We start from the raw sequence: 922,746 nt of genomic DNA, 5'->3' as shown, positions 1-922,746 counted from the left end.
TGAGGTGCTACATAATCGGATCCGATGACCAAAGCACGTTTAATTCTAGGATTGGCTTGCATTTGACGGCTCACCTGTTCTACGGAAGCAGTCATACCTGCACAGTTAGCGTTGCTATCTATACAAATTGTATGGGATGCGCCGTTAATTAAACGGTGAATCATTAAAGAGTTAGTAGGAAAGATATATTCAGGAGTTTGACTTGCATAGGCAATAAGATCGATATCAGCGCCAGTGAGACCATTTTTATCCAACACATTACTGGCAGCCTCAAAAGCCATCGTAAGAGAATTTTCTTCCTCATTCTTAATGCTATAGCGCGTATCACGACCTAAAGTGGTCAGTAGACCTCGGATATCAATACCCTTTTCGTCAAAATGCTTAATAAAAAAGTCGTTACCAACTTTATTATTAGGATGATAGATATCAATGTCTTGAATACGAATTCCGGTCATATGAATGAATCCTCCTGAAAAACTCTATAGTTTTTTTAGTTATAAGAAGAATTAAGCTGTAACGGTGGAAATGATCTCGATGTTATCTAGTCCTGCTTTACGACCCAGACGAGCAAGCTGCATTTTAAGAATTGGGTTATTCTCAAGGGTTAGATTTACTTTTACAAATCCATCATTCTTAAACATTACGAAGCAACCTTCCAAAAGAGGTACAACATCAGGTGCAGTTACGTTTAGCTTTCTGCAGTCGATTTGTAATTCATAGTCTGCTGGAGTGATAGGATTAATAGTTTGTTGATAAGCTTGGATAGATTTCAGACCATCTTCTTCAGAAAATGTTCCTTCCAGCTCAATATTGATCACTTTTTTAGTAGTGTCTGTCTTTAAAATAAACTGTCCCACGTTAACATCTCTCCCGATATTTTAATTTACTGAAAATAGTTACTTTATTTCTTCAATCGTTTCGAGAAGAATATTAAAAGCGGTGATGATTCTAGGTGCCCCTATAGCGGGTACTAAGTGTAATAGAATACCCTTGAGTTGTTCTACAGTAACACCCACACGAAGAGCCATGACATAATGAACACCCAATTGATCAAACTGACCCATCGAAATCAGGGCAGAGATAACTGCGATTTCCTTCCAGTCAGCTTCGATTGTGTTGCGTTGAAAAATATCGCCGTAGGCATTCCCCATAATAAATTCAGCCAAATCGGGGAAATGTTCTTTAATCGGAGCCAGTGCTTTAGCTCCGTAGTCTCCTGAGAGATTCGTGAAGTGGTTCAGACCACTGTTTACATTGTCTTTCATAAGTGACCTCCTAATTTAGGTTCAAAGTACGGTGAGCAGTCGGAGGGACCTCATCACGGTCTGTTAGCAATTCAATGACGGCAACACGGTTGATGGCAACAGCGTCCTTGATGGCTGTTTCGAACTCCTCCGCGGTCTCACATTTGTAACCCTTAGCGCCTAGTGATTCTGCGAATTTCACTGCATCCATAGGGACTTCGTAGATAGTTCCGTCAATACGTCCTGTAGTTTTTTCCATACCTTTTAGAGCCATATCTAGCTGTTTATTATTCACAACAATGAATATGACAGGAATATCCTTGCAGACAGCAGCGTTAATCTCTGCGCCTAGCATCATAAAGCAGCCGTCTCCTGTAATGCAGAAGATCGTTTCTTCTGGAGCAGCAACCTTTGCACCAATCGCCATCCCGATGGAATTACCCATGCAAGCAAAGTAAGCATCGAAAACAAAACTGCCCGGTTTCTTAACCTTGTACCATTTCGCAGCATGGAAACCGTGACTTCCATCATCAACAAAGACTGTGCTGTTATAAGGAATCAAATCACTCATCGTACTCAAGACCGATGCAAGTGAAAGGTTTGGTAAAATCGGAGGCTCTTCGGTATAATCAGAATTTGTCGGTGCTTCGCGTTTTGTGATGTTGTTCGTGTCAATATTATTGAGATAGTAAACTAGATTGTCGCGTAGATCTCCAGTCACTGGAATCGTTTTAGAGAACAATATTTTTCCGACAAAAGTCGGATCGCTATCAAACTGAATTAATGTTGCAGGATGATTTTCCCTTTTAAGATTACAAATAGTCATATCACTTAAACGTGACCCGAGAACGATAAATAGATCACTTTGATTCAGCAAGTCATCCCCATGGGTACAACCGCCTACTCCAATTGGACCGTGATAGAGTGGATGATCCCAAGCTATAGCCCCTTTACCACCTGGAGATGTAACTACAGGAATATTAAATGTTTCCGCTAATTGAATTAGCTCACTATGTGCTCCTGAGCGGTTAACGCCTTTACCCGCGATAATTATTGGATTCTTAGAGTTATTTATAGCATCAAGTACACGGTCGATATTAGCATGGCTAACCAGTGATTCGCGTTCAGGGATTACAATATTACATTCCTCTAGCAATTCCGTTTGTACATCAAAGGGAATACAAAGGTGAACTGGACCACGATTACCGCTCAAAGCAATGGATATGGCATGATTAAAGATTGTGTTAAAGTGATCTCCACGTTCAATAAGCTTGCTATATAAGGTGGCAGGTCTAAACATATCAGCTAAATCAGCTAGAAAAGAAGTAGAGTCCTGACATTGGGGAATTCCAAGCTCTTTAATAGATTGATGGCCAGTAATAAATAGGACAGGTAGGTTGTTAGCCTTAGCATGTGCTGCTGCAGTTAATAGGTTTGTTCCACCAGGACCTGAAGTACCAAAAGCTACACCTAGTTTTCCAGTTTTAAGCGCATACCCGGCTGCTTCGAAGCCGGAACTGGACTCATGTCTCCCAGGAATAAATTCAATACCGTAATCTACCATTTTAAGAACAATAGGACAAATGGATTTCCCAATAATACCAAAGGAATGGGTAACACCTAGGTTCCGTAGTGCTTCCGACATGTAATCTGCGACTGTCTTCAAAAAATACACCTCACAAGTTGATTGTTATTTTAAAATCAAACATTAGAAAACCTGTGCTCTGAATTAGGGCACAGGTTGGTGGCATAAATCGCCATAGAGACTGAACAATTGTTCAGTCGTCTTGGTTTTCTGCAACCTGGCAGTCATGGCCTCTGATTAAAAATGAGGCTGTAGATCCATGGTTTTGCGTCATCCTCTTTCGAAGATTTTGCCAATATTAATTTTAAAATTTATAAGAAGAATTTTCCTTTACAATATATTCCTAGAGTACCTTTGTCAATATATTTTCGCAAATTAACTCGAATTTTGACGAAAGTCTTGTCCAACCTATGAAATAATAGATATAAAAAAACTCCCCCTAAGTCAAAACTTAAGAGGAGTTTTTGGACTTGTTTATATGATTTGCAAGTGACTTAAAACTTGAAAATATGGATAGTCTTCTGTAGATTAAACACAGCCTGTGTCATTTTCTCAGTTTCTTCAGCGACGGACTGCAGGGCATTAATTTGTTCATTCATAGCGGCGGATACTTCCTCGGTGCCGGCAGCGGTTTGCTGTGTGATTGCAGAGATGTTCTCTATTGCACTTGAGATTTTCAAGGCACTTTCCAACATCAGATCACTTTCAGCAGAGAAGGAAGAGATTTGCTCGGTAATATACTGCACACTTTGCACAATTTGAGCAAAGATATGAGCAGATTGAGTGATCATCTCATTCTGTACCTGTACGACTTCTTCGTTGATAGCGATATTGTCAATCGCTTGTTTGATATCAGTTTCGATGCTCCGAACTAAGCCAAAGACTTCCTTCGTTGAAGCCGTTGATTCTTCGGCAAGTTTACGAACCTCCTGTGCGACTACAGCAAATCCTCGACCATGCTCCCCGGCGCGTGCTGCTTCGATGGAGGCATTCAGCGATAAGAGGTTGGTCTGCTCAGCGATCTCTGTGATGGTTTTTGTAATCATCGTAATTCCGCGAGCATTATGAGACAGGGCTTCGATAGTATCAGCTACTTTTTGAGTAGCCTGGATGTTTTTGCGCATGCCTTCAGCTTGAGTATCAACGGACTGCCGTCCTTGTTCAACTAGTTCTAATGTATGTATTGAACGTCTGTTCATTTCTTTCGTTGAGTTCGTATAATTGGATACTTTATTCTCAATATCTTTAATGGATTCTGTCATTTCAGCGATATCCGTAGATATTTCATTTGCACCAAGAGCTAGCTCGTTAGACGAAGAGGCTACCTGTGCCATGACAATTTTCAAATTCTGATTCTTATCTTCGATTCCACGGCTTGCATCCATAACTTGACGAGTGATTTGTGATGCTTCTGTCAAAATCTTCTTGAGCTTGTCAATCATAGTATTAAAGGAACGACTTACGTCCCCCATAGACCCGTTCTCATCGGCTCTACTAGTAAAATCCCCTTTTGAAATACTATGAGATACATTCGCGATGTCATCAAAAGAAGATGTAAGCGTTCTCTCGATAAAGCGGGCCACGGGGAAAGTTAGAGCAGCAAGAACTACGATTAGAACAATACCCAAAATAATGTTGCCTAAGATCATAAAAGTAACTAAAACAGGAATGGCAAATAGTGCGGCAACGAGGTAACATCCGGCAACAATTCTTTGTTTTAACGGAAGTTTATGCATCCAGTTCATTGGTATAATGTCCTCCTTATTAATATTATGTATTGGTGTTATTATATGGGATTTAAAGGTGATTGGTCTATAGTAAGAACTGACATAAATCTTCTTTTCGGAGTAGTTCTTTAGATTTCGTGTCAAAAATCCTCATAAATAGCGGAAATTTTTGCGATAGCAGACTTTACCATCTCTAAAAGTTCTTGCGGTGAAAGTACAATAACCGAGGGACTAAAAGAAAGGATTATCCGGCAGGCCGACTCGATCGTATTAAATTCGGCATCTACGTTCACCCACTTTGCATTGCTTGTTGGCTCTATCAATTGGACAGAGACAAATCTTTCTCGCTGTAATTCTTTTAAGACAGATGTTCTAACCCTTAGCTTTACTTGATACTTTGGCAGTGCTGCTTTAAAGGCCGTGGTGGACTCTTCCCAGTACTGTTTTAAATCAAAGTCATCAGGTCTTTTAAACCACTCATGAGTCTCCTCAACGTTAACTAATCTGGACACACGAAAGGTCCGTAGTTCTTCTTTGCTTTTGGCTACGAGATACCATACTCCGCGTTTTGCAACTAACCCAAGAGGTTCAATGAAACGGACCGTTGTCTCGTTGCTCCGGAGATAAGTGATTTTTACTTTACGGTCCTCCCAGAGTGCTCTCTGCAGTACAGAAAGGAACGGATAAGTCTCATCCGAAGGATGCCAACTGGCGCCATCAATATGAACACGCTCGCTTAGGTAATTTGCTGGGTTACTAAGTCGATGTGAGGATGCAGCCTCTAGTTTGAGAAGAGCGGAAGAGTAGTCGTCTTGTATCCCCAGATCCTTCATTATAGATGCGTCAGCGGACAGAAGCAGTGAACCAATCTCTTGTGGCTTCATTCCCGTTAGGGAGGTTCGGTACCCTTCAGTTAGCATCCAGCCTCCTTCACGACCACGTTCAGCTAAAATGGGTATTCCTGCAGTACTTAATGCTTCCATATCACGAAACACAGTTCGTTCTGATACCTCGAGTGTTTGGGCCAATTCTCTAGAAGTCATTTTTCCACGATTTTGCAACAGAAGTAATATTGATAACAAACGGTCGGCTCTCATTAGGCTATTGTACCTCCTCGAATTATTGATTAGACGATCACCATTAATCATTTCTGAATTATGATTATATTATATATGTCAGTTGATGTCATATATACGGGCTATACTTATAAAACGTAAGGAATGTTCACAGAATATTGAAATCCGAATTCATGTGGAAAGGGTTGAGGGCTATGATATTGAAAGGGAAAGTCGCATTGGTTACCGGGAGCAGCAGAGGTGCTGGGAGAGGGATCGCTTTAGAATTAGCAAGAAGAGGTGCTTTTGTCTATATTACAGGGAGGACCACAGATGTATCCGTCACAGAGCATATTAAGGGGAGCATAGATAGCGTACTTAGAGAAATAAAAGAAAGTGGAGGTTCTGGTGCGGTAATACGATGTGACCATACGAAGGATCAAGAAACAGAAGCAGTGATCCGTCAGATCGCTGAAGAGCAGGGGCGGCTCGATATCTTAGTTAACAACGTGTGGGGAGGCAATGATTTAGCTATCGAGCAGAAGCCTTTTTGGGAGCTACCTACAGCTCATTGGGACAATATGTTTAATGCCGGTGTGAGAGCACAGATGATCACAAATTATTACGCAATTCCCTTCATGCGCAAGGCAAAAACTGGTGGTCTAATTATCCATACAACCTTCTGGGATCATTATAAATATTTAGGCAACTTTTATTATGATCTTTCTAAAAATGCACTTTTACGTATGGCTTTCGGATTGTCGAAGGAATTAAAGGATGACGGCATTGCGGTTATTCCACTTTCACCTGGATGGATGAGAACAGAAGCGGTTCTAGAAGCCATGAATACAGATGAGGAACATTGGCAAGAAGTTGAGGAACTGAAAATGAGTGAATCGACGACATATATTGGTCGAGCAGTGACTGCACTAGCCGCTGATCCAGAGGTTATGTGTATGTCCGGTGAGCCGCAGCTGGTTGGAAAGCTTGCTGAAAAGTATGGTTTTACTGATATTGATGGAAGGATAATCCCTTCGTTCATAATATAGGAAGAAAGAGAATCGTAAAATATAAGAAAGGCCACTCCAGTACATTCTGGAATGGCCTTTCTATATTATAGATTAAAGAAGGATGATTTCTTCAGCGGTGTTAATTTCTGGTAAACCAGCGAGTTTCACAAGAACTTGCTTAGGAACGGCTTTGTCAACGGTCAGCAGCATGATTGCAGCGCCCCCAACAATTTTACGTCCCACTTGCATGGAAGCGATGTTTACATCGTTCTCACCAAGCAATGTACCCACGAGTCCGATAATCCCTACTTTGTCGTTATGGGATACAAAGATTTGATGACCTTCAGGAGCAATATCAACTGGGAACTTATTCACTTGAACAATCCGTTCTCCATAACCTTGCAGCAGGGTGCCGGCAACAAGATACTCTTGGTCACGATCAGCTTTTAGAGTAACAGTAATAAGGTTGGTAAAGCCTTTAGTTTTAGAAGCTTTAGTTATTACTACGTTCACGTCGCGTGTTTTCGCTAAATGCATGGAGTTTACGATATTAACGTCCTCTGCAAAGTGGCGGGAGAGCACACCTTTTACAATGTAGCGGGTTAGTGGTTGGGTATCTACATCCGAAAGATCACCAGCGTATTCAACATGGATCTCACGGATAGCAGCAGCTGCAATTTGGGTAACAAAGCTGCCCAGTTTTTCCCCAAGCGTGAAGTAAGGTTGAAGCTTATTCATTACACTTGGAGCCACTGGAGGAATGTTGACCGCGTTAATGAACGGTTCATTACGCAGAATATGCAACACTTGCTCCGAAACATCGATCGCCACATTTTCTTGAGCTTCAATCGTAGAAGCGCCAAGGTGAGGAGTCACGATGATTTTTGGATGAGACAGGAAAGGATGATCTGCTTGCGGCGGCTCTTTCTCAAATACGTCGAACGCAGCGCCAGCAACAATACCGCTATCTATAGCTTCTACTAATGCCATTTCATCAATTACACCACCACGTGCACAGTTGATGATGCGCATTCCCTTTTTCATCACTTCGAATTGTGGGCGAGAAATCATATGGCGTGTTTCCGGAGTAAGTGGAGTGTGCACAGTAATGAAGTCTGCTCCGCGAACAACATCGTCTACGGAAGCCAGTTTAACTTCCATCTTTTCAGCACGTTCAGCTGTTAGGAAAGGATCGAAAGCAAGAATTTCCATACCGAAAGCTTTAGCACGTTTAGCCACTTCGCTACCGATTCTGCCCATTCCGAGTACACCTAAAGTTTTGCCACGAAGCTCTACACCTACGAATGTTTTTCTATCCCAGGTTCCACCGATTGTTTTTGCATAAGCTTGTGGAATATGACGGGCCAGAGCCATCATCATTGCGAAAGCATGCTCACAAGTCGTAATTGTATTTCCATCAGGAGCATTGATTACAACAATACCACGCTTTGTTGCAGCATCCAGTTTGATATTATCTACACCAACACCTGCACGACCAATTACTTTTAGATTTTTTCCTGCTTCGATGATTTTGTCTGTTACAGTAGTTTGACTGCGGACAAGGAGACCATCGTATTCACCGATAATTGCAATGAGTTCGTCTTCGCTGAGTCCTGTTTTTTTGTCAACAACTACATCTTCTGCGTCCATCAATTGCTGAATGCCCAAATCACTGATTGGATCCGATACTAATACTTTAAACATGGTTTCTTATCCCCCTTAAAGTTGAAAAGCTTTATATGTCGAGGACGCCTTTTTGGGCAATCCACAATACCTGAAGATTCACGAACTAGTAGAGAAAAAACATGCGATAATAGTAGATCAACGCGGTGTCGCATAAAAGAAGCTGCGTGCAGAAGTACCGCGGAATCGGTAACTTTGGGCAAAAGGATAGTATAGATTAGGTATTTAGAAATTAAAAAAACTCCCGACCCCCATACTACTGCCGTAGTAAGGGACGAGAGTTATCTTCGTGGTACCACCCTAATTCACTGCAACTTGGAAGAAGCAGCCTCATTGGCCTGCAAAGGCCACACTGGTAACGGAGTTGATCCGATTGCACCTACTTTAAGGTTCGATACAATATCTCAGGAGCGCTAAAGACATCTGTTTGTCACCGGTTTGCACCAACCACCGGCTCTCTGAAGACTTCCAGAATCTTTGTTCCATCATCGTTTTTGATTGATTAATTTTTTCATAATGTAACACGGTAATGTAGATGTGTCAATAGGCTTTAAAAGTATGCTTTCTTGAAGTGAACTTCATTTTTCGTTATGATTCAATGACTGGTTCTATTCATAAAAAAACGGGAGCTGTGGAATCGTCTCCTTGCTATAGTACTGCTCTCGCCACTTCATAAAATCCTCTACCTGTATAGCACCTGTGGAAATAAGCAGGGTTACTGAGGACTGAACATCCGTAAGATTCAATGAACTGGCTGTACCAGAATGTATCAAATCGTCTATTTTTGCAGTAATGTCCTGAGGATCGTAGGCTGCAAAAATTCCGCGATTTAACATCATATCAGCGATGGATGCGTTCTTTTGAAGAAGAGGCATTTTTTTCCACTGGATAAAGGACATGGTCTTTAGCTCACCAGCAACAGAAGGGATTTTCTGGTTTGTCTTAGAGCCCCACTTTAGCATAGAATCATAAAAGTTCTTTTGTGCGAGCAATCCGAATTTAACCGCACCGGCAGTATAAGGATCATTTTTCAGCAATTTTGCCGTCTCTGCACCAGATGCACTTGCACTTATTTCACCAGAAGCTTTTGAGAATAAAGTTAAGCTTTTGAGTATGTTTAGCTGTGATTGATGTAATAAGGGAGAGTCGGAAAAGATAGAGTCCTGGTTAACTCTTTCATATTGTTTATCTGCTAGAAGGCTAAGATTCTTCATAGCTGCTGCATTTACACGGGCATCTGTACTGCGTGCCAACTTGTCCACTTGTGTGTTCCAATTCTGCTTGAATTCCCGATAAGGCAAAAATACGTTATGATAGAAAGTAACAAGATCCTTCTGTTGGTAAGAGCCCGTGAATTCTTCTAATCCATATCCATTACTGCTCTTTTGTTGCTCATATTTAGCTTCCGTTTTGTCTGCGCCAACCTTGACGCCTGTGAAAAATGCGGCGAAGGCGCAAATAAGGAAAAACAAAAAAAATAGAGTGTACAACATTTGTGTACGGGAGTTACGTTGGCTCATAATAAGTGCTCCTTTTTCTGGGGGAATTATCCTATGTATTATGTATTGATAGCAACATTATGGACGGTTTCTCTTTCGGAGCTGCCCCAAAAAAATAAAGAACAGGCAGGTCACGATGAAAAAATTCAAATTTGGCGAGATTAAGATAAAAAAGGTAGAGCCAGGTCAGTTAACAGACCGTCTTCTGCTCCTCAATCTCTACATTACTCAGGGGCTTACATTAATTATCGGTTTGATATGGATATTATTTCAGAAAAGAAATCCTTTTCAGCTATTAATTTTTCCAGAAAACGTACATTTTGTGGCATGGGGTCTTGGACTTGCTGCTGTAATGCTGGTAGTTGATTATTTATTGACTCATATTGTACCTGAAGAAAGTATGGATGACGGGGGAATAAACGACCTTTTATTTCGAAATCGGCCCGTATGGCACATTGTTGTAATTGCAGCTATGGTATCGATCTGTGAAGAGCTTCTGTTCAGAGGAGCCATTCAGTATTCCATTGGTCCTTATTGGACGAGTATTTTGTTTGCTCTTATTCATGTTCGCTATTTGCGCCACTTTGTACCTACCGGATGGGTATTCTTAAGCAGCTATGGTCTTGGATATATATACATTCAATCAGGAAGCCTATGGGCACCTATACTTTGTCATTTCTTCATCGACCTTTTCTCTGGTCTGGTGATCCGCTACAGGAGGGAATCATGAGTGAGGAATTGAGCCGGTTGAAGTCTCGTCAGAAAAAGCGCAGTGGCAAAGGCAAAACTTCTGGCAAAAGTAAAAAAACGAATCCGCGATCGGAGGGGGCTCCTAGAAAGAGCAATCATTCCCGGACAACAACGGCAACTTTATCAAGGAAAGCGCGCCGTCCGGCAGCTTCTGCGAAGGGATCTAACGCTGGAAACAAAGAGCAGGAAGAATCTGTTCCATCACGTTCGAATACGTATTCATCAGAACGTGTTCGGCTTAGTAAAATGTTTGTTAACTCTCTGATTTTCATCTTTGTAATATTGCTGGTGGCGCTCCTCTGGTGGGGAATCGAAGGGGCGCCGCCTTTGAGTACTTTATGGTGATTTTTTGGATTTGGGGATTGGTTGTGGTTGTGTTTTTGATTGCACTAATCATTGCTGTGATTATGGTGAGTAACGCCTTTAGAAATAGAATTATTACCGAGGAAATAATTTTGAAGTCGCTCCCAGATGAGTTTGATGGGTTTCGTCTCTTATTTATAACTGACATCCATCGCCGCCGCCTTCCAACAGCACTGCTGACTCCGTTAAAGGGAACGGTGGGTGCTGTTTTATTAGGTGGTGATCTAACAGAAAAAAACAGTCCTCTGGATCGACTGACTGATAATATGACTTTAGTGACTTCTATTGCTCCTACCTATGTAGTACATGGAAATCATGATTATCGAGCTGATATTTCACTAGTTGATCAGATTATCCGGGGCAGTGGTGCAAAGCTGTTAATGGATGAGAATGTGCGTATTGAACGTGAGGGAGCTTCTCTTTGGTTAACGGGAGTGGATTTTCCGAAAAAGGGTGGTAACACTTCTTATCGTCCATTACCTGGATTAACGTCACGTGCTTCTTCACTAAATAACACTTGTCGTATCATTCTTGTTCACGATCCGCTCTGGTTGTCCAAACGTCAAAGTGTGCCAGCGGATCTGATATTAGCAGGCCACACGCATGGAGGGCAGGTCATTCTTCCTTTTTTGGGTCAAAGGCATGTGGAAAATTTCTATCATAAATATGATGCAGGAATGTTTCAATGGCCCAGAAGAGATGGGACAGGGAGGGATGCGAAGCTGCTGATTAGCAGAGGGTTTGGAACCTCTCACTTGCCGATCCGCTGGGGAAGTCCTGCTGAGATGCACGTGCTAACACTCCGAAAAGAGAAACATTAGAAAGCTGTCTTTGTACCGCTTGAACGGGTGGACAAAAAAACAGGTAATCTCCTTTCCATCAAGGGGATTACCTGTTTTTATTTATCCTAATTAGGAATTAGCGCATCTTAAGCTCAATACTGCGAGGATCTACAAAGCTATAGCCCTTGCCTTCAAGAGTAGTAAGCAGTTTATCCAACGCTTCAACTGTCCAAGGTAGCTCATGCATCAGAATATTACTGCCAGAATGCAATTGATCCGTCACATTTTTGATTAACTTATCTGTTTTTCCGGTTTCTTTCTCTTTCATTTCCCAGTCCAGTGATCCATTGGACCAGGTCATATACAACATCCCATTCTCAGCGGAAATCTTCTTCCCTACATCTCCGCCAGCACCATGTGGGGGACGGAAAAACTGAGGGGCTTCACCAATAATCTCCTTGACCGCATTTTGAACGTCTTCGATTTGCTTTTTGACCTCAGTGTAAGACTTGTCCTTCAACACAATATGATCCCAGCTATGGTTGCCGATAATCCCTCCGCGGTTATGAATTAACTCTAGAAGCTCGGGATGCGCTTTAACGCGGTATCCATTCACGAAGAAGATCGCTTTGGCCTGATGTTTGTCCAGAACATCCATTAACGGATTAATCATTTCCGCATCTTTGGGACCGTCATCAAAAGTGAGTAACACGACTTTTTTATTTGTAGTTTCCTCATTTGGGACGATGTCGTAATTTTTGTTCATATGGTACAGCAGTGGAATTTCAGCGGAGGCTTCATCCTTACTGGCTGTATTATTACTACCTGTAGTTCCTCCATCTGCTGACGCTTCAGGGGTAGGGCTGGCTGTAACTTCAGGGGAAGGCGCTGTAGTTTCTGCGCTCTGTGTAGCTGCCGCCGTAGGCGTATTGTTTGTGGTGTTTGTATCCTCGGCTGTCTTTCCATTCGCACCGCTGTTGCCACAGGCTGTCAGCAGTAAGGTAGCCAGTAGGAGCACTGATGTCATTTTACCCACTTTTTTCAACTCGCTTTCTTCTTATTAGGTTGCATGAGCGGCAATCTTTCCGCGAACACTAAACATGATTTTACCATACAAGGAGGCTGGAAATATGAATACTTCGTCATTTTTATGTGGGGTGCTGATGGGCGTCGCAGCCAGTATGATTATGTCCAAAAAGCGGAATTCTCTAATGTCTTCGCTGGGGCAATCGGGCGGTTCCATGAGTGGAGCAGCAGATAAAGCAAAAGAAAAAATAATTGGTATGGCTACGACAGGGTTTGGAAACACTGCTGCTTCAAGCAGCAATGCAAGCAGTAATACAAGCGGCAATGCTCAAAGTAATGGTTCGAACAGCGGAACCTCTGAGCATAAAACGGAATCACCGGCAAAATCAAAAGAATCCAATCTCAAATTACTGAAGGATTTCATTCGCAACAATCCTGAAGTGAAGAGCGAAGTGGAGCAAATTCTTAAAGAAACGCATACTGCCATACCGGGATTGTAACCGTAAAGGACTCCTTCAGAATCATTTTGAGGATGAAATATTCCGCAGAATGATTCTTTTTTATATTCAAGGGCTTGAAAGTGGTTTATGAATTAGAATAAGCTCTTCAGTAGTGGCAATGCTTTAAGAGGATTTTATATATTTATTTTCGTGCATTTATCTCTGCAAAATGATAACATACATACATAGTAACCATTTTTGGCTCATTACTCGGGACTCATCATACATTATAATAAATGAGCTTGCAAAAGGAGGATCCTGTCATGAGAATAGAGCGATTAAGTCAAGATAAGATACGGATTTTCCTCACTTTTGACGACCTGAGCGAGCGGGGCATCCAGAAGGAAGACATGTGGCAGGAAGTTCCTAAGGTTCATGACCTGTTTACGGAGATGATGGACCAAGCATATAGTGAACTAGGTTTTGATGCTACCGGTCCGCTTGCCGTAGAAGTTTTCGCATTGCCCGCCCAAGGCATGGTCGTTATAGTGACCCGAGGAAAATATGATCACCATCAGTACGGTGCGTCCGGGGAAGAAGAATTGCCAGAAGAGATTTACGAAATGGAAGTTACTCTTGAACAAAGCGACTCCATTGTATATGCATTCCGCGATTTCGAGGTTCTTGTTGAAGCGGCACATGTGCTCATTGGTAATATTACTTCCCAGGGGAAACTGTATTCTTATAACAATAAATGGTATCTGTACTTCGATCCTAAGGAATTTGAAGAAACAGCGTTGTCAGGTCTTGTTGGCGTACTAGCTGAGTTTGGAGATTCCTCACCGGTTACTGAAGCTGTCCTCGATGAATACGGGAAGACAGTAATGCCGGAGAATGCAGTCCAGTTATTGTGCACTCATTTTAAGCGTCAGGATTAAATAGCATGATAGGGCTGATAAGCATCGTTTTAGCTAATTAGCCCTATTCTTGTTCTTGATGGTATGGCGGTCATTCTTGAATTAAAGCTGTTATCTGCCTTGCTGTAATCAGCAGAATAAGGCGCTAGGGATATAGGGAGGTTATTCGGTGCTCGTGTTATCGGTTATTTCGTCGGCAGTAGCGCCGGGACTTGCTCTGCTGACCTTTTTTTATTTGAAAGATAAGTATGATCAAGAACCGCTTCATATCGTTATTAAGGTGTTCCTGCTAGGCCTTCTGATTGTATTCCCTGTTATGATCATTCAGAGAGGACTAATGCTGGGGCTGAATGGCGGTCCTTATGTGGAGTCGTTTCTCATATCCGCTGGCGTGGAAGAATGTCTAAAATGGTTTGTGCTTTACCATATGATTTACAATCACACCGAATTTGACGAGCCATATGATGGGATACTATACGCCGTAGCGATTTCGCTCGGCTTCGCAACAATAGAAAATATAATGTACGCTTGGTATAGCAATGCATCAATCGGTTCCATGTTCCTGAGAGCACTGCTTCCGGTTTCTGGACACGCTATGTTTGGTGTAATTATGGGCTATCATTTAGGGAGAGCCAAGTTCTCAAAAGGAGCTAAAACAAAAGGGATTCTGTTAATCTCTATCTTGCTGCCATGGTTGTGGCATGGGATTTATGACTTTATTTTGAGTACGACAGCTAACTACTGGATATGGTTTATTGTTCCTCTGATGGCTATTCTATGGTACGGAGGGATGGGGAAAGTGGATAGGGCAAATAGCCGGTCCCCTTTCCGCTTTCTGAAACGAGAAGAAGAGGTTAACCTATAATCGAGATGGACACACTTATATTCAAAGGATTGTTCCTTAGCGGGAGATTCCAGAGAGGAGAGAGGTGTCTTTTTTTGCGTATAAAAGTCCGTATACTTTGCAAACAATGCGGTGAGACCTACATATTAAGAGGGATAAAAGAGCAGGGTGTGATTCAAACCGGCTTTAAGCAATGCCTTTGCAGTAATAGCAGTGGCTTTGAAATTGAAGAGAGAGCATAAGCGCTATGCTATGCAAATTTGGAGTGAAATCCCTCTATTCAAACACTTTAGTCATATTGTGTTACAGAAGGGTGCATAAGACTCCTAGTTTATTGTCAAACTAACGCCAATAAGCTATCGAAAGGAGTCTTGTAGCCCTATGTACAAAAGATTAAGTGCTGTAATGTTCCCGCTGACTGCGCTGCTGTTAATTGGCGCGCTCGTGTGGGGTTATCAGGAGAATCAGGAGAAGAATGCGATCCTAATTAAGGCGGAGAACCAATATCAGCGTGCCTTTCATGATTTGTCTTACCATGTGGAGCGTCTTCATGGAGAGCTGGGAAACACACTAGCTGTTAACTCCGCTTCTAACGGGATGCACCGCAAAGGACTTGTTAATGTGTGGCGGATGACCAGTGAGGCACAAAATGAAATCAATCAGTTGCCACTCACATTACTGCCATTTAGCAAAACGGAGGAGTTTCTGTCCAAAATCTCAAACTTTTCTTATAAAGCTGGGATTCGTGATTTCGCTAAGAAGCCTTTGACAGATGGTGAATTGAGCAATTTAAAAGCATTGTATAAGAGCTCTGGAGAAATCTCAAAAGATTTGCAAGATGTTCAGAATAAAGTGATTGGTAGCCGTTTACGCTGGATGGATGTTGAAACTGCATTGGCTACAGAGAATAAGGCAGAAGATAATTCGATTATTGACGGCTTCAAGTCGGTGGACAAACGTGTCGAAGGTTACCCTGACCTGGATTGGGGTCCTTCAGTTGCAAGTATTTACGATAAACGCTCTGTAAAAATGCTCGGAGGTACCCCTGTTTCAGTTGAAGATATCAAACGTAAAGCCATTAAGTTTGCTAATGCAGGCTCGAACGCTAAGGTAGACGTTAAAGAAAACGGCAAAAATACGAAGTGGCCTTCATATACGGCTACAGTCAGTGGTTCGAATAATAAGCAGATTATCAGTATGGATTTCACCAAAAATGGTGGTCTACTGATCTCTTATTACGATAACCGTGAGATAGGACCTGCTAAGGTGACCCTAGAAGAGGCAGTTACTAAGGCGGAGCAGTTTCTTAAGAAAAAAGGATATCCTCATATGACTGCGGTTAATGCTGACCGTTATGATAATATCGGGAATTTAACCTTTGTAACGAGCCAAAATGATGTCTTGATTTATCCTGAGAAAATGACGATCCGTATTGGACTTGATACTGGGACAGCGGTTGGATTTGAGGCTAGCGAATATGTCAATGAGCATAAGGACAATCGTAAAATTCCAAAGCCAAAGCTGACTCTGGCGGAAGCGAAGAAATTTCTGAATTCGGATTTCAATGAGAATTACCATCGCATGGCGTGGATTAAAAATGATGACTCCGTAGAAGTCTTGACTTACGAATTTGGCGGAGAGGTAAATGGTACTCAGTATCGTATTTACCTTAATGCGGACGACGGCATTGAAGAGTCCGTGGAAGAAATTAGGCCTTCTTCAGGAGTAGAACAAAAGTGAAAAAACAGGGCTCATCCATTATTTGGATGGGCTCTTCTTTATTTTTGAAATTCAAATAATATTTATCTCATTGGGTGATATTCCCATGCTATAATCATTGTTAACTATACTGATTTGGCGGTGACATCTTTGTATCCTAAAATTAATGAATATCTATACATACAGGTTGCTTCCAGTGACGCTGCTGAAGCAGAAGTTGAATATAGATCGAGAATTGCAGAGACAGAGGACGACGCATTCCTGATTGAAATTCCTATGCAGGAAAGTGACGGTCGTCTGAAACGACTTTTTATGGGGGACGAGCTTTCGGTTTATTTTATTACTGAGGGTGGCATTAAAAATTACTTTAATACTCATGTTCTCGGGTTTAAAGAAGATGTAATTCGTATGGTCCGGATACAAAAACCAGAGGCGGATTCGATTTTCAAAATTCAGAGACGAAGCTTTTTTCGGGTGAATGCAGATCTTGAATTAGCTGTGAAGGATAGCTTTGGCAAAAGATTCCTTGTACGTACAGATGATATCGGCGGCGGAGGAACGTCTTTCTTGGTGGATCACCAAGTGAAGCTCGAAGTGGGAGCGAAATTATCCTGCTGGGTTCTAGTGCCTTATCGAAATGGTAGTATTGAGCATGTGGACTTTGAAGGTGAAGTGGTCCGGATTAAAAAGCTTGAAAACGGGCGCCAATTGGCCATGCTGAAATTTGTGGCTATTACGGATAATGAGCGTCAGAAAATAATACGTTACTGCTTTGAACGACAGTTTGATTTCCGCAACCGATAGGCATTTTTCTTAGCTCTATTAAGTGTTCTGATTTTGCACTGAATTATAAACTGTGGTATAATTTTATAAGTCGCAGGCAATGCCTGCTTTTTTCTTGATAATATCATCAAGCATATCCATTTGTATGTGCTCCTTGATATTGCAGGAATGAACTTGACATCGCTAGATGCTTTTCTTATGAAAGAGTGTTTGAGGAGGAATGCCCCGTTGGATAGGCAGGGTACACATACTTACGACAGAATTAACGTCGCCATCGACGGACCTGCCGGGGCAGGCAAGAGTACTGTAGCCCGATTGGTAGCCCAGAAGTTGTCTTATATTTATGTCGATACAGGCGCAATGTACCGGGCAATCACCTGGTATATGATCCGAGAAGGCATAGAACCGGAAGATCAGAATCAAGTGAACCAGAAAGTTCACGATATGGTTATTGAGCTTATTCCGGAAAAAGACATCCAGAAGGTGCTGATTAATGGGGAAGACGTAACGCCGCATATTCGGAGTCTTCAGGTTAGCGGCCTTGTGTCGCAGTATTCGAAGATCGAAGGTGTAAGGTCCAGACTGAGTCATTTGCAGCGTCAGATGGCGCTTCGCAAAGGCGTTGTAATGGATGGCCGCGATATCGGTACGACCGTGCTGCCCGATGCCGAAGTAAAGATTTTTATGACGGCAAGTGTGGAAGAAAGAGCTCTCCGTCGTTATAAGGAATTGAGAGACGCGGAATCGGTGACGCTTCAGCAGCTTGAACATGATATTGCACAGCGGGATCGTCTGGATGAAGGACGGGAGATTTCACCGCTGCGACGTGCGGAAGATGCGATTCTTCTCGACACGACCTTTATGGATATCGATCAAGTCGTGGAGGCCATTGTATCCCATTGTAGATCTCATGTTGACGGGGAGAGAAATCATTTATGATTTATGTATTTTGCCGAGGATTGCTTCGCTTGATTTACGCAATTGTTTTCCCGCTTAAGATTGTGGGGGAAGAGAATGTGCCAAAGGAGGGCGGGGTGCTGCTCTGTGCCAACCATATTAGTTTGCTGGATCCGATGACTATCGGGATTAAGTTAGACCGTCAAGTAAAGTATATGGCTAAGGCAGAACTTTTTGAGGTTCCTGTGCTTGGCTGGCTCATTAACAAATTGGGTGCTTTTCCGGTCAAACGTGGTGGTGTAAGCAAAGAATCCATTAAAACGGCCCTTAACACACTTCGCGGTGGTAATGTCATGGGTATCTTCCCGGAGGGTACGCGTAACTCTGACGCCGGAGTTGCCAAGAAAGGTGCTGCAAGCTTTGCACTTCGAAGCGGTGCTGCAGTTGTTCCAGCCGCTATTGTCGGTGAGTACAAACCCTTTCGACGGATGGTTGTAGTCTATGGGGCTCCTATAGATCTCAGTCAATTTGCCGGTGCAGGAAGTGAATCTCTCGAGGCTGTTACCGATGTCATTATGGAACGCATCAATGAGATGAAGAAGTCGGGTATACCAACTGTTGGTTAAGGGATAAACGGAATCACAAATTTCGTCCTGTGCTATGATTAAATAACGGCATAGTCGCTATTTTTTGGAACATACTATCTTCAAGTGTAATTTGTAATACCAAGCAATGCTTGTTTTGAACTCTGCTATACGCAGGTTTAAATAAATGGGGTTTTGAATCGAGGAGGCTAATCACATGTCTGAAGAAATTAAAAATCAGGAAACTACGGAGAGCAATGAAACCGTAGAAGCGGTGGAATCCGCTGTGACAGAAAATAACGGAGCTGTAGAAGAAGTTGCTGCCGTTAACGAAGAAGAAGTGACTAACCAAGCTGACTTGGAAATCATTTCTCTGAAAAAAGGCGATACCGTGAAAGGAACAATCGTCAAAATTGAAGATAACCAAGCTTATGTAAGCATTGGATATAAATACGACGGTGTGATTCCGATTCGCGAATTGTCCGCAGTACAACTGGACAACGCTGCTGCAGCAGTAGAAGTTGGACAGGAAGTAGAATGTAAAGTTGTTAGCATCAACGACAACAAGGAAAGCCTTGTTCTTTCCAAACGTGCTGTTGATAGCGAAAAATCATGGGAAGATCTTGAGAAGTACTTTGCTTCCCAAGAAGCTTTCGAAGTTACTGTGGCTGACGTTGTTAAAGGCGGTCTAGTAGCTGATGTTGGAGCACGTGGATTTATCCCAGCTTCCATGGTTGAGCGTCACTTCGTTGAAGATTTCAGTGATTACAAAGGCCGTACCCTTCGTGTTAAAGTGAAAGAACTTGACCGTGAGAACAGCAAAGTAATCCTGTCCGCTAAAGAAGTTCTTGAAGAAGAGTTCGAAGCTAACAAGCTTAAAATTATGGCAGAACTGTCTGAAGGTCAAATCATTGAAGGTACTGTACAACGTCTGACCCAATTCGGCGCATTTGTTGATGTTGGCGGAGTTGACGGTCTTGTACACGTATCCGAAATCGCTTGGAATCACGTAGAGAAGCCTTCTGATGTAGTTTCTGAAGGTGATAAAGTACGTGTTAAAGTACTTAAGGTTGATCCTGAAAAAGGAAAAATCAGCCTGAGCATTAAAGCTGCTGCTCCAGGTCCTTGGGACTCTGCTGCTGGCGAAATCAACATCGGTGATGTTGTAACAGGCGTTGTAAAACGTCTTGTGAACTTCGGAGCATTTGTTGAATTGCTTCCAGGTGTGGAAGGTCTTGTGCATATTTCACAAATCTCCCACAAACACATTGCTACTCCACACGAAGTATTGAAAGAAGGACAAGAAGTACAAGTGAAAGTACTGGACTTCAATCCATCCGAGAAACGTGTTAGCCTGAGCATCAAAGAAACTGAAGAAGCTCCAGCACCTACTGCTAGACCTGAACGCAGCAACAGCAGAGACAGAGCTCCTAAAGAAGTTTTGAATAACCCTAACGTTTCTCTAAGCAACGAAGGCCTTAGCTTTACGCTTGCTGAACGTTTTGGAGACAAGTTGGACAAATTCAAAGGTAATAACTAATCCTGCTTTTTGAATATACGGGTAAAGTAATCGGCGAGCCCTCGATACGGGGGTTCGCCGATTCTCTTTTTCCAGTGACAGAAAGAATTTATTAAAGCTAACATGAGTGTTAGCCAATTTTAATGTTTTTTGCTATGATGAGTATCGTAAGGATGACAGGAGGAATGAATATGGCAAGACCCGTTGTGGCAATCGTTGGGAGGCCTAACGTCGGGAAATCGACGATTTTTAATCGGCTGATTGGCGATAGATTGGCCATTGTAGAAGATAAACCGGGGATTACACGTGACCGGATTTATGGTATTTCAGATTGGAACGGTAAATCGTTCAGTGTGATTGATACCGGAGGTATTGAAATTGATGGAGATGACACGATTCTGAAATCAATCCGCGTTCAAGCGGAGCTGGCGATTGAAGAAGCGGATGTTATTGTATTTATGTGTGAGGCGAAGAGTGGTGTGACGAATTCAGATGAAGAGGTAGCTCAGATTCTGTTCCGTTCAGGTAAACCGATCGTTCTTGCCATCAATAAAGTGGATAATATGAAGCGTGCAGATGATATTTATGAGTTCTATAGCCTAGGTTTTGGAGATCCAATCGGAATTTCCGGTAGTCATGGTACAGGGCTCGGTGACTTATTGGACGCTGTCGTAGAACGTCTGCCAGAGAAAATAGATGATGAGTATGATGACGATGTCATTCGTGTAGCTTTGATTGGCCGTCCGAATGTAGGTAAATCCTCTTTGGTTAACGCAATTCTGGGTGAAGAACGCGTTATCGTTAGTGATATTGCAGGTACTACTCGCGATGCCATTGATACGCCTTTTGAACGTGATGGACAACGTTATGTGCTTATCGATACTGCAGGTATGCGCAAAAAAGGCAAGGTATATGAGAATATTGAGAAATACAGTGTTATGCGTGCGATGCGTGCGATTGAACGGGCTGATGTGGTTCTCGTTGTAATTAACGGTGAAGAGGGCATCATCGACCAGGACAAGCATATCGCTGGTTATGCACATGAAGCTGGTAAAGCGTCTATTTTTGTTGTGAACAAATGGGATGCCATTGAGAAAGACGACAAGACTATGCAGAACTTCGAGTCTAAGATTCGTGACCACTTCTTGTTTATGAGTTACGCACCGGTTGTTTTCTTGTCGGCTTTAACTAAACAGCGCCTGCAAAAACTGCTACCAGTGGTGCAGCATGTATCTCAACAGCATGCACTACGCATTACTACGCATCTGGTGAACGATGTTGTATCGGATGCCATTGCGATTAACCCTCCTCCAACTGACAAAGGCCGTCGCTTACGTATTAACTACGTAACGCAGGTTGCGGTGAAGCCACCGACGATCGTGGTGTTCGTAAATGACCCATCGCTGATGCACTTCTCCTATGAACGTTACTTGGAGAATAAAATCCGCGCGGCGTTTAATTTCGAGGGAACGCCAATCCGTCTCTTTACACGGCGCAAATCCGAAAACGAAGGTTAGGGGAGAAGAAGTGTGGCGCTTGAACTTCTGGTTATCGTTGTAAGCTATTTGCTTGGTTCTGTCAGCTTTAGTGTGCTGTTCGCCAAGCTACTAAAGGGAATTGATATCCGTCAATATGGGAGCGGCAATGCGGGGGCTACCAATACACTTCGTGTACTGGGAAAAGGTCCTGCGATATCTGTGCTAGTGCTGGATGTACTGAAGGGTGTTGCCGCAGTTTGGTTAGGAACTTGGGTAGGCGGCTGGGGAACCTGGGTTGCTGCTCTTTGCGGAATCGCTGCCATTGTCGGACATAACTGGCCGCTTTACTTTCGTTTCCGTGGGGGAAAGGGCATCGCTACTACGATCGGTGTTATGGCCACACTGTGTTTATGGCCTGCACTGCTCGCTGGTGTTATCGCCATAGGATCTATCTTTATCACTCGTTACGTGTCACTTGGCTCGTTGATTTTTGTCGCGCTGACACCGGTCTTTCTATTGTTGACAGGATTTACACAGCCTGTGCTCTGGACCAGTATTATCATTGCGGTTTTTGCCTTCTGGCGGCACCGGACGAACATTGTTAAGATTGTAGAGGGCCGTGAGAACAAGATAGGCTCAAAAGTAAAAGGAGGGAATCGTGTTGTCTGATAAAGTAACCGTACTAGTAGCGGGGAGCTGGGGAACTGCGCTGGCAAGTGTGCTGGCTGCGAATCACTCGGAAGTTTATCTGTGGACACGTAACTCTGATCAAGCTGCCCAGATCAATGGTTCTCATATCAATAATAAGTATTTACCGGGGATTTCTCTGCCCGCAAACATCATTGCAACCACCGATCTGGAGACCGCAGTTTCCGGTTCTAAAGCGGTTGTTATTGTAGCCCCATCTTCAGGTATGCGACAGGTTGCTCGCAGTCTGAAGCCGTTCTGGAAGGATGAAATGCTATGCGTTCATGCTACGAAGGGCTTTGAGACTGAAAGCAAGAAACGGATGTCGATCGTTATTGCTGAAGAACTAGGCTGTGACGAAGGGCAGATTGTCGTTCTCTCCGGACCGAGTCATGCAGAGGAAGTAGTGCGCCTGTGTCCTACTACAGTTGTTGTGGCTTCACCTGATGATAAGCGTACTGCTGAAGCACAGGAATTGTTCATAAACAATGATTTTCGTGTATATACGAACCGTGATCAGGTAGGAGTAGAACTTGCCGGCGCACTAAAGAATATTATTGCACTCGGTGCAGGTCTATCCGATGGTCTAGGATTTGGGGATAATGCTAAGGCGGCGCTTCTGACACGTGGACTGGCCGAGATTTCTCGGGTGGGCGTCGAGCTTGGAGCGAATCCTTTGACCTTTGCAGGGCTTGCAGGTGTTGGCGATCTTGTAGTGACTGCTACGAGCCAGCACAGCCGTAACTGGCGTGCTGGCTTTATGCTCGGGCAAGGGAAACCACTGGATGAGGTGCTGGAGTCGATGGGAATGGTTGTCGAAGGTATTCGTACCACGGAGGCAGCTTATGCCATTTCCATCAAGCTAGGGGTCCAAATGCCCATTACAGATCAAATTTATCATGTCCTATTTAAAGGTAGAAGTCCACGTAGTGCTGTTGAAGCTCTGATGGGCCGTGATCGTAAACCTGAGCTTGAGGCAATATCTCAGGAAACTTGGGAGCAGTGGCATTCCTGATCCTGTTCACCTTTTTCCGCAAATTCTCATATGTTGTATTGGGGATTGACGGAGGAGGGATGAAAAGTGAGCAGAGATTTTTCCAAGGATGCATTGAACGCCATTAACAAAAAGGCGGGCAAGAACATTACGGAAAGTGCCGTCAAAAAGCTAGCCAGTACGGTCAAACCAGGAACTACGCAGAATGAAGCCCAGCTCCGCCAGTTAATTAAGCAGGTGTCATCGATGGCGAAAGTGCCGGTCAGTGAAGCTACTGTGCAGGAAATTATTAATGCCGTCAAAAAAGGCGGCGCAGGTTCCGGCACAATGGAGTCTTTAATGAAAATGATGCTTAAAAAATAGCTTTAGGTTGGGTGAGCAAAGGATTCAGAATCCATGAGATTCTGTTATCTTTTGCTCTTTTTTTATTTATTGTAAACTCTCTCAGCTAAAATATCTTAATAATAATATATAAAAAATGATGTTTTTTACAGAATAGGATAAGGTCATGATATAATAATCCCTAATATATTACAGGCGAATGGGGGCTTTGACCTTGGATCCGATGACAAAAATGTGGTTGTCCCTGATTGCAATGCTGATTATGGGACTGTCTGTATTTCTGATAACTTTTGCTCGGAGCAAAACAAAGGGACTGCTTAAAGCACTGCTATCTATCCTTGCGTTTGTCATCATGTTAGTTGGCCTATTGGGCGGAGTTGTTTCGATTATGTAAGCAGTTACATAATGTTGAGGAAGGAAGTAACATCATGAAATCGCAAAATGGTGTCACCGTTATGTTTCAACCTGAAGGTCGTAAAGCTGTGGTGAATCACGGTATCTCGTTACTGGAGGCAGCTCGTAAAGCCGGAGTGAGCATTACCACTCGCTGTGGAGGCAAAGCAGGCTGTCTGATGTGCAAGGTTAAAATTGCGACTGAAGAGGCCACAGCGCTGAGACCGCCAGGAGATATTGAACGACGTAAGCTTGGAACTACGTTAGAAGAAGGAGTGCGTCTGGCTTGTCAGGCTGCCGTATGGAGCGATGTGACCGTTCAGGTGCCAGAAGATCCACTTAAGGCTGCTGTACGCCGTAAGCTTGAAGCTGCGCGGCGTGGGGAAGAAGATGAGCTGTGGTAGTGTTAGATTGTCACCGTGGGAGGGACTCGGTTGGAGTTTATACGAAGAAAGAAGAAGCTAACGGCAGGAGCAAGACTTTTTCTGGTAGTGATGTCAATCGCTCTTACTCTTTCCGGATGTCTGTATCCTGGAGAAGAAAAGCGTGCCAGCGTTAATTATCGAGAAAGTGTTAAACGGATACAAGCAGCCGTTGATGATTTTCAACAAGAGGAAGGTGTGCTTCCGATCCTTAATGCGGATGAAGCTACTCCAAGATATGAGAAGTTCCGGATAGACCTAGGCAAGCTGAACAATAAGGGATATTTGGATGATATTCCGGCTACGGCTTTTGAACAGGGCGGAAGCGCTTATTTTCTTATTTTGAATGAGGAAAGCGATCCAGTTGTCAAGGTGATGGACCTTGTTACCGTTCAAAAGGTGAATGATGTGCAGCGTCAGATTAATCGTTATAAATCAGCTCATGACGGCTCTTTGCCCGTACTGGATGAGCTATATCCTGGACTTTACACCATTGATCATAAGAAGGCAGGAACAAGCTCCATATCATTAACTAGCGTCTATTCCGGGCAGGTTCTTGATTTCATCATGGATAAGGCTGGAACGGTCTATGTAGATTATGTCTTTGATATTATAGCTGCCATCGAAAAGAATGGTGGGGAACATGACGAGAAAAAAGATTTGCGACTAGATCTGGAGGAAGCTTCCTATTACGTGCCCGTGAAGTCTTTGCCGTATCTATGGATTAACAATCAGCCTGTCCCGCAGTCTCCTAGTTGAAGTGGAAGTTAAAGCTTAAGAGCGTCTAAGCTTCGGTTATATCCGAAGGATTAGGCGTTTTTGTGTTGTTCAGATATTGCCTTAACAGAAGCTTAATTGTCTTACATAAATCGTAGATGGAATTAAGGTTCTGTTTAATGGCGCGTAAGACTGGATTGTTAGAATGAAGGTAAGAAGGGAGATTTAGTTCAGGCTAGAGATGAATCGTGAATAATTCATAATCGTACAAAATTAGAGACAAAAGGATGTTGATGACATGAAAAAAAATATCATATGGACGCTTGCAGCGGCCTTAGCCCTGACCCCACTTATTCCTACAAGCGCGATGGCTTCCAGCAGCGTAGCTACGGTTTCTTCTAAGACGCTAGAGAAGCTCGCTGCTGAGAAAGCAGCGCTTCTAACTGAACAATATGGGATAACCAGCGTACAGTATGCTTTGATCGACAATGGAGTGATCAAAGTATCGGGACAAACAGGAATTAACGACAAAGCAGGAAAAATCCCTTTAACGAAGGAAACAATCTATGGTATTGGCTCTACGAGCAAAATGTTTACGGCGTCAGCGGTCATGAAATTAGTTGATGAAGGCAAGATTAATCTCGATACTCCTGTCGTACAATATATTACGGATTTTAAAATGGAAGATGAACGTTATAAAAAGATTACCCCACGCATGTTGTTGAATCACTCATCCGGTTTGCAGGGTTCGAGTTTAAACAGTGCATTTTTATTCAATGATCCAGATACATACGTACACGATTCACTGCTAGAGAACTTGTCTACACAGAAATTAAAGGCAGAACCGGGAGCTTTTTCAGTGTATTGCAATGATGGATTCACGCTCGCAGAAATTCTTGTAGAAAGAGTCAGTAACATGACATTTACTACATTCATTCATGACAATTTTGCTGTACCTTTGGGTATGAACCATACCATGACGCCACAAGACATGGTAGATTCAAGCAAATTTGCCGGCCTTTACTCTCCTGCATATGAGGGGCAGCTTCCAACGGAGACGACCAATGCGATTGGTACAGGCGGAGTCTACTCTACTGCGGAGGATTTGGTCCGATTCTCGCAAATCTTTACTGGGAAGCGAGCAGATGTACTCTCAACCAAATCAGTACAGGCCATGGAGCAAGAAGAGTATAGAAAGGGATTTTGGCCCAAAGACGGGGATAATTCTGCTGACTACGGACTTGGTTGGGATAGTGTGCGATTATTCCCTTTTAACGATTATGGTATAAAAGCTCTTGTTAAAGGAGGAGATACACAGATGTATCAATCCTCCCTCGTCGTGCTTCCTGTACAGAATATGGCTGCAGCAGTCATTACCTCGGGCGGGAGTTCCTCAATTAATCAACTGCTGGCAAGTGAACTGCTCCTTCAGGCGATGAAAGAGAAGGGCGCAATTAAAGAAATCAAGCCAGATAAATCATTTGGCAAGCCAGTTAAGGCTGACATGCCAAAAGATCTTGTGAAATACGCAGGTTATTACAGTGCTCTAGGCGATCAGTGGAAGGCAGCTATCAAAGACGGGGAACTCTTGTTATCAGGAATGACTGCTCCGGAACAAAAATTTATTTACACCACGGATGGAACTTTTGTTGATGAGGAAGGCAACACAAAGGTTAATTTTGTAAAGGAAAGCAACGGACGGACTTATTTGTGGATGAGCCAGTATATTTCGGTTCCTGAATTAGGCCAGCTTGCGTATTCTGAATATAAGGCGGAGAAATTGGAAGTTGCAGCACTGAATAAACAAACCGCAGATGCATGGGCAAAAAGAGAAGGTAAGTTATACTATCCAGTCAACGAGAAATTCAGTTCCATCACCTATATGAACATGATTAGGCCAACAATACAGACAAGTGAGGGTTATTTCAAAGGTATGAAGATAACAGGTCCAAATACGGCTGGGAGCCAGCACCAAATTCCTGGCATCGCGGGCCGAGATACATTTGATATTCTTTTCTATGCCAAAGAGGGCATAGAGTACTTTAATGCGGCTGGAACCTTGTATATGAGTGAGGACGGAGTGAAGCCGCTCTATAAAGGCAAATCGTCGATAGCTACGATACAAGCTGATGGTTATGCTAGATGGTTCAGTGTTCCCGAAACAGCGGCTGGAAAGAAAATGGTAGTTAAGATGCCAGCAAAAGGTGCTTTTATGGTATACGATGAAACGGGAGCCCTAGTGAATAACACGGTCATTAGTAGTAACAATGAGGTTGTACTACCTATTAAGGGCAATATTGTATTTGCCGGGAATGCCGGAGCTTCATTTGGTATTACGCTACTGAAATAGAGAGTAGATACGCATATATGGATTGGGCCAGCTATTATAGCTGGCTATTTTGTTAGTTCTATCAATGAACCCTCCCTCATATGATGGATGAGAAAGCTTCCGGGCGTCAGACGCCTTGCGGCGCGCACAACTAATTTTTAGAAATTACATTGCAAAATGCGCGATTATGGGTCATAAATTCGTTCCGGATACATATGATGATACTAGTCCAAATGCATGTCCGAGCATTCGGAGTTTAGCGCGGGGCCAGTACGTCCCGGTCGAAAGCAGCTAGGCTTCGGGCGGGCATACGATAAGTCCGGTTGATGTCCTGCAAGGGTCAGATTACCGGCGGAACGCGAAGTCGATGCTCTTCAGGCATTTTTTCTTCGGAGTAATATGAGGAGGGGATCTCTTTTGGAAAAAGTGGATATTTTCAAGGACATTGCCGAGCGTACCGGCGGAGACATTTATCTTGGCGTCGTCGGCGCGGTTCGCACGGGGAAATCGACATTTATCAAGCGCTTCATGGAAACAATTGTCCTGCCTAACATCACGAATGAGGCAGATCGGGTAAGAGCTGTGGATGAGCTTCCGCAAAGCGCAGCAGGCAAAACAATTATGACCACTGAACCTAAGTTCGTGCCTAACAACGCAGTCCAAATCAAGGTTGCGGAAGGGCTTGAGGTTAACGTTCGACTGGTAGACTGTGTGGGTTACGCTGTAGAAGGCGCTAAAGGCTACGAGGATGAGAATGGACCACGAATGATCTCTACACCTTGGTTTGAGGAGCCAATTCCTTTTCAGGAAGCGGCAGAAATCGGGACCCGTAAGGTCATCCAGGAGCATTCAACGCTTGGTGTTGTAGTAACAACAGATGGTACGATTGCAGAAATTCCGCGGAACTCGTACGTGGACTCTGAAGAGCGCGTCATTGCAGAGCTGAAGGAAGTGGGTAAGCCATTTGTGCTTGTCATTAACTCCACTCGCCCACGCAGTGAGGAAGCACAGCAGCTCCGTAGCGAGCTAGCCATCAAATACGATATCCCTGTCATGACACTCAGCGCAGCAAACATGACCGAAGAGGATGTAACAGGTGTACTGCGTGAAGTATTGTACGAATTCCCTGTTCATGAGGTAAACGTGAACTTGCCAAGCTGGGTCATGGTGCTTGGAGAGAACCACTGGCTGCGTAGTAGCTATGAGAACTCCGTTCGCGATACGGTAAAAGACATTCGCCGCTTGCGGGATGTTGACCGGCTCGTATCTCAGTTCACAGAGTATGATTTTATCGATAAAGCAGGCCTAAGTGGTATGAACATGGGTCAGGGTGTAGCAGAGATCGATCTGTATGCCCCAGAAGAGCTGTATGATCAGGTTCTGATGGAGGTAGTAGGGGTTGAAATCCGCGGTAAAGATCACTTGCTCCAGCTGATGCAGGAATTCTCACACGCGAAAAGAGAGTACGACCGTTTCTCGGAAGCTTTAGAAATGGTCAAGACTACCGGTTACGGTATTGCTGCTCCTTCACTAGCTGAAATGGCGCTAGATGAACCAGAGCTGATTCGTCAAGGCTCTCGCTTTGGGGTTCGCTTAAAGGCCACCGCACCATCTATTCATATGATTCGTGTTGATGTTGAATCTGAGTTCTCACCAATCATTGGTACAGAGAAACAAAGTGAAGAGTTGGTCCGTTATTTGATGCAGGATTTCGAGAACGACCCGATTAAGATTTGGGAATCCGATATTTTTGGGCGCTCCTTGCATTCCATTGTGAGGGAAGGTATTCAAGGCAAGATCGCGATGATGCCGGATAATGCGCGCTACAAATTGCAAGAAACGCTTGGTCGGATCATCAATGAAGGCTCAGGCGGGCTTATTGCAATTATTCTCTAACTTAAATTTAAGCAGATTGGAAGAGTGGGAGAGATCCCACTCTTTTTATGCGTAAAAATAACGAAACTTGATTCCTAGTTCCTATAATAACGGTGAATCTGACTCAATTTTTTTTCTGAAAAGAAGAATTAACCTGGTCTTATAGGTCTATAAAATTAGATGGCAATTGGACGTTTATGCAAGCATAGATGATAATTTCTACTCCTTTTTTGTCTAACTGCTTGAATTTATGGATGGGCTGTATTACTATAAGTTTGTTGCGCTTCAAGGTCTATGGGCGCCAGTGTTCAGTAATAAACGGGATTATCACGTATATTTTACGTTTAAACGGAAACAGTGTATGATACCGGAAATTTACTCAGGGAGGTGAGAAAACATGAATAAATCTGATTTGATCAATGTAGTTACAGAAGCAACTGAACTTCCCAAGAAGGATGCTACTAAAGCTGTAGATGCGGTTTTCGAAGCAATTACAGAAGCGCTGCAAAGCGGTGATAAAGTACAACTGGTTGGATTCGGAAACTTTGAAGTGCGCGAACGTTCCGCACGTAAAGGCCGTAACCCACAAACTGGTGAAGAAATCGAAATTCCTGCAAGCAAGGTACCGGCATTCAAACCTGGTAAAGCGCTGAAAGACGGAATCAAATAAAGATTTCTACATATCAATCCCATAGTCTTTTTAAGTAACAACTATGCCGCCCTCCAAGGCGGCATTTGTTTTTTGGAATAGCATGGGCTGTACATTAGGTTTAGAGGAGGATCAGCGATGACGGATAAAAATACGAGCGAAAATCCGCTTCCGACAGGTAGCGACTATATTGTGGTTAAGGCCAAAGAAAATGGCGTTCAAGTCATTGGGCTAACTAGAGGTACGGATACACGCTTTCATCATACAGAGAAGCTAGACAAGGGTGAGGTGTTGATTGCCCAATTTACCGATCATACCTCAGCAATGAAAATCCGCGGAAAAGCTGAAATTTTAACGAAACACGGACAATTGGAAAGTGAAAGCTGAAAAGCAGGCATAGCCTGCTTTTTTTCAAAATATAGTAAGGGTGAATGATCATATCCACAAAAAAAGTGGGTACTATGGATAAGGGGGCGTGTCCATGAACAAAGCCTGGTTGATTGGTGCCGTATTACTCTTGACTGCGACCTCTGCTGTTATTTTGCCGAAACTGGCAGACTTAGACTCATCCGTACAGCAGAGAAATGGGACAGTGGAGACTTTTACTGGCAGCCATAACATAGTGCTGGGCAATGACAATCTTGTTGATGTTCTGGGCGCTCTTCCGTTGACCTTATCCATAGATAGCGTTGGCTGGGAAGATCATGTTCTGTCACTGGATCTGAAAGTGAGCGGGAACGATCATGAACCTGAGGAACTCTATCAAAATATGGCTCAGGCCATTTCCTTTGCTATTCAGGAAACCTCGAATGTGGATCAACTTCTACTTCGCATTGTGGTAGAAGATAAATGGCTTGGTAGCCGCCGACTGCTGTTAGCTGGTGATATCAGACGTTTTGAATGGTCTTATACGCTGCAAGATGAACTTCAGTCTGCGGGTAATCTTCCTATATCGGATCGTCTCAAAACGGGCTTCCGCATTAGTGAAACCGAGCTCTGGAAGAAACAGTTCATTTATCCTTGAAAGGATTAAAAGAAACTCAGGCGTACCACAGTGCGTGACAAAAAAACATGTGATATAATAGACAAGATTGTGAACAAACGAATTATTATTATGTCAATGGCTTCGGAGGCTGAAATGAAACCGTACTGCATACCGCAACTGGCTAAACCCTACACCGACTACGACATGATTCAGAAGCATACGGATTTGCCGCCGTTTTCTGATGGCCGGGGTCATTTGTTATATATTTTTCTAAATCATGCCTCTTCTGCAAAAGGAAGTGCCGGAGAGTTGTACACGCTTGTGACAGCGCTTGTTCAACTAGGTCTGGACACGCATGAGGTCATTGACCGTTCGAATGATAGACGGGGGGGAGACCCTATGCGTTCCCGTCAATTGAAGGTACTAGCTGGCGATTACTTTAGCAGCTGGTTTTACCATTTGCTTGCAAAGAGTGATCAGATCGAGATGATTGGAATCTTGAGTAAGGCGATTGCAGATTTCAATGTCTTGAAAGCGAATCTCTACGTGAAGATGAGAGGCATACGCCTTTCGGCTGAGCAATACTTGCGGCACATGGTACAGCTGAATATGCGGCTGTTCCTTTCTTTTACGCCTATGATTGAGAACTCCTTAGTGGAGCTGTGGGAAAAACTGCTGGCAGAATTCAGTCAGTGCGAGACCGTTGCTATTGAGCTTCTTCGTAGTGATGATCCTGCGAATGCAGGGAATGGCTATTGCTATTGGAAGATGATGGAGACTGCAACAGAGGAAGAACGTAAGCAACTTCAAGACCTGAACCTTGATCAGAAGGAATGGAAGATGCTAAAAATGAAATATAAATGTGATTCGCAACTGACGGACAAGCTTCATCAGTCGCTTCAGTCTATTCAGGGACTATTGCAAAGCGTTAAAGACGAGAGTTTACTTAGAGAGCTAGAGATCGCGCTGGATCGTTTTCTCCTGCAGATGAAGGTCACAGGACAAGCAGCCGTGGAGGGTTAAGGGATGACTATGGAAAAAACGACAACTGCTGTGGGTGACAACAGCAAACCAAAAGAGCAGTTTGTACATTCCGTATTTGAGAGTATTGCTGGAAAATACGATTTGATGAATGACATCCTAAGCTTTCGCCGCCACAAGGCATGGCGTAAATTCACGATGAAGAAGATGGGGATGAAGCGCGGGGATTCGGCCGTTGACCTATGTTGTGGAACCTGTGATTGGAGCATCGCTTTGGCGGAAGCCTCGCAGACTGGCAATGTAATCGGACTGGATTTCAGTGCAGGTATGCTTGAGGTAGGTCGCCGCAAAGTGGAAGAGCGCAAGCTTCAGGACCGTATTTCGCTGGTGCAGGGCAATGCTATGGAGCTGCCTTTTGAAGACAATGCGTTTGATTATGCAACGATTGGATTCGGACTACGCAATGTGCCAGATCCTGTTCAAGTGCTTAACGAAATGAAGCGGGTAGTAAAACCTGGTGGAATGGTTGTATGTTTGGAGCTATCCAAGCCGATGAAACAGCCGTTTAAAGGTGTATATTTCTTTTATTTCCAGCGTGTACTTCCATTGCTTGGTAAGTTATTCGCGAAAAGGTACGAGCAATACAAATGGCTGCCAGAATCATTGGCAATGTTCCCAGACCGGGAGCAACTGGCCACTATTTTCCGTGAAACCGGACTTCAAAAAGTGGAATCCTTCCCCTTGACCGGAGGCATCGCGGCATTACATATTGGGCTCAAGGAGAACAGGAATGTTTAAGAAAATCGGTATCTTTTTACAAATGATTAAGTTTGAACATACGGTATTTGCTTTACCCTTTGCCTTTATGGGTGCTTTACTGGGATCTGTTGTCATGAATGATAGCCTCCCATCCTGGAGTCAAATTGGCTGGATTGTAATCGCTATGTTTGGAGCACGAAGTGCAGCTATGGGATTGAATCGATTGATAGACCGAATCAGTGATGCTAAGAATCCACGCACAGCGGGAAGAGCGATTCCTGCAGGGTTACTTAAGATCGGTGAAGTTGTCATTTTTATAGGTATTTCGTTTTTCTTGCTCTTTTGGGCAGCCTTTAAATTGAATCCTTTGTCAGCTAAGCTGTTACCTATCGCTGTATTCCTTCTTGTTATTTATTCATTCACTAAGCGCTTTACATGGGCATGCCATCTTATCCTCGGCCTTACCATTGCGCTTGCACCGCTGGGCGGCTGGGTAGCTGTGACCGGTAGTGTGAATTGGACTTCAATGGTATTTTACTTCACAATTGTGTTTTGGACGGCTGGTTTTGATGTTATATACTCTTGTCAGGATGTTGAATTTGATCTTAAAGAAGGCTTAAAATCCATTCCAGTGCGATTTGGGGTTCAAGGTGCACTCGTTATTGCCCGTGTGTTTCACATTCTTACGGCGATTGGATTCGTATCGCTGCTGTTTTTGACGGATTTAAGCTGGTGGTATGTGGCTGGTATGATCCTCGCATATATTATTCTCTTTTATGAGCATTATATTGTATCTCCGAGTGATCTCAGTCGTTTACAGACCGCTTTTTTCACTATGAACGGCGTGCTAAGCATCGTGGTGTTCTCTTTCACTTTGATTGACTTGGTGGTGCATTTCAAAAAATGACGCTTACTAAACCGAAAAACTTCGTGGTTGGAATTACAGGGGCAAGCGGTGCTATTTATGGTATTCGTCTGATCGAAACGTTGCTATCGCTAGGCTACTCCGTTCATTTGGTAGTAAGTAATGCGGGCTGGCGCGTTTTTAAAGAAGAACTAGGTTATATCGCATCAGACCGGGAAGGCTTTTTGAACGAAAAGTTCAAAGGCTATCCCGGTTCTCTACTTTATCATCCTGTCGCTGATATCGGTGCATCTATTGCAAGTGGTTCGTTTCGTGTGGAAGGGATGATTATTATGCCTTGTTCCATGGGAACATTGTCTGCGGTTGCTAATGGAACCTCCGACAATCTGATGACTCGTGCTGCTGATGTTATGCTTAAGGAAGGACGTCCACTGGTCCTTGTTCCTCGTGAGACACCTCTGCATGCTATTCATCTTGAGAATATGTTGAAGCTGTCCCGTCTGGGGGTTCGGATCATTCCGGCAATGCCGGCGTTTTACTTTGGGCCACAAAGTATGGATGATCTGATTAATTTCATGGTGGGTAAAGTGCTTGACAGCTTTGATATTGAACATCAATTATTTCGCAGATGGGGGGATTGAAAGGATGGAGAATAACAGCCACACCATCATAGGTAAAATCAGCTATACTAACTCATGGCCGGTATTTCACAATTTTCATCCCTCTGCACTGAAATATCCGGCAGAGATGGTGAGTGAGGTACCTGCCATTCTTAATCAGGGGATGAGTCGTGGAACGATTCATGTGGGTGCATTATCCTCTTTTGCGTATGCTGAAGCCAGTGATAAGTTATTGCTGTTACCTGATTTATCGGTAAGTGCGGACGGTCCTGTGAGGTCTATTTTTCTTTTTTCTCGAGTGCCTCTTGCACAGATAGGTACAGGTACGATTGCTGTTACGAACACTTCTGCAACATCGGTAAACTTGCTGAAAATTTTAATGGAAAAGGCTTTTGGCAATAAACCAGAATATATTAGCGCTAATCCTGATTTGGATGCTATGATGCATCAAGCAGATGCCTGCTTACTCATTGGTGATCATGCGATTAAAGCCTCTTGGCAGGATCAAGGGTATATCGTTACGGATCTGGCGGAGCTTTGGAAAGAATGGACGGGCTTAGGGATGACCTTTGCGGTCTGGGCAGTGAATCGAAAAGCTGCGAATGACAAACCGGAAGCCATTGCGGAGATTGCAGAAGCTTTTGCTGAGAGTAAACTGCGGGGATTAAGTGATTTAGATCCTATAGTACTTGCAGCCTGTTCGACAATTGGAGGAACTAAGTCTTATTGGGAAGGGTACTTTCGCAATTTAAGCTATGATTTTGGAGAAAGGCAGCAGAAAGGTCTGAACCTCTATTTCCGCTATGCCTATGAGATGGGTCTGCTGCCGCAGGCAGTGAAGATGGAGATTTGGAGTCATAAACTGTTGACACGGGTGAAGGAATGAAACGACTGCAAATATTCGGATTACTGAACAGAGACATGGATCAGATTGAAAAAGATTTGTACCGTAGCGTACAGGGTGATGACGACCTACTAACCGAGACTTCTCTGCATTTATTAAAAGCTGGCGGTAAAAGATTGCGTCCCGTATTTGTTTTGATGGGTGGGAAATTTGGAAAGTATGATCTTGAGAAGCTGAAGCGTGTGGCGATACCGCTAGAACTAATTCATAGCGCTTCACTAGTTCACGATGATGTCATTGACGATGCAGAACTGCGCCGAGGTGAACTTACTGTTAAGGCCAAATGGGGCGATAAAATTGCCATGTACACCGGTGACTACATATATGCGAAAGCACTGGTGATGACGACGGAGCTGAAGAATCCGCGAATTCATCAGATTTTGTCCAAGGCCATGATTGAAATGTCGATCGGTGAGATGGAGCAGATTCGTGACTTCTTCAACAGTGAGCAAAGTGTGCGTCATTACCTGCGGCGGATTCGCCGTAAAACAGCGCTGTTGATTGCAGTCAGTTGCCAATTAGGTGCACTTGCTGCTGATGCTGAACCAGAGGTGGCTCGTCTACTTTATAATTATGGATATAATGTAGGGATGGCTTTCCAGATTCGTGATGATTTACTTGACCTCTCAGGCACTGAAAAGCAAATCGGTAAACCTCCAGGAAGTGATATGCGGCAAGGGAACATCACCCTTCCTGTCATTTATAGCCTGGAGGATGAAAGATTGCGAGCTCCGCTTCTTGAAGAGTTGAAGTCTATTCGTGAAGGGCACAGCACAGTAGGGCGTGCTATTGATCTTATTCTTTCTGGAGACGGAATCACCCGTTCCGAGGAGCTGGCTTCCCGATATATCGCTAAGGCACTTGCTGCACTAGATCAGTTGCCTAACAACAAGACTAAGCGTAATCTGCGCGATATTGCCTTTTTTGTAACAGGTAGAGCTTATTAGTATTTTGGTGATCATGAAATTAAACGTTTCCAGAAAGCTCGGTTTCTGTTAAGATAGCGTCAAAACAACCCAACTAATGGGAAATTGGAGAGTGCCTCTATGGAAAAGACGTATCTGATGGTCAAACCGGATGGAGTACAACGTGGATTAATTGGGCGTATTGTCTCACGCTTTGAAGATAAGGGCTTTAAGCTGGTCGCTGCAAAGCTGATTACAGTTAGTGAAGACCAAGCAAAAAGACATTATGCGGAGCATGCTGGTAAGGACTTTTTTGGAGAGTTGGTTTCTTTTATAACTTCAGGTCCAGTGTTTGCAATGGTATGGGAAGGTGATGATGTTGTAGCATTATCCCGTACGCTCATTGGTAAGACGAAAGTAGGAGAAGCCTTGCCGGGTACGATTCGAGGCGACTTTGCCAGCCATACACCGCTTAATTTAATTCATGGATCAGACTCGCCTGAAAGTGCAGAACGAGAAATTGCTAATTTCTTTACTCCAGATGAATTGAATCTTTATAACAAAGAGATCTCAGTCTGGATGTAGGAGCCAAGCGGGAGGCGGGGGATTAACATGTCTGATCGTAATGTTGCAGCATTAACAGCAGATTCAGATTACATCGGGTTTATTCATCATGTTAAGCAAAGCACCGGAATTGATCTGGCTCAGTATAAAGAAGCGCAGATGAAGCGGCGTTTAACGACTCTTCGTGTGAAGAATGGATATCAAACCTTTAGTGATTTTTTTGCCGCAATGATGAAGGACAAGGAATTATTTTATGAATTTTTGGACCGAATGACGATTAATGTCTCCGAGTTTTGGCGGAATCCGAATCGGTGGGAAGTACTGCGAGATATCATTCTTCCTGATATACAACAATCTGGTCGCAGATTGAAACTGTGGAGCGCTGCATGTTCCACTGGAGAAGAACCCTATACGCTGGCTATGATTTTATCGGATAAGAATTTATTGGGACAGACTGGCATTCTGGCTACGGATATTGACGACGGTGCGCTTTCCAAAGCAAAGCAAGGTTTGTATCTGGAACGTTCTTTAAAGGATGTGCCTAAGGATGTTGCTGCTCGTTATTTTAAACCCGAGGGTCATTTATTCAAAGTTAGCGACACGCTTAAGAAAAACATAGATTTCCGTAAACAGAACCTACTGCTGGACAAGTTCGATGAGGGTTTTGATCTTATCATTTGTCGCAATGTAATGATCTATTTTACTGAAGAGGCGAAGAATAAGCTCTACCATAAGTTCTCGGCTAGTTTACGTCCAGGCGGGTATTTGTTTGTAGGTAGTACAGAGCAGATCTTTACGCCAGCGCAATATGGCTTTGAATCGACGGAAACCTTTTTCTATCGTAAAAAATAAATACTTCTTGCTCCTTCGTCTGTGTACTTTTATAGGTATACTTTCGCTATCGTTCAGTGATACTGGGTAGTAGAATCTGTAAGCTAAGCGAAAGGATCGTTAAACCGATGGACAAAAGCAAGGTCATTGCCGCGTACAAACGAGGCTTTATTACCGTTCGTGAGTGCGGGCAAATTCTCGGTGTAGAAGAAATGCAATTGAAGCGCCTTCTGCAACTGGAAGAGCGTAAGTCTACATTTCCTTCAACAAGTCAGCGGATCGGAAGCTAACAAGTGCCGGACCGAGCCGAGGAGCGCCATTCATACTCTTTAGAGTATGAATGGCGCTTTTTCTTTACACAAAAACCAATTCATTTTGTCGCGAATAGAGTCGTTTTAGGGAGATCCCTTTCTTGTCAAAGAGGATTGCCTATACTATAATGAGCAAAGATCATTAGGATTTTAGCGGTTTACAGTTTAAAAGTATAAAAGGGGGAACGCAGCATGAGTTTGCGCTATTTAACAGCGGGGGAAACGCACGGCCCCCAGCTTACGGCCATTATTGAGGGATTGCCAAGTAATTTGACATTGGATTTTGAAGAGCTTAATTTTCAATTGCAGCGTCGACAAAAGGGTTATGGACGTGGGCGTCGCATGCAGATTGAGAAAGATACGGCACAAATTGTAGGTGGAGTGCGTCATGGCTATACTACAGGTGCTCCAGTAGCCTTGGTAGTAGAGAATAAAGACTGGACCCACTGGAAGAACATCATGAATATCGAGCCTATTCCTGGCAGTGACGAAGAAAAACGCCGCGTAAATCGGCCGCGTCCTGGCCATGCAGACCTGAACGGCGGATTGAAGTACAACCATACGGATCTTCGTAACGTACTGGAGCGCTCCAGTGCTCGCGAAACAGCAGCCAGAGTCGCATGTGGCGCTGTAGCCAGACAGCTGCTTGCAGCTTTTGGCGTGAAGGTAGCAGGGCAAGTTATTCGTATCGGTGAAATTGAAGCGCCTGCTAACGATCTGCCTATCGATGAGCTGATTGAGCGGACAGAACAGTCCTCTGTTAGAGTTGTCGACAAAGAAACGGAACAGAAGATGGAGGCTTACATAGATCAGATTAAGGAAGAGGGCGACTCCATCGGTGGAATCGTTGAATGTATTGTCGAAGGACTTCCTATCGGACTTGGCAGTTATGTACAGTCTGATCGGAAGCTTGACGGAGCAATCGCTGGGGCGGTAATGTCGATTAATGCATTCAAAGGCGTTGAAATTGGCATTGGGTTTGAAGCTGGCAAATTGCGTGGATCGCAAGTCCATGATGAAATTATGTATGAAGCTTCTAAAGGATACTACCGTGCAAGTAATCGCTTAGGTGGTTTTGAAGGTGGTATGACTAACGGCATGCCGGTTGTAGTACGCGGTGTTATGAAGCCGATCCCTACCCTTTATAAACCGCTTCAAAGTGTAGATATTGACACGAAAGAACCATTTACAGCGCAAGTTGAACGCTCCGATGCTTGTGCAGTTCCAGCGGCGTGTGTTGTTCTGGAAAACGTAGTGGCTTGGGAAATCGCAAAAGCATTCCTTGATAAATTCGGTGGCGACTCACTGGAAGAAATTAAAGCGAACTATGAAAATTACCTATCACAGCTGGAGAGCTACTAATTATGCGTACTATTAATGTAGATTTGGGCGACCGCTCGTATCCTATTCTTATCGGTAGTGGTTTACTAAAGGACATCGCCCATTATTGTGCTGAGGCCGGATTTTCGGAGCGTAGTCCACTGTTAGTAGTGAGTGATACTGAAGTAGCGCCAAGGTACTTGCCGGCTCTTGAAGAAGGTCTACGTTCTCACGGCTATACTGTGGTTAGTCACATAATGACGGCAGGTGAAGCCTCTAAATCATTAGCCGTGTATGAAGAAGTCATGACAACCGCGATTCAAGCAGGATTAGACCGCAATTCAGCAGTTTTAGCTTTAGGCGGCGGCGTGGTTGGCGATTTAGCAGGATTTGTAGCAGCAACCTATATGCGTGGAATCGGCTTTCTGCAAATTCCGACGACGATCCTAGCTCATGATAGTAGTGTAGGTGGTAAAGTGGCGGTCAATCATCCATTAGCCAAAAATATGATAGGGGCTTTCTATCAACCGTCAATGGTACTCTACGATTTGGATACACTAAGTACTCTTCCAGCACGGCAAGTGTCATCAGGTCTGGCTGAAGTGGTAAAGCACGGTCTCCTCGTGGACAAAGAGTTCGCATATTGGTGTCGTGATCATGCCGAAGAGCTGCTAGAGCTGAATGTCGAAGCCTTAGGTTATGCTTTAGAGCGTGGCTGTGCAATTAAGGCAGATGTAGTGGCTAATGATGAGCGTGAGCATGGACTTCGAGCGATATTGAACCTCGGACATACGATCGGACATGCCATTGAAGCAGTTGGTGGGTATGGGGTGTTTCTGCACGGAGAAGCGATTGCGATTGGGATGGCGGGTTCAGCGCTATTGGCTGCGAAGCTTGGGCGGGATACTTCCATTTATGAGGACACTGTATCTATGCTGACCGCACTGTCACTGCCTGTACGGCTTCCTTCCGAGTATGATGAAGATGAACTGATGGACGCTATGATGCATGATAAGAAATTCAAGGAAGGCAAGATGACCTTTATCGTGCCTGATTCCATAGGCTCTGTAAGCATTGTGAACGATGTGCAGGAGTCGCTTGTGCGAGAGGTTCTCGCAGAGCTTAAGAAGGAGGGAAGACCGTGGTAAACCGAGGAATTCGCGGAGCAACAACCGTGACTAAGAACGAAGAGGCAGAGATTTTACGTGAGACCGTTATATTGCTGCGGGAGATCGTAGAACGTAATGATGTTATAGCTGAGAATATAAGCAATGTATGGATTACGATGACCAATGATCTGGATGCTACTTTTCCTGCAAGAGCTATTCGTGAGATTGAAGGCTGGGAAATGGTTCCACTTATGTGTTCAACGGAAATCCCGGTTAAAGGAAGCTTGCCGATGTGTATCCGGTTGATGGTACAGATTAATACGGATAAATCGCAGCGTGAGATTCGCCACGTTTATCTGAATGAGGCTCAGAAGCTACGTCCGGATTTATCAGAGAGCAAGTCTTAAATTATAGTTGTGGGTTGTCAATGACCCTCGTCATCATGTATAGTGTAGTTAGCCGAGTATAGAAGAGTTTAGTTTAGTTGAGATGAGTATAGTTGAGCAGAGTGCGAGAAGTTTTTTAGATTAGCATGTATCGTGTAAGCAGAGTCTTTATTTTGATATGCACTGAAGTCATTTATCAGTGATATATCTTATTTAGGGATAAGTCTGTAAACACTACATAATTATGCTAATCCATGCTCAAAAACATATACTTACTTACACAAACCCTCTACTTCGGTAGAGGGTTTTTTTGTATTTCGGAACCATTCATATATCTAAGGGGGCATCTAACAATGACGAATCCAAGTGTTCAAGAGGTGGTAAAGCTGTCGCGGGATTATAATCTGATTCCTGTTGTAAAGCGACTGCTCGCGGATATGGAAACACCTATCCGATTATTCCAACGTTTCGCTGAACGTGATCGCGCGTTCTTACTTGAAAGTGTAGAGGGTGGAAAACAATGGGCACGGTATTCGTTCATCGGTAGCGATCCCTTTTTGATGATATCCGGTAAAAAGGGTGCAATTAACGTTGAAGTCGGCGGAGAGAAGAAGCAACTATACGGAAAGCCGATTGAGGAGCTTAAAGCGTTACTTCGTTCATACCGTAGTCCTAAGCTTGACGAAATGCCTCCATTTACTGGAGGGGCTATCGGATTTTTCGGATATGATCTGCTTCAATATTATGAGAAGTTACCTCAGCATCCCGTGGATGATCTCCAAATGGATGATATAAGATTTATGTTTTGCGATCGGATCATTGTTTTTGACCATGTGAAGCAACAGATTCTGCTTGTTGGTAACCTGCATGTAAAAGACGGAGATACAGATTCGGATATCAGATCCAATTATGAAAGCCTGAGTCGTAAGCTGGAGGCTATGGCCGAAGATCTGCAAAAAGAAGGCCCTAAGGAAAATGTGAATCGTCGCAGCATTCCGCAGGATATCGAGCTTGGAGAGATTCATTCTAATCTCACTAAAGAGCAGTACATCAACAATGTAGAACAGGCGAAGGAATATATTCGCTCAGGCGATATTTTTCAAGTGGTATTGTCACAGCGGTTGCATATTGAAACGGAAGTTTCTCCATTGCATGTATACCGGATGCTCAGAACTCTTAACCCCTCTCCTTATATGTACTATTTGAAAATGGACGAGGAGATTATTGTTGGCACTTCACCTGAAGCACTCGTAAAGGTAGATGGAAATCGTGTGGAGACACGGCCGATTGCTGGAACTAGACCAAGGGGTGACAGTGAAGCAGCAGACCGGGCGTTTGCTGCGGAGCTCTTGGAGGATGAAAAAGAACGTGCGGAACATCTGATGCTTGTTGATTTGGGTCGTAATGATCTAGGGAGAGTATCCAAATTTGGTTCAGTAAAATGTGATTCCTTTATGGAGATTGAAAGATACTCCCATGTCATGCACATGGTATCGAATGTGTCAGGCACGCTCAGTGAGGATAAAGATTTCTTTGATGCCTTTCTCTCCTGTCTGCCTGCCGGAACGGTTTCTGGGGCACCGAAGCTGCGAGCTATGGAGATTATAGCAGAGCTGGAAAAAGAAGCTCGAGGTGCTTATGCCGGAGCAATTGGATATTTAGGGTTCTCAGGAAACATGGATTCTTGTATCACCATTCGTACCATCATCTTCCGGAAAGGTCGTGCGTACGTACAGGCCGGAGCAGGTATCGTTTGGGATTCGGTTCCCGAGAAAGAGTATGAAGAAACGGTGAATAAGGCGAAGGGCATGCTGAAAGCTATTCGTATGGCAGAAGCTATGTTTCCATCCGAAGTGAAAGAAAAACAAGTTATCAACCAAGATTATATGTACGAATATACCCCTGAACAAGTGGTTTGATTTATATAGTAACTCATTAAGGCTGGGAGGAAGAACATTATGGATGCAACGAATTTAATTCAATCAGGAATCGCCGGACTAATCGAAGGCAAGAATCTGACACGTACAGAAGCACGGGATATAATGGGTGCTATAATGCTAGGAGATGCTTCACAAGCGCAAATCGGTTCACTACTGACCGCTTTACGAATTAAAGGAGAAACCGTGGAGGAGATTACGGGTTTTGCAGAAGCTATGAGAGGGTTCGGCACATCCGTACTGACTGATCGCGCACGCTTGTTAGATACTTGTGGTACGGGCGGTTCCGGCATCCATAAATTTAATATTTCAACCGCCTCTGCGATTATTTCATCGGCGGCTTCTGTAAGAGTTGCCAAGCATGGAAATCGTTCTGCTTCAGGTAGAGCGGGAAGTGCGGATGTACTTGAAGCCCTTGGCGTAAACATTCATCTGAATGCAGACCAAGCCCGAGAATGTCTGGATCGTATCGGCATTTGCTTTTTATTCGCACAAATTTATCATCCTTCGATGCGGCATGCAGCAGCTCCTCGCAAAGAGCTTGGTGTACGTACGATCTTCAATATGCTGGGTCCTCTTACGAATCCCGCTGGGGCAGACCGTCAGCTCCTAGGGATTTATGACCGAAATAAGACGGAGACGGTGGCTAATGTACTGAAGGAGCTGGGTTCCAAGCGCGCAATGGTTGTAAGCAGTTCGGATGGTCTGGACGAGATCAGCATCTCAGCCTCTACATTAGTGTCTGAACTAAAAGAGGGTGTAGTGACCACTTATGAAATTACTCCGGAGGGATTAGGTCTTAACAGACATCCACTTGAAGCTGTTTTGGGTGGAGACGCAGCAGAGAACGCAGCAATTATTACCTCTGTGCTCCAAGGTGAGATCAATCCCTACCGAGATATCGTGTTAGCTAATGCAGGAGCATGTATATATGTTGCGGGTCTGGCGGATACCATGGCCGGAGGCGTCGAGAAAGCTAAAGAAGTAGTGGATTCGGGTAAGGCATTATCCAAGCTGAAACAGCTTGTTGTGATGACGGAGGAGCTTAATTATGTATCTTGATAAAATTGTCGCTACAAAGATCAAAGAGGTGGAGGCGCTCAGTTATAGTTTTTCTCTAGCTCAAGCTGAACGTGATATAGCAGCACTCCCTCAGACTAGAGGCTTTCGTAAGGCTCTGACCCAGGGGAAGAACAGGGATATGGGTTTGATTGCGGAGGTAAAGAAGGCATCCCCTTCAAAAGGGCTGATTCGTGAAGATTTCGATCCTGTTTCCATTGCAAAAGGTTATGAAGCGGGCGGTGCTGATTGTTTATCTGTTTTGACGGATACGGATTATTTTCAGGGAAGCGCTGCTTACTTGCAGCAAGTGAAGGAAGCTGTAAATCTGCCACTGCTACGAAAAGATTTTATTATCGATGAGAAACAGATTTATGAAGCGCGTATTCTTGGAGCAGATGCGGTGTTGTTAATCGTTGCTATTTTGACACCGGATAAACTGTCTCATTTTATAGAAATAGCTACTGGGCTTGGAATGGATGTATTAATCGAAGTTCATGATCGGAATGAGCTTGCGGTGGTATTAAGTACAGACAGGATAACACATCCTAATATTCTGCTGGGTATTAATAATCGTAATCTGCGTACCTTTGAGACGTCCTTAGAGACAACGGCAGAGCTGGCAGCACTAGTACCTCAAGGGGTTCCTGTGATCAGTGAAAGCGGAATTGCAGGGCCAAGTGATATTGACTACTTAAGAACGACTGGCGCTCACGGGGTCCTCGTAGGGGAATATCTAATGCGTCAAGCTAATGTAGAAGAAGCGGTAAATGGATTGCTAGGAATGCTTCCAAATGGAAAGGACCGTGTCCGGCATGGCTGAGACATTGGTAAAAATCTGTGGACTTCAGGACGTTGAAGTGCTAAAATCTATGTTACACTTACCACTAGATTATATTGGATTTGTATTCGCTCCTAGTCGTCGCAGGGTTACTCTGGAGCGTGCTTCCGAACTGATTGCTGAACTTCCGCAATGGAAGACTAGTGAAAAACCTAAAGCTGCTGGGGTTTTTGTTAATCCAGAGCTGGATGAGCTGAGCGAACTGCTCTCCGTTGTGTCACTAGATGTCATTCAGCTACATGGGCAGGAAAGTCCAGCCTTTTGTCAAAAGGTTCAGCAAGCTTTCCCACACGTTCAGGTGTGGAAGGCATTGTCTGTTGCTGATAAAGAGTGTGATGACGCTGATAACAAATATACATTGGAACAATACGCAGGCTTCGTTGATGCTGTATTGTTAGATACTTATGATCCTCAGCAGAGCGGCGGCTCTGGGCGCACGTTCGCTTGGGAGAGGTTGCCTGATTATCAGGAAATCGCGCTACGAAATGGTTTGCCGTTATTTGTGGCTGGCGGACTTCATCCTAATAACGTAGGAGAGTTGCTAGATACTTATGCTCCGTACGGAGTAGACGTATCTAGTGGAGTAGAGAGTGAAGGCGTTAAAGATATTATTAAAATGACAGCTTTTGTGGAAAGGGTGAAGCAATCATGACACAAGTACCGGACCAGCATGGACGTTTCGGTTCATTCGGAGGGCGCTTCGTGCCCGAAACTTTGATGACTGCATTGATTGAGCTGGAGGAAGCCTATGAGAAGTATTCGGCAGACCCTGCTTTTCAAGAAGAAATAGATTATCTATTAAAGCAATATTCCGGACGGGAGACCCCACTGTATTATGCGGAACGTCTAAGTAAACATCTGGGAGAAGCAAAAATATATTTGAAGCGTGAAGATTTGAATCATACAGGTGCTCATAAGATTAACAATGCGATTGGTCAGGGAATTCTGGCTAAAATGATGGGTAAAACCAAGGTGATCGCCGAGACTGGAGCTGGTCAGCATGGTGTAGCTACTGCTACGGTTGCAGCCCTACTTGGTATGGAATGTAAAGTGTTTATGGGGGAAGAGGATACTCGTCGCCAGGCACTCAATGTATTCCGTATGAAGCTGCTTGGTGCTGAGGTGATTCCCGTTACTTCCGGATCGCGTACCTTAAAAGATGCCGGCAACGAAGCGCTTCGCTACTGGGTTAGCAATGTGGAAGATACTTTCTACATTCTCGGTTCTGCCGTAGGTCCACATCCTTATCCGATGATGGTTCGTAATTTTCAGCGGGTTATTGGTGATGAAACGCGGCGCCAGATTCTTGAGGCTGAAGGAAGACTGCCGGATGTGCTTGTTGCTGCAGTAGGTGGCGGTAGTAATGCTATCGGCATGTTCTATCCATTCGTAGAGGATAAAGGTGTCGGTATGATTGGTGTTGAGGCAGCAGGCAAGGGAATTGACACACCATTTCATGCGGCGACGATGAGCAAGGGGACTCATGGCGTATTCCAGGGTTCGATGAGTTACCTTCTGCAGGATGAACATGGTCAAGTAACAGAGGCTCATTCCATCTCCGCAGGTCTGGATTATCCAGGCGTAGGTCCTGAACACTCCTATTTAAAAGATATCGAACGCGCAAAATATGTTCCGATTACGGATGCAGAGGCGCTTGATGCACTGAAGCTGCTATGTGTAAAGGAAGGTATTATTCCAGCTTTGGAGTCAGCACATGCGATAGCCCATGTAGTGAAGATGGGTCCAACCCTTACCAAGGATGATATTGTTGTTATCTGCCTGTCAGGCCGGGGAGACAAAGATGTGGAATCGATCATGGCGTACACAGAAGGGAAGGGAAACGAATGACAACCGAAACTACAAACCGGATGGATTTGGTATTCCGGAAGCTTAAAGCTGAAGAACGGACGGCATTAATTCCTTTTCTGACGGTTGGAGACCCTGATCTGGAGACTACGCTTGCCATCATCGCAGAACTGGAGGCGGCAGGTGCAGACATTTTGGAGCTGGGAGTACCTTACTCTGATCCGCTAGCAGATGGCCCTGTCATTCAGCGAGCGTCTGCACGAGCTCTGCGGGGGGAGGTTCACCTGCGTACCTGTATGGAGACCGCGTTAAAAGCTCGTCAAGCCGGAAGCAGCTTGCCCTTTATTTTGTTTTCCTATTACAATCCTATCCTGCAAATGGGGCTGGATACATTTTTCGCAGAACTGAATGCTCATGAGATTAGTGGTCTTATTATTCCAGATCTTCCTGTCGAAGAATCAGAGGAGATGCGTCGCCGCAGTAGTGAAGTTGGCGTTAATCTCATTCCACTAGTTGCACCGACCTCAAGTGAACGTATTGCGAAGATTGTCTCAGGTGCGAGTGGGTTTATCTATTGTGTATCCTCGTTAGGTGTAACAGGGGAACGATCCACTTTCCATGCTGATGTAGAGGCGTTTATTGATTCAGTGCGTCAAGCTACGGATCTGCCGGTGGCTGTAGGGTTTGGGATCTCAACTGGCGAACAGGTTGCCCGCTTTGCTCAGATTTGCGATGGCGTGGTAGTAGGTAGTGCGATTGTTCGTAAAATAGAAGAGGTCATTCCGCTGCTCGATAATCCCGCTACACGGAATGAGGGGCTGTTGCAAATTCGAGAATTTGTGGCACAATTAAAAAGACCATAACAGTGTCATTTTGACCTGTGTATAGTGGAGTAATCAACTATGGAGAGCGAGGACTATTCATGAATCCAAAACCGAATATAGTTAATCTCCCTGTCTACAAACCAGGGAAACCTATAGACGAAGTTAAGAAGGAGCTTGGCTTAAGTGAGGTTATTAAGCTTGCATCCAATGAGAACCCGTATGGAGCTTCCCCGAGTGCTAAAGAAGCTATTCTAGCAGAGCTTGAGAATCTTTATCTATATCCAGACGGATCGGCCGTTGAGTTGACGGCAGCACTTGCCAACCGTCTTGGTGTGAACAGCGATAATATTATTTTTGGCTGTGGTTCTGATGAGATTATTGCTCTTATTGCTCGTGCTTTCTTCTTGCCAGGTGATGAGACAATCATGGCTGACCAGACCTTCTCTGTGTATAAGAGTAACGCAGATATCGAAGGCGCTGTGTCCATCGAGGTACCACTTGTAAATGGTACACATGATCTGGATGGGATGCTGGCCCGTATTACGGACCGTACGAAGGTTATCTGGATTTGTAATCCGAATAACCCAACAGGAACGATTGTACCAGAGGAAGCCTTGGTTTCTTTCCTTGATGCTGTTCCTTCCAATGTAATGGTTGTTCTTGATGAAGCATACTGTGAGTACGTAACAGATCTTTCTTACTCCAACGGTATCCAATTATTAAATCGTTATACGAATTTGGTTGTGCTCCGCACATTCTCCAAAATTTATGGCTTAGCCGCATTGCGTATTGGTTATGGCGTTGCTAGTCCTGAGATTATTTCATTGATCAACAAGGTACGCGAGCCTTTCAATACCACTCGTCTTGCGCAAGCCGCGGCTCTTGCTGCCTTGAATGACCAAGAATACGTGGAGGAATGCCGTCGTCTTAATAGCGCGGGTATTGTCCAATTACAAGGTGAATTCAAACGTCTGGGCCTTGAATCCTTCCCTGCACACGGGAACTTCATTATGGTAGATGTTCGCAAACCTGCAACCGAGGTTTTCGATGCTTTGATGCGTAAAGGAATCATAGTAAGAGCGGGTCATCAAGTTTACCCTACTTATATTCGTGTTACTGTGGGCTCTGCTGAACAGAACACAGCGTTTATAACTGCGCTGGAACAAACGCTTATAGAGTCTGGTGTGCGGGCTTAGTAATAAACAGCAAGACTAGACTAAAAAAGGCAGGTAGTTCAAAGAACATGACGACAAAAATAGCTATATTCGGTGTCGGTCTGATCGGAGGCTCACTGGCCCTTTGCTTTAAAGGCAAGGAGGGCCTGACCGTCGTAGGACATGCCCACCGTCCTGAATCCGCGAGTAAATATATAAGCAGAGGTGTGGTTGATCAAGCCACACTTTCTGTTGAAGAAGCGGCACTTGATGCTGATTTCATTTTTTTATGTGTACCGGTAGGGATGTTAGAGGATTATCTGCAGCAATTAAGTAAATTGCCTCTAAAACCCGGCTGCATTATTACAGATGTAGGAAGCACGAAAGCTAGTATTGCCGCATGTGCGGTCTCCTTAGATATTCCTGGAGTACATTTTATCGGCGGACACCCAATGGCAGGATCAGAGCGCTCAGGTGTTGAGGCAGCTTCATCACTGCTATTTGAGAATGCCTATTATGTGTTGACGCCTCCTCCAGGAGTGCCAGATGAGGCTTATCATGCACTGGAGTCTCTACTACACCACACAAGAGCACAGATAGTACGCCTTGATCCAGAACGCCATGATGAGATTGTAGGTGCCATTAGTCATCTACCGCATATTATTGCTGTTGCTTTGGTAAATCAGATTCGTGCCTATGACGATACCGACTCCTTATATAGCACGCTAGCTGCAGGGGGCTTTCGGGATATCACTCGGATTGCGTCCAGTGATCCTATAATTTGGCGAGACATTTTGCTGAACAATCGTTCCGTAATGCTTCGTTTATTGAAGGATTGGAACGAGGAAGTTTCTTCTTTTGTTCGTCTACTGGAAAGAGAAGATGGCGTAGGGATTGAAGAGGCCTTCGAAGAAGCGAATGGCTTCCGCAGTCAGTTGCCTGAACGGCGTAAAGGCATGATCGCACCTTTATTTGACCTACATATTGATGTACCGGATCATCCGGGGATTATCGGTCGCATCGCTACTGAGCTGGGGGACCAAGGCATTAACCTTAGCAACGTACAAATCATCGAGAGTCGTGAAGATGTGCCGGGTATTATGCGCCTATCTTTTCGTCAGGAGAACGATATGGAACGAGCGAAAGTGCTCCTGCAGGAGCACGATTATACCGTATATGTGTAGTATTAAGGTTCGCTCCGGGTCATTTTCAAATCGTAATAAATAGTAAAAACAGCGATTCTCATGTTATTAGAGAATCGCTGTTTTGTTATTCTGGCTTGTTGGTTGCTAGCTTCCACATGCCGCCGTCAGTATCACCTTTGAAATAGTCTTTCGGACTCCACTGACGCTATTTCATTTGGAGGGCTTATATTGGGTGTTTTTCGCTCTAATTTAGATTTGGCTTTTTGCAACTGTTCCCGAACTCGCTTTCTCCATTTCGATCAGTATTTCTTCCAAGAAATTCTCAGGTACATATGTCATGCCGTTCATTATAAATTCCTGGCTGACATTAACCAAATTAACTTGAGTTTATTTCGCCGTAACTATTTTGGCTATCTACAAAACGATTTCTTGCTGCTCCTATACCAACTAAAAAGAGAAAGGCCGAAGCTCCAAGCAGAATGAAAAGTGGCAGGTTCCAACTATTTGAAGCATCATGCAGATATCCTATAAGGGCAGGACCGATTGCGGCAAGCAGATATCCGATCGATTGCGCCATACCAGACAGTTCCGCCGCTTGATGCGCATTTTTAGTACGTAAACCGAAAAACATCATGGATAAGCTAAAGGCGCAGCCTCCACCAATTCCGAGTATGATGATCCACAACAGAATGATATTGGAGCTTCCGTAAAGCAGTCCGAGCGTTCCCGTCAAAAGCAAAATGGTTGTGATGACCACTAACGAACGTTGACTTGACATTCGCCCAGCAATAACAGGGACAATAAAGGTAAATGGAAGCAGCGCTAACTGCATTATTGAGAGGTACCATCCTGATTGGCTTGAGTCAATGCCTTGCTGCTTTAAAATTTCAGGCAACCATGCGATCAGCACATAGAAAATCATGGACTGCATACCCATAAACAAGGTTACTTGCCAGGCGAGAGGGGAACGCCAAACATTTACATCATTGCAGGCCATCTGTTGACTCGTCGAGGTTGTTCGCTTCGTATGCTTCCTTAATTGAGGCAACCAGCAGAGGATCGATACAAAGCTTAAGATCCCCCATATTCCCAACGCTCCCTGCCATTTTAAACCTTCGTTTGCGGCTAGCGGTACACTAATTCCCGATGCGATCGCTCCAGATAAACTCATTGAAATTCCAAAGATACCAGTCATGGCACCTATTTTATTAGGGAAATCACGTTTGATTAAACTTGGCATTAATACATTACAAACGGCAATTGCAAATCCAAGAATTGCAGTTCCAATATACAGATTTGCAGCGCCAGCTAAAGAACGTATTACAATACCAACAGTCAAAAAGATCAGGGCAAACAAAATTAAAAGTTCTACTCCATACCTGCGTCCTAGTTTTGGTACTAGAGGCGATAATAAAGCAAAGGTAAGTAACGGTACCGTTGTTATCAGGCCTGCTAAAGTATTGGAGATATGAACGTCTTCCCTTATGAGACCCACTAAAGGACCGACCGAGGTTAAGGGAGCACGTAAATTTGCGGCAATAATAATAATGCCGAGTATTAGCAGCCCTAGAGATGATGGTAAGATTTTCTTGTTCGGCATTCTTCATTTCACCTTCCAGAATTATGTGTACTTTTGGTTTTCTGCTGATTGAAAAACTATGAAATAACATCCGCGCGGACAATAAAAGTATATTATAATATATTAAAATTAACAATAAGTATTTTATAGTTAACTTTATGAAGACTGTCCTATCACTTGAAGTGCTTTATATTAGTTAAAAAAAATACAACTCTGAGTTCCCATATATAATGGAATACTGAGTTGCATTTTATAAGTGAAATTTTCGGCTTTTAGAAACCATATTTTAAGGAGATATGGAGCACTGTTTCGCTATTCGTATGATTGGTATAAGAGTGAGGGCGATCTGCACGAAAACTGATCGTATCATATTGATTCAATGTGTACATCTCACCATTGACTTGAATTTCAATGGAACCAGTCATTACTGTCGCAATTTCAGTTGTATTCACATGATGACCTTCAGGGTGATACGAACTATTTGGCTGTAAGTAAGCTCGACACATTTCAATATCGTTGCTTACGTTTTTAAAGACGGGTTCAATGATCCAATTCTTTTGATCATTAGAAAACCGAAGACCTTCGCCTGCTCGATACAAACTAACAGGGTCTTCAGATTTGAACAAAGCTAGTAGGGGTAAAGATAGGCCTTTTGAAATTTTCCATATAATCGCCAAAGTTGGATTTGTCTCGCCGCGTTCGATATTCCCCAGAGTAAGTTTACTTACACCTGTTAATTCCGCTAAGTCATCTAAGTTCATGTTTTTTTCTTTTCTGTACTTTTTCAAGGCACCGCCGATTTGTAGTACAAGTTGTTTTGATTCATCGATTTCATTCATTTCATATTCACCTCAACAAATATCTTTATAGCTAGTATATTGTTTATCTTGACTCTTTTCCATACCTCTTCAAGTGGACGCAAACGGGGTAATAGATTACTGTGGGGATTTGTGAAAGCTAATTCGCTCGCTATAGTAAAATAACCTATTATAGATCATCTAACAAAAGGTACAGCGCTTACAGGACAAAAAAAGACCGCTTACAAAGTAAGCGGCTACAGTTCACAATAAATTGGAACCGTGTAGTATTTGGATAGGAGTGGAGAGAAACCATACTGTACTTTTATTATATGTATACGTTTACATTTTGTCAACAGTTTATTGAAAAGAGATTAAAGTCACATTACAGTGATCAAAGTCTTATGGTTGAACTTCATGTTCGTTTATAATCTGTTGTCAGGTCATGCTGACGAGATTACTGCTCTGAAGTCTATTAATGTCATCCTATGAGAATCTGTGATACAATAGATCTGGTATATTTCTAGATTCGTTATAAAATTTATATGCTCTTAGAAATATGCCATTTTTCTTTTTATATTCATCACAATCATCATGCCTTAATTATTGGGTGTTTGAATATACATAGGTGTATTTCAAAATTGAAGAACGGATAAGTTGCACGTCATATGTTTTCCCTTGAATTCCCATGAGGAACGTTTGTCTTACATAAAAGGTCGACAATATCGTTTCTTCTTGTAATAAACTAAAAAGTTGTAGTAAACCAGCGCAACTTTTAAAGCCCAAACCGGTATAATAAGTACGGACCGGACGGGAAAAGACGTGCAAGGGCGAGGAGGGCCAATCTCACCATGACGGATTCCCAGTTGATCCAGGAAATTAAACAAGGCAACACAGAATTATATTCAGAATTAATGCGTCGTTATCAACGAAAAATATTGGCATTTGTATATCATATGCTTAGAAACTCACAAATGGAGCTAATTGCAGAGGACCTTTGTTCGGAGACTTTCTACAAGGCATTCCGTAGCTTGCATTCCTTTCGAGAGGTAGATGCTTCCTTTTCAACGTGGTTGTACACTATTGCTCGTAATACCGTGCTAAGTGAGCTTCGTAAGAATCGTGCCGGAAATGTATCCCTAGAAGAGAGTGGATATACTCCCGTTGCACCGTTTGAAGTAGCGCCTGAGCAGGCTGCATTGCGTAAAGAACGGATGAATTTGGTTCGTGAGGCAATTAATAATCTTCCGGAGAAACAACGCTCTGCGCTAATCCTGCGTGAATACGATCAGATGGATTATCAAGAAATTGCAGAAATTTTGGATCAGAGTGTAAGCTCCGTGAAATCATTGTTGTTTCGTGCCAGAAGTAGTGTGAAGCTTCAACTCGAATCCTATTTCAATGAGCCTGAAGTTGAAGAGCAGGTTGAGAGGGTGTAAGGCGAATGAATTGCAGGGAAGCGCAAGAATGTATTCCGCTCTTGTGGGACGCTCCCCCCACACATCCTAGGCGGATTTTGCTCGAACAACATATTGAAACTTGTCCTTACTGCGCGGCTGAATGGTCTCTGTGGCAAGAGAGTAGCCAGCTTATGCATGATTTGAAAGAAGAGATTAGTGAAGAGCGTGCAGAAGTTATAAATGTTAAAGTTATGGAGCGGATTTATCTAGAGAGTCCTTGGTTGATGCCAGGGGATGGGAAATCCGCAGGGACATCTGCCATTGTTCGTCATAGGCTTAGTCTCTGGATCGCTTGCTTCCTGGCGGTATTTTTGTCTAGTGTTCTTTACTTTACTATGTTTAGAACACCTGCAGATATCACTGTGGCTCAAAGTGGAATTGTAGAGACTGGCGTTGCTGGCTCTATGGAATGGACTTCTACATATCCCATTTTAGGCTCTGAAGGTGGGATTATTGAACCGCTTGTAGTAAATATGGGACCTACTCATCCTCAATATTGGATGATGTTATCCATGCTTGGCGTGGGTTTTGCAGTGTTTTCGTTAACCCGGCTGAATCGATATCGCAGATCATAAAGGGTCTATTGATATATGACTTAGCTATTGCAGTATATAATAGTGTTAAGAACGATGTAGGAGTCCCTTTATGTAAAGATAAGGGGCTTTTTTGTATTCTAATACGCATAAAAGAAGACTTTTTATTTCATCCATGTTACATTAAGAGACAAATACTTGGGTGAAAAGGGGGAGGCAATATGCTAATCGGCTTGATACGCCATGGATTGACGGACTGGAACGCAATTGGAAAGATACAGGGGCAAAGTGATATTCCGCTTAATGATGAAGGACGGATGCAAGCTGCTATGCTTGCTGACCGCTTATTACAAGAACCGTATCGCTGGGATTATTGCATTACAAGTAATCTTTCCCGGGCAGCAGAGACAGGCAAGATCATCGCTGATAAATTAAATGTACCGTTGCTTGATCCTGATGATCGGATCCGGGAACGTGCCTACGGGCAAGTAGAAGGGCTTACTGCCGCTGAGCGTGAAGAGAAGTGGGGGAAAGATTGGAGTCAGCTTTCACTTGGTCAAGAAACTGACGAACAGCTTCAAGCACGTGCACTTGCCTTTATGGAGGATATTTCTGCGCAGCATCCCAATCGGAACATACTAGTTATATCTCATGGAGGGTTCCTCGCTCAACTGTATACTGCATTTTACAAAGATAAGTATTCTGAGCGAATTGGGAATTTATCCCTGACAATTTTGGAGAAGAAAGAACGGGAATGGGACCCTATTCTATATAATTGTACTCGCCATATCCTGCAAAATCAGCGTTAACCCGTGCATCGGGTTATTTTTTTTGCGCAAAGGGGAATAAAAAGGGCTGTATTTCCCATAATGGTAGTAAAACGGTGAGGCGATAAAACATGAATCTGGCGGATATGCTCACTTATGCAGATATTGGACAGCTGACCGCCATAGCGGGACGCTACCGGTGTGAATGCAAGCAGAATTCCAAACATGACTTGATCCAGAGTATTTTGATTATGCTTGGAAGCAGAAGTTTTATGGAGTCTCATATCCGGGAATGTGCTCCGGAGGATCTACGGTTTCTGAATACATTACTTTTTGATGAACGCAGCTACTTTAGTCTGGAAGATTTGTTGGCTGTAGCTAGACAGGCTTCTTTTGATGCTCCAGAAGGAAAGACCGGAGGCTTCCGAGAAATGGTTTCTCGTTTCAAAAGCGGAGGCTGGCTCTTTAGCGGTTCCTCCCAGCAAACCAGATACTTGTTCCAAGTGCCTAAAGACTTGAAAGAGCGCTTTCGTGAGACGATGAGCGCACATATCAAGGATAAGGTTGCGGTTAGCTCTGAACCAGCCATGTATCGTAATGAAGGAGAATTGTTATTAAGTGATCTGGTTATGCTTCTGAGATATATCAAGGAAAATGAGCCAGAGCTTAATCAGGAAGGGGCAATGTATAGGCGGTATCAGCAAGGAGTGATGAATGCACTTCATATTCCGGAGGATCTTCTTAGCAAAGGCGGCTGGAGATTTGGTTATGGTAGGGCATGTGAGCATTATCCGCCTAGATTAGCGCTCCTGTATGATTATGTTCGTCATCGCCGCTGGATCACTGAAGAAGGTTTTCGGCTAAGGCTTACGGCGATAGGAGAGGCAGTGTTAGCCGATGGGAAATGTGACTCGTTGATGCAGATATTCTCTTTTTGGTTAAAACTATATAAGGGGGCTGTACCAAACCTGCCTTCACTTGTGTATTGGGTAAGCATTAGTGCTGGGAATTGGGTGAGCGTACCTTCATTAGTGGATGGTATTGGGTGGTTAATTAAACCGTTCTTTTATGACAATGCTGCCTCGATTCTGGAGCAACGAATTATTCGGATGATGGTGCACCTTGGGATGCTTAAATTAGGGGAGACTACTGCTGGTCTCACTGTGATGATGACGCCGTGGGGGATGGAGATAGCCGTACCTAAACATCTATAGTAGTATGAAGGCATACAAGCAAATGCTTATGGGGATTACATACGTAGATGAGGACTTCGCTTTGGTTGTTGATAGGAACAATAGATGAAGTATTGATCAGAATGGGTAAATATGTAGAACGTAGACAGGATTGTTGAATATGATTTAGTAGGTGCCGTCACTTTTGAAACCGAAAACAAAATCATCTTGATGGATATCAAAATATTAAAGTAATAAGGATCTCTTAAACAGCGGAGGTGTATCGAATGGACAAAATGAAGGCTACGTACGAAGTGATGCTAGGACTTGCGGCAGAAATGGTGTGGGATGAAGCGCTGCGAAAGCGTCGCTCCGACATCTTGCACCGTGAGATTGACACGGCGCTGGCTACAGGAGATAAATTGGCTTTTCGAAATCTTACAGAAGAACTTAAAAGTTTGGCATAAAGAAATGCGCTTAGCGCATTTCTTTTTTTATTAAATAGGTACCTGTTCAACTCACTTTCTGTATCAATTAGAGGTGAAGGAAGACGGGGGAAAATCTAAATCTAGACGTTTGTCTTCCTCTTTCAATATAATGGGATTTATAACATCGGGCAAATTTGTGAAAAGTGGATGCGAATAAGGATCGCAAATAGGGAGATGACATTAATGAAATTTAGTGATTTTGAAGTTGAACAGTGGGAAGAAAATCGAAAGTTCTATGATACATGTCTCATACCTTTTACAGGATTAAGTGGGTCCGAGAGTCCCCCTGAGACGGTTCAAGCATTAGAAAGATTACGTGATTTTATGGATTTGGTGGAAATACCGTTTAAGGGACGGATTGTAACTTACCCGGCGATTCAGTATGGAGGGGAAGGATATTTCGATCTAATTAATGAGGTTTGCCGAAAAGTCAAATCCAGTGGTTTCCAGTATGCCGTGGTGTTAACAGCAGATATAGCACTTCTGGAACAAGAAATTTTTGAAAGCGATTTAGTACTCTCTCTGCCTATCATTGAGGGCTCTCTGGAAGGTAAGATTAATAGTGATATTGGGATGAAAATTCAAAAGATGTGGGGACGGTGAGTCTCTTTTAAATGTGACAGAAAATCAACAATTGTAAGTGAAAATCACTTTTTGGCCTGTCACAAATTAGACAATATTCTTGACGGGTTTTAGTGCCTAAGCTATTATTAGGTTGAATCGAAATGGTATGTGATGTATTTCATTGAAAAGATTTGAAAACGGATTATTTATAGTAAGGCATCTCTGATCGGACACCTTAGATACTTTCTTATATCTTGAGAAGGGGGTTATATAACAGTATGAGCAGCCATAATGATCAACAGGATATTTGGCCTGAACAACCACCCAGCCGTAAAGAGATGTCGCGCAGGCAATTTTTGACCTACACGCTAGGTGGCGCTACTGCTTTTATGGGGGCAGGTACAATTCTCCCAATGGTCCGTTTTGTCGTGGACCCAATATTACATAAGAAGGGTGCAGGTGATTTTATAAAGGTTGCTGAAATTAGCAAAATCACCGAAGAGCCCCAAGAGTTTACGTTTGAATTGAAACAGAAAGACGGATGGTACGACAGCACAGCGACGCTGACTGCGTGGATCCGTAAAGACGCAAAGGGTGATATTTATGCGCTTTCACCCATTTGTAAACATTTAGGATGTACGGTTGGGTGGAACAATGATAAGGCACATCCGGACGAGTATCACTGTCCTTGCCACGGTGCGCGTTATACCAAACTCGGCAAAAATCTCGAAGTAGCTCCAAAACCGCTTGACCAGTATAAAACGAAATTTGATAACGGGTGGGTTCTTTTGGGTGATATTGTGCCTAATACAGTAGCTAGTGAGGAGGCGTAGGTTCTAATGTTTAAAAATGTCTATAACTGGATTGACGAACGTTTGGATGTTACGCCAATTTGGAGAGACGTGGCCGACCACGAGGTTCCTGAGCATGTTAACCCGGCCCATCACTTCTCTGCGTTTGTGTATTGTTTTGGCGGACTGACCTTTTTTATTACAGTGATTCAGATCTTATCGGGTATGTTCTTAACGATGTATTATGTTCCAGATATTATCAATGCTTATGCAAGTGTTGAGTATTTACAATCTAGTGTTGCCTTTGGACAAATTGTTCGCGGAATGCATCACTGGGGTGCAAGTCTTGTCATTGTTATGATGTTCCTTCATACGATGCGCGTCTTCTTTACAGGCTCTTATAAAGCTCCGCGTGAGATGAACTGGGTAGTTGGAATGCTCATCTTCTTCGTAATGTTGGGGCTTGGTTTAACGGGTTACTTATTGCCTTGGGATAATAAAGCTTACTTCGCGACTAAAGTAACACTCGAAATTGCTAACTCTGTTCCAGTGATGGGACCCGTATTGAAAGAACTTATGCAAGGCGGTACGATTGTTGGTGCAGAAACGTTGACTCGGTTCTTCGCACTTCATGTATTCTTCCTCCCAGCGGTGCTTCTTAGTCTGCTCGTAGGACACTTTATTATGATCCGCAGACAAGGGATTTCTGGACCGTTGTAAGTTAATCTGAGAGAGGAGGAATACGGATGGCACATGGAAACAATTCTAAGGAAAAGGTTGTATATGTCGGTGATACCAGAGTTCGTAAAGGCAATGGATTTATCACACCTCCAGACTATTCAGCCTATCCTGGTAAATCGGAAGCCTTTATCCCTAACTTTCTACTGAAAGAATGGATGGTTGGCGTCGTTGTACTTGTAGGAATATTAGTGCTTACTATTTCTGAGCCAGCGCCGCTAGGGTTTCCAGCGAATGCGAGTGCTACGGTTATCCCAATTCCTGACTGGTATTTCTTGTTTCTCTATCAGTATTTGAAGCTTCCTTATGCTTCAGGTGATTATATCGTTCTGGGTACATTAGGTGTAACCGGTGTAGCTTTTGGTTCACTTCTTTTAGCACCATTTCTTGACACGGGCAGAGAACGTCGCTTCTATCGTAGACCGATCGCTTCATCTTTGATGTTCTTATCGCTAGCGGCGATTGTGTACTTAACAAATACCGCTTGGACGGAATACAAACATGAAATGGCTGAAACTGGTCAAATTCCTGAAGATGTTCAACGGGAAGAGAAGGCGGCAGAGAATAGGGCGAAGGGGCTTCCAACCTCGAGTGCAGTTAAGGCAAAGGAAGTAGCGATTGTAGATAAGGATGATCCGGCTATGGGGCTGTTTAAGCAAGCTACTTGCATCTCTTGTCATGCGGCGGATTTGAAAGGGGCAGGCGGGCCTTCACTTCGCGGTGTTGGGGACACCCATGATAAAGAAGCAATCCTTACTATTATAAAAGAGGGTCAAGGACAGATGCCGAAGATGTATGATATTGCTCTGGGAGCGGGGCTTTCGGATCAAGACATTGATGCCTTGGCAGACTGGCTTGCCAAACAAAAAAGCGAACAGTAAAATAAAAATAACGCAAAACCTGATCGAAACTGCGGTCAGGTTTTTGTATGTCTAAATGTAAAGTTGCCACTACTTGGGAGGTTAATGATCTGTATGTCCGTTCTTGATAAACTGTTTAAGCACCGAGGAATCATTTGGTTGTTATTTATTGTGAATCTTCTCGGTACCATTTATGGCTACATATGGTATGGCAATCAATTGGAGTTCACGGCGGCTAACTTTCCGCTTTGGTTGCTCCCGTTTGTTCCAGATAGTCCAACCGCGAGCCTGTTCTTTACCTTGGCGCTGTTGCTAATGCTCTTTCCTCCAAAAAGCTATACGGGAAACAATGTAAGGGAGCTTATTGAGGCGTTAGCGGTTGTGACGTCTGTGAAGTATGGGATTTGGGCAGTAAGTATGATTTTTGCTGGAGGTTATCAAGGAGATATTCTAGTTTGGAAAGACTGGATGCTGGTGATCTCTCATTTGGGGATGGCGGTAGAAGCTTTGATCTATGCACGATTCTTTTCTTTCCGCAAAATGATTCCGCTAGCGCTGTTCTGGACCCTTGCTAACGATATGCTGGACTATTCCTATGGAATATACCCATGGTTACCTTCTGTACTGAATGATGATGTCACACAGGTGCAATATTTCACGATGGCGCTTACGGTGTTTAGTGTAATTGTTGCTTGGTTGTTTAGTAGTAGACAAAGACCTGTAGACTCTATCTATCAGTTTAAGAACAGGTTCTAGTAAGCGGTTCTAACCCTTGTCCGCCTGCCATACATTTAGAATTATAAGAAGTATAAGTTTTATACTATACTTTATCCTTATAATTTTACGAGAAACGATTATCGTCTAATAAAGACGACAACGTCGTTTCTTCTTAGGTAGGAGGGGGATGTCTCATGCTCCGAGGGAGATATTATGTGTTGGTTATTCTAGTGTTTTGCTGGTTACTGACCAGCATGAATGTTGAAAAAGCTTCAGCAGTGCAAGGGAATGCTGTTGAAGGTTCTGGCAAGGTTTCGAAGCAAAGCGCCGACGTTAGTTCGGGCAACGGTTTGACAGTGATGAGCGGAAAGACTGGAGCACAGCAGCTAGAACAAGCCGCTGAGGCATTGTATGGGTATGTCTTGGAAGGGGATGTGATGAAGGTCCGACAAGAGACCGAAGAGATCTCTAGGATCATAGTGTCCTCTTCTTTTGAAGGAATGACCTCTGTAGAGGGCATTAATGCGTTGTCAGGGGTCATTATGGACCTGAAGGCTGCTGTGGCAAGTGCAAAAGTATCTCAGCAGCAATTGGAGGCTACAGCTACCAGGTTACGATTAGCTGCCAACAGTTTGAATCAACCCGGACAACCCATTTGGCTTCAGTATTATAAGCTAATTCGCGAGGATTTAAATGCGATGGAGCAAAGTGGTGCTACAAATGATCTGGCGGGATGGAAAACGGCTGTAGAGAGGCTACAGGGCAGGTATGAAAATATCCGGCCAGCGGTGATCGTCTCTCGGAAACCTGAAGTTGTAAATGCATTTGATTCTTGGCTCTCATATGCCGCAGGCATTCCTTCTTCCTCACAAAAAATCGAACGGGCCCGATTGCTTGAAATTGTGTCTTATGGTCAGGATACTGTGCGGGTAATGTTCGGAAAAGAGAAGGATGAGCCGGCTTTGTCAGTACCCCTGGCCTCACAAGAATTTGGGATTTGGGGAGGACTAGCCGCAGGGTTTATTATCGCTGTATTAGCTTATGCGGGTTATCGTAAGTATCGTGGAGAGAATCAGAACTTCAAACCAATTTAGTGGAATGGTTATATAAATAACCAAAAGGAGCGGGGGACTCTTCCCCGCTCCTTTTTTAACGAATCAAAACTTATATATTTGGGGCCCCCGCAAAGTACCTGAGTACGTATCGAAGCAAGGCCCCACTTTGTGGGGATATTTTATGTTTCTCTGAATCCCTCGCCTTGTACGTCGTGCACATCGCTAATAATTACGAACGCGTGTGGATCAATCGATTTGACCAGTAAACTAAGACGGCGAATTTCCTGCCTTGAAACTACACAGTACACCATATGTTTGGCTTGCTTAGAATACGCACCGATTGCAGGGATGAGTGTTACACCTCGTTCTAGTTCAGCAGTTATTAGATCAGCAATTTGGGGTGCCTCATCACTAATGATTGTAAATGCTTTGGCGGCATAAGCGCCTTCCTGGATAAAATCGATGACACGCGATGCGATGAACACTGCAACGAGTGTGTATAGAATTTTTTCTTTGGGAATATAGAAGATGGAAGAGCCGATAATGAAAATGTCGATGGCCAGAATAATCTGCCCCATACTCCAGCCGAAATTCCGTCCCAGAATTCTTGCCACAATGTCTACGCCACCTGTAGTGCCACCAAAACGGAACACAATCCCAAGCCCGGTTCCAAGGGTTACCCCTGCGTATAGTGCAGCAAGAATAAAGTCATGTTCGGTACTGAAAGGGACAATCCATCCAGCAGAGATCAATCTTTCGAAGATCCACAAGAAAAGGGACAAAGATCCGATTCCTACCCCTGTGTATACAATTTGGCGGCCGCCTAGGACTTTCCAACCGAGCAGAAACAATGGGAGATTGATTAGCAGGGTTGTTAAAAAGATTGGAATGTCAAAGGCATAATTAAGCAGCAGTGTGATTCCCGTTACGCCGCCTTCCATTAATTGACTGGGAATGATGAAATACAGTAGTCCGAATGCATATACTGCGGTTCCGAGCATGATAGGGGCAACTGTTTTGCTGATTGAAATTACCTTGTTTGAATTCATGGAATCCCTCGTTAGGCCTTGTTTAGGCAGTTTTTCTTTTCCTATAATAAGTATACCTTTTCTTGCGGGTGTTAAAATATTCAAAAAAGATTTGTCTTCAAAACGTCTTTACGATAACATAGGGGCAAACAGAAGGCAAGATATACAGAGGGGGCAAAGATACATTTTATGGACAAAAGTCTTGGTGACATTCAGCGTGAAGTAGACGCTTATATATCGCAATTTAAAGAAGGGTACTTCAGTCCGCTGTCTATGTTAGCCCGCATGTCCGAGGAAGTCGGAGAGTTGGCGCGGGAAGTCAATCATGAATTCGGTGAGAAGCCGAAGAAGTCTGATGAAGCAGAGAATTCTATAGAGCTTGAACTGGGAGATATTTTGTTTATTACTGTTTGTTTTGCAAATTCTCTAGGGATTGATCTGACTGAAGCACATAATAAGGTCATGCATAAGTTTAATACCCGAGACGCTGGTCGTTGGACACCAAAAGACACCGATTAGGCCTCTATAACATATGCTGTACCAAACGAACGGGATTTAGCCGTGAGGATGGTGAGGATATGGATCAAAGGGATTATGTAAGAGAAGCCTATCGCTCTATATTGCGTAGTGACTTTGCAGAAGCTATTGTATGCTTTGAAGCCGCGATTGCAGCAAGTCCGGCTGATGCTGAAGTCAGATATCGTTGTTCCATAACGTATGCCCGCAGTGGTATGCTAGATAAAGCTTTAGTTCATGCTCAGGCGGCTATGAAGTTAGATGGCAGCAAACCTGAGTATAGTCTACATCTACAGCATCTTCAAGCTATGATGCATGTACAGGAAGCTAAGCGGTTGATAGAAGATGAAGATAACAAAACTCGTAACCCGTATCATCCGATTACGCTACTCAAAGAGGCCATCACCCTTGATCCATTATATGGGGATGCTTATGTATGGCTTGCCATCGCACATAGTCGGGTGAATGAACATATGCAGGCTATGGCCGCCTTGAAAGAAGTGATTTCTTTACATCCGGATGATTCTGGCTTGCGAGAATTAATGGTAGACCTTCAGAAATCCATACAATCGTATATGCAGTAACTATATAACTAGTGAAAGCGAGGATGAAAAGATATGAGCAACAAGATCAGAGTTATCGTATCCGGAGCAGGCGGGAGAATGGGTAAAGAGGTTGTTAAACTTGTGCTGCAGGACGAAGAGTTGGAGCTAGCGGCTGCGGTAGATCGTTCAACGATGGATATCGATGCAGGCCGTCTAGTAGGTCTCGAAGACTCAGGAGTTATTGTAACTTCAGATCTTGAGGCTGCCCTCGCGGGAAGCAATGGAGATGTTGTGGTCGATTTCACTACACCACAATCCGCGTATATGAATACAGTGCTAGCCATTAAATATGGAGTGCGTCCGGTTATCGGTACAACCGGATTCACACCGGAGCAAATTGTGGAACTGGACAAGCAGTGTCAAGACCGGGGGATAGGTGGACTTATTGCTCCAAACTTCTCTATAGGGGCTATTCTGTTGATGAGATTTGCGGCTCAAGCTTCAAAATACTTTCCGCATCTGGAGATTATCGAGTATCATGGTGACCAAAAACTGGATGCTCCATCCGGGACTGCAGTCAAAACAGCAGAGATGATTTCAGAAGTACGGGAAGAGCTTCGTCAAGGAAACCCTAAAGAAGAAGAAACGATTGAGGGTGCGCGTGGGGGTTACTATAATGGATTCCGGATACATAGTGTCCGTCTTCCTGGTGTGTTTGCCCAAGAAGAAGTGATTTTTGGTGGGTTCGGACAATCCTTAAAAATCCGGCATGATTCTTATGAGCGAGCAGGCTATATGCCAGGCGTTAAGATGGGTATTCAAAAGGTTATGGGATATACTGGATTGATCTATGGATTTGAGCACTTTATAGAATAGACAGGGGAGAACACCATGTTAAAGATCGCATTTATTGCACATGATCGTAAAAAAGATGAAATCGTAAATTTTGTATTAGCCTATGAGCATGTATTTGTAGGTCATGAACTATTTTCTACGGGGACTACTGGCCAACGGATCATGGATGTGACTAGCTTGAAGATTCATCGCTATATGTCAGGACCATTGGGTGGAGATCAGCAAATTGGGGCAATGGTAGCCCAAGATGAATTGGATCTTATTATTTTCTTGCGCGACCCATTAATGGCACAGCCACATGAACCAGATATTACAGCTTTACTTCGTCTATGTGACGTATATGGTATCCCTGTAGCAACGAATATCGCAACAGCTGAGGTGCTTGTGAAGGCGATTGATCGCGGTGACTTTGCTTGGCGTGAACTCGTCCATAAATACAAACCAGGTGTTGATGAATGAAGCTGGACATTCTTGTATTTGGGGCTCATGCGGATGATGCGGAGATCGGAATGGCAGGTACGATTGCGAAGCATACCGCTGCAGGACTAAAAGTAGGTCTGTGCGATTTAACAGCTGCGGAAATGTCCTCAAACGGTACTGTAGAGCTACGCAAGGAAGAGGCACAGCAAGCTGCTGATCTGCTTGGCGTGTCTGTGCGGACGAATTTGGGTTTATCTGACAGAGGGCTGTTTATAACAGAAGAGCATGTGGCCGCTGTGACAGCCGAAATTCGCCGGTTTGCTCCTGCGATTGTTTTTGCTCCTTATTGGGAAGATCGTCATCCGGATCATATTGCGTGCAGTAAGCTAGTAGAAGAGGCTGTTTTTAATGCTAAACTACGTAAATATATGCCGGACAAGCCGGCAGTTCCGGCTCCACAGCTGTTTTTTTATTTTATAAATGATTTAGGACGTACGGATCTTATTGTAGATGTTACTAAACAATATGGGCTGAAGGAGCAGGCGTTGTCCTGCTATCGCTCCCAGTTCACCAAGCCGCTCGGTGCCGATGCTGTATCCACACCGCTAACGGAAGGTTATATTGAACGTGTTCGTTCCAGAGACATGTTGCTTGGACAGCGGAGACTTATTCCCTATGCGGAAGGATTTGCAACAAAAGTTCCCTATGCAGTAGATCTGTTTACTGAAGGGGATCAAACTATATAAGGTATAGAAGGGGACGGAATATGGATCGTTTGAAAATAGGCATCACTTGTTATCCGTCTCTTGGCGGCTCAGGCGTAGTAGCGACTGAATTAGGAAAACTCTTGGCCGAGAAGGGACATGAAGTTCATTTTATTACACACAGCATTCCGTTTCGGTTAGGGAAATTCCAGAAAAATATATTTTATCATGAGGTAGAGGTTAATGATTATTATGTATTTAAATATCCTCCTTATGATTTAGCACTTGCTACGAAGATGGCTCAGGTTGCCAAAATGCAGAATTTAGATCTGTTGCATGTTCATTACGCCGTTCCGCATGCTGTTTGTGCTTTCCTTGCTAAGCAGATGCTTGGTAATGATATAAAAGTTGTAACGACTTTGCATGGCACTGATATTACGGTACTTGGACAGGATGAATCGCTAAAAGATCTAATCCGTCTTGGAATTAATGAAAGTGATGCCGTAACAGCCGTATCGAAGGATCTCATTAGAGAAACACGAGAAGTGCTGGATATTACGCGCCAGATCGACCTCACTTATAACTTCGTTGATCATCGTGTCTATTATCCACGGGATGTATCGAATCTGCGAGAAGATTTTGCTTCTCCTGAGGAGAAGATCTTGATGCACATCAGTAACTTCCGCCCAGTTAAAAGGGTAAGCGATGTTGTCGATATCTTTGCTAAAGTGAATCGTGAAATCCCTTCACGTCTGCTGCTTGTTGGCGAAGGGCCAGATCTTCCTAAGATTCAAGCTAAGATCAGTGAAATGGGTCTGGATGATAAAGTCCGCTTCTTAGGAAGACAGGATGAGATTGCTCAAGTTATTTCGTTGGCTGATCTTCTTCTGTTACCTTCTGAGAAGGAAAGCTTTGGTCTGGTCGCCCTGGAAGCGATGGCCTGTGGTGTTCCGACTATAGGTTCTCAAACCGGAGGCATTCCGGAGCTCATAGAACATGGCAAGACAGGATTCATTGCTCCAATTGGTGATACAGAAACTATGGCGAAATATGCAATCAAACTCCTATCGGATGATCGCATGGTGGAGCAGTTCAGACAAGCTTGTCTGGAAACGGCCTGCAAAGATTTCTGTAAGGATTCGATTACAAGTCAGTATGAGGATATATATTACCGTGTGCTCGGGCGCAAGGTACCTAGACTGGATACAGTCAGGGGGTAAGGAGTTCGTAATGAAATGGAAAATGGCGCCATCTGCTATGGCTCTTGCGGCGGAAAATGTAATTTCTGAGCTAACGCAAAACGGCCATGAGGCTTTTTGGGTTGGAGGCTGCATTCGCGATGAGCTATTGGGTAGGCCAGTGCATGATATGGATATTACAACTTCAGCAGTGCCGGAGGAAGTGATAGCCATTTTCGCACGCAGTATTCCGACAGGGCTAGCACATGGGACGGTCACTGTGCTTCAGGATGGGCATGGATTTGAGGTGACGACATACCGAACTGAAAGCGGCTATGTCGATCATCGTCGTCCGGACCATGTTGAATTTGTTAGTGATGTGAAGGAAGATCTTCGTCGTCGTGATTTTACGATTAACGCGATATGCTGCGGGCTGGGTGGAGAAATGATTGATCCCTTCGGAGGCGAGAAGGATCTAGCTCTCCGTGTGATCCGCTGTGTGGGTGATGCAGAGGAACGGTTCGATGAGGATGCGCTTCGCATGCTTCGCTGCGTTCGTTTCGCATCGGTGCTGGATTTCTCCATCGCGAAGAACACATGGAGGGGCCTGATGCGTCAGCGAGATAAGCTGGCGCATATTGCTGTGGAGCGTGTCCGCGCGGAGCTGGACCGCATCGTAGAGGGGCCGCATCCTCGGCGCGGCCTTGCTATGCTCGCGCGCTGCGAGCTGCTCGCGCGCGGCAAAGCCCCGTTCCCCTGGACCGGAACCGATCTGGCGGCTGCTGCCGCCTTAACGGCCGGGATAGGGGAACTGGAGAGCGCCCACCTGCGGTGGGCGCTTCTCCTCCATGCCCTGAAGCAGTCGGCCCAGGAGGCCGATGAGCTGCTGCGGGCATGGACGTTCTCTGGGACGACGCGTACCAGCGTCGTCCAGGTGCTGCGGGTCCGCGAAGCTTGGACCGCTGCCCTGGAGGCTGTGCCGCCGGGGGAACCGGGCGGCACGGATCTACTGCGGCGGCGCTGGATCGCCGCCGTGCTGACCTTCGGCGTGGAAGCCGCCGAAGGGTGGCTCTCGCTGCTGGCGATCCTGCCAGCAGCTGCCCTTTCCGCTGCGAATCAGCCAGCGGACTCGGAAGTCTCACCCGCTGTCAACACCCAAGCGGTCTCAAAAGACTCGCCCGCTATCACCGCCCCAGCGGTGCCTGCAAGAGAGTGGATCGCACAAATGCCATTGAAGAGTCTCTCGGAGCTTGCTGTTACAGGCAATGAGTTGGCGGAAGCGCTTGAGAAACGTCCAGGACCTTGGCTTGGCAATATGCTGAGTGCACTTCTGCAGGCGACTGCTTCGGGAGATCTTCTTAACAATAAACAAGAATTGCTGCTTGAAGCAAAAAGGATGGATGGACATGAGCTATGAAAAAGCGCTGTCGCTAACCGGGTTGAAGCAGGAAGCTTCTGATTCGAATTGGCTAGACAGAGTTCAGCTCCTGGAGTCTGTCGTATCTACTCAGGAGGAAGCCAAACGATTGGCGGAAAACGGTGCGCCAGAAGGAACAACCGTAATCGCTGAAGAACAGACCGGAGCTAGAGGGCGAATGGGTAGAAAATGGTTTTCTCCTCGTGGCAAAGGCATTTGGATGAGTATTGTATTGCGTCCGAAGTTACCTTTGATACAGACTCCTCAGTTAACACTGCTTGCTGGGGTTGCTGTCTGTAAGGCAATTCGCCTTGTAACCGGGGTAGACGCCGGGATTAAATGGCCAAATGATTTGCTTGCGGGCGGTCGAAAGATATGTGGAATTTTGCTCGAGTCTTCGCTAAGAGAAGGAGAGCTTCATTATTGCATCGCCGGGATTGGAATTTCTGCGAACTTGACTGAAGACGATTATCCTGATCATCTGAAGGAAGTAGCGACTTCTCTTCGGATTCAGCGGGGCGGTGTCCCTATTGACCGTTCGGAGCTGGTAAGAGTTGTATTGAATGAGTTAGAGCTGCATTTCAATCTATACATGGAACAAGGTTTTAAACCTATCAAAGAGCTGTGGGAGTCGATGTCAGTTACTTTGGGTCGCCAGATCGCTCTGAATAGCCCTCAGGGACGATCTGAAAGTGTTGTGGTAGGTTTGGATGAGTTAGGTGGACTAATCCTTAAAAACAGCGCAGGAGAGATTTCTAGCGTATGCTCAGGTGAAATCGAGCTTTTATAAATCTTTTTTATATGACAGGGTGTCATCCCCTGTCATATTTTTTTCGTGTATTTCCGAGTCCTTTTTGTTATACTATGGGGCAGAGGCGGTATCGTTTTGCGAACTGTACTCCTGATCTGATGAACTTATAATGGTTTTATTATTGGAATCACCTTCATAACTGCGTTAGACGGTTACGTTGGATTCTGCTCTGAGCCGTAAGGACCGAGACAGAAGGGACGATCGCGAGTGACTCTTTTTTGCCCTTCGGACCTTTTTAGCAAATCGTTGCTAAAAGGTTTTTTTGTTGCGATTTTTACGGGGATGTAATTTCAAAAAGGAGGACGAAGAGAGAAATGGCAAACAAACAAGCACTTAATATTGTGAAAATGAAAAAAATGAAAGCAGATGGTGAGCGGTTAAGCATGCTGACTGCTTATGATTACCCATCGGCTCTACTTGCTGAAGAAGCCGGTATCGATCTTATTCTGGTGGGTGACTCCCTGGGAAATGTGGTACTTGGATATGATACAACTTTACCTGTTACGATTGACGATATGGTCTACCACACTCGTTCGGTAACTCGGGGCGCACAAAAAACATTCATTGTGGCAGATATGCCATTTATGACCTACCACGGAAGTATAGATGAAACCTTGCGGGGTGTGCGCAGACTGATGCAGGAAGGGCGGGCTCATGCCGTCAAAATGGAAGGCGGTCTCGAAATTTGTGAGACAGTTACTGCGGTTGTAGCTGCGGGAGTTCCTGTGCTGGGGCATATTGGACTTACACCGCAATCGGTAAATATGATTGGCGGCTACCGCATTCAAGGTAAGGACGCCAAAGATGCAAAACGTCTGATGGATGAAGCTAAGGCCCTTGAAGCAGCAGGTGCTTTTGCAGTGGTACTGGAGCTGGTGACAGAAGAAGTGGCACAAGCAATTTCTGAGGCACTGAGCATTCCGACCATTGGGATTGGTGCAGGTCGTTATTGTGATGGACAGGTATTGGTTTTCCATGATTTGTTGCGTTATGCCTCACCCTACCGTGAGAAACGTTTTGTCAAAACCTACGCGGATGTGGGTAGCCTGATTCGTGAGGGTATCAGCCAATATGTGCAAGAAGTGAAGAATCGCTCGTACCCAGATGAAGGTCATGTTTTTAAAGCAGATGAAACCGTTCTGGAATCTTTATACGGCGGTGCCGGAAAGGATGGGGAATAAGATGAGAGTCGTCAGAAGCATTAAGCAACTGCGCGAAGCTTTGGAATATATGAGACAAGGTGGGCATACCCCGATTGGGTTTGTTCCAACCATGGGATACCTGCATGAAGGACATGCCAGTCTGCTTCGGCGGGCAGGAGAAATGAGTAACACGGTCGTTATGAGCATATTTGTGAACCCGCTGCAGTTCGGACCGAATGAGGATTATGATTCCTATCCGCGCGATGAAGAGCGTGATTTGGAGCTTGCGGAACGCGAAGGTGTCGATATTGTATTTATCCCCAGTGTGGAAGAAATGTATCCGCAGCCTACCCGGACTACTGTCTCGGTATCAGAGCTTACCACTCGACTTTGTGGGGCTTCGCGTCCAGGGCATTTTAATGGCGTAACAACAGTTGTTAATAAACTATTCAATATCGTGCAGCCAGATTATGCTTTCTTCGGGCTAAAGGATGCTCAGCAAGTAGCTGTGCTCCGCAGAATGGTATCTGATTTGAATATGAATGTTGAAATTGTACCTTGCCCTATCGTTCGTGAAGGAGATGGACTTGCACTTAGCTCGCGTAACGTATTCTTATCTCCAGAGGAACGTTCTCAAGCACTGGTGTTATCTCGTTCCTTGCGTGAAGCACGTCAGTCCATTGAAGAAGGAAAAGTAACAACCGTTGCTGAAGTGCGGGAATTGTTGACCTCGGTTATTTCCAACTCTCCTTTGGCGGTCATTGATTATGCGGAAATACTGACTTTCCCTAATCTGGAAGGCTTAGAGAACGAAGTTTTATTAACGGATGTAAATGGGGAGATTATTATAGCGCTTGCCGTGAAGTTTGGCAGAACGCGATTAATTGACAATAATGTATTTATTCCAAAGGAGGTTGCCGCTCTTGTTTAGACATATGATGAAATCCAAAATTCACCGCGCGACGGTGACAGAAGCCAATTTGAATTATGTGGGAAGTATTACCATTGATGAGAACTTAATGGAAGCGGCAGATATTCTTGAAAATGAAAAAGTGCAGATCGTGGACAACAATAATGGTTCACGGTTAGAAACCTATGTTATTCCAGGGCCTCGCGGCAGTGGTGTGATCTGCCTAAATGGTGCAGCTGCACGTCTTGTTCAACCGGGAGATACAGTAATTATTATTTCGTATGCGATGCTGTCTTCGGAAGAACTGGAATCGCATAAACCAACGGTGGTATTCGTGGATGAGAACAACAGACCATTGAAGCTGGCTGATCATGAATTGCATGCTACAATCGCTTAATTTATGGACTTACGCCATGTAATGAATGGCAGGGATGAAAGACCCCGTTCTCGCAGAAAATGAAGTCAGGCAAGCTGAACTGATTTCATCTTCAGTAAGGGGGGATAGCCCATGTTTCAACATTTGTTTGCTGAAATGAACAAGGTGCTTCAGGAGATCGTTACAGATTACCCTACAGCGGAGGGTGCCCGCCGGAATGAGCTTTTATGCAATTATAATATGCTGCATCGACTTAGTGATAAAGTGATGGATGAATGGCTGGCCTTTGCAGAGAAGCTAAGTCACTTTCGTGAAAGTGTAGATTTTACGACTGTGGTTGAAGAGGAAGTGCCAGAGCAGGAAGCACCCGAGCTGTGCATGGATACTTTTGTTAGAGGTCAAGGGTATTATAAGCTGCTGATGTATGGGAAATGTATTGAACAGTTTAAGGAAGTTATTGTGCAATATCCGGATAGCTTGGCTGCTCGATTATATTTAGCCATCTCTTACCTGCAGGAAGGGGAGGGGGAAGCTGCTTGGAGTCATCTGAACCATATGCTCGGTTTGATACGGGAAACCAAGCTGAAGGCAATGGTTTATAACGCTTTAGGTTGCATCAGGGCCTCTCAAGAACGGTTCAATGAAGCGCAGGAGCTGTTTGGCCTTTCTTTGCAACTTGACCCGGCACTTCCTGAACCAACCGTTAATTTGGAGGTTTGCCGCCGCCGAGGAGGTAAGCTTCATTTCGGAAATCAGCTTGTTTCATTATTGTAAATTATTACGTTTACGGTTTATTATTCCGCATTTTCATTCAAGCGATGCATCCCCTGAACCAGTGGTGTGCATCGCCTTTTTTCGCAACTTCTGTTATGCTGATTAAGAGTCTCAATTGAAAGGGAATAGAATTATAATGAAATTTGCCGTGCTTGATTTTGAAACAACGGGAACCCAATCCGTGGGTGAAATTATCCAGGTTGGCCTTGCAATTATAGAAGAAGACCGGTCCATCTCCCGGGTATATGGTTCCTACGTCAAGCCCGGAACGCCGATACCTCCTTTTATAACTGGTCTAACGGGGATTACCGACGATGATGTAAAGGATGCACCTGAGCTGGATGAGATGATGATGGAGCTTGTCCCACTCTTGGATGATGTTGTGCTTGTAGGGCATAATGTCGCATTTGACTTCCATTTTTTGCAAAATGCTTTAGACCGATGTGGGTATTTACCATTTCAAGGGCGGATTTTAGATACGATTGATTTTCTGAAAATCTGCTTTCCTTCCCTCACATCCTATCAACTAGGATCAGTTAGTGCACATTTTGGAGTGACGCATGATCGTCCGCATCAGGCAGACAGTGATGCACTCGCAACTGCTCTTGTATTGCTGAAATGTCTGGAGGAGCTCTACGATTTGCCTCTGCTGACGATTCAGAGACTCTGTGAGCTGTTTACGGAAGAGGATAGTGATCTGGGTTGGTATTTTGATGGTCTGCTGCGTGAACGGGAAGCGGAGACGCTTCAGCCCGAAGGTGATCTGACTTTCTATCGTCAATTAGCGCTTGCTGTAGGAGACTGGAATGAATTAGCTCCACCTCGAGACGAGCATGCTGAGAATCCACTACACAATTTATCTTTTACAGATTATATGGATGAAGTAACGAAACGACTTAAAGAAACTTTGCCACAGTATGAAAGCCGAGAAGCTCAGGATATTATGATCAATGAGGTGATGACGGCACTTGCCGAAGACAAGCATCTATTGATCGAAGCAGGGACAGGAACCGGTAAATCCCTTGGTTATTTATTGCCTGCCATATACCAAAGCGTACGAACTAATGAAAAAGTCATGGTCAGCACTCATACTATTAATCTGCAGGATCAATTGCGTGAGCGTGATATTCCTTTGTTAACGCAGGTAGTTCCTTTTCCATTTAAAGCTGCAATTTTTAAGGGCAGAGGGCATTATTTGTGTCTTCGTAAGTTCGAACATAAAATTAATAAAAAAGACTTTATAAGTCCGAGGGAAGATGCGCTTACTGCGGCTCAGATGATCGTTTGGCTGACACAAAGTGAATCAGGAGATGACGAAGAGCTCAATCTAAGTGGACGTGGCGGAGATTTTTGGGAGACGGTGGCAAGCGATACCGATTCTTGTCTGGGTCGCTCGTGTCCTTGGTTCCGTAAGTGTTATTATCATCGGGCTAAGCATGAAGCTGGTATTGCAGACGTGGTCATTACGAACCACTCTAAGCTTTTCGCAGATGTTAAGGCTGGGCATCAACTACTTCCGGCTTATGAACATCTTGTAATAGATGAGGCCCATCATCTGGAGGACGTGGCTGGCAAGCATTTAGGCATGCATATGAAGCATTTCACGGTGGCACATACACTATCGCGTCTTTATAAGGATAGTCGAAATGGCCAACTTCCTACACTTCGCCAAATGCTTCAGTCATCAGGCAGTGAGGAAGCTTCTGAATGGAGCGGAGTGATCGATAGAATCTATCCGGACCTTCTTACCGTAAAAGAAACCTGGGATCTGCTTAGTGATAAACTATTCAGCCTCTTGCCGGAACGCAGCGATGCAGCGGCGGGAGAAGCCGGCCAGTTAGTCATGCGGCTACTTCCTACCCGTAAACCGAAAGATTGGGATGAATTGGTTGCTTTAGAGAATACTATGAATCTGACATTAAGCGAAATTATCCGTAAAGGTGATAAAATGCTTAATGAGATGCGAGATCAAGAAGGTCAATCTTCCTCAGATAGCCTAGTTACCGATATTAGCGGCTTATTTAAGGATTTAGCTTCTATACGTGAGCAAGTACGGTTTTTTATGGGATTAAATGATGAGAATGTAGTATATTGGCTGGAGGCGAATGGAAATTATCGCAGTAAATCGCTACAGCTGTATGCCGTTCCTGTTGATGTTAGTACTCAGCTTAAGGAGCTGTTTTTCGACAAGAAGAAAAGTATCGTACTAACTTCGGCGACACTCTCTGTGGATAAATCTTTCCAGTTTATGATTGATAATCTCGGACTTAATGAAGCTGCGGAAGAGGGGCGTCTGATGACATCACTCCTGCCTTCTCCCTTTAAGTATCGGGAGCAGGCGCTGTTAGTTATTCCGCGGGATTTCCCAAGTGTGAAGGGGAGTGTAGGCGATGCCCGATTTGTCGATACACTCGTACAGTCACTAGCAGAAGCAGCTATTACAACACGTGGGCGGATGCTTGTCCTGTTTACTTCTTACAAGATGCTACGCCAGGTTTACGATCCTCTGAAAGAGGCTCTAGCCTCACAAGAGATCACGGTGTTAGGTCAAGGCGTGGAGGGGGGCAGCCGTAGCAAGCTGATCCGCCGTTTTCAGGACAGTGCAGCTTCTGTACTGTTAGGAACAAGCAGCTTTTGGGAGGGTGTAGATATTCCAGGTGAAGCATTAACATGCTTGGCCATCGTGAGACTCCCATTTCAACCGCCAAACCACCCCCTAGCGGAAGCGAAGTCTGAGTTATTACAAGCCCAGAAAAAGAATCCGTTCATGAAGTTGTCTGTTCCTCAGGCGGTTATTCGCTTCAAGCAAGGATTTGGGAGGCTGGTACGGACAGCGCAAGATCGGGGTATTGTTATTGTGTATGACACAAGGGTGATCGAATCTCACTATGGGAAGTATTTCCTCTATTCGTTGCCTGGCCCGAAAATGGAGCATATGCTTACGGATCAAATGGTTCCTCGTATAGCGGAGTGGTTGGAAGACGGAGGCGTTTCTTGAAAAGAACGTCATCGATCTTATTAATCTCTCTACAAGGAAGGGCGGTATAAGAATACCGCTCTTCCTTGAGACGAGGTGCAGATATTTCGATAGGATTTGAACAGAATATCACTTAAATTAGGAGGTAAATTATGAAATCGGATAAAATATCAGAAGCCGTTGTTCGCAGACTTCCTGTGTACTTGCGTTTCTTGAATGATCTCCAGAAACGTGAAATATTAACCGTTTCCTCACAAGAACTAGGACAAAAACTTGATTTGAATCCTGCTCAAATTCGTAAAGATTTAGCTTATTTTGGAGATTTTGGTAGAAAAGGTATCGGGTATGACGTAACTTATCTTATTGAAAAAATCCGTCATATTCTGAAGCTGGATCAACAATTGAATGTGGCTTTAGTAGGTGCCGGTAACCTTGGACATGCATTATCTAATTACAATGCTTATCTGAAAGATACTATGAAGATTACCGCTATATTTGACTCCTATGCACCTAAGGTAGGGCGGAAAATCAACTCTCTTACCGTTCAACCGATGGAGGAGCTTGGTCAGACGGTTCGTGAGCAAGGTATTCGAATTGGGATCATTACTGTGCCTGATTCAGAAGCGCAGAATGTAGCAGATATTCTCATTGAGTCTGGCATTGAGGCGATTTTGAATTTTGCACCAGTGATTCTAAAAACACCATCGAATATCCGGGTTCATGCTGCCGATTTTACAACGGATTTGCAAAGCCTTGCTTATTATTTGAAAGACGGAAAGGAAGAAACCGGAAATGAAGAGCAGTAAAACGATTATTAAGGGCGGGCGTTTTCTTATTCCGGGAACGGATGAGCCGGTTCTGAATGGATATATGACTATTGAAGATGATTTGATCACTTACATAGGAAAAGAAGAGCCTTTAATGGAAGATGATGTGCAAGTTGTTGATGGCAGTCGTCTGCTGTTTATGCCAGGTCTGGTAAACACACATGGCCATGCGGCAATGTCATTGCTTCGTGGTTATGGAGATGATTTAGCACTTCAGGTGTGGCTTCAAGAGAAGATGTGGCCGATGGAAGCGAAATTCACTGGAGAAGATGTATACTGGGGAACCTCCTTGTCGGTACTGGAAATGCTAAAAGGTGGTACTACAACCTTCTTGGATATGTATGATCATATGGATCGAGTAGCAGAGGTAGTCGAATTATCAGGCATTCGTTCTGTACTGATGAGAGGCGTAATCGGATTATGCCCAGAGGAAGTACAAAATCACAAGCTTGCGGAAGCGATTTCTTTTGCACGAAATTGGCATGGTAAGGCTGATGGTAGAATTACGACGATGATCTCGCCACACGCCCCATATACTTGCCCACCGGACTTCTTTGTTAAGTTTGTTCAAGCGGCACATGATTTGGATTTACCGATGCATACCCATATGTCCGAGACCAAACGCGAAGTGGAGCAGAATGTGGTGGATTACGGACTTCGGCCTGTAGCGCATTTAGAGAAGCTTGGAATGTTCACACGTCCGTCTATTGTTGCACATGGCGTTCATTTGAATGATGAAGAGATCGAGATACTGGCTCGTCATGATGTAGGCGTGTCTCATAACCCAGGAAGTAATCTGAAACTGGCTAGTGGAGTGGCTCGGGTTACGGATCTTCTAAAGGCTGGTGTGAAGGTATCACTGGGTACAGATGGTGCGGCAAGCAATAATAACCTGGATATGTTTGAAGAGATGCGTCTTGCAGCCCTCATCCATAAAGGTGTAAGTGGTGATCCGACGGCTGTTCCAGCTCCGGAAGCGCTGCGTATAGCTACAGAGTATGGCGCAAAGTCTATCTTTTTAAATGATGTGGGTAGACTCGCTGTTGGCATGAAAGCGGACTTTATCGCGATTGATATAGACCAGCCGCATTTGCTACCACACACAGATCTGTTGTCTCATGCTGTATACTCTGCCAGTGCCAAGGATGTTGAACATGTATGGGTGAATGGTAAACAGGTTGTAAAACATGGAGAATGTGTAACGCTAGATGAGGAAGCAATCCGTCGTAAGGCGCAAGAATCATTTGATGGACTGCTTAAACGGTAGTCTAAGATCATAACGAATAACTGAAAGGCTGTGACTTTCTGCGATTGCAAAGTTACAGCCTTTTGTGTTTCTGATAATTAGATCATTGAATTGGATATGAAACTTTGGATAAACACACAGGTGTGTTATATAATCAAAAAAGATATATTACTAGAAAGGGAGCTGTACCTTGAAGAAAAGGAAAAAATGGATCCTCCTGGGGTCAGTTCTGATTCTGCTCCTTCTGTTTGGACTTATCCAGTTCTATGCTTATATTATGAAAGATCAATGGAACGAGCGAGATATCGCTAAGGATGTCGCTAAAACCAGTGCTGGTCTGACAGAGGTAACCAAAGCGCAGAAATCCGTGTGGGATGAAAATGCGGTGTACTGGGTCTTAACAGGGAAGAATGAAGCCGGGACCGAGTTGATGGTTTGGGTACGTTTTACTGTAGACGGGAAGTTTGCTGAAGGAACCGACGCAGTATATGCTGAAGAACTAAGTAAAGGGACCTCTGAAGCGAAAATGCGTAGCCTTATAAAAGCCGATCTTCCGGACATCAGCATTGAGCGGTTGTTGCCAGGAGTATATAACGGGGAGTATGCTTGGCAGCTTTTTTATAAACAAAGCGGTCGATATTATTATCAATTTTATCGGTTCTCAGATGGGGCTCGAATGGGTGAAGGTTACAGTTTACCTAGCCGCTAAATTAAACAAAAGCATTATAGGAGAAACAAGCGGACCATTTATGGTTCGCTTGTTTTTTAAAATGACATATTATTTGATATACTATAAGTACACGAATTGTGATATACTATAAGAGTAGTTTTTATGTATTGGTATTTAAAGATTCATACGAAAAAAGGTCTGTTAGTTAAGAGTAACAGCCCTTTTTTTGTCGAATTAAATCAATAAATTTAATAAAATGGAAAGAATTAAAAAATAAAATTTTAAATATCTTCACACTTTTTTTCAATATAGTATATACACCTGTGATATACTACTGTTTGTAATTAGAACAGTGTTAGTAGAACGTCAGGCTCTGATGAGCTCTTAGCAGCTATGACTTTGGATCATTCTGTTTACATTTTTTCATCTTTGAGAGGAGGACGTTTCTTGAAATTACGTCTTGTACCTGTACTGATAACGTCTCTACTGTCGGCTATGCTATTATTCGGAGGATTCTTTTTATATCGTCAGTTTGCTTTACAGGAACCGCTCCAAAAGATTGTAACCGGATTTGAGGGAGTAAATACTTCACATATTAGTATTAACCGCGATGAGGTCACTTTGAAACTTGATTTGCAGCCGGGCACGAATTTACGTGATCTAGTATCGTATGTATCCAAAGAAGGAAAATCAGTGATTGAAGGACGTAAACTTAAACTCGATGTGGAGCAAAATTCAAGTGAACTATTGGATGATTACTGGGATAAAGCGATGTTCTCTGTAGCTGAAGCCATGGAGAGCCGTAAATATACGATTATACCTACAGAACTTGATAGATTGAAACAGCAAAATACGGAATTTAAAGATGTGATAGCATCTACTGATATCGACGACAACAATGTGTACGTAAGCTTGAGTAATGGAAAAGAAAGCAAATTTATTATTCTGCCGCGAAAACCTGCGACCTTGGGGGTATGGAATAATGCCTAAGTACCTTAAAGAAATTTTACTCGGATTTATTCCTGTGCTGTTTATTTTCATGGCTTTTTTAGGTATTAATATATTCCCGATTGTTATAGCAGCTGGAATGCTTACTGCATTACTTATAATTGCTCATTTGCGTGGCGGGCTTACGGTGAACGCTGGTGCGGGGAAGAAACGCCAGAAGGAAGGGCCTTCAAAGCTCACTTTTGAAGAAATTGGTGGGCAAGACAATGCGAAGCAAGAGCTTCGTGAGGCACTCGATTTTTTGATCCGGCACGAGGAGATTAGTAAATTTGGGATTCGTCCTTTGAAAGGGATTCTGCTCACTGGCCCTCCAGGAACAGGTAAGACCCTTATGGCCAGAGCAGCAGCGCATTATACAAACTCCGTATTCGTAGCTGCATCAGGTAGTGAATTTGTAGAAATGTATGTTGGTGTCGGGGCTGGTCGGATCCGCGATTTGTTCAAGGATGCTCGTAACCGTGCTGTTAAGGAGAACAAACAAAGTGCCATTATTTTTATTGATGAAATTGACGTAATTGGCGGTAAGCGCGAAGGCGGTCAGCAACGTGAATATGATCAGACCTTAAATCAGCTATTGACCGAGATGGATGGTATTTATAATAACGAAACTCCGCGTATTTTGCTGGTAGCTGCAACAAACCGGAAAGAAATGCTTGATTCAGCATTGTTACGTCCTGGACGCTTCGACCGTCATATTCAAGTGGACATGCCTGACAAAAAGGGCCGCAAATCGATTCTCGAATTGCATGCGAAGAATAAGCCTCTTCATACAGAGGTGAGTCTCGACAAAATCGCTGAAGAAGCCTATGGCTTTTCCGGTGCTCAGCTTGAAAGTGTCATGAATGAGGCTGCGATTTATATGATGCGTGAGGACTTGACGAAAGTTGAGCAGCGGCATCTGTCGATGGCGATTGACAAGGTAATGATGGGTGAAAAAACGGATAGAGAAACAAATCATGAAGAGAAAAAGAGAGTCGCCATTCATGAATTGGGACATGCCATTATGGCAGAGCTCCTTCGTCCCGGAAGCGTTAGTCAGGTTACGCTGACTCCGCGTGGGCAAGCCCTTGGTTATGTGCGACATAATCCTCAGCAAGAGCAGTATTTGTACACCAAAGATTATCTCGAAGATCAGATTATGATTGCACTTGGTGGAGCAGCTGCTGAAGAAATGTATTATGGTGGACGAAGCACAGGTTCACGCGGTGATTTCGATCAGGCGCTGAATATTGTGGAAACGATGATGAAGTCAGGTTTAACTTCGCTGGGTATCGCTAAGCTGGAAATGGTTACCACTGAAGAGCTTATGAAGGAAAATAGTAAGATATTGGATGAGCTGATGACGCGCACTCGTGAGCACCTTGAAAAGCAACGAAATGTATTTGATTACTCTCTTGACATTTTAATGAAGGAAGAAGTACTCTCTGGAGAGCAATTTCGATGTCAATTTCGTGACAGCGTCCTTTTACCAGCATAAATATTTATGCTGGTTATTTTTTTTTACTTTTCAGGCATGCTAAGATATCATTATATGTCGGGCTTTATAAATTTTTGCGACAGACAAGGTACAATACAAAAGTATAGATACCTGAAAGGATGGAGACTTTTTTATGAATTTCAAAAAAATAGGTGTCATCGGCGGTGGCACAATGGGACAAGGTATTGCTGAAATGTTAGCAGCCAAAGGCCTGGATGTATTACTAGTGGAGAAAACCGCGGAGAAACTGGACTACTCTTACGAAATGATCGAGACAAGTCTAGATAAGCAACTGGAGAAATGGGCGATCACTCAAGCTGAGAAGAAGCTGATTCTTAGCCGCATTCAAAAAGTGACACATTTCGCGGAGCTCAGCTCTTGTGACATGGTTATCGAAACCATTGTTGAGGATTTGGAAGAAAAGAAAAAGATTTTGAATCAATTGGATCAAGTATGCCCGAACCACATTATTCTTGCCAGCAATACATCAACACTTAGCTTGACTGAACTTGCAAGTTCTACGATGTATCCGGAACGCGTGATCGGAATGCATTTCATATATCCTGTAGCTAAAGTGGATCTTGTAGAAATCGTACGTGGTCTGAAAACTTCAGATGCTACTTTTGAAGATACAAAATCCTTTGTTGATGAGATTGTTGAGAAAAAAGGTGTAATGATTTATGAATCCCCAGGATTTGTAACATCACGCCTCATTTGCTTGTTTATCAATGAAGCTATGCATGTGCTACAAGAAGGCGTTGCCTCCGCACAGGATATTGACGATGCTATGCGTATTGGTTATCAATTCCAATATGGACCGCTTGAAATGGCTGACAGATTTGGCCTGGATTCGGTACTTGCGGCACTCGAAAATATGTTCCGTGAATACGGAGAGCTGAAATACCGTCCTTCTACAATTCTTAAGAAGATGGTACGTGCAGGACAACTGGGTATGAAATCAGGAGAAGGCTTCTTCAAGTACGACAAGGATGGTGACCGTGTATGAATATTTTAGTTATTAACTCAGGTAGTTCTTCTTTGAAATATCAGCTGTATAACATGACCGATGAATCGGTTTTGGCTAAGGGTTTGGTTGAACGTATTGGGATGGATTCCTCCATTCTGAATCATAAACCTACTGGCAAAGCGGAAGTGACAGAAGTAAGCGAAATTCTGGAACATAATACTGCGATCCGCAAAGTCCTTGCTTGTCTTACAGACAAAGAGCATGGTGTAATTGAATCTATTAAAGAAATTGATGCTGTAGGTCACCGCGTAGTGCATGGTGGAGAGTTCTTCAAATCCTCCGCACTTGTGGATGCTGACGCAAAAACGAAAATTCGTCAATTGTTTGACCTTGCACCACTGCATAACCCAGCAGCAATGATGGGGATTACGGCTTCTGAAGTAAATATGCCAGGTGTACCGCAGGTTGTTGTATTCGATACTGCATTCCACCAAACCATGCCTGAAAAAGCTTATATGTACGCTATTCCTAGAGTATTGTACAATAAATATAAAGTTCGTCGTTATGGCGCACACGGTACATCACACGACTTCGTAAGCAAGGCTGCTGCGGAGTACTTGGAGCGTCCGCTGGAAGATCTGAAGATCATTACTTGTCATATCGGTAACGGCGGTAGTGTAACTGCAGTTCAAGGTGGAGTGTCCGTGGATACTTCCATGGGTATGACCCCTCTGGAAGGTTTGATGATGGGTACTCGTAGTGGTGATCTTGACCCAGCAATTGTCCCTTATGTGATGAACAAGGAAGAATTGTCCGTAGGCGAAGTTAACTCCATGTTGAATAAACATAGTGGTCTCTTAGCAATTTCGGGCGTAAGCAGTGACATGCGCGATATTATTGATGGTATGGAAAAAGGTGAGCCTAATTCCACACTAGCTTTTGAAATGTATGAGTACCGCTTGCGCAAGTATATCGGTTCATATACGGCTGCCATGAACGGTGTAGATGCGATCGTATTTACTGCCGGTGTTGGTGAAAATGCTTCATTGCTTCGTGAGAAACTGCTAAATAACCTTACGTTCCTGGGTATTGAGTTGGATGCTGAAGCTAACAAAGTTCGTTCCGGCGATCCACGTCGTATCTCTACGGAAGATTCCAAGGTACAAGTGCTAGTAGTTCCGACAAACGAAGAACTTGTCATTGCACGTGATACACACCGTATTGTGCAAGGAATTAACGGCTAAATTAGAGGAGAGATTGAAGGCATGACTAACAAGAGTGTAATTAAGAACGTGAATGAACATGTTGGAGAGAGTGTTGTTATCGGTTGTTGGGTAAACAACAAGCGCTCCAGTGGTAAAATTCAGTTCCTCCAGCTTCGCGATGGTACAGGTTATATTCAGGGAGTTGTAGTGAAATCAGAAGTGCCTGAAGAGGTATGGGATGCAGCTAAGAGCCTCACACAGGAAAGCTCTTTGTATGTGACCGGAATTATCCGCGAGGAACCTCGCAGTCAATCTGGTTTTGAAATGACTGTAACTGGAATTGAAGTTCTGCATCTTACAGAGAATTATCCAATTACTCCGAAAGAGCATGGCGTAGATTTCTTGATGGATCACCGTCACCTCTGGCTGCGTGCATCGAAGCAGCGGGCTGTTCTGGTAATTCGTGCGGAAATTATTCGTGCAATCCAACAGTTCTTCAACGAGAGTGGATTTACAAAGGTGGATCCTCCGATTCTGACGCCAACGTCAGCAGAAGGAACTACTAACTTGTTCCACACGAAGTACTTCGATGAGGACGCCTATCTAACACAAAGCGGACAGTTGTATATGGAAGCTGCGGCAATGGCACTAGGCCGTGTATATTCCTTTGGACCAACTTTCCGTGCAGAGAAATCTAAGACTCGTCGCCACTTAATTGAGTTCTGGATGATCGAGCCAGAAATGGCCTTTACAGATCACGAAGAAAGCTTGAAGGTTCAGGAAGAATTTATTAGCTTCGTAGTGCAATCTGTATTGAAGAATTGCCGTGCGGAGTTGGAAGCGGTAGGTCGCGATATTTCCAAGCTGGAGAATATCAAAGCACCATTCCCACGCATTACTTATGACGATGCGATCAAGTTCTTGAACGATAAAGGCTTTGAAGATATTGCTTGGGGTGATGATTTCGGTGCACCTCATGAAACAGCAATCGCAGAAGCATACGATAAACCTGTATTTATTACTCATTATCCTGCTTCTTTCAAAGCGTTCTATATGAAGCCAGATCCAAACCGTCCGGAAGTCGTACTGTGTGCGGATATGATCGCTCCAGAAGGCTACGGAGAGATTATTGGTGGTTCACAGCGGATCGATGATCCTGCGCTGCTTGAAGAGCGTTACAAAGAGCATAATCTTTCGATGGACTCTTACAAATGGTACATGGATCTGCGTACTTACGGATCTGTACCTCACTCTGGTTTTGGACTTGGACTTGAGCGTACTGTAGCTTGGATCTGTGGCCTTGACCATGTACGTGAGACTATTCCATTCCCACGTACACTGTACCGTCTCTACCCATAAGTTCTTATATTTGAAGGGGGACGTTCATGGACGGCAAAGGATGGAGTACCTGGGGCGAAGGCGTCTCCTTCGGTCTGGAGAACGGAATGGCCGTCATACCTTACGCATTACTGAAGTATTACCGGAAGCTGAATTTAAGCGGAAGTGAAGCTATGCTGCTGATACATCTGCTTTCTTTCAGGCAGGTGGAAGGGATTGACTTCCCTTCTCTTGAGGAGCTTCAGGTTGTAACTGGCCGTAGCATATCTGTACTAGCAGGAGAGTTGCAGAAGCTTATGAAGGAAGGTTTTATTAGCATCGATGGAGACAACGATGAGCTAAGAGACATCCATTATGAACGCTACAATTTCTCAGGGTTATACGGAAAGCTTGGTGCTTATCTAGCGACAGTTGTACAAGAGCATGAGCAAGATAAGCACGTAGGTGGCTATGCAACGTCGGCACCTCGAGCTGCTTCAGGGGGTGGATTCGGCGGAAAGCCCCCCTCATCTCCTTCTCAACTTGGGGCTGAAGAGGAAAGCCGAAATCTGTTCAGTATTTTCGAAAAGGAATTCGGACGTCCGCTATCTCCAATGGAGTGTGAGACGATATCCAGTTGGGTGGATCAAGACCGGTATCCCGAGGAGCTGATTCTGTTAGCGCTGAAGGAATCTGTATTTGCAGGAAAGGTTCATTTCCGTTATATTGATCGAATATTGCTGGAATGGGCCCGCAACCGGGTCAAGAACGCTCAGGATGTAAAGAACTATACACAAAAATTCCGCAATGGCGGAAGATAGATAGATTAGGAGAGAACCGCACTGCTTTAGCCCATCGCTAAAGTCAGTGCGGTTCTTTTTAATATTTTTATAAAAAAATGCAGGGGTAGTTGTTATCGGGCGCGTCTATTGCTGTGGGAAGGAGGGGAGAGTCATTGAAGAAGAGGTATTAATCCAGCGGATTTGCCAAGGTAACGAGGATGCATTCCGTCAATTTGTAAATACATATAGTCAGCAAATTTACAAAATTACTTATTCTGTATTACGCGATGTCAAAATGGCTGAAGATGCTGCTCAGGAAGCTTTTTTACAAATGTACAAATCTCTCCCTGACTACCGTTATCAAGGCTTAAAGTCATGGATTACACGGATCGCCTTAAATAAGGCAATTGATGCGAAACGTAAACGTGATCGACTTAGGGAACTTCCTGTTGACTATGAGCTTGTACTGAGCCAGACCGCTTCCAACGAAGAGGATGTGTTGTCAGGTGTTATACGCCGTGATCGGATGGATCGGCTGCTCGGTGAAATCAATAGCCTGCCTGAAACTCATCGTGAAATTATGGTGGCTTATTATCTGGAACATAAAAAATATGATCAGATTGCTGCAGAGCAGGGAATTTCCCTGAAGACGGTAGAGTCCAGATTGTATAGGGCGAGACAATGGATCCGAAATCATTGGAAGGAGGACGAATGGCTATGATGAAGCGTGGAGACGATCTAATCCAACGGGAACAAGCAAAATCTTATATTGAAGGTCACATGGACGAGGCGACCAGAGAAGATTGGGAACAGTTGCTGCTGGAAGATACGGAAAGTTTTACTTCATACATGGAAATGTTGGATGAGCTACAGGAGGATCTGCCTTCATTGGAGAATTCGTCTATTTTTACAGAGAGGGTTATGGCAGATTGGGCTAGTATGACGGAATCGTCAGCAGCATTGGAACAAGTGACGGTTGAAGAAGGGGTACGGCGATATCGCTGGTATGAAAAGACAATCTTTCATTATGCGGTTGCCGCGTCACTTACGCTGTTGATAATGACATCTGGTATGTTTGATAAGCTGCACACAGGTCAAATGGAGCTTATGATCCCTAAAAAAGATAATTCCCCATCATTTAGCGAGCAAGTCATACAGGCAACTAGCGGATGGTTGGATCAGCTAATGGGTAGCAGAAAGTGATGAGAGGAGAAATGAAATATGCAACAGCAGCGTAGTAAATTAAAAGCTTTTTTTCTTAATTTGATTCCTGGAGCAGGTCATTATTATATGGGAAAACGCCCACAGGGAATTGTTTATCTTCTGTTAAGCTTTGGCATCTTATTTATGTCATTCTTAATAGCTGTGGCTGAAGGTGCCGAGGATATTCTATTAATGGGTGTGATAGGGTTCCTACTTATTGGGACGGTTTCGATGGTGCATCTGGTGGTTAAAATGCTCCAGATGCCTGCTCCGGCAATGACTCCAGATGGATCGAATTTTGATTTTTCTTCAATGCCCGTTAAGACAGACGATAATGAGCGTGTACATGTAATTTTATTATCGTTCATTCCAGGATTGGGTCATTTTCATATGGGGTTGATGCAGCGAGGATTGTCTTTCCTCATTTCTTTCTTCGGTTTTATGACCGTGATGTTATTCCTGGCAGGGATTACTTCAAGTGATGTTTTCCTTCTCCTGTTTGGCGTATTACCAGTGATTTGGTTATATTGTATGTTTGATGCGGTTCAGTTAATCCATCGTAAGCAAGCTGGAGAAGAAATGGTAGATCGTACTTTATTCGAAGAGATGGAGGCTGGTCGTGAGGAGGGGCGCCGTAGCAAAGTTTTGGCTACATTGCTTTCTGCTTTTCCGGGTGCCGGACAAATGTATCTAGGGCTGCAAAAAAGAGGATTACAGCTCATGCTGCTATTTCTAGGGAGTATTTATGTCATGGACCTACTGCGTTTAACGCTGCTATTCTTCCTCATTCCAGTCATTTGGTTTTACAGTTTGTTCGATGGCTTACAGCTTGTCAGCCGACATGGACGTGAACCTTTACAGGATAAGCCAGTCATAGAAGGATTTTTAAATCATCAAGGATGGCTTGGAGCTGCTCTGATGTGTCTAGGACTGTATTACATTGTAGTTAATGTCGCAGTTCCTGCGCTTGATATCAGATTTCCTGGATGGCGTTTAGAGTATATAGTCAATGAATATTTCAGGACCTTTATCGTATCTGTGCTGTTGATTGGCGGTGGTTTGAAGCTGATGGCGGGAAGCAAGAACAATAAAGGGAGAAAAGGGACAGGTGGTCATTCTTGAATAATCCGACAGAATTACAGCAAGGAGTTATTGTTTCAAGTGAGCGTCCGGTTGCTGAAGATAAATCAAGACGCTGGCGTGTGGGAACGTTGTCGATGGGATTGAGCCTTTTATTTCTGGGAGCACTAATCATGGTCTCGCAGTGGAGGGGCGCCGAAGTGTTTGAGACGACGCTTGCTTGGTGGCCGATCATTTTTATACTATTAGGCTTAGAAATTGTGATATACACTTTATGGTTTCGTGGAAAAGGAAAAATGTATTATGATGTGCTAAGCGTTCTGTTCGTAGGGTTTATAGCTGTATGTTGTTTGGTTTTTGCGGGATTTAGTTCTTTAGGATTAACACAGGAATTTCGCCGTACCGTTTCAGCTGTGCAAGAAAGTTACGCATTGCCAGATTGGAAGGGAGCCGTTCCAGAGGGCGTTAGTACCATCATTATCCAAGCTGCAGAGCCTTATGGGATTAAAGTAGATCAAACGGGTGGAAACGAGCTGAATGTATTCGGGAGTTATTCTTCAAATAAAGGAAAGCTACAAGAAGCAAAAGAACAACAGCTGCTTCAAACTAAGCATGTTGGGAATACGCTATACATCATTTTAGGGGAAACTCCTAGAGATCTGCTATTCGATAATTCTAGGAACACGCTGGACGTGACTGTTGGGGCTCCGGCTAATGTTAAAGTGATTGTTCGAGATACTTATGGAAATGTTGTAACGGGCTAATCATGGCCTTAAATTAAAAAAAAGATCGCTTCCTGACCAATGTGGTATGGGAAGCGATCTTTTTATTTTACGAATGCAGCTCTTTCTCAAGCGCAGCGCCCATTTCACGGGAACGTTCGGCACAGCGATTTACTGCCGCGATGACAGTTTCGAAAAATTCTCCCTGCTCGAGTACTTCTATCGCTGCTTGTGTAGAGCCATTCGGGGATGTGACCTTTTTACGAAGTGCAGCTGGATCCTCGCCCGTCTGTTGTACCATTCTAGCAGCGCCAAGAACCGTTTGAACGGTTAACTCCGTGCTTTGATCAAGCGGCAGTCCGCCCCGTATACCGGAAGCGATCATTGCCTCCATCATATAATAAATATAGGCAGGCCCACTGCCGGAGATACCCGTTAAGGTCTCCATGCGTTCTTCATCAATGACTGTTGTTAGTCCGACAGCTTCAAAGATGTTGAGTGCTAGGCGTCGTCCTTTCTCATCTACTTCTTTGGAAAAGGCTATGCCAGTGGCACCAAGACCTATGGAACTAGAAGTATTCGGCATAGTACGGACGATGGGTTGCTCTTTGCCAAGCAGACCTTGCATCGTTCGAATGGACAGCCCAGCAATTACAGAGACTATGATCTGATCAGGTGAGAGAAGTGGGCTGAGTCCCCGAAGTGCTTCTGCAGCGTCTTTTGGTTTCATAGCCAACACGATTACTGGTGAGTTCCGTAGGTAATCTGTTTTTTGTTCAGGATCATTTGTACCGATTACACCGTAACGACTTCTTAGTTCTGCCAGACGTTCACTACTGCTACGGTTAAGCATAATAACATTATCGGATTTTACGATACTACGGCTAATCATCCCGCGAACGATGGCTTCTGCCATAGAGCCTGCGCCATAAAATACAATATTATGATTCATAAGTGGAATGGAAGGTTGCTGACACATGGCTCAAAATCCTCCTAAAAGTGGTGTAATTAAAAACGGATGCATGGACACTAACCCCGAATTTGACCTGTTCCGTAAATCTTATATTTGGTTGAAGTAAGAGCAGGCAGACCCATCGGTCCACGGGCATGGAGTTTCTGTGTACTAATGCCGATCTCTGCACCAAATCCAAATTCAAAGCCGTCTGTGAAGCGGGTTGAAGCATTGTGGTAAACAGCTGCAGCATCAACCTCCTGTAAGAAGCGTGAAGCGTTATCCGGATCTTCAGTTACGATACATTCCGAGTGCTTCGTGCCATACTGGGCGATATGCTGCATAGCTTCGTCTAAATCGCTGACGATTTTGATATTCAAGATATAATCATTATATTCAGTAGCATAGTCCTCTAATGTTGCAGGTAATGCCCATGGGACAAAGGATAATGTTTCCTGGCAGCCACGTAATTCAACGTTAACATCACGGAAAGCTTCGGCCAAAGAAAGCAGATACTCGTTTGCGTAATCCTTATGAACGAGTAGCGTCTCCATGGAATTGCAAACTGAAGGGCGCTGTGCTTTGGCATTCAGACTAATGTTCTGAGCCATTTCTGGCAAAGCGCTTGCGTCGAGATAAGTATGGCAGATGCCTGCACCCGTTTCAATGACGGGCACGGTTGCGTTAAGCACAACATTTTGAATCAGAGAACTTCCTCCGCGAGGGATAATCACGTCAAGTAGTCCGTTGAGCTTAAGCATTTCATCAACGGAGGAACGGTTGGGATCTTCGATCAACTGTAGCGCATTTTTCGGCATTGAAGTATTTGCTAGAGCGTTGTGAAGAACCTCGACAATTTGTCGGTTGGAGGACAGGGCGGAGGAGCCACCACGCAACACAACAGCGTTACCAGTCTTTAGACACAGACCAGCGGCATCAACAGTTACGTTTGGACGTGCTTCATAGATGATGCCGATGACACCGAGTGGAACACGGAGTTTCTGGATGTTGAGACCATTTGGACGTTCAATAGTTTCTAGCGTGTCACCAATTGGATCAGGTAATACAGCGATTTGTTGAAGTCCTTCTGCGATACTGTTAATTCGGCCTACATCTAACGCTAGTCGATCAAGCATGGACTCGGGAGTACCACTTAAGCGTCCGCGTTCCAGATCTTCCCGGTTGGCAGCAATGATAGCTGGAGCTTCACGACGCAGCGCATCAGCCATAACTAAGAGTGCTTCATTTTTTTGGCCGGTAGTTAGACTCGCTAATACTCCGGTGGTTTCCTTGGCTAATTTTGCTTTATTGACAACTTCACTCATGACGATTCCTCCTTAAATTTGTATGGGCAAAATTTTTACCTCAATGTAATCCATTCGTCACGGTGAATGACCTCCAGCCGGTGTACTTCTCCCAGCTTCGGTACAATCTGACGGCTGGGTAAACCTTGAATACTGCGCAGCTGAGTGTCATCGTAATTCACAATCCCGCGTCCTAGCAATTTGGAGTCTGGTCCAAGGACTTCTACAACATCCCCAGCGTGAAAGTTACCTTCGATCTGCTTGACGCCGACAGGCAGCAGACTATGACCGCCATGAAGCAGCGCTTCAACGGCGCCTTCGTCAACGTACAGGGAGCCGAGTGGGGTGGACATAAAGCCAAGCCATTGCTTTTTAACAGGTAAAGAAGATAACTTGGTTGCAAAATAAGTACCTCGGCCCGAGCCTGTCGCTGCGAGTTGTAAATCCCCTGGTTCGGTAGCTCTCCCAACAAAGACGGGCACACCGCCTCGTGTAGCGATCTTGGCAGCATCGATTTTTGAACGCATGCCACCTGTCCCCACACTAGAGCCAGCTCCACCAGCAATAGCATAAATCTCCGGCGTAATATCATCAACGAACTGATAGCGAACAGCGTCGGGATGTTTCCGAGGATCTCCACTATATAAGCCATCCATGTCAGTTAAGACGAGCAATCTGGTGGCTTTCAGCAGGTTAGCTACCAGCGCGGACAAAGTATCGTTATCACCGAATTTTAACTCATCAACGGAGACGGTGTCATTCTCGTTAAATACGGGTACCGCTCCTAGGCGAAGCAGCTCTTCTACCGTCATCATCGCGTTGTTCATAGCTCTGCGACTACAAAAGTCGGTACGGGTTAGTAGGATCTGTGCTGTGGTTATTCCATGCTCGGCAAAAGCTTCCTGATATGCCTGCATGAGCAGTACTTGGCCTACAGCAGCAGCTGCTTGCTTCTCATGCAGCAGCTTCGGACGTGTAGGATAACCGATACTGCGAAAGCCTGCGGCTACAGCACCGGAGGTTACTAATAACACCTCGCAGCCGTTTCTCTTCAATTCGGCAATCTCTGAAGCGAAGAAGGACACGGCTTCGCGATTCAATCCGCCTTCTGTTCCAGTCAGTGAGCTGCTGCCTATTTTGACTACGATTCGTGTCGTCATATCTGTTCACTTCCTCAGTATTTTTATAGATGCTGAAAACGACAAAAAGCCCCCATCCTTAGACTTAGCAAAGGACGAAAGCTTGTAAACTTCCGCGGTACCACCTTCATTGATGAGGGATCATCCGACTTCATTCTCGTAACGGGAGGATCCGTCCTGCTTAGCACAGGCCGCTCGGGGGTAGGATTCGGAACGAAAACCGCGGTAAATTCTTTCAGCCTGTCGGAATTTACTCTCTAGGCGCGGTTAGACTCATTCTTACTGGTCCCGTCTGCACGTTTCACTTATTTTCAATAGAATACCATGGAGATGGTTGCTTTGCAAAGGAAAAACGAAGGAACTATTTCTCGCATTAGAAAGCTTTGATTATTCAGTTTAACCTCTAAGTAAGGGGGTGGAATACTTATAATCTGTTACCAAGAGGTGGATTAAATTGACTAAAGACAACAATCCTGAGCAGGCGCAGAATCAAGATCTAAACGAAAAAGCGGCCAGTTAATGAAAGTGTGGCTCGGTGTCAGATGATCAGAGCGGCCTTCCAAGGGTCTATTCTTCGGTTAATTCAGATACCGTAGATTTAAATGTTTCTACAAAAGCCTTAGCGGCTTTAGATAAATAACGTCCGCGTCGATAGGCTACGACAAGTGTTCGGCTAGGGGCAGGATCAGTGAGCGGTAAGTAGACAGGGACGAATTCACTCCGCGGTGCACGGGCAATAAAATGAGGCACAAGAGTTACACCCATTCCAGTGGCGACCAGTGACTGAACTGTTTCCATGTTATTGCTCTCAAAAACAATTTTTGGTTCGAAGCCAGCGTTTCGGCACAGATCCATAGTCATTTTACGGAAGCCTTGGCCTTCTTTAAGTACGATAAATGGCTCGTCCTTTAGTTCTTCCAAAGAGGTCTTAGTTCCATCTAAGCTACGTTTAGCTAGCGGGTGTTCGGGTGGGACTGCAAGATCGATCCTTTCCTCACCCAGTTCTTCGTAAGCAAGTGCCGGAATTTCGAGCGGCAATGAGAGCAGGCTTAAATCAGTCTGACCACTCGCAGTGAGCTTCTCTAGGTTCATGGAGGAGTCTTCGAGCAGAGTGATTTCTACTTCCGGGTAATTTTGTTTAAAAACCGGAAGCACATGCGGTAGTAAATGTGCACCAGTGATCGGCATACTGCCTACAACGACGCGCCCGGTACGCAGTTCAGAAATATCAGACATTTCTTGTCGCAGCAGTTCTACGCCATCAATGATGATTTGAGCTTGCTCTACGAATTTAGATCCAGCATAGGTCAGTTCAACAGAGCTGGTATTTCGCTGGAACAGCATTACACCGAGCTCTTTTTCCAGCTTGGAAAGCTGCTGACTGAGTGATGGTTGGGCAATGTGCAGCTTGTCCGCTGCACGGGAGAAGTTTTTTTCGGCTGCGATTTGCAGTACATATTGTAGTTGTCTCAGTTCCATGTATAAACTCCTTTGGGAGATTGTTTTTACTTATAAGTATAAACTATGAAACTGAAGTTTTATATAGGTTCACATGTAAGTTAGTGCACGAACGCACTGACCGGCAAATAGGAAGGGGTGGATTACCAGTATTCGCTGGAGTCCTTTATGTTTGCCGGTCTAATTTCGATGCTACGCTATTACGTCTTACTATACTTTGCGGGCTGGAGAGATGCTTTGAGGGTTGTTAAATATATTTCCCGGGTCATATTTAGCTTTGACTCTCCGTAATCTAGGATAGTTCGCTCCATAATATACTGGTCCGGAATTTTTAATTCCCTGGTCTGGAACGTTGATGTAGCTCCCCACGATAAATGGCTGCAGCTTCCGACGTGTATTTCGTACTACGAATATATTTCTGGCAGCTTCCGATTTCTTGATCCATGAGCTATTCCACTCAACATAGAATTTCGCTTTACGCCAGTAAAAGGCTGTAGATTTGGGTGACTTACAGCTCACAGCTCCACCCCAGTTGAGGAAAAAGAAACCTGCGAATTCCCCCTCCACTTTCTCTAAGAATTCACGCATGGACTTAATTGCCTTGTCCGGGAAGGGTTTTCTTACGAAACCGCTGGAGAACTGGTTGCTGACTCTTTGAGTTAGCACTGGATCAGGCGCTAACATAAAACTCACTACTTTTGTATAGGGCAAAGAGCGGATGATTTGATTCGTAGGCGTTCCAACGCTCGTAACGGGCTTTAAGAGGCGGGAAGCCTCTGCCTTTGATCCGAGGAACAGCCCATTCATAGTGACATTACCGCCTTTTTTCGGACCAATGGATAATTCACTGCCCAGTTTGGTATTAACGCAAGGAGCCCAGAGTTGCCAAGCTTTGAATACCTTCTCGAACTGATCCCAAGGCCAGGTGATACGAAAAACGGTAGCTGAAGCTGGAGCAGGACGTACTTTGAATTTGTAACTGGTGTAAACTCCGAAATTTCCCCCGCCACCTCCGCGGGAAGCCCAGAGGAGATCAGAGTTACTATTCTTATTGGCACGAATAATTTTCCCTTTGGCATCAACCATTTCGAGTTCGATTAGATTATCACTAACAAGGCCCACGGTTCGCTGGAGCGGCCCGATACCCCCGCCTAGGGTGATGCCTCCGATTCCAACCGTAGGGCTATCACCGAATGGAGCCATATATCCTTGCCCAGCAAGCGTGTGTGCAATTCTCCCCACTGTATTTCCGGTACCCACAACAACAGTTCCTGATTTTTTATTTAGTTTGATTTTCTTCATTTCACTTACATCGATGACAATTCCTCCGGTGACCTGTGAAAGATTAACCTCCAGAGAATGTCTACCGCTTCTTGCGCGGATGGGGACTTTATTCTCGTTAGCCCATTTTATGGCGTTCGCAACATCTTGTGTTTTTTGTGCGAAAACAAACACTTTCGGGAATTTGTCAGTATGCGGATCCCAATTCTTACGTGCCGTTTCATACCCTTGATCACCTTTGAAAATAACTCGCCCGGTAAGTCTCGTTCCTGACCTCAATTGTTCCAACTCCTTCTGCGCTAACAAATGCACTGCATTTCAACAACCAGGATCCGATATAGTATGAAGGGCATTCGTCTAAGGAGTGGGCTGACTAGGGTCTCAGCAAAAAATCATCTTCAATTTATAGGTTAAACCTATCACTTCTATAGATATCATATCTTGGAATTATAAAGATGGTGATGTTATATTTAGATCATTCAAGAGAGACTCCACGCTCTCTTCCAATGAACGATTCTATTAATGAGGTGAAATTATGAGCAACAAGACAATGTTTGAAAAGATTTGGGATAATCATGTTATTCATCAAGAGGAAGGTAAACCTAGCATTATTTATATCGATCTGCATTTGGTTCATGAAGTAACTTCTCCACAAGCTTTCGAAGGACTTCGCCTCAGTAACCGCAAGGTTCGCCGTCCTGAGCTGACTTTCGCTACAATGGATCACAACGTTCCTACCAAGGATCGTTTTAATATTAAAGATCCAATTTCCAAGCAGCAAATTGATACACTTTCTAAAAACTGTGCTGATTTTGGTGTTAGATTGTTCGACCTGAATGATATCGATCAAGGCGTTGTACACGTAATGGGACCTGAGATCGGCTTGACGCACCCTGGTAAAACTATCGTTTGCGGTGACAGCCATACCTCCACACATGGAGCATTTGGTGCGCTGGCTTTTGGTATCGGTACTAGTGAAGTTGAACATGTAATGGCTACCCAATGTTTGCAGCAATCCAAAGCTAAGACTATGGAAGTTCGTTTCACAGGTAAACGCAATCCTGGTGTAACAGCAAAGGATATGATCCTTGGTGTTATTGCTAAGTATGGTACTGATTTTGCAACAGGTTATGTAATTGAATACACAGGTGAAGCTATTCGTGAGCTGTCGATGGAAGAACGTATGACCGTCTGCAACATGTCGATCGAAGGCGGAGCAAGAGCAGGTTTGATCGCTCCTGACGAAACTACTTTTAACTATCTGCGTGGACGTCAATATGTGCCGCAAGGCGAAGCATATGACGCTGCTGTTGAAGGATGGAAGAGTCTTGTTAGTGACGAAGGTGCTCAGTATGATACGGTGGTTGAATTCGATGTGGAGACATTGATTCCACAAGTGACTTGGGGTACTAGCCCGGGCATGGGTACAGATATCAACTCTAGCGTGCCAAATCCGGCTGACTTTACCACTGAAAATGAACGCAAAGCTGCTGAAAAAGCGCTTGAATATATGGATTTGACTCCTGGAACTCCTATTTCTGAAATTCCAATTGATTACGTATTTATCGGTTCTTGTACTAACGGACGGATCGAAGATTTGAGAGCGGCAGCCGTGGTAGCAAAAGGCCATAAAGTCTCTGACAAGGTTACTGCCATTGTTGTTCCTGGATCTGGTCGTGTTAAAATGCAGGCTGAGAAGGAAGGGCTTGATAAAGTTTTTACTGACGCGGGCTTTGAATGGCGCGAAGCGGGATGCAGCATGTGCCTTGCGATGAACCCTGATGTACTGCAACCTGGGCAACGCTGTGCATCTACCTCGAACCGTAACTTTGAAGGACGTCAAGGTCGCGGTGGACGCACGCATCTGGTATCCCCAGCTATGGCTGCTGCAGCTGCGATAAAAGGCCGTTTCACTGATGTACGTGATTGGAACTATAAGACGGAAGCTGTCAGCTCATAGAACTAGAGAGAACACGGGAGGATAAAACTATGGATGCTTTTAAAAAATTAACAGGAATTGTTGCACCAGTAGATCGGGTGAATGTAGATACGGATGCTATTATCCCAAAGCAGTTCTTGAAACGGATTGAACGGACAGGATTTGGACAATTTTTGTTCTACGAATGGCGTTTTGATGAAGCTGGTAACGATAACGCTGCCTTTGAAATGAATAAGCCACGCTATAAAGGTGCTTCTGTCTTGATCTCACGTGCTAACTTTGGCTGTGGTTCCTCACGGGAACATGCACCTTGGGCGATTATGGATTATGGGTTCAGAGTTGTCATTGCACCTTCTTATGCAGATATCTTCTATAACAACTGCTTTAAGAATGGCATTTTGCCGATCAAGCTTTCGGAAGATCAAGTGGATGAGCTGTTTAATCGGACAGCCGAGCATGATGGCTACCAATTGACCGTGGATCTTGAGAGCAATACACTTCACGATGAATTTGGACTGAGCATCAGCTTTGATCTGGATGAGCACCGTCGTCAGTTCTTGCTGCAAGGTCTGGATGATATCGGATTAACCCTTCAGCATGCAGATGAAATTGCTGCGTATGAAGAGCGTCATGCGGCTAAGTTATTCTCTTAATAATAGGATATAACTGGTTTGATTCTTAACTTTTACAAAAATTACGCAAAACTTCTATTTCCGGGTGTCGGAAATAGAAGTTTTTTTGCTATAATCGAAATATTGATTGGTGATAAAGGAAACATTTGGTGATTACTGTCGTCTTAATACTTATCTAGATCTATTACTTGCAGAAGGAGCGGGAAAATGAGAAGAGTTGGGTATCGAACGTTGCTACTATTGTTGCTGCCATTATTCTTACTATCATTCACTGGACGTGAAGCTGCCGCAGCTGGTAGCAGCTCAGGCAGAATTATTATGGACAATCAAGAGCTTGCTTTACCAAAAGGAATTAAACTTGAGAACGTCAATGGTAGCGTTATGATTCCCGTCAGAGTGGTAGTGGAGAATCTTGGATTTGAGGTATTGTGGGAGCAGCAGGCCCGCAAAGTAACGGTTCACCAAGATGGAAAAAGCATTGAGCTGGCTGTAGGAAAAAAAACAGCTGATGCGGATGGAGTAACGTTTGATTTAAACGCAGCACCCAAGCAAAGCGGTGGTACAGTTCTCGTTCCGATTCGCTTCGTAAGTGAGCAGTTCGGTCTAAAGGTTGGCTGGGATAATAGCGATAAAACGGTCTATTTGACGGGTGGACAAGCTTCGGTGGCTACACCTGAGGGAACCGTTACTAGTCCAACAGCAACAAGTACTCCTTCTCCAACTCAGATTACTACACCCGGCGTGGATAATGGCACAAGCGCTGGAAGTGTTTTGCCCTCACCGACACCACAATCATCCTCAGTACCAGGAAGCACTGGTGTGAATGCAGCAGGTCCGCTTGTAAATGGGGCAGCCTTCACTGAGAATCGATTAATCATCGCTGTTTCTGGGGCTCCTAAACCTAGCATCACAAAAATGAGCAGTCCAGATCGAATCGTCGTAGATTTTCCCGGTGCAGCTTTTGCTCCTGATTTCGTAGGAGGTCTACCGAGTATTACCACAAACGGAAGTCCGCAAGGGAAGCTGGATGTTACTGGTTACCCTCTAGTTTCTGAGATCCGGTATGCGTTGTTCAGTGTAAGTCCTTCTACTGTTAGGTTCGTGATTCAAACGGTCGGGAGCCAGCCTTATCAATTAAGTACGGATGAAAGTACTGGACTGGTGACACTGGATTTGAATGTTACAGGCAGTGAAGGGAACCCCTCAGGTGGTAGTGGAATGACAGGAAAGCCGGTTGTAGTTCTCGACGCGGGTCATGGAGGGACACAATCAGGAGCAGTCAGTCTCACGGGTAAGCTGGAAAAAGACTTCAATCTGTCAGTTATCCGTAAAGTGCAAACACTACTTATGCAGGAAGCTTTGGTTGACGTCGTATTTACTAGGACTGAAGATATTACGTTGGGTCTTCAGGATCGAGTAAATATCGCAGAAGCAGCAAAGGCTAATCTATTTATTTCAGTGCATGGGAATTCACTAGAGCTGGGTTATCCGAATAGAGACAAAATAAATGGCAGTGAAACGTACTATTCGCGTAGTGGGAGTCTGCCGCTTGCTCAGGTCATGCACAAACATCTGATAGCAGGTACTGGATTCAAGGACAACGGAGTAAGAACGAAAAGTCTGCATGTTACAAGAGAAACCAGTATGCCGGCAGTACTTCTAGAAGTGGGGTATCTTACTAATTCAGGAAATGAATCAGGGATGTATAGTGAGCAGCTTCAAGACAAATTAGCGAGAGAAATTGTAGCCGGTATTAAGGAATATCTAGGACTTTAATGCTTAATGTTGGTGAGATTTCTCAATTTTTATGGAATATATTCGCAACCTTTATAGATTATTAGCGTCTAATAGAGGTCTGAGGTTGACGTAGACAGGCCATCACGATCGCCATTCACAGGCGAATACTAGATCTAGAGGTGAAGAATGAAGAAATTCAGTTTGATGTTGTTTTTGTTGCTCTTAGTATTTGTTTTGCCTGAGAACGGACATGCTGCTGCCGGGAATAGCAAGATTTTTCTGGACGGCAAGGAGCTGACCGCAGGGCAAAATGTCCCGGTTGAGAATGTGAATGATACAATCATGGTGCCGTTAAGGTTGATCTCTGAAAGCCTTGGATATAACGTGGGTTGGGATCAGAAGAGCAAGACGGTAACGATTGAACAGCAAGGAAAGGTCATCAAATTGGTTGTGAATCAAAAGATAGCCTCAGTTGATGACAAGACAGTAACACTTACCACAGCACCTATCCTTCGTAGTAATACGACACTTGTACCGATTCGGTTCATTAGTGAACAGTTTGGATTAAATGTCTCGTGGGACAACGTGAAGAAGAGTGTGTATCTTATTACCCCAGGATCCTCAAATGATAACGGCAGTTCAGGTGGAAATACTGAAAATGGTGGATCTGAGGTTGTACCGCCGGTAGATCCTTCAAAGAATTTAACGATGGTAAATGGTGTGAGCTTTAGCGAAAATCGTTTGAGCATTGCCATGGAGGGTAATTCAGTACCGAAAGTGACAGTGATGACTGGGCCGGATCGGTTAGTTGTTGATTTACCTAATGCCACCTTCTCAGACCTATTTGGCACAGGACAGATCCTTGATCCTGACCTAAACGGTAGATTGGAAGTGAAAGATTATCCCGATGTATCAGGAGTACGTTACTCCCTTTATAGCACGAATCCTTATACAGTACGTTTTGTAATCGATTTGAACTATGCTAAGAATTACAACGTTAGCGTAACTGGAGACGATTCTAAGCTGGTTGTAATCGATCTAAATGCGGAAAGCACTGATGATACTACTACACAACCAGGAAATAATGGCAGAAAGCTAGTAGTATTAGATGCAGGGCATGGGGCTAAAGATTCTGGAGCAGTGGGTGTTACAGGTAAATACGAGAAGAATTTTAATTTGGCCATCGTACTTAAGACAGCTGAATTGCTGAAAAAAGAAAGTAATATTGACGTCGTGTTAACACGAAGTAATGATACTTTCTTGGAGCTTAAAGAAAGAGCAGCTATGGCGAATAATTTAAAAGCTGATATCTTCATATCTGTACACGCCAATAGCTCAGGTTCCTCATCAGCTAGTGGAACAGAAACGTATTATCAACGGGAAGCCAGTAAAGCATTGGCGAACGTGATGCATAAATATCTTGTTCAAGCTACAGGGCTTAGCGATCGCGGTGTACGTTATGGGAATTTCCATGTTATCCGCGAAACGAAAATGCCTGCAGTATTACTTGAAGTGGGATACCTTAGCAACAAAAAAGATGAAGCATTGCTCTTTACAGATGCACTTCAAAACAAAGTTGCGGCTTCAATAGTGAGTGGGATTAAGGAATATTTGGGTATAAAATAACAGACCAGTGGCAGACGAGCGCCGCAAAGTCAGCTTTCTGCTTTTATTTTAAAAGGCAAGAAGTGGTTTTGCGGTACCTGTCTGCCCGTATTCATCTAGAGGAGGCGTTTATTAATGATGAAACAAAAATGGAGTACAATTGGGATCGCTACACTGCTTCTGCTAGTGATTGCTGGCTGTGGAGACAAGCCTACTGCGGCTCCAGCAAATGGTGTGGAGCAAGATACTTCAAATGTTGTAAGTGGTGCGGGGGAAAGTACACCGGCTCCAAGCGATGAACCAGGAAATGAAGTGACTAGCACTCCGCAACCGACAGCAGATAATAGCAACACAGAAACTCAGGCAACTGCAAAGCCAGTAGCAGATGAGAAGCAAAAACAGAGCCAGAGTATCGATGCATATTATACGGATTCACAAGTTATGGATCTGATTCCTGCTAAGACTAGCATTAGCTTCTCTGACGATGCCCAGAAATATACAGAGACGTTCAAAGCATTGCAAAGCAACGAGAATACTGACCTTGTATCATTATGGGGCAAAATTGAACTGAAATCGTTAAAGTTTGTTGATGGTCAAATTGTGATGGATCTTCATAAACCTGATGAAGCACAGCTGGGTGCTGGTGGGGAGTCCTTAGCGATTTCATCACTTGCCAAAACCTATTTTCAATTTGAAGAAGTAAAAAGCATCGAAGTTTTGGTGGATGGTGAAAAGGTTGAAAGCTTGATGGGTCATGTTGACCTAATGCATCCTATGACTAGAGATAATATCTAATTGTTATTACAACAAAGGATAAAAGCATCTAACTGACGAACTTTAAACTATACTATTTATTTGAGTCATAGAGAGGGGAATAATCTATTGTCCGCGCAAAAAAGGTCAAAACGTCCATTGAAGGCTTATTCTACGAAAGCAGTATCGGCTGTTATGGCTGGAACCATGATTTTTAGTGGTGCAAGCGCAGTGTTTGCAGATACAGCCGCTACAGCAGCAACAACTACTACACAATCTGTAGGCATTTTTAGCGATGTGAAGGCAGGCTTTTGGGCTGAAAAGCATATTTATAAATTAGCATCACAAGGAATTGTGGTTGGAAATAATGGTTTATTCCGCCCGGGAGATTCTGTAACTCAGCAGGAAGCCGTGCTTATGGCATTACGGTTTATGAAGTTGCAGGATAAAGTGGATACTTCTTCAACGGTTGCCTTACCTAATGATTTTAAGGTTACGAATTATTACAAGGATTATGTAGTGTTGGCCTTTCAACAAGGTCTACTTGATAAGGCTACTGAAATGGCTCCAGATAATCTGAAGACTTCTTGGGGAGAGCGTAAAGCCTCCCGCGAATGGATTGCTGAACTCTTAATTCGTGCACTAGGAAAAAGTGCAGATGCAGCCGTAGCAGCTAGTGCGCCGACAGGCTTTGCGGATGATGCTAAAGTGTCTGCAAACAAAAGAGGGTACATCAACGTTGCGGTTGATCTGAAACTAGCCAATGGTCTTGACGGTAATCGCTTTGATCCACAAGGAGCCGTGACCCGTGCTCAATTGGCGACCTTTTTCAGCCGTGCGGAAGCTCACAATACGGTTGAATATGACAACACGGTATCAGGAACAATCAGTCAACTAGCAGATGGGAAACTATCCGTTTATAACAACGGAAAGACTTCTACATATACCCTTGGAGCGAGCACCGCTTATTACACAAGCGCTTCTGAAAGTAGAATAAATCTAAGTGATATCCAACCTTACACAAAGGTTACTGTAATTGGAGCGACATATAACGCAGCCTATGTTGAAGTGACTGACCCTACACAACAAGTGGAGAGCCTTTCCGGAAGCTTCGCAATGGTAGCACCTGGTAATAAGCTATGGCTGAAATCAGCTACTGGGTTCACTGAATATTACTACGATGAAGCGACTACCTTTGTAGATGCGAATGGGACTCCAATTGAATCTGCTTCGCTGGTAGCAGATAGTGTAGTTACGTTGCAACGTGAAACTTATAGTGGGTCACATAAAGTGGTCAAGGTTCAAGTGACTTCAGGCGTTGTTAACAAAACGACGACAGGTACCGTTCAAAGTATAGATCTTACTGGGAAAAGCATTACGTTTAAAAATGCTGCTGGTACGGTGGAAACCTTTAAATGGGAAGATGGAACTTCATTATTCAGCTCGCAATCATCAGTGCTGCAGCCAGCAGATTTAAAGACAGGTGCTGCTGTTAAATATACGATTAAGGAAAATGTGATACGTACTGTAGAAGTGACAGAAGGTGTTGAACGGACAGTTCAAGGTGTACTTACCGAACTGAGCAATTCAACAGTTGTGTATAAAAAAACGGACGGAACACGTGAAGTTAAACTGTTAGGCACGAAGCCGGTGATTGTTATTCCGAATATGAATAGCGCTGTGGCTGATGATCTTATAGCTGATACAGTAGGTGGGGACAAAATTCAGCTTACGCTGAACAGCAGTGATCAAGTCATAAAGATTGAAGTGTTAAGCCGTCAAATTGAGCAGTATAGTGGAGCGACGGTTATTGACTATAATACTAAAACACAGCTGTTGACAGTTATGGATACTGAAAAAAAGGCACATGTCGTTCAGTTGGATGAAAAAACAAAATTGTTGATTGAAGGCGTACTTCCTAACTTAAGTAATGTCGGTACGAAACTTGTTGAGAACCGTAAAGTGAATTTAACGGCAATAGGTCAACGGGCTCTGTCTTTGGAAATTGTCACAAAGTACGAAGGAACCCTGTCTGCTGTTAATTCTTCTTTTAAAACAATTGTATTGAAGCTTAAGGACAGTGGGCAAACTATAACAATGCCTTATCCACAATTAGTTGATATTTTTGGGAAGACTAATCCAACCTTAAGTGATGTTCCTGTTGGTAGTAATGTGACAGCCTCACTGACAACTAGTCAGGATCTAATTGCAGTATTGAAAGTAAAGACCGTTCTTCAGGTTGAAGCAGCAACCGTTAATTCTGGAACCAACCGTATAAGTATTAAATGGAATGGGGGGACCAGTGAGATTAATACTGCAGCGCTCCCAATAACAAATGAAGCCGGTGAGAGCATTAAGCTAACCGCTTTGAAATCGGGAGATTATCTGAATGTGACTTTTGATGGAAGCACACCGCTCGCTATTCAGGCAGTTAAGCTTACTACGGGTCAGATTAGTTCAGTAGGAGCTGCAACGAATAGCTTAATTGTGAAGGAGTATGCTGGAGCAGCACAAAACTTTACTGTAAGCGGTGGGGTTAGAATCATACGTGATGGCGCCACAACAACTGCTCTTAGTAACTTAACAACAGCGGACAGAGTGGAGATTCGTAAAGACACGGATGGAGCGACAGTCATTCGTGTGTTACCACAGTTAACTCGTTCATTCTCTCGCTATGACAGTACGACGAACTCATTGGTGACTAAGAGAGCTAATCTGAACGATAAGTATCAGTTCACTCTTGCTTCAAATGTATATATTCATCAAGGAGATACGACATTGTCCGTGCAATCTCTGAAAGAAAATGATAATATTATAATGTATTTCAATAATGATATCGTGGTTGAAATTGTGAAACAATAGTAGCAATGGTGGATTTCTGAGTGAATCACCGTCTTGACACAGGAGCTTTGCCTGCGTCAAGACGTTTTTTTTGAAATATAAGAAAGTATAAGAGTTGTATTTTCTTGAAATGTATGAAACCATACGTTATAATACAGACTTTGCTTATATTTCTTTACATTAGAGAGGACACGCTCATGTGAGTTTTAATGAGCGTAATCGCTCCGTGGAGGGGACACTATGAAAGTTGCAGAGGTCCGCCACATTTTGGATACGATTGGAGACTTGTTCCCTGATGCTCATTGCGAGCTAAATCATAGTAACGCTTTTGAATTAACGATAGCGGTACTGTTATCAGCCCAATGTACGGATGCAACGGTGAACAAAGTGACCGTGGACCTGTTCCAAAAGTACAAAGCCCCCATCGATTATATTTCTGTACCGCTGGAGGAGTTGGAGGGGGATATCCGGCGCATCGGCCTATATCGTAACAAAGCTAAGCATATCCAAAGCCTATGCTCTATACTCATAGAACAGTATGGTGGCGAGGTGCCTGAGGCTCATGACTTGCTTGTAACTTTACCCGGTGTAGGTCGTAAAACTGCAAATGTAGTAGTATCCAATGCTTTTGGAGTTCCTGCCATTGCAGTGGACACGCATGTGGAGAGGGTTGCTAAACGACTTGCATTAGCAGGCTGGAAAGATTCTGTGCTGGAAGTGGAAAAGAAGCTGATGAAGGCTGTGCCACGTGACGAATGGACGATCACTCATCACCGGCTTATCTTTTTCGGACGATATCACTGCAAGGCACAGAACCCAAAATGTCAAGTTTGCCCGCTCCTTGATGTATGTCGAGAGGGCAAAAAACGTATGAAAACAGCTGTTGTCAGGAAAGCTAAAGATCATACGCCAAAAAGTTAGAGTTGAAGAAGAGGATGGGATAGAGATGAAATGCATTTCTGTATACACAGATAATTTTGAAGTGTTCTCGGATATTTTTGATCGCGTAGTGGAAAGCCCACTCGAAGAGAACGAAGAGCAAGAAGTAGAAGGTATCACGATCAGTCATTCCGGTGACGTTCCTGAACACTATTTTGAGCGTATGTCAGTGAAACCTGAGGTTGTTGTAATGAGAGATAAATCTCGTGGTTTGACTATTCTGCAACACGGAAAAGTATTCGAAATTCTGTTGCCTGTTTCGGAAACTGCATAAATTTAGAAGTGATAAAAGGAGTCGGCCTTAGGGCTGGCTCCTTTTTTGTTTCTTACTTTTCTAGCGAAAAAGCAGAAAGATGTTTGAATAACCTCATTTCGTAAGAGATGATAGGTTATTTTGTAAGTAGTGTGTATTTAATTTGTGTCAAACTGGTGATAAACTGTAATTATTATTTATAAAAAAGATTCTGCGTGACATCACAGAAATTACACCTGTATAAACATTGAATAAGCATAAACGTCTTCGGCGTCCTTATAAGGACGGTAAGCGTTTAAGCGAGAAATATAAGGATAATGTATCATGTGAAACTTTTACTTTCCTATATTTTAATAATGAGTCTGATTTCGTATTCTTGAATGGGTTATATTCAAAGCATGATTAGATGGTAACAGTGGAGGTGGAGAGTCAGTGAGAGCGGAACAGGTTAGAATCGAGAAAGAGACATTAAGTGAAACGGCATCGCTGCTTTTCCAGTTGCGTGGATTAATGCATCGCTGGGGTGATGAAGGCTCTGAACGTATATATGAAGATTTACAACATAAAGAGGGTGGGAATGAGCTGACCCTTGCTTTTTGCGGACATTTTTCGGCAGGAAAATCCAGTATGATCAATCTTCTTTGCGGCAGTTCAGTGCTGCCTTCTGGACCTGTGCCGACTAGTGCGAATATTGTCTCTATTCGCAGTGGAGTTCCACGAGTGCTTATTTATCCTAGAGTTGAAGGAAGTAAAAATGATCCTTCTCCTATAGAGACAACTCCAGAAAGATTACAAGAATACTGTCGAAATGGTGGTGAATATTCCGCAATTGAAGTGTGGAATGAGATACCACTGCTAGGCAAGGATGGCGTACTATTGGATACACCTGGTGTAGATTCGACGGATGATGGTCATCAGGCGGCCACCCGCTCTGCGCTGCATTTAGCTGATGTAGTATTTTATGTAATGGATTATAACCATGTACAGTCAGAGAATAATTTGGCCTTTGCTAAAAATCTTAGTGACTGGGGTAAACCTTTGTATCTGATTGTTAATCAGATCGATAAGCACAGGGAACAAGAGATTTCCATTGAGGAATATAAACGTCAACTTGAAAATGCTTTTGAACAATGGGGGATTCATTGTGCGGGAATTCTATTCACCTCTCTCAAAAAGAAAGAGCATCCTCTTAATCATTGGGATCATCTACTCAGCCTTATAACCGAACTGTTGGAACAAAAGGAACAGCTGCTTCAATATAGCTTGTCTCGTTCTATTCATCATACAGCGGATTCTTCTCTAACTGCATTCCGTGAAGATCAGCAGGAGGAAAGAGCAGCTCTCCTTGAAGAACTAGAAGGTACGAATGCAGAGACAGTGACGAATGAACTGAAGTCACTCGAAGAAGAGAAGGAACGACTTGAGGCGTTGCCTCAGCAGTCACGAGCAAGTTTGCGAACTGGCCTAGACACCTTACTTAATAATGCTAATCTAATGCCTGCAGATGTAAGAGAGGCGTCGGGAAGCTATATGGAAAGTGCTAGCCCTACGTTTCGATTAGGGTTATTCTCTACGGCTGCACGGCGGGAGAAGGAACAAAGTAAACGACTGGCAGTCTGGCAAGGACTGTTGACCCGAGAGGTTTCCGCTCAGCTGGAATGGCATTTGATTCAGCTGGTACGTGATTGGGCGGAGAATCTCGGGCTGTGGGAGGAGGAGGCGGAGACGACTCTGAAGCAAGGGTTCCCGGTGGTGAGCCAGGAGTGGCTGGCGGCTGCTGTTAAGCCGGGAACGGGGTATAGCGGCGAGGCGCTCCTCAATTTCTGCCGCACACTTGCGGCTGATATTAAGAGCCAGTTCCGCCGTGCCGCGTTAGCGGTGAGCGATGTGCTGTTAGCGAAGCTGCCGCCGCTCATGGAGGAGCAGCGTGCCGTACTCCAGCGCCGCGAACAGGCTCTTGCGCGGCAGGCGCGCGCCGTTGACGCGCTAGCCGCGCTGGACCGCGCGGCAGCTGCCCGCGCGCACGAGCTCGCGGCGCTGCTGCCGCCGCGCCGGCCCCTCACCCCGGCATCCTGCCGGAGGTGAGGGTAACCCCGCGAGCGGCTGCGCAGAGCGCCGCACCGCGGGAGGTCCAGCCGCCGCAAAACGTCGCGGCTGGAAGTGCCGCCGCCGCAAATTGGGCGGCGGGAACGGCTTCGCCGGCGGGCGGACGCCGCCGGCTATCCGCAGCCGCTGACGCGCTAGCGGCTGCGGCAGAGCTGCTGCGCCGCGAGCCAGCGATGGCATCGGCGGCGCGGAGTCTGGCCGCACGGGCGGAGGATCTCGCCGGCGGCCGCTTTACCCTCGCGCTGTTCGGTGCATTCAGCGCGGGTAAGTCCTCCTTCGCCAACGCTTTGCTCGGCGAAGAAGTGCTGCCCGTGTCTCCACATCCCGCCACGGCTGCGGTCAACCGCATATTGGCGCCGGAAGGTGACTTCCGCCATGCCAGCGCGGTTGTCACAATGAAGACCATGGCAGATTTCTGGGATGACATCTGCCATTCCTTCAGTGTGCTGCAACTAGGAGAACCACAGCAAAACTCATGGACAACAGTTCTAGCAAGCTTGCCTGCAAGGGGAGTTCATCCCTCTGCGTTGCCACATGCTGGATTTCTAAGGGCAGCAGCGGCTGGCTGGGCAGAAGCTGAGCCCTTGCTGGGAACGGTGCGAACGGTTGATTTAGAAGAATACCGAGGCCTTGTAGCCGAGGAGACCCGAGCCTGTTTTGTGCAGGGGATTGATTTGTATTATGCCTGTCCATTGACCGAAAGCGGAATTGTACTCGTGGATACACCAGGAGCCGACTCATTGCATGCTCGTCATACAGGCGTAACCTTTAATTACATGAAAAACGCAGACGCGATTTGTTTTGTTACCTATTACAACCACGCCTTTTCAAAAGCAGATCGAGGTCTGCTTGCGCAGCTAGGCCGAATTAAAGATAGCTTTGCACTTGATAAAATGTTCTTTATTATCAACGCTTCTGATCTTGCTTCAGGCGAAGATGAATTGGAAGAGGTACGAGAACATGTTGCTCAAAATTTACGTGCAGGCGGCTTACGCTCGCCGAGAATTTATGCACTCTCTAGCTTGCTTGCTCTGGAAGGCAAAACCCAGCATGATTATTCACGCTATGAGGCTTCCCGTTTCCATCATTTTGAGCAAGCCTTATCAAGCTTTGCGGGAGATGAACTTCCTCAGCTTTCACTTAACGCAGCTGCAGAGAGCATCGCATCTGTTCGCCGCAGGGCGGAAGAGTGGCAGAATCTCGCTTCCATGGCGGCAAACGAGCGTGAAGCAGGATTAAAAGAAATGCAAGAACGTCGTCAGCTAGCTATGAAGAGACTTTCCCTATTGGAGACCGAAGAACGTCCTAGCAGAGATCTTGTTCATGAAGGTGAGGAACTGATCTATCATGTCTGTCAACGGATTAGCTTCTCCTTCACCAGAAATTTTCAGGAATCTTTCCACCCCTCATTATTACGTGAGGACGCAGGAAATTTAAAAGCTATCTTCGCTGCGTGTGGTGCAGAGCTGATGCGTACCACTAAGCGTGAATTGGAGCAAGAGCTATGGGCGACAACGCTGCGACTAGAAAGTACCGGGCGTAGACTTGTTCATGAAGCGGCTGAAGCGGCTGCTACTGAGCTGTTTTTCTCTACTCAAGAGTTTCATCTGATGGAGAATGAAGCAGCAGCATGGCCTTCTCCTAGTGAGCTGGAATGCCAGCTTCAGTCCGTGGAATGGCCAACCTTATGGGGATATTTCAAATCCCCTCGCTATTTCTTTGAAGGCGCTGGCCGGGAGCAAGTCAAAGGTGCGACTGAGCCTCTTGTGAAAGAAGCTGTTAATGTTGCGGCGGCAGAGCAGAAGAAAAAATTGCTTGCGCATTATGTCGATTGCATAGCCAGAGAATTAAAGGTTGCTGCAGAACGCCTACAAGAAGGGTTAGCGGAGCAAGAGAAAGCGATGTTAGATCTCCTTAAAGGGGGTGAATCCGCAGATCATTGGGGTCAATTAGGTCACCAATTATCTCTCTTGGAACAATCTTTCGTTGATAGATTAGACAAAAATCTTTGAAATTTGTAGGAAATTGTCGAAGAACACTTGCAATCTGGCGTATGATGGATGAAAATAAAGAAGTCTGAAAATATACAATGAAACTGTTTTGTTTTCAGAAATTTATGGAAACGAGATAGTCAATTTGCCGAAAGAGGTTGAAATCGACAATGTGGGGAGCTCCTTTTTCAGCTCAAAGCCGCAAGCTGCTGCTACTGGGCAGCGGGGAACTGGGTAAGGAAGTCATAATCGAAGCTCAACGTCTTGGCGTAGAGACCGTAGCTGTAGACCGTTATAGCGATGCACCAGCGATGGGTGTAGCTCATCGTTCACATGTTATTGATATGCTGGATGCAGAGGCGCTTAAAACGCTTATTCGCTCAGAAAAACCGGATGTTATTGTTCCGGAGATTGAAGCAATCGCTACTCATGCTCTTCAAGAGCTTGAAGAGGAAGGTTTCTTCGTTGTTCCGACCGCACGAGCGGCTCGTCTGACCATGGACAGAGAAGGCATTCGCCGACTTGCTGCTGAAGAACTTGGATTGCCCACAGCGGATTATCGTTTTGCAGATAGTCTGGAAGAACTGCATCAAGCCGTTGCAGAACTAGGCACTCCTTGTGTCATCAAGCCGATTATGAGTTCTTCCGGCAAAGGTCAGAGTGTTTGCAAAAGGCCGGAGGATGCAGAAGAATGCTGGAACACTGCTTTGGATGGAGCGAGAGCTAAAGGGACTCGTGTTATCGTAGAGGCATTCGTTACCTTTGAAAGCGAGATTACACTTTTAACGGTGCGGTCCGTGTCTGGCACGATATTTTGTCCACCTATTGGGCATATTCAGAAGGACGGGGATTATGTCGAATCATGGCAGCCTCACTTTATGAAGGCGGAACTTCTGGATGAAGCTCAGTCTATTGCCAAGGCAGTTACCGATCAGCTCGGAGGTTTTGGTATTTTTGGAGTGGAGCTTTTCTTGACGGATCGAGGCGTATTGTTTAGTGAAGTGTCCCCTAGACCTCATGATACGGGGATGGTAACGATGGCAACGCAGGATTTATCTCAATTTGCAGTGCATGTCAGAGCTATTCTTGGTTTTCCAGTCCAGTCAGTACAATTACTGACACCAGGTGCCTCAGCTACGCTGAAGGCTGAAGGAGAAGGACGAGCTTTTGTTGTGACCGGAATTGGTGAAGCTTTGGAACTACCTAGGACTCAGGTTCGGGTGTTTGGTAAACCAGAAGTCCGTCCAGGGCGGCGGATGGCTGTAGCATTAAGTGCGGCGGAAAATGTGGAAATCGCGCGGACGGTAGCCAAGCAGGCAGCGTCTATGCTAAAAGTGGAGGTAAATGAGGATGAACAGTAGTACCATGGCACCTGTACTGGAAATTCGCAAATGCGGCTTGAATGATCTGGAGAGAGTGACAGCGCTTCTGCGTGAATTCGGCTATCCAACAACGCTTAGCGTGATGAAAGAGAGACTTGAAAGCATGGAGAATAACCATCTCCAATGCACGCTTGTTGCAGAACTAAACAATGAAGTTGTGGGAATGGTCGGTCTTAGACAGGTAATCTCGTATTACAAACAGACAGATTGTATCACTGAGATTACTGCACTTATCGTATCAGAAGAACTCAGAGGAAACGGACTCGGTAAAAGACTTGTGGCCGCAGCTGAAGAATGGGCACGTGAGCAAGGTTGCTGTCAGCTCTTCTTGAGAAGTGGTAACCGCGTAGAACGCGCACCGGCACATGCTTTTTATCGTCATCTAGGTTTCGAAAAGACAGCAGGCTATCGCTTTAACAAAGCGTTGCTATAATACTTATAGGTTCCGATCATCCCCATCCCAGCTACGGCGGGATGGTTTTTTTTTGCTCAAAATCTATTTAAATAACTTAACCATAGATGGAATAGTTTGAATCATATAGAATGAATTTTATGACAGCTAAATAAATCGTGTCCAAAGAGGGATGAGAAATGTACAAGTTAATACTTGCTGAAGATGAAGAAGATGTAAGGGAAGGGGTCATCAGTCAGATTGATTGGGAGCACTATGGCTTCGAAATTGTAGAACAGGCGGAGAATGGACGAGAGGCAGCGGATGCGATAGATCGTTTGCTCCCGGATGTAGTTGTGACTGATATTCAAATGCCTTTTATGAACGGGCTGCAGCTGGCGGAATGGATTCGCGAGCGGCATCCTAATACCAAGATTATTATTCTGACAGGGTATGATGAATTTGAATATGCACAGAAGGCGATTAAACTGCAAATCGATGAGTATATTTTGAAACCGTTTTCTTCACAGGAGCTGATTGATGTTCTGCTAAAGGTCAGAGCCACTATAGAGGCTGAAATTGCAGAGAAGGAGAATGTTTTTGTACTCAGTGAGCATTATCGGAAAAGTCTGCCTGTGCTGCGTGAGCAGTTTTTATCTTCACTAGTTTCACGCAAGTTACGAATGAATGAAATAGATGAGAAAAGTTCGGAATACGGAATAGATCTACATGGGAAATGGTTCCAAGCCTCGGTAATTAGTGTGGATTATATTCGTCCAGAGCGGGAAACGGTTAGCCTTACCGCAGGTAAGCAAATTTCTTTGCGAGATACGGGAGAGAGGAATTTACAGCTCTTCGCTGTGCTGAATATTGCAGAAGAATTATGTAATAAACATAATTTTGGCAGGGTGTTTATCCATCGTGATGAGGTAGTGCTTCTTTCCATTTGTGATGCAGGAGAAGAAACTGAAATTACGGGGAAAACTTTTGAAATTCTAGAAGAAATCCGCCACAATGTGCAGCGGTTTCTTAAGCTAACGGTAACCGCTGGTTCTGGAACGGTTTGTCATTCGCCTGCTATGCTATTTAACTCCTTTGGAGATGCCATGCAAGCGTTAGATTATCGTCTCATTCTTGGCAATAACAGAGTCATTTGGATCGAGGATGTGGAGTCACGTTCGAATACACTCTTGGCCTATGATGAATTGACCCAGCAGTCCTTAATCCGAACGATTAAGATGGGAACCGTACAGGAGCTTAAGGAGGTCGTGGAGGAGTTATTTGGCGGATTGAATGCTGAGCAGGTATCTACTCAGGATTATCAGATTTTTTTGCTGGAGATTATTACATCCATCTTGCGTGTAGCCAAAGAGTCCGGTAGTGATGCTGCTAAGTTCGTTGGATCTGGCATTTCCTCATTAACTGAGATGAATAAATTCAATAGTATGAGTGAAGCCAAGCAATGGATTATTACGATCTGCAGCCGGCTAATGGACTCTATTGCCTTAGAACGCCAATCTAGCTATAAGCTGCTCATTGATGAAGCTAAAGATTACATCCGTAGCCATTATGAGGAATCGGATATTTCTATCGGAAAGGTCTGTCAGCATTTACATATCAGTACGGGTTATTTTAGCAGTATTTTTAAGAAGGAAATGAAGATGACTTTCGTTAGTTATCTCTTGCAAATCCGATTAGAGGCAGCAAAGGAACTTTTACGCTCCACGGAACTGAAGGCTTTTGAAATCGCCGAGAAAATTGGCTTTGCTGATCCTAACTATTTCAGCTTTTGCTTCCGTAAAAAATATGGTCAGTCTCCCAAAGAGTATAAAAATAGCTCCAGAGGAGGGTAGTTATGCGGCAAGAAAAGCCATATTCTTTTCGACTGCGGCCGCAGCATCCAACAGGGGGAAAACGCCGGTTGTCCTCTAAGCTGCGTAGTATTCAAGTAACGATTACGCTCACTTTTACATCTGTTGCTGTTCTTGTAGCCGTCGTTGTCAGCCTTATGCTATATAACAAGTTTGCGAAGACAGCAGAAGAGAATGCCAATATGAATATGCAGCAGATTATTGAGCAAGTGAACTACAATTTGGAGCTTTATGTAAAAGGAATGCGAAATATTTTTGAAACTGCAGAAGATCAAATTACGAATAGTCCCTCCGTGGACTCTGCTTTACTGATGGAAAGAATGGCCATGTTAATGGGAAGTAGAGAGGATCTGGTTTCTGCTGCGGTTTTTACACCACAGGGGAAATACGTCGTGGGTACAGCAGGACAGAAGTTGCGCAGCAACACACAGTTAGAAACCCAGAGCTGGTTTACAACGGCCAAAAGAACATCTGAGATCTCCTATTCAGCGCCCCATATTCAGAACTTGTTTAAAGGTCAATATATTTGGGTTGTGTCGATCAGTAAACTCATTCAATATCAGGAAAATGGAGTCCTAAAAACGGGTATCCTCCTGATGGATTTTAACTTTCGCACCATAGATGAGCTGAGTAAGCAGGTTAAGCTTGGTAAAAGAGGATACGCTTACATCCTCGATCAGTTAGGCAACATCGTGTATCATCCGCAGCAGCAGCTTATTTATGCTGGTTTAAAGTATGAGAATGTGGAGCCGGTATTGGAATATGCTTATCGTAGCTATTTGGATGAGTCTACAGGTGAAAAACGATTTATTACAGTACGTACGTTAGAACAAACCGGGTGGAAAATAGTAGGTGTTGCTTATTATGACGAGATCGTGACCACCAAGCGTGATCTGAACAACTTTTTATCCTGGTTCTTAGCGGTAGTTATTTTATGTGTAATTATCGTATCTGTCGTTTTGTCTGCGCGAATTGCCCGCCCGATCCGTAAGCTGGAACGGACTCTTCAGCAGGTAGGAGAAGGGGATCTTAATACTCGAATCGATGTGAGTGGCGCCTATGAGGTAGAACAGTTGTCTAAACGCTTTAACCTCATGCTACAGCGTATTCGTCAATTGATGGATCAAATTATTTATGAACAAGAGACGAAACGTAAGGGTGAGCTTGAAGTTCTGCAATCCCAGATTAATCCACACTTTTTGTACAATACTTTGAACTCTGTGATCCGGCTTGCTGAGCGTGGTAAGACGGAGGAGGTCGTTACAATGATTCAATCTTTATCTAAGTTTTTCCGAATTAGTCTAAGCAAAGGGAATAATATGATTACCGTGCAGGAAGAGCTTGATCATATTCGTCATTATCTCGTCATTCAGAGCTTTCGTTTTAAAAATAAATTCCGCTACGAGATCATTGCACAAGATGAAGTACTGCAGTGTCAGACGATTAAGCTGATTTTGCAGCCGATTGTAGAGAATGCCTTGTATCACGGAATAGAAATGATGCCTGATGAAGGCTTTATCTCTATCCAAGCAGAACTGAAGGACAATCTTGTCATTATAAGGATTAGTGATAATGGATTAGGAATGTCCAAGGAGACTATGAAGGTTATTTTGACAGGCGGCAGTAAGAGTATGAGTGGTTCCGGGGTAGGCGTAAGAAATGTGAACGAGCGTATTGAGTTGTACTATGGCCGTGAATATGGACTTTCTTTTGAAAGTGAAATTGAAGAAGGCACTACGGTTACCCTTATCTTCCCGGCACTAGCAAAAGGCGAAGGCAATGAAGGGCTTAAGGAGGATGAGACATCGTCATGAAAACCTTTCGTTTTTGGCTAACCTTGTTAATGTGTGCGGTGTTATGGACTACAGTTACCTCTTGTTTTAATTCAGCGCCCAATTACATCAATACAAATAAGACCCGTAATATTCATCTTATTGTGAAAATGAACAGGGGCGATTACTGGAATACGGTTAAATTGGGAGCAGAAGCTGCAGCGCAAGAATTCAACGTCAAACTAACCTTCAAAGCTCCGGACTCCGAGAGTGACATCACAGAACAGGTGAAAATGGTGCAGGACTCCATAAAAGAAAAAGCAGACGTGATTATTTTAGCTGCAAGTAGTTACATGGGGCTTGCTCAGGTTGTAGATCAGGCGGCTTATTCCAAAATCCCTGTCATATCCGTAGATGCGGAAGTAGGTTCAGCAAGAGTAAGGACATATATTGGCTCGAACGGCTATGAGGCGGGTCAAAAATCTGCTGAACGATTGATCAAGCTGCTAAAAGGATACGGTGAGGTAGGCATTATTAACTTCACCAATTCAACGCAGAGTGAGAAGCTGGAGTCTTCTAACGGCATTGAGTATGGTGCAAGAGACGCAGAGGAGCGGGAGAAGGGATTTTTAAATTACACTGCACGTTATCCGAATATACAAGTGGTTGAGATTTCATACACGACCTCCAGTATTAAGGATGCAGAAGATCTTACGCAACTGATGCTGCTGAAGCATCCGAATCTTCGGGGAATCGCGAGCCTGAATGAGACTGCTTCACAGGGGGCGGCAATGGCTATCCAAAGTCGGGGGCTGCAAAATATAAAAATGGTAGCCTTTGATAGCTCTCCTTCCATGATGGAATTGCTACAGGACGGTACTGTTCAAGCAACAGTGATCCAAAATCCTTTTAGCAACGGGTATTTGGCTGTAAAACATGCCGTTGAAGTGATCGAAGGAATCGATGTACCAGAACGCGTCGATACAGGAACAAAGCTAATTGATTTGGACAATATGCTGTGGCCAGAGAATCAAAAGCTGTTATTTCCGTTTGTTAGATAGAAGCTGATTTAAAATAGGCGCCGAAGGCGTTTATGCTTATACGTTTCGTGTAACGGATACCATCCTTGAATGGGGCGGTATTCGTTTTTTATTTTAGAATATAAGAAAGTATAAATTTTCAATGAAAATCATCCTTATATTTCTTCTTGGGTTCATTAGAATTTTTATAGTAATGAGTAGGATTTTATATTCGCAAGCGTTTTCAGGTGAGGCATAATATGAATGTACCCGAGACGATCAGGGGCAAACAAAAAAAGAAGTATAAATAGGAGGTCAATGAATAATGAAAAAAATCACTTCCGTTCTATTAGCTAGTGCTTTGCTGGGTGCTGCTCTGACAGGCTGTGGTGGCAACAACAAAACTACAGATAGTGCTACAGACAAGGCAACTAACGCTCCAAAGACTGAGAACTCGGGCACTACAACAGAAACGCCTAAAGTTGGGGTCGCCATTTACAAATTTGACGATACTTTTATGACAGGTGTTCGTAACGCTATCGATAGTGCGGCTAAAGGCATCGCTACAGTAGATATCGTAGATAGCCAAAATTCACAACCCACACAAAATGACAAGGTTGACTTATTCATCACTAAAAAATATAACGGGATGCTGATCAACCCAGTTGACCGTACAGCTGCTGGCGTTATTATCGAAAAAGCAAAAACAGCAAACATTCCAGTGGTATTCCTTAACCGCGAACCGCTTCCTGAAGATATGAAGAAATGGGATAAAGTTTATTATGTAGGTGCGAAAGCAGAAGAGTCCGGTACAATGTCCGGCCAACTGATTGTTGACTACTGGAAAGCACATCCTGAAGCGGACAAGAACGGCGACGGAGTTCTCCAATATGTAATGCTGAAAGGTGAACCAGGACACCAAGATGCTGAGCTTCGTACTACTTACTCTATTCAAGCTATCGAAGATGCAGGAATCAAGGTAGAGAAACTGGCTGAAGATACAGCAATGTGGGATCGCGTAAAAGGACAAGAAAAAATGGCGGCATTCCTTGGCTCTCACGGCGACAAAATTGAAGCGGTTCTTGCTAACAACGATGATATGGCCCTCGGTGCAATCGAAGCTCTGAAAGCCTCAGGCTACTTTACGGGTGACAAATTCATGCCGGTAGTAGGTGTGGATGCAACTGCTCCTGCGATTCAAGCGCTGGAAGATGGAACAATGCTTGGAACGGTGCTAAATGATGCGAATAACCAAGGTAAGGCTGCCATCACAGTTGCTGCTCTGCTTGCTAAAGGCGAAACGCCTTCGAAAGATAATGTAGGCTTTGATATCACTGACAACCAATACGTATGGATTTCCTACAAAAAGATTACGAAAGACAACATAGCAGACGCTAAGTAATTAACATCGGCTACAGAGTTACTCATGATCATATGACAGCACGGGGAGCGGATAACCGCTCCTCGGTATTTCTTTTAGGCAGGGAACAGGATGGAACCGCTGTGCCTCTCATAAAAAAGAAAAAAAGCGTAGGGGGCGTAACAACATGGAAAAAGCTGAGTTTTTGCTGGAAATGAACAATATTACTAAAGAATTCCCCGGCGTTAAAGCGCTGGACGATGTTAGTTTAAAAGTAAGACCGGGTTCGGTGCATGCACTTATGGGTGAGAATGGTGCAGGTAAGTCCACACTTATGAAATGTCTTTTTGGTATTTATTCACCGGATGCCGGTGAGATCTTTTTGGATGGTGAGAAGGCTTCTATCAGCAGTTCAAATGATGCGTTAAAAAGTGGTATTTCTATGATTCACCAGGAGTTGCATCCCGTGCCGTTCCGAAGTGTTATGGAGAATATCTGGCTAGGACGTTTTCCAACGAAGGGAATCGGACCGATTCAGTTTATTGACCATAAGAAAATGTTCACTGACACGGAAAATTTGTTTAAAGATCTGGATATCGACCTGAATCCCGAAACATTAGTGGGTAAGCTTTCCGTATCCAAAATCCAATCCATTGAAATTGCGAAGGCTGTCTCTTTTCACTCCCGAGTTATTGTAATGGATGAACCCACTTCTTCCCTAACCAGTGTGGAGGTGGAACATTTATTCCGGATCATACGGGATCTCAGAAGTAGAGGCGTAGCTATTATCTATATATCTCACAAAATGGAAGAGATTCTCGCAATCTCTGACGAAGTTACTATTATGCGTGACGGTAAAAAAATCGGAACCTGGCCAGCGGCGGAATTAACTACAGATATTATCATTTCAAAAATGGTGGGCCGCGATTTGACCAGCCGTTTCCCTGAACGCTTCAACGTACCTGGTGAAGTATACATGAAAGTGGAAGGCTTAACCTCTCCGGAGGAAAGATCTTTTAAAGATGTGTCTTTCGAATTAAGACGTGGAGAGGTCCTTGGTGTTGGGGGGCTGGTAGGTGCCCAGAGAACTGAAGTAATTGAGGCGTTGTTCGGTTTGCGAGCCTTGAAATCCGGAACGATCTCTATTAAAGGCAAGGTTGTTACTATCAATTCTCCGAAAGATGCTAAGAAACACGGAATGGCTTTGCTTACCGAAGAGCGTCGTGTAACAGGCATATTTCCAGTCTTGTCTGTTCATGAGAATGGTGCGATTGCTAATCTACATCGTTATCAAAAACCGTACTTCCTCCTGAATAGCAAGAAGAAAAAAGTTGAAGTCGATAAAATGATTGAAAAATTACGAACTAAAACACCTACAACCAAAACGCTAATCATGAATCTTTCTGGTGGTAATCAGCAAAAGGTCTTGCTTGCTAGATGGCTGCTTACTGAGCCCGAAATCCTGCTTCTGGACGAGCCGACCCGTGGTATCGACGTAGGGGCTAAATTCGAGATTTACTCCATAATTGCCGACTTGGCCCAGCAAGGGAAGAGTATCATTATGATCTCCTCTGAAATGCCGGAGCTGCTCGGAATGTCTGACCGTGTAATGGTCATGTCGGAAGGACGGCTTACAGGAATATTAGAAGGCGAGCAAGCTACGGAAACCGAAGTTATGCGTCTCGCTGCACAGCATTAAGGAGTACGGATAGGAGAATATGTTTGCGTAATTTTAAGGGGGATCACTACTAATGAACGTTAAAAAAGCTCAATCCTTTGTGACTCAAAACGCAATTTACATCGTGCTGGTACTGCTGATTATGGGGATCATCATATATGATCCAAACTTTATGTCCATCAACACCCTACGTGACGTACTGATTCAGTCGTCTACACGCGTTATCATCGCGCTTGGGGTTGCCTTTATCCTTATTACGGCAGGTACTGACTTGTCAGCTGGACGGGTAGTTGGTTTTACGGCGGTTATCTCCGCTTCCATGCTGCAAATCCCAGACTATTCCCGTCGTTTTTTTCCAGATCTTCCGCAAGTGGAAGTATGGCTTCCAATCCTTATTGCTATCGTTGCTGGTCTTCTCTGTGGACTTATAAATGGTATTGTCGTTTCCAAGCTTCACGTTCCACCATTTATCGCTACCCTGGGGACTATGCTCATCGTGTACGGGCTGAACTCCCTGTACTTCGATATGGATCCTAACCAATCCCAGCCAATCGGTGGTCTGCGTCCTGATTTCACCAAGATCGGCTCGGGCTTCATCGGGAGCGGCCAATATTCAATCCCGTATATCGTGCTGATAGCCTTGGGTGTCGCCGCCATTGTGTGGGTGGTATTCAATAAAACCAAGCTGGGTAAGAACATGTATGCGATTGGCGGAAATATGCAGGCAGCTAAAGTATCCGGTATCGATGTTTCCAAGAACCTGATTTACATCTATGCCATTGCTGGTGCACTTTATGGTCTGGCAGGCGTTCTGGAAGCTGCTAGAACAGGTGGAGCAACTAATAACTACGGTAACATGTATGAGCTTGATGCCATTGCAGCTTGTGTAGTTGGTGGTGTATCTACAACTGGGGGTATCGGTACTGTGCCGGGTGTTTTAGTGGGGGTTATCATCTTTACTCTCATTAACTACGGTCTGACCTTTATTGGCATTAGCCCGTACTATCAGTTGATTATCAAAGGTTTGATTATTATAGCCGCAGTCGCATTTGATATGCGGAAGTACTCTTCGAAGAAGTAGCAGCGTGGTCGCGTGGTGATTAAGGGCTAACTCCGGGGAATATTGGGCTTACGATCGCTGTTGTTCTCAGATTCCTTGATTGATACCGCGTTAGCGGTTGGAATCTGAGAACAAAGGCGACCACTTCGTTTCTACAGCTCCAAAATTCCCCTCCGTTATCCTTATCACCTCGCTGGGGTAGGGCAGAAGAAGCGTTTGCTAGTTATCGCAAACGCTTTTTGGCATGCCTGTTTCGATGGCTTCGCTTCGAAGAAGTAGCAGGTAAAAACAAACAACTAACACTGACACTACTAAATCTGCCACAACCAAAACTGTTATAACTAAAACTGCCGCAAAAACACTGATACAACTAACACCGTCACAACCAACATTGCTACATCCAATACCGCTACAACAACACTTCTGCAACAACACTGCTGCAACAACACTGCTGCAACTAACACCGTCACAACCAACATCACTATACCCAATACCGCTACAACAACATCGTGCCAACACCTTCGTGCGAACACCATCGCCTACTGCCGCCAGTAATCCTATAGCGACTAAGCCACGTCTAAGACCAACTTATATTACATGCAGAAACTTCACTTGTTTTTGTTTGAAATGTGGCAAATGAACGGTAAAAATCCCGTAGAATCGACGAAAATGAGCTAAAAGTGGTAAAAGAACGGTAATAATCCCGCAGAATCGGCTGAAATGAGCTACAAGTTGCAAAAGAACGGTAAAAATCCGTAGAATCGGCTGAAATGAGCTAGAAGTGGTAAAAGAACGGAATTAATCCCGTAGAATCGGCTGAAATGAGCTACAGGTGGCAAATGAACGGTAAAAATCCCTTAGAATCGACGAAAATGAGCTATATGAAGCGGATGCATGAAGAAACAAGGGCATAAATACCCCAGAAATAGCGGAAAAGAGCCAAAGTGGAAGAATAAGGGGTATAAATGCCCTAGAAATAGCCGAAATGAGCCATTGTAGAAGAATAAAGGGTATAAATGCCCCAGAAATAGCCAAACGAGTCATTGTGGAAGAATGAAGGGCATAAATGCTCTAGAATTAACCGATAGGAGCAACGTGAAGCCTTGAATTCGTGGTGAGGCTGAGTTGACGAAAAACGTTAATAGCAGCTGAGAGAACGGCATGATTGCGTGCAAGCGCTAGCGTTCGTTCTTCTCTTTATACTTTAATGCGCATGTGGTACAAATCAATAAATTTGGAGACAACAGCGATAGGAGCAACGTTTCGTTCTCGGAGCGAACGCCCAGCACGAACCGCCATCCTCAATCACACTCCCTTATTAACTCCACACCTCCTACGTTACTCCACACCCCGATCCAAGTACGCTTTGACAATAGCCCTAGCAAATCTCCCGCCTCATCTTGTCATACTTCTGCACCCCACGAACGCGTGAATCCTCCAAACCCGACTCCCCCGCGGCCCGATCCATCCTCAAGTGCATCCCGCAAATCCCAGGAGTCACACGAATCCCCACACCCTACACTCGTACTCGCCCCGTAGCTCAATCCATCTTCAATCACTCTCCCTTATTTACTTAACGGCTACTATGTTACTTTCCACACCACGACCCGAAACTTCGCCCTGCACCCCAAACCCGCATCGCAGCCCTAACCATTCTCAAGCGCATCCCACAAACCCTAGGAGTCACACGAATCCCCGCACTGTCACATCCCCCGTCACCAGCCTTGCCACCAGTCTCTGCCCCCCGTCCAACATCCCACCGTGCAACCTGTATCGACACACCTAACACACTTAATGCGTTTTAACCCTTCTCCCACACCTCAAAGATCAAAATCACATAAACCAACATTCTCCCATATTCTATAGGCAAATGCCTTTGTTAAAGGGGAGCGACTCGATGTTAAGGATTAGATTGAATGAGCTGGGGAAAGGGAATGACAATGGTCCATTGCAAGCGGATGTATGGAGATGGGACGGCATTGGCTGGAACGAATATATTACGCAGCAAGAAGAAGATTTCATACGCACAGAAGAGGAGCTGTTCGTTACGATCCCGGCTGAGGCGGGATTATATCGTGTAGACTACTCTAATAAGCCTTATGAGACGCCGTATGTATTACCGGAGTGGGTGGACGACGAATTAAGGAATACTGGGCTACATCCGGCGCCCTTTAATCTTAAAGAGGGTATGCTCTGGGGATATATTAACGACGAAGGTCGTGCTCAGATTGAACCTAGATACGAATATGCTGAGGATTTTCAGAAGAACGGGCTAGCAATTGTACAACGAAAAAACAGTAGCGGACTGATCGACAGCTCTGGAAGGGAGCGGGTGAAGCCCATTTACTCGTTTATTGCCCCTTTTTCGGAAGGACGCGCAGTAGTATCAGATGCGAAAGGGTACACATTTATCGATGAAAAAGGTAAAGAGGTGACTCCAGCCCGTTATGATTATCTAAACTCATTGCATGAGGGACTTGCATTATTTTCGAAACAAAATACAACGGGTGGTCCATCACTATATGGGTATGTAGATGCGCAAGGCAAAGAGGTTTTGCCTGCAATTTATGTGGACGCCAATGATTTCATGAATGGTGTGGCTTTGGTCAAGATTAAAGAGGGAGAGTACGCACTCATTGATCCTGAAGGGAAGATTCTCTATACGTACAATCATCCATTCGTAGGGAGTCCGGGTGATGGGCTGCTCTCCTATCAAGAGACTGAGAACGGTAAGTACGGCTATTTAAACACGGATGGAACAGTAGCTATTCAGCCACAATTTACTTCTGCCTTACCTTTCTCTGAGGGGCGTGCAGTGGTGAATACCGCTGAGAACTATGGCAACGCCTACGGGCTGATTGATAAACAAGGAAAAATGATTATCCCCGCGAAATATTATGAAGTCCTGCAGCTTGGTGAAGGTAGAGCAGCTATAGGAACACCAATATTCCCTAGTCAACCTTATCGAGGCTCACGTTACATTATCGCTGATGCAGAGACAGGAGCAATTCTGAGCAATCATACCCTGCTTGGTGTGAATAATTATCAGGACGGACTGGCATCTGTATATGATGCTAAGGAGACTTTTTTTATAGATCGAACTGGAAAAAGAGCAGCTCAGCCTCCAGTTATTCAAGGGACGGGAACACTTACCCTCAGTGGACGCTTAATTAGAGCAGATATAGATCAACGTACAGCATATTATGATCGTCAAGGGAAGCAGATTTGGAGGCAAAATGGAGTCATCCCACTGAGACCTCCATATTCCGTAGTCGAGAAGAAGTACAAACCGAACAGGGATTATCTGGTTTACTATCCGGTTGTTGAAGGAATTGCAAGCGCGGAAGTTTCTAGAGAGGTTAATGATAAATTACGGAAGCTTTCACTAGTCGAAGACCCAGGTAGTAATGGAGCAACACAGGATTTCAGTTATAATGGTGATTTTTCAGTGTCCTTTTTCCGCAAAAACCTTCTAGTGCTGGAGTTAACGGGATACCGTTATCCTTTTGGAGCAGCCCACGGCATGCCTACCAAAATCTATACACATACTAACGTACGTAACGGAAGGTTCTATAAGCTAGGTGATTTGTTCAAGCCAGGAAGTAGATACGTGGAGAAGCTCAGTAAAATCGTAGGTAAGCAGATTGAGAATGATCCTGAGTACTCCTATGTTTTTCCGGATACGTATAAAGGAATTACCTCAGATCAGCCTTTCTTTGTAGATAATGAAGCGTTATATCTTTATTTCGCACCTTATGAGATTGCTCCTTATTCTGCGGGTTTTCCTACTTTCCGTATTCCTTATGCAGAAATTATGGGACTTATCTCTACTGAGGGAGAATTTTGGCAGTCGTTTCACTAGTTACTTTTTATCTTTTAGCACATAGAAGTTGCTATTCTCTCGAGAATGGCGACTTTTTTTGCTTTTTAACGCCAATATCGAATGCAATTCATGCTCAGGAAACTTACAATCAAGACTAGTAAATGTTAAAAATTAGAAGAGCACAGCTGATAGATTTATGCTACAATGACTGAGGAACAAATTACAACTTTGTAACATTTGTAGCTGGTCACTCTAAGCAGAAACATATATTACACACAAGAAAGAGGAGATGGCAGAATGAAGAACAAGAGATTAAGAGCAATTATTGGTGGTAGTGTAGCAGCTGTTATGGCACTTAGTATTTCTCTTCCACTCGAAGCGAATGCGGCCTCAACTGAGGTAACAGTAATTAAATCAGGTACTAGCTATGAGCAGGTTTTACAATATTTAAAACAAGCTAACTTACAGGGATTCCCTATTTTTAATAGCACAATCGTGGTAACCAAGCCTCAAACAGGAACGGTTCCAAATAAAGATACATCTACCGGAACTCCGGTTACTAAGCCTTCGGATACGACTACTGTAACTAAGCCTGTAACTAAGCCTTCGGATACGACTACTGTAACTAAACCTGTAACTAAACCTGTAACTAAACCTACAGAAACTACACCTACTACAGGTGCTGCGAGCAATAAAGGAACTTATGTTCAACAGATCGTAACGCTGGTAAATAAAGAGCGTGCAGCAGCTGGTTTGAAGCCTGTTTCTGGGTTGGACAGCCTTCATAAAGTAGCAGCTACAAAAGCTACGGATATGCGTACTAATAACTATTTTTCACATACTTCACCTACGTATGGTTCACCATTCGATATGATGAAATCCTTTGGGATCACTTATAACGCTGCAGGGGAGAACATCGCCATGGGTCAAAAAACACCAGAAGAAGTAATGAAAGCATGGATGAATAGTCCTGGTCACAAGGCTAATATTTTGAATGCTAACTTCAATTATATCGGTGTAGGGTATGACAATAACTATTGGGTTCAAGAATTTATTGGTAAATAATTGAAAAAAGTTGCTGGAATCAAACGTTCTCCGATGAAAATCGGGGAACGTTTTTTTGTACCCAAACTTTAATCGCTAAATTTTTTTGAGAATTTTCGTATTCAGATTCGGGTTAAATAAGCGGATTAGCTGGATTTATTTCTATTTTAGACATTTGCAAAACCGGTATGGAAGATTTATGTTTATGTACATAGTTAAGATCTTTGTAAAATGTGGAACAATACATAATAGAACGGCACACGGAGGGATGGCTTTGAATGATTCAAAGTGGACATGGCGCACGGTCAGCCTGATTTCCATAGTAACAACAATAATTCTAATTGTAGGTTTAGTTTATGCGGTCAGAGACATCATCTATCCGGTTGGAGAAGCGTCAGGGACCAACTTACCTCAGCAAACAGCCGCTCCAGTGACGGAGACGGTTAAGAAGCTCAAAGTTGTTGCTCTCGGAGATTCGCTAGCCAAGGGAACTGGTGATAACACCGGAGAAGGATTTGTTAAGCGTACGGTTAGTGGTTTATCCGCTAAAGGTGTCGAAGTTGATTTACTGGGTAATATGGGGATTAATGGTTTAACAACTGCAGGACTGCAAAGCAAGCTGGATGAAGATGGTATAGATTACGCGCTGCATATGGCGAATGTCATTCTGCTCTCGATCGGAGGGAATGATTTATTCAAGGACTCCAATATTTTGCAGAATAGTGGCGCACTTCAAAGTGAATCCACGATTGATCAAGAGCTGACTCCAGAGTCTTTGCTAGCAGCCCTTCCGGAAGCAGTAGAAAGATTAGGTAAGATTCTGGAGAAAATCACGGAAATCAATCCAAACGCTCAAATTTATTATATGGGGTTATACAATCCCTTTGGTGATATACCAGATCTACTTGTACCAGGTAATCAGGCGGTTGCGAAGTGGAATAATGCGGCAATGGATATTATTAATAAGCACAGCAATATGACATTGGTTCCAACCTTCGATTTGTTTAACAAGCATTTGGACAAATACTTATCAACGGATCATTTTCATCCGAATGGGGATGGCTATCAACGAATTGGAGAGCGATTCATTCAGGCTATACACTAGAACAGAAGTGAGAGCCAGCTTTCTAAGAATGATGATTTGTATTAGATAAAATATCCTTTGAGCAAGTACTAGCCAAGGAAATGACAGTAACAAGGAGCTAAGGAGAATATGACAAAAGCGAACAGTGGAGAATCCAGCCCGGTCGTCTTGTCTGTAGACGGGGTACGGAAAAAAATAGGGCGAAAGTGGATTATAGATGATGTTACGTTTGATGTGAGAGAAGGAGAAATTTTTGGCTTCCTCGGACCCAATGGAGCTGGGAAGACAACTACGATTCGAATGCTTGTCGATTTGATTCGTCCAAGCGAGGGCAAGATTACGGTATGTGGTTACAATGTGAACCGAAATCCGGAAAAAGCGTTGCAATTTGTCGGCTCTATCGTTGAGAATCCTGAGGTATATACCTATTTGACGGGATGGGAGAATTTACAGCATTTTGCCCGAATGCAGCCAGGTATAGATAATGCACGTATTAGTGAAGTCGTAGATATCGTTCGGTTGGATCAACGAATCCATGATAAGGTAAGTACATATTCGCTTGGGATGAGACAACGACTTGGTATAGCGCAGGCTCTTTTGGGACGTCCGCGTCTGCTTATTCTGGACGAGCCTACAAATGGCTTAGATCCAAAGGGAATTAAGGAGCTGCGAGAATTTATACGCAAACTAGCAGATGAGGGTTTAGCGGTATTTGTATCGAGTCATTTACTTAGTGAAATCCAGCTTCTCTGTGACCGTGTTGCGATTATTAGTAAAGGGCGAGTACTTGCAGTGGGTGGGGTTGAAGAGCTGATCGCTCGAAATTCTCCTTATGTACTTTGGGAGCTGGAGCCTTTTGCTTTAGCTAAGGGATTACTGGCTGATCGCCCAGATATTCAGATTCAGAATCTGGAAGACGTTAGCTTGGATGATTCAATAATTGCTGGTATGGGCCCGAATTCTTTAATCACAATTATGGAGCAGGATTTGATCCCCGAGATTGTGGCTGTTATGGTGACTGCTGAAATCGAAGTTAGGGCTGTGCATAAAATCAATCCGACACTGGAACAGCTATTCTTGAAACTAACGGAGGGTGAGAACGTTGAATAATATGCTTCCGCTAATCCGTAATGAATGTTTAAAAATCATTAAAAAGAAACGGTTTTATGTTATACTGCTGATTCTGATTGTACTGGTGCCTATGTTCACCTACGCTCAAATGCGCTCAGCTGAGCGTAGCCGAGATAAATTCAACTCCGATTGGCGCCTGGAGATCCAGCAGCAGATCATTGATAATCAAAATTCTTTGGGTAGCGACCGAATTCCAGAGGAATGGAAGACTTATCGGCGAATATTTGTACAGCAGCTTCAGTACTACCTTCACCATGATGTGAATCCGAACGAGCCAAGTGGCGTTACCTTTACCCGTGAGTTTATGGATAATTCCGTTACTTTATTTATTCCGCTGCTCATTATGGCGGTAGCCTCGGATTTAGTTTCTGCGGAGCGAACTACAGGGACGATCAAAATGCTGCTGACAAGGCCAGTTAAGCGTTGGAAAGTTTTGTTTAGCAAATTAGCGGCTCTGCTTATGTTTGTCTCGCTTATTGTGCTCTCCACCTTTGTGATCAGCTACCTTATCTCTGGTCTTGCTTTTGGATATAAGGGCTTTAATATCCCTGTCTTTACAGGCTTTAAGATCAGTGGAGACTCGGTGGATATGTCTACTGTGCATGCAGTACCACAATGGAAATATATGCTTATGCAAGGTGGATTGGTCTGGTTCGTAAGTGTCGTAGTTGCCCTGCTTGCTTTTATGATCTCTGTACTTGTAAGGAGCACTGCTGCTAGTATAGTGGTTATGATGGCAGCGCTGATCGCTGGAAATATTCTGACTAATATGGCCTCAGCCTGGACAACAGCGAAATATTTATTTATGGTAAATCTTGGACTGACCGGTTATTTGTCAGGAACTCCCGCACCCATAGAGGGGATGTCCTTGTCATTTTCCATGGCTGTACTGGCTGTATGGGGGGCTGCTTCGGTGATCATTTCATTCGCCGTCTTTACGAAAAGGGATATTTTGAATTAGAATGTACAAAGTGACGAAAACGTTTGTTTGCATTTCTAGAGATATGAGAAAGTATAAGTTTTGCATTTATACTGTATGTCTTATATTTCTCGCTTAAAGGCTTACGTCTTTATAAGGACGCCGAAGGCGTTAATGCTTGAGTATAGAGAAAAGAAGGAGGAGCATGAATGCTCGAACAGATCGATATGTTTGCTGAAGTTTCTAATAACGGCGAGAATAGCCGTACTGGATACGATGCTGACGACATTCAAGTGCTCGAAGGTCTGGTTGCAGTACGCAAACGACCTGGCATGTATATCGGCAGTACAAGTTCTTCGGGACTACATCATCTAGTATGGGAAATTGTAGATAATGCTGTGGATGAGCATTTAGCCAAGTATTGTACGAAGATTGACTTACTACTTCGCAAAGATGGCTCAGTAACGGTGACGGACAACGGTCGTGGGATTCCAACTGGAATGCATAAGACAGGAGTGCCAACGCCACAAGTTGTATTTACAATTTTGCATGCAGGCGGTAAATTCGGTGGATCTGGTTACAAGAAATCAGGCGGTTTGCATGGCGTAGGGGCTTCAGTAACGAATGCTTTGTCTGAATGGCTTGAAGTAGAGATTTATCGTGAAGGCAAAATCCATCGTCAACGTTTTGAATATTGGGTGGACAAGAAGGGGAAAGAGCATGTTGGCGAACCAGTAACGGGCCTTGAAATTCTGGGCAACACCAACAAAACCGGTTCGAAAATTACTTTTAAACCGGATATTCGCGTCTTTCCAAATGGAATTGCCCTGAATTATGATACGCTGGCAGAGCGAGTACAGGAGATTGCCTTTCTGAATTCCGGTCTGCGTATTACGCTGCATGATGAGCGGAGCAATCGTCAGGACGAGTTCTTTTACGAGGGTGGAGCAAGCCAATTCGTACAGTTCTTGAATGAGGGCAAGGATGTTCTACATGATGTTATTCACTTCAGCGCTGAAAAGGACGATATCGAAGTGGAAGTAGCCCTTCAGTACAATGGAGGCTATACAGAAACCTTGGCTTCCTTCGTTAACTCCATTCCTACTCGTAGCGGCGGTACTCATGAGACAGGCTTTAAGACCGCGTATACTCGTGTGTTGAATGATTATGCCCGACGTACACAACTGCTTAAAGAAAAGGATAAGAATTTAGAAGGAAATGATTTGCGCGAAGGTATGATGGCTGTCATTAGTGTCAAAATGTCCGAAGTAGAATTTGTTGGACAGACGAAGGATCAGCTTGGTAGTGCTTCTGCTCGTAGTGCAGTAGACTATATCGTATCTGAGAATATGGCTCGTTTCCTGGAAGAAAACCCACAGGTAGCACAGAGCCTTCTGAAAAAATCAATTCAGGCCTCGAAGGCTCGGGAAGCGGCTCGCAAAGCCCGCGATGAGATCCGTACAGGTAAGAAACGTAGCGAGAGCTCGAATCTTGGCGGAAAATTATCACCTGCGCAGTCTAAGGATGTTACACGAACTGAGCTGTTTATCGTAGAAGGTGATTCAGCTGGTGGCTCAGCGAAGCAAGGCCGTGATTCAAAGATTCAGGCGATCTTGCCGCTAAAAGGGAAACCGATGAATCCGGAAAAAGCCAAGCTGCTGGATATCCTGAAGAACGATGAATATAAAGCGATCATTTCCACGATTGGTGCAGGAATTGGTCCGGATTTTACCGTCGAAGACAGCAATTATTCCAAAATTATCATTATGACCGATGCGGATACAGATGGAGCGCATATTCAGGTGCTGCTGCTGACATTTTTCTATCGTTATATGAAGCCGTTAATAGATGCCGGAAAGGTTTTCATTGCCCAGCCTCCGCTTTATAAGCTGACCCGCAAAACGGGCAAGCTGGAAACCGTAAGGTATGCATGGAGTGATGAAGAACTGCAAAATTACTTAAAGGAATTCGGCAAAAACTTCGAGCTTCAGCGTTATAAAGGATTGGGTGAGATGAACCCTGATCAGCTGTGGGAAACAACGATGAATCCAGAGTCGCGTACACTGCTTCAGGTGCAGATTGAGGATGCTGCTAAGGCTGAGCGTCGTGTTTCTACACTGATGGGTGATAAAGTCGATCCACGTAAACGCTGGATTGTTGAGAATGTCGATTTCACTGAAATTGTAGAGTAGTTGCAGTTAGTAGTGCTGCAAGTGACGAACACTTCCACTGTTTTTAATTTTTTGGTGATAGGCAAACGGAGTGGCGGAATCGTTCTGGAGGAGCGTTAGCGTTCGCCTTTGTTTCCGGATTTTATCCGCTAACAGCGGTATAATCAAAAAATCTGGAAACAACAGCGACCGGAAGAATGATCCGCAAAGCGAAGTGAAAGAATATCACCAATCTTTAAGAAAGTGGACAGATTGAGGAACAGAAGGTGAGCCAAGTGAGTAGTTTATCAGAACAATTTTTGCCGGCTTTTCTGGAAGAGGTCGTCGGTGACCGCTTTGGTCGGTATTCCAAATATATTATTCAGGACCGGGCGATTCCCGATGTCCGCGATGGACTTAAGCCTGTACAACGCCGTATTCTTTATGCGATGTACGATTCTGGCAACACGCCTGACAAGCCGTACCGCAAGTCAGCCAAAACCGTCGGGGATGTAATGGGTAATTACCATCCACATGGTGACTCCTCGATTTACGACGGTATGGTTCGTATGGCACAGCCATGGAAGATGGGGCATGTTCTTGTTGACGGTCATGGCAACTGGGGCTCGATGGACGATGACCCAGCTGCGGCAATGCGTTATACAGAAGCACGCTTATCTCCGATAGCAATGGAGATGATGCGTGATATCGAGAAGCGGACGGTGCTGTTTAAGGACAACTTTGACAATACAGCCAAAGAGCCTGTGGTTGTTCCTTCCCGGTATCCGAATCTACTCGTAAACGGCACGAGTGGGATTTCCGCAGGCTTTGCCACTGAGATTCCGCCACATAACCTACGTGAGGTTATTGATGCTTGTATCGCAGTGATGCAGAAGCCGGATATTGAACTTGAAGATATCATGACCTTTATGAAAGGTCCGGATTTCCCTACAGGCGGCACTATTATGGGCGGAGACGGCATCATGGATGCTTACCGCACTGGTAAAGGCCGTATTTATTTACGCTCCAAGACTGAGATTGAAAATATGCGTGGAGGCAAGCAACAAATCGTGATTACGGAAGTTCCATTCCAGATTGTAAAATCACGACTAGTTACCTCCATGGAGAATATTCGATTAGAGAAGAAAATCGATGGCATTGCTGAAGTTCGTGATGAGAGTGGTCGAGAAGGACTTCGGATTGTAGTTGAACTCAAGAAAGAAGCGGATGCCCAAGGCGTTTTGGCATATCTGCTCAAAAAAACCGATCTTCAAATCACCTATAACTTCAATATGGTGGCGATTGTCAACAAGGCTCCGCAACAGCTTGGTCTTAAAGCCATCCTGGAGGCTTATATCGCGCATCAGCGTGAAGTAGTGACTCATCGCACCCAATTTGATCTGGAACGCGCAGAAGACCGTGCTCATGTCTTAGAGGGCTTGGTTAAGGCGCTGAATATTCTGGATGAGGTCATCGCTGCCATCAAAGCATCGAAGAACCGTCAGGATGCTCAGAACAATCTCGTGTGGATGTTCGGGTTCAGTGAACGTCAAGCGGATTCTATTCTTACCTTACAATTGTATCGTTTGACGAATTTGGAGATTACTTCACTCCAAAAAGAATTGGATGAAATGATGGCAAAGATTACACATCTGCGTGGCATTTTGGAAAGTGACAAGAAGCTCGTAGCTGTAATCCGTAAGGAATTGCTGGAGATCCGTGATAAATACGGGATCGATCGCCGTTCGCTGATCCAAGGCGAAGTTGAGGAGCTTAAAGTTAGCCTTGAAGCGCTGGTCAACGCAGAGGATGTGTTAGTAGCACTTTCCGCAGACGGTTATATTAAGCGTACAAGTATGCTTTCCTTTACCCGCTCTGGTGGGGAACGTTATACATCAGGCGTTAAAGAAGGCGATCATATCGTTAAGCTGCTCGATGTGAATACCCGTGACAGTCTGCTGGTCTTTACGCGCAAGGGGCAGTACTTCTTACTTCCGGTTCACCAGATTCCAGAGTTTAAATGGAAAGAACCAGGTACTGCGATTGTTAACGTTATCGGATTGTCTAAAGGGGATGGAATCATTAGCGTGATTCCGGTCAATAATCTTGATGATCCGCAGCAAAGCCTCGTGTTTATCACCCGCAGAGGTCAGGTTAAGCGTACAGAGCTCAAGGAATACTCTACAAGCCGCTCTGGAGCCGTAGCAGCCTGTAAGGTAGCAGACGGTGATGAGATCATTACAGTGGCTACTAGTACGAATGACAAGGATATTGTACTCGTGACTCGTGAAGGAATGAGTATTAGATTCCATGAGAATGAAGTTAATCCTATGGGCCGTGTTGCATCCGGTGTAAGAGGCATTCAGCTTCGTGAGGGCGATGAGGTGATTTCTTGCTTCTGGGTCAGTGAAGATGAAGGTGAGATCCTTTCTATCTCCGATATCGGATATGCGAAACGTTCATTACTAGTGGATTATCCATCTCAAAGCCGCGGTGGCAAAGGGATGCCAACCTTTGAATTTAAGGAAGGCAAGCGAGTACGACCAAATGGCAGTAAATTAGCAGGGGCTTTCTATTGCAGAGAACCGCTGGAACTTAATGCAATTACACGGGAGAATGCACATCACACATTCTCTTCTGAATCTGCACCACTCGGAGAGCGTCGTTCTACAGGCAAACAGATTGTTCCTGTGGAGAAAAAGGACGAGATTGTTAATCTTTTCCCGGCAGTTAAGTAAAACGAACTAGTAATAAACAGATTTGTTAAAATAACTTATCAAGGTGCTTAGTCAATTCTTCTTGAGAACTGACTAAGTGCCTTTTTTTAATTTTCCCGCTTATCAGTTTAGAAGATTTATTTTTCTTCTTTTGCAGGAAATGGAATTTGTTTCGCGAAAATGTAGTTATACCGGATAGAACCGCAAGGAAAGGAAGGAATCAGTGTGCACGCTTCTGAATTCAGTAAAATTTGGCATAAAATTTTAAAAGATTACAAACTACATATGGACAGTAATCTTGCCCCATCGCTAACGGATGCCCAACTCACAGTACTTGAACTGCTTCAGGAACGTGATGCCATGAAGCCTTCTGATCTGGCTCCACATCTGGCGACCAGTCCTGCAGCGGTTACTATGTTACTTGATCGGATGGAGAAAAATGGGCTTATCATTCGGGAGAGAGATGCTGCGGATCGCCGTATTGTATGGGTGAGTATAACGGAAATTGGAACGCAGGAGACTGTACGTGGTTTGAAGATCCGCAGTGATTTTTTTGCAGAAGCGCTTGATCCGATATCCTCTCATAACCAACAGCTACTACTCTATTTAATGGGCAAAATGGTTGTTACAACTGCACCGGAAGGTTCTACACCATGAATATATACAACAACTCTTTATTTCAAAAAAAGAAGGCCATCCATTAACGGATAGCCTTCTTTTGTAATTCCTTGGACCATAAATCCCATGGATGGGTTTGCGGAGGCAGGGAAATAAGTTCTACTTCTTCTTTAGTAACAGGGTGGGGAAAGCCTACAAGTGCAGACCACAGTGCAATTTGCTGTCCAGGTCTGTTCACCGAAGCTCCATACTTCTGATCACCGTATAAGGGGCAGCCGATGGAGCTAAGCTGCACTCGAATTTGATGTGAACGACCGGTAAGTAAATCGATCTTGAGCAGGCTGTAACCCTCAGCGCTGCCAAGTACTGTGTAATCCAGAATGGCTTCCTTACCGCCGGGTGTTCCTTTCCGGACTACAGTGACGGTATTGCTCTTGGCGTCTTTAAGCAGCGTATCGGTAAGACGGCCATGAGATGCTGGTGGTTTTCCGTGCACGACCGTTAAGTACACCTTATGAAAGCTGTGAGTTCTGACACACTCGGATAGTCTTGAGGCTGCTTTTGATGTCTTGGCAAAGATCATTGCACCCCCAACCGGACGATCCAGGCGGTGGACTAGCCCCATATAGACGTTGCCAGGCTTGTTAAAGCGTTCCTTCACATCTTCTTTGAGCAGGTTGAGCAGATCAGGATCTCCAGTAGCATCCTCCTGAACAGGAATATTCACGGGCTTCACTATGCCTAGAAGATGATTATCTTCGTACAACACTTCAAAGCGCTTCGACATTCCGTCCAGCGGCTCGTTGCTTCCAGATAAATGCTGTGTCATGGCTTACGCCTCCCAGCGTCCCAGAATGCCGCATGGCAGGTTCATGCCGGAGGAAGTGATCGGAAGACCGATTTCACCGGAGGTGAGCTTCCCACCATAACGTTTACCCATGGTCATCGACAACATATTACGTAGGACAGTTGGAGAAATCCCAGTGGTGTATGAATTGATTAGCATAAACAAAGGTTTGTCGCTCATAATTTGCATACAGCTCTCAAGGAATGGATATAAGCTGGATTCCAGCTTCCACATTTCTCCGCCAGGTCCTCTTCCATAGGAAGGCGGGTCCATTATAATCGCATCATACTTACTACCACGACGTTGTTCACGTTGTACGAATTTGAATACGTCATCCGTGATGTAGCGAACTGGACGATCACCCAGGCCGGACAGCTGGACATTTTCTTTGGCCCATTGCACCATTCCTTTGGCTGCATCCACGTGAACAACAGAAGCGCCGGCACTTGCTGCGGCTACAGTAGCTCCACCAGTGTAAGCAAATAGATTCAGTACAGAGATCGGACGGTTAGCTGCCGCAATCTTGTCCATCATCCAGCTCCAGTTGGCCGCTTGTTCAGGAAATAACCCTGTATGCTTAAAATTTGTAGGACGCAAATGGAATTTTAATTTCCCGTAACTAATTTTCCAATCATCCGGAATTGTTTTCTTCATTTCCCATTGTCCACCACCCGCTGAGGAACGGTGATAATGACCGTGTACATCACGCCATTTCGCTGTCTCATTGGAGAGTGGCCAAATAATTTGTGGATCCGGACGGCGCAGAATAATGTCACCCCAACGTTCAAGCTTCTCTCCACCGCCAGTGTCAATTACTTCATAGTCTTTCCAGTCGCTAGCTATATACATTTTTTAATCCATCCTTCAAAAATTCATTTAGCCTTTATTGTACATCATTTCACCATATAGCTACAAACAAAATACGCACAAGCTCAACACTCTACTTATTTTATCCAATGAAGATTATGTGTATAATATTTCCATGCTCACAGCTATTATTCTGGTAGATCAAGCAATGATTGTATATGATCAGATATCAGAGTCTTTACAATATTTATGATCGGAGAATAGCAGCTTATGTTCAATCTTGCGCCTCTATATTTCCCGATAACTGCAAATCCAGCACAAACTAGTGAATTTCTACCCAGTCAAGCTTTGCAGCCATATATTCGCTGTTTCTGGGGCTCTGTCACACCGCGTATTCCTACAGAGGCATCCGTTCACGTAGTGGACAAGGCATCTGGTTACGAACCTCGAATGGAAACAATTATTCCAGATACATGCATGGACATTATTTGGAATCTGAATGAGTCGACAGGCTTAACAACTACCGTTTTTTCCGGCATCAATGATGCTCCTTTTGAAGTCCCTTCAGACAGAGGGGAAGGTATGATCTCAACCTTTGGTATCCGATTTCATTTCTGGGCCGTTCATTTTTTTGCAGATGACCATCTCCGGGATGTCCTGAATGCATTTGTAGATGTGGACCAATACTTTTGTACTTTTAAAAAAGAGCTAGGACTTCTGCTGGAACAAGCAAATTCTATGAATGATAGGATAGTGGCAGCTGAGGCTTATCTTTTTCAGCGTCTTGAGCGTGGTGGATGGACTAATGATCGAATGATGAATGCAATTTATACCCTAATTAAACAAAAGGGTGTGGTAACAGCTGAGGATTTGGAAACCAGCTCTAATCTAAGCCGACGCCAACTCGAAAGACTTTTTCAAGAATACATAGGTGTATCGCCTAAAAAAACAGCTGACCTTGTGCGATTTCAGAATGTATGGCGGGAAATGTATCAACTGCCTGTGCAGACGAAGAATATGCAGGATCTTATTTTTACGTATGGATTCAGCCACCAGCCTCATTTTATAAACAGTTTCAAGAAATATGCAGGAAGAACACCACTTGAGGCTTTAGTCTATGCGGGCAGATAAATGTCGCAATTTTGCAATACAAAGGGTGCTAGCCTTGTTAAACTCAAGTAAGAAATGGGCACTATGATGATGAGAATGAAAGGGGACAAATTATGATTTCGTCTTTTGAAGGTACTAACATCTACACTAAGGATACTGCTGCGTTGGCTGCATTTTATTCGGAGGTGCTAGGGATTCCAATTCCGTTCGAAGGCTACGGCAATTTTGATGGCGCAAAGATTGGATTCGACAAGAAGCAGCCTGGAATCATCATTTGGGATGAGACGAAATGGGAAAAGCTCACGACTGGCTTTGTTAATTTAGTATTCAGCTGTGATAATCTCGATGAGACGTACGAGCAGTTAAAGGCTAAGGGACTGGATTGTCAGCCACCGGTTACGATGGCGTATGGCGGGAAAGAAATGAATTTCCGCGATCCAGATGGTAATCACATTACCTTGCTCGAAGGAGCATACTAAATAATTTTGAACAAAAAAGGGATTGAACGCAAACAACAACCGTGTGAATAAACGGGAGTTTGCGTTTTTTTTATTTTATTCATTTGACAATGATAATCATTATCAAATAGAATGAGGGTGAAGCACACATCATTTAAATTTTATGTTTAGTAATGGGAGGAACAGAAAGATGACTAAAGTGCTAGTGGCATACGCCAGTCTAACTGGAAACACTGAGGAAATGGCTGAATTGATTGTAGAGGGAATACGCCAAGCAGGCGGTGAAGCCGTTTTGAAATCGGTCACTGAATGTAACGCGGTTGAGATAAATTCATATGAAGGCATCCTGTTAGGGGCATACACTTGGGGAGATGGTGAGCTACCTGATGAAGCTCTTGATTTCTATGAGGAGATGGATGAGCTTGATTTGACTGCTATGAAATCAGCAGTTTTTGGCAGTGGAGACACAGGTTACGCGATTTATTGTGGAGCCGTGGACTTATTCGTGGAGAAGTTAAAGGAACGTGGAGCTGTAATATTACAGGATAGTCTTAAGATTGAATATGGCCCGAACGCTGCTGAAAAAGAAGCTTGCCGTCAATTCGGTCGTCAATTTATCGAAGCTTGTATGGTGGCATCATAGGATGGGCGGGCCAGCGGGAAGTTGGATGAAGAAACAAGTGAATTTACATACGCCTCCATATAAACGACTGCATGATTATCGAGTGGAGCACATTATGCTTGGAGGGGCCGAGAATTTATCAAGCGGAGCTCCAGCGACCGGGCTCCCACGCTGGCGCCAGCAGGTTCAATATGCTGTAGGGCATACACTTAACGACTTTTATAGTTTGCTGCCTGAAGTTCGAAGGGAGACACCGATACAATTTCTGTTAGAGCGTCGTTGGCCACCTAGGGGGGATGCTTTTCCTTCATTACTGCAATATTGGGATATCAAGACGAGTATAGCGGATGAACTAATGCGTATCGTTTCGACCAATCATTTACTGGAAATTCCGGTAATGCTATACGAGCAGTGGTATGTGCCAGTCCCGGAGCTGAGCTTGGAGCTTTCGATGATTACTCAATTAGCTTGGAATTCTACTCAGAATGGTCGAAGCCTGAACATTCAGAAATTTATGGTGAATGGCAATGAGGATACTATTGCGGGCTTTTTGCATATGACAAACGTCTTTTGTTATGCGGCTTACGGTGAACCTGCGGAGACCGTGGAAATCTACTCCTTGCAAGAGGGTCGTAAATACTCTTACAAGGGAAATGCAGTCCCGTATAAGGAGTCTTTGGATTATGTTCGATTGTTATCTGTATTTCTGGAGCAGGAAGTGCACGCTGATGGCTCATTAAACTGTAGCGACCGTAGAAATGATAGAGGCGAAGCTAATGTTGGAGGCTTTGGGCTCATGTGATTACTCCTAATAATAAAATAAGGCCTCCTGCTCTACAGGCGAGAACGCCCATTAGACAGGAGGCTTTAATTCTATGGATTAGCCGATATAACGGTAATAATCCTGTTTATTCTGAATGATAAAGCCACAGCTTTCATATAGCTTAAGCGCATTGGGGTTATCTAGAGCGACCTCGAGATTAATTCCATTATAGTTTTTACGTTCTCGTTCGATCGTTTGAAGAAGTGCACTTCGTCCAATGCCTAGCCCCCGTAGCTTCTTGCTGACAGTAAATCCATAAATCCAGGTTTCATTATCTTCGGTCCACAGCCGCATTTTACCAACAGGTTGTCCGTCCATTTCGATCATAATATGTTCTTGCAGGCCTTCCTGTTTCTGCAGGTCATAGAGTTCGGCAGCATCTTCAGTCTTTATGTCAAAGCCTCCACAATCCAGCTCAACGAGAATTGGGGCTTCGTCTTCACGAGCAGGGCGTAAGATCACAGTCCCTGTGGCTGAGCTTGCTTCAGAAGAAGCAACCGAATTTCCGCCCCATTTCATTTGGTATTCCGCGTGATTAAACTCTAGTGGTAGCGTTTGAAGGAATGCTACACCAGATGATGAGGCAGCAGGAGCGTTTAGAAGTAGGGTATCAACATTGCCTCGTTTGATAATAGTTTGCGCTCGGTTCCACAGTGAGGTGAAGATGCCCCGTCGGCGGTAGCCTGGTCGAACCATACCACAGACCTCCATATCGCTTCCGAATCCATAAAGTCCTAAGAAGCCGACGAGTAAATCATCTTCATAAGTCACGAGCCATTCCGTATCTCCTACGCTTGATGGCTGGCGAAGCATATCCCAATTCAATTTCAATGAAATTCCATCATATTGCTCACAGCGTTCTTGTAATTCTTCTATATTTCTCAAAGTATCAGTAGTAGTCAAACCCGTTTCCTCCTAAAGTGTATTTGAACTAAGTGTATTAGTTCGAATAGGTTAATAAAGCTTCACGGAAACGGGAACGGAGATCAGTCTCGCTCGCCTGTGTTCCCGCTCAGCACGTCCTTATACTCCGGATGCTTCTCAAATTGATGAGCTGCATAGGAGCACACAGGAACAATTTTCAAATTTTCATTTCGAGCCTTATCTACAACAGCCCGTACAAGTTCTTCACCGGTACCTTGACCGCGCAGTTCCTCAGAGACACGAGTGTGGTCAATGACCAATTCCCCAGCATCTTTATCCAAACTGTATGTGATCTCGGCAAGGTCCTTACCGTCATTCGCAACAAAAAAACGTCCTGTTCCAGTTTGAATTTGCATCTTATGGCTTCACTCCTAAAATGTTATTGACTATATTTTACTACCATGATTTGCAAAAAGCGAGGAACGAAGCAGATTGATTGCGCGCCCTGGACGTTTGATGGTGTTCCATAGATGGATTTATCGAGGAAGTTAGGATTATTGGTGTGAATGATGCGCTCATGTTACTCAAGGCAGTTGCTTTGTAATGTTTGTTCTGCAAGTAGTCTGGCTTTGCGGAATGGGGACAGGAGGCAGACGTGATCGAGTGACTTTTGGCGAGCCGAGAAGGTGGGAGGACTAGAATTTCTGGACAAGCTGGTGTGCTGGATACGCAAGCCGGCCCAGACATTCCTGGCACTCTGACGCAGGAACATCCAGGACAGCCGGACTCATGGGAATCCTTGAGACCTCAGCGTGCCAAAACTCCTGTTATCATAATCATCCATTGGAGCTTTCGGACTCAGATGACGTTATTTGCAAATTTTTAGCCGTTTGAGTAAAGTTTCAGACTCCATTGCAGCTATTCCTTAGGAAAAAGCACAAATTAGGCGATTTCTATGCCAATAACGCCTATGGAGTCCGATAGAACCCCAAATTGGGGGGATACTGCTTATAAGGTCCACTGTGCCCGATAGCAACATCGTGAGGGTATGTGTTCACCGATGGAGCCGAACTGTAATGTCCTGCTGCATATGAGTAGCAATTCCCTTTTAGACTCTCGCAATCTCAAAATCAAAGGAGATGAAAATAAATTCTGCATTCAAACAGTAGTCAAGCAGCAGTTAGTGAATTTTTATACACTCCCGTTTATAAAGTAGCTTGCGTATTCTCAGGATAATACAATAAGATTAAGAGAATATCTCACTACTGAAAAGAACCGCTAGCAGGAGGAATCATTGTGGAATACAAAGTTGAGGTTGAATTTGGATCGATTTATGAGTTATTGAATAGCTTACATACTTATCTCTGCAAAAAATCCTATAAGAAGATTGACCTAGGGGTAGCGTGGGTTACTGAAATTGAAAGCACCCTAAGTGAGGAACTATTATCCCGTCTGAAGGAAACTGAATTAAACAATGAATGGAAAATGTTGAATCTGCTCATTTACTGTTGTCCATTCAAGGATGATGTAGACAGTGTACTGAACTGGATTGAAGGGTTAACAGTTGGCGAGTTATATGAGACCTTATCAAAATATGTAAAGGTATTTCCAAGCCATATGGAGGATTACCGTAATCGGGTAGTATTTTTACTCTCCGAATGGAACCGCCAGTACTTTAGTCAATGCAATCCTGCGATTCTAAGCAAATTACAGGAGCATACGGATTTGAAGAACATGGAGCTTAATGAACTGGATACTGCTGATTTTGTGAACAAAACGACCAACGGATTCTATTTCATGCGTACTGATGGGCTTAAGAAGCTTGTATTAATTCCACAGTATCATTTTCAGCCTGCTAATATTATCTATTGCTACGGTGAATTAACAATCTGTCATTATGCGGCCTGGATTTCGATGGAGAACGAGGAAATTTCACCTTTTATGTATAGAGCCATTCGTAGTCTGGGTGAAAAAAGCCGCCTGAAAATTCTCCATGCTCTTAGCGGTGGTCGCAAAACATTCACCGAAATTGTTAAGCATGCGGGAATCTCGAAGGGGATTGTTCACGATCATATTTTTAATCTTCGTTGTGCAGGTTTGCTTCATGCCTATATTGAAGGGGAGAATGTCACCGGATATAGTTTACGCCTGGAAGGCATTCATCGGATGAATGAGCAGCTATTTGAGTATTTAAAATAATCATTTCACAAAAAAAATATAACCATCTAAAAGTCAGAATTCTCTTATGCAGAGAGGGTTTTGGCTTTTTTTAGTTGTCTTAATTTTCATTTGATTCTGTTTATAGAGAATTTTTTTAAAGTTCTCTCTTTACAGAACTCGAAAACCTTTCTATAATGAACATCAGAAGTTATTCATACTTAACAGGTAGGAATTATAGTTATTATTCTATTAGAGAGAAAAGGGAGATAGGTACATGAGAAAAAATGCGATTGTAATCACTTCATTACTGCTTACGGGTTCACTGTTACTTTCTGCTTGCGCTAACAACAGTAATAACGAATCCTCGTCTGGTAACAACGCGGCTGCAGGGTCCAATTCAACCAATGTGGAAGCAACAACTCCGGCAGAGACTGTTCCTGCGGGTGCGCTAAGCGAGCCTTTTACCGCAACCGATTTGTCCAAACTTCCAGCAGTTGCACAGAAACGTACAGACACCATTATCGTAGGGTTAACGGACCCAAGCGGAGCTTTTACTCCGTATTTTCAGCAAAGTGGTTATGATGGCAATGTATCCTCACTGCTATATGCTTCTCTCGTAACTGTAGACGATAAAGGCGTTCCAACACCGGAACTTGCAGAAAGCTGGGATGTTTCGGATGATCAGCTTACATACACGTTCCACTTGAGAAAAGATCTGAAATTCAGCGACGGTTCACCATTGACAGCAGATGACGTGGCTTTTACTTGGACGATCCAATATGACAAATCGTATGACGGTAGCTCCCAGCTTCCATCACTAAATGTTAAAGGCGGCAAAGCCTATAAAGATGGTTCTGCTACAGCAATAGAAGGGATAAAAGTGATTGATCCACAGACGGTCTCAGTGACACTTGAGCAACCAAACGCAACAGCGCTGGTACAGCTCGGCTCGAATGTTCTGTCGAAAGCTTACTATGGCAAGGACTATAAATTTGGAGATCTTGAATACATCAAGAAGCTGCATGAGAAGCCACTTGGAGATGGACCTTACAAGCTGGAGAAATTTATTCCGGGGCAAGAAGTGCGTTTTGTAGCGAATGAGAATTATTTCAAAGGTAAACCAAAGACGGAGCATTTCATTTATAAAACTACGGAAGGCGATGTATGGCAGTTCGTAGAAACAGGTGAGGTAGACTACGCTTCTTTTAGTGCGACAGACGAGAATATCGAGAAGCTGAAAGCGCTCGGTTTTGTTAATATTATTCCTTACACTCCAAGTACCTACGGTTATTTGCAAGTCAATCTGAAGCATGAACAGCTCAAGGATAAGCTTGTACGTCAAGCCATTGTGTACGGTCTGGATCGTCAGAGTATTTATGTAGATGCAGCGCAAGGTGCAGGCTCAATTGCCAACATCCCGGCATCCCCTATCTCTTGGTCTTACACGGAGGAAGGCATTAATCCTTACAAATATGATCCGGAAAAAGCAAAACAATTGCTGGATGAAGCAGGCTGGACAGTAGGCGCGGGTGGTATCCGTGAAAAAGATGGCAAACCGCTTACCATTCACTACCTCGGCTCTAAGAGCAAAAATACAGATATTTTCATTGCTGTAGCTAAAGAGAATTTTGAAGCACTGGGTATCGATTTCCAGCCTGAGGTTTTTGCAGACTTTAACTCTTTGGTATCTAAGGTAGAAGGCGGGGACTACGATCTCGTATCCTTCTCCACTAGTATGTTGACTGATCCGGCTGACGGGTTTATGCAATTCTTCGATGGAGAAATCACGGATTATGACAATCCGAAATTCCTGGAACTGTACAATAAAGCCTTGGCTACTACTGATATTGAAGCACGCAAAGCGGTATACAAAGAGCTGTATCAGCTCTTCAATGATGAACTGCCTATTATTTTCACAAGTTACAAAAAGACTGTATACGCCTATAACGGACGTATTGAGAATCTATCGGTCAGCCCGTTCATCGGTCTTGCTGGCAGTCTGCCAACTTGGAGCCTGAAATAAATAAAACAGTGTCCCCTGCTCTGATGAGCAGGGGACAAATCATAAGGAGTCTGTCATGAGCGCTTATTTATCGAAAAGACTGTTGTACATGGTCATTATCTTATTTGCGGCATCATTATTGATCTTCTGCCTGTATGCTTCAACTCCCGGAGACTTCATAACCGGAAATATCAAATTGACTGCAGAACGTAAAGCTGAGCTGCGTGAGATTTACGGCTTAAACAAGCCGATGCTTGAGCGCTATGGAATCTGGATGAAGAATGCGCTGCATGGCGATTTCGGGTATTCCTTAGCCCAACAAAAGCCTGTGCTGCAGCTTTTTAATGATTATATTTGGAACTCCTTTCTACTGGCTGCCGTTTCCACGTTTCTGACGTGGGTGATTGCAGTTATTATTGGTGTGATTTCAGCTTATAAGCAATATTCCTGGTTCGATACACTCGTGATGATCGCTATATTCGCAGCAATGTCACTGCCGTCATTTTTTATAGGCTTATTCCTGATCAAAATCCTGGCCGTCGATCTCAAGTGGCTCCCTCCGGGTGGAATAATCACGACAGGTAGTAATGCTACGGGTCTGGCGTATTTTAAGGAGATTGTAACGCATATGACCCTTCCAGTTGTTGTTATGACTCTACTTGGATTGGGCTCACTCACCCGTTATTTCCGCAGTAATATGATCGATGTCTTAAAACAGGATTATATCCGCACCGCCCGTGCCAAAGGCTTAAAAGAGCGAAAGGTGCTATTTACACACGCCTTACGTAATGCCTTGCTGCCCGCAATTACACTGGTTGGTTTCGAGCTTCCAGCACTATTTGGCGGATCACTTATTATTGAAAAAATATTCAATTGGCCTGGGATTGGCCAGCTGTATATGCAGTCCTTCGGACTTAGGGATTATCCTTTGCTGATGGGCTTTACGATGTTTATTGCCATACTTACCGTCATAGGAACGTTGCTTTCGGATGTTTTGTACCGGATTGCCGATCCTAGAGTTCGGCTATAGAGAGGAGGAAGCTGACGTGGCAGTTCAAAGTAATGTAGCGGGTATCTCGAAACCCCAGACCACCAAAGGAAAATCCTCTTTATTCCGGCAATCCCTTCGGAGGTTGCTGAAGAACAAGCTGGCGGTATCCGGGTTTGTGGTAGTGATCTTTATGTTTGCGCTTTGTTTTATTGGCCCGCTGTTCTCACCCTATACGGATAACAAAATAAATATGGCACTGATGAACAAGGCCCCTGATATGAAGCATTGGCTTGGCACTGACGCGCTGGGCAGAGATATTTTGACCCGGGTGATGCAGGCAGGACGCATTTCACTAACAGTAGGACTGGCATCAATGGTTCTTTCAGTGTTTATCGGGGCTCTTTTGGGAGCCATAGCTGGGTATTACCGCGGAATCGCCGATCAAATCATAATGCGGATTGCGGATCTTTTATTGACGGTTCCGAGTTTGCCGCTGCTTTTTATTTTTGGAGCATTATTATCAGAGTGGAAGATTCCAACGGACTACCGGATGTATATCGTTATGCTTATGCTCAGCATTGTGAGCTGGCCAGGTATGGCGCGTATGGTACGGGGGCAAATGCTTAGTCTGAGAGAACGTGAGTTTATGCAAGCAGCTGTAGTATTAGGCCTTCGGGATCGGCGTAAATTATTTAACCATTTGCTGCCGAACATTATCCCGCTGCTGATCGTTATGGCAACGCTCAACATCGGTGGCGCTATTCTGAGTGAATCGGTTCTTAGCTTTTTTGGGCTAGGTGTTATGCCGCCAACGCCAACCTGGGGCAATATGATTGACGCAGCGAATAATATGATCGACTTCAAGGATCGGCCGTGGCTGTGGATTCCGCCTGGGCTATCCATCTTCGCGACAGTAATCGCGATCAATATTTTTGGTGACGGACTCCGGGACGTACTTGATCCTAAACAGAAGAGGTAGGTGACCCTCACATGAGTGATTTAATGAATATAGACGGTCTAAGTACATACTTCTTCACGGAAGAAGGAAAAGTGAAAGCCGTTGATGATGTAAGCTTCCGTGTCCGTGAAGGAGAGACGGTCTGTATCGTCGGAGAATCGGGCTGCGGCAAAAGTGTAACTGCAATGTCCATCATGGGTCTTGTTGAAGAGCCAGGGGGCAAGGTTGCCCATGGTAAAATTGATTTTCAGGGTGAAGATTTGTTGCAAATGGACAAAAACACACTGCGAGCCATCCGTGGCAACGAGATCGCGATGATCTTCCAGGAGCCTATGTCCTCTCTTAATCCTGTAATCAAGATCGGTGAACAAATTATGGAGCCGTTGATCGTGCATTTGAAGATGAATAAGAAGCAGGCGCGTATCCGGGCGATTGAACTAATAAAACAGGTAGGCATATCACGACCTGAGCAAATTGCTGATAGTTATCCACATGAATTAAGTGGAGGGATGCTGCAGCGGATAATGATCGCTATTGCTATCGCATGCAGTCCAAAGTTATTGATTGCAGATGAACCGACAACGGCGCTGGATGTAACGATTCAAGCACAAATTCTGGATATGCTTCGTGAAATTAAAGACAACTCCGGCATGTCTATTCTATTAATCACCCATGATCTGGGTGTAGTCGCGGAGATGGCTGATTACGTGATTGTTATGTACTCCGGAAAGATTGTGGAGGAGGGGGAGGTTGTTGAATTGTTCAACAATCCCAAACACCCTTATACGAAAGGGCTGCTCAAATCGAAGCCAGTTATCAATCAGCGACAGGATGAGCTGTATTCCATACCAGGTCAAGTGCCAAATCCGCTAGAGCTGGTACCCTCTTGTTATTTTCATGACCGCTGTGAGCATTGCATGCCTGTATGTGTCAGCCAGCAGCCCCAGCTTAAAGAAGTGGCCAGCAGACAAAAGGTAGCTTGCTGGTTGTATGAGGAGGCGGTTGTTCATGCCTGAGGCACTGCTTGAGGTCAATCATCTGAAGAAATATTTCCCTGTCACTAAGGGATTGCTTAACCGGACGGTTGGGCATGTAAAGGCTGTTGATGATATTAGCATCACGCTTCAGCCAGGGGAGACGTTTGGGCTTGTAGGAGAATCCGGGAGCGGAAAGAGTACGGTCGGACGGACGATTTTACGGCTAACGGATAAAACGGCAGGCGAGATCAAATTCAAAGGGATAGACATTCATTCTTTGTCTCCCGCTGAATTGCGAAATATCAGACCCCAAATGCAGCTAATCTTTCAAGACCCGTATAGCTCACTTAACCCTCGGGTCCGCATAGGAGATGCTATCGGAGAAGCTTTACTGGATCATGGCTTATGCTCAAAATCAGAGGTTCGTGATCGGGTACTTGAGGCGCTTGAGGCATGTGGTTTATCCTCTTATCATATTGATCGCTTCCCGCATGAATTCTCAGGAGGACAGCGACAACGGATCGGAATCGCGCGTGCGCTTGTACTGAATCCTGAGCTAATCATTGCAGACGAGCCAGTCTCGGCCTTGGATGTGTCCATCCAAGCACAGATTATTAATTTATTCAGTAAGCTGCAGCAGAGCCGTGGGCTAACCTATTTGTTCATCTCCCATGATTTGAGTGTGGTTGAGCATTTATGTTCAAGAATCGGTGTTATGTATCTGGGATCTATGATGGAGACGGCTTCTAGAGATGAATTATTTAAGAATCCGCTCCACCCGTATACCAAGGCATTGCTATCAGCTGTTCCAATACCTATTCCCAAGCTGAAAAGGGAAAGAATTGTCCTTAAGGGGGATATTCCAAGTCCGGTGAACCCTCCTTCTGGCTGTAAATTCCATACCCGGTGTCCCTATGCACAAGAGGTTTGCAGATCTGAAATCCCGGAATTCCGTGATGCCGGCAATAACCATTTTGTAGCTTGTCATTTAGTCTAATAGCTGTCAAAGATATAATGAGGATTCGCTCCTAAGTCTTGAATAATTAAAGTTGAATTGTATAATAATACAATTTGACCTTATTTTTGCCTGAGCACAAAAAGTCTTAAAGGGTTTCGAAGCCAGGTTAATGGGGTAATAGAGAGTGGTTAGGTTAGACGTACATATCTAATCGGTCTAGTATAAAATCCCTACTTAGGAGGAATCATCGTGAATACAACAGTACGTTTGACAGAAAGATCCGGCTCGACTTCTTCACAGCGCAGAAAAGGCTTTGTACCGGTAGTCGTGTACGGTGCAGGTTCAGATAGCCAGTCCTTTACAGCGGATGCTAAGACAATTACCGGGATTTTGGCTAATAACCCTCGGGCAGTATTAACCTTGGAATTACCAGACTCGGGTAAAAAGAACGTTGTCATCCAAGAGATCCAGCGCCAGCCAGTATCCAAACAACTGCTGCATATTGATTTTCAACAAATTGATATGAAGGCTAAATTGGATACAAAAGTGGCATTCCACTTTACAGGTGATCCAGTAGGTGTGAAGAGTGGCGGCGTGCAGCAAATTGAATTGCATGAGCTGGATATTCGCACACTTCCAGATAAATTAACGGCATCCTTTGAGGTGGATCTCAGTGGACTAGATATTGGTGATCAATTGCTGGTGTCTGATCTTCCGAAGCATGAAGGCTGGGAAGTATTGACGCCTGAGGACACTTTGATTGTCCGGATCGCACCTCCAGCAGCTCAAGAGCCAACCGATGAAGATGCTGCTGAACCAGCTGCAGTCGAAGCTTCTGGTGAAGATAAAGCAGAATAGAATAGTGATTAAATCATAAAGAGCAGATAGAATCCTACCCAAGGAGCTGTCTGCTCTTTTTGTTTTGTCTTCGTGAACACGAATTAATAAAATAAGTGCGGTCTTTCGTATAGTTTCTTAAATGGGATTTATGGTTGTTTCGCCTCATTTAGTTAAAATTTTACAGAAAATCGTTGACGAATAGGCCGCGAAGGCTGAAAATGAGGACAATTACCATGGTAAAGAATTCAAAAGTTCCTGTTGTCGCTGTTTGAAAACGCTTTAGTATTATGCTTCAAAGAACTCTCATTGCCCAGTTCATCATGATTATGAGGAGGAAAGTTATGAAGATGAGGAAGCTGTTTTCGATCTTAATGACAAGTCTGTTGGTGCTTGGGGTAGCTCTACCTTTTGGTGGAAAAGCGAGTGCAGATGCCACAAGTGATGCTTCAAATCGTGCTTTAATCTGGTTGAAGGCCCAGCAGGATGCAACAGCGGGATATGCTTTTGAAGGCTTGGTAGATAGCTTTGAGGATTTCTGGGGACCTAACAACCCCAAACAGATTGTATATACGTATGATCAAGCTGTTGCAGCTATTGCCTTTATTGTAAAAGGTGAACGGACACGGGCAGAGCAAGTGTTGAACAAAATGCGAGACATTCAGGACCCTTCAGGCTTCTGGCTGAATTCTTATTGGTATAACAATGGCTTCGGAGAAGAAATCCGTAAACATGTGGGGCCGGTAGTATGGATGGCAATGGCTGCTATGGCCTATGAGAAGGAATATAATGACACGCGATATCGTCCGATGGCGCTCAAAGCGCTCGATTGGAGCTTGTCCTATAAAAAGGCAAATGGCAGTATTGCTGGAGGATGGAGTGCTTGGAGTAACTCCGATGAGCCTTGGAGCTCAACCGAGCACAATATCGATATTTACCGAGTGCTGCAGTATTATGCTTCGGTGGATTCCTCAAAGGCTGCCACATACAATAGCGCAGCTTCTGGAGTCAAAACCTTCCTGGATAATTATGTGTGGGATGACAGTGTCAAACGCTTCAAGGGAGGCTGGAAAAACGATACGAATCTGATTGACCCTAAAATTCCATTGGACGTGAATCCATGGGGAGTACTGGCTTTAGGCGTATCCGGAACGCATAACTATGGAGCAAGCATAGCCTATGTTGAAAATGCCTCCGGCACCCCGGGGACCCTTGCAAATCCGCGTTACAAGCAGACGCTTACTTACAATGATGCTGGAAATACACTCACCGGTTATGATTTTGACTGGACCGACGAAGTTTTGCCAGCGTATGACGATAATGGGAATCAAATTGGCAATACGGGTGCTGATGTATGGTTTGAAGGAAGCGCATTTATGTCGCTCGCCTACTTTATGCAAGGCAATGTATCCAAAGCGGATGCCATTAACACTGAAATTATTAAAAAACAAGGCACAAGCGGCGCTTCGCTTGGGGGAATCCCGTACTCACTGAAAGGGACCAGCAACAGCTATTGGGTGATGGCACAGCAAAACTGCGTGTCCAGCACGGGTTGGTTAATTCTATCCCTGCATCGATTTAACCCATTCACCGGGCAATACTTGACGGGTGGTGGTAATACTGGAGACACGATAGCACCTACTACACCTGCTAATCTGACAGTAACCAGCAAGACGGATACAGCAGTTAACCTGAGCTGGTCTGCTTCAACTGATAATGTTGGTGTAACGGGATATCTCGTTTATCGCGGAACACAGCAGGTAGCCTCTGTGGTCGGAACTACAGCAACTGTTAGTGGACTTACTCCGAGCACAGCCTATACGTTTACAGTAAAAGCTACGGACGCAGCAGGTAATTTATCATCCGCTAGTAATGCCGCAACAGTTACTACAAATCCCACTGGAGGCAGCGGAGGCGGTGATCATGTGACGGCTGACTTTACAGCAGGGGTAACGAGACTTTCTTCAACAGAAGCGAGCATTTATATTACACCTGTGACCAGTGCTCTTTATGTAGATGTGCATTATAAGGTTAACGGGGGGCCACAGCTTAATTACCGGATGACCAACAGCTCAGGTACATGGAAACAGACTGTGAGTGGGTTAAGTGCTGGCAGCAGCATTGAGTACTGGTTCACTTATGAGAAATCCGGCCCACAATATGATTCAGCTCATTATACTTTTGTTCAGTAGTGAGATTATGAAAGACTTGAACAATAAAATTCGTAGATAGAGCAAGTAAAATAAAGAAGGCTGTCCCAGATGCCATAGTATTGGTTCGGGAGGGCTTTCTTTTCTTTGTTTTAAATGAAGAGTGAAGCAACAGCCTAGCTTAAATCAAAGAATACAGTGCGGGTAAAAGAGCGAAGTTCCTCCTCTAGACGGAGGTTCACTCTTTTCTTGTGTCGTAAAATCTTGGAGGGAAACTTTAATGCAATGATTTGTTTCAGTAGGAAATTTAAGGGGGGAGTGTTTTATTTACAACGTAACAGTGTTATGTTACGATGTTTTCGAGGAGTGATCGCATATGGAAGATGATTTGATTTCGAAGAAGCAACTGCTGGATTTAACCGGTATTTCATATGGGCAATTGTATCGCTGGAAAAGGAAGCAGTTAATCCCCGAGGAATGGTTTATTCGCAAATCTACCTTTACTGGACAAGAGACTTTTTTTCCTAAAGAGATGATCTTGTCGCGAATTCACAACATTGTGAATATGAAAGATGGGCTTTCTTTGGATGAAATGGCTGATAAGCTATCGGATAAGGCATCCTTTGAGAAGGTGAGTGTAACTGCTAAGGAAATTATAGAACGTAACATTGTTTCGACAACAACGCTGAGGAAATTTGGAGAAAGTCTCGGTGATGAAAGTAAATATACTTTTGAGGAGCTCGTTCATTTATTCGCCGTAGACCGCCTGCTTAGTGCTGGGGAAATGAGTATGGAGGAGGCGGAGCTTCTGTTTCGCACTTTGCAGGAGAAAGTTTCAAGGCTCGAGAGTGGAAGCTGGGAGTTGTTTTTTGTCCGGAAAATGGGGGTTTCATCCTTCATTCTGGCACAAGCGCCTGCGGAGTTATGGTTTGATGAAGGGGTTAGATTAGTCAGTAAAATGACATATGCAGATTTGATCGAACAATTGAAAGGTAAGCTTGCCTACAAGCTTGTTGAATAGGAGGAAGAGTAATGGACAAAAATCAGCTGCCTGATTTGATAATAAACGGGGTTAGTGGTGGGGCCGGAGGTACTTACAACAACGTAAACATGGATGGTGTAGGTAAAGTAGTCGGACCGATTGTGGCGCGAATGTTTAAAGGAAATGGGCATATGAATTTGAATGATGATCTCGCAGCAGAAGAAGCAGAATGCAACGGGGTCATCAAAGTGATGGGTAATATGCGTTTTGGTACCCTAAAGGTGGATGGGGTTCTTAATGTAGGTAAGAGTTTTCGAGGTGAAAGCTGTACCCTTAACGGAATGGTGAGTATCAAAGGGGATTGTGAGCTTGAGGATTTCGTAGGTGAAGGTAGCTTTAGTGTTGGTGGTTTACTAAGTGCCGGTCATGTGGATTTCAAACTGCAGAGTCAAGGGAAGGCTAATGAAATTGGTGTGGAAAGCCTCGTGATACGGCAAGTGAATAATGGGTTTTGGAGTAAGATGTTTAGCGGAATCATCCCTAAACTTCGGCCTGAGCTATGTGCTCGAACGATCGAGGGAGATTTTATAGATGTAGAATATACAACTGCGGATATCATCAGAGGAAATATTGTCATTATTGGCCCAGGCTGTACACTCGGACGGGTAGAGTATCGCGAACAAATTACAGTGCATCCAGAGGCTAAGGTTGGAAAGGTGGAGAAGGCCCTGTGAATGATAATCTGAAAATAATTGGAACAACATCTTCAGCCGGTGGTTCTTTCAAAGATGTTAAGATCACTGGAGAATGCAAATTCGCTGGAGATGTGAATTGCGAAAAGATGAATCTGACTGGAAATGCCAATATAGCTGGAAATCTGCATATGAAGCAAATGAAAATCACTGGCGAAATTGCACTCGAGGGTAATCTTGAAGGGGATTCCTTACGTGGACAGGGTGAAATAAAAGCAGCCTCCGTAAAAATCGATGAGCTTCATCTCTACGGAAATTTGGATGTGAAGGGTGATTGTGAAGGGGAAAAATTACAAATTTCTGGTGCCTTAAGCGTAGCTGGATTACTTAGTGCTGAGCATTTGGAGATTAAATTGTTTGGTCCAAGTAGTGCGAAGGAGGTTGGGGGCAGTATCTTAACCATTAAGAAGAGTAAAACGGGGAGACTGCTGCATATGATGAAGCCAACTTCGAAAATACTGTTTGAAGCGGGGCTAATCGAAGGCGATGCTATTGATCTGGTCAATACAAAGGCTAATATGGTAAGGGGAGAACGTGTAATCATTGGTCCGGATTGTGAAATTGAAACGGTGGAATTCCGCGATACACTAGAAGTTCATAAGCACGCAACAGTGAAGCATCAAGTGAAGATATAAAGAGAATTGTATAATCATTTTTTTGAGAAAAAGAGGAGTGGAACATATGAGTGCTGCCAAATCGCCCAATCTGGGTATTGTAATCGCAGGTCTCCTATTAGGAATTTTGATGGCCTCCATGGACAGCACCATCGTTGCAACTGCAATGGGTAATATTGTTGGGGAGCTTGGCGGAATGGACAAATTTGTCTGGGTGACATCAGCCTATCTCGTAGCCGAGATGGCGGGTATGCCCATTTTCGGCAAGCTGTCTGATATGTATGGTCGTAAGAAGTTTTTTATTTTTGGAATTATCGTATTCATGGCGGGTTCGGCTCTCTGTGGAACGGCTGATACAATAACTCAGTTAGCTGCGTACCGGGCTATTCAGGGCATTGGTGGCGGGGCGCTGGTGCCAATCGCTTTTGCCATCATGTTCGATGCTGTTCCGCTGGAGACGCGGGGCAAGCTCGGCGGGGCATTCGGAGCAGTATTTGGATTGTCGAGTATATTTGGTCCATTACTGGGGGCGTATATTACCGATCATATTGCTTGGCAGTGGATATTTTACATTAACTTACCCCTTGGACTGTTGGCTTTTGCGATGGTCGTGTTCTTTTATAAAGAATCGCATGAGCATTCTAAACAGCCCATTGACTGGTTGGGAGCGGGTACGCTGCTTGGTTCAGTCATTTGCTTAATGTTTGCGCTGGAGCTAGGCGGGAAAGAGTATGCTTGGAATTCTTCCATGATTCTTGGTTTATTTGCAGCCTTTGCCATCCTTGCAGCAGTGTTTCTTGTTGTAGAGACTAGAGCGAAAGAACCGATTATTTCCTTTGCTTTGTTTAAAAAAAGATTATACGCGGTGAGCATTATCTGTGCACTATTTAGCGGTGCAGCCTTTATTGTGGCTTCTGTGTATATTCCGATCTTTATTCAAGGGGTATTGGGCGGATCAGCTACAAATTCAGGACTTGTATTGCTACCAATGATGGTTGGCTCAGTGGTTACAGCTACGATGGGCGGATTTCTGATGTCAAAAACCAGTTACCGCAGCCTGCTGATTCCTACATTCGCACTTTTGGTGATCGGTACTGGACTTGTAGCGACACTCACGCCGGATGCTTCACGACTGCTTGTTACTTTATATATGATTTTAATTGGGCTAGGGATTGGTGCTTCATTCTCAGTGCTAAGTACGGCATCTATTCATGGATTGACGGCACAGCAACGTGGCTCTGCCAGCGCAACGCTGAATTTCATTCGTTCACTGGGCATGACCATAGGCATTACCACCTTCGGTATCATTCAAAGTCACTATTTCTCAGGCAGTCTTACCAAGCTACTCTCGGCTAATGGTGGAGGAGCGGCTCCGGCGGGAGCTATGGATTTTAAAGATCCGCATGCTTTGCTCTCACCTGAGACTAGGGCGCTCATTCCACCTGAAATTCTGGGTAAGATTACAGCTGGGTTATCCTCATCGATTGTAAACACCTTTGCTTGGGCGGTGATTCCTGCAGCTTTAGCGTTATTGGCTTCGTTCTATATGGGACGTCAGAAGATGGATGCCTCTGCGGAGGGGGATGTTCAAGCGTCTGGGCATTAGCATGTAGACTAGATAATATTCGTTTGATTATGTTTCAGTGAAAATAGACATATAAAAAAACGACCACCACTTCGGGTACTTCCTATGTGGTGGTCGTTTTTTGTCTAAAGTCATATATGCCCTCCATCACTAGTCCCGCAAACAGGTAGAAAATGGTCGATTGTACTGCGAATTTGGTTCACAAGTATCTGACGGTTTCCCTGATAAGGCGTTCTGCTCTCTATCTCGCCAGAAGCTCAGATTCTGATACTCTGAAAACGTAATCAAAATCTGGGTATAGGAGATTCCGATATGGGGGTACCTGCTGGTGAACTGCTTCCCAGCGTCGATCCGGTTCATCGATCCCGCTGGAAGATGAAGAACAAACATAAGTTGTTCTTCATGGCTTTTCCATTTCTTGTTGTTACCTTTATTTTCTATTATCTGCCGATCAGCGGATGGATTTATGCCTTTTATGATTTCATTCCCGGAATACCGTTGTCAGACACGCCTTACGTTGGTTTGAAATGGTTCAAGACGATTGTATCTAATCCGACGCAGACCGCAGAGGTTCTGCGGGTGCTGAAGAACACGCTTGCCATGAGTTCACTCGGATTAATTACATCCATCTTTCCAGTGATCTTTGCCATTATGTTGACTGAGATTAAGTCAGGCTGGTATCGCAAGTTGGTGCAGACATTAACCACGATTCCAAACTTTATCAGCTGGATTCTGGTATATGCATTGGCATTCTCGTTGTTCTCTGTAGATAACGGTGTCATCACTCACATTTTAGTGCAGCTTGGAGTGGTTGATGAAGGGTATAACTTCTTAGCCTCCAGCTCAAATATTTGGGTCACGATGATCGTTTGGTACTGGTGGAAATCGTTAGGCTGGGGTGCCATTCTCTACCTTGCTGCAATCGCAGGCATTGATCAGGAATTGTACGAAGCTGTTGAGGTGGATGGTGCAAGTCGGTTCCGCAAAATTTGGCATATCACCATTCCAGGTCTGATTCCAACCTTTTTTGTACTGCTTCTGCTCTCCATAGGTAATCTAGTCAATAACGGGATGGAGCAGTACTTTGCCTTTCAAAATGCGATGAATAAGGATTCTATTGAGGTGCTGGATCTTTATGTATACAACATCGCTTTCGCGAACAACTTTCCTTTTGCGACGGCCGTCAGCATGTTGAAATCGGTTGTCAGTGTAATTCTACTATTCGCAGCGAACACGTTGTCTAAGATGGTGCGTGACGAATCTATCATTTAAGTCAGGGGTGATCCCACTTGAGAAAGAAAAAACTAACGGCTGGAGAACTTATCTTCCAGATTATGATCTATACGCTCTTTGGATTGTTCACCCTGTCATGCATCTACCCATTCTATTATTTGTTCATCAATACGATCAGCTCGAATGATCTTAGCGCAGCGGGGGATATCAAATTTTATCCAAGACAGATCCATTTTGATAACTATAGTAAGGTGCTAAGAATCAGCGGTTTAGGACATGCGGCAACAGTCTCCGTGTATAGAACGGTTGTCGGGACGTTGCTTACTGTGGGGTCTTCAGCTTTTTTAGGATATTTGTTCACCAAAAAGGAAATGTGGGGCCGGAGTATTTGGTACCGGAGTGTCGTGGTTACGATGTATTTTAGCGCAGGTCTGATCCCTTGGTATATAACAATGCACAATTTGCATCTGACCAATAATTATCTGGCTTATATTTTGCCTACGATTATTACCCCATTCAACATCATTTTGGTCAAAACCTTCGTTGAGGCCATTCCTCCATCCCTTGAGGAGTCAGCGTCTATGGATGGTGCTGGTTACATGCGGGTGTTCTGGAGCATTATTGTACCGCTTACTACGCCAATTTTGGCTACGATTACGATTTTTTCCGCAGTGAATCAGTGGAACTCATTTATTGATACGGCGTTTCTGATGACAGATACGAAGTACTTTACGCTCCAATTCTTGTTATGGCGTTATTTGAACGAGTCCAGCTCGCTCGCAGCTTTAATTCGTAATTCACCAGATATGGCCGCTAGTGTAGCGAATATGCAGACTCCAACCTCTGTACGGATGACCGTAACGATGATCGTCGTATTGCCGATTCTAATCGTGTACCCATTCTTCCAGCGCTTTTTCGTCAAAGGGATTATGATCGGTGCGGTTAAGGGCTAATGAGCTACCGGATCGGTAACGAAATGGGGTTTTCCTCTGCTAGGAGCAGAGCTGAACTATAAGTGAAGATACGAAAGGGAGGGTATAAAGCAATGAGACTAAGAAGAGCATCGCTTGTCATGCTATCTGTAATCCTGGTCTTCGTTCTGGCAGCATGTGGTGGGGGGAATAATACGGCTAACTCAGGAAAAAACACGAGCACAGAAAAGCCCACGTCCACTGCAACGAATGCGCCGGCGGAAGAAACAGCAGCACCGGATGACGGAGCACTTGATCATTCCAAGCCGCTGAAGCTGACCGTATTCTCTACAACAGCTAACTATGCGGGTCCACAAACCGGATGGTTTGCCAAAATCATCAAAGATAAGTTCAATATTGAGATGGACATTGTAGCTTCAAACCTTACAGGTGGAGATACCAAAATCTCTGCAATGATGGCTTCCGGAGATCTTGGGGATATCATTATTTTCGGTGATGACAAAAACCATTATCCAAATGCGATCAAAGGAAAGCTTCTCTTAGACTGGACACAAGACGGACTTCTGGACAAATACGGAAAAGACATTGGGAGTACATTTCCAAAAGCTATTGAGAAAGCAAAGGTTGCTTTTGGTGGTGGATCATCCGTTTTTGGCATCGGAAACAGCGTAGCTTCTAATCCATCTGGACCTTCTGAAGGGAAAGATATGACTTGGGGGCCAGACCTGCGATGGGATCTTTATCAACAAATCGGAGCACCTGAAATTTCAAAGATTGAAGATTATTTGCCCGTGCTGAAAAAAATGCAAGAGCTTGAACCAAAAAATGAGCAAGGAAAGAAAACCTATGCTTTCTCGATGTGGTCTGACTGGGACGGCAACTATAAAATGACATTGGCTAAACAGTTCGCCAACATGATGGGCTATGACGAAATTCCTGATACCGCTGTATATGTTAAAGCAGACGAAGAGAAATATTATGACTTCTTATCCGAAGACAGCTGGTATATGAAGTCGCTCAAACTGTATTTTGAAGCTAACCAAATGGGTCTGGTGGATCCAGATTCTATGACACAAAAATTCGACGATGTTGTAGCGAAATACAAGGATGGTCGTCTGTTGTTCTCTTGGTTCCCGTGGCTAGGGGCAGCAAACTACAATACACCGGAAAGAACAGCAGAAGGAAAGGGGTTTGCATTAGTTCCGTTCAAGGATGAGCTGATGTATTCCACTGGCTTCAATGTATACGGTGGTAACGGTATTATAGCAATCGGTGCAAAAGCTAAAGAACCTGCTAGAATTATGGAATTTATTAACTGGATGTATACTCCGGAAGGTGCAATGATCTCTGCAGGAAGCGGAACAGCGGTGCCTAACGGACCTAAAGGTCTAACCTGGGATATGGATGCAAGCGGTAAACCTGTCGTGACTGACTTTGGTTGGAAGGCTTATGCCGATCAACAGAATACACAAGTGCCTGCAGAATATGGTGGTGGTGACTACTACTACGGCTCTAATCAAATGAACTTCTCTTTTGTAGTTCCGGCGATGGTGAATCCAGACAATAAAGAGCCATACGATCACAATCTATGGACGACAACCCTAGAGCGTAATCCGTCTAAGCTTGATAGTGACTGGAGAGCGAAGATGGGCGTTCTGACGCCTAAAGAGTATTTTGAGAAAAATAATCTATTGGCCGTAGCACCACAAGGCTTCACTGGAAAAGAACCATTGATGATGGACAAAACACTGGAGCAAAAGAACAAACAAATTGGTACGGTCATTCAACAAATTTCTTGGAAAATGGTTTTTGCTAAAGATCAAGCTGAATATGACAAATTGAATAAAGAAATGCATGATAAGGTGAATGGCCTCGGCTATGCCGAAGTTATGGATTTCTCGATTAAAAAGGCTGAGGAACTGTTCGAGGCTCGTAAAAGCGTGAAATAAGGTGTGATTAGAAAAATACAAATAGGGCGGGGCGGCGTGGAGGCTGTTCTGCCCTATTCTATTCAATTAAGGATAAATGTGGTATTCTCACATTGATATATATATAGAACGCTTACAGGAAGAAGGAAGAGGATCATTCGGATGGTAAGAGTACTTAAGCGTAATCATACCCCAGTTGTCAAATCCTTACGGAATACCTTATTCATCTATCTAGTTATCGGAACACTTCTTCCGCTTCTCTTAGTAGGATTCGTAACCTACACCTCTATTTACTCTATTCTTTCAGGGAAAATTGGCAATGGTATAAGTGCAAGCTTGAAACAGGAAGCCTCTAGCTTGGAGAATGCCATCGACAATATGGATTTTGCCTCTAAACAGTTTGCGCTGGATGGTCAGATTGTGGAAGAAATGTCCTCATTTATTCAGGAAAAGCAAATTTATCGCAAATCGCAAATGATGAACTCCATCAACCAGAAGATCAACCTCGTTAATTTCACGAATCCCTACATTGGACTTACAGCCTACATTATGCCAAGCAGTGATGATCCGGTTCTGTTCACGAATATGAGTGCGCGCAGAAATTTCGATATCAGTACGTTACCTTCTTTTATGCGATATAACGGAGCTGATTATTATGGGCCGCATTCTACGATGTATGCCGTCGGCGATAATCTCGTGTTCTCAGAACAGCGCATTGTACGCGTACCAGGTGAACATAAGCTATATATTTATTTAGAGACGAATTATAGCCTGCTTCGCAAAATATTTAATCAGGAATCTTACGGAATGAAGGTTAACCACCTGCTTGTGAATCAAGAGGGCACTAGCACTTATGTCATTGATGGTAAATTACCTCAAGGAATTATCAAAGCTGCTGGAAGCAACTCTAATCTATCACATGAAACACTTACCGGATATCATCTGTTTCGATACGCTAGTCCACAGGGATGGAAGCTTATTGCAGTAGTTAAAAAGTCCGAATTCAACAGTGAAATTTATTCTTGGTTCTATAAAATGATCCTGCTCGCGTTCTCGACACTACTCTTTGCCGGAGTTCTGGCTTGGATGATTTGGAAAAAGATTTATGGTCCTTTGCGCAAGGTTAACCTTGAAATTAATCGAATGGCGGAAAATGTTACCTCTCCGGTTGCCTACACGAATGTGGAAGAGTTTGATTTTGTGCTTAGTAACTTCCAGCAGATGAAGAAACAGGTGAATGAGCTGATTGTTGCGGTTGCCCATAATGAGAAGCAGAAAAGCCAATTCGAGATTGAAAAGCTACTTAGCCAGATTAACCCTCACTTTTTGCATAATACATTGAATACGGTGCAGTGGATGGCAAGGCTTAACGGTCAGAAGGAGATCGACAAGCTGGTTACTCTTCTTGTAAAGGTGCTGCATTATAATCTGGGCAAGCAAAGCATCATTGTTACCCTTGGAGAGGAAATTGAAGCGATCCGAAATTATATGGAACTGCAGCGCATCCGTTATGACTATGAATTCGAATTTAACGTGGAGGCTGATGAGGATGTATTGTCTGTGGCTGTCCCCAGATTCTTACTTCAACCTCTTGTTGAGAACTCGATTTATCATGGACTAAGCGATAATGGCAGGGTGGACGTCGTGATTACAGAGCATGGTGAAGGAGAAGTTCAGCTGTGTGTAAGAGACAATGGGGCTGGAATGGATGCGGATACGTTAGATCAACTGCTGTCAGAGGATGGCGCCAAGAAACGGGGGCTCGGAATCGGATTCTCGTACGTGAACCGGATGCTCAGAACCTACTATGGAGAACAAATGAAGCTAGAGATGTACAGCAAGCTAGGGGAAGGTACGGTTGTATCTATCGTGATTCCGAGGAAAGGTAAGGAGGACTTCGATGATTAAGGCTGTAGTGGTTGATGACGAGAGACTTGTGCGGAAAGGCTTCATATCTCTAATTGATTGGTCATCCTTAGGGGTTGTGATTGTCGGTGAGGCGGGAGATGGCAAATCGGCCTTGGAGCTACTTCAACAACAGGATGTGGATCTGTTATTTGTAGATTTGACTATGCCCGGCATTTCTGGGTTCGAGCTAATTAAACTAGTAAGGCAGCGTTTCGCAGGAATTCGCTGTGTTGTGCTTACTTGCCATCATGAGTTTGACTATGTGCAGGAGGCCATGCGTTTAGGAGCCGTTGATTATATTGTCAAAACTCTATTGGAGATGGAAAATGCGGACGAGACTATACGTCGCCTGGTCGATCGCATCAAATGGGAGGACAATACAAGGGATGCACTGGTTCATGGTGAAGGTAAAAGGATAGCTGCAGACAAGGCACTGCTCTATTTACCATTAAGCAGCCACTGTAATGAAGAAGAGTTATTTCACCTATCCTTCGTGAAGAATAATCCGCTGATTACCTTTCATGAGATGTGGATGTCGCCCTTGCTTCACCGGTTCTCGGAAGAGGAGGGGAAGCGTGAGCTTAAGAACCAGCTTTCTGGGAGATGGCAGACCGCGCTCATCAGTGGGTTAAGAGATCAGTCACTACAGGAATTGGAGGAGCAGCTCACCACGAAGCTTCGGCATATGCTATTTTATCATTCTAGTGCTGAAGAACTGACCTGTCTGAATTATGAGGAACTAAAGAAGGAAATAGCGGTTCCCCATTTAAAACCGGATGAAGCTGATCTATTCGTGCAAGCTCAAAATCTCAAGTGGACGATTGATGGAAACGAATGGGAGAATTTTGTAACGAACATACTCCTGCAGAAGCCAAGACAGGATAGATTTCTAACGTTCGCCCATTCCCTTTTGCAAAGCTGGAGTTCTTTACTTTTGAAGTCAGAGGATGCTGTTCAACTGGAACGGGATATTTCTTTTAATTTGAACTGGTGCCATTGGAAGACCTGGCTGCGCCGATTTTCTGATCATGTGGGACGGAGAATGCTCGAGCTAGGATTGACTAAAGAGGTGATGTCTTGCCTTATTCGCGCAGTTCGTTACATGCAGAGCCATGCAGGTGACAAAATCAATCAGAGCGACGTAGCGGCGGAAATTAATATGAGCCGTGGTTATTTCAGTCAATGTTTCGCTCGTTTTGCCGGGGAGACATTCGGTGAATGTTTACGGGGAATGCGGCTTGAGTTGGCTAAATCATTATTGCGGGAGACTTCATTACCCGTCTGTGAGATTGCTTCAAGGTCTGGCTTTGAAGATGACCGTTATTTCAGTAGACTGTTCAAAGAACGTATTGGTCAACTCCCGAGTGAATATCGTGCGGAGGGGAAGGACCAATGATGAGATTGTGTAGATCTATCCTCTTACTTGTAATGATGATCGGACTTACATCATGCCGTGACCAGAACAAAACAGTAGATTCTACTCGAAGTCCTCAGGGTGAGGTCGAAGATGCTTCTATAGCGTATAGCAAATACGAAGATCCGATCGTGATTCGTGTAGGATTTAAGGTTCCCGATTCCAGGCTAAATACAGGTGACAGCAACGACAACAATCCTATCACCCGTTATTTGGAGAGCATTACGAATATCAAGGTAGTTCACTCTTGGGAAGCGAAGGGTGAAGATGCTTTTAATCAAAAAGCACAGCTTGCGATCGATAGCAATGATTTGCCGGATGCGATGGTTGTTGATCGAGATCAATTGAAGAAACTCATTGATAATGACATGATAGAGGATCTTACAGAGACCTACAATGTATATGGCTCTGATTTAATTAAGGATATGTACAATTCTACTCAGGGTGAGGCATTATCCGATGCTTCTCGATACGGCAAATTATACGGATTGCCTAATGTAGCCATTGATGCGGATTCGCCTGTTCTGCTCTGGGTGCGTCAGGATTGGCTGGATAAACTGGAGCTGCAGGCACCGCAAACCTTTGAAGATATTGAGAACATAGCGAAGGCTTTTATTGAGAAGGACCCCGATGGCAATGGCAAAAGAGATACGGTCGGACTTAGCGGCTACAAGAATATCATCTATGGGACAAAGCCATTAGTAAATGGTCTGGATGCTGTGTTTAGTGCATTGCATGCTTTTCCCACCAATTGGATCAAGGATAACGCTGGGAATATTGTATATGGATCCATTACACCTGAGACCAAACAAGCGCTTGCCAAACTGGCTGATTGGTATAAAAGAGGGCTCTTGGACCCTAATTTTGCACTTTATAAAGAAACGCAAGAGCCTATTATTACAGGGAAATCAGGCATGTTCTTTGGCCCGTGGTGGATGCCATATTATCCTTTGTCAGAGGCGGTTGCTCTCGATACGAAGGCAGAATGGAGAGCGTATGCTGCTCCACTTGATGAGTCTGGTAAGTTTGTTGCTCATTTGGCTCCGGTAACAGACCGTTACCTTGTTGTGCGTAAAGGTTTCGAGCATCCAGAGGCGATTATGAAGCAGTTGAACGTGTTTACAAGACTTGAGAGAAGACAAGACCCTAATTCGGAGGAAGTTAAGAAGCTGGATGATTTCTCTGCGCAAACAGGAATTCAGCTGCGTGCTTATTATCCGTTTGACCTTTTAATTGATTATTCGGATGCGATAGAGAAACATTATGCAGATATCCAGCAAGCTTTGCATGGCAAAATAGACCCGGATACATTAAATTCAGATACCCGTCTCATTTATGATCAATGGGTGGAGGACACTGAACAACCAAAGAAAGATCTGGAAGGCTGGAAAGCAGCGAATGCATATAAATATGGAGTTGCCGTCTTAACCTCAACTGCAATTGAGGGAGTGCGGGGAGTATTTTACGGAAACACCCAACTAATGAAGAGTAAGTGGACGGAGCTTCAAAATCTGGAGAGCGAGACATTTTTGAATATCATTGTGGGCGATTCACCGCTTAGTGACTTTGATGTTTTTGTAGCGAAATGGAAGAGCCTCGGCGGGGAGGCGATTACGAAAGAAGTTGCTGAAACTGTAAAGGTGAAGTGAGCACGGGATGATATAGATTTTTTCGCTAAAAGTAGCGGAGTGAATGGACTGATTGTGGAAAAGTGGAGTGTCCTAACCAAGGAAACGGGAGCACTGATCGATAATTAGGGAATTTCTCCCTGTAATTCTGAGATTTCTGCTCATCTGACTAATAATTAGGGAAATTCTCCCTATAATTTCGCTGATTTGTTGGAAAATACCGATATTACTCTGATTTTTAGGGAGCTTTTCCCTAATAATTCTCAAAAAAAGAAGCTGTCCCTTAAGTAGCCTTTACTACTTTTGAGACAGTTTCTTTTTTTGTCCTATTCTTCGTCAGTGCTGATTTTTTGAAGTAAGTAGCGAAGTTGCTCTACTTCCTCGCTGGTTAATTTACCAACTAGGCTCTTGTTATAATCATCTAAAATAGACTGAAGAATTGGCGAAAAATCGATTGCTTTAGGCGTTGGATATAGTAGTTGAGAGCGTCGATCATTAGGATCTGGTTTACGTTCAATATAACCCGAATTCTCTAATTGCTTCACGGAGCGTGCGGTAGTGGCTTTATCGAATTTTAGTTCAGAAGTTAGTTGATCTTGTGTAATCCCTGGTCTGGAAGTAATCAGTTTTAGAAAACTATGTTGCCCGCCACTACCTATTCCATAGGGCATGAATTTTTTTACCAATTGCTTTTGATTTTGACGATGAAAATAGGAAATCAACTTTCCTATAGGCTCTTTTTCCAAGATATAGACACCTCTTTGGGTTTATAGTTCGCGTATTTGCTACTCTGAGACAAAGTGTACAATAAAGTCGTTGCGTGCGCAACTAAATTGATGTACACTGGGTAAGCAAGTTTTGTTGCGTACGCAACTAAACGTTGATTATATATTCAATGAGGTGTTAGTTTATGAGTTCTATTAGCGCAACCTATCAGGAAGACAAGGAAATTCAGAAGAAACGCTGGATGATTTTAATTGTTCTGAATATTTTCACCTTCATGTCCACACTTGATGGTAGTATTGTCAACATCGCTCTGCCAGAATTATCGAAACAATTGAAGCTGCCTATGGCACAAATCGAATGGGTAACCACAGGATATTTGATGGCGATTTGTGCTGCGATTCTTTTCTTCGGGAAGCTTGGAGATATTGTCGGTAAGATTCGAATCTTTAAGATTGGTACGATAGTTTTTGTTATTGGTTCTATGCTGTGTGGATTTAGTTTAAGTTTACCTGCATTACTTGCTTCACGTGTCATTCAGGCTATCGGAGCTTCGATGACAATGGCGAACAGCCAGGGAATCGTTACGGATATCTTTCCTGCCAATGAGCGGGGGAAAGCGCTTGGTTTCATAGGTACATTCGTGTCTCTGGGAAGTATAGCTGGCCCTAGCTTAGGTGGGATTATGGTTTCAACATTAGGCTGGGAGTATATCTTTTGGGTGAACATTCCTATTGGAGTGATCGCTATCCTGTTAGGCTGGAAGGTACTGCCTAAGGATTTAACTAGGACGAAATCTACAATAGACGTTCCAGGTAGTTTACTCTTCGCGATTTTTATCATAAGTTTGTTCGCAGGGCTATTATTGGGACAGCAGCTCGGTTATGGCGATAGCTTAATTGTGACGTCTTTAATCGTAGCTATAGCCAGCTTCATTGCTTTCTTATGGACGGAGCTTCGCCGGAAAGAACCGCTACTACAATTGTCATTATTTAAGAATCCGTTGTTTTCATTAAGTATTTTATGTGGGTTTCTCGTGTTTACAGCGAACTTCTGCTTTAATATCATCGCGCCGTTTTATGCACAGAATATGCTGAATCTATCGCCCTTTGAAGCGGGATTCCTGTTGATGTTATTACCGATATGTATGGTAGTCGTAGCACCAATAAGCGGTGCTTTATCGGATAAAATCGGGTCTGAGTTCCTAACTTTTGCAGGGCTGGTAGTCATGGTTATTGCTCAGTTTGGATTAGCTGAGCTTCATGAAGGAAGCTCTGTTGTGCTGGTAGGCGTGTGGATCGCTATGTTAGGAATAGGGAGTGGTCTGTTTCAGTCGCCAAATAATTCGCTTGTGATGTCCAAGGTGCCTAGAACTCAGCTTGGTTCTGCGGGCAGCGTCAACTCGCTTGTTCGTAATGTGGGGATGGTCGTCGGTATTACGATAGCTACGACGATTCTCTTTCATGTGATGAGCAGTGAAGCTGGTTATCGGGTAACAGGTCTAGTTCCAGGCCGACCAGAGTTATTTATCAGTGGGATGCATGTAGTGTTCATGACTTCGGCATCCATATGCTTTGTGGCTGCACTGCTAACGGGTTGGAGAATGATTAGTGCAAGAAGCGCCAGAGTGCAGACTTCGGAAAGACCATAAGGAGTAAAAGAAGAAGATCCTTCTGACGCTACGGCGTGGAAGGATCTTCTTTGTGATGATATTGAAGGGCTTTCTTAATGGCTTGCAAGTATTGATACCGATAATGATCATCCGGTTCTAAATAGGCACCCTCAGCCCATTCATTCCAAGCGTTAATATAAATAAAATCACTTTTGAACATCTTCTTGGTCCTCTCAATTTGTCGTGACAGGTATTGACCGAATTTGTGAGGATTTGCACCTAAAGTACTTTGTCCGGCAGCACCTTTGCGTGGTGTATTATCCCAGTTAACAAATGCTCCCGGATATATAATTTCCCCATCCCTATGAGGTGTCCGTTCTAACATAGATTCCCATAATTCATCGTAATCAATGACAATATGCTTTTGATCCTCCACCTGCTTGGAACTCCATAAGTGCTTTACACCGCCATGTGCGAATGTGTAGTGAGGCTCGAATTCTAGACTGGCGTCGAACCCGTGCTCTGTATATAGGGGGAATCCGCCCAGTGTCCGGACAAGATGAAGGCCCTTAAGTCCGTTTTGCTGAGCCAAATCACGCCAACATTGAAGCATTTCATCACACCGAGGGATGCTGGAGGATCTATAGATAATGAATACTGGTTTGCCGTCTACGCAAATATATCGTTCATCTTTGAAGGCCTCCAACAAAGCATAAAAATGCATTCGCCAATCCCGTTCTTCTCCATATTCTTGTGGCATCAAGACATCTTCTTCAGTGCCATCCCAGCTACGTGTCCAAGGTTCGTTAGCCCAAGACAGACAAAAGGGGAAGTCAGGCTCTTTGCTGGCAAGAATCTGCTGAACCGGTTGTTCCAGAAGTCGCCTGCCATTGAACCAATAGTGATAATAACAAAAACCGTAAATGCCATGAGCTTTTGCAGTTTCTGCCTGCCATTGTTTCACATTAGGGTCCGTTAAATCGTAGTAGTTATTATTTAACGGTTTTTTCGGTTGATCATGTTCAGGATAAAGGGCTGTAGCCTTCCTGACATTTGTCCATTCTGTAAATCCCTCTCCCCACCAGGAATCGTTCTCTGCTATCTGATGAAACTGAGGCAATACAAAAGCGATGCATTTCAAGTCAAGTCACCCCCTATGGTTCCGTGAATATTTTTTTGAGAAGCAGCTTTCCCTGCTGAAGATAAGAATGATTGTACTTCACTTCCTTTAGAGCAAGAGAGGCCGAACTTCTCCTTGCATCACTATGAGCAATATAGTACTTGAAGCTCTCAGAGAGCTCTTTAAAGTTCTGGAAACGAATAAGACCTTCTTCTGTGATGGGGTAACTTTGAAGATGCGGATGATCTTCCACGAACTGAAATACGCCGCAAGCAGCGACCTCCATAATTTGCTGCACAGATCCTGTGCAATTGATGATGATCCTTGCTCCATTATAATAGTTAGATATTTCTGCTTTATCGTAGGTGATGTCTATGAAATTTTTGGTGGGCTCCCACCCGCTACCAATGGTCATTACCTTGAGACCATGAAGTAGTTCCGAATGAGCTAGGGTGTCAAGAACACTATTCATTTGAAAATGGCCGAGAATGAGTACGTCACTGTGGTAACGGTTCTCGACACGTCTTGGATAATAGAGTTCTGTATCTGGAGCATAAGGGAGGTAGCACGAATGTTTCTCACGTAAACCTTGATAATAGATTAGATTAGCTATGTTCTGTGTGAAAATATAATCGAATAACAACGCTAGATTACGTTCTGTTCGGGTAAGGCAGGTCGCGTCTGCCATCCATACGGCCTTAGGAGCGTTATAAGCTTTGAGGGCAGGAATATTCTCCTCAGGGAACAGGGATTCTGATCCCAAGGCTAGTATCATATCAGGCTGATAGTGTGCTAAATATTCTTCTAGATTATGATGTAACTTAATGGCAAGCACTTCTTTGACCAGATGCCTTAGCTGATCTTTAAAAAGTCGTACATTAGGCATTTTATCACTTATCTCTGAGGGGACCAGAAGCAATACTCTTAATTGCTTTAGTTCCCGTGTTATGGTTTCCGCTCTGTAAGAGTTCTCGAGAATGAGATTATGGTGTTGCGATTGATGAACTTGGCTGATGGAGACTTCGTGAGTTGAGGGCCTTTGAGGAGTGAGTCTAGTAGCTGTCTTCTTCATAATTCCTCCTGTATTCATTGGAGCCAGTCGTTCGCTCTAGCACCTAGTCTTGCTAATCATTATATGTGTAGGGGGTTCATTTGACTTTAGGTATAAGACCATTAATCTGAATCTTGAAGGAAAAAGCGGATTTAGTAAAAGATGTATATCTATCTATGACCGGATTGTCTTGTCTAACATAAGATATACTATAAAACCTGAAAGGGATGATCGTCTTGCCAACCTTCGATAATATTCTTGTTACAGGAAGTCAGACCATTCAAAATGATCTGCATGTCAACGGGAATGAGACTATCGATTCAAACTTGCAATTAAATGGTAGTCAGACTATTATGGGAAGCCTTCAGGTGAATGGCAGTCAGTCCCTGCTCGGTCATTTGGGGGTTACCGGTGAGATTAGCGGTGCAGGCACCATAAAAACTGCGACCCGTTTGATCGCGGTGAATCAGGCTTTGTCACCAGTTTCAGCACCTACGAGCCTTCAGCAAGTCAGATATTTCGCTGTGGGAGTTGCAAGTCAGACAGGACTCGTGCTGAAGGGCACGGATGGAAATGACTATGTATTATTTATCGATTTGACCGGGGGAACACCTAATATTGGGATCCAGCGGGCCTAAATCTGATAACATTAACATCTTCAAGCTCTGAACAATAAAAAAACAGCAAGTCGCCTAGGTACGAATAGGGACTTGCTGTTTGAGGTTTCTATTAGTTCTTAAAGCTGTGAATTGGAGCAGGAATTCGTCCGCCTCGGTTGATAAAGTTGGCACAATTGAAGCCGTTAACAGCCATGACAGGCGCATATCCAAGTAGGCCGCCAAATTCAACGATTTCGCCTACATCCTTGCCAATGACAGGAATGACGCGAACAGCGGTTGTTTTGTTGTTGACCATTCCGATAGCAGCTTCATCGGCGATGATGCCAGAGATCGTCTCTTTGGTGGTACTTCCCGGAATAGCAATCATGTCCAGTCCAACAGAACATACACAGGTCATGGCTTCTAGCTTCTCAAGCGTAAGAGCACCACGCTGTACGGCTTGAATCATTCCGTGATCTTCACTAACTGGGATAAAGGCTCCACTGAGTCCGCCAACATAGGAGGAGGCCATCACGCCACCTTTTTTAACATTGTCATTTAGAATCGCCAGAGCGGCTGTTGTTCCTGGTGCACCAGCTTCTTCCAGACCCATGACTTGAAAGATCTCCGCAATGGAATCCCCAATTTCTGGTGTTGGAGCCAGAGATAAATCGATAATCCCAAAAGGCACGTTCATCCGTTTCGATGCTTCCTGCGCAACTAGTTGTCCCACACGCGTAACTTTAAACGCAGTCCGTTTGATCGTTTCACACAGGGTTTCGAAGTCCTGCCCCTTCACTTCCTCTAATGCACGCTTGATTACACCTGGGCCACTGACGCCAACGTTGATGACACATTCCCGTTCACCGACCCCATGAAAGGCTCCAGCCATAAAAGGATTGTCCTCGACAGCATTACAGAAGACAACCAGCTTAGCACAGCCGATGGAATCCCGATCCTTGGTGCGTTCCGCAGTTTGAATAATGATATCACCCATTAATTTCACAGCATCCATATTGATTCCACTTCTGGAGGAGCCGACGTTGACGGACGAACAGACTCTTTCAGTGACTGCGAGTGCTTCTGGGATACTGTCGATTAGAATACGATCACCTTTGGTGCACCCTTTTTGTACAAGCGCAGAGAAGCCGCCAATAAAGTTAACGCCAACTTCTTTGGCAGCCTTGTCCAAAATTTCCGCTACAGGCACATACGTATCCGTCTTCACGGCACCAGCAGCAATAGCAATAGGAGTCACAGAAATCCGTTTATTAACAATGGGTACACCGAATTGTCTTTCCAGATCTTCACCTGTTTTGACGAGCTTCTCGGCGGATCTAGTGATTTTGTCGTATACGTTTTGGTTAAAAGTTCTCATATCTGTATGTGCACAATCCATGAGGCTGATCCCCATCGTTATAGTACGTACATCCAGATTCATTTCACGGATCATCTTATTCGTTTCTTGTACTTCCACCAGTGATATCATGGTCATCCTCCTAAATGCGGTGCATAATATTAAAAATATCCTCATGCTGAAGCTTGATTTCCACGCCGATCGCTTCTCCGATCAAATGTAAATCCTCAACAATATCCTCAAATGCTTTTGTCGCGCCAGAAATGTCTACAATCATCATCATGTTAAAATAATCTTGTACAATCGTCTGAGAAATATCCAGAATGTTCAAATTGTGCTCGGCAAGATATGTACATACCTTGGCAATAATCCCTACTTTGTCTTTTCCTAATACAGTAATAATCCCCTTCATAAATACAGCCTCCCTTTGTATATGGTGATTACGCCGTGTAAACGGAATGAACCATTCCAATCATTATTACAAATGCTGAAGCAAGCTTCAACCAAAGGTTTTTTGTCCGTTTGATCATTTTTATATAAAGTCCTATGAATTTAAAGAAAATTCGATTGACAGTATATGAAAAATATGATGAAGTGAGAGATTGATACGATACTCTGAAGGAGTAAATATGACTACACAAAAATATAAAAATATGGTTGAAGAGCGGACCAAACAAACCCTCCAGGAATGGTCGGAACTGTCGGAAGTTAACGAGAAGGACATTTATCGTTTTTTGCATAATTTGAAAGGTACGGCAGGAACAGTGGGGTTACAAGAAGTTGAACAGTTTGCCGATGCAACGTTGCCCTATTTCATGGAAAGTAGCCTTAAGAGCTGGTCTATTGAAGAGTGGGGCGATTATTTGTATCCGCTTATTCCACTGTTTAACCAAGATTCATCGGTTTCTCTAGGTTCAGTTAAGACGTTAGACAAAAAAGGAAATGATGTTGCGCTCCCACATAATGATATTTTGCTTATTGATGATGATGTAGAATTAGTGGCTTATTTAAAAGAATCATTGGAGAAGCAGAACTATTATGTAAGCATAGCCTTATCCGCTGAACGAGGTCTCAAGATTTTTTACGAAACCAAACCGGATCTAATTCTTCTGGATATTCTTTTGCCTGATATCAGCGGAATTGAGGTCTTGAATCAAATTATCGGCAAAGCCAAAAAAGAACGTATTCCAATCATCATTATAAGTGGGGAGTACTCCAAAGCAACTCAACTGCATGCGTATAGGCTGGGTGTGATGGATTTTTTATCGAAGCCTGTAGATATTGATTTATTTCTGGCTTTGATTAAAAACCGCTTTGAGTTAAAGCGGGAGTGGCAGGAATCCATCATTGTGGATGAATTGACGGGTGCGTTTAATCGAAAACACTTTAATCAAGTGATGAAGCAGCTGATTTGCGATTTTAAGCGCACGGAACGGGTGTTTTCTTTAGCACTGATTGATCTGGACTATTTCAAAAAGATTAATGATACATATGGTCATCTAATCGGAGATGAGGTATTACAGTCCTTGTCTGAGCTTGTAAAGGGTTCGATTCGTATGGAAGATACCTTTTGCCGCTTCGGTGGAGAAGAGTTTGCTGTGTTCCTGCCAAATACGGATGCAAGTTCTGCATTGACAGTAATAAACCGTATTCAGGAGCAATTTGCTGCCACCGACTTTTTTGCAAAGAATGAAGTCTTTCATGTGACATTCTCGAGTGGGATATCAGAGGTAACAGAAGCTGAGAATATTGCCGATAAAATTGTAGAAGAAGCAGACCAAGCTCTCTATGCCAGCAAAGATGCCGGAAGGAATCAGACTACACTCTACACGGACCATTTATCGTCGACTAAAAAGCATTCGGTTCTAAATGTAATTGTTGTGGATGATGATGCGTTGATTCGAAAAATAGTGACTCATCAGATTGATACTTGGGAGCCGGAGGATATTGCTGAGGTGAATATCAGCAGTTATGCGAATGGGCTGGATTTCTTGCAATCGGATTGGTATTCCATAGATGAGAAATATATTATTCTACTGGATGGTGTGATGCCGGATCTTGATGGCGTTGAAGTCCTGGAAAGAATTCGCAAGACGTATCCGGAAGTGAATATATTAGTGATTATGCTGACAGGGAGAAATAATCAGGCGGATATTGTACATGCCCTGCAGATGGGTGCCGATGATTATGTAGTAAAACCTGTCCATATGCCTGAGCTGTTGTCCCGAATGGAACGGTTGGCTCATAGATTTTTGTTCTAACACGAAGGGAATTGTGCGAATATGCAAAAAATAATGGTAGTGGATGATGAAGAAGTATTACGGATGTTAATCGAGGATACATTGGAAGATTTGGAGAATGTTGAGATTCACACAGCGGAGAATGGGTTGGAAGCTCTAACTAAGCTGTCTACGGATCCTTATGATTTGGTGATTCTGGATTATATGATGCCAGAAATGACAGGGATTGAAGTGCTTCAGCAGCTGGATGAGGAGAAAAAGAAAACTACAGCTATATTAATGTTAACGGCCAAAGCTCAAGATGTAGATCGAATTCGAGCAGTTGAAGCAGGTGCGCGTTACTTCATGCCGAAACCATTTAGTCCGATGGAACTCTTGCAGATTGTGGAGGGGATCCTGAGTGGTGAAGAAAAGTAACGCTAATCACAGCATCAAAAATAAATATTTCCGCATCATTGTATTAGTGTTTTCTTTAATCATTCTTATGGGAACTGTTTTTTTTATTTTCATAAACTATGAGCAAGATGAATTAAGTAGAGAACGTGAAAGTTTGCAGTATAAAGCAGACACGATCAGTGAGATGGCGAGCACGTTAAATGAGGTGTTTTTCCGAGCTAGGGGATTCACTTTGCTTAAGGACGAGAATGAATTAAAGCTCTTAAATGCAGCCTTAGTAAAATTTGATCAAATACTGGATACGTATTCTAATCTTAATTTATCCGCCGAAGAAGCCTTGTTTAGAGATGGTTTAAAATCATTTTATGTCCAGTATAAAAATAAAACCTTACCGGAAGCAATTCGGCTTGTCGTGGCTGATGATTATGCTGCTTTAAGAGTACTATCCGGAGATGGTATTACTAAATCAGTGAATGATTTTCTAACGTATACGAAAGAGTACAGACAGCGATCCGATGCAGCATTAAATACCATGGCTATGGATTATATTAAACGAGCTAACGAATTCACCTTTATCGCCTTCTTTTTTAGCACGATTATTCTACTGTTCTTTACCTTTATGATCTGGCGGATTCTTAAGAATTTGATTAATCCTATTTTGAAGCTGGAAGGGGCCACTCATTCCTTGGCTGCCGGTGAGGAAATTCTTCTCGGCAAGCTTAAGCATCAAGATGAAATTGGTCGGCTTTATAATGCATTTCTAAATATGGCCAGAAGTATTCAGGACAAAGAAGAAGAATTGATGATGCAGAATGAAGAGCTGCACGCGCAGCAAGATGAACTTCAGGATCAGCAGTATAGACTGCAACGTTCGCTTAGTGAAATAGAGAGTATGATGAAGGCACTCGATCAATCCTCAGCGGTGGGGATCCTTACAGATAAAGGAGTATTTACCTACGCGAATGATAATTTAAGCAAATATACCGGCTATAAAAATTCTGAAATTATCGGTTTTACCTATAAGTTATTTGAACTCTATAATATATCTAGAGAACAAATGCAGAAGATCTTCAACAAATTATATACGGGCGGGGTATGGAGCAATGAACTCCAGATTCTGACTAAAGACGGATTGCCAATCTGGATGCATCTGACTGTCGTGCCGTATCTGAACAATGAGGGTGTGATTTATCAGTACATTTTTATCGCGTATGATGTCACCTCTATGAAAAGTGTACAGCTGGAGCTAGCGGAAACGCTGAAGAATACAGAACAGACCAAAAAAATGCTTGAACTTAATAATCAGCTGAATCATGACATTACGTACACCTTAGATAAACATGAATTTGCAGATAAGTTTATTCAGTTCATGCATCACCTGTATTCATTTGATTCGAGTTTCTTCCTTCTTGTAAAAGATAAGATCGCGGCTGTTAAAGGGATTCCTCAGGAAAATGTAGACCGTTATCTCGATAATGAGAACAATGAAATGTTATATCGTTTGAAGACGGAAAAAACCTATCTGATTAAGCGTCTAGCTACGCAATCGGAACAGGGAATTTCTGCGAATGAGGTCTACTGTTATGATTTCTATACCACTGTTGTAAATGCAGAAGATGAGATTCTAGCTGTATTTTGCGGAACCCGGATTGGACATTCTTTCAGTAAAGAAGAGATTAATGAGGTTCAAGGAATGATGAACCGCGTAGCTCTGGCGATTGAACGTTTATTCATGTACGAAGAGATTGAACATGGGCGAAAGCTGAACCGCGATATCGTGAATAACGTAAACGAAGGCATTCAGTTCGTGAGTACAGAAGGCGTGATGCTTCAGATGAATAAGGCGCTGTGCAACATCGTTAACTATGACTGGATTGAAGGTACACTGACTCCTAGAAAAGAATGGATGGATTATTTCATCGAACGCTCGAATGAGAACCATGAGCTTCGGTCGTTTTTTGAACAGGCAATCTCTGAGGATGCTCTGGAGTCCAGCAGTATGCAATACTCCATTGGAACGGAATCCAAGAAGCATATTGATGTTTATGCGATTCCTGTTTTCCGCCGGGAGCTTAGAATTGGTACATTGTTTGTATATAGAGATATCACTAGGGAGTACGAGCTGGATCTTATGAAATCTGATCTTGTCAGTACGGTAAGTCATGAGCTGAGAACGCCATTGTCGAGTGTATTAGGATTCACGGAACTGCTATTGTCCAAAACCATGAAGCCTGAGAAGCAGCTGAAGTATTTGGAGACGATTCATAAGGAAGCGAAGCGGTTGACTGAGCTTATTAATGATTTTCTGGATCTGCAGAGAATGGAGTCAGGGAAGCAGCAGTATATCACGGAGCATGTAAATCTTAGTGAAATTGTCCTTGGGGTTATCGATCAATATAAACTTAGTAGCACACATCATGTGCTATTGGTGGATGAGGCTCTGAATGCGGAGGTAGATGTGGACAAGGATAAGATCGTCCAAGTTCTAACGAATTTGTTAAGTAATGCGATCAAGTTCTCACCCTCTAACAATGAAGTGAAGGTACTGCTGCATAATGAGCCGGATCATATTATTGTGCGTATCCAGGATAATGGTCTGGGCATTCCAAAGGATCAAATCGGACAGCTATTCCAAAAATTCAGACGAGTGGACAACAGCGCCTCCAAAAGAATTGGTGGAACAGGTCTCGGTCTTGCCATCTGTAAAGAAATTATTGAGAAACAAAAGGGAACCATCGGTATTGATTCGGTAGAGGGTGAAGGGACAACCGTTTGGTTTAGCCTTCCAATCCTTAATGCAGAAGCAAGCCGGCAGCAAGATGAGCTGAATAAATGGAATGCCGATAAAGAGCTCAAACCTAATGTAATGATTGTTGAAGATGATTATAGTCTTTCGTTGCTTTTATCAGAAGAGCTAAAAGGGAAGGGGTTCCGTGTTACCCATCACTATCATCCACAGCAAGCTTTTGATCAGGCCTTGAAAACACCATTTGTTGCGATCGTGGTTGATTTGATGCTTGGTGAAGAACTGGACGGCTGGGATTTGATCCGAATGCTAAAAGAGGATTCGAGAACAGAGAATATTCCGATTGTTATCTCTTCTGCTCTGGATCAATCAGATAAGAACCAACTGAATGATGTGATACAGAAGTATTTAACGAAGCCTTATCCGCCAGGTGAGTTATCGAATACGCTTGAAGAGATTGTGAAGATAAAGACAGGGGTAGGCGAGGTATTATTTCCCGAAAGTAAGAAGGATTTATAGTTTTTATTTATCACAATATTTTATAAATAGTATCATTTTTTATAATGAAACCGATCAAAACAGGGCAAATCATACTGTTTTGATCGGTTTTTACGTACTTTATTGATACTTTTTCAATAATTAACAATTTTTAGGTGAAAATGACTTCATTGATCGTTTACAAATATTGTGATAGCCTGATTTTATGAGGTTCTAAAAAAGGCTCAGATAAATTCAATTGAGGCACGGATCATAACCAGATTTCATGTTTAGGAGAGGTGGATATTGTTGCAACTACAGGTAACGAACAGTCCTTTTAACGAGAACCAAGTCGAGCTTCTCAATCGTCTTCTACCAACCTTAACGGAGACGCAGCAAATATGGCTTAGTGGATTTTTGTCCGCGATTGGACGTACTACGGCGGCAGCGCCAGCAGGTGCTGAACTTCAAGTGCCATCGAATACGATTGGAAACACAGAGGTTGGCACTTCCGTAACGAGCCAACCAGCAGCCTCACGGGAAGTGACCATATTATTTGGTTCGCAAACGGGGAATTGCCAGAGACTTGCGGGGAGCTTGTCCCGCAAGCTGGAAGAGCAAGGGTTTCAGGTCACACTCTCCGCGATGAACAATTTCAAACCTACAGCGCTTAAAAAGGTTGAGAATCTACTTCTATTGGTGAGTACTCATGGAGAAGGTGAACCACCTGATAATGCAAGGATTTTTCATGAATTTCTTTACAGTAAAAGAGCTCCTCAATTAGAGAACCTGCGGTTTTCAGTTCTGGCTCTGGGAGACACCTCTTATGAATTTTTCTGTCAGACGGGTAAAGAGTTCGATCAGAGGTTAGAGGAGCTTGGTGGTAAGCGCCTAAGTCCACGTGTAGATTGTGATCTCGATTATGACGATTCCGTTGCCGAATGGTTTGAAGGTGTAATTGGTGCATTAAATGCAGATTTAAATGCTCCAGCCATTGCTGCAAAAGCGGTTCAAGCCGCGGAGGACGCAGAGTCACAAGAACCTCTATATACTCGTAATAATCCTTTTAAGGCAGAGGTACTGGAGAATCTGAATTTGAACGGACGCGGTTCGGACCGGGAGACTCGCCATTTGGAACTATCGCTTGAAGGCTCTAATATACAGTTTGAACCTGGGGATGCACTGGGAGTATACCCAGAGAATCATCCTGAACTGGTGGACGCTATTATTCATACTATGGGCTGGAATCCTAATGATAAGGTTCCGTTTAATAAGAAAGGTGATGAAGGAGCCTTACGTGAGGCACTTCTGCATCATTATGAAATCACTGTATTGACCAAACCTTTGCTGGAGCAAGCGGCAAAGCTGTCTGCTTCAAACAAGCTGAGTGAGTTATTAGCTCCAGACCGTGCTCCGGAGCTTAAAGCGTATATTCAAGGACGCGATCTACTCGATTTGATCCAGGACTTCTCACCGTGGGAAGGTCCAGCCAGCAGTTTTGTGACGATTTTGCGGAAGCTTCCTGCACGGCTATATTCTATCGCTAGCAGTTATAAAGCTAACCCGGATGAGGTTCATCTAACCGTCAGAGCTGTACGTTATGAGGCTCATGGTAGGGAACGTTACGGAGTCTGCTCAGTGCATTGCGCAGAAAGAGTAGAGCCGGGAGATACATTGCCTATTTACATTCAGCATAATCCTAACTTTAAGCTGCCGACTAATCCGGAAGCACCGATCATCATGATCGGACCAGGCACAGGTGTTGCACCATTCCGCTCTTTCCTAGAGGAACGTGGGGAGCTGGGAGCGGAAGGAAAATCTTGGCTGTTCTATGGGGATCGGCATTTTGTAACTGATTTCCTGTATCAGACTGATTGGCAGAGAATGCTAAAGGATGGCGTTCTAAGCAAGCTGGATGTCGCCTTCTCACGTGATACCGAAGAGAAAGTATATGTACAACATCGCATTTTACAAAAGAGTCGTGAGGTTTATGAATGGCTGCAAGAAGGTGCTCATATCTACGTTTGCGGTGACGAGAAGTACATGGCGCATGATGTTCATTCTGCACTGCTTACGATAATTCAGAGTGAGGGCGGACTGAGCCCTGAAGCGGCAGCGGCTTATCTGGAAGATATGCAACAGACGCAGCGTTACCAGCGTGATGTCTATTAATGGATAGATGGAGTTATCGAATGACTTCGGGGGGAGATAACAACAATGGCAAACAATGAGAAGGTTAAGCCGATCGGCGGGCCTCCAAGTGATGTTGAGCATATTAAATCGGAGAGTAACTATCTGCGGGGTGCATTAGTTGAGACACTAAGCAATCCGATTACGGGTGGTCTACCTGAAGATGATAATCGGCTGCTTAAATTTCACGGAAGCTATATGCAGGATGACAGAGATTTGCGCAATGAACGGGAACGTCAGAAGCTGGAGCCAGCATTCCAGTTTATGCTTCGCGTAGTTGCCCCAGGTGGTGTAGCTACACCGGAACAATGGCTGGTGATGGATGATCTGGCACAGAAGTATGGTAACGGAACCTTACGTCTGACTACAAGACAGGCATTTCAAATGCATGGCGTTCTCAAATGGAACTTAAAAAAGACCATTCGAAGCATCAATGATACGCTAATGACAACCCTTGCAGCTTGTGGGGATGTCAACCGTAACGTAATGAGCAATCCGAATCCTTATCAATCTGAGGTGCATGCAGAAGTCTATGAATGGGCGCGCAAAGTTAGTGATCATCTATCCCCACGTACTCCCGCTTACCATGAAATTTGGCTAGACGGTGAAAAGGTAGTGGATAGTTTAGGAGATCGGGCAGAAGTTGAACCGATCTATGGTCCGGTATATTTACCGCGTAAATTCAAGATTGGTCTTGCGGTGCCTCCTTCAAATGACGTAGATGTGTTCTCGCAGGATCTAGGCTTCATCGCTATTCTTGAGAATGATAAGCTGGTAGGGTTCAACGTTTCTGTAGGCGGCGGTATGGGAATGACGCATGGCGATACCAGCACGTATCCTCAGCTTGGCCGTATCATTGGTTTTTGCCGTCCTGATCAATTGATTGATGTAGCGGAGAAGACAGTAACGATTCAGCGAGACTATGGAAATCGTTCTGTTCGCAAAAATGCACGGTTCAAGTATACGATTGACCGCCACGGTCTGGAATGGTTTGTCGATGAGCTGCATGAAAGACTCGGATGGCAGCTTGAGGCGGCACGTGAGTACCATTTCGACCATAATGGAGACCGCTATGGCTGGGTGAAGGGTACCAATGGAAAATGGAATTTGACGCTTTATATCCAAAGCGGACGGATTCATGACCAAGAAGGGTACACATTGATGACTGGACTGCGGGAAATTGCCAAGATTCATACCGGGGATTTCCGGCTTACGCCGAATCAGAATTTAACGATTGCTAACGTAACCACTGCCAAAAAGCGAAAAGTGGCTGAGCTGGCTAAACAGCATGGACTTACGGACGGAGCTCATCTGTCTGCGCTACGACGCAGTTCGATGTCTTGTGTGGCGCTACCAACCTGCGGACTTGCAATGGCTGAAGCAGAACGTTATTTGCCTTCGTTGATTGATAAGCTAGAGCTTGTCCTTGATGAAGCTGGTCTACGCGATGAGGAAATCGTGATCCGGATGACAGGCTGTCCTAATGGGTGTGCAAGACCGGCACTAGGCGAAATCTCGTTTATTGGTAAAGGTCCAGGCAGATATAATATGTACTTGGGAGCAGGTTTTACGGGAGATCGCTTGAACAAAATGTATAAAGAAAACATAGATGAAAAAGAAATTCTGGAGACGCTGGAGCCAATTCTTCATCGTTATTCAAAAGAACGTCTGCATAGCGAGCATTTTGGAGATTTCGTGATCCGTGCAGGTTATGTCAAAGCGGTTTCGTCAGGTCTTAATTTTCATGACTAATCTAATTTAGACTGAAATGGGTGTCCCAGAGCCTGCATTATGGCTGCTGGGACACCTCTTTGTTGGTTGGCCTAACCCTAACCACATTTTTATAAGAATAAGGGGAGTTTTTTAGTTTCAGACAGGAATAAATATTTTTTTTGCTTAATGATTTGGATTTCTCGTGTTTTTCTTTCATAATATAAAGGGGAAACTAAATACAAAAGAAGAGCCATTGCCCGAGAGTGATGTGTTCTGTACAGAAGAGGCGATATTATGATTATCATGAAAACGATGGAAGAAATCGAAAAAATGCGTGCGGCGGGAAAAATTCTCGCTGAATGTCATCGTCAAATTGCGCAAATTCTACAGCCGGGAATTACTACCTGGGAGATTGATGAATTTGCAGAAAAATTTATACTGTCTCAAGGAGCAACTCCTGAGCAAAAGGGATATAACGGATATCCGTACGCAACTTGTGCCTCTGTAAATGATGTAATCTGCCACGGATTTCCGAAAAAGGAACCACTTAAAGATGGAGATATAGTAACCATAGACATGGTAGTTAACTTAGATGGCTGGTTGGCAGATTCCGCTTGGTCATATGGGATTGGCAACATTAGTGAGCAGGCGACTAAATTGCTAGACACCACAAAGGAATCTTTATTCCGTGGTATCGAGCAGGCAGTTGCAGGCAACCGTATCGGGGATGTCGCTCATGCTATTCAAGTTTACGCAGAGTCTAATGGTTTTTCAGTTGTGCGTGATTTTATTGGCCATGGGATTGGTTCAGAAATGCATGAAGCACCAGAAGTACCTCACTATGGTCCGGCTGGCAGAGGACCTCGTCTTAAAGAGGGGATGGTATTTACCATTGAACCGATGCTGAACACAGGCAGCTACAGAACAAAAATTGATGCGGATGGTTGGACTGCACGTACCATTGACGGCGGTCTGTCAGCACAGTATGAACATACATTAGCTATCACCCCTCAAGGAACTATTATTCTGACTGAACTATAATTTAGGGTAGAAAATAGACCTGATTAGCTTCATCTTCTCATGATGTTGCTGATCAGGTCTATTTGTTGTTCAATTAATCAGTTAATCAGTAATGTTGCGAGTATAATATTCAATGATATCTTTTCGACGAATAATTCCGACAAACACGCCTTCTTTATCAATCACAGGAACAAAATTCTGATCTGCGGCGAGCGTCAGCATATCCTCCATTTCGGCATTTATGAGAACGCTCTCGTTATGAACATGCTTCTGGATATCGCTTACTGGAACTTCTCCTATATTGTCAAAAGTTAGACCTGCTGTGTTTTTCAGCTTCCACAATAGATCCCCTTCCGAAAGTGTTCCTACATATTTTCCTTCATTATCAATAATAGGGATAGCCGTATAATGGTGCTGCTCTAATTGTTCTAAGGCTTCCAGCATGGATAGTGAGTTAGTGATATAGGCAACTTGATCTTTAGGCAACAAAAAAGAGGATATTTCCATCGGCATGAACTCCTTTGTATTGAGATTTTTTTAGTTAGGCTACTTTTATTTAAACATACTTTTTGAAGGGATAGGTGTTTTAAATTTTATTATTTAATTATAGGTGAAAAGACCTATTTAATGATAGTCGTATTTTGTCGATTAAAGATAAGGTATATTATCCTAGAGTGGAGTTGTTCAGATGGCGTTATATCGTAGGCTTTCTTTAACGGTTAAATTTGTTCTGGTAGTAAGTTTAGTTATCATTGTTATCTTTTTCTTTAGTCTAATCGCGAATCTGCTTAATCTGCGAAGTGTGAGCATATCGAACGGTGAACTAGAGGCGGAAGTTGCTGGGCGAAGTTATGCGGAAACTATTCAGAATAGTATGGTAGACATAGAGTCGGCAGCAAAGGTATTCACAGAAGTACTGGTTGAATCAAGAGAACATCAAACTTTGAGTCGTGAAGAAGTTATTTCTACAATGAAATCGATGCTTGAGAATAGACCCGAGCTTTTTGCAATTAGTACAGTGTGGGAACCCAATGCCTTCGATCAAAATGATCAGGCTAATATCAATAAGACGCCATATGATGATGGTACGGGGCGTTTTATTCCTTATGTTCTTAGGAATCAAGGTTCAATAACGGTTGAACCCTTAAAGAATTACGATGTAGAAGGTGCGGGTGATTATTACCTTATACCTAAAAAAGAGAAAAAACCGATCTACATTGAACCCTATTCCTATGAGACGACTGGTGGGGCTATAGAGATGATTTCGGTTATGCTGCCCATTTTGGACAAATCGGGCACTTTTCTTGGGACGGTAGGATTTGATGTTTCGTTATCAAAGCTCCAGGAGGATGCTGAGAAATATAAACCTATGGGTGGATACGTTTCTCTAGTCACGGGTAATGGTAAATATGCAGCTAATCCTAATGATCCAGAAAGTGTACTTAAAGATTTCGGTGATACGGAAGAGAAAGCTGCACTGTGGAGACAAGTGAAGAATGGGAAGTCGGTTCAGGGGTACACCAATAATTCGAAAGGAGAAAATGTACTTCGTATTTTTGTTCCGATTCCACTGCCAGAAAGCGATCAGGTATGGTATACGCAGACTGCGATTCCTAAAGCTACAATCATGGCTGATTACGAACAAACGAAAACAGAATCATTTATTATCATGATTGTTGGGATGCTGATTCTAGGAATAGTTATAGTCTTACAATTATGGTTAATGGTGATCAAACCGCTTCGAGTATTATCTGAGAAATTGCAGCTTATGGCTCAAGGGGACTTAACACAAACATTGCAGGTTCGAAATGATGATGAATTCGGTAAGATGTCTTCACATTTTAATCAGATGACATATAAGCTTCGAGAAATGTTTGGACTTGTGGCTGATTTATCGATGTCAGTGGGTGCTACTTCTGAAGAGTTGACAGCGAACGCGGAACAGACAGGGAAAGCTGCTGAACAGATTGCTGTGGCTATTGGACGAGTCGCCGAGGGAGCGCAACTGCAGAATGGTTATGCAGGAGAATCTTCTCTGGCCATGAGCGATCTTAGCATTGGAGTGCAACGTATCGCTGACTCTTCATCAGCGGTGTCTGCATCTGCAGACGAAGTAACCGATCAAACGAAGAGAGGCAGTGCACAGCTTCAAATGGCGGTGAACCAGATGACAGAGCTTAAGCAATCCGTGGACGAGACCAGTCTGGCGATTGAACGACTAGGTGAAAGATCTGTACAGATTAGTGGGATTATTGGTCTGATCTCAAATATTAGTAAGCAGACTAATCTATTGGCATTAAACGCAGCAATTGAAGCATCCAGAGTGGGTGAACAAGGTCGTGGATTTGCTGTAGTAGCTTCGGAAATACGGATGTTGGCGGATCAAACGAAACAAGCTGCCGAACAAGTTACTGAATTAGTCGAACATGTGGTCCAAGATACTAATCAAGCCTCACAGGCTATGGCTGTTGGTAATGAGCAAGTACGTATCGGTGTGCAGGGTGTATCTGACAGTGATCTTTTGTTTACATCGATTCTTGCTGAAATGACACAGGTTACAGATCAGATTCAGGAAGTATCTGCAGCTGCACAGCAGATGACTGCTGGTACAGAGCAAATTTCAGCTAGTGTAAAAGTATTAGCCGAACTTGCATCAGAAGCGTCCGCAGATTCACAAAGTGTAGCAGCAGCCTCAGAGGAGCAGCTTGCTTCTATGGAAGAAATCTCAGCTTCGACGGAATCTCTCAGCTCAATGGTGCAAGATTTGCTGGACAAATTGTCTTATTTTAAAATTTAAACTGATGTGATATCGTGATTACAGGTGGGAAACCCTGTCCTTTTCTAAAGGATTAGGGTTTTTCCATTTATTACATAATCTAAAAGGTATCTACATGCCATCGGATGTGCTATAATCAATATATCGAAAGTAGTTACCTGCTAATTCACATAGCGTAGAGGGTTATTCTTAAGATGACAATAACCTTGTACCATATGTGAATTTTTATTTTTTTAGAGATTTTGTAAGAGATTTTTTTGGGATAAGAATAACATGTAAATTAAAAAAAGGTGGTAATTAAATTATGCAAACAGGAACAGTGAAATGGTTTAACGCAGACAAAGGCTTTGGTTTTATCGAGGTTGAAGGCGGAGAAGACGTATTCGTACATTTTAGCGCAATCACTGGTGACGGATTCAAATCTTTGGATGAAGGACAACGTGTAGAATTTAACGTAGTTCAAGGCAATCGTGGTCAACAAGCTGAGAATGTTGTAAAACTCTAAAGTTGTGAAAAAAATCCCCAAACTTATAGTTTGGGGATTTTTTTAAATATAAGAAATTATAAGTTTCACACAATACTTTATGTCTTATATTTCTCGCTTAGTAGAAAGGTGGCGGATGTAAGTGCAGGTGTTTGAAGACTGGAATTTAAAAGTGAAGAAAACCTTTAACGCTACAAGCAACAAAGAAGTATTGACTGTGTCTGAAGCCGGTAGCTTGCTTGGTCTGTCTAAAGATCAAATGAAAAGCTATGTAGACCAGCATAAGTTAACCAAAGTCCCAATTATGAGAAGTGTTGTCAGGTATCTTTTACTGAAAAGTGAAATCGATACGATCCTGAACAAAACCTAATGTAACCTCAATATACTTTGCAGACCCATCCTTGATAGGATGTGGTCTTTTTTTTGCCTCAAAAATTTCTTATAAAAAGAAACTTATCGATCCAATGATCGTCTATAATAATGGGATATTTAGGTAATGGAGGGTAGGCAGAAATAAAAAGTGATGTTCATTAATGGTGAGAAGTCGCATAAACAGAAAGGGTAATTCATTCAAATGAAAAATAAACAGAGCACTCATCCACCTGCTTCATTTGCTTTAAGTAGAATCGAGAAAAAGAAAGTGAAAAAGAATAAAATCAGCAAGAAAATGAAGATTTGGTATTTTTCGATCGCTACCTTACTTCTTGTTGGGCTGGGATCCTTTATTTTCCGTAAAGAACTAATGATTTTTGGGTTTAATAATGTTGTAGCACCAACTATTGAACACACCCTTGAAGAGTCCTATGTGCCGTTGGAAGACACTGAAGAATCTGGATTACAAGCAACGACGGAAAATAAAGACCGTCCTTTCTCTATCCTTCTACTAGGCACCGATCAGCGTGGCAAAGAAAACGGACTTTCTGATTCCATTATTTATACAGTTATTCGACCTGTAGACCATAAAGCACTGCTCGTCTCCATTCCCCGTGATTCATATACTGAAATTATTGGAGCAGAAAATATCAAAGGAGCACGAAAAGAAACCAAGATTAATGCAGCGCATTCCTACGGTGGTCCTCAGATGAGTGTGGATACCGTTAAGAATCTACTGAACGCACCTATTGATTACTATGCTACTATTAATTTTAATGGGCTTGTGGGTGTTACAGATGCGCTTGGAGGAGTGGTGCTTCCAATCACCAAGGTGATAGAGAATAAGAGCCCCGATCATGAGAAACTAAGAATTGAGCCGAACAAACCGATCTATTCCGGTAAGGAAGCTTTAATGTATGTAAGATATCGGGAAGATTCTGATTTTAAGCGAACAGAGAGACAACGGATTTTCCTAAAAGCAGCGCTTGATCGGATGAAAAGAATAGATAATATTCTTAATATACAGAACATTATTGAAATTGCTGGCAGTAACTTTAAAACCAATATGAAGTCAGATTTTATTTTGGATTTGGCTAAGAAGGTAATTCTTGAAGGTGGAACCCCTGAAATAACGAGTCATATGCTCCAAGGGGAAGGAAAACATACGGATCAATGGTATTATATACTCGATGAAAATGATGTAAAGCGTACCCATGATATGATTGAGATTTGGCTGAATCCAGAATCTACTGAGGCTGATCTAATAACTGCTTCTAAGGATGATGCTGCATAATATTTTTGCTATTCTATTTTATATTCACACGGAGGTTAGCTTCTATGGCAGTAAAATCAAAGGAGCAAATGATACTCGAATTTAAGTCTCTTATTCCATTCGTGAAATCATTAGAAGAGGTGCCAGATAAACATTGGGATAAGCCCATAGCTACTGGTAAATGGACCGTGAAGGATATTCTCTGTCACCTCATGCTCTGGGATAAATATTTCTATGAAGGCGCTATTAAGAAGATTATTTTGAAAGAACCACTAACAACGAAACATTTGGATTTTAACGAATTTAATGCTAATGCGATTGAGTATGCCAAATTGTTATCCAAGCAAACCTTGATTGAACAATTTGTGCTCTACAGATCTAGAATTTTAGATGCAGTCTCTGGATTAACGGATGAAGAATGTGATTTGGAATATAAGGATGGAGACCGCAAGAAGTTCAGTGTTCGCAAGTATATGAGAAGTTTTATTCCACATGATAAGCATCATAAAAAACAGATTGAACAATTTCTAAAATACATACAGCAAGGTTGAAAGTTTGCCTTTAATGGTTTAAGCTTTAGCGCGATTCTGAACCAATTTCATGGATTGGCGAATGAGTATTGGGCCGAACATGCTGCCGGCTGAGGCGGCTATAAAGGAATGTAAGGGAAACCTTATGGCAAAGTAAATGACCGTTCCAGCTACAAAGTCAATAAGAATGAATTTCTTGATCTCGGATAGTGGGATTGTAACGAATACAAATGATTCTTTATTTTTCAAGTGGTTGACCTCCTATTTGATAACGCAGCATATAAATCCACTGTTCATTCTATTTTGAGAACAAGATGTCCCATTCGAAATATTTAGACTAACGGCATAGAAGAGTAAAGGGTGAAGACTCGAATGGATAATCAGGATCATCAAAAAGAGCGGAAACCGCTATTATATATACAGACAGCAAATCATATTATGGAAGAAATAAGGAAGAGAAGGCTTCAGTCACATGATCTTGTCCCATCTGAAGGGGAAATTGCGAAGTTGTACGGTGTCAGTCGCATGACGGCGAAGCTTGCTCTGCAGATCTTGGAGAAAAAAGGGATCGTTTATCGCCATGCCCGTCGTGGGACATTCATATCCGCTGATTACCAGCATACACATTCCGGTGAACAGATGCTGGAGAAGGTGATCGAGGAGAAGAAACCGATACGAAGGATTGCATTGGTGATTCCTAATATGGATGATTATATTGGTAGAATAATTACTTCCGTCGAAAAAGAAGCGCGTGAAGCGAATTGTCATTTACTCATTCGAATGACTGGGGACAAAGAAGACGAAAGCATATGCTTGCAAGAGCTGTACGATGATCAAGTGGAGGGTATTATTTTATATCCGCGTGGGAGTATGCAGTGCAGTGAGAAAGTATTGGAGCTTAGTCTATTAAACTACCCTCTAGTTATCATTGATCGTATCTTTCGAGAGGTGCAGATTGACTGTGTCTACCATGATCATTACCAAGGGGCTTATAAAACCACCCAGTATTTGATTGAGAAAGGCCATCAGGAAATCGGATATCTTTCAATGGCATTTGATGGTGTGACGAGCAGGGAAGACCGGTATAGAGGTTATCTTCAAGCTATGCTGGATCATGATCTGCCGGTAAACAGCCGTAAAATTTACTTGAGCTGCTCAGAAGATTATATGCATCAGTTGAATGCTCCGAATGTGCAGTTGGCGCCGTTTTTAGGTAATAATTCCGCTTTAACGGCAGTCGTATGTGCAGACGACTATATCGCTGCATCATGCTTGTATACGGCAATCTCCATGCAAATATTGGTTCCGGATCATTTGTCTATCATAGGGTTTACCGACATTCAATTGGCGAGCTTGCTGCCGGTTCCATTAACTACAGCAAGACAAGCTACAGAGAAACTCGGACAAGCAGCTGTCCAGCGAGTTGTTAAACGGATGGATAATTCACGTGAAGGGGCGCTAACGATTAAGATTGATACCACCATCGTCGAGCGAAGCTCCGTTAGACCCAACGTTATTAAATAATTCGCTTGTAAATTAACTTTTGAGGCTCTTTCCCCACATTTTTGTGGAGGGAAGAGTTTTTTTATATCAGTGACATAAAATCGCGACATTGTATTTTTCATATTATTTAATGTTATTATTTCGGATTATTTGATTGTATAGATCAGTGACATATAATAATCTGAAAATAGATCGTTGGAAATTCCAGTTTTCTATAAGCCATAATCTAATGGAAGCAGGTCGGGAAAATGAATAACACTAAGAAGGTCCATGTTGTATTTAAAACGCATTTGGATATTGGGTTCACGAATTTGGCTGCGCATGTATTAAGACAATACATGGAAGAGTATATTCCGAAAGCGATCGCTTTGGCCGATACATTAGAGGCTGAAGGAGGCCGCGCGCAATTTGTATGGACGACTGGATCCTGGCTAATTCGTTATTATTTGGATCGCGCACCTGCTTCGGAAAGAGAAGCGATGGAGAAGGCAATTCGTAAAGGACATATAGTGTGGCATGGGTTACCGTTCACTACACATACAGAGCTTATGGATAAGGAGCTTTTCCGATACGGGCTAACGATCAGCCAAGAGCTTGATCAACAATTTGGAAAACAAACGATAGCCGCCAAAATGACGGATGTGCCAGGTCATACCCTGTCCATGGTTCCGTATATGCAGAAAGCAGGCATTCAGTATATGCATCTCGGAGTTAACCCAGCATCTATGCGTCCTGATGTACCAAAGCTGTTTCGCTGGCAGGCAGAGGATGGCAGCGAATTAATTGTGAACTATGCCGGAAGCTACGGAGAGCTGGTTGAGATTGAAGGGATCGACGATATATTGCTATTTGCGCATACAGGTGACAATTGTGGGCCGCCAAGTGCTGAGGAAATCGAAGAGCAGTTCCGTGAAATCCAAGAACGATACCCTGACGCTGAGATTATAGCGTCTTCACTAGATGCATTTGCAAGAAGTCTTATGCAAGTTCGCGAGCAGCTTCCTGTGGTTAGTGAAGAAATCGGTGATACTTGGATTCATGGTGCAGGGACAGATCCATTAAAACTTGCCAAGCTTCGCGAGCTTCAACGTTTGAGAAGCAAATGGCTGTCCGAAGGAAGCTTAGACGAGCATAGTACTGCCTATAAAGGGATGAGCAATGCTATGTTGATGGTAGCAGAGCATACATGGGGTTTAGACGTAAAGAAATGGCTTCCTGACTTTCGAAACTATGCGAAAAAAGATTTCAATGATGCTAGAATCAAGGACGAGATTGATGTAGACGATATTCCTGCGAAATTCAATTATATTGGTGCATTCGCCATGGATGAATTCGATAAACATTCTAGTGGTTTATTTGCCTCAGAACAGAGCGTCCGGAAGTATTCGATGATCGAACGTTCTTGGGCGGAGCAACGGGGCTATCTGGATCAGGCAATCGCATGCCTGGATAAAGATAAACAAGCGGAGGTGAAGGAAGCGTTCGGTAGGCTAGAGCCTACGAGGAAAGATTGTTCCGCTGATGCTGAGCAGGTTAGTGTCCAAGAGGTGTACGCGGTTGAGGGTTATAAACTGACCTTTGGTGTGAATGGCTCACTTGTTCATTTATCGGACGCTAATGAGAAAGTATGGGTAGACGAAAGCCATCCCTTCGGCGTTTACGCCTATGAGACGTTTGGAACGGAGGACTATGCCAGATACTTCCGTACCTATATGCAAAATTTAAGCTTCACCCATCCATGGTCTGATGCCGACTTTAATAAGCCTGGCTTTGAATTCGTTCGACCATTACCTAGCCATCAGCTATATGAGCCCATCGTGACTGATATGATGCGAGTAAACGGCAAACGGTTCTTGCTACGTTTACGCATGCCGGTACAAGCCTATGAATTATATGGTGCGCCGAAGGAACTTGAATTAGTGTATGATTTTGAGCATGAAGGTACGGTTGACGTATCACTGCAATGGTTCGGAAAAGAAGCGAACCGCCTTCCAGAAGCAAGCTGGTTCGGTTGTGCATTGAATGTCGATAATCCAAATCTTTGGATGATGGATAAGATGGGCTTGCCAGTCTCACCTTTGCGTGTAGTGAAGGACGGGAATCGTAATCTTCATGCCATTGGACGTGGCGTTAGTTATCAGGGGGCAGATGGGAGCGCCTTTATCGAAACCATGGATGCTGCTTTGGCTGCACCGGGTCAAAAAAGACTGCTACAATTTGATAATTCTTTTGTTTCTCTAGATAAAGGATGGCATTTTAATTTGCACAACAATATCTGGGGTACCAATTTCCCTATGTGGTACGGTGAAGATGCAGTATTTCGTTTTCGTCTAAATTTACAATCGAACCGTAAGTAAAATAATAGATGTACTTGTGACTGAAATGCACCCCTTAGAATAAACATTGGAAAAACCTCTGGGTCCGATGTCTTTCTATGAGGTGCATTTTTGCTCAGTTTCTGCAACTGATAAGATCTCAATGTTAAAAAGACAAATTTCCACTTGGAAAATTTGGTTTTCATAGATGATATCCCATATTCCGCCGATTTCTTCTACCGCATTCTTTACGCTTTTTAGACCGATACCATGAAAATGCTTGTCTCGTTTTGTTGTGGCTAATTCCCCGAAATGATTCATACGTATTGAATGCTGATATGGATTCTGTATTCTGATAAATAAAGTACCCTTATGATAATGAAGTTGGAATTTAATATAGGGCTGAGTCACACCTGGATGCTTGCATGCTTCTATGGCATTATCAAGGGTGTTCCCTAGAATAATGCTAAATGCATAAGCATCAAGGTCAAGCTGAGGTGGAATCTTAATATCCGTTTGAAAGGAAATACCCAGCTTTTTAGCAAATTGCGACTTGTAATTAATGATAGAGTCGATTAGGATGGAGCCGGTATTACTTTCACCTGAAGAGAGTTCTATTACTCCAAGAAGCTTATCCACATCATTCAGTCCGGCTTCTTTTTCCCCAGCTTGTAATTGAGACCTCAGGCCGAGCAATATATTCCTGAAATCATGTTGAAACGTAAAGACTTCTTGCTGCCTTTCTTTCGTGAGCAGATACTGGTTCATATAGTAGGTGTTTTGCTGTTCCAACAAGTAGTTTTTATTCTGTGCCGATTGTATGGTTAATACACGATCACACAAAAGAATGATCAGGAAGTTGATTAACAGCAATCCTCCGGACAAAGTCGGATACAACGCCGGATATTCCCGCAATGACAGCTCGCCCGATAATTTTGCAATACTGAGGATGCTGATAAACGGAAAGCAGAACAGCCCGATCCAATACCAACTGCTTAGACTGCCCTCGCCAAAAGCTTTGGTAAAACGAAGCGTGATCTGTACCAGTATAAACATCAGAATCTTCGACAAAAACAAGGTAAAGATGTATCCGCTTGTCGTATACACAGGTGCAGTAGCTGCATCCGAAAGAATAATCAGTGCGACTATAAATAAAGCAGCACCAATTCGCCATTGTATTTTTCCTTTATACAAAAAGGACAAGAGAACGATCCCCACTATATTAAGCCCTAGCATCCATAAGCCGGGGAATGGGCTGTAATGAAGGAGGAGTACGAAAATATAATAAGCAGTGTATACGGAATAAAGGATTACTTTGGATTCCCAAAGCCGTGGGAAACAATGATCATAGAAATAATGAATGATAAATGGGAGAACTGCCAGTGTGAGGGCATAGAACAGCTCATCCAGTAGAATATTATTCAAGCAGACTCCCCCTGAATTGCAAATAACTCTTTTTCACTACGGTGCTTTGCTTATCGCTAATCGGAAGTTCTTCCCCACTCGTTAATACAATTTTTTTGCCCTGAATTTGTTTTATGTAATCGAAATTCACAAGATACGATTGATGAATCCGCACAAACTGCTTCGAAGGTAGCTTTCCTTCTTCTATAGATAAAGTACTGTAATATTCCGTTTGATCTTCCGTTGTTTGCAAAATGATTTTTCGGCGATCACTTGCCAAGTACATAATATTACGGATTGGAATAAGTAGTTTAGTTCCGCTTTGGTGTACAGGCAGTAATTTTGGTTGATTTTGCTGACGCTTGACCTTTATTTGCTGAATCATAGAGATTAGTTTTTTTTCAAAAGACTCGTTATGTATAGGCTTCTTTATAAAACCAGAAGGTTGAACGTCAAATAGTTGAACATGATACTCTTCGTGGCTCGATACGTAAATCAACCGAACCCTATCATTATCACAATCTCTCCGTAATATATGACCCGCTGTTATTCCGCTTATTCCCTTCATTTCTATATCCATAAAAATAAGATCAAATGGACAACCATGTTGAATGGCTTTCGTGAAACTTTCACCAGAATAGAATATGGATACCTCTATCTTTACGGTCTGCTGAATGGGATGGTTAAGGATCAATCTCTCAATACATTCTGTTGTCTTAAAATCATCATCACAAATAGCAATATGTATCATGTGAAATTCCCCTCCTGTGTATAAATAATAATACATTATATGGGAGTATAATCAACCTTTATCCTTTTAGGGATCACTTGGAAGTGGTGAAAGTTACATTTATTCCAGTGTTTTTTACTATTGCGATTAGTAATTCTAGTAAACATGCTAATTTAATATCAATTAGTAGTAGACGGTATGGAGGAGTTGAAAAATGAATACAACAATCTTTGAAGCTGAGGGATTAACTAAACAGTACGGCAGTGCAAATGCGCTTCAAAATATAAATATGCAGATTAAACAGGGTGATATCTATGGTTTTGTAGGTGAGAATGGAGCAGGTAAAACCACACTCATGAAAATAATTAGTGGCTTAGTTTACCCTACAAAAGGGACTATCCAATTGATGGGTAAAAGTAGTGAGAAGGACATCGCACGAGTCAGGAAAAAAATGGGGGTTTTAATAGAGCTACCTGCCCTCTACCCCCATATGAATGCTGAAGAGAATTTAAGCTTTTATTGCAAGATTCATGGTATTTCGGATTTTAAGAGAATTAAAGATGTGCTGAATTTAGTGGGACTAACGGATGTTGAAAACAAAAATACAACGGAATATTCTCTGGGCATGCGTCAACGCTTAGGGCTGGCAATTTCCCTTCTCAATGAACCGGAATTTTTAGTGTTGGATGAACCGATTAATGGACTTGATCCTACAGGAATTGTAGAGATGAGAAAATTATTGGCTAAGCTGGCACATGAAAAAGGGGTTACCATCTTGATTTCCAGCCATATCTTGAGTGAGCTCCAATTGTTAGCTACCAAATTCGGGTTTATTCATAAAGGGCAGTTCATTAAGGAAGTCTCTGTGGAAGAACTCTTGCAATCAGCCGAAGCACAAATTTGTATTAAGACCGTTGAAATAGCTGCAGCAATAAACGTGCTTAAGAACGATCTTAATATTCATTCGATCACATTGTCAGAAGCCGGAGAAATATTGGTTCCCAAGGATTTGACAGATCTTGAACAGTTAATGTCAACGTTAATTAGAAATGGAATTCCACTTGAAGGAATCAACCTGTCCACAGCAAATCTTGAGCATTATTATATGGATCTGATAGGAGAATGAGCAATGAGGGATTTTCTGAAAGCTGAGTCTTACTTTATAAGAAGGGATATCATGTTTAAGGGAATTTCTCTTCTGTTCCTTATAGCAAGTCTGGTACTAGCAATCTGGATTGGCGGTAAAGGTGGTTTTGAAATCGGTAATCTCGCGGAACCCTTAACGATTGTGACACCTTTATCTTTATTTTTTTATTTTATTATTCCAGTTTACGTATGTTTTTTTGCAACCGAAGGATTTGAATATGGATCTATCAAAGTTATCCTGGCTTCCGGACAAAGTAGGTTTATCTATATCACGGGGAAATACCTTTCTGTTTTTAAAATTATTATATGGTGGATTTTACAATTTACAGTAGTGTTTTATCTCGCTTATATGATAGCTGCTTTGATAATTGGGACTGACATCGGTAATCGTAATTTTTCTGCTGACTTGATTCAAGTTTCCCGTGTACTGGGATTAAATATCCTTTATTTATCAGCTTATGCTGCTCTAATCATTATGGTAGGTATTCTTATTAAAAGAACGGCTTCAGCGGTGGTTGTAACTTTTCTAATTATATTCGGAGACTTCATGATATCCGGTTATTTCCGTGATGCTTCCTCCGCATTGTTAAGGGGGATTTCAGACCATGCTTTAACGACTCAGGTTATGAAGTTTTCCGGAATCTACGTCGTTAATTCACAACATATAGTCCTAACCGGAGCAAAGAGCTTTATGGAAGTGGTGTTGATTCCTGTGATTATCATAGCTATTAGTTTGTCTGTCACCTATATTTCGTTTGGAAAAAGAGATATACACGCGTAGATAAAGGAGGAATTGAAATGGACAGGGGTAATAGATCACCAAAAACGATCGTTATTGTAGGTGCGTTGCTAGCTATTGTAGTTTTTGTTGTTCTTTTTGTTGGTATTGAGATGGGATGAGGCTAGTCTCAGTATATGTTGCGGGGAGTTATGTGAAATGAAATACAATGTAGTATGGATCAGCATTAAAGAGTTATTTCATCCTTACCGTAAAAACATTTGGATAATCAGTATTGTTATGTTGGTGACTTCTATAGGGAGCTTTTTGACTCCTTGGTTTACCAAGCAACTTATTGACATTGGTATTCTAGGTTTGGATTTTTATCGAGTTATTCAATACGTAGGGCTAATTTTTTTAGTATTCCTTATCCAACAATTACTTGGTATTTTTCAATTCTATTACTATAAGGAAATAAGTGTGAGAATACCATATGACTTAAATAAGAAAGCTTGTAAACATGTGTTATCCGTACGCACGAAATTTTTTAAAGACAGAAATTTCTCAGTAGTGATGTCTGAGCTTTTTCAAGATATCGCCAACATATCGTCTTTGACAGACACGCAATTTTTAACATCTTTCGTTAATCTATTTAAAGTTTTCGCCGGCTTAACAGCATTGTTTTATATTAACTGGAAATTAACTCTAGTTATGCTCGCTACAATTCCAGTCAAAATGCTAATTAGCAGTTTTTTATATAAAAAGCAAGTAAAGGTATATGAAATCATTATGCACTTGCAATCAAATTTCTCAGAATGGTTAGGGGATGCAATTAGTGGCATTGAAGCGATAAAAGTATGGGGGATTACTGGAAAACGACTAGCGAAACTGAAAGTGAATCTGGATGGAAGTAAAAATGCTAAATCCAAGTTAATGCGTTATGGATTTATTGATAGTATATCGGGTTCGTTTATGACGACATTGTTTACTTGTGGTCTTTACTTGTACGGTGCTTGGTTAATCCAAAAAGATGAAATCACCATTGGCGGTCTGGTATCTTTCATTTCGTACTCATCATTGGTATTTGAACCAATTACTATCATATCGTATTTGATTACGCAATTATCCAGCGTGAAACCAGCCTTTGAGCGGTTTTTAAAATTTCTAAATACCGATGCTGAAATTGATAAACCGGAAGCGAAGGAATTATTAGAATCAATATCTATCAATGATCTGAAATTCGAAAACGTATCCTTGGTTTATGAGAATGAAAAAGCTCTGGATCAAGTGAATTTTACCATTCAAAAAGGTGAGAAAGTAGCGATTATTGGTTTGAACGGCAGCGGCAAATCATCTGTTGTAAATCTGCTGCTAAGATTCTATGAGCCAACTGAAGGCATCATCAAAATAAACGATAAAGATGTGAAAGAGTATACTTTTGAATCCTATCGCTCAATATGGAGCTTGATGGCTCAAAACAATTATCTTTTCAATGATACTGTGGCGAACAATATCAACATTTCTGAAGAGCTTACACTTACTGAGATATTGGAAAGCTGCAAACAGTCAGGGGCATATTCATTTATCCAAGACCTACCCGAAAAAATGGACACTCGAATTGGTTATAATGGCGCTAAACTATCGGGTGGACAAAAACAAAAAATAGCACTTGCCCGAACATTAGCACGTAAGGATACAAAAATTCTGCTATTGGATGAAGCAACCTCAAGCTATGACTATTATTCGGAGCAGGTTTTTAACGAGGAACTGTTGTCTTCAGATCGTTATATGATGACTATCATTATCACGCATCGACCGGAAGTATTAAAGAGATTAGATAAGATTATTTATTTAAATGGTGGCAAGGTTCTTGGGATAGGAACTTTTGATGAGTTGTATACATCTCAGGAGAGTTTTAGAGATATGATTACTAGTACTCAAAGGGAGGAAACCCCGGATGCCTTTTATTCCTTTTCAAACGAGAGCGAATCTACATTACGTCTATGACATGAATAGAAACAGTATTTATAAAATCAAACAGAATCAGTATGAAGCGTTAAGTCATATTTCTGAAGGCAGTTATGAGGAAGCTGATGTAAATGTGCTTAAAGATTTTCAAAAGAGAGGGCTTTTAGCTGAATCTCCGATTCTACAAATTGAGCATCCGGCAAGTCAAATGTTGGAGTACCAGTTAGAGCGCTGTGTTAACTCAATCACTTTTCAAATGTCTCAAAATTGCAACTTGCGTTGTGGTTACTGTCCTTACTCAAGCAATGAAATTTATAATAATCGTTCACATTCTGCCCTGAATATAACCTGGGATACTCTGCAGCAAGGGATTGATTTCCTTGTAGCCCATTCTAAAGACGTGGACCACTTGCATGTAGCTTTTTATGGTGGGGAGCCTTTGATTGAAAAAAAACTCATCATAGATACTATGAAATATACACAGGAAAAAGTCAGCGGCAAAGAAATTTCCTTTGGTATGACTACTAATGGCACACTTCTGGATGATAGTTTTGCAAGGGACGTTCGTGATTTTAACATATCCATTATGATTAGCCTGGATGGACCGAAGGATGTTCATAATGAAAATAGGACGTTTGTAAATGGACGTGGTTCCTATGAGATTGTATATCGTAATATTGTACATATTCGAGATAACTATCCTGATCTATATCAAAAACTGAAGTTCAATACAGTTATTAGTCCAGATGGTAAGTTTGAAGAGATCTTTGATTATTTTAGAGCGGGAGAAGGAGTTAGTGACCTCTCTAAAGTTAACTTTAATACACTATCCATGAACTATACAGAGACGGAATTCGTTTATGGTGAGGCTTATTTTGAAGAACGAAATTACGAAGCTTTGAAGGCATATCTATTGCTGCTAGGAAAAGTAAAAGAAGAGCCTGTGGCCTATCATAAACGTGATATCGAAACCATTTATAGCTACAAAGAGTTTCTTTCGCCAATCAATGAGACCCCGAAAATTGCTCATCCTAGCGGGACTTGTATACCAGGCTTGAAAAAACTTTTTGTAGATGTAAACGGTAACTTATTTCCTTGTGAGCGTATAGATGAAAATTCTTCACTAATGAAAATGGGAAATCTTCAGGATGGTTTTGATATTAAAAAGGTTCGAGAAATTTTGAATGTTGGAGCAGTTACGGAACAACACTGTAAAGAATGCTGGGCCTTTCATTGCTGCTCTATATGCCCCGCTGCAGCGGATAATGGAAAGGATGAACATTATTCAGAAAGCTATAAGCTTAGCAAATGCAACAGGGTTAAAGCGTCGGCATTAGAGAATTTGAAGAACTATACGATGATGAGGGAATTTAAATATCAGTTTAAAAGAGAGGATATTTCACTGTGAAGAAAAAACTGGCGGTTTACCCTTTTCACAAAGGTCTGATACCTTTATTGCTAACAGAAAGTGAGCTTCAGAATTTCGAGCTGATGTATGCCGTAGTTCCAAAAGGCTGGGAGTCATTCGATGAAGTGGACGACACTAAAAAGACTTTAATATGTGATGAAGAGAGCTTTTATTTAAATGATCTGATTAACTCAGTTGACGTACTGTTATTATGTAAGCCTCAATTTCAAGTTGATGAATCAGGTTACTGCCGGTTAACTTCTCTTGCAGAAGAGAAGGGAAAGCATATTATGTACGTGTCTGAATTAAAAACTGTATTAAACCAATCAACCATAGAGGGTTGGGAGTGTCTGGATCTAGAGCATCCTTCTATATCGAAACAGAATGCATTAGCGAGTATCGACGTCCCAGTTATTTTAATTATGGGGATGGGGGAAAACTGCGGAAAATGGAATTTGCAGCTTAAACTAAGTGAAAACTTTCGCAATTCGGGATATAAGATGAGTTTGATTTCCAGCAATGCACTATCTAGATTATGGGGATACCATACAATCCCAGACATTATAGACGGCAATGATCTAACGTTTTCAGAACAGGTCGAGAGTATGAATGCCTATATTAAATATATAGAACAAGCTGAGAATCCAGATGTCATTATTATTGGAGTTCCAGGAAGCATTCTTAAGTATAGCACTTCAGTTCCCAATGGATATGGGTATATACCTTTCCTAATCAGTAATGCAGTCACACCAGATATCACAATATTAAGTTTGTATAACGGAAATTACGAAGAATCTCATTTGAAAGAAATGAAGTCCACTTGTTTATATAAATATGGCGTTAATATTGATTACTATCATATTTCTGAGAATGTTTGTTTATATAATCCAGAAGCAAGACAACTAGAATACTATTCTGTAGATTATCGAGACTCAATGGAAAACAATTCCTATTCTCAAGAGGGGATGTATACTTTTAATCTTTCTAATTCTACAAGTCAGGAAGAGGCTTTTAGAAGAATTATAAGTGAGCTGCAAAATAATATTCCGATGATTTAAAGGAGGGGAAGGAGTTGTTGTATCTAAACGAACAGGTTATAGAAGAAACAGTCAAAAATTATGTCAAAGAATTCGATAGAACGACCAATCTATTAGGTGTAACTTCTGTTAGAAATATCATTTATATTTTAACAGATCTCGAGAATGAACTAGGATTCCAAATCAATGATTCTTTTATCCGTGAAATCAAAGACTTAACTGTAGAAAAACTTATTGAAGTTATACCGAAACATCTAAAGTAGTGGCATAGAAATTTCGCTCTATCATTCTCAATGCTGACATAAGAGATGTATTCAAAACAGACCCTATGACAAACTGAAAGGAGGGGACTAAACAATGGAACTGAATAAAAACGCTTCTCAACAAGTAGCTCCTATGGTCTCTACATTTGCAGCTTGCTGGTGTATGTGCCTATGCCTTATTTTTACAGAAAAAAGACATAGTGACCAATTAGATGCTTTGAATGCAGTTAAAAATTAGTGGATTTATGCATCATTAATTGAGATCCTGTTTTTGATGAAGTTTTATTAGAAAATTGGCTGTTTTGGATACATCCTTTATGTCAGCATTTAAACTCTAATCTAAAATCTCCGGCAACCATATTGCCAGGAGATTTTTTTTGTTCAGGGCTTGTTTTTGATTGGGCTGATATCGGAAGAGTACTGAAAGTCACAGAGGATTATTTTAATTATAGATATAATGAAAGCGTTATCTTTTTATTGCAGTTTACTTAAATTAAAAGGAGATAAGCTATGAGAGTGAACAAAGTTTCTTTTAACCAGCTTGTGTTTATTTGTTTAGGGATTCAATACATGTTAATGCATTTGTTCTCTGCAGGCGAGGCGATTGTCATCACATCCATAGAGCTTGTTATATACATGATTTTTACCGTTGTTGGCCTTGTAGGATTTTTTATGCGGAGCAGAAAAGTGGATAGTGAGGCTATTTCCGGATTGGTCGCATTATTCTTCAGTGTATTATGGATGGTATCTTTATTCTCGCAATTTAAGAAAGAAAGCTACCCAGATGCTTTAACGGTAATTAATTCGCTTGGCGTTGCTACTGCCCTACTTGTGCTTCTGGCTGAGTTCATCATTATAGCTAAGGCCTAGCGTAAACACAAACAAAAAAAAAAGACAGGTCTATTTAAGACTTGTCTTGTTTTTTATGCATTCCCAGAAATGAAAGCTCACCCTGTACATTCCGCTTAAATTCATATTCTGAATCATGCTTCGTATGATGGAATCTTGTTTCCGAGATTGGATAAAAGGGAGTGACTTCTACATCATTCCAGACAAAATAGTAATCTTGCCCACTACGCTCCACGCTCGCTTTGCAGCCATATCCCTCATAGGTTCCCATATAAGAAGCATAAATGCTATCATCAAGCGGGTAGGCTTGCGGAGAGATCGGCACCCTTACAGGTTCGCCGAAGACTAATCCAGCTAGCGATTCTGTTAACTTAGTGACGGGTACGCAATCATAATTAGTCAACATGATTATGCTTGTTTGATCTTCAGGGTATCTATGCAGTTCACTTCGGAAGCCGCGATAGGCACCGCCGTGATACATTCTTTTTCGATCAAAACGTTCGTCCAAGAACCAACCAAATCGATATTTGAGGTTACTGGAATGAAAAGCCATCTCTAGGGTGTTATGAGACACTAATTGATCGGAGTATAAGGCTTGATCCCACAGGAAAAGATCGGCAGCGGTCGAATACATCCCGCCAGCAGATAAGATAGAACTCATATCTATGTATTCCCCCTGAGTATACTCTCCCCAAGAAGAATGATAAGGTGAGGCTAATTTTTGAATAATCTGCTGATTGTTATAAACTCCTGTATTTACCATGCCCAGAGGCTGTAATATAAAAGTAGTGATATAATCTTCAAATGTCATCCCTGTAATCTTCTCAATAATCATCCCCAGCAAATAATAACCTGAGTTGTTATAGGCAAATGAAGTGCCAGGCATAAATGCAGGGGGCTGACTCACAAATAGCTGTAACATCTCCTGTGGAGTCAGCTTTAGCTTATTTAATTTTTGATTATATTCGGGTATGGAAGTGTAGTTGGCTATACCAGAGGTATGTCCCAGCAGGTGAAGGATGGTAATCCCCTCTAGTGCATGCTGCTGAGGGAGATATTTTAGGATTGGATCTTCCAGTCTGAGACGTTTTTGTTCTTTTAGCATCAGGATAGCCATGCCAGTGAATGATTTGGTAAGTGACCAGATCCGGAATTTGGTATCTAAAGTGTTGGGGACCTGATGTTCAAGATTCGCATATCCGTACGCTTTATGTAACTCGATTTCTCCACGCTGAGCTATTAAGACTGTGCCACTTAATGGCCAGCTTTGTTCGTATTTATCTAAATAGTGCTCCAGACGCTGGAACTGTGTATCCACAGGTAACCCCTCCTTAAAGGCATATTCTAACATAATAATAAATTCAGTTGAAGTGGAGAGAAATCGATGAGATATGATTGTTTGATTATTGATGATGAAATTGAGCTTGCGGAGACCACCTGCGAATATTTTAATTTGTTTGATGTTCAAACCGCATTTGTTACGAGCGCCGATGCCTGTCGGAGCTTTTTGAGTGAGCATCAGGTGTCGATGTTACTCCTAGATATTAATTTAGGTGGTGAATCCGGCTTCCAGTTATGCAAAGAACTGCGTCAGACGACCGGGATTCCCATCCTGTTTATTAGTGCCCGCTCCAGTGAGGATGATGTATTAATTGCGCTAGATATCGGGGGAGATGATTATATTCATAAGCCATATACCCTGAGAGTGCTGCTGGCAAAAGTAAAGGCGGTGCTTAAACGGTACAACAACGAAGTTGTAGCCGAGTCCTCCCTTCTTGAATCCGGACCCATCCAGATTGATCCCGAACTCAGAAGGGCAAGTCTTAACGGCGTACCCCTCAAGCTGAAAACAATGGAATATAAATTGCTAAAGTTTTTGATCCAGCATAAAAATCGGGTAATCCCTAAAGAGGAGCTATTTACAGGGGTATGGGGGGATGTTTTTGCGGGAGATGGCACCTTAAATGTACATATCCGTCATCTTCGTGAGAAGATTGAGCAGAATCCTAACGATCCGCAGTACATCCGTACCGTATGGGGCATCGGTTATGCTTTTGAGGATAAATAAGCTATGACTAAAAAACTGCTGATAGCTCTGATGCTCACTATACTCGCTGCAAGTATAACTCTCTTATTGCTGATATTTAATTTGAAAGTGGAGACCTCAACAGACCGAGTGGCGATCAATACCATTGTTAAGCTTACAGAGCAGCATTGGGATAAGCTTGAGCCGAAACTGTACAAGGAAAGTCCTTATGATTTCGCCATTATTGATACTTCTGGTGAACTTAAATATCAGACTGAAAATGCGATTTCCGTTAGCGTTAACGAAGCTATCAATAATCGGGATACCTTAGTTGATGTTGTTGTTCGGGATCAGCTGGTGGGTAAAGTAATTATTAATAATGATTACCGTACGATTTTTATACATATGAAACAACAATTTATACAAGTTTCTGTTGCGATGCTGCTTTTGCTTACAATTTTAGGCATCCTCTATATTTGGTTCCTGAATAGATCCATTCTTCGTCCGTTTCGCAAAATGCAGCTATTCGCAAACCATATCGCAAGAGGCGATCTTGAAGTGCCTCTGGAGATGGATCGTAATCATCTATTTGGTGCTTTTACCGAAAGCTTCGATATGATGCGGGAAGAGCTAGCGGCGGCTAGGCACAGTGAATATTTAGCGAACAAGAGTAAGAAGGAGCTGGTTGCTAGTCTCAGTCATGATATTAAGACACCCGTCGCTTCGATGAAGGCGATTACGGAACTGATGTTATTAAGCGCAAGAGATGAGAAGACAAGCAGACAGCTAAATACCTTGTATTCCAAAGCGGATCAGATTGATCGTCTGGTCACAGACATGTTCCATTCCACCTTGGAGGAACTGAATGAACTAAACGTCAGCTTAACGGAGGAGAATAGTCACCTCCTGACCCAAATTATAAATAATGTGAACTTCTACGAACGGATTTCAGCTGCATCTGTGCCAGACTGCATCATTATGGTGGATCCCTTACGGCTGCAGCAGGTCATCGATAATGTTGTGAACAATTCCTATAAGTATGCCTACGCCGGTACACCCATCGATATTCAATTCGAGATTAGGGATCATTATCTGGAGATTGATGTTCTGGATTATGGTCCGGGTATCCCTGAGGAGGAATTGCCTTTAATATTCAATAAATTCTTTAGGGGCAGTCTGGCCGTGAGCCAGAACGGTGCAGGTCTAGGTCTGTACATTTCTCGTTATATGATGCAAAAAATGCAGGGCGACATTGTATGCTCCAATCGGGAGGATGGATTTACTGTAAAGCTGCTGATTCCTTTAGCAGGATAGAATTAAGAATTCGCTAAGGATTGCACAAAGACATGTTAAGAACATTTAACGTACGATTAGGTTGCAATTACGAATGAGTCTGTAATTGCAGCCATTATATTGTGCGTAGAGCTAGGGTTACTATTAGCGTAATTAATGAGCATGAACGTAAATGGAGTGTTCAACATGAACGAAGTGAATAATAAAGTATTGATGCAGACCCATAAGCTTGGAAAAACCTTTTCCCATGGAGGAACTCAGCAGCATGTATTAAAAAATCTGGATCTGACCTTATATCATGGTGATTTCACGATTATCATGGGCAGCTCTGGTTCTGGTAAATCAACACTGCTGTATGCCATTTCGGGAATGGATAAGCCAACGCTTGGAGAGGTCTTGTTTGAAGGTCAAGATATTACGGCGATGAGTAATGATCAGCTGGCGATATTCCGGCGGAAGAATTGTGGATTTGTGTTTCAGCAGATCCATCTGCTCGATTCAATGAGTGTCCTCGACAATGTATTATCAAGTGCTTTTCTTGTCCAAAAGGATAGAGCTAGGGCTGTGGAAAAAGCCAAAAAGCTGCTCTTAGATGTAGGCCTGGATGACACCATCTGGGGTAAGTTTCCAGCGCAAATTTCAGGAGGAGAAGCTCAGCGTGCCGGTATTATCCGGGCCCTTATCAACAGTCCAAAAGCGGTCTTTGCGGATGAGCCGACTGGAGCGTTAAATAGCTCAGCAGGAATAGGGGTACTGCGTGTCCTAACCGAGGTAAATAAGCAGGGGCAAAGCATAATTATGGTAACCCATGATCTCAAAACTGCGCTGCGTGGTAATCGGATCTTGTATCTGCAGGATGGGGTAGTCATCGGAGATTTGCGCCTTTCCCCTTATAGCGAAGATAGTGGACCTGAACGGCAGCAGCAATTACAGTCCTTTCTGACCGAATTGGGGTGGTAGGGATGAGAAGCTTAATAGGAAAGCTTGCTTGGTCCAATATTCGTAAAAGAAAAAGTGCAACGATTACGCTCTTCGTATTGATTATGATTGCTGCGCTGCTGCTGAACATTGGCCTCACGGTCAGCTTGAAGCTTAATTCTTTTCAGCAAGAAAAAATATCGAAGCTAAATACACCTGATATCACCGCTTATTTTCCTTTAAATGAGAATGTGAAGAATTATGAATCTCTGGTGGATAGCTATCCTTATACTGAAACATGGGAGAATGAGGCGGCGCTTCTGCTACCTGATGTAAAGATAAACTACGGGGGAAACAATACAGCTATTGCTTTCTTGATTCTTAATAAGGATTCGCAGCGCTCTATGGGACTATTTAATACCACTTCTCGGTTGGAACCTGCGGATCAAAATACAATTTATTTGCCGTATATCTTTCACGGAGGCTCAGGGTATAACCTTGGGGATACGATCTCGTTTGAATACGATAACAACAAATTCACTTATACCATCGGTGGATTTACGGAGGAACCCCTTTTTGGGACATTGACGAATGGGGCTTTGAAAATATTTTTAAACGATGAAGGTTATAAGCAATTAGAGGAACGGCTTGGGAAAGAAGTTCAATTTAATTTTTTATCTGTACAATTAAACGAACGGGCGAAAGAAGTCAAGCTGGAGCAAAAGTTGAGTGAACAGATTTTTGGATCTGGAAACACAAGTTCATTTTTAGTCATGCGAACTGATGTGGGGCTCGAAGGTAACCGCGTTTTTGTGAATATTTTAGCCGCTATTCTGATTGTATTTGCATTGATTATGGTTGTAATCTCGTTGATTGTGATCAGGTTTCAGATCTTCGGGAATATTGAGGATAACCTAACCAACATCGGTGTTTTGAAAGCGAACGGTTATACGTCAAGGCAGATCATATCCTCATTTCTGTTACAGTTCGTCTCAGTATCTATAATGGCCTCCATACCGGGAAGTTTGATTTCTGTTCTAGTCATGCCCTTAGTAGGTAATATGATTTCGTCTTCGGTTGGACTGTTGTGGCCGACAACTTTTGAATTATTAAGTGCTTTGTTGAGTTTGCTTATCGTTACGGTGCTGATTCTCTTAGTTGCCTACCTGTCTAGTAGAAAGATTCGAAGGATTACTCCGATAGCAGCTCTTCAGAGCGGGCTTCTTACCCACAATTTTAAGAAAAATCATTTTCCGCTAGCGAGCACTTCATTGAATTTGCAATTCGCCTTAAGTCTGAAGTCTTTATTTAGACAGACCAAGCAGAATTTTATGATCGTGCTGATCGTTGCAGGGTTGACCTTTTCGAGTATATTTTGCTCCATCCTTAATTTTAACTTTAAAGGGGATACTTCAGCCGTTTTAGATTTAGTGGGTCTAGAACGTACCAATTTGCAACTTGATCTAAAAAAAGCTGATCATGATCCAAAGATATTTGCAGAAGTAGAGGCCATGTCTGAGGTTCAGAAGATCTCCATATTGGAAGGTAGAGTAGCTTCTATAGATGATTCCAGTTTTATGATCCGTGTATCTGATGATTATGCCAAGCTGGAGACGCAGACGGTCTATAAAGGTAGGCAGCCCATTTTTGATAATGAAATTGCGATATCCGGTGTAATTGCAAAAATGAAAAATAAATCGATTGGGGACGAGATTCCAGTTACGTTTAATGGGGTAACCCAAAATTATTTGGTGACTGGTCTTAGCCAGCAGATTAATCAGTTAGGTATGGTAGCTACCATAACAGAAGATGGAATGAGAAAATTGCAGCCGAATTACTCAGTCCAGTCCATTAATGTGTACTTAAAGGAAGGGGAAGATCCTCAAGCGTTCATCCAAAAGCTTGAAGAGCGTTTCCCTGGACAATGGAATGTAACGAACATTTTAGATATGTTAGAAAGCACGCTTAGTACATTCACTACAGCAGTATCTTCTATGACAGCAGTCATTACTGCGGTCACGATTATAGTGGTTAGTTTAATTTTGTATTTGGTGATTAAGACGTTGATTATGAAACGTAAGCGGGAATTCGGTATTCTTAAAGGTATCGGATATACGACCTTTAATTTGATGACACAGATTACGTTCAGTCTTTTTCCGGTGATTGTAGTTGGAGTATTATTGGGGAGTTTAGCAGGTTATTTTTTCTCGGATTCGGCGTTTGTATTATTGCTTTCAAGTCTAGGCATTTATAACGTTCAACTGGCGGTTAGTCTGCCTCAAGTGCTTCTACTGTGTGCTGTCATTCTAGTTGTTGCTTATGTGGTATCCATGTTAGTTGCAAGACGGATTCGGAAGGTCAGTGTATATGATTTGATTATGGACTAAGAGCTTGAACAAGAAACAACGAGCTGGAGATAGGCTGCACCTGTATTAATAGGTTCCACAGCCACTCCATACTCGTTGTTATTTTTATTACATATTCATTCGTCCGTCATCATAATTGAATTGCCAATCGATGCCGAATTTATCTTTTAGACTACCATAACACGAGCTCCAGAAGGTTTCTTGTAATTCCATACCTACTTTTCCGCCTTCTTTAAGCTTATGGAAATATTTCTTTATGCCATCCAAATCCTTACTAACTACCGAAAGACTAATGTTATTTCCTTCCACAAAAGGCATGCCCGGAAAAACATCAGAGAACATTACATTACTGCCTTCGATATTCAAGCGAGTGTGCATAACTAAATCTTTGGCTTCTTCAGGAAGAGTGAAATTGGGATCAGGTGGTGTTTCGCCAAAGGTCATGATTTGTGGACGTTCAACGCCAAATACCTCCGCGTAAAATTCTGCGGCTTGACGGCAATTCCCGTTGAAATTCAGATAAACATCGATAGACATTTACTTCACTCCTTAAAAGTTTTATTGGCATCGAAAGCATGGTTTAAAGTTAAAATTTAAGATATCTCGCGACTTCCATATTGTATCATTTACCAGTGTATAAACAAATATACTTATAGTCTCATTTGGTATGAACTTAAATATGACTAATCAAAAAAAGCCGCTGGAATATGATCCAGCGGCTTTTTTCCTATGATTTAATTCGTTTACCGAGCAGAACTAGTAGCCAAATGATACCAGCACCTACTATGGCATGACCGAGACCCGCAATATGCGGTAAGAAGCTGATATCAGTCCCGTTAATTTGCAGCATCCCGCGAGTGGCCATAGTACCGATCGTGATCAGGAGACCAATGTTATATACAATGTACCATGCGCCAAAGGATTTAGCTTCATGGATATTAAATAACTTGGCTAGGATCAATGCGATTATAAAGAAGAAGAAGCCCAGTACAAGGATATGAGTATGAAGTGCAACTAAGATGGTGTTTCCTTCGAAATCATTCATTTTGGTAATTTCACGATAAGCAACACCTGCTATCAAACCAAGAATGGCATAGAAAAAAGACGTGTAATACAATTTTTTCATGATCATGACTCCTTTATGTTTATTGTTATATTGAAATCATATCTTTCAAATAAGAACGCAGTATGAACAAATGATTATATAGTGATTAATTTCACGGAATTGACAAAAATTAATCTCTTAAGCATGTCCCACATAGTTTCCACACAATATTCATCTATAATCATTAATATTATTGAACCCCACTATTCATTGAATTCAGGGTGTTCGATGGCACGGGAGGATGAATATGAAAAAAGCGGATTGGATCATAGCCATTCTAGTTATGGGAATGGGTCTGATGTGCATGTTGGTTTCAGCAAATTTTTTTCGTATTGATTTTTTCCGTATTATAAAGTAGGAGATGGTTTTTTTGAAAAGAGGAGTATTTGCAGTAATCTGTGTTGTTATTTTGTCATTTGGAATTGGAACAGCAGCTTATGCTGCCGGGTTTGCTCCAAGCACTTTTAAAGAGATGTTGCCCTTTATGAAAGAAAGACATCCTAACTTAGGTGATTCCGAGCTAGAACAAATGTATAAGAGCTGTCATCAACAAGAGGGCATTTCTAGTACTCGTGGAATGATGTAAGGTTATGCTGATATAGTGTCAACTATAAACAACGCCTTTTAAAAAGAACCCTTTGTTGCATACAACAAAGGGTTCTTTTTTTAACTTTATCATCCCATAAGTATCCTATTACAATCTTAAGTTACCGGGTTCAATGCTCCTTGATACTCATACATTAAATTGTCGATAATCTGCTGTACGGACAATATCTCTTTAATCTCATGAACTCTGGACCCGGCAAACACTAATCCGTTCTTAACATCTCCTCTAAGCGAAGTTAGCAGGGATTCCATGGTACAGAAGCGATGCGAACATACCTTTAGACAATTAGAGCATTTTGCTATTTTTAATTTGGCATCATCACTAATACGTTCTGTGAATTCATTACGAATCGCTCTGCCATCTAGCCCAACTGTAGACTTAATTAGAATAGTATCACCTTGCTGAGCATCTACATATTTTTGTTTAAAGGCCAAAGGAGCATCACATTCATGGCTCGCCACGAAACGAGTCCCCATCTGAACACCAGAAGCGCCAATCCGAAGGGCTTTTGCGATATCATTTCCCGTCAGAATCCCACCAGCAGCAATAACCGGAATCGAAACGGCTTCTACAACCTCAGGAAGAATTTCGAACATGGATCTCTCTGTGCCCAAATGGCCTCCGGCTTCAAATCCTTCCACTACGACTGCAGAGGCACCAAGTCTTTCGGATATTCTGGCTAATTTGGCGGAGGAAACAATAGACACCACAGGAGTACCATACTCTTTACCCCAAGCATAAATATCTCTGGAAATCCCGGCTCCAGAAATAATAAAGTCCACTTTTTCTTCCAAAGCGACCTTCATTTTATCAGCAAAATCCTTCATCGCGAATAGAACATTCACACCGATATATCCAATCCCTTTTGAGAGCTCTCTTGTTTTGCGAATATGCATTCTCAGTTCATCAGTGGTGATTCCTGTACCGGAAATGGTGCCGATCCCGCCTGCATTGGCTACAGCAGCAGCTAAGCCACTTAAGGATATGCCTACGCCCATACCCCCTTGAATTACAGGAACCTTGGATTTAATATGCCCAAATTGGATTGTTGGCAGTTTCATATACGCACCTCTTTCACTAGTTGTAGACCGTTATAAAATGTCTACTGGAGTAACAGTTATAAAGGTATCACAGTTAAATCTTTGCAGATGTGACTGTGCGCATGCTCAAACTATGTTAAATATCATGTTCATATTATAGGAGGGGGAAATATAGAAATCCGTTTATGATACAATAAATAGCAATATTATAAGGAGAGAAGGACTATGTATGGAGTTTGAATATTTGCTTCGTGTAGTTGGAGCTGGAATTTGTGGTGTTTTAGTTGGCTTTGAACGAAAAAGTCGGATGAAAGAAGCGGGAGTTAGAACGCATTTTATTGTTGCTTTAGGTGCTGCACTTATGATGATCATTTCAAAATATGGATTTCAGGATCAAGCTGATTGGTCCTATGTTAAGCTCGATCCCGCACGTATAGCTGCCCAGGTAGTAAGTGGAGTGGGATTTCTTGGTGCAGGAATGATTTTCATGCATAGACACACTGTGAAGGGCCTGACAACTGCAGCGGGGATTTGGGCAACGGCGGGACTAGGGCTGGCGATTGGATCGGGCCTATATATTCTTGGTGGAGGAGCAACGATTATTATCTTACTCGGGCAAAAGATTTTGCATGGCCGATACAGTTGGCTGGCCTCACCGAAAACGCAACAGATTGTGATCTGTCTGACTAATTCAGAAGGAGCCGTGAGTAGAATTCAACAGCTCCTTGAAGAAAAAAATATTACCATTTTAAGCTTTCACGCTGAAAATAATAGTCTTGCCTCCGAATTGAATTTAGAAATTATCGTAAAATTTCCTGAATCGTTTAATGCTGTGAAATTGTTGTCACTGATACAAGAGGACGCGTCTGTTAAGGCAGTAGAATTTCAATAATTTTTTTAACACTACGCATCAAAAGTTGGTTTCTATATGAAGAACTTGCTTTTGATGCGGGTGCAATCTCCATTTCACTATCAATCCGCGCACGATTCTACCTTTTTTCCAATATTCAGATTCACAAAACTTCTGCATCGACCCCAAACCTCTTTTGTTTTTAAGATATTTCCTCCACCTCTAAATTAAGTTTTTCCTATTTATAGTTTCCGCTCGGTCTATTATGAGAGCGGTTTTGGTCTTTTGTGTTATGTTTGTGTTATATATTTATTGGAGATTGTTATAAAAATCACATATTAAACGCTTTCATTTATTTCGAATAAAAAATATGTCATTTATATTGACATACAATCAATGAGCCTTTATTATTAATCCCATCACTGGAGAAACTAAACTGAAATTTAATCAAATAATACATTAGCGTAGCTTAATTGGCAAATTTTTTCTTATTTTTATAGTTTTATTAGTTTGATTAATGCACTGAAGAAAATAATTAGGAGAATGTCTGTGAAAAAGCACGATCAGGATTTTATGAAGCGGCAAAATCGTTTGACGGTCTTCGAAATCATAAAAAATCAACAACCAATTTCTCGCGCTTCCATCGCCAAACAAACGGGTATGAGTCCTACAACTGTAAGTCGAATTGTTGGGGAATTAACTGAACAGGGCTATCTACTGGATTCGGATCAGGTATCGTCAGGATTAGGTCGGAAATCAACGTTGCTAGCTATGGTTGACGCTTCTGTATTGTCGGTTGGGGTTGAGCTGGATCGCAGTCTTATGATTGTAGGTATCGTAGATTTGCAAGGTAAGCTTCTCTGCAGCAGGCAATACTCGCGTACTCCGGACGAGAGTCCAGACAAGACACTGGAACGAATCAATGAAGCGATTAAACAACTGACGCAGCAGCATGTGATTGACAGAACGCGTATCGTCGGTATTGGCGTTGGACTTCCTGGCATTGTGAATAACGAAGAAGGTATTGTTGTCTTCTCTGTTCAGCTTGGATGGAAGAATGTTGCCTTAGCAAAACGCCTAAAGGAACTAACCGGTTTTGAAATTGCTGTAGATAATGAGTTGAAAGTTAGAGCTCTTGCTGAACACCTCAAAGGCGCTGCTGTTGGATCTGTCCGTACCGCACTATTGGGCTTCGGGCAAGGCGTTGGCTCGGCGATGATCCTTGAGGGAGAGATTTATCGCGGGGTGATGAACAGTGCTGGTGAAATAGGGCATACGACAGTGGATCCTAACGGAATGATGTGCGAGTGCGGTAAGGCGGGTTGCTTACAGACCTATATAAATATCAGTTCATTGTTGTCGGAAGCCAATCGGATTCGTCCGATTCGCACGATCGAGGAGTTATTTGAAGCAAAGGATGCAGGAGAGCATTGGGCGGTTCATTTGATCGAGCGTGCGCTCATGTATATGGCGATTACAATCAACAATGTCGTATGCATGTATAACCCCGATAGTGTGATCCTGAGTGGAGAACTCGTAGACAAATTTCCGGATATTTATGAAGCAGTCGAGAAGCTATATCTTTCACGCTTCACATGGGAACCCCTTCGTGGGTCTTTCTCCATTCATCGTTCGATGTTGAACGAGAATGGTGTAATTATCGGATCTGGACTACTATCGCAAAATCGTTTTTTCGCATTGGATTAAAATAATTACATCGAAGGAGGTTGTACAGATGGGGTTTACAACATTAGTAGAAGAATATCGCGGTGGCTTACTGGAGAATGTCCATTATGGTGCAGTTAGCGTGGTCGATGAGAAAGGTAATATTTTGTATAAAGCAGGTAATCCGGAGCATATGACCTATCTTCGTTCAGCTGCTAAACCATTCCAAGCTTTACCGGTTATGAAGCGCCGGATCGATGAAGTTTACGGTTTGACAAGTAAGGAAGCCTCACTCTTTACTGCTTCGCATCGGGGAGAGGCCTTTCATATTGAAGCACTTGAATCTCTTTTTCACAAAATGGGATTAAAAGAAGAGGGACTTCATTGTTGTTCTACATACCCACTGAATGAGGAAGCTAAGGCGGAACGCCATCGGGCGAATGAGCCCACTCGTAAAATCTTTCATAATTGCTCAGGTAAACATGCAGGGTTAATGGGCCTTAGTAAATATATGGGTTGGGATATAGATACTTATTATGATCCTAACCATCCCGTGCAACAGGAGATCATTGATATCATGGCTTATATCGCAGAAGTATCGAAGGAATCCATTCCTCAAGGGATTGATGGCTGTGGTCTTCCTATCTTCGCACTCCCTCTTCATAAAATCGCTTATTCATATTTAAAGCTAGCCTGTCCTGATTTGATTGAGAATACGGAAATACGTAACGCAGCTGCTGCGACTGCAAAGCTTATGAACGATAATCCGGTGATGATTGCAGATACGAAATTCGTCTGCTCAGAGCTACTAAAGGATGATAATCTGACGGCAAAGGGCGGAGCTAAAGGTGTATATGGGATTGGACTCCGAAAGGAACGAATCGGTATCTCGCTAAAAGTATCCGATGGTTCTGAGCAAGTCTGGCCTTGTATCATCGCATCGATTCTGGAACGTTTAGGCTATAGCAATCAAGATACGATTGATCGTTTATATGCACTCGTGCCGAACACTATTGTTAATGATGGCGGCACAGTTGTAGGCGAACGCCGTGCTGTATTCCAATGGGAAGTCTGATTATAAAGATCGAGAATAATCTTCAAGTCTCATGAATAATTGGACTGGGAGCTTTTCTAATACATCGTTTCTAAAGGGGAGTGTATAACATGAAAGCAAAAGGAAAAGTATGGTCAATGTTCATGCTGCTGCTTATTACAGTAGTAGTGACTGCAGGGTGCGGCAACAAAGCGAACAACGAGGGACAAGGCGGCAATACCGCTGGTGGAACGGAAACTAGCACCCCAACTACAAAAAATGATAAAGACATTGTAATTGCCATCAATGCTAACTTTATTACGCTGGACCCTCATAACGCAAGCGATACACATTCAATCAGCGCTGCCAGAACGATGTACGAAGGTCTAATGGGTTTTGATGAGAATATGAACGTAGTTCCTGTCCTTGCTGCTAGCCATTCCATAAGTGAAGACGGGTTGGTCTACACGTTCAACTTGCAAGAGAACGTTAAATTCCAAGACGGCACTGACTTCAATGCTGAAGCGGTTAAAGTAAACATCGCCCGTATTCAAGATGAGAAGAACAATCTGAGACTGCGCAAAAGCTTTGCAAAGGTAGCAAAAGTGGAGACTCCTGATGCCAAAACCGTGGTTATTACACTCAGCGAGCCATACAACGCATTTTTAAATAAAGTTGCTATGGCACCTATTATTAGCCCGAAAGCTTTAGAAGAAAACGGAGCTGATATTTCGAAAAAACCTGTAGGAACGGGTCCGTTTAAGTTCAAAGAATGGGTGCAAGGTGATCGTCTAGTTGTTGAGAAGAATACGGATTACTGGCAAAAGGACTTGCCGAAAGTGGATAGTATAACCTTTAGACCCGTACCAGAAAATGGATCACGGATTGCGATGCTGAAGACTGGAGAGGCTGATTTCATTTATCCAATGCCTACCGAGCAAGTATCCGAGGTTGAAGGCCTTGAAGGAATTACTATAGATACCATCGATTCAACCATTGTTCGTTATGTTACTTTGAATACGATGAAGAAACCTTTCGATGATGTAAAGGTACGTCAAGCCATTAACTATGCTATCAACAAAGATGCGTATATCAAGGTGGTGAAATCGGGTCTTGGCGCTAAGCTTGATTCCACGATGTCATCCAAAACACAATATTATTCCCCACAAACAGGTTATGACTATGACATTGAAAAAGCTAAACAATTGCTTGCTGAAGCGGGATATCCTGACGGATTCGAAACCGAAATTTGGGGTGAGAATGAATCTGAAACTATGAAGGGTATGCAATTTATCCAACAACAGCTAGCGCTTGTAGGCATTAAAGTAGAAGTGAAGTCCATGGAAGGCGGTACTTTATCCGACCAAATTAACGCTGCTAAAACACCTGAAGAAGCAAAAATTCAAATGTGGTATGTCAGCTGGTCTCCATCCTCCGGTGATGCAGATGGTGCTACTAGAGGTTTGTTCAGTAGTGAAATGTTCCCACCAGCTGGCTCGAATACAGCTTATTATAAAAATGAAAATGTAGATAAATGGATTGCTGAAGCAAACAAATCTGTTGATCCGGAAGCGGCTAAATCCATTTATGCAAATATTCAAAAAACAGTATGGGAAGATGCTCCGTGGGCATTCATGGGCGTTGACCAAATCATCTCAGGCAAACGATCGAATCTGGAAGGTGTCAAAGTCTTCCCGGATGGTTCCATTAATGTCCTAAATGCAGAAGTGAAATAATTCAAGTCAAACGCAAGATTTAATTTCCCAAGAATTGAACGAGGCCGCTTCTTAAGAATGGTAGGAAGCGGCCTCAACTAAATCATTTGTCGATACTGAAGGGGGCTTATGAGTTGGGTAGATATGCTTTACAAAGACTCCTCGGGGTTATTCCGTTGCTATTCATTGTATCGGTATTAGTCTTTCTGTTTATTCACTTAATTCCGGGCGATCCGGCCCGGCTTATTGCGGGTAAAGACGCCACACTTGAAGAGATTCATGGCATTCAAGAGCAACTAGGTCTCAATCTGCCGCTGTGGAATCAATACATAAACTACATGAGCGATCTACTAAGTGGTAATCTGGGCAATTCGATTCGATCAGGGATTCCAGTAACCGATATGCTAGAAAGTAGAATAATGCCTACCTTGTGGTTAACGTTTCTCAGCATGGCTTGGGCGCTTGTCATTGGTCTTCTAATTGGTGTTATTTCAGCGGTTTATCGTAATAGATGGCCTGATCACTTAGGCACATTGACAGCCATTTCGGGGATGTCGATTCCTGGATTCTGGTTAGGTTTGGTACTCATTCAAATTTTCTCGGTAGAGCTTGGATGGTTTCCGACCGGTGGTGTAGATTCCTGGAAGTCGTATATTCTTCCTTCCATTACACTTGGAATGGGAATTATGTCGATGCTGGCTCGTTACTCACGGTCATCGATGCTAGAAACGTTACGGGAGGATTATATCCGTACTGGACGTGCGAAAGGCTTACGCGAGTATGTTGTTATTAGCAGGCATGCGCTGCGCAATTCTCTTATACAGGTCGTTACTGTAGCTGGACTTCAATTTGGGTTCTTGCTTGGTGGATCGGTAATGGTTGAGACAGTGTTCAGTATTCCTGGCCTTGGTAGACTGCTGGTGGATTCCATTTTGTTCCGGGATTATACAGTTATTCAAGCTTTGCTGCTGCTGTTTTCAACACAATTTATCCTTATCAATTTAATTGTAGATTTATTGTATGGCGTACTCAATCCGAAAATCAGGTTTTCTCAGTAGCTAGAGTAACTGAGAGGCAGAATTACGATAGTTTTCTATAGGGTGAATATAGGATTAGGAGGGATATCATGAGCGACAATTCGGCGGTAATGGGAACTAATTCTCCTATACCCGGAGAGGTAATAGCCCCGGAGAAAACAAAAGGCCGCGCGGGTGTTTTTATTCGCAAGTTCAGCAAACAAAAGATGCCCCTTGTGGCTGCATTTTTTATCATATTGCTTTTTTTAATTGCCATTTTCGGGCCATTTCTGACCCCTTATAATCCTGATGAACCGAACTATGATGCGCTAATGCAGGGTCCGTCTGCCAAGCATTGGGCGGGAACGGATGAATACGGCCGTGATATTCTAAGTCGCTTAATTGATGGTACAAGGTTGACTTTGGCGGTCAGTCTGAGCTCCGTATTGATAGCAGGTGTACTTGGAACCATCCTTGGTCTTGTCAGTGGATATTATGGCGGTTGGCTGGATCGGATTATTATGCGTGGCAGTGACGTATTGTTCTCATTCCCTGATTTACTGCTTGCCATTGGGATCGTCGCTATACTTGGGCCTGGTTTATCCAACGTTGTGATTGCCGTTGCAGTCTTCGGTACACCCTCGTTCGCCCGCATTATTCGGAGCGTAACATTGTCTGCGAAGGAAACGTTGTTTGTTGAAGCTGCCCGTTCAATGGGTGCAAAGAATCGTCGAATCATTTGGCGACATATTTTTCCTGAAACAGTCCCTAGTATCATCGTTAATCTATCCATGAAAATTGGCGGGGCAATCTTAGCCGCTGCGTCACTGAGCTTTCTTGGAATGGGTGCGAAGCCAACGGAGCCCGATTGGGGGGCAATGTTAAGCATGGGGCGCGATTATTTAAGTATAGCTCCACATATCGTTTATTTTCCGGGTTTAGCTATATTTTTGACAGTACTTGCATTTAACCTGGTCGGGGACGGACTGCGCGATGCTCTTGATCCCAAAATGAAAAACTAAGGAGGGACAAGACATGACTCAAAATTTGCTGGAAGTACAAGGGCTGAAAACGGAGTTCAAACGCGGCGATGGAAGTATAACGGCAGTTGCAGGTGTTGACTTTGTGATTAAGAAAGGTGAAGTGCTGGGTCTAGTTGGAGAATCCGGCTGTGGCAAAAGCGTTACCTCACTGTCGATTATGCGGCTCCTTAAGGATACGCCAGGCAGAATTTCTGGCGGTTCTGTTCGTTTCGAGGGAACGGATCTGACAAAGGTTACGGACAAAGAGATGCGCCAGATACGGGGAAATGAAATGGCGATGATTTTTCAGGAGCCGATGACTTCGCTTAATCCTGTGCTGAAGATTGGTTTGCAATTGATGGAGCCGATCATGTTGCATTTGGGTTATGGTCGGAAGAAGGCTCGTAAACATGCCATTCATATGTTGCGGTTAGTTGGTATACCACGTGCGGAAGACTTGGTGGATGAATATCCGCATCAGCTCTCTGGCGGTATGAGGCAGCGTGTAATGATTGCGATGGCGATGTCTTGCCACCCGAAACTACTGATTGCAGATGAACCAACAACGGCGCTTGATGTAACGATTCAAGCTCAAATCCTTGATCTAATGAAGCACCTGAAAGAAGAACAGGATATGGGAATGCTGCTCATAACCCATGACCTTGGTGTAGTAGCAGAACTATGCGACCGTGTAGTCGTTATGTATGCTGGTCGTGTAGTGGAGGAAGCTTCCGTTCATGAGCTATTTGCAAGACCGCAGCATCCATATACGAAGGGATTAATTCAATCCGTTCCTAAGCTGCGTCAAAACGTACGTCGCTTGGATTCCATTAAAGGGAATGTACCTGATCTATCACAAATGCCAGCAGGTTGTAAGTTTGCGCCACGCTGCGATTATGTCACAGAGCGTTGTCTCTCGCAGGAGCCAGAGTTACTCACGATTGAGGGACTAGAGCGAAAGAGTCGTTGTTGGCTTACACAGCAGGAGAACACGGAAGGAGGGGAACGTTTGTGAAGGAGACTCCACTCATTGAAGTTAAAAGTCTGAAGAAGTTTTTTTCGGTGAAAAAGGGCTTTTTCGGAACTACTAGATATTTGCACGCAGTTGATGGGATCTCATTCGCTATACGTAAAGGAGAAACGTTCAGCCTTGTGGGTGAAAGTGGCTGTGGTAAATCTACTACGGGTAGATTAGTGACTCGCTTGCTGGAGCCGAATGACGGTGAAGTGTGGTTTAAGGGTCAAAATATTAGCCATATCTCAGACAATCAAATGCGGCCTATTCGTAAAGATATACAAATGGTGTTCCAAGACCCCTATGCTTCGCTTAATCCACGGATGAAGGTGAAGGATCTTGTGGCTGAACCTCTGCTCATTCATACAAAGCTCTCGTCCAAAGAACGGGATAAACTAGCATGCGAGTTACTAGAGACAGTGGGATTGAATAGTATCCACGCCGAGCGCTACGCTTTTGAATTCAGCGGTGGGCAGCGACAACGGATTGGAATCGCCCGGGCGTTATCTGTTCGCCCAAGCTTAATCGTGGCGGATGAGCCTGTGTCAGCACTGGATGTATCGATTCAGTCACAAGTGCTAAATCTGTTGCAGGATCTGCAGGAAGAGTATGGTCTGACATATTTATTCATTTCACATGATCTGAGTGTTGTTGAGCATATTAGTGATCGAATTGGAGTTATGTATCTTGGTTCGCTCGTAGAGACGGCGGATAAGGATACCTTGTATGATCGTCCAATGCATCCATACACACAAGCACTGCTATCTTCTGTACCTGTACCCGATCCTACCTTAAAGAAGGAGCGCATTATTCTGAAGGGAGATCTTCCAAGTCCGGTTGATCCACCGTCGGGATGCCGTTTTCATACAAGATGTCCCTCCTGCATGGAAATCTGTAAGCAGCATGTACCGATATTCCGAGAAGTCGAACCAGGTCATGAGGTTGCGTGTCATTTATTTGATGAAGAAATGCTGAAATTAGAGCGGTAGCTGAAATTGTGAGATAACTTTACGGAAAAGAAGGGACAGCGATGAATATCTTATTCGATTCCGCTAATGTGGCGGATACTATTGTCTATTTAGCTTATGACGAGGAGTCTTTTCCTTTTAAGCTGGGATTGCCCCACAAACAGTGCAGCAGTGTGACTTGGTTACATGCTCGCACTGAGGAAGAGTCTGATGTGTTAGCGGTAGGAATGGGAAAGCGCAAGGATATTACGCTTGAGAGGATTCGCCGAGCGGGTGGAGCTGCTGCTCGTGCAATTCTGAAGGAAGGACGCAGTAGTGCATCGCTTGTTCGCTTAGCATCCGAGGCTATAAATAGGAATAAGGATATTTCTGCTGCTGATGAATTACAAGCTTGGATGGAAGGCTGGATTCTCGGCTTGTACCGTTTCCAAACTTATCGGGGAACTACCAAGGTAAAAGGCTCTGTTGATTTACAGCTTCAATCGATAGATTGGCCTGAGCTGTCATCGATTGAATTGGAAGCTGTACGGGTTTCTGCGCAGATACGCGCTGAAGGAGCCGTAGTTGCTCGCGATCTTGTGAATGAAGTACCTGGGACACTGAACCCTGATCGTTTTGCGGAATGGATGGCAGAATTTTTCGACCGTGATGATGCTGCTTTGAAAGTCCATATCTATCGAGGACAGGAGCTTGTGGAACTTCAGATGAATGGGTTGCTCGCAGTTGGAGCGGGGAGTAAGCACGCTCCAGCCCTAGTTGAAATTCGTTACAGGAGTAACCCTGAATTACCGATGTTAGCACTGGTAGGTAAAGGTGTAACCTTTGACTTAGGTGGCATGAATGTGAAGACGGCTAGCGATATCAGCGATGCACGCATGGATATGGGTGGTGCGGCTGCTGTAATTGGTGCTATGGATATTTTGATACGGAAGCGTGCAAATGCAAATGTGACCGCACTTATTCCAGTCGTTGATAATGTGCCAGATGCTGAGGCGATGTTACCTTCGTCTGTTATCCGCTACCCTAACGGGCTAACCGTTCAGGTTGCGAATACGGATGGCGAGGGTCGGCTTATCATAGCGGATGCGCTTATTCATGCCGCGAATATCGGAGCAACCCAAGCTATTGATATCGCTACCTTAACTGGAAATGTCGGTGCGGCGCTCGGATTAGGCATCGCGGGCATATGGGGCGATGCAGATATAACGCAGAGTCTAGTTGAGATTGGTGAGCGCAATGGAGAACGACTGTGGCCCATGCCGTTAATGGATGAATATGAAGCAGATCTCCAGAGTAATTACGCCGATCTCCGCAATGTTAGTACTTCCCCTTTTGCAGGTGCGATTACAGCAGCCCTATTTATTCGGCGCTTTGTAGCAGAATCTATGAACTGGGTTCATATTGATATGGCTGGGACGGTACAGTACAAACAGGATGTGGGGTACTCTGAAGCTGGAGCGACGGGATATGGTGCACGCCTGCTCGCCGATTATGTCATGAAGCAAGTGCATCATTAACAACTGGAAGAGTGGGTGAAAGTTATGAGATTGGAAATCATCGCTACTTGTATGGATGATGCTCTGACGGCTGAGGCGAATGGCGCAGATCGTCTTGAGCTCATTACTGCCATTACGGAAGGTGGATTAACACCAGGAATAGGGTTGGTGGAGCAGGTAGTCAAATCGGTTAGCATTCCTGTCTTTGTTATGGTCCGTCCGCACAGTCGATCATTCAACTATTCCAAGGATGATATTTTGACCATGGCTGCAGAGATCAGGCAGATTGCAGCCAGTGGTGCTTCGGGAGTTGTTCTTGGCGCATTAACACCGGAAAAAAAGATCGATGAGCATGCGCTTGAAATATTATTACCGTTGACAGATGGCTTACAAGTAACCTTCCATCGTGCTTTTGATGAGCTGGAGGACCAAATTGCAGGTTATCGGACGCTTTGTAATTACCCGCAAATCACTCGTATACTTACCTCTGCTGGACCAGGTCCGGCACCTGAAGCCATTCCCGCTATGCGTAGGCTAGTAGAGGAATCAAGAGGTAGTTCGATAAGTATTTTGGCTGGAAGTGGTTTGAAGCCAGAAGGTATTACATCGTTTATTCAACAGACCGGAGTCACAGAAGTACATTTTGGATCGGCTGTTCGTCATGGCAAAGATGCTTTGTCGCCAATCGATCCAGTAGCCCTGCGGGCGTTAGCTAAGAATATTCATTCGAACGGCTAATAATAGATAGTGAAAAGGTGAATGGTTATGCATAAGGCTGAGAGCTATGTAGTAGGAATTGATTTAGGCGGAACAAAAATTGCCGCAGCATTATTCGATTCAAAGGGTACCATGTTGAATCGGGAATTAATGGAGACAGCTGGCGCGCGCACCGCTGAAGAGGTGGTGCAGCGAATGATCGGAATGATCCGCTCTGTATCCGAAGGGCGACCGCTGATTGGAGTCGGACTGGCTTCTCCTGGAGCTGTGAATAGCCAGGATGGAATCGTAATTCACGGTACCAATCTTCCTGAATGGGATAATGTTCCACTGAAACATTGGATGGAGTCAGAACTTGGCATAGAAGTGAAGGTGGTAAACGATGCGAACGCTGCGGCTTGGGGCGAGTATGTAAGAGGGGCTGGTAAAGGCTCGAACAACATGGTGTATGTTACCTTCAGCACAGGAATTGGAGCTGGAATTGTTATGGATGGTGAGCTACTGCTCGGAACGAACTCATTTGCAGGAGAACTCGGTCATAATATTATTGACCCGAACGGAACGGAATGTAGCTGTGGAAGATATGGATGCTGGGAAGTATTTGCTTCGGGTACAGCGATTCGGGATATGGCACTGCGGAGTATGGAGAGCAGAACGTCGATGATTACAGAGCTGGCTAGTAGAAGTGGTGAAAAGATTAATTCTCGACACGTCTTCGAAGCGATGGCACTAAAAGATCCGGTGGCTGTCGAGGTGATTGAGCGAACGATTCATTATATGGCGATTGGATTAGCTAACGCGGTACATACATTTAATCCTGATCGCATTGTAATTGGTGGAGGCGTAAGCAAAGCTGGTGAACTACTGTTTCCAGCGCTGAGAGAGAAAACAGAGGAACTTGTCATGAAGCCGTATAAAGGAACTTATACTATTGAATCAGCAGGTCTGAGGGATGATGTAGGTCTTATAGGCGCTGCAGCATTATTTCATACCGTCTAGACTATCTGAACTATTTATCAAAGCTAGCGAAAACGGAGGGGCTGAAGAGATGGGTACAAGAGAAGAAAGAACGAGATGGTTCTTACAGGATAGATTCGGTATGTTCATTCATTGGGGATTATATTCCATTCCAGCACGAGGTGAGTGGATTCGTGGAAACGAGCGAATGAGTAGAGAGCATTATATGACGTATTTCGATGAATTTGACGCATCTCGATATGACCCGAAGAAGTGGGCCAGCGCAGCAAAAGCAGCGGGGCAGAAGTATGCGGTTCTTACGACCAAGCACCACGACGGATTCTGCTTGTTTGATAGCAAGCTAACAGATTTTAAAGCGACTAACACGCCTGCTGGACGTGATCTCGTTCGAGAATATGTAGACGCTTTCCGGGCGGAAGGTATTGCTGTAGGTCTGTATTACTCTATTATTGATTGGCATCATGATGACTACCCTGGATATGGTGATAAAGCGCATCCTGATCGGGATAACGAAGCGGCTAAAGACAAGCCGATTGATTTTAATCGATACTTGGAGTATATGCATGGACAAGTGAAGGAACTGTTGACGAATTACGGCAAAATCGACATCATGTGGTTTGACTTCTCCTACGACAATATGACCGGAGAGAAATGGAAAGCAACGGAGCTAATCCGTATGATTCGCTCTATCCAGCCGGATATTATTATCGACAATCGTTTGGGTGGGAATATCCGCGCGGCCGAGCCAGAAGAATATGCTGGAGATTTCTTTTCTCCAGAGCAGATCATTCCTCCCGGTGGCATTGTTGACGTGAATGGTCAATCCATTCCATGGGAAGCATGCATTACGCTTAATGATAACTGGGGTTACCATTCCGAAGATAAAAATTATAAATCAACCCAGCAGGTCATTCGCTCAATGGTCGAATGTATCAGTAAGAATGGCAACCTCCTCCTTAATGTTGGACCAGATGCTAAAGGTGAAATGACACGGGAATCACTGGTTATCCTTGACGAAGTTGGGGAGTGGATGCGCCTTAATGGCGATAGTATTTATGGATGCGGGAAGTCTTCGCTGCCTAAGCCAGAGTGGGGACGTTATACGCAAAAGGGCAAGAAGTTGTATGCACACGTCTACGACCGTGGAATTGGCCCGATCTATTTCCAAGGCTTGAAAGGGAAGATTAAAAAGGCTAGATTACTACGTGATGGTACCGAGCTAAAGGTGGAGGTGCCTTGGATGGCTGAGGAATATTCGGATGTTGACGGTGGAGCGTTTATTACATTAAAAGGGGCTAAGCTTCCCGACGAGATGGATACGGTTATTGAGCTTGAGCTTCTTTAATTAAACCAGATAGAGTGTCCCATAAGTCATGAATGGCTGCTGGGGCACTCTATTGTTTTTGATTGATTCCTATAATAATTACGACATATACAAAGTACCTATCAAGCACAGATGACTCTAATCGAAGTATTATTGCATTTTTGGGATGTTAACGGACCGGTGCTGACTGACACTGTGAAAGCTGTTGAAGCTGTTGAAGCAGGCAGCCAACGAATCAGAATACAAAGCGGCGATTCTCCAAATAACAGGAGAATCGCCGTTCTGTGCATACTAAAGGCGAGCCTTGCGGAAGCCTTCATATATATTGAGGACCGCAATTAAAATCAAGACCGCTATTCCTCCACCTACTAGCCCCGTTTCAAACTGGTTAGCTGTAGTAGTTAATAAATTAGACATGTAGTTAATGAATTCTTGGTTAAATACATTCGGATTTATAAGGATAATAGCGAATACAATAAGCACAATGAGCTCGAGGGCCGTATTACATAATGCTAATTCTCTAGTCCATTGTCTCTTGATTAATTTATATATAGTTAATGCGACTTCTAATCCGATCACAATAAGAATAATAGGCCAATAATCAAGTAACACATGCTGATTAAAAGCTGGGGCTACGAAGTTAAGTGCGCCTTCACCGCCTCTATAGACTCTGATCAGGTGTTCAGCATTAAAATAAACAGTAGCCCAAATGGCAGTCCACAGTAAACTTCCGAACACTTCGAAGCTTGTAATTGCTTTTTTCTTATGGACAAGCGCGATATCCTTCAAATCATCAGGAGTCCATTTCCTTAATTTTGTAGTAAGTGGATGACCTTCCTTTCCTTTATCCGCCCGTTCGATAATAGCGAACACAACAGTTATCCAAAAAAAGACTTGGATTCCTACTTCAAGGAAGGTTCCAATTCCTCTACTTATAACTGCAGTAACAATATCCGCAACTGTTTTATCTCCGCTATAGCCAATCAAGTAATCAGCAACCAGAGCGATTAAAGAAACAACTACAGCGATTGGTATAATCATTTTTAACAACGTAACATATAAATCGAAATAGCGTGGGCCGATGAGATACATGGGCTGATCGCGATACTCACTAGCTAAAATAGCGGGATTGCCCAATTTTGTAAGGACGGCTTTTACCTCTTTTTCGTCATAATCATCCGGTAACATATCCTCGATGGTAGATCGTAATTCGAGAGCGATATCCTCCCGATTTTGTTCCGGTAACCTCCGAGTCACTTCATGAATGTAAATCTCAATTAGATTCATGGTCATCCTCCCCTTGTAATAGGCCGTAGAGCTCTTTCGAATTCTTAAGCCATTCTTCCTTTAGCTGTAAAAAAATTTCTACGCCATAGTCACTTAGAACATAATACTTACGGGGTCTGCTCTCGGATGTGTCCCAGCTGCTCGTCACTAATTCCTGTTTCTCTAATCGGCGAAGTAATGGATATAGGGTGCTTTGATCGATGATGATGCTGGATTCCTCCAACAATTGAACGAGCGAATATCCATACTGGGGTGTTCGTAATTGACTTAAAACGGCTAGCGTTAACGTACCTCTTCTAAGCTCTGTGATTAAAGAATTTAATAAAGTACTCATTCACCCACCTCATTATTTAAAATATAAGGATTTATATTCTCTTATAAATTGTTCTTATATTTTAGGTTTAAACGCTTGCTGTCCTTGAGAGGACGTCGAAGCCGCTTATACTTACTATGTGTCATACAGTATTTGATCTATACTATGCATCATACACTATTGTTGTTCTAACATCAATTGAATAAAATAATCTTCTAAGAAATAAATAAGAAAATTTTTCTATTTTGTGAAGCAGTTTGATTAAAAGGAGGTTGTGAAATGATTCCATTTTTTAGTGACATCCCGAATGCTTCTACACGGGAGGTAGTTAAACCGGTTCATAAGGGTTGGTCAAAGGGAAGTTACTAATATGCTGAGCCGAGCGGAGAGTGTTCTGGAGTGGTATGATGATTTTCAAACCTATATTCCGAAGTGGTATTTGGCAAGCGTGTAGGATTTCTACTGAGCTTGACTACTCGTCAGTTTACTAGTATACTCATATTAACAAATCAAATAACACATAAAATAAACAAACGATGGACGTGACCAAATGAGAAACAATGGATTCACTGAAGATAACCAATTAAGCTTATTGATCTGGTTGCGGCTGGTTAGGGTATATGAGAATAGTAACGATCTTTCCAATGAATTCTTGAAGCAATTTAATTTAACAGTTAATCAATTCGATACCTTGGTACAAATATTATTACATCAGCCTGTAACACAGATGGAAATTGCCGAGCATCTAACCATTACTAAAGGTGGGGTATCCCATATGCTTGGCAGATTAGAGAAGGAAGGATGGATTGAACGCAAACAGGATTGGAAAGTGAAGTACATTACTTTAACGGAAAAGGGCCAAACACTTATTGAGAAGGTACTGCCCTTGCAATCGGATTTCCAAGCCTCGTTATTCGATCCACTGACAGATGAGGAGAAGAAAGTGTTTTACAGCATGCTTAAAAAGATTCATCGCCATAGCCAAGATGAGAATCGACTCCCGCGAGGTGTTCAGTAGTGTCGCAAAAGCTTTATTGATAATAAAGCTTATTTTTTTCCTCATCAGTATACTAGTAAACTTAAATTCGACAAAACTCATTAGGAGGTTTTTAAAATGAAACAACAACCCATAAACGGACAACATCATGTGTCTATGCTTACTAAGGACGCTAAACAAAACTTATGGTTTTATACAGAGGTACTGGGACTGAGACTTGTAAAGAAAACGGTCAATCAAGATGATCCATCCATGTACCATCTATTTTATGGAAATCGTAATGGTGCTCCTGGAACCGAAGTATCTTTTTTTGAAATGCCAAATGCAGGTCAGACCCGCAAAGGGACGAACAGTATTAGCTCTTTCTCCCTTCTTGTTCCTAGCGATGAAGCCTTGTCGTATTGGGCTAGTCGATTAGATTCTTTTGAAGTTCCTCATGAAGCGATTGTAAGTTTCGGGGAACGTAAGTCGCTTACTTTTTATGATAGAGATGAATTGACGGTCCATTTAGTATCGGCTGAAAAAGATAACGGTATCGAGCTAGTTGAGCCGTGGATTACAGAAGACATCCCTCCAAAGTATGCCATCGTTGGGTTAGGACCCGTTGAATTGACTGTACGTGAGGCTGGCCGCACAAAGAGGGTTTTGGAAGATATCTTGGGCTATACACAAGTTCGGACAGTACCATCGATGGGTGATTCCAAGATTATGGTAGATATATATGAAACGGGGAAGGGTGGTTTATACACCGAGCTCCAGGTCAAAGAAGTAAATGACAAAGATCGGGAGAGACCGGGTAAAGGGAGCATCCATCATGTGGCTATAAGAGTGAAGGATATCGAAGAACTAACCGAATGGGCCGCCAAGATCACTGCTGCAGGCTTTAAAAATACAGGGGTCATTGATCGTTATTACTTCCATTCCTTGTATTTCCGGGATCCGAACCATATTCTTTTTGAGCTTGCTACAGATGGCCCGGGATTTGAGATTGATGAAACTTTTGACGCGCTAGGAGAGAATTTGACCTTACCTTCATTTCTGGAAGAACGTCGTGAAGAGATTGAATCGAAGCTTCATCCTATCCGCTAAACCTAATACAACTATGAAAAGAGGACATAATCATGATGGAACAATATAGAATCGTTGAGAAAAAAGGGTTGGAGCTAGGTTTATACACGTTAGGTGATCACACCACAGACGCCTTAACAGGAAAAGCAATTAGTGAACGACAACGGATTCAAGAGATTGTAGCGGCTGCCAAATTAGCTGAGGATGCTGGATTAGATGTATTTGGAGTAGGCGAGAGTCATCAACCGAAATTCATTACCTCAGCTGCTTCGGTTGTCCTTGGAGCCATTGCAAATGCAACCGAACGTATAAAGCTTGTCAGTTCAGCAACTGTGCTAAGTACAGCGGATCCTGTACGTGTATATGAGGACTTTGCAACATTGGATTTGTTATCAGGCGGTAGAGCAGAGATTGTTGCTGGACGTGGATCGCGTCTCGGGGCCTATGAACTTTTTGGTTATGACGTAAGAGATTATGAAGAATTGTTCGAAGAGAAAATTGAATTGCTCATGAAAATAAATGAGTCCGATCGCATAACGTGGGAAGGGAAATTCCGCCCTGCATTAAATGATATGGAAATCTTCCCTAAGCCCTTAAATGGAAAGTTGCCAATTTGGCGAGCGGTTGGGGGACCTCCAGCAAGTGCAATTAAGGCGGGAAGAATGGGGATCCCGATGATGCTGACCACCCTTGGTGGACCATCATCTGCCTTTAAAGGTTCTGTAGACGCGTATCGTATGGTTGCTGCAGAGTCAGGGTTTAATCCAGCAGACCTTCCCATCAGCACAACTTCTTTAATGTATATTGATCCTGACTCACAAAAAGCATTCCGCGATTATTATCCATATATCAATCACTTGATGAAAGAGCTTCGTGGGTCTTACTATCCGAAAGAACAATTTGCGGAAGCGATGAGTGTGAGAAATGCACTGCTCGTGGGAAGCCCGCAACAAATTGTGGAGAAGATCCTCTATCAATATGAGATGTATGGCCATAATCGTTTTCTAGCTCAGATTGATGTCGGTGGGTTACCTTATGCTCAAGTGGAACAAATGATTGACCTGTTCGCATCTGAAGTAGCACCAGCCGTAAGACGTGCTACAGCTAAGAAATAAGAAAGAAGGGATAGTATGAAGATCATTGGGATTTCAGGATCCATTGTTGGATCGAAGACTAGAATTGCTGTACAGCAAGCACTTAACAACATCACAGAAAAGCATCCGGATTTCGACGTAGAACTAATTGATCTAGGAGATTATAAGCTGGAATTTAGTGATGGACGCAGCTACATGGATTATACAGGTGATACCAAAGTTGTTCTGGAGAAAATCATGGCCGCCGATGCATATATCATTGGCACCCCAGTTTTTCAAGCTTCGATGCCAGGAACACTTAAGAATCTATTTGATTTACTCCCGGTTAATGGGTTTAAGGATAAAGTTATCGGTATTGTAGTAACTGCAGGTTCTTCAAAACATTACTTAGTGGCAGAACAACAACTGAAACCGATCCTCTCTTATATGAGAGCGGTGGTGGTTCCTAAGTATGTTTTTATTGAAGAGAAACAATATGACCGGAAAGTAATTGTGGATGATGATATTATTTTTAGACTGAATCGACTAGCTAATGAATTGGTGAACACCACGAATGCGATGCAGCAAGTGAAGCAAGCGGAAGAAGCAGCGTTTTTCTTTTAAAAAGAAGGGCTCTGTTTAAGAAAATACCTTCAGTCTGTAATTTAAAAGGGTATTTTATCCCTAACGTTGTATTTCGTGCAACAGAATGGATCCAAAAGAAAGGGGATCTGAATTCTGTTGCATTTTTTACAATTAAATATAGGTTAAAACTCTTTTTTGAAGGTTTTCAGCAAATTCTAATGTACGAAGTGCAATAGAAACCTTTTTTTGAGGTCTGTATATGACTTTCTATTGCACATTATGCAATGGAATGGAGTTCATATTCTAATTTAATCTCGTATTTCAATAGAATCAATAGTAATATCGACATAGACATGAGCAAGGACTTAACCATTTTGTTAAATAACTGGAAGTATATAATTTGAGGATTCATTTCTGAAAAGGGGGAGTAGTGTGACGAATAACCTTATTGCAAATAGTAGGTTGTATAATCAAATGATTGCAGGCTCTTTACATCACACACCAGAGCAGGTCGTGAAAAAAATGGGGGCTATGCAAGCGCAAGACTATATGCAGGCGGTTTGGGCCATCGGACTACGTTCTCCTGCTACGAAATTAGCTGATATAGAGCGTGCAATCGCTGACCGCAAGATTATTCTTACTTGGACGCTGCGAGGTACGCTTCATTTCGTCCCAGCAGAAGATGTAAAATGGATGCTACAGCTCTCTGCACCGCGTTTAGCATCACAAACGAAGCGGCGAATGGCTGAGCTTGGACTTGATGATCAGACACTGGAGCGCTGTAGAAAAATTATTGTGGATGCTCTAAAGGGCGGGAAGCAAATGGATCGTTCGGTCCTACTTCAGCTAATAGAAGAGGAAGGCATCTACACGGGGAATCAACGCGGTTATCACATGCTCTGGAATAGTGCCTATCAAGGACTGATTTGTTTTGGTCCGATGAATGGTAAACAGCAAACGATTGTATTGTTAGAAGAATGGGTGCCAGATTGCCGAGAGCTATCTTACGAACAATCGTTGCAAGAACTCGCCTTGCGGTATTTTACAGCCCGTGGATTAGCGACCGTTCAGGACTTCGCTTGGTGGGCAGGCATAACCCTTACAGATGCCAGACGAGGGCTAGAATCTGTGAAAAAAGAACTTCAATCGACAGATATAAATGGCAATGAGAATTGGATGTCTAACCATCGAGTAGTTTCAGCGGATGAAGAGTCAGGTATCTATTTACTTCCAGGTTTCGATGAGTACATTCTTGGTTATAAAGACCGGAGTGCTGTACTTGAACCTGAGACGGCTCCTTTAATTGTTCCTGGCAACAACGGTGTTTTCCTGCCTATGATTGTTGTTGGTGGCCAAGTTATAGGTACATGGAAACGTTCGATTAAGAAAAAAGGAATTGAGATAGTCATTCATCCATTTAGAGAACTTGGAAATGCTGAAGAAGCTGTGTTTAAAGCTGCTGAAAGATATGCTGCTTTTATCGGGCTGCCGATACTCAATTTTAGCGTGTCTTCTACATTGACATGAGAATGAAAATATCGTTCAGGGGTGAAGATCAAGTTCATGAATGAGGGCGAGTTTAGGTGCTTTATAGAAGACGAATACATATGGAACAGGTGCAGGCACTAACGCACTTATTAGCCCCTGAAAGTTGATTTTTCAGATAGTTCTGATAAGAACGTAACCCGGTAGGTGCGACCTGCCGGGTTTATTCATAAATCTAATTGACTATATGAACTAAATTCGTCTAGCTAATTCTGCACCCTCCCAAATAGCATTAAGCGCTCTGCGAGCTTGTACTGCATCCCCAATTACATGATAAGGAATGGAGCTTTCCTCCAAGAAGTTCTGAAGGGGTTGCTTGTTTAGGGCGCGTGATCCTACTGCGATTACTACATAATCGGCTGGCAGGCTGAGAAGCTCCCCATCTTTTTCAACCATCACGCTATTCTTTTGGATCGTCATGCACTTGCTATTGGTCATTAATCTAACACCGTGGCCATATAAGCTTTCCATTACACAGATTTTACGAAGGATACCCAGATCATTTGCTACATCGGCTTGCATTTCTACAACAGTGATTTGATTTCCGCGTTCGACCAGGAGCTCAGCGACCTCGAGACCGACCAAACCCCCTCCAATAATAACAACTCGACCTTCAGGATGAGCTGTTCCCCATAATACATCATGTGAATTTACTACATGACTACTCAGAACACCTTCTACTGGAGGAATAATTGGGGCCGATCCGATTGCAAGAATGACTTCATCCGGACTAATTTCTTGAATAAGCTCTGGAGTAACCTCCGTATTCATTCGGATTTCTACACCTTCACGTTTAGCCGTCTCTCCCATATTCAGAGCAGCCGCGGCCATTTCTTCTTTACGCGGTGCGGCACCAGCGATATAAAGCTGTCCGCCTAGAATGTCATTTTTTTCGCATAAAATTGGAGAATGCCCACGACGTTTAAGTGTGATTGCTGCTTCTAATCCGGCTGGCCCACCACCGGCTATAAGTACCTTTTTTGGTGTGCTCGCTCGCTGTAATTCATATTCACTTTCTCTTCCGGTAGCAGGATTAAATACACAGCTGATGAAAGGCACCTTCGGATTTACAAATCCATCGAAGCAACCTTGATCACAACCCACACATTTAACAATGGTGTCCGCGCGTCCAGCTAATGCTTTGTTACAGAATTCAGGATCTGCCAATTGAGCGCGGCCAATAGCTACGAAATCAGCCAGTCCTTCGGCAATAATTCGATTAGCAATAGCTGGATCATTAATACGACCTACAGCTATAACTGGAATGTTAACCACGGATTTAATTTGTGCTGCGTTATCTACATTGAAGCCCACAGGTAGATCGATAGGTGGTACTTCATATTTAATAGCTGCGCCTGCTGGAACTCCGCGCGATACATTAATCGCATCAATACCAGCATCCTCAGCGAGCTTCGAGAAGAGCTTCATATCTTCCAGTGTAAGTCCGCCGGGAAGATCCTCGATAGCAGAGATTCTCATCAAGATAGGGAACCTAGGTCCAACGGCTTCTCGAATGGCACGGATACAAGCGAGCGGAAAGCGACAACGATTCTCCCAGGAACCGCCGTACTCATCCTGACGGAAGTTCATCGCTGGGCTTAGAAATTGTTGTGGCAAATAACCATGACCAGCATGGAATTCTACACTGTCAAATCCAGCTTTTTTCGCACGTGAAGCAGCATCTGCGTAAGCTTGAACCATCTCACTAACTTCGTGATTCTCCAGCTCTCGGGGGATATGTGTTACACCCTCGAAAGGGACAGGGGAGGAGGAGACTTGAATCAGGTTGGGAGTTACTTTCCCTCCATGCCATAACTGAAGACAGCTTTTGCCGCCTGCATCACGAATAGCATGAGCCAATTGGGTCATACCAGGAATGAATTTATCATCATAAATGGCTGGAGCATCCTCAGAAGCAGCCGTTGGGTGAACGGTTGTTACTTCAACTGTATTTAAGCCGTTACCTCCTTTTGCGCGTGCTACATGGTAATCAATCAAGCGCTCGCTGACATACCCACCCGGAGCATTCATTTTTGTTCCCATGGCAGGCAAAATGACCCGGTTCTTAAGCTCCATATTTCCTATCGTACCTTTGCTGAACAAATGTGCGAATTCCATGCTATAACTTCCTCTCTCTCTATATATAGGTTAAAATAACTAGGTTATTTTAACCTATATTATCGAACAGAACGATAAAAGTATGTGCATAAAATCACGAAGTATTTGGCACAAATGCAGTCCTTGAGGTAAGATAAGAAAATGACCGGAAATGAAGTCCGGTAGTTCGGAGGATGAATATGGATATTGAAGTCTTGATTCTGGCTCAATTAATGAAAGGGTCAAAACATGGTTATGAGATTAAAAAAAATATCATTTTCGTAATGAGTAACGATAAAATCGTTAATAATAATTCGCTGTATCCGAAGCTGAAATTGTTTGAAAAGCGAGGTTGGGTGATTAAAAAAACGGAAATGCAGGAAAACCGGCCTAAACGGTATGTGTATTCCATCACAGCCGAGGGTGAGGAGCGGTTTCATATCTGCTTGAACGAATTTTCACTGGAGACTATTCGTATTGATAATGAATGGTCTATTCGTCTTGCTTATTATGAGCTACTGGATCAGGAAGCCCGCCGAAGATTACTTGATTACAGAGAGACTTACATGAAAGAGAAGCTGGAACATTTACAACAGTTATCCCTAGTGGTTGGGAACGGTGAAGATTTGGATTACTCTGAAGAGCTATATTTTTATACCCGAAGTATGGTATTACATGAGCTAGAGTTAATCCATGAGCTTTCCCATAAACTGGTGTAACTGAAATGAAGAAGGGGGTTTTCCTTGAGAAAAGTATACTTATTAACCCTTGGTCTTGTACTCCTGTTTATTTTTTCAGCCTGCGATCAAGAACAGGCAAGTGATTCTGTAATTAAGGAAGTAACGGTTACAACCAAGGGGAGAGTCATTCAATCTGTCTTAAAGCCACTTGAAAGGAACACTAATTCAGAAGAAGTTAATGTATCTTTCCAAAGCCTTATGACTGAACCGGATGTTTCAATTCCCTATGTGAAGCTTGGAGAAATCATAGAAATCGAATTTAGCAATACAGCCCCAAACAGCTACAAATTGACAGATTATATTTTGAAAGATAATGGTACTTTAAAGTATAAAAAAGAAACAGCAGAGCCGGTAAATGTTGAATGGGCGGATAAGACAGCTAATTTTAAGCTCGATTCGAATATGGCGGCTTTTCTTAGTTCAGATAGTAAGGATTATGAATCAGGGGCAATTATACGGGGATTTCGACTGACAGGCGAGTGGCTAGACCAGACTAAGGAAATCACGTTTGTTATTCGAACAGATGCTAAGTAGGTATGGAGATCATCATAGTGTATAAGGGAGAACCCGGGATTGCGATTAATCAATCAAAAAGACTAACCAGAAAGTCTGGCTAGTCTTTTATGTTGTTCGATCTTTTTATTTCACTTTAATGCCCATGGCTTGCGCAACCTTAGTGAATACTTCGGTATTTTCGTATACTCCTGTAAACAACTGAGCGTTTTTGCCCATGGCCGTAATTGGAATATCCACTGCTGTATGACCTGAAGTCGTCCAGTCTACAACGAAATTCTGTTTGGAGTTAGCGATGGCAAACGGACCATCTTCTTTGGAAATGCCGTCACCTGATTCATCTTCAGCGTCTACGGCTTCAATAGAGAATCCACCTGTTTCATGGTCGGCGAGAACTAGGACAAGGGTATCCGGATTCTTTTTAGCGAAATCTTTGGCAATCTGTACGGACTTATCTAACTCTTGTCCCGCTTTAATCGTCATCTTGGCATTGTTTTGGTGTGCAAATTCGTCAGTACCTTCTTCTTCAACCATCAGGAAAAATCCTTTTTTATTTGCTGCAAGCGTGTCTATCGCTTTTTTCGTCATTTCAGGCAGGGATACAACCGGGTTGTAGATATCTCCTTCACCCTCTGGCTTTTGCTGGAACATTTCCTCATTTGCAAATAACCCGAGAAGCTTGCCGCTTTTCGCCTTTTGCATATCGGTTTTGTTCGTTACGTAGGAGTATCCAAGCTGTTTAGCTTTGTCTACAAGGTTCCCTTGCGTTCCTTTGCTCTTCTCTGAAGGATCTTCAGCTGGCTCATCTGCGAACTTACCTGGATTCCCAGCAGGATACCAGAAGTCTTCGCCTCCACCGAGAAGAACGTCAACTTTGCTCTTGGTCAGAAGCTGCAGAGGGATATCACTTTGTTTGGAGCGATCTTCAACATGAGCACCAAAGGCGGCGCCTGTAGCATCAGTAATTTGGCTGGTAGTTACAACGCCTGTAGATTTCCCTGCTGATTTTGCATATTCCATAATGGTTTGTACGGACTTTTTATCTGCATTCATCCCAATGGCACCGTTATAAGTCTTGACTCCGCTGGCATAGGCTGTGGCTGAAGCAGCTGAATCTGTAACAGGGACAGTGGAGCTTGTATGAATTAGTCCAGCATATGGCATAGAATCCATCGCTAGATTTCCTTTTTCACCTACTGTAGCTAGGCGGATGGCATTGCGCTGGGCAGTACCCATTCCGTCACCGACAAACAGAATCACATTTCTTGTGTTTGATGAAGCTGCATTGGCCTGATTTGGTGCTTGTGTAGTGACTACGTTGGAAACGAAGAGAGCAGTTGCTGCAGTCGCTACAATTGCCGTCTTAACGCCGTACTTTTTCGGTGATTTCATAATTTCCCTCCTAATGTATGTTTACAACCTCATACTATAGTAATTACATTAAGAGAATGTTTTCGGATATTGTAAAAAATGTAAATTGTAGCGTGCTTGAAAGCATAGGATTTACAGTAGGCAAGATTTCAAAATAAAATATATCTAGGTGTATTATTACAATATTGAATATATTCATCTCCGAATACAGATTTTAAATGCTGCTCTTCCTGAAGAATAAGTAAATGAATGGCTACAATGTTAAGAAAGAATATAATTAGTGTTAATGAATTTGGATACATAAGATACAATCCAAGAAACATGAGATCAAAACCGACAAATGCGGCGTTTCTACTAAATTTATATATACCGTGCGTGATGAGTTTTGTTACAGTAGACTTATCAATCCCAACTCTCCACGAAGTACGCATGGCAATCATTGCTTGTATGAAAATGAAACATCCGAGGGCTACTACACCAACACCGATAAAGTGAATCGCCGGATGATTAAAATGTTCTCCTACTAGTGTAACTATGTATGACTCCGCTAAGGAAAACGTAAACCACGCTGCTCCCCACACAAAAGTAGTAGTCTTAACGAACAGCTCGGTATAATGGATCATAGATCGTTTATTTCCTTTAGCTAATACGTTTCCTTTAATGTGGTTCTTTTTGTAAAGTATAAGGAGCTTCAAAAGGTAAGAAATAAGGAATATGGAGAAAAGAATTAGGGATAGGATATTTTTTAGATTACTCATTGTAATTTCCTCCTCACCAATACATATGAATGACTGCTCATATGTTTGCTTATATCTTATTTCCTGATGCTGTGCATGTCAACTAAATATTGATTTAGGGGGATAATGTGAAGACGTCAACGTATAAAAGATGGTGGTTAGGGGTCCTGATTATTGCGGCTATTGCATTAGTAAGTACTGGAATCGGAATGCTGGTTAAGCCATCGGGGTTGTTAACATATACTTCAAAAGAGTATAAGGTCACTTTGAAGTATCCCTCCGAGTGGGAAGTAAATCCAGAATATGCTGAGAGGTATCAGGGGAACGACGGATTTTTTCAATTATCCGCTATTTCTGGAGAGGGGTTATCCATCGATGAAGTAGCAAACATGGATGCATTTCATCAACTGAAGCCTTATGGCTCCGATCCACAAATCATTGAACTGACACTAGAGGGGTTAAAAGCGGAAGAGAAAGCACGATTGATTGTGCCTTCTGCTGATCAGGAAGAGGAATGGAATCATCAGGCTGCTATTATTTTGAAATATCCAGAAGCGGTGAAAATAGGAGATTCTTTGTTCAATTATTTTATTTTATGGGCGGATATAAAGCATGTGGAGGACATAGGTCAGACTGTTCGATTTACTGGAAAACCGTAAAGTGTTTGCACACGAAGAAAGTCTGCTGGCTTAATTACCGGTATTTCTAGGAAATATTCCAACTGCCATTTTTGTGTTTTTTGAGCTTGACGACTCGTGGGATTATCCCATGGGGGGTACACTCGTAGTGCTCTTTTGCCACCCTCACCTTTATTGGATAATATATCTTGTTTACCTAGCACAGCTTTTGGAAATACAAATTGACCAAAGTGATTCTCATTGCGCGTACTTATAACGAAGAGATCAGCAGGATCTGATATATCATAGGGTTGGATGGGGCCATCTCCAATTCTCTCCCATAACGTGACAAACTGCCCGATCTTTGTAGGTGTGATTTTTGCAACACGGAATCTAATGGATAGCACGTTTATATTAAATATATACGCCCCATAATCAGCATTGTGTGGTTCATGAATGAGGTCAGAGCAATCAAGATTGCACGGGTTATATACAAGCTCTTGGGTAGCAAGCAGATCACTATGAATGATACCTGAAAAGCTGTGATTCTTAAATTTCATCTGTTCAAATCTCCCGGTTGAGTTCCTTAGAAACTCCTAATGTTCTCTATCTTAATGCAAGAATAGGGAGTTCACAACCGTGAACAGAGCACCTTTCCCTTGAGACTGGAGGTAGTCGTATGAAATCCATACATAAATTAATTGAAATTTTTAAGCTGAGTGTTTTGAATATAGAGTCTGTTCCAGAGTCGTTTAGTTCTGAAGTGTATAAACTTACTCTTAATAATCTAGACAACGTATACGTGAAAATTCCATACAACAGGGATAAACTGGTTCGCGAATTTGAGATGCTTGAAAGACTAAAGGGTGTTATACCTGTTCCAAAAGTATTGGATTTCTGGGACGGAGATAATAGAAGTGTCGGTGCATTGCTTCTCTCCGCTATAGATGGGGTGCCTTGTACGAGTAACATTGATCAGAGTCTGGCGTTTCAAATCGGTAATTATCATGCCATGCTTCATAAAGTTACCATGCCAGCGTATGGATGTTATGGATCCGATGGTTTTCAGATGGTAGAGAACAATAGCTGGAGATTATACCTGAAAAATAATTTTGAAAAGTGGAAAGAACCTTGTAAGGAACTCCTTCATCCTGATTTATTTGAGAAATGTATTACTCACTTTGATAGCGTATATTCGGCGTTACCTGAACCTGATGGGCCTTGTGTTGTTCATATGGATTTTCGACCAGGCAATATATTAATAAAAGATAATAAAGTCGTTGGTATAATTGATTACGAGAGCGCTCGTGGTGGTTCCTCTGAAATTGATTTTACAAAAATAAACCGATACGTCTGGGAAGTAAACCCGCTAACACGGCTCCCTTATGTGCAAGGCTACGAATCGGTTCGTCCTTTACCTGATCTCGAAAATATTATACCGTTTTATAATTTTTATGATGCTTTTAGTGCGGTAGTTTGGTGTAAAACCAGAGGGATTGAGAACAATAAGGCATTTCTTCAGGAAAGTATAGAGGTATTGCAAAGATCTATAGAAGGAATGAATTGATGGGAAAAATTTGAAATGACTTCATTGCATGCTAGGAAGTGCTGTGCTTGCTTAATTTAATAATCCTATGCTTGGTAAGTAAATAGAAGTGAAATGTTTAATCGTATGGGGGAGTAGAAGCTTTGGAAATAAAAAATAAACAAATTGAACAACGGTATTGTCCTTTATGTAAAGAATTAAATCATTGTGGTGCTAATAGTGGTGATTGTTGGTGTTTTCATACGGAAATTCCTGCAGAACTACTAGAAAGGGTACCTTTGGAACTGAGTGGTAAAGCCTGTATCTGTCAAAGATGCGTAGAGGCGTTTAAAAAACATTAAATTGAAATTTAACTAACTCAAGACGAAAACAGTAATTATATTGTGTATACTTAAATAGTAATATAAAAAAACATATGGGGGACACAGATGAGAAAGCCTATAATTGCAGTTGATATGGATGACACGATATGCCATCTAGTCAAACGAGCTATATACCATAACAACAATGATTTCCCCACTCATGTACTGAAGTACGAGGAAATGCTTGATTGGAATACGGATCATTTACGTCATCCAGATTGTACACAAGATGTATTCTATGGGCGGCCTGGTTTATATGAGGAGCTTGAATTATTCGACGAGCATGTTGTAGGTGAAATGGAGAAGCTGCACAATGCTTATGATGTTATTATTGTTACGGCGGCCCAGCCCAATGCAGTTGTTGAAAAATGGAACTGGCTGCAGAAGCATATGCCGTTTATTCCCATCGAAAATTTCTTCCCATGCAAACGAAAGAATCTTATTAATTATGATCTTCTGATCGATGACGGGGTTCACAACTTGGTTCCTGCATTGCAGGACGGAAGGAAAGTACTCTGTATTCCGCATCCATGGAATTTGAGAGCTCGTGAACAATATGGATTTCCATTATTGACCTCCTGGGAAGGTGCGAAAGAGAAGATTGATCAGATTTTTGAAAATTCAAGAGACTAACTGATTTGAGGAGAGTTGCTCACATAGAGCAATTCTCTTTTTTTATGCTTTTTAGATTTTTTTGCCTATTTTTTCGTAACTACTTCATCTGTCGTAGTAATTATGGTATACTGCAACTACTACGACAGATGAAGTAATCATAGGGGGTACCATTTTTGATCAGCAGTGATGTTATACGTGGTTACAATGATACGATGATCCTCTACATGCTGCTCGATGGGGAATCCTACGGGTACGAGATTTCTAAGAATATCAGGCAGCTGACTCAAGAGAAGTATGTCATGAAGGAGACAACGCTGTATTCCGCCTTTACCCGGCTGGAGAAGAACGGATACATTGAATCCTTTTATCTGGATGAGAGTCTTGGCAAGCGGCGCACATATTACCGGATTACCCCACTGGGTCTCGCCTATTACCGAGAAAAATGTGAGGAATGGAAGGTTACGCAGGAAGTTGTAAACCAATTTATCAAGGAGTGGTGATAGTGCATGGAGACGATCATAGTATATCTGGATAATATGTTTGCGGGTCTGCCGAAGACTCCGGAACTGGAGCATTTGAAGCAGGAGCTGCTGTCCGGGATGGAAGATAAGTACCTGGAGCTGAAGCGGGATGGCAAGTCTGAGAATGAGGCGATCGGTATCGTTATTTCGGAATTCGGCAATATTGAGGAGCTGACTGCTGAGCTAGGCATCCGTCCAACCGGACGGGAGAAGACTGTGCCCATGCTTAGTGAAGAAGAGGTTTATGCTTATGCGGCTGCTAAACGTAGCTCTGGATTATGGACCGGTCTCGGTGTTTTTCTCTGCGCATGCGGGGTGGCGCTGTTGATTACTCTTAGTACATTGTTTGAAAATAATGCTGATATGGCTGATAAAGGTTCGATGCTGGGGATGGTCGGAATGTTCGTGCTGGTCGCTGTGGCCGTTGGGATGTTCATTTATAGCGGCATGAAACTCGAGCGCTTCGAAAGTCTAGAGCAAGGCTTTCAGCTACCTTATGCGCTCAAAACGGCGCTTCAGCGCAGTCAAGCCCTTTATGCTCCGACTTATCGCCTTGCTTTGATTGTGGGCGTCTGTCTTTGTGTGCTGTCGCCGACCTTTATCTTCGCAACTTCGTATTTCAACGATGATTTCGCTGCTTATGGAGTTTCTGCCTTTCTGGTGATTGCAGCAACTGCGGTGTTCTTGTTCGTCTATTATGGAAATATCCAAGAAACTTATACGAAGCTACTGAATGAGCCACATATCGATGCAAAGTAGAAGGGAAAAGAACAATTTGTGAGAGGGCTGTGTTGTGGCCGTTGGCGACGGCGATTTTTCTGTTTACGGGCTTTGTCTATGGGCGATGGGACGTTAACTGGGCTGTATTCCCAATTGCTGGCATCCTGTCCGGTATGTTCAGCAATGTGTATCATATTCTAAAGCGCAAAAATGTCTCCTGATTATACTGACTGCACATTAAGGTAACCTCATTCTTTGGAGGTTACCTTTTTTCTTTTGTCCAATTTGCTGGAACATCATTGACATGATGTATTAAATGTATTTAAATGGAATAGACCGACGGTCGGTCTATAAAAAGGAGGACTCAGAATAAATGAGAATTTCCAAAGAAGCGGAAGAACGCAGAAATGAAATATTAGATAAGGCAGAAATGCTTTTTTTTACGAAAGGTTATGCGAGAACTACAGTGAACGACATCTTGCAGGAGATCGGGATTGCCAAGGGCACGTTCTACTATTATTTCAAGTCGAAGGAGGAGGTTATGGAAGCAGTGGTCACACGATTCATCGATGCTGGAGTAGACGTTGCGAAGATCATTGCTGCTGATTCAAAGCTCTCCGTACATGAAAAGCTACTACAAATCATAATGGCACAGAAACCTGATTCGGAGAGAAAAGGTCACATGATTGAACAGTTTCATCAAGCTGAGAATGCACTAATCCATCAGAAAAGCTTGGCTGAAACTATTTTGAAGCTAACACCTGTGTTGACAGAGGTGATTGAGCAGGGAATCGAGGAGAGCTTGTTCCACTGTCCTTATCCTAAAGAAACGATGGAATTTCTGTTGGTCGCCTCACAATTTCTATTGGATGAAGGGATTTTCAAGTGGCAACCGGAAGAGATCATTCTCAAAATTCAGAGCTTTATTTATATTATGGAGACTACGTTGGGAGCTGAAAAAGGAAGCTTTTCCTACGTAACGCAAATGTTTGAGTAAGGTCCGTGCAGGGAGGATGAATGAGACGTAGGGGAGAGATCGTCAATGCTGCTACACATTGTGAAAAAAGATTTTCAAAGAAATAAAATTATAACGATCGTCTTAATTATTTTTATGATGTTATCGGCCTTGCTTGCTGCTTGTGCTTCTCAAGTCATTATGGAATTGACCGGTTCTTTAAGTCATTTGCTGGATAAATCAAAGGCTCCCCATTTTGTTCAAATGCATGCTGGTCCAATAGATAACGCAGGTATTCAAAAATTCGCCTCAACAAATCCACTTGTTAAGAATCAACAAACAGTAGAAATGCTAAGGATAGATGGCTCGCAGATTGTCTTGGGTAACAGCAATAAGTCGGAAGAGAACAGCGTAATGGATATAGGTTTTGTTAAGCAAAACCCATCATTTGATTTGCTGCTGAATTTAGAGAATCAAGTGATTAGGGTAGCTGAAGGAGAAATCGCAGTTCCTATTTATTATATGAAGCAGAATGATCTGAAGATTGGTGATCAGGTTACCCTTTCCAATGGACAGTTAGATCAAAAATTTATGGTTACGGATTTTGTTCGAGACATCCAAATGAATCCAGCTATTGTTAGCTCTAAGCGCTTTGTCGTAAATGACACGGATTATAATGTACTTAAGAAGAACCATGGAGAAGTTGAGTACTTAATTGAATTTCAAATCACCGATTTAAGTAGACTTAGCGAGTTCCGAAATACCTATCAATCCTCAGATATGCCCGGTAAAGGACCAATGATAGACTATCCTTTGTTTAAGACGCTGAATGCGCTGACAGATGGGATTATTGCAGTTGTCATTATTTTGGTAAGTATCCTTCTTATGATTATTGCCATCCTATGTTTAAGGTTTACGATGATCGCGACCTTAGAGGAGGATTATAGAGAGATTGGCGTCATGAAAGCAATTGGGATTTCACAGCGAGATATTAGAAGGATCTATTTGGCAAAATATATGGTTATGGCAGCATGCGCTTCACTGCTAGGATATTTATTATCTTTGGGTGTGGTGCGATTGTTTACAGCGAATATCACCTTGTACTTGGGGACTGCTCCAAAAACGATCCTTCAGCCTATTGTTCCAGTCTTAGCGGTCGGTTTGATCTTCGGCATGATTGTATTCTTTTGCAGAGTTATTCTTAGAAGGTTTAATCGTATAACAGTAGTAGAGGCTTTAAGGTCAGGGAAAGTGGGGGAGTTGAAAGGCAATAAAAGTAGAGTAGTGCTGAGTAAGCGCAGGCATATAAATGTGAATGTTTTTCTAGGCCTAAAGGATGTTTATGGACGCTTCACCATGTTCGGATTGCTATTCTTAGTATTTGTGATCTGTCTGTTTATCATTCTTGTACCAGTGAATATATTGAATACCCTTCAGTCCCCTCGGTTTATTTCTTATATGGGTGTAGGTCAGAGTGACATGAGAATCGATTTGCAGCCATCTGATCAAATAGAGAAGCGATTTAATGAACTGATAACGACGCTAAATAAGGACTCCGATATAGCTAAATTCTCACCATTAATTACTTCTCGATTTAAAGTGCAAGGCAGCGATGGCGTATGGGAGAATATCAATGTTGAAACAGGAGATTTCTCTATTTTTCCGCTCACTTATGTTAACGGAGGAACCCCTGAAAGTGGGGATGAGATTGCCCTTTCTGATCTGAATGCCAAGGAATGGAACAAAAGGGTAGGGGATAGCGTTCTTTTGGAGGTAGATGGCACTTCGAAAAAATTGACGGTTAGCGGGATCTACCAAGATATAACGAATGGAGGTCGAACTGCAAAAGCCCGATTACCGTATGACCCGAAGTCCGTGCTATGGTATATCGTAGCTTTAGATGTGAATCCGAATGTTTCCGTTCAGGAGAAAATGGATCAATATGCAAAGTTATTTTATCCAGCCAAAGTTACTCATCTAGAAAGCTATTTATCTCAGACGCTCGGGAATACGATTCGCCAATTAAAGCTGGTCACTGGCTTATCCATTGCTATCTCGATATCAATTTCAGTATTGATTACAGCTTTATTTCTAAAAATGCTGCTAGCGAAGGACGTCTCGCAAATTGCAATTTTGAGAAGCATTGGCTTTACGTTAGAAGATATTCGAAAGCAATATCAGGTAAGGCTGCTACTGGTTTCTGGTCTTGGAATCATTCTCGGAACCTTTGCAGCTAATACCATCGGTCAAAAATTCACTCAATTACTCGGATCCTTTATGGGAGCATCCCAAATACAGTTTGTAGTTAATCCGGTAATAGCTTATCTTGTTCTCCCTCTTTTTTTCATGCTCATTGTAGCACTCACAACCGTAGTAAGCACGATATCGATGAAGAAATCCAATTTATCTAAACTGATTGTCGAATGAGGGTGAGGTGGTAGTATGTTCATATTAGAGACGAAGGGTTTAAATAAAACCTTTGTAACCGGGCAAGGAACCCCGCAGACGGTATTAAAAGATGTTCATCTACAGGTATCAAAGGGAGAATTCGTAGCTATAATGGGGCCTTCTGGCTCAGGGAAATCAACATTGCTCTATACGATCAGCGGCATGGACCGGATGACTTCAGGAAGTGTTGTTTTTAAAGGGCAGGACATCAGTGGTCTTTCTGAGAGTGAATTAGCTGAACTGCGTTTAAATCAAATGGGATTTATTTTTCAGCAGATGCATCTTTTAAAAAACCTGACTATTCGGGACAATATCATCTTATCCGCTTATCGAGCTAAAATCGTTAGTCGTAGAACCATCAATAACAGAGCCGCTGAGTTAATGAAAAAAACCGGAATCTCCGCACTCGCTGAGCGTGATATTACACAAGTGTCGGGTGGACAACTGCAAAGAGCAGCGATCTGCAGGTCAATCATCAATGAGCCTGATATTCTATTTGGTGATGAGCCAACAGGTGCACTGAACTCTAAAGCTGCTAGTGAAATTATGGAGATATTAATAGATATTAATCAGACGGGTACAACGATTTTACTGGCTACGCATGATGCGAAAGTCGCTGCTCAGGCAGAACGTGTCCTGTATATGCTGGATGGCAGCATAGTTTCTGAGCAATGGCTTGGTAAATTCAATCGCATAAATGGGGACTTAAAAGAGCGGGAAGAGAAGTTGTCGGCTTGGTTATTGAAGTTGGGATTCTGATTGATAGGAAAGGGATACATAACATGGGAAATCTGAATTATAACTTAAATTTCGAAATGCTATGTGTAAAATACGGATTAGGTCATTTAAAAAATGAACCAGAACAGGTAACAGGTGGTCTTCTGCACAGAATGTATCGTCTACAAACGGACAAAGCGCTCTATGCAGTGAAAGCTTTAAATCCTCAAATTATGCAGCGGGATACTGCTATGTACAACTATATTCTTTCTGAAAAGGTTGCAAATATGGCTTATCGAAATGGGATAAATGCAGTACCGGCCATCGTATCCAATGATAGTTTTATGCATGAATTCGAGGGTCAATTCTATTTATTATTTCCATGGGTCGAAGGTAAGGCATTGCCATCAGGAGGTATTAATATAGGGTGTTGTAAAAAGATTGGCGAAAACCTTGCTAAAATTCATAAGATCGATTTCGCTACACTTCTTGATCATCATCCTAATGAAAATCTTGAGGCAGTAAATACATCCACTGTTCGTTGGAATGAATATGCACTAAAAGCAAAACAGGATGGTTTGGAATGGTCTAGCTTGCTATTAGATAACCTGAACCAAATAAATTATTGGGAACAACTTGTAGATTCTTCAGCGGAACAATTATTGAATCATATGGTGATCAGCCATCGGGATTTAGATCAAAAAAATGTACTATGGGATGAGCATCAGATACCCATTATTATTGACTGGGAAGCAGCAGGACCTATCCATCCAACCCAAGAGTTAATAGATGTAGCCCTTTATTGGTCAGGCTTTGAATCGGGAAGTGTAAGCAAAGATGCTTTCTGCACGCTTATTAATGCATACCGCGATCATGGCGGCGAGATTTATGCTAACTGGTCCGATGTGCTCAACTATGGTTTTCATGGGAAGCTAGAATGGTTAGCTTATAATATCAGACGGTCACTTGGAATAGAGAGTACGGATGATACAGAGAGAGAACTTGGAACCCGTGAAGTAATAAATACAATCACTGCTTTAAATGACTATGATAGCTTTATTCCTCAGTGTATCGAATGGTGTAACCAAGACTACTAAAGGAGAACTTATATATGAATGTAGTAAAAGCTACTATGGAGGATATAAGAGGATGGCTGGAGCTGGCGGCAGAGGTGGAGTCCCTTTTTGGGCCGATGGTAGATGATCCGAATTTCACTCTAGCGTTAGAAAAAAATATCAGGCGACAAAGCGCTTTTTGTGTACGAGAAAACAATGGTTCGCCAGGTTCAAGATTACTTGGAGCTGTGTTATTCTCTTCATCCAATGCCCCTAATTACAAGATTGGGTGGTTATCTGTTTCAGCCATAGAGAGAAATAAGGGTGTAGCGACAGTACTTCTTAACTATATTATCGAAAGTATCGAAACCCCAGCAGAGATATTCGTTACTACTTTTGGTGAGGATCATCCAGAGGGCCAACCTGCTAGAAGATTTTATCAGAAGTTTGGTTTCTTTCCTTTGCAGGATGGGGTTCCAAATGGCCTCGAAGGTGGCTCAAGACAAAATTTCAAGCTGACGATCGCTCACAAGGATTCATTATGAAAAAAATAATTTATTTATCGGTGATTTCATTTTTCTTGCTAGCGATTTCTTTCAGCCCATTGTTCAACTATATCCGTGAGTATATGATTTCAGATCAAATCAATCAGCGTTATGAGATCAACCATGCTGAGAAAGGGTATAACACGTTAAACGTTCAAGAACTAACGGTTGATGATAAGCATATTAAGATCCAAGAAGAAAATACAGGCAGGAAAGCAGAATTGACCCTTTGGGATGAAGAGGAGAGTGTCCCGCCTGGAGATATTGTGAAAGTTCAGTTTTTATTAAATGGTCAAAAAATCTCAACTCCTGATGAAATATGGTTGTCTAATCGGGAACGAGGAAGCAGATATTTCTCATGGATAGATATCCTTACTGTTACGGATCGAAAGACTGGCGAGAAAGAAATTAATATAGTCCAAAGACTTACAGATGATAGTCAGCCGATGGAAAAGAGAAAATGGAAAATAATCACGATCTCACATGATGGCAGTATAGAAGAAAAGGTGCTGAGTTATGCTCAAAGAAGTGACAATCATCTAGGGGTGAAACTTATCGAGTTCTCGGGTACATCACTTATGGGTATGGGCTACTATTCGGATATTACTAAAAGTTATCCAAGTGTATTTTTCCCTCTAATTTATCCATTTTTAACAGGTGTCGTGGGAATCTTTCTATTGATCATTATAGTTGTTCAATTACTGATCGAGCTTCATAATAGGCGCGTTATTAGGAACAACGGGCGATAACGGTCATAAGATATGTTCTGAAATTACTTATAATTTCGAATCACCTTTAACTTGGTCAAGGTTAATAAAGCAAATAGTAGTAGCAGGACTCCGATGGAACCCATGACAGGGGCTGGACTGAAGTGATCGGACAGGAATGAAACGGCTGTAAGACCAAGTGAGGGTGCTACACTCATAATGGACCCAAGTACACCGAAGACTCTACCTTGTATATCCTCCGAAACTTCCAGCCTGAGGATGGTATTTATCAGCAATGTACAGAATGAGAACATAAAGCCAATAAGAAGAATGATGGGAATGGCTAAGGCAGCAGTAGTGACGAACGATAGCAGGAGGTACAGGGGACCCAGACATAGCAGTCCAGTCATGATAAAGAAGCCGCGATTCTTTAATTTGGAGCCGAGAAACAAGATCATGCTGGAACCAATCATATAACCTAGAGGAATACAGGCTTCCATGAGTCCAAACTGAAAGGGACTAGAATTCCATACTTTGACGGCCATAACTTGCGTTAGCATCAGTGAAGGCATAAAGAACAAAGTGAGCGTAGGAAGCATGATGATTATTGCTCGGGCGAAGGGGTATCTCCAAATATAACGAACGCCATCCGCAAGATCCTGTGTGAATTTTCTTTCTTCTTTAGGTCCGGTATTCACTCGGTTTGGGAGTGGAAGGGAGCGGACAGCAAGAACTAGTAGAAAGGAAACGAAAAATGTAGCTCCATCAAATAATATGGCATCTGCCGCTCCAAAACTTGCTACAAAAATACCTCCAGCCGAATAACCAATCGTCCGACAGATGTTCTCCGACAGGTTCAGAATCCCGACTGCTTTTTGTACATATTCTTTTCCAACTACAGTGGTAATTGAAGCTTGATACGCAGGGGATTGGAATAATGCTGAGACTGTCGTAAGTCCCGTTAATATGGCCACGATAATGAATGATGTAGAAGACATGGAAATGGCCAGAGCAAGCGTACCTGCTAGACCGCAGCTTATCAAATCAGTGATTAACATAATGGTTCTGCGATTGATCCTGTCTGCGAGTGTGCCTCCTATCGATCCGAGTAAAGAACTGAGCAATAGATTGATTATCGTAATAATGGCAATCATTTTAGCGCTTCCGGTCGTCTGAAGTACCCATAAACTTAAAGCAATGCTGTGAAAGGTGTTTCCAAACAAAGAAATGGAATAGGAGCTGAGTAGCAGCATAAATCTCCGGTTTCCCCAAAGGGTTGGATAGGATTGAGCAGTGGTGGATGCATGTTTTGCTAATACAGGATCTGTCATGGGTAATTCTCCTCTCGACTTAAACGCTTAAGTGAATATCGAAAAAAAATTAATCAACAAAATAACGATTATTCTCTTGTTTGGAGTAGTCAGGACGATGTAACAACTCCTGCATTAGTTCAAAAGCAGTGGCTGACTTATCCCCAGTGAATATGAATTTCTGAACGTCTTCTCCAAGCATTTCTGGGCAATTACAGTTACATAGAACAGAAAGACGTGCGAATACCCCGGATTTTTCAACACAACTTCCGATAAACTCATTAATAACTATAGCTTCTTTATAGATCCCCTCCGATAAGATTGTATTCAATTCCTCCATATTTTGAACTTTGAATATTGCTTTCTCAGGTAAAGGAAGACTATCTTGGATAAAGCTAGTGAGTAGGGAGTTATTGAAGCTCTCCATAATTAAACAAACCTGTGAAAGATCCTCCGGCATTACATTTTGTAGAGCTGAACGATAATTGTAAAGAACTTGCTTAAACAGCTTATCTTCAATCATGCTGTCGATCAAAATCAAGGGGATGCCTTCTACAAAATGTTTGGAAATCGAATAGAAGGATTCATCGTGCACATCGATCAGAAAGACGGCTTCGAGCTTTCTTTCAACGATGATATTCAGAGAAGGATGGTCAGTACCAAGAGAATATAGCAGCGTATGATATCCGGCATCCGTTAAACGCTGTTCCAAAGCACGAATAAATGTGAATTGGGCATAGAGTTTCCAAGGTGGCATATAAGCAGAATTATGGACAAGTACCCCTACTAATCCCGTTTTTTTATTGGCAAGCGAACGGGCTGCTAGATTAGGAATGTAATGAAGTTCTTCGGCAAGTGACAGAATTTGATTGCGGGTCTTCTCAGGAATGGTTTGGTTATCGACGCGGTTCAGAACATAGCTTACAGTCGCAACGGAGACATTAGCTTGTAACGCGATGTCTTTCATTGTAGTCTTTTTCACCAGTAAACTTCTCCCTTGCTGAGATATTTATTTCCAAATATTATCATTAACACTTGAAAAGAGTCAACGATTGACTTTATACCAAGAAGCAAATGATGCTTGTGTTCATTTTTATAATTTGGGTAAATAGATATAAGAAGCTAAATCAGTCAGCGAGAAGAGGTACGGCTCATGGGAACGAATCTTAATCGGGAAGAGCGCGCGCTGTGAAACCGCTTTAGATACTGACACAAATCTGTGAAATTATTCACTTAATTATTAAGAATTTTAATATATAATTAATTCATAATCAAAATTAGGGGGAATCGAAAATGAGACTATTTAAAATGATTTTAGTGGCTGGGGTTTCGGTAGCAGTATTGGCAGGTTGTGGAGCAAATGAGGATAAAGCAAACAATTCGGCGGCAACTTCAGCTCCGGCTGCTGAGCAGACAGATGCTGTCACTACAGCTTCGATTGTGAATCAAGCAGATGCATTTACTAAGGCTGTTAGCAAAGATGGAAACTGGATTGTTGCGATTCTAAATGATGTAACGATTCCTGATGAGGTTGTTGTAGCTGGAGAATTCCGTAATAAAGGAGCCGCAGATGGCGACATCTACCGTAAGATTGCCCTTTATTCGCAAGATGCTGATCACAAGATCACTGCTACTTATACACTAACCGTACCAAAGTTTACAGTACAAAGTGAGAATTTGAAAGTTGAAGGCGGAACGATTAAAGGCGATGTTTATGTAGAAGCGAAAGGCTTTACTCTACCTGAAACCGCCACTATTGATGGTAACCTCTATTTCGCAAGCGAAGATCTGAAAACATCAGCTGTTATTGATGGAAAAGTGACTGGAACAACAGAAGTTAAATAATTTCGTAATCAACTTATATAGTAGAAGCCAATCCATAGACTATGGGTTGGCTTTTTTCTTTTTGTGATTATGTGATCTTCGGTTGATTTTCTTAATATTGAACTTATAATATTACTACCACTACTAGGAGGAACACATATGTCTAAGGAGTATTCACGCACATATATCGAAAGTGTAAAGCTTGAAATGTTAAATAGATTGGGACTTAAGCAAGTGTTCTTTAAGGAGCAAATAGGTGACGGCCTGATTTTTGAAGCAGTTGGTTTTGATAAAGGGAGCAAGCATCGTTTTTGTGTTAGACCGAAGACGAAAACAATTGACGAATTTATTTCAGGAAAATGGATGAAGGTCCGCAGCTTTACAATCAAAAGTGTGGAAATTTAAAATTGAAGTCTAAAAAGGGAACCCCATTTAAATCGGAGTTTCCTTTTTTATTTTTGAGAAGGATTCATTGATAATGTGAAGTATCGCCGTACAGATCGATAGTTATATTGTTGTCAGTTAGGGTTACTTTACACAATGCTGTAGAGAGAATATCCGGTAGTTCCCCTAATTCCTGCAATGATTTATTGAGAAAATGAGCCATAATGACTTTCAGGGTCATCCGATGCGTGACAATAAGTACCTCATGTCCTTCATTATCGTTAATGATACGCTCCATAGTTGGCGTTACTCTTTGTTCAAGCTGACTATAGGTCTCACCTGGGGCTAGAGGAATAAAAAGATCAGGTCTGGTGAAAAAATGGGTGTACTGTAATGGATATTCTTGTTCAATCTGATCTGTGTTCATTCCTTCCCAAATGCCCATGTTAATTTCCATTAATGAAGCTTGCTGTTGAATCGGTAAACTCCGATTTCCACGTAAAATCTGCGCAGTATGCAATGCTCTTGGACTAGTACTAGAATAAATGGCTCCTAAATTCTCACCTTCCAAACGTTCTCTCAACCATTCCGCTTGCTGTTCACCCAAGGCTGTTAACGCTGAATTTTGATGTCCTTGCATTCTTTTCTGCAAATTCCATTCGGTCTGCCCGTGACGGGTTAGAAATAATACTGTCTCTTTCATTAACGAAACCTCCCTTTTGAATAGTTGTAAGTATAAGATAAATAATTATAAATAAACAATATATAATAGTTAATATTCATAATGTATAGTTATAATAAGAAAGCCGAAGGTCCGTTAAATATGATTATATTTTATATAGTTAGGAAGAAATCAGGATGAACTATCATGTATTAAAATTGTTTTATTATGTTGCGATAACAGGGAGTGTGACCAAAGCCTCCGAACGTTTGCACATTAGTCAACCCGCTATATCAGCGCAGATCCGCAAATTTGAACGGGAGAATAATATCGTATTATTAGAGGTCATAGGAAAGAGAATGGTGCTAACACCGATTGGGAGAAAACTGATCGAACCACTTGAAAAGTTATTTGCTATGGGTGAACAGGTACAGCAGATTATTGAGGATTATCATAAATTTCCTGCGGGTCATATTCGGATTGCAGGTAATTACCTGGCCACAAGCATACTCATCCCCCGGTGGGCATCATTATACAAACAATCTTTTCCGAAGGTTAAAATTCAGATCTCTACTGCTAATTCTCATGAAGTCATGGAACAATTAAATAACTTTGAAGCAGACGTGGCGATTTATAGTGATATGGCGTTTCCTTCTCAACATACAGGGGTGTTCGAACATCGGGAGTTGTACAAGGACGAGTATGTGTTCGTAGTTTCTTCAAATCATTCTTTAGCCAAGCAGGAGGTTAGCTTTGAGGAAGTGATGGCTGAGGCATTTATTATGAGGGAGGAAGGTAGTGCAGCCAGAGAGAAAATTGTACAATTATGTGAAGAAAGAAAGGTACAACAACCGAAGATCGAACTGCAATTTAATGGAGTAAATGAGGTTATTCAAGCCGTGATTGCCGGTTATGGGATTAGCTTTGTATCTGCGTTGTTAGCAAAGCCTTATCTTGATCAGGGTATGTTAGCCAAGGTCGAAGTGGAAAATGTAGTCTCTAAGCATTCGATATGGATGAGCCACAGAAAGAAAGAGCTTCAAGAAAGCTATATCCAGTCATTTATTAAGCTCGTAATGAAACAATTAAAAGAAGCGGATAATTTATACTCGGTTCCAACGCATACACCTTAATTAAAATAACTTATGAATTACGATGTATGCATTGAACTGAGATCAAAGGTTGGAATGTAATTGAAGCAACTCAGGTGCACTAATGTCTTCTGCTTCAGAAGATTTAAATTGAATGTTATATAATTGTGAGTATAGCCCATTCATTTCTAATAAGGAATCATGTGTACCTTCCTCAACAATCGAACCCTGATTTAACACGATAATTCTAGATGCTTCACGTATGGTGGATAGTCTGTGTGCAATAACCAATGTGGTTCGATTCTTCATTAACAAATCAAGCGATTGCTGAATCATTCGCTCAGATTCGTTATCGAGTGCGGAAGTTGCTTCATCTAGAAGAAGGAGTGGAGCATCACGAAGAAAAGCTCTGGCAATGGCTATGCGTTGTCTTTGTCCACCAGATAAAGTCGATCCATGTTCACCTAGAATAGTGTCATAACCATGGGGCATCTTCGTAATAAACTCTTCTGCACCTGCGAGCCGAGCGGCTTCTCGAATGTCCTCTTCGCTAGCTGTACTAGAACTGAAGGCGATATTGTCTCGTATAGTTCCTGAGAACAAATAAGGGGTTTGGGGAACATAGGTAATCATTGCACGTGCTTCTTCAAGCTGATCATGTACAGACTTTCCATAAACCGTGATGCTTCCTGCAGTAGGCTCATAAAGTCCATTACATAATCGAACGAGCGTCGTCTTCCCTGACCCGCTTGGCCCGACAACCGCGATAGTTTCTCCATGTTGTATATGAATACTAAGCCCTGTAAATAGGGAGGCTTCATTATCCGGTTTACCCGAATAGTTGTAGTGGACATCCTCTATTTGTAATGCAGCTACCTCTACGGAAGCAAATGTTGATGAGCTGGATTCTGGCAAAGGATGAGTAGCTCCTTCATCAGGTGCATCAAGTATAGCGAATACGCGGTCAGCTGCACCTAAAGCCTCCTGGACACCTCCCCATGTTTGAGACATATGGACAAAAGGCCATTGAACCCTACCCATCAAAATAATAAAAGCGAGTACTTCACCTGCTGATGTTCCGCCACTTAGAGCTGATAACGCAATTAAAGCGGCGCATGTCACCATTACGAGATTGTTGATAAAGGCAGAAGATTGCCATAAGAGACCATTTAGAAGCGATTTTCGCAGCTGCATTCTTCTTAACTTCTCACGTTCTAACGCATATTTATTTAAGAGAGTTTCTTCAAGCGAAAAGGCTCTGACGACCTTCATTCCTTGAAGCGTTTCTTGTAAGATTCCTCGCAATTCCGCCTCTTTTGCATATATTTGAGTAGATAATTTTCGTAATCTGCGATCAAAGAAACGTCCAGAAAGAAAAACAAGGGGGCCTGATCCAAGAGCTAACAGGGCGATCCAGACATCCATTTTAGCCAAATATAGAAAGGAAATGAAACAGAGAAGTAGATTATAGCCTAGATCGTATACGATGCTGTTTATCATCCCCATGGCCATCCCTGCATCCTTAGTGTTACGCGAAGTCAAATCACCTGAATGCATGGACTGAAGGTAACGAAATGGAAGTCGGTGACTTTTGTCAAACAGCTTCGCACGAATATCCCAAGCCATCCGACTTTGCATAACAAAACGGAAGTAATGCTGCACCATAAGACAGCAGATAATGATGACACATGCAATGGCACAGATTACAGTTATACGTGCTAATGCATCCATATTGGCGTTGTTGATCGTATCAATAAATACTTGCTGAATGGCTGCAAATCCTATGTCCATTACGAGTTTAGCAGAGAGCAGGAGTACAGCCACAATAAATCCAATTCGATAAGGGCTAGCGTAAGAGATTAATCTACGCAGAGCATACCCCAATTTTAGATTCTTGGATTCCATCTCATTCATATCTCTACCTCCCTGACCAGAGTAGAAATATCAGCCTTCTTCATTGAGGTCTCAACCATATTGTAATACCGTCCTTGTAAAGTCATTAACTCCAGATGAGTCCCAGCTTCAACAATAGAACCCGCTTCCATATAATAAATGTGATCTGCATTTCTGATGGTAGATAATCTATGTGCGATAACAACCGTTGTACGATCATGCATGAGTTCTTGCAAGGCCTGACCGACAATCTCCTCATTATGGCTATCAAGTGAAGCTGTGGGTTCATCAAGAAGGAGAAGCTTAGGCGCTCGGACAAACGCTCTGGCAATAGATAGCCGCTGCCTTTCACCGCCAGATAAGGTATGGCCCCGTTCCCCAATGGAAGTCTGATATTGAAGGGGGGTTCTCATAATAAATTCATGTATCCCCGCACTTTTTGCTGCTTTAATAATTTCTTCATAGGTTGCGTCAGGTCTTCCCCATGCAATATTTTCATTTAGAGTTCCAGTGAACAGATAAGGCTCTTGAGAAACATAAGCCAAATGATTACGCCAAGACCGAGGGGGAATGCTGCTTAACGGCAACTTACCAGATTGGATGACCCCTTCATTAGGTTCATAGGTTGCGAGTATTAATTGAAGAAGGGTGCTTTTTCCACTGCCACTAGAACCGGCAAACGCAGTTACTTTACCTGGTTCTATGGTTAGATTAACGTTAGTTAATACTTGATGATTACCATAATGAAAACCTACATTCTCAAAGGTGATAGGGTACAAGCCACTAATTGCTTGGTTGTTATTCATCGGCATTTCTTTATGAGAATCTTCCTGATTACATTCACGGTTTGCGTCTTCTTCTTGTAAATCAATGACTTCAAACAATCGTTTACCTTGCGCCAGCGAGGCTTGTAATTCTGTCCATAGATTAGCCAGCTTTGATACAGGGTTTGTAATTTGCTCGAAACAAATCAGAAATGCCGCCACTGCTCCCACATCCAATCTCCCTTGGATAACTAGATATCCGCCGTAGGAGAGAACATATAGCAATCCACTAAGAATAACGGCAAAAGGCATATTATAGCCCACAGCTTCTAAGCGTGTGACAGGTAAATGAATGTTGAAATATTGCCTAACACGTTGTGTGAATTGATTATGCAGCTTAGGTACAAGGGAGAAGGCACGCACAACCTCAGCACCCTGTACCGTATCTTGAATAAACATTTGTTGAGCGGTTTCAATTTGCTGTCTTTGCTCGTGCATGGAACGTAGGCGGGAAGTGAAGGGAATCATCACAAGTGGAACAAGCGAGCAAATCAATATAGTTCCGAGCGTTAAGACATATTGGAGTGAGAGCAGATAAGTTAGGAGAAATGTAATTTGCATCAGATTACTGAATAGTTCAATGGTCTTCTGATTGATACCTTGCTGAGCAGCTGGGGCAGAATCATTGATACGACTAATGAGATCAGCAGAATGATAACGATCCAAATCTTTCATCTGTACGTTTAATAATCTAGCTAGCAGTGATACCTGAAGCTTGGAGGTCGACTTGAATTCAAGCACACCTGATAAGTAAGTCAATAAGAAGCTGGCTAAAGCATCTACAATAACGATTATTAGAGCAAAGATAGCACCAGACATCAAAAAGGACATGTTCTGATTCGTAGCAGCGTTGATTATACGTCGTAAAGATTCGGCTATCCCAACTGTTGCAAGGGAAACGACGGCAGCTAAGAGACATAATATGAGGTACCAGCCTAAATAGGGTTTTCCAAGTTTCAGTAAACGCATAAAAGTGTTAGAAACTACTTTGGATTTTTTGATCGAGTCTGCTTCTATGTTTGTAGATCCATTCAATTTAGACCCTCCCCGCTATGGTTTTTATTGCTGTGGTTCACTTAAAAGATAGGAGGTTCCTCATCGAGCATTACTTTTGTGGTGACGGCAAGTAATTCTCTCAATTTATCCATTCGAAGATGGTAATATAATCGATGGTCGGTTCTTTTTAGTTCGATAAGGTCTAAAAAGAATAGGAAGTTGGCATGATAAGTTACTGCCGCGGGCGTTATGCCAAGTGCTGATGCAATTTCTTGTCCATAGTGAGGGCGATTCCTTAAGAGCAGCAAGAAGTCTAAACGTCGTTTATCCGAGAATGCTTTTAAAAAAAGTTCGGTTTTCTCTCGATCAGCAGCCGGTCCGAATACATGATCATTAAAAATGCCGAATATAACCCAAGCGATACGGGAACTTCCTGCGTAAAAGAAGAGCACATGATTGCCAACTTGTGAGAAAAAGCTGACATGAAAAGTAGTGGGAACATCATAAACTGCAGGTTCATTTTTGTTGATATCACGAATGAATCTTTCAGGATTCGCTAGGAACAAACCTTCATAACGCTGAGAGGCTTGTTCAGACTCCCTTTTTAACTCCTCTTTCCAAAGTGAAAAGACATCCTTGTAGAACTGGTTTAAAAGCTGCATATAACGTAGCTTAGTTTCTTCGGGATAAGCAAGACACTCTAGTAATGGCCCCTGCGCTTCAATCACATCCAGCTGTGGTTTTGTTCTTGCCACAAGCTCAGCCATTAAGCGGGTATCCTTCTTGACGATTTCCCAATCGTTTCCTTCTAGCAACTCATCTAATTTATCGTAATACACACCATATACCATTTCAGCGACTACCTTTTCTGCAGGACTCTTTTCCAGTCGATTTATCCATGCTTCAGCTGTTTGTGGTTCTGGACAGGTGCAAATGGATTCATAGAAAGCAAAATCGAGTGCTTTATGAAAAAAGTTGTACTGGAAAAAAAACTGAAGTTCTCGGTAGGAGTGAGGTGACAACCGTGCTCGTGCATCTTTATGATAAGACAACACTTGTGGGTCCATTTCAAGTTTGTAATCCTCTGCTGCCTTAAGCAACTGCTCTTCACAAGCAATCATTCCCATAGAAACAATGAATTCCAAAGCTTCGTTATATGCAAATTTTATGTTCGATAGTAAGGTATCTTTCATGTTATCTTCCATCATAACCTCCGATATTTCTTGTTATAGAATTTAAATGTTGGGATAATACAAGTAATATTTAATGATTACTTAATGTTAAAATAAACCATTCGCTTTCTTTTGTAAAGGGATATTTTACAATTCGTACTAACTGCTGGGATTCGGTTGTCGTGCATGGTAAACTATGGATAAAAAATAGGAGGGGCTATGATGGAGCAAATCGTGTTCAAACAAATTGAATTTGTACGTAGTGTTACTGTTCGTGCAGTTGAAGAACTTTCCGAGGAAATACTAGATATCATTCCACAGGGCCTTAATAACAACATTAGATGGAACTTGGGACATATTTATTTGGTGCAAGAGAAGTTCGCTTTTCATTCCGCTAGGGAGCTTATGCAATTGCCAGAAAGCTTTGAACGATTATTTGCAAAAGGTACTAAACCTGCAGAGTGGAGCGAGAAACCACCAACACTTGAAGTGTTAATTGAGATGCTTTCGGAGCAACCCAAACGTATTCAGGAAGCAATGCACAATCGCTTAAGTGAGCAAGCAACACCTCTTACAACCGGAAGTGGATTAACCTTAAATACAATCGGAGAATTCATAAATTTCACGCTTTACCATGAAGGGATGCATTTTAATACAATCAAATTATTAAATCGATTTGCTGATAAAAGTCTTTAGAGATCTTTAGTAGATAAAAGTCTAAGGTCAAGGAGGTATTCGATGGAGGTTGGAAGAATTTTAGGTATTGCTTATAATGTGATCCCAGTAAAAGACTTGGAGAAATCTGCAGCTTGGTTTGTGAAACATTTTGGTTTTAATATTAGGGATCGAAGAGAAGGCAATCTAAGCTTATTTAGAGAGAATAGACCGATCCTATGTTTAACACAAAGTGATCATGATTCAAGAGCTGTGTTCGAGGTAAGGGATAAGAAAAGATGGGTGATCACTTTCTTTACTAATGATGTCGTATCACTTCATAACAATTTGAGTTGTGAAGATGTGAAAGTCGGAAACATTAGTGACGAAGGTGAGTATGGTAAGTTTTTTGTATTTGAAGATCTGGATGGTAATTTATTTGATGTTTGGGAACACCATGATTGTGAACTGGTTTATTAGCCTCACTAAGGATATCGAGTTCAATCGATATCTTTTGTTATATATTGGAACGAAAAAAGATTTGTAATGAAAACGGTTTTATGATAATCTAATTAATGTAATACATGTAACCGGTTACACATTGGGGGATGAAATGAATCATGATGACGATTAAAGATGTTGCAAAAATAGCTGGAGTGTCGGTAGCAACCGTTTCTAGGGTGTTAAATGAATCTGGTTATGTGAATATCGATACTCGAAAAAAAGTTGAGGCAGCTATCAAAGAAATGAATTATACCCCTAATGAGGTTGCAAGGTCATTGTATAAACGGAAATCCAAATTAATAGGACTTCTATTGCCTGACATTACGAACCCATTCTTCCCGCAATTAGCACGTGGGATAGAAGATCGGATGCAGGAGCATGGTTATCGAATAATATTTGGTAATAGTGATGAGAACGAGGAAAAGGAATTGGATTATATTCAAACCTTTATCCAAAATAATGTCATTGGCATGATCTCATCAACCAATTTTCCCGAGAAAGATATTTATTCTAATTTGAAAATTCCGGTTGTATTTCTTGACCGTACTTCTAATGACAGTCCCTCCGTATATGCAGATGGCAGAAAAGGCGGACGCCTTGCTGCTCAAGAAATCATTGCACGGGGAAGCACCAAAATTACAGTTATGCAAGGACCGTCGCATATTAAACCGGCGCAAGATCGATTTCAAGGTGCGATTGAAGTACTTGATGAAATGGGAATCACTTATCAAGTGATCCAGACTTCATCCTTCTCCCACACGGAAGCGGAACAATGGGCTGTAGAGTTGTTTGATAAATATATAGATACAGATGGTGTAATTGCCAGTAATGATATCGTGGCGACAGCTGTTATTCATGAAGCACATCGCTTAGGTAAAAGAGTGCCACAGGATCTCCAAATCATTGGATTCGATGATATCCCACTCAGCAGCCTGTTGTCGCCTTCGTTATCCACTATCCGTCAGCCTGCACATGACATGGGCCGTGAAGCAGCTGGTTTACTTATTAAGTTAATTGAGCAAGATAAAGTAGAAGATAAAATCATTCAATTACCCGTTAGCTTTGTGGAGCGGGAAACAACAAGAAGAAAAGAATAGATGACAACATAAGAAAGGTTGATGGACATGGCTAAAATTTGTGTAATCGGAAGTTGTTCAATGGATTTGGTGGTGACCTCATCCAAGCGACCTCACGCAGGGGAAACTGTTCTTGGAGAGAGCTTCGCTACCGTTCCAGGAGGCAAGGGAGCGAATCAAGCTGTAGCTGCTTCACGTTTGGGCGCAGAAGTTACGATGGTTGGTTGTGTAGGTGAAGATTTCTATGGTACGGAAATCATGGAGAATCTTAAGAGAAATCGGGTTCTTACAACCAATGTGGAACCGGTTACACATATCGAAAGCGGGACAGCTCACATCATTTTAGCAGAAGGTGATAACAGCATTATCGTTGTAAAAGGAGCTAATGATTTAGTCACTCCTGAGTTGGTTGAGCGAGCACTTGATGCTATAAAAGGGTCTGATATGGTGCTAATCCAACAAGAGATACCCGAAGAAACGGTGTCTTATGTAAGTGAGCTTTGCCATAAATTCAATGTACCTATGCTGCTTAATCCAGCTCCTGCTCGTCCCATCAGTGACACGATTATAGAAAATGCCACCTATCTGACACCGAACGAACATGAATGTACGATTTTATTCCCTGGGATGAGTACAACAGATGCTTTACGGAAGTATCCCAACAAGCTGTTTATAACAGAAGGAAGCAATGGCGTACGATTTTACGATGGAGAACAAGAAATTCTGGTTCCTACTTACAAAGTGAACGCTATAGATACGACCGGAGCTGGAGATACTTTTAATGCGGCATTTGCAGTTGCTTTAGCTGAAGGCAGCTCCATTCTGGATAGTGTAAAGTTTGCCAATCGAGCAGCATCTTTATCCGTTACTAAATTTGGTGCTCAAGGTGGTATGCCAACAAGAGCAGAGGTGGAGGCGAATCTGTAATTATGAAAAAACACGGAGTATTAAATAGTCATATTTCTAAAGTGCTTGCGGACTTAGGTCACACCGATACGATTGTCATCGCAGATGTTGGGCTTCCTGTTCCACCGGGTATTCCGAAGATTGATTTGGCGGTTAAACTAGGGGTCCCTAGCTTCCAAGATATCGTTGATATGATTTCAGAGGATATGGTCATCGAAAAGGTGATCGTTGCAGAGGAATTAGAGACTGATAATAAAGTCACCTCTCAATACTTGAATAATAAATTTAAGGGAATACCGATAGAGGCGTATTCACATGAGCAATTTAAGCAGCTGACCCAGCAGGCTAAGGTTATAATTCGCACGGGTGAAGCAAAGCCATATGCAAATTGTATTTTACAAGCTGGGGTCTATTTTGGATAAAAAGGGGGTTCTAAGTGTATGCACATTACGATGAAAGATATTCATAAGTCTTTTGGCGCTAACCGTGTATTGACCGGTGTGGATTTTGAACTTAAGGATGGTGAAGTTCATGCCCTGATGGGTGAGAATGGTGCAGGTAAGTCTACGCTGATGAATATTCTGATCGGTCTGCACCAACGTGACCAAGGTACCATTCGTATAGATGATCAGGAGAAATACTTTACGAATCCCAAAGAGGCAGAACAATATGGAATCGCATTTATCCATCAGGAGCTGAATGTATGGCCAGATATGACGGTTCTGGATAATCTGTTTATTGGCAAGGAACGAACATCCAAATTCGGCCTGTTAAATAGGAAAGAGATGAAAGCGTTAGCAAATGAACAGTTTGCTAAGCTCTCTGTGACCATTCCTTTGAACCAAGAGGCGGGGGAATGTTCAGTAGGTGAAAAACAGATGATTGAGATTGCTAAAGCGCTTATGACTCATGCGAAAGTTATTGTTATGGACGAACCTACCGCTGCATTAACCGAGAGAGAAATACAGAAACTATTTGAAGTCATTGCCTCGTTAAAGAAAGAAGGCGTCTCTATCGTCTATATTTCGCATCGGATGGAAGAGATTTTTACGATATGTGATCGAATCACCGTTATGCGAGACGGAAAAACCGTAGACACGAAGCCCATTCCTGAAACTAATTTTGACGATGTAGTACGGAAGATGGTAGGTCGTGAATTAACGGACCGGTTCCCTGAGCGTACTTCTAAACCCGGAGAAGTGGTTCTTGAAGTTAAGAATGCTTCAAAGAAAGGGCAATTTAAAAATGCTAATTTCTCTGTGCGAGCTGGCGAAATTATAGGATTCTCTGGATTAATGGGATCTGGACGTACAGAGATGATGAGAACCTTATTCGGATTAGAATCATTAGACCAAGGTGAGATTTGGGTGAAGGGACAGAAGATTACCATTCGGAATCCCAATGACGCTATGCAAGCTGGAATCGGCTTTGTTACAGAAGACCGCAAAGATGAGGGGTTAATCCTAGATTTCTCTATTCGAGATAATATGGTACTGACGAATTTATACGACTTTGCCCCTAAAGGTGTAATCAATGCTAAGAAGGAACAAGAATTCGTGGACATGCTTATTAAACGGCTACACATTAAGACACAATCATCATCCACTTTGGTCCGGAATTTATCTGGGGGTAATCAACAGAAAGTAGTTATCGCCAAATGGATTGGTATTGGCCTCAGTGTTCTTATCCTTGATGAGCCTACACGCGGCGTCGATGTTGGGGCAAAACGGGAAATTTATCAGCTTATGAACGAATTAACTGAACGTGGTGTCGCCATTATTATGGTATCCTCAGAACTTCCTGAAGTCTTAGGGATGAGTGACCGCATCGTAGTTGTTCATGAAGGGGAAATCAGTGGAGAACTTTCACAACAGGAAGCTACGCAAGAAAAAATCATGACGTTAGCTACAGGGGGGCAATAGCAATGACTACTATCAAAGATGAGAGTGTAAAGAAAGGTTTCCAAATCGGGCAAATCACGCAGAAATTAGGGCCATTACTAGGGTTAATCATTCTAATTATTATCGTAACCGTGCTGAACCCAAGCTTTATGGAACCCCTTAATATACTGAACTTGCTTAGACAAGTCGCAATTAATGCGCTTATCGCTTTTGGAATGACCTTTGTTATTCTAACGGGTGGTATCGATTTATCAGTAGGGTCTATTCTAGCTTTATCCAGTGCCTTCACAGCCAACTTGATGTTGTCAGGCTGGGATCCAATCTTAGCTATTGTTGTGGGTTGTTTAACGGGTGGACTGATGGGGATGGTCAACGGACTGATGATTACGAAAGGCAGAATGGCGCCTTTTATTGCTACACTGGCGACCATGACTATTTTCCGCGGATTAACGCTTGTATACACGGACGGTAATCCGATCACTGGTCTTGGTGACAGCATGACGTTCCAATTGTTTGGTCGTGGATATTTACTAGGAATACCTGTACCTGCTATCACGATGATTATCGTATTCGCTGTGTTGTGGATTGTACTGCATAAAACTCCATTTGGCCGTAAAACGTATGCTATTGGGGGTAATGAGAAAGCTTCCATTATTTCAGGGATCAAAGTAGACCGCATCAAAATAATGATCTATTCCTTAACCGGTATGTTATCAGCATTGGCTGGTGCCATCTTGACCTCTAGGTTGAACTCAGCGCAACCAACAGCAGGTACATCCTATGAGTTGGATGCGATCGCGGCAGTAGTATTAGGGGGGACGAGCTTAACAGGTGGCCGTGGACGTATCGTAGGCACATTAATTGGTGCTCTTATTATCGGGATTCTGAACAATGGCTTGAACTTGCTCGGCGTATCATCATTTTACCAAATGGTAGTTAAAGGGATCGTTATTGCGATTGCTGTACTCATAGACCGTAAGAAAGCCGTATAAGGGGGATTCCACATGAAAAAGCTCACATTAATTATTACTTCCTTACTCTTGATTCTTATGACGGGCTGTTCCTTAGAGCCTCCAGAGTGGGCAAAGCCGAACAGCGGCGGAGGCCCAGGGAATATGAAGATTGGACTATCCATTTCTACCTTGAACAATCCGTTCTTTGTATCTGTTAAAGATGGAGTATTGGCAGAAGCTAAGAAGCTTGGTATGGAGGTTCTCGTTATCGATGCGCAGAATGATTCGGCCAAACAAAGTAATGACGTTGAAGATTTAATGCAAAAAGGTGTAAATGCGCTGTTAATCAATCCAGTAGACTCTTCAGCGATCTCGACGGTTGTTCAGACAGCTAACAGTCTAGATATTCCAGTCGTTACTTTGGACCGTTCTGCAGATAAGGGAGACATTAAAGCCCTTGTTGCCTCTGATAATGTAAAAGGTGGATCAATGGCAGCTGAATATATTGTAGAGCAGCTTGGAAAAGGTGCAAAGGTTATAGAACTAGAAGGATCACCGGGAGCATCAGCTACCCGTGAACGCGGGAAAGGATTCCATGAAATTGCCGACACGCAGCTTGAGGTGATTGCGAAGCAAACTGCTGATTTTGACCGTACGAAAGGGTTAACCGTTATGGAGAACCTTCTCCAAGGAAATCCAGATGTACAAGCGGTTTTCGCTCATAATGATGAAATGGCTCTCGGTGCTATAGAAGCGATTCAGAGTTCAGGTAAGAAAATTCCTGTCATCGGTTTTGATGGAAATGAAGATGCACTTAAATCCATTGAGGCGGGTAAACTCACTGGAACCGTTGCTCAGCAGCCTGCATTAATTGGGCAGTTAGCGATTCAAGCAGCGAAAGACGTATTAGATGGCAAGACGGTTGAGAAGCTGATTGCCGCACCTCTAAAACTGGTCGTAAAAGAATAAGTAAATGACTATAGAAAAACACTGCATTCGCCGATTTGGTGAGTGCAGTGTTTTTGATACATATATAAGCTTATTTTTCCTCAATTACTCTATCCGGTAACTGTGTTACATAACTATCTGATAGATGGAGAAGCTCTAAAGCACGATCGAATTCATCCTCGGTCGTTTGTTGCGTGTGATTACCATCGCCAGATAAGGTATAATGCTGACCATCCTCGAAGCCACTGCCAGATAGGAAGAGCTCTTCATTATTTACGAAAGATCCTGTTGGCAAATAATAGCGCTGAGGAAGTAGGTTATAAGTCGATTGATTCAATAAATCTTGTCCGAAATGAATATGATCCGCAAGAGAAACACCCAATAAATTAGATACAGTAGGCAAAATATCCACTTGTCCGCCTAACTGTTCTTTTACACTTGGCGTTGTAATCCCCGTCGCTGATAGGATCAATGGAATATTAATTAATTCGCGTTCCGTATATTCATGACCAAGGATTTCCTGTAATAAGACGTGATCGTCCTCTTTTAGAGAGAAGATAGGAAGTCCGCGGTGATCTCCGTACAATGCAATCAAGCTGTTATCCCATACCCCATTTTGTTTGAGCTCATCAATAAAAAGTCCCAGTGCATAGTCAGCATAATTTTGAGCACGAATATAATCTCCGACTAATGTTCCTTCGAATCGTTCTGGAAGGGCCATTTTGTATTTTTCCTCAGGGATCGAGAACGGATTATGTGCTGACATCGAAATAACATGGGAGTAGAAAGGCTGATCCTTCTGATCCATCCTTGCTAGCTCTGCAGCTGTTTTCTCATACAACACCTCATCAGAAGCTCCGTAAAATACCGTGTCCTCTTCACCATAATATTCCTTATCGTAATATCGATTAAATCCTAAGGCAGTATAAAGCTCGCCACGGTTCCAAAAGTCGACTTCATTCGTATGGAATGTTGCCGTATCATAACCTTGCGCTTGAAGCAGCTTAGGTAAGCTTGGAAGCTCTTTAGGCGCATACATTTGAGTGGCTGGACCATCAGGTGGAACATAGAAAGAAGTATTTACAATGAATTCGGCGTCAGAAGTATTTCCTTGTCCAACCTGCTGGTAGAAACGCGGAAAGTAGTAACTGCTAGCCGCAAGCTTGTTCATATTCGGTGTGATTTCTATTCCATCAATCTTAAGGTTGATTAAGAAGTTCTGGAAAGACTCCATCTGAAGAATGACCAGGTTCTTTCCTTTGGCGGCTCCAAATTGAACCGGATTTGAGGTTGCTTGAATTCCTTTGGTCTCGTTAATCGCTGCTTGTGTAATCTTAGCGACGTCGATTTGTTCTTCTTCTTGATTGGCTAATAGAGAGTAAGCTTCATAATTGAGAATGCCCATTTGCTCGGCTTTAACAGTTTCGTTCATACTGGCTCGGTTTGGAAAAATATTCATTGCGCAAATGACGATGGAAATACAGAATAAGATCGCAACCGCTTTCCGGTTACTTTTACGCGACATGGCTTTTTTCCAGTTAAGTGCCTTTTGTTTTCTAAACATGACCAAACCAATGACAATGATATCCACGAAAATAAGCATATATTGCGGACGCATGACCGAGAAAATACTTTTCTTAACGGCTCCAACTTGCTTGACCTGATCTAATACTTGCGAAGTAGCAATGATGCCAAAATGATTATGATATACAATGAGTGAGAAAAATAGCGTAGTGATCAACACATTGACCAGCATGTAGATGGCAATTTTTCGTTTCGTTGCGAACCATTCAATCAAGCAAAAGACTAGAAGCACAAAAGGGATTTCTTTAAGCCATGTGGTCCACGTAGGCCCATCTTCAAAGAGAAAATACCAAGCAAAATAACTTTTAACTAGCATAATGAGAGAGAAAAAAAATAGGGATCTTTTACTGAGTGTACGAGGTTCTTTAAACGGCATCTCTTATGCCCATCCTTTTCTTTTAGATTAGTTCATTCTATTACTTGAAGTGTTTAAAATCAACTAGATTGGGGTATTGAAGAGACTTATTTTCCTTAATATTACATTTAGGTGAATGAAACCATACATAGTATATAAAAAATTATTTTTATGGGAAATGAACTTTTTAAGTTACTCCTAACTCTTATAGGGGAGAGAGGTGAAGGCATGGATGTTGCTCGTTGGGTGAAAAAAGCCAAAAAGGGGAATAAAGAAGCATTGCTCCACTTAATCATGTCTGAAAAAGACGTTTATTATAGGCTAGCGTTCAGCTATATGGGGAATGCGCATGATGCCATGGATGCCATGGACGAAATGATCGTCACACTTTATGAAAAGATCGGTCAACTAAAGAAAGAGGAAGCATTTTATAGCTGGAGTAAGACGATTTTGGTGAATGGCTGTAAACGACTCCTTCATAAGCGCGGCAAGCTGGTGCTGTTAGAGGATTGGAGTAAGGTTGACGATAGGGAAATAGGCCAAGTAGTGAGTAGTAATGATCCTTATCGCAGAAGTGAGCAGCAAATGGATATGGAGACCTTGTTGTTACAAGTAAATGAACATCAGAGAGAAGCGATTCAATTAAAGTATTTTCATGATCTCGATTATCAAACGATAGCTGACATTACAAAGGTTTCGATAGGAACGGTTAAATCAAGAATTTACCATGGATTACAAACGCTCAAAAATCAGTACAGAGGTGATGTTGATGAACAATAATGTCGAGCAACAATTAGCTGATGAGAAGACGCGCATAGCATCCATTACCGCACCTGAAGAATTAGAAATGAGATTAAGAAAGGCTTTGAATTCGGCTCCCGCAAAAAGAACGAAAAGAATAGCACCGATTTGGAAGGTTGCGGCGGTTGTTTTATTGGTGACAGTGATCTCTGGACAAAACTACAATGCTTTTGCTTATTTTGGCAAACAGCTTTTTGGCTTTGATGAATTGCTTAATGGCACAACTTTACAACAGCTAAATGAAAAAGGGTTGGGACAAAACATCAACAAGAAAACTACGTTACTAGACGGAACAACTCTTACCATTAACGGAATTATGGCGGACGCCAATCAATTCATTATGTATTACACCTTAACTAACCCAAATGGACTAGAGGATATGTCTGTAGACGCTTTTAGACCCTCAAAAATAAGTGGTTTTTTAACCGATTCTAACGCAGTAAGTGGTACATCATTAATCAATGAAGAGCATACGGAGATTAAAGGACAGATGTCGTTTGACAGCGTAAATCCATTTTCAAAAAAACTAACGTTACACTTTTGGCAGCAGCTAGTAGAGAACGGCCAGATGAGCGAAGGAACAGTTACGTTCCCTTATAACCCTAATGAGGCCATGGAAACTCAGATTAAACAATCGATCAACAAGAAGGTTAAAGTCGACAAAGGGACGATTACCTTCAAATCAATCACAGCTACACCAACGATGACTGTAGTAAAAGGGAAGCTGGATGTCGATAATTTTGATCGAGTGAAGCTTGGATTACATGGGATACAATTAATTGTCGATGGAACACCTGTAGAGATTCTGGGTAGTGGTAATCAAACCTCATTAGGTGGAAGAACATTTGATATTCGCTTCGACACATTGCCTAAGGAGCTACATTCCATGCAGCTAGTCGTTAAAGAGTTTCCTGGATATCAAAAGCTGGACGAAAAGTATTCCCTGACTTCCCTTAGTGATAAGCCATTGATGTTGGGTGATAAAGAATTATGGTTAAAGGATGTCTCCAAAACCTCCCAAGGCATCGAAATAACAATCGCTTCTGACGATGATGTAATGCTGGATGGTGTGTCTATAGAAACAAACAACGAGAGTACATCTTTAAAAACAACGATCAATCAAAAAGAGACAAAGCAAGTGGACGGCAAACTAATGAAAGAACGAACTTTATTATTTGATACACAAGCAGAGCCTGAGTCACTACTAATAGAAGGGATGCACTATTTAAAGGCATACAATAAAGTGATTGAGATTCCTGTGAAGTGAAGAAAAGTGTAATATCCATTTTTTATAACATATGGTAATCTATATGGACGTGAGAAAAGGAGGGGCACATGGATCATATAGGGGTTTATAGAGTAAGGCGTCCGTCGTTAATACCACTGCTGATAAGCATCAGTGTGCTATTGGGTATTCAATTATTTCAAATTTATAACCTGAACCATCGCTATACAGCTAGCGACGATTTAGTGCTTTCTTGTTTACTTTATGGTCAGGCTATTTTTTGTCTGATTGTCGAAATCGTGTTAGTCTACAGAATATTTACCATCAGAAGGGTTGTTGAAATTCAGATTCAACCGGAATCTATATTAATAGAAGATCTAAGAATAGAAGCAGATCGGATTAATGATATTTATATAAAAGGATATTTTAGTCCTGTAGTTGGGATTAGACCTAAAGTGAATAAATTTGTTCCTTATAAATTATGTTTTAATTTTCTGTCACAAAAAGATGAAGATGAAGTGATGAAACAGTTAAAGGCTTGGGCCGAACGAAATCAGATCAATGTATCTCATAAAAGTTTTTCGAGATGGCTCTAAGCTCCTCTAAATTAATATACGAAATGAAAGACACTGACTCCTTGTTGGTGTCTTTTTTTTGATTAAATCGTTATGTCATATGACATGTAACGAAGCTAATTGGTGACAGAACGTTTCTAGCTAGAATGACAATCCGTTTGTGATACTCAGAACAGGTTTACTATTTACAACTAACCCTATAGAGGAGAATGGATTATGAAGAAAAAGACACGCAAGCTTAGCGTCATCGCACTATTATTATCAACAGCTGTATTTACAGCATGTTCAGCACCAGTCTCCACTAACGCAACCAGTTCGAAAGGATCTTTTAATGGAAAAGAAATCGAGGCTTTCGCGGACCCTATATTTGCGCAGAAAATGAAGGAATACAATGTGAACGGATCCAATTTTGTAGTGGTTAAAGACGGAAAGGTGCTCGTGAATAAAGGGTACGGATATGCGGACAAAGAAAAGAAAACACTTGTCGATAAGAATACCGTCTTTCAGATCGCATCCGTGTCGAAGACATTTACCGCTTTAGCAGCTTTGCAGCTAGTGGAACAAGGAAAGATGGATCTTGATCACGATATCAATGCGTATCTTGGCGGAATGAAAGTACCAAATGAAACGGAAACTCCGTTAACCTTAAGAAATATGTTATCTTACACAACGGGCTTTGATTACCCGGATAAAGCTAACTTTGTTGCACCGGAATATGTAGATCAGGACATCCCCATGAAAAAGTTTATGACGGAGCATATGCCGACTGTCGTTCGGACGCCGGGTGAAGCGTATACCTATGATAATTTTGCCTTTTTACTTGCGGGCTATGCGGTTGAGAACGTAAGTGGTACCCCGTTTTATAAGTATATGGAGAACCATGTGTTCAAACCGTTAGGAATGAACTCTACTAGTGCTCGATTTACCCCAGAGCTTTTAGCTAGAATGGCCACGCATTATGGACCAGATGGTAAACCTCATCCAACCTTTGGGCATGCGCCTACCGATGGGCCACAGGGCAGCATCCTTTCCACAGGAGAAGATATGGCTAAATATTTAACTCTTTTTCAACAACAAGGTAGCGTGAATGGGAAGCAAATCATTAGTAAAGAAACCACGAAGATGATGCAAACGTACTCTGTATTTGCGAATGAATCGCTTCCGATGACGACGGTTGGAGGATTTGAAGGGTATCGTAATGATCTGATGAATGGCTATCATGTGGTTCTCAAAGGTGGAAATATGCCTGGTCATCAATCACTGATCGTATTATTGCCAGAGGAGAATACCGCTTTCTACATGTCCTATAACAATGACACAATGATGAGCTTAGACATTTATGAAGCCTTGATGGATCACTATTTTCCTGAAAAGAAAGCACCAGAGGCGCCAACGTATCTCCCATTGCCTGCATCAGAAGCTACTAAATATACTGGAACTTATTTGAACACCAGATTCTATTTCTTGAAATCGAACTTCACCTATGCAGATGGCAATCTGATTATGGAGACTGGAACAAGCGGTACACATACGTTACGAATGATTAATCCGCTATTGTTCGAAGATGAATTAGGTAACAAATTGGCCTTTAAAAAAGATCATAAAGATCAGATCGAATACTTTTATTATACGAATCCTAATAGCCCAGACTTTGTTTCAGATGCTCGTAAGGTTCACACGAAGCCAGCATTCGCTGATGTATCTGAGGAGAGCCCTTATAAATCTTACATCGACAACCTGTATTCGCTGGATGTGATAAGTGCTAAATCTGGCAACAATTTCGAACCACAGGGAACGATGACGCAAGGTGAGTTTATGGATGCTCTAATTCTTGCTCATGGTTGGTACGGCTTTCCTCATTTAATTGAGGGGAATAAAGAATTAACGAAAAAAAGTATCCCTGGTTTTGATCGTAATGCTGTTATTACAAGACAAGTAGCAGCCGTTATGATTCAAAATCTAAAACAAGCTAAGCAAGCTTCAGAAATTACGCTTAAAGGTGACACAGACTCATGGGCCACTGATTCGATCATAGCATTAGTGTCACAAGGCATTGTAGATCCTGATACAAAAGTGAACGATGATGGGTCTGTCGATTTTCGTTCTAAAAAGCCTTTGCTTCGCCAAGAAGCGAGTGCATTACTTGATCTTGCTTTTGGATACTATACGTTGCCAATCAAACACTAAGAATTGGACACCTCAGAGAGACTCTTTGGGGTGTTTTTTTTAATGATAGGAGTTTAAGAGCTAAATGAAATTATCGGTAGAATAAGGTTGTTTTAGATGCTAAAATTACCCAAAAGTATACTCTAAACAGCAAGGAGGTATTTTTTTGGATTACAAAGGGTCATCGGTGTATGACAATGAAGATTTTTTCTATAACTATTTATTGAGAAGAAACAGAGCGGATAGCCCAAATAACATTATTGAAAAGCCGGTTATATATGATCTTATGGGCGATGTACTTGGGAAAAAGGTGCTCGATTTAGGATGCGGGGATGCTAAGTTCGGATATGAGTTGCTTGAGCAGGGATGTAACTTTTACGAAGGTGTGGAAGGTTCAAGTAATATGGTCAAAGCGGCAAAAGAACTGTTAAATACATCTAAAAGTGAGATTCACCATGCTACTATGGAGAGTTGGAATTACCCAAAAGAGAACTATGATTTGGTAATCTCTCGGTTAGCTATTCATTATTTACAAGACCTAGAACCAATCTTTGATAGTATCCGTAGTGCGCTTATCCCTAATGGTCAGTTTATTTTTAGTGTACAGCATCCGGTTCTAACATCATCCATGAAAAGTGCAACAACTTCAGAAAGAAAGTCGGACTGGATCGTCGATAACTATTTTGAAATGGGTAAGAGAATGGAGCCTTGGATTGGAGAAAGTGTAGTTAAGCACCACAGAACTTTTGAAGAGTATTTTCAGTCACTGAAAAATGTAGGATTTAAAATAGAGGATATTAGAGAATGTAAACCAAATCCTCAGTTTTTTGATAGTGAATGCGAGTATAAGAGAAGGATGAGAATCCCACTTTTTCTCGTGTTTAAATGTATAAAATAGTTTGTTGAAGTAACGCTAGTCTAATGAGCATATGAATGAAAAGAATTGCAATAAGGAGGACTAAGATGAAACGGATGCAGTTTATACGCCCAACCGAGCATTACGATCAAAGAATAACTGATATCGATGAGCAGATTTGTGCATTGATAAAACAACGTAAGGAACGCTCGGATAATAATCCAGGAATCCCACCCTTTGAGTATATTTCAGATTGGGCGGCGAGGTTTGAACTCTACGAGGATTTTTTGAAATCGGTATTTGGGACATTATTTAGTGAAGATCATTTTAAGCCGATGGTCGAGCCAACGGGTTTTAGAAAACATATTGCTGTTCTACAATCTATTGAGGCAGATGAGTTCTTCTATACACTGACCTCTATACGACAATACAGTAATGCAAGTGTTGTCACGCTTAGTATGATTGGGATATTACCTCTGAATTATATGCCAATAAACTTAACCATTTTGAGCTGTATATAGGAGAAGCGTATGACAGTAGAATGACGAATGGCGGAAGTTCATCAGGACATGCAGCTTATAACTACGTAGTATCTCCGCCACTCCCCGACGATATCTCCGGTATTAAATTAGAGTTCAGGGAATTTAGTTCACCCTTAAAGAAGGATGGGACAGGTACTGAAATTGTGTTTAAGCTAGAATAACCATACAAAGTATTTTAACAATAGAATCAAGCAGGAAGAGGTACGTATCTATGAATCAAATGATCTGGCTAACTGGACTATCGGGTTCAGGTAAATCTACGCTTGCAGAGGAACTGAAAAATCACATTGAGAATTGCTACATTCTGGACGGTGATACATTGAGGAGAGGTATTAATCAGGATCTTCAATTTAGCGAAGAGGATCGATTGGAAGTTGGTAGAAGAATTGGTGAGATTGGTAAGATTCTGCTTGATGCGAACCTGAATGTAATCGTTGCCTCGATCTCTCCCTACCGCTCTACACGCGATAAGGTCCGTTCTCTCATAGGGGATTGCTACAATGAAGTTTATGTTCAATGTCCTTTGGAAGTATGTGAGGAGAGAGATCCGAAAGGTCTATATAAACAAGCAAGAGCCGGACAAATCAAGCATTTTACGGGTATTGATTCTCCATATGAGGAGCCCGTTAGCCCGGATGTGATCGTAGAGACAGACAAGTTTTCCTTAGATGAATGTGTGTCGAAAATCCTTCAACACACATCAGCTATGGGGAGGAAATAAAACATTTATTAAATTTGATAGAAAGACGAGCAAACGAATCAATTGTTGCTCGTCTTTTTTACGTTCCATTGTCAGTAACACTGCTGGAAAATAGTTCTGCGAATATCATTGTAAATGATAATCATTATCATATATGATGGGGGTATAAATCTCTCAACATGGAGTGATAGAGAAGGGGGAGCGCAAGACGGTGACATTGAATGATCAAGCTTTGCTATGGAATCAGGCATTCATCAAGATCATAGATATACGACATACAAGAATGGAACAAGGCGAGGAGCTGCATGCGTACAGAATGCCCTCAAGCGTCTTCTTATATGTGACTAGAGGTAGCGCACATCTCCAACTGGACGGCATAGCACACCGCATCAGCCGGTTTTCCTTGCTCCATGGGGGCAAGGGTCTCTACCTTGATATTACGGCAGATGAGCTGCTGGAATACTATATTATTTTGTATAAAGCGGTACTAGCACTACCATCCCGTCAAGAAACGATCAAGCTGATGGAGAAGCACAATCCGTTTCAAATGCAATATGTATTTAAGCCCCATTATCCGATTTCCGTTTTCCATCATGTCATCTCCATGAGCAAGGAGTGGCATCGTTCAGATCTACTCAATAAGCTTCAAGTTAAAGCGATATTTTATCAAATGGTTTATGAAATTTTAGAGCAGATGGAACGCCAGAATATCATAGCCGTTAAGCCTGACTTAGTGGCCCAAGCGGTTCGTTATATTCATGAACGCTATCGGGAGCCGATAACCCTAGAGACGCTGCTTGAACACCTTAGTTGCAGCTCCAGACAGCTACTGCACGCCTTTAAGAAGCAAGTGAGAACGAGCCCGATCGATTATTTGATTCAATTGCGGATGAGCAAAGCGAAGCAGTTGCTTCTATCCACAGATTTCACGCTGAAGGAAATTGCCGAGAGTGTAGGCTATACCGACAGCTATTATTTCAGCCGTATTTTCAAGAAATACGAGGGTGTTTCTCCCACCAGCTTTAAAGAAGCAGCGTTGCAACAGGAGCAGCGTCGAAATAATCCATCCTTCGTGTTCAGATCTCCCATTGTTGCTAGAAGGCAGCAACGTTATATTGGTAATGAGTTTGAGAATCATTATCAATATAAAAGAGAAGGGGAAATACCGATGTATCGTAAGTCAAGAACAACAATGGCAGCAACCTTATTATTTTGTTTCGTTCTCTTTTTGAGCGCATGCTCGATAGGGGGAACGAATGTCACACCGACAAGCAACAGCTCTTCTACTAATAATGTTGCAACTTCCGCAAGTCCAGCTGCGAGTCCGTCGACGGATGTAAGCAATGACACAAGAGTGATTAAGCATGCGATGGGGGAAGAAACGCTTACCGGCGCCCCTGAACGTGTTGTCATATTGACCAATGAAGGAACAGAGGCACTTTTGGCACTGGGCATCAAACCGGTCGGAGCCGTTCAGTCTTGGATTGGTGACCCTTGGTACGACCATATCAAGAAAGACATGGAAGGCGTTACGGTTGTGGGAGACGAGCTTCAGCCGAATATTGAATTGATCGCGAGCCTCAAGCCGGATCTGATTATCGGTAATAAGGTCAGACAAGAGAAAATCTACGACCAATTAAAGCAGATAGCACCGACGATATTCTCCGATGACCTGGCAGGAGATTGGAAGATTAATTTCAAGCTCTACTCCGAAGCTTTAAACAAGCAGGAAGAAGGAGAGCAGGCGATGGCGGACTTCGATAAACGAGTTGCGGAAGTCAAGGCGAAGCTCGGCAGCAAAGCAGACACGAAAGTGTCGGTGGTGCGCTTCTCCGCGAAACAAGTGCGTATCTATCAGAAGCAAACGTTCTCCGGCGTGCTCTTGAGCCAATTAGGAATTGCACGGCCTGAGTCGCAGGATAAAGACTCCTTTATCGAAGTGATGACCAAAGAGACGATCCCTAGCATGGACGGCGATGTGCTCTTCTATTTCGTGTCGGAGACTCCGGGCAAGGACGATGCATCGAAGGTCGTGGAGGAATGGAAAAAAGATCCGTTGTTCCAAAATTTGAGCGTTTCAAAGAACAACAAGGTGATTCAAGTCGATGAAGCGATCTGGAACTCGGCAGGCGGATATGAAGCAGCCAATCTGTTGCTGGACGAACTCGTTAAATACTTTGATGTGAAATAATAAAGGCGGATCGAATCAACAAGCTGGCGCTGTATTCGCGTCAGCTTGTTGACGATTCCGGCAGTTTAGTTGTTAAGACTGCCAATGAATAGGAGGCTCGGTGCAGACGTGAATGGTTCTTTCCTAAGCAAGCGAAAGCTCGCCGGCCTAGTTGTCGGTGCAATTTTGCTTCTAATTAGTATGTTATGCAGTGTATTGTATGGTCTTCATCAATTCAGCTTGAAAGATCTATGGCTGGCTTACAGTCAATTCAATGGTTCCAACGAACATCTTATTCTGACGAAGGTTCGTGTTCCCCGAACCCTGATTGCGGCACTGGTGGGGGCAAGTTTAGCAGTAGCCGGGGCGATTATGCAGGTTCTGACAAGAAATCCGCTGGCTTCGCCCTCCGTCTTCGGTGTAAATGCGGGCGCTGTGCTATTTATTGTCATCGGGCTACTCGTATTCGGTTCCTCGTTAACGATGAGCGGCATGGTCTGGCTTGCTTTCGCAGGTGCGGTTGCAACATCGGTGGTCGTCTATACGCTTGGATTGCAAGGAGGCGGTTTCGAGCCGGTAAAGCTGACCTTGGCCGGCGCTTGTATGGCAGCTTTCGCTTCCTCAATTACATCCGGCATTATTCTAATTAATAAGCAATCGTTGGAATCTGCCCTATTCTGGATGATCGGCTCTGTAGAAGGAAGAAATCTGGAGCATTTATTGATGGTTCTGCCTTATATGGCAATAGGAATGACGATCTCACTATTACTCTCGGGCTCGTTAAATATTATGGCGATTGGAGACGATAGCGCGAAGAGCTTGGGACAGCGTCTAACGCTGGTCCGCGTGCTGTCTGCTACGGCAATTGTACTATTGGCGGGAAGCTCGGTAGCAGCAGCTGGTCCGATTGCTTTCATAGGACTTATTGTCCCTCACTTATGCAGATACATCGTTGGGCATGATTTTAGATGGCTGCTTCCTTATACCGCATTAGTTGGGGCGATTCTTTTGGTGACTGCGGATTTAGCATCGCGCTTTATTCTGGAATCCAGAGAAGTTCCGGTTGGTGTCGCAACGGCGATTATCGGCGTTCCCTTTCTGATCCATGTGGCTAGGAGGAAACAGCATGCTTAAAGCGCGTATAGCGAAGCATTCATTCTTGTTGTTTTTAGGTTTAACTTGTCTCGTTGCTGCCTTGTCACTCCTTAGTTTATCCGTTGGGGGAGTTAGCGTACCATTAAAAGAGGTACTTGCTTCTCTTACGGGGCGAAACGCAGAAGCCAGCAACCTGATCATTATGCAGTTCCGTTTGCCTCGAATAGCAGCCGCTATACTCATTGGCGCAGCATTGGCTGTAGCGGGTGCGCTATTACAGGGCGTCATTCGCAATCCTCTCGCTTCGCCCGATCTGCTGGGTATAACAGGAGGGGCATCGGTAGCTGTGGTTGCCTTCATGACTTTCGTGACCGGCTACAGTATCCACTGGGTACCGTTCATTGCCATCGGCGGCGCGTTGGTTGCGACAACAATTAATTATGTATTTGCCTGGAAAAAAGGCGTGTCGCCGTTTCGGCTGGTGCTGATCGGCATTGGCATTTCTACGGCAATGGGCGCGCTCACAACGTTTCTGCTAATTAGCGGGCCGGCTTATTTGGCCGCACAAGTGCTGAATTGGATGACGGGAAGCATCTACGGCACCAATTGGAGTTATATTGAAGTGCTGTGGCCGTGGGTAGCGGTATTCATTCCATTATCGCTACTGCTCGCGAAGGAATTAAATGTGCAATCCTTAGGTGAGGATGTCGCTCGCGGGCTTGGAAGCAGGCTTCAGTTAAGCCGAATGATTCTCTTATTTTATAGCGTTGCCCTTGCCGGTGCTGCAGTTGGCGTAGCCGGGACGATATCGTTCATCGGATTGATGGCACCGCATATCGCCAGAATGCTGGTTGGAAATTCTTACAAGCTGATCATCCCGGTATCCGCATTAATAGGTGCAATCATTCTACTGTTGGCGGATTTGGCAGGAAGAATGCTTTTTCAACCGCTAGATGTTCCGGCAGGCGTGTTCACAGCAGGCATTGGAGCTCCTTTTTTCATGTATCTGCTGTTTAAGCGCAAGAAGATTTAGATCTTCTTTCAAAAGGATGAGAAACAGAGGGAGGCAAAGAATGGGTCAGAAATTGGAGCTTTTTGACGTAACTATAATCGGTGGAGGACCGGCGGGGTTGTATGCTGCCTTTTACAGCGGAATGCGCGACATGAAGACGAAACTGATTGAAGCGAGAGAGGAACTCGGAGGAAGGACATTAATGTATCCGGAGAAGATCGTCTGGGATGTCGGCGGCATGGCCCCCGTTCGCGCAGCACAGCTGACAAAGCTCATGATCCAGCAAGCTCAAACTTTTGATCCGACCATTGTACTGGGTCAACAAATTACCGGGTTGGAGAGATTGGTTGATGGCACGATGCGTATAACATCTGCGACCGGAGAGCAGCATTGGAGCCGGACGCTGATTTTGGCCATAGGCCATGGTGCGCTAAAGCTTGCTAAGCTTAACCTGCCCGGAGCGGAAAATTACGAAAAGGATAATCTCCATTATAACGTTATGGATGTGGCAAGCTTTCGCGGTAAAAGAGTGCTAATCTCCGGAGGCGGTGATTCAGCTGTCGATTGGGCTAATGAACTAGTAGGAATCGCTTCATCGGTTACGCTCGTGCACAGGCGGGAACGATTCAGTGGTATGGAACGGAATGTGAGGCGGATGAAGGCATCGAGCGTTCAAGTTCTTACGCCATATGCCATTAAGGATTTATATGGGAATGGCAATCGCCTTGATGCTGTTTCAATCGCTCCATTAAATGCGGAGGGGGAATGGACGGATGAAACAGAACAGGAGCGTCTTGCGGTGGATGCCGTCCTAATTAATCATGGGCTACGCGGGGATTTAGGTCCTATTGTAGATTGGGGGTTAGTGAGAGAGGATTGGAATTTTAATGCGGACGAGAAGCTGGCAACCAATCTTCCAGGAGTGTTCGTGGCTGGAGATACGGCAAATTACGGTAGCAAGCTTTATCTTATTGCCGGAGCTTTTACGGATGCAGCGTTAGCCGTGAACAGCGCCAAGTTGTATATCGAGCCGGATGCGTCAACAAGAGCGCAGGTCTCCTCACATAACAGTAAGTTTGATGAGAAGAACAGGGCGTTAGAGCTTGTAGAGGAACGACGCTGAAGGGATGACTTACAAACGATGTAAATTCATTAATAGTTTTGGAAAGTTTATCTATGTTTGAAGCAGAATTTCAGCTACTATTGTTAAAGGATAGAACAGTAACTGTTCCTACACTAATGCACATAATTAATAAGACGGTACACTATCTCCCTTATAGTTTAGTGATGCTGAATCTGCTTATGTCTATGGATCTCTACCTATCTATCCTTCTAATTTATGATCGGAGATGGTATAGATGAACTCATTGAAAAATAAAATTGCAATCGTTACTGGAGCAAGCAGATCCACAGGAATCGGAACAGCCATATGCCGTTCACTTGCAAGCCAGGGGGCAGATATTTTCTTTACGCATTGGCATCCTTTTGATGAAACGGAAGGGAATGGTGGAGAAAAGGAATGGCCGGAGCAACTTTGTGCAGAACTGAAAAGCTTGGGAGTCAGGGCGAGTCACATGGAAGCAGATTTTTCCAATCCTGAAATCTCAATAAAGATTATGGATCAGGTAGAACAAACTTTAGGAAATGCTTCCATTTTGATTAACAATGCAGCTTATTGCGTGCCCACGAATTATCAGAACCTGAGCATCACTTCGTTAGATCAACACTATGTAGTGAACAATCGTGGCACGGTTTTACTCAGTACTGAATTTGCCAGAAGATTCGAAAAGAATCATTCAAAGGGGACTCCAGGTAGAATTATTTTTATGGTTTCTAAAGGGCCTGACCCTGATAATCTGGCTTATATATTGACAAAGGGTGCATTAATTGGATTAATTGAACCTCTTTCTGTTGGTTTAGCTCCGCTACATATCACAGTTAATGGTTTTGATCCGGGTCCTACGGATTCCGGGTGGATAACGAATGAGATGAAAACTAATTTTTTGCCTATGTTTCCAATGGGAAGAATCGGGTTGCCTGAAGATGCAGCTAGAGGCATTAGTTTCTTAGCGAGTGATGATTCGCAGTGGATTACGGGGCAAGTGATAAAGTCTGAAGGTGGATTTCTAGGAAAATAAAGACATGAGTATTTCATCCTGGCTACCGATTGAACGGTAGCCTTTTTTAGTTAGTGGGCAGACTATCGCTACAAAACATGGAAATTGATGATATAATATCCAAACTCAATAATTTAGATATGAAGGGAGAAGCCCAGCATGATTACTCTCAGAAAGATCACACTAGAAAACCGACGTGCTATTTTCAATTTGGAGGTTTCAGACGATCAACGTCGCTTCGTAGCGTCCAATTTATCAAGCATGGCTTCGTGTTATGTCCTTGTAACCAATGGTGGTCATCCATTTCCGTTTGCGATTTACGAGGATGAAGAGCCGGTTGGTTTTGTGATGATGACTTATGGTATTACTGGATATGAAGTGCCATCCTTTGTAAATGATAGCTATTGTATCTTGCGACTAATGATTGATAAACGATACCAGAATCAGGGCTACGGCCGAGAAGCCATGACAAGAATTTTAGAATTTATCCGCACTTTACCGGCAGGCCCCGCACAATATTGCTGGATTTCTTATAAGGCTGATAACTTGTCCGCTAAAAGGCTCTATGAAAGCTTCGGTTTCCGTGACAGCGGCGAAATTATTGAAGAAGAGCTAACAACCGTATTGCGACTTTGATTTGCTTTTTACTTGGAGATTTCGAACCGTTTTGTGAAATCATCGTTACTTTGAAGCAGTATCAAATCACAATTCACGTATCGGAGATGGAACTGGCTCCCATGTATTGATCGATGTCTCATAGCAATGAGAGAAACTGCTACTCGAAAATGCTAGTAACGGTTTATACTAATTATCTATATTCCAACAATTCAATTACATTGCCAAACGGATCTACAATGGCGCTATAGATGCCTGGAGGACACTCGCGAGGTTCATCGTATAGCACTTTGATACCAAGCAGCTTATATTGCTGAATAGAAGCGACTAGGTCCTCGACTTGGAGTCCAATTACAACTTGTGATTCTCTTGGATACTGAACTTGAGTATTGAGCTCCACTTGACAGAGTACAATCGGGATAGGTTCGTGCTTCAAGCTAATAAGGCAATCATCATATTGGGTGGAGATTTCGAATCCTAATTTATTACAATAGAAATCAATGGCTACAGTCATATCTGCTATGTTAATAGAAATAACACTGATATTAGGCATACAATTATTCCTCCAATAGGTTAGAATACGTGCACAAACAAGGGATAGGATCATTTATTGACAGCACAATATTCCTTGACCTGCCTCTAACTTGCTCTTAAGACTTGAAAGCATCTGTGCCCAAGCCTGCTCATGCCAGCTTCTAGCGGTTTGTGAGGGTTCAGATTCTGTCCATCCCGAATGACATATCGTAACAAGTGTACCATCGGAAAGAGCTTTCAATTTCACCTCCCTTCATTCAATTCGACTAATACTTCTGGTGCAAACCATTCCGATAGACGATCCGCTTCAGTCCATGCCTTCCATACCAATTCTAAATTACTGTTAACGACGATTTGTGATACTAGACTCATCTGGTCACCTCTTATCAGGAAGATTACTGTCAATTTGATTAAGTATATGTGATTAATCAGCTTGTAAAGTCTTCTAGTTTGCTCGCTCTCGGTTAAATTTCTCAAACAATAACAGCGGCAAATTAACGACGATTGGTGGATCATGCGGGAGAGGATCTCTTAAGAGGATGTGTACGTGCAACTTCGTTGTAATATTCACTTCAACAGGTTCATCAAATTTCCCTCGCAAACATGTATCTAACTTAAAATAGTCAACAGGATTACGACTCCATGGAATACCTGCTGCAAGTATGTAATACGTACCAGGTGAGATATCAGTAAATATGCATTCGCGATTGCGCATATTGAGCGCAGTACCGACGATGGGTTTCTGATCGGGAATGGGGCGTGGAAATAAACCTACAAATAATAGACCGCGAAAATCCGGTGGTGTCTCTAGTTGACAGTGAATGCACATTTGTGGTGAGGATGGCAATGTATCAGATGTTAAGGGTGTGTGTTCATATTGATTCATATGGGAGAATAACTCAAACGAAGTGGCTGCAAACTTCTTAGGTGATAGGCCGACGAATTGCTTGAACCGATGATGGAAGGAGCCGGCACTTCGGAAGCCTATCGAGAGCATAATCTTCGTTAGCAACGAAGGTTGTTTCAGCAGCGCTTGTTTACCAGATTCTATCCGCAAGGCGGACAAGTATTGGCGTGGTGAAATTCCCGTTACCTTCTTAAATATTCTAGTGAAGTGATAGGCGCTATAACCGACTAGATGAGCGAGTTGCTCTGAAGTTACTTCTTCATCAAGATGCTCCTTCATGTATTGAATAGCTAGCTCCGTCGCGTGGATATAGCTATGATGTGGTAGATGAGTAGGCTCTACGTTAACCATCTCCTTCATTATCATAGGGGGTTCATAGTGTGTAATATTAATAAAACCTATATATGTAGTATTTTAGGTTTTATTTGAACGCAGTACAATGCTTAGTTGAAATATGTAATAAGGAAAGCTCGAGGTGTGAAATGGACAGAGTAGCGAATATAAGAACTGAAGAGAAGAGATATCATGACTTGTGTTACGATAGTTATAATTTGTTCGAGCCAGGTTCCTGGCTACATAGACCCGTAAAAACGGTAATCGATCTATTAGAAGAATACAGAGATCAAGAATACTTAAGTGTATTAGATTTAGGAGCTGGGATTGGTAGGAATAGTATCCCCATAGCGGAATCCATGAAAAATAGAAATGGGAAGGTAGTTTGTGTTGATTTATTGGAGTCGGCCATAGAAAAATTGGAAGGTTATAGTCGAAAATTTGGAGTCGAACCATTTATTGTAACAAGACTATCTGACATTGAATATTTCATTATCGATCAAGAGGAATATGACATTATCTTAGCTGTATCTGCCTTGGAACATATAAGTTCGGAAAAAGCTCTGGAAAGTAAACTTAACGAAATGATTATTGGAACTAAAAGAAATGGAATCAATTGCATTATTATCGGATCGAACATACAAGAGGTAAACCTTGAAAATGGACAAGAACTAGACCCGATGTTTGAAGTGAATATACCTACAGAAAGAATGATTGATTTATTAGTTCAGCAGTACACTGGATGGGAAGTTAAACAACGATTTGTAAAACAAATAGAATATGAAATTGATAGAAAAGGCCACCCCGTAAAACTGACAACAGATTGTATAACCTTTGTTGCTAAAAAAATATAATAAACACTAGGAGATTGTTATGCCTTTCACTTTTGCTCATCCTATTTTTGCACTTCCTTTTAAATATGTGAACCCAAAATACTTTAGTGCTACCGGCTTGATTCTAGGAAGTATGTCACCTGATTTTGAATATTTTATTATGCTTGAGCCCCATCAAAGTATAGGGCATTCTATAACAGGATTATTTTTACAGGCAATTCCCCTATGTGTGATTATTGCACTAATTTTCCATTTTATAGTTAAGGAGATATTAATATTGCATCTTCCTTCGAACTATAATATAGATCAACGAGCGTACAATACCTTGAGCAAGTGGAGATTGACCTCTAAGGGCTGGGTAGTGTTCATCATATCTGTGATTATTGGTTTCTTTACTCACGTGTTCATCGATGGTTTTACACATTTCAATGGTTACTTTGTAGAACAATTTCCCCCATTAAGGGATATAGTGATTTATAATTTCACTCTTTATAAAATATTGCAGCATTCGTTTTCTATATTCGGATTACTCATGGTAACTTGGATCATAGTTAGGTCGTTGTATCGACATCGAGAAACGGTAACAATGATACCAACAGTTACAACAATACAAAAAAATATTTTCTGGACATCAGTAGTTGTTGTAGCGATAGCAGTAACTAGTATGAAGTTACTTTTTAGTTCGAGCAGGAATATAATTGGTATTCTTGTGGTTTCGCCTATTACAGGGGGATGTTTAGGAATATTGCTTGTATCGATCGTAATAAGAGGTTTACAAAAGACAAAATAATCATAATTCGATTCGTTAAATAAATTACGAGTAAGAATATCATCGCATCATTAAAGCATCCATTGGATGTTTTTTGAAATAATAGAATTTGTAAAATTTTGAGACTGCGGAGAAATGTGAAACAAATTCAATGGATGGTCCTATATTCAACTGTTGGCCATGGGGAGCCCTGTTTTTTATTAAGCACACGCCTCTTTGGTATGTAGAACGGACCGAGTGGATCTTATATCCTCCGAAATGCATGTTTTAGTCGAGCTTACGGACAAATGTAAGCGAAAAACCGAATACAATGTGCCGCCGGTAACGTAAACGATCTAAATGTATGCGAAAAATCGAATACAATGTGCCGCCGGTAACGTAAACGAGCCAAATGTAAGCGAAAAACCGAATACAATGTGCCGCCGGTAACGTAACGAGCTAAATGTATGCGAAAAACCGAATACAATGTGCCGCCGGTAACGTAAACGAGCCAAATGTATGCGAAAAACCAAATACAATGTGCCGCCGGTAACGTAAACGAGCCAGCGCCGTTATTCGCCCTGATTCACCCGGAATGGGCTTGTTATTAGGGAATAAGTGCAATATGGCCCGTCCCTAATATATGTGCTTATTTCATCGAAATAAAGGCTATACGGTTAGTAAGCGGAACCTCACACGGATACGAGTATGGAATTACGGATGTACTCAGCTTGTAACTTTACCTCCAAGGACGCCGTCAGGTGCTTTTTTTTATTATTTGAAAAATGGTTGAGAAATACATAGTTAATAAGGGGAACTTTACTTATAATATTACTTTAGCGTATTTTTCCAGTACGCTGTCTTTTAAGCAACACTAGGCTGAAAGGAAGTTATCCCTTGTTTGAGACTTTGCTTTTGAATTTCTTGTTTTTATTGTTTCCAATCTTAATTTTTCTACTTTTCTTTGAGAATCGTGCTTTTGCTTATAATAGTAAGATTCTAGTTCTACTGTCGGCAGTGACCATGTGTCTCTGTATAGCCAAACCTTTTAAACTCGATATGGGCTTTATTTTTGATTTGAGATATGTTCCGTTTATTATTGTAGCTCTTTTTGGTGGATACAAGAACGTTCTACCGCTATATATCCTTTTAAATATCTATCGATTCTATGTGGGGGGAGAGGGTACGTTACAATCCTTTCTTTTCGCCACTTCAATCCTAATCCTGGTCCCTCTATATAGTAAAAGGTTCTTAAAACTAGATTCGAAAAGTCGCATCATCGCGGCAACAATAATTTCTTTTCTGACGATGGGATTTTACCTAATTATATTAGGTTTTACACAGGGGAGTTTAAATAGGGAATATTGGTTTCTCACCTTAAATGCCTTTACGACGCATGTCGGGGTAATGTGTATCAATATGATCTTAATAGAAAAGATTATTACTAATATTAAGAATCGCGACCGAATTATGCAATCTGAAAGATTAAATGTCGTGAGCGAGCTAGCGGCAAGTGTATCACATGAAATCAGAAACCCGCTTACAGTGACCAGCGGTTTTTTGCAGCTGTTGAATAAATCGAAGACGATCACAAGGGAGGAGAAACAGTACGTAGAGTTATCTCTATTAGAATTACAGAGGGCTGAAAAAATCGTGAGTGACTATCTTTCATTTGCTAAGCCGCAATCCGATAATATGGTTTATTCCAACATGCAGGAGGAGGCAGAATATACTAAGAATATCATCATGCCTTATGCCACTATGCACAAAGTAGAGGTCAAATTTAATTTTAATAATTCGCTATTCAAAAATTATGATCGGAACCAAATACAGCAATGTCTTATTAATCTATATAAAAACGGAATCGAAGCCATGAAGGAAAAGGACGGTGGTACGCTGTTCATCGATATTTCGGAAAAAAAACAAAATATTATTATCAGTATTCGCGATACTGGCATTGGAATGACAAAGGAAGAAATATCGCGTCTCGGTAAACCGTATTATTCGACCAAAGCTGAAGGCACGGGACTGGGGATGCTTATGGTCTACAGTACCATTGATAAAGTGAAAGGCATTGTTGAAGTTGATAGTGAAAAAGGCAAAGGCACAACGTTCATTATCACCATTCCAACATAAGGGCAAGTTGCAGAGTGTCTCGTTTGCTGTTTATCCCCCACTAGGAGTGTGTAATACCTTTCATGAATGGATTTCGTGTCATAAGGGAAACGACCCTGTGCGAAGTCCCATCTGGAGGTGCAGCAATGGAGATATTTGTAACTATAGGTGTCAAACTGATCATTAGTTTCTTTGGTTTGTGGATCATTACCTTTATTACTGGCCGCAAGACGCTTAGTCAATTGACGCCTCTCGATTTCCTGTCATCATTGATTTTAAGTGAGATTGTAGGGAATACGATATATGATAATGAGGTGAAGATCTGGCATCTGCTGTTTGCGCTTTTCATCTGGACCGCTTTGTCTTATTTGTTTGAAAAGGCAACGACCCATTTTGTGAAGTTCGGGAACATGGCGGAAGGCCGGACGGTGTTGCTTATTGACGATGGCAAAGTGAATCAGGATTTGATGGAGAAATACGATATTGAGTTTACCCAACTGCTGTTTATGCTGCGGCAGCAAAATATTTTTTCTCTAAGTGAAGTGAAGTATGCTCTGCTCGAAACGAATGGCTCACTGTCGATTATGCGCAAGTCTGAAGAGGAGCAATCGGAGCAGTCTTCCTCTTTTTCCATTACAGTTATTGATAAAGGTAGGCTGCTGGAAGATTCGATGCGTGGCAGACCGATGAATAAGATACAGATCCAGGAATGGATCAGGGAGCATGGCTATCAATGCGTTGAGGACATTGCTTATGCTGAATACAAGGAAGACGGATCACTCTATATCATACCTAAAAACAAACCATAAACCTTGTTAATAGTAATATATTTTAATGGAGGTACATCTTTATGGGGATTTCTTTATGTAAAGCAGACGTAAGTGATGCGGAATTTATTCATCAAATGCAAGTCAAAGCCTTTATGCCATTACTTGAGAAATATAAGGATTATGAAACCAGCCCAGCCAATGAATCCGTAGAAAAAATGATAAACCGAATTAATCAGTCTTTTACAGATTATTTTATGATTAAGAATTCTGATATTGTTGTGGGCGGTGTCCGAATCGTTAAAAAGGAAAACAACACTTACCGTGTCAGCCCCATATTTATTATGCCAGAATACCAGGGGATGGGGATCGCCCAGCAGGTTTTTGCAATCATTGAACAGAGATATAATGACGCGAAAAAATGGGAGCTGGATAGTATTGAGCAAGAGCAGAGGAACTGCTATTTATATGAAAAGGTAGGATATAAACGAACAGAAGAAACAAAGCGAATAAACAATAAATTAACTTTAGTATTTTATGAAAAATATATGGATTAAAATTTAGACAGCGGACAGCTCGTGTCCACTGTCTTTTTTGATTAAAATTAATAAACTCTAATACGCTTCACAAATAACGATAAAATTAATCCGATAACTGCAATTGCTGCGATAAATAAGTATGCATGTGTAATTCCTGCGGTTAAAATTTCAGGCTGTGCAGCAGTTGGATGTGTATTAGCGAATCGTGTTTGTCCGCTAGACATTAGTGTAACAGCGAACGTTGTACCAAGAGCACCTGCGATTTGTTGAAGTGTGTTCATAACAGCTGCCCCATCCGGATAGTATTTCACGGGTAACTGATTTAAGCCATTGGTTTGAGCGGGCATAATGACCATAGCTAATCCGATAAACATAGCGCAGTGTATTAAAATAAAGGTCAGGTTACTGGTTTCAGTAGAATTGCTTGTAAATAGAAAACCTGCAATGGTTGCGATGGAGAATCCAAGCGGCAGCAATAATTTCGGACCGAATTTATCAAATATTCTACCCGTAACTGGAGCCATAGCTCCGTTAATCACACTGCCTGGAAGGAGTAGAATTCCTGCAGCTGTAGCTGATAACAATAAACCTCCTTTTAAATATAACGGTAATAAAATAGCAGAGGATAAGATGATCATCATTCCTAAAAAGACCATTATTAGACCTATTGTAAACATAGGATATTTAAACACTCGTAAATTTAGCATCGGCGTTTCCAACTTAAACTGTCTAAATACAAACAGGATTAAGCTGATGACACCAACGATAAGAGGCAGATAGACAATGATTTCACTTAAAGCATGATCAGCGATGTTGCTAAATCCAAATACGATGCCACCAAATCCGAAAGTAGAAAGTAGAATGGATAAAATATCTATTTTAGGTTTAGAGATTTTGGCTACATTTTTGATAAATGTTAATCCGAATCCAAATGTAAATAATAATAAAGGTAAACTTGTCCAAAAGATAAACTCCCAGCCCAAATGATCCACGATCAAACCAGACAAAGTTGGCCCGATGGCCGGTGCACACATAATAACAAGTCCCATCATCCCCATGACAGTTCCACGTTTATGTGCAGGGAAAATTATTAGAATAATGTTCGTCATTAGGGGCAGCAATAAACCAGTTCCCAAGGCTTGCACTAAACGCGCAATTAATAAGGAGGTGAAATTGGGGGAGAGGGCAGCAATTAAAGTACCAATGATAGATAATAACAAGGATGCTGTGAATAATTGTCTAGTGGTAAACCATTGCATTAATAGGGCGGATATCGGAACGAGGATACCTAGTACAAGTAAATATCCTGTGGTTAGCCATTGAACCGTTGAGGCGTTGATTGAAAATTCATCCATTAAGTTGGTAAAAGCCATATTTAAGGCGGTTTCACTAAATAGTCCGACGAATGCTCCTAGCATAAGGGAGAAGGCCATTAGGGCGGGACGTTTAACTTGAACAGCTGCTGTTGATTCCATGATAGGGATAAACCTCTTTTCAGAAATGGATTCGTATTATTTTTGAAGAATAGATGATATGTCAACTATAGAGCAGAGGATATGCATTTATGCCTCTCTTACATTATTCTGCACACGAGTTAACAAAGTTGTTAGCGCTGAGTACTCCGCAGGAGAGAATCCTGTCGCTATAATTTCGTTTAATTTGATCGTCACCTCATTGATTGTAGTCTCTAATTTCCTGCCTTCGTCTGTGACAAAAACATTTACCGAACGACGGTCTTGCGTACTTGGTACTTTATGAATGTACCCCTTGTTCTCTAAGCTAGCGATCATTCGGGCAACACTGGCTTTATCTTTCCCAAGTTTATTAGCAATCTCGTTCTGAGATAGACCTTCTTTCTCAAGCAACAAAGCCATAAGTAAATGTTGTTCAGGCGCAAGCCGAACGGGTGTAAGCAATTTTGTTAAATAATTGGCTATTTCTAAGTGTAAATCTCGAATCACTAACCCTAGCGGGTCTTTGGAATCCATATGATCTCTCCTAATTAGAAAAATAGATGATATATCAACGTTTATGATTTGTTTATATTAACATAAAGTAACATATGCATGTCAAGTCAAAGAGAAATCAAGTACATAGGGTTAACAAAATTTATAGTAGAATTATAGACTTTGGTACAAGCGTGAGGACCTCTTCCACAATATATTGTTGTAAATACAGTGTAGGAGGGAAAATCATGAAGCAAAGAATATCTTCAATAAGAAGAGTCAAAAGTTCTTTGAGTAAAGGAATAAAAACGAAACGTAGTCCCGTAACGAAAAGAGTAGGGAAGTCAAGGATTCATATTAGACAAGCTAACGCATTTGAATTGCAAGTTTTTAGATTAGTCAACGAAGAACGGACGAGTAGAGGAATCGCTGCCTTAACTCTAAATACGCGGCTAACTGATCTTGCGGTTTTGAAATCAAGAGATATGAGGGATAATAACTATTTTAGTCATACCTCTCCAACTTATGGCACCCCCTCTCAAATGCTAGATCGATTTGGAGTGGAGTGGCGTGCTTATGCAGAAAATATCGCGGCGGGCCAAGCAACACCTGAAGCAGTAATGAGAACGTGGATGAATAGTACTGGTCATAGAGCTAATATTTTGGATCCTCGCTTTACGGATATTGGGGTTGGTTATGTAGGGGGAACTGCAACTAGTCAATATCAACATTATTGGACACAACTGTTTATTCAGAAACCATAAGAGATCACAGTGAAGCCACTCTATAATGAAATACGCCTCTGATTGTGTGTCTAACCATTGAGGTGAAGTTCATTTACGGGGTGGTTTGTTTTGTGTTTTTGAACTGCTTTACAGAAACCTTTCTGGAAGAATGTCGTCTAACAAGATATGGAATTTTTAGGAGGGGAACTATGCGTAAAAAATGGATACTTATAGGCGTCTTGCTGCTTATGGCAATCACTCCATTGATTGATGTCACAAAGGTACAAGCCGCAAAAGTATTGTTTGACGGAACTAGTAGTGCGGAGCAACTAAAAGCACTAGCTTCGATTAATAAAATTCGGCAACAAATGGGGTTGGAGGAAGTGAAACTTGATCCTGCCCTCGTTAAGGCGGCGATTAATCATGCTCGCTACGCTAATGCTAATTTTACAATAAAGTCTGAAGGCGATTTATCTATAGAAGTGAAAGGTCGTGAGTTCTTTACCCAACAAACGCCTAAAGAGAGAGTGTTAACGTCGGGTTTAAGCGGAGAAGTACCGGAGATTATGGAAACCGTATATATGAAAGAGCGGGCCTATGATGAATTTGATATGGCTTCAGAGATTAACGAGCTAGCAGTTATGCATGATCGCAGGGAAGTGATGCTGACCCCGGCAGTTGCTTCTATTGGCATTGCACGAGTGGGTAAGTCTACCGTGATTGTTGGTGCTGTGAAGTCAGAAGGCGTAATGACTACACCAGCGACTGCGAGCGTATTTCCTTATGATGGAATGACGCGAGTGTGGTCAGGCAACATTTACAAAATGAATGCACAGCAGTTAATTCAAGGAGAAGCTACAACACTTACGGTCTTTAGTAGTCTACGGGATGTAGCGGACATAAAGGCTAAACTAAGCACACAGGCAGGCAACCGCCACATTAGTATCCCGCTTAGTGTGAAGAAACTCAATTCTGGTTACGGGTATGTATTAACAGCGCAGCGTCAGTTGAGGGGGGATCGGGAATATACCGCGGAGGTTTCATTTCAATCTGGTGGCGAAACGCTAGTGAAAAAATGGACCTTTAAGACAAGCCCATTCCTGTATCAGTTGAACATTGATGATATGCCACTTCTATCAGCACCGCCGCTAAACATTGTGAATGGTATTTCAGAAGTGCCCATGCGTTATCTCTTTGAGTTATTTGGAGCCAGGGTAGAATGGAACAAGGCAACTCGCACGATTACCGCTGAAAAAAATGGACTTTCTCTGAAGATGACCATCGACGATCATACAGCCTACATTAATGGACAAGCTGTGCAGATGAATAGCCCACCTCATCTATACGGTTACGCGACCTATGTTCCTCTCCGATTTATATCCGAAACGTTCGGATATGATGTAGAATACGATCCGATCGAACGTTCGGTGGACATTTGGACAGGTCTTTTATGAATATAAATAATCTATTTTTCCACATACTATATTGTAATTATAGATACTTCAATGACCCCAAGAGAAATTGGAGCAAGCTCGTTAGAACCCTTCAGCATCATGAACTTCTCTTAGTGACTGGAGGGAAGGGCAGCTTTATGATGGAGCGAAAACGACATTCGTTTAAAGCTGGTATGTTATTCTATATTTCTCCAGATGTTAAGCATTCAATAGAGATAGATGCTGAAGATCCCTTATGCTTTCTGTCCGTTCATTTCAACTATGCGAAGGTGAGCATGAACGAGGAGAACTGGGGAATTAGTGGTGATGTGGATTCACTCCATTTGCAAGCTGTATCCGAGTTGAAGGATTATTATCAAGTGGAAGATATCTTCGGACAAATGATTCAGAGCTGGAATACTAAGCTGCCAGGGTATGAATTTGTAGCGAAGACTTTGTTACAGCAGCTTATCATTGCAATTGCTCAAAATACACAAAAACAAAGTCAAAATTACTCCACTTCATTAAAGGTGGAAAAAATTATTAATTACATGCATCAAAAGATCAATGAGAAAGTTAGCTTGAGCGAATTGTCAGATTTGGTACAGCTTTCACCTGCTTATTTATCGAGAGCATTCAAAGAGATTACAGGTTATTCGATCATTGAGTTTTTTAATAAAATGAAAATTGATAAAGCGAAAGAGCTGATTCTTGAAGGGGATATAAAAATCAAAGCGGTTGCGCAAACCCTTGGATTTACGGATGAATTTTATTTCAGCAGAATTTTTAAAAGAATGACAGGCATCAGCCCTTCGGAATTTCAGAGCAAAAATGTCCATGGAGTTTAGAATAATGCATGGTATAGAGCCAATCTGACTGTTAATATGAGGTTGTTATTGTTAGCAGAAAGAAGGCTTTTTTATGTCCATGTGGAAAAGGAATTTGATCGTTTGCTGGTTTGGTATGTTTGTAACGGGTGTAGGTATGAGCCAGATTGCGCCAGTATTGCCACTTTACATTAAGCATCTTGGTGTAGACAATGCCGATTCCGTTGCTCAGTTTTCTGGCATTGCTTTTGGGATTACCTTTATCGTTTCAGCCATATTTTCACCCATTTGGGGGCTGGCGGCAGACAGGTTCGGACGGAAACCAATGCTTTTGCGGGCAAGTCTTGGGATGGCGATTGTGATCAGCTGTATGGGGTTTGCGCCTAATGTGTATGTATTAATTGCACTAAGATTATTACAGGGTACAATAACGGGTTATAGTACAGCTTGTACTACATTAATCGCGACTCAGACGGATAAGGAACATGCAGGATATGCTTTAGGAACTCTTTCAACAGCCAGTATTGCTGGAGCTTTACTTGGCCCAACGATTGGTGGTTTCATTGCAGAGAGCATGGGTTTACAAAGTTCATTTTTTGTTACGGGTGGACTGATGCTGGTTGCCTTCATTACTACCGCTTTGTTCGTGAAGGAATCTTTTCATCGTGAAGATAAAAAGACGCTAAGTATCAAGGAGGTCTGGAGCAGTGTTCCAGAGAAGAGCCTAACGCTAACCTTGTTTGTAACCTTCTTTATTCTAACTGTTGCTTTATACTCTGTAGAACCAATTATTACGGTATATGTTACTCAGCTCTCCAAGAGTGCTAGTCATGTGGCTCTGCTTGCAGGGATGACCTTCTCAGCTTCAGGGCTGGCTAACATCATTGCTGCTCCAAGGCTTGGCAAGTTGTCTGACCGAATAGGTGCTCAAAAAGTTATACTAGTTGCGCTTATAGCGGCAGGACTTCTGTTTATCCCACAAGCGTTTGTTCAGAATCCTTGGCAGTTAATGGGTCTGCGTTTTCTACTAGGATTAGCGGCAGGTGGGTTAATACCTTCTGTGAATATCCTCGTTAAGAAAATAACACCAGATGCGCTTACAGGAAGAGTATTTGGATTTAACATGTCGGCAGGTTATCTTGGCACATTTGCGGGTTCGGTTCTAGGTGGGCAAGTGGCAGCCTGGTTTGGGATCCGAGATGTATTCTTTATTACGAGTGTTTTGCTATTGATAAATGCAGGCTGGGTTTATTTTAAAGTGTATAAAAAACTAAGCTTAAATGGGAGAGAAGACAATGGAAGACTTAAAGAGATCAGAAACTGAATGTATTGATGCAAAGAAAACGGCGCTGGTTGTAATCGACTTGCAAAATGGAATTGTTAACATGCCTAATAAGGCTCCACATACAGGTGAGCAGGTGGTTCAGAAGGGCAGCAGTTTAGTTCAAGCCTTCACGGAAAAGGGGGCGTTTGTAGTACTTGTAAGAGTATCCTCGTTAGATGGACAGGATATGTTAAGACCTCAAACAGATTTGAAGATGAATGCAGGATCCATTCCAGAAGGTTGGGATACCTTGGTACCTGAATTATCTGACTTCAAAAACGCACATGTGATATCTAAACGTCAGTGGGGGGCATTCTTCGGAACGGATCTTGATTTGCAGCTACGGCGTCGTGGTATAGATACAATTGTCTTGTGTGGTATTTCTACATCCATAGGTGTGGATACGACAGCTAGAGAAGCTTATCAGCTTGGTTACAACCAAGTTTTTGTGGAAGATGCAATGACTGCTTCTACGAAAGAAGAGCATGACTATGTGTGTAAAACCATTTTCCCTAGGATCGGCAAGATTCGGTCGAGTGGTGAAGTAATATCCCTGTTAAAATAGGATGAAAAGCCCTCATGCTCTCTGGAATCCCAGAGAGCATGAGGGCTTTTGTTTGAAATCATGTACTTACATGAAGATAAGGAGTAGTATCCCAGCCAAGAAGCAGTAATAAGAGAAGTACTTCAAATTACCTTTAGCCATAATCCCCATAAACCAGCGCATAGAAAAATACGTAACGACTAGTGTAGTAATAAATGCAATTAAGTATGGAATTGCTAGTTGCGCTCGGTTCGGGTCACTGGCAATATCAGATGCACCCATAACAAGTCCGCCCAGACTGATTGGAATATACAGCATAAAAGAAAAGCGTAAAGCAGTTTCTTGCTTCATTCCCACAGCAATGGAAGAGATGACCGTTGCGCCTGAGCGACTTATCCCAGGAATAAGAGCTACAGCTTGGGCAAGTCCGACTATGACTGCATCCTTCGCTTTTAAATCCCCATCTTGTTTACGACCGCGAAGATTACGAATTAACCATAAAGCAACCCCGGTTACAAGCAAGGCGATGGACACGGTGTGTACTGACGAGAAGATCTCCTCAATTTGATCCTTAAAGAACAAGGCTACGATAACCGCAGGCATGGTGCCAATGATAATGTACAAAGAGAACATAAAATCTGACTTATATTCCTCTTTGCGGGTCAGAATAAATTGAACGAATCCAGTGATCAATCTTCCGATATCTTTGCGGAAAATAAAGCAAATCGCAATTAGAGAAGCCGTATTTGTTAGGATTTCAAAGGATAGCCCATTCTGTTTTAAGCCTAGCAATTTCTGTGCGATGATCAAATGGCCGCTCGAGGAAACGGGGATTGGCTCAGTTGCCCCTTGAACAAACCCTAGAAACAAGTATTTAAGCCACAGTATAATATCTTCCATTTTTCCTCCCAGTATTTTTGTAATCTTTTTAATCATATCTCATTCAATGAAGAAATGACAATAGAACCATCGTGCCATATCGAAGTTCATCGCCTTAAATGAGGGGTTGACTGAACCAGTTATAATATTCTTGAATGGCTTCTTCACTAACCGAGCCTATCGCGAAAGTAAACTAAATGAGGTGGAACTATTTGTAGTTCATTAATTAAAATTCATCGGCAGGACATTCCGAAAGCCGCCAGCGTTCTGGCAGAAGCCTTCGCAAAGGATGATCCATTGTATCAGCATATTTTGCCTGATGAAACAACCAGACTCCGCGTATTAAACATTTTTTTTCATCGTTATATTGAGATGTTGTATCCTTATTCGGATTTACTAACGACGTCAACAAATTATGAAGCTGTCGCTTTGGTGTTCCATTCGGAGCGTCAGAGCGGGACATTGATTTCGAACGTCAACTATATGAAACAAATTGGGCTGGCGATTCTCAAGTGTTTACCGATTTGCCGAATCATTGGTGTACGAGGATTTATTCGAGGACTAACTATTTTGCGCAGTATGAGCTCCTTATGGTTATCGATGTTTGGTGATCGGAAGTATATGCATTTGGATATGCTTGTAGTGCAAGAACGTTACCGTGGGCAAGGATATGTATCAAAGATTATGATGCCGCTGCTCGCCGAGTGCCGCGAGAAGAATGCATTATGCACCTTAGAGACACAGACGCAAAGTAATCTTCCTATCTATGAGCATTATCAATTCCGCACGGTTAAGGTTATCCCCTTACCCAATAGTACATTAGAGCAGTATTGCATGGCGTATTCTCCAAGCGTTACTCAGTAGTTATTAAAACGGGGCGTCCCATTCAGCCATTTCATGGCTTTTGGGGCAGCCCTTTTTTTGATCATGAACTATATTTCGCAGCAGGGATGATTATTTTTATGGCTGTGCCATAACCTGGCTCGCTTTCAATGTGGATACCATAAGGTGATCCAAAGAGCAGCTGAATTCGATCATGAACATTCTGGATGCCAATCCCTGATAAATGATGTTTTTTGCTTACATTCACCTGCTCAAGAGCGTTCGGCATCCCTATACCATCGTCCATAATTTCGATGATTAAATGCTCATCCCGCTGGGAGATGAAGATTTGAATATTGCCGCTGACGTATCCAGGGAAAGCATGGAAAAACGCGTTTTCCACAAAAGGCTGGATGATCAGCTTGGGGACCAACAGCTCCGTACTGTCTTCAGAAATCTCAAAGTGGACACCGATTTGATCACCGTATCTGATCTGATTGATAAATACATAATGCTTTAAAGTCTCTATCTCCTGTTTTACAGTAATCATGTCCTCTGTAGATCCTAAGGTATTCTGAAGCATGGAGATGAGGCTATCGATCGTTTGATCCACCTGTTGGGTCCGATGCATGTTGGCTAAATATTTGATCGAACTCAGCGTATTATACAGGAAGTGAGGGTTGATTTGCATTTGCAGAGCATTGAGATCTGCCTTCCGGCGTTCCTGCTGTTCGTAGACAACTCTTTCGGTATACCGGTCAATTTCTCTAATCAGATGATTGTAGGCTTTGGTTAATACATTAGTCTCGTAGCTGCCATCTTCCTGCAAGGGATGCAATTTCAGACTGTCCCCTTTGGACGTTTTCATCGTATTGACTAACTGATTCAGGGGCTGAATGATTCGTTTACTAAGCCAATAGACAAACAACATGCTAATCACCAGTACAATGCTAACTACCTTGATGATTTCGTTTGAGATTGTATATAGCGGCGCAAATGCAGTTAATTGATCAACCTCCTCTATAATGTAGGCATTAAACTCCGGAAGGAAATACGAAATATAGGTTTGTTTATTTTCTGAATTTGTGACGATACCTCCTTGCTCCACAGCGTTCATGGCATTCAATAGAAGAAAGGAATTATACGTGCTAATGGAAGCCTTATTGCTGCTGGAGAGAATCGTACCCTCTGCTGAGATAAGCGAGATATGAATGCCTTCCGAAATGTAGGGGCTGTATTTAAGATAGATGTTAAGCTCGTCCATAACAACGGCTGTATATCCGTACATTGAACCGGAAGCACTATCTACCAAAGGTTTCGTAGCAAAAATATAGTTTTTATAGGGTACAGTTTCTTTGAAAAGATCTGAACTGCTATGATATTGAATCCGATTGGGAATAACTCCATTAATCGTCATATAATCCGATACGATTTCATCCGGTATTTTATCCCATTTCAAGTTATTGCTTGAATAATGGCGTCCTCCTTTTCCCGGCATTGCCGAAACAATGATATGGGAGTTGTCGGGACTGAGGTAATCTTTGTAGATATCAATATATCTTCCAAGACTCATGACCAGATTGGTATGCTCAAGCGAGGTCAGAGCCGGCTTGGTAATATAATTTTTAAATTCAACACTACTGTTTATCTGCAGCATCGTATTCACAACCTGGTCATTGTATCGCAGTAAATCATTCTTTACCAAATTCATATTGGCGGATGAATTCTGGACGACTTGATTTAGTAGAATCCGCTCTGAAATTTTCGAGGAGGCCATGGTAAGGATGAAGGAGATTACAAGAATCCCCATTAACATAAGGATTAGAATTTTGATAAAGATACTATTCTTACGAAGCAAGCCGTTCACCTGTCTTTACTGGGAGATTTGAGTACGGAACTCCACAGGAGTCTTTCCAGTCATTTTTTTGAATACCTTCGAGAAATAATTATGTTCTGAGAATCCGGTTAAACGGCTGATTTCTGATACGGTTAAATTAGGGTCCAGCAGCAGTTCTTTCGCTTTATCTATTCGCACCCTGCTGATATATGTAGTTAAATTCTCTTGCGTTCGCTGTTTGAAATAAGAGGAGAGGTAACTATAGTTAAGATGCAAGGTATTTGCCATTTCTGATAATGAGATTTCATTAGCATAATGTTTGTTGACGTATTCATAAATCTGGTGCAGAATCATCGATTGTTGATCTGTTTGTTTCATACTGGATTTCAGTGCATCTAGGAATTGTATCAAAATACTCTCTAATTCATTGATGCTATAAGCTAAATCAATGGTTTTAAATAACTTTAGTCTGGACGAACCAAGCTCAGAAATGGGCTGCTTAATATGCTCAAGTGTACTCATTGCCGTATAGATGAGATTTTGACATAAACGTTTCAAGCTATATTCGTCATAGTCCTGTGTAGATAAGATTTTCAGAAAAAACGCTTTCAATTGTTCTCTGGCGTCATCTATAGCCAAAATCCGTAACAATGAAGTAAACTGATTCAGGTCGAAAGATACCTTTTCGCTAGGAATGAGAATTGCATTTTCCGGAACTACTACTTGTGTTGGGAAATAGATCAGTTTGCCAAGGTACGGTGTTAATCGCAAATGCGCTTCCTTAATCTGTTCTAAACCGGAAAATGGATTGGAAAGAATAAATGAGATATACAGAAGCTTTTCTTTCACGGCCTCAGCTAATGATTGAATTGATGTCATTATATTTTGAGCTGCAGTCTCCTCGTAGTTTAGGAGAATTAGAAATTCTGTCTTAAGGAATATAAAAGAATAGGTTAAGTTATTAGATAAATGTTGCTTTGCCAATGAAAGAAGGAGCTCCTCCATTTGGTTTTGACTCCACTCTGTTCTGGACAGAAGTAAGCTGTTGCTGGCTTTTGCCAGCATAAAGCAATTTCCTCGAAAATATTTTGTGAGCAAGTCTATAGATTCTTCAATTGGTAACGAATCATGTTCAAGCCATTGGGAAAGGATCAACGAAATGTCCAGATTAGGACGAATATTACCGGATGTATGTAAGTTCACTGAACCACACAATGTCTGGATTAAAGTTATAAGCTCAGCAGAAGAGACTTTCGGTTTGAGTAAATAATCAGTAACGCCGTATTTAAAGACTTCCCGAACATAATCGTATTCACTGTAGCTGCTTAATACGATAATTTTAATTTCCGGATATTTCACTTTCATGATTTTTGAGAATTCTATTCCATCCATAACTGGCATCACAATATCGGTGATGACGACATGTGGACGTGTGGATTCGATATGGTCGAGCGCATCTTGGCCATTTGAGACCTGGGAAACGATTTCAATTCCATATTTGCTCCAGTTACATAAATGCATAATCCCCGTTCGAAGGATGGCTTCATCGTCTACGATCATCACCCGATAGGTTGAAACGTTATTGTTCATAGTAGGACACCCCGTTATTTCTCTTGTTGTATTTTTCTCATCATATAACAATCTTTCATATTACGGTATGGGATCTGGTTTGAAAAGCTATATACAAATAAAAAGTGCTATCGACCATAATTTTTACTAGGAAAAAAATAACATTTATTAAATGAACAATAATTACTACTAAGAAAGAACGAATGATTATTATACTTATCATTTTGAATTCTCTAAAATTAGGTTCAAGCGTTAAAGAATGAACCGCTTACATACAAAGTCAAAAGGGGTTGTAGAAATTGAAAAAATGGTTATCAGTATTGCTCTTAGTATCAATGACAGCAACGGTACTCGCTGCTTGCGGGTCATCAAATTCAGCGGAGAAAAATGAAAGCGGTACTACTAAGAAAAAAGTGATCGCTTGGGCCTGGGACCCTTCCTTTAATGGTGCAGCTTTAAAGATCGCTGAAGATCTTTACAAAAAAGAAAATCCTGATTTTGAGCTAGAGGTTGTTGAAATGGCCAAAACGGACTTGGAACAAAAGCTGAATACTAATCTGGCAGCAGATGTTAAAGACGGTCTTCCAGATATTATTCTGGTAAATGATCCTAATATTCAAAAATATGTTAACGCATATCCAAATACCTTCGCAGATTTTGGTGACAAGATTGATTACACTCAATTCTCTCCATACAAGGTCGATGCACTTAAGGTAGACGGTAAAATGTATGGTGTTCCTTTTGATATTGGTTCAACAGGTATGTTCTACCGCTCGGATTATCTGGAGGAAGCAGGTTTTACGGATGCAGACTTACAGAATATCACTTGGGATCGTTATATTGAAATCGGTAAAATTGTAAAAGAAAAGACGGGCAAATACATGGCGACCATTAATCCAAATGATGAAGCCTTAACCTCCATTCTTCTGCAATCGGGTGGATCGTGGTACATCACACCTGACAATAAAGGAAACTTTGTTAATAACCCTGTAATGACAGAGACCCTTCGTGTATACAAAGCGATTTCTGATTCCGGGATTGCTAAGCCTGTTACAGGCTGGAGTGAATTTGTAGGCAGCTTTAATGCTGGTGATGTAGCTACAGTAGTATCGGGAGTGTGGCAGGTATCATCTATCATGGATGCTAAAGATCAAAGTGGTAAATGGAAAGTAGCGCCAACGCCAAGATTGGGAATTGATGGTGGTGTTAATGCATCGAATGAAGGCGGTTCCAGCTGGTTTGTGCTTGATGGCTCAGCTAATAAAGATCTTGCAATTGATTTCCTGTCCAAAACAGTGGGCTCCAGCAGTGAATTCTACGAGCGATTCTTGACGGAAAATGGCGGTGTGGGTTCCTTTATTCCGGCATTCTCCAGTGAGGCTTATGGTCAAACCTCAGAGTTCTTTGGTGGTCAAGCTATCTACAGCGATTTCACGAAATGGTCTACAGAAGTTCCGGGGATTTCTCTGGGAATGTATACACAGGAAGCAAAAGATGCACTTAAAAATGAATTGCCAAACATTCTGAATGGCGCGGATTTGACGCAAAGCTTAGCTAACATCCAAAAATTGTTCGAACAACAGGTGCAATAAATATAAAGTTAGCAGGTGGGGATAGGATATGGAGAAAAAGTGGAATAAATCTACTATCGCGGGATGGCAGTTCGTATTATGGCCTTCACTGATCATAATGCTGTTTAGCTTCTATCCCATGATTCAATCATTACTGTTATCATTTCAATCAGGGAAAGGGACTGTGTACAGTTTTGTAGGGCTCAAAAACTATGTGCGTCTATTCTCCGACCCTATGTTTAGACAAGCGGTCTCGAATACTTTATTATACCTGGTTATTCAGGTGCCAATTATGTTGTTCTTGGGCTTAATCATTGCCTATTTTCTTAATATGCCTGGTTTGCGCTTTAAGGGGTTTTATCGTACGGCGATTTTTCTCCCGTGTGTAACCTCATTGGTGTCATATGCAGTCTTGTTCAAAAGCATATTCTCTGTAGACGGTATTCTCAACCGTATGCTTATGTCCATTCATTTAGTGAGTGAGCCTGTTGGATGGCTCACTGACCCACTTTGGGCCCGTATTGTTATAATTCTAGCAATCACATGGCGTTGGACGGGTTACAACATGATTTTCTATTTATCTGCTATGCAAAATATTGATCCTAGTGTGTATGAGGCGGCTTCTATTGACGGAGCTTCAAAGACTCGGCAGTTCTTCAGTATCACTACACCAATGTTGAAACCAATTATTTTGTTTACAGCAATTATCTCAACGAATGGTACGCTGCAATTATTTGATGAGGTCGTTAATATTACCAATGGTGGACCGGGTAACTCGACAATGACGATATCGAATTATATCTATAATTTATCGTTCGTATATACTCCTAACTTTGGTTATGCGGCTACAGTCTCCTATGCCATTGTAATCATGGTAGCTGTGTTGGCATTTCTTCAACTTAAGGTGGGAGGCGAAAAAGATTGAGCAAGCTAAATAAATCAATCATTCATTTCTTTTTAATCATAGCGTCTGTCATTTCTCTATTTCCTTTTGTGTGGATGCTTATTGGGATGACGAATACTTCTTCGGATATAGTAAAAGGAAAATTCTCGTTTGGCTCAAGCTTTTCCGATAATGTAAGTCATTTATTTGGCTCGACCAACCTTGGCCAGGCGTTCTGGAATTCTGCTCTGATCGCGGTCGTGGGTACCCTCCTAACATTGCTACTTAGCTCGATCGCAGGGTATGGATTTGAGATTTATCGGACGAAAGGTAAAGATCGCCTGTTTGGTATTCTAATGCTCTCCATGATGATGCCGTTTGCAGCGATCATGATTCCACTGTTCCGGATGTTCAGTAAATTTGGAATTTTAAACACGCCTGTAGCAGTTATTCTGCCCACCATTACAACCGCGTTTATGATTTTCTTTTTTATGCAGAATACCAAATCCTTCCCGCGAGAATTGCTGCAAGCAGGTCGTGTGGATGGGCTGGGTGAATTGAGATTATTCACAAAAGTGTATATGCCAACCATGAAACCAACCTATGCGGCAGCAGCGATTATTACATTCATGAGTAATTGGAATAACTTCCTGTGGCCGTTGATTGCACTCCAAAGTCAGGATAAGAAAACACTGCCTTTGATCGTGTCATCGTTAGCTTCGTCTTATAATCCAGATTATGGAATGATTATGGTTTCCATAGTTATCACTACATTGCCGACAGTATTAATCTTCTTCTTGCTGCAGAAACAATTTGTGCAAGGGATGCTCGGATCTGTGAAGTAGTAACAAAATGATATAGTAGGGACGGGGGCATTTAATTGTCTCCGTCCTTATAAGATTTTGTTTAACAATAAATAGCACAACCTTCGATGAATTGATATAATAGAAACATATATTCGCGTACTTCAGAACCCTATACGGATGTATACGGGTTTTATTTTTATTTGGTGAGGATGGCAGAAAGATGAATTGGTCGGATTTTGGCGAACGAAATAAACGATTGAATCCCCTATGGAATCTGGGGGCTGGGATGAACCTTGGCGAAATCCAACCGTACAAAGAAATGGTATCTTTAAGCATCTTGTTGCAAGTCTATTATTTGGAGCTAGAATCCAATGAGAGAAGATCCAAGGAAGATATAATAGCGCTGGCTTGGACTGCATTGGAACGGTTCAATATTGCGAATCTCGGGACTACCGAATCCGTAGAACGCTTAGTAGACGGCCTGCTCTGGAGCGGAAATGGTGGGGATTTTGAATCCTATTATTATGATGATGCGGCTCGGCAAATGTCTGTGCAGAAATATAAGTATTTCATGGTGGATGAGGATGCGACCCGCAGTAGCTGGGAAGAGAGCGGCAGAACAATCTATCGTCTCTCCGAATATGCCATGGAGCTTATTTTTATGAGTCATGAGATTATCGAAGAGTTCCAGATCAGCATCAAGCTGCTCGAGATTCAGATGCATATTAAGCATGGACGTGTAACTCGGGCGCTTCAGGATGTAAATGAGCTTATCTCCCGGGTCCGGAAGATGACCCATGAACAGCAGGAATACAGGAATGCATTGCGCCGTAACCCGAAGCATATTTTCAGTGAATTTGGAGTGGCTCGGCATCAGCGACTCGAAGAAATTCATCAGCAGTTCGAGGAAGAACGCAAGCATTTTGATAACATTCATCGTTCTCTGGCCCGGCTTGCCAATGACGAGAAAGATGTGATCGACTTTAACGAGATTCGTATTCTTTCAGAACGAGTGGAGCTCTCTAGGCGAGTACACGATGAACTGGCTGAGATAGTCTTGAACATTTTTGAGGTGGAGACTAATTTAAGATTGAACTTCCCTGAATTATTCTGGGGAGCAGCCGGATTTAACTTCCGTACTCATATCTGGGAGGAATGGGTTAAAGAAGAGGGGCTTCCAAGCGGCGACAGCCTTGAACTGCTTCTTGGCGGATTGTTTGCTCCGAATCAGGATTTTGTTTATCCGCTTCCCTGGGCTTGGGAGGAGCAAGAGGTTGGTTTTATTCCGGAATTTGTGATGGATGAACTTGATGATGAGATAGATGCGGAGACCGTTCAATATATTCCTAAGGGGATTCCTTGGGCGGAAGTCGTTGAACTGTGGAAGCCTGTGTTCAATGCTCTAGCCGAGTGTGGAAGCTTTACATTTACTGAGGAAGCTTTTACCCCGGAGGAATTAACACGTTGGGCACGCACACCGGATGCTATAGATCTATGGGTGCAGTTTTTTCATTCTGAAATTATAGTACAAGAACAAGCTCCAGAGAACAGCAACGGATCCGATGAATGCCAGTTGCTAATCCGGTATGTACTAGAGGATGATCCTCAACTGGAGAGCTTGCACGGCAAGCTGCTGCGGACGAGCATTGTTTCAGAACCATACCCAAGGGTACGCTGGTCTGGTCTGGACATGAGTCCATTTATTATTAAGATCGTGGAGAGGTGAGAGGTTACAAGCATGAGTTATACATTAGAACAGGTACAGCAAGCTTCACGGCTATTTTTTGAATTACTTCGTAAAAAAGTAATTCCTCTCGATGATCCTGCGGCGGCAGAATGCCTGCAGGACGCTGGAACATATGATGCGCTTCAATATGTTGCCAAGGAGGCAGGCTGCCGAGTGATGAATTCCGGACAACGTCTCCATCTGCTCGTCAATCCACTCGGGTCAGTGTTCGCCACCAACTTTACCCAGTTGAAGAATAAATATTCACGAATTGAGCGCAAAACTCATTTACATATCATTAATATTATCATCCTTGTTTTTCTGGCCGAGATGGACCAGGACGAGACTCATTTTAAGTCCGGACAGGACAGTATGTCCTATATACAGATATCCGATCAGGTGTCTTCACTTTTTCAAGCTTGGATACAGATGGATGATGAAGGTCAGTTTAGCCAGCAGTGGCGGTTGGATATCCAAGCGATGTCGAAGGTGTGGACTAACCTTTATATGCAAACTAAGAGTCAGGAAGAGAGCGATCTTCTGACAAGAGGCGCAGGCTCACGAATTGGGCTGATTCATGAAGGCATGAAGCTCCTGGAAGAGGAGAAGCTCGTGTTCATCTCAGAGTCAGAGAAGCGCATATTCCCGCGGGAAGAGCTTTATGAGAGAATGCGGTATTTATATCATGATGTTGACCGGTATCAGGAATTAAAGAAACTCATTGGACGAACTTTAGCTGAGAAAGACGGTGCTACTAATGCCGCGGATTGAACGCATACGGATTACAGGACTTAAATACGAGAAAATGCTCAAGAAATATGATGATATGATTCTGGACCTCTGCAACGAAGAGGGGCCGGCCAATACCCTTATAACGCTTATGAATGGCGGCGGGAAGGGCGTACTGCTGCAATCTATATTTCAGTTATTAATGCCCAAAACGCCATGGGGAAAAGACAGTGAGAACCAGGTTGAAGCATTTTTTCATAACCATAAAAAACAACTTAAACCTTACACCTTTCACGTAGCTATCGAATGGCATCTCGACAACAGTGAGCGTAATGAGTACATGACGACTGGTATTGCTATGACAGCACATAATTCGCTGGATCAGCAGGACATAAAAGTAGATTACTTACTGTACGCACTTACAGATTACGGTGAAGCATCTGAACTTACCCTTTCTACGTTGCCGCTCTTTGATGAAGAGTCTGCTGAACCTACGAGTTTTGAAACGATACAGCAATTTATACGAGATCGGCGGGGAGAAATTGTACCTTTCGGTAGCCATAGCTCGGATTTAAAAAGATATTATGATTTCCTGGCTACTCGGGATATTCATATCGCCGAGTGGCGTAATATGAGGCGAATCAATGGGGAAGAGGGCGGTATTAAAGGTTATTTTAAAAAGAATGATGCCTTTACCAACCATAACTTATTCGAAAAGTTAATTATCCCTGAGATAGGTTCCAGTCTAAATGAGGGACCCAAAGAAGAAGACAATACGCTGCAGCGGATGTTTATTGACACGGCGACAGTAGCTCAACGCCTACCGATGCTTGAACAACGGGAACAAGTCTACACAGAGTTTCTTGGCATGGCTGCGCCATTATATGAGCTGGTGAAGCTAGGAGTTGAAGCAGAGAACGCCGTTCAAGAAACTGAACTGCGTGGACGTCAGATCTATACGGTTATCTATGAAGAGCAGAAAAATGCAGAAGAAGCGCGAAGTAAGGTTGCTAATGAACTGGCTGGGCGTTATCAGGAAGCGAAGCAATTGCGATTTGAGACAGACAATCTCAAGTATTTGCGCAGCAAGGAAGAACTGGAGCTAAAACAGGAAGAGTTCAAAAAGCTCAGTGATGATCAGGGACGTGCACGTGGGCGGCTGGACCATTCCAAGGCTCAGGAGAAAAAGCTAGAAGTGGCTCATTTCTTGGCTAAGCGTATGCTCCACACACGACAAATAGAGCAGTGGCAGAAAGAAATTCAAGCCATCGAAGGTTCCTTAGAGATGAAAGAACGTCAAGAGGTCATTCTGGCGGCTAAAGAAAAGCTTCGGAAACAGTGGGATGTGGTGTTTAACCTCTGGCAACAAACGATCAGTGGGTTTGGAACCGCGGAGCGGGCTCTGACGAGTGAAGAAAAAGGTCTGCGCAAGGAGCGGGAGAGCTTTCTGCTGGAGTTAGCAGGTCTGGATATTCAGATTAATGAATTGACGTTATCTATCCGGCAATATACAGAAGAGCTTGGCACATTCGCAGCCCAGCATGGTCAAGAAGCTGCCCATACTCCGGTGGCGGCGCTTCAACGTACGATTTCTGCTGCCAAAACGATACTTCTGGATATGGACGCGTTAGAGGAACAGCATAAAGAGGCTGAGAACCGAAAGCTGGTACTGCATAAGAATCATGCCGAGCTCAGTGAGAAACATCGCTCTTATGAACGAGAGATTGATGAGCTTGGGGTACAGCTCGATTCTCAGACCTATAAAGAATCACAGTTATGGTCACAAATCGTTGTGCTGTTGGAAATGTTTGATGAACATAATCGTTTGGGAGCTACTGGTCTTTTTGAAGAGAAGGATACGATTCAACTACGATTTATCCGAAAAATGGATGAAGTGGAGCAGCAGACAAAACGTTCCAGACGAGAGTACTACAATCAGCTTATGGACGTGGAACTTCAGAACCAATCCTACTGGCTGCCGAATTCAGATATTCTCGCGGTCAAGGATACACTCGATTCGCTCAAGATTCAATCTACACCGGGTAGTTCCTATCTAAATGATCGTCCATACCTTGAACGTGAGGAAGAACTAGAGCACCATCCACTCCTTCCTTATAGTCTGATTGTTACCCGGCGCGAAGCTGATAAAATTAAACCGGATTTGCTGAAGGACACACTGCTGAAATCAGCGGTGCCTATCTTTATCCGTGAAGAGATGGTAGCTTCAGATCCAGTATCTTTTAAGCTTCTAGCTAACCAAGGCCCACAAATGGTACTGGAGCCAGATCGGTTCTTAAACTTTAAGAGCGGTATTCAGGCGAAGCTTAAGGAGCAAGAACAAGTGCTTCAGGACGCGGAGGCTTATTTATCGAAGTTGAAATCTGTGCGTCAGGAATATGAGCGATTATATCAAACAGAGAACACTGTGACGATTACAGCCAAACGCAATACCCTTATGAAACTGCAAAGTGAACTTCAGCAGAGCATTATCAGTCTTAGCAACGAGATTAATGAGAACGAGAGCACGCTTGCTCGGATCGGTCGGGAACTTATCGAGAATAAGGTGCTTAGTGCAGAGCATGAGCAGAGAGCAGCAGCGTTGCAAGGTTGGATTGAACGTTCGAAGAAACATGAGCAGGATCAAAAGGAGAAGAAAAAGTATACAGATCGTAAGAGTCTAGTGAGCAAAGAGCTTGCGAGTAAGGACCAGCAACTCGAGCATCTTGAAGCACAAATGGTAAGCCTTGGCGGAGAGCGCGAGAAATGGATGGGAGATGCCAAGTATGCTCTGTTTCCTAGACTGCAGCATTGGTTCCCTGAAATTGTATTTCCGACATATCATCAGCTTTCAGATGATATCGAAACCACACCAATTGATCCAGTAGAACAGAATCTTCTGTTGCAGCAGCTCAGTACCGTTGAAAGTCTGCAGCAATCGTTGACGGAGAATGAGCTTGAAATTCGAACAAGAGCCGCCCAGATCAAAGCGGCCAGCGAGAATCAAACGGAGCTTGAAGTCAGCCTGAATCAAGTTGATGTGGATTGGCGGAAGGTGGCAGAACCTGCTGAATCTACCGAATCCATTATGGCTGCAAGAAACCGTCAAAAGTCGGAAACCTCTTCGTTAGAAGAAGACTATCAGATGGTTCACGACTCTTTCATCCGTTGCCAGACCGAGTTGGACAATTTGCAGAAGGAACTGCGTAAGGTAGAAAAAGGAATCAAAGAGAAACACGAGCGTGCCGTGGAGATTTGGAATGAGCCACTCGAGCAAAAAGAGACTGACATTCAAGAGCGTTTCCAAGAGAATGAGCACATGCTTAATCAGTGTAAGCGATCTTTGGAACGAATGGATGCACTCATTCAGACGTTATCCAATCAAATCAAAATCATGAATGCACATATTGAGGAACGGGTCAATTTACGGACTGTGTCAGAAGAATTAATGCTGAGTGTTAGAGAAAGCTGCGAGTCTCTCGTTGCTGACTGGCTTCTTCGGATTAAGGATAGCCGGGTTAGACGGGATGAGGTCTCCAGGAAAGTGAAGGAAGAGAAAAATTCATTAACCGGAAAGCTTGCCAAAAACGAACGGAACTCTGAACTGGAGACCAAGATTCTAGATCGTTTAAATACGGTTCATTGGGATAACTTCGCTATTGCTCAGCAAGTCCTAGATTCGATGTTACGTAGCTCACGCGATCAGATTGAGAGCATTCAAAGTGATAAGGAGGATATGGATCTGTCCCGCAAGATGTGGGTCGCCCGGGCTTCTTATCGTGTAGTACAAATCATTGATATTATGAAGCGAATGGAACGTCGAATGATTATTCATAACGAGAATAATTATGCCTTCCCGCTGGTACGACTGAATTATAAGAATATCAATGTACCGAGAGCAAGCGATGAAGTAGAGCCGATGGTGAGCGACTATTTCAATCGATGTATCCAGGAACTGCTTGCAAAATATCCAAAGATTGAACAAGTGCCAGCAGTGGTAATCAAAGAGGTTATTAATGATGGACGAATCGTCTATGCGGCACTTCAGAATCGCTTCCCGATTCTTCAGGTATATAAACCGGTAACGGAGAATTACTTCCTCTATGCCGCTCCGGAAGACTATCATTATTCCGACTGGGAGATCATCAATCGCGGTGCGCTGGATGAGGCTGTCGGCAGTGGTGGACAGCGTCAATCTGTACAGCTGTTGGTAGCCATGATGATCATGACGCATAAACGAGTGAATCGTGAGAACAAGGGATGGACGGTCTTTTTATATGACAATCCTTTTGGAGAAATGGTTTCTAATAACGTACTTGATCCCGTGTTTGAAATTTCTAAGGCTCTTAAATTTCAGTGGCTGATTGTAACGCCACCGGAGCTAGTGAAGAATGACGTTAGCGTTCGCTTTGGTGTGTACTGGCAGCTCTATTTCGGAGGTGTCAAAGGGGATATGTTAGAATCCACTCTAGTCAAGGGAGGAAGAAAGCTCATTCCTGTTTCGCTGTTTTGATCAGCAGCGTTTACCAGCGTCCATAATGAAAGGGGCGTACCGAAGTGGCATTAAGCTACTCCGGTACGCCCCTTTTTTCGCGTTTAGGATGAATTAGGGAAATTGTCCCTAAAATTAGCCAATTACCGGATCAATGTGTGACTTTTAGGGAAATCCTCCCTAATAAATACGTGAATACCCGCTTTACGAAGGAATCACCCTGATAATTAGGGGTATTTTCCCTAATTGTCGCTTGGAGCACGATAAATCTCACATAATTAGGGAGGTTTTCCCTAATTGGTTTTTAGATCCACACCATATATTGGAATAGCTTCGTATTTTAATTCTAGGAGATGAATGATTATTTAGGTTTGCGTTCAGAAATATATGAGCCGGTTAGCGTCAAGAAGGTTCCCAGCAAGGTTGCCCAGGTGATCTTTTCATTCAGGATAAGGGCAGAGGCTGCCACCGTAACTACAGGCACAATATATATGTACACACTTGTTTTTACTGCTCCTAAGATTCCTACAGCCCGATTCCAGGTGACAAAACATAACGCTGAGGCTCCCAGTCCTAAAAAGAGGATGTTAGTAATATTTTGGGTGTCTTTGAATCTACTTAGATCCAAATGAAAATCAAAGATAAATAAAGCTGGCAGCATAAATAGGATTCCATAAAAAAACACTTTACGAGTAGCCCCAATCGTATGAACCTGTAAATCGCTTATTTTTCGCATTAATACAGAGTAAATGGCCCAAACCATAGGGGCTATGAAAGCCAAGAGGTCTCCGATCGGGTTCAGTTTTAGAAGAAAACTTCCATTTAGCCCGATTAAAATAATTCCAGACAGCGCAATTACAAATCCTAATATAAACTGACGATGAAATTTCTCTTCCTCCAAAAAGAAGTGAGCAATCACTGCTGTGAAGAATGGAGCAATTGAGACAATCACGCCTACATTGGAAGCAAGGGTGTAGACTAGGGCAATGTTCTCTAGAAGAAAATATAAAGTAATTCCACATAATCCTGCTGAAATAAATAGTAATTCTTGCTTAATGGATTTCGTTCGCACTGGACGTGAATAGATCAGTAACAATACAAAGTAACCCAAAAGAAAGCGGAAGAACAGAATTTCAACAGGCGTAAAATCCGTTAATAGTATTTTTGAAGAGATAAAGGTCGTTCCCCAGATGATAATTGTAATTAGTGCCAGTAGATGTCCCGTATGGGTCTTGCGTTGATCCATCATATCATGCGATCCGTTGATCGCGTTTGTCCCGGCAGCTGAATAAATATACGCATATATTGCTTAGGGGTTAAGCCAATCAATTTTTTGAAAAAATTTGTGAAATGGCTCTGATCGCTGAATCCGGTTAGTGAGACCACTTCTATGGGGAGTACTCCTTGTTCTAAAAGTCGTTTGGCCTGATTAATCCGAATGGTTTCCAAGTATCGATAAGGAGATATCCCTTTTTGTCTGGTAAATAAACGCAGTAAATGATATTTGCTTAAGCTTGTCAATTCACTTAATTGATTGAGGGTAATATTCTGCGCATAATGAGTCTCTATGTATTCGCAAATAGTTTTGATTTCAGAGGTAAGGTCTTGTGAAGAATAGAAGGGCTCTGCATCGGAATATTCCCTCAGAAGCTGCTCCAGGAGAAACAGAAACAATTCCTCTTTTTGAAAATCAGTTTGATCCTCTAATATCATTTGATGTAGATCGTGTAATGAGGTTGTTAGTTCACTTTGGTAAAGCGCATTATGTGTGAACCGAGGCAAGTAGTCCATGCCGGTAATTTCAAGCACATACTTACGCATTATCTCAGGCTGAATATTGAAGGCGCGGTAATCAAAGGAGTTTCCGTCCATCGGTTCACAGGTGTGGGTATCCTGCGGATTAAAGATGATAACATCTCCGCTGTTAAGGATATGTTCTTCATTGTTACAAATCATAAGTCTTTTGCCTTGTTCAATAAAACCTATAACGTAATAGTCATGAAAATGGTTAGGGAATTTCTGCATGATCCCTTCAAAGCGATACGCCTCAAAATTCAAGCCGCTATCGAAGACGATGGTCCGAACTTCACGAGTCACTGCTGCACCTTCTTTTCAAGTTATGTATAAGCATTATAATGTGAAAATCAGGTGCATTCTTGCACGATGTTGCGATTCCGGAACTTCTTATGTTATATGACAGCTTCCTCTGGCTCTAAAATTTTTGGAATGGTTACCGTAAATGTAGTGCCTTGCTCAGGAACACTTTCTACAGTGATCGCTCCGCCATGATTATGTACAATATTCTGCGTGATCATAAATCCAAGGCCTGTTCCTGTTTCTTTTGTCGTATAAAATGGTTTACCAAGTGCTTTAATCTGTTCCTCTGTCATCCCGCAACCTTCATCTTGCACGCTGATTCGGGCTTCGCTTTCATTTGTAAGCACATGAATATATATGTTTCCTCCACTATTCATGGCTTCCATCGCATTTTTAAGTAAATTAATAAATACCTGTTTCAGCTGATAAGCCTCACCATGGACCCATATGGAGTGATCTGTACAGACAGGGAGGATCTGAAGGTTTTTCAGTGCAGCTTGTCCATTCATTAGTGTGGTGACTTGTTCTAGTAAAGATAATAAATCCACTGGTTTACTGACATGCGTCGTTTGTGGCTTGGATAAGACCAGCAGCTCGTTGACGATAAATTCGATGCGTTTCAATTCTGACTCAATAATGAAAAAATATTTATCATTCATGCGCTCGGAAGAGCGAAGAAGCTTCATAAAGCCGTTAATGGCGGTAAGCGGATTTCTGATTTCATGAGCGATTCCAGCTGCTAATTGCCCTGCGGTAGATAATTTCTCGGATTGGATTAGCCGTTCTTCTTCCAGCATTTGCTGAGAGACATCTTTAAATATTCCGATAAATGCCATGTTTCCATTGAAGATAATCGGTAATGTGAATCCATCCACAAATTTCTGCTGACCATTTAAGCAATTAATTAAGTAGCAAACAGAGCCAATCGTGTCACCACTATAATATCTTTCCCTTCGTTCTTGGAGGATTGCATGATTGGTAAGGTCTACAATATTAGTAGTGGATGTACCCATCAATTGATTCAGGCTCTCCGCATGGATTAACTGTAAGCCCGCTGAATTCACATACTGAATAATCCCTTTTGCTGTAATAACAACGGTCAGAGGTAATCCCTCCAGGAGTTGCAGGAATGATTTATCTTTTTCTAGTAGACTGCTTTCCGCTTCTTGCAGCTGAGTTTCTATATGCCTGATCAAGGTCTTGTTCTCAAATTGAGTAAAATAATATAGGGGTGCACCATTAGCATCCGAAACGATAGATATGGAGATCTCTATTGATAACAGCTGTCCGGTTGGTAGGTAGTAGTCCTGTTGGAATCGATGCGGATGGATGTTCATAGAGGAAAGAGACCTTCCAAGCTCAGCAATTTCATGGATCTGACTTAGAAGGGTTCGGACGGATGGTGAAGGTGTTATTAACTCGTTATGATCATATCCCAATAGGGTACTTAGGGCTGAATTCCATTTTAGGAACGTTCCATCTAACGAAACTAGAGCCATTCCAATTACAGCATGTGTAAAAGCAAAATCAAAACTTTGGAATTCATTGGACCGCACTGCTATTCACCTCTCATATTCTTTCCACTATATGTAATAGTCATAGTATAAAACATATAATCAAATAAAATATATAAATTTTTATGTGATCGAGAATCGTTCGAAATAGCTATGTGTTGTTGTGAAAATAAGGGTGCAAGAGTCAAACGATTTCAGTTAGAATTAAAGGATATGTTGTATTTTTAGAAAGTGGAGGCGTTGTGCCGTGCAATCAATCGTTGGTGAAATCAGAGAAATTAATCGCTATCCAGTCAAGTCATTTGCAGGTGAACGATTGGAAACCTGTGTAATAGAACCGTATGGAATGTTAGGGGATCGCTTCTGTGCCTTTTATGATGAGTCAAAAGAGGGCTGGTGGCGGTATTTTACGGCTAGAAATAATCCTAAAATGCTTACCTACCAAGCGCAATTTATCAATGGAGAAATTCATGTAAGGGCTTCGGATGGACGAACCTTTGGGTGGGATGAGCATTTATTGGAAGAAATCCAAAGCCAAACTAAAACGCGAATTACCATGTCTAGTATAAAAGCTTCACATCCACAGCCAGAGCACCCGCAACTGTTATCGGTGGATGGCGCCAGTATTTTACTCATTACGGATGCTAGTTTGAAGAAGCTAGAGGCTGCGTGGGGACATTCCTTAGATCAGCGCCGGTTTCGTGGGAACTTTGTTATAGCTCTAAGCGATGAATCTCTTTTCGAAGGGGATTGGATCGGGCGGCAGCTCTCCATAGGAGATGTTCAGCTACAGGTAGATAGTTTTTGTGAGAGGTGTATGGTTATCACGATGGACCCGGATAGTCAGGAAAGAGACCCTAAATTATTGAAAAAACTAAACCAAGAATTTGAACTACACTTCGGAGTGTACGCTTCTGTAGTTAAGACAGGGGAAATCAGAATTGGAGACAAAGTAGAATTAATGGATTAGATAATGATATAAACGTCCTTTACATTCTCATATGGATAATTTACCCTTTAAAGGAATGGAAAATTCATAGCGGGAGGGAATGTATGAAGAAGAAAATAATATCCCTGTTGATGGTATCTTTACTTTTAGTAGTTTATCTTCCAACGAATGCATTAGCAGCGGATAGTAGCAAAACGCAAACATATGTGAACACTCAGAAGCTCGCGGCAGAGAAGGCAGCATTCTTAACGGAAAAGATAGGAACGTCAAGTCTCCAATATGCTCTTATCGATGGCGATAATATCGTTATGAGCGGCACAGCTGGATACAGCCATGTGGAGAGCAAGACAGCACCAAGCACTACAACGATGTATGGAATTGGCTCGACGAGTAAAATGTATACGACCGCTTCTATTATGAAGCTCGTTGATCAAGGAAAGGTAGATTTGGATGCACCTGTTGTATCGTATCTGAATAATTTTACGATGGAAGATTCACGTTATAAGCAAATCACCGTACGAATGCTGCTGAATCATTCATCAGGTCTTGGGGGTTCGAACTTATCAAACTCTTTCTTATTCAATGATTCTGATTCTATCGCCAAAGATAATTTGCTAGCGACTTTGACAACTCAACGCCTAAAGGCAGATCCAGGAGCCTACTCTGTATATTGTAATGATGGATTTACGCTGGCGGAGTTGATTGTTGAGAAAGTTAGTGGAATGGACTTCACTACATTCATCCATCAGAATTTTACAGGTCCTTTAGGGCTTGGGCATACGAAAACGCCAGTAGATTCTGTGGATTCTAGACAGCTGGCAAGTGTATACAATGCTACCTATCCTGCCGCTTTACCCCAAGAGACGATTAACGTGATTGGAACAGGGGGCATCTATTCTACGGCTGAAGATTTGGTGCGATTTGCAACTATTTTCACTGGAGGATCGAAAGAAATTCTGTCAGAAAAATCAGTAAAAGCGATGGAGCAAGAGGAGTACAAGCGTGGAATGTGGCCAAAAGGAAAAGATAATTCGTTTGCGTATGGATTGGGCTGGGACAGTGTAAATTTATATCCATTCAATCAGTACGAGATCAAAGCTCTGACAAAGGGTGGGGATACAACTCTGTATCATACTTCACTTGTTGTATTGCCTGATCAGCAGATGGCAGCAGCTGTGGTATCTTCTGGTGGGGATAGCACAACCGATCAGATGCTTGCTAACGAAATATTGCTCAGTGCGCTACAAGAAAAGGGAGTTATCAAGGAACTAAAACCTACACCTACATTTAAAGCTTCGAACAAAGAGGTTATGCCGCAGGGATTGCTGGAGTATGCGGGTGTCTATGCTGATTCTACACAACTGATGAAGATAGAGATTAGTAAAGCTGGGGAATTGAGTATATCTTCGATTATGGCACCTACATTTCCAGCTCAGAAATTTTCGTATAATACAAACGGTGAATTCTTAGATGCAACGGGTACTAATAAAGTCAGCTTTGTGAAGGAAAGCAATGGTCGTGTCTACCTTTGGATTCAAGGGTACGGGGTCATTCCAGGGCTTGGTGAGACTGCTCTTTCTCAATATTCGGCTGAAAAGCTAGAGGCAAACGCTTTATCCAATGAGGTCTTGTCAGCTTGGCAGCAGCGTCAAGGGAAATTGTATTTTGATGTCAGTGAGAAGTATAGCTCACAATTTTACATGAGTATGCCAGTAGCTGGAATTGCTATGTTCCCTGATGCACCGGGCTATATGGGCTCAAATAAAATAACTGGGCCGAATAAAGCTGAAATGACCGTGCAAATTCCAACTTTAGGTGGGCGCGATCTTGCGGATATTGTTTTTGAAAATAAAGAGGGCGTGGAGTATCTCAAGGTTGGAAACCAATTATTTATAACGCAGGATGCCATTAAACCTATCTATGCCGGCCCGCAATCATTGGTGACTATTCAAGCAGATGGATATGCGAGATGGTATGAAGTACCTGAGACAGCATCAGGCAAGTTGATGACAGTAGGGCTACCACCTAAAGGTTCCTTTGCTGTTTATGATGCGAATGGTGTGTGTGTGAATTTCTCTACTGTCAGTGGTCTTACGCAAGTTAAACTTCCGAGTAACGGGAAAATTGTATTTGTAAGCGATGTGGGTGCGAAGTTTGAATTGACAATCAAGTAGTTATAAACCATTCAATTATATTTTATTAAAAAAGATCCTGTTATCCAGATAATATATCTGGATAACAGGATTTTTATTAGAAAATTCTATATTCCCTATTTAAAATTCTTAGAAAACTCTTTTATTTTATCTACAAAAATCCCCTTGAGCTGATCAGTACCTTCTTTGGGAGCCTTATAGGCTTTATAACCGCCAAAGGATTCGATGCAAATCGCAGCTTTTTTTAAATCATCTGGGAAATTCTTCTCAATTAATTCCTCCGTAGTCTTTGGTTTTTCGTTACAAATATAGTAGCCCATCTTCTTATTTAGTAACTCATCTTTATTTTTTTTGATAAAATCACGAATCGCTTTATATATTTTCTCGTCTCTTACTCCAGCACCTAAAATAATGCTATCAAATGCCTCAAGACTTGGCTTCTCTATTTCAATATTACAGATCTTACTCTGAGGAAGCTCTTCTGATAATACCTTTGCGCATTGCTCTGTTGCCCCTGATTTTGTAGCGTATAGAATAAGTACTGCCATTGTGGTCCCTCTTTTCAGTTTAAATTGTTCAGGTTTCAAAATAACCTCGCAAATCGAATATCTTGATAATCAAGATATTATCTATACTATCGAAAATGCAGATCTTTTGTCAAGTTAGCAACAAGTTCTCATGCGTTAATCACACACCCTTATTATGGTATCATAGGAATAATTACGCTATCACTAACTACATCTTTTAAGAATCAAACGATAAAGAGGGGAGTGGAGATAAGTTGAGTATTATCGTAATGCTAGTCATCTATTTTTTGCTTGGAGTATTCGTGATTAAATTAGGCATCGATAACTCTAGAAGTACGCAAATATCAAAAGAAATATTAAATGAGTTAAGAGAAATCAAAGAACTAATGATAAGAAATAAATATGAATAACTTCTTAGAAGGAGGGCATCAGGATTGATCATTCCATTTTTATTATTAATTATTGCTTTTTCTGGTTTTTTTCTAAGGATATGGATTGTTGGCCCGGATAAAGAAAAACTTTCTGACGACGGTAATGAGCTAAATATAAAAGGTAAATTAATACTCGGACTTATTGGATTAATTTCGGTAATTGTCATAATGATAGCTGATGGCGTACAGGGGATGGGAATGAAGTGGTTTTGGATTGTATTCATAATTATTTCCCTAGGATTTCAGTCATTTATTGATTGGAAATTTTTAAAGCATACGAAACAACATATCGTTTCACTGATTTTGTTAGTTGAAGGTGTGGTGTTAGTTTATTTCCTTTTCTAATCGTTTGTACCATAAAGCCTAATCTCCTGTCGCGTGCACAAGGGATTAGGCTTTTTTGCTTATTGTAGATAAACGATCCTTTTGATGTATTGATCACTTTTTCACATAAGAGGAGGGTTAAAATCTACCCTAGTTTAAGTTATTATTCGCCTATCCGAATTCATGAATGGAGCTTTATAATCTCAAATGTAAGCGTTTCCTAAATGAGTATAAAGGGGATGAGGAGATGTCGACAAAAGGGACAAAACATTTTATATGGGGATTTCTTATAGTATGGGTCATGTTAATGACGATCTTTACGTTTAATGATCTGAATCTATCCAAAGCTCTGTATAACGAACATGAATCGTTGTTTGGTTGGTTTTTTGAGGTATATGGAGAACATCCAGCTTTTCTAGTGTTATTCGCAGCTGGAAGTATTCTATTTAGTACGGTTAGAAATGAACGGTTGATAAAGAAGATTATGGTCCGTCTGGTGTCCGGATTATTCATCCTACTTAGTGGATTTGGTATTATAACGATTACTTTAACTCGTGGGTATGGGCTGGATGGGGATCATGTTATGATCAACAGTTTAATTATAACCGTACTATTTGCAACGTTGTGTCAATGGCTATTGAACCGTATAGCTGTTCAAACGCTCAGACAGTATAATCGTGCTGCTTGGGCAGCTATCGTGATCGTATTCGCGGAGATTCTGCTTGTAAATGTCCTCAAAATCTTTTGGGGAAGGATGCGTTTTCGTAATATGGAGGGCGATTATTCTCTATTTACAAGCTGGTTTCTCCCCCAAGGCATTCAAGAGAACGGCGTCACAACGGAAGCATACAAATCCTTTCCTTCGGGTCACTCTGCCAATGGCTGGACCATGATGCTGTGGATGATGTTTATGCCTTTCGCTAATAAATGGCGCAATATCATGCTTGTCTGTGCGGTAGTGTGGGGAATCAGCACCTCGACTAGCCGCGTCATTATGGGAGATCATTTTGCAACGGATGTATTATTTGGAGCATTTATTACAATTACTTGTATGCTGCTGTTCTGTAAGCTCTTTAAGGTTGATCTGTATCCTAATAGTCAGCCTAACGCTACCGCTCTGTTAAAAGATAAAAATGCCCCCTATTTTCGTTAAAATACGGACAGTTTAAAAGAATCAGCTTCAGTACAATGCAATTAAGAAAGCGCTAACAAAATGCGGCGCAGGGGAGATGGTAGTATGAATGAAAATCAAATGCCATGGAGAGAGCGAATTAGTTATGGGCTAGGCGATACCGCGTCAAATCTAATTTTCCAGATGACAACACTTTACCTCATGTACTTCTATACGGATGTGTTTGGTCTGAACCCTGGTGCAGTAGCTGTGGTATTTCTTGTTGCACGGGTAATCGACGCGATCGTCGAGCCGTTCATTGGTGTCATGATTGACCGCACGCAAACAAAGTGGGGGAAATGCAGACCCTATTTTCTTTGGCTTGCTGTTCCTTTCAGCTTGACTGCAGTACTTATGTTTTTGACGCCGGATTTTGGTGATACGGGCAAACTTGTATACGCATACATTTCGTACACCGTGCTCGGTATTATGTATTCCGGTATTAATCTACCACTGTCTGCAATCCTGCCAAGTCTGACTAGTAATTCTAATGAACGTACAGTGATCAATACGGTTCGTATGATATTCGCCGTGATTGGGGTTGTTACAGTTAGTGCTGGAACGATGCCGCTTGTGAAAGCTTTTGGTGGTGGCGATCAAGCAAAGGGTTTTCTGGTCACCATGATCTTGTTCTCAAGCATTGCACTGCTGCTGTTTCTAAACATGTTTGCGAACACTAAAGAACGAGTAAAAGCCATTGATGAAAAACCGCTTCCGATGCGAGAAGGTGTTAAAGCGCTCAAAGGCAATGTGCCTTGGTTGATCATGCTTCTGATGAGCTTGTTCCTGTGGATCACAACATCGATACAAGGACAGACCAGCATTTATTATATGACCTATTATATGAAAAAGCCTGAACTCATTCCTATCGTGAATTCGATGCAATTGTTGATGATATTTTCGATGGTGATCGCTCCTTTTGTAGTGAAGAAAATTGGGAAAAGGAACACAATTATTATGGGATCAGTGGTTTCTATCATTGGCTACCTTATTGCAATTACTGGGGGGAATGCCCTTTCTGTTCCGGTGCTGTTGGCAGGGCTTCTTATAAGCGGGCTTGGCATGGGAGTAGGAGCAGGTCTGATTTTTGCAATGATGGCCGACACGGTTGATTATGGGGAGTGGAAATCAGGTGTTCGGGCACAAGGCCTACTTTATTCTGCTGCTAGTTTTGGGGTTAAGGTGGGGATGGGACTCGGTGGAGCACTTGGTGGGGTGATATTGTCGATGGGTGGTTATGTAGCTAACTCCACGGCGCAGTCAGAATCCGCATTAGCTGCGATTTCATTTAACTATTTGTGGGCACCGATTATTGGCCAAATTATTATGATTACTTTGCTGTTGTTCTATCGTCTTGACAAGGATCAACCCGTTATGATGCGTGAGCTCGAGGAACGTCGCAATTCTTCTATCGCTATGTAAAGAAACTAGTCATTCATAAGGAGTGAAATGAACATGGTACCTAACATTCAAGAAATTATTGCACAAATGACTTTAGAGGAAAAAGCAGGTCTTTGCTCAGGACTAGATTTTTGGCAGACAAAAGCCGTCGAACGACTAGGTATTCCATCCATCATGATGACAGATGGTCCACATGGTCTGCGTAAGCAAAAAGCTGGGAATGATCATTTGGGTATATTCGATAGTGTCCCTTCTACTTGTTTTCCGGCAGGAGCTGGAATGGCTTGTTCTTGGGACCGGGAGCTAATCAAGCAGGTAGGCGCAGCCATTGGGGAAGAGTGTCAGGCAGAAGATGTCTCTATTTTACTGGGGCCTGGAGTTAATATTAAACGTTCACCCTTATGCGGCCGCAATTTTGAATATTTCTCTGAAGATCCGTATTTATCCTCCGAGATGGCAATAGGCCATATTGAAGGTGTTCAGAGCCAAGGCGTTGGAACTTCGTTAAAACACTTTGCTGCAAATAATCAAGAGCATCGGCGTATGTCTGTAGATGCAATTGTAGATGACCGTACACTAAGGGAAATCTATTTGGCGAGCTTCGAAAGCGTGGTGAAAAAAGCGCAGCCATGGACCGTTATGTGCTCCTACAATCAGGTGAACGGTGAGTATGCTTCAGAGAATCCGTATTTACTCACGGATATATTAAAAGAAGAATGGGGACATGAAGGGTTCGTAGTTTCTGACTGGGGTGCGGTGAATGAGCGAGCTAAAGGCTTAGCGGCAGGTTTGGAGCTAGAAATGCCCTCAAGTAATGGTGCCGGTGATCAGAAGATTATCGACGCGGTTCAGAGCGGAACATTAGCTGAAGCAGCACTGGATCGTGCGGTGGGTCGCTTGCTTTCTATTATTTTCAAAGCTGTTGAGAATGACAAAGAAAATGCTTCCTATGATCCTGAGGCACATCACCAATTAGCTAGAGTTGCTGCCAGAGAAAGTATGGTGCTACTCAAAAATGAGGATGGGTTGCTTCCTCTGAAACGTGAGGGCTCCTATGCCGTGATCGGTGATTTCGCCCGTAATCCACGGTATCAAGGTGGTGGAAGCTCACATATCAAGCCAACTAGGTTGGATGATATATATTACAGCCTTCTAGAAGAAGCGGGTTCATATGCGAAATTGAGTTATTCTCAAGGTTACGTTTCTGATAGCGATGAGCCGAGTCTGGAACTTATTGGGCAAGCCATAGAAGCCGCTTCACAAGCAGATACGGCGATTGTGTTCGTCGGATTGCCAGAGCGCTATGAGTCTGAAGGCTACGACCGGACTCATCTTCGTATTCCAGAGAGTCAGATCCGCTTGATCGAAGCAGTCGCTGATGTTCAGCCTAACACTGTCGTTGTGCTGAGTAATGGATCGGCCATTGAAATGCCTTGGATCAGCAACGTCAAAGCTGTGCTTGAGGGTTATCTAGGTGGGCAAGCGCTTGGTGGTGCCATCTCCGATCTGTTATTCGGAAACGTAAGCCCATCAGGTAAGCTGGCAGAGACCTTCCCTTTGCAGCTGGAACATAATCCTTCCTACTTAAATTTCCCTGGCGAAGGAGATACCGTTGAATACAAGGAAGGATTGTTCGTAGGATACCGCTACTACGATGCTAAGCGAATTTCGCCTTTATTCCCGTTTGGATATGGTCTCAGCTATACAACATTTGCATACTCTGATCTTTCGGTAAGTTCGCACTCTTTGAAAGATACTGACACGCTGCAAGTAAGCGTGAAGGTTACCAATACTGGCGCTATGCAAGGCAAAGAAGTAGTACAGCTATATGTAAAAGACGTACTCAGTAATGTGGTGCGGCCAGAGAAGGAGTTAAAGGGCTTCGCGAAGGTAGATCTGCAGCCTGGGGAAACGAAGCAGGTAAGCTTTACGCTTGATAGCAGAGCGTTTGCATATTATAACGTGAAGCTGAAAGATTGGCATGTGGAAACCGGTGAATTTGAAGTTTTGGTGGGAGCTTCCTCCCAAGAGATCCTGCTTGTTGAGTCTGTGATTGTTGAATCAACTGTATCCCTCGCTAAATCCTATACCCGTAATTCAACTATAGGTGATCTTATGGGAGATCCACAGGCTGCTGCTATTATTCAAGCCATGCTGTCACAAGCTGGTGAGATGATGCCCATGCTTCAGGATGGCTCGGATATGATGATCGAGATGATGCGCAACATGCCGATTCGTGCAATGGTTATGTTCAGTCAAGGTGCTATGACGGAACAAGGGTTAGATGAGCTGATTAATCTATTGAATTCCAATAAATAAATCTGGGAGAGTGAGATAAAAGACATGATAGATTTGAAAGCTAAACCGTTTCATCTAGATGATGAGGGGATTAAATGGGTGGAACAAACCTTAGCCTCTCTGGATTTGGCGGGCAAGGTCGGGCAGTTATTTTGCCCGATCGGGTTCACCGAGGATAAGACGCAGCTGGCACTTTTGACACAAGGGATTAAGATTGGCGGGATTATGTTCCGTCCCGGTCCAGGAGAGATGGTGCAAGAAACACATCGCTACTTGCAGGATACATCGGATATTCCGCTGCTAATTGCAGCTAATCTTGAAGCAGGAGGTAATGGTTCTGCGGCAGAGGGTACTTTCTTCGGTAAGCAGCTGCAAGTGGCGGCGACGGATAATACCGAAATGGCTCGTAAACTTGGTATCATTGCCGCGCGGGAGGGTGGTGCTGTAGGCTGTAACTGGGCTTTCGCACCCATTCTTGATATCGACTATAATTTCCGTAATCCGATAACCAATGTTAGAACATTCGGTTCTGATCCGCAGAGAGTAGCTCGCATGAGCAAGGCGTACACCGAAGCGATTCAAGAGCATGGCATGGCGGTATCTATTAAACACTTCCCTGGGGATGGCGTTGACGAAAGAGACCAGCATTTGTTGACCTCTATTAACTCACTTTCAGTGGAAGAGTGGGATGCTACCTTTGGGAAGGTATATGCGGATTGTATAGAAGCTGGCGCACATACGGTTATGGTAGGGCACATCGCTCATCCTGCCTATTCCAGAGAATTACGTCCGGGGATTACAGATTTGGAGATTATGCCTGCAACGTTAGCTCCTGAGCTTTTAAATGATTTATTGCGTAACAAGCTCGGCTTTAATGGATTAATTACTACAGATGCTACGCCAATGGCGGGATTCACGATGGCAATGAAGCGGGAGCTAGCGGTTCCGACATCCATCGCTGCAGGTTGTGATATGTTCCTATTTAACAAGAGTTTAGAAGAAGACTTTGCCTATATGATGAAAGGAATTGAGACCGGCATTCTGACGGAGGAGCGCGTGAACGAAGCAGTGACTCGTATTCTTGCAGTGAAAGCTGCGCTGGGACTTCATAAGAAGAAACAACAAGGCACGCTCGTTCCAGAAAAAGAAGCCCTTGCCGTCCTTGCTTGCGAAGAGCATGTATGTTGGGCTCAGGAATGTGCAGATGAGTCAGTTACATTAGTAAAGGATACACAGGAGATGCTCCCCATTAGTCCTGAGAGTCACAAACGTCTACTGGTATTCACACTAGGAGGCGAGGAAGGATTATTCGGAGGGGCAGATATTGCACCGCACTTCATTTCCAAGCTAAAAGAGGAAGGATTCGAGGTAACGCTCTTTAATAAGAGTGAAGTTGATTTCAGTGCCATGTTCGGAGGTGTAAAAGCGTTAACGGATCACTATGATGCTGCGGTTTATATCTCAAATCTGGAGACCCATAGTAATCAAACCGTTGTACGGATTAATTGGGCACCTCCATTTGGGGCAGACATGCCATGGTTTATTCAAGAAATGCCAACGATGTTCATTTCTGTAGCCAATCCTTATCATTTGATCGACGTCCCGCGTATACCAACGTTCATTAATGCCTATTCACCAAGTAATTATGTGGTAGATGCACTGATTGAGAAGCTTGTGGGGCGTTCCTCCTTTAAAGGAGTTAATCCTGTGGACCCGTTTTGTGGCTATTGGGATACACAACTATAATTAGAATTCATAGAGATCTGTAATAGTATCAAGCGATTGAATAGGATAGTTCTATTCAATCGCTTTTTTTATAATATAATAGGACATAATACATATATTGAGAGAGTGAGAGGAGGGTGCTAGTTGCAAAGCTACACCTACGAAAATATTGAGATGGACGATCATCTTCCGGTCCACATGTTTTTGCACAGTACCCATCAGGTCCCGAATCATTGGCATGATAGCATTGAAATATTATTCGTACTCAAGGGGAAACTTGAACTTTTCACAAAGGACAGATTTAGAGAGTTAAATGAAGAAGATTTGTTCTTGATTAATGCTAATGAAATTCATGCGATTAAAGCTGAAGAGAATAATTTGGTGCTAGCGCTGCAAATTCCAGTTTCTTATTTACTTCTGATTGAACCTCAGATCGAAAGAATGTTATTCGATTGTAATTCTGCGGCTGCTAGCTATGAAGAACAATCTAAGTTTGATGAACTTCGTACATTGCTGGCTGAGATGATGCTGCTCCACAATAAGCGCCCACAAGGGTATCATCTACGCATACAGTCCTGTCTTCTTAATTTAACTTATTTACTCATGCAAGGATTTCGTGAACAAGACCAAAGTCCTGAGAAACATGATGATAAGCATCGTGAACGGCTATTGCGAATTACCTCTTATGTCAAAGAGAACTACAATCGGGCAATTAACATCCAGCAGTTAGCCCTTCAGGAGTATTTGACCGTTCCCTATTTGTCGCGTTTTTTCAAAGAGTATATGGGTACTTCCTTTACCAAATATGTGAATGCGGTGCGTTTGGATAAAGCTGTAAAAGATTTGACGCTTACCAATCTATCTATTACACAGATCGCTCATGATCATGGGTTTCCCAACCTGAAATCCTTTAATGCGGTGTTTAAAGAGTTCTATCGACAGACGCCTGGAGAATACCGGAAGACCGTCTTGGACGGACGCAGTTCATTTCAGAAAAGCAGTGTGGCCCAGTTTAACTACTTTGACATGAATCCCACACAGGCGTTTGAGTCGCTTTTCAAATATCTGCCTAACAAGAATTTATCAGCTACTTCCAATCTACCAGTTGCCCTTCATATACATAAGCAGACCCATGAGATTTCGGTAAAGTCTAACCAAAGCAAGGAGCTTGCGCATACTTGGAAGAAGCTCATGACGGTAGGAAAGGCCAAAGAGGTATTGTTTGCAGAGGTACAAAGACATATCAAGCAAATGCAACAGGAGATTGGGTTTCAGTATATACGGTTTCACGGTATTTTTGATGATGAGATGATGATTTATGGCGAGAATGAGCGGGGAGATGTGAGCTTAAACTTTGCTTATAGTGATTCATTATTTGATTTTTTACTGTGCTCCGGATTGAAACCGTTTTTAGAGCTCTCTTTTTTACCACGCCAGCTTGCGGGAGAGGGAGCTACTTCTGTTTTTTATAAAAAGAGCTTGGTGGGTAGTCCTAAGGACCTCGGTAAGTGGAATCAGATGATTCATCAGTTTATTACGCATTACATTCATAGATATGGCATTCATGAAGTGAGGCAGTGGTATTTCGAGGTGTGGAACGAACCGGAAATCCATATTTTTTGGCCAGATACTTATGAAGCTTACTGTGAGCTGTTCATTTCAACATTTCAAACCATCAAATCCATAGATTCTGAGCTACGTGTGGGGGGGCCAGGTGTTTTATCTCTTACGTTAATGCAGTCAGATTGGCTGACAAGGTTTATGAATGATGTGTGCAGACGAGGCGTAAAGCCTGATTTTATATCCTTTCACAGTTATCCGTATGATGAATCGTTAAAATCAACTCAAGTGATTCAGGTGGATTATGAAGAGAATCCGGATGTGTTGTTTCAGAAAATAGAGCTTTCAGCGGATACAGAATATTTATCGCGAGTCATTATTAAATTGAAGAAAACCATATCGGAAGCTATGGGAAGTGATGTTCCTGAACTGCATATGACAGAATGGAATGCCACAGGCTCTCACCGTGATTTAGTGAATGATACATGCTTTAAGGCAGCCTATATCGTAAAAAATGTACTGGAAAATATGGATGGTCTCCATAGTTTTGGTTATTGGACGGCTACGGATTTGCTAGAGGAGTTCAAAATGTCGTCAGAAATGTTTCATGGAGGTTTGGGGCTGATGACATATAACGGGATACCAAAGCCATCCTTCTACGCGTTTAAACTACTTGCAAAATTAGGCCGCCAATTCATTCATCAAGGGAAAGGATATTACATTACTAGTAGTGATATGGGGCTGCAGGTGTTGATGTATGCTTACGCGCATATCGATTCATTGTACCAAAAAGGTGATGCCTCGCTCATTAATCGCACGAATAGATACGATGTGTTCGAAGAAGGTGGAGACATAGAGTTGACGTTGGAGCTTGCAGATATTCAGCCTGGCTCGTATACGATCAAAAGACATACAATTAACAAGCAAAATGGAAGCGTTTTCGACCTGTGGGTACGAATGGGGGCGCCTCATCCTATAGATGCTGACACCCTTAATTATTTGAAGCAAGCCAGCTGCCCGCAACTGACCTTTGAACAAGTCGAAATAACGAGCACCTATTCGTTAATTAGTAAGTTGTCTCCGCATGAGGTGCAGTTGGTGGAATTGATGCGCTTATGATGGGGTTATTTACAACTGGACAGAATCCTGGGTTCGTTAGACAAAGTTCCTCGGAGTATTGCGGTTGAAGCTTGGATAGCTCTGTGAAATAGTAGCTGATCATATGATTACCACTTGCCGATCCATTCTGAAATGACAGTGATAAAAAAGTGTGGACATGACTGTAATAGTACTTCGTTTCCCGTTTAGGTAGCCTGTATACATGTGGAGGCGCGTAGGTAACAACATCAAAGAGATTGGCATAACGGTAACTCTTGCGGACATATTGTTTAAAAGCATTAACGAAGTTCGGATCCCCTACACGTGGTGAACCATAGGTGTACAGAATAGGTGAGATGTGCGAGGTGTTGGCCGCAAGATCAATAGCACATAAAGTGGCGAGTGCTCCGCCAAGACTGTGACCAGTAATGTATAAGGTCTTATCGGGAGATAACTTAGCGAGTGTAGAGATAATCCCATCGCGCGCTGATGAGTAGATATTCGTGAAACCGCGGTGGGTAAGGGTATCTTCTTTAATGTAATTGAATCTCTCTTGTGAGGCCATAACGTTTGACATCCAATCGGTTGTGGAGCTGGTTCCTCGGAAGGCAACGATAATCTCTTGTGGAGATTCCAAAATAAATCCAAAGCGTTCCCACACCTCGCTGATGGATCTTGCTTCAATCGTATCCACGATCTGATAATCTAATGGAACGACGAACGAACCCTCTTTATTTGAGAACTGCGCATAGGTCTGTCCGCAGATAGCAGCTAGAAAGATAGCCCTTTGCTCTTGATCATTTTTTGTACCCATGTGCATCCCGCCCCTCTTCCTAAACTATATTAGGGGGACGAGGGAGAGATTCCTATATCATGCGAGACCCTGTACTAATGTGAAAGAGCTAAATTCTACACCGCTTGAATACTTACTTCAGATGATCTGTTATTAGGAGGTTTAACGATATGAATCTAACTTTAGTGTGCGTAAATGATTAAATTACTTCGAAAGTCAAAAGTTCAGCGACGCTTAATGATTTCATTTCTGCTGCTTGCTATTATCCCACTGTGCACCTTCGGCTTTCTAGCTTACCATAAATCGAATGAAGCAATCACCTCTAAGACAACTACCTTTGTAAATGATATATTACGCCTCTTAGGAAGCAAGATCGGAACAGAAGTGGCCAAATATGAGACTTTCGCCGATCAAATCATGTTGAATGGAGATATTCAGCAAGCACTGCTCCGCTACAATAGATTGAGTGATCTTGATATTAGTAACATACATAAGAAGTTTGAAGACACTGTGTTAAGCGATAAATTTTGGTTGTTTGCTACAATCAAAACACTACAGATTCTAACTAATAATGGACAAGTTCTGTACGATTATGGATACGAAGAATTTACTACAGAGGATAAACAGCGAATATTTGCTCAGGCCAAACAGAATAAAAGTGCAGATATCTGGACCACAGCCCATACGACAGCTGGTGATAATATCCTTTCATTGGCTAGGAGGATTCCACTTTCATATGGATCGGGTGAAACTGTGGGGTTCGTCATTATGGGGATTGATGAGGAATTATTCTCACAGATTTTGTTTGGAAGCATTAATATGGGACAGGGTAGTGAACAAATCATTATGAATGATGCAGGAGAAATATTGACGAGCAACAACCACTTGTTTCAGTCGGATCAAGATTTGGAAGCTAATCGTACTTTAAATCATTTGATTAATTCCCGTATGGAGACGGGGACAGTAACGCTGCGGGCAGAACCCTACTTTTTCTTAAATACACATAATGAGGTACTTCATTGGAATGTAATTAGTTTAATTCCGCAAGCCTACTTGAATATGGGATCTGTAGAGATTAGAAATGAAATGTTCTTCATTGCCGTCATATGTGTAGTTGTTTCATCCTTATTTGCAACCTTCATCTCTGTTAGTATCTCCACCCCCCTTAAGAAGTTAGTGAGTGGAATGAACCAGGTCATGCGAGGTAATTTAAAGGTAGAAATAAACGACAATCATCCAGATGAAATCGGATACCTTTCAGGGAAATTTGAAGCCATGATCGAGGAAATCAAACTATTGATTGACCGTGTGGAGCAAGAACAGGCACAGAAGAGGGGTATTGAGCTACAAATGTTGCAGGCACAAATTAATCCGCATTTTCTATTTAATACATTGAGTTCGTTAAAATGGACGGCGATGCTAAGTCAGGCGGATAGTGTAAGCAATGGTTTAGGTGCACTGGCTGAATTACTTCGAAGTACAATTGTTCAGAAGAATGAACGGATAACGCTTGGGGAAGAGCTTCGGAACATCAAGAACTATGTCGTTATTCAACAAATAAGATACGGGATGTCATTACAGGTTGATGTGCAAATTCCTGAACAGTTAGTAGATACTCAAGTGTTGAAATTTTTGCTTCAGCCCATTGTAGAGAATTCGATTATTCATGGACTAAGCGGTGAGAATATGGAACCTAGAATTACAATGACTGCTGAATTGAACGGAGAGGTGTTAAAGATTAAGTTAAGCGACAATGGGAAAGGGATGAGTGCTGAGAAGTTACAGGAGATATTGCAACTTAAAGATAATCATTCAGAGAATCGATTAGCAAATATCGGTATTGGAAATGTACGGGAGAGAATCAAATTACATTATGGAGACCCCTATGGATTAGAGATTTGGAGTAAGCCTGATCAAGGCACGGATGTTATCATCACGATACCTTATATTTCTACACTTCAGGAGGACTCAGCTGATGCGGATACTAATTGTGGATGATGAGAAAATAGTGAGGATTGCACTCAGTACACTAATTAAATGGGATGAATATGGTTTTAAATTAATGGGTGCTGTTGCAGATGGATACAAAGCTCTTGAGGTCATAGAGAGTGAATCGATCGATATCGTGATTATGGATCTAGTGATGCCTAACATGGATGGACTTGAATTAATCCGAACGCTCAACGAACGCAAATTCACTGGGAAGTTTGTTGTGCTTAGTAATTATGATGATTATGCTTATGTGCGGGAAGCCATGAAGCTTGGAGCAGAAGATTATATGTTGAAGCTGACGCTTAAGCCAGATGAGCTGATTCTCTTGCTGAAGAAGATCTCGGAGCAATTATTAATGGAACGAGAGCTTAAAGAACAGGACATTCATATGAAAATTAAGCTTAATGAAACGCAGCTTCAGCAACGGAACACCATATGGAGAGAGCTTCTTTTAGATCAGGAGCAGGACATGGTTTATTTGTTGCAAGAAACACAGAAGTACGAGATACCCTTCGATAGACTTGCTGGTAATCTTATTATGATAAGAATCGATGATTATGTGGAGGCGCTAAGTAACGGAAAAATTAATAACAAGAGACTACTTAGCTTTTCTATAGCGAATATTGTGAAAGAAACCGTGTCTGATCACTTTGCATTTGATTTCATAGAGATGGAGAGTCATCAGTATATTGTTATAGTTTATGAACAGACAGGTTATTCTGACGAATCCAGTTGGTTACTGTTAATGAATAATTTAGTGCAGATGCTTAAGCTGTATTTGAATTTAAGTGTCAGCGTTACATTAAGTGATGCATTTGTAGGTTTGAAGCAGCTGAGAGAACAATACACATTGTGTCTGCGAGCATCTACAAACAACTTTTATACGGGGCCTGCATCTGTCTTGGTTGCTGGGCATTCAAAGTTAACACAGTCACTACACTCCATTAACTATGTGGAATGGTTGGATCAAGTCAAAGCAGCAGTTGAAGTAGGGAACACAAAGCTAGTATTGGAGAATATAAGCATATTATTTAATGAGGCAAAACAAATCAAATGGGACCCTTCAGCCTTAAAATTTCACCTTTTGGGATTATTATCTGACCTAGACAACTTGGTCTTAAAATGGAACACACAAGTACTGTCGTTCACTGAACAAAATAGGGTAGGGGCAACAACGCTCTTAGAAAGTTTTGAGAGTGATATTTCACAAGCTGAGTCTATGGAAGGGCTTAGTCTATCTATTGAACAAGCGATGCAGGAAGCCATTAATCTATTGTATCAAGTTAAAAGTAATATTTATCGCAAAGAAGTACTTCGAATCACGGAGATTTTGCAGGAGAATGTTGAGAATAAAATAACGCTTGACCGTCTCGCTCAAGAAGTAAATATGAATGTTAATTACTTATGCCGTGTATTTAAGCAAGATACGGGTAGAAGCATTGTTCAATATATGAATGAACTAAAAATCAATAAAGCGATTGAATTGTTAAAGCTTCCGGATACGAGGATTAAAGAGGTGGCTTCACAGGTGGGGATAGATGATCCGTTTTATTTTAATCGGGTATTTAAGAAGATCGTGGGGCTTAGTCCTTCAGATTTCCGTAAGAAATTACTCGCAACTAAATAAGTCCAAGGAGGAGGCACCTGTTATGAAATATGTGGAATCTATTAAAAATAGTTTAATATTCGCAGGTGTGATCCTATTATTATGGGCTAGTGCAGGATGTACTCCTTCAGATTCGAGCCTGAGCAAAATACAATCCTCCCAAGTGAAACATGAGTTCGCGAACAAAATTCTGAACTTAGCTGTATTTGAGGGAGGGCAAGGAAAGGATTATTGGCTTGCGGTGAAACAACGATTTGAATCAGACTATCCAGGGGTAACTGTTAATTTGACTGCAAGCCCCAAGATCATGGAAATACTTAAACCGCAAATCGCAGTTGGTAATCCACCCGATATCATTTATATCTCACAGAGTGAGACGACAGGTATGATTGAAGAAATGTTAAGAGATAAATTATTACTCGATTTGACGGATGTATTTGAAGGGAATGCTCTCGATAATCAAGAACCTCTTAAGAATAAAATGCTGGATGGTATTTTAGATTATGCTAATCCCTTAGGGGATGGAAAAATTTATGCCGCACCGTTCTATACCTCTCCAATGGGGCTAATCTATAACAAGACTCTTTTTGAGAAAAAAGGCTGGAAGCTCCCAGAGACATGGGATGAATTCTTGAAGTTAGGTGAGCTCGCTAAGAAGGATGGAAGATCACTATTTACCTACCAAGGTTTGTTTCCGGGTTATTTAGAGTCTATTTTCTGGCCGTCAGTGGCATCTGTAGGGGGGATGGAAGACGTCTGGAAGGCGGAAAATTATGAGAAGGATGCATTTAGGTCCGATTCCGTCAGACAAATAGCTGAGGTGTTGAGTGCTATAGCACAAAAAGGTTATGTCATGCCAGGAACCGTTAAGTTAAGCCATACACAAGCACAGGCTGCTTTTCTACAAGGTAAGGCATTGTTCATTCCCTGCGGAATATGGATAGAGAATGAAATGAAAGGCACTCCACGCGAAGAAGGATTCGAATTTGGTTTTCTCGCACCACCTGTGTTTAATAAGGGGGATCAGAGGTATGTCATGTCCTATTTGGATAGCCTGTTTATTCCCGCCAAGGCGAAGAATATTGAACTTGCCAAGGAGTTCCTGCGTTATCAATACAATGATGATATCGTTCAATTAAATGCGGAGAAATCCAAAGGTATAGTCACGGTTAAAAATGGTCTGGAAATCGTAAAGCCATACACTTCTCCAATATTCTATGATTCCGTTCAAATATCTCAAAAAGATGTAGCACCGATTGTTTTTCAATGGAAACAAGCATCGCAGCTAGTCATCAAAGACGTAGAGGCAATATGGAACCCAATAACTGGCCTAATGAGCAATACGCTGACTGTTAAACAGTGGCAAGATGAGGTTGAGAAAATAACCAAGAGTGTGCGGGAATTAAGTTCTTCTAAAGAATAAACCTGTTTATTGAGTGTCCTAAATCGTACAGGTTTTGTTCAATTCTGTTAATGGTAGCTTTAGCATTTAGCAGTGTAAAATTGGATTAACTATATGGGATTGGATGTGACGTGAATGAGTGTAGTCATTTCAACATTAACTCTTGAAGGTGCATTATTAGAAGGAGAGAATCCTCTTCCAATGTTCAGAAACAGAGACCATCATACAAAAGTGGGGGATAATGGTACACTTACGCCAGAATTGAGACAGCAGCTGGGTGAACATACAGGTGGGAGATATTTACCTTATCGCATGCAGGATCGCTATACACGTGAAAGAAAACCGATGGTTATGAAGTCGATTGTATTGGAAAATGACATCTTAAAAGCAGTCTTTTTACCTGAGTATGGAGGTAGACTCTATTCGCTTAAAGATAAACGTACGAACAAAGATATTCTGTATACTAACCCAGTCTTTCAACCGGCTAATTTAGCTATATTAAACGCTTGGTTCTCTGGAGGGATTGAATGGAATGTGGGACAGGTAGGTCATACCTTTACGACCGCATCTCCCGTACATGCTGCCAAATTGATGGATGATAAAGGCAATGAATTTCTAAGAATTTATGAATATGAGCGTTGTAAAAACATTTTTTGGCATATTGATTTTCATCTTCCTCAAGGGACTAAGGAACTCTCTGTCTATGTAAGAATCATTAATGATAGCAAAGCGTCGGTTCCTATGTATTATTGGACAAATATTGCAGCACCGGAAACCTTGCAATCAAGAGTATTCTCATCCACTAGTAAGGTTATCTATATTGATCATCAAGTGAAGGGGTTTGGATTGGGAGATTTGCCAGTGCTTCCTTCAGTTCCAAATGAAGACTCGTCATATCCAATGAGAATTCCTTTCTCTAACGAGTATTTTTTTCAGACAGAAGCAGATTATAAATCCCCGTGGGAAGCGATTGCCTATGAGGATGGTAGTTTATTCTACGAACGTTCGACTAGCCTCTTAAGATATCGTAAATTATTTTGCTGGGGCAACCATGCAGGTGGTAGAAGATGGTGCGATTTCTTAGCGAAGCCAGGCGAAGGTAATTATGTTGAGATACAAGCAGGGCTTGCTCCAACACAGATGCATGGAATAGACATGCCTGCGAATTCAATATGGGATTTTACTCAAATATTCGGTGTTACTCAGGTGGATGCACATAAGGCAAATCAAAGCGATTGGTCTGAGGCTCGGGATTTTATTGAAACGCAAGTCAATGAACAATTGCAAGAAGATGAGGTGTATATTCTTCATGAGAAGTTGCAAGCTTATGCTAATTTAACACCATCAGAACTATTGCACTCAGGCTCAGGCTGGGGAGCACTTGAGGACATTCGTAGAAAAGCTCATAATGAAAGGTCGATTCCGGATGGATTTTTATTCTTGGAATCCAGTATTGCAGCACCGCAACTTCCATGGTTAGCCCTGTTACAAGAGGGTGGTTTGCCAGAGGGAGATATGCAAGATATTCCGGCCTCTTGGATGGTCCAAGAAGAATGGATGGAATTGCTTCGTACCAGTCTAGAGCATGCAGATAATCAAACGTGGGATTCCTACTTGCATTATGGCACTATGCTCTATGAGCATGGAATGGAAGATCAAGCTATAACTGCGTGGCATCAATCGCTTGAATTGAAGCCGTCTGCTTGGGTTTATCGTAATCTGGCGATTACCTCTGAACAGAGAGGAGAGGCAGATCAGGCGATGGTCTATTATGAACTGGCATATTCTTTATACAATGACTTTCCAGACAGAGCATTTGCAGATGAGTATATTAGCATGTTGATTAGAAATAAACAATTTGCTAAGGCTTGGAGTGTGTACGAATCACTTCCTGAAGAGTTCAGGCAAAGTGATCGTCTCCAAATTATTATTGGAGCTGCTGCTCAGGAGTTGGATCATAATGAATTCCTATTAAACTTATTCCAGAAAGAATTTGCTGTGATTCGTGAAGGCGAAGTTACGATTGTGGAGCTATGGTATAAATTTCAAGCTAAAAAGCTAGCGGAGAGCCGAAATACTGTATTATCTGAAGAATTAATGAAGGAAGCTATCACCCTATATCCACCGCCTAATAACATTGATTTTAGAATAGTGGGAGCTTAACCAAGAGAGAGTTTCGATGATTTTAATCGAAGCTCTCTTTTTTTTAGGATGCTGAAGGTGATTAAAATTTAGATAAAATTGTGCATGCTTTGTTCAATATCGTCGATGTTAGACCTGAGTTGCTTCGTTATATACTTACTTGTGAAAGCACTTTCATATTTGAGGGGGATGCTACACACGTGAAAAAAAGACAAAAGAAGCTCACAGGTTTGTTGCTTGCTATGTCGATGGTTCTAATGTTATTGGCTGGTTGTGGATCAAGCAATACAACGAACAAGGCTGCCCCGCCTGAAGCAACTAAGGAGAACACCCCTACAGCTACAACTGAGGCTACCACCGAAGTTAAAGCTACTGGACTAGAAGGTAAGGTAGTGTTCTGGTCGATGTGGAGCAGCACTGAACCACAAGCGAAGGTTATTGAGTCTGCAGTTGCTGAATTCAAGGCAGCTAATCCAGAAGTTGAAGTGGATCTGAAATTTACCGGTCGTGATATCTTAAAATTGATCAAGCCTGCTTTGGATGGAGGAGAGCAAATTGATATCTGGGAAGCCGATCCAGGTAGCCCAGCTGGTATTCAAGGGATGAAAGATTACGTTATGAAGCTTGATGATTTGCTTGCGGAGCCATCCATCGGAATGGAAGGCAAGTCAGTAAAGGATTCAATGATTCCAAGCTTGTTAAGCTGGATACAATCGCTATCCACAAAGTACGGTTTAGAAGAAGGTATTTATTCGATTCCGCAGCAACCGTATGCAGTACTCTTTTTCTATAACAAGGAAGTGTATGAGAAAGCTGGGATAACAAAAGCACCTGCCACTTGGGAAGAATTCCTTGCAGATGCTGAAAAAATCAAAGCAGCAGGTTCAGCACCGCTTACCTTCGATGACGCATATCGGGACTTATTTATTGGATCCTATCTGGCAAATGCGATGGGGGCAGATTGGGTAAGCCAGCTTGTACAGGATAAGACCGGTGAGATGTGGAATGATCCAATCATTCTTCAATTCGCTAAAGATATGGCTAATTTAAACGCTAAAGGTTTTTTCTCTAATAAAATTGCCGGAAGTAAATATCCTGCGGCTCAGCAAGATCTCGTGCTTGGTGGTTCTGCCGCTTATCTAAATGGAACATGGCTTCCGAATGAAGTGCTTGCTACCTCAGGACCAGATTTCAAATGGGGCACGTTTCAATTCCCAGATGTTCCAAATGGAAACGGTAAAGGTGGAAAACAAGGGTTGATCTTTGGATCTCAAGGGATGTTCATTAATAAATCGAGCAAGAATGCAGAGGCTGCTTTTGAGCTTATCAAACATATCGTTAGTAAGCAGATACAAGAAAAAATGGCGAAGGATGCACTTGCGATCCCAGCAACTATTGATTCTGAATGGCCTGCGATGCTTGCTGAAGCAGAAGCTGCTTTTCTAAATGCAAAAGAAAATATGCCTTGGGGTGGAGGTATTGGTGATGGAGGAGACTTTACGCTTGCTACCATTGTGCCTACCTTCATGGAACTTATCACTGGCAAACTGAAGCCAGAAGAATTCGGGCCGAAGCTAAGTGCGGAAGCTAAGAAATTCTACACCGGTAAATAAAACATAACAGTTCCAAAATTCCTCTCCGTCACTTCGTTCCCTTTTCTCGAGTCTTTTTGTTCAATCTAGATTTAATGCAAATCTATATGTGGCGGTCAATAGCGGCAGCTGCATATAGATTTTTTAAAGTATAAGGAAGAATAAGTTGCACATTATGATGCGGGGGATACAAAGATGAGAATTAGTAAACCGATTATGATGCTATTCCTTCTGCCTGCTATCCTAGTTTATATGTCGATCTTTTTTTATCCAACCTTGCGGGCAGTGTTTATGAGCTTTTACGAGATATCTAATATAAACAGTAGTATCAGTGAATGGAAATTTATTGGTTTAGACAATTATTGGGGGTTATTTCATAATTCCTATTTTTTAAATTCTTCATTAAATGTGCTTAAGATTTGGATTATTGGTGGACTCATTGTTTTCGTTATGGCTTTTTTCTTCTCAGTGCTTATTTCCTCCGGCGTTCGTTTCAAAGGCTTCTGGAGAGCCTTGATTTACCTGCCTAATACTGTATCTGTTGTTGTCATGTCAGTAATATGGCTTCAGTATGTGTATAATCCGACCTTTGGATTGTTGACACATGTATTTCGCCTTCTTGGACTTGAACAATTAGCTAATATTCAATGGACGGATGACCAGCATTTATTTTTATCCATGCTGATCGCTTTTTGTTTTGGATCAATTGGTTATTTCTTATTAATTCTTGGTGCGGCCATGGATCGGATTCCTAATGATTACTACGAAGCAGCATTATTGGAAGGAGCAAACACAGTATATCAGTTCTTCCATATTACTCTTCCGTTACTCCGTGATGTGTTTAAGACCACGCTGGTGTTATGGACGGTTACAGCCATTAACTTCTTTGTATGGTCTTCCATTTTCGGGAGAAATGATCCACATACGATGACTCCTGGCTATTATATGTACTTGAAGGTATTTGGTGGGGAGAGAATTTCTGATACGCAAGCTTTCAATGTTGGAGCAGGGGCTGCGATTGGTGTATTGATTACTGTTGCAATTATTGGCTTTTCCTTCTTGATTGGTCTGTTGTTTAGGAAGGATCGTTTAGAATACTAGGAAGGAGGAGACAATATGCGTCTTCACTCAATCACTCGAATCATTCGATATGTTCCACTAGTAGTCTGGCTTATCTTTACAATTATTATTTTTGGATACGCATTCCTTGCTTCACTCAGCACGACAAGAGAGATATTTACGAACAAACTGCTGGCGAGCGGATTTCATTTCTCTAACTATACCCGATTATTCGAAGAAACGAAGATCGGCTTGTACTTTTTGAACAGTCTAGTTTATACGGTAATTTCTTGCGTAGGTATTATAGTTGTTGCAGCTCCGGCTGCTTATATATTGGGACGAATTCAGTTTAGGGGAAAAAGGTTAGTTGATTTAATGTTTATCTCGGCATTATCAGTTCCGGGGCTACTGATCTCGATCCCGTTGTTTTCGTTATTTTATTCATTGAATTTAACAGGCTCAACATTTACGTTAATCTTTGTATACATTTTTACGAATGTCCCTTTTGCTGTATTTTTGCTTACAGGGTTCTTTGCATCCATTCCGAAAGAATTGGAGGAATCAGCAGCGATCGATGGATGTGGGCCGATTAAAGCTTTTATCAAAATCATCTTACCTATGGCACAGGCTGGTATTTTGACATTAACGATTTTTAATGTGATGGGGATCTGGAATGAATATTTTTATGCTCTGATCTTTGCTAATAATCCGGATCGACATCCAATAGCATTAGCTCTTCAATCCATCGTAGTAGGATATACAAATACTGGTAATTACTCGGGTATTTTTGCTGCATCACTTCTGGTGTTTCTGCCCACGTTTATACTTTATCTTCTTGTGTCCAGAAAGATCGTTGCTGGGATTACAATCGGTTCTGTAAAAGGTTGAGGTAATAACCACCTAATAATATAGGTGGTTATTTGCGCACCCATAAGGATTTCTTAGGAAACTTAACTTGCGACAAGGAAACCCATACAGTACACTTTCTTTAACTAGTACAAACTAAGATAGCTTGGGAAAGAACTTTGAAAAAGGAAGTGTTAAATAGTGGATTTAGAGATGGTCATGCAGGAGCTGGAAGCGCTTGGCAAGGAACGAACCAAGAAAATATATATGTCTAATGGAGCAAAGGAACCGCTATTTGGCGTGGCTACCGGAGCAATGAAGCCAATCTTCAAGAAAACCAAAATAAATCAGCCATTGGCTGAGGAACTTTACGCGACAGGGAACTATGATGCCATGTATTTTGCCGGCATCATTGCTGATCCCAATGCAATGACGGAAGCGGATTATGACCGATGGATGGATGCGGCTTATTTTTATATGCTGTCGGACTTTGTAGTGGCAGTAACCTTGGCAGAAGCAGATATTGCACAACAAGTTGCCGATAAATGGATCGCGAGTGGTGAAGAGCTGAGAATGTCAGCGGGCTGGAGCTGTTACTGCTGGCTGCTTGGCAGCCGGCCGGATGTTGAGTTTTCCGAAAGCAAGCTTGCTGGTATGCTTGAGATGGTGGAAAATACGATTCATGATTCTCCAGAACGTACCCAATACGCAATGAATAATTTTATGTACACAGTGGCCGTATCTTATTTGCCACTTCATGATAAGGCCAGTGAAACCGCAAGAACTGTAGGGCCAATTGAAGTTGATAAGAATAAGGCAAAGAGTAAATTGATTCACGCGTACGCAAATATTCAAAAAGCAGTCGACAAAGCTCGGCTTGGTTTTAAACGCAAGCATGTAAGATGTTGATCTAGCAGAAGCTTCTAGAGAAGAAAAAGGAAAAAGGATTCCCTGAAACTTCACTCTGCGTTACTATATAGAAATGACTCCAAGTGGGAGAGAGAAGGGGGAAAAGCATACATGGGCAACTTATTGGAAATTTTGCACAAGGAAGTCGTACCGGCAGAAGGCTGCACAGAGCCGATCGCAGTTGCGTATGCCGTCTCCTTGGCGGCAGAGCTTCTCGAGGAAGAAATAACGGGGATTCAGCTGCATCTCAGTGGTAATATTATTAAAAATGCAATGGGAGTGGGCATCCCTGGGACAGGCCAGACAGGTCTGCCTATCGCAGCAGCCCTTGGTGCGGTGGTCGGACGTTCGCACAAGGAGCTGGAAATCCTATCAGGTCTGACTCAGGATGAGCTAAAGCTGGCAAATGACCTGCTTGATCGAAAACTGCTAAAAGTGGAGATAATGGACACTCCTGAGAAATTATATATTGAAGCACAGGTGAAGACAGAGAATCATACAGCGACTGCTATCCTTGCTAAAGAACACACTAATATAGAATATCTGGCTCTGGACGGAAAAAAAGTGACACCTAAGAAGTCTAAAGCAGATTGTGGCAAGCCTGGACTTTCTGATACTGAAGCCTATGAAGGCTCTGTAGATCGGATATTTGAGTTTATAACTACGGCTCCATTTTCAGACCTTAGCTTCCTCTTGGAAGGCGCTCGGATGAACAAAGCGATTTCCGAAGAGGGACTCCGAGGCGATTATGGGTTGCAAGTAGGGAAGAAGATGAATCAGCAATCTGCTGTGAATTTGTTCGGCAATGATGTAGCGAACAAAATTATAGCGGCCACTGCTGCGGCTTCAGATGCTCGTATGGATGGCAGCGCAATGCCTGTGATGACAACAGCGGGCAGCGGAAATCAAGGCATCGCCTGTACGCTTCCTGTTATATCTTTGGCGGAATTACTTGGCAAGGATGAAGAGACGCTGGCTCGGGCGCTTGCACTAAGTAATCTGGTCACTGTGCATATCAAGCATTATATTGGGCGGTTGTCGCCTTTATGTGGATCAGGAATTGCAGGTGGAGTTGGAGCGAATAGCGGGATCATTTATCTCATGGACGGCACTCTTGAGCAGATCAAGCATGGGATACAGAATACGATAGCCTCTTTATCAGGTATGATTTGCGACGGTGCAAATTCAACCTGTGCGCTGAAGATATCCACCTCCACTAATACAGCGATTCAGGCAGCCACACTGGCTATGAACAATATTGCTCCTACGACCAAGGATGGAGTTATTTTCGAAGAGGTGGAAGACACTATCCGCAACATGGAGCGGCTGGTTCAGGAAGGTCTGGCGGATACTGACAAGACCATCTTAAATATCATGCTCTCCAAAGGCGGAGCGAATTAGCTTCCTTTAAGGTAATAATAGGTTAGAACATCATAATTTAAGACCGTCTGGTTCCCTACATGAATGGCAGGAGACTGGGCGGTCTTTTTATCTATTCAATAAGGGTATTTGTTATTGCGAAGATTTGCATTAAATTTTAACATAACTTATTCTGAGATCATAAAGGCATAGACTGATGGTATAAAAAGGAGATATTATGACGGAGAAGATAGATATAGGATGGAACTTTGAGAACAGTTATGCTCATCTGCCGGAATCCATGTTTACAAGGATCAAACCAACTCCTGTGCGTAAGCCGGAGTTAGTTATTTTAAATGAGCCATTGGCTACTACCTTAGGGCTGAATAGCACAGCACTACATTGTAAGGAGGGGGTTCAGAATCTTGCAGGCAATGAAGTCCCTGAAGGTACTGTGTCCCTTGCTCAAGCGTATGCTGGACATCAATTCGGACATTTTACCATGTTAGGTGACGGCCGAGCTGCGCTGATTGGTGAGCAGATCACACCCCAAGGTGAACGCGTAGACATTCAGCTTAAGGGCGCGGGAAGAACACCATATTCTCGTGGTGGCGATGGCCGAGCCGGACTTGGACCGATGCTTCGTGAATATATCATCAGCGAAGCCATGCATGGTTTGGGTATTCCTACCACTCGCAGCTTGGCAGTGGTAACTACTGGAGAAACGATCATTCGAGAAACAGAGCAGCCTGGTGCTATTCTGACCCGAGTTGCTGCAAGTCATCTACGGGTGGGCACCTTTCAATATGTTGCAGCGTGGGGTACTGTTGAGGATGTCCGTACTCTGGCAGATTACACATTACAAAGACATTATCCGGAAGCTGTTTCTCAAGAGAATCGTTATCTTTTCCTGCTTCGGGAAGTGATTGGACGTCAGGCTGAATTAATTGCCAAGTGGCAGCTGGTAGGATTTATTCACGGAGTAATGAACACCGACAACATGGCGCTTAGCGGAGAAACGATTGATTATGGTCCTTGCGCCTTCATGGATGTGTATCATCCAGAAACGGTATTCAGTTCCATTGACCAGCAGGGTCGTTATGCTTATGGCAATCAACCGGGTATTGCCTCTTGGAATCTCGCGAGATTCGCGGAGACTCTCCTGCCATTGCTGGCTGATGATCAAGAACAGGCGATTCTGCTCGCTGAAGAGGAAATTGCAGATTTTAAAGAGCGGTCTTACCATCACTGGCTCTCAGGTATGAGGGCGAAGCTCGGAATCTTCAACGAAGAGGTAGAGGATGTAGCGCTAATTGAGGATCTGCTAGATTTGATGCAGAAATATCGGGCAGACTATACCAATACCTTCCGTGCCCTAACTTTAGAGAAGCTGGAAGAAACCGCTCTGTTTGGTGCAGCGGAATTTACGAAGTGGCAAGAGTTATGGCAGGCTAGACTTAGCAGACAGCAGCAATCGAAAGAGGTTTCGCTGCAGCTTATGCGCAATAGTAATCCTGCGATCATTCCGCGGAACCACAGGGTAGAAGAAGCGCTCCAAGCGGCAGTACAACAGGAAGATTACAGTGTGATGGAGCGATTGCTTAAAGCTCTCTCCAATCCTTACGCGTATTCCCCTGAACAGGATGAATACTCGGCACTACCTGAGGAATCAGCACGTCCATATCGAACCTTCTGCGGCACTTGATTTGCTGATAATGATCTAAATAATGAGGTGAAGTAAGAATGTTTCATGCATATGATGTTCTGGCTAACCAGTTGCTAGCTAATGCGAATGATCCAAGTTGGTATGTGCCTTTTGAGGTAGCCGTAAAAGACTTAAGAGAAGAAGAAGCATTTTGGAAAGTAACGGAAGAAAGCAATAGTATTGCTGAGATCGTGCAGCATCTGCTCTACTGGAATGAAACTTGGCAAACAAGGTATAAAGAAAAGAGTGTCCATGCGGTTCCTTCAGTGGATAACAATAATACCTTTGTCGTTGCAGAAGGAGTAACGTTCCAAGAGCTTCAACAACAACTCTTAGAAGTTCTTTTATGTTGGCAGGAACTGATTACAAAGGAACAATTGGATGCCGATGTTCAAGAATTCCAAGGCAGTCAGTGGTGGGAAGTAATAGGCAATGTGACAACACATAACGCGTATCACGTAGGGCAAATCGTTTTTATTCGAAAGATCCAAAAGAGTTGGAATCGCACTATGAAGTGAATTGAAGGACGTTAACGGATGTACATTCATCTGGCTAACGTCTTTTTTGCGAATATCAATGGAGATAAGTTGCGCAAAATACTTACATATACTTATAATCACTTATTTAATACTTGCAAATACTTACTTAATAACTTATGATGACTTTAGGAGGTGCATACATGATGTTTCAAGAGGAGAGATTGTTAAAAATACTCGAATATTTGAAACAACACCAATCGATGAGTGTTCAAGAGATCTGTACGCAATTTGATGTATCCAGAGATACCGCACGTAGGGATATTGTTAGATTAGTACAAGAAGGTGTTGTGATCCGAACGCATGGAGGGGTATCGTTACCTGAGTTACAAAAAGAATTGTTATCTTATCAGGATCGATTGATCGATGAATCTGAGAGTAAGCAGAGGATAGGGAAGGCTGCTGCGCAGCTTATCCAAGATCATGAGACTGTGATTTTAGATGTATCTACCACCGTGCAATTTGTAGCAGAACAGATCAGTGCGAAGGATATTACGGTTGTTACGCACTCGATTGATAACGTAGGGATCTTGTCACAGCGGGAGGATCTGCAAATTTATGTTCTTGGTGGTTACTTGAATGTGAAAAACCGCCTGTTATATGGCCCTTCTATTATCGATAAACTTAGTGAAATCCGTGCTGATAAAGCCTTTATTGGAGCATCCGCGATCCGTGCTGATGGACTCTACTATCCATATGAAGAAGATGTGCGGGTGAAGAGAGAAATGGCCCGAAGATCAGATCAAGTCATCTTAGTGGCTGATCACACCAAATTTATTGGCAAATCATTTTTCCGTCTAGACTTTGAGTTCGTTGACATTCTAATTACCGATCGGGAACTCCCCAGTGAGATCAGAGAAATTCTAGATCAGAAGAACATCACAGTGATTGAATGTCTAGAAGAAACTGAAGGGGCTCGAGAGCAAGACTGATAACAAAACAGAGGAGGATATTTATGTCTTATATTCTGCAAAATGTACAAGTGGCGCTTCAGAATCGTATTGTCCCAGCGGCTAATGTGTGGATTTCTGAAGGGAAAATTATAAAGATAGATACAGAGGATCTTTCGATTCCAGAGGGACAACATGAACGGATTGACGGTGGTGGCCATTTATTAGTACCCGGGATGATAGATGTTCATATTCATGGCGCCAATGGCTTCGATATGATGGACGGTACGGAAAAGAGTATTCAAGAGGTCTCAAGTGCTTGTGCTTCATCTGGCTGTACCTCATTTTTGGCTACCTCTGTGAGTTCTACGCTAGAAGATCTTTTAGAAATGATTCGTAGTGTCAAGCGTGTGATCGGACATGAAGTGGGCGCAAAGATCGCAGGTATTCATTTAGAAGGACCTTACTTGAACCCGAAGCGAAAAGGAATGCAGAACGAAAAGTATCTACGCCACCCCAACTTAGAGGAAATGAACCTGATTTTTGAAGAAGCGGGTTCACTTATTAAGATGGTTACAATCGCTCCGGAGTTGCCGGGAGGGATGGAGCTCATTTCCTTTTTGAAAGAAAAGGGTGTAGTTATAGCCATCGCTCATTCGGATGCCACATATGAAGAAGCTAAACAAGCCTTTGCGTCGGGGGCAAGTCATGTTACGCATTGTTTTAATGGCATGCGTCCTATCCATCATCGAGATCCAGGGGTAATTGTGGCTGCTTTTGAAGAGAAGCATGTAAGCCTTCAAGCGATTGTGGACAACGTCCATCTGCATCCTGCAATTATTCGATTAATGCATACCTTGAAAGGACCAGAAGGAATGGTCTTGATTACAGATGCACTGCAAGCTATGGGATTAGGTGATGGGGATTATATGTTTGGAGGCCATCATGTTACGGTATCCGAGGGGGTAGCGAGACTGAAGGATGGAACGCTAGCTTCAAGCACAGTGACTATGAATGAAGCTTTACGTTATACTGTCGAAACTGGAATTCCATTGATAGACGCCGTAAAGATGGCTTCAACTACGCCGGCCAATATTCTTGGACTTCAACAAAAGGGGACAATAACATCCGGCTTTGATGCTGATCTGGTCCTCTTGGATGATGAATTTAAAGTGTGCTGGACAATGGTGAATGGTCAAATTTCATAAATCATGATGAATACAGGTTACTTCTGCTCAATGCAGTTGTAACCTGTATTCATGTGCGGTTATGCCAAACACGCTTTTAAAATGCCGGTTCAAATGAGTTAAATCCACAAATCCACAATCTACTACAGCGGCATAGATATCCTTAGTTTTCTCAATGGACTGCTTGGCATGCTCTACCTTGCAATTCAAGAAAAATTGATAAGGTGATATTCCTGTATGTGTCTTAAACTCTCGGATAAATTGATATTTGGAAAGTCCAAACTCTTTACAGAGATCATCTAGTTTTAGTACATGTTCTAAACTGCAGTACATCATTTCCTTTGCTTTTTTGACAAATTTATTATTTATCCTGTGCTCTGTAACTAGTTCAGTATTAGATACTACATGAACCAGGTTTAACAACAGCTCACTGCACAAGGACTCCTCTTTGCCATTCTGGATGGCATGACTTAGCGCTAATATGCACTGTGCCAATTTGTCATCGTATAGAATGGGAGAGGCGAAGCGGAGTTCTTTTTTTCCAAGGATCTCTTGTATCAAGGTTGGTTTGATATATAGCATGACATAATCAATACCTGCTTTATCATATGAATTGCCGTCATGCGTTTGCTCTCGATTAAATAGCATTACGCCATTTTTATGAGAGGATTGCAAGCTACCATCAAGGTTATATTGCTGAATGCCACGTAAGGTGACACCGATTGCGTATTCCTCATGGCAATGTTTTTTATAAGTGAAATCACTCATGCTAGCTGACAATGTTAGGATATCTGCTGACTTTTTATAGTTGAATTTCTCCACGCTCTTAACCTCCACGACTTATAGGATTCCCGATATCATAATGGCAGAGTATACTAAAAATAGTGCCATCAGAGTATTTAGAACTTTTTGGTGATTTTGCAGAAATACTCTGAAGATTGCCCCAAATACAACCCATGTCGTAAAAGCAAAAAATCCGATCACAGTTATAATTATAACAAACATAAATAAGGTGAGAGAAGAAGTATAGAATGGCATTACATAGCTGGGAATGACTGTTAAAGTAAATAAGAGCACTTTAGGATTCACAAGCTGCATAAGTAAACCCGACCGAAAATTGGCATTTGGATTAGGCTGGTCTTCCATTGCACCCATTTTAAAGATTTTATAAGCAAGATAGAGCATATATATACTTCCGACGACTTGCATAATGATCAGGATATTTGGGATGACCTCCACCAGAACACGATTCATCAAGGTAGAAAGGATAAGCAATAGACCAAAAGCCATCGTAGCCCCGTATACATACCGCATGGTTTTCTTAGCCCCTGAATGTTGCACGGAAGAAAGAATAACAATATTGGCAGGACCGGGTGAACATGTAACTACAATGCAATAGAGAAAAAAGGAAATTATATTCATGATGACCTCCAGTAAAAGTTGTCTTATGAATATAAACCTCATAACTTGATTGTTTATAGTACATTATTGCAGAGGAGATCAACATAATGAATGAGACAAAGCATTTAACTATTAGTACACTCACTGAGGGCGATTATGTATCTACATGCCGGGTATTTGAAGAATCAATATCGGATGCCTTTAACAAAGAAGGATTAGGTCACTTACTAGAGGATATACAAAGTGAAACCGATCATAAAAAGCAAAAGGCGCTATCTTCACTGGAAAAGGCAAACTCGGATATTTATTTCTTTATCGCTAAAATCAATGGGAAGGCTGTGGGTACGATTTCCTATGGTCCCTGTGGTGAGACTATTCAAATCTGTGCAGAACATCAGTTGGATCATTTGGGGGAATTGGGGAGTTTATACGTGTTGCCAAGCTATCAGGGGCAAGGGATTGGTTCGGCATTAATTAAGAAAATGATGATATTTCTAAACGAACAAGGGATCGAGCAATTTTGTTTGGACAGTGGCTATAAACGTGCACAAATCAAGTGGAAGCGTAAATTTGGGGAGCCTTATAAGGTAGTAAAAGATTATTGGGGACCCGATTCCGATCATATGGTTTGGTTGTGTAATGTAAGAAGTGATTAAATGGAAATTGTACATCATATGAAACGAACGTGTCGTAATATTATATATTAGATGTCGCATTTTCCTACTAATAAAGGGTTTTATTCTGTGATATTTTATTAGTAGATGTCAGAATAACATATATACGGGAGGCACAAGCAAATGACGATTAGAATTGGTAAGATTAGCTATTGGCATGTACATGCTTGGGACTATACGAAGCAAGCTCAAGAACATGAGGATACTGTATTGGCTGCAGTTTGGGATGAAGATGCAGAGCGTGGGAAAAAAGCTGCCGAAAGCTTAAATGTTCCTTTTTTCGAATCACTGGATGACCTGCTTGCGCAAGAGGATATAGATGCCGTCATAGTGGATGCGCCGACCAATGTGCACAGAGATGTAATTGTTGCTGCGGCTAAAGCGGGCAAACATATTTTTACGGAAAAAGTAATTGCCCCCACACATAAAGAAGTTGAAGAGATCATAAGCGCAGTGGAAGAGAACGAGGTGAAGCTGACCGTATCCTTGCCACGTCTAAATGATGGATACGCATTAACGATTCAAGAGGTTCTAAGTCAAGAACTGCTCGGAGAGATTACTTACGTTAGAGTTCGCTTATCTCATAATGGGGCTACAGAAAACTGGCTTCCCGATCATTTCTATAGCTTGGAACAATGTGGTGGCGGAGCTTTGATTGATCTAGGCTGTCATCCTATGTATTTGACGAAGCTTTTCTTAGGTCAAGATGTGACCGGTGTAAATGCTAATTTTGGTTATGTAACGGGCAAGGAAGTAGAAGATAATGCAGTGGTAACATTATTTACGGATTCAGGAGCAATTGGTGTGGTCGAGGCTGGTTTCGTGAATAGTCATTCGCCGTTTACCATCGAGGTACATGGAACCGAGGGGACTCTTCTTTACGGAACACCAGAGGATAAGCTTCTTCTTAGAAGTAACAAATCCGCTGACAAAGAGGAAGGATGGAAAGAAGTAGCGCTACATGCTAATCGTGAAAGCGCATTCCATCAGTGGGTTAATCATATCCAAAAGGATACTTTCGCCACCGAGAATGTTCAAATTGCTGTGGAGCTTACGAGATTAATGGAGGCGGCGAATCGTTCAGCTAAAGAAGCTCGTATGATTCGGTTAGCAGATCTAGACGCTTAACCGGTCTCCACCTGTTAGGAGGATTTAACATTGAGTAACTTTCCCTATGAGATGATGTTTGAGAAGCATGATATGCTCGAAAGATTGGATATTTCAATCCAATGGGGACATTACGAGATAACAGTTCTTAGATTTCATTTGACCTCTTTTCCGCCGGGAAGAGTCATAGATTTCCATAATCATTCTGAATTCGAATTTCATTTTATTCCTAGAGGAAAGGGAGAAGTGACTCTTGGCGATTTAAAATACCCCTTGTCTGAGGGAATGTTTTATTTAACCGGACCGGGTGTCATGCACCGCCAAGAGGCGGATCCAGATGATTCTATGGAAGAACTGTGTCTACATGTGGACATCAAAGAGAAGATCAGAGAGGAGGTTGATCCTTGGGAGGTTGCGGAGGCTGAGACCTGTGTTCAGAAGCTAAAGCAGCTACCACTAGTTCCAGCGCAAGATTATCACAGCGCTATGAAATGTTTTCTTGAAGCCTATGAAGCTTGTGAAGGTAAACTAACGGGATATTACACTTCCATTAAACATCTCGTAATCAGCATTTTATTAAAGGCAGTAAGAGCGTATGATGCAGGTGGAATTCGAACAGAAGCACCTGTTAGAGATATGTCAACTTATCGGTACCAATACGCCATTCAATATATGGAAGCTAATTATTCAGGAGCTGTTACCTTGGAGAATGTTGCTGAAAAGCTGAATATTAGTTCAAGGCAGCTGCAGCGAGTGTTTAAACAAGTTAACGCCGATCAATCTTTCAGTAGGGCGCTTGAGGATATAAGGTTGAAAGCGGTCTGCCGTAAGCTTGAAGAAAGCAATTGTCCGATCGAACAAATCGCTCAAACGGAAGGGTTTACGAATGCTACATATTTGCATATTGTCTTCCGCAAGCGGTTAGGCATGACTCCAGCAACTTATCGAAATACAAAACAAACTAATTAGAAGTGAGGGTGAAAGATATGAGTAAAGTGTTTCGCGTAGGAATTATTGGATGTGGTGGAATTGCGAATGGCAAGCATCTTCCAAGTTTGAGCAAGCAAAGTAAAGTGGAAATCGTAGCTTTTTGTGACATTATTAAAGAACGTGCTGATGAAGCAGCGGAGAAATACGGTACTAGCGAAGCTACTGTATATACGGATTACACAGAACTATTAAAAGATCATTCGATTGATATTATTCATGTGCTTACACCGAATGATGCTCATGCAGAAATTTCAATTGCAGCCCTTGAAGCAGGAAAACATGTTATGTGCGAAAAACCAATGGCCAAGACGGCAGCAGATGCCAAACGAATGGTGGAAGCAGCGAAACGTACAGGCAAGAAACTAACCATTGGATATGACAACCGCTACAGAGAAGACAGCTTATATTTGAAAAAAGCATGTGAGTCCGGGGAGCTTGGTCATATCTATTTTGCAAAAGCACATGCCATCAGACGGAGAGCGGTACCGACATGGGGAGTATTCCTCGATGAAGAGAAGCAAGGTGGAGGACCTCTGATCGATATCGGAACCCATGCGCTGGATCTAACGCTGTGGATGATGGATAACTATAAACCAAAAGTCGTGCTGGGCACCAAATATCACGAACTGTCTCAAAAAGAAGAGGCCGCCAACGCTTGGGGACCTTGGGACCCTAAAAAGTTCACCGTGGAGGACTCAGCCTTTGGGATGGTCGTAATGGAGAATGGCGCTACAATTATGCTGGAAGCGAGCTGGGCACTCAATTCTCTGGATGTGCATGAAGCGAAATGCAGCTTGAGCGGGACTGAAGCAGGCGCAGATATGAAGGACGGACTTAGAATTAATGGAGAGAAATTCAGCAAGCTGTACACCAATAAAATTGAGCTTGGGGCAGGCGGCGTTGCTTACTATGAAGGAAAAGCAGAAAGTGCACCTGACATCGAATTAAGAAAGTGGATCGAGGCTATTGAACAGGATAAAGACCCGGTTGTAACACCTGAACAGGCTTATGTTGTTTCGCAAATATTAGAAGCGATTTATGAATCTGCACAAACGGGTAAGGCTGTGTATTTGGATTAGATTTTTGACAAGCATAGCGATATAGAGTAATATCCACTTGTGATTTAATTACAGGGATCTGAGACAAGACTCTCTCTTTACTGGGAGAGTTTTTTTGTTTTTTTTTGCATGTTTGAATACTGGGTTATAGGGGTGAAGAGCATGAACACTGTAGAACGCAATCAAGTACTTATTGTGGAAGATGACGATAATATTAGACGGTTTATAGCTATCAATTTAACGAATAATGGGTTTGTGGTTAGTGAGGCTGCTTGTGGAGAAGCAGCATTGCAGAGCTTTGAGACGAACCGGCCAGACGTTATTGTTCTGGACATCATGTTGCCGGATTTAAATGGGTTTGAGATCTGCCGGAAGCTAAGAGAGCAGGATCCTGGGGTCATTATCATTTTTTTAACAGCACGAGGACAAGATCTGGATAAAATCAATGGCCTTGAAATGGGTGCCGACGATTACATTGTGAAACCTTTTAATCCATTAGAACTGGTGGCACGGATCAAAGCGATAGTGCGTCGTACAGAAACAGCTTTAAAACCGCAAAAAACTATCCTTCAAGCTGGACCGATTCGCCTGGATTTGAACTCGAACAAGATGTTTAAGCACGATGACATTATTGAATTAACCCCGAAGGAATTCCAGTTGATGAAGACCTTTTTAGAGCATCCGGATACAGCACTATCTAGGAATGAATTAATGAACCTGGTCTGGGGTGAGGATTTTATTGGTGATCCGAAGACAGTAGATGTTCACGTGCGTAAGCTAAGAGAGAAGATTGAAGAGGATGCCTCTAACCCGCATTGGATTGAGACTGTATGGGGGCTCGGATACCGCTTTAGAAAGGATGGTTGAAGAATGGGTATTCAGAAAAGATTAGTAGGAAGCTATTTTGTAGTGATCTGTCTTACTGTGCTCATTCTTGAGATTATTCTTAATTTATCTGTACGTTATTATTATTTTCATAATATAGAGCAAACCCTGATGAATCAAGCAGAACTGTCGGCTTCTTTTTATCAGCAATATTTTAGCGACGAGGATTTAGAGGCACAATCGGATAGGTTGTTAAAGGGCTTTGCCAGCCATTCCGATGCACAGGTACAGATTATTAATGCTGAAGGTCGGCTGTTGCAGGATTCTAATGGAATCCAAGGCGATTTTACGATGACAGATAATATGGATATGCAAGCAGCCATACAAGGGCAGCCTGACAGTTGGAAGGGTGAGGACCCTGTAACGGAGGAAGCTATTTTTACGGTGTCGTATCCTTTACAAGCCAAAGGTAACATCGTCGGGGAAGTGAGGTTTATTACCTCCTTAACGGAAACGATACATACAGTAAATCAAATTGCGGTTTTGCTGATCGGGGTAGGTTTGCTCGTGATTGGTATTGTCACCTTGCTTGGATTATTACTATCTTGGACCATAACCAGATCCATTAAAGATCTGAAACAGGCAGCAGACCAAATGTCCGAAGGAGATTTCAGCATAAGAGTACAAAAGCGTTATCAAGACGAGCTTGGTTCCTTGGCAGATACATTGAATATGATGGCCAGTCGAATCTCGAAAAGTGAACAGCTTAAGAATGATTTTATCGCATCCGTATCCCATGAACTGCGTACGCCATTGACCTCGATCAAAGGCTGGGTAATCACCTTGAAGGCGGGTGGGGAGAGTAACCAGGCTCTGTTTCTTGATGGGCTAGATATCATTGAATCTGAAAGTGACAGGTTAACTCATATGGTGGATGAATTATTGGATTTCTCCAAATTGGATAACGGAAGAATCGCAATTCACCTCACAACTGTGGATCTAACAGAGCTGTTGCAGCATATTGGCAGACAACTCACCCCTAGAGCAACCAGACAAGGCATCTTGCTTCAAGTGAAAATAGAAGAGAATCTGCCTGTCATTCAAGCTGACGAGAATCGTGTGAAGCAAGTCATGATTAATCTCATTGATAATTCGCTCAAATTTACTAGTTCCTCGGGCCGAATTCTTATTACTGCCCATACGGTTCCAGGGAAAGTTGTAATTACGGTTGAGGATACTGGGTCAGGCATCGCAGAAGCGGATTTAGAGAATGTGCGGCGAAAATTCTACAAAGGGGATCAACAGGCGTCAGGCAGCGGTTTGGGACTGTCCATCTCGGAACAGATTATTACGTTGCATCATGGCGAGCTGCGTATAAGCAGTACTTTAGGTAAGGGGACGATTGTCCAATTTGACTTGCCGATATAAATAGAGCTCAAATTTAACTATTTCATAACCACTTTCATCTCTTTCACAGATAAAATACTATATATGCGGACAAGCGAGGAGTCGATGATCCAAATGCCGAGCAAATTCATAAAGATAGGTGCTATGTTAACAACGATACTTTTGCTCGGAGGATGCGGAGTGCCGGCGACACCAGGAGAGCTGATTAAGCCTCCATCATCAGAAGCAAGCCTGCAGCGAGACAAAACGAGCCAGGAATTTATCAAATGGCTTCCCGACAAAGCTCAATTGATAACTCCGTTGGATGGACAAGAGGATAATGCTATCTCCTTTGGGGATATGGATGGAGACGGAATCGATGAAGCGGTAGTTGTATATGAGTACAGCAAAAACAAAGGTTCTTCTATAAAAGCAATGCTGCTTAGGCAGGAAAATGAAGCGTGGCAAAAGATTTCGGAGGTTGAGGGGTTTGGGTATGGCTTGGATTATGCCGAATTCTATGATGTCGATGATGATGGCCATAACGAGCTCGCGCTGGGCTGGTCATTGGGCGAGGCAGGGAACGGGCTGGATATTTATACGCTGAGTGAAGATAAATTAAAGCTGTTATCGAAGAAGGCGTATTAGGACAAATTTGATCTGAGATAATCATACCACTTTATAATCCGCTGCACTTCAGCTTCATCTTGAGACAAGATGTATTAGTGCTCAGGCGGATTATTTATGATGCTCATTTTACAACAAGAAAAATACAGAAATTAAATAGAGGTTGTATCATGTTTCTCACCACCAAAATTGCAAAGCTGGACAGATCCGTACTGTTTCTCGTAACATGCCTAGTTGGTATTGGTACTGTTGCTATTTATGGCGCGACTACGGATACACGGTTAGATGGTCTTTACATCAGTTCGTTGTATTTATTTGCTTTATTTTGCATACCCATGTTATTCATCGCATTGGTAGATTATAAGATTCTATTAGGCTGGTTAGCGTATCTCTTTTATAGCGTGGGTATTGGTCTACTTGTGCTAGTTAAGTTGGTTGGGGAGAACCTCAATGGTGCCGTGCGTTGGTTAAGTATTGGAAGCTTTCAGCTCCAGCCCTCCGAGCTGGCTAAAATATGTACGGTGCTGCTCATTGCTCATCTATTGGGTAAACGAGAAGGACAGCAGCTTCGCTTTTTTCAAGATTTAGTGCCGGTTTGTTTCGTTTTTTTTATTCCTTTTATTTTGATCATGGATCAACCCGATTTGGGTACAGCGCTCGTTTTTGCGGGCATATTGCTTAGTATGCTTTGGATAGGTAACATCCGTGCTCTATATATGATCTTGATCCTCGGTGTGGTGATCATTTCGATTGGCACGATACTATGGCTCTATTATGCCAACTTCGATTTGTTATCCAAGATTGTCGAGCCCCATCAATTGTCACGAATTCAGGCTTTTTTGGACCCGCAGAGTGATCCCGATAAATCTTGGCATGTCAAAAATGCAATGATAGCCATTGGCTCCGGTGGATTATCGGGTAGTGAAGGTATTTTTTTGCGAAAAGGATATATTCCATACGCGTATTCCGATTCGATCTATGTAGTCATCGGTGCAAAATACGGTTTTATAGGTTCATCCATTTTGCTGATGCTATATTTATTGCTCGTCTATCGAATGATCTTTATCGCACTCGAAAGCAGGGACCGTGCAGGGGCATATGTTGTCACCGGGTTTATCGCCATGATTATCTTTCAAGTTTCTGTTAACCTTGGAATGCATCTTGGATTGCTGCCCCTGACAGGGATATCCTTGCCGTTTATTAGTTATGGAGGTAGCTCGTTACTTACTAATATGATTGCGATTGGCATAGTGCTAAGTGTGAAAGTCCATAAGGATGAAAGCACGGATTGAAAAAGCTACTGGAACTGAGTGGAGGGAATTATGACTAACAAACGCAAGTGGACAACAACTCGTAAAATTCTGACGAGCATTGGACTTGTCTTAGGCGCAACGATTATCGGAATTGGAGTATATGCAGGGTATTTATACAAAAAGACGGATAACGCGATAGAGCGCATGGCTGCTCCAGTCAACGTCCAGCCAACCGCTGCCCCAGAGGAAAAAAAGGAAACGGTATCGGTTGAACCTATGATTTTTCTGCTTGCCGGAGTAGATAGTCGGGACGGTGGTGGTGGGGTAATGAATACGGATGTTCTAATGCTTGTCAGCTTCAATCCTGACTCAAAGTCGACGAGTTTCTTATCTATACCGAGGGATTTGTTGCTAAAACCTAAATCGTTGCCCTCTCGCAAAGCTAATTATTATTATGCTTACCATTACATAAAAGATAAAACTGAAGCTATCCCTAATACAAAAGAGTTTTTCAGCAATTTACTAGGTCTGCCAATTGATCACATGGTTGTGGTGAATTTTGATGTGCTGAAGGAGACGGTGGACTTGCTTGGCGGGCTAACCATTGATGTCGATATGGATATGAAATATATCGATTCGGCAGATGGAACGAACATCGACTTAAAGAAGGGCTTGCAGAAGCTGGATGGCAAACATGTGCTTGATTTTGTGCGTTACCGCAAATCGAATCAAGGAACGGCTGAATCCTCCGATTTTCAGCGCAATGATCGACAGCAGCAAGTAATTAAGCAGATTCTGGATAAGCTAGGGAATTTCCAAGGCGTGTCCCAATGGGGGAATGTATTGGACATCATCGGTGAAAATGTGAAGACAGATATTCCACAAGCGGATCTCCAGCAATGGTTGTTGAACTTCCCTAAACTCAAACCAGATCATATCAATTCCTTACATGTGGAATCTCTTTGGAAGAGTCCATACGTGTATGTGAATAAAGAGGATCTTAAACAAGCACTTACTACTCTGAGTACGGAAGCGGGTGTTAGCTCCGAAAGTTCATTGCACCTGGACAATATTGGAACGGTAGATTGAAAGACTATCACTTAAACTGCTCTTAGGAGCAGTTTTTTTGTGTTCTACTAATAATCCCGATAACCAGTAAAGTTATCCGTCAACGGGTAGAGGCCTGACTTCCAAGCATAGTACCATGAACACAGCGATTATGAATCGTATATTGTTTAGGTTTACTTGAGAGGAGAAGGGGATTTCATGAAATACAGACTGGGTATTATGTTTCTAATCGTACTTACAGGGATGATATCGATAGCTGCATTTAATCCGATTATTGGACCGCTTGCTCGGAATTTGGGACTTAGTGATTTTCAATCAGGATGTTTGGTATCGGTAGCGGGACTTTGCTGGCTGCTCGGAGGATATTTCTGGGAAAAACAAACATTCATGAGCCGAAAATGGCTGCTCGCTTCGATTATGTTCGTCTACATGGCAACACTAGTCATTTTTGCACTGCTGGCTGATTATGCAGTACATGCTGAGAGTAAAACAAGCCTATTTTGGAGTTTCTTTATACTTCGCGCAATCGCCGGCTTTTTCTTTGGAGGTATTCCGGCATTAGCACAAGCTTATGTTATGGGCTGGAGTACAAAAGAGACCCGTACTCAGGGAATGGCATTATTCGGTGCAGCCAATGGACTTGGCTTCGTAGTAGGACCTGCAATGAGCGGAGGAATGGCTTCGATGGGACTCACCTCACCAATGTACGCCGCAGCCATATTATTATTCACCTTGGCTATATTATTTCTAGTGTTTATTCCTAAAGAAAAGAATATCGAGATCGAACGGCAGGCGATTTCACTTTCACCCAATGACAAACGGATACGCCTCTATTTATGGATTGGACTATTGCTATCGTTTGCTCTGAATATCGTGCAGGTTACTATCGGATTTTTTGTGCAAGACAGCCTTGGATACAGTACCCAGCAAGCCACTCAGTTAATTGGAACGGGTCTGGCTATCTCGGGAGTAATGGTGGTACTCTCGCAAATTGTGATCAGCAAATATCTCAAATGGCATCCTAAAAAAGTGCTACTCGTAGGGCTATTATTTGTGGCTTTGGGTCTGCTAGGCTTATTATTGTTTATCAGATTTGCTTATGTGGACTTTACATTCTTGGGAATTGGCATCGGCTTTACATTGCTTGGCTACAGTGCGGGTGCTTCAATGGCGGTTCAAGACCATGAACAAAGAAGCGTTGCTTCCTTTATTGCGGCCCTTCAAGGTGGAGGATCATTCATAGGTCCAGTTATAGGCACAGCTTTATACACCGCTAATATGGCACTTCCTTATTCTTTCTGCGTGTTGTTGATTGGTATAGTAGCTATCGCGAATTTGAAAAACAGATCAACGGATCATGTGGAGAGTTGTTAAATAGAAATGCTGCTCATAGAGTAGATTCTAAGCTGTCGAGGGAGTCTCGACAGCTTTTTTAGTCTGCAGATTTCTGCTGGCAGTGGCTTTATGTAGAAAATAAGGAGAAAGAGTTTTTTACCTCGTAACAGCCTTCCAATTAATAGTATAATAAGAACTCGTAGGAGTTATTTGAATAAAGTTGTATACATACTCTATTTAAGGAAGAAGGAGCTGAGAACATGACTGTTAAGACTACAGCGGAACAAATCCGCATTATAGAATATGATCCTTCTTACGCTAAGGCGGTTGCAGAAATGTGGAACCGTAGCAACGAAAGCTGGGGTGGAGGCACCAATCAGAGAACAGAGGATACAGTACGCCGCGAGATGGAAATCTCGTCCAATCTGAATGTGTTTCTCGCCGTTGATGGTGAGGAAGTGGTTGGCTTCTGCAGTTTTGCCCATTACCGTCAAGACGAAGGAGCTTTGTATGTTCCGCTGTTGAATGTACGACCTGATTATCACGGATACAAGGTAGGTCGTAATTTGATTTTGAACGCTGTTCGCACAACAATTGAAGCGGGCTGGCCACGTCTTGATCTGTTTACTTGGGCAGGCAATACGAAGGCCGTACCGATGTATAAGAAATGTGGATTCTTTTGGGAAAAAAATGAGGATTACGTTCATCTGATGAACTTTATTCCGACGGTTCTGCAAACGGAAGCACTCGCTCCTTATTTAGAACAGCTGGATTGGTATGCAGATAGTACCCGTGAACTGCCCATTCAGCCGGATGGTCGCCGGGAGCGTGGTTTTGATTTCTTCGATTACACTTGGCAAAAGGGCGAACTCTCCTTACGTGCAGAATTCGAGAAGACCGGTCGCGGCCTGACGGCTCTTGATACACCTGACTATGAAATCTCCACGGAGATTGACGATCACGATCTTGTATTCGGTTCCACCTACAAGATTCGCTATCACATCAAGAATCGTTCGGCGTCTGATCTGGCCATTGAGATCAAAGGCCAAAATGACAAAAATATTCGTTTTGCCTTCTCTGCTGCACCAACACTCGCGCCAGGAGAAACAGTTATCGTAGAAGGTGAGTTCGAGCTTGATCCGATTCGTGAAGAGCAAAACGACAAGAAGACTCACCCCGTGGTTATGAGCAAATGGATTATCGGTGGCAAGCGCGCTGAGTTCCGCATAGGTGTTGCTCCTAAATTCCCGCTGAAAATGATGATGGAGTTGCCAACACGTGAGCTGTATCCGGGTCTTCCCGCTGAGCTATATTTAAATGTTGAGAATAATTTTGCAGCGGAAGCGGAATTTTCTTTTGATTTGCCTGAGGAAGAATTTTTGACGTGGGCGGATAGGACAGTAAGCTTCTCGGTTCCAGCTAAAAGTAAGGCTTCCATCCGAGTACCCTTTACCCTAAATTCATATGGCCTTTATTCACGGGATATTGAGGTGACGGCCGTTCCGGCTGGAGAGAAGGCAGTGTCCTTCATCAGCAAATTATCTGTGCTAATGAAAGGAACACATGGCCGCTTTGGTGGGGAAAACGGGGATCAGTGGGTGGCTGTAAACGGCGCCTACTCCGTACATCTTAATAATAACGACAATGGGATGTGGATTGAATATCCCGGCTCGAGCCATAATTTCTGGTTAACCCATCCGAAGTTAGGTAAACCATTCGCCGAAGAATTCTCGAAGAAACAGGCTAAAGAAGTAAAGATCTATTCCGAAGGAGAGGGCCAAGTTCTAGAGACCCTTTATGAATCGGATGAATTCCCGGGTCTGGAGATAAAAAGAGTGGCTAAGCTCTTTGCAAACGGAATCGCTGAGTTTTATAGCGAGGTACGCAATACTAGTAACCAAACGTTGGAAGAGGATATGTATCTGCTAACGAATTTCGGATTTTTTGGCAAACGGCTCATCCTGCCTTATCAGGGGCATTACGTAGATATGGGCGATGCTTATTCGGGTGATCCGAGTTATTGGGACAGCGCTCAAATTACGGAAAATTGGTTGTTTAGCAAGGAAGAAAATGTCACATGTGGCGTTTGCTGGGACCCTTCGCTGAAGCTGCTTCGTCCGGAGTATCCACTTGGACTGGAGCATAATCTTGGTCAAATCTCTGCTGGAGATGTCGTACGAACAAAGACACTGGTGTTTGCTCTAAACACCTTCCTGAAGTGGTCGGATTTCCGCACCTTTGCACGGAAGCAGCTGGATCCGATCACACCGGTGTTGGATGATCATCTTGAATTAACGCTCGGCGGTGGAAATCCGTTTGCGGCGGGGGCGCTTCATGCGGAGTTCATCGAACGAAAGATGACTCCGCTTAATGGAAGCCTCGAGCTGTATGTACTAACGGATAGAGGAGAGGAGCAGGAAGTCGCTGAGATGGAGCTGCAAAGAGAGCAGAATCTGCACTCCGCGGGCTTTGAGCTTTCACCTGAGGAAGCAGAATCTTCTTCAGAATACAGCCAATCAGGACAGAAGGTTCGAGTCGTCTATCGTGGAGAGGATCGTATTCAAGAGCGAGCAGGCCTCTGGTTCCCTCAAACGGAAACAGCAGCCGTTATCTGTGATATAGAAGAGGGACCAGCGGGTCCTATTTACACTGTGAGTAACGGAGTACTTTCTATTGCAGCTACTCCTGATTTCGGCAGTGTTGTGCACTCCCTGAAGCACCATGGAGAAGAATGGTTGGATAGCTCCTACCCGGAAGCAGCACCACGTTCCTGGTGGAATCCTTGGCATGGTGGACTCGGTGTAGGTATTTCAGGCATAGGTGGATTTAGTCGTTTGGAGGAGCCAAGAAGCGCAGCTTGGACCGAGCAAATGGATGTTCAGGGCAATGTATGGAAAGGATTACGTATCACTACTTCAATCGAGAAGCAGGAAAAGAACCGAGGGATTGTTGTTAATCAGCATTACCTTATGCTCCCCGGCGTCCCTGTGCTCTGTGTGTTGCATTCGGTGACTAATGACAGCGGAATGACCTTGCCGAATTATTCGTTGTCGGAGGAGAATTATATCAAACCTTCGCCAGTCTATGCCGAAGGATGGATGGAATTCTCCAAGGAGGGCAAGTTCTTATTAGGAACGGTTGAAACCTATCTTGAGGCCAAGGGACTATTGCGAATTGGTGCATCTTCGCGTAAGGATATGCTGCATATGGTGAGCAGTCACCCGAATCAGAGTGCCTCGGCGTATGTGAACAATAAGGTATTTAATCACGGGGTGCATCATCATCTTCCGCTTCTAAATGGAGAAACCGTTTGGACGCAGCCCTCCTTCCTGATCATGGGAGAACTCGCTCTGAATTCAGAGGATGTCCGCAGTCTTTTGAAGCTGACCTTTGCTAGACCTACTGACGAAAAGGAGATCTTAAATGCCGATCATTGATATTCACATTCATCTGTCGGACATCGACAGCTTTCATCAAACAGCACTGGATCTCTCCAAAGTCGATTACACTGCTGCCGGGCTCAAAGCGGAGTTTGATAAGAACGACGTTGTTCTCGGCATTGGAATGGGGGTCACGGAACAGACGAAGGGAGCTTTCCCTGACTCTACTTCCCCTAATCCGATGAGCCTTGACTTGGAGGATACTGTGCCGCCTTTCTTAATGGAATGCGTGGGGATCAATCCGAACATGCTCGGAGGAAAGGATGCACAAGAGGAACTGGATCGAATTGAGGCACGGCTGCAAGCGCCCGAGGTAGCTGGTATTAAGCTCTATGCCGGGTACTATCATCATTACGTTTATGACAAAATCTATTCGCCGATCTATGAGCTGGCAGCAAAGTATGGCACGCCTGTGGTCATTCATACCGGTGATACGTACTCGATGAATGGATTGCTAAAATATGCACATCCACTTACCGTGGATGAATTAGCGTTTCAACGACGTGATGTGAATTTTATGATCTGCCATCTTGGCGATCCGTGGGTGATGGATGCCGCCGAAGTGGTGGCCAAAAATCCAAACGTCTATGCCGATTTGTCCGGTCTTGTGGTCGGTGATCGGCCTCATTTTGAACGGTTCATGAATGAACCTCTGTTCATGGATCATTTTCGCCGGGCGCTGGTGTATTCCGACCACTATGAGAAAATGTTGTTCGGCACGGATTGGCCACTCGCTCCTATTGACCTGTATGCGGAATTTGTCCGCCGACTTGTCCCTGAGCAGCACCACGAAAAAGTATTTTACGAGAATGCCTTCGCCTTATTTCCACGCATCCAGCAGCGGATTGCGGCGCTCTAAGCATTACGAACAAGCCATCCTTTAGTTCTTCTAAAGGATGGCTTGTTTTTTGTAAAAGGATATTAACTCATCTAGCAACCCTATCATAGAGAACGTAGTCCCAAGTCTCAAGTGCCTTGGGATTTTTTTGCTAAGAGGGGTAGTATAAAATCATGCTTAACCGGGTTATTGTTTGTCCTGGATTATGATATACATGGGGTTTGTCTGCGAGGAATGTGATAGAATCACCTGATTTCAAGAGGTATTCATTGTTATTGACACGGAAAGACAATTCTCCGTCAAACACGGTGATTAATTCTTCGGTACCTTCCATATGAGAATTGGCATCAAGGTATCCACCCTTGTCTATCTCCACGGTATAACCTTCAAACCGTTTACTTTCTTCAAATGGAAAAGATAGATACACTCGATATTTTCCGTTATCTTCAAGCAGTGGCTGAATGTCACTTCTTAAGATTATTCTTGTGTCGGGCTTTGGGTAATCTATCAGCGCAGAAAATGAAATTTTTAAGCCATTGGCGATTTTCCAAAGGGTTGTAATGGTTGGTGTCGATTCGCCTCTTTCGATTTGACCAATCATTGTTTTGCTGACGCCTGTTAATTCCGCAACCTTTTCCAGGCTTAACTCTTTACTTTTTCTTATCTTTTTTATATTTTCCGCAATAATTAGATTTATTTCTTCCACTGTAATTACTCCTGTCTCCATTTACTTTATAACGATCGTGATATACAATAAAACGCACGAATGTACGTTATAACGTCTGATGTATACATTATAGCATACAAGTTGGAAGGGGAGATATAATTTAGTGTTTGTTTCTTTGTTTTTATATGCATTTGTTGCAAGTTTTACTCCGGGACCCAATAACATTATGGCAATGACTTTTGCAAACCAAGTTGGGCTGAAAAAAACAATGAAATTTTGTTTAGGAGTGGGTACAGGATTTTTTATAATAATATTGTTATGCTCCTACTTTAATCTACTTTTGAATAATCTTCTTCCACAAATCAAATCTATTATGGCTGTAATAGGCGGAGTCTACATGCTGTATTTAGCAGTTAAAATGATTACAAGTAAACAACCAGAAAGTGATGCAGCTGGAGATAAACACAATAGCTTTATTGCGGGAATGCTTTTACAATTTATCAATCCAAAAGGGATATTATATGGGATCACAGTTACATCAACATTTATCTTTACCTATCCTTCTTCTTCTTTTAGATTATTGAGTTATTCTTTAATTCTTGCTTTCATCGGTTATATGGGCACTTTTTGTTGGTGTTTGTGTGGTTCTCTTTTCAAAAAAATGATATCTAAATATAGAAGTCAATTTAATGTATTGATGGGACTGTTGTTAGTGTATTGTGCAGTTTCGATAGTATTGGGATGAAGGATTATTAAGGGAAAAGCAATATTCGACCAATACTTTTTTGTCTAGTTATTTTTTACTACTAAAGCTTATGATATTGATGTATTGTGGATAGATACGAGGACAAAGGAGATGCAATATGCTACCATCACTCACATTTCTTAAACTTCAATTAGAGGGTGTTCTGCGTAATAAATTCGAGCAGGGGCATCAAACCTCCGGTTATTTAGCTAAGTTGGAAAAGCTCCCTGCAAGCTACGATGCCTATCTAGAATTCGCCCATAGCTTGGCTGTCATTCCAATGAGGGACAACTGGCCTTACTATGAGCCAAACGATTTAGATGAGATATGGCGGGAATGTGATCCGGCTCGACCTCTAGGTCAGGTCGGAATTTTGAATCTGAAGGATAGCTCAAAGCGTGTAGAGGCAGGTTTCCTTGCTTCAGTCTGTGGCTCAATGCTAGGCAAACCGATAGAGGTAAACCCCAGCTTGTTGGAAATACGTCAAGCGTTAACTTCTGTAGGGGAATGGCCACTGAATGATTACATTTCTGAAGAAACTCTCCATGCGCTGGATCGTCGTCATTGGTCTTGGTTTGAGACGACACGGGGGCGAATTCGTTATGTGGCACCTGATGATGATATCAATTACACATTAATGGGAATGATGGTGCTAGAACAATTCGGTGATGGTTTTTCGAAAAGGAATTTAAGAGATTTATGGTTAAATCATATTCCGCTAAGTACAACTTGGGGTCCGGAAAGAGCTATTTTGATGCGATCAGGCATTAGCTATTTGGAACATGATAAGGAACTATTCAATCATTCCGAAATAGAGGCTTGGCCTGATTTTATGGTGCAAGGTACGGAACTATGCGGTGCGGCGATTCGTGCAGATGCTTACGGATATGCCTGTCCTGGTCAACCTGCTCTGGCTGCTAAGCTAGCTTGGCGGGATGCAAGTTTTACTCATCGCCGGACCGGCATTTACTCCACGATGTTCATTGCTGCTGCGATTGCTGTTGCTCACGTGCAGCGCGATCCCATTGAAATAATCAATACGGCTCTGCAATTCGTCCCTAAAAGAAGCCGATTCTACGAGATTACTAAAGATTGCCTTGAGATGGTAGCGAATGCAGATGACTGGCTGGAAGCGTATCAGAGCATTAACCATAAGTATGCGAATTATTGTCACTGTGATGTTTATCAGGAAATAGGCACCTTAATTAATACCCTGCGATTTGCAGACAATGTTGGTGATGGAATATGCAAGCAGGTGATGCAAGGAAACGATACGGATAGCTTTGGAGCAACGGCGGGCTCTCTGCTTGGGGTTTATTTCGGTCCTGATCACTTGGAATCAAGGTGGCTTAAACCTTTTCAAGATCGGATTCATACGGGGCTTTCTAATTTTCATGAGCAAAGTCTTTCTTGTTTAGCGGAACGGATGGGGCGTTTACCAGAGCTGCTGCAAACCGGTCGTTATCAAGTTCAGCCTAGTGAGCTCTATGTGAGCAAGAATACGGATCTCGATACATAATAAGCTTACAAAAAGTCCACAGCAACAAATGTTGCTGGTGGATTTTTTTGCTTTTTATTTTTTTGAATTAGAGATGAATAATTCAATCGTGCTTTACAAAAACTTTATTCGATTAAGTCACTACTTTGCCAAATCAGGAGGGGTCGTTATTAAACCATTTATCGTAATAGTAGCGCTATTGCTCGTTACAGCTTGTTCGGGTAATCAATCTGCCAACAACCAAATGACTACTCAACAAACGAAGGTTGGACATCATGCTGGCAAAACAGCTACAACAACAACCTTAACTCAAGCGTCTTCTATTTCCACAGAGAATGCTGGGAAATCAACGATTAATGCTAAACAAGTACCCGGCGATGTAACGAAATGGCTGGATGGGTTTATCCGCACTACTCCACCTACAGGTGGTACAACAAGGGATCAAACCACTTATCCGCAAACTTCCGCTAAGCCACAGTATTCTGCTAATCCGCAACAATCGGCCAATCCACAATATTCTGCTAATCCGCAAACCTCCACCAATGCATCGGCATCTGTGCAGAAAGTATTGGAACTGGTAAACAAAGAAAGAACAAACGCAGGCTTGAAACCCCTTAGTTTGAATAGTGAGCTGTCGAAAATGGCTTTGGCTAAAGCGCAGGATATGTCCGATAACAATTATTTTGACCATCAGTCACCAACCTACGGATCTCCGTTCGACATGATGAAGGCATTTGGGATCTCCTATAATACAGCAGGTGAAAATATCGCCAAAGGCCAGTCGAGTCCGGAAGAAGTAATGAATCAATGGATGAATAGCCCTGGACACCGTGCCAACATCCTGAATAGTTCCTTTACTGAAATTGGAATAGGTTACTACAACAGTGAGTGGGTTCAAGAATTTATTGGTTAGTGTGATCAGCAATCTAAACGTCACATATTAAAAGCTAATTTTAAAACCCATGTCATCAGACATGGGTTTTATTTTTATAGAGGAGGGTAGTTAATTCCACATATGGCTGGAAGATCGAAAACGATGTTGATGATCTCTATTTCGTCTGGGTTTTGTCGATATGCTCGGAGGGTTGACCTTGCGATGATGGAGATTGCTGTGGCAGCCATTTTTGTACCAGTGGCCACATTAAATAAGTTATTGTGCCTACAATCAAGAAATTAAAGATAATGAGTTCTGAGGTACTCATGACGCGAAAAGAAGCCATTAGATTACGAAATGTTTCTTGTATGCTAAAGAGTGAAATGAAGTCAAGCAGAAAGATCAGTGCTATTACTAAGATTAATAAGAGTATAGTTACGACGAATATTTTCATACTACTTCCCTGCCTTCATTGTTAATCTTCCAATAATATTTGCTGTTAATGGGTAGAATAATCACGCAAAGAGCAGCAAATAATGGAGAGAAAGGTGAAGGGCATGGCAGAGGATGGCAATGCGAGTAGCAAAAGTACTGGAAGCAATCCACAATGGACCGTCCCTTCAATTCCGATTGATTCAACAGAATTAAGAGTCAATTTAGAGCAGATTCGCCAAAAGACAGGGAATAGTGGAGATATAATTATTCGAGAATTTACGATTGGGGGCTCGGAGGAGGAGCTTCAAGCCGCAATTATTTATGTGGATGGCATTGTTAACAATACAACCATTAATCAATTTGTCATGGAAGTCTTGCTGAACGTCATGCTGAGTAATGAACAAAGGACATTAAATGATCTGGTCCAAGTAATCACTGATAAAATTGTTCCAATAGGTGGTCTGAAGACACTTGTTCAATGGGATGAACTCTATGATGCTTTGTTGTGGGGGCAGACCATTTTATTAATTGATGGATCGAAAGAAGCACTAGCGATTGCTACATCGGGCGGTGAAGTCCGCGCCATAGATGAGCCTGGTACAGATACTTCTATTCGAGGATCTCGTGAAGGGTTTGTTGAGAGCCTAACGACAAATGTTTCGATGGTTCGGCGTCGCATAAGAAATCCTAATTTATGGCTGGAATCGATGACATTAGGTCAAGTTACACATACCAGGATAGGGATCATGTACATAAATGGGATTGCGGATGATAGCATTGTTGAAGAGGCGAAGCGACGTCTCCGCAAGATCAAATTGGATAGCATTCTGGAATCAGGATATATTGAGAAAATGATAGAAGATCAGAGTTTTACTCCGTTTCCAACGGTCCTACCTACAGAACGCCCAGATACCGTCGCTGCTAATCTTTTAGAAGGAAAAATTGCAATTATGGTGGATGGAACCCCCTTTATGCTAATCATCCCAGCCGTTTTTAATCAATTCTTTCAAATTACAGAGGATTCTTATCATCGGTATGATATCAGTGTTGCATTGCGGCTGTTACGCATCGTAATGTTTATCATTTCGATGATTGGACCTTCTTTCTATATTGCAGCAACAACCTTTCACCAAGAAATGATACCAACGCAGTTAGTGATTTCGCTTGTTTCACAGCTAGAAGCAACGCCATTTACCGCGTTTGTTGAGGCGTTATTAATGGAGGTTATTTTTGAAATTCTGCGTGAAGCGGGTGTTCGTATGCCAAAAGCAATTGGATCAGCAGTATCCATCGTTGGAGCACTTGTCATTGGGCAGGCAGCTGTACAAGCAGGTTTAGTGTCAACGGCAATGGTTATTGTTGTTTCACTTACAGCTATCTCTAGTCTAGCGACGCCTGTTTTCTCGATTGCTGTATCCGCGAGATTGTTACGTTTTCTCCTCATGATCAGTGCAGCAACGTTCGGTTTCTTTGGAATGATTCTTACCTTGATTATGATCATTGCACATATGTGTAGTTTACGTTCATTTGGTGTACCTTACATGGCTCCTTATAGTCCAATGATGCATGTAAAGAATAGTCAGATTCATGCACCTTTACCGATTTGGATGAGACATTTGATTCCAAAATTGATGAAGAAGCCTACAACAGAGCAAGTGGGTGATCAAGATGGGACGTAGAATGGCACGGCTTTGTTTGTCGATGGTTATGATTGCTCTCCTTACGGGTTGCTGGGATAGTCGAGAGTTAACGGATATCGGTTTTGTGGTTGCGATGGCGATTGATAAAGGAGAAAAAAAGAACATTAGGGTTACGGTTCAGATCGTGAATCCAATAAATGTCTCAAGTACACAAGGAGGAGGTAGCCCAATGCCTTTACCTCCAACCACATATTCGGCAGAAGGAAATAATGTATTTGATGCCACTCGCGTTCTCTCACAAAAACTTTCTAGGCAATTGCATTATGGTCATGCGATAGTTCTCTTGGTAGGTGAAGATTTAGCTACAACACAAGGGATAAAGAAGCTTTTTGACGGCATTGAGCGGGATAGTGAGTTTCGTCCTTCCGCTACAATGGTTATCGCGAGGGGAACGACGGGAGAAGAAATCATTAAACAACGAACGAGTCTCGATAATTCACCTGCCATTAAAATTAAGAAAATGGTAGCTGAAACCGAGAAAGCCTTTGGTGAAAATATCGATGAGAAAATATACCAAGTCATTCAAGCCATCGTCTCATCTGGTAAAGAACCTACGATTACTGGCATTCAACTCGATTCTACAAATAAAGAAGATAAATTAATGGCTAATGGGATTGCTACTTTTAAAGATGGAAAATTAATGAGGTGGTTAGACGGAAATGAAAGCCGTGGATTCTTATGGGTGTTAGGCAGAGTTAATTCGACATTGTTAACCATGGATTGGAATGGTCAGCCACATACAATCGGGATCGAGAATATACGAACCAAATCATCATTTCATTCAAGCTTTGATAAATCCGGTAAACCAATTATTGAGGTGAAGATTGGCGCGGATGCAAATATTGGTGAGGTTGATGTCCCAATTGATGTAACTAACCCGAAATTGTTCTTGCAAATTGAGCGCCTGTACATGCAAGCCGTTCATGATGAAGCGGTAGCCACGATTAAATTAATGCAACAGCAAAAGTCGGACATTTTTGGATTTGGAGAAGTGGTGCATCGTGATCACCCTAAGCAATGGAGAACGTTAAAGCGGGATTGGAACGATGTGACCTTTCCCACCATTGAAGTAAAAGTGATAGTGGAGGCTTATTTGCGTAATACTGGGTTGCGTAATAGAACCATAATGGAAAGTATCGATAATAGCTGATAAATGAATTGTTCATAGAGAGAAGGAGTGACGTTGGAAAAAGCAAAGATCAGTCCCCGTCAATTGCTTATTCTTGTATTGATGTTTGAAATCGTGAGCGCGATTATCTCCGGATTTGGTGCAGAAGCCAAGCAAGATGCATGGATCACCGCAGTCCTCGGAATGCTCGGGGGAATTTGTTTATTTCTAATCTATCATCGATTGTCTTTATTTTATCCGGATCTTCCGCTCACGGAATATGCGAAAAAAATATTAGGGCCCGTTGTGGGTCGTATCGTCGCCTTGTTATATGTCGTCTATTTCTTGTTTAATGGGAGTTTTGTAGTCCGTGAATTTGCCTCAATGGCTGTATCCTTTGTTTTTACACAGACTCCCTTTCTCGTTATTATTGCTTTGATGCTACTTTCGGTTATGTATGTCATTGGAAAAGGTATTGAGGTGTTGTCGAGGACAGCAGAGCTCTTTTTTTCTGTGTTACTTCTTGTTACTGTCACCGGTCTAAGCTCGATCCTTACGTCTGGGAATGTAAATCTTCAAAATTTAAGACCTGTACTCGAAGAGGGATGGTTAACCGTGCTGAAGCAATCGATTCCAAGCACCGTTGTATTTCCTTTTGGAGAGATTATAGTGTTCTTGATGTTGTTTCCCTATGTGAATAAACCGCAACAAGTGAAGAAAACAGTGATTACAGGATTATTGATCAGCGGATCTTTTATCGCGTTTGTTACGATGCTAAATGTGTCTGTCCTCGGTGCGGATCTATTTACAAGAACACAATACCCATTGCTGACAACCTCGGAGTTGATTGAGGGAAGAGCTTTACTAGAACGATTGGATGTATTGTTTCTCGTCACAGCTATTGTCGGTGGTTTTTTCCGGATCGGCATTTATTTATATGCGACGCTAATCGGTGCGGCAACATTGTTCGGTATTCCCTCCTATCGCAAATTAATGATCCCCGTGACTATGGTTATGTTTATTTGTTCCATTGCGATGGCAGGAAACTATGTAGAATTTATCTATACAGGATTACGTGTCGTCCGGTTCTATGTCCAGATTCCGATGCTGTTTATCATTCCACTAATACTTCTAGTGATGGGCTGGTTTCAAGAGAAGAAGAAGCTGAAATCTGCGAAATAAGGAGCTTATATTCTAGAGTTGCATTTATTAGCCTTTACAATTATACTCGTCATAGCAACTATAATCATGTCTATTATCTGGAGGCTATACCATTGGAATTAGAAAAATACATAGGCGTAATTGTACACCGGGCAGATTTAAAGCTGAATAACTATTATCAAAAAGTGGTAAATCCCTTTGATATTACGGTGGACCAATGGGAGATCCTCGTTATTCTTTGGGAGAGTGAAGGGATTACTCAAAAGGATATTGCTGAAAGACTATATAAAGATCAGACGAACATTGCGCGTATGCTCTTCAAGCTTGAAAAGAAAGGCTTTGTTTATCGTGTAACCCATGAGACGGATAGAAGATCTTTACGTGTATATCTAACCTCTAAAGGGCGTGAAATAAAAGATGAGATTCTTGCTCCCTCTCTTGAAGCGTATAGAAAGACCATTGAAGGGTTAACTGAGGAAGAGGTTGAAACCTTTAGAAGGCTACTTTCTGTCATTCATAATAATGTAAAGGATTTATAGTAGATTTTGTTTGTGAAAAGAGAAGCTCTTCACGCCAATTAGTTGCTATGACGATTATCGTCAAGACCATTTGTTTTGGATCGTTTTTTTATTACTTAATACTTGCTATAGCAACTAATGCTTCGACAATTATAAGGAGGATACAAAGATGAGAATAAGCAAAAATAAAATCGGGATTTTTGATGCCCAGTACAGAGCGTTGACTATCGGTATTATTCTGGCAGTCACAACAGTAGCATTTGAAGGATTGGGGGTTACGACGATTGCACCAAAGGTGGCGCAAAGTTTGAATGCGATCCATTATTATGGTTGGATTTTTAGTGCATTTCTTTTATCCCAAATCATTGGCACAATGGTCATTGGACAGCAGATTGATAAGAATGGTGTATATAAATCATTTGTAGTTTCTATTCTAATCTTTGTTACGGGTATCATCATTGCAGCAAATTCCTTCAATATTTACATGTTGATCGGCGGAAGAGCTTTTCAAGGTTTCGGAGCAGGTGCACTTTTAACTTGTGTATACTCCAGCATTACTTTAAGTTACCCTGACAGTCTAAGAACAAAAATACTTGCAGCTTTCTCTAGTGCTTATATTCTTCCAGCATTAATTGGTCCTTATATCGCAGGGCTTTTAGCCGAAAATCTTTCGTGGAGGTTTGTGTTCTGGCTTGTTCTACCGTTCATTGTTCTATCTGTATGCTTAACGCTCCCATTATTTCGTAAGTTACAAACTGAAAATAATAATACTTCAACGACGAAAAGAGGGACGTATAAAGAAATATATGCAATTTTATTAACATTAGGAACAGGGCTGCTATTAGCAGGATTAGGATTTTTACCTTCTTGGAAAGGGATTGTGTTTTCAATTGCAGGGGGCTTAATTATGATTCAACCTTTACGGAAACTGCTGCCTGAGGGTGCTTTAGTAGTTAAAAAAGGTTTGCCGGCAACCATTGTTACTAGAGGGCTGTTTGTTGCATGCTACTATGCTGTTGAAAGCTATGTTGTTCTAGCTCTAACAAATGTTAAAGGGTTATCGGCAGATATTGCGGGCTTAATCGTTGCTGCTGGGGCTATAAGTTGGTCAATAGCAGCGTGGATGCAATCCAAGCTTGATGAACAAGACCATGGGAGGGGCCGTAGACAACGGGTGACGATTGGCGTTGCTTTTATGATAGTCGGAGTTGCGCTGGTCATAACCGTGATAGGCATTTCAGGTAATGGAATTGTGCTCGCAGTGTTCTCACAAATACTTACCGGTTTTGGAATAGGGCTGGCACATCCAACCACGGGAGCTATTGCACTACAGCATGCCGAAGATGGCGATGCAGGTTCAATTTCAGCGAATATTCAATTTATTGATGCGTTTAGTCCTGCTCTTAGCATCGGATTAGGCGGTGCCCTAATTACCATTAGTGAATCCTTTGGATGGGGCGTAATGACAGGAATCCTCTTGGCCTTATCGATCCAGCTTCTTTTCGTAATTTTAAGCTTTATAGCTACTTTCCGAATTGCGAAGAAGGCGAGCTGAGGCAGATATAATATATGACTGTGAAAGCGAGGGGGAAGACAAGGTTGTACTGACTGTAGCCCATTTAAACATCTCATATCCCATCTTTATGGGATTGGTCCTGGCAATGGATCTACTTATAATTGTTAGTAATTCTTAGACAAATATGAGTGGGGACGGGATCAGCATGAATGTTGCAAAAAATACAGAGCTAGCGGGCACCCGCAGGCGGCGGTTGGGTATGATGGCGGCTATTTGTATGGGAGCTTTTATTTCCCATTTTACAGCCGGAATTATGAATGTATCGCTTCCTTTTTTTATAAATCATTTTCAGACGGAGCTTGCGAAGGGGTTATGGATCACAACAGGGTACCTACTAGTGATTACTGCGCTTCTCCCTGTGATGGGAAAACTGGGTGATCGTTATGGGTTTCGCCGCATTCATAATCTCGGATATGTGATTTTTACAGTTGGTTCGATCTTGGTCGCTTTTTCACCTAATCTGCCAATATTGCTTACGCTTAGAGTTGTGCAGGGCATAGGTGCTGCGATGTTCCAAGCAACGAATATTGCGCTCATCACCATCCATATGCCGAAAGAGAAAAGAGGACATGCACTCGGAATTCTGAGTACGGCTGTCGCACTGGGCGGGATGACAGGCCCTATTGCGGGAGGTTTGATTGCGGAGTGGCTTAGCTGGCAGTGGCTATTTTTGATCCATGTTCCTGTGGCAATTGTGGCTACAGCTATGGCTTACCGGTACATTCCGAGCCGTATGCAAGATCGTAAGTCGGGAACTGTCAGCATCGTGGGGGCTAGCTTGTTCATGGTATGGATAACCTTGCTTCTTCTCGTGATAACAAATGGGAGCAAGTGGGGGTGGGTGTCTACGCAGACGATGGCGAGTTTGATGGGGTTTATCCTGCTGTTGGTCACGTTTCTATTATGGGAACGGAGGCAAAAGACACCTTTTTTACCTCTTCGGGCGCTGAGAATTCCTGCTGTGGCGTGTGGCTTGATCGTTAGCTGTGCCTCTTTTATTCTTTCTAATACCTTGCTTGTCCTTATTCCATTTTATTTGATGGGAGCAGCGGTTCAGTTTTCGTCCTCCACGACCGGTTACATTATGGCGGCTTATCCTATTGCATTGGCCTTTGCAGGTCCTCTTGCAGGCTACTGGTCTGATCGTTATGGTTCTCGTCGGCTGATGCTTATGGGGCTGAGTGCTATGGGAGGCGGGTTCGTCCTGTTGCTAGTATTTTTAGAGAATATCCCGGTCTATGGAATCGCTGCGATTCTATGTCTTATTGGACTTGGTATGGGGCTCATTGCTTCTCCGAATAATAGCTATATTATGCAGCAGACGCCTAAGGAACACGTGGGTTCAATTGGTGGAATAATTGCCTTAACACGAAATGCGGGGATGGTGTTTGGCTCAGCACTTGGACTTGGGATGGTGAGTGGAGAGATAGGGCAGGAGAATCAGCTACAGGCGTTCAAAATGGTTTTTGGGATTAATATTTTCATTTGTATAGGCGTTATTATAATGATGGTTGTTATCAATAGACGGCCATTTAAATCTGCTTGATCTAAAAAAATGTGTGTGTAATCACAACTCAAGGTTTGGTGTTCTGTTACGTTGAGAGTAACGAAAGATTATCTAAATATGGAGGATAACGATATGTTTTGTTACCAGTGTGAACAGACACCGACTGGCGGTTGCACCGTTGTTGGAGTATGCGGCAAAAATGAAACCATTGCGAGTTTACAGGACACGATGATTTTTGCCTTAAAAGGAATTGCAGCTTATGCAACACATGCTCGGCAGCTAGGATATAGTGATCCCGAGGTGGATCGAATTACCCACGAAGCTTTGTATATGACCTTGACCAATTCCAACTTTAATACGCAGGAGCATTTGGAAATGGCGATGAAGGTTGGAGATGCGGCGGTTCGCGTCATGGATCTGCTGGATCGTGCGCATACGGACCGCTTCGGGATTCCACAACCAATCACAGTCAGCCAGAATAAAATTGAAGGTCAATGTATTGTGGTGACAGGGCATAACCTGTATGCACTCGAGGAATTGCTGCAGCAGACGGAAGGAAAGGGCATCAACATCTATACCCACTCGGAAATGCTACCTGCCCATGGCTATCCTGCGCTCAAGAAGTATAAACATCTGAAAGGCAACATCGGCAAAGCTTGGTACGATCAACGCAGACTTTTCGAGCAGTTTCCTGGTGCGATTCTTGCAACTACAAACTGTGTGATGCCGATTAAGGGTACGTATGCAGACCGCTTTTTCTCATATGAAGTAGCAGGGCTGGAAGGTGTAGCGAAAATCACGAATGACGATTTCTCCCCACTGATTAATCGTGCGTTGTCATTACCTGCGGCTGATGTAGAGTCAGATCTGGTACTTACGACAGGATATCATCATGAAACAGTAATCGGGCTGGCACCAGAGATCATTCAAGCTGTCAAAGATGGGCATATCCGCCGGTTTTTCGTCATTGCAGGTTGTGACGCGCCAGGTAAAGGTGGGAATTATTACCGCGAGTTGGCGACCTCCTTACCGAACGATACCGTCATTTTAACCACTTCTTGCGGAAAATTCCGCTTTAATGACGTAGATTATGGAACTGTTGGAGACACAGGCATTCCGCGTTATATTGACCTTGGGCAATGTAATAATTCTGGTTCTACGGTGAAGATTGCTTTAGCTCTGGCTGAGGCATTTGATTGTACGGTGAACGAGCTACCTGTCAGCATCGTGCTGTCTTGGTTTGAGCAGAAAGCAGTAGCCATTCTGCTTGGTTTGTTCAGTCTTGGCATTCAGGATATTCGTATCGGACCGAAACCGCCTGAGTTTATCTCGGATGGGGTGTTGGATGTGTTGGTAGAGCTCTTTGGATTGAAGCTGATTACAACTGCCGAGGAAGATATGAACGCGATGTTGGCGTTGTCGTAGGTTTAATAATCATGTTATGTGGAATAGTTCGACAGAGGGTGTCCCAAAAGTCATAAAATGACGGAGGGACACCCTCCTTTTTTAATGTGGGGGCGTAGCGGTCATTTCCAAAATTCAGGTGAAAAGTAGGTAGACTCAGGACAAGCGATCACTATAATGGAAATAAGATACATTCATAGAACCGATTTATAGCATATAAACAAGAATTCGGCTGAGTAAATAAGCGATTAGAGGAGGCTATCTCGTGGGAAGATCATTCGCAAATTTGCATATCAGGTCGAACAACCTTGAGAACACGTCGAAGCATTAAGAAAGCTAAGCGAAAGGCATGGCGAAATATTAGGTAAGTCAAATAATGAGGCTACAGAGATCAAAGTTGTCATGTACGTAAGCAAAAGCAACGAGAACTGGATCAGCGTGCTCCACGATTATTTTGTATGGGGTACGGTGAAGGAGATCGGCAAAACGTTGTCCTCGCTTATCGAGGAGCCTGTGATGACCGCCGGATATATGAATGAGGAAATATTCGAGTTGTCGTTTTTCGAGAATGGAAACCTTCAAGCCGAAAGAATCTTTTGTGAACAGTGGACGAGGGATGAATATGAACAACTCAAAGAAGAGCGTCTTAATGATGACTACTTGTGGAAAGCGTTGGATTTCCGTATTGAGGATTTTGAGGACCTCATTAGTATTACGAGACCGGAACAAGCCGTAGATAAGCTGTCAGAAATCGTAAGAATGTCTTTATGGAGTGATTCGGAGTGGATCCCGCATGAAGAAACTCTCAGAGAACGTTTTGGGACATATGAATTTTGAAAAAAGTATGAAGGAATACCGGAATCATGTTAGCGTTAAAGTTTATCTGTTATCTGGGTATTGTTCGTATGCCATTGATTCTCTGTAAACAGGAGGAGTATTTATGTACATCGTATCCCGGCCAACACCGCCGTCTTTTATGAACAGGATGCTGGGCAGGCGTTTGAAGTTATGAAGCAGTGGCTCTTGTCGAAAGAGTGCAAAGCGATTTCAGAAAATAACAGATGAACTGCTGCCATTAGAGGAATTAGAAAATACATGGAAGTTCCTAATTTATTGATCAGACGATAGTTCTTTAACCGCGAATATTAGTTCAATTAGCAGTTAATTCACGTCGAATTGATCTTGATATGTTTTAGTGGAAAGGATGATAGAAATGCCAAATGATAACCAAGCTCGTCCTTCAGCTGGTTCTGTTAGAGAAGTTGGTAGTTATCCTATCGATCTGACAGGTCCATGCAGTCACAATCTTGTCATTAAGCCTGGTGTGGGTAGTCTATCTATTGGTCCGTCGCAATTGGGGAAGAAGGCAGACCTTCATGTCGCGTCTGATGCGCAAATCGATTGGACCGTATTTGATGCCTTTGCCACGCCGGCTGGCTCTCCCTGGCCACGATTTCTACATTATACAGGCAGTGACCCAGGCTTCTTTGACTGGGCAAAGAAACGGCCCATTGAAGAGATGACGTGGACACCGATCCTGTCTGCAGACACGGTGGTGGACACCAGTCAGTCCAATTTGCATGGCTTGCATATCGAGTTGGCCCCATCCGGGAGTTCCCTTAGCCTAAAGCTTCCAAAGCGGTCTTTCCGTCTGAGTGTGTCCGGCGATCTAACACGCTTCTCGGCCACAGGCGATATGCCATCTTCCCTGACACTGGCGCCGCGTACCGGCCGACGCAAGAATGATATTCCTTTCTTGCTGCCCGACCTGGGTGAGTTGCACCAGGTAACGAGCTTGACGCTACAGAACACACCGCTGGGACAGCCTATCTCGCTGGAGTGTCTAAATCGGTATCCAAACCTTAACTCTTTGAGTTTGTGGGGGAACTTCTGCGACCTGGACATATTGGCTCAACATGCCAAATTAATGAATCTGGAGCTACGTTTCATGCCGGATCTGGGGGAGCTTCCTACCTTGAACTCCTGGCCGTTGCTTGACAGATTCATCGCCTACAATGTGGAAGAGATCGCTGGCAAGCATCTGAAACAGCAAATGAAAAAACGAGCTGAAGCACGCCCTTGGACCGACCATGCTTCAGTGAGCCAATTACGAAAGCCTGAGTGGTGGACGACAGAGTTCGGCCGCCCGTTCTCGTCCTGGCCTAAACGTCTGGCCAAGCTGGCTAATGAAGCTTATAACGTTGCACAGGCAACTTTGTCCGAGGCCCGAACCTTTGCCGAAGCCGAGGCAGCCATTTCTGCCTTCACCGCGCGCTTTAACAACCTCAAAGGCATCGAAACCATCGAACGAGAAGACCTTGCTGAAGCGGTATGGCAACTCAGCCAGTCTGATCATCTGATTGGTCAGCCAATAACAGAGGAGATGGCTCAACGCTGGTTCGATGCATCGCGCGATTACTGAATGAATTGAAAGTCATTACAAGCCTTGAACAGCTACAATCTTTTAAGAAAAGATTGAAAAAATATGTAATTAGGAGCAATGGAAGGTAAGTAAAAGAATGTACCTCTATTGCTCCTTCTCTCATTTAACCCTCCCAATTTAAAGAGTGCACTACATTATACTGGCGGGATATTGTTATATGATTAACCCCATTTCACGGAGTCTATCTTTAATTTTCTTTATACGAGCTTCTTTTTCGGTAGCTTCAGTTAATACCACCACAGATGTTTCGTTATACTTCTTTATAATCCTCTTTAAAGTTAATTCTTTCATATCCTTTTTACTCTGCATTGTAACACGAGGGACAATGGTATGGTTTTCTATGGTTTTGGGATCTGTAGAAATTCGTTCTAGTAAATTAAGTAGAAGCATTAGTCTTTTGTGTCCCAACCTCGGAACTTGGTATAGTTTTTTCCATGTGGAATTTAGTAGGTGATCAAGGTTTATATATCCCTTGGAGTATAGAGCATTTATGAGGCCCGTTAAATTTGGTCCCTGCTCTTCTGCATAAGCAACAGTTGCAATACAAGCAATATCCTTACTATAAAGATGCGCTGGAAGTGGGAAAAATTGTCTTAACGCTGCATTTCCATCGATGATGTCATTCATGATGATTTACCTCCATTAAAAATATTTGGTCATTATTCACGTATAGAATTCTGGTGAAGGTTGTGCAAAATATTATTACACTCTGCATTATTAAAACCCAAGTTACTGATCATTTTCTGAACATCAGCAAAGTCCATTGCCTGAGCATGTAGAATATTCAGAAGATTTTACTATTTAATAAGTAACAATCGACTCGAATATTCGCTGCTGCGCTTCGTAATCAACACTAAGTAATGGTATGATGTAGGCATCAATTTTATGGGGTGCATTATGATGGATATTCGAATCAAAGAACTGCTTGATGCTACACAGCAAAAATATGGATTGGACAACTACTACTTACACTCTCATGAAATTTATCGCGACGTTACGATACTGGGAGAGACCAACTATTTTCTTAGTATGGAATGGTTTCCTGCACATATGAAGGAATGGAAGGGCGATTACAATCCGGAAGGAACTGCCGTCATCACGATTGACCTACAGTCCCGCAACTATAAAAGTGTGATTTTTGTTGGCGGGATATCTTATGCGAATGGGACACCATTCCAAAATATAGATTTTAACGGAGTCATCCGGTGGATTGAAGATGAGGCAAGGATTGTATACGGTAAACAATTCCACTTAGAGAAGGAACAGATTGGAGAATATCATTTTATTGAGAAAATAGGTAGCATACCAGTCACTCCTGGTGGACGGATCGAGCTTCGCTTCGATGCGGAAGGCAGGCTTGTTTTTTACAGTGTATATGGCCAGTTTCCTTCCAGCTCCCTTGTGCATAAAGAGAACTATACTCTCACACTTCAAACGATAGAGCCACAGGCGAGGAAACAACTACAGCTTATAGAATATCCGGTGTACGAGACGAAGCAACTCCTGTCGATCTATGGGATAGAAGAAATCTACATTACAAATGACGGAACAACAACCATCCCATTTGAGTTTATATCAGGTACAAGAGCACGACTGAATATTGATCAAGTAATCCATTGGGAGCAACAGAATACGGAGCTGGAGCCGTTCGAAAGGACGGAGATACGTTTACTTGAGGTTGTTACCATTGAGCAGGCAATAGCTAGTGAGCCGCATCCGGACTCATTTCCTATCACAGACGCAGAACAAGCCGAATGTATAGCCGCAGTCGAAGCTGGTTTAAGCCAGCTCTATCCAGATGAATCCGGACAATGGATACTGAAGACTTTACAACGGGAAAGAGGACATATTCAGGCAACACTGAGGATGAAGGCGCCAAGTAATCGTATATTCCAACGTAAAATCCTCCTGTTCATCGATGTGCAGAGTTATAAGGTTATAAATTATATGGATAACAAGCCAATGCTTGATACGTTTGATGAGTTCAAGAGCGAAGGGGAAATTGCTGTGAGCCATGACGAAGCTTATGACAAGCTCAAGGGATGGTTCGAATTAACACCCGTCTATGTGTATGATCCTGAGCAGAAGAAGTATGTGCTGTGCGGGAAGTTAGATTGTAATTATGCTTTGAAGGCTACTAGCGGAGATGTGGTGGAGTTGAATAGCTTGGAATAATAGTGCCAGCTTCCTTATACGAGTAGGATGAATAAAGGGAATGAAGTATAGCAAGGTGATGCAAATATAATAACATGATTAGAACTTACTAATTTTGTGAGTTACTTTGGGAGTTGAAAATATGTCGACAGCTACAGGAACCAAGGAAAATCCTTGGAAATTAAAGACACCACCGCAAACATCCGAGTATGAAATGTACAAGGTCGAAAAAGACGGTAAAGAAATTATAGTTTGCACTGTAGGGAAAACGGTTTTGCATTATGAATATCGTTGTATTGAAGATCTGCACGCCATGCTTATACAAAATGGTGATTGGATGGAGTTAGGAAGTGCTGATGAGCAAAAACCAGCAAAAGAAGGTACAGTTGAAGCATGGGGTCGATCACCTGAAAACCCTGTTGGCGGTTGGTATGGATTAAAGAAGGGACTTCGGGGGCGATTCGGAATGTATATCCCACCGTTGCTCGAAGAATTGGGTCTTGCGGAAGTAGAGCATAATCCAAGAAACAATCGGATGAAAGCGATCTTGTAAACGAAGGAGAGCCTAAAGGCTCTTCTTTTTTTGAGCCATGCCCCTAACCGGTGGTCTTTCGTACACATTGCAGTGATTAATTTAGTTACAAAACGTTTTTTTTAGTTACATAAACTTTCAAGAGCAGGGCCTTTGCCGTTAAGCTGATTGTAAAAATATTCACAAGGGGGCAAAGCTATAACATGAATAAAAAAGTAACCACTGCTCTTATTCTCGTTCTCTCAGTCATGCTTGTTATCACAGGATGCGGCAACAGCAACAGCAGCAATGGAAACGGGAACAAGAACACCAGCAAGAACAACAGCAAGATCAACGAGACAAAGGAAACTGAAGCTGTTTCGGGAGCATCCAAAGCTAGCTATACACCGTACGATCAACTAAAAGATAAATATGACATCATCATTATTGGTGCAGGCGGTGCCGGAATGTCTGCTGCACTTGAGGCGAGAGCAAAAGGTATGAACCCGGTTATTTTTGAAAAAATGCCGGTTGCCGGCGGAAATACAACAAAATCATCTTCGGGAATGAATGCTTCTGAAACGAAATTCCAAAAAGAGCAAGGCATTGAAGACAGCAATGATCTGTTTTATGAAGAGTCCTTAAAAGGTGGCCATGATACGAACGATAAAGAGATGCTTCGTTTCTTCGTAGACAATTCCGCAAGTGCGATTGATTGGCTGGATTCTATCGGGATTAGATTGAATAATATCACGATTACAGGCGGGATGAACGAAAAACGTACACATCGTCCTGAAGATGGCTCTGCAGTAGGACAATACCTTGTCAAAGGTTTGGTGGAAAACGTACAAGAACAAGGCATTCCCCTTTTTGTGAACGCCAATGTCAAGGAAATTACCGAAAAAGACGGTAAGGTCAATGGCGTCAAAGTTATCTTTGACCAAACGGAAGAGAAAACGATTACAGCGTCTGCTGTCGTGGTGACAACCGGCGGTTTCGGCGCCAATTTAGACATGATTTCAGTAGTCAGATCTGATTTGGAGGGGTACGTTACCACCAACCAGCCTGGCAGCACCGGTGACGGTATCAAGATGATTGAGAAGCTCGGCGGTACCACAGTCGATATGGATCAAATCCAAGTTCACCCGACTGTGCAGCAGGAAAAATCCTATCTCATTGGGGAGGCTGTTCGTGGGGAAGGAGCGATCCTGGTTTCAAGTGCAGGCAAACGTTTCACAAACGAACTGGATACAAGAGATAATGTCACCGCTGCAATCAATAAGCTTCCTGAGAAATCTGCGTTTCTTGTATTTGATTCCGGCGTAAAATCTCGCGCTAAAGCGATTGAACAATATGAAAAAATGGGCTTCGTTATCCAAGGAGATTCGATCGAGGCTTTGGCAAAAGAAATGGACGTACCGGCAGATCAGTTGAAAACTACACTGGACAGCTGGAACAGCGCGGTGACGAATAAACAGGATGCCGACTTCGGCAGAACAACCGGAATGGACAATGACTTGTCCGACGCGCCATATTATGCAATTAAAATCGGCCCGGGAATTCACTACACGATGGGAGGCGTGAAAATCAACACCAACACAGAAGTTTTAAATAAGGACGGACAACCGATTCCAGGCCTTTTTGCAGCAGGAGAAGTTACCGGAGGCTTGCATGGTCAAAACCGGATCGGCGGTAACTCTGTTGCGGAAATCATTATTTTCGGCCGCCAAACGGGTATAAAATCCGCTGAATTCGTAAAAGCACAATAAGTTATCCCCCTGCCTCTTTTCGGCTAGGCAAACAAACGCTTGGGCTCATCTTAGCCATGCGTTTGTTGTTTTATTATAACAGTGTAGCGTATAAGGTCATAGCCAGCCTTGCACGTATACGTTAGAATGAAGAAAAATTTCCGGAGGGACAGCTGTTGAAAATTGGCAAACACACACTTCGGCTGCAAACAACAATTACTTTGATGATTGGTGCAGTTCTTATCATAATGCTGCTAGTGGTCTATGTGCTATTTAGTATAAAGGTTTCCTCACAAACAAAATCCTCGTTGGAACAAAAGGCTGTGATCATTTCCCGTACGTTATCGCGTAACCCTCTAATTATTGAAGCGTTAAACAAATCACGCAGCTCGTCTGAATTGCAAAGCTACACTGAGGAAATCCGATTGTTGAACAATGTGGAATTTGTTGTGGTCATGGATATGAATGCGATCCGATATTCCCATCCGGACAAGGACAAAATTGGTAAGCATTTTATCGGTGGCGACGAAGCCGCAGTCTTGCGGGGGCAGGAAAGCATTTCGGAAGCCGAGGGTTCTTTGGGCCCATCTGTAAGAGCGTTTTCACCTGTCTTCTCTGCACGTGGGAAACAATTAGGAGCGGTGGCAGTAGGGATATCACTGGGAAACATCAGACTTGCCATAAGAGAGAACGTGGGAATCCTTTATTGGGGATTGCTTATAGGCAGTCTAATAGGGGCTGCGGGAGCATTTCTGCTGGCACGTGTTATCAAAAAAATGATGTTTGGCATGGAACCGGCCGCTATTGCTAAGCTTTTGGAAGAGCGTAACTCCATGCTACAGTCAGTTAGGGAGGGAGTCATTGCCGTTGATAAAGAGTCACGTATTACTTTGATTAACACAGAAGCCAGGCGTTTGCTTGCAGCCATTGGCATGCAGGATGATCCCTTGAACCAGTCGGTGGAGAGCTTTTGGCCATCACTGCGGATGAATACAGTGCTCAAAACCGGTGAAGCCAGCCAGGACTTGGAGGTGGAGCATAGCGGTGTTACGTTACTGGCAAACGTGGTTCCCATTCATGTAAAGGGAGCTGTAGAAGGTGCAATTGCCACATTCCGTGATAAGACGGAGATCAGCATACTTATGGAAAGGTTATCTGGCATCTCCTTATATGCTGAGGCATTGCGTGCCCAGGCGCATGAGTTTATGAACAAGCTGCATGTAATATTAGGATTAACACATATGAAAAGGTATGATCGGTTGGAGGCGTATATAACAAGTACTGTCACAACAACACAGGCAGAGATGGGAACGGTGGTGAGACAAGTAAAGGACCCTGTGATGGCGGGATTTCTATTGGGTAAGCTGAGCCGGGCCAGAGAAGCCGGAGTTCGGCTGGTGCTTCTGGAGGATGGGATTCTGCCGGAGCCTAGCGATCCGGAACGCTCCTGCCAACTCATTACGATAGTCGGTAATCTTTTGGATAATGCTATGGAAGCACCGGAAGGTAGAGGCAGCAAATATATTCATTTCAGCTTTCAATATCAGGATAAGACGCTGATAGTTACGGTTAGCGATAATGGAAGCGGTATCCCAGATGAGAAATTGCCGTATATTTTTCAACAGGGGTATTCGACAAAAGGACATGACCGAGGCATCGGCTTGTATCTGGTTGAGCGGAGCCTTAAAGCTATGGGAGGTAAGATTGTTTGTGAAACAGGAAAGGGAGAAGGGACCCGATTTACGGTTAGTTTACCCTATCGAGCAAAGAGTGATGCTCAATGATTAGTGTATTGATTGTAGAAGATGATCCGATGGTAGCCGAGATGAATAAATTCTATCTGGAGCAAGTGGAAGGTTTTCAGTGTAAAGGCTGGGCAAAATCAGTGGGTGAAGCTCTGATCAAATTGGCAGATGAGTCTTTCGAGCTGATTCTGCTGGATATTTACATGAAAGAGAGCAATGGATTGGAGCTGCTGTCCGCTCTCCGTCGAGGCAGTAAACGAATAGATGTGATTATCATTTCAGCTGCGAGCGATAAGGACAGTATCCGAGACGCGCTTCAGAACGGTGCAGTCGATTATCTTATCAAACCGTTTGAGTTTCAACGCTTTCTCGCAGCCCTTTCCGCCTACAAGGAGCAGCATTTCCTGTTCTGCAATCAGGATTCCCTGGATCAGTCTGAACTAGATAAGCTAACTGGGTATAGGAAAGAGCCCTCGGCCGTTCAGGATTTATCTAAGGGCTTTACCCGGCATACACTTCGGACGGTCTGGAAAGCGGTGGAGACCCATAATGCAAATTCCTTTAGCACTGAAGAGATTGCAGTTAGTTCCGGAATCTCGCGGGTTTCGGTTGGGAAATATCTTGCCATCCTCGCGGATATGGGAGCGCTGAACAGTGAATTGACCTATGGCACCATAGGAAGACCTGTACAGCGATATCGCATGTCTTCCCGCGGCAGTTCTGTGATTTCTAAATTCATATAGCCTCTTGGAGTGGGCCGCCGGTTCCGAGTTTTATAAGGAATTGGCGGTTTTTGATTGCTTATTTTTGATAGCGCTTACTTTAATAATTTTTATAATTCAATCAATAATTACGTAAAAACAAAAGCGCTTTCATTTCCGCTACTATAAGGCTAGAAAAGAGTTTAGGAGGAAATGAAAAATGCAAAATACGATTCCATCACCTGTTTCCAAAGGAAAGGAAGGTCCCCTGCCAGAAAAGGCTGCCTTCATTCAAAAATGTAAGCATTTTAAGGTCGGTGTCTTTCCGCTCCCTGTGTATCTAGCTCTGGCAGTGGTCATTCTTCTTGCAAGTGTGGCCGGGAAGCTACCGAATGACATGATTGGAGGGTTCGCTGTCATTATGGTTCTGGGTATTCTGCTGAGTGATATCGGTATGAAGCTTCCCTTGTTGAAAAATATAGGCGGCCCCGCAATCATGGCCCTTATGATCCCATCCCTGCTGATTTACTTGAATTTGTTCAACTCTACTGTGACAGACGCTGTCACTACATTGATGAAAGAGGCAAACTTCCTGTACTTGTACATCTCCATCCTGGTGAGTGGCAGTATGCTCGGCATGCACCGCAAAACATTGGTAGCGGGTATTACGCGGATCTTCATCCCGCTCATCGTCGGGACGATTGCAGCGGTTCTCGGCGGACTACTGGTAGGAACGCTCACAGGTTATAGCATGTATCATACTTTCTTCTTTATTATCGTACCGATCCTTGGCGGTGGAATCGGTGAAGGGATTCTTCCTCTCTCGATTGCATACTCAAGCATTCTGGGTGGACACGAAGCGGGTTATTACGTATCGCAGATGATCCCGTCGGCAATTATCGGCAACGTATTCGCCATCATTGTGGCGGGCTTCCTGAAACGTCTGGGCGAGAAAAAGCCCCATCTAAGCGGTAACGGTACACTAGTCAAATCCGGTGACGATCTACAGCATGACAATCCGGATAGCAAACCCAAAGATTTCATGATGATGGGTGCGGGACTTCTGATCGCATGCAGTTTCTTCATTGTTGGGGCATTGCTTGCAGATTATGTAGGGATACCCGGACCGATTGTCATGATTCTGATGGCCGTACTGATCAAATGTGTCAAGGCGCTTCCCGAAAGATTCGAAAATGGGGCTTACCAGTTGTATAAGTTCGTTGCTGGTAACCTGACATGGCCGCTCATGGTAGGTTTGGGCATGCTATACGTTCCTCTGAAGGATGTAGCTGCCATTATCTCTGTACCTTATGTGCTGACCTGCCTCGCCATCGTCTTCAGCATGGTGGTTTCCGGCTATTTTGTGGGAAGAAAAATCAATATGTACCCTGTCGATGCGGCAATTGTAACCGTCTGCCATAGCGGCTTGGGTGGAACCGGAGATGTAGCCATTCTCTCTGCCTCCAATCGTATGCAGCTCATGCCTTTTGCTCAGATCTCCACCCGGATCGGCGGCGTCAGCACCGTTATTGTGGCAACTATTCTATTGCGGTTTTGGAGCTGATTAGGATGTCAAGCATACAGCCAGAAAGCTTGTAGAGAAAAATACATTGCAATTAACAGGAGGAACAGTAATGAAAATAATGGATGAAGTAATGAAGATGCATGTTGGCGGCAAGCTGGAGACCGGCTTGAAGAACCCTATTCGAAGCATGGAGGATTTATCCAAGGTATATACACCCGGAGTAGCTAAAGTGTGTCAGGCTATCGCTGCAGACCAAGATAAAGCATACGAATATACGATTAAGAAAAATTCGGTGGCGGTCGTTAGTGACGGAACAGCTGTACTCGGACTTGGCGATATCGGTCCCAAAGCAGCCATGCCGGTCATGGAAGGCAAAGCAGCGTTGTTCAAACAGTTTGCAGATGTGGACGCTTTCCCAATCTGCCTGGATACAAAAGATACCGAAGAAATTATCGCGATTGTCAAAGCAATCGCCCCTACCTTCGGAGGCATTAATCTCGAAGATATTTCTTCACCTCGTTGCTTTGAAATTGAAGCGAGACTTAAGCAGGAGCTCGATATTCCAGTCTTCCACGACGATCAGCATGGAACGGCGATTGTGGTACTGGCTGGAATTTTGAATGCGTTAAGAGTATGCAACAAGGACATTAAGAATGTAAAGATAGTGGTCAATGGTATTGGAGCCGCCGGTATCGCCGTATCTAAGATGCTCCTGCATGCCGGTGCTGTAAATTTGATCGGTGTGGACCGCCAGGGTGCAATTAACCGTGCTGTCCATTACGATAAATCGCATTGGAGCGAGTTTGCACTAATTACGAATCCTCATCTGGAGAGAGGTTCCTTATCTGAAGTTATTCAGGGTGCCGATGTATTTATCGGACTATCCGCCCCAGGTGCCTTAAAGCTAGGTGATGTAAAAAGAATGGCTGCTGATCCGATTGTATTTGCCATGGCCAATCCTACTCCGGAGATTGATCCTGAAATTGCCGCGTCTTACGTCAAGGTTATGGCGACAGGGCGCTCCGATTTTCCTAACCAAATCAATAATGTTCTCTGTTTTCCCGGTATTTTTCGTGGAGCCCTTGACTGTGGCGCCACTGAAATCAATGAAGATATGAAACTGGCTGCTGCAGAGGCGATATCTTCGGTAATTGACGCCAGTGATCTTAATGAAACTTATATTATGCCGAATGCGTTTGATCCACGGGTAGTGGAGCGTATCCGGGAAGCGGTTATTCGAGCGGCGCTCAAGAGTGGTGTGGCAAGAATAGGTACGTTATTGGAAAGCAATTAAAGCTGGATAAACATCCGATCCAGATTATTCATAAATTAATTTTTCGGAGTTCTGTGCATATCTCGAATACATGATGTTAGGTAACTCTGCCTCTAGAGTTACCTTTGTTTTTTTATCTGGTTTGCAAAAATAAAAGAAATCAGTTATATTTAATGTAATTAGATAATCTAACTATAGGAGTAAGGAGGTATACAAATTGAAAAGAAAGCCTGCCAAGGAATATACGACCGAGCAACAATTACCGAGACTTGGAACATCGCCTTATTTGAAGTTGATGGAGCGTACAGCCTCATCCGATACCAATCTAAATTCTGCGCATCTGGGCCTAATTATGCTCTGGCTGGGAGATAACATTTTAGACATGGTGGATATTGATTTAGCTGCTTTTGACATCACGGAGAGCAAGCTGGATCTATTACTCCTATTATCCCTTCACGCAGATCAGGAATTGGTTACACCTTCATCCTTAGCAGACCGATTGGGTATTCGCCGATCGTCCGTAACGGCTTTGTTAATATGGCTGGAGAAAAGAAATTTGATTGTTCGTGAACCGTATGCCAAGGATGGCCGTATGACTCACGTTCGTATTAGCGCTGAAGGCAGTACGCTTGTGAATCAAATATTGCCTACGTTCTGGTCTACTTGCGCATCCCTTGTTGATGAATTAGATAAAGAAGAGCAAGCGGTGTTCCAAAAAGTGTTGGTTAAACTAAATGCAAGCTTAGAAAAACGACTTGGATCGGGTAGATAATTTTTTTGGTCATATAGTTAGATAATCTAATTACATTAATTCAGAGGTGGATATTATCTGATTTGATAACCGTGATGGATATTACAACATGAAGGTATGTGATGCAAAATGAAACAAACTCAGCATTCAGGGGACCAGCAGCAGAGTCGTGAGCAGCATTTTATATCGCTGCGCATCATGTTTAAGGAGATGTTATTGCACACAAGGTCGCAATGGGTCTTTCTTATGCTTGGTGCCGTCACAGTGATAGCCATTTCCATTCTTGAATTTATGATCCCTCAGTTAACTAAAGAGATCATAGACCAGATCATCCCTGAAAAAAGGTATTACGCGCTACTTGAAACGGGAGGTCTTATCCTGCTAGCTGCATTGCTGTTGGGGATATTTAACTTCAGTAGCAGTTATGTAATGACAATTGTTAGTCAGAAGGCAATTTTCCAGTTGCGAAACAAATTGCACAAACACACATTAAGTTTGGATTTGAAATTTTTTGACCGTAATCGGACCGGGGATCTTATGGCAAGGTTAACGAGTGATGTAAATCAACTACAGGAACTGGTTTCAGCCGATAGCCTGTCCATCATAGCGGATGTCATAACCTTCGCTGCGATCGTGGGGTACTTATTATATACGGACTGGCAACTAGCATTAATTACACTTATAACCCTGCCTTTCTTATTTATAACATCACGATATTTCAGCCTGCGCATTAAGAGTGCCTATAGAGCGGTACGTCACATATCAGCTCAGTTAAACAACTCACTTCAAGATACGTTGTCAGGCATACGGATGATTAAGTCTTTTGCAAGTGAAGATGCGGAAGCTAAGCAGTTCGAGGCATTGAGCGAACAGCATCGGATAGCCACAGTCTTTGCTTCAAGGTTATCGGGAACTTTCTCGCCAATTATCGATTGGCTGAATTATGTAGGTATGACGTCGGTGCTTCTGTTCGGAGCGTGGCAGGTTATGCATGGGAATATGTCCGTTGGTGATATCGTAGCTTACTTAGCTTACTTGCGTTTGTTGCAAGCGCCCATCCGTTCCTTTAGCAGAATGATTACCAAAGTGCAGCAATCGGCAGCAGCATTCGAGCGCATTCAAGAAGTCTTAACAACCGTTCCAGAGGTTTATGATAAGGAAGGAGCGATTGTTCTACCGCCAGTAAAAGGACAAATTGTGTTTGATGATGTTGAATTTGCATATGAAGAAGGACATCCCATTCTACAAAACTTCCAATTGCGGATTCCATGTAACCAAACTACGGCTTTGGTCGGTTCGTCAGGATCAGGAAAGTCAACGATTGCTTATTTGATTGCCCGTTTCTATGACGTTCAGCGAGGAGACATTTATATTGATAGTTATCCGTTAACGGGAGTGACGATGAAGTCGCTTCGTCAGCAGATGGGGATCGTATCTCAGGATGTAATTCTCCTCAATGGCACGATACGTGAAAATATTGTGTACGGTAAACCTCAGGCCACAGAAGATGAGATCAAAGCGGCTGCCCATGCCGCAAACGCCCATGAATTTATTTCAGCCTTTCCAATGGGCTATGATACGCCCATTGGGGAAAGAGGGGCCAAGCTTTCCGGAGGACAAAAGCAAAGATTGTCAATAGCCAGAGCTTTCTTGACCAATCCTCGCATTCTTATTTTGGACGAAGCTACGGCTGCTCTGGATACGGAATCTGAACAACATATTCAGCATGCGTTATCTGTGCTTCTTCCAGGTCGAACTTGTCTGGTTATCGCCCACCGTCTTTCCACGATTCAAAATGCCGATCAAATTGTTGTATTGGAGCATGGACAGATTGTGGAGTTGGGAAATCATGAAGACCTACTCCGGCGAAATGGGCGATACAAAGAACTATATGAGATGCAATTTCCAACGAAATCTTCCTTCGAACAAATTTTATAATTGAGGTGTAATATGAACAATTCAATCAATTCTACGGGTGCAACTAGAAATTATACGCTTATGACCATGATTCTTTGTTGGACCGGCCTTGTTGTCATGTCCAGTCTATATGTAACGATTCCGCTAATTACATTGTTTGCACAGCTTTTTGAAATTTCCACGACGAATGCTGCCGCTACGGGAAGTACTTTTTCGATAGGCTTTGCCATTGGTTGCTTAATCTATGGCGCGCTGTCCGATAAATACGGACGGAAGACAGTTATATTTGCAGGGCTCATTTTCCTGGCATTGATTTCATTAATTCTGGGAACGGTTCACAGCTTTGCATGGATTTTAGCTTTAAGAGGACTACAGGGAGCAGCAGCAGCAACCTTCTCTCCAGTAGCACTTGCCTATGCGGTTGAGATGTATCCAGCGGAAAAACGGGTAACTACTATTGGTTTTATCAGTACGGGATTTCTGATTGCAGGTATTGTAGGTCAAGTGGCTAGTAGTATGCTCAGTGAGCATTATGGCTGGAATGCAGTTTTTTATATTCTTGCCGTTGTTTATGCGTTGACCGCTATATTAGTGTTTTTCTTCCTTCCCAAAGGAGGTATCCAGCAGGCACATGCTAATATCTGGGAGCCTATTAAGCAAATTGGCAAAGTGTTTGTTCAAAAACAATTGGTGTTATGTTATCTAGTGGCATTCGTTCTGCTTATGTCTTTTGTAAGCATGTATACAGTACTGGGTAACTATCTAAGCTCAGCTCCATTTGAGCTAAGCAAGCAAGAAATTCTTTCTGTCCGTTTTGTCGGCATATTAGGTATGCTCGTTTCTCCATTCGCGGGAAGAATATCCAAGCGTTTCGGCGTAGGTATAACGCTTCGCGGTGGATTGCTGATAGCGATCATTGGTTTGGGGTCTATGGGGATGATTTCTAATCTGCCACTTCTTATTGTGATGAGCATCCTTTTTGTGGCGGGGATCGCACTAGCCGTTCCTTCACTTGTTTCGCTTGTTGGGCAAGTGGGCGGCAAGATGCGCGGGATAGCTGTATCTGTATATACTTTTATATTGTTTACAGGCACAAGCTTTGGTCCGATTATCTCTCTTCAATTGATGAATCATGCAAGTTATTTAATTACGTTTCTTCTATTGGCATATATTTTGTGCATTGGGTTGATAGCAGCATGTCTTATTCATCATGAGGAAGCAGGGGAGTTAAACAGCCAGAAAATTTGTGATCAATAAACAAAAGACGATGAAATGACATCATAACGATTGTTTATTCAAGGTAACTTCTTTTGAAGTTACCTTTTTATTTTGAAGTCACGTGGGCCCGTAATGTGGTCTGGAGAAGCTTATGTCCTAATGAAAATAGTTGTATAAAAATTTGATATACGCGCAGAGAAATTCCGGTGAATAGCGTCAAATAGAAGTGGACGTTAAAATGATTTAATTTGGTTCATTATGTTCCTTATTGCAGTCGAACAGTTCTTAAGCTTTTTGTAAGAATCCGATAAGAAAAAAGAAAGTTCTGTTATGTACAATGTATGAAATGAGAGACTATAACTGTATTAAGGATGGTGGCTGAGTTGGGTTTCAAAATACGTAAAACCACAGTGCAATCCGTCTGGATGATGTGGGAAAAAGCTTTTGCGTTGCTTTCACATTTTCGCGGATCGCATAAGTCGAGTTTTGGTATATGTACCGTGATGCTAAAAAAACACCGGGGACAGCCAATTGTATGCCAGGACGCCACGGTCATCAACCAGGGTGAGTGGGTGGGAGAGCTCCATCTCGATAATGGAAGCATTCTGAAGTTGATCCAGTCCGAAGGATCGGATCGTGCTGCACTCCAAACGGCTCGCATGCTGCGTAAATCAATGCAACAAATCAATGAAGCCTTCGAATCGCAGTCCGAGTTCAGGCAGGTCAAGGCTTTATTGGGGATTACACTGCTCCATCGGGGATTAACACACGGTCTTGGTTTTGAACAGCAAAATATAAAGTCCGGTGTTTTTGAACGCATCACCACCATTTATCTTCGATTGCTGCTGTCTGCTATGCATCCGGAAGGGAGACAAAGAATCAATCGGCGAACAGAGCAACTGGTCCCGATGTTACTGATCCATTCACGCGCCTCACTGAAAAATAGATTCTCACCCGGACAGAACTACTCTGGATAGGACTTAAGCTTGTTATAAGGAGGTGTAATCATACTTACATATCTAATAGGAGGAATACTATGTACCGCCACTCTTTACATGTTTATTCCGAGTTTGATTACGCGAGTGAGCGGCTTTGGTGTCTTTCGCAAAGGAACGGTAAAAAAACAGGTGGCATTCACTTTTGACGATGGGCCACATCCGAAATATACGCCGATATTGCTGGATTTATTGAAGTTGCATCAAGTGAAGGCTACTTTTTTCGTGCTAGGATCGAGAGCGGAGCAGTATCCAGACCTGATCAGAAGAATGGATCGGGAAGGCCATCAGATTGGCATCCATAATTATTGTCATACCTCTAACTGGCTGATGCTGCCCCGTACTATTAGGCGAGAACATCTGGACCGCTCTGCTGATATTATAGAGTCTATTGTCGGAACCCGACCCAATCATTACCGTCCACCCTGGGGATTAATCAATCTATTTGATTTCTTTCGTTACAAGCAGTATCGAATTGTTCTGTGGTCGCTGAAGGCAGGCGACTGGAACACCCGGGTCTGTCAAACCCGGATGCAGGCCACTCTGTTAGGTGGAATCACCGATGGCTCCGTTGTCTTACTTCACGACAGCGGTGAGACTGTGGGCGCGGACCGGCATGCTCCTTATTATATGCTGCAATCTTTAGAGGAAGTGCTAAACCAACTGCAGGCAAGAAACCTGCAATTTGTTCGTCTTGACGAAATGTCTTGACGTATTCCAGTGTTTTTGCTGTTAAGACTTAAATTGTTTGCGGAAGCAGAGCGGCGAGATGCCCATCAATAATTTGAAGGTTCGTCCAAAATGGGAGGTGTTATCAAACCCAACCATTCCCGCAATTTCAGTAACATTAAAAGAAGAGCCAACCAGCAAATCACGCGCTTCTTTAATGCGGATGTTATTGATATATTCAATGAAGCTGAACCCGGTGGCTTCTTTAAAAGTTCGGCATAAGTAGGAAGAGCTTATGTCGAATTTCTGTGAAATCTCACAGAGCTTAAGCGGTTCCATATAATGTTGATTTACATAATTAACGATGTCCAGGACTTTCTTGTGTGTACGATTGGATTCCACCATTGGAGCAACACGGCTGTCGAATAGTTTACGATTAAGATAGAGGAGCAACTCCACCAATAATAGTTGTTGATACTGTTCATATCCGCGTGCTTGCTTCTTCCCCTCTTGAATCATCTTCTGAAAAAGCTGTTCGATGAAATACTGATCTATACCGGTCATCTTCAAAGCGCGGTAATCACTTTTGAACAATTCGAGCAGTTCCTCACTTTGACCACCGGTACAAAAATGCTGCAGGAATTCTTTTTTAAACAGCAGTGTAACCCGTTCATACATATTGCAGCCGGAATTAACCAGTTTGTGCATTTCGTGAATATCCATAAATAGCAACGTACCGCCCGCAACCTGGTAGGTTCTGTCCCCTATAAAATAATAAAAATCCCCGGATATTAAATACAGAATCTCATATGCATCATGATAGTGTCTTGAAGGCATGCTGGTGTATACCTGTTTCTTGCGGCTGATCTCAAAAAGAGTAGACTCATAAAATACCGGTTTCATTCAGCACCTCCTAAGAGGATTGTAGACTTAATCTAGGGGTTGTAGCAATATATGTATAAAAATTAATAATTACAAGAAAATACGTGCTGTTTGGACAAACTTTTTGAGATAAGCTTAAATAGAATTACCAAGTGTTGGAAAAAGGAGGGCTGTCATGCTCAGATAGGTTGGGGATAAGGTTCGCTGCCACTCAAAGTTAAAGCGCTTAAACTATTTAATCAAAGGAGAGATTGCGGTGCTTAATTCAACGAATAGTAAGGTTTCCAAGAAGATGAAATTTTCATTGTTGATCCTGCTCAGTTTTTCAATGATTTTTTCTTATGGCTATCTGTCCAGTGCATCTCAACAGAAAAGTTATGCGGCAGGGAACCCTGATTCTAATTTCTCACCGGCAACACTTCAATTCTTGCGCGACAACACAGGTCTGGATGGTGAGCAGTGGAACAATATTATGATGCTTGTCAACAAACCGGAGCAGGACGATCTGAACTGGATCAATTTTTACGGATATTGTGAAGATATTGATGATGACCGCGGATATACGATTGGAATATTCGGTGCGACTACAGGTGGCTCAAATGATACCGGTCCCGACGGTCCGGATCTGTTCAAGGCATATGATGCTGCCAAAGGCGCGAGTAATCCTTCGGTTAAAGGCGCATTGGCCCGGATCGGTGTCAAGGGTTCCATGAAAGGGAAGATCCTCGAAATCAATGAAAGCGAAGAGAGCTTCTGCAGAAAAATCGGTAATTTGCAAAATGATCCCGAGTGGAGAGAGGCTATGTGGAAAACGTTCTACAATATCTACATTAAATACAGTGTGGAACAGGCCCGCAATCGCGGCTTTAACTCGGCATTAACTATTGGTTCCTTCGTGGATGCAGCGCTGAACCATGGAGCTACCGGCGGTTCCGAGACTCTTCAAGGGCTTTTGGGTAAATCAGGAAGCAGCACGGATGAGAAGACTTTCATGACCAAATTCTATAAAGAACGGACCAAGATTGTGGATACTAATGAGTACAACTCTCCGCCTAACGGCAAGAACCGTGTGAAGCAGTGGAGCAATTTGCTCAACATGGGAGAGACAGACCTGAAGGGTGCAGATTCGGCAATCCTTCAAGTCACTGACTGGGAACTTCAATAAGAGGATTGTAAGGGTAGACAGAACCGCCGTTCTTCTCGGTGACGGCGGTTCGATGATAAGTGAGATTAATGAAGAGGGAGATGGGTCGAATGGATAACCACCAATCTTATCTCAAAAACAGATTTCCCAAGGTAATCAGTCTAATGGTTATAGGTTTGCTGCTTGCCATGGAGTTGACCGGTTTTGTTTCAGCAGGAAGGGAGGGAAATGAGGAAGATCTTGCAAGCGAAGTAACTGCAGCTCAGGAAACGATTGCCCAGTGGATTTTTAAAGACAAAGGCGAGAACGGAGTATTTCCGGCTACAGGCGGAGTATATCAGACGGCTTCATCCATTCGTGATATAGGAACAAATACGGATGCATACACCTATGAGCCCAGTGAGAACAGCGTACGCAACCAGGGCTGGCATGAAGGAACGGGCACTAAATACTGGCTTGCCACGATTTCTACCCAAGGCTTCGAATGTATCCTCCTCTCTTCACAGCAAACTTCTTCAAGTACAGGACCTAGGGATTTTAAGGTGCAATACAGTATAGATCAGCAGGAATGGACAGATGTTGCGGGCGGCAACCTTGTTCTAGCCCAGAACAATTTTAATTGTTCCAATAATTCCTGCAAATTAACGAACCTCGTTTTGCCTGCGGGAACAAACAATCAAGATGTACTCTATATCCGCTGGGTGGTTAACTCTACGAAAAGCGTAAGCGGGGGAACAGTGTCCAGCTCAGGCTCAAGTAGAATCAAAGATGTAGTAATTAAAGGAACACGTAGCAGCGGCGAACCTGGGGACACTCCCACACTTGAGGTAAGCAAAACTCCCGCTTCAGGGGCTGCAGATGTTTCCCTTAATGCAGAGATCACTGTGAAGTTTAATAAAGCCATCAGTCTCGACAGTGGTTATCAAGTTGTAATCACAGAAAACAATCTTCCTCTTACCAACATTTCTGCTTCCCTCCTCGGTCAAGACACAGTCAAAGTCAGTCACCCTAATTTCATTGCCGGGAAAACTTACAACGTGACCGTCCCTAAAGAGCTTGTTAAGGGGACTACGGATGGCCGGACACCTGAGAACGATATTACCTGGAGCTTTAAGACGAAGTCTCAGGATATCGGCAATAAAACACCAACGCTGCTGAACATGACTTTTAATGGGGACCCAAAGACAAGTATCGCCTTTGACTGGTATACAGCCGAAACCGTCAGAGGTACAGTAGTGCAAGTGGTGGAGGCCTCCAATGCGGGAGGAAGTGAGTTCCCGGAACAACTGGCAATATCTTATGAGGGCAGCTCAACAGTTATTGAAACCTTAATGACATCAGGAGACCGAAGCTCCAAAAAGTATAAAAAGTTCGCTAGTCACAAGGTTATTACAAGCGGTCTCAATCCTGGAACTAAGTATATATATCGGGCCGGTAACGGTGATGCGGACGGCTGGAGCGAGGCGGGTTCTTTTACCACGGACAAGGCGGATAATCAGGATTTCCATTTCCTCTACGTGACCGACACCCAAGGCTCAAGTAAATCGAATTTCGATCTGTGGCAGGATACTTTTAAGCGAGCTATTGAGAAAACGGTAGATCCCAAGTTTGTTCTTCTTACAGGGGATCTAACGGATGATGGTGATCTGGAGCAGCTGTGGCAGTGGTTCTTGGGTGTGCCGAAAAAAGAATTTGCCAATGTGCCATTTGCACCGATTATCGGCAACCATGAGATAGAGGATTATCCGAATAATAACTTCTATAACCATTTTAATCTTCCAAAAGATGTCGGGACGGGTGCTCATGACGGGTCGGTATATGCTTTCGAATACGGCGATGCACTGTTTATGCAGATCAATTCCCAGTACGAAGGAGAGGTCACGCCGTACAAAGCAGATATTCAGTTCACGAAGCAATTGGAATGGATGCGGAATCAGGTGGCAAAGACCGATAAGAAGTGGAAATTCGTCTCTATGCATAAGGGAGCTTATTCCTCAGGGGATAATGCTTCGGCAGAAAGCGACCGGGTAGAATTTTACCGGAAATATCTGATTCCTGTATTTGATGAGCTGGGTGTGGATATGGTGTTTGAGGGACATGACCATATGTATATGAGGTCTTTTCAAATGCTGAACAATGTTCCGATTAAGAATGTCATTACCGATGAGCAAGGAAATGTGCTGAATCCCAAAGGGACTGTGTATCTAATGGGCAACTCGGCTGCTTCGAAATTCTATGCTATTAATCCAGACGCAGACACTTTTTTTGCAGCAAAAAACGATCAGCCCAACAAGAAAATGTTCGTAGATGTTTCCATTACAAACGATGTGCTGAAATTTACATCCTACACAGCAGTTAAAGATAAACCCCTTGCCGTCTATGATGCTTACAGTATCAAGCGGACTGACGTCAAACCCGGCATTGTCGAAAATCCAAGCGCAGTAAGACAGTCAGGGAACCGTGCAGTTCTTTCGTGGAAAGCACCAACAAATAGCCCTGAGCCAGTGCGAGGTTACCGGATTTATGAGAAAAATGATAAAGTTAGCACAAATTGGAGCGTGTATGTGTCGACGGTAAGCGGTCAGACGAGTTACAGCTATACATTAAACGGCATAGATTCTGCTAAAGCCTACAATTTCGTGATTAAAGCAGTGGGGACAAGAAATAATTCGCTTCCAGCAGAGGTAGGAATGCAATGAATCCTCGAAAAAAAAATTACTAACCGAATGTACCCTGGTTAAAAGACACTAGCTCACGCTAGTGTCTTTTTCCTTCCAAGGGCAGTCTCATAAGGATGCCTCATATTTTAATGCACGCCTAATAATGGATTTCTATTCACCTTGCAAATAGCGTTTTGTTTAATTGTCTAATTTAAGGGGAAACAAATAAGCAGGGGCCTAAGGCCTCCTGCTTATTTGACATTTTCTCTAGACTTTAATGATATATTCCTTGCCTTCCTTACGTTTTTTAGCATATTCAGCTGTTGCTGTAAAAAGTACGTCAGAGGATGAATTAAGTGATGTTTCAAAAGAATCCTGCAAAACACCTATGATGAAACCTACACCAACGACCTGAATCGCAATATCATTCGGAATGCCGAATATGCTACACGCCAGCGGAATGAGTAAAAGCGAACCGCCGGCAACACCCGAGGCACCTGCAGCAGATACAGCGGATAGAATGCTAAGAATAAGCGCCGTACCAAAATCTACTTCAATGCCAAGCGTATGAACAGCTGCGAGAGTTAAGACAGAAATCGTAACCGCTGCACCCGCCATATTAATCGTCGCACCTAATGGAATGGAGACCGAATACGTATCTGTATCCAGCCCCATTTTTTTACATAATCTCATGTTGATAGGAATGTTTGCAGCTGAACTCCGAGTAAAAAATGCGGTAATTCCACTTTCCTTCAGGCAGCTAAAAACAAGTGGATATGGATTTCTGCGAATATACAGGTATACGATCAAAGGATTGACAATAAACGCTATAAATAGCATACATCCAATAAGAACGAGAAGTAAATTTCCGTAATCGAGCAAGGAAGAAAGCCCGTTTGTTGTAATGGTATCAAAAACAAGTCCCATGATTCCTAACGGTGCCAAGCTGATTACCCATTTGACGATTTGTGATAGAGCATCTGAAAAATTAGCAAGCAGGTTTTTTGTACTGTCATGGGCATTTCTTAAAGAAATGCCAAGAAGGATAGCCCAAGTTAGGATGCCGATATAGTTGGCATTCATCAAGGCGTTTACCGGGTTGTCGACAACATTGAACAGTAAGGACTTAAGTACTTCTACAATCCCATCAGGTGGAGTCAGATCTTCAGCACCCTTTACAAGTGATAAACTTACCGGAAATATAAAACTTGCAATAACTGCTGTCAGCCCCGCCAAAAAAGTACTTAAACCATAGAGGGCAAGAATCGATTTCATATTCGTTTGATGGCCTTTTTTATGTTTAGAGATGGCAGTCATTACTAGGAGCAAGACCAATAAGGGCGCAACCGCCTTTAATGAGAATACAAATAAGGAACCGAAAATGGTGATCCCTGTTGCATTAGGAATCGATAAAGCCAAGATAATCCCCACTATAATCCCCATAAGTATTTGTTTTACCAGGCTTAATTGGTTCCATTTGAGTATAAATGTTTTCATGTATTCCCTCCGGTTTCAATATGGAAATATTACTAAGCCCAGCCAGCAGTTGTAATGAGATAAGTTAATATTTAACGTTAGTTTATCATGAAAATTGTCGGCCGTGTACGAGTGCCAAAAATTGTGAAAAGGTAATTGAACGATATGATCGAAACAGTGAAAAACCACGAAATACAGTTTCACTGTATCTCGTGGTTTTTTAAGATTTAGGTATTTAATGTTTTTATTACAACATTACTTTAACAACCATAGCGCCGGGGAATTAGCAGGCTCCCAACCGGTTAACGATGTATGGGCTTGACGACATTCATACACAGAACCATTATAGGTTACCAATGTACCGACTGTGTAAGGGGTATTGGGTGCCCAAGCTGGGGCTGTAGACGCTGTAGCGGTTGTGCCATTGATGGTGCTGGCCACTGATTGATTGCCTGCGGCGTCGAAGGCATGTACATTGAACGTATATGTTGCACCGGCGCTAAGACCTGTTACCGTATAATCCGTTGTGGAGCCAGGTACAGTGGTGATTAATGTCGTTCCTCTATAAATACGGTAGCCTGTAACACCAACATTATCCGTTGACGGATTCCACATTAACTGAATGCTGGAGGATGTTGGTGTCCCCATAACATGTAAGCCGCCGGGGGCTGTGGGTGCTTCCGTATCATTACCAACGGGTGCATTAGTAGTAACACTGACGGAATTGCTTCCATTTGAGACATTTCCAGCAGCGTCTTTTGCCTTGACACTAAAGGTATAGGCAGTATTCGCGGTTAATCCAGATACGGTGTAATTTAATGTAGTGCCGGATACGGTTGCAACCAATGAAGTTCCGTTAAATACTTGGTACCCTGTTACACCGGTATTATCCGTGGATGCGTTCCAGGCCAATGAAACGCTGGTGGATGTTTTTGCAGTTGCCGTCAAAGCTGCTGGTGCGGAAGGAGCTTGGGTATCGACAGGGTTGCTTCCGCTAAAGTTGACATCAATGACATTATAGAAGGCGTTCGGAGTATCTGCGACTTCCCACACAGCCAAGATGACGTGGTATCCACTACGTTCCGGAACGTTAAACGTGTCTGAGTAAGTGAAGGGTGGCTGTACACCTCCATAGTTCACCGAATAGAAAGGAGTAAGGTCGAATGAGTCCCGAGTAAGAGCGGCGTTAGGATTCCAGTCGGGCTTTGTAATATAGTATTTCCAGCTGGCCGTCGAATGAGCGGCAGTCAATTTCCAAGTGAATGTATTTTGTCCGGCAGAGATGTTGACTTTAGACCAGCGTGTAGCCGATTGTTCATCAAGCTTGGGAAAAGCTCCGTTAGCGCTTGCAATCTTCCCGTCTGCTGGCCCTGCAGCAGGGAACCCCTTAGGTGCCTCTAGACTTTGGGGCTCATAAACAATCGGGCCACAATCTGTATTTTGTCCTGATTTACAGAGTGCAGCCCGGCTAGCAGGTCCTTCAACATAACCGTGAGAAAAGGATCTTTCCGGGAATAACATTACAACCAATGAAAAAATCAAGATCATACTCCCATAAGCTAACAACTTTACCCTAGGTGAATGAGAAATACGGATAGATGACATTTTACTCCTCCTTTTTATATAAAAATATGCACTGCGAACAAATGATGCATTCAGTCCCGAACGTTTTGTCTCAATTACAACTCCTTTCTTTGTTGAACGTATTTATATAAACTCATAAAGAGCTCATATATCGACATGAAAGGTAAGAGAAAAAGGTGCGTAGGGCTAAATTCATTGAATGATAACAATTTTTGTAACACCATAGTGATTATATGCAAATAAATGGTATTTGTCTACCAAATTTAGAAAGAATATGCTATTTTTTAGTATGAAAATTCTCCCTCGGAACACGATCTATATTCCCCTTATAGTTCCATATAATTCTTGGAATTTGAAAGATTCATTTAGAATGATTAAACGACAAAATATATTATTTTCTTAATTTCTCTCTCTTTCTTTTCTTTTTTTTGTGATGAAAAATGAAAAATACTGTATGTAAAATAAAGCGGTAAATTATATATTATTCAGAAAATTACAATAACAACGCTTTCAAAGGTTGCTATTTTTGGTTTTATTTACTATTATTAGTTGGAATTACTTACAAAGGATGTAAGTAATTGATATTAGTGTGGGATTAACTGTCTGGAGAACAGTTCAATTCATAGAATTATAAGCTTTAAATAGATAAAAAGGAGTGAGGAGATGCAATACTTTTTTTATTTGTCAACCTTCATTTTTATTGGGTTTCAAATTCTTTACACAGTCATCCCTTTATTTTTCAGTAAAGTTAAGAAATTGAACAACGATTGTGCTGAAAAATCGATCTCCGTTTTAGTTCCTGCTTATAACGAGGAGCTCACCATTAAGAATTGCATAGATGCAATGGAGGGCCTAAATTACAGTAACTATGAAGTCATTATTATTAATGATGGTTCGAAGGATCAGACGTTTCAAAAATTAAATGAGCTTTTGGACTTATCAATAAGTGACAGAGAAGCAGAGGGCAAGCTTACATACGGCGCTATTAAAGGGATTTATCATTCGGAGAAATATGAAAAAATATTTGTAATTGATAAATTCAACGGCGGAAAGGCAGATTCTCTCAACGCCGGCATCGATTGTGCGAATTCTGATATTGTTATTACGCTGGATGCGGATAGCATGCTGGAAATAAACTCGCTTAAATATGTAAATCAATATTTTCAAGATGATAAGATCATCGCTTTAGGTGGGACTGTGAAGATCGTACAGGGTGCTGAGAAAAGGAACGGAGTTATCCAAGATAAATTTACTGGTAAAGGTATTATAAAAAGCCAAGTTATCAGCTACATCCATGGATTTTATGTTAGAAAACTAACACAATCGGTTTTTAATTCAATTGTCGTTATTTCAGGCGCATTTGGTGCTTTTTATAAGAGTATATTGGTGGACGTTAACGGGTTTAGAAGTACTGTAGGAGAAGATATTGATATTACCTTAAAAATTCACGAGTTTATTAAAGCGAATAACTTAAATAAGAAACTCGTATACGCGCCAGAAGCTGTATGTTACACGGAATGTCCAGAAAACTTAAGTAACTTTTATAAACAAAGAATACGCTGGCAAAAAGCTTTTGTAGATTGCATATTAATCTATTGGTCCAAATTATCACGAAAGTTTAGCGTTGGCGTCAGTCTCTTTTTTGCTATAGATGGTTTTATCCTAGGTACATTAACAGCATTTACAAGCGTTTTTTATCTTATACAATCGCTCTTTCTGGGTACCAATTTATTTCAGGCCATTATTCTCTTGTTGTCTGTTATCGTCATTAATGCGCTGCAAATCGGGATTTCTCTCTATTTATGCAAAAAATATGGCAGCAATTATTCAGTTAAAGATTATATTCGGATGTTTATGTTTAGCCAAGTTGAATTACTAACCTATCGAAATCTGCTGCTTTATATGAATATCGTAGGCACGTTTAAATATTTTGATAATGACGAGGGCTGGGGATTCGTTGAGAGAAAAGGGGTTTCAAGTATCAGCTAGTCTCCTAACTGTAGCTATTAACAAACTACCCATCCGGAGGTACTTATGAATCATATATTGAATGATAAACGAATTATATTTATAGATGTATTACGAATAATGGCCATCGTTGCCGTCATCATTCTGCACTACACTGCAGACTTGCTTACAAGGACAAATGATTTCAATACAACCGCTTGGTGGATTAGCAACTTTTTTAATTCGATATCCAGATTTGCTGTGCCCGTGTTCTTTATGATAAGCGGTGCGATGATCCTTCGAGTGGAAGTGAAATCATATCGGCAGTTTTATATTAAAAAAGTACTTCCTTTAATCATTTCCTTAGTTAGCTGGTCACTCATTTATGCCGTTTACACCCAATATTTCATTCAAAAAAGCAGCATGGGCGTTTATGATTTTTTCATTCATTTTTCGTATGGTTTAATCTTTGATAAGAATTATATACATTTATGGTTTCTATACGCGATTATTGCGATCTATATAACAGTTCCTTTAATTGGTAAACTTGTAAAAGTATGCAGTGAAAAGGATTTAAAATATTATCTGCTGATATGGTTCTTGATAAGTGTGGTTTATAAATTCATCTCTGATCTTGTATTCAGATTGACCTCCGAATATATCAATATTCCTATAACCAATATCCCTTTGTTCATGGGTTATTTAGGATATTTTATCCTGGGATATTATCTCTTTAACTATACGATATCGATGAAAGCCAAAAATCTTTTCTTTAATTTAGGCATTATATCCTTTTTTGTAACGCCATTAGCGACCTATTTTTCTTCCATGTACAGTGGTGTGCTAGATGAAATGTTCTATGGAAACTATTCACTCACGACATTTTTTATGGCTATTGGAACGTTTATCTATTTTAAAGAAAAAGAAACCGCCATTAGCGAGAAGTTAAATTACAAAGTCAAAAAAATAATTAGCTCCATTTCCAAAGCTAGCTTTAGTATCTACTTAATTCACTTGTTGATTGAAATATTGGTATCCAGAAGAGCAGAAATACAAGCTACTCTACTCCAATCTATAGGCAACCTTACTTTTAATGTAATTATTATATTCTTAATCAGCTATTTCACGGTTAAAGTCTTAAATCTAAATAGATACATTACACATGTCTTATTTGGGGGAAGAAGTTAACATGATGAAAATAAGTGTATATACAAAAATCTTCATAGCTATATTAGCTATAGGCATGGGAATTTACTATTACAATCTCAATGATTCAGACAAAAAAATAACCTCCGTGTACATACCGTTATGGAAAGACTTTAAAGATCTTAATCTCCATGACAAAAACATTGATATCGCTATTCTTGCCTTTGCCAAAATTGATAAAACGAATGTGTATTTTGATCTGGACCCTGCTAAAAATGAGATCATTAAAGAAAATATAAAGAAACTGCAAGCAAATAATAAAAAAACGAGTTTCATACTTGGAGTTGGCGGCTATAAAGCGGACGGATTCTCCGATGCTTCAATGGATGGAAACCGGTACAACTTTACTGAGAGTATGATCGCAATGGTTAAGGATTTAGATTTAGATGGGATCGATATAGACTGGGAATATCCAGCTTTTGATTCATGGAATACGACTAAAGCCCGACCTGAGGATACCAAGAACTTTACTAGTCTAATGAAGGAACTTGATGAAAAATTGGATAGACTCCCGCGTAAAAATAAAAATTACTATTTAACCTTTGCAGCAGGGAATGAAGAGTGGTTCTTCAAAAACGTTGAGGTTAAAGAAGTAGAAAAGTATGTGGATTTCATTAATGTCATGAGCTATGACTTAACGGGAGCTTGGTCAGATACGACAGGGTATAATTCGAATTTATTTATAGATAAGAATAAAAAGAGTAAAACCAGCGTGGATCGTATTATTCGTATGTATTTAGATCGTGATGTTGATCCGAACAAGCTTCTCTTAGGTATTCCAGCTTATTCCTACGGATGGGAGAATGTTAAAAGTAATGCGAATAAGGACGCTTCATTTTCATTGGGTAAACCTATCAATATCGACAAAGTAGATTTAAGCTACAAGACGATAAAAGAAAAATATATGATCCAAGATGGATTTAAACGATACTTTGACGATACAGCGAAGACGGCCTATTTATATGATGGTGATACTTTTATTACGTATGAAGATAAAGAGGCCTTGCAGGCAAAAGTTAAATATATCAAAGATAAAAAACTGGCTGGTGTCATGGTGTGGGAGTATTCTCAAGACTCTGACGACGGCATTGTTAAGTACTTATCTGATAATCTGAATAAGTAGCAAGTGCTAAATAGAAGAGGAATAGTCTGAAGAGGCTTATTCCTCTTTTTTGTGTTTTCTTTCTTTAGCTATCCTAAAGCTGATTTGAAGTCTATGCCCGAAGTCGCCCGCATCTTTGCTGAACATCATCGTTGTTAAAGCTGTCCATTCCTCCTACGGTAACTCCTCCGAAAGACAGCTTCACTCTTCACCAGATCATGGTTCATTGCGCATTGGCGTGACTTCTGTTCCTTTTATCGGCATAGCCTTTGCATTTGTATCTTCAAAGTATAACGGCAGTCCTTCTGCTAGAATAGGCAAAAGGGTTTGGGTTGGGTCTTGGCGCTGATGATGAATATGCAGGTGGGGTTCTGATGTGGAACCACTATTTCCTACATGTCCAAGCACTTCACCGGCATTGACGTGATCTCCAACTGCAACGGTAACACTATCTTGTTTGAGGTGATTAAGTAATAAGTAGGTTCCCGTCGCATCAATCCTGAGATAAACGTGATTTCCTTCCATGGAAATGAATTTTTCAGTACCTGGCACAATATCAGATTCATCGTCAAAAGCTGCAATAACCGTTCCAGATACCGGTGATAGGACCTTTTGCTTCCAAATTCCGTAATCTTCCAGATTAGTACTTCCTGTATTATAGGGTTCCATGACTAAATCATAGGCCCAACGTTCCGAAGGCCAAGTGGCATGAGGCAGATTATTGTCGGTGGAATCACCACCCCAGCCAACAACTGTTTGCTCAGAAAATGGCCATTTAACTGTGACTGAAGGGTGGACGTTGATTATACGTACAGGATATACCAACTGTATAATATTCATGGTCAGGAGGAAATGTGAAGCTAATAAAGTACATAAAACGAGAGGCATCCATTTATCGGAAATTCTTTTCTTCTTGATAATAGAAACTAATATTAAAAAGATATTTAATAATACTCCTACGAAACCTAGCATTGGGATGATAAATTTAAGTGCCATCCATGCATAGACACCAGGTAAGCCGTTAATCAAAAATACGCAGATCCATGACAGTAATGCTGCAGCTAAAATTGTACTACCTAAATACCCGAATGCTTGAATGATTCTTTTCATATTCGCTCCTAACGTATAAGAAAGTATATAGTAGTTAGACGAATATAACTGGAAAATCACTTCGACTGCTATTATGGATAATATCACCGCAGGGAAATCTGGAAAACAAACATTTGTACAACTGTATTTGTCTTGTACCGTTCTTTGATGTTGGTAATAGACTATATCAATCTCAGAGAAGGAGTTGATTTAGTTGGCCAACAGTGATATACGTCTTGCTCTTTGGTCGGGTACTAATTTTACCAATCGCAGGATTCGATTCAGACGTGGAGGAGTTGCGGTTCGTGATCTTGGAGCGTTTCGGTTTAACAACGTTCTCTCGAGTTTCCGTCTCAGAAATGTTGTGCAGAGCTCTGAAGTAACGCTTGTACTATTTTCACGAATTAACTTTCAGGGATCGTTCCGTGTATTCCGTGGCAGCCAAAACGTAGCGAACTTGAATAATTTTAACTTTAACAATGTCACATCTTCGTTTATATTGGTAGGCCGTATCCTTACAAGCTCCGAAATTTCCCAAATTCAAAGCACTGGTAGAGCGCCTCGAGATATCCTCGTAATAAGACAATAATAATGCAAAGGGTGCCCCTAGGGCGCCCTTTTTTTTGCAATTATCAGTAGCACAGGTCAAGACAAAATATGCACAGAATTTAATATATAACAAGAGAATAGGTGCTGCTCCCGCAAACAATCCTCCTTTAAACTAGAAACGTACTTAACAAAATCTGCTAAAGGAGGATTCAAATGCGCAAAAAGGTTATCGGGAGAATTTGCAGTACAGTTATGGTTTGCAGTCTGCTTGCAGCAGGCAACGGAACGACCTACGCCAGTGGCGCCAATAACTCTGATGCTCCTACAAACAATTCAGTCAAGAACGTGATCCTGTTTATTACGGATGGGATGAGCTTATCCGATGTGAACTTGGCCAGATGGTATCAGGGCGGACAGGTGCTTGCGATGGATAAGTATTTTAGCGGGCTGGTCAGAACCTATTCTACGGATTCACTTACCACAGATTCCGCTGCGGGAGCTACGGCTTATGCCACAGGCCATAAGGTTAAGAGTGAGACGGTCTCCATACTGCCCGACCGAATCACGATGCCGTTCGTGGACGCAGTTAAGCCAGAGGACGTGAACAAACCTCTGCTTACGATTATGGATGCAGCGAGAATGGCAGGGAAAAGTACAGGAACGGTATTTACTTGTGAATTAACGGATGCGACGCCGGCTACATTTTTAAGTCATGCCTACACGCGTGACAATGCGCAGTCTATTGCAGAACAGATGGTCTACAGTGGCGTAGATGTTCTTCTCGGGGGTGGCTCCGGGTATTTGGTACCCGGCAAAGAAGACATTAACCGTAAGGACGGAGAAGATTTAACCAAAATCCTGAAATCAAATGGGTATGAATACGTAACGGATAAAGCAGGTTTAATGAATTCTAAAACGAATAAAATCTGGGGGCTGTTCAACCCCGAAGCACTGGATGCTGATTTTGATCTGAACCCGCAAAAGCAACCGAGCCTTGCTGAAATGACCAAAGTAGCGATAGAGAAATTGTCACAGAACGAGAAAGGTTTTATTCTGATGGTCGAAGCAAGTCAGATAGACTGGTATGGTCATGATAACGATCCGGTGGGAATTATGAGTGAGACATTAGCATTTGATAAAGCTTTCAAAGCCGCTGTTGATTTTGCAGAAAAAGACGGAAATACAGCAGTCTTGTCCGTTTCGGATCATGCTACTGGCGGGCTCAATATGACGAACTATGATTCCACCAAAGACCTAGTCTCCGTGTTGAAGAAAGCGAAGCACACCAGTTATTACATTGAAGGCAGTATTAATGAGCACAATTTCAAAAAGGTCCTTGCGGATAATTATGGACTTAGTGATTTAACCAAAGAAGAAGCGGATCAAGTCAGATTAGGAATGAAAGATAACCTTTCGCCGGTCATCGGTAAAATCTTGGGGAATAAGATAGGCGTAACCTTCTCTACGGATGATCACACATCGGAAGAGGTTGGATTGTTCGCCTACCATCCGGCTAATTATAAACCGACCGATTTCGTGAACAGCGGTGTAATCCAGAATACGGATGTGAATAAGTATATTCAAGAAGTGACCGGACTAAATCTGGCGCAACTTCAGGATACACTGTACGTATCCAGTGATAAATTCAAGGCCAAAGGAGCTACGATCACCCTAGATAAGACCGATAAGACTAATCCGGTGGTTGTAGTGAAAAAAGCAGGCCAAGTTCTCAAGCTGCCTATAGATAAAAACATCGCCATTCTGGATGGCAAAACAACGAAACTCAATGTACTGACAGTAATGATTAAAGATAAAGTGTGGATTTCACAGGATGCATTAGACTTGATTCTCTAATTATTAGAGTTCATGGCATGATTCTTCGACTAAAAGTTAAAGCGCTTAAACCCGAAAACCCCTTTTTTATGAGGGGTTTTTTGTTGCAGGCTTTGTTCCATAGGTCATCAAGCGCCAAAGCTTTTCTAAAGGTCCCATGGAAAAGAACTTGAACCAGATGGTACTACAAATGATTTGAATAATATAAATCAGAACAGCGATGTAGAGAATATCTTTGGGTGAAACGACTTCGAGACCTATCATTGAAATGATTGCCGTCCCTATAATGCTTTGAGCTACATAATTTGTAAATGCCATTTGACCCACCCGTGATATGGGTGTCAGGAATTTCACCATTTGTTTGTTTTCTAATAGTAGAAATAATGTTGTTAAGTAAAACAAAGTGGTTGGAAGTGATCCTAAGCCCGTAACTGAATCTACATTGCTGCTCCCGCTTTGAGAAGCGTTCCAAATCCATAATGAGAAACCAACGAACAAAAGAAATGATGCTATTTGAATCCATCTAATTGGTTTTGATAATTCTTGTATATGTATCAGCCAACCTGACTTTGCAGTTAAAAAACCAGCTAAAAACATAATAAAGATTTGCATAGCGTCATTAGAAAAAATATCAAGGATAGATGAGATTGCCCCTTGAGAGGGTAAAAATATTTTTACCATCAAGGAAATGATGTAAATGGATGTCATACCCATAAGCCACTTTTTAAGTGTAGAAACCGTTGTGTGATAAAAAGGGATCAGAAACAATCCGATAATGGCGTATACGGGTAGAATGGTTCCCCAAAAGATAAATACATGAATGATTCCCAGCAGCAAGAGGATCAGTAAACGTCTAGCCATACGCCATCTAGGTTTATCTCCCCGACTTTCGGCTCTTGAGGCGAAAATGTATAGACCTACTCCGAATAGGAATGAAAAAATAGAAAAGAACTTTTTTTGTACGAAGATGATTATCAAAGTATTGATGATTCCATTAATGCCACTATAGTCTGGTAAGGGATCTCCTTCAATAATAACTTTAAAGGCTCCAACATTTATCAGCAGAATGCCAAAAAGAGCAAGTCCGCGAATGATGTCGAGTGAAACGATTCTTTCTTTTTGTGAAATCGAGGGATTCATTAAAAGTTCTCCTTTGAAAATAGTTTCATTTGCTTAGAAGTCAGTATAAGTTGCGAACCTTACATTAAATTGATGCCAACATTACAGGATCCTTAAATATGATAAAATGTTTCAACTTCAGTTGAATTAGAATCCGTTTTATGGTTAATATGAATACTAAATAATTATGGGGTGTGAACTAGAAATGTCAGCATATACTCAACCAATCTTTGTGGCAGCGATCTTTTTTGTGGTTTTAGCATTCGCCTTATTTATCCCATGGCTCATTTATACATATAGAAAGTATAACTATCTGCCATTTTCTACCACGTTAATTTCATTTTCGTTTATTTTTTACTTTCTAGCAGCGTTATTTTTAGTCTTGTTGCCGTTGCCAGAGATACGCGATACTTGTTCACTACAAAAACCGGGCACACAACATTATTCACTTATGCCATTTCAATTTATAGTGAGCACCTTAGGGAATAGTGGTATCGTGTTATCACAGCCTGCAACTTATAGACTGTTATTTAGCCAACCCTCATTCTATCAAGCTTTTTTTAATTTCTTGCTATTATTACCTTTTGGTGTTTATTTGCGATATTTTTTTCAAGACAAGAAACACTGGAAAAAAGCGCTAGCAATCACGTTCTTATTAACATTATTTTATGAGATAACACAGGTAACAGGTATTTACGGGATTTATAATTGCCCTTATCGTATTTTTGATGTGGACGATTTATTGTTGAATACTACCGGCGGGGTACTGGGCTTCTTTATTGCTCCAGCCGTGTTGGCGTTATTCCCATCAAAAAAGAAAATTAATGAGAAAGCAGATAGATTATTGGCTCTTGATGAAGTAAGAGGGATGTCTGTGTTGCTGGCTGTTATTATTGATATATTTATCAGCAACATAGTAGTTAAAGTTGTGTTGAGTATGACCAACGTTAATATGGTTAGTGAATTTATTGCGAGCACAATTACACTTTCTGTAACTTTGTTTATTATTCCATGGATTTGGAATGGATCGACAATCGGTACAAAAATAATGCGTTATCGCTATGACAGTAAAATAAGTCGAGTGGAAACGAACAAGCGATTATTTAAACGCTTTGGTGCCATTTACGCGATGTACTTCATAACAGTCATTGCGAATACTTTGAATAACGTGGAACTATCAATGGATTCTCCATTCTATAAGGCATCTATATTCTTAACGTTAGGTGCAGCATTGACCTCTATCATTTTAACGATCGTGTTGTTCATTCATGTTATATTAGTCGTGTTTGGCAAACAAAAACGCCGCTTTTACTTTGATGAAGCTTCTGATTTATATACAACGAGAAAAAAATGAATTCTTTTCAATCGTAAAGGGGTACCCCGTAGTCTTTAATGGCTATGGGGTACCTCTTTTTTTGGATTTAAGCTTTTTGTAAGGTTGGCATGAATTTGCTGTAAGGTTCACAGCCTATAGTATAAGTATCAGCAAATTATGAGGTGAAATGAATGGAACCATTATTAAAAGTAGAAAACATAAAAAAAGTATACGGGAAGTTAAGTGCTGCTTACACAGCCTTAGAAAACGTGTCTTTTGACATTCATGAAGGTGAGTTTGTAGGGATTATGGGACCTTCGGGCGCTGGAAAATCAACCTTGCTAAATTTGTTAGCAACTATTGATTCCCCAACTGAAGGGAAGATTTATATGAAGAACAAGAGTATTCATGATATGAAGGAAGCAGCCTTGTCAGACTTCAGACGTGAACATCTCGGCTTCATCTTCCAAGATTACAATTTACTCGATTCCTTGACTGTAAAGGAGAACATATTGCTTCCTCTGGCGATTGCTAAAATTCCAGCGAAGAAAATCAATCACCTCGTGACTCAGATTTCTAAAGTATTTGGGATTGAAGATCTACTGGCAAAATATCCTTACCAAATCTCTGGTGGTCAAAAGCAAAGAACCGCTGCGGCTAGAGCGCTCGTGACAGAGCCTGCACTGATTTTGGCTGATGAACCAACAGGTGCGCTTGACTCTAAATCAGCAACAGATTTATTGGAAAGCTTAAGCACTTTAAATGAAAATAACAACTCGACCATTATGATGGTGACTCATGATGCCTTTGCCGCAAGCTTCTGCCGCCGGATCATTTTCATCAAGGATGGTTCATTTTCAACAGAAATATTTCGTCGTGATCAGACACGCAAAGCCTTCTTCCAAGAAATCTTAGATGTTCATGCGGCCATTGGGGGTGAGGTAGATGACGTTATTTAGTCTAGCAAGAAAAAATATAGCCCGAAACTTTTCACAATATTTTTTATATATTGCATCGATGGTGTTTAGTATCATCATTTACTTTACATTTGTGACCTTAAAATATAGCGATACGATAGCAGAACAGACGGCTTCATCCCAAAAACTTGGTTCACTAATGAGTGGGGCGGCAGTCATTCTCATCTTTTTCGTGTTCATATTTATTGCTTATTCCAATTCATTTTTTATGAAAAAACGTAAAAAAGAAGTCGCATTGTATGCGTTGCTAGGGGTACGTAATCGTCAAATAGGCTTTATGCTCTTTTTCGAAAATTTATTGTTAGGATTATTCTCTTTAGTAGTAGGAATTGTACTTGGGTTCCTATGTTCAAAAGGATTTATGACGATTTTAATTCAATTAATGGGTTATGACGTTGTAGCACCCTTTACATTTTCAGCGGCGGCAGCGATGAACACGGCTATCGTGTTTCTAGTTATATTCTTAGTAACATCGTTTCAAGGCTATCGCTTGATCTATCAATTTAAGCTGATTGATTTATTTCATGCTTCCAAAAAGGGAGAAGTGGCGCCTAAACCATCTATGATAGTAGCTGTTCTTGGAGTGTTACTCATTGTCTTGGGCTATTGGCTTGCAATGCAGGACCTTTTCACTTCTAAAGTATGGGAAAAAATTGGATTCCCCTTGACTGTATTAATTATTTTAACAACGGTTATTTTGGGTACATTTTTATTGTTCCACAGTGTGACTGGCTTTGTGTTAGCAATGATTAAGAAAAATGAAAGGTGGCTTTGGAAAGGCCTTCATGTCATTACTATTTCGCAGCTGCTCTATCGTATTCGTGGGAACGCACGTACATTAACTGTGATTGCCGTGTTGAGTGCTACGACAGTAACTGCCGGTGGAGCGGTCTATGGCCTTTATTACAATACGAATGACTCGGCGAAAACGATTAATCCGAATACCTTTATGTATCAATCCACAGATGCAGAAATGGACAAGCAAGTGAGTGCTGTAGTATCAGATACAAAATACGATAAAAATATTGAAGCACTATCCATTACGTTTCATACGAAAGAGTTAAACTCGCCATCAACATTCGATAGCTCTGATAAAAGAGAATATACAGTTATCGATGAAAAAACATACAACCAATTAGCAAGTCTACAACATAAAGAAAAATTAGATGTAAAGGACAGCTACGCGGTTATTTTAGATATCGGATATGACAAAAGATTCTCACCAATATATACAGGGAAAACTATAACAACAGGCAACGGCCATCCTCTCACATTCCAAAGCTTTAAAACGCAAAGCGTATTGAATGTAGGTACAGCAGGTATAACCGTGGTAGTCTCGGAGGATCAGTATAAAGTGTTGCAAAATGATGGGGAAGTGCTGCACTATCGTGTTCTTGGGGTAGATGATGCTTCTGTAGATTTATCTAAAAAAATTGCAAACCAATTACCTGAAGAAGCGCTATTTTCAAGTGGTCCACAAGATTACCAAACAAGTTTGGAAGGTGTGGGGTCTCTACTGTTTATCGGAAGTTTCCTTGGTCTAGTATTTCTGGCTGCTACAGGCAGTATCATTTATTTTAAGGTTTTAACAGAGGCAGAAGAGGATAAATCACAGTACAATATGCTGCATAAAATGGGTGTCAGTGCAAAAGAAATGCGAAAATCAATTGCGTCACAGGTATTCGTCATCTTTGTTGTACCGCTTGTAGTAGGGTTATTGCATAGTGTAGTGGCTTTAAAAGCATTCTCTAGTCTACTGATGATAGATTTAGCAAAGCCTGTGTTGCTCTGGATGATTGCTTATACCGTAATTTACGGGTTGTATTATTTCTTAACCGTAGCTTCTTACAATCGTATTATCACACTAAATAATAGAACAGAAGGATGATTGAGATGAAAAAATTTCTAATTACTATGGGTATTTTGTTTGTTATTGGAGTTGTAGGGGTCTTTGCTATAGCCAAGATTGATTTCAATCGCTTCAATGCCGAAAATTACTACTTACAAATCACTGAGGATGGGGAACCCCATGAATATAAACTGAGCGATGGTTCGGTCATGACCTCTTATTCTTATACACTAGAGGCTACAAATGCTAAAGGTACTACAATTCCACTGGAATTTAATGCACAAAAAAATCTTCGTAAAGGCGCCTACTTGAAAATGTATGTAAAAAAAGGTGATCAAGTCTCCTCATACGATGAAGTGAAATTAGAGGATATTCCGCTAAAGGCACTAAAAAACTAATAAATTGAAGAAGGGCTGTCTCCAATAAAGTAAGTGGAGAACAGCCCTTTTCTCTGCCTAATGAGTAAGTAAGTCATCTGTATTATAAAAGTATAGTAATGGTGGTACCGGTATTTGTATTTTCATCGCTCGTCAAATCGAGGTTCCCCTCATGAGCCCAAATAATGTCTCTGGCGATGGCCATACCTAACCCAGTTCCATGCTTACTCGTTGTGTTTGTACCCCGATAGTAGCGTTCGAAAACCTGTTCCAGATCTTTAGCTGGAATACCCTGGCCATTATCAGAAATTGTAATTTGGGTATGCGGACTAATGGTTTCCACTCGAATCTTCACCACAACATTTTCATCGTTATGCACCAGCGCGTTGTAGATAAAGTTAAGGATCGCTCGTTTTAGTAATTTTTTATCTACTTTATGTACGGCTTTAACCATATTTGCCTCAAACTCTATCTGCCGTTCACCAAAGGTCGGGTCATTTAAAAGTTCAATCGTTATTTCTCGTAGGAACTGAACGAGATTCACCTCTTCAAATTGCAGGGATAGCTGGTGATTACGCAAACGTGTCGTTAAATTGAGGTCATCTAACAGATCTTTCATATACATCGATTTACTCTTGATAATTGACGTGTATTCCTGTAATTCTTGGGCTGTTAAATCTGTGGCACTGTCGTTAATAAATTCTGCATAACCTTGAATAGAAGCAAGTGGTGTCTTCATGTCATGTGAAACATTGCTAATCCATTCCTCACGCATTTGATCGAGACGTTTACGTTCCTCTTCATGTCGATCGAGCTTTTCAGATAGTTCATTCATATTACGAAAAACATCTTCATAAACACCTTTGGGAGTAGGCATTTTCTTAAAACGTCGTTCCCTGAGCTGTTGAATACCCTCTATTAATGTATGAAGGGGTGCAGTTAACTTTTTCCCAAATAGAAATCCAATGAGGATTACAATAAGCACATCAACGATTAAAAAAATGAAAAGAAAAACATTAACATCTTTGAAAATTTTAGCGTAGTCATAGGTCATTACGTACCGGCCTATTTTTGGATTATTAATCCCTAAAAAGTAACTGAAATTTTGGGCTTCGCTGACAAAAACCGTCGTGCGTGCATCTAATTCTTTATATTTATACATTTGTACAATTTCAATAGGAGAATACTCTGTTTTCAATTCTTTAGGGGTATAAAAGGCAGCTGCTTGCTCCCCTTGGTCATTCAAGAATTGTACCCAGGCGCTCATTTCTTGTAGTTTTTTGAGACCTTCTTCATTCACAACAGGTTTGCCAGCCTGTAATTCTACGTATTGTGAAAAGGTCCGGCTAAAGGTTTCTGCAGATGCTTCTTCAGTGCCAAAGTTATTATTATTTACCTTTATAACGAATAAGGAAAGGAACAAAATCGCGTTTACAATACCAACGATCACAACAATAGTCATAACCGATCTTAAAAAGCGGAGTGTCAATTTCCATTTCAACTTGTCTCACCCCTTGGTATGTAATTTATAACCTAACCCTTTAACCGTTAATAAAAAGGTTGGCTTTGAAGGGTCTACCTCAATTTTTTCGCGTAAGCGCCGAATATGTACCATCACTGTATTATCGGAACCAAAAAAATCTTCACCCCATACCTGTTCAAACAAGGTTTCTTTGCTTATGATCTGATTCGGATGATGCATGAAACAGCTCATTAAACCGACTTCTTTGGCGGTAAGCACAAGGGGTTCGCCATTCTTTTTTAATTCTGTCTCATTGGCACTGAGCTCAAAGGGGCCAACTTGCAAACTTTTCGGAGCCTTTTTTTCCTCTGTAAAGCCAGCTCTTCTCAGTTGTGCCTTTACCCGATAAGCAACTTCTTTGGGACTGAACGGTTTAGTAATATAATCATCGCCACCTATCGCCAGTCCTAACAGCTTATTAATTTCCTCATCCTTTGCAGACATAAATAAGATCGGTGCATTTGATGTTTCCCGAATTTTTCTGCATAAGTCATATCCTTCTCCATCTGGTAGCATAATATCTAGCAAGATAAGTTCAGGATTATACTCCTGAAACTTGTCCCAGCCCTCTGCAACTGTCCCGGCAGTTACAACGTCTGCAATACCTTCTTTATGTAAAACTGCCTTCATCAGACGAGCTAAATCATCTTCATCGTCTATGATTAATACCCATTTATGACTTGCCATTTGTTTTCCTCCAAATCCGTCTTTATGTACATTATTACATTATAAAGGACTCTTTATTTCTTGCGCAAAAAAATCGCAAAAGAAAGGCTTGCATGAAGATGGGTATTACTTAGACGAACATAGCAAAGCAATATTCGGTGATTTATTAAAATTCATTCTAGATATAGCCAAATCAGGTAAGGAGGAAAAATTGTTTCGCCCCCTGCCTTCCATGGCATTGATCGCACTGTATATGGCCCTTTGAAGATGTTCGCTAAAATGATGGAAGAAGGTGAGTTACTGTATTCGCTTGAGCTCGAAGAAGAACTTGCAGACAGCTTTTGGAATGCCATTAGATGGCTTGATTGCAGCCCTGGGCGTTGATTACAGCATATTCCTGATGATGCGGTACAACGAGCTTGAAGGGGATGTTGGATCAAGAATTGAGTGGCATCACGTTATATGGTTGGTGTAGTATTGTCTGCTGCCTTTATTCTAGGAGGCACCTGCGCCGCGTTGATTCCTTCGGGCGTAATGACACTTATACAGGTAGCATTCGTATTAATCATTGCACTATTATTACTAAGTGTAGCGGCCATGCCGGTGTTCTTGACTGCATTAAAGCAGTTTGCTAGCAAATTAAATGGTTCAAGCAACGGTGCTACATCAAAGAATGTAGTTGATAAATCGAGTCATATTTAGACGGCAGTAAAATTTAAAAATACATGCGTTATACGTATGCTGAGAACAATAGAAAGAATCTTCGGGGACCTTTGTGGTCCCTTGTTTCACCATATCAGAAGGTATATAATTATCGACTATACCTTACAACTTTATTACGCTATAATCAACGTAAAGTCACCAGATGATCTAAGAGTAGGATGATTTTAATAGATTAATTAATATTTGCTTTTGATATGCCAAAACGTATTTTGTTATTGAAATAGGTTGTTTATATTGTTTATGATATTATTAAAGGTGTTAATTAAATCTAGAGTAGGTAGATTATGAGTCTAAATGACAACGTATTAATTAAAATTCGTGAGATGCGAGAGAGTTTTACACCAGTTGAACGATTGGTCGGAGATTACATTTTAGAAAATACGGAAGAGATCCCTCATTTGTCGATTAAGGAATTGGCTCAATCGAGTAAGACAAGCGATGCATCTGTCCTTCGTTTCTGTAAGACGATGGGTTACAGCGGATACCGCAATTTTATTGTGAGTATATCGGCATCTTTGGGTTCTCGTGATGAGGATTCAAAGGCTCAATATACAGATATTCAGCCAGGTGATGATCTCTCGACAATTATATCAAATATTTCATTGAATAATTGCAAGTCCATTGAGGATACGCTTAGTGTTATTGATCGAAAAGAAATTACAAGAGCTGTAGAATTACTATGTCATAGTAAGCGAATTGTTTTCTTTGGAATAGGTGCTTCGGGACTCGTTTGTATGGACGGGGAACAGAAGTTCTCTCGAATTAATAAGATGTGTCATGCCTATACAGATGGTCATAGTCAGCTCACGGCAGCAACTTTACTTGAGAAAGATGATGTTGCCATTTTCATTTCTAACTCTGGAGCAACTAGTGATATTATTGATGCACTGGAAATTGCCCAAAAGAATAGAGCGAAATGTATTGCGATTACGAAGTACAATAAAAGTGAGCTTGCGGAGCGGGCGGATATTGTACTGAGCATATCCACACCTGAAATAACAATCCGCAGTGGGGCTATGGGCTCGCGTATTGCGATGCTTACGATCATCGACATATTATTTGCTGGTGTCGCAAGTGCAGAATATGAAGAAGTAAAAACCTACTTAACAAAAACGCATAATATATTAAAGAAAAAACTTAGAAATTAGGTTCTGATAGAATGAATGTGGAGGAAAGCATTGATCATGGATCAATGCTTTCTTTTTTTTGTATTTCATTCACTTCGTATACTTAAATATACTATTTATCAATCCATGTCAGATTATCTACATGATGAATACGTTGATCTAATGAATATAATAAGTAGTTTAATTCAATAATTAATAGCTTGGCACACAATTATGAGGAAGAAAATGAATGGAATCGAAGACGAAACATCATCCGGTTGAACACGGATGATGTAACTTTATGTTTCGTTTGGAGCGACAATCAGCAAATAATACATTTTTTTTAAATCGATTTAACCTTAGAGCCATGGCGATCAAAGCAATTGGTAAAAATTTAAATTGCATCTTGTAAGCGCTTTATAAATGTGGTATAACATAGTGTGTAAGGAATGAAATAAAACATCAGAATTTATTTTCTTTATGAAATTATATTTCAAAATGTATTGACGAAGCGACGGTGTTGTATTAGTATAAGAACATAATAATTGTAAGTTAATCTAACGCGTTTTGTTAATTACATGACAGATTAAGACTGGGAAGAAGGAGGATGGCTATGAATGACTACCTTGCGGGATTGACAACAGAGGCTGTGAATCCAGACACATTAATGATTGATGAATGTACTACGGAAGAAATGATCCAGTTAATGAATCAACAAGATGCACTGGTCCCCAGAGCTATAGCTGAGGAGATTCCGCAGATTGCAAAGGCGGTAGATATTCTACATCATAGGTTGTCTAATGGTGGAAGAATGTTTTACATAGGAGCTGGCTCATCAGGAAGATTAGGTGTTCTGGATGCTTCCGAATGTCCTCCTACCTTTGGTACAGATCCTTCCTTGGTGCAGGGCTATATTGCTGGTGGTGATATTGCTTTGCGTACTGCGGTTGAAGGCTGTGAAGACGATATGGATGAAGGGATCGCATTAATCGAAAGCATTGGTGTAACAAACAAAGATGTACTTATTGGGATTTCGGCAAGCGGTAGTGCAAACTACGTTATTGCAGCTTTAGCGAAAGCAAAGGAACTTGGAGCAGCCACTATCGGTGTTTGTAACAACAGAGGCTCAAAGTTCGAACCCATTGTAGATGTTTGTATAACACCTGTTGTAGGACCTGAGGTCATTAGCGGTTCGACTCGATTAAAGGCAGGAACTGCTCAGAAGTTGGTGCTTAATATGCTGACAACATGCACAATGGTCAAGTTAGGAAAAACGTACAACAACTTGATGGTTGATCTGAAGGCTAGTAATTTTAAGCTCGTAGATCGCTCGATTCGTATCATCATGAACACGACTGGTGTAGATACATCAACCGCCGCAGAAACACTTGAAAAAGCATCTATGAACTGTAAGCTGGCAATTATGATGATTAAATCGGGGTTAGATGCAAAAGAAGCAGAACAAGTACTTAACGCAAACGGAGGACGCTTGAAACAGGCAATCTCATCATTGGTTTAGGTGTGAAAAGTGGAATAACAGGATGGATGCTATTAATAATTGAGGAGGCTGTTTTCGATGAAAAAAAGATCACGTGGATTAACTCTGTTTTTGTCAGGAATCATGATGGTATCACTATTATCGGCTTGCGGAGGAAACGGAAATAACGCTCCAGCTTCTACAGATTCCGGTAACACAGGAACTAGTAACGGTGGTTCTGAGCCTAAAAAGGATACGATTACAGCACTTTTACCTCCGATATCAGCGAACTATCAAACACGTTTTGCTGATATGGAAAAAGAATTTAATACACTACATCCTAACTTGACTTTGAAAATCGAGCCAGCGAGCTGGGAAGATATGACGCAAAAACTTGATACTCAAGTAAATGCAGGTTCTCCTCCAGATATTGCTTTTATCGGTGCTTCGGGAATTTCGAAATATGCAGCACTTAATGTACTAATCGACCTTAACGGTGCCCTTTCTGATGAAGCCAAGGCAGATTATGACGAAGTTCCATTGAAATATTTCCAACTAGGTGACGCTCAATACGGCCTACCAGCGTATATGGAAATCCACACTATCGGTGGTAACAAACAATTCCTTGAAGAAGCCGGAATTGATTGGAAAAGCATTCAACAAAACGGTTGGACTTATGAAGAGTTCCGTAATGCAATTTCTAAAGGCGTAGTGAAAAATGATAAAGGTGAAACTACTCGTTATGGTTTCGTGTTCGCAACATCTGGTGTAGCATCTAAAGACTATCTAGCTATTCTTGCTAAAACTGCAGGTTTACCAGATTACTTCGATAAAGATCTTAAATATACGTATACAAGCAAAAACTTCTTGGGTCTACTTACATCTATTCGCGAAATGATCAACGATGGTTCTATGCCTAAAGAGCTAAGCTCTATCGATGCTGGTAAACGGTGGAACATGTTCCTAACGGGTCAAACGATGATCACAGGTAAAGGTTTATCTGCATTTGAAAACTCTGCTCGTCTAAACAATGAGAAGATTAAAGCGAACGATGGTTCAGCTGTTGCAGATTCTATTGAAGTTGATTATATTTCACTTCCAGTCCCAACATTCAACGGTGCCGATTATGTCCCTACTTCAATCGTTGATGGTTATATCGCACTTCGTGGTAAAAAAGCTCCATCTGAAGAGCACATCAAAAATATTGCCCTAGCAACGAATTTCTTGTCTTCTGGTTCAATTGCTGCTAACTACAGTAATGAGCTGTTCTTATCACCAATTACTGAATCTGCACGTAATGCAGAAGTACTTGAAAAATTCCCTCGTAACGAAGATAACGTTGCTGCAGGTAAAGCTATGATGGCAAAAGCGCTTCCGGCTCGTACAGATATTCCTACTGATCTGGCTGCTGAAGCATTAAAAATTGAAACAGAAGTTATTATTCCTAAACTACAAGCCTTACTTGCAAATGAGATAGCTCCACAAGAAATGTATGATGCAGTTAAAGCAGCTGCAATTAAATCTTTCGGTAAAGATGGTATTGTAGTTGACTAGTCTGTCTTAGGATGACATGTGAAAGCTGTGCGTAGCTAGAACGTACAGCTTTCCTTCTAAATTAGCTAGAGCTTGTACTGTTTTTAGAAGAGAGGTGCGACCCAATGAATCAAACGTTGACTAAAAGAAAAAAGTTAAAACTCGAAAGTGACTCAGGTTGGGGATACGCGTTTATCGCAGTAGCACTTATTGCGTTTTCTTTATTTACCGCATATCCAGTCATCAATGCTTTTATTATCAGCTTACAAAAATATGGTCCATTAGGATCCACTTTTGTTGGCATGGATAACTTCGTTAACTCGTTTTCAGATGAACTTTTCTGGAAAGCACTGAAAAACACGTTAGTATATACGCTATTAACTGTTCCGTTTAATATTCTTCTATCATTTTTAATTTCAATTTTGATTATTCCTTTCAAGAAAAAAACACAAACGATCTTTAAAGCACTATATTACTTGCCAGCCGTAGCATCTGGTGTAGCGCTTTCTGTTGTGTGGCTGTGGATCTTCGATCCGTTAAAATCAGGTATTGCTAATAAGCTCGTGAGTTTTTTAGGTATTGAAAATCAAAACTGGCTTGGTTCCAGTGCAACTGCAATGTTCTCACTTGTGTTAATGTCATGGTTATCAAGTCATGGTACAGCAATTATTATTTATATAGCCGCATTACTCGCTATTGATAACAGCTATTATGAAGCAGCTGAAATTGACGGTGCGTCTTTCCTGCAAAAGCTTTGGTTTATCGTTGTCCCTTTCCTTAAGCCAACAACGCTATTCCTACTTGTTACTGGTGTTATCGGTTCCTTCCAAGTCTTCCAAAACGCTTATCTTATGACAGGCGGTGGACCAGACCATGCAACAACAATGGTAGGTTTGTTAATATTTAACAATGCGTTCACATATTTTGAGTTTGGTGAGGCAGCGGCACAATCATTAGTTCTAGCAGCGATTATCGGATTTATATCATTCCTTCAATTCAAGTTTTTAGGTAAAGATGTAGAATACTAGGAAAAGGAGCAGAATACTATGGGTTTGTACAACAACAGCTTAAGAAGCAAAGGGTATCTGTTCATACGTAATGGCGCAAACATTACGTTCCTTATCCTATTTGCCGCAGCTACCATATTCCCGATATACTTTATGGTCATCTCCTCGTTCGGTGATCCGGTAGAAGCTGGTGCAATGAGCTATTCTATCTTACCATCGAAGATTTCATTTGATTCCTATAAATTCTTCTTTAACTTCAGCCCACATACATGGGACTGGTTATTGAATTCATTTATAGTGGCAGCGTGTATTACGGTATCTAACGTATTTTTTGCTACACTCGCTGGATATGCTTTTGCAAAAATGAAATTTAAAGGAAAAAACATTTTGTTCGCTATTTTGCTGGGATCTATGATGATTCCTGTTCAAGTCACACAGGTTCCACTATATATTTTGATCGTAAATATTTTTGAATTACAAAATACGTACACGGCGTTGATTATGCCGAGCATAGTAACGGTATACAACATCTTCTTGGTTAAGCAGTTCATGTCCTCCATTCCAGTTGAAATTATTGAATCTGCTAAAATCGAAGGTTGTTCCCAGCCTAAAATCTTCTGGTATATCATTATGCCTTTATCTAAAACAATTATGGCAGTACTAGCAATCCTAACGTTCATGGCGGCATGGAATGACTTTTTCTGGCCGTTCCTAGTAACGAATACGATGGATATGCAAACCATTCAGGTCGGCTTGAAAAACTTTCGCTTTGCGAATACAACTTACTTTGCACCGATGATGGCGGGGGCAACCATTTCAGCAGTTCCAATGTTTATTTTGTTCTTCAGTTTACAAAAATACTTCCTTGAAGGGGTAACAGTTGGAGCGGTGAAAGGTTAATGGACAAACAATCAAAAGTTGATGCAACATACTTAGTTGGCTTGATGTCCGGTACATCAGTAGATGGTATTGATGCAGCAGTAGTTAAGCTTTTCCCATCAACCGAAAAAGAGCATGGAGTAGAGATTGAATTACTGGCTTTTGAAAACACACCTTTTGAGATGCAAGTTAGAAACTCCATATTTGAGCTTTTTGATCCCGCTAGCGCTACGATTGATAAGGTTGGCGCAATGAATATGTGGCTTGGCGAATTATACGCCCAAGCCACATTATCCGTTATAGGGAAATGCGGCCTTTCGCCTTCGCAAATATTCGCAGTAGGATCGCATGGTCAAACAATCTATCATGCTCCAGATGAGAATGTTATGGGCGGTTATAATCTGCATTGTACCGTTCAGATTGGGGATGGTGCAGTTATCGCCAATCGCACAGGAATTCCTTGCGTATCAGACTTTCGAATTGCTGACATGGCAATGGGTGGACAAGGAGCTCCGTTAGTACCATTTACCGATTACTTATTGTTTAACAATCCAAAGAAAACACTTCTGATGCAAAATATTGGCGGAATAGGCAATGTGACTGTTTTGCCTGTAAATGCCTCACCGGATGAGGTATTTGCTTTTGATACGGGTCCTGGAAATATGATTATCGATGGCCTTGTATCGCAATTATTTGCACCAATGACAATGGATGTTAATGGCGAAATTGGTGCGGGCGGTCAAGTGATTGATGAGCTATTGAAATGGATGCAGCAGGATAAATATTATACGATGCCGTTACCAAAATCGACAGGCAGAGAACGGTTTGGCCAACAATACGTGGCACAAATTATTGAAATGATGAAGGTTAATCACTGGAAAGCAGAAGATGTTGTTGCAACAGCTACGTACTTAACTGCCTGGAGCATCGTCGATAGCTATGAACGGTATATTGCACCGCAGCACCAGGCTGAGCAATTGTTAATTGGCGGCGGTGGAAGCTATAACAAGACGCTTTTGCGTGATTTACAGCACTTATTTGCACCGCATAACGTGCAGGTGCTGACGCAGGAGGATATCGGTGGTAATAGTGATGCTAAGGAAGCGATTGCTTTTGCTCTGCTAGCGTATTACACGATGGAGCGCTTACCAAACAATATCCCGCTAGTAACTGGAGCTTCACAGCCAGTAGTAATGGGCAAAATTTCCTGGCCCTATATTGGACGTTCACAGGAGGCTTAAATGTTGCAAATCAGACCCTTTTCAATTGAAGATCACTCGGCAGTTGTAGAGCTTTGGAATCGTGAGGCTACAAAATATGATTATAAGCCATTTACAGAGCGAGAGTTTCAAGATACATTCATCGACCATCCTTATTTTGACGCTGACTGTATATGGGTAGGCTGTGACGAAAAAGGGATTGTTGGTTTTGCAGCTGGCTGCTGCGGTGACGATCTCCCTCTTGGAGATGTGGCCGGTTATATTACGAGTGTTATTATAGATACCCATGTGGCTTCTCTGGAGCTTTACGATGCTTTTCTATTGCGTTTAGAAAAAAGATTCCAAGAACTTGGGAAAAGACAAGCGGATGTATTGTTTTTCAACCCTGTTAAGCTGAAGTGGAGTATTCCAAGTGCACCTCAGCATGAGCATAATAATGCCCCGGGCATCAGTAAGGACCTGCCATTATATGAAGCTTTAATGGCTAGAGGCTACGAAGATCGTGCGACGCAATGCGGCATGTATTTAAAACTCGGAAGCTTTATTGTTCCAGAAGATATTTTAGATAAGGAAACCAATGCAAATAGCAAGGACTATTACATTACGTCCTATGTCCCTGATTTACATACAGGGCTTGAAGCAACGCTTGCTGCCCTGCAAAATCCGCAGTGGAAGAAGGATATTGTTACTTATGTGAAGGTTGACGCACCACTTGTAGTAGCTGTGTACGGCAACGAGGTTGTGGGCTTTGCAGGTCCAATTATTTCACAGTCTAATGGTAGAGCATTTTTTTGCGGTATCGGAGTACACCCAGAGCATGAGGGTCATGGCCTTGGCAGTGTATTATTTTTCAGAATGGTTGAAGCTTTTCAAAATGTGGGCTGTCAATATATCTCTCTATTCACTGGAAATAATAATCCGGCTCTTCGAATCTATCAAAAAGCGGGCTTTACTATTGAAAAACAATTTTCTATATTGCGGAGGGAACTTTAAAGATGAGCGAAAAATTCACAGTATTAGCAATTGGAGCGCATGTTGGTGATGTGGAACTAGCTTCTGGTGGTGTGCTCGCTAGTCATAGTTTAAAGGGAGATCGCATTGTGACACTAGCGTTAACTGCGGGTGAACGAGGGGTCCCGGCAGGACAGGATATGAAGGAATATCGTCAGCAAAAAGTGAAAGAGGCACAGGTTTTTGCGGATATGCTAGGCGGTGAAGCCATTGTATTCGATGATTATTGTGACGGAGAGTTGCCTGACAATCAAGAAATTCGTATGGAGGTTTGTGATGTAATTCGTCGCGTGAAGCCTAACATTATTATTACACACTGGAAAAACAGTATGCATAAGGACCATGCGCTAACGCATCATATCGTAAATGATGCCCGTTTCTTCGCAAGTCTATCATCCTTTGAACGAGCGCTCCCCGCGCACTTTGCAGCAAGATTATATTACTCCGAAAACTGGGAGGATGCGGTTGATTATGTCCCTTACGTATATGTGGATTTCGATCAAGCGGCATTTGATCTATGGATAGATGCTTTAAGCAAGCATTGGTTTGTGACGAATAGCAAATCTTTCAAATACATGGATTACTATAAAGCACTAGCAGTTGTTCGCGGCTGTGAAGCAAGAAAGACATATGCAGAAGCATTTATGGTGCCTGCTGAAACGGTGAAGGTTAGGCAGTCTAGTCTTTGGTAACTATTCAATTAGCTAAGAGGGAGTGTTTCTATGTATAGCAGGAAACATTCCCTTGTTCTATTCATTTATGCGAAAAAGCAGCTAGGAGGCAGCTTCATATGGTGTTAAATGGGATTGATTCTATAACGAATTATCGTTATTTGTTCGAAGGTAAGCGCGTAGGATTGATTACAGCGCCGACAGGTCTTACGAAGGATTTTGCATCAACGATTACTATACTACATGAAAATTTTAATCTTGCTGCGATGTTTTCACCTGAGCATGGCGTTCGCGGAGATTTGGATGCAGGGGCAGTAGTAGACACTTACATGGATCCTTTTACGAATGTTCCAGTCTATAGCTTGTACCGTAAAGACTCCAAGCGTTTAACAAAAGAAATGCTGAATGAAGTAGACATCATTGTATACGATATTCAAGATGTTGGTGTACGCTATTACACATTTATTTATACGATGCTGTATGCACTTGAAGATTGTGCAAATGCAGGTGTAGAATTTGTTGTTCTTGATCGTGTTAATCCGCTTAACGGGGTAACGGTAGAAGGGAATGTCTTGAAGCCCGGCTTCAAATCATTTGTTGGAAATTACGAGCTAGCCGTGCGATACGGCTTAACAGCAGGTGAGGTAGCAACGATGGCAAATGATCAAATGAATTGGAATGCATCGCTGCATGTCGTTCGTTTGGAAGGCTGGGAACGGAGCATGTCCTTCCCGGATACAGGACTAACTTGGGTTCATCCTTCACTTGGAATGCCACGATATGAAACAGCTTTATTATATACAGGAACATGTTTATTTGAAGGCACGAACTGCTCGGAAGGACGAGGCACAACGTTCCCGTTTGAAATGATTGGTGCTCCGTTCATTCAAGCGCAGCAATTGGCAGATGAGATGAATGCAAAAGGTATCCCGGGTGTGCTTTTTCGTCCAGTTCATTTCAAGCCAACGTCTTCTAAACATTGTGGCGAGCTATGCGGCGGGGTACAAATTTACATTACAGATCTCCAAGTGCTGAGGCCTTTAGAAGTTGGGGTAACCTTATTATTTACGATAAGAGATTTGTACGAGCAATTTTCATTCCTGCCTCCTGTGAAGGAGGGCTCTCGTCCATTTATCGATTTGCTGGGGGGAGACAACATGTATCGTACGGAAAATATGCAAGCCAAGCAGCTGCTTGAACAGTTTGCAGCGGAAAGCAAGCAGTTTGCAGAAATAACACAGCAGTATCATTTATATCGCTAGAGGAAGGTGAATAATTGATGAGAACAATAGAACATATGAGCTTGCGCGAAAAGATTGGACAAATGTTCGTAACAGGCTTCCCTTCAACCGAGATCACTCCTGAGCTGAAGGAAGTTATTGAGCATTATAAAGTCGGCAATATTATTTTATTCTCACATAATATCGACAATAAATATCAATTAGGCGAGCTTGTTACTGAGCTGCAGCAATGGTACACGACACATACTGGTATCCCTGGTTTTATTACGATCGACCAAGAAGGCGGTCGAGTCACTCGTATGCCTAAAGACGCGACCAATGTTGCTGGAGCCATGGCAATTGCTTCTTCAGGACGACCTGAAAATGCGTATGCAGCAGGCAGAATGACTGCCAGAGAATTGAAAGCATTAGGTATTAATTTTAATCTAGCTCCAGTTATGGACGTTAACAATAATGCATTGAATCCAGTCATAAATGTTCGTTCCTATGGTGATTCTGTTGCAACAGTATCCCAGTATGGAATTCAAATGATGAAGGGATTGCTCGATGGAGGCGTCATGTCCTCACTTAAGCATTTTCCAGGTCATGGTGATACAAATGTCGATTCACATATTGGCTTGCCTACCATTGAAAAAACACTTGAGGAATTAGAGCAGCTTGAGCTGCTGCCGTTTAAGACCGCAATTGAGCAAGGCGCTCAAGCGATTATGAGTGCACATATTTTATTTCCGAAAATTGAAAAATCCGATGTGCCCGGAACTATGTCTCATACCATTATTACAGAGATATTAAAAGGAAAATTAGGATATAAAGGGTTAGTTGTATCGGATTGTTTAGAAATGGACGCGATCAAACGATACTATGGTACGGCAAAAGGAGCGTTAGGAGCTGTTAAAGCAGGTATTGATTTGGTATTCATTAGTCATACTCCTGAGACAGTGAAGGAAGCGATTCATTTGATCGAAGAAGCTGTAGCCACCGGTGATTTGGATGAAGCGCTAATTGATGCAGCTGTTACAAAAATTTTAGCTTATAAAGCACAATATGCGACGATTGAGGAGCTAGATTATGAACTAGTTGGCTGCGATGTACATCGCCGAGCAAATGAGCTAATGCGTACGGAAACGATCTGCCTCATTAAAGGTGAGCTCCAGCCCATTCATACCGGTGACGAGCAAGTGTTATTTATGGGTTCCTATTCATACCGCACCGATCTTGCGTCCAGCAGCTTGAATCAAGCTCTTAGCTTTCCGCAATATATGGGGGAGCATTTTAATACAGCTTATGAGATTATCGACATTGACCCGAGCGAGGAGCAAATCAACGCTGCGCTGCCAAAGGTACAAGGCTACAAGCATATTGTCATCGGCTTGTTCAATGCGCGTGAAAACAAAGGTCAGCTTGCGCTTGTTCAGAAGCTGCTGGCAGCAGGCTGCAAAGTAACGGCCATTACATTAGGTCGCCCGTATGATTTACCGTTAATCGAAGGCGAGTTCTGCGGAATTGCGGCATTTGAGTATACACTTGATGCATTCAAATCACTCCTTCCAATCCTAAATGGTGAGGTTGTACCCACCGCCAATATTACGATACAGATGTAGACAAAAAGTACAACAAGGGGACATAGGTATGGCATTTATCGTTGGAATTGATGGGGGTGGCACGAAAACAGCTGTCACCATTACGCATGACCAGGAAGACTCTTTATTCACCTTTACTGTAGGGCCTATTAATTATAACGGTGGTGATGCTGATGCTATTGCCGCCTCCTTTGAGGAAATTTTTAGTCAAACGAGGCTCTACTGCGGTAATTTACAAGAAGTTGCTCATATATGTATAGGTGCGGCAGGAATAAGTAATCCGCTGGTCATCCATTTGTTGGAGCAGCATGTGAGAAATAACGGTTATATCGGGCCATTAACGATTACAGGCGATCAAGAAACCGCATTATACGGGGCACAAAATGCGATGCAAGGCATCATTCTCATTGCCGGTACAGGATCGATTTGCTTTGGGGTCAATGAAAAAGGAGAGCAGCATCGCACAGGAGGCTTTGGTCATCTGATTGATGACGAGGGAAGCGGTTATAGCATTGGGCGCGATCTATTATCCGTATTAGTTCAAATGGAGGACGGAAGAATAACCGATACGGTCATCCCAGCGATGGTATATGAGCACCTTGGATTAAGCACTGTGAAAGAGATTATTGGCTTTGTTTATGATAAAAATACGACGAAAAAAGATATTGCGCAGCTCGCACCGATTATGACGACCGCATGCGAGAAGGGCGATGCACATGCAATAGCGTTAGCGGAGAAATGTGCAGCCAATCTATATGAGCTTGTTGTGCCTGTTATTGAACGGCTTAAGCTATATGAAAGTCCGATTGCGATTGCAGGAAGTGTGCTGCAAAAGTCTCGCTTTGTGAAAGAAGCCTTGGAGCGAAAGCTCGCACAGAGCTACCCGCAAACAAAGCTGATTTTGCCGATTAAGGATGCAGCCTACGGTGCTGTCCTGTTAGGAAGATCAAAAATGAACAACGACTAGTTTTTGTCGCTTTGGAAAAATAAGGGTGTGTCATAAGTCCGAGCAGTTGGACTTGCGACACACCCTTATTTTAAAATGGTAGGAATCAAAAATGGCTTAAAATTTATCGGTCAAATAAAACACGGCTTGTTGTTTCGGAAATAGAGCTTGAAGGATGTTAGCGTGCTCAGTACTGTCCTTTGCTGCGCCTGCTTCATTATAGCCGAACATGATATAAGTCATGAGCTCGCGTTCATCTACTTCTATTGAAGTATAGGGATTGGTATGATTACTAGCATCGGAAACAGAAAGCTGCTTTTGCTTATAATCCAAGTAGATACAGTCCTCATTGCTGCGAAGTGCAATATGCAGCTCCTGGTCTGCAATTATGTTGCTACGGTTTAGGCGATCTTCTAATTCAGGCTGAAGCTTATGGAAAGTTGAACTGAGATTGATCATTTTCCACATCGCCATATTGATTTGAATTGAATTTGCTTGATGCTGTTGGTAATAGGAATATAGCTTATGGTCCTCTGGGAGCATCGCTAATATTTGCTTTGCATTTTGGCGCAGCTGACATAAGGCATGAAACAAAGCTTCAACGCCGTTTTCGGCTTCGTTCAAATACAATAATTCATTAATAAATACTTGTTCAGTATCTTTCTTTTCAATGATGCCATAAGCGACGATTTTCCCATTTCTGCGAAGGAGCAAGCAGTCAACTTTCTTCCATTCCGGCCAGGTCAATAAATCATTCCAATACGTTTTACTTCGGATCACGGTGTAGGTACGATTCTTATTAAATTGTTCATAGATGAAACGGATATCATCAAGATAACAGGCCTCAAAAGGAATGATTTCATCACTGCTTTGCTGCTGCTCCAAACCTGCTGGTTTTTCAATTGCGAAAGCAGTCTCGGGAATAAGTCTCCAGCCAGCTTTTTCATAAAACGCATGCTTACTAGCCAAAAGCAAGCTTATATCATAATCGGTTTCTTTCATATAGTTGGTCTGCGCATGAAGAATTTTGTGTGCAAGGCCCAGCCCGCGGTAATTTAGATCTGTACCGACACTCCCCATTGCACCCGTTTTCAAGATCGCTTGACCGACTCTAATATGAAACGGGAAAATTTGTACATTAGATGCAATCTTATCGTCAACCATCGCAAACCATGTTGTATCTGGATCATATGTGGTGTCTAGGTCTAATCTTTCTTGGAAAAAAGCTCGGCCTACGGAAAAGCATTCATCTAAAATATCGTAAATCTTGTCAAGCTGCTCTCTAGTTGGATGGTTCATTACGATGATGTTTGGTGTCGTCGTCATCTTCATTTCCTCCTGCGCCGTAATGTTGGGATAAATTAAATAAATGAAAAAAACGATTTTTTGGAATTTAATTTCTTGTTTATAGTTTAATATTGAAAGAAAAATTCGTCAATAAAAGGAACGTGTGGAATCATAGAAGTGATACAAAATTTAGATTGCTCAATATAGTCAAATGAGTATTAGGAAAATAGCGACTTCGGCTGAGCAATTACAAGCACAAAGCGCACAAATGAAGGCGCAGCTTAAAAAGAAGAATGATAAACCGTTCAAGAACTTTTTGCGAAAAATCGGAAATATTTTCATACCAATGATTCCTGCATTTGTTGGAGCGGGTTTAATTGCGGGGAAGTATGATTTCGCAAATTGAGCTAGACTTAAATGAATTGCCAGAATCAGAGAAAAAAGTAGTGGAGTACATTCTTGCAAATGCTAAAGAAGTGCTGCATATGACCATACATGAGTTAGCGACAAAAGCGGAGGCAAGTAGTGCGGCGGTTGTTCGTTTTTGTCGGTCGCTTGGAATAGAGGGCTTTCCAGCGCTGAAAATCCGTTTATCAGCGGAAGTAGAAAATACGCAGTATGTTGGCTACTTTGATGTTGAATCGAATGAAACGGTGCATTCTATCATTGATAAAATGTTGTCAAATACAATACTGACCTTTCAGAATAGGGCCAGCATGATTTTACGGTGGAGCAGCTAGCGAAGACAAGAAAAATGATTGAAATTTTGAATGATTAAATTGCGATAAGAAGCTTCTACCAGAGTATGGTGGAAGTTTTTTTATTGTAAAGTGCTTTAAGCAGATCGAATAGACATTTTGAATGGAGGAGATTTTCTGGAAGCTAAAGTAATAACACTTATTTGAAAGAAAAGACGAAATTCAAAGCAAGAAGAATGAGAATGTTATTTTATTTCAGATTTATCCTGCGAGGCCCGATTTTAATCCTCAGCTGGATAGTTTTACACATATTCTTTGTTATGAAGCGAGTAAACCAGCTGATGTTCCGTTAGATATGATAAGTCATGCTGTCGCTGAGAGTAAGTATGTTACTTACCTGATTTTGAACAGACGTATCCCTTGTGTCGTAATTTTCTTTTTTTAGGAGGAGTTCAACTTTCTTACCCCGCCAACGGCAACGAGATTTGCTCCACTTGAATCTCTTTAATCGAAACGCATTCCGCAAGATAAACCACTTCTCGACGCGCTTTGTTGTACGAACCGTTACTTTTTTATACTTCATAACGGAAGTTAGTTGATTCGATTTTTGTGCAAACGCTAGTTCCACTTGCTTACGGAGATTCAGCATGTGCTCTTGTAGCATAATGCCCTGTGAAACAGGTCCGTAGAAAAACGGGTTTTCCTTGAAGGAATAGCCAAACTGCTTCTCACAAAGGCCTTGTAGCGGACAGGCGGCGCATTTGTCATCGTCTCCGCGAAAACAAGAGGTATATGTTTTTTTATCGAATCCGTCGAAAACAAGGGCATGTCCTTGCTCACATTCCGGTTTTCCTTCATGGGAACAGAGTTCAGGAAATATCGTGTTTTCTGATTTCCGTTACGACCGCTACATCATGCTTAAGGCGCGCTTCTTTTTGATCATCGGCATCGAAATAACCCAAATCGGCCACCAGATAATCGACCTTGAGTCCTTCGATTTTCTTCATTATTTCAATTGGCGGCAGCATTAATTTGACATCCGCCGTATCATTGGGCGGGATGAGCGATCCTTTCGGGCTGGGGCAAACAATGGAATGCTTGCGATAACCAATGAAAAACTTGTTCTGGTTCGCCTTCGCTCGTTGAACGCCGCAGATGGCGTCGTGATCGGAATACGTCTTCTCGCAAAGTCTGCAGCTCAAACTGTAAGTCCATGAAAATGCATCTCGCGTATGGTTTGATGTTGGTAGGGGTACCTTCATTTTACCGTTCCTCGTAAAGGTGCATTTTTTTTAATACATCTTTATGAGCTTTTTGAACAGGCTCTTTAAAGATACAGTGTTTTTCATTTTGATGATTTAAAGATTAATTCTCCAAGTTATTGGAGCTATTTTTGCACATAAATCAATTAATTTAATTCAATTGAATTAATCAAATGAATGAATTATACTTGCAATGTAACAGGTTCATTCATGACATCTATTGGAGGGGGGCCATTCGCATGTATACGGTTGGATGATGACAAAAGGCAACGATCAGCAATGAACTCTGGAAAGAAATAAACGTTAGGAGGAGAAAGAGGTATGAACAATCAAGATACTAGAATCCCTACCTACTCACTTGCGGAAAGAGATCGTAGATGGAACATTGCAAATCAGCTAATGGAAGAAGAGCATGTGGATGTATTGATTGTGTATGGAGATCGAGAAGGTGCGTTCCCTGCTGTATTTAACCCGGACACCTACTTTACGAATGAGCGTCCAGGTTCTATTGTCATTTTCCCTAAGAATGAAGAGCCGATCTCTGTTGTCTTTTTAGCCACTGCTGTGGAAGATCATATTCAAGCTGGATATACGAATACGCAAGGCTGGATACGCCCGGAAAATATGTATGTCGGAAAAATGGGTGCGCACATTGTCAAGATTATGGAAGAGAGAGGACTTACCAATAAAGCATTTGGTGTGATTGGCTTAGAGCCTTATCCTCCCTATTACTTTGATGGAGCCATGCCCTATAATACTTGGCAAACGATCCTAAAAGGATTACCGAATGGGACCTTTAAGCCTGTGGGACACAAATTTTTCGCACTGTCTTCTGTGAAAAGTCAGGAGGAGATCGCGGTATTAAAATGGTCAGCGAACGTTGGGGAAAAAATGTGCCAGGCGATGCTTGAGGCAACGAAGCCAGGCGTGAGAGAAAATGAGATCTATGCGGCAGCGATAAATGCTTGTGCGACCCATGTCGGGTTCACGACAACGATATTAATGGGATCAGGACCAGAGTTCGTAGGATGGGGATTGCCCGCATGGACATATCGACCAGAGGAGCCGCGGGTGATCCAAGAAGGAGATATTATTTTGGCCGAGGTATTTTCATCATTCGGAATGCTAGAGACGCAGCATCAGCCTTCAATCGCTGTAGGAGCTGTGCATCCGGATTTTGAGCGGGCGGCAGCGGCAGCGAGACAATCGTATGAGAACGGAGTAAAAGAGCTGCGGCATGGTGCTACTTTCGGAGACGTGGTTAAAGCGATGAATGAGCCGATGCGTGAAGCAGGAGGTTGGCACGTTCATCCGCTTATTCATTCCATTAGTCCATTTGGTCTTATTGGGGTTGGCGATGAGATTGCACGGTTGCCTGAGGCGAGAGAGTACGGGAAAGTGCTGCCGATCCCATCCATAGGGTTAGAGACCGAACTCAAGACAGGAATGGTGTTTGCATTTGAGCCGAATTGTGTGATTGGTAAGAAGGTCATTAATCTTGGCGGAACGGTGATCGTGGGTGAAGCTGGGGGGATTGAACTAAATAAAAATTCTACTCAGCTGATGAGGGCAACTTGGTAAAATAGCAAAAGGGTACGTATAGAAGAATGTTTATGTCTTCGTTACGTACCCTCTTTTTAATGAGAATAGCCGCTGCATGTACGAATCGACATTTCGCCAAGCTCCTTGGCGATCAAAGCAATGTGTACTTCATCCAAGTCTTGAATCCCTTGGCGTCTCAAATAGGTTTCCTTCGCCACAGAGAACGCAACCGATTGTCCAACAATTGCATGTGCGATTAATATCGTTTTTGGATCTTTTGCGTCTAGATCCATTAATTTACTCACCAAGACGGCAATCATCTGATGTAGTGGCTGGAAGAATTGTTCATACAAAATGTCATAAGCCTCTGTAGGCTGCATCTGCTCTCTTGCGATAAATACACTTCTTGCATTGGCTTCATGATTACCAATCATCGTCTTGGAAAATTGCGTCATGACTTTTTTAAGAGCTTCTGCGGCTTCTTCTTTTGACCGTTTCTCAATCTCTTCTGTCTCAATTAAAGCCTGCTTCAAAAAATCATCTTGAACGGCTGCTGTCAAGCGACGGGCAACCGCTAAGTACAATCCTTTTTTTCCACCGAAATAATACGGAATCGCCGATTGGTTCACACCAGCTTCATCTGCAAGGGTCCGCGTACGTACGCCTTCATAGCCATTTAATCCAAAGATCCGCAGCCCTGCTTCTAATAAACGAGTTTGGGTGGAGTCTTCATTTCCTTTATTCATATCGTTGCTTAGGTTTGTATTCAATGTCCATTCCTCCATACTGTTGAGTATAATTAATTCAAATGAATTAATCAAACTAACTTCCTTTATGAAGTGACGGATTGTACCGAGCAGCACGGCACATATGCTTCCTCTCCATGACCAACAGCGAAAAAAGAAGAAATATTGAGCCGCTCTAGAAGAAAAAGAGTGAATAGCAGTCTCCAAGCTACTCTAACTGGCCCTTTATCGCTCAATTCATGTCCGCGCAAATCATAGCGAAGAATATGATAGTGTTGCTGCAGATAAGGAACAATCAAATCCCAGGAACGTAAATTCATACCCGCTCCGTGGATAATCAGGATAGCGTCTATTTGTTGGTTAAGAGAGTTAGAGTGAAGATATTCATAATAAATGTTCATACCATTTCGATCAAAATAAGGCATATGCTGTTCAGTTTCCTCTCATCATTAAATCGTAAGAGTAATCACATTCAGCACCGAGTGTCACTTTAGCGTCCATAGGAATCACTCGACAAGAGTTGGATAATGTTTATTTATTACCCACACAAGTCATCCAAATTGCAGAATATTTAAAGTAAGTGTCCGAAATCCTATCCTTTACCTACACAGAATTTCAAACAGATGTACTTGCCATAATTCAGTTGTCAGATGAGTAGCTCTGTGTAGCAAAAAAAACTGGATAAATTGTTAATTTCATCCCTACAGTCACTAAAATCGATTATAATAAAATTTATGTTCAAGTCGATTACCTATCCTAAGTTAATAGGATCATCATACGCAAAAAGGCATAGTGATGAATCGCCTATGCTATAAGGGTTATAGAGTTTTCAAATACACACTTATGTATAAGAGGAGGCGAATGATATGACGATAATGCCTGTTATAGTAATGATCCTTGTATTTGTACCTGCCATTGTACTCATGGTAAGCATGCCTTATTTAACAAGAGAGACGATTAGTTTTGGGGTCAACGTCAGCCCTGTACAATTCCAAAGTGAGCCTCTGCACCAGATGCGGAAGTCATATGCTAGGATCAGTGCTACCTTGCATACCATCTTGTTCATTGTTTGTATCATCTGTCTACTATACGGTGATGAACATTCCAAGCAACAAAGTTGGATCATTGTCACTTATTCACTTGCCATGGTCGTAATCTCCCTAGTCATTAACATTAGCTATCATTTCAAAATGAAAAGTTTACTACCTATGCTGCCTATTGCTCTGGAACCATCGATCATGGCAGTGGACACTGGATTTCGGAAAAGAAACATAGGCTTGTCTAATAATTGGTTCCTCATTCATGTTTTAATTACTGTTGTTAGTATTGTAACTGTGCTATACAACTACGATCTGATTCCTGATCAGATTCCGATCCATTACAACAGCAGTTGGAACGTAGACCGCTATGCAGCTAAATCTTTTAGTTCTGTGTTTATGCCTACGATAATGCAAGTGTTCATAACACTTTTGTTCATATTTGAGAATTGGAGTATTCGCAGAGTAAAGCAGCAGGTTCAACCCAATGATCCTAACCGTTCCATCAGACAAGACGCAACTTACCGCCGTACTTGGTCATATTTTATGCTTACAGCAAGCTTCTTAATGGTTATCCTGTTTTCTGTTGTGCAACTAAACATGATATCTCTGCTTAACATGAATTTCGCTATCCCTATTATCCTAATCATAATAGCCCTTATTATCATATACGCCTTTGCCTTAACGTTCTGGGCTGGTCAGGGCGAAAGCCGCTTGAAGCGATCTGCCGATAGCTCCAATGTCAGACCTGTCCATGATGATGATAAATGGCGATTAGGTATGATTTATTTCAATCGTAAAGATCCAAACCTAATCGTCAAGAAAAGGCTCGGAGTCGGCTGGGGATTAAATTTCGGTCACCCAGTAAGCTGGCTGTTTTGGCTCGGAATTATTGTACTGTTAGTTGTGGTGCGGTAACAAGGTTTGGAGGTTAATACTCACCGGAGTATAGGCGAAGTTAGAGTTTCGAAACAGAATATTTACCGAAAAAAACGCCTAAAGGGCGTTTTTTATTATCTTTAAGTATCTCAGTAATATCTTTTTTGAATTAAATCGCATATCAAAGAGTATTTCTCGTATTAATATCTCTTTGTTACAATCAAATTGTTATCTAAAGGAGGGTATAAATTGAACTATCGCAAATTAGGAACGAGTGGTTTACATCTAAGTGAGATTGCTTATGGTAATTGGATTACACATGGTGCTCAAGTGGACAATGATACTGCCCATGCTTGTGTTCACGCTGCATTGGATGTAGGGATTACAACATTTGATACTGCAGATGTATATTCCGATACGAAAGCTGAGATGGTGCTGGGCCAAGCATTAAAAGGAGTGCACAGAGCTGATATCGAATTGTGTACCAAGGTGTGCCATCCCACAGGGACGGGACGTAACGCAAGAGGTCTGTCCCGCAAGCATATTATGGAGGCGTGCCATGCTTCACTGAACAGATTACAGACCGATTACATTGATATCTATTATGCGCATCGCTTTGACGCAACAGTATCCCTTGAAGAGACCTTCTTGGCTTTTTCGGATCTGGTACGTCAAGGTAAGGTTCTCTATGTCGGGATAAGTGAGTGGACGGCGGATCAGATAGCAGAAGGTGCTGTTTTGGCGAGAGAATTAAAGGTGCCATTGGTGGCTAGTCAACCTCAATATTCGATGTTATGGCGCGTGATGGAGACGGAGGTAGTTCAAGCTTGTGAGCGGGAAGGGATTGGACAGGTGGTCTGGTCGCCGCTTGCTCAAGGGATTCTTTCAGGCAAATATATGCCAGGGCAACCATTGCCAGAGGGTTCTCGTGCTTCAACAGCTGCGGGCTCACCTTTTATGAATAAATTGGCGGGTCAATGGCTTCGGACTGAGGTGCTTGAGGCGATCTCGAATCTCTCTACCATCGCCAGCGAAGTTGGGTTGACGCTTCCGCAATTGGCTATAGCATGGGTGTTGCAAAATCCACAAGTCTCATCTGCAATTATTGGGGCATCCAAGCCTGAGCAAGTAATAGAAAATGCCAAAGCTGCGGGAGTTCGTCTGGATAGGGAAGTTATGATGCAAATCGATAGGGTGCTAGAAGGACTCGTTGAAAGTGATCCTAGAAAAACGGGCTGAATATTATATCATTCACCATTAATAACTTCTGAACTCATTTGTCCTATGATCTCTAGTAACGCGGATAAGGAGGCACGATCGGAATCGGTTCTCCAAGCGGCATAAAGGGGAATCGATGGTGTGCTTTCTTCAAAGGGACGAAATGCGACACCTTCGCGCTGAAAAATAGCAACTGATGAGGGCACAATGGAAACTCCAAGATTAGCAGCTACCAAGTTTACAATGGTGTACATCTGAATGGCTTCCTGCACAACATTCGGATACATATCGTGTTGGGCACAAAAGCGCATAATGAGGTCGTGAAAAGGAGCTCCTAGATGGCGTGGGAACGATATAAACGGCTCTAAAGCTAAAGAACGAATGGATAACACCGTTAAATGAGCTAGGTGATGCTGCTCTGGCAAAACGGCAACAAGTGATTCATTGACTAGGGGACGATGGTCGATATGTTTGCCGGGCTCTATATAACGTACAAATCCAATATGAATCGTTCCTTCATGTAAAGCCTGCCACTGCTGAGCAGACGTCATCTCATGTAATGTGAGTTGTACTTGTGGATAACGTTCCCGAAACATTTTTAACATATCAACCAATACTCCACCAGCTGCAGAATCTATAAATCCAATGTTCAAATGTCCGATAATTCCTTGATCGACTAATTGTGTTGTTTTAATAGAGCGTTCCAGTTGAGATAAAATGGATTTGGCCTCCTCTAGAAATACCGCCCCCGCTGGCGTTAGACGAACTTGTCTTTTGTTCCGTTCTAATAGTTTCACACCAATCTCATTCTCCAGAGCTTGAATTTGCTGGCTTAAGGGAGGCTGCGTCATATTCAGCTTCTCTGCTGCACGGTTAAAATGCAGTTCCTCTGCTACTGCGATAAAGTATTGCAATTTTTTTATGTCCATACTGTTCAATCTCCCTTGAAATGCTTCTCCAAGCAAGTATAAGGATCTTTGAACGAAAATGAAAGGAAGGGCTCGTCGTCCCCCCATAAGCCTCTCACCCCATCTTAATTTTTGACAAAAAACATTATTGCAATTGGATCGTAGAATTTGTTAAAGGGGACTAGAGATGGTTTTATTCGAGTGCACGATGCGCTAGACTAGATATGACGAATTGTTTAGATTGGTCATAAGGGGGAGAACGACGATGATAAGAGGATTAACAACAGCAGGCTTGGGTGAACTCAGTTCTAATGAAGAATATATCAGACTTGCGAGCCAATTCGGCTTTCAGTCGATAGACGCAAATCCATTGGAGTTAGTGCAGCAGTATGGTAAGGATGGGGCTGTTCAATTGCTGGAGAGCCATGGCATCATGTTAGGATCATTTGGTTTAGTGGTAGATTGGCGCACAACAGAGGAAAGCTTTAGAGAAGGGTTGAAATCGCTTACCCAAATGGCTGAGGCCGCTGCTGCATTAAATTGTACGACATGTTGTACATATATTTTACCTTCGACAGATCTTCCGGTCGCAGCTTTTATGATTGCAGCCACAAGACGTTTAAGACTGTGCGCGGAAATATTAGGCGCTTATGGAATTACATTAGCATTAGAGTTCGTAGGCCCTCATCACTTACGTACACAATGGGCAAATCCACTGATCTGGACGATGCAAGATACGTTGAGCTGGATGGAGACGATTCAAGTAAGGAACATCGGATTGTTATTGGATTCTTACCATTGGCATACGAATGGATTAACGAGTGAGGATCTGCTGAAATTACAACCGCATCAAATTGCATATGTCCATATTAATGATGCTAAACCTCTACCGATAGAGGAATTGTTAGATTTCGATCGATTGTATCCAGGAGAAGGTTCTATTGATCTCACAGGATTCTTGGGAAGCCTGAAAAAGATCGGGTATACCGGTGTGATCGCCCAAGAAGTTCTGGCGCCGGCTTCCGCACAAAGTTCATCTGAATTATTTTCTCGTTCTAAAGCAGGCTTCGATAAAGTATTCTCATCACTGGAAGACGTACCCATATAGAATGAACTTGAAAATATTCAAAAAAGGGAAAAGTGGTCGAAGTCCAAACATTCTCTGGAGTCGCGACCAACCCGAAATAGGAAAATCATCAGATCAATCTATATAGCATTTGATGATCTCGCGTAAATTAAGTTCTATAAAAACTTCTGCCGAAGTGTTGGTAGAAGTTTTTTTCTGTTAGCAAACGCTCTCCCCATGTGATAGTATTTCACTAAAATACGGAGATGACTATTTAGCGGATCCAATGTTAGTGAGAGGGGAACAGTCGTGTCGATTCGGATAAAATTACTGTTATCTTATACGGGAATGCTAGTCGTTAGTTTACTTATCATCGTAATGACGGCAGCTTTATTTACAATTGCATCAACTGGAGATGTTCATAGTCTTCGGGATTTTTATAAAGTGCACTATCAATTAAATCCGTTGTCGGAGCAAGAGGAATCTATTTTTTTAGAATTAAAGTATTTAGCCAAGCATGACCCGGATGAATTGCAGAACAAGGATTTGTTACTGGAATATGATTTTAAGCTAAAGACTGAGAAAGCGGGACTATTTGTAAGGCGAGTGAATGACCCTGTTTTTGAATCGCGCACCTTCAATCAACCTGAATTAAAGGATGCTTTACCTCCTTACGATCTCAATAACTATCAGATTCGTAACACGTTTAATATTAAAGAAAGATTTTATGGCTATGCCAAATTTGACTTTAAATATTCGGATGGGGCGAAAGGCAGTGTTTTCGTCATCAAAGAGCATAGCCCTTTTGCGGAACTCACACGGAGGCTGTTACCGATCTTTTCATTGATATTAATTGGCGTTCTTGTGATTGCGAATGTGCTATTATATCGCTGGATTACACGAAGTGTTATTAAGCCACTGAACAAGTTAAGGGATTCCGCAGAACGAATTCAAGAGGGTGACCTCCAATTTGAACTTAACCTGCAGTCCAAAGATGAGATTGGGGAGTTAAATAAAGCGTTCGAGACGATGAGACAGAGGTTGCAAGAGTCAGTGAACCTTCGTCTGCAATATGAGGAGAATCGGAAAGAATTAATCTCAAATATTTCACATGATTTACGTACTCCGATTACGAATATTAAAGGGTTTATTGAGGGCATACGAGATGGTGTCGCCAATACACCTGAGAAGATGGACATGTACGTCGACATTATTTATAACAAAACTATTGGAATGGATAAATTGGTTGATGAGTTGTTCCTATATTCCAAGCTGGATTTGAATCAGGTCCCATTTTCGTTCGAAGCGGTGGATATTATTGCATTCCTTGAGGATTGTATCGAAGAGATGCGCTACCATAACGAAAATAAAGGAGTTTCATTTCATCTAGACGACCATAACTCCGAGCGTACTGAGGTTGTTGCAGATTTGGATAAATTAAAACGGGTATTACTGAATGTAATTGGAAATGCGCTGAAGTATATGGACAAGCCGGACCCTTTCATCCGTTTTTCTCTGCAAGTGGATAGTGAATGGGTGACTGTTGAAGTGAAGGATAATGGAATGGGTATTGATGCTGAAGCTCTTCCACATATCTTTGAACGGTTTTATCGTGCAGAGCCTTCTCGGAATCTATCGACAGGCGGTAGTGGACTTGGTCTTGCGATAGCTCGTCAGATTATTGAAGGGCATGGTGGGTCGATATGGATGGAAAGTGAACCAGATGTGGGATCAAGCTTGTTCTTTACTTTAAAGCGAACGACTGACGAAGGAGGATTTCATTCGCATGACACGGATTCTAATTATTGAAGATGAGGCAACGATAGCGCAATTAGAAAAAGATTATTTTGAGCTGAACGGTTTTGCCGTTGATATATGTCATACAGGTTCTGAGGGGCTTGGGCAGGCTCTTGAAGGGGATTACAATCTTATTATCGTAGATTTGCAGTTGCCTGGCATCGATGGCTTTGAATTATGCCGCCGTATTAGAGAGGCGAAGGAAGTGCCGATCTTTATCGTATCTGCGAAAAAAGAGGAGATCGATAAGCTTCGGGCGTTTAACCTCGGAGCGGATGATTATATTACGAAACCCTTTAGTCCAAGTGAATTAGTAGCAAGAGCGAAAGCGCACCTAACGAGATATGAACGTATGCTTAGTAAGCTAGAACCAATGGAGAAGCATGAGATCCAAGTCCGTGGAGTTCATATCGATAAAAATGCCCGCAGGGTGTTTGTACGTAATCATGAGGTTTTGTTTACCGCGCGGGAGTTCGATGTACTGGTCTTTTTAGCGAGTCACCCGAATCGGGTATTCCGCAAAGATGATCTATTCGAACGGATCTGGGGGATGGACTCCAGCGGGGATATCGCAACGGTTACGGTTCATATTCGCAAAATACGGGAGAAGCTGGAAGCGGACCCCTCGAATCCACAATATATTGAAACGGTGTGGGGTGCGGGATACCGGTTTACGGTGTAATGGCGTTTTTCTTTTAAGATTTTCGATAATTTTAAGCTCTAGTTAATACTTTATTAATATATCGTTTCTGGGGAGTTTATTTCTTTCCTTTATCATTCAGTTATATACATGAACAACTAATAACTTAATGATCTAAGGGGGAAATATAGTGAAAATCGTAGCTAAAAAAGCAGCAGCATTAATGGTCGCAGCAACATTAGGCGCAACCTCTTTACCCTTTGCGGTGTTAAATGTACAAGCAGCACCTGCATCAAGCCATAACGGGATATCCGCAGCAGCATCCAAGTTATCAGATAAAGAAATTCAAGAAGCCGTTGAAGTACTTGCGGGATTAGGTGTGTTACAGGGTTATGCAGATCATTCGATGGGTGTGAACAATCCAATCAATCGTGCAGAATTAGCGAAAATGGTAGTATTGACTTTTAAATTACAAAGCACTGAAGAGAACACTGCCCCATTCACCGATGTGAATTCGAACGTATGGTATTACAAATATGCGTCAGTACTTGTTGGTTTAGGGATAATGGAAACGGAAGATGGTAAATTCAGCCCTAATAAAACGGTAACGGATGAAGAAATCGTGCAAGTTGTATCGAAGGCGTTGAAGCGTGATGTCTTATCGGTTAACTACTGGGCTAATAAATTGCAATCCACTTCTGGACCTGTAACACGTGGCGAAACAGCGGCCTTACTGAATACAGCACGTAAAGCAATGCCATCCGATAAAGCTCAAATCACAAGTGTGAAATCGATCAATGAAATTACATTAATCGTAACCTTGGATGCTCCTTTGACAGCTGAGGATGAGGTGTTTGCTAAAGCAAAAGAAGATTTTGTATTCAATGACGGTCTAACCTTAACGAATATGCCGCGGCTGAAATCGGGTTCTGTTGCAACGTACATTGTTCCTACATCGGTGCAAAAAGCTGGAACAACCTATAATTTAACGTACAAAGGTAAGAATGCAGGATCATTTGTAGGAAACGCAGCCAAGGTGGATATGACAGCAACCACTCAGGTAACCAACGACACCTTTGAGATTGAAGCTCTGAAAACAAATGGCGTCATTGACTATGGATATGTCATCTCTGCATACAGTGGTGGACGTGGTGCTAACGCATTTGTTTTGGATGAGAACAACAGAGCAAATGGCATCACGTATCAAATCATTCCTTCCATGCAAGGTAGACAAGTAACGATTACCCCAGAAGGTGGAGAATCCATCGTTGCCAAGTATGTTCCATTTACACAATCGACAGATGGTAAGATTGAGCCGAAATTCCGGCTTCCTGAAGGACAAGTCTTGAAAGCAGGTGTGAAATATACCGTAACATCCGACTGGGCCAATATATCAAATCCTTCATTCGAAGCAAAAGAAATAGCGCCACTGCAAATCTCTGGCGCTGAAGCTGTCAGCGATACATCCATCAATGTATCCTTGGCTCAAGACCCTGGTGATGAATTGTTTTCGGGTCGTAGTGTACAACTAACCGCTCCAAACGGAGACAAATGGGTTGCAACCTATAAATTCTCCAGTCGTAAAGGTGCCGTAGGTGTATTCGATATTACGGATAGCGGTAAATTGGCTGCTGGGACAGTGTATACTGTGACACCACTAGGCGCATGGGCAACCTCTCAAGCCACATTCACTTCGAAATAAGGCGAGTCTACATGAAAGGTGTGGAATGTCATGCGCTTTCTCGTCTTAACACTCTTACTCTTTATATCAGGATGTCAGACCGATGATTTCAAGGTGTTAAACAACCAAGGGCAGCAATCAACTCAGGAGGTGAACAATGAAATGGATAAGCTGAACCAAGCACTGTTAGCAGCGACTCGTCAAGGAGATAAGGAGCTTCTAACAAAACTATTAACAGACGGTGCAGATATTGATGTTACAGATAATGAGGGTAGAACGCCCGCTTTAATCGCTGTACACACGAATCAACTGGATATATTCAAATTATTGCTTGAAAAAGGTGCCAACATCAATATCCGCGACAATCGCTCGGATAATCCACTTCTTTATGCAGGCGCTGAAGGAATGCTTGATTTTGTGAAGGTATCTATTGCTGCAGGTGCTGATACCTCAATTGTGAATAGGTTTGGGGGGACCGCACTCATCCCTGCTGCAGACCGTGGTCATGTGGATATTGTGGAAGAACTTCTTACAAGTTCTGACGTCAATATTGATCATGTCAATAATCTGGGTTGGACTGCATTACTAGAAGCTATCATACTAGGCGATGGGGGCAAAGAACATCAGGCAATAGTGCAATTGTTAATTCAGCATGGTGCTGACATTCAACTTGCAGATTCTAATGGAATTAGTCCCATACAGCATGCACAAAATAGGGGTTATCAAGAAATGGTAGAAATGCTAATGAACAAGAGTAGTGATTCGATATAATTTAAATAAAAGGAACTCCGCTCAAAACGGAGTTTCTTTTTTTTGTCCTTTGAAACTAGGATTACCCACCTCGTAATATAGTATAATCAGACTATAATGTTCAATAGTGGAAGATGGGAATATAGCACTATTAAATTTATCGAAGAATGAGGCGTGCATGAGAACTTCGGAGAATAAGATTAAGTTAAGTCATTTATTATACATAGTAGTATTTATCGGTCTCTTGATTGTTGTGCGATGGGGCTGGCATAATCATTTTTCGTTGTCCAATCCACCTGCTGTGAAACAAGGTGTATTAGATTTACGTGGGGTGGATATTGAATCACTAAGCTCCTTTCCGCTGGATGGTGAATGGGAATTCTATCCTGAACAATGGGTGAACGCTACCAATATTAACAACGCTACGAAATGGCAGAGGCTTCAGGTGCCGGGTAACTGGACTTCTAAATTCAATCCGGCAGATCAAGAGAAGGCATATGGATACGGAACTTATCATTTGCGTATTCTGCTGGATCAACCCTTATCTGAGCCGCTTAGCTTTTGGTTTCAATCGGTCTATACTGCTTCTGAAGTGGAGATTAATGGAACAGTCCTCTCACGATTCGGTAAGTTATCTGAAGAGAAAGAAGGCCATGTTTCTGTCACGAAGTCATTCTTGATCAGTTATGTACCGACAGATCAGAACCAAATGGATCTATTTGTTCGAGCGTCAAATTACGGGTCTCCGTTAAAAGGAGGCATTGTTAGGTCTGTAGAGTTTGGCATTCAACACGAGATAGATACAGTCTACTGGAATTCCATTGGCTTGCAGCTAGTTGTAGGGGTATTGCTTTTGATTCACGGGCTCTATTTACTGATTATTTATTTGATGGATGTGCGAAAAACAGAGTTGATTATTTTCTTCTCGATGATGGTCGCAGCGGCTGTATCTATTGGGGTTGAACATAATGGACTATTGTTCCGGTTTCTTCAGGTTGATTTTGCCTGGACGTTGAAGCTAAAGGTTCTTTCGTATATAGGGTTCTGCTTGTTCCTGTTCCTGATGGGTAGAGAGCTTTATGGGAATCTGCGGAAAGGCAAGGCCTTTTATAGTTACATCTTCTCACTCCTCGTTTTTACACTATTTATAATCTTTGGTCCAGAAGAGACAGTGCTATATTCAATCGAAAAAGGGGTCTATATGATCCTGTATTACGTTCCAGTATGTTGGACGGCTTATTATTTTATAAAGATGGTATCCATTCGAGCTGAGGGTGCACTATTTTTATTATGTTCAGTGCTTGCTGTGATTAACAATATACTATGGGCGTCTGTTTATTACGTAGGAACCTCGCAATTTATGTTTTATCCGGTAGATTTAATTGCTGCACTAGCCACTTTTTCTGCCTATTGGTTTAGAAGATACTTTAATCAGTCCCATCAGAATGTGTTATTAAACGCTCAATTGGCAGAGACGAATAAATTAAAAGACCGTTTTCTGGCGAATACGTCACATGAACTACGGACTCCCCTACATGGAATTATGAATATTGCCCAGAGCGTGTTAACGAGGAAAAAACATGTGCTGGATGAAGAGAGTCAACGTGATATGGAACTGCTAATTATGGTTAGTCGGCGGATGTCGCTCATGCTGAATGATTTGCTTGATGTGGTGAGATTGCAGGATAAACGGATTGTGATGAATATAAGAGCAGTGCATGTAAGCTCTTTGGCTGAGGGTGTGCTGGATATGTTACGCTTCCTTACCGGTGGAACAAAGGTGGAGCTTAGCATGCATATTAATGAGGATTTGCCGCGTGTACATGCTGATGAGGAGCGATTGGTACAGATTCTGATAAATCTTGTTCATAATGCACTTAAGTATACCGAACAGGGTAAGGTTGAACTGGTCGCTGAACAAGTGGGTAGGGATGTATGGATACATGTTACGGATACAGGAATAGGTATGGATGAGGCATTGAAGAAACGTGTCTTTATGCGCTATGAACAAGGGGCTTACGGGGAAGGTGGTATTGGACTGGGACTTAGCATCTGCAAGGAACTGGTCGAGCTGCACGGGAGTGAATTATTGCTGCAATCGCAGCCGGGTCAGGGGAGTAAGTTCAGCTTCAAATTACCCGTAGTAGACGAGCGTGTTCAATCATCTATTTCGGATGTTCAACTAGAAAAGGATACGATAACATTATCACCATTCAGCGCATGGATAACAGCTGAGACATCTACTATGGTAGCTGCCACATATTCCACGAAGGAAGTAGAGCCACTCTCTAAGGTTGATTCAGACTCTGATATTATACGTGTTCTGGCAGTTGACGATGATTCGGTCAATCTAAAAGTTTTACAAAATATTTTGTCAGATGGAACCTATCAGATGGTTACTGCGACTTCTGCACGGGAAGCGCTGGATAAGTTAAACCATGATCGATTTGATCTGATCATCACTGATGTGATGATGCCGGGCATGTCTGGTTATGAATTGACAAGATTGATTCGTGAGCGGTTCACGATGTATGAATTACCTATTATACTACTGACTGCTCGTAGTGAGCGGGAGGATGTCTATGCGGGCTTCTTGGCTGGAGCAAATGATTATGTCACCAAACCGGTAGATGCGATGGAATTGAAGTATCGAGCCTTGTCCCTTTCATCTATGAAGCGAGCGGTCAATGACCGGTTGAGGATGGAGGGTGCTTATTTACAAGCGCAGATCCATCCACACTTTCTCTTCAATACACTGAATTCGATCATGTCCTTAAGTGACTTTGATACTGCCAAAATGAGAGAGTTATCAGATGCGTTCACAGCTTATCTGCGCATAAGTTTTGACTTCTTAAATGCAGGCAAGCTCGTTACGCTGTCACAGGAGCTTGAGCTGGTGGAGAATTATATATATATCCAGCAGCAGCGTTTTGAGGAGAGACTCCATGTGGAATGGAAAGTAGATGCGAATCTTGAAATGTTGATGCCTCCGCTTACGATTCAACCACTAGTTGAGAATGCTGTTCGACATGGCGTTTTAAGTCGGGCTAAAGGTGGAACACTGCGTATTCATATTGAGACACGTGCGGATGCTGTTCATTTTAACATTGTAGATACAGGGATTGGAATGGACGAAGCACAAGTCAGCATGCTGTTAAATCCGAATGGATATAAGAATCAAGGTATTGGACTGCTTAATACGGATAGAAGATTGACACAACTATATGGACGTGGCTTGCAAATTCAAAGTATCCCTGATTTGGGAACTACGGTGTCATTTATCATACCTGATAAAGATTGATTGTGATCATGGGGGAACTCCTTGGAGTTATCCCTTTTTGGTGTTTTCTTTAGGAATTTATGTGAATATTTCATTATTGTTGCATCATTGATTGTAAAAATAAAAGCTACCTGCCATTATTACAGAGAAAGGAAAATTTGTAATCAAAAAATCATTCATGATAGGAGAATTAGAATGACTAATAACTTATTTGTAAACGAGACAAGAGAACAACTGAGCTGGATGAATCGCCCCGAGCGTTGGGAGTTTACAGACTTAGATGAGCTTACAATAATTGCACCACCTAAATCGGATTTTTTCCAAGACCCGGCAGGAAAACATATGGTAAGCTCAGCGCCATTCTTATCTACACCTGTTGGAGATTCATTTGAATTGACAACCAGACTTCGTGTCGAAATGCGCCATAAATATGATTCAGGATGTCTCATGTTTATGATGGACCATTATAACTGGGCCAAAATTTGCTTTGAGTTTGACGGACAGTATCCCATAATCGTGTCTGTGGTGACAAGGGAAGGGATGTCAGATGATTGTAACTCCGTACAAGTTGCTGTAGACAATCCGTATTTGCGTATTACCAAACAAAATCATTGTGTTACCTTCTCCTATTCAGAGGACGGAGCGAATTGGACACTGATCCGATATTTTGGAATGAATAAAGGTGCTGAATGCGTAGCAGGTGTTGTCGCGCAATCCCCGCAGGGTGAAGGCTGCTCGATGAAATTCGAGTATTTGAGTTTGTCTGAATCGAAGGGTGAAAGCCGCTTCTAATGGATCAATTATTAATAAATAATCCTTTTCGGTCTAACTGTAATTGTTTTGAAGGAATTGGATGATGAATTCCTCCACGGCGGATATGGTAGCAATGATACATACAAAGACATTCCAAATGGTGTGATCGATGTGGAGAAGCCATAGAGGAGTTATAAATAAGAGGAGTCCGGTCAGTTTATTGCCATAGGTGTGAATGCTTGCGTAAGTTTTGAATCTTCGGAGGGCAACCCCTATCGATGTTAGACGGATGACCGCGATCATGAAGATCCATATCATGATTTCGAGCGTAAGTCCCAGAAGCGGATATAGTGTAAATAAGGAGACCGCTATCAGTATCGTGTCGGCTGCGGAATCCAGTTTTGCTCCAAGGCTACTTGTTGTGTTCGTCATTCTAGCAATAGGTCCATCGATCAGATCGGTGACCCCGCAAAGGATATAAATTACAAGGAAGGTCAAACTTAGCGGATCGAGGAATAATAACAACATTGCCAAAATGATTCTGCCAAACGTAATTCCATTGGGTATTCCCTTTATCATTCAATCCAACCTTTGTATACGACCTTATCTTATTTCTATTTTACCAGAGGAGTGCAAATTCTATAAAAAACAAGCCGGAGCGAATGCTCGCTCCGGCTTGTTTCTATGTTTGTTAAAGCTTATTGCGCGGATACAGACTTGAACCATTCGTTAACTTCTTTGGTGATTTGGTCACCGCCATTGGATTTCCAATTGGCAACGAATTGGTCAAAGGAGTCTACTGGCAGTTTGCCATAAATAATTTTGTTGAAAGTTTCCATTTCGGACTGGCGAAGCAGGTTCCATTTGGATACCATCGTTGGTGTAGCAGCACCAGTAAAGTAGTTTTGTTTACGAACGTCTAGTTGTGACATAACCACTTTTCCTGCCGCCCAGTTTTCTGGTTTACGGAACTCTGCCATTTGTTTTTCATAAGGTGTTACAGGTGTCTCGCCGTCAGCAAGTTTAACCAAAGTCTTCATAAACAGATCAGGAATACGGGCCGGACCTGTTAAGAATGGGAATTCATTGGAGAAGTCTTTAATCTTGTCTTTATCACTTGTTGGTTGTCCATCAATCATATCCCAGTCGTAACCTTTAGCAAAGCCATATTCATATTGACTGCCTGCAGCAGGGTTAGCTAAGTTATCAAGCAAGTAGTTATAGTACAAGAAAATAGCTTCTGGGTGCTTAGCATCCTTGTTAATCATGATACTAGCATTTACACCGGAATTCTGCCATTTGGTTCCAATCAAACCATCTGGTCCTGCTGGAACCGGATAACCTTTAATCTTCGCTCCAGGTACATTCTTCATAAGATCGGGAGCAGGCCAGTCTGGAACCCAGTTGGCGCCTGGCAGAATACCAGCTGCACCTTTCGTGAAGCTCTCAGCGGATTTACCTTCATCCCAAAGGGCGGAGTCCGTGTGAATATATCCTTTATCCATCCATTCGCTAAGCTTTGCGAGTGCTTGCTTAGCACCTGGGTTAATGGAACCATATTCAAGATTGCCATCTTTATCTTTGTTCCATTGTTCCTCAATTGTACCGTATGCCCCGAATAACCAGTCTAGTTGGCCCATCCAGGTATTTGTGTTGTTTTTCAAAGAAATTGCAAGCGGGTACACATCTTTAGGCGCTAAGCCATCAGGGTTTTCGTTCTTAAATTTATCCATGATGTTCTCAAGATCGGCGATGGTCTTAGGCGCTTCCAGCTTCAGCTTTTCCATCCAATCTTCACGTAACCACAAGAGCGTATCATCATTGTCGGTATATTCAAGGATCGGCAGATTATATTTCTTACCGTCTTTAGTGAATGGGTACCAAAGTTCTGGATGTGCTGCAACGTGATCTTTCAGAATTTTGTTTGCATACTTATCAAATAACTCATCGATAGCGATGAACTGACCGGAATCAATAAGCTGATTGGTCAATACTGCGTTAGTTGGTGCAAAAACGAAATCAGGAAGCTTTTCGCCGGAAGCAATGGCAAGTTGAAGCTTTTGTCTGTATTGATCGTCATTTGCAGGATACCAAGTATCTTTATGCTTCATACCCAATGTTTCAAGCATCCAGCGATCGTGAACGTTGTTTTCTTTGGTATCACCTTGAACATACTTCTTAGGCATCAATACGGCACTGAACTCGATCGGTGGATCGTATTTGCCTTTTGCGAAAGCAGCATCTGCTTCGGATTGGGTATTATTGGTAGCGTTACCATTTTTGGCATTCTCATTAGATGTGCCGCTACTGCCACATGCTGTGAGAGTGATAAGTGCTGTGACCGTGAGAAGCGACCACATTTTCTTGAACTTGATCATTCTTTAATTCCCCCTACTGTGTATGATCTTTACAAGTGTAACTTTAACAACTTGTCGGGGATGTCATCTATATGAGATTTTTAGTTTCGATAGGACTCTATCATGTTATTTGTTAGTATCTCTATATTCCTGCGGCGTTACCCCAAACTGCCGTTTGAATACTTTGATAAAATAAGCAGGGTCCATATATCCAATTTCCATGCTGATTTCATAGACTTTTTTATTGGTGGTCTTCAGCTTATGACAGGCACGATCCATCCGCAAGCGCGAGATATAATCGCTAATGCCTTCACCTGTTTCAATCTTATAAATTTTTGATAAATGGGTCGGATGGAGATTTACATGGTCAGCCAGAACACGTAATGATACATCATCATGCAAGTTCTTATCCGTATAATCTTGAATTTTCTTCACATACTCGGAACGTATATCTTTGATTTCGTTGGATGTGCCTTCTTTTAGATTGGCTAGAACACTTAGTGACCATTTTCTTAGTTTACTAATGCTGGTAAAAGCATCCCCACTTTGCAACGCTTCTATATCGGTCCCCATTAAGTTTGCTAGCGTATGACCATTGCGATGTGCAAGATTCGTGAAAGAAGCAGTAATTAAAAAGCCAGCCTCCATGCAATGCTCCCACGATTCAGACCATTTCTCATCCAGTTCCGCACAGACGGCAAGCAATTTCTCTTCGGCCGCATCCCAATGTCCACTCTCCAGTAGATGAATCAAAGAGGGTGGGGTATAAAGAGCGTCTAAAGGTCCTTGTGCTGAGGGAAGCTCCAAGTCACTGACCCGCATAATGAATTCTCGCTCATCTCCGACAATTTGGCGGAAAGAGGAGGAGGCCTGATGAAAACGATTCGACAGCTGCTCAGGAAACTTGAACCACTCCGTGATTACAATGGATAGTGAGCCTTTCAGAAATTGCTTGACCTTATATTGAAGTTGTAGAGAAAGCTTCTCTAATATGGATTCTTTTCCAAGGTCAGCTCCTTGTTCTTTAAGTTGGAGCAGAAACACAAGATATCCATGTTCCTCTTTAACGCCCCAGACTTCCATAAATTCTCCCATAATCTCTTCAGCCATATTAATAATCGCATATTCAATCAAGGTTTGATCGGTATTATCAAATTCTCTGAATTCTTCTTCCATTCGTACCAGCATCAATGCGGCTTCTCCGGATTGAAAGGGCAGATCGTAACTCACGAGCTTCCGTTCCCATTCACCGGCTTGAAAACGATGACCTTGCAAAGCATCCAGTAGCAAACGCCCCCGTAAAACAGGGAGGTTCTCCCGGAGGGTAAACTGGGTTCGTTTAAGAGAACTTATAAGCTCCCATTCAGCATTCAATTGATTGATCGCATTTTTGACTGCTCCGAGCAATTCATCATCAGTCGGCGGTTTAAGCAAGTAATCCACGGTCTTGTTTTGAAGTGCTTTTTTGGCATAATCGAATTCTGAATGGCCGGATAAAATAATACATTTAATTTTTTTGTTATGTTTTCTTATCCGCTCTATCAATTCGATTCCCGTCATTTCTGGCATTTGAATATCTGAGATTACTATATCAATGGGATGCGTATCGATAATTTGTAGCGCTTCACGTGCGGAATAAGCTTTATGCACATGTTCAATTCCTAGCGTATGCCAGGGTTTAGTCATGGAAAGATTATCTACCCAGTGTGCTTCGTCGTCTACTATGATCATCTGCATGTTGTTAGTCTCCTTGATGTTCCTTTAATTTATAACTATCATCCTCAGTTGGGATTTCCCAGATAATTTCTGTTCGGAATCCACCGAGAGGGGATGGCTTGAAGGTAAGACTTGAATGATTGCCGAACAGGTGAATGATCCGCTGATTTGTATTCCAAAGACCACAACCCATTTCCTCCTGCAAAGGCTCCTGCATTTTACGGTTTAATGCTTCTAGCTGATCCAGATTCAGGCCAGGACCATCGTCATCGATATAAATTCTACAGAAGCCGTTTGACTTCTCACCACTAATCTTGATCTCACCTGATGAATAGGACTTCGCTACTCCATGAATCACAGAATTCTCCACCATAGGTTGAAGCATTAGGCGAGGTACAGATTGGCTAAGCATATCCTCAGGAATATCAATATGATAATCAATTCTGCCATTACGCAGTTTCTGGATATCTAAATAGTTGACTAAGAGCTTGATTTCTTCCTCCAAAGAAGCCGTCTCCCGTTCCATCCGGGTGGTATAACGATAGTAAGCACTTAGATTATAAGCCATTGAGACGACAGCGTCCTCATCTTTCATCTGGGCCATATTGATAATATAACCAAGACAGTTATAGAGAAAATGCGGGTTAATTTGTGCTTGGAGCTGCTTCAGGGTAGCTTCTCGAGCACGGATCTTTTCATTAAATACATTTTCTATCAGGTCTTGAATTTGATGGGACATATCGTTAAAACGACGGAACAGAAACGAAAACTCATTTTGCTCATTGCTATGAAGCCGTACGGAGTAATCTCCTTGCTGTACGCGCTGTAAACCACTGACTAGTTTTTTAATCGGATATTGAACGTTTCTATACAGCAGAATGGAAGAGGATACTCCCACAACAAACAGCAGAATCATTGTGATATAGAATAAATCTCGACTAAGAGAAATCGGTTTGAGAATTTGATAAAGGGGGACAACATCTACTAAATGCCAATCCAAAGAGGCTGATTTCACAGAACTGACCAAATAGTTCTTCCCATTTAGTTTCACTACATCCTGAGTTGTATTCTCCGGAGAGTGATTATCCAGGTAATTAACTAGTTCGTCGGATAGCTGCTTGTCCGCGCTACGGTTGAGGATCGGTTTCTCCCCTTTGTGATAGAAGAACGGATCGCCTTGCCCACCTGCTTTGTACGAATCGAGCATGTTCTGAATGTTCGTATAACTGAAGCTGGCTTCAATGACTAGGCTACTTCCTGTTAACGTCCCCGGCTGAGCTAAGGAATCCGTTAAGAACCAGTAAAAGGATTTTAAATCGCCTTGAGATTCCACACCATGATCACCATACGTCCATCTTCCGCTCATATTTGCTTTTAAATAATCCTCATCATACCCGATGGGTCTGTCGTAATTGGCGATGACATCTTTATTCTGCTGTGAATGAACGGCGTATCTGGTCGGCCAAATATCTGTAACCCCAGCTTGAAGCACCATCTTTTCCTGGAGGATATATCTGGTCTGCATCTGATCATAACGATCTTCCCATACATTTAGTCCATTGAATGCCCTGACGTTGGGATCTCTTGAAAGAATAAGGGTGAAGTCCATCATCTGATTAATTCGAGAATCGATCTGATTGGATAAAAAAGTGAGTTGTTTCGTATTGGACGTCTGCAACTCTTTGCCTACAACCTCGAAGGTGACGTTATTTGAAAAGGTATACATGATAATGATGGGAATGAATAGGAGTATGATCAAGCTGTTTATTTTGGCAAACAGACTAAATCGAGATTGTAAGTTTCCTCTAAGTATTGTAAAGCGCTTCCATAAATTCATAAATGCCCCTCCAGATGTTGTCCTAATAAAACCCTATCAAGCCTAACAATGTTATATAGTCAAACCTGAGAAACGCCTGATACTATTTATAGCAGAGATCCCCATCACACACAAAATATTTTTTTTGGGAACAGGAGAGAGCTATGGAGGCTAATATGGAGGTTAACTCGATACCACAGGCGAGCCTAGAAAGTCAGCCGAGTAAAAAAAGAAAAAAAGGCTTTAATCAACCATGGATTCTCCATTTTATGGTGTTGCCAGCGGCAATCATGGTTTTTATTTTTTCTTATATTCCGATGTCCGGAATTCTTATGGCATTTCAAGACTATAAACCTGCACTAGGTTTTTTTGATTCCGAGTGGGTCGGACTTAAGCATTTCAGGTACATGTGGGAGAATGATTATTTCCTGTCCATTACGTGGAATACGTTATTTTTTGCTTGCTCCAAAATTGTTTTGAACTTGATTATTCCGTTTATCTTCGCCTTATTGCTTAATGAGGTAAGAAGAATGGGCCTTAAAAGAACTATTCAAACACTCGTTTATCTTCCGCACTTTCTGTCTTGGGTTACACTTTCAGGGATTCTCATTGATATCCTTGCTCAGACAGGTATTGTCAATCAATTCCTCACATCTGTATTCGGCATCAAGCCGATTTTCTTCCTAGGAGACGGCAACTGGTTCAGGTTCACTATCATTGCTAGTGATGTTTGGAAAGAGTTTGGTTTCAATACGATTATCTTTTTAGCGGCACTTTCGGGTATCAATCCATCACTTTATGAAGCTGCTGAAGTGGATGGGGCGGGGCGTTGGAAACAAACGATGTATATCACAATTCCTGCGTTAATCCCAATCGCTATCGTAATCGCCACCTTGGCACTGGGTAATGTGCTCAACGCAAACTTTGACCAGATCTTTAACTTGTACAGTCCATTGATCTATCAGCAGGGAGATATCATTGATACTTTCGTGTATAGAGAAGGTCTACTAAGCGGACAGTTCAGTTTCGCAACCGCAGTTAATCTATTCAAATCGTTAATTAGCTTAGTCTTAATCGTAGTCTCTTACCGACTTGCTTATAGATTTGCAGGGTACAGAATTTTCTAGAAAGGATGACAACTGATGTACCATAAAACAATTCCATATCGAATATTCAGTATTATCAATAATGTGTGCTTGACTATCCTTTCCGTGCTCTGCCTGCTACCTTTGTACCACTTACTCATGGTATCTCTTAGTGCATCCGCACCTGCTAATGCTGGATTAGTCACATTCTGGCCGATTGGCTTTACCTTTGAAGCCTATGCAAAGACGTTTAATAATGTCAATTTCCTTAACTCCTTGTGGGTGTCTGTGGAACGGACAATACTCGGAACAGGACTTGCGCTGGTGGTAAATACGGTTGCAGCTTATGCGCTGTCTAAGGAAACAAGAGTCTTTCGTGCAAGAAACGTCTATCTTTGGTATTTTGTTGTCACCATGCTGTTCAGCGGTGGTCTGATACCGGGTTACATTCTAATTCTGAAGCTTGGTCTCATGAATTCATTGATGGCACTTATTCTTCCTGGATTAGTTGCTGTATTTAACATCATTTTGCTTCTGAATTTCTTCCGTACCGTACCTAAAGATCTTGAGGAAGCAGCTTTTATTGATGGGGCAGGACACTTTCAGACCTTTGTGAAAATATATTTACCGGTCTCCTTACCTGTTATTGCAACCGTCTCTCTATTCCTTATGGTAGGACACTGGAACGCTTATTTTGACGGTATTATTTATATCAGAGATGCAGACAAGCTTCCGCTAGCGACGTTTATGCAGACGATTATCGTTCAGGCAGATATGTCTAAGCTTGATCCGGCAGCCGTTGCTAATTTATCACAACGAACCATCCGGGCCTCGCAGATTTTTATAAGTGCTTTGCCAATTCTATTGGTTTATCCTTTTCTTCAACGTTTCTTTGTAACTGGGATTGTGGTAGGTGCTGTAAAAGAATAATCTCTTTTTAGAAAAAGAGTTTGAAGAAGGAGCTACGGTTCTAGTCCAAGACTAGAACATGTAGCTCTTTTTTTATTTAGATGGATTTCATGGCTAAACTGGATAATTATTGAAAACAATAAAAATATTCAGAAAATTTTCATATGACGATCATGCTAACATAGGCTATAATGAGGTCTAAAAAAGAAAAAAAAAGAAAACGGGGCATAAGAATGAATCAATTTAAAGGTGAAAAAAATCTTCTCTCAGAGAAGAAGGAGCGGTTCTCTTCCGCCGGCTTTATTTTCGCAGCGATCGGGAGCTCAGTAGGTCTGGGGAACATGTGGAAATTTCCGTATATCACTGGGGAAAATGGGGGTGCGGCTTTCTTCCTTCTCTTCATTGTATGTTTAGTGTTGATCGGTTTACCCGTATTGTTGGCAGAGTTGGCCATTGGTCGTAGCGGACGTGGAAGCGCGGCTACTGCATTTGTACGTGCCGGAGGCGGGAAGAACTGGATGGCCGTCGGATTTCTGCAAGTCCTTGCACCATTTTTAATTCTTTCCTTTTATATCATTGTTGCAGGATGGACGTTGAACTACGCAATGATTGCCTTCAATGGACAATTGTTCAGTTCCAGTAATTATGCAGGTGAATTCAGCTCCTTTATATCTGGACCTATGCCAATTGTTTGGCAGGGGATAGCAATCCTTATAACGGCGGGTGTTGTTATTCTTGGAGTATCAGGCGGGATAGAGAAATTTAATAAGGTATTGATTCCTGGTCTGGTTGTTCTCCTAATTGTATTGATGATTCGTGCGGTTACCTTACCAGGTGCAAACGAAGGAGTAGCCTTTTTCCTAAAACCAGACTTTTCGGTGCTGACGGCGGAATCTGCGTTAGTCGCTTTGGGACATGCTTTCTTTTCATTGTCGCTTGGGATGGGAATTCTCCTGACTTACGGCTCTTATGTGGATAAAAAACAATCGCTAGGAACTGCTGCACTCGCTGTCGGGGCAGGAGATTTGTTATATGCGTTTATCGCAGGATTGATTATTTTTCCGACGACATTCTCATTTGGCATTGCTCCTGATCAAGGTCCTTCGCTAATTTTCATTGCTTTACCAGCAGCTTTCTCAGCAATGCCATTTGGTGCATTCTTTGGTGGTTTGTTCTTTATCTTGCTGGCGATTGCTGCTTTAACTTCTGCCGTATCTCTGCTTGAGGTGCCTGTATCTTTCGCGATGGAGCGCTGGAATTGGAGCCGGAAACGTTCAGTTTGGATTTTGTCATTAGTATGTTTCCTCCTCAGTATTCCTTCGGCGATGTCACTGGGAATGGTCCCTGAGCTATCGTTTGGCGGCAAAGCGTTGTTCGATTGGGTGGATTTTGTAACTTCTAACATTATGTTGCCACTAGGCGGTCTGTTGGTTACCATCTTTGCCGGTTATTTCTGGAAAGGGGCAGCAGAAGCGGCTGGGCTTAAGGCAGGTTGGTTCCGCGTTTGGTTATTTATGCTCCGGTATGTTGCGCCGATTCTGGTGTTCTTGGTGTTGCTTCATACTTCAGGGATTATTAAATTTTAATTTAATTCAATTTCTAAAAAATCATCAAAAAAAACTCTACGACCCTTGTGGTTGTAGAGCTTTTTTTGATATTGAAGATAAATACATTATTCCTCTAAATCCTACTTGACTAGGTGGATTAATTGGAATATAGTATAAAAAAAGATTGCACGAATCAATTCAAAACTAATAATTGTATACAATTATACAAATATATTGTTGAGGCTCTTGCCCGACAGATTATCGATGAGGAGCTACATAAATATGGCGATACGATCACGTAGGTTGTCAAAGGATAATACCTATGATGCATTAAAACAAAAAATTATTGATAGTGAATTAGAGCCGAATCAACCTGTACATGAAGAAAATTTGGCAGCGTTACTAGGGGTTAGTCGTACTCCACTAAGAGAGGCAATACAGAGATTGGAGAACGAGGATTTTCTCATTCGACAGCCAAATGGAAGACTGCGGGTGGCTTCTGTGACACTCAAAGAGGTTGAAGAAATATTCCAAATTCGCAGCATGCTTGAAGGCTATATCGCAAGAAATGCAGCTAAGCATGCTACTGAGAACGATATTGTTAATTTAACGACGATGATTACAAAAATGAAACACTCCTTCCAACTTGGCGACAATCAGAATTTTGTAACCTATGGATTTGAGTTCCATGATTATTTATCAGAAATCAGCGAACTAAAAACATTCGAGAAAGTTCTGAATCAATTAAGAGATCATTCCCTTCGCTATTGTAGATTCGTCTCCATGCATGGAGATTGGAATACACAGGCGGATGAAGAACATGATCTTATCTTGCAAATGATCGCTGACCACAATGAAGATGGCGCTGAAAAAGCAATGCGAGATCATATTTTAAGCAGTCTAGCTACTGCACTTGACCGGATTAAAGGTATTGAAGAAAAGTTGGAAGCATAAAGAAAGGGGAGCACTTTACTATGAATATACTTAATGAGGTTGATCAAGCATTAGCGAATCAATTAATTGATGTTCGTAGAAACCTACATAGAGAGCCTGAATTAGCTTATGAAGAATTTAAGACCACAGAGAAATTACGGGAATGGCTGACCCATGCCAATATTCATATTCTAGACCTTCCTTTACAAACCGGACTTATCGCAGAGATCGGACAAGGTAATGGACCTGTTGTAGCTATTCGCTGTGATATTGATGCACTTCCGATAGAGGAACAGACTGGATTATCTTTTGCTTCTGAGATTCCTGGAAAAATGCATGCTTGTGGGCACGATTTTCACACGGCTACGATTCTAGGAGCTGCCTTATTGTTAAAGGCACGTGAAAGTGAATTGCCTGGCAAGGTTAGAGTATTGTTCCAACCAGCAGAAGAAACAGGGCATGGAGCGGAGAGTGTCTTAGCATCAGGAGGACTCAAGGGTGTTGACGCTATATTCGGTTTACATAATTCACCAGACCTGCCTACAGGAGCTTTTGGAACAAGAACAGGAGCTTTAACAGCAGGTGTTGATCGGTTTGAAATTACGATAAAAGGTGTCGGCGCTCATGCTGCTTATCCTGAAAAAGGTGTGGATTCCATTGTCACTGCGGCTCAGATCATTACCTCGCTACAAACCATCGTAAGCCGTCAAAATAGTACCACTGAACCGGTTGTGTTAAGTGTCACCAGAATTAATGGGGGCTTCACATGGAATGTCCTACCGGAAAAAGTGGAATTAGAAGGTACGGTACGAACTTACAATGAAGAGATTCGTCGCCAGATTCCAATCCAAATGACCCGAATCATCGAAGGAATTGCTGCAGCTGCTGGGGCAGAGGCTAAGCTACATTGGTATCCAGGACCACCAGCAACGATTAATCATGGCGAATGGGCTGACTTTACCAAAGAGGTCGCTTCAGATGCCGGATATATAGTACATGACATCCCACCGCAAATGGGAGGAGAAGATTTCTCCTTTTATTTACAACAGATACCGGGTGCTTTTGTAAATATAGGATCAGGCCCAGCCTATGCTTTACATCACCCTCGATTCGATGTGGATGAAGCTGCGATTTTACCCGCTGCGAAGTACTTCGCTTTATTGGCAGAACAAGCGCTGGTGAAGCTACAAGTCAAAGCTTAATTGATCTCCTAGACCTAAATCCTAAAGATGATTGAGAGGAATGTATATGATTGAACTAAAGCAGGTTTCCAAAACGTTCACTCGGAAAGGAATCACGATTGATGCTCTTAAAGGGATCGATTTAAAGGTCGATAAAGGCGATATCTTTGGCGTTATCGGCTATAGTGGTGCGGGGAAAAGTACATTAATTCGTTTAGTCAATTATTTGGAAAGACCTACTGAAGGACAGGTCTTCGTTGCTGGGCGTGATTTAGGAACCTATAACGATAAAGAGTTACGGGCGGCTAAGAAGAATATCGGCATGATTTTTCAACATTTTAATCTATTAGAATCTAAAAAAGTATTTGATAATGTAGCGATTCCTCTAGTTCTCTTAAAAAAAAATAAGAATGAAATCCGCCAGCGTGTACAAGAGTTGTTAGAGTTTGTTGGATTAAGTGACAAAGCAGGGAGTTACCCTAGTGAATTGTCAGGTGGACAGAAGCAGCGGGTCGGGATTGCCAGAGCGCTTGCCTCGAATCCATCCATCCTATTATGTGATGAAGCGACTTCTGCCTTAGATCCACAGACGACACATTCTATCTTACAGCTATTAAAAAAAATCAATGCAGAGTACAACATTACTGTGATGATCATTACACATGAAATGTCTGTCATTCAAGAGATTTGCAACAAGGTGGCGGTGATGGAAGAGGGCCGAATTATTGAGCAAGGAAGCGTTCTAGATGTATTCGGTAGTCCGAAGCATAAGACCACACAAAATTTTGTGAAGACGGTTATTCAGAATAGCATTACGCCAAGCGTCCAAAAATCCATCAAAACAGAACCCGGAAGTGTTCTTTATAAACTTAATTTTGTTGGAGAAAGCGCCTCTGAGCCTATCCTGTTCGAGATGATTCGATCCTTCGATATGAAGGTCAATATTTTATTTGCGAACACGACCGAGATTCAGGAAACGACACTGGGTACAGTAATTATTCAATGCAGTGGAGATACAGCTGAGATTAACAATGCGTTATCTTTCTTAAAACGTCATGGAGTCGGTGTAGAGGAGGTAGAATCTAATGTTTTCGACCACATTAACAGGTGATCAATTTCTGCAGGCGATTATTGAAACGATTCAGATGGTTGGCGTCTCCTTGTTTGTTGGCTCATTGATAGGGATACCCTTTGGGATATTGCTTGTAATCACTCGTCCTGGTGGGGTTTTGGAGAACAAAGCGCTTTACGCCATACTAAATCCGATCATCAACATTATACGCTCTCTACCTTTTATTATTTTACTTGTAGCGATTGTACCTTTCACACGTTTGATTGTTCATACTTCGATTGGGACAAGCGCAGCGATCGTACCTTTAATTATCTACATCGCACCTTATATTGGCCGTTTAGTAGAGAACTCCCTGCTTGAAGTGAACCCGGGAATTCTCGAAGCTGCTGAAGCGATGGGGGCAACGCCATTTCAAGTGATATGGTACTTTTTATTGCCAGAGGCAGTTGGATCATTAATCCTGTCTTTGACAACGGCAACGATCGGGTTGATCGGTGCAACTGCAATGGCTGGAACGGTAGGGGGCGGCGGTGTCGGCGACTTGGCGATTGTATATGGATATCAACGTTTTGATACGGTTGTCGTGGTAGCTACTGTTGTTATTCTCATTATTTTAGTGCAAGGCATTCAATCTTTAGGCAACACGCTAGCAAGAAAAATTCGCCGTTATTAGTCATTACATATTCCGGGAGGGAGTTTGGCAGATGAGTGAATGGAGCAAGCAAGATCGATTTAAAGCGATATTATCTGGAGAAAAGGCAGATCGCCCAATTGTAAGTGGTTGGCGGCATTTTATCGACAAAGAACAAACTGCAGATGATTTAGCTCTAACTACGATTTCTTTTACGAAACAATATGATTGGGACTGGGTCAAGATCAATCCTAGAGCAACTTATTTGGCGGAAGCTTGGGGCAATCAATATGATTTTACGGATTATCAGACTGTATTTCCAAGGCAGCAAACAACAGCAATTCCATCAGCGGTTAATCTATGGGATATCGAAGTTAAAAAGGCGGTGCATACAGCTTCCTTGGCCGAACACTTAGAGAGTGTTAGAAAAATTCGTCAAGGACTACCTGATACCCCACTAATCCAAACGGTATTCTCTCCATTGACTGTATTGCTATTTATTGTAGGACGTTCTGCTTATGTTACAAAAACAGTGTTTGGCATTGAGCATCCAGTAACTTTGGAGTCGTTATTTAAGGAGCATCGTGCGGCAGCGCACCATGCGTTACATGCGATTTCATTAACCTTAGCCGATTATGTACAAGAGCTGCAGCAAGTGGGTTCTGACGGTTTGTTCTACGCTGTGACAGGCACCGCTCACCCAGGATTATTTGATGAAGCCATGTTTGACGAGTTCTCCAGACCTTATGACTCTATTGTCTTAGAAGCTGCAAGCTACGGCAAAAACATTCTTCATACTTGTGGGGCTTATGCCCAGCCTGAGAAATTTAATGATTATCGAATTGATGGAATCAGCTGGGATACTGTAGCCGAGGGGAACCCTGGTTTAGAGGCGGATCTTAAAGCTACTAAAGTAGGTGGCGTCGATCATGGGCTGTTCGCTGTAAACGATATCGCACAAATTAAGCAGCAGGCTAAAGAAGCACTGACATTAATGAAAGACCAGCCTTTTATTCTTTCTCCAAATTGCGCTATCCCACTTAATGTGACGGATGAGGCGTTAGCACAGCTAAAACAATCTATATTTGAATAGGAGATGAAGTTATGAAAAAGTTGATAGTAGTGTTGATGATAGGGGTTCTAGCGGTGTTGACGGCTTGCGGGAATAGTCAATCCGATAATTCAGGAGATAAGAAGAAGCTTACCATTGGATTTGGTGTGGGAACCTATGAGGAGCAATTCCGCCAATCGATCCTTCCGATCTTAGAGAAACAAGGCTATAGCGTTGAAATTAAGTCCTTTTCGCAAAACATGCAGGTCAATCCTGCGATGAAGGAAGGCTCCATTGACGCAAGTATCTTCCAAAGCACAGCATACATGGAGGCAATCAACAAAGAAATCAAAGCAGACATGGTAGGGATTGCTTATGCGCCTGGTGCACCACAAGGTCTTTATTCCGTAAATCATACTACACTTGACGATGTTAAAGATGGTACAACCGTAGCTGTTCCGAATGATCCGGTGAACCAAGAGCGTGCACTGCGTATCCTGGAAGAATTGGGTTGGATCAAGATTAAAGATGGCGCAGGCGTAGCTGATTTTAACATCAACAGCATGGAACCGGATAAATATAACATTGATATTAAAATATTGGACCCTGCTCAAATCCTAGTTTCACTGCAAGATGTTGATTACGGCGTTGTAAACGGGAATTATATTGCTAATTCAGACAGAAAGATTACGGATGCCTTGAAAATCGAAAATACGCCTATGGAACACAGAATTATCGTATCGGTTAATAAAAAGGATGAAAATACACAGTGGGCGAAAGACTTGAAAGCAGCTTATGAATCTAAAGAGTTCGAAGAATATATTCGTGGAATAGAGAAATATGATGGTTTCATTCTGCCTGAAGCATGGGACAACAATTAAGTAAGGAAGTGAACTCAAGTGACACAAGAAAAGATTCATTTTATTGGTGGAGGACAGATGGCGGAAGCGATCATTCGCGCATGTATATCCAACAACACCCTGTCGGTAGATCAAGTTAGTATATCTGACATTAATGAAGCTCGTCTTCAGTTTTTGAGTACCAAATACGGAATAGATACGAAGAGCTCACAGGAGCAAAGCCTATCTACTGCAGATCTGATTGTCGTTGCGGTGCGTCCACAGGATGATTTAACTACACTTGGACAAATCGTACAACAATTCGCTTCACCTACCGCAGTCATCGTATCGATTGTGGCAGGTGTGACGAATGTCCAATTAGCAGGTTATTTTGGAGCTGAGAGGTCCATTATCCGTGTCATTCCAAATACATTGACGGATACAGGCTACGGATATAGCGGTGTAGCATTAAATGCTTACGCTAGCCGTGATCAAGTGGAGCATTTCTTACTCGGATTTGGTAAAGTGCAATATCTGGATGAGACATTAATGGATATTTTCACTGGATTTGGTGTGGCTGGCCCCAACTATATTTATTATTTCATTGAGTCTTTTGTAGATGCAGGTGTGCTTGCCGGATTGCCACGTGAGCAAGCCTGGAATGTTGCACTGGAGAATTTGATGGGATCGGTAGCTATGCTGCAGCAGACAGGGCTGCATCCAAGACAGCTGCTAGATATTAATAATTCACCTGGCGGAGTTGGGATGCATGGCTTGTACGAATTAAATAACAGTGATTTCGCAGCAGGTCTGCAAAGAAGTGTTCTGGCAGCTGTGAAGCGTACTACTGAGCTAGGAGTGAAGTAATCATGGCAACAGTGAAATGGGATCACTTAGTACACTACGTCAATGATCTGTCCAAACCAGTTGAAATTTTTGGAGCTCATGATTTGGTTGCTTTTAAGGGAGGTTCTCATAAAGATTGGGGAACCTATAACGCATTAAGTTATTTCGGGCTAACCTATCTGGAATTTCTGAGCATTGAGAATCTTGAGCTGGCAAAGGCAACTGAACATAATCTAGTGGTGAAAGACGCTGTAAAACTTCTGCCGGAGCATGAAGTCTTAAGCAGAGTAGTCATCCGGACAGATGATATTGAAGAAGTAGCGGCTTCCCTTAAGGCAGCGGGTTTATCACTATCTCCAATCATCGATGGGAAGCGTCTAGATAACGAGGGAAGATTAATCGAGTGGCGCATGATGACTATCGGTGGTGATTTTCAAGGCCTAGTCTATCCGTTCATCATTCAATGGAGCGGGACAGATGCAGAGAGGTTAGAAAGATTATCATCGTCTGGAGTCATCCAGCCTCATCCTGCAGGTCATGTTGAAATCGTGCGCGCTGTATTCCATGTCTCCGATCCTGCAGCTACCGCTAAACACTGGGGATCGATATTCGGACTGCCTGTAGCAGAGTCAGAGGACGGTACTTTTATCCTTACGATTGGAGATAAGTCTTTTGCTTTCGTACATGGGGACGAGAACCAGTTCAAACAGGTGTTTTTTGAAACGGATTCGTTAGCTCTGAAAGGGAAGACGATTCAGATCGGTGACGGGGAGTATGTTTTTGTATAAGGCATTAGTTTCTATATAATTTAAGATGAAAAGACTTGCTCGAAGGTATTGATACCTCGAGCAAGTCTTTTTGCTATCCATTGATGTGATCTTTTTGTTTTAATCAATTTGTAAACCAGATGAAATTCCATTTTATAGTAAGATAACCATGATAACGAAGATTGAAAACCTCGAGTATGCAGTTAAGAGATAACTTTCAACGGATTAATTCATGTACCAAAAGTATAGTGTCCACATTGATTGGGATTGCAATTGAAGAAGGATGTATCCCTTCTGTTGAGATTACTTTGAATAACAAATGTTTATTGCGATGATAACTTTTTCAAGTACAGATAATCGGCAGTCATCGAAATATCGTTGTTGTCACAAAACGACTCCTTATCTCGTTTTATATGCAGACGGAATAAGGAGTGGTTGCAATGAAAGAATTGACATGCATCGTTATTGGCGGAGGATATGCAGGTATTAATGCAGTTAAAGCGATTCGGAAAACATTTAAGGGGCAAGCAAGTAAACGAACACTCCGACTTATTTTAATCGATAAGAACACTTATCACTTTCGCAAAGTATTGCTTTTTAAGCCCGCGGTCGGAGATGAAGAGATTACTATCCCTCTGACTAGGTTATTTCCCGAGGAGGTTGAATTCGTTCAGGCTACTGTAACGAAAATCGAATCAGGGGAAAGAAGGCTACTTTGTCAGGATGCTGTAGGAAATAAGAATTGGATAAAATATGACTTCCTCGTTTTGGCGGTGGGCAGCGTCGTGCGGCAACCCGACCCTGATCAAGGAGGTATGGCATTAGCGAGTTTAGACGCTGCGTGGAAGATCCGAGAGGCATGGCGCGCGAATATAAAGAAAACTGTAAAGGAAAAAAACTCGAAAGAACGTCAGAGATTAATGACCATTGCCGTTGTTGGAGCGGGCATAAGCGGCATCGAGACATCTGCCGAACTAGCTTATTTTTTTCGTAATGATGCGGTATCATTGGGACTTGACCCGAATGCTGTAAGGATAAATTTATTTAACGCGAATAAGAGACTTTTCCCAGAAGGCCCGGCAAAAGTAGGCCTTAAACTGGAACGTTCACTTGACGCTTGCGGAGTAACTACCTTACATGGAAGTAGGGTATTACAGGAGAAAGAGGGAGTGCTAACCTTATCTAACGGCGAGACGATGTCCGCTGGCCTATGTGTCTGGACGCTGGGGCTGTTACCCAACCCAATGCTGCAAAGCATCGGGTTACCGATCACTCCGGAAGGATACGTGATCGTAGATGCAAGTTATCGGGTTCAAGGGGCCCAGGGTGTATACAGTATCGGCGACTGCGCGCGAATCGTAGACCCTGCTACCGGACGGGTGGACGGGAAGACGTGTAAGGAAGCGACCGCCCAAGCAGCAAGGCTTGGAAAGATTTTATCGGCGGATATTGCAGGGTGTCCGGCACCCATGCATAAGGAATTTATTGACTTTTTTTGTTTTGCCTTAGGTCCGGAGCAGGGAATGGTATGGACACATCAATGGGGGTTAAATATTATTTTTACAGGAAAGCTGGGTTGGCGAATAAGGAAATTCACATGGGATTCGGCAAGTCTGTTAAAATAATGTAAACAGAGGGTTAGTGGAAAAGGGTGGAATTTTAAGATGCAAGAATTATATGAGCATTATAAAGGGCTGCTTTTCACGCTTGCCTACCAACTGACTGGATCGGTCTCCGATGCGGAGGACGCTGTGCAGGACGTATTCCTGAAGTTGTATGATGTAAAGCTGGATCGATTGGTTGAACCTAAAGCATATTTGTGCAAAATGGTAACTAATCGCTGTCGGGATTTATTCAATTCGGCGCGTAAGCGGCGAGAACAGTATTTCGGGCAATGGCTTCCTGAGCCCCTTCTTACTCCGAATGATGAATCGTTTGAATCGGTTGTTCAAGGCGAGCTGCTGTCTTATGCTATGCTCGTCTTGCTTGAAAGGCTGTCCCTTACGGAACGGGCAGTGTTCGTGCTTCGTGAGGCGCTCGGCTTTGAATATGCTAATATTGCTGAGCTCGTTGGCAAAAGCGAAGCGAATTGCCGCAAGCTGATCAGCCGTGCGAGAGGAAAAATGGGGATTACCCCCGATGAACCAGTCAATCCCGAAGCTGCAAGCGAAGAGTGGGTCCGTCGACTCCTAGCGGCTCTCGAACAGGGTAACGTGGATAGGGTTGTATCCATGCTCGCCAAAGATGTCGTGTTGGTCTCAGATGGAGGGGGTAAAGCCTTCGCCGCCGTCCATCCTATTGAATCGCGCGATCTCGTCGCTCGTTTCCTTCTCGGCTTAACTCGTAAGGCTCCTCATTACGAAGGAGGCGTGCATGTAGAAATGAGGGATATAAATGGCCAAACAGGATTCGTTGTCCGTTCAGGAGATGGCATCGTAACTGTTGCGCTAATGCATGTCGAGAGAAATTCGATTCGCAACTTATACTTTGTTAGGAACCCAGATAAGCTGAGGCATTTATTGAAATGAAAAGAGGATTTGAAAAAAATCGCCGTTAGAACAGTTATGGAGATGCGGGGAAGTGAGCACTCCGGTAACACTAACGGAGTTTATTACTAATAACAAGGAATTCAGGAGTGTAACAACACTACTAGGATCAGAATAAAGGAATACAGTGGATTAGCCAACAAATCACTTAAAGTGCTTGTTAGAAGTTAAGTTTAGTGGTAATCAAAGTGAGGGTTATGTTATGCCAAAAAATGATAATATGCTAAAAATTCTATGGATGTTGAATTCGGGAGAGAAATTGACTGCAAAGCAGATATCGGAAAAGTTAGAGATGAATATAAGAACAGTTTATCGGTATATTGATGCACTATGTGCCAGTGGTGTCCCTATCATATCCGACACAGGGCACAATGGCGGGTATAGCTTGCTGCACAATTTTATCAAATCTCCTCTGCTATTTAGTATTGATGAAAAAAAGACACTGCTTCATGCTGCCCTATTTGCAAAAGAAGCCGGATATCCTTTGAGTGAGGCATTAGAGAATGCAACATCTAAGTTGAAAATGTATTCGAATCAGGAGCAGGAAAGTATACTAAGCCATCATTTAGCCGGATTTGAAGTAATAAACCGCAAGGGATACCCCGCTGTTCAGCCGGTATTGCAGGAATTGGAGCACGCTGTAGCAAATGAATGGTCTGTAGAAATTTCTTATCGTAACAGTCATGAAGAGCAGTCCCCAAATAGGGTAATAGACCCCTATGGCGTGGTTAATTGGAACAATAAGTGGTACACAATTGCATTTTGCCACCTGCGGAATGAGATCCGCAGCTTTCGGGTAGAACGAATTCTGAACATCACACGCACGCCATTCTCATTTAGGCGTCCCAATGATTTTTCAGCGCGTACTTTTTTTATGAAAAATCTGTTACCAGATGTAGTAGGTAAATCCGAATTAATTTCTTTAATTATTGGTGGCAGGGCAGAGGCGTTGGATGATTTATGCATACATTGGTTTTTGGAGCATCATTTGCAGGAGCGGACATCAACGCAAGCAATTTTTTTACTTGAGGAAGAATCACTGTATACATATGTTCCGTATATAATTCTTCCCTATGGGAAATCCATTCAAGTTATAGAGCCACAGAATCTAAAGAATAAACTTGTGGCGGTTGCTTCAGAGTTAATGGAATATTATCAAGTTTAACAACTTCACTGACAGTAGATGTCAGTGAAGTTGTTTTATTATAATGATAACCACTCATTAAAGATGAATGGTTGCTATTACCTAATAAACTTTATGAGGAGCACTTAGAAATGAATAATACAGTATATCTTTATGTGTTTGATACCATGTCCGATTGGGAAATAGGTTATTTAACCGCCGAACTGCACTCTGGAAGACACTTCAGACAGGGGCTGGGTCCAGCAAAAATAGTCACCGTTGGGATAGAAAAGACTCCAGTAACTACAATGGGCGGATTGAAAATAATGCCTGACATTAAAGTGGATGAGTGCAGCATTAAAAGCGTAGATGCACTGATTTTACCTGGTGGAAATACATGGACAGAAGCTATTCACGTGCCCATATTAAAAATTGCCGAGATGTGTTTAAAGGAAGGGATAGTAGTTGGAGCAATTTGCGGTGCTACCTTAGGACTTGCTCAAGCAGGATTGTTAGATTCACGTTGGCACACAAGCAATGATTTGGCCTACCTTAAAATGATTTGCCAATCTTACACGGGCGAAGAATATTACAAAGTGGAATCTGCTGTCACCGATGGGAAATTGATCACCGCATCCGGAGTAGCTCCATTAGAATTTTCTGTTCATGTTTTAAAAGCGCTAGATGTATTTTCTCCAAAAACATTAGACGCTTGGTATCAACTTAATAAAACTCAGGAACCTAAATATTTCTACGAGTTAATGAATTCAATCCAATGACAGTATAGGGATATTAGGCATGTGGAGTGCTGTGTGTTGTTGATTCACTAATAATGTCTGAAGACCACATTTACCTATAAATAGAAGCCCAGGCGTGTTCAACGCTTGGGCTTTTGCAGTTTGGTCTAAGCCGCGCTATCATCCAATAATTCTCTAGGGGGTCATGATTTTTATTTGATCGGAATGTACAGATCTACTTTGGAATCAGGATGATCATATCCTAAATATCGTTGATCGTATAGCTCAAAATCCTCACGCTCGTCCATTTCCTCTTTCGTGTTAAGGAACCACGTTCCACAAATATAATGGAACGTTTGGGGAAGCGTGCGCAGTGTATCAGTGTGAGTGAATACGGCGTAACGCCCCTCTGGAATTACCTTTTGTACAAATTTTGCAGGAAGTCCTACAAATGAAGCCACTTCGATGCCAGCGACCTCCGTAAATAGCACCGTCTTTATATTCTGTTAAACCAAAGCCTTCGAGTTTACGAGTGTAAGCAATCTTATGTGCTGTATTTTCTGAAATAATATTGCCTAGCTTATACCCAATTTCATAGCTTGTTCCTTTCAAATCCAGTGTATGAACGGAAATCGTTAACATCCTGTTCCCTCCTTTTTTCTACAGTTTAAGGTGGAAAGGGAAGCAGTGCATGATATTTTGTGCTGTTTTTTTCGCTCATTACCAAAATAAGTTTTTTTACCGCATAACAGAAGTTAATGGAGGATATAACAAAGGTCCAATTTCGTAATTATTTCCGGCGTGAGTAGGAATTTAAAATCCGTCAGCTCATGTTATTTAGGTGATAGTCCATACTTTTAGAATAGTGGCGCATATTATATTTTAGGAAGTAAAAGGGAGGGATAATCAATGAGCTGTGGAGTTGGAGGCAGATTTACTTCTACTGGAGAAATTTTGGTTCTTTATATCTTATTGGTAATTATATTATCTGCTTGTTTCTTTGTATAATAGCAGGCTATCAGAAAGAACAATAGCCACTGTTCCAAGGCTATTGTTCTTTTTTTGCAAATGTTGATGGACATGCCAATCCTTTATTTCGTTCCAATAACGAGAATAAATCCGATGAATTCATGATAACGGTCCATTATACTGTTGTACTTACTGATCACTTCCCAAATCGTGTGGTCAAGAAAGGAATCAGTGTCCATTTGCTGATAATGGTCTGGATGCTCTGTAAGATCCTCACTTGATTTAGGGAACAAGAAGGGACCATCTATCTGTGAATGATAAAATCCCATAGTGTTTACTAATGCTGACCATTTATTAAAGTCCCATAGATTCTTTACATGATAAAATGTACTAATCATTTGATTAATTTCTGTAGACATAGGTTTATATTGAATCATTTCTCTGTCAAAAAGCTTGCCTCCAGTCCGCAGAACCCTATAATATTCCGAGAATGCCTTTTCTGTATCAGTGAAAATGGATACAGACTCAACAAGAATCACATCAAATGACTCGTTAGGAAAAGGAAGCGAACTTGCGTCACCTACTAAGAATTGAATTATAGATTTCTCTTTTTCAGCCCGTATTTTTGCTTTTGAGATCATATCTGGGTGAATATCTATACCTATTACATCATGCCCTTGTGCAGCTAAATAACAAGATGTTCTGCCAGTGCCACAACCAACTTCAAGGATTCGGGAAGCAGGTGGTAGCGGATATTGTTCAAACTGCTTTAAAGTTGCAGTAAACCCTCCAGGATGAGCATTTCCAACACCTAATTTAGCAAGCATATTCAAATATTCCATGAGTGTAAATTCCTTTCACTGCGGGTCTTATTTTATAATATGAAAAAAAAATAACTTTGTACCGCAGTGCTAAATATTAATGACTTAAGAACATACATAAAAAGAAAATGTAGGTTTATTTTTAAATTAAAATCCAGGTCGTCAAGCAATGTGCATAATTGCTTGACAATCTGGATTTTTTTGCTAAAAAGGATATGATTGTCCGTTCTTTTAGTAGTCTCCGATTACAAGTTGAGGTTTTATTTAATTTATTCAAGAACACTTGAAAATAATGTAAATGTAGAGTATTGTAAGTGATAAGTAGTAAGTAGTAAGTGGTAAGTAGTAAGTAAATTAAAACGCTCACCATACGGAATAAATATCATCCAGTAAATACGAATTTATGGATAGGGGTGGATGGTTATGATGGATTTAAAATTAGCACCGAGTTTTTCAGTGATCGCGCTTAATGCACAGAGAAGTCTTCATATGACTACTGTCAAGAAAGTGTCTTTACGCTGTATGGCAGCAGCGGTTATATTGGAGCTTTACTTTGAGGGATGTTTTACGCAATCAGAGAACAAGTTAACTTTGCCCAAGGAAGGATTGGATCAAGCTCATTCAACACTTTATAGAGAAACGGTTCTACAGCCCTTGCTTCATAAACATGCTGAAGTGAAGGGTGATCTTAATTGGTGGGTAAAAAAGGCCTCCATGCTGTCTAACAAGCAATTAAAAAAGTTCGAGACAGCGATTTCAGATGATCTTAAAGCAATGGATTTGCTTGAAGATATCCCAAGTCTGTTAGGGAGCGACATGTATTTTGATACTGCCGAAGTTGAAGTTAGAGCGTATCGCAGTAATATGGAGGCGTACTCAAGCATTACAGAGAACATTCGCGCAGAGATTTTGGAAGAGGGTTCAGTAACGGATGAGGTCATTTGTATGCTGTGGCTGCTTCGTGAATGTGGATGCATGCATGTTTTCTTCTCGCTAAATGAAATAGAAAAGGTAAATATCAAACTACATGATCTATACCAAAGTAATGTATGGGCAAAGGCATTGCTTCCAATACAAATTCGCCATGGAATTGAGCTGGGAATCAAACGCTTTTTAGAATTGAAGACAAAGTTTGCGAAGACTTTTATCGGTAGTAGCATCAATCTTTTATTCCCTGCCCTAGAGCCATCGCGAGCTGTCTTTATAGAAACAGAGTCTTGGTTTGATAATTCTAATCAAAGACTAGACGCAGTTATTACAAGATTATTATCCTATGGACATGAAGTTAAGGTGATGGAGAGAGGATCGATTGCGACCCTTAAAATTGATAATTTGTTATACGATGCGATCCCGCATTTTGTAATGATGAAAGTGCCAATCCAAGGTGTGCGTCTTGTTCCGAAGCGCCCGCTGTAAAGGAGTTGGTAATCAATGTCTAGACAACGCTCCATGGAGAATATTTTGGCTTCAGAGTATATATCTATAGGTGAATTGGTAAGAATCACAAACTCTCGTTATAGTACACTCAAACATTACACAGAAGAAGGCATGCTTCCCTTTGAACAGGCCGAGGAGAATTTAACACGAAGATATAAAAGAGAGAAAACCGTCGCACGCATTCTTTGGATCAAAGAGATGAAAACAAACGGTTTATCTATCCCGCAAATTAAAGAAGCTTTAGGAATGAATTAAACATCGGGATTCCCGATGTTTTTTGCTTTTTTAGTCAAAGAATTATAAACCCTCAGATAGCCGTGCCCCAATCATCTGAACAAATTGCTCAGCCGCAATAGACAGCTTTCGATCCCGTCGTACTGCAAAACCTATACTGCGAGGTAAAAGCGGATCTTCTAACTTCAACTCATGAAGCTTTTCACTATGAAGATCCTCTTGCACGAAAGAACGGCTGATAAAAGCTGCCCCATACCCTAATCTGGCGAACTCTGCTAGCAGTTCTATGCTCCCCAATTCAATATCTGGAATTACCGATAATCCCTTAGTCGCAAACCATTGTTCAACAAATACTCTAGTACTGCTTCCTTGAGAAAATAAGATTAAAGGCAGCTCTGACACTTCTCTCATGGTTAGTGAACGACTAGCTAATTCTTGATAGGCTTCACCTACTACAAAACAATCCTCTAACACAGCCAGCGTCTGTATATTTAGCAGTGGATCGTGAAGCGGCATATGGACAAAGGCGCAGTCGATCTCACCATCTTTTAAACGCTTAGTGATGTCTGGCGTCTTCCCATGAGAGAGACGAATTCGTATACCTGGGTATGTGCTATGAAAGGTATTCAACTGTGGCAACAAAAGGTGCTTGATCAGATAATCACTGGCTCCGATTCGTATTTCTCCCTCATTTAACTGCCTCAAGCTCTCCAGGTGCTTCTGTGCAGAATCCAGCATGGAAAAGGATTGCTCCACATATTCAAATAGCGCTCGTCCTTCTTCTGTAAGCTCTACACCTTTGGACAGCCTGTGAAACAGCTTCAGCCCTAAGGCTTCTTCCATTTGTTTAATGGCATAACTCACAGAAGGCTGTGTAATATGTAGTTCCCCTGCAGCTTTTGTTAAATTTCGATGACGTGCCGTTTGCCAGAAAATACGATACCACTCCAAGTTGAACATGTGGTATAGATCACCTCTATATCATTATAGTAAAAATCCGATTTCATTTATTTCATTTCATTCATTATAATCAGGCTAGAGGAATAATTCAAAGGGGTGGATGAAGTGGAATCCAATCAACCGGACTTAGAAGCACGTTCTCCATGGTCAACGAATAGCGATAAACACATAGTGAAGATTAGCCCAGCGAAAGCGGTAATCAATGGGACGATAACCATATCAGGAAGCAAAAGTCTGACGAATCGGGCCTTGGTAATCGCTGCTTTAGCTGATGGACGTTCAGAAATAAAGGGAATATTAAGAAGTGATGACTCTTACTGGTGTATTGAATCATTAAAGAAACTGGGGATTCCCGTTGTGATAGAAGAAGAGACAGCTGTTGTGGATGGATGTGGCGGCAACTGGCCGAATCCGACTGGTGAGCTATATGTAGGAGCGGCTGGTACGGTTGCGAGATTCTTACCCGCTGCACTCGCGGCAGGGACTGGCACTTGGACAATGAATGGAAGTAAACGGCTTTGTGAGAGACCACTCGCCCCATTACTCGACGCATTAACGACCTTGGGTGCACAATTTGAGTATAAACAAGCCGAGCGTTGTTTACCTTTTACATTAGAGGCAAAAGGTCTGCAAGGAGGAAAGGCAACGCTGCCCGGCTCCACTTCAAGTCAATTTATAAGTGGATTATTGCTAGCCGCACCGTATGCCAAAAAACCGGTAACCGTGTATATTGATGGAGAAGTTGTGCAAAGAGATTATGTCGAGATGACCCTTACCATGATGGCCTCCTTTGGTGTAACACCAGAAGCGTCTAAGGACGGTCAATCAATAACGGTTCCTACAGGAAAGTATCAGGGACAAGCGATCACTTTAGAGCCTGATGTATCCACATGCTGTTACTTCTGGGCGGTAGCTGCTCTTACGGCAGGACGTGTACGAATTGAAGGGATTAATGCTAGCGAGACAAGTCAACCTGATATCGAGTTTTTAGACGTTCTGGAGGTAATGGGCTGTACCGTTGTTCGTGGGGAGAACTTTGTTGAAGTACAAGGTGTCCCACGGCTTAAGGGTGGATTCACAGTGAGTATGAAGAAGTGGTCGGATCAAACACTAACAATGGCTGCTATGGCTATTTTTGCAGATGGTCCAATCACTCTAAAGGATGCTGCACATATCAGACATCATGAATGTGATCGGATAGCCGCGATATGCGAGGAAATAAGTAAGCTCGGAATACATGTGGAAGAGTTTGAGGATGGTCTAACGGTATATCCGGGTCAGCCACTCCCAGCTTTACTAAATTCTCATGACGATCACCGGATGGCTATGGCGCTTTCTTTAATCGGCTTGAAGATTGAGAATATTCAGATTATCGACCCTGGTTGTGTCTCCAAGACCTGTCCAGATTATTTTGACCGTTTGTCAGCGTTAGGCGTACAGGTCCAATACTAAATAAGGAGTGCATATATAATGGCAGGAAATACATTCGGTGAAGTGTTCAAAATTACAACCTTCGGTGAGTCACATGGTGTGTCGGTAGGGGTCATAGTGGATGGTGTAACACCAGGCGTCGAGATTAACGAAGCGTATATACAGAAACAGATGGATCGGAGAAAACCGGGCCAATCTTCAGTGACTACTCCTCGTAAAGAATATGATGTTGTCCACATACAATCTGGAGTATTTGAGGGGAAAACAACAGGTACACCGCTCTTTGTAGTTCTTCAAAACCACGATATGAGACCAGAAGCGTACAGCGAGATCCAGGACGCTTTTCGTCCGGGCCATGCCGATTTTACTTATTTAGAGAAATACGGCATTCGGGATCATCGCGGTAGCGGACGTGCTTCAGGTAGAGAAACTGCGGCAAGAGTGGCCGGAGGTGCGATAGCTCGTAAGTTGTTAGAGAGAAGAGGCGTACAGGTAGTAGCGTACACACAAGAAATCGGAGGCATAAGATGTGAATCCTTCGATGAGGGTGTGATTGAACAAAACGCTGTCCGTGCCTGTGATCCAATTGCAGCTGACAAAATGATTAAAAAAATTGAGGGGTTAGCCGAGATTGGGGATAGCTGTGGTGGCATTGTAGAATGCCGTATTAGTGGCGTGATTCCGGGTCTTGGAGAGCCTGTCTTTGATAAATTGGATGCAGAACTGGCGAAAGCTATGCTGTCCATTGGCGCTGTTAAAGGGATAGAATTTGGAGCTGGCTTCGAAGCAGCAACGATGCTGGGGAGTGAGCATAATGATGCGAGGAATAGCGATGGTTTTCTAACTAATCATTCCGGAGGAATCATCGGGGGGATTAGCACAGGACAAGAAATCGTATTTCGGATCAGTGTAAAGCCTACTTCGTCCATCTCTGTGCCACAGCAAACGACTAACATCAAAGGGGAAGAACAAGAGATACGCACTGAAGGTAGACATGATCCATGTATTTGTCCGAGAATCGTACCTGTCGTCGAGGCTATGGCTTGTTTAGTACTGGAGGATCAGTACAAACGACAAGCTGCTATGCTTGGATAATTCTAGAGCGGCATAATGGTGATGTTTGATTTTGACATGATTATTGAATTATTTTCCATTTAATGATATTTTTAAGATCGAATCATTGTCTCAGTCTACCCTGGAAGGAGCTGTACCATGGAACGATCAATTTTTATGAAAAGCATTGCTGCCCCTCTCGGCTTAATCCTGTTCTTGACCAGTATCGGTCTTGCCATTTCCTTTGCCTTCCCACAGCGGTCAAAAGCAGCGGTTGTTAAGTCTTCTGCTGCTTTTAGTTTGTTTGAGCAAAGAGTGAAGAAACCTTCATCTCTCAGTCTGGCCCAAGCCACCTTAGTCAATCGTATTGATGAGATGACGCCAGCAGAGGCTAATTTAGCCGTTTTACATTTGGAAAATGCCCTGAAAGCTTATCTACCTACAGCAATCAAACGAATGAATACGCCTGCTATTCAACAAGATATCAAAGATATTTATACTCCAGGCATGTCAATGGTGCTGGCTCGATCCAAGGTGAAGCAGTCCCAGACCCGTGTTGTTCTACAGGACTTGACTGCCATGAACTATAAGCTTGAATTGGGTGGCGGACGCTTTTATCCAATCATTCAATACAAAAGCTTCAAAGTGTTCAAACCTTACGTCTCCAAAGATTTGCAAGCCTATATCGAGCTGATGGCTACTGAGTCTGAGCAACCCTCTGCTGTGAACGGAACTTTGCTGATCAACTGGTACAAGGTCATAGAACGGGCTATGGCATATGAAGATTTTTTGTCAACCTATAAGTCTTCCAACCGTACAATAGCTATTAAGGAAGCCTATAACGTAGCCAAAGAATATGTGTTTAACGGTGCCCAAAACTCTCCGCTCTTTGATAAGATAACGCAAGTGATGAGTGAAGAAGCGGCAATTGCATACGAGAATACATTGTCAGAAGCGGGGCCAGAGCAGATTGAAGCCAGCCCACTACTGATCCAGCTTGAAGAATTTTTGATGCTACTGGAGAAGAACGGGGATAAGAAGACGCAGGCTGTTAAGGATTTTCTGAAATCGATTTAAGCTATAAAAATTTCAAAATAATAACTCTTGGAAGGCACTAACGTCCTGTTAGTGTTTTTTTTGCGAAAGGAGAACCTATGAACCGAATACTAGTCATTGGATCTGCTGGATCGGGCAAATCTACCTTGTCTCGCAAACTACATTACATACTTGATCTCCCTGTTGTACATTTGGATACCTATTACTGGAATGCCGACTGGGTTCCTAAACCAAATGAAGAGTGGAATAATATTGTCGAACAATTTATCAATGAAGAGCATTGGATCATGGATGGTAACTATTCAAGAACGATGGATATCCGAATTATCAAAGCCGATTTAATAATTTTCTTAGATATGCCTAGACTTCTATGCATCTACCGAATTATCAAACGACGAATTATATATCACAAGAAATCCAGACCGGATATGAATCAAGAATGCCCAGAAAAATTAGATTGGGATTTTGTGAAATGGGTTTGGAATTATAGAAAAAAAGGTCGAGTGAACACTATAAAGAAACTTGAGCAGATTAAAGGACGTAAAGAGGTTGTTATTCTGAGAACGAGGAAAGAGATGGATGAGTTTATAGGGAAGGTGGAGAAGGAAGGGGCTGGTCTGGGATGACTTGCAAACTGTTAGTTCAATCTGTAAATAAGTCATTAGAAATTGTTGATTTGTACTTTGTACAAGGATGGTGTAGATACTTTCACAACGGGTCATCCTGCGGAAAGGAAGATTAACAATCCACAAATATGGGATGATCAAGAATGGGTTGATGATGTTTTTGAAAAGCTTGAACAATATGAAACAGAACTCTCCGTCAAGTAGACAGTAGAAGAATAGAGATCAAAGCGGCAACTTGCTTTCGGTATTCAGCGGTAGCAATTAAAGCAGCGATGTGCTAAGGTTTTAATTCTCAGCCCTAGCACCGCTGCTTCATTTTTAGAGCATCTAATCCAATTCTGCTATCATCTCAAGGCTTTACCCAGGATCCCTTCAGATCCATTTCTCGAATACATTCAGCCGAGTCATTCCTGTTGTTACTAATCATTGGTGTGACCGGGTACACCTGCATTTCATCTGCTGAATAAGGCCGCAGAATCGGATTCAGTGCTTCCAGATCATTTGTCTCCTCATCAAGCCATCGAGTGATATCCTGTGGGGATAAAATCGCCGGCATCCGGCTCTCAAATTCGCTAATCAGTGGATTGGCATCTGTCATGACCAGAGAGCAGGTGCGAAGAGGCTCCCCGCGCGTATCCCGCCAAATTTCGTATAGACCAGCCACTCCGAACATACTGCGATTATTCATGACTACCCGAACTGGATAAGTCTTTTTGCCTTCTTTTTTCCAATAGTAAAATCCATTACAAGGGATAATACAGCGCTGCTTGTCCACCATCTTGCGATAGGTTGGATTCTGATGCACATTTCGGAGATCCGCATTGATCGCATCTTTACCCCAATAAGGAATGAAGCCCCAGCGGAACTCATCCAGAATTCGCTCACCATCCTGCTGTAATACGACAGGCATATCCTGTGTGGGACTAATATTATAGCGGTCTTTATAGTAGTACATCACCCGTTTGATTTCAAAATGATCCCTAATGTCTTGTAGTTCGGCCGCCAGAGAAAAACGTTGACACATGAAACATCAGCCTCCTTTTGTTTCGTAGTGTTTGTAAAAGGAGGTAAATTATTCATGATTTCCATGGTCCTATTTTAGCAATCACTCCGTTTCTTTATAGCTTAACCTAGCTCCTTGGAAGCTTCCCTCCATATTGCGCCCTTAGCTGCTGCAATTTGTCCAGCTTACTCAGACTACTCTCCCTGTTTACTAAGCCTACCCCAAGAATCAGATTCTCGATAATATACGTGGGACCGACCATGGAGTGAAACTCCCAAACCTCACCTCTTCCGGCATACAGTACAATGTCTGCATCTTGGGATCGAGGATACACGAGTCTATCGGTGATCAGGATGACCTGGTAATTAGCTTCACGTGCATGGTCCAGAATCACTTCGATTTCAGGTAACAGTTGAACGAATCCAAAGACAAGCAATACATCTTTTTGATCAGCATGCATTAAGGTCTCTAGCAGTTCGTGACCGCTGGGGGCCATTTTTTTCATCTGTATTCCAAAACGTGCCATACGATAGATCATCAGCTCTGCCAGTCCAGCACATGGACCAGGGCTATATACATACACAATTCGTGCTGTCGACAGATTATCCACTGCGCGCTGCAGCGCCTCGTCGCTTAAATAGCGGCGTGTTTCTTGCAGATGATGTAAGCAATTGTCCAGCAGCACATGAGGGAGTGAACTATCATCCGATCTTTGCATGGCATCACGCATTTTTATGGAAGGTGTAGACTCGAAGCGGAAACGGAGTCGGCTCTTGAAATCCTTGGCATGCTTGTATCCAGCCGCTTTCCAGAACCGTGAGACGGAGGCGATACTTAATTGAAGCTCATCTGCCATTTCCTGTTCGGTCATGTAGACCACACGTTGCTCATTTTTTTGAATGAAGTCAGCAATAATTCGTTGATTTGGTGAGAAAGCGCGACGATTCCAATCCTTATACAATCTCTCATTCCTCCTAATATGAAGCAATAAATAGAATATAACGTGCGAAGATGTTGTAAATATTTTTACAACGTTAAAAATACTGAAAAAAATATTACTCCCATTTAACAATTGGTAAAAGTTGTGCTGACATGGCCTTCTTATAATAAAGATAAATTCCTGTAGGGAGGCCAAATATTCATGAGTACGATAAAAACACGCTACACGCTGACCCAGTCACAAAAAATGATGATTTTTGTACTGTCGATGTCGCTTTATGGCTTGTCCAATATGTTTACGGAGCTTGTGCCTGGGATCAAACTAGGCCCCATTGAATTATCGATTGAATATTTCGCTTTCATTCCTTTGACCTTATGTATGCTGTTCCATCCATTGTATGCGGCTATTGGGGCAGCTGTAGGTGAAGTGATCTTCGGGGAACTAATGTTAGGTCAATTTGGTGGGCTGGGCGAATTGGAGAAATTCATCACTTTCTCATTGGCGATGTATACTGCTGGCCGTATGGTATCTGATCCGAAGAATCGTAGACAGGTTGGAGTGGCGGCGATTACTGGCGTAGCAATTCACCAGTTCTTCAGCTCTGTTGTGGATATAGTGAAAGTATGGGTGGGTGTAGAAGAACTTGAAGCTGTTAAAGGTCTGGCAGAGAGTATCGTTGTAATCGAGGGAGTTGGCTTTTTGAACGATGTACTCTTCTCCGGTATCTTGTTCGCCTTAATTCCAACTATGTATCTGGTTCCACGTTTATATGGAAAAATCGAACCTTTGCTTGGTATGAAGCCGCGTGAACGGAACATGAAATATGCAACAGGGGCTTGGTTATCTCCTAAGCTCGTTATTTTTGGAACGATTATGGTCATGGTTGCGCTTGGATCGGAATTGCTCTCGGAATCCGGATGGAACTTTGGTGACTTTGAGTTTGCATGGGCAGAGTCCAATGAAGAGAGCTTAATCTGGCTGAGTATGCTTGTAGCGGCAATTGTTGCAGCAACAGCGATTATATCCCTGATTCGGCGTTCAGCACGTAAAAGACAGGAAGCGGGTCAAGTAGATGCGTAATTCAATACTCGAACTGAACGGAGTTACCTTTACTTATCCAGGAGCCGAACAACCTGTACTGCAAGAAGTATCCTTGCGGCTAGAAGAAGGAGATTTCATTGCCATTATAGGAAGTAATGGTTCGGGAAAATCCACGCTGTGTAAATGCTTTAATGGCCTGATTCCTCATTATTACACAGGGGACTTTACTGGAGAGGCGACGATCTGTGGACAACCGGCGGATGGGAAAAGTGTAGCGGAGCTTTCCAAGCATATAGGGTATGTTTATCAGGATTTTGAGAATCAATTGGTGCGTCCGACGGTTCTTGATGATGTGTCGTTTACACCACTCAATTATGGATTTGCCGATTACAAGGAGCGGGGAGAGCGAGCACTGGCACTAACCGGACTTAGCGATTTAAGAAATGAATTCATCTGGCAATTGAGTGGCGGGCAAAAACATTTGCTCGCTTTAGCCGGAGCACTAGCGATGGATCCGGAAATTCTGGTCATTGATGAACCGGTAGCTCAGCTGGATCCGCAGCATGCCCGCCATATCTATGATATTTTGCGCCGTTTGAATGAGGAGCATGGGAAGACCATTGTAGTGATCGAACATCATGCGGAATTTATTGCAGACTATTGTAAGCATGTTGTCCTGATGGATAAGGGGAGAATGTGCTGGCAGAAGCCGGTGCGTGAAGCTTTGTCATCTGTAAAAGAACTGCTGGAGCTGGGCATTTATCCCCCGGATGTGACTCGGGCAGCTTGGCTGTTGCAATCTGATGCGCCACTAACCCAATTACTTCCCTTGAGTGCTGAAGAAGGGAACGCCCATATGATATTGCGGCAGGATACGATCCAAAGAAATGATCCATCTGACTATATGAAGGAGCAGTCTCTTACTGTAATTCGGGAAGAGAAGAGTGTCGTTCAGATGGAGAATGTACACCTCTCATACCGTACGATTCATAAGACGATGCATCCTGTCTTGAATGGTGTTCAGCTAGATCTGCGGCAGGGTGAGTCTATCGCTCTTATTGGCAACAACGGAGCGGGCAAATCTTCATTAATGAAGCTTATCGCTGGAATTGTCAGACCTACAGCTGGAACCGTAAATGTGAAAGGGATGACCGTGAACGGTCTGCCACCCGAGCGTCTCTCCAGTACCGTAGCATACGTATTTCAGAACCCAGAGGAAATGTTTATTGAGGATTCTGTACGCAAAGAAATTGCTTATTATTTAAAGGCACGGAAGCTAGCAGACACAGAAGAGAGAGTAGCAGAAATGCTAAAAGCTTTCCGGCTCAATGAATTAGCAGAACGTGACGCTCGACTTCTGAGTGGAGGTCAGCAGCGCCGAGTATCGCTAGCCATTGGTGCCGCTGTTCGTCCTGCCGTCATGCTGCTCGATGAACCAACGGCGAATCTGGATATTTCGACCAAACAGGAAATGGTTCATGTGCTGGATACACTTCGCAGTCATGTTGAGACAGTGGTGATCGCGACACATGATATGCAGCTTGTGTCTGAATGGGCGACTAGGATTATCGTTATGCATCAAGGCAGGATTATTGCTGACGGAACGAAAGATGAAATCTTCGCTGACGGACTTCTATTACGGAGGGCGGGTCTGGCTCAGACACAATTGATGGAGCTGAGTCGTATGCTCGGTTTGCCCAAAATTTGCAGCAGCTTAGAGGAATTCGTAAGTCTAGTGGAAGTGAAAAAGGAGGTAACTGCAATCCATGGAAGCCGTTAAACGGGCACTTGACCGTATATCTGTAGAACAAATTAAACTGGAACTCTTAGGGACTGCTTATAACAGCAGCAGTACTTTTCTGGGGAGGCTCGACCCGCGAACGCTGCTACTTTGGTATTTGTTCTTTGCCATTGTGCCTTGGTTTGTACATAACCGTACAGTTCTATTCGGGATGTTCGTGCTTATGGTCTTAACGACTGTCCTCTCCCGAGTCAGCCCATATATTATTTTTATATTGTGTCTGGGATTAATCAGCCAAATTGGGTGGATGTTCATCCTGTCTCTCTTTTTCGGCGGAGGAATTGAATCGTTGCTGCCTATGTTGACGCTGACACTTAAGCTCTCAGTGATATCACTAGCGAGTATTACGGTGTTCTCCAGTCTCGATCCGGAAAGACTTAGCGACGGCCTACTATCCTTAGGGATTCCTGATACATTTGCTTTCAGCTTATCTTATGGTTATCGTATTTTGCCTACGTTATTGGAGGAATTCCATCAGATTTTGTTATCCTTCAGACTGAGAGGACAAAGACCGCTGCAACATGGTTTGTTGTATTGGAGAACAGCAACGTATTATTTGCGCATTGTGATCATGGCTTTTTATCCACTCATGCTAAACACCGCTAAACGTTCCCGGACCACGATCGAGGCGCTTGAGACTAGGGGATTTAGCTACGGTCTGAATAATAAGAAAGTGAAGAAGATCAAGTTATCTTATTTGAAAATGAAGCGGTCCGACTGGTACTTTTTATCCGGATCCACCGTTTATGTTATTTTGCTTTTCTGGATCGGCTACCTCTACCCTAAACTGGTATATTAACATCACTCATAAGCTCAAAGGAGACGAATTAGACATGAATATTGATCTGCATACCCACGGTAAATTATCTAAGAAATCGACCTTTTCCCCTGAATATTTTGCTGAAATGATGTTTGAGGCGAAAGCGAATGGATTACAGGCAGTAGCTTTGACCGAGCACTTTAACACTTCTAATTTCTTTGCGATGTATGAGATCCTGGACCAGACTTATCCTTATAACGGACATTATTATGATGTAAACGGACTTAAACTGTTTCCAGGTATGGAGGTGGATATCGCGGAGACAGGTCATATCCTGCTGATCGGTCTTAAGGAGAATGTTCTAGCAGTTCGCGCTTTACTGGATGAGCATACGCAGGAGGGGGATTTTATTCCTTTCAAGGATCTGCTGGACATGGCTGACGAACATAACCTTTGGAAAATCGGAGCTCATCCTTTCCGTACTTCTACGCCTTTACATCAACTGGACCCGGAGCTGCTTCGGAGATTAGATGCTTTTGATTTCAATGCAAAGGATATTTACATGCAGGGGGCAGAGACTTATAAGAACCTGATCACACCATTTGCTGAAAAGCTTGGTGTACCTGTGATTGCCGGTAGTGATAGTCATCAATGTCTGCAATATGGGAGTGTTCTGAATCGGTTGAATATTACCTGCTCGACGGTTGAGGAATTGAAAGAAACCATTAAGCAAGGCAACTACGAAATTGAGCTTTCGCCTTGTCTTCACACCAAAGTGAAAGCTTCGGTCATGATGAAGAAACTTTTGAAGCAGCTCATTGGTGAAGCACCTTCCAGAGATGATGCAGAGGTTGGTAACCTGGTCTAGCCGATTTCAAACATTCCTGTTATACTTTTTTCGTGAATGTAATCGGAGGTGGTACTGTGCTAATGCTGGTTTGCCCATTAGCTAGAAGTTCCTCACGCAAAGCCTAAATTAGGGCGATACTTTGCGTGAGGTGCGATAGGATGGATGATCGCCCAAACTAAATATTATCGTTTCTAATGATGGGCTTTGCACCTTATGAAATTTCAAAATATAAGGGGCTGAAGAGCAATGAATACACCGTTTATTAGAAACCATCAATATAATTTTATTAAAAAACAAACAGACTTCCTTCTAAAAACACTGCGAACTGTAGCGGATCGAAGAGTCTTGGAGACGGTAAGATATCGTTCATCGTTGAATGTAGTAGAAGCTTTTTCAACACTAAGTGATAGTCAGCAACAGTTGCTGCAACAAATATCTGCCTTTGAGACTGCATACGATTTTCAGAAGTATCTTAGTGGATTAGAGCCTTATTTAGAACCTTTTCCACAGATTACACCGAAACAGATTCAGAAGTTATTCCCTAAGAATAAGAAGCTGAAGGTACCTGATTTATTAGCAATCGACTTTCGATATATGACATATTTGAGCTGGATAGATATTGCTACCAATAAACTATTTATTGTATATCCGTTCGAAGGGCAGTTTATCGGTATTGAGGGTAGAATGACACCAATGAACAAGAAGGGGTATTGCCTGTTCTGTAATCGGCAGCAGCAGCTCGCCTTCTTTACGGTCAAGACCAGGCTTGCAAAATCTTCGCCGGATGATTACTCCTCCATTGGCCAATATATTTGCATAGAGAGCCAAGAATGTAATCATAGGATTACGGATACAGCGGCGTTAGAGAGATTCATTCTCTCCACTCGTGCATAATGTTAGGATTAGCAAAGGCTGCTTTTGTAGGTAGCTTCAGACTATAGAGCAATAGGGTTTTGAAACGAATGATTTCCGTTTCGAAACCCTATTTGCTGTTCGTTCAATTCTGAATTAATTATTTTGAATATTGTTGAAATAGAAACAAAAAAATAATGTGATATAATATTGTTAATGTAAGAGTGGGTAGGAGGACAGGTCATGAACAAAGAAGATCAGATCCTAACGGGTGTCAGGGACCTATATAATAAGATGGTTTGGCTTAACAAAGATAAGATGGAAGAAAGTCTTAAGGGTTATACATCTTCCGAAGTACATTGTATTGAATACATTGAAAAAAATGTAGATTCCAACGTTACAAAACTTGCGGAGTCCTTTTTTATGACTCGCGGTGCTATAAGTAAATTAACTAAGAAACTCATAGAAAAAGGCCTGATCGAAAGCTACCAGAAGTCGGATAACAAAAAAGAAATCTATTTTAGGCTTACTGAGCAAGGAAAAGTAATTTATAAAATCCATGAGAACCTTCACAAAGAGTTTCAAGAGCGGGATAAAGCCGTCTTTGCGCAGATAACCGAGGAACAATTTGATAGTATGCTTAGTTTCGTGGAAAAGTATAGTAGTCATTTGGATGCGGAAATAAAGAAACAGGGTAAAGATATTAAATCGGAATAAAATTTTAATAATGAAAATGAAACCACATGCAGTCGGGCTCTATGGAGAACGGCTGCATTTTTATTGTTATTATTTTGTTGACAAGGAAACAAAATGGCGATACGATAAACATGTTTCCTAGGAATCAAAATAGTAACTTTAAGGAGTGAACATAAATGTCCATATTTAAATCACACAATGAACAGAACACAGGACAATCCGTAGATAAACACGCATTAATATTCGGTCTTATCTCTGTGTTTCTTTGCGGAATAGGCTTTAGTATCATAATGCCTGTCGTCCCATTCTTAGTGCAGCCTTATACAAGGAGTCCTGGAGAACAAGCAGTAGTTGTTACGATGCTGACCTCGGTATATGCAGTCTGTGTATTTTTTGCAGCCCCCGTACTTGGAGCTTTGAGCGACAAATATGGCCGGCGTCCATTACTCTTAGTATGCCTGTTGGGTTCCGCCGTCGGGTACTTGGTTTTTGGCATAGGAGGGGCTCTATGGGTACTATTTGCTGGACGTATAATCGAAGGGATAACAGGCGGGAGCATAAGCACGATCTTTGCATATTTTGCAGACATTATTCCTTCGCAGCAGAGAACCAAATACTTCGGATGGGTAAGTGCAGTTGTAGGTGTAGGCACCGTCATTGGCCCAACGATAGGCGGATTACTTGCTAAGTTTGGTTATTCTGTTCCCTTGTATTTTGGAGCAATCATAACTTTATTGAATGTTGTTTATGGATTCTTTTTTATGCCAGAGAGCCTTGCCAAGAAGAATAGACTGAAGGAGATTACCTTTGTAAGACTGAATCCATTCTCACAGCTTGCAAACTTACTTTCCATGAAAAACTTAAATAGGCTGCTAGTCTCAGCGTTTTTACTCTGGATTCCTAACGGATCTTTACAGGCAGTATTTTCTCAATTTACGATGGATACTTTCAGCTGGAAGCCTGCACTAATCGGTCTTATGTTTTCGATTATGGGTCTCCAAGACATCATTTCACAAGGTTTGATCATGCCAAAGCTGTTGAAGAAACTTAGTGATAAACGTATAGCAATTCTTGGAATGGCTTCAGAAATTATCGGTTACAGTTTTATTGCGTTATCTGCGTTGTTCTCATTCTATCCTCTTTTTATCGCTGGAATGTTTATATTTGGCTTTGGGGATTCGATCTTTGGGCCTTCATTTAACGGGATGCTTTCCAAGTCTGTCGATTCTAGTGAACAAGGTAGGATTCAAGGAGGTAGCCAATCTATTCAGGCTTTAGCAAGAATGATTGGGCCTATCATTGGAGGTCAGATTTATGTATCACTAGGCCATGCCGCACCCGCATTTATGGGGATGATCCTTATAGCAGCAGCCATACTCGTTTTGTATAAGCGTCCGGATGTAATTATGTAAACTACCTACGTTTAAGAACATATAAAAATAGGGTTTCAGAACTCTGGGACAAGTTCTGAAACCCTATTTGTCATAGTTATTGTTTGTTTTTGGAATCTTTATTGATAACCCGTGCAGGACGAGTTACCCAGTTCGTACGATTCATCGGTTTAACTGTATCAATTCTGGCATTTGACGGTTCACTTGAAGCTTCAGTCGCTTCTGTTTCAGTAGATGTTGTAACTTCTTGATCCACGCTTTTTTTTCTTGATAGTCCTGTTCCATCATGCTTGCCTCGGTTCCATACTCTTCCCTTACTCATACATACACTCCATTTCTATACGCTTATTCATAAACCATATCATATTAGGACAAGTTAAGGAAGAAAGACATAAGCACAAATTGAAGGATTTTTCAAGTTATATTGGTTACTGGAGATTTCATTTGGCGATAGCTATAATAGTACTGATATTGAAAGGAGAGTACTTATATTATGGCAATCAAGATCATAACAGATAGCGGTTCTGACCTACCCCTTGACTACATGGAGAAGTATAATGTTTCCGTGGTCCATCTACCGGTTCATTTTGGGCATGAGTTAATGCCTGCGGATACGGATACGAAAACCTTTTATGCTAAAATGAGTGAATCCAAGGAGCTACCTACTACGGCAAGTCCAAGTCCAAACCAATTCCTTGAGACATTCAGGCAAGTAGAGGAAGGTACTGACATTATGGTCATTTGTATGTCCTCTAATATTAGTAGCACTTATCAGACGGCTATGATCGCTATGGAAATGTACCAAGAAGAAGGACACACCAATGCGATAGAGGTTATAGATTCCAAGACCTTTTCTGGCGGGTTGTCGCTGATCGTGGGCCTTGCGGCGAAGTGGTCACAGACTTGTTCAAGTCTGCAGGAACTGAAGGACAAGGTGCTTCAGCAAATGGATGAAGTTCGCGCATATTTTACACTGGATACACTTGAGAATGTAATGAAGGGCGGACGTCTAAGCCGGATATCAGGAGCGGTTGCTTCCGTGCTAAATATCAAACTACTGCTTAAAATCAGCGAAGAGGGTACTGTTGAGGTAGTGGAGAAGACCCGGGGTCTTCCAAAGGCATTAAACCGGCTGCTTGCGCATTTGGATGAGAAGCAGCATGACTACGAGAAGGCTGTTATCGCTATAGTACACAGTAACTGTGAGAAGCTTGCACTTGAGATTAAAGAACGCATCTTACAAAAGCACCCGTTCAAAGAAGTTTTACTCTCAAGTATGGGACCTGTAATGGGAACCTATGCGGGTGAAGGTGGAATTGGTGTTGCTTTTTAATAGGACTCCGAGGGCGTTTATATTTGCCAGCAGGTGTTCAGATTTCTGGAATTATACGATCGTACATGGGACGAGTTCCTGTGTGCGATTTTTATTTAAATATAAGAATTTGATGGATGTAATAATTTAGCTATTCTTTAGATTGCGTTTAGGTGGGTTTAATAATCGAAGATTATAGTTAGATGGGGTGATTACTGTGTATACAATTCTAATCGCAGATGATGAAGCAGAAATTGTGGAATTGTTGAGATTATATTTAGAGAAAGAGTACAACATTGTGGAAGCGAACAGTGGGACTGAAGCGTTAATGCAAGTGCAGAACCAAAAAATTGATTTAGCGATTCTTGATATTATGATGCCTGGTCTAGATGGACTGCAATTATTGAAGAAAATTCGTGAGTTCCATCATTTCCCGGTGTTGTTTTTATCTGCAAAAAGCGAACATTACGACAAAATACTGGGACTTGAACTCGGTGCCGACGATTATATTTCTAAACCGTTTAATCCATTGGAAATTGTAGCTCGCGCAGGAGCTTTACTGCGGCGGGTACATCATTTTGACGCACAGATTATTGAAGAAAAGGCAGCTGAACAAATTGTGTTGGGAGAATTGAGGCTGGATCAAAGCCAGTGTCTGCTCTATCGTTCAGGAGAACCCGTCGTTCTTACTTCTACTGAGTACAAAATTCTGGAATTAATGATGAAACAACCGGGTCGGGTCTTTACACGAAAAAAAATATATGAGGCGGTATGGGAAGATTTCTATGTGTACGAAGATAATAGTATCATGGTACATATCAGTAATATCCGGGAAAAGATCGAGGAAGACTCCAAAAAGCCGGTTTATTTAAAGACTATTAGAGGGCTGGGATACAAAATTGAAGCGCCTATGGAGCAATAGAGATCAACGACCTTTACAATCATCGCTGACGCTGGATTTTTTGTTATTCATCTGCATTTTGTTTTTTCTTGTGATTGTTTATTATTTGTTCATTAACCTTGATGTGACCCATATGTTCGAAAAAAATAAAATCGCTGATCCTGATTTGAAGGTTGAAGCGAGTGCCTATCGAGATAATCTGGAGCATGGGATAGAAACCAAACGGCTTCTGCGTAGCGGTGGGTGGATTGAGATCTTGGGTCAAGACAAGAAGGTCATCGACGTAGTTGGTGAGAAGAAAGACGATGTAACACAATATACCGACAACCAGCTCTTAAATAACCTGGAAAACGGAGAAGATCAGGCGTACTTCTACTCGTTGACTACACGTAATAATGAGAATGAATCAGAGTGGCTGCTTTTGAAAATCCCTAGAGAAGTTATCGACATTTCAATTAATAGTGATCCATTAGTTGAATACTTCAACCACTCGCTTTCATACTATGTTTTTTTAGGAGTTGGAATGGTTCTCTTGCTTATTATCGTGTACAGCTATTGGGTGGCACGAAGAATCAGGAAGCCGCTGCGTATTATTACGCTTGGTTTGAAGCAGATGATTGAAGGAAATTATGATACTCGTATCTCGCTATATGCAGAGAAAGAATTTTCCCAAATTGGGGAGACTTTTAATTATATGGCGGACGTAATTGAGAAGACAACGAAAGAAAAACGTCAAGCAGAAGAAAGTAAGAAACGCATGATGGTTGATCTTTCTCATGATCTGAAGACACCCATTACGAGTATACAGGGGTTTGCACAGGCGTTGGTTGAAGGTCGTGGTGAGGACGAAGAACGCCAGAAACGTTATTTAACCTATATCTATAATAAATCCTCGCAAGTGACCAAGCTGATTCAAAATATGGTGGAGCTACTTAAAATAGATTCCCCAGATTTTTTACTACGAATGGAGCGTCATGAATTGGGCGAGTTTATTCGTGAAATCGTTGCAGACTCCTATGGTGAGATTGAACAAAAGAACTTCATCCTGCAGCTGAATGTTCCTGAACAGGAAGTGTTCGCAAACTTCGATGCGGAGCTACTCTCGAGTGTAGTTCATAATTTGATCTCCAATGCTTTGACCTATAATCCGCCAGGCACTCATCTGCGAGTGGAGGTTATCCCCTCGGAGAGCGAGGTTACCATTGAAATTGCAGATACCGGAGTAGGCATTCCTGAAGAGCTTTGGTCAACGCTTTTTGATCCGTTTGTTCGAGGAGATAAAGCGCGGTCAACTACAGGCGGAACGGGTCTTGGTTTATCCATTGCTATGAAAAATACAGAGAAGATGGGTGGAACGCTTCATCTCAGTCGCGGAAAGAAGGAACCAACGGTATTTACCATACGTATTCCCAAATAACGAGATGAAAGACACCCGAAAATAGAAGATAGGAGAGAACTATGGCTAAACTGAACACATTTATTCGAGTTTGTATAGCGATCCTTTTGGTGTTAGGCATCGTATTTTTAGGCTCACAAGTTAATTTTATTTTCAGTCCAATCTTGTCTTTGTTTAATGTTATTATCGTGCCCTTAATGTTGGCAGGATTTTTCTATTATTTACTCCGACCTCTAATCAATACTTTGGAGAGATATAAACTAAATCGCTCTGTTGCGATCATCATCGTATATGTGGTCATTGCATTGCTCTTGTTTGGTTTTAGTATTGGAGTATGGCCTTCACTTCGAACACAGCTAATTAATTTTGTCGATAATATGCCAAATCTGATCGCAGCCGTGAATCAGCAGTTATTGAGGCTCGAGGACAGTGGATTCTTGGCTTCTATTATCCCAGCAGATATGGATCTTGCTTCCCAATTGACTGAATATTTGAATAAAGGATTTAATCTGATTTCGAACTACGTAACGGGACTATTCTCCTTTGTTTCAAATTTCGCGATTATTTTATTTACCTTTCCTATTATGTTGTTTTACATGCTTAAGGAAGGTGGGAAATTTGGTCGTAAGATTGTAAGTTTCTTTCCAAAGAAGTATCGTGGAGAAGGGACTACAATGATGAGTGAAATTGACAGTGCGTTAAGTGGATTCATTGTTGGTCGGGTATTAGTCAATCTGGCACTTGGTGTTCTGATGTATATTGGTTTCCTTATTATTGGACTACAGTATGCATTGTTGTTGACAGTGATTGCTGTTGTGATGAATTTTGTACCTTTCATTGGTGCAATTCTCTCCAGTATCCCAATTTTCATTATCGGATTCATCCAATCGCCGTCCATTGCAGTATGGTCCATCATCATCGTTCTTGTAGCGCAGCAAATTCAGGATAATCTGATTGCTCCCTACATTTTTGGGAAAAAGCTTGATATTCATCCGCTGACAACGATCATCTTAGTGTTGGTTGGTGGAGATATAGGCGGGATTATTGCGATATTGCTGATTATTCCATTGTATATGATTGTGAAAATCCTCTTGACCAAAGTGTATAATTTGTTTGTTAAGAACCACAGGGCAGAGTCAGAGGTAGAAGTAGAGGTAGAGGAGAGCCTTTAATATCTCTTAAATTAGCAAATATGGAGGTTGTTTATATGAATGAAGGAACGGAGCAAGGATTAATTCATATCTCAGATGATGTAGTCACATCGATCGTTGGACAGGTGGTTCTGGAAACGCCAGGTATTGCCGGGATGTCAGGAAGTAATATTTCGGACAACTGGGCCAAACGTTTGGGCGGTAAAAATGTGAAAAAAGGATTGTCTGTAGAAGTGAAGGAAGTAGACGTTGCCATCGACCTGCGGGTTATTGTTAATTACGGATGTGTGATTCAAGAGGTCTGTTATATGCTGCAAAAAAATGTGCGTAATGCTGTGGAGAATATGATGGGCTTGTCCCTTGTTTCGGTAAATGTGAAAGTTGAGAAGGTAGCCCTTCCAGTATAAGGATATCTCTCAAATAGGCACCGTGATATAGGCTTCTGCATAGAATGGAGCAAATCCATTTACGGAGGTCAGAGCATCCATGTCGACATATAACACTGGGCAAGAGCAGAATGTGATTTATCAGGCCGATCCTACGGTGATCCGGCACCTGCACGGTGTCCGTGATTCCTTGCATCAATCTTGCAAGCCCTACCTAAACCATAGGGTGAATGTACAGACTTTAGATGGCTTAGTGCATGAAGGCACTATTGCCGGAGTAGATAATAAACATTTGTATTTGAACGTTGCAGTAAATGGGCAAATGCCGCGCGGATATTATAACCCTTACCAACCGTATCATCCGGGTCCGGGTCATGGTCATGGTCCGTATCCCGGCCCGGGTCCTTACCCAGGTCCTCCTAATAATAATGTGATCTTGCCGCTTGTGTTGTTCGAACTGCTGGCTATTTCTTTACTCTAAAGTTGAATTCTATTGAATAAGGGCATGTACTGGTTTTGCGATCGTACGTTGACGCGACTAGTCATGTTCTTTTTTTGTGTAATTGATGTGTACTCTTGATATAATTGTTGTAATACTGGAGGTGTCATATGATTAAATATCCGATTTTGAACAAGAATGCGACAATAGGGGTAACAGCACCTTCATCTGGAGTAGGCGCTCAAAATGCAGAGTTAATTAAGCTTACTTCAAGCCGTTTGGAGTCTAAAGGATTTAATATGATTTGTGGGGATACGGTATGGACGCAAGAGAAAGCCAAATCCGCACCGGCCAAAGTTCGTGCTCAGGAATTTAACGAGATGATGAGCGCTGAGCAAATTGATATCCTTATTCCGCCTTGGGGCGGGGAGCTGTTAATTGAGGTTCTTGAGTTTATTGATTTTGATACCATGAAGGACAAATGGATCTTAGGTTATTCAGATATTAGCGTGCTGTTGCTTGCAGTTACTTTAAGAACAGGGATTGCCACGGCCCACGGGACTAACCTTGTTGATTTAAGAGGAGAGTATTCAGATGATACCACAGCCATGTGGGAAGCGGTTCTAGAGACGAAAGCAGGGGATTCTATTGTCCAGCATTCATCGCTTAAATATCAGGGGGAATGGCAACATGATGCTCCTACGCCTTATGTATTTCACTTGACAGAAGATACCCGTTGGAAGACAGTATCCTCTGGTCCTGTAACTATGAAAGGGCGTCTGCTAGGGGGATGTATAGATGTAATTAGGCATCTGATTGGCACACCATTTGGCAATCTGCGGCATTTCCAAGAACAAATGATTAACAATGAACCGATCCTATGGTATTTGGAAAACTGCGAACTGAATACGGTTGATGTACGTAGGTCATTAGTTCAGATGAAGCTAGCAGGTTGGTTTGAGAATTGTTCTGGCATTATGTTTGGCAGAAGTCCTGCTAATCGACCAGTAGAGAACTACACGGCCGAAGACATCTACGCAGAGCTTTCTGAGGAACTCCAGGTACCTATTGTGTATGATATCGATTGTGGTCATATTCCACCGCAAATTACGCTTATTAACGGTGCGTATGCTGAAGTTGATGTGACGGACGGAGTAGGAACGGTAAAGCAATTTTTCTATGAATAAATGCATACAAAAAAAAGGGACAACCATTTGGGTTGTCCCTTTTACTATTAGTTCTGTGTATTTACAATTGCAGTGATTTCCTCATCCAGGTCTAGCCTTACATCTTCGCGGTATGCACGAATGCCATATTCGCTAAGCATGTAACGTAGAATCGCCTCGATCATGTTGGACTCAACTAAATATTGACTACGTCCCTGTACCCAAACCTCAGCAGAGTATCCGGTATCTTCGTCCCAGCTCAGTTCTACTTGAACATCTTCAGGGCGAACCGCTTTACGTTCAGCCATGTGTAGGCAGAGGGCATTGATGATCTCATCCATGCTTAGAACCATTGTTGACATTAGTAACGCCCACCTTGATCTTCTAAGCGACGACGTTCTTTTCTGCGACGGAAGAAGGACATCACGAGCATTACGAGCACATAGATAGCAAGCATATTAATGACGAATCCTAGAATGTTACCGAAGGCACCCATACCGGCGAACATTCCGCCGAACAGTAACCCAGCCAAACCACCGATCATCATACCTTTCATTAAGCCACCACCGCTGAAGAATCCCCGTTTCGTATTCGCAGTAGATCCTGCTGTGGAGCTTTTAGTGCTATCGCTTTTTCTTACGTTATCGGTTGTTGATTTTTTTGGAGTTGTTGAATAGCTGCGAGTGCCGGATTTAAATCCGCCACCACCTCGCTTCGCATCCACAAAGTTCGGGGTAGCTACGGCGAAAAATAGAGTAAAGGCCATTACAATCATCATTACGCGTTTCATTGGTTTCATTTAGTACGAAAACCCTCCTGTGAGTATGAATTTGTGTGCATGTTCAGTATTACGCAGCTAGTCCTACTAGGTTTCAATTTTTATTTAAAATATAAGAAAGTATATGCTTGTCATAATTTATACTTTTTTAATCAGAAAAAAAGCGTGGATCCAGGATCCACGCAATTAGCAGATAGAAGGTAGTTACTTAAATCATTTATACCCATCAACGACAAGCTCAAGCGCTCCGGTAGCCGGATCGATGATCATGCCATGCACTGGTACATTTGGGGGTAGTAATGGATGCTTATTGATCAGATTCACAGTTTGGGATACCCCTTCTTGGATATTGTCAAACCCGCGTAACCACTTGGTAAGCTTGATCCCGGAATTCTCCAGCGTGTTTAGCACCTCTTCGGATACTCCGCGTTCTTTTATGGAATTGATCATATGATCTGCATTGAGGGAAGCCATACCGCATTCATAGTGCCCAACAACGATAACTTCCTCCGCGTCAAGTTCATATAACGCAACCATGACACTACGCATAACACTACCAAAAGGCTGAGAAATAACCGCTCCGGCATTTTTGATGATTTTAACATCACCGTTTTTAAAATTCATCGCTTTTGGTAATAGTTCAACCAGACGGGTATCCATACAAGTGATAATCAACATTTTTTTATCTGGATAGCGGCTTGTTAAATACGCTTCATACTCTTTATTCTCTACAAAACTCTTATTAAAGTTAATAATATCGGATACATGGCTCATGGCTATTCTTCCTCCCTAAAATCACTAGAATGTACTTACATTACGCATATCTCTTACCAGTATATTTTTTCCGTAAATCTGTGAATCACTGTCTAGCTTAAAGGAAGAGAATCTTTCCTCGGCATCCAGACGCATCTTGTCCTCATAAAAGATTTCCTGCTGGCGGCTTACGATAAAGGGAAGGGAATCACTTTCAATCCTGGAATCGCCGTCCTCCACTTCTGAAACAATCAGTAATACATTAATTCCGTCACACCCGCAGCCTTCCGTATCATAAAAGAGCTTGAAAAATCCTGGCCGATCTTCAAGCCTTTCCTTCAACTTCCTTTCTGCGAGAGGTGTAACTTGAATCATCATAGCCTGTTCACGCTCCTTTGAATTTTGTGCGAAGCAAGATCTGCTTCTTATGTAACCCATTGAATATTTTAAATTAGAGATGTAATCTCTGAAGTTGATTATACTCATTCAAAAAAGTATCATCAAGAGGAGTCGGCAAAACAGAGAAAGCAGGTGTAATAAAATGGAACAGCAAGTGAAGGAACAGTGGGAGAAATTTAGCGAGTTATTATCAAAAATAAGTGGATATTCAGAGGCCATAGAATTACTTCACTGGGATTTACGCACCGGTGCGCCACGTAAGGGAGTAGAGGTTCGTTCGGGTACGATTGGGATGCTGAGTGGAGAACTGTTCAGACTCGGAATTTCGGAGGAAATGGGAGATTTTACTGCATTTTTTACCCGTCCTGAAATGATTTCCCAGCTATCACATGATCAGAAGAAGATCGTTACCGATTGCCGTAAAGAATATGAGCGCAGCAAGAGCATCCCTTCCAAAAGATTTGAGGAGTACGCTGTCCTGTCCGCACATTCCCAAACCATCTGGGAAGAAGCCAAGGAGAATGATGATTTCGCTACTTTTGAACCTTACTTAAGCAAGATAGTTGCTCTAAAGCAAGAATTTATCGATTATTGGGGTGTAAAAGGAACGCGGTACGATACGCTTCTTGATATGTATGAGCCTGATCTTACGGTAGAAAAAGTGGATGAAGTATTCAGCCGCCTGCGCAGCCGTTTGGTACCATTGGTAGAAGCTATCGCTGCTTCGCCCAATAAACCGGACACAAGCTTCTTACAGCAGATCTTCCCTAAAGAACAGCAGGAAAAGTTCGGCAACTTTATTTTAGAGCAAATGGGCTACGATTTTGACGCAGGTCGTTTAGATGAGAGTGTGCATCCTTTTGCAACAGGATTGAATCCAGGCGACGTTCGTATTACAACCGCTTATCTGCTTGATAATGTGACTAGTGCCATATTCAGCTCACTACATGAAGGTGGACATGCGCTTTATGAGCAAAATATCAGCAAGGATTTTGTTGGAACACCACTGGCACAAGGTGCATCGATGGGGATTCATGAATCTCAGTCGAGACTATGGGAGAACATGATCGGACGCAGCCGGGCTTTCTGGCAACGTTATTACGGGGATCTTCAACAACAATTCCCGGAACAGCTTGCAAATGTGGAGTTGGAAGATTTCTACCGGGCGATCAACAGCGTGGAGAACTCATTTATCCGCATCGAAGCAGATGAGCTTACATACAATCTGCACATTATCGTGCGTTATGAGATCGAGAAGCTTATTTTTAATGAAGGCCTTTCTGTAAAAGACTTGCCTCAAGTATGGAATGCTAAGTATCAAGAGTATCTGGGTATTACTCCGCCTTCTAACGCACTTGGTGTGCTGCAAGATGTCCATTGGTCTGGCGGGGATTTCGGATACTTTGCTTCCTACTCCTTAGGTAATATGTACGCTGCACAGATTCTGAATACACTTCGCAAAGAGTTACCGGAGTTTGATGAGTTAATTGCTGCAGGGAACCTACTACCTATTAAAGAGTGGCTAACCGATAAGATCTATCGTTTCGGCAATAGCTTAACGCCTTCACAAATTATTGAGCAAGTAACGGGGGAACCACTGAGTCCAGATTATTTAGCTGATTATTTAGAAGCGAAGTATACGGAGATTTACAAACTGTAATCCAGTAGGGTACGCGTGGTATAATAGAAAGAAAGCTTAGACGGAAGGATATGGATATGGCAAATACTCACACCTACAGCCGGAGAGAAGAAGTCGCGAATGCGATTACGCACGGGATTGGAACGGTATTAAGCGTGGCTGCACTTGTTCTGCTTGTTGTTTTTGCAAGTCTGAAAGGAACGACATGGCATGTGGTCAGCTTCTCCATCTATGGAACGACAATGCTGCTTCTGTATCTGAATTCAACACTAGTGCATAGTCTCAAAGAGGGTAAGGCGAAGGATTTGTTCGAATTTTTCGATCATTCCGCTATTTATCTGTTTATTGCTGGCACGTATACCCCCTTTTTGTTAGTCGCCATTCGGGGAACGCTTGGATGGAGTTTGTTCGGCGTTATTTGGGGAATCGCAGTGTTCGGCGTTTTCTTCAAGGCATTTTTTGTTAAAAAGTTTCTGTTCATGTCCACCATATTCTACATCGCAATGGGCTGGCTGATTGTAATCGCTTGGAACCCTCTTTCGGCTGTTGTAGCAGACGGAGGAATGATCCTGCTGATGGCTGGAGGTATACTCTATACATTAGGTACTGTTTTTTATGTATGGAGAGGGTTTCCATACCATCATGCGATTTGGCATGTATTTGTCCTTGCGGGTAGTGTCACACACTTCTTCGCCGTATTGATTTATGTACTGCCGATCCAATAATTTCAAGCGTATTTATTGCGTGAAAAAGGGATTTTTAAGAAAGAAAGAGATGACAAGCAAAAATGCTTGACATCTCTCTTTCTTTTAGGTATCATAAGGGACGTTGTGATGGTGTAAAGTGTTTTTCCTTGACGAAGGGAGTGCCCTTAATGAGTCAGGAGAATAGGCTCGAGAAAACGAATCGTATCAATCTGCTTTTTGCCTTTTATGAACGACTGCTTACAGATAAGCAGCAAACGTTTCTTAAATATTATTTTCACGACGATTTTTCCTTGGGAGAGATTGCTGCTGAATTTGAAATCAGCCGCCAAGCCGTTTATGAACATATTAAACGGGCGGAGCAAGTCCTAGAAAATTATGAAGAAAAACTTGGTTTATTAGTGAAGCATGAGAGTCGTACCAAATATTTAGAAGAACTGCGCAGACTGCCGGAGAATGGGATGCTGCCTGAGCAATATAAACTTCGGTTCGCGGAGATCGTGGATCGCTTGCAGAGGTTAGAGTAGCATGAAGGGAGAAACTGCATATGGCGTTTGAAGGTTTAACCGGAAGATTGCAGAATGTGTTCAGCAAGCTGCGCGGTAAAGGTAAAGTATCCGAAGATGACGTAAACGAAGCTATGCGTGAAGTACGGTTGGCCCTTCTGGAAGCCGACGTTAACTTCAAGGTAGTTAAAGAATTCGTGGCTAAGGTGAAAGAAAAGTCTATTGGCACAGAAGTGATGGACAGCTTTACACCTGGGATGGTCATTATCGACATCGTTAACAAGGAACTAACCGAGCTGATGGGCGGAAGCCAAGCGAAGCTGGCCAAGTCGAACAAGCCACCAACTGTCATTATGATGGCGGGTTTACAAGGGGCGGGTAAGACAACCACTTCGGGTAAGCTGGCGAAGCTGTTACAGAAGGGCAATCATCGTCCATTGCTTGTTGCGGCAGATATTTATCGCCCTGCTGCGATCAAACAGCTTCAAGTACTTGGAGAACAAATTAAAGTTCCAGTATTCTCGCTAGGTGATCAGACTAGTCCGGTAGAGATTGCCAGACAAGCTGTACAACATGCGAAGGATAACGGACTTGATTATGTAATTATTGATACTGCAGGCCGCCTGCACATTGATGAAGAATTGATGGAAGAACTGAAGCAGATTCACAACATTGTAAATCCTGATGAAGTTCTGTTAGTAGTAGATGCAATGACTGGTCAAGACGCCGTGAACGTAGCTGAGAGCTTTAATAAGCAGCTTGAGCTTACAGGGGTTGTATTGACGAAGCTTGACGGCGATAGCCGCGGTGGTGCTGCACTATCCGTCAAAGCCGTAACTGGTTGCCCGATCAAATTCGCTGCGCTAGGTGAGAAGATTGACGCATTGGAGCCGTTCCATCCGGAACGTATGGCTTCGCGGATTTTGGGTATGGGTGACATGTTGTCGCTGATTGAGAAAGCTCAAGCGAACATTGACACTGATAAAGCTAAGGAAATGGAACGTAAGATGCGTAATGCAGAATTTACGTTTGATGATTTCCTTGAGCAAATGGATCAGGTGAAGAAGCTTGGCCCGATCGATCAAATTCTTGACATGCTACCTGGCATGAACAAAGCCAAGGGCATTAAGGATTTGAAGGTTGACGACAAGCAAATGGGTCGCGTTGAAGCCATAGTTCATTCTATGACTAAGACGGAAAAGCGTCAGCCCGAGATCATCAACCATAACCGCCGCAAGCGTATTGCTGCTGGTAGCGGAACTTCGGTTGCCGAGGTCAACCGTCTCATAAAGCAATTTGATGAGATGCGTAAGATGATGAAGCAATTCTCAGGCATGATGGGCGGAGGCGGCAAAGCCTCTAAGAAGAATGCGATGAAGCAGCTTAAAGGTCTAGGTGGAAAAGGTATGAAGTTCCCTTTTAAATGATCTTGCTGTTCTAATATCTCGAAACTATTATAAGGAGGTGATTTTTCGTGGCAGTACGTATTCGTCTGAAAAGAATGGGAGCGCATAAAGCGCCTTTCTATCGTGTAGTGGTTTCCGATTCCCGGTCCCCTCGTGACGGTCGTTTTATCGAGGAAATCGGTTATTATAATCCGATTGAACAACCGGCAGTAGTTAAGATCGATGAGGAAAAAGCTCTTAAATGGCTTCAAACAGGTGCGCAAGCATCTGATACAGTACGCAACTTGCTTTCCAAAGCAGGCGTAATGAAGAAGTTTCATGAGCTTAAGCAACAGAAATAATGACTGATTGCGAGGGTCCTCTATGGAAGAATTAGTTGGAGTAATTGCTAAGGCTTTAGTGGATCATCCAGAAGATGTGACGGTACGAGCGGTGGAGAAGGATCACCTAATTGTCTATGAACTGTCCGTACATCCTGATGATGTTGGAAAGGTCATTGGCAAACAAGGAAGGATCGCTAAGGCGCTCCGTACAGTAGTCACATCTGCAGCAGTCAAGAGCGATAAACGCGTAACTGTAGATATTTTATCTTAAATGATGCGTACAATGAGGGGCTAGGGATAGTATATCCCGGCTCCTTTTTGTTCAAATATAGATTAGATGAAGCTTGTAAAGGAGAGGGTTGTATGACAGAAGAGTTAACCGTAGGCAGACTTGTGAATACGCATGGTATTCGCGGGGAGATTAAAGTACTATCCCATACCGATTTCCCTGATGTTCGTTTTGCTGCAGGTAAGAAGCTGCAGGTGATCCCTGCAGATGGCAGTTCTAAATTCGAAGTAACTGTAGAGTCCGCTCGTGAGCACAAGGGTATGTTCATCGTTAAGCTCAAAGGGTATACGAACATCAATGAAGTGGAAAAATATAAAGGAAGCCTCCTGAAGGTTCCGAGTAATGATCTGGTGGATCTCCCTGAGAACGAATACTACTTCCACCAAATCGTCGGTTGTGAGGTATACACGGATGAAGATGAAAACAAACCACTCGGTACGATTACAGAAATCTTACAGCCTGGTGCGAATGACGTATGGGTTGTTAAGCCTGCAAAAGGACAAGACATCCTAATTCCTGTAATCAACGATGTAGTCCTGAATGTGGATATAGAAGCCAAACGAATTGTTGTCCATTTGATGGAAGGGTTATTGCCATGATGAGAATTGATGTGCTTACGCTCTTTCCGGAAATGTGCGAAGGCGTATTCAGCACAAGCATTCTTGGTAAAGCACGTGAAAAAGGAATCGTATCCTTAAATGCTGTGAACTTCCGTGATTTCTCGGGAAATAAGCATAATAGTGTGGATGATACACCGTATGGCGGTGGCGGGGGTATGGTGCTCAAGCCTGATCCGATTTTTAATGCAGTCGAGCATGTGCTTGGTATTACACCGAACGAGGAAGATCACAATCGATCTGATGAAGTGGGCTCTGTGAAGCCGCGTATCATCCTTATGTGCCCACAAGGAAAAACTTACAATCAGAAGATTGCAGAGGAACTGGCGCAAGAGCAGCACCTAATCTTCATATGTGGGCATTATGAGGGATATGATGAGCGGATTCGTGAGCATCTGGTAACTGATGAACTTTCAATGGGTGATTACGTGCTAACAGGTGGAGAGCTGCCTGCGTTGACGGTTATAGATTCCATAGTCCGGCTTCAGCCAGGAGCACTTGGAAATGAAACCTCTGCGATATCTGACTCGTTCAGCACTGGACTGCTAGAATATCCACACTACACACGTCCTGCCGAGTTTCGCGGCTGGAAGGTACCGGATATTTTGCTGAGTGGTCATCATGCTAACATCGACATATGGCGGAGAGAGCAGGCACTGCTGCGCACGTTGGAACGCAGACCGGACCTGCTTGAGACTGCAGAACTTACATTGAAAGACAAAAAGACACTGGAACGTCTAAGGAATGTGGACAAACCGGAGTGATAATTTAATGAAACAGGTATATTTGACGTCTTTTTAACGTATCTTACGTTGAGGAGGCGTTTTTGTTATGTGTACCTGAGAACAAATAAAATAATAGTTTTCAAAATAATATGAGTATTGGTGCGTTAAAAGCTTCTTTTTAGGGTAATGAATAGAGGTGCCGCACTAATACATGCAGCTGATAACGCAGCAAGCTTAACTATTGAAGGGAATGAACTGAAGTGACTACGAAGACGCATGAAGAATTCAAGCCTAACGTGGACACAATCCACAAGGAAGCGGAGCCGCTCCGCACCGTGAATGATATTATCGATTTTTATACAAATCGCAATGCCCATTCGCCATTTAAAGAGTGAACATATAAGATTGAATGTTAGGGATTGATTGTTAGGCTTAATAAAACCATTAGATACAGTGAATTTTGTGTTCGCTGTCGCTAATGGTTTTATTCTTTTAGAAGGTAACAAAGCTTGAATCCTATTACTCCGGTTAAACTGTAAATAACCACTTTCCAATGAGATCTAGCATCTCAGCGAAAAATGATTATTTTTGAAATTATAAGAAAGTATAAGTTTCACGATATACTTTATTCTTATAATTCTCGTACAAACGCTTACCGTCCTTAAAAGGACGCCGTAGGCGTTTTAGCTTGCTATAAAAGTTCGTGGAGGCACATGTTATTCTTTGCGTAAGATTTTGTGTACTCCTGTAAGGAGTGAGTACAGCGCAACACATACGAGAACGGTAACAGCCCATGCGTAGTTGCGAACGGTGTAAGTAAGTGAAGCTAAAATAACGAAAATGGTGATACGCAGTACGCCTTCTTTAATAAACTGTTTTCTTTCTACATTCATGAGATTGGCCTCCTCGAATGGATGGGATATTGCGGACTGCTAGCTGTAGATAGGTCTTACATTATCTATAGCCTTGAGGAATACGAAAGATACAAGGATCGAAAAAAGTAAATATTGACCCAAAGTCCGACCTATGTAAGTTCGCCGTTACCGACCTGTACTCCTACACATAGATTATATCATTACGAACAAGGAGGAGTACACTAGTGGAAGCTTATTATAATTGTTTGCGTTGTAAGGATAGAAGGGTGCGGATTCTGACTAGAGACGGTAGACAGCATGAAGGCGTTATTACAGATGTAGACAGATACAATGTTTACTTAAGAACTGACAATGGTTCTGTGCATACTTCTGCTTTTTGGGGAAATTCTTTTGCCGGAAATCAAATCTTAACTTTAAGTTTATTCACTCTGCTAGCCATCGCATTAATCTAATCATTAGGAACCAAAAACAGACCGCCCGATTATCCCGGACGGTCTGTTTACTGCTGATTACTGTACTGTAATTGCACCTATATTTGAGTTTAGGGACAATAAGGGGCCGCCTCCATTGATATCGGTCTTTCCACCTTCTACGCCTTTGATTTGCCCGAGATCACTATTGGCTTCTAAGCTGCATTTCATACCATCGGCTAAGACAGCACTGAGGCTGCCGACCTCTGTTTTGGCTTTTAGGCTGCTATCATTCTTCATCCCTGCTATATCCAGTCGTATGCTGCCAGTATCGGATTTAACAGTGGATTTGCCAGTGATTTTAGCTCTTTCAATATTGATCGCTCCAACGTTGCTGACGATTTGATAATTTCCCTCTAGATTGTGAAGACGAATTTGACCTACGTTATTTGTGATTTTATATTTATTCATGCTGGCGGGGAGCTCTATATTATAGCTTATGCTAAAATCTGAATATCCATATTTGTCTTGCGCCCATGTCCATAAGTCCTTTTTAGGACTTGATTTGGAATGCGTGGACACCTTCAACGTATCACCACTGACCTCTACTAAAACTTCAGCATCATCCATAATCTTTTGACGGTCAGACGCATGGAGAGAGCTGTTGTGGGCTGAGATTGTTGCATTTACATGGATCAGATCTCCTGTAACAGCTGTAACTTCTATTTCTCCTACTGCATTGTCCATGCTGAGTACGGATGCTGAACCGATCGCTTGAGATACGGAGAGTTCTTTGCTAATGCTGTCTGCTTTAACTTCGTCAACTACCTTAGTAGCTGTTTCCTCAACGGCTTGCTGCACAGTTGCAGCTGCTTTTCCTAGCTCTTGCTTGACAACTTCACCAATGTTCTGGTGCACATCCTCAGAAATACTCTTTTCAACCTCATTTTTGGCAGATTGTCTGCCTGGTAATTCAGTGCAACCCGCCAAAAGTACGATAGATAATACGGCTACTGCTGCTAATACACTATTATTATTCCTTTTCCTCATTGAAAAAACTCCTCCTCATATATGGGTGTATGTGATCTGACATATGTGATTTCGTTATGTACTTCTGTAAGTATAGCTTATGGAATTTATCTGTAAAAACGGCTGGAGGCGGGTTATTATACTGGACCAAAGACTAGGTCTCAAAAGTGTTCACTACACTTCGATTTTTAATTGTGCTAAAATAAATGAAAGATCACTCGCTGAATAAATACGGTACGGGTACATATTTAAAGGGGCGCGGAAATCTTCATATAGAACCTTCAGCAGCAACTGGAAATCGCTTTTTTCGGATAGAAGTGCATAGGTGTGCTAAGGCTACATTGTATACAGATATAGACCGTTACCTCACTTGCAGAACAGGGCGGTCTTTTTACTTTCTTTCTTTAATAAATCCTGAAGGGTGGAGGGAGCCAAATGAAATATGTAGCCATTTTGCTTGCCTTAGTAGTTTTGACAGGCGTATATTTTTTAGTCTGGAAACGGAAAATAAATACTACAAAAAATTATCCGCGTACCACTCAGAGCAATGTAATCTCAATGGATAGTCATCGTAAAGCCAAACAAAGCCCAGGGGAGCAGCCTTGCTCTTCTTGTAAGAAGAAGAATGGAAAGCTAGTCTTCTATGCACAAGATAATGGAACTGTGGTTGGTCTATGTAAAGATTGCCAATCGAAGGCGAAAAAAAGAGATATGCTACCGCTTTAAATAGAAAAAATAAGTTGTATTAGCCCGTCCTTTATGGTATTATTATCTCTGTTGTGTGGAATACGGTGGTCCGCTGCGGATAATGAGGGAGAGCAAAGATCTCTCCGGAAGAGGCAAGAACACCTGTACGGAAGGAGGAAGTCCTTAATGAATATCCTACAAGCTATTACGCAAGAGCAACTTCGTAAAGATATCCCGAGTTTTCGCCCGGGTGACACTTTGAAGGTGCATGTAAAAGTAATCGAGGGAACTCGTGAGCGTATCCAGTTGTTCGAAGGCGTTGTAATCAAACGTCGTGGCGGTGGAATCAGTGAGACTTTTACGGTTCGTAAAATTTCTTACGGTGTTGGTGTGGAAAGAACATTCCCAATCAACTCGCCTAAAATCGAGAAAATCGAAGTGGCTCGTCGTGGTAAAGTGCGTCGTGCTAAACTTTATTATCTTCGTGAACTACGTGGTAAAGCAGCGAGAATTAAAGAAATTCGTCGCTAGAATAGTGACAAAGGAAAGGGGCTTGAATTCAAGCCCCTTTCGTTTTATTATTTTATGAAAATATAAGAAAGCATCAGTTTCACGTTATACATTATTCTTATATTTCTCGTATAAACGCTTACCCGCCTTAAAGGACGCTGAGGGCGTTTTAGCTTGGCATACAATGCGTGCGACATATACGCTTGGGGATCAGCTTCTCCGAAAAGGCCTCCTGAAGGAGTATCTGTGGAGGGGTTTTTGGCAGGAGCTTTTTTGTGTTGTATAGTAAGAGTAGTATTAAGAGAGGACGGTGAACTATGCAGCAGGAACAAAGTGAAACTTTGGAATCAAGCGCGCAGAACCCACGTAAACCTAAAAATGAAGTCTTGGAATGGGTTAAGGCCATTGCGATTGCTTTAGTGTTGGTTTTTCTGATTCGCTGGCTTTTGTTCAAGCCTTTTATTGTAGATGGACCTTCCATGCAGCCTAATTTCCATACTGGTGAACGTGTTATCGTAAATGAGATTTTGTACGATATTAGATCTCCGCAGCGGGGCGAGGTTATAGTATTCCACGTGCCATCTGAGGGTAGAGATTTTATTAAACGTGTAATCGGTGTCGCTGGAGATACTGTGAAAGTAGAAGGGGATGTAGTTACAGTTAACGGGGAAGTTGTTAATGAGACCTATATCCAAGATGCAATTGATGCAAAGCATAGTATCAACGCTCTGTATAATAATAAAGATTTCCCTAATGAAGAGTTCCCAGATGGTACTGTTCCTGAAGGACACGTGTTCGTTATGGGGGATAATCGCTCGGATAGTACGGATAGCCGAATGATCGGTTATGTACCTCTGGGGGATATTGTAGGCCGTGCAGATTTAATCTTCTGGCCGATAAAGGATATTTCACTGATTAACCATTAAGTTGACAGAAGTCAAAGGAGGTGACGGCAATGGCCATTCAATGGTTTCCTGGTCATATGACGAAGGCTAGGCGGCAAATCGAGGATAAGCTGAAGCTGATTGATGTTGTAATAGAATTGCTCGATTCCCGTCTGCCGCTTTCCAGCCGCAATCCGATGATTGACGATATTTTGCGGGACAAGCCAAGATTGATTATTTTGAACAAAGCGGATCTGGCAGATCCAGAAATTACACGGAAATGGCTGGCGTACTTCAAGGCACAAGGGCATGTTGCTTATCCTGTTGATGCATCTACTGGAACAGGTGTAAAGGATATTCCAGAGCAAGTCAAGCTGCTGCTAAAAGAAAAGATTGACCGGCAGATTGCAAAAGGAATGAATCCGCGAGCGATGCGTGCATTGATCGTTGGTATTCCTAACGTTGGTAAATCAACACTCATTAACCGGATGGCTGGTAAGAGTATTGCTGCTACTGGTGACCGCCCAGGGGTAACCAAGGGTCAACAGTGGATTAAGACAGGCGGCAACTTGGAGCTTCTGGATACCCCAGGAATTTTATGGCCGAGATTTGAGGACCAAGAAGTAGGTTATCGCCTAGCGGTAACAGGTGCAATAAAGGAAGAAATCCTGAATATTGAGGACATCGCCTTTTATGCAGTGAAATATTTGGTGAAGGACTACGGCTCTAGATTTCAAGAACGCTTTGGCATTGAGAAGCTTCCTGAGGATCTGGAGAATCCAGATGAGATCGTAGCTGTTATGGAAGCCGTGGGTCGTAAACGCGGTTGTCTAATCAGCGGTGGACGTGTAGATCTGGAAAAAGCTTCGCGGGCCTTGTTGCATGAGCTACGGGCAGGTAAGCTTGGACGCTTTACGCTGGAAACGCCTTAAATGGTGTGAATTCTGCGTTTAATGGACTAGGTATGGAAGAGCCATCCGAAATTTCGGAGGCTCTTTTTTTATGTTTTGGGTCCTTGACAAAGTACCTGAGTCCGCCTCAAGCTAAGCCCCACTTTGTGGGGATATTTTATGGGGATGGATTAAATTGGAACGTCTATTTTAAGATGACCATGTAAGCTTTACTATGATAAGCTGACTTATATAGATCATAGAATAATTCATAATTGGCGGTGACAAATTAGTGAGTTCGTTAGATATGTTGGCCTATGAAAAAGAAGGCTGGGAACAGTCTTATCGCCGAATAGCAGGCGTAGATGAAGTAGGAAGAGGTTGCTTGTTTGGGGACGTCGTCGCAGCAGCGGTGATTTTGCCAGAGGGGCTTATTATTGATGGAGTAAATGATTCCAAAAAACTTACAGCTAAAAAGAGAGATGCTCTATACGAGATTATAATGGACCAAGCGCTGGCCGTGGGTGTGGGGTATGTAGACTCTACTGTCATTGATGAGATTAATATTAAGCAAGCTTCACGCCTGGCCATGAAAAAGGCGGTTGAGAGTCTAGAGCAGACTCCTGACTATATGCTGATCGATGCTGAAAAGGTAGACCTCCCTTTGCCACAACAGGCAATTATTAAAGGAGATGCTAATAGTCAGTCCATTGCAGCAGCTTCAATTATCGCTAAAGTGACACGAGACAGGTTGTGTGAAGGTCTATGGGAGGAATTATACCCTGATTATGGGATTGCGATACATAAAGGTTACGCGACCAAGCTTCACCGGGAACAAATTACGGCTCTAGGTCCAACACCTATGCATCGGCGCAGTTTTATTGGGCGGATTCTCGCGGAGCAGCAAACGTTATTCTAGAAGCAATGCTTAAAAAAGTAGGATGAATACCGATATAGTAAGAAGAGAGAAAATGGAGGGAGGAGAAACGGTATGAATATCGGAACATTGATCCGTGGATTGCTTGGAGATCAAAAACCGGGTGCGGCGAAGTCTTTAGAGTTAAAAGAAGGGCAAGTTGTTCGTGGTGTTGTCCTCTCTGTATCGGATTCAGGCAAAGAAGCGGTTGTGCAAATCCAAGGTACACCTGTTCGTGCAGAATTAGAAACACCACTACTGCCTGGAGAAACCTTGAATTTACAGGTTGGATCACCCGGAGAAGGCGGATTACCCGTATTGAAGCCGGTCTCCCTCGGTGAAACGGCGTTAGTCACTCCCCAAAGCATGGGTGAGGCCTTGGAGTCGCTAGGATTAGCTGATTCCAAAGCAGGTCGAGAAATCGTACTAGCGATGCAAGCAGGAGGCGTTCCACTTACAAAAGAGACAGCGGCTTTGCTGGATGCGGTAATGAGTGCAAAACCAGCTGGTGTGCCTGCTTCGGAGTGGCTTGACGCAGCTGTCATTTCTGTAAAGCGGGGACTACCCGTTACAGCTGAGAGTGTGAGAGGATTGCAGCAGGCTGTATTTGGCCCGCAGCTGCATCAGCTTTTATCAGCACTGGAAGATCAGATTACTATATGGGCAGGTCAAATTGCTAATGAAGAAACAATGACCGCAGAATCTAAAGCTGGAATGGGTACAATTACTGGAAAACTCGAACCCTCGGTAACTGCAGGTGCTGGAAGTGGGAATAACATGGGTGTTGTTGAGAGTGATGTCACAGAAGCTGACCCTATACAATTGGCAGCTAAAGGAAATGGACATGCTACAACTAAAACCGCTGAAGGCAATATTGCTAGCGGAAGTACGGCTCTTTCAGAAGGAGCAGCTGAAGGTGCTCTGAAACCGGTTGAACAAGGTACGCCAGTCAAGGTGACTCTTAATATAGCTTCTGATAATGAAACGGGGATTGGAACTGGCAAGCCAGTTGTAGTTGATGAGACAGGTGAAGGAGCTCAGATCTCCAAGGGTGGTATTGTTACAGAGCCTATGGCTGGTAAATCAACACCTGCCATGACCTCTAGCGCTCTAAATAGTGCTTTAAGCGCTCAAGCTGATAGTGCGGTGAATAATCCTATCCGTTCCAGTGAAGTTGAGATTCAGGGTAATGCCTTGAATTTGAATAAGGATGGGGCATTGGATAGTGCTATACAGGCAGATAAGAGTCGGGCTGCCTCGATGGATAAGAGCGGGGCTATGCCGGGTGGCGCGAGTGTGAGCGCCGAAGGTACTGCTGCTGGTGCGGCGCCGAACGCAGCAAGTGGTCCCGCCCTGCTTGCGAAGCTGCAGGGCGTGCTCACCGAGCTGCGCGGCAGCTTGCCGCAGCTCGCCATGGTCCCGCCTGCTGACGCGGCGGGAGCAAGGCCTGCCCCGCGGCTGCTGCGCCGCGCGGGGAGGCCCCGGCTGCGACGGCTTCGCCGGTGCAGCCGGACACCGCCCCACCCGCGGACGCGGAGTCGTGGGTGGGGCGGGTGCTGAAGCTGCTCGGTGCGGAGCACGAGCAGCAGGCGGTGCGCGGCGTCGCAGTAGCCGCCGCTGAGACGGCCCGCGCGGCGGCAGGTACGGCCGCGCTTGGCAGTGCGGGTGTCGGAGGCGAACAAGCCACCGACACCTTAAAGGGCGTGCTGCTGCAGATCATGAGCAGCAGCGAGGTGCCGCCCGCGGTAAAAGAAGCCGCGAGCGGACTAGTGCAGCAACTGACAGGACAACAGCTGCTGCTCAATACAGATCGAACGGCTCCTTTCGCGCAAGTAACTTTGTTCTTGCCGTTGCAAGGTCCAGATGGGCAGGAGACAGCTTCCGTTCATATTCAGTCGCGTCGGGGACGCAAGGGTGAATTAGATGCTGCCAATTGCAGGCTCTGGTTTGATTTGGATATGAAGCAGCTCGGCCAGACGCTGGTTGATGTGCAGGTTGTTGATCGAATCGTTAGTCTTAAGCTGCATAATGATCATCCTTGGGTGCTTGAGCTGTTGGAACAGCGGCGTGATGACATTAAAACGGCAGTAGAATCTATTGGTTATCAGTTGTCGGGATTAAGAACTGAACCTTTACCAGAACTAAAGCTATCAACAGAACTTGCCAATCCCCATAGTAAGCTTGTTGATTATGTTCCTGATGCTTATAAAGGAGTGGATTACCGTATATGAACGAGAATGAGCCTGTACCTCCAATTTCACAAGGGCTCAAAAAAGCGGTCGCTCTCAAATATAGCCCAGGACAAAGCGAGGCACCTGTCGTTGTTGCCAAAGGACAAGGGGCGATAGCGGATCTGATTCTGCAAAAAGCTAAAGAGAGTGGGGTTGCTGTCCAAGAGGACGCAGCTCTCGTAGAAGTTCTTTCAAAGCTCGATCTAGATCAACAGATTCCATCTGAACTTTATCAGCTAGTGGCTGAAATCCTCAGCTTTGTGTATCAGAGCGACCGTTCCGCCGGTGGACGGAGACCGGAATGAAAGAGCCATACACAAAAGAACGCTACAACCGCAAACAGAAGGGAGCCGCTGCTGAAGACGGGGCTGTGCAGTACTTATCTACTTGTGGGTACAAGATCTTAGAACGAAATTGGCGTTGTCGAACCGGAGAACTTGATATTATTGCGGAGAACGAAGGCTGTATTATTATTGTTGAAGTTCGCAGTCGTAGTGGAGAGCTATATCAAGGGACTCCGGAGGAATCTGTGAATACACGAAAAATACATCAAGTGCGAAATACAGCACAGGTTTATTTGCATATGAAAGGTTATGATGATCGAAGAGTAACTTTTGACGTCATTAGCATTTTACTGAATGAAGATTTAAGCATTGCTTCTTTGGGGCATATACGTGAGGCTTTTTAAGCTGCACCCCATATTCTCACGCCATTCATTATGGGCACTAGCATTCTTATGAAAAAAGTCTTTACATAGCCTCCGCACAGTGGGTCATTTCTCAAAAGAAATGGGTAAACATTAGAGTAACTTTTTAATGTCATCATGAGGAGGGCTGTTTAAGTGAAGAATAAACCTTTTGAAATGCAGGTTAGTTTTGCTTGCCAATATTGCCAGCAGAAGATTGAAGTGAAATTTACCGCAGAGCCAGTATCCGTTGTCTGTTGTGCAAATTGCAATAAGAACTTCACGGTTATGCGGCCCACTATAGCTGAGGAAATATTAATCGATTGGAAAAATGAGGCGCTATTTCAAAAAATCCGTGCTGATAAATCACAAAACAGCAATAGCAGTCTCTTAGCGCTTGTTATAAAAGTCATAGAGCTTCTTACATGGCGTGATAAAGGAAATGGGCAGGTGGAAGCGATTAAAGAGATGCGTGGCTGGCTCATTGAGAATGAAGAGACTCCCCCTCTAGCTGAACTGATCCAGAGCGATAATAAAAAACGACCACATAAGCGGCGTGACTGGAGATAATCATACAAACTATGATCAAAAAAGAAAGAAGGGTGAACATGGCTAACGTTTTTTTTACATCCGACCATCATTTTGGACATAAGTTGATTATTGATTTTGAATCCAGACCCTTTATAGATGTGGGGCAAATGAATGAAGCCATGATTGAGAGCTGGAATTCGGTCGTAAATCCGGATGATAAAGTGTTTCATTTGGGAGACTTTTCGTTTCTTAATAAGGAAGCGACACGTGCTATTGTGGAGAGGTTACATGGCTATAAGATTCTAATTCTCGGCAATCATGATCGGGGACGCGGTCGGGGTTGGTGGCTTGAAGCAGGTTTTGACGAGGTTAGTGAATATCCGCTGATTTATAAGGATTTCTTTTTTCTCTCTCATGAGCCTATGTATATGAATAAACATATGCCTTACGTAAATGTGCATGGTCATATTCACGGCCAAAAATATGAAGGAAACAATTATTTTAACATTTGTGTAGAGCATTGGAACTATAAACCGTTGACTTTTGAACAGATTAGGGACTCTGTCATAGTTAGTGAAGAAGGTTAATGTGGGTCTATGGAATTATTTATGCGTATTTATGCAATTTGATGTTTATTAATAATTCTTGATTACGCAAAGATTCCCTATATATAATGAGATATAATAGCAAATTTATTACCGGAAAATAAGGAAGCACCTTTTTTCTTGAAGATGTGACACCCAAACAGGGGTGTATTTCAGGAGATGAGGTGTTTTTATGTATGGAAAAATGCATAGTGCATGTCTGTATGGAATTGAAGGGGTAATGATAGGTGTAGAAATTGATCTTGCGAATGGATTGCCACAGACGAATATCATTGGTCTGCCTGATTCTGCGATTCGTGAGGCAGTAGAACGAGTAAGAGCCGCTATTAAGAACTGTGGTTATCGTTATCCCCAGCAGCGCATTACGATAAATTTAGCACCAGCCGACTTACGAAAAGAAGGTTCTGCCTTTGACCTTGCGATTGCTCTGGGGATACTGATAACTAGTGGTCAACTGATAATGCCCTCAGCCAATGAGGTGCTTTTTATTGGAGAACTTGCGCTTGATGGTAGTCTGCGTCCAGTATCAGGTGTTCTACCAATGGTGGAAGCAGCGCGCAAAAATGGATTTAAGGCTGTACTGCTTCCTGAAGGGAATGCTGCTGAGGCAGCTTTGATCAGTGGTATAAATATATACACAATCGACCATTTATGCACATTACCGAACCCGGAAGAATTACCGTCCAATTCAGCAAAAGGTGAAGACGAACTGAACCAAAGGAATGGGGGAGTTTCCGAAGATATGCCTTCTTTATCATCTCTTCCTTTTCCTGTAACTGTGACCAAGGGGATAGATGCTAATGACCGACCTCCGGTTCTAGTCTTTTCTTTGGAACATCTTAAATATACCCCAGTTTACCGTACTTCTGACGACTCCTCATATGGAATGAACGAGATGATGGATGATTACAGTGATGTGCTAGGGCAACAACATGTAAAAAGAGCCCTAACCATTGCGGCAGCGGGTATGCATAATATATTGCTCATCGGTCCACCCGGTACAGGGAAGACAATGCTGATTAAACGCCTTCCAAGCATCCTTCCGAAATTGTCTGAGAGTGAGGCACTAGAGGTAACCAAAATTTTTAGCGCAGCAGGAACTTTAAAAGATGCCCACAACGGCTTACTGCGTAGTCGTCCTTTTCGCTCTCCGCATCATACCATATCGGCCGCAGGCCTTATTGGAGGTGGAGGCATTCCAAAGCCGGGAGAAGTTAGTCTTGCGCATCGAGGGATTCTCTTTTTAGATGAGTTGCCCGAATTCTCTCGGAATGTACTTGAAGTGTTACGCCAGCCGCTCGAAGACGGGGTTGTTACCATAAGTCGTGCTCGAGCTTCTTTTACCTATCCTGCAAAATTCATGCTGGCCGCATCGATGAATCCCTGTAGCTGCGGTTATTTTGGGAGTAATCTTTCTCAACAACATTGTACATGCAGCCCCGCCAGGATTGCTCAATATCGCGCAAAGATATCAGGACCCTTATTGGATCGTATTGATTTACAGGTGGATGTTCCTCGCCCGAAGGAATGGGATCGTCAAGGGCATGTTCTATCTTCGGCTGAGATGTATGCAGAGGTGATGGCGGCACAGACGATACAAGCTAAACGGTTTAAGCGTTTGCCTATTTCTTGGAATAGTGAACTTTCCGGCGCTTCCCTTCAGAGATATGCAAGTCTTAGTCGTGAAGGTGCCCAATTGCTGTATGACATTCTGGAAAATTTAGGTTTGAGCATGCGAGCGCATGATCGAATTATTAAGCTATCCCGTACAATAGCTGATCTGGAAGGCGCACCGGATATTACTTCCGCGCATCTTGCGGAGGCTGTGCAGTACCGTAATTTAGACCGGCAGGCGATGACAGAAGAATAAGCTAAATAGAGCAGCGATTCCCGTTATTGGCGAATTGCTGCTCTGTTTTTGGGTTATTAGTTTCACTTCGCAAAATTGTTAACGTCTCTGGAACCTTATGGACCCGAAAGATGTGATATGGGTATTTTTAGCTTTTGGAGCGTGTTTTCGGACTTCTGAGACACTAATTGAATTTAAAATCATCTGTGTCCGTTAGGGCTTCGTTTGAGGAAATATTTCTCTGTATTTCCTTACAGTACATTCAATTCTACAGCGATATTGCCGCGGGTTGCGCGGGAGTATGGACAAGCGCCATGAGCAGCCTCTACTAAAGAGGTTGCGGTTTCTCTGTCAACGCCTTTAACTAGCACATCAAGCTTAACCGCTATGCCAAAACCTCCATCTTCAACTTTACCAAAGCTGACTGTAGCCGTTACTTCGCTACCTTCAATTTTCACTTTTCCGAGTCGGGCAACCATGTTCAGTGCACTATCGAAACAAGCGGAATAACCAGCTGCAAATAATTGCTCAGGATTTGTACCTTCGCCACCGGCACCTCCCATTTCGCGTGGTGTGCTGATTGTAAGGTTGAGCTTAGGGCTTTCTGATTCGATAAAACCGTTTCTTCCTCCTACGGCTTTAACAGTGGTTTCATACATTTTTTGTTGGATCGTCATCATTGTGTATCTCTCCAATTCCTAATTAGTTTGTGTACAATCTAATTTATCACAATTAACTATAATGTCAAATTATTTTTTCCTATTAACATGATGTTATGAATGAATTATGATAAAATAAGGGTATAAGGCAGGTGATTAAGATATGAAAATGAATGAAGAAGATATGCAAAAGATGACGACTACACCTGAGCTGCTGATTGAGAATCAACTCTGTTTTACGATTTATGCTTGCTCTCGTGAGATCACAAAGCTGTATCAACCTTATTTGGATAAGATCGGTTTAACATACTCGCAATATCTGGTAATGCTTGTGTTATGGGAACGGCAGCAATGTACGGTTAAAGAAATTGGTGAGGCGCTATTTTTGGATTCGGGTACGCTGACACCTCTTTTAAAACGCCTACAAGCTGCAGGGTTGATCGTGCGTGAACGTTCGACACAAGATGAGCGAAAAGTTCTGATTTCACTAACGGAACAGGGCTGGGCACTTCAAAGCAACGCGGCTTGTATTCCCGGGAAAATGATGGAAGAAACGACTATGTCCGGCGATGAGACTGTAGAGCTGCTTGAGCAGTTCAAAAGCTTGCTAAATCGTGTTCATGATGCGAACACTCAAGATAGTAAAAAGTAAGTATAATCAGGAGTCTGTGCGATCGTTCGCATTCCGGCATGAAATCAAGCGAAAAAATGTGTACAAATCATGAATATATTTAAGGAAAGCGTTTTAAAAACATGTTACACTATTCTGGGTTCCTTTATATGGCATATAGGTAAGTATAAGCTTAGTCTTATAGATTTACTCAATGTCTCTCACAGAAATAAGGCCATTCTTTTACGAGTGGTAGAGCAGTTTCTGTTGGTTCCGGAATAGTGCTGCATGTTTAGCATCAGCCTATCCCTAACCCCGCGGCAATCAAAACGGAAGGCGAGATGACAACAGGCTGCCTGTTAAGTCACCACGCTACTTTAGGAGGCTACCGCTATGAATATCCACGAGTATCAGGGAAAAGAAGTGCTTAAGAAGTACGGTGTGGCCGTACCGAATGGAAAAGTAGCTTATACAGTGGAGGAAGCGGTAGAAGCCGCAGAGTCACTGAGTACACCGGTTGTTGTAGTTAAAGCTCAGATTCATGCAGGTGGACGAGGTAAAGCTGGAGGTGTAAAGGTTGCTAAGAATATCGATGAAGTGCGTACTTACGCAACCGAAATTCTCGGTAAGACTTTAGTTACTCACCAGACTGGTCCGGAGGGTAAGGTAGTAAAACGGCTGCTCATTGAAGAGGGCTGTCAAATTGTTAAAGAGTATTACATCGGTATCGTTGTTGATAGAGGAACTGGCCGAGTGGTTATGATGGCATCTGAAGAAGGTGGCACAGAGATTGAAGAGGTTGCAGCTACACATCCGGAGAAGATTTTCAAAGAAATCATTGATCCGGCAGTAGGTTTGCAGACTTTCCAAGCTCGTAAATTAGCTTACAGCATCTCTATTCCTAATGAACTGGTAGGCAAGACTGTTAAATTCATGCAAGCGCTATATCTAGCTTTTGTGGATAAAGATTGCTCTATTGCCGAAATTAACCCATTGGTAGTTACTGCGGATGGGAATGTGATGGCTCTAGATGCTAAATTGAATTTTGACCCCAATGCCTTGTTCCGCCACAAAGATATTCAAGAGCTTCGGGATCTAGATGAAGAAGATTTAAAAGAAATTGAAGCCTCTAAGTATGACCTGAGCTATATTGCACTTGATGGCAATATTGGTTGTATGGTGAACGGTGCAGGCCTAGCGATGGCAACGATGGATATAATTAAATATTACGGAGGCGAACCCGCCAACTTCCTTGATGTAGGGGGCGGTGCAACTACCGAGAAAGTTACAGAAGCCTTTAAAATCATTCTATCGGATGAAAAGGTAAATGGAATTTTCGTTAATATTTTCGGTGGTATTATGCGCTGTGACGTTATTGCTAACGGTGTTGTGGAAGCGGCAAGTCAATTGGGATTGACTAAACCGCTTGTTGTACGTCTTGAAGGAACAAATGTTGGATTGGGTAAGCAAATCTTGGCTGGATCGGGACTTAACATTGTAGCTGCTGATTCTATGGCGGACGGTGCCCGTAAGATTGTATCTCTTGTGCAATAATGGCTCGGAAGTTGAAGCCAGTTATCGTATTTGACAATATAAGTAGGGATGTGACTTAAGGCATGAGCATTCTTGTAGATAAAAATACGAAAGTTATCACGCAAGGTATTACGGGAGCAACGGGCTTGTTCCATACTAAGGGTGCGCTTGATTATGGAACTCAGATGGTTGGAGGAGTAACGCCGGGTAAAGGTGGAACGACAGTTAATATCACCCTTGAAAATGGCAGTGAAGTTAGTCTTCCGGTATTTGATACAGTCGCTGCTGCTAAGGCAGCTACTGGTGCAACTGCAAGTGTGATTTATGTACCGCCAGCATTCGCAGCAGACTCCATCATGGAGGCTGTAGATGCAGAGTTGGATTTGGTTATCTGTATTACCGAAGGTATTCCAGTGCTTGATATGGTAAAAGTCTCACGTTATATGGAAGGTCGTTCTACAGTGTTGATCGGTCCAAACTGTCCGGGTGTTATCACTCCTGGAGAGTGTAAGATTGGAATCATGCCTGGCTATATTCATATGCCTGGTTATGTAGGAGTGGTCTCGCGTAGCGGAACGCTAACCTATGAGGCGGTTCATCAGCTGACCACGCGTGGAATTGGGCAATCTTCGGCTGTAGGTATTGGCGGAGACCCGGTTAAAGGCTCTGAGTTTATTGATATTTTGAAGCTGTTTAATGAAGATCCGGGTACGAAGGCAGTTATTATGATCGGAGAGATCGGTGGAACTGCAGAGGAAGAAGCAGCAGAGTGGATTCGTGAACACATGACCAAGCCAGTTGTAGGCTTCATTGGAGGAGCAACTGCACCTCCAGGCAAGCGTATGGGGCATGCTGGTGCTATCATTTCTGGAGGGAAAGGTACAGCAAGCGAAAAAATTGCCGTACTGGAAGCTTGCGGAATCAAGGTAGCCCCTACACCTGCCGAAATGGGTTCAACACTCGTAAGTGTGCTTGAAGAGCGCGGTATTCTCAATGCTTTTACATCGCACTAATTAGTGTAGTTAAGACAGAGAAATCACTCCACGTAGTGAGGTTATTTCGTGTATAATTAATTAAAGAGGTAAGCAACCTTTTGTTCCTATTTAGGGATGAAAGGTTGCTTTTTTTATTTTAAATAGAAATTTATTGAATTTAAAGAAATACTTGCGTTTTCATGATGTGTAACACAAAATAGGGAAGGCTAGGCCTTCCATGTTAAGGGGCGAAAAATGATATGGAAGAACGGGAACTACTATTCGGCTTTAATGAAGTGGAAGGCATTGGCTGGAAAACTATCGACAAGATTCGCAGAGCTGGGCTTTTGTCAGAAAAAGCATTTTCTTGTAGCTCAGAAGACTGGGAAAAGGTTGGATTGAGCGAGAAAGTGTCGATTCAACTTGCTTCTATATATACGTTGGAGTGGATAGCAAACCGCCGCTTACTAATGGAAGAAAGTGCTGTGAACATGGTTACGATTTTTGATGCAGACTATCCCCATTTATTGAAGGAGACAGCTCAGCCACCATGGATTCTTTATTATCGTGGGCGTTTGGATCTGTTATCGACACCCAGTGTAGCGATGGTCGGTACTCGTGTGCCAACAGCTTATGGACGGAAGGTAGGAGAGATCCTCACGAAAGAGCTTAGTGAAGCAGGTCTAACAGTGGTTAGCGGATTAGCTAGGGGGATTGATAGCGCTTGTCATGAAGCTGCGCTAAGAAGCGGTGGAGGCACAATAGCGGTAGTGGCTACAGGACTTGATCGGGTCTACCCGCCTGAGAATAAGGAGCTTGAACGATTGATTTCCCGTGATGGATTAGTGCTAACAGAGTATCCCCTTGGAACCAAAAGTCATCCAGGGTTATTTCCGCAGCGCAATCGAATTATTGCAGGTCTCACATACGGGACAGTGGTCGTAGAGGCGGATAGTAAAAGTGGATCACTCATTACTGCAGATGCTGCCTTGGAGGCAGGACGGGATGTTTTTGCTGTCCCTGGACCTATTACTTCTCCAAAAAGTAGAGGTGCTCTTGATCTGATTAAACAGGGGGCAAAGCTGGTAACCGGTGCACTAGATATTTTAGAAGAATACACTTCTTTTCTCCCGACAAACCTCTCAAAAACAGGTGAAAGCGGTCCCTCTAAACAGGTGTCTGACGATTTGTTAATTGAAAAGAAATTGACAAATGAGGAGTTACACCTATACCATATACTGCATCAAGGCCCCTTTATTTTGGACGATCTGCTTGTGAGGACAGGATGGGATTTTGGACATTTGCATTCAGTTCTGTTATCTTTAATCATAAAAAAAGCGGTAGCACAATTACCAGGAGCTATTTATAAGGTAATTTAATATAGAGGTACGAGTGTTAACGAGGAGGAAGAGTCTATGGCAGATGCATTGGTTATTGTCGAATCGCCCGCGAAAGCGAAGACAATTGGCAAATATCTAGGTAGTAAGTATATTGTAAAGGCATCTATGGGACACATCAGAGATCTACCGAAGAGTCAAATTGGTGTTGAGGTCGAGAATGATTTCAATCCCAAATATATTACGATTCGTGGTAAAGGTTCTATATTGAAGGAATTGAAAGACGCTAGTAAAAAAGTGAAAAAAGTCTATCTCGCAGCTGACCCCGATCGCGAAGGAGAAGCAATTGCTTGGCACTTGGCACATGCCCTGGATTTAGATAATACACAGGAATGCCGAGTTGTATTTAATGAGATCACCAAACAAGCGGTGAAGGATGCTTTTAAGACGCCACGCAAGATTAACATGGATCTTGTGAATGCACAGCAGGCAAGACGTATACTGGATCGGCTAGTAGGTTACAAGATTAGCCCTCTATTATGGAAGAAAGTCAAAAAAGGGTTATCTGCTGGACGTGTTCAATCTGTAGCTGTAAAGATCATAATGGATCGTGAGAATGAAATCTCCGCTTTTGTACCTACTGAATACTGGAGTATTACAGCTAAACTTGGGATTCGAGATTCTGTCTTTGAAGCTAAGTTTCATAAGCTGAATGGTGTGAAGAAGGAACTTAATCAGGAAAGCGATGTTCAAGAGGTCCTTGAGGCAATCAAGAACGCAGCTTTTAAGGTAAGTAATGTGAAGGAGAAGGAAAGACAACGGCATCCTTCGGCTCCTTTTACAACAAGTTCCCTTCAACAGGAAGCAGCTCGTAAGCTTGGATTCCGTGCAGCTAAGACAATGTCTGTTGCCCAGCAATTATACGAAGGTGTGGAACTAGGCAAAGAGGGAACCGTAGGTTTGATCACCTATATGCGTACGGACTCGACACGTTTATCTGTCACTGCACAGGATGAGGCTAAAGAGCTGATTACTGCTAAGTATGGTGAAAAGTTCTTACCTGAAGCCCCTCGCCAGTATTCAAAGAAAGCGGCTGGAGCACAAGAAGCGCATGAAGCGATCCGACCAACTTCAGCACTTCGTGAACCGGAAATGGTCAAAGAGTTCTTAAGCCGGGATCAATTCCGTCTTTACAAGCTGGTGTGGGAGCGGTTCGTATCCAGTCAAATGGCGTCTGCTCTTCTTGATACACTCTCGGTTGATATAGAAGCAGGTACAGCCACATTCAGAGCGGTGGGTTCGAAGGTTTCATTCCCAGGGTTCATGAAGGTTTACGTGGAAGGTAACGATGATGGAACTACAGATGAAGATAAGTATTTACCGCCTCTTGAAGCGGGAGATGCTTTAAATAAGCAAGAGATCGAGCCGAAGCAGCATTTTACACAGCCACCACCGCGATATACAGAAGCAAGGCTTGTAAAGACACTTGAGGAATTAGGGATAGGACGCCCAAGTACGTATGCACCAACGCTTGAAACGATTCAGAAGCGTGGTTATGTAGCGATTGAAGAGAAAAAATTCATGCCTACAGAGCTTGGAGAACTTGTCATCGAGCAGATGGAACAATTTTTCCCGGAAATATTGAACGTAGAGTTTACGGCTAATATGGAAGGCGATCTTGACCATGTGGAAGAAGGCTCAGAAGATTGGGTGAAGGTTCTTGCCGAATTTTACGAGTCTTTCGAGAAGCGCTTAGTGTTTGCCGAAGAAGAAATGAAAGAAATTGAGATTGAAGATGAAGTCTCTGATGAGATCTGCGAGAAATGTGGTAAACCACTTGTATATAAATTAGGACGCTTTGGGAAGTTTCTAGCATGTTCTGGCTTTCCAGATTGCCGAAATACGAAGCCGATTATCAAAGATATTGGTGTAACTTGCCCTAAATGTAATGAAGGAAAAGTTGTAGAGCGTCGAAGCAAAAAAGGGCGTGTCTTCTATGGCTGCGATCAATATCCAGGGTGTGATTTCGTCTCTTGGGATAGACCATCCACTAAACCATGTCCATCTTGCGGGGCTTGGATGATTGAGAAACGCAATAAGCAAGGCACCAAACTGCAATGTACGTCTTGTGACCATACAGAGGCAGTTTTAGACAACGAAGAAGAGTTAGCAGAATAATAGTCTCTACAGGAGGAAATAAGACAGTGACAGATACAGCAAAGGTAACAGTAATTGGAGCAGGTCTCGCAGGAAGTGAAGCAGCCTGGCAAATAGCCTCTCAAGGCGTACCGGTAAGATTGTATGAAATGAGACCAGTGGTGAAGACGCCAGCACACCACACCAATCAATTCGCAGAACTAGTATGCAGCAACTCCTTGCGTGCAAATGGTTTAGGCAATGCGGTGGGTGTATTAAAGGAAGAAATGCGACGTTTAAACTCTCTTGTATTAGGTGCGGCCGATCGCCACGCTGTACCTGCTGGCGGTGCACTTGCCGTGGATCGGGATGGTTTCTCGGGAGAAATTACGAGTACATTGCATAATCATCCGCTCGTGGAAGTCATAAATGAAGAACTTACGCATATACCGGAGGAAGGGATTGTTGTTATTGCAACGGGTCCACTAACTTCCCCTGCATTATCTGCTGAAATTAAGGGTCTATTAAGTGAAGAGTATTTCTATTTTTATGATGCTGCAGCACCGATTGTTGAGAAGGACAGCATTGATATGAATAAAGTGTATCTGGCTTCCCGTTATGACAAAGGGGAAGCAGCATATTTGAACTGTCCTATGACTGAAGAGGAGTTTGACGTGTTTTATGACGCGTTGATTTCTGCAGAGACGGCGGCACTCAAGGATTTTGAGAAAGAGATATACTTTGAGGGCTGTATGCCTATCGAAATCATGATGAAGCGCGGTAAGCAAACTGCATTGTTTGGTCCGATGAAGCCTGTTGGGCTTATCAATCCGCACACAGGTAAGCTACCTTACGCGGTAGTACAACTTCGTCAGGATAACGCTGCTGGAACGCTTTACAATCTGGTGGGCTTTCAAACGCACTTGAAATGGGGCGAACAGAAGCGGGTATTCTCGCTGATTCCAGGTCTTGAGAACGCTGAATACGTTCGCTATGGGGTAATGCACAGAAATACCTTTATTAATTCTCCTAAACTCTTGCATCCTACTTATCAAATGAAGGGTAAAGAAAGGCTGTATTTTGCTGGACAGATGACTGGCGTGGAAGGTTATGTGGAATCAGCAGCTTCAGGTCTGATTGCCGGCATTAACGCTGCTAGAGCCGCACTTGGTCAAGAAGGACTGATCTTCCCACAAGACACGGTGCTTGGTAGTATGCCTGCTTATATCACTTCCGCTGATCCGGAGCATTTTCAGCCTATGAATGCCAATTTTGGTCTTCTGCCGAAGGTGGAGAAGAAAATCCGTAATAAGAAAGAAAAGAATGAGATGTTAGCGCATCGTGCACTAGACAGTCTTGCCGAGTACGCCAATCGTACGGGCCTTGCTTATGTAGAGCCGGAGACTATCGACAACCAAGAATAAGAAGCGCCTTGGGCGTCCTTATAAGGATGATAAGCGTTAGCGTTTAAGTGAGAAATATAAGGATAATGTATAACGTGAAACGTATACTTCTTATTTTTGAACAAAGCCCATCTTAAGGAGGTAACTACAATCATGGTACCCAGCTTTCATGCGACTACAATTTGTGCTGTAAGACATAACGGACAGGCAGCTATAGCAGGTGATGGTCAGGTTACATTCGGAGAGAGTGTAATTATGAAGACGACGGCCAGAAAAGTTCGTCGCTTATACAGAGGACAAGTAATAGCAGGGTTTGCAGGATCTGTGGCCGATGCTATCACTTTGTTCGAAAAATTCGAAGGCAAGTTGGAGGAGCATCATGGAAACCTGCAACGGGCAGCCGTAGAATTGGCGAAAGACTGGCGTCAAGATCGTATTCTTCGAAAACTTGAGGCATTGATGATTGTTATGGACAAGGAAGGAATGCTCTTGATCTCCGGAAATGGTGAAATTATCGAGCCAGATGATGATGTGCTCGCTATTGGTTCCGGTGGTAACTTTGCACTTGCTTCCGGTCGCGCGCTCAAACGTCATGCTCCAAATCTTGCTGCTGCGGATATCGCTCGTGAAGCTCTTCAGATTGCATCAGAAATATGTGTGTATACTAACTCCAATATTATTGTTGAGCAATTATAGGCTCAGTGCCATAGAGACAAGGAGGAATTCACGATGGTGAATCAATCGCTAACACCCCGTCAAATCGTAGCTGAATTGGATAAATATATTGTAGGTCAGAAACAAGCTAAGAAATCGGTAGCTGTTGCCCTTCGTAATCGTTATCGGCGCAGTCTGCTGGCTGAGGAACTGCGTGATGAAGTTGTTCCTAAGAACATCTTGATGATCGGACCTACCGGTGTAGGGAAAACTGAGATTGCTCGGCGTCTAGCTAAGCTCGTTAATGCTCCGTTCATCAAAGTGGAGGCAACCAAATTCACTGAGGTGGGTTATGTAGGGCGAGATGTGGAGTCTATGGTGCGTGATTTAGTTGAGACCTCTATTCGTATGGTGAAGCTAGAGCGTACGGAAAAGGTGAAAGACCGTGCAGAAGAACTGGCTAATGAGCGGATTGTCTCTATTTTAGTGCCTTCGTCTTCAAAAAATAAATCTCAGAAGAATCCTTTTGAGATGATTTTTGGCGGGAACTCTTCACAAGAGGATTCTAAAGAAGATTCCGAACCAGATGGAAGCTTAAGCGAACGTCGTCGCGGGGTTAGATTTAAGCTGCTTGCTGGTCAATTGGAAGAAGATATCATTGAAATAGATGTTGAGGATACAGCGCCATCTATGCTGGATATGTTTGCAGGGCAAGGGAACGACCAGATGGGGATGAATATGCAAGAAATGTTTGGCAGCTTGCTTCCGAAGCGGACGAAGAAGCGTAAGCTTCCTATTCGTGAGGCTCGTAAAGTGCTAATTCAGGATGAAGCAACCAAACTGATTGATATGGATGATGTCATTCAGGAATCTGTGACACGCGCTGAACAATCAGGTATTATTTTTATCGATGAGATTGATAAGGTTGCAAGTCAAGGAAAGGGTTCGGGCCCTGATGTATCACGTGAAGGTGTACAAAGAGATATCCTTCCAATTGTAGAGGGTTCTACAATCATGACAAAATACGGTCCTGTGAAGACGGACTACGTGCTCTTCATGGCTGCCGGGGCTTTTCATGTTGCTAAACCTTCTGATCTGATTCCAGAGCTTCAGGGGCGTTTTCCGATTCGCGTAGAACTAAGCAGTCTGACACTGGAGGATTTTGTTTCTATCTTAACAGAGCCAGAGAACGCTTTGACGAAACAATATGTTAATTTGTTAAAAACCGAGGACATTGAAGTGGAGTTCCAGAAAGATGCTATTTATGAAATTGCCAAAATAGCTGCTTCAGTGAATCAAAATATGGAGAACATAGGTGCTCGGCGTCTTCATACGATTTTGGAGAAGTTATTGGAGGATCTTTCTTTTGAAGCACCTGAGCTGACGCTGGACACTATGGTTATTACACCAGAGTATGTGCGTGAGAAATTGGCAAGTATTGCGCAGGATCGTGATCTAAGTCAGTATATTCTTTAATGCGACAAATTCTATTCTTTTGGATTTGGGCATATTGAATTAGAAAATTACAATTTAGTGTCATTAATAGGTAAAAAAATGTAAAAAGATGCAATTAAAAAGATATTTTTGAGTTAAAAAAGGAATAAAATAGCAATAAAGTGCTAAAAGCCCTGTCTTTTCTAAAAAGATAGGGCTTATTTCTTATTGTAATAATATACAAATTAAATGAAAATCAATGTATGTGAAAATACTAATAAGTTATACTTTGCGACAAGGTTCGACGTAGAAACTGATAAATAGAGGACTTTTATACTTTATTTGTCGAAATCAAGCAGGTTTTTTAAGGAAAGTTGTGGAATTCATTTCATTATGATAGCTTTGAAAGGAGGAATTATCTTGGGATTGCTGAATAGTGTCAGTTTTCAACGATTGCAGGGAGGCATTGATGCTGCCTACAAACGACAAAATGTTCTAGCGAATAATGTGGCTAACGAAGATACGCCAAATTTCAAACGTTCTGATGTTTCATTCGAAAGTTTCCTTCAGCAACAAGAAAGTGGACTAAAATCTACACTTAACGCGAAGGTAACGGACTCCCGACATTTTCAATTTGGTAGTAATAGAATTGTACCAGCAGCTGTCGTTAGTACGGATGAAACTACCTCGATGAATAATAACGACAACAATGTGGATGTAGAACGAGAAATGGCGTTAAGTGCTGAGAACCAACTCAGGTATAGTTCTTATGTCGAGCAGATCAACAGTCAAATTTCGATGATGCGAGCTGTAATTCAAGGAGGATAAGATTGCATGAACTTTGGGAGTAGTTTTGGGATAAGTGCATCAGCATTAACAGCTCAACGATTGCGGATGGACGTGATTTCCTCCAACGTGGCCAATGCGGAAACTACAAGAGCATCGGTGGTTGATGGCAAAGCCGTTCCTTACCGTCGAAAGCTTGTTGTTATGGAAGCTACCGAAAGCAATAAGTTCTCGAATATACTAAATTCGAAATTGAACGGTAGTAGTAGTGAAGGTGTAAAGGTGCAGTCCATTATAGAAGATACTTCACCGTTAAAGCCAGTTTACAACCCAAGCCATCCTGATGCGGATGCCGAAGGTTATGTCTATATGCCAAACGTAGATATTACTAAAGAAATGGTAGATATGTTATCTGCATCACGTTCTTATGAAGCCAATGTCACGATGCTGAATGCATCTAAAGCTATGGTAAGTAAAGCACTCGAAATTGGGCGCTAAACGTAATTAACACAAGGAACGCTTCCAAAGTGAGTTTTGTACGAAGTGAATCTAGGAAGCATATGCTTACAAAACTTTTAGGAGGGAAACAGTTGATACAGAATATCACTAATGGGGTTCAAGCTGTACAGCAGCTTGCCATGAAACCAACATCTACCGAAGTTTCATCCACTCCTGCTAATGCCATGGAGAGCTTTGGTTCTTATCTTGAGAATGCACTCACTAAAGTAGCAGATCAGGAACAACAAGCAAAGGATATGAGTAATAAATTTGTATTGGGAGAAGTGAACATAGACGAGGTGATGATTTCTTCCCAACAGGCTTTACTGAGTTTGCAGTTGACTACACAAGTCCGGAACAAAGTGATAGAAGCCTATCAAGAAATTATGAGAACTCAAATTTAATTAATTCCTAGCTTAGTTCCGGATGGGGTGACACTGTGAATGAAAGATTTGCCCAATATCGGGAGAAGGTGACCCTGTATTGGAACAGATTTAGTGGTAAACAGAAGATTTTATTCTTTTCTACATTGTTTATCATTCTAATAATAATCGTAGTATTAACCATGCAGCTTTCAAAGACAGAATATGAAGTAGCGTTTCAAGATTTGGACAGCACAGATTCAGCTGGAGTAATGAACTACTTGGATACAGCAGGTGTTTCATACCGATTAAGCCAAGATGGAAAGAGCATTTCCGTGCCAAGCACAGAAGCGGCTCGTATAAAGGTGGATATCGGTTCTCAGGGGATTGTTCAGGGGGGCTCTATCGGTTATAAGGTCTTTAATGAAAATTCGTCAATGATAGGGACGACAGATAGTGAGTTTAATGTGAAGTATAATAATGCATTAAACGGTGAAGTAGAACAGTTAATGAGACGTATGCAAGGAATTAAGGATGCTAAAGTGCTGATTAATCTGCCTAAAGAAACAGTTTTTGCTTCCCAGGCTGACCAAGAGCAAGCATCTGCATCCGTTGTGCTTTCATTTAATCCGGGATTCAGACCCACTCAAGATAATATTGATGGGTACTTTAACCTTGTAAAGACGGCTGTTCCAAATCTACCAATCGATAACATTACGATTGCTAATAATGAAGTCGAGTTAATGCCTACGGCCAAAGGTGGACAAGCTGGAGTTTCCAGCCAAGTCGAAGAGAACTTCGCTCTTCAGAAGAAATTCGAAGAAGAAGTAAAGAAAGATGTGAAACAATTCCTTAGCACTCTTACGGGTCCAGATAAAGTTGATGTTCTTGTATTTTCGAAGCTGAACTTTGACAAGGAAAACCGGAAGGAGAATCTCGTAACCCCCGTGGATACAGAGAACATGAAGGGGATTGAGATCAGTTCACAAATCATTAGTAACTCGTATTCGGGTCAAGGAAATACAACTGGCGGAGTGGCAGGCACTGGTTCACAAGATGTAGCGGGCTATCCTTCACAAGCCGGTACGGATACTTCTACTTCGGAAGAATCTTCTGAAACGAGGAACTATGAAGTAAACCGAATTACAAAGGATGTTATCGCAAGTCCCTTTACTGTTAAAGATTTAACCATAAATGTTGCAGTTGAACCACCTACAGGACAAAATACTTTGGACGCTGCTACATCAGCAGCAATTCAAAACATTTTGGTAAATATTGTTCGTGCTTCGCTCGCAGATTCAGGTACTACATATACAGACGCTGATTTAACCAAAAAGGTTTCGGTGTATTCTCAACAATTTGGCGGAACCGCTGCTAATACAACACCAGGTGGTCTTGCCACATGGATGTTATGGGCTATCGGAGCAGCTGCATTGCTGGTTGGAGCAGGTGGAGGATATCTAATCTATCGGAGTCGCAAGAAGACTGTGGAAGAGGAAGATGAAGACATTCCATTGCAGGTTCCTACCGAATTTCCATCTATTAATTTGGAAAGTGTGACGAATGACAGTCAAGTTCGTAAGCAATTGGAAAGTTTGGCCAAGAAAAAGCCAGACGAATTCGTAAATCTGCTGCGTACATGGCTTGCAGACGAACAGAGGTGAACTAATGGCAAAGGCTAGTCAGCAGGGGCTTAGTGGCCGTCAAAAGGCCGCGATCCTGCTTATCACACTAGGGCCCGAGGTATCGGCGCAAATATTCAAACATTTAAGAGACGAGGAGATTGAACAATTAACTCTTGAAATTGCTAATGTCCGTAAAGTGGACAGCAGCGAAAAAGAGTCGATCATGTCTGAGTTCCATCAGATATGCCTCGCCCAGGAATATATATCACAAGGCGGTATTAACTACGCCAAAGAGATTCTGGAGAAAGCACTTGGTTCCGCAAAAGCAATGGAGGTCATTAACCGTCTGACTGCGACTTTGCAGGTAAGACCTTTCGATTTTGCTCGCAAGGCTGATCCAAACCAGATTTTGAACTTTATTCAGAATGAGAATGTCCAGACTATCGCACTTGTATTGTCTTATCTGCAATTCGAACAAGCCGCAGCTATTCTCTCCTCATTACCTCAAGAGAAGCAGGCGGAGGTGGCTAGAAGAATTGCTGTAATGGACAGCACCTCTCCGGAGGTCATTACACAAATTGAACGAGTGCTGGAGCAGAAGCTTTCTGCTACAGTAACTCAGGATTATACAAATGCTGGCGGTATCGAATCAATTGTACAAATCTTGAATGGAGTTGACCGTGGGACAGAGCGCACAATTCTGGATTCTCTCGAAATTCAAGATCCAGAGCTCGCCGAGGAAATCAAGAAGCGGATGTTCGTATTCGAGGATATTGTCAATGTGGATAACCGTTCGATTCAGCGTATTATTCGTGATATTGATAATGCGGACCTGCAGCTTGCCCTTAAGGTTGCAAGCGAAGAAGTACGAGATGTTATTTTCCGGAATATGTCCAAACGTATGGCAGAGACATTCCGAGAAGAAATGGAGTACATGGGTCCTGTGCGGTTGCGTGATGTAGAAGAAGCGCAAACGCGTATTGTAGGTACGATCCGCAGACTCGAAGAGTCTGGAGAAATTATCATCGCTCGTGGCGGAGGAGATGACATCATTGTCTAAGCTGATTAAGCATTCTCAGTATGTTCCAGTTGATGTACTGAAAAGATTGGAGCAGGCCCGGCACTATGCGGGCCTAACTGAGGAGCCCGTTCCAGAGGAGACTGTAAGCGAGACTCACTATCATGATCCCGCTCGTGAAGAGGCTGAAGTGGCACGTAAGCAAATGCTTAAAGACGCCCAAGAATTTGCCGAAGAGCAAGTACGGAATGCCTCTCTTGAAGCGGAACAGATTGTTGAATCCTCAAAAGCGGAGGCTGAAGAGTGGTGGAAAGAGCGGCGTGAGCAGGATGAACATCTCGTTGAGGCTGTCAAAGCCGAGGCTTATCAGCTAGGGTATCAAGAAGGTGTTTCTCAAGCTGAGCAAGAGATGAAGCTCAAAATTGCAGCGATGATGGATGAAGCGCGTGCTGTTTTAACTGAAGCCTATAAGGCAAGGGATGTCATTATTCAGGAAGCAGAACCTTTCTTGGTTGAGCTAAGCTGTGATATTGCGGAGAAAATTGTGGACAGACAGTTAACGGTTGAGCCGCAGTTTGCAATGGATTTGATTCGGAAGAATCTAGCTCGTAAACGTGAGCAGGGGCTGATCTCACTGTGTGTATCACCTGCGCAGTTTGCTTTCGTAAACGCAGCAAGGGAAGAATTGTCATTAGCGGTTGACTCGCAGGCTGAACTACAGATCTTGCCTGACTCGACTGTGAAAGATCAAGGTTGTGTAATCCGCTCCTCCTTTGGCAGCATAGATGCCCGAATTGATACTCAGCTTGCAGAAATCAAGAAAGAGCTGGTTAGAATCGCGCTGGACACCGATGAGCAGAGAAATGGGGAAGAAGATGCTTGATAGTAACCGTTATAAGGAGCAACTTCGTAATCTCGATCCGGTGAGGATCAATGGGAAAGTGACGCAGGTTATCGGTCTTATGGTTGAATCGGAAGGACCTGATGCTAGCATTGGTGATGTGTGCTATATCTATCCTTCTAAAGGAAATAAGCCGCTGCAAGCTGAAGTCGTTGGTTTCCGTGACAACAAGGTGCTATTAATGCCACTTGGAGAACTGCAGGCCATTGGACCTGGTTGTGATGTAGTGGGAACGGGAAAGCCACTTAGTGTTCAGGTGGGTTCAGAATTGCTGGGTAAGGTACTGGATGGTCTAGGGCAACCGCTTGATGGTTCCCTGATCCCAGCTCGAATGCCACATAGTTCGACCTTTAACATTCCGTCCAATCCACTCAATAGACCACGAGTGCAAGAACCTATTAGCATCGGTGTAAGAGCGATAGATGGTTTGCTAACAATTGGTAAGGGTCAGCGGGTGGGGATTTTCGCTGGTTCAGGGGTCGGCAAAAGTACGCTCATGGGAATGATTGCACGTAATACATCAGCAGATGTTAATGTTATCGCTCTGATTGGGGAACGTGGCAGGGAAGTACTGGATTTCATCGAACGCGATTTGGGACCTGAGGGTTTGCAGAGGTCAGTCGTTATTGTCGCTACATCTGATCAGCCTGCATTAATTCGAATTAAGGGAGCACTTATTGCTACTACGATTGCTGAGTATTTTCGGGATCGTGGACTTAATGTGATGCTGATGATGGATTCGGTCACTCGTTATGCTATGGCTCAACGTGAAGTTGGACTTGCAGTCGGAGAACCACCAGCTATGAGAGGTTACACACCATCTGTATTTGCAAGCTTACCTAAACTACTAGAACGCGCCGGAACTGGTCCTACAGGCTCTATCACAGCTTTTTACACTGTATTGGTTGATGGTGATGACATGAATGAGCCGATCGCTGATGCAGTGAGAGGGATACTCGATGGACATATCGTCCTTAACCGAAGTATTGCCAACAAAGGACATTTTCCAGCAATAGATGTGCTTTCCAGCATTAGTCGTGTAATGAAGGATATTGCGCCAGAAGAACAGATTGCCGCTGCAGAGAATGTTAAGCGACTAATGGCCGTGTACAAGGATTCAGAGGATTTAATTAATATCGGAGCGTATCAGAGAGGCTCCAATGCTCAAATCGATGAGTCGATGGAGTATATAGACAGTATATGGGAATTCACCAAACAAAGAGTGAATGAAAAAGTTACGCTGGCTGAAGTTCAACAGTCTTTAATTTCACACTTCTCGAGGAGTTGATTCAGTATCATGAGATTTCATTATACTTTTCAAAAAGTCGTTGACTTGAAGGGCAATGAGAAGACACAGGCAGAATGGATGCTCTCAAGCGCGCTTGGAGAATTGCAGGCACAAGAAAGAAGCCTGGATGAACTCACCTTTCAGCGGAGCGCTATTATGTTATCTTTACAAAATGCCGCAGAACAAAAGGCACCTATGGCGAAGATTCGTGAAATGCAAGAATATGTAGAATACCTGGATATATGCATTGCCCGTAAACATACGGACGTTAGGAGTGCACATCAGGAAGTCTTGAAGAAGCAAGATCAGTTAAGCACAAAGGTATTAGATGAAAAAGTATGGTTAAAGGCAAAAGATAAGGCTGAGACACAGTTTCAGCAAAGTATGATTTTACGGGAACAAAACGAACTGGATGAGATGGCAACCGTCCGCTTCGCGATGAAATCCCTCTAACCCGGGAGGTTTCCGCTAGTGGCTAAAATTGATAATGACATGGAACTTGAAAATGAAGGGTCAGCGGGGAAATTTGAGCGGTTCTTATTTCTAATGATACCGATTATCTTCACGCTAGTACTGCTTGGAGTACTGTTGACGCTTTTTAATATGGACATTCGTAATAACGTGCTTGAAGTTGCGAATAAAATTCCGATTCTGGAAAAATGGGTTCCTGATCCGCCAACAGATCCTTCTAAACCGAAGGAAGAAAGCAAAAAGCAGGAAGTGAGCTCAAACTCAACGATTAAGGAGCTCAAAGCTCAGCTTGCCCAGAAGGCAGATGAGTTGAAGAAGGTCACAGATGAAAAAACAGCCCAGGATACCAAGGTTCAGGCGCTAGAGTCGCAAATTGAGGGGATGAAGACGGAAGCTGCTGCAGCTGCTGAAGTAAACAGTGAGGAAACAGAAGATCCTTATCAGAAGCAGGTTACTGATCTGGCGAAGCTGTACGCGGGCATGAAAGCTTCCAAAGCTGCACCGATTATGGAGAATTTGACTACAGAAGAGATGGTGCAGATATTCAGCGTAATGAATAAAGCGAGTAAAACTGCGATTCTGGAAAAAATGGATCCTCAAAAAGCGGCAGATGTGACGATTAAGTTGAAAGAAACTACCTCTTCGGGTGATATGGCAATTGCTGCTCTTCAATCAAGATTGAAAAAAGAAGCTGGCACTACTCAAACGACTAAAACTAGTACAAATCTGGATAAGGAAAAGTTGAACCAAACCTTTAGTTCAATGACGCCTGCCAATGCAGCTTCTCTACTAGGAGAAATGTACAAGATTAGCCCTGATAAAGTAGTAACGATTATGAATACCGTAAGTGATAGTGTTCGCTCTTCGATTTTGGGGGAAATGACTAAAAATGATAGTGCGCAAACCGCGAAGATTGTTAACCGTTTGATGGGTGCTAAATAAATATTGAAAGGAGGTGAAAAATAATATGAGTTTAGTGGTTCAATCGCTTGTGAGCGCAAATGCTACAGCTGCAAGTGGTAGCTCATCGACTTCTACTGGCACAACAGCTGCTGTACCTTTCGCGCAGACATTAGTGCAAACTATGGGAGGAAACACAGCTAACACCACATCGGTACCTACTGATCCGCTTCTGGGAAATCTCGCCTCTTTATTGCAAGGTCTTTTAAAGGAAGTGCAGACAACTGGAGAAGATCAAGGGGGACAAGATACGCAGAATTCTGATCTTATCGAGAAGCTAACTGCTGATGTTGAAAATCTGGATGAAAGCATCAATAGCGATCCTGCTGTGCTGGTAGCTTTGCAAGCTTGGCTTCTTCAGGTATCAGCTCTTCTATCGGGAAGTCAAGCGACTGAGGGTGATGCTACATCTGATACGGAGTCGGCAGGAAGCTTGTCGCCGTTAGCTCAGCATGCGGATACGCTGCGATTTGCTGTTCAAGATGATTTGCAAAGTTTAGTTACTATGATTCAGGAAGCTGCTGTCAGTGGGAACGAAGAAGCTGCTAGTAAAGGAATAAGCCTGTTAAATAATTTTACAGCAATACTAGAACAGTCCTCCGCTAACACTATTAAGGGGAAGGGAAAGAACTCCAGTATAAATGAAAACTCTGGTGTATCCGTACAACAACCTATAGTGACTGAAAGCAAAGGTAATACGACGGACAAAACCATTCAAAACCTTAGTAATCGCGCTGGAGAAGTAGCTGCAATTAAGAATGAAGCAGTCCTAACTTCGCCTGTGACCTCAGGAGCTGTTCAAGATCCTGAAGCAGAGCTTACCGCTCCATTGATTAAAAACAGTACAACTGGAGAAACAAAGCAGGCAGAATCAACTCAAGATTCCACATCAGGAACTACTATTATAGAAGGAGATCATGAAGTTGTAACTGCTGGTCAATTAGCTCTTCGGGGAGGAATTACTGCTCCGTTGAAGGCTGAGGTTCCAGTAGCTCCTGTACCCGTTCATCAGTTTGCACAGGAAATGACCGGTTTTATTACAGGTAAATTGGAGATTGTGCAAAAAGGCGGAGTAGCTGAGGCTACGATATCACTCTTTCCAGAAAATCTAGGACAAGTAGATGTTAAGATTACTATGCAAAACGGCCATCTGGTTGCACAGTTTATGACTGAACATTCCGGAGCTAAGGATATGTTGGAACAGCAGATGAACCAGCTTCGAGCGGCATTGCAGTCTCAAGGCCTCCAAGTAGAAAAATTGGAAGTTACACAAAATAATACCCCCCTCAATTCAGGGTGGGGTCAAGAAGGACGCCAACCTGGTTCTGGAAGTGGTCAGCAGGGGAGACGCTCCAAAGAAAGTCGTGAGGAAGCTAATGATGCCATTCTTGCCGCAGAGCTAAATGGTGAATGGAAAGATTGGGTTTCAAACGCAGGGCAAGAAGATGATAATCAAGGGAACTCCTTCTCTGCCAAAGCTTAAACTTATCACAAGTGAAAGAGAGGTGAACGGTTATGACGACAACAACAACTCCTCCTGTTTCTACCAAAGACCAGTGGAATTATACAACTCCCGAATCTACTAAAACAACAGGAAATTCTGTCTTGGGTAAGGATCAGTTTTTGAAGATTTTGATCACCCAGTTGCAGAATCAAGATCCGATGCAGCCGATGCAAGATAAAGAATTTATTGCTCAAATGGCACAGTTTACATCTGTTGAGCAGCTGATGAATATCTCTACACAGCTTACATCAATGAATCAATCTCTTGGATCAGTATCCGGCTTGATTGGTAAAGATATCACATGGACGGATACCGCCACAAATCTACCTAAGACAGGGAACGTTGAATCAATCGTTGTCAGCAAGGGGATTCAATATGCGGTTGTGGGGAAAGACAGAATTGCTTTAACCGATATTACACAAATTCAGAATCCCGCAACAACAGAGAATGGTTCTGGTACAGATAGTAATACTCCGGAGAATAACGGAGGAAGCGAGGCGACAATATGAGTGACAGGCTGACCATAGGCCAACTGTATCCTGCGTCGTCCCTACATTCCTCAACGTTACAGCGATCTTCGATACCGAAGCAGACTGTGACTGGAGAAACCACCTTTGAGAGCGTACTGCAACAGAAGCTTCTAAAATTCAGCAATCATGCTGCTAAGCGTCTTGAACAAAGAGGAATTGAACTTGGAAGCAGACAACTGGATCAGATATCTTCTGCTGTGGATAAAGCTGCTGCCAAAGGCAGTAAAGAATCCTTGATATTAATGAAGGACTTGGCATTTATCGTAAGTGTCCCGAATCGTACGGTTGTAACCGCTATGGATGGAAATTCGATTAAAGATAACGTATTTACGCAAATTGATAGTGCAATTGTGATTTCATAACCGGCTGGTCCTAACGGAAAGCCGAGGCGGCCGCTGACCGACTGACGCGGTCCCATTCACTTAGTAAGTTATTAGGACTCTATAATCTGGGAGGACAACACAAATGTTAAGATCTATGTATTCAGGGGTTTCGGGGATGAGAGGCTTTCAGACTAAGCTTGATGTAATCGGTAATAACATTGCCAATGTCAATACAATTGGTTTTAAATCAGGACGGGTTATGTTCAAGGACATTATGAGTCAAACTGTTTCTGGTGTAACTGCTCCTAGTGATGATGGTGCAGGTGGTATGAATGCTAAACAAATCGGACTGGGCGTAAGTATCGCTTCTATCGATACACTCCATTTGTCCGGTAGTGCTCAAACTACTAACAACCCGACAGATTTACGCATTGACGGAGATGGTTTTTTCCTAGTAAAGCTATCAGAAGATCAAGAAACACCTTTCTTGACTCGTGCAGGAGATTTTCATGTAGATGCTGCACGTAATCTTGTAACTTCTGACGGACTTCATGTGCTAGATTCCGATGGTGGACCCATTCAACTGGGTGATGATGTAACAGCATTCTCCATTTCCAATGATGGAACGATTGTTCAGACCATGTCGGATGGAACGACTGAAGCAGGTGTGAAGATCGGTGTAGCTAAGGTTACGAATCCATCTGGATTAGAGAAGATTGGTGGCAATCTATACCGTATGTCACTTAATGCGAATGCAGAAGGTGAGCTTGTTCCTACAGTAGCAAATGATACTGAAACTGGAACAGGCGCTATCATTTCTGGTCAACTCGAAATGTCCAATGTGGATCTTACGAATGAATTTACAGAAATGATCGTATCGCAACGTGGATTCCAGGCGAACTCCCGTATCATTACGACTTCTGATGAAGTGCTGCAGGAAGTAGTTAACCTGAAGCGTTAATTTTATCAATAATTTAATATCTTTTTTAAAGATTAACGCGGAGTCGTGGGGGAGGTACCCCTCCCCCTATTTTTGTTAGGAGGCCTGTTATGATATCGGTAACGAGATTAAATGGAACACCGATGTGGATCAATGCCCTACTGGTAGAAATGGTAGAAGAAAGCCCGGATACATATATTACGCTAGTAACCGGAAAAAGACTGATCGTGCTTGAAAAAGCTGATGAAGTTATTACGAAGATCCGGGATTATAACAGGGACATAGGCACATATGCTGCCACCATTAAAGTCCAGTCAATGGAGGAGCTAACATGAAGAAGATGCTGCCATGGTTACTTACGATTTTACTTGCGATTACACTTATCGTGATCGCCGCATTTTTATTAATGGACAAGATCTTTCCGAAAGATTCGAATGATGTAAATGCTGCGGTTCAAAGTGTGGAAACCAAGTATTTAACTGCAGATGAAATCGTCGAATTAACGGCAGAGATCAAAGATATCAAAACAAATCTTGCTGATCCCGATTATATCGTTCAAATAGATTTCGCCTTCCAACTGAATTCTGCGAAATCAAAAGAGGCATTCGAAAAAATAAAAGAGATCAAAATCAAACCGATTATTATCAAAACGCTTGCAGATACCAAACCTGAGGAGCTTAATGGAGCAAATGGCAAAGACCAGCTTAGCAGCAAGCTTGTTAATCTGATCAATAAGACATTGACCGAAGGCAAAATCACTCAGATCGAAGTCACCAAATACCTTTTGGCTTCTATGTAGCTTCAGGCATGATAATTCTTTGATAGGGGGGTGATTGAATTGGTTGATGTACTATCACAAAACGAAATAGATGCTCTACTTGCTGCACTTTCTTCAGGTGAGATGGATGCCGATGAACTTAAAAAGGAAGAAACTCAGAAGAAGATCCGATCTTATGACTTTAAACGGGCTGTTCGATTTTCTAAAGATCATATTCGTAGTCTTACAAGGATTCATGACAATTTCGCACGCTATCTTACAACGTACTTTTCAGCCCAATTACGCACCTTTGTGCAGATTAATGTCGTTCAAGTAGAGCAGCTCCCTTATGATGAATTCATTCGTTCCATTCCGAAAATGACAATACTGAACATTTTTGAAGCCGAACCTTTAGAAGGTCGAATGGTAATGGAAGTTCATCCAAACATCGCTTTCGCTATGCTGGACAGATTGCTGGGCGGTTTTGGGACTGCGCCATCTAAGATTAATGCTTTAACTGAAATCGAAACAACGATTATGGAGCGTATCTTCAGCAGATGTTTTGAGAGTTTGCAGGAGGCTTGGAAGACTGTGCTGGATATCCATCCGCGCATGGAAGCGCTCGAAACGAACCCACAGTTCATGCAAATTGTATCGCCCAATGAGACCATTGCATTGATCTCGTTAAGCACCAAAATTGGAGATACAACAGGTATGATCAATCTGTGCATACCGCACGTCGTTCTGGAACCAATAATGTCTAGACTATCTGTTCACCAATGGTTTGTAACAGAGAAGAAGACCCGGGATGCAGATGAACTTGAAGCTATTAAAGCTAGAGTTCATAAGGCGAAACTGCCGATTGTCGCTGAACTTGGAGAATCGAGCTTATCTATATCTGAGTTTCTTGGGCTTAGCGTCGGTGACGTGATCTCACTAAACAGGAATGTAGATTCTGGACTCTCGATTAAGGTAGGGGAGAAGCTTAAGTTCATCGGAAGTCCTGGAATGGTGAAAGACAGGGTAGCCGTGCAAATAGACGAGATTGTCAGTGAAGGAGTTGAAGAATTTGACGAGTAAAGATTATTTATCCCAAGAAGAAATCGACGCCCTTCTGAGACAATCTGCGGAAGGCTCATTGGCTCCTTCAGAGAAAACGGTAAATGACTATTTAACACCGTTTGAACAGGATGCTTTGGGTGAAATCGGTAATATAACGTTTGGTAGTGCAGCGACAGCTCTTTCCACATTACTAGGGAAAAAGGTTGATATTACAACCCCTCAAGTTTCCATCATTACACGCGGGGAATTTGAAGTGGCTTTTCCTAAACCACATGTAGCTGTACACGTGGAATATGTAGATGGATTTCAGGGTATTAACTCTCTTGTTATTAAGATTAGGGATGCACAGGTCATCGCAGATTTAATGCTTGGTGGAGAAGGCGAACCTAAAGATGAAGAATTGAATGAAATTCACATTAGTGCTGTGCAGGAAGCAATGAACCAAATGATGGGTTCTTCTGCCACATCAATGTCCACTATCTTCAATCGGTTTGTTAATATTTCACCTCCGGGTATCGACATTCTGAACATGTCCAGCGGTGAAGGTGTCGGTAGCTTACCCAATGACGAAACCTTAATTCGAATTTCGTTCCGACTTAAGATAGGAGATTTAATAGACTCTACTATTATGCAGCTCTTGCCTGTCCAGTTTGCTAAGGATATGGTAACGATGCTTCTGGGTGATGTAAGCCCTGCAGCGCAGGAGGCTGCAGTTACGTCGACAGAGACTCCTGCTAAGCCGGCTCAAGAGACGCCTCCTGTAGCTCCTCCAGTGCAACAGGCGCCTTCACAGCCCGTAGGAGAAACACCTCCGCCGTACCCTCCGCAGGGGATGCCTGGTTATCCAGGAATGCCAGAAGGCGGATATTATTACCCTCCAGCAGGAATGCCGGCGTATGGCATGCCAGGGATGCCACCCTACGGAATGCCGCCTCAAGGCATGCCTTATGGGCAGACACCACCGCTTAGTCCTGAAGCGAATCGCAATGTAAATGTACAGCCTGTACAGTTTGCTAACCTTAACGGTGGAGCTTTTGGTCATATTGATGAAAACAATTTAAATTTATTGATGGACATACCGCTTAGAGTAACCGTAGAATTAGGAAGGACCCAGAAGCAGATTAAAGATATTTTAGAAATGTCTCAAGGCTCGATCATTGAGCTGGACAAGCTCGCCGGTGAGCCTGTAGATATTTTGGTTAACAACAAGCTTATTGCCAAAGGTGAAGTCGTAGTTATCGACGAAAACTTCGGCGTACGCGTTACGGATATCGTCAGCCAGTGGGACCGAATTCAGAAATTACAATAAGCATACTTAGGGAGGATTTTGTAAAAATGGCTAACCGAATTCTAATCGTGGACGATGCAGCATTTATGAGAATGATGATCCGTGACATTTTGTCGAAAAACGGATTTGAAGTAGTGGGCGAAGCTCAGGACGGTTCTCAAGCTATAGAGAAATTTAAAGAACTGCGTCCAGACCTTATCACGATGGATATAACTATGCCTGAGATGGACGGAATCGCCGCCCTGAAAGAAATCAAGAAGGTAGATCCGGCTGCTAAGGTCATCATGTGTTCAGCCATGGGCCAGCAGGCTATGGTTATCGATGCTATTCAAGCGGGAGCAAAAGACTTTATTGTGAAGCCTTTCCAAGCTGACCGAGTTATCGAAGCTATCAACAAAACGTTGGGTGTGTAGGAAAAAGACATGCCTCTCAATTCAGAACCGCTCGGGAGCAATAACACCCTGCTGAATTTGCTTAACGTTATTATTGTCCTTGCGGTAATCATTGTACTTATTGTGCTGCTGATCCGTTTTCTTGGACGTCGTAATCAGACCTTTATGAGCGGGCGCTCCATTCGAACGCTTGGTGCTGTAGGGCTGGGACCTAACAAGTCGATGCAGGTTATTGAACTGGGAAGCAGCCTTTACTTAATCGGGATTGGTGAGAACATATCCATCTTGGATAAAGTCACTGATCCGGATGAGGTGGCTTTGATCATTGCAGCATTTGAGGATCAGTCCTCCAACCAGAATAATTTTCTCGCACCGCTTATTGCCAAGGTTAAGGTTAAGCTGCGTGGGGAGGTTCCATCAGAAGAAATCGAGCTTAGTGAAACATCATCTTTTTACGAGACACTGCAATCCAAGCTTCGTTCTGCACCAGAGCGAAAAGAGAAAATGGAAGAGCTGTTACGGGATGATGTTACTAAGGATGAGTCGAGGAATTTATGAAAAAGAAGCTAATTCTTGCTATTCTGCTGTTCGGGTTCATTAGTATAGTTATGATGCGGCCGATACATGCTGATCCTATACCTAATGTTAATATTCAGGTCGGTAATGAAGATGGTTCAAGCGGTGGTACCAGTTCCATATCAATTCTTCTTCTCGTTACGGTTCTGAGTATTGCTCCGGCGTTTCTAGTTCTTATGACCAGTTTTACTAGAATTGTAATCGTGCTCGGTTTTGTTAGAACCTCACTTGGTACTCAGGCCATGCCTCCGAATCAGGTGCTGGTAGGGCTTGCTCTGTTTCTGACCCTGTTCATTATGTCGCCAACTTTGGCGCAAGTGAATGAAACGGCATTACAGCCGTATATGAAGGGGACGATTACCCAGACTGAGGCTTTTGATAAAGCTGCTGATCCGATGAAAGAATTTATGTTTAAACAGACCAATTCCAAAGACCTTTTGTTATTTATGAAATATACCGGTTATACGGGATCAGCTAAACCGGCTACATACAGTGATATTCCACTGACGGTGATGGTGCCAGCTTTCGCAATTGGAGAATTGAAAAAAGCTTTTACAATGGGCTTCTTAATTTTCATTCCATTTTTGATTATTGATATTGTTGTGGCGAGTACGCTCATGGCCATGGGGATGATGATGCTTCCCCCGGTCATGATTTCATTACCTTTTAAAATTATGCTCTTTGTGCTGGTAGACGGCTGGTACTTAGTCATTAAATCACTACTTCTTAGTTTTAACACCTGACCTTAAGAGGAGGCATGAGGATTGAGTACGGAGTTTATTATCGGTCTAGCAAGCCAAGCCGTATATTTAGTGCTGGAAGTCAGCGCTCCCATGCTGATTCTTGGTCTGGTGGTAGGGCTAATAATCAGTATCTTTCAAGCTACGACACAGATTCAGGAACAGACGCTAGCGTTTGTTCCAAAAATCGTCGCAGTACTGCTGGCTTTATTGCTATTTGGACCGTGGATCATCACGAAGCTAATTGACTTTACTAGCCAAATTTTAGGCAGTCTCTATATGTATATTGGTTAACCAATGAACATGGATACCTTATTGCAAAGTTTACCCGTCTTTTTGCTTATTTTTTGTCGAATTACAGCCTTTTTTGTTGTCGTTCCTGTATTTTCTTCTCAAGGGGTACCGACAACTTTTAAGATTGGCATATCTTTTTTTGTAGCATTGGTAGTCTTTAGTGCTAATGGAACAGGGATTACGATTCCGCAGGATTTTAGTTATATTTTGCTGATTATGAGAGAAGTATTAATAGGTTTATTGCTAGGTTTCATTGGATATTTGATGTTTATGGCGATTCAGACAGCAGGTTCTTTCATTGATATTCAGATTGGCTTCGGTATTGCCAACGTCATTGATCCTATGACAGGAACGTCAGCACCTATTCTCGGTAATTTCAAATATATGATAGCCCTGCTAATGTTTTTGAGTATGAATGGACATCACCATTTACTAGATGCCATTGTGTACAGCTATAAATGGATTCCTATGAATAATGATTTATTTCTACGCATGGTTGATGGTAGTTTGTCAGAGTTTCTGGTCCGAACATTTGCGCAGTCGTTTGTATTAGCTTTTCAAATGTCGGCTCCATTAGTAACTGCACTGTTTCTGACCGATGTTGGTCTTGCTTTTTTAGCGAGAACGGCTCCGCAATATAATGTATTCGTTATAGGGGTTCCTCTAAAAATCATCATAGGTATTGCACTTCTTTTAGTGCTGATGCCAGGTCTGGCTGTGTTGTTTCAGAATCTCTTCGAAATCATGTTCGAATCCATGGAGAATTTACTGGGTCTCATGGGGAAGAAGCCGTAGGTGACCGTAAGGGGAGAGTATTATGCCTAAGACGAAGCGTTATAGACTAGATCTTCAACTCTTCGCCGGTGAAAAGACGGAAAAAGCAACCCCGAAGAAACGGCAGGATGCTCGTAAAAAAGGCCAAGTAGCCAAAAGTGCTGAGCTGTCTGGTGCGGTTGTATTGCTAGCTGCGGTAGTTAGCTTGATGATGTTTGGTGGTTTTATGAAAGAGCGTTTTATGAAGCTATACACGGACGTATTTCAGAATCGGATGATGCTGGACGTTACGCCTGAGAATATAACACTGCTATTTAATCAGTATGGTTTGCAAATCTTGATTTTGCTAGCTCCATTACTTGGAATTACGTTTGTTATGGCACTTGTTTCCAACTTGGCGCAGGTGGGCTTTATGGCTACAGGAGAGGGGATTACTCCTAAATTCAGTAAGATTAATCCGATAAAAGGATTCAAAAATATTTTCTCAATGCGTTCGTTTGTAGAATTCCTGAAATCAATATTTAAGCTTCTAATTATTTCTTATCTGGTATATAGCACATTATGGGGAGAAAAGAAGAACTTTGCATCCCTGTCGCATATCAGTGCGGAGGGTATTTTTAAGTTTGCGGCCAAGCTGACGATGAGTCTTGGTTTGAAAATAGGGGTTGCCCTGCTAATTATGGCTTTTCTAGATTTTATGTATCAGAAGTACGAGCACGAAAAAAGCCTGAAAATGTCTAAGCAGGATATCAAGGATGAATACAAAAAAATGGAGGGTGACCCTCTAATTAAAGGTAAAATCAGGGAACGCCAACGCAGAATGGCCATGCAGCGTATGATGCAGGAAGTTCCTAACGCGGATGTAATTATTACAAATCCAACTCACTTTGCTGTTGCGCTAAAATATGATGGTTCCAAAATGGAGGCGCCACAGATTATTGCAAAAGGGCAGGATTATGTAGCACTTCGTATACGGGAGCTGGCTAAAGAACATGGCGTCGTGACTATGGAAAACAAACCGCTGGCACGGGCATTATTCCAAAGAGCAGAAATTGGAGATGTCGTTCCAAATGATCTGTTTCAGGCTGTAGCTGAAGTGCTGGCATATGTATATAAACTTAAAGGTAAGAGGAAATAAGGCGGGGGGTTAGGACATTGAAAGCTAAAGATTTAACAGTTTTGCTAGGCATCATCGGTATTGTGCTTATGATGATTCTGCCTATCCCGTCCTGGCTTTTGGACGTTTTGCTAGTTATTAATATTTCAATAGCATTAATTATCATATTAGTTGCTATGAACACGAAGAATGCGCTCGAATTTTCAATTTTTCCTTCATTATTGCTTGTTACGACATTGTTTCGTCTGTCACTAAACATTTCGACAACGAAATTAATCCTGACTTACGCAGATGCCGGTTCTGTGGTATCTACTTTCGGAAGCTGGATCGCCGGTGGACAAATTGCCGTTGGATTTATCGTGTTTCTGATTTTGGTAGTGGTCCAGTTTATTGTTATTACTAAAGGTTCAGAACGTGTAGCTGAGGTAGGGGCGAGATTTACCCTGGATGCGATGCCCGGCAAGCAGATGAGTATTGATGCCGATCTTAACGCAGGCATGATTAATGAAACACAGGCACGTGAGCGTCGCCGCAATGTTGAACGGGAAGCGGATTTTTTCGGAGCCATGGATGGTGCGAGTAAATTCGTTAAAGGAGACGCGATTGCGAGTATCATTATCCTGTTAATCAATCTTATTGGTGGATTTATTATCGGTATGGTTGTGCATGGAATGGATTTCTCCACTGCGTTATCTACTTATTCTGTATTGACGATCGGGGATGGTCTAGTCAGCCAGATTCCTGCTTTGCTCATTTCGACTGCAGCAGGTCTTATCGTTACTAGAGCTTCATCGGAAGGTAATCTGGCAGAAGAATTAACAGGTCAGTTACTCTCCTATCCAAAGTTATTATATATTGTTGCAGTTACTGTTGCTTTTCTAGGTCTCTTTACACCTATACATATGATTACTACGCTCCCGCTAGCTGGTTTGCTGGCTTTTGCAGCCTATAGTATGGGACAAAATTTAAATCGAAAACAGATTGCTGAAGAGCAGCTTGTTGAAGAGAAACAGATTGAAGAGGTACGAAGTCCGGAAAGTGTAATTAATTTACTCTCTGTAGATCCTATTGAATTCGAGTTCGGCTACGGTCTTATACCTTTGGCAGATACAGGTCAGGGTGGAGATTTACTAGATCGTATCATCATGATTCGACGGCAATGTGCACTTGAAATGGGTCTTGTAGTGCCTGTTATTCGCATTCGCGACAATATTCAACTAAAACCGAATGAATATGTCATAAAAATTAAAGGAAATACTGTCGGCGGCGGTGAATTATTACTTAATCACTACTTAGCCATGAGTCCAGGCTATGATGATGAATCTATAAACGGTATTGAGACCATTGAACCATCTTTTGGACTTCCAGCGTTGTGGATTGACGAATCGGTTAAAGAGCGGGCTGAATTGTCAGGTTATACCGTGGTAGATCCACCATCCGTTGTTGCAACTCATTTGACGGAGCTGATTAAGCGTTATGGACATGAGTTGTTAGGACGACAAGAAACTAAGATGTTGGTGGATAACCTAAGAGACAATTATCCAGTGCTTGTTGATGATCTTATTCCTTCGGTATTAGCGATTGGGGATGTGCAAAAGGTACTTGCCAAGCTGCTGCGCGAGAAAATATCGATCAGGGATTTGGTTACTATTTTTGAGACGTTGGCGGATTACGGGACGTACACCAAGGATCCTGATATTCTTACCGAATATGTTCGTCAATCCTTGTCCAGACAGATTACTCAGCAATTCTCGCAAGTTGGAGAGACTCTGAAAGTTATTACGGTAGGACCTAACCTAGAGAAGAAAATTTCTGAGAGTGTGCAGCAATCTGAACAGGGCAGTTATTTGGCATTGGATCCAGCATCGACTCAAACGATCTATCAGCGGTTAAGCGAACAGATCAATCGACTGCTGCAGTCAGGACAACAGCCCATTGTACTCACATCACCAACCATTCGTATGTATTTGCGGCAGGTGATTGAACGGACAATGCAGGATATTCCTGTACTGTCTTATAGCGAACTAGAGCCTAACATTGAAATACAAAGCGTCGGAGTGGTGAATTTATGAGAGTGAAGCGTTATGTGGTCGATACGATGCCTGACGCCATGCATTCCATTCGTAGTGAGCTTGGAAGCGAGGCTGTAATTTTAAGTACTAAAGAAATTAAGATTGGCGGATTTTTAGGATTGTTTAAAAAGAAAAAAATAGAGGTAGTAGCGGCTGTTGAAAAAGCTCAAAAGGAGAGTGCTCCTGAAAAGCCTGTGAAGCCTGCGATGAACATTCCGCGCAGCGCTGTCCCGCAAGCTTACCAAAAAGCTTCATCTTCATCATCTGCTTCTACTGTAACGTTGGAAAAGCCGGAAGAGCCTCGGTCCTTTGCGGAAATCGCCGCTGCCTTGTCGGAAGCTATTGATGTAAAAGAATCGATAACCAAACATCCAGAGCCTGATCAGAAATCTCTTGAATCCAATCCAGATGAAACTACCTCTGTATCAGCCTTATATGAATCTTTAGGGTTAGATCAAACGCCAGAGGTTGCCTCGGCGCTGGAGAATGATGTTCTTCGTGAAATTAGAGATATGAAGCTTTGGATGGAACGAATCGCGAGGCAGTCTTCAGGGGCAAGAGAATTACCGGATAGTCTCCAGCAGCTTAGAGATCTTTTGATTGAGCAGGAGATGGATACTGTACTTGTTGAGGAGTGGATCAGTAATATCTCCGAACGTTGGGCGGATGAAGGGCGTACTTGGGGACCTGAGAAATTTCAGGAGTCCTTAAAAGAACAGCTCGATGGATTCCTGTCAGGGCGAATCGCTGATGGAATTGCACCTGATACCCAAATCGTATATATTGCAGGGCCCACAGGAGTAGGAAAAACTACTACCATAGCCAAGCTTGCGGCTGAACAGCTATTCAAAAACGGACGCAAGGTTGGTTTTATCACCTCTGATACGTATCGAATTTCAGCTGTGGAGCAGTTGCGTACATACGCAGCTATCCTGAATGTTCCACTAGAGGTTGTACAATCTCCCGGAGATTTACAAAGAGCACTCTTTCGATTGGAGAGTTGTGATCTTGTAATTATGGATACAGCTGGACGGAATTATCGTAATGATATGCTTGTAGCAGAACTGCAAAGCTTGCTAGCGAAGGAATTAAGAAGTGAGACCTATCTTGTACTCAGCTTAACTTCGAAAAGCCGTGATATGAAATTGATTGCAGAGCATTTCGGCAGGTACAAGCTGGATAAAGTTATTTTTACCAAGCTAGATGAGACGGGAAGTTATGGACCACTCTTTAACGTCCTGAATGATTTCCCTCTCACATTATCTTATATGACCAATGGTCAAAATGTACCTGATGATTTATTGATGGCTTCCAAAGAACAACTTAGTGAGATGCTTCTTGGAACAGGTGAATCATGATGGATCAGGCACAATCCTTGAGACAGCTTGTATCCAGTCAGGAGCCTAAACTAGCTGAAAAAGGGGAAACATCCGCCCGTATCATTACTGTTTGTAGTGGTAAAGGTGGCGTAGGGAAATCGAATTTTACACTTAATTTCGCTTTAACTTTAAAAGCAATGGGAAAGAGAGTATTGCTGTTCGATGCAGATATTGGCATGGCTAACATAGACGTGTTAATGGGCGTGTCGGCGAAGTATAACCTATATCATCTGTTAAAAAGAGAAGCGGATATTGAGCAGATTATTCAGTTAGGACCGAACGGGCTTCCTTTTATAGCTGGTGGATCGGGCATGGATGAGTTATTTTCTCTTTCGGAATCGGACCTTAATTATTTCACAGCCCAGATAGCCCTTATTGCGGACAGCATGGATTATATTTTGTTCGATACAGGTGCTGGATTATCTAAGGAAACGATGAAGTTTATAACCTCTGCGGACGATTGCCTAGTAGTTACAACACCAGAGCCAACTGCTATAACAGACGCTTACGCATTAATGAAGGTTGTGAATCGGACGTATCCGGAGATTTCTTTTAAACTGATTGTGAATCAAGCGGGTGATGAGAGAGAAGCATCAGTGACAAGTGATAAGATCCGTATGGCGGCCAGTCGTTTTTTGCAATTAGATGTTTCCTATCTTGGTCATATAAGCTCAGATGCCCATGTAGTGCAGGCTGTCAAAAGGCAGACGCCATTTTCATTGGCTTTTCCAAACAGTGTTGCTGCAAAAGATATACATCGGCTAGCCCTAAGTTATTTGACCATAGATGGTAAAAAAGAAACAAAAGTTCAAGGTATTAAAGGCTTTATCCATAAATGGTTAAAGCGAAGTAAATAATTGTTCTGAATCTGGAACAGAGGTGGAAATGATATGAAGCCATATAAAGTTTTGGTTGTTGATGATTCTGCATTTATGCGCAAGATCATTTCCGATTTAATTGAAAATGACGCTGACTTTCAGGTGACGGCAACAGCCACAAATGGTCGCGAGGCTATCGAGAAAATAAACAAACTTCGGCCGGATCTAGTTACTATGGATGTGGAAATGCCGGAGATGAACGGCCTGGAAGCGCTGAAAATAATAATGGCGTCAGATCCGCTGCCAGTGATTATGCTGTCAGGCATCAATGAAGAGGGCATGAAGGAAACCATTCTTGCACTGGAATGGGGCGCTTTTGATTTCATTCGTAAACCTTCAATATCAAATTCCCAGGATATAATGGGCGTAGGGGAATCCCTAAGAGAGCAAATGAAAGAAGCTATGTTGGCTCGAGAGCAACGTGAAGCGCGAGCATCTGCTTTTAGGATGCCTGACATCACGCCTTTAGAGCCATTACTGCCGACTGCACCGAGATTGTTACCGGACAAATCCAAGGCAGCACTTAAATCTTCTCTCAAAGATGAAGAAATGAGAAAACCTCGGGGGAAACAGCCAGTAGATAGTACTATCCCTAAAAAAGCAACCAAACCAATCATCTCTGCTAAAACACCGTTAATCGAAAAGTCTAAACCAAAGACTAAAGTAGAGAATAAACCAATTCCGCCCAAACCGGTGATAGAGTCTTTAGTGGAGGTATCTACTGAGACCCCGGGACTTTCTCCAGATCGAATGGTTGGTAGCAAGAATTTGCACAAATTAGTTGCTGTCGGTTGTTCTACAGGCGGACCTCGTGCACTGAAGGTACTCCTGGAGAAAATTCCAGCGGATTTTCCAGCTCCTATTGTCATTGTGCAGCATATGCCGCCTAACTTTACGAAATCACTAGCCCAGCGTCTGAATACATTCAGTCCGCTAGAAGTGTTAGAAGCAGAGCAGGGGATGATATTACGAAAAGGAGCAGCCTACATTGCACCTGGAGGCTATCATTTACAAGTTACACCCACATCTAAAGGGCAATATGCAGTTGTACTCACGAAGGAGGAGGCGCGAAATGGCCACCGACCTTCAGTGGATGTTTTATTCGAATCATTGCTTCCACTCACATCTCTAGATCGGCACGTGTTGCTGATGACAGGGATGGGTAGTGATGGTGCTAGGATGATGAAATCTCTCTATGACTCAGGGGTTACCTCAACATTTGCTGAAAGTGAAGAGACCTGTGTCGTTTACGGGATGCCGCGATCTGCGGTGGAATTGCAGTGCGTCAAATATGTACTGCCTTTGCAAGAAATTGCTCCAAGGCTAGTGCAAGCCGTTAAATAACGGAAAAGCGAACTCGAAGGGGAGGTGCTCTACTATGGACATGAACCAATATTTATCCATGTTTATTGATGAGTCGAATGATCATCTGCAGTCATTGAACGAGAGCATGATGGGACTGGAAGCGAATCCTGAGGATCTTAGTATCGTCCAGGTAATATTCCGCTCTGCGCACACTTTAAAAGGTATGGCAGCGACTATGGGTTTTGAAGATTTGGCTTCACTTACACACCAAATGGAGAATGTGTTAGATCTTGTACGTAATAACAAGCTGCGCATGCAGGATTTCATTTTTGATACGTTATTCAAAAGTTTGGATGCCTTAGAATCTATGGTTGAGGATATTACTAGCGGTGGCGAAGGTAAAGCAGATGTATCAGCCATTGTCTCATCCCTACAGGCTATCGTACGGGGTGAGATTCCTGTTGAAGGCGGTACAGCATCTGCTGCTAATATGCCTGCTTCACAAGTAGCTGAAACTCCGATTCATTTAGATGAGTTCCAATTTTCTGTTCTAGAACAATCGATTCAGGAAGGGCATCATGCATTGTATGTGGACGTAACGATCCGTAAGGATTGTCAACTTAAGGCTGTACGTGCATACATGGTGTTTGATCTGCTCGAACGTTCGGGGGAAGTAGTTAAATCCTTCCCATCCGTTCAAGATATAGAACAAGAGAAATTTGACCAAAGCTTCTCACTCTATTACATAACCCAAAAAAACGCTGATCAGATTCAGGCAATGATTATGAATTTGTCTGAGATTGATAAAGTAACAGCAGTAGCACTAGATCAAGAATCCTTGAAAATGCTTGGTCAAGAAACGGCAGCTGCCGTGTCAGAGGTTGCCGCAACAGCCACTGTAGAGGAAACAGCTCCAGCTGCTTCAGTAGCATCTAAACCATTGCCTACCAAAGATGAAGCTAATAAGCCGGGAGCAACTAAAACAGGAGGGGCGCCTTCACGTACGATTCGTGTAGATATCGAACGCTTAGATGTGCTCATGAATCTATTTAGTGAACTTCTGATTGACAGAGTTCGTTTAGAGCAGCTGGCTTCTGAGGTTCAGAATGGTGATCTTACGGAAACTGTCGAGCATATGGGCAGAGTAAGCGGAGATCTCCAGAATATTGTGATGAAGCTTCGTATGGTCCCAGTAGATACCGTATTTAACCGGTTCCCACGTATGCTTCGTGATCTAGCTAAGTCGCTGGACAAGAAAGTAGATCTAATTGTAACGGGTGCCGAAACAGAGCTTGACCGGACGGTAATTGATGAAATTGGTGATCCACTTGTACATTTATTGCGTAATGCGGTTGATCACGGAATTGAATCCATTGCTGACCGTATTGCTGCTGGTAAACCAGAGACTGGGACAGTTCATCTACGTGCTTTCCACAGCGGAAATCATGTCTTCATTGAAATTGAGGAAGATGGAACAGGCATTTATCCTGAGAAGGTTTTGAAATCTGCTGTAAAAAAAGGCGTGATCACGCAAGAGCAAGCGAAGAATATGACGGATGATGAAGCTTATCAATTACTATTTGCACCAGGTTTCAGCACGGCAGAAGTTATTTCTGATGTCTCAGGTCGTGGCGTAGGACTGGATGTAGTAAAATCTAAGATTTCTTCCCTGGGTGGTAATGTAACGATCTATTCTTCACCAGGCAAAGGTACGAATTTTTCAGTTCAGTTGCCACTTACTCTATCTATTATTGCAGCCATGCTTATTCGATTGGGTTCTGAGAAGTATGCCATTCCATTATCCTCTATTGTGGAAACTGGAATCGTGCAGAACACTCAAATCCGTACGATTCATGGCAACAAAATGATAGAGTTCAGGAATTCTCATATTCCACTAGTTTCTCTAAGTCGTCTATTTTCGGTACCTGATTATGATGAGAGTACTGAAGAAGAGACAGAGATCGTAGTTGTACGTAAGGGAGAACGTCTTGTAGCCTTAGCTGTACAGGATTTTATTGGTCAGAACGAGATCGTTATCAAGAATCTGGGTAAATATTTACCTGAAATTCAAGGGATATCTGGCGCAACGATACTTGGAGATGGCCAAGTTGCACTTATTATTGATCCGAACGCTTTTATTAAATAACTAGGATAGAACAGGGAGGTTCGTTCCATGGCTGAAGATATTAAAGTGATAGTGTTCAAATTAGGTTCAGAGGAATACGGTATCGAAGTTGAGAAGGTGCAAACCATTGAGCGCATGATGCCAATAACTCGTGTGCCTAAAACGTATTCGTTTATCAAGGGTGTAATTAATTTACGTGGTGTTGTTATCCCTGTGATTGACCTTCGAGGCCGCTTTGGAATCGAAGAGGCGGAGCAAACAGATCAGTCACGTGTAATTATCGTATCTGTTAATGAAATGGAAGTAGGTTTCATTGTAGATTCAGCAAATGATGTAATAGATTTGAACAGGGATTCTATCGATACACCTCCAGATGTTGTTGGCGGCATCAAAGCGAAGTATTTAGATGGGGTGGCCAAGATAGGTGAAGAGCGCTTGCTGATTATGCTTAATCTGTCAGAAGTGCTTAACAAAAGCGAAATCGTTCAATTAGAAAGCCTAGAGGGCTAACCTGTGGAATTATTTAAGCACTATAAGGATTTTAAAATGGATGTGCTTAAGGAAGTCGGGAATATTGGAGCTGGGAATGCAGCCACCGCATTATCACAGCTCTTGAATAAGCCGATTGATATGGCTGTTCCCAAGGTACAGCTTCTCAACTTTGAAGAGATTACGGACAAAGTTGGTGGAGCTGAAGAACTAGTATATGCAGTTTTCTTACGTGTGGAGGGAGAAGCTCCGGGCAACCTGTTTTTCATACTTTCCCCGGAAGCCGCTTTGAACTTACTCAGTCGCATTGCAGGCATCGAGATTTTGAGTGACCAAGAACTTGGAGAAATGGAACTTTCCGCGCTGAGTGAAATTGGAAATATATTAGCAGGATCGTACCTATCTTCTCTTGCTGACTTTACCTCACTTTCTATGTATCCAACAGTTCCTGCACTTGCTATGGATATGGCTGGAGCCATCCTAAGCTACGGTTTGCTGCAATTTGGGCAAATGGGTGACGATGCATTGTTGATCGATACTACCTTTTTTGAGGGGAAAAACGAAATTGAAGGGCAATTTTTCCTTATTCCCGATCCGGAATCATTCCCGAAAATCTTCAAATCGCTAGGAGTTCCGTTTGAAAATGATTGAAGAACAAAGCATCATTAAAGTAGGGATGGCAGATCTTAACATTGGAAGCCAGGATAGTTTGATTCGTACAACGGGTCTTGGCTCCTGCGTGGGATTGACATTGTTTGACCCTGGAAAAAAACTCGCGGGAATGGCGCATGTGATGCTCCCTACTTCTGAGATTGCTAGGGAAGGGCAATTAAACATCGCTAAGTTTGCAGATACTGCAGTGCCGGAGCTCTTATCCCGTTTGCTGGAGCTTGGTGCGGTTCGGAGTCGGATCGTAGCCAAGATGGCAGGAGGATCACAAATGTTTGCCTTTGCCGGGGGGAGCGACACCATGAGGATCGGGCCTCGTAATGTTGAATCTTGTAAACTTGCTCTTGAGCATTTGAAAATTCCGTTAATTGCGGAAGACACGGGCGGTAATTATGGCCGTACGATAGAAATTGCCTGCAACACTGGTGTATTGTTCATCCGCAGTGTGCAAAAAGGCGCTAAGGAAATATAAATATGAAGATGATAGGAAACATTTTTATAAACTTGCTGTTTGGTTTGATAGGTTTTGTATTCACTTTTTTTGTAACCTACAGTAATAATGTTCTCGGTACTAGTTTATTACGAAGCCTATTAGGATTTATCATCTGGTTTCTGCTTGCTTTCCTCCTAAGATGGGTATTGGGTTTTATCGTGTATCAATCATCACCTCCGGATGAACAGGATGTTGAGGGAGAAGAACTTGGTGCAAAGCTAGACATCAGTACCCCTAATGAGGATGAAGAGTTAATTAATCTACTCAAACCGAAGCCAGGACAAGGGAGTGGGAACAGTGAGGGGTTCAAGCCGCTCACACCCCCAAAACTAGTCTCTATGAAAGATCCTGAAGAATTGGCCAAGGCCGTTCGTCACCTGAAAGAAGAATAAGCGAGCGCTGTGGCGGAATCGGTTATCTTAAATATAAGAAAGTATAAGTTTCACTTTATACATTATCCTTATATTTCTCGCTTAAACGCTACCGTCCTCATAAGGATGCCGAAGGCGTTTATGCTTGTGACTAGGCAGGTTTCGCCGCGACAAGCTCTCTGACTAAACTTTGGGAAGGGTGAAAGCTATTGAACGAGCGTAAAGCTTCTCAATTGGAAACTGACGAGCTATGGGAACAGTGGAAAGAACACAGTGACCCTGAAGCCAAAAAGAAGCTGATAGAGAGTTATCTCCATATTGTTGATTATGTATCCAGCCGTTTGGCTGTGGGATTGCCCAAAAATGTATCTAAAGATGATTTAGCCAGCAATGGAGTAATGGGATTAATTGATGCGATTGAAAAATTCGACTACAAACGGGGATTGCAGTTTCAGACCTATGCTTCCTGGCGCGTACGTGGTGCGATTTTAGATTCCTTACGCCAAAGTGATTGGGTCCCTAGATCTGTGCGAGAAAAAGCTAAAAAAATCGAGGACGCTTATCAGCAGTTGGAACAGAAGTATTTGAGATCCGTTAGTGATGAGGAAATGAGTCTATACCTGAATATTAGTGTAACTGAATTTCAAAATATGTTGCAGGATGTGGCTGTAATGTCACTATGTTCACTGGAAGACCCGATTCGTGAAGAGGAATCAGAGACCCGAATGTCCATACTGGTGGACGATAAAGCTAAGAATCCGGATAGCAAGGTAAATGAGTTCTACTTACGCGAAGCCCTCACCAAAGGTATTGAGAAATTAACGGTGAAAGAACGGACCGTTGTGTCCCTTTTATATTATGAAGATTTATCATTGAGCGAAATCGCAGAGGTAATGTCACTATCTCCTTCACGGATTTCGCAGCTTCATTCCAAGGCTATTTTGCGGCTGAGGGGAACGCTTGAGAAGAATCGCGATCTACTTATGCAGAACGATTAACCGTTAGTGGTGACAAGGGGGAGCAAAATTGATCGGTCAAAATGCTTTGGATCAGTACTTAAGTATTACTTTTTCGGATGACAAAGGGATCGCGTATTTGCAGTTCTCCAAAAAGGATGAGAATTTTTCCTGCTCTCCTACAGAATTGGAAAGCTTCCTGCACAGTCACAATATTCGCTACGGGGTCCAGCGTGATATTGTTGGACGTATTTGTAGTCATCCGGAGGAGTTTTTTTGGAGTAAAGTCGCTATTGCTACAGGTGAACCTGCAGTAAATGGAATCGACGGAAGTATTATGCTTACTGTTGATCTGGAAGAGGATCGCAAGCCGCTTGAAAAAGCGGATGGTAAGGTGGATTATAAAGATTTAGTTAGGCTTCGTAACGTCCTCAAAGGAAAGCTGATAGCTAGAATTATCCCTGCTCAGCCTGGTAAGCATGGTAAAACTGTAACTGGTGATGAGCTTGCTTTCAGAGCTGGAAGGGAAGCTCATTTTAAAGTGGGCAAGAACGTACTCGTTGATAACAATGGAACCTCGATGTATGCCGCAATTGACGGTCTTGTTACTTTAACCGATAGCGGTAAAATCAATGTATTTCCTGTCTATGAAGTGAATGGTGATGTGGACTACAGTACTGGGAACATTGATTTTGTAGGTACCGTTGTTATTCGAGGAAACGTACTTTCAGGATTTTCTGTAAAGTCCGCCGGTGATATTCGTGTGGTTGGTGGAGTTGAAGGAGCGGAATTAATCTCTGGGGGATCCATCGAAATTACAGGTGGAATTATCGGCTATAATAAAGGACATGTAACTGCTGGGAAAAATGTTAAGGTCTCTTTCATTCAAGATGGTAATGTAACAGCTGGTGAAGATGTCATTGTATCCCAGAGCATTATGCATTCCAATATACGTGCGGGCAGAGACGTTCTTTGTAACGGAGCTAAGGGATTGATAGTTGGCGGAACTGTACAGTCTGGGGAAAGAGTCGTAGCACGTACCATAGGTAATACCATGTCCACAGCGACTTCTATTGAGGTAGGAGTAGTACCTGAGCTCAGAAATGAGATTAACGAGCTACGTCAATCACTGCGTCAATTACTTGAAAATGAGGACAAGACGTCTAAAGCGTTGTATCTATTAAATCAATTGGCAACTAATGGTCAACTCCCTGCAGATAAAGTGGCACTTCGCGTTAAATTGAATGCTACCAAACAGTCTCAACAACGTGAGGAAAAAAGAATTAAAGAACGTGTACTAGAGATTGAAAGAATGCTAGAAGATACAGGCAGAGCTAGAGTTGAAGTGATCAAAACGATCTATGGCGGATCCAAAATTATGATCGGTAGATATACACGATTTGTAAAGGACCCCACAGAACGAGTTGTGTTTGTTTATAGTGAAGGTGATATATCCTTAACGCCATACAATTAATCGGGTGGGCAGCAATAGCGGCCGGCCATTCTTGAAATATAAGAAAGTATAAGTTTCACGTTATACATTATCCTTATATTTTTACGAGAAACAGTTATCGTCTTCATAAAGACGACAACATCGTTTCTTCTTATGAGAAGAGGGTTATGATGAGCCTAAAACCAGTGGAACTGCAAATTGCACTACCTCGGACTACGGAAGCGGGTAAGGTTCAGAATGAATCTCAGCAGCGCCCCGCTATTGATCAGCATCAACTGGCCGGACAAAATGTGAAACAAAGTCAGGAAATGACCATGCGAAGCGCTGAAGTGGATGAATCTTCTGAATCTGCTTTACGCGATGGCGGAGATAAAGGCAATCATCATTCCGGAGGGAATCCTTCCTCGGAGAAACGTTCGAAGTCAGGTACTCGTGATGCGGAACATCCTTACAAAGGACAGCGCATTGATCTGAGTCTTTAATAAGTAATTATATTTGATATGTTAAAGGAGATAAGGCACTTGCAACCATGGGTGTATATTGTGCTAGTAGGTGTCGCCGCTATTCTTTATGCCCTTTTACTTCCGGCGCGTATGAAGGAAGGAAAAGCAGAGCAGCAAAGCCTCAAAGAAACGGAGGCAGCGCTTGAGCTATATATGGCTGACATAGAGCGCGAGAATGAAGAGCTAGCACAGTTGGTCAGCAGTATTAAACAGCAATCACAAACTAATCATGTAGCAATGCAAGGGCAGATTAGTGATTTGCAGCATCAATTGACAGAATTACAACAAAGCTCTTTATTACTAGAGGGCCGAGTAACTAACGAAGAAAAGCGGTTAAGTGAGTTGGAAGTTTCGGTTGAGAAGGGTTCGTATGCTAAGGTTGCGGCGATCGGAGACCCGTCTGCCGGAGCTGAATTGAGTTCAATACAACCAGAAGTGAAAGCGAAACCCATTAGTTCTATTAAATTGCGGTATCCAAGATTATTTGAACTACATGAGCAGGGGAAATCGATAGACTCCATTGCCAAGACGGCTGGACTTCAGCGGGGAGAAGTGCAACTGATTCTGCAACTCGCCAAACAGGAGGAATCGGTATGATGAAGAACCGTTCTTTTTTGTTCGGTCTTGGCACAGGGCTAATTGCAGGCGCACTATTACTTCAGTTAATGATATCCGGTGGAGCGGCTCCACTCACCAAGGAACAGGTAATACAAGGTGCTGAGAAATTGAACTTGAAGGTTATCGACGAATCTACTGAACCTCCTTCTGATGAGTCTGCTTTGGAAGACGCTGTTCAAGGTCAGAAGACAGACGGCGTTAATGAGGGAAGTACGGAGAACGTGGAACCTTCTAAGCCTACAGTAGCGGCTTCTCCCGCTCCTGTAGTATCTCCTACAGTATCTGATAACCCTAATAAGGTTGTCCCTCCTAAAGAGCCCTCAACGCCTAAAGAAGGCACTATTGAGAAGCCAGAGGTCACTACTGCACCATCTGCTGTTGCACCTGATAAGCCTAAAGCCACTACGAATGCAGGGGTTGTTGTTCGTATACCTTCAGGTAGCACACTGACAAAAACAGCAGATATTTTGGAGAAGGCTGAAGTCATTAAGGACAAGGCTAGTTTTCTTAAAGCGGCGAATCAACGCCAGATCAATACGAAGATTCAATCGGGTTCTTATACCTTTAATAAAGACGAGAGTCTAGATTCTATACTAGAAAAATTAATAAGTTTTCAATGATCGTTGCATACACTAATAAAATATGGTATAGTAATTGACGGTGTTAAAACACACGCCGGTTGATTTCGACAAGGGGTGCTTTCTTCTGAAGAAAGTCTTGCTGAAAGATGACGCACGGCGGAGGAGACACACAATAAACCAAACTTAGGAGGTGTGTGAAGATGGCAGTAATCTCCATGAAACAGCTTCTAGAAGCTGGGGTACACTTCGGTCACCAGACTCGTCGTTGGAACCCAAAGATGGATCGTTATATCTTCACTGAAAGAAACGGAATTTACATTATTGACTTGCAAAAAACAGTCAAGAAGGTAGAAGAAGCTTACAACTTTGTAAAAAGCGTCGCTGGTGACAACGGCACAATCCTATTCGTAGGAACAAAGAAACAAGCACAAGATTCCGTAAAAGAAGAAGCAGAACGTTCCGGTATGTTCTTCATTAACCAACGTTGGTTGGGCGGAACTCTTACTAACTTCCAAACTATCCAAAAACGTATTGATCGTTTGAAGAAATTGGAATCTTGGGAAGAAGACGGCACTTTCGAAGTTCTACCTAAGAAAGAAGTTATCCTTCTTCGCAAAGAGAAAGATCGTCTTGAAAAATTCTTGGGCGGTATCAAGAACATGAAAGGTCTACCAAGCGCGTTGTTCATCATTGACCCGCGTAAAGAGCGTATTGCAGTTGCAGAAGCTCGCAAATTGGGTATTCCAATCGTGGCTATCGTTGATACTAACTGTGATCCAGACGAAATCGACTACGTAATTCCAGGTAACGACGACGCTATCCGCGCCGTGAAATTGTTGACTGGTAAAATGGCAGACGCTGTTGTTGAAGCTCACCAAGGCGAAGACACAACTACTGCTTAAGTAGCGACTAACACATACAAGAACTTAAATGAAAAGGGTGGTTGGCAGGTGGATAACCTCTCACTGCCCTTTTTTTAGGATAAAAGCCTTGAATAATGTAAGAAAACGACAATTACCTGGAGGGAATAAACAATGGCAGTTGATGCAAAAGCAGTAAAAGAACTTCGTGAAAGAACAGGCGCTGGTATGCTTGATTGTAAAAAAGCGCTTGAAGAAGCTAATAACGATATCACAAAAGCGGCTGAATTGCTTCGTGAAAAAGGTTTGTCCGCAGCAGCAAACAAAGCAGGACGTATTGCTACTGAAGGCGTTGTAGAATCTTACATCCACGCTGGCGGCCGTATTGGTGTACTTGTAGAAATCAACTGCGAAACTGACTTTGTAGGTAAAACAGATTCCTTCAAGGATTTTGCTCGCGATATCGCTATGCAAATCGCTGCAGCAAACCCACGTTATGTTCGTCGTGAAGAAGTTCCACAAGAAGATGTAGAAAAAGAAAAAGAAATCCTGAAAGCTCAAGCTTTGAATGAAGGTAAGCCTGAGAAAATCATTGAAAAAATGGTTGAAGGACGTATTGGTAAATATTACGAAGAATATTGCTTGCTTGAGCAAACCTTCGTTAAAGACCCAGACAAAACGATCTCCCAATTGCTGAACGAAAAAATCAGCACAATCGGAGAAAACATCTCGATCCGTCGTTTTGCTCGTTTTGAACTAGGCGAAGGTTTGGAAAAGAAAGTGGATAACTTTGTTGAAGAAGTTATGGCACAAGTAAATAATTAATATCAGCTTCATCATAAATGTGAAGAATTGAATAAAGGCAAGCATCAGAAGAGCGGAACACGTACACGTAGTGTTCCGTCTTTTGCAGAAAGTGAGGGTATACATTTGGAACAGCCGGTATTTAAGAGAGTAGTCCTTAAGGTAAGTGGAGAGTCTTTGGCAGGACAAAACGGATATGGTATTGATGCCGACATGATTATTTCCATCGCTGAACAGATCAAGGAAGTTGTAGAGCTTGGCGTTCAGGTTGCGATTGTTTGTGGTGGAGGTAACATTTGGCGCGGGATCGCTGGTAGTGCAAGTGGCATAGATCGCGCTACTGCAGATTATATGGGCATGCTGGCAACAGTAATGAATTCACTTGCTCTGCAGGATGCATTAGAACAAATCGATGTGCCAACAAGAGTGCAGACTTCGATCTCGATGCAGCAAATTGCTGAACCGTACATTCGTCGTCGTGCGATTCGCCACTTGGAGAAGGGCCGTGTTGTTATTTTTGCAGCAGGCACAGGAAACCCTTTCTTCTCTACAGATACTACTGCAGCACTTAGAGCAGCAGAAATCGAAGCAGAAGTTATTCTGATGGCGAAGAACAAGGTTGATGGTGTATATTCAGCAGATCCGTTTAAAGACAGCACAGCCGAGAAATTTGAACAGCTCACTTACATGGATGTTCTGAACAAAAACCTTGGTGTTATGGATTCAACAGCTTCATCTCTATGCATGGATAATAATATACCGCTCATTGTATTTGCCATTACTGAACAAGGCAATATCAAACGTGTCGTTCTCGGTGAGAAGATCGGAACGATTGTTAAAGGGAGTGTAGATTAATGCCACAATCGGTCAAAAAAAATGCCGAAGAGCGTATGGAAAAAGCGATTTCATCGCTGAAACGTGACTTGGCAACATTGCGTGCAGGACGTGCAACGACATCACTGCTAGATCGCATTCAAGTTGAATATTATGGTTCCCCAACTCCAATCAATCAGCTGGCGAACATCAGTACTCCGGATTCCCGGACACTGTTAATCCAGCCGTGGGACAAAACATCGATGTCTGACATTGAACGGGCGATTATGAAATCGGATATCGGTTTGACGCCTGCTAATGACGGCACAATCATTCGTCTTTCTATCCCTCCGCTGACTGAAGAACGTCGGACGGATTTGGTGAAATTGACGAAGAAATTTGGTGAAGAAGCGAAAGTAGCGATCCGCAACATTCGCCGTGATGCCAACGATGATATTAAGAAGATGGAGAAAAACGGTATCTCGGAAGATGAGTCCCGTGGCCATCAGGAAGACATTCAAAAGACAACGGATAAGTTCATAGCCGAGGTCGACAAAGTGCTTGTATCCAAAGAAAAAGAGATTATGGAAGTATAAAGATATTCTAGAGACTTAAGGCCCCTCCGTTAATGGTGGGGTTTGTCTCTTTCTGATAAGAGCTTGGAGGAAACGGAAATGATCAAACGGGTTCAAGCGTGGCTGAGCCGTAAAGACAGGCAACAGCCAGTCGAGATTTCACCGGATAACATTCCCCGGCACGTGGCTGTTATTATGGACGGCAATGGGCGTTGGGCTAAGCGTCGCGGGTTGCCGCGCGTTGTGGGTCATCAGAATGGCATGAAGGCTGTTAAACGTGCTACAATCGCTGCAGACGAACTGGGTGTTGAGTTTTTGACGATGTATGCGTTCTCGACAGAAAATTGGAAACGACCAAAGGAAGAAGTCGATTATCTGATGCGCTTGCCAGTGGAGTTTCTAGCCATTGAGCTTGATGAACTGATTGAGAAGAATGTCCAAGTACGTATGATGGGGGATACTGATGCACTACCTTCATACACACGCAAGGCTATGGAAGAAGCGGTTTCCCGAACACAGGGCAATACTGGACTTATATTGAATTTTGCTCTTAATTATGGGGGACGTAAAGAAATTGAGGACTGCATGCGCAGCATTGGTAAGGACATCCAATCAGGGGCTTTGTCACCAGAAGATATTACGACTGATCTAATCGATAGCCGAATGTTATCTGGTGGGTTACCAGATCCGGATTTGCTTATACGTACAAGCGGAGAAATGCGACTTAGCAATTTCATGCTATGGCAGCTTGCTTATAGTGAGCTGTGGTTTACTGATGTGTATTGGCCTGAATTTGATAAGGAGCATTTGCATCAGGCAGTTGCTGAATATCAACGCCGTACACGCCGTTATGGTGGACTGAAGTAGCTTGATAGGAGATGGAAACCTTTGAAGCAGCGATTGATTACCGGAATTGTTGCCGGAGCACTATTTTTAGGCTTATGCGTGTTGGGAAACTGGCCATACCAGTTGTTACTTACTGCCATGGCTTTTATCGGGTTTTATGAATTTGTGAAAATGATAGGGATACCTGCGCTTTCCGGTTCTACCGTTCTTGGTTATGCAGCCATTCTAAGTTTTATGATCCCTTGGAATTTGCTTGGGATCTCTGCACCCTTATCGTGGGAACAAGGAATTTGGATTCTGCTGCTGTTGTTCCTTTTAGTTACAGTTTTTACTAAAAATAAATTAGATATTCGAGTAACGGCCTTGCTGTTTACTGGTATAGTATACATTGGAATGGGTTTTTCTTATATGGCCATGGCTCGTGCATCGGATGACGGACATGGTTTGTTCTGGACTTTTTTACTCCTTTTCTGCATTTGGGGTAGTGATGCCGGGGCTTACTTTGTTGGAAGAAGCATGGGGAAGAACAAACTTTGGCCTGCCATCAGTCCCAACAAAACGGTGGAAGGTGCAGTAGGTGGGGTACTGATCTCGATGCTAATCGCGATCGTGTTTGCAATATTTGCTCCTGAACATCTAGCGATAGGACGAGCGCTCCTTATAGGGCTTTCTTGTGCGGTCTTGGGTCAGCTTGGTGATCTTGTGCAATCTGCCTATAAACGTGCGTATGGTATCAAAGATTCAGGCACACTTCTGCCAGGTCACGGTGGTATTCTTGATCGATGTGACAGCTGGATTATCGTCTTTCCATTCGTACATATCCTAACGCTCATGCCTTACTATTAACGGAAGGAGAGGGTATAACTATGAAAAAAATAAGTGTTCTTGGTTCCACAGGTTCGATCGGCACTCAGACTCTAGATGTCATCGCTATGCACCCAGACTCTTTTCAAGTAGATGGCTTGGCAGCTGGAACGAATACAGCGTTATTGCTGGAACAAGTTCGTCGGTTTAATCCTCGTCGTGTTTCTGTTGCAACAAAGGAGTTGGCAGATGAGATTAGATCCAGTCTGCCTTCAGGCATACAGCTATACAGCGGGAATGAAGGTCTTGTTGAGGTGGCAGCTGGTGGAGATGCCGAAATGGTCGTAACGGCTGTTATGGGTAGTGTAGGCCTCCAATCCACGTTAGCTGCGATCGAAGCAGGCAAACATATTGGACTAGCTAATAAAGAGACTTTGGTAACGGCAGGACACCTCGTCACTGATCTAGCTAATCGTAAGGGTGTTAAGTTGTTACCTATTGATAGCGAGCATTCAGCTATCTTTCAGTGCTTAAATGGTGAGAACCTTGCTGATATAGCTTGCATCACTTTAACAGCTTCTGGTGGATCCTTCCGGGATTTCACTCGTGATCAACTCAAAAATGTAACGGTAGAGGATGCACTTCGTCATCCGAATTGGAGCATGGGCGCGAAAATCACGATTGATTCTGCTACAATGGTGAATAAAGGGCTTGAGGTGATAGAAGCGCATTGGCTATTTGGTCTACCTTATGAACAAGTAAATGTACTTTTGCATCCAGAGAGTATCATTCACTCATATGTGGAGTTCCGCGATAGCAGCATTATTGCTCAGCTTGGTAATCCCGATATGCGTGTCCCGATTCAATATGCGCTCACGTATCCCGAACGCTGGGAATCGCCGGCACAGCGTTTGTCGTTAGCTGAAGTTGGACGTTTGACTTTCCGAGAAATGGACTATGAACGATTCCCTGCGCTTAAGCTAGCCATGGATTGTGGAAAAGCTGGAGGGACAGCTACTACTGCTTTTAATGCTGCGAATGAAATTGCTGTTGCTCGTTTCTTGAGTCATGAGATCCCATTCCTGCGCATTGAGGAGATCATCGGGGAAGTGCTGCATCGTCATATTAACGAGGACAATCCGAATTTGGAACAAATTGAATCCTGTGATAAGCGTGTTCGTGAGCTGGCAGCAACGCTGTAGAAGGTAGAAAGATCTCTTTTTAAAAATATAAGAAAGTATAAGTTTCACTTTATACATTATCCTTATATTTCTCGCGTAAACGCGTACCGTCTCCTTAAGGGACGCCGATGGCGTTATTGCTTGACTGGAAATACTTACTTTGCCCTAAAAATAGGTTGGGACAGTTGATTCTCTTGTGCCTGATCGGAGAATAATGATAAATTAAGAGGACATACTTCGGTCTTACACCTAAAGGGGGATGATACGTTTGGAAATGGTTCAAGTCGTTTTATTAACGGTGCTCATGTTTTTTGTCCTGGTGACTGTACATGAATGGGGTCACTATTATTTTGCCAAACGCGCCGGTATTCTCGTGAGGGAATTTGCTATCGGTTTCGGTCCGAAACTGTTTTCTTATAAACGGAATGAGACACAGTTCACTTTGCGTTTACTGCCTTTTGGCGGTTATGCTCGGATGGCTGGTGAAGATCCAGAAATTATTGAAATTGGCTCAGGACAGACGATTGCAGTAAGACTCGGTCAGGATAATAAAGTAAAAAATATTTATCTGGACACACTGGATACACGTAAAAATGTAATCCGTGGTGAGGCTTTGCATACTGATCTTGAAAATGATCTGCAAATCCGCTTGGATGTGGATGGCGAAGTTACTACTTATGATGTTCATCCTCAAGCGATGATGATTAAAGGAACGCAACAGACTCAAATTGCGCCTAAAGATCGCCAATTCGGTAGTAAAACCGTGGGTCAGCGAGCATTGGCTATTGTTGCGGGTCCTGTGATGAACTTCCTGTTAGCCTTTGTTCTGTTTGCCATCCATTTGCAAATGGTTGGAATTCCGGTGGAGAATCCTACTTATGTTAAGATCGGTGATGTCTCTGAAGGAATGCCTGCACAAGAGGCGGGATTGCAGAAGGGTGACATTATTGTCTCCATCAACGGTGAGAAGATTGGTGCCGATTACCAAAAAATGATTGACTTAACCTCGGAGTCCAAAGGGAAAGAAATGAAATGGATGCTGCAACGTGGTGATGAGACCCTTAATGTGACTCTCGTTCCTCGTAGCATGGAGGGACAAGAAGGCGGTAAAATCGGGATTACACCTGAGCTTCCTACCCGCAAAGCAGGGGTTGGAGAGACGTTGACAGGTTCAGGTAAAGCTATGGTCGATACGACGGAAGCTATCTTTTTGGGCTTTAAGCAATTGATCAATAAATTCAATATGGATGATATTGGAGGTCCGGTTCGTACCTTTGAAGTAACCGGTCAAATCGCCCAACAAGGCATTCAGTATCTTACCTATTGGGCTGCTATCCTAAGCTTGTATCTGGGGATTTTCAACCTATTACCGATTCCAGCACTCGATGGAAGCCGTCTGGCGTTCCTAGGTGTGGAGGCATTACGCGGTAAACCTGTAGATCCGAGTCGTGAAGGTATGGTTCACTTTGTCGGATTTGCATTGTTATTTTTATTAATGATTGCTGTTACGTATAATGATATTTTACGTTTGATCAGCGGCTAATTTTCTTCGGGAGGCATTCCATTACATGGCAAAAGATAAGCAATTCGTTACGGAAATCACGCCGCAAAGCGAGGATTTCTCACGCTGGTATATTGATGTTATAAAAAAAGGAGACTTGATGGACTACTCTCCTGTTCGTGGCTGTATCGTATTTAAGCCAGAGGGCTATGAAATATGGGAGCATATTCAGGAGGAAATGAACCGTCGCCTCAAGGAAACTGGGCATCGTAATGCTTATTTTCCAGTGTTCATTCCAGAGAGTTTCTTTCAAAAGGAAAAGGATCATATTGAAGGCTTTAATCCCGAACTGCCATGGGTAACTGAGGCTGGTGGAGACGTGCTTGAAGAACGTCTGGCTGTCCGTCCTACTTCTGAGACCATGTTCGGGCACATGTATTCCAAATGGATTCAGTCCTATCGTGACCTTCCTGTACTTATCAATCAATGGGCGAACGTGGTTCGTTGGGAGAAGCGTACTTTACCATTTATCCGCACTACTGAGTTTCTTTGGCAAGAAGGGCATACTGCGCATGAGAATGAAGCCGAAGCTCGTGAAGAAACCATGAAGATGCTGGATAACTACCGTGATTTTGCCGAGACATTCCTTGCCATTCCGGTGATCACTGGACAAAAGACACCTTCCGAGCGTTTTGCTGGTGCAGTAGATACGTATTCTATTGAAGCGATGATGAAAGATGGACGTGCTGTTCAGGCTGCTACCTCACATTACTTGGGTACCAAGTTTGCAACAGCATTTGAGATCCAGTATTTGAGCCGCGACAATAATTTAGAATATGTGCATACGACCTCATGGGGATCCACTACACGCTTGATTGGTTCGCTGATTATGGTGCATGGCGATGACCGTGGTCTTGTTCTGCCACCTAAGGTAGCACCAACTCAAGTGATTATGATTCCGATCGGACCTCCTAAAACTCGTGAAGCCGTGATTGGACGGACAGACGAGCTGTTCAAGGAGCTGAAGAACGCAGGTGTTCGTGTACGTGTGGATGATCGTTCGGATGTAACGCCAGGTTGGAAGTTCAATGAATATGAAATGCGCGGTATACCTGTGCGCTTGGAGCTTGGACCACGCGATATGGAGAATGGCGTTTGCGTTATCGTATCCCGTGTCACAGGTGAGAAGAAGGTAATTCAGCAGGAGAACCTTGTTGAAGAGGTACAAGCAATGCTCGAGCAGGTTCATAATGAAATGTTCGAACGTGCCCTGAAATTCCGTGAGGACCATTTCTATTCTGTAGATTCCTTGGAAGAAATGAAAGCTTCAATGGAAGAAAAACGCGGCTTTGCACTAGCTGGCTGGTGTGGTTCCGAAGAATGCGAGTCCAAAGTTAAGGAAGAGACAGGTGCGGGTAGCCGTAACATTCCTTTCGATCCGGCAGAGAAGAAACAAGTCTGCATTTGCTGTGGTAAACCAGCTGAGCATACTGTGGTTTTTGCAAAGGCATATTAATCTTTTGGTACCGATCAACAGTCTTGTAGTATTTTAATCTAGCTTCTGGAGAGAGGAGTCAGCGGGCCGAAAAAACCCAATGCTTTTTGAATCCAGAAGCTTTTTAAAATATAAGAATTTATAGGCATACGTAATAAATTATCCTTTTATTTCTCGCATAAACACTTACCGTCCTCATAAGGACGCCGAAGGCGTTTATGCTTGTCATAACTTTCACTGAATATCATTGATTGTGTTTTACGGAGTTATCAAAGGTGGGAGGAAAGCATGGAACAAAACCAGGAGAGAAGAAAAAGATTCGAGCTCTTGATGAAGCAAGGTGAAATTCCACCTGCAATTATGGATCCCTACTTTTTAGATGGATATATAGAGCGTGTAGAGATCAGCCGTGGTAACCGAGACTGGCAAATTGTGATTGCGAAAGAAAGTCTGGTTCCAGCGCAGGTATACCGGACATTTTGCCTCAGAATGCGCGAGAAGCTACAGCATATAGCCAAAGTAAGCTTTTTATTCGTATATGATCAAAAAGTTAGTAGAGCAGAGCTAGTCCAAGAATATTGGGGATTGTTTCTGGAGTGGGTGACTCGCGAGATCCCTTCGGTTAATGGCTGGCTGACACGTTCTACCCAAGAGCTTAAAGATGACACTTTAATGCTGACGATGAGTGACTCCACTTCTATGGAGCTGGCTCGTAAAAAAGGCATCGATGGGGCAATTATTAAATTTTATGATAAGTATTTCGGTCTCTCCTTAAAAGTTAAAGTGCTAATGGCAGAGAACGAAAATAATAATGTTGAAGCATACGAAGAATTTCAGCAAAAGCTTCAGCAAGAACAACGCGAGATCGTTGAGCAGATGATGACTGCTGTAGAAACAGAAGCTCCTGCTGATGATAGCGATCCTAATGAAGTAATTAAGCTTCAAGTGGGGTATGAAATTAAGGAACAGGCCGTGCCGATTCTTGAAATTCAAGATGAAGAGAAGAAAATTACAATTCAGGGTACTATTTTTGGTCTGGATCGTAAGGAACTTCGCAATGGCAGTACTTTGTTCACCTTCAGTTTGACCGATTTCACGGATTCTCTACAAATGAAGATGTTCGCGAAGACTAAAGATGATCTGAAGGTTATGAGTCAGCTAGCAAACGGTAAATGGGTAAGAGCACGCGGAAAAGTTGAATATGACCGTTTTATGCAGATTCCTGAGCTCGTGATGATCCCTTCGGATTTAACGGAAGTTAAGGCACCGCCTGCGCGTAAAGATACGGCTCCTAAGAAACGGGTGGAATTCCACCTTCACACTACGATGAGTACGATGGATGCGGTCACTCCGATCACTACCTATGTCAAAACAGCTGCCCAGTGGGGGCATCCTGCGATTGCTATTTCTGATCATGGCGGAGTTCAGGCTTTTCCTGATGCGAACCATGCAGCTCATAAGCATAAGATAAAAATGATTTATGGCGTTGAAGCCAATGTTGTGAATGACTCTGTGAATATTGTCGAGAATGCTCAGCCTTTGGACTTGAAGACAGCTACCTATGTAGTGTTTGATATAGAGACCACGGGGTTATCGATTACCCGCAATAATATTACGGAGCTGGCGGCCATTAAAATGTGTGAGGGTAAAGAAGTAGACCGTTATTCTACTTTTGTTAATCCGCATGAGAAGATCCCTTATCATATTCAGCAATTGACCAATATTACGGATGAAATGGTTAAGGATGCTCCTGATCTTGAGCCAGTGCTGCGTAAGTTTGTTGAATTTGTGGGTGACAGTATCCTTGTTGCTCATAACGCCAGATTTGATATGGGTTTTATTCAGGCCTCGTTACGTAAAATAGGTGAACCTGTGCTTTCGAATCCATCTCTTGATACGCTTGAGCTCGCTCGGTTACTATATCCAAGCATGAAGAATCACAGGCTGAACACATTAGCCGATAAATATAAAGTTCTTCTGGAAAGCCATCACCGTGCGATTGATGATACCATAGCACTCGGCGGTATATTAACAGGATTGCTCGCAGATGCTGAAAAGATGAAGGGCATGACCCGCCTTGATCGACTAAACGATTATGTGGGTAATGATCTTTCGAACACAAGACCATTCCACTGTAATATTTATGCACTTAATCAAGTAGGCAAAAAAAATCTCTATAAGCTCATTTCCATGTCACATACGGAATATTTCAAACGTGTACCTTGTATTCCGAAATCCAAGCTGGAAGAGCATAGAGATGGACTGCTCGTGATTTCCGGTTGTGAACGTGGAGAGTTTTTTGAAGCAGTACTCAACAAAACGACTGAGGAAGCCATGGAGGTTGCTCATTTTTATGATGTGCTGGAGATTCAGCCATTGACCATGTACATGCACTTGGTGGACAAGGGCTTTGTAGCAGGCCCTGATGAGCTTCGCGATGTAGTCCGCAAGGTTTGCGAAATAGGGGAACAGTTAAATAAACCTGTTATCGCAACGGGGAATGTGCATTATCTTGAACCCCGGGACAAGCTGTATCGTGATATTACGATTAATGGGATCACAGGCTTTAGTCCGCTTAAAGACCAACGCAAACCGGATGCACACTTCCGCACAACGGATGAAATGCTGTCTGAATTCGAATTTCTCGGTGCTGAAAAAGCGATGGAAGTCGTGGTTACGAATACAGTTGAGCTGGCAGAACGTTTTGAAGAGCTGGAGCTATTTCCAGATAAGCTATTTACACCAATTCTTGAAGGGGCGGACGAAGAAATTCGCGAGACCTGTTATAACACTGCCAAATCCATTTATGGCGAAGAACTACCTGAAGTAGTTATTGCCCGTTTGGAGAAAGAGCTTGCACCGATTATTAAATTCGGGTTCTCTGCCAACTATTTGATTTCTGAACGTCTCGTTAAAAAATCAAATCGAGATGGATATCTCGTAGGCTCGCGGGGTTCTGTAGGTTCTTCTGTAGTAGCTACATTTCTTGGAATTTCAGAAGTTAATCCTTTGCCTGCGCATTATATTTGCCTAAACCCCGAGTGTCGCCATAGTGAATGGTTCCTGGACGGTAGTGTGCGGAGCGGATTCGATTTACCAGATAAAGTCTGCCCGGATTGCGGTCAGAAGCTCAAAGGTGAAGGCCAGGATATTCCGTTCGAGACCTTCCTTGGATTTAAAGGGGATAAAGTTCCCGATATCGACTTGAACTTCTCAGGGGAATATCAGCCGAATGCACATAACTTTACCAAAGAAATGTTTGGTGAGAAAAATGTATTCCGTGCCGGAACGATTGGTACCGTAGCCGAGAAGACAGCCTTCGGATTTGCAAAAAAATACGAAGAACTTCACCAGAAACGTTGGCGTGGAGCTGAAGTTGGCCGTCTGGCGGCCGGCTGTACAGGCGTTAAACGTAGTACGGGACAGCATCCGGGTGGTATAGTCGTTGTTCCAGACTATATGGAGGTAGAAGATATTACGCCAGTACAATTCCCGGCGGATGATGTCAATGCCGAATGGAAGACCACACACTTTGATTATCACGCTTTTGACGCGAATTTGCTGAAGCTTGATATTCTGGGTCATGATGATCCGACGATGATGCGGATGCTGCAGGATTTGACAGGTGTTGATCCAACTTCTATCCCGATGAATGATCCGAAAGTAATGAGCATGTTTAACTCTACAGATGCGCTTGGAGTGAGACCTGACGAAATCAGATCACCGGTTGCGACCTATGGTGTGCCCGAAATGGGTACCAAGTTCGTACGTCAAATGCTTATTGAGTCGAAACCGTCCAGCTTTGCTGACTTACTGCAAATATCAGGTTTGTCTCATGGTACTGGAGTTTGGCTTGGTAACGCGCAAGAGCTTATAAAGAATAACACTTGTAACATTAAGACCGTTATCGGTTGTCGGGATGACATCATGCTCTTCTTAATTTATAAAGCGGGAATGGATGCGAGCTTGGCCTTTAAAATTACCGAGAGTGTTCGTAAAGGTAAAGGTTTATCTGACGAATGGATCGAGGAAATGAAAAAGTGCAAGGTTCCACAATGGTATATTGATTCTTGTCTGAAGATTCAATACATGTTCCCGAAGGCGCATGCTGCTGCATACGTAATTTCTGCAGTACGTACCGCCTACTTCAAGCTGTATCATCCTATTGAATATTATGCGACTTATTTCTCTGTACGTGCAGCAGATTTTGATATTGAATTGTGCTGTAAGGGATATGAAGCGATCAACCGTCAGATCGTAGAAATTGAGCAAAAAGGATTTCAAGCTTTGCCTAAGGAAAAGGCTATGTTGCCTGTCCTTGAGATGGCTTTGGAGATGACGGCACGTGGGTTTACATTCAAAAACATTGATCTTTACCGTTCGGAAGCGAATAAGTTTATTGTTGATGACAAGAGTTTGATTCCTCCGTTTTCCGCATTAGCGGGAATTGGTGAGAATGCTGCTATCAACATTGCCGCTGCGAAAGATGCCGGGGAATTCCTTTCTATTGAGGATTTCCAGCAAAAATCCAAGGCGAGTAAGACAGTTATTGAGCTGCTAACCAATATGGGCTGCTTCCGCGGCTTACCGGAGAGCAATCAACTTTCCCTATTTTAAAGGCTTTAACAACACTTATTTCATGGTAAGCAGAAACGTCTTTACCGTCCTTTTTGGGACGGTACCCGTTTCTGCGAGAAATACAAAACGTATAGGATGGCGTGAAACTTATACTTTCTTGTATTTCTGGAAAAGAGAGCTCCAAAGGGGGAGTCAAGGGCTAGCACTTGTCAGTCCAGACTCACTATGGTATAATTTCTTTGGTAATAATGAGATAAGTCCGTTGTGTAAAGAGTGGGGAAACCCACTCTTTATCTTTGGTATATAGCAAAAGACAAGTTCGTGGAGGTAATTTTCTTTTGAGCACACCCAAATCTAAAATTAAACAAACGGTAGAGCAGATGCTCGGGCCCTATCTCGACGACAATGGTTTCGAACTGGTGGACGTTGAATACGTGAAGGAAGGCTCCAATTGGTTTCTGCGTATATTCGTAGATAAAGAAGGCGGCATTGATATTGATGACTGCGGAAGCATTAGCGAATATTTCAGTCAGCAGTTGGATGAGAATGATCCTATCCCTGAGGCATATTTCCTTGAGGTTTCCTCACCGGGAGCAGAGCGTCCTCTCAAAAAAGCTGCGGATGTAGCTAAAGCGGTAGGTAAGGACGTGTATGTGACTGTTTATGAGCCGATTCAAGGACTCAAAGAATTTGAAGGTCGTTTGCTCTCGTTCGAGAACGAGGAACTGCTCATCTCCGCGGGCAAAAAACAACATGTAGTACCGTACGCCAAAGTCGCAAGCGCGAGATTGGCCATTATTTTTTAACGTCTTGAAAGGGGGGCCGGAAATTCATGAGTATGGAGTTTATTGAAGCAATGAATGAGCTGGAAAGGGAGAGAGGCATCAGTAAAGATGTGCTGTTCGAAGCGATCGAAGCGGCGCTGATCTCTAGTTATAAACGTAATTTCAATGCAGCACAGAACGTGCGTGTTGACATGAACCGCAACACAGGTGTCATTAAAGTGTTTGCCCGCAAGCTAATTGTTGAAGAGGTCCTGGATACAAGGACTGAAATCTCATTGCCGGCAGCCAGAGAAATTAACCCGCATTTCCAGCTTGAAGACATTGCTGAGCTTGAAGTAACACCACGTGATTTCGGGCGTATTGCTGCACAGACTGCAAAGCAGGTTGTAACACAACGGATTCGCGAAGCAGAGCGTGGACTCATCTATAATGCCTTTATTGACAAAGAAGATGATATTGTAACAGGACTTGTACAACGTCAAGATATGCGGAACATTTACATTGATCTTGGTAAAATCGAAGCGGTCTTGCCGCTTAGTGAATTGATGCCAGGTGAGAAGTTTAAACAAAGCGAGCGTATCAAGGCTTATATCACTAAAGTTGAGAACACCACTAAAGGACCGCAAATTATGCTGTCCCGCAGTCATCCCGGATTGCTGAAGCGTCTGTTCGAACTAGAAGTTCCGGAAATTTTTGATGGTGTAGTTGAAATTCGTTCCGTAGCTCGTGAAGCTGGCTTCCGTTCGAAGATTGCTGTGTATTCCCGCAATCCGGAAGTGGATCCAGTTGGTTCTTGCGTAGGCCCAAGAGGAACACGCGTTCAAACCATCGTTACTGAGCTTCGTGGCGAGAAGATCGATATCGTCCGTTACTCTGATCTGGTGCAGGAGTATGTCGCTAATGCACTCAGCCCTTCTAAGGTGCTTGAAGTTCAAGTCTTTGAAGCAGAGAAAATGGCACGGGTGATCGTTCCTGATTATCAATTATCACTGGCTATCGGTATTAAAGGGCAAAATGCACGTCTTGCCGCTAAGCTTACCGGCTGGAAAATTGATATCAAGAGTGAAAGTCAAGCGGAGCAGGAATACGGTAGACCGAGAACTTCTATTGATGAAATGCATCAGGATTCCGTCTCCATTGATTAATTAACCTGCTTGACGGGAGGCGTATGTATGAAACAAAGAAAGGTGCCGCTGCGCAAATGCGTTGCTACCCAAGAGATGATGCCGAAAAAAGAGCTGATTCGAGTGGTTAGAACGCCCGAGGGCGAAGTACTGATTGATCTGACAGGTAAGAAGTCAGGCCGTGGTGCTTACATATGCGGCAAGCTTGAATGCTTTAAGCTGGCACAGAAGAATAAAGCACTTGACCGCGCTTTGAAATGTCAAGTGAGTCCTGAAATCTATGACCAGCTTGCCCGGGAGTTTACTTCCGTGGAAGAGCAGTTTCTAGCAGCAAAGGATAGTGAGGATAATGAGTAAGGCGCTTTCTTATTTAGGGCTTGCCATGAGAGCAGGCAAGATAGTCACCGGCGATGAGGCTGTACTCAAAGCTGTACGGTCTTCAGAGGCGAAGCTGGTCGTTCTGGCAGGTGACGCTTCAGATAATACCCAAAAAAAGTTCCGTGATAAATGCGGAACCTACGATATTCCACTAGTAATCGCATTTCACCGAGACAGCCTCGGTGCAAGTATTGGTAAAGACCAGCGTGTAGTACTGGCCATTACGGATAAAGGATTCGCGGAAATGATCTCCAAGCAACTCGGAGATACTGTCGGAGGTGGATTTATTGACTAAAGAAGAGAACAAAGATAAATTGCGCGTGTACGAATACGCCAAGTCACTAAACATGAGCAGTAAAGAAATTATTACAATTCTGAAGCGTTTGAATGTCCCTGTGAATAATCATATGAGTGTCATGGAGAACGGTTCCGTGAACAAAGTAGAGCAATTCTTCAAGGATATCAAGTCGAACGCTGCAGCCAAACGGGATACCAGCTCTAGCAGCCGTCCGGTGACAACCGGTGCGGTAACTGCCGAACCCCAAAGTGCTCAGAATGCCAACAAAAATCAACAGGAAAAGCAGGTAGGTATGAACAGTAACCAAAACAACAACCAATCGACGACGTCCCCAAGGCCCCAAAGCGGACAAGATTCCCGCAGAACAACAACAGGTTCAACGCAGAATGCACGTCCGCAACAAAGCGGAGCTCCACGTACTAACAGTACTAGCGGAAGCCGTCCGCAAGGAAGTAGCACAGGCGGCAATCGTCCACAAGGTAGCAACACTGGTGGCAGCCGTCCGCAAGGAAGTAATACTGGCAGCCGTCCACAAGGTAGCAGTACCGGTGGTAGCCGTCCGCAAGGTAGCAGCACTGGTGGCAGCCGTCCGCAAGGTAGTAATACCGGTGGTAGCCGTCCACAAGGAAGCAATACTGGCAGTCGTCCGCAAGGACAAAGCAGTGCACCTCGCACTGACAGCCGCCCACAAGGTCAATCTGGCACTGGCGGTGGCTTCACACGCGGTGACGACAGAGGTCCTAAGAAGAACACAACTGGTGGTAGACCAAATACGAACAATAGACGGTTTGATGATGGCAAAGGCGGTAACTACCGCGGTCGTGGTGGTAAGAATGGCCGCGGCAAGAATCAGCCAATGGTTCACCGTGAGAAGATCGATAACACACCTAAGAAGATTATCGTTCGTGGTAGCATGACTGTTGGTGAAACAGCAAAATTGCTTCACAAAGACGCTTCTGAAGTAATTAAGAAGCTGATCTCTATGGGTGTTATGGCAACCATCAACCAAGAGCTGGATATCGACACCATCCTGCTACTCGCTGCTGAATTCGGCGTAGAAGTAGAAGTGAAGATTCCTGTTGATGAGGATAGCTTTGAAACTGTGGAAGAGAATGATGCTGAAGAAGAACTTCAGTCACGTCCTCCAGTAGTTACGATCATGGGTCACGTTGACCACGGTAAAACTACTTTGCTGGATGCCATTCGTTCGACGAGTGTATCTCTAGGCGAAGCAGGCGGAATCACACAGCATATCGGTGCTTATCAAGTTGAAATCAACCAGAAGAAAATCACGTTCCTAGATACACCTGGTCACGAAGCATTTACTGCTATGCGTGCTCGTGGTGCACAGGTAACAGATATGACTATTATCGTAGTTGCTGCTGATGACGGTGTTATGCCTCAGACCGTTGAAGCTATTGCACACGCTAAGGCTGCTGGACTTCCGATTATTGTCGCTGTTAATAAAATCGACAAGCCGGGTGCAGATCCTGACAAAGTGAAGCAAGAGCTTACAAGCTATGAACTCGTTCCTGAAGAGTGGGGCGGAGATACCATCTTCGTTAACCTTTCTGCAAAACAACGTATTAACTTGGAAGAACTGCTGGAAATGATTCTGCTCGTTGCTGAAGTAAATGAGTACAAAGCGAACCCTGACAAACGGGCACGCGGTACGGTTATAGAAGCTGAGCTTGATAAGAATCGTGGACCAGTTGCACGTGTTCTGGTACAGAACGGTACATTGAAAGTCGGCGATGCATTTGTAGCAGGTAACTGCTTCGGACGTGTACGTGCGATGGTTAATGATAAAGGACGTAAGATCAAGGAAGCTGGACCTTCCACTCCAGTAGAAATTACTGGTTTGACTGAGGTACCACAAGCTGGCGATCCGTTTATGGCTTTCGAAGACGAGCGTAAGGCCCGTGCGATTGCTGATAGACGTTCCACATCCCAACGTCAATCTGAGCTGAATACGAACACCCGTGTAACATTGGATGATTTGTTCCAGCACATTAAAGACGGCGAGATCAAAGACCTTAACGTTATCATTAAAGCTGACGTACAAGGTTCAGTCGAGGCACTTAAAGGTTCCCTGGCTAAGATCGAAGTGGAAGGCGTCCGCGTGAAGATCATTCACAGCGGTGCTGGTGCCATTACGGAATCCGATATTACACTTGCAGCAGCATCTAATGCTATTGTTATTGGCTTTAACGTTCGTCCGGACGCTCAGACCAAGGCAGCTGCTGAACAAGAAAAAGTAGATGTTCGTCTCCATAACATCATCTACAATGTAATCGAGGAAATCGAAAGTGCAATGAAGGGTATGCTTGATCCTATCTATAAAGAGAACGTTATCGGTCACGCTGAAGTACGTAGCGTCTTCAAAATCAGTAAAGTGGGTACCATTGCAGGTTGTATGGTAATTGATGGTAAAATTACCCGTAATGCTGAAATGCGCTTGATCCGTAGCGGAATCGTTGTATTTACAGGTAAAGTTGATACCTTGAAACGCTTTAAAGATGATGCCAAAGAAGTGGCGCAAGGTTATGAATGCGGCATAACTTTGGAACGCTATAATGACGTCCAAGAGGGCGACATTATCGAAGCGTTTCTTATGGAAACTGTAGAGCGCTAAGCGAAGAGGTGAATATAGATGTCTAAAATTAGAGCAGGACGAGTGGGCGAGCAGATCAAGAAAGAGCTTAGTCAACTTATCCAAAGCGGACTGAAAGATCCTCGAATCGGTTTTGTAACTGTAACTGGCGTAGACGTAACTAACGATCTGTCGCAAGCGAAAGTATACCTAAGCGTGTTCGGGGATGAAGAGCAGAAGTCAGGCTCCCTTAAAGCGATTGAGAAAGCTAATGGTTTTCTTCGCTCCGAGCTTGGCAAGGCGATTCGCCTTCGGCATACACCGGAACTGATCTTCAAGATCGATGAATCTGTCGCTTATGGCAGTCACATTGAGAAACTTCTTGGAGAGCTTCATAAGAACGATTAGAAATAGGTACTAAAAGGAGTTCAAAATAGCTTAAGGCTATTTTGAACAACCTTTATAAAGGAGACGGCGAATGCAGAGCTATGAACAAAGTCTCCAGCAGACCCGTGAGTTTCTGCTGGAACACGACGATTACCTTGTAGTGTCGCATGTTCAGCCGGACGGAGATGCAGTCAGCTCCACCCTAGCGGTGGGCTGGCTTCTCTCATGTCTGGGCAAAAAATACACTATGCTGAATGAAGGACCGATACCGAAGCGGATGGAATATTTATGGCATTCGGATGAAATCATCAATATGGCCTCTAGTGAGCCGCCCCGTCAATACAGCAATGTGATCTGTGTGGATTGTGCTGATTTTCAGCGAGTAGGATTGACTCATCGCTATTTTGCGAAGGATGCTCTAATCCTGAACATTGACCATCATCCCACTAACAACGGTTATGGACTTGTGAATTTAATCAAACCGGATGCTGCTGCGACTGCGGAAATTTTGTTCGATCTGCTGAAGACGTTCGAGATTGAATGGGACATTGATATCGCCACAGCTTTATACACAGGTCTTTTGACAGATACTGGTGGATTTCGATATACCAACACATCACCAAAAGTAATGGCAGCCGTATCTGAACTGCTTTCTTATGGCGTTAACGGTCCTGAACTGGCTGAGACATTACTTGAAGAAATGACATTGCCGCAGATTAAAATTTTAAATAAAGCGTTAAATACTCTTCAATTATCACCCGAAGGGGATATTGCCTGGCTCTATGTTACACCGGAGGATATGATTGAGAGTGCTGCTGCTAATGAAGATTTAGAAGGTCTCGTGAACTACCCTCGCAATATTAGAGGTGTGGAAGTAGGGATTCTGTTCAAAGTCATTCATGAACATGCGGTTAAAGTTAGTTTGCGTTCTGCGGGTAAGGTCGACGTGGCTGAGCTAGCGCAAACGTTTGGAGGTGGCGGTCATACCCGTGCTGCAGGTGCGCGTATAGAAGCTACACTCGAAACGGCAATATCGCAGGTGCTTGAGGAGGTAAGACGTCATTTATGAGTGAATTAGAAGGTGTACTGGCGGTTTACAAGCCAGCCGGGTTCACTTCACATGATGTTGTGGCCAAGGCGCGTCGTATTCTCGGCATGAAACGGATCGGACATACGGGAACGCTTGATCCACAGGTAACAGGTGTGCTGCCACTTTGTCTGGGCCGTGCTACTCGTGTCGTGGAGTATATTCAGGAGTTGCCTAAAGAATATGTGGCAACACTGAGACTAGGGATGTCCAGTGATACTGAGGACTTAACTGGGACTATTATAGAAACTGTAGATGAGGTGCATGTATCTGAAGAAGAGATTCTATCAGTGCTCGCTTCATTTAAAGGGGTTATTTCTCAGGTTCCACCGATGTATTCTGCGGTTAAAGTTGACGGCAAACGTCTTTATGAGTTAGCAAGAGAAGGTAAAACCGTTGAACGTAAAAGCCGTGAAGTAGAGATTTATGAAATTGAAATGACGGATATGACTTGGGAAGGCAATCATCCCGATATCACATTCCGGGTGCTTTGCTCTAAGGGGACGTACATTCGTACGCTCTGTGTCGATATCGGACGAGCACTTGGACTGCCGGGTGTGATGGTGAAACTAGAGAGAACGATGTCGGCAGGGATTTCTGCCAGTCATTGTCTTACGCTAGAGGATATTGCGACTCACAAGGAAGCCGGAACATTGGAAGATCATTTAATCGCTGCAGACGAAGCCATTTCTCATATGCCAAAGCACACTGTAATGGATGAGAAAAAGAAGGCAGCTTTGCAGGGGCAGCGTTTGTCCTCACGATTTATAGCTCCAGAGGTGAAGACGAACAGTCAATTTCGGCTATACGATCTTCAAGGTGGATTTCTTGGCATTTATGAATTGGAAGATACAGGTGCAATTGCTCCAGTGAAGGTATTTGCACAAGCTTAAATCAATTTTACCAAGTGAATTGTAGGTGAGAAACAGCGTGAGAACCGTAACGTTAACTTATCCGATGTCTCCGGAGACTGCTGCAGAGTGGGCTCAGCCTCAAGTGGCTGCTCTAGGGCAGTTTGACGGATTGCATCGTGGACATGCTAGCGTCATTACATCCGCTGTGGCCCTAGCCCGTAAACAAGGTGTGCCGGCCGCAGTCCTTACATTTCATCCACATCCTAAAGATGTTATGGGTAAGGGTGATTATGAAGGGTATTTGACGCCACCCGTAGAAAAGCAGGAGATTCTTGCTAGTTTGGGTGTCGATATCTTATATGTTATTGAATTTAACGAGCAGCTTTCCCGTGTAAGTCCACAGAATTTTGTCTCTGTTATGCTTTTGCCGCTACATATTGTAACTGCAGTTGTCGGCTTTGACTTTCGTTTTGGTTATCAAGGTGAAGGCGATGTTGAAATGCTTCGCAAGCTGGGTGAAGGTGTTATGAATGTAGAGGTTGCTCCCCCTTTTCTGCTAGATGGTGAGAAGGTCAGCAGCTCCGGCATTCGTAAAAGTCTCCAAAACGGGGATTTAGAGCTGGCAAACTCCTGGTTCGGACGTTGCTACTATCTGCGTGGTGAAGTGGGTCATGGTGAGAAGAGAGGTCGCACCATTGGTTTTCCAACGGCGAATTTGAAGCTCAGTGCTCATTTTGTCATTCCGACTAAAGGTGTATATGCGGTCCGAGTCTTTTATAAGGATAAAGTTTTGTACGGGGTCATGAATGTGGGCATTAAACCTACCTTTCATGAGGGTGTATTGACGCCAAGCTTTGAGGTCCATCTGTTTGACTTCGAAGGTGATTTGTATGATCAAGAGCTTAAGGTGGAGTTAGTATCTTACATTCGTCCTGAACGAAAATTCGAATCCATTGGTGCATTGATTACTCAAATCGGTGAGGATGCAGAAACCGCGAAGAAGATTTTGGGTTATAATCTATAGTCATCCCGGACAAGCCGTTTACTTTTGTTAATGGAGATGCTATACTAATAAACGTTGCTGGCTTACAGCACCATAACCTTAGCTTGGTTGCACGTTCTCACCGACGGTGACGAGGCTAATGGCGATTATATTGAAGGAGGTGAACAGGATGGCATTAACTCAAGAACGTAAACATCAATTGATCGACGAGCACAAAACTCACGAATCCGATACTGGATCCCCTGAGGTGCAAGTTGCTATCCTAACGGAGAACATCGTTAATTTGACTGACCACTTGCGTACGCACAAGAAAGATCATCACTCCCGTCGCGGATTGTTGAAAATGGTTGGACAACGTCGTAAACTTCTGGCGTATTTGAAAAACAAAGACATCAGACGTTACAGCGCCCTGATCGAAAGACTGGGATTGCGTCGTTAATTTTCCATAAGATAACCCTTAAAGCAGCCTGGTTGTATACCGTATGTCCTTCTCGGAGCGACAGCGGGACAGCTGGGTTGCTTTTTGAAAATTTAGGGAAAACTTTATAGCAAGACTGATGAGATTATTCGTAAAAACGGCCACTTTACATCATCTGTAAGACTTAGCCGTTTCTTCTTATATGTATACAGAACAGGCTACATACCTTAAATTATAAGAAAGTATATGTTTCATGCTATACTTTATCCTTATAATTCTCGCATAAACGCTACCGTCTTATAAGGACGCCGAAGGCGTTTTTAGCTTGGGGACAAGCCTTTCCGATTCATTAGATCGATATGTGAACCTGCAATATTTGACTGCGGGTCTACTACTATTCAAGGAGGTATTTATGGAAAAACGTGTAGAAATGCAGCTAGGCGGAAGACGCCTTGTGCTGGAAACGGGCCGACTAGCTAAACAAGCAAACGCAGCCGTTATGGTGCGTTATGGGGATACTTCGGTATTATGTACCGTTACGGCTTCGAAAGAGCCGAAGGACCTGGATTTTTTCCCGCTTACAGTTAACTATGAGGAAAGATTATATGCGGTAGGTAAAATTCCGGGCGGATTTATTAAACGGGAAGGTAGACCGAGTGAGAAAGCGATTCTGTCCAGCCGTTTGACTGACCGTCCAATCAGACCACTGTTCCCTGAAGGTTTCCGTAACGATGTTCAGGTATTGAACATGGTAATGAGTGTGGATCAGGACTGCGCACCAGATATTGCTGCTATGATCGGTACTTCAGCTGCACTTAGTATTTCCGATGTGCCTTTTGATGGACCCATCGGCGGCGTTGCTGTAGGTCGGATTAATGGAGAATTTGTGATCAATCCGGATATGGCTCAGCAAGCAATCAGTGATATTTATGTAGTGGTTGCTGGAACGAAGGAAGCAATCATGATGGTTGAAGCAGAAGCGAACGAAGTGACGGAAGATGTGATGCTCGAAGCGATTATGTTCGGTCATGATGAAATCCGTAAGATCGTTGCAACCATTGAAGAACTGGTCAAAGTGGCTGGTAAAGAAAAAATGGCTGTGAAGCTGCATGCAGTGAATGCTGACGTGAATACTGAGGTTCGTGCATTTGCTGAGGCTCGTCTGGTGGAAGCCGTTAAAATTGCTGAAAAACATGCTCGTCAGGAAGCGATTGATGTCGTTAATGATGAAGCGGTTGCGTATTTCGTAGAGAAGTACATAGAAGCACCGGAGCTTCTGAAAGATGTTAAAGAAGTCCTACATGATATCGTGAAGGATGAAGTAAGACGTCTAATCACGCATGATAAGGTTCGTCCAGATGGACGTAAACTTGATGAAATCCGTCCGATTGAATGTGATACAAGCCTGTTGCCGCGTACACACGGTTCCGGTCTGTTCACACGTGGACAAACACAAATCCTTAGCGTTTGTACCCTTGGAGCTCTAGGTGATGTTCAAATCCTCGACGGAATCGATCCTACTGAAACGAAACGTTTCATGCACCATTACAACTTCCCGCCGTTCAGCGTAGGGGAAGCTCGTCCACTTAGAGCACCAGGACGTCGTGAAATCGGTCACGGAGCACTTGGAGAACGTGCATTATCCAAGGTAATTCCTAGTGAAACTGAATTCCCGTACACGATTCGTCTAGTATCAGAAGCGATTGAATCTAACGGTTCTACCTCCCAGGCAAGTATCTGTGCCAGCATTCTGGCTATGATGGACGCTGGTGTGCCAATCAAAGCACCAGTAGCCGGAGTAGCAATGGGTCTGATCAAAGACGGAGATCATGTCTCCATCCTGACGGATATTCAAGGTATGGAAGATCATCTCGGAGATATGGACTTCAAGGTAGCTGGTACAGCAGAAGGTGTTACAGCTATTCAAATGGACATTAAGATTGCCGGTATCGACCGCAACATTCTTCAAGATGCACTTCAGCAGGCTAAAGAAGGCCGTCTGTTCATCTTGGACAAAATGAATGAAGCGATCTCTGCGCCAAGACCTAATCTGTCCAAATATGCTCCAAAAATCATTATTATCAACATCAATCCGGACAAAATCCGTGATGTTATCGGTGCTGGTGGTAAGATTATCAATAAAATTATTGAAGAAACCGGCGTGAAAATCGACATCGAACAAGATGGCCGTGTCTTTATCGGTTCTTCAGATGAAGAAATGATCCAAAAGGCTCGTTCGATTATCGAAGGTCTTGTGCGTGAAGTACAAGTCGGAGAAATCTATGTGGGTACAGTTAGACGTATTGAGAAATTTGGTGCATTTGTTGAACTTATTCCGGGCAAAGACGGATTGGTACACATTTCCCAATTGTCTACTGAGCGTGTAGCTAAGGTAGAAGATGTTGTTGCTATTGGTGACACCATTACCGTTAAAGTTACCGAGATCGATCCACAAGGCCGGGTTAATCTGTCTCGTAAAGCAGTGTTGACTTCGGAAACTGGAGCTAAAGCGTAAGATTGATCTTAGTAATAACCTTTACTAAAGGGATCTAATTTCATTATTAAAAGAGACAGAAGCGATTTGCGTTCTGGCTCTTTTTTTATATGAACTAAGCTGGAAAACTGTAGCAAACATTCCTATCTATTAGTCTTGTATCTGTTCATGACATAAAATCCTCCCTTGTCTCATAGATTGGGACAAAGTGTCTTTGTAATCGTGTGGAACGAACCTGAAATTCGTTTCTACCGGGGAGGAAGTCGTCATGAAGACGGAAAAAGTGGCATTAGTGGTTGCTTGTGTAGCAATTGTGATAGGAATTGGTAGCACACAGGGACCAGTCAAAGACATGCTTGCGCAATTGAAGCCGCAGGATGATCTCGCGGTGTGGATGGATATCCCTAAGGCGGCGAACAACGATCTACGTCTGAGGATTGAGACCGCTGCGGCCAAACTAAATGCACCTCCAGTGGATGCAGTGGTTGACCGGGTGTGGAAAGCCATTCCGGGCTATAACGGACTTGAGATTGATGTAGAGAGTACCTATCGGAATGCTCTTTTGGCACCAAAAGAGCCCATAAAGTTAGTGTATCGGCAGATCGAACCAAAAGTATCGTTAAATGAACTGGGAGCAGAACCTATATATCGAGGAAATCCGGCGAAACCGATGGTATCACTGATGATTAATGTGGCTTGGGGGAATCAGTATATCGTGCCAATGCTGGATATTTTGGATGAAGAGAACGTGAAAGTTACGTTTTTTCTGGATGGAAGCTGGCTGAGTAAGAATCCAGAGCTTGCTACAGAAATGTTAAAACGTGGTCATGAGATGGAGAATCACGCCTATACCCACCCCAATATGAGTACTTTAAGTCGAGCGCGGGCTACCGTTGAGATTGAGAAGACGCAAAAGCTGCTAAAGGAATCGCTTGGAGTCACTAATAAATGGTTCGCGCCTCCATCTGGTGATTTCGATCAAGAGACAGTAGAAATCGCTAGCAGCTTGGGCTTAAAGACTGTACTCTGGACTGTAGATACGGTGGATTGGCGAAATCCTTCTCCTGAATCTATAGTTGCCAAAATCACAAGCAAAGCTGAAGCCGGCACACTTGTTCTAATGCATCCTACTGCCTCATCCTCCAAGGCGCTGAAGGCCATGATACGCGGGATAAAGGCGAAAGGGTTACAGCTAGGAACAGTTAGCCAAACGCTGTCAGCGGAGCGTCTAATCCCCTCTGATGTTGAGTGAGTGATCTATTTCTGGTAGGATTATAGGCACGTGTATTAATTTAGATAGAACATGGCTATTGCCAGGAGGACATGAAGTGGAAAAAATAGTATTATCCAATGGATTACGAGTAGTGATGGAAAAAATTCCGACCGGCCGGTCCGTTTCATTTGGAATATGGGTGAAGACAGGTTCGCGGAATGAACACCCTGGAAACAACGGGATATCCCATTTTGTAGAGCATATGCTTTTTAAAGGTACCGACCGATATAGTGCTAAGGATATTGCCGAGCAGTTCGATGCTATTGGCGGCAATGTAAATGCGTTTACCTCTAAGGAATATACTTGCTATTATGCAAAAGTACTGGATGAGCATCTGCCTATCGCAGTAGATGTGCTAGCAGATATGTTCTTCCGTTCACGTATGGATGCTGAAGAGCTGGAGAAAGAAAAGAACGTCATCCTTGAGGAAATTTCTATGTGCGAAGATACACCAGACGATCTTGTGCATGATTTGATGTGTGCTGCTGCTTACAAGGATCATCCGCTTGCGTATTCTATCCTTGGCTTAAAGGAACGGCTGATGGAGATGAAGCCGGATGATCTTCGTGCCTACATGAAGGAGCAGTATACGATTGAGAATACGGTAATTAGTGTAGCTGGGAACATCAGCGATGGATTAATTGAGCTGCTGGAGCAGCATTTTGGTTCTTTTGCTAATCATGGCACATCTGCGCCGTTGACTCCACCGGATTATTATGGGGACTTGTTGTTTCACCGCAAAAAAACAGAACAGAATCATATCTGTCTTTCCCTACCAGGGGTCCGCTCTGGCGACCCATTGCAATATGCTATGGTGCTTATTAATAATGCCATTGGCGGCGGTATGAGCTCACGGATGTTCCAAGAGATTCGTGAAAAACGTGGCCTAGCCTATTCTGTATATTCTTACCACAGTTCTCAAGCGGATTCTGGTTTGTTCACGGTCTATGCTGGAACAGCACCGAAGCAAACTAAGGATGTAACGGAGCTAATTAAGGAAATGATGTACGAACTTGCTACTGAGGGTCTTAGTGAAGATGAACTGAGAAAAGGCAAGGAGCAGCTTAAAGGTAGCCTTATTCTTAGCCTGGAAAGCACTAGTAGCCGGATGAATCGGATTGGAAAAAATGAACTTATGCTCGGAAAACATAACACATTAGACGATATGATCGCCAAGATTCAGTTAGTAACGATGGACAATATCAACAGTGTGCTTGATAATATGTTTGCTGAGCCGCTTTCTTTAGCGATGGTAGGTTCAACAGATAAAGCTATTGCAAATGTTAGGAGAGATGATCTTGTCTTATTACGTACAAATCAATAAACTAGCTGGAAACGAGGATGTTAATCTTCCTTGTAAAATGTCAGAACAGGCTTCCGGGTATGATCTATATGCCGCAGTTGGTAGCGAAGTCGTGCTTGCGCCTGGAGAACGTGCATTAATTCCAACAGGCATATCATTAGCTATGCCAGACGGATTAGAAGCTCAAATTCGTCCACGAAGTGGACTAGCCTTGAAGCATGGGATTACGTGTTTGAACACACCTGGTACGATTGATGCTGATTATCGTGGAGAGATCAAAGTGTTGTTGATCAATCTAGGGCAAGAGCCATTTGCTATCGCTCGTAATGAGCGCATTGCCCAAATGGTATTTCAAGCGGTTCCAGTGGTCACTTTGGTTGAAGTAGATGCTTTATCCGAAACAGAACGTGGAGCCGGAGGCTTCGGTCACACTGGCAAATAATATGACTTATTAAAAAGCTTGCGAATTTATGCCTAATTGGCGTGATTCGCGAGCTTTTTTTCGTTTAAATATGACAATTTATAAGTTTCATATTTAAGCCTGCATGGTAATTCTTCTCCGCTTTTCACCCATTAAGAATGCCCAGCATAAGATGCTCTATAGTCGATAGTGTATGTTGAAAGGAGCGTCATCCCTATGCTTACTGGCGTCAGGATCGTGTTCCTGGGCGGGGACGCGAGACAGCTTGAAGTGATTCGGAAATGTGTGGAATTGGATGCGACGGTAAGCGCTGCCGGGTTCGATAAATGGGAAGCCCCTTGCCCAGGGGTGAGCCTGGAACAGATGACGGTAGAGCTGCTTAGTAATGCAGATGTATTAGTATTGCCTACGGTTGGTTGTGATGATGAAGGGAATATCAGTGCTTTATTTTCTTCTGAACGCTTGATGCTCTTGGAAGAACATTTTGCTGCTCTGCCACCCCATTGTTTGGTGTATAGCGGTATGGCTAAAAGCTACTTACGCGGCATGTGCGCCAAGCATTCATTAAAGTTAATTGAATTGCTTAATCGTGACGATGTAGCCATCTACAACTCCATCCCAACAGCGGAAGGGGCACTGGTTATGGCCATACAGAACACGGATTTTACCATTCACAGTTCCAAATCGATGGTACTGGGTTTGGGCAGAACGGGTTTTACAATGGCAAGAAGTCTACAAGGACTGGGTGCTAGTGTTAAAGCCGGAGTTAGAAAACAGGAACATTATGCACGTGCTGAGGAAATGGGCTGGAAGCCGTTTATGACCAGTGAACTGTTGCTTCATGTGCCGGATGTTGATCTGATATTTAATACGATTCCAAGTATGATCATCACCGCACAAGTACTCTCACGTATCTCACCGCATTGCTTAATTGTCGACCTGGCTTCTGCTCCAGGTGGATGTGATTTTCGTTATGCTGAGAAAAGAGGAATTAAAGCGATGCTGGCACCTGGACTCCCTGGCATTGTAGCTCCTAAAAGCGCTGGGATTATTATGGCAAATGCGCTGGTTCAGTCGATATCGGACGAGGCTTTAATCAAGGGGGACGAATAAAATGGATTGGCACGGAAAAACAGTAGGGTATGCGATTACCGGATCTCACTGCACATTTGCGGAGGTAATGCCGCAAATTCAACGCTTCGTAGATGGAGGAGCAAACGTAGTGCCCATAGTTTCAGCATCCGTACTAGGCACCGACACCCGCTTTGGAACATCGCAAAATTGGCTAAAACAGTTGAAAGATATAACAGGTAATGATATCATTTCTACAATTGTTGAAGCGGAACCGCTGGGTCCTTCCAAGCTGCTGGATGTGCTGACGATAGCACCTTGCACTGGAAATACAACGAGTAAATTGGCAAATGCTATGACCGATAGTCCAGTGCTCATGGCTGCAAAATCGCAGATGCGCAATGGACGTCCACTTGTTCTCGCGATATCTACCAATGATGGCCTAGGTCTTAATGCCGCAAATATTGCAAAGCTTCTAGTGGCTAAACATATTTATTTTGTGCCATTCGGACAGGATAACCCTGAGGGCAAACCTAATTCGTTAGTAGCGCGTATGGATCTTATCCCAGAAGCTTGCTATGCCGCTTTGCAAGGTAAACAACTACAGCCGATGATTATTGAAAAGTTTCATTCCGTCTAGAATAGGGCGGAATCGGTGGAGCTAGTTGCGGACATAAAAAGGGGAGATGCACTAAATGAGCAATGAGAAGTTAAATGCCGCCTTGGTCGGAGTTACTTCTTAATCAATAGATGCGGTCGTTAACGCTCAAAGCCAAGATCTGCTAAACCCATTGCTGAGATCATTGCCACCAAAAAATATAAGCTTTACTGCTACCGTCCTCATTTCGAGGGCGGTACAACCATTTTTCAAAATAAAAGAAAATTACTTAAGAAATAAGCTTACGTACTGTAAAGGAATTTCTCATTAGAGACGAAATGAGTTCTATTTACGAACGATTAGTGTGTTTGCTTTGACAATAATGGAGGAATTATACATGGGTATTCTGGTACAAAAATTCGGAGGAACATCACTTTCAACACCACAAGCTAGAGAGCACGTCATTCGTAATGTCAAACGGGAGCTCGCTAGCGGCTATAGTTTGGTCATTGTCGTTTCGGCAATGGGCAGACGCGGAGAACCTTATGCAACAGATACTCTGCTGGATTGGGCTGTTCAGAATGGAGATTCACTCCCAGAGCGTGAGAAGGATCTCTTGATGTGCTGTGGTGAGATTATCTCTGCTACTACACTTTGTGGCCTGCTGGAGAATGAAGGGATTGCTTCTACGGTTCTAACGGGAGCTCAGGCTGGTTTTATGACAGATAGCAACTATGGCAATGCAAGAATTCTAGATGTACGTCCTGAACGTATTCTTCGTGAACTGCGTGAAGATAAAGTAGTTATAGTGACCGGGTTCCAAGGACAGACTGAAGCTGGTGATTTGACGACTTTGGGCCGTGGAGGAAGTGACACCTCTGCGACTGCACTGGGTGCTGCCCTTCATGCAGATATGGTTGATATCTATACAGATGTTAACGGGATTCTTACAGCAGATCCGCGGATCGTTGAAGATGCAAAACCGCTAACGTATGTTAGTTATACAGAAATTTGTAATATGGCTCATCAAGGAGCAAAAGTGATCCATCCACGTGCGGTTGAGATTGCTATGCAGGCACAAATTCCAGTACGCGTTCGTTCAACATTTTCTGAGACTGAAGGTACGCTGGTTACGAATCCTGAAGGATTCAACGACATTCAGTCTGGCGGCATTGTAGATCGCTTCGTAACAGGGATTGCTTATGTCAGCAACGTCACACAGATTTCTGTGGAGTGTCCAGATGGAAATGGTACGGGCGTTCAACTGCAAATTTTTAAAAGTATGGCCGACAACGGAATAAGCGTTGATTTTATTAATGTAACACCTACTGAAGCTCTTTATACTGTGTTCGATGACAAATCAGAAAAGGCCATCTCAGTTCTTCAGCAATTGGGCTTGCGTCCTAAGAGTTTATCAGGTTGTGCAAAAGTTTCCGTTATCGGGGGCGGAATTAATGGTGTGCCTGGTATTATGGCGCGTATCGTTGAGGCACTTAGCTCACAAAATATTCAGATTCTCCAATCCGCAGATTCGAATACAACGATTTGGGTGCTGGTGAAGAAAGAGGATATGGTGCAGTCCCTGCGTTCGCTGCACGCTATGTTTGAATTGCACCGCTAAGGAGGAATTCAAAGTGGATTTCGGAAGATTAATAACAGCCATGGTAACCCCCTTTGACGGGGATGGAGAAATCAACTGGGATGTAACTTCACAGCTTGTCGATTATTTAATTGAGGAACAGAAATCAGAGGCATTGGTTGTCTGTGGTACAACTGGGGAATCCCCAACGTTAAGTGATGAGGAGAAACTGCAGCTGTTTTCTTTTGTACTAGAGAAGGCGAATGGTCGCTGTAAAATTATTGCTGGAACAGGCAGTAATAACACGAAGCACTCTATTCACCTCACGAAGGAAGCGGAGAAAATAGGTGTGGATGGCGTGCTTTTGGTCGTTCCTTATTACAATAAGCCTAATCAGGAAGGGCTCTATCAGCATTTTTCTGCGATTGCTACGGAGACTTCATTGCCAGTCATGCTGTATAATGTTCCCGGTCGCACGGGTGTAAGTATGAGCGTGGACACAACCCTTCGACTTGCTGAAATATCGAATATTGTTGCGACAAAAGAATGTGCATCTGTCGATCAAGTAACACTTATCGCTTCTGCGTGTTCCGATGACTTCCGTGTATATACTGGTGATGACTCTGCGGGCTTAGCTAGTCTAGCCGTAGGAGGATACGGAATTATCAGTGTAGCTAGTCATGTGGTTGGTGCACAGATGTCAGAAATGATCTATGCATTCACCTCAGGAAATGTTCAGCGAGCGGGAGAGATCCATCGGCAATTGTTCCCTATTTACAAGGGGTTGTTCGAATGTCCACAACCTTTACCGAATCCTTCAGCGGTCAAATATGCTTTAAGTCTGAAAGGTCTGCCTGTTGGAGGCGTCAGATTGCCGCTTATTTCACCTACTGAAGCTGAGGCGGCCTTTATCGAGGCACTATTTCACTAAGTGCTGAACAATGATATTCTAGTCTTTAAACCGGCTTCTCCTGTGGAGAGCCGGTTTTTATATTTATTATATTTTGCTAAAATAATGGGTCACATTTAAGGAAAGAATTTGGATACGAGATAGGGTGACTTGTCTTTTGCCAAAAAAATCATGTATAATGATCTTAAGTGACTGGGTGCGGTTAAAATTAAATATGCGGTAATCTTCCGTCAATGGTATACATTGTGAGACAGGATAGGTCCCAAGATGAGTCTGTGTAAATGATTGAAATGTCTTCGCGCGAGGGGCGCGACGGTGAATTTTGACGGCATTTGTCCGCTTCAATATGAACTTTACTGCCCGGAATCGGGAGCTTTCGCATTGCGCATTTTACAGATATCAGGAATATCCTTGTTAATTAAGGAAGCTATCAGCTGTTTGAAGAATGTGTTCAGCGCCGCTGAAATAATCGAAGTTCAATATTTACCAATAAAAGTATGACGTCCAACATCATAGGAGGGTTAGATTCATTTGTCCAAAAAAAACAACAACGATAAATTGATGATTTTCGCATTGGGCGGAGTCGGAGAAATCGGGAAAAACATGTATGTCATTCAATATGGAGCTGACATTGTAGTCGTGGATTCGGGACTTAAGTTCCCGGAAGAAGATATGCTCGGTATTGATATTGTAATTCCTGATATCTCTTATTTGACAGAGAACCGTGACAAGGTAAGAGGGATTGTACTTACCCACGGACACGAGGATCACATCGGTGGTCTCCCATATGTCCTGAAGAATTTGAATGTTCCGGTTTACGGAACAAGACTTACATTAGGCCTTGTAGAAAATAAATTGAAGGAAGCAAACTTACTGGGTGACACCAAACGAATTCTGATCAATGAAGATTCAGAAATTCAACTGGGAAGTTCGCTCAAAGTTACTTTCTTCAGAACCAATCACAGTATTCCTGATTCCGTCGGTGTATGCATAGAAACACCGGAAGGTAACGTAGTTCATACGGGAGATTTCAAATTTGACCACACTCCAGTCAACGGTCAATTTGCAAATCTGCATCGGATGGCTGAAATTGGTCAGAAGGGCGTGCTTGCTCTTTTGTCGGATAGTACAAATGCTGAGAAACCAGGCTTTACCCCATCTGAGAAAAATGTCGGTATCGTTCTGGAAGACATTTTCCGCAAAGCTGAACAACGTGTCGTTGTAGCAACTTTTGCTTCCAATGTGCACCGCATTCAACAAGTGGTTAATGCAGCAGAATCCACAGGTCGTAAGATTACAGTAATTGGCCGTAGTATGGTAAACGTTGTATCCATCGCTTCTGAGCTTGGATATCTGAACGTACCTGACGGTATGCTGATCGAGCCTGAAGAAATGAACAGAATGGCAGCGAACCGTGTCGTTGTTCTTTGCACAGGATCCCAAGGCGAGCCAATGTCCGCATTGACCCGTATGGCACGTTCCAGTCATCGTAAAGTAGATATCTTGCCAGGTGATACTGTTATTATTGCAGCAACACCGGTACCAGGTAACGAGAAATATGTAGGTCGTACCATTGATGAATTGTTCCGTCTTGGCGCTAACGTAATTTATAGCGGTTCCAATTCTGGCGTTCACGTATCCGGTCACGGTAGCCAGGAAGAGCTTAAGCTTATGCTCAACCTGATGAAACCAAAATATTTCATTCCAATTCACGGTGAATACCGTATGCAACGCAAACATGCGCTTTTGGCAGAATCTGTTGGCGTAGAGTCTCAGAACATTTTCATCACTGAAATCGGTGAGATTGTGGAAATTCAAGGCGGTGCCGCTCGTAAAGCTGGTAAAGTAACGGCTGGTAACGTATTGATTGACGGTCTGGGTGTAGGTGATGTAGGTAATATTGTATTGCGTGACCGTAAGCTGCTGTCTCAAGATGGTATTTTGGTTGTCGTGGTTACACTAAGCAAACAGAATGGTGCAATTGTCTCCGGACCTGACATCATTTCTCGTGGTTTCGTTTATGTTCGTGAGTCCGAAGGACTGCTTGACGAAGCGAACCGAATTGTTTCCAGTACACTGCAGCGCCTGATGAGTGAGAAAGTAAATGAGTGGGCATCGCTTAAAACAAGCGTAAAAGATTCACTCGGTCGTTTCTTATACGAGCAAACGCGTCGTAGACCGATGATTTTGCCAATTATCATGGAAGTGTAAGGAGAATTCTCCTTAAATAAATATATAGTTTGGGCATTGGCCCCTTTTCCCCGGAAATATTGGACGGTTTCTACGGGAAAAGGGGTTTTTGTATTGTTTATATTCACATCATGAGGAGAGGTTTGCATAATGCGGGGCCCTGAAATGTCATACTAATGAAAGTTAGTAAGGCTATAGCAGACCAGAGCTGCATAAGGAAAGGGAGAGCTGCGAAAATGAACTACATGAATGGATCAAATGGAGCAAAGAATGAGGAAGTTATACCACAAGAGGGAAATCCAAGTACAAATGAAAACATGCCGCCCACTACAATGGGTGCACTTAAAGAGCTTGGACAAACAGCGGTTCCTACGGGTGAACCGGATATCTTTTGCATAACGATCATCGGTCAGATTGAAGGCCATATTGTAATGCCTCCTCAGAACAAAACGACGAAATACGAACATATCATTCCCCAGCTGGTGGCAGCTGAACAGAATAAGAATATTAAAGGTCTGCTTATTATTTTAAATACTGTTGGTGGAGATGTAGAAGCTGGTCTAGCGATTGCCGAAATGATTTCTTCGCTCTCTAAACCAACGGTAACAGTAGTCATTGGAGGGGGCCATAGTATTGGCGTTCCGATCGCTGTATCCTCTACGTATTCAATTATTGCGGAAAGTGCAACAATGACGATACATCCGATTCGTATGAATGGCTTAGTAATTGGAGTGCCACAGACGTTCGAATACATGGAAAAAATGCAGGAGCGTGTAGTGAAATTCGTTACTTCTCATTCTCGGATTTCTGAAGAACAGTTCCGTGACCTCATGTTTAAGACAGGTGAGCTCAATCGTGATATTGGAACAGCCGTTGGGGGGTTGGACGCTGTTAAATATGGTCTCATGGATGAGGTGGGCGGGATCGGAGCTGCCTTAGCGCATCTTAACCGCATGATTGGTGGAGATTTCTCTGCAGCGCCTACAGCAGCGATTTCGGGAGGGCTTACGCAATGACACTCTATACGATAATGTCGATGGAACAGGTGTGGGAGGGGGCATTTAATAATTACGCTACTACGCGAGAAGTAAGTGTTCAGGGGATGCTCATGCAGGTTGAGCCGATGGAGGAAGGACGCGCGCGCATAGTAAGATTGCTGGATTGTCCTTTGGAGCGATATTTAGATCCGTCGTTCTCTCCTGGAGCGATAATTACGTTAACATAAAGATTCATTTTTTGACAAAAGAGAACATAGGTACGCCACGCCATTATATGGTATAATGTTGTTCCGGGGGTGGCTGGCGTGGCTAAACGAAAAAAGAAAAAGAAAAAAGCGCTGCTCGGCAGCGTTTTAAAATATGAAATTTACGGAATTTTACTAATAACGATATCCGTTATTGCTCTATCTGGTGAAGCGGCGGTAGGACGGTCACTTTCAAGTATGGCGGGTTATTTATTAGGGAGATTTTATTTTGTGTTGCCGCTTATTGGTATTTTTTATGGGCTTATGGTTATGATCCATCGAAGATGGCCTTCTTCTTGGAACAGTCGACATACAGGCGTGCTTCTGCTTCTGCTATCCATGTGCCTTATGAGCACTATTTCTGCAATGGAGCAGAAGCTTGGCCCGTTGTCCTTGCTCCATCCTGGCAACGTGATGACACAAATACATAATGATCTTTCGGGATCTCTTTCGCCCGGTGTTAACAATAGTAATGTCTATATGCTGGGTAAGGATATAAGTGGTGGATATATCGGCGGATTGGAGTATGCTGCACTGCTGTGGCTCTTTGGTAGTCTGGGAGCTAAGCTGCTCATGATTGTTATGCTTGCCATCAGCTTTATGTTAATTACAAATCTCTCCTATGTAGAGATTATTACTCTTTTGCGAGTTCGTACGGTTAAGTTTGTGGAGGGGATTCGTCTCCATGCGGCAAACCGTCCGAAGGCAGTCCCAGTAGCTGCTAGACCTTCCAAAGCAGCCGCACCCGCAAAGACTCGGCCGGTGAAGCAGCCTGTCTATGACGAAGATGACGAAGAGGAAGAAGACGATCGATATTTACCTAATCGTAAGCAACCTGTTCTATTGAAAAAAATATCCGGTTGGTTCACAGGCTCCACCCGTTCAGAGGTGGAAACCGATTCTGAGGATGATGATCAAGGTCCAATTGTAACAAGCGCTTCGCACGGTCCGATCATTTCTGGGCTTTCAGTAGATAGTCGTGTGACTCCACTTGAGGATATCCATCATGATTTTGATGATGCAGATATGGATATGGAACCTGTGACTCCAATTATTCGTGACTTCTTTGAGCATATCCGCTCAGAAGGGCTGAATGAGGAAGATCGGGAGGAATGGAGTGAATTCTCTCCAGCAGCTCGTGGTGTTACCGTCAAAGCTCCTGTTGCCGGGGTTAATCCAGTTAGTCAACAGCCTTCAGATGAGCCTGAGGAGAATGTGACTATTGACTTGGATGGATTGCTGAGCGCCACTCCTGATGGACAGATCATTTCTGCTCCACCGGCACCACCTCCACCAAAACCTTATAAGCTGCCATCTTTCAGACTTCTAGCCAAACCTAACAACAGCGGCAAAGCGGGAGATCAGAATGATTATATGCAGACCGCCCGTAAGCTAGAAGCTACTCTAGAGAGTTTCGGTGTAAGAGCAAAGGTTCTCGAAGTAGTTAGAGGTCCAGCGGTTACACGGTATGAGATTCAGCCGGATATCGGTGTCAAAGTTAGCCGCATTGTTAATCTGACGGATGACATTGCGCTTGCTCTTGCAGCCAAAGATATACGTATGGAGGCGCCAATTCCGGGTAAATCAGCCATTGGGATAGAGGTACCGAATTCCGAAGTGTCTATTGTGACCATGCGTGAAGTTATGGAGACACAAATCTTTCAGGAAGCTGAATCCAGATTATCGATTGCTTTTGGACGTGATATTTCGGGTCAGACGATTATCGGTAATTTAGCGAAGATGCCCCATTTATTGGTGGCTGGTGCAACGGGTTCTGGTAAATCGGTTTGTATTAACGGGATTATTACGAGTATTTTATACAAAGCTAAACCCGATGAAGTCAAATTCCTGATGGTGGACCCGAAGATGGTAGAGCTGAATGTCTATAATGGGATTCCGCATCTTCTGGCTCCAGTCGTTACTGATCCGAAGCGGGCGAGCTTAGCTTTAAAGAAGATCGTTGTGGAAATGGAGAAAAGGTATGAACTCTTCTCCAAATCAGGAACACGCAACATGGAAGGCTATAATAAGCTGATGGCAGAGAACCCAGCTGCTATACTTCCGTATATCGTTGTTATTGTGGACGAGCTTGCGGATTTGATGATGGTCGCCGCTAACGATGTAGAGGATGCTATCTGTCGGCTTGCACAGATGGCGCGTGCAGCTGGTATACATTTAATTATCGCCACTCAGCGTCCTTCCGTGGATGTCATTACAGGTTTGATTAAGGCGAATATTCCATCTCGTATCGCTTTCGGCGTATCTTCCAATGTAGACTCACGTACCATTCTGGATATGCCAGGTGCGGAGAAGCTGTTAGGTCGGGGAGACATGCTGTTCTTACCGATGGGGGCTTCTAAACCGATTCGTGTGCAGGGTGCCTTTATGAGCGATCAAGAGGTTGAGACGATCGTTCAATATGTCAGCAGTCAAGGTGAAGCAGAATATGATGAGTCCATTGTTCCAGAGGTTGATGACACAATCGCTGAAGACCAGGAGCCACAGGATGAGTTATATGAGCAGGCCGTAACGATCGTGCTTGAAGCGAAGCAAGCTTCAGTCTCGCTACTACAGCGCCGGATGAGGGTTGGTTACACCCGTGCAGCCCGTTTGATTGACTCTATGGAGGCTCGTGGGGTAATAGGGCCTTACGAGGGCAGCAAGCCGCGTGAGGTGCTTGTATCACTTGAGCAGTATCAGCATAACAAGATCAGTTCTTAAGCTGAACAAGTCAGTTTAAACCTTAAATAGACAGTGAAAAGGGGTCGTCCCCAAGTAGTTTGTACTACTTGGGGACGGCCCCTTACTCGTGCTGAAGAAGTGTAAATGACACTTCAAATAATGGCTTTAGTGAAGCTACGAATAAGGCTCCGAGTGAAGCTTCATTAAAATTATTAGGGAATTTCTCCCTGAAATTCTGAGATTATTGGTTCTCAAACTTATAATTAGGGAAAAGCTCCCTATAATTTATTAATTTTGGTAAGGAATAAAGGAATTGGCCTGATTTTTAGGGAGGAATTCCCTAATTCCATTCATTATCAGAGAATATCCACTATTTTCAGGGAGTTTTTCCCTAAAAGTGCGAACTGTTACTTGGACTATTGTGAATTCATATCACTAAAATATTGAAAAGTATGACGTATATCTATAATTTCAATTAATGCGTGGTTCCACAGTAAAATGTGGTCCTTTAAATTCATGATTCATATCAACTACATGGTTTTCTTATTTCGAATATAGTTGATAATTATTCTCAATTGTAATGAAAAGCTATTTCTTCTTTTTTAGTAATGCATAGGATGCGCTGACAGTCGTCATAATAACTTTAGCCATCCATGCAGAACTTACAAAAGAAAGGTAGAGCGAACCCTATGAAGAAACAAAAGATGTGGATATTTGCTGCTTTAACTCTTGCACTTGCTGCCGCGCCGTTTGCAGGAACGTTTTTCAAGGGGAATGGCATTGTTCAGACCAAGCAAAGTGCTGCTGCGTCATTTGTCCACGAGTTAAATAATCCTGACGAAGAAGCCTTGCCGGCTTTCAGTACAACACCCATTAAACTTGGGTCCACGGGTCAGGATGTCTATGAATTGCAGGGGCGATTAAAGCATTTAGGTTATTATGCCGGAAAAATAGACAGTCATTTTGGGCCAAAAACGAAGAATGCAGTTACTTGGTTTCAATGGAAATTCGGAATGAAGTCTGATGGCATTGTGGGTGCCAAAACTAAGCTGAAGCTGTATAACGCCACGAAGAACTGGAAGCCGACTGAGCCTTCTACGGGCACGGGAAATAAGACAGCACAGAATAACACTGGTAATAAAACAAATACGTCCAATAAAACGAATTCGCCAGGATTGTCTTCAGGTAATTCGATGGGCTTATCGGAGAATGATCTCAAGATCATGGCTAATGCCGTGTATGGAGAAGCCAGAGGTGAGCCTTTCGAAGGTCAGGTTGCTGTTGCTGCGGTCATTTTAAACCGAGTGAAATCACCTAGTTTCCCGAATACGCCGTCTGGCGTTATTTTTCAACCGAGAGCATTTACAGCTGTGGCCGATGGTCAGATCTATTTGGAGCCGAATGAGCAAGCACGTAAGGCAGTAGAGCAAGCACTCAGTGGTTGGGACCCTTCCGGAGGATGTTTGTATTACTTCAATCCTAAAACAGCGACCTCTAAATGGATTTGGACCCGTCCTCAGGTGAAGACGATTGGACAGCATATTTTCTGTATGTAGAGAAGAAGGATAGTGAATTCAGAGAGCAACCGGGAAGAGGCTTCCGGTTGCTTCCTTACTTTGGAATGGTTTAGAATGGTTAATAATTCATAAACATAATGTAGAGCAACTATCCACGCCGTAAAGGAGTTTTGGACTTGACTAATAATGTATTTCAGCATGGCACAGTAGGAGGCTTGCGCATTCACGTTATGCCAACCAAGGCATTTAAGACCTACGCGATCTCACTTTATGCTGGGATCCCACTTGATGAGAATACAGTAACCTCTACTGCACTAGCTCCATTCGTGCTTCGCAGAGGTACCGCGACTTATCCGGAGACCACACAATTCCGCGAGCGTTTGGAGGAACTGTATGGCGCTGGATTCGGGTTTGATATTTATAAAAGAGGCGATTATCAAATCGTTCAGTTCCGCATGGATACTATTAATGACTCTTTTGTGCAAAGCCAGGAGAGCTTACTTGAACAATCCTTCGCTTTCTTAGGTGAAGTACTGACTCGTCCATTAGTTGAAGACGGCAGCTTCCGGCCTTCGTATGTTGCAACGGAGCGTGAAACCGTTCGCAAGAAGCTGGAGTCCATCGTAAATGACAAGATACGTTACGCTGCTGAGCGCTGTATTGAGGAAATGTGCCGTAACGAGCCATATCGTCTTCACCCTCTGGGGCAAAGAGCGGATCTGGATCAAATCACTCCGAAAAGTTTGTATGAATCGTATAATTCCTGGCTGGATGATGCCATCCTTGATCTCTATGTAGTGGGTGACACTACAGCTGAGGAAGTAGAAAAGCTTGTACAGCGTCATTTCGGTCGGGTTCAGTCCGAGGTGGGCTTATATAGCTCTAAGTTCGTACCTGTATCAGTTAATGAGGTGCGGACTGTAGAAGAGAAGCTGGATGTCAGTCAGGGCAAGTTGAACCTGGGCCTACGCACCTCTATTACTTATAAGGATGATAATTACGCGTCCGCACTTATGTACAACGGAATATTAGGAGGGTATCCCCACTCTAAACTCTTCGTTAACGTACGTGAGAAGGCAAGCCTTGCCTATTATGCTTCGTCTCGTTATGACGGCCACAAGGGCATTGGAACGATTCAATCAGGCATCGAAACGCAAAATTACGGCAAAGCCGTGGACATTATAGAGAAGCAATTGGAAGAGATGAAGGCTGGCAATATCAGTGATCTGGAACTGAGTCAGACTAAAGCTATGATCCGCAATCAGCTTTCCGAGATTCCGGATTCTGCTTTTGAAATGATCTCTTACGACTTCAACCGCCAGTTGTCAGGAAAAGAACGGACAGCGGATCAGCTATTGGAGCAGGTGGAACAAATCGGTGCTGAAGATGTAAAAGCTGCCGCTGAAACCTTTCAGCTGGATACGATATATTTCTTGACAGGAAAGGAGGAATAACGATGGAACAAATTCATTACGACAGACTTCAAGAAACCATTTATCATGAGGTCATGGATAACGGACTTCAGGTATATGTGTTGCCGAAACCAACCTTCAAAAAGACCTATGCTACATTTGCAACTAAATACGGTTCCGTTGACAATCATTTTCATGTCGCAGGTGGAGAAGAGACCACTGTTCCTGATGGTATAGCTCACTTTTTAGAGCACAAAATGTTCGAAGAGCCAGAAGGCGATATTTTTGCTACCTTTGCTTCAAATGGAGCCTCGGCCAATGCTTTTACAAGCTTTGATCAGACCGTTTATCTTTTCTCAGCAACAGAAAATATAGAGACCAATCTTAGTACGCTCGTTGATTTTGTTCAGCGACCTTATTTTACAGATGAGAATGTAGAAAAGGAAAAGGGAATTATTGGTCAAGAAATCAATATGTATGCTGATAATCCGGACTGGCGCGTGTATTTTGGCCTTATTGAAGCGATGTATTCGAAGCATCCGGTTCGGATTGACATTGCAGGTACGGTAGAATCAATTAGTACGATCACTAAAGAAACGCTGTACACATGTTATAACGCTTTTTATCACCCTAGCAATATGTTGTTGTTCGTGGTTGGGGGTGTGGACCCGGAGAAAGTATTTTCCTTGATTCGCGCTAACCAAAAGGGTAAAACCTACGGCAAGCAGGGTGAAATCAAGCGTATTTTTGAAGATGAACCCGAACAAGTCGCTACAAAACGGCTAGAAAGCAAGCTTGCTGTTTCGATGCCGAAAATCATGTTTGGTTTCAAGGAAAAAGTAGAAGATCTAACAGGTGAAGCTTCTCTGAAACGCGACCTGATAACGAAGCTAATGCTCGATTTGTTGGTAGGTAGTAGCACAGCATTGTATCAAAAGCTTTATGATGAGGAATTGATCTCGGACAGCTTTGGACATGAATTTAATAGTTCTCCGCAGTATGCTTTTTCTGCAATGGGTGGGGATACAAAGGATCCGGACTTGCTTTTAAAACGAATTAAAGAAGAAGTAGATCTAATCTTAAAGTCTGGCTTTGCGGAGAAGGATTTCGAGCGGGCACGGAAAAAGAAAATTGGCGGTTATTTGCGCATGCTGAACTCCCCTGAAAGTATCGCACATGAATTTACACGCTACCAGTTCCGTGGTGGTGACCTGTTTGAAGTTCTGCCTATGTATGAATCGATCACTCTGGCAGAAGTAAATGAGCGTCTGCAAGCCCATGTAAACTGGGAACAGCTTGCCGTTTCATTGGTGGTGAGTCCTTAGGTGAGCGTTTTGGGAGAGAGCAGCAAACCACTAGGGGAAATGACAGTGCTCATTACAGGGGGAAGCGGAGGGATCGGCGGCGCCATTGCGGAACGATTTGCTTCTGTGGGGATGAATATAGTTATTCATTACAGACACTCACATGAAGCTGCGAATGATGTCGCTCGGCGTTGTATGGCCCTTGGCGCAAAGGTAATGACAGTAAACGCGGATATGAAGGATCGTAGTCAGATTGTACGTATGGCGGAAAAGCTTGAGAGTAATGGGATGCAGCCGGATATTCTCGTCAATAATGCCGGTAAATCGCATTACGGAATGCTAGCTGATGTGACCGAAGAGGAATGGGATGACATTATGTCCATTAACTTGAAGGGAACCTATATGTGCAGTCAGATCTTTATGCCGTACATGGTATCGCAACGTTATGGTCGTATCATCAACGTTTCTTCCGTATGGGGAATCACTGGAGCTTCTTGCGAAGTAGCTTATTCGGCTAGTAAGGGTGGAGTGAATGCCTTTACAAAGGCTTTAGCTAAAGAGCTGGCTCCATCTGGTGTAACGGTTAACGCGGTAGCTCCAGGAGCGGTTAATACGAACATGCTGTCCAATTTACAGGAGGATGAAGTCCGTATGCTGGAGGATGAGATTCCAGTAGGGCGTTTGGCTACGCCTAATGAAATATCTTCACTAATTTATTTTTTGGCTTTGCCTGAGTCCGGGTATATCACTGGCCAGATTATTAGTCCAAATGGTGGATGGATTACCTGATCTTCAGTTGGAGAAAAGCTCCAGCATAATAACTTAGCTTCTAAGACATATTATAAGTGTTGTTTTTAAATCTCACGTAAGGCGGCTTACAGCCTGTATGCAGGTGTTTGACCGTAAACATGAAGGAGGATTTAAGATGACACAAGAAGATAGCGTAATCAAAAATTTTGACACCTGGAAGAAATTTCTGGGAAAACGAGTTGTACAGGCGGAGAAACTTGGGATGAGTGAAGACACAATCTCAAAGCTGGCTTTTGAAATTGGGGAATTCCTCGATGAAAAAGTGGATCCAGCAAACACTCAAAACCGTGCAATCAAAGAGCTATGGGACGTCGGCAACGATGAAGAAAAGCAGACGATTGCTAAACTCATGGTCAAGTTGGCGAAAAATCACGCCTAAGCTTGCGGAAAAGCTCCCCTTGTGGGAGCTTTTCTGCAATTATTACAGGACTGACCTTGCCTTTCATTTTTATTTTATATATCATTAACATGACCCGTGTTTCAGACCACTTTGTCTGAACGGCATTTTTTTGATGTATATCAAAGTGCGGGAAAAGGAATCTATGAGGTGTACAAGTGGAATATAAACAATGGTATATGGAATACAAGATTCACAAGAACAGACCCGGTCTGCTTGGTGATATCGCTTCAATGTTAGGGATGCTAGAAGTCAACATTCTGACGATTAATGGCGTTGAAGGAAAGACTCGAGGAATGTTGCTGGAGACCAATGACGATGACAAAATAATGCTGATGGGCGAAATGCTCAAGAAAGTTGATAATATTACAGTTTCAGCTCTGCGGTCTCCAAGACTCGTAGACAAGCTGGCTGTGCGCCATGGGCGATATATTGAACGGGATTCAGATGATCGGAAGACGTTTCGTTTTACTCGGGATGAGCTTGGTCTATTGGTCGATTTTCTCGGGGAACTGTTTAAAAAAGATGGAAATCAGGTAATAGGACTTCGAGGTATGCCCCGTGTAGGAAAGACGGAATCAATTATTGCTGGCAGTGTCTGCGCGATGAAGCGTTGGACATTTGTCTCCTCGACACTTTTACGTCAGACGGTTCGAAGTCAATTAGCAGAAGATGAGATGAACCCACATAATGTATTTATCATTGATGGTATTGTTAGTACGATCCGCTCTAATGAGAAGCATTACAATTTATTACAAAATGTTATGAGTATGCCAAGCACGAAAGTGATCGAGCATCCAGATATTTTTGTGCGGGAATCTGAGTACACCTTTGATGATTTTGATATTATTATCGAGCTTCGCAATAATCCAAATGAAGAAATATTGTACGAGTCGTTTACGACTAGCTACAGTGATGATTTATAGAACAAGAATGAACAATGATATTCATTGAAATTTACAGGAGGTGATGGTATGTCGGAACTGGGCCGGCAATTGAAAGAGGCGCGTCTGCAAAAAGGGATGAGTCTTGACGATGTCCAGGAAGTAACGAAAATTCGCAAAAAGTATTTGGAAGCCATCGAGTCTGGAGACTATAAGGTGCTTCCAGGAAGTTTTTATGTTAGGGCGTTTATCAAAACGTACGCAGAGGCAGTAGGGATGAGTCCTGACGAACTGCTAGAGGAGCATGGGAATGTACCTGCCCCTCCCGAAGACACAGCCATGGAAACGGTGATTCAAAAACGCAGCCGTAGACCAGAAACCGAACGGAATGCAAAATGGCTGCCAACAGTGCTAATGTGGACATTTCCAATATTAATTATTGTTGTGATTTACATTTATGCATCTAGTTTGAACAAACCGGATCCTGATCAGATTGATCAGACGAATCTGACGAATGAACAGCAGGATCCTACGACTGCTAAAACATCTCCACCGGCTTCAGGAGGTGGAGTTGTGGCGCCAACTTCTTCGGCAGGAACAGAAGCAACAACTGAACCTACTGCAGAGCCAACGCCATTACCAACACCTACGCCTTCCCCGCAATCCATTATAGTTACACCGGATGGGAAAGCAGGAAAAACAACAAAATTCAAGGTTTCTGCTCCGGCTGGAAGTGAAGTGAAGGTTGAGATTTCTGCTACTGGGGTAAGCTGGCTTGAGGTGTATAAAGGTGAGAACTCTAAAGGTGAAAAACTCTCATTTGGTAACACAGCGGCAGGAGATCGTATGAGCTTTGTGCTTGGAAGTGAAGGAATGTATATTAAATCTGGTTATTCACCAGCTACTGAGATTACTGTCAATGGACAAGTGATTACGGATGAAAAGACCTCATCTCGTCTGCTACTTAATCTGGATGACGGTACTGGAAGTGAAACGACCCAGAATGAAGGCACCACCGATACTACCGACCAGACTAATGAAACAGGCCAATAAGAAAAATGATGCATAGACTTTGGCTTTGCGGGGAACATAAGACTGTTTCTAGTTCTTAGCCAAAGTGGGGTGTACATTCATGATTGTTAGCTGGATTGTAGCTGGACTTGGGGTTGTTGTCAGTCTTATCGGATACTATATGACACCAAGTGCTTGGGGTTATGGAATTCTCGGGTTCGGTCTTGCACATATCGTGCTTGGAATTCTGGATATGTTTCGAAGCCCGCTTCGAAGCAGATAGAGAATTTAGAATGTGCGTCTCCAAGGATATTTTCCATTGGAGACGTATTTCTACCTGAAACACAACTCATTTCGAAGGAAAAGCTCCACTATGTGGGGCTGTTTTCTGTGTCGGGTGAGGTACATATTATCCAATATTAGACTTAAGGGTATCATTCTTTTATAATAGTAGCAGACTAAAAAGTACAAAGGACGTGTAGTTATGAGTTCAGAAAGTTCATTTGATATCGTATCTAAAATGGATATGCAGGAATTAACCAATGCGATCCACCAAACAGAGAAAGAAATTGACAACCGCTTTGACTTTAAGAACAGCAAGAGTAGTCTGAAGCTGGAGAAAGACGCACTTATTATCGCCTCTGAGGACGAATATAAGTTAAACGCTGTTATTGATATTTTACAATCGAAGATGGTGAAGAGAGGTATCACGCTGAAAAACTTGGATTTCGGCAAAGTGGAGCCTGCATCTCTGGGTAGTGTCCGTCAGCGTTTAGGTCTTAAGCAAGGGATTGATCAGGAGAACGCAAAAAAAATTAACATCCTGATTCGTGATTCGAAATTGAAGGTGAAGAGCCAGATTCAAGGAGATCAGATCCGCGTAACTGGTAAGAGTCGCGATGACTTACAACAAATTATCCAGATTTTGCGTAAAGCTGATTTGCCGCTGGACCTGCAGTTCAACAACTTAAAATAGCATTTTGTACCCCGCAGTGCTTATCAGCGCCATTATGCGGGGTGCTTTGTATTTTTTTTGACACCTATTTATAGCTATAATATACTTGCTTAAGTAGAAATAGATGAGCCTGACTCAGGCAATTTGTATGAACGATTTAGGGGAGGAACTTCAGTGAATTTGCCCAACCGCATCACGCTAGCACGTATTTGCCTGATCCCGATTATGATGTTTTTCTTACTGGTGGATTTCAGTTTTTATCCAGAACCGATACATTGGGGCTCTTTTCAGCTATCTGTTAATCATTTGGTGGCAGCTGTAATCTTTTTGCTTGCAGCGAGCACAGATGGAATAGATGGCTACATAGCAAGGAAATATAATATGGTCACCAATCTCGGTAAGCTCCTTGATCCGTTAGCGGACAAGCTGTTAGTTTCTGCAGTTCTGATTTCACTTGTGGAATTGGGCAGATGTGATTCATGGATCGCAATTGTTATCATTAGTCGTGAGTTCGCAGTAACCGGGCTTCGCCAGATAGCATTGTTAGAGGGAAAAGTGGTTGCCGCCAGCAAATGGGGTAAGATAAAGACGGTTGTACAAATTGTAGCGATCTCACTGCTGTTGTTAAATAATTTCCCATTTCAATTCGTCAGCATTCCTGTAGACGATATTGCCATCTGGGCTGCAGCCTTGATCACTATTTACTCTGGAATTGATTATTTTGTGAAGAATAAGGATCTATTACAGCTGCATAATGCTTAAGCGTTTTAGGCAGCTACATATAGGAGAGGTAATAGGTAAAGCACCTATTACCTTTTTTAAACCCTAAAAGCAGTGTATCTACATTATAACGAGGAGGCGAAAGCCAGGTATGAAAGCGGAGATTATTGCAGTAGGCACGGAGCTTTTGCTCGGTCAAATCGTAAATAGTAATGCCCAGTTTTTGTCTATTGAGCTAGCTGCTATTGGGATTGATGTATATTTTCAAACCGTAGTTGGGGATAACAGCAGTCGCTTGCAGCAAGCCATTGAGATCGCTCAAAGCAGAGCGGATGTTATCATATTTACCGGTGGTATTGGTCCTACAGAAGATGATCTAACGAAGGACGCGCTGGCTGCTTCCTTAGGTCGCACACTTCATATAGATCGCTTGGCAATGGATCATGTACAACGTTTCTTTGATGATCGAAAGATTGTAATGACGGAGAATAATCGTAAACAGGCACTTATAATTGAAGGAACTACACCTTTGCCAAATGAGATTGGTCTTGCTGTTGGCATTGCTTTTGAGCATGAAAAGAAATATTATATTGTGCTTCCTGGTCCGCCTCGCGAGATGAAGCCGATGTTCGTAGATAAAGCTGTACCGTGGCTCCAGCAGCACGCTCTAACGACAGAAATGCCACTTTATTCTAAAATGCTTAAATTTGCCGGTATAGGAGAATCACTGCTTGAGGATAAGCTCATTGATCTTATTCACAGCCAGACAGACCCAACCATAGCTCCTTACGCTAAAGAGGGAGAGGTAACCGTTCGTATTTCGACAAAAGCGCCTTCCGAGCATGAAGCTTACAAGAAGCTGGAGATTCTGGAGAAACAGATCAAAGAGATTTTGCCAGAACATTTATATGCAAATATTGATGTGCCACTGGAGCAATTGATTGTGGATTGGATGGCGGATGCAGGTCTGACTTTAAGTGCGGCAGAGAGTTGCACGGGAGGCTTGCTGATGGAGAGTATAACTAACATTCCAGGCAGTGCTTCGATGTTTGCGGGAGGAATCGTCTGTTATTCCAACGACCTGAAGAAAAAACTTCTGAATGTGCCAAGTGCTTATTTGGAGGGGCCAGATGCTCCAGGGGCAGTTAGTCGTGAAGTTGCCGAGGTGTTAGCTGATCAGGTGAGAATGATCGCAGATAGTGATTTCGGTTTATCTGTAACTGGTGTAGCAGGACCAGGCTATTCTGAACGTAAGCCAGTTGGACTTGTATTTATTGGTTTAGCTGAACGCGGGCGTAAGACAGAAGTATACGAGCTTAATCTTAAAGGTACACGTGAAAATATACGACTGCGTACTGTTAAAGCTCTGTTGTATCGTCTATGGCGCAGACTTGAGGAACGGAAGGTGGAGACACCTCTTGAAGGCTCAGACTTGTAATGGGAGATTAGCCCAGTTATAATTGAGACATACGGAAGAACCGTGGCACTGAGATTTCTTTGCTGCGGTTTTTTGTATATCTGCGGAGATTTTGATCGCTGTTTTGGTTTTGATCATAAGTCGTTGATGTCCGGTGAAGTAGAGAAATCAGTTAACTTCTATGTCCGGAGGGAGGCTTACAATAAAAGGGATAATTAACGCTTGAGACAAAAAAAACGAATGTATGTTCGAAAAAAAGCTTGGCAAGACCTCAGAAACACGTTATTATATTATTATAAACAGTGAAGGAAGTGGTCTGATTGTCAGATCGTCGTGCAGCGCTTGATATGGCGCTTCGTCAAATAGAAAAACAATTTGGTAAAGGTTCGATCATGAAACTGGGAGAATCCACTCATATGCAAGTGGAAGTTGTACCTAGCGGATCTTTGGCACTTGATATTGCGTTAGGTATAGGCGGACTTCCAAAGGGACGTATTATTGAAGTATACGGACCTGAATCCTCCGGTAAAACGACTGTTGCTCTTCATGCTATTGCAGAAGTGCAAAAACAAGGAGGACAAGCTGCATTTATCGATGCTGAGCATGCGCTCGATCCGAAGTATGCACGTAACTTGGGCGTAAACATTGATGAATTGTTGCTATCTCAGCCAGATACGGGTGAACAGGCACTTGAGATTGCTGAAGCACTTGTCCGTAGTGGTGCAGTAGACATTATTGTCGTTGACTCCGTAGCTGCGTTGGTTCCTAAAGCGGAAATCGAAGGTGATATGGGTGACTCTCACGTCGGCCTACAGGCTCGTTTGATGTCTCAAGCGCTTCGGAAGCTATCTGGTGCCATTAGTAAATCGAATACAATTGCTATCTTTATTAACCAGCTTCGTGAGAAAATTGGTGTTATGTTCGGTAACCCTGAGACAACACCGGGTGGTCGGGCGTTGAAATTCTACTCTTCCGTACGGTTGGATGTTCGCCGTGTCGAAAGTATTAAGATGGGTAACGACGTTGTAGGTAACCGAACCAAGATCAAGATTGTGAAGAATAAGGTAGCACCTCCATTTAAACAAGCTGATGTTGATATCATGTATGGTGAAGGGATTTCCAGAGAAGGAAGTCTTGTAGACATCGGTACTGAAATGGACATCGTGAATAAGAGTGGTGCATGGTATTCCTATGAGGGTGAGCGTCTCGGTCAAGGACGTGAGAATGCCAAACAGTTCTTGAAAGAACATCAAGATATTGCACTTATCATTGAGAACAAGATCCGTGAAGCAAGTAACCTGTCCACTATTGTTGCTGCACCAAATGAAGCGGAAATCATTGCAGAGCAAGAGGAAGAAGAAAAGCTACTTCTCGAAATCGAACAATAGAATTTACTAAGGAATAGGACGCCCTGTGATTCATTGTTGCAGGGTGTCTTTTCTTAACAGTGTAAGAACATATATATTTGGGGTCCCCCCAAAGTACCTGAGTACGCACCGAAGTTAAGCCGCACTTTGTGGGGATATTTTATTGCTATGAGGTGACAAGCAACTATGGTAATACAGCTGGATATGGATTTTGAATCGGATGAGCAGGACGTACAGGTCCTATCTGATTTTCCTGATGGAGAACTTTTAGAAATTACTAAGGTAGAACGTCAGAAGAAGTCGGACCACCGCTACATCATACATTTCGGAGCCTATAACATGACTGTACACGAAGACGTCATGATTAAATATCGGATGATTACTGGTAATTCTTTTATGAAAGCCGATTTGGAGGAAATTGTTGTTGCTGATGAGCGACAACGAGCTTATGTAGAAGGACTTCGTTATCTAGAACGGAAGCCACGTACCGCTATGGAAATGACTCGCCGTTTACGGCAGAAGGAAATAGGGGAGACTATTATTGCGGAAGTGGTGCAACGGCTACAGAAGGAAAGATTTCTTGATGACCCCTTGTATGCAAAGCAATGGGCGGAGCAACGCATTACGAACCAGCGAAAAGGGAAAATGTGGATTCGCCAAGAGCTACGTGAGAAAGGAATCGACAAAACCTTGATCTCGGAAGCACTGGAGAATGTCAGTCCTGAACAAGAACTAGAGAGTGCACTTCAGATTGGTCGTAAGAAATGGAATCTTATTCGTGGTGAAGCCACAGATAAGCGCAGAAAGACTGGAGCCTTCTTAATGCGGCGTGGATTCTCGGGTGATATGGTGCGACAAGTGATCAATACTTTACTTGAGGAAGACAATTATGAGGGTGAAGATGAGGAATTTTACTAGACTCACTGATTCTCTTGACATTAATGCGCATATCGACTCTCTTGACAATGTCTTTTTATAAATAATAAAATATAACATGAATCGGCATAAAGTAAGAATCCTTTTTCCTTCCCAAAAAGGTGACTTTTTAAAACGGTTCGCGTACAACTCATATGAAATGTAATCGCCGGATAAGGCGGGCAGTGTGCATGTGCAGCATGTGCAGTATGGCAATCGGTTATTTACCGGTTTTTTGTATGGTGATGAACGGATAGTTTAACAACTGCACAATTCCCAGGGATATACCTTGGAGAGGAACCAACGAGGAGGTGAACAGATGCAAGCATGGATCTGGGTCATTATCGTTCTCGTTGTAGCTGCATTATTCTTTGGGTTCGGTTATTTTATTCGTAAATCCCTTGCAGAAGCTAAAATTCAAAGCGCAGAAAGAGAAGCCGTAGTCATCGTGGAGAACGCGAAGAAAGACGCAGAGGCGCTGAAGAAAGAAACAGTATTGGAAGCTAAGGACGAAGTCCATAGAATCCGTACTGAAGCTGAAAAAGAAACTCGTGAACGTCGGAATGAAATCCAACGGCAAGAGAGACGTTTGCTGCAAAAGGAAGAATCTCTGGATAAAAAAATGGAATCGCTTGAAAGAAAAGAAGAACAAGTAGCTAACAAAGAGAAACGAATTGATGAAACCCAACAGCAAATTGATGTTATTTACAAAAACCAAGTCACTGAATTGGAGAGAATTTCCAATTTAAGCATCGAAGATGCAAGAAGTATTATTCTTAGCAATGTTGAGCAAGAAGTTCGCCATGAAACGGCTCAAATGATCAAAGAGATTGAACAGCAGGCGAAAGAGGAAGCGGATAAGAAATCCCGTGAAATCATCACACTCGCTATCCAACGCTGTGCAGCTGATCACGTAGCGGAGACAACAGTTTCAGTTGTTACCCTGCCGAACGAAGAGATGAAGGGGCGGATTATCGGTCGTGAAGGCCGTAATATTCGTGCACTCGAAACTCTTACAGGTATCGACCTCATTATTGATGATACGCCGGAAGCAGTTATTTTGTCGGGATTTGATCCGATCCGCCGTGAAGTAGCCCGTACGGCACTTGAGAAGCTTGTGGCAGATGGACGTATCCATCCCGCTCGAATTGAAGAGATGGTGGAGAAATCCCGCAAAGAAGTGGACGAACGAATTCGCGAATATGGTGAACAAGCTACTTTCGAAGTGGGTGTTCACGGATTGCATCCAGATTTGATCAAGATTCTGGGTCGTCTGAAATTCCGTACAAGCTATGGTCAAAATGTATTGAAGCACTCCATGGAGGTTGCTTATTTAACTGGACTGATGGCCGGTGAGCTTGGGGAAGACATCGTGCTTGCAAAACGTGCAGGATTGCTCCATGATATCGGCAAAGCGCTGGATCATGAAGTAGAAGGATCGCATGTTGAGATCGGCGTTGAACTAGCGAAGAAATATAAGGAACATCCGGTTGTTATCAACAGTATCGCGTCTCATCATGGAGATTGCGAAGCTACCTCGGTTATTGCTATGTTGGTTGGTGCAGCTGATGCATTGTCAGCAGCAAGACCTGGCGCTCGCCGTGAAACACTGGAAACGTATATTAAACGTCTAGAAAAACTGGAAGAAATCTCAGAGTCATTCGAAGGCGTTGAGAAATCATTTGCTATTCAGGCGGGCCGTGAGGTACGCGTGATGGTACAGCCAGAGAAGATTGACGATGCAGAGGCATTCCGTCTTGCTCGCGATATTACGAAAATGATTGAAAGTGAACTGGATTATCCAGGACATATCAAAGTTACCGTTATTCGTGAGACACGGGCTGTTGAATACGCTAAATAGGTGGAATATAAGGTTAAGGGATAAGATGTAACTTATACTTTCTTATATTTGTTGAGAATTGGCCCCTAAGCGGGGCCTTTTTTCTTTTGAATATGAGGTTTTATCTATTAGATATAGCGGTTACGATTAGGAGGAGAGAATCATTAAAGTACTATTTATTGGAGATATCGTTGGAAATGTTGGCAGAAAGGCTCTTCGTGAGATGTTGCCCTCACTAAAAAGTAAATATCAGCCACATATCATTATTGTTAATGGTGAAAATTCTGCTGCCGGTAGAGGGATCACCAAGGCGATCGCTAATGAGTTTTTTAACTGGGGCGTTCACGGTATAACTATGGGAAACCACACATGGGACAACAAAGATATTTTTGAGTTCATCGATGATGAGGCTCGGATTATTCGTCCCGCTAATTTTCCGCCAGGAACACCGGGAAGAGGTTATACAGTCGTTAAAGGGAACGGTAAAGAACTGGCCATAGTAAATTTGCAAGGCCGGACATTCTTACCTGCTATCGATTGTCCTTTCCGTGTCGGGGAAGAAATTGTGGAAGAGCTTCGCAGAGATCACAAATGTATTTTAGTCGATTTCCATGCAGAGGTAACCTCTGAGAAAATCGCCATGGGATATTTTATGGATGGTCGCGCATCGATTGTTGTTGGGACACATACTCATGTTCAGACAAATGATGATGTGATTTTACCAGGAGGAACTGCTTATTTGACCGATGCGGGAATGGTTGGTTCAAGCGAAGGAATTCTGGGTATGGAAAGAGATGCAGTACTTTATAAGTTCACAACTCAGCTTCCAGCACGATTTGTTGTCGATGAAGGCAAGTGGCAGCTTCACGGTTTATTTGCAGAATTAGATGAAAATACTGGTGCGGCGACTCGTCTGGAGAAGATACGGTTACGTGAAGATGAATGGGTTATGAGCTAAACGTAGAACAGAGTATGGTTTAATCCGGGTAATTTCGCTGAGTTAGGGTAAAGTGTGATATTTTTAATATCATAAAAGAGTATCTTTAATACCGTTTTTGGAAGACGTGGTCCGTAAAAAGAAGGAATTATTTCTTCTCTCGCGAATAACATCTAAAGTAGTGGAAGAACACCATTATTTTCCCAGGGGAGGTACTTACTATGGATGTATTAAAAGTATCAGCTAAATCCAATCCAAATTCCGTCGCCGGCGCATTAGCGGGTGTTCTTCGTGAACGTGGATCGGCCGAATTACAAGCTATTGGAGCTGGAGCACTGAATCAAGCAGTCAAAGCAGTTGCCATTGCCCGGGGATTTGTTGCACCAAGCGGAGTAGATTTGATCTGCATTCCTGCGTTCACTGATATAGTGATTGATGGGGAAGATCGAACCGCGATTAAACTGATTGTTGAACCCAGATAATAGACCTATAGAATGATTGAACCTGTTTACTTTTGTAAACAGGTTTTTTGCTTTTGATTTATAGTCTGGCGTTTTTTTGCATAGTATCTGAAATAGGCATTTGGAAATGAAATGAACGGCTGGGACAGTGAGAAAGTGGGGTTGTAAAATGAGGGCTGATAAGTTTAAAGTAGCGGATTTCCATTGTGATGCGCTAAGCAAAATGCAAGCCTCCCCGGATATAAATTTTGACAATGATCCTCGATTAGATGTTACTGCAGAGCGGCTGGCTTCTGGCGGAGTGGCGTTGCAATGTTTTGCAATATTTCTTTCAACTAACAGAGGAAAACCAAGCTTTGAACATGTTCTAGGGCAAATTGATCTCTTTAGGCAAAAGATAGTGAACACAGATGGGCTTCAGTGGTTACAGTGGAAGGAGCAAGTAGGAAATCGATTAGTAGACGCACCTCCACAAGCAATGCTCTCTCTGGAGGGCGTAGACGGCTTAGAAGGGAACTTGTTTTATGCTCAGCTCTGCTTCGAACTTGGAGTACGGTTTCTTGGTGTGACTTGGAATTATGCGAACTGGGCAGCAGATGGTGTGCTAGAGAAGCGTAATGGTGGATTTACGGAAAAAGGGAGAAAGCTGATAGAATGGTGCAACGAAAGTGGAATGCTGCTTGATGTGTCGCATTTGTCACAAGCGGGGTTCTGGGAGTTGGCTGATTTAAGCAATCGTCCGTTTATTGCTTCCCATTCGAATGCTGCGGCTATATGTGGGCATGTTAGAAATTTAAATGATGAACAGATTAAAGCTTTGATTGCAATGGATGGAAGAATGGGTCTGACCTTTTATCCTTGGTTTGTAAGTGATGATGGGAAGGCTCGTATGGATGATTTGTTAAAGCACATTGAACATGTATGTAGTCTCGGCGGTGAGAAGCATATGATGTTTGGCTCGGATTTTGACGGCATCGATACTTGGGTAGAGAAGTTGGAGCATCCGGGAAAATACCCTGATCTTATAGAGCAGCTGCTCCGTTATTATCCAGAGGATACTGTGAAAGGCTGGATGTATGAGAATGCGACCTCTTTTTTAAGTCTAAATTTGCCCTCTCAGGTGTCTAAACCATGACAATCTTGTGCAAAAAACATAAATTGTCGAAAAAAGGGGCTTCGTTATGATGCAGCCCTTTTTATTTTTGGGTAAGAAGATGTATAATGGTTAATGGCTTGTACAGATACTAGAGAAAATACAAGGAGTGACTTTACAATGAGTAAGACTGTACCCGTAGGTGTGTCGGCTAGACATATTCACCTTACGCAAGAGCACGTGGAGGCTCTGTTTGGCCCAGGATATCAATTAACTGAGTTCAAACCACTTTCCCAACCAGGACAATTTGCAGCAAATGAACAAGTAGCAGTTATCGGTAGCAAAGGTAAATTTGACAAGGTAAGAATTTTGGGACCTGCTCGTCCGGCTTCCCAATTAGAAATTTCCCGTACTGACTCCTTCGCACTTGGCGTGAAAGCTCCAGTTCGCGAATCTGGAAATATTGAAGGAACACCTGGCATTACGCTTAAAGGACCTGCTGGTGAAGTTGAATTAGAACAAGGCGTTATTATCGCAGCTCGTCACATTCACTTCCACACTTCTGAAGCTGAAGCTTGGGGCATTGCGGATAAGCAATTGCTTAAAGTTCGTCTCGGTGGAGACCGCGGTCTCGTATTGGAGAACGTAATTGCTCGTGTATCCGACAGCTTCAAACTTGATATGCATATTGATACTGACGAAGCTAATGCTGCTGGTGCCAACAATGGCGACACTGCTGAAATCGTAGACTAATCTTCATACGAATGATAAGAAGCGGGGGAGAAATCCTTCGCTTTTTTGTTGTGTGTTGGGAAACGTTATTTGGCTGATACGCATACTTAAACATTTTTCGGACTGTATAGCAGCTATTTCGGTATTTTGATGTGTTTTGCTAAGGTATCGGACTGCATAGCTCTTATTAGCTATTAATTGTACAGGTATCCTGAAATGGATTTTTAATGAAAATTGGTGTGATGATAAAGAATATCTATTATTATGTGACTAATTGTGTTATGATTATTGTTTATGACGTGACAAATGGATTTAATGTTAAGAATATATGTATTAGAAATTAAGGAGACCCAATGACATTTAACGAACTGAATATTATGCCTGCGATTTTAAAGGCTTTAACCAAAGAAAACTATACATCACCTACACCTATACAGGAGCAATCGATCCCAGCTGTATTAGCAGGTAGAGATTTACTTGGATGTGCTCAAACGGGAACAGGAAAGACAGCAGCATTTTCTGTACCTATTATTCAATTATTAAGCGAACAAACAAGTCCCAATAAATCAAGCAATGTGCGACGCATTCGCTCGCTGATCTTAACACCGACAAGAGAACTAGCGATTCAAATTGCTGATAACATAAAAGCGTATAGCCAATACACAGATATCCGCTCTGCTGCCATCGTTGGCGGTGTATCACAGAAAGTACAAGAGCGTGCCTTGAATCAAGGGGCTGATATCTTAATTGCTACACCAGGAAGACTTATCGACCTGATCAATCAAAAACGTGTGGATTTACAGTATGTCCAAATTCTTGTCTTGGATGAGGCTGACCGCATGCTAGATATGGGTTTCATCCATGATGTGAAGCGAATTATCGCCAAAATGCCAACGAAGAAACAAACACTGTTCTTCTCGGCAACGATGCCTACTGAGATCTCCAAATTGATCAAAACCTTGCTTGTGAATCCAGTGAAAGTAGAAATCACACCCGTGTCATCTACTGCGGATAGAATCGATCAATCGATCTATTTATTAGAGAATGGAAATAAGCAGAATCAATTGAATCTTTTGTTACAGGATAAATCAATCATTTCTGCTCTGGTATTTACTCGTACAAAACGTGGTGCGGACCGTGTTACACGCGATCTAGCGAAAGTGAACATTTCTGCACAAGCCATTCACGGCAATAAATCGCAGAATGATCGTCAGAATGCATTGCGGAATTTTAAAAGTGGTGCAACCCGCGTTCTTGTAGCTACGGATATCGCCGCGCGAGGAATTGATATTGATGAGCTGTCTCATGTAATCAACTTCAACTTGCCGAATATTCCAGAAACCTATGTGCACCGGATCGGTCGTACGGGTAGAGCTGGGTTAAGCGGAACGGCAATATCATTTTGCGAATCTGAAGAGCTTCCGTTCCTTAAAGATATCGAGAAATTGATCGGAAAATCGATTCCAGAAGTGAAGGATCATCCGTATCCGATGTCTCGTAAAACGCAAATGAAGACAGAAAGATCTTCGAAACCGTCAGGTTCGAGATCTGCATCTTCTAAACCATCGACTTCCAGACCATCAACAGCTAAACCAGCGGGGGCAAAACCAGCGGCATCAAAACCTGCCAAAGCAAAACCTAAGTCTAACCCTCCATTAAAGCCAAAGTCCGAGTGGTTCACTAAAGGAAGACAAACGAGCAGCAGATAAGTTACTTTGAACGCTGTACGTTTTTTATAGTAAGACCTCAAAACCGTCAGAGAAATCTGATGGTTTTTTTGTTAGTTGATGATAAGGGGAATTCAAGATAGGGTATAGTTTTTGTAATATTAGGGTGGGGTGGAAGTTATGAAGAAGATATTTAAGGCACCTATTTCGATCGTATGCGAAGAAATCATTCCGAGTATTTTTAACTCATGGGACAAGGATGCTTTGTTACTTCGAGTAAATAATGGGAGTGGAAAGTTAATAACTAAATTTGGGGTGGATAACTCTGGTGAGCGATTGATAGAATTAAAGATTCACAAGAGGTAGGGAATGACCTTAGTACTGCATTTGAAAAGGTTAAACCTCTGCTGAGTATTCTAGAAAATGGTTATTACCTGATGTCTTATATAGAAATGATACCAACTAACGGAGAAGGAGAGTTTTTTTGGAACTTATTTACTAAGAGGAGAACGTATAATGCGTCAGCTGATGTTTTTTACAAGTACCATTCAAGCAAGGGGGTTCCCAATTTCCTTCTACCTTCTCAACGAATCGATTGTTTAAACATTGAAAGAGTTATGAATATAGAGAGCAAATTAAAAATGGGGAGATCATGACTGGGCTCGCATATTTTTATGAAGGTTTTATGAGTACATTAATTGACGGACATCATAGGTCCACTGCTGCATACATAGAAAATAAAACTTTAGAATATCTAACTATACTTAAAGTTTCGGGTTATGGAATTGATAGTCATGAGCCAAAACATTTTTATGTTAGTAGTATGGGATATGAGTTCAAATTGCTCAAAAATAATAAGAAAGTCTACAACAATTTAAAAAAGGATTTTTCTTCGAAAAAAGCTAAGCTTACAGCGGAAGAGATTCAGTTCATTATTGAAGACTGCGAGAAAATTAAATGTGAGAGAGAAGTGTCAAATGAAAATAGAGTTCTAGACTGAAAAATAAAGTGTTAGACTCGGCAAATAAAGTATTAGACTGACACTGCGTTATTAAGGTAACGGGCAGGTTAGTTCAATAGGACACGACATAAATTTGTTTAACCAGACATCTTCATTTAGAATAAAAGAAGAGATAGAAGGGAGTGTCGCAAATGGAATACCTATCAATTACGATATCACTTGTGTCCTTAGTTGTATGTTTAACTGTGTATAACAAAGTAAGTGCCATGGAAGCTCGTATCAAAACAATGCACGTAAACGTTGACCAAATTGCCAAGTCTGAAGGTCTGCCCCACATCTTGTTCAAAATGAGGTTCTCCAGCTCGTACGTAACGGCAAGGAAGTAGCAGCTGTTAAAAAAGCGAGAGAAGTGCTTGGTTTGTCACTATTAGAAGCGAAGCAATATGTGGATGCCCTAAAGGAATAGCTGCAATAATGCGTCCATTCAAATAATAGCCCAAAAAAGACTATCGACAAGTCCATTCGATAGTCTTTTTTATGATATATTATCAAAAATTAAACAGGAGTAGTAATATTGCTGTCGATGGTACCTTTGCGGTAATGGCTTTAAGCTAATGGGCAGGTTAGTTAAAAGGGCGTTTTATTGAAATTAACCGAAGTAAAGGAATAGTGAAATGTTTACGATTCTTCTTGAACTAACGGGACACGTTAGTCTAGAGATCCTGGGAGCAGTTTGCCACCGCGGCAGCTGCTCCTTTCTTCGTTAAGTTAACGGAGGATAGTTTGTAAATGCTGATATAAGGATGTACATATTTGCTTGTGTAAGAATGTTCTAAAATGATTGGTATAATCCTTAAAAACAGCTGCTAAGCGCTTTTCTAGGATTATATGCGTACAAGTGAGCTTCTTGTACATAGTTTTCTGTGAATATTACATGTATAGAAGTGAATGGTTTGTGAAACAAAACCATTCCAACTCTATATATGCCAACAACTGAAGCGAGAGCGGAAGGCGTTAGTTAGAGCCAAAGATTCTTAATTCTTTGTTATTATTCAAGCGTTTTGTACAATCTTATCCAAGCGAAACTGTACATTTAGATTCAATCATTTACACCCTATCCTATTCTTTGGAGGAGGCCGGGGGCAGGATAAAATCCTGTTCCCCGTTGTCGGCGGCGAAATGGCACGTCAAAAATCCAGCCTGTCAAGGGTTTTAGGGTGGAGATTTTTTCTGTGCTGCGCCTGCGGCAGAATAAATACTACCCGCCCCTTGATAGGTTAGATTGGTGGAGTGGTGGTATTGGGATAATCTATAGATCATCCTGCACGGCAAAATGTGATATATTGGCTATAATCTATAGCTTAAAATGAGCTTAAAGGAAGGAATCGCTATCAATGATCATCGCTGTCGATGTGTATTATGAGGAAAATAAAGCGAAATCAGTGGGGTTATTTTTCAATGTTGGGAAGATTCTAAACCACTCGAAGTCATCATGTCTTATACGGAAAACCCTCACAAATACGAAACGGGTTTTTTCTATAAACGAGAGCTCCCTTGCATACAGGAACTGTTGAAACTTACTGACATAAATCAAATACATACCATTGTTGTGGATGGCTATGTGTACTTAAACAATGAGAAAAAGCCCGGGCTCGGACATTATGTTTACACAAATTTTTCAGGGGAAATTCCAGTGATCGGTGTTGCAAAAAATGCCTTTCACGACAACGAAGCCTTTGTCAAAAAGCTTTACCGAGGCAACAGCTCCAAGCCTTTGTATATAACCTCTGTCGGCATGGAGCTAGCAGTCGCTGCCGAGCACATACAGAGTATGTACGGAGAATACCGATTTCCGCATCTGCTGAAATTGCTGGATAAGCAAACGAAGGAAGCCCGGCTATAATCAACAGGGGATTCAATATGTTGTTTTGGAAGAAAGAAACACAACTTGATCGAATAAAAAACAAACTCGAAAAGGCCATGCGCAAAGATACGGCTTTTTTGGTGTTTGGAGCATCTTCACATAAATACAAGGTTTATGAAGTGCTTACAGCAAAAGAGCTTGCGGACTGGCAAGCAAAGAATCAAGTCACACTTCCGGAGCCTTATGCCCAGTTTTTAACGAAAGTCGGAAATGGAGGTGCCGGGCCTTATTACGGGATTTATTCGATTGAAAAAGCAACTTCCTATACCGAAAGAAATGCATTCACTACAAAATGCGTTCTACACCCGAGAATGACAAAAGAAAAATGGAACCATCTGATCGAGCCACTGATCAGTGATGAAGACATCTCCGACCCGGAATACGACGCCGCCCGTGATAGGGTGATGGGCGGCATGTTGTGCATTGGCACACAAGGCTGTGAATACGATATGTATCTCGTACTTGAAGGGAAACACAGGGGAAAATCATTTAAACTGCAGTTTTTTATCCTGATCATCCCTTTTTCTTTGTCTATGAAGACAACTTTCTGGACTGGTATGAGCGCTGGCTGGACGAAATTATTCTGGATTATGATATCGCGTGGTTTGGCAGTAGAATGCCGGGCGATGAAAATGCGTTGATACAGGTTTATCAAAACGCCCCAAACGAAGAAATCAAATCAAAAGCGCTTGATGGAATGTTCAAGTTTAAGAAAATCTCGCAGCCAACCATTGATTTTTTAAGGAGCGTTGCTGAGCAAAGACAAAATGATCGCACCACAGCCATTCAGCTAATCTGCAAAACCTCTTTTGATGCGGGAAGAGACTATCTTCTGGAGCTGTTGTATTCTGAAAGAAATGAAGATTTTTTACAAGCTTTAATGATTCTGAATTGGTACGGTAAATCTTTTGATTTAGCGGAATTTATAAAAGTGATATTGCAAAGTCTTGACAGGGTTCACGATTCGGAAACGTTACGTCATGTGGGGTATGTTTTGGAATCTTCCGGCGCGATTACACTTCAGAACTTTGCGTCCTTTTTGTGCCACACCGACTCGAATATTCAATCTGCCGCAATCTATGCCACACGCAATTGCAATGACAAATCGGAAAGTTGGGAAATCATTGAACAGATGTTAGTGGGTGGCGATAAGGAGGTTGTGAAAAACACTATTTTATTTTGGGGCGTTATCCCTCATGAGAAGTTATTGCGTCATTATAAGGTTGCATGGCCGGAATATAAAAGCAATATTAATTTCAGAGAAAAATTTACAGGTTGTTTGAAAAAATTAAATTTGCCAGATGATTATTTTGACAAAGAATAATTACTCATTATTCATACAATGCGGATGCATGACCATAAATCAAACTTTATCCTATAAATATTAGTGGGTCTAATATCTACAAGACCAACAACCAATTAGTTTTAGGCAGGTCACGGTTTACACCGTGGCCTTATTTTTCTGTCGAATGACAAGAATATAAGCCGATTAATTACCGCGTAAATCGTGGTTTTATTGTTTTATCGGTACATATTCTTGTCAATGTACAATGTCAAGAATATGTACCGATTGCCAAAGAGCTATTAAGTTTTCTCACGAAGGCTCATTTATTAGTGAAATTTGTCAGCTTGATAAGTGACGATAGATAACGCTCTACAGGAATGCTAACGGGAAACGATAGTTCAACCATGACAAGGCTGCCAGCACGATTGGCAGCCTTGCTGCGCTAACGGGCAGGATAGCTCAGTAATTTCGCGAATACTCAACATACGGAATTATTCACGAAGTTCGCGAATAAGACGTTGTCTGAAACCCCTGATTATATAAACACAGAAACAAGAACGCTAGTTTGCATTTCTGTTTTAGGATAGAATGAAAGTACACTAACGGGTACGTTAGTGGAATAGCGGTTGCTTCGGCAGCCGTTTTTTATTTATTCAACTAACGGGCAGCAGAGCGTAAGCATTTCGACGAATACTTCATACATAAGAAAATTCACGAAGTTCGTAAATAAGGCGTTATATGAAACCGCGGTGCAAGGAAAGGATTGAAATCATGGATCCGATCAATGAAGAAATTATAGAATGGTTTCACTCAGTCTTGAGGAATAAACTTTCAACAAAGGAATTTGAACAGTGGCTTTATGACAAAGAAGAGATACTTGAAGAATCATTAGGTAAAGATGTCTATTTTAGATTGATTAATCTAAATTATAATTCTAAATATGTGATGGATGAATTAGAAGGGCAACTTACAAAAATTCTTAATTATAGGTCAGTTGAAGAGTTTAAGATCAGAGATCTATTAAATCGATTTGTTTATATTGAGGAGGAATTCATTAGTTCTTGTTCACACATTTACAGGGAGTATTGTAATGGATATTCCTTTTTTAGGATGATAGCCCTTAAATATATTGTATTTGATTACGATGATCAACTTGCAGACCCAGTTAAAAGGTCAGAGTTTTCCCGACAATATAAAGATGAATTGTTAAATGAAGGATTGAGATTGCTTAGTTTTTTTGATTCTAATGAAATAGAAATAATTAGTGAGAATGAGTACGTAGATAAGAGACATAAGGATCTGAAGATTGAAGAGCAATATTGGACGTAATTCAAGGCTTAAAAAAAGATGTTGTTATATTGCTTGAATCAATTGTTTTTTTTGCTATTGGCTTGTTACTTACTGTAAATGTAGCAAGTAAAATTTATGAGAGTTTTGGAATTGAATTCTTTACTCAACTCTCAGAAGCCCCCTTTTAATGCTAGATTGATGACTTTCAAACTTCCAACAACATTGTACCATATATTGGGATTTTTATGTTATCGTGTCGTTAAGCTAATGAGGAACTAGAGTTCAATAATGAGGGCTGCCGAGAGGTAGCCCTTTGTTCAACTAACGGGCAGATTAGTGGAGTAAAGATATGGTAAAATATATAACATACCCCCTTGATGGTTAAGGAGACTGACTTGGAATATTCTTAAGTCAATCGATAGCAAATTATACAAGGATAAGGTGTGCTGCGGATGACTGATTTTACAATGATTAAAAAGCTGTTTCATATTACGAAACGAAACGGGTTTAGTCATGACGAGATACAAACCATTAAAAATAATTTTGGTGAATTGCCCCAGGTGTTTATAGATTATTATTTGGAACTCGGTAAAGACGAGCGGCTGAACCATACGCAAGATAGTTTGATCAAGCCCGAGCAATTCCAATACTTCAAGCATAGCAAATATTTAATTTTTTATTGCGAGAATCAGCGTGCCTGTGTCTGGGGAATCCATAGGAACGATTTATCCAGGTCCAATCCCCCTGTCTATATGAGTTACGATGAAAAGGTATGGAAAATGGAATTTGAAACATTGACCGATTTTTTCAGGCGATGGCCTATTTGCAAACCGTATTCGCTCTTGAATACGGCTGTGTATCGTTCTATTCCATTGAACAAACCGACTTGGATTTTATTCGTGAAAATTTTAAAAACAAAGGTATTTCCTTTCGGCATTGGATTGGCATCGAATTTTATGGGAATTACGATGACAGCATAATAACAGTGATGAATAATGACGATAGTTTTGATTTGATTTATGCTTCAAGCGACAAAGAACATTTTGATAAAATGGATCGGGTTCTCTCAAAACTAGGAGTAGTACTTTGAAATTTTCTGTTTCAAGAAGTCAACAAAATAGGGACTTCAGAATGTCATCAATAAGTTAAATAGCTTGGAATAGCCTTACAGAAGAAGTGCGAAAAATAGAGTTAAATCCAGTGGGGCAAGCATCTGTTGTACTGTTTGGAATTGAGGATGAACGAAATGCTAATTGGATAAAAAAATAATTGTTCAAATCAGATAAAAGATGAATTTGCTGCAGTTACCTTAAAAACTAAAGACGATGAAAGGCTTGGTCCAATTATTATATATATTGATGTCCTGAGAAAATAAAGTTGTAGACTGAGAAAAAAGTATTAGACTAGCGGACGCTTCATTAAGCTAACGGGCAGGATTGCGGAACAAGGGCTTAAATGAAATCTGAATAGAGGAGGTAAAAAAGTGAAAAGACCTTTAGGAGTGACTTTAATTAGTTGTTTTTACATAATTGGTGCATTAGTATTAATTTTCACAGCAATATTCTTTAATGCAGATGCAGATGGATTTGGCATAGCCTATAGGTTTGGTTTACCAAACTTTCCAGAACAAATATTTAGGGTTATATTGGCTGTTGCTTCCCTTATCCTCATCTATGGTTATATGGGTTTAAAAAATGGGGATTTTGGTTAATGATTATTTACTCATTTGGATTCGGTTTAATAAGTTATAATCTATTATCATCGCATAATCAACAACCATTCATAGGGAATGTCAGTTGGTCAGTAATTGTATTGATTTATACGTTTTTTGTTAGAAAGTCCTTTTTCCTCACAAAAAAGGATGAATAATTCATTGAATATATTCAACTAACGGGGAACGTTAGTTCAATAACAGCGTCAGTCTAAAACTAATTTTTTAAAAACTGAGTAATCTCCAATTCAAAACCCCCGTTAAATCAACAACTCCAGTCTAATACTTTATTTTCACCGAACAAGAAGATTTAAGTGAGATGTTCGGCAGGAAAAACTATCCTGATTATCTAGCCATCGCATTTGGAAATATGGCAGGAGATGTCTCTGAAGGGCGTATTAGTGAACTTATGATGAAGAGGGGTAAGAATAGATAATATCAGAACATTAGTTACAGAGAATTTAAATTTACAAAAAAATAGCCGCTAAACAGTTCCTCACTGTATAACGGCTGTTATATTTTCTCTTATGCAGTCGCTTCAATTGCATTGTCCTGAACATAAGAACTAAGCTCTTGCTGAAGTGCTGTGCTGATGGAAGTCATTGGGAGGCGAAGCGTATCCGAATTGATTAGGCCATTCTGACTAAGCATCCATTTGATTGGAGCGGGGTTCGATTCCTTGAACAAGAGACGGATGATCGGCAGTAGTTGTTCAAAGTTTTCTTTTGCCAAGTCGAATTGACCCGATTTGAAGGCTTCGTATATACGGATACATTCTGCTGGATAAACGTTCGCAGTAGCAAGCATACCGCCAGCTGCCCCGGAGCTAAGCATTTCATAAAAGAGTGAATCGTCGCCGCCAAGCACAGGTTTGCTACCTGTACGAACTAGCTCAGTAACCATTTTGGTGCTACCTGAGCAGTCTTTTAATCCGACAACATTATTCATTTCTAGGATTGTGCGTGCAGTATCTAGAGTCATAGCAGTACCAGTACGACTTGGAATGTCATAAGCCATGATCGGAATACCTACTTCTGCTGCTTTGCGGAAATGGGCAATGATGCCCTCTTGCGATGGACGACTATAATAAGGGACGACTACTAGTGCGCAATCTGCACCAAGGTTAGCTGCGATCTCTGTGCGTGCTACCGTAGAAGCTGTGTCATTGGTTCCTGTACCGACTACTAAGGGGATAGATGTAGATTGTAAAAGCTCACGAGAAGTGTTTACTAGAAGCTGCATTTCATTTACGGTTACAGTTGGCGATTCACCGGTGGTTCCATTAACGACCAGACCTTGTATGCTGTTGTTAATAATGTTCTTTACATAACGCTGATACGAATCCAGATCGACTTCACCAGCAGCATTGAACGGGGTGACCACGGGGACATAAATTCCATAAATCTGTTGTTCTGTAAGCATAAATTATCGGCCTCCAAAATATTTTAATTCCTCTACATACACTTTACCATGGAATGTTGCATCGTCGTTAGCTATAATAAATGATGTGTATCATCAAAAATATTGATGTTAGGGTGAGGTTATGGATTTAACCTATTTACGAACATTCCGCGAGGTAGCTAAACGCCAGAGCTTTACACGGGCTGCTGAAGAGCTGGGTTACGCGCAGTCGAGCGTTACGATGCAAATACAGAAAATAGAGAAGGAATACGGAGTGCCATTAATAGAAAGGCATGGTCGACAGCTGCGACTTACCCCGCCTGGAGAAGAGTTGTTGAAGCTATTTGTGGAGATTTTGGATCTGTATGATCGTTCTAAAGAAACCATCGCCCAGCAAATTGGAGGTACGCTAACGATTGGAACGATTGATTCATTAGCTGCATTCTACTTGCCACCCTACCTACAGCAGTTGAGGACGAAATTTCCGAAACTTGATATCCATCTACAAACGATGCAGGAAGCTAACCTCTTGGCCAAAATAAAAGATGGGGAAGTAGACATCGGTTTGATGCTCGATCGTACCACTACGGATTCTTTACTTGATCGTACGATCATTAGAGATGAACCGCTCGTGTTGATAGCCCCCATTAACCATCCCCTTGCCCAGATGGATATAGTAACCTTACAGGATCTAAATAACTGCGAATTAATTGTTTCTGAAGAGAGCTGTATTTACCGGAGTCTGTTTGAGAATTTGTTAAAAGAGCACGGGATTATTTTCCGCATTGGTTTTGAGCTTTCGAATCTAGAAGCGATCAAACGTTGTGTTATGAATGGTTTAGGGATTGCATTATTACCTAAAATTGTTGCAGAGGAAGAAATTGAGCGGGGGAACTTGGCCGAGCTGCCCTTCGCACATCAAGAAATTCATTTTGATCTGCAGCTTTTGATGCATCCTAAGAAGTGGAAGTCTCAGCCATTGCAATTTCTAACGCAAATGTTACTTGCAAATCATTAGTTTATTCCCATCAGGGTCTTTCACCACAAACCATTGTTGATCTTGAATTTCGGTTACTATCTCTACACCGAGCTCCTTTATGTAGTTGAAAGAGGCTTGCAAATCATCGGTTATAAGCATAAGAGCAGGTGTTGTAATTGGAGGAGCCCCTTCAGGCTCTAAACCTCCCCACATGGGCATGGTGTCCAGAATGATCCCAGTGCTTCCTTGCATAGTTAACGGGCATAAATGACCGTTCATAATCGGATGATCTGCTTCCTGGAGTCCTAGGACTTGGCAATACCAGCTACGGGCTTTTTCAATATCGTGTACGGGGATAAATACACTGCCAATCAAATTCTTAATGGGACTTGTTGCTGAAGAATTTACAATGGACTGCGCGTGATTATTCATTCGAATTCCTCCTAGGTTTGATAATGATAACCCTTTATTTGGAATTTATGCTCTAGTCTATTTAAAACATAGAATCAGCCTACGCGCAAGTGGGTCATTAATGATCAATAAAATCTTAAATTTGTATGTAAAAGATAGCATTCTTTAAAGAAAGTCGCTGTAAATATTGACATTCAAAATCAGTTTATGTTATATAAAAAGAAGAATTAGCACTCATCTAATAAGAGTGCTAATCACGAAGTGTTGGACAAGATGTTATTTTGAAAGGAGATTTACTTATTCATGGCCAAAAAAGAGTTTAAAGCCGAATCGAAAAGATTGCTGGAAATGATGATTAACTCCATTTATACACAACGGGAAATTTTTCTGCGCGAGTTGATTTCTAATGCAAGTGATGCAATTGATAAGATCTATTACAAAGCATTAGCTGATGAAAGCCTGGTCTTCAATAAAGAAGATTATTATATTAAAGTGACTGCCGATAAGGCGAACAGAACTTTGACGATCTCCGATACAGGTATCGGGATGACACAAGAAGAGCTGGAGAATAACTTAGGAACAATCGCGAAGAGTGGATCTCTTGCATTTAAGAAAGAGAACGAAGCCAAGGATGGTCACAATATCATCGGACAGTTCGGTGTTGGCTTCTATGCTGCGTTTATGGTAGCAGATGACGTAATTGTGATCAGTAAGGCGCTTGGTAGCGACGAGGCCTTTAAATGGGAGTCTAAGGGCGCTGATGGCTATACTATCGAGCCTGTCGAGAAGGATTCTGTAGGTACTGAAGTGATTTTGAAGATTAAAGAGAATACTGAAGAAGATCAATACGATGAATACTTGGAAGAGTATCGCCTGAAATCCATCATTAAAAAATATTCTGACTTCATTCGTTTCCCAATTAAAATGGACGTGAAGGAGCAAAAGCCAAAAGAAGGCACAGAGAACGAGTTCGAGGAAGTTGTTCAAGAACAAACCGTGAACAGTATGGTGCCAATCTGGCGGAAGAACAAAAACGAGCTGACTACAGAAGATTACGATAACTTCTATGCAGAGAAACGTTACGGCTTCGATAAGCCGCTTAAACATATTCATATCAGTGCAGATGGTGCTGTAGTGTATAATGCGATCTTGTTTATCCCAGAGAATACACCATTTGATTATTACACAAAGGAATATGAAAAAGGTCTTGAGCTCTATTCCAATGGTGTATTGATCATGAACAAATGTGCGGATCTGCTGCCTGACTATTTTAGCTTTGTAAAAGGTATGGTAGATTCAGAGGATCTTTCGCTAAACATCTCCAGAGAAATGCTCCAGCATGACCGTCAGCTGACTCTGATCGCTAAGAACATTAAGAATAAAGTGAAGAGTCAACTGCAAAGCTTGCTGAAGGATGAAAGAGAGAAATATGAGCAGTTCTATAATGCTTTTGGCAGACAGCTTAAGTTTGGTGTGTATAACGATTATGGAATGCACAAAGATACACTTCAAGATTTGCTGATGTTCTACTCCTCCAAGGAGAAGAAGCTGGTAACACTGGACGAATATGTATCAAGAATGCCAGAAGATCAGAAGTACATCTACTATGCATCCGGAGAGTCGATCGACAGAATCGAAAAGCTCCCACAGACCGAGCTTGTATCGGATAAAGGGTATGAAATTCTCTACTTCACTGATGATATTGATGAATTTGCGATCAAGATGATCATGTCTTATAAAGAAAAAGAATTTAAATCCGTATCCAGTGGTGATCTGGGTATCGAAGCAGACGAAGCGGACAAGCCAACGGAAGCGGAAGAGAACGAAAACAAGGAGCTTTTTGAAGCGATGAAGGACATCTTGTCCGGCAAAGTGAAGAATGTTAAAGCTTCCAAACGTTTGAAGACTCATCCGGTATGCCTCTCTGCTGAAGGTGAACTGACAATCGAGATGGAAAAAATCCTGAAATCGATGCCGAATGGGCAAGAGGTTCAAGCGGATAAGGTACTCGAAATCAACATCCATCACGAAGTCTTCCAGTCTTTGAAAGCAGCAGCTGAGAACGATAAAGAGAAGCTCGGTTTATACACGAACCTGCTGTACAACCAAGCACTGTTGATCGAAGGTCTACAGGTTAGTGATCCTGTTCAATTCACCAATGATATTTGCAAAATCATGAAATAGATATTAGAAAAGCCATCCTATCGTATTACGATTGGGTGGCTTTTTTTGTGCGGAAAAGGTAGTAATCGATTTCAGAGTCATTATTTGTGCAACCGCTGATCGAATAGATTATTTCACCTTGTGTGTTTTTTTTACTCGTCACTTCGGAGCAGGTATCGGTTCTAACTCCTGTGTTACTTCCACCGAATGCATCATTAGAAGTATCGTAGCTATAACTAATTACATTGCCATCAAACTTCAAATCCTTAAATATGGGATCGCCCTCATCTGTGTAACTTGTAACTCGTATATTGTCTGCTTTTTTGCTGGAGAGATTAGTTATAAATTGCTCAAATTTATCGAGGTTGTACACTTTTTCAAAAGAAACAATATCCCCTCTACTGATGGCTTTTTCGGAAGTATAGGGTTCACTTTTTGGAACAGAATTAACCTTATTATCGGAACAACCCCATACCCCTGCTAGTAAAAGAACAGAGAGTATAAGCAAGTTTACTTTTTTCATTGAAGGACCTCCTCCTTGTAACTTATTTATATAAAAGACGAAAATTAATTGAAAAAGTTACAGTGAGCTTGATGTTTCACATTGACAATAAACAGAAAATTAAGTATCATTTCCAGTAACTTGAATATTTAAAGGCAAAGAAGAGAAAGAGTACCACGGCAATTCTTTCTACAGAGAGCTCCGGTCGCTGAAAAGGAGTAAAGAAAAACCTTGGGAATATGGTCTCAGAGCTGCGTATCGAAACCTTTTGGGTTGTAGGCTGCGCCGGAACCTGCATCCGTTATAGTGCTAGGGTATAAACGTTTATTAACGTCGTACCTGAAGAGGTAAATGTCATGAGGCATTTATAAAATTAGGTGGTAACACGTGAGTAGAACTCTCGTCCTTTGTGGATGGGAGTTTTTTTGTTGTCTAAAAAAAGGAGGAGAAGGTTAATGAGTAATGTGTTTATTGGTGGTGCTTGGCCGTATGCGAATGGATCTTTACATCTTGGAAGATTATCAAGTGTGTTGCCTGGGGATGTGCTGGCACGCTATTTTCGCAGCAAGGGGGATAACGTTTTATATGTGTCAGGCAGCGATTGTCATGGCACACCTGTAGCGGTTCAGGCTGCTAATGAAGGGATCACACCCGAAGCTTTTGCCAGTCGATACCACGAAGAGTTTCTGCAGTGTTTTGAACAGCTGGGATTTAGTTATGATCTTTATACTCGAACGGATCAACAGCAGCATCATAAGGTTGTGCAAGAGTTGTTTGCGAAGCTACTAGAGAATGGTCATTTATATAAAAAAACCATTGCGCAATGTTACTGTGAGGTGGATCAGCGCTTTTTGCCAGACAGATACGTGGAAGGGACTTGTCCAGTATGTGGCCAGCGGGCGCGTGGAGATCAATGCGATTATTGTTCTACGATTCTAGACCCTGCCGATTTATTGGACAGAGTCTGTAAATTATGTGGGAATACACCGTCAGAACGACCGACAGAACATTTTTATCTTAGCTTATCTAAATTTCAATCTGAATTAACGGAATATGTAGAGGAAGCACAATTTTGGAGAGAAAACGCTATAAAACTGACCAAACGTTATTTAAAAGAAGAACTGCAGGACCGCGCGGTAACAAGAGACTTATCTTGGGGTGTAGATGTTCCTTTAGCTGGATTTGAAGACAAGAAGATTTATGTTTGGATTGAGGCGGTAAGTGGTTATTTATCAGCCAGTAAGCAGTGGGCTGCACAGTCTGGGCGGAGCTGGGAGGATTTTTGGTCAGAGGAACAAGAGGACATCACCGCTTATTATGTCCATGGTAAAGATAATATTCCTTTTCACACCCTGATATGGCCAGCCGTCTTATTAGGAGCAAGAGAACTACATTTACCGGATCGGATTATATCCAGCGAATATTTAACCCTTGAAGGGCAGAAGTTCTCCACTAGCCGTAATTGGGCAGTCTGGGTACCTGATATTCTAGAGCGGTATCATCCTGACTCTATTCGTTATTTCTTAATTGCCAACGGGCCTGAGAAGCGGGATACGGATTTTTCCTGGAGAGAGTTTATTTATAGTCATAATGGTGAGCTGCTTGGAGCATTTGGTAACTTTGTGAATCGCTCATTGGCTTTTGTAGAGAAGTTTTATGAAGGGATCGTGCCAAGTGGAAAGTTAGATAAGGGGTGGAGCGACAACATTGACCTCTTGTATCTGGAGTCAGGACGCCTAATTGAAGCGGGAGATTTGAAGGATGCGCTCGAGTATATTTTCTTTTATGTACGTAAGGCAAATCAGTATTTTGATCGGCAAAAACCTTGGATTCAGGTAAAAGAAGATCAGGAGTCCTGTGGTTCTACAATATATACATGCGTGCAGATTATAGCTAATTTGGCGAATTTGCTGCATCCGTTTCTACCGTTTTCTTGTGAGAAGATCAGGGGATTCCTATCGCTTGAACTACCGAATTGGAAGCCCCGCTCGGTTCCCCCTTATCAACAGGTAACTGATTTGCAATTGTTGTTTGAACGAATTGATATAAGTCAAATTAAAGAAGAAGAGCAAAGATTAGAACAACAAAAAGTCAATAAATAGGAATGGTTAAGACAAGCTCCGGGCAGGATCTTTAACCCTTTAAAAACATCCCTGCTGATTAACCAATAAATTACATCACAGCATAGCAAAAAGGACGCCTTTTTTTGTGGAATCATATGTACCATCAAATGACTCTGTAACAGAAAGAGGCGACCTCATGTGAAAGTCTAAAATGCTTCCAAATCTTATTCAATCCGTACTTCTCGAGGAAGACTTTGTGATTCGTCTAACTGATAATATGATTATTCTCTTACTTACTTGTTCTCCATGCAAGGATACCCGCGTTCATACTCTTACAAGCCTCTAATGCTACTTCTGACGTATTAAGCTCATCCCCCCAAGCGATGTAGTAACGGAATTCATAGAATCCACCTAGTGTCGCCTTAAAGTTCGTTTCCCAATAATTATTCATGGGCCATGAATAGAGATGGGCTGGATCATGCGCGAGTCCAGGGTGTCCGCTCAATAGTCGATCCTCATAGTCTAAGGAGCCGAGTTGGATGAGAGGTGTATCTGGCATCGCAATGGCAACACCACGTGTGTCACGGACAAAAGCTACACCTTCATCGACACAATAGAAATCTGCTAAGGATCCAGGCAATTGATCAATTCGTGGACGTAAGGCTGCGCCTGTCTTTTCTATCCACAGCGCATCTTGCCCAGCAGCGGGAGCACTCCCAAACGGAAGTGAAATGTACACATTTTCTGGATCCCATACACTTTCCTTATGCATGCGTACAGCTACATCAGCACGTGCGCGATCACCGTATACGGTGACGAGTAAGGAATAGTGACTGCAACCATTCACGCGATATGTCAATTGAACTTTTCCATAAAGGGCACCCTTTTCAATGATATTGACATCAACTAATGCTCCGACAGAGGTTATCGCATCAGCGCCTCTACGATTTCGTCCCATCTTACGACGTACATCATACATGCCAAATTCATTAGGTGCTTGTGTTACGTTGTAGACAGGGGAGAATGCATTGTGTTTCCGATCAGACCGTAGTAAATTTTGTTGACTGCTTTTGTCGAACCACTTCGTAATCCCTGCCCCAAGTTCCCATTCGATCCGAACGAAAGGTGACTCGATAAATTTAGGCGTCACATGTAGCTTCGGTGGAACCGGAGGAATAATATCCAGCATGCGATCGGATCCAACATAATCGGTTCGATATGCTGTTACGGGCGGATGCGCTTCGATTGCCTTGATCGTCAATTGGACCTTTTGATTCGGCTGCAAGGTTACTGGAATGGTAATGATGACCCCGCGGTGTGCCGTCACCATTTGTGCTTCATAGACAGTTCCAGTCACTTCATCGAGTACTTCAAAACCATTTTTCAGCTCTGTAATGTACCAGCCCTCCATAATTAATTGGGCATAATCGGTTTGGACAAAGTTATTTGGGTTATGCAACTCAAATTTCATAGGGCGATCTGGTCCTAATAGTGCATCTCCTTGTGCCTCAAGGATATCGTATAATGCGGTATGGGCAAGTGCACTCGCATTTGCGGCATAAGCTTCTTTACGACAGCCCAGCTCTTGTACGAATGGGTTCCAAGGTTCTGTCACAGAGGAATGGTATCCCCATGTATGTTCAGCAAATAAAGCCAACTCGTATTCAATCGCCTCAAGCCGCTCTTGGTCAACAATCTCACGGGTAGGATCTAATTGCTTCACTTTCGTGTACACGCGTTGCGCCTCTCGGAAGATCTGAACATGCATCGGAGTAGTAGCTGAGCCATCTGTCCACCAATCCGGCCAATCTCCTCGAAAGGTCTCGATCTCATCCGGATGCTCGTTCGCATATGCTCTTAAATCTGTAAAGAAATCATCCAGTGTCGCTGGTTGAATCAAGATCCGATCACCATGCAACGCATTCCAATGGTTTACAAAATCCATTAATGCGGCATTCGGTGAGCCATTATCTGTAGGGAGCCCAGATACCATGACAGGTACTAACGGGAAGGTATAGCCATCTTCAACTAATTGCTCTAAATATCGATCAAACCGCGCTTCAGCGACTTCCAAGGACACGCCTTTTCGCACGTCATGCTCATCACGAATCGTATAGGAACCTCCTATACCAGGAATCAAGCCGAGGTCATTTCCGAACATATAATGCTCGCCACTCCACGTTAGAATTCGATCACCTTTTGGTGTTTCCCACCAGAATGGAATTTGTTTCTTCCATAATGGAAACATAGAGTGATGTGTATGAATACAGGTTATTAAATTCTCGATACCAGCATCGGCCAAGACTTGACTATATCCCCAACCAAAGCCAGTGATGTCTGCAGTCATAGCAGAACGTACCGGGAATTGAATCGATTGACCATAGTCAGTAATCCGTTGAATCATGACGGAGAGCATCTCTTGATTTAATTGCTCGCCGAAATTGAGATAGGTTCCAGATAGACCGATATAGCCTTTTTGTACCGCTTGCGCGAATTCTTCTTTTTCTGTTGGTGTCGCTTTTAAGAGGAAGGATTCAACAGGCCAGAACGTTTCGCATACCCATTTGTAGCCCTTCCAATCCAGGCGAGCACCGCTTTCGATGTCACGTACAATTTGTAACGCTTGCCGAATGTAATTGACATGATACTGCCGGATTTTCTCTTGACGTTCTGTATAGCCAACATCCGTATGGGAATGTTGAATGACGTAAATTTTCCATGGTTTGTGGGTGTTCATTGTAAAGCTCCTCTTAGGTATTTTATGATTAAAGATGAGATTGGAATTTCAGCTTGAAGCGGAATAACGCATCTTCTTCGTACCAAGCCTGGAAATTTGTACCCCAGACATTGTTGTGTAAATTGACATGCATTCCTCCAGTAAGTGAAGCGAATGTATGATCAAATTGCACAAGCCGTGGTTCTCCAGGAGATACGAGCGCGGCATCTAATGTCGTGATATCCACTTGACCGTCCGCTGCCGCATAATACATGCCCTGATCTACCGCATGCAGATTGCGATTTCCCCCTTTAACAACGTCTAGTGGGGAAGTAAGTTGTCCGATTTTATCAAGCTTCCATTGATTTGGATTATTGACGATCGGATTGAAGCTCATCCATGCTGCTTCTGGGAGGCGATATGCATCCTTATGGAACCATTGAAGCTTACATTCTACGGTAGCAGTGTGCTTCTTAAATATATATTCGATGGTCAACTCTCGTGGAGCACCCATTCCTTCACTAGCTGCTCTAGGCATCTTTAACGTAGCAAGGACAACATCCTGTTCTTCTCCACATAATGCTTGCAAGGATAATAGTTTGGGTTTCGTCACGGTATGGATTATCCATTCTTTCGTCAGATCCATACCTGGTTTCCCGAAATCTCCGGTTGCCCATACATGCGTATTTTTCCATCGCACGTGATATTCACGGTACCAACGATCATAATCCGCTTGGGAGAAAGTCTCATATGAGAATAATCCGATCGGGTTGTTCGGCCCAGCCCACTCTCGATTACGTTGGTCTAGCAAACTGATAATAGAACCGTTATCCTCAAACACGACCTCAAAGTCTCCTAAAGTATAGGATTGATCCGTGTACAGGATTGTCGCATCCGCATTAGCAATCTGTGGACGAACCGGTCGTAATGCGGCTAGAGCAGCTCGTGCTTCGATCTGACGTTTTACGCCCAGAGTAGATACGGCATTTTCTAAATATTCCCGTTGCTCTTGCCAAGACTGCTCCATGAGACTAAATGAGCGGGCACTAAGCTTCTCCACGGCTTCCACGCCGAACATCTCGATCATTTCAGCGCGTGAATTTTTTTCGTAAAAACGATATTCAAGTGGGTTTAAGTTCACATCAACCTTGTCTCGAGCTCGTGCTTGCTGAAAATCTTCCTTATCATAATGAATGTAATCTGCCAGATAACGCTTAATATCTACACCCCACGTATGCTCAGGAATCATAATTAATTCATCGCAGAAGTTGTGATATTCCTCGTCGGCTGCAGCAAGAGATCCTTCTAGTAGCCATTTACTCTTTAAGCGAAGTAGTTCACGATAACAAGCTAATTTGTAGGGATCAGTCGAAGATCCATGGATCCAGCTATCCCCAATCTCTTCTTCGACGATCGGTAACGTATCACGAATGGCCCATACCTTCTCCGCATATTGATCCAACGTGGATGCTCTGATATCCGCATGTGGATAGGCCTCACGAAGTTGAGTGAATTCCGCTTTAATTTGTTCAACGGTGGAAGGACCATGATTATCATGCGTATGAGCAAAGTATAAAACATCATTCAAGCCTTCTGTTTCGAAGGTTGTTCCATAATCTTTACTATATTGAACGACGATTTCAGAACCATCTGGATTTCTCCACAAAAACATCTCAGGAACATGAGGAACATGGCTTGATGGGTTTACACCTAAATGAAGATACTTCATACCCGCCTTGGCCATATGTGTAATCAGCGCACGTGTATGACCAGGGACATCCGTCATTTTGGCTGCAATGGTGTGGATACCAAAGCGTTGGTCAAGACGTGTGGCCATTTGAATACCGTAATCTAGAAGCTCGGCATCGTATAATTCGGTATAGGTCGTGAAAGGGAGGCCATGCCATCTTAAATAGCCTTTTGCAATAGCTTCCTCTACTTGCTGTTTCTCCTCGGTTGTTCCATGTTTGAGTAAGTGATGAATTAACCAAGAACCGGTTGTCCAAATAAAAGAACCTTGATCAGGATGTTCATCAAAGTACTGTGCTGTTGTGATCGCACTTGGGAAAAATAGTTTCATATAACGATCAGTAACATGTTTAGCGAGATCGGTATATCCGATATCTAAATGTGTCTTGAATACAACATGGATCTGTGGTGTGCTGTGTGGCACGTTTATCACTCCTTATTCGTGTTTACGCTTTCAGTTTAAACCAATTTATATCATTTGACTTTTCAATTTGTATCTAATAGGATCAGAAACATAAATGAGCAAATATACGATTCGGAGTAAGCTAATGTGATCAGAAGAGAGGCAGCGTGTATACGATGACAGACGCTATAAAGAGTGAACGCTGGGTATATTTAATCGATTGGGAAGAGGGTCCTGCAGCCCATGTTAAAGATCTGATTCTTCTGGGATACGACCATTTCAGTAGAGCCATGCCTTTGACAAATCACGTGCACGAAGATGCTTATGAGTTTGTATATATGGAGCAAGGAACCGCAGTGTGGGAAGTTAATGGTCAATTTCACCCAACGAGCGCACAGCATATCATTTATACACGACCTGGTGAACGTCACCGTGCTAGTTTTGATTATATTGGGCCATGTAGGATCTGGTGGATCATCGTTCGTGATCCGCTGCAGCATGGTCATTGGTTCGGACTGGATGATGCTGAACGCCAAGTATTTGCACAATGGATACATCGCTGTCCTCGTATTCAGTTGGTTAGCAAGGAAATCGTAGATTATTTCAAAAGGGTCCAACAGTTAATTAACCAGCAGGATACAGAGCTTGTGGAATTTCAGATTCGTCATGGAGTTCTGGAAATTCTACAACGCATTTTGCATAACACTCCACTCAAAGCGCAGTCGCATGATATGCACGCGTATACGCTGGAGCTTAAGACAAGACTGGAACAGAATCCATCTGAACGCTATACGATAGGACAGCTTGCGTCGGAGATTGGTTTAAGTGAGTCGCACTTTTACCGTATATTTCGTGAAATGAACGGACAATCACCAACAGTGTTTATGGATCGGATTCGAATGGACTGTGCTTGTCGTATGTTAGAGGAATCGAAGGTGAGCATAACGGATGTTGCTATGGAGCTTGGGTTTAAGACGAGCCAACATTTCGCGACGGTCTTCAAGAAATTAATTGGTGTAACGCCGAAGGCATGGCGCACACATTCGAAAGTCTGCAATTAAGTATTGAATTTCTGTAAGATGCATCTTATAATGAACTTAAATCTAATATCTGATATTTCAGTTTGAACTTGAATCAATTGGAGTTGTCCTATGAATGTAAAAATTGAACGACTAGATTTAAATGAGCAAGTGTACCAAATTTTGAAGAATCAAATCCTTACGCGGGAATATAAAGGTGGTGCACGACTGGATCTCAATGATTTAAGTGAGAAGATGGGGGTTAGTAAAACTCCTGTGAAGCTTGCGATCCATCGATTGGCGAATGATGGACTTATTGAAGTCGTATCACGGTCAGGTACCTATGTGAGTCAATTAACGAGTGGGCGAATCGCTGAAGTGATGGATGCTCGCATCATGATTGAGAAATGGTGCATAGAACACCTATCGCAGGAAGATCGTGAGCATCTTGTTACGAAATTAACAGAGTTTGTGGAGCGTGCAAGTACCCATCTGAATAGTCCCCAATTTTTGTATGAACAATTTCTAGAAGCAGATGTTCTGTTTCATAAAGCTATTGTGACGATGAGCCATAATCAGTTAATTCTAAAACAATATGAGCTCTTAAATAGCTTTCTGTATATTTCACGTATATTTCATTTCCAGAACTTCGATCGATCTAATGAAGGTTTGCTAGAGCACGAGCAGATTATTGAGGAAATAAAGCAAGATCGCCTGGAACAAGCGACTCATTTACTCGTGTCGCACTTGGAGAAGAGTAAGAAACACATGATGTTTCTAATAGAAGAAAATGGTGGGGCTATCTAAACTGACTGGTATTTCCTGCACAAACGCTACTCGCTCTTAAAAGGACGACGTAGTCGTTTATGCTTGTTTATACTGATATTTCAGATTTTAGATTGGATGATCTAACCAAGCATGTAAAGGAGCAAAAGAAATGCGATTAGGTATTGGTTTATATCGTCATATGTTACATACAGATTATTATCGATTTGCGAAACAGGCAGGCTGTGAGGCGGTTGTTGTCCATCTCGTAAATTATTATGGAGATATTGATGATGAGGGACTTCCTTCAACAGATGGGCAACGAAATTATGGTGTAGCACGCTTAAATGACCCAATCTGGGAATATGAGAATCTTGTGAAATTAAAAGAAGAGCTCAATCAAGAAGGACTTGAATTCGCAGCGATTGAAAATTTTAATCCATCGGATTGGTATGATGTGTTACTTGCTGGCCCAAAACGAGACGAACAAATTGAACAGATTAAGCAGATCATCCGGAATGTAGGTCGAGCAGGGATTCCTGTAATTGGATATAACTTCAGTATTGCTGGTGTGTGGGGACATATTCAAAAGCCATCTGCACGAGGAGGAGCGCTAACATCGACGTTTCATCCTGACAGCAATGAGTTAAATCATCCAATCCCACTGGGTCAGGTATGGAATATGACGTATGACGCGAGTTTGTTAGATAAGGGATATCTCCCACCAACCTCGGAGCAAGAAATATGGGATCGTTTGGCCTATTTTCTAGAACGTGTTCTACCTGTTGCGGAAGAAGCTGGGGTTAAATTAGCATTACATCCAGATGATCCGCCGATGCCGCAAATTCGTCAGCATGCTCGATTAGTGAATGAGCCTGATAAATATCAGAAAATGATAGACCTTGTTCCTAGCCAAAGTAATTCGATTGAGTTCTGTATGGGCTCTATGCAAGAAATGGTGAGTGGAGATGTGTATGAAGCAATTGATCAATATGCTTCACAGGATAAAATTTCATATGTTCATTTTCGTAATGTTAAAGGGAAGGTGCCTCATTACACAGAGGTTTTTATCGATGAAGGTGATATTGATATGTTGAAAGCATTACGTGTATTGAAGAAGCATCAGTTTACAGGTGTACTTATACCCGACCATACGCCACTAATGACTTGTGATGCGCCTTGGCATGCGGGGATGGCGTATGCGTTAGGTTATATGCGTGCCATTATGCGTCAAGTTGAACAAGAATAAGAGCATAAATATTATAGTAAAGGGATGAATCTTATGAAAAATCAAGCCTATTTAGATCAATTGCAAGAAAAACTATATTCTGCCGTCATATCTGATATTTTGGATAGTCTAGAGCTACGTAATCAGGCATTACCACAGCATATTCGTCCCCTAGACCCGGATATGGTCGTATGCGGTTACGCCAAAACAGTCCAAGTAGCAGACGTCTATCGAAAACCGGCTCAAGCCTATAAAAAGCAAATTGAAGTGCTAGATGGTATGCAGCCTGGTGAAGTTTTTGTTGGTGATGTCGGGGGTTCCGAGCGCTCTGCCTTCTTCGGTGAGTTAATGTCCGCAGCTACGATGGTGGCTGGAGGTAGAGGTGCTGTTATTGATGGCCTGTGCCGTGATGTAAAGAAAATCAAACAACTAGGCTTCCCTGTGTTTGTAAAAGGGACGCGTCCAACCGATTCTTATGCCCGCAATGAGGTGATTGATTTTGATGTACCGATCAAAATTGGTGACGTACAGATACAGCCAGGTGATCTTATTTTCGGAGATATAGATGGTATTGTTGTCGTTCCGAAGGATGTCGAGGATGAAGTCATTGCAAAAGCATTCGAGAAGGTGAACGGAGAGAATATGGTTCGTGAGCATATTTTGAAGGGGATGAAAGTATCCGAGGTATTTGAGAAGTTCGGGATCCTGTAATATGGACATTCGAATGATTTCAAACCCTGGTCACATGGACGTGTTACAGGTCGTGGGAGACGGATTAATCGTAGAGTTTCTGCCAGAGAAAGGTGGAGATATCTATAAAATATGTATTGATCGTACGAATATATTATGGGAAAGCCCTTGGGGAATCTCCAAGCAAGGGAATCGCATCGATTTCTGTCATACGTCCAAGGAGCGCTGGTTACAAAGCTACCCGGGGGGCTGGCAAATTTTATTCCCCAATGCAGGGGATGATAGCTATAACTATGGAGTTATGCATAATTTTCACGGAGAGGCTTGTCAGGTACCCTGGACATATAAGCTCGGAGAAGTAATGGATACAAAGGTTCAGATTATATTCTCCACACTACTTTATAAATCACCTTTTGCGATGGAGCGAATTGTAACGATAGACGAAGTAGAGCAGTGCATTGAGTTGAAGGAATCCGTTACGAATCAGGGGCAGCAAGCTTTGTATGCCGAATGGGGACAGCATATCGCGTTCGGTGCGCCATTCATTGGACCTGGAACACGGCTTGAAGCACCTGCGAGATCGGTCGAATCGTATGAGCGGGATTCGGAATTATCTCGTTTGAAAAAAGGTGTATTTTCATGGCCGATCGAAGAGATGGGTTGTGATCTAGGACATGTCCCTTCAGGAAAGGCTACAGATTTTGCGATTCTAAAAGAGTTGACGATGGGATGCTATACGATTATAAATGATAAAATGGATTTACGTGTTCGTGTAGAATGGGATGTAGACACGATGCCAAACCTGTGGTTGTGGCAAGAATTTAATGGTCTTCAAGACTATCCATTCTACGGGGCCTGTTATGTCATGGGTGTAGAACCAAATTCGGCTTCACATGAAGCGGGGTTACAGGAATCGATCCAACGTGGTGAAGCCATTGTGATCAAGGCGCAGCAGACAAAGTCATTTGCATTGAAATTATCATGGAGTAGCTCGATGAATGGAAGTCATACGACGTAGTGTAAGGAGATGTTCCTATGTTTGACGATTTACAGGGAAAGGTATTTATTGTCACAGGTGCAGCGCAAGGCATTGGTAGAGGGATCGCGCTTCGCTTGGGCAAAGAAAAATGTAAAGTCGTTATCAATTTTACGAGTGATCAAAGTAAAGCTTTAGCCGAGGAAGCGATTGCGCTCATTGAAGCCTCAGGCGGGCAAGCTGTTGCGTGCCAAGGTGATGTAGGACAAGTGGATACCGCCAATAAATTAGTTGATGTGGCGGTAGGTCATTTCGGAACATTACATGGAATTGTTAATAATGCAGGGGTACAGTCTCAATATCCATCGGAGCAATTACCTATAGATGAGTGGAATCGGATCATGGATGTGAATCTGCGCGGAACATTCCTAGGGTGCCAAGAAACGATTAAATATCTCCTGAAGAAAGATATGCAGGGAAGTATTGTGAATGTATCGAGCGTGCATCAACAGATTCCTAAGCCTCAATATGTACATTATGCTTCGTCCAAAGGTGGGTTAAAGCTACTAACTGAATCATTAGCACGTGAATATGCCGATCGAGGAATTCGGATTAATGCCGTTGCTCCTGGAGCGATTGATACGCCTATGAACGGTAAATTACTCAGTGATCCGCAGATTACTGAACAAATATTGAACAAAATTCCTTCACGTCAAATTGGAACACCGGAACAAATTGCAGCACCTGTAGCTTGGTTACTGTCTCAAGAAGCAAGCTATGTGACGGGAGTTACGATATTTGCTGATGGTGGAATGGTCCTGTATCCGTAGAGTATTTGATGAATATGTATGTGTAAAAACCCCATGAAGCACTTCATGGGGTTTTTACATGAAACTATGAAAGGATAAAACTTAATTGGAATGATGCTCCTGCCAAGTATTTAACTGCGCTTGAATGGCTTTGCGTACGTCGTCGATACCTGCTTCGTGCAACTCTTGATTGAATTTGGGCAGAAAGGTGTCTACATCGACGCTGCCGGTCATGAGAATCGGATAATATTTATTCCAGACGATTTCGATCTCATCGACTTGCTCAGATAGCGAGGAAAGGTCTGGATTAAAGCCGAGTACTTTAGATTCCACCACTTTAGCATTGTACGCTCTGTATTGTTCCCATTTATCTAGCGGATCAGGATATTTTCCACCAAGTGTTTTTAAGATAAACCAATTGCCTTGTGTATACTGTATCCCAGTATAATTTGGTGAAACGAGGACAACCTGGCCCACTTTGTTTAAATTGTAATGGACTCCTTCGATCCCATAGTTGAATAAATTACGTAATTCGGGATCGGTATTTAATAAATTTAGAAATTTAATACTTTCCTCCGGATGCTTCGTATTTGCATTTACAGTCATCATGCCACCAAGAACGGATTCTGTCGTTGCCACTTCTTGTGTTACCGGATGAGCGACCACTTGATAGCCCAGATCCTTACTCCAAACACTCTCGGATAGCGGGCCTCCGCTTGCGGATTTCCAGAAAACTTTCAACCCGCGTTGAAGTGAACTTGGTTCACGCAGCGCAGCATCTTTATTAATGAAACCAAGTTGATAGTATCGTCGAACGGTCTTTAAAATTTGTTTGGCTTCATCCGTTTCGAAAATATTGACGATCGAAGCATTTGATTGTGTCGATTGAATCATTAATGGAATTTTATAGTTCGTTATATATTCATATCCATACATCTTAAAGAAATTATGAGCATCCCGGTTAAATTCCATGGGCAAGTAATCGGGCTCATTTATTTGAATCATACGTAACAGTGGCTCTAGCGATTCTAGCGTGTTGTATTTCGTAATATCAATGTGATATTTCTTTACAAGATCAGCGGGATACATCCAATGCTCAACTACGGCTAATTCTTTATTCGTCGGTATGCCGTAAATGCTGCCATCAGGTAAACGGACACCTTTCCAGAACATTGGATCAATTGCATTATACATGTCCTTGCCTTGGTTCATTAAATAGTCATTCAGCTTCAACCACTTTCCCTGTTTTGCATACGTAGAGTAATCCGGCGCAAAGGCAATATCAAAGGGGGTATCGGATGAAATAATTGTATTTAATCGGCTATCGTATTCTTGCCAGCCAATTTTGTTATAGGTGATCGTAATGCCGATTTTACGCAAAAGGACTTCATTTATTTTGTCATTCACCTTACGTAGATCATTGTCCGGCTCGCCGATCGTATAATAAATAAGGTTAACGGGCGTTTCATTATTAGATATTGGAGCCTCTGTATGTTTGGTGCAACCGATTAATTGAATGATTAGTAATAGAAAAAGGCCAAAGATAAACCAACGTTTATACATGACATGCATCTCCTTGACTCGTTCTTGGTAGCAAATCGTTGTCTAACTTTTTTAGCGCAGATCGGAAGGAGATTTTCCGTAATAGCTATGGAAATGTGTGTAGAAATAATTCATATTATTATATCCGACTGAACATGCGATCCAATGGATTTTCTCATTCGTGGTCTGGATAAGCTCTTTAGCACGTTGCATGCGATACAGCATTAAATATTCGGAAAGCTTCATATTCGTTTCTTTAATGAACAATTGCCCGAGATAGGTGCTATTCATTTGAAAACGATCGGCGACAGATTTTAATGTAATATTCTGATTGAAATCTTCTCTGACCATGAGCAAAATACGATTTACTAGCTTCGATAACGAATCGTAAGGAACACCCATGACTGGATCCAAGTGGGCAGTGCTCGTCTGTGGATCCCCAATGCTACCATGAAGATCGTCAACAATTATTTTCTCGATAACTTGCTGTAGCTTTTCTTTCTCTAATGGCTTTAATAAATAATCTTTGACCCCACATCGGATAGCCTGTTGAGCGTAGCTAAAATCACTATACCCGCTCATAATTATATATTTCGTAGGAAGTTGAACTTCATTGAGTTGTCGAATGGCATCATAACCAAGATTTTTACCAATACATACATCAAAAATAGCGATATCAGGAATTAATTGTACGGCTCTGGATACAGCAGCATCCGTCGAAACACAGGTTTCGACATAATCAAATCCATAGTGCTTCCAATCTAGAATTCGTTTCATGCCTTCTAAAATTTGTGGCTCGTCATCAACGATTAAAAGTTTGTACATCTCTAGTCACCTCTTTAGAAATCTGTACAGAAATCCTTACGCCTGCTTCATCATTGTTCTCAATGTGCATTGAAAAACCTTCATCATAGTAAAAGCTTAATCTTGCATAAACATTATATAAACCAATACTCTTGGTCGATATTTCATGTTTACTAGACAGTATTCGTCGTATATCGGCTAAGCGTTCTTCCTCAATCCACACCCCGTTATCAATAAATTCCAATCTGTAGTAATGCTCATCTTCGCTACCCTTGACGACAAATAAATTAAATTCTTTCTCTTTGTCAAAGCCATGAATGAAAAAGTTCTCCGCCAAAGGCTGCATCCAAAATTTAATGGTGGGTACATCGAGTAACGAATCTTCCATATCAATTTGGTAATAAAAGTGGTCAGGATACTTGAACTCCATAATTTTTAAATATTTTTCGAGTAGCTCTAACTCGCTTCCAATAGAGATAATGTTCTCTTTTTTTACCATTTCACGATAAAGGGCACCTAAGGTAGCAATCGCATCGGCTGTATGCGCATCTTGATTGACTAATGCGGTAGAACGAATGACCTCCAAGGTGTTATATAGAAAATGAGGATTAATTTGATGCTGTAGCGCTTTCATTTCAGCTTCTTGCTGTTTCAATTTTAGCAAATATTCATTACGAATATGTTTATCTAACTTGTGAATCATGTCATCCACTTCACGTGCAATCATACCATATTCATTTCGACGATAGCGTGCAGGTTTGTTTGGAGTGAAGTTCGCTGTCTTCACGCGTTTTATAGACTGAATAATACGGTGCAGGAATCGTGCGTCATCTCGCAGGTTATAGACAACGAGTAAAAGAACACAGGTCATGGCTGTTAAAATAACTAGAAATAATAAAATAAGCGTAGACGCATGCTGCTGAACCAATACCTTTAATTCAATGGTGCTAACAAACTTATAATTAAATTTGGTAGATGGAAAAGTGACATAGAAAATGGGAGACATCCAGTTTTTTAGTATTACACCATGCGTATTTTTATTGGCAATGGCCTGCTGAATGATCTGCTCAGACATTGTATTGTCGTTGCCAATCAGATACACTTCTCCTGATTCATTAATCGCTGCTGCATGGCCAAGCTGATAATTATTAACGATGCTAAAAATTCGCTCACTGCTAATTTGAAAGCGAATTTCGGCGGAACCCTCCGCAAGCTGAAGCAATTTTTTGCGATATACAAACCCCCGTTGATTATTCTCAGTAAACATAAGATCATCATTGGATAGACCAAACTGGAAGTGGGGAATGCCATTACTATTAAAGTCTATAACATTGCCTTGCTTCACTGTATGAACACTAATTTGTGTAATATCTCCTTGCGCCCAATTGTACAGATAAGTTTTCACATCTTCAGGAAAAGAGATAAGCGGTCGTTGATTGAATGTACTGTTCTTTAATCGTTTAGTAAGATACTCATCAATGGTTGGACTTAGAAAATAGCTAGCATCGTTCATCAAATCTTGATTTGAATAAATACGCTGCATATAAGCTTCAATACGATCTGCGTCATTCTGTAAGTTGTTCTCTGTGCGAGAAAAGGCATTTGCAGCCTCGATGCGGGCATTACCAACGGACTGATTGATGACGATGGCACTGGTTAGTGCTCCTAACGTCAGTCCGATTAACAGAATGAATATCACATAGGTCCAAAATTTACTACGATAAATTTTAATGCGTAGAAACGTATTCATGTGGCACCTCAATACATGTTGGTTGTAATTGAATATAGTACAAAAAGATCTATATAATCAATTACAACTTGCCTATTCTACAACAAAAGCACATGGTATAGTTGTCAAACTATACCATGTGTCGTATTGGTGTATGGCTTACTTGAAATAATTATCGATTTCTTCCTGCGCTTTTTGAATTATTTTATCCAGTCCGGCTTTTTTCAATTCGTCTAACATTTTTGGTACAATCTTCTCTGGGTCAGAAGCACCTGTTAGCAATTCGTATTTATATTTATCAAATGTAGATTGTGCGTTCGCAACTTCTGTCTGAATTTCGCTGATATCGAGTGCGAAGCCTAGAACAGTGGAGGCTACAGCTTGTTCATTTAATTTCTTCACTTGGTCCCATTGATCTTCAGGTGCGCCTTTGGTTATAGCCATATTGAAGAAGGTACCTTGTGAGTAAGCAGCTAGCGGCCATGTATCCGATGTGCGCTCGATAACGTTATCTTTACCATCTACATATTTGAAATCAACGCCTTCTTCACCAAATGCTAGCATATTACGGAGCTTTGAATCTGTGTTTACTAATTGCAGATATTTCAAAGCTTCATTTTTGTACTTGGAATTCGCAGAGATTGCGTTTAAGGAGCCTTGAATTGTACTTGTCGTATAAAGAGGACCAAATGTTTTGTTCATAACAAATTTTTCTACGCCCGCATTGATTTGCATCGCGATCTCTGCACCTGGGAAGGCTTGTTGCGTACCAAATGGGTTATATTTTTCTTTTTCTGTTTTGGTTGGAGCATCTGGGTTGATGATTCCATCCTGATACCATTTATGAAGCAATTTCAAATTTGCCATGACATCAGGCTGTTCGAAAACAGAGATCACCTTGCGAGAAGGATCATCTACTTTTACACCTACAGGGAAGAATCCTAGCGTTAAATCATCATAGTTATTGAACATTCCGGAGAAGGCTTCACTTTGAATAAGTCGTAGTGGGTAGAAGCTTTTTCCTTCACCAGCTTTTATATCATGAAGTGGCTTATCTAAATCTTGCATCGATGTAATGTTCTGGTAATCGATGTTGTATTTCTGTACGAGCTTGTCATCATAGCTCCAATATTGAGAAACAGATGAGTCTTTATAGGTTGGTACTGCGTAGTATTTCCCGCCAATTTTTGTGCCATCCCATACTTCGGACGGAATGGATTTGTACAGATCAGGGGCTTCGCTTTGGACTAAATCCGTGATGTCCGTAAGAGCTCCCATCGCGACTTGTTTACTGTACTTCGTGTTATTCGTGAACATCATGTCGAACGGCTCACCTGTGTTCACAATGGTGTTCATCTTCGTATCCCATTCGCCCCAGCTGGCCACACGAAGATCGACTTTTACCCCGATTTTCTCCGCAGTATATTCATTCATCTTGTCAATTGCTTTACTAAAGTTCGCAGGAAGTGGCGTATTACCGATCTGCCACCATACCAGGGTCGGAATATCCTTTTTACCTGCTGCTTCTGTTGATGTAGAGTTGTTTGATGGTTCATTCGTCGATGAAGCCGAGTTGTTGGAACTACCGCATGCTGCTAAGGCGGATCCCATTAATGTCAGAATACAGAGTGTTGAGGCAATCTTGAAGATTTTCTTCACTTTAACTCCCCCTATGGATTGGTTGTTTGCTATATCATAAACCAGTATAAATTTGGCTTACTTCGTAATTTAGCCTTTGACTGCGCCGACTGTCAGACCAGAAATGAAATATCTCTGGAAGAATGGATATGCACAAGCAACAGGCAAGATGATGAGGATGGCGACCGCCATACGCGCGGACTCTTTAGGCATTTTCGCGATGAGCTCTGCAGAACTAACGCCCATACTTGAAGCATTTCTGGCAAGTGCATCGGCATTGGTCATTAGATTGTTAAGCAACGCCTGTAACGAGTAGAGATTCGGGTTATCAATATACAACATGGATTGGAACCAGTCGTTCCAATAGTTGAAGCATAGGAACAATCCTATCGTTGCGAGAACAGGTAGCGATATAGGCAATATGATCGAGAAGAAGATCCTAATTTGATTAGCACCATCAATTTCTGCCGATTCGATTACACCATCTGGAATCGTGCTTGTGAAAAAGGTTTTACAAATAATGACGTTAAAGGATGAGACTGCAAGCGGTAAGATCAGAGCCCAGAAACTATCCTTCAGCCCTAGTAAGTTTGCATTGATGAAATAACTGGATACGAGACCACCATTGAAAACCATTGGAATGAATACGATCCAAGTCAGAAAGCTTTTTAACTTGTAAGACGGGCGTGAAATAACATAACCCATCGATGTTGTAAGAAGGACGCCAAGTACAGTACCTACTACAGTGACAAGGGTCGAGGTGCCTAGAGCACGTAGAATCATCTTTCCTTGCTTAGCAATAAAACTGTAAGCTTCAAAAGAAAAATCGGCTGGAAAGATACTGTAGCCAACGTCTCGGATATAAGATTCATTGGTTAATGAAATCGATAATACGACGATAACGGGCACAACACAGGCAAGTGCGATGACCAGAAAAATGGAGTTAAATAGGATGTTAATTCCTTTACTTGTTCGATTAAACTTATCAAGCCCGGATTCATAGGTTTTTGTTGCCATGTTCTTACCTCCTAAATCATTGCGCTATCTGGATCAATCTTCTTCACAATCCAGTTGGCGGACAGAATCGTAATACATCCCAAAACGGATTGAACAAATGCAGCAGCAGATGCCATACCGATCGTTGCGCTTTTCAGTTGCTTATAGACGAGGACATCAACGGTCGTGGCCACATTATATAAGGAGTTAGAATCACGCGTGACCTGGAAGAAGAGACCGAAGTCGGTATAGAATATCCGTCCGACCGACAGGATGAACATCATCACGATCACCAGTTTGAGTAAAGGTAGTGTGATGAAGCGAGTCTGTTGCCAAATTGAGGCTCCATCAATGACAGCGGCTTCATAATACGAACTATCGATCGCTGTAATGGTAGCGAGATAGATAATCATGCCATAGCCGATTCCTTTCCATATATTTAATAGAACGAGAATGTAAGGCCAATACTCAGGCTGCATGTACCAATTCACGGGATCATGTCCGATGCTGCCGAGAAATTGATTCAGGATCCCTTTGTCAAAGCTGAAGAATGCCCAACCGACTGCAGAGATGACGACCCAAGATAGGAAATAAGGGAGGAACATCATCGTTTGATACACTTTGCTGGCTTTGCGATTATGGAGTAATCCAATCATGATCGCGAACAACACTGGGAGTACGATGCCCGTAATAATAAAAATGATGTTATACCCAATCGTATTGCGGATAATAATCCAGGCATCATTGGATTTAAATAAAAATTCGAAGTTTTTAAAACCGACCCAAGGACTATTTACTACATTGCTAATAAAGCCCCCAGAAATTTTGAACTGCTTGAAAGCGATGATAATGCCGAACATGGGTAAGTAACAAAACAGAATGTACCAAATCGTTGTGGGAATGGCTAATAGTGTTAATTCAAAATCTTGTTTCCTCCAAGTAAAGCGCTTTCTACGCTTCAGTTGTTCAGGTTTTGCGCTCATCTCGTTCACTCCTTCATGTAAGTCATTTGTAAATTCACACGCTCTTGAAACCGCTTTACGCAAGTTCATTGTATAAGAGCAATGCGAGTATCATCCAGATAACAAACATGATTTATTAGTCAACAAACGTTAGATTATGTGTGAATTGAGTTGTACTACGCAAAAAAAACACATGTTGTGGAGATTTACATACATTGCCCTGTGTGCAGGTGAGCATGGTAATACAACGAAATGATCAACGAGAAAGCACAAGAATGACATACTGTCATGATGCCCACATAGCGTTGTGACGCGGTTATTCCCGCACTACAACACGTAATTTTTGACAAGCGAGAATGACATATTTACGATTGGGTCAATTGTTTATATTGTAAATGTAAGCGCTAACAACAATGCGATAGATAACAATGCACCAGATAATGATGCTCACTCGATGATCTGAGTGTTCTCATCATTACCTACAAGGAGGGGATGTCGCGATGCATGAAACGGAAAGCGTACACATGCGAACTGTGAATTCAGAACCGAAAGAAAAGCGTAAGGGCAGAAACGAGACATGGAAGAAGATTTGGCAGAATTGGGAGCTTTACATTTTTATCGCACCCGCATTTTTTTACTTCCTCATTTTCAGCTATGGACCGATGTATGGGATTCAGATTGCTTTTAAGAATTACATACCGTCAAAAGGCTATTTTGGCAGTGAGTGGGTTGGCTTTGATCATTTCATTCGATTTTTTAACTCGTATTATTTCTGGGATTTGCTGTGGAACACGCTTAGTATTAGCTTGTATGAATTAGCCATTGGATTCCCAATCCCAATTATTCTGGCGCTTGCGTTTAACGAAGTGAAGGATGGCTTCTTCAAGCGACTTGTTCAGACCGTTACTTATGCTCCTCATTTCATTTCTGTCGTTGTTATGGCGGGGATGATTATTACCTTCTTGTCTCCATCGAACGGAATGATTATTCATGCCATTGAAAGCTTAGGCTTTAGTGCACCGCAGTTTCTGACAAGCCCTGGTTGGTTTAAGACGATGTATGTATTCTCAGGCGTGTGGCAGAGTGCGGGGTGGGGGACGATTATTTATTTGGCGGCACTCTCGGGAGTAGACCCAGGCTTGCATGAAGCGGCAATTATTGACGGAGCCTCTCGCTTCCAGCGTGTTCGCCACATCAATATTCCAACGCTTATACCGACCATGACCATTCTATTAATTCTAAATATGGGTGGCTTGTTAAGTGTAGGTTTTGAGAAAATATTACTTCTGCAAAATTCATTGAATATGTCAAGCTCTGACGTGATTTCAACCTTTGTCTATCGATCTGGTCTTGTCGATGCGCAATATAGCTTCTCAACAGCTGTTGGTTTATTTAACTCCATTGTGAATTGCATCCTGCTTATTACGGTGAATCAAATTGTCCGCCGTACGAGCGAGAACAGTCTATGGTAGAAGGAGGTTGGAATTTATGGTATCAGGTATAAAGCTATCTAAGCGAGATCGAATATTTCTAATTTGCACCTATACGTATGTGACAATTGCATTGTTGTTAGTCGCATATCCCATCTTATATATTATTAGCGCATCTATCAGTGATCCGAAGATGGTTGCTTCCGGTGAAATGTGGCTTCTTCCAAAAGGTATTACCTTTAAGGGGTATGAAATTGTATTTCAGAACTCGAAGATTTGGACGGGGTATGGAAATACGATTTTGTATACATTGCTAGGCACAACGATTAACTTGGTCGTTACGATGCCAGCGGCATATGCACTCAGTCGTAAGGACTTTGTAGGTCGTGGGTTTTTCATGGGGATGTTCATGGTAACGATGTTCATTGGAGGGGGTCTCGTCCCTACATACATGTTGGTAAAAGGGCTAGGCATGGTCAACACGATGTGGGCACTAGTACTTCCTGGCGCAGCGTCAATCTGGAATATTATTGTCTCTCGTACCTTCTTCGCGAACTCCATTCCAGCTGAGCTACAAGATGCGGCTCAAATCGATGGCGCGACGAATATTCGCTTATTCCTGCGGATTGTTCTCCCGTTATCGATGCCAATTATCGCAGTTATGGCCTTATTCTACGGGGTAGGGCATTGGAACAGCTATTTCGGCGCCATGATCTACCTGAATGATGATGCGAAGTATCCATTGCAGCTTGTGCTTCGTCAGATTCTCGTGCTTCAGGAAATGCAATCTCAAGTAGGTGGCATTATCGATGCGACAGCTGCAGCAGCCCAGAACAACAAGGCAGAAATTGCTTCACTTGTGAAGTATGGGGTCATTATCGTATCTACGCTTCCGATTATTGTTGTCTATCCATTCTTACAGCGTTATTTCGTGCAAGGTGTCATGATTGGCTCTGTTAAGGGTTGATCTTAAGATACAAATAACAAAGGGGAGGTTTTTGTATGACGATTTATCGTAAAGCTGGACTCATGTTGTTAGTTCTTTCCATGTCAATGTCTATTCTTACTGCATGTGGATCAAGTAGCGATAAGGGGACAGCAAGCACAGAAGGCTCAGACACAGCCACAGAGGTTCATAAGACGGGCTTTCCTATCGTGGATAAACCGATTGAGCTATCCATTATGGCACCGGATATAGGACGTCAGGATTGGAACAAGATGCCTGTTATTCAGGAATACGAGAAGATGACGAATATTAAGTTAAAGATTCAAAACGCCCCACAAGACAGCTTTGAGACGAAAAAGAATTTGGTATTTGCAAGCGGTACGCTTCCCGATATTTTCTATGCGGCGGATCTAAAAGGATCGGATCAAGTTACCTACGGAAGTCAAGGATTGTTGCTGCCTTTAGAAAAATACATTGATGAGGGCTACGCACCTAATTTAAAAAAAATTCTCGATGCAAATCCGGATATTCGCAAATCAATGACAACACCAGATGGACATATCTATGCACTACGCAATATTCAGCCATCTGCGGTATGGTATCGTGGACCGATGTGGTATAACGGGAAGTTCTTGAAGAAGTTCGGCATGGAAAACAAATTACCGCAGACAACAGAAGAGCTATACAACTATTTGAAGAAGGTTAAAGAGGAAGATGCGAACGGAAACGGTAAAGACGATGAGGTTCCTCTATCCTCTGTGAAATTAGATGATTTACGGATGTTCTTCCTCGGATTCTGGGGGATGTATAACGAGGATATCTACGTAGATAAGGAGAACAAAGTACACTTTCCACAAGCTGAACCAGCCTACAAAGAATATTTAACCTTCTTGAATCGCTTATGGAACGAGGATTTGCTGGATCATGAAACATTCTCTCAAACCGATGAGCAGAAGAAAGCAAAAGGGAAAAACAATCAAGTGGCCTTATTCTCCGATTATTTCCCATACTTCACGCTTGGTGGTGAACCGAGTGAAGATAACCCGATGATGCAGCCTGTATCTAGTGATATTGCTGGAACACCTGTATACGGCAAGCATCCTGGTATTAACACCATTGGCGGTTTCGCGATTTCAAACACGAACCCGAACCCGGAAGCAAGTATGCGCTGGATTGATTACCAATTTAGCGAAGAAGGGTATTCCTTCTGGGCGTATGGACCTGAAGGTACGTTATTTAAATACAAAGATAAAGCAACAGGCGAGAAAGAATGGCTGCCAGTTCCAGATGGTACGGATCGTGAAGAATACCGCGGTACAATCACGCCAAACTACGGGATTAATACACCAGGTTCCTATGAGAACAGCTATGTTTTAGGTCTTCGTACTAGCTTTGATGACTGGATTGACAAAGAAACAGCTACAAAGCTTACACCTATTGCAAAGACTCCCTTCCCATCGGTATTCCTGACGGTAGACCAACAGACGGAAATCAAAACACTCCGTTCCGATTTGGATAAATACGTGAAGGAAATGGAAGCGAAATTCGTTACAGGCGCAGAGCCATTATCCAATTGGGACAAATATATCGCTCAAATGAAAAAAATGGGGTATGAGAAGCTCGAATCAACGTATCAACAAGCATACGATACATGGGCTGCTAGCGAATAATTTGTAAAGCTTATACATTCTCATATTTTGAAAAACTTCCCGGTCATCCTAGGCATGACCGGGAAGTTATGATGAACCCTAAGCGAGGAAGGATTATACGGTATCGTTAGGCTCAGTATTGGGATGATTACTATTCATCTGTCGATACTGGCCCGGGGTATAACCGGTTTCCTTTTTGAATTTTCGAATAAAGTTTGGTGTGTCGAGGTAGCCGACGCGCTGGATAATATCTTTTAACGAATCACTTGTTATTACGAGCTGTTCCTTGACCTTATCTAATCGTTTTTGCCAAATATATTGGACGAAGTTGATGCCGACCTTATCCTTGAATGAACGACTGAGATGGGAAGGTGAAATCGTAAACGCAGCAGAAACAGATTCAAGGCTAAGTGAATGATCAACATAGTGCTGGTCGATAAAAGCAACGATATGATCCATGAGTGAATGTTCTTCTTTTTTATGCGTCTGCTCTACCTGTGTACAAATCTGAGTGGCTAAACGGTAGAAATTCTGCTCTATAAGATGGACGGGACCATTCATGAAATGGGGAGAAGCAGACTGCATCATGTTATCCATCTTTAGCTCAACTGCAGTTTTGAGCATGGTATTCAGCAGGTCGAACAATACGCATCGCATCAGCAGGGTAGATCGTTGTTTATTATCAAGCCCATGGATGGCTGTGTGAATAATTTGTTTGGCGACTTCGTAGTTGCCCTGCTTCAAGCTTTGTGCAAGCTTTAATAGCTCGTTACTAGGGAGTAACACTGTTTGATCATGGGCACTGGATAGCTTTTCAAAATACACGGTGGTTCCATGCTCGGTCGATTTACGCAATTCGAAGGCGGAGCAAGCCTCAACAAAGGATTGATTAAGCTGCTGAGGGCTCTCATAACATTTGCCTACACCGATCATCGGGTGGATATCCATTATGCCTAACGTATATTCACGGATCGCATCCACGATGTGAACGATTTGTGCAGCGAGTGCCTCATCATCTTCGAGCTGTAAGCTCACAATGAGTGCGAGCTGATCCAATTGCGGGAGCTCTACACCGTATACTTGTGTAGCAAGCGCTGGAAATTCAATAAACGCAAGCTTGCGATGTACTTCTTGTCGCGCCTGAAGATGCTGTTGTTCTAAGTCATCCCAGCCCATCATCATGACAAAATGATGACTTTGGTCGAAGTGCAGATGAAAGGTATCGAATATTCCATGCGTCATCATTTGTGCATGTCCATGCTTTAATAGCATGGAGAGAACATGGTTGCGTGCATAGGGCTCTTGGAGATCAACCTTGGAGCTATACTGCTGTAATGTTGTTCGTATATACTCGAGCTCATTTCCGGAGGCCGGTGTATCTGTTTTTTTGTTCGTGAAGCGAACGAGCTCAGCAATCGGAAGATATTGCATCCGAGCGAATAATAGAGCGATGGCCGTTCCTACAATGGCGATCACAATGAATAAAATAATGATGAAGCTCCGAACATTAAGTACGCTACTGAAAAATTGATTACTCGCCATTAAAGTCACATATGACCAGCCATTGACATCCGATGTGACGGAAATAACCGAATGATCTTCGTTGTCTATCGATAGATTATGTATGCCGGGTGGAAGCTCTGATAACCGTTGGATATCCTGTTGGCTAGCTGTATCTCCATGGCCACTATAGGATAAAACACGTCCATGATTATCAAAAATATACGTTAATCCTCGATAGTTACCGAGAACGGAATCGATCAGATATGCCAACTCTTTCTCTTTAATGAGGTACATGACAGAAGCATATGGATCTGAGGTGTTGGGAATGATCGGCAGGATATAGGTTAATACAGATTGCTCGAGTGGTGAATTTTGATTCAGCATGTTCGTAAGTCGAATAGATGGAAATTTGGACGAGTTTAAAGCAGTCACAAGTTCATCATTCTTCCAGCTTCCAAACTGATAGGAGCTACGAAATACATCCAGGCTATACATGCCATGGTTGGAATAAATATTAGGGTCATGATGATAGTACAGAAATATATCCTCCACAATGGAATTGGAAGACTTGTAGCTATCTAGTGCCGCTATGGCATCACGACTTTCATAAGGATCCAGTATGCGATAATGAGCGAGACGAGCGTCGTATGACATCCGTGACGCCATATCTCTTAAATCATTCATGCGTCCATCCACCACCGTTTTAATTTGGGTGAGCTGATTAAAGTGAGCATTTTCAATCTCCTTTTGTAAATTATCGGTAGCATTTCGGTAAATGAAAACGATTACAAGTATAAGCGGAATAAGAAGGATAAGTAGATACGAACCGGTGAATTTCAGAAACAATTTCGATTTGAAATAGTTATAGTTCAAAGTGTTTTCCCCCTTTTTATGGCGTATACATGGAGATGTTCCTATCAAGCTATGAATACAGCAAGATATAGATCGGCGCTTGAATACTTATTTATATTCCATAATAGGATGTTTATAGCGGATATTTATTATTATGTCAAATGTTTTTTTGAAAATATATCATACTAAATCAATAGAATCGCAGCCTCAGAAGAGCTGCATGGAGGTCGTGCAAAAATGAGTGATGCTAATGTTGTCGAAGAGCAAATTGTTGTTGAAGGAGTTCACAATTACAGCACAGAGGAGGAGTACGTTAAGCCGGAGGATTCGCAGCTATTAGATCAGCTGGAATGGTTCAAGGATCAGAAGCTGGGCTTGATGATGCATTGGGGACCTTATTCGCAGCTTGGACTTGTTGAATCGTGGGCGCTTAGTGATAAGGATGGAGATTGGTCACGAGATGATATTGATTGGGGAGTTGATTCGGCGGAATTGAAGCGGCAATACTTCGGGCTGAATAAAACCTTTAATCCGCTCCGTTTCGAACCTGAGAAGTGGGCAGAGGTTGCGGCAGAGGGTGGCTTTAAATATTTGAACTTTACGACGAAGCATCATGATGGCTTCTGTATGTGGGACACGCAGACAACAGACTATCGCATTACGGGCAAGGATTGTCCTTTCCATGCACATAAGTACGCGGATATTTGTAAGAACGTATTTGATGCTTTTCGGGCCAAGGGACTTGGGATCTCCGCCTACTTCTCCAAAGCCGATTGGCACACACCAACATACTGGGCCCCAGGTATGGAGACGGGGACGTTCATGAATCGAGGTCCTTCGTATCCAACACAAGATTATCCATGGCTATGGGAGCAATTCGTACAGTTCACACATGATCAGATCATGGAATTGATGACGAAATATGGCCGGATTGAAATGCTCTGGTTGGATGCGGGGTGGGTATGTCCACAGAATAAGAATAATCCACAGGATATTCGGTTGGGTGAAGTGGTGGAGAAGGCACGTCAGCAGCAGCCATGGCTGCTAAGTGCAGACCGTACCGTTGGCGGCCCGTATGAGAATGTCGTTACACCTGAACAAACGTTGCCCGAGCATCCCCTGCTTATTCCATGGGAGAGCTGTATTACGATGGGGACAGCGTTCTCTTATCGGTACGAGGATCACTACAAGACGACACGTCAATTAATCCATTTGCTCGTTGAAGTTGTAGCTAAAGGCGGAAACCTGGCACTTAATGTCGCTCCACAACCAGATGGCCGCTTGTCACCAACAGCGTTGGATCGGATGAAAGGAATGGGCGCTTGGCTCAAAGTCCATGGTGAGGCGATTTATGGAACACGCATATGTGCGCCATACTCTGCTGGAAATACACATTTCACGAAAAAAGGCGATATCACCTATGCCATTCATTTGTACCCGAAAGAGCAGGAAACGGTGAGCAAAGTAATTTGTATTCCACTCGAGCAGGCTGTAACGCAAATGGATCTTGTTGGCGGACAAGAAAATCTAACATTCGAACGAACAACAACGGGATTGATCGTTCATTTACCAGAGAGCGAGCTTACGGGAGTTGCCCCAATTGCACATGTATTTCGCATAAAATAACGAGTTGAACTATGGGAGGAAGAGCAGATGCAACAATGGTTTACGGACGCAAAGCTAGGAATTTTCATTCACTATGGGATTTATGCGGTGCAAGGTGTAGCGGAATCATGGTCGTTTTATAACGGGAAAATGTCACATGGGGAGTATATGAAGCAGTTGGATGGTTTTACAGCGTCCAAATTCGATGCGAAGCATTGGGCAGATATCATTGCGAGGTCAGGTGCAAAATATTCTGTGCTTACAACCAAGCATCATGATGGTGTTGCGTTGTTCGATACGCAGTACAGTGATTTGAGCGTCATGAAGGCGACACTAGCCAAGCGGGATATTGTAAAAGAATGGTCCAATGCGATCCGTGAACGTGGTCTGCATGTAGGCATGTATTATTCCTTAATTGACTGGTCTCATCCCGATTATCCTTCCGTATTCGAGAGTGGTATCGTACCGGCTGATTTGAGTCAGGTGAATCGTTTCTCAAGTCCGGTAGATGGCATACAGGATGAAGAGACATGGCAGAAATTCCTCGCGTTTAACAATAATCAGCTACGTGAAATCATGACGAATTACGGTACTGTCGATTTATTATGGTTCGATGGTGACTGGGAGCGTAGTGCAGAACAGTGGGGGCTGCCAGCATTCAAGGAATATTTGAGATCCTTGTCTCCGAATGTGATTATCAACTCACGCTTGCAAGGGCATGGCGATTATAAGACACCAGAGCAGGGCATTCCCATTACTCGCCCAGAAGGCGCTTGGGAATTCTGTACGACTATTAATACATCTTGGGGCTATGTCCACGATGATCATAAATATAAATCCTTGAACCAAATTATCCGCATGTTCTGCGATTGCATCAGTATGGGCGGAAATATGTTGCTGGATATTGGACCGATGGAGGATGGCACCATTGATCCAAGACAGGAGGACATTCTTCTGGGACTAGGTGACTGGATTCGTGCACACGAGGAGGCAATCTACGGTACGCAGGATGGAATTATGACACGCTATTATCTGGGTGGGAGTACCTTATCCGCAGACAAGAAGACCTTATATTTATTCGTCTACGATGCGCCGAAGGAGAATATCTGTCTCAAGGGACTATGCAATCCGATCAAGAAAATTACGGTACTACACTCGGGCAAAGAGCTGACTCACGAAATTCATGGTGGTGTACCCTGGTTCGATATTCCGGGAACGACGTGGATTCATATGACACCAACGGACACGCATGAGCAGGTAAGCGTGCTTAAGCTGGAATTTGATGAAGAGGTTAGGATGTACGGTGGAGCTGGCACTGTTGTTACGCATAACTAAATGCCGAAGGGAAGGAGAGGTCAACGATGATGAACCGAAGTGGAGTACCAGAACCGCAAGTTGTGACATATGCGCCTAAGCATTATTTATGCAAAAGAGCGACGGAGTCGCTTGTCTTAGATGGGAAGCTGGATAAGCCCTTTTGGCAGCATGCAACATGGACGGATGATTTCGTAGATATTGAAGGGGACCAACGTCCGCTACCCGCGAAGCAGACACGTGTAAAGATGCTATGGGATGATGAGTATTTTTACTTTGGTGCAGAGCTGATGGAGGATCAGATCTGGGGCACGCTGACTGAACGTGATTCCGTTATTTTCTATGATAATGATTTTGAGATCTTTATCGATCCAACAGGGGATTCACATCAATATTACGAGTTTGAGATTAACGCTTTGAACACGGTGTGGGACTTACTGCTTGTGAAACCATATCGTGACGGGGGACCTCCAATTAATGGATGGGATATCCAAGGTCTGAAAACAGCTATTCATATCGAAGGGGAGTTAAATAACCCGCATGCTGATCATCGGAAATGGACGATTGAAGTTGCCATGCCATGGCGTAGTTTGAAAGAATGTGCTGCGAATAGACAACCACCTGTTGCAGGTGAATTCTGGCGTGTTAATTTCTCTCGTGTTGAATGGCGGACTGAGGTTGTGGACGATCAGTACCGCAAAGTTATGAACCCGGATACTGGAAAGCCTTATCCGGAAGACAACTGGGTATGGTCACCTCAGGGGATTATCAATATGCATTATCCAGAGCTATGGGGTTATGTGATGTTCGTAGGTGTTGATGGCCCGCAGTCATTCGACATGCCTACGGATGAACTGGTGAAATGGCAGCTCCGTAAGCTGTATTATCGTGAACGTAATTATTTTGAAGCACATGGACACTATGCAGCAACGTTCGAGCTGCTGCGAGGTGAAGATGATTGGAGCATTGAGCCTCACATGGAGATAACGAGTAAATCATTCCATATCTCAGCTCTAACAACCGATGGAACCGCTCGCCTATATATTCGCGAAGACGGCTTACTGTGGAAGGAGTAATCATTCATGACCATGTTGACCCCTACCTCAGTATTTTCATTGTCGCAGGAAGCCTTAGCGTTCATTGAGCAGAAGTTTCAGGCCAAGAAACAGCTCGCCAGATCACGTGAGCAGCAGCTATTCCATGTATTCGAGCACGAGCTAACGGCAGAAGAAGCTTGGGCATTAAAGCTACTCTTCGCGTATATGCCAGCCAATGACTTGGCGGATTATAACGGGGAGCTTTTCTTCAATCATGTAAGAACGATGCTGCAGATTCGCCGCGATATGCCATGGCAAGTACCTGATCATTTATTTTTACATTTCGTGCTACCGTATCGAGTGAATACTGAGAACATTGAAGAGCATCGCCATATTATTCATGAACAGTTAGCGGAACGAACACGTAATCTTCCCATGAAGGAAGCGATTCTAGAGGCCAATTACTGGTGCCACGAAGTGGCGACGTACACTGGGAGCGATCTGCGGACGATTTCACCATTAACGATGATGCGAAATGCACGCGGTCGTTGTGGGGAAGAATCTACGCTAGCTGTAGCAGCGCTTCGTAGTATCGGGATCCCTGCACGTCAAGTGTATACCCCGCGTTGGGCGCATTGTGACGATAACCACGCATGGGTGGAGGCATGGGCTGATGGTGAATGGTATTTCATTGGGGCTTGTGAGCCGGAAGCGCGTCATAATCAAGGATGGTTTGGCCCACCAGCGCGCCGAGCCATGCTCATTAACACACGTATTTTCGCGAATTATGAAGGACCCGAAGATATTACACTCGCAGATGAATGGTTTACTGAAATTAATGTACTAGAAAATTATGCGCCTACGAAGACAATTACGGTACATGTAAAAGATGCATGCGGACAGCCCGTGCAAGCTGCAGAGGTGCAATTCCAGTTATATAACATGGCGGAATTTTACCCAATTGCCAGCATTCCGTCTAATGCACAGGGGGAAGCTTCGTTCAAGACAGGTCTTGGTGACCTCATCATTCGTGCAGCGAAGGACGGCATTTGGGGAGAAATGAAAATATCCATGGCTGATTGTGAGCACATTGAGCTTGTATTGAATCAAGAGGATCAGCCACTTGTAGGAACGATCGTTAACTATGATATGGTTCCACCACCAGCGCGTGAAGGCGAGGTCATGGAGGACTTGTCCGAGGCACGGATAGAGCGACACAATAAGCGTTTGGAGGAAGGAATCGCGATTCGTGCACATTATGAAGCGACGTTCTTGAATGAAGAAGCTGCGAGGAAGCTCGGAGAATCGCTTGATCTATCAGCGGATCGAGTATGGAACGTACTTCAGACAGCACGTGGCAATAGTGCTGAGATCGCAGCTTATCTAAGTAAAGCAACACCTCTATATGGAGAATGGGCATTACGATTATTGGAGTGTGTTCATGACAAGGATCTCATCGATACATTCCTTCCAACCCTTATAGATCATGTGGCTGGTGCGCTTGCTGTACGTGGTGAGCTCACGGAGGACGTCTTCATTCCCTACATTTTGTGTCCTCGCGTTCATTACGAGATGATTACACCGTATCGTACATTTTTCCAACAAGCCTTCACTTCAGAAGAAGTGGAATTGTTCCGTGAGGACCCAACGAAGCTTGTTCAATTCATCGATGAAGCGTGGGATATATGGAAAGATCTACCGAATTTGCAAGGGAAGGGTACTGTTGTTGGAACTTTCGAACTGCGTGTAGGAGATCGTAGCTCTCTCGATATTATGTTCGTATCTATATGTCGTAGCCTAGGCATTCCAGCGCGACTGCATCCCATTGAGGCTAAGCCGCAATTTATGGTGAATGGTCATTTTGTGGATGCCCCATTTACGAAAGGTATAGTTGGAAATGAGGCAGCAGTAGCGAACGGAACTCTAATTATTCTTCGTGATCAGGATGCAGCGTCAGACCAGCCAGCGGCTGCATACTATGAGAATTTTACGATCGCTCGTCTGGAGAACGGTTTTTATAAAACGTTAAGCTACCCGCACGGCGCCAATAACATGTATGATACGCCCCTTGAGATGGAGCAGGGAGCATATCGTCTGACGACGGGGATTCGCTTGAAGGATGGAACCGTGCTGACCAAGCTCACCTATTTTGAAATGACAGAAGTCGAAGAGACGAAGCTGGTTATGAAGTATCGTCAAGCTACGCAGGACATTCCCGTGTATGGCAAGGTAGATCGATTCGAGAAGCTAGCTACATGGGATGGATCGGAGCAGATCTTCGCTGAGTTTCTGGGCAGTCAAGGCGCCTATGTCGCATGGCTGGAACCGGAACGGGAGCCTTCGAAGCATCTGCTTCGCGAGCTGTCGGAGTTGAAGCATGAGTTCGATATGATAGATGCTCCTATCATTCTTGTGGTGGGTGACAAGCAATGGACAACTTCATTTCAACCAGCCGATTATCCGAATCTTCCAGCAAGGACATTATTTGTACGGGATTCAACGTATCATCTATTACCTGAATTGTTTACAGTGGCCCAATCGAGTGAAGCAGGCTTCCCACATCTGATGATTCTAGATCGTGATGATCAGATTCGTTATATGTCTTCGGGATATAAGATTGCAGCCAGTAAGGAAGCGATGCAAATTTTATCGAGGATGTGAAAGGATGGATCAACAAATGATTGTAGCAGGCTATGTGAGTGATTCCAAATTACCTGAGCTAACGCGCGACCACGTGATGAAGCTGACGCATATGAACGTTGCATTCGGTTATGTGTTGGATGATCAGATTACAACGGCACATTTGCAATATACGAACCAGTTGCACGAGATTAAAGCGATGAATCCGAACGTACAGCTGCTGCTCTCTGTTGGCGGATGGGGAAATGGGGGCTTCTCCGAGGCGGCATCTACCGAAGAAGGACGTCAGAAATTCGCAGCTTCGGCTGTACGAGCAGTAACAGAACTTCCATTCGATGGTGTCGATCTGGACTGGGAATATCCCTGCTACAGTGAAGCCAATATTGCCTCGTCACCGGATGATAAACGTCATTTTACGCTGCTGTTGAAGACCATTCGAGAAGCGTTAGATATGAAAGGTGCAGCTGAGGGCAGGCATTACTTGCTTACGATCGCTGCAGGAGCAGATCAATATTATATCGATGGTACAGAGATGGATCAAGTACAACAATATTTAGATTTTGTTCAATTGATGACCTACGATATGCGTGGAGGATTCCAGATTCTAACGGGACATCACACCAATCTGTACAATTCAACGGGAGATTTGTTCCGAATTAGTACAGAAGCATCCGTCAATATGTTCATGCAGGCAGGTGTACCCCGAGAGAAAATCGTCATTGGCGTAGCATTCTATTCCCGGATGTGGAAGCAGGTGCCGAACAGGAATGATGGATTTCTACAAATGGCGGGTACAACAGGAGGTTATGGTCCGGAATATACAGAACTTCTAGCCTATTATATCGACAAGAATGGGTTCACACGTCATTGGGATGATGAGGCCAAAGCGCCACATTTATTTAATGGAGATACGTTTATTTCCTATGATGACGTAGAATCGATCACACATAAATGTGAATATGTCCAACGTGAAAAGCTTGCGGGTGCGATGTTCTGGGAGTACAGCTGCGACAAGACACATACACTGCTGGATGCGATGTATGCAGGCCTATCGAGAGACTGAAATGATGCGCCCCATTCAATTAGTTAACAAACATGATTTCCTAGTCAACAAACGTTAGATTACGAATAAATAGACTTTTAATGCGCTTTATTATCATTTACAGTATGGGGGAAAGGTTGGACTCAATCGTTGAGGACAGGCCGTAGACTACATTCAAAGACGTGGGAGGAGTTTAGGAAATGAGCAAAATTATTGGTGAGGCACTACCAAATATGCCGTGGCAGGATAAGCCGAGTGGCTATAATGCCCCAGTGTGGCGGTATACTCAAAATCCGATTATTCAGCGTGATGCACAGGTGAACTCGAACAGTATTTTTAATTCTGCGGTGATTCCGTTCGAAGGTGGATTTGCAGGGGTGTTCCGCTGTGACTCTAGATCCGTAAGTATGGATATATTCGCTGGCTTTAGTCAGGACGGGCTACATTGGGAAATTAATGAGCAACCGCTCCAATTCGAAGGTGACGAATATGTAACGAAGCGGGAATATCGCTACGATCCGCGCGTGTGCAAAATCGAGGATAAATATTATATTTCATGGTGTAACGGGTATCATGGACCAACGATTGGTCTTGCTTATACGTATGATTTCAAAACATTTCATCAATTGGAAAACGCTTTCTTGCCATATAACCGTAATGGAGTGCTCTTCCCACGCTTAATAAATGGCAAGTATGCCATGATAAGCCGTCCAAGTGATACAGGCCATACGCCATTTGGAGATATTTTCTTTAGTGAGAGTCCAGATCTAACGTATTGGGGTAAACATCGTTATGTGATGGGGACGATTAATTCAGATGCATCCGCATGGCAATCGAAGAAAATTGGTCCAGGGCCGGTTCCGATTGAAACCGATCGTGGTTGGTTGTTGATCTATCATGGTGTCATTAATACATGTAACGGGTTCGTATATCGTATGGGCGCGGCATTATTAGATCTACACGAACCATGGAAGGTGCTCGCACGATCACGGAATTACATTCTTGGACCAGAAACATTGTATGAGTGTGTAGGAGATGTACCGAATGTCACTTTCCCTTGTGCCGCATTGTCAGATAGCGAGACAGGTCGCATTGCCATTTACTATGGTTGTGCCGATACCGTAACAGGCGTGGCATTTACAACAGTGGATGAGCTGCTGGACTATATGGATAAGTATCCGCTGTAACGACATCATCAGATGCAATGACAGAATTTCAATTGTAGAGGAGCTTATCAATGGAACAGTTTAGATTACCCAAAATTACGATGCCATCCTTAAACTTGCCACAATCGATTCAAGAAGTTCTACAAGAAGCAGAAGAGAAGCTTGCGCATCGACCGAAGCTACTTCAGCTATTTAAGAACTGCTTCCCGAATACCTTGGAAACGACGACGAAATTAAAAGAGGATGGAACGACTTTTGTCATCACAGGAGATATTCCAGCCTGTTGGTTACGGGATTCGGTAGAGCAGGTCATTCATTATGTACCGTTTGCCAAAGAGGACGAAGATCTTCAACGCATTCTTAAAGGCTTAGTAAAGCGTCATATACAGTACATCCATATTGATCCATACGCGAATGCATTTAATGAATCTGCGAATGATTGGCATTGGAATACGACGGATATAACAGACATGTCCCCTTGGGTATGGGAGCGTAAATTTGAAATTGACTCCTTATGTTTCTCGATGCGGCTTGCTTATGCGCTATGGAAGGAAACAGGGATTACAGATATATTCGATGCTGGGTTCAAATCGGCTATGCGTATCATGTATAACTTGTTCATCACAGAACAGCGTCACTTTGAAGAATCGCCATATCGCTTCACTCGAAATAACGGTATTCCTGAGGATTCCTTACGAAATAAAGGTCTTGGAATGCCTGTCAACTATACAGGAATGGTATGGTCAGGCTTCCGCTCAAGCGATGATGTATGCGAATTCCACTACAACATTCCAGGAAATATGTTCGCGGTGGTTACACTTCGCCAAATGCAGGAATTTGCGGAGTGGGTATTCCGTGATATGGAATTTTTGCAAGAGCTGAAGGATTTAGAAGCAGATATCGATCATGGGATCAAAACATACGGTATTTATCGTCATCCGCAATTCGGACCGATTTATGCTTTTGAGACGGATGGCTATGGTAACCACTGTCTCATGGATGATGCGGGAACACCGGGATTGATTTCGATTCCTTACTTGGGCTATTGCACAGCTGAGGATGAAATCTATCAGAACACGAGAAGATTTGTGTTATCCAAGGAAAACCCTTATTACTTTGAAGGTAAAGTAGCAAAAGGTATTGGTAGTCCACATACACCGGCAGGTTATGTTTGGCATTTGTCACTATCTATGCAAGGGCTCACAGCAACGACAGCAGAAGAGAAGCTAGCGATGATCGAGTTACTGGAGAAGACGGATGCGGATACAGGCTATATGCATGAAGGCTTCCATTCCGACGATCCAACGATTTTCACAAGAAAATGGTTTGCTTGGTCGAATAGCTTGTTCTCTCAACTCGTGTACAAGGCGATGCAGGAAGGTATCTTGTAGTGAAAGGGGGAGCAATGGCATGACGAAGAAAAGAACGGCACATATCGTTTCCCATTCGCACTGGGATCGTGAATGGTATTTACCCTATGAGAAGCATCATGTTCGTCTCGTTCAATTGGTAGATAGTTTGCTAGATCGGTTGGACGAGGAGTCAGAATTTCGTAGTTTTTTCATGGATGGTCAGACGATCATTCTCGAGGATTATCTTCAAGTTAGACCGGATCAGAAGGAGCGGCTGTTGCGTCATATTCAAAATGGTCGAATCCTTATTGGTCCATGGTATATATTGCAGGATGCGTTCCTCACCAGTAGTGAAGCCAATGTAAGAAATATGCAGATCGGTCATCAAGATGCACTGAAGTATGGGGAAGTATCCAAAATTGGATACTTTCCTGATACCTTCGGGTTGTGTGGACAGACACCACAGCTGATGCAGCAGTCAGGTATTCAGAACGCCTTCTTCGGTCGTGGTGTGAAGCCGACGGGCTTCAACAATGAGGTATCGGATGGAGATTATGAATCGTCTTACTCCGAATTGATCTGGGAAGGCCCAGATGGCTCCAAGGTACTCGGTATTTTATTTGCGAATTGGTACTCGAATGGAAATGAAGTCCCAGTAGATCCGGTAGAAGCCAAGGCATATTGGGATCGGAAGCTAGCGGATGCGGAAAAATATGCATCGACGAGCGAGCTACTATATATGAACGGCTGTGATCACCAGCCAGCTCAGCTGGACTTGCCGGAAGCCATTCGGACAGCTAGTGAACTCTATCCAGACACGGAGTTTATTCACTCCAATTTCAATGATTATCTGAATGCACTGCATCGTTCACTTGATTGTGAATTATCAACCGTCCAAGGGGAGCTTAGAAGTCAGCGAACAGATGGATGGGGAACATTAGTGAATACGGCTTCCTCCCGTATATATTTGAAGCAAATGAATCAGCAGGGTCAGACTTTGCTTGAGAAGGTTGCTGAGCCGTTATCTGCTTATGCTCATCAATTGGGACATGCGTATCCACATCACTTATTCACTTATGCATGGAAGACGCTCATGCAGAATCATCCGCATGATAGCATCTGTGGCTGTAGTGTGGATGAGGTACATCGTGAGATGGTAACGCGATTCGACAAGAGTCGTCACGTTACAGAATCTATTGTACAGAACAGTATGGAGTCGATCGCAAATCATGTGGATACATCATGCTTCGCTGAATACGGGGATCACGCATGTCCATTCATTGTGTTTAATACGACAGGCCTTGACCGCAGTGGGGTAGTTACGGTGGAGCTGGATATTGCTCGTATCTATTTCCGGGAAGGCGAAACGATCGAGAAGATGCGTAATCAGATGACATCGCTCGAGATTCATCCTCATCGCGTGATAGATCATGGTGGGCGTCAGCTAGAATATCAGCTAACCGATCTGGGGCTCCACTTCGGTTATGACTTGCCTGATGATAAATTTCGTCAGCCGTATTTCTCACGACGTGTTCGATTAGAGCTTCATGTCGAAGCAGTTCCTGCAAATGGTCATCAAGTTTATGCCTGGATGAAGGATGTAGTAGAGAGACCACATTCTGAAATAAAGGAAAGCTCGCTACTTCATGAACGGACGCTAGAGAATGAGTTTATTGCTGCACGGATTGAAGATAATGGCTCGATCACATTAACGGATAAGGCAAATGGTAAAGTATATCGCGGTCTCGGTATTTATGAGAATAGCGGCGATATCGGAAATGAATACATGTATTGTCAGCCGAAGAATACGAACGTATTGACGACAGAAGCGCTTATAGCTGATATTTCTATCGTATCCGATCAGCCATACGCATGTACGGTACAAATCGTTCATGATTGGGACATTCCAGTAAGTGCGGATGAATTGCTCGCAGCAGAGCAGCAAGGCATCGTGTGGTTCCCGAGTCGTCAGGCTGGACGTTCAACCGAAACCGTGAAGCTCCATATAACAACGACTGTAACGCTTGAGAAATATAGTAAGGGACTTCAAGTGAAGAGCTCCTTCGATAATCAAGCGAAGGATCATCGCATCAGAATGCTGTTCCCAACGGATCTCGTCAGCGATGTGCATCAGGCGGATTCGATGTTTGAGATCGCAACACGAAGCACAGAACCTTCGAGTGAGTGGACGAACCCAGACAATAGTCAACATCAGCAAACGTTCGTTAGTGTGAAGGACGACGTGACGGGCTTAACCATCGCTAATAAAGGGTTAAATGAATACGAAGTGTTACGTGATGGACGGAATACGATTGCCGTTACATTGCTACGCTGCACAGGTGAGCTTGGAGATTGGGGCGTCTTCTACACACCAGAAGCACAATGTCTAGGTCCTGCTCAGGCGGAGCTCATGATTATTCCACATGGTTCTGCGGTAGCTGAAGAAGCGTATGCGCTTGCCTATCTATATCAAATACCATGGATGACTGTATCGACAGATATTCATAATGGTAGTCTTCAGCCGAAACATCAATGGTTGCAGGCGAGTGGAAATGACATGCAGCTCTCTTCCGTGAAGGTAGCTGAAGCAACGGGTGATCTTGCGATTCGTTGGTTCAACATGACCACTTCACCAACGACTTTAGCCTTCGAACCTCGTATGAACTATAGTCAGGCGTATAAAAGTAATATACTCGAATCACATGAGGAAGCGCTTACGGCCGATTCAAACGCTGTCATCCAGCTTGAAGTAAAGGCGGCCGAGATCGTAACTGTTGTTCTTAATAAATCGATATGAGCATCAAGTAGAGGAGAATAAAAGATGACTAACACAAAACCTTGGAAAATTTATGCAATTCATCATTCCCATACCGATATCGGCTACACAGAGCGTCAGGAGAAGATCCAACAATATCATGTAGACTTTATCCGGCAGGTGCTTCACATTTTGCGTGAAATTCAATCCGGTCGTCGACCTGAATGGGAGGGGTTTAAGTGGGTATGTGAAACGTTTTGGCCTATCGAAACCTTCCTGAGTCGGGCAACGGAGCAAGAAAAGGAAGAGTTCGTAGCCGGAGTTAAGCGTGGTGATATCGGCTTGTCCGGTACGTACTTGAATATGACGGAATTAATCGGCAAAGATTTGTTCACATCGATGATTGCCCGTGTACGAGATTTTGGATATTCCATTGAAGCTCCAATTACATCAGCGATGACTGCAGACATTAACGGCTTCAGCTGGGGGTATGGTCAGGCATTGTTAGATGCCGGTATTCATAATTTATCTACCTGCATTCATACCCATCACGGAATGTTTCCTTGCTGGAAGAAGCAGCAGCCTTTCTGGTGGGAAATGCCTTCCGGTGATCGCTTGCTGACCTGGAGTGGCGAGCATTATGTATTCGGTAATGATCTGGGGCTTGTACCTGGTATGGGCGGGAAATATACGATCAAAGATGAATTTGATATGAGTCATGGCGCTACATTCGAGATTGCTGAACAGCGTATACTTCGCTACATTGAGCGTTTGCAAGAGGATGGCTATGCCTTTAACTTCTTCCCGGCTATGTTCTCAGGGCTACCAACGGATAACAATCCACCGAATGCGGAGACGATGACCTTCATTCGTCAATGGAATGCGAAGCACGGCGAAAATATTGAGATTCAGATGGCAACTTTAGATGATTTCTTCGATGAAGTTCGTGCTCATGCACAGCAGCATGCGGAAGATATTCCTGTGTATCGTGGAGATTGGCCAGACTGGTGGACGGATGGCGTAGGTTCAACACCGAAGCATGTACAAGTATTCCGTGAAGCACAACGTGTATATCAAAAGGTTAGAAGGCTGGATCCGAACTGTGAAATCGTTACATCGGAGACGATGAAGGAGATGGAATATCAGTTAACGATGTTTGCTGAGCATACATGGGGCTATCATTCATCCATTTCCGAGCCTTGGAATCCGTTCGTTCAGGAATTAGGCTTGCGGAAAGAAGCTTTTGCTGCCAATGCAAGTACGATTGCGCATCGTGCGTTGTATGACATTCTTGAGGCGAAGGGCGATGCATTACTTGCTCCTGGGCGCCCTATGAAGTTTAAAATTCATAATCCATATCATTTCGTACAAGAAGATTATGCGCATCTCATTCTCGAAGGATGGTATCACGATGAGATCAAGAATGGCTTCGAGGTGCGTGATATTACGACGAATGAGGTCATTCCAGCACAGCTTCGTCTGGCATCTCGAGGTGTGATCGTAACGATTCCGGTAACATTGCAGCCAAGTGAAGAGAGAGTACTTCAGATCTTCGCCGTGAAACCAAGTATCGGAACTGCTTTTATGAACGATTATTTAGCATCCGATCGCGTGATGGATCTGGATGTTACGCATGATGTGAAGAATTTCCGCATGACATCTTCCTATGTAGAAACTCCATTTGTACACATCACGTGGAAAAAGGGCGAAGGGATCACCTCGTGGGTCGATAAAACGACAGGAAAAGAGCTACTTCGAGCTGATCGCCAGCACGCAGCTTTTACGCCAGTCTATGATGTTACACCTGCAACGAAGGTTGGAGAAATGACCGAGGTGCGTCGTCTGATGGGCCGTAATCGGAAGGGACCGGATGCGATCGTTTCAACGGGCGAGTTAATTAGTGCGGAGCTCATTACGCAAGGTCCGGTGTATGGCATTATTCAATTGACCTATAAGGTGGATGGCTGTGAGCATTATTCCTTGTTCTTAACAGTATACGCGGATCGTCCACGTGTGGATGTGGCCGTACGTATGCATAAAGAGAGCGTATGGAAGCCTGAAAACTTATATGTTTCACTTCCTTTTGGTGGCTCATTATCAACGGATAAGTATGACTTATGGGTGGATAAGATGGATGCGTTGACACGGATGCGGAAGGATCAACTACCAGGCAGCTTAGCAGATTACACAGCGGTTGGAGAAGGAGCTGTATATGTTTCCGAATCGCAAGGCGTTGTGATCGCGATGCCAGATACGCCATTAATTCAGCTAGGTTCGCTAGAACATGGGTATCGATTGCTTAACGGTGATGAGAAGCTAGAGCAGGATCCAGCTCATTTGTACGCTTGGGTGATGAATAACTATTGGGAAACTAATTTCTCTGCGACATTGGGTGGTTTCTATGAATTTAGATATTTCATCACTTGGGGCGAGAACTATAGCAAACCGGATGCTTCCATGGATGCATGCCGTGGAATGAATGCTGGCATTCTAGCTTGGCGCCAACACTAGCTCAACAAAACTGGAGGTATATATCGAATGAAATATAAAAACCCTTCGTTATCTATTGCTGAGCGTGTTGCAGATTTGTTGGCCGAAATGACGCTGGAGGAGAAGCTTGGACAGCTTCTCCAGCCTTTTGGCTGGAAGACATATGTAAAAGGCGACGGAGATGTTCAGCTCACGGATACATTTAAAGACGCAATTGCGAATGGTGGAGTCGGTTCACTATATGGTGTGCTTCGAGCAGATCCATGGACAGAGGTTACACTTGAAACAGGCTTGTCCCTGCGTGAAGGGGCCGAGGTTACTAATCTTATTCAGCGATATGCAATGGAGCATACGCGACTGGGCATTCCAATTCTATTTGGTGAGGAATGCTCCCATGGACATATGGCCATAGGGAACACGGTGTTCCCTGTACCACTGACCATAGGAAGTAGCTGGAATACAGAGTTGTTCCGACAGGTTTGTCAAGCTGTAGCGGTAGAGACTCGTGCACAAGGGGGAGCAGCTACCTATTCTCCTGTATTGGACGTGACACGTGATCCGCGATGGGGGCGGACAGAGGAATGCTTTGGTGAAGATCCTTATTTGATTAGTGAAATGGCAATAGCTGCGGTGAAAGGGTTGCAAGGGGATTCGTTAAATACGGATCATACCATTCTTGCAACCTTGAAGCATTTTGTAGCTTATGGTAGCCCAGATGGTGGGCGTAATGCGGATACCGTACGTATGGGCATGCGTGAGCTGATGGAGAAGGATTTACTTCCTTTTCAGCGTGCGGTTGCGGAAGGAGCCAAATCCATTATGACGGCCTATAACGAAATTGATGGGGTACCTTGTACGTCTAGTAAAGAGCTGTTGACGCATATTTTACGTGACAAGTGGGGCTTTGACGGCTTCGTCATCACGGATTGTGGAGCGATGAGCCAGCTCAGACATGGTCATCAAATCTGTGAGACGGAAGAGGAAGCGGCCAGCCTAGCATTGAAAGCGGGCGTAGATATGGAGATGTCCGGTGAGACCTTTGGCCAATATCTACAATCTGCTCTTGATCAGCAATTGATCGCGGTGTCAGATCTAGATCTTGCGGTGGAGCGAATCTTGCGCTTGAAATTTGAATTAGGATTATTCGAACGTCCTTATGTGAATCCAGCGTTGGCAGAGCAGGTTATTGGTCAATCCTCTCATCGAGAATTGGCTCGGCAAGCTGCACGTGAAGGCATTGTGTTACTGAAGAATAAGGAACAGGCATTACCGTTATCTCCATCCCGTGGCAAGATCGCCGTGATTGGACCGAACGCGAACAATATGTATAACCAGTTAGGCGATTATACGTCACCGCAGGAGCGGGAGCAGATTGTTACCGTGTTGGATGGCGTTCGCGCGAAGTGTTCAGGCTTTAGTGAGGTTGTGTATGCACCAGGCTGTCGAGTGAAGGACCCATCTCGGGAAGGATTCGAAGCGGCGATCGCAGCTGCGGCTTCAGCAGAGACAATTATTGCTGTTGTAGGCGGATCGAGTGCACGTGATTTTGGAGAAGGTACGATTGATTTGAAGACTGGGGCTGCGGTCATTACCGATACGTTTATGCTAAGTGATATGGATTGTGGAGAAGGCTTTGATCGTGCCCAACTGAATTTATGTGGAGTACAGCTCGAGCTGTTGCAGGAGCTTCACAGTTTAGGCAAGAAGCTGATTGTTGTGTATATCAATGGTCGCCCAATTGTTGAGCCATGGATTGATGAGCATGCTGATGCGATTGTGGAGGCATGGTACCCAGGGCAAGAGGGCGGTCATGCGATTGCGGATATCCTGTTTGGTGACTACAACCCATCAGGAAGATTAACGCTATCCATTCCGAAGCATCTGGGACAATTACCTGTGTACTATAATAAGAAGCGTTCGCGTGGGCATCGATATTTAGAGACGGATTTCCATCCGCAGTATGTATTTGGGTATGGGCTTAGCTACACGAGCTTTCACTATGACAATATACAATTGAATCAACCAAGTATTTCTGTTGATGGTACGTGTACGGTTTCAGTGGATGTGATGAATACGGGTGATATGGCTGGACACGAGGTCGTGCAATTGTACATCAAGGACTGTGTTAGTTCGATATCACGCCCGGATAAGGAGCTGAAGGGCTTTTGTAAAATTTATTTGGAGCCTGGGGAGAAGCGTACCGTTCACTTTACTATTTCATCACAGGAGCTGCAATTTGTCTCAGCAGATTTAACGTGGATCGTCGAGCCGGGTCGATTTGAACTTTATACGGGCTCGAATGTAGAGCAAACATTGTCCATCGATTTACAGGTTGTACAATGAGTGCGATGAAGCGGACGAACGATCAGGGGGACTATTAATGATTAGAATACAACGGTTCATTCGAGAGTTATCTGAACGACAGTGGCTCGAATCGATCCCCATTAAAGACTGGGACGTACAAGCAACGGAATATATATTACCTGGTAAATATACCGAGGAACGTCCCTTTGTCGGAAGCGATGCTTTTGATTTATTCCCAAGCAAACAAGGTACAACGTATATGCTACGAACGACGTTATCCATTCCGAACGAATGGGCTGATGACGCAGTAGGCTTATATTTCACCTCTGGATCAGGTGGAGAAGGACTGCTTCGTATTAACGGGCAGTCCTTTCAGGGGTTGGATCGAAATCATCCATTTGTGAAGATACCAGCACGGGTTGGCAAACAAATCGAAGTGGAGATTGAACTGTTCGATGCTGTACCGGAGCCTGTAGATCCGTTAAACAAGCAAGCGACCATCCATGCTCCCATTCGCATGATTCATAGCACGCTAGTCTATGTGAACACAACAGTGCAGTCGTTGATGTATTCTGTGAGCGTCATTATGAATGCTGCGGAATTGCTACCAGCGTCAGATTTTCGTCGTACTCGCGTGATGGAAGCTCTATATACAGCTATGGATGCATTTACTTTGCTATCACAAGAGAAGATTGCAGGCGGTGCCGCAGCTTCAATTGAACACCACCTTGTCGAACAAATAAGACAGATCGGTGGCAATAGCGAAGGTGTCATCCATATGGTAGGACAATCTCATATTGATATTGCATGGCTGTGGCCATGTCGTGAGACAGTGCGTAAGACGAGTCGGACGTTCTCAACTGTAAATGCTTTAATGGATGAATTTCCTGAATATCGGTATGCACAGAGTCAGCCGTTGCTCTTCGAGTATTTGAAGTTGAATGATCCAGTGTTATATGAGCGTGTAAAAGAACGAATTCGTGAAGGCCGCTGGGAGCTTGTCGGTGGCATGTGGGTGGAGCCGGATCTCAATATACCAAGTGGTGAATCATTGATGCGGCAAATGCTCTACGGTCAACGATTTTATCAGCAGGAATTTGGAAAGCGATCCTTTATAGAATGGTTACCGGATACCTTTGGCTACTGTGCATCATTACCGCAAATTTTGAAGCATGGTGGCATGCGTTACTTCATGACGACGAAGCTGAATTGGAATGATACGAACCCATTTCCGTATGACTTGTTTTATTGGGTAGGCATTGATGGAACGCCAATGCTATCGTATTGCAACCATGGGGTAAACGAGGATACGCAGCCGAAGGATGTTCATGAACATTGGCAATCTTATAAAGAGAAAGTTAAGCATCCGGAACAAATGTTATTGTATGGGCATGGGGATGGCGGTGGTGGTGTCACGCGTGAGATGCTCGAATATATTCATCGCTCGGATCTCATGATCGGTCAGCCCTCATCTCAATTTAGTAGCGCGGAGGCATTCTTCACGGGTATTTCCGAAGCAAATCCAAATTTACCGAGCTGGCACGGTGACCTGTATCTTGAATTACATCGAGGTACGTATACGACACATGGGCGTAACAAACGTAATAATCGGAAGGCTGAGGTTCTGTATCGTGAAGCAGAGTTATGGTCTACGTTGGCCCGATCATCGCTGAGCTCAGAACAAGCAAAGACGTTACAGCATGATTTACATGAGGGATGGAAGTTGATTTTATTAAATCAGTTCCACGACATTATTCCAGGTTCTGCCATTACAGAAACGTATGAGACATCGATGAGAGAGTATGAGGAAGTATTCCAGCGCGGGAAGACAAGCTTGGAGATCGGGATGGCAGCCATTGCATCTCATGTTCAGATCGAAGGGAGAATGGAAGGAACACCGTTCCTTGTATTGAATAGTTTGGGCTGGAGCCATGATTGTGTATTAGAGCTGACTACCCAGGATCTTATCGATCAAGGTGTTACGAATATTGAATGGCATCGCTTATCGATCGTGACTACGGATGGAGAATCATTGGATTATGAAGTTAGTACCTATGGAACGACCAAGATCCTTCGAATTCGTGTACCGAATGTTCCGGCAATGGGCTACAATACGATTCTAGTACGTGAAAATGAAGTAACTGTAGTGCCAGAATCGCCGAAAGTATTACCAGCGCTGCTTGATGTGTGGGAGACAGCCTACTATTGTATACGCTTCAATGAACAAGGAGAAATCATAAGCTTATACGATAAACAAGCGAATCGTGAGATTGTGAAGGCGGGTGAACGGGCGAATCAGTTCCATTTCTTCCATGATCGTCCGACGCTATGGGATGCGTGGGACATTGATCCGCGCTATGAGCAACAGTCTGCTGGAGAGGCATTTCTGTTAGAGAAGAAGCTAATCAGCTCAGGAGCTGTTGCTGATGTTATAGGCTTCCGTTGGCGTATAGGACAATCCACGATTGAGCAGGAGATGGTTCTATATCATCATCATGCTCGCATTGAGTTTAGAACAAAGGTGGATTGGCAGGAAGCTCATAAGCTGCTGAAGGTGGGCTTCCCACTCGATGTTGTAACAAGTCGAGCCACTTATGAAATACCGTTCGGTGCTTTAGAGCGGAATACACATCGCAATACAAGCTGGGATCAAGCGCAATATGAAGTATGTGGTCATCGCTTCGCTGATGTGTCTGAGCATAGCTATGGTGTCAGTGTGCTGAATGATTGTAAGTATGGTTATGATACCCAAGGAAGTACGATTCGTCTTTCCTTGCTACGTGCGCCAAGATGGCCGGATATATCGGCAGATCAGGGATATCATGAGTTCACCTATGCACTGTATCCACATGCCGGCGATTGGCGTCAAGGACACACACTTCGAGCAGCAGCAGAGCTGAATCATCCACCTGCTTATATTGCAGTATCCACCGTAGATGCTACAGAGCTACAGAGCACGAATGTATGGGATCGATGTTGTTCATTGCTTCCTTTTACAAGTGAGCATGTTGTCTTGGAGACGGTCAAATGGGCTGAGGATGACGATGGCATCATTCTTCGTATGTACGAATCCGCTGGAGGTCGTGAGACGATCGATCTTAAGTGGCCGTATCCACATCAAGCGGTGTATGTATCGAATGCCTTGGAAGAAGAAGTCCTGTTAATGGACAGCTGGCAACTGACCTTTACACCTTATGAAATAAAAACGATCAAGATTAAGACTGTATAGTCAAAATTGGACGAATCCTGCATCTGAAAGACATAGGAAGACGACTGCGGTTCGTTCTCTTCCTATGTCCATTTTGGAATGATATTGACGCTAGGCATCCATCAATCTATGTTCGGAGGTTGAATTAGCATGATCATGGCAACATCAGTACTAAACAATTCGACAGCATGGAAAAGACCTACAATAATTACGAAGCCTACCTATACTTCGGGCACGAAAGATCCGGTGATATGTCTCAATACATGTCTTGAGAATCAATGGTATTTCAGTATGAATCCACTCTCAACTGAACATATTGAGGCACAAAACCTCGATTCTTATGATTGGCATGAAATCATTGTTCCTGGTGAAGTTGCTATGCAAGGCTATAATATCGAAAATGACACACCATACTACTACACAACTTCTTTTATGATTCCAGAAGATTATGATGGAAAGCATGTAATCCTAAGGTTCCATGGTATATATTCCAAAGCTAAGGTATGGATAAACGGTTTGTATAACTGTGATCATCAGGGTGGATTTACGACATGGGATTGTGATATTACGGATCAGATCCGCGCTGGGCAAGCTACTACTATCGTCGTTGAATTCATCGATGACATATGGGACCCTTCAATTGGTAGCAAATACGCTCATCATAATATTGGTGGGATTCTAAGATCGATAGAGCTTATTGCAGTACCTAAGACGCATCTTACTAGATTTCATTATGACATTGAATTTGACACCGCTTACAATAATGCGTTTTTGCAGGTATCACTAGGTGCCGCACTCCATCAAGCTAAAGCTGTTTATGTTCAACTTGAGCTAACAGACCAACAACAAGCCCTCGTACCACTTGAAGAGCATTCTATCGTTTTTGAGCCTGAGCAACAAGACCTCGATATATCCTTCAACATTCAACACCCAAAGAAATGGAATGCTGAGCAGCCCTATCTATACACCCTACATGCCAAGTTATTTGACGATGAGCATCAATTGATCGAGCAAGCTGAAGTACAGGTTGGATTCCGACAAATCTGCTTCGCAGGAAAGAACGGGACAGATCCGAAAGAAATCTACATTAATGGAGAACGAATTAAATTAAGAGGCACATGCCGCCATAGTATCCATCCAAAGCTCGGAAGAACAACAACACCAGAAATGGATATACAGGATGTCATATTGCTACGAGAGCAAAATGTTAACTACGTACGAACCTCCCACTATCCACCATCGGAGGAGTTTCTTGCGGCGTGCGATGAGCTTGGCATGTATGTAGAGGAAGAAACAGCCGTTAACTTCCAGTATGCAAATGGACCTGGACCATGGCGGGATGACGAACCATGGTATATGAATCAATTAGCAGAAATGATAGAACGTGATCGTTCTCATCCTAGCGTCATAATATGGTCATTAGCTAATGAGAGTGGCTGGCGCGCTAATGAGGAAGGGGATAAATTCAGAAGACAGCTGCAGTACGTTCAGCAAGAGGAGACGACTCGGCCAACTAAATTCAGTTATCCGTTCTTAGTTGAGGATGGCAGTACAACCGATATTTACAGCGCACATTATATTGATTATACAAATGATATGGATTACCACTTAGTTACTTATGGGGTGTCTGAGAAAGATATCGTAATTAACTATTCTTCTCCTGTTATTCACGATGAATATGCACATATCGCTTGCTATAACATCGAGGAACTTGAACGAGACAATAACGTACGCAACTTCTGGGGAGAGAGTGTATATAAGATATGGGAGAAGATTGTCAATACGCATGGTGCGCTTGGTGGTGCATTGTGGGCTAATATTGATGATATATTCTTCCTGCCTGATGGTGTCCCCGAACGACATCAACAGCATTCAATTGGTACTGCCGCAGGATACGGAGAATGGGGTAATATGAGTGATGTCTGGCGCAGACATAAGCCTGAATATTGGATGACTAAGAAAGCCTACTCCCCAATTCGGATTATGGAAGGCACCGTTGGGAATCCAGGATATGCCCCACTCATCATCTCAATTAGTAACTGGTTCAATCACACTAACCTGAATGAAGTGAACATTTGCTACAGCATTCACGTGGATGGGCAAATTATTGCCCAACCGTCTTTCTATGGACCTGATATTAAGCCATACTCAAGTGGGCAACTCGAACTCCCAGCACGAGATTGGAGCGATCGAGAGCGCATACATTTACAGTTTCAAACATCGGATGGGATAGTCGTAGATGAATATCTGCTCCCAATTGCAACAAGAAAGTTCATATTCTGTGATGCCCAGTATGAGGCATTAAAGGTCGAAGAAACGGATGAGCAATATCTCATTCGTAACAACATGGTTTCTTTCACATATTGCAAAGAATCAGCGATGCTCTCTCAAGCAACTTTCCAAAACCGAGTCATACTTACAGGTGGCCCGCATTTGAATTTGACTGGTGTCGAGCTTGGTAATTGGATTCCAGGTTCCATTCATGTAGAAACTTGCGAGAATGACGAGCAGATTGTAGTCACAACTACTGGTCATTACACACTAGGCATAAAAGTTTTATTTGTTCAGAAGCTGTTCGCAAGTGGTAAATTTGAAATTCACTATACGGTGGACAATGTTGAACATGAGCTTGAGATACAAGAACTTGGTCTAGCAATCGATATGCCTGAGCACATCGATTATGTGGAATGGCAGAAATCAGGACGATTCAGTGTTTATCCTGAGAATCATATAGGGAGACTTACCGGCCGTGCCAACCGGGTTCGTAAAGCTAGTGATGAACAACCAGATGTTTACGGAGAGCAGCCTGCGTGGGAATGGAAAGACGATATGCGCAACTATTATTTGGAACGTAAAGACGATTCTACTAAAGGAATAGTTACTAATGATTTCCAAACGATGCGAGAGTATATTCACTTCTATGCTGTTGGCCTAGCAGATACGGACGCCACTCTACGCGTAGAATCCAACGGAAACGAGGCTGCTCGAATAGCTTATATGTATCAACCGCCTACATTAGTTAGTTATGCGGATACCGATTCATTAACCTATAAGGGTGAATGGCAGCACCTACAAGATTCAAAAGCTATCATAGGTACGGTGTGGCATTCGAATACTCCGGGATCTACCATTGAATTCTCATTTTACGGTACAGGCGTTCAGTTCATGTATAAGAAACATAAAACTGGTGGAACGATGCATGTTCACGTAGATGATCAGCCCAAGCATATCATTGGTACACATAGTGATATTGGTATGCCACTGTACCAACAACGATTTACTTGCAGAGAACTTCCACTCGCGTACCATAAGATTACCATTGGAGTCCCCTTCGATTACGAGGGAGCGGAAGTTGTCATCGAGGCATTCGAAATTCTGAATGATACCATTCCTGCAAAAATCATAGCACAGCTTATTATCAATCAAGCCTGGTATTACCCAGCGTTAGGCTGGGGGAACTATTGCGGAGAACCAATCCGTATTGAATCAGGTTATTCGCAAATGACTACGTTCAGAATGACTAATAATCCTCAAATGATTATAGAGTACGGTAAATAACGTATGATAGTATGGAAGGTCGGCTACTCAAATAATGGGTAGCCGACCTTCCATTTTTTATGAGAATAATTGATCAATACCTTTGAACGTATTCTCTATAACATGCTCAGATGTATAAATAGATAGATGATGTGGTAGTAGTCCCTGTTCGAGCGCAGGTCTAAATACATCAAAACTTTTCGCGATTTGTCCGCCAAGCACGAGTCGCTGTGCTCCAAAGCCCACGATATAGGGATCAAGCATCTCAGCTAGACACGAACCAAATTCTTCGAATACTTGTTGATAGGCGAGGTTTCCCTGTCTTGCCAGATCAGCGAGCTCCTTCACATCCATGCCTTCTATCCAAAAACCACGTTCCTGTGCGGCATGTAGAATACCAGGACGGGAGAACACTTCATCGATCATTGTATGGCGATAAGGCTTATCATAGAGCTCTCCATTACGAGGAACTCCCTCACCCTCAATTCGGATTTTTCCTTGATCAATGAAAGCAGAGCCCAGCCCTGTACCGAGTGTTAAAGAGATAAAACGTTCTTGTGGAAATAAGGTACTGATCCCTAGCGCGAAAAGCTTAGCATCATTCTCGAAACGAATAGGTGCATGAACGAGTGCTGCTGCCCATGGCTGATCATTATTTGCTTCCAACAAGCTACGAATAATCTTCTTGAGATTCATACCGTAAAGCGATTCAAACTTGCATAAACCTTGGATATAGGAGATTCCTTACTCATAATCAAATGGCCCGGGAAATGCAATTCCGATATGCCACACTGCAGCAGATAAATCGTTCGATAATGTTGTTCCAAACATATATTGGTATTGCATGATCGTCATGAATTGCTGGAGCGTAGTGCTGGCATCCTCACTTGCAAGCGAAGGGACTTGGAATTGAGAAGCTTGAATGGAGCAGCCATTCATGACGAGACTGGACTTGATAAAGGTCTCGCCAACGTCGAGTGCGATAACGAATTTAGTCTTCAAGGAAGCTCACATCCCAAGATTTGGATACCCCAGTTTTTATGAGCTTACAAGGCTGGCTACCTAAATTCTCAACTCGATAGGCACCGAATGCAGCAGGCAGGATATAGGACTCCGCATACCAGAATTCGACTGAGACGGATTCATTGTCGCAGGATATAATTCTCACCTTCTACGAGATTGAACATGACCATTTGGTGATCTGTATGATCTTCCCATTTATCAGTTAAATGTAATCGGTGTACATAGAAAAGTAGATCCTCTCGTTGACCAAGTTCCACCATTTCGTTGCGACCTTGGGATTGTAATAGTACGGGCTTAGCGATTAAATTCTCCTACACCCACGCTGTTTTCTTATAGAAATCAATATTCGGAAAGGCGTGATCAATATTAATCGGACGAGGTTTACCATCCATTCCTTTGCGGAAGAAATCATAGCTTTTAAACGTAAACCACCATGTTGTTGATGAAATCTCGAGGACAAGATTATTTTTTCCTGATGCATGCATTGTACCTGTTGGAATGAGGAATAGGTCGCCTTTTTCAGCTTCAAACTCGTTTACATAGTCTTTTAATGGGATAGGAATAGCCGTTTCCTGCGCTGTCTTCACCGCTTGATAGAAATTTTCTTCGGTGCAAGTATCCGTTAATCCCAAATAGACATGGGATGTTCCTTGCTTCTCCAAAATGTAATAGGATTCTTGCTGCTCCATAAATTCATTAAATTCACTTCGAATATCCGATAGCTTAGGTTGGACTTGGCAAGATAAATTGTCACCCTCTATCGTATCCAAGTAGTCGAAGCGAATCGGGAAGTAATCTCCGAATAATTGAACGTTGCGTTCGCCGAGAATGGCAAGATACTCATAATGCATCACAGTAAGGAAGGGGATTTCGATGTACTCACCTTGATATTCCAGAATAATAGAGTTCTTCGGTGCGATCGCTACATATATAGTAACATGCCTGTTGTTTAACCATTCTTAAAGCTTTCAATAAACTTGGAAGCTAGTGATGATAAGTATTTATCCTTGATCCAGACGGCGGCGACCCGCGTGCGAAGTGACTCACTACTGATTTCTTTATAGATCAAATTACGATTACTCGTTAATTCGAAAGCGGATTTGGGGATAATTCCGATGCCAAGACCAGCATTTGCCCAGAGCAGTGTTGTTCGCGCATCATCATTCATACAGAAAATTAGCGGATCAAAACCATTCTCAAGACAGGTTTCCCGGATAAGCTGCTCAAAACGGCGGTAGATAATGAGCGGCTTATCTTTTAACTCACCGATCTCAACGAAGTTTTCATCTGTTTTCCAGTCATACTCTGGAGTCATTACGGCAATCATAGGCTCAGCTTGTGTGTAAAGACATTCTAAATTTGTAGCATTAAAGGGTGTCCGGACAATGCCAATCTCTACAATGCCCTTGTTCAAAAGGTCGATGATTCTGAAGGTATTCCCTTCATGGATTTCAAATTTAACGCCTTGATACGTTTTGTGAAACTCACATAGTCGATCTTGGAGTAGGGTCGCTCCTGAGGAAGAGACAGTGCCAATGGCGAGAGTTCCTTTTAAGCCTTTGACAAAATCATTGAGCTCCCGGGCAGTGGAATCAGCCAGCTCCAGAATTTGTTGAGCCCGGTCACGCAAAATGGCTCCTGCTTCGGTAAGTTGTACACTGCGCGGACCTCGATCTACAAGCTTGACGCCTAGTTCTTCCTCAAGCAGCTTAAGCTGCTGACTGAGCGGAGGCTGAGCCATTTGCAGCTTTCTGGCTGCAGAAGTAATCTGCCCTTCCTCAGCGATAGCCATAAAATATTTAAGCTGTCTAATATCCATAAAAAAATCCTCCGATCTTGAGATATGTTAATCGTATGGGAGTGATACGAATCAAATATTATTAATATGTGAGTAGATATGCCATAATCATAACTGTTATTATACATATTTCAAGTGCTTAAATACTTCTTATGTTGGGTGTGGATGACGTTGTTTAAAATTGCAGTCTATTTAAAACCGTACAAAAAAGAAGCCATCATCGGTCCAATCTTCAAGCTGATGGAAGCGATTCTGGAGCTGATTTTGCCTACCATTGTCGCGTTAATCATCAATAACGGGGTAGGAAATCATGACAGTGCTTATGTATACCGTATGGGTGGCCTGATGGTGCTGATGTCTCTGCTTGGCTTCGGTTGCTCCATGGTGTGCCAATACTATGCAGCACGAGCATCTCAGGGATTCGGCACGACGCTTCGTAATAAAATGTTCAAACATATTACATCTTTATCGTACGCTGAGCTGGATACGTTCGGTACGCCTACGCTGATTAACAGAATTACCAATGACGTAAACCAGCTGCAGATTGCAGTGGCTATGCTGATTCGCCTGGTTATTCGTGCGCCGTTTATCTGCATCGGGGCTATCATAATGTCCATGATTTTGGATTTTAGATTATCGCTGATTTTAATAGCGGCAACGCCGATTTTTGGCATTATATTATATTTTATTATCACTCGAAGTGCACCTTTGTATCGAAAATACCAGCAGAAGCTGGATGCCCTTGCGCTCGTTCTTAGTGAGAATTTGTCGGGGATACGAGTCATTCGTGCTTTTGCGAAGAGACGTACGGAAAAAGAACGTTTTGATGCCTCATCTGAGGATTTAACCACTACAGCGATCCGGGTCTCGCGGATTTCCGCTTTACTTGGACCTATGACGACACTTGTAGTAAACGCGGCGATCATAGCTATTTTATGGGTAGGTGGAATTCACATTGATGGGGGGCGATTGTCTCAAGGTGAGATCATTGCCTTTATCAATTACGTCACTCAAATCTTGCTGGCACTTATAGTGGTCTCCAACTTGGTCATTATTTTTACAAAAGCCTCATCTTCTGCCAATCGTGTGAATGAAGTGCTGAGTGTCAAAGCATCCGTGTCCGAGGACGGGAATGTTGTGATGACTGAACCTGATCATACCGCTCCTGCCATATCATTCGATCATGTATCGTTTGGTTATAATACAACAGGAGAATTGGCATTAGAGGATATTTCGGTAGTCATTAACCGCGGAGAAACTGTGGGGCTGATTGGCAGTACGGGTTCTGGTAAATCTACTTTCGTGAACTTAATTCCACGTTTTTATGATGCAGTGCAAGGTGAAGTTAAAGTGGATGGAGTGAATATCAGAGATTATAAGCTGCATCAGCTTCGTGAGAAAATAGGGATTGTGCCGCAAAAAGCAGTGTTGTTTACTGGAACAATCGCTGAGAATATTCGTTGGGGTAAGGAAGACGCAAACGAGGAAGAAATCATGCAAGCAGCCTCTGTTGCTCAGGCGGAAGAGTTTATTCGTAAATTGCCAGAAGGATTGAATACGCAGGTATCACGTGGCGGACTTAATTTATCCGGGGGGCAAAAGCAGCGCTTGACCATAGCTCGTGCAGTGGTAGGTAAGCCGTCGATTCTAATTCTGGATGACTCCTCCAGTGCGCTGGATTTCGCTACTGATGCGGCTCTACGTAAAGCGCTCAAAGAGAGCAGCCAGCAAATGACCGTACTCGTTGTCTCGCAGAGGGTGAGCACTGTAAGGCAAGCGGATAAAATTATGGTATTTGAGGAAGGGCGGATCGCCGGTATCGGAACCCATGAGGAGCTGATGCGTGGTTGTGAAGTGTACAAAGAAATCTGCCTGTCCCAGCTATCGAGTGAGGAGTCGGGCCAATGAACAAAAACAACATTTGGAAAAGACTAATTGTATATACAGGACATTATAGAAAAATAGCTATTGGGGCAGTTATATGCGCGTTACTCAGTGTGATCGCCAGTCTAATCGGACCACTACTTATCGGTAAAGCCATTGATTTTATGATCGGACCGGGAGAGGTGGATTTTGACGCCGTACTTAGACTGCTTTTGATTCTGGCAGCGGTATATATTGTCGGCAGCTTTTTTGGATGGCTCCTTACCTATCTGACGAATCGAATCGCCTACCGGACTGTATATGACTTACGGCGGGAGCTTTTTGATAAATTAAATGTTTTGCCTTTAAAATTTCACGACAACCACCCGCAAGGAGACAGTATCAGCCGGTTTGTTAACGATATGGATGCCGTCTCTGATGGACTGCTGCAAGGTTTCTCCACACTGCTTACAGGGATCATCACCATTGTTGGGGCAATTGTGTTTATGTTGTACATCAGTCCTCTGATGACCTTAGTAGTTCTTCTGTCAGCACCCGCCACCTTTTTTGTGGCCAGATTTATTACGATGCGATCTCAAAAGATGTTTAAAGAGCAGGCGAAGATTCTCGGTGGTCTCAATGGCTATGTGGAGGAAATGATCGGCGGGCAAAAAGTAGTCACCGCTTATCATTATGAAGAACGTGCAATGTCTCAGTTTGAAGAACAAAACGAGACGTTATATCAGACCGGTGTGAAGTCACAATTTTATGGCTCCTTATCCAATCCGACAACGCGGCTAGTAAATAACGTTACGTTCTCAGTTATAGCTATGATCGGTAGTGTTATGGTAATTCGGGGTCATTTCACGGTAGGGGATCTGTCCAGTTTCTTGATCTTCTCCAACTTGTTCGCTAAGCCGTTTAATGAAATAACAGGTGTGATTACACAGCTTCAATCGGCAACTGCCTCTGCGCAGCGGATCTTCTCCATTCTCGATCTAACACCAGAACCCGCTGATTCTAAGGGCGCAAAAATCATGAGTACAAGTCAAGGAACCATTACCTTCGAAAAAGTATCCTTTGCTTATAATCCAGAACGTCCCTTGATTAACGATTTCAGTCTAGAAGTGAAGCCCGGTACCCGAGTTGCGATTGTAGGTCAGACTGGAGCAGGGAAGACGACGCTGGTAAACCTGCTCATGCGTTTCTACGATGTGGACCGTGGGTCCATCAAGATTGATGGTGTGGATATTAAGACCATTACGCGTGACAGTCTGCGACGTAATTTTGGGATGGTGCTGCAGGATACTTGGCTCTTTGGGGGCACGATCAGAGATAATATTGCTTACGGAAAACCTGGGGCTACAGAGGAGGAAATCATCGCTGCTGCTAAAGCTGCTAATGCTCATAGCTTCATTAAACGTCTGCCAGAAGGGTATGATACGAAGATCAGTGGCTCAGGGGATAATCTCTCCCAAGGACAGAAGCAGCTACTTACCATTGCACGAGTAATGCTTGTAGATCCGCCTATGCTCATCTTAGACGAGGCTACAAGCAGTATTGATACCTTAACTGAGGTACGGATTCAGAAGGCTTTTCTGACTATGATCGCTGGTCGGACCAGCTTTGTGATTGCCCACCGATTGTCAACGATTCGGGAGTCGGATCTCATTCTTTTCATGAAGGATGGAGACATTGTGGAGAGTGGTACGCATGATCAACTCCTAGCCAGCGGTGGATATTACGCCAGATTATATAACAGCCAGTTCGCCTCAGCGTAGACTTTGTGAAGAAAAAGAAGTATTCGACCCTATTTGGGGCGAGGATGCTTCTTTTTTGTCAGTAGCATGGCATTTACTGTCCCGTAAATGAAACCTCAGGTGGTTCCCTTCGTATCCTTAAATATGCAAATATTAGGGAGGGAATTCATTACAATGTCAATGTTTAAACGAATGCTCGCGAGTGCCGGAATTGGAGCGGCTAAAGTAGATCTCATGCTCCATCAAGATTTCGTGAACGCAGGTGATACGATCAGTGGTTCCGTTCGAATTCAAGGTGGCCGAGTGGATCAGGAGGTCGATGACGTCTACGCATTCGTTAAGACGCGTTACTTGAAAGAGCTGAACGATAAGAAGATGGAAGTGGAAGCGACGGTATCCAAATTCCTGTTAGCAAGTAAATTTAAAGTAGTGGCGGAGCAGGTTTATGAATTTCCCGTCTCATTCCAGCTTCCGGCGATAACGCCAGTGACGTTAGGGAGATCGCCGGTTTGGATTCAAACCGGACTTGATATTAAAGAGGCAATTGATCCAAAGGATCAGGATTATCTTCAAGTAGGCCCTCATCCATATTGTGCTATTATTTTGGATGCGATGAATCAGCTCGGGTTCCTTATTCGTGAAGTGACTTGTGAATATGCACCGCGTTACGGTAGGATCAATGGGTTAGATTTTGTTCAAGAATTTGAATTCGTTCCCCCCTCACAGTTCCGAAATCAACTAGACGAATTAGAAATCGTTTTCTTTCCAAATGAGGATGGCATTGAGTTGCTCCTACAGATTGATCGTAAGGCACGTGGTTTAGCTGGTTTGTTCGCCGATGCGCTTGATACAGATGAGAGCTTTGTGAAAATACGCTTTGATCACAATCAACTTGCTTACGGAGTTGACTATGTAGCTGATCAACTGCTCGCAACGATCCATAAATACGTATAAACAGGATTATAAAAGAGAGGGGAGAACCCCTCTCTTTTTTCGTTTTTATAAAGAAAAATTTATTTATATGAAGGAATGAACTAAATGGACAGGATAAACGTACTATAGTAAAACTATCCTAACAACGTATGAAACGGTAGGCATTGATTGCATGATGAAAGTTACTAATACGAATACGAACGGAGAGGGAGTGCCAAGATGTTGACAATAAAGCATTTTACCAAGAGCTATAAGGGCGGTAAGAAGGCAGTGAATGACTTGAACTTAGTGGTCAAGAAAGGCGATATTTATGGCTTTATCGGTCATAACGGCGCGGGGAAAACAACGACGATTCGGGCAGTAGTAGGTGTTCTTGATTTTGAAGAGGGGGATATCGAAATAGGTGGACATTCCATCAAAAAAGATCCTTTAGCCTGCAAAGCGATCACTGCGTATATTCCAGATAATCCAGATCTATACGATCATCTGACCGGCATTCAATACTTGAATTTTATTGGTGATCTTTTTAGTGTATCGAAAGCTGATCGGGAGTTGTTGATTAAGAAATATGGCGATGAATTTGAGATTACATCTCATTTGGGGGATTTAATCTCCTCGTATTCTCATGGTATGAAGCAGAAGCTCGCGATCATCTCAGCACTGATACATAAACCGAAGCTGTTAGTTCTGGATGAGCCCTTTGTGGGACTTGATCCAAAAGCGGCACACACGCTTAAAAAAATCATGACGGAGATTTGCAGTCAGGGCAGTGCGATCTTTTTTTCAACGCATGTACTGGATGTAGCGGAGAAGCTCTGTAATAAGATTGCCATTATCAAAGCGGGAGAATTGATTACGCATGGGAAAACAGAAGAGGTGAAGGGTGACAGCAGCCTTGAAGATGTATTTTTGGAGTTGATTAAGCATGATTAATATCTGGAGATTGACGAAGATTCAGCTGATCTCTTCCTTTGGGTTAAATAAAGCTTTGCACACACGTGATGTGAAAGAAAGACAAAAAATGCTGTGGCTGACCATCGGGATCCTAATTGGAATTGTTATGATGGCTGTGGTTTCATTTGGTTATAGCTATATGATAGCAGAGACCCTTGAACAGATTGGTCGGCCAGAGCTGCTCCTTGCGATAATGATGGCAGTTACTTGCTTAATCGGATTTTTTACAACGATCTATAAGGCTAGTGGTGTATTATTTGGCTCCAAAGACTACGATCTCGTAATGTCGCTGCCAATCAAAACGAGTCATATTGTAGCAAGTCGGGTGGCTCAGCTTTATGTGTTAAACCTATTCTTCTCTTTGATGGTGATGGTACCTGCAGGCATTGTTTATGCTATAAAGGTGAATCCCGGCGTACTATATTATTTGTATTTTTTGATGACACTGTTATTTATTCCATTAGTGCCGATCATAGCTGCAACGATTATAGGTGCTCTGATCAGCTGGGTTTCCTCAAGATTTAAAGGAAGTCGTATAATAACGCTCATCCTAACTTTTGTTGTAATTATTGCTATAATTGTTGGTTCAGGTCAAATAAATGGTAACAATCCACAATTACTTGCGGATATGAGCGCTCAAATTGCTGATCAAATATACAACTTGTATCCTTTGACGCTTATGTATGTAAATGCGGTTTGCTCGTTTCAGTTTGATTCCTTAGTATTGTTCATTGGGTTTTCGCTGATTTCTTTTATGCTGTTTACCATCGTGCTTGGTAGCAAATATAAAGCGATCCACACAGGTCTTACGACTTCTTTTTCAAAAAATAAATATCAAATGAAATCACTTGCAGTATCCTCACCGCTTTATACATTGTATAAAAAAGAGCTGCGTCGCTATTTTAGTTCTTCTATCTATGTACTTAACACGAGTATAGGCATGGTAATGTTACTTGTGTTGGCGATCGCCTTACTGTTCGTTAGTGCAGAGCAACTAGGACAACTCGTTGAGATACCAGAGCTTTCAAATTATCTGAATCGACTGGCTCCACTGTTTGTTTCCGTTTTTGTAACTTTAAGCTGTACGACATCCAGTTCTATATCGCTCGAAGGTAATAATATTTGGATCTTAAAAAGCGCACCTGTGCCGACATTAACGATATTGCTAAGTAAAATCGCAGTGAATCTTACGATTACCGTGCCGATTGTAGTTGTCAGTAGTGTGCTCCTCATGATATCCCTAGGTACGGGATGGGTGGAAAGCTTGCTATTATTGGTTATTCCGGTCCTTTATGCTTGTCTTACTGCAATGACTGGTGTACTCGTTAACTTGAAGTTACCTAAACTGGAGTGGACAAATGAAGTATCGGTAGTCAAACAAAGCGCATCCGTCTTAGTGGCGATGTTGATAGGGTTTATAAGTTTACTGATTCCTTTTGGTATGAGTCTGCTGCTATCTGATCTGAATGGCAATCTCGTATTGTTAGGGATTGGATTACTAATAATAGTGGTTTGTGGTGCGATGTATCGATATATTCAATCCAAAGGGGAGCTTTTATTTCGGGCTCTTTAAATCATAGGGGGATCCTAAAAGTCGTAACGGCTAGTGGGATGCCCTATTTTTTTTGCGCTCTACCAATATTTTAGCAGTGTTTATAGCTTCTATCCTTGGTATAATTCGAAGATTATATCCGAGGAGGATCATCTCGTGAACAATAGATTTGGTAGATTTGTAATTACGATACTTGTAGTAGTGCTTGTAGCTGGAGTATTTATTCAACATATATCGGCTGATGATGAGGCGCCTTTTAAGGATATAGATACTAGTTATGCTAAAAATGAAATTATAGATTTGTATCACCGCAACATATTAACCGGCACAACGGCGACAAGCTTCTCACCTACTAAATCGATTACTAGAGCGGAATTCATTACGGTTCTTGACCGTCTGCTAAAGCTTGATCCGGCAGTCAGTCCAGTATCTCCTTATACAGATGTAGCTAAAAAAGCTTGGTATTACGGCTGGATACAGGCAGCTGTTCAGCTTGAGCTGGCTAACGGCACATCGGCAACTACTTTCACGCCAGCAAAAGCAGTTACCAGGCAGGAAGCGGCTGTATGGATGGCCAAAGCTTTAAAGCAAACAAACCATACTCATGCTCTAACTTCGTTCAATGATCGAAATAAAATTGCTAGCTGGGCAAGATCAGCTGTTGCAACTGTAAATGATCTAGGTTTAATGAAGGGGGATAATCGCAAGAATTTCCGCCCCTCTGATCCTATAACTAGACAGGAAACGGCCGTCCTCATTGACCGAGTGCTGCAAAATGAGAGTTGGGCAGCAGAACTCGATGATGAGCCGGAGGATCGAATCGTTATAGGCTGGCAATATGGGCAGACGACGGCACAATATGAGAATACGGTTCTGAAATCCAACGTTAACACCTTATCACCACGGTGGTATTATGTAGGAAAAACAGGTGCAGTAACGGATTCAACGGATACTTCGCTGATCACATGGGCAAAGAAGAATAATAAGAAAATATGGGCGATGGTAGGCAATCGATCGGATCAAGAAGCGACCCATCAAATGTTGTCGAGTATAACCACAAGGAATACTGCAGTAAATCAATTAGTAGCTTTAGTGAGCAAATATAGATTAGATGGACTAAACATTGATTTTGAAAATGTAGCGCCTGACGATCGTGAGTATTTGACCTCGTTCATTACATTATTAGCTGAGAAAATGCATGCTCTTAACGCGAAGCTATCAATAGACGTCTCTCCTGATCTTGGAACAGATTGGACAGATGCTTTTGACTACGCTGCACTAGGTAAGCAAGTGAACTATATGGTGATGATGGGTTATGACGAACATTATGACGGGAGTAAGCTTCCAGGGTCCAATGCTTCTATTCCTTTTGATCAACATGCAGTGGATACTGTACTAAAGGACGTACCCAGCCATAAGGTTATATTGGCACTGCCTTTATATAATCGGGACTGGACATTGAATCAGAATGGTACGGTTTCATCTTCAAAGTATATCTCGCTTCCGGAGCAAAATCAGATTATTAGTAGCTATGGAATGAAACCTGTATGGAATGAGACTTTAGGACAATATGTTGCCAACTATTCGAAGCAGTCCATAAAGCACACGATCTGGATTGAGGATGGCCGTTCTTTAATAGCGAAATACGATTTAAGCGTTAAGAACAATCTAGCCGGAATCGCTTATTGGTATATAGGTGGGGAAAGCGCAGATATATGGTCTAGCGTAAGTAATGCAGAGAAATTTTACGATTATACCTTTTAAAAAGAAAGACTGGATGCATATAGCTATCTTGCTATGGCATTCAGTCTTTTTATTTAGTTATCACAGCGCAACGACCGCGCGTTACGGTGAAAGCTCTTGGCACGCAACATATACACTAAATATATATATTTGAGGAATTATAAGTCATAATCATCCATATAAAAGTTACATTTTTCACTAGTATGAAATAATTAATAAATGCTATATTCTTCTTGAGCAATTATACATATGGAGGAATTCAAAGGATGCCATCAATTACAGAAACAATTCAACTGATCGAATCAAAAGAATTTCAAAGAACATTAGAAAGTCTGTATGGTGATGTTCCATCTATCATTAACGATCAAAAGCAAAGATATAAAACCTTGGTTCAGGAATATGTAAAAAAATTTGCAGAGGGCGAAGTGTTTCTCTTTAGCTCACCAGGGCGCAGTGAAATTAGTGGCAATCATACAGATCATAATCTAGGTAAAGTAATTGCTGCCAGTATAAACATGGATTGTATTGGAGCGGCTGCGAAAAATGATCAAAATATTATTCGTATAAAAAGCATTACCTATAACGAAGACTTCATTATTGATTTAAATTCGAGTGGGAATAGCCTTAACCTTTCAGGAACATATACCTTAGTTAAAGGGATTTTGGACGGTTTTGAACGTTACGGTTATAAATTAGGCGGTTTTGATGTTTGTATCACAAGTGATGTCATAAGTGCAGCAGGTGTAAGCTCATCAGCTTCTTTTGAGATGTTGATATGTTCTATTATTAATTTCTTCTACAATAATAACGAGATGGATGTCGTTACCTGTGCCAAGATAGGCCAATATGCAGAGAATTCAGAGTGGAACAAACAATCGGGTTTGCTCGACCAAATTGCTTGTGGATATGGGGGACTAATTTCGATTGATTTTAAAACCATAGAGGCTCCGCTGATCACTACATTAAATTTTTCATCCATTGACAAAGGTTATGAGTTATTTATTGTCCCCACAGGTGCAAACCATGCAGATTTAAGTGAAGAATACTCCTCAATTCCAACAGAAATGAAGGCTGTTGCCCGAGAACTTGGGAAAAATGTGCTTCGTGATTTAGAAAAGCAAGATATATTGGACAACCTGGACAAACTTAGAGAGAGTGTTGGAGATAGAGCTGTATTGAGAGCACTGCATTTCTATGAGGAAAACATTCGAGTTGATCAACAAGTAGAAGCTTTGACAGACGATAATGCAAACAGCTTCATAAGACTCGTAAATGAATCTGGAAACTCATCCTGGAAATGGCTGCAAAATTGCTATTCTAACTCTACTCCTACTGAACAGGGTGTGACACTATATTTGGCATTAACTGAGCTGTTTATCAAGGAGAAGGGGGCAGGAGCCTGCAGGGTACATGGAGGCGGTTTTGCAGGAGTTATAATGGCTTTATTGCCAAAAGAATATACGGATTCCTATAAAGCATATATGCACTCATTTGGTGTTGAGCAGATTTATCCTGTCCGCATTCGTAAGCATGGTGCTATTAATTTAAATCTATTATAGGCGTTTATCAGTCGGCACCTAGTTAGCGTATATCTATATACTTGGTGCCGATTTTTTTTCTGATGATGTTCTAGTTTACGAAATATGAGAATATTAACTGAGTGTTTTAGTCATTATAAAATCTATTTGTTCTTCATCACCCATATAAAAAGAGTGAGTCCCTGTTTGAACGAAATTCATTTTTTCATAGAATTTAATTGCATTCTCATTTTTTTCCCAAACGCCTAACCAAATCTTCTCTTTATTCTGATCTTTTGCTATGTCTAAAGCCTTATTCATCAGGTATTTACCTAGTCCCCGTTTATGAAATTTCCCCCTGATATAAATCCTCTCGATTTCAAGCGAATCATTACCCATTTTTTCTGATTGGGCATCATTAAAGTTTAGCTTTAAATACCCAGCAACTTCCTTATTCAAAAAAATAAAATAGAATTCCGAACAATTATTTAATAATTCTTTTCCTAATTGTTTCAAATTAAAAGCACGATCTAAGTAAGCTTTCATAATTGCAGGTGAGTTTTGATTCTGAAATGTATCGTTAAATGTTTCAACACTGATTTCTTGGAGCAACCCTAAATCTTCAAACGTACACTTTTTTATATTTATGGTCATTTTTATTTGTCCTCCGTTTACTAAGTCAATAATCTCTTTTGTTTCCTTTTTTGACTAACTCCCAGTCTTTTTCTACATTTTTTCTGACTCTCTGCAGCAAAGTAAACATAGTTTCTACTTCACTCTCAGAGAATCCAGATAATGCGACCTTATTGGAATAATCGTTTTCCCTTTTTATGTATGGGTACAAAGTAACCCCTTTCTCCGTTGGAAATAGTTTTTTTATTTTTTTATTTTGAATGTCTTCTTTCTTTTCAATAAATCCATTAATTTCTAATTTCTTAATTGCACGTGAAGCTGTTGTTCGATCTACTTTTATCATCTCAGCTAACTTTTCTTGAATTATTCCTGGGTTTTCACATATTCGAACAAGGTACAAATATTGCCCTTTTGTAAGGTCATGTTCTGCAAATTCTATATTGCTTATTGAATCTAATGCCCTAGCTATCATTCCAATTTCACGTAGGATTTCCTTCATAAATAACTCCTTAGCGCGTATTTTGTTGTAAATGCAACAAATAATATATATTAACTTATCTCATAATTGTTGCATTTGCAATAAAAAATAAATAAATAAAATAGCGAGGTGAGTAAAGTGAAGCGTGACTTCTATGTATTAGAAATTTATAAAACTAACTCTTGGTATTTCACGATTGGAAGCCCTTATAAAAAGACTGGATAGCAAGATGGTTATGTTGCCATCCAGTCTTTTTATTGGGTTATTACCGCACAAATGGTAGTCTCTCGTTATTGAACAGTGTCCGGTAACATCAGCAAATAACTCGATCTGGCCAAAGTCTGCATTTCGTATTTCATTAATTCAGTTTCGAGTGACGTATTTTTTGAAGTTTTTTACTTTAATAACTTTAACACTTTTTGATAAAAGCTTCTTGTCGCTGACGATCCAGGTGTGATCTTTGGAGTTTTTTCTACGAATTGCAGCGAAGTTATACTTATTACCTGCGTAAATCTTAAAGCCATGAGCTGCGCAATCAGCACAAAATTTAACGCATTCACCTCTGTTCCGATTTGGAAAAGAAATCTGATCGAACACCTTGCGTTTAATGAGTAGGGTCGCACCTTGAACATTGGTTACATATTTATTCTCCATTCGGAGGTAACGAAGCAAAAGTAACTTCTTATCATTCAAATACATATAGTGAGCCCGTTTTCCAACGATATCTGCTTTAGTCTTATGGAGTATTTGCATGCTATCAGTTAAATAGTTGGAAGCGTAATAATCGTCATCATCAAATTTTGCAATATAACTATAATTCGCTAATTGCACACCAAAATTCAAACAATAACCGAGAGAATGATGTTCCGGTACTTTAAAAACCCACACATTCTTATGTTTTTTTGCAGCAGCTGTATAGTCATCTATCTTCAAACTATCATTATTTATGATTACGATAAGTTCTTTAAGATTAAAATTTTGTCGTCGATAGTTATCAAACAGTGTATTTATACAGTCAGCTCGTTTCGTACAGGTCAGAATAGATACAGCAGATATAGTGGAATCTGTAGCCCGTTTCATAATTTGATCTTTGGACTGCGTCCAACAAATGCTTTGTAATTTTTAATATTACGGATGATCTTATGGTTTGCTATTAAAGTGCTATCACTGATGATCCATGTGTGCTTTAAAGAGTTTTTTCTACGGATGGCTACGAAGTTATTCTTACTCGCAGAATAAACCTTATAACCTTTCTTTCTGCTTCTGCTGCAAAAAAGATCATCTTCACCCACGTTTTTATTAGGGAATTTCACATGATCGAATACTTTACGTTTGAAGACGAGTGTAGCGCCTGGGAGATGGGTAACTGTTCGATGTTCGTCATGCGCGAAACGAAGGATTAAAGTCTTTGAACCACTTAAATACATATAATGAGCCCGCTTTCCAAGAATATCAGCATTTGTTCTATTTAATGTCTGAATACTTTCTGTCAAATAATGAGGGGCATAATAATCGTCGTCATCGAATTTGGCGATGGTATGATATTTGCATTTTGTGACGGCATAGTTTAAGCATGAACCCAGAGTTTGATGTTCTGGCTTACGAAATATCTTTATGTTTTTGTATTTTTTAGCTAAGTGTTGGTAGGGGGAAAGTGGAATTGCATTGTTATTGATAATAATGATGAGTTCTTTTTGGGCATATCGTTGTCTGTTGAAATTTTGGAGTAGGTTGTTTAAATAATTTTGACGATTTGTACAGGTAATAATAGAAACACCTTTCATCTAACCAACCCCTCAGATGCTTTTTTTGGAAAAAGTCTCATAATACGATATGTCCAAGTTAGAATAGAGTAACGGCATATTAACCTCAGGGATGCAAAAATGGATTTTTATAAAGAACACAAGATCACAGTCATGACTGTGTTATCGAGATCTAGCTCAGCTTGAAGCAACAATACAGTATCTCTCCCTAGTAAAGGCCATTTCCAAAATTCAGGTGAAAAGTAGGAAGACTCAGGACAAATGATCACTATAATGGAAATAAGAGACATACTTAGATACAATCTATAGGATATAAATAAGAATTAGTCTGAATAAGAAAGCGATTAGAGGAGGCCATCTCGTGGGAAGATCATTCGCAAATTTGCATATCAAGTCGAACAACCTTGAGAAGACTGTCGGAGCATTAAGAGAGCTAAGCGAAGGGCATGCCACAGTATTAGGCAAGCCAAATAATGAGGCTCAAGAGTTCAATGTTGTCATGTACGTAAGCAAAAGCAACGAGTACTGGATCAGCGTGCTCCATGATTATTTTGTATGGGGTACGGTGAAGAAGATCGGCAAAACGCTGTCTCGGCTTATCGAGGAGCCAGTGATGACCGCCGGATATATAAATGAGGAAATATTCGAGTTGTCGTTGTTCGAGAATGGAGATATTGAGGCCGAAAGAATCTTTTGTGAACAGTGGACGAGGGATGAATATGAACAACTCAAAGAAGAGCGTCTTAACGATGACTATTTGCAGAAAGCGTTGGATATCCGCAATGAGGATTTTGACGACTTCATTAGCATTACGAGTCCGGCACAAGCCGTAGATAAGCTGTCAGAACTCGTAAGAATGTCATTATGGAGCGATTGGGAGTGGATCCCGCACGAAGAAACTCTCAAAGAACGATTTGCGAAATATGAATTTTGAAAATACATGAGCAAATGGCTAAGGTCATCTGAGATGACACTTTAGAACATGGCGGTGAGAGAAAAGAAATGGATAGATTAAAGAACAGCGGATTTTATAAACTTAGATTCTTCATAAGGCCGGAAGAGTTTGAAAGCGTTTTGAAGCTTTTTGAACATAAGCAAGCGCAATTTTATCTAACCAATTATGCCCAGACAGAGCATGACCAGAATCAGGTGTATGAGGCGTATCAGTCATTTTATCATTATTTTACGGCAGAGGAAAAAAGGAATGATGGTCACCCATTCTTTGTTTATTCCATTTCTGTTGCGTCTGATAATGAAGGCTCCGGATTTTTTGCGAGAAATGAAGGTGTCCATTTTCCCTATTACGGACAATGGGCAGAGGATGAATTGCCGTGTATCTTGCTTTCATTTCCTAAAGGCTTTCAAATGGATTTGGAAGATGAAAACGGGAAGTATTATATCTATGAGGATATCAGGGATCATAAGCCGTTAACATATAAGTTTTTCGATGAAATAAAAGACTCTATTAATAAAATGACAAAGCCGCTTCGCTTCTCGGCGCATGACGCAGATGCTATGAAGGAGCAAAAGCCTTCTGTGCGTATAAGCCATGATGCGATTCACGATTTGAGCAAATCGTGGATTTTCAGTAAATACGGGCTTGTGATCAATGGCAAAAAAGGAGGATTAATGGATGCGGAAAATATGGAAAAAAAGAATTCTGATCAATAATCCTGCCCTGCTGGACCGGGATCTGATCGAGCGGGATTTGCACGACGGTAACCAAGTGATTATTCAATTTTCTCACCCGGATTTTTATGGCTCCATATTGGAAGAAGTGGATGAGCTTTGCGCGCGCTGGAATGAGGATTTCGGAGTACGTTTCTACGCCCACTATTCGCTGTCTTTTGATTGTCATACTCTCTTGCGGATTCCTCATGTGAAAATGCTGCACCTCGATAGTCTCACCCAGGCACATAACACTGAAGCATTGGCGAAGCTGGATCACCTGCGCAGTTTGAGCATAGGCATATACGAGCTGGAGAATTCGGAAATTTTGGGGATTGATACGTTGCACTCTCTAAATAAATTAAACATTATCTCGGATAAAAAGACCCTCAACCTGCAATATTTTAGAGAGTTCTCTGATCTGGAGGAATTACATGTAGGGGGTAAGGTTAAAAACCTTGATGCTATAGGTTATCTGGAGAACTTGAATTATCTCGCGCTGCATTCGATCAGCAAACTGCCGTTACATTGTATTAATCGGCTGAGGAAGCTGGAGCACCTTCGCATTTTGCTTGGAGGCCGGGAGCACATTCATGAAATTGAAGAGAATACAATCGAGAACCTGGAGATTACTAGAGTCCGCGGCTTCCATGACCTGACCAATATTACAGCCTTTCAAGCGCTGAAGAGACTTGTTATTGAGGATCAAATCCAACTGAAGGAAATCAGCTTTAACCAGGATATGAAGGCACTGGAGGAACTTTCTATTAGGAATTGTAAAGGCTTAACCCGTTTGACGGGAATGGAGCAACTACCTTTGCTGCACACGCTTCGTATTCTCAAGACGGCAATCGATTTTGATTCCTTTATCCATCAGAAACTTCCGAATTCTTTATCTTCAGTGGAGTTTGCAACTTTCAAAAGTAAAGCAGACCGGGAAATACAACAATCTTTAGCAAAATTGGGTTTTCAATAAAAGGTAGGATCGTTCAGTTAACAGGAGGAGTATTTATGTACATCGTATCTCAGCCAAAACCGCTATCTGACGGCCAAAACCAAGCACTTGCGAAGGAAGACGTTACTGTTTATCCACAGGGCTACCTCCGGTTTTTGCGGCGATTCGGTGAAGGGACTTACAGAGGGTGGTTGAATGTTCAGCTTCCCGATGCGGAGGTGCTTAAACCTTTTGCCGAGTACGGATTATGGGAGCATGACGAAAACAGCCCCATTAGTGAGCAACAGATCGGCGAGTGTATCGTTATAGGTACAACGGTGGACGGTGATTTTCTGGCAGTACATCCCCAGACAGCTAGGCTGCTCTGGCTACCTCGGCATGCGGAGCACGTAAAGGCGATTTCCCTGCAGGCACGGGAGCAGGAAGACGAAGGGATGTACGCCTTGGTGCTGGATGAAATATATCGTCAGGTGTATGGAATCAGCCAAGGGGAGAGCATCTACTATGAACCGTGGACGGGCACTCGGAGCCATCTCTTTTTGCGTTTGCCACAAGGACAGGATCAGCTTACGCTGCCCGAACTGGCCGACTTATGCCAAAACGAATTTCCGCCGGATTTGTCCATTGAGAATGCCTATGCTTGTTTCCTGTTCTACCGGCAGCTGGGCGGCTATGTACGATTGAATTATGCCTACCAGCAAGAGGTGGCTGTCTTCTATGAACAGGATGCGGGGCAGGCGTTTGAAGTTATGGAGCAGTGGCTCTTGTCGAAAGGCTGCAAAGCGATCTCAGAAAATAACAGATGATCCGGATACTCCTTAAGTGTGGGAGAGGGAGGTATGTATGAAACTAGTTTTTACTTTGGATACACATGGAACGTGTGTGGGTCAATTGAGAGATGAGCTGCTGCCCTTAGAGGAATTAGCAAATACATGGAAGTTTCCCTATGATATCTTTTTTGTATTGCGTGTTTTACCTGAAAGTTATGGTCGAACAACATCCAGACGTTTTGAAAGCAGGGATCATACCCTCGAATTAGATATCAGCATAAGTTATGAACAGTACCAACGGATGTCCAAGCATGAGCAACGTGAGGTATTAGGCAGTCACCTTTGTAACTATTTGTCAGAGTCAGTCGCTAAGTATAATAAGCATGCAGATAAGGAAACTCAAAATCAACTACTGGATCTGGTGAAAAAATGGATGCTTGAAAACAATTGGCTAAATGGAAAGCTAAATCAAGCACGGAAACTACTTTCGCAAGACATGGGTCTTTATGAAGTCAGCCAAAAATTGCAGATGCCATTAGAAGAGATTGAGTATATCCTTCTCCGTATGAATGACTATGAGCCAACTGACGTTCATCCTGATAACATTGTAGCAGGAAAAGCGCCGCCATATCATTTGTAGAAGATTGGAGAGATATCCAAAACTTACAATAAACCCATGTATAAGGAGAGGGGATCGAACTTATGTATGAGAGTTTGGCAGAAAAACTGAAAACGACCTCCGCTTTAAAATGGTTTCCTGGCCATGGTGCGGAAGAAAGCTGGATAGCAGAAGCTGAAGAGGAATTAGGATTCTGCCTGCCGCCATCTTATCGCTGGTGGCTGGTTCATTACGGTAATGCCCGGTTGGGAGACGGCAATATTCTAGCGATCGCAGCTCCGGAACATAGAGAGTATTACGACGGCGACCTTCTTTACATACATAGACTGAATAAAGCCGAGGAATGGTGGGTAGGTCGGTTTCCCCACAGACTGGACTTGTTCGTGCCGGATAGCGACGAGCTTTATTTTTTTGATACGTCTACTAGAGATAAACAGGGGGAATTTCCGATCATGTGTTATGATCTCATGAATGATTTGATCGACAAGTATGCTTCAACGTTTGCGGAATTTCTAGAACGGCTGATTGACGAGCGTTCTTAAATAACCTGAGCTGATCGACTAATGGAAAGGAGGACCGTTATCATGAAGCCGATGCAAGAAATAGAGACGCTGGCGATAGAAATCGCCGCTGCTGCCAGAAAGTCATTTCGTGCTCTTTTTGAAAATGGCGAACATTATTATTACTGTACGCTACTTACTACTGGCGAGGGACATGCGCCTAGCATCTCTGCCTGGTCGTGGGAAGCTTTGGAGATGGAATCGACCAGACAAGGAGACGAAAGTGACACACCGGGATCGACGATTGCTGAACTCATCAAATGGTCCTATGCCGATTCACCCTATTGTTGTTTCGGGGATGAGAACTTCGATCACGTTAAACAACGATTCATCGAGCGTCCTTTCATAGCGGATCTTGAGAATGACGAAGGGAATCGCGAGTTTGATTTGAGGCTGAAGGCCATGGAGCTGGCAATGAAAATGCTTGATGATGAAGGCATGTTTGCCATGAATCAGCTGCGAGAGTCAGTATGTGTCCTTGTCGAAGTCATGCCGCCGGATGAGATCAATACCGAAATCGCCCTACGTTTGAATCGGGCGGAATCACCGGTTATGCAAGCATGGTTGACGGAAGCGGCGGAGTAGAAACGTTAGTCTCCCGTACTTAGGAATCTTACCACTTTAGTCGCGAGTAGTTCAATCAGTTGCTGCCACCAGTGAAAGCCGGCAGTCTTAACAACTAACTAGCCCACTCCTAGTAAGGTGTAATTAGTATATATTTTGCGACTGATCGGAAATCTAAAGCTGATTCTGAAGCCTGAATCTTGTGCTCTGATAGTTAGTAAAAAACGGGAGCGTATTAATCCGCGAATTAAACTGTTCAGTCTTGTCGTATTACCTGAATTAATTGCGGCAGTGACACGCGTTGCAAATGGAATATCAGTTGCCAACCTGAGGTATAAGGGAAGAATAGCTTGTACTACTACGAGATGTTCTCCCACTTTATACTTACTTTGAGCGGGGTCAAGAAAAAAACCGTTGACGTATAGTCGATCCCGCATAGGTGTACGAAAGCCGAAACTGTACCCTGATCCCAATTCTGCAATTGGGGCATGGCTTACCTTTTGAAACAGTCTTTCCATCTGCACAAAATCAATCTTATTCACCGCTTGCACCCATGCAGCTGAGTATGCTGGATTGCGTACGATTTCGCGATAGAAGGGCAGCACATTTCGTATCGTTCGTCTTAAAATTGCAGGTGTTATAAATTCGTTTTGCTGTTTGCGAACGGGGTGTTGACGTTTTCTTTTCTTATTCAATATGCTTCCCTCCTTGAAAATTCAGTTATCTGCAACATATGCTTTACCGGAAAGATGCGTTTGGACATTTCATCGAAAAAGCACTCCAGGCTTTCGGGATTTAGATTTACTGCTAGAGAGATAAGGAAATTACTTAGCAAGAAATGACGCGGCTGCCGGTAGGAACGGTTTAGTCGCGTTTTGTTTGTGTGCTGCAGCTTGCATGGAAATGATCGATATTCTCTCCCGAAATGTAGGTATACAAGGATGAAATCTGTTTTATTTTTCAATGCTCGGATATCCGCTATCATCTTCATTTGCTCCTTGACAACGAAGATTGTAATGCGTGAAGTGCGAGCAGTAATCGTTCCTTGCTACAAGTTGCTGTCTCAAAAATAAGGTTTTTACTTATGAGCCGGCAAACATCATGAAATGAAAAATCATGAAATACGAGGATCCATTCTTGCCGTGCCTTCCATAAGGTAACATACATAGAATGCAATGGAAGAGCGATAAGGAGGGGGACGGCATGGTTTCGAGAAAACGACTTATGGCATTTATTCAGAATGCGGAAAAGGCATGGGAGAAAGTAGTCTTTTCGTATGATCTAAACAGTCCACCGATTCGAATCGGTGATTTTGATTACTACAGACTTCCCTTGCGATTCTCGACCCGAATCAAAATTTTTCGGTATTATCGCCAATTTTGGAACAATGTGTACGCAAATCGCATGATCTGCTCCGCAGGTTTTAAAAACATTCGAGGACGTCTTTACTCTCCTGATGCAGATACGGGGGGATTGCCTAGCAGAGTGTTGGGTTTAAAAATTATAAAACAGACAAGCACAAATATAATAGTTGATGCTATTCTAGGTATTCCAGGCGACTCAATCGCTGATGGGGAAGCTATTCGTTATTTCATCTTGCGCAACCCATCCACCCAAGTACTTACGATCAATTTACGCAGAAGCCGATATGCTGATTACCGTTACGATCCATGCAAAAAAAAGAGTAGGATACTAAGAAGGAAAAAATGAAATAGCGCCTGTTATATAGGGAGATAAATTATTCATTGAAAAAACTGATTGCAGAAAGAAGAGCTAGAGCTTTTATATTGAGATGGATAGTAGCCAAATCGGTAAAATGAATTATTGAACTAACAGAAAACGTTACTTCAATAAAACAGCGACAGCCTAGGACTTTTTTCTCGTCCTGTGCTATCGCTGTTTTAATTTCTAGGTTCAGTGTAATATTTTACTTTCTGCTGACAACTGTATGATTCAGTGTGAACCCATTGTCATTAACTCCCTATCCCTTTAGCGAGCCGGACGTGATGCCGTTAATGATATATTTTTGCATGAAAATGTAGAACAGAATGAGTGGTGCGACCGCTAGGAGCATCATCGGGAAGAAATTCGTCCAGTCGGTCGAGAATTGCCCAATATTGCGGAACACTTCTAAGAGTAATACACCCTTTGAACGGGATTGCAAGAACAAGAGCGGTGTCATGAAATCATTCCACACACCCAGCGTATTCACGATCGCTACAGTGGCAATCACCGGCATAAGCAGCGGGAACACAATCTGCAAGAAAGTTCTCCACACCCCACAGCCGTCTACTTTTGCTGCTTCTTCCAGTTCAAATGGAACGGTAGAACCGATAAAGCTTTTAATTAAAAAGATAGAGAGCGGGAGGCTGTAACAAATTTCTATAAGAATAACACCCGTGTGGGAATTCATAAGTCCAAGCTGGGATATTTGTTTATAAAGTGCCAAGATCCCCATTTGGTACGGTACCATCATTCCAACCATGAATAAAAGGAACACGAGGCGATTGAAGCGGTTCGTATGTCGTACCAAGCTGTAAGCAGCCATCGCAGAAAACATAACAATACCCGCGACGGAGGAAATCGTAATGAGAAGGTTATTTCCTAACACATGGAAGTAGTTCATTGCTTTAAAGGCGCGAACGTAGTTGTCGAATGTGATATTAATTGGAAGGCCCATCGGACTAGAGACTGCATCTGCTGGGGTTTTAAAAGTCGTGATAATCAAATAGTAAATAGGGATCAAAAAAATCGCGGCTATGACGATCAAGAGAATTTCAGAAACGGCAGACCCTTTAGTATATCGATTCATATTACCGCCGCTCCCACATTTTGATTAGTGTAAAGTGAAGAAAGGTGATGAAGCCAACGAGGATCACGAAGACGATTCCGAATGCGGCTCCGTAGCTATAGAAACCTTCACTGAGCCCTTTTTTGATCATGAGTGATACGATCGTTTCAGTAGAATACCCAGGGCCACCTCCAGTCAAGGCATAAACAATATCAAATACCTTCATACCGTTTATCATCCCCATAACCGTATTGAAGGTGATCGCTGGAAGCAGTAGAGGAAGCGTGATATAACGGAACAATTGCCACCCGTTCGCTCTGTCGATCTTCGCCGCTTCATAATAATCTGTTGAGATGCTCTGTAAGTTGGCCAAATAAATAACCATTGTGTAACCCACCCACTGCCATACGGAGGCGATGATGACTGAGTAGAGCGCAAGACGCGGATCTCCGAGAAAATTGATGCGTTCGAAGCCAAGAGCAACTACTAGTTGATTAATCAAGCCGAAGTCGGAAGGTGAGTACATAAAATTCCAGAGAAAACCGATAACCAATACGCTGAACACCGCAGGAAGGAAGAACGCAGCCCGCAGCAGATTTTTTGTTTTTAATTTTTTATTGAGAAATACCGCTAATGGAATGGCTAGCAAATTCTGTCCGAGCATCGCGAGTACTGCATAGATTAAAGTGTTGCTAATCCCTGTTAAATAGAGGGAATCTTTAAATAGAGCGATATAATTGTTTAGTCCAACATATTTGACAACAACGGGATGCACGTCTGACCAGTTCGTAAAGCTGTATACAGCGGTCTTTAACGTCGGATATATGAAAAAGGTACAATAAATAAGTAAGGCAGGAAGCAGAAGCAGAACATAATTGATTTCTCGTTTGAAAATGTTTGGTTTGTTCATATGCAACAACCTTTAGCTTATAGGATGTACAAGGAGCAAATCGCTTTGCCCCTTGTAATTTATACGACCTATTTAGATTTCTCCAACAGTTCAACTGCTTTTTTGTCTACCGCTTCTAGCACTTGTCGAGGCGTTTTAGTACCTGCTATGATTTCTTGAATACCTTTTCCTAGATCTGAGAAAGCAGGGCCAGCAACGCCCCAATTATTAACAGGGTACATGACATTGCCCGCCTTGAAAGCTTCTTGAGCACCGTTGTACTCTGCTGGCATTTCAAAAGTAACCCCTTTCAAAAAAGAGGAACCTCCTTTATTATCGACCCAGTAAGCATTCTGACCTTCTGGTGTAGATAACAGGTCAAGCACCTTGTACGCTGCATCCTTGACTTTGGACTTCGCATTCAAACCAAACGATACCCCTGGACCACCGACCATCCAACCCGGGCCACCTTTTGTACCCAGGTTCGGGAACATATCAATCTTCATGTCAGGCGCCTTTTGCTTAAAGGTTTCCATATACCAAGGTCCTGCTTGGAACATAGCTGCCTTGCCACTTGTAAACTCGTCAATCGCTTGTTCTTCTTCAAGCCCAAGCATATCTTTGGTGAAGACACCACGTTTCAAGTATTCGGTCCATGTCGTCAAAGCAGGCTCCAGGGCATCGACCATTTTTGAGTTTCCTTTACCAAAATCATCGTTCCATTTTTTTCCTTCGGTTGTGCCGATAAATTCATTAAGTGCTAAACCAAGGAAGGACTGGCCTGCTACGTTAGGATTTTTTAGACCGATTGCTTGCGGTTTAATTCCATTTTTCTTAAGTACTTCAGCTACTTGGAAATACTCATCAAGCGTTGTTGGTACGTTTAGGTCATATTTGGCAAATAGGTCAACATTATAGTAAACCCCGTTAAACCAACTAGCTTGCGGCAATCCGTACAGTTTATTATCAAATGTCGCGGTGGACGTGCCGGTTTCATAATACTTGCTAGCATAACGTTCTGTTAAATCTTCGAAATATCCTGTCTTGACGGTATTTGCGTCGATTACTCCACCGATAATGTCAGGACCTTCGCCTGCTGCAAGCTGGGTCTTGATGACATCTACGTAAGTCTTGTTATCGATGAACTGATACTCCACATCTATATCGGGAAGTTTATCTTTGAATAATTGCAGAAGTGCCTTTACACTGTCTTCTTTGTTCCAATATGATAATCTAACCTTCACTTTTTTTACCGGTTCGGGAGCCTTTGATTCTTTCGGCGCCGCCGTATCATTTGGTGTTGCACTTTCCTTTGTGCTGCTGTTGTTCGTACTGTTGGAACTGCAGCCTGTTATGAGGATTGACAAGGCGAGTAAAGCAGTAGTGGGAATTAACCACGTTTTCTTCATACAAAGACCTCCCAAATTTAAAATTTGTTTTGCGGTATAGATTTCATTGTAATGTAAATACCATTTTCATCGAAATAACAGATTTTTGCGAAATCTAACAGAATCCATCTGACAATAGAAACCAAATCATGTGGTTAATGTAACATGGTATGAATTGGAATGCCTAGTGTGCTATGCTTTGGTTTGTAGTGAGTATCCTCTGGAAGTGAGTAATTACCGCCCGATGAACGGTTAGGAGGAAAATATGTATCATATTCTAGTAGTCGATGATCAACAAGCCGAAATCGATGCTATTGAATGGCTTATTCAGAAGCATGCTCTACCCTTTTCTGTTGCTCAGGCCAACGATGGGGAAGTAGCGCTGGAATATATTAGGGGCCATCATGTAGATCTGTTATTCACGGATATTCGCATGCCATTCATGGACGGTTTAGAGTTAATCAAGCAGGCAAAGATAGTCATTCCGGACCTTAAGGTGCTTATTTACAGTGCTTATGGGGAATTTGAATATGCACAAAAAGCGATTCAACTTGGAACGGTTAGTTATATGTTGAAGCCGATCGATGTGAAGGAATTCCTCAAAATATTCCAATCCATAATCGCTATACTAGAGGACGAACGACTTCAGAGAGAGAAGGACGAGTTGTTGATCAAAGGTTTTCATAAAGGAGTGGCGTATGAGAAAGAAAAGCTCCTGTTTGATCTCATTCAAGGTCGTGAGAGTGACGTCCATTACGAGGAACGGGCAGCTTTTGCTGGACTAAATCATCTGGAAAATAAGCGGATGTATATGATTATGATTGGATTGCAAAATCACTTTTTTGATCAACATCATACAGAAGCGTTTGAATTTCTTCAATCGACTAGTAAACATGAGATGCTTTTATTACATATCAATGAATACCAAAGCATCATGCTCGTCGTAATTGATCCCGCTTCAAAGAACAGCGATAACGGGCAAGAGCTTATGACTTATGGAGAAAAGGTTAAAGAATGGCTGGAGACTCGCTTCGACCGGCGATGTTTAATTATTGTCGGTAGTCCGGTAGATAAGCTAGAAGGGCTTCATGACGAGTTCACCCAAATGGAAGAGTTAATGAATTTTCGGTTTTTTATGGATAGAAGTGTCGTTTGTTCCAAAGATGCCGAAAGCATTCATGACCATATAGACGACGAATCGTTAGAGCTTATGCTTAAGGAGATTTATACTTCCATTGCACGAAATGAATATCGTACACTCGAGCATCAAATAGAGTATCTCATTGCGAGTATGCGAAATAGTAAGCGCTTTAGTTCTATGTATGCCAAACTTTTATTTACAGAAATATTGAAAAAAGTAGTAGAGCTTCAAGGCAAAAAAAGCAGCAGTTTACTAAAGGAAGGTTTGGAGCGAATCGCACTTTGCAATTCAATTGCTGAGTTGAGGCAAGTCATTTTATCCGTTTTTCAGGAACATTTGCTGCAAATTAAAACGAATACAGATGATCAATGCCGCAAAGTAATTGAAGATGTACAGATACTCATCCAGATGGAGTACGGAAATGATATTGGGGTTGACTATTTAGCTAATCGTGTCTTTTTATCGCCAAGTTATTTAAGTTTCCTCTTTAAAAAAAGTACAGGTCAAAACCTAATCAAATATATTACAGCTGTACGTATGGAGCGAGCGAAGGAGCTACTGCGAGATTCAACGATTAAAGTTGTTGATATTGCCAGTACAGTTGGATTTGCGAATACTTCCTATTTTAATTTAATGTTTAAGCAGCATAACGGCCTGACTCCTATTCAATATCGGGAGGGTGGCGGAAGAAGATGAGTCTGCTCAAATTTATTCGTAATATCCGCCTGCGTCAGAAATTATTGCTTTCATATGTGATTGTTATCTTCCTGCCAACGATTGTACTGGGCTTGTATGCCTATCAAAGTTCCAAAGCTTCATTGAAAAGCCAGGTTCAGCAAAGCGCGGATAACGAGGCGAGGAAGCTGGCGTTAGAAATTAGTTACCGTCTTCAGAGACAGGATGTATCCATGAAATCGATTGTATTTCATCCTGCGCTTCTTGATTTGATGAGTAATCCAGATCAGGATTTGTACGCTCAATTTAAGACGTTGAATGATAAAATTGAACCTATTTTTTTTAATTTAATGTATATGGTTGGGGATATGACTGAGATTATGTTGTATTCTGAGAATCGGCAATCCGAATTAGGAAACTTCATTACGCCTTCTTCAGCAGTTAAGGATAACGATTGGTATGAAGCGACAAAGAGCAGCGAGTCAACGAAGTGGTGGTTCGAGGATGGAGAATTGTTTGCCACTCGAGTGATTCGCGATATCGATCTTCAAATCGTGAGCGCTGAACTTTACGTCCGGTTTGATTACAATAAAATCTTCGGTGATTTCATTGGCAAGATGAATGAAGGTAGGGGCATCATTATTACCGATCAAAAGAATCAGCCGGTGTTAACAGAGCATAACCCGCAGATGGATGATGTTCAGCTTCAATCCCTTTCAAGGAGTGGTACTTCAAAAGCAAGCTTAGGTGGCGAATCCTACCTAGTTATAAACAAAGATATTCCGCAAACCGATTGGGTCCTGCATTATTTGGTTTCCGATGATCAATACAATACAGGCATTCGCAATATTTTAAGCGCCACGGGTATCATTGTACTCATCTGTATGGTTTTCCTCAGTATTATTATCTTCTTGTTCTCTGAGACGCTGTTAAGAGGAATCGAGAAACTAAACACCAAAATGAAGATGGTGGAAGATGGTGATCTTACAGTTGTTGTTTCCACGAATTCCAAAGATGAAATCGGGCAGCTTACCGATCGATTCGGTTCTATGCTTAAACAAATAAATCAACTCATTTCGGAAGTATATCAAACAAAGGTCACGCAAAAGTCGGCCGAACTCAAAGCGCTGCAAGCTCAGATCAATCCTCACTTTCTATATAATTCTTTATCTTTAATTAATTCCAAAGCGCTGCGAATCGATGCTCAAGAAATTAGTGACTTGGTAAATAACCTTTCTAGTTATTACAGAACGACTTTAAATAAAGGGAAGCAAATTATTGCGATTCAAGATGAATGGACTAACGTTCAAGCATACATACATATTCAATTAGCTATGCACAATTCAAGATTTGACGTAGAATTCGATGCCGACGACAAGGTATTTCAATTTGAAATGATTCATTTGATTTTACAGCCGATAGTTGAAAATGCGATTATGCATGGCATCGATCTGAAGCGGGAGGGGCGAGGTAAACTCATCCTGCGGGCAAGTCTTGACGGTGAGGATATTGTTTTTGTCGTGGAGGATAATGGCGTCGGTATGGAACCGTATATGATCGCACGTATTCTTGAACATGAAAGTTCCGGCTATGGGATTAAAAATGTGCAAGAAAGATTACAGCTCTTATTTGGATCCCAGTACGGGATCAATATTCATAGTCAACCTGGGATTGGCACTTCCATTATCGTGCGCATACCGCAGTATCGTCACATCAGAGAAGAAGATACATGATCACATAAGGGCCAATGCTCATAAAAGCATGGCCCTTTTTTTGTTTACAATCGAAATCTGTTAGATTTCAAAAAATACTCTTATTTAGCAAGACTTCAATTGAGATTATAATGCATAATGTGAGCGCTTTAAATGTGTTCTAAAATTAAATGAATATGAAAGGATGGTTGATCTATGTTCAAACGGACAATGTATACAATGATCTGTTTCATGATTCTAGGAAGTACATTTTTCCAGGGCAATGCGCCTAGTGTCCATGCTGACAGTAGCAACCTGGACGTGTGGGTGGAAAATGCATTGAAAGCTGTATATAGGACCAGCACGATTCCCGCAAATCATGACAACAGCATTGATCTTGTTTCAGCCAAAAACGAATACGAAAGTGAGCAAATTGCTGTAAGAGGCACAAGTGATTTTAAGATTACAGGAATTGAATTTTCCGATCTTGTATCTCCTGGAAATACAATCTCAAACAGCAACTTAAGCTATCATTTTGAAGAATACATGCTTGAGGATACCGTGCAGCCCAATCAATATCGACCGGATTTGGTAGGCACGCAAATCTACCCCTTATCCGAAATTCCCGACCCGCTTTCGAATGATACCTCTATAAATGTAGCAGCAAATTCAACTCAGCCCATCTTAATAACGAATTATGTCCCTGCCGATGCTGTTCCTGGCCTCTATTTCGGTATAGTTACGGTGAAATCAACTTTGGGCGATTATCAAGTACCTATTAACGTTGAAGTTGCTAACGCTGCAATCCCTCCAACCTCTGAGGCTAATTTCGTTAATTATCAATGGTCGATGACGAATGGTTTTATGATTGGAGGTAATCCACCTGAGATTGTAGATGATCCTTTAACTCAGTCTAGTTATGACGTTGGCGAGAACTATTATGGAGTGGAGACGTATAGCGATGAGTGGTTTGAGCTTATGGATAATTTCGCCAAGACCATGACGGACTATCGCCAGAACATGATTTGGGTTCGTACAGACTTATTATTAAATGAAAAGGGTACAAAAATGGTGTCTTTTAAAGACGGGATACCGGAGAATATCGACTGGTCTTTGTTCGATCGATATGTTCAAACCTTTATGGATAGAGGAATTACTCATTTTGCGAACATACACTTGATCCATGCGTTAGAACAAATGCCACAAAGTGAGAGACCAAACAATAATAATCCACAAGATCCGTGGAAAACGTCGATACCTGAATTCGATTCACTACCTGTTACAGACGCTTATCTTACGAACTACTTGACAGCATTGCACGATCATTTAAAGGAAAAAGGTTGGCTTAATGGTATTACTTGGTATCAGCATACTAAGGACGAACCTAACGGTTCGAGCATTACAAACTATATGACCTATATCGCTAGAAAAATAAAAGAGGTCGTTCCGGATTTCAAGACTTTGGATGCTGATGCGGCCGGTACTCTAATGAACGATACCATCAAACCTTATGTGGATGTGTGGGTCCCGTTAACCCCAGTTTTCGAGGACAAGAAAAGTCTCTATAAAGCGGAGCAGGCGGCAGGCAAAGACTTATGGGTGTATACTTGCGATGCGAATCCGGCTCCGTGGTTGAACAGATTCTGGACGCAGCCCATATTGACTGGCAGACTGTTATTCTGGAATCTTAGTCAAGAAGGTGTACAAGGACACTTACATTGGGGATGGAACGTATGGTATGTCCCTCATTATGGAGATTCTACGATCGTATATCCAGACAAGGAACATATGACGGTTAAGAGCTCACTGCGTTACGAGGCCCAAAGAGACGGACTTGAGGAATACGAACTGATGCACCAACTCAAGCAAACCAATCCTGGGCTTGCAAAACGTATAGTAGATAGCGCTGTTAACCCATCTGATCCGAGAAAATATACCCTGGATAATGAATATATCAGCAAGCTTCATGATTATCTGGTTAAAGCGGCGGCCGGAGAAACATTGGGTGAAATTCCTGTGCCAACTAGTCCCTACGATGGGCAGGATGTACCTATGACTTACATGACCGATAACGCGACCGGTGAGATCACTTTTGATGGTGAATGGTTTGCAAAAAGCCGGAAATACGCTTATATGGGCGGCGTTCAAGGCACGTTAAAAGCGGGTGATGAATTGACCTATACTTTTACAGGGGCTGGCATCGATCTTATCGCGGAGAAAAATGAAGGATCTGGTAAAATTTCCGTATCCATCGACGATTCCGCGCCAGTGATTATAGACCTATATGAAAAAGTTCAACTCGATTCGATATCGGTATACAGCAATCATAACTTGTCAGGAGGCAAGCATACGATCAAGGTAGTGAATCTGGAGAACAAAAACCTATTCGTTGACGGCTTCAGAGTAAGCATGTATGAAGGACAGGAGCTCTATGACGGAACGCTGCAAAGTTTGGAAATGACTAACATGCCGTCGGTTATTTTTAATAAAAACAATATCAATTACCAGGCCATTATTCCGAGCGATGTAGATGTGATCACGATTACGCCAACACTTACGGATGCAAATGGCACCCTGGAAATCAACGGGTTACCTTACCGCAGCGGTGAGAGGCTTACATTCAACATCCCTACTGGCAAAAGTAAGATCCTTATTCGCTCTACCGCAAGTGATGGGGAAACCTCGAGAATGTATACTTTAAACTTTCTCAAAGGCAATGTAAATCAACCGACCACCAATATTGCGAGAAGTTATTCAGCGATTACAGCAACAGCTGATAGGGGAGGCAGCAGTGGCTATGGTGTGGCTAATATGGTTGATGGAAGTTACGGTTCCATGTTTGCTAGTATAAGCGGGTATACGAGTATTGTGCCATTCCCACATGAGATCAATCTGACTTGGACTCAACAAAAGACCTTTAATACGATGGTCATGGCCACGCCATCAGGCTTATTACAGGGGATAACGGATATTGATATTGAGGCTACATCAGATGGAACGAATTGGACCACCTTTGCAAAGAGGGTACCGATTCAATGGTTTAGCAGCACAGACGATAACAAAATGGAATACACCTATGCGAATATCCCTACGGTTAATGACGCGCTGAAGCTGAGGATACGGGTCAATGACGCTAACAATACGTATTGGGGCATATACGCGCTATATGAGCTTGAGCTTTATAACCTTCCAGACAACGGAGAGATTCACCCTACAGCAGACGGAACGCTTAGTAATTTAACAATCCCTAATGTTCCTACTTTTACATTTGACAATAGTACGATGACCTACTCAGTAATGATCCCGAATGATCTAAACTCCATCGAGATAATGCCAACACTTTCGGACGGAGCGGGTACCTTGCAGGTCAACGGAAAGACTGTCGCCAATAACACAGCGCAGACTTTTGACATTCCATTTGGAAAAAGCGTAATTCATATCAGGTCCACTGCAAGCGACGGGACAACTACAAAGCTCTACACGTTAAATTTTCTCAAAGGAAATGAGGATGGGCTAGGTACCAATATTGCCAGAAGCTATTTTGAGATTACAGCAACGGCAGAACGTGAAGGGGAGGACTATAGTGCCAAAAAAATGGTTGACGGTATTATTTATACCATGTTCGCGAGTTCGCGAGGCTACAATACCGAACATCCGTTTCCGCATGAGATTAATCTTACTTGGGAACAACCGCAAACCTTTAACACCATCGTCATGGCTACGACATCTGGTTTAATTCAGGGTATTTCCAATATCGATGTTCAGGCTTCTACAGACGGAATAAACTTTGAAACCATAGCACAGGGGGTACCCATCCAATGGAAAAGCAGCAAAGATGACGGCGTTATGGAGCATACCTTTGCCAATATTCCTGAAGTACGAGATGCGCTTAAGCTCAGAATAAAGATCAACGATGCGAACTATACGACATGGGGTATGTACGCTATGTATGAGCTTGAGCTCTATAATCTCGCGGAGAACGGAGAAATTGGCGAGAGCAGTAATACGATTACGGCGAGCGCGGGGGACAACGGAACGATCAGTCCAAACGGCGCCGTTGTAGTCAATGAGGGTGATGATCAAACCTTTACCTTCAATCCGAACAATGGATACGAAGTTGACGAGGTATTGTTAGACGGTACCGCCGTGTCGGTGACCGGAAGCGTGTATACGGTTACTAACATAACCGCCGACCATACGATCAATGTTACGTTTAAGCAAAAAGAGACAGGTGGCGAGGTCAGTAAGACGATCACGGCGAGTGCGGGGGAAAATGGAACGATCAGTCCGAACGGCGCCGTTGTAGTCAATGAGGGTGATGATCAAACCTTTACATTTAATCCTAATAATGGATACGAAGTCGACGAGGTACTGTTAGACGGTACCGCCGTGTCGGTGACCGGAAGCGTGTATACGGTTGCAAACATAACCGCCGACCATACGATCAATGTTACGTTTAAGCAAAAGGTGACAGGTGGCGAAAATAGTAATCCTCCGACGAGTGGTGAGAATAGTAGTATTCCTTCTACCGGTGGTACAGTCAATGGGAATACCGATGCTCATACACTTGTAGTGAAATCGGAGGACCTTACCACTCCAGCCTCCAACGGAGTCGTGACGATTGTTGCCAAAGATAAAGAGAAAATTGTACTTCCTGCCAATGCAGCCGAACTGCTTGGACTACATCCATTAGTCATTCAAACGGGTTCATTCACATTGGAGGTCCCTGCTGAATTACTTAAACAGTTGACGGATAAATACTCCGCAGAAGCTAAACGAGACAGTACGATAGAGTTAATCATGACTCTCTTATCCGAATCCGATGCTAACAACCTTCTAGCGATAAGGCAGTCTTCCACGCATGCAAATATTATAATTTCCGGCAATGTGATCAATTTTAGCTTATCGATTGTCGGAAAAGATGGTAAAGTGACAAGCTTGAACAGCTTCGATAAACCGATGACGATTCGATTTAAAGCGGATCCTTCCTTAAATCCGAATCTGACTGGCATTTATTATTTGGCAGACAATGGTACGCTGGAATATGTGCGAGGCACGTTTATACACGGAGAATGGGTGGCCGATATTCACCATTTCAGTAAATATGCGGTGCTCGAATTCAAGAAATTATTTACCGATGTTAAGTCCACTCACTGGGCGGCCGATGCGATCGAACAGCTAGCAGCGAAGCAATTTATTGAAGGCACTAGCGAGGCAATGTTCGAGCCAGAGCGTTCTATAACACGGGCCGAATTTACGGCGATGCTTGTCAAAACGTTGAACCTGACATCAGTGGGCGAATCGAAATTTACGGATGTATCGAAGGGTGCCTGGTACGAGGGAGCTGTTTCCATGGCGGTCAAAGCAGGCATTATTAAAGGAATTAGCACAACGTCTTTCAATCCCGATGCTAGCATCAAACGCGAAGAAATAGTCACTATGCTGATGCGGGCGTATGTTATCTTGAAAGACGTCGAGTTGAACGGAAAAACAGCTTCTTCCTTTACCGACGAATCCGCTGTGGCAACCTGGGCGCTTGAGTCAGTAAGAGCGGCGGCGGCACTTCATTTAATTAACGGTCGAGAAGCAAACAAATTCGTTCCGAGCGGGATCACTTCCCGTGCAGAAGCAGCAGCTTTGCTCAATAGAGTTATACACTAGCCGGGTAAACCCCCAATTTCTATATTGGGGGTTTACAATTAATAATTTTACTTTGATGTGACGCGGAGAACCGAAGGAGGCAACCCGATGAACGATATGGAAATCAAGGAACTTCAGCAAGCAGATGTGGCGGAACTGAAAGAAGGCGTCCACGGTTACAGCAGCGAGACGAATTGGGTGAAGCCGGAAAATCCAATTACGCTGGAAAGGTTGGAATGGTTCAAGGATCAGAAATTGGCCCTAATGATGCATTGGGGACCTTATTCGCAGATTGAGGTTGAGTCCTGGATTCTCAGCGACGAAGATGGTGATTGGGCGCGTAAAGATGTCGATTGGACGAGCGACTACGAAGAGATGAAGCGCGAATATTTCGGACTCAACCGCACGTTCAATCCATTCCGCTTCCAGCCGGAGCTATGGGCGGAAATCGCTGCCGAAGGCGGGTTCAAATATTTGGTTTTCACGACCAAGCATCACGACGGATATTGCATGTGGGACACACATACGACGAATTACCGAATTACTGGCTCCGAAACGCCGTTTCATGCACATCGCTATGCCGACGTTTGCAAGCATGTGTTTGACGCTTTCCGCAGCAAGGGGCTTGCGATCGCCGCATATTTCTCGAAGGCGGATTGGCAATCGCCGTATTACTGGGCGCCAGGAATGGAACGGGGCAGCAATACGTGGAGAGGGCCTTCGTACTCCCCCGAGGAATATCCGTGGCTGTGGGAGCAATTCGTCGATTTCACCCATGAGCAAATCATGGAGCTGATGAGCCGTTACGGCCGGATCGATATTTTGTGGCTGGATGCGGGCTGGGTTAAAGATAGTGATCAGGTAAAGCAGGACATTCGATTGGGCGAGGTTGTCGAGCGCGCCCGTCAAACGCAGCCGTGGCTGTTATCCGCGGATCGTACAGTCGGAGGGCCTTACGAAAATTACGTGACGCCGGAGCAAACGATTCCGGAGCGTCCGCTGAACGTACCGTGGGAAAGCTGCATTACGATCGGCACACAGTGGGCTTTCAAATACGATGACCAGTATAAATCGGGGAGAGAGCTCGTTCGCATTCTGATGGAAGTCGTATCCAAAGGCGGCAATTTGGCGCTTAACGTAGGTCCTCAACCCGACGGACGATTGCCGGCTGGGGCGGTTAAGAGTATCAATGAGCTGGGCGGATGGATGAAGGTTTACGGTGAAGCGGTATACGGCACACGCGTGTGCGGACCGTATTTTGCCGGTTCCTGCGCGTTCACCTCGAAAGGAAATACCGTATACTGTACGTACTTGTATGAAAGCGCAGATCAAGCCGTAGCTAAGCTCGTTCATATTCCTTATAAGGAGCCCGTTTCAGGCATCGAGCTTGTTGGAAGCGACGCTTTGCTGCAGGTTGAGCGTACGCCGGAAGGAATCTCGATCACGCTTCCGGATTGCGAATTGAACGGGCAGGCTCCGATCGCCCATGTTTTCCGCATGCAGAAGGGCGAGGAGGCAAAGTGAACGATAAGATTCTTAGCTTTAAGTTATTATACGATGGGGTCTGTGGGCAATAATGCGAGCGCAGAGGTGAGAAGAAGAAGTAGCCGGATGACAAATACATGTTCGAACGCGAACCCGCGTAAATCGCGGGTTTTTTCCTTTGTCAGCGTATATTCTTGCCAGAAATCATTGTCAAGAATAAGTACCGTTAGCTGATTCTAGAAATAGGCTTATGCTAAGGAAGAGGATACCGACCATGGACTGGGGCCAGACTTAAGTTGGAAATTATTCTCACCTTTTTATTGCATCTTCCTCGCCTTTTTGCTATATTTGATATTAACAAATTGTTATTATCAAAAAGTTACTAACAATAAACTGAATGGTGAAGATTCGGAAATTTAATGAAAGGGAGTGGATGAAAGTGAATAAAACATGGGGTGGCTGGAATCTGTTTGAAATCGTCTGGCTAGTTTTATTTACCTCTATTGCTGTTGCGTTTACGGTTATTTCTAAAGATTCCTTATTCGGATTTACGGTCTTTATGACCGGGGTGCTGTGTGTGGTGCTCGCGGCGAAAGGAAACCTGATGAGTTATGTTTTCGGAATGTACAATACCGTTGGTTACGCGTACTTGGCTTATATAAACGGTTTGTTTGGAGAGGTCATGCTGAATTTGTTATTCTTTGTACCTATGAATGTCATTGGCTTCTATATGTGGAAAAACAACCGCCAAGACGGCAAGCTATCCATGCGACAGATGGATCTTAAGTGGCTGTTCCTTGTTGGAGCAGTCTGCGTAATAGGCTGCCTGTTACTGGGAATCGGGCTATCGTTCATCCCAGGGCAGAACTCGCCTTATATAGATGCTATTACAACGGTATTATCCATTGTGGCTACCTTTTTAATGGTCAGAAGATTTAAGGAACAATGGCTGGTCTACATTGTTTTGAATATGTTTACGGTGCTGCTGTGGGTAATTCGGATGCTAGAAGGCAGTAGCGAAGGGGTGCTAATGATCGTCATGTGGAGTGCGTATCTGATTAACGCGGCATACGGCTATTACAATTGGAATAAAGGGGCTAAGGAGGTATCGGTATGAAGACGCTTGGATTAACGCTGGGGAAGTTTGCCCCGTTGCATAAAGGACATCAATTCATGATAGAGACGGCGTTGCAAGAGGTCGACGAATTGATTGTGGTAATCTACGAAACGACGGTGACCCCGATTCCGCTTCATATCCGGGCGAACTGGATCCGCAAGCTCTATCCGACGGTACGGGTAATCGAAGCTTGGGACGGTCCAGACGGGTATTCGAACGATCGGGAGCATGAGATTCGAGAGGAGCAGTATATTTTAGGGCTGTTGAAGGGCGAGCAAGTGACGCATTTTTACTCTAGTGAGTTTTACGGTGAGCATATGAGTGTCGCATTAGGCGCGGCGGACCGGCGGGTGGATGAAGCCCGTGAGCGGGTGCCGATTTCGGCTACGATGGTACGTGCCGACCCTTATAAATATCGCAGATTTGTAAGTGATGTCGTGTATAGGGGGTTAATCACGAAAGTGGTTTTTGTGGGAGCGATGTCGACTGGAAAATCTACAATCACCGAAGCGCTGGCGCAGCGGTATCTCACAACCTTTGCGAGCGAATATGGGCGTGATTACTGGACCGAGCATCAAGTGGATCGTAGAATCAGCCTAGAAGCGTTCGATGAGATCGCTTTGGGCCATATCGAACGTGAGGAGCAGGCGATGCTGGAAGCTAACCGATATCTCTTTGTCGATACCAATGCAATTACCACATATATGTTTGCTTTGGATTACCACGGCCGGGCCCCTGAATGCTTAGCCCGGATCGCGTTAGAAAACGCGCAGCGCTACGATCTGTTTTTCCTGTGTGACGATGATATTCCTTATGAGAATACATGGGACCGTAGCGGGGATCAGAAGCGGCATATTTTTCATAAGCAAATCATTGCCGATTTGAAAGAGCGGCGGATTCCCTATATCACATTGCGAGGAAACCTAGAGGAACGAATGCACAAAGTAAGCGAGGTCTTGGCAAAGTTCGAGCCCTACCGGAACTATTTCGGAGAGTTGAATGGCTAGAATAAAGAACAAAGGAGGCAAGGATACATGAATATGTTGGATCGCGATGGACTTACGGAACGTCAATTTTTAGAACAGTACCATGCCGGGGATTTCGAGCGGCCTTCGGTGGCGGCGGACATGGTCATTTTCACCGTTACGAACACGGAGGCGGACAGCTACCGCAAGCTTCCGGAAAAAGAGCTGCGAATTCTGCTCATTCAGCGGGGAGGTCACCCGTTCCTGGGCAATTGGGCACTTCCAGGCGGTTTCGTCCGGCCGGACGAGACGACAGAGCAGGCGGCGGTGAGGGAGCTGAATGAGGAAACCGGTGTGGATGACATTTATTTGGAGCAGTTGTACACCTTCAGCGATGTTGGAAGGGACCCGCGTACCTGGGTGATGAGCTGTAGCTACATGGCCTTAATCAACAGTGATCAGGTACAGCTGAAAGCAGGAGATGACGCTGCCCATGCTGCCTGGTTCAAGGTAACCTATCGGCTTCTGCGCGAGCGGAAAGAGATTATTGAGGATGGGTATGTGAAAACGAAGGAATACGAGCTCAAGCTAAGCAGCGATGAAGAAGAGTTTACGGCAGTTGTGGGTCGGACGATAACGTCAAAGTCGGCCTCTACGTCAACCGCATACTCCATTGTATTAAATGACGGATTGGCTTTTGATCATGCGAAGATTATAGCTTGCGCTATTGAGAGACTGCGGGGAAAAGTGAATTACACCGATATTGCGCTAAACTTGATGCCGGATCTCTTCACTTTGACGGATCTACAGCAGGTTTATGAGGTGATCTTAGACAAAGAGCTGCTGAAAGCCGCATTCCGACGTAAAGTAGCGGATCTCGTAGCGGAGACCGATCATTATACTGAAAATGCGGGACACCGTCCTTCCCGCTTATATCGGAGAAATATGGAGGAATATCAATGATATACAATATAGAGCAGTTAAGAAAAGCTTATATCGCGGGCAAAACGTTCAAGTTTGTGTTCTTCTGGGGCCATACACCGCCAAAGCACGACGGCGTGGACAAAAGCTGCTTCAGCCAATGGTGGATGAGTCCTTTCATGGTAGAGGGGATAGAGTATTCCTGTGTCGAGCAGTTTATGATGTCCGAGAAAGCAAGACTGTTTGGAGATGACGAGATGTTGGACGCGATCCTTAAAGCTAAGCATCCCAAGGAGATGAAAGCCTACGGGCGTGCAGTAAGAAACTTCGAAAATGACACTTGGGATAAAGAATGCTATAACATTGTCAAAAGAGGAAATATAGCCAAATTTTCGCAGAATCCGAAGCTTGGCGAATACCTCAAGTCAACGAAAAACCGTATTCTCGTCGAAGCTAGCCCACAGGATCGCATTTGGGGAATAGGCATGAGCCAGTCCAATCCTGATGCGGAGAATCCCGTAAAATGGCGGGGTAGGAACCTACTTGGATTCGTGCTGACCGAAGTGAGGGACGAATTGCTGCGGGATTAACTTCATCCTATATTTAAATGAAAAGATAACGATATCCCTTTGGATTTCGTTATCTTTTTTGTTCACCCTCTAAAAGCCGAAGCTTCATCACCCCAGGTGTACAGCCATAAGTATTTCGGAAGATTCGGATAAAATAATTCGTCTCCATTCCCAGTTGAATCGCAATATCCTGAACGAGAATATCAGCATTCTCTGTCATTAACTGTATCGCACGTTCTAGTCGCAGATTCTGTAGATATTTATGTGGAGTTACGGCATATTCCTGTACGAATAGACGCTGGAAATGCTGGACGGAATACCCCACAGCAGCTGCTAGATTGGAGATAAGGAGTGGCTCAGTATAATGTTCGTTAATAAGTTCAACCGCTTTAGCCAACGCTTCATTACGCACAGACTCAAGTTCTAAACGACTGCCTGAGGAGTGTATGGATTCAGAACGACGTAACATCAGAAGTAATCGATATAGGGTTATAGATAGATCCTCCATCCCTTGCTCGTCTTGACGACTAGCCGTCTGATTGTTCACCGTATTCCAGATCTTTCCGATTTCCTCCCAACATTGTTCAAAACGAGCAGGATGATAAGGGAGATAAGGGAGAAGGCCAATCCCCTCCAGCATTCCCTGCGATTGACTCCCTTCGATTCCGATGAAACCCACATGCCATGGTTCATGTGAGGTAGGATAATATTCGTGTCCTCGATCCGGTGGGAAGGCGAAAGCCATTCCAGGTTCTAGTATGATTTCAGTACCGCTCTCCAGATCACGAAACAACCCAGTTCCGGTACGAATCAGAAAAATTTGATGAACAGGAAAACCTGTAGGGCGCACATGATGAAATTGTATATGACGACCTACAGAGTAGGGATATAAGGGAAGCGTCTCAGCGTCGCGCGGTAGTTCTATCAGTGAAAAAGGAAGCAGGATGATTCACCTCATATTCATTTTGTACTATCACTTCGAGAGTATATTCCTACTGATCGGGATGAATTTTCTTATATTATAAATAGTATAAATGATGATTCGTGAATTTGATAGCTTAAGCATCTAGCGTCTCATCAGAGAATAGTCCCATTCAAAAAATGGGCAGAATTGAGAGGATGATCTTACATTATGACTAAAAAACACTCTCCGATTAGCAGCAAAGCTCCAGTGATGCTGCACGGTGCCGATTATAATCCTGAGCAATGGCTGAAGTACCCAGAAATTTTGCGTGAGGATATTCGTCTGATGAAGCTTGCGAATTGCAATGTGATGTCTGTCGGAATTTTTTCTTGGGTATCCCTAGAGCCTGAAGAAGGTGTGTTCACTTTCGATTGGCTCGATAGTGTTTTGGATTCTTTTGCAGAGAATGGGATTTATGCTTTCCTGGCAACTCCTAGTGGAGCACGACCTGCTTGGATGTCTGAGAAGTACCCTGAAGTTCTAAGAGTGGAACGTAATCGTGTTCACAATTTACATGGCTTCCGTCATAATCATTGCTTCACCTCGCCTGTGTATCGGGAAAAGACTGCGATTTTAAATGCGAAGCTAGCAGAACGTTATAGCCAGCATCCAGCGGTTATCGGTTGGCATATTTCGAATGAGTTCGGTGGTGAATGTCACTGTGATCTTTGTCAGAATGCTTTTAGAGATTGGTTAAAGGTCAAATACAATAACAGTCTGGATGAGGTGAATCATGCTTGGTGGGCTACTTTTTGGAGTCATACCTACACTTCATGGACACAGATTGAATCCCCGGCTCCACATGGAGAGACGCAAGTACATGGCTTGAACCTCGACTGGCGGCGGTTTGTCAGTGAACGGACGATTGACTTCTGTCAGCATGAGATCAATGTTGTTCGTCCTTACAATCCTGCACTGCCTATTACAACGAATATGCATATGATCGATGGCATTGATTACCGCGAACTGGCTAAAATTCTGGATGTTGTCTCATGGGATGCTTATCCAGAATGGCATTATACCGAAGATGGTGACGATGCTAGACTGGCGGCATGGACGGCGATGCACTACGATTTAATGCGTTCTTTTAAAAAGAAACCGTTCCTGCTCATGGAAAGCACGCCATCTCTTACGAACTGGCAATCGGTCAGTAAGCTGAAGCGTCCAGGCATGCACAAGCTGTCTTCGCTTCAAGCGGTAGCACATGGTTCGGATTCTGTGCAATACTTCCAATGGCGTAAAAGCCGGGGCTCTAGTGAGAAGTTCCACGGTGCAGTTGTTGACCATAGCGGCCACTCCGAGACTCGTGTGTTTAAAGACGTTACAGAGGTAGGAAAGACGCTGGCGGGAATGACAGAAGTAGTAGGTACATCAACTCCAGTAAAAACAGCGATTATTTTCGATTGGGACAACCGCTGGGCGATCAAGGATGCGCAAGGCATTCGTAATTCCGGATTGCGTTATGAGGAGACTGTACTACAGCATTATCGTGCCCTTTGGGAGCTAGGCATTCCAGTTGATATGATCGGATCGGGGGATGATCTGTCCGCTTACAAGCTGGTGATCGCACCTATGTTATATCTGATCAGTGAAGAGAATGGAAAGCGTATCGAGAAGTTTGTTGAGCAAGGCGGAACTTTCCTTGCAACCTATTGGTCTGGTGTCGTTAACGAAACGGATTTATGTCATTTGGGTGGATTCCCAGGACCGCTACGTAGAACGCTCGGGATTTGGGCAGAAGAGACCGAAGGGCTGCATAGCCGTGATTTGAATGGTGTTGTAATGCAGGCGAGCAATGCACTTAATCTTAGTGGAGATTATGATGCGCATGAAATTGCTGAGCTGATCCACTTGGAAGGTGCGGAAGCATTAGGCACTTATCGCAGCGATTTCTATGCTGGCCGTCCAGTGCTTACGGTAAATCGTTTCGGTGAAGGAAATGCGTATCATCTCGCTACTCGTGTAAAAGATGCCTCTTTCTACGTTGAATTGTATGCTGCAATCACTGCAAAAGCGGGAATTACTCGTGCGCTTGATAGTGAGCTTCCAACTGGTGTGACAGCGCAGCTTCGTACGGATGGAGAGAGTGATTATATTTTTGTGCAAAACTACAGCGGCAGTCCGCAAGCGGTACAATTAGATGGAGCGGAATATACGGATTTGTGCTCAGGCACTGCTGCTCAGTCTGTGTTAAATCTAGCTGTAAATGATCTCGCAATGTTGAAGCGTAAATCGTTAGTATAAAAAGAAGGCAGGACCTGAGGGATTCAGGTTCTGCCTTTTTACTATCAATCCATAAATCGTCCCATCATAATCGTGTTATAGAATTTTCCGTCAGCAAGAATCTTATCATTTTTTAATATTCCCTCGATCTTAAAGCCAAGCTTCTGATAAAGGGTGATAGCTTTGTCGTTCGTTTCGAGGACATTTAAAGTGATTTTTTGGATACCGTTAGCGTCGGCCCAAGCAATAGATTCTGCTAAAAGATTCTTTCCAATTCCATAACCCCAATAATTCTGCAGCACACATACTCCAAACTCTACTTTATGAGTGAATCTTTTTAAAGTAGGGCCTTCACATCGGGAGAACCCAACGATTTGATCCTCAACTACCGCTACAAGAAACAAATTTCTGGGTTCCTTCGAATCAGATTGAATAAGCTCCTTGAAGCCTAATTCGTCAATGAACGCTTCACCTGGTTCTCTGTCTAAATTCTCGGTCTCACCATCAATTTGTACTCTTAATTTGGACAATGTCATAGCATCCGTAGGGATTGCAGATCGAATGATGTATTGGATTCCTCTCACACTAAATATTTGTTGATCAATAATCATTTGTCCTCCGTTACTTCTGGTGATTTTAGTAATATTGCCTCGATTCCCTCAATAATACGAGAATAATAATCCGTATCGTGGGGTACAAAATGGGTCATGTCTACATCCTGCTCAATGGTAATTCTATGTCCATGCGGATCGATTTGAAAACCGTTGACTTGTAGACTATGTATTTCTCCCTGCCAAAATCTGCGGAAATCAGAGAACTTTGCTTTGACAATGCCGGCGACCTCTTCTTTTTGTATCTGAAAATCTTCTAGACGATAGGAATTGTTATAAACAAAGACATGCGCTCGTTCATTATCGATAAGTTTTTCTTTTTTCATACTATAAGGAATTGTCCCTAGCGGGATCAGGTCTTTTAAGGATAAATCCAGTCCCAGCTCTTCATGAACCTCGCGTGTTCCATCTTCTACAGTTTCGTTTGCCAGCAAATGTCCGGCGGCCGTGATGTCCAGTAGTCCCGCATAATCTTGTTTCTGTTCACTCCGAAGTTGTAAATAGATATAGGGTATTTCCTGATCTTTGCTTATAAACCAGCAGTGGAAAGTCTCATGCCAATGTCCTAACCGATGTACCTCTTCACGTGGAGCCGTACCTGTTCGGTTGCCTACTTCATCAAAAATGGTAAGTATCTCATTATGCATAGAAAAGCTCCTTTGTGATGATTTCTTCTTTCTAAAGCCTATCATAAAAACGTTCGAATTACCCTAAATGTTAGGGAGGTTCTTATTGACAACCGCTAGAATGAAATGTATATTTTTGGATGTTAATCAAAGGAGGAGTTAAATGAATTTAGTAACCATGAAGCAGAAGGATTTGGACACTTTTAGTGATGAAAGATTAGGATGGGCCTGTATGGAGCCTACCTTTCAGCAGATTCGCGCAAAATCACCATCGATCAAATCCGAAGTGATCTCAAAGCTCACAGATGGACAGAAAGCACTTTGTATGTTCAGAGTAATGCATGATCACAGCCGTAATTCCGAAGGGGAGTATTATGCTTGGATTTCTTACATGCAAGACCTGCCGGGGTATTGGACAGGGGTGATGGGAGGCATACGATTTTTTGGCGATGATCCGATGATTCTTTTGCTTCAGGAAACAAAGGCATTTCTCGAAGAAAGAAACAATCGACTTGGAATACAGTGGGTTGATGCTACCCTCACGGATCTCGATCGAGATCCTGAGTTGTTGAATGAGATGAGTGGTTTATTTGAACGATTTAAGAACATAGCCGAAGATAGCCACAGGTTGATTGGCGAGTATATTCGGGCACATCCGGGAGAATTTGTGGAGATAGAAGGCTAATAATTATGAAAAAAAGTAAATTATTTTTATTGTTTCTTATAGTAATAAATCTGCTTCTTTATGGAGTTCCCTTATATCACAGTTATAATTCATTTCAAAATCTTGTACTGGATCGAATCGATGCTACTCAAATCACCTCCATTAGAGTTCTTAAGAGTTCTAATGAACAAGAAATTAAAGTGGATGACCCGAAAGAAATTGAAAAGATCATACATGAGTTTTCTGACGTGAAATTAAAAAGAAGTGATGCATCAGAACGACCTGCGGAGACCTATTGGATAAGAATATATGTAAATAAAGATCAGCGCTTTGGAATGACACTCTATGGCACAGATTACTTGTATTTCAGCGATCGATCTAGTAATAGTAAGTATCACTCTGGAAATTTTAAGATTACTAGTAAATTTGATGGGGAATCCATTACAAGCTTGTTTAAGTAAAAATAACCCGCTGCCACAGGCAGCGGGTTAAATATTTCAGGTTATTTATCTAGCCATCCATCCGCCGTCAACATTAAGAATATGACCATTCAAATAGTCGGATGCTGCGGAAGCTAAGAATACAGCAGGACCTTTAAGATCATCAGGTGTTCCCCAACGTGCAGCTGGAATACGATCTAAGATAGCATCCGAGCGGCTTTGGTCAGCACGGATTGGAGCTGTATTTTCAGTCGCCATGTAGCCTGGTGCAATCGCATTGATGTTCAGACCGGAGCCTGCCCATTCATTGGCAAAAGCTTTAGTAAGACCTGCAACCCCGTGCTTACTCGCGGTGTAGCCAGGGACATTGATTCCGCCTTGATAGGAGAGCATAGAGGCGATGTTAATGATTTTGCCGGATCCTCTTTCCAGGAAGTGGCGGCCAGCGATCTGAGACAGAAGGAACACTGTGTTCAAGTTCAGGTTAATAACATCGAACCAGTCTTTTTCACTATGGTCTTTTGCAGGAGTACGGCGGATCATCCCTGCACAGTTCACGAGAATGTCAACATGACCAGTCAGTTCAAGTGCTTGATCAAATGTGTTTTGCAGGTTGCTATGATCACTTAAGTCAGATTCGATGCTAACTGCTTTTACACCAAAAGCTTTTGCAGCGTTTACGGTTTCTTGACTTGTATTAAGCGATACGGATGCAATATCCGCACCTGCTTCTGCGAAGGCAAGGGCAATGCCTTGTCCAAGACCTTGAGCAGCACCGGTTACGAGTGCTGTTTTACCTGCCAAGCTGAATAATGATGATGACATTATAAATTACGCCCCTTTGATTTAAATGGATTTGATTCCGTTATTACTCACATTCAATGGCAATGCCTGCACTGCGGAACTGTTCTGCTGTTTCGGGAGAGAGTCCTTTATCTGTCAAGATAACGTCAACTTCCTGCAGAGAAGCGAATGTACGCAGCGCAGTTTGGCCGAATTTATGATGATCCACAACCGCGAACACTTTACGGGCAGTAGACACAAGGGCTTGCTTAAACTCAATTAAATCTCCTGTATAAATAGAAAGTCCATGTTCGATATGAACAGCTGTCGAGGACAGAAATGCTTTTTGAATATTAAGTTGTTGCACATAGGAGACGGCTTCAGGGCCGGCCAACATATTGCGGACACGGTAACCCCCGGGAACGACGAGACGAATATGATCTTTGGGAACCAGTTCGCTGATGATGTATACATCATTGGTGACTACCGTTAGAGGCATATTGTCCAGGCGTCGGGCAATTTCAAGCGTTGTGCTCCCGCCGTCAAGAGCTATAATATCGTCCTGTTCAATATGAGCAAGCGCGCGCAAGGCGATCTCTGTTTTTTCGTCGGAATACTTATCCAATGGATCCTTAGAGGGCAAAATACCAAACTGGTCGCTTTGTGCCAGCACAGCTCCGCCATGTACACGTACGATCAGTCCTTGCTCCTCCAGCTTGCTTAAATCCTCACGAATTGTTTTTCCTGTAACCTGTAGCTTATCACTCAGTTCATTCACCGTTACATCTTTTTGGTTCAGCATAACTTCCATAATCATCTCATGTCGTCGTATCGGGTTCATCCGCTTGCCTCAGCTTTCCGTAATTGATTAAAATTATAAGAAAGTTTAAGTTTCACGCTAGACTCTTCCTTATAATTCTCGCACAAACGCTTATCGTCCTTAAAAGGACGCCGAAGGCGTTTTAGCTTGTCTCTATTGTAGTTCTTTCATGGATACGGGGTCCATATCATCATATCTTTTATTATCGCCAGCCATACTCCAGATAAAAGTATAGTTATGAGTACCAACACCACTGTGTATGGACCAGCTTGGAGAAATAACCGCTTGTTCGTTTTGCATTACGATATGGCGAGTTTCATTAGGCTCTCCCATCAAGTGGAACACAACGGAATCGTCCGGTAGATCGAAATAGAAATAAGCTTCCATCCGGCGTGGATGTGTATGTGCTGGCATCGTATTCCACATGCTACCTGGCTTCAGTTGAGTCATACCCATAACTAGCTGAGCACTTTGCACGCCGTTTGTATGAATGAACCGGTGAATGGTACGCTCATTGGAGTTCTCCAAACCGCCCATTGCACCAGATTCGGATTCAGCCAGAGTGGTTTTGGTAGTTGGATAGGACTGGTGAGCAGGGGCAGAATTCAAATAGAATTTAGCGGGCTTGGAAGCGTCTGCACTTTTGAAGATAACATCTTTAGAACCTTGACCGACATACAGACATTCTTTGAAATCTACTTCATATTCTGTACCATCGACAATAACCGAACCTTTACCGCCAACATTGATGATCCCCAGCTCACGGCGTTCCAAGAAGTAAGTAACTCCAAGTTCTTTAAGGTCAGTTGTAAGTGCAACTTCTTCCTTAACAGGATTAGCACCGCCAACGATCATGCGATCCTCATGGGTAAGTACAAGTTTCAGTTCATTTGGTGCAAAAATGACAGGAATGTGGAATTCCTTACGGAGGCGCTCAGTGTCAAACTGCTTAACTTCATTAGGATGGGATGCAAAACGTCTTTCCATGGAATATTCAATCTCCTTCACAAGCATATTTTAGTTCGTATAGGTACAATCTACTCCATATACGTTCATATTACAAGTGTTTATTTTTAGATATTGGTTCATTTTAGTTTATTTATAAGTTTTAATAATTGCCAAATGAACGAAAAGTGTGCACAATAGATCTAAAATGCTTAGTTCGCTTAGTTCTCATTTATAGGATTGTTATCATACTATTGAAAATTGAGATGTGGGAGGTTGAACTTGAATGCTGGAGTCGAATGGTATTCAGAGTACTTATCAGGACCGTCAACAAGAAATCATTATAAGTATAGCGCTGGAAGCGCAGAGACAGCCTCTGCTTGAGAGTGGACTCTGGTTCCACGATGATGTGCGAAATAACTTTTATTATGCCTCATATCTTTTTGCAGCTGCAGTAGATGATTCTTTGTCGTTGCCTTTTGACCGGGAAGAAGCGAAACAGAAGGCACAGGATGTGCTGCTAGAGACATTAATGCTACAGAATCGTCAACCTGGCACGGAGCTATACGGGCACTGGCCACTTGGATTGAATCCGGTTCCACGTAAGGCTTCGCCGCATGAATTGCCTGTAGAAATTATGGGCAGTCTGATGGCCTACTTTTGCAAAAGATATGGTGGAGCACTAAACGCTCAACTTCGCATTGTCCTGAATACAGCATTTGGACACATTTATCGGAGTGATTTCTACCGTAAGCCGGTAATCACTTTTGGGCATCATGAAGCGAAATATACAGCAGCAAAGCTGATTTTTGGCACTATGTTTGCAGATGATGTGCTCGTTGAGGATGGTCGTCAAAGTTTGAAGGATACATTGACATACATCCGCTCTAAGGGTATGCCAGAATACGGCAGTCTCCCGTGGTTCTGGCATTGGATACAGGCGTTTACCTGCGCTTTGGAGCTTGTCCCGACAGAAGATACGGATTTAATAACTACTCTTAAAGACATGCTTGATCATCTTTGGAAGGTAAGAGCAGAGTTTTATTTACATGGTGCTTGGGTGGGTGCACATTCTAGAGGTTGGCCACATGATGTACCAGGGGATGCTAATGTGCTTCATGACTATGTTCAGTTCGGGGACTTCAAGCTTTCAGAGGCAATGCCACGCACGGAATACGCGGGACTCCTATTCTATAAAGCACCAGATGAGGTTTTAACAGCTGCAATGAATCGGCGGACGCCAGTGGAAACCACCAAGATTACACAGAAGGTAGTCCCAGCAGATCCGAACGCTCAACCGTTGCTTCATTCCTATGCCTATATTACAGAGGGTTTTGCAGCAGGCGGGATGTGGGAACGAGTAGAGGAATTTGATAATGAACAGCTCCGTTGGACTTTCTCTCTGCCTGTGAATGGAGAAGGAGGGTCCAACCAGCTATTTTTCTTCCATCCAGGTCAAGGCTACAATGAGGGAGATCCTCGCCATCAGAGCCGTTATATGGAGGTCCTCTATCACAAGAATGTAGTTATTTCTTTATTTCCCATTCCTCAGGGGGAAAAGAATACGATCATCGGTGTTCTTCCTCATGGGGAGTGGATGCAAGACCCGAACGCCTTATTCGGTCAGGTTGGGGATGTCTATTTCGCAATATATTTATCTCAATCGTACCAACTACAGGAACGTCCGGGATACATTGAGGTAACCGTTCAAGGGATGCCGGGTGGGGTGATCGTTGAGGCGATCGGTGTTAAGGAGTCTGCAGAGCGTGGCATCATCGGACTGGATGCATTCGTAATAGCAATGGCCCATAATGAACCACACTTTGAGATGGAAGGCGGCTTGGCGGCTCATTATACGACCAGTAATGGCGATAGATTGCATTTGAGTATGAAGAGCGAGTCAGAGCAACCGCGAGCTTTGCTGAATGGTGTGAAGATCTCTTTGGAGAACTATATGGTTTAATAAGAACTCAACATAGTTGTGAGTTAAGTTTGGATGGAGTCGACCTTAAGGTCGACTTTTTTATATTATAAATGCGCATACTATGCTATAGCTTCAATTGGAAATTTACTCCTAAAAAAACCAGCTTTCCTTTAAGGGCAAGGCTTTCGTAATTTTATTTGAAATTAATTACATTAATCTCTAATTTTATGAGAGACATTTATCACAATAAAGGTTAATATCTAAGTGAGACATATGAATGAATGCGCTTTCTTAAATCCGTTCAAACCTAACTCAAAGAATGCGAGGGATTTACTGTGACAGGAACTGAATTTCGTGTAGAAAATGATTTTCTAGGCAGCAAACAAGTAGATAAGAACGCATACTATGGGATTCAGACATTACGCGCAGTAGAGAATTTTCCAATTACGGGTTATAGAGTGCACAATGAATTAATCAAAGCGATGGGGATCGTAAAGAAAGCCGCTGCGCTTGCAAATATGGAAATCGGCAGGCTCTATCGTGGGCTTGGAGAAGTTGTTGTGAAAGCAGCAGATGAGATCATCGAAGGTCAATGGCACGAACAATTTATTGTAGACCCTATACAGGGTGGTGCAGGTACCTCGTTAAATATGAATGCCAATGAAGTCATTGCTAACCGAGCATTAGAGCTGCTTGGTCATGAAAAAGGAGACTATCGTCATTTAAGTCCCAACTCTCATGTGAATATGGCGCAGTCTACAAATGATGCATTCCCGACGGCTATTCATATTGCGACGCTTTCTCTTCTGGAACAACTGCTTGTTACTATGCGCAGAATGCATGAGGTGTTTGCAGACAAAGCTAAGGAATTTGATCCGGTTATAAAAATGGGACGCACGCATCTACAAGATGCAGTGCCAATTCGTCTGGGCCAAGAGTTTGAGGCTTATCGCAGAGTACTTGAGAGAGATATCAAACGTATTGAACATACACGTCATCATTTGTATGAAGTGAATATGGGGGCAACGGCAGTAGGAACTGGATTAAATGCTGACCCTCGATATATCGAAGTGGTTGTAGAACATTTGGCCGAAATAAGTGGATTGCCGCTAGTTACTGCAGATCATCTTGTGGATGCTACGCAAAATACAGATGCATACACAGAAGTATCTGCTGCGCTAAAAGTCTGCATGATGAACATGTCCAAGATCGCTAATGATCTTCGACTCATGGCCTCCGGCCCGCGGACAGGGTTTAATGAAATTTCATTACCTGCTCGCCAGCCTGGTTCCTCCATTATGCCAGGTAAAGTTAATCCGGTTATGGCAGAGGTCATCAATCAGGTAGCTTTTCAAGTGATAGGAAATGACCATACAATCTGTCTGGCTTCCCAAGCGGGTCAACTGGAACTGAATGTTATGGAGCCAGTTCTAGTGTTTAATCTCATTCAGTCCATCAGCATCATGAACAACTCCTTCCAAGTCTTCACAGATTTCTGTCTGGCTGGTATTGAAGCCAATAAAGAGAAGCTAGAGCGGGATGTGGAGCGGAGTGTCGGAATCATTACTGCGGTTAACCCGCATTTGGGCTACGAAGTGGTTTCACGTATTGCTCGTGAGGCGATTTTGACAGGAGAATCTGTTCGTGAATTGTGCCTTAAGTATAATGTGTTATCCGAGGAAGAGCTCAATCTGATTCTGGACCCATACGAAATGACGCATCCAGGAATCGCAGGCTCAGCTTTATTGCAGAAGCAATAGGGGATTACCTAACCGTTAATCGCTGACTTTGTCATCCATGTCCAACGATATTTAAAAAGAACCTACTTCAACGTTAGTTAGAAGTAGGTTCTTTTTGTGTTTCAGGCTTACAGGAAAAAGAATGAGCGTAATAGACCACGTTTTCTTGGTGGAGAGGGCAACCTTGCAGTAGTAACGGGATGGGAAGCTTCATTAGATGTGAAGGCGTTGCCTTTTGAAACTTGCATGGGTTCTAGGGTTGCCGCTAATTGTTTGATCATTATCCGCAGATCCTCAAGCTCCTCACGCTGCTGAAGCAACTGTATCATGACTACTTCGTCAGCTTTTTGATCGAGTGTACGTTCAATATAATGAATCCGGGATAATATATCTTGCATAGGCTCAGCGTCTGTGGGATGAAGTGGATCTTGCGGTGACGTGGACATCTGCTTTTCATTCGAGTCAGTTAATTGAATACTCTCTAGTGGTTCTCCGTGATTAATGCGGTCTTTAATATGACTAAGCAAGCTGATTTGCTGCTCTGAGAATGTATAGTGGCCAAACCGGTCTTTTGGAAAAAAATCAGGGAACATAGCAGCCCAACGTTTGATCGTAGTCTGGCTAACGGACAGCAGCTCTGCGGCATCCTTTGTTTTCAGAATTTCCATTTTGATTCCTCCAGTTCAGGTAGTCATGTTATGAGTAATTCGTTGTTCAATTGCTGCTCCCTGCAAGGTTGACAAAGGAAGTGCGGATTCGATAAACAAAGTGTAATTACGAGCAATCTCACCATTCTTGTATTTCACTATCTTGCTTTTACATTCTAGAATGAGTACAGATGACCCTGAAGCGGGGTATACTTGGTTTAGAGGTGAATCGTATGGATAAGAGTGGAGAAGTGGAGAAGATGACTGAGGAGCAATGGCAGGCTATTTTGCAAAATGATGCAGCTTATAACGAAAAATTCTTTTATGCAGTGAAGACTACGGGAATCTTTTGCCGACCTTCCTGCAAGTCCAAAGCACCTAATCGAGAGAATACACGTATCTTTCAAAATGCAGAACAAGCATTAGAATCTGGATTTCGTCCCTGTAAAAGATGCAAACCAACGGGTGAGCGGCTGCCGGATAAGGAATGGGTGGCTGTAATGACTGAATATATCGACAAACATTATCATGAACCTCTTACTCTTGAAACGCTGGCAGAAGTCTGTCATGGAAGCCCTTATCATCTGCATCGAACCTTCAAGAAAGTAACGGGAATCACTCCAGTGGATTATATACAGCAAAAGAGAATCGATCAGGCATCTGAATATTTGGTTACCACGGATCGGGATGTAGCTGATATTGGATTACATGTGGGTCTGCCAAATACGCCGTATTTTATTACCTTATTTAAGAAAAAGACGGGGCTTACCCCAACGAAGTATCGACAGCTTAACAAATTAGAATTAACGAATCATTCTGAATTATTCTTGGAGGTACAGAAAAATGGAGAGTAGACCAAGTGCAATCATATACTGGACATTGCTAGCTTATAAGGAATGGAGTTTCTATATCGCAGCGTCGGAGAAAGGATTAAGTTATGTGGGGTCGCAGCAGAAGCCATTCGAAGAAATGAGTGACTGGATCAGCCGTAGATTTCCTGAAAGTAAACTGGTGCAGGACGATGAGAAAATGGTTCCATTTGTACAGGAACTGATCGAATATTTGCAAGGGGTACGGCAGGCATTCAGCATTCCTTTTGACTATCGTGGGACTCCATTTCAACTCGCGGTGTGGAAAGCGTTATGTGAAATCCCATATGGACAAACGTGGTCTTATTCGGACATCGCCACACATATTCAAAAGCCTGCTGCAGTACGCGCGGTAGGGACGGCCATAGGTGCAAATCCGATACTAATTACGGTGCCCTGCCACCGAGTCATTGGCAAGAATGGAACATTAACTGGCTACCGCGGGGGATTAGAGATGAAGACTAGGCTGCTTAATTTGGAAAGTGGAAAGAGTGCTCTAGAATTATGAATATTGAGATCCAGTACAAAACCCCAAAGACCTTACTAAATAAGGGGACGGGTTATCTGAACGGATATAGTCATTCTTTAAACCCATATACCGGCTGTACTTATGGCTGTTCTTATTGTTATGTGCGTCAAATGCCTGTTTCACTGTTTCGACAAGAGGAATGGGGAACGTGGGTAGATGTCAAACAAGAAGCTGCATCTATCTTACGCAAAGAACTCCAGAAAGCAAAGTCCAAAGGACCGGTCTCCATCTTTATGTCCTCTAGTACAGATCCATACCAACCGATAGAGCACAAGGAGCAGGTAACCAGGGCTTTGCTGGAGGTTATGGTGGAGACCCCGCCCGATTTTCTGTTCGTGCAGACGCGCAGTCCGCTCGTACGCAGAGATATAGATTTATTATTACGCTTAGAAGACAAGGCTCGCGTGAGTATGACTGTAGAGACGGATCGTGAAGATATTCGTGAAAAATTCACACCAAGTGCTCCGCCCATTTCTGCAAGATTAAAGACACTGAAATTACTGCGTGAAGCGGGCATTCCTGTTCAAGCAACCATCGCTCCGGTATTGCCAAGCAGCACTTCTTTTCCAGAGATCCTAAGGGGTTTGGTGGATAGGGTCTGTATCGACGATTATTTTATGGGAGATGGCAGTGGGGGCAAACGGACACGGAGATTAGGTATTTATTCCCTTTATGAAGAGCTGCAATTGGAAGAATGGTACGATCCGGCGGCTTATCGCAGGGTGTACGATGGACTCCGGAGTGTTTTTAATGAAGATGAGCTTTTCTTGAGCCAGAAGGGGTTCGAGCCTTAAACTGAAACATGATATAATAAACGAGAGCATTCATACTTAGTATTTTAAAATACTTAATACCTGTAATCGCTTATTGGAGGAGTAGAGTGGCAAAAGCAAAAGTAGCCAAGCGGCCCACAAGAGATGAATTTGTACTTGAGGAGCTAGGCAATCAGTTAGTTGAAGCCAAGCAAGAAGGTTCTGAGATTTTATTGACCGTATGGGGAAAAGAAGAACAGGTGCGCGGAACGATTGTAGAAATGGACTCGCGGACTGGAAAAGTACACATCAGTAAAAACGAAGGTATCGAAAAAGTTCCGTTTATGGATATTATGCAAGTTAATTATCCCAGAGATTAATGGGAACGCAGCAATAAGAGGTCCTGTGAGCCATGTTGGCTTTGGGGCCTCTTTGACCATAAAATATCGAGTAGATTAAAGAGAGGTAGATCAGATATGGCAGTAACCAAAACCAACGCGATGAGAATGCTAGATGCGAAGAAAATTGGATATGAAGTGTTTGTTTATGACAACGAGGATGGACTAATCCATGGTACGGCAGTTGCGGAGAAGATTGGAAAGTCGGCAGAGACGGTTTTTAAAACTTTGGTCGCTCATAGCGGAGCAAATCTTTATGTATTTGTTATACCGGTTGCTGAGGAGCTGGATCTCAAAAAGGCGGCCAAGGCCGCCGGAGAGAAAAAGATTGAGATGCTGCCAGTGAAGGACTTGCAGAAATGGACGGGTTATATCCGTGGTGGATGTTCACCAGTCGGTATGAAAAAGCTATATCCAACGTTCATTGATAGCAGCGCAGAAAGTCAGGGAACGATAGCCGTTAGCGCCGGAAAAATTGGGCAACAATTGGATGTATCACCGCAGCTTCTTGCAGGGGTAACAAATGCGAAATTCACAGATCTAATTAAATAGATGAGCAACAAGAAGACCTAAATACTCCTTTAAGGCTGTGCCTGTAGTGGAGATGGCTCCTGGCGAAGGAGTGAACTTTGAGGGTTGCAACGAAAATTCAGCGCTGGCGATATAATCTGTAGGAAAAGCTTGCGCTGTTAGCCCTGCATTCTTGAAGTGCTGCATCGAGCGGGGCATATGAAACCCTGATGTGACAAGTACAGGACGCTTAAGTCCCTTCTCTTGTAGGATTGCGGCGGTATTTACAGCATTCTGCTCCGTGTTAAGAGATTGATTGTCGGTCAGGATATCCTCTTCGGGGACACCGAGTCCAAGGAGTTGTCTTTTTGCGATATCCGCTTCATTGCCGCTGTCGGAGAAGACTTGTCCACCAGAGAATAGGATGGGTAAACCACTCGCATTATGTAGTCGCACAGCTGTAATTAGCCGATTCGCTGCTGATCCATATAAGTTACCCTCGCCATCAATATCCGGTGTCCCAGAGCTTGCACCTCCACCAAGCACAACGATGACATCTCCTTGCAATGTATCCGGTTGTGGATATTTTCGTTCTAAACCTCCGATTAACGCATCGCTGACTAAGGGAGTCATGGAGAAGTACATAAGCAGTGTAATACCAAGCAGAACAAGTGCAGGACGACGGTTCTTTTTCCATAACCAAATGACAAGACCGAGCAGAAGTAGGATGAAAAGTCCTGGAGGAAGCACAAAGCTGTATACAAATTTGATGATGTAAATCAACAGTATCAACCGCCTTCGTAAAGTATGAGTTCAGGTTGTATTGTAACATGAGTTGGGGTGTTCGAAGTTGCACAAAAGACCGAAACGGTCTTTTTTTATTTAATGAGAAGCCTAATCTAGAACTAGATTGGGAGCGGCATTAAGCTAAAGGGAAGGATAGTTGAATAAATTTTTCTAAACTCCCCAACCTTTATCGTTTTCGCTGCAGTATATATTTGAGTGCCACCGATAGAAGGAGCTTTTAGAACATGAATAAACAACAAGCTGACCGAATCATCAAGGATTACATCAAGCCGCTATATGGTTTTGCTTTGAACAAAACGGGAACGATCGCCGAAGCCGAGGAGCTGGCGGGAAGAATTACGCTGGAAGTATACCAAGCGCTTCTCAAAAAGTCAGAGTTCTTGGATCTGAACAGTTACGTCTTTAAGATTGCGCATTATGTATGGGCGAAATTCGTAGGCGAAAAAGTGAAAGCTTCCAACCAAATGCGGATTGATGACCAAGAGGTGATGTCCAGAGACGAGGGCTTCGACGAGATCATTCGTCAAGAAACGGCTGGCGCTTTGCGGCGGGAAATAGCTTTTTTATCTCACCAGCAACGGGCAATTGTTATCAAGTACTATTATGGTGGAATGAAAATTAGTGGAATCGCGGCTGAGCTGGGTCTTTCTAGCGGCACAATCAAATGGCATTTATTCGAAGCGAAAAAGGAGCTGAAACACAAAATGAACACCATTCGATCAATGGGTAATCTCGGCATCAACCCGATTCGCATGACAGGTTTAGGGCATAATGGATCCCCAGGAAAGAAAGGCGACACCTCTGACTTTTTAGCGACAGCGATTAGACAAAACATCGCTTTCTCAACGTATCACAAGCCACTCACGATTAATGAAATTGCTGAAGAGCTGGGCATTTCACCAGTATTTATAGAGGATGAAATCGAACTACTGGAAGAATACGGATTCATGGATAAACTACCGGGTAGAAAGTATCGTACCAATATGTACATAGAAGATCCGTCCCCAATGAAAAGCGAGGTGCTGTACCCATTGTTCAAAGAATATGCGGAGATTGCAGTCGAGCATTATTTCAAGACATTTTTCTCGATGGGTGAAGTGTTCCAAGAGACGGGTATCTACATTCCTGGCGGCGATGTCAATCTACTGTTGTGGAGCCTCATTCCGTATGCTGGTAATCAATTGAGCTTCAAAGAACTCAATAGGGTTAGCCATGAAGAGGTTTCCGTCAGCCGCAAAGATGGCGGCCATTACGCCGCTCATGCAACGATTCACAGAGAGTTTGACGTCAGTTTTGATCCTAAACAATATTATTATAGTGGAAATATGAATCGGGATTCCGATGAGTTTGCAATAAAGGCATGGCAGGTCGATACGTGGTGGTGTGGCAGGAAGGACAGTTGGCGAGACAATCTGAGTTCGGATTTCATTAGTCTGATGCATGTGATCAATGGAGGTTTACCGCAAAACGATGTAAACATTGATGCCTATCGCCGTCTTTTCGATAAACAATATTTGCTGAGAACGGAATCTGACCTTGAAGTTAACATTGTTTATTGCAAGGATAAGCAAACAGGAGAACGTCTGCATGCGGCGATTCCGCAACCGTCCGAACGAATCAAAGAAGCCGCCACGAAATTGGATCAAGCTGTTTATCAAGTGAACCTCGAAGGACAACCAGATCATGCACATAAATATGTACGTTACTGGTCACAGAACTGCATGGCGTCGGGAACCATACTCGCCTTCGTACTCAAACATTTAGTTGATATCGGTATGTTAAAAGTACCTGATCCGCATCGTAAAAAAGGCATTTCTACAATCATGTTCATGAATCAACGCTAGCTTCAAATTAATCGAAGAAAATGGAATATTCTTTAATGCAGCAATGTGAAGATATCTCGCAGTAGCCTTCGATTTAGCTAAGAACGATTTAATAAAAGGCGATTAAGATGATTGCAGTTACAAGTTGCTCAACTAACTGAGAACTATAGTTCAATAATGAGAGGGTTGCCGAGAGGTAGCCCTTTGTTCAACTAACGGGCAGGATAATTTAAGTATAAATCTGGATAATGTGGGCTGAAAACTTCTTCAGCTGAACGGTTATTATGAAAAAATGGGTGATTTCTCTAATAGCTGTCGTAATGAATTAACGCCAAAAAAGTCTGATAAGAAATTCAAATCAGAAAATTTATTGATAACCTCGCAAGTAGCAGTTCACCCAAGTGAGGGAAAAGTTTTTTCCTCTTTTTATGAACCAAAATACGAGAACTGGTGAATAAGAAGTGAAAGGAAAAACGAGGAGGTCTTTTAAGTGAAAGAAAATCATCATTTTCCAATACCCAAGGAAGGAGGTCCAGTTGATTTTGAAACACTTGTTCAACCTCACTTAACTAGTGCATTTCGAGTCGCTTTTTTGATCGTTCATGATTATCATCTAGCTCAGGATGCCGTTCAAGAAGCACTATGGGAAGCGTATAAATCACTTTATCGATATGATAAACGAAAAGGGACATCGTTTCGAGCTTGGTTTATAAAAATTGTGACACATCGTGCACTTAATATGGTGCGTAGAAAGAAAAATACGGAAGAATATTTGGACTCTATTGACCCTGGGCAAAACCCATTGGAGAGTATTCTTCAAAAGGAGAAAGAGCAACAGATTTGGCGAGCGATTCAGATGATGACGCTGAAACATCGCTCAGTAGTTATCCTTTACTATTATGAGGAGTTTAGTATAGCTGAAATTGCAAAAATCCTTGGTGTATTTGAGGGAACGGTAAAATCAAGGCTACATAAGGCCAGAAAGTTAATTGCTGAAAAAATACAAATAAACAAAGAAACACAGGTATTTACCGAGATGGGAGTGAACATGCATGACTAATCTTGACAAACAAATTGCACAAACTCTAAAAAATGTTGCTGGAGAATTGGATCAGCCTAGTTTTGTGATTCCTGACCAAGTGGTAGCCTATAAAAGAAAAAGGTCGCGTTTACTAGGCACTTTGGTACTTCCTGTCTTAATCAGCTGCGCTTTGCTTTTAACGATATCGGTGAGTCCTACCTTTGCGGCCTATGTTAAATCGCTATTTAATGGTTCTGATAAAGAACTGCAATATGCAGCACAGGAAGGTTTTTCACAGAAGGTAAATGCCTCTGTTACTGATCGGGGCTATACTCTTGAAATAGAGGAGATATTGGCTGATCCGATGAGAATTGTGGCTGTTTATTCGATCAAGGATCAGCAAAAGAACTTTATTCATCCGGATAAGCTTCACATAAGTAACGTAGAGGTAACAGATTTGAAAGGGAATGTGATTAGAGAAACTAAAACGTATATGGTAGAAATCCAAGAAAATTACGGATATCTCACTCTAAAAAAACCGGGGGAAACAGAAGAACAAAACCTTTTATTACAGTTCGAGGGGAATCAGATCGACTCTGTTAAAGGAAATTGGGCCTTAAAGATTCCTATTGATTTAGAAAAAGCAATTAAGGCATCCAAGGTGCTACCAATCGATAAGACGTATACCACACCACAGGGACTGCAAATCAATCTAAATAGCATTATGCATTCACCGACTGCTGCCCGTGTGGATTATGAAACGAAATGGACGGAAGAGGCAAAGAAAAGATTAGTAGAGGAAAGTAAACAAGTGAAAGGAAAACTAGATTCAGTTGATCCTTATGTTCGCTATGATGATTATAAACTGAATTTTCATGTTGAAAATGAAAAAGGAGAGAAAGTAAAAGATTTAACTAGGGCGCTTGATATTTCACGCAAAGCCGTGGGAGAATACGGTCATTCTAATCGGAAGTATGGATTTGCTCCCCTGTCTCCTGATCATCAATATACACTAGTATTGGATTCTTTAGAAAAAACAGAACCGTATGAGCTAGGTGTATCATTTGAGCCAAAACAGCTTGCTGAAAAACCTGTAAGAGTAGATGAGGATGGCAAAACGATTGAGATCATGTCCGTAACCTTTGACGAACCATTAAATGAAGCATCTCCAAAGAATGAGAAGCACGCTACTATTTTGCTAGAGGCTTATTTAAAGGATATATCATATATTAATGTAGCAGATACGATTTTAATGGATGATGACACAGATAAAATTATTAATCGTTTTGGTTGGACTATAAAGGATGAAAAGGGCAAAATATACAATGTAACAGGTGGAAATTTTAAAATGATAGGAAAGGATGAACAAGGCAGAAACCATATCCGAATAAAATTGCAAAGTGATGAAATGAAAGAACTCCCTCAAAAGCTAAGTCTTACTTCAGAATTGGCAAAAAAGAGCTATGACCTGGATTGGAAAGTACCATTGCCAATGCCAAAAGAAGACAAATAAGAAAAGCGAAAGCGGAAAATCATGGCCTTTTAATTCTTTAACAGTGTCTGGTAGTAGCCGCGGGTACATCTGCACAAAATCTTGAATTTTGTAATGTCTTAATCGAGTCTCTTCAACTAACGGGGAACTATAGTTACTTAAAACAAGGAGCAGATCGCCGCGGCAGCTGCTCTTTGTCTTATTGAGCGATAAAGGAGACGGGTGAATTATATGCCAAATGATTATGTTTGGGGGATTTTCGTTGCTGATACTTCAACTGATTTTCCGAATTTCTTTCCAGTCGGTATTTATACCACACGTGAGTTAGCCATTAATGAAGTCGAAGCTTTGCCAAGAGATCACAATTATCAATTACTTCGAATGCCGCTAAATAATAACTTCGCATATTACCATAGAAAGAGTAGTAAGTTGGTTGGAATGGATACGATCCATCATGAACATTTTCATTTCAAAGATGAAAGTTAACCGATAGCGGTTGCTTCGGCAGCCGGTTTTATTTGTTCAACTAACGGCAGGTTAGTTGAACTAAATTTTTATGTGAAAATGTGAATAAATCTGTTTATCGGGGTTGAATGATGATTAATTCTGCTGAAGAATTTGTAAGGTTAAGGCTTAGTGATAACATGGAGGAATATCTGAAGGCTGCATGGGATGAAGCACCTTTTGAGGTTTGGTTACAAGTAATTGAAACGTACCCTGAAATGCGTGAATGGGTAGCACATAATAAATCAATTCCTATTGAGATTATGGAAATTCTAGCTGACGATGCAGATGAAAGGGTTAGATTTAATGTTGCTACAAAAAATCGACTACCAGAAAGTTTACAAATGAAACTGGCAAAAGATTTAGATAGCTCAATTAGAAAACGAATTGTCTATAACAAAAAAGCGACATTTCGAGTTTTAACTATTTTATTGAACGATGATGACGAAGATATAAGAGTACTGGCGAAGAATAGGGTTGATGAGGGACGACATAGGTAAACGTTAGTAGAATAGAAGTTGCTTAGGCAACTGTTTTTTATTTGTTCAACTAATGGGCAGGATAGTGAGCAAAGGTTAGATTGATGGGAAATAGTAAATATTAGAATGACAGCATGCTGTCGAATTGTACTGAAGCAATTATGAATATAATAGACAAACCAGAAGATTCTAGATTATACAGGAAATCGCATCGGTCTACAACATATGTGAACTTCCTCAGATAAATTTAATGGAGTGTGCCAATGGAAAATATATATAATGAATTGCATACAGCAGAAATACTGAACCGCATCGAGAATTTAAGTCCAAATTCAAAACCACAATGGGGAACAATGAATGTTGCTCAAATGTTGGCTCACTGCTCAGCATTTCAAGATATCGCATTGGGAAATTCCTTTCCCCCTAGATATTGGCTAGGAAGGTTAATAGGAAGGTTTGTGAATTCTATTTTCTATAATGACAAGCCGGTACCACACAATATGTCAACAATTCCGACCATACTTATTGTAGATGAAAGAGACTTTATGACAGAAAAAGAAAAACTGAAACAAAAGATTTTAACTTTCCAAAGAAACGGTCCGGAGAAATGTTCATCCTATTCGCATCCTTTTTTTGGAAAGTTTACTCCTGAGCAATGGGGTAAAGGGATTTATAAACATCTAGACCATCATTTAAGACAATTTGGTGCTTAGTATTTTTTCGCAATGATTAATAATTGTTCAGTTTAGTGCAGTAACAACACTTCGCTGTGCTAACGGGACTCGATAGAGGAATAGCGGTTGCTTCGGCAGCCGTTTTTTATTTGTTCACTAACGGTAGTATAGTTCAATTATAGTTGTTTTTTATTTCCAGACTTACAGTTTAAATATTAAAATGAGATTAATTGAATTAATAAGGGGCATTAACAGGATGAACAAGGGTAGAATCGTATTTTTGAACGGTGTTACGAGCTCTGGAAAAACATCAATAGTAGATGCTTTACAGTTAAAATCGCATGAATTTTTTTATGTTGTTGCCAATGACCTTTTTGAAGAAATGATAGGTGAACGTTATCTTCGTGAAGATTATTGGAAGTATTTAAGTGAAGCAATTATCATGATGTATCATACAGCCAAATTATTTTCTGACCATGGTAAAAATGTACTTATTGATGGCATTATGGTAGAAAGGCCTGAGTTGAAACCGCATTATGAAAAAGTGAACAAAATATTTTCTGGTTACCCATTATACATTGTTGAAGTGTTTTGCCCTTTAGACATTTGCCGTCAGAGAAATATTGCACGAGAAAATAGAACCGAAGACCAATCTGATTGGCAACACCAAATCATGGCAAAAGATATCCAGTATAATTGTACTGTCAATACACATTTAAACACTTCCGAAGAATGCGCAGATTTGATTTTAAAAAGTATATTTGAAGATGAAGTATGAATTACTATGCTCGAGATGACACATTCCGGTAACGGGGAAGGTTAGTGTAATAGCGGTTGCTTCGGCAGCCGTTTTTATTTGTTCATCTGTGTTCAGGTTAATTTAACAAGGAACTTATCTAATGATGAAATTTGAAGGAGAGATGAAATGATAGAATTATCTAAAGAAAACTACGCACACGTTCTGCCACTGTTGAAAAATCTAGCATATGAACCTGTGTTTGCGTATTCCGTAATTGAGCGAAATCAATCTGGAAAAGTGTTTGTTGATCACAACGAAAATCCTACCTGCAGTCTTATTATCAATTCATATGGACAGTATTTTTTGGTTAAGAGGGGCGACAATGAGTGCTTCATGAGCGATGTAGTTGAATTTTTGCGAAATGATCAAAATCATTCAAAATATTACGATCTTTATGCTTCAACACCCGAACTACTGTTTCAAATTAGCGAAAGTTTAGCGGGAAAGACCGTATTATTGCACCGTTCTTCTTTTACATTCGATCTATCCAAATTCCAACATCTAAAAAAACCTAACGCATTGCCAGAACAATTTGTTATGAAACGGATGGATAAAGCGCTATTCGATAAATACAAGAATGAAATGGACGCTTCTTATGAGTCGTTATGGAGTTCGGCACAACACTTTTCGGATCGAGGGTTTGGTTACTGTCTTGTGATGGATGATGATTTTGCAAGTGTTTGCAATTCTTATTTTGTGGGTGGAGGGTATGCAGCTATTGATATCGTAACCGTGGATGAATACCAGAATAAAGGGCTAGCAACACTCACGGGTGTAGCATTTATCGAACATTGTCTGAACCATAATCTAGTGCCGAATTATAATTGTGACGCTGGCAATGAACGATCAATACAGCTAGCGAAAAAGTTAGGGTTTGCAAAAAAGTATGATTTTCCAATGTTATGGTGGCATCAGGATCAGAGTATAATTAGTGATTATTTGAAAAGATTCAATTATTAAAAAAGAGAGTTTAAAACGAAAACTTTCCAAAATGACAGGAGTAAACCGGTGATAAAACTATTATTATATGAAAATACATGGGAGGTTTAGCTATGACGATTAACCGCGAGACCATTCTAAACGCAATTGTATCAGACCTTGGAATTGAAAATTATATTTTAGCTATATGGCTAGAGGGTTCAGATGGTACTAAAACTTTGGACGAGTATTCTGATATCGATTTGGTGTGCTATACAAAAGAAGGCTGCATAGATTCTGCAATTACCCGGTTGGATGCCTGTATGCGTCGATTAGGAAAAGTAGATATTGCCTATGAAGAAACTGGTCGACCCACAAATAACCGCTACAAGGTTTACCACCTACAGGAGTCATCAGATAGTCTCTTAGTTGACGTGACGATCCAAAGTGAGAGTGTCCCTGTTTTATTCATTAACGAAGACAAAACTGTCGTACCCGTTATATTGATAGATAAGACTGGTATCGTGAAGTATCAAAACGTTGATCACACGACTCACCATTCACAACTTCAATCACAATTGATACGTGCTCAGGGTATTTACAGTCAAAGGAACCGAGCTGTCAAATATACAAAACGTGGGCTTTTTTTAGAGTCGTTGATTTACTATCATAAGTATGTTGTGAATCCACTTGTAGATGTACTTCGGATAATCTATACACCATTCCAAGCTGACAGCTTCTTGGTTCATGCATCTCGGGATTTTCCTGTCGAAGTGGTACTAATCTTGGAAAAGCTATGTGGTGTAAGAACCGTAGAAGATATAGTAGATCGCATCGAATTGATAGACAAGTTGTTTCGTAATGCCGTAGCAGAGGCTCATGTCATGCTATTACAATCTAAAGAAAGCGAGAATTTAGCGGATACCAACCCATAAGCATTACTGGGTTATTGTGAGTGATCGCAGATACATAACTACGGGAACGCTAGTATTATACTGATAGCAATAGGTTTATAGTATTGAGATAAAACTGAAAAATAGAAATTCATAATGGAGCGATCGTATTGTTTATCCAATCCTTTGAAGACGAAATACTTGAGCAATCTTTGTCCATATTTGTGAAAGATATGAGAGCCATACTTAATAGAAAGTTGCGAAGCATTTACCTTTACGGTTCGGCCATACACAATGATTTATCCCCGGGATACGGGGATTTGGATTTTCTCGTCGTAATTGGAGAGGACCTAAGCCAAAATGAAATCGAATTTCTAAATAAACAAAGATCCAATTATAGATCATCCCTTCTTAGAAGATCCGTTGATAGACAAATCCCCAACCTCTATATCGATATGCTTGAGGGTGCCTTTCTTACGATTAATATGCTGAGTGGGGAAAAGGGCAGTGGCTTATGGTGGGGAACAAAGCGCGAATCCGACTGGACAGAAAATCAATTAGATCTGTTCACCATGCACACGATCAAGGAGCAGAGTATCTTGTTGTATGGTGAGTCCCATCTAGACAATATTCCATCGTATTCGAAGGAAGAGTTCATTAGTTTTTTTAAGGAATATGCCAAGTGTATGCGGAAGTTTGGCAAGGGAAATAGTCTACATTCCGTCGACTGGCTCCTATTAGCTTCTAAATTTATAGCTTGGTGGCAGGAAGGTGTCATCTTGTCTAAAAGCCAAGCAGCAGATTGGGGGCATTTACATCTTAGTAGCGGATGGAAAGATAATTTGAAGAGATGCAAGGAGCTAAGGAAGGATCCATCCATGGTAACACGTTTAGAGTATTCCGAATGGTTGAGTAATTTGGAGCCAGCCATTATTGAAGCATCACATGATCTGGACAGAGTTCTCGAAACAACAATTCATTAAACTAGAATCTTTTTAGTCCTATAAAAAAGACTGTTAATAATAGATTTTTCGCTAACAGAACACGTTAGTTAAGTGAAATAGCGACAGTCTAGAACTTTATTTCCATTGTCGATCCACCGAATGGGAGTAAAGAAAGAAGCTCCGAAAACCCATTATATTCAAGGGGTTTCGGAGTTCTTTTTTTAGAGTCAACCCTGCGCAGGGCTGGTCTTCATTTCATGGATTTTTTGGAGCGTATGAAGACACTTTGTTTTCTCGTCATCGTCCTCTGTGTGGAGATACCACTCTACAAGCCTGTACCCGAACATGAGAAGGATCAATTCGAAGACGCAATTAGCGGCGATAGGGGATGCATCTGCATACTCCGAAAAACCTTTGTAATACGCAGGGACACATCGTTGGTAGTATTCGACCATGTGATCGATATCCGCTTCATCCGCAATCAAGCTTGCGAGATCCTCGCCCATGTAGCCCCATCCGCATGTATCCCAGTCGATGAGCGCGATTTTCCCGTCGGCATAGATCAGGTTGGTCACCCAGAAGTCCCGGTGGCATAGCACTAGGGGCAATTGCTCAATGCGGGCGAGTATCTCATCTGCGTGCTCATCGATGTCGATGAGCATTTGCCGCATGTGCTGCGGGAATTCGCAGTCCTCCGAGCGTATATAATCGTAGACGACTGGCCACGACCGGTAATGCAGATACGTATTCTTCATGAGATCTGCATGGCTCAGGTTTGTCAGGCTCTGCAGCACAGCGGGCTTTTCCGCATACAGCTTGCCTTGATAGCGTCCTAACTCCAGCGCCGCCTCTTCATACATGTCACCGGTTAAGTCTAAACCGGTTACGCCATCGATATATTCCAGCCACAGCTGGAATTCATTTTCTTCGGCATTCATCTCCGCATGGTAACATGTTGGCCAGCGGAAGGTATCCGAGAACGTCGTTCCCAAGTCAGACATATAGAGATCATATTCCCGGCGCCAGGAATCCGGATCGTTGTAACGTTCCCATTTCTTTTGAATTTTCAGCACGATACGGTACGGCATTTTTTCACCATCCGCGGTTTCGGCGATCCCGTTTACCAGGTGCACATTTCCCACAGTTCCGCCCTGTAACGGCATGGTTTGGCAGTCAGCCGAGATAATATCCTTCTTGAAGTGTCGGCTTAAGGCATAGATCAGCGTTTCAAATTTAATATTCATTTCTTCCATCCTCCGTTTTTCTTCGTTTGCTTGCTTGACATAGCTATCGTTTTATTTCGAGCCCTCTTGTCGATGAGGTAGCTTGTTTTATCCTGGACATACTTGTGCTCATGTTGCTGGGCAACATAATACTCCCACCGTTCACGCGGCAACGAACCGTCGGCAAGCGCGGCGAGAACGGCACAGTCCGGCTCGCCCTGATGGCGGCAATTTGCAAACCGGCATTGCGGGAACAATTTCTCCACATCGGTAAAGCTTGTGCTTATACCTACCCCGGCATCAAAAAGCCCGAGCTCACGCATTCCCGGCGTATCGATGACCATCGTTCCGGAGGGGAGCATGAACAGCTGACGGTGCGTTGTCGTATGCCGCCCCCGGCTATCAACCTCTCGAATCGCCTGAACCCTCATTACGTCCTGTTCTATCAATGCATTGAGCAGAGAAGATTTACCGACGCCGGACATGCCGAGAAAGACGACTGTTTTACCAGGCATCAAGTAGGAAGTGAGTTCGTTCAGCCCCAGGCCGGTATGACTGCAGATCGCATGAACTGGCACATCAGGGATGCTTTGTGTAACTTCTGCGAGCGGGAGATTATAATCTTCAACGAGATCAGCCTTGGTTAGAATGACGACTGGCTGACTGCCGCTCTGTCTGACTTGTGTCAGGTACCGCATGAGGCGGGTAACGTTGAAATCCCAATTCAAAGAAGAAAGAATGAACACATAGTCAAAGTTGGTTGCAACGACCTGTTCCCGCACGGTTTTGGCGTAGCCTACGGCATGCCCTGAGTAATCTGCGCGTGAGAACTTGGAACGGCGGGGCAGTACCGTAACGATGAGCGAATCTCCGCTCTCGTTGTAGCGCAGCAAGACGAAATCCCCGACGCACGGAAAATCTACGCGTGTTTCCACGCTGTGATAGAATGCTCCTTTGAGCACCGCCGTTACTTCGCCGCGCTCGGTCATGACCGTGAAGCGCTCGCGCCGAAGCTCTGTCACCCTACCGGGCAATAATCCGTCGGGAATTGCTTCTATTTCTGTATAGCCATAGGTTTTCAGATTTATCATAATTTTTTTGTTAGCTCCTTTAATGTTGTTTTTGGACGCAAAAATGCCACGGACAAGCAGCCTCTAAAGAAGCTGCTGTCACGCGGCATCAGGACGCAAAAAAGACACGACCTTCATCGTATCCTGCAAACAGCAATATTCACGAAAGGTTACTTCGGATGGCATACCAAATAACAGGGGCGTTTCCCCGCTTTTTTCGCGTATGCCTACTATTCAGTTTTAAGACCAAACCACCATATAAGTAGTTGCCATTAAAACACATCTCCCTTCGTGTCAGGAACTTGCTTATCGCTAAGCTTTCTATAAAATAACCTATTTTGGAAAAAAAATCAATGCCTGACAGCGCAGATTGTCGGCCTTCACCATCGAGTCTGCCGTTGATAAAGAACTCGCGAGCATTAAAAGTCAGCGTGAGCGCTTCCTCAAGTTGTTTGAAGGAAACGGCGATGGTATATCAAAGATCAGCGAAATTGCAGAAATCGACAAGATATTCATTGTATACTAATAATTCATCATTCAACTAACGGTAGGTTAAGTGGGAGTTATTTACAAATGGAATATGTTAGTGTATTTTTATTTTATGCATATATGGAAAGAGGAGAAAAAAATGAAATATACTATTGGGAAAAATCTTAGAGTAAAGAAGTGTTAATAGAGCATTTACTAGAAGGGAGATAACACTTTGAATTAAAAATAATGAGGTGTAATATGAATCCAACAATTGAAGCCTTTTTTTGCGATATAGAGCTTGTTCACTTTGCATTATTAAAAGAAGAGAATCAATATTACTTGAACAATTCCCGGAAGAAGATGGTATCATTACATTTCGCCCAGTTGGTGGCACGATTGAGTATGGGGAAGATAGCAAATCAGCTGTAATACGAGAAGTAAAAGAGGAAATTAATATTGATATTATTGAGCCCAAAATTGATAGGGATTATCGAGCACATCTTCCCTTGGTACGGAGAAATTGGACATGAATATGATTTTTTTTATGAAGCGAGCTTTAGTCGAATGGATAACTATAACAAGAATGAATTTGAAGGGATTGAGGGGGACAAAAAGTTTATAGCTGTTTGGAAGAACTTAGATGATTTTGAAGAAAACATTCAGTATAAACTTGTTCCTGACGGTCTTTATGAGATGCTTACAAGTGGGCAAATTTCTGATATTAAACATATTAACACAAAAGATTTATTGGCTTTTAAAGGGTCTTGATTTAACCTAGCGGGACACGTTAGTGGAATAGCGGTTGCTTCGGCAGCCGTTTTTTATTTGTTCAACTAACGGGCAGGTTAGCTGAGTAACAGAAATGTTGATATTGGATTATATACCATTAAATTGAAATTTAAAAAATGTCTAACGTCTATACTGTCATAGCGTAATAAAAAGGGGTTTCTAAGTGTATTGAACCTGTGTGGTTCGGTAGGATATTTATATTTTTTGAGAGAGGTGTTAACTTGAAGAAAACATTCATAATCATTTTAATAATTGCAGTAGGTGCTCTTGTTTTACTAGTCGTATCCACTCCATTTATTAACAATTATATTGCATATTCCATAAAAAAAGATCTAGTAGAAGTATCTTTGCCAGACAAAACTGAATTGATAGATGATTTATCATCAGCTGGAAAATTAATTGGGAATGGAAATGGAATGCAATTTTTTGGCGCTATTTTAATCAAATCGGAACTAACTTTAGAAGAATTAAATCATTTTTATTCAAAGTATCGCGAGAATGAATGGAGTTACATCGTTGAAAAGCAAGTGAGTAATAACATTGATTTTCTTAATGGTAACTTGAAATTCAAAGCATTGAAAGCAGATGAAAAACTAATTAACAATTATATTGTTTATACTTGGGGCAGTAGTAACTATCCATTAAGTGATCTTGACATCCGTGGGCATTAACACTCTGCATAAGCAAGATTACGTGCTAGAATATTATAAGCATTGAGGGTGTTTTATGAAATTAATTCGCCGAGCCATTAAGTAGAACCGTACCATAGATGACAGATCATCATTACGCTAACGGGCAGTTATGCGTAATAAAGATCAAAGCATCTGTTATAATAAAGCGTCTAGTTTTTATAATCAAACCTTTATAAAGGTGGTGTTTGACATGAAATATCAATGGAGAATTACAAAATATAATCCCATTTTTAGAAATGAAAATGGTCATTATTTACTAGATGAATGGATTTGCCCATCTGAAATTGGAAAAGTACTAAATGGAGATTTATTTACATTAGAAAATTATCTCCTTATTGAAAATGCTTATATAGAGACAATAATAGAGTTTTTAAATGAAAAAAAACATTATTCTCTGCGTGTCATAGGAGCATCAAATACATCGATATCAAACGAAGCGAAAACATCTATGTTATATGAAAATGAATTTGGCGAGATCAATATTAAAGAAGATATGCTTGTAAACATAAATGAAATTCGCATAATTTGCAAAATGAGATTAAGAAATTTTGTTGGTTTTCAGTTAATTTCCAAAAATAACTTTTTCGTGCATTTTGGTTGGGACTATTATATGTACATTGGCAGCAGTCAAAAATCTGTAACAGCAATTGATTTCGCTTCAAAAAATGGTCTTTTTGTAGAGGAATATTGTTCACCGTATTACTTCGAGGAAAAAGATACCACAAGATTAGTTGAATGGAGTGAAGTAGGCGTTGAAATCCCATTGGTTATAGGGAGTGAGGAAATAGTTAATGTGCCATTAGATGAATATCGAAAGATATTTAATTTATCTGATGAGCATCCTGTTTTTGGTGTTTTTAAAATAACGGAGGAGTATAGAGATTTCTTTCAAACATTTTTGAATCATAAGATGGATTTTTCGAAGTATGAATATGGAATGTGGGCAGGTTATTGAGACTCATTTTTATAGGTTAGCAACGATCGTTTATCCGTTAGTTGAAAAAGGATGATTTAGAGCACTATTACGCTAACTGGGAACGCTAGCTCAAGCAGGTTAGAAGATTAAAACCTCCCTTTAGAAGCAAACCTAGTTGTAATAGCTTCTAAGGGGAGGTTTTATTATGAAGTTAAGTGAGTTGTGGCATCTATATGAGGCTGATAAACGAATTCAAGGATATAGTCCGAGAACATTGAACGCCTACGTCCTCCAAAACAAAATGCTAATGACGGAACTAGGTGATCCCGAGATAGCGGAGATTACATTGCCAATGCTGAAGCAATATTTGGCGAAACAAGCAGAACGTTTGAAGCCAAGCAGCCTAGGGCATCGAATTCGTTTCGTCCGATCTCTATTTCGCTATGCGTATGAAGAGACTTACCTGACTTCAAATCCTTCTTTAAAACTAAGAGAACCCAAATTGGACAAGCGAATTCCTAAGTTTTTAGTCGAGGAAGATGTTATTCATCTTAAGATCTCGTGCCAAACATTAAGAGAAAGAGCTCTGCTTGAGCTTCTCTATTGTACTGGCTGTCGAGTCGGGGAAGTAGAGAGGATAAACATCAAGGATCTCAACTGGGAAAACTGCTCTATAGTCGTAAACGGTAAGGGCTCCAAGCAGAGAGAAGTGTACTTTACGACAGAGTGCAAAGTATGGTTAAGGAAGTACCTGACCAGTCTTGGAGATACCTGTAAAGCCTTATTCGTAACGGATACCAACCCAACTAAACGCATGGCTATTCCTACAATAAGATGGGCATTAAAACGACTTGCAGATCGAGGAGAGATTGAAACGAATGTTTATCCGCATCGCTTTCTACATACCTATGCTTGCCAACTCCTTGATAATGGTGCTCCCTTGGATTTCATCCAAGGTATGTTGGGTCATGAGAAAGCCTCAACCACGCAAATATACGCACAACTTCGTGGCGAACGCAGGAGAGAAATGTAGCGACGATTTTTTTAGCATATAATAGCGGTAGATCCCTTTATAGAAATCTGCCGCTATTCAACTATAGGGCAGAAGAGCGTAGGGGTAGCGTGTGTTAAAGCTAACACTTTTTTAGTTTAGAGATGTTGTCGAGAATTACAAAATAAAAGTGTTAAGCCATCTAACATTGATCTCAATTAAAAAAAACGATGTAAATGCTTGGGCAAAAGAAGGTGTTTCACAATGTATCAAAAAGGGTTCATTGGGTATTCCATTTTCATCAGATTCATTTCAAGATTCCCTTAGTCGTAAAGAGGCTTGACACTCATTTATTCACTTCAAAAAAAGAACATTTGTTCGTATTTTATATTATATACGGGACACAGAGATCATCATTCTTCAATGTATCTAAATTTTTTTTAAATGTCCTTTACAATCGGCTCAAAAATACTAACACTGAAAAAATTCAGATCTTCTTAATCCAAAAGTACCTCGATCAATAGAATTAAAAATGTCGCTGGATTGAATCTTTTCATCAAAAGCAAAAACCCATTCCTCGTTACATCTAACTAAAATGTTAAAGTCATTTGATCTCCATATTATACTTTTATTATGATCTAAACAGTAGAGATACATCGGTAGTGCCCCGTTCCAACCCCTGCTTGTACTGTACAAGTAAACATGACATAATCTTGCTCATTTGTAGCCGGATGAACAGCATTAACCGTAGGGTCTGCTAAAAGACAAAGTAACGTATTGTCGTCTGACTCAATTCTCAAATCTTTATATGTCCAAGTTATTTTTATGGAACCCAGGTTTGCGTCGTTTTGTTCTAAAACTTCTTTAGCTGTTGATTTATTTTTATTAATACTCATGAAGATCTTACCCTCCTTAATTTACGGATGCTAATTTTTAGATGCCCCGTTGAACACATTCTTACGTTACTACACATCTAGTAAAAACAGCGTTCCTCAGTTGAACACCACAACCACTAATTCGACCAAATATATCACTAGTATCGATCTTCTCATCATAAGTAAATACCCGATCCTCATTACAACTAACCCAAATATTTGTGTCCTTTGTTTGCCATATAGGTTTTTCACGATCAAAAAGAGTGACGGAAAATGGCAATGACCCTTGAAAATTATAGGAACTCAGAAAACAAGACACTGTCACATAATCCGATTCTGCTGTGCTAGGATCCATAGCACGAACCAGAATTCGTTCCAATACTGCTAATAGGAAGTTGTCATCAGAAATGATTTTTATGGTACCAAAATCCCAATCATAAACAGTAACTACCTGGTCCGAGGCTAGATCAAGTCTTCGGGCTATGTCATCTGTAAGATTTATTTTTCTCGCTAGACCGGATTCTATTTCAACACTTATTTTCAAATTACTTCTAGATGTTGGCGAGACTTCTTTTGTATTCATTGGAATTCTCCTCTTGATTTACTAATGACCTTATCATTCCCCTGCAGTAACGTTTGTATGTAGTGAGCTATATAAATGATACATATATCCACTATTTTTAAGAAATGGAAAATATAATAAGGATAGGCACCTGTACATCCATTTTCCATACGTTAGTATATAATATTTTATGAAGGGAAGTTATTGATTAATGAATAAACAACTAAGCGATGATAACAATAAAAATATTTTAGTCCCACTCCCCCCAGTTATACCTCCTCCTCAATGGTTAGTGGACTATTATAATCAATTAATGCGAGTAAATCAGAGTACTCTAGAAGACATTGTAAAAAATTGCAACGGCCCTTACGTACCTTGCTATAACGCCCCACCATACGACAAGACTTGCGAATGCTGTGAATATGGGTGGTCTATTGTAATTACAAGAGACGGATGGCTAGGCCATCTGTATGTCTATCTAGTCGCTATAACTGATGTTCAAAAATTAATTAACAATGTAACTGTCACAGGTCATATATATCCAAACTACAATACTCCTCCGAGTTCTGTACCGAATAATTTGGTTCACATCGGATGCTACTTTCTTATAAACAAAACTTTTTACAAGATTCGCGCATTTTAAAAGGTACACTAAGCTAATTGTCTAACAGCAGGCAGCAGACTTTTTGAATTCCATCGGCCAATCTGGATAGGGACCGAGTAATTTATTCGGCTGCTTTACGTCTCTCCCAAGCAAATAACCAACCTTATGTAATAAAGGTGTCATCAATCATTCATTAAACTAACGGGACACTATAGTTGAACAATCACCAGAACGAGGCTGCCGGTAAGAAACGGCAGCCTCGTTGAGCTAACGGGCAGTGTAAAGCCCAATAGATAGTTGATTTCATAAATTCTAATACTTCGATACATCCACCCCACAAATATCCTAGCTCGGTGGTAAAAACGTCCATCCAGTCTCATTATTATAAAACTGTTGACACTCACCTAGCGTATCTAATTTGCTCCAATCTTTATATCCATTGGTCCATTTCTCAAATGGAGAATATGTATAAGGGAAACGACCTTGAAATAAAATCGCTTCTAAATGTTCAGTATATTCGGTTGGAAGGCTTTTTATTTGGGCTAAACCTGCCATAACAGAAGGTCCGTAAAAAGTTACCATACCCATTGGTTTAAGTAAGTTATAAAAGTAGTCGCGTCTGAAAAACCCATGATAAATTCGGTTTTTTTTTTGGATTGTCTTTGTATCCAAAAACGGTAGTATTCTAACCGATTCATACCCACCAATTGAAGTGATGATGTCATCTATACTCTCATACTCGAAACATTTATTTATATCATCTGCACGAATTTGTGGATTTTTGTATAAATCATCTGGAGACATTCTTGCGGTTGGCATCTCAATAACTTCTAATCCCAAGTTGTCTTAAAGATTTTTTATACCAAGCTCGTAGATATCTGGGAACAGATAAGGTAGACCATTAGAAAGTGAAATTATCGCTATTTTCGAACCAGACTTAAGTCTTTTGGGTTTTATCATTGCTCTTCCTCCCAATATATTATTTCCTAATGTTACCACGCAACCCTACTTGTAATAAGAACAATCTTAATTCAGCTTAAACATGGATCTGTTTGAAATTGTAAAACTATGTAAAAGAAGAGGGTTTCTAGTATCTACCTCGAATATATGAATGGTCCATCATGAACGGTTGCATCTTGAAACTAGCTTATTTTTCTATACCTTATGCGGTACATTTTGAACAAGCTCTATGGGAAAGAGGTCGTTACATGTCAAGAATAGAATTGAAGCCGACGGGGCGAACCCCACGGTTAATGAACAAATGGAAAAAAATTAGTCCACTTGCCCCAAGATGGAAAGGGGCCTCCATCGTATTGCTCATCATCGCATTATGCTTGTATTTCATCCAAGGATATTTCGTTTTGGGAACGCGCAGTTTGGGCGAATATCTGATCGGAACGTTAGTGATCTTGCTTGTGATTGTGCTCGTAACCGGCGCAATTGCAGGAGTGCTTCATGTTGCCAAGCGAATGCCTTCGCGTTATGTTTGGATTGCTCTCGCTTCGTTTTTTTTGCTGTTCATTAGCTTCATCGGGCCGATACAGTTGATGTTTATCGTCCCATTGTTGATAATTGTCGTATTTTCTATACTAGGAGCCCTCTTATCCCGATTGATAACCGGTAGATACCGAGAGGCAAAGCTTATTTCGAAAGTAACTGCTGGGGTTTTGGCGGCAGTTACGCTAGGATCCATTGGCATTGGCGGGTATTGGCTGCTGAACAACGGCAATGCGGATTTGGCGAAGCCGTACCGCTTAACAGCGATGAAAACTGCGGACCGCTACCCAACGGCGGCGGCGAATCCAGCTGAACAAGGACCGTATAAGGTCAAAACGTTAACTTACGGTAGCGCAAACAGTTATCGGAAGGAATTTAACCAGAATGGGTCGCTCGTGACAAAACAGGTGAACGGATCGGCTTTTGTGGAAAAGTGGTCATCTAATCGTACAAATACGTTTGGTTTCGGACCGGATCAAATGCCGCTGAATGGATTGGTCTGGTATCCTGATGGCGAAGGACCGTTTCCGTTAATCGTCACCGTTCATGGCAACGCCAACTCAACCGATTATTCGGACCCGGGATATGAATATTTGGGTAAGCTGTTGGCGAGTCGCGGGTATATTTTTGTATCCATAGACGAAAATTTTCTCAATACATCCCTTTACGATGATTTGTTTACACTCAACCTGTTGGAGAAAGAAAACCCAGCCCGGGGATGGTTGATGTTGGAGCATGTGAAAGTGTGGAACGAGTGGAATAAGACGAAGGATAATCCGTTTTTCGGTAAAGCGGACATGAGCCAGATCGCTCTGATCGGCCACTCTCGCGGCGGTGAGGCGGTAACGGTCGCAGCGGCATATAACAAACTGCCGGCCTCCCCGGAAAACGGCAACATCAAATTCGACTACAACTTTGGTATCCGTTCCATCATTTCGATTGCGGGTACTGACGGGCAATACAAGCCTGCGGGACACCTGACTCCGTTAAAGGATTTGAACTATTTGACTTTGCAAGGCGCACACGACATGGACGTCAGCACATATTCCGGCGCGAGCCAATACAGTCGGATCGGCTTTTCAAACGGTAGTGATTATTTTAAAGCATCGGTATACATTTATGGTGCGAATCACGGCCAATTCAACACCGTCTGGGGAAGAAACGACAATGTAGGGCTTGGCAATAAACTGTTCAACACCGCTCAACTGATACCGCAGGAGGAGCAGCTACAAGCAGCTAAGGTGCTCATATCGTCCTTCCTAGATACGACATTGAAAGGGAAAGGAGAATATCGGTCCATGTTCCAGGATATTGGTTATGCCCGAGAGTGGCTGCCGGACACCATGTATATCAGCAACTATATGGACTCGAATACAAAGCTCATTAGTAGCTTTGACGAAGACATCGATCTGAGTACGTCGACATTGGCTGGAGGAAGGCTGAACGGGGAGCATCTGAAGCAGTGGAAAGAGGAAAAAGTGGAGATGAAATTTGCCCCGACTTGTACAGTGCAGTGCGTCTGGGGTGGGACAGTACTGCGACACCTGGCGTTCCCTCTTACACGGTTGTTTTGCCAAATGACAGTCTCGATATACGAGAAACGAGCTCCATCGTTTTTTCGATGGCTGACTGGAATGACGAGAAAGCAAATCGTGACAAGGATGTCCTCGTAGATTTGACCATTAATGTGGAGGACAAAGAAGGCAACGTGGCGTCCCTCCCTCTTAGCAGCGAAGCTTATTTACTACCGATGTTCGAAGGCAACATCATAAAATGGCCTTTCACGACTTTGCAACCGACGAAGGAGCCGGTGTTCCAAAACTTTGCGTTCCACCTTGCCGATTTAAAAAGGGCCAACCCGAATTTCCAACCTGAGCAATTGAGCAAAATCGGTTTTGTATTTGATAAAACGAAAAAGGGCACGGTACTGATCGGTAATATCGGCATCCAAAATGAATATGTTACAGGAGGTAATACGCCTTAATACAGGAAGTTAGACTTGAACAAGTTGGTGACAAGGGCAAAGGTGCTGGAGACCATCGTATCTCAAGAACAGGAAAACACATTTATCTATATCAAAACAGCCCGATCATTTGGTGACCGGGCTGTTCTGATTTTGCAACCACACTGTGTCTATACCAGTGTAAACGCGATAAGATTCTTACCCCTCTTCAAAACGTTGTGAGAGGCCTCATCGCTAATATGGAATAAGCTTTATGTGCTACAAGTTTATTTATTCTGCAAATTAATTTTTAATACATCCCCTTAGCACCACCAAAAACGATCATCCCACCTTTAGGCAGTACTACTGAATGATTGCTCGTTGCCTTTGAAAAGTTCACAACCATTCCCTCCGCGTCATAAACGACAAATCCCCCAATTAATAAATACACTCCATTCAATTTTGTTGTGAAGGATGTAGAAGAAGTGAGGGCTAGACTCGAGAAAAATGGAGTAGCCGTTTCAGAGGTAAGGAACGGTGAACCTAAACGTTTTGATCTTACTGATAATAACGGAAATATGATCAGTGTCATTCAATTGTAATTCAAAATAGAGTTCGAGGTTATTTTTTGTTATTGAACTAACGGGACACGATAGTTGAATAATACAAATTGAAGAGCAGGAGCTAAGGTATCCTGCTTTTTTCATTGAACTAACGGGCAGTTATGCGTAACTTCCAGGGAATGTAAACATCTAAATAACGTAAGGAACGAGGAGGCAGACAATTCATGGGAGGAACGAATGTATGGGATGCGGAGTGGGAGGTTAACGAAGAGCAGGCGCGGACGCTGATCGGCAGACAATTCCCTCAGCTGTCATCGAAGCAAGTGAAGCGATTGGGCTGGGGCTGGGACAATACGGTTTTTCTCATCGGTGACGAGTACGTGTTCCGGTTTCCAAGAAGAACGATTGCAGTTGGCTCGATTCGTATGGAAGGGAAGCTGCTGCCGAAGCTGGAGGCATATATGACCATCCCCTATCCGAAACCGTTGTTTTATGGCGAAGCAAGTGACGAATACCCGACACCATTTCTTGGCTATGCCTACGTGCCAGGAGATTTCCCCATCGGTTTGACGGAAGAACGCCGGGCTTTATCGGCAGAGACGCTGGCGAAATTTTTGCGGAGATTGCATGAGTTTCCGGTGCAGGCGGCGCTGAAGTGCGGAGTTCAGCAAGATCATCGAAACTTGACGGACATAGCATCGCGCAAAGTGAAATTGGAGGGCTTTCTATCGAAGGTGGTTGAACACTTGTCGCCGGTTGAGTCTGGTGTGATCGAAGCGTATATTAGCAGGCTGCAAAAGGACCGTGTCGAGGCGGTGAATGCACTGCTACATGGCGATCTTCATTTCAAAAATATGCTTGTGAATGAGAACGGGATCGTTTCCGGCATCATTGATTGGGGCGATCTGAGCGTAGGCCATCCGGCTTGCGATTTGAGCGTTGCTTATAGCTTTTTACCACCTTACGCTCGTGACGTGTTTTTCGAAACGTACGGAGGAGCGGACGAGGAAACGAAGCTGCTGGCGCGGCTGATCGCGGTATACATCCCCATACTGATCTTAATGCAATCGGTCGATGACGGGAATGAAGCGATTGCGGCAGAGGCGAAATCCAACATCATGCGGGCACTGTCGGATTAGGCTCATTATTTCGTTGCGGCTATGGGGCTATGGCTATCGGCACCATTTTGTCGTTTAAAGGCCGCGATAAGGTACGATCCGCCTTCTCTGATGCCGCTTTATGTTGTTTATTCAGGAGGGTTTTTTATTGTGGGTTATGAACTGGATTTTAAAAAAAGGGTACATGAAGTTATTACACAGAAACAATTATGTTCAGTTATGAATGACACTAAGTGGGGAAACTTACAAAGTGATGTAATAAATAAACTCCCTTTTACCCCGCCATATCAAGCTAAGTATGTATTAGATGATGAACTTTATCCAGAGAACTTTGAAACCGACGTCTGGTATTTAGGGGATTGGATAGAAGCACTTTCACCTTTTTTTTCTGTAGAATGGATTCGGGTTAGACCAAGGTATCAGAAGCACAAGGGGAATCTGCTTCCTCCTGAATTAATTGACATAAGTAAAGAATTTCTTTCGATTTTACATGAATTAAGAATTCCGTATAGAGAAGAAAACAATACATTTTTCATTTATGGATACATTTCAAATATTTCTCACTTTTCAAAGGTAATCAATTAGCTAACGGGACACGATAGCACAATAACAACTGCTGCCGGCTTTATCTGAAGCCTATTAAAGTAACGGGCAGAATAATTCAACAATTCAATTCTTGAAAGGACTTTACCTTAAAAGCCTAGAATAATCAACTTATGTATTTCTACCAAGTAAGGAGCTACTATAAATGCGGATTGTTGTAACTGGCGGAGCAATTATAAGAGATAGTAAAGGAAGAATTTTATTGCAGCAAAGATCCGATTACGGAGACTGGGGATTACCAGGCGGAGGCATGAATCCAGGTGAGACTATCCAAGAGACAATGATCCGGGAAGTTATTGAGGAAACAGGATTAACTGTTACGGATTGTGAATTTTACGCTGTATATAGCGGTCCAAGGATGGAATACTCCTATCCTGATGGCAACAAGGTTGTTTTTGTTATGTTTCTTTTCAATGCCTGGACTGATTATAATCAGTATTTATCTGAGGATGGGGATGCGATAAGATATCAGGACGATCTATGCGAATCGTTGAAATTACAGTTTTGGGATACTAACGATATCTCACTGGATCAAATAAACAAAGTTCAACGACCAGTTTTTGAAGATATGCTAAACGGGAATACAAATATACTTAGATCTTAATACACCAGTTCGCTGAACTAACGGGACACGATAGCTCAATAAGCACGAAGAAACGGCAGCTGATGAATTGGCTGTCTTTTTCTCAACTCCCTCAAGAACTTTGATATAATATGTGTATCTGGACTATAAGTATGAAAGGGAGTACAACAATGAATAAAATTTTGCGCAGCAGCTCGGCGGAAGCTGAGATTAATACCCTTGGGGCGGAACTGATCAGCTTCAGAAAGCTGGATCCGGAAGCTGAATACATCTGGAGCGGTGACGCCACGTATTGGACAGGCCGTTCTCCGGTGCTGTTTCCCATTATTGGTGCGGCCCGGAATGGAGAGATTAAGGTGGACTGCAAAGCCTATAAGATCGGCAATCATGGATTCGCCAGACGCAGCGAATTTACGCTGGTCCAAGAAAGCGATACCCACGCGGTTTACCGCCTCTCTTATGATGAGAAAACCCTGGCCAGTTATCCTTTTAAATTCAACCTATATATTACATATAAACTGAATGCAAGCACACTGGAACTTAGTTACCGGGTGGAAAATAGCGATGAACAGGATATCTTCTTCCAGCTCGGAACCCACCCGGCGTTCAATTGTCCGCTTGATGACAACGGTAGCCTGAACGATTACTATCTGGAGTTCGCTGAATCGGAAAACCTTGAAAGGTTGTTCTTGAATTCGGACGGCCTGCTGATCAGCGGCAAATCGGAGCCCGTTCTGAAACAAGAGACCATCCTGCCTTTATCCCATGAAATGTTCGCCGAAGGCGCATTGATTTTCCGAAATGTGAGCTCTCGGCAGATTTCGCTTAGAAGCAAGCACTCCTCCAAAAGCGTAGTTGTCAGCTATAAGGGTTTTCCCGACCTCGGCATCTGGCAGCCTTTGAACGCTCCCTTCATATGCATCGAGCCTTGGCAAGGAGTAGCGGATATGGACGTCTTCGAAGGTGAACTTCAAGCTAAAGAGGGAATAATCACCCTGGAGCCGGGGGCGAATTTCACAAGCTCCCTGACCATAGAAATCAACTGACGATCCGAAGGGATCTGCAGGGTTCTCAACTGGTTAAGCTCGGCTCCATACCATTGCAAAAAGCTTCAATCTATTGGAGAGGGCACTGAAGAACTTACGTTTTTCTTAAGGAGTATGTATAAACTTCAAAAAAGAAGACATTCAACCCCATTTTTAGGAAGAATGTCTTCTTTTTTAGCTCTATTTTATTCAATTTATCCCTATGTTTTCAATCTGTTAACTTCAATATCCGCTTTAAGTTCACGGCGAATATCGTCATCGCACCTTGTAATTCCATACCAATCAGACCCGAGGATGTAGCTACATCATACCCGTGCCCATGTTTAAGTTCGCTATTCTTCGCTTCAATTTTGTAGCGTTCCTTAGATTTTTCTTTAAAGTACTCTGTTTCCTGGAACGCAACGCAATCTGTTCCGAATGTTCTTCAGATTTAATCGTTACAGAGTAGGTTTGCTCTTCGATCCTTCTTTATAACAACCCTCTTTAAACGGACAACGCTTGCACTGTTCCACGTTAAAATAATAGGTGTCTGCTTGGTTTTTGTCGATGCCTTTCTTGCCCTGTTCTCTTTTTTATTGAAGTAGGCGTCAAATCGTGGATGCCGTTGAGCTAACGGGCAGGATAGTTGAATGATTTCGCGAATAACTTAAGTCATGACGAATTTACGAAGTTCGCAAAAAAGACGTTAGCCGAAAGAAGTTCTTAGTTTAGGAGGAGTCTATATGATATTAGAAAAAGTTATAAATAGAATTGTAATACAAAGTGAATATAAGGATTTTGTTGATAAGTATATAGATAATATACTTACCGAATTTAAAGGTAAGATTCATAGCATTTATATGTGTGGCTCGATTCCAAAAGGAACTGCTAAACCTTTTAAGTCAGATGCAGACTTTACTATTGTATGTGTAAATCCCAAAGATATTGATTACGAAAGATTGTCAAATATTAAAGACAGGCTTTTGGAAGAATATCCAGTAGTAACTAAGATTGATACGATAATTTGCTCGATTGACGATGTATTAAGTAAACCAAATGAGTGGGGTTTTTGGGTAAAGATAATTTGTGTTTGCATATATGGTCATGACGTTGGTGAAAAAGTACCACCGATAATTATTTCTCCAGAGTTCATTTTAGACTTAAATACAGAGACCAAGGAGGAAGTAGATCATATACATAGTTTACTTTCTAATGCTAATGATAACACAATGAAAACTAGATATATTAAAGGTTACTCTAAGAGATTAATTCGTGCATTATACTCTTTGGTTTTAGAAGATACAGGTGTATGGCAAGATGACATTATTAAGATGAAGAATGCCATATTAAACTATTGTGAGATTGACCCCGCTTTAGTTGATTATCTGTATGCTTGTTACTTGGATAGTAATGTACTTGTTGAAGAGTTTCTGGGAATTGCAGATGAAGTATATAGCTATTTTGAGAACGCCTTAAATGCAATGGCTGCTTCCAGAACTTCCTTCGGCTAACACCATATTGACGCTCCGGGTCACTCTCAGAAGCGAGTGACCACATCCAGCCCCCTAAGCCCGTCGGGACGTCATTGCATTAGGTGTTCGGCAAGCCTTACAACTATAAGCAGCGACTCTAATTAAAACATAAGACTATTGAACTAACGGAGAACTTTAGTTGAATGATACACACTAATGAGCAGGCGCTACGGTAGCCTGCTTTTTTCATTGAAGTAACGGGCAGGATAACTTGGACAATCACGGAGATTTGAATATGAAGATTGTTAAGGGATGTGTTATTAACATGAGTCTACAATTGGTGCCATTAAATATTCCGTCAGATTGGACTGTCTTATGGAATCATTTTTATGAAATTAATCCCGATGACTTTCATGACGACTCATTTCCTTATGTATGGGAGCTACATGAGGATATATTCTATTTAAGAAATGAAAAGACAGGTTTGATTTTTGATTTAGGATGCTATCCAGCTATGCGTTCAGAGGGTGTGTATACATTGAATTTAGTGAAAATTGGTGATGATGAAACTGGACCCGAATATTGGGCTAACCCTATTTTAAAATATTGTTCCCGCAAAATTAACGACATAACAAATATAATCCATGAAGTTCTCAATAAAGAGCAATAGGATTCGTCCGAAGCAAAGTAAATCATTAAGCTCACGAAGAACGACAGTAGAATAGCGGCTGCTTCGGCAGCCGTTTTTTATTGTTCAATTAGCCGGCAGAATACTTACAATTTGTGGCGCTATAGCGTCACATTATTAGCATTAGGTTATGTAATGATATTCTGATACTCAAAAAAATTGGAACAATGTGGTAAATTGGGATGATGGAAGAAGTACTCAATAAAAAATAGAGGAGGAGACAAATATTTCATGGGCAACGACTTTTACAGAAAACTAGGTGCATCCTTTCTAATTTCCGCTGGAGTAATCTATGCAATCGAACGAGTAGGCTCTTTGATAGCTCGCAGCCATGAAATTGCAGCGTTGTACGAAGCAAATATGTTCAATGCCCTACCTGAAACTCATATTACAAGCTTCTTCGATAATATCTTTGTGCCAATCCTTGCGTTTCTCGGTATGATACTTTTTGTAAATGGGTTTCCAAAAAAAATCAAATGAGATAACTCATTCAACGCGATGTGAGCACATAATGAGTTGTAATAAAGTTACAGAGGAGGTGCATAGGTGGCGGAAAGAAGATGGGGTATTGTCCAATGGTACAAAGAAGATAAAGGTTACGGACGGATAATGCTAGACGGGCAGGAAGGTAACCATGTTTTTGTACACTTCAGCGAAATACTACCAGACCCTATTAGGTTACCGAACGGCTTTCGGTTCCTTAAAGAGGGTCAAAAAGTTGAATTCGACCTATTCGAGTTTCCGAATATAGTTGATTCTCAGCGTAGGACAGCTAAAAATGTACAAATATTAGAGGAATGAAGGAATCGAGACTTACTTGATGAATGTATGGACTTTCGGGAATCATAATTAAGCTAACCGGAGACGATAGTTCAATAAACGCGATAAGGCAGCCAATCAGTCAACATGATCGGCTGCCTTTATTCAATTAACGGGCATTTATCTTCAACTACTAAATTACAGTTTTCTTGCTTTGATTACGAAAGTTACAGGAAGCATCTTTGCTTTTTTTGCAAAATCGTCGTTATCGTCCCGCAATTGAATAATTTCATCATCAGATTGCTCAATCATTTCTTCAATAACAAGTCCCGCTTTTGAGAGCGCATTCACATAGGTTGATAGTTTACGGTCAGCTAATGTTAGCGTACTTTCGTCAAGAGTTACCGAATACCAAGATTCATCGAAGTAACATTTTTTAAAAACAAGCATATCATTTTCTGCAACAACACATTTGTGTATAGGGTGAGACCAACTGAAAATAAATACGCCGTCTTTTTTTAGGTAAGAAGCAATCCTGCTAAAAGTACCCTCAAGATCGGTTGTCCAGCCTATAGCATAAATCGAATAAACAAAGTCAAAATAATCCTCAGGTAGTCCACATTTTTCTTCCATGGGAGAACAGATTAATTTTGCTGAAAGTCCGTGATCTGACAAATATTCTCTTGTTTTTTCGATTTGGTTTTCTGATATATCCATACCCCATAGTTCAGATGCTTTACGTTCCCCGAGATATTGCAATGATTGACCGCTTCCACAGCCTATCTCCAACATCTTTTTTCCTGAAATATCGCCAAAAAGCTGGCATTTTTCTTCTGAGACAAATGCTCCATATAAAGGAAGTGCGGTTGCTCCTAAAATATCATTTCCTTTTGTATCCCAAAATAAGCTGTTAGTTTCATGAATAACATTCTTGTCCATATCGACCGAGATAGCGCTACCAACCTCGCCAGCGCCTATAATATTTGTTCTATAAACAGAATTCTTGTCCATGCCAGTACCATCCCCCAATATAAAAATATTAGTCTAAATGTATATCCTGACTTGCGCGCTATTGATTCCAAAATAATGTACCATTTTTCTATGAATACATCTACCTAAAATCTTCCATACTGCATCCATTGGATCTAGTAGACTCATTGCGCTAACGGGACACGATAGTGGAATAGCGGTTGCTATGGCAGTAGGTTTTTAATTGTTCAATTCATGGGCAAGATAGTTAAAAAAGGAACTTAAATTTAAATCTCGAATATTTATTGAGAACGGATAGCTAAAAAATTGATGACTGACAGGAGATAAATACGATGATAAAAGGTTTCGGAGGAATCTTTTGGAGAACTAAGAATCTTGAAGTTATAAAAAAATGGTACAGTGAGGTCTTGAAGATTGAAATAGATCATTGGAATGGGACTGTGATAAAGCCCCAATCAGGAAATGAGACTATCTTTTCTTTCTTTACCGAGGATGACAGTTATTTTCCAACAGAACAACAAGTGATGTTAAATTTCCAAGTACATAATCTAGACAAGACTATTAAGCATCTTGAGCATATTGGTATACCACTTGCAAAGAAAGAAGAAATTAGTGAATTTGGAAAGTTTGTTTGGATTGAAGATCCTGAAGGTCGACTGATCGAGCTTTGGGAGAAATAAAGAGCTGTGCAATAAAAATGAGTTGACACAAAAGTAGTTAGGGACCATACTACATATATGAACAACAATAATAAAAAAATAAATGACATTGAGGCTATTCCCTCGCTTGTACAATCCAAGCGTCAGATTGATCGCTATAACCTAGACATAGACGCACAGGCTATACTCGTCGCGTCTAGGCTAATGGCAGCGGGAGCCATGCTTGGACACGCCTCAGAGATTCATTTCTCTAGATTCGGTTTATCAACAGGGCGTTATCGTTTATTGGCAGATCTTGAAGATAACGAAGGAGAAGAGTTGCCTTCGCAATTAGCGGAGCATCTAGGCGTTACACGTGCTACAGTGACTGGTCTTATCGACATTCTTGAACGAGATGGGCTAGTATCTCGGCGATCAAGCTCAGACGATGGCCGTCAGAAATCAGTCGTTTTAACGGAAGAAGGAGCGAAGAAGCTCCGTGAAATGGCTCCTGAGCATTTTGCTCGGTTGGAAGCAATGGTGGGCTTGCTCAACATCGAAGAACGCAGCGTATTTCTCGACTTGCTAGGTCGAGTTACACAAGGCATCTCAGCACTTACGGGCGAATTAGGCTCGAAACCAAAGGGAAACATCAGTAATGAGTAGAATGGGCTAGTGAAGCTAGCCTATTTTTACTCTTATATAGTTAGGCACCTAATTATATCTAGCTGAACGCAATCATTGAACTACTTCAAAGAAGAAAGGAGCAAGTAAATGAACCAGATGAAATACTCTAATCAGACAGATGATGTTTACGGCATCAAGGCTGCTGGTTCCAAGAAAAAGACTTTTGTACTATGGCGTGAAGTTGTAATGGCCTATGCTGCTCCTGCCATTATGGCAGGTATCGGGGGATTGGTTACTGCAGATAGGGGGCTTCAAATAGCGGCATTGACCACAATTGGCGGTGCATCGGCCTTGATGGCCTTGATGATTGGGCTATTGTTGCACAGCCGAGTGGGCCATTTGCGATGGGTCGTCGGTGCACCTCACTTGGTTGTGGTAGGGGTATTCGCAATGGCCGGGTCCTCATTTGGACTATACGCTGCATGGGTGACATCTGTTGTAGTAGAAATTATGATTCCGAGTAATCACTTGGCCTGGGTAAATCGTGTATGGATCGATTTCCCGTTGTCTGGATTCATAGCAAGCACGATAGTGACATGGCGGTGGCGACTTGCCGTCACAACTAATTTTTCATCTAAAAGGAGAAGATAAAAAATGATAGTTATTATGGGAGCAACAGGTACGATAGGTAGTGCGCTTTTGGAACGTTTGGTTGATCTTGGCGTACCTGTCAGGGCGCTAAGCAGAGAGCCAGAGAAGTTACGTGATCAGATCGGAGAAAAAGGCCGATCGACTACCGAGGTCGCAAGGGTGGATGCTTCCGATCCCGAATCACTGCGCCGCGTGTTTACAGGTGCTAGCCAGCTCTTCCTTGCCATGTCCAACAGTCCAAGACAAATCGAATTAGAAACCTCAATCATTCAGATTGCCGCCGAATCTGGAATCAAACACATCGTAAAAATATCCAGTCCAGCCTTTGAGCAGAGCTCTCCAGTAGCAGTGGCGGGCTGGCATCAAGAAATTGAGAAAACGCTCAGGGAGTCGGGTCTCACTCACACCGTGTTGCGCCCTTATGCGTTCATGCAAAACTTAATGAACTTTGCACCAACGATCACAACCCAAAATGTTTTCTTCGGCTCTATGGGTGATTCACCGTGTAACTTCATTGACTGTCGCGATATTGCAGACGTTGCCGCAGAAGTTCTGACCAACCACGAGGTATCAGGCCATATATATACGCTTACTGGTTCGGAGATTTTCAGTTATCCCCAGATCGCGAGTCGACTATCTGCTCTGCTTAATCGGCCGATAAGTTACAACAACATGGAACCCCAAGTACTACTCCGCAATCTTATCGATCACGGGAATATGCCTCCTTGGCTCGCGAACCATGTTGTGGAAATTCAAACCATGTCTAGGATGGTGCCAGAAAGTCCAAATGACACTGTGAAGCGCTTGCTCGGCAGAGAGCCACGCACACTAGACGCCTTTCTACATGAGTGTGCAGAAAATTTCCGGTAGAGGCGGAGGCCACCTATTCTGATATTTCTGTTGTTAGCAGTATTTTATTCCGATTTAAGATAAGTCATTGAGCTTAAAGAGAACGTTAGTGGAGGAGCTTCCTATATGGTAGCTCTTCTTTATCATTTAAGCTAACAGCAGGTTAACGGAATGGGACCGCAGTCGAAAAAATTTTGCGTCATTTGGCCCGGTTATTGTTCCGACACGGTGTCTGCGAACCAGTTTCGGCTTGAAGATGGGAACGAGATTTCGTTTACACGGTCACCTGTAACGAATAAAGAAAGATGCTATGCCGAATACGAAAAAAAGACGACCATTTTGTTGGTCGGCCACTAATTATTCTATTGCGGTCAGGATAAAGTAGTGATTATCGACTTAAAAAGTAGTTATGTAAGGTTCGATAAAAATTGATTATAACTATGAATTACCAAATGGTTTATCGAATAAATAGTAAAATATTACTGTTAAGTACGAGGGTTATCAAGAGGACTTTTATTTTGATTATCCTTTTTTGGTCAATATAAGTACTTTCCTAATGAAAATTATTTTTTCTCTAATGTAACATTGAAATGAAAGAGGGGGATGGCGTTGATTGAACATAGCAATCTTGAAGAATATCTGGATCCGGTAAATTATGATCTTGAATTTGACGGTGAAATGGACAAATATCAGTTCTATCTTGAGCTTGCAAGATCGAGTCCTGGCGAAGTGTTAGAACTTGCTTGTGGTACAGGCTTAACAACGATACCCCTGTCAAAAGCCGGTATAACGATGACCGGCGTAGATATCTCTTCTGTGATGCTCGCGTATGCGCGGCTGAAGGCGGAAGGGTTGACTGTTACTTTTATGGAAGGCGATGCCCGTACCTTCGAATCGGACAAGCGATTTTCGATGATTTATTTGACTGGCAATGCATTTCAGGCATTCTTAAGTGATCAAGATCAAATCGATTTGCTTACTACCGTTCACAAACATTTACAACCCCATGGAATCTTTGCATTCGAGACCCGTAATCCGGAGGGAACTGATTTATCCGATCAAGAGGAGACAGAATGGGGATCATTTATTGATAAGGATGGGCAAAACGTAAAGGTATCAGGCACACAATATTACGATATTAGCCAGCATATCATGCATTGGGTCACGATGCGTGATTGGGGAGATAAACGAACGACTTCCCGAATTGCTTGTCGATTCACAGATCAGGCTACGCTGCAATCTTTATTAATCCGTCACGGATTTCGCGTCGAACATCAATATGCTGACTGGGATAAAACGCCGTTCTCGCCGTCATCTTCATCTATTATTAGCGTCTGTAGAAAATGTTAGGAGAGACGTAATTCATTTCAATAGGAAAACTCCCCTCAGGTCGAGGGGAGTTTTGGTGATCCTAAGCAGATTCCCATTTAAAGTCCGGCTTTAATCAACAAGACGGCAAGATAGCGTAATAGCCTGTCTGAAAATATGGTACAATTTGTAACACTAAAGCGAGGTGAGAGAATTTGAGAAATATTGTTGAGGACTCACAGTTTCTCAGTGAAAGAGCTGAGATGATGTACTATTTTCAAGATGAATTTTACATCTCTGAGAAAACTGAAATTATTTATTCAACTTCAGGAAAGTTCAAACTTGAAATCCATCACTATAACCATGTTGAAGGTTTTATCAGACATAATTACACAAAAGGGATTGTTACGGATAGTGAGCATAAAATCATCGACATAATATATAGAAATTATGACCCATTCTTATTCAGTTGGTTGGAGGTAAATGGCACAGAATATCTGTTGTGTGGGTTAGATTATCAGGGGTATTCAATTGTTAATTTATCAAATACAGAAACCAATCATTATGTTCCCGAAGAGGCTTATAAAGGGCATGGATTTTGCTGGGGGGAAATAATATATTTTCAACAAAAAAAACTAATAGTGATTGATGGATGCTATTGGGCATGCCCCTATGAACTTGTTTTTTATGATTTTTCTAATCCTATGAATGTACCATATAATGAATTATTCCGTGTGGATGTTGATAGCGTATTAAATTGGGATAGTTGGAAAGATTCCTGTAGGGTTATATATCTTGATAAGGAAAACAACGAGACAGAATTTGTATTTTAGAAACTAAGCTAACAGAGAACGATAGTGGAATAGCGGTTGCTTCGGCAGCCGTTTTATTTGTTCAACTAATCGGGTAGTATAGAGAAACCTATTTTTGTAAATTATGGTCTAATTATTATAGAGTACGTATTAGCTCCAGTCCTAAGGATTAAGGAGGATTTATGAAAACTGCAGCAAAAATAAACTTATGATCAAAGGTGAATGCAGATGGAACAACTGAAAATTGAACCCTATAAACCCGAAAGGGACGAAGCTTCAATCATAGCCATGTTGTGTGAAAATGAACAATTTAATATGTTTCAACAGAGTAACAAAATGCTCTCAGACGGTATATTTGTTGTTCGTTACAACGACTTAACGGTAGGTTTTCTCTCTTTTGATGGTTTTAAGAGAAGAGCGTTGACGACGATATTTGTTAACGAAGAATACAGAAGAATGGGTATCGGTGCCACACTTATGGAAAAGACGGATAAAATGCTTTCTCAAAACGGAGCGGATGAGATTCGCCGAAGATAGAAGCAATAGATTCGTGATGCTTATTGATGGTGAAATAGCAGCAGTCGGAATTATTGACGGGGTTGAACTGAGTCATGTGTCTGTTCGTCTAGATCTTCAATCACGAGGATACGGAAGAGCTTTTATTTCATTTCTTGTAAATGAAATTGTACGAAGGGGTTGGGAAATCGTGACACTCGGGGTTGTGAAAGGCAATCCTGCAATAAAATTGTATAAGAGTCTTGGTTTCAAAGCAAAGTCATTAAACCATTGGGTAACAAAATATTATAAGCCGGACACTCGATTGAGCAGACCACCTAGCGATATATATCCTCAAATGACTCGTTGAGCTAACAGGTAATGTTAGTGGAATAAGCATAGAATATTATTAGAAGTGTTCGATATTTCAGGAGAGATTGGAGAAAGTATGAAGAAGATAGACTGGATTAAAGTAATTCTAATAGTATCGCTATTCGGTAATGTTGTCTTTTTTATGAATCAGAAAAAGGATAGCAGAAATCAAGAATTGAAATATGAATTATTGAATGCTAATATCCACCGAGATCTAGCTCAACTTGAAGCAACTATACAGTATCAACAAGATCATAATTGGAATAATGAAACTCTTGTTACACAGAAACTAGATGATGCAATCGATTCAATTATCTTACACAGTGGAATGGAAAGAGATAAGGATAAGGAAGATATCCTTATGAAAATGTACGATTACATGAACGAATTCAAGGTTGGTGACGAGATTTTAGATGTAAACCTAAATGATAAGCAACGCGCCGATTACATCTATTTAGGTGAGAAGCTTCGATCTAACGGGTGGACGTTTAATGTAGGATATGATACAAGCTGGGAGACCTTTGCATCTAAAGTAAAGGAGTTGGTAACGGAGTCATAGATGTCACAAGTCTGTACTGGATTGCACGGATACGGATTAACTAGTACAGCAAGACTCACATGGATCTATACAAATATTTTAAAAAACTTACTTGAACTAATGGGAAACGTTAGTTTTATGAATACAGAGAGGCTACGGACATAAGCCTGCGTTAGTTCGGGGATTGGGGAATTAATTATGATATGTGAGAAGAAATCTAAGCGTCTTGGAATTGTTCGATCCCTTGTTTATGAAATGCAGAGCAGCTTCAAGAATCAGAAAGCTTGGGCTCATCTTTCAGGAGTGTCTACCTTCGCTTCGATGCTCGCTATGAGAAGAGGACAAGATTCGGAAATAGCTGCGATCGCGGGGGTGCTACACGATTTTTATTTCTATAAAACTGGAATAAATACCTTTCCTGGTCACAATAGCGCAGACGCGGTAAGACCTATAATACGTAGCACTCAAATCTTTACCGACGAAGAGATCTCAGTAATTCTTAGATCAATCTTTTATCAAGAAGATAGAAATCGAGTTCATGGACCAGATGAGGAAGTTATTAAAGACGCTATTTTATTGCAGAGGTACTTTCAAAATACAGGAAATCATTTACTTAAGACGGATATACATAGACTACAAAATGTATTTATTGAATTAGGGATTCAGGAGGGAAATGTAGATACAGAATTAAACGTAGATGTGGAAGCATTAAATAGAGAAACTAAAGACAGACGACTTATGCTGGCTGATTTTGCGGAAAAGCTCGCAGAGCAAAACATAATCGGGGTACCGGAAGATGAACGTTATCGGGAAATTTGCAAGTATTGGCCGGACTCTGATATCTATAAATTACTAGAAGGTAACTGGTGTGCTGCATTTGTATATTACTGCTGTATGCAGGTTGGAATACTTCTTCCAATTCGATATCCTAACCGAATGTATCGTCTAGCTGGGGTTGGTGCGTGGTTGGATTGGGCTCAGCTGCACGAAACTAGATTTTTCTATGACGCTAAACAAGAAGAATTTATTCCGGCACGTGGTGATATTGTTATTTTCGATAAGCTTCTCTCCGATAATTCTCACGATCATATCGGAATTGTTTTAGCTTGTGAAGACAATGAAATTTTGATTGCTGAAGGTAATAAAGACAATAAAAACTACTCTAGTGTCTCATTCAGGGGTAGAGATCATTGTATACTCGGATATGTCCGAATAGATAACGGCTACCGTTATCATTTCAATGGAGAGTATGTACCCTTTGGTTATTGATTTCGAGCAGTTATTACGCTAACGGATAGGATAGTTTAATAAGAGTTATGTTGAGTTTTTTCGGGCCAGTCTAACCCAAAGGCGATAAAATGGTAATAAACCGATTAGGGAGGCAAATCCATGATTGATATTGAAAGAATTAAAGAGATTATTCCTCATCGGAATCCATTTCTCTTGGTCGATAGAATATTGGAGATTAATGAGGGGAAGAGAGCTGTTGGGATTAAAAATGTAACCATTAATGAACCTTATTTTCTCGGTCATTTCCCTGACTATCCCGTAATGCCTGGAGTCTTAATTGTAGAAGCACTGGCACAGGTCGGTGGAGTCGCTATGTCTAACGTTGAAAGCAACAATCATAAAATAGGCTTACTGACTGGTATTGATAATTGTCGTTTCAAACGACAAGTAAAACCAGGAGACCAACTCCTTCTTGTATTTGATGTAATTCGAATCAAGGGACAAATCGTCAAAGGAAAGGGAGTCGCCACGGTAAATAATGAATTGGTATGCGAATCTGAAATAATGTTTGCATTCAGTTCGATTTAGGTTTTAATGTAACGGGAAACGACAATTAAACAATATACATTGATGAGCAGGTGCTTCGGTATCCTGCTCTTTTCATTAAGCTAACGGGCAGGCTAGCGTAAACAAAATGATCAAAAGTATTAACCATACGTAGTTAATTACATTTCGGGATTAGCGCAATGATTTTCGGCAGCTTCGTTTGGTTAACGGGGGTAGTTTAAGTAAATGTAAATATTTACTTACGAACTAGTGTTCGGTATAATAAACTTGATTCCATTACAAAAAGGAGATGTTGGATATGTATAAACACATTAAAGATTTTGCCGCAACTTGGCAGAATGAAACGGAAGCAACAATGCGGACACTGGAGATCCTGACCGACGAGTCTCTTGGCCAACAGATAACAAGCGAACATAGAACGCTTGGACGTGTTGCATGGCACCTTGTACAGACGTTGCACGAAATGCCATCTCGGACGGGACTGTCTTTCGAAGGACCGAGCGAAGATATGCCGGTGCCAGCTTCGGCAGCAGACATCGCGTCAGTCTATAAGAGGACCTCACAAGCGCTCCTTGATGCTATACAGTCCAGTTGGAAAGATGAGAATCTGCTTATCATGAGCGATATGTATGGTGATCAATGGCCAAACGGCTTAATGCTGGATATTCTCGTAAAGCATGAGATTCATCATCGTGGTCAGATGACAGTCCTGATGCGTCAGGCAGGCCTTCGTGTGCCGGATCTTTACGGCCCGACAAAAGAGCAGTGGGCCGAGTACGGAGCGCTACCTCCAGTAATTTAGAGTAAGATTATATCCGCATTTGGCCGTTTGCTATAGTGGGATTTATAAGTATTTTATCATAGGATTGAAAGTGGTGGCTTGAATCATAGACAAGAGGATACCATCGGACTGAAACTGTTAATTCTATTGAACTAACGGGGAACGTTAGTGGAATAGCGGTTGCTTCGGCAGCCTTTTTTTATTTGTTCAACTAACGGGCAGTAGAGCGTGATGTTGCCTTGTTGAACTATTAGGCAGTTAAATGCGGTATTATATTGTACGATTATCCATAAGAGATGAGGTGCTTTTATCAAGAAGAAATATGCTTTCCTAATAGTTTCCATATTATTATTTGTGATGGCTTATACAAAACCAAGTAGTCAAGATTATGATAATTACCTCCATAAGGTTCACGGTCTTAAATGTGACAGTTCTGAAAGCTCAAATTGCTTTCATACTATTAATGACTTGAAATCATCAAGTCTCACACATCAGATTATTTTTATGACAGCAGAAACAAAAATTTTTGGAGAGGCAGATAATAAAGTACGAGTAGTAGGTATTTTCAATCATTTTTTTGTAATAGAAAATCGTCTTCATCCTAAATCAGATAATAACAATAATATCGAAGTTCCGTTAAGCTAACGGGACACGATAGTTGAATAATACATATTGATGAGCAGGTTACCTTAATCAACTAAGTGATGGATAAAAAATAAATATAAGTGTTCTCTCTCAAACTATTGGAAAATATTATGGTACGATGTCCTTATTCGGTTGTTTCAAGGGGAGGGAAGATACCGTGCTAAATACTCAGGATATTGCTATAGAAGCATTAACTTGTTATCCAATTACTTATCAATCAATAGCTCATATTGGACAAAATGCAAACAGCATCTATAAAGTGACAGATAAGGAAAGTAACTGTTATAGTTTGCGAATACATCTATCAAAAAATGATTCGATGGAAAGTATTTGGTCTGAGGAAAAAGTCATCCATTCAGAAATGATTTGGCTGGAATCATTAACAAATGATACAAATCTGGTGTTGCCATCACCTATAAAAAATAACATTGGTGAATATGTTACTAAGATAGCTGACATAAACTGTACATTGTTAAAATGGGTAGATGGTGAACAAAAACAATTTGTTCCAACAGTCAATGATGCCGAGTGCGTAGGCGAATTGATCGGAAAGCTTCATAAACAATCATCTTTTTGGGAAATTCCGTCATCATTTACTCGACCGTCATTTGATAATTCTAGAATCTCACAATCATTAGAAAAGCTAAAACAGCTTGCTAACGGTGGTGAGCTCAATAAAAATGATGTGGAAATTCTGAAATTGGCCGGAGAGTGTGCAATTTTAATGATGAACGACATAGAAAGAACACCAGGCAATTGGGGGATAATTCACGCAGATTTGATTCCAAGTAATTTTGTGTTTCATGAACAAGAAGCTAGAGCTATTGATTTTGGAGCTTGTGGGTTCGGATATTATTTATTCGATTTAGGTTGGACACTTTCTTATATCCACCCAGCATTCAGAAACCAGTTGCTAGAATCATACGCAAAACAATTCGACCTGTCTCATAACTATGTTCAACGTTTGGAAGGTTTCTTTGTAGCAGCCCAACTCGAAACAATGAATTTTTGGCTTGGGCTGCCTGAATCTAATGAGTGGTTACCCAGTCACATTAGTAAATTAGCAAGTCGGGAATTTAAGCGATATGTAAATAAAGAAGAATTTCTCTTTAGTGGTACTCCATACTGGGAGTAGTTTTTTCAACGAACGGCGAACGTTAGCCCAGATACTTTGGGAGCAGGTTTGCTTCAGAAGAATAGAGATCATGATAAGCTTATTGTCGAAAAGAATCTATAACCGCATAAAACAAAAGGAGAGGTACTTTGAAAAAAAATTAGGGAAGCAACAAAAGAGAAAATGATCGAAATTTATAAGATGGGCTATGATGTTTGGGGAGATAATCTGCCATATGAAGAATATATAACTATGTGCCAGGCTTCCAAAAAGTATAAAAAGGGAAAGTGGTACGTTCTTGAAGCAACAGGTACAAAGCAACTATTAAGCTCCCTCACCGTATATGATCTAAATCTTTCTGATGACCAAATTGTAAAAGGGATTGGTTCATTTGCTACCCCTTTATATTTAAGGAAAAAAGGATATGCTTCTTTATTGGTCAAAGAAACGATAAATAAACTTGAACAGGAAGAAAAGTGTAACAACTTTTTCCTTTATAGTGATATTGGAATAGAATTTTACAAAGAATTAGGTTTTAGTGTACTACCTAATGAGTTTCAAAAATATAAAGACAGCGTTTGTATGTATTACTCAAAAGAAAATGATATCGACTCCATAGTACTTGATATCCCCGATTACTTTTAAAGCACATCCCCTGAAGTAATGGGAAACGATAGGCTAACCCAGGTGATTTGAATTACAGATATGAGATTATAGTGAAAAAACGCCAGTCACTCTAAGCAGGTGACCGGCGTCTTCATATTAGCTTTTAGGCATTTTGCTCTCATCCATGTACAGCAGGTTCCAGCGGTGACCGTCCAGGTCGGCAAATCCTGCGCCGTACATCCAGCCGTCAGTTTCACTCGGCTTGCCAAAGATGTTTCCTCCGGCAGACTCTGCTTTTTGAATAAAGGCATCTACTTCCTCTCTGCTTTCAGCGCCAATGGAGAATATTACTTCTGCGCTATGGGAAGTATCTGCGGTTTTAGAACCTGTGAATTTCTCAAACGCTGCATCCGGGAACAGCAGTATCGTTGTTTGGCCTATGTCAAGCTTGGCTCTCTCGTTACCAACGCTCACTGCATGGAATCCAATCTCATTGAAAAAGGCAGTTGACCTCTCAACATCTTTGACCGGCAGGTTAATCCAGATCTCCTGTGGCATGGCTATAGCCTCCTGGAATATATTTTTAACAACTCCTACTATACTCTAGTTCTGGCAGCAGAAGCGAATCTTACAAAAGAATCCGTAATGACATTTCTGTCATGCATTCTGCGGTTTCCTTTGTAACTTTTCTTCTCTAAATCGCAACTCACTCTTAATTGAAATACTCGATAGTTTTCTCAATAAATGCCTTGGCCGATTTTGTCAGAAAACGGTCGGACCTATGAATGATCTCAAAGTGACGGTATGGCGGATCGTCTGTAATTCGGACGCAGCGTAGTGTTGGTTCATTCATCGCTTGGATCAAACGATAAGGCAGCAATGTTCCTCCGACGTTGGCTTTAACCAAGCTAATAATGGAAGTAGCCGAACTGGTCTCCATGATCGTATTTAAACTGAAGCCATATTTACGGCAATAGCCATCAACCAGTTCTCTGCCTGTAAATCCTTCGGGGAACATCACAGTTTGGATATTTCGCAGTTCCTGGATTCCAATCGTGCTTCGTTCAGCCCAATCATGATTCTCGGAAACGACGAGTACATATTCTTCACTGCACAAAGGAATGCGTACAAGCCGATCATCAGGAGCAGACGTGATCTCGATACCGATGTCTACTTCATTATCGAGCACTTGATTCAAGACATAGATCGAAGAGATAACCTTCAGTTGTACCTTGGGGAATCGTGCATGAAAATTCACGAGCAATGGAGTGAGCCGATAGTCCAGATCGGAAGGAAGAACACCAATTACTAAGCGACCTCGTTGATCATTGCGGAGTTCAGCTAACGCCTCCTGGGTATTCTGTAAATGCCGAATCATCTGTACACAGTGCTCCAGAAACAGATTTCCTGCCTGGGTCATCACAATCTTTTTGCCGACTCGGTCAAATAAGGGAACACCGAGTTCATCCTCGAGCGCGCGTATTTGTTGGCTCAACGTAGGTTGAGATATGCCGAGTTTCTCAGCTGCTCGTGTAAAATGAAGCTCCTCACAAACAGCAATGAAGTTTTCCATCTGACGAATCTCCATATGTATTACCTCTAATCATTGGTTTTAGTAATCATTTTAATAGAAACTATAGTATTGTTCAATCATTCTAAAGATTCTATACTTAATCGTGCACCACCCAACGATCTGTCGTTAACAAATAGGATGATGGGTGAATGTAACGATACTACTACCATGAGGTGATTCATAATGAAACTTTTTTATATCGTCCTAGCGCTTATCCTGGCTTCACTGAATTTACGACCACCTATTACATCCATTTCACCTCTAATGAGCACCGTACAGAATGATCTGGGTATAAGCGGGATTACCGCCAGTCTGTTAACCACACTTCCGGTATTATGCATGGGCATATTTGCTCCGTTCTCCGTAAGATTAAGCAGAAAGTGGGGGAATGAGGGCGCAATTGTTCTGGCTTTAATCCTCATTGGGTTAGGTACAGGATTACGATGGTTTGTTGGTACAACTCCATTGATGATGTTCACTTCTTTTCTGTCCGGTGTAGGAATTGCATTGGCAGGGCCGCTATTATCCAGCTTCATTAAGCAGTACTTCCCTGACCGAGTGGCAGCTATGGTGGGCATCTACTCTACAGCGATGGTGATGGGGGCCAGCATTAGTGTGGGATTATCGGTTCCGCTTCAGCATACGCTGGGTGGTTCGTGGAGGGGCTCGTTGGCTGTATGGGCATTTCTCGCAGCCATTGCATTGCCGATCTGGTTGAGATTAGCCTGGTCTGCGCGCATAGATCGACAATCCGGTAAAATCTCGAGTGTACTTAATTCACCACTTCCGGTGAACAACAAGCGTGCCTGGATGCTGACATTATTCTTCGGGCTGATGGCAGCGATCTTCTACTCATTGACCGCTTGGCTTGCGCCAGCAATCCAAAGCCAGGGGTATAGTCAAGAGACGGCCGGCAACATCCAAACCTTATTTACATTGATATCTCTGCCCTCTACGTTGTTCATTCCCATGCTTGTACACCGTTACCAAAGACGTGTATTCTGGCTTGTCGGGTGTGCTTTATTAGAGTTGATGGGTGTCCTGATGCTGAACATATCCGTTAGCCCCTGGCTCGCGGCGATTCCACTCGGTATTGGAGCGGGTGGACTGTTCCCGATTGCACTGATGTTGCCCATTGATGAAACAAGCAATGCTCAGGAAGCCAGTAGCTGGTCCGCAATGACCCAATCAGGTGGCTACATTCTCGGAGCGCTTGGGCCGCTAGCCATTGGCTGGCTCCACGATGCAACGGGCAGCTTCGTCCAAGCATTCTATGGTTTGGCTGTAATTATCGTGCTTCAGATTATCGTTCAATTGGCTATAGGTAATAAAAAAAGTTCTCCAGCGAGTTAGGATAAGCCCCAGAGCTGAGAGGATGTACTATTTTCATGATGAATTTAGAAACGGATTTTGTTGGGGGGAAATAAGTAGAGGAGCTTCCTATATGGTAGCTCCTCTTTTCTAGTAAATTAAATGGGCAATATACTAAGGTAATATTGGATTATAGGTTCATTCTATAAATATTATTCCTTTTATATATTAGACCAATAAAAGCCTGTAGCGATATTATGTTATTTATAATAATAACGCGGAGGAATGGTGGTCTGATGTCTATTTATGATTTTCAAGCGAAGTCAATTAATGGTGAGCCTGTTGAATTGTCAATTTATCGTGGAAAAGTTCTGCTTATTCTGAACACGGCTAGTAGATGCAGCTATTCTCGCCAATTACCTGATCTTCAAAGGCTTTACGAAATACACCATGAGCAAGGGTTTGAAATACTAGGTTTTCCTTGTAACCAATTCAACGAGAAAGAGCCAGAGAGTAACTCGGAAGTACATAAATATTGTGAGAGCAACTTTGGAGTTAAGTTTTCTTTATTCGAGAAAGTTGAGGTTAGGGGACCGTCTGCTCATCCGTTATTTCAATATTTAACACAGCAAGCACCATTTCAAGGGTTCGATACTGAGACATCAGGCGGTCAATGGATGCAGGATTTTCTGCGGGAAAAGTATCCGGACATATATGCCGGTGACGGGATCAAGTGGAATTTCTCAAAGTTTTTAATCGATCGAAACGGCCATATATATGGTAGATACGAAACTACGACTGAACCATTTGACATAGAGGTATTTATTGAATCACTTCTTTTAAAGTAAATGAATCCGATTAGTGATTAAGCTAACGGGCAGATTAACGCAACAATTCAATCGCTCCTGCGTCTTTACCTAGTAATAAATCGATAAAAGGAAGATCTTGAAGGCGAGTGGGACGTGCCGGTTGCGCACATCGGTTTTTCGAAGATAAAGAGAGGAAGAGCAGAACATGAATGTGGAAGTGTATACGTTAAATGCGTTTGCGAAAGGGGAGCGTGGCGGTAATCCAGCAGGCGTTGTCTTAGAGGATGGCCTTTCTCTGGATGCTGCCGAAATGCAGCTCATAGCGAAGAAATTGGGCCTTTCGGAGACGGCCTTTATGGAAAAATCTCTGCTAGCGGATTACAAAATCCGCTATTTCACCCCCGCCAGCGAAGTTGATCTGTGCGGACACGCCACGATTGCTGCGTTTGGACTAATGCATTCGCTGGGTTTGTCAAAGGAGGGGACCTCCTATTCGATAGAAACTAAGGCAGGGATTCTGGATGTCGATATTAGCTCCGAGGGTCTTGTTTATTTGTCACAGGCATTACCACAATTTCTTGAAAGGATATCCTGTGAGGAAATCGCCCCATCTTTGGGGATAGATGCCGAGGATCTGGAAACCGGGTTGCCGATCCAGATTGTTTCGACGGGCCTGCGGGACATTATGATCCCGATCCGCAGCAGGAAGCTCTTGAATGAGGTTCAGCCAAATTTTGATGCCATAACCGCCATCAGCGAAAAATATGATGTGGTTGGATATCATCTGTTCACGATGGATACTCCAGACGATGCTGCTGCGGAATGCCGGAATTTTGCGCCGCTGTACGATATTCCCGAGGAGAGCGCGACAGGAACATCCAACGGTGCTCTGCTCAGCTATTTGTACCAACATGGCCAACGATCTTTGCGGGAAGTAGAGAATGTCATGTTCAGGCAAGGGTATTCGATGGATTGTCCTTCTGAAATCAAAGCAGGATTGCGCCTGAGCGAGAGCGGTGAAATCAATCAGGTTCGGGTCGGCGGTGCAGTGGCTGGCATTGAACGAGGACATATCATGATATAAGCGGAATCAATAAGCCTGTTTGCAGCCACCGTACCATAGGAGGCAAATAGGCTTATTCTGCTACTGCGAGGCTAGATAGCAGAGGATGCTTGCGTAAGCAGACGGGTTAACAGTTCTTCATCTAACCTGTCGTTTTCCTTGATTTTGATCGTTTTGCGTTCCTCGAGGCCATCGAACAAGCCCCTCCCGCAATGCTAGGCCGTTTGCGTTGAAGATCGTGAACGACACGTATTTGTATTGAACTAACGGGACACTTTAGTTGAATAATACACATTGATGAGCAGGAGCTACGGTAGCCTTCTTTTTTCATTGAACTAACGGACAGATTAGTTATAAGCATAACAACTTGACCATCCTTTTGATTCCGTGGTACAAAATGCTTATGCTTTATACAAGACGAATGGCGAAAGAGTTTTTTTGTGTGGAAAATTGGGGATTTTAACTTTGAACTCTAAGAAAATATAGGAGAAAGTGCAATGGCAAATATTATTGATATTGCGAAGCGTGCGGGTGTATCTGTGTCAACAGTATCAAGGGTGCTAAATAATCATCCTTACGTATCTGAGTCGAAGCGGAAAGCTGTGCAACGAGTGATTGATGAATTTGACTACACCCCGAATCGGTTAGCTGTCGATTTAGTCCGTAAGGAAACAAGGAGTATAGGCGTGGTCATGCCTTACAACAACAATCAAGCCTTTGATCAACTGCTCCATGGTGTACTTAATCGATCGGTTGAGCATGATTATTCTGTAATGGTTCTTCCTACGAAGTACGATCCGGAAAAAGAGCTAAGCTGCTTAAATATGCTGAAAAACAAACAATTGGACGGAATCATTATTACTTCTCGTTCGAATGATTGGAATGCAATTATTCCATACACCAAGTATGGAACAATTGTTGCGTGCGAGTTTACGGATCATCCTGAGATTGGCTGTGCCTATATGGATCGATATGCATCTTTCCTAGACACGTTTCAACTGTTGAAAGATAAAGGCCATTCACGAATTGCCTTTACAACAGCAAGAGGAGAAGAGAGTGCTAGCACACAGCTGACAAAAAAAGCATATAAGCATATATTCGGTGATCTGCCGCCAGCATACCATATCAGTGATTGCCAAAGTATTGATGATGGGTTAAGAGTGGCACAACAACTGCTTAATATGGAGGTTAGACCAACGGCTATCTATGCGAACGGTGATGAGGTTGTGGCGGGTTTTTATCAGTATGCAAGAAGTATACAATTGGAAGTGCCCAATGATCTAGCGATCATTGGCCAAGAGAATCAGCCTGTTGGAATAGGTTTAGGCCTATCTACGGTCGATCATCAATTGGTGAAAGTCGGTGAAGAAGCCTTTGATCTTACAATTGATAGCTCCAATAATAAGGTGGAAATTCCCTACCATATCATTGTACGGCATTCAATATAGGTATTGACCTGAAAAGGATTCCATACTTTAGCATTCATATAGGAGCTCATTTCTAATAATGCTTAAGGAGGATGAAATTATGTATACTACTGTTATCTTTGACATTGACGGCACATTAATAAATACAGAACAAGCGGTGTTGGGATCCTTACAGAAGTTGCTGAAGAAGAACTATAATAGGAAAATGGCGCAGCAAGATCTCGCATTTGTGCTCGGAATTCCGGGTACAGTATCCCTGGGACAACTCGGTATTGAAGATATAGAACATGCGAATAAATGCTGGAATGATCTTATGAGTGATTACCGGCATACCATTCACGTATTTGAGGGTTTTCATCAACTGCTTACTAACCTAAGGAAGCAATCGATTGCTACAGGGATCGTAACTTCTAAGACAAAAAAAGAGTTTCACGATGACTTCGTCCCATTTGGCCTCGCTCGTTATCTTCCTTATGTTATATGTGCAGATGATACAGAGCTGCACAAGCCTCATCCCGAGCCATTGCTTAGATTTCTTGAGCTATCAGGTGCAAAGGCTGAAACAGCCATATACATCGGTGACACCATTTATGATTACGAATGTGCCAGAGACGCTGGAGTAGACTTTGGATTAGCATTGTGGGGATGCAAACAACCTGATGCTGTTCCAGCTAAGTATAAGTTCGAGAATCCAGAAGATATTCTTACACTTTTGGATCTCAAGTAATGTTATGTGTCGCTCTAATATTTTTCATTGTTAAGCTCCCATGAAAATTAAATTAGCTCAAAACCTGAAAAAGAGCATAATAAAGCAAACCCAGAAAAACACTTTTAAAAAAAGGATGAGCCTCTTGAGTAATCATATAAAGATTGTTAAATCTATTAAGCACAAAAAACATCATAGATAACAAACAAAAAGGCAAGGCAAGTGCAACAACCAAAAAAGAATTAATCTCCCATGAGTGCTACCCATATAGGGTGCGACATTCTGTGATGCACCGTGGTAGTCGGAGTCAGACTAACGGTTGGGCTCTATGGCACGATAGCTTATCGACCTTCTTCGCCAGCCGTACAAACAGTATTGACAGAGGTATCCATTTTCATCCTCTGTGGTGCAGCCAGCTCTTAGGCTGCATGTATGGCTAACGGGACACTTTAGTTCAATAAACCAACAGTAGTCTAGGACTTTATTTTTTAGTTTAAGGCAACTGTTAGTTTTTTATATTGGAACCCTCAAAACGAGTTCTTTTGGAATTCACTAGTAAGCAGTATGAGTCTACTGCGATGTATCTACGTACTGCAAATAACAATGGAAAGTGATTAAACTTTGGGCAGAATAATTCTATCATTTATGCGGAAAATAACCCAAACATTTATGGGGGATTCTGTTCAATGTTACGGAGAGGCGTTTTGATTTTTTTGATCTTGTTAAGCGGCATTAATGTAATGAGTAAAGCCAAAGCATCCACTAGTTCAGGGATCACATTAGTAGACGCTTTCCAGATCGGTCTCACAGAATCAAGAAAATGGGATGCTCAGGCGAATCTAATCTCAATCACGAGTGTTGGTGACACAAGCTCAACACCACCATCTACTCTTGGTATTGATGGCAAAAGAGAAATTTGAAATTTGCTCTTTGGAAATGGTCAAAGAAATCAAATTTTAATCATTAACATAAAAAAGGTAAGATTGCGATTATGCGAACTGTACAAGAAGACATTCAAGACTTTGAAATTATTCCACAAAGTGATCTCATACTTGACTCACCTAATATGGTGCAGATTGCGATTGAAAACGATGTCAAACCAGGGGAAGGATGGGCTAAAGGATATCATTTCAACGTTATAAAAGACCATCAAGCCTTGTTTTTTGGAGTAATTGGGCATAACAAGTACAGTATGATGACAAAACTGTACATGGACAAGACAGGGAAGGTTCTGGGTTCCGAAACTAAAAATGAAGGTCTGAAATAACTTTTCCTCCATGAACTCATTGAACTAACGGGACACTATAGTTCAATAATGAGAGGGCTGCCGAGAGGTAGCCCTTTGTTCAACTAACGTGCAGGTTAGTTGAAAAGTTTCGCGAATACCCTACATATGAATTATTTATAGAGTCCGTGATAAGACGATATTGGAAATAACGCCAAGATACACAAATGAGGAGTACAAAATGATGAATAACCGATTCTCAATGCCAAGTAAATTAGTAAATCAGTCAGAATTACTTAAAACTACAATCATTGAAAAAGGAAGACATTATCAATCTTTGCACATTTTAGAGTTTGATAATTCTGTAAAATATGTGTTGAAAGAAAAAAACGTTAAAGATTCTGGAAGTTTAATGGACGAAGCAGAAAGACTAAAATGGGTAAATGATGTGATTCCTTCTCCTAAAGTAATAAGTTATCAGATGGAGAATGGAAAGGAATATTTAGTTATGACCTATATAGAAGGTTGTACTGCGGAAGAATACCAGCAGGAAGAGGGAGATAAAAGTCTAGGATATATTTTAGGAGAAGGTTTAAGAACAATACACAATGTTCCCATTGATGATTGCTTTTTCAATGATTTTTTGCCAGAAAAACTGATTGATATGGTCAAAAACAATATTAATGAGAGAAAACATGAAGTCATAGAGGCTATTAATAACTCATTTCCCAACCATACTATTGAGCAACTAATTGATTTTTTGGAAATGAATAAAGCGTCGACAGAGGAACTAGTTTTTACTCATGGTGACTATGGTTCTGGAAACGTTATGATAAATAATGGATGTATTGAAGCATTTATTGATTTAGGAGCTTCAGGGATATCAGATCCATACTATGATATTTATTATCTTGTAAAAAGTCTTACTTATTATACAGATAGGAAAGAAGAAATAGTTGAATTTATGAAAGGATATGGAATATCTGAATTAGACGAGGATAGAATGAAATTTCATCAAATTATCGATACTTTATTATTGTGATTTATATAGTAGTAACTCTAAGAAGGCGTTGACATCCTGTAACACCGTATGCTGAGTCGCATTCACTCCTTGATTCTGTCCGAAGCATCTCTAGGAAGAGCAATCAGTCAGACCATTCTACAATGGCGAAGTCCGTCGGACCCGTGCGTCATGTCGTTAAGCTAACGAGGAACGCTAGCTCAAGCAGGTTAGAAGATTAAAACCTCCCTTTAGAAGCAAACCTAGTTGTAATAGCTTCTAAGGGGAGGTTTTATTATGAAGTTAAGTGAGTTGTGGCATCTATATGAGGCTGATAAACGAATTCAAGGATATAGTCCGAGAACATTGAACGCCTACGTCCTCCAAAACAAAATGCTAATGACGGAACTAGGTGATCCCGAGATAGCGGAGATTACATTGCCAATGCTGAAGCAATATTTGGCGAAACAAGCAGAACGTTTGAAGCCAAGCAGCCTAGGGCATCGAATTCATTTCGTCCGATCCCTATTTCGCTATGCGTATGAAGAGACTTACCTGACTTCAAATCCTTCTTTAAAACTAAGAGAACCCAAATTGGACAAGCGAATTCCTAAGTTTTTAGTCGAGGAAGATGTTATTCATCTTAAGATCTCGTGCCAAACATTAAGAGAAAGAGCTCTGCTTGAGCTTCTCTATTGTACTGGCTGTCGAGTCGGGGAAGTAGAGAGGATAAACATCAAGGATCTCAACTGGGAAAACTGCTCTATAGTCGTAAACGGTAAGGGCTCCAAGCAGAGAGAAGTGTACTTTAAGACAGAGTGCAAAGTATGGTTAAGGAAGTACCTGACCAGTCTTGGAGATACCTGTAAAGCCTTATTCGTAACGGATACCAACCCAACTAAACGCATGGCTATTCCTACAATAAGATAGACATTAAAACGACTTGCAGATCGAGGAGAGATTGAAACGAATGTTTATCCGCATCGCTTTCTACATACCTATGCTTGCCAACTCCTTGATAATGGTGCTCCCTTGGATTTCATCCAAGGTATGTTGGGTCATGAGAAAGCCTCAACCACGCAAATATACGCAAAACTTCGTGGCGAACGCAGGAGAGAAATGTATCGACGATTTTTTTAGCATATAATAGTGGCAGATCCCTTTTAGAAATCTGCCGCTATTCAACTAAAGGGCAGTATAGTTTAATAAGCACGGAGAACCTACCAAAAGACATCCCCTTGTAACCGAATGAGAGAGCAACATTTCAAATGTTATCCTGTGATATAACTATATTTGAATTCGGACAAGGAGATGAAAGCATGAGTAAGTTGGAAGGTAAAATCGCTTTAATAACTGGAGCGAGCCGAGGAATTGGCCGCAGCATCGCATTGCGTCTTGCACAAGAGGGCGCATTTGTCGTCGTGCACTATGGAAAAAGAAGAAATGAAGCGGAGGCAGTTGTTCACCAGATCGAGCAAAGCGGAGGTAACGCGTGCGCAATTGGTGCTGACCTAAGCACTCTCGAGGGCATTCATGATTTATTTTCGGTACTGGATGATGACATTCGGGAACGTACAGGCGGTAGCGGATTCGATATTCTTGTCAACAATGCTGGAATCGGTCAAATAGTTAGCCTAGAAGAGACAACTGAAGAATCTTTTGACGAGGTGATGAAGATTAACGTAAAAGCACCGCTTTTTGTTACCCAGCAAGCTTTACCGCGTCTAAAAGACGGGGGGCGCATTATTAATATTTCATCCTTTGTGACGCGCGTAGCCTCTCCAAGTGTGTTCACCTACAGCATGTCGAAAGGGGCCATCGATACATTTACGCATCTTCTGGCCAAACAACTGGGTAACCGCAATATTACGGTAAACGCCATCCAGCCCGGCATTATTAACACAGAGATGAATGCCGGGACGTTGCAAGATCCCCATGGACAAAAATATGCGGCCGGTCTTTCAACCTTCAACAGGTGGGGAGAACCTGAGGATGTAGCGGATATTGTTACCTTTCTCGCTTCGTCGGACAGCCGTTGGGTAACTGGTCAATTGCTCGATGCAAGCGGTGGATCTCACCTATAAGTAAAATCATTAGAATCCCACCCGATTTAAGGGATGAAACAGAGTGTTTCATCCAAGTATGCTTATATCCTTGATTAAGCTAAGGGGGAACGATAGTATAGTATATCATTAGGCTTCGAGCACGATCGGCAGCCTGTTTAGTTAACGTGCAGAATAGTTGGGTATTAATGGTGAATATTTGAAAAAGGGGCATACATCACATCAAAATTTCAGTGTAGAGGGAGTGAGCAATTGAATATTAGAGAGGCTCATGAAGGGGATTACCCTGAACTAAGAAAGCTGTATCTCGAATCACGGCACAATACCTTCGTATGGGACAATATTATTGAAATGACCTTGGAGGATTTCGACAAGCATACGGAGGACGAATTCATCATCGTAGTAGAAGAGGCCGGTATCCTTATGGGCTTTACCTCCTTGTATTTGCCGGATAACTTCATTCATAATCTTTTTGTTCACCCGGATTGCTCAGGGAAAGGAGTCGGCAGTCGTTTGCTGCAAGCAGCTGACGTTAAAATGAATAAACCGATGCGATTAAAATGCGTATCTAAAAATCATAAGGCATTGACCTTTTATGAACGCAACGGATGGAAGAAGGTTGTTGAGGAAGGCCGTCTGGGAGAAGAGAAGTACTGGGTTATGGAATATAAATAAAACAAGGAACCGCATTTGGTTCCTTGTCAGGCTGTCGAGAAAGGCTCGACAGCCATTCTTTTTGCTTAGTATTTCTATACGACAAGATAACAGGCAACCTCAAAGAGTTTCATTATGTTTATGCCTCCAATAACCGACCTTATAGTGACCAAACAGTGCATTTCGTTCGACTAACGAGACACGATAGTTTAATAATACACATTGATGAGCAGGAGCTACGGTATCCTGCTTTTTTCATTGAACGGGCAGGACGGTTCCAATATATGGTATATTTAAATAAGACGAAATCCTACTTATTGGAGGCCATATGAATTGTCCAATCCATTATTGGGGTATGGTAGAGGGAGCGTGATGTAGTGGAAAAGATAGCTGAAATTTTTTTGTTTTTTATTTTTATGATTCCTATGTATGGAGTATTAATATGGACCTATTTTTGTCCTGAGGATAGTTTATTATGGGGGAAACGATGGATGTATAAAGAAGAACCTGAAGTATCTGAGGGGGCAATTCGTTATGCAAAAGTAGCCTCATTGACAGTTATTGTGGTACTGACTATTATATTTGGAGTCCTAATATTTAGTTAGCATCAACGTCCGTTTGTACTTTTTTGATTCTCGTGATACCTCAATCTTGTTCAAATAAAATCTAGGGTTGTTCCCAATAGTAAGCAAAAAGCGGTTAACCTAACGGGAAACTATAGTTCAATAATGAGAGGGCTGCCGAGAGGTAGCCCTTTGTTCAACTAACGGGCAGAAAAATATGTTTTTGAAGGGATGATTAAATTGAAACAAGGGATATTAGTTTATCTAAATGGAACTTCAAGTTCTGGAAAGACCTCCATATCGACTGAACTGATAAATCAGAAAGAGATTCCTTTTTATCATTTATCAATTGATGATTTTTTTAATAATTACAATGATTTTATTAATAATAAATTTCCAGATGAACCTCCAAGAGAAATAGATCATCAAGTTGTTTCACAAATACTTGATGATTCCATATTCTCAGTGTACCATTCGACAATTAAATTGTTATCAGAAATGGGTTTTAATGTAATAGTAGATACCGTAATCGACAATGACAAGAGGTTTAATGAGTTTCTTGATCAATTTTTCGATCAGCCTACGTTATTTATAGGTGTAATATGCTCGAAAGAAGAACTCATAAGAAGAGAGCAAGCAAGAGGAGATAGAAAAATCGGACTGGCAGCTTCACAGTTTAGCAAAGTATATTGCTTTGATGAATATGACCTCGAAGTAAATACTGAAGAGATGAATCCAAAAGAATGTGCCGAAAAGATATTAAGTTTTATTAAGTCCAATAAGGAATACTCGGTATTTAAGAAATTAAGTAACAGAAATGTTAGTGTCTCTTAGAAGGCGTATTCATCAGATAACACCATATCAAGCGTTGGGGCTATCGCCCCTCGGTCTGCCCGAGGGATTTCGGAATTAAGGTAAAAGGACACGATAGTTCGATTAGACATAAGGGCAGCCGATCAATGGATCGGGTGCCTTTATTCAACTAACAGGCAGGATAGCGTAGTGATAGCTTTTTTTGGTATCGAAAGCACTTAAACCCCAAATGATTATAATTAATTAATATAGATACAAATAATTAGTAAGATAGTAAAATTTACATTTGATCATTACCTGATTAGGATTATGAACTGATATATGATCAAGAAAAAATTGAGGAGTAATGCGATGTATACACAACCTACTGTCTTACGTTCAGTCCTAGATCCAAAATACTTGGAATACTGTTTGAGCAAACATTATGATATCGGGCAATGGATTGAATGTTTGTATTGGTTACGAGGATTAAATGATACTTACAGGGTGCGAACTTCTAATGGATTTTACATACTTCGTATTTACCGCCTTGCAATTAACGAAAATGATGTAGCGTATGAGTTATCCTTATTAACTCAATTGAAAATTGTCCTTAACTCTGTGGACACAAAAGTGTCGGAACCCATAGCAAAAAAAGACAATAGCTTGTATACCGTTCTAAATGCACCAGAAGGGAAGCGAATTGCTGTAATTTTTCGCTATCTCAATGGCACGGAGAACATACTTCATGACGAGGCATCATGCTTTACCTTTGGAAGATCAGCTGCCGAACTGCATACAGCAATGGATCAAGTTATTCTAAACCAACCGCGATGCGAGTTGGACACAAATTTTCTCATCACTCAACCATTGGAACGAATTGTTAACTACATTGGTGAAAAAAATGAGGCAGTACCATTTCTACATGAATTTGCGAATGCATTGAAAGAACAAATCCTTATTGCTTCAAGACAAGGCTTGGATTGGGGGTTATGTCATGGAGATATGCATGGAAATAATAATGCATTCAAAGAAGGAAGCTATTTTACTCACTACGACTTTGAATGGTCTGCTAATGGTTGGCGTGCATATGATTTGGCACAAGTTCGGGCTAGAAAGCGTCAGTTAGAGGATCAAAAAGAACCTTTATGGAATGCGTTAATCTCGGGTTACCGATCTGTCAGAAACTTCTCGGCACAAGATGAAATGGCAATAGAACTATTTGTTATAGCTCGACGCTTTTGGGTGATGAGTCTAGATGTCGCTTTTATCGAAAGTGATTCTGGTGCTTTAGACTATTCAGATGATTGGCTTGAATGTTTTATTGATGAATTTAGAAACTTTGAAATTGTGTAAATGAAATATTATTATTAATTCTTACTAACGGGACAAGATAGCGCCATGAGAACAGGCTGCCAGCATAATTGGCAGCCTGTTCTGCTCAACGGGCAGGATTGAATGGTAGATAAGTTGAATATTTTAATAAGTTATTGAATATGCCTCATCGAAATCCATTTCTCTTGGTTGATAGGATATTGGGAATTAATGAGGGAAGAGAGCTGTTGGAATTAAAAATGTAACCATTAATGAACCTTACTTTCTAGGTCATTTTCCTGGCTATCCTGTTATGCCTGGAGTCTTAATTGTAGAAGCACTGGCACAGGTCGGTGGAATCGCGATGTCCAACGTTGAAAGCAGCCATCTTAAAATAGGCTTATTAACGGGTATTGATAATTGTCGTTTCAAACGACAAGTAAAACCAGAAGACCAACTCCTTCTTGAATTTGAGGTAATTCGAATTAAGGGACAAATTGTCAAAGGAAAGGGAGTGGCCACGGTAGATAATGAATTGGTATGTGAATCTGAAATTATGTTTGCATTCAGTTCGATTTAGGCTGTAAGCTAACGGTCTGTTTAGCTTCAGAAGTATAACCGGTCAATGGATCGGATTTATCATAAGAAACAATATAACAACGATACAAAAGAAAGTATTAATCAATATGACGAAGTGTCTAAATTGTATTACACAACTCGCTCAAAGAAAAAACAGAATAATCAAAGGGTCTGAGTCAGCAGCAGGAAGTTTGTTCGTCATGCTAGAACCTTTATGAAAGATTTTCCTAACGAAAGGATAGGCTAAACGTTAATGAAATGAATAGAGTGATTAAAACACAATACGTGTTGGATTAACTAACAAAATATAACGAATTCCATAGACGACGATCACCTTTCTGAGCACTATTGGCGAGAGATCTCACTTAGTGGACAGTGGGATTTTGTTTGTGTTTGTGTTTGATTTTTTAAGCGAATTCGGATTCGCAGTTAAACGGCGATAGCCCATTGGCGGGAGACCTGTCCAGCGTTTGAATTGCTTGCTGAAATGGGACACATCACGGTACCCAAGTCGTTGAGCAACCGATTCGACAGATAGACTATTATCCATCAGCAGCAGTTTGGCGTGTCGAATGATTAAGCGTGATAAATATTGCCTTGGTGACATCCCGTAGATTTGATGAAAAGCACGATTACAGTGAGTAGTGCTATATCCGAGCTTGGCAGCAATATCCTCAATACCGCCACCTCTTTCGCCTGTGCTGGCAGCGGTGGAGACGGATTCCTGCAATAGTCCTTCAATAGCGTTAGCTAGGGCAACTGTATTTTCTGTAGCTTCTGTATCTGCTGGGAGAGGCATTTCCGAAAGCACCCAACCGCTAAGCGCGGTCAGAAGCTGCAGTGAAGCATGCAGTGTGATCAAGCGATTTCTATGTGTGTCTTTAGACTCTGACAAGATGGAAGAGTTAATGATTACATCTAGCGCGGAACGGATGGCCAGCAGTTCGGGGGTGTTCCCGCTGAGACTAACAGCATCTGCTGTAAGTAAGGCACGCCGCAAAATCAGGTCATCAATATCAAAATGCAGGCAGTAATAAGTCATGTCACAGTCAGCATTTGAACCCATACTACTATGCTCAACACCGGGACGAATGAATAAAATATCGCCGCTTTTCTGTATAAAAGACTTATTGCCTACCGTCATTTGTTGCTCACCTTGAAGGACAATATTAATCTCAAACATCGGATGAGTGTGTACAGGATATTGCCAATCCGAATTTACTTTTCTCCAATGTGCAGCGAAGATATGAAAGGCTGCTTGAATGTCTGGTGACATCTGACCGTCAATAGAATTATGGAAGGCGGGATCATTCGAGATCATTTCAATCCTCTTTTACAATAAAATTTGGCTTAATTATAGCATAGGTTGTTATCGATGTTTGATTTGCCCAAATAATAGAAGGCTTTAGCCCTGTTGCACTTCCAGAAATATCGATAACATGGATATATAGCCCGGAGGTATCCGGGATCATGTTGGAGGGAGTGCATTTATTTATGTTACATAATAAATTTTTTAATGCTCATCATTCACCGATCGGTGCATTTGCGAGTTTTACCTTAGGATTTAAAGGAGCTAGTGGTGGTTTCGATTTGGAGATGGCCAAACCTCCTAGACAGAATATATTCATAGGATTAGAACGCACTGATGGGAAAGGTTATGACACACTACCATTTCACGAGATTGGCGGAGATGACGAGAGCAAACGCTATGACATCGAGAATCCAGACCCCAATCCAGACAAGGAGAATATTCTATTCCCTTTTCAAGATCGTGAGATTTCTAGAGATTTTCAAGTAGCTACAGACAGCTGGAGTGCGGGGGATCTGACCTTCCGGATTCTCTCGCCAGTTCGATCAGTACCAGATCCTGAAACTGCGTCTGTGGAAGAAATGAAGGAAGTGTTGCTGCCAGCAGTACTGGTTGAGCTCGAAGTGGATAACACCTCATCAGCTACCTCACGTCGTGCGTTCTTTGGTTTTCAGGGAACAGATGTGTATAGCGGAATGAGAAGACTGGATGATGTGTCATCTGAAATTACAGGCGTTGGACAAGGAAGATTTATTGCGATTGCTGCCGAGAAAGGCACTACAAAGTCCGCACTTCATTTCACGATGGAGGATATTCTAAGTGAGGAGCTTCAGGAAAATTGGACCTTTGGACTGGGTCGCGTGGGTGCTTTAATCATGGATGTTCCAGCCGGAGTAAAAGAAACGTACCGGTTTGCGATTTGTTTTCACCGTTCGGGTTATGTTACCTCTGGTATGGATTCTTCCTATTACTATAATCGCTATTTCAACAATGTTGAGGCAGTAGCCGAATATGCATTAGCTAAATTCGATGTTCTTAAACAAGCAGCGGAGAAAGCTAACGAGATGTTTAATCATGCAAACCTATCCGAAGATCAAACCTTTATGCTAGCGCATGCGATTCGTAGTTATTATGGTTCCACACAATTACTGGATAATAAAAATAAGCCGTTCTGGATCGTCAACGAAGGCGAATACCGGATGATGAATACCTTTGATCTGACCGTCGATCAGTTATTCTACGAGCTGCGTCTGAATCCTTGGACGGTTCGTAATGAGCTGGATATGTTCGTAGAGAGATTCAGCTATGAAGATACGGTACGTTTCCCTGGGGATGATACAGAGTATCCAGGTGGAATTAGCTTCACACATGATATGGGTGTAGCCAACGTAGTTTCACGTCCGGGCTATTCCTCCTATGAGTTATATGGGATTGATGGTTGCTTCTCACATATGACACATGAACAATTGGTGAACTGGGTGCTGAGTGCGGCAACTTATTTTGAGCACACAGGTGATCGGAGCTGGATGGAACGTAATCTGAGTATCTTGGAGAAGTGCTTGGATAGTATGTTAAATCGGGATCATCCAGATCCTGAGCAAAGAAACGGTGTTATGGCACTAGATAGCTCACGTACGATGGGTGGAGCAGAGATTACTACCTATGACAGTCTGGATGTCTCTTTAGGTCAGGCTCGCAACAATATTTACTTGGCAGGAAAATGCTGGGCGGCTTACTTAGCAATGGAAAAAATATTTGCAGAGTATGAGCGTGTGGAGCTGTCCAAAACAGCAGGGGCAGGGGCAGAGAAATGCGCCGCAACGATGGTGGCAAGCGTTACAGCAGATGGATATATCCCGGCTGTGATTGGAGAAGGTAACGACTCCAAGATCATTCCAGCTATCGAGGGTCTTGTATTCCCATACTATACGGGTTGTAAAGAAGCTCTTGATCGCAATGGACGGTTCGCCGCATATATCAGCGCACTCGACAAACATCTTCATGCGGTGTTGAAGCCGGGCGTTTGTTTATTTGATGACGGCGGTTGGAAAATCTCATCCACTAGCAATAACAGCTGGCTTAGCAAAATCTATCTCTCGCAGTTCATCGCCCGCAACATTCTGGGACTGGAATGGGATGAACGAGGAGCGGCAGCAGATCGCGCTCATGTGGCATGGCTTACCCATCCAGAATTATCGATCTTCAGCTGGAGTGATCAAATTATTTCCGGGGAGATTACAGGCAGTAAATATTATCCTCGTGGAGTAACAGCGATATTGTGGTTGGATGAGAAGTAGGGATTTGGAGTTTCATTGAATAAATGGCAAACGGACCTCTTATTAGGGGGGGGCGTTTGCTTTTTTTTGTTAAATTATGAATTTCTTTTTTTGATTTATATTCCCAAAACTAGTACTATAGTATTAATTTGTAATTAATTCTAATAGGATGCGGAGCGGTGTATATGGTAAAAGTTACACGTACAAGGTTGCGACTAACAATTCGGAAAAAACTGCTCATGATGTCACTCACGCTACTAATTCTTCCCATCGGAATATTAGGAGCAGTTATTTATCAGATTTCAGTCAAAGAAACGAATCAGCTCATTGAGAGTAAACTGAGTTCAAGCGTAAACCTGGCTGTCGCCTTAATTGAGAATTTGGAAAATTCTGTTCAATCGGGGCAGTTGACTGAAGTGGAAGCCCAAGAGCAAGTACGGACCTTACTACTTGGAAACAAAAATGAGGATGGTACTCGGCCTATTAATCAATCAATTGATTTGGGTCCAAACGGCTACTTCTTTATATTAGATAACAAGGGGGAACTGCTTGCTCATCCCAAACTAGAGGGAGATAATATTTGGGATAAACAAACCTCAAACGGTACTTTTTACATACAGGATTTGATTAAAGCAGCACAGAACGGTGGTGGAGCTACTTACTATAAATGGCCGCTACCTAAATCGGATGGTACTGGAAACGCTGTAGGAGAAGAAGCGTTGAAAATATCTTATGCTAAACTATCGCCCTCTTGGGGCTGGGTCGTAGCAGCAGGCTCTTATATGCAAGACTATAATACCGGGCAACAAACCATTCTAAAGGGAATTATTACTACATTGATTGTATGCGTTGTCATCGGAATCACTGTAATATACATATTTGCACAACATATTTCAAGACCGATTGTACGCATAGCACGTGAAGCTGAACGGATCGCTCAAGGGGATCTAAGCGGTAAAGCATTGACTGTGCGCAATCGGGATGAGATCGGACAGCTCGGAATCAGCTTTAATCAATTATCGGGTAATATTCGGCAATTGGTTGGGAATTTAACCATAAGCTCGGAGTTATTAGCTTCTTCCTCCAAACAGTTGTCTTCAACGTTAGGTGAAACCACAGCGGCACTTGTTCAGACTTCATCCTCAATGACTGAAGTGGCGAACAATAGTGAGAAACAAGCTTCCTCAACGCAGGAGACTTCCCAATCGATGGAGGAGATGGTAAAAGAGATTCAGCGAGTAGCTGAATCCTCTACACATGCCTATCAGCTGTCCATGCAAACACTGGAAGAGGCTGATAAAGGAAACAGCCTTATCATTAACTCTTCCGAACAAATGAACGCAGTAAGTAATACTGTTGTTGATTTAGGAATCACCGTTACTAGTTTAAATGACCAGTCTCAACAAATAGGCACCATCGTCAGTACTATTAAAGGAATATCTGAGCAAACGAATCTATTAGCGCTTAATGCGGCAATTGAAGCTGCTCGATCAGGAGAACAAGGCAGAGGATTTGCAGTGGTAGCTAGTGAAGTCCGTAAGCTGGCAGGACAAACAAGTGAAGCAGCTGAAAGGGTTTCAGTCATGGTTGAAGAAATTATTACGAGTATAGGTCATGCCCATCATTCGATGAGTAAAGGCCAAAATGAAGTCGCAGCAGGGGTTCAAGCGATTGATGATACGGGTAAAGCATTTGAACGCATTTTGCAGGCCACCCGGACCATCGTAGATCAGGTGGAGCAATCCTCGACCGCTGCACAACAGATGTACAAGGGCTCCGAACAAATATCTGCTGCGGTGATGGAGGTCGAGCAGGTTTCATTGCACTCAGCTTCGGCTGCACAGACAGTATCTGCTGCCACGCTGGAGCAGCTTGCATCTATGGAGGAAATTGCCGCATCTGCTCGCAAGCTCCAAGAGGGTTCAAATGAGATGCGTGCTTTAGTAAATCAGTTTAAATTGGAATAGATACTCAGACTTAGAGTTACAGAAATAGAATATGTAAAATATTAAAGAGGGGGAGTAACCCCTCTTTTTTGCTGTTCTGACGTAAATAACCTTTTGAATACTAAGGGGAAATTAATATAGCTTTTACAGCTCATTAACGCGGAGCGTATACTGGCTTGCTATATTGAAGGGAAAAGGGGGATGAATATGAAAGAAATGGAAGAGTCGTCCTTTGCAGCTGCTCAGCCTGTCCTTGCAAGTGATACTTTTGGTTGGGATAAGCTTCAGGTTTCGCAATGGTATAGCCCACAGCAAGCTTTCACCCCATCCTCGGAGTCTAAATATTTAATAGGAATTCACTGCACAGCCTACTACGAAAATTACTACACCATTCATATTACCCCCTGTAATGAGAGCCTTCTTTGCCCTTGGGGCAGAACCTCGCTCTATTTTTTGAAAATAGAAATTACACCAGCGGTACTCGAAGAGATTGCTCGTGAATCTGGTTATCTAAAGGAAGGCCATATCCAGTTGGACCGCAAATTTCATGTCAAGGATTCCAAGCTACTGCAATTAGGGCTTTGGATGCTGGAGGAATTACAGAATGGTGGTGCCAAAGGAAAAATATATAGCGACTCTTTATCCAACATGTTAATTATTCACTTGTTACAACACTATTCTTCAGTGATTCCCCAGCATTCAAACCGAAAAACGCCAGCCAATCAAGAAATATTTCAGGTCATTCAATTTATGCGTGGGCGTTTAGAAGATGAGATTCAACTGACTGATCTCGCTGGCATGGCTAATATGAGCCAGTCGCATTTTATTCGGATTTTTAAACAACAGACAGGATATACTCCCCATAATTATTTAATTCGCCTGAGAATCGAACGTTCTAAATTTCTTATTCGTTCCGGAAAAATTGGTTTGAAGGAAATTGCATCTCAGGTTGGTTTTGCCGATCAAGGTCATTTTACTAGATTATTCAAACGAGAAACCGGCCTAACCCCAAAGCTGTATGCGAATCAAAGCTCCTCCAAACCTAATCATATGATTTATTGATTTTATTCTTGCAAATGAGAGTTTTGTTCAAGGAAAGAAGTGTTTTGTTCAATTAGAGAGCTGTTGCCAGCTCCTATAATAAGGTTGAAGTAAGGCGCACAAATGCCGAACTACAACCTTATTAGGAGGAGAGAAAACATGAGATTAAAGAGATTATTCAGTCTGATTTGCGCGGGGGTACTTACGACCAGTTCTTTATCTTTAGTAGCATCTGCCACACCAGTCGGACCGGATAACCTAGTAAACACTGAGGTAGAAATCAGTGCAGAGTCAACTTCGACTTCAGCTACAACTGCTGGAACTTGGCATGAAGTATCTAAGCAAACCTTCTGGTTACTTGATGCCCTGGAACGGGGACAAGGGGTGGCTACAGACGGGAATTCATGGATCTTTAATTCCTCGTATGGGCTCTTACGGACTGGACTTGATGGAAAATCCGTAAAAGCACGGAATGAATTGGCTATTCCACTGGAGATTGCCTCCCAAGGTGGAGACCATATCGGTGATATTTCCTACTATAACGGTAAAATATACGCTCCTATTGAAGACGGCAAAAACTATCAGCATCCTTACATCGCCCTCTATGATGTGAACACTTTGAAATATACGGGTACATCCTATGCTTTACCGTTGAATCTGCATATTGGCGGTGTGCCTTGGGTAGCCGTTGATGCTGCTCGCGGTCAGGTCTACACAGCTCAGTGGAGTAATGCAAGCGTCTTGAATGTACTAAGTCTTGACGATATGCATGTGATCACAACCATTCCACTTTCCCAAAGTGTTGATCGAATTCAAGGTGCCGAAGTGTACAACGGTGTTCTGTATGCTTCTACGGATAACGCAACCCAAACGGTTTATCAGATTGATCCGGAGACTGGAAACGTATCTGTTGCCTTTGATCGCAATCTGCCTAGTGGTACTGAAGCCCAAGGAATTGCTGTATTGCCTACCGCTGATGGTGCACAGCTCCATATTCTTGATGTAGGCTCGAATCGCATTAGTGTGAATTTTCGCCATTATGCATTTTAATTCAAATCCAAGCGAAAAAAGGGGCTAACAGAAATGCTAAAGCAAACCAAAACTATTCTAACACTGCTATCCGTCTCAATGCTAGCAGTAGCGGGCTGCGGACAATCTAATAACAGTACGGCTGAAGCCAAAGAAAATACCGCTCAACCCACAGCAATCGCTGCAACTTCGGAATCCACAGAGACTCCGGCCGCTAAGCCGGTGGAGATTACATTTTATTATCCGGTTAATGTTGGTGGTCCTCTTACAAAAGTAATCGATGGGATGGCTAGTGCATTCATGGAGCAGCACCCGGAAATTAAGGTTAATCCCGTGTACACAGGTAATTACGGTGACAATACCGTGAAAATTCAAGCGGGTGTACAGGCCAAACAGCCACCGGATGTCGCGGTCATGATGTCAACAGAGCTGTACAGTATGCTCGATATGAATGCAATCATTCCGCTGGATGATTTTATTGCAAAGGACACGGATATACAGATGGCTGATTTTTATCCCGCCTTTGTAGAGGATACACAGTCTGAAGGTAAAACGTACAGCCTGCCTTTTCAGCGAAGCACGATTGTTATGTACTACAACAAAGAAATGTTCAAAGCCGCAGGACTTGATCCAGAGAAACCACCCACTACATGGGATGAGCTTGTAACCTATGCTAAGAAGCTGAACAAAGACGGTCACGTGGGGCTGGAAATTCCGGGCAATGATGATTCGTATTGGATGTTTCAAATGCTTGCACGGCAAAATGCTTCCGATCCGAAGCAAAACATAATGTCCTCCGATGGCAAAAAAGCGATGTTCGATACGCCGGAGAATGTGGAGGCATTGCAATTCTGGTTAGATTTGTCCCATAAATACAAGGCGATGCCGGAAGGTGTTATTGATTGGGCAACCGTTCCGACAGATTTCATTCAAGGCAAAACAGCCATGATGATGCATACAAGCGGCAATTTAACCAATGTAAAAAATAACGCGAAGTTCGAATTCGGAGTAGCGTTCCCACCCGCACAAAAGCAATTTGGATCACCTACTGGAGGAGGTAACCTGTATATTTTCAAGGACACATCTCCTGAAAAACAAGCTGCAGCTTGGGAATTTGCCAAATATATGACGGCTTCAGAACAAGCTGCCCTCTTTAGCAGCTCATCCGGTTATGTTGGCGTAAGAAAATCTGCATATGATACAGATGCTATGAAGAAGTATACGGCGGATTTCCCGCAAGCATTGGTAGCGAGAGATCAATTGGAATATGCGTTCCGGGAATTGTCCACTCATAATCATGGTAAAGTATCGACGGCAATTACGAACCAGATTCAAGCGGCATTGGCAGGAGAGATTGATGCAGCAGGTGCACTTAAAAAGGCTCAAGCAGAAGCAGAACAGGCACTTGCTCCCTTCAATAAGTAAGCTTTGAGGTATGGAATACGCCAGGACGGCTCGATAGCTTGTTCTGGCGTCATTACTATATTCATTAATCGTAGAAACCTTAATCAAGGAAGGATTGAATGGTATGAATGCCAAATGGAGTGAGAGGCTTAGACGAAACGGATTTGGCTGGGGACTAGTGTTGCCTTCGCTGCTCTTTCTTTACTTGTTTACTTATTACCCTATGTTTAAATCGTTCTGGCTTAGCTTTTACGAGAAAAATTTGGCGACTCCTGAGCCTTTGTTCGTCGGTTTTGACAATTACGCTAATCTATTGCACGACAATGTCTTTATGAAGGTGTTCAGTAACAATATATGGTTCGCCATTGGCACAGTACCCACTTCATTAGCTTTGGCTTTCTTGATGGCACTGTTTGCCGACAAGGCGATAAAAGGGCGGGGACTGGCACGTCTTTCATTTTTCTATCCGAATATGATCCCGATGATCGCTGTGGCGAACATCTGGTTGTTTCTGTATACCCCTCATTTTGGGCTCTTTGCCAGACTGGCTTCATGGATTGCGGATCAGCCTGTGAATTTGCTGGGAACACCTGATACGGTGATGGGCGCATTAGTCATCATGATGATTTGGAAAGAAGCCGGATATTTTATGATTTTTTATTTAGCAGGAATGCAGCAGATTCCCAAGGATTTATATGAAGCGGCTGCAGTAAGTGGAGTCGGTACATTCACTTCCATCCGCAGAATCACAATTCCGCTCACGATGCCGACTACGTTGTTCGTGGCTGTTGTGGCGATAACCAATTCTTTTAAGCTGGTAGACCATCTCTGGATTATGACAAAAGGCGGTCCGAATAATGCAAGTAACCTGCTGCTTTATTATATCTACGAGTCCACCTTTAATTTCTACGATCAAGGGATGGCCGCATCGATGACGGTGGTCATGATCGTGCTACTGCTCCTGATTTCCTCTTTGCAGTTTTTTGGCTGGGATCGGAAAATCCATTATGAATAGGAGGTGGAATCTATGGAGGATAATCCACTAAAGCTGCCCTTAGTGTTAAGGCAGAATACACGCAAAGCTTTAGAAGAGGAGCGCATGCTGAACTCCGAAAGAACGAAGCGCCGAATCGGGCAGATACTGTGGCATGCGGTTGGATTTACGTTTGCCGCGGCTTGGATCATTCCCTTCCTATGGGTGGTCAGAACGGCTTTTCTACCCAAAGACGTCGCTATCGATGCGGGATGGTCTTGGGACTTCACGTTTGAGAATTTGATTCATGTCTGGAATGGAGCGCCTTTTGGACGATTTTTCATGAATACATTGCTTGTGTGCGGTGTTGTGCTTGCTGTGCAACTCGTTACAATGACGATGGCTGCTTATGCGTTTGCACGGGTACGATTCTTCGGAAAAGATCTGTTATTCATGTTATTTTTGGTGCAAATTATGGTGCCGCCGGATGTACTTATCTTTTCCAACTATCAGGTGTTGAACGAAATGGGTCTGCTGGACACCAAGCTGGGGATTATGCTACCTTACTTTGCCTCCTCCTTTGGAGTGTTTCTGTTAAGGCAATCCTTCAAGCAATTACCCTATGAGCTGGATGAAGCTGCCCGGGTGGAAGGCGCCTCACGCCTGCATATTCTTTCAAGAATCTATGTCCCACTGTCACGCCCGATTTATGTGTCCTTTGCGATCGTGTCGGTCAGCTTTCATTGGAATGATTTCTTGTGGCCCCTTATTGTAACCAATTCTGAGGAGAATCGCTTATTAACTGTAGGCTTGGCGATGTTCGCAAAAGCCACAGAGTCGGGTGCACAATGGTCCGATGTTTGTGCGGCTACATTGATTGTGTCGGCACCCTTAATGATTGGATTTTTATTGTTTCAGCGGCAAGTGATAGGTAGTTTTATGAGCTCTGGCATTAAAGGTTAGGAGGAGGCATTTATGAGGCTGGCGATTATTGGGGACTTACATTACCCGGACGAATTGTTAAACAACAAGGTTTTGATTAAAGAGGCACGAGATGCTTTTTACGAGCAATTTATGAATCTATTTTTGTCCATCCCAGCCGATTATCATATTTCCGTGGGAGATATGGTGCATGCAGGAGAATTTAGCGAATTTAATTATATCATGGGTAAGATTAAGGACAGCAAGCATTCTAGACGTTTTCTACATGTTCTTGGTAATCATGATACGTACACTTATCCTAAGGAAGAAATCCTTTCCGTCACCCGGCAGCAGCGATACAGTGTGATTGAAGAGACGAATGCAATCATTATTTTGCTGGATACCGCACGGGAAAATCGTGACGATTGGAGCGGAACACTTGATGATGCACAGCTGACTTGGCTCGAAGCACAAATGAAGCGGAAATCGGAAAAGCCTTTATTCGTCTTCGGTCATCATCCCTTGTATAATACGACGGCTAGATCAACTGAGCCAATGATGTCACTGGATCCTAGCTTGGACATTTGGCCGATATTGAAGCAATGGCAAGGTGTGGGTTTCTATTTCAACGGCCATAATCATGTGCATTCTATCGTTAGAAAAGAAAACTGGCATTTCATTCAAACAGCCTCCATCCTGGATATTCCTGCTGCTCGAATCCTTACTGTGCTTGAAGATGAAATCAGGTTAGAGATGGTGAATCTGGCAAGTGAGCAATTGAGTAAATGGTCTTCATTATTTACCTTCAGCATTTTTGATTATGAAAAATATCCGCAGGCTGAAGGGGAGACAAGAGATCAGGAGCTAATCATCAATCGACTTCAAATGGATAGAAAGCAGGTGGACCAGCAATGAATCGTCAGCCAGTAAGATTAGCGATCGTAGGTGGAAATCGCGGAGCCAGTTTTATGAATGCACTGTACTCTCTATCGGATCGGATACATCTGACCGCCACTTGTGACTTGAATGAGTGGGTGCTTAACCAATGGAAAGAGAAATTCCCGGAAATCCGAACGTATCGGGATTATCATGAAATGTTAAAAGATTCGGCGATAGATGCGGTGTTTATCTTAAGCCCCATGCATTTGCATGCCAGACAATCTATTGATGCTTTAAAAGCGGGTAAGCATGTCCTAAGCGAAGTGATTTCGATCCAATCTTTAGAGGAAGCTTGGGAGCTTATCGAAACTGTTGAACAAACTGGACTAAAATATATGATGTCTGAAAATTACTGCTTCTCGCGCTCAAATCTGACGATTAAACATATGGCGGATCAAGGCATGTTCGGTGAAATTACTTATCTGGAAGGCGGATATATCCATGATTTACGTCATTTGACTCATCATCCGGATGGTTCTCTGACTTGGCGGGGGCAATTACATCAGCAGTATAACGGGATCAATTATCCAACACATTCTATTGGTCCAGTTGCGCAATGGATTAACCTCAATAAGCCTGAGGGTGATCGATTAAAAAGCGTCTCGTCTTTTGTTTCCAAATCTAGATCCTTACAATATTATTTCGGAGAGCATTATGGAAAAGATCACCCAGCAGCACGGGAGGGATTCTGGCGGCAAGGGGATAGCGCGGTTGCGGTCATTCAAACGGAAAAGGGTGTACTGATTGAACTGCGTGTAGACTGGTCCTCCGTTAGACCGCATAATAAAACTCATTATTTACTGCAAGGAACTGAGGGAGCGTATATTACGGGCCGCCATCAGTACGAAGAGGATTTGATCTGGTTCAAGAATCTCTCGCCCAAAAATATAGCGGATGGAGAGGAAATGTGGGAGCCTTTAAGCAGTTATCAACCACTCTATGATCACCCGACATGGATGAAATGGGGCGAATATGCAGCTGGGACGAAACATGGCGGAGGCGATTTTATGGTGCTTGAAGAATTTATTTCTGCCATTCAGGAGGATCGAACCCCCTCGGTGGACGTATATGATGCCGTTACTTGGAGCTCTGTGTTTACATTGTCTATGGAATCTGTAGAGAATGGTGGAAAAGCAATAGCCTTTCCTGATTTTAGAACGAGAGTGAGGAATTGATGGTGGATCAGGCCCTTTCCAAACTTGTGATGAAAAAAGAAATGCTGTCCGACTTGCCTGTTTTTCACTGTCCTACCGGGTATCTAATTCGTCATTTCGAGCCGGATGATGAACGGAACTGGGAAGAGCTTATACGCCATTCTTTTACAAGGGAAGTTAAATTTGCTCATAAAATCAGTGATCATGTACCCTTGTATTCGGATCGCTTGTTGTTCATTTGCCGCGGGGATCAACCTGTAGCTACTGCTACGGCCTGGGAGTCGGGTAGTGAGGACAATAAGAACTGGTACTTGCATATGGTTGGAGTGCTTCCAGAATATTCTGGTAAAGGTCTCGGCTATGCTGTGAGTCTAGCTGTCTTGCACAAAATAAGAGATTCAGGGGGAACGGCGGCATGTTTAGAAACCGATGATTTCAGACTGCCCGCCATCCGCATTTATTTGAAATTAGGATTTCAGCCTGTGTACTTGGATGAAAGCCATCCTGAAAGATGGGAACGAATCCTGCAAAGGCTTTGAATTTGTTGATAATTAGGGGGGGGCTTCATGCCCCTTTATTCATGCTAGAGTTTCAGAAAGGGCAGCATCCAAAAATTATGTTGTCGTTAAGAAGTATTCCTGCTATAGTCATACTGACTTATTAAATGCATTTAATAAGTCAGTATGACTATAGGTGGGAGAGCCATGGCAAGTGATAAAAGACTTCCTTCACAGCAACTCAAATCTGAAATTATTCGAAATATTCGAACAGCATTATTAGAATTAGGAAGGGCTACGAAGGCGGAGTTACGTCAAAGATTACAATACAGTTTTCCAACGATCAGTAAATTTCTAATGCAGATGGAAGAGATTGGGGAAGTAATGATCATTGGCCTTGATGAGTCTAGTGGCGGAAGAAGGGCAATAAGATATGCCTATAATCCAAATTACCGATTAGGGATGGCTATTTTTTTGGAAAAAAATGAAACAAACTATACGATCTATAATTGCATTGGCGATGTTGTAAAAGAAGGGAATTTACCTAGTATTCTTGAGGAAGACGTTAGTACACTGGTCTCGCTTATCGAAGGTGAAAAAAAGGCTAATCCCAAGATTCAATCAGTGGCGATTGGTGTTCCAGGTGCGGTGAAACACGGAAAGATTTTTCTGATCCCAGGTTATGCGAAATATCAGAATCTAGATTTGAAAAGATGTATAGAAGATCAGCTCTCTATCCCGACAATCGTGGAAAATGATATGAATGCCGCTGTAATCGGTTATATGGCGCAAAGAAATTTGAAGGAGAATATTTCTTTGATGTATCTGTATTTAGGGAAAAACGGACCGGGAGCTGGGATAGCCGTTAATGGTGAAATTGTTCGGGGAAAGACGTTTTTTTCAGGGGAAGTTCAATACATGCCCCAGTATGACAATAGAAATTTCATAGAAGCATTAACTGGAGATCAGGGTGGATCAAGCATGCAGCCGGATCATAAAGTAGATGCGATTAGTCGGTTAGTGGCTACTATGACCTCTATTTTGAATCCGCATTATATTATTTTTTGTGAGGATGAATTAGCTCCAGCTATGCTTAATCAAATCGCCGATCGAACTGCTACATACGTTCCTAAGGAACATATTCCGGAATTAGCGGTAAGTGACTTGAAGCGTGATTATCTGAATGGATTACAAAGTCTTGGATTAGGTTTATTAGTTTCACAACAAATAGATTAGAACCCTTAAGGAGATAACGATGGCTACTTTTTTTCTTATTATTATTTATTTAGCATTTATTAGTTTAGGACTACCAGATTCATTGCTTGGATCCGCATGGCCGGTAATGAGATTAGATCTAAATGCCTCATTAGGTACTGCTGGTATCCTTTCGATGGTTATTGCAGTAGGCACAATTGTCTCCAGTTTGATGAGTGGTACAATCCTTAAACGTTTTGGTACGGGGAAAGTGACCCTTGTAAGCTGTATTATGACGGCTGTAGCTTTATTTGGTTTTGCATGGTCACCTTCGTTAGTATGGCTAATTGTTGCTGCGATTCCACTCGGTTTAGGTGCGGGATCTGTAGATGCCGGATTAAACAGTTATGTTGCTACGCACTATAAAGCCCATCATATGAGTTGGTTACATTGTTTCTGGGGAGTGGGCGCGACGCTGGGTCCGATTATTATGGGTTCTTTTATCTCTGGTGAAGGTCTTTGGCGAGAAGGTTATCTTACGGTTGCTTATATTCAATTGAGCTTAGTTGTAATTCTCTTCGTTACGCTGCCTTTATGGGATAGAGTGGCTGGAAACAATAGCAACCTGAACGCTGATAGCGAACATGAGCTCAATCATCCGGAGCTAGAGCAAGCTGCTGAGAACACAAAACCTTGGAAACTAAGAGGGGTTAAGCTTGCGATGTTAACCTTCTTATTTTATTCTGCCATCGAAACGAGTATGGGGTTATGGGGGAGCAGCTTTCTAGTAAATATCAAAGACATCCCTGCATCCACTGCAGCGACATGGGTATCGGTATTTTATCTAGGGATTACCTTCGGCAGAATGGTGACGGGCTTCATTACGTTTAGAATGAGTAATAAACAGCTAATACGATATGGCCAGCTCATTGCTTTAATCGGTACAGTGCTCTTAGTATTACCGCTTCCAACGATAGTTTCGCTGGTAGGGTTTATGATTATCGGTCTGGGTTTAGCCCCTATTTTCCCATGTATGCTACATGAAACCCCTGTACGATTCGGGAAGAAGCATGCTCAGTCAATTATGGGCTTTCAGATGGCAACAGCTTATACTGGTACCACGCTGGTACCGCCATTTATCGGTTTACTGGCCTCGAATTTTACGTTGGGTATTTTTCCTGCGATGATCGTTTTTTTCGCTATCGTCATGCTTTTATGTACAGAAAAGCTTAATAAATACTCAGCTAAAGTAAATGTAGGTTAAATTTGAAATGAATATATTACGGACTAACCCTTCATATATATAGATGTAGAAGGGGGGGAACCGTAATGTGGTTGTTAATGGTTATAGGCGTTGGATGTCTCTCCGGTTTTATTTTGTTCAGAAAGAATACTTTGACCAATTATCACGAGCCTATTCAAGGACCGGAGAAATTGTCCATCATCATTCCCGCAAGGAATGAAGAATATAATTTGCGCTTTTTGCTCGATTCACTTCAGTCTCAGACCATTACACCCTATGAAATTATTGTTGTAGATGACTTCTCGGAGGATCGGACCAAAGAAATTGCTGAGAGCTATGGAGTTAAGGTTATTGCGAACAGCAGTCTCCCTGAGGGGTGGACGGGTAAGAGCTGGGCAGTATGGAATGGATATTTACAGGCCTCGGGCGATATTTTTGCTTTTTTGGATGCGGATATCCGATTAAAGCCTAACGCCTTGGCTTCATTATTAAAAGCAAGGGAGCTATCGAAAGGCGTCATTTCGGTAGTTCCTTTTCATCATACAGAAAAGCTGTTTGAGAGGCTCGCCCTAATCATGAATATGCTGGGGATCTTCACGTTCACCTCAGTTTTTGAAAGGAATAACGCCAAAAAAGGGCTGTACGGCTCGTGTATTCTAGCATTAAGGCAGGATTATGAAAAAGTTAATGGCCATCAAAGCATTAGATCTGAAGTGCTGGATGATTTGTCTTTAGGAGAGAAATTTATTGCGGCAGGTGTTCCGATCACCAATTATATCGGGTATGGCTTAGTATCGTTTCGCATGTATCCGAAGGGAATCAAAAGTGAAATTGAAGGGTTCAGTAAAGGGGCTGTCTTAAGCACTTCAACGATAAGTCCGCGAACAATTATTCCAATCGCGCTTTGGGTGATCGGACTCATCATCTCAGAAACCGTGTTTATTTTTGCGAATACTTCATGGTTTATGCCTTTATTGATCGGTTATCTCCTTTATATGTTCCAGCTCTTTTATTTTATAAAATATGTAGGTGTATTTGGCATCGTTATTCCTGTATTTCACGTGGTAGCAACTGTTTTCTTTATCTTGATCATGCTGTATTCGATTTATCAGGTTGTTTTTCTGAGGCATGTAAGCTGGAAAGGAAGGCATATCCAGGTGGGAGGCCATAGGGACTAATGATCATATTGTGGGTCGCGGGTTTATTTTTGTCGGGATCTCTTATGTTTTCCTATTGGCTTGGTCTAGCGCGTAAAAAGAACCTGAAAAACATTGGCGACGGTAATCCAGGGGCTTTGAATCTATGGAAGTCGTCAGGCTATAAATTCGGCATCTTGGGGATTATATTGGATTTTTTAAAAGGGTATCTACCTCTTCTATGGGTAATGGGAAGTCATTATAGTCAGGGGTATTTCATTATTCCGTTAGCCTTAGCTCCAATTGCGGGTCATGCCTTCTCTCCCTTTCTTAAAGGAAAAGGTGGGAAGGCAATTGCCGTAACCTTTGGGGTATGGAGTGCATTGACAGGATTCAAAGCTTCTTTAGCGCTAGCAGTCATTTTAGCAGTGCTGAAAATGCTCAGCAGTTGGTTCAAAAGCAGAGGAAATTCACCTGTATCGGATGGTGTGCAAGTGGTTAGCGGAATGCTGCTTCTTTCCGTTTTTTTGTACATTAGTAAATGGTCTGCTCCTATCTTGTGGGTATGGTTTGGAAGTTTTGTGATCCTTGTGTATACGCACAGGTTAGAATTGGCAGTGTGGGTGAGGAAGTATTCATCAAGGAAACGAAAAGGAATATAATATAGGCGGTATAAACGAGGGTGTCCCAGCAGCTATCGCATAGCTGTTGAGACACCCTTGTTTGGTGAAGCAGTAGCTTCATCTTTTCTAATATTAGTGTTCTATGATTGAGGATTTACGTTTTGACGCAGCACGGATAATAAACGCAGAAGCTAACAGAAGGATTGTGGCAGTGGCAAGGACAACAATAAAAGACTTATCAAAAGCTGATTGTGCGGCTTCAACGAGCGCGGATCCAACAGCAGAAGGCATATTTTCTGCGGCTAGAAGAGCCTCGTCAAGGCTGTCGCGAACGATCGGCGGGACTGTTAGTTCATCAGGGAGAACTAATGATGCTGTATAGATGAATGACGAAAGACTGCCCAGAAGTGTAATACTTAGGGCGCTGCCGAGTTCGAACGATACTTCCTCTATAGATGCGGCCATGCCAGCTTTTTCGACGGGGACATTTAGCATGATTGAATTTGAGGCGGCAGTCATGGCTCCCCCAAGACCTGCACCCAGAATTATTAAGGCTGCGAATTGTAACAATATATTTCCGTCATGGAAGAGTAGAAGGGTGCCCATTCCTATACCTGACACTAACAGACAGACCCACTGTACTTTTACTTTGTCCACTCGATGCAACACAAGTCCGATGAGTATCCCTGAGATGAAGGACGCTATCGAAGTGAATACAACGTACAAGCCCGCTTCCAACGGTGTATATCCAAGAACAAGCTGGAGCCGTTGAGTCACGATCAATTCCATTCCAATAAGTGCAAAACAAGACAATAGAGCTGTAGCCACTCCAGTAGTAAAGTGGGAGTCTCTAAATAGTGCAAAATCTATTAATGGATTCTGGCTCTTACGTTGATGGCGCATAAATATGATCATAGCTACGACACCAATCACGGCAGATAACACAGCGATGGAAATTGAACCTTCACGTCTGCTGATCTCCTTAACTGCATAAACAAGGGCAACCAGACCAATCATGATTTGAACAGAACCAATGAAATCCCATTTCTTATTCTTATTCCCTTTAAGGTTTGGGATTAGTAAGATGGCCAAGATCAGTGCAAGAATAACTATAGGAATATTGATGAGGAACACAGATCCCCACCAGAAATGTTCCAGTAAAAAACCACCAACGAGTGGACCCATTCCTGCTCCTACAGAGGAGACAGATGCCCAAATACCTACGGCTAGTGAACGCTCACGCTCATCCGAAAAGGTAGTTCGAATAATGGAGAGTGTTGCGGGCATCATCATGGCTGCACCAATAGCTAGTAGGGTACGCGCAGCAATAAGCACGAGAGGTGTCGGCGCGTAGGCGGCGATTAATGAAGCCAACCCAAAGATAGTAAGTCCCATAACGAAGAGTTTTTTATGCCCAAGACGATCGCCTAGTGTGCCAAGACCGAGTAATAATCCTGCCATTACAAGTGGATAAATATTTACGATCCATAGTTTTTCCGATGCAGAGGCAGCAAGATCATGCGTAAGTCGTGGTAGAACCGAATAAAGTACGGTCATGTCGATGACGATCATAAAGAGTGCGCTGGACACAATCGCCAGCACGATCCAGCGTTGAAATTTAGATAGATTTGATGAAAACATAGGTAATCCTCCTAAGATGATAGTAGCTAATAACGTTACCTTGACAAGGTAATGGTGTTCCGTTATTGTACTTTGAGGTATAGGGTAACCCGATAGTCAAGAGGAGTGATTTGAATGTCTATTGATTATGATCAATACTTTACGACGAGTGAGTTCGCAAAGGTATGTGGGGTAACGAAGCATACGTTATTCCATTATGATGACATTGGTATATTAAAACCGGAGATCGTGAAGGAAAACGGATATCGTTATTATTCCTATAAGCAGTTTTATACCTTCGATATTATTGCCGTACTAAAAGGGACAGGAACGCCGTTGAATGAGATCAAAGAATATATACAAGATCAAAACACATTGCATTTTTTATCCATGCTTAAGCAAAAACAGCTGCAGTTGGTTGATGAACAAAAAAAGTTAGAGCGAATGCAGAGGCTTTTACAAGGGGCTATAGATAATACGAATCGTGCGCTCCATGTTAATTGTGGAGAACCCTGGGTCGAGGAATGTGATGAAGAGTATTTTATTGCGGTTAGACTCTCGAAGGAGAAGGGTGAGAAGGATCATGTACGAAAAGTATATCGAATCTTCGATTATTGCGATGAACATCATCTTGAATATGACTTTCCGATAGGTTCGATTATTTGTAAAAGCAGTTTGGAAGAAGGCGACTATGACCCGGATTATTATTGTAATAAAATCAATGAAAAGCATAACGGTGAATTACTTTATATTAAGCCAAAGGGTAAATATTTGATCATGAATCACAAGGGATCTTATGAAACCTTACCTGCGTCCTATGAGAAGCTAAAGTCTTATATTGCTGAAAATGATTTACACATAACCGGAAACGCTTATGAGTATGAATTGCTTAGTTATTTAGCTGTAGGGGATCCGGATAAGTATGTTATTCAAATTGCGATCCAAACCTTTTGAGGTTTAGAGCATTGGATTGACTTTAAAATTGGCTTACAAACTGACACGCTTGGGATTCCAAGCGTTTTTTTATGGATACCTGATGGCTTGAGTATTAGCCAGGTGCGACATTTTTATTATCTATATTGATTGACAATGATAATCATTATTATTAATGTGTAAACAGGCGTGAATCCTTATGCTCACCTTACTGACGCCAATGCCTCTGAGCTGGTGCACTATGATTGAGTTTTGTTGATGATTATCCATATAAGAGACTACTATTGAAATGAGGTATGCATTGTGAAGATAGACGTTAATCAGTTAGCAGAGCATTTTGCACACACTCCTTTTCAAGTAGAAGGAGTATATCGATATGCTGAAAATCCAGGTGTGCCGTACGCTGACTATACAGATTCTTTTCCTGGATTTGTGTTTCCACTTACAGGAAAGATTAAATTTAAATTTAATGGCACGCCTTATATCTTTTCGCCTGGAAAAGTTGTGCATGGGGGTGCAAAAATGAAACTAGATCAAAAAATGTTAGGTAGAACCAATTGGGAATATATTCTTGTTCAATATCGGATATGTAACTCAGAACTAAAAGAGTCAAGCTTTTCTCATCAGCATTTTGAATTATTAACAGGTCAATCTCCTCGTCTTATTGAATTAATTATGCGTCTTTGGCATGTGTATAATCAGCGTGGAGGCATTTCGATGTTTCAGACTGAAATGCTGTTTCGCGAAGTGCTGAATGAGGCCTTATTATGCGTTATTAATAGGGAAGATAGCTGTGAATCACATACTTTATTCGAACGGGTATCTAATTATATTCATCAAAACTATTATCAAAGTTTTACAATAGCTTCGCTTGCAGAACAAAATAACGTTAATCGAAATCGACTTTCTTACGTATTTAGAACACATGCCGGTATGGGACCAGCAGAATATTTATTAAAATATCGTATAAATATAGCGCAAGAAATGCTATTTACAAGTGATGCGCCTGTACAACAAATTGCGCAAACCGTTGGAATGGCTGACCCCTTTTATTTTAGTAGAGTGTTCAAAAAACAATGTGGCATTTCACCTACCGAATATCGAGAGAAGTTCATCAATAATCCATGGTGAATTCAACCTGCATCCATTCTTATCTAAAAAGTACTCTACTATAATAATGGTTAAGCAAAGAAACCATTATGTTGGAGGAATTTCGAATGAAAAAGATTAGAGGACTGCTAGTCGCAACACTATTATTAGCAGGTATACTAGCGGGTTGTACTGAAACACCTGCTGAAAATAAAGAATCAACTAAAGAAGGCGTATCTTCAACAGCAGTTAATGTAGATGCAGCTGATTGGCCAAGAACATTTAAGGATGCCTTAGGTAAAGAAATTGTTATCGAGAAAAAACCGGAAAAAATAGCCTCGCTATGGTATTTTTATCCTGAAATATTAGTTGCATTAGGTGAGCCACCTGTTGCATCTACAGAAAAAGATTATCTATCTTCTTTATCTTATTTAAAAGGAAAGCTGGATTCAGCTGAAGAACTAGGAGATAAAGTGTCTCCAAGCATTGAGAAAATTCTATCGATTAATCCTGATTATATTTTAGCAACAGAGCATCATGAAGCAGTGTATGATTCACTAGATAAAATTGCACCAGTCATTACATTAAAATACAAGGACATCTATGAAGATTGGCAATATGGACTCCGTACAGTAGCCATGATTATTGGCAAAGAAGACGAAGCGGAAAAAGTAATTGATAAAATGATGAAAGATATTACAACTGGGCGTGAAACATTAAAGTCGATGGAAAGAGAGACAGTATCGCTTATATTGTCTTGGGATGGAAAAACTTTTAATGTTCTAGGTGAAGGGAATCCGGTCTATAAACTTGCTTTTGATAAAGAAAAGGGACTGGGGCTTACACCGGATGATACATATACAGGAAATAATAATGAGTTTACTTCGTTTGAAGGAATATCAACTGTTCAAGCAGACCATATTTTCCTTATAGGTGACATTACAAAAAAGGAGGAATTAATGAATAACTTAAAACAAAGTAATGTGTGGAATGCTATGAATGCCGTAAAGAAAGGCAATGTCTATTTAATGGATAATTCCGCTATTACTGGTGGACCATTAGCTATTAATTACGCTTTACAAAATATATTATCCGCCTTGCTTAAGCGCTAATAAGTTGAGGAAAATAAGGAGTGATTACTATCCATTATCAAGCTATTAATCTGAAAGATAAGTTATCTAAATTTAACGACCTTTGGTCTCCGAAAGTCATTGGTGAAATGAATGACTATCAATTTAAACTTATTAAGATCACTGGGGATTTTGAATGGCATGTTCATCAAGATACCGATAAGGTATTTTTCACGCTCGAAGGGGAGATGATCATTGATTTCCGTGATGGTCAGGTTAAAATCTCCAAGGGTGAGATGTTTATTCTCCCAAAGGGAGTCGAGATGAAGCCTTCCGCCGAAAAGGAATGCCATATCATGTTGGTGGAGCCTAGAAGCGTAGTAAACACTGGCGGTACTGAGTCCGAATTAACAGCAGCCAATGATACTTGGATCTAGTTAAGGCTTTCCTCCGCTATTCCCTTAAGGTTTCTGCAAATTGACATAACACCAAATGGTGTTATAATAAAAATGAAACCAGAAGGTGTTACATTAAAATGAATTTTGGAGGAAATTTATGCAAACTCAAGGACCACTACAAGATATTCGTCAAACAATTACACTCAATGCGCCAATTGAAAAAGTATGGAAAGCTGTTTCCACTGCTGAAGGAATAGCTGCCTGGTGGATGCCAAGTACATTCGAGCCAGTGGTAGGTCATGAGTTCATTCTACATGCTGGACAATTCGGGGATTCCCCATGTAAAGTTACAGAGATTGATGAACCGAATCGTGTCGGTTTTAATTGGGGGAAGGATTGGCATCTTGCTTTTGAATTGAAAGAGATTAATGGGAAAACGGAGTTCACCGTGATTCATTCTGGATGGGACCCTGAAAAGGTAACTGAATTTGGTCAACCGCATCCAATCGTTCGTGGCTTTATGAACGGCGGCTGGGAGAAAATCGTCCAAGAAAAACTTCCTGCTTATATCGAGGCTTAAGATGCCAGTCGCTGAATCTGGACATGATGTATTTCAAGCGATAGCAGATCCTACCCGCCGCAGTCTGCTAAAGCTGCTTGCTAATAAGGAAATGTCCATAGCATCCATCTCGGACTGCTACCCGATCAGCCGAACCGCTGTTAATAAGCATTTACAAGTATTGTCCGATGCACAGCTTGTTAGCAGTCAGAAAGTCGGTCGGGAGACTAGGTACAAGCTTCAGCCAGAGCCTCTACTGGAGCTTCAAGATTGGCTTACCTTTTTTGAACAATACTGGGCTAATAAACTGTTTGCGCTTAAAGAATATGTTGAAGCAGATCATAACAATGAATGATAAACCGAGAGGCGTGAGATCGCGCTTCTCGGTTTTTTTGATGCATTGTGCAAAAATATTTAAATGAAACAGATATAATGGATTCGTATATACATATGAACTGCTATTTGCTCATTTTGAGGCATTTGGGGCGAGTTGCGGACTAGAGAGACGTTAATCATCATTATCAGGGGCAATATTGTGTACTTTCAGTCCGATAAAGCTCCATGGAGTCCGTTAGCATTCCAGATGAACATAAGGACAAGGCAGAAGCATTTTTGAAAGAATAAACGGCGTAGCATTGAGCTACACCGTTATTTCTGCATTTACAGGATAGCTTTCAACGGAAAGCATATCTCATTTATAAACTCAGTTTAAACCTTCGTTTAAATTCAGTTTATAAAAGGGAGTTAGCATCACAATACAAACTAAAACGTTGGAGGAATTGTAATGGTTAATGAACGCAAAAAAATAATTGAGCACAACCCTGGAGATTGGGCCGTCGAGGCGCGTGGACTCGTCAAAACATTTGGTGACAATCGCGCTGTGGATGGGGTGAATTTAAACGTAAAAGCAGGTACGATCTATGGAGTTCTTGGTCCAAATGGAGCCGGAAAAACTACCGTCATACGGATGCTGGCGACCTTACTTCGCCCTGATGCAGGTTCAGCGCGAATCTTCGGACATGATGTAGTGAAGGAATCGCAGATAGTGCGGCAATTAATTGGTGTGACAGGACAATACGCCTCGGTAGATGAGTCACTTAGTGCTACGGAAAATTTGATCATCTTCTCGCGTTTGTTAGGACTTGGCCGCGCGGAGGCACGACAAAAAGCTGCTGAACTGCTTGAAGAGTTTGGTTTGACAGAGGCGGCTAAGCGTCCACTAAGAAATTTCTCTGGTGGTATGCGTCGTCGTCTGGATCTGGCAGCAAGCCTAATTGCTCAGCCACCGTTGATTTTCTTGGATGAGCCAACTACAGGGCTTGACCCGCGTACACGCTCACAGATGTGGGATACGATTCGCCGATTGGTGAATACAGGATCAACAGTTCTTTTAACGACGCAGTACCTTGAAGAAGCAGATCAACTAGCAGACCGGGTGGCAGTTATTGACCGTGGGCAAGTCGTCGCCGAGGGCACTGTGGATGAGCTGAAATCATCCGTGGGTACCACATCTTTACTATTGAAGGTCCGAGAGCTAAAGGATTTTAAACAAGCTCGTCAGCTTGTAGAACATGTTCTGCATGTCCAATCCAATGTGTCTTCGTTGGAGGAAGGGCAGATTTCTGCACCGATGGCGAACGCGGATTTAGTGACTGACCTACTTATTGCTCTGCGCGAAGCAGGCATTCCACTTGCAGAGGTGAGTGTGCAGAAACCAACACTTGATGAAGTATTCTTAACAATCACGGGTCAGGGTGTAACAGATAACGCTTCAAATGCGTCTGGGCAGTCAAACAAGAAGGAGGCAGTAAGAGTATGAGTACAAGAACTTCTGCAATAAACTCAGGAACTACAAGACAATTGAAAAACCATACGAGTCTCAGACAGAGTATACGAAATTCATTCACAATGGCGTATAGAGGTATACTAAAAATACGGCGAACACCTGAGCAATTATTCGATGTTACGCTTCAGCCTATTATTTTTACTCTGATGTTTACCTATATTTTTGGTGGAGCCATCTCTGGTGACATTGCTAGCTATTTGCCTGTTATCATTCCTGGTATTCTCGTTCAGACCGTAATTACTACTTCGATCGTTACTGGAGTTCAATTACGTGAGGATATGGATAAAGGTGTGTTTGACCGATTTAAATCACTGCCAATTGCAAGGATAGCTCCGTTAGCAGGTGCTTTATTAGCAGATACGATTCGGTATACGATAGCGACTGTGCTCACTTTCACCATGGGTTATATTATGGGATTACGGCCCGAGGGAGGGCTGGGGCATGTTGCTATAGCGGCACTTCTTGTTATTGTCTGTGCTTGGTCGATTAGCTGGATCTTTGCATTCTTTGGTGTCATTGCAAGAACAGCCTCAAGTGTACAAGGGATCTCGATGATTGTACTGTTCCCGCTTACGTTTCTGTCTAACGCATTCGTACCGGTAGATACAATGCCTAGCTGGCTTCAATGGTTTGTTAAAGTCAATCCGATCTCACATTTGGTGACCGCGGTGCGGGAGCTTACTAACAATGGTACCGTAGGCTGGGATTTCGTAATCTCTCTGATCGGAGCAGCTGTCATCGTTGCGATTTTTGCACCAATTACAGTTCGTGCTTATATGCGCCGGACATAATATGAAATGAAAAAACGGCAGAAATGCCGTTTTTTTGTATTAGCCGCAAAAAAGCTTCTTTTTTAATTATCGCTTCTAAAGAACGTATGGATTAAATTGGATACTGATCTATCATACAATGTTTTAGCAGCTTCCTCATTTTGAATATGTCCCCCCAAATGCAGATGAATGACGCCATGCAACGATGCCCACACCAGATTCACAACAAGGAGGGGATCTTTGTCCTCTATAAACCCTTGTTCGATGGCTTCTGTAATAAGGGCTATTACTTGTTGAAGTGCCGTGAAGATAGCATGTAAACTTTCTTCCTCCGGTTTGAACTCGCTAAAAGCCCCTCCAAACATAACCATATAATAGCTGGTATGATTCCGTGAGAAATCCCAATAAGCTTGTCCAAGATCGCGAAGATATAAATTTAGATTGTCTTGTTTTGGAACCGCTTGAAAGGCAGCGGCCAACAATTTACACCCTTGCAGAAAAAGCTCCTTCGCTAAACCTTCCTTGTTTCCAAACAAGTTATAAATGATTTTTGTGGGACATTCCATTTTTTCAGCAACCTTGCGAATGGTTACACCTTCAGGTCCGGATTCATGCATAATGGCCGCAGCGGCTTCGATAATATTCAGTCTTAATATTTCTGCATGCTGTAGTTTTGCTTTTGGGTAGGTTGTAACGGATTGAGCATCTATAGAAGATATTTTGGACGATTTTTGCATGTAGTTTCACTTCCTTAGAACTTTACTTTAGCTTTTTCAAATAGCCGTTATTTCTAAACCTTATTTTACTGATGTAGAAGAGAAATAGCCAATAATTAAATGTAGAATTTTATTTGACAACGCAACCTCACTTGGATACAATGATTCATATTGAAACACTGTTTCTAGATGGTCATTAAAGGGAGAGATGATAGCAATGATTACAATTCAAAATAAATGGACGTTGATTACAGGTGCTTCTTCAGGAATAGGTGAAGCGTTTGCTCAAGAACTTGCAGCCAAAGGAAGTCATTTGATATTAGTCGCCCGTTCCGAAGATAAATTGATTGCTTTAGCGGAAAAATTACAAAGAGAATTTCATATTCAAGCGGAGGTTATCGTTGCTGATTTATCGCAAGAAGGTTCTCCTAGCAGGCTCTATCAACAATGTATGGAACGTGGTCTGAACGTTGATATTCTTATTAATAATGCAGGTTTTGCTACGTATGGGCTTTTTGAACAACTATCTGGTTCGAGACAACATGAAGAGGTGATGCTAAATGTTTTGGCGGTAGTAGATCTAACCCATTTATTTTTGCCAGAGATGTTAAGAAGAAAAAGCGGAGTGATTATAAACGTTGCATCAACAGCAGCATTTCAACCTCTCCCTAATATGGCTGTATATGGAGCGACAAAAGCTTTTGTATTATCATTTACACAAGCACTATGGGAGGAAAATCGGAAACGGGGAGTACAATTTCTTGCGTTATGTCCGGGGTCTACGGAAACAGAATTTTTTAATGTTGTAGGAGCCGATGAAGCTTCAGTAGGGAAGCGAGATACTCCAGAAAATGTGGTTCAAGTGGCTCTTCGGTCGCTTCAGGCAAAAAAAATATTTGTTGTCCCAGGATTTTCAAACTATATTTCAGCTCAAATGTCACGTTTTTTCACACGTAAACAAATGCTTTATTTAGTTGGACGTATGCTCCGTACGCGACATTAATAAGTCAACATTTTGCTTCGATGATGTAAAATAAAGAGCCGTTATCTATGGATTACTCCATGATAGCGGCTTTTTTTAAAAGTTAATTGCCTAACTCCGAATTCTAACCCTACTTCTTTATGTCCTTCGATGGTACTATGATATAAAAATAGAATGATGCATATAGAAAGGACGACAGTATGAGAAACTATCTAATTTTGGGGGCAAGTAAAGGTTTGGGAGATGCATTTGTGAAAGGTTTACCTGAGTATGGTGATCGAGTGTGGATCGTCTCCAGAAGCAGACCGGGCAGTCTGGATCTTAATGATGGCATACAGCGGGTATGGATTGCAGTAGATCTATCGCAGCCAGATGCCGCACAAGTCTTATCAAAGGGAATTCAAACGGAGAAGATTGATGTTCTAGTTTATAACTTGGGTATTTGGGAGAAAGAAGGTTTTGAGGATCACTATACTTTTGACAAGGATGAGACGAGTGACATTGCCAACATTATAAATGTGAATATAACTTCAACAATTACCTGCATACAGGCTGTATTACCTAATCTTCGTCAATCGGAAGCAGGAAAAATTATTCTTATTGGCTCCACAGCAGGACTGGATCATACCAATAACGCCCAGGTATCATTTGTAGCTTCCAAGTTCGGTCTGCGTGGTATTACACATGCATTGCGTGAGCATGTACGTAAGGATGGCATTGCAGTAACTTGTGTGAATCCGGGTGAGCTGGCAGCAGAAATTCCTTATGAGGATGGCGCGGAAAAAGCGATTGCAGAATATAGCGGCACAAGAATTCCTGTTCAGGACATTGTCTCCATTGTGAAATGTATCGTTAACCTCTCTAGTGCTTCCTGTGTCAAAGAAATTCATATTCCAGCAATGGCGGATTTGAATGCATAATAAATCTCATTTATCCGTTAAGATTTCATTAAGATTCAATACGAAGATAAACCATATAATTGGATTATAGAAAGGTGAACAAAAAAGTGCTACATAAGCGCGCCAACTAGCACGACTTATTATTAGGTAGTAGTAACGAAGTGAATATATAAGGCTGTCTACCAGTAGAATCTTACTAGTAAACGGCCTATTTCTGTTGGGATTTAATAGAGAGTCGGGTGGATTTTTTTAAAAGAAGGCTTATAAATTCCCAACTTTTTTTGGACATATATTGGGCTAACGAGAATATAACTATACAATAAAACACTTGTTGAAGAAGAGGAAAATACATTAACGGTTAGGAGAAATGAACGATGGAATTCGAACTAGGCAGCATTTTGAAACTAGTGAAACGTAGGCTGCTGTTCATCATTGTATTATGTATTGTTGCGGTCGGAATTGCTAGCTTCGTTAGCTACTATGTCTTAAAACCGAAATACGAGGCGACGGCTTCTATTCTTATTCAAGGGGATAGGCAACAGAAAGCCATCAATGACATTATGGCTGGGCAAAAACTAGTAACCACTTACGGAGAAATTATCCGAAGCAGTAGAATCGCTGAAGAGGTCGTTAGAAGACTGCAATTAAACATGACCCCTGAAAAACTATTAGAAAAAGTGAAAACAAGAACAAGTAGCGAGTCACTCGTGACGACGGTAATTGTATCGGATTCTAATGCTCAGCGGGCAACGAATATCGCGAATGGCTTTGGTGAGGCCTTTAATGAGAACATCCAAGCGATTATGGGGGTAGAGAATGTTGTGCTTCTTGACCGAGCCAAGGTTCCTTTCGAGGCGATCTCACCCAAGCCAGTATTCAATATGGTCGTTGCTTTCGGACTTGCATTGATTGCTGGGATCGCATTTTCCATTCTACGGGAATTGGCGGAGAAACCTGTGAAAAGCGCCAAGAATATTCAGTTGGATTTGCAGCTTCCTCTTCTGGGAACGGTGGGAAAATTGAAGCCGCGGAAACGGCGGGAGAAGACGAAATCCAATTCAGTAGAAGGAGCCAGCAGACATGAAGAAGAAAACGCCAAGATTGTATTGCCTGGAACAACCGAAATCATCTAATGGTGACCAATTCCGAACGATACGATCTAATATTCGTTATACCCGAGTTGGTGGAGAAATTCGATCTTTATTAGTTACAAGCTCACTTCCGAATGAAGGTAAATCAACAGTGGCGATGAACTTGGCCATAGCGATGGCAGAAACGGGAAGAACTGTGCTGCTGATCGATGGGGATTTGCGTACACCAACGGTGCATAAGGCATTCGATCTACCCAATTGGATCGGATTAAGTAGTATCCTAGTGGATCAAACCCGTGTGGATGAATGTATTTTCCCTATTGAGGGATCAGAAGGACTTTCTGTAATGACATCGGGTCCGATCTCCCCAAATCCAGCCGACTTACTAGGATCAACAGGAATGAAAAGGTTATTTGCAGAGCTTAGTGAGAGATTTGATACGATTGTCATCGATTCTTCTTCGGTGTTAATGCCTTTTTCGGATGCCCTTATCTTGGCAAAGATGACCGAAGGGGTACTGTTAGTCGTAAAATCCGGGAAAGTGCTCTTAAAGCATACCAACTCTGCAAAACAGATCCTTGAGCAGCAAGGAGCACATATTTTGGGAGCGGTTTTGAATTATCGAAAAAGTAGCAAACGTTACAAGATTCGCGGTGAAGATTTTGCCGATTGGGCCTCAACTTCAGGGTTGGTCTAACGCATTATGACACTTGCTTCTCTTCGTTATTTATTCGGAAATATCACATACGCTGGCGCTCAATTCGTGATTGTAATTTTGCTTAATAAATTTGGCTCATCCGAAATCGTTGGGCAATATTCGTTAGGGCTTGCGGTGACTGCTCCCATCTTCATGCTGTCGCATCTGCATCTGCGTTCGGTCTTGATCGTTGATACATCTGGAAAATATCTTTTTGGAGATTTTTTTGGCCTTCGTCTCGTGACAACCGCAGTTGCATTCACGGTTACAGCAGGTTGTTGCATCCTTAGTGGTGCTGATTGGAATACAGCTTTAGTCATATTTTTCATAGGATTGTATAGAATTGTTGAGTCGGTCAGCGATATTTTATTGGGTATCGTTCAGAAGCAGGAAAGGCTAGATCAAATCTCTTTCTCGAGAGCTGCTAAAGGATTGTTCTCCATACTTGTCTTCGCCCTCGTATTTATCCCTACTCAGAGTCTCATTCTAGCGTTATTAGTCATGATTATCGGATGGTTAGCAATAACCATTGGATATGATGCTCGCAAAGCGAGAGTGCATACGTCGCTCAGGCCACTTTTTAACAAAAGACGATTATGGGGCTTGCTGCTCGTAAGCTCACCCCTTGGCGTGGTGCTGGCGTTGATGTCACTAAATACAAATATCCCACTATACGCGATTTCATATTTTAAAGGAGAACATGACTTAGGCATATACGCTACGCTCTCATACATGATCGTTGCCTGCAATGTTGTTGTGACTGCACTCGGTGAAGCGATAACACCACGTCTTGCCCGTTGGCACGCTAGCGGACGACATAAGGAGTTCATCTCTTTACTCAGTCGAATGATTGCAATGGGTATAGGAATTAGTGCGATCGCTTGTTTGATCGGGTGGATCTTTGGTCATCAGCTACTAACTCTTCTATTCAGTCCAGATGTGGCTGCTGAGATAGGTTTATTTCATTGGTTGCTCGTTTCTACCCTATTGGTATTTGTAACGTCTTACCTGTGGTATGCCATAACGGCTACCGGGAAGTACAAAGCGCAGATTCCCTTGTTTCTGTGTTCCGTGATCACTAATGGGCTTTCTTGTCTAATATTCGTGCCTATTTTCGGGGTGATAGGTGCTGCGGTGGGGGCTAGCTTGGCCTTATTCGTTCAGATGATAGGCAGTGTGATCGTACTTTTCTTGGTAATCCGTCAGGCAAGGAAACAGGTACAACGGGAATTGGCCGCATAGAGGCAATTTCTCATAGGAAAGTAGGGGCTTGTATGACATCTGTACTCGTTGTAGGGAAACCCTACACCATGCGTAATTTATTTCTGTTTGCGGTTATGGGTTACATCATCTGCCTTCCGGCTCAAATTGATTTCGGTGGCGCATTTCGAATCGCACCCTCTGACCTTTTCTTAATGCTTGGTTTGTTTGCAGCAGGTTTACACCTCAAATTGGACCCGAGGCAGTTCAGTTCTTGGCATTGGGGGATGTTGTTTATTTTCGTCCTTGCTTCATTTGTATCCATTTGGCGCAATGGATTCATTACGCAATACGCTCTATTGCAAAAAGATTTTGGGTTTATACTCCTACTGCTCACTTACATCATGCTTGTTCAGGCTGTAGACAGCTGGGATCGGTTATATAAAATGCTACGAGCTTTTTTGATCAGTGTGCTGATCTTCAATGGCGTCGCTTTGTTCGATTTTTTTAGTGGAGTGAAGGTTCCGTTTATGGTGCAAGACGGTCGCCTCTCCGGGATGCTAATTGATCCGAATGCATACGGCGGATTACTAGTTACGGCTTTTGCCATTCATATCATGACGAGTGGAGACGGGGTGAAGCTGCTAAGGGGATGGGTGAGTACGCTAGCGACGATCACCTTAGCCGGGGGCATAATAATGACTTTTTCGCGTTCGTCATGGATAGGTTTGTTCCTTGTTCTGCTTACATTACTGCTGACTAATCCTTCTCGACTTCTCAAGATCGGCATGGGGTTTAGCGTCGCGTTTGGAGCATTGCTGTTGTATAAAGGTACAGCTTATCTGGATGTGCTTGGGAATATGGCCAGCAGACCCTCGCAGATTCAGTCGCGTCTAGACATCATTGGGAAGGCTGTGGAGTGGATCGCTCAAAGTCCATTATTAGGGATTGGACTCGGTAGCTATAACTATGAACTGCGGATTATTATCCATAATACTCCGATCTGGTTTATGACAGAATTTGGCTTGTTGGGCTTGATTGTGTACGGCGGATTCATGATCTGGTTCTTCATCGTTGGGATCCGTTCTTATCGCGCGGCAGATAGGGTGAACAGACCGATCATTATGGCATTATTGCTGTCTCACGCAGCGATGATTGGACTTTCGATGGGTATTGAAGCCTTATTCCAGCGGTATTGGTGGTTCATGATGGCTATGAACGCAGCTTGCATCCGATTAACGAATACGGGATGGAAAGGAGTGAAGCGATATCGAACCAAGGGCACTGAAAAGTCAACGGGTCGTAACCTACGACAACAAACAGAACAAGCGCAATAACAAGAGGTTCGGGAGCATACCTGCTGAAGACTGTGGGCCGGTAAGAGTTGCTTTTGTAGCCTCCATTTTTGGGCATTTTGAGAGTTTTCATCTACCTTACATGGCGTTATTGCAGCAAAAAGGTTGTGAAGTGCATGCTTACGCGCAGCCAGGGGAAGCGAGATTGCGATTAGAAGAGAAGGGGATCGTGTGCCATGATGTGCCCATTCAGCGTAGCCCTTTACAGATGCAGAACTGGGCAGCGCTAGGGATATTAACGGAAAGCTTCAAGGAGGAGGGGTTCCAGTTCATCCATGTACATACGCCAGTCGCTTCGATTCTCGGACGGATTGCGGCCCATAAAGCAGGTGTACCTTGCACATTGTATACAGCGCATGGTTTTCATTTTTTCAAGGGAGCTCCTTTTCTGAACTGGATGCTTTATTATCCGCTCGAGAGGTTAATGGCTCGCTGGACAGATGTGCTAATCACCATAAATAGAGAAGATTATGAACGCGCCCAGAAATTTTCTATACGGAAAAAGGTGACTTATGTGAGTGGTGTAGGACTTGATCTCCAGGTTTACGGCAGTGAACAGGGTCATCCTGAAACTGCGTCGGAGAAGGCAGATAGGCGACGCCAACTGTTTGATCTGCCGAAGAGTGAGCATGATGAACCTCCCTTCGTCATCCTATGCGTTGCTGAATTGAACGCCAACAAGAACCAGAAGCAGTTGATCGAAGCGCTGGGTCAGTTGGGGTCTCAAGCAGGCAACATCCATCTGGCTTTTGCGGGTACAGGACCGTTCGAGCAGACTCTATTGGAACTTGCTAATCGGCTGGTTGTCAGCGATCGGGTGCATATGCTTGGGTACCGTAGAGATATTCCGGATCTACTCAGAGCATGTGATGTTGCTGCACTTGTGTCTTATCGCGAGGGACTACCTCGGGCGATTATGGAGGCGATGGCAATAGGGAAACCCGTTATAGGTACTCATATTCGGGGGATTCATGATTTGATCGAACATGAGTCAACAGGCATGTTGGTTCCTGTTGGTGATATTACCGCTACCGCTAAGGCTTTTACTCAATTACGTGATAATCCAGCATTAACTAGGGCAATGGGAGAAGCAAACAAGGAGAGGATCATTCGTTACGGGTTGCCTGCGGTGCTCCGTGAAATGGACTCGATCTATATAGAAGCGCTAAACAAGGAGGAAAGAAAGCGGGTTCCGTCTGAAATGCATGCCAGCCTATCGGGGGATTGAATATTCACTCTCACTTAAAAGGCGAGTAAATGAATTTTTAGTTAATTAGGGAGAAAGAAGTGATGAAAATGCGGATCGTCCGTTTGGTCATGTTGGATGCAGGGATTATTGCGGCTTCAGTGTGGCTTGTGTTTTTACTTCGGTTTGATTTTCAAATCCCTGAGATGTACGTGTGGATGCTTCCGTGGGCAATATTGATTCACATTGCGGTGTATGCGGCCTTCTCATTTGGATTCAAAGTGTATAACAATATCTGGCGATACACCGGAATGAGAGAGTTACTGCAGCTTCTAAAAGTGAGTGTATTAACCCTCGTTGGAGTGATTGCTGTCAACCTATCCACCCATGCAGTAATTCCTTCCTATCGACTACCGATTTCTATCTATTTTGCAGCGGGTTATGTGTTTCTGGGCATTGTTGGGTTACGAATGGTTAAACGTCTTCTTAATGATGGATTTGAGACAACGGGTGTGAAGGATGCCTTCGAAGGTAATCTTCTAATCATTGGGGCTGGTAAAGCAGGAATCCTCGTTACGAAAGATATCAAGCATTCAAGGTTCAAATTTATGCATCCGGTCGCTTTCATTGATGATGATGCATCCAAACAAAAGCTGGAAGTAATGGGGCTGCCGATTGTGGGTAATAGAAATTTCATTCCCGAGGCCGTGAAACAGCTGGACATTGCGTTCATTATTATTGCCCTCCCGACAGCGCCACATAACGATTTAATGGAGATTATCGAGATCTGCAAATCAACAAAAGCACAGATTAAGCTAATGCCTAGTATGACAGAAATTTTGGACGGGAAAATGGCAGTCAATCGAATCCGTGAAGTGTCCGTAAATGACTTGCTGGGTAGAACTCCTGTTGAGATTAATACTGAAGAGATTCGTGAGAATTTAGGGAGTGAGTGTATTCTCATCACGGGTGCAGGAGGCTCCATTGGCTCAGAACTGTGCCGTCAGCTAGCTGCGTATCGTCCGAAGGAAATGTTGCTGCTTGGTCATGGTGAGAACAGCATTTACCTGATTGAACAAGAGCTACGCCAGTTATATCCCGATCAGAAGATTCAACCTATCATAGCTGATATTCAGGATGTGTCGCGGATCGATAGTGTTTTTCAGAATTTCCGACCTACGATTGTGTATCACGCCGCTGCGCATAAACATGTGCCCCTTATGGAGATGAATCCGGTGGAGGCGGTAAAGAACAATGTGATCGGAACAAGGAATGTAGCGGAAGCGAGTGCCAAATATGGTGCTAAGCGGTTCATTCTGATCTCTTCGGACAAAGCGGTTAATCCAACAAGTGTCATGGGAGCTACAAAGCGAGCGGCAGAAATGATTATTAATGATCAGAATTCATCTAGCAAGACGGTTTTTGCTGCTGTCCGTTTCGGTAATGTTCTCGGTAGTCGGGGAAGTGTTATTCCGTTATTCAAAAGACAGATCGAGAGTGGTGGCCCGGTTACGGTTACCCATATGGATATGGTGCGGTATTTCATGACGATCCCTGAAGCAGTGCAGTTGGTTATCCAGGCGAGCGTACTGGCACAAGGTGGCGAGGTGTTCGTGCTTGATATGGGTAAGCCGGTTCGGATATACGATCTAGCAAGAGATTTAATACGTCTGTCGGGCTTAGAACCCGATAAAGATATCCCTATCGTGGTCACGGGCATTCGTCCCGGAGAGAAATTATTTGAGGAACTCCTGACAGAAGAGGAGGGATTGATGGTCACCAATAACTATCGCATCATGATCAGTCGGCCTCAAAGTGTTTCCAGATCCGAATTGAATTTGGTCCTTGGTGTGCTGGAGAATTTGTGCAAACGGTACGAATTTGTGCCAAGCAGTTATCAGATTAAGAAATTATTAAAGCAGCTTATTCCAAGCTATTCGGGCTTTCAGGAAGAACCACAGGTGGCTACTCATGAGCTTGAACGGATCAAATCCGAAGTTCATGCGGGGATCTAAGTGATGAAGTCGTTTATGAGTAGATGGAACAAGAAATTGCGTTTGCGTGGTAAGAGTGACAAGGAATTCACAAGAAAGCAAATAGTCATGCGGCGAATTGGAAGATTCGCCCTGATTGGTTTTCTGATTGTGATTGTAATTGGTGGCATTTGGATTAGAGGGGTATTAAATGCTGAGCAGCGATTTCAAAAGGCTGCCCTTAATCCATTAACGATACCTAACTCGAAAATTTCTGCAGTACCTGTGGGGAAGACGCAGTCGGATGGGACTACAAAAAGTCCAGCAAATGCGGATGGCGTGGTACTACCATCGACTGAACCAGCAGCATCGCCAGAAGCAACCGATAAAAAAACTTCATCCTTTAATGTTGTATTAATTGGAACAGATACGTGGGGTGGGGAAATCTCGCGTGCAGACACGATAATGGTTGTGCATGTAATGCCGGAACAGCGGAAGGTGAACATCGTCTCTGTACCGCGCGATACAAGGGTTTATGTACAAAATGTTGGCTACACCAAAATTAATCATGCTCATATTGTTGGTGAGTCCAAAGGTGGGAATGAGCAAGGAACGTTGACGCTCATTCAAGCGGTGAGCGACTTTATGAATATTCCCATTCATCATTACATCAAGACGAATTTCTCTGGAGTTCGTGATTTCATCGATTCAATCGGTGGGATCGACATGGTAATCGATCAGGATGTCACAATAACCCCAGAGATTACCATCAAAAAAGGCGAACAGCATTTGGATGGTGTGCATGCTCTCTACCTTGCTAGGGCGCGTTACTCTACTCCGAACGGTGACTTTAGTCGTCAAGAGGAGCAATTCAATATCGTTAGAGCTGTGGCCAATAAGCTGTTGAGCCCTGAGCATCTTCCGGATCTGGCGGGATTATTGCTCCATGAAAAGAAAGACATTATCGATACAAGCTTCAGTGACAGTGATTTGCTCAGCTTAGCTTGGTTATTCAAGGGAATAACTTCCGAGGACTTTAAATACGAGCAGATTCCAGGCAACAACAGTTTTGGTTCTGATCCGCTAGTCAGAACTAAGGTGTACTACTGGAGTGCTGATTTAAAACAGGTGAACTCACTGAAGGAACGTCTTTTTACGGATTAAGAGAAAGGCGGGAGGAGCACTAACATGTATCGCCATATGAAACGAGGCTTCGATCTTGTGGGAGCGATCGTTATGTTATGTATATTTAGTCCGGTCATGGCTGTGGTGGCGTTGTTGATTCGAATGAAGCTTGGAAGCCCAATCTTGTTCAAGCAGCAACGACCAGGGCGGGGAGAGAAACCCTTCTTTATCTACAAATTTCGGACCATGGCTGAACTGTATGACACACAGGGTCAGCCGTTACCAGATGAGCGACGATATATCAAATTTGGCGGAATCATCCGGAAGCTAAGTCTGGATGAACTACCACAATTGGTGAATGTTGTGAAGGGAGAAATGAGTCTGATTGGTCCAAGACCCTTACTCATGCGTTATAGCCCATACTATTCCGAACAGGAGAGGTTGCGTTTCTCAGTAAGACCAGGAATTACGGGATTAGCACAGGTTTCAGGACGCAATACTTCGTCTTGGAAAGACCGGCTTTCGTATGATGTCACCTATGTCGAGAATTTAAGTTTCAGACTTGATGCGCTTATATTATGCAAGACCGTCTTGAAGGTGATTCGCCAAGATGATGTTGTAGCCAATCCAGGTCGGCATAGCCTGCCTCTGGATGAGTATAGGTTGAATAAAAAGGAGGGCCAGGCATGAGTGTGCAGTTTAGACCGCTGCATGAAGACGATATACATCATGCATGCCGGCTCTTGAAGAGCAACTTACCGGAGCATGTGTACAATCAAACGATATTTGCTTGTACGGGTTATCCAGCATATCTACAAGCGGCTTGTAAGTGTGGAGGTCATTCGGCCACATTGTTGATTGGAGCCTATCTTGGAGAAGTGCTCATTGGATTCGCGGAATGGCGAAGAATGGAACAAATATTGGTTCTGAATAATTTAAATGTGGATGCGGCGTTTCGCAAGGACGGTATTGGCGGAATGCTCATGGCGTACGGAGAGAAATTAGCCAAGAAGGACGATATTAAGAAGTTGGTACTGGATGTGTTCTCGTGGAATGAACAGGCGCATGCTTGGTACCTTCGCCTTGGCTTTGTAGAAGAAGGACGTACTTATTGGTATGTGAGGGATCTGGATCGTTCATTAACGGCTAGCGCAGATGTTATTGCTTCTGGAGTGGATATAGATGATGAAGAAGTGACTTACATTATTGATGATTACCCAATGGCAGAGGCTCATCATCTAAAATACGGATTTTCTTCATTTAGGATTAGAACGAAGCAGAAGACTTCAGTTGTGGGCCGGCTCGGCGAGCAGTATTTTCGCATCCAATTGCAAAGTGGGGAGTGGGACGGCGGATATCCACTAACCGATGTGTTACTCGACCTTGACCGGGAGAGAAAGCTGTTATTGCTCTCATCCGATGCATTCTTACGTGAGAGAGACCCAGCGCTAAGCTTAAGCACTGAAAGTATACGTATGATCAAGATATTGGATTAGCAGCGAATGCTTCCAAAGTAAGTTTTGTCGAAGTACCTCAAGGAAGCGTACGCTAACATAACTTTTAGGAGGTGACGTATGAGTGATTTCATTGTGCTTAATAGCTCGCATTCTGAAGAATGGGATGCTTATTTGAATCAGATGGATAGTAAGGATATCTATTTTTCTGCAGATTTTTTTCGGCTGTTTGAGGATGATGATCATCAACAGGCAGAGCTGTTTGTTTTTAAGCAAGGTGAGAAGCTCATCATTTATCCTTACTTACTTCGCTCCATTAGCCATCTTCCCGCAGTCATCCAGCTGGGACTTGAAGGAGAATGGTATGACATCAGCACACCTTATGGATACGGGGGGCCAATATCTAATGTGCCTATAGGAGCGGAACGAACAGAGTTGTACCGACAATTCAGTGATACGTTTACAGATTACTGCAGAGAGAAAAAGATCATGACCGAGTTTGTAAGATTCCATCCTTTCATAGGCAATGCCGCTGAATACCAAAAAGGGCTTACTACGGAGCTCAATCGGAATACAGTATACATGGATTTGACAGTTGGCTCAGAGTCAGTGCTAATCCAGAACTATGGCAGCAATCATAAAAGAAATATCCGTAAATTAAAGTCAGCTCCATTCACCATTCGAAAGTCGGATCTTAAGGATCGGATCGAGCCTTTCATCGAGTTATATTACGGGACGTTAAATGATTTACAAGCAGATCCCTTTTATTATTTCCCTCGAAAATTTATAGAAGATACAAGCCTTATGCCAGAAGGACGGGTAGCGCTGTTTGAGGCGATGGATGGGGAGAGGAGTGTAGGGGCAAGTATTGTACTCCTTGATCGACCATGGATGCATTATCACTTATGCGGTTGGGATCGAACTTATCTGCAGTGGTCACCCACCAAATTTCTCATCCACGCAGCAGCCGTGTGGGGGATGGAGAATGGATACGACAAATTCCATCTCGGTGGGGGATATAAGGGGAATGACGAGTTGTTTCAGTTCAAGCTAAGATTCGCTACTCAACTAGAACCACTAGACTATTACTTAGGTAAGCGAATATTTTTCCCCGAGGTGTATGAACGAATGATTGCACTCTGTGACACTGGGGTTGCGGGAAATTATTTTCCGCTCTACCGGCATCCATCTCTGTTGAATCAAAATATCATGGACCACGCTCTGAAGTAAGATAATAAGATATGTATTCCATTTGGATTAAGCATCCAAATGGAGAAAGGAGCAAGGCATGAGTATTCGTCAACCACGCATTCTACCACGAATCTTGTTATCCCCGCCGCATGTAAGTGGACGTGAACAGGCTTATTTGGAGGATGCAATTCACTCTGGCTGGATCGCTCCCATCGGACCACAAGTCGATGCTTTCGAGCGGGAGATGGCCGACTATACAGGTTCAAAGGGTGCACTTGCATTAAGCTCTGGAACAGCGGCAATTCATCTCGCACTACGTCTAGCTGGCGTTTCTCAAGGAGATTACGTGATTTGTTCGACGCTCACGTTCGTAGCTAGTGCCAATCCTATTTTATATTTGGGGGCTACACCTGTATTCGTAGACTCAGAACCAGAGACATGGAATATGTGTCCACTAGCCTTTCAGCGGGCCTGCCTGGATTTGAATGATAGAGGGATACTGCCTAAAGCAGCTGTTGTTGTCAATTTGTACGGGCAGAGCGCAGACATGGAACCAATTGTAGAAATCGCGAATCGTTACGGTATTGTTTTAATAGAAGATGCTGCGGAATCCCTCGGTGCCTTTTATCACGGAAAGGCCAGTGGTACTTGGGGCCGCTTCGGAATCTATTCTTTCAACGGGAATAAAATTATTACAACCTCAGGTGGAGGTATGCTTGTATCGGATGATACCGATGCATTAGATCAAGCCCGTTTCTGGTCTACCCAAGCACGTGACACTGCTCCACACTATCAGCATTCCGAAATGGGTTATAACTACCGGCTAAGTAACCTGTTGGCAGCCATAGGACGAGGGCAACTGGAGCTACTTGAGGAAAAGGTCGAACGACGTAGATATATTTCTAAAGTGTACTCAGATCGATTGGGATCCATTCCGGGTCTTCATTTCATGCCGGAAGCGCCAAATTGTCGCAGTACACGCTGGTTAAGTGCGCTAACGATTGATGAAGAAATCGCAGGCTTCTCCGCTAATCAACTCTTAAAGTGCCTGGAATTCAACAATATAGAAGCTAGACCTGTATGGAAACCTCTACATTTGCAACCTCTGTTCGAGAACGCCTTCTATTATCCATACATGGAGGGACAGAGTGTATCTGATCAATTGTTCACAAAAGGTGTATGTCTACCTTCCGGTAGCTCTTTATCGGATGATGATCTGGTACGCGTAATGGATGCGATAGAGTCTTGTATTCAGAACCGCTGAAAAATTACTTAGCAATCCATCCGTTAGCACCGGTTCCGCTTTCCTTCACATAAAAAGTGGCTTTCGCTAGACCATCTGTTCGCATAGCCAGACTGCCAATCGGAGCGGTAATCGTTCCCTCAGGCGATCCTTCCACAATAAATACTGCAGGAAGTAATGTTCCACCAACGAGTCGGACTGCCCGTTTGAAGTTGCCATAGGTAGAGAACCATTCAGTTAAAGCATACGGATTATACAAGGTACCAAGAGAAGTACCCTGCATGGCAACCAATGTTTCGAATTCTAAAATGCGTTTTACCTTTACAGAACGGGTATCAAACACTGCTACATTGTTCAGGTGCAGGAAGGACTTAGCTGCACCATAAGATGACGCTAGCACGACTTGATTGGTCCCGCTGTTACGGACAATCATATTGTCGACAGTAACCATCGCGTCAGACTCTGTTGTGAATAATTGTAAGGTACTGCCCGTTAAGTCCTGTGCATCTATCGTCCCCACATAAAGATCTCCTCCGTCGATTCGGACTCCGCTTGCTAAGGTGGAACCCGAGCCGTACATCCCTAACGAGCCGATATGCAATCTTGGTTTTCCTCCAGCAGCATTAAACGCAGCGTAGATCGCAGGGCCGCCAATTCCATCGAACTTTGCGCTTCCGATATCAATAAATTGTGAATAGATCGTTTGTAGACCGTAATTAGCTTTATGATCCGTCGAGCGAATAGACAAATGGCTGATTTTTAGCGTCAATCCATAGGATAGCAATGCTGGACTTACTGATCCACTTACACGCATATCTAGTGAACCGATGTCGAGAGTCCAGAGTCTCGTTATCTCATCTGAAAGTCCAGTTGTCATATCATTGCCGAAACCAGTTGTTGTCAAAGAGTCGAATCGTTGATAAAAGCTACGCGTTCCCTTGAAGATGTCTGGTTCTACATCGAGTGAATTGGCGCCATTAAACCCAGGTGCACCACCGCGACTGTTATTTAATACCGCTCTGTTGACATGAAGCTGGTCTACAAAATGGACTACAAAGTTCTTTCGACCAGCCGTTTCACAATACGCATATCCAATATGCACATTAACGGATGGGATATCTTCTGTCCCTCCAATGAAAATATTATCACCATAGCAATCATGAGAGTACACCGATTCGATTGTTATATTTTGCGAAGAAGAAATGAACAAGCCATGAAGTTGATCGTTGACGGCTGTTTTAACAGTCGAAGCACTTCCGTCTATTTCGAGGCTGCCGGATATCGTGATGTTTGCGGCATTTAACATAACAAGAACTCGAGTATCCGATGGTGGGTTAGGGGCAAGCACCAATTTTGAGCCCGCTTCAAAGCTTAGGTTAGTTCCGGTTGGAATACGAAGACACCACCAATCTAGGACTGAAGGGTTACGCATGTGGCCGGAAGAGACTTTATATACACCAGGCGGAAAAATAACGACCTTGCGTTTGGCATTTCCAGCATTAATTGCATTTTGAATCGCGACGGTGTCATCTTTGGTACCATTCCCTGTGGCTCCATAAGATCGAACATTCACGTAACCGTTAGTTTCAGGATCTAATTTAATAGAAGTGACTGCTCCGTCCGCAATAACGGACGTTGATACAGAATTATCTGGAATAGGTGCAGTTGCCATATACTTCACTCCTTTATTTTTTGATTTGAAATATAAGGCTAAGTTTCACGTTATAAATCATCCTTATATTTCTATGAGTAACGGTTGTCGTCCATAAAGGATGACAACATCGTTTCTTCTTAAGTATTTTATGTGAACTTTTCTACAGATGCATGGTACAAAGAGCACTTTACAGGGCGAAAGGAGTTTTTTATTTGAAGGTATTAGTAACTGGGGGGCTTGGTTTTATTGGGTCACATGTTGTTGACCGGCTTATAAGAGAGGGGATCGAAACTGTAATTGTAGATAATTTATCGGGTGCTTCCGGCTCATTCTATAGAAATCCTTCCGCTGTTTTATATCCGTACGACATTCGGGACGAGACTCTGGGTGAAGTCTTTATCCGTGAGAAACCGGATGTGGTCATTCATCTGGCTGCACAGATTGACGTAAGAGAATCTCAGCGCAATCCATTGTTTGATGCGAATGTGAATATTGTTGGCACACTTAACGTCCTGCGGATGTGTGAGGCCCATCAGGTTGAAAAGATCGTGTACGCCTCGTCGGCCGCTGTATACGGTAATCCTGAATATTTGAGCATTGACGAGAAACATCCCTTAAATCCTGAATCTTGTTATGGGGTATCAAAAAGTGTTCCTGAGTCTTATATTCGGATGTTTGCCAGCATGCATGGGCTGAAGTACACCATTCTTCGTCTTGCTAATGTATATGGACCTCGACAAAGCTCGCATGGTGAAGCTGGTGTCGTTTCGATTTTTCTGGATCGCATAAAGCAAGGCAAGGAGCTTGTGATTTATGGGGATGGAGAACAGACCAGGGATTTTGTCTATGTTGAGGATGTTGCACAGGCGTTTGTAAATGCGGCTTGTACAGATGAGAATGCGGATAATCAGATCATAAATATTAGCTGCGGGGTGGCGACCTCCATTAATACGATTGTAGAGATGATAGGCGGTATTACAGGTCGGGAATCCCAGACAACATATGAACAGGCTCGACCTGGAGATATTCTTCATAGCTATTTAAATAATAGTAAAGCAAACGAGTTGATGTCCTGGTCACCTCACCATGATCTTCACCAGGGACTCAAGAAGACGATTGCAGCCCGATTGACTGTAGGCAGTGCTGTGGACCATTAATCGCAAATATCGAAAGGGGTCATCCCCATGGAACGAAAATTAAATTCGGAAATGTTTGTTCTACGTAGTATAGCCTGCTTAAGTATAGCGCTGTTACATGCTTTATATCGAGTCTATGACGATGGGAACACGCCTTGGGTAGAGTCAGTGGGTCTACTGCTTACATTTGGCACACCGGTATTCGTATTTATCTCGCAATTCGTATTGTCTTTTGCATACCCGGACGGAATTCCCGCGAAATTTTGGGAGAAACGGATCAAGTATATTTTGCTTCCTTACTTTTTTTTCGGAGCTTTGTACGCAGGGTTAAAAGGATTGGATATGGCGGGCAGTGAGGGGATTCCGCTTCTTCAGGCTTTTTGGTACTTTCTCTGGCGTCATTGGTTACTTGGCGATTTTCATGGCTACTTTATCCTAATTATCTTTCAGTTTTATGCCTTGTTCCTCTTATTTCAAAAGCATGCCAAAAAATTCACTCCACGCTCTATACTGATTGCGTCATTCGTTATTAATGTGGCTTACTTAGGTTTTTTCAATTTCACCAAACCCGTAGATACGGTAGCTGCTCAATATATTTGGGATAAATTGTATTGGGTTTTCTCTCCGGGGTGGATTTTCTACTTTACTGTGGCTTATTACTTGGGGCGAAATGAGGCTTGGTTCCGGGAAAAATTAAAACAGTTCCGTTTAGCTGTCTACGTGCTTCCAGTTGTAACAGGCGCGTTTGTGCTATTCGTGAATGGGCAAGGCTGGATTACGGCACATAGTTCCAAGAGAATTGATATGTTACTTTTCGCCATGAGCATGATTCTACTACTCTTCACAGTGGCTTCTGCATTGAAAAAAGTACCGCGTGTGCTGGAGTGGAGCAGTAGATACTCCTTCGGCATATATTTGCTTCACCCGTTGTTGTTGGCTTTATTCGTCAAACTTCCTTCTTCGTTCGGGTTGCAAAACCTTGGACTATTCAGTGTGCTTCTCCAATTTGTCGGATGTGTGGTAGGATCGGCGATCATCATGAACATAGCGAATCGTATTCCTGGCGGAGCCTTTGTGTTCGGTCGAGTCGGGATTGGAATCAATCAGAGAAAACCCCCGAAACCGCTGGATAAGCCCATAAGCTCGAGTATAGGGAACATGAACTAGCTAAAAATAGACCACTAAACTTCCGTTTTTCAGGTGATTAGTGGTCTTTTAATATTGTCTTGGCTCTTACATCGCACTAGTTTCGGACCGTATAGTTCTTATTTCCATAAAAACACACATTTTGGTAGTGGTTTTAAGCAAAAGCAGCATCTGAGTCCGATAATCTCGCAAAATGGCCAAAACCATTAAAATAAGGGCTCCTCAGACCGATCAATAATCGAGGGGATCTGAAATAGTTGGAATTATCGGTGAATCCTATTATAATGGGTTTCTTGATTAAATGTAATTATGAATATTCAAACATTTACATCCAGAGAATAATGCATCGTGCAGAACTTTAGGAGGAAACGAGAGTGGAACTTGGAATAAGTACCTTTGTCGAGACAACGCCCGATGTCCAAACGGGTGAGACAATAAGTCATGCAGAACGACTACGTGAAGTAGTGGAGGAAATTGTACTTGCCGAAGAGGTGGGACTAGATGTATACGGAGTGGGCGAGCATCATCGTAATGATTATGCGGCTTCATCACCTGCGGTTGTGTTAGCGGCAGCTGCATCGTTGACTACGAAGATTCGGTTGACCAGTGCCGTGATGATCCTGTCTTCAGCAGATCCCGTACGTGTATTTCAAGATTTTGCAACGCTAGATGGCATTTCGAGTGGACGTGCAGAAATTATGATCGGCCGCGGCTCGTTTACAGAGTCTTTTCCATTATTCGGCTATGATCTGAAAGATTATGAAGAACTCTTTAATGAGAAGCTGGAATTGTTATTAGCCATCCAAAAGTCAGAAAAAGTAACCTGGAGTGGTAAACATCGAGCGGCCATAAACAATTTGGGGATTTACCCGCGTCCGGTTCAAGATCCGTTACCGATTTGGATTGGGAGTGCAGGTAGTCCAGAGTCTGCGATCCGCACTGGAGCATTAGGTTTACCTTTTGTATTAGCTATTATTGGAAATGTTCAGCCGCTTGATTATGCGAAGCATGTGCAGCTTTACAAAAAAGCAGCGGCTGAAGCCGGATATGATCTTTCAAGCCTGCCTATTGCCTCACACTCACACGGGTTTATTGCTGAGACTAATGAGTTAGCACTGGAGAAATTTTTCCCTTCAACGCATGCTCGGACCAATGTGCGGGCGAAGGAAAAAGGGACACCCCCATACCATCGTTCCGATTATGATGCAGCATGCAGCTTTGATGGCGCTCTGTACGTAGGTGATCCAGAAACCGTTGCGAACAAAATCATTCATCTTCGCAAGCATGTTGGAATTACGCGATTCTTTTTACATATGCCCCACGGTACAATGCCTCATGAGGATGTTATGCAGGCGATTAGACTGCTGGGAACGGAAGTAGCTCCTCGTGTTCGTGAAGAAGTAGCGCGCTGGGAATCAAGTAATCGTTAACGAATAAGCTGCGTCCTTAGGACGTGGCTTTTTTGTGCGGTATACTAAAATAACGAATAACGTTATATAAGGGAGGGGCAATGGAGACTATTCATTATTTATCTCAATTCAATTTGCTTCAATCGTTAGCGCTGGAAGATCTAATGGAAATGGAAGAGTTAACTCGAATAACAGTAGTTCCGAAAAATACATATATCCAGACACCGACAACCTTCTCTGAAGGATTATTTTTTGTGAAAAAAGGAAAGGTGCGTTTATATCGATTGAATGCGGATGGGAAGCAGTTTACTTCGGATATTCTGAGTGAGGGTAATGTTTTTGGCGAAATGAACGTGATTTCGTTTGGAACCAAAGATCATTACATTGAAGCCATGGAAGAGTGTCATATCTGTACAATTGATCCTGTAAGATTTGAAGAATTCGTAGCTACTCGACCTAGATTTTTGATGTCATTAATGCAAGTATTGAGTGATCGACTAAAAAGTATGAGTCAGTTAACTCAAAACCTAGCCATCGGAAATCTGCATGATAAAATATTGTGTGTTCTTTTAAAGCTATCGGATCAACTAGGCGTTAAAAGTGAGGATAATTATTATAAAATCAATGTTCCACTGTCACATCAAGAAATCGCCAATTTGATTGGTGCGAGCAGAGAAGCGGTTACTGTGGCATTGCAAGAATTGGTAAAAGCTAAGGTGCTTCAGACTGGGTTCAAAACTATACGTATCCATCATGATAAGATTTTGGAAAGAAATTTATAAAGATTATGAGCTGTAAATGAGATTACATCTTTATGGTTAGAAATACCCGTATCCTAGATATAAGAAGAAGGTTATCAAAGCCTTTAAAATCATAGGTGAAGGGAAGATTTATATGGAGCATAGGAAGGGAGCTCGAAAAGTTAGCGATATTCCTGCTGATGTTGTTGGACTATTGCATAAAGGACAATTACAGACTGTAAATCTAACGGAATGGCTTGCTGTGGACCATATGGTCTTGATAGAAAATGTACTGGACGAGCTAGGTTTTGGACAGGAATCCGAACCAATTTTACAAAGGCTTCGCGATTCATCGGAAAAGAAAATCATGAAGCTCATACCGGCTATCGCGCGGGAGTGGCAACAGGTATTGGAGTGCAAATCAGAGGTGGAACAAGTCCGAGTATTCTCAGCATTAGCACAGCATCGTTCCGATAGTGTCCGCTGTTGGGCTGCCTATATGATCGGTCTAAATCAATCTTTAAGTCTATCGCAAAAGCTAATGGATATCCGTCCCTTTGCAGCGGATGATCATTTTGGGGTACGTGAGATTTCATGGATGGCTTTAAGGGAATCGGTCATTGCAGAATTGGATGAATCCATTAAGTTCTTAGAGAGCTGGGTTCATGATCAAGATACGAACATAAGGAGATATGCAATTGAATTGACGCGGCCACATGGGGTATGGGCGAAGCATATTACTGCGCTAAAAGAAAACCCAGCAATAGCACTTCCATTATTAGAACCACTTAAGTCAGATCCGGCAAAATACGTTCAGGATTCTGTAAGTAATTGGTTGAACGATGCGAGTAAAAGCAATCCAGACTGGGTGCAACAGCTTAGTGAGAAGTGGTTAATTTCTTCGAATTCCAAGGAAACGAAACGGATTGTAAAACGGGCAACAAGGAGTATTACTGAACTACGTTGAAAATGAAGTATCGTTTTAGAATGGATGATAAACGTCAAACACTATGGCTAATTAGCTAATAAGTGTTGGCGTTTTTTTATTGTACCGAAGAAGGAGGCTTGGATAATTAAAGATAACTAATAGTTCTGATTTATTATTTAAACCTAGAAGCGTATAAATATTTATATTGTTAATCTGGAATCCATCTGTTATACTCAAAAACACAAAATGTTATAAAATCTAACATTGAATTGAGTTGAGGAGGATTTGACTATGAAAAGACAAACGTTTCTGAAGGTTGGTGTCATTTTATCAGCGGTTTTGCTAGCGGTATCGTCAACAGATGTTATTTTTGCTGACACGATGGAAAGCGCGTATAAACCGAAAACGCATGTTCTAAAAGCGAATTCGGAGACCGTTCGCTGGGGGAATATTGGTAAAGGTGATCCAGCTTTAACAGTACAATCGGGAGATATTGTGACGGTCGAGGCCATTACGCATCATTCCGGTGATGATTACGATCGGATGATTAAAGGGGATGCGGGTGTTGAAGATATTTTTCACTGGATAGAAGGGGAGAAGAACGAAGCGCTTCGTGGACCAGGCGTACATATTTTGACGGGACCTATCGCAGTAGAAGGCGCTGAGCCAGGGGATGTTCTGGAAGTGAAGATTCTGGACATGAAGCTGAGACCTAATGGAAATGACAAATATGCAGGCAAAACCTATGGCGTGAATGCCGCGGCGAACTGGGGTTATCTATACGGAGATATGATGGAGGAGCCGATAAAACGTGAAGTGGTCACCATCTATGAGATGGATACTGAAGGTGGGACGGATTATGCAACAGCTGTTTATAACTACAAATGGACAGTGCAAACCGATCCGGATGGTCAAGTGCACCCGACAATCGACTACCCAGGTGTAATTGTAGACCATAATACGATTGATAAGAACTTTGATGTATTGAAAGGTATAAAGATTCCAGTACGTCTCCACTTCGGCACGATGGGTGTGGCGCCTAAAGAAGCGGATATTGTAGATTCAGTACCTCCTTCATACAATGGTGGCAACGTTGATGATTGGCGGATTACTGAAGGTGCAACGATGTATTATCCTGTATCCGTACCGGGTGCGCTACTGTCAATTGGTGACCCGCATGCCGGCCAAGGGGATTCCGAGATTAACGGAACTGCGATCGAGACATCAGTTACTGGTGATATACAAGTCATTCTTCATAAAAAAGGAACGCTTAACCAAAAACTGAGTGGGTTAAGTTTCCCTTTACTTGAAAATGAATACGAATGGGTTGTGCATGGCTTCAGCTACGCCAATTATTTGGAGGAGCTGGGGGCTAGTGCTCAGACGGATATTTTCAAAAACTCGTCCATCGACAAAGCAATGAAGGATGCCGCTCATAAAACAAAAGATTTTTTAATGGCTGGAATGGAATTGAGCGAGGATGAAGCGTACTCACTGATGTCTGTGTCCGCGGATTTTGGAATTACACAGGTGGTGGATGGAAACTGGGGTGTGCATGCTTTGATCGATAAAGGCCAATTCGGTGATTCGGAGCGCAAGGCAGTGGGATTACGTAGCAGCTTTGAAAGCTTTGGTGCGAAGGTGAGCTGGAAGCCGACTACTCAGACAGTAACTATAAGCTACAATAATAATGTTCTAGAGATGAAAGTCGGGGCGACGAGAGGAATGTACAATGGAGAGATCGTTAAGCTCGTTGCTCCAATAGAAGTTGTAAAAGAGAAGGTTCAGGTCAGCGAATATTTCGCGAAATTTTATAAAGCTAAGTTATCTAAAACAGAGTAGGTCGAATTAGCAATCATTTCATAAACATAATAAGATCCAAACCAGCGAAGAACCGTCTTAAAGTCGGTTCTTTTTTTTATATATTTAGACCATCCTGATTTTTGTGGCGTTTTAATAAGATTTGGTTTTCTACACGGACTAGACCATCCAGACAGTAGATGGATTCATGCATAAACCGTTCCATCTCTTCAAGGTTCTCAACTAGAATGTGAATGTGAAGAATGCACGGCCCTGTCATTTCATAAAGTACGGCTACGCATTCATTTTCTTTTAGGACTCTAACAATATGATTTAAATGGGCAGGCTCCACTTCAAGCTCTAGATACGCCGAAATTTTCTTTCCTAATTTTTCTGCGTTGATGACGATTGAGAATTGTTCAATAATTCCTTGATTGACGAGCCGATCAATACGATCTTTAACCGCGACACTTGATAAATTAACTTCTTTAGCTAGATCGGTGTAGGAAATTCTGCTGTTTTGAGTTAGGCGTTCTAAAATATGATTATCGATTGGATCAAGCATACGGAGTCGTTCACCTCTTTTTTTGTAATTGTAACAGAAAAAAATAGGCAATGCCTAGTAGTGCGTCACAGCAGGAGTGTGTCTCGGCATTCTCAGCTTAAGATGTTGACATTGAAGAATTATTTCACTATACTGGCTGTAATCTTATATACGATATACGTTGAAGAAGCCCAGTAGTAGCTTAGTCCCTGTTTCAGAAAGCCGGGGGTTGATGAAACCCGGTACACACTAAGAGTACGAATTACACTTTGGAGTATCTCGGCTAACACCGAGCGGAATGGCGAACGATATCTCGTCACGAGTGGCATCAATGCTGTGTTTTAGCATTAGCGTTTCATTGGTGCAATCTGGGTGGTAACACGGTTATTCAATCGTCCCTATGTCTACAATAGACAAGGGGACGATTTTTTTGTTTTTAAATATAAGGATTTATAAGTTTCTCTTCATCAACTATCCTTATATTCGCTTGGCGGACTGATGATTCGTTATAGGATATCTACTAATTTAAGGGGTGTTAGGCAATGAATATTATCGATGAACTAGAATGGCGCGATGCCATCAATCAACAAACCGATGCCGAAGGGCTTAGAGAATTGACCAACCAGAAATCCGTTTCGGTGTACTGCGGTGTAGACCCGACGGGTGACAGTATGCATATTGGTCACTTGATTCCGTTCATGGTACTCAAAAGATTCCAGCTTGCAGGACATCGTCCGGTTATGCTAATTGGCGGTGCTACGGGTACGATCGGTGATCCAAGTGGACGACAATCCGAGCGATCATTGCAGACGCTGGAGCAAATCCAAGCTAACGTAGATGCGCTTACCGCACAAATGAAAAAACTGTTCGTAACTGATGGCGACAATCAAATTCGTATGGTGAACAACTACGATTGGACACATAAAATCAATGTGATCGAATTTTTGCGTGACTATGGTAAGAACTTCAGCATCAATTCAATGCTTGCCAAGGATGTTGTAGCGAGCAGATTGGACAGCGGAATTTCCTTTACGGAATTCTCCTACCAAATCCTGCAATCCCTAGATTACCTGCATCTGTACCAGCATGAAGATGTGCAGCTGCAAATTGGTGGCTCTGATCAATGGGGCAACATTACAAGCGGTTTGGATCTGATCCGTAGAAAAGAAGGTCCTGAAGCAAAGGCATTCGGACTTACGATCCCGCTTATGCTGAAAGCCGATGGTACGAAATTCGGTAAATCAGCTGGAGGAGCAATTTGGCTGGATCCGAACAAAACGACTGCGTTTGAGTTCTACCAGTTCTGGGCAAACACCGATGACCGTGATGTTGTGAAATACTTGAAGTACTTTACATTCCTATCTAAAGAGCAAATTGATGCACTTGCGGAAAAAGTACAGACTGAACCGCATAAACGCGAAGCACAAAAAACACTTGCTGAAGAAATGACCAGATTCGTGCATGGTGAAGAATTGCTGGAGCAGGCTAAACGTATTACTGCTGCTCTGTTCAGTGGAGATATCAAATCCCTAACTGCTGATGAGATCGAGCAAGGCTTCAAGGAAATGCCGACCTACGAAACTACACTGGAATCTAAAAATATCGTAGAGTGGTTGGTTGATCTCGGTATCGAGCCGTCCAAGCGTCAAGCACGTGAGGATATCACCAAAGGAGCAATCTCCATGAATGGTGAGAAAGTTAGCGACGTAGCACTGGAAGTTACAGCTAGCGAAGCTATCGGCGGCCGGTTTATCATTATCCGTAAGGGTAAGAAAAACTACAGCTTGGTGAAATTGTCCTAAAAATAAGAGCCTTCCTTATGAATAAGGGAGGTTTTTTGTTGTATTTTAAGTATAGAGGCGGATCATTTGCATATTAAGTGAAATTTGAAAGGTGAAATAGCGAAAATTATGGTAAGCTTAGGATTCGTGTGATTTATGGATTAACATGATATTCTACAACTATAACAGAAAATTAGGAGTGGTAATTTGAGAAGACAAAAACCAATGACCATGGAAGAATTGATGAATGAGTTACAAGGACAGAAAACGTATCAAGAAGATCCCAATCACATCTCTTTCGAGAAATTGTTTAATGAAGCGTTTATGAGTAAGTATTCCAATTACAAAAGTTTCGATGAGTTTGTAACCAAAGGAAACTTTCAAGTAAAGACAGAAGAAGATGTTGCTGACATACCTGATGAACTTTTTGATCGTCATGTAGTTAGAGAGACTAAATTTGCGGATTGGAAATCAATGTTGGAAACAGCGAATAAGGAATACGTCCGTAATTAAAAAAAAGTGTCTGGTAATGCTCTATTTATCTTCAAAGAAAATACACTCCCCATTGTTTTAACAGACAATGGGGAGTGTATTTTTTTATCTCCAGAAATTCGATTAACTATGATGTTTTACTCATCGTTGATGCACATACCTATGATTTAATTGAAGAAATAGGAAATAGGTTTCATAAAGGTTGTATTTATATAGGAGGGGCAGAATCGTATGACAACTTGCATACAGACCTCGAGGCCTGAGACTCTTCATGTCATGTGGAAAACCGTCTCAGAGGATTGTAATCTAGCCTGTGATTATTGCTATTACAGTACTGCCGGGGGACATCCTCATCATCCGATCCGAGTGATGGATACGGTTCTTCTGGAGCGGTTTATCGCTCAGTACATGAAAAGATCATCTGGTATAGCGACTTTCTCTTGGCAGGGAGGGGAGCCGCTATTAGCCGGACTTCCATATTTTGAACGCGTGATTTCACTCCAAGCTAAGTACGCTCCACCTCATACGATGATCAGTAATGCGCTGCAGACCAACGGAACGCTAATTCATGAGAATTGGGCGAAATTTTTTAAACGGTACAACTTTTTGGTTGGGATTAGTGTGGACGGTCCTGAGCCTATTCATGATGCACATCGTATAACGGGTTCGGGGAAAGGTAGTTATGATCTAGTTATGCGTGGGATTCGCCATCTACAGAACGAGGGTGTGGACTATAGTATTCTGACGGTGATTCATGAAGATAATGTGATGAAACCAGACGAATTGATGGCATTCTACCAGGAACAACAATTTCCTTATATTCAGTTTATCCCTTGCATGGATTTTGTCTCACAAAAGAGTGATATGCCTGGCCGCTTTCGAATTACACCTGAACAATACGGAGCGTTTTTATGCCGTACATTTGATCTGTGGTACAACGAGGGGTATCCGGAGCTTCCCATTCGTATTTTTGAGAATATGCTTCTAGTATTCATGCATCGTGAGGCGGAGTTATGCGTCCACAACTCATGCTGCCCGAAGATGATGGTGCTTGAAACGAACGGGGATGCCTATCCTTGCGATTTCTTTATTGATGAAGAGCACAGGTTAGGAAATATCGGCCAAACTGACCTGGAAACACTGCTAACCAGCCCAGTATATGATGATTTTTTGTTAATGAAGCCCAATATGAATGAATCATGCTATAAGTGTGAGTACCTTAGCTTTTGCAATGGGGGATGTCCGCGCAACCGGAATTGGCTTGATGTTCATGATCGTACTGAGGTTGATTATTTCTGCCGTAGTTATAAAATGTTCTACTCATATGCCTATGAACGGATGATACTGCTAGCAAACCGACTTAAATCGGAGCAGATGCTGGAGTTCAGGAAAAGTGCCAAACCACTTCCAGGTAGAAATGATCCATGTCTCTGCGGAAGCGGGAAAAAATTTAAGAGTTGCTGTCAACCACTATAGCTCAAATTAAAAAAAAGGCTGTCTCAACAATCATGCAAATGGTTTTGGGACAACCTTTTTATTATGTTAAAGAACCATTTGATTTCTCACCATAATAGCCGCACCAGTCACCACAGCTTCTTCTTTTAAAGTACCTAGAGTGAAGTGAGGTTGGTATTCAGGATAACGGTAAGTGTTACGCTGTGCCACTTCAACCGCCGTTTGGAAGAACAACTCGTGAGAGTGGATGAGCGCACCACCTAAAATGATAGTCTCAGGATGTAACAGGTTGATAACGTTGGCGAGGCCAATCCCGAAGTGAATGGCGGCTTGAGTAAATAATTCACGCGCGTGTGGATTACCATCTCTAAAGGCTTGCACGAGTACATCATAAGTTAGCTTCTCAGGCGAGACTTTATATCTTTGGAGGATCAGGTCGTTGTCATTTTTTGCCTCTGAGCGTGCACTTTGTTCTAGCGCCTGCACAGATACGAATGCTTCCAGAGCTCCGTAGTTCCCTTCATTATTTAATCGGGTTCCATCTGTCTGGATAATCATTTGACCAATGGCATCTTCCATATCCATCGTGCCATGAACAATACTTCCATGCGACATCATCGCATAGCGGAGTCCTGCTCCAGCATGAACATAGAGCATATGTTGAATGTTAGCGTGACGGATGGACCATCGTTCTCCAAGGAGTGCGGAATTGGCACCGTTGTCGAGTAAAGCTTTGAAGCCCGTTCGTTCCTCCACCAGTTTGCAAATAGGGAGATTGTTCCAGCCAGAAGAAGGGAAGTGTAGCGGTTTTAAGATTAAACCATTTTCCCGGTCAAGCGGTCCCACGGCTCCTATTCCTATCCCGATAATTTGACTGTCCTTCAGCTGATGGTCTCTAAGGAAAGCGCGTATTTGATTACTTATGTGATCCATAAATCTTTCAGGTGTGAATGCCTGATCCATTCGCCAGTGAACAATTGATTTTGGGTTCATTTGCATATCAAATAAACCAAGGGAAGAATACAGCCTGGAAATCTCTAAACCGATGATGTAGCCATAGGAAGGATTGATCTGGTATAAAATAGGTCTTCTGCCTCCGCTAGATTCCCCGAATCCGCATTCTATCAGCAAGCCTTCTTCCGTCATTTCATCTAATATTCGGGTCATTGTGCTTTTGGTAAGTGAAAATGTTTGTAGAAGATCTAACTTGGAAACTGTGCCTTGTTCGGCGATTCGGTCGTATAGGAGTTTCTTTGGGGATGGAATGTGTGTCGAGCGCTTTTCCACGATAAACCTCCAAGCTATATATAGGATGAACTAGTAAGATCGTTTTTTATAAAGTTTGTATTTATTAACATTAATATAGTATAACGCATAAACCATAGATTGTATTTTACCGTTCAAAAAACTTAATTCCATTTTGGGAAAAAGTGATATAATGAAATTACGACAGAAAATATAAGGGTGGAATCCATGAGAACAACTATGAAAACAAATGCGACGACGAATACAGACCTAAGGATAAGTCTATTGTTCCAGTTGTTTTGGGTATTTGTTCGAATCGGTCCCGTAACTTTCGGGGGAGGTTATGCGATGATCCCTATGATCGAACGGGAAATTTCCACTAAACGGAAATGGCTGGCTGAAGAGGAGATGGATGAAATTCTATCTTTAGCTGGCGCAGCACCAGGTGGGGTAGGTGTAAATGCGGCGGCATTTATTGGTTATCGTCTTGCTGGAGTGAAGGGTGCGATTGCTGCAATCGCTGGGATTACGATTCCAACCTTTATCATTGTTTGTTTGCTTAGCGCCGTTTACTCACAACTGGCCGACCAAGCAAAAGTTATTGCCGCCATGAAGGGGATTCATGGTGCTGTTATTGCCTTGATCCTAGTAGCAGCATATCGAATGGCCAAGAACGCTATATTTGACAAGACTACGGCTGTTACGGCGTTGCTTATACCGATTGTTTTATTAGTTTCCGGAATCAATCCCATTTACGTGATCGCAGTTGGATTGATTATCGGTTTTGTATATATGCCAATCAAACAGCTCTTAGGGCTCCAAGTTCGGACAGAGAAGGATTCCTTGAAAGCTTCTGATGAAGAATCGAATTATCCGGAGTATTACATCTAGGGGGAAGCGATGTGATTTGGAATTTATTTTTTATCTTTATAAAAATTGGACTGCTCTCCTTTGGAGGAGGGTACGCCATCATTCCGATGATTCAGCATGAAGCTATGGCTGGTGGTTGGTTATCTGAAAGGGAATTTCAAGAGGTAGTTTCCATCGCAGGGATGTCACCGGGCCCTGTTGCAACGAACAGTGCAACCTTGATTGGATATCGTGTAGCCGGAATAGAAGGAGCGATTGTGTCCACATTAGGCATGGTTCTGCCTTCATTAATCATCATCATTGTTATTTCCATCTTTTTTTATCGGGTGAGGGACAGTCAATGGATTAAAACGTTATTTTATGGTTTGCGACCAGTAATTACAGGCTTGATTGCCTATGCTGCGATTCGATTTGGATTAAATAGCATGGAACACGCTTTCATTAGTTGGCAGACCATTGGCACGTTGATCATTGTATTCGCTGCACTTTATGGTTTAATGAAATATAAGCTGCATCCACTCACCGTTATCGTTGCCTCGGGCATTCTTGGTGTAGCCTTTTTTTAGACAGAGCCGGGACGATCCCAGATTGGAGGTAAGTACATGTCAGAGAATATACGGGCTTGCTGTTCAGCTAGTCGAAATCAAGTCGAGAAACAAGGTTCCATCGATGTTTGTAAGGAGAACACAACTATCCAAAGACCAGAAGGGGATAAAGATTTCTCGGACATGATCCTTATTCCTGGTGGCACTTTTCTTATGGGGACGGATGACAAAGAAGGGTTCCCCGCAGACGGAGAAGGTCCCGCTAGGAATGTTACCTTATCTCCCTTTTTGATTGATGCAACGGCAGTTACGAATAAGCAGTTTGCTGCTTTTATCAAGGAAACAAACTACGTTACAGATGCGGAGCGTTTCGGTTGGTCTTATGTGTTTCATTCTTTTGTTTCCGTGGAGACAGGGAAAAAGGTGATCCAAGTAGCTACTCAAACTCCCTGGTGGTGGGTAGTAGAGGGCGCGAATTGGTGTCATCCGGAAGGTCAGGATTCTCATATAGACGAACGCCTTGATCATCCGGTGATCCACATATCTTGGCATGATGCTGATGCATATTGCAGCTGGGCCGGCAAACGTCTGCCTACGGAAGCAGAGTGGGAGTATGCCGCACGAGGGGGTCTAGTTCAGAAACGATATCCTTGGGGGGACGAATTAAAACCGGGCGGTGAGCATCGCTGCAATATTTGGCAAGGAAAGTTCCCTGATAAAAATCATGCCAGCGACGGTTATGCAGGTACGGCACCTGTGAAATCCTATCTCCCTAACGGATATGGTCTTTATAATATGTCAGGAAACGTGTGGGAATGGTGCGAGGATTGGTTTACTAAGGCTTATCATTTAACTTCCGAATCAGTGAATCCGAGAGGCCTGGTACGTGGTGTAGCAAGGTCGATGCGCGGAGGATCGTATTTGTGCCATAAATCTTATTGTAACCGTTATCGGGTGGCGGCCAGGAGCAAAAATACACCAGACAGCTCTGCAGGAAATATTGGCTTTCGATGTGCGGCTGATTATACCGGTTGAGAATACATAAAGACTACTACATTAGAAGGAGGAACTTCTTTGTCCTCAATCATTCATAGTCAGTTTGATATCACCGTGCTGGACGTTATAAAAATTCAATATCAGAAGCGGGTCTTATTCGATTACGTCCAGTCTTGTTATACCGTCTCTTATATCCAAAAAGGTGAGGTATTGACGACATCCTCCGAGGGAGAATATGTTGCTTCTGCCGGAGACGTGATGATCCACCGTCCTAACGAGCCTTTTAATGTGATCTCCAAAATGGAAGGCGTACATTATCTGTTTAATATTAACGCAAAGGTGCGAGACGGAGATGACTTCTTCAAGTTATTCCCGCTAGGCAAGGTGATTCGGATTCGGGATCAAAGCGAATATGAGCGAAGGTTTGACGAGCTGCGAAGCCTGTGGTTGCAGGAGGAGGATGATTTCAGAAATGTTCAGGTCGGTTCATTGGCATTTCTTCTCCTTTATGAAATTATGGAGAGCACCAAGCTTGGCGGGCGCCGCTCATCACGAGATCCCTATGTCACGGACCGCTTTAACGAGGCGTTGCAATATATGGAGGAGAGACTTGATCAGGAGATTAGTAGAGAGGAGCTTTCCAAGCTCTATCATATGAATCCTGTTTATTTTAGCCGGGCGTTTCAGAAAATATATAAATTGACACCTATGCAAATGCTACGAAAATTACGGCTGCAGCAAGCTAAACAAATGTTGGAGTATACGGACTATACCATCGAGCATATCTCCCAGAGATGTGGTTATTATGATGCTTCGCATTTCAGTAAGGTATTTCGTGGCGAATACGGCAGGGGTCCGGCAGAGTACCGAAAAAGTATCGAATATACAAAAACAAACATCGCTACTCCATAGCGGAGCTTTCCATATTCATTTACTCTATAAGCATGAGCAGATCATTCTGAACTGCCCGAATCGATGCGTAACCATTTCGATTAAAAGGAAAGGCAGGGTATAACTCATGAGAATCTTGTATTTGGATTTGGATTCGCTTCGCCCGGACCATCTGGGATGTTATGGCTATCATCGGAATACCTCCCCGAATATCGATTCAATCGCTAAAGAAGGTGTCACCTTTACCAACTACTATTGTTCAGATGCGCCGTGTCTACCGTCCCGTTCTGCTTTAATGTCGGGACGATTTGGCATTCATAATGGGATTGTAGGACATGGCGGGACCGCTGCTGATATGCGTAGAGAAGGGGCGAAACGCGAATTTAATGACCGGCTGGGAATGGAGAGTCTTCCCGCTATATTAAGGCAAGCAGCCATGAAAACCGCGTCGATTAGCACCTTCGCCGAACGGCACTCGGCCTGGACCTTTAATGCCGGTTTTCAAGAAGTGTTCAATGTTGGTGGAAGGGGGCATGAGACGGCAGAGCAGGTGCTTCCTGTGGCACTTAAATGGCTTGAGGATAATGGGGAGTCCGAAAATTGGTTTCTGCACCTGAATTTCTGGGATCCTCATACGCCTTATCGTACACCCGAGAGCTACGGTAATCCGTTCGAGAAGGAGCCTTTACCTGATTGGATCACGGAAGACGTGTTTGAGCTTCACCGGAGTAAAAAGGGGCAGCATAGTATTGAAGATATGAATGCACTCGCGAAATCGCATTATCATCAGCATTTTAGGCATCATCTGGAGATAGAGAATCGTGATGACCTGCGAGTTATCTTTGACAACTATGATGCTGGAGTTAAGTATCTGGACGAGCATCTCGGGAAAGTATTTTCTAAGCTCAGAGAACTTGGCGTGATGGAAGATACGGCTATCTTGATCTCAGCGGATCACGGAGAGAGCCTGGGCGAGCTAGGGATTTACTCCGAGCACGGCACGGCAGACGAGGCGACTTGCCACATTCCGATGATTATTCGCTGGCCAGGCGGCAAGAAGGGAATAGTGGAGGATGGGCTACATTATCACCTTGATCTCGGACCGACATTAGCAAGCCTTCTGAATTTGAAAGGGGCTCCTTCTTGGGATGGTGAAAGTTATGCTGATACCATTCTGGAGGGACAATCAGGAGGGCGTGAGTATCTCGTAATCTCACAATGCGCGCATGTGTGTCAACGCAGCATCCGATTTGAGGATTGGTTATATATACGCACCTATCATGACGGACATCATGGATTTCCGAAAGAAATGTTGTTTGATTTGAAGCATGATCCTTACGAACAACATAATCTCGCCGAAGTGCGTAAAGACATTTGTATGAAGGCTGTCTACCTGTTGAATGAATGGCATGACAACATGATGAGCTCCATGGACTGTGATATCGATCCATTATGGACGGTACTTATGGAAGGTGGACCCTATCATGCGAAAGAGTATGCGAGCTCATCCTCATAGGATGCTTAGAGTTGTCCCTTTGAATGAGGAAAGAAAGACAACTGAGAAGGAGGCTGCCCCTGAATGGGCAACCTCCTTTTTTATTCTCTGGCTTCTTGCTGATCAATTAAAGCCCCGGGAAGCCTCAAAACGGTTTTCGTCCCACTACCCTCCTTACTGTACAGCAGAACGCCGCAGGGATCACCGTACTTAAGATTTAAACGGTTATTGACGTTTAGGAGCCCGATATGATCACCGGATTCTATGTTCTTACCAGCTAGCAGCTCGGTTAGCTGTTCCAGTCTCGCAGCAACGATGCCTACACCATTATCTTCTACAGCGATTTCAAGCAGTCCCGCTTCGCTTTTCTCTACTGTGATCAGCAAGACTCCCTGACCTTGAGCCTCAAGTCCATGACCAAGCGCATTTTCGACAATAGGTTGAAGGATCATTTTAGGTACGGGAATGTGTAACCATTCCTGTGGACAGAACAGCTTGTAACTGAATTTGTCAGGGAAACGGCCTTGGTAAATCCTCACACAAGATTCTGCGATTTTCAGTTCTTCTCCAAGAGTTACCTCCTCTTTGCCCTTGATGCTGTACTTGAGCATTGTGCTTAAGGCGGTAGTCATTTCGTAGATTTCCCGATTTCCTTTTACGATCGCAACACCTTTGATTGTATCTAAAGTATTGCTTAAGAAATGGGGATTAATTTGACTTTGCAAATACGAGTATTCGGCACGTTGCTTTTCCAGATCTGTCTGGTAAAGCTGGGTGTTTGCATCGATTAATTGGTCCGTCAAATCGTGAATCCGCGTTGTCATATCATTGAACTGTCGAGAGATGATTTCAATTTCAGCATAGCCTTTTAAATCGACCTTGTTGTTCAATATACCTAGACTTCCGCCTTTTAATTGATTCATATAGCGCATAAGCCTAGACAACGGTCTTAAGAGATTCATCATGAGTACAGAGTAGGGAATAGAGACGACCAATAAGATTAATGCTAGAAGAGCATAGCTGACCTTCTTTAATTTCTCCAGTTCTTTCATTAAATTATGGACAGGAACAGCGGTTATAATTTTTCCAGAGATCTCCGGTAAGATAAAGGACTGAATTGCATATTTCTTTCCGTTAACTGTTTCGACGATTGACTCTCCATCCTTTCCAGTTGCCCGAGTTTGAAACTGCTGGAGCATGTCCTCCGGCTCATCACTATTTGAGTAGATCAGCCCTTTATCATCCATCATAAAAAAGCTGGTTCCGACTAATCGAGGGTACTCTGAAATTTCAGTTTGAATAGCCTTCATATCCACAATAACTGCGATGTAGCCAATTTTTTCGCCATATAGGGAAGTGTCACCTGAAGCAAAGATGTTCATCCCGAACAGTAATTTTCTCTTGTCGATGACCTTGTCTGGAGGACTGTATCCGCGATAATGAACGATTCCATCATCCCCAGCCGTCTTCATAAGATCGACAGCATATTTGGTTCTTCCCGCTAATGAAATACGTGTGTTAGAGTTACCGATAACAATAATATCTAAAATGTCCGTATTCATATTTCGCGCGATACTCAATAGCCCCTCTACCTTTTGGGATAGGTCGTAGCCTCGAAGCTTATCATTCTCGACTAGGAACTTTTGGACGGTCGAATCGTATCCTACATTCATCATCATGGAAGAAACGTTGGCATAGTTGTTAGAAATCCGTTGCTTGAGGAGGGAGACCAGCTCCGTATTGTATTGCGTATTTTGATTAATGATGGTCTCGCTTGAAAGTTGGTAGACTCGTGAAACGATGATTGGGATAATGGCAACAATAAATAAACCAAATAACAGAACCTGAGTACGGATGGATAATCTCTTAAATGTCTTCATTGCTTTGTTCCCTATATTGCGTAGGTGTCATTTTGAGATGCCGTTTAAAAATTCGTGTGAAGTAGAAATAATCCTGAAAACCGCATTTCTCACCGATTTGGTAAATGGAAAGGTCGGTCTCGACCAGCATTTTACAAGCGTATTCAATTCTTAATCGACTGATATGTTCGATGATGGTCTCGCCGACTTCTTTCTTGAATAATTGGCATAAGTAATTTGGACTTAAGAAAAACTGATTGGCTAAATGTTGAATCGAGATTTCTTGATTGAAGTGGTTGCGGATGTACAACATGATTTCTTTGACTTTGTGGTTTGAAATTCGTGAAATATCAGTTTCGTTTCTGTTCATAAAAATATCAAGCGTCATAAGAATCAAATCATCGATCATAGCTTCAGCCGTACCGTATCGATAATAGAGCTGTTCATATCCTTCAAAAAAACGGCCGTTAACCCGAGTCCCTTCCCGAGGAAATAAGTAGAGGATCGATGTGTAGAGCAAATAGGCTTCTTTAATGGTGAACGTTCCCTCTTTGAATAATTTCTTTATCGATTCCATGGCTGCTATAAAACCGAGCCGGTCTTTATTATGAAGAATCCGGGAGATCTCTTTGAGCTTTTCGTCGATCGGTATTTCCTGTTGTGGATTCACGCGATAACATCCAGGCATCCCCGTTGCAAACATACTGAAAGCAGCATGAGAAGCGGATTCTAAAGCCGCATCCAGTTGATGTATATCCGAAATAGGAGGACCGATCCCGACCCCGCATTCTTGCACAACCTCTGTATGTTCAAGACCCCGAAGGAAGACTTCGTATTGGCACTCTTCCAATAAGTAACCATGACGTCGGCGACTCATCGGGAAGACCAAGGAAGAGAATTGCCCGACATCTGCGGGCGAACTTAACCCTTGGATAACAATGGGGATATGAGGGCGATCTTCCGACAAGGGTATTCGCTTCTCGTCCAACCGTAAGCTGATTCGTTCAAGATCTCCGGAACAAACCGCTTCATATAGTTCGAAGTCATGGACAGGGCTTTCTTTAACCACCTTCGATTCGTGTTGCTGGGCTATTCGGTTAAGCATTCCTTCGATTTCTTCGATTTCAAAAGGTTTCAGGCAGTATCCGAACGTGCCATAATTCATCGCTTTTTGTGCATAAGCGAACTCTGCATGTCCGCTGAGTACGATGAAAATTGTATCAGGTGCGATGGCTTTACCACGTTGAATGAGCTCTAGCCCATTCATTACAGGCATTTTAATATCTGTTAGAACAAGGGTGGGGCGAAGCGATTGAATTAATTGCAGGGCTTCTTGCCCGTTTTCGGCATCGTCGATCACTTCAAAGCCGTATTTCTTCCAATTCACTCCTGCTTTAATTCCCTCTACAATCCACTTCTCATCATCTGCAATAATCACTGAACGCATAAGTGAATCCCCCTTTCTATATGGAGCTCTTAGATTTATCCTAGCGATTGTGGATCAAGGGGGGTATGGACTATCTTACGCTCACTATGTCCGATATTACGTGTCACAGGAAGGTCACCCACAAAGGTGTGAAAAATCCACATGACCGGAGTTGTATCCTCTATACAAGATAATTTACACTCCCGATATAATTTACCATATAAATCGCTTACAAGCATAAACAATCTCATACAGAAAGGTGGGGAGAAGATTGGCTGATTCTGTAACCGCTCGTACGCCTAAGCGAAGCTTAAAGACTCGGGCTCCTAAGCAAAGCTTAGGAAAAACGATTTTACAGTACAAGTATTTTTACCTCATGGTTCTACCGGTGTTAATCTGGTACGCCCTCTTCAGCTATGCTCCCATGTACGGTGTAACGTTAGCATTCAAATCCTTTGATTACAGTAAGGGGATCCTGGGAAGTCCCTGGATTGGCTTAGAGAATTTTCAAACGTTGTTGACCGACCCGGATTTTCGCAGGGCCTTTTGGAACACGGTCATTATCAGCTTAATGAAGCTGATCACTCATTTTCCGATGCCCATTATCCTGGCGATTGTTTTATATGAGTTTTCCAGGACAAAAATGAAGCGGTTTTTTCAGACGATCCTGACGTTCCCGCATTTTATATCGTGGGTTGTACTGTCGGGGATTATCATCAATATTTTAAGCAAGGACGGGATTTATAACCAGATCATCATGTTGTTTGGCGGGGATCCAAATTCTCCGCTTGTAGATGAAAGTGCATTCAGACCCGTTCTGTTTATCACACATGTGTGGCGAGAGATCGGTTGGGATTCAATCATTTACTTAGCGGCGCTTGCAGGGATCAATCCTGAGCTGTTTGAAGCGGCGGAAGTGGACGGAGCGAACCGGTTTCGCCGTCTGTTAAATATCGCATGGCCGGGCTTGAAGAGTACCGTCGCAGTTTTGTTAATTCTTCAAGTTGGACAATTATTGACGCAAGGTTCGAGCTTCGAGCAAATATTCAATCTGTATAGTTCACCGGTATATTCGGTTGCCGACACGATCGATACATACATTTATCGGACTTCATTCACGATTGGGGGAGACTTTGGATATATGACCGCCGTGGGTGTCGTCAAGTCCATTATCAGCCTAATCCTTTTATGGGCGGCCAATACGTTCGCTAAGAAGATGGGCGAGGAAGGACTGTATTAATTTGCAGGAAAAGGGGAGAAGCAAGTGACCGACACAACGGTTAAAAAGAGAAAAAAATGGAGTGTCTTCGATATCGTCGCATTCGTGGTTCTGGGGCTTCTAGCACTAGTAACATTTTTTCCCTTCTATAATGTTCTTATTATCTCAGTTGCAAAGTTCGAAGCGATTAGTAAAAGCGATTTTTATATTTTTCCGCTTTCGTTTGACCTGTCGGCATACAAGCTGCTGCTTCAGGATATGAAGTTTTGGACTTCGATTTTAAATTCTGTCATCGTAACGGCGGTTGGCGTGTTGTTCAGCATGACGATCTCTGTAGCGGGAGCATACGCATTATCCAAGCGGGGCATGCCGGGAAGAAACATAATGCTTAGTTTGATCTTGTTCACTATGTTTTTCAATGGCGGTTTAATTCCCTTTTATCTAGTCGTTAAAGATCTAGGATTCGTAAACAATATACTCGTCATGATCATCCCCGCCGGTCTCAATACGTTTTACCTGATCATTATGAAAAACTATTTCAACACGATTCCAGAAAGTCTGGAAGAGTCAGCTAAGCTGGATGGGGCAAATGATCTGTACATCCTTTACAAAATCATTATTCCGATCTCTGCCCCATTCATGGCGACCTTTGCTTTGTTCTATGCCGTGGAAAGATGGAATGAATGGTGGTACGCGTTGATCTTTATCAGTGACGCTTCAAAGGCCCCGCTTCAGATTTATTTACGTGAGACACTCATTACTTCGAATTCCTTGCTAAGTCAAATGGCACAGACGATGGCCGAGCAGGAGCAGACGGGGAAGGTCTACACACCTGCACTTCAAATGGCAGCAATTGTAGTTTCGAGTATTCCGATTATTGTTGTTTATCCGTTCCTGCAGAAGCATTTTAATAAAGGCATTATGGTTGGTTCGATAAAAGGATAAGAAAGATTTTAAATAGATTGATTCTATCCTAAAATAGTATAAAGGGAGGTTTCAAGCATGCTTAGAAAGAAAATGATGACACTGGCATTATGCATAACTTTATTGGCTTCGGTGCTCACGGCTTGTGGTGGAGGCAATAACGACAAAGGGCAGGCGGCATCAAACGGTGAAGTATCTCCGGATTCTTCTAATTCCACGGACAACCCTTACAAGGATCCAATGACCATTTCTCTTGGTTTCTGGGACGCGGATGCTGAAATTGCTAACATCGAAAAAGACCCGATCGCCAAACAAGTATTAGAAAAATTCAACATTACATTAAAACCTGTCAATATGACCTGGGATGACTATACCCAGAAGATTCAAATGTGGGCTGCTTCCGGTCAATTGCCTGATATTTTCGCGATCGACGCTGTCGGTACGCAATATCAGCGTAAATGGGTTGAACAAGGTGTTGTCAAAGCACTTCCGGATCTTTCCAAGTATCCTAACCTTGCAAAATACTTTGAATCACCGGACATTAAAGGTTTAGGTGTAGACGGAAAGTATTATACCGTTCCTCGCCGGATGTTCCCGAGTGTCGATTGGAGCGCACTCGATCGTATGGTGTTCTATCGATGGGATCTTGCTCAAAAAGCTGGAATCACTAAAGAACCCGAGACCTGGGAAGAGTTTGAAGCTATGCTTGATGCAATCGTGAAGTCGGATCCGGAAGGTAAGCATATTACCGGTCTTACGACGACAACTACCAAGATGCTGGGCGGATTCTTCTGGTTGTACGGTAACCCGGTCGCAACGAGTGATGGAAGCGGCAGTGACTTTAAATGGATCAAAGAGGACGGTAAGTTTATACCCGCTGTATTTTCGAAAAATGCGCTTCCGGCGTTACAAAACATGAAGAATATGTACGAAAAAGGTTTGATCGATCCAGACATCGCGCTTGTAAAGCCTGCAGAGTCTTATGACAATTTCGTAGCAGGTAAAGCAGCTGCTCTTCTAAGCGGTGGCGGTTTTATAAATTTAAATAGCGATATGTATGAAAAACGCTGGAAAACAGCTTATCCGGATAAGGATATCATGGAGAGCGTAAAGGCACTCAAGCCACTTATTGGACCTGATGGTGAACGCTCACATGCTATTTTTAAAACGTACTGGTCGGAAAGTTATTTCAGCAATAAGGTTGACGATAAAAAGATGGATCGCATCATGGCACTCTATGATTATGTGTTGTCTCCTGAAGGCAAGGACCTGTTGACTTATGGCATTGAAGGTGTCGATTACAAGATCGAAAATGGGCAGAAGGTTGTCATTGAAAAGGGTTCATTAAATGAGAAGTATCCAGCTAGTAGATTTCTAAAAAATTTGGTGGCTTATGAAACTTCCGATAGCTATAACATGGATAACCCGACGATCGCTAACGAAGGGATCCGCAAAGAAGCTGTCGATTATATCGATTGGATTCAGAACAATACGAAGGTTCCAGAATACGACATTCGGTTAACATATTTGTCCACCCCAACAAAGGATAAATTTACTGTGCTGGACCATGATGATCTGCTTAAGATCATGCTTTCCAAAGAACCCGTGGAGAGTTATTGGAATAACATTGTGAACGATTATAAGGCTAAAGGTCTTGATAAAATGATAGAAGAAGTAAATGCGAAGGCCAAAGAACAAGGTATTGAATAATCGATGGATAGAGAAGATCCGGGCTGAAGCAGCCCGGATCTTCCGTTTAATGATTTGAAGAAGAACCAAGAATGTGCGGCGCTACTGATCGCATACTTATAATAAGATTAGGAGGGTAAAGTCTATGATACATAGCATTCACTTGACAGGGTTAACCGAGAAACAGTTAGCAGCTGTTTCAGAAGTAGCGGGAATATTGAGTATTCGAATAGAACGGTCAGGGATTCCAGTAAATTGTAAGAAACAAGGGAAGGGCATTCGAATATCTTACGATGAGATTCAGGCCACTATTGAGTATGAACAGGAACATCAGTTGATCCGGGCACTCAGCCGATTGCTAGAGAATTTACGTCGTGGTGAGAGAGTTGAAATTAATGAAATGCCGGTTTATGAACAGCTAGGTTTCATGGTAGACTGCTCAAGAAATGCTGTTCTTAATCATGAAGGATATAAGGAATTGATTCGGCGCTTAGCGCTTATGGGATATTCAACGGTTCAACTGTATACGGAAGACACCTACGAACTTGAGGGGTATCCTTATTTCGGTTATTTAAGAGGTCGATATACAGGGGAGCAAATTCGGGAGATGGACCAGTATGCCGCGTTATTTGGTATAGAATTAGTTCCTTGTATCCAGACGCTGGCTCATCTGGGTCAAGCATTGAAATGGCAAGCACATGCACTGCTAGTGGATTTCCAAGACATTCTCCTCATTGATGATCCGAGAACTTACGAGTTAATTGATCGAATGTTCGCTTTCATGGCGACCCATGTAAGCAGTCGCCGCATAAATATTGGGATGGACGAAGCGCATATGATGGGACTTGGTAAATATCTAGACAAGCATGGGTATCAAGATCGATCCTCCTTGATGTTAAAACACTTTAGTACTGTTATGGAAATCGCCAGGAAATATGGTTTCCGTACGATGATGTGGAGCGACATGTTTTTCCGTCTGGCCAGTTCCGGAGAATATTACGATGCTGAAAGTCCAATCAGCCCCGATATTGTTAAGCTGATTCCTGAAGATGTTACCTTGATCTATTGGGATTACTATTCGGAAACGCAGGAGAAATACGACGGAATGTTACGCAAACATAAGCAGCTGAATGATCATATTGGATTTGCAGGTGGTGCTTGGAAATGGATGGGCTTCGCTCCAAACAATGAATTCAGCCGCAAAGTCAGTCTGCTGGCTCATGATAGCTGTGTTAAGCATGGAATTCAAGAAGCGCTGATTACCGCATGGGGAGATAATGGTGCTGAAGCTTCCGTCTTCTCGGTTCTTCCTACCCTTCAACTTTGGGCGGAGCTGTGCTACACGGGAGGTTTCGTGGAGAATCATGTCAAAGAAAGATTCAGTAGCTGCGTGAAAGGCCATTATGATGACTTTATGGCACTCGATGCGGCTAACCTGGTTCCAGGTAATTCGGCACCGGGGGGATGTTCCATCAATCCGGCTAAATACTTGCTTTATCAAGATGTTTTGTGTGGTTTGTTCGATCGACATGTTATTCCTAGCGTGTATTCGAAGCATTATCAGCAAAGTGCGAAAATGCTTGAACAGGCGATTACTCGGAATTCGCCTTGGCAATCCTTATTCTCTGTACAAGCCAGCTTGTGTCGCTTGCTTGCGATAAAGAGCGAAATCGGGATTTCCATACGTGATGCTTATCATCGAGGGAATGTTGAGGAATTGGCTCATTTTACCAAGGTGACTTTGCCAGAACTATCAGATTTAGCCGTTCGATTTATGGATGACTATCGGGTGCAATGGGAGCTGGAAAATAAGGTGTTTGGTCTTGATGTTTTTGATCTTCGTATGGGAGGTATGCTTCAGAGGATTAGGACGGCTATCCATCGAATCAATAGTTATGTCGAAGGGAAAGTGGAACAGATAGCTGAATTAGAAGAGGAGCTACTGACGTTCGACGGTCTCGTTGACGATGACGGCCCAAGGGCGATAAGTGCGAATTTGTGGCACACGATCGCAACACCGTCCGTCATCGCAGGAGTATAAGAAGGGAGTGAGGTTATGATTGACACAAATCTGGACCATCAAAATGGCTCAAAGCGGCCCAACCTTATGCTTATCACAGTGGATCAGATGCGTTTTGATTGCCTGAGCATCATGGGACATCCCGTTGTTGAGACACCCAACCTGGATTCTCTTGCATCAAGAGGGATATTATTTGAACACGCTTACTCAGCTACCCCGAGTTGTATTCCCGCGAGGGCTGCTATCATGACAGGAATGGGCCAACGATCACATGGGCGGGTGGGGTATCAGGATAAGGTTGAATGGAATTACGCCCATACGATTGCCGGAGAGCTTGCTCAAGCTGGTTATCATACGCAGTGTGTTGGCAAGATGCATGTGTATCCTGCACGTAATCTATGTGGATTCCATAATGTTGTGCTTCATGATGGATATCTTCACTACAATCGGGACAAGAGCCAAGCCATATATGATGAACACTATGATCAAGTGGACGATTATTTACAGTGGCTGCGAAGACAAACCAATGCCAATTCGGATATCACTGACTTAGGACTTGATTGCAATGCCTCAACGGTTGCCCGCCCCTGGCATTTGCCGGAATCGATGCATCCAACGAATTGGTGCGTAACCGAATCGCTAGACTTCTTACGAAGAAGAGACCCTGGAAAACCATTTTTCCTATGGTCCTCCTTCGTTCGCCCACATTCCCCCTTGGATCCGCCGCAAAGTTATCTAGATATGTACATGGATTTGGAAATTCCTGATCCTCCAGTCGGAGATTGGGTGAACGAGAATGCAGCTTTAAACAGTGCTAAGGATCCAACATCTTCGTTCACTCATTTGCCAGAGCGCAGATTGGATCGTGCCCGTGCCGCATATTATGCACTAATAACGCATCTTGACGACCAAATTGGGAGGTTGATCAATGGGCTGCAGGAATATGGAGTTTTAAATGAAACTTTGATTCTATTTACTTCTGATCATGGTGAAATGATGGGGGATCATCATTACTTCCGCAAATCACTTCCTTATGAAGGAAGTGCTAAGATTCCTTTCATAGTGTTTGATCCGGGAGAAACGCTTGGACTTCTTGCAGGCTCCCGGCTTGATTCCATTGTAGAGCTTCGCGATATTATGCCGACGTTTCTTGAAGCTGCTGGCGTCCAAATACCAGTTACAGTAGAAGGGCAAAGTGTGTTGCCGCTGTGTAAGGGAGATCAGATAGTGTGGCGGTCTTATATTCATGGGGAGCAAGCCTATGGAGAAAAGTCTCACCACTTTTTAACGGATGGAAGAGAGAAATTCATATGGTATTCTCAGACAGGCGAAGAGCAGTACTTTAACCTAGTGACCGATCCCTTAGAGAAGGTTAATGCAATCGGATGTACCGATAATTTAGAGCGTATACGTGAATGGAGAGAGCGTCTTATTCACGAGCTTGAGGGACGAGAGGAAGGGTTTGTAAACAACGGCGAATTGATTGCCGGACGTCCAATTTCTCATATTCTAAAGGCATCCGAATTGGGGAAATGATCTTAACGAAGGACAACCTGAACATTCAGGTTGTCCTTCGTCTGTTACGGAAAGATTAAGGAGTTTAGCATGTGTTTTGATTTACCAGCTACTCCGGCGCTGAGGCAATGGGTCCTGATCTTGAATCATTCGATGGACGAGCAATTCTACCATCGAACGGCGAATTTCACTATAATCGGGATCTTCAAAACGATTGTGGTTTTCATGAGGATCCTTTTTCAAATCATACAATTCACCGTAGGTCTCACCTGCGAAGATCACCAGCTTATAGCGTGTTGTACGCAAACACTTAGCGTTAATGCCGCGATCATGAGCAATATAAGCGGTTAGGGCAGAATTACGCACATGGGACTCTCTTCCAGCCAGCACCTCCATCTGTGACACACCTTGAATTCCGTAGGGAGTTTTGAGACCTGCGGCTGCAAGCAGTGTGGGGACAATATCAACATGTTCCATTAAAGCAGGGACCCGTTGCCCGGAAGCAATCCCAGGACCGCGTACGATCATCGGGATTCGTGTTAACCCTTCATAAAACCACGGCCCCTTGTAAATTAGTCCATGGTCACCGAGCAGTTCTCCGTGGTCGCTGGTGAAGAGGATGACTACATCATCGTATATTTCTTTTTGACGCCAAGCTTTTATAATACGTCCGATCTGCTCATCAATGAAGGTAATCATCGCATAATAATTTCGAGTGAGCCGTTTCATATGCGCTTCATTAAGAGAATGCTCCTCACCGCCACCAGGCCAATATCCTCCCTGACTCTGACGCAGCAGATGTGGAGGACGAAGATGCACGTCGTCTGCCTCGCTGGCTGGAGATGGAATGTCAGTGTCAGCGTACATATCCGCGTAAGCTTTTGGAGGGTCAAAGGGGTGATGTGGATCGACGAAACTGGTCCATAAAAATAGCGGTTGTTCGGTTTTGTGAGAGAGGATCACATCGATGCTCCGTTCAGCAATCCAGTATGACTGGTGTAGCTCTGGAGGGATTTCGCTCTCCCACACATCGTTTTGAGCATTAGAAGCTCTGTAACGGTCCTTGCTGAAACGTTCTGCCGCTTCAGGGTTGCGCTCTCTAAGCCACTCCATATATTTCCCGATACAATTGTCTTCCGTAATATGATGTTCATCAAATCCGTAGTACTTTCCATCAGAAGCTCTTCCGCGATCTCGATAAACAGGATCTTCATATTCTTGTGAAAAGTCCCCCTTCATTTGTGGACGGAAGTGCATCTTTCCTATACCGATGGTTTTATAATTCGCTGTCTTTAAATGATCGCACAAGGTAAGTTCGTCTTCTCTAAGCGCAGTACCGATGTTCCAAGCACCATGGACATGAGGGTACCTTCCAGTAAAAATGGAGGAACGTGAGGGCGTGCAAACGGGACTAGCGCAGTAAGCTCCAGTGAAGAGCGTGCCTTCTGAAGCAAGCTTGTCAAGCTCAGGTGTCAGTACGGAAGCGTTCTCGATACCTAGTGCATCCGCACGCATTTGATCTGTGGTAATTAACCAAATATGAGTTCTTTTTGACATCCGTAAAACCTCCTATGAATATAGTTTATAGCATCACAAAAGCCTCTAGCAACCAATGAATTCTCCATATATTTCATTAGAATTGTCCATATGGGTTGATATTTTTATTACCTATAATTGAATAGTCTATCTCAATGTTGGAGGAGAAATTATATGCGGAAGTTATCCATATCAGGGGATCATTTTATATTAGACGAACAACCCATCCGGTTGCTTTCTGGTGCGCTTCATTACTTCCGGATCGTTCCGGAATATTGGCAGGATCGTTTGCTGAAGCTGAAGGCTTGCGGATTAAATACTGTTGAAACCTATATTCCTTGGAATTTACACGAACCAGAGGAGGGGACCTTCAATTTTGATGGATTTGCTGACATCGATGCTTTCGTTAGACTTGCTGGAGAGCTTGGTTTGCACGTGATTTTGCGGCCAAGTCCTTATATTTGTGCGGAATGGGAATTCGGTGGATTGCCAGCTTGGTTACTTGCGGACGATAACATCCAGCTGCGTTGTAATGATAACGTCTATTTATCTAAGTTGGATGCCTATTTCGATGAGTTGCTTCCACGTCTGCGGCCTTTGTTAAGCACTAACGGTGGGCCTGTGCTTGCCCTTCAGGTAGAGAACGAATATGGAAGCTTTGGGAGTGATAAGACTTACCTGCATGATCTAAAAGCAGGAATGATCGCCCGCGGCATGGACGTTCTGCTGTTTACTTCAGATGGAGCTGAAGATCATATGCTTCAAGGCGGTATGATCGACGGAGTGTTCGCCACCGTAAATTTCGGTTCACGGGCAAAGGAAGCCTTTGCTAAATTACGTGAATATCAGCCTACGGGGCCGTTGATGTGCATGGAATTCTGGAATGGATGGTTTGACCACTGGATGAAACCGCATAATACCCGCCCCGAATCCGAAGTAGCGGAGACTTTGGATGAAATGCTGGCTCTAGGAGCCTCTGTTAACTTCTACATGTTTCATGGGGGGACGAATTTTGGATTTATGAATGGGGCAAATTTTTTTGACAAATATGAGCCCATCGTAACCAGCTACGATTATGATACACTGCTGGACGAATCGGGTAAGCCAACTGCAAAATTTTATGAAGCTAGAAAAATTATTGAGAAATACGTAACGTTGCCGCCACTGGAATTACCGCCGTTAATAAAGTCACAAGCTTATGGGAAAGTGTTGATGACAGAAGCAGCACCACTGTTCACTCAGTTAGACGTTTTGTCTCGTCCAGAACGTAGAGCATGTCCCGAGCCAATGGAGAAACTGGGTCAAGATTATGGATTTATCTTGTATTCAACGAAGATCAGTGGACCCCGCAGCAGTACGGAGCTCGTTCTTCAAGAAGTTCGCGATCGTGCGCTTGTATTCGCGAATGGGGCCTTTGTCGGTACAGTTGAACGCTGGGATCCGCGAGGAATTTCATTAGAGGTCCCGATTGAGGGACTGCAAATCGACATTCTTGTGGAGAACATGGGACGCGTAAATTATGGCCCTCTGCTTCGTGATCCGAAGGGCATAACCTGTGGCGTTAGACTCGGCTATCAATTTTTGCATGATTGGACTATTCGTTCTTTGCCTTTAACCAATCTTAAAGGATTATCATTCACATCGATAGATTGCGAAGAACGTCAGCGGCCCACTTTCTACCGGGGGGGCTTTCAAGTCAGTAAGCCTGAGGATACTTTTTTGCGGCTGGACGGATGGAGTAAAGGTCAAGTTTTTATAAACGGCTTTAATCTAGGTCGTTACTGGGAGGAGGGTCCGACAAAAACGCTTTACATACCGGCACCGCTTTTGCGTCAAGGCGGGAACGAACTAATCTTGTTTGAATTACATGGCGTAATGGAGCCAGTGGTTACTTTTGTAGATACACCTGAGCTCACATGATATTTAAATATTTAATGGGTGAGTAATTATCATGATTCTATAGTATGGGTCTGATGATTTTTAATATATAATCAAAACAGCCCAACAATTTATAGGAACTGAAAATGCACGATTAGGGTGGTTTAGAGGAGGATTGCTAATGAGTTATGATTTGATGGCGTTCGAGACGTCTAAAGCACCGCAAGAGAGAGCAGTGTTTATGAAGTGGTATGAGCAGCAAGTGCAGTGGTCGGAAGACCATGCCTATAATGATCCATCAGTTTTATCGGAGGCGCTGCAACGCTTTTATAGTGAGTTGTCCGAGCAATTTCCTAATATGAATGTAGAGGATGAGATTTTTGAGGCGATGGAGGAAGCCGGAACGGATAACCGGTTGACTGACTACTCGCTTGGCACATCCGTCATCTATGCGGCGTTCGCGTATTCCGTAGCTGACGAAGCTTACACGGCGATGCGGGAGTTGGCTATAAAACACAAAGTAGGATTTTTTGATGTAAGCAGCAACGAAGGCGATATTATTTTTCCTTGAAGCAAAATGATTTAGAGTGTAGACAGCTGGTTGCTCTTCTTAAATGTTAATGAAGTTGCAACCAGCATGTTTTCTATCTTCTTTACTCTACTACAGACGGAATAATACAATCCTTAATCAGAGGCCACCGGTCACGAGGCTGAAGTGTGAATTCTGAGGCGATGGCTACGACAAGTTTTTTTTCTGGAATGCAGCAAATGACATTACCACCATCACCTAACGCTGAATAGGTGTAAACCCCGTCTTCTTCGCGTACCCACCACATATAACCGTAATGATTAGGGTTCATCGCTGTTGATTCCTCAATCCATGTCTCCGAAATGATCTGATTATTCTCCCATTTTCCACGGTTCAAATATAATAAACCAAAACGCGCCATATCACGTGGAGACAACGTAAGTCCCCATCCTCCTGTGGTGATACGATTGGGGTCTTCCACCCACCCCTTCACATTTACCCCAAATAAATCATCAAACCCAAATGATTTCATCTCATAATCCGGGATTTCCGTCATGCCGATAGGGCTGAATAATCGATCGTTAGCAAACTCACGGGCACTTTTTCCTGTGGAACGAGTGATGATAGCTGACAGTAAATGCGCCCCTGCGGTGGAATATTTAAAATCACCAACATTCCCTTGGTGGCCAAGGATATCAAGTGTGTATTTGACCCAGTCGGACGATTTACAGAGTTGCTCCAGTGGCTCGTGCCAGTCTTCAAAAGCATAGGGAGCTGTCATGGTGAGCAAATGGCGTATAGTGATTTCTCGTTTTTGTAGATTGGCAGCAGCATCGTCGGGAACATAGTCGGGGAAAAAATCCAGCACCTCCTGATCAACATGCTTGATAAAGCCGGCATCAATGGCAATACCAATGAGGGCGGATAAGATGCTTTTCGTTACAGAAGCCACATGATGCAGATCATTCGGACCATAGCCATTGAAGTATTGTTCATAGGCAATATATCCATTTCTCACCACTACAATTCCGTTTATATTACTATAGTCGGTTTTAATCTTAGCTTCTAGTTGTGAAAGTTGTTCAGTATCCATTCCTAAGGTAGCCGGATCTGAAGTTTGCCAGTCTTTTGTAGGCCAGTTGTTTCTGTGCATATCGATAACTCCTTTAATCAAATTTTGGTGTGAATATGAGTGTGGCTACGATCTTTTCTTAACTGGAAAATACACCTCAGTAACAAGATCCTGAGGATCAGTAGTCTGCGTGGGATCTGTTATATATTTTTCATAGGGTGAGTTCACCATTTCATAACCTTCATTTTCTATCCATTCTGTGAGCTTCGCATAAACCGATGTTAATTCTGAATAAGGGCCCTTATAAACAGACTTCGCACACAGCCCTTCACGTAATTCCCTCGTTCCATTTACGATCTCCTCAATAGGTAGGGCAAACTCTGTATCATTCCCGGCAGGATTATATTCCTCACTGTGATAAATTGTTATTGGCGTGCCCAGCAAGGTCAGCTTTTCAGTGGCAATAGTTTCATACAGTTTGCTAAAATACTTACCATATCCAAGCGCATAATCATCACTGCTCAACATTTGACGTGTAAAAAGAATATGCATTGGTTTGGTTTCAACAATTTGCACTTCTATCTTATTTAGGTAGGACATCATAGATATTCCTTTCTCTAAATTTAGAACATCACTATTAATTTGCTTTAACGTATATTCGTAAGTTCGTAGTTTCTCTTGTAGTTTTCTTTTTTTGAGATTTAGGGCTGTACTAAGCTTCTCTTCAAAATGATCCTGCTCCCATCCCAGAATATCTTTGATTTCTTCTAGTGAGAAATGATAAGATTTCAAACGATTGATAAAGAGCATTTTTGTTAGTTGTTTGATGGAATAATACCTATAACCGTTCTCGGGATTAATCTCATCGGGATGAATTAATCCAATTTCATCATAATACCGCAGCGTTTTGGTTGACACTTCGCATATCTTCGAGAATTCTCCTATGGACAGCAACAATCTCATCTCCATTTCTTCGATATTTAATGATATATAGACTTTGAATTTTCGGTGGTTTGTTCAATTCCACTATGCACCTTCCCCTAAGGGTAAAGTCAATAGCCAGACTTCTTATCTGGAAATAGGTTTAATGTTGTGTCTTTACAAATCGGCTTAGATCATCTAAATATTGATCTTCCACCAATTGTCGTGGAAAGAAAACAGCGGTTAAATAAGTCCTTAAGGGGGATGCGGCATTCTTCTTTGACAGCATAGAGTGGTCAGCGTTGGGAAAATAAGAGACGGAGAGCAAGCTGGCAGGTATTTTTTCACGGTAAATACGTTCGGTTTCCTCAATATCTACATTGATATCTTGACCGCCGAGTACTAAATGGACAGGAGCATTGAAGTAACTAAGTTCTTCGGTGGCATCAGACTGATAGTTTTTGGCGATAAATCCCCAGCGTTCCTTAGAAATCAAGTTCTCGGAATGTGCAATACGCAAGTAATCCTCGTAAGATGCTCGTTCGTTAAGTAATTGTAATACTTGAGCATTATAATGTTCTTTCGCTTGGATCTCATTTTCCGAGAAGCCTTCTTGTTTCATTTCTAATCTTGTATTGTATTTACCTTGAGAAATCCAGTTCACCGCAGGCGATACAAGAATACTGAACGCGAGATCAGGAACTTCTTTTACAATCTTGGGAATCACCCAACCGGCCTGACTTGCTCCCCACAAACCAATAGACTTCTTATCAATCATTGGTAAGTTCTTCGCCCAGTTAATCGCAGATATCGTTTCCTGAGCACGATCTTCCATGCTTTGCTCCAACCAGTTACCAGAGGAACCACCAATACCAGGCTTGTTAAGAGACAAAGAAGCATATCCGGCAGATGCGAATTTCTCCCATAAAGGTTTATATCCGTCATCGTATGTGTCATTTATGGGACCATCACCATGAACAAAAACTATTAGCCCTACGTTTCCAGAATAGTGCTGGGGTAGAATTAAAGTTCCTGTTAGTTTACCCTGAGGGGTTTCGATTTCTATCTTTTGCTCATTCATTGCATATGAATGCTGATTTAATACGAATAAGACTGAAGCTGCCATTAAGCCAATGATCAAGCATGCGGTTAATTTAATATTTTTTTTCATTTATTGAGCTCCTAGGATGTAGTGGTAAACGCCTCGTCATGTAATGCCAATTAGCCTCTTTAAAAAGAAGGTGTCTAATCCCGCTATAGTTTGATTGATCGATAGCAAAGTCCATCTGTTGGTACATATGAATAGCTCGTTTATTATTTTTAGCAACATGTAGCGTTAATTTGTCCACTTCGGAGTGACTGTTTACAGAATCTATTGCCCAACTAAGCAACTGCTTACCGATTCCTTTATTACGGTGGCTAGATCGAACGGCCAAATGATCGACATAACATTCTTTTGCGCGAGGCTGATAATTCAAAAAATGTAACCCAACCATTAACTTACATACATTTAAATATCCAAATTTCTTAAATAATTGTGAAAAGGAACTATGGTGAGGTGATATTAATTTACTTCTGTCTGAGGCTCGGCTGTCCTTCCACTTAATGCTGAGCGTACCGACAACCTCTCCATTTTCTTTAGCTACGATTTGTTGTGATGATGCGGACGGTTGATCATGCTCCCAGAGCCCAAAAAGTAGTTCAGCAATATCATCGTCCTCTAGTGAGGTGAGGGAGTGGAACTTACCGTGGAACGCATCCACTAAAAGATTGCACACTGCTCTATGATCTTGTTCTTGGTAATGAGCGATTGTTATCTTGTTCGGACTTATCATGCTACACCGTCAGGGTCATGCTTAATATTAATTTGGATTTCATAATGAAGCTTGTCATTGTTGAATAGGGATAGATATGATTTTTCCAAAAGGATCAATGGTCCCTGAATTGTATAGTGATGTTGTGTTATATAGTGTTCCAGTTGAGCAATCTCAAGTTCAATATCATGATCATCCGTCACGAAAAATGCTTTATATAAGTAGCTGCCTTTTTCTAGGATGATGTCCGGGAAGTGAGTGCTTTCAAAACATAAGGTTACTTGTTCAGTACCGTATAAATAATGCAGATCTGTTTCAAATAAATGAGTTGGTTGCGGCTTTTTTTCATACAGACTTCGAGCGGTGAGTGACTCATCTTGCTCTATTTCCATCCATTTTTTTAAATGACGAGTATCCAATTGTTTAATGTGATATTTGTCTTCTAGAATGTCGGAGTGCTCGTATTCCTTAAGTACCTTTTGTAAAAACTGTTGCAACAACATTAGCTGGTTTATTTCAGAGTTTATTTTACTTAGAGACTGCTCCAAAAGTTGATGGTAGTCATTTTTGGTGAAGTTATTCATGCTTTTGTTAATCGTACTGACAGGCACGTTCAATTTGCGGAGTAATAGGATCTGGGCCAACTGATAAATCTCATTAATTCCGTACATCCGGTATTGATTGCTATCAGTATAGGCTGGAAATAAAATCTCTTTCTCTTCAAAATATCGGATTTGATGTACGGATACATTCATAAGTTTTGAAAGTTCACCAATCGTAATGTAATGATTCAATGGAGGTTCTCCTAACTATATTGGTATTTGTTGATTTAACTATAAACCTTAGGTCTGACCTAAGGTCAAGCGTGGATCTCAGTTTCGTGTAATCGCTTATCGCGATTCCATTAATTTGTCGAAACATGAAGGAAAACAGAAAATTTTATAGAATTATCTATCGTTATCTATCCTATTTAATCCAAGTGTTGCACGATGCCCCAAGCGTTTGCGCAGCTTAACATCACCATAGAAAAGGGGCCTACGATGCTCAAAAGGACGTTACTTATTTATTTAATTGCTTTCATCTCGTTAGCAACAATCCCACTATCCATTTTTATAGACAATGATCAACATGAGAATTATCTGCAAGTTCAGAAGGGGAGCATGGATCTTTCAACTTGGGATTATGGGCAACAAAAGATCATCAAGTTAGATGGTGAGTGGGAATTTTATTGGAACCAGCTGCTAATGCCTGAGCATTTTAAAGAATCAAGCACAGACAAACCTGCTCCTACAGCATTTCTGGAGGTCCCCTCACGATGGAATGGCAAAGTGGTTGATGGACAACCTTTACCTGCATTCGGTTCTGCTACTTATCGGATGGTGCTGAAAAACTTACCTGTAAACGGTGTATTCGCTTTGAAAAAAACGAATATCCGCTTTTCGAGTGCGATTTATGTGAATGGGCATTTACTCATTAAGGATGGAAACCCCACTATGAGTACTGCCGATTACCAGTCGGGGAATATTCCGCAGATTGGGCTTTTTTCGTCTGAAAAAGGTGATGTAGAGATTATCATTCAAGTTTCTAACTATGAATATGTAAATGCAGGTATTCCGGTATCTCTTACTTTTGGCGAGGAAGCCGCTATGCTGGAGAACCAGCAGAAGAGTACGGCTCGTGAATTTAGTACAGTTGCAATATTGGGAACATTATCACTTATTTTTGTCATCTGCTTTGTAGCGGCTGCTTTATACCGTAAGAAGGATTACTCCTTACTTGTATTTGCTATTATTTGTTTACTGCTTGCGATCTATCATGGCTTGATTGGAGAACGTTCGCTGTTACTGTTTTTCCCAAACCTTTCGTTCATTGTGTTATACAAAGTGAAGGATATTAGCTCCATATCGTGTTTTATTGTTCTGGCTATATTTTTCTACCAAATGCACAAAAGCATAATCTCTTTAAAACTTACGCAAGTCGTAACGATTATACTAGGCAGCTTTATAATATTGGTAGCAATCCTGCCTATTCGTACTTACACGCTTTTCTCTACCTATGTGATCATTGTATATGAATTGATGTTAATTTGGATGTTGTTTAGAGTGGCTATCTTGTATATCAGAAGTCCAGAAGTAAATCGAATCAAATCGTTGCTGCTGTTCTTGGCGATTCTTGCTATCAATCTGTACTCGATAGACATCATTTTGTTTGCTCTTTCGATGAAAGAAAACCTTTGGCTAGGACAGTTTTACATTGTAGCCTTTAATATCATTATGATCGTTCTGATTGTTCTCCGTTTTTTCGAGGCTTATCATACGATAGATGAAATGAAAAACCAACTGATCGGTCTGGACAAAATTAAGGACGAATTTCTCTCCAATACCTCTCATGAGCTGAAGACACCACTAAATGCCATAGTGAACATTACTGCTACACTACTTAATGGGGTTGAAGGTCCAGTTACCGAAAGGCAAGCGCAGAATCTAGCGATCGTAATGGGAAGTGGAAGAAGATTAACTTATATGGTAAACGAATTACTCGATTATTCCAAAATGAAGCATGGAGATATCACCTTATATAAAAGCACCCTAGATCTGAAAGCTGTTGTTGATTCTGTTATCGGTATACATTCGTTTCTGCTCGGAGAAAAGTCGATCTTTCTCGTAAACAATGTTGCTCCAGAGTTTCCACCTGTACATGCAGATGGCAACCGTTTGATTCAGATTTTACACAACTTGGTAGATAATGCGATTAAATTCACGGAGCAGGGTGAAATAAATATTAGTGCCAGATTTACTCATGAATGGGTTGAGGTCCGTGTGGCAGACTCGGGAATCGGAATTGCACCGGATATGCAGAAACGTATTTTTATGGCCTTTGAGCAAGTGGACGAAGCTGAAATTCATAGTCATGGTGGAACAGGTCTCGGACTAAGCATTACCAAGAAGCTGGTTGAGTTACATGGCGGGAACATTAGAGTGGACTCTGTTGCTGGTACAGGATCGGTCTTTATATTTACTCTTCCACGATGGGATCGAACATCTAATCAAGTCACGGGTCCAATCGTGGATAAGACTCTTCCTTATAGAGAAGTTTTCTTTCCGCGCCAGGAGTATCCTATATATATCCAAGGTAAAATCAATGAGCCGATTTTGGTCGTGGACGATGATTTTGCCAACCTGCAATCTATGATCAACTTGTTCAAGCTTGAGGGATATTCCATGGTTGTTGTGAACCGCGGGCAGCTGGCACTTGATGAGTTATCGAAGAATTCAGACTTCTTTCTCGTTGTACTGGACATTACAATGCCGGATATTTCTGGCTATGAGGTTCTGCAAAGGATTAGAGAGAGATTCACACCCTTTGAGCTGCCTGTGTTAATGCTAACGGCGAAGAATAGAGTTAGCGATATGAAAATGTCCATGGATAATGGGGCAAATGATTATGTGGGGAAGCCGTTTGAAGCGGAAGAATTAATGGCACGTGTGAAAAGCCTGACCCGATTGAGAGCTTCTGTGAAGAAAGCTAAAGATGCCGAAATTGCCTTTTTACGTTCTCAGATCAAACCGCATTTCTTGTACAATGCCCTGAATTCAATTGCTGCATTATGTGTGGAAGAACCTGAGCAGGCGGAAGAATTAACGCTGGAGCTGTCACAGTATTTGAGAAGCAGCTTTGACTTCAAACAGTTGGATTCGTTAACTACCTTGGAGGGTGAGCTAGAGCTAGTTAAAGCATATATTAATATTGAAAAAGTGCGCTTTGGTGCTAGATTACAAGTGGAATATGATATAACCGCAAATACGGATAGCCGGATTCCCCCACTTATCCTACAACCATTAGTAGAAAATGCTATAAGACATGGACTGATGTCCAATTTACGGGGAGGAAAGGTAACTATATCTGTGAAAGAGTCGGATCCTTCTGTAGTCAGCTTTGTTGTAGAAGATAATGGACGCGGAATGAGTGAGCACAAGCTGGAGGAAATCATGAAATCAGATGTAGATAAAAGAGGCGTAGGGCTTTGGAATATTAGTCAACGCATCAAACTTCTCTATGGAAAGAACATTCGTATTCAAAGTGTTGAAGGAAAAGGCACACGGGTTTCTTTTGATATCCCCAAACAACACATGAAGCGGATAGGAGGTTGAAGTATGCTGCGAGCCATTATCGTGGATGATGAAGAATTATCAGTAAAGCGCTTAAAAAGGATATTATCTCAGAGTGGAGAGATTGAAGTATACGATACTTTTCTGGATCCGACGGAAGCCTATGAATTTGTGAAGGGGAATTCGATTGATGTAGCTTTTTTGGACATTTCTATGCCTGACACAAATGGAATGAAGCTTTCCACCCTTTTGCATGAACTAGATGAATCGATTAATGTGGTTTTTGTTACAGGGTATGACGAATACGCACTGCAAGCCTTCGAACTGAGTGCTGTGGATTATTTGCTGAAGCCTGTAACTGCACAGCGTTTAACTAAAACTTTGGATAAGATCAAAAAAATGAATAGAGGTGTGACGGTTCAGCCCGTCATAGAAGTTCTCTTATTTAATGGACTAAAGATATACCGCCGTACGCAAGACAGAGAGCCCATCAAGCTAAGGAGCCCAAAAACCGAAGAATTGTTTGCCTTTTTGATTAGTAAAGGGACGGTTAGCCGAGATGAAATTATCGATACCTTATGGAGCGGGCTGGAGCCTGATAAAGCGCTGAAGAATCTGAACTCAACCCTGTACTATATTCGAAAAGCAATCGGAACTAGCTTTATTAAAGCCAGCAGAACCGAAATTAGTATAGAGGAACGCAGTATTTATTGTGATTTGTATGAGTTTAAGCGACAGCTGAAGCAAATTAGGCAGGTCTCGAAAAAAGATTCTGAATGGTTCAATCAAGTAGAAACATTGTATACGGGGTCCTTTCTCAAAGGTAAAGCATACGATTGGGCTAGTGGGAAGACACGCCGACTTGAACAGGATTTTATTGGACTGCTGGAACTAGCTGCTAGATTTCATATGGAGCAGAACGAGCGTCAACAATCGCTGCACTACTTTGAGAGAATCTTGAAATTGGATCCCTTGAGAGAAGATATCCATCAGGAAATCATTCATTTGTATATTGAACTAGGGCGTATGAATGAAGCTTATCGGCGATATGGGCAATTGGAAGAGACCCTTCAACAGGAGCTTGGAACTTCACCTGATCCTAAGCTCAAAGCTCTGATTAAGAAGATGATGAACTAGTATAAAGAAAAAGAGAACCGACGAATCGATTAGAATTCGAAGGTTCTTTTTTTTGTTTATTTTTCGTTTATCATAATTTTGTATAATACTCTCGATTATTGTCGAAATGATGACATGATTTAAGCTAGAGGGGGAAAAAGAGTTTGAAGCCATCATTTATGAAAATAGGCATTAGTATTTCGTTAGCCACTGGAGTTGTGGTGCAAGGTGTGGGGCCGATCCACACTCAAATAGTGAGTGCAAAATCGGACTTTGGTTGGATCGTGAATAGCCCAGCTGTGATACCGTCCATCAATGAAGACGATTCTTCCAACGCAGGCGTTGTTGTTTCCAGTCTTTTGTCAGGAAAGGTAACCGATCCAGCGACAACAGGGATTGCTGTGGTTTCATTTGATAATACAAATGGGGCCTGGCAATATTACAACACATTGGGAAACATCTGGTATAATATCGAGCCAGTGTCTGACACTAAAGCTTTTCTGCTGCTGAAATCGGAGAAAATTCGTTTTGTCCCCGCTAAAGACTGGAACGGAACAGCTTCCATTGACTTTAAGCTATGGGACACTACAGCAACAGGGTATCAAAATTATCAAAAAAATGCGAATACCACAGTTGCAGCTTTCAGCTCAGATCCAGGCACCGCCACAATTACAGTAAATCCAGTGAACGACGCACCTTATCTGACAGAACTGAATGGTGGGGACTATCTTAGTTTTGACGGCAATGGAGATTATGTGACGTTCCCAGATCAACTGTTATACAAGAATTCTTTTACAATTGAAGGTAATTTAAAAGTCAATGGTTTTAATACCTGGATGAGATTCTTCGAATCTTCAATCGCAGAGCAGAACCACAATATTTTTGTGGGCTTTAACGGCAAAAAAATGCATTTCATCGCTTACACCAATAAAGGAGATATTAATGTCACAGACGATTTCCCGATCTCCAAGTGGGTACATGTCTCGATTGTTTATGATCACAGTCAGAAAAAGGGGCGTATTTATTGGGATGGTGTTCTTAAGGCAGAAGGGGCTATGGATTTAAGTACAGTTGGAAATATGGCACGTCCGAACAACTGGCTTGGTAAAAGCACCTGGAGACAGGACGGAGATTACAGCGGTGGGATGAGAGACGTAAGGTTTTGGAGTAAAGCTAAAACCCAGAGCGAAATTGTTCGCGAAATGAACGTCGATTTGAATGGATCAGAGCCTAATCTGGCTTTGAACTATAAATTTTCGAATAGCAATGATGGTATTATCGCTGTCAATACACCGGCTGGTTCAGCTAAGAACGGTTCAATCACCGGTGCTAGCTGGAAGCAGGACACAGGCTTCATGGGAAGTACTACAACGGAAAAAAATAAATCTGTATCACGCTCCTTTAAGGTTATTGATGTGGATGGGGATGACCTAAATGTATCAGCTACATCTTCTAATACTTCCCTAATTCCGAATAATGGACTGAAAGTAAGTGGAAGTGGGGATGTGCGGACGTTAGAAATAACACCAGCGAAGAATGCCTACGGAAACAGTGTGATTACTGTTACTGTAAATGATGGCACTATAAGTAGTTTATACACCTTCAATGTGCAGGTAAACGATGTGGGAGATGTCCTCGTAACTGGAGTGACTTTGAATAAAACATCACTTAGTTTAACAGAGGGAGAAGCAGGAGATACACTAAATGCTGTAATAGAACCTGCTAATGCCACGAACAAAACCGTGATCTGGAGCTCCAGTGATGCAACTGTGGCGACAGTTGTGAATGGAGTGGTCACCCCAGTTGGCGTTGGAGCGGCAACGATAACAGCAACAACAACAGACGGAAGTTATACTGCGACATCGACCGTAACTGTGAGTGCTCCAATTGTGAACGTAACCGGAGTGAAGCTTGATCAGGAGACGCTCGACTTAACTGCTGGTGAAGCAGATGCCTTACTAAAGGCGACAATAGAACCTGCAAATGCGACAGATACAGATGTGATCTGGAGCTCCAGCGATGAAACTGTTGCATCAGTCGTGGATGGAGTGGTTACACCAGTTGGTGAGGGTATAGCAATTATTACTGTAACGACTAAGGATGGAAGTTTTAAGGCTTCAACAACTGTGAATGTGGCAGCACCTAAGCCACCAATTGTTATAGTAACCGGAGTAACCTTAGACCAGCCAACACTTGATTTAACAGTTGGAGAAGGTGATAAAACGCTACAAGCGACAGTCGCACCTGCCGATGCAACCAATAAGGGGGTAATCTGGAGCTCCAGTGATGAAACAGTAGCTAAGGTTGTTTACGGAGTAGTAACCCCGGTTGGTGTTGGAACAGCCACCATTACGGTTACGACTAAAGATGGAAGTTTTACTGCTTCAACAACAGTGAATGTAAGTGAACCAATTCCACCAGTTGTGAATGTAACTGGGGTGAGGCTAGATCAGGAGACGCTCGATTTAACAGCTGGTGAAACTGTGGGAATACTAAAAGCGACAATAGAGCCTGCAAATGCAACAGATCTAGACCTGATCTGGAGCTCCAGCGATGAGACTGTAGCCAAGGTTGTGAATGGAGAAGTAACTCCAATTGGTGAGGGAACAGCCATCATTACAGTTACAACGAAAGATGGAAGTTATAAAGCTTCAACAACCGTTACTGTGAAGGCTCCTGCTAAGCCAATTACAGCACCGGGTATTCCAACATCCGTAACTGCAACTGCAGAAAATGGTCAAGCGATCATCACCTTTACACCGCCGGTAAACGATGGTGGAAGTGAAATCACAGGATATATTGTAACGGCTCATCCGGGAGGGCTGACGGTTACGGGTAATGGAAGTCCGCTTACAATCAGTGGTCTTACGAATGGTACAAGCTACACCTTCACGGTACAGGCCATCAATAAGGCTGGCTTTAGCGAATCATCTGCTGAATCCAATACAGTCATCCCGAGCGCTCCATCCAGTGTTGATGTTCCTTCTCAACCAACTCCATCAGCAACGCCGGCACCTGTGGCAAATGATGCTTCCATTTTAATCAATGGTAAAGCGGAAACCGTGGGAACTGCGACGAATGGTAAACGGAATGATCAAACGCTAACCACCATTGCTTTAGACCAGAAGAAGCTGGAAGACAAGCTCGCCGCTGAAGGTAAAGGTGCGGTGGTTTCTATCACTGCCACTAGTAAATCTGATGTTATCGTTGGCGAACTAAACGGACAAATGGTTAAAAATATGCAGGGAAATCAAGCTGTACTTGAAATCAGAACGGGAAATGCGACATTTACACTGCCTGCTGGGCAGATTGATATTGAGGCCTTATCCGCGCAGATTGGTAAGTCTGTAGCTTTACAAGATATTAAAATTCAGATTGAAATCAGCGCACCAACTGCCGATCAAGTTAAGGCATTAGGAGCTGCTGCACAAAACGGATCATTTTCATTAGTCGGCGCACCAGTAAACTTTACTGCTAGAGGCATGTACGGAGATAAGAGTATTGAACTTTCTCAATTCAATACGTATGTGAAACGTACTATTGCTATTCCGGAGGGGATGGACCCGAAGAAGATTACAACCGGTGTGTATATTGATGCTGATGGCTCAGTGCATCATGTACCTACTAAAGTGATAGTCATTGAAGGCAAATATTTTGCTACAATCAACAGCCTTAGTGGCGGCACTTACTCTGTAATCTGGCATCCACTTGAATTCAGTGATGTTGCTAATCACTGGGCAAAAGATGCAGTGAATGATATGGGTTCCCGTTTAGTTATCGAAGGGACTGGCAATGGTCAATTTACACCTGATCAAGCGATTACCCGCGCAGAGTTTGCGGCGATTGTCGTTCGCGGTCTCGGACTAGGATTGAGTCAAACAGCAACAACATTTTCGGATGTTAAAACTACGGATTGGTATAACAGTGCGATCAATACTGCATATGCATATCAATTAATCAATGGTTTTGAAGATGGCATGTTCCGCCCTGATGACCAAGTTACCCGTGAACAAGCGATGTTGATTATCGCCAAAGCGATGAAAATTACAGCGCTAAAGGCTAACCTTCCTAATCAATCCGCTGAAGGATTCTTGAACCCATATACCGATGCCGGCAAAGCATCTGACTGGGCGATTAGCGCAATTGCTGACTGCTTGCAGGCAGGCGTAATCATGGGACGAAGCAGCAATGTACTTGCTCCCAAGGATGATATGACCAGAGCTGAGGTTGCAGCGATCGTTAAGCGGCTTCTTCAAAAGTCTGATTTAATTTAAAAATTGGCTCACAATATACATTGAAAAGAAAGAGTATTCATTCGATAACCTTCGAATGAATACTCTTTTCTTTTGGCTATATTAAATTCTAATGTTGATATTTGACTGTTAATCATACATTTTTTGGCTTTATATCTGGGGCATTTTTTAATGGCTTCTGAAGTGCGTCCACAATGGCTGCGATGATACTTGTTGCTAAAAGAGCCATTAGACATAATGATGTAGGACCCGCTGGATCATCACTATCTGTAACTTTAGCAAGCACCCTTAAGCTTACTAGTCCTAACAAAATGAGGAAAATGACTGCAAAAGCACATTTCTTTATAATCTTCAAAGAGTTAAGGGATAATTCAGAGAAAGCATTGTTCTTTTCGATGTTGTTTAATAGTTTATATGCTTGGTAAAGCGCAACAGAAAACGCAATACAGAATCCGTAAGCACATACTAAAAAGGGAATCAGGAAGTAAGCCGTATCTGGATGTACTCGTGCATCTCTTACCGCTATCTCAGGCAACCAGATACACAAAGCAAGCACTGCAATTCCAACCAGAAAAATAATTACTTTTAAGAAAGTGGTTGAACCTCGTTTAACATTCATTTAAAACACCTCACTTATTTAATGACTTCATGATTTTAGCATTTAATTTATTGATTTACAATAAATTTGTATTGTTTTTTGTGTTTGTTATTTTACGAGAAATGGTTATCGTCTTTAAAAGACGACAACATCATTTCTTCTTGTTAGCAGGAGAAAGGCTTCACTATCCAGAAAAAATAAGCTAAATCATTTCTTCATCAATTGAAAAGAGGCGAAATCTAATGGAACTACGGCAAAGTATTAATGAAGTTTTTCAGTCGGCACAACATGGCGATGCTGCACGGCTAACAGAAATTTTAGAATTCCATCCGGCTCTTGCAAATACGGAAAATAACGAGGGCCTTACACCTTTGGGATATGCAGCACATTTCGGTAAAGAAGCAGCGGTGCAGGTATTGATAGACCATGGTGCTGAGGTTGATGCAGTATCCCATTCCAAGATTAATTTCATTCCTTCTAATACTGCACTTCATGCTGCAATTGCTGGGGAGCGGAATATGGGTGTTATCCAACTGCTATTGAACAAGGGTGCTCAGACACATATTTTTGATAGCGATGGGCACACTGCCTTGCATTCTGCAGCTTTTCATTCGGATAATGTGGAGCTGATACGCTTGTTAATCGAACACGGAGCTGACATCCATGCTAAAATTGAAGGTGGTGAATCAGTATTTGCTATAGCTATCCAACAAGGAAACCACAACGTAAAAGAATTTCTTATTGAAAAAGGAGCAATTTAGAATGCAAATCACATTAAACCGTAAAGACAATTCAACAGTAGCTTTGATTTCCAGCGAAGGTATTGTAATTAATAATGTAAATGATGCACTCGATCTAATGGCAAACGTGAGATATCAAGAATGCGATAAAATGATTCTAAGAAAAGAGCAAATCACAGATGATTTTTTTGAGTTAAAGACGGGGCTTGCCGGAGAGATTCTTCAAAAGTATACAAACTATCAGATGCGAGTTGCTATTGTGGGAGAATTTACTGGCTATAATAGTAAAAGTCTGAATGATTTTATTTACGAATGTAATCAGGGGAATAAAATATTGTTCAAGAGTACAGAAGACGAAGCATTGGCAGCACTTCATCAAAGTTAAATATGAACTTAAAACAGAGAGGGGACTTACCATGGACGCTAAAATCACGTATGAATCGATCGATGACTATATTTCAAAGTTTCCATCTGAGATTCAGGAAATCCTTAGTACAATAAGAAAAGTAATAAAAGAAGCGGCACCTGAAGCGATTGAAAAGATTAGCTATCAGATGCCTACTTTTACACTGCACGGAAATCTAGTGCATTTTGCGGCTTTCAAAAACCATATTGGATTTTATCCAACGCCTAATGGTATTGACGCTTTCAAAGAAGAATTATCAGTCTATAAAGGAGCAAAAGGATCCATTCAATTCCCTCTTAATCAGCCGATGCCCTATGAATTAATTAGTAAGATCGTGAAATTTAGAGTGGCTGAGAATATCAAAAAAGCTGAAGATAAGCGTAAGTAATTGGTGTGTAAGAAAACATTGTCCACTGGCACATCTGAAGCTTTCGATCTACTCTGGTTTCAGGTGTGCGATTCTTACGTGTTATCATGTACCCGATACTGAACGACGCACAAACGACAGGATAATATCCTGTGAGTAGTCTCCGAAACCACTTCCGAATAGATTAAGTCCTCGTCTATTGAGGGCATCCTCGCGAATCTCAAATCGTACTCGAATGGGCTCATTAAATGCCAGCTTCAGTGAGCTAATTGTAGTAGGGGAAGAAGCAGTTCCATTTATTTTGCTACCCTGTTCTGAGATACTCCACTCTGTCAGCATTCCATATTCTGTACCACCCTTCCATCGGTCGGGTGTTAATTTTCCTTTCCGGTTACCGAAATCTGATGGACAAGTCCAAGTGCCGACATGCAGGTCATTTATAGTTAATGTGATGTCACTTGCCCAATCTTCTCGAAATGCAGGTGCTTCAGAACAAACCTCAGCCGAAATCCGAATCTCATCAAGCTCGACACCAGGGGGTAGTGGATTGGCAAAATAGTATTCGACATAGCCAGAGTCAGCGAACCATAAGAGAGATGCATCAACTCGTTCCGGCATGTAGAATACCCGTGGATCATCCTGAGAACCGATGACTCCGCCGTCTTTACCAGTCATACCACAAGAGGGTTGAATAGAACAGTGGGAGAACATCCCAATGGGCATATGTATTTCTTCCGTTTGATGCAGACCATCGCCTAGCTTCGAAGGAAGATCGAGTTGGATGGATCGGCAGGTGACCGCACATATTTTCTCGCGATTTGCACCCTGTGTAGATGAGATTAAGTTAACTTGCTCAAGGGTCTGTACATTGATTGAAATTGTTGGTTGAGCTACGCCAAGTGTCTCGGCCAATTGACTGACACTCATGGGCTTGTCACCAAGGGCTTCAAGAATGCGGACTCTGACATCTCCAGAAAGTGCTTTAGCAACATCTAAGATGCGTGATGCGGGGTATCGTATCGTTTCTTGCGAAATATCATTCATTGGTTGTATTCCTTTTCGTTAGGATAGGTTGAGGATATTGTACACTGAAGATTATATATTGTAAAATTATAATATACATTGCGAATTTTATATACTGGTGCTAAAATGAGCTCAACTTCTTATTTTGAAAGGCTGTGCTCATATCATGACAACTTCCGTACTGAATGTTGAGAGTCTTCCGCTTCCTCGTCCCGAACATCCGCATCCACATTGGCAGCGCAACGAATGGATGAATTTGAATGGGGAATGGTCATTTAGCTTTGATCCGAGCAATGAAGGAATTAGCGAACATTGGTATTCCAATTCCGAAATCGCTTACAGTTCGATGATTACTGTTCCTTTTTCTTGGGTAAGTCCATTATCAGGTATTGGCAGTGATCATAAAGGGATAGGATGGTATCGGCGGACTTTGAAATGGCAGACTACCGACTCACAGACACGACTATTTTTGCGATTCGGGGCAGTAGATTATTCATGTGACGTTTGGATTAACGGAGTACATGTTGGTTCACACCAAGGTGGATATGATTCATTTGAGTTCGAAGTTACTCAGTACTGGGTTGAAGATTTAGACAATACAATTGTCGTTAGAGTAGAGGACTTCGATCATGATTACCAAGCACGTGGCAAACAAGGTTATGGAGAAATTCGCGGAATCTGGCAGCCCGTATGGCTAGAATCTCGGCCTCAGACTTATATGAAAGATGCTAAGTTTGTGACCACTATTGATGGGCAAGTGAAAGTGACCACAAGAATCTTTGCACAAGAAAATGGATCGGCAGATTTCACGCTGAAATTCGCAGAGAATTCTATATTGCATACTGAGAAAATAGATCTTATCGCAGGGCAGAATGAATTTAAGCTCTCTATTCATATAACAGATCCAAAATTGTGGAGTCCAGATACACCTTATTTGTACGAAGGCGAACTACAACTTAGCGGATCTTTTGGCACAGACACAGTCAGTACCTATTTCGGAGTTCGAGAAATCGAAACTGTGCGTTTTGATGAGCGTGGTTATCGCTGGATTACCCTCAATGGTAAGCCGATTTATTTAAACGGTACCCTTGACCAGTCTTATCACAAAACGGGCTATTTCACTTATCCGTCTGATGAAGATATGCGGGATGAAATCTATCTAATGAAACGTCTGGGACTGAACTTTGTGCGTATTCATATCAAGCCAGAAGAACCACGCAAACTATATTGGGCGGATAAACTGGGTATTTTGGTGATGGAAGACATGCCTTGCTTTTGGGGGAATCCCGATGAAAAAGCACGTAACGCGTATGAACGTGAAGCACTTGGGATTATTGAACGAGACTATAATCATCCATCGATTTTCTCTTGGGTAATGTTTAACGAGACATGGGGTTTGAAGACGAACGCTCAGGACACTAGTCTGACGAGTGATTTACAGCAGCAGACTAGTTATCTCAAAGAAACACAGGAATGGGTTCGGGAACAATATCGCTGGGCAAAACGACTAGATCCATCTAGAATCGTTGAAGATAACTCACCTTGTAACTATGATCATGTGGAATCTGATATCAATACTTGGCATTTCTACATTAATGGTTATGATCAGCTTAGAGCTCATTTGAATGAGGTTGTAGACAAAACTTTTCCTGGTTCAGACTTTAACTGTATCGGAGGTAATGTACAATCTGATGCCCCGCTGATGAACAGTGAATGTGGAAACGTATGGGGTATCGAAGGCGGGGCAGGGGATAGTGATTTAGCATGGCATTACCGCTATATGATGAATGAATTCCGGAGGCATGATAAGCTATGTGGTTTCGTATTTACCGAATTTCGCGATGTTACGAACGAGTTCAATGGTTATTATCGGTTAGACGGCAGCGATAAAGATTTTGGTTATGATGCCTTTGTTCCCGGGATGACGATTTCTGATCTGCATTCTCCGGACTTCATCGTGATCGATGCACCGCCATGCCAGACAGTAAACGCAAAGGATGAAGTTAAAGTTCCGCTTCTTCGTTCCAGCTTCTCAGATAAATATCATGGACAGCATTTACAGGTGAAGTGGGAGCTTTGGTACGACAATTTGGGAACACGAGTTGTTACACAAAGTGAGCATATGTCAGTGAAGTGGGACGGATATGGAGTGTCAGATTTATCTCCTCTTTATGTCCTTATGCCTGATCAGGACGCAGTTGCAGTGCTGGCAGTTTCCTTGATAAATAATAGGGAAGAGGTAATCACACGCAACTTCATTACGTTTGATGTAAGAAGCGGTAATCAGGGTATAAGGTTTGAAGGGGATGGAGATTGTATTAGTATCCCTGTTGCTGCGTATAAAGAACACAACTTTGAACAACAATGGGAAGCTATTCAATGCGCAAAAATCAATGGGGCTGGGCAAGGCCGTTATGCATATGATGTAACTCTTCCAGATGGTATGGAGAAAAAGATGATTGGCGAGATCGAAATCATGTTCGAAGCCAGCGCAAAGCGAGTATTGGCTCGAAATGTTGAAGGCGCAAAGCAAAATGAAATGGGACTTGATCTCATGCATGGTGCAGATGCTAGGGTGGAGTATAATCCGAATACGTATTATATGACCGACGAAGAACGTCATCCTTCACGTGTGAATGTTCTGATAGAAGGTCAACGGATTGGCTCCTTCTATTTGCCAGATGATCCGGCCGACAGCCGAGGTGTATTATCTTGGCATTATCAGCCATTAGCGAATAAGTTGGATGAGGCGGGCTCTTACGGCTATATGTGTAAAGTAAGTGTACCGGGGCAGTTAGCAGCTAAACTAGATCGCAATCGTACTTTCCGTTTGGAGCTTCAAGCAGAGGGTGGAGGCTTAGCCTTATATGGTCGCAATGCGGGTCGATACCCAATAGATTTATTGATTCGTTATCGATAACATACATGGGTAAAGTTGGATCATTCAATTTTAAAAAGCAATCCAAGCCATAAGGCAAGGATTGCTTTTTTTGTGTTGAGCTTACCAGAGAATGGATTAAAGCTCTTTATCATTAATGCTGTTCAGCCAACCTTCAATATCCCCAATAACGGAGCTAATGCAGCCATCTTCAAATGGTGAAGTCAGACCCGCTAGTTCAACCAGTTTAATAAAGGACTTGCTTCCACCAGCTTGGCATAGCTCCAAATAATCGCTCCAAGCAGATTTGAAATCTTCGTTCGAACGTTTCCAGAATTGGAAGGCACATAGCTGTGCTAGTGTGTAGTCAATGTAGTAGAACGGTGAGGCAAAGATGTGGCCTTGTTTATGCCAGAAGCCCCCTTGTTCCAGATAAGTGTTACCTTCATAATTACGATGTGGTAAGTATTTCTTCTCGATGTCTCTCCAAGCTTGCTTGCGTTCAGTAGGAGTTGCTTCAGGGTTGCTATAAACAAAGTGTTGGAATTCATCGACAGATACCCCGTAAGGAATAAACTGAAGGCTGTCAGATAAGTGATTAAAGCGGTATTTATCTGCATCTTCTTCAAAGAACAAATTCATCCAAGGCCAAGCGAAAAATTCCATACTCATGGAATGAATCTCACATGCTTCATAGGTTGGAAAGGCATATTCTGGCACATTAATATTGCGGCTTTCATAAACCTGGAACGCATGACCCACTTCGTGAGTTAAGACATCAATATCCCCAGAGGTTCCGTTGAAATTTGAGAAAATAAAAGGGGCTTGGTATTGGCTGAAATAGGTGCAATATCCGCCGCCTTGTTTTCCTTTTTTGCTTACTAAATCCACCAGATTATTGTCCAGCATGAAGGTGAAAAATTCATCCGTTTCAGGGGAGAGCTCTTTGTACATCTTCTTACCGTTAGCTACAATCCAGTTTGGATCTCCTTTAGGGGTAGCGTTCCCGGTCTTAAAGCTAAAGTTCTCGTCGTAATATTTCAATTCATCTAGACCCAGTCGTTCAGTTTGACGCTTCTTTAATTGCTGGGAGACAGGTACGATATATTCAAAAACTTGTTTGCGGAAATTAGCAACCATATCAGCATTATAGTCGGTACGCATCATACGGTCATAACCTAGCTGAACAAAGTTGCTGTACCCAAGCTTTTTAGCTATGCGGTCACGGACCTTGACGAGCTCGTCATAGATGCGGTCAAATTCAGCCTCATGTTCGGACATAAAACCAAATCGAGCTTCAGAAGCGCTTTTACGCATATCACGGTCTGTAGACAATTCGAAAGGTGCGAGTTGAGGCAGTGTACGCTCTTCACCTTCAAAAAGAATCTTGGCAGATGCGATAAGCTGGGAGTATTCAGTTGATAGTTTGTTCTCCAATTGTAAATCTTCAATGATTTCCGGACTAAACGTCCGTAGCGATACTTCAGCAAGCTGGAGTAACTGTGCACCCCATTCCTTTTCAAACTCGGCTCTATATTTGGAATGTACGAGTGCTTTGTAGTAGTCAGTTATGTATTCCTGAACGACAGGCCCGATTTCGTCCATGAATTCTTGTTCGGCTTTGTAAAATTCATCTGTCGTGTTGATAGAATGACGAACGCTAACCAATGTCTGCATCGTGTCAAACTCATTGCGAAGCTTGTTAATGGCAGTGACGGAAGCTTTTTGCACCTCTAGTGGTGATGTGTCGTTGAGATCTTTCAGCAGGGCGTTAAAGTCTTGCTTGAATTTCTCTACATCCGGTCGCTCATAGCGGTAATCATCAAATTTCATAAAAAAATCAACTTCCTTTCTATACCAGATAGTCTCTATTATATAATCTGAACAGCCATTTACGATAGACCTGTGTAAGCTTTTTATGGTCGAAAAAAGAACAAATGTACAAAAGTGTAAAAACTTGTTAAGCGGAATGTGGTTTGATATTATCTATGAATATAGTAGATCTTATCATGAGAAAATGGTCCATCCAGTTACGTGAGAGCAGATGAAGATGCATTGGGAAGAAGTACTGAACACAATTAATGAGCGCACTCGTACAACTTAACGAAGCGAAAATAGGAGGCTCGATATAGATGAAACCCCGAATTACAGTAATAACACTAGGCGTGGATGATTTGGAGAGAGCTTTGGTTTTTTACAGGGATGGATTAGGATTCCCGACCGAAGGGATCATTGGCAAAGAATTTGAACATGGAGCGGTTGCCTTTTTTGATTTGCAGGCAGGCTTGAAGCTGGCACTTTGGAATCGGAAAGATATGGCCTATGAGGCAAAGGTTCCATTATCCCCAGCCAGTTCAACAGAAATAACGATTGGCCACAATGTAGGAAGTAAAAAGGAAGCAGATCAGGTTATGAAGCTAGCTCAAAAGGCTGGTGCGAAGATCGTTGACCCTTTACATGATACCTTTTGGGGAGGGTATTCCGGTCACTTTATGGACCCCGATGGGCATTTGTGGGAAGTCGCATGGAATCCCGACTGGGAGCTCGAGAATTAAAGGAGTCCATTCAGAGCTTTGTTACTTAGCCTCTCTTAAACCGTATTCTCAGAATACGGTTTATCTCTGTTTCTATACGAATCTTAGAATTTTTTCGCTTTACACTCTGAACCCTTCCTCCCTCTTTTTTCAACTGCTTCAGTACAAATGTCGACAAACTTAATATATCATGATATATTATTATGTATAAAGATGAAAAAATTAGAGTCAGGAGATAACGAAAGTTATGAATGAGACAACGTCATCCAAACCGATGTATGAAAAAATATTTGATGAAGTGAAGCAGCTTATTGTAAATAAATCCTATGGACAAGGGGAGCGAGTTCCTTCAGAAAAAGAACTGGCCGAAACTTATAATGTAAGTCGGATTACGAGTAAAAAAGCTCTGGAAATGCTAGCCGCCGAGCATTTGATTGTGAGAAAACCGGGAAGAGGTTCGTTTGTGGCTGATCCGGCAGTTGACTACATAGATTCAGTTATGTCTCCTGAGACGACCTCCGACGGGACTGTTTTTAATGCCTTTAACCATGAGGAAAAGACGATTGGTCTGATTATTACCGACTTTGGCAACAGTTATGGAACAGGCTTGATTTATGGGATGGAACAGGCTTCCCGTGATAATGATTGTTTCCTCGTTCTACGAAGAACATTTGGCGTACCAGAGAACGAAGAACAGTCTATTCAGAAGTTGCTTAGCTTGGGTGTAGATGGTCTGATTGTTTTTCCGGCTCAAGGCGAATTTTTTAATGCGGAGATTCTAAAATTGGTGATCGGGCGTTTCCCTTTAGTTCTGGTAGATCGCCATCTGAAAGGAGTAGCGGCTGCTTCGATCGGCACGGATAACATAAAGGCTGCACTTAAAGGGACGGAGTACTTATTTGATCTCGGGCATACTCATATCTCTTTCCTCTCTCCACCTCCAGCGGATACGACCGCTCTTGAGGAGCGGGTGGAGGGGTTTATACAAGCACATGCGGAGCGGGGGATAGCTGTAGATAAGGGGTTGTGGGTTAGTGATTTAACCTCAACATTACCAAATTCCTTTAATGATGAGAATATTGAACACGATATCTCACGGCTAGTTTCTCATTTACAAGAGAATCCAACAATAACGGCGCTTTTTGCCGTGGAATATAATATTGCCCTGCTGGCTAGAACTGCGGTTGAACGACTTGGGTTGCGGATTCCAGAGGATATTTCGATCATTTGCTTTGATAGTCCACCTACTCCACTCGGATCGGGTTATGCGTTCACTCATTTGCGGCAGAATGAAGAAGAAATGGGGCGACTGGCAGTTGAGAATGTCCTGCAAATTATGAACGGCCAGACTGTATCGAATAAGATAATGCTGGAAGCTGAGTTGGTTTCTGGTGAATCTACGGGTTCTGCTAAACCATCTAATTCTAATTAATTTTATGCGATTATCCATAAATTAGTTGTTATAAAAACCTATCTCTTTGGATGGGTTTTTTTGTTTGTTTTAGATAGATGTTTAACATTATAGAAGTATTGATATATCATTATCAATAAATAAACATATTGACATACTAACCACATGACAATATACTAATTTGTGAAAGCGCTTCAAAGGAAAAAGAAAAAGGGGGTATTATAACTGAAAGCAACCAGAGAAATCCCTGAATCGATGAAGAAACTGGCATCTAATGTAAAAGCGCAGCTGAGTGATCGTCCAAAATTAGCCGAAATGTTCGAGAAATGTATGGCTAACACCTGGAATACAACCTTAAAAAGAATGGCAAATGGCACCACTTTTGTCATTACCGGAGATATTCCAGCGATGTGGCTGCGGGACTCGGCCGCTCAGGTTAGATCCTTTCTGATCCTTGCCTCCGAGGATGAAGAAATTGCGGACATGATTGAGGGAATTGTACAAAGACAATTCGCCTGCATCCAGCTTGACCCTTATGCGAATGCTTTCAATGAAGAAGTTAATGGAAATGGCCATCAGGAGGATGTTACAGCGATGAGCCCAGGAGTGTGGGAAAGAAAATATGAGATTGATTCATTATGCTATCAGATCCAACTGGGTTATCTGCTCTGGAAGAATTCGGGCCGAACTAGTCAGTTTAATGATTCATTTGTTAAGGGTGTAGAAAGAATTATTGCATTATGGACTACTGAACAGAAACATGAGAGCGATTCCAATTATCTTTTTCAACGGATGAACTGTCCACCTACGGATACATTAGCGCGTGAAGGCAAAGGAACGTTGACAGCATATACAGGAATGACTTGGTCTGGATTTCGTCCTAGCGATGATGCCTGTGACTACGGGTATTTGGTTCCTGCAAATATGTTCGCTGTGGTTGTTTTAGAGTATGTATGTGAAATTGCCCGAGAGATCCTAAGGGATCAGGAACTGGAATTGAAAGCTAGAAGACTTTCTGAACAGATTAATGAGGGAATACGCCAGTATGGAATCGTAGACCACCCAGAGTTTGGGACAGTCTATGCATATGAAGTAGATGGCCGTGGACAGGTGAATTTGATGGATGATGCAAATGTGCCGAGTCTGCTCTCTATCCCTTATTTGGGTTATGTGAGTGCCGATGATCCTATCTACAAAAATACCCGAAAGCTTATTTTAAGTAGCAATAATCCTTATTTCTTCGCTGGAAAGGAGGCTTCTGGTATTGGAAGTCCACATACGCCTAGTCGTTATATCTGGCCTATAGCTTTAGCGATCCAGGGTATGACATCTACCAGCAATGAGGAACAGGAATCCTTGCTTAATATGCTGGAGAAGACGGATGCGGGCACCGGATTTATGCATGAAGGGTTTCATGTGGATAATCCTGACGAATTTACACGTCCATGGTTCTCATGGGCAAATATGATGTTCTGCGAGCTGGTGCTTATGCGCTGCGGGTTACAAGTTAAGCGGGGTTAATGTCTACAAGTTTTTCAATTGACTCTAAAGGGGATAGAGAACATGAAAAAATGGCTGGTTACCACACTTGCTTTGGTTATGACAGCTTCACTTGCTACGGGCTGCGGTGGCAGTAATGGGTCTACCGGTAAAGAGTCAGGAACTGCAAGTAAATCAGGGAGCGGTGATGGAAAAAAGACGGAGCTTACCTTCTGGGGGGATTGGGGCGGTGAGGGACAGAAACAATTTGAGACCATGGTCGATGCCTTTAATAAATCTCAGGATAAGATTCATGTAAAGTATGTGCTGCAGCAGGATATGATCACGAAGTTCCTGACTTCCGCAACCAATGGCGGCACTCCTGATGTGCTGTTTTGGGATCGCTGGAGAACTTCATTGTATGCTCCGAAAAACGTCCTGCATCCGGTTGACGAATACTTAACGCGTGACGGTATTTCCAAAGATGACTTCTACAGCGAATCCCTTCGTGAGCTTTCATACGATGACAAATTATATGGGCTGCCGCTTACCGTAGATGCCCGCGCTCTTTTCTATAATAAGAAGCTGCTCGCAGATGCAGGACTTCAGCCTCCAACAACATGGGATGAGCTAGAGGCGGCTGCTACGAAGCTCACCAAATGGAACGGCAATAAATTGGAAATTGCAGGTTTTTCAATGGGGGATTTGGGGCTTTTTAATATGTATCTTCAACAGGCTGGCGGCACCATGCTTACGGAGGATGGAAAGACCAATTTTAATAATGATAAAGGCAAACAGGTACTAGAGTTCTGGGATCGTCTGATGAACAAAGATAAGGTGTATAAAGTAGGGTTTGAGCTTGGACTTGGGGAAGGGCAAGATGCTTTTGTCACAGGCAAAGTTGCTATGTTATATTCCGGTCCGTGGATGCTCAGCACTTATAACAAATATGGTAAAGATCTAGATTATGGAATCGTACCCCCTCCAGCTGGACCAAACGGGGATAAAGGCAGTGTTATGGGCGGATTTGGTCTGGTGATTCCAGAAGGCTCCAAACATAAGGAAGAGGCGTGGGAGTTCATTAAATGGTGGACAGCGAACAAGGATAACGCATTGCTCTGGGCCAAGACCAGTCTGAATCTGCCTGGCTATAAGCCGTCTATGGAAGATCCATTCTTCAGAGATGATCCCAAGTGGCAGCCGTTTCTAGAAACACTGGAATTCGCTAAGGTTCGTCCAAACCACCCTGGTTATTCCGTGATGGAAACCGACGCGTTGGCACCCAATTTGCAGCTAAACCAGCAGAACAAGCTGAGTATTGACGAAACCTTAAAGAAATCACAAGAAGAAGGCGACAAAATGCTAAAGGATAATGAGGTCGTGAAGTAATAAGTAAGACATTTGAAGTAAGGGGGAGGTCTTGCCTCCCTTTTGCTTAGGAGGGGGGAGCTGAAATGGCTTCCATCAGAAAGCTAGAAAAACATCAGGCTCGGACGGCTTATCTGTTTATTACACCCACGATATTGTTGTTTACAGTATTCACGGTCATTCCCGTGGTAATGGCGCTGTATTTAAGCTTTACCAATTACGATGTACTTAGTAGAAATGATTGGATCGGTTTTGATAACTATCGCCGTTTGATAGAGGACAGTTTGTTATGGAAAACATTCCGAAATGTATTTTTTTATTCGATCATTTTCGTTCCGCTAAATATCCTGATTTCGCTGCTCCTCGCGATTCTACTTAGTCGAAGCTGGCGTGGGGTGAAGCTGTTCCGCACTCTGAATTATCTGCCAACTCTTACATCCGCCGTTGCTGCTGCTACCGTTTGGATCTGGCTTTTGCATCCTGAATTTGGTTTGGTTAACGGATTGTTGTCCTATGTTGGGATTACAGGTCCAGCTTGGTTATCCGAGACCCGAACGGCGATGTTGTCCATTATTATGCTTACCCTTTGGCAGTCGGTAGGTTCTAATATGATTATCTACTTGGCAGGTCTGCAAGGTGTGCCTGACTATTTGTATGAATCCGCAAGGCTGGACGGTGCCAATAAACTGGATTGTTTCCGGTATATTACTTGGCCGCAACTACGTCCTACGACCTTTCTAGTCAGCACGATGGCAATCATTGGTGCGTTACAGTTGTTCGACCAAGCTTTTGTGCTGACGCAGGGTGGTCCAGCGAATATGACGAAAACTCCGGTTTATCTGATCTATCAACAGGGCTTTAATCAATTACAAATGGGGTATGCGTCTGCACAAGCTTTTGTGCTTGCTGTGGCGATTCTCATATTCTCACTTATAAACATGCGGATCACAAAGGCGGAGGAGTCCATTGTATAAGCCGGGCTTGTCATGCAGAAAGGGGATAGAGGTATGGATGCTAGTGGAAGTTCGTTATTAAAAAGACGCTTAAGTAAATCTATTTATTATATAGTGTGCATTGTTATTGCAATCGTAATGTTTTTACCTTTCTATTGGAGTGTTCTTACATCTTTGAAGCCTGACGAAGAGATATTCGCCATGCCCATTCGATGGTTTCCTTCACATTTGACCTTAGAGCACTATCGTAAGGCGTTTACAACGGTTCCATTTGCCCTCTTTTTCTGGAATTCACTTGTGCTTGCTGTAGCAGGTGTACTGGCGAATCTGTTTTTTGGTTCGATCAGTGGCTACGCATTCGCAAAGTTGAATTTTAAGCTCAATAAGCCAATATTCCGCGTGCTGCTAGCGGCGATGATGATACCGGGCATAGTGACGATGATCCCTACAGTTTATGTCATGCGTCATATTCCATTTTTCGGAGGTAACGATATTTTTGGCAGTGGGGGGAACGGGTTGATGAACTCCTTCTGGGGAATTATTCTTCCGGGGGCTTCAGGAACTTTTGCTGTGTTCTTTATGCGGCAATTCTTTCTTACCCTACCTAGTGACATGATGGAAATGGCCCGGATCGAAGGCTGTGGAGAGTTTAAGATATTTTGGCGCATTTATTTGCCGCTGACCAAACCAGCGCTGGCGACTTTAAGCATCTTTACTTTTCAAGCGGGCTGGAACAGCTTCCTATGGCCCATGATTGTACTGAATGACCCGGATAAAGCAACGATCCAGATGGGACTTCAAGCCTTCTCCTATAATTTCCAAACGGATTACGGTCCAATGATGGCTGGTGCGCTTGTTGCGATTCTGCCGATATTGGTGCTCTTTCTGGCACTTCAGCGTTATTTTGTGCAGGGGATTGCATTCAGTGGCATAAAAGGTTAATTCAATAAAAATCGAATTAGGGAGAGAGTTTATATGAACCAATTGGAGATCGGGATTTGGGAGGAACGGGCGAATCAAGCACAAGCCGCGCTGGATTCATTATTCTGGAATGACGCGATCAAAATGTACAATATAGAAACACCTTGTCCAAACGGAGAATGTAATACCATTTTTCATTATTGGTGGATGGCTCATGCTGTGGATGTATTGGTAGATGGATTACAGCGAACTAGAGAGGAATGGTATGCCGAACGGCTTTCCGCGCTTCATGAAGGTCTTTTGCGACGAAATGGGGGAGTGTGGCCCAACGAGTTGTATGATGATATGGAATGGATGGCTCTCGCGTGGCTCCGTGCCTATCAAGCAACAGGAGAGGAAGTTTATAAAGATACAGCCCTTCTTTTATGGGAAGACATTCAGACAGGCTGGAACGAGCATATGGGTGGTGGGATCGCTTGGCAGAAGTCACAGTTGGATTATAAAAATACACCTGCCAATGCACCAGCAGCTATACTAGCGGCTCGTTTGTATCAAGCCTTCGGTGAAGCTGAGAATCTAGAATGGGCGCTAAAAATTTATAGATGGCAAAAAGAGCATCTGGTAGACCCGACGACGGGTTTTGTATGGGATGGCATGAATCGCACGGGCAATGGCCAGATCGATAAGGATTGGAGATACTCCTATAACCAAGGTATCTATATTGGCGCAGCTGTAGAACTCTATCGTATCACTAAGGACCCATCCTATTTGGAGGATGCTCGATTAACTTTTTCCGCTGCTGCTCATGAGCTTGCTGAGGCTAAGGGCGGTGTACTTCCAGACGAAGGAAATGGAGATGCTGGATTGTTCAAAGGAATCCTGATTCGGTATACGGCAGAATGGGTCAAAGCTGATGTCGCAGCTGTTGAAGCTGTCGATTTTCTACGTAGGAATGCTGAATCTCTCTGGGAGCAAGGAAAGTCAGAGGACGAAGCTTTGTTTGGCACAGATTGGACTTTGTCATCTACTGGTGTAATTCAGCTCAGCTCCCAACTTAGTGCAATGAAGTTATTGGAGAAGATGGCTGAATTAACTAAGGATCAGATTTGAGGTGAACTTTTTATGACACAAGCTAAAGAAGCCCTAGAAGCGCTTAACTGGCAGGAAAGGTCGGAGTGGTTCCAACAATGTCTAGAACGTAATTATTATAATGCGGAGACGGGGATCATGAATCAATGGTATCCCAGAGAGTATAACGTTCCAGGTGAGAATTTTTATTACTGGTGGCAGGCTCATGTCATTGATATTCTAGTGGATGGCTACGAGCGTAGCGGAGATCCTGCATATTCACTGAGAATCAAGGAATTGAGTGAACATCTCCAAGCTTATAACGGTGGGACTTTCAGGCATAATTACTATGATGATATGGAATGGACGGCATTGGCGCTGCTACGAGCTTATCGGGCAACTGGTTATGAAGCCTACTTAGACGCTGTGCTAGATCTATGGGAGGATATAAAATCAGCTTGGAATGAACATTTTGGAGGCGGTTTGGCCTGGAAGAAGGATCAGCTAGATTATAAAAACACACCTGCCAATGCACCAGCCGTCATTCTAGCAGCTAGGTTATATGAACTTTTTCAAAAGCAGGAGGATCTGGAGTGGGCACTCCGTATCTATGAATGGAACAAAACATATTTAGTGGATCCTGCGACTGGTTTTGTGTGGGATGGAATGAACAGACTCGGGGATGGCCAGATTGATTTCGATTGGGAATTTACTTATTGTCAGGGAGTGTTTCTAGGTGCGGGCTTAGAGCTGTATAAGAATACGGGGGATGTCCATTACTTAGAAGATGCGAATCGAACTGCTAATACATGTATTGATCGTCTATGCGATCCGATGAATATGATGTTGCCTGATGAAGGCATCGATGATACTGGATTATTCAAAGGGATTCTGATTCGTTATCTGGTTCAACTTTGTGGAGAGGTTCCTGAGGCTAGCAGGATTCGTGAGGTAATCATGGCCAATGCTCAGCAGTTATGTGAACGAGGTCTGGATAAACAGCTGGGTCTTTGTAGTCCATCGTGGGAATTGAAACCGGAGCTTCCGGTTCAACTGAGCATTCAACTCAGTGGCTTGATGTTGCTGGAAGGGGCCGCTGTACTCATGGAGAAGTAACTTAAAGGCGTATAAAGAAGCTTCTCTTTTTAAATGGTGCATTGATTTTCCGTTTAAAAAAGAGAGGCTTCTTTTTGTTATTTTAAATTAATCGTTTATCTGTTAGAAAATCCTATGTTTCCAACCGTTCAATTTAGCTACAGCTTCAATATAATAGTAGTCTCCATAGATTAGCGATACATCGATAAAGGAAGTGCCGCTGCCCGTTCCATGCAATAAAATCGCTTCATGCTCTGGCTGCTCCCATGTCGCGTAATTTTCGGTCAGTGAGCGGAGAATTCGCTCCGCTGCATTAGCGTAGAGACTTTTTTCGCCTACAGGTACGATCGCTGCAAGCTCTAACAAACCTGAAGCGGCGATAGATGCCGCAGAGCTATCTTTGAACATCCGTTCGTCATCCGCTAGACGGAAATCCCAATAAGGAACTTGATCCTCAGGTAAAGCCGAGATGAAATAATGGGCAATCCGCTTAGCGGTGTTCAAGAACCGTTCATCTCCACTGTGGCGATAGGTATTGATGAAGCCGTACAGCCCCCAGCCGTTCCACGGCTCCATGAGGATTCAGCTGAATAACCTTGACCGCCAAAATTCTCAATATATGCCCCGGTCTCCGCATCGAAAGATAGAATATGTTTGGTTGATCCATCCTCGCGAATACCATATTGCATCGTCGTCTCTGCATGGCTAATAGCAATATGCTTATACCGTGGATCACCAGTTACTTTGCTCGCCCAGAACAGTAGAGAGATATTCAACATGCAGTCGATAATTGCCCAGCCATATTTATCTTCATTCCATGCGCGGATGAATTTGCCTACAGGATTATAGCGGGCAGCGAGGAAATTCGCCGCTTCAATCCCCCTACGCTGGGCATCTTCGTCACCCGTAAGCTCATGATTTTTTCAGAATAGCTCAAGGTCCGCCGTTCTCCTGATTGGAATATCTGCTGATCTCCAGTCTTGATACTGCTCAATAATTGAAGGATTAACATCGAAATGTCTTCGGTATTTTCGCTTGGATTGCTTTTTTTATTGTGATCATATTGCTCCAGAGTCCACTCCACAATCTCAACACGATCTTCAAGATTAATAGCGCAATGCGTATTTTCCCCTCGCCAAAGTGTTGTGAATAAAGCTTTTCTTTTCGAAAAGCCCACTAGCAGGTTCTCCGCAACATGTGGATCAATATAGAAGATGGATCTTTCAAAAGGACAAGCGGGAGAGACCTCAGAATAGATCCGGTGCAGCTGATAGGGCTGGAAAAAGAATAACATGCCCCTGCGGATATCGTACATCAGCTGATTGACAACAACATTTCCTTGACCGCCATGCACGAACATGATTTCACATCATTGATGCCAGTGATAATAACCTTTGTAATAGTCGTCTGTATATATTTTGTAATCCCAAACTAAGGTCTTATGTTCTTCAAAAACAACGGGTTCGAATAGCTGCTTCATAGGCCCTCCAAGATGACAAAATACAAACATTTTTTATTCCATTATTACTTTAAGGGTTATGAAAGCGATACAATAAAAATGAATTGAGTAATTCTATCGGGAGGCAGGTCGCCATGTTAGATTACATAAACAGAAGCCCAGAATCCAGAATTCAAAATCTTAAAGCTGAACTCGACTTAAAAACTGCAAAAGTGCAGTATTTATCAGTTAATTAGGTGTTGGTTAAGGATATTGCTGCAAATATACAGGAATATGACTCTAAATTAACCTTGGTTATCTTAAAATTAGTGAAAAACTATATTTATGCAGGAAAACTCCTCCGTGGATGAATAAAGGACTTAAAAGATGTAAAATTGCAGGATTTCTACAAGCGGTTCATCGCGTTGGGCTGGAGTTCATACTTTACAACATATTTCCCTTCTGGTCCGGTTACAGGTGAGAGCACCCCTTTGGTGCAGAGGGAATGCAGCATTCGAACGGCTGATCGATGATTGATATTTAAATGAATCTCTACATCAATTGGGCGTAATGGGCGAGCAAGCGTATAGGCAAGTCGGATGATTTCCCGTTCCGCCACACTCTCCAGACTAACTGGAGAAGATTCTGACTGATATCGGCTAAGCAGCATTCGCAACAGTGTCATGCAAATCTCGGGACGACTAGCGACGTCGTCGTATGCAAATGAAATAACTTGAAATCCCATTGCAGATAAGAAGGTTTCTCTGTTCAATTCATTACAGTATTTATTTCTATCCATATCTCGAACATGTGGACCAAACCCTTTGATTTCGATGACTAGCTTCACATACCGAGTGATGTATGCAAAGTCACAGAAATAGGATTGACCCCGCTAATCGAGCACTTCGAATTCTGGATGTAGATCGTCAAAATTCAATCGAAGAGACCACCAAACGTTACGGCAAAATAGCTTCTCCGCTTCCCGATGTCCACGTTCCAAGCGAACTTTGCGTTCCCCTGATCTTTTTTGTAAATGGTATTGAATAAATGAAGCATGCGCCGTTTCGAAGTTCATCTTTAATCATTCCCCCTTAATCAACAAAAGAACGTCCCGATCCATTCAAAAAGGAATGAATCGGGACGTTCTTCGTCTCGTACATTTAATTATAGTTAAGATTCTATTAGTGAACCAAACGAATAGGACTATAAAAACTTAATAAATCAGTAGCTTGATTTCCGCATTCTTTTGTTGATTACTAAGAAGGGGATTTGAGCGGCTTTAATATGAAAATGATGATGGAATGTACAACTTTTAATCAATATGTGATACAATTAAATTGTACACAAATTAAATTAAGAGGAGTTAATCAAATGATCATAGCAGGTAATATCATGGTCGGTCTCGTTGCGTTAATACATATTTATATTGTCTATCTGGAAATGTTCGTTTGGTCAAAGCCCAAAGGGCTTCGAGTTTTTGGAATGACGCAGGAAGTTGCGGATGCTTCTAAAACTCTAGCAGCGAATCAAGGGTTGTATAATGGATTTTTAGCTGCTGGTTTAATTTGGGGACTGGTTCATCCGAATGTGAATATCGGCCACCAAGTTGAAATCTTTTTCCTCTGCACTGTTATAGTGGCGGCGATTTATGGTGCACTGACAGTGAAAAAATCTATTTTGTTTATGCAAGGCCTTCCAGCTTTCATCGCTTTAATACTAGTAGTTTCGACTTATTTTCCTGTGACTTAAGCAGAAGCGGCAACTAACTGTTTGCTAGCAATACCCTTAAAAAAGTTAATTCAAATTAAAAAAAAGGGCTGTTTCCCGGCAGGTAATTACCTGTCAAGGAAACAGCCCTTTTTATGTCTTACGTCTTCACGAGGGGAAGAGCTACTTATTGAATAGAGGCAGCATAAATCGCTTCGACAGATTTGGAGAGGAGCGCGTTAAACTCTTCGTCTGACTGCCCGGAACTTAATCCTTGAGATAAAGCACGTGAGAAGCTGGCGATTAATCCTTGATTATGGGCGAGTTTATCGTTGGCCTCAGCTTGAGTGTAACCGCCGGACAAAGCGACAATTCTTAAAACATGAGGATCGTCCATTAACTCGCGGTAGAAGTTATTCTCCGTGGGTATGGAGAGCTTAAGCATGACCTTTACGTCTTGGCCCAGCTTAGACAATTGAGCTGAAAGTTCTTCTTTTAACAGCTTTTCCGACGCTGTTTTATCAGCAGAATGGATATCAACCTCAGGCTCGATAATCGGAACCAGTCCCGCTTCTAAAATTTGCTTGCCGACTTCAAACTGCTGTTCAACCACTTTTTTGATGCCGGAAGGATTGGCTTCTTTAATCACCGAGCGCATTTTCGTTCCAAAGATATTCCGTTCGTTGGCCCGCTTCAGAAGATCATTTAAGCCGGGAATTGGCTTCATGAGCTGTACCCCGTTTTCTGGCTCGGCAAGTCCTTTATCTATTTTCAGAAATGGGACAATGCCTTTTTCCTCCCACAGATAATCAGCAGTATATTTTCCGTCGATGAGACGGTCCATTGTGTTCTCAAATAAGATTGCACCCAGTATATACTTCGAATCAAATGCAGGGCTCTTGATAATGCGCGTTCGCATCTCGTGAACCATTGCATACATTTGATCTTCATTGGAGTAGCTGTCCTCTTTAATGCCATATTGCAGCAGCGCTTTAGGTGTACTTCCACCACTCTGGTCCAAGGCAGCTATAAATCCCTGTCCCGTCCGAATTCGATCCCATTGCTTCATATTCATGAAAAAATCTCCTTCCTTTCGTAAACTGAATGGAAATTCATGCGTTCTTTAATTATAACACTTAAAATACAGGCCTTAAACAAGAGGCAGGGTGAACAAGGAGGTAACCGTCCAACATGAGTTGGTAGCAACCAAAGAATTAAGGACTTCTGAGTCCGATTCAACCAAGGAGATCAGCGCGAGTTGACGTAAAGGACTGTATTGCAGCTATTGGATATAGTCGGCGGATTTTTGAGAGAAATCGGACTGTATAGCTCTTATCATTTCTCTGAAGCGTACTCTGATAATCTTCCTCGAAGATGACCTTTTTTATGCTTAAAAATCTAAGTTGAGATTAAAAGCAAGATCGATTTGTAATATTTTATGAACGTAGTCCATTTCAAAATGATCAATTACTTGAAGTTAGTTTGAAGATACGAGCGAGCACGAGTAAAGGTGGCGACTGGAAATTTTATTCTTGTTACAAAGTGGCTGGTGTGATGATTTTCTAATCGGAGGGGATGGATCGAAATTGGCTAAAGCCGCACTGGGATTGAGATTTTTCATTAATCAACGTGAATATCCGAGTAATTTAATGCGAATGATCCAATACTATTTTCTTTGTGACATTAATCATAATTACCAATTCATAGCTTTGTGAAAATAATAACTTTTCGTAAATGTCGAAATGAGGTTGACGTATGAAAATATCAGTCGTATGATTGATTCTACTGAGTATGTTAGTAATTAAAAGTAAGTATATAAATAATATATAACAACAGGAGGAATGAAAGTGGAATCATCAACATTTGTGCTATTCGGCGCTACAGGAGATTTGGCAAAACGTAAAATCTATCCTGCACTATATAACCTCTTTTTAGATGGTCAAATTTCAGGTCCTCTTTCTGTGATTGGATTAGGAAGAAGAGAAGTTTCGAACGAAGCCTTCCGTAAGCAAGTACTGCAATCCTTACAGACTTTTTCTAGACAACCAGCCGTTGACTCACCGCAATTGCAGGTGTTCTTGGAGGCTTTTGAATATAGCGTACTAGACGTAGGGAATACCGAAGATTACTCCAAGCTGTTGGAGCATGTTAAACGTCGCGAGCAGTTGTTCAATATTCCGGAGAATCGGATGTTCTATTTGTCTGTGGGTCCTGAGTTCTTCAAGGAAATCGCAGCTAATATTCACTCAAGTGGTCTGGGTTCCACGAAAGGCTGGAAGCGTCTGATTATTGAGAAGCCTTTTGGCACAGATTTGAAATCAGCAAGAGAGCTGAATGATAGCTTGAATGTCGTATTTACTGAAGAAGAAATCTTCCGGATTGACCACTTCCTAGGTAAACCGATGGTGCAGAATTTGGAAGTTCTGAAGTATTCTAATCCAGTGCTAAGAGCGCTGTGGAAAAATAGATATATCGCGAATGTTCAAATTACAGCGAGTGAGACTGTGGGCGTTGAAGAACGGGCAGGCTATTACGATAAAGCTGGCGCACTTCGTGATATGTTCCAGAACCATATGCTGCAGTTGATGATGATGATGGCGATGCAGCTTCCTAAAGGCAGTACACCTGAAGAAATCCGTGGGAAGAAAATATACGTCATGGAGCATCTCATTCCAATTAGCAAAGATGAGGTTAATAAACATGTTGTCCGTGGACAATATACAGAAGGTGAAATCAAAGGGAACCCTGTTGCAGGTTATTTGAATGAGCCAGGAATTAACCAATCCTCGCAAAATGAGACGTTTATCGCAGCGCGTTTATTTATAGATGATCCGCTCTGGAATGATGTACCTTTCTATGTTCGTACAGGTAAGAGAATGAAGGAGAAATCCACACGTATTGTCATTGAGTTTAAAGAACCGTTTAATGATAGTAATAACTTGAACAAAGGAAATGACGTACCGAATTTGCTGATTATCGAGATTGGACCGAATGAAGCTATAACGCTACAACTTAACACGAAAGATCAGCTGCAAAAAGGAAAGCTTGAGCCTGTCCGCGCTACTTATGAAGCGGGTACCTCAGATGTTCCAGAAGCCTACGAGAATCTAATCTTCGATGCACTTCGTGGAGATGCTACCTTCTTCGCTCACTGGAGAGAAGTAGAACTGTCATGGCAGTGGGTTACACCTATCCAGGAAGCGATGGAAGAGGGGCTTATGCCACTTCACACTTATGCTTCAGGTTCATATGGTCCAGATGCGGCTATGGAGCTATTGGGTGAAGATCGCTGGTGGTTCGATGAGGCAGATCAGGAGACAGAAGTTCTCTCTGCTCAGGCAGAAGTTGCAGCAACGCAGGAATCTATACGGCCAGGGGCGTAAGCCCCTGCCTGTTTTTTTTACCAATTTTGGAGAAATTACATCATAAGAATCTATATATCGGAGGGGAATTACATGAAAGTAGGATTAGTTGGATTAGGAAAAATGGGCTTCAATTTGGGCCAGAATTTGCTGGATCATGGACATGAGGTTGTTGCATTTGATTTGAATGCACCTGCTGTAGAGGAAATGAAAGCTAAAGGTGCCAGTGGAGCAGTAACGCTCCCTGAGTTGGTACAACAATTGGAAACGCCTAGAATCATTTGGATTATGGTTCCACATCAGGTTGTGGACTCTGTCATTGCTGAGATCACACCTTTGTTATCAAAAGGAGATATCGTTATTGAAGCGGGCAATTCACATTATAAGGAATCCATTCGCCGATATGAGCAATTGAAGGAACATGGAATCAGCTTTATGGACGCAGGTACATCCGGAGGGATGGAAGGAGCGCGTAACGGCGCTTGTTACATGGTTGGTGGAGATCCTGAAGCTTGGGAGGTTGTTGAGCCCATCTTCCGTGATACAGCTGTGGAAAGCGGCTTTTTATATGCCGGCAAAGCTGGTAGTGGCCATTTTCTAAAAATGGTGCATAACGGTATCGAATACGGCATGATGGCTGCCATCGGTGAAGGCTTTGAGGTGCTCGAAAAGAGTGAGTTTGATTATAACTTTGAGGAAGTCGCTCGGGTGTGGAACCATGGTTCTGTCATCCGTTCTTGGCTGATGGAACTGGTTGAACGTGCGTTCTCGAAAGATGCTAAATTGGATGAGATCAAAGGGATTATGCACTCCTCCGGAGAAGGCAGATGGACGCTCGAAACTGCATTTGATCTGCAAGCTGCAACACCAGTGATCGCGATGGCGTTATTAATGCGCTACCGTTCACTAGAGACCGATACCTTCACGGGTAAAGTAGTGGCTGCACTTCGGAATGAATTTGGTGGACATGCCGTTGAAACAAAGTAATTAATGTTAATCATTAGCCCGAATTTCCTCGCAATTCATTCTGCGGTGAAATTTGGGCTTTTGTTTTGCAAAAATTAATAAATGGAGAGAATAGATCGAGTACGACTTTAATCTTTTCAACATATTTTAGAGTTAGATGGGGAAATTACGATAAGGGGGAGTTGACATGCGAAGCGGAATTCGAGAAAGACTTCATTTTCTGTATAAATTTCTGCATGCGCCCCGACAACTAGGAAGCGTTACTCCCAGTTCGCGCTGGCTGGCAAAAACGATGCTCGACATCATTCCGTGGCAACAAATGCATAAAATAGCTGAGCTGGGTGCTGGTACTGGAGCCATCACAAGATTTATTCCAAGCGGGGAAGAGACCGGGATGAATGTGCTCCTGTTTGAGACGGATCCTGATTTTCGTCATCAACTAAGACTTAAATTCCCTGACCGTATTTTTTTTAACGATTGCCTGCGGCTAAGGCTTGCGCTTCATAATAGAAGGTTGGAGAAGTTAGATTGCATTGTAAGCAGTTTGTCTTTTAGGAATTTCTCAGCCTCAGATCGGACGCTTTACATTGAGCAAATCATATCTTCTTTAAAAGAGGGCGGCTGGTTCATCACTTTTGAATATTTTCCTCAAATGAAGAAGGAATTAATGCAGCATTTTGATATTGTGAGCGTTAAATGGGTGCTGTTAAATTTCCCGCCAGCGCTTGTTTATATTTGTAGGAAGAAGGCTTCTACACAAGTAAAGCAATCAGATCATATTCATTCTTCCATAGATGTAATATCAATTTCTCAGGTTTCTACGGAAAGATAAGGATGAAAAATACAACAAATGCCGTCACCTATACTTACTGGGGAACGGCATTTTTTTAAATTAGGCTCAGTATGTTATTACCACTGTTAATAGAGAACCTCAATATTGTCCTCGTTCAGACGTTTTAGCCAAGCTTCAGATGGCTTACGGTCAGTGATCAAGAAATCAATATGGCCAAGCTCAACCAGCTTTGTAAAAGCAGTTTTATCGAATTTGGTGTGATCCGCCAGGAGTATGACCTTATTGGCTTGTCGTAGCATGTACTTCTTGAGCTCACACTCCGGTTCGTTGGAATCTGTGATGCCTCGTTCCATATCCATTCCTTTGCAACTGATTACCGCTGTATCCACATTGTATCTTTGAATGGTGTCATGGGCTACCGGTCCCACCAGCGACAACGATCGGTAACGAAGTGAACCGCCAGTAGAGATGATATCCATCCCTGAATTCGAGAACTCATGCAAAATATTAATAGAATTTGTGATGATGGTTAGATTGTTTTTGTTTCCCAGCAATTTTAGAAACTCAAAGGCTGTAGAGCTTGGATCTACCATTAATGTATCTCCATCATTGATTAAATCGAGCGCCTTCAAGGCGATTCCCCGTTTAATATCTGTATTCAAGGCATTACGTGTAACAAAAGGCAGATCCTCATTCGTATGGCGATTCAGCATAGCACCGCCATAGGTACGACTAAGGATGCCATCCTTCTCTAGCTTTTCCAAATCTCTGCGTATCGTCTCTTCAGTGACCTCAAACATTTTACTTAGATCGGAGACTAGAACTCGTTTATCTTGATGGACGAGTTCTATTATTTTTTTGCGTCTTTCGGCTGCAAGCATAGGAATCACCTTTCCAAAGCTATATTTTACAATCATAGCGCTTAATATCTGTGTTTTGCAATAAAAACAACTTAAAAACCTCTGTACTTTCCAATAATATTCACAAAACAGATATAAAACAAACAAAAACAACATTAATAATATTTAAAATGTTGACAACAAAGATTTAGGAGCATACGATGAAAAAGGAAATAATTCCCTTGAGATTAATCTAGTTAGTGTGATGTAAGGCCGGCCTAGCTGCTATTCAGAGGCCAGCCTGAGGCGCAGCAGACGGAATACAACGATTATTGAACTCATTAGGAGGCTGGTCAAGCAATGAGCACGCATGTGTATTATGTTCCATCGATCAATATTATGGGCAAGGGATGCTTACAGGAGATTGGTCCTTACATTCAAGAACTTAGTTTGAAGAAGGCACTTGTAGTTACAGACAAATTTCTTATGAAGAGCGGTATTGCTGGTAAATTGTTGGCGGTATTGGACGATGCGGGAATTGAATATGCCATTTATGATGAAGTGAAGCCCAATCCGACCTGTAAAAATGTCCACGATGGCGTAGATTATCTCAAAGCGCAGAATTGTGATTCTCTGATTTCCATCGGTGGTGGGTCGCCTCAGGATACTGCTAAAGCCATTGGTATCATTGCTACGAATGGCGGACATATCAAAGAATATGAGGGCGTACACAAGTCGAGGCATAAATCGCTACCGATCGTTGCTGTGAATACCACCGCAGGCACTTCAGCTGAAGTCACCATTAACTATGTAATCACAGACGAAGAACGTAAAGTGAAGATGGTGATGGTGGATAAGAACAGCATTGCTACCATCTCGGTTAACGATCCAGAGCTTATGGTAGATAAACCATCTGCGCTTACGGCAGCAACAGGAATGGATGCTTTGACCCATGCGATTGAGGCACTGGTGACGCCTGGAGCTTATCCGGTAACTGATGCTACCGCGCTTGCAGCTGTGGAGCTTATTTTCGCAAACTTGACTCGTACTGTTAAGGATGGCCATGATATTGAGGCTCGTGAGCAAATGGTGTATGCGATTTTCCTAGGCGGACTTGCTTTCAATAATGCAGGGCTTGGTTATGTGCACGCGATGGCGCATCAGCTTGGCGGTGTATATGATCTGCCACATGGCGTATGTAACGCAATGCTACTCCCATATGTGGAAGAACAGAATGCCAAATATGTGCCTGAGAAATTCAGGGCTATTGCTAAAGCGATGGGGTTAAACGTTGAGAGTCAAACTGATAAGGAATGCGCGGACTTCGTAATTGAGTCGATCAAGGCGTTGTCTAAAGAAGTAGGCATTCCATCTAAACTATCCGAACTTGGAGTAGATGAGGTCGATCTTGATCTTTTAGCAGAGAACTCCATGAAGGACGCTTGTGCACCGGGTAACCCTTTTATTCCAACGAAGGAAGAAGTCATTACTCTTTTCAAAAAAATACTATAAATCATCCCTTACTTTAGGAGATTCTTTATGAATAATCATATCGCCGTTGATATTGGTGCCTCTAGTGGGCGGTTAGTACGCGGAATATTGCGAGAGGGCGTCCTCATTTTAGAGGAGCTTCATCGGTTTAGCAATCGTTTTATAGCACAAGAGGATTCTTGTTTTTGGGACATAGATTATTTATTCGATCAGATCATTATAGGGCTTCAGAAAGCCAAGGCTCAAGGAATTACAGAGTGTACGCTGGGTATAGATACATGGGCTGTAGATTATGTACTCGTGGATGCGGAAGGGCATCGTATCCAGGAAGTTTACGCTTATCGTGATCGTAGAACTGATAAGGCTATGGATGAGGTAGCTAAGCATATTTCTCCTCTAACTATATATGAAAAGACTGGTATTCAACAGTTGTCATTTAATACGTTGTATCAGCTTTATGTTCACAGTGAAGAAGAAATAGCCCAAGCGGATCAAATCTTACTCGTACCTGATTATCTGTATTACAGATTAACAGGTCGCAAGATCAATGAGGTTACTAACGCATCTTCAACTCAGCTATTGAATCTAGAGAGTCGAGATTTCGACAATGACCTGTTGGATTTTCTGAATATTAAAAGAGATCAATTCGCTACATTGACTGAACCTGGAGTAATTATTGGCCCCCTCGATGAAGCACTAATTCAGGTATATGATCTTCCAGATTGCCAACTGATCTGTGTAGCCACACATGATACAGCTTCTGCAGTGCTGGGTGCTCCTCTTCAAAGAGACTCCGCGTATATCAGCAGTGGAACATGGTCATTGCTCGGCGTTGAACGAACTCAGCCACTCAATTCTATGATGGCCATGAAGGCCAATTACACCAATGAATGGGGCGCATATGGAACCTATAGATTCCTCAAAAATGTTATGGGCCTTTGGCTCATCCAAGAGGTTCGCAGGCTAATGGACGATCGTTATAGCTTTGCGGAACTAGCAGAGCTTGCACATGGAGAAGAAGGCTTCCGGAGCCTGATCTCCTGTAATGATCCGAGATTTCTCAATCCTTCAAATATGATAGAAGAGATTCGCAGTGCCTGCGCAGAGAGCGGGCAGCCTGTTCCTGAGACGCCAGGTCAGTTGGCTCGCTGTATTTTTGACAGCTTGGCATTATCGTACCTTACTTACTTGGAAGAACTAGAAGAACTAATAGAAAGCCGAATCGAGGTTCTGCAGATTGTGGGTGGAGGTGCTAACAACAGCCTGTTATGCCAACTGACTGCTGATGTTATAGGCAGAGAAGTTAAGGCTGGCCCAACGGAATCCACAGCACTTGGTAATATAGTGGTGCAGATGATTAGCACGGGAAGTATAACTGATATTAATGAAGCGAGAGATATTATCGCTGAATCATTTGAGATAAAGGCCTATACACCGCGCCCGACCGCTCATCTTGAAGACATTCTAATTCGCTGGAAAGAGCTTCAGTTGTCCAAAATACAACATCAAATCTAATTAAACTTACGCTATATGATTTTAGGAGGAACTACAGCATGGATCAGAGTATTATCACTAGCTATAATGAAGCCAAAAAATTATACGCAGCCCATGGGATTGATGTGGAGAAAGTGCTGGAGCGGCTCGCGCAAATTAAGATTTCCATCCATTGCTGGCAGGGCGATGATGTACAAGGGTTTCTTTTTAAAGATAAAGAACTAAGCGGGGGAATAGCAGTAACAGGAAGTTATCCCGGTCGAGCTGGCACGCCAGATCAATTGCGCCAAGATTTAGAAAAGGCACTATCCCTCATTCCAGGCAAGCATAAAGTAAATTTACATGCGATCTATGCAGATACAGATGAAAAAGTTGATTTAGATGAATTGGAGCCACGCCATTTCCAATCTTGGGTAGACTGGGCGAAGGAGCAGGGGCTGGGTCTTGATTTTAATCCTACTTGCTTCTCACATCCTAAAGCTACAGACGGTTTTACGCTAAGTCACTCGGACGATGAGATTCGTAACTTCTGGATTAAGCATTGTAAGGCTTCTCGGACGATTGCCGAGCATTTTGGTAAAGAACTGGGTCAACCGTGCGTGACTAACTTTTGGGTACCAGACGGATATAAAGATACACCAGTCGATCGTTTAGGTCCAAGAGTGCGGTTAAAGGAGTCACTGGATGAGATTTTTAGTGTGGAAATAAATCCTCTTTATAATATTGATGCTGTAGAAAGTAAATTGTTCGGAATCGGTTCTGAGAGTTATGTGGTTGGTTCACATGAGTTCTATATGGGCTATGGTTTAACTCGCGGCAAAGCCATCTGTTTGGATGCCGGACATTTCCATCCTACTGAGATGATCTCAAATAAGCTATCTTCGATTCTTATGTTTAGTGAGCAGCTGCTGCTGCATGTAAGCAGACCCGTCCGTTGGGACAGTGACCACGTTGTAACTATGGATGACGAGCTGCTAGAAATCGCCCGTGAATTGGTACGTGGGGATTTACTCTCCCGAACGAATGTCGGACTTGATTTCTTTGATGGCAGTATTAATCATATCGCTGCTTGGGTGATTGGTACACGTAATACCATTAAGGCGTTACTTCGCGCAATGCTCGAACCGGTGGAAGAATTGAAGCGAATCGAGCGGCTTGGTGATTACACTTCACGACTAGCGTTGGTGGAAGAATTCAAATCGTATCCGTTTGGAGCCGTGTGGGATTACTATTGTGCTTCGCAAGATACACCCGTTCGGGAGCAATGGCTGGCTGAAGTGAAGCGTTATGAGCAGGAAGTTCTGTCTGCAAGATAGAGTGTTAGAGTGGATGTGGAGAGCAACATATACAAAGGAGAGATTGACAATGAGTACATCTGTTTTAGAATCCAAAGGGTATATTGCCAGTAGTGAGGCTCCATTTATTCAGGAAATGTCTGAGATTACCCGTCATATGTGGGAGCTTGGCTGGGATGAGCTGAATGGCGGTAATGTCAGCTATCTGCTGGATGAGAATGAGGTTGCTAAATATATTAACGTTCTAGAACCACTACGCACCATTAAACTTACCTTCCCTGTAAAAGAATTAGCCGGCAAATACTTCATCGTGACAGGCTCTGGCAAGTATTTTAGAAATGTGATCAAAGACCCGGAAGCCAATCTCGGTGTGCTTCGTGTAAGTGCGAATGGTGAAAGCGTGGAAGTGTTATGGGGATTACGGAACGGCGCTGTACCTACTAGTGAATTGGCTTCCCATTTCATGAGCCATATTGAGCGACTGAAGGTGGACCCTACGCACCGTATCGTACTGCATACACATGCTACGAATGTTATCGCGATGACCTTCACGCATGATCTGGATGAATTGAAGTTTACGAAGACGCTTTGGGAAATGTGCACAGAGTGCCTTGTTGTTTTCCCGGATGGTGTTAGTGTCATTCCATGGATTGTTCCTGGCAGCAGTGAAATCGGCCGTGAAACCGCAAAGAAAATGAAGGATCACCGCCTAGTGATCTGGCCGCAGCACGGGATTTTCGGCACTGGCTCCACTATGGATGCCACCTTTGGTCTAGTAGAGACTGTAGAAAAGGCTGCTACGATCTACAACCTGATTGGTGGAAGAGAAATTAAGCAAAAGATCAAAGATCAGCAACTGTGGGATTTAGCTAAGGCGTTCGGAGTAACTCCAAAAGCTGGTATTCTTGAGGTTTAGGAAGTTCGTACTGGGATGAAAACCGGGCGTTCGCAGATTTTGCGAGGTCCGGTTTTTTTTATGATTTTTTCTTACACAAAGAACTTAAAAATTTGCATTTTCCATCTTCTGGGGAGATAATTAGCCTTACTTAAAGTAATCAAATAATCAATTGGAGGTAATATGTATGAACACTGAGCTATTATTTTCACCTATTCAAGTGGGGAATCTTTCGCTGTCAAACCGAATCGTCATGGCGCCGATGACTCGGGTATACTCACCGGATGGTGTACCAGGAAGTAATGTTGCCGCATATTACCGTAGACGGGCAGAAGGTGGAGTAGGATTGATCGTTACCGAGGGTACAGCTATTAATCATCCTTCGGCAGTCAGCCACGCCAATATTCCCAATATACATGAAGAAGCAGCTTTAGAGGGCTGGAAGCAGGTAGTAGAAGAAGTTCACGCAGCTGGAGGTAAGATCATCCCCCAATTATGGCATGTGGGTATGGCGCGAACTATAGGGGAAGGCCCTAATGTTGAAGCCCTTCCTATTGGCCCTTCTGGTCTAAATTTAGCAGGAGAACCTGTGACAGAGCCACTTACTACAGCTGAAGTTGAAAGCTTAGTTTCAGCATTTGCTCAAGCAGCAGCGAACGCGAAAAAAGTAGGTTTTGATGGTATCGAGATTCATGGTGCACATGGTTATCTGATAGACCAGTTCTTCTGGGAAGGAACGAACAAACGTACCGATCGTTACGGTGGCGATTTGGTTGGTAGAACTACATTTGCAGTAGAGGTTATTGAAGCTTGCCGTAAAGCGGTTGGGCCAGATTTTCCGATCGTGCTACGCTTCTCTCAATGGAAATTGGGTGCCTATGATGAGAAGCTGGCAAAAAATGCAGATGAGCTCGAAAGATTCCTTACTCCACTTAGCGATGCTGGCGTTGATATTTTCCACTGCTCCACTCGTCGCTTCAGCCAACCTGAATTTGAGGGATCTGAGCTTAATCTCGCAGGGTGGACCAAGAAAATCACGGGGAAACCATCAATTACGGTGGGTTCTATCGGTCTTCACAGTGATTTTTTTGCAGAAGACTCAGCTCAGAAGACAGAAGATAACATTAATGAATTACTAGAAAGAATGGACCGTGAGGAATTTGATTTGGTTGCTGTGGGTAGAGCATTAATAAGCGATCCGGCTTGGCCTGCCAAAGTTCAAAGTGGAGCAATAGACGAGATCATTCCATTCACGGCTGAATCGACAAAAACTCTATACTAAAGGGAAAGAACAGCGGGTTATGGACAGCTCTGTTTTTAGAATAATTTTCATTAAGGGCTAATATTATCATAGATATTAAAAAGCGTAATAGGTAAGGAGGATATGGGTTGATAGATATCACAGAAGTCTTCATAGATACTCTAGCACCGAACAGTGCAGCAATTAAGAACGGGCAAGGACTAGTTAAGAAGAGACGATTCGTCCAATTGAATCAGTCGGAAGACGGCGTGGTTCTGTTTGGTGAATGTGGTGGTAGCGGTAGCAGCAACTATTATCCTTCTGCTGATTTTGTTGTTTCTGACAAACCGGTGATGCGTTGTACTTGTCCAAGTAGGCAGATTCCTTGCAAGCATGTCCTCGGATTGCTATATGCCTATGTAGGCAAGGAGACTTTCGTATCTGCAACGATACCTGAAGATCTTGCTGTTAAACGAGAAAAGACGAGTAAGCGTGAAGAACGAAAATCGGAGCTTGCTGCGGAAGGGGCTAATGTTAAGCCCAAGAAAGTGAACAAGTCCGCACTTAAGAAAAAGATTGGAGCTCAACTGGAGGGCTTGGCTGTACTGGAGAAATTGACCCAATCGCTTATACGTGCAGGACTTGGAACAATAGACGCCAAAGGTGTAAAGGATATTCAGGTGCACGTGAAGATGATGGGCAATTATTATTTAACTGGTGCACAAATTGAATTAAGACGATTAGCTTTATTGCTCTCTTCTTCTGACAATCGTGAGAAAACTTATTCATTAGCAATAGAGCAGCTAACCCGAATTCATGCGTTCATTAAGAGAGGGCGCGCTCATCTAACAATGAAGCTGGAAGATCCGGATATGTCTTTGAATCATGAATCTACGATTGAAGAATGGCTTGGTCATGCTTGGCAGCTAACGGAGCTTAAGGAATGCGGTCTGATGAGTTCGGATGTAGAGCTGATCCAGCTTTCATTCCTCAGCTATGATGATGAAGCCAGACAGGAATATGTAGACCTCGGCTACTGGATAGAAAAATCTACAGGTGATATACATCGTACGCTCCAATATCGTCCTTATAAAGCAGCTAAATATATTCATGAAGAAGATAGCTTCACTGATGTTGCACTTATTCCTTCCTTCTATCGTTATCCTGGTGACCGGAACCGGAGAGTTCGTTTCGAGAATATGTCAACACGGCCTCTGACTAATCAGGATGTAGAGTGGATCGTTTCTAAGGCAGTTCATTCTTATTCCGACTGCTTCAAGCAGATAAAAAATCAGTTGAAGAATCCGCTAGCGGACAAGAATCCTGTGTTGCTGCTGCATGTGAATAAGATTAGCAAATCGCAGCAAGATCAGTTCGTCATTACGGACGAATCGGGCCAGCATTTGGTGTTAGACCAAATAGTAGCACTCGAGCAGGATACACTTGCACTGTTACAATACTTTACACTCGAAGAATTATCGGATACTACGATGCTGCTTATGTTTGAACATCAACTCGATACAGGACGATTGAAAGCACAACCGTTAACCCTTATCAAAGGGATGGAGATGATCCGTCTCTTATATTAAAAAAATTAAGAAAGCATAAGTTTCACATAAACTTTGGGAGGAATATCCATGAGTACAGCTTTACTACAAGAGCTTCATCAAGAAGTAAACCGGCTGTATATAGCTGGAAGTGAGCTCGCTGCTGAGGATTTCCGCTTAAAGCGGCTATTGCCACAGTTTCAACAGTTAGGCGAACGTGCTCCCATATTCAAAAGGTTAGGAGAGGGAATCGTTGCGGTCATTGAACCAGATCATTCCGAGGGATCTTCCTCTGCTCAGAACCTACAGGAGCTCAGTGTGCTGCTTAGCTCGGTGCTATATACACAGGGGGCGACTTCGCCTGATGGTGAACTGCTTGAGGTGGAAGTCCATCCGGTGAGATTGCCTACTCGGTTCTCATATCGTAAGCTGTCAGCGGTACAGACGGCATTAAAGACTCGCGGGGGAGGACGATATGAGATTATCAAGGAAGCTTTTGAGACAGGACTGTTTCAAGATCTTCGAATGATTCATCCCGCGTTAGCAGCCCTCCAAGATCCATATGTTGAGATCGCCGAGCTTGTAATGAAGCAGATCCTGCCAGCTTATGGGCCTCAGATTATTCCGATCCTTATCGATCAATTTGATCCTGCTGGAGGAATAGTAGAGACGAGAAAGCTGTACGTGATCGCAGTATTAGGTGGTGATAGCGTTCAGGATCTGATCTATCAAGCTGCAGATTCAGGATCAGAAGATGTTCGAGCCATGGCTATTTCTCTGCTCGCAGGTCAGGGACAATATGAAATCGAATTACTGGCTTGGAGTACAGATAAGAAGAAAAAGATTCGCGAAGCTGCCTATAATGCGCTGGCTAAGAGCGACTCGGTAAATGTGGTGAACCGGCTGCATGAGGCATTTACGGGAAAAGATAGTGAACTTGTAGTTCCTGCATTGAGACAATGTCAAGCCCAAGAGCTCACAAAACGACTTGTTGTAGAGTTATCAGATATGCTTCAAACTGTCTCAGAGATTATGGGCGATACGAAGAAGAAAGACGGATTATGGAATAAGGTAGTCCAGTATCTTCGGGTTTTATCTTACAAACGCAGTCCTGAACTAGAGAAACTATATTTTAATGTTCTCGAGCAGTATCCATTATATATGAATCAGCTAAAGTGGAATTCATTGATCGAGGAAGCAAACTCCTATTTTAGACAGATAGATTCTATCGAAGCGAGACGTATATTACAGCAAACACTTGAGCGTGATCTTGTCTACTATAGAAACAATAGAAGATATGTGAATGATGTTTTTAAAGATGCGTATCTCTACTTGTCACCAGAGCGTGTGTATGAACAATATGTTGAAGTTCTAAAGCATTATGCGCCATCTTCAACTAGCAATGCTTCTTCAATGGCGCAGCAACTGCTGCGCACCATATCTGAAGTTGTAGTTCAACGATCTCATGGAACTTATGATGCAGTTTGGAATTCACCTGTAGACCAGATTCAATATATGTATAAGGTCGTAATGCAGCCGCCCGAGGTACTGGCTATTCAATGGGATTCACGGTGGCTTGACGCTTTTATAGAACTGGATCAATACGAACTGGTAAGTGCCTTTGCAAGGCCGGGACATGCCGAAGCAATGCAGTATTTGCTTCGTAAATTGACCGATAATCCTGAATTCCGCCATCGGTTTTCCAATATTCTCTTGATGGGCTTAGCACGTACAGGGATAAATAAACAACATTTGCAAGAAGCTCTCCTAGTGGCTTTGGAAGATGATAGAAATACAGAATGTCGATTAATTGAACCGTATACATTTGAACAGCTATGTCAGCTTCCAGCGAGTTTTGCGAGTCGAATAATAACTGTTCTACCTCGATTTAGTGAGGTTGCAGAAGAACAACTTGAGTATGTCATTCGTCTCATGCAAGGACCATCAAACCCAAATGAAGAGGTGTAGCTAACGATGAGTCAAGAACTATTACAAGATATTATGAGGCTTCCAGCAGAAAGACTGTATGAGCATGAGTTGGAAGCGCTTCGTAAAGCGGACACTGGTAAGGTTCCAGCAGGATGGCAGATGTCGCCCCAATCAGTACTGAAGTTTATCGTTGGTGGTAAAGCAGGGAGTACCGAGATTACACCTAAGTACATTGGTAATAAACGATTAATAGAGATGGCGATAGCCACACTGGTAACTGATCGTGCACTGCTATTAATCGGTGAGCCGGGTACAGCAAAGTCATGGTTATCTGAGAATTTATCAGCTGCTATATATGGACAATCAGGACTTGTCGTACAAGGTACTGCGGGTACGAGTGAAGAGCAGGTGCGCTATTCGTGGAACTACGCAATGCTGCTTGCACAAGGCCCTACGCCGGAAGCGCTAGTGAAGAGCCCTATTATGCGAGCGATGGAGGATGGGGGCATTGCACGTTTTGAGGAGATATCTCGTTGTGCATCTGAGGTACAGGATGCGTTGATATCCATCTTATCGGAGAAGACGATATCCGTTCCTGAGCTAGGTAAGGAGATGAGTGCGCGCAAAGGCTTCTCGATCATTGCAACAGCTAATACGAGAGACCGTGGAGTAAATGACATGTCAACTGCCTTGAAGAGACGATTTAATATTATCGTCCTTCCAGCCCCTGCGGATTTGTATACTGAAGTTGAGATAGTGAAGAAACGAGTTCGTGAAATTGCATCTTCCTACGATTTGCAAGCGTCGCTCCCTGCAGACGAAGCTTTACATAAGGTCGTGACCATCTTCCGTGAGTTGCGTAGCGGGATGACATTGGATAAGAAGGAGAAGGTGAAGTCTCCAGCAGGTGTGATTTCCACAGCTGAAGCGATCTCGCTCTTAACGAATAGTATGGCGCTGGCTGCAAGCTTCGGTAATGGAGAACTGACGGACGAAGATCTGGCCGCAGGGTTGCAAGGTGCCATTGTGAAAGATGATGATAAGGATCAACTTGTCTGGAGAGAGTATCTCGACAATATTATGAAAAAACGTGGCGCAGATTGGCGGGGGTTATATACGGCTTGTAAGGAGATGAACTAGTGGAGAGCGAAACTACTGGAGCTGGCGTGCATATTTTTGGGGTGCGGCATTTGTCTCCTGGTGGTGCGCAGCATCTATTGAGCTTCCTTCATGAAATAGAGCCCACAGCTGTGTTAATTGAGGGTCCATCGGATGCCACACCTGAGATTCGCCATGTCATCAACATGACAACCAAACCTCCTATTGCCATTCTAGCTTTTACGGAGGAAGTTCCTGTGCGTACAGCCCTTTGGCCGCTTGCGCTATATTCCCCCGAATATCAAGCGATGAGATGGGCGGAGCAGCAAGGGGCTTATACAGCTTTTATAGATTTACCTTCATCAGTGGTCATCGCGTTACAGGATATACGAACCAAAAGTAGAGATTCTGTTGAACAGAGCGAGGAATCTGAAGTTAACAATACAGTTGAGAAGGCTCCTGAAGAAGCATCTCTATATGATAGAGTAGCTGAGCTGGCTGGTGAGCTTGATTATGATATGTATTGGGAGCGCAATTTCGAACACAACACTAACAAAGGTGCATATCAGGAAGCAATTATTTCTTTCTCATCCCAAATGCGTCAGATTTCTGAAGAAAATGAGAGACATAACAACGTAATAGAATATGCACACAATACTATACGTGAAGCTTATATGCGTCGTCAGATTCAGGATACAATCGCTGCTGGCCATCAACCAAATAAGATCGTTGTTGTATGTGGAGCATACCATGCAGCGGCGCTTGCTGATCTGGCATCTGGTATGTCAGATGAGGAAATAGATGCTCTTCCTTCTCTAAATTCGAAGCTAACACTTATGCCCTACACGTACTATAAGTTATCTTCTTTGTCTGGCTACGGAGCAGGTAACCTCGCTCCTCATTATTATCAAATGATGTGGGAACGTATGATGAATGGCTCACTTGAAGACTTGCCGAATCATTATCTGTCTACCGTAGCCAGATACTTGCGTAATACAGGGACACACCGTTCCACAGCGGAAATTATCGAAGCCGTTCGCTTAGCTGAATCATTAGCTGCCCTTCACGGTGGAAGTGCTCCGACGTTAAGAGATCTAAGAGATGCTGCGCTGACTTTACTGGGGCGTGGAGAGCTAAGTGTGATCGCAGAAGCGCTTGCTCGTACAGATATCGGTACTGCTATTGGTGAGTTGGCAGAGGGGATTAGTCAGACGCCGATTCAAGATGATCTGAATCGGCAATTAAAGCGCTTGAAGCTTGAGAAATATAAAACCCCAGTGGCAAATGATCTTGAACTAGATCTCCGAGAGAACCGAAGAGTGTCTTCTGAGGAAGCAGCTTATTTAGACTTAAATCGTTCCTTTCTTTTTCATAGGCTCAGATTACTTGGGATCGATCTAGTGAACATAAGAGCAAGTGGTCAGACTGGCGCAACGTGGGCAGAGCATTGGGTAATGAAGTGGTCTCCTGAAGTTGAGATCCAGGTCGTTGAATCTACGCTACTTGGGGAAACAATTGAGATTGCTTCAGCTTATGTATTGCAACAAAAATTAGATGGCAGCAGTACCATTGCGGAAGCGTCAGCACTTATTCGAACGGCTTATGAGTGTGGAATGATACACCAGATGGAAGCCGGACGGCAGACGCTTCAGCGTCTAGCTGTTGATACTCGAGATGTGGTGCAGATTGCTGCTTCCATTCATGAGTTATCTCTTCTGATTCAATATGGCGATGTTCGACGGATTGATACCAAGCCGCTCATTCCTTTGCTTGAACAACTGTTCAGACGAGCCTGTCTGTTCTTGCTGGATGCGAGCCAATGTAACGATGAGGCTTCAGGTGAGATGCTTAAAGCTATGAACATACTGAATCAGGTAGCTATTGCGCATAGTGAGGAATTAGATGAGCTGTTGTGGATACAAGAGCTGAAGCACTTGTCAGAGAGGGATGACTGCAATCCGCGTTTATCTGGAGTGGCGTGTTCCATTTTATTGGAGCGTAATGCGATGACTGCACAGCAATGTTCAGAAGAAGTATCGAGGCGCCTGTCGCCAGGTATACCCGCAGAACTTGGAGCAGGCTGGTTCGAAGGGATGTCTATGCGTAATCGATATGTACTGTTGTCTCGATTAAGTCTGTGGGAACAATTGAATGAGTATATTAATTCATTAGATGATGTAGAATTTGTACGTGCATTAGTATTTTTACGGCGTGCTTTCAGCACCTTTGAACGAAGAGAAAAGACGATGATTGCCGAACTTCTAGGGGAGTTGTGGGGTGTGAACACCGAGCAGGCTGCTGAGATTCTGACGGGTGAGCTGAAGGAGGCCGAAGCGAAGATGATTGAGGATTTGAATGAATTTGACTTTGGAGATATATGACGATGAGTACATCCGTGGATTCAAGTGTTGTAGCTCGGTGGCGCCTTATTCTTGGTCAGTCTGCAGAAGAGCAATTGACGGTTTCTAGCGGAAACGCAAGTATTCACCTGTCTGAAGATGAACTCATCATGGACCAAGCACTGGCTGCTATCTATGATGAGACGAGCGATATCGTAAATAGTGGTGCTGCTAACTCTTCGGCTACAGGACAAAGAGGAGCGGGATCAGGTAAATCTGCACCCCGGTTGGCAAAATGGTTAGGAGATGTTCGCAATTTCTTCCCAGATGATATCGTATCGGTTATTCAACATGATGCGATGGAGCGGAAGGGCTGGAAGCAATTATTGTTTGAGCCGGAAGTTCTGGCAACAGTGAAGCCTGATATACAGCTAGTAGGTACACTACTTTCGCTAAAAGGGAAAATTCCTGAGAAGACAAAAGATACGGCTCGCCTGTTAGTGAAGGCGGTTGTGGATGATCTTGTAAAGCGTATGGAGGAAGATCTGCGTCGGGCGGTGACGGGTGCACTGAATCGCAGAGAGCATTCTCCATTACCGTCACTTAGTGGTATAGACTGGACACGGACGATAAAACGCAATCTGAAGCATTATGATGCAGAGCGACAACAGATTATCCCTGAGAGATTCTACTTTTATGATCGGGCAAGACGAAGTAAGGAATGGACAGTCATTGTGGATATCGATCAGAGTGGTTCTATGGCAGAATCAATTATTTGGGCTTCAGTAGTTGGTTCTATTTTTGCAAGCATCCCATCGCTAAGTACCCGAGTAGTTGTATTTGATACAGAGGTCGTTGATCTGACAGAGCAATGTGCGAACGATCCTGTTGACATGTTATTCGGGATTCAGTTAGGTGGCGGTACAGATATACAAAAGTCTGTTGCTTATTGCGAACAGTTTATCGATCAACCGAAGAAGACATTATTTATCGTTATTTCGGATCTTTATGAAGGTGGGAACCAGGCAGGCTTAATCCGTCGTATGCGTCATCTGAAGGAATCTGGAGTTAGAACGATGTGCTTGCTGGCTTTATCTGATGAAGGCAAACCTTTCTATGATGAGCATGTGGCGAGATCTTTGACTCGCGATGGAACGCCTTGTTTTGCGTGTACACCTGCACTGCTGCCACAGTTAGTAGAAGGTGCACTAAAAGGACAAGATCTTACTGAATTAGCAAAAAAACTTGGGACAAAAGGGATATAACAAGAGTCGTCCTATTACAAGTTCCATAAAAAGTGATATTCAGACAAGAACTGTGATTCATTAAAGTTTTTGTGGCGTATATAAATATCATACCCCCCTTTATAGAGTATATTTTGGCCCTGTCGCTCGTCGGCAGGGTATTTTTTTTATGGAAGTCTTTAGAAGCGCTATTATCCTGACCTATTAAAATTTTCTTTGAGAGTATGCTCTGCTCTCACGCTGTGGTAAAATAGACCTGATTTTTTAAAATAATACGCAAGTTAAGTTTTTACTTGATAAACCTAAATCACTGCATATTGGGATGGACATCTAAGATGGATGTAATGTTATAGAATGTGCTATAATTTTATATTAGGTTAAAACATCAATAAGCTACATTTGAGATAGAGGACGTGAAAACAGCATGACTAAGGGGAACCATAACTCACCGGACTTAAAATCCGGCAAGGGTTCGAAAGATTATTCGAAATATTTTGATTTTAGCGATGCGAAGGTAATTAGTGAAGAAGAAGGTAAGATTACTTATCGGATTAAAGGAAGAAACGTTCAAATTAATAGCCAGCCTGATTATAAAGAAGGAAAACGGCGTGGCAAGGAAGAAATAGAAGTGCATTATGATTTCGAGATTCCTGAAGAGATGCAGAATTTCGGAGTAGACAAATATTATCATATAACGACTTATGGCTGCCAAATGAATGAGCATGACACGGAAACGATGAAGGGCCTGTTGGAACAGATGGGCTACAAAAGCGTCGATGATCGGAATCATGCGGATCTCATTCTGCTCAATACTTGTGCGATTCGGGAGAATGCCGAGGATAAGGTGTTTGGAGAGCTTGGTCACCTTAAGAATTTGAAGATTGAGAAGCCAGGTCTTTTGCTGGGCGTGTGTGGCTGCATGTCGCAGGAGGAAGGCGTAGTTAATCGAATTATGTCTAAGCATGGATTCGTGGATATGATCTTCGGTACGCATAATATTCACCGTCTGCCACACCTCATTAAAGAAGCTGTATTCAGTAAAGAGCTTGTGGTGGAGGTATGGTCTAAAGAGGGCGATATTATTGAGAACTTACCGAAAAAACGTGAAGGCATGCGGGCTTGGGTAAACATTATGTATGGCTGTGATAAGTTCTGTACGTACTGTATCGTACCTTTTACACGAGGAAAAGAACGCAGCCGCCGTCCGGAGGACGTCATTGCTGAAGTAAGAGAGCTCGCGCGTCAAGGATTCAAGGAAGTGACTTTGCTGGGGCAGAACGTAAACGCATACGGTAAGGATTTTACAGACATCGATTACACCTTTGGTGACCTAATGGATGATATGCGTTTAATTGATATTCCGCGCATCCGCTTCATGACATCGCATCCACGTGATTTTGACGATAAATTGATTGAAGTACTCGGCAAAGGCGGCAACCTGGTGGAGCATATCCATCTACCGGTTCAATCGGGAAGTACTGCCGTACTTAAGAAAATGAGTCGCAAATATACTCGTGAAGCTTATCTGGAGTTAGTTCGTAAGATCAAGATAAGTGTGCCTAATGCGGTATTAAGTACCGATATTATCGTTGGTTTCCCTGGTGAGACGGATGAGCAATTCGAAGATACTCTTTCGCTAGTGCGCGAGGTTGGGTATGATATGGCATATACGTTCATTTATTCACCTCGTGAAGGTACCCCTGCAGCTGCTATGGAGGACAATGTACCGATGTCAGTGAAGAGCGAACGTCTGCAAAGACTCAATGATCTCATTAAAGAGAATAGCCGGATCATTAATGACCGTATGCTAGGTGAAGTCGTCGAGGTACTGGTAGAAGGCGAGAGTAAGAATAACTCGGAAGTCCTTTCTGGCCGTTCCCGTGCGAACAAGCTGGTCCATTTTGAAGGTTCGAAGGAGCTTATTGGCACATTTGTAAAAGTGAGAATTACAGATACCAAAACATGGTACATCAAAGGGGATATTGTGGCAGAAGCTGCTGCTGTTCATTAATCATCACATACGAATGGGGAGATGGCTTGTGAGTACAGAGGAACAACGTTTGAATAAATATGGAATGAAGACTTATAATACCCGTGACTTGATCGTACGCGAGGATATTATGGGGAAAGCCAAAGAACTGGCTACATTGATCTCGACAAGTGAAGAAGTAAAGCATTTTCAGCAGGCTGAGCAAAAAATCCTGAACCACGAGCGTGTACAAGGCCTGATTGCAACGATTAAGAAAAAGCAGAAGGAGATTGTTGCCTTCGAAAGCTTTAAAAATAAAGATATGGTAGCCAAGATCGAGCGTGAAATTGAAGTGTTGCAGGATGAAATTGACGGCATTCCAGTCGTGAACGAATTTCAGCAGAGCCAGAGTGACATCAATTATCTACTCCAGCTTGTCATTTCCGTGATTAGAGATACCGTTTCGGAAAAAATAAATGTGGAAGCCGGCACCGAGGCGCCTCCGACCACATGCGGATAACCCACACTCAGTTTAGGGGGCGGATGCAGATCCGCCCCTTTAAGTTTCACACTATACATAATCCTAATCTTTCTATGTCCAGTTGTTGATTTTAGAAGTTAAGGTTTGGTACATTTAAAGATACGAATTAGTAAAATTATAGCTTCGGAAAAGGATGGGGCAAATATGAGCGAAAATGGGGAACAAACCTATAACGCCAAAAAATATCGTACACCGGACGGAGTTCCGGCCGACATCGTAATGTTTACACTGACCAAACGCGAACGTAAGACGGTCACGAAGACGCTTCCCTTACGTGAGCTTAAGGTAATGTTAATTAGACGAAAGAAATGGCCATGTGCTGGAATGTGGGCTCTCCCAGGCGGGTTCTGTCAGGAGGATGAGTCCATTTATGCTGCGGCTACACGTGAACTCAAAGAAGAGACTGGTGTAGATGGTGGTCATTTGGAATATCTGGGCGTTTACAGTACACCAGGCCGCGACCCTCGCGGATGGATTATCAGTCATGCTTTTTTTGCCCTTGTAGAAGAATGGATGTTGGAGCAAAGACAAGCTTCGGATGATGCTGGCGAGGTAGGTTTATTTACATTGCAGGAAGCACTTGAAGAGCTGGAGCTCGCTTTTGACCACCATGATATCATCAAGGATGCATACTTGCGTATTCAACAACAAATGCTTCAGACTACGATCGCAAGACAGTTTTTACCTAGACATTTTACCCTTAGTGAGCTCTATCAAGTCATTCAAACGGTAGTGCCGGAATTTAAGGAACCGAATTTTATTCGTAAAATCACTTCAACACGTAGTCGTCAGGGTATATTAAAAGAAGTAAGAGATGAAGAGGGAAATGCGCTTAGTTCAAATCAATACTCCCAGCGTCCCGCACAGCTCTATATGTTCACAGATCATGAGCCTTTGTTATCCATCTACACGTAGTGGCTTAAATCAGGAGAGGGGATTAATCTCATGAAAGCACTAATAGTGATCGACTTTACGAATGATTTTGTTAACGGAAATCTGCCGGTTGGTCAGCCAGCCGTAGATATCGAGCCTAGAATCAGCCAATTAACGTCGGAGTTTGTCCAAAGTGGCGATTATGTCGTTATGGCCGTGGATTTACATGAAGAGAAGGACCCTTACCATCCGGAGAGCAAGCTTTTTCCTCCTCATAATCTACGCGGGAGTGAAGGTCGTGAGTTGTTCGGAGGTTTGAAATCTGTGTATGAACACAACCGCGATTCCATCTATTGGATGGACAAAACGCGTTATAGCGCTTTTAGTGGAACTGATCTGGAAATCAAGCTGCGGGAGCGTGGCATTACTGAACTTCATTTAATTGGGGTCTGCACCGATATTTGTGTACTGCACACAGCAGTGGATGCATATAACAAAGGCTTTGCAATTATTGTGCACGAAGATGCAGTTGCCAGCTTTAATCCAAATGGACATACTTGGGCGTTAGAACATTTCCGGGGAAGTTTAGGAGCAGACGTTGTTAAGGCATAATACTAGAACAGAACATACACATATAGCAGCGTAGATATTAGGAGATGAGGACTTGAGAAGAGAACTTGCGCTACATACTGATAAATATCAGATTAATATGATGTACGCTCACTGGGTGAATGGAACTCATAAACGGAAGGCTGTATTTGAGGCTTATTTCCGTAAGCTACCTTTCGGTAACGGCTATGCTGTGTTCGCAGGTTTAGAGCGTATTGTTGGTTATATCGGCGGTTTGCGGTTTACCGAAGATGATATCCGTTATTTGTCTGAGCAAGAAGAAAACTATGCTCCCGCTTTTTTGGAGGAACTGTTGCAGTTTCATTTTCAGGGAACCGTTCATTCGATGAAAGAAGGCGCTTTGATTTTTCCAGATGAGCCATTAATCCGTGTGGAAGGGACAATTATGGAGGCTCAGCTGGTGGAGACAGCCATTCTGAACTTCATGAACTACCAGACGTTGATCGCTACTAAGGCTTCACGAATTAAGCAGGTGGCTCCGAATGACATCTTGCTGGAGTTTGGTACCCGGCGTGCGCAAGAAGCAGATGCAGCGGTGTGGGGGGCTAGAGCAGCCTATATTGGCGGCTTTGATGCTACTTCTAACATGCTGGCAGGCAAAATGTTTAGTATTCCGACCAAGGGAACACATGCACATTCCTGGGTTCAGAGCTTTGGCAGCGAGCAGGAGGCTTTTGATGCCTATGCTAAGGTGATGCCGGACGAAGTTACGCTATTGGTCGACACCTTCGATACACTCCGTAGTGGGGTGCCTAATGCAATCAATACAGCCAAGAAGCTTGAGGCACAAGGTAAAAAAATGGTCGGTATCCGTTTGGATAGCGGTGACTTGGCTTATCTATCTCGTCAAGCGCGTAAGATGTTGGATGATGCTGGCCTGGATTATGTGAAGATAGTCGCTTCCAACGATTTGGATGAGAACACGATCATGGATCTGAAGCTGCAAGGCGCAGCAATTGATACTTGGGGTGTGGGTACACAACTAATCACCGCCTCTGACCAGCCCTCACTGGGTGGCGTCTATAAGCTGGTGGAAATTGAGTCCGCTACTGGAGAAATGATCCCGACGATCAAGATTTCCTCCAATCCTGAAAAAGTATCCACGCCTGGCAAGAAGGACGTATTCCGGATCATCGGTAAAAATGGCAAAGCGCTTGCGGATTATATCTGCTTTCCAGAAGAGGAAGCTCCACGTAACGGTGCGCGGTTGAAGCTGTTTAATCCGCTGCATCCATACATGCATAAGTATGTCGAGCGTTATGAGGCATTGCCTATGCTAGAACCGATATACGTTAACGGATTTCAAGTGTATACTTTGCCGGATTTGAATGAGGTTCGCCGTTATCATCGGGAGCAAAAGGACCTATTCTGGCCGGAGTATCAACGTAAGCTGAATCCCGAAGTATATCGGGTGAATTTAAGTGAAAAGGTCTGGACTAGCAAGCAGCAGTTAATCGCTGAGCATATACGACCGGATATTGAATAGATTTTGCAGGATTAATTCTGTCAACAGTGTTAACGCGGGAGAGTGATATACCCGCGTTTTTTTGTTTTTTCGGAGGCTTGTAAATAAGGAGGAGAACATAATGGAAAAGGGGAAGCTTGCTTTAGCGCCGAACAGGAACGTTAAGCCAGGTGAAATCATTACTTTCGGCACGTATTCACAATCGAAGGATGGTAAAGCGCTGCCGATTGAATGGCGTGTTCTCCATAACTCAGGTAGCGAACTGTTCGTTTTGAGCGAGGACATTTTGGAATGCAAGAGGTATCACGGCAAGAGCGCAGATATTAAATGGCGTGATTGCGTGGATATTACGTGGCACGACTGTGATTTGCGTGAGTGGCTGAACGATGAATTCTATAACAGTGCATTCAATGCTGCCGAGAAGGAATTAATAAAGACGACCCGTTGCTCAGATAACGGAGAGGGTACCCCAGATACAGAGGACAATGTTTTTTTGCTTAGCGTTGATGAAATAAAGGCATTCTCAGAGGTACACGGCAAAGAACTACGGCGTGCGGTTGGCACGGAATTTGCTAAAATGAAAAAGTATGATGGATGCAGCTTATACGTATATGATAAAACGGATAAAGATAACTATATAATCAAAGACGGCGAAGAAGTTGGCTGCTCTTGGTGGTGGCTGCGAACACAGGGAAACAAACCTTCACGTGCGTTTTTTGTCGGACCGAGTTACAGTATTCGCAGCTATGCGAATGTCAGTGTAGCCCGTGACGGCGTCCGTCCCGCTATGGTAATTAATCTTCCACGATAAAGACAATCGGTTTTGAGTGGCAATAATTAAAAAGAGGCGTGTCCCTCTCTTCGCTAGTGTGAAGAACAAGGGATACACCTCTTTTTATTAAGTATTATTAATACACACTGGAAGATCTTGTATCTCAATTATTTAAACATCTAAAGCTTGCAATTTAAAAAGAGATTCTCGATTTCAAAAGATCGACTTCTTGGTGCCTGCAAAATTACACATCCCATTATTATAACTACAGTCCGATAAACATATTTCTACTAAACGGCCCCCAGTTTGCCCCTGTGTATCCTGATCTCCCCTCTAAATTAACAAAACAAGGAAGCAAGATATACAGAACACCCATAGTAGCATTTGTATTGAAGGTCATAACAAATCTCATTTTTGAATTATCAATTGCAGCTATCATACCCTTATCAGCACGAATTGTATTCTCTCTAGTAAGGGCCTCTCCCATTCCCACACTAGCTATGTCATTTGGATTTGGCATATTACTTCTTATCCAATAATTCGAAATATTTGTTGCAGATGCTAAATCCGCAGGTTGATCGTAAGTAACTAAAATTTGATTTAAAGCAATTTGTCTTGCCTCCACTACGACAGGATGAGGCATCACCATTTCTCTATCGTCAACAGTTGTATTCCTCATCCTATTGGGATAAATCATAGTAGAATTATTATACATAGACATTCTGTTCCCTCCATTATTAATTACAATAGTCATTTGTCACGAGACATTGTATGTAAAGGAGTCATGATTAGTGTTAGATAAACGAATATACAAAAAAAAGCGCGGGAGAGTGATGTTCCTGCGTTTTTTTGTTTTTTGTCAAAACGAAAAAGTCCGATGGATTCATAACCAAAGACGGCGAAGAAGTTGGCCGCTCATGGTGGTGGCTGCGAACACGTTTTGAACGGAAACAATTAAAAGAGGCGTATCCCTCACTTCACGAATGCGAAGAACAAGGGATACACCTCTTTTTGATAAATCGGTCCGAGCTAGAACCTTTAATTCTTTTTCTTGAATTTTACGAACGACCAAATCGTAAGCATCAACAGAACTGCTAGGCATGTTCCTATGCTGATACGGTTCTGAACATCGAAGAGAAAAGAAACCGCGATAACAGTTAAACAAACCAGTGTAACAACGGTTATATAAGGGAATCCCCATACCTTAAAGGTTGGTTCTTTCGGATAGGATTTTCTCAGTTTAAGTTGTGACATACAAATGCTGATCCATACGAGAATAACCACAAAGCCTGGAACCGCCATTAGCAAACGGAACAATCCATCCTGGGCGAAGTACGCTAATAAGGAACCAATAACAAGAACAACGGCACAGAGCTTCAGACTGTTGATGGGTACACCTTTTGCAGAGGTTTTTGCCAAGCTACGTGGTGCTTCGCCCTGTGACGCCATAGAGTGCAGCATCCGAGTGGCGCCATAAATACCAGAATTGGCAGCAGAAAGCACCGCTGTTATCAGAATAAAGTTCATGATGTGATCGGCACCCTTAAGTCCTGTTGCGGCTAATACCTGAACAAACGGGCTTGTATGCTCATTCAGTTGATTCCAGGGTATTAATCCACAGATGATTAGGATCGGCAAGGTATAG

At 42.6% G+C, this 922,746-nt stretch carries 847 protein-coding genes, 5 pseudogenes, 1 riboswitch and 3 other annotated features (2 of these 856 running past the window's edge); of the genes and pseudogenes, 688 read left to right on the top strand and 164 right to left on the bottom strand.

Annotated elements, in window-relative coordinates:
* The 6 genes from MKY99_RS21225 to MKY99_RS21200 form a co-directional block, all read right to left on the bottom strand.
* On the bottom strand, nt 1-455 hold the beginning of the coding sequence (locus MKY99_RS21225; protein WP_339266208.1) for a 3-oxoacyl-[acyl-carrier-protein] synthase III C-terminal domain-containing protein. 538 nt of this gene lie to the left of the window's left edge; the window shows 455 of its 993 coding nt (coding positions 1-455); its start codon is at nt 453-455; the stop codon falls past the left edge of the window.
* Nucleotides 456-506: 51 nt separating this feature from the next.
* Nucleotides 507-857: a hypothetical protein gene (locus MKY99_RS21220; RefSeq protein ID WP_042190245.1), complete on the bottom strand. Its 351-nt coding sequence runs from the start codon at nt 855-857 to the stop codon at nt 507-509.
* Nucleotides 858-896: 39 nt separating this feature from the next.
* A complete protein-coding gene (locus MKY99_RS21215) occupies nt 897-1,265 on the bottom strand; it encodes a carboxymuconolactone decarboxylase family protein (protein ID WP_042129622.1) in 369 nt (122 codons plus the stop codon).
* 10 nt (nt 1,266-1,275) lie between these two features.
* Nucleotides 1,276-2,919 (bottom strand): thiamine pyrophosphate-binding protein, encoded by a 1,644-nt coding sequence (locus tag MKY99_RS21210; protein ID WP_052404378.1) that lies wholly within the window; start codon nt 2,917-2,919, stop codon nt 1,276-1,278.
* Nucleotides 2,920-3,037: 118 nt separating this feature from the next.
* Nucleotides 3,038-3,133: riboswitch (cyclic di-GMP riboswitch) on the bottom strand.
* A gap of 190 nt (nt 3,134-3,323) precedes the next feature.
* Nucleotides 3,324-4,574 (bottom strand): HAMP domain-containing methyl-accepting chemotaxis protein, encoded by a 1,251-nt coding sequence (locus tag MKY99_RS21205; RefSeq protein WP_042190241.1) that lies wholly within the window; start codon nt 4,572-4,574, stop codon nt 3,324-3,326.
* Nucleotides 4,575-4,696: 122 nt separating this feature from the next.
* Nucleotides 4,697-5,653, bottom strand: coding sequence for a YafY family protein (locus MKY99_RS21200; protein WP_339266206.1), 957 nt, complete (start codon nt 5,651-5,653; stop codon nt 4,697-4,699).
* A gap of 152 nt (nt 5,654-5,805) precedes the next feature.
* On the opposite strand from MKY99_RS21200, the gene MKY99_RS21195 reads away from it, so the two are divergent.
* On the top strand, nt 5,806-6,660 hold the full coding sequence (locus tag MKY99_RS21195) for an SDR family NAD(P)-dependent oxidoreductase (protein WP_339266205.1): 855 nt from the start codon (nt 5,806-5,808) through the stop codon (nt 6,658-6,660).
* Between the two features lie 72 nt (nt 6,661-6,732).
* Here the strand turns inward: MKY99_RS21195 and serA are convergent, their stop codons facing one another.
* The gene (gene serA / locus MKY99_RS21190) at nt 6,733-8,325 is read right to left on the bottom strand and encodes a phosphoglycerate dehydrogenase (protein WP_076284555.1); all 1,593 of its coding nucleotides are present in this window, start codon (nt 8,323-8,325) and stop codon (nt 6,733-6,735) included.
* A 246-nt stretch (nt 8,326-8,571) separates the two neighbouring features.
* Nucleotides 8,572-8,802 (bottom strand) — a binding site (T-box leader).
* Nucleotides 8,803-8,912: 110 nt separating this feature from the next.
* Nucleotides 8,913-9,824 carry a hypothetical protein gene (locus MKY99_RS21185; protein WP_042190235.1) on the bottom strand — a complete coding sequence of 304 codons (912 nt, stop codon included), beginning with the start codon at nt 9,822-9,824 and terminating at the stop codon, nt 8,913-8,915.
* A 115-nt stretch (nt 9,825-9,939) separates the two neighbouring features.
* Here MKY99_RS21185 and MKY99_RS21180 point away from each other — a divergent pair, with 115 nt between their 5' ends.
* From MKY99_RS21180 to MKY99_RS21170, 3 genes are read left to right on the top strand one after another with little or no spacing between them, the layout of a single operon-like run.
* Nucleotides 9,940-10,533 carry a CPBP family intramembrane glutamic endopeptidase gene (locus MKY99_RS21180; RefSeq protein WP_042190233.1) on the top strand — a complete coding sequence of 198 codons (594 nt, stop codon included), beginning with the start codon at nt 9,940-9,942 and terminating at the stop codon, nt 10,531-10,533.
* On the top strand, nt 10,530-10,898 hold the full coding sequence (locus MKY99_RS21175; RefSeq protein WP_339266203.1) for a hypothetical protein: 369 nt from the start codon (nt 10,530-10,532) through the stop codon (nt 10,896-10,898). Before MKY99_RS21180 ends, MKY99_RS21175 begins: the two co-directional genes overlap by 4 nt.
* Nucleotides 10,892-11,737 carry a metallophosphoesterase gene (locus MKY99_RS21170; RefSeq protein ID WP_339266202.1) on the top strand — a complete coding sequence of 282 codons (846 nt, stop codon included), beginning with the start codon at nt 10,892-10,894 and terminating at the stop codon, nt 11,735-11,737. The genes MKY99_RS21175 and MKY99_RS21170 overlap by 7 nt, the downstream gene beginning before the upstream one ends.
* A 97-nt stretch (nt 11,738-11,834) precedes the next feature.
* Here the strand turns inward: MKY99_RS21170 and MKY99_RS21165 are convergent, their stop codons facing one another.
* Entirely contained in the window at nt 11,835-12,734 is a 900-nt protein-coding gene (locus MKY99_RS21165) for a polysaccharide deacetylase family protein (protein ID WP_149647065.1), read from the bottom strand.
* 94 nt (nt 12,735-12,828) lie between these two features.
* Here MKY99_RS21165 and MKY99_RS21160 point away from each other — a divergent pair, with 94 nt between their 5' ends.
* From MKY99_RS21160 to MKY99_RS20965, 40 genes are all read left to right on the top strand, one after another.
* Entirely contained in the window at nt 12,829-13,224 is a 396-nt protein-coding gene (locus MKY99_RS21160) for a hypothetical protein (RefSeq protein WP_339266200.1), read from the top strand.
* Between the two features lie 263 nt (nt 13,225-13,487).
* Nucleotides 13,488-14,102, top strand: coding sequence for a genetic competence negative regulator (locus MKY99_RS21155; protein ID WP_042190227.1), 615 nt, complete (start codon nt 13,488-13,490; stop codon nt 14,100-14,102).
* Nucleotides 14,103-14,250: 148 nt separating this feature from the next.
* On the top strand, nt 14,251-14,946 hold the full coding sequence (gene prsW, locus MKY99_RS21150) for a glutamic-type intramembrane protease PrsW (RefSeq protein ID WP_042129603.1): 696 nt from the start codon (nt 14,251-14,253) through the stop codon (nt 14,944-14,946).
* A 360-nt stretch (nt 14,947-15,306) separates the two neighbouring features.
* The gene (gene ypeB / locus MKY99_RS21145) at nt 15,307-16,665 is read left to right on the top strand and encodes a germination protein YpeB (protein WP_076284556.1); all 1,359 of its coding nucleotides are present in this window, start codon (nt 15,307-15,309) and stop codon (nt 16,663-16,665) included.
* A 129-nt stretch (nt 16,666-16,794) separates the two neighbouring features.
* The gene (locus tag MKY99_RS21140) at nt 16,795-17,448 is read left to right on the top strand and encodes a flagellar brake domain-containing protein (protein WP_042190221.1); all 654 of its coding nucleotides are present in this window, start codon (nt 16,795-16,797) and stop codon (nt 17,446-17,448) included.
* Nucleotides 17,449-17,655: 207 nt separating this feature from the next.
* Nucleotides 17,656-18,366, top strand: coding sequence for a (d)CMP kinase (cmk, locus tag MKY99_RS21135; RefSeq protein ID WP_231573321.1), 711 nt, complete (start codon nt 17,656-17,658; stop codon nt 18,364-18,366).
* Nucleotides 18,363-18,950 carry a lysophospholipid acyltransferase family protein gene (locus MKY99_RS21130; RefSeq protein WP_042190219.1) on the top strand — a complete coding sequence of 196 codons (588 nt, stop codon included), beginning with the start codon at nt 18,363-18,365 and terminating at the stop codon, nt 18,948-18,950. Before cmk ends, MKY99_RS21130 begins: the two co-directional genes overlap by 4 nt.
* A gap of 175 nt (nt 18,951-19,125) precedes the next feature.
* The gene (gene rpsA / locus MKY99_RS21125) at nt 19,126-20,448 is read left to right on the top strand and encodes a 30S ribosomal protein S1 (RefSeq protein WP_256716304.1); all 1,323 of its coding nucleotides are present in this window, start codon (nt 19,126-19,128) and stop codon (nt 20,446-20,448) included.
* Between the two features lie 170 nt (nt 20,449-20,618).
* The gene (der, locus tag MKY99_RS21120; protein ID WP_042190218.1) at nt 20,619-21,944 is read left to right on the top strand and encodes a ribosome biogenesis GTPase Der; all 1,326 of its coding nucleotides are present in this window, start codon (nt 20,619-20,621) and stop codon (nt 21,942-21,944) included.
* A 12-nt stretch (nt 21,945-21,956) separates the two neighbouring features.
* Nucleotides 21,957-22,574, top strand: a complete 618-nt coding sequence (gene plsY, locus MKY99_RS21115; protein WP_042129592.1) for a glycerol-3-phosphate 1-O-acyltransferase PlsY — start codon at nt 21,957-21,959, stop codon at nt 22,572-22,574.
* On the top strand, nt 22,567-23,607 hold the full coding sequence (locus tag MKY99_RS21110; protein WP_339266196.1) for an NAD(P)H-dependent glycerol-3-phosphate dehydrogenase: 1,041 nt from the start codon (nt 22,567-22,569) through the stop codon (nt 23,605-23,607). The genes plsY and MKY99_RS21110 overlap by 8 nt, the downstream gene beginning before the upstream one ends.
* A gap of 66 nt (nt 23,608-23,673) precedes the next feature.
* A complete protein-coding gene (locus tag MKY99_RS21105) occupies nt 23,674-23,949 on the top strand; it encodes a stage VI sporulation protein F (protein WP_042190213.1) in 276 nt (91 codons plus the stop codon).
* A gap of 193 nt (nt 23,950-24,142) precedes the next feature.
* Complete coding sequence (locus tag MKY99_RS21100) at nt 24,143-24,322, top strand: DUF2768 family protein (protein WP_042129589.1); 180 nt, start codon at nt 24,143-24,145, stop codon at nt 24,320-24,322.
* Nucleotides 24,323-24,356: 34 nt separating this feature from the next.
* The gene (locus MKY99_RS21095; RefSeq protein WP_339266194.1) at nt 24,357-24,725 is read left to right on the top strand and encodes a 2Fe-2S iron-sulfur cluster-binding protein; all 369 of its coding nucleotides are present in this window, start codon (nt 24,357-24,359) and stop codon (nt 24,723-24,725) included.
* Nucleotides 24,726-24,755: 30 nt separating this feature from the next.
* Complete coding sequence (locus MKY99_RS21090) at nt 24,756-25,502, top strand: hypothetical protein (protein ID WP_339266191.1); 747 nt, start codon at nt 24,756-24,758, stop codon at nt 25,500-25,502.
* Between the two features lie 256 nt (nt 25,503-25,758).
* Nucleotides 25,759-27,810 carry a serine hydrolase domain-containing protein gene (locus MKY99_RS21085; protein ID WP_339266189.1) on the top strand — a complete coding sequence of 684 codons (2,052 nt, stop codon included), beginning with the start codon at nt 25,759-25,761 and terminating at the stop codon, nt 27,808-27,810.
* A 396-nt stretch (nt 27,811-28,206) separates the two neighbouring features.
* Entirely contained in the window at nt 28,207-29,685 is a 1,479-nt protein-coding gene (gene spoIVA, locus MKY99_RS21080) for a stage IV sporulation protein A (protein ID WP_042129583.1), read from the top strand.
* Between the two features lie 376 nt (nt 29,686-30,061).
* Complete coding sequence (locus tag MKY99_RS21075) at nt 30,062-30,334, top strand: HU family DNA-binding protein (RefSeq protein WP_036676223.1); 273 nt, start codon at nt 30,062-30,064, stop codon at nt 30,332-30,334.
* A gap of 117 nt (nt 30,335-30,451) precedes the next feature.
* Nucleotides 30,452-30,700: a trp RNA-binding attenuation protein MtrB gene (gene mtrB, locus MKY99_RS21070; protein ID WP_042190204.1), complete on the top strand. Its 249-nt coding sequence runs from the start codon at nt 30,452-30,454 to the stop codon at nt 30,698-30,700.
* Between the two features lie 94 nt (nt 30,701-30,794).
* The gene (locus MKY99_RS21065; RefSeq protein ID WP_339266187.1) at nt 30,795-31,337 is read left to right on the top strand and encodes a hypothetical protein; all 543 of its coding nucleotides are present in this window, start codon (nt 30,795-30,797) and stop codon (nt 31,335-31,337) included.
* A 90-nt stretch (nt 31,338-31,427) separates the two neighbouring features.
* Nucleotides 31,428-32,321 carry a heptaprenyl diphosphate synthase component 1 gene (locus MKY99_RS21060; protein ID WP_262495696.1) on the top strand — a complete coding sequence of 298 codons (894 nt, stop codon included), beginning with the start codon at nt 31,428-31,430 and terminating at the stop codon, nt 32,319-32,321.
* 3 nt (nt 32,322-32,324) lie between these two features.
* On the top strand, nt 32,325-33,077 hold the full coding sequence (locus MKY99_RS21055) for a demethylmenaquinone methyltransferase (protein ID WP_143764070.1): 753 nt from the start codon (nt 32,325-32,327) through the stop codon (nt 33,075-33,077).
* Nucleotides 33,070-33,945: a UbiA-like polyprenyltransferase gene (locus MKY99_RS21050; RefSeq protein WP_042190197.1), complete on the top strand. Its 876-nt coding sequence runs from the start codon at nt 33,070-33,072 to the stop codon at nt 33,943-33,945. Before MKY99_RS21055 ends, MKY99_RS21050 begins: the two co-directional genes overlap by 8 nt.
* Nucleotides 33,942-34,544 (top strand): flavin prenyltransferase UbiX, encoded by a 603-nt coding sequence (locus tag MKY99_RS21045; protein WP_339266185.1) that lies wholly within the window; start codon nt 33,942-33,944, stop codon nt 34,542-34,544. The genes MKY99_RS21050 and MKY99_RS21045 overlap by 4 nt, the downstream gene beginning before the upstream one ends.
* Before the next feature lie 4 nt (nt 34,545-34,548).
* Nucleotides 34,549-35,409, top strand: a complete 861-nt coding sequence (locus MKY99_RS21040; RefSeq protein ID WP_076299575.1) for a menaquinone biosynthesis protein — start codon at nt 34,549-34,551, stop codon at nt 35,407-35,409.
* Nucleotides 35,406-36,374 carry a polyprenyl synthetase family protein gene (locus MKY99_RS21035; RefSeq protein ID WP_042190190.1) on the top strand — a complete coding sequence of 323 codons (969 nt, stop codon included), beginning with the start codon at nt 35,406-35,408 and terminating at the stop codon, nt 36,372-36,374. The genes MKY99_RS21040 and MKY99_RS21035 overlap by 4 nt, the downstream gene beginning before the upstream one ends.
* A gap of 99 nt (nt 36,375-36,473) precedes the next feature.
* Nucleotides 36,474-36,917, top strand: a complete 444-nt coding sequence (gene ndk, locus MKY99_RS21030; RefSeq protein WP_339266183.1) for a nucleoside-diphosphate kinase — start codon at nt 36,474-36,476, stop codon at nt 36,915-36,917.
* A gap of 27 nt (nt 36,918-36,944) precedes the next feature.
* The gene (locus MKY99_RS21025) at nt 36,945-37,748 is read left to right on the top strand and encodes a protein-glutamate O-methyltransferase CheR (protein ID WP_076284563.1); all 804 of its coding nucleotides are present in this window, start codon (nt 36,945-36,947) and stop codon (nt 37,746-37,748) included.
* Nucleotides 37,749-37,855: 107 nt separating this feature from the next.
* Nucleotides 37,856-38,017, top strand: coding sequence for a hypothetical protein (locus MKY99_RS21020; protein WP_170880309.1), 162 nt, complete (start codon nt 37,856-37,858; stop codon nt 38,015-38,017).
* A gap of 213 nt (nt 38,018-38,230) precedes the next feature.
* The gene (aroC, locus tag MKY99_RS21015; RefSeq protein WP_042190184.1) at nt 38,231-39,400 is read left to right on the top strand and encodes a chorismate synthase; all 1,170 of its coding nucleotides are present in this window, start codon (nt 38,231-38,233) and stop codon (nt 39,398-39,400) included.
* Between the two features lie 2 nt (nt 39,401-39,402).
* Nucleotides 39,403-40,506 carry a 3-dehydroquinate synthase gene (gene aroB / locus MKY99_RS21010; RefSeq protein ID WP_339242713.1) on the top strand — a complete coding sequence of 368 codons (1,104 nt, stop codon included), beginning with the start codon at nt 39,403-39,405 and terminating at the stop codon, nt 40,504-40,506.
* Nucleotides 40,500-40,874: a chorismate mutase gene (gene aroH / locus MKY99_RS21005; protein ID WP_042190180.1), complete on the top strand. Its 375-nt coding sequence runs from the start codon at nt 40,500-40,502 to the stop codon at nt 40,872-40,874. The genes aroB and aroH overlap by 7 nt, the downstream gene beginning before the upstream one ends.
* Nucleotides 40,875-41,206: 332 nt before the next feature.
* Nucleotides 41,207-42,772, top strand: coding sequence for an anthranilate synthase component I (gene trpE, locus MKY99_RS21000; RefSeq protein WP_339266181.1), 1,566 nt, complete (start codon nt 41,207-41,209; stop codon nt 42,770-42,772).
* Between the two features lie 39 nt (nt 42,773-42,811).
* Nucleotides 42,812-43,852 (top strand): anthranilate phosphoribosyltransferase, encoded by a 1,041-nt coding sequence (gene trpD, locus MKY99_RS20995; protein WP_339266179.1) that lies wholly within the window; start codon nt 42,812-42,814, stop codon nt 43,850-43,852.
* The gene (gene trpC / locus MKY99_RS20990) at nt 43,842-44,672 is read left to right on the top strand and encodes an indole-3-glycerol phosphate synthase TrpC (RefSeq protein ID WP_339266177.1); all 831 of its coding nucleotides are present in this window, start codon (nt 43,842-43,844) and stop codon (nt 44,670-44,672) included. The genes trpD and trpC overlap by 11 nt, the downstream gene beginning before the upstream one ends.
* Nucleotides 44,665-45,342 carry a phosphoribosylanthranilate isomerase gene (locus MKY99_RS20985; protein ID WP_339266175.1) on the top strand — a complete coding sequence of 226 codons (678 nt, stop codon included), beginning with the start codon at nt 44,665-44,667 and terminating at the stop codon, nt 45,340-45,342. The genes trpC and MKY99_RS20985 overlap by 8 nt, the downstream gene beginning before the upstream one ends.
* Nucleotides 45,339-46,538, top strand: coding sequence for a tryptophan synthase subunit beta (gene trpB, locus MKY99_RS20980; RefSeq protein ID WP_339266173.1), 1,200 nt, complete (start codon nt 45,339-45,341; stop codon nt 46,536-46,538). The genes MKY99_RS20985 and trpB overlap by 4 nt, the downstream gene beginning before the upstream one ends.
* On the top strand, nt 46,535-47,359 hold the full coding sequence (gene trpA / locus MKY99_RS20975; RefSeq protein WP_042190168.1) for a tryptophan synthase subunit alpha: 825 nt from the start codon (nt 46,535-46,537) through the stop codon (nt 47,357-47,359). The genes trpB and trpA overlap by 4 nt, the downstream gene beginning before the upstream one ends.
* Before the next feature lie 59 nt (nt 47,360-47,418).
* On the top strand, nt 47,419-48,516 hold the full coding sequence (gene hisC, locus MKY99_RS20970) for a histidinol-phosphate transaminase (protein WP_076284569.1): 1,098 nt from the start codon (nt 47,419-47,421) through the stop codon (nt 48,514-48,516).
* A gap of 47 nt (nt 48,517-48,563) precedes the next feature.
* Nucleotides 48,564-49,658 (top strand): prephenate dehydrogenase, encoded by a 1,095-nt coding sequence (locus MKY99_RS20965; protein WP_339242704.1) that lies wholly within the window; start codon nt 48,564-48,566, stop codon nt 49,656-49,658.
* A gap of 337 nt (nt 49,659-49,995) precedes the next feature.
* Here the strand turns inward: MKY99_RS20965 and MKY99_RS20960 are convergent, their stop codons facing one another.
* Together MKY99_RS20960 and MKY99_RS20955 are read right to left on the bottom strand one after the other, a co-directional pair.
* Nucleotides 49,996-51,219 (bottom strand): MFS transporter, encoded by a 1,224-nt coding sequence (locus MKY99_RS20960; protein WP_339266171.1) that lies wholly within the window; start codon nt 51,217-51,219, stop codon nt 49,996-49,998.
* Between the two features lie 251 nt (nt 51,220-51,470).
* Nucleotides 51,471-52,037 carry an XRE family transcriptional regulator gene (locus tag MKY99_RS20955; protein WP_042190158.1) on the bottom strand — a complete coding sequence of 189 codons (567 nt, stop codon included), beginning with the start codon at nt 52,035-52,037 and terminating at the stop codon, nt 51,471-51,473.
* Nucleotides 52,038-52,846: 809 nt separating this feature from the next.
* On the opposite strand from MKY99_RS20955, the gene MKY99_RS20950 reads away from it, so the two are divergent.
* The 11 genes from MKY99_RS20950 (at nt 52,847) to MKY99_RS20900 (ending at nt 61,179) form a co-directional block, all read left to right on the top strand.
* A complete protein-coding gene (locus MKY99_RS20950; protein ID WP_042190156.1) occupies nt 52,847-53,434 on the top strand; it encodes a sigma-70 family RNA polymerase sigma factor in 588 nt (195 codons plus the stop codon).
* A gap of 77 nt (nt 53,435-53,511) precedes the next feature.
* Complete coding sequence (locus MKY99_RS20945; RefSeq protein ID WP_143764071.1) at nt 53,512-54,030, top strand: anti-sigma factor; 519 nt, start codon at nt 53,512-53,514, stop codon at nt 54,028-54,030.
* A 179-nt stretch (nt 54,031-54,209) separates the two neighbouring features.
* Nucleotides 54,210-54,797, top strand: coding sequence for a histidine phosphatase family protein (locus tag MKY99_RS20940; RefSeq protein ID WP_339266168.1), 588 nt, complete (start codon nt 54,210-54,212; stop codon nt 54,795-54,797).
* An 89-nt stretch (nt 54,798-54,886) separates the two neighbouring features.
* Entirely contained in the window at nt 54,887-55,969 is a 1,083-nt protein-coding gene (locus MKY99_RS20935) for a hypothetical protein (protein ID WP_339266166.1), read from the top strand.
* Nucleotides 55,970-56,214: 245 nt separating this feature from the next.
* Nucleotides 56,215-56,394, top strand: coding sequence for an IDEAL domain-containing protein (locus tag MKY99_RS20930; protein WP_042129535.1), 180 nt, complete (start codon nt 56,215-56,217; stop codon nt 56,392-56,394).
* A 204-nt stretch (nt 56,395-56,598) separates the two neighbouring features.
* Nucleotides 56,599-57,018: a DUF2487 family protein gene (locus MKY99_RS20925; protein WP_339266165.1), complete on the top strand. Its 420-nt coding sequence runs from the start codon at nt 56,599-56,601 to the stop codon at nt 57,016-57,018.
* 239 nt (nt 57,019-57,257) lie between these two features.
* Entirely contained in the window at nt 57,258-57,812 is a 555-nt protein-coding gene (locus tag MKY99_RS20920; protein WP_042190144.1) for a ubiquinol-cytochrome c reductase iron-sulfur subunit, read from the top strand.
* A gap of 6 nt (nt 57,813-57,818) precedes the next feature.
* The gene (locus tag MKY99_RS20915) at nt 57,819-58,490 is read left to right on the top strand and encodes a cytochrome b6 (RefSeq protein ID WP_042129529.1); all 672 of its coding nucleotides are present in this window, start codon (nt 57,819-57,821) and stop codon (nt 58,488-58,490) included.
* 26 nt (nt 58,491-58,516) lie between these two features.
* Nucleotides 58,517-59,389: a menaquinol-cytochrome c reductase cytochrome b/c subunit gene (locus MKY99_RS20910; protein ID WP_042190142.1), complete on the top strand. Its 873-nt coding sequence runs from the start codon at nt 58,517-58,519 to the stop codon at nt 59,387-59,389.
* Nucleotides 59,390-59,482: 93 nt separating this feature from the next.
* Nucleotides 59,483-60,124, top strand: a complete 642-nt coding sequence (locus MKY99_RS20905; RefSeq protein ID WP_256716306.1) for a DUF1405 domain-containing protein — start codon at nt 59,483-59,485, stop codon at nt 60,122-60,124.
* A 155-nt stretch (nt 60,125-60,279) separates the two neighbouring features.
* Nucleotides 60,280-61,179, top strand: coding sequence for a sporulation protein YpjB (locus MKY99_RS20900; RefSeq protein ID WP_339266164.1), 900 nt, complete (start codon nt 60,280-60,282; stop codon nt 61,177-61,179).
* Nucleotides 61,180-61,319: 140 nt separating this feature from the next.
* Here the strand turns inward: MKY99_RS20900 and MKY99_RS20895 are convergent, their stop codons facing one another.
* Nucleotides 61,320-62,189, bottom strand: coding sequence for a YitT family protein (locus MKY99_RS20895; RefSeq protein ID WP_042190138.1), 870 nt, complete (start codon nt 62,187-62,189; stop codon nt 61,320-61,322).
* A 168-nt stretch (nt 62,190-62,357) separates the two neighbouring features.
* Between MKY99_RS20895 and MKY99_RS20890 the strand changes: the two genes are divergently transcribed.
* The 26 genes from MKY99_RS20890 to MKY99_RS20765 all read left to right on the top strand — a co-directional run bounded on the left by MKY99_RS20890 (nt 62,358) and on the right by MKY99_RS20765 (nt 87,339).
* Nucleotides 62,358-62,687, top strand: coding sequence for a nucleotide pyrophosphohydrolase (locus tag MKY99_RS20890; protein ID WP_036676271.1), 330 nt, complete (start codon nt 62,358-62,360; stop codon nt 62,685-62,687).
* Between the two features lie 59 nt (nt 62,688-62,746).
* Nucleotides 62,747-63,268 (top strand): tetratricopeptide repeat protein, encoded by a 522-nt coding sequence (locus MKY99_RS20885; RefSeq protein WP_042190136.1) that lies wholly within the window; start codon nt 62,747-62,749, stop codon nt 63,266-63,268.
* A 33-nt stretch (nt 63,269-63,301) separates the two neighbouring features.
* On the top strand, nt 63,302-64,105 hold the full coding sequence (gene dapB / locus MKY99_RS20880; protein ID WP_339266163.1) for a 4-hydroxy-tetrahydrodipicolinate reductase: 804 nt from the start codon (nt 63,302-63,304) through the stop codon (nt 64,103-64,105).
* Between the two features lie 15 nt (nt 64,106-64,120).
* Entirely contained in the window at nt 64,121-64,543 is a 423-nt protein-coding gene (locus MKY99_RS20875; protein WP_042129517.1) for a methylglyoxal synthase, read from the top strand.
* On the top strand, nt 64,540-65,250 hold the full coding sequence (gene bshB1, locus MKY99_RS20870) for a bacillithiol biosynthesis deacetylase BshB1 (protein WP_339266161.1): 711 nt from the start codon (nt 64,540-64,542) through the stop codon (nt 65,248-65,250). The genes MKY99_RS20875 and bshB1 overlap by 4 nt, the downstream gene beginning before the upstream one ends.
* A gap of 20 nt (nt 65,251-65,270) precedes the next feature.
* Nucleotides 65,271-66,428, top strand: coding sequence for an N-acetyl-alpha-D-glucosaminyl L-malate synthase BshA (bshA, locus tag MKY99_RS20865; protein WP_339242685.1), 1,158 nt, complete (start codon nt 65,271-65,273; stop codon nt 66,426-66,428).
* Between the two features lie 10 nt (nt 66,429-66,438).
* On the top strand, nt 66,439-67,803 hold the full coding sequence (locus tag MKY99_RS20860) for a CCA tRNA nucleotidyltransferase (RefSeq protein ID WP_339266159.1): 1,365 nt from the start codon (nt 66,439-66,441) through the stop codon (nt 67,801-67,803).
* The gene (locus MKY99_RS20855; RefSeq protein ID WP_339266157.1) at nt 67,793-68,593 is read left to right on the top strand and encodes a biotin--[acetyl-CoA-carboxylase] ligase; all 801 of its coding nucleotides are present in this window, start codon (nt 67,793-67,795) and stop codon (nt 68,591-68,593) included. Before MKY99_RS20860 ends, MKY99_RS20855 begins: the two co-directional genes overlap by 11 nt.
* Nucleotides 68,594-68,928: 335 nt before the next feature.
* Nucleotides 68,929-69,795, top strand: coding sequence for a 3-methyl-2-oxobutanoate hydroxymethyltransferase (panB, locus tag MKY99_RS20850; protein ID WP_076284579.1), 867 nt, complete (start codon nt 68,929-68,931; stop codon nt 69,793-69,795).
* A 1-nt stretch (nt 69,796) separates the two neighbouring features.
* Nucleotides 69,797-70,687, top strand: a complete 891-nt coding sequence (panC, locus tag MKY99_RS20845; RefSeq protein WP_076299588.1) for a pantoate--beta-alanine ligase — start codon at nt 69,797-69,799, stop codon at nt 70,685-70,687.
* Nucleotides 70,680-71,063, top strand: a complete 384-nt coding sequence (panD, locus tag MKY99_RS20840) for an aspartate 1-decarboxylase (protein ID WP_339266154.1) — start codon at nt 70,680-70,682, stop codon at nt 71,061-71,063. Before panC ends, panD begins: the two co-directional genes overlap by 8 nt.
* Nucleotides 71,064-71,174: 111 nt before the next feature.
* Nucleotides 71,175-71,816, top strand: coding sequence for a hypothetical protein (locus MKY99_RS20835; RefSeq protein ID WP_042190119.1), 642 nt, complete (start codon nt 71,175-71,177; stop codon nt 71,814-71,816).
* A 136-nt stretch (nt 71,817-71,952) separates the two neighbouring features.
* Nucleotides 71,953-74,814, top strand: coding sequence for an ATP-dependent DNA helicase DinG (gene dinG, locus MKY99_RS20830; protein ID WP_042190117.1), 2,862 nt, complete (start codon nt 71,953-71,955; stop codon nt 74,812-74,814).
* 131 nt (nt 74,815-74,945) lie between these two features.
* Nucleotides 74,946-75,599, top strand: coding sequence for a redox-sensing transcriptional repressor Rex (locus MKY99_RS20825; protein WP_076299589.1), 654 nt, complete (start codon nt 74,946-74,948; stop codon nt 75,597-75,599).
* The gene (locus MKY99_RS20820) at nt 75,586-76,887 is read left to right on the top strand and encodes an amidohydrolase (protein WP_042190113.1); all 1,302 of its coding nucleotides are present in this window, start codon (nt 75,586-75,588) and stop codon (nt 76,885-76,887) included. The genes MKY99_RS20825 and MKY99_RS20820 overlap by 14 nt, the downstream gene beginning before the upstream one ends.
* A gap of 169 nt (nt 76,888-77,056) precedes the next feature.
* A complete protein-coding gene (locus tag MKY99_RS20815; RefSeq protein ID WP_149646834.1) occupies nt 77,057-77,575 on the top strand; it encodes a DUF5590 domain-containing protein in 519 nt (172 codons plus the stop codon).
* Between the two features lie 408 nt (nt 77,576-77,983).
* Entirely contained in the window at nt 77,984-78,526 is a 543-nt protein-coding gene (locus MKY99_RS20810) for a hypothetical protein (protein WP_042190109.1), read from the top strand.
* Nucleotides 78,519-80,021, top strand: a complete 1,503-nt coding sequence (locus MKY99_RS20805; protein WP_076284584.1) for an AAA family ATPase — start codon at nt 78,519-78,521, stop codon at nt 80,019-80,021. The genes MKY99_RS20810 and MKY99_RS20805 overlap by 8 nt, the downstream gene beginning before the upstream one ends.
* Nucleotides 80,022-80,154: 133 nt before the next feature.
* Nucleotides 80,155-81,027, top strand: a complete 873-nt coding sequence (locus MKY99_RS20800) for a 3-hydroxyacyl-CoA dehydrogenase NAD-binding domain-containing protein (protein ID WP_042129488.1) — start codon at nt 80,155-80,157, stop codon at nt 81,025-81,027.
* Nucleotides 81,024-82,232, top strand: coding sequence for an acetate kinase (locus MKY99_RS20795; protein WP_042190106.1), 1,209 nt, complete (start codon nt 81,024-81,026; stop codon nt 82,230-82,232). Before MKY99_RS20800 ends, MKY99_RS20795 begins: the two co-directional genes overlap by 4 nt.
* Nucleotides 82,233-82,253: 21 nt before the next feature.
* Nucleotides 82,254-83,552, top strand: coding sequence for an asparagine--tRNA ligase (gene asnS, locus MKY99_RS20790; protein WP_339266150.1), 1,299 nt, complete (start codon nt 82,254-82,256; stop codon nt 83,550-83,552).
* 26 nt (nt 83,553-83,578) lie between these two features.
* Nucleotides 83,579-84,331 (top strand): DnaD domain-containing protein, encoded by a 753-nt coding sequence (locus MKY99_RS20785; RefSeq protein ID WP_060622747.1) that lies wholly within the window; start codon nt 83,579-83,581, stop codon nt 84,329-84,331.
* A gap of 133 nt (nt 84,332-84,464) precedes the next feature.
* Nucleotides 84,465-85,013, top strand: coding sequence for an RNA polymerase sigma factor (locus MKY99_RS20780; RefSeq protein ID WP_081382890.1), 549 nt, complete (start codon nt 84,465-84,467; stop codon nt 85,011-85,013).
* Nucleotides 85,010-85,495, top strand: coding sequence for a hypothetical protein (locus MKY99_RS20775; RefSeq protein WP_052404371.1), 486 nt, complete (start codon nt 85,010-85,012; stop codon nt 85,493-85,495). Before MKY99_RS20780 ends, MKY99_RS20775 begins: the two co-directional genes overlap by 4 nt.
* 18 nt (nt 85,496-85,513) lie before the next feature.
* Nucleotides 85,514-86,617, top strand: coding sequence for a hypothetical protein (locus tag MKY99_RS20770; protein WP_339266147.1), 1,104 nt, complete (start codon nt 85,514-85,516; stop codon nt 86,615-86,617).
* Nucleotides 86,614-87,339, top strand: a complete 726-nt coding sequence (locus MKY99_RS20765) for a hypothetical protein (protein ID WP_339266145.1) — start codon at nt 86,614-86,616, stop codon at nt 87,337-87,339. Before MKY99_RS20770 ends, MKY99_RS20765 begins: the two co-directional genes overlap by 4 nt.
* Nucleotides 87,340-87,406: 67 nt before the next feature.
* Here the strand turns inward: MKY99_RS20765 and proC (MKY99_RS20760) are convergent, their stop codons facing one another.
* From proC (MKY99_RS20760) to MKY99_RS20740, 5 genes are all read right to left on the bottom strand, one after another.
* Nucleotides 87,407-88,276 (bottom strand): pyrroline-5-carboxylate reductase, encoded by an 870-nt coding sequence (gene proC / locus MKY99_RS20760; RefSeq protein ID WP_339266143.1) that lies wholly within the window; start codon nt 88,274-88,276, stop codon nt 87,407-87,409.
* Between the two features lie 50 nt (nt 88,277-88,326).
* On the bottom strand, nt 88,327-89,574 hold the full coding sequence (locus tag MKY99_RS20755; protein WP_042190094.1) for a glutamate-5-semialdehyde dehydrogenase: 1,248 nt from the start codon (nt 89,572-89,574) through the stop codon (nt 88,327-88,329).
* Nucleotides 89,575-89,609: 35 nt separating this feature from the next.
* Nucleotides 89,610-90,713 carry a glutamate 5-kinase gene (gene proB, locus MKY99_RS20750; protein ID WP_042190091.1) on the bottom strand — a complete coding sequence of 368 codons (1,104 nt, stop codon included), beginning with the start codon at nt 90,711-90,713 and terminating at the stop codon, nt 89,610-89,612.
* 546 nt (nt 90,714-91,259) lie between these two features.
* Complete coding sequence (locus MKY99_RS20745) at nt 91,260-92,171, bottom strand: LysR family transcriptional regulator (RefSeq protein WP_076284590.1); 912 nt, start codon at nt 92,169-92,171, stop codon at nt 91,260-91,262.
* A gap of 189 nt (nt 92,172-92,360) precedes the next feature.
* Entirely contained in the window at nt 92,361-93,710 is a 1,350-nt protein-coding gene (locus MKY99_RS20740) for an FAD-binding oxidoreductase (RefSeq protein ID WP_339266141.1), read from the bottom strand.
* A 256-nt stretch (nt 93,711-93,966) separates the two neighbouring features.
* Here MKY99_RS20740 and leuC point away from each other — a divergent pair, with 256 nt between their 5' ends.
* The 18 genes from leuC to mglC all read left to right on the top strand — a co-directional run bounded on the left by leuC (nt 93,967) and on the right by mglC (nt 118,781).
* Nucleotides 93,967-95,391 carry a 3-isopropylmalate dehydratase large subunit gene (gene leuC, locus MKY99_RS20735; protein WP_042190084.1) on the top strand — a complete coding sequence of 475 codons (1,425 nt, stop codon included), beginning with the start codon at nt 93,967-93,969 and terminating at the stop codon, nt 95,389-95,391.
* Nucleotides 95,392-95,420: 29 nt separating this feature from the next.
* Nucleotides 95,421-96,023, top strand: coding sequence for a 3-isopropylmalate dehydratase small subunit (leuD, locus tag MKY99_RS20730; protein ID WP_339266139.1), 603 nt, complete (start codon nt 95,421-95,423; stop codon nt 96,021-96,023).
* 186 nt (nt 96,024-96,209) lie between these two features.
* Nucleotides 96,210-97,778 carry an N-acetylmuramoyl-L-alanine amidase family protein gene (locus tag MKY99_RS20725; protein WP_339266138.1) on the top strand — a complete coding sequence of 523 codons (1,569 nt, stop codon included), beginning with the start codon at nt 96,210-96,212 and terminating at the stop codon, nt 97,776-97,778.
* A 147-nt stretch (nt 97,779-97,925) separates the two neighbouring features.
* Nucleotides 97,926-99,365, top strand: coding sequence for an N-acetylmuramoyl-L-alanine amidase family protein (locus MKY99_RS20720; RefSeq protein ID WP_339266136.1), 1,440 nt, complete (start codon nt 97,926-97,928; stop codon nt 99,363-99,365).
* A 114-nt stretch (nt 99,366-99,479) separates the two neighbouring features.
* A complete protein-coding gene (locus MKY99_RS20715; protein ID WP_076299595.1) occupies nt 99,480-100,139 on the top strand; it encodes a GerMN domain-containing protein in 660 nt (219 codons plus the stop codon).
* A gap of 60 nt (nt 100,140-100,199) precedes the next feature.
* Nucleotides 100,200-102,959 carry an S-layer homology domain-containing protein gene (locus MKY99_RS20710; protein ID WP_339266134.1) on the top strand — a complete coding sequence of 920 codons (2,760 nt, stop codon included), beginning with the start codon at nt 100,200-100,202 and terminating at the stop codon, nt 102,957-102,959.
* 219 nt (nt 102,960-103,178) lie between these two features.
* Nucleotides 103,179-103,859, top strand: coding sequence for an endonuclease III (nth, locus tag MKY99_RS20705; protein WP_042190074.1), 681 nt, complete (start codon nt 103,179-103,181; stop codon nt 103,857-103,859).
* 25 nt (nt 103,860-103,884) lie between these two features.
* On the top strand, nt 103,885-104,151 hold the full coding sequence (locus MKY99_RS20700) for a hypothetical protein (protein ID WP_042129455.1): 267 nt from the start codon (nt 103,885-103,887) through the stop codon (nt 104,149-104,151).
* Nucleotides 104,152-104,562: 411 nt separating this feature from the next.
* Nucleotides 104,563-106,215, top strand: coding sequence for a dynamin family protein (locus tag MKY99_RS20695; RefSeq protein ID WP_339266132.1), 1,653 nt, complete (start codon nt 104,563-104,565; stop codon nt 106,213-106,215).
* On the top strand, nt 106,212-108,248 hold the full coding sequence (locus tag MKY99_RS20690; protein WP_339266130.1) for a dynamin family protein: 2,037 nt from the start codon (nt 106,212-106,214) through the stop codon (nt 108,246-108,248). Before MKY99_RS20695 ends, MKY99_RS20690 begins: the two co-directional genes overlap by 4 nt.
* Before the next feature lie 149 nt (nt 108,249-108,397).
* Entirely contained in the window at nt 108,398-109,588 is a 1,191-nt protein-coding gene (gene purT / locus MKY99_RS20685; RefSeq protein ID WP_339271732.1) for a formate-dependent phosphoribosylglycinamide formyltransferase, read from the top strand.
* Entirely contained in the window at nt 109,578-110,042 is a 465-nt protein-coding gene (locus MKY99_RS20680) for a GNAT family N-acetyltransferase (protein WP_231573317.1), read from the top strand. Before purT ends, MKY99_RS20680 begins: the two co-directional genes overlap by 11 nt.
* Nucleotides 110,043-110,200: 158 nt before the next feature.
* The gene (locus MKY99_RS20675; RefSeq protein WP_339266128.1) at nt 110,201-111,853 is read left to right on the top strand and encodes a response regulator; all 1,653 of its coding nucleotides are present in this window, start codon (nt 110,201-110,203) and stop codon (nt 111,851-111,853) included.
* Between the two features lie 2 nt (nt 111,854-111,855).
* Nucleotides 111,856-113,685 carry a sensor histidine kinase gene (locus tag MKY99_RS20670; protein WP_149646849.1) on the top strand — a complete coding sequence of 610 codons (1,830 nt, stop codon included), beginning with the start codon at nt 111,856-111,858 and terminating at the stop codon, nt 113,683-113,685.
* Nucleotides 113,682-114,704, top strand: a complete 1,023-nt coding sequence (locus MKY99_RS20665) for a substrate-binding domain-containing protein (RefSeq protein ID WP_076284597.1) — start codon at nt 113,682-113,684, stop codon at nt 114,702-114,704. The genes MKY99_RS20670 and MKY99_RS20665 overlap by 4 nt, the downstream gene beginning before the upstream one ends.
* A gap of 283 nt (nt 114,705-114,987) precedes the next feature.
* Nucleotides 114,988-116,064: a galactose ABC transporter substrate-binding protein gene (locus tag MKY99_RS20660; RefSeq protein WP_143764073.1), complete on the top strand. Its 1,077-nt coding sequence runs from the start codon at nt 114,988-114,990 to the stop codon at nt 116,062-116,064.
* A 145-nt stretch (nt 116,065-116,209) separates the two neighbouring features.
* Nucleotides 116,210-117,721, top strand: coding sequence for a sugar ABC transporter ATP-binding protein (locus MKY99_RS20655; protein WP_339266124.1), 1,512 nt, complete (start codon nt 116,210-116,212; stop codon nt 117,719-117,721).
* A 52-nt stretch (nt 117,722-117,773) separates the two neighbouring features.
* On the top strand, nt 117,774-118,781 hold the full coding sequence (mglC, locus tag MKY99_RS20650; protein WP_339266122.1) for a galactose/methyl galactoside ABC transporter permease MglC: 1,008 nt from the start codon (nt 117,774-117,776) through the stop codon (nt 118,779-118,781).
* Nucleotides 118,782-120,348: 1,567 nt separating this feature from the next.
* On the opposite strand, the gene MKY99_RS20645 is transcribed toward mglC, so the two are convergent.
* Complete coding sequence (locus MKY99_RS20645) at nt 120,349-120,540, bottom strand: hypothetical protein (RefSeq protein ID WP_339266120.1); 192 nt, start codon at nt 120,538-120,540, stop codon at nt 120,349-120,351.
* Nucleotides 120,541-120,657: 117 nt separating this feature from the next.
* Between MKY99_RS20645 and MKY99_RS20640 the strand changes: the two genes are divergently transcribed.
* From MKY99_RS20640 to MKY99_RS20605, 8 genes are all read left to right on the top strand, one after another.
* Nucleotides 120,658-122,622 (top strand): WG repeat-containing protein, encoded by a 1,965-nt coding sequence (locus MKY99_RS20640; protein WP_339266119.1) that lies wholly within the window; start codon nt 120,658-120,660, stop codon nt 122,620-122,622.
* Between the two features lie 258 nt (nt 122,623-122,880).
* On the top strand, nt 122,881-123,648 hold the full coding sequence (locus MKY99_RS20635) for a CAP domain-containing protein (RefSeq protein ID WP_339266117.1): 768 nt from the start codon (nt 122,881-122,883) through the stop codon (nt 123,646-123,648).
* Between the two features lie 247 nt (nt 123,649-123,895).
* Nucleotides 123,896-124,732, top strand: coding sequence for a GDSL-type esterase/lipase family protein (locus MKY99_RS20630; RefSeq protein WP_339266115.1), 837 nt, complete (start codon nt 123,896-123,898; stop codon nt 124,730-124,732).
* A gap of 108 nt (nt 124,733-124,840) precedes the next feature.
* Complete coding sequence (locus MKY99_RS20625; protein ID WP_339266113.1) at nt 124,841-125,821, top strand: ABC transporter ATP-binding protein; 981 nt, start codon at nt 124,841-124,843, stop codon at nt 125,819-125,821.
* Nucleotides 125,814-126,803 (top strand): ABC transporter permease, encoded by a 990-nt coding sequence (locus tag MKY99_RS20620; protein WP_042190048.1) that lies wholly within the window; start codon nt 125,814-125,816, stop codon nt 126,801-126,803. The genes MKY99_RS20625 and MKY99_RS20620 overlap by 8 nt, the downstream gene beginning before the upstream one ends.
* Before the next feature lie 167 nt (nt 126,804-126,970).
* Nucleotides 126,971-128,953, top strand: a complete 1,983-nt coding sequence (parE, locus tag MKY99_RS20615) for a DNA topoisomerase IV subunit B (RefSeq protein ID WP_042190046.1) — start codon at nt 126,971-126,973, stop codon at nt 128,951-128,953.
* A gap of 254 nt (nt 128,954-129,207) precedes the next feature.
* Entirely contained in the window at nt 129,208-131,649 is a 2,442-nt protein-coding gene (gyrA, locus tag MKY99_RS20610; protein WP_339266112.1) for a DNA gyrase subunit A, read from the top strand.
* A gap of 204 nt (nt 131,650-131,853) precedes the next feature.
* Complete coding sequence (locus MKY99_RS20605; protein WP_076284605.1) at nt 131,854-132,285, top strand: MarR family transcriptional regulator; 432 nt, start codon at nt 131,854-131,856, stop codon at nt 132,283-132,285.
* Between the two features lie 43 nt (nt 132,286-132,328).
* On the opposite strand, the gene MKY99_RS20600 is transcribed toward MKY99_RS20605, so the two are convergent.
* A complete protein-coding gene (locus tag MKY99_RS20600; protein WP_231573316.1) occupies nt 132,329-133,075 on the bottom strand; it encodes an RluA family pseudouridine synthase in 747 nt (248 codons plus the stop codon).
* A 3-nt stretch (nt 133,076-133,078) separates the two neighbouring features.
* On the bottom strand, nt 133,079-133,942 hold the full coding sequence (locus tag MKY99_RS20595) for a class I SAM-dependent methyltransferase (RefSeq protein ID WP_042129425.1): 864 nt from the start codon (nt 133,940-133,942) through the stop codon (nt 133,079-133,081).
* Nucleotides 133,943-134,170: 228 nt separating this feature from the next.
* On the opposite strand from MKY99_RS20595, the gene MKY99_RS20590 reads away from it, so the two are divergent.
* From MKY99_RS20590 to MKY99_RS20575, 4 genes are all read left to right on the top strand, one after another.
* The gene (locus MKY99_RS20590; RefSeq protein WP_339266110.1) at nt 134,171-135,031 is read left to right on the top strand and encodes a helix-turn-helix domain-containing protein; all 861 of its coding nucleotides are present in this window, start codon (nt 134,171-134,173) and stop codon (nt 135,029-135,031) included.
* A 92-nt stretch (nt 135,032-135,123) separates the two neighbouring features.
* A complete protein-coding gene (locus tag MKY99_RS20585) occupies nt 135,124-135,489 on the top strand; it encodes a VOC family protein (protein ID WP_042190035.1) in 366 nt (121 codons plus the stop codon).
* A gap of 169 nt (nt 135,490-135,658) precedes the next feature.
* Nucleotides 135,659-136,111, top strand: coding sequence for a flavodoxin (locus MKY99_RS20580; RefSeq protein WP_339266108.1), 453 nt, complete (start codon nt 135,659-135,661; stop codon nt 136,109-136,111).
* A gap of 25 nt (nt 136,112-136,136) precedes the next feature.
* Nucleotides 136,137-136,892, top strand: a complete 756-nt coding sequence (locus tag MKY99_RS20575; protein ID WP_339266106.1) for a hypothetical protein — start codon at nt 136,137-136,139, stop codon at nt 136,890-136,892.
* A 78-nt stretch (nt 136,893-136,970) separates the two neighbouring features.
* Here MKY99_RS20575 and MKY99_RS20570 read toward each other — a convergent pair whose 3' ends face one another.
* Both MKY99_RS20570 and MKY99_RS20565 read right to left on the bottom strand, forming a co-directional pair.
* Nucleotides 136,971-137,816, bottom strand: coding sequence for a GNAT family N-acetyltransferase (locus MKY99_RS20570; RefSeq protein WP_076284608.1), 846 nt, complete (start codon nt 137,814-137,816; stop codon nt 136,971-136,973).
* A gap of 83 nt (nt 137,817-137,899) precedes the next feature.
* On the bottom strand, nt 137,900-138,193 hold the full coding sequence (locus MKY99_RS20565) for a GNAT family N-acetyltransferase (protein WP_042190028.1): 294 nt from the start codon (nt 138,191-138,193) through the stop codon (nt 137,900-137,902).
* A gap of 880 nt (nt 138,194-139,073) precedes the next feature.
* Between MKY99_RS20565 and MKY99_RS20560 the strand changes: the two genes are divergently transcribed.
* The 18 genes from MKY99_RS20560 to MKY99_RS20475 all read left to right on the top strand — a co-directional run bounded on the left by MKY99_RS20560 (nt 139,074) and on the right by MKY99_RS20475 (nt 161,807).
* Nucleotides 139,074-139,976 carry a winged helix-turn-helix domain-containing protein gene (locus MKY99_RS20560; protein ID WP_339266104.1) on the top strand — a complete coding sequence of 301 codons (903 nt, stop codon included), beginning with the start codon at nt 139,074-139,076 and terminating at the stop codon, nt 139,974-139,976.
* Between the two features lie 235 nt (nt 139,977-140,211).
* A complete protein-coding gene (locus MKY99_RS20555; protein WP_339266101.1) occupies nt 140,212-141,960 on the top strand; it encodes an ABC transporter substrate-binding protein in 1,749 nt (582 codons plus the stop codon).
* A 55-nt stretch (nt 141,961-142,015) separates the two neighbouring features.
* Nucleotides 142,016-142,969 carry an ABC transporter permease gene (locus tag MKY99_RS20550; RefSeq protein WP_339242616.1) on the top strand — a complete coding sequence of 318 codons (954 nt, stop codon included), beginning with the start codon at nt 142,016-142,018 and terminating at the stop codon, nt 142,967-142,969.
* A gap of 16 nt (nt 142,970-142,985) precedes the next feature.
* On the top strand, nt 142,986-143,909 hold the full coding sequence (gene opp4C, locus MKY99_RS20545; protein WP_156113156.1) for an oligopeptide ABC transporter permease: 924 nt from the start codon (nt 142,986-142,988) through the stop codon (nt 143,907-143,909).
* 11 nt (nt 143,910-143,920) lie between these two features.
* Nucleotides 143,921-144,904, top strand: coding sequence for an ABC transporter ATP-binding protein (locus tag MKY99_RS20540; protein WP_076284612.1), 984 nt, complete (start codon nt 143,921-143,923; stop codon nt 144,902-144,904).
* Complete coding sequence (locus tag MKY99_RS20535) at nt 144,897-145,862, top strand: ABC transporter ATP-binding protein (RefSeq protein ID WP_042190014.1); 966 nt, start codon at nt 144,897-144,899, stop codon at nt 145,860-145,862. Before MKY99_RS20540 ends, MKY99_RS20535 begins: the two co-directional genes overlap by 8 nt.
* Before the next feature lie 210 nt (nt 145,863-146,072).
* Nucleotides 146,073-146,681, top strand: coding sequence for a 50S ribosomal protein L25 (locus tag MKY99_RS20530; protein WP_052404365.1), 609 nt, complete (start codon nt 146,073-146,075; stop codon nt 146,679-146,681).
* A 323-nt stretch (nt 146,682-147,004) separates the two neighbouring features.
* On the top strand, nt 147,005-148,852 hold the full coding sequence (locus MKY99_RS20525) for a fibronectin type III domain-containing protein (RefSeq protein ID WP_339266098.1): 1,848 nt from the start codon (nt 147,005-147,007) through the stop codon (nt 148,850-148,852).
* Nucleotides 148,853-149,186: 334 nt separating this feature from the next.
* A complete protein-coding gene (locus tag MKY99_RS20520) occupies nt 149,187-149,831 on the top strand; it encodes a YhbD family protein (RefSeq protein WP_339242601.1) in 645 nt (214 codons plus the stop codon).
* Nucleotides 149,832-149,842: 11 nt separating this feature from the next.
* On the top strand, nt 149,843-150,526 hold the full coding sequence (locus MKY99_RS20515) for a hypothetical protein (protein ID WP_339266096.1): 684 nt from the start codon (nt 149,843-149,845) through the stop codon (nt 150,524-150,526).
* On the top strand, nt 150,523-151,179 hold the full coding sequence (locus tag MKY99_RS20510; RefSeq protein WP_076284617.1) for a hypothetical protein: 657 nt from the start codon (nt 150,523-150,525) through the stop codon (nt 151,177-151,179). Before MKY99_RS20515 ends, MKY99_RS20510 begins: the two co-directional genes overlap by 4 nt.
* A gap of 46 nt (nt 151,180-151,225) precedes the next feature.
* Nucleotides 151,226-152,764, top strand: coding sequence for an MDR family MFS transporter (locus MKY99_RS20505; RefSeq protein WP_076284618.1), 1,539 nt, complete (start codon nt 151,226-151,228; stop codon nt 152,762-152,764).
* Nucleotides 152,765-153,055: 291 nt separating this feature from the next.
* A complete protein-coding gene (locus MKY99_RS20500; RefSeq protein ID WP_042190003.1) occupies nt 153,056-154,015 on the top strand; it encodes an ABC transporter permease subunit in 960 nt (319 codons plus the stop codon).
* Between the two features lie 17 nt (nt 154,016-154,032).
* A complete protein-coding gene (locus tag MKY99_RS20495) occupies nt 154,033-154,929 on the top strand; it encodes a carbohydrate ABC transporter permease (protein ID WP_042190000.1) in 897 nt (298 codons plus the stop codon).
* Between the two features lie 92 nt (nt 154,930-155,021).
* Nucleotides 155,022-156,857, top strand: a complete 1,836-nt coding sequence (locus tag MKY99_RS20490; RefSeq protein ID WP_339266093.1) for an ABC transporter substrate-binding protein — start codon at nt 155,022-155,024, stop codon at nt 156,855-156,857.
* Nucleotides 156,858-156,998: 141 nt separating this feature from the next.
* The gene (locus MKY99_RS20485) at nt 156,999-158,744 is read left to right on the top strand and encodes a histidine kinase (RefSeq protein WP_339266091.1); all 1,746 of its coding nucleotides are present in this window, start codon (nt 156,999-157,001) and stop codon (nt 158,742-158,744) included.
* On the top strand, nt 158,737-160,140 hold the full coding sequence (locus tag MKY99_RS20480) for a response regulator (RefSeq protein ID WP_339266089.1): 1,404 nt from the start codon (nt 158,737-158,739) through the stop codon (nt 160,138-160,140). Before MKY99_RS20485 ends, MKY99_RS20480 begins: the two co-directional genes overlap by 8 nt.
* Nucleotides 160,137-161,807 (top strand): extracellular solute-binding protein, encoded by a 1,671-nt coding sequence (locus tag MKY99_RS20475; RefSeq protein ID WP_339266087.1) that lies wholly within the window; start codon nt 160,137-160,139, stop codon nt 161,805-161,807. Before MKY99_RS20480 ends, MKY99_RS20475 begins: the two co-directional genes overlap by 4 nt.
* A gap of 305 nt (nt 161,808-162,112) precedes the next feature.
* Here MKY99_RS20475 and MKY99_RS20470 read toward each other — a convergent pair whose 3' ends face one another.
* Complete coding sequence (locus MKY99_RS20470; RefSeq protein ID WP_076284623.1) at nt 162,113-162,532, bottom strand: MarR family winged helix-turn-helix transcriptional regulator; 420 nt, start codon at nt 162,530-162,532, stop codon at nt 162,113-162,115.
* A gap of 164 nt (nt 162,533-162,696) precedes the next feature.
* Here MKY99_RS20470 and MKY99_RS20465 point away from each other — a divergent pair, with 164 nt between their 5' ends.
* Nucleotides 162,697-164,160, top strand: a complete 1,464-nt coding sequence (locus tag MKY99_RS20465) for an MFS transporter (RefSeq protein ID WP_339266085.1) — start codon at nt 162,697-162,699, stop codon at nt 164,158-164,160.
* A gap of 28 nt (nt 164,161-164,188) precedes the next feature.
* On the opposite strand, the gene MKY99_RS20460 is transcribed toward MKY99_RS20465, so the two are convergent.
* The gene (locus tag MKY99_RS20460) at nt 164,189-165,262 is read right to left on the bottom strand and encodes a glycoside hydrolase family 99-like domain-containing protein (protein ID WP_339266083.1); all 1,074 of its coding nucleotides are present in this window, start codon (nt 165,260-165,262) and stop codon (nt 164,189-164,191) included.
* A 13-nt stretch (nt 165,263-165,275) separates the two neighbouring features.
* Nucleotides 165,276-166,313, bottom strand: a complete 1,038-nt coding sequence (locus tag MKY99_RS20455; protein ID WP_339266081.1) for a glycosyltransferase — start codon at nt 166,311-166,313, stop codon at nt 165,276-165,278.
* A 206-nt stretch (nt 166,314-166,519) separates the two neighbouring features.
* On the opposite strand from MKY99_RS20455, the gene MKY99_RS20450 reads away from it, so the two are divergent.
* The gene (locus MKY99_RS20450) at nt 166,520-166,930 is read left to right on the top strand and encodes a hypothetical protein (RefSeq protein WP_256721644.1); all 411 of its coding nucleotides are present in this window, start codon (nt 166,520-166,522) and stop codon (nt 166,928-166,930) included.
* A 91-nt stretch (nt 166,931-167,021) separates the two neighbouring features.
* Here MKY99_RS20450 and MKY99_RS20445 read toward each other — a convergent pair whose 3' ends face one another.
* Together MKY99_RS20445 and MKY99_RS20440 are read right to left on the bottom strand one after the other, a co-directional pair.
* The gene (locus tag MKY99_RS20445) at nt 167,022-168,377 is read right to left on the bottom strand and encodes a PFL family protein (RefSeq protein ID WP_256716384.1); all 1,356 of its coding nucleotides are present in this window, start codon (nt 168,375-168,377) and stop codon (nt 167,022-167,024) included.
* Between the two features lie 13 nt (nt 168,378-168,390).
* Nucleotides 168,391-168,660 (bottom strand): ACT domain-containing protein, encoded by a 270-nt coding sequence (locus tag MKY99_RS20440; RefSeq protein ID WP_042189980.1) that lies wholly within the window; start codon nt 168,658-168,660, stop codon nt 168,391-168,393.
* A gap of 217 nt (nt 168,661-168,877) precedes the next feature.
* Between MKY99_RS20440 and MKY99_RS20435 the strand changes: the two genes are divergently transcribed.
* The 6 genes from MKY99_RS20435 to map all read left to right on the top strand — a co-directional run bounded on the left by MKY99_RS20435 (nt 168,878) and on the right by map (nt 179,051).
* The gene (locus MKY99_RS20435; RefSeq protein WP_339266077.1) at nt 168,878-170,509 is read left to right on the top strand and encodes a diguanylate cyclase; all 1,632 of its coding nucleotides are present in this window, start codon (nt 168,878-168,880) and stop codon (nt 170,507-170,509) included.
* Between the two features lie 21 nt (nt 170,510-170,530).
* On the top strand, nt 170,531-170,905 hold the full coding sequence (locus MKY99_RS20430) for a response regulator (RefSeq protein ID WP_076284629.1): 375 nt from the start codon (nt 170,531-170,533) through the stop codon (nt 170,903-170,905).
* Nucleotides 170,892-174,149 (top strand): ATP-binding protein, encoded by a 3,258-nt coding sequence (locus tag MKY99_RS20425; RefSeq protein ID WP_339266075.1) that lies wholly within the window; start codon nt 170,892-170,894, stop codon nt 174,147-174,149. The genes MKY99_RS20430 and MKY99_RS20425 overlap by 14 nt, the downstream gene beginning before the upstream one ends.
* A 267-nt stretch (nt 174,150-174,416) precedes the next feature.
* Nucleotides 174,417-176,279 carry an assimilatory sulfite reductase (NADPH) flavoprotein subunit gene (locus tag MKY99_RS20420; RefSeq protein ID WP_339271730.1) on the top strand — a complete coding sequence of 621 codons (1,863 nt, stop codon included), beginning with the start codon at nt 174,417-174,419 and terminating at the stop codon, nt 176,277-176,279.
* Between the two features lie 45 nt (nt 176,280-176,324).
* Nucleotides 176,325-178,049 carry an assimilatory sulfite reductase (NADPH) hemoprotein subunit gene (gene cysI, locus MKY99_RS20415; RefSeq protein WP_339242568.1) on the top strand — a complete coding sequence of 575 codons (1,725 nt, stop codon included), beginning with the start codon at nt 176,325-176,327 and terminating at the stop codon, nt 178,047-178,049.
* 255 nt (nt 178,050-178,304) lie between these two features.
* Nucleotides 178,305-179,051 (top strand): type I methionyl aminopeptidase, encoded by a 747-nt coding sequence (gene map, locus MKY99_RS20410; protein WP_042129378.1) that lies wholly within the window; start codon nt 178,305-178,307, stop codon nt 179,049-179,051.
* Between the two features lie 81 nt (nt 179,052-179,132).
* On the opposite strand, the gene MKY99_RS20405 is transcribed toward map, so the two are convergent.
* Nucleotides 179,133-179,537, bottom strand: a complete 405-nt coding sequence (locus tag MKY99_RS20405) for a CBS domain-containing protein (RefSeq protein WP_042189973.1) — start codon at nt 179,535-179,537, stop codon at nt 179,133-179,135.
* Nucleotides 179,538-179,718: 181 nt separating this feature from the next.
* Between MKY99_RS20405 and MKY99_RS20400 the strand changes: the two genes are divergently transcribed.
* From MKY99_RS20400 to MKY99_RS20380, 5 genes are all read left to right on the top strand, one after another.
* Nucleotides 179,719-181,827: a methyl-accepting chemotaxis protein gene (locus MKY99_RS20400; protein WP_339266073.1), complete on the top strand. Its 2,109-nt coding sequence runs from the start codon at nt 179,719-179,721 to the stop codon at nt 181,825-181,827.
* Nucleotides 181,828-182,110: 283 nt separating this feature from the next.
* A complete protein-coding gene (locus tag MKY99_RS20395) occupies nt 182,111-182,311 on the top strand; it encodes a cold-shock protein (protein WP_036685790.1) in 201 nt (66 codons plus the stop codon).
* 121 nt (nt 182,312-182,432) lie between these two features.
* On the top strand, nt 182,433-182,660 hold the full coding sequence (locus MKY99_RS20390) for a helix-turn-helix domain-containing protein (RefSeq protein ID WP_042189969.1): 228 nt from the start codon (nt 182,433-182,435) through the stop codon (nt 182,658-182,660).
* 204 nt (nt 182,661-182,864) lie between these two features.
* Nucleotides 182,865-183,956: an LCP family protein gene (locus tag MKY99_RS20385; protein ID WP_339242560.1), complete on the top strand. Its 1,092-nt coding sequence runs from the start codon at nt 182,865-182,867 to the stop codon at nt 183,954-183,956.
* Between the two features lie 44 nt (nt 183,957-184,000).
* Nucleotides 184,001-184,486, top strand: coding sequence for a DinB family protein (locus tag MKY99_RS20380; RefSeq protein WP_339266070.1), 486 nt, complete (start codon nt 184,001-184,003; stop codon nt 184,484-184,486).
* Between the two features lie 18 nt (nt 184,487-184,504).
* Here MKY99_RS20380 and MKY99_RS20375 read toward each other — a convergent pair whose 3' ends face one another.
* Nucleotides 184,505-184,714, bottom strand: a complete 210-nt coding sequence (locus MKY99_RS20375) for a hypothetical protein (protein WP_042189964.1) — start codon at nt 184,712-184,714, stop codon at nt 184,505-184,507.
* 123 nt (nt 184,715-184,837) lie between these two features.
* On the opposite strand from MKY99_RS20375, the gene MKY99_RS20370 reads away from it, so the two are divergent.
* Nucleotides 184,838-185,989: a GntR family transcriptional regulator gene (locus tag MKY99_RS20370; RefSeq protein WP_339266068.1), complete on the top strand. Its 1,152-nt coding sequence runs from the start codon at nt 184,838-184,840 to the stop codon at nt 185,987-185,989.
* A gap of 227 nt (nt 185,990-186,216) precedes the next feature.
* The gene (locus tag MKY99_RS20365) at nt 186,217-188,325 is read left to right on the top strand and encodes a DUF5054 domain-containing protein (protein WP_339266066.1); all 2,109 of its coding nucleotides are present in this window, start codon (nt 186,217-186,219) and stop codon (nt 188,323-188,325) included.
* A 75-nt stretch (nt 188,326-188,400) separates the two neighbouring features.
* On the opposite strand, the gene MKY99_RS20360 is transcribed toward MKY99_RS20365, so the two are convergent.
* Both MKY99_RS20360 and MKY99_RS20355 read right to left on the bottom strand, forming a co-directional pair.
* The gene (locus tag MKY99_RS20360; protein WP_339266064.1) at nt 188,401-189,708 is read right to left on the bottom strand and encodes a GHKL domain-containing protein; all 1,308 of its coding nucleotides are present in this window, start codon (nt 189,706-189,708) and stop codon (nt 188,401-188,403) included.
* Nucleotides 189,701-190,438, bottom strand: coding sequence for a LytTR family DNA-binding domain-containing protein (locus tag MKY99_RS20355; protein WP_339266062.1), 738 nt, complete (start codon nt 190,436-190,438; stop codon nt 189,701-189,703). Before MKY99_RS20355 ends, MKY99_RS20360 begins: the two co-directional genes overlap by 8 nt.
* Nucleotides 190,439-190,631: 193 nt before the next feature.
* On the opposite strand from MKY99_RS20355, the gene MKY99_RS20350 reads away from it, so the two are divergent.
* The 8 genes from MKY99_RS20350 to MKY99_RS20315 all read left to right on the top strand — a co-directional run bounded on the left by MKY99_RS20350 (nt 190,632) and on the right by MKY99_RS20315 (nt 197,827).
* Nucleotides 190,632-191,543 carry an ATP-binding cassette domain-containing protein gene (locus MKY99_RS20350; protein WP_339266060.1) on the top strand — a complete coding sequence of 304 codons (912 nt, stop codon included), beginning with the start codon at nt 190,632-190,634 and terminating at the stop codon, nt 191,541-191,543.
* Between the two features lie 3 nt (nt 191,544-191,546).
* Entirely contained in the window at nt 191,547-192,344 is a 798-nt protein-coding gene (locus MKY99_RS20345; protein ID WP_076300537.1) for a hypothetical protein, read from the top strand.
* 156 nt (nt 192,345-192,500) lie between these two features.
* Nucleotides 192,501-194,288: an ABC transporter ATP-binding protein gene (locus MKY99_RS20340; protein WP_339266058.1), complete on the top strand. Its 1,788-nt coding sequence runs from the start codon at nt 192,501-192,503 to the stop codon at nt 194,286-194,288.
* Between the two features lies 1 nt (nt 194,289).
* Nucleotides 194,290-195,657 carry a radical SAM protein gene (locus tag MKY99_RS20335; RefSeq protein ID WP_339266056.1) on the top strand — a complete coding sequence of 456 codons (1,368 nt, stop codon included), beginning with the start codon at nt 194,290-194,292 and terminating at the stop codon, nt 195,655-195,657.
* Nucleotides 195,654-196,715 (top strand): TIGR04066 family peptide maturation system protein, encoded by a 1,062-nt coding sequence (locus MKY99_RS20330; RefSeq protein ID WP_339266054.1) that lies wholly within the window; start codon nt 195,654-195,656, stop codon nt 196,713-196,715. The genes MKY99_RS20335 and MKY99_RS20330 overlap by 4 nt, the downstream gene beginning before the upstream one ends.
* A 14-nt stretch (nt 196,716-196,729) precedes the next feature.
* Complete coding sequence (locus tag MKY99_RS20325) at nt 196,730-196,957, top strand: hypothetical protein (RefSeq protein WP_339242538.1); 228 nt, start codon at nt 196,730-196,732, stop codon at nt 196,955-196,957.
* A gap of 94 nt (nt 196,958-197,051) precedes the next feature.
* Nucleotides 197,052-197,195, top strand: a complete 144-nt coding sequence (locus MKY99_RS20320) for a hypothetical protein (protein ID WP_156113154.1) — start codon at nt 197,052-197,054, stop codon at nt 197,193-197,195.
* A gap of 272 nt (nt 197,196-197,467) precedes the next feature.
* Nucleotides 197,468-197,827: a hypothetical protein gene (locus MKY99_RS20315; RefSeq protein WP_339266051.1), complete on the top strand. Its 360-nt coding sequence runs from the start codon at nt 197,468-197,470 to the stop codon at nt 197,825-197,827.
* Between the two features lie 34 nt (nt 197,828-197,861).
* Here MKY99_RS20315 and MKY99_RS20310 read toward each other — a convergent pair whose 3' ends face one another.
* Entirely contained in the window at nt 197,862-199,124 is a 1,263-nt protein-coding gene (locus MKY99_RS20310) for a serine hydrolase domain-containing protein (protein ID WP_339266049.1), read from the bottom strand.
* Between the two features lie 66 nt (nt 199,125-199,190).
* On the opposite strand from MKY99_RS20310, the gene MKY99_RS20305 reads away from it, so the two are divergent.
* The 4 genes from MKY99_RS20305 to MKY99_RS20290 all read left to right on the top strand — a co-directional run bounded on the left by MKY99_RS20305 (nt 199,191) and on the right by MKY99_RS20290 (nt 204,430).
* Nucleotides 199,191-199,874: a response regulator transcription factor gene (locus tag MKY99_RS20305; RefSeq protein WP_076300532.1), complete on the top strand. Its 684-nt coding sequence runs from the start codon at nt 199,191-199,193 to the stop codon at nt 199,872-199,874.
* A gap of 3 nt (nt 199,875-199,877) precedes the next feature.
* On the top strand, nt 199,878-201,146 hold the full coding sequence (locus tag MKY99_RS20300; RefSeq protein WP_339266047.1) for a HAMP domain-containing sensor histidine kinase: 1,269 nt from the start codon (nt 199,878-199,880) through the stop codon (nt 201,144-201,146).
* 165 nt (nt 201,147-201,311) lie between these two features.
* Nucleotides 201,312-202,085, top strand: coding sequence for an ABC transporter ATP-binding protein (locus MKY99_RS20295; RefSeq protein ID WP_339266045.1), 774 nt, complete (start codon nt 201,312-201,314; stop codon nt 202,083-202,085).
* 2 nt (nt 202,086-202,087) lie between these two features.
* Nucleotides 202,088-204,430 (top strand): ABC transporter permease, encoded by a 2,343-nt coding sequence (locus MKY99_RS20290; RefSeq protein WP_339266042.1) that lies wholly within the window; start codon nt 202,088-202,090, stop codon nt 204,428-204,430.
* Nucleotides 204,431-204,517: 87 nt separating this feature from the next.
* On the opposite strand, the gene MKY99_RS20285 is transcribed toward MKY99_RS20290, so the two are convergent.
* The gene (locus MKY99_RS20285; RefSeq protein WP_042189935.1) at nt 204,518-204,946 is read right to left on the bottom strand and encodes a VOC family protein; all 429 of its coding nucleotides are present in this window, start codon (nt 204,944-204,946) and stop codon (nt 204,518-204,520) included.
* Nucleotides 204,947-205,136: 190 nt separating this feature from the next.
* Nucleotides 205,137-205,535, bottom strand: coding sequence for a DUF2871 domain-containing protein (locus MKY99_RS20280; RefSeq protein ID WP_042189934.1), 399 nt, complete (start codon nt 205,533-205,535; stop codon nt 205,137-205,139).
* A 349-nt stretch (nt 205,536-205,884) separates the two neighbouring features.
* Between MKY99_RS20280 and MKY99_RS20275 the strand changes: the two genes are divergently transcribed.
* On the top strand, nt 205,885-206,100 hold the full coding sequence (locus tag MKY99_RS20275; protein WP_339266038.1) for a hypothetical protein: 216 nt from the start codon (nt 205,885-205,887) through the stop codon (nt 206,098-206,100).
* Nucleotides 206,101-206,216: 116 nt separating this feature from the next.
* Here MKY99_RS20275 and MKY99_RS20270 read toward each other — a convergent pair whose 3' ends face one another.
* The gene (locus MKY99_RS20270) at nt 206,217-207,182 is read right to left on the bottom strand and encodes a nitronate monooxygenase (RefSeq protein WP_339266035.1); all 966 of its coding nucleotides are present in this window, start codon (nt 207,180-207,182) and stop codon (nt 206,217-206,219) included.
* 208 nt (nt 207,183-207,390) lie between these two features.
* Here MKY99_RS20270 and MKY99_RS20265 point away from each other — a divergent pair, with 208 nt between their 5' ends.
* The 12 genes from MKY99_RS20265 (at nt 207,391) to MKY99_RS20210 (ending at nt 220,981) form a co-directional block, all read left to right on the top strand.
* Nucleotides 207,391-208,053, top strand: coding sequence for an MgtC/SapB family protein (locus MKY99_RS20265; RefSeq protein ID WP_042189928.1), 663 nt, complete (start codon nt 207,391-207,393; stop codon nt 208,051-208,053).
* A 507-nt stretch (nt 208,054-208,560) separates the two neighbouring features.
* Nucleotides 208,561-209,718 carry an ROK family transcriptional regulator gene (locus tag MKY99_RS20260; RefSeq protein ID WP_339266033.1) on the top strand — a complete coding sequence of 386 codons (1,158 nt, stop codon included), beginning with the start codon at nt 208,561-208,563 and terminating at the stop codon, nt 209,716-209,718.
* Nucleotides 209,719-209,746: 28 nt separating this feature from the next.
* Nucleotides 209,747-210,751 (top strand): asparaginase, encoded by a 1,005-nt coding sequence (locus MKY99_RS20255; RefSeq protein WP_339266031.1) that lies wholly within the window; start codon nt 209,747-209,749, stop codon nt 210,749-210,751.
* Between the two features lie 89 nt (nt 210,752-210,840).
* The gene (locus MKY99_RS20250; RefSeq protein WP_339266029.1) at nt 210,841-212,445 is read left to right on the top strand and encodes a glutathione ABC transporter substrate-binding protein; all 1,605 of its coding nucleotides are present in this window, start codon (nt 210,841-210,843) and stop codon (nt 212,443-212,445) included.
* Between the two features lie 113 nt (nt 212,446-212,558).
* Nucleotides 212,559-213,482 (top strand): ABC transporter permease subunit, encoded by a 924-nt coding sequence (locus MKY99_RS20245; protein ID WP_042189920.1) that lies wholly within the window; start codon nt 212,559-212,561, stop codon nt 213,480-213,482.
* 68 nt (nt 213,483-213,550) lie between these two features.
* Entirely contained in the window at nt 213,551-214,462 is a 912-nt protein-coding gene (locus MKY99_RS20240; RefSeq protein WP_042189918.1) for an ABC transporter permease subunit, read from the top strand.
* A 13-nt stretch (nt 214,463-214,475) separates the two neighbouring features.
* Complete coding sequence (locus MKY99_RS20235; protein WP_339266026.1) at nt 214,476-215,477, top strand: ABC transporter ATP-binding protein; 1,002 nt, start codon at nt 214,476-214,478, stop codon at nt 215,475-215,477.
* Nucleotides 215,474-216,466: a dipeptide ABC transporter ATP-binding protein gene (locus MKY99_RS20230; RefSeq protein WP_042189914.1), complete on the top strand. Its 993-nt coding sequence runs from the start codon at nt 215,474-215,476 to the stop codon at nt 216,464-216,466. Before MKY99_RS20235 ends, MKY99_RS20230 begins: the two co-directional genes overlap by 4 nt.
* A gap of 41 nt (nt 216,467-216,507) precedes the next feature.
* Entirely contained in the window at nt 216,508-217,962 is a 1,455-nt protein-coding gene (locus MKY99_RS20225) for a M17 family peptidase N-terminal domain-containing protein (RefSeq protein WP_339266023.1), read from the top strand.
* 24 nt (nt 217,963-217,986) lie between these two features.
* Complete coding sequence (locus MKY99_RS20220; RefSeq protein ID WP_339266021.1) at nt 217,987-218,679, top strand: copper homeostasis protein CutC; 693 nt, start codon at nt 217,987-217,989, stop codon at nt 218,677-218,679.
* A 27-nt stretch (nt 218,680-218,706) separates the two neighbouring features.
* Nucleotides 218,707-219,657, top strand: coding sequence for an ROK family protein (locus tag MKY99_RS20215; protein ID WP_143764145.1), 951 nt, complete (start codon nt 218,707-218,709; stop codon nt 219,655-219,657).
* 49 nt (nt 219,658-219,706) lie between these two features.
* A complete protein-coding gene (locus tag MKY99_RS20210) occupies nt 219,707-220,981 on the top strand; it encodes an alpha-L-fucosidase (RefSeq protein ID WP_339266018.1) in 1,275 nt (424 codons plus the stop codon).
* A gap of 270 nt (nt 220,982-221,251) precedes the next feature.
* On the opposite strand, the gene MKY99_RS20205 is transcribed toward MKY99_RS20210, so the two are convergent.
* Nucleotides 221,252-222,247, bottom strand: coding sequence for a hypothetical protein (locus MKY99_RS20205; protein ID WP_042189905.1), 996 nt, complete (start codon nt 222,245-222,247; stop codon nt 221,252-221,254).
* Entirely contained in the window at nt 222,234-222,581 is a 348-nt protein-coding gene (locus MKY99_RS20200) for a PadR family transcriptional regulator (protein ID WP_042189902.1), read from the bottom strand. Before MKY99_RS20200 ends, MKY99_RS20205 begins: the two co-directional genes overlap by 14 nt.
* 529 nt (nt 222,582-223,110) lie before the next feature.
* Between MKY99_RS20200 and MKY99_RS20195 the strand changes: the two genes are divergently transcribed.
* The 5 genes from MKY99_RS20195 (at nt 223,111) to MKY99_RS20175 (ending at nt 227,810) form a co-directional block, all read left to right on the top strand.
* A complete protein-coding gene (locus MKY99_RS20195) occupies nt 223,111-223,578 on the top strand; it encodes a MarR family transcriptional regulator (RefSeq protein WP_042189900.1) in 468 nt (155 codons plus the stop codon).
* A gap of 96 nt (nt 223,579-223,674) precedes the next feature.
* Nucleotides 223,675-224,646, top strand: a complete 972-nt coding sequence (locus MKY99_RS20190) for a ring-cleaving dioxygenase (RefSeq protein ID WP_339266014.1) — start codon at nt 223,675-223,677, stop codon at nt 224,644-224,646.
* A gap of 32 nt (nt 224,647-224,678) precedes the next feature.
* A complete protein-coding gene (locus MKY99_RS20185; protein WP_339266012.1) occupies nt 224,679-225,740 on the top strand; it encodes an LLM class flavin-dependent oxidoreductase in 1,062 nt (353 codons plus the stop codon).
* A 15-nt stretch (nt 225,741-225,755) separates the two neighbouring features.
* Entirely contained in the window at nt 225,756-226,322 is a 567-nt protein-coding gene (locus tag MKY99_RS20180) for an NADPH-dependent FMN reductase (protein ID WP_339266010.1), read from the top strand.
* Between the two features lie 393 nt (nt 226,323-226,715).
* Complete coding sequence (locus MKY99_RS20175; protein ID WP_339266008.1) at nt 226,716-227,810, top strand: winged helix DNA-binding domain-containing protein; 1,095 nt, start codon at nt 226,716-226,718, stop codon at nt 227,808-227,810.
* A 210-nt stretch (nt 227,811-228,020) separates the two neighbouring features.
* Here MKY99_RS20175 and MKY99_RS20170 read toward each other — a convergent pair whose 3' ends face one another.
* Complete coding sequence (locus tag MKY99_RS20170; protein ID WP_339266006.1) at nt 228,021-229,946, bottom strand: FAD-dependent oxidoreductase; 1,926 nt, start codon at nt 229,944-229,946, stop codon at nt 228,021-228,023.
* A 179-nt stretch (nt 229,947-230,125) separates the two neighbouring features.
* Between MKY99_RS20170 and MKY99_RS20165 the strand changes: the two genes are divergently transcribed.
* Together MKY99_RS20165 and MKY99_RS20160 are read left to right on the top strand one after the other, a co-directional pair.
* Nucleotides 230,126-230,644, top strand: a complete 519-nt coding sequence (locus MKY99_RS20165) for a PadR family transcriptional regulator (protein WP_339266004.1) — start codon at nt 230,126-230,128, stop codon at nt 230,642-230,644.
* Between the two features lie 24 nt (nt 230,645-230,668).
* Nucleotides 230,669-231,199: a hypothetical protein gene (locus tag MKY99_RS20160; protein ID WP_339266003.1), complete on the top strand. Its 531-nt coding sequence runs from the start codon at nt 230,669-230,671 to the stop codon at nt 231,197-231,199.
* Between the two features lie 105 nt (nt 231,200-231,304).
* Here the strand turns inward: MKY99_RS20160 and MKY99_RS20155 are convergent, their stop codons facing one another.
* Together MKY99_RS20155 and MKY99_RS20150 are read right to left on the bottom strand one after the other, a co-directional pair.
* Nucleotides 231,305-232,570 carry an alkaline phosphatase gene (locus MKY99_RS20155; protein ID WP_339266002.1) on the bottom strand — a complete coding sequence of 422 codons (1,266 nt, stop codon included), beginning with the start codon at nt 232,568-232,570 and terminating at the stop codon, nt 231,305-231,307.
* 128 nt (nt 232,571-232,698) lie between these two features.
* The gene (locus MKY99_RS20150) at nt 232,699-233,307 is read right to left on the bottom strand and encodes an isoprenylcysteine carboxylmethyltransferase family protein (protein ID WP_339266001.1); all 609 of its coding nucleotides are present in this window, start codon (nt 233,305-233,307) and stop codon (nt 232,699-232,701) included.
* A 107-nt stretch (nt 233,308-233,414) separates the two neighbouring features.
* Between MKY99_RS20150 and MKY99_RS20145 the strand changes: the two genes are divergently transcribed.
* Nucleotides 233,415-233,945 (top strand): peptidase M56, encoded by a 531-nt coding sequence (locus MKY99_RS20145; RefSeq protein ID WP_339266000.1) that lies wholly within the window; start codon nt 233,415-233,417, stop codon nt 233,943-233,945.
* Here the strand turns inward: MKY99_RS20145 and MKY99_RS20140 are convergent.
* Nucleotides 233,915-234,463, bottom strand: coding sequence for a MepB family protein (locus tag MKY99_RS20140; RefSeq protein ID WP_339265999.1), 549 nt, complete (start codon nt 234,461-234,463; stop codon nt 233,915-233,917). The genes MKY99_RS20145 and MKY99_RS20140 overlap by 31 nt on opposite strands.
* 119 nt (nt 234,464-234,582) lie before the next feature.
* On the opposite strand from MKY99_RS20140, the gene MKY99_RS20135 reads away from it, so the two are divergent.
* From MKY99_RS20135 to MKY99_RS20085, 11 genes are all read left to right on the top strand, one after another.
* Complete coding sequence (locus MKY99_RS20135; protein ID WP_339265997.1) at nt 234,583-235,470, top strand: aminoglycoside phosphotransferase family protein; 888 nt, start codon at nt 234,583-234,585, stop codon at nt 235,468-235,470.
* Nucleotides 235,471-235,877: 407 nt separating this feature from the next.
* Nucleotides 235,878-236,444, top strand: a complete 567-nt coding sequence (locus MKY99_RS20130) for a 5'-nucleotidase (RefSeq protein WP_042189883.1) — start codon at nt 235,878-235,880, stop codon at nt 236,442-236,444.
* Between the two features lie 155 nt (nt 236,445-236,599).
* A complete protein-coding gene (locus MKY99_RS20125) occupies nt 236,600-236,926 on the top strand; it encodes a PadR family transcriptional regulator (protein WP_042189881.1) in 327 nt (108 codons plus the stop codon).
* 6 nt (nt 236,927-236,932) lie between these two features.
* On the top strand, nt 236,933-237,706 hold the full coding sequence (locus MKY99_RS20120; protein WP_339265994.1) for a permease prefix domain 1-containing protein: 774 nt from the start codon (nt 236,933-236,935) through the stop codon (nt 237,704-237,706).
* 29 nt (nt 237,707-237,735) lie between these two features.
* The gene (locus tag MKY99_RS20115) at nt 237,736-237,888 is read left to right on the top strand and encodes a hypothetical protein (RefSeq protein ID WP_339265992.1); all 153 of its coding nucleotides are present in this window, start codon (nt 237,736-237,738) and stop codon (nt 237,886-237,888) included.
* A gap of 152 nt (nt 237,889-238,040) precedes the next feature.
* Complete coding sequence (locus MKY99_RS20110) at nt 238,041-238,664, top strand: TetR/AcrR family transcriptional regulator (RefSeq protein WP_339242482.1); 624 nt, start codon at nt 238,041-238,043, stop codon at nt 238,662-238,664.
* Nucleotides 238,665-238,709: 45 nt separating this feature from the next.
* Nucleotides 238,710-241,049: an ABC transporter permease gene (locus MKY99_RS20105; protein WP_339265989.1), complete on the top strand. Its 2,340-nt coding sequence runs from the start codon at nt 238,710-238,712 to the stop codon at nt 241,047-241,049.
* 15 nt (nt 241,050-241,064) lie between these two features.
* Nucleotides 241,065-241,829 carry an ABC transporter ATP-binding protein gene (locus MKY99_RS20100; RefSeq protein WP_339265987.1) on the top strand — a complete coding sequence of 255 codons (765 nt, stop codon included), beginning with the start codon at nt 241,065-241,067 and terminating at the stop codon, nt 241,827-241,829.
* Between the two features lie 23 nt (nt 241,830-241,852).
* Entirely contained in the window at nt 241,853-242,884 is a 1,032-nt protein-coding gene (locus tag MKY99_RS20095) for an aminoglycoside phosphotransferase family protein (protein WP_339265985.1), read from the top strand.
* 14 nt (nt 242,885-242,898) lie between these two features.
* Nucleotides 242,899-243,387 (top strand): GNAT family N-acetyltransferase, encoded by a 489-nt coding sequence (locus MKY99_RS20090; protein ID WP_339265983.1) that lies wholly within the window; start codon nt 242,899-242,901, stop codon nt 243,385-243,387.
* Nucleotides 243,384-244,136, top strand: a complete 753-nt coding sequence (locus MKY99_RS20085) for a hypothetical protein (RefSeq protein WP_339265982.1) — start codon at nt 243,384-243,386, stop codon at nt 244,134-244,136. Before MKY99_RS20090 ends, MKY99_RS20085 begins: the two co-directional genes overlap by 4 nt.
* Before the next feature lie 23 nt (nt 244,137-244,159).
* Here MKY99_RS20085 and MKY99_RS20080 read toward each other — a convergent pair whose 3' ends face one another.
* Both MKY99_RS20080 and MKY99_RS20075 read right to left on the bottom strand, forming a co-directional pair.
* Nucleotides 244,160-245,425, bottom strand: coding sequence for an MFS transporter (locus MKY99_RS20080; RefSeq protein WP_339265979.1), 1,266 nt, complete (start codon nt 245,423-245,425; stop codon nt 244,160-244,162).
* A gap of 49 nt (nt 245,426-245,474) precedes the next feature.
* Nucleotides 245,475-246,386, bottom strand: a complete 912-nt coding sequence (locus MKY99_RS20075) for a LacI family DNA-binding transcriptional regulator (protein ID WP_339265978.1) — start codon at nt 246,384-246,386, stop codon at nt 245,475-245,477.
* Nucleotides 246,387-246,697: 311 nt separating this feature from the next.
* Between MKY99_RS20075 and MKY99_RS20070 the strand changes: the two genes are divergently transcribed.
* Complete coding sequence (locus MKY99_RS20070; RefSeq protein WP_042189865.1) at nt 246,698-247,249, top strand: polymer-forming cytoskeletal protein; 552 nt, start codon at nt 246,698-246,700, stop codon at nt 247,247-247,249.
* Between the two features lie 138 nt (nt 247,250-247,387).
* Entirely contained in the window at nt 247,388-247,633 is a 246-nt protein-coding gene (locus MKY99_RS20065; protein ID WP_042189863.1) for a hypothetical protein, read from the top strand.
* A 64-nt stretch (nt 247,634-247,697) separates the two neighbouring features.
* On the opposite strand, the gene MKY99_RS20060 is transcribed toward MKY99_RS20065, so the two are convergent.
* Nucleotides 247,698-248,315 carry a histidine phosphatase family protein gene (locus MKY99_RS20060; protein WP_339265976.1) on the bottom strand — a complete coding sequence of 206 codons (618 nt, stop codon included), beginning with the start codon at nt 248,313-248,315 and terminating at the stop codon, nt 247,698-247,700.
* 155 nt (nt 248,316-248,470) lie between these two features.
* On the opposite strand from MKY99_RS20060, the gene MKY99_RS20055 reads away from it, so the two are divergent.
* Nucleotides 248,471-249,406, top strand: coding sequence for a LysR family transcriptional regulator (locus tag MKY99_RS20055; protein ID WP_339265974.1), 936 nt, complete (start codon nt 248,471-248,473; stop codon nt 249,404-249,406).
* 42 nt (nt 249,407-249,448) lie between these two features.
* Here the strand turns inward: MKY99_RS20055 and MKY99_RS20050 are convergent, their stop codons facing one another.
* The 3 genes from MKY99_RS20050 to MKY99_RS20040 are packed head-to-tail and all read right to left on the bottom strand — an operon-like array spanning nt 249,449 to nt 254,285.
* Nucleotides 249,449-251,278 carry an ABC transporter ATP-binding protein gene (locus tag MKY99_RS20050; RefSeq protein WP_339265972.1) on the bottom strand — a complete coding sequence of 610 codons (1,830 nt, stop codon included), beginning with the start codon at nt 251,276-251,278 and terminating at the stop codon, nt 249,449-249,451.
* On the bottom strand, nt 251,275-253,116 hold the full coding sequence (locus tag MKY99_RS20045) for an ABC transporter ATP-binding protein (RefSeq protein ID WP_339265970.1): 1,842 nt from the start codon (nt 253,114-253,116) through the stop codon (nt 251,275-251,277). The genes MKY99_RS20050 and MKY99_RS20045 overlap by 4 nt, the downstream gene beginning before the upstream one ends.
* Before the next feature lie 41 nt (nt 253,117-253,157).
* Nucleotides 253,158-254,285: a helix-turn-helix domain-containing protein gene (locus tag MKY99_RS20040; protein WP_156113153.1), complete on the bottom strand. Its 1,128-nt coding sequence runs from the start codon at nt 254,283-254,285 to the stop codon at nt 253,158-253,160.
* 183 nt (nt 254,286-254,468) lie between these two features.
* Between MKY99_RS20040 and MKY99_RS20035 the strand changes: the two genes are divergently transcribed.
* The 8 genes from MKY99_RS20035 (at nt 254,469) to rbsB (ending at nt 261,212) form a co-directional block, all read left to right on the top strand.
* On the top strand, nt 254,469-254,945 hold the full coding sequence (locus tag MKY99_RS20035) for a DinB family protein (RefSeq protein WP_339265968.1): 477 nt from the start codon (nt 254,469-254,471) through the stop codon (nt 254,943-254,945).
* 42 nt (nt 254,946-254,987) lie between these two features.
* Entirely contained in the window at nt 254,988-255,383 is a 396-nt protein-coding gene (locus MKY99_RS20030) for a VOC family protein (RefSeq protein WP_042189851.1), read from the top strand.
* A gap of 140 nt (nt 255,384-255,523) precedes the next feature.
* Entirely contained in the window at nt 255,524-256,504 is a 981-nt protein-coding gene (locus MKY99_RS20025; protein ID WP_339265966.1) for a LacI family DNA-binding transcriptional regulator, read from the top strand.
* A gap of 27 nt (nt 256,505-256,531) precedes the next feature.
* Nucleotides 256,532-257,410: a ribokinase gene (gene rbsK / locus MKY99_RS20020; protein ID WP_339271728.1), complete on the top strand. Its 879-nt coding sequence runs from the start codon at nt 256,532-256,534 to the stop codon at nt 257,408-257,410.
* 2 nt (nt 257,411-257,412) lie between these two features.
* Nucleotides 257,413-257,811: a D-ribose pyranase gene (gene rbsD, locus MKY99_RS20015; protein WP_042189845.1), complete on the top strand. Its 399-nt coding sequence runs from the start codon at nt 257,413-257,415 to the stop codon at nt 257,809-257,811.
* Between the two features lie 18 nt (nt 257,812-257,829).
* Complete coding sequence (locus MKY99_RS20010) at nt 257,830-259,311, top strand: sugar ABC transporter ATP-binding protein (RefSeq protein ID WP_076286606.1); 1,482 nt, start codon at nt 257,830-257,832, stop codon at nt 259,309-259,311.
* Between the two features lie 2 nt (nt 259,312-259,313).
* A complete protein-coding gene (gene rbsC / locus MKY99_RS20005; protein ID WP_339265963.1) occupies nt 259,314-260,282 on the top strand; it encodes a ribose ABC transporter permease in 969 nt (322 codons plus the stop codon).
* Nucleotides 260,283-260,294: 12 nt separating this feature from the next.
* Entirely contained in the window at nt 260,295-261,212 is a 918-nt protein-coding gene (gene rbsB, locus MKY99_RS20000; RefSeq protein WP_339265961.1) for a ribose ABC transporter substrate-binding protein RbsB, read from the top strand.
* 70 nt (nt 261,213-261,282) lie between these two features.
* On the opposite strand, the gene MKY99_RS19995 is transcribed toward rbsB, so the two are convergent.
* Complete coding sequence (locus MKY99_RS19995; RefSeq protein ID WP_339265959.1) at nt 261,283-263,091, bottom strand: LTA synthase family protein; 1,809 nt, start codon at nt 263,089-263,091, stop codon at nt 261,283-261,285.
* Between the two features lie 267 nt (nt 263,092-263,358).
* Between MKY99_RS19995 and MKY99_RS19990 the strand changes: the two genes are divergently transcribed.
* The 13 genes from MKY99_RS19990 to MKY99_RS19930 all read left to right on the top strand — a co-directional run bounded on the left by MKY99_RS19990 (nt 263,359) and on the right by MKY99_RS19930 (nt 277,025).
* Nucleotides 263,359-263,910, top strand: coding sequence for a sigma-70 family RNA polymerase sigma factor (locus tag MKY99_RS19990; protein ID WP_149646933.1), 552 nt, complete (start codon nt 263,359-263,361; stop codon nt 263,908-263,910).
* A complete protein-coding gene (locus tag MKY99_RS19985; protein WP_339265957.1) occupies nt 263,858-265,198 on the top strand; it encodes a DUF4179 domain-containing protein in 1,341 nt (446 codons plus the stop codon). Before MKY99_RS19990 ends, MKY99_RS19985 begins: the two co-directional genes overlap by 53 nt.
* 68 nt (nt 265,199-265,266) lie before the next feature.
* Complete coding sequence (locus MKY99_RS19980; RefSeq protein WP_042129237.1) at nt 265,267-265,752, top strand: hypothetical protein; 486 nt, start codon at nt 265,267-265,269, stop codon at nt 265,750-265,752.
* 195 nt (nt 265,753-265,947) lie between these two features.
* Entirely contained in the window at nt 265,948-267,918 is a 1,971-nt protein-coding gene (locus MKY99_RS19975; RefSeq protein ID WP_339265954.1) for a serine hydrolase, read from the top strand.
* 145 nt (nt 267,919-268,063) lie between these two features.
* Entirely contained in the window at nt 268,064-268,795 is a 732-nt protein-coding gene (locus MKY99_RS19970; RefSeq protein ID WP_339265952.1) for a class I SAM-dependent methyltransferase, read from the top strand.
* 65 nt (nt 268,796-268,860) lie between these two features.
* Complete coding sequence (locus MKY99_RS19965) at nt 268,861-269,274, top strand: hypothetical protein (protein ID WP_339265950.1); 414 nt, start codon at nt 268,861-268,863, stop codon at nt 269,272-269,274.
* Between the two features lie 178 nt (nt 269,275-269,452).
* The gene (gene cysC / locus MKY99_RS19960; protein ID WP_339271726.1) at nt 269,453-270,016 is read left to right on the top strand and encodes an adenylyl-sulfate kinase; all 564 of its coding nucleotides are present in this window, start codon (nt 269,453-269,455) and stop codon (nt 270,014-270,016) included.
* Between the two features lie 190 nt (nt 270,017-270,206).
* Nucleotides 270,207-272,186, top strand: a complete 1,980-nt coding sequence (locus MKY99_RS19955) for an AraC family transcriptional regulator (protein ID WP_339265949.1) — start codon at nt 270,207-270,209, stop codon at nt 272,184-272,186.
* Between the two features lie 108 nt (nt 272,187-272,294).
* Nucleotides 272,295-273,299, top strand: a complete 1,005-nt coding sequence (locus MKY99_RS19950; RefSeq protein WP_339242430.1) for an iron ABC transporter permease — start codon at nt 272,295-272,297, stop codon at nt 273,297-273,299.
* Nucleotides 273,292-274,293 carry an iron ABC transporter permease gene (locus MKY99_RS19945; protein WP_339265947.1) on the top strand — a complete coding sequence of 334 codons (1,002 nt, stop codon included), beginning with the start codon at nt 273,292-273,294 and terminating at the stop codon, nt 274,291-274,293. The genes MKY99_RS19950 and MKY99_RS19945 overlap by 8 nt, the downstream gene beginning before the upstream one ends.
* A gap of 40 nt (nt 274,294-274,333) precedes the next feature.
* Entirely contained in the window at nt 274,334-275,395 is a 1,062-nt protein-coding gene (locus MKY99_RS19940) for an NAD(P)/FAD-dependent oxidoreductase (RefSeq protein ID WP_339265945.1), read from the top strand.
* Between the two features lie 235 nt (nt 275,396-275,630).
* Nucleotides 275,631-276,410 (top strand): SDR family oxidoreductase, encoded by a 780-nt coding sequence (locus MKY99_RS19935; RefSeq protein WP_339265943.1) that lies wholly within the window; start codon nt 275,631-275,633, stop codon nt 276,408-276,410.
* A gap of 138 nt (nt 276,411-276,548) precedes the next feature.
* Nucleotides 276,549-277,025: a GNAT family N-acetyltransferase gene (locus tag MKY99_RS19930; protein WP_339265942.1), complete on the top strand. Its 477-nt coding sequence runs from the start codon at nt 276,549-276,551 to the stop codon at nt 277,023-277,025.
* A 172-nt stretch (nt 277,026-277,197) separates the two neighbouring features.
* Here MKY99_RS19930 and MKY99_RS19925 read toward each other — a convergent pair whose 3' ends face one another.
* From MKY99_RS19925 to MKY99_RS19915, 3 genes are all read right to left on the bottom strand, one after another.
* Complete coding sequence (locus tag MKY99_RS19925) at nt 277,198-277,557, bottom strand: VOC family protein (RefSeq protein WP_042189812.1); 360 nt, start codon at nt 277,555-277,557, stop codon at nt 277,198-277,200.
* Nucleotides 277,558-277,781: 224 nt separating this feature from the next.
* Entirely contained in the window at nt 277,782-277,910 is a 129-nt protein-coding gene (locus tag MKY99_RS19920) for an SRPBCC domain-containing protein (RefSeq protein ID WP_339265939.1), read from the bottom strand.
* Nucleotides 277,911-277,983: 73 nt separating this feature from the next.
* Nucleotides 277,984-278,805: an AraC family transcriptional regulator gene (locus tag MKY99_RS19915; protein WP_339265937.1), complete on the bottom strand. Its 822-nt coding sequence runs from the start codon at nt 278,803-278,805 to the stop codon at nt 277,984-277,986.
* A 122-nt stretch (nt 278,806-278,927) separates the two neighbouring features.
* On the opposite strand from MKY99_RS19915, the gene MKY99_RS19910 reads away from it, so the two are divergent.
* The 5 genes from MKY99_RS19910 to MKY99_RS19890 all read left to right on the top strand — a co-directional run bounded on the left by MKY99_RS19910 (nt 278,928) and on the right by MKY99_RS19890 (nt 283,798).
* The gene (locus MKY99_RS19910; RefSeq protein ID WP_042189810.1) at nt 278,928-279,632 is read left to right on the top strand and encodes a class I SAM-dependent methyltransferase; all 705 of its coding nucleotides are present in this window, start codon (nt 278,928-278,930) and stop codon (nt 279,630-279,632) included.
* Nucleotides 279,633-279,651: 19 nt separating this feature from the next.
* Nucleotides 279,652-280,401, top strand: a complete 750-nt coding sequence (locus MKY99_RS19905) for a DUF4184 family protein (RefSeq protein ID WP_339265935.1) — start codon at nt 279,652-279,654, stop codon at nt 280,399-280,401.
* 1,377 nt (nt 280,402-281,778) lie between these two features.
* A complete protein-coding gene (locus MKY99_RS19900; protein ID WP_339265933.1) occupies nt 281,779-282,495 on the top strand; it encodes an ATP-binding protein in 717 nt (238 codons plus the stop codon).
* A gap of 125 nt (nt 282,496-282,620) precedes the next feature.
* Entirely contained in the window at nt 282,621-283,283 is a 663-nt protein-coding gene (locus tag MKY99_RS19895; RefSeq protein ID WP_042189803.1) for a YetF domain-containing protein, read from the top strand.
* A 41-nt stretch (nt 283,284-283,324) separates the two neighbouring features.
* Entirely contained in the window at nt 283,325-283,798 is a 474-nt protein-coding gene (locus tag MKY99_RS19890; RefSeq protein ID WP_339265932.1) for a GNAT family N-acetyltransferase, read from the top strand.
* Between the two features lie 47 nt (nt 283,799-283,845).
* Here MKY99_RS19890 and MKY99_RS19885 read toward each other — a convergent pair whose 3' ends face one another.
* A complete protein-coding gene (locus MKY99_RS19885) occupies nt 283,846-285,255 on the bottom strand; it encodes an MDR family MFS transporter (protein WP_339265930.1) in 1,410 nt (469 codons plus the stop codon).
* A gap of 87 nt (nt 285,256-285,342) precedes the next feature.
* Entirely contained in the window at nt 285,343-285,768 is a 426-nt protein-coding gene (locus MKY99_RS19880; protein ID WP_339265928.1) for a MarR family transcriptional regulator, read from the bottom strand.
* Between the two features lie 206 nt (nt 285,769-285,974).
* Between MKY99_RS19880 and MKY99_RS19875 the strand changes: the two genes are divergently transcribed.
* The 5 genes from MKY99_RS19875 to MKY99_RS19855 all read left to right on the top strand — a co-directional run bounded on the left by MKY99_RS19875 (nt 285,975) and on the right by MKY99_RS19855 (nt 290,600).
* Complete coding sequence (locus MKY99_RS19875) at nt 285,975-286,490, top strand: CAP domain-containing protein (protein ID WP_188114664.1); 516 nt, start codon at nt 285,975-285,977, stop codon at nt 286,488-286,490.
* A gap of 170 nt (nt 286,491-286,660) precedes the next feature.
* Entirely contained in the window at nt 286,661-287,905 is a 1,245-nt protein-coding gene (locus MKY99_RS19870; protein WP_339265925.1) for a stalk domain-containing protein, read from the top strand.
* Nucleotides 287,902-288,732, top strand: a complete 831-nt coding sequence (locus tag MKY99_RS19865) for an AraC family transcriptional regulator (protein WP_042189794.1) — start codon at nt 287,902-287,904, stop codon at nt 288,730-288,732. Before MKY99_RS19870 ends, MKY99_RS19865 begins: the two co-directional genes overlap by 4 nt.
* Nucleotides 288,733-288,805: 73 nt before the next feature.
* The gene (locus MKY99_RS19860) at nt 288,806-290,035 is read left to right on the top strand and encodes a multidrug efflux MFS transporter (protein WP_042189792.1); all 1,230 of its coding nucleotides are present in this window, start codon (nt 288,806-288,808) and stop codon (nt 290,033-290,035) included.
* Nucleotides 290,007-290,600: a hydrolase gene (locus tag MKY99_RS19855; protein ID WP_339265923.1), complete on the top strand. Its 594-nt coding sequence runs from the start codon at nt 290,007-290,009 to the stop codon at nt 290,598-290,600. The genes MKY99_RS19860 and MKY99_RS19855 overlap by 29 nt, the downstream gene beginning before the upstream one ends.
* Nucleotides 290,601-290,666: 66 nt before the next feature.
* Here the strand turns inward: MKY99_RS19855 and MKY99_RS19850 are convergent, their stop codons facing one another.
* The gene (locus MKY99_RS19850; RefSeq protein ID WP_339265921.1) at nt 290,667-291,479 is read right to left on the bottom strand and encodes an undecaprenyl-diphosphate phosphatase; all 813 of its coding nucleotides are present in this window, start codon (nt 291,477-291,479) and stop codon (nt 290,667-290,669) included.
* Nucleotides 291,480-291,755: 276 nt separating this feature from the next.
* Here MKY99_RS19850 and MKY99_RS19845 point away from each other — a divergent pair, with 276 nt between their 5' ends.
* Nucleotides 291,756-292,322, top strand: coding sequence for a GNAT family N-acetyltransferase (locus MKY99_RS19845; RefSeq protein WP_339265919.1), 567 nt, complete (start codon nt 291,756-291,758; stop codon nt 292,320-292,322).
* A 61-nt stretch (nt 292,323-292,383) separates the two neighbouring features.
* Here MKY99_RS19845 and MKY99_RS19840 read toward each other — a convergent pair whose 3' ends face one another.
* Both MKY99_RS19840 and MKY99_RS19835 read right to left on the bottom strand, forming a co-directional pair.
* Complete coding sequence (locus tag MKY99_RS19840) at nt 292,384-294,096, bottom strand: sensor histidine kinase (protein WP_339265917.1); 1,713 nt, start codon at nt 294,094-294,096, stop codon at nt 292,384-292,386.
* A gap of 57 nt (nt 294,097-294,153) precedes the next feature.
* Nucleotides 294,154-295,707: a response regulator gene (locus MKY99_RS19835; RefSeq protein WP_339265915.1), complete on the bottom strand. Its 1,554-nt coding sequence runs from the start codon at nt 295,705-295,707 to the stop codon at nt 294,154-294,156.
* Between the two features lie 278 nt (nt 295,708-295,985).
* Here MKY99_RS19835 and MKY99_RS19830 point away from each other — a divergent pair, with 278 nt between their 5' ends.
* From MKY99_RS19830 to MKY99_RS19805, 6 genes are all read left to right on the top strand, one after another.
* On the top strand, nt 295,986-297,278 hold the full coding sequence (locus tag MKY99_RS19830; protein WP_339242380.1) for an ABC transporter substrate-binding protein: 1,293 nt from the start codon (nt 295,986-295,988) through the stop codon (nt 297,276-297,278).
* Nucleotides 297,279-297,306: 28 nt separating this feature from the next.
* The gene (locus MKY99_RS19825) at nt 297,307-298,182 is read left to right on the top strand and encodes a sugar ABC transporter permease (protein WP_076121149.1); all 876 of its coding nucleotides are present in this window, start codon (nt 297,307-297,309) and stop codon (nt 298,180-298,182) included.
* Nucleotides 298,179-298,985, top strand: coding sequence for a carbohydrate ABC transporter permease (locus MKY99_RS19820; protein ID WP_339265913.1), 807 nt, complete (start codon nt 298,179-298,181; stop codon nt 298,983-298,985). The genes MKY99_RS19825 and MKY99_RS19820 overlap by 4 nt, the downstream gene beginning before the upstream one ends.
* A gap of 181 nt (nt 298,986-299,166) precedes the next feature.
* Complete coding sequence (locus MKY99_RS19815; RefSeq protein ID WP_339265911.1) at nt 299,167-300,672, top strand: hypothetical protein; 1,506 nt, start codon at nt 299,167-299,169, stop codon at nt 300,670-300,672.
* Between the two features lie 12 nt (nt 300,673-300,684).
* The gene (locus MKY99_RS19810; protein WP_042129190.1) at nt 300,685-301,443 is read left to right on the top strand and encodes a DUF6063 family protein; all 759 of its coding nucleotides are present in this window, start codon (nt 300,685-300,687) and stop codon (nt 301,441-301,443) included.
* Entirely contained in the window at nt 301,421-305,911 is a 4,491-nt protein-coding gene (locus MKY99_RS19805) for a hypothetical protein (protein ID WP_339265909.1), read from the top strand. The genes MKY99_RS19810 and MKY99_RS19805 overlap by 23 nt, the downstream gene beginning before the upstream one ends.
* 340 nt (nt 305,912-306,251) lie before the next feature.
* Here the strand turns inward: MKY99_RS19805 and MKY99_RS19800 are convergent, their stop codons facing one another.
* The 3 genes from MKY99_RS19800 to MKY99_RS19790 form a co-directional block, all read right to left on the bottom strand.
* A complete protein-coding gene (locus tag MKY99_RS19800) occupies nt 306,252-307,139 on the bottom strand; it encodes a DMT family transporter (protein ID WP_339265908.1) in 888 nt (295 codons plus the stop codon).
* Nucleotides 307,136-307,987, bottom strand: a complete 852-nt coding sequence (locus tag MKY99_RS19795) for an AraC family transcriptional regulator (protein ID WP_339265906.1) — start codon at nt 307,985-307,987, stop codon at nt 307,136-307,138. Before MKY99_RS19795 ends, MKY99_RS19800 begins: the two co-directional genes overlap by 4 nt.
* A 92-nt stretch (nt 307,988-308,079) precedes the next feature.
* Nucleotides 308,080-309,543 (bottom strand): ATP-binding protein, encoded by a 1,464-nt coding sequence (locus tag MKY99_RS19790; protein WP_339265904.1) that lies wholly within the window; start codon nt 309,541-309,543, stop codon nt 308,080-308,082.
* Nucleotides 309,544-309,748: 205 nt separating this feature from the next.
* Between MKY99_RS19790 and MKY99_RS19785 the strand changes: the two genes are divergently transcribed.
* Together MKY99_RS19785 and MKY99_RS19780 are read left to right on the top strand one after the other, a co-directional pair.
* Nucleotides 309,749-310,471 (top strand): MOSC domain-containing protein, encoded by a 723-nt coding sequence (locus MKY99_RS19785; protein WP_339265902.1) that lies wholly within the window; start codon nt 309,749-309,751, stop codon nt 310,469-310,471.
* A gap of 83 nt (nt 310,472-310,554) precedes the next feature.
* Complete coding sequence (locus tag MKY99_RS19780; RefSeq protein WP_339265900.1) at nt 310,555-312,624, top strand: serine hydrolase domain-containing protein; 2,070 nt, start codon at nt 310,555-310,557, stop codon at nt 312,622-312,624.
* 95 nt (nt 312,625-312,719) lie between these two features.
* Here the strand turns inward: MKY99_RS19780 and MKY99_RS19775 are convergent, their stop codons facing one another.
* Nucleotides 312,720-313,151: a flavodoxin domain-containing protein gene (locus tag MKY99_RS19775; RefSeq protein WP_042189762.1), complete on the bottom strand. Its 432-nt coding sequence runs from the start codon at nt 313,149-313,151 to the stop codon at nt 312,720-312,722.
* A gap of 413 nt (nt 313,152-313,564) precedes the next feature.
* On the opposite strand from MKY99_RS19775, the gene MKY99_RS19770 reads away from it, so the two are divergent.
* The 6 genes from MKY99_RS19770 (at nt 313,565) to MKY99_RS19745 (ending at nt 323,159) form a co-directional block, all read left to right on the top strand.
* Nucleotides 313,565-313,906 carry a DUF4181 domain-containing protein gene (locus MKY99_RS19770; protein WP_042189760.1) on the top strand — a complete coding sequence of 114 codons (342 nt, stop codon included), beginning with the start codon at nt 313,565-313,567 and terminating at the stop codon, nt 313,904-313,906.
* 226 nt (nt 313,907-314,132) lie between these two features.
* Entirely contained in the window at nt 314,133-315,038 is a 906-nt protein-coding gene (locus MKY99_RS19765; RefSeq protein WP_339265897.1) for a phosphatase PAP2 family protein, read from the top strand.
* Nucleotides 315,039-315,122: 84 nt separating this feature from the next.
* Nucleotides 315,123-316,478 (top strand): MFS transporter, encoded by a 1,356-nt coding sequence (locus tag MKY99_RS19760; protein WP_076286555.1) that lies wholly within the window; start codon nt 315,123-315,125, stop codon nt 316,476-316,478.
* Between the two features lie 33 nt (nt 316,479-316,511).
* Nucleotides 316,512-318,776, top strand: a complete 2,265-nt coding sequence (locus MKY99_RS19755) for a glycoside hydrolase family 3 C-terminal domain-containing protein (protein WP_339265896.1) — start codon at nt 316,512-316,514, stop codon at nt 318,774-318,776.
* Nucleotides 318,777-318,800: 24 nt separating this feature from the next.
* Nucleotides 318,801-320,501, top strand: a complete 1,701-nt coding sequence (locus MKY99_RS19750) for a glycoside hydrolase family 3 N-terminal domain-containing protein (protein WP_339265894.1) — start codon at nt 318,801-318,803, stop codon at nt 320,499-320,501.
* A 123-nt stretch (nt 320,502-320,624) separates the two neighbouring features.
* Entirely contained in the window at nt 320,625-323,159 is a 2,535-nt protein-coding gene (locus MKY99_RS19745; protein WP_339265892.1) for a helix-turn-helix domain-containing protein, read from the top strand.
* Here the strand turns inward: MKY99_RS19745 and MKY99_RS19740 are convergent.
* Nucleotides 323,107-323,952: a lipase family protein gene (locus tag MKY99_RS19740; protein ID WP_081393246.1), complete on the bottom strand. Its 846-nt coding sequence runs from the start codon at nt 323,950-323,952 to the stop codon at nt 323,107-323,109. The two genes, MKY99_RS19745 and MKY99_RS19740, sit on opposite strands and share 53 nt — an antisense overlap.
* 174 nt (nt 323,953-324,126) lie before the next feature.
* On the opposite strand from MKY99_RS19740, the gene MKY99_RS19735 reads away from it, so the two are divergent.
* From MKY99_RS19735 to nagA, 13 genes are all read left to right on the top strand, one after another.
* Nucleotides 324,127-325,929 carry a sensor histidine kinase gene (locus tag MKY99_RS19735; RefSeq protein ID WP_339265889.1) on the top strand — a complete coding sequence of 601 codons (1,803 nt, stop codon included), beginning with the start codon at nt 324,127-324,129 and terminating at the stop codon, nt 325,927-325,929.
* Complete coding sequence (locus MKY99_RS19730; RefSeq protein ID WP_339265887.1) at nt 325,907-327,550, top strand: response regulator; 1,644 nt, start codon at nt 325,907-325,909, stop codon at nt 327,548-327,550. Before MKY99_RS19735 ends, MKY99_RS19730 begins: the two co-directional genes overlap by 23 nt.
* Nucleotides 327,551-327,572: 22 nt before the next feature.
* The gene (locus tag MKY99_RS19725) at nt 327,573-328,952 is read left to right on the top strand and encodes a carbohydrate ABC transporter substrate-binding protein (protein ID WP_339265885.1); all 1,380 of its coding nucleotides are present in this window, start codon (nt 327,573-327,575) and stop codon (nt 328,950-328,952) included.
* Nucleotides 328,953-329,066: 114 nt separating this feature from the next.
* Entirely contained in the window at nt 329,067-331,094 is a 2,028-nt protein-coding gene (locus tag MKY99_RS19720; RefSeq protein ID WP_339265884.1) for a DUF5107 domain-containing protein, read from the top strand.
* 179 nt (nt 331,095-331,273) lie between these two features.
* Complete coding sequence (locus MKY99_RS19715) at nt 331,274-332,686, top strand: ABC transporter substrate-binding protein (protein ID WP_339265882.1); 1,413 nt, start codon at nt 331,274-331,276, stop codon at nt 332,684-332,686.
* Between the two features lie 174 nt (nt 332,687-332,860).
* Nucleotides 332,861-333,766: a sugar ABC transporter permease gene (locus tag MKY99_RS19710; RefSeq protein WP_042189741.1), complete on the top strand. Its 906-nt coding sequence runs from the start codon at nt 332,861-332,863 to the stop codon at nt 333,764-333,766.
* 15 nt (nt 333,767-333,781) lie between these two features.
* A complete protein-coding gene (locus MKY99_RS19705) occupies nt 333,782-334,612 on the top strand; it encodes a carbohydrate ABC transporter permease (protein WP_339265880.1) in 831 nt (276 codons plus the stop codon).
* A 159-nt stretch (nt 334,613-334,771) separates the two neighbouring features.
* Nucleotides 334,772-335,479 (top strand): DNA alkylation repair protein, encoded by a 708-nt coding sequence (locus tag MKY99_RS19700; RefSeq protein WP_149646969.1) that lies wholly within the window; start codon nt 334,772-334,774, stop codon nt 335,477-335,479.
* A gap of 111 nt (nt 335,480-335,590) precedes the next feature.
* Complete coding sequence (locus MKY99_RS19695) at nt 335,591-336,880, top strand: L-serine ammonia-lyase, iron-sulfur-dependent, subunit alpha (protein ID WP_076299336.1); 1,290 nt, start codon at nt 335,591-335,593, stop codon at nt 336,878-336,880.
* 196 nt (nt 336,881-337,076) lie between these two features.
* Nucleotides 337,077-338,543: a YdiU family protein gene (locus tag MKY99_RS19690; protein WP_339265877.1), complete on the top strand. Its 1,467-nt coding sequence runs from the start codon at nt 337,077-337,079 to the stop codon at nt 338,541-338,543.
* 38 nt (nt 338,544-338,581) lie between these two features.
* Complete coding sequence (locus MKY99_RS19685; RefSeq protein ID WP_076286542.1) at nt 338,582-339,061, top strand: DinB family protein; 480 nt, start codon at nt 338,582-338,584, stop codon at nt 339,059-339,061.
* Between the two features lie 164 nt (nt 339,062-339,225).
* Entirely contained in the window at nt 339,226-340,011 is a 786-nt protein-coding gene (locus MKY99_RS19680; RefSeq protein WP_339271724.1) for a DeoR/GlpR family DNA-binding transcription regulator, read from the top strand.
* A 23-nt stretch (nt 340,012-340,034) separates the two neighbouring features.
* Nucleotides 340,035-341,177, top strand: a complete 1,143-nt coding sequence (nagA, locus tag MKY99_RS19675; RefSeq protein ID WP_339265875.1) for an N-acetylglucosamine-6-phosphate deacetylase — start codon at nt 340,035-340,037, stop codon at nt 341,175-341,177.
* A gap of 27 nt (nt 341,178-341,204) precedes the next feature.
* Here the strand turns inward: nagA and MKY99_RS19670 are convergent, their stop codons facing one another.
* Both MKY99_RS19670 and MKY99_RS19665 read right to left on the bottom strand, forming a co-directional pair.
* Entirely contained in the window at nt 341,205-341,978 is a 774-nt protein-coding gene (locus MKY99_RS19670) for an AraC family transcriptional regulator (RefSeq protein WP_076299332.1), read from the bottom strand.
* Between the two features lie 18 nt (nt 341,979-341,996).
* On the bottom strand, nt 341,997-342,578 hold the full coding sequence (locus MKY99_RS19665; protein ID WP_339265872.1) for a LysE family transporter: 582 nt from the start codon (nt 342,576-342,578) through the stop codon (nt 341,997-341,999).
* A gap of 86 nt (nt 342,579-342,664) precedes the next feature.
* Between MKY99_RS19665 and MKY99_RS19660 the strand changes: the two genes are divergently transcribed.
* The 12 genes from MKY99_RS19660 (at nt 342,665) to MKY99_RS19605 (ending at nt 357,179) form a co-directional block, all read left to right on the top strand.
* The gene (locus tag MKY99_RS19660) at nt 342,665-343,213 is read left to right on the top strand and encodes a GNAT family N-acetyltransferase (RefSeq protein WP_339265870.1); all 549 of its coding nucleotides are present in this window, start codon (nt 342,665-342,667) and stop codon (nt 343,211-343,213) included.
* A 141-nt stretch (nt 343,214-343,354) separates the two neighbouring features.
* Nucleotides 343,355-344,359 carry a Gfo/Idh/MocA family oxidoreductase gene (locus tag MKY99_RS19655; protein ID WP_339242327.1) on the top strand — a complete coding sequence of 335 codons (1,005 nt, stop codon included), beginning with the start codon at nt 343,355-343,357 and terminating at the stop codon, nt 344,357-344,359.
* A 30-nt stretch (nt 344,360-344,389) separates the two neighbouring features.
* Nucleotides 344,390-345,307 carry a helix-turn-helix domain-containing protein gene (locus MKY99_RS19650; protein ID WP_231573306.1) on the top strand — a complete coding sequence of 306 codons (918 nt, stop codon included), beginning with the start codon at nt 344,390-344,392 and terminating at the stop codon, nt 345,305-345,307.
* A 17-nt stretch (nt 345,308-345,324) separates the two neighbouring features.
* Nucleotides 345,325-346,407 (top strand): Gfo/Idh/MocA family oxidoreductase, encoded by a 1,083-nt coding sequence (locus MKY99_RS19645; protein ID WP_339265868.1) that lies wholly within the window; start codon nt 345,325-345,327, stop codon nt 346,405-346,407.
* Between the two features lie 141 nt (nt 346,408-346,548).
* Complete coding sequence (locus MKY99_RS19640; protein WP_339265866.1) at nt 346,549-347,253, top strand: response regulator transcription factor; 705 nt, start codon at nt 346,549-346,551, stop codon at nt 347,251-347,253.
* A 3-nt stretch (nt 347,254-347,256) separates the two neighbouring features.
* Nucleotides 347,257-348,639: a HAMP domain-containing sensor histidine kinase gene (locus tag MKY99_RS19635; RefSeq protein WP_339265864.1), complete on the top strand. Its 1,383-nt coding sequence runs from the start codon at nt 347,257-347,259 to the stop codon at nt 348,637-348,639.
* Nucleotides 348,640-348,732: 93 nt separating this feature from the next.
* Nucleotides 348,733-349,245 (top strand): hypothetical protein, encoded by a 513-nt coding sequence (locus tag MKY99_RS19630; protein ID WP_339265862.1) that lies wholly within the window; start codon nt 348,733-348,735, stop codon nt 349,243-349,245.
* A 149-nt stretch (nt 349,246-349,394) separates the two neighbouring features.
* Nucleotides 349,395-350,516 carry an FtsW/RodA/SpoVE family cell cycle protein gene (locus tag MKY99_RS19625; protein ID WP_339265861.1) on the top strand — a complete coding sequence of 374 codons (1,122 nt, stop codon included), beginning with the start codon at nt 349,395-349,397 and terminating at the stop codon, nt 350,514-350,516.
* 30 nt (nt 350,517-350,546) lie between these two features.
* Nucleotides 350,547-351,566, top strand: coding sequence for an LCP family protein (locus tag MKY99_RS19620; protein WP_339265859.1), 1,020 nt, complete (start codon nt 350,547-350,549; stop codon nt 351,564-351,566).
* Between the two features lie 177 nt (nt 351,567-351,743).
* Nucleotides 351,744-352,919, top strand: coding sequence for an MFS transporter (locus tag MKY99_RS19615; RefSeq protein WP_339265858.1), 1,176 nt, complete (start codon nt 351,744-351,746; stop codon nt 352,917-352,919).
* A gap of 221 nt (nt 352,920-353,140) precedes the next feature.
* Nucleotides 353,141-356,317 (top strand): GNAT family N-acetyltransferase, encoded by a 3,177-nt coding sequence (locus MKY99_RS19610; protein WP_339265856.1) that lies wholly within the window; start codon nt 353,141-353,143, stop codon nt 356,315-356,317.
* Nucleotides 356,304-357,179, top strand: coding sequence for a TatD family hydrolase (locus tag MKY99_RS19605; protein WP_076286532.1), 876 nt, complete (start codon nt 356,304-356,306; stop codon nt 357,177-357,179). The genes MKY99_RS19610 and MKY99_RS19605 overlap by 14 nt, the downstream gene beginning before the upstream one ends.
* A 130-nt stretch (nt 357,180-357,309) precedes the next feature.
* Here the strand turns inward: MKY99_RS19605 and MKY99_RS19600 are convergent, their stop codons facing one another.
* On the bottom strand, nt 357,310-357,864 hold the full coding sequence (locus tag MKY99_RS19600; RefSeq protein ID WP_339265854.1) for an XRE family transcriptional regulator: 555 nt from the start codon (nt 357,862-357,864) through the stop codon (nt 357,310-357,312).
* A 124-nt stretch (nt 357,865-357,988) separates the two neighbouring features.
* Between MKY99_RS19600 and MKY99_RS19595 the strand changes: the two genes are divergently transcribed.
* The 3 genes from MKY99_RS19595 (at nt 357,989) to MKY99_RS19585 (ending at nt 360,981) form a co-directional block, all read left to right on the top strand.
* Nucleotides 357,989-358,570, top strand: coding sequence for a LysE family transporter (locus MKY99_RS19595; RefSeq protein ID WP_339265852.1), 582 nt, complete (start codon nt 357,989-357,991; stop codon nt 358,568-358,570).
* A gap of 118 nt (nt 358,571-358,688) precedes the next feature.
* Complete coding sequence (locus MKY99_RS19590) at nt 358,689-360,089, top strand: ADP-ribosylglycohydrolase family protein (RefSeq protein ID WP_339265850.1); 1,401 nt, start codon at nt 358,689-358,691, stop codon at nt 360,087-360,089.
* 73 nt (nt 360,090-360,162) lie between these two features.
* A complete protein-coding gene (locus MKY99_RS19585) occupies nt 360,163-360,981 on the top strand; it encodes a CAP domain-containing protein (RefSeq protein ID WP_339265848.1) in 819 nt (272 codons plus the stop codon).
* 136 nt (nt 360,982-361,117) lie between these two features.
* On the opposite strand, the gene MKY99_RS19580 is transcribed toward MKY99_RS19585, so the two are convergent.
* The gene (locus MKY99_RS19580) at nt 361,118-361,396 is read right to left on the bottom strand and encodes a hypothetical protein (protein WP_339265847.1); all 279 of its coding nucleotides are present in this window, start codon (nt 361,394-361,396) and stop codon (nt 361,118-361,120) included.
* A gap of 82 nt (nt 361,397-361,478) precedes the next feature.
* On the opposite strand from MKY99_RS19580, the gene MKY99_RS19575 reads away from it, so the two are divergent.
* The 9 genes from MKY99_RS19575 to MKY99_RS19535 all read left to right on the top strand — a co-directional run bounded on the left by MKY99_RS19575 (nt 361,479) and on the right by MKY99_RS19535 (nt 372,773).
* Nucleotides 361,479-363,056, top strand: a complete 1,578-nt coding sequence (locus MKY99_RS19575; protein ID WP_339265845.1) for a spore germination protein — start codon at nt 361,479-361,481, stop codon at nt 363,054-363,056.
* The gene (locus MKY99_RS19570) at nt 363,046-364,227 is read left to right on the top strand and encodes a Ger(x)C family spore germination protein (RefSeq protein WP_339265843.1); all 1,182 of its coding nucleotides are present in this window, start codon (nt 363,046-363,048) and stop codon (nt 364,225-364,227) included. The genes MKY99_RS19575 and MKY99_RS19570 overlap by 11 nt, the downstream gene beginning before the upstream one ends.
* 33 nt (nt 364,228-364,260) lie before the next feature.
* A complete protein-coding gene (locus tag MKY99_RS19565; RefSeq protein WP_339265841.1) occupies nt 364,261-365,367 on the top strand; it encodes an endospore germination permease in 1,107 nt (368 codons plus the stop codon).
* Nucleotides 365,368-365,459: 92 nt separating this feature from the next.
* A complete protein-coding gene (locus MKY99_RS19560) occupies nt 365,460-365,885 on the top strand; it encodes a MarR family transcriptional regulator (protein ID WP_339265840.1) in 426 nt (141 codons plus the stop codon).
* A gap of 148 nt (nt 365,886-366,033) precedes the next feature.
* Nucleotides 366,034-367,419 (top strand): MFS transporter, encoded by a 1,386-nt coding sequence (locus MKY99_RS19555; RefSeq protein WP_339265839.1) that lies wholly within the window; start codon nt 366,034-366,036, stop codon nt 367,417-367,419.
* Nucleotides 367,420-367,585: 166 nt separating this feature from the next.
* Nucleotides 367,586-368,986, top strand: a complete 1,401-nt coding sequence (locus MKY99_RS19550; RefSeq protein WP_339265837.1) for an MFS transporter — start codon at nt 367,586-367,588, stop codon at nt 368,984-368,986.
* Nucleotides 368,987-369,079: 93 nt separating this feature from the next.
* Nucleotides 369,080-370,372, top strand: coding sequence for a hydroxylamine reductase (gene hcp, locus MKY99_RS19545; protein WP_042189677.1), 1,293 nt, complete (start codon nt 369,080-369,082; stop codon nt 370,370-370,372).
* Nucleotides 370,373-370,753: 381 nt separating this feature from the next.
* Nucleotides 370,754-371,188 carry a hypothetical protein gene (locus MKY99_RS19540; protein ID WP_339265835.1) on the top strand — a complete coding sequence of 145 codons (435 nt, stop codon included), beginning with the start codon at nt 370,754-370,756 and terminating at the stop codon, nt 371,186-371,188.
* Between the two features lie 376 nt (nt 371,189-371,564).
* Nucleotides 371,565-372,773, top strand: a complete 1,209-nt coding sequence (locus MKY99_RS19535; protein ID WP_339265833.1) for a hypothetical protein — start codon at nt 371,565-371,567, stop codon at nt 372,771-372,773.
* Between the two features lie 174 nt (nt 372,774-372,947).
* Here MKY99_RS19535 and MKY99_RS19530 read toward each other — a convergent pair whose 3' ends face one another.
* Nucleotides 372,948-373,421 (bottom strand): hypothetical protein, encoded by a 474-nt coding sequence (locus MKY99_RS19530; protein ID WP_339265831.1) that lies wholly within the window; start codon nt 373,419-373,421, stop codon nt 372,948-372,950.
* A gap of 270 nt (nt 373,422-373,691) precedes the next feature.
* Between MKY99_RS19530 and MKY99_RS19525 the strand changes: the two genes are divergently transcribed.
* From MKY99_RS19525 to MKY99_RS19470, 12 genes are all read left to right on the top strand, one after another.
* The gene (locus MKY99_RS19525) at nt 373,692-374,969 is read left to right on the top strand and encodes a hypothetical protein (RefSeq protein WP_339265829.1); all 1,278 of its coding nucleotides are present in this window, start codon (nt 373,692-373,694) and stop codon (nt 374,967-374,969) included.
* A 121-nt stretch (nt 374,970-375,090) separates the two neighbouring features.
* Nucleotides 375,091-375,501, top strand: a complete 411-nt coding sequence (locus tag MKY99_RS19520; RefSeq protein WP_339265828.1) for a DUF6855 family protein — start codon at nt 375,091-375,093, stop codon at nt 375,499-375,501.
* Nucleotides 375,502-375,683: 182 nt separating this feature from the next.
* Nucleotides 375,684-377,228 (top strand): flavocytochrome c, encoded by a 1,545-nt coding sequence (locus tag MKY99_RS19515; RefSeq protein ID WP_339265826.1) that lies wholly within the window; start codon nt 375,684-375,686, stop codon nt 377,226-377,228.
* Nucleotides 377,229-377,383: 155 nt separating this feature from the next.
* Nucleotides 377,384-378,991: a DcuS/MalK family sensor histidine kinase gene (gene dcuS, locus MKY99_RS19510; RefSeq protein WP_339265824.1), complete on the top strand. Its 1,608-nt coding sequence runs from the start codon at nt 377,384-377,386 to the stop codon at nt 378,989-378,991.
* Entirely contained in the window at nt 378,988-379,695 is a 708-nt protein-coding gene (locus tag MKY99_RS19505; RefSeq protein ID WP_339265822.1) for a response regulator, read from the top strand. The genes dcuS and MKY99_RS19505 overlap by 4 nt, the downstream gene beginning before the upstream one ends.
* Before the next feature lie 178 nt (nt 379,696-379,873).
* Nucleotides 379,874-381,217 carry a 2-hydroxycarboxylate transporter family protein gene (locus tag MKY99_RS19500; protein ID WP_339265820.1) on the top strand — a complete coding sequence of 448 codons (1,344 nt, stop codon included), beginning with the start codon at nt 379,874-379,876 and terminating at the stop codon, nt 381,215-381,217.
* Between the two features lie 70 nt (nt 381,218-381,287).
* The gene (locus tag MKY99_RS19495; protein ID WP_339265818.1) at nt 381,288-382,472 is read left to right on the top strand and encodes an NADP-dependent malic enzyme; all 1,185 of its coding nucleotides are present in this window, start codon (nt 381,288-381,290) and stop codon (nt 382,470-382,472) included.
* A 196-nt stretch (nt 382,473-382,668) separates the two neighbouring features.
* Nucleotides 382,669-383,223, top strand: a complete 555-nt coding sequence (locus tag MKY99_RS19490; RefSeq protein WP_339265816.1) for a MarR family transcriptional regulator — start codon at nt 382,669-382,671, stop codon at nt 383,221-383,223.
* Nucleotides 383,224-383,331: 108 nt separating this feature from the next.
* Entirely contained in the window at nt 383,332-385,140 is a 1,809-nt protein-coding gene (locus MKY99_RS19485) for an ABC transporter ATP-binding protein (RefSeq protein WP_339265814.1), read from the top strand.
* A gap of 12 nt (nt 385,141-385,152) precedes the next feature.
* Nucleotides 385,153-386,376 carry an MFS transporter gene (locus MKY99_RS19480; protein WP_339265812.1) on the top strand — a complete coding sequence of 408 codons (1,224 nt, stop codon included), beginning with the start codon at nt 385,153-385,155 and terminating at the stop codon, nt 386,374-386,376.
* A gap of 386 nt (nt 386,377-386,762) precedes the next feature.
* Nucleotides 386,763-387,314, top strand: coding sequence for a polysaccharide deacetylase (locus MKY99_RS19475; RefSeq protein WP_339271721.1), 552 nt, complete (start codon nt 386,763-386,765; stop codon nt 387,312-387,314).
* 78 nt (nt 387,315-387,392) lie between these two features.
* Nucleotides 387,393-388,043, top strand: a complete 651-nt coding sequence (locus tag MKY99_RS19470; RefSeq protein ID WP_339265810.1) for a polysaccharide deacetylase family protein — start codon at nt 387,393-387,395, stop codon at nt 388,041-388,043.
* 21 nt (nt 388,044-388,064) lie between these two features.
* On the opposite strand, the gene MKY99_RS19465 is transcribed toward MKY99_RS19470, so the two are convergent.
* Nucleotides 388,065-388,904: an AraC family transcriptional regulator gene (locus tag MKY99_RS19465; RefSeq protein ID WP_042189655.1), complete on the bottom strand. Its 840-nt coding sequence runs from the start codon at nt 388,902-388,904 to the stop codon at nt 388,065-388,067.
* A 235-nt stretch (nt 388,905-389,139) separates the two neighbouring features.
* Between MKY99_RS19465 and MKY99_RS19460 the strand changes: the two genes are divergently transcribed.
* The gene (locus MKY99_RS19460) at nt 389,140-390,048 is read left to right on the top strand and encodes a chitosanase (protein ID WP_339265808.1); all 909 of its coding nucleotides are present in this window, start codon (nt 389,140-389,142) and stop codon (nt 390,046-390,048) included.
* 89 nt (nt 390,049-390,137) lie between these two features.
* A complete protein-coding gene (locus MKY99_RS19455) occupies nt 390,138-392,726 on the top strand; it encodes a metallophosphoesterase (protein ID WP_339265806.1) in 2,589 nt (862 codons plus the stop codon).
* Nucleotides 392,727-392,954: 228 nt separating this feature from the next.
* On the opposite strand, the gene sstT is transcribed toward MKY99_RS19455, so the two are convergent.
* Entirely contained in the window at nt 392,955-394,184 is a 1,230-nt protein-coding gene (gene sstT / locus MKY99_RS19450) for a serine/threonine transporter SstT (RefSeq protein ID WP_339265804.1), read from the bottom strand.
* A 234-nt stretch (nt 394,185-394,418) separates the two neighbouring features.
* Entirely contained in the window at nt 394,419-395,768 is a 1,350-nt protein-coding gene (locus MKY99_RS19445) for a lytic polysaccharide monooxygenase (RefSeq protein ID WP_339265802.1), read from the bottom strand.
* 642 nt (nt 395,769-396,410) lie between these two features.
* Between MKY99_RS19445 and MKY99_RS19440 the strand changes: the two genes are divergently transcribed.
* Genes MKY99_RS19440 through MKY99_RS19430 form a run of 3 tightly spaced genes read left to right on the top strand, consistent with a single transcriptional unit; the run spans nt 396,411 to nt 400,023 of the window.
* Entirely contained in the window at nt 396,411-397,736 is a 1,326-nt protein-coding gene (locus tag MKY99_RS19440; RefSeq protein ID WP_339265800.1) for a glycosyltransferase family 2 protein, read from the top strand.
* A 45-nt stretch (nt 397,737-397,781) separates the two neighbouring features.
* Entirely contained in the window at nt 397,782-398,882 is a 1,101-nt protein-coding gene (locus tag MKY99_RS19435; protein ID WP_339265798.1) for an acyltransferase family protein, read from the top strand.
* 4 nt (nt 398,883-398,886) lie between these two features.
* Entirely contained in the window at nt 398,887-400,023 is a 1,137-nt protein-coding gene (locus MKY99_RS19430; RefSeq protein WP_339271719.1) for a glycosyl hydrolase family 18 protein, read from the top strand.
* Between the two features lie 195 nt (nt 400,024-400,218).
* Here the strand turns inward: MKY99_RS19430 and MKY99_RS19425 are convergent, their stop codons facing one another.
* Nucleotides 400,219-401,112, bottom strand: coding sequence for a M23 family metallopeptidase (locus MKY99_RS19425; protein ID WP_339265797.1), 894 nt, complete (start codon nt 401,110-401,112; stop codon nt 400,219-400,221).
* Between the two features lie 193 nt (nt 401,113-401,305).
* Here MKY99_RS19425 and MKY99_RS19420 point away from each other — a divergent pair, with 193 nt between their 5' ends.
* Together MKY99_RS19420 and MKY99_RS19415 are read left to right on the top strand one after the other, a co-directional pair.
* Nucleotides 401,306-401,680, top strand: a complete 375-nt coding sequence (locus tag MKY99_RS19420; RefSeq protein ID WP_339265795.1) for a hypothetical protein — start codon at nt 401,306-401,308, stop codon at nt 401,678-401,680.
* Between the two features lie 173 nt (nt 401,681-401,853).
* Entirely contained in the window at nt 401,854-403,494 is a 1,641-nt protein-coding gene (locus MKY99_RS19415; protein ID WP_339265793.1) for an alkaline phosphatase, read from the top strand.
* Between the two features lie 66 nt (nt 403,495-403,560).
* Here MKY99_RS19415 and MKY99_RS19410 read toward each other — a convergent pair whose 3' ends face one another.
* Nucleotides 403,561-404,613 (bottom strand): DUF418 domain-containing protein, encoded by a 1,053-nt coding sequence (locus MKY99_RS19410; protein ID WP_339265791.1) that lies wholly within the window; start codon nt 404,611-404,613, stop codon nt 403,561-403,563.
* A 184-nt stretch (nt 404,614-404,797) separates the two neighbouring features.
* On the opposite strand from MKY99_RS19410, the gene MKY99_RS19405 reads away from it, so the two are divergent.
* The 4 genes from MKY99_RS19405 to MKY99_RS19390 all read left to right on the top strand — a co-directional run bounded on the left by MKY99_RS19405 (nt 404,798) and on the right by MKY99_RS19390 (nt 409,131).
* Nucleotides 404,798-405,946: a VanZ family protein gene (locus MKY99_RS19405; protein ID WP_339265789.1), complete on the top strand. Its 1,149-nt coding sequence runs from the start codon at nt 404,798-404,800 to the stop codon at nt 405,944-405,946.
* A 152-nt stretch (nt 405,947-406,098) separates the two neighbouring features.
* Nucleotides 406,099-406,866, top strand: a complete 768-nt coding sequence (locus MKY99_RS19400) for an ABC transporter ATP-binding protein (RefSeq protein WP_042189627.1) — start codon at nt 406,099-406,101, stop codon at nt 406,864-406,866.
* Nucleotides 406,853-408,772 (top strand): ABC transporter permease, encoded by a 1,920-nt coding sequence (locus MKY99_RS19395; protein ID WP_339265787.1) that lies wholly within the window; start codon nt 406,853-406,855, stop codon nt 408,770-408,772. The genes MKY99_RS19400 and MKY99_RS19395 overlap by 14 nt, the downstream gene beginning before the upstream one ends.
* 5 nt (nt 408,773-408,777) lie before the next feature.
* Nucleotides 408,778-409,131, top strand: a complete 354-nt coding sequence (locus MKY99_RS19390; protein ID WP_076285453.1) for a YxeA family protein — start codon at nt 408,778-408,780, stop codon at nt 409,129-409,131.
* A gap of 82 nt (nt 409,132-409,213) precedes the next feature.
* Here MKY99_RS19390 and MKY99_RS19385 read toward each other — a convergent pair whose 3' ends face one another.
* Together MKY99_RS19385 and MKY99_RS19380 are read right to left on the bottom strand one after the other, a co-directional pair.
* Entirely contained in the window at nt 409,214-410,611 is a 1,398-nt protein-coding gene (locus MKY99_RS19385) for a HAMP domain-containing sensor histidine kinase (protein WP_339265785.1), read from the bottom strand.
* A 6-nt stretch (nt 410,612-410,617) separates the two neighbouring features.
* On the bottom strand, nt 410,618-411,319 hold the full coding sequence (locus tag MKY99_RS19380) for a response regulator transcription factor (RefSeq protein WP_149647020.1): 702 nt from the start codon (nt 411,317-411,319) through the stop codon (nt 410,618-410,620).
* Between the two features lie 340 nt (nt 411,320-411,659).
* On the opposite strand from MKY99_RS19380, the pseudogene MKY99_RS19375 reads away from it, so the two are divergent.
* The 12 genes and pseudogenes from MKY99_RS19375 to MKY99_RS19320 form a co-directional block, all read left to right on the top strand.
* Nucleotides 411,660-412,000: pseudogene (locus MKY99_RS19375) on the top strand (MMPL family transporter); the annotation flags it as partial.
* Between the two features lie 305 nt (nt 412,001-412,305).
* On the top strand, nt 412,306-413,169 hold the full coding sequence (locus tag MKY99_RS19370; protein WP_060622962.1) for a MurR/RpiR family transcriptional regulator: 864 nt from the start codon (nt 412,306-412,308) through the stop codon (nt 413,167-413,169).
* 571 nt (nt 413,170-413,740) lie between these two features.
* Nucleotides 413,741-414,646 carry an N-acetylmuramic acid 6-phosphate etherase gene (murQ, locus tag MKY99_RS19365; RefSeq protein ID WP_042189612.1) on the top strand — a complete coding sequence of 302 codons (906 nt, stop codon included), beginning with the start codon at nt 413,741-413,743 and terminating at the stop codon, nt 414,644-414,646.
* A gap of 57 nt (nt 414,647-414,703) precedes the next feature.
* On the top strand, nt 414,704-416,158 hold the full coding sequence (locus MKY99_RS19360; RefSeq protein ID WP_036688723.1) for an extracellular solute-binding protein: 1,455 nt from the start codon (nt 414,704-414,706) through the stop codon (nt 416,156-416,158).
* 104 nt (nt 416,159-416,262) lie between these two features.
* Entirely contained in the window at nt 416,263-417,165 is a 903-nt protein-coding gene (locus MKY99_RS19355; protein ID WP_042189608.1) for a sugar ABC transporter permease, read from the top strand.
* 18 nt (nt 417,166-417,183) lie between these two features.
* Entirely contained in the window at nt 417,184-418,044 is an 861-nt protein-coding gene (locus MKY99_RS19350; RefSeq protein WP_042129105.1) for a carbohydrate ABC transporter permease, read from the top strand.
* Entirely contained in the window at nt 418,044-419,264 is a 1,221-nt protein-coding gene (locus MKY99_RS19345; RefSeq protein ID WP_339265781.1) for an anhydro-N-acetylmuramic acid kinase, read from the top strand. The genes MKY99_RS19350 and MKY99_RS19345 overlap by 1 nt, the downstream gene beginning before the upstream one ends.
* Nucleotides 419,265-420,236, top strand: coding sequence for a GNAT family N-acetyltransferase (locus MKY99_RS19340; RefSeq protein WP_339265779.1), 972 nt, complete (start codon nt 419,265-419,267; stop codon nt 420,234-420,236).
* Between the two features lie 2 nt (nt 420,237-420,238).
* Nucleotides 420,239-420,946, top strand: a complete 708-nt coding sequence (locus tag MKY99_RS19335; protein ID WP_076106428.1) for a PIG-L family deacetylase — start codon at nt 420,239-420,241, stop codon at nt 420,944-420,946.
* 98 nt (nt 420,947-421,044) lie between these two features.
* A complete protein-coding gene (locus MKY99_RS19330; RefSeq protein ID WP_076141025.1) occupies nt 421,045-422,187 on the top strand; it encodes a DUF1343 domain-containing protein in 1,143 nt (380 codons plus the stop codon).
* Nucleotides 422,188-422,204: 17 nt separating this feature from the next.
* The gene (locus MKY99_RS19325) at nt 422,205-423,767 is read left to right on the top strand and encodes a glycoside hydrolase family 3 protein (RefSeq protein ID WP_339265777.1); all 1,563 of its coding nucleotides are present in this window, start codon (nt 422,205-422,207) and stop codon (nt 423,765-423,767) included.
* A gap of 28 nt (nt 423,768-423,795) precedes the next feature.
* Nucleotides 423,796-424,713 carry a BadF/BadG/BcrA/BcrD ATPase family protein gene (locus tag MKY99_RS19320; RefSeq protein WP_339265775.1) on the top strand — a complete coding sequence of 306 codons (918 nt, stop codon included), beginning with the start codon at nt 423,796-423,798 and terminating at the stop codon, nt 424,711-424,713.
* 96 nt (nt 424,714-424,809) lie between these two features.
* On the opposite strand, the gene MKY99_RS19315 is transcribed toward MKY99_RS19320, so the two are convergent.
* A complete protein-coding gene (locus MKY99_RS19315; RefSeq protein ID WP_339265773.1) occupies nt 424,810-426,018 on the bottom strand; it encodes a GNAT family N-acetyltransferase in 1,209 nt (402 codons plus the stop codon).
* 172 nt (nt 426,019-426,190) lie between these two features.
* On the opposite strand from MKY99_RS19315, the gene MKY99_RS19310 reads away from it, so the two are divergent.
* Both MKY99_RS19310 and MKY99_RS19305 read left to right on the top strand, forming a co-directional pair.
* Complete coding sequence (locus tag MKY99_RS19310) at nt 426,191-426,385, top strand: hypothetical protein (RefSeq protein WP_076182804.1); 195 nt, start codon at nt 426,191-426,193, stop codon at nt 426,383-426,385.
* A complete protein-coding gene (locus tag MKY99_RS19305; RefSeq protein WP_339265770.1) occupies nt 426,357-426,719 on the top strand; it encodes a hypothetical protein in 363 nt (120 codons plus the stop codon). Before MKY99_RS19310 ends, MKY99_RS19305 begins: the two co-directional genes overlap by 29 nt.
* Nucleotides 426,720-427,546: 827 nt before the next feature.
* Here MKY99_RS19305 and MKY99_RS19300 read toward each other — a convergent pair.
* Nucleotides 427,547-427,939, bottom strand: a complete 393-nt coding sequence (locus MKY99_RS19300) for a transposase (RefSeq protein WP_339265768.1) — start codon at nt 427,937-427,939, stop codon at nt 427,547-427,549.
* A 321-nt stretch (nt 427,940-428,260) separates the two neighbouring features.
* Between MKY99_RS19300 and MKY99_RS19295 the strand changes: the two genes are divergently transcribed.
* Entirely contained in the window at nt 428,261-429,520 is a 1,260-nt protein-coding gene (locus MKY99_RS19295; protein WP_339265766.1) for a M24 family metallopeptidase, read from the top strand.
* 56 nt (nt 429,521-429,576) lie between these two features.
* On the opposite strand, the gene MKY99_RS19290 is transcribed toward MKY99_RS19295, so the two are convergent.
* Both MKY99_RS19290 and MKY99_RS19285 read right to left on the bottom strand, forming a co-directional pair.
* Nucleotides 429,577-430,251 (bottom strand): CerR family C-terminal domain-containing protein, encoded by a 675-nt coding sequence (locus MKY99_RS19290; RefSeq protein ID WP_339265764.1) that lies wholly within the window; start codon nt 430,249-430,251, stop codon nt 429,577-429,579.
* 62 nt (nt 430,252-430,313) lie between these two features.
* Nucleotides 430,314-430,652: an alpha/beta fold hydrolase gene (locus tag MKY99_RS19285; RefSeq protein ID WP_339265762.1), complete on the bottom strand. Its 339-nt coding sequence runs from the start codon at nt 430,650-430,652 to the stop codon at nt 430,314-430,316.
* Nucleotides 430,653-431,093: 441 nt separating this feature from the next.
* On the opposite strand from MKY99_RS19285, the gene MKY99_RS19280 reads away from it, so the two are divergent.
* Together MKY99_RS19280 and MKY99_RS19275 are read left to right on the top strand one after the other, a co-directional pair.
* Complete coding sequence (locus MKY99_RS19280; protein WP_339265761.1) at nt 431,094-432,182, top strand: DUF1648 domain-containing protein; 1,089 nt, start codon at nt 431,094-431,096, stop codon at nt 432,180-432,182.
* Nucleotides 432,183-432,392: 210 nt separating this feature from the next.
* A complete protein-coding gene (locus tag MKY99_RS19275; protein WP_339265759.1) occupies nt 432,393-433,382 on the top strand; it encodes an aldo/keto reductase family protein in 990 nt (329 codons plus the stop codon).
* A gap of 8 nt (nt 433,383-433,390) precedes the next feature.
* Here MKY99_RS19275 and MKY99_RS19270 read toward each other — a convergent pair whose 3' ends face one another.
* Nucleotides 433,391-434,290 carry a LysR family transcriptional regulator gene (locus MKY99_RS19270; RefSeq protein WP_339265757.1) on the bottom strand — a complete coding sequence of 300 codons (900 nt, stop codon included), beginning with the start codon at nt 434,288-434,290 and terminating at the stop codon, nt 433,391-433,393.
* 244 nt (nt 434,291-434,534) lie between these two features.
* Between MKY99_RS19270 and MKY99_RS19265 the strand changes: the two genes are divergently transcribed.
* The 7 genes from MKY99_RS19265 (at nt 434,535) to MKY99_RS19235 (ending at nt 444,275) form a co-directional block, all read left to right on the top strand.
* Entirely contained in the window at nt 434,535-435,377 is an 843-nt protein-coding gene (locus MKY99_RS19265; RefSeq protein ID WP_339265755.1) for a sugar phosphate isomerase/epimerase, read from the top strand.
* Between the two features lie 267 nt (nt 435,378-435,644).
* The gene (locus tag MKY99_RS19260; protein WP_339265753.1) at nt 435,645-437,144 is read left to right on the top strand and encodes a HAMP domain-containing sensor histidine kinase; all 1,500 of its coding nucleotides are present in this window, start codon (nt 435,645-435,647) and stop codon (nt 437,142-437,144) included.
* Complete coding sequence (locus tag MKY99_RS19255; protein WP_339265751.1) at nt 437,122-437,814, top strand: response regulator transcription factor; 693 nt, start codon at nt 437,122-437,124, stop codon at nt 437,812-437,814. Before MKY99_RS19260 ends, MKY99_RS19255 begins: the two co-directional genes overlap by 23 nt.
* Before the next feature lie 148 nt (nt 437,815-437,962).
* Nucleotides 437,963-439,474: an S-layer homology domain-containing protein gene (locus MKY99_RS19250; protein WP_339265749.1), complete on the top strand. Its 1,512-nt coding sequence runs from the start codon at nt 437,963-437,965 to the stop codon at nt 439,472-439,474.
* A 141-nt stretch (nt 439,475-439,615) separates the two neighbouring features.
* Complete coding sequence (locus MKY99_RS19245) at nt 439,616-440,224, top strand: ankyrin repeat domain-containing protein (RefSeq protein ID WP_339265747.1); 609 nt, start codon at nt 439,616-439,618, stop codon at nt 440,222-440,224.
* 157 nt (nt 440,225-440,381) lie between these two features.
* The gene (locus tag MKY99_RS19240; protein WP_339265745.1) at nt 440,382-443,504 is read left to right on the top strand and encodes an ATP-binding protein; all 3,123 of its coding nucleotides are present in this window, start codon (nt 440,382-440,384) and stop codon (nt 443,502-443,504) included.
* Between the two features lie 174 nt (nt 443,505-443,678).
* Nucleotides 443,679-444,275, top strand: a complete 597-nt coding sequence (locus tag MKY99_RS19235) for a DUF1349 domain-containing protein (RefSeq protein ID WP_339265743.1) — start codon at nt 443,679-443,681, stop codon at nt 444,273-444,275.
* 33 nt (nt 444,276-444,308) lie between these two features.
* On the opposite strand, the gene MKY99_RS19230 is transcribed toward MKY99_RS19235, so the two are convergent.
* The 4 genes from MKY99_RS19230 to MKY99_RS19215 all read right to left on the bottom strand — a co-directional run bounded on the left by MKY99_RS19230 (nt 444,309) and on the right by MKY99_RS19215 (nt 450,146).
* Entirely contained in the window at nt 444,309-444,815 is a 507-nt protein-coding gene (locus MKY99_RS19230; protein ID WP_339265741.1) for a CDP-alcohol phosphatidyltransferase family protein, read from the bottom strand.
* Between the two features lie 119 nt (nt 444,816-444,934).
* Complete coding sequence (locus MKY99_RS19225; RefSeq protein ID WP_339265739.1) at nt 444,935-446,614, bottom strand: ABC transporter substrate-binding protein; 1,680 nt, start codon at nt 446,612-446,614, stop codon at nt 444,935-444,937.
* Between the two features lie 105 nt (nt 446,615-446,719).
* Nucleotides 446,720-448,330: a response regulator gene (locus MKY99_RS19220; protein WP_339265737.1), complete on the bottom strand. Its 1,611-nt coding sequence runs from the start codon at nt 448,328-448,330 to the stop codon at nt 446,720-446,722.
* Nucleotides 448,331-448,334: 4 nt separating this feature from the next.
* Nucleotides 448,335-450,146 (bottom strand): histidine kinase, encoded by a 1,812-nt coding sequence (locus tag MKY99_RS19215; RefSeq protein ID WP_339265735.1) that lies wholly within the window; start codon nt 450,144-450,146, stop codon nt 448,335-448,337.
* 155 nt (nt 450,147-450,301) lie between these two features.
* Here MKY99_RS19215 and MKY99_RS19210 point away from each other — a divergent pair, with 155 nt between their 5' ends.
* The 15 genes from MKY99_RS19210 to MKY99_RS19140 all read left to right on the top strand — a co-directional run bounded on the left by MKY99_RS19210 (nt 450,302) and on the right by MKY99_RS19140 (nt 465,434).
* Nucleotides 450,302-451,252 carry an ABC transporter permease subunit gene (locus tag MKY99_RS19210; protein ID WP_042132288.1) on the top strand — a complete coding sequence of 317 codons (951 nt, stop codon included), beginning with the start codon at nt 450,302-450,304 and terminating at the stop codon, nt 451,250-451,252.
* Nucleotides 451,253-451,267: 15 nt separating this feature from the next.
* The gene (locus MKY99_RS19205) at nt 451,268-452,140 is read left to right on the top strand and encodes a carbohydrate ABC transporter permease (protein ID WP_076285371.1); all 873 of its coding nucleotides are present in this window, start codon (nt 451,268-451,270) and stop codon (nt 452,138-452,140) included.
* Between the two features lie 212 nt (nt 452,141-452,352).
* Nucleotides 452,353-453,705 carry a sodium-dependent transporter gene (locus MKY99_RS19200; protein ID WP_042189546.1) on the top strand — a complete coding sequence of 451 codons (1,353 nt, stop codon included), beginning with the start codon at nt 452,353-452,355 and terminating at the stop codon, nt 453,703-453,705.
* Nucleotides 453,706-453,948: 243 nt separating this feature from the next.
* On the top strand, nt 453,949-454,620 hold the full coding sequence (locus tag MKY99_RS19195; protein ID WP_042189543.1) for a GntR family transcriptional regulator: 672 nt from the start codon (nt 453,949-453,951) through the stop codon (nt 454,618-454,620).
* Nucleotides 454,621-454,640: 20 nt separating this feature from the next.
* Complete coding sequence (locus MKY99_RS19190) at nt 454,641-455,801, top strand: amidohydrolase (RefSeq protein WP_339242203.1); 1,161 nt, start codon at nt 454,641-454,643, stop codon at nt 455,799-455,801.
* Nucleotides 455,802-455,847: 46 nt separating this feature from the next.
* Nucleotides 455,848-456,891 (top strand): methionine ABC transporter ATP-binding protein, encoded by a 1,044-nt coding sequence (locus MKY99_RS19185; RefSeq protein ID WP_042189539.1) that lies wholly within the window; start codon nt 455,848-455,850, stop codon nt 456,889-456,891.
* Nucleotides 456,866-457,525 carry a methionine ABC transporter permease gene (locus MKY99_RS19180; protein ID WP_042189536.1) on the top strand — a complete coding sequence of 220 codons (660 nt, stop codon included), beginning with the start codon at nt 456,866-456,868 and terminating at the stop codon, nt 457,523-457,525. Before MKY99_RS19185 ends, MKY99_RS19180 begins: the two co-directional genes overlap by 26 nt.
* Before the next feature lie 31 nt (nt 457,526-457,556).
* Nucleotides 457,557-458,576 (top strand): uroporphyrinogen decarboxylase family protein, encoded by a 1,020-nt coding sequence (locus MKY99_RS19175; RefSeq protein WP_339265732.1) that lies wholly within the window; start codon nt 457,557-457,559, stop codon nt 458,574-458,576.
* 11 nt (nt 458,577-458,587) lie between these two features.
* Nucleotides 458,588-459,415: a MetQ/NlpA family ABC transporter substrate-binding protein gene (locus MKY99_RS19170; protein WP_076299273.1), complete on the top strand. Its 828-nt coding sequence runs from the start codon at nt 458,588-458,590 to the stop codon at nt 459,413-459,415.
* Between the two features lie 18 nt (nt 459,416-459,433).
* Entirely contained in the window at nt 459,434-460,240 is an 807-nt protein-coding gene (gene proC, locus MKY99_RS19165) for a pyrroline-5-carboxylate reductase (protein ID WP_339265730.1), read from the top strand.
* 2 nt (nt 460,241-460,242) lie between these two features.
* Nucleotides 460,243-461,007 carry a VOC family protein gene (locus MKY99_RS19160; protein ID WP_339265728.1) on the top strand — a complete coding sequence of 255 codons (765 nt, stop codon included), beginning with the start codon at nt 460,243-460,245 and terminating at the stop codon, nt 461,005-461,007.
* A gap of 419 nt (nt 461,008-461,426) precedes the next feature.
* Entirely contained in the window at nt 461,427-462,611 is a 1,185-nt protein-coding gene (locus MKY99_RS19155) for an FAD-dependent oxidoreductase (protein WP_339265726.1), read from the top strand.
* A gap of 39 nt (nt 462,612-462,650) precedes the next feature.
* Complete coding sequence (gene sigJ, locus MKY99_RS19150) at nt 462,651-463,514, top strand: RNA polymerase sigma factor SigJ (RefSeq protein WP_339265724.1); 864 nt, start codon at nt 462,651-462,653, stop codon at nt 463,512-463,514.
* Between the two features lie 220 nt (nt 463,515-463,734).
* Nucleotides 463,735-464,697, top strand: a complete 963-nt coding sequence (locus MKY99_RS19145) for a YafY family protein (RefSeq protein ID WP_339265722.1) — start codon at nt 463,735-463,737, stop codon at nt 464,695-464,697.
* 110 nt (nt 464,698-464,807) lie between these two features.
* Nucleotides 464,808-465,434: a type 1 glutamine amidotransferase family protein gene (locus tag MKY99_RS19140; RefSeq protein ID WP_339265720.1), complete on the top strand. Its 627-nt coding sequence runs from the start codon at nt 464,808-464,810 to the stop codon at nt 465,432-465,434.
* Between the two features lie 170 nt (nt 465,435-465,604).
* On the opposite strand, the gene MKY99_RS19135 is transcribed toward MKY99_RS19140, so the two are convergent.
* Nucleotides 465,605-465,883 carry an effector binding domain-containing protein gene (locus MKY99_RS19135; protein ID WP_339265718.1) on the bottom strand — a complete coding sequence of 93 codons (279 nt, stop codon included), beginning with the start codon at nt 465,881-465,883 and terminating at the stop codon, nt 465,605-465,607.
* Nucleotides 465,884-466,301: 418 nt separating this feature from the next.
* On the opposite strand from MKY99_RS19135, the gene MKY99_RS19130 reads away from it, so the two are divergent.
* The gene (locus tag MKY99_RS19130) at nt 466,302-466,400 is read left to right on the top strand and encodes a sporulation protein YjcZ (RefSeq protein WP_139328621.1); all 99 of its coding nucleotides are present in this window, start codon (nt 466,302-466,304) and stop codon (nt 466,398-466,400) included.
* A gap of 83 nt (nt 466,401-466,483) precedes the next feature.
* Here MKY99_RS19130 and MKY99_RS19125 read toward each other — a convergent pair whose 3' ends face one another.
* Nucleotides 466,484-467,188: a class I SAM-dependent methyltransferase gene (locus tag MKY99_RS19125; RefSeq protein ID WP_339265714.1), complete on the bottom strand. Its 705-nt coding sequence runs from the start codon at nt 467,186-467,188 to the stop codon at nt 466,484-466,486.
* Between the two features lie 417 nt (nt 467,189-467,605).
* On the opposite strand from MKY99_RS19125, the gene MKY99_RS19120 reads away from it, so the two are divergent.
* Complete coding sequence (locus MKY99_RS19120; protein ID WP_339265712.1) at nt 467,606-468,598, top strand: hypothetical protein; 993 nt, start codon at nt 467,606-467,608, stop codon at nt 468,596-468,598.
* Between the two features lie 15 nt (nt 468,599-468,613).
* Nucleotides 468,614-468,874 (top strand): helix-turn-helix domain-containing protein, encoded by a 261-nt coding sequence (locus MKY99_RS19115; protein WP_339265710.1) that lies wholly within the window; start codon nt 468,614-468,616, stop codon nt 468,872-468,874.
* 42 nt (nt 468,875-468,916) lie between these two features.
* On the opposite strand, the gene MKY99_RS19110 is transcribed toward MKY99_RS19115, so the two are convergent.
* Nucleotides 468,917-469,813, bottom strand: a complete 897-nt coding sequence (locus MKY99_RS19110; protein WP_339265708.1) for a LysR family transcriptional regulator — start codon at nt 469,811-469,813, stop codon at nt 468,917-468,919.
* Between the two features lie 105 nt (nt 469,814-469,918).
* On the opposite strand from MKY99_RS19110, the gene aroA reads away from it, so the two are divergent.
* The 4 genes from aroA to MKY99_RS19090 all read left to right on the top strand — a co-directional run bounded on the left by aroA (nt 469,919) and on the right by MKY99_RS19090 (nt 473,979).
* On the top strand, nt 469,919-471,265 hold the full coding sequence (gene aroA, locus MKY99_RS19105; RefSeq protein WP_339265706.1) for a 3-phosphoshikimate 1-carboxyvinyltransferase: 1,347 nt from the start codon (nt 469,919-469,921) through the stop codon (nt 471,263-471,265).
* Nucleotides 471,266-471,283: 18 nt separating this feature from the next.
* Nucleotides 471,284-472,339, top strand: a complete 1,056-nt coding sequence (gene aroC, locus MKY99_RS19100) for a chorismate synthase (protein WP_339265705.1) — start codon at nt 471,284-471,286, stop codon at nt 472,337-472,339.
* A 117-nt stretch (nt 472,340-472,456) separates the two neighbouring features.
* Nucleotides 472,457-473,374 (top strand): hypothetical protein, encoded by a 918-nt coding sequence (locus MKY99_RS19095; protein ID WP_339265703.1) that lies wholly within the window; start codon nt 472,457-472,459, stop codon nt 473,372-473,374.
* A gap of 77 nt (nt 473,375-473,451) precedes the next feature.
* Nucleotides 473,452-473,979: a DNA topology modulation protein gene (locus MKY99_RS19090; protein ID WP_339265701.1), complete on the top strand. Its 528-nt coding sequence runs from the start codon at nt 473,452-473,454 to the stop codon at nt 473,977-473,979.
* Between the two features lie 349 nt (nt 473,980-474,328).
* On the opposite strand, the gene MKY99_RS19085 is transcribed toward MKY99_RS19090, so the two are convergent.
* Together MKY99_RS19085 and MKY99_RS19080 are read right to left on the bottom strand one after the other, a co-directional pair.
* Nucleotides 474,329-475,003 carry an SOS response-associated peptidase gene (locus tag MKY99_RS19085; RefSeq protein ID WP_339265699.1) on the bottom strand — a complete coding sequence of 225 codons (675 nt, stop codon included), beginning with the start codon at nt 475,001-475,003 and terminating at the stop codon, nt 474,329-474,331.
* A 106-nt stretch (nt 475,004-475,109) separates the two neighbouring features.
* Nucleotides 475,110-475,943, bottom strand: coding sequence for a MurR/RpiR family transcriptional regulator (locus tag MKY99_RS19080; RefSeq protein WP_339265697.1), 834 nt, complete (start codon nt 475,941-475,943; stop codon nt 475,110-475,112).
* Nucleotides 475,944-476,123: 180 nt separating this feature from the next.
* On the opposite strand from MKY99_RS19080, the gene MKY99_RS19075 reads away from it, so the two are divergent.
* The 7 genes from MKY99_RS19075 to MKY99_RS19045 all read left to right on the top strand — a co-directional run bounded on the left by MKY99_RS19075 (nt 476,124) and on the right by MKY99_RS19045 (nt 483,334).
* The gene (locus MKY99_RS19075; RefSeq protein ID WP_042189507.1) at nt 476,124-477,002 is read left to right on the top strand and encodes a hypothetical protein; all 879 of its coding nucleotides are present in this window, start codon (nt 476,124-476,126) and stop codon (nt 477,000-477,002) included.
* On the top strand, nt 476,995-478,743 hold the full coding sequence (locus tag MKY99_RS19070; RefSeq protein WP_339265693.1) for an energy-coupling factor transporter ATPase: 1,749 nt from the start codon (nt 476,995-476,997) through the stop codon (nt 478,741-478,743). Before MKY99_RS19075 ends, MKY99_RS19070 begins: the two co-directional genes overlap by 8 nt.
* Entirely contained in the window at nt 478,730-479,563 is an 834-nt protein-coding gene (locus MKY99_RS19065) for an energy-coupling factor transporter transmembrane component T (protein WP_339265691.1), read from the top strand. The genes MKY99_RS19070 and MKY99_RS19065 overlap by 14 nt, the downstream gene beginning before the upstream one ends.
* A gap of 34 nt (nt 479,564-479,597) precedes the next feature.
* Nucleotides 479,598-480,392, top strand: coding sequence for a PHP-associated domain-containing protein (locus MKY99_RS19060; protein WP_339265689.1), 795 nt, complete (start codon nt 479,598-479,600; stop codon nt 480,390-480,392).
* A gap of 228 nt (nt 480,393-480,620) precedes the next feature.
* Nucleotides 480,621-481,268 carry a FusB/FusC family EF-G-binding protein gene (locus MKY99_RS19055; RefSeq protein WP_339265687.1) on the top strand — a complete coding sequence of 216 codons (648 nt, stop codon included), beginning with the start codon at nt 480,621-480,623 and terminating at the stop codon, nt 481,266-481,268.
* 201 nt (nt 481,269-481,469) lie between these two features.
* Nucleotides 481,470-481,943, top strand: a complete 474-nt coding sequence (locus MKY99_RS19050; protein ID WP_339265685.1) for a MarR family transcriptional regulator — start codon at nt 481,470-481,472, stop codon at nt 481,941-481,943.
* A gap of 155 nt (nt 481,944-482,098) precedes the next feature.
* Nucleotides 482,099-483,334 carry an MFS transporter gene (locus MKY99_RS19045; RefSeq protein ID WP_339265683.1) on the top strand — a complete coding sequence of 412 codons (1,236 nt, stop codon included), beginning with the start codon at nt 482,099-482,101 and terminating at the stop codon, nt 483,332-483,334.
* Nucleotides 483,335-483,410: 76 nt separating this feature from the next.
* Here MKY99_RS19045 and MKY99_RS19040 read toward each other — a convergent pair whose 3' ends face one another.
* Nucleotides 483,411-483,635, bottom strand: coding sequence for a hypothetical protein (locus tag MKY99_RS19040; protein ID WP_042189495.1), 225 nt, complete (start codon nt 483,633-483,635; stop codon nt 483,411-483,413).
* A gap of 171 nt (nt 483,636-483,806) precedes the next feature.
* On the opposite strand from MKY99_RS19040, the gene MKY99_RS19035 reads away from it, so the two are divergent.
* The 7 genes from MKY99_RS19035 (at nt 483,807) to MKY99_RS19005 (ending at nt 490,085) form a co-directional block, all read left to right on the top strand.
* Nucleotides 483,807-484,646, top strand: a complete 840-nt coding sequence (locus MKY99_RS19035) for a DegV family protein (protein WP_042189493.1) — start codon at nt 483,807-483,809, stop codon at nt 484,644-484,646.
* A gap of 196 nt (nt 484,647-484,842) precedes the next feature.
* A complete protein-coding gene (locus MKY99_RS19030) occupies nt 484,843-485,547 on the top strand; it encodes a response regulator transcription factor (protein WP_042189491.1) in 705 nt (234 codons plus the stop codon).
* A 112-nt stretch (nt 485,548-485,659) separates the two neighbouring features.
* Nucleotides 485,660-486,943, top strand: coding sequence for a HAMP domain-containing sensor histidine kinase (locus MKY99_RS19025; protein ID WP_339265680.1), 1,284 nt, complete (start codon nt 485,660-485,662; stop codon nt 486,941-486,943).
* 41 nt (nt 486,944-486,984) lie between these two features.
* Nucleotides 486,985-488,094, top strand: coding sequence for an AI-2E family transporter (locus MKY99_RS19020; RefSeq protein ID WP_042189487.1), 1,110 nt, complete (start codon nt 486,985-486,987; stop codon nt 488,092-488,094).
* A 35-nt stretch (nt 488,095-488,129) separates the two neighbouring features.
* Nucleotides 488,130-488,480 (top strand): Asp23/Gls24 family envelope stress response protein, encoded by a 351-nt coding sequence (locus tag MKY99_RS19015; protein WP_042129003.1) that lies wholly within the window; start codon nt 488,130-488,132, stop codon nt 488,478-488,480.
* Between the two features lie 79 nt (nt 488,481-488,559).
* Complete coding sequence (locus MKY99_RS19010; protein ID WP_076299258.1) at nt 488,560-488,940, top strand: hypothetical protein; 381 nt, start codon at nt 488,560-488,562, stop codon at nt 488,938-488,940.
* A 128-nt stretch (nt 488,941-489,068) separates the two neighbouring features.
* Nucleotides 489,069-490,085: a S66 peptidase family protein gene (locus MKY99_RS19005; RefSeq protein WP_339265676.1), complete on the top strand. Its 1,017-nt coding sequence runs from the start codon at nt 489,069-489,071 to the stop codon at nt 490,083-490,085.
* Between the two features lie 47 nt (nt 490,086-490,132).
* Here MKY99_RS19005 and MKY99_RS19000 read toward each other — a convergent pair whose 3' ends face one another.
* The 4 genes from MKY99_RS19000 to MKY99_RS18985 all read right to left on the bottom strand — a co-directional run bounded on the left by MKY99_RS19000 (nt 490,133) and on the right by MKY99_RS18985 (nt 491,973).
* Entirely contained in the window at nt 490,133-490,417 is a 285-nt protein-coding gene (locus MKY99_RS19000) for a YxcD family protein (RefSeq protein WP_076299354.1), read from the bottom strand.
* An 8-nt stretch (nt 490,418-490,425) separates the two neighbouring features.
* Complete coding sequence (locus MKY99_RS18995) at nt 490,426-490,854, bottom strand: membrane protein (RefSeq protein WP_042194151.1); 429 nt, start codon at nt 490,852-490,854, stop codon at nt 490,426-490,428.
* A 201-nt stretch (nt 490,855-491,055) separates the two neighbouring features.
* Nucleotides 491,056-491,616 carry a carbonic anhydrase gene (locus MKY99_RS18990; protein ID WP_042189481.1) on the bottom strand — a complete coding sequence of 187 codons (561 nt, stop codon included), beginning with the start codon at nt 491,614-491,616 and terminating at the stop codon, nt 491,056-491,058.
* Nucleotides 491,617-491,640: 24 nt separating this feature from the next.
* The gene (locus tag MKY99_RS18985) at nt 491,641-491,973 is read right to left on the bottom strand and encodes an iron-sulfur cluster biosynthesis family protein (RefSeq protein ID WP_339265675.1); all 333 of its coding nucleotides are present in this window, start codon (nt 491,971-491,973) and stop codon (nt 491,641-491,643) included.
* Nucleotides 491,974-492,136: 163 nt separating this feature from the next.
* Here MKY99_RS18985 and MKY99_RS18980 point away from each other — a divergent pair, with 163 nt between their 5' ends.
* The 9 genes from MKY99_RS18980 (at nt 492,137) to MKY99_RS18940 (ending at nt 498,598) form a co-directional block, all read left to right on the top strand.
* The gene (locus MKY99_RS18980) at nt 492,137-493,654 is read left to right on the top strand and encodes a carboxypeptidase M32 (RefSeq protein WP_339265674.1); all 1,518 of its coding nucleotides are present in this window, start codon (nt 492,137-492,139) and stop codon (nt 493,652-493,654) included.
* Between the two features lie 56 nt (nt 493,655-493,710).
* Nucleotides 493,711-494,358, top strand: a complete 648-nt coding sequence (locus tag MKY99_RS18975) for a hemolysin III family protein (RefSeq protein ID WP_042189474.1) — start codon at nt 493,711-493,713, stop codon at nt 494,356-494,358.
* Between the two features lie 149 nt (nt 494,359-494,507).
* Nucleotides 494,508-494,864 carry a YlxM family DNA-binding protein gene (gene ylxM / locus MKY99_RS18970; protein ID WP_036688609.1) on the top strand — a complete coding sequence of 119 codons (357 nt, stop codon included), beginning with the start codon at nt 494,508-494,510 and terminating at the stop codon, nt 494,862-494,864.
* Nucleotides 494,865-494,884: 20 nt separating this feature from the next.
* Entirely contained in the window at nt 494,885-496,270 is a 1,386-nt protein-coding gene (ffh, locus tag MKY99_RS18965; RefSeq protein ID WP_042189471.1) for a signal recognition particle protein, read from the top strand.
* Between the two features lie 47 nt (nt 496,271-496,317).
* Entirely contained in the window at nt 496,318-496,590 is a 273-nt protein-coding gene (gene rpsP / locus MKY99_RS18960) for a 30S ribosomal protein S16 (RefSeq protein ID WP_036688604.1), read from the top strand.
* A gap of 22 nt (nt 496,591-496,612) precedes the next feature.
* Nucleotides 496,613-496,843 (top strand): KH domain-containing protein, encoded by a 231-nt coding sequence (locus MKY99_RS18955; protein ID WP_042128982.1) that lies wholly within the window; start codon nt 496,613-496,615, stop codon nt 496,841-496,843.
* A gap of 92 nt (nt 496,844-496,935) precedes the next feature.
* Nucleotides 496,936-497,460 (top strand): ribosome maturation factor RimM, encoded by a 525-nt coding sequence (gene rimM / locus MKY99_RS18950; protein ID WP_076299254.1) that lies wholly within the window; start codon nt 496,936-496,938, stop codon nt 497,458-497,460.
* A complete protein-coding gene (trmD, locus tag MKY99_RS18945) occupies nt 497,460-498,242 on the top strand; it encodes a tRNA (guanosine(37)-N1)-methyltransferase TrmD (RefSeq protein ID WP_042194150.1) in 783 nt (260 codons plus the stop codon). Before rimM ends, trmD begins: the two co-directional genes overlap by 1 nt.
* A gap of 221 nt (nt 498,243-498,463) precedes the next feature.
* Nucleotides 498,464-498,598, top strand: coding sequence for a hypothetical protein (locus tag MKY99_RS18940; RefSeq protein ID WP_256716277.1), 135 nt, complete (start codon nt 498,464-498,466; stop codon nt 498,596-498,598).
* A 321-nt stretch (nt 498,599-498,919) separates the two neighbouring features.
* Here MKY99_RS18940 and MKY99_RS18935 read toward each other — a convergent pair whose 3' ends face one another.
* The gene (locus MKY99_RS18935) at nt 498,920-499,096 is read right to left on the bottom strand and encodes a hypothetical protein (RefSeq protein ID WP_156113147.1); all 177 of its coding nucleotides are present in this window, start codon (nt 499,094-499,096) and stop codon (nt 498,920-498,922) included.
* 206 nt (nt 499,097-499,302) lie between these two features.
* On the opposite strand from MKY99_RS18935, the gene MKY99_RS18930 reads away from it, so the two are divergent.
* Nucleotides 499,303-499,530: a hypothetical protein gene (locus MKY99_RS18930; protein WP_042189469.1), complete on the top strand. Its 228-nt coding sequence runs from the start codon at nt 499,303-499,305 to the stop codon at nt 499,528-499,530.
* Between the two features lie 57 nt (nt 499,531-499,587).
* Here the strand turns inward: MKY99_RS18930 and MKY99_RS18925 are convergent, their stop codons facing one another.
* Nucleotides 499,588-500,538, bottom strand: a complete 951-nt coding sequence (locus MKY99_RS18925; protein WP_339265670.1) for a hypothetical protein — start codon at nt 500,536-500,538, stop codon at nt 499,588-499,590.
* Nucleotides 500,539-500,952: 414 nt separating this feature from the next.
* On the opposite strand from MKY99_RS18925, the gene MKY99_RS18920 reads away from it, so the two are divergent.
* From MKY99_RS18920 to MKY99_RS18865, 12 genes are all read left to right on the top strand, one after another.
* On the top strand, nt 500,953-501,243 hold the full coding sequence (locus MKY99_RS18920) for a hypothetical protein (RefSeq protein WP_042189467.1): 291 nt from the start codon (nt 500,953-500,955) through the stop codon (nt 501,241-501,243).
* 147 nt (nt 501,244-501,390) lie between these two features.
* Complete coding sequence (rplS, locus tag MKY99_RS18915; protein WP_042128973.1) at nt 501,391-501,735, top strand: 50S ribosomal protein L19; 345 nt, start codon at nt 501,391-501,393, stop codon at nt 501,733-501,735.
* 296 nt (nt 501,736-502,031) lie between these two features.
* The gene (gene lepB / locus MKY99_RS18910) at nt 502,032-502,640 is read left to right on the top strand and encodes a signal peptidase I (RefSeq protein ID WP_042189466.1); all 609 of its coding nucleotides are present in this window, start codon (nt 502,032-502,034) and stop codon (nt 502,638-502,640) included.
* Between the two features lie 29 nt (nt 502,641-502,669).
* Nucleotides 502,670-503,530 carry a ribosome biogenesis GTPase YlqF gene (gene ylqF, locus MKY99_RS18905; protein WP_042189465.1) on the top strand — a complete coding sequence of 287 codons (861 nt, stop codon included), beginning with the start codon at nt 502,670-502,672 and terminating at the stop codon, nt 503,528-503,530.
* 265 nt (nt 503,531-503,795) lie between these two features.
* Nucleotides 503,796-504,407 (top strand): ribonuclease HII, encoded by a 612-nt coding sequence (locus MKY99_RS18900; RefSeq protein ID WP_339271716.1) that lies wholly within the window; start codon nt 503,796-503,798, stop codon nt 504,405-504,407.
* A 72-nt stretch (nt 504,408-504,479) separates the two neighbouring features.
* A complete protein-coding gene (locus tag MKY99_RS18895) occupies nt 504,480-505,964 on the top strand; it encodes a hypothetical protein (RefSeq protein WP_339265667.1) in 1,485 nt (494 codons plus the stop codon).
* A complete protein-coding gene (locus MKY99_RS18890) occupies nt 505,958-506,635 on the top strand; it encodes a hypothetical protein (protein WP_339265665.1) in 678 nt (225 codons plus the stop codon). The genes MKY99_RS18895 and MKY99_RS18890 overlap by 7 nt, the downstream gene beginning before the upstream one ends.
* Nucleotides 506,632-506,940, top strand: coding sequence for an EscU/YscU/HrcU family type III secretion system export apparatus switch protein (locus MKY99_RS18885; protein WP_339265663.1), 309 nt, complete (start codon nt 506,632-506,634; stop codon nt 506,938-506,940). The genes MKY99_RS18890 and MKY99_RS18885 overlap by 4 nt, the downstream gene beginning before the upstream one ends.
* The gene (locus MKY99_RS18880; protein WP_339265661.1) at nt 506,937-507,323 is read left to right on the top strand and encodes a YraN family protein; all 387 of its coding nucleotides are present in this window, start codon (nt 506,937-506,939) and stop codon (nt 507,321-507,323) included. The genes MKY99_RS18885 and MKY99_RS18880 overlap by 4 nt, the downstream gene beginning before the upstream one ends.
* A 153-nt stretch (nt 507,324-507,476) precedes the next feature.
* Nucleotides 507,477-507,890: a hypothetical protein gene (locus tag MKY99_RS18875; protein ID WP_156113146.1), complete on the top strand. Its 414-nt coding sequence runs from the start codon at nt 507,477-507,479 to the stop codon at nt 507,888-507,890.
* 38 nt (nt 507,891-507,928) lie between these two features.
* The gene (locus MKY99_RS18870; protein WP_339265658.1) at nt 507,929-508,438 is read left to right on the top strand and encodes a phosphoesterase; all 510 of its coding nucleotides are present in this window, start codon (nt 507,929-507,931) and stop codon (nt 508,436-508,438) included.
* A 190-nt stretch (nt 508,439-508,628) separates the two neighbouring features.
* Complete coding sequence (locus tag MKY99_RS18865) at nt 508,629-510,326, top strand: YifB family Mg chelatase-like AAA ATPase (RefSeq protein ID WP_339265656.1); 1,698 nt, start codon at nt 508,629-508,631, stop codon at nt 510,324-510,326.
* 230 nt (nt 510,327-510,556) lie between these two features.
* Here the strand turns inward: MKY99_RS18865 and MKY99_RS18860 are convergent, their stop codons facing one another.
* Nucleotides 510,557-510,985 (bottom strand): organic hydroperoxide resistance protein, encoded by a 429-nt coding sequence (locus tag MKY99_RS18860; RefSeq protein ID WP_042189459.1) that lies wholly within the window; start codon nt 510,983-510,985, stop codon nt 510,557-510,559.
* 142 nt (nt 510,986-511,127) lie between these two features.
* Here MKY99_RS18860 and MKY99_RS18855 point away from each other — a divergent pair, with 142 nt between their 5' ends.
* The 105 genes from MKY99_RS18855 to MKY99_RS18335 all read left to right on the top strand — a co-directional run bounded on the left by MKY99_RS18855 (nt 511,128) and on the right by MKY99_RS18335 (nt 617,901).
* The gene (locus MKY99_RS18855; protein WP_305953481.1) at nt 511,128-511,616 is read left to right on the top strand and encodes a MarR family transcriptional regulator; all 489 of its coding nucleotides are present in this window, start codon (nt 511,128-511,130) and stop codon (nt 511,614-511,616) included.
* A 351-nt stretch (nt 511,617-511,967) separates the two neighbouring features.
* The gene (gene sucC / locus MKY99_RS18850; RefSeq protein WP_042128955.1) at nt 511,968-513,128 is read left to right on the top strand and encodes an ADP-forming succinate--CoA ligase subunit beta; all 1,161 of its coding nucleotides are present in this window, start codon (nt 511,968-511,970) and stop codon (nt 513,126-513,128) included.
* Between the two features lie 62 nt (nt 513,129-513,190).
* A complete protein-coding gene (gene sucD, locus MKY99_RS18845) occupies nt 513,191-514,120 on the top strand; it encodes a succinate--CoA ligase subunit alpha (RefSeq protein ID WP_042128953.1) in 930 nt (309 codons plus the stop codon).
* Between the two features lie 221 nt (nt 514,121-514,341).
* The gene (gene dprA / locus MKY99_RS18840; protein ID WP_339265652.1) at nt 514,342-515,460 is read left to right on the top strand and encodes a DNA-processing protein DprA; all 1,119 of its coding nucleotides are present in this window, start codon (nt 514,342-514,344) and stop codon (nt 515,458-515,460) included.
* Nucleotides 515,461-515,496: 36 nt separating this feature from the next.
* A complete protein-coding gene (gene topA, locus MKY99_RS18835) occupies nt 515,497-517,596 on the top strand; it encodes a type I DNA topoisomerase (protein WP_042189457.1) in 2,100 nt (699 codons plus the stop codon).
* A complete protein-coding gene (gene trmFO, locus MKY99_RS18830; RefSeq protein WP_339271713.1) occupies nt 517,596-518,978 on the top strand; it encodes an FADH(2)-oxidizing methylenetetrahydrofolate--tRNA-(uracil(54)-C(5))-methyltransferase TrmFO in 1,383 nt (460 codons plus the stop codon). The genes topA and trmFO overlap by 1 nt, the downstream gene beginning before the upstream one ends.
* Before the next feature lie 132 nt (nt 518,979-519,110).
* The gene (gene hslV / locus MKY99_RS18825; protein ID WP_042189455.1) at nt 519,111-519,653 is read left to right on the top strand and encodes an ATP-dependent protease subunit HslV; all 543 of its coding nucleotides are present in this window, start codon (nt 519,111-519,113) and stop codon (nt 519,651-519,653) included.
* A 33-nt stretch (nt 519,654-519,686) separates the two neighbouring features.
* Nucleotides 519,687-521,087, top strand: coding sequence for an ATP-dependent protease ATPase subunit HslU (gene hslU, locus MKY99_RS18820; protein ID WP_076299246.1), 1,401 nt, complete (start codon nt 519,687-519,689; stop codon nt 521,085-521,087).
* Nucleotides 521,088-521,465: 378 nt separating this feature from the next.
* A complete protein-coding gene (gene flgB, locus MKY99_RS18815; protein ID WP_339265649.1) occupies nt 521,466-521,873 on the top strand; it encodes a flagellar basal body rod protein FlgB in 408 nt (135 codons plus the stop codon).
* A 6-nt stretch (nt 521,874-521,879) separates the two neighbouring features.
* The gene (gene flgC, locus MKY99_RS18810; RefSeq protein ID WP_042189452.1) at nt 521,880-522,329 is read left to right on the top strand and encodes a flagellar basal body rod protein FlgC; all 450 of its coding nucleotides are present in this window, start codon (nt 521,880-521,882) and stop codon (nt 522,327-522,329) included.
* A 92-nt stretch (nt 522,330-522,421) separates the two neighbouring features.
* Nucleotides 522,422-522,733 carry a flagellar hook-basal body complex protein FliE gene (gene fliE / locus MKY99_RS18805; RefSeq protein ID WP_042189451.1) on the top strand — a complete coding sequence of 104 codons (312 nt, stop codon included), beginning with the start codon at nt 522,422-522,424 and terminating at the stop codon, nt 522,731-522,733.
* A 35-nt stretch (nt 522,734-522,768) separates the two neighbouring features.
* The gene (gene fliF / locus MKY99_RS18800) at nt 522,769-524,355 is read left to right on the top strand and encodes a flagellar basal-body MS-ring/collar protein FliF (protein ID WP_042189450.1); all 1,587 of its coding nucleotides are present in this window, start codon (nt 522,769-522,771) and stop codon (nt 524,353-524,355) included.
* A 4-nt stretch (nt 524,356-524,359) separates the two neighbouring features.
* On the top strand, nt 524,360-525,376 hold the full coding sequence (fliG, locus tag MKY99_RS18795; RefSeq protein WP_042128934.1) for a flagellar motor switch protein FliG: 1,017 nt from the start codon (nt 524,360-524,362) through the stop codon (nt 525,374-525,376).
* Nucleotides 525,369-526,217 (top strand): FliH/SctL family protein, encoded by an 849-nt coding sequence (locus MKY99_RS18790; RefSeq protein WP_042189449.1) that lies wholly within the window; start codon nt 525,369-525,371, stop codon nt 526,215-526,217. Before fliG ends, MKY99_RS18790 begins: the two co-directional genes overlap by 8 nt.
* Nucleotides 526,198-527,523, top strand: a complete 1,326-nt coding sequence (gene fliI / locus MKY99_RS18785; RefSeq protein ID WP_042128931.1) for a flagellar protein export ATPase FliI — start codon at nt 526,198-526,200, stop codon at nt 527,521-527,523. The genes MKY99_RS18790 and fliI overlap by 20 nt, the downstream gene beginning before the upstream one ends.
* Before the next feature lie 9 nt (nt 527,524-527,532).
* Nucleotides 527,533-527,976, top strand: a complete 444-nt coding sequence (gene fliJ, locus MKY99_RS18780) for a flagellar export protein FliJ (RefSeq protein ID WP_339242131.1) — start codon at nt 527,533-527,535, stop codon at nt 527,974-527,976.
* An 18-nt stretch (nt 527,977-527,994) separates the two neighbouring features.
* Nucleotides 527,995-528,936, top strand: coding sequence for a kinesin (locus MKY99_RS18775; RefSeq protein WP_339265645.1), 942 nt, complete (start codon nt 527,995-527,997; stop codon nt 528,934-528,936).
* Between the two features lie 25 nt (nt 528,937-528,961).
* On the top strand, nt 528,962-530,437 hold the full coding sequence (locus tag MKY99_RS18770; RefSeq protein ID WP_339265644.1) for a flagellar hook-length control protein FliK: 1,476 nt from the start codon (nt 528,962-528,964) through the stop codon (nt 530,435-530,437).
* A gap of 32 nt (nt 530,438-530,469) precedes the next feature.
* Complete coding sequence (locus MKY99_RS18765; protein WP_076285418.1) at nt 530,470-530,967, top strand: flagellar hook capping FlgD N-terminal domain-containing protein; 498 nt, start codon at nt 530,470-530,472, stop codon at nt 530,965-530,967.
* Entirely contained in the window at nt 530,964-531,350 is a 387-nt protein-coding gene (locus tag MKY99_RS18760; RefSeq protein ID WP_339265643.1) for a TIGR02530 family flagellar biosynthesis protein, read from the top strand. Before MKY99_RS18765 ends, MKY99_RS18760 begins: the two co-directional genes overlap by 4 nt.
* A gap of 103 nt (nt 531,351-531,453) precedes the next feature.
* Entirely contained in the window at nt 531,454-532,272 is an 819-nt protein-coding gene (gene flgG, locus MKY99_RS18755; RefSeq protein WP_339265642.1) for a flagellar basal body rod protein FlgG, read from the top strand.
* Between the two features lie 89 nt (nt 532,273-532,361).
* Complete coding sequence (locus MKY99_RS18750; protein WP_042128923.1) at nt 532,362-532,586, top strand: flagellar FlbD family protein; 225 nt, start codon at nt 532,362-532,364, stop codon at nt 532,584-532,586.
* The gene (locus MKY99_RS18745; RefSeq protein ID WP_042189445.1) at nt 532,583-533,050 is read left to right on the top strand and encodes a flagellar basal body-associated FliL family protein; all 468 of its coding nucleotides are present in this window, start codon (nt 532,583-532,585) and stop codon (nt 533,048-533,050) included. Before MKY99_RS18750 ends, MKY99_RS18745 begins: the two co-directional genes overlap by 4 nt.
* A 39-nt stretch (nt 533,051-533,089) precedes the next feature.
* Nucleotides 533,090-534,088, top strand: a complete 999-nt coding sequence (gene fliM, locus MKY99_RS18740; RefSeq protein WP_042189444.1) for a flagellar motor switch protein FliM — start codon at nt 533,090-533,092, stop codon at nt 534,086-534,088.
* Complete coding sequence (gene fliY, locus MKY99_RS18735) at nt 534,078-535,379, top strand: flagellar motor switch phosphatase FliY (RefSeq protein WP_042189443.1); 1,302 nt, start codon at nt 534,078-534,080, stop codon at nt 535,377-535,379. The genes fliM and fliY overlap by 11 nt, the downstream gene beginning before the upstream one ends.
* Nucleotides 535,380-535,405: 26 nt before the next feature.
* Nucleotides 535,406-535,771, top strand: a complete 366-nt coding sequence (locus MKY99_RS18730) for a response regulator (protein WP_036688523.1) — start codon at nt 535,406-535,408, stop codon at nt 535,769-535,771.
* Between the two features lie 9 nt (nt 535,772-535,780).
* Nucleotides 535,781-536,308, top strand: a complete 528-nt coding sequence (locus tag MKY99_RS18725) for a flagellar biosynthetic protein FliO (RefSeq protein ID WP_042189442.1) — start codon at nt 535,781-535,783, stop codon at nt 536,306-536,308.
* Complete coding sequence (gene fliP / locus MKY99_RS18720; RefSeq protein WP_042189441.1) at nt 536,305-537,069, top strand: flagellar type III secretion system pore protein FliP; 765 nt, start codon at nt 536,305-536,307, stop codon at nt 537,067-537,069. Before MKY99_RS18725 ends, fliP begins: the two co-directional genes overlap by 4 nt.
* A 21-nt stretch (nt 537,070-537,090) precedes the next feature.
* Complete coding sequence (fliQ, locus tag MKY99_RS18715; RefSeq protein WP_042189440.1) at nt 537,091-537,360, top strand: flagellar biosynthesis protein FliQ; 270 nt, start codon at nt 537,091-537,093, stop codon at nt 537,358-537,360.
* A gap of 9 nt (nt 537,361-537,369) precedes the next feature.
* Complete coding sequence (gene fliR, locus MKY99_RS18710) at nt 537,370-538,155, top strand: flagellar biosynthetic protein FliR (protein WP_042194135.1); 786 nt, start codon at nt 537,370-537,372, stop codon at nt 538,153-538,155.
* Nucleotides 538,156-538,177: 22 nt separating this feature from the next.
* Nucleotides 538,178-539,272: a flagellar biosynthesis protein FlhB gene (gene flhB / locus MKY99_RS18705; RefSeq protein ID WP_042189439.1), complete on the top strand. Its 1,095-nt coding sequence runs from the start codon at nt 538,178-538,180 to the stop codon at nt 539,270-539,272.
* Between the two features lie 17 nt (nt 539,273-539,289).
* Entirely contained in the window at nt 539,290-541,323 is a 2,034-nt protein-coding gene (flhA, locus tag MKY99_RS18700) for a flagellar biosynthesis protein FlhA (RefSeq protein ID WP_042189438.1), read from the top strand.
* Complete coding sequence (gene flhF, locus MKY99_RS18695; RefSeq protein WP_339242120.1) at nt 541,320-542,681, top strand: flagellar biosynthesis protein FlhF; 1,362 nt, start codon at nt 541,320-541,322, stop codon at nt 542,679-542,681. Before flhA ends, flhF begins: the two co-directional genes overlap by 4 nt.
* Nucleotides 542,678-543,559 carry a MinD/ParA family protein gene (locus MKY99_RS18690; RefSeq protein WP_076285422.1) on the top strand — a complete coding sequence of 294 codons (882 nt, stop codon included), beginning with the start codon at nt 542,678-542,680 and terminating at the stop codon, nt 543,557-543,559. Before flhF ends, MKY99_RS18690 begins: the two co-directional genes overlap by 4 nt.
* A gap of 33 nt (nt 543,560-543,592) precedes the next feature.
* Complete coding sequence (locus tag MKY99_RS18685) at nt 543,593-544,924, top strand: chemotaxis response regulator protein-glutamate methylesterase (RefSeq protein ID WP_339265636.1); 1,332 nt, start codon at nt 543,593-543,595, stop codon at nt 544,922-544,924.
* A 34-nt stretch (nt 544,925-544,958) separates the two neighbouring features.
* Nucleotides 544,959-547,031 carry a chemotaxis protein CheA gene (locus MKY99_RS18680; RefSeq protein ID WP_339265634.1) on the top strand — a complete coding sequence of 691 codons (2,073 nt, stop codon included), beginning with the start codon at nt 544,959-544,961 and terminating at the stop codon, nt 547,029-547,031.
* A 27-nt stretch (nt 547,032-547,058) separates the two neighbouring features.
* Nucleotides 547,059-547,520 carry a chemotaxis protein CheW gene (locus MKY99_RS18675; protein ID WP_339265632.1) on the top strand — a complete coding sequence of 154 codons (462 nt, stop codon included), beginning with the start codon at nt 547,059-547,061 and terminating at the stop codon, nt 547,518-547,520.
* A 3-nt stretch (nt 547,521-547,523) separates the two neighbouring features.
* Complete coding sequence (locus tag MKY99_RS18670; protein WP_042189432.1) at nt 547,524-548,150, top strand: chemotaxis protein CheC; 627 nt, start codon at nt 547,524-547,526, stop codon at nt 548,148-548,150.
* Nucleotides 548,143-548,640, top strand: coding sequence for a chemotaxis protein CheD (locus MKY99_RS18665; RefSeq protein ID WP_076285426.1), 498 nt, complete (start codon nt 548,143-548,145; stop codon nt 548,638-548,640). Before MKY99_RS18670 ends, MKY99_RS18665 begins: the two co-directional genes overlap by 8 nt.
* Before the next feature lie 2 nt (nt 548,641-548,642).
* Nucleotides 548,643-549,053, top strand: coding sequence for a hypothetical protein (locus tag MKY99_RS18660; RefSeq protein WP_052404338.1), 411 nt, complete (start codon nt 548,643-548,645; stop codon nt 549,051-549,053).
* A 188-nt stretch (nt 549,054-549,241) separates the two neighbouring features.
* Nucleotides 549,242-550,030 carry a FliA/WhiG family RNA polymerase sigma factor gene (locus MKY99_RS18655; protein ID WP_042189430.1) on the top strand — a complete coding sequence of 263 codons (789 nt, stop codon included), beginning with the start codon at nt 549,242-549,244 and terminating at the stop codon, nt 550,028-550,030.
* Between the two features lie 28 nt (nt 550,031-550,058).
* Entirely contained in the window at nt 550,059-551,462 is a 1,404-nt protein-coding gene (locus tag MKY99_RS18650) for a FapA family protein (protein ID WP_339265629.1), read from the top strand.
* A gap of 146 nt (nt 551,463-551,608) precedes the next feature.
* Nucleotides 551,609-551,923: a hypothetical protein gene (locus MKY99_RS18645; protein ID WP_231573296.1), complete on the top strand. Its 315-nt coding sequence runs from the start codon at nt 551,609-551,611 to the stop codon at nt 551,921-551,923.
* A 39-nt stretch (nt 551,924-551,962) separates the two neighbouring features.
* Nucleotides 551,963-552,541 (top strand): hypothetical protein, encoded by a 579-nt coding sequence (locus MKY99_RS18640; protein ID WP_339265627.1) that lies wholly within the window; start codon nt 551,963-551,965, stop codon nt 552,539-552,541.
* A complete protein-coding gene (locus tag MKY99_RS18635) occupies nt 552,538-553,182 on the top strand; it encodes an endolytic transglycosylase MltG (RefSeq protein WP_339265625.1) in 645 nt (214 codons plus the stop codon). Before MKY99_RS18640 ends, MKY99_RS18635 begins: the two co-directional genes overlap by 4 nt.
* A 161-nt stretch (nt 553,183-553,343) precedes the next feature.
* On the top strand, nt 553,344-554,045 hold the full coding sequence (gene rpsB, locus MKY99_RS18630; protein WP_036688493.1) for a 30S ribosomal protein S2: 702 nt from the start codon (nt 553,344-553,346) through the stop codon (nt 554,043-554,045).
* 132 nt (nt 554,046-554,177) lie between these two features.
* The gene (tsf, locus tag MKY99_RS18625; protein ID WP_042189425.1) at nt 554,178-554,828 is read left to right on the top strand and encodes a translation elongation factor Ts; all 651 of its coding nucleotides are present in this window, start codon (nt 554,178-554,180) and stop codon (nt 554,826-554,828) included.
* Between the two features lie 105 nt (nt 554,829-554,933).
* Nucleotides 554,934-555,662 carry a UMP kinase gene (pyrH, locus tag MKY99_RS18620; protein WP_036688491.1) on the top strand — a complete coding sequence of 243 codons (729 nt, stop codon included), beginning with the start codon at nt 554,934-554,936 and terminating at the stop codon, nt 555,660-555,662.
* A complete protein-coding gene (gene frr / locus MKY99_RS18615; protein WP_042189424.1) occupies nt 555,662-556,216 on the top strand; it encodes a ribosome recycling factor in 555 nt (184 codons plus the stop codon). Before pyrH ends, frr begins: the two co-directional genes overlap by 1 nt.
* A 78-nt stretch (nt 556,217-556,294) precedes the next feature.
* Nucleotides 556,295-557,062, top strand: coding sequence for an isoprenyl transferase (locus tag MKY99_RS18610; RefSeq protein WP_042189423.1), 768 nt, complete (start codon nt 556,295-556,297; stop codon nt 557,060-557,062).
* Nucleotides 557,063-557,083: 21 nt separating this feature from the next.
* Nucleotides 557,084-557,887 carry a phosphatidate cytidylyltransferase gene (locus MKY99_RS18605; protein WP_042189422.1) on the top strand — a complete coding sequence of 268 codons (804 nt, stop codon included), beginning with the start codon at nt 557,084-557,086 and terminating at the stop codon, nt 557,885-557,887.
* Between the two features lie 20 nt (nt 557,888-557,907).
* On the top strand, nt 557,908-559,047 hold the full coding sequence (locus MKY99_RS18600; RefSeq protein WP_042189421.1) for a 1-deoxy-D-xylulose-5-phosphate reductoisomerase: 1,140 nt from the start codon (nt 557,908-557,910) through the stop codon (nt 559,045-559,047).
* A 247-nt stretch (nt 559,048-559,294) separates the two neighbouring features.
* The gene (gene rseP, locus MKY99_RS18595) at nt 559,295-560,569 is read left to right on the top strand and encodes an RIP metalloprotease RseP (RefSeq protein ID WP_339265621.1); all 1,275 of its coding nucleotides are present in this window, start codon (nt 559,295-559,297) and stop codon (nt 560,567-560,569) included.
* 25 nt (nt 560,570-560,594) lie between these two features.
* Nucleotides 560,595-562,043 (top strand): proline--tRNA ligase, encoded by a 1,449-nt coding sequence (gene proS, locus MKY99_RS18590; protein WP_042189419.1) that lies wholly within the window; start codon nt 560,595-560,597, stop codon nt 562,041-562,043.
* Nucleotides 562,044-562,310: 267 nt separating this feature from the next.
* Nucleotides 562,311-566,639, top strand: coding sequence for a PolC-type DNA polymerase III (locus tag MKY99_RS18585; protein ID WP_339265620.1), 4,329 nt, complete (start codon nt 562,311-562,313; stop codon nt 566,637-566,639).
* A 299-nt stretch (nt 566,640-566,938) separates the two neighbouring features.
* Nucleotides 566,939-567,406 (top strand): ribosome maturation factor RimP, encoded by a 468-nt coding sequence (gene rimP / locus MKY99_RS18580; RefSeq protein WP_339265618.1) that lies wholly within the window; start codon nt 566,939-566,941, stop codon nt 567,404-567,406.
* Between the two features lie 26 nt (nt 567,407-567,432).
* Nucleotides 567,433-568,530: a transcription termination factor NusA gene (gene nusA / locus MKY99_RS18575; RefSeq protein WP_042189417.1), complete on the top strand. Its 1,098-nt coding sequence runs from the start codon at nt 567,433-567,435 to the stop codon at nt 568,528-568,530.
* Between the two features lie 27 nt (nt 568,531-568,557).
* On the top strand, nt 568,558-568,866 hold the full coding sequence (locus MKY99_RS18570; protein ID WP_042189416.1) for a YlxR family protein: 309 nt from the start codon (nt 568,558-568,560) through the stop codon (nt 568,864-568,866).
* Entirely contained in the window at nt 568,859-569,182 is a 324-nt protein-coding gene (locus tag MKY99_RS18565; protein WP_042128860.1) for a YlxQ family RNA-binding protein, read from the top strand. The genes MKY99_RS18570 and MKY99_RS18565 overlap by 8 nt, the downstream gene beginning before the upstream one ends.
* On the top strand, nt 569,175-571,820 hold the full coding sequence (gene infB, locus MKY99_RS18560; RefSeq protein WP_042189415.1) for a translation initiation factor IF-2: 2,646 nt from the start codon (nt 569,175-569,177) through the stop codon (nt 571,818-571,820). The genes MKY99_RS18565 and infB overlap by 8 nt, the downstream gene beginning before the upstream one ends.
* Before the next feature lie 18 nt (nt 571,821-571,838).
* Nucleotides 571,839-572,186, top strand: a complete 348-nt coding sequence (gene rbfA, locus MKY99_RS18555; RefSeq protein ID WP_042128856.1) for a 30S ribosome-binding factor RbfA — start codon at nt 571,839-571,841, stop codon at nt 572,184-572,186.
* Between the two features lie 70 nt (nt 572,187-572,256).
* Nucleotides 572,257-573,234 (top strand): bifunctional oligoribonuclease/PAP phosphatase NrnA, encoded by a 978-nt coding sequence (locus MKY99_RS18550; RefSeq protein WP_339265616.1) that lies wholly within the window; start codon nt 572,257-572,259, stop codon nt 573,232-573,234.
* Complete coding sequence (gene truB / locus MKY99_RS18545) at nt 573,231-574,145, top strand: tRNA pseudouridine(55) synthase TruB (protein WP_339265615.1); 915 nt, start codon at nt 573,231-573,233, stop codon at nt 574,143-574,145. The genes MKY99_RS18550 and truB overlap by 4 nt, the downstream gene beginning before the upstream one ends.
* Nucleotides 574,146-574,182: 37 nt before the next feature.
* Nucleotides 574,183-575,130, top strand: coding sequence for a bifunctional riboflavin kinase/FAD synthetase (locus MKY99_RS18540; protein ID WP_339265613.1), 948 nt, complete (start codon nt 574,183-574,185; stop codon nt 575,128-575,130).
* Nucleotides 575,131-575,278: 148 nt separating this feature from the next.
* Complete coding sequence (gene rpsO, locus MKY99_RS18535) at nt 575,279-575,548, top strand: 30S ribosomal protein S15 (RefSeq protein WP_036656390.1); 270 nt, start codon at nt 575,279-575,281, stop codon at nt 575,546-575,548.
* Between the two features lie 391 nt (nt 575,549-575,939).
* Nucleotides 575,940-578,042 (top strand): polyribonucleotide nucleotidyltransferase, encoded by a 2,103-nt coding sequence (gene pnp / locus MKY99_RS18530; RefSeq protein ID WP_042189411.1) that lies wholly within the window; start codon nt 575,940-575,942, stop codon nt 578,040-578,042.
* Nucleotides 578,043-578,289: 247 nt separating this feature from the next.
* Nucleotides 578,290-579,273, top strand: a complete 984-nt coding sequence (locus MKY99_RS18525; RefSeq protein WP_339265611.1) for a polysaccharide deacetylase family protein — start codon at nt 578,290-578,292, stop codon at nt 579,271-579,273.
* A 76-nt stretch (nt 579,274-579,349) separates the two neighbouring features.
* Nucleotides 579,350-580,618, top strand: coding sequence for a pitrilysin family protein (locus MKY99_RS18520; protein ID WP_042189409.1), 1,269 nt, complete (start codon nt 579,350-579,352; stop codon nt 580,616-580,618).
* Nucleotides 580,593-581,039, top strand: a complete 447-nt coding sequence (dut, locus tag MKY99_RS18515) for a dUTP diphosphatase (RefSeq protein ID WP_197071224.1) — start codon at nt 580,593-580,595, stop codon at nt 581,037-581,039. The genes MKY99_RS18520 and dut overlap by 26 nt, the downstream gene beginning before the upstream one ends.
* 195 nt (nt 581,040-581,234) lie before the next feature.
* On the top strand, nt 581,235-582,131 hold the full coding sequence (gene dpsA / locus MKY99_RS18510) for a dipicolinate synthase subunit DpsA (protein ID WP_042189407.1): 897 nt from the start codon (nt 581,235-581,237) through the stop codon (nt 582,129-582,131).
* A 1-nt stretch (nt 582,132) separates the two neighbouring features.
* Nucleotides 582,133-582,729: a dipicolinate synthase subunit B gene (locus tag MKY99_RS18505; RefSeq protein ID WP_042189406.1), complete on the top strand. Its 597-nt coding sequence runs from the start codon at nt 582,133-582,135 to the stop codon at nt 582,727-582,729.
* A gap of 355 nt (nt 582,730-583,084) precedes the next feature.
* Complete coding sequence (gene dapG, locus MKY99_RS18500; RefSeq protein WP_339265608.1) at nt 583,085-584,308, top strand: aspartate kinase; 1,224 nt, start codon at nt 583,085-583,087, stop codon at nt 584,306-584,308.
* A 13-nt stretch (nt 584,309-584,321) separates the two neighbouring features.
* Complete coding sequence (dapA, locus tag MKY99_RS18495) at nt 584,322-585,197, top strand: 4-hydroxy-tetrahydrodipicolinate synthase (RefSeq protein WP_076285437.1); 876 nt, start codon at nt 584,322-584,324, stop codon at nt 585,195-585,197.
* A 510-nt stretch (nt 585,198-585,707) separates the two neighbouring features.
* Nucleotides 585,708-587,387 (top strand): ribonuclease J, encoded by a 1,680-nt coding sequence (locus MKY99_RS18490; protein WP_042189403.1) that lies wholly within the window; start codon nt 585,708-585,710, stop codon nt 587,385-587,387.
* A gap of 215 nt (nt 587,388-587,602) precedes the next feature.
* A complete protein-coding gene (locus MKY99_RS18485) occupies nt 587,603-588,382 on the top strand; it encodes an ATP-dependent Clp protease proteolytic subunit (RefSeq protein WP_179281594.1) in 780 nt (259 codons plus the stop codon).
* Nucleotides 588,379-588,591 carry a YlzJ-like family protein gene (locus MKY99_RS18480; protein ID WP_042128829.1) on the top strand — a complete coding sequence of 71 codons (213 nt, stop codon included), beginning with the start codon at nt 588,379-588,381 and terminating at the stop codon, nt 588,589-588,591. The genes MKY99_RS18485 and MKY99_RS18480 overlap by 4 nt, the downstream gene beginning before the upstream one ends.
* Nucleotides 588,592-588,669: 78 nt before the next feature.
* Nucleotides 588,670-591,330: a DNA translocase FtsK 4TM domain-containing protein gene (locus MKY99_RS18475; protein ID WP_339265606.1), complete on the top strand. Its 2,661-nt coding sequence runs from the start codon at nt 588,670-588,672 to the stop codon at nt 591,328-591,330.
* A gap of 650 nt (nt 591,331-591,980) precedes the next feature.
* Nucleotides 591,981-592,847: a spore cortex-lytic enzyme gene (sleB, locus tag MKY99_RS18470; RefSeq protein ID WP_339265604.1), complete on the top strand. Its 867-nt coding sequence runs from the start codon at nt 591,981-591,983 to the stop codon at nt 592,845-592,847.
* A 191-nt stretch (nt 592,848-593,038) separates the two neighbouring features.
* On the top strand, nt 593,039-594,262 hold the full coding sequence (locus MKY99_RS18465) for a pitrilysin family protein (RefSeq protein WP_188114607.1): 1,224 nt from the start codon (nt 593,039-593,041) through the stop codon (nt 594,260-594,262).
* Nucleotides 594,263-594,264: 2 nt separating this feature from the next.
* Nucleotides 594,265-595,545: a pitrilysin family protein gene (locus MKY99_RS18460; RefSeq protein WP_076285440.1), complete on the top strand. Its 1,281-nt coding sequence runs from the start codon at nt 594,265-594,267 to the stop codon at nt 595,543-595,545.
* 39 nt (nt 595,546-595,584) lie between these two features.
* The gene (gene fabG / locus MKY99_RS18455; RefSeq protein WP_339271710.1) at nt 595,585-596,313 is read left to right on the top strand and encodes a 3-oxoacyl-ACP reductase FabG; all 729 of its coding nucleotides are present in this window, start codon (nt 595,585-595,587) and stop codon (nt 596,311-596,313) included.
* A 136-nt stretch (nt 596,314-596,449) separates the two neighbouring features.
* Nucleotides 596,450-596,713 carry a DUF3243 domain-containing protein gene (locus MKY99_RS18450; protein ID WP_042189396.1) on the top strand — a complete coding sequence of 88 codons (264 nt, stop codon included), beginning with the start codon at nt 596,450-596,452 and terminating at the stop codon, nt 596,711-596,713.
* Nucleotides 596,714-596,889: 176 nt separating this feature from the next.
* Complete coding sequence (locus MKY99_RS18445) at nt 596,890-597,657, top strand: DUF3388 domain-containing protein (protein WP_042128818.1); 768 nt, start codon at nt 596,890-596,892, stop codon at nt 597,655-597,657.
* A gap of 48 nt (nt 597,658-597,705) precedes the next feature.
* On the top strand, nt 597,706-598,668 hold the full coding sequence (locus MKY99_RS18440; protein ID WP_339265601.1) for a RodZ domain-containing protein: 963 nt from the start codon (nt 597,706-597,708) through the stop codon (nt 598,666-598,668).
* Nucleotides 598,669-598,747: 79 nt separating this feature from the next.
* Nucleotides 598,748-598,909: a hypothetical protein gene (locus MKY99_RS18435; RefSeq protein ID WP_179086684.1), complete on the top strand. Its 162-nt coding sequence runs from the start codon at nt 598,748-598,750 to the stop codon at nt 598,907-598,909.
* A gap of 201 nt (nt 598,910-599,110) precedes the next feature.
* Entirely contained in the window at nt 599,111-599,602 is a 492-nt protein-coding gene (locus tag MKY99_RS18430; protein ID WP_042128814.1) for a YajQ family cyclic di-GMP-binding protein, read from the top strand.
* A 153-nt stretch (nt 599,603-599,755) separates the two neighbouring features.
* A complete protein-coding gene (gene pgsA / locus MKY99_RS18425) occupies nt 599,756-600,343 on the top strand; it encodes a CDP-diacylglycerol--glycerol-3-phosphate 3-phosphatidyltransferase (RefSeq protein ID WP_036688397.1) in 588 nt (195 codons plus the stop codon).
* Nucleotides 600,344-600,452: 109 nt separating this feature from the next.
* Nucleotides 600,453-601,739, top strand: coding sequence for a competence/damage-inducible protein A (locus MKY99_RS18420; protein WP_042189391.1), 1,287 nt, complete (start codon nt 600,453-600,455; stop codon nt 601,737-601,739).
* Nucleotides 601,740-602,038: 299 nt separating this feature from the next.
* Complete coding sequence (recA, locus tag MKY99_RS18415; protein WP_042128809.1) at nt 602,039-603,106, top strand: recombinase RecA; 1,068 nt, start codon at nt 602,039-602,041, stop codon at nt 603,104-603,106.
* 165 nt (nt 603,107-603,271) lie between these two features.
* A complete protein-coding gene (locus MKY99_RS18410; RefSeq protein ID WP_339265599.1) occupies nt 603,272-604,003 on the top strand; it encodes a RecX family transcriptional regulator in 732 nt (243 codons plus the stop codon).
* Nucleotides 604,004-604,319: 316 nt separating this feature from the next.
* A complete protein-coding gene (rny, locus tag MKY99_RS18405) occupies nt 604,320-605,861 on the top strand; it encodes a ribonuclease Y (RefSeq protein WP_042128807.1) in 1,542 nt (513 codons plus the stop codon).
* Between the two features lie 142 nt (nt 605,862-606,003).
* Entirely contained in the window at nt 606,004-606,798 is a 795-nt protein-coding gene (locus MKY99_RS18400; RefSeq protein WP_042189389.1) for a TIGR00282 family metallophosphoesterase, read from the top strand.
* Between the two features lie 200 nt (nt 606,799-606,998).
* On the top strand, nt 606,999-607,259 hold the full coding sequence (locus MKY99_RS18395) for a stage V sporulation protein S (RefSeq protein ID WP_019910496.1): 261 nt from the start codon (nt 606,999-607,001) through the stop codon (nt 607,257-607,259).
* 148 nt (nt 607,260-607,407) lie between these two features.
* Nucleotides 607,408-608,373: a membrane dipeptidase gene (locus tag MKY99_RS18390; protein ID WP_339265597.1), complete on the top strand. Its 966-nt coding sequence runs from the start codon at nt 607,408-607,410 to the stop codon at nt 608,371-608,373.
* 138 nt (nt 608,374-608,511) lie between these two features.
* A complete protein-coding gene (locus MKY99_RS18385) occupies nt 608,512-609,084 on the top strand; it encodes a phosphate propanoyltransferase (RefSeq protein WP_042128797.1) in 573 nt (190 codons plus the stop codon).
* Between the two features lie 332 nt (nt 609,085-609,416).
* The gene (locus tag MKY99_RS18380) at nt 609,417-610,772 is read left to right on the top strand and encodes a DEAD/DEAH box helicase (protein WP_339265594.1); all 1,356 of its coding nucleotides are present in this window, start codon (nt 609,417-609,419) and stop codon (nt 610,770-610,772) included.
* Nucleotides 610,773-610,910: 138 nt separating this feature from the next.
* Complete coding sequence (locus tag MKY99_RS18375) at nt 610,911-611,096, top strand: hypothetical protein (protein WP_339265592.1); 186 nt, start codon at nt 610,911-610,913, stop codon at nt 611,094-611,096.
* 319 nt (nt 611,097-611,415) lie between these two features.
* On the top strand, nt 611,416-611,730 hold the full coding sequence (locus MKY99_RS18370; protein WP_339265590.1) for a hypothetical protein: 315 nt from the start codon (nt 611,416-611,418) through the stop codon (nt 611,728-611,730).
* 152 nt (nt 611,731-611,882) lie between these two features.
* Nucleotides 611,883-612,077 carry a hypothetical protein gene (locus tag MKY99_RS18365; protein WP_339265589.1) on the top strand — a complete coding sequence of 65 codons (195 nt, stop codon included), beginning with the start codon at nt 611,883-611,885 and terminating at the stop codon, nt 612,075-612,077.
* Nucleotides 612,078-613,183: 1,106 nt separating this feature from the next.
* Nucleotides 613,184-613,594 (top strand): endonuclease V, encoded by a 411-nt coding sequence (locus MKY99_RS18360; protein ID WP_339265587.1) that lies wholly within the window; start codon nt 613,184-613,186, stop codon nt 613,592-613,594.
* Nucleotides 613,595-613,611: 17 nt separating this feature from the next.
* Nucleotides 613,612-614,256, top strand: coding sequence for an SMI1/KNR4 family protein (locus MKY99_RS18355; protein WP_339265585.1), 645 nt, complete (start codon nt 613,612-613,614; stop codon nt 614,254-614,256).
* Nucleotides 614,232-614,939, top strand: a complete 708-nt coding sequence (locus tag MKY99_RS18350) for a hypothetical protein (RefSeq protein ID WP_339265583.1) — start codon at nt 614,232-614,234, stop codon at nt 614,937-614,939. The genes MKY99_RS18355 and MKY99_RS18350 overlap by 25 nt, the downstream gene beginning before the upstream one ends.
* Nucleotides 614,940-615,671: 732 nt before the next feature.
* On the top strand, nt 615,672-616,229 hold the full coding sequence (locus tag MKY99_RS18345) for a hypothetical protein (protein ID WP_339242064.1): 558 nt from the start codon (nt 615,672-615,674) through the stop codon (nt 616,227-616,229).
* 413 nt (nt 616,230-616,642) lie between these two features.
* The gene (locus tag MKY99_RS18340) at nt 616,643-617,170 is read left to right on the top strand and encodes a hypothetical protein (protein WP_339265582.1); all 528 of its coding nucleotides are present in this window, start codon (nt 616,643-616,645) and stop codon (nt 617,168-617,170) included.
* A 503-nt stretch (nt 617,171-617,673) separates the two neighbouring features.
* On the top strand, nt 617,674-617,901 hold the full coding sequence (locus tag MKY99_RS18335) for a hypothetical protein (RefSeq protein ID WP_339265580.1): 228 nt from the start codon (nt 617,674-617,676) through the stop codon (nt 617,899-617,901).
* Between the two features lie 525 nt (nt 617,902-618,426).
* Here MKY99_RS18335 and dapA (MKY99_RS18330) read toward each other — a convergent pair.
* Nucleotides 618,427-619,323 (bottom strand): 4-hydroxy-tetrahydrodipicolinate synthase, encoded by an 897-nt coding sequence (gene dapA / locus MKY99_RS18330; RefSeq protein ID WP_076286276.1) that lies wholly within the window; start codon nt 619,321-619,323, stop codon nt 618,427-618,429.
* A 121-nt stretch (nt 619,324-619,444) separates the two neighbouring features.
* Between dapA (MKY99_RS18330) and MKY99_RS18325 the strand changes: the two genes are divergently transcribed.
* Nucleotides 619,445-620,320 carry a LysR family transcriptional regulator gene (locus MKY99_RS18325; RefSeq protein ID WP_339265577.1) on the top strand — a complete coding sequence of 292 codons (876 nt, stop codon included), beginning with the start codon at nt 619,445-619,447 and terminating at the stop codon, nt 620,318-620,320.
* Here the strand turns inward: MKY99_RS18325 and MKY99_RS18320 are convergent.
* Nucleotides 620,303-620,713, bottom strand: a complete 411-nt coding sequence (locus MKY99_RS18320; protein ID WP_042189367.1) for a VOC family protein — start codon at nt 620,711-620,713, stop codon at nt 620,303-620,305. The genes MKY99_RS18325 and MKY99_RS18320 overlap by 18 nt on opposite strands.
* 282 nt (nt 620,714-620,995) lie before the next feature.
* On the opposite strand from MKY99_RS18320, the gene htpG reads away from it, so the two are divergent.
* A complete protein-coding gene (gene htpG / locus MKY99_RS18315) occupies nt 620,996-622,876 on the top strand; it encodes a molecular chaperone HtpG (protein WP_076286274.1) in 1,881 nt (626 codons plus the stop codon).
* 25 nt (nt 622,877-622,901) lie between these two features.
* Here htpG and MKY99_RS18310 read toward each other — a convergent pair whose 3' ends face one another.
* On the bottom strand, nt 622,902-623,378 hold the full coding sequence (locus tag MKY99_RS18310) for a DUF4362 domain-containing protein (RefSeq protein WP_076286273.1): 477 nt from the start codon (nt 623,376-623,378) through the stop codon (nt 622,902-622,904).
* Between the two features lie 128 nt (nt 623,379-623,506).
* Nucleotides 623,507-623,768: a binding site (T-box leader), on the top strand.
* Between the two features lie 44 nt (nt 623,769-623,812).
* Here MKY99_RS18310 and metG point away from each other — a divergent pair.
* Nucleotides 623,813-625,459 (top strand): methionine--tRNA ligase, encoded by a 1,647-nt coding sequence (gene metG / locus MKY99_RS18305; RefSeq protein ID WP_339265574.1) that lies wholly within the window; start codon nt 623,813-623,815, stop codon nt 625,457-625,459.
* 250 nt (nt 625,460-625,709) lie between these two features.
* On the opposite strand, the gene MKY99_RS18300 is transcribed toward metG, so the two are convergent.
* Together MKY99_RS18300 and MKY99_RS18295 are read right to left on the bottom strand one after the other, a co-directional pair.
* Nucleotides 625,710-628,157: a glycoside hydrolase gene (locus MKY99_RS18300; protein ID WP_339265572.1), complete on the bottom strand. Its 2,448-nt coding sequence runs from the start codon at nt 628,155-628,157 to the stop codon at nt 625,710-625,712.
* Between the two features lie 28 nt (nt 628,158-628,185).
* Nucleotides 628,186-630,309: a DUF5054 domain-containing protein gene (locus tag MKY99_RS18295; protein ID WP_339265570.1), complete on the bottom strand. Its 2,124-nt coding sequence runs from the start codon at nt 630,307-630,309 to the stop codon at nt 628,186-628,188.
* A 155-nt stretch (nt 630,310-630,464) separates the two neighbouring features.
* Between MKY99_RS18295 and MKY99_RS18290 the strand changes: the two genes are divergently transcribed.
* From MKY99_RS18290 to MKY99_RS18265, 6 genes are all read left to right on the top strand, one after another.
* Nucleotides 630,465-631,349 carry an AraC family transcriptional regulator gene (locus MKY99_RS18290; RefSeq protein ID WP_339271708.1) on the top strand — a complete coding sequence of 295 codons (885 nt, stop codon included), beginning with the start codon at nt 630,465-630,467 and terminating at the stop codon, nt 631,347-631,349.
* Nucleotides 631,350-631,439: 90 nt separating this feature from the next.
* A complete protein-coding gene (locus MKY99_RS18285) occupies nt 631,440-632,114 on the top strand; it encodes a GntR family transcriptional regulator (protein WP_339265568.1) in 675 nt (224 codons plus the stop codon).
* Between the two features lie 130 nt (nt 632,115-632,244).
* Complete coding sequence (locus MKY99_RS18280) at nt 632,245-633,321, top strand: mannonate dehydratase (protein ID WP_339265566.1); 1,077 nt, start codon at nt 632,245-632,247, stop codon at nt 633,319-633,321.
* A gap of 24 nt (nt 633,322-633,345) precedes the next feature.
* Nucleotides 633,346-634,011, top strand: coding sequence for an RraA family protein (locus MKY99_RS18275; protein WP_339265564.1), 666 nt, complete (start codon nt 633,346-633,348; stop codon nt 634,009-634,011).
* Nucleotide 634,012: 1 nt separating this feature from the next.
* Nucleotides 634,013-635,008 (top strand): DUF4432 family protein, encoded by a 996-nt coding sequence (locus tag MKY99_RS18270; protein ID WP_339265562.1) that lies wholly within the window; start codon nt 634,013-634,015, stop codon nt 635,006-635,008.
* A gap of 17 nt (nt 635,009-635,025) precedes the next feature.
* Nucleotides 635,026-635,796: a glucose 1-dehydrogenase gene (locus MKY99_RS18265; RefSeq protein ID WP_076286264.1), complete on the top strand. Its 771-nt coding sequence runs from the start codon at nt 635,026-635,028 to the stop codon at nt 635,794-635,796.
* An 81-nt stretch (nt 635,797-635,877) separates the two neighbouring features.
* Here the strand turns inward: MKY99_RS18265 and MKY99_RS18260 are convergent, their stop codons facing one another.
* From MKY99_RS18260 to MKY99_RS18235, 6 genes are all read right to left on the bottom strand, one after another.
* A complete protein-coding gene (locus tag MKY99_RS18260) occupies nt 635,878-637,338 on the bottom strand; it encodes an ABC transporter substrate-binding protein (protein ID WP_339265560.1) in 1,461 nt (486 codons plus the stop codon).
* A gap of 51 nt (nt 637,339-637,389) precedes the next feature.
* A complete protein-coding gene (locus MKY99_RS18255; protein WP_076286262.1) occupies nt 637,390-638,142 on the bottom strand; it encodes a response regulator in 753 nt (250 codons plus the stop codon).
* A complete protein-coding gene (locus MKY99_RS18250; RefSeq protein WP_076286261.1) occupies nt 638,120-639,871 on the bottom strand; it encodes a histidine kinase in 1,752 nt (583 codons plus the stop codon). Before MKY99_RS18250 ends, MKY99_RS18255 begins: the two co-directional genes overlap by 23 nt.
* Before the next feature lie 138 nt (nt 639,872-640,009).
* Nucleotides 640,010-641,509, bottom strand: coding sequence for an ABC transporter substrate-binding protein (locus tag MKY99_RS18245; protein WP_076286260.1), 1,500 nt, complete (start codon nt 641,507-641,509; stop codon nt 640,010-640,012).
* 69 nt (nt 641,510-641,578) lie between these two features.
* The gene (locus MKY99_RS18240; protein WP_076286259.1) at nt 641,579-642,505 is read right to left on the bottom strand and encodes a carbohydrate ABC transporter permease; all 927 of its coding nucleotides are present in this window, start codon (nt 642,503-642,505) and stop codon (nt 641,579-641,581) included.
* An 11-nt stretch (nt 642,506-642,516) separates the two neighbouring features.
* Nucleotides 642,517-643,467, bottom strand: coding sequence for an ABC transporter permease subunit (locus MKY99_RS18235; RefSeq protein WP_339265554.1), 951 nt, complete (start codon nt 643,465-643,467; stop codon nt 642,517-642,519).
* 503 nt (nt 643,468-643,970) lie between these two features.
* Here MKY99_RS18235 and MKY99_RS18230 point away from each other — a divergent pair.
* Genes MKY99_RS18230 through MKY99_RS18220 form a run of 3 tightly spaced genes read left to right on the top strand, consistent with a single transcriptional unit; the run spans nt 643,971 to nt 647,492 of the window.
* Nucleotides 643,971-644,918: an ABC transporter permease subunit gene (locus tag MKY99_RS18230; RefSeq protein ID WP_076300648.1), complete on the top strand. Its 948-nt coding sequence runs from the start codon at nt 643,971-643,973 to the stop codon at nt 644,916-644,918.
* A gap of 16 nt (nt 644,919-644,934) precedes the next feature.
* Nucleotides 644,935-645,843: a carbohydrate ABC transporter permease gene (locus tag MKY99_RS18225; protein ID WP_076286257.1), complete on the top strand. Its 909-nt coding sequence runs from the start codon at nt 644,935-644,937 to the stop codon at nt 645,841-645,843.
* 35 nt (nt 645,844-645,878) lie between these two features.
* On the top strand, nt 645,879-647,492 hold the full coding sequence (locus MKY99_RS18220) for an extracellular solute-binding protein (RefSeq protein WP_076286256.1): 1,614 nt from the start codon (nt 645,879-645,881) through the stop codon (nt 647,490-647,492).
* Between the two features lie 93 nt (nt 647,493-647,585).
* Here MKY99_RS18220 and MKY99_RS18215 read toward each other — a convergent pair whose 3' ends face one another.
* Nucleotides 647,586-649,847 carry a helix-turn-helix domain-containing protein gene (locus MKY99_RS18215; RefSeq protein WP_339265551.1) on the bottom strand — a complete coding sequence of 754 codons (2,262 nt, stop codon included), beginning with the start codon at nt 649,845-649,847 and terminating at the stop codon, nt 647,586-647,588.
* A gap of 216 nt (nt 649,848-650,063) precedes the next feature.
* Here MKY99_RS18215 and MKY99_RS18210 point away from each other — a divergent pair, with 216 nt between their 5' ends.
* From MKY99_RS18210 to MKY99_RS18155, 12 genes are all read left to right on the top strand, one after another.
* Nucleotides 650,064-651,452 (top strand): alpha-L-fucosidase, encoded by a 1,389-nt coding sequence (locus tag MKY99_RS18210; protein WP_339265549.1) that lies wholly within the window; start codon nt 650,064-650,066, stop codon nt 651,450-651,452.
* Nucleotides 651,453-651,479: 27 nt separating this feature from the next.
* Entirely contained in the window at nt 651,480-652,766 is a 1,287-nt protein-coding gene (locus tag MKY99_RS18205; RefSeq protein WP_339265547.1) for an alpha-L-fucosidase, read from the top strand.
* 29 nt (nt 652,767-652,795) lie between these two features.
* Nucleotides 652,796-653,821 carry a carbohydrate-binding family 9-like protein gene (locus MKY99_RS18200; RefSeq protein ID WP_076300649.1) on the top strand — a complete coding sequence of 342 codons (1,026 nt, stop codon included), beginning with the start codon at nt 652,796-652,798 and terminating at the stop codon, nt 653,819-653,821.
* A gap of 6 nt (nt 653,822-653,827) precedes the next feature.
* Nucleotides 653,828-656,443 carry a transglutaminase domain-containing protein gene (locus MKY99_RS18195; protein ID WP_339265545.1) on the top strand — a complete coding sequence of 872 codons (2,616 nt, stop codon included), beginning with the start codon at nt 653,828-653,830 and terminating at the stop codon, nt 656,441-656,443.
* A 4-nt stretch (nt 656,444-656,447) separates the two neighbouring features.
* On the top strand, nt 656,448-657,485 hold the full coding sequence (locus tag MKY99_RS18190) for a glycoside hydrolase family 18 protein (protein ID WP_339265543.1): 1,038 nt from the start codon (nt 656,448-656,450) through the stop codon (nt 657,483-657,485).
* Between the two features lie 179 nt (nt 657,486-657,664).
* Nucleotides 657,665-658,651 carry a glycoside hydrolase family 130 protein gene (locus MKY99_RS18185; RefSeq protein ID WP_076300575.1) on the top strand — a complete coding sequence of 329 codons (987 nt, stop codon included), beginning with the start codon at nt 657,665-657,667 and terminating at the stop codon, nt 658,649-658,651.
* 50 nt (nt 658,652-658,701) lie between these two features.
* On the top strand, nt 658,702-660,021 hold the full coding sequence (locus tag MKY99_RS18180; protein ID WP_339265541.1) for a glycoside hydrolase family 125 protein: 1,320 nt from the start codon (nt 658,702-658,704) through the stop codon (nt 660,019-660,021).
* A gap of 19 nt (nt 660,022-660,040) precedes the next feature.
* Nucleotides 660,041-662,779 (top strand): alpha-mannosidase, encoded by a 2,739-nt coding sequence (locus MKY99_RS18175; RefSeq protein WP_339265539.1) that lies wholly within the window; start codon nt 660,041-660,043, stop codon nt 662,777-662,779.
* Nucleotides 662,780-662,803: 24 nt separating this feature from the next.
* On the top strand, nt 662,804-665,248 hold the full coding sequence (locus MKY99_RS18170; RefSeq protein ID WP_339265537.1) for a glycoside hydrolase: 2,445 nt from the start codon (nt 662,804-662,806) through the stop codon (nt 665,246-665,248).
* 27 nt (nt 665,249-665,275) lie between these two features.
* On the top strand, nt 665,276-667,570 hold the full coding sequence (locus MKY99_RS18165) for a glycoside hydrolase family 3 N-terminal domain-containing protein (protein WP_339265535.1): 2,295 nt from the start codon (nt 665,276-665,278) through the stop codon (nt 667,568-667,570).
* Nucleotides 667,571-667,607: 37 nt separating this feature from the next.
* Nucleotides 667,608-670,760 carry an alpha-mannosidase gene (locus MKY99_RS18160; protein WP_339265533.1) on the top strand — a complete coding sequence of 1,051 codons (3,153 nt, stop codon included), beginning with the start codon at nt 667,608-667,610 and terminating at the stop codon, nt 670,758-670,760.
* A gap of 129 nt (nt 670,761-670,889) precedes the next feature.
* The gene (locus MKY99_RS18155; protein WP_339265531.1) at nt 670,890-674,297 is read left to right on the top strand and encodes a glycoside hydrolase family 2 TIM barrel-domain containing protein; all 3,408 of its coding nucleotides are present in this window, start codon (nt 670,890-670,892) and stop codon (nt 674,295-674,297) included.
* 57 nt (nt 674,298-674,354) lie between these two features.
* On the opposite strand, the gene MKY99_RS18150 is transcribed toward MKY99_RS18155, so the two are convergent.
* The 5 genes from MKY99_RS18150 to MKY99_RS18130 all read right to left on the bottom strand — a co-directional run bounded on the left by MKY99_RS18150 (nt 674,355) and on the right by MKY99_RS18130 (nt 677,118).
* The gene (locus tag MKY99_RS18150; protein ID WP_339265529.1) at nt 674,355-674,972 is read right to left on the bottom strand and encodes an ROK family protein; all 618 of its coding nucleotides are present in this window, start codon (nt 674,970-674,972) and stop codon (nt 674,355-674,357) included.
* A gap of 48 nt (nt 674,973-675,020) precedes the next feature.
* Nucleotides 675,021-675,278 (bottom strand): hypothetical protein, encoded by a 258-nt coding sequence (locus MKY99_RS18145; protein ID WP_339265527.1) that lies wholly within the window; start codon nt 675,276-675,278, stop codon nt 675,021-675,023.
* Nucleotides 675,268-675,444: a hypothetical protein gene (locus tag MKY99_RS18140; RefSeq protein ID WP_339265525.1), complete on the bottom strand. Its 177-nt coding sequence runs from the start codon at nt 675,442-675,444 to the stop codon at nt 675,268-675,270. Before MKY99_RS18140 ends, MKY99_RS18145 begins: the two co-directional genes overlap by 11 nt.
* A gap of 166 nt (nt 675,445-675,610) precedes the next feature.
* On the bottom strand, nt 675,611-676,153 hold the full coding sequence (locus MKY99_RS18135; RefSeq protein WP_339265523.1) for a class I mannose-6-phosphate isomerase: 543 nt from the start codon (nt 676,151-676,153) through the stop codon (nt 675,611-675,613).
* Between the two features lie 95 nt (nt 676,154-676,248).
* The gene (locus MKY99_RS18130; RefSeq protein WP_076286242.1) at nt 676,249-677,118 is read right to left on the bottom strand and encodes a LysR family transcriptional regulator; all 870 of its coding nucleotides are present in this window, start codon (nt 677,116-677,118) and stop codon (nt 676,249-676,251) included.
* Between the two features lie 150 nt (nt 677,119-677,268).
* Between MKY99_RS18130 and MKY99_RS18125 the strand changes: the two genes are divergently transcribed.
* From MKY99_RS18125 to MKY99_RS18095, 7 genes are all read left to right on the top strand, one after another.
* The gene (locus MKY99_RS18125; RefSeq protein ID WP_339265519.1) at nt 677,269-679,005 is read left to right on the top strand and encodes an ABC transporter ATP-binding protein; all 1,737 of its coding nucleotides are present in this window, start codon (nt 677,269-677,271) and stop codon (nt 679,003-679,005) included.
* The gene (locus tag MKY99_RS18120; RefSeq protein ID WP_339265517.1) at nt 679,002-680,741 is read left to right on the top strand and encodes an ABC transporter ATP-binding protein; all 1,740 of its coding nucleotides are present in this window, start codon (nt 679,002-679,004) and stop codon (nt 680,739-680,741) included. The genes MKY99_RS18125 and MKY99_RS18120 overlap by 4 nt, the downstream gene beginning before the upstream one ends.
* A 153-nt stretch (nt 680,742-680,894) precedes the next feature.
* A complete protein-coding gene (locus MKY99_RS18115; protein WP_339265515.1) occupies nt 680,895-681,674 on the top strand; it encodes a sporulation protein in 780 nt (259 codons plus the stop codon).
* A 198-nt stretch (nt 681,675-681,872) separates the two neighbouring features.
* Nucleotides 681,873-682,586 (top strand): ABC transporter ATP-binding protein, encoded by a 714-nt coding sequence (locus tag MKY99_RS18110; RefSeq protein ID WP_339265513.1) that lies wholly within the window; start codon nt 681,873-681,875, stop codon nt 682,584-682,586.
* Complete coding sequence (locus MKY99_RS18105) at nt 682,579-684,180, top strand: hypothetical protein (RefSeq protein ID WP_339265511.1); 1,602 nt, start codon at nt 682,579-682,581, stop codon at nt 684,178-684,180. The genes MKY99_RS18110 and MKY99_RS18105 overlap by 8 nt, the downstream gene beginning before the upstream one ends.
* 135 nt (nt 684,181-684,315) lie before the next feature.
* A complete protein-coding gene (locus tag MKY99_RS18100; RefSeq protein ID WP_339265509.1) occupies nt 684,316-685,923 on the top strand; it encodes an S-layer homology domain-containing protein in 1,608 nt (535 codons plus the stop codon).
* Nucleotides 685,924-686,168: 245 nt separating this feature from the next.
* The gene (locus MKY99_RS18095) at nt 686,169-687,461 is read left to right on the top strand and encodes a galactokinase family protein (protein WP_339265507.1); all 1,293 of its coding nucleotides are present in this window, start codon (nt 686,169-686,171) and stop codon (nt 687,459-687,461) included.
* Nucleotides 687,462-687,554: 93 nt separating this feature from the next.
* Here the strand turns inward: MKY99_RS18095 and MKY99_RS18090 are convergent, their stop codons facing one another.
* The 4 genes from MKY99_RS18090 to MKY99_RS18075 form a co-directional block, all read right to left on the bottom strand.
* The gene (locus MKY99_RS18090; protein ID WP_339265505.1) at nt 687,555-688,073 is read right to left on the bottom strand and encodes a GNAT family N-acetyltransferase; all 519 of its coding nucleotides are present in this window, start codon (nt 688,071-688,073) and stop codon (nt 687,555-687,557) included.
* Nucleotides 688,074-688,098: 25 nt separating this feature from the next.
* The gene (locus MKY99_RS18085) at nt 688,099-688,551 is read right to left on the bottom strand and encodes a MarR family transcriptional regulator (RefSeq protein ID WP_339265503.1); all 453 of its coding nucleotides are present in this window, start codon (nt 688,549-688,551) and stop codon (nt 688,099-688,101) included.
* A 342-nt stretch (nt 688,552-688,893) separates the two neighbouring features.
* The gene (locus tag MKY99_RS18080) at nt 688,894-689,610 is read right to left on the bottom strand and encodes a glycosyltransferase family A protein (protein ID WP_042189343.1); all 717 of its coding nucleotides are present in this window, start codon (nt 689,608-689,610) and stop codon (nt 688,894-688,896) included.
* Nucleotides 689,607-690,314 (bottom strand): glycosyltransferase, encoded by a 708-nt coding sequence (locus MKY99_RS18075; protein ID WP_339265501.1) that lies wholly within the window; start codon nt 690,312-690,314, stop codon nt 689,607-689,609. The genes MKY99_RS18080 and MKY99_RS18075 overlap by 4 nt, the downstream gene beginning before the upstream one ends.
* A gap of 340 nt (nt 690,315-690,654) precedes the next feature.
* Between MKY99_RS18075 and MKY99_RS18070 the strand changes: the two genes are divergently transcribed.
* From MKY99_RS18070 to MKY99_RS18040, 7 genes are all read left to right on the top strand, one after another.
* On the top strand, nt 690,655-691,227 hold the full coding sequence (locus MKY99_RS18070) for a hypothetical protein (RefSeq protein ID WP_076300592.1): 573 nt from the start codon (nt 690,655-690,657) through the stop codon (nt 691,225-691,227).
* Between the two features lie 68 nt (nt 691,228-691,295).
* Complete coding sequence (locus MKY99_RS18065; RefSeq protein WP_076286232.1) at nt 691,296-691,964, top strand: hypothetical protein; 669 nt, start codon at nt 691,296-691,298, stop codon at nt 691,962-691,964.
* Complete coding sequence (locus MKY99_RS18060; RefSeq protein WP_076300594.1) at nt 691,927-692,937, top strand: hypothetical protein; 1,011 nt, start codon at nt 691,927-691,929, stop codon at nt 692,935-692,937. The genes MKY99_RS18065 and MKY99_RS18060 overlap by 38 nt, the downstream gene beginning before the upstream one ends.
* A gap of 35 nt (nt 692,938-692,972) precedes the next feature.
* Nucleotides 692,973-693,722, top strand: coding sequence for a hypothetical protein (locus tag MKY99_RS18055; protein WP_339265498.1), 750 nt, complete (start codon nt 692,973-692,975; stop codon nt 693,720-693,722).
* A 37-nt stretch (nt 693,723-693,759) separates the two neighbouring features.
* On the top strand, nt 693,760-694,326 hold the full coding sequence (locus MKY99_RS18050; protein WP_339265496.1) for a hypothetical protein: 567 nt from the start codon (nt 693,760-693,762) through the stop codon (nt 694,324-694,326).
* Between the two features lie 62 nt (nt 694,327-694,388).
* Nucleotides 694,389-694,847, top strand: a complete 459-nt coding sequence (locus MKY99_RS18045; protein ID WP_339265494.1) for an SMI1/KNR4 family protein — start codon at nt 694,389-694,391, stop codon at nt 694,845-694,847.
* Between the two features lie 21 nt (nt 694,848-694,868).
* Nucleotides 694,869-695,450: a DUF4303 domain-containing protein gene (locus tag MKY99_RS18040; protein WP_339265492.1), complete on the top strand. Its 582-nt coding sequence runs from the start codon at nt 694,869-694,871 to the stop codon at nt 695,448-695,450.
* Nucleotides 695,451-695,548: 98 nt separating this feature from the next.
* On the opposite strand, the gene MKY99_RS18035 is transcribed toward MKY99_RS18040, so the two are convergent.
* Nucleotides 695,549-696,124 carry a hypothetical protein gene (locus tag MKY99_RS18035; protein ID WP_339265490.1) on the bottom strand — a complete coding sequence of 192 codons (576 nt, stop codon included), beginning with the start codon at nt 696,122-696,124 and terminating at the stop codon, nt 695,549-695,551.
* A 508-nt stretch (nt 696,125-696,632) separates the two neighbouring features.
* Here MKY99_RS18035 and MKY99_RS18030 point away from each other — a divergent pair.
* Nucleotides 696,633-697,139, top strand: coding sequence for a DL-endopeptidase inhibitor IseA family protein (locus MKY99_RS18030; RefSeq protein ID WP_339265488.1), 507 nt, complete (start codon nt 696,633-696,635; stop codon nt 697,137-697,139).
* 271 nt (nt 697,140-697,410) lie between these two features.
* Here MKY99_RS18030 and MKY99_RS18025 read toward each other — a convergent pair whose 3' ends face one another.
* The 3 genes from MKY99_RS18025 to MKY99_RS18015 form a co-directional block, all read right to left on the bottom strand.
* Entirely contained in the window at nt 697,411-698,241 is an 831-nt protein-coding gene (locus tag MKY99_RS18025; RefSeq protein ID WP_339265486.1) for a carbohydrate ABC transporter permease, read from the bottom strand.
* Between the two features lies 1 nt (nt 698,242).
* Nucleotides 698,243-699,130: a sugar ABC transporter permease gene (locus tag MKY99_RS18020; RefSeq protein ID WP_076286224.1), complete on the bottom strand. Its 888-nt coding sequence runs from the start codon at nt 699,128-699,130 to the stop codon at nt 698,243-698,245.
* A gap of 68 nt (nt 699,131-699,198) precedes the next feature.
* Nucleotides 699,199-700,518 carry an extracellular solute-binding protein gene (locus tag MKY99_RS18015; protein ID WP_339265484.1) on the bottom strand — a complete coding sequence of 440 codons (1,320 nt, stop codon included), beginning with the start codon at nt 700,516-700,518 and terminating at the stop codon, nt 699,199-699,201.
* 244 nt (nt 700,519-700,762) lie between these two features.
* On the opposite strand from MKY99_RS18015, the gene MKY99_RS18010 reads away from it, so the two are divergent.
* From MKY99_RS18010 to MKY99_RS17975, 8 genes are all read left to right on the top strand, one after another.
* Nucleotides 700,763-702,334, top strand: coding sequence for a response regulator (locus tag MKY99_RS18010; RefSeq protein ID WP_339265482.1), 1,572 nt, complete (start codon nt 700,763-700,765; stop codon nt 702,332-702,334).
* Complete coding sequence (locus tag MKY99_RS18005; RefSeq protein WP_339265481.1) at nt 702,331-704,046, top strand: histidine kinase; 1,716 nt, start codon at nt 702,331-702,333, stop codon at nt 704,044-704,046. The genes MKY99_RS18010 and MKY99_RS18005 overlap by 4 nt, the downstream gene beginning before the upstream one ends.
* Nucleotides 704,047-704,220: 174 nt before the next feature.
* Complete coding sequence (locus MKY99_RS18000) at nt 704,221-709,665, top strand: glycoside hydrolase domain-containing protein (protein WP_339265480.1); 5,445 nt, start codon at nt 704,221-704,223, stop codon at nt 709,663-709,665.
* An 87-nt stretch (nt 709,666-709,752) separates the two neighbouring features.
* The gene (locus MKY99_RS17995; protein ID WP_339265479.1) at nt 709,753-711,168 is read left to right on the top strand and encodes an alpha-L-fucosidase; all 1,416 of its coding nucleotides are present in this window, start codon (nt 709,753-709,755) and stop codon (nt 711,166-711,168) included.
* Nucleotides 711,169-711,568: 400 nt separating this feature from the next.
* Nucleotides 711,569-712,246 (top strand): nicotinamide riboside transporter PnuC, encoded by a 678-nt coding sequence (gene pnuC, locus MKY99_RS17990; protein ID WP_339265478.1) that lies wholly within the window; start codon nt 711,569-711,571, stop codon nt 712,244-712,246.
* A complete protein-coding gene (locus MKY99_RS17985; protein ID WP_339265476.1) occupies nt 712,243-713,253 on the top strand; it encodes an AAA family ATPase in 1,011 nt (336 codons plus the stop codon). The genes pnuC and MKY99_RS17985 overlap by 4 nt, the downstream gene beginning before the upstream one ends.
* Nucleotides 713,254-713,280: 27 nt before the next feature.
* Nucleotides 713,281-714,174 (top strand): NUDIX domain-containing protein, encoded by an 894-nt coding sequence (locus MKY99_RS17980; RefSeq protein ID WP_339265474.1) that lies wholly within the window; start codon nt 713,281-713,283, stop codon nt 714,172-714,174.
* A complete protein-coding gene (locus MKY99_RS17975; protein ID WP_339265472.1) occupies nt 714,171-714,722 on the top strand; it encodes an NADAR family protein in 552 nt (183 codons plus the stop codon). The genes MKY99_RS17980 and MKY99_RS17975 overlap by 4 nt, the downstream gene beginning before the upstream one ends.
* Nucleotides 714,723-714,771: 49 nt before the next feature.
* Here the strand turns inward: MKY99_RS17975 and MKY99_RS17970 are convergent, their stop codons facing one another.
* Complete coding sequence (locus MKY99_RS17970; protein ID WP_339265470.1) at nt 714,772-715,551, bottom strand: AraC family transcriptional regulator; 780 nt, start codon at nt 715,549-715,551, stop codon at nt 714,772-714,774.
* A gap of 282 nt (nt 715,552-715,833) precedes the next feature.
* On the opposite strand from MKY99_RS17970, the gene MKY99_RS17965 reads away from it, so the two are divergent.
* On the top strand, nt 715,834-717,909 hold the full coding sequence (locus MKY99_RS17965; RefSeq protein WP_339265468.1) for a beta-galactosidase: 2,076 nt from the start codon (nt 715,834-715,836) through the stop codon (nt 717,907-717,909).
* Nucleotides 717,910-717,953: 44 nt separating this feature from the next.
* Here the strand turns inward: MKY99_RS17965 and MKY99_RS17960 are convergent, their stop codons facing one another.
* Nucleotides 717,954-718,499 (bottom strand): GNAT family N-acetyltransferase, encoded by a 546-nt coding sequence (locus MKY99_RS17960; RefSeq protein ID WP_339265466.1) that lies wholly within the window; start codon nt 718,497-718,499, stop codon nt 717,954-717,956.
* Nucleotides 718,496-719,146, bottom strand: coding sequence for an NUDIX domain-containing protein (locus MKY99_RS17955; RefSeq protein ID WP_339265464.1), 651 nt, complete (start codon nt 719,144-719,146; stop codon nt 718,496-718,498). The genes MKY99_RS17960 and MKY99_RS17955 overlap by 4 nt, the downstream gene beginning before the upstream one ends.
* Before the next feature lie 142 nt (nt 719,147-719,288).
* Between MKY99_RS17955 and MKY99_RS17950 the strand changes: the two genes are divergently transcribed.
* Complete coding sequence (locus tag MKY99_RS17950; RefSeq protein WP_339265462.1) at nt 719,289-719,810, top strand: hypothetical protein; 522 nt, start codon at nt 719,289-719,291, stop codon at nt 719,808-719,810.
* Between the two features lie 5 nt (nt 719,811-719,815).
* A complete protein-coding gene (locus tag MKY99_RS17945; protein ID WP_076300612.1) occupies nt 719,816-720,250 on the top strand; it encodes a DUF5301 domain-containing protein in 435 nt (144 codons plus the stop codon).
* Nucleotides 720,251-720,295: 45 nt separating this feature from the next.
* Here the strand turns inward: MKY99_RS17945 and kduD are convergent, their stop codons facing one another.
* From kduD to kduI, 3 genes are all read right to left on the bottom strand, one after another.
* Nucleotides 720,296-721,054 (bottom strand): 2-dehydro-3-deoxy-D-gluconate 5-dehydrogenase KduD, encoded by a 759-nt coding sequence (gene kduD, locus MKY99_RS17940; protein ID WP_042189303.1) that lies wholly within the window; start codon nt 721,052-721,054, stop codon nt 720,296-720,298.
* Between the two features lie 43 nt (nt 721,055-721,097).
* Nucleotides 721,098-721,853 (bottom strand): DeoR/GlpR family DNA-binding transcription regulator, encoded by a 756-nt coding sequence (locus MKY99_RS17935; RefSeq protein ID WP_076286209.1) that lies wholly within the window; start codon nt 721,851-721,853, stop codon nt 721,098-721,100.
* A 132-nt stretch (nt 721,854-721,985) separates the two neighbouring features.
* Nucleotides 721,986-722,819 (bottom strand): 5-dehydro-4-deoxy-D-glucuronate isomerase, encoded by an 834-nt coding sequence (gene kduI, locus MKY99_RS17930; RefSeq protein WP_339265458.1) that lies wholly within the window; start codon nt 722,817-722,819, stop codon nt 721,986-721,988.
* Nucleotides 722,820-723,063: 244 nt separating this feature from the next.
* On the opposite strand from kduI, the gene MKY99_RS17925 reads away from it, so the two are divergent.
* Nucleotides 723,064-724,740 (top strand): hypothetical protein, encoded by a 1,677-nt coding sequence (locus MKY99_RS17925; RefSeq protein WP_339265456.1) that lies wholly within the window; start codon nt 723,064-723,066, stop codon nt 724,738-724,740.
* A gap of 296 nt (nt 724,741-725,036) precedes the next feature.
* Entirely contained in the window at nt 725,037-726,461 is a 1,425-nt protein-coding gene (gene aspA, locus MKY99_RS17920) for an aspartate ammonia-lyase (RefSeq protein ID WP_042128747.1), read from the top strand.
* Nucleotides 726,462-726,568: 107 nt separating this feature from the next.
* Here aspA and MKY99_RS17915 read toward each other — a convergent pair whose 3' ends face one another.
* The gene (locus MKY99_RS17915; RefSeq protein WP_076286206.1) at nt 726,569-727,108 is read right to left on the bottom strand and encodes a MerR family transcriptional regulator; all 540 of its coding nucleotides are present in this window, start codon (nt 727,106-727,108) and stop codon (nt 726,569-726,571) included.
* Nucleotides 727,109-727,123: 15 nt separating this feature from the next.
* Nucleotides 727,124-727,246 carry a hypothetical protein gene (locus tag MKY99_RS17910; protein ID WP_339265453.1) on the bottom strand — a complete coding sequence of 41 codons (123 nt, stop codon included), beginning with the start codon at nt 727,244-727,246 and terminating at the stop codon, nt 727,124-727,126.
* 74 nt (nt 727,247-727,320) lie between these two features.
* Here MKY99_RS17910 and MKY99_RS17905 point away from each other — a divergent pair, with 74 nt between their 5' ends.
* The 5 genes from MKY99_RS17905 to ybaK all read left to right on the top strand — a co-directional run bounded on the left by MKY99_RS17905 (nt 727,321) and on the right by ybaK (nt 730,187).
* A complete protein-coding gene (locus MKY99_RS17905; RefSeq protein ID WP_339271706.1) occupies nt 727,321-727,941 on the top strand; it encodes a bifunctional transcriptional activator/DNA repair enzyme AdaA in 621 nt (206 codons plus the stop codon).
* Nucleotides 727,931-728,464 carry a methylated-DNA--[protein]-cysteine S-methyltransferase gene (locus tag MKY99_RS17900; RefSeq protein ID WP_076300618.1) on the top strand — a complete coding sequence of 178 codons (534 nt, stop codon included), beginning with the start codon at nt 727,931-727,933 and terminating at the stop codon, nt 728,462-728,464. Before MKY99_RS17905 ends, MKY99_RS17900 begins: the two co-directional genes overlap by 11 nt.
* Nucleotides 728,461-729,279 (top strand): radical SAM protein, encoded by an 819-nt coding sequence (locus MKY99_RS17895; protein ID WP_339265452.1) that lies wholly within the window; start codon nt 728,461-728,463, stop codon nt 729,277-729,279. The genes MKY99_RS17900 and MKY99_RS17895 overlap by 4 nt, the downstream gene beginning before the upstream one ends.
* 86 nt (nt 729,280-729,365) lie before the next feature.
* A complete protein-coding gene (locus MKY99_RS17890; protein ID WP_042189285.1) occupies nt 729,366-729,617 on the top strand; it encodes a YolD-like family protein in 252 nt (83 codons plus the stop codon).
* Nucleotides 729,618-729,713: 96 nt separating this feature from the next.
* A complete protein-coding gene (gene ybaK / locus MKY99_RS17885) occupies nt 729,714-730,187 on the top strand; it encodes a Cys-tRNA(Pro) deacylase (RefSeq protein WP_339265449.1) in 474 nt (157 codons plus the stop codon).
* On the opposite strand, the gene MKY99_RS17880 is transcribed toward ybaK, so the two are convergent.
* A complete protein-coding gene (locus MKY99_RS17880; RefSeq protein ID WP_339265447.1) occupies nt 730,176-730,928 on the bottom strand; it encodes a YdcF family protein in 753 nt (250 codons plus the stop codon). The two genes, ybaK and MKY99_RS17880, sit on opposite strands and share 12 nt — an antisense overlap.
* Before the next feature lie 248 nt (nt 730,929-731,176).
* Here MKY99_RS17880 and MKY99_RS17875 point away from each other — a divergent pair, with 248 nt between their 5' ends.
* The 10 genes from MKY99_RS17875 to MKY99_RS17830 all read left to right on the top strand — a co-directional run bounded on the left by MKY99_RS17875 (nt 731,177) and on the right by MKY99_RS17830 (nt 740,538).
* A complete protein-coding gene (locus MKY99_RS17875; protein WP_339265445.1) occupies nt 731,177-732,796 on the top strand; it encodes a sigma factor-like helix-turn-helix DNA-binding protein in 1,620 nt (539 codons plus the stop codon).
* A 469-nt stretch (nt 732,797-733,265) separates the two neighbouring features.
* Nucleotides 733,266-733,835 (top strand): RNA polymerase sigma factor, encoded by a 570-nt coding sequence (locus MKY99_RS17870; protein WP_339265443.1) that lies wholly within the window; start codon nt 733,266-733,268, stop codon nt 733,833-733,835.
* Nucleotides 733,828-735,309, top strand: coding sequence for a DUF4179 domain-containing protein (locus MKY99_RS17865; protein WP_339265441.1), 1,482 nt, complete (start codon nt 733,828-733,830; stop codon nt 735,307-735,309). Before MKY99_RS17870 ends, MKY99_RS17865 begins: the two co-directional genes overlap by 8 nt.
* Nucleotides 735,310-735,519: 210 nt before the next feature.
* Nucleotides 735,520-735,774, top strand: coding sequence for a hypothetical protein (locus MKY99_RS17860; RefSeq protein ID WP_339265439.1), 255 nt, complete (start codon nt 735,520-735,522; stop codon nt 735,772-735,774).
* A 107-nt stretch (nt 735,775-735,881) separates the two neighbouring features.
* Nucleotides 735,882-736,292: a hypothetical protein gene (locus MKY99_RS17855; RefSeq protein WP_339265437.1), complete on the top strand. Its 411-nt coding sequence runs from the start codon at nt 735,882-735,884 to the stop codon at nt 736,290-736,292.
* 242 nt (nt 736,293-736,534) lie between these two features.
* The gene (locus tag MKY99_RS17850; protein ID WP_339265435.1) at nt 736,535-736,984 is read left to right on the top strand and encodes a DUF1569 domain-containing protein; all 450 of its coding nucleotides are present in this window, start codon (nt 736,535-736,537) and stop codon (nt 736,982-736,984) included.
* 217 nt (nt 736,985-737,201) lie between these two features.
* Entirely contained in the window at nt 737,202-737,723 is a 522-nt protein-coding gene (locus tag MKY99_RS17845) for an AAA family ATPase (protein ID WP_339265433.1), read from the top strand.
* Between the two features lie 147 nt (nt 737,724-737,870).
* The gene (locus MKY99_RS17840; protein WP_339265431.1) at nt 737,871-738,704 is read left to right on the top strand and encodes a GNAT family N-acetyltransferase; all 834 of its coding nucleotides are present in this window, start codon (nt 737,871-737,873) and stop codon (nt 738,702-738,704) included.
* A gap of 92 nt (nt 738,705-738,796) precedes the next feature.
* Nucleotides 738,797-739,597, top strand: coding sequence for a hypothetical protein (locus tag MKY99_RS17835; RefSeq protein ID WP_339265430.1), 801 nt, complete (start codon nt 738,797-738,799; stop codon nt 739,595-739,597).
* Nucleotides 739,598-739,812: 215 nt separating this feature from the next.
* Complete coding sequence (locus MKY99_RS17830) at nt 739,813-740,538, top strand: hypothetical protein (RefSeq protein WP_339265429.1); 726 nt, start codon at nt 739,813-739,815, stop codon at nt 740,536-740,538.
* A 188-nt stretch (nt 740,539-740,726) separates the two neighbouring features.
* Here MKY99_RS17830 and MKY99_RS17825 read toward each other — a convergent pair whose 3' ends face one another.
* Together MKY99_RS17825 and rsgA are read right to left on the bottom strand one after the other, a co-directional pair.
* Nucleotides 740,727-741,743, bottom strand: a complete 1,017-nt coding sequence (locus tag MKY99_RS17825) for an aminoglycoside phosphotransferase family protein (RefSeq protein WP_339265427.1) — start codon at nt 741,741-741,743, stop codon at nt 740,727-740,729.
* Entirely contained in the window at nt 741,740-742,813 is a 1,074-nt protein-coding gene (gene rsgA, locus MKY99_RS17820) for a ribosome small subunit-dependent GTPase A (protein ID WP_339265425.1), read from the bottom strand. The genes MKY99_RS17825 and rsgA overlap by 4 nt, the downstream gene beginning before the upstream one ends.
* A 708-nt stretch (nt 742,814-743,521) precedes the next feature.
* Between rsgA and MKY99_RS17815 the strand changes: the two genes are divergently transcribed.
* The 5 genes from MKY99_RS17815 to MKY99_RS17795 all read left to right on the top strand — a co-directional run bounded on the left by MKY99_RS17815 (nt 743,522) and on the right by MKY99_RS17795 (nt 746,693).
* Nucleotides 743,522-743,692, top strand: a complete 171-nt coding sequence (locus MKY99_RS17815) for a hypothetical protein (RefSeq protein WP_339265422.1) — start codon at nt 743,522-743,524, stop codon at nt 743,690-743,692.
* Nucleotides 743,693-743,728: 36 nt separating this feature from the next.
* Nucleotides 743,729-744,031 (top strand): hypothetical protein, encoded by a 303-nt coding sequence (locus MKY99_RS17810; RefSeq protein ID WP_339265420.1) that lies wholly within the window; start codon nt 743,729-743,731, stop codon nt 744,029-744,031.
* 242 nt (nt 744,032-744,273) lie between these two features.
* Nucleotides 744,274-744,723: a hypothetical protein gene (locus MKY99_RS17805; RefSeq protein ID WP_076300632.1), complete on the top strand. Its 450-nt coding sequence runs from the start codon at nt 744,274-744,276 to the stop codon at nt 744,721-744,723.
* A gap of 211 nt (nt 744,724-744,934) precedes the next feature.
* Nucleotides 744,935-745,699: a hypothetical protein gene (locus MKY99_RS17800; RefSeq protein ID WP_339265417.1), complete on the top strand. Its 765-nt coding sequence runs from the start codon at nt 744,935-744,937 to the stop codon at nt 745,697-745,699.
* Nucleotides 745,700-745,865: 166 nt separating this feature from the next.
* Nucleotides 745,866-746,693 (top strand): tyrosine-type recombinase/integrase, encoded by an 828-nt coding sequence (locus MKY99_RS17795; RefSeq protein WP_339265415.1) that lies wholly within the window; start codon nt 745,866-745,868, stop codon nt 746,691-746,693.
* A gap of 596 nt (nt 746,694-747,289) precedes the next feature.
* Here the strand turns inward: MKY99_RS17795 and MKY99_RS17790 are convergent.
* From MKY99_RS17790 to MKY99_RS17780, 3 genes are all read right to left on the bottom strand, one after another.
* Nucleotides 747,290-747,547 (bottom strand): hypothetical protein, encoded by a 258-nt coding sequence (locus tag MKY99_RS17790; RefSeq protein ID WP_339265413.1) that lies wholly within the window; start codon nt 747,545-747,547, stop codon nt 747,290-747,292.
* Nucleotides 747,548-747,608: 61 nt separating this feature from the next.
* Entirely contained in the window at nt 747,609-748,109 is a 501-nt protein-coding gene (locus MKY99_RS17785; protein WP_339265411.1) for a hypothetical protein, read from the bottom strand.
* Between the two features lie 928 nt (nt 748,110-749,037).
* The gene (locus MKY99_RS17780; RefSeq protein ID WP_339265408.1) at nt 749,038-749,511 is read right to left on the bottom strand and encodes an LD-carboxypeptidase; all 474 of its coding nucleotides are present in this window, start codon (nt 749,509-749,511) and stop codon (nt 749,038-749,040) included.
* A gap of 389 nt (nt 749,512-749,900) precedes the next feature.
* Here MKY99_RS17780 and MKY99_RS17775 point away from each other — a divergent pair, with 389 nt between their 5' ends.
* The 7 genes from MKY99_RS17775 (at nt 749,901) to MKY99_RS17745 (ending at nt 756,044) form a co-directional block, all read left to right on the top strand.
* The gene (locus tag MKY99_RS17775) at nt 749,901-751,862 is read left to right on the top strand and encodes an MFS transporter (protein WP_339265406.1); all 1,962 of its coding nucleotides are present in this window, start codon (nt 749,901-749,903) and stop codon (nt 751,860-751,862) included.
* Nucleotides 751,811-752,173 (top strand): hypothetical protein, encoded by a 363-nt coding sequence (locus tag MKY99_RS17770; RefSeq protein ID WP_339265404.1) that lies wholly within the window; start codon nt 751,811-751,813, stop codon nt 752,171-752,173. Before MKY99_RS17775 ends, MKY99_RS17770 begins: the two co-directional genes overlap by 52 nt.
* Before the next feature lie 15 nt (nt 752,174-752,188).
* Nucleotides 752,189-752,374: a hypothetical protein gene (locus MKY99_RS17765; RefSeq protein WP_143759563.1), complete on the top strand. Its 186-nt coding sequence runs from the start codon at nt 752,189-752,191 to the stop codon at nt 752,372-752,374.
* Between the two features lie 544 nt (nt 752,375-752,918).
* A complete protein-coding gene (locus MKY99_RS17760; RefSeq protein WP_339265402.1) occupies nt 752,919-753,833 on the top strand; it encodes a phosphotransferase in 915 nt (304 codons plus the stop codon).
* A 129-nt stretch (nt 753,834-753,962) separates the two neighbouring features.
* The gene (locus MKY99_RS17755; RefSeq protein WP_339265400.1) at nt 753,963-754,397 is read left to right on the top strand and encodes a DUF6678 family protein; all 435 of its coding nucleotides are present in this window, start codon (nt 753,963-753,965) and stop codon (nt 754,395-754,397) included.
* Between the two features lie 163 nt (nt 754,398-754,560).
* Entirely contained in the window at nt 754,561-755,019 is a 459-nt protein-coding gene (locus MKY99_RS17750; RefSeq protein WP_339265398.1) for an NUDIX domain-containing protein, read from the top strand.
* Between the two features lie 149 nt (nt 755,020-755,168).
* Nucleotides 755,169-756,044 carry an aldose 1-epimerase family protein gene (locus MKY99_RS17745; protein ID WP_076286184.1) on the top strand — a complete coding sequence of 292 codons (876 nt, stop codon included), beginning with the start codon at nt 755,169-755,171 and terminating at the stop codon, nt 756,042-756,044.
* Nucleotides 756,045-756,252: 208 nt separating this feature from the next.
* Here MKY99_RS17745 and MKY99_RS17740 read toward each other — a convergent pair.
* Nucleotides 756,253-756,607: pseudogene (locus tag MKY99_RS17740) on the bottom strand (transposase); the annotation flags it as partial.
* A 159-nt stretch (nt 756,608-756,766) separates the two neighbouring features.
* Between MKY99_RS17740 and MKY99_RS17735 the strand changes: the two are divergent.
* The 4 genes from MKY99_RS17735 to MKY99_RS17720 all read left to right on the top strand — a co-directional run bounded on the left by MKY99_RS17735 (nt 756,767) and on the right by MKY99_RS17720 (nt 758,984).
* Nucleotides 756,767-757,534, top strand: coding sequence for a nucleotidyltransferase domain-containing protein (locus tag MKY99_RS17735; RefSeq protein WP_339265394.1), 768 nt, complete (start codon nt 756,767-756,769; stop codon nt 757,532-757,534).
* A 256-nt stretch (nt 757,535-757,790) separates the two neighbouring features.
* Nucleotides 757,791-758,165, top strand: coding sequence for a hypothetical protein (locus tag MKY99_RS17730; RefSeq protein WP_076301143.1), 375 nt, complete (start codon nt 757,791-757,793; stop codon nt 758,163-758,165).
* Between the two features lie 249 nt (nt 758,166-758,414).
* Nucleotides 758,415-758,663 carry a hypothetical protein gene (locus MKY99_RS17725; protein ID WP_339265391.1) on the top strand — a complete coding sequence of 83 codons (249 nt, stop codon included), beginning with the start codon at nt 758,415-758,417 and terminating at the stop codon, nt 758,661-758,663.
* 66 nt (nt 758,664-758,729) lie between these two features.
* Nucleotides 758,730-758,984 (top strand): cold shock domain-containing protein, encoded by a 255-nt coding sequence (locus tag MKY99_RS17720; RefSeq protein WP_339265389.1) that lies wholly within the window; start codon nt 758,730-758,732, stop codon nt 758,982-758,984.
* A 156-nt stretch (nt 758,985-759,140) separates the two neighbouring features.
* On the opposite strand, the gene MKY99_RS17715 is transcribed toward MKY99_RS17720, so the two are convergent.
* Nucleotides 759,141-759,953, bottom strand: a complete 813-nt coding sequence (locus MKY99_RS17715; RefSeq protein ID WP_339265387.1) for a class I SAM-dependent methyltransferase — start codon at nt 759,951-759,953, stop codon at nt 759,141-759,143.
* 311 nt (nt 759,954-760,264) lie between these two features.
* Between MKY99_RS17715 and MKY99_RS17710 the strand changes: the two genes are divergently transcribed.
* From MKY99_RS17710 to MKY99_RS17640, 15 genes are all read left to right on the top strand, one after another.
* Nucleotides 760,265-760,612, top strand: coding sequence for a glyoxalase (locus MKY99_RS17710; RefSeq protein WP_339265385.1), 348 nt, complete (start codon nt 760,265-760,267; stop codon nt 760,610-760,612).
* Between the two features lie 57 nt (nt 760,613-760,669).
* Nucleotides 760,670-761,236 carry a MarR family transcriptional regulator gene (locus tag MKY99_RS17705; RefSeq protein WP_042189233.1) on the top strand — a complete coding sequence of 189 codons (567 nt, stop codon included), beginning with the start codon at nt 760,670-760,672 and terminating at the stop codon, nt 761,234-761,236.
* Between the two features lie 108 nt (nt 761,237-761,344).
* Nucleotides 761,345-761,848, top strand: a complete 504-nt coding sequence (locus MKY99_RS17700; protein ID WP_339265383.1) for a hypothetical protein — start codon at nt 761,345-761,347, stop codon at nt 761,846-761,848.
* Nucleotides 761,849-761,851: 3 nt separating this feature from the next.
* Nucleotides 761,852-762,718 carry an SDR family oxidoreductase gene (locus MKY99_RS17695; RefSeq protein WP_339265381.1) on the top strand — a complete coding sequence of 289 codons (867 nt, stop codon included), beginning with the start codon at nt 761,852-761,854 and terminating at the stop codon, nt 762,716-762,718.
* A 582-nt stretch (nt 762,719-763,300) separates the two neighbouring features.
* Nucleotides 763,301-764,047: a class I SAM-dependent methyltransferase gene (locus MKY99_RS17690; protein ID WP_339265380.1), complete on the top strand. Its 747-nt coding sequence runs from the start codon at nt 763,301-763,303 to the stop codon at nt 764,045-764,047.
* A 173-nt stretch (nt 764,048-764,220) separates the two neighbouring features.
* Nucleotides 764,221-764,838: a hypothetical protein gene (locus tag MKY99_RS17685; RefSeq protein ID WP_339265378.1), complete on the top strand. Its 618-nt coding sequence runs from the start codon at nt 764,221-764,223 to the stop codon at nt 764,836-764,838.
* 207 nt (nt 764,839-765,045) lie between these two features.
* Nucleotides 765,046-765,354 (top strand): GNAT family N-acetyltransferase, encoded by a 309-nt coding sequence (locus MKY99_RS17680; protein WP_339265376.1) that lies wholly within the window; start codon nt 765,046-765,048, stop codon nt 765,352-765,354.
* A 16-nt stretch (nt 765,355-765,370) separates the two neighbouring features.
* Nucleotides 765,371-765,682, top strand: a complete 312-nt coding sequence (locus tag MKY99_RS17675) for a GNAT family N-acetyltransferase (RefSeq protein ID WP_339271704.1) — start codon at nt 765,371-765,373, stop codon at nt 765,680-765,682.
* Nucleotides 765,683-765,760: 78 nt separating this feature from the next.
* Nucleotides 765,761-766,243: a hypothetical protein gene (locus tag MKY99_RS17670; protein ID WP_339265374.1), complete on the top strand. Its 483-nt coding sequence runs from the start codon at nt 765,761-765,763 to the stop codon at nt 766,241-766,243.
* Between the two features lie 309 nt (nt 766,244-766,552).
* The gene (locus MKY99_RS17665) at nt 766,553-767,491 is read left to right on the top strand and encodes a CHAP domain-containing protein (RefSeq protein ID WP_339265372.1); all 939 of its coding nucleotides are present in this window, start codon (nt 766,553-766,555) and stop codon (nt 767,489-767,491) included.
* 120 nt (nt 767,492-767,611) lie between these two features.
* Nucleotides 767,612-768,040 (top strand): 3-hydroxyacyl-ACP dehydratase FabZ, encoded by a 429-nt coding sequence (fabZ, locus tag MKY99_RS17660; RefSeq protein ID WP_076287072.1) that lies wholly within the window; start codon nt 767,612-767,614, stop codon nt 768,038-768,040.
* Between the two features lie 277 nt (nt 768,041-768,317).
* Nucleotides 768,318-768,821: a DinB family protein gene (locus MKY99_RS17655; protein WP_339265370.1), complete on the top strand. Its 504-nt coding sequence runs from the start codon at nt 768,318-768,320 to the stop codon at nt 768,819-768,821.
* A 336-nt stretch (nt 768,822-769,157) separates the two neighbouring features.
* Nucleotides 769,158-769,445 carry a hypothetical protein gene (locus tag MKY99_RS17650; protein ID WP_339265368.1) on the top strand — a complete coding sequence of 96 codons (288 nt, stop codon included), beginning with the start codon at nt 769,158-769,160 and terminating at the stop codon, nt 769,443-769,445.
* Nucleotides 769,446-769,602: 157 nt separating this feature from the next.
* On the top strand, nt 769,603-770,580 hold the full coding sequence (locus tag MKY99_RS17645; RefSeq protein WP_339265367.1) for a phosphotransferase: 978 nt from the start codon (nt 769,603-769,605) through the stop codon (nt 770,578-770,580).
* 138 nt (nt 770,581-770,718) lie between these two features.
* Nucleotides 770,719-771,204 carry a GNAT family N-acetyltransferase gene (locus tag MKY99_RS17640; protein ID WP_339271702.1) on the top strand — a complete coding sequence of 162 codons (486 nt, stop codon included), beginning with the start codon at nt 770,719-770,721 and terminating at the stop codon, nt 771,202-771,204.
* A 117-nt stretch (nt 771,205-771,321) separates the two neighbouring features.
* Here MKY99_RS17640 and MKY99_RS17635 read toward each other — a convergent pair whose 3' ends face one another.
* Nucleotides 771,322-771,723: a VOC family protein gene (locus MKY99_RS17635; protein ID WP_339265365.1), complete on the bottom strand. Its 402-nt coding sequence runs from the start codon at nt 771,721-771,723 to the stop codon at nt 771,322-771,324.
* A 154-nt stretch (nt 771,724-771,877) separates the two neighbouring features.
* Nucleotides 771,878-772,738 carry a LysR family transcriptional regulator gene (locus MKY99_RS17630; RefSeq protein ID WP_339265363.1) on the bottom strand — a complete coding sequence of 287 codons (861 nt, stop codon included), beginning with the start codon at nt 772,736-772,738 and terminating at the stop codon, nt 771,878-771,880.
* Nucleotides 772,739-772,921: 183 nt separating this feature from the next.
* On the opposite strand from MKY99_RS17630, the gene MKY99_RS17625 reads away from it, so the two are divergent.
* From MKY99_RS17625 to fabZ (MKY99_RS17555), 15 genes and pseudogenes are all read left to right on the top strand, one after another.
* The gene (locus MKY99_RS17625) at nt 772,922-774,091 is read left to right on the top strand and encodes an MFS transporter (RefSeq protein ID WP_339241940.1); all 1,170 of its coding nucleotides are present in this window, start codon (nt 772,922-772,924) and stop codon (nt 774,089-774,091) included.
* A 254-nt stretch (nt 774,092-774,345) separates the two neighbouring features.
* Nucleotides 774,346-774,897 (top strand): glutathione peroxidase, encoded by a 552-nt coding sequence (locus MKY99_RS17620; protein ID WP_339265361.1) that lies wholly within the window; start codon nt 774,346-774,348, stop codon nt 774,895-774,897.
* A 166-nt stretch (nt 774,898-775,063) separates the two neighbouring features.
* Entirely contained in the window at nt 775,064-775,942 is an 879-nt protein-coding gene (locus MKY99_RS17615) for a PhzF family phenazine biosynthesis protein (RefSeq protein ID WP_339265359.1), read from the top strand.
* A gap of 476 nt (nt 775,943-776,418) precedes the next feature.
* A complete protein-coding gene (locus MKY99_RS17610) occupies nt 776,419-777,369 on the top strand; it encodes a LacI family DNA-binding transcriptional regulator (RefSeq protein WP_339265357.1) in 951 nt (316 codons plus the stop codon).
* Between the two features lie 79 nt (nt 777,370-777,448).
* Nucleotides 777,449-778,075, top strand: coding sequence for an HAD family hydrolase (locus MKY99_RS17605; RefSeq protein WP_339265355.1), 627 nt, complete (start codon nt 777,449-777,451; stop codon nt 778,073-778,075).
* 665 nt (nt 778,076-778,740) lie between these two features.
* Complete coding sequence (locus MKY99_RS17600) at nt 778,741-778,974, top strand: hypothetical protein (protein WP_339265353.1); 234 nt, start codon at nt 778,741-778,743, stop codon at nt 778,972-778,974.
* Nucleotides 778,975-779,045: 71 nt separating this feature from the next.
* Nucleotides 779,046-779,321, top strand: a complete 276-nt coding sequence (locus MKY99_RS17595; protein WP_339265351.1) for a hypothetical protein — start codon at nt 779,046-779,048, stop codon at nt 779,319-779,321.
* A 199-nt stretch (nt 779,322-779,520) separates the two neighbouring features.
* A complete protein-coding gene (locus MKY99_RS17590) occupies nt 779,521-780,321 on the top strand; it encodes a phosphotransferase (RefSeq protein ID WP_339265349.1) in 801 nt (266 codons plus the stop codon).
* 255 nt (nt 780,322-780,576) lie between these two features.
* A pseudogene (locus tag MKY99_RS17585) lies at nt 780,577-781,419 on the top strand (tyrosine-type recombinase/integrase).
* A gap of 179 nt (nt 781,420-781,598) precedes the next feature.
* Nucleotides 781,599-782,363: an SDR family oxidoreductase gene (locus MKY99_RS17580; RefSeq protein ID WP_339265347.1), complete on the top strand. Its 765-nt coding sequence runs from the start codon at nt 781,599-781,601 to the stop codon at nt 782,361-782,363.
* A gap of 231 nt (nt 782,364-782,594) precedes the next feature.
* The gene (locus MKY99_RS17575) at nt 782,595-783,017 is read left to right on the top strand and encodes a GNAT family N-acetyltransferase (RefSeq protein ID WP_339265345.1); all 423 of its coding nucleotides are present in this window, start codon (nt 782,595-782,597) and stop codon (nt 783,015-783,017) included.
* A gap of 356 nt (nt 783,018-783,373) precedes the next feature.
* A complete protein-coding gene (locus tag MKY99_RS17570) occupies nt 783,374-783,601 on the top strand; it encodes a hypothetical protein (protein WP_339265342.1) in 228 nt (75 codons plus the stop codon).
* Nucleotides 783,602-783,799: 198 nt separating this feature from the next.
* The gene (locus MKY99_RS17565) at nt 783,800-784,393 is read left to right on the top strand and encodes an AAA family ATPase (protein WP_339271700.1); all 594 of its coding nucleotides are present in this window, start codon (nt 783,800-783,802) and stop codon (nt 784,391-784,393) included.
* A gap of 330 nt (nt 784,394-784,723) precedes the next feature.
* Entirely contained in the window at nt 784,724-785,707 is a 984-nt protein-coding gene (locus MKY99_RS17560; protein WP_339265340.1) for a phosphotransferase, read from the top strand.
* Between the two features lie 140 nt (nt 785,708-785,847).
* Nucleotides 785,848-786,245, top strand: a pseudogene (gene fabZ, locus MKY99_RS17555) (3-hydroxyacyl-ACP dehydratase FabZ).
* 360 nt (nt 786,246-786,605) lie between these two features.
* Here the strand turns inward: fabZ (MKY99_RS17555) and MKY99_RS17550 are convergent.
* On the bottom strand, nt 786,606-787,565 hold the full coding sequence (locus MKY99_RS17550) for a helix-turn-helix domain-containing protein (protein WP_149647100.1): 960 nt from the start codon (nt 787,563-787,565) through the stop codon (nt 786,606-786,608).
* Nucleotides 787,566-787,738: 173 nt separating this feature from the next.
* Here MKY99_RS17550 and MKY99_RS17545 point away from each other — a divergent pair, with 173 nt between their 5' ends.
* The 14 genes from MKY99_RS17545 to MKY99_RS17480 all read left to right on the top strand — a co-directional run bounded on the left by MKY99_RS17545 (nt 787,739) and on the right by MKY99_RS17480 (nt 803,968).
* Nucleotides 787,739-789,850: a glycoside hydrolase family 52 protein gene (locus MKY99_RS17545; protein ID WP_339265337.1), complete on the top strand. Its 2,112-nt coding sequence runs from the start codon at nt 787,739-787,741 to the stop codon at nt 789,848-789,850.
* A 164-nt stretch (nt 789,851-790,014) separates the two neighbouring features.
* Complete coding sequence (locus MKY99_RS17540) at nt 790,015-791,796, top strand: methyl-accepting chemotaxis protein (protein ID WP_339265336.1); 1,782 nt, start codon at nt 790,015-790,017, stop codon at nt 791,794-791,796.
* 186 nt (nt 791,797-791,982) lie between these two features.
* The gene (locus MKY99_RS17535) at nt 791,983-792,837 is read left to right on the top strand and encodes an AraC family transcriptional regulator (protein WP_339265335.1); all 855 of its coding nucleotides are present in this window, start codon (nt 791,983-791,985) and stop codon (nt 792,835-792,837) included.
* 138 nt (nt 792,838-792,975) lie between these two features.
* Entirely contained in the window at nt 792,976-793,866 is an 891-nt protein-coding gene (locus MKY99_RS17530; RefSeq protein WP_339265334.1) for a hypothetical protein, read from the top strand.
* A gap of 33 nt (nt 793,867-793,899) precedes the next feature.
* Nucleotides 793,900-795,270: an ABC transporter substrate-binding protein gene (locus tag MKY99_RS17525; protein ID WP_339265332.1), complete on the top strand. Its 1,371-nt coding sequence runs from the start codon at nt 793,900-793,902 to the stop codon at nt 795,268-795,270.
* A 103-nt stretch (nt 795,271-795,373) separates the two neighbouring features.
* Nucleotides 795,374-796,264, top strand: a complete 891-nt coding sequence (locus MKY99_RS17520; protein WP_339265330.1) for a sugar ABC transporter permease — start codon at nt 795,374-795,376, stop codon at nt 796,262-796,264.
* 84 nt (nt 796,265-796,348) lie between these two features.
* Nucleotides 796,349-797,185, top strand: a complete 837-nt coding sequence (locus MKY99_RS17515) for a carbohydrate ABC transporter permease (RefSeq protein ID WP_339271698.1) — start codon at nt 796,349-796,351, stop codon at nt 797,183-797,185.
* Between the two features lie 12 nt (nt 797,186-797,197).
* Nucleotides 797,198-798,058, top strand: coding sequence for a metallophosphoesterase family protein (locus MKY99_RS17510; protein ID WP_042189144.1), 861 nt, complete (start codon nt 797,198-797,200; stop codon nt 798,056-798,058).
* Entirely contained in the window at nt 798,055-799,257 is a 1,203-nt protein-coding gene (locus MKY99_RS17505) for a Gfo/Idh/MocA family oxidoreductase (RefSeq protein ID WP_076118940.1), read from the top strand. The genes MKY99_RS17510 and MKY99_RS17505 overlap by 4 nt, the downstream gene beginning before the upstream one ends.
* Before the next feature lie 29 nt (nt 799,258-799,286).
* Nucleotides 799,287-799,775: a GNAT family N-acetyltransferase gene (locus tag MKY99_RS17500; RefSeq protein ID WP_339271696.1), complete on the top strand. Its 489-nt coding sequence runs from the start codon at nt 799,287-799,289 to the stop codon at nt 799,773-799,775.
* Between the two features lie 165 nt (nt 799,776-799,940).
* On the top strand, nt 799,941-800,969 hold the full coding sequence (locus tag MKY99_RS17495; RefSeq protein ID WP_339265325.1) for an ROK family protein: 1,029 nt from the start codon (nt 799,941-799,943) through the stop codon (nt 800,967-800,969).
* A 19-nt stretch (nt 800,970-800,988) separates the two neighbouring features.
* Complete coding sequence (locus tag MKY99_RS17490) at nt 800,989-802,191, top strand: MFS transporter (protein WP_042189135.1); 1,203 nt, start codon at nt 800,989-800,991, stop codon at nt 802,189-802,191.
* Between the two features lie 65 nt (nt 802,192-802,256).
* Nucleotides 802,257-803,348 carry a glycosyltransferase family 2 protein gene (locus tag MKY99_RS17485; RefSeq protein ID WP_339265323.1) on the top strand — a complete coding sequence of 364 codons (1,092 nt, stop codon included), beginning with the start codon at nt 802,257-802,259 and terminating at the stop codon, nt 803,346-803,348.
* Nucleotides 803,348-803,968 carry a glycerol-3-phosphate acyltransferase gene (locus MKY99_RS17480; RefSeq protein ID WP_339265321.1) on the top strand — a complete coding sequence of 207 codons (621 nt, stop codon included), beginning with the start codon at nt 803,348-803,350 and terminating at the stop codon, nt 803,966-803,968. Before MKY99_RS17485 ends, MKY99_RS17480 begins: the two co-directional genes overlap by 1 nt.
* A 93-nt stretch (nt 803,969-804,061) precedes the next feature.
* Here the strand turns inward: MKY99_RS17480 and MKY99_RS17475 are convergent, their stop codons facing one another.
* Nucleotides 804,062-805,570 carry an MFS transporter gene (locus MKY99_RS17475; protein WP_339265318.1) on the bottom strand — a complete coding sequence of 503 codons (1,509 nt, stop codon included), beginning with the start codon at nt 805,568-805,570 and terminating at the stop codon, nt 804,062-804,064.
* Nucleotides 805,571-805,684: 114 nt separating this feature from the next.
* On the opposite strand from MKY99_RS17475, the gene MKY99_RS17470 reads away from it, so the two are divergent.
* From MKY99_RS17470 to MKY99_RS17435, 8 genes are all read left to right on the top strand, one after another.
* Nucleotides 805,685-806,503 carry a MerR family transcriptional regulator gene (locus MKY99_RS17470; RefSeq protein WP_339265316.1) on the top strand — a complete coding sequence of 273 codons (819 nt, stop codon included), beginning with the start codon at nt 805,685-805,687 and terminating at the stop codon, nt 806,501-806,503.
* 282 nt (nt 806,504-806,785) lie between these two features.
* The gene (locus tag MKY99_RS17465) at nt 806,786-807,613 is read left to right on the top strand and encodes an AraC family transcriptional regulator (RefSeq protein WP_339265314.1); all 828 of its coding nucleotides are present in this window, start codon (nt 806,786-806,788) and stop codon (nt 807,611-807,613) included.
* Nucleotides 807,614-807,699: 86 nt separating this feature from the next.
* Nucleotides 807,700-808,683, top strand: coding sequence for an iron-siderophore ABC transporter substrate-binding protein (locus MKY99_RS17460; protein WP_339265312.1), 984 nt, complete (start codon nt 807,700-807,702; stop codon nt 808,681-808,683).
* Nucleotides 808,684-808,712: 29 nt separating this feature from the next.
* Nucleotides 808,713-809,078 carry a cupin domain-containing protein gene (locus MKY99_RS17455; protein ID WP_076286748.1) on the top strand — a complete coding sequence of 122 codons (366 nt, stop codon included), beginning with the start codon at nt 808,713-808,715 and terminating at the stop codon, nt 809,076-809,078.
* A gap of 118 nt (nt 809,079-809,196) precedes the next feature.
* Nucleotides 809,197-809,619 carry an SRPBCC domain-containing protein gene (locus tag MKY99_RS17450; protein WP_042189115.1) on the top strand — a complete coding sequence of 141 codons (423 nt, stop codon included), beginning with the start codon at nt 809,197-809,199 and terminating at the stop codon, nt 809,617-809,619.
* Nucleotide 809,620: 1 nt separating this feature from the next.
* Complete coding sequence (locus MKY99_RS17445) at nt 809,621-809,953, top strand: metalloregulator ArsR/SmtB family transcription factor (RefSeq protein ID WP_042128608.1); 333 nt, start codon at nt 809,621-809,623, stop codon at nt 809,951-809,953.
* 429 nt (nt 809,954-810,382) lie between these two features.
* Nucleotides 810,383-811,417: an ATP-binding cassette domain-containing protein gene (locus tag MKY99_RS17440; protein ID WP_339265309.1), complete on the top strand. Its 1,035-nt coding sequence runs from the start codon at nt 810,383-810,385 to the stop codon at nt 811,415-811,417.
* The gene (locus MKY99_RS17435; protein ID WP_076286724.1) at nt 811,414-812,235 is read left to right on the top strand and encodes an ABC transporter permease; all 822 of its coding nucleotides are present in this window, start codon (nt 811,414-811,416) and stop codon (nt 812,233-812,235) included. The genes MKY99_RS17440 and MKY99_RS17435 overlap by 4 nt, the downstream gene beginning before the upstream one ends.
* A 62-nt stretch (nt 812,236-812,297) precedes the next feature.
* Here MKY99_RS17435 and MKY99_RS17430 read toward each other — a convergent pair whose 3' ends face one another.
* Nucleotides 812,298-812,951, bottom strand: coding sequence for a TetR/AcrR family transcriptional regulator (locus MKY99_RS17430; protein ID WP_339265306.1), 654 nt, complete (start codon nt 812,949-812,951; stop codon nt 812,298-812,300).
* A 196-nt stretch (nt 812,952-813,147) separates the two neighbouring features.
* Between MKY99_RS17430 and MKY99_RS17425 the strand changes: the two genes are divergently transcribed.
* The 13 genes from MKY99_RS17425 (at nt 813,148) to MKY99_RS17365 (ending at nt 827,347) form a co-directional block, all read left to right on the top strand.
* On the top strand, nt 813,148-813,933 hold the full coding sequence (locus tag MKY99_RS17425) for an SDR family oxidoreductase (RefSeq protein ID WP_339265304.1): 786 nt from the start codon (nt 813,148-813,150) through the stop codon (nt 813,931-813,933).
* A gap of 179 nt (nt 813,934-814,112) precedes the next feature.
* Nucleotides 814,113-814,832, top strand: coding sequence for an SDR family NAD(P)-dependent oxidoreductase (locus MKY99_RS17420; protein ID WP_339265301.1), 720 nt, complete (start codon nt 814,113-814,115; stop codon nt 814,830-814,832).
* 353 nt (nt 814,833-815,185) lie between these two features.
* Complete coding sequence (locus tag MKY99_RS17415; protein ID WP_042189097.1) at nt 815,186-815,944, top strand: Wzz/FepE/Etk N-terminal domain-containing protein; 759 nt, start codon at nt 815,186-815,188, stop codon at nt 815,942-815,944.
* Complete coding sequence (locus MKY99_RS17410) at nt 815,892-816,599, top strand: CpsD/CapB family tyrosine-protein kinase (RefSeq protein ID WP_339265300.1); 708 nt, start codon at nt 815,892-815,894, stop codon at nt 816,597-816,599. Before MKY99_RS17415 ends, MKY99_RS17410 begins: the two co-directional genes overlap by 53 nt.
* A gap of 6 nt (nt 816,600-816,605) precedes the next feature.
* Nucleotides 816,606-817,841, top strand: a complete 1,236-nt coding sequence (locus MKY99_RS17405) for an oligosaccharide flippase family protein (protein WP_339241840.1) — start codon at nt 816,606-816,608, stop codon at nt 817,839-817,841.
* Between the two features lie 32 nt (nt 817,842-817,873).
* Nucleotides 817,874-819,136: an O-antigen ligase family protein gene (locus MKY99_RS17400; protein ID WP_339265298.1), complete on the top strand. Its 1,263-nt coding sequence runs from the start codon at nt 817,874-817,876 to the stop codon at nt 819,134-819,136.
* On the top strand, nt 819,069-820,382 hold the full coding sequence (locus MKY99_RS17395) for a glycosyltransferase family 4 protein (protein ID WP_339271694.1): 1,314 nt from the start codon (nt 819,069-819,071) through the stop codon (nt 820,380-820,382). The genes MKY99_RS17400 and MKY99_RS17395 overlap by 68 nt, the downstream gene beginning before the upstream one ends.
* Nucleotides 820,383-820,444: 62 nt before the next feature.
* Nucleotides 820,445-822,355, top strand: coding sequence for a nucleoside-diphosphate sugar epimerase/dehydratase (locus tag MKY99_RS17390; protein ID WP_339265296.1), 1,911 nt, complete (start codon nt 820,445-820,447; stop codon nt 822,353-822,355).
* A gap of 3 nt (nt 822,356-822,358) precedes the next feature.
* Nucleotides 822,359-823,477, top strand: coding sequence for an LCP family protein (locus MKY99_RS17385; protein WP_339265294.1), 1,119 nt, complete (start codon nt 822,359-822,361; stop codon nt 823,475-823,477).
* Nucleotides 823,478-823,501: 24 nt separating this feature from the next.
* Nucleotides 823,502-824,128, top strand: a complete 627-nt coding sequence (locus tag MKY99_RS17380; RefSeq protein WP_143759584.1) for a sugar transferase — start codon at nt 823,502-823,504, stop codon at nt 824,126-824,128.
* The gene (locus tag MKY99_RS17375; protein ID WP_339265291.1) at nt 824,125-824,934 is read left to right on the top strand and encodes a GNAT family N-acetyltransferase; all 810 of its coding nucleotides are present in this window, start codon (nt 824,125-824,127) and stop codon (nt 824,932-824,934) included. Before MKY99_RS17380 ends, MKY99_RS17375 begins: the two co-directional genes overlap by 4 nt.
* 78 nt (nt 824,935-825,012) lie before the next feature.
* Nucleotides 825,013-826,122, top strand: a complete 1,110-nt coding sequence (locus tag MKY99_RS17370) for a GNAT family N-acetyltransferase (protein ID WP_339265290.1) — start codon at nt 825,013-825,015, stop codon at nt 826,120-826,122.
* A 58-nt stretch (nt 826,123-826,180) separates the two neighbouring features.
* Entirely contained in the window at nt 826,181-827,347 is a 1,167-nt protein-coding gene (locus tag MKY99_RS17365) for an aminotransferase class I/II-fold pyridoxal phosphate-dependent enzyme (RefSeq protein WP_339265287.1), read from the top strand.
* Between the two features lie 4 nt (nt 827,348-827,351).
* Here MKY99_RS17365 and MKY99_RS17360 read toward each other — a convergent pair whose 3' ends face one another.
* The gene (locus MKY99_RS17360; protein ID WP_339265285.1) at nt 827,352-828,998 is read right to left on the bottom strand and encodes a glycosyl hydrolase family 28-related protein; all 1,647 of its coding nucleotides are present in this window, start codon (nt 828,996-828,998) and stop codon (nt 827,352-827,354) included.
* Nucleotides 828,999-829,192: 194 nt separating this feature from the next.
* Between MKY99_RS17360 and MKY99_RS17355 the strand changes: the two genes are divergently transcribed.
* The 6 genes from MKY99_RS17355 (at nt 829,193) to MKY99_RS17330 (ending at nt 836,181) form a co-directional block, all read left to right on the top strand.
* Nucleotides 829,193-830,137 (top strand): NAD-dependent epimerase/dehydratase family protein, encoded by a 945-nt coding sequence (locus MKY99_RS17355; RefSeq protein ID WP_339265283.1) that lies wholly within the window; start codon nt 829,193-829,195, stop codon nt 830,135-830,137.
* 27 nt (nt 830,138-830,164) lie between these two features.
* Nucleotides 830,165-831,283: an acyltransferase family protein gene (locus MKY99_RS17350; RefSeq protein ID WP_339265281.1), complete on the top strand. Its 1,119-nt coding sequence runs from the start codon at nt 830,165-830,167 to the stop codon at nt 831,281-831,283.
* 353 nt (nt 831,284-831,636) lie between these two features.
* Nucleotides 831,637-832,692: an LLM class flavin-dependent oxidoreductase gene (locus MKY99_RS17345; RefSeq protein ID WP_339265279.1), complete on the top strand. Its 1,056-nt coding sequence runs from the start codon at nt 831,637-831,639 to the stop codon at nt 832,690-832,692.
* A gap of 80 nt (nt 832,693-832,772) precedes the next feature.
* Entirely contained in the window at nt 832,773-833,453 is a 681-nt protein-coding gene (locus MKY99_RS17340; protein WP_339265277.1) for a Crp/Fnr family transcriptional regulator, read from the top strand.
* A gap of 112 nt (nt 833,454-833,565) precedes the next feature.
* Nucleotides 833,566-834,378, top strand: a complete 813-nt coding sequence (locus tag MKY99_RS17335; RefSeq protein ID WP_339265274.1) for a DNA alkylation repair protein — start codon at nt 833,566-833,568, stop codon at nt 834,376-834,378.
* 252 nt (nt 834,379-834,630) lie between these two features.
* Nucleotides 834,631-836,181 carry an acetamidase/formamidase family protein gene (locus tag MKY99_RS17330; protein WP_339265272.1) on the top strand — a complete coding sequence of 517 codons (1,551 nt, stop codon included), beginning with the start codon at nt 834,631-834,633 and terminating at the stop codon, nt 836,179-836,181.
* A 76-nt stretch (nt 836,182-836,257) separates the two neighbouring features.
* Here MKY99_RS17330 and MKY99_RS17325 read toward each other — a convergent pair whose 3' ends face one another.
* Nucleotides 836,258-836,704 (bottom strand): Lrp/AsnC family transcriptional regulator, encoded by a 447-nt coding sequence (locus tag MKY99_RS17325; protein WP_339265270.1) that lies wholly within the window; start codon nt 836,702-836,704, stop codon nt 836,258-836,260.
* Nucleotides 836,705-836,855: 151 nt separating this feature from the next.
* Nucleotides 836,856-837,086, top strand: a binding site (T-box leader).
* A 139-nt stretch (nt 837,087-837,225) separates the two neighbouring features.
* On the opposite strand from MKY99_RS17325, the gene tyrS reads away from it, so the two are divergent.
* From tyrS to MKY99_RS17310, 3 genes are all read left to right on the top strand, one after another.
* Nucleotides 837,226-838,485 (top strand): tyrosine--tRNA ligase, encoded by a 1,260-nt coding sequence (gene tyrS, locus MKY99_RS17320; RefSeq protein WP_060624193.1) that lies wholly within the window; start codon nt 837,226-837,228, stop codon nt 838,483-838,485.
* Nucleotides 838,486-838,689: 204 nt separating this feature from the next.
* On the top strand, nt 838,690-838,977 hold the full coding sequence (locus MKY99_RS17315) for a hypothetical protein (protein WP_042189061.1): 288 nt from the start codon (nt 838,690-838,692) through the stop codon (nt 838,975-838,977).
* 210 nt (nt 838,978-839,187) lie between these two features.
* Nucleotides 839,188-840,432 (top strand): anaerobic sulfatase maturase, encoded by a 1,245-nt coding sequence (locus tag MKY99_RS17310; protein ID WP_339265269.1) that lies wholly within the window; start codon nt 839,188-839,190, stop codon nt 840,430-840,432.
* A gap of 66 nt (nt 840,433-840,498) precedes the next feature.
* On the opposite strand, the gene MKY99_RS17305 is transcribed toward MKY99_RS17310, so the two are convergent.
* Complete coding sequence (locus tag MKY99_RS17305; protein WP_339265267.1) at nt 840,499-841,698, bottom strand: ROK family protein; 1,200 nt, start codon at nt 841,696-841,698, stop codon at nt 840,499-840,501.
* A gap of 186 nt (nt 841,699-841,884) precedes the next feature.
* On the opposite strand from MKY99_RS17305, the gene MKY99_RS17300 reads away from it, so the two are divergent.
* The 5 genes from MKY99_RS17300 (at nt 841,885) to MKY99_RS17280 (ending at nt 846,474) form a co-directional block, all read left to right on the top strand.
* Nucleotides 841,885-842,547: a chromate transporter gene (locus MKY99_RS17300; RefSeq protein ID WP_339265265.1), complete on the top strand. Its 663-nt coding sequence runs from the start codon at nt 841,885-841,887 to the stop codon at nt 842,545-842,547.
* Nucleotides 842,548-842,558: 11 nt separating this feature from the next.
* Nucleotides 842,559-843,092 carry a chromate transporter gene (locus tag MKY99_RS17295; protein WP_339265263.1) on the top strand — a complete coding sequence of 178 codons (534 nt, stop codon included), beginning with the start codon at nt 842,559-842,561 and terminating at the stop codon, nt 843,090-843,092.
* 36 nt (nt 843,093-843,128) lie between these two features.
* A complete protein-coding gene (locus MKY99_RS17290; protein WP_339265261.1) occupies nt 843,129-844,106 on the top strand; it encodes a formylglycine-generating enzyme family protein in 978 nt (325 codons plus the stop codon).
* 39 nt (nt 844,107-844,145) lie between these two features.
* Nucleotides 844,146-844,979: an AraC family transcriptional regulator gene (locus MKY99_RS17285; RefSeq protein ID WP_339265259.1), complete on the top strand. Its 834-nt coding sequence runs from the start codon at nt 844,146-844,148 to the stop codon at nt 844,977-844,979.
* 106 nt (nt 844,980-845,085) lie between these two features.
* Entirely contained in the window at nt 845,086-846,474 is a 1,389-nt protein-coding gene (locus tag MKY99_RS17280; protein ID WP_339265257.1) for a sulfatase, read from the top strand.
* An 80-nt stretch (nt 846,475-846,554) separates the two neighbouring features.
* Here the strand turns inward: MKY99_RS17280 and MKY99_RS17275 are convergent, their stop codons facing one another.
* Together MKY99_RS17275 and MKY99_RS17270 are read right to left on the bottom strand one after the other, a co-directional pair.
* Complete coding sequence (locus MKY99_RS17275; protein ID WP_339265255.1) at nt 846,555-848,333, bottom strand: histidine kinase; 1,779 nt, start codon at nt 848,331-848,333, stop codon at nt 846,555-846,557.
* Nucleotides 848,320-849,759, bottom strand: coding sequence for a response regulator (locus MKY99_RS17270; RefSeq protein WP_339265253.1), 1,440 nt, complete (start codon nt 849,757-849,759; stop codon nt 848,320-848,322). Before MKY99_RS17270 ends, MKY99_RS17275 begins: the two co-directional genes overlap by 14 nt.
* Before the next feature lie 250 nt (nt 849,760-850,009).
* On the opposite strand from MKY99_RS17270, the gene MKY99_RS17265 reads away from it, so the two are divergent.
* The 5 genes from MKY99_RS17265 to MKY99_RS17245 all read left to right on the top strand — a co-directional run bounded on the left by MKY99_RS17265 (nt 850,010) and on the right by MKY99_RS17245 (nt 857,126).
* A complete protein-coding gene (locus tag MKY99_RS17265) occupies nt 850,010-850,978 on the top strand; it encodes an ABC transporter permease subunit (RefSeq protein ID WP_339265251.1) in 969 nt (322 codons plus the stop codon).
* Nucleotides 850,979-851,002: 24 nt separating this feature from the next.
* Nucleotides 851,003-851,902 carry a carbohydrate ABC transporter permease gene (locus MKY99_RS17260; protein WP_052404326.1) on the top strand — a complete coding sequence of 300 codons (900 nt, stop codon included), beginning with the start codon at nt 851,003-851,005 and terminating at the stop codon, nt 851,900-851,902.
* Between the two features lie 57 nt (nt 851,903-851,959).
* A complete protein-coding gene (locus tag MKY99_RS17255) occupies nt 851,960-853,591 on the top strand; it encodes an extracellular solute-binding protein (protein ID WP_076298789.1) in 1,632 nt (543 codons plus the stop codon).
* A 124-nt stretch (nt 853,592-853,715) separates the two neighbouring features.
* Complete coding sequence (locus MKY99_RS17250; protein ID WP_339265249.1) at nt 853,716-855,611, top strand: family 20 glycosylhydrolase; 1,896 nt, start codon at nt 853,716-853,718, stop codon at nt 855,609-855,611.
* Nucleotides 855,612-855,626: 15 nt separating this feature from the next.
* Nucleotides 855,627-857,126, top strand: coding sequence for an arylsulfatase (locus MKY99_RS17245; protein ID WP_339265247.1), 1,500 nt, complete (start codon nt 855,627-855,629; stop codon nt 857,124-857,126).
* A gap of 81 nt (nt 857,127-857,207) precedes the next feature.
* Here the strand turns inward: MKY99_RS17245 and MKY99_RS17240 are convergent, their stop codons facing one another.
* Nucleotides 857,208-858,662, bottom strand: coding sequence for a sulfatase-like hydrolase/transferase (locus MKY99_RS17240; protein ID WP_339265245.1), 1,455 nt, complete (start codon nt 858,660-858,662; stop codon nt 857,208-857,210).
* Between the two features lie 153 nt (nt 858,663-858,815).
* Here MKY99_RS17240 and MKY99_RS17235 point away from each other — a divergent pair, with 153 nt between their 5' ends.
* Both MKY99_RS17235 and MKY99_RS17230 read left to right on the top strand, forming a co-directional pair.
* On the top strand, nt 858,816-860,561 hold the full coding sequence (locus MKY99_RS17235) for a beta-galactosidase family protein (RefSeq protein ID WP_339265243.1): 1,746 nt from the start codon (nt 858,816-858,818) through the stop codon (nt 860,559-860,561).
* Between the two features lie 139 nt (nt 860,562-860,700).
* Nucleotides 860,701-861,090 (top strand): hypothetical protein, encoded by a 390-nt coding sequence (locus MKY99_RS17230; RefSeq protein ID WP_339265241.1) that lies wholly within the window; start codon nt 860,701-860,703, stop codon nt 861,088-861,090.
* An 82-nt stretch (nt 861,091-861,172) separates the two neighbouring features.
* Here the strand turns inward: MKY99_RS17230 and MKY99_RS17225 are convergent, their stop codons facing one another.
* From MKY99_RS17225 to MKY99_RS17205, 5 genes are all read right to left on the bottom strand, one after another.
* The gene (locus tag MKY99_RS17225; protein ID WP_339265239.1) at nt 861,173-862,201 is read right to left on the bottom strand and encodes a serine hydrolase; all 1,029 of its coding nucleotides are present in this window, start codon (nt 862,199-862,201) and stop codon (nt 861,173-861,175) included.
* Nucleotides 862,202-862,246: 45 nt separating this feature from the next.
* A complete protein-coding gene (locus MKY99_RS17220; protein WP_339271692.1) occupies nt 862,247-863,074 on the bottom strand; it encodes a MerR family transcriptional regulator in 828 nt (275 codons plus the stop codon).
* A gap of 130 nt (nt 863,075-863,204) precedes the next feature.
* Nucleotides 863,205-864,212 (bottom strand): CocE/NonD family hydrolase, encoded by a 1,008-nt coding sequence (locus MKY99_RS17215; RefSeq protein WP_339265237.1) that lies wholly within the window; start codon nt 864,210-864,212, stop codon nt 863,205-863,207.
* The gene (locus MKY99_RS17210) at nt 864,196-864,876 is read right to left on the bottom strand and encodes an N-acetyltransferase (protein ID WP_339265235.1); all 681 of its coding nucleotides are present in this window, start codon (nt 864,874-864,876) and stop codon (nt 864,196-864,198) included. The genes MKY99_RS17215 and MKY99_RS17210 overlap by 17 nt, the downstream gene beginning before the upstream one ends.
* On the bottom strand, nt 864,873-865,649 hold the full coding sequence (locus MKY99_RS17205; RefSeq protein ID WP_339265233.1) for a MerR family transcriptional regulator: 777 nt from the start codon (nt 865,647-865,649) through the stop codon (nt 864,873-864,875). Before MKY99_RS17205 ends, MKY99_RS17210 begins: the two co-directional genes overlap by 4 nt.
* 246 nt (nt 865,650-865,895) lie before the next feature.
* On the opposite strand from MKY99_RS17205, the gene MKY99_RS17200 reads away from it, so the two are divergent.
* The 3 genes from MKY99_RS17200 (at nt 865,896) to MKY99_RS17190 (ending at nt 874,354) form a co-directional block, all read left to right on the top strand.
* On the top strand, nt 865,896-869,006 hold the full coding sequence (locus tag MKY99_RS17200; RefSeq protein ID WP_339265231.1) for an ATP-binding protein: 3,111 nt from the start codon (nt 865,896-865,898) through the stop codon (nt 869,004-869,006).
* Nucleotides 869,007-869,009: 3 nt separating this feature from the next.
* The gene (locus tag MKY99_RS17195; RefSeq protein WP_149647163.1) at nt 869,010-870,101 is read left to right on the top strand and encodes a response regulator; all 1,092 of its coding nucleotides are present in this window, start codon (nt 869,010-869,012) and stop codon (nt 870,099-870,101) included.
* A gap of 143 nt (nt 870,102-870,244) precedes the next feature.
* Entirely contained in the window at nt 870,245-874,354 is a 4,110-nt protein-coding gene (locus MKY99_RS17190; protein WP_339265229.1) for an S-layer homology domain-containing protein, read from the top strand.
* A 112-nt stretch (nt 874,355-874,466) separates the two neighbouring features.
* Here MKY99_RS17190 and MKY99_RS17185 read toward each other — a convergent pair whose 3' ends face one another.
* Nucleotides 874,467-874,952, bottom strand: coding sequence for a DUF2975 domain-containing protein (locus tag MKY99_RS17185; protein ID WP_339265228.1), 486 nt, complete (start codon nt 874,950-874,952; stop codon nt 874,467-874,469).
* 221 nt (nt 874,953-875,173) lie between these two features.
* On the opposite strand from MKY99_RS17185, the gene MKY99_RS17180 reads away from it, so the two are divergent.
* Genes MKY99_RS17180 through MKY99_RS17170 form a run of 3 tightly spaced genes read left to right on the top strand, consistent with a single transcriptional unit; the run spans nt 875,174 to nt 876,465 of the window.
* Nucleotides 875,174-875,692, top strand: coding sequence for an ankyrin repeat domain-containing protein (locus tag MKY99_RS17180; protein ID WP_339265227.1), 519 nt, complete (start codon nt 875,174-875,176; stop codon nt 875,690-875,692).
* A gap of 1 nt (nt 875,693) precedes the next feature.
* Entirely contained in the window at nt 875,694-876,056 is a 363-nt protein-coding gene (locus MKY99_RS17175; RefSeq protein WP_076283444.1) for a DUF4180 domain-containing protein, read from the top strand.
* Nucleotides 876,057-876,087: 31 nt separating this feature from the next.
* Entirely contained in the window at nt 876,088-876,465 is a 378-nt protein-coding gene (locus MKY99_RS17170; protein ID WP_339265224.1) for a DUF1801 domain-containing protein, read from the top strand.
* 84 nt (nt 876,466-876,549) lie between these two features.
* Here the strand turns inward: MKY99_RS17170 and MKY99_RS17165 are convergent, their stop codons facing one another.
* Nucleotides 876,550-877,488 (bottom strand): helix-turn-helix domain-containing protein, encoded by a 939-nt coding sequence (locus MKY99_RS17165; RefSeq protein WP_339265222.1) that lies wholly within the window; start codon nt 877,486-877,488, stop codon nt 876,550-876,552.
* A 145-nt stretch (nt 877,489-877,633) separates the two neighbouring features.
* On the opposite strand from MKY99_RS17165, the gene MKY99_RS17160 reads away from it, so the two are divergent.
* On the top strand, nt 877,634-880,387 hold the full coding sequence (locus MKY99_RS17160; RefSeq protein ID WP_339265220.1) for a sugar-binding domain-containing protein: 2,754 nt from the start codon (nt 877,634-877,636) through the stop codon (nt 880,385-880,387).
* Between the two features lie 96 nt (nt 880,388-880,483).
* Here MKY99_RS17160 and MKY99_RS17155 read toward each other — a convergent pair whose 3' ends face one another.
* A complete protein-coding gene (locus tag MKY99_RS17155) occupies nt 880,484-882,178 on the bottom strand; it encodes a M3 family oligoendopeptidase (protein WP_339265217.1) in 1,695 nt (564 codons plus the stop codon).
* Between the two features lie 299 nt (nt 882,179-882,477).
* Here MKY99_RS17155 and MKY99_RS17150 point away from each other — a divergent pair, with 299 nt between their 5' ends.
* From MKY99_RS17150 to MKY99_RS17115, 8 genes are all read left to right on the top strand, one after another.
* Nucleotides 882,478-882,900, top strand: coding sequence for a VOC family protein (locus tag MKY99_RS17150; RefSeq protein ID WP_339265215.1), 423 nt, complete (start codon nt 882,478-882,480; stop codon nt 882,898-882,900).
* Between the two features lie 226 nt (nt 882,901-883,126).
* Nucleotides 883,127-884,311 (top strand): GntR family transcriptional regulator, encoded by a 1,185-nt coding sequence (locus MKY99_RS17145; RefSeq protein ID WP_339265213.1) that lies wholly within the window; start codon nt 883,127-883,129, stop codon nt 884,309-884,311.
* A 234-nt stretch (nt 884,312-884,545) separates the two neighbouring features.
* On the top strand, nt 884,546-885,811 hold the full coding sequence (locus tag MKY99_RS17140; protein ID WP_339265211.1) for a glycoside hydrolase family 125 protein: 1,266 nt from the start codon (nt 884,546-884,548) through the stop codon (nt 885,809-885,811).
* 42 nt (nt 885,812-885,853) lie between these two features.
* Nucleotides 885,854-887,158, top strand: coding sequence for an ABC transporter substrate-binding protein (locus MKY99_RS17135; protein ID WP_339265209.1), 1,305 nt, complete (start codon nt 885,854-885,856; stop codon nt 887,156-887,158).
* Nucleotides 887,159-887,223: 65 nt separating this feature from the next.
* Complete coding sequence (locus tag MKY99_RS17130) at nt 887,224-888,111, top strand: sugar ABC transporter permease (protein WP_076298808.1); 888 nt, start codon at nt 887,224-887,226, stop codon at nt 888,109-888,111.
* A 33-nt stretch (nt 888,112-888,144) separates the two neighbouring features.
* Nucleotides 888,145-889,032 carry a carbohydrate ABC transporter permease gene (locus tag MKY99_RS17125; RefSeq protein WP_076298809.1) on the top strand — a complete coding sequence of 296 codons (888 nt, stop codon included), beginning with the start codon at nt 888,145-888,147 and terminating at the stop codon, nt 889,030-889,032.
* Nucleotides 889,033-889,065: 33 nt separating this feature from the next.
* Nucleotides 889,066-890,121, top strand: a complete 1,056-nt coding sequence (locus tag MKY99_RS17120; protein ID WP_339265205.1) for a glycoside hydrolase family 76 protein — start codon at nt 889,066-889,068, stop codon at nt 890,119-890,121.
* Between the two features lie 12 nt (nt 890,122-890,133).
* Entirely contained in the window at nt 890,134-891,195 is a 1,062-nt protein-coding gene (locus tag MKY99_RS17115) for a glycoside hydrolase family 76 protein (RefSeq protein ID WP_339265203.1), read from the top strand.
* A 102-nt stretch (nt 891,196-891,297) separates the two neighbouring features.
* Here MKY99_RS17115 and MKY99_RS17110 read toward each other — a convergent pair whose 3' ends face one another.
* The 5 genes and pseudogenes from MKY99_RS17110 to MKY99_RS17090 all read right to left on the bottom strand — a co-directional run bounded on the left by MKY99_RS17110 (nt 891,298) and on the right by MKY99_RS17090 (nt 893,687).
* Nucleotides 891,298-891,678 carry a hypothetical protein gene (locus MKY99_RS17110; RefSeq protein ID WP_339265201.1) on the bottom strand — a complete coding sequence of 127 codons (381 nt, stop codon included), beginning with the start codon at nt 891,676-891,678 and terminating at the stop codon, nt 891,298-891,300.
* Nucleotides 891,675-891,953, bottom strand: coding sequence for a hypothetical protein (locus MKY99_RS17105; RefSeq protein ID WP_339265199.1), 279 nt, complete (start codon nt 891,951-891,953; stop codon nt 891,675-891,677). The genes MKY99_RS17110 and MKY99_RS17105 overlap by 4 nt, the downstream gene beginning before the upstream one ends.
* A 56-nt stretch (nt 891,954-892,009) precedes the next feature.
* On the bottom strand, nt 892,010-892,534 hold the full coding sequence (locus MKY99_RS17100) for an AraC family ligand binding domain-containing protein (RefSeq protein WP_339265197.1): 525 nt from the start codon (nt 892,532-892,534) through the stop codon (nt 892,010-892,012).
* 484 nt (nt 892,535-893,018) lie between these two features.
* A pseudogene (locus MKY99_RS17095) lies at nt 893,019-893,483 on the bottom strand (hypothetical protein); the annotation flags it as partial.
* A 21-nt stretch (nt 893,484-893,504) separates the two neighbouring features.
* Nucleotides 893,505-893,687, bottom strand: coding sequence for a hypothetical protein (locus MKY99_RS17090; RefSeq protein WP_339265195.1), 183 nt, complete (start codon nt 893,685-893,687; stop codon nt 893,505-893,507).
* Between the two features lie 296 nt (nt 893,688-893,983).
* Here MKY99_RS17090 and MKY99_RS17085 point away from each other — a divergent pair, with 296 nt between their 5' ends.
* Complete coding sequence (locus MKY99_RS17085; protein WP_339271690.1) at nt 893,984-894,361, top strand: DUF1304 domain-containing protein; 378 nt, start codon at nt 893,984-893,986, stop codon at nt 894,359-894,361.
* A gap of 145 nt (nt 894,362-894,506) precedes the next feature.
* Here MKY99_RS17085 and MKY99_RS17080 read toward each other — a convergent pair whose 3' ends face one another.
* On the bottom strand, nt 894,507-895,394 hold the full coding sequence (locus MKY99_RS17080) for a fructose bisphosphate aldolase (RefSeq protein WP_339265193.1): 888 nt from the start codon (nt 895,392-895,394) through the stop codon (nt 894,507-894,509).
* Between the two features lie 772 nt (nt 895,395-896,166).
* Between MKY99_RS17080 and zwf the strand changes: the two genes are divergently transcribed.
* From zwf to MKY99_RS17065, 3 genes are all read left to right on the top strand, one after another.
* Complete coding sequence (zwf, locus tag MKY99_RS17075) at nt 896,167-897,702, top strand: glucose-6-phosphate dehydrogenase (protein ID WP_339265191.1); 1,536 nt, start codon at nt 896,167-896,169, stop codon at nt 897,700-897,702.
* A gap of 72 nt (nt 897,703-897,774) precedes the next feature.
* A complete protein-coding gene (gnd, locus tag MKY99_RS17070) occupies nt 897,775-898,668 on the top strand; it encodes a phosphogluconate dehydrogenase (NAD(+)-dependent, decarboxylating) (RefSeq protein WP_042188983.1) in 894 nt (297 codons plus the stop codon).
* A gap of 166 nt (nt 898,669-898,834) precedes the next feature.
* The gene (locus MKY99_RS17065; RefSeq protein ID WP_339265189.1) at nt 898,835-899,479 is read left to right on the top strand and encodes a phospholipid methyltransferase; all 645 of its coding nucleotides are present in this window, start codon (nt 898,835-898,837) and stop codon (nt 899,477-899,479) included.
* 86 nt (nt 899,480-899,565) lie between these two features.
* Here MKY99_RS17065 and MKY99_RS17060 read toward each other — a convergent pair whose 3' ends face one another.
* Nucleotides 899,566-900,321 (bottom strand): DeoR/GlpR family DNA-binding transcription regulator, encoded by a 756-nt coding sequence (locus tag MKY99_RS17060; protein WP_339265187.1) that lies wholly within the window; start codon nt 900,319-900,321, stop codon nt 899,566-899,568.
* A 318-nt stretch (nt 900,322-900,639) separates the two neighbouring features.
* Between MKY99_RS17060 and MKY99_RS17055 the strand changes: the two genes are divergently transcribed.
* The 16 genes from MKY99_RS17055 to MKY99_RS16980 all read left to right on the top strand — a co-directional run bounded on the left by MKY99_RS17055 (nt 900,640) and on the right by MKY99_RS16980 (nt 921,140).
* A complete protein-coding gene (locus tag MKY99_RS17055; protein WP_339265185.1) occupies nt 900,640-901,791 on the top strand; it encodes an iron-containing alcohol dehydrogenase in 1,152 nt (383 codons plus the stop codon).
* 27 nt (nt 901,792-901,818) lie between these two features.
* A complete protein-coding gene (gene rhaB, locus MKY99_RS17050; protein WP_339265183.1) occupies nt 901,819-903,285 on the top strand; it encodes a rhamnulokinase in 1,467 nt (488 codons plus the stop codon).
* Nucleotides 903,286-903,323: 38 nt separating this feature from the next.
* Nucleotides 903,324-904,580, top strand: coding sequence for an L-rhamnose isomerase (gene rhaA, locus MKY99_RS17045; protein ID WP_339265181.1), 1,257 nt, complete (start codon nt 903,324-903,326; stop codon nt 904,578-904,580).
* Nucleotides 904,581-904,629: 49 nt separating this feature from the next.
* On the top strand, nt 904,630-905,475 hold the full coding sequence (gene rhaD / locus MKY99_RS17040; RefSeq protein WP_339265179.1) for a rhamnulose-1-phosphate aldolase: 846 nt from the start codon (nt 904,630-904,632) through the stop codon (nt 905,473-905,475).
* Between the two features lie 166 nt (nt 905,476-905,641).
* Nucleotides 905,642-906,736, top strand: coding sequence for an NADH:flavin oxidoreductase (locus tag MKY99_RS17035; protein ID WP_042188971.1), 1,095 nt, complete (start codon nt 905,642-905,644; stop codon nt 906,734-906,736).
* Between the two features lie 107 nt (nt 906,737-906,843).
* The gene (locus MKY99_RS17030; RefSeq protein ID WP_339265177.1) at nt 906,844-908,283 is read left to right on the top strand and encodes an SWIM zinc finger family protein; all 1,440 of its coding nucleotides are present in this window, start codon (nt 906,844-906,846) and stop codon (nt 908,281-908,283) included.
* A gap of 48 nt (nt 908,284-908,331) precedes the next feature.
* Nucleotides 908,332-910,209, top strand: coding sequence for a HEAT repeat domain-containing protein (locus MKY99_RS17025; protein WP_339265175.1), 1,878 nt, complete (start codon nt 908,332-908,334; stop codon nt 910,207-910,209).
* 6 nt (nt 910,210-910,215) lie between these two features.
* Nucleotides 910,216-911,310, top strand: coding sequence for an AAA family ATPase (locus MKY99_RS17020; protein ID WP_339265173.1), 1,095 nt, complete (start codon nt 910,216-910,218; stop codon nt 911,308-911,310).
* On the top strand, nt 911,310-913,649 hold the full coding sequence (locus MKY99_RS17015; protein ID WP_339265171.1) for a DUF5682 family protein: 2,340 nt from the start codon (nt 911,310-911,312) through the stop codon (nt 913,647-913,649). Before MKY99_RS17020 ends, MKY99_RS17015 begins: the two co-directional genes overlap by 1 nt.
* A 2-nt stretch (nt 913,650-913,651) precedes the next feature.
* Nucleotides 913,652-914,872, top strand: a complete 1,221-nt coding sequence (locus tag MKY99_RS17010) for a VWA domain-containing protein (protein WP_339265169.1) — start codon at nt 913,652-913,654, stop codon at nt 914,870-914,872.
* 403 nt (nt 914,873-915,275) lie between these two features.
* Entirely contained in the window at nt 915,276-916,862 is a 1,587-nt protein-coding gene (gene miaB, locus MKY99_RS17005; RefSeq protein WP_042188958.1) for a tRNA (N6-isopentenyl adenosine(37)-C2)-methylthiotransferase MiaB, read from the top strand.
* A 28-nt stretch (nt 916,863-916,890) separates the two neighbouring features.
* Nucleotides 916,891-917,340 carry a YlbF family regulator gene (locus MKY99_RS17000; RefSeq protein WP_042188957.1) on the top strand — a complete coding sequence of 150 codons (450 nt, stop codon included), beginning with the start codon at nt 916,891-916,893 and terminating at the stop codon, nt 917,338-917,340.
* A gap of 165 nt (nt 917,341-917,505) precedes the next feature.
* Nucleotides 917,506-918,276: an NUDIX domain-containing protein gene (locus tag MKY99_RS16995; protein ID WP_042128449.1), complete on the top strand. Its 771-nt coding sequence runs from the start codon at nt 917,506-917,508 to the stop codon at nt 918,274-918,276.
* A 30-nt stretch (nt 918,277-918,306) separates the two neighbouring features.
* Nucleotides 918,307-918,846 (top strand): isochorismatase family cysteine hydrolase, encoded by a 540-nt coding sequence (locus MKY99_RS16990; protein ID WP_339265166.1) that lies wholly within the window; start codon nt 918,307-918,309, stop codon nt 918,844-918,846.
* A gap of 52 nt (nt 918,847-918,898) precedes the next feature.
* Entirely contained in the window at nt 918,899-920,350 is a 1,452-nt protein-coding gene (locus tag MKY99_RS16985) for a nicotinate phosphoribosyltransferase (protein ID WP_076283476.1), read from the top strand.
* Between the two features lie 100 nt (nt 920,351-920,450).
* Complete coding sequence (locus MKY99_RS16980) at nt 920,451-921,140, top strand: DUF6273 domain-containing protein (protein WP_339241721.1); 690 nt, start codon at nt 920,451-920,453, stop codon at nt 921,138-921,140.
* A 226-nt stretch (nt 921,141-921,366) separates the two neighbouring features.
* Here MKY99_RS16980 and MKY99_RS16975 read toward each other — a convergent pair whose 3' ends face one another.
* Both MKY99_RS16975 and MKY99_RS16970 read right to left on the bottom strand, forming a co-directional pair.
* Entirely contained in the window at nt 921,367-921,822 is a 456-nt protein-coding gene (locus tag MKY99_RS16975) for a hypothetical protein (protein ID WP_331281383.1), read from the bottom strand.
* 317 nt (nt 921,823-922,139) lie between these two features.
* Nucleotides 922,140-922,746: the 3' end of an amino acid permease gene (locus MKY99_RS16970; protein WP_076283478.1), read on the bottom strand. Its footprint extends 737 nt past the window's final position; 607 of the gene's 1,344 nt are visible here — the last part of the coding sequence; its start codon lies off the right edge, out of view; its stop codon occupies nt 922,140-922,142.

Source organism: Paenibacillus sp. FSL R5-0470, from assembly GCF_037975205.1.
Taxonomy (GTDB): domain Bacteria; phylum Bacillota; class Bacilli; order Paenibacillales; family Paenibacillaceae; genus Paenibacillus_AQ.
Note: the sequence above shows the minus strand (reverse complement) of the source record. Positions and strands in the feature narration are given on the sequence as shown.

Coding starts and splice junctions, on each gene's coding strand:
- MKY99_RS21215 (WP_042129622.1), bottom strand. CDS start 1,265: ATGAAAGACAATGTAAACAGTGGTCTGAACCACTTCACGAATCTCTCA.
- MKY99_RS21205 (WP_042190241.1), bottom strand. CDS start 4,574: ATGAACTGGATGCATAAACTTCCGTTAAAACAAAGAATTGTTGCCGGA.
- MKY99_RS21200 (WP_339266206.1), bottom strand. CDS start 5,653: ATGAGAGCCGACCGTTTGTTATCAATATTACTTCTGTTGCAAAATCGT.
- MKY99_RS21195 (WP_339266205.1), top strand. CDS start 5,806: ATGTGGAAAGGGTTGAGGGCTATGATATTGAAAGGGAAAGTCGCATTG.
- serA (WP_076284555.1), bottom strand. CDS start 8,325: ATGTTTAAAGTATTAGTATCGGATCCAATCAGTGATTTGGGCATTCAG.
- MKY99_RS21185 (WP_042190235.1), bottom strand. CDS start 9,824: ATGAGCCAACGTAACTCCCGTACACAAATGTTGTACACTCTATTTTTT.
- MKY99_RS21180 (WP_042190233.1), top strand. CDS start 9,940: ATGAAAAAATTCAAATTTGGCGAGATTAAGATAAAAAAGGTAGAGCCA.
- MKY99_RS21175 (WP_339266203.1), top strand. CDS start 10,530: ATGAGTGAGGAATTGAGCCGGTTGAAGTCTCGTCAGAAAAAGCGCAGT.
- MKY99_RS21170 (WP_339266202.1), top strand. CDS start 10,892: ATGGTGATTTTTTGGATTTGGGGATTGGTTGTGGTTGTGTTTTTGATT.
- MKY99_RS21160 (WP_339266200.1), top strand. CDS start 12,829: ATGAATACTTCGTCATTTTTATGTGGGGTGCTGATGGGCGTCGCAGCC.
- MKY99_RS21155 (WP_042190227.1), top strand. CDS start 13,488: ATGAGAATAGAGCGATTAAGTCAAGATAAGATACGGATTTTCCTCACT.
- ypeB (WP_076284556.1), top strand. CDS start 15,307: ATGTACAAAAGATTAAGTGCTGTAATGTTCCCGCTGACTGCGCTGCTG.
- MKY99_RS21130 (WP_042190219.1), top strand. CDS start 18,363: ATGATTTATGTATTTTGCCGAGGATTGCTTCGCTTGATTTACGCAATT.
- rpsA (WP_256716304.1), top strand. CDS start 19,126: ATGTCTGAAGAAATTAAAAATCAGGAAACTACGGAGAGCAATGAAACC.
- der (WP_042190218.1), top strand. CDS start 20,619: ATGGCAAGACCCGTTGTGGCAATCGTTGGGAGGCCTAACGTCGGGAAA.
- MKY99_RS21095 (WP_339266194.1), top strand. CDS start 24,357: ATGAAATCGCAAAATGGTGTCACCGTTATGTTTCAACCTGAAGGTCGT.
- MKY99_RS21085 (WP_339266189.1), top strand. CDS start 25,759: ATGAAAAAAAATATCATATGGACGCTTGCAGCGGCCTTAGCCCTGACC.
- MKY99_RS21075 (WP_036676223.1), top strand. CDS start 30,062: ATGAATAAATCTGATTTGATCAATGTAGTTACAGAAGCAACTGAACTT.
- mtrB (WP_042190204.1), top strand. CDS start 30,452: ATGACGGATAAAAATACGAGCGAAAATCCGCTTCCGACAGGTAGCGAC.
- MKY99_RS21065 (WP_339266187.1), top strand. CDS start 30,795: ATGAACAAAGCCTGGTTGATTGGTGCCGTATTACTCTTGACTGCGACC.
- MKY99_RS21060 (WP_262495696.1), top strand. CDS start 31,428: ATGTCAATGGCTTCGGAGGCTGAAATGAAACCGTACTGCATACCGCAA.
- MKY99_RS21055 (WP_143764070.1), top strand. CDS start 32,325: ATGACTATGGAAAAAACGACAACTGCTGTGGGTGACAACAGCAAACCA.
- MKY99_RS21050 (WP_042190197.1), top strand. CDS start 33,070: ATGTTTAAGAAAATCGGTATCTTTTTACAAATGATTAAGTTTGAACAT.
- MKY99_RS21045 (WP_339266185.1), top strand. CDS start 33,942: ATGACGCTTACTAAACCGAAAAACTTCGTGGTTGGAATTACAGGGGCA.
- MKY99_RS21040 (WP_076299575.1), top strand. CDS start 34,549: ATGGAGAATAACAGCCACACCATCATAGGTAAAATCAGCTATACTAAC.
- MKY99_RS21035 (WP_042190190.1), top strand. CDS start 35,406: ATGAAACGACTGCAAATATTCGGATTACTGAACAGAGACATGGATCAG.
- ndk (WP_339266183.1), top strand. CDS start 36,474: ATGGAAAAGACGTATCTGATGGTCAAACCGGATGGAGTACAACGTGGA.
- MKY99_RS21025 (WP_076284563.1), top strand. CDS start 36,945: ATGTCTGATCGTAATGTTGCAGCATTAACAGCAGATTCAGATTACATC.
- MKY99_RS21020 (WP_170880309.1), top strand. CDS start 37,856: ATGGACAAAAGCAAGGTCATTGCCGCGTACAAACGAGGCTTTATTACC.
- aroC (WP_042190184.1), top strand. CDS start 38,231: ATGAGTTTGCGCTATTTAACAGCGGGGGAAACGCACGGCCCCCAGCTT.
- aroB (WP_339242713.1), top strand. CDS start 39,403: ATGCGTACTATTAATGTAGATTTGGGCGACCGCTCGTATCCTATTCTT.
- trpE (WP_339266181.1), top strand. CDS start 41,207: ATGACGAATCCAAGTGTTCAAGAGGTGGTAAAGCTGTCGCGGGATTAT.
- trpD (WP_339266179.1), top strand. CDS start 42,812: ATGGATGCAACGAATTTAATTCAATCAGGAATCGCCGGACTAATCGAA.
- trpC (WP_339266177.1), top strand. CDS start 43,842: ATGTATCTTGATAAAATTGTCGCTACAAAGATCAAAGAGGTGGAGGCG.
- MKY99_RS20985 (WP_339266175.1), top strand. CDS start 44,665: ATGGCTGAGACATTGGTAAAAATCTGTGGACTTCAGGACGTTGAAGTG.
- trpB (WP_339266173.1), top strand. CDS start 45,339: ATGACACAAGTACCGGACCAGCATGGACGTTTCGGTTCATTCGGAGGG.
- trpA (WP_042190168.1), top strand. CDS start 46,535: ATGACAACCGAAACTACAAACCGGATGGATTTGGTATTCCGGAAGCTT.
- hisC (WP_076284569.1), top strand. CDS start 47,419: ATGAATCCAAAACCGAATATAGTTAATCTCCCTGTCTACAAACCAGGG.
- MKY99_RS20965 (WP_339242704.1), top strand. CDS start 48,564: ATGACGACAAAAATAGCTATATTCGGTGTCGGTCTGATCGGAGGCTCA.
- MKY99_RS20960 (WP_339266171.1), bottom strand. CDS start 51,219: ATGCCGAACAAGAAAATCTTACCATCATCTCTAGGGCTGCTAATACTC.
- MKY99_RS20955 (WP_042190158.1), bottom strand. CDS start 52,037: ATGAATGAAATCGATGAATCAAAACAACTTGTACTACAAATCGGCGGT.
- MKY99_RS20950 (WP_042190156.1), top strand. CDS start 52,847: ATGACGGATTCCCAGTTGATCCAGGAAATTAAACAAGGCAACACAGAA.
- MKY99_RS20940 (WP_339266168.1), top strand. CDS start 54,210: ATGCTAATCGGCTTGATACGCCATGGATTGACGGACTGGAACGCAATT.
- MKY99_RS20935 (WP_339266166.1), top strand. CDS start 54,887: ATGAATCTGGCGGATATGCTCACTTATGCAGATATTGGACAGCTGACC.
- MKY99_RS20930 (WP_042129535.1), top strand. CDS start 56,215: ATGGACAAAATGAAGGCTACGTACGAAGTGATGCTAGGACTTGCGGCA.
- MKY99_RS20925 (WP_339266165.1), top strand. CDS start 56,599: ATGAAATTTAGTGATTTTGAAGTTGAACAGTGGGAAGAAAATCGAAAG.
- MKY99_RS20920 (WP_042190144.1), top strand. CDS start 57,258: ATGAGCAGCCATAATGATCAACAGGATATTTGGCCTGAACAACCACCC.
- MKY99_RS20915 (WP_042129529.1), top strand. CDS start 57,819: ATGTTTAAAAATGTCTATAACTGGATTGACGAACGTTTGGATGTTACG.
- MKY99_RS20910 (WP_042190142.1), top strand. CDS start 58,517: ATGGCACATGGAAACAATTCTAAGGAAAAGGTTGTATATGTCGGTGAT.
- MKY99_RS20905 (WP_256716306.1), top strand. CDS start 59,483: ATGTCCGTTCTTGATAAACTGTTTAAGCACCGAGGAATCATTTGGTTG.
- MKY99_RS20900 (WP_339266164.1), top strand. CDS start 60,280: ATGCTCCGAGGGAGATATTATGTGTTGGTTATTCTAGTGTTTTGCTGG.
- MKY99_RS20895 (WP_042190138.1), bottom strand. CDS start 62,189: ATGAATTCAAACAAGGTAATTTCAATCAGCAAAACAGTTGCCCCTATC.
- MKY99_RS20890 (WP_036676271.1), top strand. CDS start 62,358: ATGGACAAAAGTCTTGGTGACATTCAGCGTGAAGTAGACGCTTATATA.
- MKY99_RS20885 (WP_042190136.1), top strand. CDS start 62,747: ATGGATCAAAGGGATTATGTAAGAGAAGCCTATCGCTCTATATTGCGT.
- dapB (WP_339266163.1), top strand. CDS start 63,302: ATGAGCAACAAGATCAGAGTTATCGTATCCGGAGCAGGCGGGAGAATG.
- MKY99_RS20875 (WP_042129517.1), top strand. CDS start 64,121: ATGTTAAAGATCGCATTTATTGCACATGATCGTAAAAAAGATGAAATC.
- bshB1 (WP_339266161.1), top strand. CDS start 64,540: ATGAAGCTGGACATTCTTGTATTTGGGGCTCATGCGGATGATGCGGAG.
- bshA (WP_339242685.1), top strand. CDS start 65,271: ATGGATCGTTTGAAAATAGGCATCACTTGTTATCCGTCTCTTGGCGGC.
- MKY99_RS20860 (WP_339266159.1), top strand. CDS start 66,439: ATGAAATGGAAAATGGCGCCATCTGCTATGGCTCTTGCGGCGGAAAAT.
- MKY99_RS20855 (WP_339266157.1), top strand. CDS start 67,793: ATGAGCTATGAAAAAGCGCTGTCGCTAACCGGGTTGAAGCAGGAAGCT.
- panB (WP_076284579.1), top strand. CDS start 68,929: ATGGCAAACAAACAAGCACTTAATATTGTGAAAATGAAAAAAATGAAA.
- panC (WP_076299588.1), top strand. CDS start 69,797: ATGAGAGTCGTCAGAAGCATTAAGCAACTGCGCGAAGCTTTGGAATAT.
- MKY99_RS20835 (WP_042190119.1), top strand. CDS start 71,175: ATGTTTCAACATTTGTTTGCTGAAATGAACAAGGTGCTTCAGGAGATC.
- dinG (WP_042190117.1), top strand. CDS start 71,953: ATGAAATTTGCCGTGCTTGATTTTGAAACAACGGGAACCCAATCCGTG.
- MKY99_RS20825 (WP_076299589.1), top strand. CDS start 74,946: ATGAAATCGGATAAAATATCAGAAGCCGTTGTTCGCAGACTTCCTGTG.
- MKY99_RS20820 (WP_042190113.1), top strand. CDS start 75,586: ATGAAGAGCAGTAAAACGATTATTAAGGGCGGGCGTTTTCTTATTCCG.
- MKY99_RS20805 (WP_076284584.1), top strand. CDS start 78,519: ATGCCTAAGTACCTTAAAGAAATTTTACTCGGATTTATTCCTGTGCTG.
- MKY99_RS20800 (WP_042129488.1), top strand. CDS start 80,155: ATGAATTTCAAAAAAATAGGTGTCATCGGCGGTGGCACAATGGGACAA.
- MKY99_RS20795 (WP_042190106.1), top strand. CDS start 81,024: ATGAATATTTTAGTTATTAACTCAGGTAGTTCTTCTTTGAAATATCAG.
- asnS (WP_339266150.1), top strand. CDS start 82,254: ATGACTAACAAGAGTGTAATTAAGAACGTGAATGAACATGTTGGAGAG.
- MKY99_RS20785 (WP_060622747.1), top strand. CDS start 83,579: ATGGACGGCAAAGGATGGAGTACCTGGGGCGAAGGCGTCTCCTTCGGT.
- MKY99_RS20775 (WP_052404371.1), top strand. CDS start 85,010: ATGATGAAGCGTGGAGACGATCTAATCCAACGGGAACAAGCAAAATCT.
- MKY99_RS20770 (WP_339266147.1), top strand. CDS start 85,514: ATGCAACAGCAGCGTAGTAAATTAAAAGCTTTTTTTCTTAATTTGATT.
- proC (WP_339266143.1), bottom strand. CDS start 88,276: ATGTGTCAGCAACCTTCCATTCCACTTATGAATCATAATATTGTATTT.
- MKY99_RS20755 (WP_042190094.1), bottom strand. CDS start 89,574: ATGAGTGAAGTTGTCAATAAAGCAAAATTAGCCAAGGAAACCACCGGA.
- proB (WP_042190091.1), bottom strand. CDS start 90,713: ATGACGACACGAATCGTAGTCAAAATAGGCAGCAGCTCACTGACTGGA.
- MKY99_RS20745 (WP_076284590.1), bottom strand. CDS start 92,171: ATGGAACTGAGACAACTACAATATGTACTGCAAATCGCAGCCGAAAAA.
- leuC (WP_042190084.1), top strand. CDS start 93,967: ATGAGCAACAAGACAATGTTTGAAAAGATTTGGGATAATCATGTTATT.
- leuD (WP_339266139.1), top strand. CDS start 95,421: ATGGATGCTTTTAAAAAATTAACAGGAATTGTTGCACCAGTAGATCGG.
- MKY99_RS20725 (WP_339266138.1), top strand. CDS start 96,210: ATGAGAAGAGTTGGGTATCGAACGTTGCTACTATTGTTGCTGCCATTA.
- MKY99_RS20720 (WP_339266136.1), top strand. CDS start 97,926: ATGAAGAAATTCAGTTTGATGTTGTTTTTGTTGCTCTTAGTATTTGTT.
- MKY99_RS20715 (WP_076299595.1), top strand. CDS start 99,480: ATGATGAAACAAAAATGGAGTACAATTGGGATCGCTACACTGCTTCTG.
- nth (WP_042190074.1), top strand. CDS start 103,179: ATGAAAGTTGCAGAGGTCCGCCACATTTTGGATACGATTGGAGACTTG.
- MKY99_RS20700 (WP_042129455.1), top strand. CDS start 103,885: ATGAAATGCATTTCTGTATACACAGATAATTTTGAAGTGTTCTCGGAT.
- purT (WP_339271732.1), top strand. CDS start 108,398: ATGTGGGGAGCTCCTTTTTCAGCTCAAAGCCGCAAGCTGCTGCTACTG.
- MKY99_RS20680 (WP_231573317.1), top strand. CDS start 109,578: ATGAACAGTAGTACCATGGCACCTGTACTGGAAATTCGCAAATGCGGC.
- MKY99_RS20675 (WP_339266128.1), top strand. CDS start 110,201: ATGTACAAGTTAATACTTGCTGAAGATGAAGAAGATGTAAGGGAAGGG.
- MKY99_RS20670 (WP_149646849.1), top strand. CDS start 111,856: ATGCGGCAAGAAAAGCCATATTCTTTTCGACTGCGGCCGCAGCATCCA.
- MKY99_RS20665 (WP_076284597.1), top strand. CDS start 113,682: ATGAAAACCTTTCGTTTTTGGCTAACCTTGTTAATGTGTGCGGTGTTA.
- MKY99_RS20660 (WP_143764073.1), top strand. CDS start 114,988: ATGAAAAAAATCACTTCCGTTCTATTAGCTAGTGCTTTGCTGGGTGCT.
- MKY99_RS20655 (WP_339266124.1), top strand. CDS start 116,210: ATGGAAAAAGCTGAGTTTTTGCTGGAAATGAACAATATTACTAAAGAA.
- mglC (WP_339266122.1), top strand. CDS start 117,774: ATGAACGTTAAAAAAGCTCAATCCTTTGTGACTCAAAACGCAATTTAC.
- MKY99_RS20640 (WP_339266119.1), top strand. CDS start 120,658: ATGTTAAGGATTAGATTGAATGAGCTGGGGAAAGGGAATGACAATGGT.
- MKY99_RS20635 (WP_339266117.1), top strand. CDS start 122,881: ATGAAGAACAAGAGATTAAGAGCAATTATTGGTGGTAGTGTAGCAGCT.
- MKY99_RS20630 (WP_339266115.1), top strand. CDS start 123,896: ATGGCTTTGAATGATTCAAAGTGGACATGGCGCACGGTCAGCCTGATT.
- MKY99_RS20625 (WP_339266113.1), top strand. CDS start 124,841: ATGACAAAAGCGAACAGTGGAGAATCCAGCCCGGTCGTCTTGTCTGTA.
- parE (WP_042190046.1), top strand. CDS start 126,971: ATGCTCGAACAGATCGATATGTTTGCTGAAGTTTCTAATAACGGCGAG.
- MKY99_RS20600 (WP_231573316.1), bottom strand. CDS start 133,075: ATGACACAGCATTTATCTGGAAGCAACGAGCCGCTGGACGGAATGTCG.
- MKY99_RS20595 (WP_042129425.1), bottom strand. CDS start 133,942: ATGTATATAGCTAGCGACTGGAAAGACTATGAAGTAATTGACACTGGC.
- MKY99_RS20590 (WP_339266110.1), top strand. CDS start 134,171: ATGTTCAATCTTGCGCCTCTATATTTCCCGATAACTGCAAATCCAGCA.
- MKY99_RS20585 (WP_042190035.1), top strand. CDS start 135,124: ATGATTTCGTCTTTTGAAGGTACTAACATCTACACTAAGGATACTGCT.
- MKY99_RS20580 (WP_339266108.1), top strand. CDS start 135,659: ATGACTAAAGTGCTAGTGGCATACGCCAGTCTAACTGGAAACACTGAG.
- MKY99_RS20575 (WP_339266106.1), top strand. CDS start 136,137: ATGAAGAAACAAGTGAATTTACATACGCCTCCATATAAACGACTGCAT.
- MKY99_RS20565 (WP_042190028.1), bottom strand. CDS start 138,193: ATGCAAATTCAAACTGGAACAGGACGTTTTTTTGTTGCGAATGACGGT.
- MKY99_RS20555 (WP_339266101.1), top strand. CDS start 140,212: ATGAGAAAAAATGCGATTGTAATCACTTCATTACTGCTTACGGGTTCA.
- MKY99_RS20550 (WP_339242616.1), top strand. CDS start 142,016: ATGAGCGCTTATTTATCGAAAAGACTGTTGTACATGGTCATTATCTTA.
- MKY99_RS20540 (WP_076284612.1), top strand. CDS start 143,921: ATGAGTGATTTAATGAATATAGACGGTCTAAGTACATACTTCTTCACG.
- MKY99_RS20535 (WP_042190014.1), top strand. CDS start 144,897: ATGCCTGAGGCACTGCTTGAGGTCAATCATCTGAAGAAATATTTCCCT.
- MKY99_RS20525 (WP_339266098.1), top strand. CDS start 147,005: ATGAAGATGAGGAAGCTGTTTTCGATCTTAATGACAAGTCTGTTGGTG.
- MKY99_RS20520 (WP_339242601.1), top strand. CDS start 149,187: ATGGAAGATGATTTGATTTCGAAGAAGCAACTGCTGGATTTAACCGGT.
- MKY99_RS20515 (WP_339266096.1), top strand. CDS start 149,843: ATGGACAAAAATCAGCTGCCTGATTTGATAATAAACGGGGTTAGTGGT.
- MKY99_RS20505 (WP_076284618.1), top strand. CDS start 151,226: ATGAGTGCTGCCAAATCGCCCAATCTGGGTATTGTAATCGCAGGTCTC.
- MKY99_RS20500 (WP_042190003.1), top strand. CDS start 153,056: ATGGGGGTACCTGCTGGTGAACTGCTTCCCAGCGTCGATCCGGTTCAT.
- MKY99_RS20490 (WP_339266093.1), top strand. CDS start 155,022: ATGAGACTAAGAAGAGCATCGCTTGTCATGCTATCTGTAATCCTGGTC.
- MKY99_RS20485 (WP_339266091.1), top strand. CDS start 156,999: ATGGTAAGAGTACTTAAGCGTAATCATACCCCAGTTGTCAAATCCTTA.
- MKY99_RS20480 (WP_339266089.1), top strand. CDS start 158,737: ATGATTAAGGCTGTAGTGGTTGATGACGAGAGACTTGTGCGGAAAGGC.
- MKY99_RS20475 (WP_339266087.1), top strand. CDS start 160,137: ATGATGAGATTGTGTAGATCTATCCTCTTACTTGTAATGATGATCGGA.
- MKY99_RS20465 (WP_339266085.1), top strand. CDS start 162,697: ATGAGTTCTATTAGCGCAACCTATCAGGAAGACAAGGAAATTCAGAAG.
- MKY99_RS20455 (WP_339266081.1), bottom strand. CDS start 166,313: ATGAAGAAGACAGCTACTAGACTCACTCCTCAAAGGCCCTCAACTCAC.
- MKY99_RS20450 (WP_256721644.1), top strand. CDS start 166,520: ATGATCGTCTTGCCAACCTTCGATAATATTCTTGTTACAGGAAGTCAG.
- MKY99_RS20440 (WP_042189980.1), bottom strand. CDS start 168,660: ATGAAGGGGATTATTACTGTATTAGGAAAAGACAAAGTAGGGATTATT.
- MKY99_RS20435 (WP_339266077.1), top strand. CDS start 168,878: ATGACTACACAAAAATATAAAAATATGGTTGAAGAGCGGACCAAACAA.
- MKY99_RS20430 (WP_076284629.1), top strand. CDS start 170,531: ATGCAAAAAATAATGGTAGTGGATGATGAAGAAGTATTACGGATGTTA.
- cysI (WP_339242568.1), top strand. CDS start 176,325: ATGGCAAACAATGAGAAGGTTAAGCCGATCGGCGGGCCTCCAAGTGAT.
- map (WP_042129378.1), top strand. CDS start 178,305: ATGATTATCATGAAAACGATGGAAGAAATCGAAAAAATGCGTGCGGCG.
- MKY99_RS20405 (WP_042189973.1), bottom strand. CDS start 179,537: ATGGAAATATCCTCTTTTTTGTTGCCTAAAGATCAAGTTGCCTATATC.
- MKY99_RS20400 (WP_339266073.1), top strand. CDS start 179,719: ATGGCGTTATATCGTAGGCTTTCTTTAACGGTTAAATTTGTTCTGGTA.
- MKY99_RS20395 (WP_036685790.1), top strand. CDS start 182,111: ATGCAAACAGGAACAGTGAAATGGTTTAACGCAGACAAAGGCTTTGGT.
- MKY99_RS20385 (WP_339242560.1), top strand. CDS start 182,865: ATGAAAAATAAACAGAGCACTCATCCACCTGCTTCATTTGCTTTAAGT.
- MKY99_RS20380 (WP_339266070.1), top strand. CDS start 184,001: ATGGCAGTAAAATCAAAGGAGCAAATGATACTCGAATTTAAGTCTCTT.
- MKY99_RS20370 (WP_339266068.1), top strand. CDS start 184,838: ATGGATAATCAGGATCATCAAAAAGAGCGGAAACCGCTATTATATATA.
- MKY99_RS20365 (WP_339266066.1), top strand. CDS start 186,217: ATGAATAACACTAAGAAGGTCCATGTTGTATTTAAAACGCATTTGGAT.
- MKY99_RS20355 (WP_339266062.1), bottom strand. CDS start 190,438: ATGATACATATTGCTATTTGTGATGATGATTTTAAGACAACAGAATGT.
- MKY99_RS20350 (WP_339266060.1), top strand. CDS start 190,632: ATGAATACAACAATCTTTGAAGCTGAGGGATTAACTAAACAGTACGGC.
- MKY99_RS20345 (WP_076300537.1), top strand. CDS start 191,547: ATGAGGGATTTTCTGAAAGCTGAGTCTTACTTTATAAGAAGGGATATC.
- MKY99_RS20340 (WP_339266058.1), top strand. CDS start 192,501: ATGAAATACAATGTAGTATGGATCAGCATTAAAGAGTTATTTCATCCT.
- MKY99_RS20335 (WP_339266056.1), top strand. CDS start 194,290: ATGAATAGAAACAGTATTTATAAAATCAAACAGAATCAGTATGAAGCG.
- MKY99_RS20320 (WP_156113154.1), top strand. CDS start 197,052: ATGGAACTGAATAAAAACGCTTCTCAACAAGTAGCTCCTATGGTCTCT.
- MKY99_RS20315 (WP_339266051.1), top strand. CDS start 197,468: ATGAGAGTGAACAAAGTTTCTTTTAACCAGCTTGTGTTTATTTGTTTA.
- MKY99_RS20305 (WP_076300532.1), top strand. CDS start 199,191: ATGAGATATGATTGTTTGATTATTGATGATGAAATTGAGCTTGCGGAG.
- MKY99_RS20300 (WP_339266047.1), top strand. CDS start 199,878: ATGACTAAAAAACTGCTGATAGCTCTGATGCTCACTATACTCGCTGCA.
- MKY99_RS20295 (WP_339266045.1), top strand. CDS start 201,312: ATGAACGAAGTGAATAATAAAGTATTGATGCAGACCCATAAGCTTGGA.
- MKY99_RS20290 (WP_339266042.1), top strand. CDS start 202,088: ATGAGAAGCTTAATAGGAAAGCTTGCTTGGTCCAATATTCGTAAAAGA.
- MKY99_RS20285 (WP_042189935.1), bottom strand. CDS start 204,946: ATGTCTATCGATGTTTATCTGAATTTCAACGGGAATTGCCGTCAAGCC.
- MKY99_RS20280 (WP_042189934.1), bottom strand. CDS start 205,535: ATGAAAAAATTGTATTACACGTCTTTTTTCTATGCCATTCTTGGTTTG.
- MKY99_RS20270 (WP_339266035.1), bottom strand. CDS start 207,182: ATGAAACTGCCAACAATCCAATTTGGGCATATTAAATCCAAGGTTCCT.
- MKY99_RS20265 (WP_042189928.1), top strand. CDS start 207,391: ATGGAGTTTGAATATTTGCTTCGTGTAGTTGGAGCTGGAATTTGTGGT.
- MKY99_RS20255 (WP_339266031.1), top strand. CDS start 209,747: ATGGGGTTTACAACATTAGTAGAAGAATATCGCGGTGGCTTACTGGAG.
- MKY99_RS20250 (WP_339266029.1), top strand. CDS start 210,841: ATGAAAGCAAAAGGAAAAGTATGGTCAATGTTCATGCTGCTGCTTATT.
- MKY99_RS20240 (WP_042189918.1), top strand. CDS start 213,551: ATGAGCGACAATTCGGCGGTAATGGGAACTAATTCTCCTATACCCGGA.
- MKY99_RS20235 (WP_339266026.1), top strand. CDS start 214,476: ATGACTCAAAATTTGCTGGAAGTACAAGGGCTGAAAACGGAGTTCAAA.
- MKY99_RS20225 (WP_339266023.1), top strand. CDS start 216,508: ATGAATATCTTATTCGATTCCGCTAATGTGGCGGATACTATTGTCTAT.
- MKY99_RS20220 (WP_339266021.1), top strand. CDS start 217,987: ATGAGATTGGAAATCATCGCTACTTGTATGGATGATGCTCTGACGGCT.
- MKY99_RS20215 (WP_143764145.1), top strand. CDS start 218,707: ATGCATAAGGCTGAGAGCTATGTAGTAGGAATTGATTTAGGCGGAACA.
- MKY99_RS20210 (WP_339266018.1), top strand. CDS start 219,707: ATGGGTACAAGAGAAGAAAGAACGAGATGGTTCTTACAGGATAGATTC.
- MKY99_RS20205 (WP_042189905.1), bottom strand. CDS start 222,247: ATGAATCTAATTGAGATTTACATTCATGAAGTGACTCGGAGGTTACCG.
- MKY99_RS20200 (WP_042189902.1), bottom strand. CDS start 222,581: ATGAGTACTTTATTAAATTCTTTAATCACAGAGCTTAGAAGAGGTACG.
- MKY99_RS20195 (WP_042189900.1), top strand. CDS start 223,111: ATGAGAAACAATGGATTCACTGAAGATAACCAATTAAGCTTATTGATC.
- MKY99_RS20190 (WP_339266014.1), top strand. CDS start 223,675: ATGAAACAACAACCCATAAACGGACAACATCATGTGTCTATGCTTACT.
- MKY99_RS20185 (WP_339266012.1), top strand. CDS start 224,679: ATGATGGAACAATATAGAATCGTTGAGAAAAAAGGGTTGGAGCTAGGT.
- MKY99_RS20180 (WP_339266010.1), top strand. CDS start 225,756: ATGAAGATCATTGGGATTTCAGGATCCATTGTTGGATCGAAGACTAGA.
- MKY99_RS20170 (WP_339266006.1), bottom strand. CDS start 229,946: ATGGAATTCGCACATTTGTTCAGCAAAGGTACGATAGGAAATATGGAG.
- MKY99_RS20165 (WP_339266004.1), top strand. CDS start 230,126: ATGGATATTGAAGTCTTGATTCTGGCTCAATTAATGAAAGGGTCAAAA.
- MKY99_RS20155 (WP_339266002.1), bottom strand. CDS start 232,570: ATGAAATCACCGAAAAAGTACGGCGTTAAGACGGCAATTGTAGCGACT.
- MKY99_RS20150 (WP_339266001.1), bottom strand. CDS start 233,307: ATGAGTAATCTAAAAAATATCCTATCCCTAATTCTTTTCTCCATATTC.
- MKY99_RS20140 (WP_339265999.1), bottom strand. CDS start 234,463: ATGAAATTTAAGAATCACAGCTTTTCAGGTATCATTCATAGTGATCTG.
- MKY99_RS20135 (WP_339265997.1), top strand. CDS start 234,583: ATGAAATCCATACATAAATTAATTGAAATTTTTAAGCTGAGTGTTTTG.
- MKY99_RS20130 (WP_042189883.1), top strand. CDS start 235,878: ATGAGAAAGCCTATAATTGCAGTTGATATGGATGACACGATATGCCAT.
- MKY99_RS20120 (WP_339265994.1), top strand. CDS start 236,933: ATGGAGACGATCATAGTATATCTGGATAATATGTTTGCGGGTCTGCCG.
- MKY99_RS20110 (WP_339242482.1), top strand. CDS start 238,041: ATGAGAATTTCCAAAGAAGCGGAAGAACGCAGAAATGAAATATTAGAT.
- MKY99_RS20105 (WP_339265989.1), top strand. CDS start 238,710: ATGCTGCTACACATTGTGAAAAAAGATTTTCAAAGAAATAAAATTATA.
- MKY99_RS20100 (WP_339265987.1), top strand. CDS start 241,065: ATGTTCATATTAGAGACGAAGGGTTTAAATAAAACCTTTGTAACCGGG.
- MKY99_RS20095 (WP_339265985.1), top strand. CDS start 241,853: ATGGGAAATCTGAATTATAACTTAAATTTCGAAATGCTATGTGTAAAA.
- MKY99_RS20090 (WP_339265983.1), top strand. CDS start 242,899: ATGAATGTAGTAAAAGCTACTATGGAGGATATAAGAGGATGGCTGGAG.
- MKY99_RS20085 (WP_339265982.1), top strand. CDS start 243,384: ATGAAAAAAATAATTTATTTATCGGTGATTTCATTTTTCTTGCTAGCG.
- MKY99_RS20080 (WP_339265979.1), bottom strand. CDS start 245,425: ATGACAGATCCTGTATTAGCAAAACATGCATCCACCACTGCTCAATCC.
- MKY99_RS20070 (WP_042189865.1), top strand. CDS start 246,698: ATGAGACTATTTAAAATGATTTTAGTGGCTGGGGTTTCGGTAGCAGTA.
- MKY99_RS20065 (WP_042189863.1), top strand. CDS start 247,388: ATGTCTAAGGAGTATTCACGCACATATATCGAAAGTGTAAAGCTTGAA.
- MKY99_RS20060 (WP_339265976.1), bottom strand. CDS start 248,315: ATGAAAGAGACAGTATTATTTCTAACCCGTCACGGGCAGACCGAATGG.
- MKY99_RS20055 (WP_339265974.1), top strand. CDS start 248,471: ATGAACTATCATGTATTAAAATTGTTTTATTATGTTGCGATAACAGGG.
- MKY99_RS20050 (WP_339265972.1), bottom strand. CDS start 251,278: ATGAATGAGATGGAATCCAAGAATCTAAAATTGGGGTATGCTCTGCGT.
- MKY99_RS20040 (WP_156113153.1), bottom strand. CDS start 254,285: ATGATGGAAGATAACATGAAAGATACCTTACTATCGAACATAAAATTT.
- MKY99_RS20035 (WP_339265968.1), top strand. CDS start 254,469: ATGATGGAGCAAATCGTGTTCAAACAAATTGAATTTGTACGTAGTGTT.
- MKY99_RS20030 (WP_042189851.1), top strand. CDS start 254,988: ATGGAGGTTGGAAGAATTTTAGGTATTGCTTATAATGTGATCCCAGTA.
- MKY99_RS20025 (WP_339265966.1), top strand. CDS start 255,524: ATGATGACGATTAAAGATGTTGCAAAAATAGCTGGAGTGTCGGTAGCA.
- rbsK (WP_339271728.1), top strand. CDS start 256,532: ATGGCTAAAATTTGTGTAATCGGAAGTTGTTCAATGGATTTGGTGGTG.
- rbsD (WP_042189845.1), top strand. CDS start 257,413: ATGAAAAAACACGGAGTATTAAATAGTCATATTTCTAAAGTGCTTGCG.
- MKY99_RS20010 (WP_076286606.1), top strand. CDS start 257,830: ATGCACATTACGATGAAAGATATTCATAAGTCTTTTGGCGCTAACCGT.
- rbsC (WP_339265963.1), top strand. CDS start 259,314: ATGACTACTATCAAAGATGAGAGTGTAAAGAAAGGTTTCCAAATCGGG.
- rbsB (WP_339265961.1), top strand. CDS start 260,295: ATGAAAAAGCTCACATTAATTATTACTTCCTTACTCTTGATTCTTATG.
- MKY99_RS19995 (WP_339265959.1), bottom strand. CDS start 263,091: ATGCTAGTTAAAAGTTATTTTGCTTGGTATTTTCTCTTTGAAGATGGG.
- MKY99_RS19990 (WP_149646933.1), top strand. CDS start 263,359: ATGGATGTTGCTCGTTGGGTGAAAAAAGCCAAAAAGGGGAATAAAGAA.
- MKY99_RS19985 (WP_339265957.1), top strand. CDS start 263,858: ATGGATTACAAACGCTCAAAAATCAGTACAGAGGTGATGTTGATGAAC.
- MKY99_RS19980 (WP_042129237.1), top strand. CDS start 265,267: ATGGATCATATAGGGGTTTATAGAGTAAGGCGTCCGTCGTTAATACCA.
- MKY99_RS19975 (WP_339265954.1), top strand. CDS start 265,948: ATGAAGAAAAAGACACGCAAGCTTAGCGTCATCGCACTATTATTATCA.
- MKY99_RS19965 (WP_339265950.1), top strand. CDS start 268,861: ATGAAACGGATGCAGTTTATACGCCCAACCGAGCATTACGATCAAAGA.
- MKY99_RS19945 (WP_339265947.1), top strand. CDS start 273,292: ATGCTTAAAGCGCGTATAGCGAAGCATTCATTCTTGTTGTTTTTAGGT.
- MKY99_RS19940 (WP_339265945.1), top strand. CDS start 274,334: ATGGGTCAGAAATTGGAGCTTTTTGACGTAACTATAATCGGTGGAGGA.
- MKY99_RS19935 (WP_339265943.1), top strand. CDS start 275,631: ATGAACTCATTGAAAAATAAAATTGCAATCGTTACTGGAGCAAGCAGA.
- MKY99_RS19930 (WP_339265942.1), top strand. CDS start 276,549: ATGATTACTCTCAGAAAGATCACACTAGAAAACCGACGTGCTATTTTC.
- MKY99_RS19925 (WP_042189812.1), bottom strand. CDS start 277,557: ATGCCTAATATCAGTGTTATTTCTATTAACATAGCAGATATGACTGTA.
- MKY99_RS19920 (WP_339265939.1), bottom strand. CDS start 277,910: ATGAGTCTAGTATCACAAATCGTCGTTAACAGTAATTTAGAATTGGTA.
- MKY99_RS19915 (WP_339265937.1), bottom strand. CDS start 278,805: ATGAAGGAGATGGTTAACGTAGAGCCTACTCATCTACCACATCATAGC.
- MKY99_RS19910 (WP_042189810.1), top strand. CDS start 278,928: ATGGACAGAGTAGCGAATATAAGAACTGAAGAGAAGAGATATCATGAC.
- MKY99_RS19905 (WP_339265935.1), top strand. CDS start 279,652: ATGCCTTTCACTTTTGCTCATCCTATTTTTGCACTTCCTTTTAAATAT.
- MKY99_RS19900 (WP_339265933.1), top strand. CDS start 281,779: ATGATCTTAATAGAAAAGATTATTACTAATATTAAGAATCGCGACCGA.
- MKY99_RS19895 (WP_042189803.1), top strand. CDS start 282,621: ATGGAGATATTTGTAACTATAGGTGTCAAACTGATCATTAGTTTCTTT.
- MKY99_RS19890 (WP_339265932.1), top strand. CDS start 283,325: ATGGGGATTTCTTTATGTAAAGCAGACGTAAGTGATGCGGAATTTATT.
- MKY99_RS19885 (WP_339265930.1), bottom strand. CDS start 285,255: ATGGAATCAACAGCAGCTGTTCAAGTTAAACGTCCCGCCCTAATGGCC.
- MKY99_RS19880 (WP_339265928.1), bottom strand. CDS start 285,768: ATGGATTCCAAAGACCCGCTAGGGTTAGTGATTCGAGATTTACACTTA.
- MKY99_RS19875 (WP_188114664.1), top strand. CDS start 285,975: ATGAAGCAAAGAATATCTTCAATAAGAAGAGTCAAAAGTTCTTTGAGT.
- MKY99_RS19870 (WP_339265925.1), top strand. CDS start 286,661: ATGCGTAAAAAATGGATACTTATAGGCGTCTTGCTGCTTATGGCAATC.
- MKY99_RS19865 (WP_042189794.1), top strand. CDS start 287,902: ATGAATATAAATAATCTATTTTTCCACATACTATATTGTAATTATAGA.
- MKY99_RS19860 (WP_042189792.1), top strand. CDS start 288,806: ATGTCCATGTGGAAAAGGAATTTGATCGTTTGCTGGTTTGGTATGTTT.
- MKY99_RS19855 (WP_339265923.1), top strand. CDS start 290,007: ATGGAAGACTTAAAGAGATCAGAAACTGAATGTATTGATGCAAAGAAA.
- MKY99_RS19850 (WP_339265921.1), bottom strand. CDS start 291,479: ATGGAAGATATTATACTGTGGCTTAAATACTTGTTTCTAGGGTTTGTT.
- MKY99_RS19840 (WP_339265917.1), bottom strand. CDS start 294,096: ATGTTAATGGGGATTCTTGTAATCTCCTTCATCCTTACCATGGCCTCC.
- MKY99_RS19835 (WP_339265915.1), bottom strand. CDS start 295,707: ATGAACAATAACGTTTCAACCTATCGGGTGATGATCGTAGACGATGAA.
- MKY99_RS19825 (WP_076121149.1), top strand. CDS start 297,307: ATGGAGAAAAAGTGGAATAAATCTACTATCGCGGGATGGCAGTTCGTA.
- MKY99_RS19815 (WP_339265911.1), top strand. CDS start 299,167: ATGAATTGGTCGGATTTTGGCGAACGAAATAAACGATTGAATCCCCTA.
- MKY99_RS19810 (WP_042129190.1), top strand. CDS start 300,685: ATGAGTTATACATTAGAACAGGTACAGCAAGCTTCACGGCTATTTTTT.
- MKY99_RS19800 (WP_339265908.1), bottom strand. CDS start 307,139: ATGATGGATCAACGCAAGACCCATACGGGACATCTACTGGCACTAATT.
- MKY99_RS19780 (WP_339265900.1), top strand. CDS start 310,555: ATGAAGAAGAAAATAATATCCCTGTTGATGGTATCTTTACTTTTAGTA.
- MKY99_RS19775 (WP_042189762.1), bottom strand. CDS start 313,151: ATGGCAGTACTTATTCTATACGCTACAAAATCAGGGGCAACAGAGCAA.
- MKY99_RS19765 (WP_339265897.1), top strand. CDS start 314,133: ATGTCGACAAAAGGGACAAAACATTTTATATGGGGATTTCTTATAGTA.
- MKY99_RS19760 (WP_076286555.1), top strand. CDS start 315,123: ATGAATGAAAATCAAATGCCATGGAGAGAGCGAATTAGTTATGGGCTA.
- MKY99_RS19755 (WP_339265896.1), top strand. CDS start 316,512: ATGGTACCTAACATTCAAGAAATTATTGCACAAATGACTTTAGAGGAA.
- MKY99_RS19750 (WP_339265894.1), top strand. CDS start 318,801: ATGATAGATTTGAAAGCTAAACCGTTTCATCTAGATGATGAGGGGATT.
- MKY99_RS19740 (WP_081393246.1), bottom strand. CDS start 323,952: ATGGGTACAAAAAATGATCAAGAGCAAAGGGCTATCTTTCTAGCTGCT.
- MKY99_RS19735 (WP_339265889.1), top strand. CDS start 324,127: ATGATTAAATTACTTCGAAAGTCAAAAGTTCAGCGACGCTTAATGATT.
- MKY99_RS19730 (WP_339265887.1), top strand. CDS start 325,907: ATGCGGATACTAATTGTGGATGATGAGAAAATAGTGAGGATTGCACTC.
- MKY99_RS19725 (WP_339265885.1), top strand. CDS start 327,573: ATGAAATATGTGGAATCTATTAAAAATAGTTTAATATTCGCAGGTGTG.
- MKY99_RS19720 (WP_339265884.1), top strand. CDS start 329,067: ATGAGTGTAGTCATTTCAACATTAACTCTTGAAGGTGCATTATTAGAA.
- MKY99_RS19710 (WP_042189741.1), top strand. CDS start 332,861: ATGAGAATTAGTAAACCGATTATGATGCTATTCCTTCTGCCTGCTATC.
- MKY99_RS19705 (WP_339265880.1), top strand. CDS start 333,782: ATGCGTCTTCACTCAATCACTCGAATCATTCGATATGTTCCACTAGTA.
- MKY99_RS19695 (WP_076299336.1), top strand. CDS start 335,591: ATGGGCAACTTATTGGAAATTTTGCACAAGGAAGTCGTACCGGCAGAA.
- MKY99_RS19690 (WP_339265877.1), top strand. CDS start 337,077: ATGACGGAGAAGATAGATATAGGATGGAACTTTGAGAACAGTTATGCT.
- MKY99_RS19685 (WP_076286542.1), top strand. CDS start 338,582: ATGTTTCATGCATATGATGTTCTGGCTAACCAGTTGCTAGCTAATGCG.
- MKY99_RS19680 (WP_339271724.1), top strand. CDS start 339,226: ATGTTTCAAGAGGAGAGATTGTTAAAAATACTCGAATATTTGAAACAA.
- nagA (WP_339265875.1), top strand. CDS start 340,035: ATGTCTTATATTCTGCAAAATGTACAAGTGGCGCTTCAGAATCGTATT.
- MKY99_RS19665 (WP_339265872.1), bottom strand. CDS start 342,578: ATGAATATAATTTCCTTTTTTCTCTATTGCATTGTAGTTACATGTTCA.
- MKY99_RS19660 (WP_339265870.1), top strand. CDS start 342,665: ATGAATGAGACAAAGCATTTAACTATTAGTACACTCACTGAGGGCGAT.
- MKY99_RS19655 (WP_339242327.1), top strand. CDS start 343,355: ATGACGATTAGAATTGGTAAGATTAGCTATTGGCATGTACATGCTTGG.
- MKY99_RS19645 (WP_339265868.1), top strand. CDS start 345,325: ATGAGTAAAGTGTTTCGCGTAGGAATTATTGGATGTGGTGGAATTGCG.
- MKY99_RS19640 (WP_339265866.1), top strand. CDS start 346,549: ATGAACACTGTAGAACGCAATCAAGTACTTATTGTGGAAGATGACGAT.
- MKY99_RS19635 (WP_339265864.1), top strand. CDS start 347,257: ATGGGTATTCAGAAAAGATTAGTAGGAAGCTATTTTGTAGTGATCTGT.
- MKY99_RS19630 (WP_339265862.1), top strand. CDS start 348,733: ATGCCGAGCAAATTCATAAAGATAGGTGCTATGTTAACAACGATACTT.
- MKY99_RS19625 (WP_339265861.1), top strand. CDS start 349,395: ATGTTTCTCACCACCAAAATTGCAAAGCTGGACAGATCCGTACTGTTT.
- MKY99_RS19620 (WP_339265859.1), top strand. CDS start 350,547: ATGACTAACAAACGCAAGTGGACAACAACTCGTAAAATTCTGACGAGC.
- MKY99_RS19615 (WP_339265858.1), top strand. CDS start 351,744: ATGAAATACAGACTGGGTATTATGTTTCTAATCGTACTTACAGGGATG.
- MKY99_RS19610 (WP_339265856.1), top strand. CDS start 353,141: ATGACTGTTAAGACTACAGCGGAACAAATCCGCATTATAGAATATGAT.
- MKY99_RS19605 (WP_076286532.1), top strand. CDS start 356,304: ATGCCGATCATTGATATTCACATTCATCTGTCGGACATCGACAGCTTT.
- MKY99_RS19590 (WP_339265850.1), top strand. CDS start 358,689: ATGCTACCATCACTCACATTTCTTAAACTTCAATTAGAGGGTGTTCTG.
- MKY99_RS19585 (WP_339265848.1), top strand. CDS start 360,163: ATGAATAATTCAATCGTGCTTTACAAAAACTTTATTCGATTAAGTCAC.
- MKY99_RS19580 (WP_339265847.1), bottom strand. CDS start 361,396: ATGAAAATATTCGTCGTAACTATACTCTTATTAATCTTAGTAATAGCA.
- MKY99_RS19575 (WP_339265845.1), top strand. CDS start 361,479: ATGGAGAGAAAGGTGAAGGGCATGGCAGAGGATGGCAATGCGAGTAGC.
- MKY99_RS19570 (WP_339265843.1), top strand. CDS start 363,046: ATGGGACGTAGAATGGCACGGCTTTGTTTGTCGATGGTTATGATTGCT.
- MKY99_RS19555 (WP_339265839.1), top strand. CDS start 366,034: ATGAGAATAAGCAAAAATAAAATCGGGATTTTTGATGCCCAGTACAGA.
- MKY99_RS19550 (WP_339265837.1), top strand. CDS start 367,586: ATGAATGTTGCAAAAAATACAGAGCTAGCGGGCACCCGCAGGCGGCGG.
- hcp (WP_042189677.1), top strand. CDS start 369,080: ATGTTTTGTTACCAGTGTGAACAGACACCGACTGGCGGTTGCACCGTT.
- MKY99_RS19540 (WP_339265835.1), top strand. CDS start 370,754: ATGTACGTAAGCAAAAGCAACGAGAACTGGATCAGCGTGCTCCACGAT.
- MKY99_RS19535 (WP_339265833.1), top strand. CDS start 371,565: ATGCCAAATGATAACCAAGCTCGTCCTTCAGCTGGTTCTGTTAGAGAA.
- MKY99_RS19530 (WP_339265831.1), bottom strand. CDS start 373,421: ATGAATGACATCATCGATGGAAATGCAGCGTTAAGACAATTTTTCCCA.
- MKY99_RS19525 (WP_339265829.1), top strand. CDS start 373,692: ATGATGGATATTCGAATCAAAGAACTGCTTGATGCTACACAGCAAAAA.
- MKY99_RS19520 (WP_339265828.1), top strand. CDS start 375,091: ATGTCGACAGCTACAGGAACCAAGGAAAATCCTTGGAAATTAAAGACA.
- MKY99_RS19515 (WP_339265826.1), top strand. CDS start 375,684: ATGAATAAAAAAGTAACCACTGCTCTTATTCTCGTTCTCTCAGTCATG.
- MKY99_RS19505 (WP_339265822.1), top strand. CDS start 378,988: ATGATTAGTGTATTGATTGTAGAAGATGATCCGATGGTAGCCGAGATG.
- MKY99_RS19500 (WP_339265820.1), top strand. CDS start 379,874: ATGCAAAATACGATTCCATCACCTGTTTCCAAAGGAAAGGAAGGTCCC.
- MKY99_RS19495 (WP_339265818.1), top strand. CDS start 381,288: ATGAAAATAATGGATGAAGTAATGAAGATGCATGTTGGCGGCAAGCTG.
- MKY99_RS19485 (WP_339265814.1), top strand. CDS start 383,332: ATGAAACAAACTCAGCATTCAGGGGACCAGCAGCAGAGTCGTGAGCAG.
- MKY99_RS19480 (WP_339265812.1), top strand. CDS start 385,153: ATGAACAATTCAATCAATTCTACGGGTGCAACTAGAAATTATACGCTT.
- MKY99_RS19475 (WP_339271721.1), top strand. CDS start 386,763: ATGATGTGGGAAAAAGCTTTTGCGTTGCTTTCACATTTTCGCGGATCG.
- MKY99_RS19470 (WP_339265810.1), top strand. CDS start 387,393: ATGTTTATTCCGAGTTTGATTACGCGAGTGAGCGGCTTTGGTGTCTTT.
- MKY99_RS19465 (WP_042189655.1), bottom strand. CDS start 388,904: ATGAAACCGGTATTTTATGAGTCTACTCTTTTTGAGATCAGCCGCAAG.
- MKY99_RS19455 (WP_339265806.1), top strand. CDS start 390,138: ATGGATAACCACCAATCTTATCTCAAAAACAGATTTCCCAAGGTAATC.
- sstT (WP_339265804.1), bottom strand. CDS start 394,184: ATGAAAACATTTATACTCAAATGGAACCAATTAAGCCTGGTAAAACAA.
- MKY99_RS19445 (WP_339265802.1), bottom strand. CDS start 395,768: ATGTCATCTATCCGTATTTCTCATTCACCTAGGGTAAAGTTGTTAGCT.
- MKY99_RS19440 (WP_339265800.1), top strand. CDS start 396,411: ATGCAATACTTTTTTTATTTGTCAACCTTCATTTTTATTGGGTTTCAA.
- MKY99_RS19435 (WP_339265798.1), top strand. CDS start 397,782: ATGAATCATATATTGAATGATAAACGAATTATATTTATAGATGTATTA.
- MKY99_RS19430 (WP_339271719.1), top strand. CDS start 398,887: ATGAAAATAAGTGTATATACAAAAATCTTCATAGCTATATTAGCTATA.
- MKY99_RS19425 (WP_339265797.1), bottom strand. CDS start 401,112: ATGAAAAGAATCATTCAAGCATTCGGGTATTTAGGTAGTACAATTTTA.
- MKY99_RS19415 (WP_339265793.1), top strand. CDS start 401,854: ATGCGCAAAAAGGTTATCGGGAGAATTTGCAGTACAGTTATGGTTTGC.
- MKY99_RS19410 (WP_339265791.1), bottom strand. CDS start 404,613: ATGAATCCCTCGATTTCACAAAAAGAAAGAATCGTTTCACTCGACATC.
- MKY99_RS19405 (WP_339265789.1), top strand. CDS start 404,798: ATGTCAGCATATACTCAACCAATCTTTGTGGCAGCGATCTTTTTTGTG.
- MKY99_RS19400 (WP_042189627.1), top strand. CDS start 406,099: ATGGAACCATTATTAAAAGTAGAAAACATAAAAAAAGTATACGGGAAG.
- MKY99_RS19395 (WP_339265787.1), top strand. CDS start 406,853: ATGACGTTATTTAGTCTAGCAAGAAAAAATATAGCCCGAAACTTTTCA.
- MKY99_RS19390 (WP_076285453.1), top strand. CDS start 408,778: ATGAAAAAATTTCTAATTACTATGGGTATTTTGTTTGTTATTGGAGTT.
- MKY99_RS19380 (WP_149647020.1), bottom strand. CDS start 411,319: ATGGCAAGTCATAAATGGGTATTAATCATAGACGATGAAGATGATTTA.
- MKY99_RS19370 (WP_060622962.1), top strand. CDS start 412,306: ATGAGTCTAAATGACAACGTATTAATTAAAATTCGTGAGATGCGAGAG.
- murQ (WP_042189612.1), top strand. CDS start 413,741: ATGAATGACTACCTTGCGGGATTGACAACAGAGGCTGTGAATCCAGAC.
- MKY99_RS19360 (WP_036688723.1), top strand. CDS start 414,704: ATGAAAAAAAGATCACGTGGATTAACTCTGTTTTTGTCAGGAATCATG.
- MKY99_RS19355 (WP_042189608.1), top strand. CDS start 416,263: ATGAATCAAACGTTGACTAAAAGAAAAAAGTTAAAACTCGAAAGTGAC.
- MKY99_RS19350 (WP_042129105.1), top strand. CDS start 417,184: ATGGGTTTGTACAACAACAGCTTAAGAAGCAAAGGGTATCTGTTCATA.
- MKY99_RS19345 (WP_339265781.1), top strand. CDS start 418,044: ATGGACAAACAATCAAAAGTTGATGCAACATACTTAGTTGGCTTGATG.
- MKY99_RS19340 (WP_339265779.1), top strand. CDS start 419,265: ATGTTGCAAATCAGACCCTTTTCAATTGAAGATCACTCGGCAGTTGTA.
- MKY99_RS19335 (WP_076106428.1), top strand. CDS start 420,239: ATGAGCGAAAAATTCACAGTATTAGCAATTGGAGCGCATGTTGGTGAT.
- MKY99_RS19330 (WP_076141025.1), top strand. CDS start 421,045: ATGGTGTTAAATGGGATTGATTCTATAACGAATTATCGTTATTTGTTC.
- MKY99_RS19325 (WP_339265777.1), top strand. CDS start 422,205: ATGAGAACAATAGAACATATGAGCTTGCGCGAAAAGATTGGACAAATG.
- MKY99_RS19320 (WP_339265775.1), top strand. CDS start 423,796: ATGGCATTTATCGTTGGAATTGATGGGGGTGGCACGAAAACAGCTGTC.
- MKY99_RS19315 (WP_339265773.1), bottom strand. CDS start 426,018: ATGACGACGACACCAAACATCATCGTAATGAACCATCCAACTAGAGAG.
- MKY99_RS19310 (WP_076182804.1), top strand. CDS start 426,191: ATGAGTATTAGGAAAATAGCGACTTCGGCTGAGCAATTACAAGCACAA.
- MKY99_RS19300 (WP_339265768.1), bottom strand. CDS start 427,939: ATGAAGGTACCCCTACCAACATCAAACCATACGCGAGATGCATTTTCA.
- MKY99_RS19295 (WP_339265766.1), top strand. CDS start 428,261: ATGAACAATCAAGATACTAGAATCCCTACCTACTCACTTGCGGAAAGA.
- MKY99_RS19285 (WP_339265762.1), bottom strand. CDS start 430,652: ATGCCTTATTTTGATCGAAATGGTATGAACATTTATTATGAATATCTT.
- MKY99_RS19280 (WP_339265761.1), top strand. CDS start 431,094: ATGACGATAATGCCTGTTATAGTAATGATCCTTGTATTTGTACCTGCC.
- MKY99_RS19270 (WP_339265757.1), bottom strand. CDS start 434,290: ATGGACATAAAAAAATTGCAATACTTTATCGCAGTAGCAGAGGAACTG.
- MKY99_RS19265 (WP_339265755.1), top strand. CDS start 434,535: ATGATAAGAGGATTAACAACAGCAGGCTTGGGTGAACTCAGTTCTAAT.
- MKY99_RS19255 (WP_339265751.1), top strand. CDS start 437,122: ATGACACGGATTCTAATTATTGAAGATGAGGCAACGATAGCGCAATTA.
- MKY99_RS19245 (WP_339265747.1), top strand. CDS start 439,616: ATGGATAAGCTGAACCAAGCACTGTTAGCAGCGACTCGTCAAGGAGAT.
- MKY99_RS19240 (WP_339265745.1), top strand. CDS start 440,382: ATGAGAACTTCGGAGAATAAGATTAAGTTAAGTCATTTATTATACATA.
- MKY99_RS19235 (WP_339265743.1), top strand. CDS start 443,679: ATGACTAATAACTTATTTGTAAACGAGACAAGAGAACAACTGAGCTGG.
- MKY99_RS19230 (WP_339265741.1), bottom strand. CDS start 444,815: ATGATAAAGGGAATACCCAATGGAATTACGTTTGGCAGAATCATTTTG.
- MKY99_RS19225 (WP_339265739.1), bottom strand. CDS start 446,614: ATGATCAAGTTCAAGAAAATGTGGTCGCTTCTCACGGTCACAGCACTT.
- MKY99_RS19220 (WP_339265737.1), bottom strand. CDS start 448,330: ATGCAGATGATCATAGTAGACGACGAAGCACACTGGGTAGATAATCTT.
- MKY99_RS19215 (WP_339265735.1), bottom strand. CDS start 450,146: ATGAATTTATGGAAGCGCTTTACAATACTTAGAGGAAACTTACAATCT.
- MKY99_RS19210 (WP_042132288.1), top strand. CDS start 450,302: ATGGAGGTTAACTCGATACCACAGGCGAGCCTAGAAAGTCAGCCGAGT.
- MKY99_RS19205 (WP_076285371.1), top strand. CDS start 451,268: ATGTACCATAAAACAATTCCATATCGAATATTCAGTATTATCAATAAT.
- MKY99_RS19200 (WP_042189546.1), top strand. CDS start 452,353: ATGAATCAATTTAAAGGTGAAAAAAATCTTCTCTCAGAGAAGAAGGAG.
- MKY99_RS19195 (WP_042189543.1), top strand. CDS start 453,949: ATGGCGATACGATCACGTAGGTTGTCAAAGGATAATACCTATGATGCA.
- MKY99_RS19190 (WP_339242203.1), top strand. CDS start 454,641: ATGAATATACTTAATGAGGTTGATCAAGCATTAGCGAATCAATTAATT.
- MKY99_RS19185 (WP_042189539.1), top strand. CDS start 455,848: ATGATTGAACTAAAGCAGGTTTCCAAAACGTTCACTCGGAAAGGAATC.
- MKY99_RS19180 (WP_042189536.1), top strand. CDS start 456,866: ATGTTTTCGACCACATTAACAGGTGATCAATTTCTGCAGGCGATTATT.
- MKY99_RS19175 (WP_339265732.1), top strand. CDS start 457,557: ATGAGTGAATGGAGCAAGCAAGATCGATTTAAAGCGATATTATCTGGA.
- MKY99_RS19170 (WP_076299273.1), top strand. CDS start 458,588: ATGAAAAAGTTGATAGTAGTGTTGATGATAGGGGTTCTAGCGGTGTTG.
- MKY99_RS19160 (WP_339265728.1), top strand. CDS start 460,243: ATGGCAACAGTGAAATGGGATCACTTAGTACACTACGTCAATGATCTG.
- MKY99_RS19155 (WP_339265726.1), top strand. CDS start 461,427: ATGAAAGAATTGACATGCATCGTTATTGGCGGAGGATATGCAGGTATT.
- sigJ (WP_339265724.1), top strand. CDS start 462,651: ATGCAAGAATTATATGAGCATTATAAAGGGCTGCTTTTCACGCTTGCC.
- MKY99_RS19145 (WP_339265722.1), top strand. CDS start 463,735: ATGCCAAAAAATGATAATATGCTAAAAATTCTATGGATGTTGAATTCG.
- MKY99_RS19140 (WP_339265720.1), top strand. CDS start 464,808: ATGAATAATACAGTATATCTTTATGTGTTTGATACCATGTCCGATTGG.
- MKY99_RS19130 (WP_139328621.1), top strand. CDS start 466,302: ATGAGCTGTGGAGTTGGAGGCAGATTTACTTCTACTGGAGAAATTTTG.
- MKY99_RS19125 (WP_339265714.1), bottom strand. CDS start 467,188: ATGCTTGCTAAATTAGGTGTTGGAAATGCTCATCCTGGAGGGTTTACT.
- MKY99_RS19120 (WP_339265712.1), top strand. CDS start 467,606: ATGATGGATTTAAAATTAGCACCGAGTTTTTCAGTGATCGCGCTTAAT.
- MKY99_RS19115 (WP_339265710.1), top strand. CDS start 468,614: ATGTCTAGACAACGCTCCATGGAGAATATTTTGGCTTCAGAGTATATA.
- MKY99_RS19110 (WP_339265708.1), bottom strand. CDS start 469,813: ATGTTCAACTTGGAGTGGTATCGTATTTTCTGGCAAACGGCACGTCAT.
- aroC (WP_339265705.1), top strand. CDS start 471,284: ATGGCAGGAAATACATTCGGTGAAGTGTTCAAAATTACAACCTTCGGT.
- MKY99_RS19095 (WP_339265703.1), top strand. CDS start 472,457: ATGGAACGATCAATTTTTATGAAAAGCATTGCTGCCCCTCTCGGCTTA.
- MKY99_RS19090 (WP_339265701.1), top strand. CDS start 473,452: ATGAACCGAATACTAGTCATTGGATCTGCTGGATCGGGCAAATCTACC.
- MKY99_RS19085 (WP_339265699.1), bottom strand. CDS start 475,003: ATGTGTCAACGTTTTTCTCTGGCGGCCGAACTACAAGACATTAGGGAT.
- MKY99_RS19075 (WP_042189507.1), top strand. CDS start 476,124: ATGAGTACGATAAAAACACGCTACACGCTGACCCAGTCACAAAAAATG.
- MKY99_RS19070 (WP_339265693.1), top strand. CDS start 476,995: ATGCGTAATTCAATACTCGAACTGAACGGAGTTACCTTTACTTATCCA.
- MKY99_RS19065 (WP_339265691.1), top strand. CDS start 478,730: ATGGAAGCCGTTAAACGGGCACTTGACCGTATATCTGTAGAACAAATT.
- MKY99_RS19060 (WP_339265689.1), top strand. CDS start 479,598: ATGAATATTGATCTGCATACCCACGGTAAATTATCTAAGAAATCGACC.
- MKY99_RS19055 (WP_339265687.1), top strand. CDS start 480,621: ATGAATACACCGTTTATTAGAAACCATCAATATAATTTTATTAAAAAA.
- MKY99_RS19050 (WP_339265685.1), top strand. CDS start 481,470: ATGAACAAAGAAGATCAGATCCTAACGGGTGTCAGGGACCTATATAAT.
- MKY99_RS19045 (WP_339265683.1), top strand. CDS start 482,099: ATGTCCATATTTAAATCACACAATGAACAGAACACAGGACAATCCGTA.
- MKY99_RS19040 (WP_042189495.1), bottom strand. CDS start 483,635: ATGAGTAAGGGAAGAGTATGGAACCGAGGCAAGCATGATGGAACAGGA.
- MKY99_RS19035 (WP_042189493.1), top strand. CDS start 483,807: ATGGCAATCAAGATCATAACAGATAGCGGTTCTGACCTACCCCTTGAC.
- MKY99_RS19025 (WP_339265680.1), top strand. CDS start 485,660: ATGTTCGAAAAAAATAAAATCGCTGATCCTGATTTGAAGGTTGAAGCG.
- MKY99_RS19020 (WP_042189487.1), top strand. CDS start 486,985: ATGGCTAAACTGAACACATTTATTCGAGTTTGTATAGCGATCCTTTTG.
- MKY99_RS19015 (WP_042129003.1), top strand. CDS start 488,130: ATGAATGAAGGAACGGAGCAAGGATTAATTCATATCTCAGATGATGTA.
- MKY99_RS19010 (WP_076299258.1), top strand. CDS start 488,560: ATGTCGACATATAACACTGGGCAAGAGCAGAATGTGATTTATCAGGCC.
- MKY99_RS19005 (WP_339265676.1), top strand. CDS start 489,069: ATGATTAAATATCCGATTTTGAACAAGAATGCGACAATAGGGGTAACA.
- MKY99_RS19000 (WP_076299354.1), bottom strand. CDS start 490,417: ATGGTTCTAAGCATGGATGAGATCATCAATGCCCTCTGCCTACACATG.
- MKY99_RS18995 (WP_042194151.1), bottom strand. CDS start 490,854: ATGAAACGCGTAATGATGATTGTAATGGCCTTTACTCTATTTTTCGCC.
- MKY99_RS18990 (WP_042189481.1), bottom strand. CDS start 491,616: ATGAGCCATGTATCCGATATTATTAACTTTAATAAGAGTTTTGTAGAG.
- MKY99_RS18985 (WP_339265675.1), bottom strand. CDS start 491,973: ATGATGATTCAAGTTACACCTCTCGCAGAAAGGAAGTTGAAGGAAAGG.
- MKY99_RS18980 (WP_339265674.1), top strand. CDS start 492,137: ATGGAACAGCAAGTGAAGGAACAGTGGGAGAAATTTAGCGAGTTATTA.
- MKY99_RS18975 (WP_042189474.1), top strand. CDS start 493,711: ATGGCAAATACTCACACCTACAGCCGGAGAGAAGAAGTCGCGAATGCG.
- ylxM (WP_036688609.1), top strand. CDS start 494,508: ATGAGTCAGGAGAATAGGCTCGAGAAAACGAATCGTATCAATCTGCTT.
- ffh (WP_042189471.1), top strand. CDS start 494,885: ATGGCGTTTGAAGGTTTAACCGGAAGATTGCAGAATGTGTTCAGCAAG.
- MKY99_RS18955 (WP_042128982.1), top strand. CDS start 496,613: ATGGAAGAATTAGTTGGAGTAATTGCTAAGGCTTTAGTGGATCATCCA.
- rimM (WP_076299254.1), top strand. CDS start 496,936: ATGACAGAAGAGTTAACCGTAGGCAGACTTGTGAATACGCATGGTATT.
- trmD (WP_042194150.1), top strand. CDS start 497,460: ATGAGAATTGATGTGCTTACGCTCTTTCCGGAAATGTGCGAAGGCGTA.
- MKY99_RS18935 (WP_156113147.1), bottom strand. CDS start 499,096: ATGAATGTAGAAAGAAAACAGTTTATTAAAGAAGGCGTACTGCGTATC.
- MKY99_RS18925 (WP_339265670.1), bottom strand. CDS start 500,538: ATGAGGAAAAGGAATAATAATAGTGTATTAGCAGCAGTAGCCGTATTA.
- MKY99_RS18920 (WP_042189467.1), top strand. CDS start 500,953: ATGAAATATGTAGCCATTTTGCTTGCCTTAGTAGTTTTGACAGGCGTA.
- rplS (WP_042128973.1), top strand. CDS start 501,391: ATGAATATCCTACAAGCTATTACGCAAGAGCAACTTCGTAAAGATATC.
- lepB (WP_042189466.1), top strand. CDS start 502,032: ATGCAGCAGGAACAAAGTGAAACTTTGGAATCAAGCGCGCAGAACCCA.
- ylqF (WP_042189465.1), top strand. CDS start 502,670: ATGGCCATTCAATGGTTTCCTGGTCATATGACGAAGGCTAGGCGGCAA.
- MKY99_RS18900 (WP_339271716.1), top strand. CDS start 503,796: ATGTTGGCCTATGAAAAAGAAGGCTGGGAACAGTCTTATCGCCGAATA.
- MKY99_RS18895 (WP_339265667.1), top strand. CDS start 504,480: ATGAATATCGGAACATTGATCCGTGGATTGCTTGGAGATCAAAAACCG.
- MKY99_RS18885 (WP_339265663.1), top strand. CDS start 506,632: ATGAACGAGAATGAGCCTGTACCTCCAATTTCACAAGGGCTCAAAAAA.
- MKY99_RS18880 (WP_339265661.1), top strand. CDS start 506,937: ATGAAAGAGCCATACACAAAAGAACGCTACAACCGCAAACAGAAGGGA.
- MKY99_RS18870 (WP_339265658.1), top strand. CDS start 507,929: ATGGCTAACGTTTTTTTTACATCCGACCATCATTTTGGACATAAGTTG.
- MKY99_RS18865 (WP_339265656.1), top strand. CDS start 508,629: ATGTATGGAAAAATGCATAGTGCATGTCTGTATGGAATTGAAGGGGTA.
- MKY99_RS18860 (WP_042189459.1), bottom strand. CDS start 510,985: ATGATGACGATCCAACAAAAAATGTATGAAACCACTGTTAAAGCCGTA.
- MKY99_RS18855 (WP_305953481.1), top strand. CDS start 511,128: ATGAAAATGAATGAAGAAGATATGCAAAAGATGACGACTACACCTGAG.
- sucC (WP_042128955.1), top strand. CDS start 511,968: ATGAATATCCACGAGTATCAGGGAAAAGAAGTGCTTAAGAAGTACGGT.
- sucD (WP_042128953.1), top strand. CDS start 513,191: ATGAGCATTCTTGTAGATAAAAATACGAAAGTTATCACGCAAGGTATT.
- dprA (WP_339265652.1), top strand. CDS start 514,342: ATGGAAGAACGGGAACTACTATTCGGCTTTAATGAAGTGGAAGGCATT.
- topA (WP_042189457.1), top strand. CDS start 515,497: ATGGCAGATGCATTGGTTATTGTCGAATCGCCCGCGAAAGCGAAGACA.
- hslV (WP_042189455.1), top strand. CDS start 519,111: ATGGTACCCAGCTTTCATGCGACTACAATTTGTGCTGTAAGACATAAC.
- hslU (WP_076299246.1), top strand. CDS start 519,687: ATGGTGAATCAATCGCTAACACCCCGTCAAATCGTAGCTGAATTGGAT.
- flgC (WP_042189452.1), top strand. CDS start 521,880: ATGAACTTTGGGAGTAGTTTTGGGATAAGTGCATCAGCATTAACAGCT.
- fliG (WP_042128934.1), top strand. CDS start 524,360: ATGGCAAAGGCTAGTCAGCAGGGGCTTAGTGGCCGTCAAAAGGCCGCG.
- fliI (WP_042128931.1), top strand. CDS start 526,198: ATGGGGAAGAAGATGCTTGATAGTAACCGTTATAAGGAGCAACTTCGT.
- fliJ (WP_339242131.1), top strand. CDS start 527,533: ATGAGATTTCATTATACTTTTCAAAAAGTCGTTGACTTGAAGGGCAAT.
- MKY99_RS18770 (WP_339265644.1), top strand. CDS start 528,962: ATGAGTTTAGTGGTTCAATCGCTTGTGAGCGCAAATGCTACAGCTGCA.
- MKY99_RS18765 (WP_076285418.1), top strand. CDS start 530,470: ATGACGACAACAACAACTCCTCCTGTTTCTACCAAAGACCAGTGGAAT.
- MKY99_RS18760 (WP_339265643.1), top strand. CDS start 530,964: ATGAGTGACAGGCTGACCATAGGCCAACTGTATCCTGCGTCGTCCCTA.
- flgG (WP_339265642.1), top strand. CDS start 531,454: ATGTTAAGATCTATGTATTCAGGGGTTTCGGGGATGAGAGGCTTTCAG.
- MKY99_RS18750 (WP_042128923.1), top strand. CDS start 532,362: ATGATATCGGTAACGAGATTAAATGGAACACCGATGTGGATCAATGCC.
- MKY99_RS18745 (WP_042189445.1), top strand. CDS start 532,583: ATGAAGAAGATGCTGCCATGGTTACTTACGATTTTACTTGCGATTACA.
- MKY99_RS18730 (WP_036688523.1), top strand. CDS start 535,406: ATGGCTAACCGAATTCTAATCGTGGACGATGCAGCATTTATGAGAATG.
- MKY99_RS18725 (WP_042189442.1), top strand. CDS start 535,781: ATGCCTCTCAATTCAGAACCGCTCGGGAGCAATAACACCCTGCTGAAT.
- fliP (WP_042189441.1), top strand. CDS start 536,305: ATGAAAAAGAAGCTAATTCTTGCTATTCTGCTGTTCGGGTTCATTAGT.
- fliR (WP_042194135.1), top strand. CDS start 537,370: ATGGATACCTTATTGCAAAGTTTACCCGTCTTTTTGCTTATTTTTTGT.
- flhB (WP_042189439.1), top strand. CDS start 538,178: ATGCCTAAGACGAAGCGTTATAGACTAGATCTTCAACTCTTCGCCGGT.
- flhF (WP_339242120.1), top strand. CDS start 541,320: ATGAGAGTGAAGCGTTATGTGGTCGATACGATGCCTGACGCCATGCAT.
- MKY99_RS18690 (WP_076285422.1), top strand. CDS start 542,678: ATGATGGATCAGGCACAATCCTTGAGACAGCTTGTATCCAGTCAGGAG.
- MKY99_RS18685 (WP_339265636.1), top strand. CDS start 543,593: ATGAAGCCATATAAAGTTTTGGTTGTTGATGATTCTGCATTTATGCGC.
- MKY99_RS18680 (WP_339265634.1), top strand. CDS start 544,959: ATGGACATGAACCAATATTTATCCATGTTTATTGATGAGTCGAATGAT.
- MKY99_RS18675 (WP_339265632.1), top strand. CDS start 547,059: ATGGCTGAAGATATTAAAGTGATAGTGTTCAAATTAGGTTCAGAGGAA.
- MKY99_RS18665 (WP_076285426.1), top strand. CDS start 548,143: ATGATTGAAGAACAAAGCATCATTAAAGTAGGGATGGCAGATCTTAAC.
- MKY99_RS18660 (WP_052404338.1), top strand. CDS start 548,643: ATGAAGATGATAGGAAACATTTTTATAAACTTGCTGTTTGGTTTGATA.
- MKY99_RS18645 (WP_231573296.1), top strand. CDS start 551,609: ATGATGAGCCTAAAACCAGTGGAACTGCAAATTGCACTACCTCGGACT.
- MKY99_RS18635 (WP_339265625.1), top strand. CDS start 552,538: ATGATGAAGAACCGTTCTTTTTTGTTCGGTCTTGGCACAGGGCTAATT.
- rpsB (WP_036688493.1), top strand. CDS start 553,344: ATGGCAGTAATCTCCATGAAACAGCTTCTAGAAGCTGGGGTACACTTC.
- tsf (WP_042189425.1), top strand. CDS start 554,178: ATGGCAGTTGATGCAAAAGCAGTAAAAGAACTTCGTGAAAGAACAGGC.
- frr (WP_042189424.1), top strand. CDS start 555,662: ATGCCACAATCGGTCAAAAAAAATGCCGAAGAGCGTATGGAAAAAGCG.
- MKY99_RS18610 (WP_042189423.1), top strand. CDS start 556,295: ATGATCAAACGGGTTCAAGCGTGGCTGAGCCGTAAAGACAGGCAACAG.
- MKY99_RS18600 (WP_042189421.1), top strand. CDS start 557,908: ATGAAAAAAATAAGTGTTCTTGGTTCCACAGGTTCGATCGGCACTCAG.
- proS (WP_042189419.1), top strand. CDS start 560,595: ATGGCAAAAGATAAGCAATTCGTTACGGAAATCACGCCGCAAAGCGAG.
- MKY99_RS18585 (WP_339265620.1), top strand. CDS start 562,311: ATGGAACAAAACCAGGAGAGAAGAAAAAGATTCGAGCTCTTGATGAAG.
- nusA (WP_042189417.1), top strand. CDS start 567,433: ATGAGTATGGAGTTTATTGAAGCAATGAATGAGCTGGAAAGGGAGAGA.
- MKY99_RS18570 (WP_042189416.1), top strand. CDS start 568,558: ATGAAACAAAGAAAGGTGCCGCTGCGCAAATGCGTTGCTACCCAAGAG.
- MKY99_RS18565 (WP_042128860.1), top strand. CDS start 568,859: ATGAGTAAGGCGCTTTCTTATTTAGGGCTTGCCATGAGAGCAGGCAAG.
- rbfA (WP_042128856.1), top strand. CDS start 571,839: ATGTCTAAAATTAGAGCAGGACGAGTGGGCGAGCAGATCAAGAAAGAG.
- MKY99_RS18550 (WP_339265616.1), top strand. CDS start 572,257: ATGCAGAGCTATGAACAAAGTCTCCAGCAGACCCGTGAGTTTCTGCTG.
- truB (WP_339265615.1), top strand. CDS start 573,231: ATGAGTGAATTAGAAGGTGTACTGGCGGTTTACAAGCCAGCCGGGTTC.
- rpsO (WP_036656390.1), top strand. CDS start 575,279: ATGGCATTAACTCAAGAACGTAAACATCAATTGATCGACGAGCACAAA.
- pnp (WP_042189411.1), top strand. CDS start 575,940: ATGGAAAAACGTGTAGAAATGCAGCTAGGCGGAAGACGCCTTGTGCTG.
- MKY99_RS18525 (WP_339265611.1), top strand. CDS start 578,290: ATGAAGACGGAAAAAGTGGCATTAGTGGTTGCTTGTGTAGCAATTGTG.
- dpsA (WP_042189407.1), top strand. CDS start 581,235: ATGCTTACTGGCGTCAGGATCGTGTTCCTGGGCGGGGACGCGAGACAG.
- MKY99_RS18505 (WP_042189406.1), top strand. CDS start 582,133: ATGGATTGGCACGGAAAAACAGTAGGGTATGCGATTACCGGATCTCAC.
- dapG (WP_339265608.1), top strand. CDS start 583,085: ATGGGTATTCTGGTACAAAAATTCGGAGGAACATCACTTTCAACACCA.
- MKY99_RS18485 (WP_179281594.1), top strand. CDS start 587,603: ATGAACTACATGAATGGATCAAATGGAGCAAAGAATGAGGAAGTTATA.
- MKY99_RS18480 (WP_042128829.1), top strand. CDS start 588,379: ATGACACTCTATACGATAATGTCGATGGAACAGGTGTGGGAGGGGGCA.
- sleB (WP_339265604.1), top strand. CDS start 591,981: ATGAAGAAACAAAAGATGTGGATATTTGCTGCTTTAACTCTTGCACTT.
- MKY99_RS18465 (WP_188114607.1), top strand. CDS start 593,039: ATGCCAACCAAGGCATTTAAGACCTACGCGATCTCACTTTATGCTGGG.
- MKY99_RS18460 (WP_076285440.1), top strand. CDS start 594,265: ATGGAACAAATTCATTACGACAGACTTCAAGAAACCATTTATCATGAG.
- fabG (WP_339271710.1), top strand. CDS start 595,585: ATGACAGTGCTCATTACAGGGGGAAGCGGAGGGATCGGCGGCGCCATT.
- MKY99_RS18450 (WP_042189396.1), top strand. CDS start 596,450: ATGACACAAGAAGATAGCGTAATCAAAAATTTTGACACCTGGAAGAAA.
- MKY99_RS18440 (WP_339265601.1), top strand. CDS start 597,706: ATGTCGGAACTGGGCCGGCAATTGAAAGAGGCGCGTCTGCAAAAAGGG.
- MKY99_RS18435 (WP_179086684.1), top strand. CDS start 598,748: ATGATTGTTAGCTGGATTGTAGCTGGACTTGGGGTTGTTGTCAGTCTT.
- MKY99_RS18430 (WP_042128814.1), top strand. CDS start 599,111: ATGAGTTCAGAAAGTTCATTTGATATCGTATCTAAAATGGATATGCAG.
- MKY99_RS18420 (WP_042189391.1), top strand. CDS start 600,453: ATGAAAGCGGAGATTATTGCAGTAGGCACGGAGCTTTTGCTCGGTCAA.
- MKY99_RS18410 (WP_339265599.1), top strand. CDS start 603,272: ATGGTAATACAGCTGGATATGGATTTTGAATCGGATGAGCAGGACGTA.
- rny (WP_042128807.1), top strand. CDS start 604,320: ATGCAAGCATGGATCTGGGTCATTATCGTTCTCGTTGTAGCTGCATTA.
- MKY99_RS18395 (WP_019910496.1), top strand. CDS start 606,999: ATGGATGTATTAAAAGTATCAGCTAAATCCAATCCAAATTCCGTCGCC.
- MKY99_RS18390 (WP_339265597.1), top strand. CDS start 607,408: ATGAGGGCTGATAAGTTTAAAGTAGCGGATTTCCATTGTGATGCGCTA.
- MKY99_RS18385 (WP_042128797.1), top strand. CDS start 608,512: ATGAGTAAGACTGTACCCGTAGGTGTGTCGGCTAGACATATTCACCTT.
- MKY99_RS18380 (WP_339265594.1), top strand. CDS start 609,417: ATGACATTTAACGAACTGAATATTATGCCTGCGATTTTAAAGGCTTTA.
- MKY99_RS18375 (WP_339265592.1), top strand. CDS start 610,911: ATGAAGAAGATATTTAAGGCACCTATTTCGATCGTATGCGAAGAAATC.
- MKY99_RS18370 (WP_339265590.1), top strand. CDS start 611,416: ATGAGTACATTAATTGACGGACATCATAGGTCCACTGCTGCATACATA.
- MKY99_RS18365 (WP_339265589.1), top strand. CDS start 611,883: ATGGAATACCTATCAATTACGATATCACTTGTGTCCTTAGTTGTATGT.
- MKY99_RS18360 (WP_339265587.1), top strand. CDS start 613,184: ATGTCTTATACGGAAAACCCTCACAAATACGAAACGGGTTTTTTCTAT.
- MKY99_RS18355 (WP_339265585.1), top strand. CDS start 613,612: ATGTTGTTTTGGAAGAAAGAAACACAACTTGATCGAATAAAAAACAAA.
- MKY99_RS18350 (WP_339265583.1), top strand. CDS start 614,232: ATGCCGGGCGATGAAAATGCGTTGATACAGGTTTATCAAAACGCCCCA.
- MKY99_RS18345 (WP_339242064.1), top strand. CDS start 615,672: ATGGATCCGATCAATGAAGAAATTATAGAATGGTTTCACTCAGTCTTG.
- MKY99_RS18340 (WP_339265582.1), top strand. CDS start 616,643: ATGACTGATTTTACAATGATTAAAAAGCTGTTTCATATTACGAAACGA.
- dapA (WP_076286276.1), bottom strand. CDS start 619,323: ATGCTTACAGAACAACAGATTTATGGAATTTATGTCCCCGTGGTCACC.
- MKY99_RS18325 (WP_339265577.1), top strand. CDS start 619,445: ATGGATTTAACCTATTTACGAACATTCCGCGAGGTAGCTAAACGCCAG.
- MKY99_RS18320 (WP_042189367.1), bottom strand. CDS start 620,713: ATGAATAATCACGCGCAGTCCATTGTAAATTCTTCAGCAACAAGTCCC.
- htpG (WP_076286274.1), top strand. CDS start 620,996: ATGGCCAAAAAAGAGTTTAAAGCCGAATCGAAAAGATTGCTGGAAATG.
- MKY99_RS18310 (WP_076286273.1), bottom strand. CDS start 623,378: ATGAAAAAAGTAAACTTGCTTATACTCTCTGTTCTTTTACTAGCAGGG.
- metG (WP_339265574.1), top strand. CDS start 623,813: ATGAGTAATGTGTTTATTGGTGGTGCTTGGCCGTATGCGAATGGATCT.
- MKY99_RS18300 (WP_339265572.1), bottom strand. CDS start 628,157: ATGAACACCCACAAACCATGGAAAATTTACGTCATTCAACATTCCCAT.
- MKY99_RS18290 (WP_339271708.1), top strand. CDS start 630,465: ATGACAGACGCTATAAAGAGTGAACGCTGGGTATATTTAATCGATTGG.
- MKY99_RS18285 (WP_339265568.1), top strand. CDS start 631,440: ATGAATGTAAAAATTGAACGACTAGATTTAAATGAGCAAGTGTACCAA.
- MKY99_RS18280 (WP_339265566.1), top strand. CDS start 632,245: ATGCGATTAGGTATTGGTTTATATCGTCATATGTTACATACAGATTAT.
- MKY99_RS18275 (WP_339265564.1), top strand. CDS start 633,346: ATGAATCTTATGAAAAATCAAGCCTATTTAGATCAATTGCAAGAAAAA.
- MKY99_RS18270 (WP_339265562.1), top strand. CDS start 634,013: ATGGACATTCGAATGATTTCAAACCCTGGTCACATGGACGTGTTACAG.
- MKY99_RS18265 (WP_076286264.1), top strand. CDS start 635,026: ATGTTTGACGATTTACAGGGAAAGGTATTTATTGTCACAGGTGCAGCG.
- MKY99_RS18260 (WP_339265560.1), bottom strand. CDS start 637,338: ATGTATAAACGTTGGTTTATCTTTGGCCTTTTTCTATTACTAATCATT.
- MKY99_RS18255 (WP_076286262.1), bottom strand. CDS start 638,142: ATGTACAAACTTTTAATCGTTGATGACGAGCCACAAATTTTAGAAGGC.
- MKY99_RS18250 (WP_076286261.1), bottom strand. CDS start 639,871: ATGAATACGTTTCTACGCATTAAAATTTATCGTAGTAAATTTTGGACC.
- MKY99_RS18240 (WP_076286259.1), bottom strand. CDS start 642,505: ATGGCAACAAAAACCTATGAATCCGGGCTTGATAAGTTTAATCGAACA.
- MKY99_RS18235 (WP_339265554.1), bottom strand. CDS start 643,467: ATGAGCGCAAAACCTGAACAACTGAAGCGTAGAAAGCGCTTTACTTGG.
- MKY99_RS18230 (WP_076300648.1), top strand. CDS start 643,971: ATGCGAACTGTGAATTCAGAACCGAAAGAAAAGCGTAAGGGCAGAAAC.
- MKY99_RS18225 (WP_076286257.1), top strand. CDS start 644,935: ATGGTATCAGGTATAAAGCTATCTAAGCGAGATCGAATATTTCTAATT.
- MKY99_RS18220 (WP_076286256.1), top strand. CDS start 645,879: ATGACGATTTATCGTAAAGCTGGACTCATGTTGTTAGTTCTTTCCATG.
- MKY99_RS18210 (WP_339265549.1), top strand. CDS start 650,064: ATGAGTGATGCTAATGTTGTCGAAGAGCAAATTGTTGTTGAAGGAGTT.
- MKY99_RS18205 (WP_339265547.1), top strand. CDS start 651,480: ATGCAACAATGGTTTACGGACGCAAAGCTAGGAATTTTCATTCACTAT.
- MKY99_RS18200 (WP_076300649.1), top strand. CDS start 652,796: ATGAACCGAAGTGGAGTACCAGAACCGCAAGTTGTGACATATGCGCCT.
- MKY99_RS18195 (WP_339265545.1), top strand. CDS start 653,828: ATGACCATGTTGACCCCTACCTCAGTATTTTCATTGTCGCAGGAAGCC.
- MKY99_RS18190 (WP_339265543.1), top strand. CDS start 656,448: ATGGATCAACAAATGATTGTAGCAGGCTATGTGAGTGATTCCAAATTA.
- MKY99_RS18185 (WP_076300575.1), top strand. CDS start 657,665: ATGAGCAAAATTATTGGTGAGGCACTACCAAATATGCCGTGGCAGGAT.
- MKY99_RS18180 (WP_339265541.1), top strand. CDS start 658,702: ATGGAACAGTTTAGATTACCCAAAATTACGATGCCATCCTTAAACTTG.
- MKY99_RS18175 (WP_339265539.1), top strand. CDS start 660,041: ATGACGAAGAAAAGAACGGCACATATCGTTTCCCATTCGCACTGGGAT.
- MKY99_RS18170 (WP_339265537.1), top strand. CDS start 662,804: ATGACTAACACAAAACCTTGGAAAATTTATGCAATTCATCATTCCCAT.
- MKY99_RS18165 (WP_339265535.1), top strand. CDS start 665,276: ATGAAATATAAAAACCCTTCGTTATCTATTGCTGAGCGTGTTGCAGAT.
- MKY99_RS18160 (WP_339265533.1), top strand. CDS start 667,608: ATGATTAGAATACAACGGTTCATTCGAGAGTTATCTGAACGACAGTGG.
- MKY99_RS18155 (WP_339265531.1), top strand. CDS start 670,890: ATGATCATGGCAACATCAGTACTAAACAATTCGACAGCATGGAAAAGA.
- MKY99_RS18150 (WP_339265529.1), bottom strand. CDS start 674,972: ATGAATCTCAAGAAGATTATTCGTAGCTTGTTGGAAGCAAATAATGAT.
- MKY99_RS18130 (WP_076286242.1), bottom strand. CDS start 677,118: ATGGATATTAGACAGCTTAAATATTTTATGGCTATCGCTGAGGAAGGG.
- MKY99_RS18120 (WP_339265517.1), top strand. CDS start 679,002: ATGAACAAAAACAACATTTGGAAAAGACTAATTGTATATACAGGACAT.
- MKY99_RS18115 (WP_339265515.1), top strand. CDS start 680,895: ATGTCAATGTTTAAACGAATGCTCGCGAGTGCCGGAATTGGAGCGGCT.
- MKY99_RS18110 (WP_339265513.1), top strand. CDS start 681,873: ATGTTGACAATAAAGCATTTTACCAAGAGCTATAAGGGCGGTAAGAAG.
- MKY99_RS18105 (WP_339265511.1), top strand. CDS start 682,579: ATGATTAATATCTGGAGATTGACGAAGATTCAGCTGATCTCTTCCTTT.
- MKY99_RS18095 (WP_339265507.1), top strand. CDS start 686,169: ATGCCATCAATTACAGAAACAATTCAACTGATCGAATCAAAAGAATTT.
- MKY99_RS18090 (WP_339265505.1), bottom strand. CDS start 688,073: ATGACCATAAATATAAAAAAGTGTACGTTTGAAGATTTAGGGTTGCTC.
- MKY99_RS18085 (WP_339265503.1), bottom strand. CDS start 688,551: ATGAAGGAAATCCTACGTGAAATTGGAATGATAGCTAGGGCATTAGAT.
- MKY99_RS18080 (WP_042189343.1), bottom strand. CDS start 689,610: ATGAAACGGGCTACAGATTCCACTATATCTGCTGTATCTATTCTGACC.
- MKY99_RS18075 (WP_339265501.1), bottom strand. CDS start 690,314: ATGAAAGGTGTTTCTATTATTACCTGTACAAATCGTCAAAATTATTTA.
- MKY99_RS18065 (WP_076286232.1), top strand. CDS start 691,296: ATGGATAGATTAAAGAACAGCGGATTTTATAAACTTAGATTCTTCATA.
- MKY99_RS18060 (WP_076300594.1), top strand. CDS start 691,927: ATGCGGAAAATATGGAAAAAAAGAATTCTGATCAATAATCCTGCCCTG.
- MKY99_RS18055 (WP_339265498.1), top strand. CDS start 692,973: ATGTACATCGTATCTCAGCCAAAACCGCTATCTGACGGCCAAAACCAA.
- MKY99_RS18050 (WP_339265496.1), top strand. CDS start 693,760: ATGAAACTAGTTTTTACTTTGGATACACATGGAACGTGTGTGGGTCAA.
- MKY99_RS18045 (WP_339265494.1), top strand. CDS start 694,389: ATGTATGAGAGTTTGGCAGAAAAACTGAAAACGACCTCCGCTTTAAAA.
- MKY99_RS18040 (WP_339265492.1), top strand. CDS start 694,869: ATGGAAAGGAGGACCGTTATCATGAAGCCGATGCAAGAAATAGAGACG.
- MKY99_RS18030 (WP_339265488.1), top strand. CDS start 696,633: ATGGTTTCGAGAAAACGACTTATGGCATTTATTCAGAATGCGGAAAAG.
- MKY99_RS18025 (WP_339265486.1), bottom strand. CDS start 698,241: ATGAATCGATATACTAAAGGGTCTGCCGTTTCTGAAATTCTCTTGATC.
- MKY99_RS18020 (WP_076286224.1), bottom strand. CDS start 699,130: ATGAACAAACCAAACATTTTCAAACGAGAAATCAATTATGTTCTGCTT.
- MKY99_RS18015 (WP_339265484.1), bottom strand. CDS start 700,518: ATGAAGAAAACGTGGTTAATTCCCACTACTGCTTTACTCGCCTTGTCA.
- MKY99_RS18010 (WP_339265482.1), top strand. CDS start 700,763: ATGTATCATATTCTAGTAGTCGATGATCAACAAGCCGAAATCGATGCT.
- MKY99_RS18005 (WP_339265481.1), top strand. CDS start 702,331: ATGAGTCTGCTCAAATTTATTCGTAATATCCGCCTGCGTCAGAAATTA.
- MKY99_RS18000 (WP_339265480.1), top strand. CDS start 704,221: ATGTTCAAACGGACAATGTATACAATGATCTGTTTCATGATTCTAGGA.
- MKY99_RS17995 (WP_339265479.1), top strand. CDS start 709,753: ATGAACGATATGGAAATCAAGGAACTTCAGCAAGCAGATGTGGCGGAA.
- MKY99_RS17985 (WP_339265476.1), top strand. CDS start 712,243: ATGAAGACGCTTGGATTAACGCTGGGGAAGTTTGCCCCGTTGCATAAA.
- MKY99_RS17980 (WP_339265474.1), top strand. CDS start 713,281: ATGAATATGTTGGATCGCGATGGACTTACGGAACGTCAATTTTTAGAA.
- MKY99_RS17975 (WP_339265472.1), top strand. CDS start 714,171: ATGATATACAATATAGAGCAGTTAAGAAAAGCTTATATCGCGGGCAAA.
- MKY99_RS17965 (WP_339265468.1), top strand. CDS start 715,834: ATGACTAAAAAACACTCTCCGATTAGCAGCAAAGCTCCAGTGATGCTG.
- MKY99_RS17960 (WP_339265466.1), bottom strand. CDS start 718,499: ATGATTATTGATCAACAAATATTTAGTGTGAGAGGAATCCAATACATC.
- MKY99_RS17955 (WP_339265464.1), bottom strand. CDS start 719,146: ATGCATAATGAGATACTTACCATTTTTGATGAAGTAGGCAACCGAACA.
- MKY99_RS17950 (WP_339265462.1), top strand. CDS start 719,289: ATGAATTTAGTAACCATGAAGCAGAAGGATTTGGACACTTTTAGTGAT.
- MKY99_RS17945 (WP_076300612.1), top strand. CDS start 719,816: ATGAAAAAAAGTAAATTATTTTTATTGTTTCTTATAGTAATAAATCTG.
- kduD (WP_042189303.1), bottom strand. CDS start 721,054: ATGTCATCATCATTATTCAGCTTGGCAGGTAAAACAGCACTCGTAACC.
- MKY99_RS17935 (WP_076286209.1), bottom strand. CDS start 721,853: ATGAACCCGATACGACGACATGAGATGATTATGGAAGTTATGCTGAAC.
- kduI (WP_339265458.1), bottom strand. CDS start 722,819: ATGGAAAGACGTTTTGCATCCCATCCTAATGAAGTTAAGCAGTTTGAC.
- MKY99_RS17925 (WP_339265456.1), top strand. CDS start 723,064: ATGCTGGAGTCGAATGGTATTCAGAGTACTTATCAGGACCGTCAACAA.
- MKY99_RS17915 (WP_076286206.1), bottom strand. CDS start 727,108: ATGGAAATTCTGAAAACAAAGGATGCCGCAGAGCTGCTGTCCGTTAGC.
- MKY99_RS17905 (WP_339271706.1), top strand. CDS start 727,321: ATGGATAAGAGTGGAGAAGTGGAGAAGATGACTGAGGAGCAATGGCAG.
- MKY99_RS17900 (WP_076300618.1), top strand. CDS start 727,931: ATGGAGAGTAGACCAAGTGCAATCATATACTGGACATTGCTAGCTTAT.
- MKY99_RS17895 (WP_339265452.1), top strand. CDS start 728,461: ATGAATATTGAGATCCAGTACAAAACCCCAAAGACCTTACTAAATAAG.
- ybaK (WP_339265449.1), top strand. CDS start 729,714: ATGGCAGTAACCAAAACCAACGCGATGAGAATGCTAGATGCGAAGAAA.
- MKY99_RS17875 (WP_339265445.1), top strand. CDS start 731,177: ATGAATAAACAACAAGCTGACCGAATCATCAAGGATTACATCAAGCCG.
- MKY99_RS17865 (WP_339265441.1), top strand. CDS start 733,828: ATGACTAATCTTGACAAACAAATTGCACAAACTCTAAAAAATGTTGCT.
- MKY99_RS17860 (WP_339265439.1), top strand. CDS start 735,520: ATGCCAAATGATTATGTTTGGGGGATTTTCGTTGCTGATACTTCAACT.
- MKY99_RS17855 (WP_339265437.1), top strand. CDS start 735,882: ATGATGATTAATTCTGCTGAAGAATTTGTAAGGTTAAGGCTTAGTGAT.
- MKY99_RS17850 (WP_339265435.1), top strand. CDS start 736,535: ATGGAAAATATATATAATGAATTGCATACAGCAGAAATACTGAACCGC.
- MKY99_RS17845 (WP_339265433.1), top strand. CDS start 737,202: ATGAACAAGGGTAGAATCGTATTTTTGAACGGTGTTACGAGCTCTGGA.
- MKY99_RS17840 (WP_339265431.1), top strand. CDS start 737,871: ATGATAGAATTATCTAAAGAAAACTACGCACACGTTCTGCCACTGTTG.
- MKY99_RS17835 (WP_339265430.1), top strand. CDS start 738,797: ATGACGATTAACCGCGAGACCATTCTAAACGCAATTGTATCAGACCTT.
- MKY99_RS17825 (WP_339265427.1), bottom strand. CDS start 741,743: ATGAATATTAAATTTGAAACGCTGATCTATGCCTTAAGCCGACACTTC.
- rsgA (WP_339265425.1), bottom strand. CDS start 742,813: ATGATAAATCTGAAAACCTATGGCTATACAGAAATAGAAGCAATTCCC.
- MKY99_RS17815 (WP_339265422.1), top strand. CDS start 743,522: ATGAATCCAACAATTGAAGCCTTTTTTTGCGATATAGAGCTTGTTCAC.
- MKY99_RS17800 (WP_339265417.1), top strand. CDS start 744,935: ATGAAATATCAATGGAGAATTACAAAATATAATCCCATTTTTAGAAAT.
- MKY99_RS17795 (WP_339265415.1), top strand. CDS start 745,866: ATGAAGTTAAGTGAGTTGTGGCATCTATATGAGGCTGATAAACGAATT.
- MKY99_RS17790 (WP_339265413.1), bottom strand. CDS start 747,547: ATGAGTATTAATAAAAATAAATCAACAGCTAAAGAAGTTTTAGAACAA.
- MKY99_RS17785 (WP_339265411.1), bottom strand. CDS start 748,109: ATGAATACAAAAGAAGTCTCGCCAACATCTAGAAGTAATTTGAAAATA.
- MKY99_RS17780 (WP_339265408.1), bottom strand. CDS start 749,511: ATGCCAACCGCAAGAATGTCTCCAGATGATTTATACAAAAATCCACAA.
- MKY99_RS17775 (WP_339265406.1), top strand. CDS start 749,901: ATGTCAAGAATAGAATTGAAGCCGACGGGGCGAACCCCACGGTTAATG.
- MKY99_RS17770 (WP_339265404.1), top strand. CDS start 751,811: ATGGCTGACTGGAATGACGAGAAAGCAAATCGTGACAAGGATGTCCTC.
- MKY99_RS17760 (WP_339265402.1), top strand. CDS start 752,919: ATGGGAGGAACGAATGTATGGGATGCGGAGTGGGAGGTTAACGAAGAG.
- MKY99_RS17750 (WP_339265398.1), top strand. CDS start 754,561: ATGCGGATTGTTGTAACTGGCGGAGCAATTATAAGAGATAGTAAAGGA.
- MKY99_RS17745 (WP_076286184.1), top strand. CDS start 755,169: ATGAATAAAATTTTGCGCAGCAGCTCGGCGGAAGCTGAGATTAATACC.
- MKY99_RS17735 (WP_339265394.1), top strand. CDS start 756,767: ATGATATTAGAAAAAGTTATAAATAGAATTGTAATACAAAGTGAATAT.
- MKY99_RS17730 (WP_076301143.1), top strand. CDS start 757,791: ATGAAGATTGTTAAGGGATGTGTTATTAACATGAGTCTACAATTGGTG.
- MKY99_RS17725 (WP_339265391.1), top strand. CDS start 758,415: ATGGGCAACGACTTTTACAGAAAACTAGGTGCATCCTTTCTAATTTCC.
- MKY99_RS17715 (WP_339265387.1), bottom strand. CDS start 759,953: ATGGACAAGAATTCTGTTTATAGAACAAATATTATAGGCGCTGGCGAG.
- MKY99_RS17710 (WP_339265385.1), top strand. CDS start 760,265: ATGATAAAAGGTTTCGGAGGAATCTTTTGGAGAACTAAGAATCTTGAA.
- MKY99_RS17705 (WP_042189233.1), top strand. CDS start 760,670: ATGAACAACAATAATAAAAAAATAAATGACATTGAGGCTATTCCCTCG.
- MKY99_RS17700 (WP_339265383.1), top strand. CDS start 761,345: ATGAACCAGATGAAATACTCTAATCAGACAGATGATGTTTACGGCATC.
- MKY99_RS17695 (WP_339265381.1), top strand. CDS start 761,852: ATGATAGTTATTATGGGAGCAACAGGTACGATAGGTAGTGCGCTTTTG.
- MKY99_RS17690 (WP_339265380.1), top strand. CDS start 763,301: ATGGCGTTGATTGAACATAGCAATCTTGAAGAATATCTGGATCCGGTA.
- MKY99_RS17680 (WP_339265376.1), top strand. CDS start 765,046: ATGGAACAACTGAAAATTGAACCCTATAAACCCGAAAGGGACGAAGCT.
- MKY99_RS17675 (WP_339271704.1), top strand. CDS start 765,371: ATGCTTATTGATGGTGAAATAGCAGCAGTCGGAATTATTGACGGGGTT.
- MKY99_RS17670 (WP_339265374.1), top strand. CDS start 765,761: ATGAAGAAGATAGACTGGATTAAAGTAATTCTAATAGTATCGCTATTC.
- MKY99_RS17665 (WP_339265372.1), top strand. CDS start 766,553: ATGAGAAGAGGACAAGATTCGGAAATAGCTGCGATCGCGGGGGTGCTA.
- fabZ (WP_076287072.1), top strand. CDS start 767,612: ATGATTGATATTGAAAGAATTAAAGAGATTATTCCTCATCGGAATCCA.
- MKY99_RS17655 (WP_339265370.1), top strand. CDS start 768,318: ATGTATAAACACATTAAAGATTTTGCCGCAACTTGGCAGAATGAAACG.
- MKY99_RS17650 (WP_339265368.1), top strand. CDS start 769,158: ATGGCTTATACAAAACCAAGTAGTCAAGATTATGATAATTACCTCCAT.
- MKY99_RS17635 (WP_339265365.1), bottom strand. CDS start 771,723: ATGCCACAGGAGATCTGGATTAACCTGCCGGTCAAAGATGTTGAGAGG.
- MKY99_RS17630 (WP_339265363.1), bottom strand. CDS start 772,738: ATGGAAAACTTCATTGCTGTTTGTGAGGAGCTTCATTTTACACGAGCA.
- MKY99_RS17625 (WP_339241940.1), top strand. CDS start 772,922: ATGAAACTTTTTTATATCGTCCTAGCGCTTATCCTGGCTTCACTGAAT.
- MKY99_RS17620 (WP_339265361.1), top strand. CDS start 774,346: ATGTCTATTTATGATTTTCAAGCGAAGTCAATTAATGGTGAGCCTGTT.
- MKY99_RS17615 (WP_339265359.1), top strand. CDS start 775,064: ATGAATGTGGAAGTGTATACGTTAAATGCGTTTGCGAAAGGGGAGCGT.
- MKY99_RS17610 (WP_339265357.1), top strand. CDS start 776,419: ATGGCAAATATTATTGATATTGCGAAGCGTGCGGGTGTATCTGTGTCA.
- MKY99_RS17605 (WP_339265355.1), top strand. CDS start 777,449: ATGTATACTACTGTTATCTTTGACATTGACGGCACATTAATAAATACA.
- MKY99_RS17600 (WP_339265353.1), top strand. CDS start 778,741: ATGTTACGGAGAGGCGTTTTGATTTTTTTGATCTTGTTAAGCGGCATT.
- MKY99_RS17595 (WP_339265351.1), top strand. CDS start 779,046: ATGCGAACTGTACAAGAAGACATTCAAGACTTTGAAATTATTCCACAA.
- MKY99_RS17590 (WP_339265349.1), top strand. CDS start 779,521: ATGATGAATAACCGATTCTCAATGCCAAGTAAATTAGTAAATCAGTCA.
- MKY99_RS17580 (WP_339265347.1), top strand. CDS start 781,599: ATGAGTAAGTTGGAAGGTAAAATCGCTTTAATAACTGGAGCGAGCCGA.
- MKY99_RS17560 (WP_339265340.1), top strand. CDS start 784,724: ATGTATACACAACCTACTGTCTTACGTTCAGTCCTAGATCCAAAATAC.
- MKY99_RS17550 (WP_149647100.1), bottom strand. CDS start 787,565: ATGATCTCGAATGATCCCGCCTTCCATAATTCTATTGACGGTCAGATG.
- MKY99_RS17545 (WP_339265337.1), top strand. CDS start 787,739: ATGTTACATAATAAATTTTTTAATGCTCATCATTCACCGATCGGTGCA.
- MKY99_RS17540 (WP_339265336.1), top strand. CDS start 790,015: ATGGTAAAAGTTACACGTACAAGGTTGCGACTAACAATTCGGAAAAAA.
- MKY99_RS17535 (WP_339265335.1), top strand. CDS start 791,983: ATGAAAGAAATGGAAGAGTCGTCCTTTGCAGCTGCTCAGCCTGTCCTT.
- MKY99_RS17530 (WP_339265334.1), top strand. CDS start 792,976: ATGAGATTAAAGAGATTATTCAGTCTGATTTGCGCGGGGGTACTTACG.
- MKY99_RS17525 (WP_339265332.1), top strand. CDS start 793,900: ATGCTAAAGCAAACCAAAACTATTCTAACACTGCTATCCGTCTCAATG.
- MKY99_RS17520 (WP_339265330.1), top strand. CDS start 795,374: ATGAATGCCAAATGGAGTGAGAGGCTTAGACGAAACGGATTTGGCTGG.
- MKY99_RS17515 (WP_339271698.1), top strand. CDS start 796,349: ATGCTGAACTCCGAAAGAACGAAGCGCCGAATCGGGCAGATACTGTGG.
- MKY99_RS17510 (WP_042189144.1), top strand. CDS start 797,198: ATGAGGCTGGCGATTATTGGGGACTTACATTACCCGGACGAATTGTTA.
- MKY99_RS17505 (WP_076118940.1), top strand. CDS start 798,055: ATGAATCGTCAGCCAGTAAGATTAGCGATCGTAGGTGGAAATCGCGGA.
- MKY99_RS17500 (WP_339271696.1), top strand. CDS start 799,287: ATGAAAAAAGAAATGCTGTCCGACTTGCCTGTTTTTCACTGTCCTACC.
- MKY99_RS17495 (WP_339265325.1), top strand. CDS start 799,941: ATGGCAAGTGATAAAAGACTTCCTTCACAGCAACTCAAATCTGAAATT.
- MKY99_RS17490 (WP_042189135.1), top strand. CDS start 800,989: ATGGCTACTTTTTTTCTTATTATTATTTATTTAGCATTTATTAGTTTA.
- MKY99_RS17485 (WP_339265323.1), top strand. CDS start 802,257: ATGTGGTTGTTAATGGTTATAGGCGTTGGATGTCTCTCCGGTTTTATT.
- MKY99_RS17480 (WP_339265321.1), top strand. CDS start 803,348: ATGATCATATTGTGGGTCGCGGGTTTATTTTTGTCGGGATCTCTTATG.
- MKY99_RS17475 (WP_339265318.1), bottom strand. CDS start 805,570: ATGTTTTCATCAAATCTATCTAAATTTCAACGCTGGATCGTGCTGGCG.
- MKY99_RS17470 (WP_339265316.1), top strand. CDS start 805,685: ATGTCTATTGATTATGATCAATACTTTACGACGAGTGAGTTCGCAAAG.
- MKY99_RS17460 (WP_339265312.1), top strand. CDS start 807,700: ATGAAAAAGATTAGAGGACTGCTAGTCGCAACACTATTATTAGCAGGT.
- MKY99_RS17450 (WP_042189115.1), top strand. CDS start 809,197: ATGCAAACTCAAGGACCACTACAAGATATTCGTCAAACAATTACACTC.
- MKY99_RS17445 (WP_042128608.1), top strand. CDS start 809,621: ATGCCAGTCGCTGAATCTGGACATGATGTATTTCAAGCGATAGCAGAT.
- MKY99_RS17440 (WP_339265309.1), top strand. CDS start 810,383: ATGGTTAATGAACGCAAAAAAATAATTGAGCACAACCCTGGAGATTGG.
- MKY99_RS17435 (WP_076286724.1), top strand. CDS start 811,414: ATGAGTACAAGAACTTCTGCAATAAACTCAGGAACTACAAGACAATTG.
- MKY99_RS17430 (WP_339265306.1), bottom strand. CDS start 812,951: ATGCAAAAATCGTCCAAAATATCTTCTATAGATGCTCAATCCGTTACA.
- MKY99_RS17425 (WP_339265304.1), top strand. CDS start 813,148: ATGATTACAATTCAAAATAAATGGACGTTGATTACAGGTGCTTCTTCA.
- MKY99_RS17420 (WP_339265301.1), top strand. CDS start 814,113: ATGAGAAACTATCTAATTTTGGGGGCAAGTAAAGGTTTGGGAGATGCA.
- MKY99_RS17415 (WP_042189097.1), top strand. CDS start 815,186: ATGGAATTCGAACTAGGCAGCATTTTGAAACTAGTGAAACGTAGGCTG.
- MKY99_RS17410 (WP_339265300.1), top strand. CDS start 815,892: ATGAAGAAGAAAACGCCAAGATTGTATTGCCTGGAACAACCGAAATCA.
- MKY99_RS17405 (WP_339241840.1), top strand. CDS start 816,606: ATGACACTTGCTTCTCTTCGTTATTTATTCGGAAATATCACATACGCT.
- MKY99_RS17400 (WP_339265298.1), top strand. CDS start 817,874: ATGACATCTGTACTCGTTGTAGGGAAACCCTACACCATGCGTAATTTA.
- MKY99_RS17390 (WP_339265296.1), top strand. CDS start 820,445: ATGAAAATGCGGATCGTCCGTTTGGTCATGTTGGATGCAGGGATTATT.
- MKY99_RS17385 (WP_339265294.1), top strand. CDS start 822,359: ATGAAGTCGTTTATGAGTAGATGGAACAAGAAATTGCGTTTGCGTGGT.
- MKY99_RS17380 (WP_143759584.1), top strand. CDS start 823,502: ATGTATCGCCATATGAAACGAGGCTTCGATCTTGTGGGAGCGATCGTT.
- MKY99_RS17375 (WP_339265291.1), top strand. CDS start 824,125: ATGAGTGTGCAGTTTAGACCGCTGCATGAAGACGATATACATCATGCA.
- MKY99_RS17370 (WP_339265290.1), top strand. CDS start 825,013: ATGAGTGATTTCATTGTGCTTAATAGCTCGCATTCTGAAGAATGGGAT.
- MKY99_RS17365 (WP_339265287.1), top strand. CDS start 826,181: ATGAGTATTCGTCAACCACGCATTCTACCACGAATCTTGTTATCCCCG.
- MKY99_RS17360 (WP_339265285.1), bottom strand. CDS start 828,998: ATGGCAACTGCACCTATTCCAGATAATTCTGTATCAACGTCCGTTATT.
- MKY99_RS17350 (WP_339265281.1), top strand. CDS start 830,165: ATGGAACGAAAATTAAATTCGGAAATGTTTGTTCTACGTAGTATAGCC.
- MKY99_RS17340 (WP_339265277.1), top strand. CDS start 832,773: ATGGAGACTATTCATTATTTATCTCAATTCAATTTGCTTCAATCGTTA.
- MKY99_RS17335 (WP_339265274.1), top strand. CDS start 833,566: ATGGAGCATAGGAAGGGAGCTCGAAAAGTTAGCGATATTCCTGCTGAT.
- MKY99_RS17330 (WP_339265272.1), top strand. CDS start 834,631: ATGAAAAGACAAACGTTTCTGAAGGTTGGTGTCATTTTATCAGCGGTT.
- MKY99_RS17325 (WP_339265270.1), bottom strand. CDS start 836,704: ATGCTTGATCCAATCGATAATCATATTTTAGAACGCCTAACTCAAAAC.
- tyrS (WP_060624193.1), top strand. CDS start 837,226: ATGAATATTATCGATGAACTAGAATGGCGCGATGCCATCAATCAACAA.
- MKY99_RS17315 (WP_042189061.1), top strand. CDS start 838,690: ATGACCATGGAAGAATTGATGAATGAGTTACAAGGACAGAAAACGTAT.
- MKY99_RS17310 (WP_339265269.1), top strand. CDS start 839,188: ATGACAACTTGCATACAGACCTCGAGGCCTGAGACTCTTCATGTCATG.
- MKY99_RS17300 (WP_339265265.1), top strand. CDS start 841,885: ATGAGAACAACTATGAAAACAAATGCGACGACGAATACAGACCTAAGG.
- MKY99_RS17290 (WP_339265261.1), top strand. CDS start 843,129: ATGTCAGAGAATATACGGGCTTGCTGTTCAGCTAGTCGAAATCAAGTC.
- MKY99_RS17280 (WP_339265257.1), top strand. CDS start 845,086: ATGAGAATCTTGTATTTGGATTTGGATTCGCTTCGCCCGGACCATCTG.
- MKY99_RS17275 (WP_339265255.1), bottom strand. CDS start 848,333: ATGAAGACATTTAAGAGATTATCCATCCGTACTCAGGTTCTGTTATTT.
- MKY99_RS17270 (WP_339265253.1), bottom strand. CDS start 849,759: ATGCGTTCAGTGATTATTGCAGATGATGAGAAGTGGATTGTAGAGGGA.
- MKY99_RS17255 (WP_076298789.1), top strand. CDS start 851,960: ATGCTTAGAAAGAAAATGATGACACTGGCATTATGCATAACTTTATTG.
- MKY99_RS17250 (WP_339265249.1), top strand. CDS start 853,716: ATGATACATAGCATTCACTTGACAGGGTTAACCGAGAAACAGTTAGCA.
- MKY99_RS17245 (WP_339265247.1), top strand. CDS start 855,627: ATGATTGACACAAATCTGGACCATCAAAATGGCTCAAAGCGGCCCAAC.
- MKY99_RS17240 (WP_339265245.1), bottom strand. CDS start 858,662: ATGTCAAAAAGAACTCATATTTGGTTAATTACCACAGATCAAATGCGT.
- MKY99_RS17235 (WP_339265243.1), top strand. CDS start 858,816: ATGCGGAAGTTATCCATATCAGGGGATCATTTTATATTAGACGAACAA.
- MKY99_RS17230 (WP_339265241.1), top strand. CDS start 860,701: ATGAGTTATGATTTGATGGCGTTCGAGACGTCTAAAGCACCGCAAGAG.
- MKY99_RS17225 (WP_339265239.1), bottom strand. CDS start 862,201: ATGCACAGAAACAACTGGCCTACAAAAGACTGGCAAACTTCAGATCCG.
- MKY99_RS17215 (WP_339265237.1), bottom strand. CDS start 864,212: ATGAAAAAAAATATTAAATTAACCGCATGCTTGATCATTGGCTTAATG.
- MKY99_RS17210 (WP_339265235.1), bottom strand. CDS start 864,876: ATGATAAGTCCGAACAAGATAACAATCGCTCATTACCAAGAACAAGAT.
- MKY99_RS17200 (WP_339265231.1), top strand. CDS start 865,896: ATGCTCAAAAGGACGTTACTTATTTATTTAATTGCTTTCATCTCGTTA.
- MKY99_RS17195 (WP_149647163.1), top strand. CDS start 869,010: ATGCTGCGAGCCATTATCGTGGATGATGAAGAATTATCAGTAAAGCGC.
- MKY99_RS17185 (WP_339265228.1), bottom strand. CDS start 874,952: ATGAATGTTAAACGAGGTTCAACCACTTTCTTAAAAGTAATTATTTTT.
- MKY99_RS17180 (WP_339265227.1), top strand. CDS start 875,174: ATGGAACTACGGCAAAGTATTAATGAAGTTTTTCAGTCGGCACAACAT.
- MKY99_RS17175 (WP_076283444.1), top strand. CDS start 875,694: ATGCAAATCACATTAAACCGTAAAGACAATTCAACAGTAGCTTTGATT.
- MKY99_RS17170 (WP_339265224.1), top strand. CDS start 876,088: ATGGACGCTAAAATCACGTATGAATCGATCGATGACTATATTTCAAAG.
- MKY99_RS17165 (WP_339265222.1), bottom strand. CDS start 877,488: ATGAATGATATTTCGCAAGAAACGATACGATACCCCGCATCACGCATC.
- MKY99_RS17160 (WP_339265220.1), top strand. CDS start 877,634: ATGACAACTTCCGTACTGAATGTTGAGAGTCTTCCGCTTCCTCGTCCC.
- MKY99_RS17155 (WP_339265217.1), bottom strand. CDS start 882,178: ATGAAATTTGATGATTACCGCTATGAGCGACCGGATGTAGAGAAATTC.
- MKY99_RS17150 (WP_339265215.1), top strand. CDS start 882,478: ATGAAACCCCGAATTACAGTAATAACACTAGGCGTGGATGATTTGGAG.
- MKY99_RS17145 (WP_339265213.1), top strand. CDS start 883,127: ATGAATGAGACAACGTCATCCAAACCGATGTATGAAAAAATATTTGAT.
- MKY99_RS17140 (WP_339265211.1), top strand. CDS start 884,546: ATGAAGAAACTGGCATCTAATGTAAAAGCGCAGCTGAGTGATCGTCCA.
- MKY99_RS17135 (WP_339265209.1), top strand. CDS start 885,854: ATGAAAAAATGGCTGGTTACCACACTTGCTTTGGTTATGACAGCTTCA.
- MKY99_RS17130 (WP_076298808.1), top strand. CDS start 887,224: ATGGCTTCCATCAGAAAGCTAGAAAAACATCAGGCTCGGACGGCTTAT.
- MKY99_RS17125 (WP_076298809.1), top strand. CDS start 888,145: ATGGATGCTAGTGGAAGTTCGTTATTAAAAAGACGCTTAAGTAAATCT.
- MKY99_RS17120 (WP_339265205.1), top strand. CDS start 889,066: ATGAACCAATTGGAGATCGGGATTTGGGAGGAACGGGCGAATCAAGCA.
- MKY99_RS17115 (WP_339265203.1), top strand. CDS start 890,134: ATGACACAAGCTAAAGAAGCCCTAGAAGCGCTTAACTGGCAGGAAAGG.
- MKY99_RS17105 (WP_339265199.1), bottom strand. CDS start 891,953: ATGTTGAATATCTCTCTACTGTTCTGGGCGAGCAAAGTAACTGGTGAT.
- MKY99_RS17100 (WP_339265197.1), bottom strand. CDS start 892,534: ATGTTCGTGCATGGCGGTCAAGGAAATGTTGTTGTCAATCAGCTGATG.
- MKY99_RS17090 (WP_339265195.1), bottom strand. CDS start 893,687: ATGAACTTCGAAACGGCGCATGCTTCATTTATTCAATACCATTTACAA.
- MKY99_RS17085 (WP_339271690.1), top strand. CDS start 893,984: ATGATCATAGCAGGTAATATCATGGTCGGTCTCGTTGCGTTAATACAT.
- MKY99_RS17080 (WP_339265193.1), bottom strand. CDS start 895,394: ATGAATATGAAGCAATGGGATCGAATTCGGACGGGACAGGGATTTATA.
- gnd (WP_042188983.1), top strand. CDS start 897,775: ATGAAAGTAGGATTAGTTGGATTAGGAAAAATGGGCTTCAATTTGGGC.
- MKY99_RS17065 (WP_339265189.1), top strand. CDS start 898,835: ATGCGAAGCGGAATTCGAGAAAGACTTCATTTTCTGTATAAATTTCTG.
- MKY99_RS17060 (WP_339265187.1), bottom strand. CDS start 900,321: ATGCTTGCAGCCGAAAGACGCAAAAAAATAATAGAACTCGTCCATCAA.
- MKY99_RS17055 (WP_339265185.1), top strand. CDS start 900,640: ATGAGCACGCATGTGTATTATGTTCCATCGATCAATATTATGGGCAAG.
- rhaB (WP_339265183.1), top strand. CDS start 901,819: ATGAATAATCATATCGCCGTTGATATTGGTGCCTCTAGTGGGCGGTTA.
- rhaA (WP_339265181.1), top strand. CDS start 903,324: ATGGATCAGAGTATTATCACTAGCTATAATGAAGCCAAAAAATTATAC.
- rhaD (WP_339265179.1), top strand. CDS start 904,630: ATGAGTACATCTGTTTTAGAATCCAAAGGGTATATTGCCAGTAGTGAG.
- MKY99_RS17035 (WP_042188971.1), top strand. CDS start 905,642: ATGAACACTGAGCTATTATTTTCACCTATTCAAGTGGGGAATCTTTCG.
- MKY99_RS17025 (WP_339265175.1), top strand. CDS start 908,332: ATGAGTACAGCTTTACTACAAGAGCTTCATCAAGAAGTAAACCGGCTG.
- MKY99_RS17020 (WP_339265173.1), top strand. CDS start 910,216: ATGAGTCAAGAACTATTACAAGATATTATGAGGCTTCCAGCAGAAAGA.
- MKY99_RS17010 (WP_339265169.1), top strand. CDS start 913,652: ATGAGTACATCCGTGGATTCAAGTGTTGTAGCTCGGTGGCGCCTTATT.
- miaB (WP_042188958.1), top strand. CDS start 915,276: ATGACTAAGGGGAACCATAACTCACCGGACTTAAAATCCGGCAAGGGT.
- MKY99_RS16995 (WP_042128449.1), top strand. CDS start 917,506: ATGAGCGAAAATGGGGAACAAACCTATAACGCCAAAAAATATCGTACA.
- MKY99_RS16990 (WP_339265166.1), top strand. CDS start 918,307: ATGAAAGCACTAATAGTGATCGACTTTACGAATGATTTTGTTAACGGA.
- MKY99_RS16980 (WP_339241721.1), top strand. CDS start 920,451: ATGGAAAAGGGGAAGCTTGCTTTAGCGCCGAACAGGAACGTTAAGCCA.
- MKY99_RS16975 (WP_331281383.1), bottom strand. CDS start 921,822: ATGTCTATGTATAATAATTCTACTATGATTTATCCCAATAGGATGAGG.